The following is a 922,746-nucleotide window of genomic DNA, read 5'->3' as shown; positions in this document are numbered from 1 at the left end:
GTGTACCCGTTCAGGTTGGCGTTGTGCAACTCAGTGATCAATGCTTCGACTTGTTGCGCCGACAATCGCTGTTTATCGGTCGCAGTGTTGATCCCGTCAATTGCTTGCGTGGTCTGCATAACGCCTTCCACGATGTGCTCGAAGGCTTCACCGGCGGACTGCGATATCTCGTTGCCTGACTCGATCCGACTAACCGTTTCAAGAATCAGCTTGTTGATTTCCTTGGTGGCCCGAGAGGACTTCTCGGCCAGCTTGCGTACCTCATCGGCTACCACCGAGAACCCGAGGCCATGCTCGCCGGCTCTGGCAGCCTCAATGGCGGCGTTGAACGCCAGCATGTTGGTCTGGCTGGCGATTTCGCTGATCACCTGGATGATGTCCTGGATACCTTCGGCCGACTTGGCGATCATGCTCATCGCATCAGACGCCTTGACCAGAGTCTGCGAGCCACGAGAGGCTTGCTCACGGGTCAGCCGGGCCAGCTCTGTGGCAGTGTCAGTGCTTTGCGCAACGTAGGAAATTGCCGCCATCAGCGTCTTGACCGACTCGCGCATGGCAAGAGTCTTGGCTTCGATGGCTTTCTCCATCTCGACCTGACGAGTGATATCAGTAGCGAACTTCACGACTTTGAACGGTATGCCGTCGTGATCGAAGATCGGGCTGTAAGTGGCCTGAATCCAGATCTGCTGACCATATTTGCTGACCCGCATAAAGCGTCCCGAATAGAACTCGCCCTGCCCCAGGCCGTGCCAGAACTCACGGTATTCGGTACCGCGTACATATTCTTCGTCGCAGAAGATCCTATGGTGCTGGCCTTTGATTTCCAGCATGCCGTAACCCAGCGCTTTCAGGAAATTGGCGTTGGCAGCCAGGATATTACCGGCCATATCGAACTCGATGACCGCCTGAGCACGATCAATCGCATTGACCTTGCCTTTGTCCTCAACGCTGGTCTCCTTGGCCTCGGTCACGTCGAGTGCAAACTTGACGATTTTGTAGGGCTTGCCCTGCGCATCGAAGATCGGGTTGTAGGTCGCCTGAATCCAGATTTCCTTGCCGTCCTTGCGTAGGCGCTTGTACTCGTTGGCGTCGTATTCGCCACGGCCCAGTTTTTCCCATAGCTCACGGTATTGCAGGCTGCTGACGAACTCCTCAGAGCAGAACATGCGGTGATGCTGCCCGACGACTTCATCAAGCTCGTAACCGAACACAGAGAGGAAGTTGCGGTTGGCGTTAAGCACCTTACCGGCCAGGTCGAACTCGATCACTGCCTGAGAGCGCTCGATCGCCGTGACCTTGCCCGCAAACTCCGCCTGACGTGCACGACTTTCAGTCACGTCGTTGGCAAATTTGACGACCTTGTACGGACGCCCGTCAGGATCGAAAATCGGGTTATAGGTGGCGCTGATCCACAGTTCACGACCGTTCTTGCCGATACGTTTGTATTCGCCGGAATCGTATTCTCCGCGCTCCAGTTTGGCCCAGAACGCACGATAGGCCGGGCTGTTCAGGTAGTCTTCGTCACAGAACATGCGATGGTGCTGGCCCTGAATTTCATCAAGGCGATAACCCAGCACTTTGAGGAAGTTTTCATTGGCATGCAGCACCCGACCGTTTAGGTCGAACTCAATAACGCCCTGAGAGCGATCGATGGCGGCAACCTTGCCTTCGTATTCGGCGTTAGCCTTGCGCTGCTGAGTCACGTCAGTGGCGAATTTCACCACTTTGAAAGGGTTGCCTTGCTCATCGAAAACCGGATTGTAAGTTGCCTGCAGCCATATCTCGCGACCACTCTTGCCGAGTCGCTTGTATTGCCCTTCGTCGAAATTGCCCTTGCCAAGTTTCTCCCAGAACGTCGAATACTCGACGCTGGACGCATGTTCGGGCGTACAGAACATACGGTGGTGCCGACCCTCGACTTCTTCCAGCCGATACCCCACACACTCCAGAAAATTGCTGTTGGCCCGCAGAATATTACCTTCGAGATCGAACTCGATCATCGCCTGTGACCTGTCAATGGCGGTCATCAGCGAGTGAAGGTCCAGCTGTACCCCGGCTCTGTCCCTGGAGATGCTTTCTATTAAGGTCGACATGTGAAAATACTCTGCGGGTAAACATCTATGGATGTTGTTGGGGTTTAACTTCGGTTTACGCCGCCTGGCCCCACGCACCTGTGTAGGTGGACTGTGGCGCCTTGCAATAAAACCAGATAATCGTCTTTCTCAATGTCCGCCATAGCGCTGACCATCAAAAAATCAGAGCAAGGTTCAGATACCGACATCGTGCAACAAGCAGGCAGCCTGCTTCAGCGATCTCGCAAGCCACTATTTGGCCACTGCCTGATACGTCCTATTCAACCTGCCGGATCACCGGTCGGGCATAAATCCTGGGGCGCTCACCCACACACAGTAATTGCCCCTCGTGTTCAGGAATAAAACCAGATGACGAGAAACACCGCACCGGTCCACCCCAGCGTGAGCAAAAATGAAAGTCCAGCGAGACGCGGGTCCATGAGACTCCTGTTCCAGAAGGCTTGGGCAAGCAGAGCGCTGCATATATAGGTGTATATCGGCCGTATCACCGATAAATAAATTAATTTCCGCATTTTTAAACAGTATCAGGACGTTCGAGATGCGCCAGATCAACCCGCCCAACGTGATGTAAGCAGAGCGGTGTGACACTCAAGATATGGAAGGTGCGCTCATCAGGCGCTTGGGACCTGCACAGCGCCTGGAACACAAGCGCCCACGCACTCTAGCTGCCTTTGCCCGACAAACCGGATCGCCAACAAACAGCACAGGCTCTGTACGAAAGTCAGTGAGAAGGTCAGGTCAGGCAAAAGCAGACAAAGAAGCGGTGGGAGCCGATTTACATAACGAATCTAAGCGTTGAAGGGGCAAGCATCGAACGATGCCGCCCCTGCTAGTGCCAGCCGCTTAGCGATAACGCTCAAGCCAGTGAGCGTAAGGCGCAGGCAAGGTCCAGGCCGATTTTTCGACGCCCAGTTCTTTCGCTGCAAAGTACGCCCAGTGCGGGTCGGCCAAGTGCGCACGACCTATCGAAACCAAGTCGAGCTGACCTGACTTCACCGCCTCTTCAGCCAGTTTCGGCTCGCCAAAACCCCAGGCGCTGGTCACCGGAATATCCGCTTCGCGACGCACGCGCTCGGCAATCGGCCCCATGAACGCTGGCCCCCAAGGGATGTTGGCGTCCGGCGTGCTGAAACCCACGCTGACGCTCAACAGGTCCAGACCACCGGCCTTGAAGCGACGCGCCAGCTCGATCGACTCGGTAAGCGTCTGCTCGTCACGACCGTCATATTCGATCACACCAAAACGCGCAGTCAGCGGCAGGTTTTCGGGCCATACCTCACGAACGGCTGCCAGCGTCTCAAGCAAGAAACGGCTGCGGTTATCGAAACTGCCGCCATACGCGTCGGTACGCTGGTTGGAATGCTCGGAAAAGAAACTCTGCCCCAGATAACCGTGGGCAAAATGCAATTCGATCCATTCGAAGCCAGCATCACGGGCACGACGGGCAGCATCGACGAAGTTCTGGCGAACGCGAGCGATGTCTTCCAGCGTCATGGCGCGCGGGACTTTCGGCAGATTGTCACCGAAGGCGATGGCGGACGGGGCAATGGTCTCCCAGCCGCGTGAATCGGAAGCGACAATATGATCGTCGCCTTCCCACGGACGGTTGGCACTGGCTTTGCGGCCTGCGTGTGCGATCTGGATACCCGGCACACAGCCTGCATCCTTGATGGCTTTGACGATCGGCACAAACGCCTGTGCCTGCTCATCATTCCAGATACCGGTGCAACCGGGGGTGATGCGCCCTTCCGGCGCAACAGCGGTGGCTTCAACCACCAGCAAACCGGCGCCGCCACGTGCCATGCTGGCAATGTGAACCTGGTGCCAATCGTTGACAACCCCGTCGATTGCCGAGTATTGGCACATCGGCGGAATGGCGATTCGGTTGCGTAGCGTGACGTCTTTCAGTTTGAACGATTCGAACAATGCAGACATTGAAAAGCTCCCGTAGGCCGTATGAATTTGATTTTCAGTTGTTCGATGGTAATCGAACTATGGCAATGAACGGAAGCCTTGATATCATGCACCCTATGCGAACCTTCCAACATCCAGAAGCCGAAGACCTCACCCTCGAACGCGTGCTTTACGCCTTGAGCGACCCTGTGCGCATGGGCATCGTACGCTGCCTGGCAAGCGTAGCCGAAGCCACGTGTGGGGAACTGGACGGTGGTCGCCCGAAGTCCAGCATGTCCCATCACTTCCGAGTGCTGCGCGATGCGGGGCTGGTACAGACGCGGAACATCGGTACCACGCACATGAATTCATTGCGGACTGAAGTACTGGAAAGCCGCTTTCCCGGCTTGCTGGAGAGCATTCTGGCGCAGCGTTGATTTAGCAAGGCGTCAGTCCTGTGCCAACCTGCGCTGCCACTTCATTGCGTGGATTTCGATGCGCTGTTCATCGCTTTCATTCCACGCCACCTGAAAGCCTGCAGTTTTTAACGCCGCGCAGACTGTCTGACCAACCTTGACGCCGTGCACTGGATCATCATCAAGCGAACCAAAGGCGATCATCAGCTCGCTACCTTCAACCACACGTTCGACATCCTGCCCATGATAAAAGCAGTAACCGTGATAATGACCTTCCGGTGCTTCGTGAATGGCCTGGGCAACCTCCGAATAGCCGTCTGACATCGTGTAACCCGCATTCGACAACGCGCAGATTCCTGCTTCGTGCAAGGCGTAGAAAACACTGTCCAGTCGATCACAGTCCGTTACCTGGGGCCAGGAACGCTCGGTGTCGAATTTGGACTGCAACTCCTGCGGGATCAAAGCCTTGAGCGCTATAACATCACAGTCATCTTCTATGATGTCTTCGAGCATCTCGTTCATTTCTTCCGCACTGTAAAATCCGGACCATACCCATGTCTTGATGCTGTCAGCGATATACTTTTCATCTTCGTTCATCAGTATTTCTCTATGGTGAAGTCAAAATGACTGAACACCGCTATACCGAAGCGGAGCGCATCCAGCAACTGAGAAAGCTTGAACAAGCGCTCGTCGCTCTGCTTCCTGTTTCGATACAACTGGGTCTTGAGCAAACGCCCGACTATCACGAAGCACTTTGCCGAACGAGAGTTCTTTTAGAGACAGGCTTCACTCAAACAGATCTCACTGATCTGTCACGTTCGGTTCCAGATGCAGTTCCACGCGGACGAGACTGGGAAGCACGCTATCTCGTTCAAAACGCAGACGCTTCCTGGCGCTGGCCAGAGTGGTTCTCGGAACTGGAGTCGCGGCTTGTGCCTGTGATCAGGACCGCCGAAACCTTGCGCACGCTTGGGTACTATTAAATTATGGGGCTCAGGCTGAAGGACGGGGCTGAGAGGTATTCATTCCTTCAGGACCTCGACAATTGCTTGGCGCCTATCAATACACCCGAAGCAATAGCAAACAAATCCAGCATCCGCCTTCACGACCCGCTATCACCCTGGACCCACACGCAAAAACGCCCGGCATCATCTGTAGTCTGATACCGGGCGTTTGCGGTGATGTGGATCTATCTACCGATCTGCTAGCACAATGGCCTTACAGTTTGAATTTACCCACTTCCGCCTGCAAGCTGGTGGCAAGGCTCTTCAGGCCACCGCTGGTTTTGAGCAGTTCCTGCACCGACATGTTGTTCTGCTCGGCCATCTGCGCAGAACGCTCGACGTTGCGCGCTACATCCTGACTGGCGACCGTCTGCTCGCGCAATGCGAACGATATCTGATCGACCACTTGTAGAACCTTGCTCGAGCTGTCGCGGATTTCGATGATGGCTTGACCAGCCGTGCCAGCCATTTCGACGCCCTGGTTAACTTCTTGAACACCGCTGCGCATGCTTTCGACTGTTTCACGTACGCCCGCCTGGATCTTCTCGATCATGCCGGCGATTTCCTTGGTGGACTTGCCAGTGTTTTGCGCCAGCAGGCGGACTTCGTCGGCAACAACCGCGAAGCCGCGACCCTGCTCGCCGGCACGTGCGGCTTCGATGGCAGCGTTGAGCGCCAACAGGTTGGTCTGGTCGGCAATACCTTGAATCACACTGATGATCGACGAGATATGCTCGGAATGCTGACCCAGGCCTGCAACCTGAGTAGACGAAAGCTGCACGGTCTTGGCGATGCCGTTCATGCTGGACAGCGTACTCTCGATGACCTGCGCACCATCTTTGGACTGCTGGCCCGAACGACTGGCGAGCTGGTGGGCCTCGTCGGCGTTTTCGGAAACGTGGTGGATGCTGACAGTCAGTTCTTCGATGGTAGCCGCCATCATTGAGGCGGACGTCGACTGTTCCTGAATTGCGCCGGAAAGTTGCTCGGATGCGCCGGAAATCTGTTGCACGGCAACTACCAACTGATTGGCTGCCTGGCTGATCTGATGAATCATTTCGCGCAAGCGATTCTGCATGCGGTCAAAGGCTTTCGGCAGTTCGTCATGGCTGCTGGTATCGATCACGGTGTCGAGTTTGCCATTGGCAATGGCAGTTGCAGCATCAATAGCCAGCTGCAGGCGTGCGGTAGTGCTGCGACCCAATAAAGTAGCCAGGATTCCCGCTAGGACAGCCGCTGCAAGGCCGCCACACATGAGGATCATGATGGCGAGATGTTTGGCGTCCACCATGTCTTGGGTTCTTACCACCAGCAGCTTGTTTTCGACAGCGCTGATTTCGCTCAGAATAGCGCGCATGCCGTCCATCTTGGCTTTGTCGGCACCGGAGGTAATGCGCGCATCCAGTTCGTCATCCGGCATATTGCGTGCGGTCAGGTCACGACGCAGGGCGATGATCGGGTTGATGTCCTCATCCATCCAGCGCTTCTGGGTCTCCCCCAGAGTGGCCAGACGACGCTGTTGTTCGGCATTATCAGATGTCAGGCGCTTGAGCGAATCAAGTTCTTCAGCAAAGCGCCGCTGACCCGCTACCAACGGCTCGAGAAATGTGTCTTTCGACGCGATGACGAAGCCTCGCATGCCTGTCTCGATGTTGATCAGTTGCTCAAGAGCCAACTGTGCGTCGCTCAGCACTTGATAAGTGTGGACGTTGTTGTTGGTGGCGTCTTCTACCTGCTCGAAGCCTCTGTAAGCACTGGCTACCAGCACGGCAATAAGTATGACTATCGCGACAAAACTGAAATAGAGCTTTTGCGAGATACTGAGTTTGCTGAACATGATGTCGATCCTGAACATAGCCGTTCCGTGGCTTGCATGGGCGTAATCACTCGCAAAAATGCGTTGAACCATTTCACGCGAATAATATCATTTGGATATTACCCATTTCGCCCGCTTGCTCAGTAACTTTAGAGGCGGCATCTGCACTGACGCTGAATAAAAGCTCTAATTCAAGATAACTCATTGATAACTATAGATAAATAAATTTAATTATAATTAGCATTTACAGAATTTCAGCTATGAAAACTCCAATAATTTGACAGTTCGAGATGTCAAATTTCCGACCAAAAAAACGCCACACATCCCGTTTACGACGCTGACCACGTCGCGTATAGAGCAACTAATGAGGCCGCGGACGGGCAGTGTCGCCCCGAAAAGTGGGCACTTTTGCAGAACAGGTGCTTCAGCACTGGCACGTCCCGAACCCAAGAGCTCGGGACGTGGAAACATCACACGCTCCGCTGCACTGTCAGCGATTCGGGGCGATGTGAAAATAGTTGCAGAAACGCCCCGCCTAATGCGCAGCCAGCCATCACGAAGAAGCACACGGTGTAACCACTGAGGCTGCTCCAGCCGCCGCCCATGGATATCAGGGTTCCCATCAATACCGGAGCAATACCGCCGCCGATGAACATCGCGGTGGTGATGATGCCATTGGCAGTCGATGTCGCCGAAGGTTGCGCAGAATCGGACGCGACTGCGTAGTAGATAGGCCAGACCGCGTTGGCCACCAGACCGAACAGCAACTGCACCGCGATGACGATCAGTATGGTGTTGGCAAAGTAAAAGGCACCGACGCTGACTGCCATCCATACCCCGCAGATGATCAAGGTAATGCGTCGGCCGATGATGTCCGACAACGACGGCCAGATCAGTTGCCCGAGAATCCCGGTCAGGGTGAATACGACGCTCATGCCAGCCGATTCAGCCAACGACAGGTTGAGGATGTTGTACAGATAGGCAGGCAGGACAATATTCACGCCCATGTAAACCACTTGCGTGAGCAGGGTATTACCGGCAGTCAGGGCAATGTTGCGGTTACTCAACGTTGCTTTGACCGACTTCCAGACCTGACCTTTGACGTTGGTCGACGGTGTGCTGTCCGGCGGGGTCATGCCTTTGGCAGCAATGTCCACATACAGCTTGGTAATACGCTCGGCCGTCGAGTAGCGCGCCCAGAAAATCATCAACGGCAGAGCCACTACGAAGGCGAAAAAGAACACGTAACGCCAGTTTTCCTCACCAAATGTGGTTATCACAAAGCTGGCGACAATGCCGCTGAGCATCGCACCTATGGGGTAACCGGTGTGGTGGGCGCCCAACGCAAACCCACGACGCTCCACGGGCCACCATTCAGCAGTGTTGCTGACACCGACCGGCTCGCCCCAGCCAGCGCCCAGATTCACCCCTACCCGCAAGGCAATGAAACTGGCCAGGCTGCCACTCAACCCCTTGAAGCCCGAGAGGAAGGACAGCGCGGTATAGCCCAGCACCAGTGGCACCTGGAAACGCGCCCGCTTCCAGCCGCCGCCGTAACGGTCACTCCAGATAGAACCTGGAATGTCGAGAACCGCCAAGGCCAGCATGACGACAGTGGCCACCGTCCCCCACTGATCTGCAGACAATTCGAAATGCTTGGAAATAGTCGGGCCCAGGCGCAATACGATCTCGCGATCATAGGCATTCAGAATCCAGATCATCCAGCACACCAACAACGACACCCACGAAAATCGATGAATCTTGCCCAGCGATGCATTCTTGTTATTTGGCATGGGAAATCTCCAGGCGTGTAGCACACGCCCTAGCGAGAAGGTTCAGTCGTCCTTAACGTTCAGGTTCAGTCTGTTGTCGGGCTAGCTGGCGAAGCGCCGTTCAGCAATGCCCTTCACGCCCAGCCCGGTGATGGCGAACAACGCACCGCGCTGCTGACCGTCCTCCGGAAAGCGTGGCAACGGCGGTTTGGCCATGGAGGTGACGAACAGCGTGTCCAGATTCGGACCGCCGAAGGTCAGGCTGGTCACCTTTTTTACAGGCATGTCGATGACGCGATCCACCTGTCCGTCAGGGGTGTAGCGCACCAGTTTTCCGGCGTAGACCAGCGCCTGCCACAGGCAGCCTTCGGCATCCACAGTGCAGCCATCCGCCGCACCTCCCGCAGAGGTGTCGACCTTGGCAAAGGTGCGTCTGTTGGCGACTGCGCCAGTGGCATTGTTGTAGTCATAGGTCCAGATATCCCCGGACCAGGTGTCGGCAAAATAGAACGTTTCACCGCTCGGGCTCCAGCACGGTCCGTTGGACACGATGATGTTTTCATCCAGCGTGTGCAGGCTCAGGTCCGGGTCGAGGCGATACAGTCTGGCGCTAGCCTTATCTTCAAGAGTGTCCATTGAACCGACGATGAACCTGCCCTGCCGGTCCACCTTGCCATCATTGAGCCGATTGTTCGGCAGCTCCGGCTCCGGGTCGATTATCAGTTTGAGATCGCCCGTTGGCAGGTCAAGGTTGTAGATGCCGGTCTGCAACGCCACGAGCGCCGAGTCGCCATTCTTGCGCAGGGCCATGGAGCCAATCTTCTGGCTGACATCCCAGGCGCGCAACTCGCGGCCATCATCCGTGCAGCGCAGAACACGACCGTCGAAGCTGTCGATCCAGTAAAGACGCTGTTGCTCGACATCCCAGACCGGGCCTTCGCCCAGCGTGGTTTTCACGTCGACAACTATTTCGATACGCATTTTTCACCTCTGTCTTGTTGTTATTGAGATGACACGTTTTGCGGCGATCAGCGGGTAACGCATGTCAGGAAACATACCCGCACAGGAACAGCATCATGAATACCTAGAAATCAACCTTGTCCTGCCCCTTCAGATCGAGCATCTCGCGAGCCTCGTCCGGCGTGGCCACGCGCCCGCCCTGGGCTTCGATCACCGTGCGAATGCGTTTGACCTGCTCGGCATTGGAGGCTGCCAGCTTGCCCGGTCCGTCCCACAGCGAGTCTTCGAGGCCGACCCGCACATGACTGCCCATCGACAGGCCCATGGTGCCCAGCGGGATCTGATTGCGACCGGCGCCCAGAATCGACCACTGGTACGCGTCGCCAAACAGACGGTCGGCTGTACGCCGCATATGCGCAAGGTCTTCAGGGTGCCCACCGATCCCGCCGCGCAAACCAAAGACAGACTGAATGAAAATCGGTGCCTTGAGCAGCCCGCGTTGCAGAAAGTGCGCAGCGGTATACAAATGACCGATGTCATAGCATTCGATTTCAAAGCGTGTGCGGTTCTCGGCGCAGGTATTGAGAATGTGAGCGATGTCCCGGAAGGTGTTACGAAATATCCGGTCATCGCTCTCGGCCAGATACGGGCGCTCCCAGTCGTGTTTGAATTCGGTGTAGCGATCGAGCATTTCGTACAGCCCGAAGTTCATCGATCCCATGTTCAACGAGGCAAGTTCCGGCTTGAGCTGCGCGACTGGCTGCAAACGCTCTTCCACTCCCATGGTCGGCGCCCCGCCAGTAGTGATATTGATCACCACATCGCTTTTCGCCTTGATCTGAGGCAGAAACTGCCGAAACAGATCGACATCCTGACTGGGTCGCCCATCAACCGGATCGCGAGCATGCAAGTGAACGATGGAGGCCCCCGCCTCCGCTGCACCGACGGCAGCATCGGCGATTTCCTGCGGAGTGATCGGCAAATGCGGCGACATCGAGGGCGTATGGATCGCCCCCGTCACTGCGCAGGTAATGATGACCGGACGTTTTTTTGGCATGAGCGTTCTCCATTCTTGTTGTTGGCGAGAAGTCTGATGTGCAACATCAACCGGAAGGTGTGCGGCCATTGATGCTGCGGGACAAAAACTCAGAGGTATTCGACGTTGCCATCCACACTGATGGCCTGTCCCGTGATATTGCGGGCTGCGGGCGAGCACAAAAACAGTGCCATCGCGGCAACGTCCTCGGCGGTGACCATGCGCTTGAGCGAAATCTTTTTCAGGTACTCCTCACGCATCTCCTCCTCAGGCACGTTCATCTGCTGCGCACGGGCACGAATCACCCCGTCCATGCGCGGGCCTTCGACGATGCCGGGCAGCAAGGCATTGACGCGGATGTCACTCTCGCCCAACTCGGACGCCAGCGATTTCATCAGTCCAACGATCGCCCATTTGGTCGCGGCATAGGGCGTGCGCCAGGCATAGCCCAAACGACCGGCGACAGAGGCGATATGGATCAGATGCCCATTGGGCGACGCCTTGAGCAACGGCACTGCGTGATGAGCAAAGCGGTATTGCCCGGTGAGGTTGATGTCGATGGTGCGCTGCCACTCGTCCTCGGTGATCGCATCGATGCCTGCGGTCGGACCAGCGATCCCGGCGTTATTGATCAGCACATCAAGACCGCCGAATCGCTCACGCTGCACCCTGAACACCGCTTCGACCTGCGCCGGATCAGCAACGTCTGCGCGGGTGGCAACACTGTCCGGGTAACGCTCTACAAACGCCGCAATGGCCGATTCGCTGACATCGCACACATGAACCTTTGCGCCCGCCTCCATGTAGGCAGCCGCCAGCACTTCACCGATTCCGGCGGCACCGCCAGATATCAGAACCCGCAAACCTGCGTAGGGAATCAGCCGATCAAGAACACTCATGCTTTTTTCACTCCCGAGACACGCGACCTTGAGTGGTCGCTCTTTGCGATCAGGCGCGTCAGAGAATCGGCGGCCTGCATGATGTCGTCAGTGACCGCGGCACGAGCGGCCGCTCCGTCACGCACCGTCAGCGCCTCGACGATCCGGTTGTGCGCCTCCATCGAACGCTGGAGGTGCGCCCTGTCAGGCGCAACAAGTGCGAAACACGGGCCTATGTGCAGCCAGAAATTCTCGACAGCAGCAACGATCAGCTCAGCCTTGGCCACCGCATAAATACGCCGATGAAAAGCAAAGTTGGTCCACAGATACAGGGCCACATCAACGCTGTCAGCAGCCTGCTGCATCTGCCCGCACAGCAGGCTGATGTCTTCAAGATCGGTGTCGTTGATGAGGATGACTGCTTTCTCGGCCAACAGGCCTTCGAGTGCGACTCTGGCATCGCGAATCTCGCGCAGCCGTTCCGGAGTCATCATGGGCACGCGCAGCCGAGCGGTTTCAGTGACTTCGAACGCGTTCTCGGCGCTGAGCCGGTTCAAAGCTTCACGCACCGGCATGGGACTGGACCCCAACGCCTCGGCTAGACCGCGAATCGTCAGCTTCTGTCCTGGCTGAAAGCGCCCGCTCATGAGCGCTTCACGGATCTGCCGGTAAACCTGATCCTGGAGGGTATCGCGGGAAACCTGCCGCATGGCGGGCAGGAGGATCGGACGATCTGTCATGGGAGTGACTCATATTGGCATTCTTATAAGGGTCAATATGTGATCACAAATAACATATGTCAAATTATTTTTGGGGGAGATGGAAAGCGTTGTTGATCTGGTTCGTTGGGCCTACCGAAAGAACATCCAGCCAAAAGTGCCAACGCCGATTGCCCTATCAGAACTCACGTGTTTATTCGTTTTTGAGCAAAGCCAAAGATTTACAAATAACTGGCCATCCACTCAGCCTGTATGGAAAGACAGTGGCGTAAGCACAGATCGAGTAGTAGCTTTTGGCCTCGCTTGAGGTTTACCTACCGAGATATGCGCATGAACGATCCAAAACAGGCTCTCAATAAAATCGAGGATCTTCTCAACGCTGCACGCGGAACCGACGATTTGTTTCACCGCGCTGCGGCGTTCAGTGCGATATCCATACTTGTAGAGAATTTGGGCAACCATCTCAAAAAGTACGCCCCTTACGCTGCCGAAAACATCGAAAGCCTGCGTTCTCATGCATCGTCAATGCTCGGATACGACGTAACGATCGGACACAGTACAGAGCAGCATCACTTGTGGGCTTTAGCTGCAATAGCTGCATTGAACGAAGCCCTCGACAAACTCAGTAGGTAAAGGATTACCCCAAGCGCCTCATCTGCCCGACTTGGGTCAATTCATTGCAAACCACTCAGCGGTGAAGTGTAAGCTTATTGAGCTATTCGCCTTGGCGTCGGCAAGGCAATTGAAGAAGCTCAACGGTTATCCATTGTGTAGTTCTGAAAAGCCTGAGGCTTGTCATACGCAACCTATGAAGCAGCGCAGCGCGAAACGGGTTCGGCGCTCAACGCTCGCTTTAAATAGCTCGTTAGATTCAAAGCCTGCGGATGCTCAAACCGTCCGATTTGTACAAGGCTCAGGGCTTCCCCGACGACTACGTCATCATTCGCGGTGCAGACGGCAAGCCATTCACCAAAACCCGGCAAGTTCATATGTGCGGGAACAGCGTCAACCCGCCAACTATGGCAGCGCTCGCTCGAGCGAACGACCCGTGGCGCACATCAGCTCAACATCAGGTGGCAGCACGATCAATCTATTCTGGCTGCTGCTCGCCAAGCCAATTGCGCCCCGGCAATCGCTGCCTTGCCAGCGATGCTGATCAGGTACGTGGCTTGAGAGCGCTATGAGGAGAGCTGCAACGAACATCCGGCGGCTCCGCGTTGTATAACGTGTGCCGCTGGTCGCACCCTACTGCAGGAAAGGCAGTAGCTGGCCGATACAACTGCATTACCCTTCTAGTTCGGATAGGGAAATCAAGGAAGGCTGCACGGCGATGAATCTTTTACGCGGCACTATGTTATCAACACGCCTGATTTCTGCGTTCGTAGTATGCGCAGTTGTCACGCTAGGCGTCGGCCTTGTCGGATACATGGGCATCACTGGCCTCAAAAACAGCGTAGATGGGATTGTAAGCAACAACCTCGTCTCTGTATACAACACGAGTAACGCACGTTCAAATGCTATAGCACACTATCGCGACTTGCACCGCGCACTGCTGTATAAATATGCAAAGGCAGACCAAGCTAAATACGACGAGGTATTGAAGTCCATAGCTGACAACCAAAAAGAGGTAGAGCAACTATTCAATGTGTACCGGCAAACACCCCTGGAAGACGATGAAAAAGCTGCAGGTGATCAGTTTGAGAAAGACTGGCCAGCGTACATTAACGCATCCTCTCGCGTGATCGGATTAGCGGCGAACGGTGACCTTGAAAGCGCGAGCAGGGTATTCGCACAAGAGGTGGACCCTGCATACAAGAACGCAAATGATGAGCTAAAAATAATAGTAGCGTCTAACAAGCGCCAGAGTGACGACGTCGCACTAGAAGCCGCGAAGACTTCGAGCGCCGCTTACGGTTCATTGGGCATAGGCGTAGTTATCGCGTTTGTTGCTGCAATTATTCTGGGCTTATTGGTAACACGCTCGATCACTCGACCGCTTTCAGGAGCTCTACGGACCGCAAAACAAGTGGCCGACGGCGACCTTTCTCAAAAAATCGATGTGAATGGAAATGACGAGATCAGCACACTGCAATCAGCACTAAGCACCATGCAAGTTAACTTAAGAGATACGATTAAAGAGATCGCTGGTGCGGCTGATCAATTGGCATCTGCGTCCGAAGAACTGAATGCAGTTACGGAGGAAAGTTCCAAAGCACTGATACGCCAGAACGATGAAATCCAGCAAGCCGCCACGGCGGTGAACCAGATGACAGCCGCTGTGGAGGAGGTAGCGCGCAATGCCTCAGGAGCATCTGAGTCCTCTGAAGAAACTAGCCGCAGTGCTATTGAAGGACGTGATCAAGTAAAGAATGCTGTTGGATCGGTTAATACAATGGCAGAGCAGATTTCTCAATCGACTGAAAAGGTCACGGTACTCGCCACCAGAGTCAATGAGATCACGGGAGTTCTTGCAGTCATTCAGTCCATAGCTCAGCAAACCAACCTTTTGGCGTTGAATGCCGCAATTGAGGCAGCCAGGGCTGGCGAGCAGGGTCGCGGCTTTGCGGTAGTAGCCGATGAAGTACGTGCCCTTGCGCACCGAACGCAGGCATCGACCGCAGACATTGAGGCGATGATGGCCCAAATTCGTGCGGGTGCGGATGAAGCAGTGATCGCGATGAATAACAGTAGGAGCCTTGCAGGAGAAACCCGTGATCAAGCCATTCAGGCAGGCTACGCGCTAGACAGAATTACCGAAGGTGTCTCAATGATTAATGAGAAAAATCTCGTGATCGCGAGTGCCGCCGAAGAGCAAGCTCACGTCGCTCGAGAAGTAGACCGAAACTTGGTTAATATTCAAGACATCTCCACTCAGACCGCAACTGGCGCACACCAAACCAATGCCTCCAGCGCCGAGCTTTCTCGCCTTGCCGCCTCATTTGGAGTATTGGTCAATAAGTTCAAGACCTGAATGGGGCTGATCAGGACGCGCGCGTATATAGTGCGCATCCAGATGCCTATGTGCTTCAGCTGTGCTGCCGCAAATCTTATTTTGCGGCAGCTGTTTTAATAGCGATAGTGTTAGTCACAGTCTCGGATGTTACGGCATGGATCATTGAGCTGCGGATCATTTGGAATACGCGCCGCTACCTGGATAGGGGCTGATTTCGACTCCTTGGAGGCATTGCTTGCGTCCTGAACAAGAGCGTATCTCCCATCGGCTGTAGGAGCGGATGGCTTGGAAGCCGCTGCGAATGCAATGCCTTGCAAACCAATCACTGCAACAGTAGTCACGACAAGCCCTTTCAGAACGGATTTTCTTGTGATGTTCATGGTGTTTCCTCTAGTCATTTATAGTACGACAGCGTAGGAGCGTCATTTATAGGTGGCATAGCAGACAAACTGCTATGGAAATACTGTACATGCTTAGTGACGACAGCTGTATCGCGCAAAAGTTAAATAAAGTTTCATTCGTTTGGTTGCTAATGAATTAGCTCACGTCTCCGCCTTCTCGACACCGAATCGACCTCATCGAAACTACACCAATTAACTCAATTTCAGCCGCGTGTGCGGCAAGGACGAAGTCATGCCCGAAGAAAAAATCGTGCTTATTCAGCCAGCGACCGTCACTCGCGACGGAAATGATTTTTCCAGCATCCCGACCTCCCAGGGCTTCGATGAGGGTGACGGCGACAAGTGCAAAGCCTGGATTGCTAAGGTAAAAGCCGCTGATTACGTCAGGTTAAGTACGCTCGCGATGGCTTTGGGGACTACAATGTCATCCGAAAAAATCGCTGACTTTTTTACGCCAGCTCGTGACGATGCTCTAACTTTTATCGGCTCAGATGGCGAGATCCGTGGCGCGTAATTTGAGCAGGCAGCCCAGCACTACCGCTCCACTGCCAAATCGCCTTTGATGTCCGACCTACAACTGGCTAATGCCATCACCGCCACCCACTAAGCAGTTCAATCGCTTGGTTTTTCCTATCAGCCCTTCCCATGTATCGCGGCGCATCGCCTTGGCGCCTTAATCCTCAAGACCCACCAAGCATCATAAGGACTCGCGATAGCCCGGCCCAGCGCCAGGCTTTTTCGTTCTACCCCCTCATCGCTTTTTCCTGCCAGCCAGAAGCAAGCCCCCTGCCCCGCATATCCTCTTTCAGCTTCACTACCAGTGCTGTGATCGCGCGAGCCGAACCCAGTCTTGATAAGTAGATACCGGTGACTGAGTTCTTCCCTGTCCGTCGAGAGGCGATATCTTCGGGCTGTGTCCGATTTGTGGCCGGATTCCCGCCATGCACAGATGTCGCGGTGTCAGGAACGCCTCACTTCGCCGCCAAGGCTGGCAAAGACAAATTCTTCCAGGCCAAGGCGGCGCTGATCGCTGAACAATGCCGGGTGATTGGGCAGTTGGCAGGCGCGCCTTGGTTTTTCGAAAACCCGGTTAGACGTCCGTCTGATTGGGTGGAGCGAGCAGCTTGAACGCCCTACGCAGCCCCACCAAACCCGAAAACCTGCCCACCCCCTGGCTGGCCCGCGATGGCCTTTGCGATATCTGCAATGGCTACCGCGCCCGAGGAAACCACAAGGCCTGCTTCAAAGCGCGTCAGGCCCGTTATGCGCAGAGCGCGAAGGAATCGAAATGAATAAGACGATGCTTGAACTGGTCAATGCTTGCGACGAAACATTTTCTTCGGGCAATCCGGTAGTGAATGCAGCAGTGCTGGGCGCCCAGAACGTCAACTCCGCAATGAGCACAATCGATGGCCTCCGCCAGCAGTTGGCCGACGTTTCGAATGAGCGGGATGGGTTGCGGGCTGCGGCTATCGAAACGCTGCGGGTAGCACGGATCGCAAACCAAGGTAGCAGCGCCTACCGCCGCGTGTTTGAAGACTTGGAGAAAGTAGTCGGGGTGAAATCATGAGCAAGCACCCAATACCCGACTGGCTTCGTAGCCAGTTCAGTCGCATCGAGGACGAAGTTCAAAAGCTCGGCCCGTGCGGAGTTTTTACACAGATGCGCACCGTGACGCAGGCTTACTTTGAGCAGCAGGCCGAGGCAGATCAACCGCCAGCGCTCGGCGGGGAGGCGGAACTTGATGGCTTGAGCTTTCAGAAATTGCGCCAAGCAAACGTGAAGCGCCTGACATCGTCAAAATACAAGCTGTGCGAACAAAACTGGCAGCCTGCACACTGGATGAACGCGCTGACCGGCGAAGCAGGTGAGTGCGCCAACATCATCAAGAAGGTTGATCGAGGTGATTACTCGCTAGAATCAGCACTGCCAAATATCGCAAGAGAGCTCGCCGACATTCATTCCTATCTCGATATTTTGGCGTTCAAGCTGGGTATTGATCTTGGCGCCGCAACCGTTTCTAAATTCGACGAAGTGTCGGAGCGTATCGGTTCTTCGATACGACTGGGCGAGCCAGTGAAAGAACCTGACGTTTGCGGAGCATGTAACGGCAAACGTGAAGTTTTTCATCGCGGCCTTGAGGATAGTTGGTACGAGCCGTGTAATGCCTGCCTTGATGACGTTGCGAAGCTGAACGTCGACCAGTCATGACCAGCAGGCCAATCTGCTGGCGTGCAGCTGCCCAGGCAGTGCCGAAACAACCGAGTATCACCGCCGAAGGCCGATACTTGAACTCATAAAGCGCTTCTCCAAGGGTTTGACAGGGCCTCACTTTTGCCCGGTGGGCCCGGACACCCCCGCAGTAACAACCCCCTCTCAGTCAATTCAATGTCAGCCGCGTGTGCGGCAAGGACGAAGCCTCGCCCCAGAAAAGGTCAATAGACTCTGTAAAAGTCATTCGTGATATTTGGACACTTTCACTATAAAACCGCAAAGTATTAGTTTGCGGCTACTGTCTCAGTCAGATGGTTTAGCCGTGCGGGCAATTACTAACAGTGGCATCACACGCATTATTGATTCTCAAACCTGATTTTAAGCGTGAAGCTACTTGCACAGGCACTGATGTGGAGTCGCGGACAACGCTATTACCCGAAGCCTGTACGGAAGCATATTTTTCAATCGCAGCAGGTGCGGCTTGTGCACGGGTGCTCGCAAAGGCCATGCCTTGCAAGCCCATCACCGTGACAGTAGTCAATACAAGCCCTTTCAGAATAGTTTTTTTGTAATGCTCATGATATTTCCTCTAATAACCAATGGTTCGACAGTATTGGTGCATCTGAATTATATGTGCATAGCAGACAAGCTGCTATGGATAGACTGTACATGCTTTGTGACAACAGGCGTATCACGCCAGAAGTGAATAAAGTTTCATTCGTTTGGATGCTATTGAATTAGCTCGTCTCTCTGCGCTCTCGCTACCAAATCCCCTCATCAAACCAAATTAATTAACTCAATGTCAGTCGCGTGTGCGGCAAGGACGAAGTCATGCCCGAAGAAAAGCAAAAGCTCGGCCCGGACCATTATCGATACGTCGACGAACCAGACCCAAAGGGCCTGGCGGTCACTTGCAGGCGTAACGTAGTTGTCGGTGAAACAGAGCAGTGCTGGTACATCGTGTCTGAATTCCACGACAGCCTGTTCGGTGGATCTCAGCGGGAATCGCTGCTTAAGCAATATCGCAAGCGGGCGCTCAAGAATGGCGGCGACCACGGTGGGCGGTTCGCCTACACCAGTAAAGAGCTAGCGCTGCGCTCATACAAACAGTGCAAAGCATGGCAGTTGAGACATGCCCAACTGTCGCTTGAGCGCGCCAAGGCCGCTATTGCGTATTTCGGCGATGTAAAACCGAAAGCACCGTTCCGGCAGATAGCCTTATGGTCGCTTGCGAGTACATCCAGGGCATGAACTGGAGCGATTGTTAATGAGCAACCACACCAAAGAACAATGGTTAGTAGACCGTCAAGACTACTGCATCTGCGTCGAGCGCGACGGTGAGCCGCTGGAAATCGCCACTATCGGCGCCATGGATCATAACGGCATCAAGCATGTGATCGGCGACGAAAGCTGGGCGAACGCATATCTGATGCGCACCGCGCCAGAGCTCTTGAAGGCTCTCGAAGCGATGCTCGCCAAAGCCTACAAGCAGAACTGGAACGATCAGTACCCGGAGCTGCTCGAGCAGGCAGAAAAAGTAATCGCGCTCGCGAAAGCTGGATCGTCGCCCAGCGATGGCGGTGAGTCCGAGGATATGGAGATTTGATCTTTCGTAAAGGCTGGCTGCGCAGAAAGCTGGAGGCCGGGATGATCCGCATTGCAGCGTGCATCCTCATGGGCCGCAACGTCCAGCGCTCCACTGTCGTCTCCCGTCGCGACAACAACGACATGTGGTACATGGCCGAGCAGTTGGAAGGCATCGCCGACCGAATTACCCACCAGTACCCATAACCCCCTTCCCTACAGAGCCTGCCGGTGATCGGCGGGCGAGGAATCCGCATGCTCGAAACAATAGAGGTAGTGCGCATCAAGCGCTTCACCGAGAACACGGCTGGCCGCGATTTCGCGGTTGGCGACATACACGGGCACTTCACTCGGCTGCAGGTGGCGCTGGATGCTGCCGGTTTCAACCCTGCAGTTGATCGGTTGTTCAGCGTTGGCGATCTGGTTGACCGTGGGCCGGAGTGCGAAGACGTGATCAAGTGGCTGAACAAGCCCTGGTTTCACCCGGTGCGCGGCAACCATGACGATTACGTCTGCCGTTTCGATACCTGCGACATCGGCAACTGGATGTACAACGGCGGAACCTGGTTCGTGGGCCTACCGCTGGACGAGCAGAAGAACTATCAAGTCATGTTCGACGACCTGCCAATCGCCATCGAGGTGGAGACGGCAGGCGGCCTGGTCGGAATCGTCCACGCTGATTGCCCATTCCCGTCATGGGATGAGCTGCGCGCGGAGCTGGAAAGCCCACTGACGCGCAAGCGCTTGAAGCTGGTGCATAACACCTGCATGTGGTCGCGCAACCGGATTCAAGATGCCGACGCCTCTGGCGTGACGGGGATCAAGGCTCTGGTCGTGGGTCATACGCCGCTTCGCCAGCCAGCCATCCTCGGAAACGTCTACCACATCGATACGGCAGGCTGGATGGACGGCCATTTCACACTGCTGGATCTGGCAACGCTTCAGTGCAACCCGCCGATCAACCCTTTGCTCAGTCACGACTGGGAATAACCCCTTCCGCCGCCCAGCGCGGCCCGGAGCAGTACCTCTATGGCAAATAAATCTGCCGCCCAGGTAGCGCCAATCCTGCCCCGGTTCATCCGGGCAGGTGATGCCTACGGCTATCTGGGCATGTGTCGTGACGAATTCAACAAGACCGTGCGCCCAAACGTGCGGGAATTTCCCATTGGAAAACAAGGCGTCGGCTTTGATCGGCTGGAGCTGGACGCGTGGGCTGATGCCTACGTCGAGAGCAAGGCGATTGAAAAGGCGGCCAATCAGGACAACAATCAGCCCCGCAGCGAGCGCCATGCCGGGGCCATAGGAGCAACGTCATGGCCCAAAAAGCAATCACCGGCCTACAGAAAATGCCGAACGGCATCTGGAAGATCGACAAAAAATACCGAGGAGAGCGAATTCAAGAAAGTACTGGCACTTGTGACCGGGCGGAAGCCGAGCAGTACCTGATCCACATGCTGGAAAAGCTGCGGCAGCGGAAGGTGTACGGCGTGCGCCAGGTTCGAACGTGGAGAGAGGCCTCTATCCGCTTCCTGATGGAAGTGAGAAATCAGCCTTCGATCCATATTTCAGCCACTTACATGGCGCAGCTCGACCCCTTCATCGGGCATATGCCAATCACGCATGTGGATGATGACGCCCTTGCACCCTACATCAAGTCAAAGCTTGAGCCCGAGAATGGGAAACCGGTGACGAACAGAACCGTGAATATCGCGCTGCAACGCGTAATCAGGGTTTTGAACTTGTGTGCAAGGAAATGGCGGGATGAGGAGCGGCGTCCGTGGCTGGACGTTGTGCCGATGATCTCCTTGCTGGACGAAAAGACGAACTGCCGCAAGCCCTACCCACTTTCATGGGAGGAACAGTCGATTCTTTTTGCGGAGTTGCCGGCCCACCTGCAAACGATGGCGATGTTCAAGGTGAACACCGGGTGCCGCGAGCAGGAGGTTTGTAAGCTGCAATGGGATTGGGAAATTGCGGTGCCGGAGCTGGGAACTAGCGTATTCCTGATCCCGGCTGGTTTTGGTGGTCGAAGCGCGAAGGCCGGTGTGAAGAACAGGGATGAGCGCTTGGTAGTGCTGAACGACGTTGCGAAGTCGGTTATTGAGCAGCAGCGCGGCAAGCACAAGCTGTTCGTGTTTCCGTTCGGCAAGCCGGATGGTGAAGGGAATGAAACGACGGTTCACCGCATGAACGACTCGGCCTGGAAGAAGGCGCGAATCAGAGCGGCGACCAAGTGGGGGGAGAAGTTTCTGCGAAAGGCCCATGACGGATTTTTGCGAGTCCGCATCCACGACCTCAAGCACACCTTTGGCAGAAGGTTGCGAGCGGCCGGGGTGACAGAAGAGGATCGCAAAGCGTTGCTCGGTCACAAGAACGGAAGCATCACCAGTCACTACTCAGCAGCGGAACTGGATCAACTCATTGCAGCGGCAAATAAGGTATCAGCAACTGACTCACGCGCACCAGCGCTCACCATACTCAAAAGGAAACAGGCATGAGCAAAAAGACCGGGATCACTCGGAAAGTCACTGAAGCAAAAACAACAAAGCCGCACAAAGGCGGCTAAGTCATTGAATTATATGGTCGGGACGGAGTGATTCGAACACTCGACCCCTAGCACCCCATGCTAGTGCGCTACCGGACTGCGCTACGCCCCGACTTGGCGTGTATCTGTTTTGCAACTTGCGAAAACGTTGAGAAATATACCCTAAGCGTTTGAATTTTGGAAGTATCCTGGCTGATCAATTACGCCTTGAGCATGACCAGTACATCTTCCAGCTCGGCAATCATCTCCCGAATCATCTGCTTGTACTGCTGGGTATCGTCTTTTGGTTCTCCGGTGGTGAGGCGAAGTCGGGCGCCACCGATGGTGAAGCCCTGATCGTAGAGCAGCCCGCGGATCTGACGGATCATCAGCACGTCTTGGCGCTGATAATAACGGCGGTTTCCGCGTCGCTTGACGGGGTTGAGTTGAGGAAACTCCTGCTCCCAATAACGCAGAACGTGCGGTTTTACCGCGCAGAGCTCGCTGACCTCACCGATGGTGAAGTAGCGTTTGCCTGGGATGGGCGGCAGCTCGTCGTTATGACTTGGTTCCAGCATATGCCTCAACTCGGGCTTTCAACTTCTGCCCTGGACGAAAGGTGACCACACGGCGCGCCGTAATCGGAATCTCTTCACCGGTCTTGGGATTTCTCCCAGGCCGCTGGCGCTTGTCTCGAAGGTCGAAGTTGCCAAAACCTGACAACTTCACCTGCTCGTTATCTTCCAGAGCGTGCCTGATTTCTTCAAAAAACAGTTCGACCAATTCCTTGGCTTCCCGTTTATTCAGGCCCAGCTCTTCGTACAGACGTTCGGCCATCTCAGCTTTCGTCAGAGCCCCCATACGCTACTTCCTTAACGTGGCGTTTAACCTCTCCTCTAGCGAGGTGAGGATAGCAAGTGTCGTTGCGTTTACCTCATCGTCATTAAGAGTGCGCGATGGATGCTGCCAGGTCAAGCCGACTGCGAGGCTTTTTCTATGTGGATCAATGCCTTTACCCTGGTAAACATCAAATAACCTGAGGTCTGTGAGCCACTCGCCTGCATTTTCACGGATTACGTCCATGACGGCACTCGCTGAAACGTCACGATCGGCCAGCAACGCCAGGTCACGACGCACTTCAGGGAAGCGCGACAACTCGTTGAATTTCGGCAGACGGCCTGTCGAAACTTCTGCCAGCACCAGCTCGAAGACAAACACCGGACGATCCAGACCCAGGTTTTTTGACAACTCAGGGTGGATGGAGCCCAGGAAGCCGACTTCACGACCATCGCGCTCGATGCGTGCAGTCTGGCCTGGATGCAAGGCAGGATGCTGGCCCGGCGTGAAAGTGAACTCCCCCAGTGCGCCGGCAAAACCCAAAACCGCTTCGACGTCGGCCTTGACGTCGAAAAAATCGACCGCATCGCGACCTTGTGCCCAGCCTTCCGGCAGGCGGCTGCCGCACACCACACCTGCCAACATCGGCTCTTGTTTCAAGCCATCGAGCTGACCGACGAAGCGCAGACCGCTTTCGAACATGCGAACGCGATCCTGCTGACGATTCAGGTTGTGCTGCAGAGCTTTCACCAGACCGGGCCACAAAGAGGCGCGCATGGCGGCCATGTCATTGGAGATGGGATTGGCCAGCAGCAGAGGTTTGGCACCTGGAGTAAACAGTTCGAACCATTTCGGGTCGATGAAGCTGTAGGTGATCGCTTCCTGATAACCGCGAGCAACCAGCAGACGACGCAGCTCTGGCAGATCGCCTTTGGCCTCGGCCTTGGCTTGAGGTGCCAGACGGGCTTGCGGGTATCGAACCGGCAGACGGTTGTAGCCGTACAGACGCGCCAGCTCTTCGATCAGATCGACTTCAAGGCTGATGTCGAAACGATGACTTGGCACGTCGACACGCCACTGACCATCGGTTTCGGCAGACACTGTCAGGCCAAGCCCCGTCAGCAGCCGTTCTATTTCAGCGTTTTTAATGACCAGACCGAGCATCTGCTCGACGCGGCTGGCGCGCAGCGTAACCGGCGCAATCGAAGGCAGGTGCTGCTCGCTGGTCACTTCAATTACAGGGCCGGCTTCGCCACCAGTGATTTCCAGCAGCAGGCCGGTGGCGCGCTCCATGGCTTCACGGGCCAGTTGCCAGTCAACGCCACGCTCAAAACGATGCGAGGCATCGGTGTGCAGGCCGTAGGAACGCGCCTTGCCAGCTACCGAGATGGTGTCGAAGAACGCGCTTTCCAGGAAGACATCGCGGGTCCCTGAAGTCACGCCGCTGTGTTCGCCACCCATCACGCCGGCAATAGCCAATGCGCGCTGGTGGTCGGCGATGACCAGTGTGTCAGCACGCAGGCTGACTTCCTGACCGTCGAGCAGAACGAGCTTCTCGCCCTCCTCGGCCATGCGAACGCGGATCCCGCCATTGATTTCGGCCAGATCGAACGCATGCAGAGGCTGACCCAGTTCCAGCATCACATAGTTGGTGATATCGACAGCCGCGTCGATGCTGCGTACGTCGGAGCGACGCAGGCGCTCGACCATCCACAGCGGAGTCGGACGCGACAGGTCGACATTACGAATAACGCGACCCAGATAGCGCGGGCAGGCAGCCGGCGCCAATACTTCGACCGGACGTACCTCATCATGCACAGCTGCAACAGCGGCAACCTGCGGACGCGTCACTTCAGCGGCGTACAGCGCGCCTACTTCACGAGCCAGGCCAGCCACTGACAGGCAGTCGCCCCGATTGGGGGTCAGATCAACTTCGATGCTGGCGTCGTCCAGGCCCAGATAGACACGAATGTCCTGACCGACCGGCGCATCAGCCGCCAGCTCCATCAGGCCATCATTGCCTTCTCCGGCCTGCAATTCGGCAGCGGAACACAGCATGCCGTTGGACTCGACGCCACGCAGTTTGGCTTTCTTGATCTTGAAGTCGCCCGGCAGCTCGGCACCGATCATGGCGAACGGGATTTTCAGGCCCGGGCGCACGTTTGGCGCACCGCAGACGACCTGAAAGGTTTCGCTGCCATTGCTGACCTGGCACACGCGAAGCTTGTCGGCATCAGGGTGCTGCTCGGTGCTCAGCACCTCGCCCACCACTACGCCGGTGAAAACGCCGGCGGCCAGCGTCACGCTGTCAACCTCAAGACCGGCCATCGACAGACGAGCAACCAGCTCGTCGCGAGAAACCTGCGGGCTTACCCAGCCACGCAGCCATTGTTCACTGAATTTCATCCTGCTCTCCTGAAAGGTTCGTTACGACTTAGCGAAATTGCGCGAGGAACCGCAGATCGTTGTCGAAGAACAGGCGCAAATCATTGACGCCGTAACGCAGCATGGCCAGACGCTCTACACCCATGCCGAACGCGAAACCCTGAAGCTCTTCAGGGTCGATGCCGGACATGCGCAGGACGCTGGGGTGAACCATGCCGCAGCCCATGACTTCCAGCCAGCCGGTCTGTTTGCAGACACGGCAGCCCTTGCCACTGCACATCACGCATTCCATATCCACTTCTGCCGAAGGCTCGGTGAACGGGAAATACGAAGGACGGAAGCGCACGGCCAGTTCTTTTTCGAAGAACACCCGCAGAAACTCTTCGATGGTGCCTTTCAGGTCAGCAAAATTGATATCGCGATCAACCAGCAGACCTTCGATCTGGTGGAACATCGGCGAGTGGGTAATATCGGAGTCGCTGCGGTACACACGGCCAGGGCAGACAATGCGGATCGGCGGCTGCTGCGATTCCATGGTGCGGACCTGTACCGGCGAGGTATGGGTGCGCAACAGCATGTTCGCATTGAAATAGAAGGTGTCATGCATCGACCGGGCCGGGTGATGGCCAGGGATGTTGAGCGCCTCGAAGTTGTGGTAGTCGTCTTCGACTTCCGGGCCTTCGGCAATGCCGTAGCCGATGTGTGTGAAGAACTGTTCGATGCGTTCCAGAGTACGGGTGATCGGGTGCAGACCACCGGAGGTCTGACCACGGCCCGGCAGGGTCACGTCGATGCATTCGGCGGCGAGTCTGGCAGTAAGGTCTGCCTGCTCGAACGACGCCTTGCGCGCATTGAGGACCTCTGTGACACGCTCCTTGGCAACGTTGATCAGCGCGCCGACTTGCGGACGCTCTTCAGCGGGCAGGTTCCCCAAGGTCTTCATAACCTGAGTCAACTCGCCTTTCTTGCCGAGGTAGTGAACCCGGATTTGCTCCAGGGCATTGATATCTTCGGCGCCTTGCACAGCCTCAAGAGCTTGAGCGACCAGCGCGTCCAGGTTTTCCATGTACAGACTCCAGATACAAAATAGGGGAAGAGCTTTAGGCTCTTCCCCTATTTATGACGTTTAACACCAACCCCGGAGACCGGGGCCAGTGATTGTCGGGGACTTAGGCCAAAGTGGCTTTAGCTTTCTCGACAATCGCAGCAAACGCCGCTTTTTCGTTCACTGCCAGATCAGCCAGAACCTTACGGTCGATCTCGATGGACGCTTTTTTCAGGCCGGCAATGAAACGGCTGTAGGACAGACCGTTAACACGAGCACCAGCATTGATACGAGCGATCCACAGAGCGCGGAACTGACGTTTTTTCTGACGACGGTCACGGTAGGCGTATTGGCCTGCCTTGATTACCGCTTGCTTGGCAACACGGAATACGCGTGAACGCGCGCCGTAGTAGCCTTTTGCAAGTTTCAGAATTTTTTTGTGACGCTTACGGGCAATGACGCCACGCTTTACACGAGCCATGAGTTACTTCCTCTATATCTTGATCAAAATTAACGAAGGCGCAGCATGCGCTCGACTTTTGCCACGTCAGACGGATGCAGCAAGCTGCTACCGCGCAGTTGACGCTTACGCTTTGTCGACATTTTGGTCAGGATGTGGCTCTTGAAAGCGTGTTTGTGCTTGATGCCGTTAGCAGTTTTCAAAAACCGCTTAGCTGCACCACTTTTAGTCTTCATCTTTGGCATGTTCGGATACTCCGCATTCAGTTGATAAATATAACCGCAAGGCCTGCCGTGCCCTGGTGGTTATTTCTTCTTTTTCGGGGCGATGACCATGATCAGCTGGCGTCCTTCCATCTTAGGATGCTGTTCGACGGAACCGTATTCGAGCAAGTCACCTTCAACCCGCTTCAACAGCTCCATACCCAGCTCCTGGTGGGCCATCTCACGACCGCGGAATCTTAACGATACCTTGGCCCTGTCCCCGTCACTCAGGAAACGTACCAGGTTGCGTAGTTTTACCTGGTAATCCCCTTCCTCCGTCCCTGGACGAAACTTGATTTCTTTAACCTGGATCTGCTTCTGGTTTTTCTTCGCTGCAGCAACCTGCTTCTTCTTCTCGAAGATCGATTTGCCGTAATCCATCACACGGCAGACCGGAGGAAGTGCGTCGGCAGAAATCTCTACCAGATCCAGCTTCGCCTCTTCGGCTATACGAAGCGCTTCATCAATCGAGACGATGCCAATCTGCTCGCCGTCAGCGCCAATTAAACGAACCTCGCGGGCCGAGATATTTTCATTGATCGGGGCCTTGGGTGCAGCTCGTTTATCTTGTCTCATTTCACGCTTAATAATAATTACTCCGTATCTTGGCGACCACGCCGGGAAACCGCTTGTGCGAGAAATTCAGCGAATTGGGCGACCGGCATCGAGCCAAGGTCAGCGCCTTCACGTGTACGCACAGCGACAGTTTGCATTTCAACCTCCCGATCTCCAATCACGAGGAGATAAGGAACCTTGAGCAAAGTATGCTCACGGATTTTAAAGCCGATCTTTTCATTTCTCAAGTCGGACTTGGCACGAAACCCGCTTTCGGCCAGAGTTTTTTCCACTTCAAGGGCAAAATCGGCCTGTTTGTCAGTGATATTCATGATCACTGCCTGCGTCGGCGCCAGCCACGCCGGAAACGCGCCTTCATAATGCTCGATCAGAATACCGATGAAACGCTCGAAGGAACCGAGAATCGCACGGTGCAACATGACCGGATTCTTGCGACTGTTGTCTTCGGAAACGTATTCGGCGTTCAGGCGGATTGGCAGATTGAAGTCCAGCTGCAGCGTGCCGCACTGCCAAACCCGACCAAGGCAGTCCTTGAGTGAAAACTCGATTTTCGGACCGTAGAACGCGCCTTCACCAGGCTGCAGATCGTAAGGCAGGCCAGCGCTGTCAAGCGCAGAGGCCAAAGCCGACTCGGCACGATCCCACAATTCGTCGGAACCCACACGCTTTTCAGGACGGGTGGATAGCTTGAGTTCGATGTCCTTGAAGCCAAAATCGGCATAGACATCGAGCGTCAGCTTGATGAATGCGGCGGACTCGGCCTGCATCTGATCTTCGGTGCAGAAGATATGCGCGTCGTCCTGAGTGAACCCGCGCACACGCATGATGCCGTGCAGGGCACCCGACGGCTCGTTACGGTGACAGGCACCGAACTCGGCCAGGCGCATCGGCAGCTCGCGGTAGCTCTTCAGGCCCTGATTGAACACCTGCACGTGGCAAGGGCAGTTCATCGGCTTGATGGCGTAATCGCGGTTTTCGGACTCGGTAGTGAACATGTTGTCGGCGTAGTTGGCCCAGTGCCCTGATTTTTCCCAGAGCGAGCGGTCGACCACTTGCGGAGTCTTGATCTCGAGGTAACCATTCTCACGCTGCACCTTACGCATGTACTGCTCAAGCACCTGATACAGGGTCCAGCCCTGCGGATGCCAGAAGACCATGCCCGGCGCTTCTTCCTGGGTATGGAACAGGCCAAGACGCTTGCCGATCTTGCGATGGTCGCGCTTTTCGGCTTCTTCGATGCGCAGGATGTAGGCAGCCAGTTGCTTCTTGTCTGCCCAGGCGGTGCCGTAGATACGCTGCAATTGCTCATTCTTGGCATCGCCGCGCCAGTAGGCACCGGACAGCTTGGTCAGCTTGAAGGATTTCAGGAAGCGCGTATTCGGCACGTGCGGACCGCGGCACATGTCGACGTATTCTTCGTGGTAATACAGGCCCATCGCCTGCTCGTTCGGCATGTCTTCGACCAGGCGCAGCTTGTAGTCTTCGTGACGGGCGGTAAATACCTCGATCACTTCGGCGCGCGGCGTGACTTTCTTGATGACGTCGTAATCTTTCTCGATCAGCTGCTGCATGCGCTGCTCGATCGCCGCCATGTCATCAGGCGTGAACGGGCGCTCATAGGCGATATCGTAATAAAAGCCGTCATCGATCACCGGGCCGATGACCATTTTTGCAGTCGGATACAACTGCTTGACCGCATGCCCGACCAGGTGGGCGCAAGAGTGACGGATGATTTCCAGTCCTTCCTGATCCTTGGGGGTGATGATCTGCAGGCTGGCATCGTTTTCGATCAGGTCGCAGGCATCGACGAGCTTACCGTCGACTTTACCGGCAACGGTGGCCTTGGCCAGCCCTGCGCCGATTGAAAGCGCGACATCGGCTACGGAAACCGCATGATCGAATGAACGTTGACTGCCGTCGGGAAGAGTAATAGTTGGCATGGCGCCTCCTCTCCTAGTGGTGACCCCTACCAAAGGTCACGTGGGTTGGGATGAGCCAGTACGTGATTCGGTGGTATGCCTGCCTCACAGTGGCAGGAGCCTTGCGGCCAACCTTGAACCGAACCAGATGACTGGAATGTACGAAAAAAACCTGCGTGCCGCACTGGAAAACCATCAGCCTGAAGACCGCCGACTAAGGAGCACTTGAAAATAACAGGACGCGCATCCTAACACAGCTGGAGAGCTGCCGATGCACATCGGCGTAAATCAGGCGTAAATAACAGGTGACCTGAACTGGTGGAGCTGACAGACGTCAGAAGTCATCTAAACCTATGCACGTTTTTGTCCAGCAAAAAAGGAGAACACCATGAAGCTTTCATATCTGACATCCCTCCTCGCCCTGAGCGCGGCCTTTGGCTCAGTGAGCGCCCACGCAGAAATGGACGGTGCAACACGCAACACTTTCACCACAGAGTGTGTGGCGTCTGCCAAGCAACAGAAGCTGGATGACAAGACCGCCAAAGCCCACTGCGAATGCGCAGCGAAGCAGATCGACAGCCATTTTACCGACAAGGAGATCGCCTCGCTCAGTGATACAAAAGCTGCAGTACCTGCCGCGCTGACTGCAAAACTGCAGAAACTGGTCACCGAAAACTGCACCGGAACAAAATAATCGCTTTTTTTGGCCGGGGCGAAATCGACACTTCCAGTGCTTGCGACCCTGAACCCCGGCTTGGCTTAAAGCCTTTTAAATCAGGCCTTTGACGCACCAGGAATACGCAAGCCAGGGGCTCGGAGAGGGCTCCATCAGGCCCCATTCAGAGTATGAAGAGCTTAATGTGAGTGACCTTTGACTAAAGTGCTCGACAGAGTAGCTGTTTTTTTGCTCATTTCGACTATGATAGGGCCGTGTGCCCAGTTGGCCTGAGCAGCACGCTTATTGAAAATTATGTTTCTGGAGATACACCATGTCTAATCGCCAAACCGGCACCGTAAAATGGTTCAACGATGAAAAAGGCTTCGGCTTTATCACTCCACAGGGTGGCGGTGACGACCTGTTCGTACACTTCAAAGCGATCGAAAGCGACGGTTTCAAAAGCCTGAAAGAAGGTCAGACCGTTTCTTTTGTTGCTGCTAAGGGCCAGAAAGGCATGCAAGCAGAACAAGTCCGCGTTGACTGATTCACCCTACGCAAAAAAACCCCGTCACTGACGGGGTTTTTTATGCGCGCCAGTAAAGCATCGCCTCAGCCGCAATTAATGCGTGTCACCTTTCCCGCAGCATCGGTATTGACGTTCACCCGTTCGGATCGGTATTCCAGCGTGACCATGTCGTCAGGCCCGAGAATGCGTGCATCCTGCGACCCGGTACGAGCGCGCACTTGCGACAGAAGGTCGATAGAAGCCTGCTTGCCGATGGCGAACTGCCCAGACTCTGCGTCACAGCGGCCCGGTATAGCGGTGCTGGCTGGCGCTGGCGCCTTGGCGGACGCTTCGGCACTCGGCGCGGATGTCGTACTGCTGCACCCTGCCAGCACTGACGCCAATACGACAAAACACAATGTTGCGAATTTCCGGGGCATACACCCTCCTCTGCCAATAAACATTTCCAGACCTGGTCCGACCGCATTCAAACGCGTTGGTTGCACACCGTATCCCGCAGGCCATCAGTAAGCGGTTGATCTGGCAAGGTCATGAGTCTGCCTTGGCATCACGCCAGGTGCGCGATCAAATCGTCACAAAACGTTTACCCGGCCCGTTATTGATCAGGACTATGAGCGTTATATGTAAGTAGGAGTGTCAAAACGCGTCTGGAATGGTTTACTGCCAGTGACGCAAGCGCCGGGAAGCGCACAGCGTCATGCGGGACCTTTCACTGGAGATAAGACACCATGACAGCCATATCCATAGACGCGGACATAAAAGCCAAGTGGCCTCAAGGCCAATGCTCGCACAGCCCGGGAAACCCGGAAGAGTTGATGATCATTGCAGTCGATCTGCTGATCAAGGAACTGGGCACCGAGGGTGCCCGCGCCTTTGTCACTCAGGTATTGAGCCGTTACGGGGCAGCGAAACTGCCTGCCTGATACCGATCATCAAGACGGCATGATCACTTCAATCGCGCCAGACGCTCGGTCAGCAGATCGAAGAAGCCCTGAGCGTCGCCATTTTCGACCCAGAACACATTCTGCGGCTGCTTGAGGGTGCCGTACCAGTCAGCGACGGTCTGACCGAAGCCGATGCCTTCGCGCGTATCTATCGCGACATTGATTTGCCGACCGGTAAACAGCTCAGGCTTGAGCAACCAGGCAATGACACTGGCGTCGTGAACCGGGCCACCGGGCAACCCATAGTGTTCCATGTCCAGCTTCACGTATTCATTGAGAATCCCGTCCACCAGCTTGCCGGCGTTGTTGTTCAACGCGGCGATCTGCTTGAGTCGTTGTTCGCTGGTGAGGATCTTGTGGGTCACGTCCAGCGGCACGTAAGTCAGCTTCACGCCACTGACCAGAACGATCTGCGCGGCATGCGGGTCAGCGAACAGATTGAATTCGGCAGCCGGGGTAATATTACCCCCATTGAAATGCGCACCGCCCATGACCACCACTTCCTTGATGCCCTGAGTAATTTCGGGAGCCTGCACCAATGCCAGCGCAAGGTTGGTCTGCGGACCGAGCATGGCGATGGTGATGCTGTGTGGCTTGGCCTTGCTCAGCGTGCGGATCAGGTAGTCGACCGCATTGCCTTCGGCCAGGCCCTTGGCGGGCTCATGGATAGGCACGCCTGGCAGACCTTCCTGGCCGTGGATATTCTCGGCATAGATCGGCGTGCGCACCAATGGCTTGGGTGCTCCGGCATACACAGGCACTTCCTCACGCCCGGCCCACTCGCGCGCCAGCCTGGCATTGCGTGATGTCTTGTCCAGCCGCACGTTGCCGGCCACGGTCGTGATGGCCATCACGTTCAGCTCTTGCGGAGAAGCCAGCGCCAGTAGCAGCGCGACGACATCGTCCGCGCCCGGGTCGGTATCGATGATCAGGTCACGCTTTTCTGCTGCTTGCACAGCAGCGGTACTCAGGATGGACAACAGCAATGCTCCCCGAATTAACTGCCTGGAAAACTGTATCAACTTCATATGAAACTCCCTTTCTTGAATAGTTAAAACACCACTCCGGACACCAGCGCCAGATTACTGTACGGCTGACACTCTCCAGTGCGAATGATCGCCTTGGCTGTGCGGCTCAAGGCTTTCAGGTCTTCATGACTGATCCAGCGTTGCTGACCCAGTTGATCATCTAGGTTGAGGCTTTCGATGATCTGCAGGGCGGGCGGCTTGATCTCGGCCATTTCACTGGCCAGAACATGGCTTTCGACCTGCATTTCGCTCAGCACGACATCCAGCACACTGACGAAATCCGGCACACCACGGGTGAGCGCCAGGTCAATCAGCTCGACACCCGGCGGCACCGGCATTCCGGCGTCTACGATCATCAGGATGTCGCCATGCCCCAGTGAAGCGATCACACGGGACAAGGCAATATTGAGTAGCGGTGTTTTTTTCATAACGACATGAATTCCTTTACTTCCCCTAACGTCGGGATGGACGGCTGCGCACCCGCTCGGGTGACAGAGATGGCAGCCGCCGCCTGGCCAAACAGAATGGCCTGCGGCTCACTCTGCCCGGCTGCCAGCGCGGCTGCGAAACCGCCGACAAAGGTATCACCTGCGGCGGTGGTGTCCACGGCCTGCACGCGACGTGCGTCAATATGCTGCACACCGTCGGCGCTAGCGAACAACGTTCCACGCTCGCCAAGGGTAATGATGACGTTGCGCGCACCGGCCGCCAGCATCGTCGCAGCAGCTTTTTCGGCAGCTGCGGGCGAATCGACCGTCACGCCGGTAAGGGTCTGCGCTTCGCTTTCGTTGGGGATCAGATAATCGATCAGCCCGTACCAGTTCTCGGGCAGCGGCTCACTGGCGGGCGCTGGATTGAGAATCACGGTCTTGCCCAGTGCGTGAGCACGGGTCAGGGTATGGAAAACGGTTTCGGTCGGCACTTCCAGCTGGCAGATAACAATCTCGGAACCTGCCAGAAGTGCGTCGAAACGCTCGATCAGCGCAGGCGTCAGGCGACCGTTGCCGCCTGCCACGATCACAATTGCATTCTGACTGTTGGCGTCGACTACGATCGAAGCGATCCCGGTAGAGACGCCTTCCACGACCGTAACGGCCTGGCAGTCAATGCTCTCGGCCAGCAACGCGGCACGCAGGTGCTCTCCATAGGCGTCGGCTCCCACGCAACCGATCATTGCCACACCAGCACCCAGGCGCGCAGCCGCCACGGCCTGATTGGCCCCTTTGCCGCCGGGCACAGTATCGAACGTTTCCCCGCTGAGTGTTTCGCCGGGGCGCGGCAGGCGCTGGGCGCGGATCACCAGATCCATGTTCAGACTGCCCACTATCACTATTTTTGCTTGCATGGCTTATTTACTCATTACTGGGCGTGCGCATCATTCATGGGACGGCGCGCTTGGCGGCGCCGTGGACTCACGCACTACAAGACAAGGCTTTACAAGTCGTTTCTCGACAGCTGCGCCGGGCGGAGCGGCGATTCTGCATAACAGCATCTCGGCTGCGGTTTCACCCAACTGCATGATCGACTGCCCCACGGTGGTCAGCGCCGGATAGACGTAACGACTCATCTGAATATCATCGAAACCGATTACCGACAGGTCCTGAGGCACACGAATCGAACGCTCGGCGGCAGCACGCAGCACACCGATGGCGATGACGTCGTTGCCGGCAAAGATGGCTGTCGGCGCATGTCCGGTCAAAAGCCGGACCGCCGCTTCGTGGCCGGCCGAACTGGTGAACTCGCTGTGTACTGCCCAACCCTCACAGACTTCCAGAGAGGCCTGCTGCATGGCCCGCCGATAACCTGCCAGGCGCATTCCAGCGACCATGCTTTCGCCAGGGCCGCCGATGCAGGCAATATGCCGATGCCCGAGGTCCAGCAAATGCCGGGTCGCCAGATAGGCGCCCTGCTCGTGATCGATGCGCACCATGTCGGCATCGATGCCTTCAAGTTCGCGGTCGACGATCACCAGTGGAGTCCGTACATCGGTCAGGCCAGAAGTAATACTGGCATCACCTGCCACTGACGAGACAATCAGACCGTCCACTCGTTTTTCCAGGAGCACGCGCAAGTAACTGCGTTGTTTTTCCGGGTTGTCATCGGAGTTGCAGAGGATCACGCAAAAGCCGTTGCGCTCGCAATAATCCTCTATACCCCTGGCCAGCTCGGCAAAATACGGATTCATTCCGTTAGGAATCAGCAGACCGATGGTGGACGTGGTCTTGGCCTTCAACGACCGCGCAACCGCACTGGGAACGTAGCCCAGTTGCGCGATGGCGGCCTCGACCTTGAGCCGGACTGGCTCGCTCACCGGCCGGGTCTTGTTCACCACGTGAGAAACCGTGGTGTACGAGATCCCTGCCAGCGCCGCTACATCCTTGATGGTGGCCATATCATCCCTGGCGCCGTGCCCGGTGGCTGCGGTAGGTGTCCAGCACCACAGCGATCACGATGACCGCTCCGGTGATGATGCGCTTGGTCGGTTCGGTCGCCCCGATCTGCGCCAGGCCTGCAGCCAGCACCGAGATGATCAGCACGCCGAAGAACGTGCTGATGATCGAACCACGACCGCCCATCAAACTGGTGCCACCGATCACCACGGCAGCGATGACTTGCAGTTCAAGGCCGACGCCGGCATTCGGGTCTGCTGCTTCCAGTCGCGATATCTGAAACAGCGCCGCCACACCGGCCAGCATGCCCATCAGCGAAAACACCAGAATCTTGTAGGGTTTGGGATTGATGCCTGCCAGACGCACCGCTTCTTCATTGGTGCCGATACCGATCAGGTAGCGACCAAAAACCGTGCGGGTCAGCACTGCCTGAGCAATGAAGATGACCAACAGCGCAATGATGAACGACGGGGCGATACCGAAAGCAATCGGATCGGACAACCACGCGAATGAATCGCCGATATAGGCCGTGCGTGAATTGGTCATCTGGTAAGCCGCACCGCGGGCCATTTCCAGCACGCCAAGGGACACGATGAACGAAGGAATACGCCACGCCACGGTGATAGAACCAGTGATCGTGCCGGCCAGGGTCGCGCAGGCAATGCCCAGCAGTGCAGCCGGAAACACGCTCCAGCCCCACCCCAGGATAGCCACACTGACCGCCGATGCAGCCAGCGCCAGTACCGAGCCGACCGACAGGTCGATGCCACCGATGATCAAGATCAGTGTCATGCCGACAGACAGCACCATCAGGTCAGGGATCTGATTGGCCAGCATGCTGAACGTCTGATACGACAGGAAGTGATCGCTGAGAATGGAAAACAGCACAATCATGACCAGCAGTGCGCCAGCCAGACCTATATAGGTTCCAAGGCCGAAATAATTGCCGCCGCGGCGGGCCGGCACTGTCAGCGTCGGGGAAGGCGTATTTTTCATGAGTCGTTCCTGGGCGCTGCATCATTGAGCAGCGCATCACGTTTCTGATAACCGGCAAAGGCAGCGGCAAGCAATTGGTCCTGGGTCCAGCTATCACGTTCGAACGTGTCGATCAGGCGGCCGGCCGACAACACGCCGATACGGTCGCAGATCAGCATCAGTTCGCGCAGATCGCTGGACACCACTACCAGCGCCCTGCCCTGACGGGTCAATTCAGCGAGTAGTGCGTAAATATCGAACTTGGCGCCGATATCGATGCCACGGGTCGGTTCATCGAACAGCATTACCGGGCAATCACGCTCCAGCCAGCGACCGATCACGACCTTCTGCTGATTACCACCCGACAGCTCGGACACCAGTTGGGTCGGGCTTGAGCTGCGAATGCGCATGGCCGCGACTTGTCGCTGTGCCAGCTTCAGCTCTTCATCAGCATTCACCAGGCCTGCACGAGAGATGGAGTGCATGTTGCCCAAGGCGATGTTGGCGCTGATGGATTGCGACATCAGCAGACCTTCGCTCTTGCGGTCCTCGGTGATCAGGGCAATGCCGTGCTCGACGGCATCAGATGGCGAGCGAATGGCGACCTTTTGCAACGGCTGGCCGACTTCGATTGCACCGCTGTCGGCAACGTCAGCGCCATAGATCAGACGCAGCAGTTCGGTTCGCCCGGCACCGATCAGCCCGGAAATACCGAAAATCTCACCGCGTCGCACGTCGAACGATACATCTTCGACTTTGCCGACACGGCTGAGCCCCTTGACCGACAGCGCCACTTCGCCAATCTGCCGAGCCCCCATGTCGATGTGTTCGCCCAGCTCGCGGCCAACCATCAAAGTGACCAGTTGTTCACTGCTGTAGCGAGCGATGGGCTCGACGCACACCAGTTTTCCGTCACGCAGCACTGCAATGCGCTGGGAAACCCTGGCGAGCTCTTCGAGGCGGTGGGAGATATAGATAATCGAGACACCGCGAGCCTGCAGACGCGTGATCTGCTCAAAGAGCATCTCTACCTCACGCGAGGTGAGCATGGCAGTGGGTTCGTCAAGGATCAGAACGTGGCAGTCGCCGATCAGGTTGCGGGCAATTTCAACCATCTGCTGATGGCCGATACCCAGCTCACCCACCAGCGTATCGGGATCAATTGCGTCCAGCCCTACCTGGGCCATTGCCTTGATCGCGTTTTCGCGCAGGCGCTTGCGGTCGATCCAGCCAGCGCGGCGCGGCAGATTATCAAGAAACAGGTTTTCGGCAACGGTCAGGGTCGGCAGCAGGTTCAACTCCTGCATGACCATCCGCACACCAAGTTTTTCTGCCTGGGTGCGATTCGTTGGTGCGTAAGGCTGCCCTTGATACTCCATGTGCCCGTTGGTCGGCGTAACCAGCCCACCGATGATTTTCGACAAGGTGCTTTTACCGGCACCGTTTTCCCCGGTCAGGGCCAACACTTCACCCCGCATGAGCGTCAGGTCGACGTCACCGAGTACGGGTTGCGCGTAGGTTTTACCGATGCCACTGACCGAAAGAACAGCTGTCTGAGCAGACGCTGACATACATTTCTCCCGGCGCCCGCCTGTTCAGGGACGGACGCCTTTTTTACGCGGCGTGGATCAAGGTTGGGTAACGAGTTCTACAGGCGTTTCTATAACGCCTTTCTCGTTGGTGTCGACCTTCTCGCCCTTGACCAGTTTGAGCGCAGCTTCGATGCCGAAGACAGCCTGCTTGGCGGCAAACTGATCAGCCGTGGCCAGAATACGACCATCCTTGAGCATCGGCTTGATTGCATTGATGTTGTCGTAGCCCACAACCATTACCTTGCCAGCCTTGCCTGCCGCACGCACGGCAGAGACCGCACCCAACGCCATGCTGTCGTTGCCGGCCAGCAAAGCCTTCAGGTTCGGGTATTCGTTAAGCATCGCAGAGGCGACCGCGTTGCCCTTGTCGATTTCCCAGTTGCCGGACTGCGTGGACACTACTTTCATTTGCGCCTTATCCATGGCGTCCTTGAACCCGGCGGTACGCTGCTGGGCGTTGGTGGTGGTCGACACGCCTTCGATGATGCCCACCTCATCGCCCGCGGTCAGTTTTTTAGCCAGGTAATCGCCTACCAGCTCAGCACCCTTGCGGTTGTCAGGCCCTACGAACGGGATTTGCAGCTGCTTGCTTTTGAGCACGTCAGGGTCGAGCTGGTTGTCGATGTTGACGACTTTGATACCGGCATCCGTGGCTTTCTTGAGCACTGGGACCAGTGCCTTGGAGTCGGCAGGCGCGATCACCAGTGCATCAACCCTGGAAACAATCATCTGTTCGACGATGCGGATCTGGGCAGAAGTATCGGACTCGTCCTTGATCCCGTTGGAGACCAGATCGAATTCGTTGGCGTGTTCTTTCTGGTAGGCCTTGGCGCCGTCTTCCATGGTCAGGAAAAATTCGTTAGCCAGTGATTTCATCACCAGCGCGACCTTGGGTTTTTCCGGGGTCTGGGCAAATGCAGCAGAGAGGGGCATTACCGCCGTAACGGCAGCAAACATGGCGACAGCGAGAAGGCGTCCAGCGAATGGCAGCTTCATGAGTTCATCTCCGATCTTGTGATTATTTTTCGGGCGAACGACGCAGGGCCGATGCCAGGCATCGACACGCAAACGTTTGCGAGGAGCGAACTATGAAAAAAGCCGCAGACTTTGTCAATCCAGTGGAAATGAAATCTGTCTGACTGATCGCGCCTCGTGCTGAACGAGAGCGATCAGCCTTACTGTATGCCTGACAGGCTCAATCAGTTTTCTGGCCTGACCGTAGCGACGTCGTCAGCCTTTATACGGATTGTCTTGCCGGAAATGTCCTCGAACTCATAAAAACCGTCCCGCGTCTTGGTTTTGGGCATGTCTTTGGTCACATACTGCGTACCGTTCTGCAGTGTAACGACAGAGGGTGTGGAGCACCCTGCCAACACCAAGGCTGCCGCAGCCAGCAGCGGGAATGTGAGTGACTTGATATTCATGCGTAATTCCTCATGTTTTATGAAATGTTCTCAAGACGAGCAGTGTGCCACTTCAGGCACTTTATCTTACATAGGAGTTGCGAAAGATCCGACACTGAAATACTGTATGCCCGTACAGCAACTTCAGGGACTTTTTCCGTGGCAAGACAAACCGCAGCGACCCCCTCCACTCCCGGCCCCTACGAGCGCATGGGTATACGGGTACAGAAGATCATCAACTCGCCGACTGCGCAAAAATCCAGGGCCGCCCTGCTTTTTCGTCAGCCTGACGAGTCGGAAGACGACTGGGCGCAGATCCTTGAAGAAATAGCCGAAAACGATAATGTCACCCTCGCCTGGCGCGATGATGGTGGCGTACAGATATTCTGGACATTGCCGAAGGAAGATTGACGGCATGAAGTTTAGATTCTCTACCCTGTTTTGCACCACCCTGCTCATCAGCGCTTCATTCACAGCCCAGGCCGACGCCCCGCGCACCTTCAGCGAAGCGAAAAAAGTCGCCTGGGGCCTGTACGCTCCGCAATCGACCGAGTTTTATTGTGGTTGCAAATACTCGGGCAAGCGGGTTGACCTCGCCGGCTGTGGCTATGTTCCGCGCAAGAGCGCCAAGCGCGCCAGCCGAATTGAATGGGAGCATATCGTGCCTGCCTGGCAGATCGGCCACCTGCGTCAATGCTGGCAAAACGGCGGACGCAAGAATTGCACAAAAAATGACGCTGTCTACAAACGTGCCGAAGCCGATCTGCACAACCTGGTGCCCAGCATTGGCGAAGTAAACGGCGACCGTAGCAACTTCAGTTTTGGCTGGGTTCCCGAGAAAAAGGGCCAGTATGGCTCATGCCTGACCCAAGTGGATTTCAAGGCCAAAAAGGTCATGCCCAGGCCGTCGATACGCGGCATGATCGCTCGCACCTATTTCTACATGAGCAAGCAATATAACCTGCGCTTGTCTCGTCAGGATCGACAGCTGTATGAGGCCTGGGACAAGACCTATCCTCCTCAGGTATGGGAGCGTCAACGCAACCAGCAAGTTGCCTGTGTCATGGGACGCGGTAACGACTTTGTCGGGCCGGTTGATTTGAAGTCATGTAAATAGGCGAAATGCTGGCTAAACACGCCCATAAAGATGATCCCGAGCGCCAAGACCATTCATTTGAATAGGCGCTCAGCCCACTCATCGGACAACTGTTAACTTGAACATTGAGCTCGACGCTTTTCGTCCTAAGCTACAGAGCGTGGTGTTCGGCTGAAAGAGTTTTCTCATTCTGGCTATGCCATCGACAGCTCCATCCAATATGGCGCAACACCTACCTTCAGGCAGCAAATGATGATTCATCAAATGGAATTTGAAATTCATTACCAGTTTAATGGAGAGCCACGATCCTTCCTGCATCAGACAAGGCAACTCTGTCAAAATGACGCACTGCATTGTGCGACGCTGCATGCGGGCGTCGGGACGGTCAGTGGCAATATATCTGCAGGCCCGTTGCGCATTGCCACCTTGCAAGCCGAAAGCCTCGGCATCACGCAAGTGCGCTGGAAGAGGTCGACGCTGGAGTATTGATCACTTCTGCCAGCCAAAAATAATGGCCTTAAAAGGCCATTATTCATGCGTGCAACTCGACGCCTCCAAGCAGGCTAGATGGCAGGGTAATCGCCCGTCCCGTCAGGCCAGGGTGTCAGCAATTCAAAACCGTTAGAGGTCACTGCGACCATGTGCTCCCACTGCGCAGACAGCGAAAGATCGCTGGTGAGAACGGTCCAGCCGTCCGCCAGCGTTTTGGTGCCTGCCTTGCCGGCATTGATCATTGGCTCGATGGTGAACACCATGCCCTCTTTCAGTCTCAAACCTTTGCCCTGAGTGCCGTAATGCAGAATCTGCGGCTCTTCGTGGTACTTGCGGCCAATGCCATGCCCGCAATATTCGCGAACCACGCTGAAGCCTTCACGGTGTGCGACGCTCTGGATGGCATAACCGATGTCCCCCAGCGTTGCACCTGGACGAACCGCGTGAATACCCGCGCGGGTCGCCTCATAGGTCGTTTCGACGAGACGCTTTGCCAGAGGGCTGACCTCACCCACCAGATACATGCGGCTGGTATCGCCGTACCAGCCGTCCTTGATGACTGCGACGTCGATATTGACGATGTCGCCATCCTTCAGAATATCCTTGACCGAGGGTATGCCGTGACAGACCACAGCATTGGGTGAGATGCAGGTGGTTTTGGTGAAGCCGTGATAGCCAACATTCGCAGGGATCACTTTCAGCTCTTTGACGATGTACTCGTTGCAGATGTCATCGAGCGCTTCAGTGCTGACACCCGCCTTGACGTAAGGCGTGATCATCGCAAGTACATCAGCCGCCAGCCTTCCGGCTATACGCAACTGCACGAGGTCCTGTTCGGTCTTGATGCCGATAGCATTGCTCATGAGGCTGCCTTGGAACGGCGCGAGTCGGAGAGCTCTGAAACATTGAAGGCAGAAGTCGTCAATACAGTGTCACCTGTGTTTTCGATGCGAATCAGCATCTGGCAGATTTCGCTGTAATCGAGTGCGGGATGCAGTTCAGCGAGCATGCCGATACGCATCCAGTGCTCCGCCTGCGCATTGATGGATCGGCTGAGCGCGACACTGGCAGAGCGCAGATTGGCGTGCATGTGTTCAGAAATTTTTACCAGGCCCATGTTTCACCTCACATTGAATATATGAATCATATACGCTTCATATACTCATGATCAACACGGGACTTGCCGCGACCGAAAACTGACAACCTATTCCATTGTACCAATCTGCCGATAATCGGACCCGGAACGGGCAGCTGCGATGGCGATCGAAACCTCGGGCTCGTAGGCATTGAACTGGCGCAACGCAGCTGCCAGCCTCAGGAAATCTTCTCGCTGCATTTCGTTCATTGCAGAGAGCGTGCGATGGGGTTGGGCAACCTGGCTTTGTACTGAGTCAAGGGACATGACAGACCTCATTCGTTCTTTACTGTTCATGCATACAGTATTTAGATAAACGCCCTTGCACAAGACTCATCGCGACGAATGGTCAGCGAATGTGTAACTCGCTCACTTGCCTGCCAGCCCTTGCAACCGTTCGAGATCAGCCTGGCTAACAGGAATTCCTTGGGCCATGGAGCGTGCCCGCTCAAGGTAACGTCGATCACCCGGTAGACGCTCTTGCCCTGCCCCATGAAGCTGTCGCACCAACTCTTCGCTGCGCTCGGCAAAGTGCTGACCGCTGCCTTTGTCGGGGTCAATGACGATAAGCAGCTGGCCTGTCCAGGGTGTTTGCGCACCGGGATGCGCCGACCAGTCGAATTCGAACGAGAAGTTGCCACCCGTAAGCCCTGCCGCCAGCAGCTCGACCATCATCGACAGCGCAGACCCCTTGTGCCCGCCAAAAGGTAAAAGCGCACCGCCATCGAGAATGGCGCGAGGGTCGCGGGTGGCTAATCCGGCGTGATCGACCCCCATCCCTTCGGGCAGCAATCGCCCCTCACGAGCGGCTATCTGCACATCGCCGTGGGCAATGGCGCTGGTTGCCAGGTCAAAGACGATCGGATTGCCACCGGCACGCGGCGCCGCGAAGGCAATAGGGTTGGTGCCGAACAAGGGTTGACGCGCAGCGTGAGGCACGACACAGGTCATGCTGTTGACCATGCTCAAGGCAACCAGATTTTGCTCGGCAAAATGCTCGACATCCGGCCACAACGCCGCGAAATGGTGAGAGTTGCGAATTGCCAGGATTGCAATTCCGGCATTGCGCGCCTTATCGATCAGCAGCGATCTGGCCGCCGCCAGCGCCGGCTGGGCAAAGCCATTGCCGGCGTCGACCCTCACGAAAGCGGTCGCCACATCCTCGACAACCGGTACGGCCTTGCCGTCCACCCAGCCGCTGGCCAGCGAAGACAGGTAGCCGGGGATTCGAAAGATGCCGTGGCTGTGCGAGCCATCGCGCTGGGCACTTGCGCAGTTTTCAGCAAGCACTTGCGCCACCTGCGCCGATGTTCCGTGCGCCAGAAAGATGCGACGCAACAGGTCCGTCAGTTGCAAAAACGAGACAGTTGAAGCGGGCTCGTCGGTTGTCATCGCTTGCATCTGTAGCTCCCGGCAAAGGCATTGAGGTGAGGTTCATATGACCGGAGAGTAGCGCTGACGATGCAGCACGGCCACTCCAATGCCCCAGCAGACAGTGCATGAGAGCCGCTTGCATTCACACGGAAATACATCGGGTGTCGATGAGTAATGGCCAGTGAATGTTCTCTCTCCATGAAATCCAAGGGTAGAATGCGCCAACGGTAACGGCCGGAGCGCCCATGAGCGACCCTCTCTTCAGCAAGGCAGAACACGATGCGATCACCGATGCGGCGGCGCATTGGTGCATGCGGCTGCACGCTGATGACTGCACGGACGCAGAACGAAAAGCCTTTGATCAGTGGCTGGTAGCGCATCCTTTGCATGCGGTCGAGTATCAGGCGATGAACGAGGTCTGGTACATTACCGGACAGATCGAGCCGCTCAACCCTGCGCCGATTGCCTCGATCGGGTCGGCGCAGGCTGGCCAGCCGGTTTCACGCTCCAGGCAACACCGCAAGCAACGCTGGACGCAGCGTGCAGCTGCGGCGGCAGTCATTGCACTGGCTGTGCCGGTTGCCAGTTACGTAGGCTGGTATCAGGGATGGTTGCCGGACAGCTATGAATCCTACAACGCCAGTGCCGCCACGCGCCTGGTGGTCCTCGCTGACGGCAGCCGCGCAGAGCTGAATCTGGGCACCGAACTCACCTATGCCAATTACCGCAATCGACGCGCCGTGACGCTGAAGAGTGGCGAGGCGTTTTTCGAAGTAAGCCACGACACCACACACCCGTTTGTGGTCGATGCCGGTCAAGGCAGCATCGCGGTCACAGGAACGCGCTTCAATGTATGGATGTATCAGGATCAAGTACGCGTCACGCTGGTCGAGGGCTCGGTTCAGGTCAACAGCGACCGCACGCACCCGGCTTCCAGCCATCATCTCGATCCTGGCATGCAAGCAAGCTACAAGGCGGGAGACGATACGCCTCTGATCAGCCAGACGCCTGCACAGGATGCGAGCCTGGCATGGCGCAATGGCAAGCTTATATTCAACGACCTGCCCCTCAGTCAGGCGCTGCCTCTGATCAACCGTTATCTGCAAACGCCTATTCTGCTGGCAGACAGCGCCACAGGGGCCATGCGTCTGGGCGGCAGCTACAACACCGACGACCTGTCGTACTTGCTAAGTTCTTTGCCCAAAGTGCTGCCGCTCTATGTGACCCGCAACCAAAACGGCAATCCGGTGCTCAACCGCCGTGTGTTCGACGCCCCGAAGGGCTGATCTCAGGCAGAGCCTCCCAACGTTCTCTGAACAACCGGATGAATCGCCTGCGTGGCCCGCCAGTCTTCATCTAACCTGACCCCACCAAACGACGCAGCATGTAGGCGGACGTCTGCGCAGAAACTTTTTCATCCGAAAACTGAGGTTTTGCCGTGCTCGTTCGTCTTAGTAACTGAGATTGTTTAAAAGGCCTGAAAAGGAGTTTGTGGATGTTCAATCGCCAAGGAATCACTACTCGCACCCTGCTGCGGCAAACAGCGCTGGCTGCGCAGTCACAGTCACAGTCACCTGCCCTGGAGGCCGAACGGCCCGGCAATGAGCACATCCGGACCTTGCTGAAAAGCTTCGGCCTGCGCACCAGCCTGATCAGGCTCAAGGTGCTGGATGCGCTTCTGGTGTCGAGCGAAGAAGGTCAGCCGCTGGGGGTACGGGGTGTACACAGCCAGTTATTGAGACTTGATGTACCGCTCTCGTTTCTAAGTGTGCGCGAGGTGCTGAAGCGCTTGTGCGACGAAGGCGTGATCAACCTCAATGATGACAAGACCTACAGCCTGCATCCTCGCGCCAGGGAATGGCTGGGCGAAGCGAAGGATTCCGGGCGATAAACGGGGCTGCCCTGCCCCTGATCGCTTGCCACAGAACCTAACGCTTTACCTTGCGACGCATGATCCCATTGAGGATCACGACCAGTACCGCCACGCTGATTGCGATGTACTGAAAGGTCTTTTCGGTGATAGCACCGGTGTTCTGCAGATGCGACAAGCCAAGCATGATCGCCAGAACGCCAAGGGCGATCAGAATCGAGTAAATCAAACGCTGTTTGTTGGTCATAACAGTTTCCTTGAAGCTCATGAACGGGCAGTTGGCGCCGCTTGTTTGCGCGCATAGCTTACGCCGATGCACGACGAATCGCATCGCCCGCCGCCCCTGCCTCCTCTCTTGCACCCGATCCTGCGCCTTCCTGTCCTTCTTTCATCAACGGCATTGATTACTGTCATGCTGCGATGAGCATTGCCGTGTAAAACTCACATGGTTTAATACCGCCCTGTTTCAACACTGTGTCCAATCATTACCAAGGAGTTTTACATGCCGCATGAAGGCAGCCTGCTACAGGCCGCAGTGGTGTTTCTGCTCGCGGCGGTGCTGACCGTGCCGCTTGCCAAGCGCCTGAAGCTGGGCGCGGTCATCGGCTATCTGTTCGCGGGCGTGATCATCGGCCCGTCGGTGCTGGGGCTGATCGGCGACACCGAGAGCGTCAGTCACATCTCCGAACTCGGCGTGGTGTTGCTGTTGTTCATCATTGGCCTGGAGCTTTCGCCCAAGCGTTTGTGGGTCATGCGCAAATCAGTGTTCGGCGTCGGTATGGCGCAGGTGCTGCTGACCGGTCTGGTAATCGGCGGAGTCGCCCTGTATGGCTTCGGCCAGCCGCTGAATACAGCGATTGTGCTGGGCCTGGGCCTCGCCCTGTCGTCCACCGCATTCGGTCTGCAAAGCCTGGCCGAGCGCAAGCAACTGAACAGCCCGCACGGTCGCATGGCGTTTGCCATTCTGCTGTTTCAGGACATTGCCGCGATCCCGCTGATCGCGATGGTGCCGTTTCTGGCCGGGGCCGATCATGCAATGGACACTGGCGAAAGCATCAATCATGGCCTGCGCGTGCTGGGCAGCATCGCCATTGTGGTGATCGGTGGGCGTTACCTGCTGCGCCCGGTGTTTCGCATTGTCGCCAAGACCAGGATTCAGGAGGTCTCTACTGCCACTGCCTTGCTGGTGGTGATGGGCACGGCATGGCTGATGGAGCTGGTGGGTGTTTCCATGGCCCTGGGTGCATTTCTCGCAGGCCTGTTGCTGGCCGATTCCGAATACCGGCACGAGCTGGAAGCGCAGATCGAACCGTTCAAGGGCCTACTGCTGGGCCTGTTCTTCATCAGCGTCGGCATGGGAGCCAACATCGGCTTGTTGCTCAGTTCGCCTTTGGCAGTGCTGGGCCTGACGCTGTTGCTGATCGGCATCAAACTGCCAATGCTGTTCCTGATCGGTCGCACTGCAGGCGGCCTCGGCAGTCGCAGTGCGCTGCAATTGGGTCTGGTACTCGCCGCCGGGGGTGAGTTTGCCTTTGTGGTGTTCAAGATTGGCAGCGCGCAAGGGCTGTTCGAGGCACAACTGTACGACATGCTGGTACTGACCATCACCTTGTCGATGGCAGTCACGCCACTGCTGTTCATTGCCCTGGCACGCTGGATCAAACCGAAAGCCAGGGTGGTGGACGTACCGGACGAATATCGCGACATCCAGACCGATAAACCCAGGGTCGTGATTGCCGGCATGGGCCGCATGGGACAGATTGTTGCGCGAATTCTGCGCGCGCAGAAAATCCCCTTCATTGCGCTGGACACCGCTGTGGAGTCGATCGAGTTTTCGCGTAGTTTCGGCAACGTGCCGGTGTTCTATGGCGACCCGCTGCGCCCGGAAATACTCCGCGCCGCCAAGGTCGGTGAAGCCGAGTACTTTGTCATCGCCACTGACGATCCGGATACCAACATCAAGACCGCCGAATTGATCCGCAAGCTCTATCCACACATGAAAATCATCGCCCGGGCACGCAACCGCCAGCACGTTCATCGGCTGATGGACATTGGCGCGCATGCTGTGCGCGAGACGTTCTATTCAAGCCTGGAAATGAGCCGTCAGACCTTGATGGGATTGGGCCTGACCGAGGCACAGGCTGATGCGCGCATCAGTCGCTTCAAGCGTCACGATGAACAGGTGCTGGCAGCCCAGCACGAGGTGTATGACGACGACGCCAAGGTGCTGCAGACCGCTCGCGAAGCCAGGGCCGACCTGGCGCAATTGTTCGAAGCTGATCGTCTGGACGAGGAAGCCGCGAAAGGCTGATGCACTGGCACCGGGCGTTCAGCGTCCGGCGCCGGGGTGGTTCAGGCGTAAGGACTGTCCCAATAGCGCTTGTACATGCCGAGCTTTTTCTTCAGGCCTCGGGGCAGCCGCCGTTCCTGCTTACTCAGCTTGTAAGCCAGCAGCTTCAGCGCATTGCGCACAAACGACATGGGCCACCAGAGAATGCGCCGGGGGCCGAGGAATTTCAGTTCGGACTTCACGTACCGCATGCCCTCGCCGCCGATGCCTCCGAACGTCTCGTAGATCCACGCCTCACGGGACTGAAACACGCCGATGTCGAAGTACCGACAGAACTCCTCGCGCAGGCTGTAATTGTGGGAGTGCCTACATACGGCAGAACCTTCGTAGGCAGCTTTCCAGCCATCGATCAGCATCCTGGCAGTGACGTACATGTCTTCGGAAAGGATCACGTGCCGAGGGAAGCCCCCGATCGCCCGTAACGCTTCGCCCCGATAGGCTGCAAACGAATTGGACATGAATGGTGTCTTGATGCCCAGTGTGCGGGCATCGGCCAAGGTTTTGATCTGCGAAGTCGGCGGGTAGTTGAACAGCCTTGCATGCTGTGCGAGCAGGTTGGCGTTCTTGTGCGGCAATTGCCGGCCGCAGACCGCACCGACTTTCGGGTCAGCGAATGGCAGCAGGATATTGGCAATGGCATTGATGTCTTCGACGTAGGCGTCCTGGGTCATGTAGACATAGACGTCATAGTCGGGATGCAGATCGACCATCATCTGCCGGGTGCCGCCGTGATTGAAGTCCTTGCTGTCGATGCGCAGCACATTGGCACATCGCGATTGCGCCAGCTCCAGCGTGCCGTCCGAAGAGCTGGAGTCGACGATCAGCGTGTCGAAGGTTGCAGTCTGCGTGGCCAGCGAATCCAGAAGCCGCTCCAGATCCTTGCGTCCATTGTAGGTCGGGATGACACAAGCCACTCTCAGTGACGCCATAACAATACTCCAGGGCGAAGTCCGGTTGCCCAATCTGTCAGCGTTGTTGAGAGTAGCTCATGCGCACCAGGCCCACCATTCGACGCACTCAGCCCAGCACTTCGCTCAATGGAATGAAATTGACCCAGTCGCCCTCGGCCACTGTCGTGCCTTCGCGCACCTCGATCAGGCCATCAGCCCACGCAGCGCTGCGCAGTACCCCGGAACTCTGGTTTCGGTAAGCCACAGCCTTGCCCTGCTCGAGACGACCACGCAGGTACTCGCGGCGATTGCCGGGGCGCGTCCAGATGAACCCGGCCGGCACAGGAAACTTCAGCGGTGCAACGTCCATCACACCCTGTCGACGCAGCAGGTAAGCGCGCGCCAGCAAGGCGAACGTCACCAGTGTGGACGCAGGATTGCCAGGCAGGCCAATCACCGGCACACCACGGAAATGACCGAAAGTCAGAGGTTTGCCAGGTTTGATCGCCAGTTTCCAGAGCGTCAGTTCGCCCTCTTCACGCAACGCATGACCCAGGAAGTCCGCTTCGCCCACCGACACACCGCCCGTGGAGAGAATCAGATCGACATCGTGCAGATTCGCCAGCGCAGTGCGGGTTTTCGGCAGATCGTCCGGCAGGATGCCTGCATCGACGACCTCGCATTCCAGGCGCGCCAGCCAGCTGCACAGCAACACCCTGTTACTGTTGTAGATCTGCCCTGGCCCCAGCGGCTGACCAGGCTCGATCAGCTCGTCGCCGGTGGACAGCACCGCCACCCGCACGCGACGAATCACGTCCAGTTCGGCCAGCCCCAGCGAGGCTGCCAACCCCAGCTCTATAGGCCCCAGCCGCGTACCCGCCGCCAGCACGGTATCGCCGACCAGGGTTTCCTGACCTTGCGGACGGATATTCTGCCCGGCCTTGAGAGGCTCGCTGAAGCGCACTCGCTGATCGGCAAGCACCTCGGCGTTTTCCTGCATTTCGACGCAGTCAGCGCCCTCAGGCATCGGTGCGCCGGTGAAGATTCTTGCGCACGTGCCGGGGGCCAATGGCTCGGGGGCCTGACCGGCAAAAATGCGCTGGCTGACCACCAAAGGTTCTCCGCTCCAGTCCGCCTCACGCAGGGCATAGCCATCCATCGCACTGTTAGGCCACGGCGGCAGATCCAGCGTCGAGACCAGGTCCACCGCCAGCACCCGGCCCTCGGCATTGGCCAGCGACACGCGCTGACGTTCGGTTATCGGTGTGGCATCGGCCATCGCCAGCAATCGGGCGATGGCATCTTCAACCGGCAACAGGGCTTTTGGCTCGTTGATCATCGGCACTCAACCACGGGTTGCGCAGGGTTCGGCCTGCTTGAGGTGTGGCACGAAATTGCACGGCCTGAAGCGCGAGTCCAGTTGTTCGGCCAGAATGCCGTCCCAGCCAGTGCGCACAGCATTGGTCGAACCCGGCAGGCAGCAGACCAGCGTGCCGTTGGACAGCCCGGCCAAGGCGCGAGACTGAATGGTCGAAGTGCCGATATCAGGCACTGAAATCTGCCGGAACAGCTCGCCAAAACCATCAACCTGCTTGTCCAGCAAGCAGCCCACGGCTTCGGGCGTGCTGTCTCGGCCGGTGAAACCGGTGCCGCCGGTAATCAGCACGACTTGCACTTGGTCATCGGCAATCCAGGTCGCTACCTGGGCGCGGATCTTGTACAGATCATCCTTGAGCAGCACGCGTTCGATCAGGCCATGACCGGCTTCGGTCAGACGATCGACAAACATCTGACCCGATGTATCGGTTTCACGGGTACGGGTATCGCTGACAGTCAGCACGGCGATGTTCAGGGGTACGAAAGGTGTGTCAGCCTTGGCTTTCATGGCCTCATCCAGTTGTTAAGGAAACAGGCCGGTGTTATATCACAGCACTCCTTTTGACTTCCCGCCGAGTGTCTGATGAATGTCCGTGCCGCACTGCCTACCTGCTCTATCCTGCTACTCGCCGGAGGACGCGGGCAGCGTATGGGTGGACGCGACAAGGGCCTGATCGAATGGCAGGGCAAGGCAATGATCGAGCACTTGCAGTGCCTGACCCGACCATTGACTGACGACTTGATCATCTCCTGCAACCGCAACATAGAGCGTTATGCGCAGTACGCCGATCAGGTCGTCGAGGATGACGACACCGACTTCAATGGCCCTCTCGCCGGGATTCGCGCTGCCCTGCCGCTTGCTCGCCACCAGTGGCTGCTGGTATTGCCCTGTGACGTACCTCGGATCGACGGGCCATTGCTGCAGGCGCTACGCGAAAAATCGCTCGAGCACCCGCAACGACCCGTAATGGTGCGTGAAGGTCAGCACTGGCAGCCGCTTTTATGTATCATCCCCATCGCTTGTGCCGCCACGCTGGAAGCCGCATGGCAAACCGGCGAACGCAGCCCACGGAGGGCAATGGAGTCACTGCAACCGGTTGCGGTGCAACTGGAAGCCGATGACCCGCGTCTGGCAAACCTGAACACTCCCTGTCTATTGGCAGGGATCAATGAACACCGCTGAAAGTGAGTGGTTATTGAGCTCTCGCACGGTGTATACGGAACTTGCGGACGGCATATACGTCTGAGAGTTCAGTAATCAAGAATCCATCTGGAGACACAGTAATGAAACAACGGACCCTCCCCGCTGCCTTCCTGCTTGCATTGAGCATCGCCTCCCTCGCCGGTTGCGCATCGCCCACTGTGATCACTCTGAACGATGGTCGTGAGATCCAGTCAGTCGATACTCCGAAGTACGATGACTCGGGCTTTTACGAGTTCAAACAGCTTGATGGCAAAGAAACCCGCATCAACAAGGATCAGGTACGTACCATCAAGGATCTGTAATCCGGATGTAGCGTGACTGATTCGAAAAAACCCGCCGAGTGCGGGTTTTTTTGGCCTGCAATTTCAGCCTGTACGGCTTACCAGTCCAGTTTCAACAGGCTTTCGAACTGACGCTGTTCGCCATTGAGCGGATCGACGAAGCGCAGGCGTTTGGCGAGCAGTTTCAGCGGTTGCCGATAGTCGTCCTGCGGGTCCTTTATCACGTCGGGATAGAAGGGATCATTACAGATCGCCGCGCCTAATGCTGCCATGTGCACGCGCAGTTGGTGCTTCTTGCCGGTCACCGGGTGCAGCCCGTAACGCCACAGTTGCTCCTGCCGCTCCAGCACTTCGATGTGCGTCTGCGTATTGCTGGCACCTGGCCCTTCCTGCATGCGAAAGAACGGCTCGCCTTCGACCAGACGGCTCTCGTGCAGACGCGGGAACTCCAAATCAGGCAGCGCCGGGGCAATTGCTTCGTAAAATTTGTCGATACGTCGCGTAGGAAACAACGTCTGATAGGCCGCGCGGGTCTGCCGATTGGCTGAAAACAGCACCAGCCCCGCCGTGTGCCGGTCAATGCGGTGCAGCGGCACCAGATCGGGATTGCCGAGGCGATGGATCAGACGACGCAGCAACGTCTGTTCGACATATTCGCCAGCCGGTGTTACAGGCAGAAAGTGTGGCTTGTCGGCAACTACCAAATGGTCGTCGGCATAGAGGATGGTTTCGAGCACCGGGATCGGCGTCTCATTGGGCACTTCGCGAAAATAGTGAATTTTCAGCCCTTCCCGATACGCCAGGTCTGCTTTGATCGTCTTGCCATCGGCGTCCAGAACCCGTCCGCGTGCCATTCGGTCCAGCCACTGTTCGCGGCTAATGGCGGTAAATTTCGCACACAGGCAATCCAGCACCGTGGCCCATGACCCTGGCGGCAGGTAGAGAGTGCTGGCTTGTTGCTGAGTGGCGCTGAAGGCGGAATCGGACATGCTGGGGCTCTGGCTCTTGAGTCTGAAGCGGCTGGACAAGGATTATCGCTGATTGGTGCGATCACCGCACAACATCGCTGTGTGGCGTTCGCTGGTCGACTGCGACACTATTAACCGTCTGGTACATTCTGTTCAATAACTGCCAGGATCGGGCAGCGCCACAAAAACAAGAGACGTATTTTATGACCCACGCTGAAAACACCTCCGTACTGGCCGGCCTGATCGGCTCTGGCATTCAAGCATCGCGAACGCCCGCCATGCATGAGCACGAAGGCGATGCACAAGGCATGCGCTATCTGTATCGCCTGATCGATATCGACGCGTTGCAGCTGGATATCAGCGCCCTGCCCCAGCTCGTCGACAGCGCTCAGCACTGTGGCTTTACCGGCCTGAATATCACTTTCCCCTGCAAGCAGGCGGTCATCCCCCTGCTGGACGAACTGTCCGACGAAGCGCGTGGCATCGGTGCAGTGAACACTGTGGTTTTCAAGGACGGCAAGCGTGTCGGCCACAACACCGATTGCCTGGGTTTTGCTGAAGGTTTCCAGCGCGGTCTGGAACACGCTGCACGCCAGCGGGTCGTGCAAATGGGTGCAGGTGGCGCGGGCGCTGCGGTGGCTCATGCACTGCTTACAGCGGGGGTCGAGCGCTTGACGGTCTTTGAAGTAGACCCGCAACGTGCGCAAGGGCTGGTAGACAACCTGAACGGTCATTTCGGGGCAGGACGTGCCCAGGTAGGCATCGACTTGCCTGCCGCAATGGCCGAGGCGGATGGGTTGGTGAATACCACGCCGGTCGGCATGGCCAAACTGCCCGGCACGCCATTGCCGGTGGAACTGCTGCGTGCCGAGCTATGGGTCGCGGAAATCATCTACTTCCCGCTTGAGACCGAGCTGCTCAGGCAGGCTCGAGCGCTGGGCTGTCGAACGCTGGATGGCAGTACGATGGCGGTGTTTCAGGCGGTCAAGGCCTTCGAGCTGTTCAGTGGCCAGTCAGCCGATGCCAGCCGCATGATGGCGCACTTCCATACACTGTAGGCCTCAGCGCTTGAGGTAACGCATTACAGCGTCGCAAATCATTGCCTTGTGACGCTGTTTGACCTCCTCGCTCCACAGCTCGATCCGGAAAATCTCGCTGAACGTGTGGCGGTTTGATATCCGGTAAAAGCAGAACGAACTGATCATCAAGTGCAGGTCTACCGGGTTAACCCCCTCGCGAAACAGACCACTGGCTTCACCGCGACGCAGGATGCCGTCCAGTGCCTTGATGATGTTCTGGCTTTTGGCCTGGATAGAATCGGACTGCTTGACGTTCTCGCCGTAATGGATGTTTTCGATGCACACGATGCGCACGAAATCGACGTTGTTGTCATGGTGATCGAAGGTGAACTCAACCACACGCTGAATCGCCTCGACAGGCTCGAGTTCAGCAAGATTAAGCTGGCTCTCGGTATTGCGAATTGCGCCGTAGAGTTTTTCCAGCACCTCGACATACAGCTGCTCCTTGCTGCCGAAGTAGTAATAGATCATCCGTTTCGAGGTTTTGGTGCGCTCGGCGATGGCATCGACGCGCGCACCGGTCAGTCCGTGGGCAACGAACTCGGCGACAGCGGCCTTGAGGATGTCTTCACGGGTTTTTTCCGGGTTGTTCTTGCGCCCCTTCGGCAAAACGGCGGCAGGCCCGATGGCGACGGCGGAGTCGATTGTTTTCATTATTGGCTCATGAACACGAGTAATGCGCGAAGTATGAAGCCCGTCGGCAAGCGAAGGAAGCTGCGAGCGACACACGCCACTCACAGCCTGTCTGGCAGCGCTTTTACAAACGCGCCTGACGCGCCGCAACATTGCGGGCTTTGGCCATGGCAGCCAGACGCACCGGCACATTGGCCGCGCCATAGCCGACGTAACCATTCTTGCGCTGCAGTATCTCGAAGAAGAAGCGCCCGTCAAACGCATCCGTATAGACGTGGAACAGCTCGCCACCCTGCGCATCCCGGTCATACAGCACGTTGTAGTACGCCAGCTCGCTGAGAAACTCTTCGTCAAAATCGAAGCGCGCCGCCAGGTCATCGTAGTAGTTGAGCGGAATATCCAGCAATGGTAAGCCAGCTTCCTTGGCGCGACTGACCTCGGCAAAGATGTCTTCGCAAGAGAACGCGATGTGATGCACGCCGGAGCCACGATAGCTCGACAGCGCGTGGGAAATAGCCGTGTTGCGGTTCTCGGAAATATTCAGCGGCAGGCGCACGGTGCTGCAACGGCTGCGCAAGGCGCGGCTTTTGACCAGTCCATAAGGGTCGGGCAGTACCACTTCATCGTCAGCCTCGAAATCCAGAATACTCTTGTAGAACAGGACCCAACTGTCGAGGCTGTCGGCTGGCAGCGCCATGGCCATATGATCGATACGCTGCAAACCGCCCTTGGCAACCGCCTTCGGATCAACGACGAAATCGTTGTCGTAGATCGAATCGCCGGGCAGCGCCTTGTCGACCAGGTAGATCAGGCTGCCATCCGGCGCACGCACCGAAGGGATCTCCCGTTCGTTGGGGCCGACCAGCCCGCGATAGGGCTGCCCCTTGAAGGCACGCGCGCGCTCGAGCGACTGATGACCATCATCGACCCGCAAAGCAGTGGCACACAGCGACGGCCCGTGGGACTCGAAAAAACTGTGGGCAAAGGAATAAGGTTCGGCATTCAGGACAATTTTGATATCCCCCTGCCCCAGCAAACTGACCGCCTTGGAGCGGTGCTGACCCAGTTTGGCGAAACCCAACCGCTGCAACCAGCCCGAGAGACGAGCACCGTGGGTTTCATCCACCGCGAACTCGAGAAACTCGACACCGTTGTAGGTGCTGGCAGGCGGCGGATTGAACAGAACCTCGGGAACCGCCTCCGGCTCGTCGCGCGCCAGTAACTGACGGGTTTTTTCTTCCAGATACAGCAGCGAGCGCAAACCGTCTGCCGCATTGGCGCGGGTTGGTGCGGCGCGGAAGCCGTCATTGAACACTTCCAGAGACAGCGGTCCGGTGTAGCCGCTGCGCAGGATCGGCGCGAGGAACCCGGCAAGGTCAAATTCGCCCTGCCCCGGAAAACAACGAAAATGACGGCTCCACTCCAGCACATCCATCGCCAGAATCGGCGCATCGGCCATCTGCACGAAGAAAATCTTGTCCCCCGGGATCTGCGCAATCGCGCTGGGGTCGCCCTTCAGCGACAAGGTGTGGAAGCTGTCGAGCAGCACGCCCAAGGCTGGATGATTCAACTGACGCACCAGGTTCCAGACCTGTTGCCAGGTATTCACATGCTTGCCCCAGGCCAGCGCTTCGTAGCCGATCCGCAAGTTGCGGGCACCGGCACGCTCGGCCAGCAGCCCAAGGTCATCCAGAAGAATGTTTTCGTCGCCCACCGAATCGGCAGACGCATTGCTGCAGACCAGCACCAGATCGGTACCCAGCTCCTGCATCAGGTCAAATTTGCGCTCGGCACGATCCACGTTGCGCTGCAAACGATCGCGGCGGCAGCCTTCAAAATCGCGAAACGGCTGGAACAGGGTGATGGCAATGCCCAGATCAGCGCATATCTGCCTGACGTTGCGTGGGCTGCCGTCGTAATACAACAGATCGTTTTCGAAAATCTCGACGCCGTCAAAGCCGGCTGCGGCGATGGCTTCGAGCTTTTCGGGCAGAGTACCGCTCAAGGATACGGTAGCAATTGAACGCTGCATGCTTTTCAGCTCCTGGGTGAACGCGACCTGATCGGGTCACGACTGGACTGCACCGCATCCTGGCCTTTCCCGGCCTTATTCAGAGGTGCGAATAAAGTATTTGCCTGTCAAAATCCTACAGCAACCTAAAGTGTACGAACTGGTTAGTTTTACGTTCGATTATCGAACAAAAGCCGTTTTAGTCAATTGACGCTGTACCGCGCAATGCTCAACATCAGCGTCACATTGCAGGATAGCCCCACAGCCAGACGTTTTGATTTTTCGCTTCATCAGCAGCAACCCATAACAATTCAGACAACAGGAACCTTGCTCATGCGCTCCCTCTTCGCCTCGCTTGAAAGCCCGCTCGCCCATCCGGCCACACGTCATGCCCGACGAACGCCTCCGGTCAATAATCCGGTCGCGGTTCGCTCCGCCTGAAACATTCCAAAGCACTTGCGCGGCTCAACCTGTAAATTGTCGGCCCGACGAATCGTTTCGCTGAAAGCCTGAACTTCAACCGGCTTGGCGAAACCCGGTTCTACGACGTCACTTTTACCTGCACAACGCCTGCATCGAGTGGACTTCTCAGTCCGACTGTTGCCAGCAGCACAGTCCTGGAACGGATGGTTAGATCATCATGCTCAATACCCAGACCAACCCTGTCGCCCAGGCCGCCCGTGCCGGGATGGGTGAAAAGATTCGCGGCGCACTCGCCGTGGGCAAGACCCGCTGGGGCATGCTTGCCCTGGTGTTTTTTGCCACCACGCTGAACTACATCGACCGGGCAGCGCTCGGGGTCATGCAGCCCATCCTGGCCAAGGAAATGAGCTGGACGGCGATGGACTACGCCAACATCAACTTCTGGTTCCAGGTCGGCTATGCAGTCGGCTTCGTACTGCAAGGTCGCTTCATCGACAAAGTCGGCGTCAAGCGCGCTTTCTTCCTGGCAGTGCTGCTGTGGAGCCTGGCAACCGGCGCGCACGGCCTGGCGACTTCCGCAGTTGGCTTCATGGTCTGCCGTTTCATTCTGGGCCTGACCGAGGCCGCCAACTACCCGGCGTGCGTGAAGACCACACGCCTGTGGTTCCCGGCCGGTGAGCGGGCCGTCGCGACCGGAATCTTCAATGCCGGCACCAACGTCGGCGCCATGCTGACTCCTGCCTTGCTGCCGCTGATTCTGACGGTATGGGGCTGGCAGGCAGCGTTCGTGGCGATGGGTTCGCTGGGGCTTGTCTGGGTGGTCATGTGGCGCCTGAAGTACTACAACCCTGAAGAGCATCCAACGGTAAGCAAAAGCGAACTGGATTACATCAATCAGGAAGTCGAGCCAGAGCCGGTCAAGGTGCCCTTCTCAGGCATCCTGAAGATGCGCGGCACCTGGGCGTTCGCTCTGGCGTACGCGATTACTGCGCCGGTATTCTGGTTCTACCTGTACTGGCTGCCGCCGTTTCTGAATCAGCAGTACAACCTGGGGATCAGCGTGACGCAGATGGGTATCCCGTTGATCCTGATCTGGCTGACCGCTGACTTCGGCAGTGTAGGTGGTGGCATTCTGTCGTCTTGGCTGATCGGGCGTGGCATGCGGGCAACCAAGGCACGGCTGGTGTCGATGCTGGTGTTCGCTATCACGATCTGCAGCGTGGTGTTCGCTGCCAACGCGAGCGGCCTGTGGGTAGCGGTGCTGGCGATTTCCCTGGCCGTCGGTGCGCATCAGGCATGGACTGCGAACATCTGGAGCCTGGTGATGGACTACACGCCCAAGCACATGATGAGCACGGTGTTCGGCTTCGGCGGCATGTGTGCGGCCATTGGCGGCATGTTCATGACTCAGATCGTCGGTGCCGTGCTGACGGCAACCAACAATAATTACAACGTGCTGTTCACGATGATCCCGGCGATGTATTTCATCGCGCTGCTCTGGCTGTACTTCATGGCCCCCCGCAAGGTTCCGACGCTCAGCGAGTAATCGCCTGACACCATCAAAAAGCCCTGCTCACATGGCTATGGTCCCCACGCTCCGCGTGGGGATGCATTTCGTGACGCTCTGCGTCATACAGCGGTTGTGCGCTGTCAGTGGTATCTGTCTCTGGCTCAGCTCACCTTTTCGCCCCTCGGCGAGTTACTTTGATGGGGCCAAAGTAACCAAAGCCCCTCGCTCCTGTTTCCGGCCCGACTTCGTCGGGTCCCTTCGCCCTGACACTGATCCGGGGGTCGCCGCAACGGGCCATCCATGGCCCGGTGCGGCTAGCCTGGCGTCCTGCCAGGCTACCCCCGGATCAGCGCCAGGACTCAGCCGTCACTAACGTCGCACTCTGCGTCGTCAGTGCCAAAGTGATCGAAAAGCACGTATGGCGGCCTCCTGCAGGCGGAGCATGGCATTGTGCTGCGCTCAAGACTTGTGATGCAGGGCGTTAGGAGCCATATGCCGACTGAACATTGGCATCGCCAACAATCGAAGGTTTCAGCGCCAGACGCTACCCGCCCTTACGCCGCTGTTGCCATGCCGCCGCCAGTCCGCTCAGACAGATAATGGCGATGCCGGCCTGCGCGGTCGGGGATGGCGTATGGTCGAAGACCAGATAACCCAGCAGCCCTGCAAAGACAATCTGGCAGTAGCTGAACGGCGCAAGCATGGCCGGGGCGGCGAAGCGGAACGCCTGAGTCAGCAACAAATGGGCAGACATGCCGCATGCGCCCAGCGCCAGCAGAAACGGCAAGTGCTTGAGTGCTGGCACTTCCCAGAAGAATGGCACCAGCGCGCTCATCAATAGCGTATTGAACAGCCCCGCGAAAAAATTGCTGGTGGTCGGACTGTCGAACGGGCTCACCAGCCGCGTCAGGAGTTGATACAGCGCAAAACACAAGGCCGACGACAGCGGCAGCAGAATCGCCAGCGTGAACAGTTCACCGCCCGGATGAATAATGATCATCACCCCGACAAACCCCACGACCACCGCTATCCACTGCCCGCGCGTCACTCGTTCATGCAGCAGCGGCACTGACAATGCCGTCACCAGCAGCGGCGCGAGGAAGTTGACCGCCGTCGCCTCTGCCTGGGGGATGAACATCAGACTGCTGGTAAACAACAGGCTGGTGCCCAACAGCGCAAGCGCCCGCAAGGCTTGCATCCCGGGCCGTTTGGTGCGCAGAACACGGAACCCTGCCGACGGCATGAAGATGCAGGCCATGAGCAACGTGTGGACCAGATATCGCGCCCAGACCACAAGAATGATCGGGTAAAAACCGGAAAGGTATTTGGACAGCGTGTCGTGACTGGCAAACAGAAAAGTCGCCAAAAGAATGAAGCCGATCCCTTTCAGAGGTCGATTGACGCCGGACAACGGCGTACTGGCAATGCTCATTGCACTTCCTTGTTCAAAGTGTGTAGCAACCTGCCCTGACGCGGGAGGCAACGTAATACGCTGCATGTATCATGCAAATCAGGGAGCATCGCACATACCGCTGCAACGTCTTGAACAAAATGTTCCAACTGGTTCATTACCGTTCGATTATCGCCCTGAACAGCACTTTTACAATTGCGGCCAACACCCGGGCCTTTCACTATCATGACCAGCTACAACGACTCGATAACTACAAAAAAGGTCTGTTCCATGCGCTCGAATCCCTCCTGCAAAATCGTTTGCGGCTTTTCTGCGGCCATCGCTGCGGCCCTCTCCCCCATGACCAGCCATGCTGCCGGGTTTGTCGAGGACGCCAAGGTCAATCTGAACCTACGCAACTTCTACATCAACCGCAACTTCGTGGACCCGGCCAATTCGCAGAACTACGCCGAGGAATGGACGCAGAATTTCATTTTCGACGCCCGTTCAGGTTTTACTCAGGGCACAGTCGGTTTTGGCGTAGACGCACTGGGGCTGTACTCGCTCAAACTCGATGGTGGCATAGGCACGGGGGGCACCCAATTGTTGCCGATACACAGCGACGGGCGTCCGGCCGATGATTTTGGAAGGCTGGCGGTCGCAGGCAAGGCGCGCTTCTCGAAAACCGAACTCAAGGTCGGAGAGTGGATGCCCGTGCTGCCCATCCTGCGCTCCGACGACGGTCGGTCGCTGCCACAAACCTTTCAGGGCGGTCAGATAACCTCCAAGGAGATCGACAACCTCACACTGTACGGCGGGCAGTTTCGTGGCAACAGCCCACGCAATGACGCCAGCATGGAAGACATGTCCATGAACGGTCGCACAGGCTTTACCTCTGACCGTTTCAACTTCGCTGGCGGCGAATACGTATTCAACGAAAAGCGTACCCAGGTCGGGGTGTGGTACGCCGAACTTGAAGACATCTACCATCAGCAATACGTCAACCTGTTGCACAGTCAGCCTCTGGGCAGCTGGACGCTGGGCGCCAACCTCGGCTACTTCCAGGGCAAGGACGATGGTCGGTCACTGGCTGGCGATCTGGATAACAAGACCTGGTCCGCCCTGCTCTCTGCGAAACACGGCGGCAACACATTCTACGTTGGCCTGCAGAAAGTCAGTGGCGACAGCGCGTGGATGCGTGTCAATGGCACCAGCGGCGGCACGCTGGCCAACGACAGTTACAATTCAAGCTTCGATAACGCCCGGGAAAAATCCTGGCAACTGCGTCACGACTATGACTTTGCGGCGCTCGGCACGCCCGGTTTGACCCTGATGAACCGCTACATCAGCGGCGAGAACGTCCATACAGGTGCCATCACCGATGGCGAAGAATGGGCGCGGGAGACCGAGCTGGCTTATGTGTTGCAGAGCGGCACGTTCAAGAACCTGACGCTGAAATGGCGCAACTCGACCATGCGCCGTGACTACAACACCAATCAGTTCGACGAGAACCGCGTCATTGTCAGTTACCCACTGTCGTTACTCTGATCGGAAAAATACTGCCGCAGTGCGCGATGCTGCGGCGGCGTTTTTCCCAAGGCCACTATGAGCCTTCGCAAAACGATTCCACACCCATCTCGTCCCAGACCGCCTCGGCCAGGTGAAACGTCGCGTTGGCTGCCGGAATGCCGCAATAGATAGCGCTCTGCATCAGCACTTCCTTGATCTCTTCACGGGTCACACCGTTGTTTTTTGCAGCTTTCAGGTGCAGGCGCAATTCACCCTCGCGGTTCATGCCGATCAGCATGGCGATGGTGATCAGGCTGCGCGTGTGCCGGGGCAAGCCCGGGCGCGTCCAGATATCTCCCCACGCATGGCGGGTGATCATTTCCTGAAACTCTTCGTTGAACGGCGTCAGTTTGCTGAGGCTGTTATCAACGTGCGCGTCACCCAGCACCGCGCGGCGCACCTGCATGCCAGCTTCGTAACGTTCGTCTTCGGTCATCGGGAAATCCTTGTGTGTTCGGCCACGGCACGTTCGACCCACTGTCGGGCCTGGCCAAGGTAGTGGGCCGGATCAAGCAGGCGATCCAGCTCGTCGGAAGAAAGGTGCTCGCTGACCTGGGGGTTTTGGCCGAGCACCTGACGCAGGTGCGCGCCCTGCTCTACGGCACGACGACAGCACTGTTCGATCAGATGATGGGCAGCGTCACGGCCTATGCGCTGCGCCAGCGCAATGCTTGCCGCTTCGGCCAGCACCAGGCCCCGGGTAGACTCCAGGTTGATGCGCATGCGCTCGGCGTCGACCTGCAGGCCGGGTATCACCTGCAACGCCTGTTGCAATGAGCCCGACACCAGGCAGCAGAGCTCAGGAAGGGTTTCCCATTCGGCATGCCACAAACCCAGGCTGCGCTCGTGTTCTTGCGGCATGGCGGCCAGCATCGTCGCAACCAGCCCCGGCGAGCGTGTCGCTGCGCCGATCATCACTGCGGCGCCGACCGGGTTGCGCTTGTGCGGCATGGTCGACGAGCCGCCTTTACCCGGTGCCGAAGGTTCGAAGACTTCGCCCACTTCAGTCTGCATCAACAGGCTGACGTCACGCCCCAGCTTGCCAAGGCTGCCGGCGATCATCCCCAGCAGGCAGGCAAACTCCGCCAGACGATCGCGCTGGGTGTGCCAGGGTTGCTCGGGCAATTCCAGTTGCAGCTCGCTCGCCAGCGCCTGCGCAACCGGAAGCGCCTGATCACCCAGCGCGGCAAGGCTGCCGGAAGCACCACCGAATTGCAGGCACAACAGGCGCGGTCTGATCTCGTTCAGGCGCTGCCGATGGCGGGTGACGGCGCCCAGCCAGCCGGCAATTTTCATCCCCAGCGTGACAGGTGTGGCTTGCTGTAACCAGGTACGTCCGGCCAGCGGCGTGCTTGCATAGCGCTGCGCCTGCTCGGCCAACACCTCGGCCAGCTGGGTCAGATCGCGTTCGAGCAAAATGATCGCCTGACGCAGTTGCAGCACCAACCCGCTGTCCATGACGTCCTGACTGGTCGCCCCCATATGAACATAGCGCTCGGCTTGCGGGCTGTTTGCGGCAATCTGCCTGCCCAGCGCCTTGACCAGTGGAATCGCCGAGTTGCCGGCACTGCCGATGGCAATGGCCAGCTCATCGAAGTCGAACAGATCCGCATGACAGCTCTGCTCGATATCCGCCACAACGCTAGCCGGAATGACGCCTGTCCGTGCTTGCGCGCGGGCCAGGGCGGCCTCGAAATCGAGCATGCCCTGAACGCGACCTCGATCGCAGAAAACCTCGCGCATGTCAGCCTGAGTGAAATAGGCATCGAAAAGTTGGTTAGCCGGTCTGTTCACATCATCGCTCCGGATTGAAAGGTTTCAGGTGGCGTCGGAATGACTGACCCAGCCCTTGATCAGGATTGCTATGGCGGCCAAGGCCGCAGGAACTACAAGCGCCGTGAGCACCTGCTCGAAACTCCAGCCCAGCCCCAACAAGGTGGCGCCGGCCCAGGCACCGAGAATCGCACCGAAGCGACCGATCCCGAGCATCCACGACACGCCGGTGGCACGCCCCTGAGTAGGGTAAAAGCGCGCCGCCAGCGATGGCATGGCCGACTGCGCGCCATTGACGCACATGCCCGCCACCAGAACCAGCGTGGCCAGCACCGCGACATTACCCAGACTTTGACCGACCAGGTACGCAAACACTCCTGCCAGCGCGTAGGCGACGCCAATGACCTTGTGCGGGTTGTAACGGTCCATCGCCCAGCCGACACCCACCGCACTCAAGACGCCGCCAAACTGGAACAACGCGCCGATGAACGCCGACTGTTCCATGCTCGCGCCGCTGTCACGCATCAGGGTCGGCAGCCAGCTGGTCAGCAGATAAACGATCACCAGGCCCATGAAATAGGTCAGCCACAGCAGCAGTGTGCCTGCGCTATAGCTGCCCGAAAAGATCACTTTCAGGACATTGCGGCTGCTGACGGTTTTTTGCTCGGGAACACTGAACGCGGTGATACCGGTCAGTGCCTTTGGTGCGATAGGTGCAAGCACCTTGCGAATCCGTTCGGCACCACGATTGCGGACCACCAGAAAACGCGCCGACTCCGGTAGCCAGACCATCAGCACTACCGACAGTATCAGCGGCAGGATGCCGCCCAGCATCAGCAGGCTGTGCCAGCCCATGCGGGGGATCAAACTGGCCGATACGAAACCGCCGCAGGCCATGCCCAAATTAAAGCCGCAGAACATACTGGTGACCAGCAGCGATTTGAGCCGCTCCGGGGTGTACTCGGACAGCAGCGTGGTGGCGTTGGGCATCGCTGCGCCAAGCCCCAGCCCGGTCAGCAGGCGCAAAATCAACAGTTGATCGATGTTGCTGCTATACGCCGACGCCAGACTGAAAATGCCGAACAGAAACACCGCAACCACCAGCACCACTTTGCGCCCGAACCGGTCAGCCAGCGGGCCGGAACCCAACGCACCGAAGACCATGCCGATCAGCGCGGCGCTCATCACCGGGCCGAGGCTGGCCCGGTCGATCCCCCAATCCTGGCTGAGTGCTGGAGCGATGAAGCCCATCGCAGCGGTATCCAGACCATCGAGAAACACGATCAGAAAGCACAGGACGACCACTCGCCACTGATAACCCGACAGCGGTTGCGCATTAATGAAAGCCTGTACATCAAGGGTGCCTGTCACAGGCCCGCTGGCAGAAAGCGTCATGGAAGTGTCCTTTTATTTTTATAAGGTCGCCTGCCGATGCAGGCGCCGTGAAACACACGCACATCGCTTCAGAAATCGAAAAACACCGTCTCGCCCTCACCTTGCACGCGAATATCAAAGCGATAAGCGGTCTGGCCGTCATGGGTGCAGCGCCGCGCGATCAATGTTTCGCGACGGGGCGGCTGCTCGATCAGGTTCAGCACCGGGTCCTGCGCATTGGCCTGCGCCTCATCGTCGAAATACACCCGCGTCTGCAGATGAATATTGATGCCGCGAGCGAACAGCGAGACGTTGATATGGGCAGCCATCGGCACGCCCGCCGCATTGCACGCAGAACCCGGCTTGATAGTCTTCAGAAGCCATTGGCCGTCGTCGGTGGTCGCAGTGCGGCCAAAGCCATTGAAAGGCCGGTCCGGATGGAATTCGTTGTGATACAGCCCCTCATGGTCGGCCTGCCAGAACTCGAGGTACGCATCACGGATCAGATGACCATTGCCGTCGAAGACATTGCCCAGCAGCACGATGTGTTCGCCTGGCGCGTCGGGCCTGGCCATTTCGTTCCAGATTTCCAGCTCGCGGGTCGGGTTGCCGGCCACTTGCGGGGCCAGACCGATATGGACGTAAGGCCCTGCGGTTTGCGATGGGGTTTCCTGCAGCAGTTGAACGGGCATGTCGGGCCTCCTCAGCAGTTTTCGAAGTGAGTCTTGCGCTGGCCGCGCAGAACGATATCAAAGCGGTACGCCAGACAATCCATCGGGTTGCCCATCGCCAGATCAAGTCGGGCAATCAGGCTTTGCACCGCCTCAGGGTTGGCAATGGCCTTGACGATCGGGCAGATCGGAATCAACGGATCGCCTTCGAAATACAACTGAGTGATCAGCCGTGTGGCAATCGACGGCCCGCTGATCGACACATGAACATGCGCCGGCCGCCAGTCATTGGGACCGTTGCGCCACGGATACGGACCAGGCTTGACGGTGCGAAAGCTGTAGTTGCCTTCGCTGTCGGTCAGTGCACGTCCCACACCACCGAAATTGGGGTCTATGGGCGCCAGATAGGCGTCACGTTTATGGCGATAGCGACCGCCGGCATTGGCCTGCCAGATCTCCACCAACGTGTGGGGGATCGGCTTGCCGTACTGATCGCAGACACGGCCGGCAATCAGAATACGCTCGCCTATGGGCAGGCCACCATTGTCGAAATTGAGCAGCAGGTCGTTGTCGTGCCGGCCGAACTGCAAATGCGAGAAATCCGGCCCGGAGGTCTCGGAAATGGATTGTGGAATGCTGACCAGCGCCTGACGCGGCGATCGCAGGATCGACGTCTTGTAATCCGGAGTCAGGGCTTTAGGGTGCCAGTTTCGGTCACGTATGACGAAGCGGCTATCGTCCGCAGCAGACATGGCGTTCTCCTTATTTTTCTTATAGGCGCGCAAGCGTGGGTCGCTCGCGCTGCAGGCTGTCAGGAAGTGTCACCTGATCCATGCTTATAGAGAACTGAAATAAAGCCCATCATCCATAACCAAATGGTTATGCATACTGCCCCGTTCGATAAGTCTCGCCAACAGCGCGCAGTTCATCCACGCACCACTGCGCCGCGCGGGTCAGGGGCAGCGCCGGATTACTGCACAACCCCACCGAACCGCCCGGCTCGCGGATGCCCATGTCCAGTTCCACCAGGGTGCCGCCTTTCAACTCCAGCGACACCGCATCGAGCGGCGCGATCCAGATCGCATTACTGCACTGTACATAGCGACGGCTCAGGGTTAGCGACAGGGTTTCCAGGCGTTGACGCGGCATACGGATGCCGCACTGCACGAACAGGCTGTCGGCAAATTTGCGAATGGTGGTGCCTGCCAACGGCAGTACCAGCGGGAACTGTTCCAGACTTTCAGGCTTGAGAGACGCAGCCAACAGCGGATGGTCGTTGCGTACCACCAGCGTCATCGATTCGTTATACAAATGCTCGAATGTCAGCCCTTGAATCTGCGGGCTGTCGGTCATGCGCCCAACCACAAGGTCCAGCTCTCCGACCCTCAATTGCGACAGCAGATAGGCGCTCGGGCCGGTCATCACGCTGATGATCAATGCCGGATGGCGTTCATGCAGGCGATTGACCACTTCCGGCACCAACAGACTTTCGGCAGTGGACAATACGCCCAGCCGCACGGTCACCGTTTCGTGCTCGCCGGAACGCAGGCTGCTGACGCCGTCACGCATAGCCTGAACGCTTGGGCCGGCAAAGCGCATGAACGCAACACCTGCCTCGGTCAGCGCAGCACCGCTTTTGCTGCGTACAAACAGCGAGGTCGCAAGAAGGGTTTCCAGCTCCTTGAGGCTCTTGGACAGTGCCGGCTGACTGATCGCCAGCGCATCGGATGCGCGCGCCAGACTGCCCTGGCGAGCAACTTCGAGAAAACAGACCAGGTGGCGAAACTTGATACGGGTATCGATATTCAATGCGCGTCGGGCCTGAAAATAATGAAGAGTCTAACGGCTGAGAAACGAAACAACCTGCGGCGCCTCGAAAGGCCATTCCAGCTCTTCGCCCGTGTCAGTGCGGCGCAGTATGGGGACGCGTAGTTCATAACGTTCGAACAGCCGCTCATCCTCGCCGATGTCTATCAGTTCAACCATCAAGCCATGTTCTATGGCAAGCGGTTGCAACACCGCCTCGGCAGCCTCGCAAAACGGGCATCCCAAGGTACTGAACAGCTGACATTCGGGTGGCATGTAATGGATCCTCGGCGATTACGTGTTAACCGAAGACTGATTCTAGGCCCACCTCTGCATCACGTCGACACCCGAAAATGCGTCTTGCTGAACGCATTGGCGCGGTCCAGCACAGGCTTCTCGAAACAGCGATAGCCGACCCAGCCGTAACACACCGCCGCGACCATCATCAATGCAGCAAAAAACAGGTTGTCCAGGCCACTTTGCGGCCAGGCCCCCACTTGGCTCCAGACCCTGCCGATGACCCCGAGCACCAGCAGATGGGAAAGGTAAATGGTGTAAGACATGTCACCTACGGCCACCAGAACACGCGGCACAACCAGCTGCCTGCGGCGCTCCAGTAACGCCAGAGTCAGTACCAGCACGCCAAACGTGGCGCCGACCACAAGCATGCGCAGCAGGCCCTGACTGTCATAAAGCCGGTAGACACCTATCAGCGGCACAGACACCAGCAGCGCACCACCGAGCAAGGCACACACCGCGACCGTCGGGACCCTTGCGCTGTGACGACCATAGAAGAACAGCGCCAGCGCCGCCCCCAGAATGAATTCGAGGGCGTACGGATGGAGGATGATTTTGAGGGCAGGTGAATAGTCCTGCCAGTCCGCCAGAGCGTTGAACACCACGATGATCGATGCCCAGACGCCCAGCAGAAGCGGCAGACTGCGCTCGCGAAACAGCAGAAAACCGGAAAACACCACGTAGAACCACAACTCGAAGACCAGTGACCAGGCCACCATCACCAACAGCACCTTGTCATTGGGCAACAACAGGAAGGACATGAGCAGATTCGAAGAACCATGCCCGCTGTTGACCATCCCGGGCTGCACCAGAAACACCGCCAGAGTGATGAAAAAGTACAGCCAATAAGTGGGGTAGATACGCGAAACCCGATTGAACAGAAAACGCCGGGCTTCCACGCCACTCTGGAAGCGGGCACGACTGACAATGACCATCACAAATCCACTGATCACGAAAAACAGATCGACGCCCAGCTGAAAAAAATCGAGCAGCGGCGGCAGAAGAATATCGCCCCCGGAATACTTGCTCTCGACCGACATCATGTGAAACAACACCACACCAAGGACTGCAATGCCCCTGAGCCCCTGCAGGGAATACAGCCGCTCCATGCCTCTCTCCATTCAGCTCGTTGCGCTCTTGCGTCGCGTGTGGAGCATAGCCAAAGGCCAGAAATACGGAACCCCTTTCTTACAGTCATCGAGGTTTTTCCTGACACGTGCTTTTGGAGTAAGGTGCAGCAGCAGTGCACGGCCTGATCGGGCACGACACGACAATCGAAGTGAACCTTCAGGAATCACCTGTACTCGAAACATCCATACGCCACCCAAACGGAGAAAATCATGGCTCGCGAAACCGCACAGAATGCTCAGGAAATCCTGAGAGCCGACTTCCAGGTACTGGTTGCCGATACTGAAAAACTGCTGGCGCATACAGCGTCCCTGGCAGGTGAGCAGGCTGATGAACTGCGTGCGCAGATCCGCGAGAGCCTGTTGCGCGCCAAGGAAACGCTGAAAAGCACCGAAGACTCGCTGCGCGAGCGTGGTGAAGCCGCTGTGATCGCGACCGAAGATTACGTTCAGACCAACCCTTGGCAGTCAGTCGGTATCGCCGCAGGTGTCGGCTTTCTGATCGGTCTGCTGGCTACAAGGCGCTAACATCATGACTCTGGGAACGGAATCTGCAACGCCGGAGGGGACTCCGGGCTCTTCACCGCGGCGCCTCGGCGCTGCATTCCTTGGCTTGTTGCACACTCACGTCGAGCTGTTCGGCATCGAGTTGCAGGAGCAGAAAGCACGCACTGTCAGCCTGTTACTGTTTGCAGGCCTGGCATTGGTGTTCGGTCTGCTGCTGCTGACCGGGCTTTCGGCACTGCTGCTGATCGTGTTGTGGGACAGCTATCGACTGGCCGGTATCGTCGGCTTGTGTACGTTCTACTTCTTGGCCGCGGTCTTCTGTGGCTTGCGCCTGAAAGCAGCGATCTTCGACGAGTCTTCGCCGTTCCACGCGACCCTCGAAGAGCTCGCCAACGACCGTGAGCGATTGATGCCATGAGTGAACCCAAGTCGCACCAGAGCAATACCCGTCGTGAACTGCGCAAGGCACTGATCCGCTTGCGCATGGAAATGCATCGTCAGGAAATACGCCACGAATCGACGCAATTGCTCCAGCCATTGCAACGTTTTCGGGGCATTCGCCACGACTGGAAAAGCGCGCTGGGCTTTCGCCACGCGCCGCTCTGGGGCGTGGGCTCGGTTGCCCTGCTGGGCTTTCTGAGCGGCAAGCGAGCCAAGACCGGTCGCACCAGCCTGCTCGGTCGCCTTCTGAAACTGGGTATCACCCTGACGCCGCTGATCAAGGTGGCTATGCAGAGCCGTGCCATTCAGAATCGCAACCGCAGGCTCTGACCGCGCACGCTCTTGCGTGACCCTGGCATGAATGATTCAGGCTTTAACACAAATGCCTGCTCCGCAGTTTCGGGGCGGGCATTTTCTTTTTGACGAGGCCTGTTTCCGGTTGTTACTGTTCGGGGCCTTGCGGCAGGCCTGTGGAACCGGGAAGCTAGGCGATAACTACTGACGGAGTGACCGCCTTGGATTGGCAAACCCTGCTTAACCGCGAACGACTCGGCAAGACCCTGCACAGCCCCGAAGAACTCGGACGCAGCCCATTCCACAAGGACCACGACCGGATCATCTTTTCCGGAGCGTTCCGCCGTCTGGGTCGCAAGACACAGGTCCACCCGGTGTCCAGCAACGATCATATCCACACTCGTCTGACCCACTCGCTGGAAGTCAGTTGCGTCGGCAGGTCGCTGGGCATGCGCGTCGGCGAAACCCTGCGCTCCGCCCTGCCCGACTGGTGCGACCCGAGCGACCTGGGCATGGTCGTACAATCTGCCTGTCTGGCCCACGATATCGGCAATCCCCCGTTCGGCCACTCGGGCGAAGATGCCATTCGCAACTGGTTCAATCAGGCCGCCGGACGAGGCTGGCTCGACGCGATGAGCGAAACCGAGCGCAACGACTTCCTCAATTTCGAAGGCAACGCGCAGGGTTTCCGAGTGCTGACGCAACTGGAATACCATCAGTTCGACGGAGGCACTCGCCTGACCTACGCCACCCTGGGCACTTACCTCAAGTACCCGTGGACGGCGCGTCATGCCGATTCGCTGGGCTACAAGAAGCACAAGTTCGGCTGCTACCAGAGCGAATTGCCGATTCTCGAGCAGATAGCCGGCAAGCTCGGCCTGCCCCAACTTGAGGAGCAGCGCTGGGCGCGTCACCCGCTGGTTTACCTGATGGAAGCCGCCGATGACATCTGCTACGCCCTGATCGACCTGGAAGACGGGCTTGAGATGGACCTGCTGGACTATTCGGAAGTCGAGTCTCTACTGCTTGGGCTGGTCGGCGATGACTTGCCTGAAACCTATCGGCAGTTGGGCCCGGGCGATTCGCGGCGACGCAAGCTGGCGATACTGCGTGGCAAAGCCATAGAACACTTGACCAACGCGGCCGCCAGGGCCTTCGTCGAGCAGCAGGATGCGCTGCTTGCCGGCACCCTGCCAGGCGACCTGGTCGAACACATGCACGGCCCGGCCAAGCTTTGCGTGCTGAACGCAAAGGACATGGCGCGCAAGAAGATCTTCCAGGACAAGCGCAAGACCTTGCACGAAATCGGCGCCTACACCACGCTGGAGATCCTGCTCAACGCGTTTTGCGGCGCTGCGGTCGAGCAGTTCGGTGGCCGGACGCCGTCCTTCAAACACCGGCGTATCCTCGACCTGCTGGGCAACAGTGCGCCTGACCCCAAGGCATCGCTGCATGCCTCCTTCCTGCGCATGATCGACTTCATCGCCGGCATGACCGACAGTTACGCCAGTGAGATGGCTCGCGAAATGACCGGGCGCTCCGGCTGAGTAACCCACAAATGGCCCGAAAAATGCCTGAAAAGCTTCAGGTGTTCGGCGGGCCTGCATACCTCGCCCTTTAAAACTCAGACAAGCCCTACAAGCTTGTCAGACGAGTCCTATCGCAGGTTTTCTTGCATCCCTCAATAATTCCAGCCACTTCAACTGCCGCATCGGCACTTCATACGTCCGCCTGCGACACTTGCCGGTGTGCATGCCGTGTGCCGATGCCCCAATGCCTAGCCAGGGCCATTCCGGAAAACTCATGTCCAAACACAGCCTGCGCATCCTGTTGGTGGAGGATCATCCCTTCCAATTGATCGCCACTCAGGTACTGCTCAACAATCAGGGCTATTTCCTGCTTACCCCCGCACTGACTGCGGCAGAAGCCATGAATGCGATGCAGCGCAGCCCAGAGCCGTACGGGCTTTTACTCTGTGATCAATGCCTGCCGGACACGCCAGGCATCGACCTGATCAGCGAAGCATCACGGCTGGGGTTGCTGCGCCACGCCATTCTTCTCAGCGGCCTGCCCGATATCCAACTTGAAAAACTCCGGCAGCTCGCTGTCGAGCGTGATCTGCCGCTGCTTGGCTGCCTGAGCAAGCCCCTACACGGACCTGACCTGAGCCGTCTGCTGCAAAACCTTCCTGCCTGACTATCGACAAGCTGTCGCACAACAACTCACCGCACATCACCGACAGATGATCGTGATGATCGTGAATTCACGTTTACAACTGTAGGAAATCATCGATAAACATGCCTGATGATTCCAGAAAGTAATAAACAACCTGTACAACATAATTCGAACCACACAGAAAAACGCGTTAACGTTTAAACACACTTGTGTTCTGCGTAGGCTTTTACGTACTCCGATACGTTAATTATCGTAGGACTTTTCCTATATATGTCTGTTGAGCAAGTCTCTTTATGTGCCTGCCCGAACATCTGAGCTAAGGTGCGCGCTTTATTCGCCGCTTGTTATGGAATGGAATATGAACTCAGTTTTTATCATCGACGACCACCCGGTTATCCGGATGGCGGTAAGAATGCTGCTGGAGAACGAGAATTACGAAGTGGTGGGCGAAACCGATAACGGTGTCGACGCCATGCAAATGGTTCGCGAATGCATGCCCGACCTGATCATCCTCGACATCAGCATCCCCAAGCTCGACGGGCTTGAGGTGCTGGCACGCTTCAACACCATGGGGCTGCCGTCCAAGATTCTGGTGCTGACCTCGCAGACACCCAATCTGTTTGCGATTCGCTGCATGCAATCGGGGGCTTCCGGTTATGTATGCAAACAGGAAGATCTAAGCGAATTGCTCAGTTCGGTGAAAGCAGTATTATCCGGCTACAATTACTTTCCCAGCCAGGCGTTGGCGTGTGCAGTTCGTGAAGATGGACACACCAGCGAGCTGGAGCTGTTCAAGTTGGTCAATGATCGTGAATTGATGGTGCTGCAATTGTTTGCACAAGGGCGCTCCAACAAGGAAATAGCCAAGGGCATGTTTCTCAGTAACAAGACCGTGAGCACCTACAAGACAAGGCTCATGCAAAAACTCAAAACCAGAACCTTGGTAGAACTTATCGAGATGGCAAAACGCAACTCGCTAGTGTGAGAGACCGGATGCCCAAGCGCTTCAGACAATTATTACTACTGGCCACAGGCCTCTGCACAGGCTGGGGTGTCGAGGCCGGTCCTGCCGCGGCCGATCACTACACCCTGCTCGGCCGCTCGAGCCCTGCGCACATGGACGTCAAGCTGGACAGCAGCCAATGGCAGTGGGTACGCGGTCAGCGCGAGCTGATTCTAGGCACTTCCAGCCCTGACTACCCACCCTTCGACGTGACTATTTCAGGCAACGATTACGAAGGCATAACGGCTGATTACGCTGGCATCATCTCGGGGGCGCTGGACCTCCCGATCAGGGTCCAGCGTTTCGCGAGCCGTGACGCAGCGATCAGGGCGCTTGTCGCAGGCCAGGTCGATCTGCTGGGCACGGCCAACGGCTTCGAAGCCGTCGAGCGCAACATCAGGCTGTCCCAACCCTACTCGGTGGACCAGCCCGTGCTGGTCACACGCGTCGGAGAAACGCGCCCCTTGAACGACGGCCTGAAAGGCATGCGCCTGAGCATGGTCTATCACTACTTGCCGACAGCGGAGGTCGAAGCGACTTATCCAGGCGCGATTCTCAAGCATTACCCGTCGTTTCAGAACGCCATCAATGCCGTGGCCTTCAACCAGGCCGATGTATTTCTGGGCGACACCATTTCTACCCAGTACATCATCAACAAGGGCTACCTGAACAACGTCCAGATGTCGAACTTCGGCAAGCACGAGGCCAATGGCTTCAGCTTCGCCGTACGCCAGGAAAACACCCAACTGCTGGGTATCATCAACCAGGCATTGAAGGCGATTCCGGTCGAGGAGCGCATCAACATATCCCGACGCTGGAACACAGGCAGCGATCTGCTGCTGACCGACCAGAAGCTGCAACTCACACAGCGCGAGGAACGCTGGATCGCTCAGCATCCAACCATACGTGTGGTGGTCAACGAAGCCTACGCCCCCCTGACGTTTTTCGATGCCAAAGGCAATTTTCGCGGCATCACTGCTGACCTGCTGGAGCTGGTTCGCCTGCGCACCGGGCTCAAGTTCGACGTCAAGCGCTCGCCGAGCCTGACGGATATGCAAAATCAGGTCACGGAGGGCAAAGCCGACATGATCGGCGCACTGGATTCCAGTGACGAGCGAGAAGACCGCCTGAGCTTCAGCCGACCTTATGTCGACAATTCTTTCGTACTGGTCACCCGCAAGGATCAGGGGTCACCCAGCCATCTCGAACAAATGGACGGCAAACGCCTGGCCATCACCCAGGGCAGCCCGATGCTGGGCTGGCTGCGCAACAACTACCCGAACGTCGTGCCACTGGAAATCGACAACCCGTTCCAGGCACTGGACATGCTGGCGCTGGGCAGAACCGAAGGCGCGGTCATTTCGCTGCTGAGTGCAAACTACTTTCTGTCTTCAGGCATCTTTGAAGAGCGTTTGCAGATGACTGCCACCCTCGGCGAGGACCCGGCGCTGATTTCCATGGCCACCTCGCGCAATGCCATCGAGCTGAGTTCGATTCTCGACAAGGCACTGGCGAGCATCGCTCCTCAGGATCTGGCGGCAATCAACAATCGATGGCGCGCCTACACCCCATCGAGTGCGACCTGGCACGATTACGAGCGCCTGATCTACCAGATCCTGATCGGCGCGAGCCTTCTGCTGCTGGGCCTGCTGGCCTGGAATGCGTGGATGCAAAGGCAGATCCGCCAGCGCGAAGCCGCCGAGCGGGCGCTGGGCGATCAGTTCGAATTCATGAGAGCGCTGGTGGACGGCACCCCGCACCCGATCTACGTGCGCGATCGAGAAGGCCTTCTGCGTATCTGCAACGACAGCTACCTTCAAACGTTCTCTGCCAGACGTGAAGATGTCATCGGCAAGAGCACCGCCGCAGGCGTGCCGGGCAATGCCTTCGAAGCCAGTGAATACGCAGCGGACTATGAGCAGGTCATGGCCAGCGGCACGGCCCTGATCCTTGACCGCCCTTTGCGGATCGGTGAGCGGCAACTGACCATTTATCACTGGATATTGCCCTTCCGCGACTCGCTGGGCGAAGTGCAAGGCATCATCGGTGGCTGGATCGACATCAGTGAACGTCGCCAGTTGATCGAGGAGCTGCAGGCCGCCAAGGAGCAGGCGGACGCGGCCAGTCGGGCCAAAAGTACCTTTCTGGCCACCATGAGCCATGAAATACGCACCCCAATGAATGCTGTGATCGGCATGCTCGAGCTGGCACTCAAACGTGCAGACCATGGCGAACTGGATCGCTCTGCCATCGAGGTTGCCTACAGCTCGGCCAACGACCTGCTGGACCTGATAGGCGATATTCTTGATATCGCCCGCATCGAATCCGGCCGTCTGGCCCTCAACCCGGAGCGGGCAAACCTGCGCCAACTGGTCGAGTCGGTGGTCAGGGTCTTCGACGGCCTGGCCCGACAGAAAGACCTCAGCCTGGTGCTGGCGCTGGACAGCCGAATCAACACCGACGTGCTGATCGATCCTCTGCGCTTCAAGCAGATATTGTCCAATCTGGTCAGCAACGCCATCAAGTTCACTCAGGACGGGCAGGTAAAGATCAGTCTTCAGGCTGGCGATACAGCGGCCCCCCAACAGCTGCACCTGCATGTAATGGTTCAGGACAGCGGCATCGGCATCAGCAGCGAAGACCAGCAGCGCCTCTTCGAGCCTTTTGCTCAGGTGGACAATACCGGGCAGATGGCCAGGACCGGCGCCGGCCTGGGACTGGTGATCTGCCGCAGCCTGTGCGTGATGATGGGCGGCAACCTGCAGCTCGACAGCGCGCCGGGCCAAGGCACCCGGGTGAGCATGGAGCTGCTGCTGACGACACTTGAACCGCTGACCCATCAGCCCGTGGCGCCGCAGCCCTCGAGTTCGGCCAGCCAGCCCCTCAGGATCCTGGTGGTGGACGACCATCCCGCCAACCGGATGCTGCTGTGTCAGCAACTGGGCTTTCTCGGCCATCATTGCGAAGTGGCTGAAAATGGTGCGCAGGGGCTTGCACAATGGAAGGCTGACAACTTCGATCTGGTGGTTGCTGACTGGAATGCCCCGATATTTCCTAAATATTCTTTTTAAATCAAATATTTACATAGAAGAAAGCTATATTTTTAACCGCGCTTTCCCAACTTTACTATCCCAATGAAATCAGATGTTTATGGTTGCGTTTTGGGGAAGATTTAGAAGGAAAGCGCACGCAACTATCCCTCCCCCGGCGTCCTGCCGACGAACACCACTCCCCAAACCTAAACGACTCGAATACTGTATGTATATACATCAATTGAGAATCATCCCCATGAACGAGTGCAGCAGCTCAGAAGCCTTGGTCGAATGGCACAAAAGGCTCAATGACAGGAGGCAATGGACGAACCCTGCAGTCACCTACCGGTTTCTGGCACGCATGGCCGAAGACATGCAGACCGGCGGACTGGTCGATCCACTGGAACGCTTCGAAATGTTCGAGCTGGCCAGTGCCGCCTTCTGCCATTTCACAGAGGAAGGCAACCACGAATGGCGCCACCAGGCATCAGACTACTTGGCCTACAACGCGGGCGGCATCGTTGTAGGAAGCCTTCTGCACTCACGTTACGTCCTGCACGAGGCCGATCAATCGCCCTACCATGCCGCCCACTTCGCCTTTCTGGATGAGAGCAACAATCTCATGATGAGGGACTACAAAAGGTACGGTGTGCTTGAGGGTCGTTACATTTACACCGAAACCGGCCAGACGTTGACACTGGTTGAGCAATCCAGACAGATCAACGGAGTGAACCTCCAGCGCCTCACCGATGAGGATCAGTACCGCGCGCTGATTGATGCGAGCGCCGTCGCCTTGGATCAGGGAGATTTCAAGTTCTACGTTTCGCTATGGGAGCGCCACAGCTACTCGATATTTATCAGATGCCTTCATTGCCTTGATGGGTTCGCAGTGCGCGACGATTGTACGCACTGCGACGGCCGAGGCTTTATCGAAGACCCTCAGTGCCCGAACAAGCTTCCCCGGCCAATGAAGCGCGCAGAAAGCATTGCTGTCGACCTAGGTCGATCAGCTAAACCTTGCGAATCCCAAACTGGGCGACCTTGACTATCGAGTTCTGCGGCACGCCAGCGGCCAGGTAAAGCTCCATCCGTGAGGCGATCACCGTCTCAGTCAGGTCAACCGTTCCACGTTGCGTTTCCAACTGCCCGGCGATGTTGGCCGGCATGGTGAATGGCTCTTGGTACTTGTCCATCGAGCGGAAGTAGAACGTAGTCGAGGCCTCGCCGACAGGCTTGGTGATGGTCAACTCAGCCTTCCAGGCCGCCCCTGCACAACTCTCCGATAAGCTCGACCGCCAACACCATTTGGATAACATCGCCAGCCAGATTGGTTTTGATGACGTTCGCAGTTGACTTGCACATAGATGTCGCTGCCCACCGCAATGTTGCCGCCCAGCTCGGCGCAAAGAAATCCACCAGTTTCAATTCAAAGATATCAGGCCGAAAGCCGCGTCCGAGATCACCGATATCGCAGATGCCAGCCTGTTGCTTAGCAACTCCCAACAGGAGATAACAAAGCGCGTTTCCAGCCGGATCGGCGCCGTCGCGCAGCCCTCAAAGTGAGAAAGTTTCGGAACCCCTCACTTTTCGCCGCCCAATAAAAAACCCCGCAGACGTTAATCTGCGGGGTTTTGAATAGTGGAGGCCGAGGTCAGAATCGAACTGCCGTAGGCGGATTTGCAATCCGGTTATGAAATACAAGCAGGCTGCGGACTGTAGCGATATTTGGTTCCGCAATAGAAGCGAGAAAAGTCCTCTGGAGCCCTCGTAGAATGGGGACTATACTTTTTATTTCGGAACTGATTCACGGTTGATAAGGGTTATCGTACTGAGTATTTAGCCACTACCGCGACCGTCAGCAACCGTAGCGGTAAGTACCACGACGCTCCCAGACCTATCGTACCTCAGCTGTTTGATCGACCAAAAAACCGGCAGCGAGACATCATTGAGCAGATGTTTCGCAATCCAAGAAGAAACGTCCGTCAGCTGTGATCAAAAAAACCCTCATAGCTATTCACAAAATCTTTCAAATTCATTGTTAACGCCTCCAAATCTGGAACAATACCTGGTTTCATTGGAGGAAGATCCATACCTCTTGCTTGAGCGATAGAACGCACACATAGTTCGGCTTTTGCTGCACTTCCACGCATATCAGGTACAGCATGTACCCCCCACCAGTGTATCTCTGCAAGCGTCTTTAATGCACGAGCATCGGATATCGTAGCGTCAGTAGCAACTCCGTAAAGCCCTTCGACATGCTGCAAAATTTTCGGAATGTGCTCGGCATCCGTATGAACTATCACATAAGGTTCGCCTATATCATTCATACCAATCCTGCGCATATTTGGATAAGGTTCTTTTGTCCGGTCAGCATGACGATCAGTGGTCATCCATATACACGTAAGTAGTAAGGGTTCACCGTCAATTTTTCCGTAGACTTTAAAAACCTTGCTCTTTGGTAGGGTGCCTGTGGGCCTTCTAATATCTGCATCTTTACGCTTTGCGAATCTATCCTTTATATATTCGTATGGCCCCGTAAGAGGAGTAATGAACTCACGAGGCCAATTGGGATCACGGATATCGGCAAACTCCTTTGCCTTGTCGCCGGCTCTGGCGCTTCTCCAATCACGTGCCTCGTCCCAAGCCTCACTAAAACTATTGATATTCCCCCCAGCAATCGCGGCGCCCAACTCTCGGCTTTTATGATAAAAAGACTGACCATACTCCATCTGGTAGGGCGTGTGATCTCTATTAAAATTAGGATTCGGCCAACGAGCCACACCGACTAACGATTGTTGATGCTGAGTTAACCGGCTGTCTTGTGGTCCTTTAAGCTCACCGAACCTTGGGGATCTCGATGTAGAATTCACACTAGAGGATTCAGCTCTAGAATGATCTGGAGAATTCAGACTATTTGCTCGAAAACTCCCAGACGAACTAACCGACATATTTGAAGATGCACAACCCATACCCCTCTCCCCTTAAGTTAATTTCGATTAAAGCAGCAATAAAAACATTACAACTTCCTGTGATTTTTTTAAAAATTGAGCCGCAGATATATATTCTTAGCTTGATATACCTACATTCTAATCACTGCCAAATAGTTTATAACCAATCTATGAGTGGACATAAGTGCTTAGCCAGTTCCAAATCAGAACAGCATCCAGATGAAAATAATTTCACATAAAATAAACGACCACATAGACACGTGCTGGCACGTCTATGGCGTATCTACGATGCCTTTTTGAAAGGCAGCCTGCGGTTTAGTCGATTGTAGGTCGTCACGTGAGAAGAAAAGCGCATGGCGAATCGAAGCTACTTTCCACTCCCATCCCCGGTGCTCTGCCGACGCACACCACCCCCCAAACCCGAACGACTCGACTACTTTATGCCCATACAGAAAGTGAAAATCATCCCCATGAACGAGTGCAACAGCTTAGAAGCCTTGGCCGAATGGCACAAAAGGCTCAATGACAGGAGGAAATGGACGAACCCTGCAGTCACCCCTACCGGTTTCTGGCACGCATGGCCGAAGACATGCAGTCCGGCGGGCTGATCGATTCACTGGAACGTTTCCAAATGTTCGAGCTGGCCCATGCCGCCCACTTCGCCTTTCTGGATGAGAGCAACAACCTCATGATGAGAGACTACAAAAGGTACGGTGTGCTTGAGGGTCGTTACATCTACACCGAAACCGGCCAGACGTTGACACTGGTTGAGCAATCCAGACAGATCAACGGAGTGAGATTCCAGCGCCTGACCGATGAGGACCAGTACCGCGCGCTAATTGATGCGAGCGCTGTAGCCTTGGATCAGGGAGATTTAAAGTTCTACGTTTCGCTATGGGAGCGCCACACTACTCGATATTTATCAGATGCCTTCATTGCCTTGATGGGTTCGCAGTGCGCGACGATTGTACGCACTGCGACGGCCGAGGCTTTATCGAAGACCCTCAGTGCCGAACAAGCTTCCCCGGCCAATGAAGCGCGCAGAAAGCATTGCTGTCGACCCAGGTCGATCAGCTAAACCTTGCGAATCCCAAACTGGGCGACCTTGACTATCGAGTTCTGCGGCACGCCGGCGGCCAAGTACAGCCCCATGCGTGAGGTGATCACCGTTTCAGTCAGGTCGATCGTTACGCGCTGCGTTTCTAGCTGCCCGGAGAAGCTGGCCGGCATGGTGAATGGCTCCTGATACTTGTCCATTGAGCGATAGTAAAACGTGGTCGAGGCGCCGCCGACAAGCTTGGTGATGGTCAACTCGGCTTCCCACGCGAGTATCCCGCGCGACTCCCCCGCGATCTCCACCGCCGACACCATTTCGATAACGTCACCGGCGGCCAGGTTGGTATTGATGACGTTCGCTGTTGGCTGCACGTAGATGTAGCCGCCCGCCGCCGCCATGTTGCCGCCCAGCTCGATACACTGCGCTTCGCCATAAGCGGCAGGCTCTTTGAACCAGCGCGTGGTGATCCCAGTCAGGGCAGAGCCCACGGCTTTGTAGCCGTCAGCCAGCACCGAACCGGCCACGGCGTTGACACCAGCCGGGAGAGTGCCGCCAGTGCCCAACATCATAGGGTTTGCATTGAGGCAGCCGAACGGGCGAATGGCCGAGTAAATGTCGCCAGCGTCCGTTGGTAGCGGGATGCCAGGAAATTCGAAGTCGGCGGTGATGATCGGCACCACCCGCGAACTGATGAAGTCGGCACCGAGGATGTTTGGGTGCAGGCCTTCAACCGTCATGGCCTCGGTGAAGCCGTCCCAAATGTTCACCACAGGTACGAACTGGCTGACGTAGTTCAGCACCCAGTCTTTGTAGGCGATCGCATCGGTCAGGGCCTGCCCGGTCAGCGCCCTGCTACCGAAACGCGGCGTACCAGTGCCGACGATCAGGTACTTGCCAGGCGTGTTCAGGAAAGCGGTGACGATCTTCATCACGTTGGCTTTCGTGTCAGCAAGGCTCATACCTGCCGTGGTGCTGTCGTTGGTACGTGACAACAGCAGCCACAGGTCGGCAGTTGACGAGGAAATGCAGGCCGGTAGCCTGGCCAGGAACTGCCCGGTGTGGTCGCCGAGCTTGCCTTGATTGTCCAGGTAGCTGGGAAACAGGCCGGTGCGCGCCGCGATCATGCCGGCATAGCCATAGGCCTCGGTACCGAACGCCGTCGCCGCGATGGTGTGGCAGTTGCCCGAGAAGCTATCGCCGAGCAGGCCCAGGCCGCGTCGGATCGGCTGGCGCCGAGGTACGGGATTTACCAGAAGGCTCATGCGTATACCTCAAACGCAGCGCCAGCAGCAGGCACGATTCGGATCGTCGCCGGCGGAAAGCTCAACTGATAGGCACCGTCTTTCCAGAACGTGTCGGTATTGATCCAGCTGTCCCCAGCCTGGATCTGGACTGACACCGAACCACCGTTCGCCTTCACTGCCAGCGTTACCTTTATGGTGCGGTCGTAGTTTTCTTGCTTAATCGATGTCTGCATTTTGCCTCCAAAGTACATAAAAAGGCGCGAAGCCTCAGAACAAGCCCCCAAGCGCAGACGGCTCCCAATTCATTATCACGAGCTCTCCACTGACCTCGCTCTTGCCTTGTCGCTGATTCGAAGTGGTGTAGCGAATATCCACCTGCTCAAAATGGAAGCCGTCGAAAACCTTCCTGATGTCAGGGTGATCGTTGATGCTCACCATCACCTTTCCTTTACATCTCCGCATGAAGTCGGCCATTCGCTCGTAGTTTTCGAACGGGAAATCCACGCCATAGCCAGCGGTTTTCCAATACGGGGGATCCATGTAGTGAAAGGTGTGGGCACGGTCGTAACGCTCGGCGCAGTCCAGCCAAGGAAGGTTTTCGACATACGTGCCAGAAAGCCTCTGCCAAGCGGCGGACAGGTTTTCCTCGATCCTCAGCAGATTTATGGCAGGACCAGTTGTCGCGGTCCCGAATGTCTGGCCGGTAACTTTGCCTGCGAAGGCGTGATGCTGGAGATAGAAAAATCGGGCGGCTCGCTGAATATCGGTGAGAGTTTCAGGGCGGGTCGTTTTTTGCCATTCGAACACTTGCCTGGAGCTAAGCGCCCATTTGAACTGGCGTACAAATTCTTCGAGATGGTTTTGCACCACCCGGTACAAGCTAACCAGCTCGCCGTTGATGTCGTTCAGAACTTCAACAGGGGCGGCCTGAGGTCGCATGAAGTACAGCGCGGCTCCACCAGCGAAAACTTCGACATAGCATTCATGTGGCGGGAAAAGGGGGATAAGCCGGTCGGCGAGGCGGCGCTTGCCGCCCATCCAGGGAATAATGGGGTTAGTCATGTGCAAGCCTTTACTGTATGGATAAACAGGTGATAGGCTCGCCGCGCTTTGTGCACAGAGCGAGGGGCCTTGGCTGGACTTGCAGGAATAGTCTGCGGTTCGGTGGCTGGAACGGATGTTGACGCATCCTTACCAGCCGCTCCTTTTGTGCGTGAAGCACGAATTCTAATCAGGCCTACGGCCTGACTTGATTGATGGTGCCGGATAGCTCATCGACAAGGCGATTACACGCCAGCCCGGCTACTCGGGCAGAGTCAGCGTATTTAGCGAGTTCTCCCGCTCGCGCGTCAGACCTGCTGAGCAGCTCGGAGAGCACCATTGCGGCACGGCTGGCTGCCTTGCCTCGTTCGGCAGCGCCGGTATTGCTGGGGGAGCAACTTGTGGCGGCTGCCAGCTTTCCGGCTTCGACGCGCAGCCGGTCGCCAGCAGCATCAGCGACAGCAGCATCAGTAAGCGCAGCGGTCTGTTCTTGTCTTGCATGGTTTGCTACCTGGTTGGCCGCTTTCTGACGGCGTTGCTCTTCGGTTCGGTATTCGGTGGTCGTCGTGGCCACCGCTTCGGATTGGGAACTGACTTCCTCGGCCCACTTCGCCTTCCAGTCCAGGTCGGTGACGGTCACGCCATGCAGGTAAGCCCCGTACAACGCACCGGCCAGCGCCAGCAAGATCAGTAATAAGCCGCCGACTCTTGCGTAAAGACCGCTCACGCCAGCACCTCAAGCGCGCGAACATACAGCGTCTGCCGATCAGCCAAGCCATTCGTGCCACCATTGATACGTTTGGTGATGGTCAGGAAGTCGCCCTTGTCGGCCAGCGTGTTGAGAGCGGCCCGGTGCCAGAACCACGCCGCCGACATAGCGGCGTGCTGCGGCAGTTCGAGCAATTCGGGATGGTTGATCAGGTCGAGGCCCAGTGCTTCGCCGCATTCCTCGTAATTGGCCCTGCCCGTCACCTGGATCAGTCCACGGCCCCGAAATTTCGAGCCATCACCCGCAACGGTGTTGCCAAGGTCCTTTCGGCCCTCGTAACCCAGCTGCTGCTTCGTTGGGCCCCAAATCTCGCGGACGTAGCGCAGCTGACCGGACTCATGGCCGACTTGGGCAATGAATGCAGCGATACGCAGCGGGGTCACAATCTGGTACTTGCTCATCGCTGTGTTCAAGACGGGTGCAAAAACGCCGGCTTTCTGGCCGGCGCTCGGGAGGATCTGCAGTAGTTGCTGCGCAGTGATCGGCATTTCGGTTTCTCCAGGCAAAAAAATACCCGCTCAATGGCGGGGGTGCGGGTGTTGCTGTTCAGGTGTTACGCGGCGGCTGGTTCTGGGGCTGGCTGAATCGATGTCTTGAGCGCGGCCAGCTCGGCGCGCAGCTCTAAAGACTCTGTGTGCAGCTCTTTGACAGCGCCCATCAGATCGGTGATCAAGGCCATCGGGTCGAGCTGCTGGATACGTGCGTTGCCGCTTTCGTCGACGCCATCCTTCTCGCCGGTCACGGCCAAGGGATTTACAGCCTGCGCCTCATGCGCAATCAAGCCTTGATAGGTGGTTCCATCGCCACGAAACACCGCGCCGAACACCTTGCGCTGGTAGGTGACGATTCTGTAAGCGTTGATGCGATCACGGTACGACGGTACTTTTGCATCGGTGATGTACTTCTTGAACCGGTAGTCAGACCCGAACAGCGTCATGGTCCCGACATAGGTGTTGTCGATCCACACATCTACGTTTGAGCCGGTCCAATTGTAGTTATAGACGGTGCCGCCACGCCCGGCGCTAAGGCCTGCTCTACACCAAGTACCTGCTGAAGCAACCCGTCCGGTCACTTCAAGAGCGCCAGCAACAGTAAGAATTCCAGAATTTTGGTTGATGATCCTGACGTCATAGTCGGCAGCAGTGTTGTTGAAATGAAAGTCGATATAAGGACTGGTGTTGCTGAGTTCAATTCCGCCGAAAGTAGGCGCTTGAGCGGCGCCAATGCCGAGAGCGTTGCGAGCGGTTGCAGCAGTGTTGCCTCCCGTGCCGCCAGATGAAATCCCGATTGGTGCGGCAGTCACAGCAAGTGAGGACACACTCAACAGGCCGTCGTAGCTATAGGTCATTTCGGGGCCGGTAGCGCTGTTGGCCGCGTTCACGGAGCGCCACGTAAATCCACCCGCGCCACCGCCCTTGTTTACAACGAAGTGACCCTCACCCTTAGAGCCGGTATTCCAGCCCATATACATGCCTTGCACTCCGAAGAGGGCTGCTGCCTGCTGAACTCCGATCTCGGACAGCAGCACTCGTCCGTCAGTGCGGCCTGTACCCCCTTTGTTAACCGGAACAGTGTTTTCGGTTGCAACAGTGCCGAGACCTAGGTTCGTTCGGGCATCAGCCCCCGACGCTGCGCCAGTCCCGCCCTTGGCAACAGGCAGAATGTCGTAGTTGCCGGTCGTGCCGAGACTCGCAAGGGTATTTCCCCAGCGCAGATTTACAGCATTAAATGCGTCTCGAAGCAGCTTATCGTACCCCTGAACGGGCATGATCGCGTAGCTTGCACCGCTTACCGTAGCCCCCTTATACGGCGGTAGAATCGATATAACCGTAGGGCTGGCCACGTTCGCGATTTCGTAACTCAGGCCATCAGGCCCTACAAAGGCGTCGCCCACGCGGGAGTTCGCGTCAAAAGCAGCGTTCACGCCCGTCACGGCAGTTGATCCGTTTGTCACGGAGACAGTACCGCTTCTAAGCCAAGGCATATGTGCAACTCCAAAAAGTGCTTAGTTATAATATCTAGAGACAGAAAACTTACAGACCGGTATAGCGAAGCAGGTTTCGTTCATTCCTTGGTAATACCAATATCCACCGCCCGCGATTTGAGCGTTTATTTGTAAAACAGGCACACTGTTACTCAGCAAGGTAAGGCCCGCAAACTGGACGCCGTCTGCAAACCACATGACACCCCGGTCTATGCTGGAAATGCAAACAAAGTCGTCAGCATCAATGGTTAGGTTGCTATCATAAATATCAACCATATCGCCTTTTTGTAGTGTCCAGTTTTTGGCGAACTTACTGTATCTCACAATCTTGTCAGCCGACGAAAATACTATGCGCCGAGCATCGTCCCGAATATTCATACCGTAAACCTCGGGGCTTGGCTGATCAGCGAACTTACAAGCGACGTACTCCATTGAGTAATTCTGCAGCGAACTGCCAAACCTAACTGCCGAGGTCACCAAAAACCCGGTCCAGTTACCGGGCCCTCCCGACATGGTGGTATAAATACCCAAGGAAGGATGGCTACCGCTTATGTGCCTGACGAAAATCTGTGGCGGCTCTTGGGTCAGAATTGGCCGGGCAAAAACGACAGATCCAAACCCTTCCTTATCCGTATATCGGGAAGTGATAGCGAACTGGCCTCGCTCGGAAAATACCAGCACCTTGTACTTGCTACCGATAATAACCGAGCTCGCCCCATTAACTGCGGAGAAACCATAGTCCACCATCACCCCACCCTCACAACTTCCACTACAGACTCAACAGCATGTTCTATCCATTCATCCCTGAATCGCCCACCTACCCCGGTAGGGCGTCTTCTGTTGACGTAAGTAAATATTCCGATGCTCGTTCCTCCTAAATCCTTATAAGTGGGAACATACCCCCACGCATCAGGATTGCCAGGCTGTCCATAGGAGGCATACTGCCTTGGGGTAATCAGCACGAAACACTTCGCAGGATCATAGTTCGGTACATCCATCAGGATATAATCACTACGAATGCCCTCACCGCTCGTGCGAGAAGCTGGTATCACCATCGAAGCCAGCTTTCTGATAGTGAAATCTTCCATCCCTAACGTCTGGACGTTGCCGGCGTCTCGCACTCGCACTCCATAAATATCCATCGTTTCTCCGAAATGCTTTATCAGTACGAGGTTAAGACGCCGTCAATCGACCTACAGCCGTGCGCTCTACCAAGTTGGCGTCATAAACATAAAGACCACGGTTGTTTAGAAGCACCGAGCCTTCCGCGTCCTGGCTGCGAATATTCACCGCACCCGTTACGAAGTTGAGTTCTAACAAAGGCTCACCGCGTGAGTTCTTGGCCTGAGACGTGATCGACATTCCCGCAATGATTTCTCTGATAAAGGCCGTGTTGATGATTGCGGTGTTGATGAACACCTGCCCGCCTTGCACCACAAACGGCGCAATCATCGTTCCGCTGACCTCGTCCAGAATTGCGAAGCGCTGCGCAAACGCGAGTATCTGCGACTCCTGCTCCTGACCCTCGACGCCTACAGCCAGAGCGGCCATAACCGTACGCCCGCCAACTGTGGTGGCCGTTTTAATGGTCGTAAGCGCCGAAACCTTGCCGCCGAGCGCCGAAACGGTTTTTGTAGCCGTTTCAGCATTGGCCGACGCCCCATTTGCTGTCGATTGCGCAGTGCTTATCTGTCGGGTCAGGGCACCGTCCGCATCCGCTCTCGCTGCTGCTTCGTCCCTTACGGCGGAACTTGCACCGCTGGCGGTGGCTTGTACCTGCTCGATTCTGGCGGCGAGCGCGCTGTCTGCATCTGCTCTGGCGGTTGCTTCGCTCCGGGTGGCGGCCTGATTCGAATCGACCGCCGCACTCAATGTTGTCAGCTGCTGGGCGGTAGCCTGCCTGTCCGTAGCAATTGTCGTTTCGACGATGCTGATTTTCGACTCGTTGCCACCGACACGTGCATCCAGCAACGTGGTGCGTTGAGCTTGGGCGAAATCCTGCTCAGTTCTGACTTTCACTTCCTGTGCGTAGCTGGCTGTACTATCCCAGCCCTTGAGCGCGTCCAGCAGATCGCCCTCCCCGCTGTCTGCTCGGTACTGGGCCTGAACCGCCTGGAGCTGGCTGGCGGTCGCGCTGGTCTTGCCGTCGACCGTTGCGATGTTGGCTGTGTTTTTGGAAACCTGATCCGCCTGGGCGTTGGCCGAGCGGATCGACTGGCCGGTGTTGACCCAGTACGTAGGGTTCGGCGGGCCGTTGGCGCCGTTAGCAGCCGCAGGCACCGCAGCGATAGCCGTCCAGAGGTTGTCACCCACGCGCACGGTATTGTCCCGCACGTAGGCGTCGGTAGGCACGTACACTAGTGCATCGGTGATAGCGCCGATCTCGCTTTTCAATTCAGCAAGACGTTTGTTTACGGAGCCATCCCCATTCCCGGAGATTTTTCCGATTTCAGTGAATAGCTGATCACCCAGCGCCGAAGCCTTGATCTTTCCGATGAAGTACTTTTCATACGCCGGCTCGTCGACACTGACCTGTCCGAGCACACCTTTATCTGCTGGGAACCACGGCCCTACGTTTCCAGACCTGTCGACAATGCGCGCCCAAAAGAACAGGTTCGTCCCCGGCGTGATGTTCTGCATTTCATGGCTGGCTTGCGGATAGGCAAAGTCTGCAAGCTTCGTCGCAGTAGCGCGATCATTGATCTTGCTGTTCCATATTTCAGTACGTTGAGCATCTTCTGTGCCTGGCGGGAAAGTCCATTTAAGGCCAATCCCGTAGATCAAAGGCGTGGTAGTCAGCGACGTAACAGCCGGCGGCAAGCTTGTCTTGCCCTTCAGGTTTGTCAGCAGGGATGTAGTCGGGAGCGATGACACGTTCAAAGCGCTGACAGCGCGCACCCTTGCCATGTACTGGCCGGAGTAGATGCCGGGCACGTCAACCAGCAGCTCACCGGTACGCGGCACCTTGACCCACTCACGCGAGCCCCAGCGCCATTCCACGTCGTACGCTACCGCGCCTGGCGCAGCGTCCCAGCTGATGGTCATGTTGGTGACAGCTATGCCCTGATCGATGACAACATGCTGCGTCACGAACACCGCGCCTGGCGCAGACTGCACGCCCACCGGTACGCCGCTGATTGGGCGGATATCCACCACAGCGCCGAAGTCGATGGCGTCGAACTTGCTCGGTTCGTGCTGGATGCACTCGAACTGGTACTGGTGCCATTCCGGGCGCGTGATGTTGCGCACCAGAAACTGCATGGTTTTCAGGTCGTCGTATTCGAGTATCCAACCGCATTCCGCTTCCGGCACTTCGCTGAAGCTTGCAGCGATCGTCACACGCCGCCCACTGATTGAAGTGATCGCACGGGCTTCGGACTTGCCGCTGGGCAGGTTCACCCGCAGCTTGGCACCGGCCGAAATATCGATGTCACGGTCAACAGTGATAACCCGCCCAGCCACTGCGCTGATGCGCCCACCGTTCGCTCGGCCAGCCAGCATCGGGTCGGCCACGGCGATGATCTGACCAGGCTTCGGTATCTGCCCGTCGAGGCCAACACGAAAGGTCGCTGGCCGCGTCTGAGTCTGCTCAGTGATAAGCGCGTATTGCCCTGCCCGCTGCGCCTGCCCGAGCGTGGTGCAGCCGTAAGCGTCCACCGCCAGTTCGTTGACCGATCCAGATTCGGCCATCGCCACGTCATCAAAGACGGGCTCTTTGTCTGTCTTGAAATCCTGAGCCGGGTTATCCCAGGTCACCATCGCCAGGTTGTGACGGTCGCGCGCACGGGTGCCCGAATACTGGATTTCGCCGTTGTTGAGGATTTGCGAAGGGTTGTAGGTGTAAACGGGATCGCCAGGCATATCGGCGGTGAACGTGATCTGGCTGCCATCCCAAGTACTCATGCCGTGAAAGATGGCCGACAGATCTTGCAACACCGCGTAGGCATCCGCCTGCTTCTGCAGGTAAATGTTGCAGGTCAATCGCGGGTGCGTACCGCCCATACCGTCCGGCACCATCTGATCGCAATACTGCGCGATGCGGTACAGGTTCCAGCGGTCCACCATCGTGGCATCGATTCGGTGACCCAGACCGTAATACGGGTTTAGCGAGATGTCATAGCAGACCCAAGCCGGGTTGTTGGTGTACGCGAGCTTGAACGTCCCGTCCCAAATGCCGTTGCTCGTCCCGGCGCCTGACGTGGCGTAGGTCCGCGCTTCAGGATCGTAGTTGGTCGGCACGCGCACGATCATGCCGCGCATGTGAACCGCAATCTTGGCGATATCGCCGCCGAACTGTTGAGCGTCATATTCGACGCAGCCCACGGCGGTGAGCGGAAACTCTTGGTCGCTGTCTACCACCTCGGCGACCGCATCAATGAACATGGCGTCCTGAACCAGAGAGCTGTTCGCCTCTGCCGTGATCCGTCGCACGCGCATGGTCCAGCGGCTGCCCGCAGGCAGATTGATGCGGTGGCTGCGCTCGTACTTCGTGACGTTCTTGCGGTCCACAAAGTCTTTGAGCACCTGGACGAAAGGGCCGCCGTCGGTGGCCAGGTCGATCGCATATTCAATCCGCACGCCATTCACGTTGCCACTTGCATCCTGCGACTGGAGCTGTGGCCAGCTGAAGCGAACGCGCACCGCGTCCAGCACCGGGTTGGTAATGGTGCGCAGGTACGGCGTGGTGCTGAGCAACTGTTGGTTTACATCGATTTCATTGCTCGACTCGGCAATGCCCTCAAGACGCGGCTGGTTCAGCTCACCGTTGCGGAACTGCCATTTCACGCCCGGGAAGTTAACAGTGCCGTCCTCGGCCACGAGCGGTGTTCCGTCCAGTTTCACCGAGCGCAGGCCGTTCACCGGGCCAACAATCGGCCCCCAGCTCCACAGATAGACGATGCGTGCGGTGGCGATAGAAGCTGTGCCGTTCGTGGCAATCGTTGGCTGCTTCTGTTTCGCCTCGCCGCCCTTGCTCCCGCGAATGCTTCGCGCTGCTGCCGCACTTCCCATACCGCCCCCAGAAAAAGAAAAACCCGCCGAAGCGGGTCTGGTGTTACCTGATGATCAAACCTGATCTTGTGTATAGATGCCGCCCGACTCGACGGCGCCGCCAATCTCGCGCTCGCCGTACAGCACCGGGTAGGGATTGCCCTGAGCAACGGTGGTGACGGCCCCGCCGAACCCATAGCTAGGGTTGTTGCCGTCGTCATTCTTATTGCCGGTAGTAGCGGTGGTCGTGGGGGAAAGCATCTGCACAACCCCGCCAAGCCCGACAGCCGCGCCAGCAGCGAGCAGGCCCACGCCAAGCGCTGTAGTTGTGCCGCCGGTGAACAAGCCGCCTACAACCAACGCGACACCCAGCACGACCTGGAACAGGCCAGCCTGCTTGCTGCCTTGGATCAAGGGCACGATACGAATATCGGTGTTATCGCTGCCCTGCATGTCGAATTCGGCCTCGCCGGCGTTGCGCTTACCGCAGAAGACGCTGAACACCAGTCCGCGCTCTTCGCCCGTCCGCAGGAATTTCTCGAAACCTGGTTTCATTGCGCACAGGGCGTTCACCGCATCCCGCACGCTGTGTACGTCGATGCGGTACTCACGCCCGAAGTGCTTGCGCAGCACGCCGTACAGCTTGATGGTGCGCATGGTCATGGGGTGTATTCCTTGTGGCGCAGGATCAGTTTCACGCGGTTGGCCATCGACCAGCCGTAAACCTCCCGGGCAGCCAGGCGGCCGGGCATGTGGTGGTAGATGAACGGACCAACGCCGCCCAGCGCCGGAGCGTCCTCGCTGTGCAGGCTGGCATCGGCGCCGAGGTAGATCGCGGCATGATTCGGGAAGTGGCAGGGACGACCTACAGTTGGTATCTGAAAAATTAGCATGTCGCCTCGCTGGGGCTGCTCAACCCGGACGAAGCCACATGCTTCATAGTTGTCTTCGTAATGGCTCGGGCTGTCAGGATCTTCCCACCACAGCTCTTTGCGTTCGAAGTTCGGCAGCGGCAGCGCGGCCTCGCGTGCGTACCAGTCGCGGCAGGCCGACCAGCAATCGAGCAGGCCATGCGAGAAGTCCCGGCCAAGCAGCGGAGCCTGGAACCCGGTCGGCTTGAACCACTGAATATCGCCGCCGGGCCAGCCTACAATCGCCCAGGGCAGTTCGTGCAGCTCGCAGCTGACCAGATCGGTCATGCTCGGCGTGGCGGCTCGGTCCGGGTGGCTGTGAACGATCGCCAGTACTTCGCCCCGGTCCTCTGCTGCCGCCGCGTCGTGTTTGTCGATCAGGAAGTGCTGCAGCGGGTCGGTGGCCACGTTGCCGCACGGCACATACTCGCGGCCTGCATCAGTCTTGATCAGCAGCCCGCAGGCCTCGGCCGGGTGTGACTGCTCGGCGTGCGCCCGCATGGCATCCTGAAGCTTTTGATTGATTCGCATGGTTACCCCTTGGCGATCAGGCTCGCGCCCATTGATCCGCCGAACCGGCGGGTATTGCCGCGCAACTTGCAGCTGCTCCACCAGCCGCCGCAACGGTCCAGCGCAGGGTTGTCGGTGGGTTCGTTCTTCTTGTCGAACATCGCGGTGCCGGTGTAAGCGCAGGCCTCCTGCCGGTACTGGCCGCGCATGGCCCAGCGGCACAGCTTGGTGATCTGCTGGGCAGGAAGCTGCTGGCCTTCCATGTCGATGGGGCTGGACAGCTCGAACCCGACCGTCGAGAAGTTTTCTTCGGTCTTCTGCTCGATTTTCCACAGACTGATGCGGCTCTGATCGGCAGCGTCCGGATTGCCGCCGTCGAAGTTCGCGGCGTCAAGGAAATGCTTGAACGTCTCGATCACCTTGAAGTCCGCGCCGGCAAGGTCTTTGAACTGAAGGCAAATCGCTGAAACTGCTTGTGGAATTCCCGACAGCTCGTTGGCCAGCATGAGCTTCGGGGTTGCTGGCCGGCCATCACCTCGGATATCTAAGCCGGTGACCTCAATCTGGATCGGGGAATACAGCTGGTCCTGCCAGATGATGTCGCCCTCATGCTCGTGCCCGTGGAAGCGCCAGAGCGTTGCTCCAAGCCGGGTGGCATCCAATTCGTATAGACGAATCTGGTTGCCGGGCTCCAGTTTCTGGATGTCCGCGCTGTAAATCATGGTGGTTACCTACGAAAAACCCCGCACTCGGCGGGGTCAGGGTTTGAAGGTTTGCTTGAAGTTCGTGGACAGTGAGTGCATACCGTTGCCGAGGGTCGACAGTTTGTAGCCGTTTGCTGCGTATCGGCCTTGCCCGCTTCCCGGCGGTGTCCAGAGGAATGACTTGAAGCCCTCATGCCGATCAAGGAAGTCCTGAACCTGCTGGAGCTTCTGGCCCGCGCCGAACCGCCCGGTCACCGTCACGTCCCACGCCTGCGATTTGGTGTTGATGCCTACGCCGCCTGCCTGGGTGTAGCCGTCGCCGAAGTCGTTCGACCAAGTGCGCTGCTTCACGTCCCCGGACGCGCCGACCTGTACATCAAAATCGAATGTCTCAGCCATTACGCGACGCGCCTCCAAAGTAACCCGCCCTGCCCCATTTCACGCTGCAGAACGCTGCGCACCTCTTGAGCCAACGCTTCGCCAGCAGCTTTACCCTGTCGCATTGCATCTGCATCGCTGACGCCGGGCTGGGCCTGCACGGTAACGGGTGCGTTGATTGTGATCGGGGTGCCGCCAACCCCGCCAGTCCCAGACTTGTCAGCCAGGTAATTGGTCAGATCGCGGTTCTGGTTCGGGTTGAGCACGCGCTCACCACGATCGAGCAGCCAGGTGCCTTCCTTCGGGATATTGTCTATACCGTTGTGCGCCATACCCATCAGCGCGGAAGCGGAAACAGAAGCGACCATTGGTGCTGTTGCAGCTGCAGCAGCGAGCGCGGCGGCCGGCGCAGCAGCTGGACCGATCAGCGGAATACCGGCGGTCGATGCGTAAGCGTTCAGCGCTGCCTGCGCAGACGCTGCCTGCGCGTTGGCGATCAAGCCGGTGGCCGCCGCCGATTGCCCGCTTTTACCAACGAGCAGTTGAATGCCCTGATAGATCAGCCACTGCGCCGCCATGTCGCTCAGAGCATTGATAACCGACTTGGACATGTTCCCAGTGAAGTCAGCGATAGCGTCTCCAGCGTCCTTTGCACCGGTGACCACGTCGGAAAACACGTTACCCAGGCCGCCGGTCAAATCATCTAGACTGCCAGACACGAAATCGGCCGCGATCGCAGAATAGTTTTCGGCGGCGTCCACATAGTGTTGCCAGGCATCACTTACGCCGGCCATCCAGTTGGACTGGGCCTCGTCGAGCTGATTGTAATAGTCCTGCTGGATGACCATTCGTTCGGCCAGCACCTCGGAGAGCATGCCGGTCTCATTGGCGTAAAGCTCGGCGCTGATATCGCCGGAGTTGCGCTGCGCCTGAAGGTCTGCAGCCTTGCGCGCGTAATCCTCCTGAATGGCCATATCCTGCTTCAGGCGGTCCCGGGCCTTGTCGCCCATCCCTGCGCCAGCAAGCTCCATATCGAAGCCGCCGCCTGTGGCAGCATTCTCATCCTTCAGCGTGGCAAGGAAGCTAACCGCCTTGGCCTCTTCCTCGTTCGCTACCTTGAGTTTTTGGAGAGCATCCAGCTCCGATGCCAGTCCCTCGAGGCGCTTCTGCTGAACAGCGTTGATCCCGACCAGCTTGCCCGATGCAACTTCGAAGCGAATCTTGTCCACTTCCGTAGCGTTTTTCTGCTCGTCCTTGCTGGTATTGATCAGCGCGATCTGACGCTGCAGGTCGGTCTCTGAACCCTTGACGGTATCGCTCAGTTTCTTCGCCGCCGACGCGGCGTCCTTTGCAGCCTGCTTGGCCGCTTCCAGAGCTTTAGGATCGACTCCGCTGCCCTTTCCACCCTGATCACTGAAGCCGGTACCACCAAATAGGCGCTGGTACTCGCCCGCAGCAGCCCGCGCATCGGTGATGTATTTCTGAATCGTATCGCCCGCGAGGGGCGTTTCGAGACTTTCCTTGATCCCAGCTGCCGCCTCAGCGGCAGCGCCAAAGTTCACTTTAGCCTCATCGCGCAGGCGCGCACTGTCTGCTATGAACTGTTTGGACACATCACCAATGGTGAACTTTGCCAAACCCGCCGCGACATCCGCCATCATCGAAGATGTATAGCCAACTGCCGTCGCATACATACCTACAAGGGTATCCGAAACGATCTTGAATACTCTCGTAACTCCATCGCCAGCGCTAACGACAAATGCAGTTGCGGTAACGAGCTTGTCGCCCATCTCCCCCACGACCTTTGTTACACCGCCGCCCGCTTTGACGCTGTCGTTAAGGTCTTTTGTCAATTGCTGAACCACTGGCATGAAATCATCAGCGATCTTGTTTTTTGTCCCCTGCAAGTTCTGCATGAGCCCCACAAGCTCGCTCGAAAACTGTTTCGAGACGGCTATGGTTTGAACGCTGAGAATAGCGCCGGCGGACTCCGCAGCATCGCCCAGCTGCTTGAACTCTTTCCCACTGTTGCGCAATAAGGGAACGAGCGCACTAGCCTCGTCGGCAATGCCTTCCATATAGAAGGTCATTTCAGCCTGGGAGACATTCGCTTTCTCAAGGGTCGAAACATACAACTGAAGAGCTTCGGCGCTGTTGAGCTTTTTGAAACTTTCCGCTGTCACGCCGACCTTCGGCGCGATGACCTCGAAGAAGTCTTTCAGCTCGCCGCCGCCGGTGTTGAAGAAGTCGCCCAGCTTGTCGTTGGTATCCTTGAAGATGTCCGCGAGCTTGTCCTGCTCAACGCCAACAGTTTTCGCGCCCGCCGCGTACTTCTGGAACTCGGTTGTTCCAAGACCAGCCAGCGCTGCAAGGTTGGAGATTTCCTTAGCGCTGCCGGCCGTGTAGGCGACCAGCCCTGTCAGAGCGGCAGGGACAGCTGCGATGGCAACGCCCACACCCTTGGCCAGGTTTTCAAAAGACTTGGCAATTTCCGCGTTGCGTTTCTTTGCCTCTTGGCTCGCCCTGTCAAGAGGGCCAGTGAAGGAACCGATCCTGGCCACCAAATCCAGCGTGAGCGTGCCCAGTGACTTGCTCATTCAACCCGCCTCCAAAGGTAAAGCCCGCTGTGCGGGCCTTTTAAGTTTTATGCCCAGCTTTCCATAGCCTGCTCGAGACTGATGGGCGGCTCGACCTCATGCTGCATGAAGTCGAAAATCTTGTACGGACCGTCCTTGTAATTCACGTTGGCGTACATCATTGCGAGCAATGCCGATCCGCGTTCCACCCGCATGCCGATGTTCAGAGAGCCACGTAGCGCCCGGTACTTCAGCCAGGACCTGAACTCATTCAGGCTGAGGGTTTCCTTGGCTTCCGCGATCGTACGCCCGCCGATGCCGGCGAGGACGAGCTCGTGCCAGAACTCTTCTTCGCCGGAGAGGGCGCCGTCTTTCCCAAGTTGTTGACCTGGGCGATGACTGTCAGCAACGCGAAAGTCAGGCTGGGGTCGAGCGAGCCACGCGTTGGATCAGCTTCACCGGTGATGTCTTCAACCGTGAAGACGGGCTTCCCCTCTTCGTCGCAGATACTTGCGGCAATTCGGCCCGCGTGAACCTGCACCTTGCCAGCGGCGGATAGCGCATCGTTGATCGCCGTTTGAAACCCCAGCGGCCTGACGTAGACCGTGGCGACGATTTCTTCTTCGCCCTGCTGCCATTTGATTTCTTTCTCAACGGGGCGGCCGGTAAACGCACCGACGCCGCGCAAGCTTTCAAGACTTAATTTCATCGCGATGCCTTATGCGTTAGCCGACTTGCGAATCCAGGCGGAGCCGCCGGAGCGCTGGATGGTGCCCGCAGTCTTCACAACTGTGTTTCCTGCGAAGTCGAATGGGAAGTCGGCGACATAGCCGTCGAACACGAACCAGGTGCGTGTCGGTGGCAGCTCGAAATCATCGCCAGCCGCATTTAAGGTGGGCTTGATATCGAAGCCATCAGCCCAGCCAACGACCCACGACGTATTTTCGACCGAGTCATCCTCGGAAAGCTGGTAAAGCCGGACGTGCGAGGCGTTTTTCGGATCAGCGTCTACTGAGAACGAAGCCTGTCCAGGCGTGCGCAAGCCGCGCAGGTATCGCCTTACCTTGTCACTCAGGCACGTAATTTCAACTTGGTCTGCTGGGTTGCCGCCCGGGTTGAACGCTGTAATGCATTCCACCTCGACAACCTCCAGCTTTGTCGGGTCTGCGGTTGTAGGCACCAGCGCATACATCTGGGTGCCTTGAGTCAAAATCGCCATTGTGTTCTCCAAATGTCGGGCATGAAAAAACCCGCTCATGGCGGGCTGTAAAGTTGGTTGGGACTACCTGAGCACTATCCAGTCGACATCGAAACTCGACCGGTACAACTTTGTTTCGGCGTCTTTGCTCTCGCCGCCCCAGCGGACCACATAAGCTTGCAGCTCAATGGCGTTGCTGATTGCGGCGGTCACAGCCCTCGCATCGCTGCCAGTGGCTGCATATACGTCGACCTGCAGCGTGAAGCTGTCGGCGTCAGGACGGCCTGCGAGGTAGTTTTCTGGGCTGCCGGTGATGAGCTGCCAGACTGCATACGGCTTCGCCACGCCTTCGGGTGCATCATCGAACGGATAGAGCCTGGTGGGGCTGACGCCGAGGAGTGCCGTCACGCCTGCGTCAGCAGCGCATACCGCGAATATGGGTGCATATGACATCACGCCCCCCCTGCGGCCTTGGCCGCTCGTTTAATCGCGCGGTCAATGGCCTTCTCGTATTCAGTGATGAATGTGTTGGTTGCCTCCGCTATGTTGTCGGCCAAGGCTTTTCGCGCGAATGGATCCGCCCGCATTTTGGAAGTACCGAATTCGATCAGTCGCCAATGAGGCGTCGCAGCGTTCGCAGATTTGTCGCCGCCTTTCTTGAGGACAGCGCCTTGCAGGACACCAACCCGGAAACCCAGGTCCCCGCTCGACTTGAACAATTTGCCGTTCCAGCGAAGCGCGACGTTGTCCGCAATAGATCGGCCTGTTTCAGGGTCGTCTATCCATTTCGCGCCTTCCTTCATTTTGTTGGCCACCAGCTGGGCAGCCTTACGCAGCGCCGACCTACCGCCTTTACGCTTCATGTCCTGAGTGATTGATTCGAATTTCCCAACGAGAGAGTCAATACCCTCCAGTTGGAAATCCACTGAGTCAGCCATCGTTGACCCCCTTGGCCACCAAGATGGTGAGATAGTCCAGACCTGAATCGGGATCGGGCAAAGGCGGGCCTTTGATGTCGTAGACATCACCCCGGTAAAGGATTCGCATCGTCGGCAGCACGCCGACTCGGTAGCGGATAACCATCCTCGCGGTCGCCTCCGACTGGCTGGCCTGGGCAGCAATAAAATCTCTGGCGCTCAGCGGCTCGACCGCTGCGGGGACTTTGTCCCACACCGTCTGCCAGCTCGCCAGCTCTTCACCGGTCTTAGGGTCCTGCAGTCGGCCCAGCGCCTGGAACGTTATGCGATGTCGAAGTCGTCCGGCACGCATTACACGCCCATCCTGATGCGGTATGGCATGAGTAAAGACTTGGACGCCAGCGGCATCTCCGTAGCAGTCGTGCCAATTACCACTTCCTCGCGGTTGGCGAACAGGTGGCCCAGCTTGAGTAGACAAGCAGCCTGAATGGCAGGGTTGATCACTATTCCGAAATCGTCCATGTCGATGGACTCATACGAATCGGCCAAAGCCTGGCGCGCCCGCTCCACTAATGTGCAGCGTATGTCGGCGTTCTCTGGCAGCTCCGCCTCCGTCTTCGCCGCTTGATAGGCAGAACGGGCCTCACGTATGCGATCAACGGTGCCAACCTTGGCGGATTCGGCAGACTCTTTGTCGGCATAGAACCGGCGCTGCAAAAACTGCATAGCGGCTTCCTCAGCCGCGCCAAGCAATGCCTCCACAAGCGGCTGATCTTCGGATTCGGCGTGCAGGTGATGCATGGCCGTTTCTATGCTGATGACGGGCATGCGTCACTCCTGAGGTGGTTGGTGCTGCTCGGGTTCCGGAATCAAATTCTCGCCTTGAACAGACGGTCCTTCGATAGCGGCATCAGGCTCAGGATTCGCGGCGAGATCCGAGGCGGTGGAGGCCGAAAGTTTGGCTAATTCGCTTTCGGCCTCTTCCTTCTTGCCGATGAAGTCGCCGAGCTGAGCGCCTTCAGCGTCGACAATGATCCAACGCTGCCCCTTTTTCGCAACCGTCAGCGCCGAGCGCTCACTGAAGTTCGACGTTAAAGCGTCTCCAACCTCGCCTACGATCTTGCAAAGCTTGAGTTGCTCCAGCTCCTTGGCTAGCCATACAGGCGCGGCATAAGGCTCGTTGTCGGTGTCACGGATGGAGCCGCGGTCCTCATATGCACGCAGCGGCTTTATCAATAAATCTGACATGTATCACCTCGGTGGGCAGGCGGTGCCGCCCACTTTAGGGGTTGGGCAGCTTAAGCCGCAGCGGCCGCAGCCGTGAGCTTGCCAGTGACGAAAGCTTCGGTACGGTAGATGGCAAACGCTAGGCGTTCTTCAGCGCGAAGCGTGACCATGTTGTTCTCAAAGTCCTTGTCGTTCTCGGTGGAAATCAAAACTTCAACTTCCATCCGGTCGAAGATCTGCGCACCCAGTTTGAAGGCACCTACCAGGAAGTCGTTTTGCTTCATGGCTTGGGTTGAGACTACTGGGCGATTCCACAGACGAGCTGCAGTGCCTTCCTGCGGCTGACCGATCAAATAGCGGCCCTGGCTGTCTTTGATCAATTCAATCAGCGCCCAGTCAGTTGGGTTCAGCACGATGCCATCCGAAGGGAACTCTGCCAGCTCAGCTTGCAAAAGGGCCAAGCGAAGTCGGTCGATGCGCTGTTCGCCGGTAACGGTCCAGCCAGCCGGAGACGTGTATTGATTCGCTACCGGAACAAGCCCTTGCAGATTTGCACCAGCCCCGCTGCCGTACAGCAACTGGGACTCTTCAGTGAGCAGCAAGCCATACCGAGCCCGCGCATCGATGTAGCTCTGCAAAGCCTTTGCGTCATCCAGAATCTGACGCGAGGCTTTGAACAGGTGGGCGATAGTACGGACCGACGCTGTAACCAAGGCGGTCGTGATTTCGGAATACGGCTTTGCAGAGCCCTCCGCTACGATCGCAGCATTGTTTGTAAAGCCTGTCTCGCGGACGTACTCAAGCGAGCCAGCCTCGGTCTGGCCGGGGGCAACCAGATCGCGAATGGTGGCCCGACGCATGCCCGGCAGCGCAACAGTGTCCAGGCGCTCAGTGGCCGCCAAGCCACCGGCAGATGTGGTGGTGATCGCGGCGCGAGGTACGGAAACGCGACGGGAGCCACGGAACGACGAATTGACGCCTTCCATATGTTCGCTGGTAACGACCAACTCGCCAGCGGACTTAGGGGTCTCGTTGCGCTGTGTGTCACGGTTGGCATTGACAAGCTTTTGCTCGGCTTCCAGCACGCGAGCCTGCAGTTCGCCCTGCTTCATCAACAACTCATCGACCTTGGCCGACGTTTCTTTGCTCAGGCCCTCATGGCGATCGACATTCTTCTGCGCCTGCTCGGCATGTGCCTTGAGCTGATCACCGATGTCCTTGAGGTTGGCCTGGGTCTGCTTGTACTGGGTTTCGATGTCATCCTCACCGATTTTCCCCATCTGAGCATTCCAGCCGCGATATTGAGAGGTTCCACGTTTTACGAGCGCAGTGGAAATACCCACCAGCAAAAGCGAACCCATAACTGCTTCGGGCGTGGCACCGAAGGTCAGCGGGATCAAGGCAGCGATAGACAACACAGCCATCAAGAATGCCGGGGACAGACGAAATTTCATCATTGTGTGAAGCCTCATACGGGAAAGGAAAAGTTAAGTTTCTGCAGGGGTGGCAGGTCCAACTCGACATCGCGGGGCTTATCGGACGAGGCAGCGTATTGCGTACCCCCGCCAGCAGCGCGCGGCGTGCTGGACTTGAAATTGGCGAAGAGTTCGCGGCGTTCGCTGCGGGCCATTCCGGCTTTTGCCAAAGCGATATCCATAGCCTTCAGCGCGTTACTCTGCTGGGCCTGCTCGTCTTCACGCTCGGTGATTTCGTCAGAAGAGAGAACGGCCGTTGCAAAGCCGAGCTCAACTGCTCGGCGGCCGCGTATGAACGTCTCGTCATCCATCATCTCGGCAATGTCAGCAACGGCCTGGCCGCTGCCTTCCGCGTAAAGGTCGGCCATCGCAGCGTCGAACTCTTCCATCGTGTTCGCGACATCGCGCAAGTCATGGCGGTTTCCGACTGCAAGCGTCCAGCAGTTGTGGATCATGAGAAACCCGCTGCTCGCCACTTCCCGCTTTGCGCCGGCCATGTAAATCACCGACGCAGCCGAGGCGGCCAAGCCCAGGACCTTGGTTGTGATCGGCTGGCTGTGCTCGCGGAGCCGGTTGTAGATGGCCAGGCCTTCGAACATGTCGCCACCTGGCGAGTTGATATAGACGGTGGCTGGCTTATCGCCGATTGAGCGTAGAGCCGCGTCGATACGCGAGACGGTAACGCCTTCCCCATACCAGTCCTGGCCAATAACGCCGTAGATGGTGATGGTATCGCTGGTGGACTCCACGGCCGCTTTGATGGCGGGATTCCATCTGTCGAGCGCGCGCGGGCTCAGCTCGCAGTTAAAACTGCCAGCCTTGGATTTTGGTTGCATGGTTTATTCCTTCGAGTTTGCCGGCTGATCCAGCCAGTTCTGTAGAGCTGCCCTTGCGGCTTGCCCGTCATCGCCCTGACCCAGTTTGTCGATCGGCGAAAGGTTGGTTTGCACAGTTAGCACACCGGCATTTCCGCCCATTTTGGGCAGGTTCTCTTTCATGCGGCATTCGTCGCGGGTGTAGATGCCGTTTTGCACCATGCCCGAGTACAGCGCCGCACGGGCGGCGCTATCAGCACGCATCAAGCCTTCGATGGAAAACTCAGGGTAAATCTGACGGCGCTGCGCAGGCGCCAGCAGACTACGACTGATCCCCTCCTCGATGCGGCGCATATAGCTGCGCAGCGTGAAGGTCAAAAATCGCAGTAGTTTCTGCTCAAGGCCGGTACCCCAATTCGATGCCTTATCGCTGTAACCGACCAGCGTCGGGTCCACCATGTAAAAGCGGCAGATCTCCTCGGCGCTGTACTCTCGAGATTCCAAAAGCTGAGCGTCCACTGGATTGATACCAATCACTTTGGCGGAAACACCCTTTTCCAGCACCGGTGATTTACCGGCATTCATCGCCCCGCTGATGCGTTGGACATAGTCGCGAAAATCGTCGCGCTGCTGCTTATTCAGCGTTGCATCAACCTCAAAGGCCACGGTTTGGTGCATGCCGTTTTTGAACGTGGAGCTCGCAACGTCCTCTGCCGACATTGCCGCGCCGAACACGTCTGCGCCGTAGGCGATGGGTGAGAGTCCGATTTGCCCATCCAGAGAGAACGCCGGAATATGCATCATGTTGCTGCCAGCAATATCTCGGAGTTGCCCGTTTTTTTCCCGGTACCGGTAAAGAATCTCGCCGTTGTCCGCTACATCCAAATCCATTCGGTTGGGCAGCAGGAACTCAAGCGCTACGATCCGGCCGCTTATACGGATGATCTCGACAAAGGCGTTACCCCGCAGCAGCATCGAAGCCACTACGGCTTCCCAAAACTGCACAGCAGTCATGCGGCTGTTCGGGTTGGTGTTGAGAATCCAGTGCAGGTCATTGTCGCCGGCCACTTCACGACCGCCATCAGGCATGCGCCGGTATAAGCCAAGCGGCAGAGTTGCTATCGTTTCGGAAATGAGGCGCACGCAAGACCAGCAAGCGGCCAGACGCATGGCTTTGTTGATCGTCACGGTTTTGCCGTTGGCGGATGTGCTGCCCACGGTTTGCGCCCAAATGCCGGAAGCGCTGCCGGAGAGAGACCTGCCCACCCAATCGATTATCGATGACCGAGGCGCGCTAATTGCGCCGTTCAAGACGGATTTAAAAGACTTAGCCACCGGTCAGCCCCCTTCGAATGAAAGCTGCCGCGACGAAGCACGACGAAGCGGCGGCAAGAAGCGCCCAACCCATGCCAAGCAGCACGTAAACGCCTGCCACGGCAAGGGCAAAGCCCAACACTGCAGTCAGCAGATAAATGATTGATGCTGTGTTCATTCGAATATTGGGTCCCGGATTGAATCCATGAATCGGTCCACGCCGCCATCGCCGACAACGACTTGCATCATCGCCCGACCGACCGACATGATAAGTGCGACAGCGCCATCGATCTTGTTGTCATCGCCCTGTTTGATGGGCCGTACTACGTCGTCGTTACCGGGCATGTTTTTGCCGATCACGTTGCCGATACACCAGGTCATGATTGGATTGCCGTCATGGTGGAACCTTCCAGCGGTGATAGCCGCTTCCAGCTCTTTCATGGCGTCGGACATGTTGGTGTAGTTCTGGGTGATGGTGATCGGATTGAAACCCTCGTCGTCCAGGTCATGGCTCAATCCAGTAGCACCGTGAGGGTCAATCGGCGATTCACGCAGCGGTGCGTGGTGATTCGCCTCTTTGGTGTCTTCAAGGATTTCGCGGTAATCGATCTCGGCACCATCGGTAACCTCGAGGTGCTTCGAGTTCAGCCAGGCCTGGAAGCGCTCGGACATGCGCTTGTTGTCGCTATCGAACGCTGTGTCGTATGGCACCCAGAACTTTGGAGCCACGCTGTAATAGTGAGTCTTTCCGTCGATCACCCGCCAAAACAGACGCGCCCTCGAGTTCATGTCCAGCTTTCGCGCAAGGTCGAAACCGGCAATCCACTCCTGGCCCTCGAACTGATCGAGCGTAAGGGAGGTGTCCTCGCAGGACTTCCAATCCTCCATGTTGAAAAAGCCGGACTTGGCACTGACCCACAGGTTCAGATGCTTTGTCTTGAACGTGTTGGTAAAACGCGCAGATCGAATAGCACGAGCCTGCTGGCTCTCTAGATACTCCTGAAACACGGATACGCCGTGGTTGGGGTTGGCCTTGGCCAGCATCTTGGGGTCCGTCCAGTCGTCGCCCTCATCAAGTGTCCAGATCCAGCCGAACAGCTCTTCGTCTGGAACTGTGCCGGCCAGCATCTCGATCACCTGGCGGCGCTTGTCGTAACAAGGCCCCTCGATGTCAGCGCCGGCCGTAGTGATGATGAACATCAGCGGCTGACGCCTTGCCCCCATGCCGGTGAGCATCGTGTCGTACTGAGCGGAGGTTGGGTGTTCGTGGTATTCATCGACGATCGCGCAACTGGGTGATGCACCATCCCCTGGGTTGCCGATCAACGGCTCGAACCGGCTGAAGTCGGACGGGATGTTCATGTTCGAGGCGTTGACCTCAATGCCCGCTGCCTGGATCAGCATCGGCGATTTCGTCACCATCAGCTTTGCAGGTCTGAAAACCTCCCAGGCCTGCTTCTCGGTTGTTGCGCCTGAATAGACTTCGGCTCCGAACTCATCGTCGGCCACGAACATGCCAATGCCTACGCCACCGGCAACAACCGACTTGCCGTTCTTGCGCGGCACTTCCCAATAGCTCTCGCGGAACCGACGGTGCCCGCCCTTCTTCTTTACCCAACCAAACGTCACGGCCAGGCCGAAGAGTTGCCATCCCTCAAGAGTGATCAACTGGCGCTTGAACGCCCACTCACCCTTGGTATGCGGCAAGAGCTGAATCAGCTTGAGTTTTTTCTCAGCCTTCGCCGGGTCGAACTTGAATCTGAACCCGCGCTTGCGACTGGCTGCCAGATCGTCGAAGTGGCGCTGCACGGCCTGATGAATGTAGCGGCAGGCCGGCACCTTCCCGCGCAACAGAGACCGTCCCCAAACCATCGCCTTATCGACGTTGGGGTGGGCGGACTTGGCCATTTACGATCTCAGTAGTTGGGCGAACTCGTTGGTTTCTTTTTCCTTGTTGCCGCCGATAAGGCGTGTCCTGCTGGCCGGGTCCAGGCCCAGCATCGAACCGAACGTCACCATTTGGCGCATCGTTTCGTTCGCAGCGGTGAGCGCCGGGTTTTTCATCGGGCCGCCGGTGGCACCAGTAACGACAATACCGTGCTGGCGGACCGACTCCTGTGCCATCCGCCAGTTGTCGTATGCAACGCAGAACGCTTCGACGTTGTGTAAATCAGTTATCGCAACCACGTTTTCACGCAGAAGCTCGGGAACAATCATCTTCCACATCTGCGAAGCGCGGTCGCTGAGCCACTCCGGCGGATCAACATTTGTGATCTTCGAAAAAGCGGGTTCGGCCTTATTCAGCGCGCGTTTGCCGGGATTTCCGGCGAGTGCTTTCTTGGCGGTCGGCTTGGGTTTGCGACCACGGCCGGCGACCGTGGCGGTACCTCCCATCGCGCAACTCCAGATTTTTTAATTTCGCGGGTGTAAAAAAACGACTGAGGGCGCGGTCTAGAAGCGTAAGGCCCCAGACTTTTGACCCGCCCCCACCGCACCAGAACAGGGCTCGCACCGTATCGGTGCATTTTCGTGAAAAATGGCGAGAATCGTTCTCGTTTCGGTCAGCGAGGCCGGGCAGACTGGGTGTTGCCCCATCCGCCGTCCTCTGCCGCCGTCTTCGTGCTATGGCATGGATGACACATGGCCTGCCAGTTGGATCGATCCCAGAACAGGTCCATGTCACCCTTGTGAGGAACGATGTGATCAACGTCTGTCGACGCTGTGACACGTCCAACGCGCTCGCACTCTACGCAGAGCGGATGCTTAGCCAAGAAACCCTTGCGGGCCTGTTGCCACTTGTAGCTGTAGCCGCGCTGGCTGCTGGTCTCGCGTTGCTTCTCACGCTGCTTCACTTCGAACTGCTTACCTACATCCTTATGGGCATCACAGTACCGGGGGTTGCGGGTCAATGTGTTGCAGCCCTGGGCATTGCATGGCTTCTGCGGCCTCAACGGCATGGTGTGCCGTCCAGATAGGTGCGGGGCTGGGTATCGGGGTCTTCCGGCTCTTCTTCACTCAGTGCGTCGATCAGCAGCGTCTGTTGCTCTGCCATCCGCTGTAGCAGCTGGGTCTGCTTCATCTGCTCGGCCAGGATCTGGCTTAACAAGGAGTTGCTGTGCTCGTTCATATGCCACCTTGCTCCACTTCTTGATCCACTCGCGCCGGGCTTCGCAGCCACTACATGCCATGAGGTGCAAGCTCTTCGCCTGTATCGAGCAGCACCGTGCCGTCGGTTGGGGCTGGCGTGTCGGGATCTGCATATTTCGCCATTGCATAGCGGCGACGCTCATCATTCAGCGATGTGCAATCCACCACGCATGTGTCGGCTTCAGCAGCGATGATCTGTACGGTTTGTGGGTGCACCTCAATAATCGCTTTCCAGACGTCACCGGCCTCAGCGCGCAGCGTGATACGGGTGACGCCGGTGAGCTCACTGCCATCAGACAGAATTACCTTGGTGCCTTGCGCCAGGTGCGGACTGCCGGGGTGCGACTGGGGGCCTGGAGCGATCGTGGCCACCTTCAGTGTGTTGGTGTCATTCATGCGTTACTCCACAGTGCAGCGCGGCCAGATCGACCGGGCAAAGGCAAGCGCACCTGCTTGATCGAGGGCGCACTCCAGAAGGATCATCGGGAATGGTTTGTAGCCGGGCGTGGTGACCATCCAATTTTTCTTGGTCATGGTCACTCCGTGGCGCAGCTGTAGATCAGCTAAAAGGGTCGACAGGCTTCGCGATCGAGCGCACAAACCACATGAAGCCCTGTTGCAGGTTGGTCTTGGCCAAAGCTAGCAATCGAGGATCAACGCCTTCAATCTGGCCTATCTGCTTGAACAGCTCGCCGGTATCAGCCTCCAAGGACTTGATCGAGTTCATACCGTTGATTTCCGACTGGCTTAGGTCGCGGTAGCCAGTAATTTTCTTGTGCTGGTTATCCATGATCTTTTCTCTGTCGTTCGTGAAACGAAATGGCAGTGTCTGATTTTTTAGCGCTTTACGGCGTCTGCCGCTCTACCGCCTCGTTGACCTTGTCGGCAGCCTTACTGGCTGCCTCTGCCGCTTCCGTGGCCTTACCCGCTGCGCCCTCAACCTTTACGGCTGCTTCGGTAGCGGACTTGGCAAGCTTGTTCAGACGCATATCACGCTGAATGGTGGCCTCGTCATAACCCCGGCGCACTTCAGCGACCTGGCCGCTGTACCAGCTGGCGAGATACCACTGCGATGCGCCGAAGCCCAGCGCGAACGATCCAATCACCAAGAGTGAGGCAATGACCCAAACCTCCACGCTGCGCCACCAGCGGCGAGCAATGAAATCAATTGCGCATCTTTCCATCAGTTGATACCTCCGAGGCGCGAACGCAGTCGAGCGATCTCATCACTCTGCGTGGTCACCTTGTCAGTGAGCTGAGCTACATGGCTGGTAAGGGCTTCAATCTTTCCTTCCATCCGGCCAACAGCTGCAGCCAGCTCGTTGCGCTCTTTGGCGAACTGATCAGCTCTGGCCTCGGCGTCTTTGCGCGCCTGGCGTTCAGAGTCGAGCAGTTCGTTGAGCCGGCGGACTGTGCCGATGTCGGCGTTGTCCATGGCGCGATCGGTCGCATCCCGGGAGAGGAATTTCCTCAACCACAGGAAGCCACCCAGCAGGATTGTGCCCGTACCGCCCAGCCAGGTAGCTGTGCCTGGGCCGAGGTCGGTTGGGTCCATCGTTACTCCGGATTTAAAAAGGGCCGTGCGGGAACGGCGAATTGGTCAGCGGGTACAGAAGACATTTAGGTAACTCGTCAGGCGAGATGTAATTGATCGCCTACACTCTCGACTCCATTAGCGAGGGCATCCAATAATGCAAAAGTTGTATTCAATTCATTACAGGCTAAACGGAACACCTAAAGAAGAGCCCGTTATTTGGACTAATGCCAACGAGCATCCCCTCACCGAGTTTTCAGCGCTTCAGATAATCACGGCTAAACACGGCCTACTCCCAAAGGGGGAGCCCGTTAGGAGAGACCTTTATGAAGAGAGCAAGGAACTGGGAATCACAGATGTTCGAGTACTCGAACGCACGAATTCGAACAGCCCCGAATGAGGCCTGACCATCTATGGCGTCAGAGATTACGAGTTGTTGAGTGAATCCCAGCCACAAAAAAAGCCCAGCACTTAGCTGGGCTTAATCATCAGGGGTGCCGCGCTGGAACAGCTGAACACCGTGCCATGAAAACAGAGCTATTCCATATGGACAACTCTTTTTTACGCTGCCGCCCGAACTCCTTCTAAATAGCAATCCACCCAAGCTGCACCGGCTTTGATCAGCTCGCGGGCCTTGCCTTCGCTCATTGCAAAGTGACGACCTACCCGGATCGCTGGCCACTTCGCGCCGTAGTAGAACCAGACCATGTCGCCCATCTGCTGGTGACGGTTACACAGGGCAGCTACGGCCGCGTCCACTAGCCCGGCAAGCTCGTCGGTGATCACATACGACTTACCGGGCATAGGCATGGCATCCCGCATCAGGGCGAGCGTGGGCGACGCGTAGCTGGGCACACCCATACCATCCATCCTCCAGTAGCCCCACTGCTCAAGCATGTTTTCAGTTTCACCCAGCGGGCGGTGCAGCGTGTTGCGAGTCATCATGGTCAATCCCCTGTGTAATTCGATCCACCGGCACCGCGGCGGTTGTTCTGGCTGTAATACGCGCTCGGGCCACTGTTTCCAGCCGAGCGCCTCAATTGTTCGACCTGGCTATCAGCGGCCTGCAAGCGGATGCTGAGCTGGGTCACCAGCACCTCGAGCGACAGCGCTTCGCCTGTTTCAGCAGCGACCCAGCCCGATGCGTTGCACTGCACGCAGGCCATTTCGTGGAAAACACCCTTTACCACTGCTCGGCCTCGGCAGGCCGGGCACTGGGCCAAGTCAATTTGAGCCGTGCGGAAAGCCGGACCATGACTTTTCTTCACGCCCGATCTCCCGCTGCGATAGCTGCATCAACTGATTCGTCGATACGCTCACGCCAGCCAGTTACACGACTCAAGGCATGGACCCGAACCGGGTTTTCATTTCTCCACCCATCAACGTCCTGCTGCGCATTTTCGCGCAACCACCAATAACGTTCGGCACTACTGCGCAGCACCTGATTCGCGACGATCAAAGCCAGGATGGCGGATGGAGTCGCTACTTTTACGAAGTCAATAAATGCCACTTCGTCGGGACCATAGCTGCGGTACTCATTCCAAGCGTCGCCGGGTAGGTATTCACCGGCCAAAACGCAAGCCTTGGCCAGCCGTTCCAGCTCGGCAAGGTCCGGTAAGTCCGCTTGAATATCCATTTTTAAACCTCGCCTATGGTGGTGTTGGCATCTGCGCTACAGGCCACGTCATCCGTAGGGTGTAGGTGATTATCAGAATCTTCGAATCTAAAGCCGGTCAATGTGTGAATGAGGCCGAAGCCCTTTCCGTCTAGATGGGCGTTCCACTTCTCCAATGCAATTCGCTTGCGCGCCATGACGCCCGACTGGACGTAAACCTTCACGTTGTGGCCCATGGCATGGTTGATCAGCAGCTCACCGATCAGATGGTCGATACCGATGTCTGCCCAGCAGGTACGAGCCAGTTTGCGAAGGTCGTGGCTGGTCCACTCACCCCTTCCAACCCGAGCGAATACCGCACTGGCTCGGCCCTCACTGAGCCCTTCACCGCCGCGACCCGGGAACAGGAATTGTCCGTCGTAACCGGTGGCCTGCTGTTTGTCGCGATACCAGATAAGCAACTGCCGCGCCTGATCTGTCAGCGGCAGATGATGCTCGACGCCGGTCTTGGTGTTCTCGCTTGGAATGAACCACTCACGCTCAGCCAGGCTGATGTGGGACCAGCGGGCCAACCGAGTTTCACCGATGCGCGTGCCGTGGCAGAGCATCATCACGGCCAACATGCCGTCGTGCGGATTGGACTCTATGACCCCGGCCAAATGGTGGAGCAGGTCCTGCAACTGGGTGCCGCGCAGCCTTGAAGCCTTGATGCCGACCTTGGCTGTTGAGAAGTCTTTGAACTTGATGTCCTGCATCGGGTTTGCCGATATCAGCCGCAGCTTGAATGCCTGCCGGAACGCCAAGGCGAGCAGTTGGAAGGCGGAGCGTACGTAGTCGATTTCAACGGTCTGCTGCATCGGCCAAATCAGCCGGCTGTCCAGCGTGGCTTTGTCGATGCTGGCCAGCGCAATATCGCCCAAGCATGGCATGAGGTGACACCTGAGCATCGACGCACTAGTGTCCTTGCGTTTCTTCGACAGGCTTCGGTCGAGCGAATACCGCTCGGCGAACCAGCACAGCAGCTCACCTGTAGTTGCCCATTTGGAGAGCGTTGAGTTGGCACCAGCCTCGATGCGAAGCCGAATACCAGGGAGCGCAGCCACGACCTGTTTCGCCGACAGATCGGGGAAACGGCCAATCAGATTCCATTTGCCCTTGCTGACCAAGTACCACGACGCCCGGTCGCGATCCCGCGTAAAGCGCAGGTACAGGCCTCGGTTCTCCACGTCACGCAGGTCACGCTCGGTGCCAGCGGCCTGGCGCTTGATTTCAGCGTCGGTGATGCGCACGGCGGCCGTCATGCTGGCTCCGCCTCCTTGCTTTTCTGCTGCTCTTTGACAGAGTCGTCACGCAGTGGCATGAGGTGGGTTTGATCAACCAGCGCCCAACCACTCAAGCCGAAGCACGATACGAGGCCTGCGCCGATTACAACCCAAGCGGCATGAACATCGCCGTTCTGAATAACCATGCCGTGGCGGGGCTCTCGCCATGTGCTGATTTGCTCTTGAGCCAAAAACTCTACCAACTCGCATACCTTGCCGACGTTGTCCGGAGTCATGTGCGCCCCGACGATCAGCGCCAGGTCGCCCGGCTTGAATTGATGATTCATGCTGCCACCACGGTCTGAGGAAGTCGGAGGTATGCGCGAATCTGCTCCATCGCGTCGAAGTGCCCACAGCAGATGATCGCCAGATAGCCTTGCTCGTTGAGCTGACGTATCCACTCGTACTGGCTGCCCGATACAGCGGCATCGTGCGGCGGCGTGGCTTTGAACTCGATGTACAGACCGAAGTACCCACCACGGGCCATCGGCAGCACCAGATCGGGCACACCGGCGCGCACGCCCTGCTCTTTCAGCTTGATCGCAACAAGCTTGTGCCGGTGTCCACCGTTGGGTACGTGATAGATCAGCGACGCCACCAAGGGCATACGCAACTTGAGCTCGCGCAGCAGCGCGGCCTGCTCCAGGCCTTCACGGTCGACGGACTTGGCGCGGGTGCGCTTCGGTTTAAACAACGTCATTTCGGCGGGCTTCATGGCTTCACCATCCCTTCACGAATCAGCGCGTCCTGGGTGCGCATGACTCCCTCGGCGTGGAACAGGCGGACTTCTTCACGGCTCAGCACCGCCGGAGCGCGCAAGCGGCCATCGGCTATGTCGTGGCAGTAAGCACACGCCCAAGCGGCCTGCAGGTCGTTTGGCTTGATGCCCATGCCGCAAGTGCCAGCGAGACGGTAATGGGCCAGAACCGTGGTAGAGGATTCGCTCGAGCAGCCTGGGTAACGAATCTGGCATTCGCGGTCACGCGCTGCGTTAGTGAGTTTCGTTTGCTTGTTCATTGCGCCGCCCTTCTGCCAAATTTCGCCATCAGCAGCTCACGCGCCTTTGCACCGTCTGCCGGGATTCCTTGTCGTGCGATCAGTGCGAGACTGACCCGCTCTGTCAGCTCTTCGGCCCGCTCGAATTCTGATTTCTGTCCGTCATGACCGATGCCAACTGCGATGTCTTCCAGCGACTGCCCCTGCACAAGCATGCGGATGGTGATGTCATAAGCGCGGTCGAACACCTTGCTGGCCTTCTCCGACGTCAGGTCGGCAAGGTTATGCATCTCGCACTGGAGCGCGGCGTGGCGTACTGCCTCGTGTGACCACCCCCGCGATGTACGGCGCGAGGGATGCAGTTTGAGAAGCGCCTCGCGAAATGCCCTGTCGTGAGATGGGATACCCAGCATTTCCGGAGTTGGCTGACACCACTTGATGAACTTGCCGACGCTGGGTGCGAAGTCGTTCCCATTCTGACGGCAGTTCTGCAGGCCATAACGGATCTGCTCCAGTGTGTTGATACCCGCAGCGATGAAAGCCTTGATCCAGCTACGCTTGGCAGCCTGCAACGCTGCATCGTCTGGCCACGCTTGCTTCCACGCCGGAAATATCGCCTGCAACTCCCTGAACAGCGCGTTCACAACGGACGCTGTGCCGGGAGGAAGTGCTTTCGGAACCGACGGCACGACAGGCGGCAGGTTGCCCATGCTGGTCATGAGCTGTGTAGCGCTCTGGGGCGGCTTTGGCTTGGCTTGGGTCATAGGTCACCAAGATCGTCAGACCAGGACGTGTCGTCGAAATTTGGCAAGTTCCCCTTGGCCCTTTCTTTTACGTACCAGCCCACCAAGCGATTACACCAGCCTGCGGGTGTGTCTACGGTGTTCTGTTTGGCCACAAACCAGCCGATGAAGCTGCGAATCATCGCGTTCGGGATATCGGTCGGCTTCACGCCAGCGATCTGGGCTTGGGCAATCAGGTAGCGGCTGTCGGGTGTCCAGTCAGCGAACATGGAAAAGCGCTGGCGATCATCGGTGTTCTCGAGGGCCTGCGCGTCCTGCTCGTCGATCAAGTCCGAAATCTCGCGCGGCTGCTGCTGTTCGGTTAATTGATGGTTAAGTGACGTATTGGGTGCAGATTTCGCACCCCGTTCGGTCGAATTCTGCACCCCGTTCTGCTGTGATTTGCACCCCGTGCCGTCATCTGCACCCCGTTCCGTCCGGGGTGCAGGATTTGCACCCCGCTTTATCGGCAAGTCATAGACGACTGGGCGTCGGTCATGACGCTCGATGTACACGGCGGCCAGCGCCTGATTGCCTGGAACGATCAGTTCAGACGCCCGCAATAGCTCAAGCTTGGATCGGACGGTGCGCTCGGAAAGACCAGTGTCTTCACTCAAGGTGGTGGCCGAAGGAAACGCCCCGCGTCCGTCAGTACCGGCGTAGTTGGCCAGGCATAGCAGCACATGCCGGGCGCTGGAATCAGAAAGGGTCACGCGTGGGATCTGTAGCGCCCACGACATTGCTTGAACGCTCACAGCCCTACTCCGATTGTTTTGCCTGTGTTGCCTTGCTCAGGTCTGGTGTGCATGCTTTGTCTCGCATAGTTGTGAAAAAAGCTGGTCTAGCCACCGGCTTTTTCGCCTGTAATTCAAGCGACCTTTACCGACTCTTCGAGCAGATCCAGCTTCTGGCGCGTGTGGCCAATCTCACGGCTGATCGAAGCCTTCTCCGTTTGGCACACACGCCCATCCTCCAAGGCGCGGCAGACCTCAAGGGTCACCTCGGCCATCTCAGAAGAAAGGTGCAGTAATGCCTGGTTAAGGCTGACTGGCTTCTGTGGGACTCGGGCTACCAATTCGAACCCAAACTCACGCGCCAGAACCTGAAGTGGACGATGGTCACCCGTGTGCAACATCAAGCCGAACAGGTGCTCAATGGTCAGGTGATGACCGTCGTTGTCGGGGTTAGCACGCTGCAGCAGGCTCACGTGCGAAAGCCCCATCTTTGCGGCCAAGGCTTTTGGCTCGTTTTCTTTAACCGTGGCCTGGCAGGCATCCAAAAAATCTTCCATACGTAAAAAACCTGTTTTGTTTCCGTGGCACCCGATGTTCATGCCGCACAATATCTGTTCATTGAAACGGCTGACCATGGCTCTTTTAACAGCCAGTGCGGGGCGCGACTTGTGGATGAGCAATGGGTTTAAGCGGCAGTTTTTCGTGTCGAGCTAGCAGGATCGTCCTCACGTTTAGCCACCAAGGCTCCTCTCGATTCTTTTTCCAGTACGCACTGCATTGGGTAGGAAAACCCACCCGCAGTACGGCACTGAGATACGCGGCTCGTAGTCACGCCAAGGGCATCGCCGACGGCGCGCTGGGTACTGAAGTGCTTCAGAGCTTCTTCGTAGGTCATGGTGATTCTCCGGTGTCATCCCCGAAGTTTAGATATCTTAACCAAACAAGGCAAGTTATCTAAACAACGATTTGTTTAGAATCCTAAATATGGAATTCAAAGATCGCGTCTCCGCGCGCATGAAGGCTTTGAGCCTCAACGCGACCGACATCAGTAGGCTGACGGGTGTATCTAAAGCAACCGTCAGTTTTTGGGTCTCTGGCACCAATGGTGCGAAGGGAAAAAACCTGCTCGCCTTAGCGAAAGCGCTTAAGTGCTCGCCTGACTGGCTGTCCGAAGGCAGTGGTTCCGCTATTGATGTCACAACAACTGAGCCGAAGTTCGGATCTACCAGCGCGGAATTGGTGGCCCATATGCTCGCCACCAAGGCGGGGAAAAATCTATCGGAGAAGGTGCGCGAGAGGATGTTGGCAGCAGCCGCAGAGCTCGAGTCAGATAGCACCGCAGAAAGCGATCAGACGTTGCTACCAGCCAGCTATGCGAACCTCCGCCCAAGGAAAGAAGAAATCCTAATCCCGCAGTACGACGTGCGCGGCGCAATGGGCCATGGTCAGGTGCCCGCCGATTACAACGAAGCGGTGCGAAACCTCGTGGTGCGGGAAGATATCTTGCGCGAGAAAGGCGTTTCGTATAGCTCTCCCAGCGCTCTGGCGATGATCACCGGCTGGGGTCAGAGCATGGAGGGCACAATCAACGACAAGGACCTCGTCATCGTTGATCGGGGCATCAACGAGTTCATCGGTGAGGGGATATACCTTCTGACTTGGCATCAGGAGCTGTACATCAAGCGGATGATGCGTCTGAATGAAGATCACTATCGGCTGATCTCTGACAACCAGCACTACGAGAATCAGACGGCAAGGATCGACGATGTGGCCATCCATGCCAAGGTTTTGTTTATCTGGAACGGCCGAAAAGTTTGACGATTCAGCAGGTTGGTTCCCTCCCCCAACCCCCCGTATTCGTCTCACCAGAACGCTCTACCCGTTTGAGGTCTTTGCCTGCACAATTTAACGCGGCCAATCGAGCTGATTGGGCTTATTAAAAACTCAAGGGACGGAACGGCGTATGACAAGCGCAAGGAATGGTCTAGGGAAAAACGGCGCTGCGATGGCCAGAGCCCCTATTCAGAGATACGTGATTTTTTTTGGCTTTTCTAACCATCATGGTTAATACTGCGCTCAAGCAACCTCGGTATGATTTGCAGAAGATGCAGATTGCGGCTGCTAGGGAGGACGGATTTGCGATCACTCCACGAGCTCGTCAGGACGCGGAGAACCTTGAAATGCCTGAACTTGCCGTGCGTAACTTGATCCGAAGTCTAACACCCTCGGACTTTGACCATGTTTGGTTGCTCAGGGACGACAGAAAACGTCTGATTTTGGATCCAGAAGGTAAGGAAATTGCAATGGACGTCTATTTTCCGTGGATTACTGCTCCAAATGGGGCTAAATGCCAAGTTTACCTAAAAATGAAATTTAGTGAATCGACCATCTCGGTGACCAGTGTTCAATCATTGCATCAGCAAAGAAAATGAATAATCAATGCCCTATATGCGCGAGCTTAAACGCGCTCCAGAGAGTTAAATACATCTTCATTGCGCGGCCAATGCCAGGCCACAGCGTCGAGCTTGAGCTCCCGGCATTTGAGTGTTGTGTGTGCGGCGAGCAGGTCGAGACGCCAGAACTTGTCGTACAGAACAGCGCTATGATTTCAGAGGCTAAGCTAGCTTGGCTAGCCGACCACGAATCTAGTGACAGAGCTATAGGCTATTTAGTCAAGGAGCTACGTAACAATTTTGGCGTCTCCCAAAAGGAGTTCTCTATAATGACTGGAGCTACAGGCAATTCGATTTCTAAATATGAATCGCATTCTATTGTTCCGTCGGCGTTAGCCCGAAAATTATTTACAGTCTTAGCCAAGAGCAAAGAGTCGCGTCAAATTCTAGCAAATCAGTACCACAACGAGCACTCAACTGCGCTATCCCCGCCAGCTACTATGGTAGAGATAGTCTCAATAAGTTTAGAGTCTCCCAACGCGGCTGCTGGAGCATTGCCAATATTCCCGATTAGCTTTGGATCGTTATTGAAATTCTTCACCAAGACTTTTGATTTTGGCCCTGCTAACAAGCAGCTGCCCGAGCGCATTCAAACCGTCACAAGTGCGGCTAACGAGATGATGTATAAGGAGTTTAGCGTCTTTCCTGTCAGCCAGTCATTACCGAAATCTGCACCGGTACTCAATCTATGCTAAGCAAAGCTCCTAAGCCGCTCAATATGATATTGTGCGAAGACATCCGCCAAGAGTCTGGCCACAAGGTCTCGCTAATAGGCGTCTATACCGAAGGGCTGATATTCCAAATCAAGGATCATAAGTCCCCCACACCAATGCGAGCTCAGCAACTTGCTTTTTACGCGTCATTTGAGCCTTTAGTTCAGGACGCAACCATTCGGATTCGATTATTAGATCCTACCGGCGTGACGATTCTTGAAACCCAAGAGGGTCTCATGCCGAAAAGTGATAGAATTACAGTCGTCGCGTTTAAAACGATTGGTTTAGAGTTCAAAACGGTTGGCAAGCACAAGGTAGAGTACTCTTTTGACGATAAGAAAGTACCATTCAACTTTAATATTAGTCAACAGTTCGCCGAATCACTGGAGTAGCGCAAACGCGTTCGTTATCGCCACAGGTGCTAATATGGAGGGAGACCTCTAGTTTTTTTGTAATCATCAGCTGTTGCGATCCTTGACAACCTGATTTTTCGCTCTCTCATCTATGAGAGAGCGGTAAAGTCAAATGATTCGCAAGACTGATATTACCTACATTCATTGACCACCTCTAATTCGTCAACGACCTGCACAGTCGGATCGTCGTCGTCCAGCGCTCCCCAGTCCAGGGTCACCGATCCATCGTCGTTGATAGTCACGTCCACAGTGTCGGTTTCCGACAGCACGCTCAGTACCTCTCCCCACTCGAGATCACCGTCAGTATCTAAACGGTGGATCGTCACCGATCGTCGCTGCTGGGCGGTAGGGTGATTTATCATTCCTGAAACCCGCAGTCCAAGCCGCTCAACACCAGCTATTGCTTCCTGCACTGCCGTTCTAGGCTGCTTCTTCGCCATTCCGTACCCTCTGCTCTGATGCTGTATATAAAAACAGCGCTCGGACAGAGTAGCGTGAAGATTGCGGAACCGTAAGTCTTGACGTCCAAGCTCCTAGGATGTAAATGGACGACGCGGAAGTTAAGTTTCCTAAAATAAATGTTGACGGCTTGTGTTTAGTTTTCTAAATTTAGGGCATCGAAACGCAACAGCCCCTCAACAGGGCCTTAGCGAATTGACCACTCTTTAACATCGTCAAAGACAGACCCTGACGCCAGACGGCAGTTGAGTTCAGGGACCAACACGAAACACAGCCAGCTTCGGTGTCCGGTATTCGGCCCGCAAGGTTGGCTGAGGATTTAAAAGCACCGGTGCGGCACCTTCACTAGAAGGTGCTCTCGTGTGTGATCAGCATGTAAGATCGAGGAATGGAAGAAACGATCACTGTCGGAAAATGGAAAGGCCATCTTGGTCGGGGCTTGGCGCCGCGCGAGCTTGAGTTCGTGCTTTATGTTGCCCAAGGTCTCACATCCAAGGAGATTGGAAAGGTTGCTGGGCTGTCCTCCAACGGCGTCGAAAAAAGGCTCAGCAGCGCGATGTTCAAGCTTAAAGTAACCAGGCGAACCGCAATGGTCGCCCAGGCAATCAAGCTACAAATAATCACTCCACTCTAGCTTCAAACCGCGAAAGCGGGACCCTGCATCACCCTCCCCCAAATCAAACGACCGCATCGGCAGGTGCCAGGCCAGTCTAACGGCTGGGTTTGGTCACCCGCGCCTGGCATCTGGCCAATGCGGTCAAGGAGCCTCACATGCATCAGACAATCAGCCAGCGTCGTGCAATCCTCGAAGACCTGCGCCAACGCTGCAACCTTTCCACCGCCGAGTTTTACGACAAGGTTGGCCGCTTCAACCCTGCCACCCTGCCGCGCTTCACGGTGGTCCCAAACGGCAATAACGAGTTCGGCATCATCGAGCGTTCGACAGGTGCTGTGCGCGGTGTGCATCGCGGCCACAGCGCGGCTTGCAAGGCCGCAGAGCAGCTGGAAACGCAACCTATACGCCAGCCATCGATCGCGACACACATGCTGCGCTGGACTGCAGCCATCGCCACCGCCTTCGTTCTCTTCGCGCTGTACGGTGCAAGCTGATGATCAGTCCAGAGCTGAGCACGATTCAGCGCAACAAACAAAGGTCTGCAGCGCTCGAGGCCGAGGTAGCGAAATTCCTCAAGCGCGGCGGTGTAATCGGAACGCTGAAGGGTTTCCCGGTCAGGCCGCAGGCTAAGCCTTATGGCCGTATGAGCGCGCCAAGCGTGCAACAGCCTGCACCGCGGCGCCGCACAAAAGAGGCATTACGCGCAATAGCCCCGAACGATGCGATTCCAGACAAGTGCCACGCACGCGGTGAGCAGGTAGAGGCCGTCCGCAAGCTTGCCGAGACGATGACCATCACCGATGTCATGCGCAAAACCGGCGTGAGCATCTACAGGCTTCGGAAAATGGCCCGTGTGCATGGCTTCGAATACACGGCGTTCGTCCCGACCTCGAACCTCATACCTTATCAACACGATCCGGTAGCTGACGCATTGAACGTAGTGCGGATCAAAGCCGCCCGCGATCGCGGCATATCGCAGAAGGCCGCCGTCGTCGAGCTCGGGCTGAGTAACACGATGATCAAGCGGCTGATCCGTGAATTCAACATCGACTACCCGCTGCAAGGACCAAGCCCGAAATGAGGCGCATGCAGTCCCGCGCCAACCATCGCCGCCGCCCTCTTCAACTCAACATCCCACCCAGTGGACTCAAGCCCCCGGAGAAACAACCATGTCGAAGCCGACAGACACCAGCGAATTCCTGAACGAACTGAATGGCGGGGCTTTTGCCAGCCAGATCGGCCACGCCCTTTCCGAAGTCGCCGCCGGTGTGGTTGACCACGGCAAGGCCGGGAAGCTGGTCATCACCCTGGACTTCACCCAGATCGGTGAATCTCACCAGGTGAAGATCAAACACAAGCTCGATTACAAGGTGCCGACCAAGCGCGGCACGCGCAGCGAGAACACCAGTCTGGATACGCCAATGCACGTTGGCACTGGCGGAAACATTTCCCTGTTCGCCGAAAAGCATGACCAGCTGTTCACCCGTGAACAGGCACCCATCGTTCCCCGCACGTAAACGCTACCCACCACGAGAACTGCAATATGTCCCTCACGAAAGAAGCAATTCAACTGATCACCAACACCGCGCTGATCGCGGACGGCAAGGTCTTGGACACCGTCACGCCCACCATCGTCCTGCCCGAAGGCGCGAAGGTCGTGAACCTTGAGCAATTCGGCGCGGGCCGCAGCCGCTTCCGTGGCACGTTCTCCACCAACTCCCTGGCGGACTTCGCCAAATATATTTCCGACCGCGCAGTCGCCGACGCGAAAGGCTTCATCAATCAGGACGAAATGACCTGTTCGGTGCTGTTCAACCTGGGTAACGAGGAAGTGCCAGGCCACGCAGATGATCGCGCCGTGCTGAAGCTTAAGCCAACCGCTGCCTATCAGGCCGTGCAGGCTATAAGTGGCAAGGCCATGTCTCAGAAGGATATGAGCGACTGGATTGAAGACTGGCACAGCACGCTGTCGGCGGTTGGCGATGAGCTGCAGAACATCCCACTGGCCAAAGCCATCGCCGCCGTGCGCACGATCACGGTCAAGGCATCGTCGGAAAGCGATCACACTGTCAGCGAGACCCGCGCCAGCCGCAGCGCAATGGATGCCATCGAGGCAACCAGCAAGGAAACCCTGCCCACGTCGCTGATCTTCTCGGCTGTGCCGTTTGAAGGCGTGCAACTGCGCGAGATCATCCTGCGAATCTCGGTTATCACCAGCGGCGCACAACCGGTGCTGAAACTGCGCTGGGTCGGCGAGGACGTGCTGCGCGAAGAGATCGCGCAAGAGTTCAAGTCAGTTCTGCAAGTGAAGGTAGGTGATGCAGCGCAGCTGTCACTGGGCAGCTTCTCAGCCTGATGCATGAGGTTCCGCGCCACGAAATCCTGGTTGACGAAAACGTGGCGCTGGAATTCAGAAATCAAAGCTTGGCCGAGATTAGGCGCGACCCAGGTGACGAAGTTATAGCTCCAGATCAGCTTCAATCGGGGCTCCATGGTTGATGATGCCAAACCATTCGAACTGACCGATCGTTTTTAAAGCTGCACGCTTGATGCCTTCAGCGACCTCGTCGAATTCTTCAACTGAAGGGCACAGTTCGAATGTGCAGCAGGAGCTGTTTGAATCGTAGAACAGGCTAATCACACGGCTTTGCAATCCCGTTTTTGCAATGGCAACACAGAAACTCAGCATCTCCGCTAACTCATTTGCTTTGCCATGCCTTGTATCGATGTCAATGCCAAATGCTTTCATCGAGTCTACGGACACTTCACCTGCATACATTTTTAGCTCCTTGAGTCGGCTCCATGCCGAACCCCCGATATTACCCAAGTCAAACCAATTTGCCACCACCGGACACGGAGGGCGGCGCCTGACCGGAGATAATCCATGAGCCACAACTGCGCATACGTCCGGCAGCACTATCAGGTGCCCGCCGAGGTAGGTCGTCGAGTTATCGCCTACGGTAAGCCCGGGATCATCCTGGCTGATCGCGGCCACTACATCGGCGTGGTGTTGGATGATGATCCTAAAAAGCGGATCAGCAACTACCACCCTACGCACGAGGTTCAGTACGGCGAAATGGCCGAGAAACTGCCTCTCAAGGAATACGAAGTCATCACGGCCAAAAACTTCGACTGGTTCGATGTGGTGCATGACATCGGTGACGCTCGGCACTACGTTGAGCGAGTCTGGGCAGCAACGCCGAGTCAGGCCAAGTACCAAGCCTTCAAGCGCTTGGAAGACTGCTTCGACAGCGGCAAAGCGATGTGCTTCTTCAAGGTCCGACGCGCCTAGCCCCACCCTCACCTATTGCGCTGAACGTGTTGAGGCCTTCAACGAGCCGTTCGCCCAAATCGATAGCCTTCGTATAACGCAATTTCGCAGGATATGGACGCTTGCGACTGATTAGCCTAAGTGACGCACCCCTTAGTCAATATTGTTTTCGTCCAAAAATCTCGCTATTTGCTTGGTAGCATTGCTTTGCATGTGATCAGAGGTCGTAACAATCATGTCATCACCATAATCAGACTTTAGTCTTCGGATTTCATCCGGAAAGTCGAGACCGAAAAACACTATGAAACGAAGCCCCAACAAGTCAAACTGAATCGCACTAGCATGTTCAGCTTTTGTTTTCGACGGAAATGAAAACATTCCGTTCAAGCCGCTTTGAGTATTAACATCCACAACCATAAATATATCGCCAATTCTCCCAGAGGGATTCAGCAGGTAACTTTCAATAACTTTTAGTTTCGACAGCGAAAAAACTTTAGCACAGCTATTCACACCGATGAAATTAGCAGGCCACTCCGCAGCGCGCCAGACAATACTAACGCCAAAATAGTAAAGAGCATCTAGCACCTCTAGAGGCAGACTACCGGTATTATAAATAGATCTACGCTGACTGATTGATGCAGGTAAATATGCGCCCAAAATATCCAGCATAGGGAAACTAGTATAGCTACCCCAAAGCTTTGAAACAGGAGCCTCACCAAATCTCGAAAAAAGAATTTCACAAGCACCACATAAAAAGTCAGCCGTCACCTGTTTGTCTGTTCTACCTGCGCGACGGGAAAGCGTATCGATCCTCAAGGGCGATCCCCCACCCTGAGTTTTAGGATCTCGCACAAGCCTATATGCTGCTTTCGGCACTAAGTGACTTTTCCGAATAATGCCGTCTTTCTTACATAAACCACATCGCCCCGTTTTCATTTTCTATCTCAGTTTTTTCAAAGGATCTCGAAAGATTGCAGGGATTCATTTAATGAGAATACATTATGTCACTTTACAAAATTTGCGGGACGACGGTCGTCAGCTTTTCCGGTGGCCGGACCAGCGCCTACATGCTGCGCCAGGTGCTGGACGCCAACGATGATCTGGACGATCTGATCGTCACGTTTGCCAACACCGGTAAGGAACACCCCGCCACCCTCGACTTTGTAAACGAATGCGCGCGGCGCTGGCAGGTGCCCATCGTCTGGCTTGAGTACCGCGACGATGATCGAGGCTTCGCCATTGTCACCTACGAAACCGCCAGCAGAGACGGCGAGCCGTTCGAAGCGCTGATCCGCAAGCGCAGCTATCTGCCCAACCCAGTCACACGGTTCTGCACCATTGACCTCAAAATCAGGGTGATCCACAAATATCTGCGGATGGTTGGATGCTCCACAGAGGAAACGCCAGTCGACATGATGACCGGCATCAGGGCAGACGAGCCACGGCGCGTGGCGAAGATCCGGCACCGCAAGACCACGACAGAGAGCAAACACGCCACGATGGTGATGCCACTGGCTGATGCGGGCGTAGGTGTGCAGCAGATCGGAGAATTCTGGAAGGCTCAGCCGTTTGATCTGGAGCTACCAACGATCAATGGCCGCACCCTGGAAGGGAACTGCGACCTGTGCTTTCTCAAAGGTGCAAAGCAGGTCTACTCGATCATTGCCAGCGACCGGAGCAAGGCCGACTGGTGGGCTCGGATGGAGCGCACTGCTACACAGAGCAGTGCCGCTACCACTGACGGAGCGCTGTTTCGCTTCGACCGGCCGAGCTATCAACAGATGCTTGACTACTCCGACACCCAGTTCGATATGTTCGCCGACCACGACGAGGCGATTGCCTGTTTTTGCGGCGACTAAGTATGTTTTAAAGCGGCGATAATGCCGGTAATCATACCTGCCGACCCAAAGAAGATAGGAACCCAAAATGCAATCGCCTCCCTCTTCGCTTTCTGTTCCTCTCGTATTAATCGTCTTGCTTCAACAACGCCTTTCGGGGTTAGATATTTCGGCTGCGAAGGATCATTATCAAAATCAACGCTTTCCCACAGAGACTTATCGCGACGATCTGGAAGAGGCACGTTCAAATCGTCAGCAATTCGGGAAAGATACTTAGTCATAACGAGCTGACGCCATTCATAAATCTTATCCGACTCCTGAACGTAGTATTGCCAATTGTCTCCTGGCTCGTGGGGGAAGTGGCTTTGCAATGCTTCTTCTTCCAAGCGAATTCTTTTCATAACACGTTTGTGCTCAAACCACTTCCAAAGCTTCATTCGAATCTCCCTTAAATTCAGCGACTATACCGTCGAGGTATCTCTATGCTCAATCTCTTCTGGCGACTGCTAGCCAAACTACTCGCGCGCCCGGCAATCGCTGCCTGGCTCATCACACGCGCCCAGCGCACCCCATACCTGCACATACGGTCAGCTGATGGCAGAGAGGTTTACATGGGCCGCTGGTGGCTGTTCAACGCCTACGATAGGGGAACTCACCTCGGGCGCTTCCGATGGTGCCATTGGTCGATCCGGGTACACCACATCATGCGGCCCGACGCCGACCGGGACCTGCACGACCATCCTTGGGATGCACGCACGGTCATCCTGCGCGGCTTCTACAAGGAGCAGCGCCGTTACTTTTGGCTGGCTAGCGATCCTACCGACCTCGACTACTGGCGAGAAGCGGGCGACACCGCCCAGCTCAAGCACGGCGAATACCATCGCATCGACGAAGTGTCGCCCGGCGGCGTGTACACGCTCTTCATCACCAGCCGCTGGAAAGGCGACTGGGGCTTTCTGGTCAACGGCGTGAAGGTCGCTTGGCGTGAATACACAGGGGAAAAATCATGAGCAATGAATACAAGCGCCCTGCGGTTGTTTTGACCGAAGAAATGAAGCGAGCAGCACGCAACGCGCCTCTGCCAATGGTCTTGCTGGACTCGATATCAGCCCGTCAGGATTTGGAGTTTGAGTCGAAGTTCTACGCAGCGATTGCAGCAGCCCCTCAACCGCCAGCGACCGAACTCGTTGCTGCTGGTCTCAACCTGCAACTGATCGTGACCGAAGCCTTGATAGGCATGATAGCGGCAGTGACGAGTACGAGCCCGCCAGCAAACGAGCCGCCCCCGGCCTTCATTCAGGCGGGAATTGACCGCGCGGTTAGCCGGATCAGCGCCCACCTCGCCCCGCTACAGGCCGAGATTGAGCGGCACAAGTATAAGGCCGAGCTATACGACGAAGTGTGGAATCTTGCCACCGGCCTCGGCTACATGAACGTGACAACGGCCATAGGCGAGCTTCGCAAAGAGCGCGACCGGCTCAAGGCGCGGTGTGATGAGCTGGAAGCGTTGCTGCTTTTGATCCGTGATCAACCTGCGCTCAACCCAATACACCGCGCTCGCATCAAAACCATCATGTGCAAACCAGCCGGGGGCGAGCAGGTATGAGCAAAGTCCGACGCTGTGCCGCGAGCCCGGTGCAGCCTGAGTTTTCCTTGTGCGGTGAGGCTTTCGACGCTTTTGACGACAAGCTCACAAGTGAACCCTATGAAATAGCGGCGTCCGATCAGTCCATCAGTTGCCCGATGTGCTGCGAGGCTATCCGCGAGATCAAATCTATCCGCAACCCTCTGCGCCCCCGGAGCCGATCATGGGCATGACCAACAAACCGAACGACGTGCGGGTGTCGCGTGAGCTGCTAGAGCGTGCCCTTGCGTGCGCAACCTCCAACAATACCTCGAACTGGTCCAGCCGCCTTTGCGAAGACTTGCGGCTCGCACTTGCGCAGCAAGGCGATCAGCAGGGCGAGCCGGTGGCGATTACAGAATTGCTCCACATCTTCGACTCCAATAAGGGGGCTGATCGAACCTTGGTGATCAGCAAGAAGCTTGCTGCCCAACTTCTCGCCGATCAGCCCGCCACGACGAAGGTGGTGCTGCCTGCTCGGCTTCAATGGAATGGCCTGGGCAACGCCGCTAACAACCTAAAAGCCTCCGCCTGGAATGCCTGCCTTGATGAAGTCGCCAAGCTGAACCACGGCCAGTCATGACCAACAAGCCAACCTGCTGGCGTGCAGCGGCCCAGGCAGTGCCGAAACAACCGAGTATCAACGCCGAAATGCCGATACTTGAACTCATAAAGCGCTTCTCCAAGGGTTTGACAGGGCCTCACTTTTGCCAGGTGCGCCCGAACACCCCGCAGTAACCACCCCCTCTCAATCAATTCAATGTCAGCCGCGTGTGCGGCAAGGACGAAGTCATGCCCGAAAAAAGTTCACCAACTCTAAACAGCGCAGCGCGCGACGTCATAGCTGAGCGCCAGCGGCAAGTATCGGCCGAGGGCTATTCGCTCTATCGCGACGACGCCTACGTTAAAGGCGAGATGGCCGAGGCGGCATCCGTATATTCCAGACTAGCGGGCCAGCCAACAAGCATGAGCTCTGCGTGGCCTTGGGGCCAAGACAAATTCAAGCCCAGTTCTGACCGCCGTCGCGACTTGGTGAAGGCTGGCGCCTTGATTTTGGCCGAGATCGAACGTCTCGACCGCATTCCACTAATTAAGAGCTGGCCCGTTAAGCGTGACGAGAACGGATTTTTTCAGCATCCCGACCTCCCAGACTTCGATGAGGGTGACGGCGACAAGTGCAAAGCCTGGATTGCCGAACAAGGCCTCGAGGTGGTCAAGGACGAACTTGAGTATGCAAGCGACAAAGCTGTTGCTGATCGCTACTTCGAAGCGGGCGACCCTGATTGCAGTTACTGGGAGCCGGATCGCCCTGATGGTGAAGGCTGGTTCTGCCTGGCTATTCATGACACAGACGATGGCCCGGTCTGCTGGTGGGCACGGCGGGTGGTGACGCCATGACCCAGCCCAAGGAAAGACCGATCCTGTTCAGCGCGCCGATGGTGCGCGCCATCCTGTCCGGCCAGAAGACAGTCACGCGACGAGCCGTGAAAGCGACCAAGGCGCACGCGGACGGCTTCATGATGCTTGACCACGGTAACGGCTGGTGGCCATACAACGCCTTTGGCGACTTCACGTCTGACCACGAAGGCATGGAATACCCAATTGCCTGCCCATACGGAAAGCCCGGTGACCGACTGTGGGTGCGCGAAAGCTGGCAAGACGTTCATCCAGTTCAGGTAGCTGACGGCCGTTATACGCAGCAAGGCCGTGCCGGCATACCCGGCCCGCCTGGCGTGACCTACCAAACAATTTATCGCGCTGACGGCCCGTATCCGAAGATCTACCACAGCCATCATCACCCTTACCGAACGTTGCAGCCAGACCATGATCACGGCATGAACAGCCCTGCGCAAAGCGGATACACAGGCTGGACTCCAAGCATCCACATGCCGCGCTGGGCAAGCCGCATCCTGCTGGAAATCACCGACGTGCGCGTCGAGCGGTTGCAGGATATCAGCGAGGATCAGGCCAGAGCCGAAGGCGTACGGCTTTACACCGATCATGCCGAACTCAGTGAGTGGTGGCACGTTGATGGGATCGAAACATACAGCGCTGACCCGCGCAAATCGTTCGAGCTGCTCTGGACATCCGTCGGAGGCAACTGGAACGCAAACCCGTGGGTCTGGGTAGTCGAGTTCAAGCGTGTGAAGAGCTGACTCTATTCGCCATTCAATATCCAAATTGCGAATAAAGCCGCAGCAATTGCCATGACAACGACAATGAAAATCGCCAAGCCAATCCAAACAATGGATGTTTGCAAGTACAAAACCTCTGGGTGAGGAGCCGTTGCGGCACCTCTGGACGCTAGCCGGTCGCGGTTGTCGCCTACCTCACGATAAATATCAGCTCCCCCCGGCCAGTCGACGCAATGCCATACCTGAGCTCGCCCAGGTACTGATCGTGCATTGAGTAGACCCGGTCATCGATGATTCTGAAGATCATCTTTTTGCCTGACCAGACATTGCCGTCGATAGCCCGCCTGCCGAGCCTGGCATTGCGCGGGCCGTAGACCTCGTCCGTGGTTGTGGTGCATTCCATGACCGCTCCTTGGTGTTGCGCCAGCTCCTGCTGGGTGTGTGGACCATAGCAGTGAACGGCAGTAACTGCCGGATATCCCCTTCCCTACAGAGCCAGCCGGTGATCGGCGGGCGGAGATGTGCGCATGAATAAAGACGAACTGGCCTCACTCGGGCCGAAGATTCGGATCGCGATTAAAGCAGGCCAACAAGCCGCGGAAGCCTGCCAGAACGATGGCGGCAGCGCGAACCTTGACCGGGTAGTAATTCCAATGCCGGGCGTACGCGAGGCGGCGGTGATCAGCAGCGGACTACCCGGCTACCTGTCCAAAGCAAACACCTACCACTCGCGCGGGCTTCATCTGGGCGCGCCATTCGGAGGACAAGGAAACCGCCGATACGCCGGAGTTCAGGCCATGCACAGGTCACTTCAAGGGCAAGCCGTGGATTGCTACGTCTACTACCAGATCGATTAACCCCTTCCGCCGCCCAGCGCGGCCCGGAGCAATATCATGAGCAAAGTTACCCTCGACGAGTGGGCGGCCGACCAGTTCCGGACGCCGCCCAGCCTGAACACGCTGCGCAAGTGGGCTCGCGAAGGACGAATTGCGCCAGCACCCGTAAAGCATGGCCGGAGCTACTATGTAGAAGCCGAGGCGCAATACAGCGAACCCGAAAAACCGATTGTCCGTATTACGGGCGGAAGCCTGATCAGCCGAATAGAGAGTGCACGAAATGGTTCCAAGGCCGCGTAAAGCAGGGTCAAAAGACCTACCGCCTAACTTGTATCGAAAGACCGATAAGCGTAACGGGCATACCTACTACACCTACCGTGACCCGGTCACCGGCCGCATGTTCGGCCTGGGCAAGGACAAGGCGGCAGCGATTATGGAAGCTGCCGCCGCCAATCATGCAGACGTACTGAAGCCGACATTGGCGCAACGGATCGCAGAGCCAGTCGCAGTGGATGACCGCACATTCGCTGATTGGCTCGGCGAGTACGACCTGATCTACACAGAACGCGGCTTAAGCGCCCACACGACCAGAAGCATCAAGAGCAGACTCAAGGTCATCAACAATGCTTTCGGCGAAAAATACATGCGCAGTATTCGGACAATGGATATCGCGACGTTCCTCGCCACATTCACCAAAGCAGGAAAAGCGCCAATGTCCAAAGCATTGCGGTCGCTGCTAAGGGATGTATTCACAGAAGCCATTGCGGCTGGATGGTGTGACTTGAACCCGGTCGATGCGACAAAGGCCGCGAGGTCAAAAGTGAAGCGTGGACGTCTAAGTCTCGAACTCTGGAAAGCAGCTCACGCTGCGACTGACAGACCTTGGCTGAAGCGTGCGATGGAGCTTGCTCTACTCACGGGCCAACGCAGAGACGACATCGGCTCGATGCTGTTCAAGGATGAGCATGACGGCTTCCTGCATGTCATTCAGTCGAAAACCGGCGCTCGCCTGCGGATCAGCACCAGCCTCAGGCTCGAAGCAATAGACCTTGACCTGTCGAACGTAATAAAGATGTGCAGAGACAGGGTGCTGTCAAAGCACCTGGTGCATCACGCGAGAACGGTCGCCGTCGCAAAAGCAGGGAGTCCAGTAAAGCTGAATACCCTGACGCTGGCCTTTGCCGAAGCCAGGGATAAGGGTGCTGCTGCTCTAGGCATTGACTTAGGTACGAGCCCGCCCAGCTTCCATGAAATGCGATCCCTGGCCGCACGACTTCATGCGTTAGAAGGCCGTGATCCTCAGAAGCTCCTAGGTCACCGCAACGCAGCGATGACTGAGATGTATAAGGATGGTCGCGGGTCGGAGTGGATCGACGTCGCGTAATTCGTTTTAGGAATATATTGGGGGAGTTTTGGGGAGGATTTTACCCCCTTTAAAATCAAGTAGTTACACTATCGTGGTGTTCCTGACTGCAACATGCCGATCATGAGCGGCTATGACATGGCGTCCGCCATCCGCACCCTGGAAGGCTCGTCAGCCCGGCCCCGTTGCCCGCTGTGGGGCTTTACGGCCAATGCCCAGCAAGACGAGATAGACCGTTGCCTGGCTGCGGGCATGGACGACTGCCTGTTCAAACCCATCAGCCTGTCGACGCTCAGCGAGCGACTAGGCACGATATCTCCTCTGGGGCGCACAGCCGCGCTGCCTTTCCGCCTCGACAGCGTCAGCAACCTGACCGGCAACCGCCCGGAGATGGTCGAACGCCTGATCGCCCAATTGCTGCAGAGCAACCACGAGGACCGGTTGTCACTTGCCAGGTTGGCACTGGAAGACAATCGCGGGAAGACCGTCGAACTGGCGCACAGGATCAAGGGCGCAGCCCGCATCATCAGCGCCTCGCGGGTGGTCGAAGCGTGTGACGAACTAGAGAAGGCCTGCGAAGCCGACGTGACAGATGAGCAGTTTCATCTCTGCCAGAAGGCCATCGAGTTGGCGATGATCGAACTTGAGGATGCACTGATTCTGCAGCAGGCCAAACCTGACTGAGAAACACCGGGAGACAATGTAGCGGAGGGGGCATTGCGGGGAACAGCAGGGGAAGCAGGCTATGCCTGCTTCCCCTCACATCAGGCGGCCGGGTTGATTTCTTTTTCCGGGTACCAGACGTCGATCAGCGGGCTGACAGTGACTTCTGTCAGTTCGCTGCGGCCTTTGAGCCAGGCTTCGACAGCAACACGCTGCTCTTCGCTGACCGAGCCACGCTTGCTCAGGCAAACCAGACCGAAGTCGTCGCCGCCCACATAACCAAGACCGTTGGCTTCCATTGCTTCTTTCAGGAAAGCATCAAGGAAAGCATCGATTGCCTTGTCATCCAGCTCTTGCTTGAAGTCCAGGTTCAGTTCAAAACCCAATTCCTGGAACTCGTCCACACACAGTTTTTTGCGCAGACGGCGGGAGCGGTTAGTGGCCATGGGACAATCCTCATCAATAAATATCGGGCGGCACTTTACCAGCTTGGCGTTTTAAAAGCCCGACAATTGCTGTTTGCAATCCGAACATGGCATGTCGGCGACTGCTGAACGAGGTCGATAAAAAATCGCGATTCCGCGCCCTACCTCTGTCACAACCCGGTTCCGCTTGGGGCATAATGCCGCTCGTTCGCGGCGCAGCTTTATGTATTACAAAAAACCGCAGCGAATTCACTACTATAGTTATCGAACAGTTACCGGGGGAATTCATCCATGCCCTCTTTTTTATCTCCCTCTTTGCAGTAGGGTTTTAGTCAATGATCAAGTCGTTACGTCCATTGTTGCTCGCCTCGCTTTTTTTGCCACTGGCCCTGCCCTCCTACGCTGCCGTCGTCAACACCACGCTGCCCCCCAAGGTTCAACAGGCTTTAAAAGCCAGCAAACTCGGCGATGATGCGCTCTCGCTGGTTATGCTGCCGCTCAACGGCCCAGGTACACCGACAGTCTTCAATGCCGATGTGTCGGTAAACCCGGCTTCCACCATGAAGTTGATCACCACCTATGCGGCGCTGGAAATACTCGGCCCTACGCACCAGTGGAAAACCGAATTCTTTACCGATGGCACCCTCAGCAACGGCGTGTTGCGCGGCAATCTGTACCTCAAGGGCGGCGGTGATCCAAAGCTCAACATGGAAAAACTCTGGTTGCTGATGCGTGACCTGCGGGCCAACGGGGTGCAGCAGGTGACCGGTGACCTGATCCTCGACCGCAGCCATTTCGTGCAGCCGCAATTGCCGGTGTTCAACGATGACGGCAACGACACCAACAAGCCGTTTCTGGTCAAACCCGACGCGCTGATGGTCAACCTCAAGGCCCTGCGCTTCGTGACCCGAAACGATGATGGCAAGATTCTGGTCTCCGTCGAACCGCCCATCGCCACAATCCACATCGACAATCAGGTCAAGGCCAGCGCTTCGAAGCAGTGCAGCGGAGACGTTCGCTACAACCCGGTGACCCAGGCTGACGGCAGCGTGAACGTGACCGTGACAGGTCAACTGGGTAATGGCTGCAACTCCCAGACCTATCTCTCGCTGCTGGATCACCCGGCTTACGCGGCTGGCGCAGTGCGGGCTATCTGGCAGGAGCTGGGCGGCACCATTCTGGGCAAGGATCGGGTTGGCGTAGTACCTGCCAACACCAAACTGCTGGCCAAGGCTTTTTCGCCGGACCTGGCGGAAGTTATCCGCGACATCAACAAATTCAGCAACAACACCATGGCCCAGCAGCTGTTCCTCAGCCTGGGAGAAGAGTTTCGTAATGACGCGGACGGCGACGACGGCAAGGCCGCACAACGCGTAATTCGTCAGTGGCTGGCGAAAAAGGGTATCACCGCGCCGCATCTGGTGATGGAAAACGGCTCGGGGCTTTCCCGCGCGGAGCGAGTCAGCGCACGTGAAATGGCGATTATTCTGCAAGCTGCCTGGCGCAGCCCGTATGCCGCCGAGTTCATGAGTTCGATGCCGCTGGCCGGGCTTGACGGCACTATGCGCAAACGTCTCAAACGCACCCCTCTGCTGGGCGAGGCGCATATCAAGACCGGCACCCTGAACACCGTGCGAGCCATCGCCGGTTTCAGCCGCGACAGCAATGGCAATACCTGGGCGGTCGTGGCTATCCTCAACGATCCGCGTCCGTTCGGCGCGTCTTCGATACTGGATGAAGTATTGATCGACCTGTATCGCCAGCCGAAGCTTGCCAGCACGACGGTCTCGATCCAGCAATAAATAACGTCCCTGCCTGCGTCATGAAGGCCCGCTTTCGCAGCGGGCCTTGCTGTTTCACATCAGCGCGCTGTGTGGATGCACCGGATCACGGCTGCTCGGGTTCGACGCGGTCCCGACCAGCCTGTTTGGCGGCATAGACGCCCGAATCGGCACGCAGCAACATCGCGTCGATCCCCTCACCTGCACGCAAGCTGGCAATCCCGAAACTGGCCGTAACAACATGATCGACGCCTTCGATCACTTGATTACGCAACTCTTCACGCAGGCTCAGGGCCAGTTGGTAAGCCTGTGCGCCGCGGGTGCCGGGGCACACCACCATGAATTCCTCGCCGCCCAGGCGACAGAACACGTCATCGCTGCGCAGGCGGTGACTGATTTTTTCCGAGATAGCCTTGAGTACCTGATCCCCTGCGGCATGCCCGAAGCGGTCATTGATGCGCTTGAAATGGTCGATGTCGAGCATGATGATCGACAAATGACCGCCGTGCCGATCGACCCTTTTCAGCTCAGCCTGCATCCGGTCCTGAAAATAACGCCGGTTGTAGGCGCCAGTCAGTACGTCGGTGACCGACAGCTCGCGCAGCTCCTGTTCGACTCGCTTGAGGTCGGTGATGTCTGACACAAATCCGTGCCACAACACACTGCCGTCGGCCAGCCGCTCGGGTGTAGACGCCGCGCGCAGCCAGCGCTGGCCCTTGCTGGGCAGCTCGACGCGATACTCTTCGCTCCACGCCGTCAGGTGCCTTGCACTGGCAAGGATCGAACTTTTGACCCGCACCAGATCCGTTGGATGAATGCGCCGCAGGACCGCATCGGAATCCTCCAACAGCTGTGCTTCGTCGACTTCGAACAATTCGCTCATGCCTGCGCTGGCATACCTGAAGTGAGCACTGCCATCGACGCCCAGATGGTACTGGTAAATACCGCCAGGCACTTGAGACCCCAGCTTCTTCAGCAGCTCCCCCTGCTCGGCCAGGGCTTCGTTGACGCGTTTGTGCTCCGTGACGTCGAGGCACACGGCCAGATAGCCCGTCCATAGCCCCTGATCGTCACGCACGGCCGTGACCAGCATGTCCACGACCAGAGTGCTGCCATCACTGCGCTGCAGGGTCCATTCCTGCGACGGGTGGCTGCCCTCTTGCACGGCATCGAGAAACATCAGTTGGGAGGCGCTGACCGGCCGGCCCAGTTCCCTGCTCAGGCTGCCCGCCCGCAACTCCAGCTCAGCGGACTGATAAAGGTCCATCAGACTAAATTTGCCGAGCACGTCTTCTTGCGCGTAACCCAGCATCTTCTGCGCGCCAACGTTGAAAGTGTTGATCAGGCCATCCAGATCGGTGGCGATGATGGCCACTTCGGTCGCAGCGTCGAGCACGTTGCGCAACTGACCGTGGGCGGCCCGCAACTGCAGCTCGCGCTGGCGTAGCTCGCGAGTGCGCTGAGCTACGCGCTGCAAGGCCCGCTGACGCTGACTGATCAGGCTGTACAGCAAGGCGCTGAGCATCAGACTCAGGAGCCCGCCCAGCCACATCACCCGACCCGGCATCACGATCTGATTGCTCTGGCTGAAAATCTGCGTCGGCCGTACCTCGACCAGGTAATCCCTGTCGCCCAGGCTCAGCAAGCTGCTGGCGTAAAGCTGATTGTTTATTGCGGCAACCGGCGATTGGTAGACCTGCTCGGGCTTTGCCGGTGAGCTCAGGTCCTGCATGGTCACCGAAAGGTTGTCCTGCTCCACAGTGCCCACATTCATCAACTGCGCCAGACTGATGATTGCGGTGACATAACCTTTCAGCCCGGAAGACGGCGAGGACACCGAAAAAACCGGTGCCACGAGCAAAATACCGTAGATATCGGACGGGTCGAGGGCCAGCAGACGGATGCGCGGCGTCGCGACAATATGCTTGAGCAGGCGCGCACGCTCGATAGCACTATGGCGTACCGGCTCGGACGCAATATCCAGACCCAGCGGCGGCGGCACCTTACCAAGGGTCTGGATGAACCGCACAGGGAAATACTCGTCCCGTACATCGGCTATCTTCAGCGCGCCGTTCTCGTCGAGTTCGCGTATGGCGTAGTCGGTCAAACCCTCCTTGCGTGCCTGTGCTTCAAAAGCAGCCCGCTCGGTCCGGCTGACTTTGGGGTTCCAGGCATACGCCTGGGTTCCAAGCAGCAAAGGTGCAACGAAGCCATCAAACTCTGACGGTTCGACCTGCCGAGAGAAAATGAAGAAGCGACTGAGGGTATCAAGCCGCGTGACCTGTCGGTCGAGGCGCTCCTGGAGACGACTGAAGCGTTCGGCCGCCAGCATGTCGAAACGCTGACGCAACTGCCGTTGATACAACGCATTATCAGCCACCGCCAACATGACGGTGAGCGCCCCACCGACCAGAAAAGCCAGAACAGCCACAAGCCAGGGCGACAGCTGGCCACTGATGAAACTCAATACTCTGAGCCTGAAACGTTTCACTGTCATCGGCAGAAACTCATGACGCCAACGAACTGAAGCGTCAAGCTGGCTATGACTTCAGTTATAGCCACTCGCCGATAATTTTCATAGGGCCAGTGATTATTTCAGTTGGGTGTCCATGCTGGCCCGCAACTCGCCTGTTTTCCCGAGTGCAATCCCTCTCAGGGCGATGAGCAGGCCTGTATGAATGCTACAGACCAGCTCATTGCGCTTGATCTCAGGCGTGCGCCATTATTTTCCAGGCGCGATGAATCTTGCCGTTACGGGCAAAGTCAGGGTCGATGGTCTGTGCGGTGATGTCCTCGACCGAGTAACGCTGGGCGAGATTTTCATCAAGCACGAACTTGCGAAAGTTATTGGAGAAATACAACACGCCACCGGGTGCCAGGCGTGCCATTGCCAAGTCGATCAGCTCGACCTGATCGCGCTGCACATCAAAGATCCCTTCCATGCGCTTGGAGTTCGAGAACGTCGGGGGGTCAATGAAGATCAGGTCGTACTCGTCTCGATTGGCCTGTAGCCAGGCCATCACATCACCCTGCTCCAGACGGTTCTTGTCGGAAAACCCGTTGAGCGACAGATTGCGACGAGCCCAGTCAAGGTAGGTACGCGACAGGTCGACACTGGTGGTGCTGCGCGCGCCGCCCTTGGCAGCATGGACGCTTGCCGTCGCGGTGTAGGCAAACAGGTTGAGGAAGCGCTTGCCGAAAGCCTCACGCTGGATGCGCATGCGCATCGGGCGGTGATCGAGAAACAGCCCGGTGTCCAGGTAGTCGGTCAGGTTGACCAGCAGCTTGACACCGCCTTCGCTGACTTCCAGAAACTGGCCTTGGGCACTCTGGCGTTCGTACTGCTTTGTGCCGCTCTGGCGCTCGCGACGCTTGATCACCACGCGACTCTTGTCGATGTTCAGCGCCTGCGGAATAGCAGCCAGCGCATCGAACAACCGGGCGGAAGCCTTTTCCGGATCGATCGTCTTGGGCGCAGCGTATTCCTGAACGTGAACCCAGTCGTGATACAGGTCGATCGCCAGTGAGTACTCAGGCATGTCGGCGTCGTACACGCGATAGCAGTCGATACCCTCGCGGCGCACCCACTTGCCCATCAGCTTGAGATTCTTCTGCAGGCGATTGGCGAACATCTGCCCGCCTTCGCTCAGGCGCGCCTGCTCGACGACCACCGGCTCTGGCTTGATCGGATTGCCGTTCTTGTTGAGTTTTCTTTCAACTTCTTCGACTTCGACCGGGTTATCGCGCTCGACCTGACGCTGCTCGGGAGTGCGACGCTCGCCGGTGACAAACTGATCGGGAGTTATCTTGATCAGCAACAACTTGCACGGCAAGGCGCCATTCCAGAACGAATACTGTTTATGGCTGCGAATGCCCATTCGCTTGCCCAGATCAGGCGCACCGGTGAATACCGCAGCTTCCCAATTGAGACAGGCCTGACGCAGGCGTTCGCCCAGGTTCTGATAGAGATACAGCAGGCTGGCTTCGTCACCCAGACGCTCGCCGTAAGGAGGGTTGCAGATCACCAGGCCTTTCTGGTTCTGATCCGGACGCGGCTCGAAGGTCGCCACTTCACCCTGGTAAACCTTGATCCAGTCACTCAGCCCGGCGCGCTCGATGTTGTTGCGGCCCGGCTGGATCAGACGAGGATCTGCCTCGTAGCCACGAATCCACGAAGGGGTTTTGGCCAGCCCTGCTTCGGCACGCGCCAAGGCTTCGTCGTGCAGCTTGCGCCACAGCGCAGGCACGTGGCCGAGCCACGCAGAAAAACCCCAGCGCTCGCGCTTGATGTTGGGGGCAATGTCGGCGGCAATCATGCCGGCCTCGACCAGAAAGGTACCTACACCGCACATGGGGTCAGCCAGCGCGCCACCCTCGGCGGCAATGCGCGGCCAGCCGGCCCTGATCAGAATCGCGGCAGCAAGGTTTTCCTTGAGCGGCGCAGCACCCTGCTGCAGACGATAGCCGCGCTGGTGCAGGCTGTGACCGGAAAGGTCGAGCGACAGAATCGCCTCACCACGATCAAGGCGCAGGTGTACCCGCAAGTCCGGGTTGATCTTGTCCACCGACGGACGCTCGCCATCAGGCGTGCGCAGCTTGTCGACGATCGCGTCCTTGACCTTCAATGCACCAAAATGGGTGTTGTCGATGCCCGAGCCATGCCCGCTGAATTCCACCGCGATGGTGCCTTCCGACTCGAGATGGTCATGCCACTCGACATCCAGCACGCCGTGGTAAAGGTCTTCGGCGTCCTTCATCGGGAAGCGCTTGAGCACCAGCAACACGCGGTTGGCCAGGCGCGACCAGAGACACAGCCTGTAAGCGGTCTCCATGTCGGCGGAGCCGCGAATGGCTGAAGTGTGCTCGCGGGTCTCTTGAAGGCCCAGTGCAGTGGCTTCCTCGGCAAGCAGACCTTCAAGGCCTTTGGGGCAAGTGAGGAACAGTTCGTAGCGATCCGACATGTGTATTCCAGGGCCTGAGCCGTCAGCGGCGGGCAACGCATTGCCCTGCCAGATTTGAACAGGCGTCTTTCGTGGAGAGCGCCTGCGTGGCACGTTATGTGTGCCGGTCCACCGCATGATTGTGTCATCTCATTGCGGCAGTTTCGGGCGTATTAGAACAGATATCAGGGCCGACGACGTCGTCAATGAAAAGCTGCGTCTGGATAACGCCAATTTGAAAAGTCACATTTCTACGGTGGGTTGACGACCCTTCGTCGCTTAATTACATAAGGCATACCGCCATTACCTGCGGCTGATAAGCGATCTCAATACGTGCTCAAGTGCCCGATTCGACAGGGATTGGTCAAAAGTCGCACGAACGGTTAGTCGCTGCTTATTGCTCGACAGACCTGAATGTGACGTGCTTATGACAAAACGATCATTCACACCGCCCTGTGGTTTGGTTAGAAATCACCACAGGTCATCATTGCAACGGTGATGGCATCAAGGCCCGCCACGCCGGCAGCGGGCACCAACGGCAGAAGATTCTGCCCGACCTCATCACGGGGTCTCAGGGATATTACAGTCAACAGACGAGGGCATTACCCTATGAGAAGACTTAAGCGTGATCCGTTGGAAAGAGCATTTTTACGCGGATATCAATACGGCGTTCATGGCAAATCCCGTGAGCTTTGCCCTTTTACTCTACCGTCAGTACGCCAGGCATGGATCAATGGCTGGCGCGAAGGACGCGGCGACAACTGGGACGGTATGACCGGCACTGCGGGCATCCACAGACTCAACGAACTTCACGCGGTCGGATGAGGCGACACAAAGACTGTCAGGCCTCCATCGGGCTATCAACATGACTGACTGATTCACACCTGCACCATGCACGCCCGACCCGGGCGGCGGGCCGAGGCCCAGGGGCTCTTTCGAAGAGCCCCTTTTTTTGACCGTCGAACCACATCCTGCTAATCAGTCTGTCTTGGGTGGCATGGCCGCAATGGCATCCACCGACTGACGAATCAGTGCCGGGCCCTTGTAGATGAAACCTGAGTAGATCTGCACAAGGCTGGCGCCCGCCGCAATCTTCTCGGCTGCATGCCTGCCCTCGGTGATGCCGCCCGCAGCAATGATCGGCATGCGCCCCGCCAACTCGCCGGCCAGTACCTTGACGATATGGGTGCTTTTTTCCAGCACCGGCGCACCCGACAGCCCACCCGCCTCGTCACCGTGCGGCAAGCCTTCAACGCCTTTGCGACTGAGCGTGGTGTTGGTGGCAATCACCGCATCCATACCCGACTCGATCAGCGCAGCGGCCACCAGCACGGTTTCTTCATCGGTCATGTCAGGGGCGATCTTGATGGCCAGCGGTACACGCTTGCCGTGCAACTGAGTGAGCTCACCCTGACGCAGGCTCAAGGCCTGAAGCAATTGCTTGAGCGAGTCACCGAATTGCAGGCTGCGCAAACCCGGTGTGTTCGGCGAGCTTACGTTGACCGTGACGTAACTGGCGTGTGCGTAGACCTTGTCCAGGCAGATCAGGTAATCGTCCACTGCCCGTTCGACCGGCGTATCGGCATTCTTGCCGATATTGATGCCCAGAATGCCGCTGTACCTGGCCGCCTTGACCCTGGACACCAGGTTGTCGACACCAAGATTGTTGAAGCCCATCCGGTTGATGATGGCCTCGGCGTGCGGCAGCCGGAAAACACGCGGCTTGGGATTGCCTGGCTGGGGACGTGGCGTCACGGTGCCGATCTCGACAAACCCGAAACCCAGTTGCGCAAAACCATCGATGGCAGCGCCGTTCTTGTCCAGCCCGGCCGCCAGCCCTACAGGGTTGGGAAACTCCAGGCCCATCACGTTAACCGGCAGCTTTGCCGGCGACTTGCTCAGCAGGCCGTTCAGGCCCAGCCGACCGCCTGCGCCGATCAGGTCAAGCGACAGGTCGTGGGAGGTTTCCGGGGAAAGTTTGAACAGTAACTGGCGGGCCAGGTTATACATGGCGGGATAGGCTCGTGAGCAGCTGAATTCAGGGTGGCGATTATAGACGTGTGCAGGCAGCTCAGGCGAGCGCACGTTAAACTTCCTGTCGGCTGACGATGGCATATGCCTTGCTTTAAACGGTAATCGGCATTCATTCCAACGACGGAGTGGTGCATGGACAACGGCGTCGCTTCCGCCCCTTGCACTGGCATCGGGCAGAACGACGCCTTTTTTCTGGATGAATCTTTATGAAGTACGCGGCATGACTGAACGAACCGGCAACGCCCTGGACTGGGTAGGCGGCAGCGACGCCCCGGAAATGAACAGCCTGGACGTAGGTTTCATGGCGCTGACCGACTGCGCCCCGCTGGTGGTCGCTGCGACTCAGGGTTTCGCCCAGCCTTACGGGCTGAGCCTGAACCTGAAGAGGCAGACCTCCTGGTCCGCGTTACGCGACAGACTGGTCAGCGGGCAACTCCAGGCAGCACACAGCCTTTACGGCCTGATCTACGCGGTGGAGCTTGGAATCAGCGGTGGCCCGGCGACTGAAATGGCCATCCTGATGGGTCTCAACCAGAATGGCCAATGCATCAATTTGTCCCGCGAGCTGCAACAAGCCGGGGTGATCACTCCCGAAGCACTCGACAAGCGCGCGCACCAAAGCGGTTCACGACTGACGTTCGCCCAGACCTTTCCCACTGGCAACCATGCGATGTGGCTGTATTACTGGCTCGCCAGCCAGGGCATCCACCCGCTCGATGATGTGAACAGCGTGGTGGTGCCGCCCACGCAAATGGCCCAGCACCTGCAGGCCGGGCGCATCGACGGCTTTTGTGTCGGCGAGCCTTGGGGGGCCAGCGCCGTGCATCAGCAACTGGGCTTTACCATGGCCACCAGCCAGGCGATCTGGCCGGATCACCCTGGCAAAGTGCTGGGCTGCACCCGTGAGTTCGTCGAGCAGAACCCCAACACCGCCAGGGCGCTGATCATGGCCGTGCTGGAGGCCAGCCGCTTTATCGAGCAAAGCGATCACAACCGGCGCAGCACCGCACAGCTGCTGAGCGGTGCGGATTACCTGGACACTTCGCTGGACTGCATCGAGCCGCGACTGCTCGGTCAGTACAGCGACGGCCTCGGCAACCAGTGGCAGGACCCTCATGCGGTCAGTTTTCATGATCAAGGGCAGGTCAACTATCCGTGGCTGTCAGACGGCATGTGGTTCATGACTCAGTTCCGACGCTGGGGGTTATTGCGCGAAGACCCTGATTACCTGGCGGTCGCCAGTCGTGTTCAGCAACTGAAGCTTTATCGTCAGGCAGCCGAAGCCTTGAGCATAAGCGTCCCGACGACGAGCCTGCGCAGCAGTCAGTTGATCGACGGCAAGGTCTGGGACGGCAGCGATCCGGCTGGATACGCACGCAGCTTCAAACTTCACTCGCTGGCCGATACCGCGCCCGCCGCTTTCAGCCGTTGAAGGAGACCTGATCATGCTGCGTATCCTGCTTATCAACGACACCGCCAAAAAAGTCGGGCGTCTCCGGTCGGCGCTGACCGAGGCCGGATTTGAAGTGATCGACGAGTCTGGACTGATCATCGACCTGCCCGCCCGGGTCGAAGCCGTGCGCCCGGACGTCATCCTGATCGACACCGAATCCCCCGGACGCGATGTGATGGAACAGGTCGTGCTGGTCAGCCGCGACCAGCCGCGCCCCATCGTGATGTTCACCGACGAGCATGATCCGGGCGTGATGCGTCAGGCGATCAAGTCTGGCGTGAGCGCCTACATTGTCGAGGGCATTCAGGCCCAACGACTGCAGCCGATCCTGGAGGTGGCCATGGCCCGCTTCGAGAGCGATCAGGCGCTGCGTGCGCAGTTGCACGCACGAGATCAGCAGTTGGCCGAGCGCAAGCGCATCGAACTGGCCAAGGGAATGCTGATGAAAATGAAGGCGTGCAACGAAGAAGAGGCCTACACACTGATGCGGCGCCAGGCGATGAGTCGCCAGCAGAAGCTGATTCAGGTAGCCGAGCAGATTATCGCGATGAGCGAGCTGTTGGGATAGAAACGTAGAAAGGCCTGCGTGGGCAGGCCTTTCCGGTTGAAGGCTGGCGATCAGCTCAGCGTCACATCCTTCATCGCGGGAATGTAACCGTAGTCATATTCTTCCTGCACGAACGAGCGATCCCCTTTCAAGAGGATCCTCACCGTCGGCGCTTCGGTCCCGCCGATACGATAATCCTCGCCTTCGGTGGGCACGCTGTCGATGAAAGAAGTTACCAGACCGTTTGGCATGACGCAGTGCGAATACGTCTGGAAAGGCTGCTCGGGCGGATTGCCAAGCACCAGGCCAGAAGCGTTCATTGGCCGGTAAGGACCGAACAAATGTTCGCCGACAAAACCGTACACCCCGTCTGGCCCTGTAACACCATCGGCATACGTAAACTTGTGGCTGATGGTGAACAAGTAATACTTGCCGTCTTGAAACACGTAATGCGGACGTTCGGTCTGATCGTTTACGCCGACCGCTGTTACCAACGGCGGAAGTAGTTCCCACTCTTCACCACTGAGATCCTTTGCGACCGCCAGACCGATACAGCCCACCTGGAATCTGGCACCCCCCACGTCTTCATAACCCGGTGGCACAGGGCCAAGTTCGGCAACCCCTACTGTATGCGAACCGCGTTCACCGGCGACATTGCCTTCGAACACCATGTACAACTTGCCGTCATTGGGATCAATAAACGGACTGGGGTCGCGAAAGTTCCAGGTCGAGTTCTGCGCTTCGGTTTGATAATACGTGCCGTCGGCGTCGAAAAGAATCTTGACGTCGGTAAAGTCTTTCAACTCCACGCCTTTATCAGAGGTAACAATACGACCGCGAACTTTGGCAATCGCTGCGCCAGGCGTGACGCAGGTGTAATAAAGATCAATATCGCCCTTGTCATTCAACAGTATGGGTGTGCCCGCCCACTCTCGTGTTGTGGGCGATACACCCTCGGCCATTACACGGCCACCAAAGATCCAGTCCTTGCCAGTACGCGAGTACCAGTAGCACATGCGTGCGCGGCCATGTCGATCTTCCCAGTCGCGCTTGATGTCATAGCGACCGTCGGGCCCCAGGTACTGAGGGTCGTCAGGATGGCGGTCCGCCGTCAGGGTGATGATCACTGACCAGCCGTTGACCGAAACCACCGTGCCGTCGAGCTCTCGCAGCGGCATGGTATCCCAGATAAATACCGTATCACTCATGACCGGAAAGTCCGGGCTGACCAGTGGCTGCGTGGTGGTCGGGTCATTTTCATTGACCTTCAGCGCATCGGCACGGGACCAGACAGTGGGTGCGTAATTGATGTTACTCATGATGATGTATCCTTTATTGGCGCCTGTAATGAAGCGCGAAGAAGAGGACATCCCGACGTACATGGGCACTGCCGGGGTGCATCTGACATCGGCCTTTCAGTTCGTTAATAAGGAAAAGCCGAGATAAAGCGCGAGTATCCGATTACTTTTTTCAAAGTAAGCATTTATCGACATTGAACGACGGCCCGAAAGTAAAGACTGTCGCGGTGAAGAGCACAATCATCTGTTACGGATGAGCCGTTTCATCAGCGGCAGAACGGATGCTGTCAGAGATAACGCACAAAGTAAATTAAATATTTGAGACGTTATTAATGTATACCGTGATCCGACAGTGAATTAATAAATCTTCACATTTATTGATCACCTCTATTAACCGCATCATACAAAGACATCGAAACAGCATCACAATGACAGCACTTATTGTTTTAAATAGTGGCACACTAAATAAATACCGAATCTGTTGAACTTTAATACACCCTACAAGGACCCCACTCTCCAGCCGGGATCAATTCAAGGATATCGACCTGCACTAACCACAAAAACCCTGACTCGGCGACACGCCCTTTTTTGCAGCGTGCTGGCCGGCTATCGCTCGATTCAAGGTCATTTGGGCAGGTCTGTCGCAGCTATTGAAATGATTCAACCCCTTACACCGCGTGACGCCGAGCCGGTTGCAAGCGCATTGGCCCGCCTATTGCTATGTCTATCACACCGATAGCCAACGGCGGCTATCACGCTTACGACAAAGACGTCGCTCATCTCTTTCCGCTCCGGTGGACTGAGGGGCGACGTCTTTTGCGTTTTGGCCCCGGCGAAGGGGCCGGTGGAGTCGCCGTAAACCGGAACACTCCACCACAACGTCTGGAAAAAACGTGTCGTGGCCATGACCCGACTGACCCGCTGGCAGATGATGAGGTGCACACATGGATACAAACTTCTGGAAGGCCGGCCACAAACCGACCCTGTTCGCAGCCTTTCTGTATTTCGACCTGAGCTTCATGGTCTGGTACTTGCTCGGCCCGCTGGCGGTACAAATTGCCACTGACCTGCAGTTGACCACTCAGCAACGCGGCCTGATGGTGGCCACGCCTATTCTGGCAGGCGCCGTGCTGCGTTTCTTCATGGGCCTGCTGGCCGACCAGTTATCGCCCAAGACAGCTGGCATCATCGGACAGGTGATTGTCATCGGCGCTCTGTTCGCGGCCTGGCAATTGGGCATTCATACCTATGGCCAGGTGCTTTTGCTGGGCCTGTTCCTTGGCATGGCGGGCGCCTCATTCGCCGTCGCGTTGCCCTTGGCGTCGCAATGGTATCCGGCACAACATCAAGGCAAGGCAATGGGCATCGCCGGCGCAGGCAACTCGGGCACCGTGCTGGCCGCGCTGATTGCGCCGGTACTGGCCGCCAGTTTCGGCTGGGGAAATGTGTTCGGTCTGGCGTTGATCCCGTTGGTGCTGACCCTCATCGCATTCACCCTGATGGCACGCAACGCGCCGGAGCGCAGCAAGCCGAAGTCCATGGCGGACTACCTCAAGGCGCTGGGCGACCGTGACAGCTGGTGGTTCATGTTCTTCTACAGCGTCACGTTCGGGGGGTTCATTGGCCTGGCCAGCGCCCTGCCCGGCTACTTCAACGACCAATACGGACTGAGCCCGATTACCGCCGGGTACTACACCGCCGCCTGCGTGTTCGGTGGCAGTCTGATGCGCCCGCTGGGTGGCGCGCTGGCCGATCGCTTTGGCGGGATCCGCACACTGACCGTCATGTATGCAGTGGCTGCCATCGGCATTGCGGCAGTCGGTTTCAACCTGCCAAGTTCGTGGGCAGCACTGGCTTTGTTCGTCGCGGCTATGCTTGGACTGGGTGCCGGTAACGGCGCTGTCTTTCAGCTGGTGCCCCAGCGCTTTCGCAAGGAAATCGGCGTGATGACCGGCCTGATAGGCATGGCCGGCGGTATTGGCGGTTTCCTGCTGGCTGCCGGCCTGGGCACCATCAAACAGAACACCGGTGATTACCAACTGGGGCTGTGGCTGTTTGCGGGCCTGGCAGTGCTGGCCTGGTTTGGCCTTATGAACGTCAAGCGTCGCTGGAGAACCACCTGGGGTTCGGCTGCCGTGACAGCAGCTCGGGTCTGAACTGCCAATGACGCTGCAACTGCGGTGTGCCGAGTTCAGCGCCAGCGGTCCGCGAGCGGAGAATCAGGACGCCCTGCGCTTGGTCACTCCGGTTGCGGCGCTGGCGGCCAGCAAGGGCTATCTGTTTGCCCTCGCCGACGGCGTCAGCCAATGCGCCGATGGTGCGCTGGCCGCCCAGTCGACACTACAGGCGCTGGCACTCGATTATTATTCGACACCCGAAACATGGGGCGTGGCCCAATCGCTTGATCGCCTGCTGCTGGCGCAGAATCGCTGGTTGCTGGCCAACAGCCTGATGACGACGCTTAGCGCCCTGGTGCTGCGCGGGCGACGCTTCACCCTCGCCCACGTCGGTGACTGCCGGGCCTATCGCTGGCACGCGGGGTCGCTCAAGCGCATCAGTGAAGATCATGTCTGGGAGCAGCCCGACATGCAGCACGTGCTCAAGCGCGCGCTCGGCCTGGATCAGTATGTGGTGATGGATTATCTCGACGGCGAACTGTGCGAAGGCGAACGTCTGTTGCTGGTCAGCGATGGCGTCTGGGCGACACTCGGCGATGCCAGCATCCGCTCGATTCTTGGCGAGCAGGAAGACCTCGACGCAGCTGTGAAGACCCTGGTCAGTGCGGCACACCTGGCAGGTAGTCAGGACAATGCCAGCGCACTGCTGATTCAGGTCGACAGCCTGGGCGAAGATGACCTTGGCGATGCGTTGCTGCAGCTGCAACAGTGGCCGCTGCCGCCCGTGCTCAAGCCTGGCCAGCTGTTTGAAGGCTGGAGCGTTGCCAGCGTACTGGCGCAGTCCCGCCAATCGTTGCTGTATCGGGTACACGACATTCATGACCAGCCCTGGCTGCTGAAAACCCTGCCCGCCAGCCGGCACGACGAAACCGTCGCCGGTCAGGGCCTGTTGCTTGAAGAGTGGTTCCTGCGTCGGGTTGCAGGACGCTTCTTTCCCGAACTTCACCCGCTTGCAGAGCGCCAGCATCTGTATTACGTGATGCGCGAGCACTGCGGGCGCACGCTGGCCGAGGTGTTTGCCGCCAGCGGCCCTGTGCCGCTGGCCCAATGGCAAGGTCTGGCGACCCGGCTTTTGCGGGCCACCGGCCTGCTGCACCGGCGCAATATCATTCATCGCGACATCAAACCGGAAAACCTGTTGTTGAGTGACGACGGTGAATTGCGCCTGCTGGATTTCGGCCTGGCATTCTGCCCCGGCCTTTCAGCTGCCAGCGCCGAAGATCTGCCTGGCACGCCGAGCTACATCGCGCCAGAAGCGTTCAATGGCGCAGAACCCGACCCGCGGCAGGATCTGTATGCCGTCGGCGTCACCTTGTATTACCTGCTGACAGGCCACTATCCCTACGGCGAGATCGAAGCGTTTCAGCATCGACGCTTCGGCCTGCCGATTCCCGCCGCTCGCTACCGGCCCGATCTACCGCAATGGCTGAGCCAGAGCCTCGACAAGGCGCTGCAAGCCGACCCGGATCAGCGCTATGAAACCTCCGAGCAATGGCTGCTGGAACTGGAGCAGGCGGAACATCGCCCGGTCGTGGCGCGTCCACGCCCATTGCTCGAACGCGAACCGCTGAAGGTCTGGCGGACGCTGGCGCTGGTTTCGCTGCTGGTAAATCTGCTCGCAGCCATCTGGCTCATGCACCATCCTTGAATTGAATAAGGTGCCTTGATCCAGAAGCCGCCCTGCTTCTGTGCAACGCGCTTCAACCCAGTGCAAGAAATACCTGTCACGCTCGGCCAAAAACCCCAGCCCCACTAGCGCCCGATAGTTGGCACAAGCGCTGCATGGTCTTTTTTCAGATGATTCATAACGCGCAGCCTTCAACGATGAAGGATGCGCTTCCCGAGATAACGGGACCGGACAAAGGCGTCCCTGTCAGGCAACTGACAGGACGCCTTTTTTTGTTTGCGCACACTGTGTCGAGCGCGTTCTGGCGACTCGGAGGCAAGATGAAAAAAATCAAACTGGTGATGATTGGCAACGGCATGGCCGGCGTGCGCACCCTCGAAGAGCTACTGAAGTTGAGCGAAGACCTGTACGACATCACGGTCTTTGGCGCCGAACCGCACCCCAACTACAACCGTATCCTGTTGTCCCCGGTATTGGCAGGCGAGCAGAACTTCGAAGACATCGTGCTCAACGACCTGGACTGGTACGAAACCAATGGTATCCAGTTATTGCTCAACCGCCGGGTAGTGAAGATCGATCGCATAAAACGCCTGGTGATCGCCGACGATGGTACTGAAGCGCGTTACGACCGGCTGCTCATCGCCACCGGCTCGCGGCCTTTTATCCTGCCTATCCCCGGCAACACGCTGCAAGGCGTCATCGGTTACCGCGACATCAGCCATACCCGGCAGATGATCGACACCGCCGTCACGCACAGGCGTGCAGTGGTCATCGGCGGCGGCCTGCTCGGACTGGAAGCTGCCAACGGTCTGAGCCTGCGCGGCATGCAGGTTACGGTCGTTCACAACGGGCAGACCCTGCTGGAACGCCAACTGGACAAGACCAGCGGGCTGATGCTTCAAGCAGCACTGCAACGGCGCGGCCTGAGCTTTCGCCTCGATGAGCAGACCGAGGCTTTGCTGGGTGACGATCAGGGCCGTGTGCGAGCGGTGCAGTTCAAGAACGGCGATGTGATAGATGCCGACCTGGTGGTCATGGCCGCAGGCATAAGGCCCAACACTGAACTGGCCGAACAGGCCGGGCTGCCTTGTAATCGGGGGATTCTGGTCAACGACACGTTGCAGACCTATGACCCGCGCATTTACGCGATTGGCGAGTGCGTCAGCCATCGCGGTATTGCCTATGGCCTGGTTGCACCCTTGTTCGAACAGGCCCGAGTCTGTGCCAATCACCTGGCACAGCTAGGTTTTGCGCGCTATCCCGGTTCTGTCACCTCGACCAAGTTGAAAGTCACCGGGATTGATCTGTTTTCAGCCGGCGACTTTCTCGGCGGCGAAGGCACGGAAAGCATCACGCTCTCCGACCCCATCAGCGGTGTCTACAAAAAACTGGTGATCAAGAACGACATTCTGGTCGGCGCCTGCCTGTACGGTGACACTGCAGACGGCAGCTGGTACTTGCAGCAGATTCGCGATGGCCAGGGTATTGCAGCGATCCGCAACCACCTGATGTTCGGCCAGCCCGCCGCTACCGAGGCTGCTTGCGCATGACCAGCCTGGCCATTCCCTCCAGTCAGATCACAGCGTCCACGTGCTGCTATTGCGGGGTCGGCTGTGGCGTGCTGATCGAACATGACGGTCAGAAGATTCTCGCTGTCAGCGGCGACCCGACGCATCCGGCCAATTTCGGCAAACTGTGTAGCAAGGGCTCCAGCCTGCACCTGACAGGCGACATCGACGCGCGTGCGTTGTACCCGGAACTGCGCCTGAGCAAGGAACTGGCGCGCGGCGTGACTGACTGGGACACCGCACTGGATCACGCTGCCAACGTGTTCGCAGAATGCATCCGCGAGCATGGCCCCGACAGCGTCGCGTTCTATATTTCGGGCCAGTTGCTGACCGAGGATTACTACGCCTTCAACAAGTTGGCCCGCGCGCTGATCGGCACCAACAACATCGACAGCAATTCGCGGCTGTGTATGTCGTCGGCAGTCGCCGGCTACAAACGCAGCCTGGGAGCCGACGCGCCCCCCTGCAATTACGAAGATATCGAACAGAGCGATTGCGTGATGATTGTCGGCAGTAACATGGCCTACGCGCACCCGGTCCTGTTCAGGCGCCTGGAAGAAGCGAAAAGCCGCCGACCGCACATGAAACTCATCGTCATCGACCCACGACGCACCGACACTTGCCAGCTCGCAGACCTGCACCTGGCCATTCAGCCGGGTACCGACGTCGCGCTGTTTCACGGCATCCTGCATGTGTTGATGAACGAGCGCCTGATCGACCCGAGCTTTATCGCCGCGCACACAGAAGGTTATGAGGCGTTGGCCACGCTGGCAGGTGAATACCCGCCCGACTACGTAGCGACTCTCTGCGGCATTACCCAAGACCAGCTGTATACCTGCGCACGCTGGATTGGCGAGTCGCCGAGCTTTTTATCGTTGTGGTGCATGGGCCTGAATCAATCCACCGCGGGCACTGCCAAGAACAGCGCGCTGATCAATCTGCACCTGGCAACCGGGCAGATTGGCCGTCCCGGCGCAGGCCCTTTCTCACTGACTGGTCAGCCGAATGCGATGGGCGGACGCGAAACCGGCAGCCTGTCCAATCTACTGCCAGGCCATCGCGACGCTGCCAACCCCGCCCATCGTGCCGAGGTTGCCGCGTACTGGGGCGTCGACAGCCTGCCGGCCAATCACGGCCTGTCCGCCATCGAACTGTTCGAGCAACTGCAGAACGGCAAGATCAAGGCATTGTGGATTGCCTGCACCAACCCGGCACAATCTCTGCCCGATCAGAACAAAATCCGGCAGGCATTGGAAACCTGCCCGTTCGTAGTGCTTCAGGAGGCGTTCAAGACCACCGAAACCGCGCGCTTTGCCGACCTGCTGCTGCCCGCAGCCAGCTGGGGCGAGAAAGAAGGCACCGTCACTAACTCGGAGCGACGCATTTCCAACGTGCGCAAAGCCATTCAAGCGCCCGGTGAAGCGCGCCCGGACTGGGCGATCACTGTAGATTTCGCTCAGCGCCTGCAGAAGCGCCTACAGCCAGACGCCCCTGCACTGTTTGATTTTCCGACCCCAAAAGCGTTGTTCGACGAGTTCAAAGGGCTGACTGTCGGGCGTGACCTGGACCTTTCAGGGATAAGCCGCGAACTGATCGACCAGCAAGGCCCGCAACAGTGGCCTTATCCGACGGGCGCCCGCGAGGGTACATCCCGGCTTTACACCGATGGCATTTTCCCGACCGCTTCGGGTCGTGCGCAATTTCTGTCAGAACCATATGTCGCCGCCCGCGAGCTGCGCGACGCAGAATACCCGCTGACACTCAACACTGGCAGGCTGCGCGATCACTGGCACGGCATGAGCCGCACCGGCACCGCCGCCCGACTGTTTGGCCATGTCAGCGAAGCAACACTGGGCCTCAACCTGCAGGACATGCAAGATCATGAGGTGCAAACCGGTGATCTGGTCAGGCTTATCAGCCGCCGCGGCGAATTGTTGCTGCCAGTAAGTTGCGATGAAAACCTTTTGCCTGGGCAGGCCTTCTTGCCCATGCACTGGGGTGACCGGTTCCTCAAGGGTGGCGTGAATATCCTCACCCAGCCAGCGTTCGACGCAGTTTCGAAACAACCGGAACTAAAACACTCCGGGGTGAGAATCGAAAAGGCCAGGCTACCCTGGCGGTTTTTCGCCCTGATCGAGGGCAATGTACAGCAGCGCATGGAACAACTGCGGCCGCTGTGCAATGGGTTCGCTTACCTGAGCATGAACCTGACGGGGCGCGATCGGCCTGCGCTGATCGTGAACGCCGCCAGCAGCGTAGCGCCAGACCCGATGCTGTTGCACGAAATCGATCGTGTGCTGGGCCTCGACGCCGGACCGGTCATGGCTTACGACGATCCTCGGCAGGCTATTGGCAAGCGGATAAGAATCGACGATCAGCGCATCATTGGCGTCCGTCTAGCTGGTGAAACACTTGCCCGACACTGGCTGCAGACACTTTGGCTGGAAGAGCGTGTAGACGACTCCGTGCGGCGCTGGCTGCTGGCACCATTGAGCAGCCAGCCTGGCAAAGACGCGTCGCAACATCGTGATAATACCTTGTGCAACTGCATGAACGTCAGCCAGCGCAGCGTGATGGGCGGCATCGCACGCGGCCTGGATCTCGACCAACTCAAGAAGCAATTGGGATGCGGAACCCAGTGCGGTTCGTGTGTCCCTGAAATAAAAAGACTGATTAACACCGTGGCAGTGACCGAATGAGGAAGACAGCATGAGCGCAAAAGTATGGCTGGTAGGCGCAGGCCCCGGAGACCCTGAATTGCTGACCCTCAAGGCAGTTAGGGCATTGCGTGAAGCCGACGTGGTATTGATCGACGACCTGGTCAATACCGACGTACTCGAGCACTGCCCTCAGGCGCGGGTGATCGCCGTTGGCAAACGGGGTGGTTGCCGTTCGACACCGCAGGCTTTCATTCATCGTCTGATGCTGCTTTACGTGCGTCAGGGCAAATGCGTCGTGCGCCTGAAAGGCGGTGACCCGTGCATCTTCGGGCGTGGCGGCGAAGAAGCGCAGTGGCTGCAAGCGCATGGTGTGGCGGTCGAGCTGGTCAACGGCATTACGGCGGGCCTTGCCGGTGCAACTCAGTGTGGTATTTCACTGACCCTGCGTGGGATCAGCCGTGGCGTGACACTGGTAACCGCCCATACTCAGGACGACAGCAGCCTGAACTGGCAGGCACTTGCCCAAGGCGGCACTACGCTGGTGATTTACATGGGCGTGGCAAAGCTTGCACAGATTCGCGAAAACCTGCTGAGAGGCGGAATGACCGGCGAGATGCCGGTAGCAATGATCGAGAACGCTTCACTGCCCTGGCAGCGCGAATGCCGCAGCACGTTGAGCGCCATGCAGGAAGATGCAGCCACCTTCGAGCTGAAAAGCCCTGCCATTCTGGTGATAGGCGCAGTCGCTGCCTGCAACAACGAAAGCTTGAATCAGACACTTGCGCAGCACCTCCCGCAACTGCAAACAGGCTGAGCCAGACGCAACACCTGCTCGAATCGCAGGCAAAGAAAAGCCCGGCCTAAGCCGGGCTTTTCAGTACAAGCGGGCTAATTACTTAGCTTGAGCTTCTACTTGTGCTTCTACGCGACGGTTAACTGCACGACCAGCTTCAGTTGCGTTATCAGCAACTGGGCGGGATTCGCCGTAACCAACCGAGTTTACGCGGCCAGCGCCAACACCGTACTGGTTAACCAGAACCTGTTTAACGGCGTTTGCACGACGCTCGGACAGTTTCTGGTTGTAAGCGTCAGGACCGACGGAGTCAGTGTGACCTTCAACAGTAGTGGTGGTGGATGGGTACTGCTGCATGAAGTCAGCGAGGTTCTTGATGTCGCCGTAGCTGTTAGGCTTGACAACAGACTTGTTGAAGTCGAACTTCACGTCCAGCTCAACACGAACCACTTCAGCAACTGCCGGGCAGCCATCAGCATCAACAGTTACGTTGGCTGGGGTGTCTGGGCACTTGTCAACGTTGTCGCACACGCCGTCGTTGTCGCTGTCGGAGCACACTTCAGCTACTGGAGCTGGAGCGGCTTCTACTTTCTTGCTGCCACCGCCGAAGTTTACGCCGATACCGACGCTTGGCGCCCACTCGGTGTTGCCTTGGTCGATGTTGTACTGAGCTTCAACGCCTGCACGGGCATAGAAGTTGTCAGTGAAGTACAGCTTGGCGCCGCCGCCGATGTTGGCGAAGGTCGAACCGTCACGGCCGTTGCGAGCGTCTTGACCGATGCTTTGGTCAGAGAAACCGGCAGACAGGTAAGGACGCAGCATGTCACCTGGGTTGTTGAAGTGGTACAGAGCGTCCAGAGCGGTATCTGCGCCCTTGATGTTCTTGCCACTGTCGCTACGGACGTTGTGGACTTCGTCGTAGCCCAGACGCAGTTCAACGTCGTCTGTCAGGAAGTAACCAACGGAGCCGCCGAACAGGTTGCCGTCGTTTTTGAAATTACGATCGCTATCGTAATACTCTTTCTTGGCGAAGCCTTCGATTTCGACTGCGCCTTGGCCTTGAGCCAGAGCGCCGAACGAAGTTGCGGCAACAATAGTACCAATGGCCAAGCCCAAGGTGTTTTTCAGTTTCATCCGTTAAATCCCCATCTGTTGATTATTAAGCAGTCCCACACAGGGGGACAACTCGGCGGCTAGTCTACCAGACCTTGCCAGTTCGTAAGAGATATTTGCACCGTATTAAGTTTCGGCGATTCCCGCAAATTTCTCTCGTAATTTATCTAACGCCCGCTTGTAACGCATTTTCGTTGCGCTCAAGCCCATGTGCATGATGTCTGCGATCTCCTGGAATTCAAGTTCTGCGACGAATCTCAGCACCAGAATTTCCCGATCAATCGGGTTCACATACACAAGCCAGCGATCGAGTCCGCCCCGCTCTTCAGGTTTGGGCGTCTTGTCTTCCGACGCTTCCTCAAGTGGATCCAGACTCAGCGCGTCCATCAAGCGACGCTTACGCCGTTCCTTCCTGTACTGCGTGATGCACTCATTGTAGGTGATGCTGTACAGCCAGGTTTTAAATTTAGATTTACCTTCAAAATTTTTCAACCCATACAACACTTTAAGCATCACCTCCTGACAGACATCGTCAGCATCGCGATCGTTCCCTAAATACCGCGAACACACGTTAAAAAGTGTCCGTTGGTAACGACGCATCAATTCTTCATACGCCCGAGTCACATTAAACAGCTCGACGTGGGCCCGCGCAACCAGCTCCTCATCGGAGAGTTCTCGGGGATCGTAGCGTGTCGAAAACGGTTGAGGTTTATTCAAAACAAATCTTGCCGACAGTCAGGTCAATGTCCGCCACAGCCCTGTATCGGCAGCGTGGCGGCATAGATTAGCAGGTTAGCCGCTTAACGGCTGCTCACTCTCTGCTCAAGCAGGAGACGGTTTGAAAACGAAACCAGCTCCCCTTCTTCTGTCAGCAGTATTGTCTTGACCGTACCGATCTCCTCGATCTGCCCTTCCGTATCCCCAATCTGCACCTGCTGGCCGACCTGAAACAGTTCGCGCACATAGATACCTGCAATGATCTGCCCGGCAATTTCCCGACTGCCGAGGCCCAGGGCAAGCGCCACTGTCAGACCAACGGTAATCAAGGCAATCACGATGACGTGGTTCAGCAGGTCGGTCTTGACCTCAAGCTGGCTGATCGCCACCGAGATACTGATGATTATGACCAGCCCCTGAGCAATTCGTCCCAAGCCTGCCGAATAATCTATTCCGACGCCTTCAGCTGCACCACGGACCAAGCCGTTTACCAACTGCGCCAACAGCACACCGACCAGCAACACCAGCGCGGCACCAAATACTTTAGGCAGATACAGCGCCAGCATGTCCAGCGTTGCGGAAACACGCTGCAAACCAAGCGATTCAGCAGCCGACACGAGAAAGATCAGTAACACAAACCAGTAGACGACTTTGCCGATAAGCGTCGACACAGGCACCTTGACGCCGGCGCGGCCGATCAGCTTGGTCAGGCCAGTGCCGCTTACCAGACGGTCGAGCCCCAGTTTGGCAAGCAGCTTGGAGAGCAGCGTGTCGAGCAGCTTGGCCACGACAAAACCCAGCAACACCACGACGAGGGCGCCGAAAAGGTTGGGGATGAAGTTGGCGACTTTGGTCCACAATGCGGTCATTGCAGCAAGAAGGCTCTGGGTCCAGAGATTCAATTCCATGCTCAATCAGCCTTATCGATATCGACAGAACGCGCACCGGCAACGGTGCGGCGAGAAACGGGAGAGACGTGCGCAGAGCCATTGTTGACAGCGATCATCAACGCCTCCGACCAACGCCCCAACAGCCCGAATAACACACCAGCACCGACCTGGCGGTTGGCGGTCTTCAGGACACGTCCCAGACATGCATCGTCATCCCGGCTGGAGGATGAAGAATTGAGCATGTCACGTAAAGATTCTTCAAACGGATCGTGCATCAGGCACCTCACGTAATGTCATTCAAAGACGCGACGCGAAAACAACAAGTCACACAGCCTCTGCAAAAAAGCACAAGGGCTGACCTTCATACCCAGCGTAAACGCCTGAACAACCACCACTGCCCCGCTGCCAGCGCGACGATGAGCAGGCACGCCACGAGAAACCCGTAGGCGCTGTCGGAGCCGGGAATACCGCCCACATTGATGCCCAGCAGACCGGTGAGAAAACTCATCGGCAGGAAAATCCCGGTGATGATACCGAAACGGTACATCGTGCGGTTCATGTGCTCGCGCAGGCGCCGATCCTCAGACTCCAGCAGCAGCCCCACTCGTTCGCGGGTCAGTTCAAGCTCTTCCAGATAGCGGGTCAGGCTATTATTAAGCTCGTTCCAGTAATCGGCATCGTCGTGGGCGAACCAGGACAGCTTGATCCGCGAAAGCTGACCATAAATGTCACGCTGCGGCCCCAGAAAACGGCGCAGGCCTGCTGCGCGACGGCGAATATGCAACAACTTGCCATGTTCCGGGCTGTACCGTTCGTCGACATCTGACTTTTCTTCCTCTTCGTCGACAGACTCTGTCAACTCGCTGACCAAGTCCTGCACCTTGTCGGTCAGGTATTGCGCAAGGTAAAGAATCAGCTCCGAAGCGCTCTTCGGGCCTTTGCCCAGCTCCAGCAGTTCGATCAGTTCCTCCGTGGCGCGCAACGGGCGCAGGCGCAGCGAAATAACGCGTTGCGCTGCGGCAAATATGCGCACCGAAACCATGTCTTCAGGCTCGGCGCCAGGGTTCAGGTTCACCCCACGCAAAAACAGCAGCAGCTCCTGGTCGGCCAGCGGCAACAGGCGTGGTCGGGTGTTTTCTTCGAGCAGCAAGTCGCAGGCAAACTCGCTCAGGCCGCTGGCAGTGCGTAGCCAGGTCTGGGTCTGCGGGTGGCTGCGATCCCAATGCAACCACAGGCTTTCCTGCGGCTGTAACTGGAGTGCCTGCAATTCGGTTCGAGCAATGAAACGCGCTCCGCCATTACCGTCCAGGACAAGGGCATGAACCAGCCCCCACTGCGCGTTTGCTTCATCGAACATGGATACTTCGCTTATTCCGGCATAGTCAGTGGAGAGGAGGAAATGATGATGCCATTGTTATCGGCGTACAGGTATTCCCCGGGGTGGAATGTCACACCGCCGAAGGTCACTGGCAGGTCAAGCTGCCCCTCGCCGCGCTTCTCTGATCGCTTCGGGTAACTGGCCAGTGCCTGAACGCCCAGATCGGTCTGGGCGAGCATGTCGACGTCGCGCACACAACCGTAGATCACCACGCCTTCCCAGCCATTCTTTGCGGCTTTTTCAGCGAGCATGTCACCCAACAAGGCGCATCGCAGTGAACCGCCACCATCGACCACCAGCACTTTGCCCTTGCCATCGAGTTCAACCTGCTGCTTGACGAAGGAATTGTCTTCGAAACATTTCAGGGTGACGATCTGGCCGCCAAACGAATCACGTCCGCCAAAGTTGCTGAACATCGGCTCGACAACCTGCACCTGTTCCGGGTATGCGTCGCACAGATCGGGGGTGATGTAATGCATAGGTCCAACTCCTGTAATTGGGCTCGGGCTCATGAATGTTTCTGGTCCGGCAGCGTGAGCCAGACACGACCGGCTGACCCTAACCATAGCGACTTTAACCGCTAACTGCCCACTGCGGCCTGAAACTCCACGACCTGTTCAGGAACCGCGCGCGCCTCCAGCCACTCGATGACACGAGGCCAGACCTGTTGTTGCGCGGTTTTGCTGATCAACATCTGCACATGATCGAAGTCTTCACTGAACCCGTGTTCGCGCCCCAGGCAGAGAAACTGCTTGAGCTGGCCCCCGCCAATCTGATCGAACAGCGTGCGGCAGGCCCATACCGGGTCCTGCAGATCGCCTGCCGCTGCGACAGCCAGCACCGGCACTTGCAGTGATTTGAGCCCTTCCCACCAGTTGTTGTCGCGCTCGCCAAAGCGTCCGAGAAACCCATGCCAGCGAAGACTCTCCAGCACCAGCCCGATCGGCTCGTCTTCAGGCCCGCGCTTGAAACGCGGCCCAGAAACATGCTCAAACGAGCGGAGCAACAGGCGCGCCGACCACTGCAGCGGAGGAATTTTCAGCGGCCAGTAACTGCGGCTGACCTGGCTGCCGAACAACGCCACCGACGCAGCTGTTTGCGGCCCCAGATACTGGCCACCCAACGCCGCTGCCAGGGTGATGCCCCCCAGCGAATGCCCTATCCAGTGCGGCGCCTGAGCGCTTTGCTCGACAACGAATGCGGCAATGGACGGCAGATCGAAACGGGCATAGTCCGCTACACAGTTGGACCGATAGCTCTGGTTACGCGACGAAAGCCCGTGCCCGCGCATCTCTGGGATCCACACGTCATAACCGGCACGGGCCAGATACGGCCCCAGACCGATGCCCTTGGGCGAATACCAGAAGCGTCGATTGGAAAAACTGCCGTGCAGCAGAATAACCGGTACGCCGCGCACAGCAGGCTGATCGACCAGCCCTAAGCGGGTCACTACAAGCTCGACACTGGGGTCAGGGCTGTTGGCAGGCTTGAGACGATAAACGTCCTCGACCAGATCACCACGACGTTCGGCACTGATCAAGGCAACGGGGAAAAGCTGGCTGCTGCTTTGCATATCACTCTTTATCGGGCTGGACAGACTGGATAACACCACGCATTCGGGCGCGTTCGTGGCACGCCATAAAAAAGGCGGCTTCCGAAGAAACCGCCTCTTTCAAACACCTGATGCACATGACGGCTCAGGCAGTTGACGCGTCACATCAGAGCGGCGCCTGCGCCTCGGCCAGGAAGAACCAGGTCTCCAGCACAGAATCAGGGTTGAGCGATACGCTCTCGATACCTTGATCCATCAGCCAGCGCGCCAGATCCGGGTGGTCGGAAGGCCCTTGGCCGCAGATACCGATGTACTTGCCAGCCTTGTTACAGGCCTGAATGGCGTTGGACAGCAGCTTCTTGACCGCCGGGTTACGCTCGTCGAACAGATGAGCGATGACCCCGGAGTCACGATCCAGACCAAGTGTCAGCTGAGTCAGGTCGTTAGAGCCGATGGAGAAGCCATCGAAGTACTCGAGGAACTCTTCAGCCAGAATCGCATTGGACGGCAATTCACACATCATGATAATGCGCAGGCCGTTCTCGCCGCGTTTCAGGCCGTTGGCCGCCAGCAGGTCGATTACCTGACTCGCCTCACCCAGGGTGCGCACGAACGGCACCATGATTTCAACGTTGGTCAGGCCCATCTCTTCGCGTACACGCTTGAGCGCACGGCATTCCAGTTCGAAACAGTCGCGGAAGTTTTCGCTGATATAACGCGAAGCGCCACGGAAACCCAGCATCGGGTTTTCTTCCTCAGGCTCGTAAAGCTTGCCGCCGATCAGGTTGGCGTACTCGTTGGACTTGAAGTCCGACAGGCGCACGATGACCTTTTTCGGCGTAAAGGCGGCTGCCAGCGTGCTGATGCCCTCGACCAGTTTCTCGACGTAGAAACCGACCGGGTCATCGTAACCGGCAATGCGCTTGTCGACGCTGTCCTTGATTTCCGGGGGCAGCAGCGAGTAGTTCAGAAGTGCCTTGGGGTGCACGCCGATCATGCGGTTGATGATGAATTCAAGGCGCGCCAGGCCGACGCCGGCGTTGGGCAACTGAGCGAAATCGAAAGCCCGGTCCGGGTTGCCGACGTTCATCATGATCTTGAATGGGAGATCGGGCATGGCATCGACCGAATTGGTCTTGATGTCGAAACCCAGTTCGCCTTCGAAGATGTAACCGGTATCGCCTTCGGCGCACGAAACGGTCACGCCCTGGCCGTCCTGCAAGGTCTGAGTGGCATTGCCGCAACCCACGACTGCCGGAATGCCGAGCTCGCGGGCAATGATCGCGGCATGGCAGGTACGCCCGCCACGATTGGTGACAATTGCGCTTGCACGCTTCATGACCGGCTCCCAGTCCGGGTCGGTCATGTCCGACACCAGTACATCGCCGGGCTGGACCTTGTCCATTTCGGACACGTCCTTGATGATGCGCACCTTGCCTGCACCAATGCGCTGGCCGATCGCGCGGCCTTCGACGAGCACCTTGCCGGTCTCCTTGAGCAGGTAACGTTCCATGACATTGGCCGAGGCACGGCTCTTCACGGTTTCAGGGCGTGCCTGCACGATGTACAGCTTGCCATCGTCACCGTCTTTGGCCCATTCAATGTCCATCGGGCACTTGTAGTGCTTCTCGATGATCATCGCCTGCTTGGCCAGTTCGGACACTTCGGCATCGGTCAGGCAGAAACGCGCCCGATCGGCAGGCTCGACGTCGATCACCTTGACCGATCGCCCGGCCTTGGCTTCTTCGCCATAAATCATTTTGATGGCTTTGCTGCCCAGGTTGCGACGCAGAATCGCCGGACGGCCAGCAGCCAGCGTGTCTTTATGGACGTAGAACTCGTCGGGGTTGACTGCGCCCTGTACAACGGTTTCGCCCAGGCCGTAGGCACCGGTAATGAACACCACATCGCGGAAACCGGACTCGGTGTCCAGGGTGAACATCACACCTGCCGTGCCGGTTTCAGAGCGCACCATGCGCTGCACACCCGCCGACAGCGCCACCAGTTTGTGGTCGAAGCCCTGATGCACGCGGTAGGAAATAGCCCGGTCGTTGAACAGCGAAGCAAAGACTTCCTTGGCGGCACGAATCACGTTCTCGACGCCACGGATATTAAGGAAGGTTTCCTGCTGACCGGCAAAGGACGCGTCGGGCAGGTCTTCAGCAGTAGCGGACGAGCGCACTGCCACGGCCAGATTCGGGTTGCCTGCAGACAGTTCGGCGAAGGCGGTGCGGATCTCGGCGTTGAGCTTCTCGGGGAACTCGGCTTCCATGATCCACTGACGAATCTGCGCGCCGGTACGGGCCAAAGCGTTGACGTCATCGACATCAAGGGCATCAAGCGCCGCATGGATCTGATCATTCAGGCCGCTGAGTTCGAGAAAGTCACGATAAGCCTGGGCCGTAGTTGCGAAGCCACCGGGTACCGAAACACCAGCGCCCGCGAGGTTGCTGATCATCTCGCCGAGGGACGAGTTTTTGCCCCCCACATGCTCTACATCATGGACGCCGAGCTTATCGAGGGAAACTACGTACTCTACCAAGGTGATCTCTCCACTAACTATGTTTGTTGTTGGGAAAAGCTCATGCACCCGGGCCACGTGCATCGTGGCCTCGGGCGTGTCTGGTCGGGCGCAAGCCTGAACATTCAAAAAAGGTGCGCCTGCAGCCCTCAGGGCAGGCAAGCACGCCTATGATAGCCAGAATTCGTCAACTGCTTAAGGCCAGGGCAAAAATGAAACGATCTGCTTTCTTCATCTCGGACGGTACCGGTATCACTGCCGAAACCCTGGGGCAAAGCCTGTTGGCACAATTTGAAAACATTACATTCAACAAGTTCACCAGGCCCTATATCGACAGCGTCGAGAAGGCGCGAGCGATGGTACAACAAATCAACAACGCCGCCGACAAGGACGATGTCCGCCCGATCATCTTCGACACCATCGTCAATCAGGACATTCGCGAGATTCTGGCGACGTCGAACGGCTTCATGATTGATATCTTCTCGACCTTTTTGGCGCCGCTGGAGCAGGAGCTTAGTTCACACTCCTCGTATTCAGTGGGCAAATCGCACTCCATCGGGCATAACTCCAATTACATGGAGCGCATCGAAGCGGTCAATTTTGCGCTGGATAACGACGATGGCGCGCGTACGCATTATTACGACAAGGCCGACATCATCCTGGTGGGCGTTTCGCGCTGCGGCAAAACCCCGACCTGCCTGTACATGGCCATGCAGTTCGGCATTCGGGCGGCCAACTATCCGTTGACCGAGGACGACATGGAGCGGCTGCAACTGCCGGCGGCGCTCAAGCAACACCGCGAAAAGCTGTTTGGCCTGACCATCGACCCGGACCGTCTTACCGCGATCCGCCATGAGCGCAAGCCCAACAGTCGTTATTCAAGCTATGCACAGTGCGAATTCGAAGTGCGCGAGGTGGAAAGCCTGTTCCGCCGCGAGAACATTGCGCACATCAACTCCACGCACTTTTCGGTGGAGGAGATTTCTGCCAAGGTACTGGTCGAAAAAGGTGTCGAGCGACGCTTCAAATAAGTCGTTCATTCCCCCGCAGGAGGCACGCGTACCCAGCCTTCCATCAGCGTTCTGGCGCTGCGGCTCATGATCGCCTTGGTGACTTTCCACTCGCTGCCAACCTGTTGCGCCTGAGCGCCGACCCGCAGCGTGCCTGACGGGTGGCCGAAACGGACCGCATCACGCGCCTCGCCACCAGCGGCCAGGTTCACCAGAGTGCCGGGGATAGCCGCCGCAGTGCCGATCGCTACCGCCGCAGTGCCCATCATCGCGTGGTGCAGTTTGCCCATCGACACGGCACGCACCAGCAGGTCGATGTCCCGCGCTGCGACAGGCTTGCCACTGGAAGAGACGTAATCGGCCGGTGCCGCGACAAAAGCCACTTTGGGCGTGTGCTGGCGCGTGCCAGCTTCATCAAGCGTGCGAATCAGGCCCATACGCAAGGCGCCGTAGGCACGAATGGTTTCCAGCCGGGCAAGCGCCAGTGGGTCGCCATTGATATCGCCTTGCAACTCGATACCGGTGTAGCCGATATCTGCGGCATTGACGAAGATGGTCGGGATGCCTGCGTTGATCAGGGTTGCCTTGAGCGTACCGACCCCAGGCACCTGCAGGTCATCGACCAGATTGCCGGTAGGGAACATCGCCCCGCCCGCGCCCTCTTCGTCCGCCGCCGGGTCGAGAAACTCAAGTTGCACCTCAGCCGCAGGGAAGGTCACGCCGTCCAGTTCGAAATCGCCGGTTTCCTGCACCTCACCCCTGCTGATCGGCACATGAGCAATAATGGTCTTGCTGATATTGGCCTGCCAGATACGCACGACAGCGATGCCGTCCTGCGGTACACGGCCAAGGTCAACCAGACCACTGGCGATGGCGAACGAACCCACAGCTGCCGACAGGTTGCCGCAATTGCCGCTCCAGTCGATGAAGGGCTTGTCAATGGAGACCTGACCAAACAGGTAGTCGACATCGTGATCAGGCTTGCTGCTGTGCGACACAATGACCGTTTTGCTGGTACTGGAAGTCGCCCCGCCCATGCCGTCAATCTGTTTTTCATAGGGGTCGGGGCTGCCGATCACCCGCAGCAACAGTGCATCACGAGCAGGACCGGGCGTTTGTGCAGCTTGCGGCAGGTCGGCCAGCCTGAAGAAAACACCCTTGCTGGTGCCCCCGCGCATGTAGGTCGCAGGGATTCGGATCTGTGGTGAGTGAGGCATGAATTCGTTGTCCTGTTCGAAAAGCGCGTTGAACGCTCAAAGTAGGACGCGGAGCGTCCAGAACTGCATGCCCACGCGGAGCATGGGCACGATAGTGTTTTTTCACGCCTATCGCTCCTCACACTCCAGCGCGGGAATGCCTTGCGTGACGCTGCGCGTCACAGATCTTGCGCTGCACTGCACATTCAAGAGCGGACGCTGCGCATGAGGGACGATCAAGCCACGGTCGTAGCCTCCAGAAAATCCTGGGCAAAACGCTGCAACACGCCGCCAGCTTCGTAGATGGAAAGCTCTTCGGCGGTGTCAAGGCGGCAGGTAACCGGCACCTCGACGCGCTCACCATTCCTGCGCTGGATCACCAGCGTCAACGTCGCACGCGGCGTGCGCTGGCCGATCACGTCGTAAGTTTCGCTGCCATCGATGCCCAGTGTCAGGCGGTTGGTGCCCGGTTTGAACTCCAGTGGCAACACACCCATACCGACCAGATTGGTCCGGTGAATGCGTTCGAACCCTTCTGCTGCGATGGCCTCGACGCCCGCCAGCCTTACGCCCTTGGCGGCCCAGTCGCGGGATGAGCCCTGGCCGTAGTCGGCACCGGCAATGATGATCAGCGGTTGCTTGCGGGCCATGTAGGTTTCAATGGCCTCCCACATACGCGTGACCTGACCTTCCGGCTCGATGCGGGTCAGCGAGCCTTTTTTCACCTTGCCGTCGATCACGGCCATCTCGTTGACCAACTGCGGGTTGGCAAAGGTCGCACGCTGAGCGGTGAGATGATCGCCACGGTGGGTCGCGTAAGAGTTGAAATCCTCCTCCGGCAAGCCCATTTTCGCCAGGTATTCACCCGCTGCGCTGTCGAGCATGATCGCGTTGGACGGCGACAGGTGATCAGTGGTGATGTTGTCCGGCAGCACTGCCAGCGGGCGCATGCCTTTAAGTGTGCGCTCTCCGGCCAGCGCGCCCTCCCAATAGGGCGGACGACGAATGTAGGTGCTCATCGGACGCCAGTCATACAGCGGCTCAACCTTCGGCCCGGTGTGTTCGTCGATGGCGAACATCGGGATATAGACCTGGCGAAATTGTTCCGGCTTGACCGACGCCTGCACCACCGCGTCGATTTCCTCGTCGCTCGGCCAGATATCCTTGAGGCGGATCTCTTTGCCATCGGCGACACCCAGCACGTCGTTTTCTATGTCAAAACGAATGGTGCCGGCGATGGCGTAAGCCACGACCAATGGCGGAGAAGCCAGAAAAGCCTGCTTGGCATAAGGGTGTATGCGCCCATCAAAGTTACGATTGCCGGACAACACCGCCGTGGCGTACAGGTCACGGTCAATGATTTCCTGCTGTATCAGAGGGTCAAGTGATCCGGACATACCGTTGCAGGTGGTGCAGGCAAATGCCACCACACCGAAACCCAACTGCTCCAGCTCGGAGGTCAGCCCGGCGGCATCCAGATACAGTGCAACGGTTTTCGAGCCGGGAGCCAGCGAGGATTTCACCCACGGCTTGCGGTTGAGCCCAAGCCGGTTGGCATTGCGCGCCAGCAGGCCCGCCGCAATCACATTGCGCGGGTTGCTGGTGTTGGTGCAACTGGTGATCGCAGCGATGATCACCGCGCCATCCGGCATCTGCCCTGGCACTTCTTCCCACTTCCCGGCAATACCCCTGGCGGCCAGATCAGCGGTGGCCACCCGCGCGTGCGGGTTGGACGGCCCGGCCATATTGCGTACCACACTGGACAGATCGAAGCTCAACACCCGCTCATATTCGACCTCGCTCAGGCTGTCCGACCAAAGCCCCGTATGCCGGGCGTAGAGTTCGACCAGCTTGACCTGATCGTCCTCACGGCCGGTAAGGCGCAGGTAATCGATGGTTTGCGAGTCGATGGAGAACATTGCCGCTGTTGCACCATATTCCGGCGCCATGTTGGAAATCGTCGCCCGGTCGCCAAGGGTCAGGCTCGAGGCACCAGCACCGTAGAACTCAAGGTAAGCGCCGACGACCTTCTGCTGGCGCAGGTATTCGGTCAGGGCCAGCACCACATCGGTAGCGGTAATGCCCGGCTGGCGGCGGCCCGTGAGTTCAACGCCAATGATGTCCGGCAGGCGCATCCACGAGGCGCGACCAAGCATCACGTTTTCGGCCTCGAGCCCACCGACGCCGATGGCGATTACGCCCAGTGCATCGACGTGCGGCGTGTGGCTGTCAGTGCCGACCAGCGTGTCGGGGAACGCCACGCCATCAAGCACCTGCACCACCGGGGACATTTTCTCCAGGTTGATCTGGTGCATGATGCCGTTGCCCGGCGGGATCACTTCAACGTTCTTGAACGCCAGTTTGGTCCAGTCAATGAAATGAAAACGGTCTTCGTTGCGACGATCCTCGATGGCGCGGTTCTTCGCCAGCGCTTGCGGGTCGTTGCCATCTGCCTCGACGGCCAGCGAATGATCGACGATCAGTTGAACCGGCACCACCGGGTTGACCAGCGCCGGATCACCGCCCTGGGAAGCAATCGCATCGCGCAACCCGGCGAGGTCCACCAGTGCGGTCTGGCCGAGAATGTCATGGCAGACCACTCTTGCTGGAAACCAGGGGAAATCCAGATCACGCTTGCGCTCGATAAGCTGAGTCAGTGAAGCGTTCAGCGTTGCAGGATCACAGCGGCGCACAAGGTTTTCAGCCAGCACGCGCGAGGTGTACGGCAATGTGGCATAGGCCCCGGGGCTGAGCGCTTCGACAGCCGCATGAGCGTCAAAGTAGTCCAGCCTGGTGCCAGGGAGCGGTTTGCGATATTCACTGTTCATTGCGGGGTCGCTCACGGAAAGTTCGGAATATGGGCGAGAAGCTCATCAGCGGCTCCCCTGCCCCTTTCAACGTTGTTCGATGGGTACGAAGCTGCGCTGCTCGACACCTATGTACTCGGCGCTCGGACGGATGATGCGGTTGTTCGCGCGTTGTTCGAACACGTGGGCGGCCCAGCCGGTCAGGCGTGAGCAAACGAAAATCGGGGTGAACAACTTGGTCGCAATGCCCATGAAGTGGTAGGCAGACGCATGATAGAAGTCGGCATTGGGAAACAGCTTCTTCTGCTCCCACATGACCTTGTCGATGGCCTCGGAAACCGGAAACAAAACGCTATCGCCCACTTCGTCGGCGAGTTTTTTCGACCAGCCCTTGATCACCTCGTTGCGCGGGTCTGACTCCTTGTAGATCGCATGACCGAAGCCCATGATCTTTTCCTTGCGCTCAAGCATGCCCAACGTCCCCTGGGTGGCGTCTTCGGCTGAAGAGAAACGCTGGATCATTTCCATCGCCGCTTCGTTGGCGCCACCGTGCAGCGGACCGCGCAGTGTGCCGATGGCTGCGGTAACGCAGGAAAACAGGTCCGACAGGGTCGAGGCGCACACGCGGGCGGTGAACGTCGAGGCATTGAACTCATGCTCGGCGTACAGAATCAGCGAAACATTCATGACCTTGCGATGCAGCTCGCTAGGCGCCTTGTCCAGCAGCAGGTGCAGAAAATGCCCGCCGATGGAGTCTTCGCGAGTATTGCAATCGATGCGCTTGCCGTCGTGGCTGAAGCGGTACCAGTAACACATGATCGCCGGGAACGCGGCCAGAAGGCGGTCAGTGGCGTCCAGCTGTTGATCGAAGCTGCGCTCGGGCTCAAGCGTGCCGAGCATCGATGCACCGGTGCGCATGACGTCCATCGGATGAGTGTCGGCCGGGATGCGCTCCAGCACGTCTTTCAGAGCCTGAGGCAGATCGCGCAGCCCCTTGAGTTTGTCCAGGTAAGCGGACAGCTGGCTCTGATTAGGCAGTTCGCCATACAGCAGCAGGTAGGCGACTTCCTCGAACTGCGCCTCTGCGGCCAGCTCACGCACGTCATAGCCGCGATAAGTCAGCCCGGCGCCGGCCATGCCGACTGTAGACAAAGCCGTCTGCCCGGCAACCTGCCCGCGTAGCCCGGCGCCACTCAACACTTTTGCTTCAGCCATGGTTTTCTCCAATTTTGTTTTTCTGTACCTGGACGCTGAGCGTCACCAGATGAATCGTCAGAACTATTGTCTTCGCGAACAAGTCCGCTCCCACGGCCTTCGGCCAGCATCAAAAGCAGATTTGAGTAAGCAGCGTGTTCTGTGACAATCAGCCCTTCTTCTGCGCAAACAGCGCGTCCAGCTTCTGTTCGAATACGTGGTAGTCGATGGCGTCGTACAGCTCCATGCGGGTCTGCATGCTGTCGATCACGTTTTTCTGGCTGCCATCACGGCGAATCGCGCCGTAGACGTTTTCCGCAGCCTTGTTCATGGCACGGAATGCAGAAAGCGGATACAGAACCAGCGAAACATCGGCATCACGCAGTTCGTCGACAGTAAACAGCGGCGTCGCACCAAATTCGGTGATGTTGGCCAGAATCGGCACTGCGGCGCGATTGGCGAACTGCTTGTACATCGCCAATTCGGTGATCGCTTCCGGGAACACCATGTCCGCGCCCGCCTCGATACAGGCCGCCGCGCGCTCCAGCGCCGACTCAAGCCCTTCGACCGCCAGCGCATCGGTACGCGCCATGATCACAAAACTGTCGTCGGTGCGCGCGTCGACGGCAGCCTTGATACGGTCGACCATTTCCTGCTGCGAAACGATTTCCTTGTTCGGGCGATGCCCGCAGCGCTTGGCGCCGACCTGGTCTTCGATATGAATCGCTGCGGCGCCGGCCTTGATCATCGAGCGCACGGTTCGCGCCACATTGAAGGCCGACGAACCGAACCCGGTGTCGACATCCACCAGCAACGGCAGATCACACACGTCGGTGATGCGACGAACATCGATCAGCACGTCCTCCAGCCCGGTGATGCCCAAGTCCGGAATACCCAGCGAACCTGCCGCCACACCGCCACCGGACAGGTAAATAGCCTTGAAACCTGCCCGTTTGGCGAGCAAAGCGTGATTGGCATTGATCGCGCCGACTACTTGCAGCGGCTTCTCGCTGGCCACTGCATCGCGAAAACGCTGGCCGGGGGTGCTGTTGTTGTAACTCATTGTTGACCTCGGTCAGTTGCCTGGGAAGAAGTCGCCCGATAGTGGCGCTCGATGTTGCGTCTGGACGCCCCGATATGTCGGCGCATCAACAATTCAGCCAGTTCGCCGTCACGCTCGGCGATAGCGTCGAGAATCCGGTGATGTTCGGCAAAGGCCTGGCGGGGGCGGTTGGGCGTGGTGGAGAACTGGATACGGTACATGCGCACCAACTGGTAAAGCTCGCCACAGAGCATCTGGCTGAGGGTGCGGTTGCCGCTGCCCTGAATGATCCGGTAATGGAAGTCGAAATCGCCTTCCTGCTGGTAATAGCCGATACCGGCCTGAAAGGCAGCGTCGCGCTCGTGAGTGTCGAGCACGCCGCGCAGCTCATCAATCTCGTCCTGGGTCATGCGCTCGGCTGCCAGCCTGCAAGCCATGCCCTCCAGCGATTCGCGGATTTCGTAGAGTTCGATCAGTTCGGCATGGCTCAGCGCAACAACCCGGGCGCCGACGTGAGGCACCCGCACCACCAGCCTCTGCCCTTCAAGCCGATGGATGGCCTCACGCAACGGACCACGACTGATACCGTAGGTACGGGCCAGCTCCGGCTCGGAGATTTTGCTGCCGGGGGCAATCTCACCCTTGACGATAGCCGACTGGATGCGCCGAAAGACGTTCTCGGAGAGGGTTTCAGAATCGTCTTCAGCCACCGACTGCTTTTCGATCACAACCGACATTGTCGACACCTTTTCTTTTAATAGCTGCAAATCTAGTCATAAACAGCCAATCAGTCAAAGAAAACTGATCGATTGTCGACAATCCATGCAGCTACCTTATATCACGCCTCAAGAGCAACCTGAACGGACACACAGGTAGATAACTGGCGCCCCCGGGCCTTCATGCTAGAATGCGCCTCGCGTCTGCACAGCACGCTCCATGGCGGAGCGGCTGCCTGCGACCTCCCTGCCTCACTGCCATCAGGTCCATTTAGCTTGCGCCCTGACCCTGAAGTTACCTGCTCATCGCGCCAGGATTTATGAGACTGACTACCTTCTTCACATTGTTGTGCCTCTTGTCTTTGCCGGGTCTTACCCTGGCCGCCAACAAGACGGTCTATGGCCTTAACGAGTACGCCAGACTCACCGACATCGACGTCGAAGTCGCCGCCAAGCTGGACACCGGCGCCAAGACTGCCTCGCTGAGCGCCCGCGACATCAAGCATTTCAAACGCAACGGCGAGAGCTGGGTGCGCTTCTATGTGGCCACCGACCGCAAGCATGTCCACCCTGTCGAACGACCGCTTGCCCGAGTCAGCAAGATCAAACGACGCGCCGACGATCTTGACCAGGATGACGACAACCGGTTTTCCTCACGACCGGTGATCACGCTGGATATCTGCATGGGTGAAGTTTTACGCACCATAGAAGTGAACTTGACTGACCGAAGTGCATTCCAATACCCGCTTTTGATCGGCTCCGAGGCGTTGAAACGCTTCGATGCGCTGGTCGATCCAAGTCTTAAATATGCGGCAGGAAAGCCCGTCTGCGCTTCCGTCGCTCAAAACGCAGAGTAAATCCATGCGCTCTCTTACACTCCATCTGAAGATCCTGATCACTGTCCTGGTGACCCTGGGCATTGCGATCACGGCCTACCAGATACTGGCGCTCGGCATACCGGTGTCCGAAGACGAAACCGATGACCTGTGGAACATCGACGCCAAGGTCGAATTCGTTGCCAACCCCAAGGACTCGGTAAAAATCCAGATGTTCGTGCCGCCGCTGGCCCACGACTACATCAGCCTCAACGAAAGCTTTATCTCGAACAATTACGGCGTCAGCGTCAATCGCGCTGACGGCAATCGAAAAGTCACGTGGTCCGCACGACGTGCCACCGGCAACCAGACACTTTATTACCGACTGGTCCTGACCAAGCGCTACAGCGGCGAGAAGCCCAAGGTCAAAGGCCCGATCTTTCGCGACAGCATGACCCTCGAAGGCCCTGAAAAAGTGGCGGCCGAAGCACTGCTTGCGCCGATCCGGCAACACTCGGCCGACGTGGAAACCTTCATCACCGAGGCTATCAAACGCGTCAACAACCTCAATGACGACAACGTCAAGCTGCTGCTGGCAGGCGACACCTCGGCCTCCAACAAGGCTCGCATCACCGAGTTGCTGCTGTCGATTGCCCACGTGCCAATGGAAAAAGCCCACACCATTCGCCTGCAAGCCGACCAGCCACAAACGCCGGAACTCTGGCTGCGCAGCTTCAATGGCAAGGAATGGCTGTACTTCAACCCTGACACGGGTGAGGCCGGCATGCCGGAAGACCGTCTGCTGTGGTGGACTGGTGAAGAAAATCTGGTCTCCGTCGAGGGCGGCAAGAAGGTGCAGGTCACTTTCAGTCTCAACAACAGTGAGATGAATGCAATGCGTCTGGCCAAACTGACCGACGCCAGCACCGACTCGGACTTCCTCGCCTATTCGCTGTACGGCCTGCCGCTGCAGACTCAGCAGACCTTCATGGTCATGGTGATGATCCCGATCGGCGTATTGGTCATCCTGATCCTGCGCAACCTGATCGGCCTGCAGACGCTGGGGACGTTCACGCCGGTACTGATTGCCCTGGCGTTCCGCGAGACTCAGCTGGGCTTCGGGATTGTCCTGTTTACCGTGATCACGGCCCTGGGCCTGTCACTGCGCTCATACCTGGAGCACCTGAAACTGCAGATGCTCCCGCGTCTCTCGGTGGTACTGACCTTCGTTGTGGTGCTGATTGCCGCCATCAGCCTGTTCAGCCACAAGCTGGGGCTGGAACGCGGCCTGTCGGTGGCACTGTTCCCGATGGTGATTTTGACCATGACCATTGAACGCCTGTCGATCACTTGGGAAGAGCGCGGCGGCAGCCATGCCATGAAAGTTGCAATCGGCACGCTGTTCGCGGCGTCTCTTGCACACCTGATCATGAGCGTGCCGGAACTGACCTATTTCGTCTTCACCTTCCCTGCCGTGCTGCTGATTCTGGTTGGCTTCATGCTGGCCATGGGCAGATACCGTGGCTACCGACTGACCGAGCTGGTGCGCTTCAAGGCATTCCTCAAAGAGGAAAAAGCCAAGTGATGGGCTGGTGGAAGACCTGGAAAGCACTGGAAGCCCGCGGCATCATGGGCATCAATCGGCGTAATGCCGACTTCGTGCTCAAGTACAACAAGCGCAGCCTGTACCCGATAGTCGATGACAAGATCATCACCAAGGAGCGGGCCATCGCTGCGGGCATTCACGTTCCGGAGATGTACGGGGTGATTTCCACGGAAAAGGAAATCGACCGGCTCGACGAGATCATCGGCGGCCACAACGACTTCGTGATAAAACCTGCCCAAGGCGCAGGCGGCGATGGCATTCTGGTTATTGCCGACCGCTTCGAGGATCGCTTTCGCACGGTTTCCGGGCGCATCATCAGCCACTCGGAAATCGAGCATCAGGTATCCAGCATCCTCACCGGCCTCTACTCGTTGGGCGGACACCGCGACCGGGCACTGATTGAATACCGGGTGGTCCCCGACTCGATCTTCAAGAGCATCAGCTATGAAGGTGTACCGGACATTCGCATCATCGTGCTGATGGGCTATCCGGTGATGGCCATGTTGCGCCTGCCGACTCGTCAATCAGGCGGCAAGGCAAATCTGCACCAGGGCGCCATCGGCGTCGGCGTCGATCTGGCCACCGGCGTGACACTGCAAGGCACGTGGCTGAACAACATCATCAGCAAGCACCCTGACACGACACACTCCGTAGACGGCGTACAACTGCCCAACTGGGACGGTTTCATGAAGCTTTCAGCCGAGTGCTACGAGCTGTGCGGCCTGGGCTATATCGGCGTCGATATGGTGCTGGATCAGGACAAGGGGCCGCTGATTCTGGAACTGAACGCACGCCCCGGCCTGAATATCCAGATCGCCAACGACACCGGCCTGACGCACCGCACCCAGGCGGTCGAAGCACGGCTGGAACAACTGGCCCTCGAAGGACGCCAGGAATCGCCTCAGGAACGGGTCGATTTTGCGCAGCAGCTGTTCGGCCATGTGCCCAACGCCTGAGTCATGCCTACGCCCGACATACTGCTAGGAGCGGCCGGACAGCAAGGCTACAATCGCCGGCCGCGCTCTCAAGACTGACGCTCGATAATGTCCACTTGCTCGATACACTCTCTACCCTACAGCGCTGACCCGGCCGTGTTTTTTTCACGCCTGCGTGAGGCGCCGGGCGCGGTACTGCTCGACAGCGGCAGACCGGTCGCCACGCGTGGCCGATATGACCTGCTCAGCGCCTGGCCAGTCGACACACTAGTGGTTGCAGAGGGTGAGACAGGCACGGCTTATCTTCAGCGGCTGCGCGACAGCCTGACTACACTGGGAACGGCAACCCTGCCCGCAGGCTGCGAACTGCCGTTCACCGGCGGCCTGATAGGGTATCTGGGTTACGAGTTTGGTCGACGCCTCGAACCGCTGCCTGAGCAGGCCCGCAACGATCTGCAGTTGCCGGAGGCACGTCTGGGGCTCTATGCCTGGGCGTTGATCAGTGATCATCAGCGCGGCACCAGCCAACTGGTGTTTCACCCGTCATTGAGCGCGAGCGAACGTGCACGTCTGATTGACCTGTTCAGCACCAGCACACTGCCGCAACGCACCCGTTTCGAGCTCGGCCAGGCGTTTCAGGCCAGCATCAGCGCAGATGACTATCGACAGGCTTTCGCGCGCATCCAGGCCTACATCCAGGCGGGCGATTGCTATCAGGTCAATTTCGCGCAACGCTTTCAGGCCCAGTGCTCAGGCGATCCATGGGCAGCCTACTGCGCGTTGCGGGCGGCTTGCCCTACCCCGTTTGCCGGTTATCTGGCATTGCCGGGAACTGACGCCATCCTGAGCCTTTCTCCTGAGCGCTTTGTCAGGGTCAGCTCACGGCAGGTGGAAACCCGCCCCATCAAAGGCACGCGGCCGCGCAGCGCAGATACTGCTCAGGACGCCGCTCTTGCCCTGGAATTGCTGGCCAGCGAGAAAGACCGCGCCGAAAACCTGATGATCGTCGACCTGCTGCGCAACGATCTGGGCCGCAGTTGCAGCATCGGTTCGGTGAAAGTCCCTGAACTGTTCAGCCTGGAAAGCTACCCCAATGTTCACCACCTGGTGAGCAGCGTGACCGGCGAACTGGCAGCCGGCAACGATGCACTGGACCTGATCGCCGGCAGCTTTCCCGGGGGCTCCATTACCGGCGCGCCGAAGATTCGTGCCATGCAGATCATCGACGAACTGGAACCGACCCGCCGCAGCCTGTACTGCGGCTCGCTGATGTATCTGGATGTTCGCGGCGAAATGGACAGCTCTATCGCCATCCGTAGCCTGCTGGTCAAAAACGGACAAATTTCCTGCTGGGGCGGCGGCGGTATCGTCGCCGATTCCGACTGCGAGGCCGAGTATCAGGAAACCTTCACCAAGGTCCGCGTGCTCATGGAGACGCTCGAAGCGCTTTGAGATCCAGCTTCTGTGGGGCGAGCCTGTTCGCGAATGCGTCGGTTCGGGCATCAGGATTTCGCCTATGCACAGCCCCTTTCGCGAACAAGCCAAGCGTCGCCCGGTTCGCGCTTGATTTACTTATGGCCGCTACAGGGCACGTTTCCCCTAAAGCAACAAATCCCGATTCGACGCCTTGATGAATTCTTTCTTCAAGTCCTCAAACGTATGCACCGCCGGGAACTGCGGGAATTCTCGGATCACGTGTCAGGTGCGTGAAACAGGATACCCGCATCAGCTTCGCCCAGCATCGTGGTGTCGTTGTACGAATCGCCCGCTGCAATGATGCGGTAATAGAGACTCTTGAAGGCCAGTACCGACTGACGCTTCGGGTCTTTCTGGCGTAGTTGATAACTGACCACACGGTCGTTTTCATCAGTGATCAACCGATGACACAGCAGCGTCGGGAACCCCAACTGACGCATCAGCGGCTGGGAGAACTCGTAGAACGTGTCCGACAGAATCACCACTTGAAAACGCTCACGCAGCCAGTCGACAAACTCTGCAGCGCCCTCCAGCGGCCTGAGGGTGCTGATCACCTCTTGAATGTCCGCCAGCTTCAGACCGTGCTCATCCAGAATACGCAGGCGTTGGCTCATCAGTACGTCATAGTCAGGGATGTCCCGAGTGGTCGCACGCAATGACTCAATGTCGGTTTTTTCGGCAAAGGCGATCCAGATTTCCGGGACCAGCACACCCTCAAGGTCCAGACAGGCAATTTCCACAGCACACTCCTCAAGGGCTTTGCTATCAAACGGATAGCGGCACTCTAGTCGCTGGCACGGGCCATTGAACAGTGGATTTGTTACCATTGCCGGCATTACGAGCGCTTAAGCGCCACTCTTGAATTCAAGGAAGCCGCCTGATGAGCCAACCTTTCGACGTCGCTGAGCTGGCGACCACGTATGCCAACAAATCCGCGCAGGACATTCTGAAACTGGCTTTCGAGCACTTTGGCGACGAGCTGTGGATTTCGTTCAGCGGCGCCGAAGATGTCGTGCTGGTGGACATGGCGTGGAAACTGAACAAAAACGTCAAGGTTTTCAGTCTGGATACAGGCCGCCTGCACGCGGAAACCTATCGCTTCATCGAGCAGGTGCGTGATCACTACCAGATCGAGATCGAGATCATCTCGCCGGACCAGAGCAAGCTGGAGCCTTTCGTCAAGGAAAAGGGCCTGTTCAGTTTCTATCGGGACGGTCATGGCGAGTGCTGCGGCATTCGCAAGATCGAGCCGTTGCGCCGCAAATTGTCAGGGGTCAAGGCCTGGGCGACCGGTCAGCGCCGCGACCAGAGCCCCGGCACCCGCAGCGCCGTCGCTGCGCTGGAGATCGACAGCGCGTTCTCGACAGTCGAACGCACGCTGTACAAGTTCAACCCTTTGGCACAGATGAGCAGCGAGGAAATCTGGGGCTATATCCGTATGCTGGAGCTGCCTTACAACAGCCTGCACGAGCGCGGCTTCATAAGCATTGGCTGCGAACCCTGCACTCGCCCGGTACTGCCGAACCAGCATGAACGCGAAGGACGCTGGTGGTGGGAAGAGGCCACGCAAAAAGAATGCGGACTGCACGCAGGCAACCTGATAGCGCGCAGTTAATGTAGCGAGCAACGAGCGGCAAGCTACAAGTCAAAGCGTGAAGGCTCTGGCTTGCAGCTTGAGGCTCGAACTGCCTCTAGTGCACCGGCAGTTCGACGTTGGCAAACAGCTCTTCCATTTCCTGTTTGTTGTGGCACTGAATCGCCTTGGCCATGACCTCGCGGGTCAGGTGCGGAGCGAATTTCTCGATGAAATCGCACATGAAGCCACGCAGGAAAGTGCCGCGACGGAAGGCAATCTTGGTCACGCTGGACTCGAACAGGTCGCTAGCGTCGAGCACTACCAGATCGCTGTCAACTTCTTCATCCACCGCCATTCGCGCCACAATCCCAACGCCAAGATTCAGCCTGACGTAAGTCTTGATAACGTCGGCATCTGCCGCTGTGAACACGACTTTCGGCACCAGGCCGCGGTGGCTGAATGCTTCGTCCAGCTTGGAACGCCCTGTAAAACCGAAGACGTAAGTCACTATCGGGTATTCGGCGAGCAACTCCAGCGTCAGCTTCGGCACCTTGGTCAGGGGATGCCCCTGAGGCACCACAACGCAGCGGTTCCAGCGATAGCAGGGCATCATCACCAGGTCGCTGAACTGCTCGAGCGCTTCGGTGGCGATAGCAAAATCAACCGTCCCGTCAGCCGCCATTTCGGCAATCTGCATCGGCGACCCCTGATGCATATGCAGCGCGACGTCAGGGTACTGCTTGATGAAATTGCTGATAACCGGGGGCAGTGCATAACGCGCTTGCGTGTGAGTGGTTGCGATCGACAGAGTGCCTTTCTTCTCGTTGGAGAATTCCTGGGCAATTTGCTTGATGCTCTCGACCTTGCGCAGGATTTCACCGGCCGTGGTGATGATTCGCTCTCCGGCTGGCGTCACGCGCGTCAGGTGCTTGCCGCTGCGGGCAAACACCTCGACGCCCAGCTCGTCTTCAAGCAGACGGATCTGCTTGCTGATCCCGGGCTGAGAGGTATAAAGGCTTTGGGCCGTCGCGGAAACGTTGAGGTCGTGGTGCGCCACTTCCCAAATGTAGCGCAATTGTTGGAGCTTCATATGTATCCCTCAAAGCAGATAAACCCGATGGGTATCAGCGACGGTATATAACTGGATTAATGGTGAGACGAATAATTCTAGAACTTTTTATCACCTTTGTAAGGTGATCGCACGCTCGATTTCATTAAAACCACCAAATGACGCTCACCCTACCCTCGCCCTTTTTTAAGCATGATTGGCACCATGTAGACGGGCACGTCGGAAAACTGCAAGACCCTGGACGCTGTTCGACCTGTCGATGCCCCCCCTTCCACCCGGCGGCTGTGGCTGCCGACTACCAGCAGGTCCACGTTCAGTTTGCGTGCCTGCTCGAGAATGATGCTGGCGGGCTCTCCCTGAATGACACGCACTGTGCGGATCAACGACAGATCAGAGTGACCCTCCCCGAGCTCCTCCCGATACCCGTCAAGCATCCGTTGCTCTATGCCCTCCAGAAACGCCTCCACACCTTTGCCGTGAAGCTCTCGCAGCGCATCCTGCCCAAGGTAAGTTTGCAGGACCGATTCGGCAAACAGCCCCAAGGGTTCGACAACATGGATAACGTACAGCCCGGCGTTGAACGTTCTTGCCAGCGCCAACGCGTGCTGCGTCACATACGGCGCAAACAGACCCAGGTCTGTGGCATACAGCATCGAACGCACCATACAACCTCCCGTACAACCAGAATGGCGGAGATTGACACAGCGTAGCAGTGCATCAGGCGCTGCGACGGCAGACTGCTCGGTACCCGTTCACGTCAGTGGCTTTACTTCGTTGCTGATACCGTGCGGAACATGACCTGTGGCAACTACGTCGCGAGCTTTTTCGCAGTGCCCTGGCTGATCGTCGAAAAACACATCGGCAGCGAACGCTTCAAGGAACGCCGACTTTTGCAAGCCACCGAGAAACAGCGACTCGTCCAGCCGGATATCCCATTCACGCAACGTACGGATCACTCGCTCGTGCGCAGGGGCCGATCGCGCAGTGACCAGCGCCGTACGAATCGGACAGCTTGCATCGGGAAATTCGCGCTGGAGCTTGTTTAGCGCAGCAAGAAACGGCTTGAACGGCCCGCCGCGCAAGGGCTCGCGGGCAGATTCACGTTCGCTGGCCTGAAAAGCGGCCAACCCGCCATTTTGATAAACCCGTTCCGACTCGTCGGAAAACAACACCGCATCGCCATCGAATGCGATACGTAGCTCGCCACTGGCGGCACGCCGCGCACCGCCGGACAGAATAGTCGCGGCGGCGAACCCGGCGTCCAGCGCGCTGCGCACATCTTCGGCGTGGGTCGACAGAAACAGATGGCAACCGAACGCCGCCAGATAAGGGTAAGGACTGCGCCCGCCAGCGAAAGCTGCGCGGCTGATATCGAGCCCGTAATGCTGAATCGAATTGAATACCCGCAGGCCGGTGTCGGCACTGTTGCGCGAGACCAGAACCACTTCGACCCGCGCCCTGCCCAGGCTGACGTTGAGGTTCAACAGTTTTTCTACCAGAGCAAAAGCATCGCCCTGCTCGAGGATGCCGTCCTCGTGCTCAATCTGATACTTGCGATAGGCCTCAATGCCATCCGCCATGTACACCGCGTGGCTGTCACGCAGGTCGAACAGCGCTCTGGATGAAATGGCCAGTACCAGTTTATCGTCATCATTCTCGATCATTACTCACTCCTCGCCTGATCGACGGTTGTCGCGATCAACAAATGCCAACGCCTGGTAAAGCGCCCGGACACGGACCATGTCAAAGCCGGCTGCAAGCGCGGCCGCCAGAGGCCGGGCATAAATGGCTTCCAGCTCTAACGGACGCCGTTCGACACGATCGTGGTACATGCTTGGCCTGTAGTCGGGCATGGTTTCAGTGACCGAAAGCAGGTGCTGCGCGAACCCGGCAGGCAACACATGACCGCACGCCTCGGCGCCCAGCACCACTTCGTCCATCAATGCACGGATCAGCGCCTGACTGTCGGGGTCGCTCATCAAGCGGCCAGTCCCTGCCTGCAACAGAGCCGACAGCCCGTTGTAGGGCACATTCCAGACCAGTTTCTGCCAGCGGGCCTGGCGCAGATCGGCCATTACCGGAGCGTCGATCCCGGCAGCGACGAACAAAGCCGCGCATGCTTCGACGATGGCCAGACGGCTGGCCTCGTCGACGGCAGGGCCGCTGTGGTAACCGACACTGACCGCGCCGAACGCCTGATGGGTGATGACACCCGGCGAGGCCCGATGCAGACAAACGAAACACAGCCCGCCCAACAGGTGCAAGCCGTCAGGCAGCACCGCGCGCAGTTGATCTTCAACGGCGAGGCCGTTTTGCAACAGCAACACGCCCGCATTCGGTGCTGCAACCTGCCGGATGATCGGACCCAGCTCGGCATTACCGGTACTCTTGGTGCCAATCAGCAACCAGTCACAACGCGGCATGTAGGCGGCCGAGCGATAAGCCTGGACAGGCTGCAGGTGCAAATCGCCATGTACCGCGCTACTGACCCGCAAACCATTGGACACCACCGCCTCAAACTCGCTGCGCAGCAGGAAATGCACGTCAAAGCCGGCGCGTGCCAGCATCAGCCCGTAAAATCCACCGATGGCACCGGTACCGATAATGCCGACCCGTGGCCGATGGGGAATGACACTCATAAGGACTCCCTTGGCTGTCCGGATATTTCTGGCCGTACACTATCCTTCTCGGCGGATTGTCTTGCAATACGAAGACACAACCCAGCTGGCAGCCTGCGAACCCGTGCGATACCTCGTTTACTTATTGTCGAACAACGCGATAACGCGCTAAGGTTCGGCTCCCCGCTGCGCTCAAACCTGCTGGGCACCGCCGCACGGGGGACCGTTGGCGGCCAGTACCCGCGACCTGATGAGTAACACGATGGCTGATTTACCGATTAATGACCTCAACGTTGCGTCCAATGAGACCCTGATCACCCCGGATCAGCTCAAGCGCGACATCCCGCTGACCGATGCTGCCCTGCGCACCGTCAGTCAGGGCCGTGAAGTGATTCGCAATATTCTCGACGGCAACGATCACCGTCTGTTCATTGTGATCGGCCCCTGCTCGATCCATGACCTGAAGGCCGCCAAGGAATATGCCGAGCGCCTGAAGACACTGGCTGCGGAAGTTTCCGACACGCTGTATCTGGTCATGCGCGTCTACTTCGAGAAGCCGCGCACCACGGTCGGCTGGAAAGGTCTGATCAACGATCCTTATCTGGATGATTCTTTCAAGATTCAGGACGGCCTGCACATTGGTCGCCAGTTGCTGCTGGACCTGGCTGAAATGGGTCTGCCAACGGCCACCGAAGCGCTTGACCCGATCTCTCCGCAATATCTGCAAGACCTGATCAGCTGGTCCGCCATTGGCGCACGCACCACTGAATCACAGACGCACCGCGAGATGGCTTCCGGCCTGTCTTCGGCAGTCGGCTTCAAGAACGGCACCGATGGCGGCCTGACCGTTGCCATCAACGCCTTGCAGTCGGTTTCCAGCCCGCATCGCTTCCTCGGCATCAACCAGGAAGGCGGCGTGTCGATCGTGACCACCAAGGGCAATGCCTATGGCCACGTCGTACTGCGCGGCGGCAATGGCAAGCCCAACTATGATTCGGTCAGCGTGGCACTCTGCGAACAGGCCCTGAACAAATCCGGCATTCGTCCGAACATCATGGTCGACTGCAGCCACGCCAACTCGAACAAGGACCCGGCGCTGCAGCCTCTGGTCATGGAGAACGTCGCCAACCAGATCCTGGAAGGCAACGAATCGATCATCGGCCTGATGGTCGAGAGCCACCTGAATTGGGGCTGTCAGTCGATCCCGAAAGACCTGTCGGAATTGCAATACGGCGTGTCAATTACCGACGCGTGCATCGACTGGGAAAGCACTGAGAAAACCTTGCGTAGCATGCATGCGAAACTCAAGGGTGTATTGCCTGCGCGCAAGCGCAAGTGATCTGACAGGTCGGTATTCAGCGAGCAGATACGCAGTGACGAAAACGCCGGGCAAATGCCCGGCGTTTTTCATGGTGACAGTCATTCGATCAGGTCAGAGCTTGGCAGCCTGCGACTGAAGGTCATGGAGCTCCATATAACGCTCCACATACGAGCAGGACGGTATGACGGAATAACCCATGCTGTCTGCGTAGTCGAGCGCCTCTTTGGTGAGGGCAGCCGCAATTCCACGCCCGCGCAAGGCATCGGGTACGAAGGTCCGGTAGAAATCGAGGGTCTGCTTCCCGAGATCCATGTAGGTCAGGTAGGCACGATGGCCGTCGATAATAATTTCGAAATGATGGCCGATTTCGTCATGGTGGATGGACAGCGCCTCGCTCATCGTTACTCCTAGCGGGTCTTGGAATTGGACCCCTACCTTACCGGTCTTTTTCAGGCGAAGGAACATCCACGCCACCAGTGTCTGTTCATGACACCGAAAACAACATTGCCGATATCGACAAACAGCACCCTGAGATAGTAGGCGCCATTGTTGAATATGCTCAAGCGCAGCAAGCGTAAATACACTTAAATATTTCAGCCTGTCGACCAGCCGTATGGCACGGCAACGCATGATCAGTGACCCGAATGCAAAAGCAGGATGCTCGCGAGCCCGCACTTGCCGCCTTCCAGTGGATAGTTTTTGTACAGAATGCGCGAGAAGTAACGCGGAACACTTTTAAAGCAGCTAAATTTAGCAGCTTCTTGCGCTGGGTCCGTTTACTTACTACAAACAATGGGTACTATGTACGCCGGTCGTTTTCTCATTTTCGAGAGATGACTAATTTGAAAAAATTCCTTTAAGGTGAACACGATGAACAACGTTCTGAAATTCTCTGCTCTGGCTCTGGCCGCAGTTCTGGCTACCGGTTGCAGCAGCGTATCCAAAGAAACCGAAGCTCGTCTGACAGCTACCGAAGACGCAGCAGCTCGTTCGCAAGCACGTGCCGACGAAGCCTACCGCAAGGCTGACGAAGCTATGGCTGCTGCTCAAAAAGCTCAGCAAACTGCTGACGAAGCCAACGAGCGCGCTCTGCGCATGTTGGACAAAGCTAGCCGCAAGTAATAATCCTCCGGGATTATTGAAAGCCGATCCGGCAACGGGTCGGCTTTTTTTTATGTTCTTTTGATTCTCGTTCCCACGCTGCGCGTGGTAATGCATTTCGTGACTCCCTGCGTCAGCAGGGTTCTGACGACGAATATCGTGCCAACGCTCCGCGCAGGCACGAGAATCACGCGGAACTTCACGAGACGGAATGACGACGCTTTACTGAAAAATTACCGGCTCTTCAGCACTCGAAGGCGCTTTACCCGGTTCTGCGATTTCCACCGGCATGCCATCTTCAGCGGCCACCACATCACGCACCAGATCCCAGTTCATGCGCAGGTTGTTGCCCAGATCGTCACGTTTGAGCAGCGCATTGATGACCGCCGTGTGTTTGTCGACCACTGACGGGTTACCCTGGTCATCGACCGGCGTGTGCGCCTCAAGGTAAACCTTGCCGCCACTGAGGCCGAATTTGTAAGGCTCGCTGATGATGCGCACAGTGGTGCCGACAGGGGCCATGTCAGCCAGTTCAAGCACGTTGTTATTGTACATGCGGAAGCAGCCATGGCTGGTGCGCATGCCAATGCCAAACTTCTTGTTCGAGCCGTGAATCAGATAGCCGGACATCCCCAGGCCGAACTTGAATGGCCCAAGCGGGTTGTCCGGACCGGCGGGCACGACGTCTGGCAGCGGATCGCCGTCAGCGGCATGTTCGGCCTTGATCGATGCAGGCGGCGTCCAGGTAGGGTTCGGCGTCTTGGCAATGACCTTGGTCACACCGATAGGCGAGCCCCAGCCTTCACGCCCTACCCCGAGTGGATAGGTGTGCACCACATTCTGCCCCTTGGGGTAGTAATACATGCGGTACTCGGCCAGGTTGATCACGATCCCTTCACGCGGGCCCGGTGGCAGGATGAAACGGGTCGGCAGCACGATGTCCTTGCCCGCGCCTGGCAACCACGGATCGACGCCAGGGTTGGCGGCGATCATTTCCAGATAGCCCAGATCATATTTCGTGCCCAGATCGGCGAAGGTATCTTCGTATTTGGCCTTGATGACCTGCACCTGGCCCACGATGTCCTCGCCAGGCGGCGGCAACGGGAACTCCAGAGCATGGACAGAGCTCACCGCGCACAGAGCAGCAAGTGACAGACAGCGGGTAACGGCTGGAATGCGCGACAACATCCGGGAAGATCCTTCGGTTCTACAAGGTAAATACAAAAAATGAAGTGTACACCTGGACTTGCCGGATCGGGGATATCCGGATCCGGCCATTGCGCTGCGCCGACAGCTAGAGTTCAGGCCAGATAGGGTTCATCCCTCTGCGCTGCGCATCAATGATGGCCTTGCACAAGGGGCACAGTCGCTCGTCGCGCATGACCTGCAGCTCGACCGGAGACATTTGCGGCCGGGCAGGCAACAACGTGCCACATAACGTTCGGTCGATTGAGCCGCCCAGCTCAAGTTGGCGCGCGATCAGATGCACCCGCACTTCCTGACAGGCGAACAGATCCAGCTGTTCATGAGGTTCAAGCATTTGATAGGCGTACAGGGACCAGGCGGGACGCGGCATGGGGGGCTCCAGATCGGGGGCGCCACATTAGCCGAAAGCCCCCGTGCAGGAAAGCCTCAAAGCAGCGGTTTCAGGCTCGGCCAGACATTTTCCAGCAACTTGTCCTGAGCCGCCGCCGCGGGATGCAGACCATCAGCCTGCATCAGCTCGGGCACGCCGCCTACGCCTTCCAGAAAGAAAGGCACGAACGGCACCTTTTTCTCATCAGCCAGATGGCTATATACCTCTTTGAACGCAGTGGTGTAACGCGGCCCGTAATTGGGCGGGATCTGCATGCCGAGCAGCAACACCTTGGCACCAGCTGCCCGAGCGCTGTCGATCATCGATGAAAGGTTTTGTTGCAATTGAGCAGGCTGCTGGCCGCGCAGCCCATCGTTGCCACCCAGCTCGAGAATAACCAGCTCGGGCTTATGCTCTGCAAGCAGCGCAGGCAGACGCGCTTGGCCTCCGGCGCTGGTGTCGCCGCTGATCGATGCATTGACCACCTTGTCGTCGTATCCCTCCTTCCTGAGCCGTTGCTCCAGCAGGCTGACCCACCCCACACGGGTATCCAGGCCGAAAGCCGCACTGATACTATCCCCAACGATCAACACCGTGCCCGCCATCGCGCCCTGTGACAACAACAGCAACCCCAGGCCAGCACTTAAAAACCACGCACGCATCGGATTCTCCATGAGTGAAAGTATTCTCAGTGCCCAAAGCCTCAGTAAAGTGGTCCCCAGCACCGAAGGTGACCTGACTATCCTGCACGAACTCTCCCTGGAACTAAACAAGGGCGACACGCTGGCCATCGTCGGCGCATCTGGTTCGGGTAAATCCACGCTACTCGGTCTGCTTGCCGGTCTGGACCTGCCCAGTGCCGGCTCGGTGATTCTTTCGGGGCGCAACCTCAGCGAGCTGGACGAAGACCAGCGCGCCAGGGTGCGCGCCGAGCACGTCGGGTTTGTGTTTCAGTCGTTTCAGTTGCTCGACAGCCTGAACGCGCTGGAAAACGTCATGCTGCCGATGGAGCTGGAGGGCCGCAAGAACGCTCGCGAGAAAGCCCGCCACCTGCTGGAACGTGTAGGGCTGGGCCAACGCCTGACTCACACCCCGCGCCAGCTGTCCGGCGGCGAGCAGCAGCGAGTCGCGATTGCCCGCGCCTTTGCCGCCAACCCGGACGTGCTGTTTGCCGACGAACCCACCGGCAACCTCGACAGCCACACCGGCGAGCGCATCAGCGACTTGCTGTTCGAGCTGAACAAAGAGCGTAATACCACACTGGTACTGGTCACTCACGATGAGCGTCTGGCCCACCGCTGCCACCGTTTGATCCGTCTTGAAGGGGGTCGAATGGTCGCCCCGCTGGAGCCTTGATGGCACGTTTGCCTTTTGCCCGACTGCTGAGCCTTGCCACCCGCCAACTGCTGCGCGACGCCCGTGCCGGTGAATTACGGGTCCTGTTCTTCGCCTTGCTGGTGGCAGTGGCGGCCAGCACCGCTATCGGTTACTTCGGCGCACGCCTGAACGGCGCAATGCTGTTGCGTGCAACCGAGTTCCTCGGCGCCGATCTGATTCTCGAAGGCTCCAGCCCCGCGCGCGTCGAGCAGATCGAGGAAGGCAAACGCCTGCAACTCAAACATGCGCAGATCGTGGTTTTTTCAAGCGTGATCGCCACTGACGCCGGTATCCAGCTGTCGAGCATCAAGGCAGTAGATGATGTGTACCCGCTGCGCGGCGAACTGAAAAGCGCACCGGACCTGTATCAGCCCGAGCAGCCCGGCAGTGGGCCGAACCCCGGCGAAGCCTGGGCCGAGGCGCGATTGTTTCCGGCTGTCGATCTGAAGGTGGGTGACGACATCGACGTCGGCTCCAAAACCTTGAAGCTGACTCGTGTGCTGACCTACGAGCCAGACCGGGCGGGCAATTTCTACAGCCTGACACCTCGGGTCATGATCAACCTGCAAGACCTGGCCGCGACCGGCGTGGTCCAGCCTGGCAGCCGGGTTACCTACCGGGAAATGTGGAGCGGGCCGCCCGAAGCGCTGGCGGCTTACCGCAAAGCGATCGAACCTGGCCTGGAGCCGCACCAGGAAATCAAGGACGCCCGTGACGGCAGTCAGCAGATTGGCGGCGCGCTGGGCAAGGCCGAACGTTATCTGAACATGGCAAGCCTGGTGGCGGTGCTGCTGGCGGGCGTTGCCGTCGCATTGTCTGCCTCCCGATTCGCTGCGCGGCGCTTCGATGCCAGCGCATTGCTTCGCTGCCTCGGCCTGTCGCGGGGCGAAACGATGGCGCTGTTCAGCCTGCAATTGGCAATCATCGGCCTGCTGGCCAGCCTGAGCGGCGCACTGCTGGGCTGGCTGGCACAGCTCGGGCTGTTCGCACTGCTGCAAAATCTGCTTCCGGCCACCGTACCTCCGGGCGGTCTTTTACCCGCGCTGGCCGGCATGGGCACCGGGCTCGTGGCACTGGCGGGCTTCGCGCTGCCGCCGCTGGCTGCCTTGGGACGTGTGCCGCCATTACGCGTATTGCGCCGGGACATGCTGCCTGTCCCTGCCAGCTCGTGGCTGGTGTATGGCGCTGCGTTATTGGCGCTGGGCCTGATCATGTGGCGCTTGAGCCTGGACCTGGTGCTGACCTTTGCCCTGCTGGGTGGTGGCGTCGTCGCTGCGCTGATACTGGGCAGCTTGTTGCTACTGGCACTCAACAGCCTGCGCCGCTTGCTGGCTGGGGCCTCGCTGCCGTGGCGACTGGGTCTGGGGCAACTGCTGCGTTACCCGCTGGCCGCTGCCGGGCAGTCACTGGCCTTCGGACTGATCCTGCTGTCGATGGGCTTGATCGCGCTGCTGCGTGGCGAGTTGCTCGACACCTGGCAGAACCAGTTACCCAAGGATGCACCCAACTATTTTGTACTCAACGTGCTGCCGTCAGACAAAGAGAACTTCGCTCAGACCCTGAGCAAGCTGTCCACTCACTATGCCCCGCTTTATCCGGTGGTGCCGGGGCGTTTGACCAGTATCAATGGCGAACCGGTCAGCAACTTTGTCACCAAAGACTCGCGTGGCGAAAACGCCACGCGCCGTGACCTGAGCCTGACCTGGGCCGCCGATTTGCCCGAGGGCAACGCATTGACCGCCGGCACCTGGTGGAAAGACCTGCCCACCACTGGCCAGAGCGATGCAACGCCGGGTGTGTCAATCGAGACCAAGCTGGCAGAAAGCCTGAAAATCAAACTGGGCGACCGCCTGAGCTTCATTGTCGGCGGCCTGACTCGCGAAGCAGTGGTCACCAGCCTGAGGACGGTGAACTGGGATACCTTCCAGCCCAACTTCTTCATGATCTTTCAGCCAGGTACGCTGGCCGACCTGCCGACCACCTACCTGACCAGTTTTTACCTGCCGCCGGGACAGGACAAACAGATCGTCGAGCTGTCGCGAACCTACCCGTCGATCAGCATTCTGGGCGTTGAAGCACTGTTGGCGCAGGTGCGCAGCATTCTGGATCAAGTCACTCTGGCGGTGCAGTTCGTGCTGTTGTTCGTATTGGCGGCCGGCATTGCCGTGCTGTTCTCAGGGCTGCAGGCGACACTGGATGAACGCATTCGCCAAGGCGCCCTGTTGCGTGCGCTGGGTGCAGAGCGAGTGTTGCTGATCAAGTCACGACGAATCGAATTCGGCTTGCTGGGCGCTGCCAGCGGGGTACTGGCAGCGCTGGGCTGTGAGCTGGTGAGTTTTGTGCTGTATCGCTACGCCTTTTCACTGGAATGGCAGCCGCACCCATGGTTGCTGCTGTTGCCGTTGATAGGCGCGCTGCTGGTCGGTGGTGCCGGTGTATTCGGCACCCGCCGTGCGCTGAACGTCAGCCCGTTGACCGTACTGCGTGAGGGATGAGGCTGGGCCTGCGTGGGAGCCGGGCGGTTATCAAGATCGTCCCCACGCTCTGCGTGGCAATGCAGTTCGTGACGCTCCGCATCGGATGAACCATCGTGGCTTGACCAGCACCACAGAATCTCCCACTGCCCTCGGCCAAAATCATAAGCAGACTTGTGTATAAAGCCGAGCTGCGCGTGGGAATGCCCTTCCGGACCGCACAGCGTCCAGCCTCACTTCTCGTAAACGATCGAATTCACAAACCAGAGCTTCTCGCCCTCCGGGGTGTTGACCAGCACTTCATCACCCACTTCCTTCTTCAACAAGGCGCGAGCCATAGGCGAGTCGATCGAGATGTAATCATTGCGACCATAGATCTCGTCGTAGCCCACGATACGAAACTTCTTCAGATCGCCCTCTTCATTTTCGATCTCGACCCACGCACCGAAAAACACCCGCCCTTCCTGTTCCGGCGAATACAGGACCACGCGCATGTCTTCAAGGCGCTTGCGCAGGTAGCGCACACGACGGTCGATCTCGCGCAGCAGCTTTTTGTTGTACTGATAATCCGCGTTCTCGCTGCGATCACCCAGCGACGCCGCCCAGGTAACTTTCCGGGTGATGTCGGGGCGGTGCTCTCGCCACAGATAATCGAGTTCTTTCTTCAGGGCTTCGTGCCCGTCCCTGGTGATGATCTTCGTGCTCAAGACGTTTCTCCAGCCCTGCAAAAATCAGTTCAAAGGGTGATAAACGTCACCGACGCGCTACCTCATGCTGGATACAGCCGTCGTAGTAAACCTTGCTGACCGCATCCGGTTTCAACCGTGACTCGCTGTCATACGTCTGCTCAGTGATGCGCAATGCCATGGGGCGCATCCATTGTTTGACGAACTTGCGCGCCTGCAGCTTCTGCCTTGCTCCATAGCGGGTAACGCCTGACAGTTTTGAAGCCTGCGCTCCGCCGGCAATGCTCGAACCCCAGCGACAAAGATAACGCTCGTTTTCCGTGGCGTTTCTGGCCTGAACGGAAAAAGCCAGGCCGGACAGCGCCAAGCACGCCAGAACACAATAAACCAAACGCATGCGAAGACCACCTAATCCTTTGATAAGGCGGCGATTTTGCCTGCGTGACAACATGCCGGGGGCCAGCAATATGCCTTCTATTGCCGTTGGCGACACACTTTCTCAGCCCAGCGTAATAAGCCCCTGACGAGCAATGCGCGTCAGATCACGAATAACCTGCCCGACGTCGTCCGCTCGAAGTGATTGCACCACTGCGAGGTCGAACTGGTCGTTGGCGAAATGGCTCAGAGACTGGTCGGTCTCGACAAACTGGATCAGAAACGCGCAGGAGCCACCGCGCCGACGAGGCCAGCCATCGAGATAACGCAACAGAGTGGGCTGATGGGCACCGCTCAGCAGGATTTTCGGGTTCTTGCGTGACAAGACCGTGCTGATCGGGGAAAGACGAATGAGGGGGCGCAGGTTGTTCATGGTTTTCTCAGCCTCGCAAGATCCGCTGGGCAGCGGTGAGAGGCAACACCGAACCAACGTTTTAGCGGTATTTAGACAAGACTCGAGCCTTGCCAGGCGCCCCGCAAGTAGTTGTTAAATCGGCGCTTGAGCATGCATCGTAGAGAAACGGCCACTTCGTTGTCAATCGCCATCCATGACGCTGGCCTGCAAACGCACGAGGCCCGCCAACAGGCGGGCCTCGCAAGACAAGCGTAGCCGGTTATCGCGCGATCAGGCGGTCCACCGACAGTTTTCCTGCACCCTCGATCAGAACTGCCAGAGCGCCACCGAGCAAAGCCAGTGCGTACTCATAGCCGTTGTTGGCCATGAAGAACCCGTTGTGAATGTGTACGGTAAAGATCGCCACCAGCAACAGCAGGATGACTACCACCGCGGCCGGACGAGCCAGCAGCCCCAGCAGCAGCCCCAGACCGCCAAAAAACTCCGCGCTGCCAGACATCAATGCCATCAGATATCCCGGTGTCAGGCCGAGGCTTTCCATGTAATGCGCTGTGCCTTCCAGGCCGTAGCCTCCGAAAGCACCAAACAGTTTCTGACTGCCGTGGGCGATAAAAGCTATGCCGACGATGATGCGCAGAACGGTCAGGCCGTAGCCGGCGCGTGTGGTAACGATCGAGCGGATGAAGGTGTTCATGTGGATGGCTTCCGAAAGTGATCAAGCTGGAGTGCCGCCATCATAATCGAATGAACTCATGTGAAAATCATAAATAACAGCACATAAGCATCGATAAAATCGATAATCAGCGTTTTGTGGTGGCAGCTTTGCTGCCTTTTTCCAGCGATTCGCGTTCACGGTCGAACGCCAGATAGTACTTGTTTACGCTGTTGACGAACGCGACCACATTCGCACCACCCTGCTCCATCGCCACACGCTCGGTCTGGAAGAACCACTGATTGGGGTTGAGCCCACGCCGCCGAGCTTCTTCGCGCATGCCTTGCACGCGCTCCGGCCCCAGGTTGTAGGCGGCCATCACAAACGCCATGCGCTCGCGCTCGTTGACCTTGTTACTGGAGAAGTATTTGCGCTGGATCAGCGCCATGTAACGCGAGCCTGCGCGGATATTGTCATCAGCGCTCTGAATATTCTGTACGCCAACGCGCTTGGCTGCCGATGGCGTGATCTGCAGCAGGCCTGTCGCACCGCCGCTGCCCTTGGCCGTCGGGTCGAGCTTCGACTCCTTGAACGCCAGCGCCGCGAGGTCCAGCCAGTCCATACCCTGCGCATCCGCATGACGTTGCAGCATGGGTCGCAGCTGCTCAAGACGTTGCAAGTTGTTGCGCACCAGAGGGTTGTTGACCTTGAAGGTGTTCCTGTAAGCGTTCTCGAAAGCCAGGTCATGCTGAGCCGATGGCTTATAGCCCTTGAGGAAGTCATCCACACTGGCGCGCAGCAGGGTCGCGTTGTCACGCACGAACCAGCTGATGTCACCATGAGTCTGCAGGGTCAGATCCCGGTTTATACGCAGCTTGGGCATGATCCTGGCCCAGCGCTCGGCAATGGGCTGTTCGACCAGCGTCATCGGGTAGATACCGGCCTGGACCATTTCCAGTACGTCTTCGACCGCCAGAGTAGGGTCGACCCATTCGATTTTCGCCAACGGCAGCTTGCGCAGTTCCAGTTGCCGATTGACCTGATGCAGCGCCTCATCGGCCGCGCTGCCGGTGGGCAGGCTCAGCGTTCGACCGGACAACTGATCGACCCGACGCAGGCTGCGCTGGCCGCGAACACTGACCAGGACCAGCGGCACGTCATGAATGATCGGGGCGCTGGCCTGAATGCCTTTTGCGTCGCTGATGTCGAGCAGTTCGCCGGGCGCGATCAGATCACCCTCACCACGCTGCAACGCACTCAGCAGTTGATTCTTGGCTTTGGGAATGACCTTGAAGGTGACCTTGCGGCCATCGCGGGCGTGACTGTTGAGATACTCTTCGAACGCTTCCAGACGATGGTATTCGACGCCTATCTCCTGCCCCTTGACGTCGCCCGAACTGTTGCGACTCTGGTTGACCAGTACCCGCAGGACTTTGCTGCTGCGAATGGCAGGCAGGTCACGCACCTGGGTCTTGTGTTGCACAGCTTCCGGGCCGGTCTGGCGCGCAGACGCGTGCAGGGGCAGCAGCGGCAAAAGGCACATGAAGGACACAAGCGCGGATCGAATCATTCGTTTACCCCGGGCAATGCCGGAAAAAAAACAGGAAAAAGAAAGTCTTTGCGTCACGCAGCGGCATCGAGCAGCTAAGAAATCAATGAGCGTTTGCGCCCAATGTCTTGAATACCCTGCCTTTTCTTGTTGTGACCGTAGCTCTGGTATGCTCGGCGGCCTTGAGGCGGAGGTAGCACCATGCAACTCATCGACATCGGCGTCAATCTGACCAACGCAAGCTTCGCGTCCCAGCGACAGGCGGTACTCGACCGAGCCTATGCCGCAGGCGTTTCGCAACTGGTGGTCACCGGCACCAGTATCGAGGGCAGTGAACAGGCCCTGCAGCTGTGTCACGACCTCGATGAACCAGCGCAACAGTTGTTCTGCACGGCGGGTATCCACCCGCACTCAGCGAGCGATTGGACCGGCGACAGCGAGAAACAGTTGCATGCGTTGCTCAAGGAAAATCGCGTTCGTGCGGTAGGTGAATGCGGACTGGACTTCAACCGCGACTTCTCGCCTCGCGCCCAGCAGGAAAAAGTCCTGGAGGCGCATCTGGCGATGGCCGTAGAGCTGCAACTGCCGGTGTTTCTGCATGAGCGCGACGCCAATCAGCGCCTGCTTGAAATCCTGCGCGACTATCGCGACCGTCTGCCCGCGGCAGTGGTGCATTGCTTTACGGGGGAACGCACAGCGCTGTTCAGCTATCTGGACATGGACCTGCACATCGGCATAACTGGCTGGATCTGCGACGAGCGACGCGGCACGCATCTGCATGCGCTGGTGGGCAACATCCCTCGTGGTCGGCTGATGCTCGAGAGCGACGCGCCCTATCTGCTGCCTCGCAGCCTGCGCCCGAAACCGAAAAATGGCCGCAACGAACCCGCCTTCCTGCCCGAAGTACTGCGTGAGGTGGCCCTGCACAGGGGTGAAAGCCAGGAAGACCTGGCGCGCCACAGCACAGCGTGCGCCCGGGCATTTTTCAGCTTGCCGACAGTAGAGCCGACAGCCGGTGAAAATCTGCAGCTTTCTTGACCCGTATCAACAGGGACTTCAATGAATGAGGCACTGTGATGGCACCTTGCTGCTACTTCACACGATCATCATAGAAGACCTCACATGGGCTCATGGCTTGGCAACCTTTCACTGAAATACAAATTCTGGGCCGTCAACGCGGTCGCCTTCGTCACCACGCTGTTGCTGGTGCTGTACGCCTTGCAGGTGGAACAGCAGGCGCGCGCGGAAACCTCACGCGAGGCCGCGCAATTGCAGGCCCGCCTGCTGGCTGTGTGGCCTGCTGAAACGCCGCTGCCTGCAAGCGACACGCTGCTGATCTACAACAAAGGGCAGGCCCCCGAGCTGAACTCGATCACCCTGCCGGAACTGGCCAGCGCCAGTGACTGGGTGATGCTCGACAAGCGGCTGGGCGACCGCGTGCTGAGCGGCGCTCAGATCGTCTCTGCCCGCAATGGTCAGCACCTCGCGGTTCTGGCCTTCACTCCCACCTTCATGGAGACGCTTGAGGCTCGCTTCACGCATTACGCCGTCGCGGTTTTCGTGTTGATGATGCTGATGCTGTGTGCGTCGCAACTGCTGATCCGCTTTCTGCTCAGCCAGCTCAATGCGCTCAAGGACGTGATGCTGCATGTCGAGAAAACCGGCGACCTGGCGGCACGTGTCGCCAACCGTAGCGATGACGAGGTCGGGCAGATGGCCAAGGCATTCAACGCGATGCAGGCCGGGTATCAGCGGGTGGTCGATACCGTTTCGCAAACTGCCGGACGTCTGGATCTGGGCGCCGCCCAACTGGCGGCGGGCATGAAGGATGTGCGTCAGGGCATGCTGGGCCAGCAAAGCGAGACTGATCAAGTGGCGACCGCGATCAACGAAATGACGGCCACGGTTCATCACATCGCTCAGCACGCCAGCACCACCCGCGATCAGTCGCAGACCGCCGATGCGCTGGCAGGCAGCGGCAAGGCAGTGGTCGATCGCGTGCAGGTGTCTATTGCCGGGCTTTCCAGCGGCGTGCAGCAGACCGCCGAGATGATCAAGCGCATGGCCGAGGACAGCCAGAAGATCAATGGCGTGGTCAATGTGATCCACAGTATTGCCGAGCAGACCAACCTGCTGGCGTTGAACGCTGCCATCGAGGCGGCACGCGCCGGGGAAATGGGCCGGGGGTTTGCCGTGGTGGCCGATGAGGTGCGCAACCTGGCCAGACGGGTACAGACTTCGACCGACGAAATCACCACGATGGTCTCGACCTTGCAGAACGGCACCCGCGATGCAGTGGATTTTATGCAGGACAGCTCGTTCAAGGCGGATGAATGCGTGCAACAAGCCAAAGAGGCAGGCGAAGCGTTGGCAGCCATCGCAAGCGCTGTGGCGCAGATGCGCGAAAGCAATACGCAGATCGCCGTTGCGGCCCAGCAGCAGAGTCAGGTGGCCGAAGAAATGAATCGTGCGGTCGTGAGCATTCGCGACGTCACCGAGCGCACGGTAATCCAGACGGTGCAATCCGCCACCACCAGCGATGAACTCGCCACCCTGGCAGGCGAGCTGAATGCCGCTATCGGCCAGCTCAAGCTGTAACAGGCTATCGACGCGATAGACAGGCTTGCCTCGTCAGTCAATACACGCAGGCCTATTCTTCAGGCATTGATTGAACGATGCGTTGAAGAGGACAGCATGATGAACAAACCACTTTCCGGTGTGCAGATGAACCCATGGCGTGATACCAGCGCCGATCAGGTGCATTCGACCAGCGTGGCCCTGTACCTGATTGCCGTGCCGCTGTTCATTCTGGCGACACTGCTGATCTTGAACGGCCTGTTCTCCGAAAGCCTGTCGTCCGTCGCAATCGGCGTGATCGGGATGGTTGCGGCGCTGGCCTTCCAGCGAAAGGACGCTGCCCGGATCAGCCAAACACAGTCACGGTCTGACGACTGATCGCTATCAGCTCACCCTCCGGGCTCCACAATGCAGCAGCGGTGTGACCATAGCCGTCACGCGCGTGCTCGATGACTGCGCGATAGCTGCACCACTGTAATGTGTCGAGCACCGGCTGCGGCTGCACGAACTCGATGGTCCAGGTCAGCGAACTGCCTGGCGCCGGTTTGTTCAGATGCGGCAGCACCGCTGGCGGCCAAGTATCGACCAACGCCAGGATGTGCGCCTCGCTCACAGGCTTTGCGTGTTCTTCACAAAACCGCACATAGCCGCCGATCGCAGGTGATTGCGTATTGCTGAAAGGCATGCCACCCAGCGCCCAGCGAATGTCCATGAAGCGTAGATAATCGGGCATCACGCCGCTGGCAAAAGGCAGCTCCGGACATTGATCGACAGGTTTCAGGTCTGGTGCAGGCTCGGCGGCGACGGTAATCATCGACTCGCGGGACGCACCGAAGCTGCCCTGTATCAGCGTCATCACCTGACCATTCTGCATCGCGCGGCCCAACACCTGACTGACGGCCTTGCCATGGCGCAGAATATCGACCTCGAATGAAACCGGCACACCTGGTTCGGCAGGCCCCACGAAGGTGATTGCCAGCGAGCGAATCGGTCGCCCTTCCGGCACTTGGGCACGCATGGCTTCATAGGTCAGAGCAGCCATGAGCCCACCGAAGCAGGCACGCCCCTGCGACCACTCGGCAGAAATGGTCACAGAGAGCGGGTTGTCACGGATTGCATCGATCAGTTCAGAAAAAGTCATGGTGGTTCCACCGGCTTGAAAGGCGATTGATGATAACCATCCTCTTACTGGCTGACAGGGTACATATCGGCCATTCTTGCGGCTTGATGTTGCGCCGCGCCCGCAAACAAGTGACAGGCACGTGGCGTCAGAAACACGCTTTGGCAAGTCGCTTGAGCGAGGCCTCTGCCTTGCGCTCGGCACGTACGATACCGATCTGCCAGCCAGGTATGCACGGTGCCAGATCCGACTGTTCTCCAGCCTGAGCAAGCCACTGCAGGTGATCGTGCCAGTCACCGAGTTCGCTCTGGGCAGACTTCAGCCGGGCCTGCATGTTTTTTGGCTGATGACTGAGTTCGGAATAGGCTTCGGCGGCATAACGCACGCGCTTGATCAGCAGACGCAGGTCGTGTCGATCATGGTCCGGTTCGGCTATGGCCACACGCAGCTTGCGCCATTGTTTGTCCATGCGCTTTTCAACGGTCTTGCGCAGCCCGCGCAACTGACCCTGGCGCTGTTGCAGGCGCAATGAGGCGGGAAAGCCATCGATCAGGTTCAGCAGCCGGCTCAGCTCACCTGATGTAGCCACCTTCGGACAGGCATCGGCCAAGTGCTGGCTGCGTTTGAAGGCGGCTTCGTTCAGCCCCTGTTCTTCCAGAAAAGAAGCCAGCACCTGCATGTCGCGCAAGGGCGTGGTCAACTGTCCTACGGCCTTGGCGGCCTCTTCCAGCGCAGCGGCAGCCGGTATTTCTCGCAAGGGCCGCAATACACTGCGCAGACGGCGCACAGTGGTGCGCAAATCATGCAACGCTTCGCTGTCTGTCGACACCGCCAGACGCGCCTGACAAGCAAGCAGCTTGACATCCAGCGCGAGTATTTCGGCGACCAGATGATTCACCATTGACGACATGCTGTTCCCCTTCGACAAAACCATTCATGAATGCCTGTCCGTGACGGCTGACAACCGCCAGGGCAGACGACGGCGCAACGTCCTCAACGCTTGTTTCAAACGACTCGCAGAGGCAAGTTGCCCAGCGTAACGTTGCGCCTGAAACTCCAGAACGAAGCCTTCGATGGCTTCGGCATGCTGCGGAAAGAACAGCGCCGCACGACTACCGAAGGCCGCTGCGCCCTCGCCTGGCATACGACGCAGACCGTGGCGAGCCAGCAAGCGTTCAAATGTGTTGAACAGACGAAGCTGCGCATCGCTCTCGCGCAGCCACGGCTTGAACAGCCACAAGGCGATCAAGCCCAGCGAAAGCAAGGTTCCCAGCACAAAAACCGGCGCCTGAAAGCCCGAAAACCAGCGCCCGAGAATGTGTAACTGTTGTTGTCCCTGATAGCCAAGCACCCAACGCTGCCACCCGTAATTGAGGCTGTCCCAACTCAGACGCACAGCATTGACCCAAGGCACATTGCGATAACGCAACGCTGAAAGCGGCGAGTCCTGGAGGAACGCCTCGTCAGCCGCCAATGCCTGCTCCAGCCCTTGCTCAATGCGCTGTGGCGCAACCGCAGCGGTAGGGTCGACAGTGCGCCAGCCAACACCTGGCTGCCAATACTCGACCCAGGCGTGCGCGTCGAACTGGCGCACAGTCAGATACTGCCCGTCGGGGTTAAGCTCGCCGCCTTGATAGCCGGCCACCACCCGCGCCGGAATGCCTGCCGCACGCAGCACAAACGTCATGGCCCCGGCATAGTGGGCGCAGAAGCCTTGGCGGCTGACAAACAGGAACTCATCGATACTGTCACTGCCCAGCGGGGCCGGCTTGAGGGTGTAATGGAACGGTTGATCGCTGAAGTACCCGAGCATTGCCTCGACCAGCGCATCAGGCTTGGCGTAACGGCGGCGCAGATCATCGGCCCATTGGCGGGCGCGATCGTTGCCTTTGGCAGGCAATTGCAGGTTCTGGCGCTGAACCTGCTCGTTTGGCTGCGGGTCGCGAATGCTCTGCGGCCACGAGCTGACTGCGTATAACAGCGACTGCTCTACGGGACGTCTGCGTTGCAGGCGGAAATCGCTCATCTGCCTTACGTCGGGCAAGGCGGTTTCGGCCACATCAAGGCCCAATAGCCAAGGTCGGCCGCTGGCTTCCATGACGATGCTGTAGGCCAGCGGATCGCCGCGTTTCTCCCACTGCGGGATCTGCACGGTCTGGGCACGTGCTGACTGTGACCAGCGGCGTCCGTCAAACTGCTCAAGGGTCAGGCCACGCCAGTACAACTGATTACGCGCCGGTATCGGCCCGTCAAAACTGGCGCGAAACACCAGCGCAGGTGACTTGCTCAACTCGGCCATATCGCCGGGCGCCATGTTGTCGGACAGGCCGGTAACGCCCTTATTGCTCGGCTGCGGCAATGACCATAGCGGATCCAGCCTGGGGAAGAACAGGAACAACAAGAGCATCAGCGGCACTGCCTGGGCCATCAGTCTGAAAGCCAGCTTCAACGTGTCGGATGATCTGCCCGCGAGATTGGACTGCTGCAGACCGATCAGCGCCGCCAGCAGCGCACCGACAGGCAGTACACTGAAGAGCGCCCACAACAGATTGTCTTCAAACAGATAACCAACTGCCACGCAAAAAAAACCGAGAAAAATCAACACCCGTGCGTCGCGACGATTGTTCATTTCGAGCATTTTCAGGACGAACGCTGCGACCAGCAGCGCAGCGCCCGCGTCCAGCCCGACCAGGCTGCCGCGCGCCAGGTACACGCCACCCGCAGTGCCCACCAGCAACCCCGACTTGACCCAAGTGCCAGGCAACCGCACGCGCATCCGCATGGCCTGGATTCGCCATAACGTGCAGCCCAGCCACAGGATGATGATGGAAACGGGCACATGCAGCGCGAACGGCAACACCACCAGTGCCTGCGCCAGCAACAGCCAGACAAGACTGGCCCGGGGGATCGGCGCAATCGGCGGCGCAGCGCCTGCCTTGCCGCTCATGATCGGTAGCCGTACAGCGCCAGTGCGCGCAGGCAGGCTTCGCGGTGTGCGTCACCGCTGCCCATCGTCGAGAGGAAGCCCGGCAGTCGCAAGGCGAACGGCTGACAGCGCCGAGACAGCTCAAGTACCCAGTAACACAGCCGCGACAGCCGGTCTTCGATATTGCCGCCAAGCGCCATGAAATCCAGGCAAACGTCATGGCCGCTCAGATCGGCGAAATCCTTGACCAGCAGGCCCTGGCCTCGCGAGTACGCTTTCCAGTGCAGACGATTGAGGTTATCGCCCGGCTGGTAGACGCGAAGGCCCTGGTAATCGTCTACACCCGCGCCTTGAGTCGCATGCCCCTCATCCTCGCTCTGAGGCCGACCGCCCTTGAGCAGCGGCATGGCGCCAGCCAACGGCCGGGGATATATCAACGCACTCTGCTGCAGATCCAGCCAACTCCAGGCACGGAAGATGCCCAGTGGGAACACGCTTTCGACCCGCAACCTGGGCGCATGTAGCCAGCCACGTTTTTCGGCAGGCAGCGTCAGTTCCAGAGCAGTCAAGCCGCGCGGGAGTACGTCGCCCGGCTGCAGCGCAGTGGCGGTCCAGCCCAGACCAACTGCGTGATGAGCCTGGCCGGCGCTTTCCAGCCGCAAATGCAGCTGCACCGACTCGCCAACGAACACCGGGCGTGCGACACCTGCACTGAGAATCAAACCGCTGATGTTGCGGTAGGTATGCAAGATGGCCAGCACACCCACTGACAGCAGCAAGAACGTCAGACCGTAGGCCAGACTGTTCTGATAATTGATCGCCACCAGCAGCATCAGTATCAACACCAGCGCAAAGGTCATGCCGGTCCGCGTCGGCATGATGAAGATGCGCCGGTGATCAAGTGTAATTCGCGACGCCGCAGGGATGCGTTTCACCAGCCAGCGTTGCCAGAGCGGTTTGAACGGCTGGATCAAAGCGCAGGCACCTCGCGCAGCAGCCACTGCACCAGCGAACCACCGCCATGCCCGGTCGGGTCACTGCGCTCGCGCAACCGGTGTCCGACCACCGAGGGCAACACCGCCTGCACGTCCTCGGGAATCACGTAATCACGTCCCGACAACATGGCCCAGGCACGCGCCGCTGCCAGAATCGCCAGGCTCGCCCTGGGTGACAGGCCGTAGGCAAACTGCGGCTGGCTGCGTGTTGCATCAACCAGACGCAGCACGTAATCGACCAGCGCATCACTGGCCCGCACCTGGCGTGACTGCGCCTGAAGCTCGCCCAGCAAGGCATGATTCAGAATCGGCTGCAGACGCGGCAACAGCTCGCGGCGCGACTCGCCGAGCAGCAAGGCTTTTTCGGCGGCTCTTGCGGGGTAGCCCATGGAAATGCGCATCAGGAACCTGTCCAGCTGCGACTCGGGCAAGGCAAAGGTGCCCCCGGAGCTGAAGGGGTTCTGGGTGGCGATCACAAAGAATGGATCAGGCAACAGACGGGTTGCGCCTTCGATGGACACCTGCCCCTCCTCCATGGCTTCCAGCAGGGCGCTCTGACTTTTGGGTGTGGCGCGATTGATTTCATCGGCCAGCACAAGCTCGGCGAAGATCGGCCCTGGGTGGAAGGTAAACTGCCCACTGTCCCGGTCAAACACCGAAGTGCCGAGGATGTCGCCCGGCAATAGGTCAGAGGTGAACTGAATTCGCTGATAGCTCAGGCCGAGAATTTTCGCCAGCGCATGGCTGAGGGTCGTCTTGCCCATACCCGGCAAGTCCTCGATCAGTAAATGCCCGCCGCCGATCAGGCACGTCATCGCCAGTCTTACCTGCGCTTCCTTGCCCAGCACCACCTCGTTGATGGCACTGAGGCACGCATCGAGTTTTCTACCCATCGAAAAGCCCCTTCCGGCAACTGCTTCATGACTATGGGACTGCAAGCGATGCCAAACGTCCGAACACTCTACGTTGAGAGTAGGCCGTTTCGCTAAAGTTGGAAGAGATTTGATGTGATGCTAGATGCTCTGCGTCTGCGTCAGCTTTTGATTCTGGCCGAAGGCCGTGGGAGCGGGCTTGTCCGCGATCTGCCGGGAACTGGCAGTAGAATCAGCGGATACGGTAAATCAAGTGCAACCGGGATGGCAGATTTCAGGCCCGCTTCGCCCTCATCGCGGAAAAGTTCGCTCCCACAAAAGTCAAAAGCGCTTTGCGTCCGCGATGAAAAGTACAGCGCGGACGCAGAATCATCCATTAACGGCCAGCGCGGGATTCGCGGATGTAGAAGCGGGCTTTCTCGGCTTTCTGAGTGCAGCCTTCGAAAGCTTCGAACTGTTGCTGGGTCTTGGCGCCGGTCAGCAGCGACAGGGCTTTGGAGTAGCTGACGGTGCCGGCGAAGCCTTCGGCCTTGGCCAGATCAAGTTCGTGCCAGGCAGCGTCTATTTCAGTCGCGCAGCTGTCGCGATACCCGGTCTTGCCGGCACAACCTGCAAGAACCAAAACGAGCAATGGCAGACAGATCAGGGCTTTCATGGGGTGTTACCTCAAGAGTAAATACGGAGTGTGCGCCTTTGACGGTCCGGCGTATCAAAAGTGCCGTGCCACAAGGGCCGTAATCGTTGTTTTCATCTTCCAGCCGCTAGCCATCGGCGAGCAGTCTATACCCGATGCCTGCCTCGGTGATGATGAACCTCGGCGCGGTCGGATCATCGCCCAGTTTCTGACGCAAATGCCCGACTACGATACGCAGATAATGGCTGTCTTCGGTGTGGGTCGGGCCCCAGATGTCCTTGAGCAACTGCTGCTGTGTAATGACTCGCCCAGGGTGCCGCGACAATTGCGCCAACACGGCGTATTCCTTGCGGGTGAGTGCTACTTCCTGCCCATCGAGCAATACGCGGCGGTAAGCCAGGTCGACAGTCAACGGGCCGAAGCGCAAGGCGGCGTCGGGCTTTTCACCGCCCGAAACCTGCCTGAGCAACGCCCGGACCCTGGCCAGAAACTCCTGAATGCCGAAAGGTTTGGTCACATAATCGTTGGCCCCGGCATCCAGCGCCTGAACCTTCTGAGCCTCGCTGGCGCGCACCGAAAGTACCAAAACCGGCACAGCCGACCACTCTCGAAATTCGCTCAGCACTTGCTGGCCGTCCATGTCCGGCAGGCCGAGGTCGAGAACCAGCAAGTCCGGTTTGCCCAGTGCAGCCTGAGTCAAACCCTCCATACCGGTGGCTGCTTCGAGCACTTTGTAACCCTGGGACACGAGGCTGATCCGCAGAAACTTACGAATCTGCGGCTCGTCGTCGATGACCAGAATCGTCGCGACCTGACTCATGCCTGAAGCGCCGTTGCAGCGCTGCAAAGCCGCACTGACGTAACCGATGTTCTCAAACAGTTTCCTCCACTTCGCCGTCCGGCTGCGCCTGTAACGGCAGAAACAACGTGATACGTGTGCCCAGCCCGTCGATACCGTCCTCGACAGCCAGTCGCCCGCCATGCGCACCAATCATACCCTGACAGATCGCCAGCCCGAGCCCGGTGCCCTGCCCTCCGCGATCACCGCGCGCAGCGGTGTAAAACATGTCGAAAATCTTCGCCCGCTCATCCTCGGGAATGCCAGGCCCTTCATCACTGACCGAGAAAAACAGCTCGCTGTCGACGACGCCGGCCGCCACTTGCAAGCGCCCTTCGACAGGAGAAAAGCGTGCGGCATTCTCCAGAACGTTGACCAGTGCCTGCTCGATCAACGCTGCGTGGACGTACAACAACGGCAACTCGCCGGGCACCTGTGTGCTGACCTGCAACGGAGCCAATACCGCCCGCAGGCGATTGAGCGCGCTGCCTACGATATCGGCAGGCGACACCCAATCTCGAGCCAGCTTCAGCGCGCCGTGCCCAAGGCGTGTCATGTCCAGCAGGTTCTGAATGTAACGGTCCAGGCGCTCTGCCTCGTCGCGGGTGCCTTCCAGCAGCTCGCGACGATCTTCCATTGGGATGGCCTCGCCCAAAGCCAGCAGGCTGTCGATGCTGCCGCGCATTGAGGTCAGCGGGGTGCGCAGGTCGTGCGACACCGACGCCAGCAAGGCGCTGCGCAGTTGTTCGGTTTCGCCGTGCAGGCGCGCCGCCTCGAGCTCCTGCGCCAATTGCGCACGGGCCAAGGCCTGGGCGAGTGGCTGAGTCAGTGCGGCAAGCAGCCGCCTGTGCTGGTCAGTAAACGACTGCCCTTCCCGTGCACAAACACCCAGCAAGGCCAGCGGCCCTTCTTCTGCGGTAATCGGCCACCACCACCAGCGACCTGACGGCAAAGTGCCTGTACCGCTGCCTGCGGGCTGGTCGTGCTGCCACGCCCAGTCGGCAGCGGCGCGCTCGGCCTCGGAAAAGGTCAGCGGCCCTCCGGTTTCGATCACCCAGCCGCCCTGCCCGTCTCGCCCCACCAGACACAGGTGTAACTCTTTCCAGCCGGAAAAATGCTGCTCGGCGGCATTGAGTACTGCCTTGCGGTCAGTGGCGGCGGTCATTTTGCGCGACAGGTCGAGCAACTCGCTGGTCTGTTCCTGCGTATCACGCAAGGCTTGCAACTGCCGGCGCTGGCGTGCCGCCAGCTTGCCGGTCAGGGCTGACATAAGCAGGAAGAACAACAGCGTCAATACGTCCTCTTCGCGCTGGATGTTCAGCGAGAAGCTCGGCGGAATGAACAGAAAGTCATAGGCCAGAAACGACAGCCCGGCGCAGGCCAATGCCGGCCCCATGCTGCTGCGCACCGCCACCAGCAGCACTGCAGCCAGAAAGATCAGCGATATATTGGGCAGCGCCAGAACGCCTGCAACTCCCCAGGCCACCAGGCTGGCGATCAGCGTGGCAACGAAAGCCAAGCCGTAATCGAACCACACCACTTCGTGAGCCGGACGCGCGCGCGGCGGTTGATCAGGTAGCTCTTCGCTGTCATCGAGCACCGAGATTTCCAGCCCGTGCCCTTCGCGCAGCAAGCGTGCGGCGACACCGCCGCCAAATACCTTTCGCCGCCAATGCCGACGCGACTGGCCAACCAGTACCACGCTGGCGCGTCGCTCGATGGCGTGCTGCACCAGCGTCCTGGCGACCTCACCGGCACGTAACGATACCGCTTCGCCGCCCAGTCGCTCGGCCAGTTGCTGGGCACTTTGCAAGCGAGCACGGGATTGCTCGTCGAGAGTTTGCCCGTCATCCACGTGCACCGCGCTCCACGGCAGATGGCGACGCTGGGCCACTCGGCTGGCATGGCGCACCAGGCGCTCTGCATGGATATCGCCATCAATCCCCACCAGCATTCGCCCGCGCACGGCCGGCGCCGACTGGCCCAGTTGTCGGTAGCCTTGCGCCAGATCGTTATCGACCTGCGCGGCAGCCGTCTGCATGGCCATCTCGCGCAGTGCAGTGAGGTTGGTCTGGGTAAAAAAAGCGTCGATGGCCGCGCGTGCCTGCTCCGGCACGTAGACCTTGCCGTCGCGCAAGCGCTCCAGCAGCTCGCGCGGCGGCAAGTCGATCAGGACCAGGTCGAAGGCTTCCTGCAACACCCAGTCCGGCAGCGTTTCGCGCACCTGCACGCCAGTGATGCCGCGCACCTGATCATTCAGACTTTCCAGGTGCTGGACGTTGACCGTGGTGTAGACGTCGATGCCAGCAGCCAGCAGTTCCTGAATGTCCTGCCAGCGTTTGGTGTGCCGGCTGCCAGGCGCATTGGTGTGCGCCAGTTCGTCGACCAGCACCAGGCTCGGCGCGGCCTTGAGCAGAGCGTCCAGGTCCATTTCTTCGAGGGTCATGCCGCGATATTCAGTGCGCAGCAAGGGCTGCTGTGGCAGCCCGTTGAGCAATGCTTCCGTTTCCGCTCGGCCGTGAGTTTCCACCACGCCCGCCAGCACCCTAACGCCCTGACGCAATTGCGCATGGGCTGCCTGAAGCATGGCGTAGGTCTTGCCAACACCCGGCGCAGCACCGAGAAAAACCTTCAGCCGCCCACGGCCTTCGCGGGGTAATTGGGCCAACAATGCATCAGCTCGACCGGAATCACTCACGTGGCTACCACCCTCTCTAAGATCAGTTACAGCGTAGCGACGCTGCTGCAATCAATGCGCAATTTGTTACAACTGCGCGTTGCGCGGTGCAGACGGTAACTGATTCAGGCTCATATTCAAGGTCAATACGTTGACCACCGGCGGACCGATGAGCGGGCGCTGGGTATTGGCCTCGATCAGCGCCTGTATTTTATCCATCGGCATTTGCCGGGCCGCTGCCACGCGGCTGGCCTGCCAAGCAATGGCCTCGGGTGACAAATGAGGGTCAAGACCACTGCCTGACGTCGTCAGCAAGGCCATCGGCACAGGCCCGACAGCGGGGTTGGCCAGTTTGGCGGCGTCCTCCGTGACGCGTGTCGCCAGCGCCGGGTTGCTCGGTGCGAAGTTGCTGGCGCCGCTGGCCACGGTCGCAAAAGCGCCTGCCGAGGGACGCGACTGGAACCACTCATCGCCGGTAAACGCCTGGGCGATCAGTGAAGAACCGCGCACCTTGCCCGTTTCGTCATACATCAGACTGCCATTGGCCTGCGCCGGAAACGCTACTTGCGCCACTCCGGTGACCAGCAGCGGATAGGCAACACCGGTAATCAGGCTCATCAACACAATCAGGCTCAGGGCCGGACGCACTACACTGGACATCTGCATTTCCTCAATAAGGTGAGGCTGCACGCCACCCGGCGTGCAGCACAGGCTTCAAACCAGGCCGAGTCCGACCAGCAGCATGTCGATCAGCTTGATGCCGAGAAACGGCACAATGATCCCGCCCAGGCCGTAGATAAGCAGGTTGCGACGCAGCAAATGCGCCGCGCTGGCGGCCTGGACGCGCACACCGCGCAGGGCCAGGGGGATCAGCACCACAATGATCAGCGCGTTGAACACGATTGCCGAGAGAATCGCGCTCTGCGGGCTGGCCAGATGCATCACGTTGAGCACGCCCAACTGTGGGTAGATGGAGGCAAACAATGCAGGCAGAACGGCGAAGTATTTGGCCACGTCGTTAGCAATCGAAAACGTCGTCAGCGCACCGCGTGTAACCAGCAACTGCTTGCCGATCTGCACCACGTCCAGCAGCTTGGTGGGGTCACTGTCGAGGTCGACCATGTTGGCCGCTTCGCGCGCCGCCTGGGTACCGTCGTTCATGGCCATGCCGACATCCGCCTGGGCAAGTGCAGGTGCATCGTTGGCGCCGTCGCCGCACATCGCTACCAGACGCCCTTCGCCCTGCTCCTGGCGAATCCGTTCCAGCTTCTTCTCTGGCGTGGCTTCAGCCAGCACGTCATCAACACCTGCTTCGGCAGCAATCGCTGCGGCGGTCAACGGGTTGTCGCCAGTGACCATCACGGTGCGAATACCCAGCTTGCGCAATTCCTCGAAACGCTCGCGAATGCCCGGCTTGACCACGTCCTTGAGGTGAATCGCACCCAACAAACGACCATTGGCGCAGACCAGCAGCGGCGTGCCACCGGTCTTGGCGATCTTGTCGACTTCCCGTGCCAGTACCGGTGGCAGATCACTGCGCTGCAGGTTGACGAAAGCCAGCAACGAGTCCACCGCGCCCTTGCGGTAAACATGGCCTTGGTAGTCAACGCCGGACAGACGTGTATCCGCACTGAACGGCACAGCGGTGACCGAACCGAGGGTCGGCTCGTTCATCGGGTGTAGATTGCGCAAGAACTCGACGATGGATTTGCCTTCAGCCGTGTCGTCGGCAAGCGAGGCCAGCAAGGCGCCCTCGCCCAACTCCTTCGGGGTCACGCCAGGCGCTGCGTAGATGGCGGCACAACGGCGGTTGCCGAAGGTGATGGTGCCGGTCTTGTCCAGCAACAGCACATGCACATCGCCTGCGGCTTCCACAGCACGACCGGACTTGGCGATCACATTAAGGCGCACCAGGCGGTCCATACCGGCAATACCAATGGCCGATAACAAGCCGCCAATGGTCGTCGGGATGAGCGTCACCAGCAGCGCGACCAAAAACACCAACGGCAGGCTGCCGCCAGCAAAATGGGCGAACGGCTGCAAGGTGATGACCACCAGCAGGAAGATCAGCGTCAGGCCGATCAACAGAATGTCCAGCGCCACTTCATTTGGGGTTTTCTGGCGTTTGGCGCCTTCGACCAGCGCGATCATGCGGTCCAGCGTCGACTCACCGGGGTTGCTGCTGATGCGTATCAGCAGCCAGTCGGATACCAGTCGAGTGTTGCCGGTGACCGCCGAACGGTCACCACCAGACTCGCGAATGACCGGCGCGGATTCCCCGGTAATCGCCGCCTCGTTGACCGCCGCGATACCTTCGATGACTTCGCCGTCACCGGGGATCATTTCCCCGATTTCTACGCGCACCACATCACCCTTGCGCAGCTCACTGGCGTTGATCGTTCTGAAGCTGCCGTTCACGTCGCGGATACGTGCCTTGAGCCCTTCGCTGCCAGCCTTCAGGCTGTCGGCCCGCGCCTTGCCACGGCCTTCGGCCAGTGCTTCGGCGAAGTTGGCGAACAGCACGGTGAACCACAACCACAGGGCAATCTGTACGCAGACCGAGGTTGGCACCTGCGGGTTGGGGATGACGCACAGCACGGTGGTCAGAATGGCAGTCAGTTCCACCACCAGCATCACCGGCGAGCGTTTGAGCTGACGCGGGTCGAGCTTGACGAACGCCTGTACCAGCGCCGGGCGCCACAGAGCAGCGATGCCGGTTCTGGCGGACTCGCTGGCGACCTGCGGTTCAGCGGCTTTTGCAGCATCACTTCTTACAGTGTCAGTAGTGCTCATGATCGGTTCCTCAGAAACCCAGGCTCAGGTGTTCGGCAATCGGGCCCAGTGCCAGGGTCGGCAGGAAGGTCAAACCACCCACCAGCAAAATGGTGACGGTCAGCAGGGTGACAAACAGCAGGCCATGGGTAGGGAAGCTGTTCTGGCCCTGCGGTGCGGTTTTCTTCATGGCCAGGCTGCCGGCCAGTGCCAGCACCGGCACGATATAACCGAAGCGGCCAATGAATATCGCAAGGCTGAGCATCAGGTTGTGGAACACGGTGTTGGCACTGAAACCGCCGAACGCCGAGCCGTTGTTGGCCGTCGCCGAAGTGTAGGCGTACAGCAACTGACTGAAACCATGCGGGCCGGGGTTGCTGATCGCACCCGCCGGGCCCGGCAGGCTGGCGGCGATTGCGCCCAGCACCAGCACGCCCACCGGCATCACCAGCAGGGTCGCGACCAGCAGCCGGACTTCCTGCGCCTGGAGCTTCTTGCCAAGGTATTCCGGCGTGCGGCCAATCATCAGCCCGGCGAGGAACACGGCGATCAAGACGTTGAGCAACATGCCGTTGAGGCCGACACCGACGCCGCCGAAGATCACTTCGCCGACCATCATGTTGACCAGTGCGACCATGCCGGTCAGCGGGTTGAGGCTGTCGTGCATGCCGTTGACCGAGCCATTGGACGCCGCCGTGGTGGCAACCGACCACAACACAGTGCCGGTGGTGCCGAAGCGGGTTTCCTTACCTTCAAGCGGGGCGGTCTGTTCAACACCGGCTATGTTCAGCATCGGATTGGGCTGGTACTCGGCCCACAGAGACACCGCGCCGCCGATGAGCAGCAACGCCAGCATGCAGCCCAGAATCGCACGGCTCTGGCGCATGTCCTTGACGTAGTGGCCGAAGGTGAACACCAGCGCTGCGGGAATCAGCAGGATCGACACCAGTTCGAACAGGTTGCTCCAGGCAGTCGGGTTCTCAAAGGGGTGCGCCGAGTTGACGCCGAAGAATCCACCACCGTTGGTGCCCAGTTGTTTGATCGATATCTGGCTCGCCGCAGGCCCCATGGGAATGCTTTGATCGGTGCCTTGCAGGGTCAGCGCGTCGATGTAATGGGCAAAGTTCTGCGGCACGCCCTGCCAGACCAGAAACACCGCCAGCACGATACTGATCGGCAGCAGGCCATAGAGCGTGGCGCGGGTCATGTCGGCCCAGAAGTTACCCAGGCTTTGCGAGGAGCGACGACTGATACCTCGGCACAACGCGACCAGCACTGCCAGGCCCGTCGCAGCGCTGACAAAGTTCTGCACGGTCAGGCCGACCATCTGGCTCAGGTAGCTGAGCGACGCTTCGCCGCTGTAGGCTTGCCAGTTGGTATTGGTCACGAAGCTCATGGACGTGTTGAACGCCAGTGACCATTCCATGCCAGGCAGTTGCTGCGGGTTGAGGGGCAGCACGCCTTGCAGCATCAGCATTGCAAACAGCAGGACAAAGCCTGCCAGATTGAACGCCAGCAAGGCCCACATGTATTGCTTCCAGGATTGCTCGGTTTTCGGGTCGACGCCGGAGATCCGGTAGCAGGCCCGCTCGACCGGCCCCAGCACCGGGCTCAGCCAGGTGCGTTCGCCTTCCATGACCCGATAATAGAAACGCCCCAGCAACGGCGCAGGGGCCAGCAGCAGGACCAGGAAGGCCAGAATCAACAGATAATCGTAACTGTGCATGATCACTCCTGACTCTGGTCGGCGCGCAACAGCGCCACCAGCAGATAGATGAACAGCCCGACTCCCATTAGCAGAGAGATACTATCCATAACGCTCATTGAATTTTCCCCATCAGGCAACAACCGATTACGGCGCAGGCCGCGTGGGTGGATTGTCCGCAGCATGGGTGTAAAGGCGCGAGAGCGACTGCACGCGCCGGGCGTAAAGAAGCTGTAAAGAAGCGCTGCAAGCCTGACGGGGCCATGCATGCGCAGGCATCAGCGCTGTCATTTATGTCAGGTTCGCGATAGGGGTTGTGGGGGTATCGTGAGGCAGCGATCTTCAGGAAAAGGACTTCATCATGCTTCGCGACAAGGGCAAACCACCCGGCTCCATCCCGCCCTCCCCCGACACTTCTACCGTTGTCCAGTTGACGATCAAGGAACGACAAGTCCTGGAATGGGTGGCGATCGGCAAATCTGCATGGGAGATATCACGTATTCAAGGATGTTCGGAGGCAACCGTACACTTTCATACCAGCAATATTCGCCGCAAGTTCGGGGTGACGTCGTTGAAGGCGGCGCTGGTGATGGCGATCAGGCAGGGGGTTATTTTGGTGGAGTGAATGGGTGCGTTGTCAGTCGGCGCATAGCGTTCAATTTTGCCCATTCTGACTAACAGACCAAGCCGCACGGTTGAGTACATGCGGCAGGTCAGAAAAGCCTTCTACATTCAAATACGCTTTGGAAGTAGGGATGGACGCGCAGCTCAATATAAAAAATCGCGACCCCTCACTTCAGAGGCATTCGGCAGATCTAATGTCCTCATACCAGTCATTGCATTTCTGCGTCTCATGTTAGACGGCTCAAGGATTGGCGACAATTTTCCAGAAACCTTCCTCATCTCGAGTTCAGAGTAATTCCTGTTGGATAATTTACGCGCTCTATACTTAGTTGCAGATAGTGGATTGGGTTTCGATTTTTTTACTAACTTCCTCACCTGCATACTCGAAAATTTAACTTTCCGTGCACCTAACTGACTAGAGTTTTGAAAGACATCAGGTCTCTCAGCACTTTTGGATGCCGCTACCTTTGGGGGCTCTAAAACGTCTTTGCTTTTGTCCACTATCGGACTGTATTTATTTGCCACCACCGGTTGTTTTGGAGGCTTTTTTGCACTAATCCCAAAAACCCGCCTGAAAAACTTTCCTATGTTTATATGCCCCGTCGGATCCACCCGATTCACCGAATCCCCCTCACCATACGCATAAGCATTCAACCCACCCTCGCCAAACGGGCTCAAACTGTCCTGACTATGAAAGCGCATCAGCACCGGGTTATACGCCCGGTAGCCATTGCCCAGCAGCTGCCAGCCGGTATCGTTCTAGGTCAGTTCACCATTGAACCCCAGGCCACCGGGAGGTTCATCGGAGCTGCGATGGCCGTAGGCGGTATAAGCGCTGTCATGCTTTGTGCCGCCCACCACTTCGCTCAGAACAGTGTTGCTCAGGGTGGTTGCCAACAAGCGCGTAGCCCCTGCGCCCTCGCCGCCTTGTAGCTCGGCCAACAGGCTAGCGCCGCCGCGCATGAACGTGCGCTGCAGCTTATCGCTAATCTGGTTGGCGGGCTTGCCGTCCTGATAGAAACGCTGCTCGACCCCTTGCGCACTTTCGCGCGCTGCGAGTACGTCCAACGGGTCGTAACGGTAGGCGTCTTCACGGTACTTGCCGGGCATCGATGGGCCACTGACTTCCAGCAAGCGACCCAATGCGTCGTAACGCAGGGTTCGACCCTGTTCATCCTGAGTCAGATTACCATCAGCGTCGTAGCTCAAGATCAACTCTGGATAATCTGCATGAGTGTTGGTAACACTCAACAACTGAGTAGGGTCGATCTGTGGGTCTGCATAGCGATACGTCGCCAGATTGCTGCTGTCCGGAAACTCGGTCAGGACGCGGCTAAGATTGTCAAATTCGTCGAAGCGAAATACTTGGCTCTTTATCGACTTATGGTAGAAGTCCACAGGCAGTTGACTGCCTAAACATGTGTACGAGGCCAGCCGTCCATGTCTGTCATAGTCAAAATCTTCTTTGCGCAGCAGCACGCCACCTTCAACCAGCGTGCGCTGTGTCATATGGTCATTCGCGTCATAGGCCTGAGTCATGACCTGTTGTACATCGCCAAGATCGAAGTCACGCTGCGTCTCACGGCCAAACTCATCGTAGGTGAGTCTGACCGCAACCTTGTTTGCGCCTTCCAGCGTTTCGATGTGACAAGTCTGGCCCAGCGAGTCGTAAAGGAACGTCGACGTAATTTGCCCAAGCACGGTCTTGATCAGACGCCCTGCGTTGTCGTAAGTACACTTCTGGACCTGTCCGAGCACATCGGTGTATTCCATCAGCAGCCCCATCAGGCTGTAGCGGTACGACATGGTCCGCGTCTGCGTGTCAACGGTGCAGGTTTCGCTTTTCAGTTCGCCGGTGGAGTAATAATCTCGCGTCAACGCCTGTTTCTGTTCCTCACAACTGCGCAGGCGCGCATCTTTTACATCGTATGCATAAGTGGCAGAAACCTCGCTACCCACTATCCTGCGCTGCATTGGCTGATCGCTTAATGAAGGAAGGTAGACATACTCGATGGTCTGATCGCTGGCCGTGAGCACGGTTTTAGGCTGAGTCTGCCCCGATTCAAATGTAAACACCTGTTCACGGCCTCCGGTTACCGCCTTATATCGGCGCTCAAGCCCGTCAAAGGATTGCAGCCCCAGAACGCAGTCGTCGACGCTGATTGCCGTCGGCAGGTCCTCAATACTGTGCGAGGCGTACTCGCGCCGGATCACCGTGTCGTCTGGCAAGGTGTTTTCGATCATGCGATCAAACGCATCGTACCTGTACCGATTGACATGCCTCAGCGTATCAATTTCCTCGACAGTACGACCAAGCCCGTCGTAACGATAAAGCTGTCTACTGACAAGCTCCCCTTCCTGGGGAATACGCTCGACGCTTTCCGGTTGTTCAAACAAATTAAGCTGAGTGACCGTAAGACCGTGTTTTTCGGTCTCGGTGTGACTGGTCTGCCGCCATTCGCGCAGCACGGGGCCTGAGCTGCCAAGCTGCAGGTCTGTCTGCTGAAATGCCACCACCCCGTCCGGCCCTGTTTCACTGACCTGCTGACCCCAGTCGTCATAGCCAAAGGTGCTGGTCAGGGTCAGCACCTTGTTGTTCTCATCCAGCCAGTCGTAGCGCGTTTCTTGCTGCAACTGGCCACGCGCGTCGTACCTGGCTGCGTAGGTATCACGCATGCGTTTGTTGCCATCGGCACCATCGGCATTCTGACGCGTTTCGCGAAACACCCGACCCAGCCCGTCCAGGTAGCTGCAGGTAGTCACGCCCTTGACGTCGGTGATCTCCTGATGCGCCGTCTCGCCTTCGGTGGCCACCAGTGTGTAGGCATAACGACGCGTGGCCTCATAATCGCTGCCCGGCGCAACGGTTTCGCTGGTGACCCGCTCCAGGGCGTCGTAGGTGTAGCGAATCTCCACTTTGGCGTCGTCGACGGTCAGCAGCGGCTCGCCATTGATCAGCGAGTGCTCCAGATTGAGGGTCCGGGTGTGGCTGTCCAGTGTGCTGCTCAGGGTCTGGGTGGTCTTGAGCACGGTTTCGGCCCGGCGAGCGTTCCTGCCCAGGCTAGCTTTTCTCAACGCTCTGCATGCTCTGCACTTTTTATGCGCTTTACCTTTTTTGCCGCCTTCTGCGGCGCGACTCAGGGACTTGCTGTAGGCAAAGCTGGTCAGGGTGCTGATGCCGTTGAGTGTGAACGTGTCCAGCAAAGGGCGACCGTGACTCAACACATCCTCCGGCTGCTGAATATAGAGGTGGCCGGTGGCGTGCAGGGTCGTCTCCGAGTCGCCCTGCACGCTGAGCAGCGTCTCGCGGGTGAGCACCAGCCAGGGTTTTGATGCGCCGCTGACCGGCGCCATCGCGTCATAAACAAAGCGGTTACGCAGCACCGGCGCGGGCTCGCCATACTCGGACTGCGCGGGGGTGACGGTGCGGGTCCGGACGTGACGCACGAAGCCTTCCGGGTCTGGCGGGCACTGAAACTCGCCCTGTGTTTCGCCTTCTGCGGGGTACCAGGTGCTGGTTTCGAGCACGCCGCTGGGCTGGAGTTGACGCGTCAGGTTGCCAAAGTTGTCGTAGTCGCTGCTGAGGGTTTCGTAGCGCACCTGACTGGCGTTGCTGCGCAGCGACCATCTGTTGGTGACGTTTTTGGGCTGCTGAAAATAAGGCGGCTGCTGATCGAAATCGGATTGCTCCAGAGCGTGATAGACCGTGCTGGTCTTTTTCACGTTATCGCCCTGGGTCGTGGTCTCTTCGGTCAGCAAATGAAAGCGGTTGAAACTGCGCTCGACAGTGCGTACGGGCTCACCGCTGACGATCAGGCTTTGCGTGGTGCCGTACTGGTAGTTGTCGCTGACCTGGTACAGGTTGTCTTCGCCGTTGTCTTCCCAGATCAGCCCGCTAGCGTTGTTGCCCAGAAAATTGTTGGTCTGGCCCGTACCGTGGGCACTGTAGCCATAATGGGTGCTGATGGTCGACTGACCGTTTCCGGGGTAGGTCAAATGCTCGGTGACCCTGCGCAAGGCCGGACGTGCGTCGGCATGGGGGAATGCATGTCCGGCATCGTGATAGCCCACGGTTTCCCGGGCACCGCTCGGGGTGTAGGCCTCAGTGATGCATAACAGCCCGTTCAGCTGTTGGTAAACGAAACGCCAGCAGGCCCCGTCGGCGGTGGGCAGCACTACCTTCGCCACACGAAAATCAGACCCGGCCAGCTCCATTGTAAAGCGTGCGGGCAGCACACCCGGGTTCAGGATGATTTCAATCTGCCACCTGGTGCGTGTCAAACTGATCAAGGTGCGCTGGCTGTCGCTGACGGACGCCAGGATCTGCTGGCCGTCGAACAGGTCGTAATCAAGGTAGACCGAACGCCCGTCGGGCGAGCTGATTTCGTATGGCAGGGCCAGGCGGTTATTGGCACTGCCGCCGGTGCGTAGCCGTTCGACCAGCCCGGATTTGTGAACGATCCTGAAGGTTTCGTTACCGGTCTGATGAAGGTGAAAGCTGTCGAGTTTCTGCTCCTTCATCAATAGCCGGTCGCTGGTGCTGTCGGAACCGGTGACCTTGAACGACTCGCCACTGCCCAGCGAGAGCATGCGCGTGACGGGGTCGTACTGGGAAAGTTGCAGGTTCCAGCCAAAACCGTACCCGGAGTCGCGGGTATTGAGGGGGCTGAACGCCAGGGTGATGGGCACGAGGGGGCCGGCCAGGTCATTGGCCTTGAGTTCGGGCAGGCTGATGGAGGCGGTATACAGGCCGGTACGCGGATCGACCCCGCTGTTGAGGAAGCTCATGAAGTTGAAGGCGTTGGAGTGCAGTGAGGTGGTGGTGGACATGGGGCATGCCTCGGTTGCTATGGAGGGCAACTCACTGGGCGCGGCGAACCAGATACCACGAGAGCGCCCAGACTGCTGAGAGATTCAAATGACGTTGATCAGCAATGTGTTCCGGCTGTCAGTAACTTCTATTGAAGGAAAACCGATTGAAAGCGCATGATGATTGCCATTCTCATCCAGCATTCGTAGCTTCAGAGGGGCTTCCAGTAAACGCGCAGTACTGCCCTGATTATATTTGACATCGTCGACCCGGAATAAACAGATCATCAATTGCCCTGCCCCCACGCCGTGTCCAGGAGCAATATTGCTTTCCAGCGAGGTGCTGGGTATAACCTCAGCAAGCCGTTCATCATAGTTCACAGTTCCCTGATCACCCTCAACGGCCATATCGTTGAATAGGTAACCGGTGTAGCTGAACATCGTTTCGTTAACCCTGCGACTTTCCCACTGAACAGTCGATTGACTGTCCTCGAACTCGCATCTCACAAACCGTACAGATAGTCCATTAGTGCCGACGAACTCGAGTGTCCAGTAATCGGTGGTGGTCAGAAAATAATCGTAGTCTGCCTGTTGCGGCGGGTTATTGCCGCCGCCGGAAACGCGCTGAAGTGCAAATCTATAATTGGTCACCGGAAATCTTGGCGGTTCCAGGGGACTGAGCACGATCGTATAAGGCGCATACTGGCTTTCATGATTCGACACATGCGGCACCGCATATTGGTCGACGATTTTCGCAAAGAACACTTCGGCAGACTTCGCGCGCGTCTGTACGTACACCCTTCTACGGGTAATGCTACTACGGGCTTCATTGACGGGCTCATCGGAGGTGTTCAGGGACGGGGAATATTGATTGAAACGGTTCTCCGCGCCATTGACCACCCAGGTATAATGGTCATCACTTTCAATGCCGTCCTTACCCGCGGGCAGGTAGTCAAGCTCCTGCCCACTGTCCCTGTACACAATGGTCAGGCTGCTCATCTCTTCGAGTGTTACAGGGTAATCCTGGTTATCGGTCTCAATCTGTACATTCACGGCTATTTGCTGATAGCCATTGGCAAATGCCGAGCGCTGGTCATTAAGTGCAGTCAAAGTGAACTCACCCAGACTTGACCAGGATTTCTCGGCGATGAAGTCGGACAGTTGCACGATGCTGTAGCCAGTCATCCATGTGGTTCCGCCGTATATGACTTCACACCGTACCACACTGAGCGGCGATTCAATCTGGGCAGGGGCGGAGAACAGTCCTTCTTGCGTGACACCGCCACCACCACTGAATATGCTCCAGCGAATATATTCCGGGGAGGTGGTTGTGACCGAAAGTTGAACCTCCGCGGAGCGGCTTATACCCGCGCTGAAGGGGGGATGAACATCCAGAGTCGGAGGCGTTGCCAGCAATACCACAGAGGCCAGCGTGCTCGAGCCAGTGGCACAGTCCAAAACCTTGATTTGCTGCACTGCCATGACTTCGCCGTCGGGCAATGTCTCCGGAGGTGTGTAAATGGCACTATTACCAGTCACGTCCAACTTGCCGTACTCTGCTCCCAGCAGCGACCACTCCAGTTCGCCCCCACCTAGCGTTGACGCCGAAAATACAACCGGGCTAGCGTTACGTTCCGCAGATCTGAAACATGATTGAGGTGCGACCGTCATCCCTTCAAAGACAACAGCAATCAGAGCAGATGCCTGAACGGTCTTGCCTGCGACTGTGTCGTAATAACTGGCTGTTACAATATTGCGTACTGTTTCCTTGCCAAGATTTTGAGGTTCGACACTTCTGTAGAGGCCTGATGTAGAGATACGCCCGGCACTGTGAGTGGTATTGATGCTGTAGACACTCCAGGTGACGGGGGCATTATTGAATACTGTCCTGCTCTGTACCAGTTGAAATTGTTGCGTATGACCTGCCTGTATGACTTTAAATAATGGCTCCAACGTAACGGTCGTCAGCGTCGGATCAATGTTGCCAAACACAATCATATCGTGCGGTTCGTGCCGGGAGCTTTCTACAAATACATTCTGGCCGGGAAACAAAAGGCTGTTAAGCAAGTCAAGTCGTTGCTGCTCTACGTATTGAAGCATGTCGTAGGACAGCACCAGCGCTGCCGAGTAAAGGTCTTGCCCCGCAGCGTCCTTGTCATCCGGAATAAAATATGGAAAGCCACTGCCTTCGCCTGGAAGATAGCCAGGTGAAGCCTTACCTCTCAACGCGATGAAAATAACCACGCCACCTTCGCCGTAGTTTGTGGACTTCGCGTCCTTGGCGCCCGGCGCCGCCTGGGTCAGGATACGGAAGGTTGTCGGGGTTAGCGGGTTGTAGCCTTTCAAGTCCAGCATGCCAAGCTCGAATACCCGTTTGTGACGTGGCAGGTTCTGTATCGCCGACCGAAATGCCAGGCCAACACGATGCTGGACATTGAGCTGGTTTGAGAGATTGGTCGTGAATTCATATCCGTCTTTCAAATCCAGAGTGACTCGTCCACGCTTGTCGACTTCTCCCACCACCACGGTCAGATTAATAGTCATGACCAGCTTGAAACCTTGCTGCTCGGAGAGCTTGAAGCTGGAGGTCAACAGTGTCGGCTGACCAGCCAACGCTGAAAATGACGTCACCGTTCCGGCGATGAACCACATTGTCAGTGTGGCCTGCGAATTATCAAGAGAGGCGGTTTCAAACGATAGCAACGGCTGACTCAGAATAACGGCCTCGATATCCATCCACTCCTCTTCTTTCTCCGTCAGAAAAATAGACGACAAATTGAAGGGCGGCAGGAAGCTGAGTTCGTCGAAACCAGCGACGAATTGCTGTTCCAACAATCTATTCAGTCGCGCACGACCGAAAATAGAAATAGCCCCCCAGTCGGATGTTGAAGGGCGGTCTTGCATGGACACTAACAGCTCGTCCCTTGAATGGCTCATGATAAACTCCTTGTATTAATAAAGCAGCTACTTTAAATGGGGCGGTAAGCTGGCATAAACTCAGGCGTCAAGGGTGCGGTATCCTCCGGGTAGTCGAATAGCGGCAGAGGGATCAGTATAGAACCAATGAGGCTGGTGAACACAGTGTGCCTGACAACTATTAAAACAAAGTTATGCTCAAGCGGCGACGGCGGGGTGTAGACGCCATTATCAATACTGCCTGAGCCAAGTATTATCTCCCACGTAACTTCCTCAGGCTTCAGAAGTGTAACACCTGCTTTCACAATTAACTTTGTACGCTCTACAGATGAGTAGGAAAAGTCTCTCATGATGTTGAGCGCCGATGGGGCATTTAATACCACGAGGTAACTCGACTTCTTTTTCCCGGCCTTATTTTCGACTACCACTTCTTCAACAAAGTAAGGTACGTCTGCAGCGGGCGTAGGTGCAGTGTAAGTATTTTCAAACCCTACCTCATTTAAAAGGTGTCCGCCATTGGACGGCGTCTTCAGCGTCCATGTCAGTGTGTCGGCGCCTCGGCTGCCTGCCGACAGTGAGCGTTTTTGATGTGCGCCACACGTTTGAATAACCGGATTGACGGTAATATCGCTGACCACTACCGATACAAGGGCCGAGCTGCTGTAGCTGCCTACCGTCGCAGTTACCTTGACCCGAATGAAGGGCGCTCCACCAAGGCTGGGTGGAGCCTCATAAACCCCGTCTTTAGTCACACCCCCAGGGAAACCTGTCTCTCCAGCAATTCTCTTAACCGTCCAGGCCACGCCTGAAGTAGAGGGGGTGGTGGTGAATGGTAACGTGTCGCCTAAACCCACCACCGCTTCAAGTGGGCTGATCGAGAAATGCGTAACGGTGGGTCCCAAATGACCAAAGACGGCCATATCGCCTGGGAGAGCTACCTCATCGAACGCGATAGAGTCACCGCTCTTGAACAGAATAGATTGAAGGGCAAATATATTAATGTCTGGCAGTTTTTTCAGTATCCAGTCTAAATCGTCTTCATACATTGATTTTAATGTACTCACAAATTGGGATTCAACTTTTCTAAATGCTTGTTGAGCGTCCCCATCATTAACGGGGGGTGGCTTATGAATTGGAAAGGAAACCGCGGAACTCATTGATGTCAGCCCTGTGGGCGTTATCATATGCGATGCCCGGTCCACCTCATAACCACAGCTCTTGGAGATATCAGTCTTTACATCATTATAGGCGTGTTTGCTGGCAGGCCAGCCTTCAGCTCCAATGGCTGTGTTGACACCTTTGGGGGATGATATATTAAGCCCGAGATGTATCTTGCCGTTTTGTATGCGCCCTACCGCGCTTCTGTCTGCTCCCGCACCCGACGTATTGTAGGTTGTTTCTGTTTTGCAATTAAACTGCCCATGGTCAAAAAACGAGATGAATGTGTGAAAGTGAGGGGCTTGCGGATGAATTATCTTAAATGATTCCGCACTTTCTGGCTCTATTGTCCACGCTCCAGGATCAATGAGTCCAACCATCACCATGGCCTCACCAATAGTGGCCTCCAACAACAGCTTGTTACTGATCAAGAGTATTGCGCTGTTCTGCGTATCATTGGGAATCAGATAGGGAAAGTCTGCACCAGGGTTGCCTCCAGATTTTTCGTTTTCCATGGCAACCAATACCAACACTGATCCATCACCATAATTGCCCGCATTGCGCTCTTTGCTCCCTGGTGCGGCTTGGGTACGCAATTTGAAAGTCTCGGGCTTTATGACGTCATCCGAATGCTTTGTAATTTCACTTATTGTTACCACCCGTTTACTGTCGGGTAGACTTTCGAAATACTCTTGGAAAAAAAGCCCTCCGACTTTTTGCTCGAACATAAAATCGGAAAAGCTCAGGCTGAAATTGCTGCTTTTACTCAGGTCCAGGACGACCTTCCCAGCACTGTCAATGCTTCCTGGTACGTCAACCAGCTCCAGGTTCATTGTCAGGACTGGCCCGTTAAGCGGGTCGATGATACCTATGCGTGTCGGTTCTTTACCGCCGGGGATGTGGTTAAACGTCACCTGAGTACCACCGACGACGTTCATCGTCAGTTTGGCGTCTGCTGTTTCACTATCAATGTTGGCCATTTCAAATGAAAGTCGTGGGCAGTCCATCTGGTAGCCCGTGATAAACTGGCCGGTTGTCGCGGTCGTAGCGATATACTTTTCAATAGGGTCCAGGTAGTCGCCTGTGCTGAAGCGACTGATATACTCCTGCAACAAAACAGTGTTGGTGTCTTTTCGGTTAAATGCCAGGATTGCCCCCCAACCCATCGTTCTCGGCTTTACCTGCATCCATTCGATCATTTGTTTTTTAGACATGCCAGTCGTGGCGTAGTCTACAGCGGGTGGTTGAACACAAACGTCTGACTCAACATCGTTATCGCCGGGTTGTTTAATTGCCAGCACCAATGACACAGCGGGAAACCTGGTAAACGAATTCCCGTCATCAAAACTGACAGACACATTGAGTATTAGACGTGCGCCGACACCCAGCTGCGTCAGAAAAGACTTGCTCAGGGTTGCCGTTATCTGGCCTTGGTCAATATGCGTTTGTGTGATCGGGAAATCGCTCAACGGCCACTCGCTTGTCCCACTGTTCGCTTCAATGGTAACGCGTTGGCCGGGGGCCATGAATACCCACTTTCGCAGCGTCACGACTGCTCCGGACTCCGGAACGCAATTCAACAGCAATCTACCGATGTCGGTACAGCTGCACTGTACGGTGGTGTAGTTGTGGGTGGGCAAAGGGGTAATAAGCAGAATAAATACTTCAGAGGTGATGAGCGTTTTTCCCGGCCGGTTGATCCGATAGAGCACATTAACGTGCTTGCCCATGTTGGCTGGCACCGCACTGGCTGGAATCAAAAACAGACGCTCGTCCTCTGGCTCGGAAACGCTCGTAACGTACTGTCCACTGGTGCCGAACCCTTGCCATTGAACCTCGACTGTGTCGCCGTCCATTAACTCCTCGCTGGGCGGAATCCTTACACGTGCTCCGGCCCTTAACGACATAGCACTAATGTAGCCTTGCGAGGGTACCTTTTTGTGCGACCGAACAGGGGGGCCTGGCGCCCCTGGTTCTGCGCCTTCAATAATGGGTGGCATAGAGAGATACGCCTCTTTAATCTCAATGTTCAGTGCGTACGAGGATTCAGCTTTTCCGTAACGAGCGTATTGATATTCAAAGACAGCTCTCTCGTTTATATTTTTTTCCAGCCAAGGCTGCTCCACAGTGAACTGGAACGTGCCTTTATCAATAATCGACTGGTCGATCAGCAGATAGTCAATGACTTGCGGTTCGCCCGGCCCGCCTTGGATATAACACAACACGCAGTCACCGACCTGAATGTCAGGGTACACATCAACGTTCAGATTCATACCTTGCGGGTAGTCCACAGGGTCAACAGGACCTCCTGTGTTATTGTCGATACTAAAGGCTGTCAGGCGTGGGGCAGAAGTGGGTTTAATATCGATTGTCTGTATGTCGGAGTCAAAAAATTCACCCGGATCATCCGAGTACTCTACCCGGTAACTCATTTGTGCAGTGCCACCTTCAATAAATGAAACATGCGTCGGGTCCAGCACCCAACTGAGTACCCGATCACTGGCCGTCACAATATGCTCGTCGGAAAAAAGCTCGTCGCGAAAGCCGTCAGAAGAAAATCCCTGCCAGGCAACTTTAACCTTATCGCCTGGGCTCGTGCGCGCGGAAGGTGCGACGACGAGCGTATAGCTGCCTCCGAGAGGTTTATCTGTGGTGTCCAGCGCAAGCGCGTGTGATTCTTTTAGTTGTACGACGGGTAGAGAGCTGTCCATATGCTTGGTTCCATCCATATTTACGGCGCACCGACATTCGGTACGCGTCACCATTCTTGATAATCAAAGCATTCATCAAGGTATAGGTCTGAAAGCCCACGCTGCCAACCTAGTACAAGTGCTAGGTCATATAATTCAATATGAGTGTTAACTTAAAGCTTGCACACTTCCTCATGACCTATTTAAACACCAGAGGCACGTTATGAAACCCCCAATAAAACTCCTGAGCTTTTTTATCATTTTTGCGTTTCTAGTAGGGTGTTCGGGTGCCTTGGCCAAGCAAGAAAACCCCAATGTAAAAGCAGACGGGACTATAACGTTGTACTTGCCAAATGGTACCCCGCAATGCACCTTTCCAGCGGCCTCAGGTACTTTTCACTTCCCTAACAAATCAACCGACGACTACCCTTGCAAGCAGCTCCGCGGCGGAGGTTTCTTCAAACTCAATAATGTTCCTTCTGCTACAAAAATATGGCTTTTAAATGGAAAACCTAAGCCTGGCCAACTAGAGACTCTACCGTTAAGGTGTATTCCAGGTGCTGATGTCGCTTTTGGTTGGTGGGAGCTTTTGACTATAAAAAACCCCACAACCACTGACCCCCAGATGAACAATGGACTTATCCGAATTGAAGACCTTAAAACATTGAGTGTTGGCAGCGTAGTCACTCCCGGGGTAAGACTAGTGGGGGCTGACGCTTATACCCATCCTGAGCCCGACAGAATAAGCTGTCTGATTATTGAGGTATCTCCTTTGGCCAGTGCGGCATCAGACTCAAACACTGCAGAGCCCGCAAAACTTACACTTGAAGGTGCTAACGGTGAACATCATTGCACCCTTGACTTTAAAACTCAAAACTACGTATTCAAAGGTAATGCTCATTGCAATAATGACGAGGCGATAAAGCTTGAACTTGAACACGCACCTTCCGCCTCAAACATCCTCCTGTTCGATGATTACTCGTGCGACCGCAACGATGACGGTAATTACTTCTGGGTCTACCTTCGAACTATAAAAGAAGACGTATCGACGGTTAGCCTGATCGATCTTGATGACATCGCTACGGCACCGATCGGCTCGGTAGTTGCCCCCGGGATCAGGTTGATGGATCGCCATCAAAAGTCTGGAGAGTCCATGAAGAAGCGCACTTCCTGCGTACAGATTCAAGTGGATGCTCCGCCACTGCCCCCCGTGAAAAGACATTGATGTCAATACTCACTTCAGGATCTTCTCCCATGTCCACCACCACCTCACTGCACTCCAACGCCTTCAACTTCATGAGCTTCCTCAACAGCGGGGTCGATCCGCGTACCGGCCTGTATACCGCCTCCATCAGCCTGCCCGAACTCAAGGCCAATGACCTGGCCGGCCCCCTCGTGCCCATCACCCTGGCGTTCAGCCCCCTCAATACCCGCGACTCCGGGTACGGTTTTGGCTGGAACCTGCAACTTTCCCAGTACGACCCCGTCACGCGCATGCTCTCGCTGAGCAGTGGCGAGTCGTTCAAGGTCACCGGTTCCGACAGCACCAGCGACAGGCTATTGATGAAGGAGCAGAAACTCGACAGCTTTCACCTTCATCAGACCGGTAACGAAACCTTCAGGATCGTTCACAAGTCCGGGCTGGTCGAACGGCTACGCACCGGCGGCAGTGCCAATAACCGCCTGGCCCTGCCATACGAAATCAGCTCGCCCGACGGGCGTTCGGTCTACCTTGATTACGACCTGTTCGACGGCCAGCAGATCCTGGCGTCCGTCAGCGACAGCCAGCGCACCTTGATCAGTTTGACACGCACCAGGTGGCAGATTGAAATCATCCTGAACCCGGGTGTGCTGCCCGCACGCTTTACAATGGAGCTGGCCGGGTCTGATTTTCGTGTGGCGAAGGTAGTGCTGCCCACCGCCGACGGGGCCTGCTGGCGTTTCGTTTACCAACAGCTGAACGGGCTGTTATGCATCACTGAGGCCTACACCCCGAGCGGTGCCCGGGAAACCGTGGGCTATCACGATGCCGGACATGCATTCCCCCATGCCGACGCACGTCCGGCCTTGCGCAGGGTCACCGAGCATTTGACCTACCCCGGAAACGGTCAGTCGACCATCAGCACCCATTATGGCTACAGTGCCCACGGTACGGGCCAGACCAACAATTTTCTGGGCAACAACGCTAGCGGGCTGATCTGGGAAGACAACGGCGAAGACAACCTGTACCAGGTCAGCGACAACTACCAGTACGGCACCACGCAAAGCCTGATCGTCAGCGGTGAGCCCGTACGCACTGTCGAGCGCAGTTTCAACCGCTTTCATTTGCTGACCGAAGAGACCACGACCCAGGGCGATAACGTGAAAAAGACCAGCACGGTCTATCACGCTCTGGAGCAATCCGATTTCGATCAGCAGCCGCCTTATTTTCAGCAGCCCAAAAACGTCACCAACAGATGGTCGCTGCGCAGCAACGCCAGTCAGGTGCGCTACGAAACCCTCAGCAGCGACTACGACAACTTTGGCAACCTGACGCGTCAACTCCAGCCCAGCGGCGTGCTCGAAACCAGCACCTGGTACCCCGCAGAAGGCGAAACACAGGGCGAGTTTCAGTGCCCGCCAGACCCGGAAGGCTTCGTGCGTCACGTCCGGACCCGCACCGTCACCCCCGCGCAGTCCGAGTATGGCGAGCCCGCGCCGGTGCTGCGTAACCGCTTTGTTTATGACGCGATGGCGCCGGTCAGCGGCGCATCAAAACCCTGGCTGGTGCTCACCCGCGAGACGCTGCTCAGCGTGCAGGGCGACTCGGAGACGACCCTGCACGCCACCGGCCACCTCTATATTCAGCAGCCGGAGGATGTGTTGAGTCACGGTCGCCCTTTGCTGGACACGTTCACACTCAACGGCATCAGCACCCTGACCAGCTTTGCCTACAGCAAGTCCCTGAGTCGCGCCGCAGAAGGCGGCAAAAAAGGTAAAGCGCATAAAAAGTGCAGAGCATGCAGAGCGTTGAGAAAAGCTAGCCTGGGCAGGAACGCTCGCCGGGCCGAAACCGTGCTCAAGACCACCCAGACCCTGAGCAGCACACTGGACAGCCACACCCGGACCCTCAATCTGGAGCACTCGCTGATCAATGGCGAGCCGCTGCTGACCGTCGACGACGCCAAAGTGGAGATTCGCTACACCTACGACGCCCTGGAGCGGGTCACCAGCGAAACCGTTGCGCCGGGCAGCGATTATGAGGCTACGCGTCGTTATGCCTACACACTGGTGGCCACCGAAGGCGAGACGGCGCATCAGGAGATCACCGACGTCAAGGGCGTGACTACCTGCAGCTACCTGGACGGGCTGGGTCGGGTGTTTCGCGAAACGCGTCAGAATGCCGATGGTGCCGATGGCAACAAACGCATGCGTGATACCTACGCAGCCAGGTACGACGCGCGTGGCCAGTTGCAGCAAGAAACGCGCTACGACTGGCTGGACGAAAACAACAAGGTGCTGACCCTGACCAGCACCTTTGGCTATGACGACTGGGGTCAGCAGGTCAGTGAAACAGGGCCGGACGGGGTGGAGGCATACAGCGTGATGAACCCGTTTGGCTGGCGAACCGGAGATGGCCACTATATGCCGACTCAAAGCAGTTGGCAGCAAGCACGTAACGACCCCGACAAGCACTACGGTCGGGTAGAGAGCAGACTCAACCTGCTCGGCAAGCCTGACGCAGTGGAGCGCTTCGATCTGGACAGGCAGAGCATGGGCAAACAGCTTTATCGCTACGACGGCCTGGGTCGTATGGTTGAGGAAGTCAGTGTCTTGGGCCATATCGGCAGCTATTGCTACGATACTTTCGACCGTATGGTCGAGAGCACACTGCCTAATCATGACAAGGTTTTGCGCAGTTATGCCGCGCACAGCATCGCCGAACTGGCCAGTGGAGTAACTGTTCAGTCTGCCTACGCTCGCCTTGCCGCAGTCATTGCCGGAGAGCAATCGTTCGACGGACTCGGCCGCCTCATCCAGCTCCGGACGGGTGGGCGCATCGAAAATTATCGCTACAACAGCAGCCACCTGAGAATCAGCGAGCGCATCACGCCCAGCAATGCCTCCATTCATTACACCTATGATTTGGGCCTGACCGAAGAGCCGATCCGCACGCAGTCACCCGATGGCGACGTCAGCTTTGAATATGATGAAAAAAGCGCACGTATGCTGAAGTCAGTCAATAGAGAGGGGGAACGCAGCTATACATACGACGCCGCAGGGCACCTGCAGCAGAATATCTGGAAGGCAAGCGGGCAAACCTGGGCCACCCGGTACACCAACTCGCTACTTGGCAGGCAACTGCAACGCACGGATGCCAGCGGCATCAGAACTGTTTACAGCCATGACAACTTCGGGAGAGTAAGCAGCGTCATACAAGGGCAACTGCAAGCAGCATTCAGGTACGACTCGCTGAGCCGCACCACTGGCACACGAACCACCGACATGATGTCCGGGGCCTATCTGGACACCGTTGTCGAATACGATGAACACTCGCGGGAAACACTGCGCACCCTGAGCATGAGCGGACGCCCTGCCCGCACTGTTCGTCAGGTATGGAGAGCTGACGATCAACTGCTCAGCCGACACCTTCAGGAGGCTGGCAAAAGTCTGTTACTGGAAGAGTTCACCTACGACAATCGTGGAAGGCTGATGCTGTTCAGCTGTTCGGGGGCGACGCTGCCGCGCAACAGGCAGGGGCGTAAAATCATCAGTCAGCTGTTTCGTTTCGATACGCTGGATAACATCGTTGCCTCCATTACCCACTTTATCGACGATTCCAAAGAAAGGGCGGATTACCAATACAACGCGCCCGTTGATGCCTGTCAGTTGATGCAAATCAGCTACTCACTCACGGAAGGCATACACACTATTCGTGACTATATTCCCAAGATCAGCTTTGTCTACGACGACGACGGCAACATGCTCAATGATGAGCAGGGTCAACAGTTGATTTATGACAGCCAAAACAGACTGATGAGTGTCAGAAATAGCAGCGGTCTCTCGGTCAACCGGTATGACTATGACGGACACAATCACCTTACAACAGTCACGCAAGGCAGTGACGCTGCCACGTTGCGTTTTTATGAAGGAGGTCGACTGAGCAACACGGTACAGGGTCAGGCCAGAACTCACTACCTGAGCGACGGCGATACACCCCTTGGCCAGCAACAGGTCGGTAACACGGCCAGCACAGCATTGCTATTGATGACTAATGCGAGCAACAGTGTCATCGGCGAAATCCAGCAATCAGAATTGCGCACGGCTGTTTATAAAGCTTATGGCGAACGCAGCAGTAATGACGGTGAGTTGCAAAGCCTTCTGGCATTCAATGGCGAAGTACGCGATCCGTCCTGCGGCTGGTATCTGCTGGGCAAGGGCTACCGCGCTTACAACCCTGAACTGATGCGTTTTCACAGCCCGGACTCGATGAGCCCGTTCGGGGCGGGCGGGCTCAACCCTTATGGTTACTGCATAGGCAATCCGATTGCCTTTCAGGACCCGACCGGGCATAGCGTGGGTCAGCTTTATTACAACCAGCACGAGACCGATGGACTTGCCATCGCACTTACCTGGGGTTTTGCAGCGATGGGCATTGCCTTCTCGGTAGCCTCATTTGGTGCGCTTTCGCCTGTCATGATGGCGGTCGTGGGTGTAGGGATAGCCACTGAGATCGCATCCGCAAGTATGATCACTGTCAGCCTGGCAACTAGCGACCCGGAGAAGGCCGATAAAATGTTTAAATACGGTGTTGTGCTGAGTATGGCAAATGGCGTACTAGGTTTTGCGGGAATGAGTAAGTGGGGGATGAAAGTCGCTTCTAGAAAAGCAAGTATTGCATATAAAAACGTTTTTGAAATTGAAAATATGCCTTACGATTTCAAAGGCCTGAAAATGGGAAAAGACGGTGTAGTGAGACACAATCCGCTGTACAAAAACAGCTCGACGCGTGAACACGTGAACAGCCTATTTCCTGTAACAGACGCGAATAACACATTGAATAGAGCCACCCAAACAACACCACACGCATCGATAACACAGGAAATCGTGTCTAACGTTGCTCCTCAACCACCAAAAACACCCGCTACATCACCCGCTTCCACACAAACGACAGAATCGATACAGCAAGCACAAACGAGCCCCAACAATAAAGAATTTAAACATCACGTAGAGATTAGGAGCGGAATGAACTATGCCGCCTCCCACCCACTCCCAGGCCAATCCACTTACAAACGTTAGTGCACAACGACACATACACCTGCATCAATTTATGAAGCAGGTGTATCACGATTCACCACCTAAAAAATCACCTACGAAAATTCCCACAATAGAAGAGGAAAAACCCCTACCAAAACAAGGAACCTTCCTATTCCACCACCCCGCCAACCCGCCTAACCTGCACGCCGCCTGTAGGACCAAACCTACAAATGTTTCACATCATCCTTACAGGCACTGCTGCGGTTTACTCAAGCAATAAGTAAACCCGTAAATACGTCTATCGACTCGGTAACGCAGATGACATGCGCCATCCCGAGACATTCATTTACAAAGGAATTACAAATGAAACGCACTTTGCTCGCCCTGCCATTGACCCTGCTGATGGCCGCTGCTGCTCCTGCTTTCGCCAATACTGGCAATATAAGCTTCATCGGTAATATCACGTCGGCCACGTGCAGTATTCAGATAGTAGACCCGATCACCGGTCAGCCGGGTAATGGCCAGATCAACATCGGCACTGTCGCCGCCAGCCGCTTTACCGCCCCTGACCAAGAGGTTAGTGGCAAAGATTTTGCCCTGCGATTCACTCCAGGTTCAGGCTGCAGCTATACAAACTACGTCGCCAATGTGACGTTTACCGGGGCGGCAGATTCATCGGGCCAATACTTCAAATTCAAATCGCAAAACGGTTCCGCAACCAATGTCGTTGCGGTGTTGAAAGACAACACTGGCACAGTGATAGAAAACGGCAAACCATCCGTTGATTACCCGTTGAGCGCCACCGTTGCTACCGACATGAAGTTCTCCGTCATGTTCCGCTCTACAGATGCAGTAGTAACCCCTGGTTCAACAGAAGCAGACGTGGGTTTCTCCGTCGCCATAAACTGACACACGTCCCTGCTCCCTGCTCCCTGCCCTCGCCTGAGGTGCAGGGAGCACGCTTGATGACACAGGTATTACATATGTTTTCGGAAAGACTGACGGTTCACGCGCGAACCTTATCATTTGCCGCTCTGAGCAGTCTGTTAATGCTCGGCTTTCAACCGTCCAGCCATGCAGCCCTTGTAGTCAGCGGCACCCGGGTGATTTTCGACAGCGACAAACGCAGCGTGTCGCTGATCATTTCCAACCCCAGCAAGGATCACTATGCGGTGCAGACCTGGGTCAACACTGCGGCAGACGACACCACCACCGCAGTGCCCTTCCTGACTTCCCCGCCCCTGTTCAGGCTGGACCCTAAGAAAGAACAACAGCTGAAGATCAATGGCTTGCCTAACAATCTCCCCAGAGATCGGGAGTCGCTGTTCTACTTCAACGTTCAGGAGATCCCTCAAGCGGATACACAGGGGTCGGGCAACGTCCTGAACATCGCATTGCGGACCCGGATAAAGCTGTTTTACCGGCCCACCGAGCTCAAGGACAACCCGGTTGCACGCCTGAAAGATCTGCAATGGTCTATCAGCCAGACCGATGGCAAGACACAGTTACGAGTGGAAAACCCTACGCCATTCCACGTGTCCTTCACACGCTTTGACGTGAAGGCCGCACTCACAAGCCTTCGACTCAACAGCCCGACAATGGTGGGGCCATTTTCCAGCCAGTCCTATCTGCTCGACGGCCTCAAGCCAGGACCTGACATACAGGTGACCTTTGCCGCCATCAATGATTACGGCGGCGTCACTCCGGATATAACCGCCACGGCCCTGCTCAAGCCATAACCCCGCCGCACACTGCCAGGAACACCCCAATGCTTTTCCACATCGGACCATCGCGTCCGGGTAGCCGCTTGCGCCTGACTTTCCTGTTTATTGTCAGTAGTGGCGTGCCCGCGTTGCAGACAGCCGCCGCGCAGGCAGCACAACCCGTCAAGTTTCAGTCCGGCTTCATGCGTCAGGACAGCATGCAGAACAGCGCCACCGCAGAAATGGCGCTGGCCAGCCTGAGCAATGAGCGAAGCCTGGCACCTGGACGCCATCTGGTCAGCCTGTTCGTCAATCTTAAATACGTCGACGAGTACGAGGTCGAGTTTCTGGCCCACCCCGAGGATGGTCGCCTGATGCCATGCCTGTCGTCCAATTGGCTGGGCGAATGGGGCGTGCGTCTGGACGGCCTTTTGGAGCCGCTTGATACGCAAAATGTCTGTTTTGACCTGCTGTCACGCATACCCGGTGCATTGATCGACTTCGATACAAGCAAGATGGCAGTGTCGTTATCGATCCCGCAAATTGCCATGCGCCGGGACGTGGCGGGTCACGTCGACCCTGCGCGCTGGGATTCAGGTATCAACGCTGCTTTCGTCAACTATCAGGTCTCAGCGCAGCAAGGCAGCAGTCGATATGGCGGCAGCCAGACCAGTGACGATATGTATCTCAACGGCGGAATCAATCTGGGCGAATGGCGACTGCGCAGCAGCCAGTCTCTGCGTCAGGATCCGGATGGCAAGCGCCAATGGACGCGCGCTTACACTTATCTGCAGCGCGATCTGCCAGGCACTAGCGCCAACCTGACAATTGGGGAAACCTCCACGCCTGGCGAGGTATTCAAGAGCCTGCCGCTCAAGGGCATGGTCGTTGCAACCGATCTCGGCATGCTACCGGATGTGCTGCAAGGCTACGCGCCGATCATCCGCGGCGTCGCCCAGACCCGGGCCAAACTTGAAATTCTGCAAAACGGGTATCCGGTCTACTCGACCTATGTCAGCCCTGGTCCTTATGAGATCAATGACCTGTCGATTACCGGCGGCAGCGGCGAACTGGAGATTGTCCTGACCGAAGCTGACGGCCTGGTTCGACGGTTTACCCAGCCGTATTCCACGCTGAGCAACCTGCTGCGCAAGGGCGTCTGGCGCTACAGCGCTGCTATCGGGCGCTACAACGCCGCCAATGGCACGGCCGGCCCGCCACTGTTACAAGGCACGCTGACAATGGGCCTGGGTCAAAAAATCACCGTGTACGGCGGCATGCTGGCGAGCGACTTCTACCGCGCAGGCAATATCGGCATCGCCCGTGATCTTGGCGCGCTTGGAGCCTTGGCGATTGACATGACCCACGCCAGCACCGATATCGACACCCAGCCCGACGGCAGCGTCAATGGCATGAGTTACGCCATCAAATACGGCAAGGCATTTCAAACCGGAACCAGTCTGCGCTTCGCCGGTTATCGCTATTCGACTGAAGGCTATCGTGACTTTGACGAGGCGGTTCGGGAGCGCAGCCGTGATTCAAACTATCGTGGCAGTCGACGCAGCCGTCTGGAAGCCGCTGCGTTCCAGAATCTGGGGAATGCCGGCTCACTGAGCCTGTCCTTGTCTCAGGAAGACTTCTGGAACACTACTTATCAGCAGCGCCAATTCCAGCTCAATTTCAACACGCAACTCAAGGGTGTCAGCTACAGCCTGTACGCCTCGCAGTCATTGAGCGATGAGCGCTCAGGCTCCGAAAATGACCGCCAGATCGGCATCAGCGCTTCGTTCCCTCTGGATCTGGGGCACTCCAGCTCCGCCAGCATGAGCTACACGGATAGCGGCGGAAAACATAGCCAGACAGCGCGCTTGAGCGGCAGTGCCAGCCACGGCCGCCTCGGATATAGCGCGGCCCTGAGCAATGATCAGGACAGCAGACAATCAGCGTCCCTTTCGACATCCTGGCAAGCGCCCTTTGCCAGCGTGGGCGCTGGCGTGACTCAAGGCAACGACTACCGCAGCGTCTCGATGAACGCGAGCGGTGCGATATTGCTGCATGAGGGCGGTTTCGAGTTGGGGCCTTATCTGAGTGACACGTCAGCGCTCATCGAGGTGTCCGGTATTTCCGGAGTCGGTGTGACCAACGCGCCCGGAGTCAAAACCAATGAACGCGGCTTCGCACTGGTGCCCTATATGCGTCCGTACCGGGTCAATTACCTGGCACTGCAAACCGACGACCTGGGTCCGGATGTGGAAATCGACAACGGCGCCGCTCAGGTCATCCCGCGACGCGGGGCAATCGTCAAAAGCACCTTCGCCGCCCGAACGGTCAATCGACTAGCACTGACGATCTCATCCGCAGAAGGTTTACCGCTGCCGTTTGGCGCACAAGTCACTGACCTCGACGGCATTCTGCAGGGCGTCGTCAGTCAGGGCGGGCAACTCTTGCTTTCCATCGACAATGAGCCACAGACGCTGAATGTCCGCTGGGGCGAGCAAGAAGATCAGCGCTGCAAAATTGCCCTGGACCCGCAGGGCATGGAGCAGAAGCAGGGTTATCGCCTGCAATCACTGGTATGTCGCTAGGGCCGCAACACGAAAGCAGCCTATTTACGCACCGTTTCAATACAGGTTCTCATGCATGAAATCATTATTACGCACGGGGTGGGCTGCGCTCGCCCTGATTGCCGGGGCACACACGGGACTCGTTCAGGCACAAAGTTTCTGTGCGATCCGGCCGGCGGTTGGTACGCTCAATTACCACATCAACGTCGGCACGTTATATGCCCCTAAAGACGCAAAGGCCGGGGCGGTAATCGGCATGGCTGATCTACCGTTTTCCATTAGTTCCAGCGAAAGCGGGAACGTTTATTGCGTTAACGACGGGCACACATTGACCTTCAACAGCAGAGCGATCAACCCGCCCTTTGCGGGAACGCTACCTCCGGTAAACGGCGAGGATGTCTCGGGAAAAGTGCTGGATACCGGCATCCCGGGCATCGGCGCAATCATCAAGCTCGAGCACCCTTTCGACGGGGTGGCCGCTGGCTCTTTCATTCCGCTGGGGAAGCTGCCCACTGTGCCCTTCAACGCTCAGATGCAATATAACCTGCCCGCACCACTGATCATGCAGAATTTGCAGGGCAGCGTGACACTGGTCAAGACGGGGGTGATTGCACCTGGCCCGCAGGTCATAGGCAATCAAATGTTCTATGCCGCACTCTCGGCAATTTCTGGCCGGGCTTTTGAAGTCCGCCTGTCCGGAACGGTGATGCAGGCCCAATGCGGTGCGTCGGCGGTCAGTGATGACCCGGTGAAGCTCGGCGACTGGCGTGTTTCGGACTTCAAGGGGCCGACCAAAGGGACGCCGCCCGTAGCATTCAACATTCGACTGGGAGCGTGTGAAGCGGATCCGGGAGACGTCAACATCGCATGGGCGAACATCCGCCTCGATGGCGTCAGTGGCTCAATGCCCGTGCCCGGCACTCCAGGCGGCTTTACGCTGACCAGCGATTCGACGGCTGGCGGCGTAGGCATTCAGATCATGCGCAGCGATGGACTTACACCGGTTGCGCTAGGCGCAGATGTACCGATTGCGCCGGTAGCTTCGGGCACGACCATGCTGGACTTCAGTGCCCGCTATTTCCAGATTGACGACACCGTCGCTATTCAGGCAGGTGAAGCAAAAGGCGCGCTGAGTTTTACCATCAGCTTCCAATAAAACCAGCAGTTATCTGAATACCGGATCGTCAAGAGCCGGTTCAGCTAACAAGTGTCAAACTCAGCGACGGGAAGTTAGCTGGCGCTGCACCACTGGCAAAGCTGACGCTCACCCTCACGTCAAGCGCCTGATCGATCGTAAAGGCCTGAAAGACATTTTTCAGCACATCCACTATCACTTTCGAGTCAGTTATGTCGCCCGCCTGAACCGGATAGTCGTCAAGGATCACCTGCGTGTTACCGACGCCCAGCAATGTGATAGTTACACGCTGGCCGGGTGCCATGAACGCCCATTTTTCCAACGAAAACGTTGCATAGCCTTCGATGAGGGTCAGACTGAGTTGCCGGACGACACCCACAGGCCGCGTGCACTGAACAGTCGGCCACTTGTTGTTAGCCATAGACTGGACAGTCAGACTATGCAGCTCCGATGTGGCAGGATCACTGCCGGCGACCTGATAAAAAACCGGAATACACTTGCCCATATGCTGAACGATGCAGGTCGACGGAATGCTGAACCGCAGACCGCTCGCATCGGCAACTGTGGCGTGAAACGCCCCCTCGGTACCGGGAGTCGCCCACTGCACGGACAACACGTCTTCTGGCCTGATAATCGCATCGGATATGACCACAGTTGCGCCTCGCACGGCCCGTGAAGGGTCCAGCGTACTGCTGGAAGGCAAGCCCGACGCCTCTGCAACGCTGGGGCTGGGCAGATAGCGCGGGAGCGGCTGAACCTGCACTTGAAGCAATACTACAAGGGAGAAAGCAGACGAGTTGCCTGCACGGTCGGTGATTTGATAAAAAGCATAGCGCTCACCATCTCCACGCGCCCGGATTACACTGCCAGGAAAACTCAGGACAACAGAGCGATCGAGATCCTCTCGGTAGAGCGTGCGCCTCGAGACAATATTGTGTTCGCCGACATCGAACTGACCCTCGGTCCAGTACCAGGTAACGACATCTCCCGGCTTGCCGCCTAGATAAGACTCGATCAACCCGTCTGCCTCATCGCCGTTGTTTTCAAGATATTCAGCGGTAATCTGCGAGGTATCGAATTGCAGTTGACCCCGATCGTCGCCCAGTATCGGTTCAGTCAGATCGATGTTGACAGTCTGGTATTCCGAAGAGGCGAAATTGCCGAAATACTCCGTCACCTCATAATATAGTGAATGGGTTCCAGCAGTGAGATGAGATGCAGGAAAATCGAACAAAAGGTCGTCAACGGGAAGTGTCGGGTAAGTTGCCCCTGGCCAGGTTTTCTCATAGACCAATGTAATGTCGTCCCAGTAAACCCGAAGAACGACATTATAAGGAGCCATATTTTGGTAATCCCACGCGGGAATCTGTACCGGCAGTGGCTTATATGCATATTCCAAAGGTAACAACCCTTTTTCGTCCCATTTAGCATCGTCGGGAAGAAGAAAGGCAATGACAGGCGGTGGATATTTGAGATTCTGCCTGAAGAGCGTTTTGAATACGCTCCTCAGCCAGTGGCGAAGACGTTCATGCAGTCGAGTCGTTATCATGTCCAGATCCTTGAAATCTGCTTCCGCTTCGTGAACATCCATATTCACACCTGCGTACTTCAACACGTACGTGCCATTGCCGCGACTCGCAAAACTGCTAGTTGACAGTCCTGCCGATAAACTGATGTCTATAAAAAAGGAAGGTCATTATGACCTTCCTTTCGCCCTTCCTTTTTGTTTACCAGTTGTAGCGAATACCTATGCTCGCGCCCCACGGTTGCTCGATTTTATCGCCATTGCTGTGCTCGAAGTCGGCATGCACCTGCAAACGTTCCGACAGCGATGCAGCTACACCCAAACCCAACTCGCCACGCGAACCCGATAAATTGTTGTTGAAGACGTTGTCGTTGACGTGCACTTCGTTGTTTTTGGCGAACTCGTGAGCCCAGGCTGCACGCACATAAGGCTGTACCGTCCTGCTTTGGCCAAGATCGAAGTTGCGCCCGATCGTCGCACCGAGCTTGCCCACCAGCGAACGCGTCAGGTCGTTTTCGGCACGCATGCCGTTGTCCAGTTCATAATCCTTGCCTGCAACGACCACGCCGGCCAACTGGCTGTAGGGCTCGACAAAGTAACCCTTGTCCAGCTTGATATGGCGTCCGAACTCCAGCGACGCGCCGACACCCGAGTTGCTGTAATCGGCTTTTGTACGGGTGCCATCGCTCAGATTGACGCGGGCCTTGTTATTGAAACGGTTGAACTTGAGCACGCCGTCAAAGTAGTAGCCCGTGTCGCTGTCGAGCCACGTGCTGTAGGCACCGACATAGTAGCTGTCTACTTCACCACTGGCGCCACGGTCCAGACTCAGGTCGGAAGTGCTCTGCCCTGCCATGACACCCGCCAGCCATTCTCCATCACCCAGCGGCACCCTGCCATCAGCCCCCAGCGAAAAGCCCTGCTGAGTTTGCTGATAACCGAAACCCGATGCATCGGAGACATTCAGTCTGTTGCCATAGGTACGCATCCAGACACCCGCCTCTCCACCGCTATGACGCAACTCGCCCATGCGCGTACGCAGCGACGTCAGCTCGCCATACCATACAGTCGGTGCCGTGTTGAACAGCGCGACGACCGTTGCCGCAGCAGGGCTGACCTTGCGGGTCTGCGCGTCGAGATACCAGTCATTGGCACCCTGCTTGACCAGGTCGTAAGACCAGGCACCCAGATCCACTGCCCCGCCCACCAGAGAAAAGTCTGCATCACCGGCAGCAGCGCGCACCACATGCAGGCTGGTGTCGGCAGACGGATCAGTGCCGGTGCTGCCAATCAGCAGCGAGTGACTACCGGTTGCACTGCCGGTGATGTCGAGAAAGTCTGCGCGCCCCGCGCCAAAATCCACGTCCATGATGAATGTACCGTTGCCGGAAAGATTGGTTACCGACAGTGTGTAGAAACCGGCGGCATCGCCAAAGCGGACCGAACCGCTATTCATGGTCAGATCGGCCAGTGCGCTGCTGCCGATCATGGCCCATTGGGCACCCTTGTTGATGGCAACGCTGCGGGTGTTTTCCAGGCGCCCGGTCAGTACGGAGTTGTTGTCGAGCAGCACATCGGCGAGCGCACCCGACTTGGCAAGTACATCCCCCGCCATGCTGCTGTTGTCGAGATTTAGCGTGACGGTGCTCCCCGATTCGACCTGCACGTTGCCATTCAGACTGCTTGTCGACACATACATTACGGCAGTAGAGGCGCCGGTAACTTCCAGCATGTTGCCGTTGCCACCCGTAAGGCTGGAACCGTTGCTGACATCAATGGCCACAACGGAGCCCGGCAACCTTGAAAACACTGGGGCAATCCGGACAGCGGCCCCCGTCTGTCCGACCACCTGCGTGCTGTCCAGCTTCAGTGAAGCTGCTGTGTAGACGTCCTCGGAGCTGATGGCAACACCATTCACAGTGCCAACGATGCTGCTGGCACTGGCCTGCGCTGCACCGGCATTAAGGCGCAAACCTACGCCGTTTACGCCGGTGCCCTCCAATTGCGATCCCGTAAGCCCAAGCTGACTGAAATGCGTAACCAATGCACCGGCCAGTGCGCCACTGCTGGAGCTGTCGGTCAGGCTTACGCTCGAACCAGTTGTCAGGTTCTGCTGGCGATTTACAAGCAGGCCATTGCCGACGGTATTGGTAATAGTGCTGCCGGAGATTGTCGCAGTGCTGTTATTAACCTGCAGGCCATTAATGATTGCTGCTCCATTCACGGTCATCCCGGAGCCATTGCGAACGGCGGCAGACGCAATCGTAGACCCGGCTGAAATGTTCAGCGTGGAGCCTGTCGCGGTTATTCTGCCGTGCTGGCTTCCGCCATTCACATTCAGGGTTGCGCCATTGGACAAGGCGTAGTCGTTGAGAAGACTGGATTGATCAATGTTTACCACCTCATCTATGACGGGAACAGGCGCAGCGATCAGGGAGTTACTCATCAGTAGCAGAGCGGCAAGCGATGTGCAATGAATGACGACGGGCAAAGGGCGTCGTGGTGCATACAGGTTTCGAGGCAACATCGTGCGCTTCCTTCATTCAAGAAATCGTGTAGATCAAATCGACATACTTGGCATACATTTGCCGAATACATACGAAGAGGCTACGCATCCTACAAGCATATCTCTTTGCCTAATGCAGGCCTCTTCCGATAAGGCTGTAGGACTATTCCTGCAGCCTTATCACACTTATCAGACTTCGTAGCGGCCAACTGTAATAGTCTATCCTTCTGATAAACACGCGTTTCCCGGTTACCCTCCGCTCACACACACCTGAATAAAACACGAAACCAGAGAGCCCATAGCATCAGAACCATTGCCAACAATGCCCCTGTAACTTATGACCGCCTTATCAAAGTTTGCTACTTGAGTCCTTGCCAACAATAGCTCCACAGACTCCAGGAAACGCCTCCGAACACAACCCGGTCCCCGACACTCTAGTGATGATAGTCAGTGTCGAATGCTTGCCCACTTGCCCACTTGCCTTTTTCAATGCGTAAATCACTCGACCACTGCCAACGGTAATAACCGGCTCGACAAGGTCCACATAGGGAATAATGAAAGAGATATCGTTCTTCGCATTGTCTGATGATAAGGTGATAGAGGGGAACTCATGGTAAGTGCCATCAATTGGGAGTGTCCCGTTTCGGGATTCGTAAGCCTGCCACTCAATCGTCATCTCGTCGCCAACCTCCATATTAGTCGCGTCGAAGGGAATTTTGATTTTGATCCCACTCCACGGCAACGAACAGCAATTGATAATCGGAACAGGAGTCGCGCCCGTCGAAGGAAGATAGCGATCCGGAAACTCGACCTCGGGCAGCCCGGCGATATCGACAATTCTGACATCCACTTCGATATGCATAGATTCCTGCTCATTCACGCCGTTCCAGGTACTGTAATAAACAGGCAACCTGTCACTATAACCACCGCGTTTTATGTCATCCCAAGGAATTATAAACTCGATAACGTCGTTCTGCCCTTGCGTTGAAATTTGAAGCTCAGCGACGTGAGGCCTCAAATCTCCCCAGTAGAGCCGCAGAATATCCCCTGATGCAAACGGGTTGTTGGGCAATTGAGCTGTAGCGGCCTGGCCTTTATCGGCATCACCCAACACATTGTCTACCGGCTGCCCTTCGCGACTTTTCACGACGAGAGCGGGAAGTGCTGAATTTATCGGACCTGGGTTCGATGGATCCGGTGCGGGGCCTGCCACGGTAAAGTCAACCGTGACATCAACCTCAGGTGAAGGTATCGATAAGGCACCCCGCAGAACATTGTAACTCACTTTGAAAGTACGTTTATCCAGCGCACCGTTCGCCGAAAGCGTAAGCCAGTCTATGGGGACATACATGGGCAAAACTTCCAGCGGGACGGAGGGGACCGTCGTGCCTTCCCAGATAACTTGTATCTGGTCATCCTCTCGGACGTTGTTATAAATGGGTTCAGGTATCTCGACTTCGACGCCTAACTGAGCATCGGCCCGGTCGATTTCGCCATCTGCGGCCAGAAGAACATTTGGAGACTGAAGGCCATCTGGCGCAGGCACCAGTTCAAACTGTAGTACTGCGTCGGTTGAGATCTGCCCCAGATTACCGGTCCGGTCGACATAACGATAAGAGATCCCGATTTTTCCTTGCGCCAGCGTTCTTATAAGCGTGGATGGAATACGGACGTCCAAGTCAGCGTTGGGCATAGAAGCCTCTGTTACTTTGACCTCCCTGCTCATTATCGGTGTAAAGTCTTGTCGTAAAGACTTGGCAACTACCTGACCCCAAGAAATCGTGATCGTGTCTCCCGCGAGAATGTCGCTAGAGCGAGGCACTTTGATGTCCAGAAATTCATTGGCATCCAGATATTGCTGTGTCAAACCATCGCGTACCACGTCCTCTGGAATCACAGCCGGTGCGCCTATCTGGCCTCGATTGGGTGCCTGATAATCCACCTCAAGCACAAGCGGTATGGACGACATGGTATTTCCGAGCGAACTGCCATAGTCGTACGACAACTTGTACGGTTTCCCGCTACTGATAAGATCAGCCGCGATGGAATAACTTAGATCATCAGTCGATTCAAGTAAGTTTGTGGCCAAGTCCATCTCGTCGAGAAAAAATGTAATCGTGTCCCCAACCCCAATCTCCACAGGCGGTAAATTCGGGACGCTAACCTCGAGGTTTTTGTCCCACTGGCTCACCGGCCAAAGGTATCTCATGTCGCCTAGTACCGGGTCCAAAATACCCACAGCCTCCAGAACAGGCATTCTCGGATCGTCCTGGTCTAGATGCACCTGGCGCTTTGCGAGCCAGTCTTTACGGGTCTGCCTGGCAGACTTTTCCTTGGGTGAATACATGTCTCGTTCTCCATAACGATAGAGTGCTGTCGGGTATTGGCAGCGATACAGAACCTGAGCAATAACAGGCATCAAGGTGTTGCGTCCTGTAAGTACCCTAGAGCCTTATTGACGTGTCGTGTTACTAGTAGAAGTACTAGCTGGACAAGCATCTTTTTATGGCGTACGGATCATCGCGGGTGCAATGGCCTTTCATCTGTATCAGTCTCGATACATTCATGACATCCGTCAGACATCGGCTACCGTCAACCTACCGCCGAGCCTCACGGCGAAGTAGCATGGGGGGCCGCGTTGATCTTCAACGGCAGCCACACGATGGCGACACAAGCAGGCGACAGACGCACCATGCAAGCACTTCCCGACAACACCCTCGATGCCACATCGACCGATCAACGCTGGAGCGTGCGGGCGCTGATTGTCGATGACGACGTAGCCATTCGCGAACTGCTTTGCGATTACCTGACGCGCTTCAATATCAATGCCCGCGGCGTAACCGATGGTGCGCAGATGCGCCAGGCCCTGAGCAATGAAACCTTCGATGTGGTGGTGCTGGACCTGATGTTACCCGGCGAAGACGGCCTGTCCCTGTGCCGCTGGTTGCGTAGCACCTCGGACATCCCGATCCTGATGCTGACCGCACGTTGCGAACCAACTGACCGGATTATTGGCCTGGAGCTGGGTGCCGACGATTACATGGCCAAGCCGTTCGAGCCACGCGAGCTGGTCGCGCGTATTCAGACCATCCTGCGCCGGGTGCGCGATGAACGCAGCGATCAGCGCACTACCATTCGCTTTGACGCCTGGCGCCTGAACAGTGTTCTGCGACAGCTGACAGCAGCCGACGGGCTGGTCGTGCCGCTGTCCAACGCCGAATTTCGCCTGTTGCGCGTGTTTCTCGAACGACCGCACCGGGTGCTGAGCCGCGAGCAATTGCTCGATGCAGCCCGAGGCCGTTCGATAGAGGCATTCGACCGCAGTATCGATTTGCTGGTATCGCGCCTGCGCCAGAAACTCGGCGACGACCCGAAGAATCCGCAGTTGATCAAGACCGTACGCGGTGAAGGCTATCTGTTCGATGCCAGGGAGCTGGGTTGATTCGCCGCTTCGACACACTGTTTGCACGGCTGTTTGGCGGCGCACTGCTGGCCATTCTGCTCGCGCACCTGCTGGCCTTCATCTGGTTCACGCAATACGGCATGCGTCCTGCGCCCAACGAACACCCCGACGCGCAACACACACAGGATGATCGAGGGCAGCGTCACCGGCCGCCACCAGGTGGTCCGCTGGTGCTGCTGTTCTCTCAGTTCGTCACCCTTATTGTTGCTGCCTGGTACGGCGCCAAGGCGCTGGCGCGCCCGGTCCAGCGCCTGAGCGAGGCCGCCGAGCGCCTGAGTGAAGATCTCGACAGCTCGCCTCTGGAGATCAGCGGCCCCAGAGAAGCCCGCCAGGCCGCGCAGACGTTCAACTTGATGCAGCGCAACATCCGCGAACAGATGCAGCAGCGCGGACGCATGCTGGCGGCGGTTTCCCATGACCTGCGCACCCCGCTGTCGCGACTAAAACTGCGCGTCGAGCAGATCGAGGAGCCCAGGCTCCACGGGCAGATGACCCAAGACCTGAACGACATGATCAACATGCTCGATGCCACGCTCGCCTACCTCAATGAACATCGGCGCACCGAAGGCTTGCAGCAGTTTGACCTGCAGGCGTTGATTGAATCCCAGGCCGAAAATGCTCAGGACAACGGCGACGACGTGCAGTACTCGGGGCAGTGCAAACCGCTCAGGACGCAACCGATGGCACTGCGTTCGTGCCTGCAGAATCTGGTCGACAATGCGCTGCGCTACGCCGGCAGCGCGAACATCGTGATTGAAGACAGCGCAGATCGCGTGCGTGTGTCGGTGGTTGATCATGGACCGGGCATTGCGCCCGAGTTTCACGAGACTGTGTTTGAACCGTTCTATCGCCTGGAAAGTTCGCGCAATCGTAATTCAGGCGGTATCGGCATGGGCATGAGCATCGCGCGTGAGGCTGCGCGACGCATCGGTGGGCAATTATCATTGGCGCAGACCCCGGGCGGTGGCCTGACGGCGGTGCTGGACCTGCCGCGCCGTTGACCCACTGTGCCATACAAACCCTGCATCACCTCGACAACTGACGTATTCGCAAACAAGCAAAGCGTCGCCCGGTTCGCTGCCACGCCCTGCAGGCAGAACCCTGAAAGCCCTGCCATCCGGGCACCCGGGCTCTGCAAGACTTTTATGAACGCCGAGGGGTTAGCGCGGGTTGCGTGCCCGCTCGCTGCCGACCCAGTCCGTCAACAGGCTATAGGCTACCGCCAGCAGCGTAGGACCGATAAACAAGCCGATGAAGCCGAATGCCAGCAAGCCGCCAAACACGCCCAGTAATACAATCACCAGTGGCAGGTTGCCGCCGCGGCTGATCAGGTACGGCTTGAGCACGTTGTCTACGCCGCTGATGATGAACATACCCCAGATGCCGAGAAAGACCGCCATGCCGTACTCGCCCTGCCAGACCAGCCAGGCGGTCGCAGGCAGCCAGACCAACGGCGGCCCCATAGGGATAAGGCTGAACAGGAAGGTCAGAATACCCAGCACCAGTGCGCCGGGAATGCCAGCGATCAGAAAGCCGATCAGCGCCAGCAGCGCCTGTGCCGCAGCTGTGCCAATCACACCGTTGACGACCCGCTGTACCGTGCCTGCCACCAGGTCCAGGTAATACTGCGCTCTGTCACCGATCAAGCGTTCCAGCAGGCTCAGCACGAACGCCGCCAGACGCGGACCGTCGCGATAGAAGAAAAAGGCGAAAATGATACTCAGCGTCAGTTCCAGAATGCCGCCACCAATCTGCGCACTGCGCGCCAGCAACCAGTTGCCGACCTCACCCAGGTACGGCTTGACCGTGGTCATGAACGCTGCGCCCTGCTGATCGATAGTGGTCCAGATGCCGACCAGCCGCTCGCCTACCAGCGGAATCCCGGCCAGCCATTGCGGTGGATCGGGCAACCCGTCGACCTGAATGTTCTTGATCAACCCCGTGGCGTCACGCACATGGTCGGCGAGATTGAAGCCCAGCCATACCAGTGGCGCCGCGACCAGCAGCATCCAGCACAGGCTCATCACCAGCGCAGCCAGCGACTCACGCCCTTTGAACCAGCGCGTCAGCAAACGCATCAGCGGCCAGCTGGCAAACGCCAGCACTGCACCCCAGACCAGCGCCGACCAGAACGGCGCCATTACCCAGAGGCAAGCACCGAATAGCGCCAGCAGCAGAATCTGCACCAGCAAGCGATCATTGTTGAACATGCGGCATCCATCAGCAGGGATCATAGGTAGCGAGCATAAAGGCGAACAGGGCTGGCGTCAGCCGTTGTTCGCCTACGTCGCAAATCAACAGTTAGCGGATGACTTCGATTTTCAGCCCTTTGCCATCGAGAGCCCCGGTCTCCAGCCGGGCAGCGCGAACGCCTTTGCCGATCAGCGCGTCACGCCAGGCACTTGCGCTGGCCCCGGATACAATCAGGCGCAATGAACTGTCAAGGTTGAGACCACGAGAAATCAGGGTGATCCAGACGTCCTGTGGCTCTCCTGCAAGCCGGGGCAGTTCCAGCTTGCCGGTGCTTTTCAATTGACGCAGCAGCGTCGCCGAGGTCGGCAGCAACTCGCCCAGCGGTGCAGCGGCTTCAAACTGCTCGACGTGCAGATAGGCTCGACGATTGCCACGGGTAATGCTGTAGAGCGCCACCAAGGTGTCACTGCGGGGCTCTGCCATGCGCAACAGCAGATACGCCTGCCGGTCGTCCGCGCCGTACAGTTTGGCGTTGCCAAACACTTCGTTGGCCCACAGGCTGCTTTCTCCGCAGTCGCGAGCCTGGCACCAGAACAGCAGTTCAGCGCCCTGCTGCTGCAAAGCCTCGCGCGCGGCAGTAAAGGCATCATCGGAAGTATGTTCGGCAGGCAACTGATAGGTAACCGAAGTCAGGTTGCCCCGCGCGCTTACCTGGCCGTCGAATCGCAACTGGCCACTGATCTTGCGGATCGAGCCCATCGGGTAGACACGTTCCAGCTCGGCGGCAGGACGATAGTCGACGATCTCGGCATCGGCCATACGCGGCACAATGTCCAGATCACGGCTGCCCTCCATATCGGCGGCACTGACTGCACTGCTGAACAGGCCGCTGAAAATGACTGCGCACAATGCGACAGCTGGAACACGGGTTAAAAGCATGAGTGTTCTCATCGGCTGGCAGGCGTAAAGAAAGAATGAGGGTAATCGCCTGCAAGGCGATCATGGCGGGCGGCTTGATCCATCACGGTTGACTCCTATTTCAACCCGCCCAGCGTCGGCAGTTGCCGGCCTCAAGTCAAGAAGCAGCGAAAAAGCGATTGATACAGTGTGCAACAGAGCGCGCACCGTCCTCGTCGTCCAGGTGCAAATGATGCCCTCCACTCAGCCGTGCAACGTCGAAAGGCAGACCAGACAGCAGCTCATGTTTTTTCGCCAGCATGCCGTCCGACGCAATCACCAATTGTGTCGGACAGCGAATGCCATGAACGAACGCCATCGCCTGTTGCTCTGTAAAACGTATCGCGGAGGGCAAGGTCAGGCGGCTGTCGCTGCGCCACGTGTAACCGCCCGGCACTGGCATCAAACCACGCAGAGCAAGCAGCTCTGCCGCCTCGCGACTGACCGCCAGCGCGCCTTTCATGCGCGCCTGAACGGCTCGTTCCTGATCCTGATAGACCGGTTTTTTCTTGCTCGACAGCGCCAGTTGCGCCTGCAGGGCTGCGCCCATGCGTTCGGCGGCGGACTGGGGTTCACCGGTCAGCGGCACAAGCCCGTCAATCAGTGCAAGACGCGTAACCCGCTCGGGCAACGAGCTTGCGAGCAACACCGAAATAATCGCCCCCAGCGAATGCCCCAGCAGGGCAAAGCGTTGCCAGCCCATGTGCTCGGCGACCTGCAACACGTCAAACACGTAGTCGGCCAGAGCGTAGGCAGCACCTGCCGGGCGATGGTCGGAGTAGCCATGCCCGGCCAGGTCCAGCGCCACGATCCGCAACCCTTCAAGGCGCGGGGCCAGCCGGGCAAAACTGTTAGCGTTGTCGAGCCAGCCATGCAGCGCGATGACAGGCTGGCCGTCTTCAGGACCTGACAAATAAGCAGCCAGTTCGATATGGCCCAGGCTCAAGCGCACTTCCTCGACAGCCAGCCTCATGCGCCAGCCCGCTGCACATGTCGTGCGTCCCAGCGGACGAACAAAGACTTGAGTAATTGCGCCGTCTCATCGGGGCGCTCCAATGGAAACATGTGCCCTCCGGGCATCGTCAAGTATTCCCCTTCGCGCATGCGGCGGGCCAGGTAGCCATGATGCGGCATGATCACCCGGCTGTGCTTGCCGCGCACCATCGCCAGCGGCACCTTGAGCTGACGCGAAGGCAACGGGCTGGTATGCGGAATGCTACGATAAATGCTGATCTCTGTCGCCGGATCGAAGCGCAGCCGAAGTTGCTCGCCGTCATGCTGTAAGCCGTGCTGCAGGTAAGCAGCGAGGCAGTCGGGGTCGAAGCGGCGAAACAGGCTCTTGCTGGAAAAATAGGTACGGGCGGCATCCATGTCGACAAACGCTTCGCGACGCCCCAATGTGCGACCTGCAGGGGTTATACGGTCAATGAAACCCAGGCGCTTGGCCGCACGAATGAACAACTGATCGGCCAGCCCCAGCACTGGCGAGTCCAGCATCACCACCCCCCGATAGAGTTCCGGGCAACGTAACGCGGCATGCAGATGCAGCACACCGCCCAGAGAGTGCCCGACACCCCATACCGGGCCCGACTGCTCGCGCAAATGATGAATCAGTTCATCGACCAGACTCAGCCAGTTGTCGTCCACTGGAAAGCGCGGGTCATGCGCGTGTTGTTCAAGCCGCGCCACCTGGTATTCCGGGGCAAGTGCCGAAAAAAGCTTGCTGTAGGTCGCCGAAGGAAAGCCATTGGCGTGAGCGAAGAACACCGGTTGCGACATGCCGATACTTCCATGAGCGGGCGAGTCAAGATTGTGCGCAGCCTCTTTGCAGAACGGCAATGACCGGAACCGCCATCGCAGGTGACACTCCGGCCATCCTCGGTGCCCGAAGGATGACAGGAAGAGCGCGGTCAGTGTGCAGGTGGCTCCTGGCCATGCGGCACCACTGCAACTGTCAAGCGTGAAATGCAGCTCAGCTTGCCTTCGTCAGTGCTGATGCGAATATCCCAGACATGAGTGGTACGACCGATGTGTACAGGGCGTACGACCCCGGTCACGCGTCCGGTGCGCACCCCACGCAAATGGTTGGCGTTGACCTCGAGCCCGACGCAGAAATGCGTCTTCGGGTCGACCATCAGGTAACTGGCCATCGAGCCCAGCGATTCAGCCAGCACGACCGAGGCACCGCCATGCAGCAGACCGAACGGCTGGTGAGTTCGTTGATCAACCACCATGCTCGCCGTCATGGAGTCTTCGGTGAACGACTCGAAACGAATGTCGAGCACTTCGCCGATGGTGTTTTTCTGGGCCGCCATAAGGGTTTCGATGTCGGGAGCCTGACGCCACATGCTCATTTCAAATCCTTTTATAAAAGGTTGCACTTGCTTCACAAGAGCGAGGTCGATGTTCGGACAGCCCGTTCAGACGTGCCGAACGCTGTTGAGTGTCATGGTGCCGGCGGCCACGAACTCGCCTTCCAGCTCGGCCAGGCTGGCAGTACTCATGGGCTCGGCCTGCTGCGCGCTACCATGTGCCAGCACGCCGATCAGCTCACCCACCAGAGGCTGATGACTGACCAGCAGCACTTCGTCAACGCCGAGTGTCTCGAGCTGTGCCAGTACCTGACGCGGGCTGCCGTCAGGCGTCAGCCAGGGCACTGTCACGACCGGCGCGTCGAAACCCAGAGACTGACGCACCAGTTCGGCGGTTTGCTGAGCGCGAACATAAGGGCTGGCAAGAATCCGCTGCACTGGCTTACCCGTCAGGTGCATGGCGCTTTTCTGCACTTCCTCACGACCATGGGCCGTCAACTCACGCTCTGCGTCACTGCGCGCGCGCGACTGTGCTTCGCCATGGCGCAATACCCAGACCTTCATGACTTGGGCTCCTCATCACGCACCGGGTGCGTTGCTGGCGCAACGTGATGTGCGGCCTCGCCATCCGGATCCCGAGGCGCAGGCCAGTCAGCGAACGGCCAAGGCTTCTGGTCACTGTGAAAGCTCCCGAAACGACCGATCTGCGCCAGATACTGGCTGAGGCTGTCACCGAAATTCATCAGGCTGCCGCTCGGCGCGCCATAGATCAGGCGATACCCCAACTGCACCAGTACCACGACCGCCAGAACGATCTGAGCCACGTGCCATATGCCCAGGAACAGCAGCATCCATAGAACGCGTAGCAGAATCGACTCGTTATGCTGGATCTTCGACTCGTTCAAAACCTTCTCCCTGAGCAAACTGAATTCAATTGAAACCGGTGATCGAAATGAAATCGACGTCTGTCTTGGGTTCGGCGCGCATCAGTGCCTCAATGACCTGGCTGAGCGTGCGGCCTTCAAAAAGAATCGCATGCAGTCCGGCGACCAGCGGCATGTAGACCTGCACCTCCTGAGCCTTGACCTTGAGCACCTTGAGCGTGTTTACACCCTCGGCCACTTCGCCCAGGCGAGTCACCGCCTCCTCCAGAGACAGGCCCTGCCCCAAGGCAAACCCGACCTGATAATTACGGCTTTTAGGCGAAGAACAGGTCACGATCAGATCGCCCACCCCCGCCAGCCCCAGAAAGGTCATCGGATTGGCGCCCTGACTGACGGCAAAACGGGTCATTTCCGCCAGCGCACGGGTAATCAGCATGCTTTTGGTGTTTTCGCCCATCTCCAGCGCAACGGCCATGCCGGCAATGATCGCGTAGACGTTCTTCAAGGCACCGCCCAGCTCGACGCCAAAACGGTCATTGCTGGCATAGACGCGAAATGTCCTGCCGTGCAAGGCAGCCTGAACCTGCTCACACAGCGCCTCGTCTTCGCTGGCCACCACGGTGGCAGTCAATGCATGTTCGGCGATCTCGCGGGCCAGATTCGGACCGGACAAGACCCCGATGCGAGCCTGAGGGACGATCTCTTCCAGAATCTGGCTCATGAGCTTGAAACTCTGCGCCTCGATGCCTTTGGTCAGGCTCACCAGCATCTTGCCGCTCAGGCACTCGACGTGAGGCGACAGTACCGAGCGCAGGGCACTTGATGGCAGTGCGACGAAAATGAGTTCGCTGCCTTCGAGTACCGCGGTGAGGTCAGTCACCGGCTCGACTTCAGGGCGAACCTTGATGCCTTTAAGGTAACGAGGGTTCTCGCGATTGACGCGAATGGCCTCCGCCTGCTCCGGATCGCGCATCCACTGGCGAACCTGATGACCGTTCTCGGCCAGCAGATTTGCAATGGCAGTACCGAAACTGCCACCACCAAGAACCGCAACTGGTTGCTGTGTGGTCATAGAACTATCCATCCAGTGCCATCAAGTGGCGATCTCTGCATTATACGGAGCGGCGGAGCATCGGCCAGCAGCAAACGCTGACAACGCATGCATCACTGACACCTTGTCCGGGATAACGTGCCACAGAGAAGTACACGCACACTGGCAACCGACGTCATCTCGGTTAACATGCACGCATACCATTTGCACATTCTGCAATCAACAGGGACACCGAGCGCACAGGCATGGACGCATACACCGGATTCAAGCTGCACCGTCTTGCCTGCAGGGCGTCCAGCCGATGACGTTTCGGCATTGGGACATCAATACCCGCACGCAGATCATAAGCCTCGGGCCTGCCCTGCTGCTGACGGCTCTACTCATAGGCTTTTTCACCTTCGTGCGTATTCAGGACCTGCGTGAGGAGCTCAACCACACCGGTCAATTGATCGCCAATCAACTGGCTCCGGCGGTAGAGCCAGGCGTTACAGCTGGCGATATCGAGGGCCTGAAGCCCCTGATGCGTGCGACCCTGTCCATGCCCGGCGTGCGTTATGTGGAAATCCAGGACAGTTCCAACACGGTCATGGTGTACATAGACCAGCCACGCGAACAGGAGCCGCAGGCCAGGCAGATGGAAATCTTCCAGGCCCCTGTCCGTGCGTCGCACGCCTTGCTGCATAGCAAACCCGCCACTGTGTCTCAGGACTATCTGGGCAGGGTTCTTGTAGGCATGTCCAGCGAGGCGTTCAGCCAGCGCCAGCAGGAAATACTGCTCAAAGCCGCAATCCTCGCGTTGTGCGCACTGGCGTTTACCTTCCTGCTGGCCCGGCGGCTGGCCTTGAGCTTGTCGAGCCCGATCAGTCGGATGGGCGAGGCACTCAAGGCCATTCAGCAAGGGGATTACCACACGCCCCTGCCCGTGAGCGACGACGCCGAACTCGGTGCGCTGGCGCGGCACATCAATAATCTGGCCGAAAACCTCCACCGCACCAGCCTCGAACAGCAACGTTCTGTGGCCCAGTTGATCCAGACGCGCGAGGAAGCCGAGCAGGCCAACCGCGCCAAGTCGGATTTTCTGGCGATGATGAGTCACGAGCTGCGCACGCCCATGAACGGCGTGCTGGGCATGCTGCAACTGCTGGAAACCACGCGCATGACCGATGAGCAGAGCGAATATGCGACATTGGCAACCGAGTCCACTGAACACCTGCTGCGGGTTATCAACGATATTCTCGACTTCTCGCGTATCGAGCGTGATGCCCTGCAGATGGAGGGCATCGCGTTTAATCTGGTCGATTTGATCAACGCCTCAACGCATGCGTTCAATCACAGCGCCCTGCAACGCAAACTGTCACTGGAGCTGAAGATAAAGCCGGGGCTGGAGGCACTTGCGGTCATCGGCGACCCGACCCGGATTCGTCAAATCCTGGTGAACCTGATAGGCAACGCACTGAAATTCACCGAACAGGGCAAGGTCTGCGTCGAGGCCGACTGGGCGATGCTCGACGAAGATCATCTGAGGTTTACCTGCAAGGTACACGACAGCGGCATCGGCATAGATGCAGAGCGTCTGGAGTCCATGTTCGACGCTTTCAAACAGGCCGACAGCTCGATCTCCCGGCGTTACGGCGGGACCGGGCTGGGGCTGCCGATTGCACGCACCCTGGCCGAACGAATGGGTGGAACCTTGCATGCCCAGAGCGAAGAAGGTTCGGGGTCGGTCTTCACGCTGCAAATTCCCCTGCCAGTCTCGCGCAATGCCCCGGTCGATATCATCGAACCGCTGTCAGTACTTGATGCGCAGGGCAAGGCGCGCCGCATATTGCTGGTCGAAGACAACCCGGTGAACCGAACCGTGGTTCAGGCCATGCTGCATAATCTGGGTTGCGAGGTCGAAGTCGCGGTCGATGGCGTCGAGGCGGTGGCGAAAGCCGGGGTGGGAAAATATGCACTGATCTTGATGGATTGCCGACTGCCGGTCATGGATGGATATGAAGCGACACGCAGAATCAGGCAACTTTCCGGGCTGGAGCGAATCCCAATCATCGCGCTGACTGCCAATGCGTTGCAGGGTGATCGGGATGCCTGCCTGCAGGCCGGCATGGACGATTACCTGCCAAAGCCTTTCAAACATGCTGATTTACAGCAGGTTTTACAGCGCTGGTTGTCTTTTCAAGCATCTGCGACTGGCGATAAATGTTAAATTGCGGCAGTCTTGACACCCATATCGGCCCGTAAAATCGGCTGGCCGATAAAATTCAGTGTACAGGTGTACCTTGATTTCACCTGAGCTGTGACTTTCATTACAACGCAACAGTCTATGAGTAGGCTGCCGGACAGGGTCCTGGCGAATGAGTGCGCCAGAACCGACGTTCGAGCCAGTGGCGCCACAACCTGCCGCACAAGATTATTGAGGAGCTCGCATGACCAAACAACACGCCTTTACCCGGGAAGACCTGCTGCGCTGCAGTCGCGGCGAGCTGTTCGGCCCAGGTAATGCGCAATTGCCCGCCCCCAACATGCTCATGGTTGATCGCATCACCCATATCAGCGAAGAAGGCGGCAAGTTCGGCAAAGGTGAATTGGTCGCAGAGCTGGATATCAATCCTGACCTGTGGTTCTTCGCCTGCCACTTCGAAGGTGATCCGGTCATGCCCGGCTGCCTCGGACTCGATGCCATGTGGCAGCTGGTTGGCTTCTATCTTGGCTGGCAGGGCAATCCCGGCCGCGGCCGTGCTCTGGGTTCGGGCGAAGTCAAATTTTTTGGTCAGGTGCTGCCTACCGCCAAAAAAGTCACTTACAACATTCATATCAAGCGCGTCCTGAAAGGCAAACTGAACCTGGCCATTGCCGACGGTTCAGTAAGTGTCGACGGTCGTGAAATCTATACCGCCGAAGGCCTTCGGGTCGGCGTGTTTACTTCCACTGAAAATTTCTAAGGGTACTCGCATGCGCCGCGTCGTTATCACTGGTCTGGGTATTGTTTCCTGCTTGGGCAATGACAAAGAGACCGTCACCGCTAACCTGCGTGCTAACCGCCCTGGCATCCGCTTCAACCCGGAATATGCCGAAATGGGTCTGCGCAGCCAGGTTTCCGGCTCCATCGACCTGAATCTGGAAGAGCTGATCGATCGCAAGATCTATCGCTTCGTCGGCCATGCGGCTGCCTACGCCTACCTGGCGATGAAAGACGCGATTGTCGACTCTGGCTTGAGTGATGATCAGGTGTCCAACGTTCGCACCGGCCTGATTGCCGGCAGCGGCGGCGCCTCGACGCTGAACCAGATGGAAGCGCTGGACACCCTGCGTGAGAAAGGCGTCAAGCGCGTGGGCCCATATCGCGTAACGCGGACCATGGGTAGCACCGTTTCGGCCTGCCTGGCCACGCCATTCAAGATCAAGGGCGTCAACTATTCCATCTCGTCCGCCTGCGCCACCAGCGCTCACTGCATCGGCAACGCTGTCGAGCAGATCCAGCTGGGCAAGCAGGACATCGTCTTTGCTGGCGGTGGTGAAGAAGAGCACTGGAGCCAGTCGTTCCTGTTCGACGCGATGGGCGCGCTGTCCACCCAGTACAACGAAACACCGGAAAAAGCCTCCCGCGCCTACGACGCCAAGCGTGACGGTTTCGTGATTGCCGGCGGTGGCGGCATGGTCGTCGTCGAAGAGCTCGAGCACGCACTGGCTCGTGGCGCAAAAATCTACGCAGAAATCGTGGGTTACGGCGCTACATCCGACGGCTACGACATGGTTGCGCCGAGCGGTGAAGGTGCAATTCGCTGCATGCAGATGGCGCTGGCCGACGTCGACAAGAACGACATCGACTACCTCAACACCCACGGCACTTCGACGCCAGTCGGTGACGCCAAGGAAATGGAAGGTGTGCGCGAAGTTTTCGGCGCCAACGCTCCTGCCATCAGTTCCACTAAAAGTCTGTCAGGCCACTCGTTGGGCGCCGCCGGCGTTCACGAAGCGATCTACTGCCTGCTGATGATGGAGAACAACTTCATCGCCGGCTCCGCAAACATCGACGAGCTGGACCCTGCAATTGCCGACATGCCTATCCTGCTCAAAACCCGTGAAGATGCAAAAATCGACCTGGTCATGAGCAACAGCTTCGGTTTTGGCGGCACCAACGCCACGCTGGTATTGAAGCGCTGGCAGGGCAAGTAACACGGCCCTCGCAACACAAAAAAAGGCGCCTTTCAAAGGCGCCTTTTTTATGCCTGAAGGGTTGGGAGATTGGGCCTCGGCCCGAAGGGCGTGGGAGCGAACGTGTTCGCGATCTGCCGGGAGCCGGCAGCAAAACCGGTAGGCACGGCAAATCAGGCACAAGTCTTCAACCAGCTCTGGGGCCGCGCCCTTCAGGTAGAGGCCACGTTTCCGAGGGCCTCAAGACATAGGTATAACGCCGAACGAAAGCACCTTAACCGAACACTTCACCCAGCAGGTCATGCATCGATTTGAAGGCGCGTCCAGCCACTTTGGCGTCGTACATCATCATGCCCGGCACGTTGGCGTGCGGGTCGGTGAATGAGTGGAAGGCACCGCCGTAGCTATGCAATTGCCAGTCAACACCGGCAGCGTTCATTTCATCTTCAAAAGCAGGCAACTGCTCTTTCGGCACCAGTGGGTCGGAAGCACCATGCAGGACCAGCACCGAACCCTTGATATTGTTGGCGTCAGCAGGGTTTGGCGTGTCCAGCGTGCCATGAAACGAAATGGCAGCTTTCAGATCGGCACCGGTGCGCGCCAGTTCCAGTGAACAGCAGCCACCGAAGCAGAAACCGAAGGTCGCAATCTGCTTGGTATCCAGCGACACATCAGCCTGACTCAGCAGCTGATCAAGACCTGCCTGCATGCGCTTGCGCAACAAGACTCGGTCGTTCTTGAGAGGCGTCATGGCAGCGCCCGCCTCGTCATTGTTACCAGGGCGCAACTGCTGACCGTAAAGGTCAGCCAGCAGCACCACATAGCCTTTCGCGGCGACCGCCCTGGCAATCTCCTCGGCACCCTGACTGACGCCCATCCAGTTGGGCGCCATCAGCAGGCCCGGTTGTGGCGCAACAGCGTCAACGTCATACACCAGACGACTTTCATAAGGCTGGCCATCAATCTGATAGACCACAGAACGTACATTGATATTGCTGCTCATTGCTGACTCCTGATCACTGGAAACACAAAAGACGTGTTAAGGGACTGAAACAAAAAACCCGCCGAAGCGGGTTTCTTGTCAATCGGCTATCAAACCGACAGTTCTACCAACAGCTTGTTCAAACGGCGTACATAAGCGGCCGGATCTTTCAGGCTGTCGCCAGCAGCCAGAGCCGCCTGATCGAACAGGATGTGCGACAGATCGCCAAAACGCTCTTCGCTCTGCTCGGCATCAAGCTTGTCGATCAGCGGGTGAGCCGGGTTGAACTCGAAGATCGGCTTGGAATCCGGAACCTTCTGCCCACTGGCTTCCAGAATCTGACGCATCTGCAGACCCATATCCTGCTCGCCGATGGCCAGAATTGCCGGGGAATCAGTCAGGCGGTGGGAGACACGAACTTCACTCACCGACTCACCAAGCGCAGCCTTCAGACGCTCGATCAGGCCTTCCTTGTCCTTGGCGCTCTCTTCCTGGGCTTTCTTGTCCTCTTCGGAATCGAGGTTGCCCAGATCAAGGTCGCCACGCGCAACATCAACGAAGCTCTTGCCATCGAACTCGTTCAGGTAGCTCATCAGCCACTCGTCGATACGATCGGTCAGCAGAAGGACTTCAATGCCCTTCTTGCGGAACACTTCGAGGTGCGGGCTGTTCTTGACCTGCGCGTAGGATTCACCAGTGAGGTAGTAGATCTTGTCCTGACCTTCCTTGGCGCGCGCCAGGTATTCGGCCAGACCAACGCTCTGCTCGCCACCGTCGACAGACGTCGAGGCGAAACGCAGCAGACCGGCGATCTTCTCTTTGTTGGCGAAGTCTTCCGCCGGGCCTTCCTTGAGGACCTGACCGAAATTCTTCCAGAAACCCTTGTACTGCTCGGGCTCGTTCTTCGCCAGCTTCTCCAGCATATCCAGCACGCGCTTGGTCAGCGCAGACTTCATCGAATCGATGATCGGGTCTTTTTGCAGGATTTCGCGGGAAACGTTCAGCGACAGGTCGTTGGAGTCGACCACACCCTTGACGAAGCGCATGTATAGGGGCAGGAACGACTCGGCCTGATCCATGACGAATACGCGCTGTACATAAAGCTTAAGGCCACGCGGCGCTTCACGCTGATACAGATCAAACGGGGCACGTGCCGGCACGTACAGCAGCGAGGTGTATTCCAGCTTGCCTTCGACCTTGTTGTGGCTCCAGCTCAGCGGGTTCTCGAAATCATGGGCAACGTGCTTGTAGAATTCCTGATACTCCTCGTCCTTCACCTCGGCGCGAGGGCGGGTCCAGAGTGCGCTGGCGCGGTTGACGGTCTCCCACTCCAGCGCTGGTGTCTCTTCGCCTTCGGCTGCCGGAGCCTGCTCTTTGGGCAGCTCGATTGGCAGAGCAATGTGGTCGGAGTATTTCTTGATGATATTGCGCAAACGGTAACCGTCTGCGAACTCATCTTCGCCGTTTTTCAGGTGCAGCACGATACGCGTACCACGTTCGGCCTTCTCGACGTTGGCAACTTCAAACTCGCCCTCGCCTTTGGAGGACCAGTGAACGCCTTCGCTGGATGGTGTACCGGCGCGACGGCTGAACACTTCTACCTGATCGGCAACGATGAATGCCGAGTAGAAACCCACACCGAACTGACCGATCAGGTGCGAATCCTTCTTCTGGTCGCCCGACAGGTTTTTCATGAAATCGGCGGTACCGGACTTCGCGATGGTGCCCAGATGGGTAATCACATCTTCACGGCTCATACCGATGCCGTTGTCTTCAAGGGTAACGGTCTTCGCATCCTTGTCGAAACTCACGCGAATCTTGAGCTCGGCACCGCCTTCCAGCAGCTCGGGCTTCGACAACGCTTCAAAACGCAATTTGTCGACCGCGTCAGACGCGTTCGAGATCAATTCGCGAAGGAAAATTTCCTTGTTGGAATACAGCGAATGGATCATGAGGTGCAGCAGTTGCTTTACCTCGGTCTGGAAGCCCAGGGTTTCCTTTTGAGTTTCCACACTCATAATCATCAAACTCCGATCTGGATGGTATAAGCCGTCACAATCAGGCGTAAGCCCCGTGACAGCGGGTAGTCTTCAAGGTGGGGGCTGGCGTGGGGATTTCAAGAGCAGGAAATGTCAGAGCTCTGTTCAATGCGCCCGAATGCGACGCAAAACGAGTGGCTGAGTGGCGCCTCGCAACCTTCCCGATCCTGTCCACCTCACGGCGCTGTAACGCCCGCGGAACAGCCGCTTCGGATATTCTGCTCGCGTCTGGAACTTAAAGGGTTGGCGCACGCTCTTAGCCACGTGAATAATCAATAAGGAGAAACACCCCATGCGTAAATCTTTAGCCTATGCCCTGATGCTTTCTGCCACCCTGGGCCTTGCTGCCTGTGACAAAAAGTCCGAAAACACCCAGCAAGATGCCAACAAGGCAGCTCAGCAGTCCCAGGAGTCGATGGAAAAGGCTCAGGACAAAGTGAATGACGCCGCCAAGGAAAGCCAGGAAGCTGCTCAGAAAAACGCAGAAGCCGCACAGCAGCGCGCCGCAGAAAACGCCAACAAGGCGCCGGAAGCAGCACCAGCCACCAAGTAAGGCTGGCATGCTCGCAAAACAAGAAAGGCCCGCTTTGAGCGGGCCTTTTCATTGAGCACGATTTAGCCGGTAATCCTTTACCGCAACGCCTGAGCGTTCAGGCTAGCGCCTCGCTGCGCTTGCCCATGACCCGGTCGACAACCACAGCACCCGCCAGGGTGATGACCGAAGGCACCAGCCACGCCAGCCCCTGATCACTCAGCGGCATGCTGGTCAGCGCGCTCGGCAGGTATTCACCGAATCCTGCGCCCTTCAGCGCGTCGATGAGGCCGAAAACGAAAGAAACCAGCATGACAGGCGCAACCACCCTGCCCTGACTCTGCCAGAGCCCTTTGCAGAAGCTCAGCGCGACCAGCACGATGCACGGTGGATAAATAGCCGTCAGCACCGGAATCGAAAACTGGATCAGCCTGGTCAGCCCCAGATTGGAGACCAGCAGAGAGAACACCGCCAGAATGATCACCAGCGTTCGGTAGGACAACGGCAACACTTTGGCAAAGTATTCGGCGCAAGCGCAGGTCAGGCCCACTGCCGTGACCAGACAAGCCAGTGAAATCAGCACGGCAAGAAACCCACTGCCCAGCGAACCGAAGGTGTGCTGCACGTAAGCATGCAGGACCGCGGCGCCGTTGCTGGCGCCAGCCGCAACCGCATGACTGCCGGAGCCCAGACGAAACAGGCTGACATACACCAGCGCCAGCCCGACCCCGGCAATCAGCCCCGCGATGATCGCGTAGCGGGTGATCAGACGCGGCGACTCGACACCGCGCGAGCGGATGGCATTGACGATGACGATCCCGAAAACCAGCGCACCCAAAGTGTCCATCGTCAGGTAGCCATTGATGAAGCCCTGAGAAAACGGTGCAGCGGCATAAGCCGGCTCAGCCTCCCCGGTTACACCCGCAGGCAAGGCAAATGCCGCGATGCCCAGCACCGCCAGCGCAATGATCTTGAGCGGGGCCAGAAAGCGTCCGACCGTGTCCAGCAACCGGCCCGGATACAGAGAAACCCAGAACACCACCAGAAAATACACCAGACTGTAGAGGAACAGCGCCAATGGGCTGTCGCCCGTCAACGGCGCAAGACCGACTTCAAACGACACGGTCGCCGTGCGTGGGGTCGCAAACAAAGGACCGACCGCCAGATAGCAGACCGCCGCGAGCGCGCCACCTGCAATCTTGCCGATCGGGCTGCTCAACGCATCCATCGCGCCGCCGACCTTGGCCAGAGCGATCACCGTGATGACCGGCAAGCCGACCGCCGTGACCAGAAAACCCAACGCTGCTATCCATACGTGCGGCCCGGCCTGCAGGCCCACGATGGGCGGAAAGATAATGTTGCCTGCCCCGACAAACAGGGCAAATGTCATGAAACCGAGTGCCAGGATGTCCTGACCTTTCAAAACTTTCATTACGAGGGACCACACGAAGTCGAAATAAGGGATGGGACGTCACCCATGGATGGGGCAGACGCAGCCCGTCGGCGTAAGACGTGGCAGTACCTTGCGAAACGCCCCTCGTGAGGGCCCCGCAAAAACGTCGCACAGGGTAGCCAACTTCGACCGAAAATGCACTGTCTCAGGGCGCATCGCCCGACGACGCACCCTTAAACGGCAGTCGAACAAACTGCTGGTTATTCGGAAATGTCCGACAGACCAAGCGTTGATAGGTCGGTAGATTGACTGGCATCTCTGCTGTCGATGAATCATCTCCATGCCCGAAGCGAAAACCCGGCCTGCGGTTCTCACCCCTGCCCTGTATACGCCACGCCTTGCACTGCTGCCGTTGCAGATCGAAGACGCACCTGCCATGCAGATCCTGTTCAATCACTGGGAGGTCGTGCGCTATCTGACTCATCACGTGCCCTGGCCCTACCCTGAGGGCGAAGCTCTGCGCTATCTGCGCGAGAACGCCCTGCCTGCGATGCAGGAGGGGGAAGAATGGCACTGGTCGATTCGACTGCGCAGTAATCAGCAGCAGCTGATCGGCAGCGCATGCATGATGGACGAAGAGGATAACAACCGGGGCTTCTGGCTTTCGCCGGCCTATCAGGGGCTAGGCCTTATGTCTGAAGTCTGCGTTGCGATTGACCGCTTCTGGTTTGAAACATTGAGCCGCCCGGTTCTGCGCGTGGCCAAATCAGCCTTGAATGAGGCTTCATGTCGCCTGTCGCAGCGCGAGGGCATGCGCCTTGTAACCGTTCAGGAATCGCAATTTGTCTGCGGCATGACGAAAGAGCAAATATGGGAACTGACGCAGGACGAATGGCTGGAAAAAAACAGCGGGTAGTCAGGCTGGCCTGAACACCCCCGATGAGGCTCATCACACGCCCAAACAAAAGCCACCCGAAGGTGGCTTTTGTCGATTGCTCGAATCAGTAAGCGAAGCTTACTTGGTCGGCCAACCAGTCAGCTCGGCCAGGGCCTTGCCGATGTCTGCCAGGGAGCGCACGGTTTTCACACCAGCGTCCTGCAGTGCAGCGAATTTCTCGTCTGCAGTACCTTTGCCACCGGAGATGATTGCACCGGCATGGCCCATGCGCTTGCCCGGAGGAGCAGTCACACCAGCGATGTAGGAAACAACCGGCTTGGTCACGTGAGCCTTGATGTAGGCAGCCGCTTCTTCTTCAGCCGAACCGCCGATCTCGCCGATCATGACGATCGCTTCGGTCTGCGGGTCTTCCTGGAACAGCTTCAGGATGTCGATGAAGTTCGAACCCGGGATCGGGTCACCACCGATGCCGACGCAGGTGGACTGACCGAAACCGGCGTCAGTGGTCTGCTTCACAGCTTCGTAAGTCAGGGTGCCGGAACGCGACACGATGCCTACTTTGCCTGGCAAGTGGATGTGACCTGGCATGATGCCAATCTTGCACTCGCCTGGAGTGATGACGCCTGGGCAGTTTGGACCGATCAGGACCACACCCAGTTCGTCACACTTGACCTTGGCTTCGAGCATGTCGATGGTCGGGATGCCTTCGGTGATGCAGACGATCAGCTTGATGCCGCCGAACGCTGCTTCAAGGATGGAATCCTTGCAGAAAGGAGCTGGAACGTAGATAACGCTGGCAGTTGCGCCAGTGGTGTCTACCGCTTCTTTCACAGTGTTGAACACTGGCAGGTTCAGGTGCGTAGTGCCGCCTTTGCCTGGAGTCACGCCGCCGACCATTTTGGTGCCGTAGGCAATGGCTTGTTCGGAGTGGAAAGTACCTTGCGAACCAGTGAAACCCTGGCAGATAACCTTGGTGTCTTTATTGATCAGGACGCTCATTACTTGCCCTCCGCGGCTTTGACAACTTGTTGAGCAGCGTCGGTCAGGCTGGTAGCAGCGATGATGTTCAAACCGCTTTCTGCCAGTACTTTAGCGCCCAGTTCAGCGTTGTTGCCTTCAAGGCGAACAACAACCGGGATTTTCACGCCGACTTCTTTCACTGCACCGATGATGCCTTCGGCAATCATGTCGCAACGAACGATGCCGCCGAAGATGTTGACCAGTACTGCGGCGACATTGGTGTCGGACAGGATGATCTTGAACGCTTCGGTAACGCGTTCCTTGGTGGCGCCGCCGCCAACGTCAAGGAAGTTCGCAGGCTTGCCGCCATGCAGGTTGACGATGTCCATGGTACCCATGGCCAGGCCAGCACCGTTGACCATGCAACCGATGTTGCCTTCCAGCGCTACGTAGTTCAGTTCGAACTTGGCAGCGTGAGCTTCGCGAGGATCGTCCTGCGAAGGATCGTGGAAGCCCTTCAGCTTTGGCTGACGGTACATGGCGTTGGCATCGATGTTGATCTTGGCGTCAAGGCAGTGCAGATCGCCGTCAGCCTTGATCACCAGCGGATTCACTTCCAGCAGAGCCAGATCGTGGTCCTGGAACAGCTTGGCCAGACCGGTGAAGATCTTGGCGAACTGAGTGACCTGCTTGCCTTCCAGGCCAAGCTGGAAAGCCAGATCGCGGCCCTGGAATGGCTGTGCGCCAACCAGTGGATCGATAGTAGCCTTGAGAATCTTTTCAGGAGTGTCGTGAGCGATCTTCTCGATGTCCACGCCACCTTCGGTGGAGGCCATGAACACGATACGACGGCTGGAACGGTCAACTACTGCGCCCAGATACAGCTCTTTGGCGATATCGGTGCAGGACTCGACCAGGATCTTGGTCACTGGCTGACCATTGGCGTCAGTCTGGTAAGTCACCAGACGCTTGCCCAGCCACTGTTGAGCGAAGGCTGCTGCATCTTCCTTGCTGCGAACCAGCTTTACGCCGCCCGCTTTACCACGACCACCCGCGTGAACCTGGGCTTTGACAACCCATTCGGTCCCGCCGATCTTGTCGCAGGCTTCCGCTGCTGCTTCCGGGGTGTCTACCGCGTAACCTTTGGATACTGGCAGGCCGTACTCAGCGAACAGCTGCTTACCCTGATACTCGTGAAGATTCATGCTTATTACCGTCTTCGTTTAGGTACTGCGCATTCGGTGCTGCACGTCAGCGTGCCGCACCACCTGTGACCGCTACTCCGGGTGGACTCCACAAGTGCCACTGGACACTCGATGAGCCGCCTGAGAGGTCGAGTCCGGCGCAGATTCCGCGGTAAGCCCTGCTGGCAAGGCTCACGACGGGCACTGCGTCGTGGTTTCTCTTGTTGTCTTAGCGTTTCTTGCGATTCTGAATATGGATGGCACCGCCATTCACAGCCAGTGCAGCTTCGTGCAGCGCTTCGGACAACGTCGGGTGCGAGAAGACCATCATGCCGATATCTTCTGCACTGGTGCCGAACTCCATAGCGATTGCGCCTTGCTGTACCAGCTCTGCAGCACTCGGGCCAATAACGTGAACACCCAATACGCGATCGGTCTTGGCGTCGGCAATGATCTTGACGAAGCCACCGGTGTCGTTGGCAGCCATGGCACGGCCACTGGCTGCGAACGGGAACGTACCGACATTAACTTCAACGCCTTCGGCCTTGAGAGTCTGTTCGGTCTTGCCGACCCAGGCGATTTCCGGGTGGGTGTAGATAACCGATGGGACCAGGTTGTAGTTCATCTGAGCCTTGTGGCCCTTGATGCGCTCGACAACCATGATGCCTTCTTCCGAAGCCTTGTGGGCCAGCATCAGGCCACGTACCACGTCACCGATGGCGTAAACGCCGGGAACGCTGGTGGTGCAGTAGTCATCGACGTAGATGAAACCGCGTTCGTCCAGATCGACGCCGCTGTCCGAAGCCAGCAAGTCGGTGGTAACAGGGCGACGGCCTACCGCTACGATCAGACGATCAAAGGTGATCGACTGCTCGCCTGCGGCGTCGGTGTAGCTGACAACCACTTCTTCGCCATTGACCTTGGAGCCGGTCACGCGAGCGCCCAACTTGATATCCAGACCCTGCTTGGTGAAGGTTTTCAGTGCTTCCTTGGAAACAGCTTCGTCGGCGGCAGGGATGAACTTTTCCAGTGCTTCCAGGACAGTGACCTGAGCGCCGAGGCGAGCCCAGACCGAACCCAGTTCCAGACCGATCACGCCCGCGCCGATAACGCCCAGACGCTGCGGAACCTGTTGAAACTCCAGTGCGCCGGTCGAATCGACGATGACTTTCTGGTCAACCGGAGCTGGCGGAATGTCGATAGGACGCGAGCCCGAAGCGAGGATCACGTGGTCCGCTTCGATGATTTCAACAGTGCCGTCGGCAGCTGTCAGTTCGACTTTCTTGCCGGCCAGCAATTTGCCATGACCTTGCAGGGTGGTTACACCGTTGGCTTTGAACAGGCTGGCAACGCCGCCGGTCAGGCCTTTTACGATGGTCGACTTGCGACCGATCATGGCCGGCACGTCGATGGCCACTTCGGATGTGGAAATGCCGTGTACCGCGAAGCCATTCTTGGCTTCGTAGAATTTCCAGGAACTGTCGAGCAGCGCCTTGGATGGAATGCAACCAACGTTCAGGCAGGTACCACCGAGGGCCAGTTTGCCCTCCTTGTCCTGATATTTCTCGATGCAGGCAGTCTTGAGACCAAGTTGCGCTGCCTTGATGGCGGCAACATAGCCGCCAGGGCCTGCGCCAATCACTACCACGTCGAATTTCTGGGACATAACAAAGAGTTCCTCTTTAGCTGCAAGCTTTTAGCTGCAAGCTGCAAGTCAGTCCGCGCTTTAACGCGAGGCCGACTTGCGACCTATTGATTAGGTAAAACACATCGGCCCCGAGTGCACGTCCTTTTGCTTCTGGCTTGAAGCATAAAACCTGCGACTCGAGGCTGCCTCATCAGATATCCAGCAACAGACGAGCTGGATCTTCCAGCAGGTTCTTGATGGTAACGAGGAAAGTTACTGCTTCTTTACCATCGATCAAACGGTGATCGTAAGACAGCGCCAGATACATCATCGGGCGAATCACAACCTGACCGTTGACTGCCATCGGGCGCTGCAGAATGTTGTGCATGCCCAGAATTGCAGCCTGTGGCGGGTTGACGATCGGCGTCGACATCATCGAACCGAAAGTACCACCGTTGGTGATCGTGAAGGTACCGCCGGTCATCTCGTCGATGGAAAGCTTACCGTCACGGGCTTTTTTACCGAAGGTAGCGATGCCGCCTTCGATTTCAGCCAGGCTCATGTGTTCTGCGTTACGCAGAACCGGCACGACCAGACCGCGATCGCTGGAAACCGCCACGCCGACGTCGGCATAACCGTGGTAGACGATGTCGGAACCGTCGATCGAAGCGTTGACAGCCGGGAAGCGTTTCAGCGCTTCGGTAGCCGCCTTGACGAAGAAGGACATAAAGCCCAGACGTACGCCATTGTGCGACTTCTCGAACAGGTCTTTGTACTTCGAGCGCAGTGCCATGACTTCTGTCATGTCGACTTCGTTGAAGGTAGTCAGCATTGCCATGTTCGACTGGGCTTCGACCAGACGCTTGGCAACCGTTGCACGCACGCGAGTCATCGGCACGCGCTTCTCGGTGCGATCGCCAGCGGCGACGACAGGAGCAGCAGCTGCAGCAGGCTTGGCGGCTGGAGCAGCGGCTGGAGCGGATTTCTTGGCTTCAACGGCAGCAACGACGTCTTCCTTGGTGATACGACCGTCTTTACCGGTGCCTTTCACGCTGGTCAGGTTGATGCCGTTTTCTTCAGCCAGTTGACGCGCAGCAGGCGCGGCAATCGGGTCTTCTTCGCCAGCAGATGCAGCCGGTGCAGCGGCTGGTACCGAAGCAGGCGCAGCAGCAGGTGCCGGAGCAGCAGATGCCGTAGCGCCGTCATTCAATGTCCCGAGCACTTCGTTGGACAGTACGATGGCACCCTCTTCCTTGGTGATCGCGCCCATCACGCCGTCAGCTTCGGCCAACACTTCGAGGACAACCTTGTCAGTCTCGATATCGACCAGCATCTCGTCGCGCTTTACCGCATCACCCTCTTTTTTGTACCACTTGGAAATGGTGCCGTCGGCAACTGATTCCGGGAAAGAGGGGGCTTTGATCTCGATAGCCATTATCTGTAATTCCTTAATTCGGTTTCTAATGCTCGAAGGCGTTAAACAGTGAAGGCATCGCGCAGGAGTTTTTCCTGCTGCTCGGCGTGCATCGAAGCGTAGCCACAGGCTGGCGCAGCGGAGGCATCACGACCGGCGTACTCGAGAACGAGCTCGCGTTTGTGATTGCCCATGCTGCGACGCAGATGGTGCTGGCTGCTGTACCAGGCGCCCTGGTTCATCGGTTCTTCCTGACACCAGACCACGTGCTGCAGATTGGTGTAAGGCGCGATGGTTTCCATCAGGTCATCTTCAGGGAACGGATACAGCTGCTCGAGGCGAACGATAGCGATGTCTTCACGACCTTCGGCACGGCGTTTTTCCAGCAGGTCGTAGTAGACCTTGCCGCTGCACAGCACCAGACGTGTGACCTTCGCAGGATCGAGAGTATCGATTTCCGGAATGACGGTCTGGAACGAGCCTTCGGCCAGATCCTCGAGGGTCGAGACAGCAAGCTTGTGACGCAGCAGCGATTTCGGTGTCAGCACGATCAGCGGCTTGCGCAGCGGACGGATAACCTGACGACGCAGCAGGTGGTAGATCTGCGCCGGAGTCGTCGGTACGCATACCTGAATGTTGTGCTCGGCACACAATTGCAGGTAACGCTCGAGACGTGCCGAAGAGTGCTCTGGCCCCTGCCCTTCATAGCCATGAGGCAAGAGCATGGTCAGGCCGCACAGACGGCCCCACTTGTGCTCGCCGCTGGTAATGAACTGATCGACAACCACCTGGGCACCGTTGGCGAAGTCGCCGAACTGGGCTTCCCAGATAACCAGCGCATCAGGCTGGGTAGTCGAGTAACCGTATTCGAATGCCAGCACAGCCTCTTCCGAAAGGAACGAGTCGTACAGGTCGAAACGCGGCTGGCCGACATACAGATTCTGCAGCGGGATGTAGGTGCCTGCATCTTTCTGGTTGTGCAGAACGGCGTGACGGTGCGAGAACGTACCTCGACCGATATCCTGACCCGTCATGCGGATCGGGTGACCTTCAAACGCCAGCGTGGCGTATGCCATGGTCTCCGCGTAGCCCCAGTTGATCGGCAAGCCACCGGCCTGCATCTTCTGGCGATCTTCGTAGATCTTCTGTACCTGACGCTGCACGACGAAGCCTTCCGGAAGCTCCATCAGCTTGGCCGACAGTTCCTGCAAAGTCTTCAGATCGAAGCGGGTGTCGTGACGCGCAGTCCAGGCGTGGCCCAGATACGGACGCCAGTCGACGAACAATTCCTTGTTCGGCTCCTTGACCAGGCTTTTCACCACGTGCAGGCCGTTGTCCAGCGCGCTGCGGTAGTCATCGACCTTGGCTTGGACACGGGCCTCGTCGAGAACGCCTGTCTTGATCAGATGCTCGGCATACAGTTCACGGGTAGTGCGCTGCTTGGTGATCTGCTGGTACATCAAAGGCTGAGTGCCACTAGGCTCATCAGCTTCGTTGTGACCGCGACGGCGGTAGCAGACCAGATCGATGACGATGTCCCGCTTGAACTGCATGCGGTAGTCGATCGCCAACTGGGTGACGAACATCACGGCTTCCGGATCATCACCATTTACATGGAGGATCGGCGCCTGAATCATCTTGGCAACGTCGGTGGCGTACTCGGTGGAACGCGAGTCCAGCGGGTTGCTGATGGTGAAACCCACCTGGTTGTTGATAACGATGTGGATCGTGCCGCCCGTCTTGAAGCCGCGAGTCTGCGACATCTGGAAGGTTTCCATGACCACGCCCTGACCGGCAAAAGCCGCGTCGCCGTGGAGGGAAATCGGCAGCACCTTGTCGCCATTCGGATCGTTACGACGATCCTGACGCGCACGCACCGACCCTTCGACCACCGGAGAAACGATCTCCAGGTGAGACGGGTTGAATGCCATCGCAAGGTGAACTTCACCGCCTGCGGTCATGACATTGGAAGAAAAGCCCTGGTGATATTTGACGTCACCGGAACCCAGCTCCACTTTCTTTTTGCCTTCGAACTCGTCGAACAGGTCGCGCGGGTTCTTGCCGAAGGTGTTGACCAGCACGTTGAGACGACCACGGTGGGCCATGCCGATGACAACTTCCTTGGTACCGTAGGACCCGGAACGCTGGATAAGCTCGTCGAGCATCGGAATCAGGCTTTCACCGCCTTCCAGACCGAAGCGTTTGGTGCCTGGGTATTTGGTGCCCAGATACTTCTCGAGACCTTCCGCCGCGGTAACGCGCTCAAGCAGATGGCTCTGGATATCGGCCGAGAAAGCCGGACGGCCACGAACACTCTCGAGTCGCTGCATGAACCAGTTGCGCTGCTCGGAATCCACGATGTGCGTGAACTCGGAGCCGATGGTGCGACAATATGTCTGCTGCAACGCTTCGTGAATTTCGCGTAGGCTCGCTTCCTCTTTGCCAATGAACAAGTCACCGGCACGGAAAGTCGTGTCCAGATCGGCATTGGTCAAGCCGTAATGATTGATCGACAGGTCAGCAGGCGCAGGACGCTGCCAAAGGCCCAGCGGATCGAGCTGAGCAGCCTGATGGCCACGCATCCGATAAGCCTGGATCAGTCGCAGCACTTCAACCTGCTTCTTCTCGTGCTCGCTGCTCACACTACCGGCGGAGACCGGCTGAGCGCGGCGCTGGTTTTTGGCCAGCAACACGAAATGATCGCGAATAGTCGAATGCGATACATCGGTGGCAGAGCTGCCGTCTGCTGGCAACTTCTGAAAGTAGGTGCGCCATTCTTCTGGCACAGCGTTAGGGTCGTGCAGGTAGAGCTCATAGAGCTCTTCCACATAGGCAGCGTTACCACCGGATAGGTGGGCACTGTTCCACATGCGCTGCATCACGCTTTCTTGCATGCTTGGTCACCCTCGGTAAGGGGACACCACCGGCGAAGACACCAGAGCAATCCTGAAATAGTCGTGTGCAGCGACCGTATCAAGTCACCAGGGATCACGCAGATAGTCCGGGTACCAGCCCGGATGCCCCTGCTGGTCTCATTTCTTCAAAATAAGAGCCGCAGCTTTGCGAGCTACTGCTCAGGTTAAAACCACGGCGCCGGTTGAAGCCTGCGCCGCGGCCATTTCAGTGCAACGGTGTAACAGATAATGCGATGAATCAGACGCCGTTTTGCAACAACATGTTGCGCACGTGACCGATAGCCTTGGTTGGGTTAAGGCCTTTCGGGCAGACGTTGACGCAGTTCATGATGCCGCGGCAGCGGAATACGCTGAACGGGTCATCAAGCGAAGCCAGACGTTCACTGGTGCGTGTGTCACGGCTGTCAGCCAGAAAACGATAGGCTTGCAGCAGTGCAGCAGGGCCCAAGAACTTGTCGGGGTTCCACCAGAAGGACGGGCACGAAGTCGAGCAGCAAGCGCACAGAATACACTCGTACAGACCGTCGAGCTTCTCGCGCTCTTCCGGAGTTTGCAGACGTTCGATGGCCGGAGCCGGCGTGTCGTTCTGCAGGAACGGCTTCACCTTCTCGTACTGCTTGTAGAAGATGCTCATATCGACGACCAGGTCACGAATGACCGGCAAACCAGGCAGCGGACGTACGATCAGCTTGTTCTTGGCGACAACCGCAGACAGCGGCGTGATGCACGCCAGGCCGTTCTTGCCGTTGATGTTCATGCCATCCGAACCACACACGCCTTCACGGCATGAACGACGGTAAGAAAAGCCTTCGTCCTGTTCCTTGACCAGCGCCAGCACGTCCAGAACCATCAGGTCCTTGCCACCGGTATCGACCTGAAACTCCTGCATGAAGGGTGCAGCGTCCTGATCAGGGTTGTAACGATAAACACTGACTTGCAACATATCGGTCACCCCTTAATAAGTCCGAATCTTGGGCTCAAAAGTCGGAACAGTCTTCGGCGAGAAGTTCACGGCACGCTTGGTTACACGCTTGTCACCCGGGAAATACAGGGTGTGGCACAACCAGTTCTCGTCGTCGCGATCTTCAAAGTCTTCACGGGCGTGAGCGCCGCGGGACTCTTTACGATTCTCTGCGGCAATCGCCGTAGCTTCGGCAACTTCCAGCAGGTTTTGCAGTTCAAGCGCTTCGATACGGGCGGTGTTGAATGCCTGGCTCTTGTCGTTGATCTTGACGTTGGCGATGCGCACGCGCAGGTCAGCCAGCTGAGCAATACCCTTCTGCATGTATTCGCCGGTACGGAACACACCGAAGTAGTTCTGCATGCAGCTCTGCAGCTCTTTACGCAGGGTGGCAACGTCTTCGCCAGTGGTACGCTCGTTCAGGCCGGCAAGACGCGCGAGAGCAGCATCGATGTCGGACTGCGAAGCACGTGCGTATTCAACGCCTTCGCGCAACGCCTGCTCCAGGTGGATACCCGCAGCACGACCGAACACCACCAGGTCGAGCAGCGAGTTGCCGCCCAGGCGGTTTGCGCCGTGTACGGATACGCAAGCCACTTCACCTACGGCGAACAGGCCCGGGATGATCTGGTCGACGCCAGCCGCATCCTGAGTGATTGCCTGACCATGAATGTTGGTAGCAACACCACCCATCATGTAATGGCAGGTTGGAACCACGGGAATCGGAGCAGTTGCAGGGTCGACGTGGGCAAAGGTCTTGGACAGCTCCATGATGCCTGGCAGACGGCTGTGCAGCACTTCCTCGCCCAGGTGATCGAGCTTGAGCATCACGTGGTCGCCATCAGGACCACAACCGTTACCGGCGATGATTTCCTTGACCATGGAACGCGCGACCACGTCACGACCTGCAAGGTCCTTGGCGTTCGGCGCATAACGCTCCATGAAACGCTCGCCGTGCTTGTTGATCAGGTAACCGCCTTCACCGCGGCAACCTTCTGTGACCAGTACACCTGCGCCGGCGATGCCGGTTGGGTGGAACTGCCACATTTCGATGTCCTGTACCGGCACGCCAGCGCGAAGCGCCATGCCGATACCGTCACCGGTGTTGATCAGGGCATTAGTGGTGGACGAGTAGATGCGACCTGCACCGCCAGTTGCCAGCACGGTAGCGTGGGCACGGATGTAAGAGGTCTCGCCTGTCTCGATGCAGATGGCGATGATGCCGACAAAGTCGCCATTCTGGTTTTTCACCAGATCCACTGCGTAGTATTCATTGAGGAATACTGTGCCAGCCTTGAGGTTGGCCTGATACAGGGTGTGCAGCAGGGCGTGACCGGTACGGTCGGCCGCAGCACAGGTACGGGCAGCCTGACCGCCTTTGCCGAAGTCCTTGGACTGACCGCCGAACGGGCGCTGATAGATGCGGCCCTGCTCGGTACGGGAGAACGGCAGGCCCATGTGCTCGAGCTCGAAGACCGCTTCCGGACCTACGGAACACATGTACTCGATAGCGTCCTGATCACCGATGTAGTCGGAGCCTTTGACGGTATCGTACATGTGCCAGCGCCAGTCATCGTTCGGATCGGCCGAAGCGATTGCGCAGGTGATACCACCCTGAGCGGAAACAGTGTGCGAACGGGTCGGGAAGACCTTGGTGACTACGGCAGTCTTGTGACCACCCTGAGCCAGTTGCAGTGCAGCGCGCATGCCTGCACCGCCGCCACCGATGATGATGGCGTCGAACGAAAGCGCATTAATGTTAGCCATGGATCAGATACCCCAAAGAATCTGCACGCCCCAGACGAAGTAAGCGAACATCAGAACGCCGCATACAGCCTGGAACAGGAAACGTACGGCAGTCGCGGACTTGCCCAGCGCCATCGGCGTCAGGTAGTCGGTCGCGATGGTCCACATGCCGACCCAGGCGTGAGCGCCAAGGGCAACAAGCGCCAGCAGACTGAAGATACGCATTCCGTTGTGTGCGAACAGATCATGCCATTGGGCGTAACTCAGACCCGGATGAAAGACCATGTAGCCGATCAGGAATATGAAATAAGCCGCGAGCACGACGGCGGAGACGCGTTGCGCCATCCAGTCGTAGAGACCCGAACGCGACAGGTTCGTGACGTTGGTTACCATATCCATACTCCCGCCAGAAGAATCAGCACCACGGAAACCGCGATGACGATTTTGGAGCCCAGCTTGCCGCCCTCGAGCGTCTCGCCTACCCCGGAGTCCATGATCAGGTGACGAATACCGGCCACCATGTGGTACAGCAGGGCAGAAAGAAGTCCCCAGATGACCAGCTTGGCCAGCGGACTGGTCATATACGCCTTGACTTCACCGAACCCTTCTTCGGACGCCAGCGACTTGTCCATTGCATACAGCATGATTGCAATACCGACAAAGAGGATGACACCGGAGATGCGGTGAAGGATGGACGTGTAAGCGGTGACTGGGAGCTTGATGGTCCTTAGGTCTAGATTTACAGGTCGTTGGCTATTCACGGCTTTTTTTCACACTGAAGAGCCCCTAACAATCAGGGCAAGTTGTTGGGAAGTGCACTGGTCAGGTACCCACCACCCAGGAAGTGACGACCCCCTTGAAACAGGCCAAAAAGCCTCTGGCGGTCGGACGCCGAGTATAGACAGTTAGGGCGCTAATGACAACGCGCAGACTTACCGCGAATGGCGCATTGCGTTAGCGGGACAAAAGGCGTAAACGGCAGTAAACAGCCGTGAAAAATCCCCGGCTGGCGCCTTGCGGAACATGACTTTAGGCAAATTGACTTTAGAATTTATCTCACTATAGTGATGCGGGCCCTGCGTGGGGGGCCTGTCTGATGATTTGAAGCATAAATAGGAGGCCACATGGCTGACAAAAAAGCGCAGTTGATCATCGAGGGCGCAGCCCCCGTCGAGCTGCCAATTCTGACCGGTACAGTGGGTCCGGACGTGATCGACGTACGCGGACTGACCGCCACCGGCCGCTTCACATTTGACCCTGGCTTCATGTCCACGGCATCTTGCGAGTCGAAGATCACCTACATCGATGGTGACAACGGAATCCTGCTTCACCGCGGCTACCCTATCGAACAACTGGCCGAGCAGTCCGATTACCTCGAAACCTGTTACCTGCTGCTCAACGGCGAATTGCCGACCGCCGAACAAAAAGCCCAGTTTGTGGCCGTGGTCAAGAACCACACGATGGTTCACGAGCAACTCAAGACATTTTTCAACGGCTTCCGCCGCGATGCCCACCCGATGGCCGTCATGTGCGGCGTAGTCGGCGCCCTTTCTGCGTTCTATCACGACTCGCTGGACATCAATAACCCGCAGCACCGCGAAATTTCGGCAGTGCGCCTGGTAGCCAAGATGCCGACCCTGGCAGCGATGGTCTACAAGTACTCCATGGGGCAACCCATGATGTACCCGCGTAACGACCTCAGCTACGCCGAGAATTTCCTGCACATGATGTTCAACACCCCGTGCGAGATCAAACCGATCAGCCCGGTACTGGCCAAGGCGATGGACAAGATCTTCATCCTCCACGCCGATCACGAGCAGAATGCCTCTACCTCCACCGTGCGCATGGCCGGCTCCTCTGGCGCCAACCCGTTCGCTTGCATCGCGGCCGGCATTGCCGCGTTGTGGGGCCCGGCTCACGGCGGCGCCAATGAGGCGGTACTGACCATGCTTGATGAAATTGGCGATGTATCCAACATCGACAAGTTCATTGCCAAGGCCAAGGACAAGAACGACCCGTTCAAGCTCATGGGTTTCGGCCATCGCGTCTACAAGAACCGCGACCCTCGTGCCACCGTGATGAAGCAGACCTGCGACGAAGTCCTGAAGGAACTGGGTATCAAAAACGATCCTCAGCTCGAGCTCGCCATGCGCCTCGAAGAGATCGCCCTCACCGACCCATACTTCATCGAGCGCTCGCTGTACCCGAACGTCGACTTCTACTCGGGCATCATCCTCAAGGCCATCGGCATTCCGACCAGCATGTTCACCGTGATCTTCGCTCTGGCGCGGACCGTCGGCTGGATCTCGCACTGGAAGGAAATGCTCTCCAGCCCTTACAAGATCGGTCGTCCACGCCAGCTTTATACCGGTGACGTGCAACGCGATATCGTCCCGCTGCAAGACCGCAAGTAGGCGTTACCTGCAAAAAACAAAGGGCTGCCAGTGGGCAGCCCTTTTTTTGTATGTATTCTTTTCGTGCCGGGCTTTGAATTACTGCGCAGCCCTGTCTCTGAGCGCCTTGAGGGTATTGAACGGCGCATCGACAACGAACTTGTTGGCCAGCATAGATGGCACACTGCCGCCTGGCTCTGTATGCACCTGATAGGTCACTTCAGTCTGCTGAGGACCTTTAGGGACCATCCTCCAGAAGCCCTTGACCTCCGCGACGCGAACAAAGCCTTTTTCTTCCGGAATGTATTTCGGTTGCTCTTCAAGCGTCCGCGTGACACTGCCGTCAGCCCCCTCCAGCGTCGTAACCAGCAAAACCGAATCGCGGGGCGTTACCGGCCAAGGCGTATTGAACTGGCTGTAAGTCCAGGTCTTGTCGCCTTCATGCTTGAGTATCTTCTGCAATTTGCACTCATGAATCCACGCGCAGGCACCCACCACATCCTCCTGAAGTGCACGCAACTTGCCCACACTGGCGTTGATCACCGCAACACCCCGGTAAGCCTTGTAATCAGACCCGGGCACATCACTCAGAGATATCTTGATACCGTCCTCGTCCTTGACGACCTTCCAGTCTTCAGCCTGCGCTACACCCACAAGCATTACAGTCAGACCACAAGCAACAGCCATGCGATACAGCGGACTCATTGTTTTATTCCTTGTTTTGACGTTCCGACAAAGCGCTAGCGCTCACAAAAAACTTTTCAAGCCACGGCAGTCGCTTTTTCCCACCAGCCAATAAGGCGAATGGCGTCCGCCTGATCGATACCGCAGACGTCTTCCGCCGCCTTGAACTGACTGCAGACGGCAGGACGCTCAGGCATCCCGAACAAGGCACATAACAGTTCCACCGACAGGTGCAGACACCGCTCGCCGGCAGGCTTCCCCTGGGGCATACCCGGTATGGGTGACGTGATGGAAGGCGCGATGCAACACGCACCACAATCAGAACGGCAGTCCATGACCCGAAACCCTTATTGGAAATATGAAAAAACAGGAAGGATAGTAACCGCCGAAATGCCGGTTTGAAAACGCCGTATCGGACGATACGCAGGGCTTACTGCTTGAATTTGAAATCCAGTGCTGCGCCTTCAACGTCACGACGGTTGTCGTTACGCATCTGCAGCTGCATCTCATTGGTCAGCAACCGGCCTTCCAGTTCGAAAGGACTGGCGCCAGGAGAGTCACCGAACATCTGCGGCAACAAGGGCTTGGGCTTGCGCTTGCCGGTGATGACATTGGCTGGCGGCTCAAGCTCTTTGACCAGCTCGGGGGGCAGGCTCAGGTCAAGCCTGGGCGATTTGATTCGCACGTCCTTGGCCTTGGGCTGCTTGCCGGCCTTGCGATTACTGACGGAAGCCTCTCGTTTGGCCACCGCAGCCTTGGCAACGGAAGCTTTCGACGACGGCTTGTCAGCCCCGGAGACAGGCGCTTTGTGGATCTGAGCAGCAGATGGCGCACTGGACTCTTTGCCGACCACCACTGGGACCACAGGGACGCCCGGCATAAGTTCATGCATGGAGTCCGGCACTTTAGGCAATATGGTTTCAGTCACCGACGCAGCAGGCTCAGTATCTTTTTTACTTGCGATCGCTTTGGATGCAGCAGGTGCCGGAGCGGCGGCTTCGGTCTTTGGCTTGGGCACGGGTGGGTCCTGAGCATCGCAACCGCTCAGCAGAACCAGAATGAACAACCCGATACAACGAAACGCATTCATAGGCAGAAATCAGACAAGAAGTGGCAACGCCAAAAAGAAACATATGCTGTCCTTTTGAGGCCACGGTGACAAGACAAGAGTTCCGAAGAATTGCCAAAAAAAGCGTCTGTCACTCAATAGACTGGAACAGTCTCGTGACACAACTGTTTGGCCAGCAGCCCCAACGTCATCAGCGCCCGCTCCGCTTCCTTGTTCCAAGGCATGCCGCAATTGAGGCGTATGCAGTGATTGAACTGTTCAGTGTTACTGAAGATCAGGCCGGGCGCGATGCTGATGCCCTGCTCCAGCGCCCGCACATGCAGCTCCTGAGTATTGACCCTGCCCGGCAGGCTGACCCACAGAATAAAGCCACCAGCCGGACGACTCATCTGCGTCCCTTCCGGAAAAAACTGCTGTACGGCGAGCTGGTAGGCGCTCAGGTTCTTCCGATACTCGAGACGAATGAAACGCAGGTGCCGGTCATAACCACCGTTCTCGAGGTAGGCGGCAATGCCCATCTGTGTGACGCTGCACGCCGAATGGGTACTGAAGGTCTGCAGGCGTTGAATTTCTGCCTGATACTTGCCAGCAATCATCCAGCCGACGCGCACGCCTGGCGACAGTGTCTTGGAAAAGCTGGAGCAGTAGACCACCCTGCCCAGCCGATCAAACGCCTTGAGCGCCTTGGTTCGACCGACCTCGAACATCAGCTCGCCATACACATCGTCCTCGACCACCTGTATATCGAAGTCCGAGGCCAGACGCAGGAGGTTTTTCTGCCGCTCTTCGGGCATGGTGCCGCCCAAGGGGTTACTCAGGCGCGAGGTCAGCACCAGCGCCTTGATCGACCACTGATTGGCCGCCAGCTGCAAGGCCTCAAGGCTGATGCCGGTAGCCGGATCGCTGGGAATTTCGATGACTTTGAGACCCAGCAGATCGGCGAGCTGCAACAAACCGTAATACGCAGGCGATTCGGCGGCGATCAGGTCGCCGGGCCGGGTAAGCACCCGCAAAGCCATTTGCAATGCGTCGACACAGCCATGAGTAATGACCACCTCGGAAGGATCAACCACCACGCCCGCGTCGCGCATGCGGATAGCCACTTGCCTGCGCAATGGCTCGAACCCTGGGCTGAACATGTAACTGAACGCGCGCGGGCTGTGAAACCGCGTGACCTTGGCCAACTGCTGGTGCAACGCACGAACCGGTAAATAGTCAACATGCGGCACCGCCGCTCCCAGCGCGAAAACGCCCTCGCGGCGCGACTCTTCAAGGACCTGCTGAATGATACTGCTGCGGGTGACCAGCCCCGGCCGCTCGACACGCGCGATGTCAGGCGTCGAGGCGGTCAGCGCCGGAGTCTGGTGAACGTAGTAACCGGACTGCGGACGCGCACGTATCAAGCCTTGATCTTCAAGGTTCGCATACGCCTGCAAAACCGTCGCATGGCTGACATTGAGCTGCGAACTCATCTTGCGAACCGAAGGCACGCGCTCGCCAGGCTGGTACACGCCGCGGCGGATGTCTTCAGCCAATTGCTGAGCGATACGCTGATAGAGCAAAAGATTGGTCATACGCAGCCTCGAAAAGACCGGTGATTTATTATTTTAAAGATACAGATTGGTAAAAACCGGCACTGCCCCGAAGTGTACGGGAACAGTTTGCGATTCGGCCAGTGATCGCTTTGGCTGCGTGAAAATAAACGCGGTCGACAGCGCCTGACTCAAGAAATTTAAGGCTTAAAAAACCCGAGGCTGTTTCCAGCATCGGGTCTTTTGTTGAACGTCGTGTCAGCGAGCAGCGCCCAACTGGCCTTTCTCGTCCGAGAACACAATTTCGACGCGTCGGTTCTGCGCACGCCCGCGTTCGGAAGTGTTGGCGTCTACCGGGAATTGCTGGCCGTAGCCCTCAACCTGAATACGCTTTTCATCCACTCCCAGGTCTATCAGCACGTCTGCGACAGCTTGGGCACGGTCTTTCGAGAGCTTCAGATTCTCCTGACGATCACCCGTGCTGTCGGTGTAACCCTCGATTCTGACCACGCGGCGCGGATTGATCTGTAGGAACTGCACGACTTTGAGAATGGTGCGGCTGGCCGAGTTCTTCAGCTCGGCATGGCCTGCGTCAAACAGCACATCGCCCAAGGTCATGACCAGCCCGCGATCAGTCTGGGTAGTGGCCAGACTGAGGATCTGGTCTTCCAGCCAGCGCCCTTGCTGCTGGGCGCTGGCTAGCTTGGCTTCACGCAAAGCCAATTGCATGCGCTGACGCTCCATGTCCATTTTTACCAGACGCTCCTGACTCAGCATCAGGTTGCTGTGCTCACGAGCGATTTCGCTGTAGCGACTGCTTAGATAAGCGTAATGGCTCACATCGGCACCGCTGCCCAGATAACTGGTCAGCCGCTCGGCGCGGGCCAGGGATTCACCGGCACGAATCACATCCTTGGGAGCGCTGCGCAGCACGTCGGTGTCTTCCTTGACCTTCTGAAAATCGGCGCTGGCTTGCTGCAAAGCCTGACCACTGTCCTGATGACCGGCACACCCGTAAAGCCCGGCCGAGCCCAGCAGCAGACCCACACTCAAGACACGCGAAAAACGGTTCATTGCGCCTCTCCCAGCTGCTTGCGCAAGCGGTTGAGGCGAGTATTCAACTGAGTGACCTGCTCCTGGCTTTTGAGGGTCAGCACACGCGCTTCGGCCAGCCTTGCATCGAGCTCGGCCTGCTCGGCTTTCATTCGCGCGTCCTTGTAGGCGTGGCTCGTCATCGAAGCTCGGGCCTCGGCAAACCGTGCCAGAGCAATTGCCATCTCTGGCTGGTCGTCGCTCGCGCCAACCGCCTTGGCCTGCTCCAGCGCCTGCTCGGTCAACTTGAATTGCTCGGAGGGCACAGGATCACTGGCACATCCGGCCAGCGTGGCGATTGCCATGAAGGCAACTGAAAAACGAATACTCACAAAAACATTCCTACTTGTTTGGGGCGCTGGCATTGGCAGGTTGCAATAACTGGGCTTTCCACAGCTCCAGATTGTGCTTGATCACTTCGCCCGCAAGGCCGGAGGCCGAAGATTCTGTCATCTTTTTCGCCAGCTGTCCGCGCAACCATGGATCATTGCAGGCCGAGTTGAACGACAACGCCAGGTAAAAACCGGGCGTATCAACCGGCTCAGGCTGAGCGATAAGGTCTGCAGACAGGCCCAGCGTCTGCACCATGACCATCCCTGCGTAGCGCCCGGCGAGCACATAATCGGTATCGCCCAACGCCAGCTTCTGAAAAGCCGCCGTCAGACCTGGCAGGCGCTCCAGCGTCAGATGCTGTCTGGCCATATCCTCAAACAACGGCGTCAACCGGGTCTTTTCCGACATGGCGCCAGGATGACCTTGCAGCTCGCCGACGGCATTGAACGGCAGGGCATGATCACGACGTGTCCAGACCATGATGTCGTTCTGCACAACCGGCGGATGAATATAGTCGAGGAATTCGAGCTGAGCGGTATTCAAGGCAGCGTCGGCCAGCATGTCCATACGCCCGGTCCGCACCTCCTCCAGCGCCTGACTGCGCTTGCCGCCGTAGAGAAACTCGAGTTTGACGCCCAGCTCGCTCGCCGCCTGAGTCAACAGATCAGCATTGGCGCCCATCAGATGCCGCGGCTCGTCAGGATCACGCCACAGGTAGGGAGGCGCATCGGGGCTGCCAGTCACGATCAGACGCTCGCATTTGCCTGCTGCCGATGCGAGTGTCGGCAGCATGACCAGCCCGAGAACAAGCGAAGACAGCCGCCGGAAATACGCCATGAACAGTCCTTATGAAAATCAATAAAAAACCCGCTCAGGCCGGGCCGGTGTACCGCAATCACGCTGGCGATACATCGATTCCGAACGGAACGGGTTTCTTTATAGTGGATGCGTCTGGCTTAAACCAGCTTCTCCAGCTCGGGAATGGCTTCGAACAAGTCCGCTACCAGACCGTAATCTGCCACCTGGAAGATCGGCGCCTCTTCGTCCTTGTTGATCGCGACGATCACCTTCGAATCCTTCATGCCGGCCAGATGCTGGATCGCGCCGGAAATACCGACCGCAATGTAGAGCTGCGGGGCGACGATCTTGCCGGTCTGACCGACCTGCATGTCGTTGGGTACGAAACCGGCGTCGACCGCGGCACGGGAAGCACCAACTGCCGCACCGAGCTTGTCGGCAAGGGTATACAGATGCTTGAAGTTATCGCCGTTCTGCATGCCGCGACCACCGGAAACGACGATTTTGGCTGCGGTCAGCTCAGGGCGATCTGACGTGGCCAGTTCTTCGCCAACAAAACTCGATTTGCCAGCATCGTGAGCAGCCGACACTGCTTCGACGGTGGCCGAACCACCCTCGGCAGCAACCGGATCGAAACCGGTGGCACGTACCGTGATGACCTTGACCGAAGCGGTGGATTGCACAGTGGCAATCGCGTTACCGGCGTAGATAGGACGAGTGAACGTATCAGCCGAAACCACCGAAACGATTTCGGAAATCTGGTCCACGTCCAGCTGCGCAGCAACACGAGGCAGGATGTTCTTGCCGTTCGAGGTTGCAGCGGCAAGAACGTGACTGTGGCCTGCAGCCAGCTCGACCACCAGTGGCGCTACGTTTTCCGGCAACTGATGCGCATAAACGGCGTTGTCAGCCACCAGCACTTTCGCCACACCAGCAATTTTGGCCGCGGCTTCGGCAACGGCGCTAACGCCTGACCCAGCCACCAGCAGGTGGATTTCTCCACCGATCTTCTGGGCAGCAGCCACCGTATTGAGCGTAGCCGGGGCTACGGTCGCGTTGTCATGTTCAGCGATAACCAGGATCGTCATTTAGATTACCTTCGCTTCGTTTTTCAGTTTCTCGACCAGTTCAGCCACCGATTTGACCTTGATGCCTGCGCTGCGTGCAGCCGGCGCTTCGACCTTGAGGGTCTTGTTGGTCGAAGCCGTTGAAACGCCCAGCGCGTCAGGCGTCAGCACTTCGAGCGGTTTCTTCTTGGCCTTCATGATATTGGGCAGAGAGGCGTAACGTGGCTCGTTCAGACGCAGGTCTGTGGTCACGATGGCTGGCAGGCTCAGGGAGACGGTCTGCAGACCGCCGTCGATTTCGCGGGTTACCGCAACCTTGTCGCCGGTCACTTCGACTTTCGAAGCAAATGTGCCTTGCGGATAGCCGCTCAAGGCAGCCAGCATCTGGCCAGTCTGATTGTTATCACTGTCGATAGCCTGCTTGCCGAGGATGACCAATTGCGGCTGCTCCTTGTCGACAACGGCCTTGAGCAGCTTGGCAACGGCCAGCGAGGTCAGTTCCTCGGCGGACTCGACCAGTACGGCGCGGTCTGCACCCAGCGCCAGAGCAGTGCGCAGTTGTTCCTGAGCAGTGGTCGGGCCGATGGTAACGACCACGATTTCTGTCACGACGCCCTTCTCCTTCAGGCGCACCGCTTCTTCAACAGCGATTTCGCAGAAAGGATTCATCGACATTTTGACGTTGGCCAGATCGACGCCGGAGTTGTCCGCCTTGACGCGAACCTTGACGTTGTAATCGACCACTCGTTTGACAGCTACAAGAACCTTCATGGATTCCTCACTCTCCGGTGAAAAGAAGTCGCCCGGCAACACCAGGCGATCGATATATGTGTCCTCAACAAGCAATCGTACGGGTGCAGGCCAGTGGCGCAACGCTGAAACGCGCCATAAAAGCCGGGGGCAGCCGTCAAGCAGCGGCGGTATGTGTAAAATGCGCCGTGCGACGTGGAGCGGTACCTGCACCGCGCCTGCCTGATGCTTTTTTGAAGATTCGCCTGAACCTGTTTTTAGCCTACGGCAAACGCAAAACCGCCCGTATCTTGACCGCAACGCCTTTTCCGGTCAATACGCCAAATCGGCCAGTCATGGGTCTGCTGTCTTTGATTTATCAGGGCTGCGGCCAATTCAAACAAACGTTTGTATTGGACCCGCACAGTGGTGTAGATATAATGCGTGCCATTAAAAGACGGGCGGTGTCCAACACCCCATACGTCAGCGCGCAACGACTCATAAAGCAGCGCCCCATAAAAACACCGTGAGCCTTGAGAGTAGGAGATAGCCTGTGGAACGCGAATACATGGAATTCGACGTCGTTATCGTCGGAGCCGGCCCTTCCGGGCTTTCTGCCGCTTGCCGCCTTAAACAGAAGGCCGCTGAAGCCGGGAAGGAAATCAGCGTCTGCGTGGTGGAAAAAGGCTCTGAAGTGGGGGCTCACATTCTGTCCGGTGCAGTGTTCGAGCCGCGCGCGCTCAACGAACTGTTCCCTGACTGGAAGGAATTGGGGGCGCCGCTCAATACGCCGGTCAAGCGCGACGACATCTATGTACTGAACGATGCTGAAAAAGCCCGGAAAATTCCTGACTTTTTCGTTCCCAAGACCATGCACAACCATGGCAACTACATCATTTCTCTCGGCAACCTGTGCCGCTGGCTCGCCCAACAGGCCGAGAACCTGGGTGTGGAGATCTACCCGGGCTTCGCCGCCCAAGAGGCGCTGTTCGACGAAAACGGCGTGGTACGCGGTATCGTCACCGGCGATCTGGGCGTCGGCCGCGAAGGCAATCCCAAAGAAGGCCTGTACACCCCCGGCATGGAACTGCGCGCCAAGTACACGCTGTTCGCCGAAGGCTGCCGTGGTCACATCGGCAAGCAACTGCTCAAGCGTTTCGACCTGGATAACGAAGCCGATGTGCAGCATTACGCCATCGGCCTCAAGGAAATCTGGGAAGTCGACCCGGCGAAACACGAACAGGGTCTGGTGGTACACACCGCAGGCTGGCCACTGGACGACGCCAACCCGGGCGGCTCTTTCCTGTACCACCTGGAGAACAATCAGGTGGTGGTCGGCCTGATCGTAGATTTGTCCTACAGCAACCCTTACCTGTCGCCGTTCGACGAATTCCAGCGCTACAAGCATCACCCGGTCGTCAAACAGTACCTAGAAGGCGGCAAGCGCATCAGCTATGGCGCACGTGCGATTACCAAGGGTGGCTTGAACTCGCTGCCGAAGATGGTCTTCCCTGGCGGCGCCTTGATCGGCTGCGATCTGGGCACACTGAACTTCGCCAAGATCAAAGGCAGCCACACGGCAATGAAATCCGGCATGCTCGCTGCCGACTCAGTGGCAGACGCCCTGTTCGCCGGCAATGAAGGCGGCGATGTGCTGACCTCCTACGTCGATGCCTTCAAGGCCAGCTGGCTGCATGCAGAGCTGTTCGCCAGCCGCAACTTCGGCGTGGCGATTCACAAATACGGCGCCATCAAGGGTGGCGCATTCAACTTCATCGATCAGAACATCTTCGGTGGCAAGCTGCCGTTCACCCTGCACGACACAAAGCCGGATTACGCCTGCCTCAAGCTGGCGGCAGACTCGAAGAAAATCGATTACCCGAAGCCCGACGGCAAACTCAGTTTCGACAAGCTGAGTTCGGTATTCCTCTCCAGCACCAACCATGAAGAGGAACAACCCTGCCACCTCAAGCTGACCGACCCGAGCATCCCGATCAGCAAGAACCTGCCACTGTACGACGAGCCCGCACAGCGCTATTGCCCGGCAGGCGTTTACGAAGTCATCACCAAAGAGGATGGCGAGAAACGCTTTCAGATCAACGCGCAGAACTGCGTGCACTGCAAGACGTGTGACATCAAGGACCCGTCGCAGAACATCACCTGGGTCGCCCCGGAAGGCGCTGGCGGGCCGACTTACCCGAACATGTAGTCAGCAGCAAACCGATAACGGAAAAGCCCCTTTTGGGGCTTTTTTCGTTTCAGGCGGGTACACGCAGGTGGCTGCTCTCCTCACCCGGGCTGCGTTCGAAGTAGCGTTTGTATTCACGACTGAACTGCGAAGCGCTCTGATAACCGACCTTGAGTGCAGCCTGTGCCACATTCAGGCCTTCGGCGACCAGCAATTGCTGAGCCTTGAGCAGGCGCAGGCGCTTGAGGTATTGCACCGGCGACAACAGCGTGCTGCGCTTGAAGTGCTCGTGAAAGGTCGAGGTGCTCATGTTTGCGCAGCGTGCCAGGGTATCGACGTTCAGCGCATGATCATAATGCTCATGCAGGTAATTGACCGCCGAGGCAATTCGCGCGAACTGGCCCTGCTGCTCGACCAGCGCGCGCAATACACCTGACTGCGGCCCTCGCAGCGCGCTGTAAAGCACATCACGAATCCGTGATTGCCCCATCGCCTGGCACTCGAGCGGGTCGTGCAGACAGCGCAACAGACGCTCGACGCTGTCGCGCATTGCAATGTCGATCACAACCGAGGTCATGGATTCGGGGGTCTGCAACTGGCTGTCCTGCTCGCTCGCAGGGCCCATTGCCTGCACCAGCTCACCGAGCAGCACCCGGTCGATGGCGACCGAAACGCCGTAGAGCGGTTTGTCAGGCGTGGCGAAGGTTTCACACTTGAACGGCACCGAAAGCGCTTGGATCAGGTAATGCCCGGTACCGTACTCAAAGGTGCGCGGCCCCAGGCAGGCAACCTTGCTGCCCTGCACCACAATCATCAGGCTGGGCTCGTAGATCTGCGGGCTGCTGGCCACGTAACCGAAGGCCGACAGGACACGAACCTCAGGCAGAAAGGTTGCAACAAAGCCAGGGCGTACAGCCAGAGGCTTGATCAGGGAGACGAGCGTGGCATTGCCAGCAGAGGGAAACGCAAGCGACATGGGGAGCAGGCCGACAGAGTAATAGACAGCCGTATCATCGCAGGTTTAAGCCTCGTAGCCGACACGCAATTTTTAGCCCGGAGAAATAGGCATGAAACACGGAGGATTCACCATAGCCGTGACGGGCGCGCATCTGGACAATGGCTCGCCTCTATTTCGTTACACCTTGCGAGGTCATACATGTACACAGCTATCGGTTACGCCGCTCAGTCAGCTACCGCCCCCCTCGCCCCGATGACCTTCGAACGTCGCGCTCCGCGCGCTGACGACGTTGCCATCGAAATCCTCTACTGCGGCGTCTGCCACTCCGACATCCACCAGGCGCGCAACGAGTGGGGCATTGCCGTTTACCCACTGATGCCCGGCCATGAGATCGTCGGTCGCGTCACTGCTACAGGCGCCAACGCCAACCAGTACAAGGTTGGCGATCTGGTCGGTGTCGGCTGCATGGTCGACTCCTGCCGCGAGTGCTCGGCCTGTAAATCGGATCTCGAGCAGTACTGCCTGGAAGGCCCGACCATGACTTACGCCACGCCAGACCGCGTGGACGGCAGCAACACCATGGGCGGTTACTCGAACAGCATCGTGGTCGCCGAGCACTTCGTCGTTCGCGTTCCGGAAAAGCTCGACCCGGCCGCTGCTGCGCCGATTCTTTGCGCAGGCATCACCACCTATTCGCCACTCAAGCACTACGGCGTCAAGGCTGGCGACAAGGTCGGCATTCTGGGCATGGGTGGCCTGGGCCACATGGGCATCAAGTTTGCCAAGGCGATGGGCGCTGAAGTCACTCTGTTTACCCGTTCCGCAGCCAAGGCTCAGGAAGCACGCCGCCAGGGTGCCGATCATGTGATCGTGTCTACTGACGCCGAACAGATGAAAGCCGCTGCCGGGCATTTCGACTTCCTGCTTGACACCATTCCGGTGCAGCACGATCTGAACCCCTACCTGGAAACGCTGCGCTTTGATGGCGTGCATATCCTGGTCGGCCTGATCGAGCCGGTCGAGCCGCCAGTCCACGCTGCCAATCTGGTGATGAGCCGCCGCGTACTGGCCGGTTCGCTGATCGGTGGTATCGCCGAAACCCAGGAAGTACTGGATTTCTGTGCCGAGAACGACATCACTTGCGACATCGAAATGCTCGATATCCGTAACATCAACGAAGCCTACGAGCGCATGCTGGCCGGTGACGTGAAATACCGTTTCGTAATCGACATGGCCACACTAAAGGCCTGATCCGTCGCCGATCAGCCGCCGAGATCGGCCGAGAGTTCCGCTGCAATCTTCTTGATCAGCGGGACCAGCTCGGCCATCTTCTCAAGCGGCATGTAAGGCACGGTACTGGCAACACTGATGCCGGCAACGATCTGTTTGCTGGCATCACGTACCGGAGCGGCGACACACCGGATCGACGGTTCGTTGTCCTCAAGATCAAACGCATAACCTCCTTGAACGTATTCTTCCCTTCGCGCTTGCAATTGCGCCCAGGTTTGCTGCTCATGCGCAGGCCACAGCGGGTTCCTGCCTGACGCCGGCATGCTGACCTCGTACAGCCGCTGCCATTCCGATTGCGCACTGTCCAGCAACAATGCCTTGCCTATACCGGTTCGCACCAGTGGCATGCGGTGCCCGACCCTCGAGCGCATTTCCGGGCCGTTGCGGCCAGGATTCTTGTGCAGGTAAAGCACGTCGTCCCCTTCCCGCACAGCCAGATGCACGGTATCGCCCGTCAGTTCCGAGAGTTGATCGAGGTATGGGCGTGCAAGCATCGCCAATGGCACTTCCTCACGAGCCTGAAAACCCAGTTCGATCAGCTTAGGCCCAAGGAGGTAACCCACCTGCGGCACCACGCGCAGGTAGCGCTCATCGACCAGGCAACTGGCCAGCCTATGGGTAGTGCTGCGTGTAGTGCCGATCAACCGGGCTATTTCCTTCAGGTCGCGTGCGCCCCCGGCCACCGCCTGAACCACGCCCAGCCCGCGTAAAAGGGTCTGGGTGCCGGTCGGGGCCGGCTCTTTGCTGGTGAGAGGTTCAGCGGGGAGTAAGTCGTTGTGCATGAAAGGCCTTGCTCGGACAGAAAGGATTCGGATCGAAAGCTGGCGGCATTATCGTCGCCAGCGTCCGCAGACGTCGACATCAGAGCTCGATACGTTCGACTTTTCCTACCAGAAGGATGTAGGACAGCGCTCCCAACAACGCCAGCATCGAGATATAGGTGATCGCTGGCGCGAACGAATCGCCCGACGCCAGAAAACCGATCACGATCGGCGTGGCGATGGCCGACAGGTTGCCGATGAAATTGAAGGTACCGCCGGTCAGGCCCAACAGGCGCGCCGGAGCCAGGGTCGAGACCAGCGACCAGGTGATCGAGGCCAGTCCGTTACCAAAGAACGCCAACGCCAGGAAGGCAATGACCAGCGGCGTCGAGTCAACGAAGTTGGCACCTATGATCGACGTGGAAATCAGCAGGCCGGCGATGATCGGCAGCTTGCGGGCGAAGCCTACCGTATGGCCACGGCGGATCAGCCAGTCGGAGAAGAAGCCTGAACACAACACACCGACAAACGCCGCCAGGAATGGCAATGATGCTAAGAGGCCGGATTTTATGAAGTCCATGCCCCGGTATTTCACCAGGTAGGTCGGGAACCAGGTAAGGAAGAACCATAAGGTGGAATTCAGACAGAACTGCCCGAGATAGATACCCCACAGCTTGCGCTTGCTCAGTACGATGCCCAGGTCCATCCAGCTGAAACCCTGCTTCTGTTTTTCGACGTCGCGCTGGATATCTACCAGACCGCCACCGTCTTTGATCAGGTCGATCTCCTGCTGATTGACCCCTTTGAAGTCACGCGGCTCGCGATACACCATGTACCAGATCAACGCCCACAGCACGCCGACCCCGCCCGTAACGACAAACACCATGTGCCAGCCGTAATGCGCCTGCAGCCAGGCCAGTATCGGCGTCAGGAACGCCAGGCCGACGAACTGGCCCGAGGTGTAGACGCCAATGGCCGTGGCGCGCTCGCGCTCTGGGAACCAGGTGGTCACCACCCGGCTATTGATTGGATAGGCTGGCGCCTCCAGCGCGCCGACGGCCATGCGCAGCACAAACAGCGCGATGAAGCTGGCGGCGAAACCGAGCATGATGGTGGCAATGGACCACAGGAGCAGCGCAGCGGTGTAAAGGATGCGCGGCGGCACACGGTCAACCAGCCAGCCGCCGGGCAGTTGCATGGCGGCATAGGTCCAGCCGAAGGCGGAAAAGATCAGCCCGACATGCACCGTATCAAGACCCAGTTCGGCGGTCAGCGCTGGCGCCGCGATGGACAGATTGCTGCGATCGAGATAGTTGATCACCACGGTGATGAACAGCAGCACCATGATAAAGAAACGCTTGCGGGACGGCGTTACCAGCGATGCTGCACCTTCCATAGTTCGAGTGCGCATGGAATGTAGCCTCTTGTTGGATTTATTATTTGGCGAACTCTCGTTCCCACGCTGCGCGCTCAGCGTTATACATAAGTCCTGAGAAGCCCATAGATTGGCTTCTGGCCGAAGGCCGTGGGGAGCGAATTTGTTCGCTCCCCACGGCCTTCGGCCAGAATCAAAAGCCGACTTGTATAAAACGCTGAACGAAGAGCGTGTGCACGATCATGGAGTCGCCCTACCACTCCGCAAAACTGCCATCGGCGTGGCGCCAGATCGGGTTGCGCCAGCGGTGGCCGATGGCGGCGCGCTCGATGACGTACTCTTCGTTGATTTCGATGCCAAGGCCCGGACCATTGGGAATCTTGACCATGCCTTTGTCGTAGTCGAAGACTTCCGGATGCTTGACGTAATCCAGCAGATCGTTGCTTTCGTTGTAGTGGATACCCAGGCTCTGCTCCTGAATAAAGGCGTTGTAACAAACCGCGTCCAGCTGCAGGCAGGCAGCCAGCGCAATCGGCCCCAGCGGGCAATGCAGCGCCAGCGCAACGTCGTAGGCTTCGGCCATGTTGGCGATCTTGCGGGTCTCGGTGATGCCGCCCGCGTGGGACGCATCAGGCTGAATGATGTCAACGTAGCCTTCGCTCAACACGCGCTTGAAGTCCCAGCGCGAGAACAGCCGTTCGCCCAGTGCAATGGGCGTGCTGGTCAGCGGCGCCAGCTCTTTCAGTGCTTCGTAGTTCTCGCTGAGCACTGGTTCTTCGATGAACATCAGCTTGTAGGCATCCAGCTCTTTCATCAGCACCTTGGCCATCGGCTTGTGAACCCTGCCATGGAAATCCACGCCAATGCCCACATTCGGTCCCACCGCGTCACGCACAGCAGCAACGTTGGCCAATGCCAGGTCGACTTTGTCGAAAGTGTCGAGAAACTGCAGCTCTTCGGTGCCATTCATCTTCACGGCAGTAAAACCGCGCTCTACCGCCTCTTTGGCCGCCCGCGCCGTGTCGGCAGGACGATCACCGCCAATCCATGAGTAGACACGTATCTTGTCGCGCACCTGGCCACCAAGCAGGTCGCTGACCGACACTCCCAGCGCCTTGCCCTTGATGTCCCAAAGCGCCTGATCGATACCTGCCAGCGCGCTCATGTGGATTGCGCCGCCACGATAGAAGCCACCGCGGTACAGCACTGTCCAGATGTCCTCAATGTTGCGCGGGTCCTTGCCGATCAGGTAATCGGAAAGCTCTTCCACAGCGGCAGCCACGGTGTGCGCGCGACCTTCGACCACCGGCTCGCCCCAGCCGACGACGCCCTCGTCGGTCTCGACCTTGAGGAAGCACCAGCGCGGCGGAACGATGAATGTGGTGAGTTTGGTGATTTTCATGGATGCGGTTTCTCTTGTTGATTCTCTTATTGGTTTAAAGCAGCCAGAGTGCCGGTCAGTCTGAATGCGCTGCGCTGTGCTGTTTCCAGGCGGCCACATAGGCCTTGGCCCGCTCGGCGACATCAGCAGCACTCATGCCGGGTTTGAACAGCCCGGACCCGAGGCCGAAGCCTTTCACCCCTGCGTCCAGGAACACCTTCATGTTGTCGGGCGAGATACCGCCGACCGGCAGCAGGATCGTGCCCTTCGGCAAGACCGCGAGCCATGCCTTGACCACCGCAGGCGACATCTGCTCTGCAGGAAACAGCTTGAGCACATCCGCGCCTTCCGCCAGCGCAGCAAACGCCTCGGTCGGCGTCGCGACGCCTGGCGATAGAAACAGTCCGGCGGCCTTGGCGGCACGCAATACCCTGGCATCGCTGTGCGGCATGACGATGACTTGCCCGCCGGCATCCTTGACCTGGGTCACTTGCTCGGGGTTCAACACTGTTCCGGCACCGATCAGGCAATCGGCAGGCAGTTGCTGGCGCAGCAAGCGGATACTGTCGAACGGTTGCGGTGAGTTGAGCGGCACTTCGATGACCCGAAACCCGGCCTCGTACAGCACATCGCCCACTGCCGGTGCTTCTTCGGGACGCAGGCCACGTAGAATCGCGACCAGACCGTTTTCCTTCAATGCTTGCTTGAGCATGTCAAACCTCTCGAATGTGTTGGGACGAACGACGCGCGATCAGGCCAGCCTGGACAGCGACTTGCCACAGGCCGCGCTCGGTCGCCTGCTCGGCCAATGTCACCCCTGGGAACCCACAGACGACCAGCCCTCGTGCGTAACGCGCGCACAGCAGCTCATTACCAATCAGGATCACTGCGGGCAGGTGTTCATGGTTATGCAGATGCAGCCGGGCAATGGCGCCCAGCTCATGGCCGATCAACAGGCCGGAAAGGTAATCAGGCTGGGCGCTCGCGGGCAATTGCCCGGTCAGTCCGAGCGTTCGGGTACTGAAAATGGTGGACAGCGGCCCGGCAGAGCCCGCATCCGACAGGGCAATCGACAACCCGCGATCAAAGGCCTGCTCATCGAACGCCTCGCCAGGCCGCATGGTGCGGCCCAGAATCGTATGCGCACACAGGGCGGCATAGACCTCGCCGGTCATGAAGGTGTCGAAATGTACGATGCGTCCGCGAACGACCTGCACCCATTTGGAATGGCTGCCCGGTAGCCCGATCAGCAATGGCTGGCCATCAACCTGAGTGTCTAGGCCGGCCAGCACACCCAGCACCTGAGTTTCTTCGCCACGCATGACATTGGGCAGGGTTGCACGCTGCAACACGCCGGGAATGATATGAACGGTAACGCCACTTGCGCTGCGCACGGTATGCAAGGCGGCACTCAGCTCGTTGACGCTGGCAGGCGTTTCCCGATAAGCCGCCTCTCGCCAGCCCTGTGCGCTGCCGACCATTCCGCAGGCGATCACTGGCAACTCGGGCTCGGCATCCAGCCAGTCGCCGCAGGCCTGATCGAACGCCAGATCGAAACCGTTACTGCACAGCTGCCCGGAAATAAGGCGCGGCGTAGTCGGCAACTGCATGATGCCCGCGCTTAGCGCGCGCTGTTCTAGCACCTGGCCGTGCTCGCCAAGTCGATAAGCCCGAAGGGAAGTCGTCCCCCAATCGAGTGCGATCAGTTGCGCCTGCATTGCTTCACCTGTTGTTTTATTGGAGTGAGTGCAGAACGACTATAAACCTGTTGTTACAGTTATCTCAATATGTAAATTTCAATCCCATATATAGGGAAATCATAGAAGTAAAAACTGTCGACCATAAAAAACCCGCTGCCCTTGCAGGCAGCGGGTTTCGTATAAAGCCGCAGTATCAACGCTCCAGCAGGATCCTCAGCATGCGACGCAGCGGTTCGGCCGCGCCCCACAACAGCTGGTCACCTACCGTGAACGCGCCCAAGTATTGCGAGCCCATGTTCAACTTGCGCAGACGGCCTACCGGCACGCTCATGGTACCGGTCACGGCCGTCGGGCTCAGCTCATGCATGCTGGCTTCACGGTTGTTCGGCACCAGCTTCACCCAAGGGTTGTGCTGGCTGATCAGGCCTTCGATATCCGCAATCGGGACATCCTTGTTCAGCTTGATGGTCAGTGCCTGGCTGTGGCAACGCATGGCACCGATGCGCACGCAGATACCATCGACCGGGATCGGACTCTTGAAACGGCCAAGAATCTTGTTGGTCTCGGCCTGGCCTTTCCACTCTTCGCGGCTCTGGCCGTTCGGCAGCGCCTTGTCGATCCACGGGATCAGGCTGCCAGCCAGGGGCACACCGAAGTTCTCGGTCGGGAACGACTCGCTGCGCATGGCTTCTGCCACCTTGCGGTCGATATCCAGAATGGCGCTGGCCGGGTTGGCCAGCTCGTCAGCCACCGAGGCGTGTACCGCGCCCATCTGCCTGATCAGCTCACGCATGTTCTGCGCACCGGCACCGGAAGCCGCCTGATAGGTCATGACGTTCGTCCACTCGACCAGACCGGCATCGAACAGACCGCCCAGGCCCATCAGCATCAGGCTGACCGTGCAGTTACCGCCAATGTAGTTTTTGGTGCCCGCGTCCAGTTGCTGGTCGATGACCTTGCGGTTGACCGGGTCAAGCACGATCACGGCATCATCCTGCATGCGCAGGCTAGAGGCCGCGTCGATCCAGTAGCCCTGCCAGCCTGCTTCGCGCAGCTTGGGGAACACCTCATTGGTGTAGTCGCCGCCCTGACAGGTCAGAACCACGTCGAGGGTTTTCAGCTCATCGATGCTGTAGGCATCTTTCAGCGGCGCAACATCCTTGCCCACCGAAGGCGCCTGGCCACCGACGTTGGAGGTAGTGAAGAACACCGGCTCAATGAGATCGAAGTCCTGCTCTTCCCGCATCCGCTGCATGAGCACGGAACCGACCATGCCACGCCAACCGATCAGACCTACACGTTTCATCGCAACTACACCTTGAATAAAAGTGGGACCGCCGCTCTGCGCGTGAACAGCAGGCGGCGGGCCAGAGAGATTACAGATTCCGCAGCGCGGCGACTACTGCATCGCCCATTTCCTGCGTACCGACTTTGACATGGCCCTCGGACCAGATGTCGCCGGTACGGATACCCTGGTCCAGGACCAAGCTGACGGCTTTTTCGATAGCGTCGGCGGCATCGGTCAGGTTGAAGCTGTAACGCAGCATCATCGACACCGACAAAATGGTCGCCAACGGGTTGGCGATGCCTTTGCCGGCAATGTCCGGTGCCGAACCGTGGCAAGGCTCATACATGCCCTTGTTGGCGGTATCCAGCGAGGCCGACGGCAGCATGCCGATGGAGCCAGTGAGCATCGACGCCTGATCGGACAGGATGTCGCCAAACAGGTTGTCGGTGACGATCACATCGAACTGCTTGGGTGCTCGTACCAGTTGCATGGCGGCGTTGTCGACGTACATGTGGCTGAGTTCGACTTCCGGGTAGTCCCTGGCGACCTGCTCGACGATTTCACGCCACAACTGGCTGGAGGCCAGCACGTTGGCCTTGTCCACGGAGCAAAGCTTCTTGCCACGCACCATAGCCATGTCGAAACCGACCTTGGCAATGCGGCGGATCTCGCTTTCGCTGTACGGCAGCGTGTCATAAGCCTCACGCTCGCCATTATCCAGCACGCGAGTACCGCGTGGCGCGCCAAAATAGATGCCACCGGTCAGTTCGCGAACGATCAGGATGTCCAGACCAGCAACGATTTCCGGCTTGAGGCTCGACGCGTCGGCCAGTTGCGGATAAAGGATCGCCGGACGCAGGTTGCCGAACAAGCCCAGTTGCGAACGGATTTTCAGCAGACCGCGCTCAGGACGGATGTCGCGTTCGATGGTGTCCCATTTCGGACCGCCGACTGCACCGAGCAGGACGGCATCGGCTGCACGTGCGCGGTCGAGGGTCTCGTCGGCCAGCGGCACGCCATGCTTGTCGATGGCTGCACCGCCGATCACGTCGTGGGTCAATTCAAAGCCCAGTTGGTACTTTTCATTGGCCAGTTCCAGCACCTTGACCGCTTCCGTCATGATTTCCGGACCGATACCATCACCTGGGAGAATCAGAATCTGCTTGCTCATAACATCCTCGATTTTGTACATCGGCGTCGTGAACAACGCCTGTTTATAACGCTCGCAGCGGCGAAAAATTTATCACCTGTCTTAAACACTTTTGCCAGCAAGGCGCAGGGCACCTTGCTGGCAAACAGACAGGTTGCGATAACTGAATCAGTCGCGGAACAGCCACGGCTGGCTGGCGCGGTGCTTGCTCTCGAAACTGGCGATTGCGTCGGCATCCATCAGCGTCAGGCCGATGTCGTCCAGACCATTGAGCAGGCAGTGTTTGCGGAACGCGTCGATTTCAAAGCTCAGGACCTTGCCGTCAGGCCGGGTGACGGTCTGTGCTTGCAGGTCGATGCTCAACTGATAGCCGAGGCTTGCCTCGACCTGCTTGAACAGCTCGTCAACGTCAGCTTCGCTCAGAATGATCGGCAACAGGCCGTTCTTGAAGCTGTTATTGAAGAAGATGTCAGCGTAGCTCGGCGCGATGATTGCGCAAAAACCGTACTCTTCCAGCGCCCACGGTGCGTGCTCGCGGCTGGAGCCACAGCCGAAGTTTTCCCGAGCCAACAGAACGCTGGCCCCCTGATAACGCTCGTGGTTGAGCACGAAATCGTGGTTCAGCGGACGCTTGGAGTTGTCCTGATAAGGCTGTCCCACGTCCAGGTAACGCCATTCATCGAACAGGTTCGGACCAAAGCCCGTGCGCTTGATCGACTTGAGAAACTGCTTGGGGATGATCTGGTCAGTGTCGACGTTGGCTCGGTCCAGAGGAGCGACCAGGCCACTGTGCTGGGTAAAGGCTTTCATGCTGGATTCCTCAAAGCTGGATCAAGTCGCGGACATCGATGAAACGGCCATTGACCGCCGCCGCAGCAGCCATCGCCGGGCTTACCAGATGCGTGCGACCGCCAGCGCCCTGACGGCCTTCAAAGTTGCGGTTGGAGGTGGACGCGCAGTGCTCACCGGAACCCAGACGGTCCGGGTTCATCGCCAGGCACATCGAGCAGCCCGGCTCGCGCCATTCAAAGCCAGCTTCGATGAAGACTTTGTCCAGCCCTTCCTTCTCGGCCTGCTCCTTGATCAAACCGGAACCGGGCACCACGATGGCCTGCTTGATGGTCGCGGCCACCTTGCGCCCTTTGGCGACATCGGCAGCGGCACGCAGGTCTTCGATCCGCGAGTTGGTGCAGGAGCCGATGAACACGCGATCCAGCTGGATATCGGTGATCGGCTGATTGGCTTTCAGGCCCATATATTTGAGGGCGCGCTCAATGGAGCCACGCTTGACCAGGTCCGGCTCCTGCGCAGGGTCCGGCACGTTCTGATCGACCGCCAGCACCATTTCCGGAGAAGTACCCCAGCTGACCTGCGGTTTGATCTGCGCAGCATCAAGCTTGACCACGGTATCGAACACGGCGTCCGGATCGGACACCAGGTCTTTCCAGGCCTCGACGGCGAGGTCCCATTCAGCGCCCTTCGGCGCAAACGGACGGCCTTTGACGTACTCGACGGTTTTCTCGTCGGTAGCCACCATGCCGACCCGGGCACCTGCTTCGATGGACATGTTGCAGATGGTCATGCGACCTTCGATCGACAGGTCGCGAATCGCGCTGCCGGCGAACTCGATGGCATAACCGTTACCGCCGGCGGTGCCGATCTTGCCGATCACGGCCAGCACAATGTCTTTTGCAGTCACGCCGAACGGCAGTTGCCCTTCGACCGAGACCAGCATGTTCTTCATTTTCTTGGCCACCAGACACTGGGTGGCGAGCACATGCTCGACCTCCGAAGTACCGATACCGTGCGCCAGTGCGCCAAACGCGCCGTGGGTCGAGGTGTGCGAGTCGCCGCAGACCACGCTCATGCCTGGCAGGGTTGCGCCCTGCTCCGGGCAGATGACGTGAACGATGCCCTGGCGCGGGTCGTTCATCTTGAATTCGATGATGCCGTACTCGTCGCAGTTGTCGTCGAGGGTCTGCACCTGCAGACGCGACACCTGATCTTCAATGGCATTGATGCCACCCTTGCGTTCTGCGGTGGTCGGAACGTTGTGGTCAGGCGTGGCGATGATCGAGTCGATCCGCCATGGCTTGCGCTTCGCCAGCCGCAGGCCTTCGAACGCTTGCGGCGAGGTCACTTCGTGGATGATATGCCGGTCAATGTAGATCAGCGCCGAACCGTCGTCGCGCTGTTTGACCAAATGCGAATCCCAGAGCTTGTCGTAGAGCGTTTTCCCGGCCATCGGACGTACTTCCTCATCAGCTTCTTTATATGCCTTGGGCAATCGTGATGATGACCCTTTCGGCTTGTGTGTTCATCGTATGGAATATGCTTAAATAACTCAAATTCATAATTTTCATGCTTTGGATAACCAAATGGAATCCGACTATGGACCTCGCCAACCTCAATGCCTTTATCGCTATCGCCGAGACCGGAAGCTTCTCCGGCGCCGGTGAGCGGCTGCACATCACCCAACCTGCGATCAGCAAGCGCATTGCCGGCCTGGAACAGCAGCTCAATGTCCGTTTGTTCGACCGCCTGGGTCGCGAAGTCAGCCTTACCGAAGCAGGCCGCGCCTTGTTGCCCCGCGCCTATCAGATTCTCAACGTGCTGGATGACACCCGACGCGCGCTGACCAACCTGACCGGCGAAGTTACCGGCCGCCTGACCTTGGCGACCAGCCACCATATCGGCCTGCATCGCTTGCCCCCCGTGCTGCGGGCCTTCACTCGCGCCTACCCGAAGGTTGCGCTGGACATCCAGTTTCTCGATTCGGAAGTGGCATACGAAGAGATTCTGCATGGCCGCGCAGAGCTTGCAGTCATCACCCTGGCGCCCGAACCGCATACCTTGATCCGCGCAATGCCCGTCTGGGACGACCCACTGGACTTCGTTGCAGCCCCTGAACACCCGCTGGCCAACGGCGGGCCGATGAAACTTGAAGACATAGTGCGTTACCCGGCAGTGTTTCCGGGCAGCAACACCTTCACCCATCACATCGTCAGCAAGCTGTGCGAGGCTCAGGGCCTCAAGCCCAACATTGCAATGAGCACCAATTATATGGAGACCATCAAGATGATGGTTTCCATCGGCCTGGCCTGGAGCGTTCTGCCGCGCACCATGCTCGATGAGCAAGTAGCGCGTATTCCATTGCCCGGCGTGCAACTCAATCGCCAGCTAGGCTACATCCTGCACACTGAACGAACGCTTTCAAATGCAGCAAGAGCATTCATGAAATTGCTTGACGCGCAGACACAGTAAATAAGCCCCGCTGCAGAACGCGGACCGCTCGCTCTAACGGTTTTATCAATCAAAGGCCAGTGATCCCATGCCCAACCCGCCACACACTGCTTCATCGCCAGGCAAGCCATCGCACGATGATGCGCTGCGCCTGCTGAAAGAGACCGGTGACCGCCTGCAACTGGCACTGGATCTCGCGCAGATGGGCACATGGGATCTGGACGTCGTCAGCAACAGAATGCAAGCCTCGACGCAAACGGCATACCTGCATGGCATGGGCGCACAGCCATTCGACGATGATGCCGAACGTTTCTTCAGCAGGCTGCCCACCGAAGAGCGCCGCCGAATATGCGATGCTTACCAGGCGGCCGTCGACAATCACGATGACTACCTGCAGATCATCTACCGCTTCCAACTCATAGACGGTTCATCGCGCCTGCTCGAAAGTCGTGCCCGGCTATACCGGGACGCTCAGGGTCAACTGTCGAGACTGGCCGGCACGCTGATGGACATCACCCAGAAACGAGCCCAGGCAGCCCTTGAGGCCAGTGAAGAGAAGTTCGCCAAGGCGTTCCACTCAAGCCCGGACTCGATCACCATCACCGAAATCGACTCGGGACGCTACGTGGAAGTCAACGACGGCTTCTGCCGGCTCACCGGCTTCAGCGCTCAGGAAGTGGTCGGCCGCACGGCGCATGAAATCGGTATCTGGACCGACACGTTGCAGCGCGAGTACATGATCGACGAGCTGCGCCTGAAAGGCCGTGTGCATCACCGGGAAATGAACGGTCGCGACAAAAATGGCGACCCGCTGGTGCTGGATATCTCGGTGGACTTCATCACCCTGAACGAAACCGCCTGCCTGCTCATGAACGCGCGCGACATTGGTCAGTTGAAAAACGCCCAGGCGCAGATACACCACCTGGCGTATCACGACCCGCTGACCGGGCTGCCGAACAGAGCGTTGCTGATGGACCGGCTCGGTCAGCAGTTGTCACTGCTCAAGCACCAGAACCTGCGCGGCGCCCTGCTGTTTCTGGACCTGGACTATTTCAAACACATCAATGATTCGCTCGGCCATCCGGTGGGTGACAGCGTGCTTAATGTGGTCGCCGCGCGACTGGAAGCCAGCGTGCGCCAGGAAGACACCGTGGCCCGTCTGGGCGGTGACGAATTTGTGGTGCTGATCTGCGGGCTGGACGGCTCTCTGGATGAAGTCACTCGCAAGGTGCGGGTCCTGTCCGACAACCTGCGCGTGCTGCTGGCCGAACCGATGTTCCTCGATGGACATCGCCTGCAGGTGACACCGAGCATCGGTATAGTGCTGATTCCCGATGACGGCCTGACCCCGGCCGATGTGCTCAAGCGTGCCGATATCGCCCTGTATCGCGCCAAGGATGCCGGACGCAATACGTCACAGTTCTTCCACGTGTCAATGCAGCAGGCGGTCAGCAAGCGCTTGCAGCTCGAAAACGATTTGCGCATGGCACTGACCCGTAATGAATTCCATCTGCATTTTCAGGCTCAGGTCGATTGCCGAGACAACCAGATAACGGGGGCAGAAGCGCTGCTGCGCTGGCAGCACCCGGAGTATGGCCTGCTGCCTCCCGACCAGTTTGTCCAGATACTGGAAGAGAGCGGCATGATTCTGGAGGTTGGTAGCAGGATTCTTGACGATGCCTGTAAAATCGGCGGCCTGCTGTTGAGCCAGGGGCTGGTTGCGAAAGACCGCTTTCTGATGGGGGTCAATATCAGTCCTCGCCAGTTTCGTCAGAACGACTTCGTCGAGCGCGTAGAACACAGCCTGAAACAACATCAGTTGCCTGCCTCCATGCTCAAACTGGAAATAACCGAAGGCATCGTCATCCAGAATCTGGACGACACGATCCTCAAGATGCGCAGCCTGAAAAGCCTGGGCGTGAGCTTCGCCATGGATGATTTCGGTACCGGCTACTCGTCGCTCACCTACCTCAAACGGTTGCCGGTGGATACGCTGAAGATCGATCAGTCATTTGTTCAGGACGCCGCCAATGACCCTAATGATGCGGAAATCATTCGGGCCATCGTGGCAATGGCTCAGAGCCTCAAGCTGAATGTCATTGCCGAAGGCGTAGAAACTCCAGAGCAGCTGGCGTTTCTCGAAAAAGTAGGTTGTTACAACTATCAGGGGTATCTGTTCAGCGAGCCGCTGCCCGGTCCTGAGTTCGAATCGCTGCTGCAACTAAAACGGCCTGCACATCATCCTTGAAACAAACAAAGGCGCCCGAAGGCGCCTTTGCTGTTACGTGCCGCTGACTCAACGTCACCTGACGGATCAGTTTTCCAGCGCTTTCTGGCTGTTGAGCGGAATACGCTTTGGTTTTGCTTCTTCCGGCACGTTCCGCACCAGGTCAATATTCAGCAGGCCGTGAGACAGATCGGCCCCTTTGACTTCGATATTGTCAGCCAGCCTGAACGACAGCTTGAATTCACGCCGGGCAATACCCTGATGCAGATAAGTAACGTTCTCGGCTTCTTGCTCACGCTTGCTGCCGATCACGGTCAGCACACCTTTCTCAACCTGCAACTCGAGATCCTGCTCTTGCATGCCTGCTGCAGCAATCACGATTCGGTAATGGTCATCGGTGTGCCGCTCCACATTGTAGGGAGGGTAGCCGCTGGTTGTCTCATTTCGTGCCGCCGACTCGAAGAGGTCGTTGAAGCGGTCGAATCCCACTGAATTGCGAAACAGTGGAGCCAGAGAAAATGCAGTAGCCATAACAATTCTCCTGTTTATCAGCGAGTGGTTTACGCGACCCGTTTTCGGCATCGCTTGATCACCAAAGTAGGGACAGCCATTCGCTTTTCAAGAGGCTTTTTTCAGGCTTTTATCGACCGTTCGTCGGGTTGGATTTCGGATGAGCAACCGAGCAACACGCTGATCCGCGCGCAGTCGGTTTCGCGACGAAGCAAATCGAACATCAGAGTGGCTTGCGGGTAGCTCTTGGTCAGCAGCACCAGCCATTGCTTCAGGCGGCCCGGCGCCTGAATGAGCGTCATCTTGACCAGGCAGTCCTGCCAGAAGGTACGCAGCATAGGCTGCAACTCCTCCCAGGTCATCGGCACAACCTCTTCGCCCTTCTGAGCCGCAGCAATCTGCCGGGCAAGGTCAGGGCGCGCCACCAGACCGCGACCAATCATGATGTCCCGCGCGCCGCAGATCTCACGGCAGCGAAGCCAGTCATCAACGGTCCAGATCTCGCCATTGGCGACTACCGGGATCTTGACCACTTCCTGAATGCGCGCAATCCACTCCCAGTGCGCCGGCGGCTTGTAGCCATCGACCTTGGTACGTGCATGAACGACGATCTGCTCTGCCCCGCCGTCGGCCAACGCCCGGGCGCAATCCAGCGCGCCATCAGTGTTTTCGTAGCCCAGGCGCATCTTGGCAGTCACGGGGATGTGTCGGGGCACCGCACGGCGCACCTGATTGACGATGGAGTGCAGCAGTTCCGGCTCCTTGAGCAGAATGGCACCGCCACGGGAGCGGTTGACGGTCTTGGCCGGGCAACCGAAGTTCAGGTCCAGTACCGGTGCACCCAGCTCGCAGGCGAACGCAGCATTCTCGGCCAGACACCCCGGATCGGAGCCCAACAGCTGGAGCCGTAAAGGCGTGCCTGCGTCAGTTTTGGCGCCCTTGTGAAACTCCGAAGCGTACTTGTAGAAGTAGTGCGCCGGCATCAAACGCTCGGACACCCGGATGAATTCAGTCACGCACCAGTCGATGCCACCCACTTTCGTCAGGGCATCGCGCAGGATGTCGTCGACCAACCCCTCCATGGGCGCCAGAGCAATTTGCATGGATCACACTCGAAAAAAAGTCCGGCAGTTTACTGCCCGGCGTGCGGATTGGAAATGTCGCTGTCGAGAATCGCCGAGCCGTAGCCTTCGATAAACTCTACCGGCATGCGTTTGGGCCTTCCGCTCGATAGCTCGATGCACACGAAAGTGGTTTGCGCGCGCAATAATGTCAGGTTGTCGGCAGGCCGCTTGAGCTGAAAGCAGCGGGTCATTTTCAGGCGGCGGTCCCAGTCAGTGATCCAGGTCGCCAGTTGCAGTTCGTCGTTCTCGTAGGCACTTGCAAGGTAGTCGATCTCGTGCCTGACCACTGCCATGGCCCGGTCCAGACGCCGATACTCGGTCAGGTCCAGGCCCAGAAACTGCGAATGCCGCCAGGCGCAGCGTTCAAGCCAGGAAACGTATACCGCGTTATTGGCATGCCCCAGCCCGTCTATTTCTTCGGCGCCGACGTTAAGGTCAATGACGAAAGGCGTTGCCCGATCCCAGACCATGCGTGCTCCTGCTTGAGTGAATGCGATTAGCGGGAGTGTAGCGGGTCATGGCTCTGGTTCCCACGTGCAGGTACGAGATGTGCGCTCACAGACTGAAGAAGACGCGGAACATCCTGAACGGCATACCGACGCAGAGCGTCGGCACGATAGTCGGGATTTCGACACTATGCTCAACAAGATTGGTGTATGACGGAGCAAAACCGGAAAGAAGGATTTTCAAACCCTGGAAAAACAAAAGGGCCATTCAATAATCGAATGACCCTTGGTCCCGCATAGCGGGAAATCGTGGCGTCCCCTAGGGGACTCGAACCCCTGTTACCGCCGTGAAAGGGCGGTGTCCTAGGCCACTAGACGAAGGGGACGCAAACCTTCAGTCAGGATCACCGATTGGTGAACCCTGGCAAATTGGTGGAGCTTAGCGGGATCGAACCGCTGACCTCCTGCATGCCATGCAGGCGCTCTCCCAGCTGAGCTAAAGCCCCAGATTTTTCGCCTCTCGGCGGAGATCAGCCTTACAGCATCACTCGGTAAAACTGGCGTCCCCTAGGGGACTCGAACCCCTGTTACCGCCGTGAAAGGGCGGTGTCCTAGGCCACTAGACGAAGGGGACAAAACCTTCTTCTGCAGATAACCGGTCGCTGGATCCGGCTGCCTTGCATCATCCCAGAACAGTGTAGCGAAGTTCTGAAACGCTAAATTTGGTGGAGCTTAGCGGGATCGAACCGCTGACCTCCTGCATGCCATGCAGGCGCTCTCCCAGCTGAGCTAAAGCCCCACATAAGTGGACGGGGCGCATATTAAGCGTGAGTGGCAGAGCTGTCAAATTTATTTTTTACAATTTCCAAAATTTTTTGTCGGTAATACAACCACTTACCATTCACCCCCCCCGCAAAACCGGGAGGTAACTGGCAGCGCAGGCATTACCTCATGCGATGGCGCCAAGGAGCTTTTCCCATTCCTTGTTTTCTTTCTTCGACACGCCGCCCAGCAAATCCAGTGCCTGACGCAAGCGGAAGCGGGTCAGGTCCGGCCCGAGGATTTCCATTGCGTCAGTCACCGAGACCGAATTGGCCTGACCGGTGATCGCTGCAAACATCAGTGGCATGGCATCACGCAGCTTGAGCTGCAGATGCTCGACGACGGCCTGTATGCAACCCATGATCCGCTCCTTCTCCCACTGACGCAGCGATTCCAGTTTCCAGAGGATCAACTGCATCACCTGGCGCACCTGTTCCGGCGACAGCTTCTTGTGCTCGAACAGTTTGGCATCCGGCGTGACGCCACCCGCGAAGAAAAAGCCTGCCAGCGGCGCGACCTGGCTAAAGGTCTCCACCCTGCCCTGCACGTGCGGCGCGATCTTCATCATGTAATCGGGGTTCAGCGCCCATGTCTGCAGACGCGAAGCAAACTCCTCGACCGGCAGTTCACGCAACCACTGGCCGTTGAGCCAGGACAGCTTCTCGATATCGAAGATCGGCCCGCCCAGCGAGACACGCGACAGGTCGAAGTTGTCGACCATTTCCTGCAGCGAGAACTTCTCGCGCTCGTCCGGCATCGACCAGCCCATACGGCCCAGGTAGTTGAGCATCGCCTCGGGCATGAAGCCCATGCGCTCGTAGAAAGTCACAGAGGTCGGGTTCTTGCGCTTGGACAGCTTGCTCTTGTCGGGGTTACGCAGCAGCGGCATGTAGCACAACTGTGGCTTGTCCCAGCCGAAATACTCGTAGAGCAGGATCAGTTTCGGCGCCGATGGCAGCCATTCTTCGCCACGCAGTACGTGAGTAATGCCCATCAGGTGGTCATCGACAACGTTGGCGAGAAAATAGGTCGGCAGACCGTCAGTCTTCATCAGGACCTGCATGTCCATGCGGTCCCAAGGGATTTCAACTTCACCACGCAGCATGTCGGGCACCACGCAGACGCCTTCGGTCGGCACTTTCATGCGGATCACATGCGGCTCGCCGGCGTCCAGACGACGCTGGACTTCCTCCTTGGAAAGCAGCAAGGCACGACCGTCGTAACGCGGGGTTTCGCCCCTGGCCTGCTGCTCGGCGCGCATCTCGTCGAGCTCTTCGGCGGTGCAGAAGCACGGAAAGGCATGGCCCAGTTCGACCAGTTGCTGCGCATACTTCTTGTAGATCTCGCATCGCTCGCTTTGGCGGTAAGGGCCGTGCGGGCCGCCGACGTCCGGGCCTTCGCTCCAGTCGATGCCCAGCCAGCGCAGAGCGTCGAAAATCTGCTGTTCGGACTCGCGGGTCGAGCGCAACTGATCGGTGTCTTCAATGCGCAGAATGAACTCGCCACCGTGCTGTTTGGCAAAGCAGTAGTTGAACAACGCGATATAGGCCGTGCCGACGTGAGGGTCGCCCGTGGGCGATGGCGCGATGCGGGTACGAACGGTGGTCATGGAAAATCCCGAAATAGGTCAATCAAGCGCGGAATGTTAACAGGCCGGGGGTATAAGGCTCCAGCGTGGGTGATGTGATCAGTTCCGTACAACACATCTCAGGATGCCCATTGAACGTCTTCGTGGACAAGTCCACCCCTACAGTGCCCGCGATCTGTAGGAGTGGACTTGTCCACGATCTGCCGGGAACCGGCAGCAAAATCGGGGCGCGCGGTACATCATGCGCAACCTGGGCAGCCCGGGTCAGGGCTTGTTTATCACACTGGACACTCAGGATAACGACCTGCGGATCAAACCGTCAGCAACCGCTCTCGCAACTTGCCGATTTCGTCGCGCATCTGTGCAGCGGCTTCGAATTCCAGGTCGCGGGCCAGCTGGTACATTTTTTCTTCAAGTTGGCGAATGCGCTTGTTTATCTCGCTCGGCGAGCGAAGTTCGTTCTCGTAACGGCCGTTTTCTTCGGCGGCCTTGGCCATGCCTTTGCGCTTCTTGCTGCGCGAGCCCGGCACGGTGGCGCCTTCCATGATATCGGCGACGTCCTTGAACACGCCTTTGGGCGTAATGCCGTGCTCCAGGTTGAACGCGATCTGCTTCTCTCGGCGCCGCTCGGTTTCGCCGATGGCGCGCTCCATCGAACCGGTGATCCGGTCGGCATACAGAATGGCCCGGCCATTGAGGTTACGTGCTGCACGGCCGATGGTCTGAATCAGCGAACGGTCCGAGCGCAGAAAGCCTTCCTTATCTGCATCGAGAATGGCCACCAGCGACACTTCCGGCATGTCCAGGCCCTCACGCAGCAGGTTGATGCCCACCAGCACGTCAAACGTACCCAATCGCAAGTCTCGAATGATCTCGACGCGCTCCACTGTGTCGATGTCCGAGTGCAGGTAACGCACACGCACGCCGTGGTCGCTCAGGTAATCGGTCAGATCCTCGGACATGCGCTTGGTCAGCGTGGTGACCAGCACCCGCTCCTCCAGCGCCGCACGCTTGTGGATTTCCGACAGCAGGTCATCGACCTGAGTCAGCGCCGGACGAATCTCGATCTGAGGGTCCACCAGACCGGTCGGACGCACCACTTGCTCGACAACCCGGCCGGCGTGTTCCGCCTCGTAATTGCCCGGTGTCGCCGAGACAAAAATGGTCTGCGGGCTAATTGCTTCCCACTCGTCAAAGCGCATGGGTCGGTTATCCAGCGCCGATGGCAGGCGGAAACCATACTCGACGAGGGTTTCCTTGCGCGAACGGTCGCCTTTGTACATCGCACCGACCTGCGGCACGCTGACGTGAGACTCATCGATTACCAGCAGGGCATCGGCGGGCAGGTAGTCGAACAAGGTCGGCGGCGGCGCGCCGGACGGACGACCCGACAGGTAACGCGAGTAGTTTTCGATGCCGTTGCAGTAGCCCAGTTCCAGCATCATCTCCAGATCGAAGCGGGTGCGCTGCTCCAGACGCTGAGCTTCCACCAGCTTGTTCTGGCTGCGCAGGTATTCCAGGCGTTCCTGCAGCTCTACCTTGATGTTTTCCATCGCCTCGACCAGCGTCTCTCGAGGCGTGACGTAGTGGCTCTTGGGATAGAAGGTAAAGCGCGGCAGCTTGCGAATCACCTCGCCGGTCAGCGGATCGAATGCCGAAAGACTCTCTACTTCGTCATCAAACAGCTCGACACGGATCGCCTCGAGATCGGACTCGGCCGGGTAGATATCGATCACGTCACCACGCACGCGAAAGGTCGCGCGGGCAAAGTCCATGTCGTTACGGGTGTATTGCAGATCAGCCAGGCGCCGCAGCAAGGCACGCTGGTCGAGTTTATCGCCGCGATCAATGTGCATGACCATGCGCAGGTAGGTTTCCGGACTGCCCAGACCGTAGATGCACGACACCGTGGTGACGATGATCGCGTCCTTGCGCTCCAGCAGCGCCTTGGTCGCAGACAGGCGCATCTGCTCGATGTGGTCGTTGATCGACGCATCCTTCTCGATGAACGTATCCGACGACGGCACATAGGCTTCAGGCTGGTAGTAATCGTAGTAGGAGACGAAATATTCGACGGCGTTGTTAGGGAAGAACGCCTTGAATTCGCCATACAACTGCGCAGCGAGAGTCTTGTTCGGTGCAAGTACCAGCGTGGGCCGTTTGATCTGGGAAATGACGTTGGCGATGCTGAACGTCTTCCCCGAACCGGTTACCCCCAGCAAGGTCTGGTGTGCGAGCCCCGCGTCGATCCCTTCGACCAGTTGGCGAATGGCCTCGGGCTGATCGCCGGCTGGCTCAAAACGGGTGACGAGCTGGAACTCGGACATAACTTACCTCTTGAATGATTCGCGTGTGCTTCGCTGGCGTGGATCCGCTGGCAACCCAAGCGCGTAAAGGGTTCGCCGATGCGTGAGTGGCGCAGGGGCAAAAACACCGCCGACGCCGATTCCCGCCAGGGAGCAGACGTGCGATGTTTTGAAGTGATGACTAATAGATGGAGTCATATATCCGCCTTTCAAGGCATCCACTTAAAGCATTGAGGTTTTAACCGAACGATCGTTCTGCAAATATGCGTAAAAACCTTGAAAAAACCCGCCCCGCCCTGTCGCTCGCAAAGGGGATGCTCTCTATACTAGCCTCTGTTTGCGCACCGCTTTGGCGCATCAAGCCGCAGCGTGTATCCCCTTCCCACTCTTCATCAAGAGCCGCCGCACAATGAGCCTGTTCTCCGCTGTCGAAATGGCACCCCGCGATCCGATTCTGGGTATCAACGAAGCATTCAACGCCGACACTCGCACCACCAAGGTCAACCTTGGCGTGGGCGTCTACTGTGATGAAGACGGGCGCATTCCTCTGCTGCGTGCCGTGGCTGAAGCGGAAAAGATCCGCGTCGCCCAACATGCACCGCGCGGCTACCTGCCGATCGACGGTATTGCCGCCTACGACCAGGCCGTGCAAAAGCTGCTGCTGGGGGCCGAGTCGCCATTGATCGCTTCGGGCCGTGTGTTGACCACTCAATCGGTCGGCGGCACGGGTGCGCTGAAGATCGGTGCCGACTTCCTCAAGCAACTTCTGCCCAACGCCGTTGTAGCCATCAGCGACCCAAGCTGGGAAAACCACCGCGCGCTGTTTGAGACCGCAGGCTTTCCGGTACAGAACTATCGCTATTACGACGCGGCCACGCACGATGTGAACCGCGCCGGCATGCTCGAGGACCTGCACAACCTGCCGAACAACTCGGTGGTTGTCCTGCATGCCTGCTGTCACAACCCGACTGGTGTAGATCTGAGTCTGGACGACTGGAAAAAGGTCCTGGAAGTGGTCAAGGCCAAGGGCCATGTACCGTTTCTGGACATGGCGTATCAAGGCTTCGGTCAAGGCATCCAGGAAGACGCGCTGGCAGTGCGCCTGTTCGCCGAGTCGGGCCTGACCTTCTTCGCCTCCAGCTCGTTCTCGAAATCTTTGTCGCTGTACGGCGAACGTGTCGGTGCGCTGTCGATCATCACTGACTCAAGGGAAGAAACCGTTCGCGTCCTGTCACAGGTCAAACGCGTGATCCGCACCAACTATTCCAACCCGCCGACCCACGGCGCGATCATTTCTGCTGCGGTCCTCAACGACCCGGCACTGCGCACCATGTGGGAAGAAGAACTGGGCGAAATGCGCGTGCGTATTCAGGGTATGCGCAAAGCGATGGTCGAGCGTCTGGCCGACAACCCGGCCGGTCAGGACTTCAGCTTCGTCGGCCGTCAGTGCGGCATGTTCTCCTACTCCGGCCTGACCGCCGCACAAGCCCAGCGCCTGCGCAGCGAATTCGGCATCTACGCGCTGGACACCGGACGTATCTGCGTAGCGGCGCTGAATCAAAAGAACATCGATGTAGTCTGCGACGCGATCAAAAAGGTGCTTTAACCTCTCATCGCGAATTTGTATTTGTCAGAGCGAACCGCGCAACGTTTCGCTTGTTCGCGAAGGCGGTGTTCCAGTCGATGTATCTTCATGGACTGGACAGCGTTCTTCGCGAACATCGCGTATCCGCTAGCCTCAGCCGCAACACTCCGTCACGCACCACCACTCAGCAAATGCATCGAACGATCCCGCCTGCAGTCCCTCGAAACTATGTCAGTACATTTTTCTGAACCAGATAGCGAGGTACTCATGTCTACTGAACCGCAACGCCAGAAAGAACCGACGCCTAATCAGGACGCGCCTGCAGAACCGGGTCCGGACCGTAACGATATAGCCATCGAGCCGCAGGTTGCGGATGTAGGGCCAGAAACCGAAAAGGGTGGTGCCCAGAAACAAGGCCAGACCCCTGCCCCCAGCCAAAGCCAGTCGCAGAGCCAGACTCAGTCGTCAGGCGACAGCGCCTACGTGCCGGACCACGAGCTGGAGGGGAAAAAGACCCAGGAGCAGCGCAACCACCAACAAACCCAGGGTGTCGACGCTGACATCGACACTCAGGGCGGCTAAAACCGTTACAGCGCATTTGGGCCACACGGTCCAAACGCGCTGCCATTGCCTCTGGGTTCGAGCTATTCCTTGATGACCTGCACCTCATACGCGGGGTCAGCCTTTATCTGCTGCTCGGTGAACGGCAGTGTGCTCCACTGTTTTTTCGAGAAGGCTTCGGTCTGATCCGCTGAATGAGCGGACTGCGGGTTGCTCGACTCGGAAAACACCAGCAAACCCTGCGCCTTGGGACCCTGCTCGTCGAACGTCACCACTTGCAGGTAGCTGCTGCCACTGACCACTTCGCGCTTGCCATCCTTGCCAGCAACCGTCTGTATGGCGTTGTAGACGCCGAGCCCCGCCGGTCCCCCGTGAATCGGAATCGGTTTGCCGCTGAGACTGGAAACCTGAATGTCGCCCCATTTACTCTCGGCGGAAAGACCTGACTTGGCCACCTCATCCATCGCAGCCAGCATGGCGGCGCGCAGTGCGGTGGCGACTTCCGGGTACTCGATGGCCAGCCCGCTTGGTGTATGGACCGGGTCCTGCGGGTCGAACACCACGCGCCAGCGAGACGCAACGTTTTGCATGGACTTCATAATCTGCTGAAAGTACACAAAGCCGATGCCACTGTTCAGATCAGCGTGGCCGTCCCAGACTTTCAGCGCGGCACACAACGGCGCCAGACGCGCAGCATCGTCACCCAGCTGCGAGGCGCAGAACTTCAGCAGATCCGGCAGCACTTGCCCGGCCTGATACACCTCGTTGTCCATGACCATCGCTTGCAGGTTTTCGAGGCTGACCTTGCCTGATCTTTCAAGATTGGCCAATCGATCCAGCGCAAAACGTGCGCGCTGGCCCAGCGGCTGTCCGTCCTGACTGATCAGCGGTGAAAAGTCTTTCAACGGTGCAGCCGGGTTGACCATCCAGGCCGAGTCATTGGAGTGCTGCACGAAATCAGTCCGCAACAACTGCGGCTGGCGTGACGAAGGATAAATACCTGCTTGCGCCGCCTGCGGGGAAACGTCCCAGTTGCACTGGCTGCGTGAGCCGTCCAGCACGATCAACTCAGTACCAATACGCGGGTCGCTGCATTTGGCGAGTTTCACTGCATCAACGTTCGGCACCACCGACAGGTTCATGTACAGCGCCTGCCCATTGGCATCGACCGCCAGGGTGTTGACCCACGGGATGCCCTGAATCTTGTGTACCGAATCCTGAAACGCCTTGAGGCTGTCAGCCTTGTCCATTGCATACCACTGCTGCAGCACCCGATCGTTTTCCAGGTTGGCGTCCCGCAGGCTGAAGGCGAATTTGTCGTCCCAGTCCAGCTTGCCCGGCCACTGCACCACCGGGCCGAACGTCGATGAATAGATGATGTGCGGCACGGCCTTGAGGCTGCCGTCCGGCTGTTTCACCTCGACACTCACCTGCTGTTTGCCCATTGCGATGGATTTGCCGTCCAGCAGGTAGCGAGTCGAGTCCTTCGGATCGAGCTGCAAACGGTGCAGCGTGAAGTGCTTCGACGTATCGACGGTATGGCTCCAGGCCAGATGCTGGTTGAACCCGATGTTGATCAACGGCAGGCCGGGCAGCGCTGCGCCCATCACGTCCAGCTTACCGGGAATGGTCAGGTGCATTTGATAGAAGCGCATGCCGCCGCCCCACGGAAAGTGCGGATTGGCGAGTAGCATGCCGCGGCCGTTGGCAGACAGATCACGCCCCACCGCCACTGCATTACTGCCGCGTTCCAAAGTAAAGCGCTCGTTGCGGACAGCAGCCATCTGCAGGGCTTGAACCTGCTGCTGATCAACCTGCAAGGGCTTTTGCACAGAAGGCGGCTTGGCCCCGGCAAAGGCTTCGGTGAACTGCCCGACTCCGCCTTCGACCAACAGACGGCGCGTCAGACGCACCAGATCATCAGTGTTGATCGGCCGAAGCCATTCAGCCGCGCACGCTTGCGGCAGGCCCTTGGCCTTCTGCTCCTGCAGAGAACGGTTGTAACCAGCCACATAGCCTTGCATCAACTGGCGAATCTCCGGCGGCTGCGCCTTCCAGAAATCCACCAGCGCCTCAGGCGTGTTGAGCCACTTGAACAATAGATCGCTGGCCATGTTGTTACGCTGCTCAAGGGTCGCCTTGTCCGGCCCGAAATAGCGCGAACGCTCGCCGTTGACGGTAACGACTTCATTGGCCAGCAGGCAAAGGTTGTCCTGCGCATAGGCATAACCGATGCCGAAACCCAGACCTCGCTCGTCGTCCGCGACGATGTGCGGCACGCCAAAACCGGTGCGCCGGATCTCGGCGCCAGCGGCCTTTTGTTCATGCGCAACCAGCGCCTGTGCAGGCAATATCACTGCAAACGAAAGACCTGCAAACAGAAAACCGGGCAATGCTCTGGACATAATCACGCTGACTCCAACTCCACGAGACGACCCGAATTAGCCGCTCCCGTTAAACGAAGTGCGGGCAGCGATTTTTAGCTAAATCGTACAACCCGTGCATGGCGCTAAATTCCTGCTTCCATCCAACGTTTAAAGGGCAGCTCTATTTGAAGAGCCGCTCTGGCGCCGTTGTCTATATCCCCACGCAGGACTCTGCATGAAACGCTCTCGACATCTTCGACGCGCCCTCCTCGTGGCGCTGTGCCTGTTCCCGGTCATTGCCGTGTGTGCGTGGCAGATCCTGCCCGACGCCAGAAGCAATGCATCGACCGTGACCGTGACCCGCGGCACTGTCGAAAACAGCGTGACCGCGCTGGGCACTCTGCAGCCGCGCAGCTACGTGGACGTTGGCTCGCAGGCCAGCGGGCAGATCATGAAAATCCACGCGCAAGTTGGCGACCAGGTCAACGAAGGCGATTTGCTGGTGGAAATCGACCCATCGACACAAAAAGCCAAACTCGATGCCGCGCGGTATGCCATCGATAATCTCAAGGCGCAGTTGCAGGAACAGCGTGCGCTGCACGAACTGGCCGAGCAGAAGCAACAACGGCAGAAAAGCCTTGCTGCGGGCGGCGCCACTCGCGCTGAAGACGTGCAGGCCGCGCAGTCGGAATTTCGCGCCACCCAGGCCAGAGTCGACATGTTCAAGGCGCAGATTCTCGAAGCCGGGGCGGCGCTGCGCAGTGACGAAGCGGCGCTGGGTTACACCCGCATTTACGCGCCCATGAGCGGCACCGTTGTCGCGCTGGATGCCCGCGAGGGTCAGACCCTCAATGCGCAACAACAGACCCCGTTGATTCTGCGCATCGCCCGGTTGTCGCCCATGACCGTTTGGGCCGAAGTCTCGGAAGCCGACATCGGCCACGTCAAACCGGATATGACGGCCTACTTCACCACGCTCAGCGGCGGCGACAGGCGCTGGAGCAGTACCGTGCGGCAGATTCTGCCGGTGCCGCCCAGACCGCTGGATCAGGCCAATCAGGGCGGCGGCAGCCCGAGCAGTTCGCGTAAAAGCGGCGGCGGTCGGGTGGTGCTCTATACGGTTTTACTGGACGTCGACAACAGTGATCAGGCGCTGATGGCAGAAATGACCGCACAGATTTTTTTTGTCGCTGGCAAAGCCGAAAACACCCTCACGGCTCCCCTTGCAGCACTGCAAAACGGCTCCCGGACCGATATCAAGACTGTGCAGGTACTGGCCGCCAACGGCGAAGTCCAGAATCGTCAGGTACAAACCGGGATCAGCGACCGTCTGCGGGTGCAGATCATCAATGGGCTCAGCGAAGGTGATCGCCTGCTGGTGCCCGCTCCCGTCGGCAGCGGAGGCTGAATGCACACGCCGCTGATCGACCTGCGGGGTATCCGCAAATCCTACGGCGGTGGCGACAGCCCGCTGGTCAACGTGCTGCGCGGCATTGACCTGTCGATCCACGCCGGCGAGTTCGTGGCGATTGTCGGCGCGTCCGGCTCGGGCAAATCGACATTAATGAATATCCTCGGCTGCCTGGATCGCCCCACGTCAGGGGAGTACCTGTTTGCCGGAGAAAACGTTGCCGAGCTGGGCAGCGACGAACTGGCCTGGCTACGCCGTGAAGCATTCGGTTTTGTGTTTCAGGGCTACCACCTGATACCGTCCGGCTCGGCACAGGAAAACGTCGAGATGCCGGCCATTTACGCCGGTACACCAGCCGCCGAGCGTCACGCCCGGGCCGCCGCCCTGCTCGACCGGTTGGGCCTGGCATCACGCACCGGTAATCGCCCGTATCAGTTGTCCGGCGGCCAGCAGCAACGGGTGTCAATCGCCCGCGCTTTGATGAATGGCGGGCACATCATCCTCGCCGACGAACCCACGGGTGCGCTGGACAGCCACAGCGGCGCTGAGGTAATGACCCTGCTGGACGAACTGGCCAGCCAGGGCCATGTGGTGATTCTGATCACGCATGACCGGGAAGTGGCAGCGCGCGCCAATCGGGTCATCGAGATCAGCGACGGTCTGGTGGTAAGCGATACCGCCGGCGATACGACCGCGCCGCTTGCAGCCAACCCGGCGGCGTTGCAGGCCGTCGATCTGCGCAAGCGCCTTACCGAAGGCAGCGGCAGTCGCGGCGCCTGGAAAGGCGAATTGCTCGACGCGGTTCAGGCGGCGTGGCGGGTCATGTGGATCAACCGTTTCCGTACTGCGCTGACCTTGCTGGGCATCGTCATCGGCGTCGCGTCTGTGGTGGTCATGCTCGCTGTCGGTGAAGGCAGCAAGCGCCAAGTCATGGCGCAGATGTCCTCGTTCGGCTCGAATATCATCTACCTCAACGGCAAGGCACCCAACCCGCGCGCACCGAAAGGCGTCATCACGCTTGAAGAAGTCGCCGCACTGGGCGAGTTGCCCGAGGTAAAAATGATCATGCCGGTCAACGGCGGACAGGCCGGAGTGCGCTACGGCAATGTCGATCACTCCAGCTACGTCGGCGGCAACGACACGCACTTTCCGGCGATTTTCAACTGGCCTGTGGCCGAAGGCAGCTATTTCAGCGAGGCCGACGAGCAAAGCGCAGCCGCCGTGGCAGTGATTGGTTACAAGGTTCGTCAGAAGCTGTTCGGCGAGCGCATCGACCCAATCGGTCAATACATCCTGATCGAAAACGTGCCGTTTCAAGTGGTCGGCGTGCTCCAGGAAAAAGGCGCGACCTCGGGCGATCTGGACAGCGATAACCGCATCGCCATTCCTTACTCATCGGCCAGCATCCGACTGTTCGGCTCGCAGGACCCTGAGTACATCACCATCGCCACCCGCGACGCCAACAACGTCAAGCAGGCCGAAGCAGCGATTCGCAGCCTGCTGCAACGTCTGCACAACGGCAAGCAGGATTACGAACTGACCAACAACGCCGCAATGATCCAGGCCGAAGCGCGCACCCAGAACACCCTGTCACTGATGCTCGGCTCGATTGCCGCCATTTCGCTGCTGGTCGGCGGCATCGGGGTGATGAACATCATGCTGATGACCGTGCGTGAGCGGACCCGCGAGATCGGCATCCGCATGGCCACCGGGGCAAGGCAGCGTGACATTCTGCGCCAGTTCCTTACTGAAGCCGTGATGCTTTCGGTAGTCGGGGGGCTGGCCGGTATCGTGCTGGCGCTGGGGATGGGCGCGGCATTGCTCGCGAGCAAGGTGGCGGTGGCCTTCACCCTGTCTGCGGTGATCGGTGCCTTTGCCTGCGCGCTCGTCACCGGAGTGATTTTCGGTTTCATGCCAGCCCGCAAAGCTGCCCGGCTTGACCCGGTGGCGGCCCTTACCAGTGAATGACCATTCGATGAAGCCATGCCTTTCCCTGCTGACCGTCTGCCTGTTGCTGAGCGCTTGCAACACACCTGCCCCGCGTCTGGACAGCGGCGTCCAGCCACCCGCGCGCTGGGCGTTTGCCGAGCGCGCTGCCAGCCAGCGTAATGATGCCCAATGGTGGCAACGCTTCGGCAGCGCGGAACTGAACCGTTTGATCGCCCAGGCAAGTCGGGACAGCCATGAAGTGGCTGCGGCGATGGCGCGCGTGCGTCAGGCCCAGGCCACCGCCATCATCGGTGGTGCGCCGCTGCTGCCGGAACTGGCCTTTGACCTGCGCGGCGAACGCAACAAGTTCGTGCGCAACAGCGACCGCAAGGCCAACCCGTCCGACGACAACAACACCAACAACTTCACCAGCGATCTGACTGCCAGCTACGAAGTGGATTTCTGGGGTGGCATCGCGGCCGGACGCGACAGCGCGTTACAAGGCCTGCGCGCCAGCGAGTTCGATCAGGCGACCGTGGAGCTGACCCTGCTCGGCAACGTTGCCGACCGTTACGCACAAACCCTGGCGGCGCGTGAACAAGGCCGGATTGCCGGGCTGAACCTGGGCAATGCGCAGAACGTTCTGAAGCTGGTGCAGACCCGTTATGACTCGGGCTCAGCCACTGCGCTGGAGCTGGCACAGCAGAAGAACCTGGTGGCGGCTCAGCAGCGCGAACTGCCGCGCATTCAGCAACTGGCCAACGACCAGTTGATCACCCTCGCAGCGCTGCTCGGTCATCCGGTGCAGGACATCGAGCTCGACGATCAGGCTTTCGACAGTCTGAGCTGGCCGGACATCAACGCTGGCGTGCCCAGCGACCTGCTGACCCGCCGTCCCGATCTGGCCAAGGCCGAAGCCGAACTGGCAGCGGCACAGGCCAACGTTACGGTAGCCAGGGCGGCGATGCTGCCGAAACTGACGCTGAGCGCCAGGCTGGGCACCGAAGCGACCCGCGCAGAGGACTGGCTGCGCGCACCGTTCAGCAGCCTGGCGGCAGGGCTGGTCGGGCCGATCTTCAATAATGGGCGCCTAGGGGCCGAGCGTGACAAGGCCACGGCACGTCAGGAAGAACTGCTGGAAACCTATCGCGGCGCGATTATCAACAGTTTCGCCGACGTGGAAAAAGCCCTGAACAGCATCAGCGGCCTTGACCAGCAACGCTATTGGCACGAAGAAGAACTCAAACAGGCGCAGGCCGCCTTCCGCATCGCCCAGAGCCGTTATGAAGCCGGTGCAGAGGGTTTGCTGACGGTGCTGGAAACCCAACGCACGCTGTACCTGGCGCAGGACGCGAGTGTGCAGTTAAGGCTCGCACGCTTGCAGGCGAGCATTGCACTGTACAAGGCGCTGGGTGGGGGTTGGCAGGTACGCTGAGCGAGTCACGATAGAAACACCACTATCATACGACGCAGAGCGTCTAGTACTGCATTCCCAAGCCAGAGCGTAGGGAACGATAATCTTAACTATCGTGCGACGCTCAGCGCTATACAAGCCCCAACGAGCCCGGAATAAGGAGCCGTCAGGCTTCTGGCCGATGAGCGCTGGAGCGTAGGGAACGATAATCTCGACTACCGTTCACTAAAACCACCTCTCCGGCAACAGATTCCTTGCATACCAAGGCCTGCGCGGCACGCGGCGCAGCAGGTTGCTCAGTTTGTCATCCGCCGCAAAGGTAATCCGTAGCGCGAGTTTCATGACTTCCGGGTCCATTTCCATGGTTGTACCGGCGGCCTGTCCCGGCACGGTGCTGCAGCCATGGGTTTCCGGCCCCAGCCACGGGTCGCTGACTTCAACCCAGCGACCCGGCGCGAACCATGGCACGCCGTTGACTTCCAGGCGCTTCACTTCGCCCGGATGGAAGCGTTCGTGGGCGCGAAACCAGTCATCTATGCGGTCGTCGATCCAGCCATGGAACATCCAGAACACCGGGTTCACATGCGATGAAAACGGGTCGGCCAGAAAGTCGTTTTCCGGCTCGAACCAGCGCTCGGCAAAGTCATCCGAACGACGTGCCATCGGCACCGGCTGGCCATTGGCCGGGTCGCGGGCCACCGAGGCCCAGCGCATGTGTAACCAGTCATGCAGTTCCAGCTCGACCTGCGAACCAAACTGACCCAAGGTCAGCTTCGACAGAAAGCGCGGATCGCGATACTGCGATTCCCAGACCTGAAAATGAGTGTGATAGGTTTCCTGACTTTTGATGTCGCTAACCAACTGCGTGTATTCCTCATCACCCTGCGCCAGCCAGTTGGGGGGCAAGGCGCAGCCATCGTGATTATCAAAGTAGCGAGCGAAACCCAGCCGGTCGCGCTCCAGTTCTGGTTGTGGCAGCGGAAAGCGCGGCCACGACGGCAGGTTCTGAATCTTGCGGGCCTGGATCAGCATGTGCCGGTGCATATAAAAAAAGTCTTCACCCGAACCGTTACGATCCTTGTGCGGGCCACGCGCATCGCGCTCTTTCGCGCGCGGCCCTGGCTGCCAACCGATGCCGCGCAGGGCGTCACGTTTGTCTTCAGGCAGTTTGTGCCATTTGTCCCGAGAAGCGTGCCACAGCTGATGAAACAGGCGGTGCTCTCTGGAAACCAGCCAGGCCAGAAACGGCGGACTCAACCCCACCCGCTCACGCGCTTCGGGGAAAACCTGTTTGATTGCGATCAGGCGGTTTTCCAGCTCCGGCAGGGCCAATGGCCGGTCCAGTCGCTCGATGCGCCCGCTCAATGTGCCGCTGCCCGCATTGCCGAACGCGCCCCAGACTTCATCGAGGGTCAGGCTGAACTCGTAATCCGGGTTGTCGCTGTACGGATCGTCGCCGGCATAGCGGTCAATGACCCGCAGATACAGTTTTGCGACATTGGCCGGTTGCAGGTCGCCGATCACCCGGAAGCGCGGCATGCCATCGCAGCGCAATTTCTCGGCTGTGTCGATATAACCGCGCAGGCCACGACCACGCGGGGCAATGTCGAGAAACATTTCCAGGCCGTCGAGCGGCGCACCGCCAAGCCCTGCGTCGCGCCCTTCGAAACGCAGGGTCCACACGCCACGCAGCTTGTCAGCCAGGCGCTGAGTAGCGGTATCGGCGGGCCCTGCCGTGGCCTCGCCCGGCGTTACCGGCTCGTCGACGCGCGTGAGTTCACGATGCGCGTAATAGGCAGCCGGAAGCGCCGCGCCAGTCACCGCCAGCCCTGCCATGAACCCTCGTCGAGAAATCGTCATTACCCTACCTGTTCCAGCACCGATACAGCCGTTATCCAAGCTAGAACGTAAACCCGACGATTAAATTTAGGTGGCTGACTCCATAGACAGCCATGCGCTAAATTTTTCGCCCATCCGCTCGTTCTCCACCAGATAGCAACGGCCGTCGCAGGCTGTGCCACGGTTAATCAAACGAGACGGAAATGACAAGACCGCGTTGGAAAAAGACTCTCTTCATCGGCTTGCCGCTGGCCTTGGTAATCAGTGCAGGCGCGGGTTTTATAGCCTGGAATTACTGGTCGCCAGCCGGTTACCCGGTCAAAGTGATGAAGCAGGCTGACGACCTGCAAGAGCGGATCATTTCCTTCGACAGTCACATCACCGTGCCGATGAAGTTCGGCAGCGAGGGCAACGAGGCCGACAAGGACGGTTCAGGGCAGTTCGACCTGGTGAAAAGCGCACGCGGACGCCTGTCCGGAGCAGCACTGACAGTGTTCGGCTGGCCGGAAATCTGGAACGGTGACAACGCCCCACATCGACCGACACCCGGCTTTGTCGACGAAGCGCGCCATCAACAGGAAGTGCGTTACAAAATCATCACCGGCATGGTTCGCGACTTTCCCAACCAGGTCGGCATTGCCTACACCCCTGACGACATGCGTCGCCTGCACGGCGAGGGCAAGTTTGCGATCTTCATCAGCATGCTCAACGCCTACCCGCTGGGTGATGACCTGAACCTGCTAGACCACTGGACGGCGCGCGGCATGCGCATGTTCGGCTTCAGCTACGTCGGCAATAACAGCTGGGCGGATTCTTCACGGCCCCTGCCCTTTCTCAACGACACACCTGACGCGCTAGGCGGCTTGTCGGAGATCGGCAAGCAAGCCGTGCAGCGCCTGAATGACCTGGGCGTGATCATCGACGTGTCGCAGATGTCGAGCAAGGCGCTGCTGCAGGTCAGCCAGTTGAGCCGCACGCCAATGGTCGCCTCGCACTCGGCACCGCGCGCACTGGTGGACATCCCGCGCAACCTCAGTGACGAGGAAATGCAGCTCATCAAACAGAGCGGCGGCGTGGTGCAGATCGTGGCGTTTCCGGCCTATTTGAAGCCGCTGACCCAGAAAACCCAGGACAAGCTCAACGCCCTGCGCAAGGATTTTGACCTGCCGCCGCTGCCGAATCTGGCCATGGCGCTGATGCCCGGCGACCCGATCATCACCGTCTGGCCCGAACAGCGCTTCGGTGCCTACGCCAGCAAGCTGTACGCGATTCTTGAAGAAGAGCCCAAGGCCACGGTCAAGGATTTCGTCGACGCAATCGATTACACGGTCAGGAAGATCGGTATCGACCATGTCGGCATCAGTTCCGACTTCAACGATGGCGGCGGTGTGAAAGGCTTCAACGACGTCAGCGAAATTCGCAACGTGACCGCCGAGCTGATCGAGCGCGGTTACGCCGAAGCGGACATTACCAAGCTCTGGGGTGGCAATTTTCTGCGCGTCTGGGAGCAGGTTCAGGCTTCTGCGCGTGCGGATGCGCGACAAACCAACCTCTCGAACGCCGCTCCCCGACCATCAGGCGAAAACGCTCATGACTGACCGCAGAACCTTTCTCAAGCAGGCTGGCGTGCTGGCCGCAGCCCTGCCACTGGGCTCCAGTCTAGCAACGGCAGCAACAGCAACCGCCACTCCCGAGCCGATGGCGGCAGACAAGTGGGCGCGCCTGAAACAGTTGTTCGATCAGGACCCGGATTACGTCCACCTTTCCAATTTTCTGGTCACCTCGCACCCGAAACCGGTCCGGGAAGCTATCGAACAGCATCGCGCGCACATCGACCGCAACCCCGGTCTGGCGATGGATTGGGACCTGGGTGAGACTGAGCGCCGCGAACACGAGGTTCGCGTCTGGGCTGGCAGGTACCTGAATGCCCAACCCGGCCAGATCGCCCTGACCGGCAGCACCACCGAAGGGCTGGCGATGATCTACGGCGGCCTGCATGTGCGCCCGGACCAGGAAATCCTCACCACCGAACACGAACACTCTTGCACCCGTGACATCCTCAAGTCTCGGCAGCAGCGCGACGGCACGCAGGTGCGCAAGATTCGCCTGTTCAAAGACCCGGCGAGCGTGTCGGCGGACGAAATCATCGGTTCCATCGCACGCAGCATTCAGCCTAAGACGCGGGTCCTGGGCATGACGTGGGTGCAGTCCGGCAGCGGCGTCAAACTCCCGATTGGAGCCATCGGTGATCTGGTCGAAGAACATAACCGCAACCGTGACGACAAAGACCGCATTCTGTATGTGGTCGACGGTGTACACGGGTTTGGCGTCGAGAACCTGGACTTCCCGGACATGAAGTGTGACTTCTATGTCGCCGGCACCCACAAGTGGATGTTTGGCCCGCGCGGCACCGGCATCGTGTGCGCGCGCTCGGAGCAGGTGAAGGACCTCACGCCGTTGATCCCGACGTTCTCGGAAGCGACCAACTTCGGCACGATCATGACGCCCGGCGGCTATCACTCGTTTGAACACCGTTGGGCCCTGAACGAGGCGTTCAAGCTGCACCTGCAACTGGGCAAAGCCGACGTGCAGGCACGCATTTACAAGCTCAACAGCTACCTCAAGCAGCGCCTCAAGGCTCAGCCCAACGTCGAACTGGTCACACCGATGGACCCGGCGCTGTCGGCGGGCTTCAGCTTCTTCCGGCTCAAGGGTCAGGAAAGCGACGAGGTCGCTGCCTGGCTGATGAAGCAGCGCATGGTCGTCGATGCCGTGAGCCGCGACGTAGGCCCGGTGGTACGTACCGCGCCAGGGCTGCTGAACAACGAAGCCGAGATCGACCGCTTCATGGCCCTGCTCGGCAAGCGCGCCTGACGCGCACGCACTGAATCACCTGTTTTCCGCTTTCAATCGAGACCCGTCATGAAAAATACACTGCTGTCCCTTTCCGCCGTGCTCGGCCTGTTACTTGGAGGCACCGCCCTCGCCGCCACGCCCGTCTCGGTACCCGCGCCCGCGCCCGGTAAGACATTCAAGGACTGCAAGGATTGCCCGGAAATGGTCGTGCTGCCTGCGGGCACGTTCACCATGGGCGCGCCCGAGGAAGAAATGGGCCGCCAGCCTGACGAAGGCCCGCTGCATGACGTGACCTTCGTCAAACCGTTCGCCATCAGCCAGTTTCAGGTACTGGCCGGCGAATGGGACGCCTATATCAAAAGCTCCGGTTACAAAATGCCGGACGGCGACACCCGTCCAGGCCGCGAGTGTAAGGCCGGCAAGCCACGCTACCCGCTGACCGCGCGCCAGCCCGCGGTGTGCATGGACTGGAACGAGGCCAAGGCCTACGTCGAATGGCTGTCCAAGAAGACCGGCAAGTCTTACCACATGGTCAGCGAAGCCCAGCGCGAATACGCGGCACGCGGCGGCAGCAAGGGCTCGTTCCCGTTCCCGATGGACGAAGGCAAACCGTACAGCATCGCCAAACACGCCAACACCTACGGCCCGGAAGACGGTTTCAGCTACACCGCACCGGCTGGCAGCTACAGCCCGAACGATTTCGGCATCTACGACGCCCACGGCAACGTCTACGAATGGACCGCCGATTGCGAGACCAGCAACTACAACGGCGCGCCCACTGACGGCAGCGCGTGGCTGGCCGGCGATTGCACCTGGAAGATGATTCGCGGCAATGACTGGACCGAAGCGCCGATCTTCTCGCGCTCCGGCAACCGCAACAGCCGCCAGCCCGACGTACGTGGCGACTGGCTGGGCTTCCGGGTCGTCCGCGACCTCTGATGGATTCAATACGCCCCGCCACCTGCGACGTACGCGAACGGCACTCACGGACACTGACGAGACACACCATGACCCGCAAAACTGAAAGCCTCGCCCGGGAAACCCTGAGGATCCTCAAGCCGTTCTGGTGGCTGGTGGCGCTGTCAACCGTGCTGGGCATCGTCAGTGGCCTGAGCGTCACCGGCCTGCTGGCCACTATCAACAATGCGCTGAACATGCCCGGCGGGCCAGACACCCACACCGCGCTGCTGTTCGCCGGCTTATGTGTATTGACCCTGGCATGCTCGACACTGTCCAACCTGTCGACCAACTACGTCGGCCAGCGCGTCGTTGCCAACCTACGCCGCGAGCTGGCCGCCAAGGTGCTGGTCGCACCCATCGAGCAACTGGAGCGCTATCGCTCGCACCGCCTGATCCCGGTGCTGCTCAATGACGTCAATACCATCAGTACCTTCGCCCTGTCGGTCGCGCCGATGGTCATCTCATTCACCGTCACCCTCGGCTGCCTGACCTATCTGGCGCTGTTGTCGTGGCAGATTCTGGCACTGACCGTGCTCACCGTGGTGCTCGGCACCGGCGCGCAATACCTGGCCCATGCGTTCGGCATGCGTAGCATTCTGGCCGCGCGTAACAGCGAAGACGAATTGCAGAAACACTATCAGGCCTTGTCGGCAGGTGCCAAGGAACTGCGCATTCAGCGCAAGCGTCGCCAGCATATGCTCGACGAGAAGATTCGCGGTGCCACCGAGCACATTTGCCGCTCGAACATTCGCGCCGCCAACATATTTGTCAGCGCGGAAACCTTCGGTTCGATGCTGTTTTTTGCCGTAATCGGCATCGCCATCGCTTTCCAGGCTATGTGGCCGACCACTGAAAAAACCGTGCTAGGTGGCTTCGTGCTGGTGATGCTGTACATGAAAGGCCCGCTGGAACGCCTGATTACCGCCCTGCCCGGCATCAGCCGTGCGCAGATCGCCATGCGTCGCATCGCCGAACTGTCCTGGAAGTTCTCCAGTCCCGAACCCCACCTGCTGGTCAGCGACCGCCCCAACTCGCTGGCCAATATGCAGACGCTGGAGCTGCACAACCTGCGCTACGACTACCCACCGGTCAAGGGCAGCGATGCTTTTCACCTTGGCCCGGTCGATTTGAGCATCAAACAGGGCGATATCGTGTTCATCGTCGGCGAAAACGGCTGTGGCAAAACCACGCTGATCAAGCTGCTGCTGGGCCTGTACAAGCCGCAACAGGGCGAGATCCGCCTCAATGGGCAGAGCGTCACCCCGGAAAACCTGGATGACTACCGCCAGTTGTTCACCACGATTTTTGCCGACTACTACCTGTTCGACGAGCCGTTGCAAGGCGAGGCTGCGCTGCCGCAGGACGCCGGCAAATACCTTGACCGACTAGACATCGCGCACAAGGTCAGCATCAAGGACGGTGCGTTTACCACCACCGACCTGTCCACCGGCCAGCGCAAGCGTCTGGCGCTGATCAACGCGTGGCTGGACGAGCGCCAAGTGCTGGTTTTCGATGAATGGGCCGCCGATCAGGACCCGGCATTCAGGCGCGTGTTCTACACCGAACTGTTGCCGGAACTGAAGCAGCAGGGCAAGACCATCATCGTCATTTCTCACGACGACCGCTATTTCTACATCGCCGACCAGCTAGTGCGTATGCAGACCGGGCAGATTCAGGTCGAGCAGGTTCAGAGCGAAGCTGCGCCCGCCTGATTCCGGCGCAGTGAAACGCCCCGCCCGGTCAACCCGCGAGCGGGGCTTTTTATTGTCCAGCGCAACCCTGCCAACGACATCAGATACCCAAGCGCCATCTTTTTCCGCGGTTTGTGAAAAAATCATTAAATAAACGTTATTCGCTTTCGTTCTCATTAACAGCGAACTGCGTGTCAGCCATTTCCCCATGCGGCGCTCTATAAAAAAGTTGCTTTCGCTTGCCCTGTCGATGGCTGAACCCGACTGCGCAGACCTGCACAACGCTTCCAATCTCCTTGCCGATACCCACTGGAAAGAGCCAATTCATGCACAACCCGTCACGTCTCACCCCGCTCAGCAAAGCGTTGATGCTCAGTCAGATGTTCTGCTCCCGGCCGTCAATAGCGGCCATGGGCCTTGCGCTCTGCATGCCGGTCACCACGCAGGCGCAGGAAACCGCTGCAGACGGATCGACCACGACGGGTACGGTCAATCTGGCCCCGACTGCGATCGACTCGCATTACCTGGGTACGACCACTGACGGTACAGGTTCTTACACTACCGGCGCGGTCAGTATCGGCAAGGGCGCGCCGCAGTCACTGCGTGAAACACCGCAATCGGTCAGCGTGGTGACTCGGCAGGTCATGGATGACAACAACCTCAACAGCCTGAGCAAAGTGCTGGAAGACACGCCCGGCATCACGTTCCAGTACCGTAACTTCGGCGGTCATGTGTACACCTCGCGCGGCTTCTCGCTGCTGGCGGAAAGCTTCCTGGTCGATGGCATCGGCGGTCAGGGTTATCAGATCACCGGCTGGATGCAGCCGGACATGGCCATCTATGACCGCGTGGAAGTACTGCGCGGCGCGTCAGGCCTGCTGGTCGGTGCGGGCCAGCCCGGTGGTGCGGTCAATCTGGTGCGCAAGCGCCCGACCGCCGACAACAAATTCTCGATCACTACCCGCGCCGGTTCGTGGGATCAGTACCGTGTCGATCTGGACGGCAGCGGCAAGCTCAACGATTCGGGCACGCTGCGCGGGCGCATGGTGGCGGCCTACGATGACAGCGGGTCTTATCTGGACGGCCGCGACAGCCGCACGCCACTGCTGTACGGCATCGTCGAAGCCGACCTGAACGAGGACACCACGCTGACCATGAGCCTGCGTCGCCAGGAACAAGTCATCAACGGCTACTCGATCTACGGCCTGCCGCGCTACAGCAACGGCCAGTCGCTGGGGCTGTCGCGCTCGACCAATCTGGCGCAGAAGTGGAATCGTCTCGAAAGCGACATGACCGAGGTGTTTACCGAAGTCGCGCACCGTTTCAATGAGGATTGGACCAGCCGCACGTCTTTGACGTATTCGCAGGGTGGGTTTGATCAGGCTATTGCGTTTGCAAGGGGAGCGGTCAACCCTACGACACTGGCAGGCTCTACCTTCCAGAACACACTCTTTCGCAGAGACGAAGTGGACAGCACCGGCCTGAACACTCAACTGGAAGGAAACTTCAACGCTTTCGGCCTCGAGCATCAGGTGACCCTAGGCGCCGACTGGTCGAAACAGAACGCCAATACGCATCAGGCTACTGCCCCAACCCGATCCGCGATCAACATTTTCGACGTCAACCAGAACGCTTTCGCCAAGCCCGCGCGTCCGGCCTGGACCACCGACATCGACACCACCGAAGAACGCGCGGGCCTGTACGCCAACACGCGTATTCACCTGAGCGAGCCGTTGAGCGTGGTGCTGGGCACTCGACTGAGCTGGTATGACTACACGTACGACGTCAAAACCGGCGCAGCCAACAGTTACGAATCCAAACAGACTCAGGAATTCACCCCGTTCGCAGGCGTCATCTATGACATCAACGACAGTTGGTCGTGGTACGCCAGTTATGCAGACATCTTCACCCCGCAGGCCAACTACGTCACCGCTGGCGGCTCGCCACTGGACCCGGCCATCGGCTCCAACTACGAAACGGGCTTCAAGGGTGAGCTGTTCGACAAGCGCATGAACCTGTCGATGGCGCTGTTCTACATCAAGCAAAAAGATGTAGCCGGCGTGGACGTGAACACTACCGAGCTCTGCCCGACCAGCTCCGACGGCTCCTGCTACCTGCAGGACGGCATCAGCCGCAGCAAGGGTGTCGACGTGGAAGCCAGCGGCGAAGTGCTGCCGGGGCTGCAAGTGTTCGGCGGCTATACCTTCAACATGCTGCGCAATAACGGTGATTCGGATGTAGCTTACGAAACGCCGAAACACATACTGCGCCTCAACACCAGCTACAACCTGCCTGGCGCCTGGAACCGCCTGACGCTGGGCACCGGTGTGTCGGCAGATTCGGGCTACGAAGTACCGTTCAACAAACAGCTAGGCGTAGCCGGCAAAGCCATCTGGGATGCCAGGGCGTCGTGGAAACTGGACGAGAACTGGAAGGTATCGCTAAACGCCGAAAACCTCTTCGACCGCAAGTACTACAGCACCTCGATCGCCACAGACCGCTCCAACGTCTACGGCGAACCGCGCAGCTATGTCCTGACCTTGCGGGGGGATTTCTGATCTGAGTCCGTCTGCCAGGATCGAGCCCTCGCTGGAGGGTGCGCAACGATAGGTATCCAGAGGGACACCATCGTGCCCATGCTCCGCGTGGGCATGCCTTTGCGGACGCTCTGCGTCCTGTCGGCGCGGTCTCGGCTTGTGATGCAGAGCTCTACGCACGACCAAACTGACGCAAATGCATTATCCTTCGCTATCCCTTTCAACGAGTCATCCCCGCCATGCAAACATCCTCCAGCCGTCTGCGCACAGGTCGCGTGAAAACGCTCGGCCTGCGTCTGGGCAGTGTGGGTCTGACGCTGGCGTTGAGTGTGCAGGGTGAAGCCTTGGCTGAAGAGTTCGAGTTCGATATCCCCGCGCAAGCCTTGAGCAGCGCCCTGAAAGAGCTGGGGCGACAAAGCGACCTGCAAATCCTTTACAACCCCGACGACGTGAGCGGCAAGTTCAGCAGCGCCGTACACGGCAGGCTGACGCCCGAGCAAGCGGTCACGGACCTGCTGAAAAAAGCTGATGTGGCGCATAACCTCAAGGCCAACACACTGATTGTCCGCGTCCCGGCAGCTGCGCAGCCTGTGAACCTCGATCCGGTCGCGATCAAGGCCAATCAGGCCGGCATCAGCACCGGAGGCAGCGCTTCATACACCGCTACCGGGGTGAGCATCAATAAGACAACACAATCGCTGCGCGACACCCCGCAGTCCGTCACCGTCGTGACTCGTCAGTTGATGAACGACAAGAACCTCACCGGTCTGGACGAGGTGATGGCGCAAACGCCCGGTATCACTTTTTCACAACGCAATTTTGGCTCTCACGTGTTCAGTTCGCGGGGCTTTGCATTGAAGGACGAAAGCTACACCATCGACGGCGTGGCCGGTCAGGGCTACAGCGTGACCGGCTGGATGACCCCGGACATGGAAATCTACGACCGCGCAGAAGTGCTGCGCGGTGCTGCCGGGTTGCTGATCGGTGCAGGCAACCCCGGGGGCGTGGTCAATCTGGTGCGCAAGCGACCTACCGCAATGCCACAATTATCGATCACCACGCGTGCGGGCAGTTGGGATCAGTACCGCGTCGATCTGGACGTCAGCAGCAAACTCAACGATTCAGGCAGCGTACGCGGGCGCTTTGTGACGTCCTATGAAGACCGTGGCTACTTCATCGACGGCCTGAAAAAAACTGCGCCGTTGCTGTACGGCATTCTGGAAACAGACCTCACCGAAGACACCACACTGACGCTTGGCATGCGCCACCAAAGCGCGGACACCAAGGGCTTTTCGATTTTCGGCCTGCCTCGCTACAGCAACGGCAAGGCCATCGAGCTGCAGCGCTCCACGTCGCTGGCTCAGGACTGGAATCGCCACCAGACCCGGACCGACGAGGTGTTCAGCGAGCTTCAAACCCGCTTTGACGAGAACTGGAGCGGCACGCTGTCGGCGACCCACTCCGATGGCGCGTTCGATCAGAAAGTCGCCTACGCACAGGGGGCTATCGATCCGGCGACGCAGAGCGGTTCGCGACTGGTCAGGACCCTGTTCCGTTCGGACGACATCCATAGTAACGGGCTCGACAGCCATCTGGACGGCCGTTTCGATGCGTTTGGCCTGACGCATCAGCTGACCGTCGGCGGCAACTGGTCCGAGCAAAAGCGCGATTCCCGTTACGCCACGCTCAACGCCAATCAGCCGCTGGACATCTTCAACGTCGATCACGATGCAATTGCAGAGCCTGCGCGCCCGGCCTGGCGCAGCACCGATTACAGCGACAAGCGCTATGGCGTGTACAACAACCTGCGCCTGAGCCTGACGGAGTCGTTGAGTCTGGTCATGGGTGGCCGGCTCAGCTGGTATGACTACCAAAGCCAGTCTGCTGGCGTGACCACCCGCGCCCAGGAAGACAACCAGGTCACGCCGTTCGTGGGTGTGATCTACGACCTGAACCGCGACTGGTCGTGGTACGCCAGCTACACCGATATCTTTCTGCCGCAGAGCGGTTATCGCAGCGCATCCGGCGCATTCCTTGACCCGGCGATCGGCGCCAGCCATGAAACCGGTATCAAGGGCGAGCTGTTCGACAAACGCCTGAACGTGTCTTTTGCGCTGTTCTATGTGAAGCAGAAAGACGTGGCCATCGAGGACAACGCCAATGCGGGACAGTGCCTGAGCAATGATGCTTATGGCACCTGCTATCTGAATGGTGATATACGGCGCAGCAAGGGTATCGACATGGAAATCAGTGGCGAACCGTTACCAGGTCTGCAGACCCTGGCGGGTTACACCTTCAACCTCACTCGCGGCAGCGACGGCCAGTCGATTTCAGCAGAAACACCCCGTCACATGTTGCGCCTGTCCAGCAGCTACAACTTGCCCGGCGCGTGGCGCCGATTGACCATTGGCGGCGGTGTGTCGGCGCAAAGCGGCTACTCCGAACATGAGTCAACCCAGCGCATCGACAACCCCGGCCGCGCCATCTGGGACGCGCGGGCCTCGTGGAAGATCGACGAACACTGGTCGGTAGCGCTCAACGGCAACAACCTGCTGGACCGCAAATACTACAAGGCCACCGGCGACATCGACCGCGGCAACTACTACGGCGACCCGCGCAACTACGTCCTGACGTTGCGTGGTGACTTTTAACAGCGCCGCTTGCTCCTTGCGATCAAGAGCGGACGCAGAGCGTCCGGAAATGCATCCCCACGCGGAGCATGGCCACGATGGTGTTCTCCCGGACGCCTATCGTTCATCACACAACAGCCCAGACACCTATCGTCCCGGACGCGCCAGCCCAGGCCCCTATCGTTCCTCACGCTCCAGCGTGGGAATGCCGTTCGTGACGCTCTGCGTCACACAAGTCGCTCGGCTAGCCCCAGCAGAAACGCTTCCGCGAGCACCAGGTTGTCATGCCGCTGATCAACCGTCGTCGAACTGCGCAGCCCGTTGACCGAGCACTGTTCCAGCAGCACCGTTTCAGCTTTGGCAATCTGTCCGGGCGCGCGGCTCTGCCCGGCCCACCAGCAATCGGCCTGGACGTTGAGCGTTTTCAGAGTAAACGACTGGCTCAGTTGCGCGTTGGCTTCCAGTAATTTGTAACCGGTTTCGATCTCGTCCTGCACGGCGATGTCCTGGAAGATGTTGCGCAGGCTGTCGACGTTCATTCCGGCTTGCTGTGCAACTTCGTCGACCACCCAGTCGATCACGTCGCCCTCGCTGGACACCGAATGCCGGGCCGTTTCGATCAGCCCGACAATCGCCTCTTCCTGCAAGCCCGGCACAAACGCCTGCAGACTCTTGATCAGGCTGCGGTAGTAGTTTTCGCCCTGCTTCTGCACAGTGACCTCTGGGGCCTCTTCCACCCACTGCATCCCGGCCGATGAAGGCAACTGGGTATCCACCAGCCCGAGAAAGCTCACCGTATCGCCAGCCCGCTCAAGCACATGCGCCACCTCGATTGCCAGCGCACCGCCCATCGACCAGCCCAGCAGGTTATAAGGCCCGTGCGGCTGAGCCATACGGATCTGCTCGACGTAGTAATCGACCATTTCCTGCCACGAAGTATCGAACCAGCCCGGCACCACATAGGCCTTGTTGACCAGCCCGTAAACCGGTCGGCTGTCGCTCAATTGACCCGCCAGCGGGTAATACGAGTACGTGCCGCCGCCGCCCGGTGGCAGGCAGAACAACGGCGCGTTGTCCGATCGACTGGCGTTCATGGCGATGACCGCCGATTTGACCCTCGCCTCATCGGCACGCATAAAATCGGCCAGTTCACCGAGGGTCTGCATCAGCAGAAAATCATGCAGCTTGATGGAGATATCGAACGTCTCGCGAATCCTCCCCGCCAGCGAAACTGCCAGTAGCGAGTGCCCGCCCAGCGCGAAGAAGTTATCGTTCAGACCGACCTGTTCGACCTGCAATACCTGCTGCCACAGCGCCGCCAAACGCTGCTCGAATTCCGTACGCGGCGCGACGTAACCCTGCTGCGACCGGCTGACGTCCGGTTTGGGCAGTGCCCGGCGATCCAGCTTGCCGTTGGCGCTCAGCGGCATCACATCGATGAAGACAAACCAGGTCGGCACCATATAGTCCGGCACGTGAGCCTTGAGATGCGTCTTCAAGGCTTCGCGCAGAACGTCCGGGCCTTGATCAACGTCGGCCGGCACAAGATACGCAACAAGCTGCTTGCCGGAAGGCCCGTCAATGTCGATCACATTGGCTTCGCGCACGCCTGAATGCTCATGCAGACGCGCTTCGATTTCACCCAGTTCGATACGCAGGCCACGAATCTTCACCTGATGGTCGATACGCCCGGCGTATTCGATCACGCCTTCGTTGCGATAACGCGCCAGATCTCCGGTGCGATAAAGACGCCCGCCCTGCTCGTCAAACGGATCGGGCACAAAACGCTCGGCGGTCAGCGCCGCGCGGTTGTGATAACCCCGCGCCAGACCCACGCCGCCCAGATACAGCTCTGCCGCAACGCCTTGCGCGGCAGGCAGCAAACCGTCATCCAGAATGTGGGTTTTCAGGTTGTCGATAGGGCGACCAATCGGCACGCTGAGCACGTCATCCGTGGTACAGGTCCAATGCGTCACGTCGATAGCGGCTTCGGTCGGGCCGTAAAGGTTATACAGACTTGCCTGCGGCAGACGCTTGAGCACCTGACCGGCCAGTTCGGCAGGCAATGCTTCGCCGCTGCACACCACGCGACGCAGGCTGTTACAGCTTTCTACCTGCGGATGAGTCAGAAACGCCTGCAGCATCGACGGGACAAAGTGCAGCGTCGTGATCTGATGTTCCTGGATGGTCTGCACCAGCCGCTCGGGGTCGCGATGATCGCCCGGCAGCGCCACGGCCAGACGTGCGCCGGTCAGCAACGGCCAGAAAAATTCCCAGACCGACACGTCGAAACTGAACGGGGTTTTCTGCAAAACGGTATCGGATTCATTCAGCCCGTAAGCCTTTTGCATCCAGTGCAGTCGGTTGACCAGGGCGCGATGGCTGTTGCCTGCGCCCTTGGGCTTGCCGGTCGAGCCTGAGGTGTAAATCACGTAGGCCAGATTCTGCGGATGGCTGAGGTTGATCGGGTTGGCAGTGCTGTAGCCGGCCAGCCAGTCGCCGTCCTGATCCAGGCAAATGCTCTGCACATGCTCAGGAACCGGCAGGCGTTCCAGCAACGAAGTCTGGGTCAGCAGCAAGCCAATCCCGCTGTCCTGCATCATGTAGGCCAAGCGATCTTCAGGGTAATCCGGGTCCAGCGGCACGTAGGCGCCGCCGGCCTTGATGATCGCCAGCAAACCGATCACCAGTTCCAGGCTGCGCTCAACGCAAATCCCCACGAGTACGTCCGGGCCAACGCCCGCTTCACGCAAGCGATGGGCAAGCTGATTGGCGCGGGCATTGAGTTGCGCGTAGCTCAGTTGTTCAGCCGCAAAAATCAGCGCCGGGGCATTTGGCGTGGCCAGTACCTGGGCTTCGATCAGGCTGTGCAGGCAGTGTTCGTTCGGGAAGTCGGCAGTGGTCGTGTTCCAGCTACGCAATACCTGTTGCTGTTGGGAATCATCCAACAGCGCCAGCTCGCCAATCGCCGCCTGCGGATCACGCGCCAGCGCCTGTAAAACCTGCCGCAGATGCGCCGACAACTGCGCCATGTGCAGCTCGCTGAAAGACTGACGGGCATAGCTGAAACGCATCGACAACGTTTCGCCCAGATTGACCACCAGGGTCAACGGGTAATGAGCCTGCTCCTGCGTGTGCAGGCCGCCGAACACCAGCCCCTGCGGCGCGGACTGCTGTAATGCCTCGGACACCGGGTAGTTTTCGAACACCAGAATGTTGTCGAACAGCGCCTCGCCAGCACTGCGTGCCCAGCGTTGAATGTCGTATAGCGGCGTGTGTTCATGCTCACGCAGGGCGATGTTCTTGGCCTGCACCTGCTGCACCCAGTCCGCCACCCGCTGTTCCGGGCGCGGGCTGGCGATCACCGGCAGGGTGTTGATGAACAACCCCAATTGCTCTTCGACGCCCGGCAGTTCAGCCGGACGCCCAGCCACAGTTGCGCCGAAGGTCACGCTGGATTGGCCGGTGTAGCGTTGCAACACCAGCAACCAGGCCGACTGCACCAGCGTATTGAGGGTGACGCGCTGTTCGCGGGCGAACTCGCTCAACTGGCGGGTATTCTCGGCATCAATCAGTTGCAGATAATCGCCATGCCCCTGCCCGTTCTCTGGCGCTTTGAACGCTTGAACCAGCCGGGTCGGCTCGTCCAGCCCGGCCAGCTGGCCGGTCCAGAAACGTTCGCTGAGCGCAGCATCCTGACGTTGCAGCCATTCGATGTAATCGCGATAACGGCTGACCTGCCTCGGCAGCGTCTGGCCGCTGTAGCGTTGCAGCACTTCGCCCAGCAGCCGCGAGCTGCTCCAGCCGTCCATGAGGATGTGATGGCTGGTGTAGATCAGTTGATGCGTCTGCTCGCCGGTACGCAACACGGCCAGACGTAATAATGGCCCTTGAGTCAGATCGAAGCCCTGCTGACGGTCCGCATTCGCCCAATCGTCAACCCACTCGCTGGCTTGCCCGCGAGCATCCCGCTCGACAAACGGCATGCTCACATCGCGCAACACCACTTGCAGCGACTGCTCCAAGTGACTGACAAACCCGCTGCGCAGCACCTCGTGGGCATCCAGCGTTGCCTGCCAGGCGGCACGGAAACGCGGCACGTCCAAGCCGCTGACTTCGACGCGCATCTGGTTGATGTAATTGCCCGCTTCCTGCTCGAACAGGGTGTGAAACAGCATGCCCTGCTGCATCGGCGCCAGCGGGTAGATGTCCTCGATCTGCGCCGCAGGCATCGGCAACCGGCTCAGCTGCGACTGGGTCAAGCGCGCCAGCGGGAAGTCCGAAGGAGTTACCCCGGCCACGCCTTCGGTGGTGCAATGCGCAATCAATTGTTGCAGTTCAACCGCGTATTCGTCGGCCAGCCGCTGCACGGTGTCACGTTCAAATACCGCACCACTGAAGGTCCAGCTCAGGCGCAATTGGCCGCCATACACCTGACCATTGATGCTGAGCGGCGCAGCCAGTGGCGCATCGGCACTCTGCGACGCGCCGCTGCTGTCGGCCGAGGGCGTGAACAGCGCGCCTTGTGCGTCAAAGCTGCCGTCGAACTGGCCCAGATAATTGAACACGATGCTGCCTTGCGGCAGTGCTTGCAGGGTGCGCCGTGCCGATTCGCTGCCCAGATAACGCAACGCGCCGTAACCAATGCCCTTGTCAGGCACTGCGCGCAATTGCTCCTTGATGGTCATGATCGACTCGGCCAGCGTGGCCTGCGGGGTGAGCCGGACCGGGTACAGGTTGCTGAACCAGCCGACCGTGCGGGTGATGTCCAGCGCGTCGAACAGGTCCTCGCGGCCATGCCCTTCCAGACGAATCAGCGCGTGCGGCTGCGCAGTCCAGCGGCTGACCACCCGTGCCAGCGCGGTCAGCAGCAGGTCGTTGATCTGCGTGCGATAGGCCGCTGGTGCGTCTTGCAGCAGTTGCCGGGTCAGCTCGCCATTCAGTTGCGTGACCACCGACAGCGCGTGCTTCTGTTGCTGGCCGCCGTGCGAGTAATCGCAAGGCAAGGCGTCGCTGACCTCCTGCAACTGCGCCTGCCAGTAACCCAGTTCCTGCTCCAGCGCAGGGCTTTGTGCGTAGGCCTGCAAATGCTCGGCCCAGCTTTTCAGTGAACTGGTCTTTGCCGGCAGCGACAATGGCCTGCCTGCCGCGATGGCGACATACGCCTGTTGCAGGTCTTCAAGCAACACGCGCCACGACACGCTGTCCACCGCCACATGGTGAATCACCAACAGCAGACGCTGCTCACCCTGCGGCAGGTCGATCAGCACTGCACGCAACAAGGGGCCGTTTTTCAAGTCCAGGCTGCGTTGCGCTTCATCAGCCAGTTCGCTCAGGCGCTCGACACTGTCCAGTTCGTGATTCCACAGCACGTCACGCGTGTTCAGCGCGCCGAACGTGGCCTGCCACTGGCCGTTTTGTTGCGTGAAACCGAGGCGCAGTGCGTCGTGCTGTTCGATCAGCGCGGTGAGTGCCGCTTGAAGAGGGGTTGCCTCCAGCGTTTGCAGGGGCTTGAGCATCAGCGCCTGATTCCAGTGCTGACGCTCAGGAATGTCCATTTCGAAGAAGCGCGCCTGAATCGGCAGCAGCGGCAGCGAACCGCTGACCTGCTCCACCACAGCCGCTGGCTTTTTCTCGATCAATTTGGCGACAGAAGCCAATTGGCCGATGGTCTGTTTTTCGAACAGTTGCTTGGGGCTGAGCTTGATGCCCTGACGCTTGGCGCGGGCGATGATTTGCAGGCTGAGGATCGAATCGCCGCCCAGTTCGAAGAAGTTGTCGGTGCTGCCGACCTGCTCCAGCTTCAGAACGTCGGCCCACACGGCGGCGAGCTTTTCTTCGATCTCGCCGACCGGTGCGGTATAGCGCTGTTTGACCACGCCCGGCTTGGGCAAGGCGCGTTTGTCGAGCTTGCCGTTGGCGGTCAGTGGCAGCTTTTCAAGCAACATGAACTGCGCAGGCATCAGGTATTCCGGCAGACGCGCCGCCAGTTGCTCGCGCAGAGAGTCAACGTTCAGGCGCGCACCCACCGCCGCGACGCAGTACGCCACCAGTTGCAGACGTGTTTCGTCGCTTTCCAGCGGCTGAGCCAGCACCACGGCTTCGGCGACGTTTTCCAGGGTTTGCAACACCTGACCGACTTCGCCCGGCTCGACCCGATAACCGCGGATTTTCACCTGATCATCCGCACGACCCAGGTACTCCAGCACGCCATCCACCCAGCGCGCTCGGTCGCCAGCCCGATACAGACGCTGGCCATCGGCGTCCGGGTCCGGCACGAAGCGTTCGGCGGTCATCGCCGCACGGCCCAGATAGCCCTGCGCCAATCCTTGACCACCCAGGTACAGCTCGCCCGACACCCGTTCGGCAACCGGGTTCAGATAGGCGTCCAGCACCCGCGCCTTGCCGTTAGCCAAAGGCTGACCGACCGGCACGCTGCGGCAGGCATTGAGACGCTCGGACACCTCATGGGTGAGGATGCCGACCGTGGTTTCGGTCGGGCCATAGTGATTGACGATCCGGCAGCCCGGTTTCAGCGCGCGGACTTGCTCGATCAACGCCCAGGAACTGGCCTCGCCACCCAGCATCAGCAACTGGCTCGGCAGCACGTCGGCCGGGTTTGCGGCTTGCAGCAAGCCCTGCAAATGGCTGGGCACAATCTTCAGCACTTCAACCTGATGCTCGGCCATGTAACGGGCAAAACCGTCAGGGTCGAACGCTTGCTCGTGGGACAGCAGATGCAGCGGGCGCCCAGACGCCAGCGCACCGAACAGCAGTGTATGGCCCAGGTCTGCGGCGACCGTCGAGACCATCGCCATGCTCGCCCCGTCACCCAGCGACAGGCGCGCAAGCACGCCCTGCACGTAATTGGCCAGCGCGCCGTGGCTGATCACCACGCCCTTCGGCTGCCCGGTGGAGCCGGAGGTGTAGATGATGTAAGCCGGTTGCTCGGCGGTGACGCGCACGCTCAGCTCACCACCATCGACCTCGGACCACAACGCAGCATCGAAGGCCAGCACCGGGCACACACCCAATTGCGCTGCCTTGTCGTCGCCGGACGCGTGAATCAACAACGCCGCGCCGCTGTCACGGGTTAGTTGTTGCAAACGCTCGGCGGGCTGTGCGCTGTCCAGCGGCAGGTAAACGGCACCGAGTTTGAGCACCGCCAGCAGGCTGACCACCCACTCCACAGAGCGGTCCAGGCACAGCGCAACGGCCATGTCCGGCTGGATGTCCTGCGTGTGCAGGTAGCGAGCGAACTGATTACTGCGCTGTTCAAGTTCGTCAAAGCTCAGCATTTGCTGCCCCACACGCAAGGCGGTCTTGCCGCGCCCGATGCGCAGGCCCTGTTGCCAGAGGCTGAGGAAGTCGCGGCAGGCAACATCAGCGCTCTGCTCAGCGGCGGGCAACGAAACGGTTTGCGGCTGATCGGCCAGACGCTGGTCAGTGTCCACGACCAGCGCTTGCAGCACAGCGCGCAATGCGTCGGCCATACGCTCGATGGTCGGTGGCTCGAACAGGTCGGTGGCGTAGGTGAAATAACTGCGTATGCCGCCCGGCGTATCGGTGAAATCGAACGCCAGATCAAAGCGCGCATCGCTGCTGCCCATCGGAAACTCGCCGACGGTCAGGCCCGACACACGTTGCCCACTGTCTTCGGCCGCCAGCACGTGCTGATTGATCTTGAACTGGAACAGCGGGTTGTGGCCCAGGTTACGTTCTGGGGCCAGCGCGTCCACCAGGTGTTCAAAAGGCAGCTCCTGATGCGACTGAGCGCCGGTCACGACCTGTTTCACCTGATCCAGCAATTGCGCAAAGCTCTGCCGCTCGTCCACCTGCACACGCAACACTTGAGTGTTGATGAAGAAGCCGATCAGCCCTTCCAGTTCGCTGCGTGTGCGCCCGGCGTTGGGCGCGCCGATGCGAATATCAGCCTGCCCGCTGAAACGCGACAGCACCACCGACAGCGCCGCCAGCATCAGCATGAACAAAGTCTGGCCGCTGTTGCGCGCCTGAGCTTTCAGTTGTGCGGACAGGTGTTCCGGCAGATCAACACGCACAGTTGCGCCGCGCTGACTGGGCTGTAGCGGACGCTCGTGGTCCAGCGGCAGGCTCAGCAACGGATGCTCGCTGCCCAGTTGCTGTTTCCAGTACTCCAGTTGCCGCTCGCCCTCCCCGGCCTCCAGCCAGGCGCGTTGCCAGATGGCGTAGTCGGCGTACTGAATCGCCAGCGCAGGCAGTTGCGCAGACTGACCGGACACCTGCGCCTGATACGACTGCACAAACTCGCGAATCAGCACTTCGCCGGACCAGCCATCGGACACGATGTGGTGCATGCACACGGTCAGCACGCGCTCGGCTTCGCCCAACTGAAACAGTTTGACCCGCAACAAGGTGCCGCTCAGCAGGTCGAAGGGCTTGTGCAGCTCGGCACGCACTTGGCTTTCGATATCGGCTGGCGCAACCTGCGTGAACTCAAGCGCGACGTGCGCCTGCTGAAGAATCTCCTGATAGAACGCGCCGTCCTCGGAAACAAACCGCGTGCGCAGGGTTTCATGGCGCTGCACCAGTTGGTCCAGCGCTGCGCTCAACGCCTGACGGTCCAGCGGACCGTTGAGGCGCACCGCCATGGGAACATTGTAAGCAGCGGTGTCCGGTTCCATCTGCCAGAGGAACAGCATGCGCTGCTGCGCGTAGGACAGCGGAATACGCGCTACTTCATGCCGGGTGACGGCGATGGGCAGCAGTTTGAAGCTTTGCCCGGTCTCGTGCATCTTGGCGAGGATCTGCCGGCGCTGTTCCACGGGCAACCCGGTAAAACGCTGGGCGATACGCTCTGCTGCAGACTTGTCCATGTCAGATACCCGCCATTTCATTCATCATTTTTTCGATATCGGACAAGCCGTCCTCGGTCAGCGACAGGCCGCTGCTGGCGAAAGCCTGAATAAATTCGTTCAATTGCGGTTTCTCGAAAATCAGGCGCAGCGGGATGTCGATCCCCAGGCCGGTGTGAATTCTGGAAATCAGTTGCGTGGCCAGCAGCGAATGGCCGCCCAGCTCGAAGAAATCGTCGCTCAGCCCGACGCGCTCGACTTTCAGCACGTCGGCCCAGATCGCAGCCATTTGCTGTTCCTGTTCAGTGGACGGCGCGACGTACTGACGCTGCAGCTGAGTGGCGTCCGGCCTCGGCAGGGCCTTGCGATCCAGCTTGCCGTTGGTGCTCAGCGGCATGCTGTCCAGCACGATGAAGTGCGTCGGCACCATGTAATCCGGCAGCGACTCCTTGAGATGCGCCTTTAACAGCTCGCGCAGATGATCGCTGCTCTGTTCAGCCACCAGATACGCTGCCAATTGCTTGCCGGACGGGCCGTCAACGTCGATGACCACCGCTTCATGAACGCTGTCGTGTTCCAGCAGGCAGGCTTCGATTTCGCCCAGTTCGATGCGCAGGCCGCGAATCTTCACCTGATGGTCGATACGCCCGGCGTATTCGATAACGCCTTCGTTGCGATAACGCGCCAGATCGCCGGTGCGGTAAAGCCGCCCGCCCTGCTCGTCGAACGGGTCCGGCACAAAACGCTCGGCGGTCAGCGCCGCACGGTTGTGATAACCGCGCGCCAGCCCAACGCCGCCCAGGTACAACTCTGCCGCAACACCTTGTGCGGCAGGCAGCAGGCCATCGTCCAGAATGTGGGTTTTCAGGTTGTCGATAGGGCGACCAATCGGCACGCTGAGCACGTCGTCCTTGGTGCAGGTCCAATGGGTCACGTCGATAGCCGCTTCGGTAGGGCCATATAGGTTGTACAGACCGGTCTGCGGTAGACGCTTGAGCACTTGGCCGACCAGTTCGGCAGGCAATGCTTCACCGCTGCACACCACACGCTGCAGGCTGTTACAGCTTTCTACCTGCGGGTGAGTCAGAAACGCCTGCAGCATTGATGGCACAAAATGCAGGGTGGTGACCTGATGCTGGCGAATGGTCTGCACCAGCCGCTCGGGGTCGCGATGATCACCCGGTAACGCCACGGCCAGGCGTGCGCCGGTCATGAGCGGCCAGAAGAACTCCCAGACCGATACATCGAAACTGAACGGGGTTTTCTGCAAAACGGTGTCGGACTCATTCAGCCCGTAAGCCTTTTGCATCCAGTGCAGTCGGTTGACCAGGGCGCGATGGCTGTTGCCTGCGCCCTTGGGCTTGCCGGTCGAACCGGAGGTGTAAATGACGTAGGCCAGGTTCTGCGGATGACTGAGGTTGACCGGGTTGGCAGTGCTGTAACCTTCCAGCCAGTCGCCGTCCTGATCCAGACACATGCTCTGCACCTGAACCGGCAAACGCTCCAGCAACGAAGTCTGGGTCAACAGCAAACCAATGCCGCTGTCCTGCATCATGTACGCCAGCCGATCCTCGGGGTAATCCGGGTCCAGCGGCACGTAAGCGCCACCGGCCTTGATGATCGCCAGCAGGCCGATGACCAGCTCCACGCTGCGCTCGACACAGATGCCCACCAGCACATCCGGCCCGACGCCCGCTTCACGCAGGCGATGCGCAAGCTGGTTGGCGCGGGCATTGAGTTGCGCGTAGCTCAGTTGTTCAGCCGCAAAAATCAGCGCCGGGGCATCCGGCGTCGCCAATACCTGCGCCTCGATCAGGCTGTGCAGGCAATGATCGCTGAGGAAATCGGCAGTCGTAGCGTTCCAGTCGCGGACAATCTGGTCTTGTTCGGCAGCGTCAAGCATCGGCACATCAGCAATGCGCTGACCGGCATTGGCGCAAATGGCCTGCAGCAACGCGAGCCAGTGCCCGGCCATGCGTTCAATAGTGCTGCGCTCGAACAGCGCGGTGGCGTAGGTCAGGCCTGCGCTGAGGCCGCCGTCCTGTTCGGCGGTGTTCAGGGTCAGGTCGAATTGCGCCGGGTAGCTCTCCGACATCAGCGCTTCAACCTGCAAACCGGGCAATGCGCGCACTTCGGCGCTGGCCTGGCTCTGGTGATTGAACATCACCTGAAACAGCGGGCTGTGGCTGAGGCTGCGTTGTGGCTGCAAGGCTTCGACCAGTTGTTCGAAAGGCAGCTCCTGATGCGCCTGGGCTTGCAGCGCGGTGTGTTTGACCTGTTGCAGCAGTTCGCTGAAGGTTGTGTGCAAGTCAAATTCGGCGCGCAGCACCTGGGTGTTGACGAAAAAGCCGATCAAGCCTTCGGTTTCCGCGCGGGTGCGGTTGGCAATCGGCACACCGACACGAATGTCCGGCTGGCCGCTGTGGCGATGCAGCAAGGTCTGGAATGACGCCAGCAACAGCATGAACAGTGTGACACCCTGTTGCCGCGCGACCTGTTTCAAGTCGTCGATCAGCGCTGGCGCCAGTTCGACCGCCAGCCGCGCACCGACGTGGCTTTGCACGACCGGGCGTGGATGATCGGCAGGCAGCTCCAGAATCGGCTGCTGGTCGCCCAGTTGCTGCTTCCAGTACGCCAGTTGCCGTGCCTGCTCACCGGCGTCCATCCAGCTGCGTTGCCACAGCGCGTAGTCGGCGTATTGCATGTCCAATTCGGCGAGCAGCACTTCGCGGCCCTGGCTGTAGCCTTCGTACAGGCGCACCAGTTCATCGACCATGATCGGCATCGACCAGCCATCGGAGACGATGTGGTGCTGAGTCAGAATCAACACATGTTCATCGGCGGCCAGGTGCAACAGGCGAACGCGCAGCAGCGGACCCTGTTCCAGATCGAACGGGCGCTGCATTTCCTGCTCCACACAGGCCTCAAGGGTCTGCCCGGCGGGCACGGATTCAACCGTCAGGGTCAAGGCACGCGGCGCATGAATGATCTGCACCGCCTGTTCGCCCTGCTGGCGGAAGGTGGTGCGCAGGGTCTCGTGACGGGCGATCAGCGCGCTGAAACTGTGCTCCAGCGCCGCGATGTCCAGCGAGCCGCTCAGGCGCAGGGCTGCAGGAATCGTGTAAGCGGTGCTTTCAGGGTCGAGCTGCCAGAGAAACCACTGACGCTGCTGCGCGTAAGACAAGCCCAGCCGCTGGTTGCGGTCGGCCTTGATGAAGCGTGGCGCGTCATTGCCCTGCCCTGCGCCCGCCGCTTGGGCAAAGGCTGCCAGATCGCGGGCTTCAAACAGGTCGCGTAACGAGAGTTCAACATCCAGTTGCTGACGAATACGCGAGATCACCTGCGTGGCCAGCAACGAATGGCCGCCGAGTTCGAAGAAATTGTCGCTGCGACCGACCTGCCCGATTTTCAGCACATCGGCCCAGATAGCTGCCAACTGCTGCTCCAATTCACCTTGCGGCGCGACGTAGGCCGCCTGCAACTGGCTCGCGTCCGGCGCTGGCAGCGCCTTGCGGTCCAGCTTGCCGTTGGCCGTCAGCGGCAGCTTCTCGAGGATGATGAAATGGGTCGGCACCATGTAATCCGGCAGATGCGCCCGGAGTTCGGCTTTCAGGGTTTCACGTAGAGCTTGTTGATCCTGATCAGGCTGAGTCGGCAGCAGATACGCCGCCAGTTGACCTTCCAGCGCTAGCATGACCACTTCGCGCACTGCCGGGTGCGCTTGTAGCCGCGCTTCGATTTCGCCCAGTTCGATGCGGAAGCCACGGATCTTCACTTGATGGTCGATACGTCCGGCGTATTCGATGGTTCCTGCGGTTTTGTAGCGGGCTAGGTCGCCGGTGCGATACAAACGGCCGCCTTCATTGGAGAACGGGTCCGGCACAAAGCGTTCGGCAGTCAGCGCAGCGCGGTTGTGATAACCCCGCGCCAGACCGGCGTGGCCGATGTGCAGCTCGCCGCTGCAACCTTGGACAACCGGGTTGAAGTCAGCGTCCAGCACGTACCACGACAGGTCCGGGATCGCTTCGCCAATCGGGCTGGCCGGATTGTGTGTATCGGCCAAGGTTATGGGCCTGTAGGTCACATGCACGGTGGTTTCGGTGATCCCGTACATGTTGATCAGTTGCGGCGTTTGCTCGCCGAAACGTGCGAACCAGGGTCTCAGGCTGGCAAAGTCCAGCGTCTCTCCGCCGAAGATGACTTTTTGTAACGACATCGGCACAGGCGAATCACAGGCCACACGCATCAGTTGCTTGAAGGCGGATGGCGTCTGGTTAAGCACCGTGACCTGCTGTTCAACCAGCAGCGCATGGAACTCTTCCGGCGAACGGGTTACCTCGTGAGGCACGATGACCAGTCGGCCACCGTGCAGCAGCGCGCCGAAAATCTCCCAGACCGAGAAGTCGAAGGCGAATGAATGGAACAGCGTCCAGACGTCTTTTTCGTCGAACTTGAACCAGTCGTCCGTAGCCGCGAACAGGCGCATCAGGTTGTGATGAGCCAGCAAGGTGCCTTTCGGCTTACCGGTCGAGCCCGAGGTGTAGATCACGTAGGCCAGGTTGTCCGGCGTGGTCTGGTTGGTCGGGTTTTCAGTGCTATAACCATCCAGCGCATCCGCCAGATCCAGGGTTTGAACGTGCGCAGGAATCGGCAACTGATCCAGCAAATGTGCTTGGGTCAGCAACAATTCGATACCGCTGTCCTGCATCAGGAAGCTCAAGCGATCCTGCGGGTAATCCGGGTCCAGCGGCACGTACGCGCCGCCGGCCTTGAGGATCGCCAGCATCCCCACAATCATCTCCAGACTGCGCTCGGCGGCCAGCCCCACGCGAACATCCGGGCCTACGCCCTGCTCGCGCAGTTTGTGGGCCAACTGGTTGGCGCGGCTGTTGAGCTGTTGATAGCTCAATTGCTCGGCACCCAAGCTCAGGGCGATGGCGTGCGGGGTGCGTTCAGCCTGGGTTTCGATGCGTTGATGGGCGCAATGTTCGCTCGGATAAACAGCACGTTTCTGGTTCCAGTCACGCAGCGTATTCTGCCGCTCTTCAACGCTCAGCAATGGCAAGTCGGCGATGCGCTGATTGACGTCGCGGCACATGCCGCTCAGCAGGTTGCGCCAGTGCCCGGCCATGCGCTCGATGGTTGTGGCGTCGAACAGGTCGGTGGCGTAGGTCAGCGAGGCAGCCAGGCCGTTCTGGCGTTCGCAAGTGTCCAGGGTCAGGTCGAACTGCGCGGTGTGTTTGTCGGACACCTGATACTCCAGGCGCAGACCGGCCAGCTCGCGGGCTTCGTTGTAGCCTTCGCTCTGGTGGTTGTAGGCCACTTGAAACAGCGGGCTGCGGCTCAGGTCTCGCTGCGGCTGCAAGGCTTCGACCAGTTGCTCGAACGGCAGGTCCTGATGGGCCTGGGCCTGCACGGCAGTCTGTTTGGTCTGTTGCAGCAGGTCGGCCACGGTGGTCTGCGCGCCGAACTCGGCCTTGAGCACCTGGGTATTGACGAAGAAGCCGATCAGCCCTTGGGTTTCACTGCGGGTGCGGTTGGCGACAGGCACACCAACGCGTATGTCGGCCTGACCGCTGTAGCGGTGCAGCAAGGTTTGCAACGACGCCAGCAACAGCATGAACAGGGTGATGCCCTGCTGCCGCGCCAGTGCCTTGAGGGTGTTCAGCAGCGCAGCGTCCAGCTCGACGTTCAGTCGCGCGCCGTCGTAGCTGCGCAGCGCCGGACGTGGTCGATCGGTGGGTAATTCAAGAATCGGCTGCTGATCGCCCAGTTGCTGCTTCCAGTAAGCCAGCTGGCGTTCCTGCTCGCCCATCTCCAGCCAGTTACGCTGCCAGATCGCGTAGTCGGCGTACTGGATTGGCAGTTGGGCCAGTTCGGCTTCGCGACCCAGCGAGGCGGCCTGATAGCACTGCATCAGCTCGTCAACAATGATCGGCATCGACCAGCCATCGGAGACGATGTGGTGCTGGGTCAGCACCAGCACGTGTTCCTGTTCGCTCAGTTCAAGCAGCCTGACCCGCAACAGCGGCCCATGTTGCAGATCGAAAGGCCGCTGCACTTCCTGATCAACATAGCGTTCGACCGTTTCGCCCAGTGCCAGTTGATCAACATTGAGCGCAAACGGCGACGCCGGATGCACCACCTGCAACGCCTCGTCGCCCTGCTGTTTAAACGTGGTGCGCAGGGTTTCGTGGCGTTCGATCAGTTGTTCGACGCTGCGCCGGAGCGCCTCGACATCCAGCGTGCCATGCAGGCGCAGCGCCAACGGAATGTTGTAGGCCGCGCTGTGCGGTTCCAGTTGCCAGATGATCCATTGCCGCTGTTGGGCAAACGATAACGCAGACGGCTCCTGCGTCTCTCGCCTGGCAATCGGCGTGACCCCATAGAGATTCACCCCCTGGCGCTTGAGCAGGATCGCCAGCGCCTTGCGTTCACGGGCGGACAGCGATTTAACGGAGTCAAGCAACTGCTGCACTGGGGTCTCTCCTGCTAAGCGATCAAATTATCAATTTCCTCCGCTGATAAACGTTTGAGTGCCTCCAGTGATTTAGTCAATTCGTCCAGTGCATGGTCACTTTCGCCATTTTTTTCTTGCAGCGCGGCGCAGAAGTCAGCCAGCACCGGCTGCTCGAACAAGTCCTTGAGGCCGACCTCGCGCTGCAACTGCTCGCGAACCCGCACCAGCATCTGCACCGCCAGCAGCGAGTGGCCACCGAGTTCGAAGAAATTATCGCTGCGCCCGACTTGCTCGACGTTGAGCACGGCGCTCCAGACCGACGCCAACTGTTCTTCCAGCTCGCCTTGCGGCGCGACGTAGGCCGCCTGCAACTGGCTCGCGTCCGGCGCTGGCAGCGCCTTGCGGTCCAGCTTGCCGTTGGCCGTCAGCGGCAGCTTCTCGAGGATGATGAAATGGGTCGGCATCATGTAATCCGGCAGATGCGCCCGGAGTTCGGCTTTCAGGGTTTCACGTAGAGCTTGTTGATCCTGATCAGGCTGAGTCGGCAGCAGATACGCCGCCAGTTGACCTTCCAGCGCCAGCACGACCACTTCGCGCACAGCCGGATGCGCTTGCAGTCGCGCTTCGATTTCGCCCAGTTCGATGCGGAAACCGCGGATTTTGACCTGATGGTCGATACGGCCCGCGTATTCGATGGTTCCGGCAGCTTTATAGCGGGCCAGATCCCCGGTGCGGTACAGACGACCGCCGTCGTTGGAAAACGGGTCCGGCACAAAGCGCTCGGCCGTCAGTGCCGCACGATTGTGATAACCCCGCGCCAGACCGGCATGGCCGATGTGCAACTCGCCGCTGCAACCCTGGGCAACCGGATTGAAATCGGCGTCCAGCACGTACCACGACAGGTCCGGAATCGCCTCGCCAATCGGGCTGGCCGGGTTGTGTGTGTCGGCCTCGGTTATGGGCCTGAAGGTCACATGCACGGTGGTTTCGGTGATGCCGTACATGTTGATCAGTTGCGGCGCTTGATCGCCGAAACGCGCAAACCAGGGTTTCAGGCTGGCGACGTCCAGCGCTTCGCCGCCAAAGATGACTTTTTGTAACGACATAGGCACAGGCGAATCACAGGCCACACGCATCAGTTGCTTGAAGGCGGATGGCGTCTGGTTAAGCACCGTGACCTGCTGTTCAACCAGCAGCGCATGGAACTCTTCCGGCGAACGGGTTACTTCGCGAGGCACGATGACCAGTCGGCCACCGTACAGCAGCGCGCCGAAAATCTCCCAGACCGAGAAGTCGAAGGCGAACGAATGGAACAGCGTCCAGACGTCTTTTTCGTTGAACTTGAACCAGTCATTTGTAGCCGCAAACAGGCGCATCAGGTTGTGATGGGCGAGCAAGGTGCCTTTCGGTTTGCCGGTCGAGCCCGAGGTGTAGATCACGTAGGCCAGGTTGTCCGGCGTGGTCTGGTTGGTCGGGTTTTCAGTGCTGTAACCATCCAGCGCATCCGCCAGATTCAGGGTTTGAACGTGCGCAGGAATCGGCAACTGATCCAGCAAATGTGCTTGGGTCAGCAACAATTCGATACCGCTGTCCTGCATCAGGAAGCTCAAGCGATCCTGCGGATAATCCGGGTCCAGCGGCACGTAAGCGCCCCCGGCCTTGAGGATCGCCAGCATGCCCACGATCATCTCCAGACTGCGCTCAGCCGCAAGCCCCACGCGAACATCCGGGCCGACGCCCTGCTCACGCAGTTTGTGGGCCAGTTGGTTGGCGCGGCTGTTGAGCTGCTGATAGCTCAATTGCTCGGCACCCAAGCTCAGGGCGATGGCCTGCGGGGTGCGTTCTGCCTGGGTTTCGATGCGTTGATGGGCGCAGTGCTCGCTCGGGTAGCGCTGCACGCTTTGCGTCCAGACGGCTGGCAGGGCCAGTTCGCCGAGACGCGTCGTTGCGGATGCACTGAGACTTTGCAGCAAGTGATCGAAATGCGCCGCCAGTTGCAGAATGCCTTCGGCACTGAAGTGTTGCCGGTCGTAACTGAAACGTACCGACAACACGTCGTTGGCCTCGACCACCAGGGTCAGCGGGTAATGCGCCTGCTCTTGATTGCGCAGGTCGCTGAAGACAAGACCGTCCGGCGCACGCTGCAAGGCTTCGGACACCGGGTAGTTTTCGAACACCAGAATGTTGCCGAACAGCGCCTCGCCACTGTGCCGTGCCAAACGCTGAATAGTGTAAAGCGGTGTGTGTTCATGTTCGCGCAGGGCGATGTTTTTCGCCTGCACCTGCTGCACCCAGTCGCCGACGGTCTGTTCTGAACGCGGGCTGGCGATCACCGGCAGGGTGTTGATGAACAAGCCCAGTTGCTCTTCGACGCCCGACAATTCAGCCGGACGCCCGGCCACCGTGGCGCCAAAGGTCACGCTGGACTGGCCGGTGTAGCGTTGCAGCAGCAACAACCAGGCAGATTGCACCAGCGTATTGAGGGTCACGTGCTGCTCGCGGGCAAACTCGTTCAAGCGGTGGGTGCCGTCGGCGTCGATCAACTGAATGTAATCGCCATAGCCCTGCTGATCGGTTGATGTTTTGAAGGCTTGCAACAAGCGGCTCGGCTCATCCAGTTCGGCCAGCTCTGCGGTCCAGAAGCGCTCGCTGACATCAGCGTCCTGATCCTGCAACCACTGGATGTAATCGCGGTAACGCCCCGCCTGTTTCGGCGGCATCTGACCGCTGTAGCGTTGCAGCACTTCGCCCAGAAGCCGCGAGCTGCTCCAGCCGTCCATCAAAATATGGTGGCTGGTGTAGATCAATTGCCAACGGTCATCTGCAATGCGCAGTACCGCGAGGCGCAACAGCGGCCCTTGCGCCAGATCGAAACCCTGCTGACGGTCGGCCTGCGCCCAGTCATCGAGCCAGTTTTGGGGTTTGCCCCGCGCATCCAGCTCGACAAACGGCAGCGTCACCTGACGCTGTACCACTTGCAGCGACTGCTCGCTCTGGCTGACAAAACAGCTGCGCAGCACCTCGTGATTATTGACCGCTGATTGCCAGGCGTTGTGGAATCGCGGCACATCCAGCCCACTGATGTTCACCCGCATCTGATTGATGTAGTTGCCCGCAGCTGCGTCGAACAACGAGTGAAACAGCATGCCCTGCTGCATCGGTGACAAGGGGTAAATGTCTTCGATCTCGCCCGCCGCAATCGGCAGCGCATCGAGTTGTGCCTGAGTGAGATGCGCCAGCGGGAAGTCAGACGGCGTGACGCCTTGATGCCCGGCGATGCAGTGTTCGATCAGCGTGGTCAGCGCCTGCTCGTAACGACGCGCCAGGGTGTCGATGGTCGAAGGCTGATACACCTCGCGGCTGAAGGTCCAGTCCAGTTGCAACTGGCCATCGAACACCTGACCGTTGAGGCTCAGCCAGTTGCCCAGCGGGCCGTCTTCGCACAGCGCAACGCCGACACTGTCGGCGCTCGGCACGAACAACGCGCCTTGTTGCTCATTGAAGCTGCCGTCGAACTGGCCCAGGTAATTGAACGTGACCCGCGCCTGGGGCAGCGCGGCCAATGGCTGCGCAAACGTCGAGTCAGCCATATGACGCAATACGCCGTAACCAATGCCTTTGTTCGGCACGGCACGCAACTGTTCTTTGATGCCGCACAGGCTTGCACCCGGCGCGATTTGCGGCGTGAGGCGGACCGGGAACAGGCTGCTGAACCAGCCGACTGTGCGGCTGAGATCAGTGTCGTCAAACAAGTCTTCGCGGCCATGGCCTTCCAGCTGGATCAACACCGACGATTGCTGGCTCCACTCGCACAGCACTTGCGCCAGAGCGGTCAGCAACAGGTCGTTGACCTGCGTGCGATAGGCGGCAGGCGCGACTTTCAGCAGTTTGTGGGTCAGGTCCTTGCTCAGCCATGACGAGGCATGGGCCGCATCGCGATTGCGCATCGAGCCTTCGGGCTTGTCGCGGGGCAGCGGCTGATCGTCGCCCTGTAAAGCGCGCAGCCAGTAATCGCGCTCGGCCGTCAGCACGGCGCCGGTCGCATACTGCTGCAATTGCTCGGCCCAACGCTGAAGCGACGTGGTTTTCGCCGCCAGCGTCAGCGGCCGACCGGCTACCAGCGCGGCATAAGCCTGTTGCAGGTCTTCCAGCAGCACCCGCCAAGACACGCCGTCCACCACCAAATGGTGAATCACCAGCAACAGACGTTGCTCGCCGTGTGGCAGGTTGACCAGCACTGCGCGCAGCAACGGACCGTTTTTCAGGTCCAGGCTGCGTTGTGCTTCGTTAGCCAGTTCGGTCAATCGTTCAGGGCTGTCCAATTCGTGAACCCAAAGCAAATCCCGAGTGTTCAGCGCGCCGAACGTGGCTTGCCACTGGCCGTTCTGTTGCGTGAAACCGAGACGCAGCGCGTCGTGCTGTTCGATCAGAGCGGTGAGTGCCGCTTGAAGAGGAGTTGCATCCAGCGTTTGCAAGGGCTTGAGCATCAGCGCCTGATTCCAGCGCTGACGCTCAGGGATGTCCAGTTCGAAGAAACGTGCTTGTATCGGCAGCAGCGGCAGCGAACCGCTGACCTGCTCTGCCGCCGCAGCGGGCTTTTTCTCGATCAGTCTGGCCACCGAAGCCAGTTGGCTGATGGTCTGTTTTTCGAACAACTGCTTGGGGCTGAGCTTGATGCCCTGGCGCTTGGCGCGGGCGATGATTTGCAGGCTGAGGATTGAATCGCCGCCCAGTTCGAAGAAGTTGTCGGTGCTGCCGACCTGCTCCAGCTTAAGTACGTCGGCCCAGACCGCAGCGAGCTTTTCCTCGATCTCGCCGACCGGTGCGGTGTAACGCTGTTTGACCACACCCGGTTTGGGCAAGGCGCGCTTGTCGAGTTTGCCGTTGGCGGTCAGCGGCAGTTGCTCCAGCAGCAGGATCTGCGCGGGCACCATGTAGTCGGGCAAGCGCGCCGTCAGTTGCTCGCGCAGGCTGTCGACAGTCAGGCTGGCAGCGGCTGCCGCGACGCAATAGGCCACCAGTTGCAGGCGCGATTCGTCCTCATCGACAGGTAACGCCAGCACACTGACTTGCGCGACCGAAGTCAGGCTCAGCAGCACCCGCGCCACTTCAGCAGGTTCGACACGATAGCCGCGCACTTTGACCTGATCGTCGGCGCGACCGATGAATTCCAGCAAGCCCTGATGATTGCGCCGCATGCGGTCGCCGCTGCGGTAAACGCGGGAGCCATCCTGGGCAAACGGGTCCGGTACGAAGCGTTCGGCAGTCAGCGCAGGCTGGCCGATGTAGCCCGACGCAACGCTATCGCCACCGATGTACAGCTCTCCGGCCACCTGCGTGGCGGCGGGGTTGAGCACGTCATCCAGCACGTAAGCGCTGGCCCCCGGCAATGGCGCGCCGACCGGTACCTTGGCGGGTTCTTGTGGGAGCGTGTCCACGTTCAATTTTTGATCAAGGCATGATGACGCTGGCACCTCGTGGGTCAGTACGCCGACGGTGGTTTCGCTCGGTCCATAGTGATTGATGATTCGGCAACCCGGCTTGAGCTGACGGACCTGCTCGACCAGCGCTGGCGAACAGGCTTCGCCGCCGACGATCAGCGCATGCAGCGGCAGTACATCGGCAGGTCGCGCCGCCTGCAGCAGTGCGGCTAGATGACCTGGGACGATTTTCAGCACACCGACCTGATGCTCGGCCATGTAGCCAGCAAAGGCGTCGGGGTCGAAACCCAGCGTCTCGGTCAGCACATGCAGCGTACGCCCCGAACACAGCGCGCCGAACAGAACGGTGTGCCCCAGGTCGGCGGCGATGGTCGAGACCAGCGCCATGCTCGCCTCGGGGGCCAGTTGCAACTGCTCAAGCACGCCACGCACGTAACTGGCCAGCGCGCCCTGGCTGACCACTACGCCTTTGGGCTGGCCGGTGGAGCCGGAGGTATGAATCACGTAGGCCGCAGAATCGGCAGGCAACTCGGTATCAGGACGACGGGGCGGCAAGTCCTGCCACTGCGCGGGCGTCCAGGCCAGGCCTTGGCAACCGGCAACGTTCAGAGAGGTCTGACGCAGATCGCCTGCGGCACACAACAGTACTTTTGCCCGGGCATTGCTCAGCATCTGTTGCAGGCGTGCATCAGGGGCTTTGACGTCCAATGGCATGTACACGCCACCGGCCTTGAAGATCGCCAGCACCGCCGTCAGCCAGTCCAGCGAGCGCTCCATCAATACCGCGACCGGCTGGCCTTCGCGGACACCCAGTCCGATCAGGTGATGAGCCAGCTGATTGGCCGCCTGATCCAGCACCCGAGTGCTCAAGGTGCGGTCCAGGCAGCGGGCGGCCAGCGCATCGGGCTGGCTTTCGACCTGCCGGTCCCAGAGCTGCAACACCTGAGGCGCAGGCTCACGAACTTCGCGCGGCAGCTCGACCGCCAGCGCGCCGAGGCTGAACAGTGGCGCATTCGGCGCATCGAGCAAGGTCTTGAACAGGTCGAGCAATTCGGGGATGAAGCCCTCGACGGTCGCACGCCGATACAGGTCGCTGGCGTAGGTCATGTCACCGTGGATCAGCGTGCCGTCGTCGGTAATGTCCAGCGCCAGGTCGAAATGCGCGCCCTGCTTTTCAAAGGCATATTCACTGACCTCCAGCCCCGCCAGCTTGAGGGCGGTCTTCTGCTTGAGGACGACGTTCTGGTTGAACTTGGCCTGAAACAACGGGTTATGCCCAAGGCTGCGCTCTGGCGCGAGGTGATCGACCAGTTGCTCGAATGGCACGTCCTGATGCGCCTGCGCGCCGAACGAGGTGTCGCGAATCTGCGCCAGCAAATCGAGGTAGCTCAGGCGCTCATCTATCTGGCAGCGCAGCACCTGAGTGTTGATGAAGAAGCCGATCAACCCTTCGGTTTCCGCCCGACCACGGTTGGCGTTGGGCACGCCGATGCGGATATCGCGCTGCCCTGCCTTGCGCGACAAAAACAACGAAAAACCGGCCAGCACCAGCATGAACAGGCTCATGCCTTGGGTGCGGGCGAAGGTATTGAGTTGGTGCGACAACTCAGCGCCGAAATCGAAGCGCAGGTGCTCGCCCTGAAAGCTTTGCGTGACCGGGCGCGGGAAGTCCTGCGCGGCGTCCAGCAGCGGCTGCTCGTCGCCCAACTGGCAGCGCCAGTAATCCAGTTGGCGCTCGCCCTCGCCCGCCTCCAGCCAGCGGCGCTGCCAGATGGCGTAGTCGGCGTATTGCAGCGGCAACGCCGGCAGACTCGGTTCGCGACCTTCGACATACGCCTGATAACAGTGGACAAACTCCTGAATCATCACGTCCATCGACCAGCCGTCGGAGACGATGTGGTGCATGTTCACCACCAGCACATGCTCGTCGCTGGCGAGGCGGAACAGGTGCGCACGCAGCAACGGGCCTGTGCGCAGGTCGAACGGCTGGCTGGTCACGGTGGTTATTCGCAAGGCCAGTTCGGCATCACGCAGCTCGATATCAGCCAGACCGGACAAATCAATGCTGTCCAGCGCCACCGCCTGATCATGCAGCAGCACTTGCAGCGCCTGATCGCCATCGGTCTGGAACACCGTGCGCAATACTTCGTGGCGTTCGATCAGGTGATCGAACGCGCGGCGCAAGGCCGACTCGTTCAGCGGGCCTTGTAAACGCAGGCCGGTGGTCATCTTGTAGGCATCGCTCAGCGGGTCGAGCTGCCAGAGGAACAGCAGACGTTGCTGGGCAAATGACAGTGGAATCGCGCTGAAATCATGACGACTGACCGGCACCGGCAACAGGCTGAAATCCTTGCCGTCCTGACGCAGGCGGGCAAGGAACTGTTGGCGTTGTTCCAACGAAAGACCGACAAAACGTTTCGCGATACGTGCAGCAGTGGTCCCGGTCATGCGCCAAATTCCTCCAGTGAATCCATGAACTGGTCCATGTCGCTCCAGTCGTTATCCGGTGTGTTGTCAGTCAGCAGTGCCACTTCGGTGGCGAGTTCGCCCAGCAGCGGTTTCTCAAAGAGGACACGCAGCGGCAGGCTGATACCGAGCCGGGTCTTGATCCGCGCAATGACTTGCGCGGCGAGCAGCGAATGGCCGCCCAGCTCAAAGAAGTGATCATCCAGCCCGACCTGCTGCGCGTGCAGGACTTCCTGCCAGATAGCCGCCAGGCAGATTTCCACCTCGCTGTGCGGCGCGCGATAACGGGCCTGCAACTGGCTGGCGTCAGGTGCAGGCAGCACCTTGCGGTCCAGTTTGCCGCTGGGCGTCAGCGGCAGTTCTGCCAACAGCAACAGGTGTGTTGGCACCATGTAATCCGGCAGGCTGGCTTGCAGTTGGGTCTTGATGCTCTGGCGCAACGCGAGTTGCTCGGTGTCGCTGTTTGCCGCCACCTGTGGCACCACGTAGGCGACCAGTTGCGTACTGCCTGCAATCAGGACAGCCAGCACCACTGCTTCGCGCACGCCCGTGCATTGCTGCAGGCGCGATTCGATTTCGCCCAGTTCGATACGGAAACCGCGAATTTTCACCTGATGATCGACCCGGCCGATGTACTCGATGGCGCCATCAGCGCGCAGTCGGGCACGGTCGCCAGTGCGGTACAGGCGCTCGCCGGCAACAAACGGATCCGCCACGAAACGCTCGGCGCTCAGGCCTGGCTGGGCGTGATAACCCCGTGCCAGACCCGGCCCGCCGATGTACAGCTCGCCCAGCGCGCCTTGCGGCAGCAGGTTCAGTTGATCGTCGAGCACGTACAAACGACGCCCCGCCAGGCCTTTGCCGATCGGCACGCCGCGCCACGACACCTGCTCCGGGGTCAGCGCGCTGCAATCGTGGATGCTCGACACCACCGTGGCTTCGGTCGGGCCGTAGGTGTTGAGCAGGCGTACATGGCCCAGCCCGGCCTTGTGCCACAGGCGCAGACCTTCAACAGCCATCGCCTCACCGCCGACATGAACCTGTCGTAGCGAGCCGTAATGCGTGGGCGGGCTGGCGGCAAAATCCTGAGCCAGGGTCAGCCAGTAGGCTGCAGGCAAGTCGGCCAGGGTCACGCCGTGTTCGACGACGGCCTGATGGAAAGTGGTGCTGTCCCATAGGCGCTCGTCACGCATTACCACGGCAGCACCGCGACACAGCGGCGGATAGAACTGCTCGACAAAACCGTCGAAACTCTGGGTGGCAAATTGCAGGACCCGGTCGCCCTCGCGCAGGTCGCTGTAGTACGCGCCCAAGGTTACAAATTCAGCCAGTGCGCCATGACTGATCGCCACGCCTTTTGGCCGACCGGTCGACCCCGAGGTATAGATCACGTAGGCCAGACTGGCCGGATTGATTGCGCCGTCCGGGTTGTGCGTGCTGGCTTGTGCGCTGCTCATCTGATCGATACACAGGTACTGAATGCCAGCCAGCTCAGGCAGCTTCGCTCGTTGTTCACTGTGGGTCAGCAGCAGCTTCAAGCCGCTGCCTTGCAGCACGTGACGCATGCGCTCACCCGGCGCGCTCAGGTCCAGCGGTACGTAGGCACCGCCGGCTTTTAGTACAGCAAGAAGCGCGACGGGCATGTCCAGCGAGCGGCCCAGCGCCACGCCGACCAGCAACTCCGGGCCAACGCCCTGCTCGCGCAATTGCCAGGCCAAGCGGTTGCTGCGCTCGTTCAGTTCGCAATAGGTCAGGCTCGGTGACGGGCTTTCACCGGCGAGGATCAGCGCCAGTGCGTCCGGCGTTCGCTGCACTTGCGCTTCAAACTGGCGATGCGCTGGGGTGATGGTGTCTGCCTTGATGGTGCTGTCGACAGCCAGCAGGTGCGTGCGCTCGTCAGCCGACAACATCGACAGCTCGGCAATGGTTTGCAGCGGGTCAGCGCAGACCGACGCCAAAAGGTTACGCCAGTGATCAGCCAGACGAACGATAGTGGCCTGGTCAAAAATATCGGTGGCGTAAGTAAAGGCGGCATTCAGTTGTTCGCCTTCGCCGCTGGTAGCAAGCATCAGATCACTGGCCGCAGCATGCGAGCGCTGGGCCAGTGCTTGTTGCTCGGCGGGCAGATTGGCCACGCGCAGGCCGCCGCTCAATTGCTTGTCCAGCAAGTCGGCCACCACCGGCTGGTGATTGAACATCACCTGGAACAGCGGGTTGTGGCTCTGGCTGCGCTCCGGCTGCAGGGCATCGATGATGGCGTCGAATGGCAGTTCCTGATGCGCCTGGGCACCGGTCGAGGCATCGCGCACGGTGTGCAGCAAATCGACAAAGCGCGTCTGCGCCGTAACTTCACTGCGCAGTACCTGGGTGTTGATGAAGCAGCCGATCAGGCCTTCGGTTTCACTGCGCGTGCGGTTGGCGATCAGGCCGCCGACGCGAATATCGGTCTGCCCGCTGTAGCGATGCAGCAGGCTCTTGAAAGTCGCCAGCAGAACCACGAACAGGGTCACACCCTGTCGTTGCGCGAGATTTTTCAGGCTGCGCAACAGTTCGGGCGCAAGCGCCAGCTCCAGGCGCGCGCCGTCGTGGCTGGGCAGTGCCGGGTACGGACGGTCTGTGGGCAATTCCAGTACAGGGTGTTCTGTGCCCAGGTGCTCGCGCCAGTAATCCAGTTGGCGCTCTTGTTCGCCAGCCTCCAGCCAGCTGCGCTGCCAGACGGCGTAATCGCGGTACTGCACAGCCAATGGTTCAAAGGGCAGCGGCTTGCCAGCCAGCAGCGCGTCGTAACCGCGCAGCCATTCGTCGATCAGCACGTTCATCGACCAGCCGTCAGTGATCATGTGGTGCAGGTTGAGCAGCAGCAGATGTTCTTGCTCGGCGAGGCGCAACACCTGCACGGTAAACAGCGTCCCACGCTGCAAGTCGAAGGTCTGCGCCGACTGTTCGGCCATCGCCTGCCGCGCGTTCGACCAGCGCTGCTCCGGCGGCAACGGGCTCATGTCGATCAGACGAATGTTTACGGGTGATGGCGGTGCAACACGCTGAAACGCACGGTCGCCGTCCTGACCGAAGGTGGTGCGCAGGCTTTCATGACGCTCGACCAGCGCACTGAACGCCCGCTCCAGCAGCGGCAGCTCCAGCGGGCCGTTCAGGCACACCGACATCGGCAGGTTGTAGGCTGCGCTGTGCGGGTCCAGCTGCCAGAGAAACCACATGCGTTGCTGGGCATAAGACAGCCCGTCACGCTCGGCCAGCCCTGCACAGGAAGGGATCGGGAACAGCGAGAAATCCATGTTCTCCTTGCGCATGCCATCGAGAAACAGGCGACGTTTTTCAAGGGGCAACTCGACAAAACGACGAGCGAGTTTCTGGGCGTGTTCGGGGTTCATGGGTCGATCCTTGCTGAATGGGGCTGACCGTCGGGCGGGGTCGTATCAACAAGAACGAATTGGCGGGGAAATATTTAGAAAGGTTTGTAGTGGTGACAGCTGGGCACCTATCGTCCCCTGCGCTCCAGCGTGGCGATGCCTTGCATGAGGCCCCGCATCACATATATACACCGCGCCGCAGATTCAGGACCGGACGCTGAGCGTCCAGAACTGCATACCGACGCAAAGCGTCGGCACGATAGTTGGTCAGTTAGACACCTATCGTCCCTCACGCTCCAGCGTGGGGATGCCTTGCATGACGCTCCGCGTCACAAATCTACACCGCGCTGCGTATTCAGGATCGGACGCAAAGCGTCGGCACGATAATCTGCAGGCGCTTACTTGTCAGAATGCCCCTGCGCCATCGCCACCACGACTTTGCGTTTGCCAGTGAACGGGGCACGCGAGTGGGCGGTGAGCATGTTGTCGAGCATCAGTACGTCGTTTTCCAGCCACGGGAAGCTGACGGTACAGTCATCTAGTACGCCACGAATCTCGTCCAGCAGGCTTTCTTCGATGGGCGAGCCGTCGCGATAGTAGACGTTGCGCGGCAGGTCTTCTTCGTCCACGACGTCCAGCAGGGTTTCGCGCACTTCCGGTTGCAGGTTGGAAATATGGAACAGGTGCGCCTGGTTGAACCAGACCGTGTCTTTGGTCACCGGATGGCGGGACACTGCCTGGCAGATTTGCCGGGTGCGCAGTTCCCCGTCGTCTTTCCATTCGCATTCGATGTTGTGTGCCTGGCAATACGCTTCGACTACACGTTCATCTTCGGTGTTGAACACCTGGCTCCATTCCACATCCAGCCCGTTGCCGTAGTTGCGCACGTACATGAGCTTTTTTTCGATGAAGCGATCACGAATGCGCGCCGGGATGCGCCGGTAGATCTCGCGACTGTCGGCAATCGGCGTTTCGCCGCCGGTCTGCGCCGCGACCATGCTGTAGAACCAGATTTTCATCGGCCAGTCCAGCGTGTAGGCCTGCTCGTTGTGCAGCGGGATGCTCTGGTGCGCAGGGTATTCGGTGGAGGTGTACACGCCCTTGGTGACGTTGCTGCGCGGCGTGGAGCCAAACTCGTAGTTGAGCAGCGGATCACCAAAACCGCCGGCAAACTCACGAAACGCTTCGGCTCCGCCCACTTCAAATCCGCGGAACAGAATGCCGCCTGCGCTATACAGGTGTTCGGCTACCAGCGGCTTGAGTTCGCCCAGCGCTTCGATCAAGTCCAGACCGGGTTCGGGCGCCTGCACCAGCATGGGCAAACTGCCCGCCCCTGCCAGCAGCGGCCGGATATCCATACTCAACGCATGACTCATGATGTCTCTCCCTCGATGACAAAAGCGCCCGAGCCCCTGCGGCCTGGCGCAACACCCATGTCCAGATTGAACGTACTTCGCCACTGAAAAATTAACTGGCCTGCCCCATTTCCTGTGCCTTGCAGAGGTTTCCGGCAGCTCTGAAACAATTTTTTTCATTTAAACGCAAAAAATTCCTAGAGAAATCTCGTTCTCATTCGTCTTTAACTGAATGCGAGGCTTTATATCGCCCGCGCGTGCATACCGAGAGCCCGTCTGACGCCCGCTCTACATCGTGAATCGAGATTGTTAATCCATGTCGAAGAAGTCCCGTTCAAAAATCTGGTTCCTCGTCCACAGCTGGCTTGCGCTGCCTATCTGGTTCTTCGTGCTGATCGTCTGCGTGACCGGCACGCTGGCGGTGATCAGCAAGGAAATCATGTGGCTTGCCAACCCGGAGATGCGTGACAACCGCCCTTCCGACGATGCCCAGCGCATGAGCTTCGAGCAGATTCGCGCGACCATCGAGCGCAATGAGCCGGACCTGATCGTCGGCACGATCATGCAGCCCGACGGTGACTATTTCGCCCTGAGCGTGTTCGTGACTTACCCGGACGGGCGCTCGGTGCCGGCTTACGTCAACCCTTATACCGGGGTGATTCAGGGCCTCACGCCGTCATTCGATTTCCGCCGCTTTACCCGCGCACTGCACGGCTGGTGGCTGGTGCCGTTCACCAATGGCTATTCGTGGGGCTGGTATCTGGTGTCGATTCTCGGCCTGCCATTGCTGGCTTCGCTGGTGACCGGGCTGGTGGTCTACAAGAAATTCTGGCGCGGCTTTTTCAAGCCGGTTCGCCTCAGTCAGGGCCCGAGGATTTTCTGGGGCGACCTTCATCGCCTCAGTGGCGTCTGGTCAATCTGGTTCATCGCGGTGATTTCCATCACCGGCACCTGGTTTCTGATTCAGGCGATCCTCGGCGATAACCAGATCAGTATCTCGAGTAAATCCCAGGTCGCGTCGATCATCCCGCACAGCGCCGTGCCGCTGACCGCCGATGGCAGCCCCGCACCGACCATCAGCCTGGAGCGAGCTGTGGAAATCGCCAAGGAGCGAATTCCGGGTCTTGAAGCCAGCTTTATCACACCGCCCTTCAATGCCTACAGCAACATGCAGGTCGGTGGCCGCAGTTGGTACCCGCTGATGTTCCAGACTGCCGAAATCAACCCGTACAGCGGTGAAATAGCGGCCTCGCACCTTTTGTCGGACCGTAACAAGCTGGAGTTCGTCACCGAGTCCATGCGCCCGCTGCACACCGGCGATTTCGGCGGTATCTGGATCAAGCTGATCTGGGCGTTCTTCGGCCTGCTATTGAGCACGATGGTCCTCAGCGGCCTTTTGATCTGGAGCAAACGCACCGCGCTGGCGACGCTTAACGCCCTCAAGCGTGAAGCCAAAATCAGGCCTGTCGTGTACACCCCGGAACTACATACCTCGCCACTGGCGACCCGCGCCCCGGAGAACAGCCTGTGAGCAAGGTCGCTGTCGCACAACCTGCATCGTCGCTGAGCCGTTTCTGGCACAAGTGGCGCTTCCACATCAATGTATTGCTGGTGCTGATCCCACTGGGTTTCATGCCCAAATACTTCTCCGACAACGCGCTGGATCGGGGCGATCAAGGCCTGGGCCAGCGTGAGGTCGGCGAGATACAGGTCGGCCCGTGGAGCCTGCGCCTTGCAGAAGACCGAAACGAAGCCCCGCGCCTGTCCGGCCCGTCGGGCTACATGAAAAGTTTCAACGCCGCGCTGTGCAATGCCTGCATCGACCGGGTCAAGGCCACTTACCTGCGCATCGGCAAGCCGCGCAGCCTGCGCACCGCCGGGGTGATTTTCTTCGGTGGTGGCTACCGCATGAGCGCGTTCATGCAGGTTGCGGAAAACACCAGCCCCGACTCAGACCTGTGGATCACCATGGAAGGCTGGGACGGCACCATGCATCAGACTTCCATCCCTCTGCAACAGGCTTCGCCGACTACCGTGGCGTGGCTGAAAAAACAAGGAGCCAAACCATGAGTGCCCGCCCTTCCCTGCATTGGCTGAAGGCCAGCGCCCTTTGCCTGCTTGGCCTGAGCGGCAACGCCCTGGCGCACAACCCGATGTGCGAATGCAAACAGATCGACAACGAGCAGATCCGCTGCACCGGTGGTTTTTCCGACGGCAGCGGTGCGCCCGGCGTAACCCTCGACGTCATCGGCTACGACGAAACCATTCTGGTGCCCGGCAAGCTGGGTGAGGATTCGACCGTGACCTTCAAGCGCCCTGCTTCCGAATTCTACGTGTTGTTCGACGCAGGCCCCGGCCATGTGGTGGAAATCGATCAGGCGGATATCTCGACCCCATGAGTGCGCCAACCCGACAAATCGTCCGTCCGGCTGGCGCCGGGCATGAAACTCTCTACGTTTTGCTGCTGTGCCTGTTGATCCTCGGCGTTGCTGCAGGGGTCGTCAGCCTGCACCGTGACACCCAGGAAACGCATAGCCTTGCCAGCCATCAACTCGACGCACGACGTGACCTGAGCGCCGCCGAGCAAGGCATCTACGCCGATCTGCGCGTGACCCTCGACGAAATTCGCCTGCTGGCCGAAGAGCAGCAGACGCCGATCACACCGCAACAACTTGGCGAAGAAGGCTTTGCGCCATTCACCCAAGACGTCAGCTCGGTGAGCCGTGGCGGTCATGTCTGGCAAATGGTCGAGCAGTCCTACCTGGGGCTGACTCAGGCACCCAGCGTGGCAGGCTCGTTTCTGATGCGTGTCGATTCGTCGCGTGGCGATCAGCCTGACATCTGGATCAACCGCAGCAGCTCCCTGGCGTCAGTCAGCGACCTCGGTGACAAGGCCCTGACCGATGCTGGCTGGAAACAGGTCGTCGCACAATTCGATGCTGGCGTGACACGTCAGCACCCGCACTGAAACTCCGCATTCATTTGAAAGAAGATCGCTTGCCCATGCCTATTTCATTCAAACGCCGCCCTTTGCTGCGCGGCCTGCTGGTGGGCCTGTTCGCCGCCCTGCTGGCACCGTCCGGCTATGCCGCCGACCCGGCAAAACGCCTGCGCATCGGCATCACCCTGCACCCTTATTATAGCTACGTGAGCAATATCGTCGGTGACAAGGCCGAAGTCGTGCCGCTGATCCCGGCCGGTTTCAACCCGCACGCCTACGAGCCGCGCGCCGAGGACATCAAACGTATCAGTTCGCTGGACGTGATAGTGCTCAACGGCGTCGGCCATGACGATTTCGCCGACCGCATGATCGCTGCCAGTGAAACGCCGAACATCAAGACCATTGAGGCCAACGCCGACGTGCCGTTGCTGGCTGCTACCGGCGTGGCGGCAAGAGGTGCAGGCAAAGTGGTCAACCCGCATACGTTTCTGTCGATCAGTGCGTCCATCGCTCAGGTCAACAACATTGCCCGCGAGCTGGGCAAGCTTGACCCGGACAACGCCAAAACCTACACCGCCAACGCCCGCGCCTATGGCAAGCGCCTGCGGCAGATGCGTGCCGACGCCCTCGCAAAGCTGACCAAAGCCCCCAACGCCGACCTGCGCGTGGCCACAGTGCACGCCGCCTACGACTACCTGCTGCGTGAATTCGGCCTGGAAGTGACGGCGGTGGTAGAACCTGCGCATGGCATCGAACCCAGCCCGAGCCAGTTGAAAAAGACCATCGACCAACTGCGCGAACTGGATGTGAAAGTGATCTTCTCGGAAATGGATTTCCCTTCCACCTATGTGGATACCATTCAGCGCGAATCAGGGGTCAAGCTGTACCCGCTGTCGCACATTTCCTATGGCGAATACACCGCCGACAAGTACGAGAAGGAAATGGCCGGCAACCTCGACACCGTGGTGCGGGCGATTCAGGAGTCTGGCACATGACTATTGCGCAGAACCTCGACATCGTCAGCAAAGGCCCCAGCATCGAATTCAATCAGGTGAGCCTGACGCTTGGACGCACGACGATTCTCGACCGGGTGCATTTCAACGTGCGCGCTGGCAGTGTACACGCGCTGGTCGGGCCGAACGGCGGCGGCAAAAGCTCGCTGATCAAGACCCTGCTCGGGCAGACGCCACATCAGGGCCAACTGAGCCTGCAATGGCCTGCCGCACCGGGCCTGATCGGTTACGTGCCACAGGCACTGGAGTTCGACCGCGGCCTGCCCATGACCGTGGATGATTTCATGGCAGCCATGTGTCAGCGACGTCCGGCGTTTCTGGGTTTGTCGAAGCACTACGCAGAGGCGATTGGCGAAGCGCTGGAACGGGTCGGCCTGCAGGACAAACGCAAACGGCGCATGGGCGCGCTGTCCGGTGGCGAGCGGCAGCGGGTACTGTTGGCACAGGGGTTGATTCCTGCGCCGCAATTGCTGGTGCTTGATGAGCCGATGTCGGCACTCGATGAAGCCGGAATTCAAGTCTTCGAGCGCCTGTTGCTTGACTGGCGTCGCAGCGGCATCACCGTGCTGTGGATCGAGCATGATCTGGACGCGGTGCGGCGTCTGGCGGATCAGGTGACCGGGCTCAATCGCCGGGTGCTGTTCGACGAGCCTGCCGCCACGGCGCTGACGCCAGAGCGGCTGCTGACGTTGTTTTCTGCTTATCCTCGCGCTGCGGATACCGTTGACGGGAGCGCCGCCTAATGGATTACGAAACGTTTCGCCTGTTCATTCAGGGCCTCGCCTCATCCGGTTATCTGCCCGAGGCGCTGGCTTACGGGTTTGTGGTCAATGCTCTGCTCGCCGGGCTGTTGATCGGCCCGGTGCTCGGAGGCCTGGGCACACTGGTGGTGGTCAAGCGCTTTGCGTTTTTCTCCGAAGCAGTGGGCCATGCGGCGCTGACCGGCGTAGCCATCGGCATTCTGCTTGGCGAGCCGTACACAGGGCCGTATGGCGCGCTGTTCGGTTACTGCCTGCTGTTCGGCATCGTCCTTAACTACCTGCGCAACCGTACCGGGCTGGCACCGGACACGCTGATCGGCGTGTTCCTCTCGGTATCGCTGGCTCTCGGCGCAAGCCTGCTGCTGGTGCTGGCCGGCAAGATCAACGTGCACATTCTGGAAAACGTGCTGTTCGGCTCGGTACTGACCGTCAACGGCAATGACCTGCTGGTGCTGCTGATCGTCGGTTCACTGGTGATGGGCCTGAGCCTGCCGCTTTACAACCGCATCATGCTGGCCAGTTTCAACCCGCAACTGGCCGCCGTTCGCGGTGTAGCAGTGAAGACCCTGGATTACCTGTTCGTGATTCTGGTCACTTTGATCACCGTTGCCGCCGTGAAAGTCATCGGCGCGATTCTGGTCGGTGCGTTGCTGGTGATTCCAGCGGCAGCGGCACGCCTGTTGAGCCAGTCGCTGAAAGGCTTTTTCTGGATTTCAGTGGCTATAGCGACCGTCAGTACCCTGTGCGGCATCCTGCTGCCAATCGTCTTCGACCTGCCTGTGCCGTCCGGCGCAGCGATCATTCTGGTGGCCGGCGCTGCCTTCGCCCTGGCCGCCATCGCTCGCGGCACCCTGCCGAGTCTGAAAGGGAATATTGGATAAATGCCTACTCTACGTACCTTGACCCTGGCACTGGCCATGACCGGTCTGTTCGCCAACAGTCTGTATGCCGCCGACGCCAAAACCGACAGCTCGCAGCCCGTGCGTGTGCTGGCCAGCCTGCCGATCACCTATGGGCTGGGCGAGATGCTGCTCAAGGACAGCGGCGTGGTGCTGGAGCGCGCTGCTGCCGCCAACCTGCCCGGCTCGCGTCAGACCGCATATTTCACCGGGCGTGGGGCCGATGCATTGCGCGGGCTGGCGAACAACGCCGATGCGGTGATCGGCTTGCGTTCGATCTGGGCCGACGACCCTCTTTACCCTAATGCCCGCCGCAGCAATATCCGCATTGTCGAAATTGACGCGGCGCGTCCAGTGGACGGTAGCTTGCCGGGCATTGCCGTTCAGCCGGGCCAGGGCACTGACGGTCTGAACAGTCAGCCATGGCTGGCAAGCAACAACATGGGACGGATGGCGGATGTGCTGGCTGCGGATCTGGTGCGCCTGGTACCGGCAGCCAAACCGAAGATCGAAGCCAACCTGGCGGCGTTCAAGCAACAGTTGCTCAAGCTCAGCGCCAGCAGCGAAGCAGCGCTGGCCGGTGCCGACAACTTGAGCGTGGTGAGTTTGTCGGACCGCTTTGGCTATTTGATCAGCGGGCTGAATCTGGAACTGATCGACAGCCAGGTGCTGACAGACGAACAGTGGACGCCCGAGGCATTGAACAAGCTGAGCGCGACCTTAAAGGACAATGACGTGGCGCTGGTGCTTGATCATCGTCAACCGCCAGAGCCGGTACAGGCTGCAATCGAGGCGGCTGGCAGCAAGCTGTTGGTACTGGGGATCGATGGCGCTGACCCGCTGGCGGAGTTGCAGGTGGATATTCAGGGGATTATCAAGGTGCTGGCTGGCAGAGAGTGATGCGGCAAAGGCGTCAGGCCTCAGCCCGAAGGACCTAGGCGCGAACTTGTTCGCGAAGTCTATATTTCAGACGATAAATCCACCGTGAATGTACCGCCGTCTTCGCGAACAAGAGCATCAGCAGGCAAGACAGCCATGCAGCTTACTCAGTGGGCTACGCCGTCTGCGCTTCCATTTTCTGGCGCAGACTCAGGGGGCGCATGTCGGTCCAGACTTCTTCGATGTAGGCCAGGCATTCTTTTTTGAAGCCGCTTTTGCCAACTGTGCGCCAGCCGTTAGGAATGGCTTTGTAGTCGGGCCAGATCGAATACTGTTCTTCGTGGTTGACCACCACTTGAAAGACGATGTCTTCCCGATCGAATACTGAAGTCATTGCTGCTCTCCGTGTGTGTTCAGTGCTGCCGTGCCAATTCATGGCAGCTATAGGGATTGAACGTATCACTACGTCAAAAAATTAAAGCTGTGCAACAGAGGCGTTGAGTGCGCGACCGAAAATTTCAGCCACTTCGTCGACCTGCTCGGCAGTGATCACCAGCGGTGGCAGGAAGCGCACCACGCTGCCATGTCGACCACCCAGCTCTAGAATCAGCCCGCGCTTGAGGCATTCACGCTGGATCAGCGGGGCCAGACGGGCAAATACCGGCGGGTGCCCCTGCGCATCTCGCGCACCGGCCGGATCGACCAGTTCGACGCCGAGCATCAGCCCGCGACCACGAATATCGCCCAACTGCGGAAAATCGCGCTGCAACGCTCGCAAATGCTCCGACAAACGAGCGCCCATGGCTGTCGCGTGTTTGCAAATATTGTGTTCCTGAAGATAGCGCATTACTGCCGAACCGGTAGCCATTGCCATCTGATTGCCGCGGAAGGTTCCGGCATGGGCGCCCGGCAGCCAGGTGTCGAGCCATGAACGATAGACCACCACCGCCAACGGCAGGCTGCCGCCGATGGCTTTGGACATGACTACCACGTCCGGGATGATCCCGGCGTGCTCAAAGGCAAACATCTTGCCGGTGCGGGCAAAACCGCTCTGGATTTCATCGACAATCAGCGCCACACCGGCCTTCTCGGTGATCCGCCGCACGCCGCGCAACCAGTCGAGATCAGCAGGAATCACACCGCCCTCGCCCTGCACCACTTCAAGAATAACCGCTGCTGGCAGTTGCACGCCGGCTTCCGGGTCGTTCAGCAGATTCTCCAGATAGTGCAGGTTGGCACGCACGCCCTGTTCGCCGCCAAGCCCGAACGGGCAGCGGTAATCGTAGGGATAGGGCAGAAACTGCACGCCCATACTGAGCAAGGCACCGAGCGGCTTTTTCGGCCCCAGGCTGCCCATCAGGCTCAATGCGCCCTGGCTCATGCCGTGATAACCGCCCTGAAACGACAGCACCGTACTGCGTCCAGTAGCTGTGCGTACCAGTTTCAGCGCAGCTTCCACCGCATCGGTACCGGTCGGGCCGCAGAACTGAATCTTCGCGTCGTCGGCCAACGCTGGCGGCAACAGGCCGAACAGGTCCTGAACGAACCGGTCCTTGACCGGCGTAGTAAGGTCCAGGGTGTGCAGCGGCAGCTCGTCGGCGATAACCTGCTGGATCGCTTCGATAATCACCGGGTGGTTATGCCCGAGCGCCAGCGTGCCCGCGCCCGCCAGGCAGTCGATGAAGCGCCGGCCTTCAACGTCCTCGACGTGAATGCCCTTGGCGCGCTTGAGCGCCAGCGGAATACGCCGTGGGTAGCTGCGCGCATTGGACTCCTGGCGACTCTGCCGGGCCAGCAATGGCGATTCGTCGAACTGATAGAGTGTTTCAGCCTCTGCCGGAGTAGTCCGAGTCAACTGATCGTCGATAAACCTGGTAGCGACTGACATCTGTACAACCCTCAATACGCTGCATGAATGACCTGAGGCACAACGATTGGCCATGCTGACTCCGGCGTTTATTCCTTCCCTTGAAAACGCACCAGCGAGCTGCGGATTTACACCCGGTAACGAGTTTTTTATCCGCAGCGCCAGCGCCCCGACCAGAGGCTGATCAGAGCCCTTCCAGTTCCGCCATCAAGTCCGACAATCGGTCGAATTTCTGCTCGTCGACCTGCGCCCCACCCAAGCTTTCCAGATGCTGCGCCAATGCCTGAACAGTGTTGAACTCGAACATCGCCCGCAATGGCACGTTACGCTGCAGCAGTTTTTGCGCGCGGGTGACCACTTGCGTAGCGAGCAGCGAATGCCCGCCCAACTCAAAGAAGTTGTCGGTAATACCCACGCGCTCGACCTTGAGCACATCAGCCCAGAGGGTCGCCAGTTGCTGCTCCATCTCGGTCTGTGGTGCGAGGTATTCCTGCTGCGCCTGGCTGACATCCGGCGCAGGCAGGGCCTTGCGGTCGAGTTTGCCGTTCGGCGTCAGTGGCATCGCATCCAGAATCACCAGATGCGCAGGCACCATGTAGTCCGGCAGGCTGGCCTTGAGGTGGCTTTTCAGCGCGTCTCGCAGCGCATCGTGATCCTGCGTGGCAGCGCTTGGCACCAGATACGCCGCCAGCACTTTGCCCAGCGGGCCGTCGACGTCCAGCACTACAGATTCGCGGATTGCCGGATGCTCCAGCAGACGGGTTTCGATTTCGCCCAGCTCGATGCGGTAGCCGCGAATCTTCACTTGGTGATCGACCCGGCCGACGTACTCCGGCACGCCGTCCTTGCGCCGCCGCGCCAAGTCGCCGGTGCGATACAGACGCTCGCCCGGCGCACCGAACGGATGCGGCACGAACACCGGCACGGTACGCGATGGATCAGCGACATAACCGCGACCGACCCCAACCCCGGCGACGCACAACTCGCCCACTGCGCCCAGCGGCACAAGGTCCAGCGCGTCGTCGAGCAGGTACAGGCGATTGTTGTCGGTCGGCGAACCGATCGGCAGGTACGCGCTGCGTGTGGAGTCCGCGTCAACGCGGAAGAACGCCACGTCGTCGGAACATTCAGCCGGCCCATAGGCATTCACCAGCCCGATAGCCGGGTAGCGTTGCAGCCACTGGCTGGCCAGTTCAGGCGGCATGGCTTCGCCAGTCGGCAGCAGCCAGCGCAGGCTGTCGAGGGTGGAGTGCTGTTCGGCAAGCAGGCCGGTTATCAGTGACGGCACGCTTTCCAGCACGCTGATGCGCTGCGCCTGCACATGCGCCAACAAGGCCTGCGGGTCGCGGGCGATGTCGTTCGGCACGATGTCCAACCGCGCGCCAAACAGCGGCGCGGCGAGGAACTGCCAGACCGAGATGTCGAAACTTTGCGAGGCGGTCTGGGCGATGACATCGTGGTCGCTCAGGCTCAGGTAAGGCACTTTGCTCATCTGATTGTTGAGCATGCCGCGCTGCTCGACCATCACGCCCTTCGGCAACCCGGTGGAGCCGGAGGTGAAAATCACGTAAGCCAGGTTATCCGGTGCGCTGTAACGACCCGGATTGTGCTGCGCTGATTCGCTCTGCTGCACGTCTTCCCAGACCCGCAACTGCGGACGATCGGACTCGGGCAGCGCATCGAGCAGCGCCCTGCCCTGTTGCAGGCAATTCGCGCTGCACACCAGCACCGGCGTGCGGCTCTGGGCGATGATGCCGCTCAGTCGCACATTCGGCAGCGCCGGGTCCAGCGGCAGGTAACCGGCACCGGCCTTGAAGCTGCCGATGATCATGCCGAGCAGTGCAGGCCCGCGCTCGGCGAGCAAGGCAACCGGCTGATCGAAACTGACACCGGCCTCGATCAGCGCATGGCCCAGTCGATTGCTGGCGATATTCAGCTCGGCGTAGCCAAGCTGGCGATCCAGACAACTGACCGCAATACGCTCGGGATGCGCTTCAACCTGCGCCTCAAACAGTTCGACGTAGCTCTTATCCAGCGGGTAAGCGTGATCGCTCTGGTTGCAGCCCTCGATCAGGAACGTGCGCTCCTGCTCGCTGACCAGCGCCAGCCCGGCCATGTCGCCATGGAAACCTTCGATCAGCGCCAGCAGCAGGCGCTTGAATTCGCCGAGCATGTTCTGCACGGTGGACTCGTCGAAATAACGCTGGTCGTAGGACAGGTGCAGGCCTAGGTCATCACCCGGATAGCAGACGGCCGTCAGCGGATAGTTAGTGTGGGTGCGACCGGAATCCGAGGTGGCATTGAGGCTTTGCGCACGGTCGAGCACCGAGACTTCCACCGGCGCGTTTTCAAACACGAACAGGCTGTCGAACAGCGGCTGGCCCTTGGGCAGTTCGCTGTTTTCCTGAATGGTCACCAATGGCAGGTATTCGTACTCGCGCAACTGCATGTTGCTGTCCAGCAACTGGCTCAGCCACTGGCGCACACTGCAGCGCTGTTCGTCACCCGGCATACCGACGCGCAGGGCAATGGTGTTGATGAACAGCCCGACGGTGCGTTGCATCTGCGGCAGTTCCACAGGACGACCGGCTACGGTAACGCCGAACACCACGTCGCGATCACCGCTCATGCGCCGCAAGGTCAGCGCCCACGCCGCCTGGGCGAAGGTGTTGACAGTCAGTTGATGTTGTTGCGCCAGCTCGCGCAGTTTTGCGCCGTCGCGCTCATCAAGACGGGTGTAACAATCGCCCACCACCATACCGCCGCTGTCGCCGGCATGTTCACGCAGAAATGGCCGGTCGCTGGGGATCGGCGTCGGCCGCTCGAAGCCGCGCAGGTTGTGCTGCCACCAGTCACGCGCCTGCGCCAGACCACGGCGTTGCAGCCAGCCGATGTAGTCGCGATAGCGCGGCGCAGGCGTCAGTTGTGCTTCACGCCCTTCGCCCAACGCGGTGTAAATGTCGAAGAAGTCGTTCATCAGCAGCGAACGGCACCAGGCATCGATGAGGATGTGGTGGTTGCTCATCATGAACCAGTAGCGCGCTTCATCGACGCGGATCAGGCGCAGGTGGAACGGCGGCTGATTGAGCAGATCGAAACCGGCCTCGCGCTCGGACTTGAGCAAGGCCTGCAAGCGCGGTTCCTGTTGGTCCGCCGGCACATCACGCCAGTCCAGATAATCAATCGGCGTGCTGCCTGGCTTGTGAATGACCTGCAGCATGGTTTCGCCGATGTCCCAGCAGAACGAGGCACGCAGCGCTTCGTGACGGGCGATCACCGCCTGCCAGGCCTGGGCGAAACGTTCCGGGTCCAGCGCGCTGTTGATGCGGTAGCGATCCTGCATGTAATACAGGCCGGTGCCGGGTTCCAGCAGGGTGTGCAGCAGCATGCCCTCCTGCATCGGCGTCAGCGGGTAGACGTCCTCGATGTGGCTTGCTGCGACCGGCAGCGCGTCGAGCTGCGCCTGATCCAGATCGGCCAACGGGAAGTCGGAAGGCGTCAAGCCGCCGCTGCTATCGCTCAGGCAGTGGGCGATCAGCGACTGCAATTGCGCCAGGTAAGCCTGCGCCAACGCTTCGATAGCGGCGGGTTGATAGCGCTCGGCACTGAAAGTCCAGCGCAGCAGCAATTCGCCGCCATACACCTGGCTGTCGATGCTCAGCTCATTGGGCAACGGCGCATGCGGATCGTGGGCCGCGCCTGCCGACTCTTCCAGCGGACGAAACAGCGCATCGCTGGCGAAGCTCTGGTCGAACTGGCCGAGGTAATTGAAGGTGATCGGCGCCACCGGCAGCGCCTGCATGGCGGCCTTGCTGGCACTGTCGGCCAAGTAGCGCAGCACGCCATAGCCCAGGCCTTTGTGCGGCACCTGGCGCAGTTGCTCCTTGATTACCTTGATCGAGTCGCCCGGTGCTGCATCGACAGCCAGCGCGGGGGTGAGGCGCAGCGGATAGGCGCTGGTGAACCAGCCCACGGTGCGCGTCAGGTCGATGTCGTCAAACAAGGTTTCGCGACCGTGACCTTCCAGCTGGATCAGGGTCGATGGCTGCCCGCTCCAGCGGCAGATCACCTGCGCCAGCGCGGTGAGCAGCAGGTCGTTGACCTGGGTGCGGTAAGCGCCGGGGGCCTGTTGCAGCAGTTGCCGGGTACGCTCTGCATCCAGTCGTACGCTGACCGTTTGTGCGTGACGATTCTGCTGGCCGCCCTGCGAGTTATGGCACGGCAGATTGGTCGCAGGACCGCCCAGTTGACGCTGCCAGACATGCAACTCTTCACGTAACGATTCATTACCCGCATAGGCCTGCAAGCGCGCGGCCCAGTCGCGGAACGCACTGGTCTTGGCGGCGAAACGCACTGGCGTAACGTCGCTCAACTGGCGATAAGCCGTTTGCAGATCGTCGAGCAGAACACGCCACGAAACGCCATCAACCACCAGGTGGTGAATAACCATCAACAGGCGTTGCTGGCCCTGCGCCCCGTCAACCAGCAAGGCACGCAGCAGCGGGCCGTTTTGCAGGTCGAGGCTGCGCTGAGTGTCGGCGTACAAGGCTGCACATTCGGCCATGTCAGCGACCCGCGCCTGTATCAGCAGGGTTTCGGCGGTGACGGCTCGGTGCTCGGCCTGCCACTTGCCGTTCTGCTCGGTAAAACTCAGGCGCAAGGCGTCGTGCTGTTCAAGCACGACACGCAACGCCTGCTCCAGAATACCTGGATCAAGGGCGCTGACCGGCTCCAGCACCAGCGACTGGTTCCAGTGTTGTCGCTCGGGGATTGGCGTTTCGAAGAACCAGTGCTGAATCGGCGTCAGCGCAGACGCACCTTCAAGCAGGCCCTGCTCGGCCTGGATCAGTTCGCTGGCGGTCGCCACGGCGGCGAGAGTCTGCACGGTCTGGTGCTGGAACAGGTCGCGCGGGCTGAAATGAATGCCCACCTGACGCGCGCGGCTAACCACCTGAATCGACAGAATCGAATCGCCGCCCAGCTCGAAGAAGTTGTCGTTGACGCCGACTTTCTCGACGTTCAGCACCGCACACCAGATCGCCGCCAGTTGCTGCTCCAGCTCGCTGGCAGGCGCGATGTAGTGCTGACGATTGAGTTCCGGGTCCGGCGCAGGCAGCGCGCGTCGATCCAGTTTGCCGTTGGCGGTCAGCGGCATGCTGGCGAGCAGCATCAGGTGGGTCGGCACCATGTAATCGGGCAGTTGCGCCTTGAGATGCGCTTTCAGCGATTCACGCAGTTGCGCCTGCTGTTCATCGCCCTGCCCGGCCACCTCACTGACCAGATAAGCGGCCAGCTGCTTGCCCGACGGCGTGTCCAGCGCCAGCACCACGGCTTCGCGAATCGACTCATGCTCAAGCAATCGGCTTTCGATTTCGCCCAGTTCGATGCGGAAACCACGAATCTTCACCTGATGATCGATACGCCCCAGGTATTCCACCAGCCCGTCGGTACGCTGGCGCACCAGGTCGCCGGTGCGATACAGACGCCCGCCATTGCTGGCAAACGGGTCAGCCACGAAACGTTCGGCGGTCATGCCGGGGCGCTGATGATAGCCCTGCGCTAGACCCGCACCACCGATGTACAGTTCGCCGCTCGCGCCCTGCGGCACCAGCGCCAGATCGGCGTCGAGAATATAGGCCACGCGCGCGCCGACGATGCGTCCAATCGGCACGCTGGCTTCGCCTTCCTCCAGTTGCTGCGGCGCCAGGCTGGCCAGCGGCATGACCACGGTTTCAGTCGGGCCGTAGGCGTTGAACAGCAGTTCTGGCTGAAACACCGCGCGAATCCGCTGCAAGTGTTCGCCGGTCAGCGCTTCACCGCCGGTGATGCACATGCGCACCGGCAAGGTCTGGCCCTGGGTCGCCAGCCATTGCGCCAACTGGCTGCCATAGCTGGGGGTGAAACCGAGAATATTGACCTGCTGCTGACGAATCAGCGTGCAGATTTCTTCGGCGTCCCATTGGCCCTGAGCGCGCAACACCACGCGCGCGCCGCTGAGCAACGGCACCAGCAGGCGCTCGGTAGCAGCGTCGAAGTTGATCGAATAAAAATGCAGTTCACAGTCGTCAGGCTGCATGTCGAAACGACGGATTACCGCCTGACAATGCATGGCGATTTCACCGTGGGACACCACCACGCCTTTGGGCTTGCCGGTCGAACCGGAGGTGTAAATCAGGTACGCCTGATGCTGCGGCAGGCTGATAAACGGCAGTTCATCGGACGAGAAAGACGCCAGCAGCGGCTGATCGTCTTCCAGGCACCAGCGGGCCACACCGGCAGGCAACTCGCCCAGCGCGGCAAACAGCGCACGATCGCTCAGCAGCAGGCCGACGCCGCTGTCTTCGATCATGTAGTGCAGGCGTTCCAACGGATATTCCGGGTCCAGTGGCACATACGCACCACCGGCCTTGAGGATCGCCAGCAGGCCGACAACCATATCCAGCGAGCGCGGCAGCGCCAGGCCGACCCGCACCTGCGGGCCGACGCCACGCTGGCGCAGCATTCCGGCCAGTTGGTTGGCACGGGCGTTCAGCTCGGCGTAGCTCAGGGTTTCGCCGGCAAAGATAAGCGCCGCGGCCTGTGGACGCAGTTGGGCCTGCTCGGCAAACAGACTGTGAATGCACTGATCGAGACGCTGCTCGCCCGCTTCGACGCCGAGGCTATCGAGCAATTGCTGCCGCTCTGCATCCTGCAACAGCGGCAGCTCACTCAAACGCTGCTGCGGATCGACGAGCAGCGCCTGCAACAGGTTCAGCCAGTGTTCGGCCATTTGCGCGATGCGCGGTTCGTCGAACAGATCGGTGCTGTAGGTCAGACAGCAACCCAGCCGGTGATCCAGCTCGGTGACTTCCAGGTTGAGGTCGAATTTGGTGGCCCGTGCATCGTTGACCAGGTAGTCGACGGTCATGCCCGCCAGCTCGCGGCTCTGCTGGAACTCCCAGCGCTGCACGTTGCACATCACCTGGAACAGCGGGTTGTAGGCCGCGCTACGCGGCGGTTGCAGGGCTTCGACCAAATGATCGAACGGCAGGTCCTGATGCGACTGGCCTTCGATGACCGTATGCCGCACCTGCTCGAACAACTGCGCGACGCTCATTTGCCCGTCGAGCTGCACGCGCAGCACCTGAGTGTTGAGGAAAGCCCCGATCAGCCCTTCGCTTTCCGGCCGAATACGGTTGGCCACCGGCGCACCGATGCGCAGGTCGTTCTGACCGCTGTAACGGTAGAGCAGCACCGCCAGTGTGGCGGTCATGGTCATGAACAGGGTCAAACCGTTGCGAGCGTTGAACGCACGAACTTTCGCGGCCAGTTCGGGATTCAGATCGAAGCGATACAGTTCGCCTTGGTGACTTTGCACAGGCGGGCGTGGCCGGTCAGTGGGCAGTTCCAGCAGCGGGTGTTCGTTGCCCAGTTGCGCGGTCCAGTAATCCAACTGACGCTGGCGTTCGCCAGCCTCCATCCACTGGCGCTGCCACACGCTGTAATCAAGGTATTGCACCGCCAGCGGTTCCAGCGGCGACGGCTTGCCGTCCAGGAACGCCTCGTAAAGCAGACCCAATTCGCGAGCGAAGATGTCCATCGCCCAGCCTTCAGTGACGATGTGGTGCAGGGTCAGGACGAAGTAATGTTCAAGCTCCGCCGCCCTGACCAGACAGGCACGCAGCAGCGGCCCGGTTTCCAGATTAAAGGGCTTATGCGCCTCGCTGTCGGCCAGCGCCTGAATGCGCTGCTGACGAACGTCGGCAGGCAGCGCCGAATAGTCCTGCCATTGAACACTCAGGCCGGTCTGTTCGGCGACTTTCTGGCAGGCCACGCCATTGATGCTCGGGAAGGTAGTGCGCAGGGTTTCGTGGCGCATGATCAAGGCTTGCAACGCGGCCTCGAAACGCTCGATATCAAACACGCCGTTCAAGCGTGCCATACCGCCGACGTTGTAGGCCGGGCTGTCCGGTTCCATCTGCCAGAGGAACCACATGCGCTGCTGGGAATAGGACAGCGGCACCGGTTGGCTGCGGTCGACGCGAGCAATAGGTTGCAGGCTGTTGCGTGCGCCACACTGCTGAAGGGTTTGAACCTGTTCAGCGAATGCGCCCAGCTCGCTGGCCTCGAACAACGCGCGCAATGGCAGGTCGATGTCGCATGCCTGACGCACACGGGAAATGATCTGCGTGGCCAGCAACGAGTGCCCGCCCAGCTCGAAAAAGTCGTCGCGCAAGCCCACACGTGGCACGCCGAGCACTTGGCGCCAGATACCGGCGATCTGCTTTTGCAGGTCGGTTTGCGCTTCGACGTGTTCGCGGGTCTGCCATTGCGGCTCGGGCAAGGCGCGGCGATCCAGCTTGCCGCTCGGGCTCAGCGGCATGCTGTCGAGACGCACCAGTTGCGCCGGAACCATGTAATCCGGCAATTCCAGCGCCAGGGCCGACTTGATGCGCTCGGCGTCAACGTCCTGTCCGGCTTCGCCAGTGTAGTAACCGATCAGTTGCGGGCCAGCAGCGGTTTCACGGACCAGCACAGCAGCGTGACCGACGCCTGGCTGGGCCAGCAGTCGGGCTTCGATTTCCTGTGGTTCAACGCGGAAGCCACGCAGTTTGACCTGCTGATCAAGACGCCCCAGATATTCCAGCGCGCCATCAGCCGCCCAACGTACCAGGTCGCCGGTGCGGTAAAGGCGCTCACCCGGCTGACCTAGCGGGTCGGCGATAAAGCGCTCGGCGGTCAGCCCCGGACGGTTCAGATAACCGCGCGCCAGGCCAATACCGCCAATACAAAGTTCGCCGGCAACACCGCGTGGCAGCGGGTTGAGCTCGCTGTCCAGCACGCGGCACAGCACATTGCCCAGCGGGCGACCAATCGGTGAACGCAGGCCGTCGGCAAGCTGGCACTGCCAATGAGTGACGTTGATCGCGGTTTCGGTCGGCCCGTAACGGTTGTGCAGTTGCACGTTCGGCAGTTGCTCCAGCACCCGGTTGCGCAGTTCACTCGGTAGCGCTTCGCCGCCGGAGAACAGGCGACGCAGGCTGCTGCACTGCTGCGTCAGCGGTTCGTCAATGAACAGTTGCAGCAGAGGCGGCACGAAATGCAGCGTGGTCACGCCATATTCGTTGACCAACTGCGCGATGCGGTGCGGGTCGCGGTGTTCGCCGGGGCCTGCCAGCAGCAGGCGGCTGCCAGTGATCAGCGGCCAGAAACATTCCCACACCGACACATCGAAGCTGATGGGTGCCTTTTGCATCAATACGTCACTTTCATCCAGCGCGTACGTGGCCTGCATCCATTGCAGGCGCTCGGCCAAGGCCGCGTGGGTGTTGCCGACGCCTTTGGGCTGGCCGGTCGAGCCGGAGGTGTAAATCACATACGCAAGATTGTCGCCGTGCAGGTGCAGGCCCGGTGTGCTGGCCGGCCAGTTGTCCAGGTGCAGCATGTCCATCGCGACCGTGCAGACCCCTTCTGCGCTCGGCAGATCACCTAGCAAATGGCTCTGGGTCAGCAGCAGCTCGACGCCACTGTCTTCAAGCATGTACGCCAGTCGATCAATCGGGTAATCCGGGTCCAGCGGCACATAAGCACCTCCGGCCTTGAGAATCGCCAAAAGGCCGATGAGCAATTGCGGCGAACGCTCGGCGGCAATCGCCACCCTGACGTCCGGGCCGACGCCCTTGTCGCGCAGGTAGTGCGCCAATCGATTGGCCTGGGCGTGCAGGCTGGCAAAATCGAGACTGCCGCCCTCCCACACCAACGCCATGCGTTCCGGGGTCTGTAGTGCCTGACGCTCCAGCAGTTCCGGCAACCACACGTGCGCAGGTATGCACGGCGCAGCGCTCCACCGCGCCTGTTCGGCCTGCTCGTCCGTGCTGAGCAATTGCACATCACCCAGCGCGACCTGCGCCTGTTGGCTGACCTGTGTCAGCAGGCGAACATAGTGTTGCGCCAGACGCACGATGGTATCGCGCTCGAACAGCTCGTCGGCGTAGTCGAAGGACAGGTTCAGGCGACCATTGCGGTCTTCTTCACTGTGCAATTGCAGGTCGAACTTGGCCTCGCGGCTGTGCCACGGCAGCTCTTCGGCGAGCAGCCCCGGTAGACGGCGCAACGCGCCGAGGTCGCGTTGCTGATGGTTGAACATGACTTGAAACAAACCATGCTCGCGCGCCTGCGGAAATGCTTCGACCAGCTGCTCGAACGGCACGTCCTGATGCGCCTGGGCGTCGAGCGTGGCCTGACGGGTCTGGGCCAGCAGCGTCGAAAACGGCAGGCGCGGCTCCAGTTGCGCACGCAGCACCAGGGTATTGATGAAGAAGCCGATCAGCCCCTGGGTTTCATAGCGCGGACGATTGGCACCGGGCACGCCGATACGGATATCGGTCTGGCCGCTGTAGCGGTGCAGCAAGGTCTGGAACCCTGCCAGCAGGAACATGAATGACGTCGATTGCCAGGCTTGCGCAGTGTTGCGCACCGCCGCGCTCAGCTCGGCGCTCAGGCGCAGGCTGTAACGTGAAGCGCTGTGTTGCTGGCGTAGCGAGCGCGGATGATCGGTGTTCAGCGTCAGGGTCGGCTGCTCATCGCCCAGTTGCTGTTTCCAGTAAGCCAACTGCCGCTCGGCCTCGCCCTGCGCCAGCCACTCACGCTGCCATTGGCCGTAGTCGGCGTAGCGCAACGGCAAAGGCGCCAGCTTCAGAGTCTGGCCCTGAACAGCCGACGCATAGAGACGCGAGAACTCGTCGATAAGCACATTCAGCGACCAGCCATCGGCAATTATGTGGTGCAGCGTGACCAGCAACTGATGATCTTCTTCGTCCAGTTGCAACAGCGTGACACGCAGCAACGGACCATTTTGCAGATCGAACGGCAGGCGCGCCTGCTCTTCACGGATCGCCAGCGCACGCGCCTGGCGCTCCTCGCCTGCCAGATCACTGATGTCCAGCGTATCGATATGGAACTCGTCTGGCGTATCGATACGTTGCAGGGCTGTGCCGTCGTGCTCGTAGAAGCGCGTGCGCAGCGACTCATGGCGCTCGATGAGGCGCTGGAAACTGCTGCGCAATGCGTTGATATCAAGCTCGCCGCGCAGGTGAAGCCCGCCGGGAATGTTGTAGGCGCTGCTCTGCGGATCAAGCTGCCAGAGGAACCACAGGCGGTTCTGTGCCAGCGATTGCGGCAGGTGCTCGTTGCCGGGCAGCCGGGCGATAGCGTTCTGCGCCTGACTTCTGCCTTGCGATCCAGCGATCTGAAGCGCTTCCATTTGCGCAGCGAAGGCCGCCAGCGTCGGCGCTTCGAACAGCAGGCGCAGGTTCAGGTCGATGCCGAGCGTCTCGCGCAACCTGGCCACCACCTGGGTCGCCACAATCGAGTTGCCGCCCAGCAGGAAGAAATGGTCGTCGGCGCTGACCTGTTCGCACTGCAACTGCTCGCACCAGACGCTGGCGATCTGCGCTTGCAGGTCCGAGCCGGTGCGTGAAGTACGGTGTTGCAGGGTTGTGTCGATTGCCGGGAATACGGCATAGCTGTCGAGGCTGCCATCGGCCAGACGCGTACGACACGCCGAGCGCTGCAGTTTGCCGCTGGAGGTTTTGGGCAGCGCGCCCGGATTGAGCAGCGCAACGACACTCGGCGCTTCCTGAAAGGCCTCGGCCACGGTTTGCCGGATGATCTTGATCAGCGCTTCGGGCGAGAGGATTTTCTGCACACTGCGGCTGATTTCGGCAGCGATGCCGATGCCCTCGCTGCCATCCTGATGGACTGCGAACGCGGCAATCCGGCCTTTGCGCAACACATCGACCTCGCGTTCGATAACTTTTTCAATGTCCTGTGGGTACAGGTTGTGGCCACGGACGATCAGCATGTCTTTCAAACGGCCGGTGATGTACAGCTCGCCATGCCGCTGAAAGCCCAGATCGCCGGTGCGCAGCCAGGTTTGGCCTTCATGCTGGACGAATGCCTTGGCGGAGGCTTCTGGGTTGCGCCAGTAGCCGTGGGCGATGCTCGGCCCACTGGCCCAGACTTCGCCAATGCTGTTTTCAGCCAGCACGTGCAGGGTAACGGGGTCGGCGATCAACACGCCGTGCCCCGGCTGGCCTGTGCCGCAGCTCATGACCGGCTGACCGTCGCCCAGCTCGGCCACATTGCGCGCCAGGGCCTGCGCATCCAGATGCAGCGAAGGAATACCCTTGCCGCGCTTGCCGCCGGCCACATACAGCGTGGCTTCTGCCAGCCCGTAGGACGCCATGAAGCTGTCCGGCGTGAAGCCACAGCTGGCGAATTTCTCGGCGAACGCATTCAGGCTGTCTTCGCGGATCGGCTCGGAGCCGGAATACGCCACGCGCCAGCGGCTCAGGTCCAGCCGCTCCAGCGCCGAATCGCTGACCCGCGCGCTGCACAGCTGGTAGGCGAAGTCAGGCCCGCCGCTGATGGTGCCGCCGTATTCACTGATCGCCTCCAGCCAGCGCAATGGGCGCGTGAGGAAATAGGCCGGCGCCATGAGAACGCACGGAACACCGCTGAAAATCGGCTGCAACAAGCCGCCGATCAGGCCCATGTCGTGGTACAGCGGCAGCCAACTGACGATCACGTCGTCCGGGTTGACGTCGATGCCGAAGCCATGCCGAATCAACAGTTCGTTGGCGACCAGATTGCCATGAGTGACTTGCACGCCCTTGGGCAAGGCCGTCGAGCCGGAGGTGTATTGCAGAAACGCGATGTCGTCGGCGTGCAGTTGCGGACCCTGCCAGCCATCGGCCGACGCGCTGTCCAGCGTATCGACACACAGCAGTGGCGGCGCATCGGCAGCGGCCAGCTCTTCCATCTGCAACAGGGCAGGCTGCACGTCGGAAGCGGTCAGGACCAGACGTGGCTCGGCATCGGCAATGATCGACAGCAGCCGCTCCTGATGATGACGGCGGTTGGATTCCGGTGGGTAAGCCGGCACCGCAATGACCCCGGCGTACAGGCAGCCGAAAAATGCAGCCACATAGTCCGGCCCGCTGTGGAACAGCAGAACCGCCCGATCACCTGGCTCTGCCTGACGTTGCAGCGCAGCAGCGATGGTCCGCGCGCGCAGGTCCAGATCACGGTAGGTCAACACCAGCCCCTGACTTTTCTCGTCGGTAAGAAAACGCAGAGCCAGCCGATCAGGCGTCTGCAAGGCGCGACGCTGAAGGGCCTGAGCCAGAGTGTCGGGGAGTTCAAACGCATCCATGATGGGGTTCCTGCTAGGTTCGGCGTGCCAGATAAAATCTGAATTTCAAGAAAAGACGCGCGTCCCGTGGTTAGGTCGCGCGCTAAGCAAAAGAGCCAGACGGCTCAACCGGCAGCCCGGCTCATCAGCCGTGATGCGCTGTTGCGCCAGCGGGTCAGGTGCAATTCGGAATAACGCCGCAGATGGCGAAGCAATTGCGCCTGCTCCTCGATCAGATAGAAGTGATGCCCTTCGAACATGTCCAGCGAGAACCCGGTGCAGGTCTCTTCCTGCCAATCCAGCAGCTCCTCGACGCTGATGCTGTCCTGTTTGCCGCCGAAGATATGAATCGGCACGCTCAACGGTTCGCGCTCGCCGTACACAAAGCTGCCGCACAACAGAAAATCGGCGCGCAGTATGGGCAGCATCAGTTGCATCAATTCGTCATTGGCGATGACGTTCTCGCTGGTGCCCTGGAGCTTGCGCAGTCGCGCAATCAGTTGCTCATCGGTCTTGGCGACGACGTATTCGCTGACATCGCGGCGCACCGGGCCGGCAGTGGACGAGGCAAACAACGCCAGCGGCGCGGGCAGACCGCGTTCGCGCAAGGCATGTGCAAGTTCAAAGGCCAGCAACCCACCCAGACTGTGACCGAATAGCGCATAAGGCGTGTCCAGTTCTGCACTGATTTCGTCTGCCAACTCACTCGCCAGTTGCGCGATATCAGTCTGCAACGGCTCATCCATGCGCATGCCACGGCCGGGAAGCTCCAGCGGGCGTACGTTCAGCCACTCGGGTACTTTGCGCCGCCAAGGGCCGTAGAACATCGCACTGGCACCTGAGTAAGGCAGGCAGAACAGCGTCAGACTCACGGGCGTGCTCATGGCTGAACCGTCCGTCTGCTGGCGCGAATGTAAAAGCGGCGAGGCGCGTGATCGAAACGCATGAGGCTCTCCTGAAGTATTCCCTGGCTGCAACCGTGGTCGGGCCTGTCACCAATGAGAACGGATGGCGCCTGGAAATAATTAGTGAGGGTGCCAGCAGCAAGCGCGCAATGCTCAGCACTGCCCTTTTAAAGTGCGCTGATTGGCTTTCGCATTTGACAATAATTATCATTAAGGCTAATTTGCTGCCCCATGTGACGGCGCTGCTACTCCTGCAGCCCTCCCCCCCATTGGTTTTGCAGCAAGGTGAATTCCATGACGGAACACGTAATCACAAGTAAGTGCGACTCACCGTTACTCCAGGCATTCGTCGACAACTATCTGCTGCTGGTCAAGATTGCCGCGCGCATCGTGGGCTGCCGCTCGCGCGCCGAAGATGTCGTGCAGGATGCGTTCTTCAGGTTGCGCTCCGCGCCGCAGGCCACGCTGACCTTCAAGGCACAGCTCAGCTATCTGTTTCAGATCGTGCGTAACCTGGCCATCGATCATTACCGCAAACAGGCGCTGGAACAGAAATACACCGGCCCCGAGGCCGAGGGGCTGAACGTGGTGATTCAGGGTGCATCGCCAGAAACCTCACACATCAACTTCTCCAGCCTGGAGAAAATTGCCGACGCACTGGGCGAGCTGCCACCCCGCACCCGTTATGCGTTCGAAATGTATCGCCTGCACGGCGTGCCGCAAAAAGACATCGCCAAGGAACTGGGGGTTTCGCCGACGCTGGTCAACTTCATGATTCGCGACGCGCTGATTCACTGCCGCAAGGTCAACAGTGCCAGCGCCGAAGCCTGAGCGCAGGCGATTCTGCCAGACGAAAAAAATCCGGGGCCATGGCTCCGGATTTTTTGTTTCAGCTGACTATCGGTTGTCGATCAGCGGCTGACCTGGTACTCAGGCTGTATTTCCGGCATGGCCGAGGAATGGTGGTTGAGAATCCTCCACTCGTTGCCGACGCGATGGTAGAGAAACGAATAACGTGCCTGTACCTTGGTCTTCTTGCCGTCCGCAGCTGTCAGGGTGAAGGTATAGACGCCATTGTCCGCAGCGGCATCAGGCCCCAGGCGACGGATCTCGCGGTAGTTGATCTCGCCAACCGGCTTGAGCGCCAGGAAGTGATCGAAGTAGTCCTTGATCTCCGCCGGAGTGGCACGCACCTTGTTGGAGACCGTAGGCTGCAGGACAGCGTCCGGCGTATACAGCGACGCGACAGTTTGCGAGTTGCCAGTCTGCAGGGCCTTGTTCCAGCGATCAAACAGACCCGCGATTTCCTTGTCGTTCACGTTGCTTGGCTGCTCGGCCACCATACGGTAGGTGTAGCCGGACGGTTCGGCAGCAGCCTGGACCATCGGTGCGCTCACAACCAGCAACAGGGCCAGGGCGGTCAATTTAGTTTTCATCGCTACTCTCCTACGGGGATCTGTTCAGGGATTCAGTGAGTGCCACTTTGCCCGCCCCGCCCCTTCTCGCCATCGGCCAACCGGGGTTATCTATGTATGCCAATCGGCAGATAGGCTTTACCTCCCGATGCGGTTCTAATAGCGTCACTTCTGTATATGCCCGCGCAGGTGTAGCGCCTCGCCGATATAGCGTTCGCCGACATGGCCCCTCGCTGGAGACCTCATGCAAAGCCCACCTCACGATCCGGCAAGCGCACTGGCCATCCGCAATCAATATCGCCAGTCGCAAAGTCGCGCAGCACGCCTGCGCCTGCTGGTCGACACCGGTCAGGAACTGACCCAGTTGCCACCTGAAGCGATGCGCCTGCGCGTCTTGCAACGTGCCTGTGCGTTCGTGGCCATGGACCATGGCCTGCTGGTGGAATGGGGGGCAGGCAACGGTGTGCAGACCACCGCCAGTCATGGCAACGTCGACCGCCTGAACACCCTGGAAACGGCTGCCGACCCGCTGGTCATCGGTCCGCAATGGCTGGAGCGCCCCGGAACAGACTCCCCTTGTGTGCTGCTGCTGCCCTTGCGCGGGGCTGACGAAGGGGCTTTCGGCACGCTGCTGCTGGCCAGTAGCGTTGCCATCAGCGTGCCGGACAACGAAGACATCGAGTCCCTGCAACTGCTCGCCACCCTGCTCGCGGCGCACCTTGAGAACAACCGTCTGCTCGACGCCCTGGTGGCGCGGGAGCGAACCATGTCCGAGCTGGTGCGCCAGCTGTTTACCGCCCAGGAAGACGAACGCAAACGCGTGGCCTACGACCTGCATGACGGTCTGGCGCAGACACTTGCCGGCCTGCACCAGCGCCTGCAAGGCTTCGCCGGGCGCTGTCCGGCCCTGCCTGAACCGCTGGATGCCGATCTGCAAGCCATTCTCAAGCTGGCGCAGCATTGCGTTGGCGAGGGTCGGCAGCTGATCAGCGGCCTGCGCCCGAGCGTGCTGGATGATTTCGGGCTGTTGCAGGCAATCGACAAAGAGGCCGACCGACTGCGTGACGCGGGGATCGTCGTGCAATGGGCCTCGCGCTCTCTGACCCGCCTGCCCAGTCAGCTGGAGATCGCGCTGTTTCGCATCGCTCAGGAAGGCATCAATAATGTGCTCAAACACGCTGACGCAAGCAGCGTAGACTTGGCGCTGGAGCTGAGTGACGGCAACATTTCACTCAGACTGGAAGACAACGGCCGTGGTTTCATCACCGACAAATCGCTGACTGGCACTGGCGTTCAAAAGCTGGGCCTGGTGGCCATGCAGGAACGCGCCAGCCTTCTGGATGGCCGCCTGACCTGTGTCAGCCGACCCGGACGCGGCACCCGGCTGCGGGCCGTGGTCCCTTTCAATGCAGACAAGGCAATGACATGACTGACACCGTGCGACTGGTTCTGGCAGACGATCATGAAGTAACACGCACCGGATTCGTCTCGCTGCTGGCGGGCCATCCGGAATTCGAAGTGGTCGGCCAGGCAGCCGACGGCCAGCAAGCCATCGATCTGTGCCAGGAGCTGCAACCGGACATCGCCATCCTCGATATCCGCATGCCGGTACTCAACGGCCTGGGCGCCGCGCGGATTCTTCAGCAGCGCATGCCGGGTCTGAAAGTAGTGATTTTTACCATGGACGACAGCACCGACCATCTGGAGGCCGCCATCAGCGCGGGTGCGGTGGGTTATCTGCTCAAGGACGCGAGTCGCGATGAAGTGATTGCCGGCCTGCAACGCGTGGCACGCGGCGAAGAAGCCTTGAACAGCGCCGTCAGTGCGCGCCTGCTGCGCCGCATGACCGACCGCAGCAGTAGTGGCGCGAGCGTCCCGGTAGCACTGACACCTCGCGAACGTCAGGTACTCGGGCTGGTGGCGGGCGGCTTCAGTAACCGGGAAATCGGCGAAAAGCTGGGTATCACCACCGGCACCGCCAAGGCGCACGTGGAAAAAGTGATCGGCAAGCTCGGTGCTTCAGACCGTACCCAGGCCGCAGTGCGTGGCGTTGCGCTGGGCCTGGTGAGCCAGTCGACGAGCGACTGGCAATGAATGCACCAGGCAGCAGCCGCTGGGAAGACCTTCCATTACGAGGCAAGGCGCTGGTAGCAATTTCCCTGCCGCTGGCGATGCTCATGTTTTCGCTGGTGCTCATTTATATTGCCGAACGCCAGACCGCGCAAGCCGAGGAAGATGTGCGGCGCGTGCTGCTCGTACAAGGCGACATCCAGACACTTCATACTCAGATCGCAGAAGCCGCGGCTGGTGTGCGTGGCTATCTGCTGACTCATCAGGAGGACTTTCTGCCCGGTTACATCAATGCACAGCCGCTGATCGAGGCAGCGTTGACGCGGCTCAACAGCAATATCCGTGATGGGCAAATGCGTGAACACCTGAAAGCCATTGAACCGCTGATTCATACCAAAGTAGATGGCCTGGAAAAACTGCGCACAATGAGCACGGAAGACCGCAAAACCGTTGCCGCCATTCTGGTCGAAAACAAGTACGTTCTGGACCGTTTGCGCGAACGGATCGGCATCATGCGCGAGCGCGAAGACGCTCTGCTGGCAGAACGTACAGAAGCCGCTGCAGCCACACGTGAGCGCCTGTTGCTATCCACCCTTTTGGCCGCAGCCTGCGGAATCATCGGCGCCATTCTGGCGGTACTGATGCTGTCCAAAGGCATTGTCGCCAGGGTGCATCAGGTGCAGCGCAATGCGCAGCGTCTGGCCCTCGGACACCCGCTGCTGCCCCAGCCGCCCGAAAAGGACGAGATTGGTCAGCTCGGCACGCGCCTGATCGAAGCCGGTCAGTTGCTGGCCGAGCGCGAACGGGCGTTGCGCGACAACGAGGAGCGGTTACGACTGATCATCGAAGGGGTGAAGGACTACGGCATCTTCGCGCTGGACCGCGATGGTTATGTCACCACCTGGAACGCGGGGGCCGAGCGCATCAAGGGTTACACCGAGCAGGAAATCATCGGTCAGCACTTCTCGGTCTTCTATCTGCCACAGGAATGCCCGCAACACCCCGACATGGCGCTGCACGAAGCCACCGTCAACGGGCGGTATACCGAAGAAAGCTGGCGACGGCGCAAGGACGGTAGCCGGTTCTGGGCCAGCGTGGTGATCACTGCGCAGTACGACAGTCACGACGAACTGCGCGGTTTTTCCAAGATAACCCGCGACATCAGTGATCGCCGCGTGGCTGAAATAGCCCTGAGCACCGCCCGAGAAGAGGCCGAGCGTGCCAGCCGGGCGAAAAGCGAATTCCTCTCGCGCATGAGCCATGAGCTGCGCACCCCGCTTAATTCCATCCTGGGGTTTGCACAACTGCTGGACATGGATTCGCCTGCCAGCCAGAGACCGCAAATCGGCCACATTCTGCGGGCGGGTCAGCACCTGCTGAAGCTGATCAATGAAGTGCTCGACATCGCCAGAATCGAAGCCGGTCACGTTTCACTCAACCTCGAACCTGTGCCGCTGTCGAGCGTGCTCAGGGAAGCGCTGGTGCTGGTTTCGCCGATGGCCACCGATGCCAGCATTGAACTGAGTGAACTGCCACAACTGCCTGACGAACTGGGGGTGGTCGCTGACCGCCAGCGCCTGATACAGGTGTTGCTGAACCTGCTGTCCAACGCCATCAAATACAACCGACCCGATGGCAAGGTGCGAATCGAGGTCGGCCAGTCTGCCGGGCGAGTCACTGTCAGCGTGGTGGACACCGGGTACGGGATTGCACCCGAACGTATCGGTCAGTTGTTCAAGCCATTCGAGCGGCTGGATGCCAACCCGAGTGTCGAGGGCACCGGGCTGGGCCTGGCACTGAGCAAGAGCATGCTGGAAATGATGCACGGCGGGCTGTCGGTGGACACCACACTGAACGAAGGCTGCCGCTTCACCCTTGAACTGCCTTCTGTGCTCGTACGCCCGCCCGCTGTCCAGCTGCTGCGTCCACCTGATACAGCACCGGCGTCCAGCCCCGCTACCCGCCCGGCGTATCATGGCAAGCTGCTGTGCATTGAAGACAACCTGTCGAGTATGGCCTTGATCGAGACGCTGCTGCAGCGCAGGCCGGGCATTCAGTTGCTGTCGAGCATGCAGGGCCAGCTTGGTCTGGACCTGGCCCGCCAGCACGCGCCGCAACTGATCCTTCTCGACCTCAACCTGCCCGACCTCAAGGGCCTGGAAGTATTGCAGCGGTTGCGGCGCTTGCCGGCGACCGCTCACACCCCGGTGCTGATGATCACCGCCGATGCCAGTGACAGCACCCAGCGCGAGCTGAAGAGTGCCGGGGCAACGGCCATCCTGATCAAACCCATTCAAGTGCCGGTATTCCTGGCGCTTCTCGATCAATACCTACCGGAGCCCACATGACCGGAGACTTCCGCATTCTGATCATCGACGACCAGCGGCCCAACCTGGATTTGATGGAGCAACTGCTCGCCCGCGAAGGGCTGACCAATGTGCTGAGCAGCACCGAGCCGCTGCGCACGCTGGACCTGTTCAACAGCTTCGAACCCGACCTTGTGGTGCTGGATCTGCACATGCCCGAGTTCGACGGCTTCGCGGTTCTGGAACAGCTCAACCGGCGCATCCCGGCCAATGACTACCTGCCGATCATGGTCCTGACCGCCGATGCAACTCGCGACACGCGCCTGCGCGCGCTAGCCTTGGGCGCACGGGATTTCATCAGCAAGCCTCTGGATGCACTGGAAACAATGTTGAGAATCTGGAACCTGCTGGAGACTCGCGCGCTGTACAAATCCCTGCGCAAGCTGGTGCCGCCGGAAAACATCGAGTTGCTGCGCCAGCCACGAACGCTCGCGCAGCAATAAGGCCTGGTCTACTTGATTACTTGACGAGCGTCACTGGCACCGACACTTCGTGGATCACCCGCGTGGCCACCGACCCCAGCAGCAAGCCACCAAAGTTGCCAAGCCCGCGAGTCCCCATGACAACCGCCTCGCAACCGAGCCGCTGAACTGCGGCCTCGACCTGCTCGGCAACGTTGCCCAGATCGACATGGGCATGGAACGGCACGCCAGCGGCAGCCAGCAGCGCCACCGCTTCGTCCAGCACACGCTTGCCTTCATTGGTCAACCCGGTTTTAACGCCTTCAATCATGTCAGGCGCCAGATAGAGGCTGTAATCGATAGGACTGGCCTGCACATTCAGAACATGCACTTCAAGTGACTTCTTGAGATCGGCAGACAGTTCGATGACATGTCCCAGGGCACGCATGGCGTGCTCCGAGCCGTCGAAAGGGACCAGGACTTTGTGCATGTGGTTTTTCCTTGTTGGTTTAGGCAGTCAATATAATGCGTTGACCGACAGGCAACCACTGCTGAACGACGGCTTTTTGAGCGGCCGATGATTGCCTTGGGGGACAAGGTCTTTTGTAACCTGCGTCAGAAAGGATGGTACTGGTATAACCAGGTTTCAGATAACGTCTGATCACCCAGACGCAGATAAAGACGCATCTCCACCGGCTCTAGACCCTCGACAGCAAGATCGAACTGCGCTCGCCAATGTCCCGCGATGCCATCTGGCACAGGATGCGTGAAGACATAGGAATAACTGCCTCTTGAGCAGGACAGTACGGCTTCGGGAAAGACGTCAACGGGAATCTTTTCGAGTGAATGGCCCTGAAACTCGACCATGAATTTGCGCACCCCGATAGGCCGAGGTTGTCCGGGCTGCCCGCCATTGCCAAGGCGTGTTGCAACACACCGCGCCAGCTCGCTATCGGGATAAGGTTCGTCATCCAGCCAGTGCATGCGATAACTGAGCCGATACTCGGTCCCCGGCACCGCTGGTTTTTCAGGCACCCACATGGCAACGATATTGTCGTGGATCTCGTCGTCTGTGGGGATTTCAACCAGTTGCACTGTACCCTTCCCCCAATTGCCCTGAGGCTCAATCCACAGACTCGGTCGCCGTCCGTACTGCACGCCGTCCAAGTAGTGGTTGAAGTCGCGATCTCGCTGCAACAGACCAAAACCTTTCGGGTTATTGTCGCTAAACGCAGATGTCATCGTCCGCGAAGGATTGTTCAGCGGTCTCCAGATACGCTCTCCGGTACCTGTCCAGATCGCCAGACCATCGGAGTCGTGCACCTCGGGCCGCCAGTCAACGGCAGTCTTCTTGGCCTGCTCACTGAACCAGTACATCGAACTGGCAGGTGCGATGCCGAATCTCTGAACTTCGCTACGCATGAACAGTGCTGCTTCGACATCCATCACCACGCCTTTGCCTCGCTGCATGACAAACCGATAGGCGCCGCAGACACTGGGTCCATTCAACAGCGCGTATAAAACCATTGACCTGGATTTAGTATCGGCAGAAGTTTCAAACCAGAAGTCGGTGAAATCGGGAAACTCTTCCAGAACCCCCGCCTGGGCAACGTCCAGCGCGATACCTCGCGCTGAAAGACCGTATTGATACTGCTCACCAATGGCCCGAAAGTAGGCTGCACCCAGAAAGGAAGCCCAGTCATTGCTGCGGCTTTCAAGCTTTCCTTGTTTATCCCGGCGACTTTCCTGAATACGAAACCCCGCAAAACCTGCCTGGTGGCGTAATTGACGAGCGGGACTGTCTTCGGGGATATCGAAATATGCCTGATCGTAAACGATTTCTTTCGCCACGCCCTTATCGACAACATGAAGCCGCACCGGCTTGGGAAAGAACTTGCCAGGGTGAAAAAAGGTGATCGGAAACTGTCCCTGACCATCAGCGAACAACGTGTACTCAGGCTTGAAGCGGATTTTGTTATGGGCATCGTAATCCAGCTTCTCCATCAGATTCGCACTGGGACTGGAAGAAGCAATGTATGGCTGCATCGCCATGTCATGCGCTCGCTGCATCAGCAAGTCAAAAGAAAAGGGCTCGTCTGCGCCCATTTTTAATCGTTTATTAGCGTGTGCGGAACTAGGGATACCTGATGCAAGCAACAACGCAGATATCGAAGAAAACTCCAAAAAGTTTCGTCGATTCAACATGGTGGGGAAGACGCCTGGTGGAATTGGTCTGAGCGTAGATCAGTACACCAAAGCCACCAGCCCGCTGGTCCGCTTAATGCCCGCGAAGAAACTCTGCGGCTTTGTCCAGCAACAGCATGGGGTCATCCGCCTTGTGAATATCAACCGACAGCAACTGACGAAAACGCCGTGCGCCCGGAAACCCCAGACCGAGGCCAAGCATATGGCGAGTCACATGGTGCATGTTGCCACCGCTGGCAATATGCGCCGCAATGTAAGGCCGCATTGCCTCCAATGCAGCATGACGGCTGATGACCGGCGCCATGCTGCCGAACAACTGCTTATCCACCTGCGCCAACAGATACGGGTTGTGATAGGCCTCGCGACCCAACATCACACCATCGAAGACCTGCAGATGCTCGCTGCACTGCTCCAGCGTCTTGATGCCGCCGTTGAGCACAATTTCCAGATCGGGAAAATCAGATTTCAACTGCGCAACCACGTCATAGCGCAGCGGCGGAATATCGCGGTTCTCCTTGGGTGACAGCCCCTCAAGAATCGCAATACGCGCATGAACCGTAAAACTCTGGCAACCCGCCTCCTGCACCGTGCCGACGAAATCACACAGCTCGGCATAACTGTCGCGGCCATTGATGCCGATGCGATGCTTGACCGTGACCGGAATAACCACCGCGTCGCGCATGGCCTTCACGCAATCAGCCACCAGTTGCGGATGCGCCATCAGGCACGCACCAATCATGTTGTTCTGCACGCGATCGCTCGGACAACCGACGTTCAGATTGACCTCGTCGTAGCCCGCCTCTTCAGCCAGCCGCGCACACGCAGCCAGATCCGCAGCTGTGCTACCACCCAGTTGCAATGCCAACGGGTGCTCGGTCTCGTCATGACGCAAGAACCGATCACGGTCGCCATGCAACAAAGCGCCGGTGGTGACCATTTCGGTGTACAGCAACGCGTGCCTGGACAGCAGACGCATGAAGTAGCGGCAATGGTGATCGGTCCAGTCCATCATCGGTGCAACGGAGAAGCGCCGGGACAGCACAGCCCTTGATTCACCAATGTTTACTGGGCTTTCTGTTTTCTCGATGCTCATCAATATTGATCTTTCATACGGCGATTTTTGGCCATTTTTACCTGTCTTTTCAGAGCAGTGGGTACCACGTACCAACCCACATCAGAAATGTACCAACTCAAAAATGGGCACGATCGACATACGCGAGCACGAGGGCAGCTATCGCCTGTCGTGCGCAGGCAAGTATCAATCGCGACGGTCGGCGAGTTTATCAGGAAACCCGAACCTTCGACCGCAAGCAGGTAGCTCAAGCGTGGATGAAACTACGCGATGCCTGAGTTGGCCATGGCTATTGCGATAAACGCATGGATCGCAAGCAGGTCAGCATCAATCAGATAATTGATCGATACCTTGACGAGTAAGAGAAGGTTCGGCCTATGGGCACTGATTTGTCGCATCTGGGAGCAGTATTGTCCGTAGCAAAGCCAGCATGGGGATATGACGTTGCTCCTCATGCAATACCTGATGCCCGAATCGTTCTGCGTAAGCTGGGAATGGTCAGCAAACGCAGAGAGCATACTCGGAAACCTACGAAAGACGAGCTCTGTCGAATCGACTATCCCGATGTATAGAAACTTTGAAAGTCCTATACATAAACCCCTGGTTCTCTAGGCGTGAACGAAACAGTTCCTCGGCGGGTCATTATTCGGCAGCAGGGCGGCGCGTGGGCATGGTCGAAAATTACCAGAAGCCAGCCTCAAGCCTAGCAAAAACTGACAACTCTGGAACGCCTGTGCTGCCGGTGAAGCCTTGCTGTGACTAAGTTGATGGATTTCTTCAAGGACGAATGAATGATTCAGCCGCCTTCAAACAGACGAAATTTTATCGACGCAAACGACACCAAACAAGCTATACCTGCCAACACAAAAGAGAGTCGATAACCAAAGCTTGAGATAATCAAACCAAAGAGCACTTGACCGAAGAAGAAAGAAAAATCGTACACTGAGCTGAAAATAGAAAGTTGAGTTGAGCTTGCATTGGGATTTTGTTCCGCATTCAATCCTATTAATGAGGGGAAAACCAGCCCCCACCCGAGGCCCATGAAAGACGAAGCCGCAAGCATCATAGGTTTCGAGTTGGATGCTGCGAGCACCGTCAGCGCCAGCGTGCATAACAGAGCGCCTGCCTGAGCGAGCCAAGTGAAACTTCGCCAACAGCTCAGCTTCGACATATTCACCCTGATAGCAAGTGTGGCACAAGCAAATATGAGGAAGAAGGCGCTCACAGACCCATAACCCTCCTGCCGCGAAAAAATCGGAACAAATACTTCTGCCATACCTAGGGGGGCAGCGACCAGCATCAGTTGGATGCATGTAGAGCGCAGTGGCGGAGGTTTCTTGCTCTTCGTACTAATGGTCGGCCCTGATGGGGAATTCAAGAGAGGCTCGCGACCTGCGCAAATAAATGCCGCAGCCAAAAAACACATGGCAGACGCCATCTCAAAAGTGCGTGCGTAACCTAAACACTGAATAACAAATTCGCCTAATGCAGGGCCGAGCGCATAACCAAGAAAGCTAAATATACTGTTGATTGAAAACTGGCTGGCGCGCTCACGAGCCTGCGCAGAATTAACAGCAAAGGCCAGTATTCCAATAATTGAAATCGTGTAGCCTATACCCTGAACGAAGCGCACTGACACCAACTGAAAAATCCCTTCAACTTCATTTGTGATGAGATATGCAAGCGCCGTCGTCACGAGCCCAAAAACAATAAGTATTTTCTTTTTTTTATATTCTAGCAGGCGGGAAATGTAAACTCTAAAAAATATCGGAGCAAGCCAAAAAGCCCCGCTAACAATTCCAATCCTGGCTTGGGTCAAGCCTGAATCCTCCAAAGATCTTGATAACAAAGGGATGGTGCAGCCGATACTGCCCAAAAGCAGGAACGTTGCTATGTTCGGCAGCCACACCCTAACACCCGAGTAATCCATTTTTCAGCCCTGTATTGGCTTCGGCAACCGCAATATATATTGAGTTCACCAAGAAATTGAGGCGACTTGCTTCCAAGAGTCGATATCAGCTCGAGTCGGCACCATCCAAGGTTTGCGTTGTTGGAGCTTTCCGATTCCTGATTTTGGATAGCCAGTCAGAAGACTGTAGTCAACTTGAAGGATGCGATCAGTCCGAACTTCTTCAGAAACAGCCATGCCTAAGAATTTTTGATAGAAGCCAGCATGATCAGCACGCACTTCCCCGGTGATAAAATCAATATTGTCAATGGCTTGTATGGCCATTGCTGCCTTAAGAAGTGCGCAGGCAGCAATTGGGAAATTTCCACCCTCCGTGATGGCGAATCTATTGAACTCCAGAATGTTTGGGCTAGAATTCGAGAGGCATTGATCTATATGATCTTTCCAGAGCTCATAGCTCAACAGCCTATCAATCGTGTCCCTGTTCGCTCGAATGATCCGCATCGTGCCAATCGGCTCATTCTTTTGGAATGCAATGAGCGAGTCCACCCAAGGATTTTCGTCCGTAGCATCGAACCCCATGCGCTTGCCATTGTTGCTCCACTCATATTTTGCATATGCATTGATTCTCAACTCATGGACAGCTTGCTTGTCTTGATGTGATTCAGAGAGCCGTACGGTTATGCCAGAGAATATGTTTTTCATAAATTTCGATTGAACATTCGTTGTGGACGTTGTAAGCCGGAACCCCAGATGTTTCCATCACCCTATCTTGAGGGTTGGCAAGGATTCATGTAAAAAACTGCCAACCCGACTAGGGGCTCGCACTACTGGAGTTGCGCGCGCTGGTTCAGACTCGGTGTGCCCACTAGATTAAGCGCCATGTGAACCCGTTCTGTTGATACCCACCACCGCGTACTGGCCTGCAGGGCAACTGAGTGGTAACTGGGCAAGAAAAAGTTCCATCTTGATGCACAGTCATTTTTAAAATCCTGTGTATTGAGAGACCGGTTAGAAAAAGCAGATGTTCCGTCACCGGCTCAGCTGACAGACATGAAAGACATGACAGAGTGACCACCAAGCAATGGTCTTCACTCTGCCGAGCCATGGTCGCAACGAAACAAGGGGACTATTACCTGCAGGAATGCTCCTGCACCCTAAATCCTTTGGGAAAGAGGATTCCCAACGAATAGCATTCCAACCAGTTCAGTAAATTCCAGCTTCAATTACACGGCCCCTGCGGAGGAAGCACAAAACCGCTTCGCCTCAGCGCCCGACAACGTCCCTTTACTTGCCACCACAACCTCTATCGCCCAAGCGTCGGAAAGGCAACAAAGACCGGGGGCTGTACCGAACGACTTTCAGTGTGGCCTCCAAAGGAGGCCCTATTATTCGAAATGCTATGAATTAGGTGCGAAGGGACATCATTCGGTGGTTCCGATACATCCATGAGAACTTATCACCAGTAGAAATACCCATTGCGACGCACGCAGTAGTGACGAGTGCACCGCTTACGAATCCACCAGCACCGGCTAACATATGAGCTGCTGCTTTGTGGCATGGGCGATTGATCGACCCTCGACGCGGTTGCGGCCTTTGGTTTTGGCGCTGTAGAGAAGTCGGTCTGCTTCCTCAAGAGCAGCTTTGTGATCTTCCTTCTCGGGTGCGCTGATCGCCACCACACCAGAACTGATTGTTAAATTGCCTACCGGGCTGGCTGAATGCTCTATAAAAGCATTCTCAATGGCTGACCTGACTTTTTCCGCCACGCTAAGAGCGCCCGCCAGATCTGTTTCGGCTAAAAGGATCACAAATTCTTCACCGCCGTACCGTGCTGCTAAATCGCCGGATCGGTTGATGCAGCTGCCGAGGATCTCCGCCACTTGCATCAGGCAGTCGTCACCTTTCAAATGGCCGTAGCGGTCGTTGTATTGCTTGAACCAGTCAATATCCAACAAAATGATGGCGAGTACTGAGTTATTCCGTGAGGCTCTTCCCCACTCCTTTTGCAAGCTAGCGTCGAAGCAACGTCGATTGGCCAGATTCGTCAAACTGTCGGTCTGAGCGATGATCTCCAGCTCATGCCTGGTGTTGTTCAATTCGCCTTCCGCACTGATCAACTGCTGGATTTGCCGATACAACAGGACACCCAGTAAAGCCAGCGTAAAAATGATCATGCCGCTCAAAGCCATGGACCTGTATGCATAGGCCCACCAGGGCGCGAAAATATGCTGGCAGGAGACACCCGCAGCAGCGACGATAGGCAGCCCGGTGACCCGGCGATAGGCATAGATTCTATCCACGCCATCCACCACAGACTTGATTACCGCGGTTCCGCTATCGTGGTATGGCAGATAGCGAGTGAAGATGTCTCCCTTGGCCACATTGGTCGTCATCAGTGCGGTCACTACAGGCCTACGAGCCAGCAAGTCGCCGTTATTCAGCGCAAGGAAAATAACGCCCTTATCGTCTACGCCCATACGTTTGAAGAACGCTTCAAAATAGGCAACGGGTACTGTCGCTAAAGCTATTCCAGCAAACGTCCCGTCAGCAGCATTGATACGGCGGCTGATAGGGATAAGCATATCTCCTGTGCTACGGCTTTTAACGACTGAACCTATGTGGATGGACTCGTCAGCGTTATCGCGGTGATACACAAAGTAGTCGCGGTCGCTGTTGTCCCTCACCTGAGCACTTCGGGAAAAGGAATTGGCAACCCGGTTGCCCAGGGCGTCGTAGATGAAGAGCCCTTGAATCCCTTCTACATGCTCCACGTCTTTGGCCATGAGCGTTGTCAGTCGACTCTGCTGCTGACTTCCCACACCATCGTGTTCCACCCGCTCGACAAGATCGCGCAACACGTTATCCGCTTGGCGGAAAGTGTCCTGAGCCTGTTGTTCAGCGGCAAGAACGATATTGGAGACCGCAACTTTGGCATTGGCCACACGCTCGAGTTTGGACTGGTTCATTTGCCAGGCAGTGGCCAGGATCAACGATAGGCAGACCAGACCAATGAAGCCAACCAAAGCTTTGGTGAGCGTCGAGGGGGAAAGTCGCTTGGAGTTAAGATAATGAGGCTGCATGAGGTCGTCATCAAATTGGCGGCCGGACGCCCCATGCAGTTTCCATACCTCAGTTGGATTGGCTAGCGCAAATGTCCTGCTGGCCAAATCCGATAGTTGTCATCTTTCCACGCCAGACTGCTTTGCGTTTGCCGGACGGATCAAGCATGTGCGCTATAACACGGCGAGTGGTGGCCGCATTCAGCATTACAAGAAGGAATACATTGATGATTCGCAGAGCGTTACCCTCCGATGCAAATGCCGTTGCACGGGTGCATATCGGCAGTTGGCAAGACGCTTATCGTGACCTCATGCCTGCTGAATACTTGAGTTCGCTGGAAACAACTCTGGCGCAGCGTGAATCATTTTGGGCTCGCTCTATTGAATCGGGCGAGCCTTGTGTGCTGGTTGCGGAGTTGCATGAGCAGGTGGTCGGCTGGATATCAGTCGGCGCCAGTCGTGACGAAGATGCCACAACGGATACTGCTGGTGAGGTTATGGCCATCTACGTTTTAGCCAGGCATTGGCAAACTGGCGTCGGGCTGGCGTTGTGGAAGGCAGGCCTGCAGTGGTTGATGGAGCAAGGGTATCAGCGGTTGACCCTTTGGGTATTGGCCCGTAACGAGCGGGCTATCCGCTTTTATCGCAGGGCAGGATGTGTTGAGGAAACAGGGAGTGAGCGTACTCTCGAGAGGGGTGGTGTGACTCTGGCAGAGGTGAGGTACGGTTTGGCTTTACCCGATCAAGTCAGGCTTGATCGCCTGCCGTGAGCGTGGGGCCACACAACGACCTCCACGCACAGACGCGGTCAACAGGGAGCAGTTAACCTGTCAGGACTGCGCTAGCGTTGATCGCGTGTGCATTCGGCGCCCAGGCGCCGGTAGTGATGCATCAACAAGCACCGATAGCAAAGGCATTTTTTAAGTGCGTATGCCCAGAGACGTTTTTATCGCAGACATCGTTAATGCTGATAACGATGCGTTGGCTTATTCTGGAAAGGACCGATCTGGCAATACGATCGTTACTGAAGAGCACACACATTTTTATTGCGGGTAACGGCGGAAGCAGCGAACTCTTGATAATAGGTGTATCGCCCGGAATAAGTGACAACTCGCCCACGCCTATGCCCACACCGGCGCCGATAGCATTGAAAACAGCAAAGTTGGACTCGGACGTGAATCGTATCTCAGACGCCATGCGGGCATGCTGCAAGGCGTTCATCGAGACTTCCCTGCAGATACAACCTTCCGGAAAATGCACCAGAGGTATGGGCTGCCCTGGCATAACCAGCCTGGCATCGCCGATCCAGTGGAGTTCCTCATGCCTTATGTGCTCGGAGTGCTCCATGATCCGGGAGTCAGGCACCGCGACAACAGCAAGGTCCAGTCGCCCGAGTTCGACGTCATCCAGCAATAATGACGACGTCTTGCAGACCAGTTTTATTTTCAGATCGGGGTCTGATCGAGTCAGGGTCTGGACAATGCCGTGCAGAAAAAACAGTGCGTAATCATCCGGCATACCCAGACGCAATTCGCTATCAGGATTCTTGTTCTTCAAGCGAAACAGGTTGTCATGCATGGCAAGAATTTTTTCGGCCGCGGCCAATACTTCTTCGCCTATCGTTGTCAGCCGAAAACCGTCGTCGCCCCTGACGAACAGTTTTACCTCCATGAGCGTTTCCAGCTTTTTTATTTGCATGCTGATGGCAGGCGGAGTTTTGCACAGAATGTCAGCAGACCGAGTGATACTCCGAGTTTCGCTCACCGATTTGAACGTGCGCCAAAGGTTTGTATCTACATCAAAAATTCGAGGCATCCGTTTTCCCTGATGACCCGGTGCCTAATGGGTGATGACATTGGCAACCGAATGATTTCCTGCTCCGGGATTTTCCAACTGCACCCCGGCTTTCCATACGCCCCTCTATAGTTAGGCCATTCTGCGAGTGTGCGCAAAGTATTCCGTACACGCAGGGGAAATATATGGATAAAACGGACGCTGAATCGATTTTTGCTGCTTCAGATGACACTTGCATAGGTTATTGCCGGACGGAAAGTCTGATCCATTCAGGTCCTCGTCCGGTGGCTGCATTCGTTCAGGAAGCTTCTTCCCTCAATGCCACGCCGAGCGCCTGGAGCAGAGGCGTATTTTCACATGCGATATACGTGGCCTCTGCGTCCTCTGACGTATTGACGTGCTTGTGCCAACGCCAAACGGGAATATAAATAGCATCCCCTGCAGTCCATGAAACGAGGGTCTCCCCTACCATAGAAAAACCCGCACCTGAAATGATGTAGATGACGCTCTCATAGTTATGCCGGTGCAGCCCCGAACCTTGCAAGGGCCGCAGCGCTCCGAACGTCATGCTGATTGATCGGGACGGTAAGTCGACGACATGAACTTCGTGTTTTCTTGCATCGCTGAATGCGTCGAGCGTGGGCTTTCTGACCCTTTCGTGCAGGAGTGTACCGGTAACCTCTCCTGCGGCAAGGCTGGCGGGAACATGCACAAAATCACGCGAAGAAAATGAGTGGTTGTTCATGCTCACCTCAAAGGTTATCCAGAAATTCAAGTCGCGCTTTGATCATCATGAAGGCCGCGTGCCGGACTACTTCAAAACGAGATGGTTTTTCAACCACAAGACGCGAAAGAATCGCCAACAGGGTGTCAGCGTGACCGTCGTCACAGTCAATATGTAATGAGAAGAACCTCAGTTTATCTACCGCGACGCCCTGACCGATGAAGCCGTTGAGAATGTCGCTGTACAAATGAGGAACAATCGCCTCAGCCCCCAGACAAAGTGCCGAGAGACCATATACCCCATCGGGTTGCTTGCAAAAGCTCATCATGGTGTCGATGAGGTGCTGGGTCGAAGGGAGGGTGGCGTGTGCTTCAAGTGTCAGGTCGAAGGAGCGCAACATGTCTCTATAGAGAGCCGAATGTGTCGGTTCGGCGACTTCACCAAACCCCAGTTCCTCGAAAAGATTTTCGAACACCGCCAAGATATCTTCATCCCTTTCCAGATGGCTCATCAGTTGGCAGATATACCGGGTGAAATGACGGCTGTATTTTCCCTGCTGGACCAGAAAGTCTTTCAGCCGCGCTATAGGCATGGTCGCCGCACGGCACTGAACCAGAAAAGGATGACCGGAAATCTGTTGGATCATTTCATCTTTTAATTGTGCGAGCTCCTGCAATATGAAGTCATTGCCCAACGGGCGGGCAGTCAATACACGGGTATGTTCAACAACTGAATTCATCAGGCAATCCCTCGCGATGTTTGATTGTGCAGGGTAGACAGGTACGCGCGCTTCAGCCTGTCCAACCCACGTTCTAGCGTCGGCAGATCAATGGTCAGCGGCGGCATCAGTTTGAGGACTTCGTTTGACGGACCACAGGTCTCTACAAGCAGACCTTGCAACAAGCACTCGGCAGACATCTTGCTTGCGCGCCGTGAATCGCCAAACTTCAACCCCATGAACAAACCCCGCCCTACAATGCTGACGGCTTCAGAGGGTGTTTGAGCAATCAACTTTTCCAGTGCAGTGCGAAGAATATCGGACCGCTCAGCTATCGAACGTTCAAACGCATTATCTTGCCAATAGCTCAGGGCCGCGGCCGCTGTTATAAAAGCGGTGTTGTTCCCGCGAAAGGTGCCGTTGTGTTCACCCGGTGCCCACTTGTCATGTTCCGGCTTTATCAGTACCAGTGACATCGGCAAACCATAACCGCTGATGGACTTTGACAGGCAGATGATATCCGGGGAGATATCGGCGGATTCAAAGCTGAAAAATGTCCCGGTACGACCACACCCTGCCTGGATGTCGTCAATGATCAGCAGTGCACCTGATGCCTTGCACAATCGCTGGACGCGCTGCAGCCATTGCGGCCGCGCGCAATTCAAACCGCCCTCGCCCTGCACAACTTCGAGAATAACGGCAGCGGGCGGCTCGACACCTGCTCCGGCTGTCGTGAATAGCGTTTCAATGATCGCCGCACTGTCGATGTCAGGCCCCAGAAAACCGTCGTACGGGAGCCGGATGACGTTTGAAAGCTCCACGCCAGCCACGGCTCTTTTGTCAGCGTTGGCGGTAACTGCCAGGGAGCCCAGCGTGACGCCGTGAAATGCATGGGTAAATGCTGCAATGGAGGCGCGCCCGGTTATTTTTCGAGCCAGCTTCAAGGCAGCCTCGACAGCATTGGTTCCGGTAGGGCCCGTGAACTGCAGTTTGTAGTCCATACCTCGCGGCGCGAGGATGATCCGGTCGAACTGCTCGATAAACCGGGACTTTGCAGCACTGTGAAAGTCGAGGGTTGTCGTGATGCCGTCCTGCTGAATGTAGTCCAGCAACGCTGTTTTCAAACGAGGGTTGTTATGGCCATAGTTCAATGATCCGGCGCCGGCGAAAAAGTCGATAAACTCGCGCCCTTCGATATCCCTGATCACTGCACCTTCGGCCGTTGCGAACACCACGTCACAGTCGCGACAATAAGAACGCACTTCCGACTCACGCGTATAGATAGACAGTAATGAGTTCATGCCTGTAATCCTTGCCTGGGGAAATTAAGTTACGCGCGCGTCATGATGTAATGACCCAGGCTTTTTTCCGGCCCGTAAAAGATTGACAGCATGTCCCTGATGTCCAGATGCAAGACCGTGCATTCTGACGACTCGTGCAATTCGTCCTTAAAGCGAATGTTCAAGTCATTGAACCCCATGTGCGCCAATGCATTGATCGGTGTGTGGGGTGTGTCGAGAAAACAATTGGCGAGGACGTTGTAGTTTTTCTCTCTCAGGCAATACTGCAATGCCGCTTTTACCAAGGCGGCAAAAATGCCGTAGGGGTAAGCGGCGAATATCCGGTCACGGTATCTGGCCGGCACCATGAGCCGCGCGCATTCGATCAACGCACCCTGAGCCCTTTCTCGCACTGCAGAAATATCGGCAAACTTGTCGATGGGCAACCCCTGGTCCCCATCGATGATCATGCGCATCACACCCACTGGCTCGCCCCCGTCGTCAGTGGCCAGCAAGTAAACCGAACTGGTGTGGTAGCGATCATTGCGAGGGTCCGTGGCATCACGGTCCAGCCAACCTAACTCCTCACTGTAAACTTCTTGCCAGACAGCCTTGACACTGGCGAGTTCGAGATCAGACTGTGCCAGTTGTACCCGGCCTTTAAAGTCTGTCGATGTGGCGTCGTAAAAGGGCAGTGTCGATCCGTTCATGGTGTGCATTCCATAGCGCGTATAGATAGGTTACTGCCGTTATTGAAACAATCATTGCAACTGCACTGATGAGGCCCACGACCGGCGCTTCGACAAACTCAAGCAGTGCGCCCAGCAGGAACGACCCTATGGGGCAGCCCCCCATGAAGAACAACATCAGTAGCGCTAATACTTGAGCCTTATTAGAGGCCGGTGCGTTTTCCTGAATCAGGGTCTGGCCCATGCTAAGTGCAATCCCCCCCAGAAACCCCCAACCAAAAACCAGTAAAAATAAAACCCACTCTGTCAGTACTGACGGGATGACGGCCAGCAGAACTGAGGCGAGCAGGCAGGAGCTGATCAGCGCGCGCAGGGTGTAATGGACTCCCCCTTTAACGACCAGGGTAACGACAGAGGCAATCAACCCGCCCATGAACACGGTATTGAACAATGCCAACAAAGAGGCGCTGTACCCCGGTAACCCGGAAACATGGAGGGGCATCATGACGAAAAACGAGCCCAGGAAGAAAACACCGATCAGGCCATTCAACAACAACACCGGAAAGATGACCGGGTGCCGAATGGAAAATCGCAGTGCGGTAAGTGTCTCGGCGATCAGGCCCGAATGACGCTTGCTCGGCGTGGTCACTGAAATACGAGAAGCGGCCAGAGACGACATCACGAACAGCAGCGACAACGACAAGAACATCAGGCTGATGCCCACCTGCTGCGCAATACCACCGATGGCAAACCCTACAGTCTGAATCCCGAACTCAATCCCTATATTGATCGTGACGATCTTCTGCAGTTGCTTCTTGCCCAGTACGTTAAGGTACAGCTCTCTGGCAGGGGCGCAGAACGCCGACAGCACCCCGAATGACAACGCATAGATCAGGACCTTGGTGTAAGTGATTGCAGACTGGTAACTCCACACGGCGAACACAAGTGCGGTCAGGGCGCTGGCGAGGTACACGCAGACCAGCAACTTGCGTAACGGCTTGCGATCAGCAACATAACCTCCGTAGATCACAAGAATCAGCACCGGCAACATCAGGCACATCTGGGCAACGCCAAATTGAAAGGCAGATGCATGGACAACGCTGATCAGCACCCAAGGCAAGAATACGCTGTGTATTCCCACGCAGATGAACCAGAGACTGGAGGCCAGGAAGAATCTGGAGACATTGTGCCGTTCCTGAGTATCGAGCACTTCGTTCACGGCGCACACCTCAAAAGCCTGGCCCCGGTCGGGGCCACGGCGGTCAATCGACATTGAAATGTTTGCGATTCTCTTTGGGATTTGCCCACGTGCCGTTGAACTCATAAATGCCGTTATCGAATGTAGAGCCGTCAAACCAGTAATACTTGGGCATCGGGGGAAGTTCGGTGCTGTATGGTGCGCCTTCAAGGTCGCATAGCATCAGCGCTGAGCGACAGAGAATCAGGTAATGCGAGGCTGTCGGTGCCACGGAAAGAATGGGGACGTTTCCTGTTTCTTTCATCCAGTTGAAAATGTCGGGAATGCTCGGGAACCGGGGCTGATAAGACGCCTGAAGCATCACCAGCTTTTCGACCAGTTCAGGCGTCATATCGGCGTCTTCCGGAATATTATAAAAATCTTCCAGTGTCAGGCCGGCCTTGTCGAACTTGTAGACGTTGGCGCCCCAACCTACCACCGAGGATGCCAACAGGCCTTTGCACTTGGCGGAGTTGCGATATGCCCGATGCAGCGCATAGCGCTCGGCAATGCTGTAGAAGTCCATTTGATCCAGTACCAGATCACAGCCCTCCACGAACGCTTCAGCCGTGTGCTTCTGTATGCCCTCAGGGAACACGTCGACACTCACGTCACCTGCCAACCGGTGAACCAACTCGGCAACCACCAACGCTTTATTGCGGCCAATGGTTTCCAGTGAAGCGCCCATTTGCCGGTTGATGTTGCTGATATCAAACGAGTCGGGGTCGGCAATTTTGATGTGCCTTACACCTAAGCGTGCCAACCCCAGGGCCACGGCCCCGCCAATACCTCCCGCACCAGCGACGCCGACCACCGCACCGGAGAGTTTGCGCTGACTGGCAAGTTGTTGCAGTTTCGTATTACCCAGAAAACAACCGCTGCGTGAGACCCGTTCGTTGTACACCTGCTCGATAAAAACGCCGGGGAATTTAACAATGCGTGCTTTCTTCAACATGGTCTGATCCTTGATTAGTTGCGGCCGCCACAAAAACTGCAGGTCAGTGACAATCGGGGGGATGAACCGTCCAGAAAAACCTGAACTTCGCGGTATAGTTCGAAGCGCTTCTTTTCAAACAGCATGGCGTGGGTGCCTTTATCAATCAGCACGTAGCGTTTACTGGGGGCGTTGCTCAAGTGTGCGTACAGCCATTCAATGTCTGCTGCGGTGGTCAGCACGTGGTCGTAATCTCCACGCGTTATTAAAACGGGCACCTTGATGTTCGCGGGGTCCCAATACACACCCTGCCAGGCGTCATAGATATCCTGAGCAAAGCCTCCGGGCACTTTGATCATATTGTTTTGATGGGCCCTCTCCAACGCAGCGTCACGGGGCCAGTTGTTTACAAACCCGTGTTCGAGTTGCGTCTCGGTGCCAGGTGGGCGATCGTCTTCTATCATGGACAACCGTGTGGCCACCGGGATTTCATAAAAGCTCTTGTCGGGTCTTTCGGCACTGCCGAACACGCCCTGCACAATACTGGAGTCTGTGTGGTCACGCCGGACAATGGGAGAGTTAAACACGACTTTGTCTACCTTATCGCCGTGCGCACTCAGGTAATACCCTACCGGTATGGCGCCCCTGGACGTGGCGATAAGGGTCAGTTTTTTAGCGCCGGTGACGTTCAATACATAGTCGACGGCCGCATCAATGACAGGCACCAGACTCTTGGCATTGCCCACTGATTCAGCGCTGGCATCCGGAGTGGCCTTGCGCATTTCCGGATAATCATCAGAACGACCATAACCCGGCAGGTCAACGACCCAGGCATCGCGCCCTGAATAGGCAACATCCTGCGCCCACGAATAACCCTCTATGGCATACCCGGCCGAGAGTTTGCCCGAGATAGTGGCGCCATGAATAAACAGGACAACGTTTGATTCTTTCAGAGTGCGCGCGTTAACCCCTTTTGGCGATTCACGCCAGAGTGCCACTTTCAACGCGTCTTTCTTTAGCATGACAGTATGAACTTCCGCTTCCTTTACAGCCACCGCCTTGTCGGTAGCCATTGGGGAGGCGGACACTAACAGTACGGTGGTACAGGAAGCAAAAAACAAGGCAGCGGAAGCGGTCCTTTTCATCAGTTGACGTCCATGCGATAAGTTGAATAAAAGCATTCCACAAGCGACCTTTATTGTCTGTTCAATCTTTTTTAATACCCTTCACGTTTTTTTAATCCTCCTCCTCGTAAAGAGAACTAACATAGTGCTTTCAGGGAGCCACCATGAACACATGTCAGGCATTCAGAGCATTGCATGAGCGCAATGAGTTATTCGTCATGCCCAACGCATGGTGCGAGGGAAGCGCGCGGCTTATACAGCAGATGGGCTACGCCAGTATCGGCACCACCAGCGCCGGAATTGCCTATGCAAAGGGTTACCGCGACTCATCACCCTCGATGGATAACGAGGATCGATTTGCGGCAATTGATCGTATCGTGCGGGCGGTGGACATACCTGTGACCGCAGACCTGGAGAATGGGCTGGCAAAAACGCTGGAGCAGGTCGAGGAGCACTTCAGGCGGGCCTTGAGCATAGGCTGCGCAGGTGCGTCCATTGAAGATATATCCGACTACAGTGACCCGAACATTCCGCTGTACTTCCCTATCGCAGAAGCATGCGATCGGGTGCGTGCTGCCAGTGGGGCAGTCCATGCGCTTGATGCCGACTTTATCGTCACGGCCAGGACAGACTATCTGCTCGGGGCAAACGAGTATTCGCTAAATGAGGTCGTAGCGCGGCTGGTCGCGTTTGAAGAAGCTGGAGCTGATTGCCTGTTCGCGCCCGGCGTGAGGTCAATCGAGGATCTTGAAGTGATTCGCCGCTCACTCACCAAGCCGCTCAGTGTCATCCCGGTTTCCGGCATGACAGTCGACAGGCTCAGAACAATCGGCATTCGCCGAATCAGCTTGGGCAGCTCGCTGTTTCGTGCCGCCTACCGGCAGATTTCGACTGTTCTGTTGCAGCTGGAAAACCCGGATGGGCTGGATTTTCTAAAATCGGGGCTGAGCCTGAGTCAGCTTGACGATGTCATGCGGTAGCCAGCAAAGACAGGTCTGGCGACCGCACTCAACCTGGCATCCGTATTTGATGAGGGTGCGGATATGGAGCAATGACAGCGAAGGCTCACTCTGCATTCAGGGGGATGAACACCGCAAATGTGGTTCCTTTGTCAGCTTTCGATGTCACCTCGATACGCCCACCATGTGCATCGACAATTCTGGCGACAATGAACAAACCAAGCCCCAGGCTCGAGTAGGGCCCGTTATCGGTCATTTTCTCGGGCGAGTAGCGGTCCATCGGGTTGAAAATGAACGGAAGCACGTCTTCGGGAATCGGACTGCCCGAGTTGTGTACGGTGAACTGGAGGATCCCGTCAGCGGCATTCAGTGTTACTTCAACAGGATCACGGCTGCTGCCATGCTGTATCGCGTTGCCAATCAGGTTCGAAAAGACCTGTTCCAGCCGATCACCATCAAAATTGCCAATGACCGGGTCATTTGAGATCAGGCGAATATCCGCTTCAGGATTGACCGTACTGGACTCGTCGACAATCCGCGCGCAGATAGGCTGGATATCTATATTGGTCTTTTTCAACGGAATGCCGGGGCCGATCTGTGAACGGGTGAAGTCCAGCAGATCGCCGACGATCTGGCTCGCCCGCTTGACGCTCGAGTAGATCCTCGAGGCGACCTTGGTAGGTCGCGCGCCTAGATCGCTAGTACGCAATAACACGTCAGCGCCGAGCAATATCGCGCTTAAAGGGGTGCGCAAATCGTGACCGAGAATACCGAGAAAAATATTGCGTGAAACCTGAACCGCGCTCGTGTAACTGGATATGGATTCAGCCAGAGCCTGATCGATTGCTTCGTTGAACCGGATCATGTCCTCCATCTGCAACTGCGGGTCAGCGGTCTGATGGGTCATCCATTGCTTGATAACGCTCGCTCGCAGCGCACGAAACTCGGAAACCACCTGATCGATGGTAAACCCTGACATCAATCGGGTGATGGCGTGAGTCTTTGCCGCAGTCTGGTCATCCGACAGCACCTGACCTTGTGATTTTTCGACCTGCTCCTGAGACGACTGATCAGTTCGCAGGTCTGTAGCGATGGCCCGGAGCATCTGCTCGGCATGGTCCTTGAGCTCTCTGGAGTCCAATGGCTCACCAGGTGTTCCCAATGTGCGTGCGAAATCGGTCCACTCGCGCACAATAGGTTCGATGTTTTCAAGAATGAAGCCCGATAACCGCATAGCAAATCAAACCTGAAAAAGAACCATGCGAGCCGCAGGTTCGAGCTTTAAGTCAGACACCCTGCCTGAATGAAGAAAGGGTGCATATTTGTCGAAAAAATTTTCGGGTTGCCGATGCAGCAACCTGTTGACCAAACCTAGTCGGACAGCGCCTGAAGGCGAGCCTGAACGGCATCGTCAAAAATGATGTATAGCTTCTCGGCGTCGGCAGGACGCAGTTTTCTGGACGCCTCCAAGCCGTGAATGTATTCGATCTGCAACGCGGCCTCGGCTTCGAGATCGGCACGGGTACTGGCGGCGTCGAGCGCTCTTACCAGATCGCTGATCTCTCCCTGGACGGGTTTGGATAGTCGAAGTTGATCAAGTTGTTCCTGCATGCGTTCAATTCCCGGTCAAAACCCTAGGGGCGGCAGCAGATCACGGCGCGTTATGCATTGCAAGACAATAGGCAGATCATCCAGCCCTGGAAGGCTCGGCGTGTTCCTCGATAAGGCTTTTAAGGCTGTAGGTAACGACACCCAGGATGATCAGATCATCGTTGTCGGTAACGCGAAGCGGCGGATAGTCCGCGTTCTCCGACTCCAGGATTACCACCTCGCCACGCATGTGCAAACGACGGCATATCTGCCTGGCATTGAGTGAGGCGACAACGATATCACCGTGTTCGGCGTATTGGCTGCGATCAACCACCAGCATGTCTCCGCTGCACATGGCAGCGTCTCGCATGCCCTCGTCTTCAACCCTGGCCAGATAGACGTGAGGCTCGCGTACTTCGCAGAGCTCCGCGATCGAGACATGACGCTCCCCACGCGTTTGCGAACCGACGGATGACAGAGAGACGAACGGCAGGCCTATGCTCCGCGTGGATAGCGGGCCGAGAAAGGTGACACTCATGAACGCGAGCCTTTTATGATTAACTGTATATATATACAGTTAATCGGTTATCTGGCGTCAGGTCAATCCCGGATACCTCAGCCTCGACGGGTGGCAATCATCTGCGCGAAGCGCATGGCTGGCATGTGCCTCGCGCAGGCTCACTGCGGTGCCGCTTCGGACTGCGACAATTGCTCGATCAGTGCCACGGTCAGATAAAGCCTGGGCGCAATGCTCGACAGCTCTATGTACTCATCGTCTGCGTGCAGCCCCGCGCCAACCACACCCATCGTTTCGAGTACCGCCGGTTTGGTGCTGCCAGGCACATAGGCATAGCCTGCGTCAGTGCCGAAACGCATGGCAATAGGCTCGATGTTACGACCGATTTTCTTGTAAAGCGTCTGCGCAGTCCTGGCCAGCTGTTCGGAACCTGTGTTTTTCGCCAATGGTGGGCGGCCCTTTTCCATGCGCAGTGTCACCTGGGTACCATCGATCAGTGTGTTCTTCACGATACGCTGACCGTCGGTAAGCACCCGGTCGCTTTCGCTCAGATCCGAATAGCGCATGTCCGCTTCGGCCGAGGCGCTGGCTGGAATGATGTTGCGCTTCTCTCCTGCCTTGCTGAGCGTCCAGTTGACCGTCGTGCCTTTGGCCGGATCGCCGAGGTCCTTGAGCTGCAGCATCTGGTGCGCAAGCTCCAGGGCAGCATTGCGCCCGGCCTCAGGGGCCGAACCTGCGTGCGAAGACTTGCCTTTGACGTCGAGAATCAGCCCGTTGATGCCGTTGGTCGCGACAGTGACAGCGTCTTTGTCAGGGGGCTCGTACGAGAAGACGTAATCGTGCTGGCGAGCCAGTTCGGCAATGACTTTTTTTGATCCGCTGGAGCCGGTTTCTTCATCTGGATTGAACAACACAGTGAGCGTGCCGAAGCCCTTGAAGTTTTGATCCTGCAACAATTGCAGCGAATGCAGAATCATCGCTACGCCACCCTTGGCGTCCGCCACACCGGGGCCGTAGGCGCGCTCGCTGTCGATATTGAAGGGTCGTCTGGCGGCAGTGCCCGGCCCGAATACCGTGTCGTAGTGGACCATCAGCAAAAAGGACCGAGTACCGTTGCCCTTGAACGTACCGACGATGTTATCACCGGCAGAGGGCTCGGCCGGGGTCGTCGCGACTTCAGCCCCCAATGCCTTGAGGCGCTCGACCAGCATGGCGCTGACGGTTTTCAGGCCAGGTGCCTGGCCTGTACCGGTGTCGATGTCTACCAGCTCCTTGACAGTTGCAAGGTAAGGTTTCTGTTCGGCCTGGGCTTTTTTCAAGAGTTCGTCAGGTGACAGGCCTTCGGCAAAAGCGCTTATGGACAGCAGTGAGAAGCCGATCGCGGCAGCGATGGATGAGCGTCCTGGTTGCATGCGGGTTCCCTCGGATCAGTGCAGATTGAAGTTACATCTTTATCCAACGCTGCTGCGAGCACCAGCGTGTTATAGATCAGAGACCTTGCACGCAGAGGTTGAGCGGTTAAATTCACTCCGAGGGAACAAGCAGTCCGCGATGGGCTCAAAAACAGTCTCTACAAGGTTTTCACGACAATGCCGACCTTGAAGCCCTTCATCTGCATGCGTTATGCGCTGCGGCCTTGAGTGGGCGGCAGCGCTCGGGTAATGTCATCCAACCGCACAGGACAGAGCACGCTCATGACTTCCAAGCTGGAACAACTCAAGCAATTCACCACCGTCGTCGCTGATACAGGCGACTTTGGCGCTATCGAAAAGCTCAAGCCGCAGGACGCTACTACCAACCCCTCCCTGCTGCTTAAAGCGGCATCGAGCGAAAGCAACAAGCCGATGCTCAAAGAGGCATTCGGTGGCAGCAATGGCGACATCGGTCTGGCCTGCGACCGCTTCGCAGTTGCCATCGGCCAGGAGATTCTCAAAGTCGTACCCGGTCGCGTATCCACCGAGGTGGACGCTCGACTGTCTTTTGACAAGGACGCTCTGATCCACCGCAGCGAGCGTCTGATGGATCTTTACGACAAGGCAGGCATCAGCCGCGATCGCGTGCTGGTCAAACTTGCTGCCACGTGGGAAGGCATCCGCGCCGCCGAACATCTCGAGAAGCAAGGCATTCAGACCAACCTGACCCTGCTGTTCTCCTTCGCGCAAGCCGTTGCATGTGCCGAAGCCGGCGTATTCCTGATTTCGCCGTTCGTGGGCCGCATCTACGACTGGTACAAGAAAGCGGAAGGCACCGACTACACCGGCGCAGAAGATCCAGGCGTACAGTCGGTAACTCGCATTTACAACTACTACAAGGCCAACGATTTCAAAACCGTGGTCATGGGTGCAAGCTTCCGCAACCTGAACCAGATCGAACAACTGGCTGGTTGTGACCGCCTGACCATCAGCACCGAGTTGCTCAACAAGCTGGCCGAGGATACCGGCACGCTGGAGCGCAAACTTGCTCCTGGCAATGCAGGCGAGGCGCGTCAGAGCCTGACCGAAAGTCAGTTCCGCTGGGCCTCTAACGAAGATGCCATGGCCACTGAAAAACTGGCTGAAGGTATTCGTCAGTTCGCTCGCGACCAGGAAAAGCTGGAAGCGCTGCTGTCCGCCAAGCTCTGAAAACGTTAAAGGGCGGCACCCTCGCGGGTGTCGCCCTTTTTGCTGTCTGCGATTCGGTACGTTATGAGAAAGGCTCGCCTAGCGCTGCCCTTCAAGTGCATTGACCAGGTCGTGGAACGCTTCGCGATTCGAGTCATTGAGGCCCATGAGGATCTTGTGCGCTTCAAGCACCTTGGCCTTGACCACCTCTTCGCATTGGTCCTGCGATGGCAGGTCAGTCAGGCACTCAGGCCGCGGCAAGGGCCGGTCGACGATATTAAAGACCTGATCGAAGCCCATCGATTGCAGCAGACGCGTGATGTCTTCGTGGGTAGTGACCAGGGTCGGCAACAAGCCCACCTTTTGCCGTGACAGGATCGACAGTTTGGCCAGCAACCCCAAGGTGGTGCTGTCAATGCTGCGAGTCTCGGTCAGATCGATCACCACCGTCGAGAAATTCAACGCAGTGAAGATGCGCTCTATCGTCGCATCCAGGGCCGAACACAGCGTCAACCGTACTTCACCCACGAACTTGAGAACGAAGGTGCCTTCCTGCTCGGCGAACTGGATTCTACCGGTACTCATTCAAGATTCCTGCTTAACACTAACAAGGCGATATCATCCGGCATCTCCCCTAGCGTTGCCAATTCAAAAACCCGCTGCAAGCCATCCAGGCTGCCGCCAGCTGCCTTCACCAATTCGGGGAGCACAGCTTCTTTCTCCTTGAGTGTATCACCGGGCAGCAAGTCCAGTATGCCATCAGACAGCATGGTCAGACTGAAGGACGCCGGCAGGTCGATCTCGTGATCCTGATAGGTCGCTTCGTTGAACAGGCCTACTGGCAAGCCACGGCCCTCCAGATAATGCGCCTGCCCTTCGGAATACAACACAGGAAGCGGCAGATGCCCACCGACGGCGTAAGTCAGTTTACCCGACTCCTCGTCAATGACACCCCCGACCATGGTGACATGCTTGCCCAGCTTGCAACTGATCAGCCCGCGGTTGATGTGCCCGAGCACATCCGAAGGTTTGAACTCCGGCAAAGTCCCGCCGCGCTTGGACTCAAACAACAGGCGCGTGGTCATGAACTTCAGCAGCACAGTAATGAAGGCTGATGAAGCGCCATGTCCCGAGACATCCGCCAGATAGAAAGCAACGCGCCGCTCGTCGACGCGGAAGTAATCGACGAAGTCGCCAGACAGGTACAACGAAGGAATGATCTGGTGCGCGAACTTGAATGCGTCAATCGACCACGGCGTGATGGGCAGCATGTTCATCTGAACTTGCCGACCGGCGTCCTGATCTTCCTGCAACAGGTGAAGGCTGGCTTCAAGTTCGCGATTGGCTTTTTCCAGTTTTTCGCGATAAACCTGATTTTCGGTCAGCAGGCGCGCTCGATCCAGCGCACGGCGTACGGAATGCTCGAGGACGGCAAGGTCTTCGAGGGGCTTGATCAGATAGTCGGCAGCGCCAAGGCGCAAGGCCTCGACCGCATCGCTCATCACGCCCGCGCCGGACACCACAATAACAGGCGTCTGCGGAGCGACCGCGGTGACCTGGCGAATAAGCTCGAGGCCACCCATTTGCGGCATGCGCAGGTCGCAGACCACCAGATCGGGGGTTTCCTGCTCGAACGTCTGAATTCCCTGCAAGCCATTGCTGGCCTGCAGAACGCTGAAGCCGCTGTCTTCCAGGTAGGCTGCGAGGCTCGCGCGCACTACGTCGTCGTCATCGATAATCAGCAGCTTGGCACTGGTTTTTGGCATGGGGGCAAACGGCGCCAGATCAGGTTGGCGTAGGCGACCCGGTTCAACCGGAAATCGCTTACTGGATTCGCTTCTAGCCTCTCCGCAATAACACGAGCACAACTGATTGTGCATGTCGTGTTTCAGAGCTGCCCTTCAAGGCGCAGACGGTACTCCCATCCGAGTGGCGTTTCAAGCATGCGCCGGCCTTCACGTTGCGCTCTTTACATCACAAATCACCGGGAGTTATAAGAACAGACAAATCAGCAACTAAAACGAAGGACTGAACATGAGTCGAAATGATCGCGACTACGAGGAGAAGCGGGATTACATCCGCATGCGTGTTGATGCTGACGTCAACCTGATTCACGCAGGCCAGGTCATTCCTGCCGTGTGCATTGATCTTTCCAGCTCGGGCATGCAGGTCCAGGCGCCCCGCTCGTTTCAGGTGGGCGATCGACTCAGCGTGAGTATCGACTCCGACCATCCGGCGCTCAAGGGTCTTGAGGCGGAAACAGAAGTAGTCTGGGTCAATGATGTAGAAGGCGGCGGACAGAAACTGGGCCTCTCGATCATCTCGATGAGCTGACCGCAGGCGGAACGGGTTCACATATTCGAAAAATAATAAAGGCGACCTAAGGTCGCCTTTATTGATTCAGACAAGTGCCGCGTGATGATTAAAAATCATCCTCGACCTTGCCGTCCTTGACCTTGAACTCGCGGTTCTGCAAGTAAGCATTGCGGATGAACGTGTAACGGTCGCCGCTGACCATACGTTCGGCCGACAGCAGACTGGCCCGCGTGTCGACCAGATTGACGCCCAGCGCCGTGTTACGGGTAGGCACATGGTCGATGTAACGGTATGGCGAAGTGTAGGTGTCGGGGTACTTGGCGAACGCGTCACGCACGGTGCTCGGCCCCAGCAGCGGGATGACCACGAACGGCCCGCTCGGTACGCCCCAATAGCCCAGTGTCTGGCCGAAGTCTTCATCGTTGCGCTGCAGGCCCATGCGGGTACCCACGTCGATAAAGCCCAGCAGCCCGAAGGTGGTGTTGAAGATCATGCGCGCGGTGTCGACACCGGCAGCTGCAGGCTTGGCCTGGAGTACATTGTTCGCCAGGTTGCCGACATCACCGATGTTGTTGAAGAAGTTGTGGATACCGTCTTCGACGAACTGCGGTGCGATGTATTGATAACCTTTCGCCAGTGGCTTGAGGGTGTAGGTATCAAGGGTATCGTTAAAGGTGAAAATGGAGCGGTTGATGCCTTCCCATGGATCGTCCTCGGCAGCCTGTACGGCCACTGGAACAAGCGCAATGCCAGCGCAGAGGGACATTTGCATCAAACGTTTGATAAAGCCTGCACCGGTCACGGGCATAGCTGACACTCCTGATCGAGATATCGAAATAATGACGCGGGTGCTACGCCCCACACGCTAAGTAAGAAGGTGAGTATAAAGCCTTCTGTCGCGAATAAGGCATATCTGTCAGCAAAGGGAGGCGGATAAACCTCGTCATCGCACGTTCATTGAAGTGTCACACAAGACCGGTAGCGTCTCTGGTTATTTCAGAGACATCCTCATGCTCGCGCCTGTGCTCACCCCTCTGCCAACTTTCCCCGCCCTGCTCTTCGGCCTCAGCGGCTGCCTGGTGGACTTTGGCGCACAGGCAGGCGATGCCCGCAAACTCGACCGCGAACACGCGCAACTCACACCAGGTGCCGAGCAGGCCCTCAAAGCGTTGCGTGCCAAAGGCATGCCGTGCGCCTGGATTGATGAACTTCCCGATGCGCTGAGCGAAACGCTTGCCGCCCCGGTGAACGAATGGGTCATCCCTGCGCCGCGGCCAAGCGCCGCCTGGCCTGCCCCCGACGCCTGCTGGATGGCTCTGATGGCGTTGAACGTCAGTCATCTTGAGGGCTGCGTATTGATCAGCGGCGATCCGCGCCTGTTGCAGTCCGGCCTGAACGCCGGGTTGTGGACCATCGGTCTGGCCTCATGCGGCCCCCTGTGCGGGCTTTCTCCAACGCAATGGCAAGCCCTCAGTGATGCCGAGCGCGAACAGCGACGAGCCAGGGCCACACTCAAGCTTTACGCGCTGGGCGTGCATTCTGTGATTGACCATCTGGGCGAACTGGAATCCTGTCTGGCGGACATCGCGTTGCGACGCAGCAAGGGCGAAAAACCCTGATACACATGCAGAGGCGTGCTTACTGGATTAGTCTTGCGTCATGGTGGACCTTTAGCCTTTCGGCGAAGTCCATGAGACAGACTTATCAATCAAGGAGCACGTCATGCCCGCCCGCGAACTTCAAGAACAACTCAATACCCTGCGCGAGCAGCTTGAACATAACCCGCCGCTTTCAGAAGCCGAGCGGGAAAACCTGCACGACCTCATGCAACAAATTGAAACTAAAATTCAGCTCGAACAGGCAACCCATGAACAGGACAGCAGCCTGGCAGATGGCGTGAACCTTGCGGTCGAGCGGTTCGAACTGGAACATCCGACTATCGCCGGAACACTGCGAAACATTGTGCAGACGTTGGGTAACATCGGGGTTTGATGGGGTTGCGTTGCTTAAACGCTATATAAAAGTTCTCAGAAGCCTGAAAACCGGAGCTTACGCAGGAGCGGACCGAGCGAAGCTTCGCTTGTCCGCGAACCGACGGTGAAACCGGTGGGTACGGTACATCAGGTGCAGTCAGGGAAGCGGATTCTTCTGCCGGTCCCCGGCAGTTCGCTCCCACGCCCTCCGGGCGGAGGCATACTTCATAGGCATCTCAGGACTTGCTTACGACGCTGAGCACGAGCGTTACTAAATTACTGCCGTGCCAGCCTGCGATTGTCCACGTCGAGCACTTCAGTGCTGCGATACGGGTTGATGTCCAGGCCACCGCGGCGTACGTAGCGTGCGTAAACCGTCAGCTTTTCCGGCTTGAGCAGGCGCTGCAGGTCGAGGAAGATTCTTTCTACACACTGCTCATGAAAGTCGGAGTGCTGGCGAAAGCTGACGATGTAGGCCAGCAGGCTCGAGTGATCCAGAGCTGCGCCGCGATACTCGACGACCACGCTGCCCCAATCAGGCTGGCTGGTCACCGGGCAATTGGATTTGAGCAAGTGGCTGTATACGCTTTCTTCGACAATCCGGGAATCATCGCAACGCAGCAACTCGGGCTGCGGGCGGTCATAGCTGCTGACCACTATGTCCAGGTCATCGATGCAAACACCCGGCAGCGCCGCGACACCCTCGCTCTCGATCTCGGACAGGCTGCGAATACGTACGCCAACCGGCTTGCCTGCAGCAGCTGAAAGGTCCTGCTCAAGAGTGGTTTGCACGTTTGCAACACTGTCGAAAGCAGTCTGGTTCAACGAGTTGAGGTACAGCTTGAACGACTTCGACTCGATGATGTTCGGCGAATCAGCCAGAATGCTGAACTCGGCAATCGCGACCACCGGCTTGCCGGACGGCAGCAGCCAGGAGAGCTCGTAGCAGTTCCAGAAATCCACACCCTGGTAAGGCAGCGTCTGCGCCGTCAGCCCCAGTTCGGCCCATTTTGCGGCACGAGGGATCGGGAATAACAGGGACGGCGTATAGGTGGCGATGTACTCACTGGACTTGCCCAGCGGCGAGTGTTCGGCTGCGGGATGCATGGCGATACCTGGATCGTGGATTAACGCGGCGAGTTTATCGGGTTTGCGGCGGGCTTTCAGCGAAAATCCGCGTCTGTCTGTGCGCCGTCGCGGACCGGGTTACGGTGCCGCGAGGCATTTAGCGGGGCGTCAGATGGCTTGCAGCGCGTCATTCATAGCGCAGCGCGTGCGCCGGCTGGATTTGCGCAGCGCGCCACGCCGGGTAAACCGTAGCGAGAAAACTCAGAATGAAGCCAGCGCTGCAGATCAGCAGCACATCGCCGCCTTGCAGCTCGGAAGGCAGGTTGCTGATGAAGTACACGTCGGAACTGAAAATATGTTGCCCGCTGACCCGCTCGATCCAGCCCACCAGACTGCTGACGTTCAACGCGGCAATGATACCGAGAACACCACCGATCAGTGTGCCGACGATACCGATCACCGTGCCCTGAACCATAAAGATCGCCATGATCTGCCGGGGTGTGGCACCGATGGTGCGCAGAATGGCGATGTCCGCGCCCTTGTCATTGACCACCATGATCAGCGTGGCAATGATGTTGAACGCTGCTACAGCGACGATCATCAGCAACAACAGGCCGATCATGGTCTTTTCCATTTTCATGGCGCTGAACAGGCTTCCCTGCGTATGGGTCCAGTCGTCGGCGTGATAGCCGTCACCTAGCCCCGCCGCAATGGCAGTCGACACTTGAGGCGCCTTGTACAGGTCCTTCAGCGCCAGCCGCACGCCTTGCACCTGATCAGGCTGCCAGCGCTGCATCTGCGCAGCGTCGGCAATATTTATAAGCCCCATAGAGCCGTCAAGTTCTGCGCCGACCTTGAAGATACCGACCACGGTCAAGCGTTGCATACGCGGTGTGATGCCACCCGGCGCGCTGCTGACTTCAGGCACGATCAAGGTCAGTTTGTCGCCAATGGTCAGGCGAAAGCGACGTGCGGTGAGATCACCCAGCACCACGCCGAACTCGCCAGGCTTCAGGTCTTCGATACTGCCACGGGTAATGTGCTGCGTAACGATCGAAACCTCATGCTCCAGCGCGGGATCGACGCCACTGATCTGGATAGGCTGCATAGAACCCTTGTAGGACAGCATGCCCTCCATGTCGGTAAACGGCACGGCGGCGGTGACCTCAGGGTTTTTCAACGCAGCGGCAGCAAGCGGCTTCCAGTCACCCACCGGCGTATTACCGGCGATGACAGCGTGCGGCACCATGCCCAGAATCCGGGAGCTCATTTCGCGCTGAAAACCGTTCATGACCGACAACACCACGATCATTGCCAGCACACCCAGTGCCAGACCGATCATCGAGGTCATCGAAATGAACGAGATGAAGCTTTTGCGGCGTTTGGCGCGGGTATAGCGCATGCCGATGAAGATGGGTAACGGTCTGAACATTCGCGAAGCACCGTGGAAAATAGCGTCGTAAAAATATGAAACCCGACGCGATGGATTGCGCCGGGCCGGTAATCAAGCCTCGACCAGGTGACCGTTTTCAAGGCGCAGCACGCGGTCCATCTGCCTGGCAAGACCCATGTCATGAGTGACGACCAGAAACGCGGTGCGCGATGACGTGCTCAGTTCGCGCATCAAGTCCTGAATACCCTGCGCGGTGTGGTGGTCGAGGTTGCCGGTGGGCTCGTCGAGCATGACCAGACCTGGCTGATTGACCAATGCGCGGGCAATGGCCACGCGCTGACGCTCGCCGCCCGAAAGCTCCGAAGGCTTGTGCGCCAGACGATGACCGAGACCGACGCGCTCCAGCAACGCCGTGGCACGCTGACGTGCTTCGGGAATTGCCGTGCGGCCGATCAACAACGGCATGCAGACGTTTTCCAGCGCAGTGAATTCGGGCAGCAGGTGGTGAAACTGGTAGACGAAGCCCAATGCACGGTTACGCAACAGCCCGCGGGCCTTTTCGCCGAGCGCCGATAACTCTTCACCTGCCAGCCAGACGCTGCCTTGCGAAGGCGTGTCCAGCCCGCCCAGCAGGTTCAGCAAGGTACTTTTACCCGAACCCGAGGTACCGACAATCGCCACGCGTTCGCCAGGGTGCAATTCAAGTTGCAGACCGGACAACACCACCACCGACTCCGGGCCTTCCTCGTAGGACTTACCCAGGTTCCGGCAACTCAATACTGCTTTATCAGACATGCCCGACTCACTCATAACGTAACGCCTCCGCCGGCTGGGTGCGCGCAGCACGCCAGGCGGGATACAGGGTGGCGAGGAAACTCAGGACCAACGCTGCACCGCAGACCTGGAACACGTCCTGGGCCATCAGCTGCGAAGGCAGGTAATCAATGAAATACACGTCGGCGTTCAAGAATTTGTGGCCGATCAACCCTTCAAGCAGCGAAATCGCGGCGCTGACATTGAGCGCAGCCAGAATGCCCAGCCCCGCGCCGATCAGCGTACCGACCACACCGATCACCGTGCCTTGCACCATGAAGATCGCCATGATCTGCCGGGGCGTGGCGCCCAGTGTGCGCAGAATCGCGATGTCGCCTTTCTTGTCATTGACCACCATCACCAGCGTGGAAATGATGTTGAACGCCGCGACGGCCACAATCAGCAACAGCAACAGCCCGATCATGGCTTTTTCCATGCGGATGGCCTGATAGAGGTTGCCGTGAGTGCGCGTCCAGTCACGGGAATAGAAATTGTTTTCGCCCAGTTTCTGGGCGATTTCCCACGAAGTGCGCGGCGCTGCGAACAAGTCATCGAACTTCAGACGCAGGCCCTGCACCTGATGAGGCTTCCAGCGATGCAGACGGGCCAGGTCGTCCAGGTTGGTCAGCCCCAAAAAGCCGTCGATTTCGCCAGCACCCACATGAAAAATGCCGGTCACCTCGAAACGCTTCATGCGCGGAAACATGCCGGCTGGCGTGACAGTGACTTCCGGTGCAACGAAGGTCAGTTTGTCGCCTACCACCACACCCAGCTTGGCCGCAGCCTTGTCGCCGATCATGATCCCGAAGCTGCCGGGCGACAGGCTGTCGAGCCGACCTTGCTTGATGAAGTTATCGATGATCGAGACCTTGCGCTCTTCAACCGGGTCGATGCCGTTGAGCAAGACCTTCTGCACCTTGCCGTCATGGGTCAGCAAACCCTGCATCTGGGTGAAAGGCGCAACCGCCAGCACCTGGGGGTTTTCCTGCACCTTGGCCGCCAGGCCACGCCAGTCGGTGATCGGGTCAGCGGATTCGATGGTTGCGTGTGGCACCATGCCAAGCACGCGGGTACGCATTTCGTGATCGAAACCGTTCATCACCGATAACACGACTATCATCACCACAACACCGAGGGCGAGGCCGATCATGGACGTCAGGGAAATGAAGGAAACGAAGTGGTTGCGTCGCTTCGCACGGGTGTAGCGCGTGCCGATGAATACAAAAAGAGGTCTGAACATGTAGGAATTTGTTCGCAGGAATGAGGACGTCCATGTGGCGGGCCTTGCTGTGCAGCTTTACACTCGGAAATCTCTGACCACCGCCGTTAGCTTGGGTTCGCCATGTCGACATTAGATGAAGCAGGACGCCGCGAATACTACCGTATCGACGACAGCGTCGCACTGGAAATTAACCCCCTGTCTTCCGCCGATCAGGCAAGCCAGGATGCCATACAGGACACTTCGACGCTGTTCGACCTGCTCAGCGAACTGCACGTCAGCGAGTTCGAATCGCAGCACCTGATGCGCCAGCTCGACGAACGCGACCGGGTGTTGAACAGCTTTCTCAAATCCCTGAGCAAGCGCATCGACCTGCTGGGCGAGGTGGTTGCGCACACCGCACTGGGCAAACTGGGGGCTCCTCAGCCGGTAAAACTGTCCGAAGGCGGCATTCAATTCAATTCGCAACAAGGTTTTGCAACAGGCGAACAACTGTCGATCAAGATGGTGCTGATGCCTCAGGCAGCGGGCCTTATGCTGCGCGCCAGAGTGTCTCAGTGCGATGCATTGGCCGACGGTAATTTCGACGTCAGCACTGAATTCGTCAACCTGCCGGACGCGCAACGCCAATTGCTCGCGCGCCATGTATTGCAGCGTCAGGCCCAGCATCGACGTCAGGCACTGGAACAAGGTCAGCCTTCCGGGAACTGACTGCCCGCCATCTTTATTTCACATCAGCAATCGGCGCCTTAACGGCCAGGAGTAAACGTGACCCTTATCTACGGCCACCGCGGCGCCAAGGGCGAAGCACCGGAAAACACCTTGGTCAGCTTCCAGCAGTGCCTCAAGCACGGCGTACGTCGCTGTGAACTGGATCTGCACATGTCACTGGACGGAGAGTTGATGGTCATCCATGACACGACTCTCAAGCGCACCACCGATCGGCGCGGCAAGGTCAACGAGCATCTTGCCGCCGACCTGGTGAACTACGACGCGCGCAAAGGTGGTCCGGGCTGGGTATCGCCCTGCCCCATCCCGCGTCTGGAAGAGCTGTTCGAACAGTGCGATTTCGACCACTGGCAGCTCGAGGTCAAAAGCGCCTCACGCACTCGCGCGGCCAACACCGTGCTGGCAATCCGGGAAATGGTGCAGCGTCACGGGCTGCTGGACAAGGTGACCATCACCTCCAGCTCACGTGAAGTTCTGCGCGCAGCCCTTGAGCTGACGCCTGATATATCGCGCGGGCTGGTAGCCGAATACGCCTGGCTCGACCCGTTGAAGGTTGCGCAGAACTATGGCTGTGAAATGCTCGCATTGAACTGGACACTGTGTACCCCGGAGCGCCTGCAGAAAGCACAACGTCAGGGCCTGCATGTGTCGGTATGGACGGTCAACGAACCTGCACTGATGCGCAGGCTCGCTGATTTCGGCGTCGACAGCCTGATTACAGACTTTCCCGGTTTGGCCACCGCCACGCTCGGGAATCACTGAAATCGGTCTCCCCGGCCGGCTCAGGCCACCGGCCGGAGTCGCTTAAAAAAGCCGGTTGAGGCCGTCGTAAGCAGCTACCCGGTAGGCTTCGGCCATGGTCGGGTAGTTGAACGTGGTGTTGACGAAGTACTTGATCGTGTTCGCATCACCCGGCTGACTCATAATGGCCTGACCGATGTGTACGATTTCGGACGCCTGGTCGCCGAAGCAGTGCACGCCCAGCACTTCAAGCGTTTCACGGTGGAACAGGATCTTCAGCATCCCGACCCGCTCACCGGAGATCTGCGCACGGGCCATGCCCTTGAAGAACGCCTTGCCGACTTCGTAAGGCACCTTGGCCTGAGTGAGTTCGTGCTCGTTCTTGCCGATCGAACTGATCTCGGGGATGGTGTAGATCCCGGTCGGCACGTCGTTGACGTAGCGCCAGCTGCCGTTGTCGACCACGCTGCCCGCCGCTGAACGACCCTGGTCATAGGCGGCACTGGCCAGACTGGGCCAGCCGATCACATCACCGGCGCCGAAGACGTTGGAAACGCTGGTGCTGTAGGTCTCGTCCACTTCGATCTGGCCGCGACCGTTGGCCTTCAGGCCGATATTCTCCAGCCCCAGCTTGTCGGTGTTGCCGGTACGTCCGTTGCACCACAGCAAGGCGTCCGCCTTGATTTTCTTGCCGGACTTCAGGTGCAGAACAACACCGTTATCCAGGCCTTCGACCTTTTCGTATTCTTCGTTGTGGCGAACCATCACGTTGTTGTTGCTGAAGTGATAGCTCAGCGCCTGAGAGATTTCCGAATCCAGGAAGCTCAGCAACTGATCACGGTTGTCCACCAGCTCGACCAGAACACCCAGACCGCTGAAGATCGACGCGTACTCGCAGCCGATTACGCCAGCACCGTAGATGATCAGTTTGCGTGGGGTGTGGCCCAGGCTGAGGATGGTGTCGCTGTCGTAGATACGCTTGTGGCTGAAATCGATATCCGCAGGGCGGTAAGGCCGCGAACCGGTGGCGATGATGATCTGGTTGGCAACCAGTTTTTCCACGACGCCGTTGGAACAGACCACGTTGATGCTGGTCTCGTCGGCGAAACTGCCGGTGCCGAAGAACACATCGACGCGGTTGCGAGCGTAGTAGGCGGTGCGCGAAGCCACTTGCTTGGAGATGACCATTTCGGCGTTTTTCAACACATCCGGAAACGAAAACCAGCGTGGCTCGCCGATGGCCCGAAACATGGGGTTGGTGTTGAACTGGATGATCTGCTTGACCGAGTGACGCAGAGCCTTGGACGGTATGGTGCCCAAATGGGTGCAGTTGCCGCCCACCTGCCGACGGCTGTCGACCATGGCGACCTTGCGCCCCGCCTTGGCGGCATTCATTGCCGCCCCTTCTCCGGCAGGGCCGGAACCCAGTACTACTACGTCGTAGTTGTAGACAGCCATGCGTACTCCTTAAACAGACCGAGGCGCCACTTTGGCATCTCTGGCTAAATCACGCGGCGCAGTTTAGCGCTTCAACGAGGCGGGGAACATTAACCCTTGGTCGCGTCGAAGGCCAATTTTTGTCTGCGCAGGGTGCGTTATCGGCTGTTCCGTGCTCTCGCCTTATCGCGGTTGCTCCACAGCCAGGCGATCAAACGACGCGTTGCTACGGATGATAAAGTGCTTATCGGCATGAATCACAAAAAAAGCAGGGATCTTGTGTTCCTGCGCATAATTCCAGCCTCGCTCCGGACCGAGCATCAGTAACAGGGAAGACAGACCATCAGCCATCAGTGCAGAGGGGTGAATAACAGTGACAGAGGCCAGCGCGTGCTGGATGGGTCTGCCGGTCCGCGCGTCTAGCGTGTCGGAAATACGCAGGCCATCGGTTTCGGTGTAACGATGGTAGTCGCCCGAGGTAGAAACAGCGTAACCGTTCAGGGGAAACACTTTTTGCGTGGCGTATCCCTCACTGCCTGGCACATCGAGGGTCACCCGCCAGGGCGAGCCGTCGGGCTTGAAACCGCTGACTTTCATTTCGCCTGTGGCCTGCACCAGGTAATCGTGCAACCCCAACGTGCTCATCAGTTGGCTGATACGGTCGACCGCGTGACCGGCGGCGATACTGTTGAGGTCTACCTGCACAGCAGCGCTCTTGCACAGTTGCTGGCCGACGATACGCAAGTTGCGATAGCCGACGATCTTGCGGGTCACGTCCAGTTGTCGTGCCGACGGCCTTTGTTCGAGAGGCCCATGAGCACCCAGCCCCCACAAGTCCGCCAGCGGTTTGACTGTTAAGTCAAAGGCGCCGTCGCTGTCTCGGGAGAGCTGTTCGCCGACACCGATAAGCTTGAGGATTGATTCGGGCATGATCTGACAGCTGTTGGCAGGCAGCGCATTGAAGCGTTCAATGTCCGAGTCGCTACGCCAAAGCGACATCTGGTGATCGACCTCGTCAAGAATCGCCTCTACCTCTGGCCGCAACGCTGCTGCCTCGGGCTGGCCGGCAGCGCGCACATACACCACAGAGTAGTGACTGCCCATGGTCGGCCCGCCGAAGCTTTCCAGCGTTCGCTCGCGACCACAACCGCCGCACACAAGTAACACCAGGCACCCTGCAATTCTGCCAAACCCGCGCAAATCCGTGCCCCGCAGCTTAAAAACCATTCAAAGCAACTTGCATGCAATGGCGGGCAAGTCAGAAAGATGTTCATCGCAGCATAGCGGGGCGCGCCATAAACAACGCCCAGGCGAGGATGAACGGAGCAGTGAGTGGTCTCTGACAGTCAGAGGGTTCCCATACGAGCGTTCAGCCCATTCATTCTTCATTGGATACGCCACCACCACGCCTGACGACGCTGTCTTATTTTTCCCATCTGTCAAGTGCTCGTCAGTTGATAGCAAATCGCCGAAACGGTTGTTTTTGAGCCTCTTTACACATACTGTTACAAGTGTGCATCGCCATTCGCACACACGTAGCGGCGATGTAAACGGATAACAACGACAACGGACTCCAAGCCGACGAGCCTGAGCGAGTAACTAAATGGCCTCCAGCACCAGTAAGGGCAAAGCGATCTTTCGCGTTGTCAGCGGTAACTTCCTCGAGATGTTCGATTTCATGGTCTACGGCTTTTATGCCACGGCCATTGCCAAGACCTTCTTCCCTTCCGACAGCGCTTTTGCATCGTTGATGCTATCGCTGGCGACCTTCGGCGCAGGCTTCCTGATGCGCCCGTTGGGAGCAATCTTTCTCGGCGCCTACATTGACCGTCACGGACGGCGCAAGGGACTGATTATCACCCTTGCAATGATGGCAATGGGCACTCTGCTGATTGCTTGCGTGCCAGGTTATGCCACGCTGGGCGTGATTGCGCCGTTGCTCGTACTGCTGGGTCGCCTGCTGCAGGGCTTTTCAGCGGGCGTGGAACTGGGCGGTGTTTCGGTCTATCTGGCTGAAATCTCGACCCCGGGCCGCAAAGGCTTCTTCGTCAGTTGGCAGTCCGCCAGTCAACAGGCTGCCGTGGTGTTCGCCGGTCTGCTGGGCGTTGGCCTGAACCACTGGCTGAGCCCGGAGCAAATGGGTGAATGGGGCTGGCGCGTGCCGTTCCTGATCGGCTGCCTGATCGTGCCAGCAATCTTCATCATCCGCCGCTCGCTGGAAGAGTCTCCTGAGTTCGAAGCCCGCACGCATCGTCCAACCCTGCGTGAAGTCGTGCGCTCGATCGGCCAGAACTTCGGCTTGGTGCTGGGTGGCATGGCGCTGGTGGTCATGACCACTGTGACCTTCTACCTGATCACAGCCTATACCCCGACGTTCGGCAAGAACGAGCTGAACCTGACTGACCTCGAAAGCCTGCTGGTGACGGTCTGTGTCGGCGTGTCGAACTTCATCTGGTTGCCGATCATGGGTTCGTTCTCGGACCGTATCGGCCGCAAGCCGCTGCTGATTGCGGCGACAGTGCTGGCCATTGCTACCGCCTACCCTGCGCTGTCCTGGCTGGTTGCGCACCCGAGCTTCGGCAACCTGCTGATGGTCGAGCTGTGGCTGTCGTTCCTGTATGGCTCTTACAACGGCGCAATGGTCGTGGCCCTGACCGAGATCATGCCGGTCGATGTGCGCACCACCGGCTTCTCGCTGGCCTACAGCCTGGCAACGGCGACCTTCGGTGGCTTTACGCCTGCGGCCTGCACCTACCTGATCCACGAGCTGGGCAACAAGGCAGCGCCAGGCATATGGCTGACCGGCGCAGCCGTGCTGGGTCTGATCGCGACGCTGGTACTGTTCCGCAAGAACGGGCAAAAGCTTGAAGCACCAGTCGCGGCTTCCGCCAGCTGATTCATCGCTGGACCTGTAGACAAACAAAACCCCGGCCCGGGTATCTCGGACCGGGGTTTTGTGTTTTCAGGCAATACGCTTCCAGGGCCGGAAGCTGAGCCAAAGCAGCACGCCAGGCAATTGCAACGCAATCATCAGACCCAGCGACCACTGATAGGCATCAAGTGGATGCCCGCCTCCCTGCCCGACTGACCACAAGCTCAGCAACGCCCCTATCAGCCATTGCAGACAAAACGCGAGCACGAACACCACCAGATTGAAGGAAGAGCTGACCCTTCCCGCAAGCTCCGGTGATACCGATTGCGCCACGATGGCGTAGTTCATGGTGGTCGAGGTCCCGAAGAAGCTGAAACCCATGGCAATCAGGTATGGAGATACTGGCAAGCCGCTGGCCATCAGCATCTGGAAGACGATAAAGATCACCATTCCGGTGCCGCAGATCATGATCGGCTGCACGCCGAACCTGCGCAGATAATCGGTGATCGTGCCGAACGTAAGGGACCCCGCCACCATTGCGATAGCGCCGAACAACAGCACATTGGCCATCCCCGAATCACTCAAGCCCGCCATATCGCGTAACCACGGCCCCATCCACAGCGACAGGACCGACATGTAGATGGCGTGGGAGAACACCGAGTACAACGCCAGACGCCAGAACGTCCATGACGAGTACAGTTTGCCGACCGCAGCAAACATATCGCTGTAGCGGGTACTTTTGCTCTCGTAGGCCTTGGGAACACTGAGGTGTATGACCACCGCCACACAAAAGGTCAGCAGCGCCAGAATCAGAAACGCTTCCCGCCAGGTCAACCAGCTCAGCAGTACATGCAGGGGCGTGGTCGACGCCATCGCGCCCAGTCCGCCAATCGACAGCAGGCAGGCGGTACTCAGCGGCAAACGCTCGACCGGCAACCAGATGGCGCACGCCTTGATCGCACTCATCAGCGAGCCCGCTACCCCAAGCCCGATCAGACCACGCCCTATCAGCAGCCCCGTCTCGGTACTGGAGACACTAAAAATGACCGAACCGGCGACCGCAAACAACAGCATCGGCGCCTGTACGCTGCGCGGGCCATAACGATCGAGCATTACGCCGAGGGGAATCTGCGCGGCTGCGAAGCTGAGGAAATACACGCCCGTCAGCAGCCCGAGGCTGCTCGCAGGCAAGCTGAGGTCGGTTTGCAGGTCAACGTAGATCACTGCGTTGACAGTACGAAACAGGTAGGAAACGAAATGCCCCAGACCAAAGGGGATGAAAATCGTCAAAAACAGCAGGAAGAAGCTGCTTCTGAGTGGTTGCTGCGAATCGTCCATGGCCGAACTGCTCATCCTTTACCGCTCTGTCATTGTTATGGGCTGCGCCTGACAGATTCTCACGACACACCACAAAACGAAACGGGCCGAAACCTGCTGGCGCAGGGTTCGGCCCGTTTTTATCGCTGCCCGGTCAGGCCCGGCAACTCAAGCGTTCAGGCTTATTGCGGGAAAGCTGGCGGATTGACGTCTGCCATGTCTTCCATCACGCGCACAACCTGGTGGCTGTAACCGAATTCGTTGTCGTACCAGACGTACAGCACAACGCGGTTGTCGTTGACGATGGTGGCTTCGGCATCCACGACGCCGGCGTGGCGCGAGCCCACGAAGTCGGTGGATACCACTTCCTGCGAGTTCACGAAATCGATCTGCTTGTGCAGGTCCGAGTGCAGCGCCATGTAGCGCAGGTACTCGTTCATTTCTTCGCGGGAGGTCGGCTTCTCAAGGTTGAGGTTGAGAATGGCCATCGAAACGTTCGGCGTCGGAACGCGAATCGCGTTACCGGTCAGCTTGCCGGCCAGTTCAGGCAATGCCTTGGCAGCAGCAGTGGCGGCACCGGTCTCGGTGATTACCATGTTCAGTGCAGCGCTACGGCCACGGCGATCGCCTTTGTGGAAGTTGTCGATCAGGTTCTGGTCGTTGGTGTACGAGTGAACTGTTTCGACGTGACCGTTGGTGATGCCGAACTTGTCGTTGACAGCCTTCAGCACCGGCACAATGGCGTTGGTGGTGCAGGATGCCGCAGAAACGATCTTGTCGTCAGCGGTGATTTCACCGTGGTTGATGCCGTGCACGATGTTCTTCAGCTTGCCTTTTCCAGGCGCGGTCAACACGACGCGGTCGATACCCGGGCACGCCAGATGCTGGCCCAGACCTTCGGCGTCACGCCACACACCGGTGTTGTCGACCAGCAAGGCGTCCTTGATACCGTACTGGGTGTAATCCACCTCGGTAGGGTTCTTGGCATAGATCACCTGAATCAGGTTGCCGTTGGCAGTGATGGTGCTGTTGGCCTCATCAATGGTGATGGTGCCGTCGAACGGGCCGTGTACCGAATCACGGCGCAGCAGGCTGGCACGCTTGACCAGATCGTTCTCAGCACCTTTGCGAACCACGATGGCGCGCAGACGCAAGCCATCGCCGCCGCCGGTCTTCTCGATCAGGATTCGCGCCAGCAGACGACCGATACGGCCGAAACCGTACAGCACGACGTCGGTGCCTTTACGCGGGCTGGTGCCCTGCTGACCCACTACACTGGCGAGTTCTTCGCGCACGAACTGCTCAGGCGTGCGACCGTTGCCTTCAGTCTTGAATTTCACGGCCAGCTTGCCGAGGTCCACCGAAGCGGCACCCAGCTTGAGCTCGCTCATCGCCTTTATAAGCGGGAACGTCTCATGTACGGACAACTCGACCGCATCGGACTGACGATGACGCGCGAAGCGGTGAGCTTTGAGAATCGCGATGACTGAACGGTTGATCAGGCTGCGGCCATAGATCGAACTTACCACGTTGTTATTGCGGTAGAGCTGACCGATGAGAGGGATCATCGCTTCGGCGAGGGCTTCACGATCAATCCATTCACCAAGACACTGGTCGGGCTTCTGATTCACGGGAACCTTCCACATGTAGGGGCTGAAAAAAGGGGCTACATTATGACCGCGCCAGTGTTTATGAGCAATGCGCGGCTGTCAGATCAGCCGGCACTACATAATTTCTAACCGTAAATATCAGGTAACACGCTGGAAAACTGACAGCCACCACCTTCCCCCGTTACAATCGCCGCCCCTGTCGCAACGCCTGGAGCCTGACCTTCCGTGCCCGTTCTGCGTCTACCGCATCTTTCTGCCGCTGCAGGCAAACAACACTGGGGCAACCTTCCCGGTGCTGCACTGAGCCTGGCCATTGCCGAGGCCGCCAGCGCAGCCAAGCGCTTCACCCTGCTTTTGACCGCCGACAGCCAAAGCGCCGAGCGTCTTGAGCAAGAGCTGAAGTTTTTCGCCCCCACGCTACCGGTGCTGCACTTCCCGGACTGGGAAACCCTGCCCTACGACTTGTTTTCGCCGCATCAGGACATCATCTCCCAGCGTATCGCCAGCCTTTACCGCTTGCCGGAGCTGGAGCATGGCGTTTTGGTAGTACCTATTACCACGGCCCTACACAGACTCGCGCCGACCAAATTCCTGCTTGGCAGCAGCCTGGTGCTGGATGTCGGTCAGAAGCTCGACGTGGACGCCATGCGCACCCGTCTGGAAGCCAGCGGCTACCGCTATGTGGACACGGTTTACGAGCACGGCGAGTTCACTGTTCGTGGGGCGCTGATCGATCTGTTCCCGATGGGCAGCAAGCTGCCGTTTCGCATCGACCTGTTCGATGACGAGATCGAAACCCTGCGCACCTTTGACCCGGACACCCAGCGCTCCATCGACAAGGTCGAATCGGTGCGTCTGTTGCCGGCCCGCGAATTTCCGCTGCAGAAAGAGGAAGTCACGCGCTTCAAGGCGCGCTTTCGCGAGCGCTTCGATGTCGACTTCCGACGCAGCCCGATCTTTCAGGACTTGAGCAGCGGCATTACCCCGGCCGGCATCGAGTACTACATACCGCTGTTCTTCGAAGAAACCTCGACCTTGTTCGATTACCTGCCGCAGGACACCCAAGTGTTCTCGCTGCCAGGCATCGAGCAGGCAGCAGAGAACTTCTGGAACGACGTGCGCAATCGTTACGAAGAGCGTCGCGTCGATACGGCCCGTCCGCTGCTGCCTCCGGCCGAGTTGTTCCTGCCGGTGGAAGACTGCTTCGCGCGCCTGAAGAACTGGCCGCGCGTGGTGGCGAGCCAGCAGGACGTAGACGCCGGTGCCGGACGCGAACGCTTTCCTGCGCAGGTTCTGCCAGACCTGTCCATCGAAGCCAAGGCCACCCAGCCATTGGCGGCATTGTCGAAATTCCTCGACGAGTTCCCCGGTCGCGTGCTGTTCACCGCCGAATCCGCCGGACGTCGTGAAGTGCTGCTGGAACTGCTCGAGCGCCTGAAGCTGCGCCCGAAAACGGTCGACAGCTGGCTCGATTTTGTCGACGGCAAAGACCGCCTGGCAATCACCATCGCACCGCTGGACGACGGCCTGCTGCTTGAACAGCCTGCGCTGGCGCTGGTTGCTGAAAGCCCGCTGTTCGGTCAACGCGTGATGCAGCGTCGGCGCCGTGAAAAACGCACCGACGGCGGCAACAACGATGCCGTGATCAAGAACCTGACCGAGCTGCGCGAAGGCGCGCCGGTGGTGCATATCGATCATGGTGTCGGTCGTTATCTGGGACTCGCGACGCTGGAAGTCGAGAACCAGGTCGCTGAATTTCTGATGCTGGCCTACGCCGAGGACGCCAAGCTTTACGTACCGGTCGCCAACCTGCACCTGATCGCACGCTATACAGGCAGCGATGACGAGATGGCGCCGTTACACCGGCTGGGCTCGGAAACCTGGCAGAAGGCCAAACGCAAGGCAGCCGAACAGGTCCGAGACGTGGCGGCCGAATTGCTCGATATCTATGCGCGCCGCGCCGCCCGCGAAGGCTATGCGTTCGCCGACCCGAAAGCCGATTACGCAACGTTCAGTGCCGGTTTTCCGTTCGAGGAAACTCCGGACCAGCAGACCACCATCGAAGCCGTGCGCGCCGACATGCTGGCGCCCAAACCGATGGACCGACTGGTGTGCGGCGACGTGGGCTTCGGTAAGACCGAAGTGGCCATGCGTGCCGCATTCATTGCCGTTCACGGCGGGCGTCAGGTCGCAATCCTGGTGCCCACCACACTTCTCGCCCAGCAGCACTACAACAGTTTTCGCGACCGTTTTGCCGACTGGCCGGTAACTGTAGAGGTGATGAGCCGCTTCAAATCCGCCAAGGAAGTCAGTGCTGCCGTTGCCGATCTGGCAGAAGGCAAGATCGACATCGTCATCGGCACGCACAAGCTGCTGCAGGACGACGTGAAGATCAAAAACCTCGGTCTGGTGATCATCGACGAAGAACACCGCTTCGGCGTTCGCCAGAAAGAACAGCTCAAGGCGCTGCGCAGCGAAGTCGACATTCTGACCCTGACCGCAACACCGATCCCGCGCACCCTGAACATGGCCGTGTCGGGCATGCGTGATCTGTCGATCATCGCCACGCCACCGGCGCGCAGGCTGTCGGTACGCACCTTCGTCATGGAGCAGAACAAACCGACGATCAAGGAAGCCCTGCTGCGCGAGTTACTGCGCGGCGGGCAAGTCTATTACCTGCACAACGACGTCAAGACCATCGAGAAATGCGCGGCAGACCTGGCCGAACTGGTGCCGGAAGCGCGTATCGGCATCGGCCACGGGCAGATGCGCGAACGTGATCTCGAGCAGGTCATGAGCGACTTCTACCACAAGCGCTTCAATGTGCTGATCGCCTCGACCATCATCGAAACCGGTATCGACGTGCCGAGCGCCAACACCATCATCATCGAACGCGCGGACAAGTTCGGCCTGGCTCAGTTGCACCAGTTGCGCGGTCGCGTCGGGCGCAGTCACCACCAGGCCTATGCCTACCTGCTGACCCCACCGCGCAAGCAGATCACCCATGACGCCGAAAAGCGCCTGGAAGCAATCGCCAATACTCAGGACCTCGGCGCAGGCTTCGTGCTTGCCACCAATGACCTGGAAATCCGCGGCGCAGGTGAGCTGCTGGGTGACGGCCAGAGCGGGCAGATCCAGGCAGTGGGCTTTACGCTGTACATGGAGATGCTCGAGCGTGCGGTCAAGGCCATCCGCAAGGGCGAACAGCCTAACCTTGATCAACCGCTGGGCGGCGGTCCGGAAATAAACCTGCGCGTGCCGGCCCTGATCCCGGAAGCCTACCTGCCAGACGTACACACCCGCCTGATTCTCTACAAGCGCATTGCCAACGCGGCAGACGAAGACGCGCTGAAGGACCTGCAAGTCGAAATGATCGACCGATTCGGTCTGCTGCCAGAGCCGACCAAGCATCTGGTCCGGATCACGCTGCTCAAGTTGCAGGCCGAACAATTGGGTATCAAGAAAGTCGACGCGGGTCCCCAGGGTGGCCGTATCGAGTTCGCGGCCGATACCCCGGTTGACCCGCTGACGCTGATCAAGCTGATCCAGAGCCAGCCCAACCGCTACAAGTTCGAGGGTGCCACACTGTTCAAATTCATGGTGCCAATGGAGCGTCCGGAAGAGCGCTTCAATACGATCGAAGCGCTGTTTGAGCGCCTGACCCCGAAAACTGCTTGAAGGATTCACGCATGCTTTTGTTCCGTTCATTGATCCTGCTGCTGACGCTGGTCGCCCCGACAGCGTTCGCGGACGGCCTGTATCAGGTCGAGGTCCTGCTGTTTCGCCAACATGGCGAACCCGCCTCGACCCGCCAGCGCGTGCCGGAAAACTGGGACAATGGCGCGCAGAGAATCGACTCGGGCAATGAACGAAGCCCCGCGCTGATGGATCTGGCGGGTAAACTTCAAGGCAGCGGCGGCTATGACGTGCTGATGCAGCGCGCCTGGCAGCAGAACATCGGCACCGAGCCCGGCAAAATGGCGGTGACCAGCGGTGAAGAGAAACTCGGGCATTTCCCTATCGAGGGCACCGTGACTCTCGCCTTGGCGCGCTTCACTGATATCGATGCGCAATTCTGGGTCAATCAGCTGGACCCGCACGGCGTGGTCATCAGCAGCGAACGGCTGAAGCAGACCGCCAGGGTGAAAAATGGCGAGCTGACCTATCTGGATAATGGCAACCTCGCGTTGCTGATCAAGGTTTCTCCTCTTTGATTTTTTACGTACGCAAGGGACGCTGCGGCGCTCCCTTTCTTTTGAGTATCGCTGCGGCGTAGGGCTTTTTAAAACTTGTCGTCCATCCTTGAAAAAGTCCTGGCCGCGGCCTGGACAGACTTATTCCACGATCGAACGCTTGAGCGAGGGCGTGACTATGCCCGGCAAAAACGCATCGTGCTGGAAGACTCCAGCCCGCAGATCATCCGTACTGCATGCCGGGGCTCTGGCCTGCAGATCTATACCCAGACCCTGCTGTTCAAAGACCCTGATCGCTACAAGAACTTCCTGACCTGCAAATGCACCTGCCCGGTTCGCAACGACTGCAAACATTGCGTGGCAGCGATGCTCTTTCTTCAGGACCCGGAAAACCGGCCACTGTTACAGGCCGCTCTGAGTTCGCACCAGCGGGAGATAGAGCAACAGGTCGAACAGCAGGCAGTGCAACGACTCAAACTGCCGGAGCGCTTGATCGATGACCTGCAACCTCGCCCCAGACTGATACTGGCGAGCATCGAGTTCAGTGCCTACGAGCCACGTAACGGCCGCATGCAGCGACACATCCAGCATCGCGCCGCACTGGCATTTGCCTACGGCAAGCACTACGCGGTCGGCACCACCAACGTGAGCATTCTGGTCAGTTCGCTGGGCAGTGATCTGGTCAACCAGAAAAGCGACATCATCGAACACACCGAAACCGAAACGCTGCGCATACGTCGCCAGGGCGAGAAGGAACGGCAGCTGCGTCAGGAACTCGCCGATCTGGGCTTCAAGGTCGCAACCCGGCAGAGCAAGGCGTTGCCTGACAGCGCTGGTGACATGTACGAACTGCCCAACGACAAGGCATGGCTGCATTTCGTACTCGACGACCTGCCCCGGCTGCGTGAGCAAGGCTGGGAAATCGAGATTCAGGAAGAGTTCGGCTTCGATGTCACGCCAGTGGAAGACTGGTACGCGGTAATCGACGAAGAAAACGAGCGCGACTGGTTCGACCTGGAACTGGGCATTATCGTCAACGGCGAGCGCCTGAGCCTGCTGCCGATCCTGATCAACCTGATTCGCAGCCATCCCGAACTGATGAGCCCTACCGCCGTGGCCAAACGCGGCGACGAAGAACAATTGCTGGTGCAGCTCAACCATTTCACCCAGAGCGGCGGCAGCCCGGTGCAGATCGCCCTGCCCTACGGCCGGCTCAAGCCGGTGCTGGCGACGCTGGGTGATTTCTACTGGCGTCAGGACGGCAACAACGCGCTGCGCATGAGCAAGGCCGATGCTGCACGCCTGACCCAGCTTGAAGACCTGCCGCTGACCTGGCAGGGCGGCGACCGTCTGCGCCATTTTGCCGAGCGCCTGATCAACATCAAGGACGCACCGGTCAGCCTGCCCGATGGCCTGAACGCCACGTTGCGGCCCTATCAGCTGGAAGGTCTCAGCTGGATGCAGTCGTTGCGCGAGCTGGAAGTGGGCGGCGTACTGGCGGATGACATGGGCCTGGGCAAAACGCTGCAGACCCTGGCGCATCTGTTGATGGAGAAACAGGCCGGACGCCTCGACCGACCTGCGCTAGCGGTCATGCCGACCAGCCTGATCCCCAACTGGCTGGACGAAGCCGAGCACTTTACGCCAGACCTCAAGGTGCTGGCGCTGTATGGTGCCAATCGTCACCAGGACGCAGGCAACCTGCAGGATTACGACCTGATTCTGACCACCTATGCGCTGCTGCCAAGGGACCTTGAGCTGCTTGAAAAGCAGCCCTTCCACGTGCTGATTCTCGATGAAGCGCAGTACATCAAGAACCCCAATAGCAAGGCTGCCCAGGCTGCACGCAACCTCAATGCACGTCAGCGCCTGTGCCTGAGCGGCACGCCGCTGGAAAACCACCTGGGCGAGCTGTGGTCACTGTTTCACTTCCTCATGCCCGGCTGGCTGGGCAACAGCAAGGAATTCAACAGCAACTACCGAACGGCCATTGAAAAACACGGCAACCAGGATCGCCTGCATCACCTCAATGCGCGCATCAAGCCGTTCCTGCTGCGCCGCACCAAAGAGCAGGTGGCGACCGAGCTGCCACCCAAGACCGAGATCATTCACTGGGTAGATCTTAACGACGCACAGCGCGACGTATATGAAACCGTGCGTCTGGCGATGGACAAAAAGGTCAGAGACGAGATCACCCGCAAGGGCGTGGCGCGCAGCCAGATCATCATTCTCGAGGCGCTGCTCAAGCTGCGTCAGGTGTGCTGCGACCTGCGACTGGTCAATCAGGACATGCCGGCCAACAGCAAGCAAGGCACCTCGGGCAAGCTCAACAGCCTGATGGAGATGTTCGAGGAATTGTTGGCCGAAGGTCGCAAGATTCTGCTGTTCTCCCAGTTCACCTCGATGCTCAGCCTGATCGAAGAAGAGCTGAAACAGCGCGGCATTGCCTACGCATTGCTGACCGGCTCGACGCGTGACCGACGCACACCGATTCACGACTTCCAGAGCGGCAAGCTGCCCATCTTCCTGATCAGCCTGAAAGCCGGCGGTACCGGCCTCAACCTGACCGCCGCCGACACCGTGATCCATTACGACCCCTGGTGGAACCCGGCAGCAGAAAACCAGGCCACTGACCGCGCTTATCGCATTGGCCAGGACAAGCCGGTATTCGTTTACAAAATGATCGCGCGCGGCACCGTGGAAGAGAAAATCCAGCGCCTGCAACGGGAAAAATCGGCACTGGCAGCCGGCGTGCTGGACGGCCGAACCAGCGGCGACTGGAAACTGCGCGACGAAGACCTGCAGGCCCTTTTCGCACCGCTGCCCGCAGCGCCGAAAAAGACCCGAAAGTGACCTGACCCGAAGCGCTTATTCTCCAGTGACGGACTGAAGAATCTGCGCCGTGGACAAGACCGTGGCGTATTCGCCGTGCAGATTGGCCAGAGACATCGCATGCACCTCTTCGGCACTGCGCGGCGTGCCGAAGAAGTCCTTTTGGTCGAAGGTGAAACAGGCGTCATGCGCCACCACCACCTCAAAGCCCAGATTGCCACCGCTGCGCGCAGTAGATTCGACGGAGTTGTTGGTCACCACGCCCGCGATCACCACCTGCCTGATCCCGTCAGAACGCAGCCACATCTCCAGAAACGACCCGCAAAATGCGTCAGGCACCTGCTTGCTCAGCTCACGCTCATCGGCGTTTGGCAGAAATGCCGATTGATACTCGACGCCAGACTGCTCAGGCCAGAACACCGACTCAGGCGATGTCGAAAAATGTCGCACGTGGATCACCGGGCGTCCGCAATGCCGCCAAGCGTCAAGCAGCGCGCTGATATGCGTCTCTGCCTGCGGGTTATTGCGCCGCCCGAGCTTGGGGTGATTGATGCCCTGTTGCAGGTCGATCAGGATCAACGCGCAGTTGCCTTGAATATCCATGATGAATCAGTCCGAACTTTTGGTTCAGCAAGACTATCGCAATCAGGGTCTATTCTGGTCGCAATCGTCGACAAGCCAAGGCTTGCCCGAGACCGGCCCAACAGGAGAACACCATGATCGAACACCTCAAACTCGCTGGCAAAGTAGCGCTGGTGCAAGGCGGCTCACGTGGCATCGGTGCAGCCATCGTGCGGCGACTGGCCAAAGACGGCGCCGCAGTGGCATTTACCTATGCCAACTCCGAAGTCAATGCGCTGGAAATTCAAGACAGCATCAATGCCAACGGCGGAAGAGCACTGGCTATTCATGCCGACAGCGCTGACGAGAAAGCTCTGCGCCAGGCGGTGCAGACAACCGCCGAAACCCTTGGCAGACTGGACATCCTGGTCAATAACGCAGGCGTGCTGGCGATTGCCCCGCTCAACGAATTCAGCATGGAGGATTTTGACAGGACGCTGGCCATCAACGTACGCAGCGTGTTCATCGCCAGTCAGGAAGCCGCCCGGCATATGGAGGAAGGCAGCCGTATCATCAACATCGGCAGCACCAACGCCGACCGCATGCCCTTTGCCGGCGGCGCGACCTATGCCATGAGCAAATCGGCCCTGATCGGTCTCACCAAAGGCATGGCCCGCGACCTCGGTCCGCAAGGCATCACCGTCAACAACGTACAGCCCGGCCCGGTCGACACCGACATGAACCCGGCGCAAGGCGAATTCGCCGAAAGCCTGAAAGCGCTGATGGCGCTCCCCCGCTACGGCACAAGCGAAGAAATCGCCAGCTTTGTTGCCTACCTCGCCGGCCCTGAAGCTGGCTTCATCACAGGCGCCAGCCTGACCATCGACGGCGGCTTCAGCGCCTGATCGCCCCGAGACAGGCGGCCCCATGAAACGGGGCCGCATCGCCTGCCTGAGCCATTTACTGGCGAATAAGCATTTATTTGCTTAACCACATGAAAAATCTGAAAAAAAGTTTTGCGTTAAGAAAAGCTTTCGACTACATTAGCGCGCCTCGGCAGACACAACGTTGTCGTCGGGATACGGTGAGGTGTCCGAGTGGCTTAAGGAGCACGCCTGGAAAGTGTGTATACAAGAAATTGTATCGAGGGTTCGAATCCCTCCTTCACCGCCATATTTGAAACACGCAAAACCCCTGAATTCATTGAAGAATTTCAGGGGTTTTGTGGTTTCTGGGGTCTGAAAGATTCAATCAAACGGCTGAAGTACTCAGGATTGGGGGCGACCCTCTATGTTTCAGCAATCGCTTTTGCATCGCGAGACTGCAGTGAGATCCCGAGAAACTCGCCGCCTTTGACGCTCCATTTCAAGCACCTCAGCCGATGCACATTCCCCGACGCTGACAGTAATTCGCCAAGCACCTGAAGCTTGCCCTGGCCCCACTGCCAGGCACAGGAGGCTTCACGAGTGAAGCGCCTCAACTATCGCGGCAAGCAATAAGCAGGCGCTAGCCACTAGGGTAAGCCGCAACCGCATCGGCAGGTACCAGGCGGGCAAGCTAATAATCCGCAACAGCTGTCTGTCCTGCCGGAGGTGGGCAACTAAGCCGATGACCAACAGCAAGCAACCCAATGGCATTGGCAATAACGTGGCAATCCAGGCAATAAGCGCAGGAATGATACTCCAGACGAACCGAGCGCTTCTCTGCTCGGCACTCATGTCTTGCGCGGTCATGGCGAAACCCCAGTGCAAGGCTCCGACAAAGCTCAGGATAACTGCACCATAGTTAACTAGCGCAATCGCAATCAACGGCTGATGGTCGAGAGAGAACGGGACCAGCAGCGCTAGAAAAATAAACGGCAACAGACCGCCATAACCCAGCAGTCTGACGTGCTTTGGCAGAGAGGTTGAAGGTAACGCGTTCATTTGTATTCCTTGCAGTGAGCGAAACTCAGGGCTGAAGACCCAAAAAAGGCCTCAGACCCGCTACAAAATCTTCCAACTGGTTAGTTGATGGTGATGATGATATCAGGGCTGATTGCTTTCTCGGTTTACAGTTTCTCTGAAGCCTTCTGGCGCAGAATCAACATGTCGGTGCCGAGAGTACCAAGGCCGTACGATGCCGGTAATGACATCTAGCAGGGTATGCGGGATAAAGAAACTCTATGAGCGTGGCGAGTTTTACTGGCACCAGGGTCGCCAAGTCAGTGAGTTATCAACGATGTCGATTGAGGCACTGAACTCGTCCTGCATGTGCTCGAGAACCCTATCAAGGCTCGGGTAGGCTTTAGAGCCTCGCAACGTGGTAACCCGCTGGAGTAGTTCTCTTCCTTCGGCCACCGGCATCTGGATCGCAGTACACGGTGTCATCTGACTACTACAGCTGTCTCAGCACACTCGCCTGTTTCCAGGCATACCTCAAGCTCGGTGCTGGAATGTCCGCTCCCGCCCTACGCCAGTCGGCGCATGGACAATTCCATCTGCCCCATAAGGTCTCTCTGCTCTCTCAGGGACAGCACCAGCCGCGCGATGGATCTGCTGCTTTCTACCTCGGAAAAAGACAGCCCCATCACGTATAACTGGATATCGCCTGATTGAGGGTGCAGAAGCTTCACTGAGAAGGTTTCATTCGACGCTACGACGCACTCGCACCGGGAAGGCAGAAAAGCTGTTTCAAGAACTCGCTGAATATCGGTTTTTGAAAACATGGTGCGTCCTCTGAAAAGGGCCAAATCGTGATGTGAAGTGTAGACGAGTTTTATGCCAATAGGTTTCCGAACTGCGCAACTACAGCAGGCTGTTTTGCCTGATCAAGGCACTGGCTTGTAACGCATCCCCCTCTCTGGTCTAAAGTACTCTCTCCTGAACTCTCAGAGCCTCGACGACATGAATGAACGCGCACGTGACTTGGCGTCTCGTCTGATCCGCAACTTCAATGAGGCGCCACTCGCACAGGAAATTCGCGAGCCGCTGTATGAAAGCGCAGCTGCCCGCCTCGGCACGGGAACCGCGGCGCAAAAGCTTGGGGCCTCGATTGACGTTGTCGCGCCAGGCAAACGCTCGTGTCCTTATCACTTTCATCATGCGCAGGAAGAAATGTTCGTAATCATCGAGGGCGAAGGCAGTTTGCGTGTCGCAGGCGAGCTGCTGCCAATCAAGACGGGCGACATCGTGTTCATCCCGCCAGGCGCTGAATACCCTCACCAGATCATCAATACTTCGCAGGCACCGCTGAAATACCTGTCGATCAGCACGCGGGAGACGCCGGAGGTGTGTGAATACCCGGACTCAGGCAAGTATCAGGCGATGGTTTCAGCCAACGGAACCCGTGTGTTCAGCGCCAACCAGCGGACCTCTGAAAACCTTGATTACTGGGACGGCGAACCCTGATTTCAATTGTTTTAAATTTGTATCAGGCAGTTCACGCTTTTTTCACGTTCGCGGGTTTATTGTTAACTCAATTCCCAGCAAGACCTTAAGCCCGCTACCCCCCATCGCGGGCTTTTCTTTGTCCGCAATTTGAGCACGACCTCTTTGCCATGCGCCTCACAGGTTTTGGTATACACCGCATACGACGGCTCTCGCATGTCGGGCAGATAGGGAACATCCAGCAGAAAACGATTTCCAAGCCCTGTCCATTCAGATGAAAACCCTGCAAACATGAAAAAAACCCTGAAAATGCTGGCCCTCACCGTTGCGTGCATGGCAGGTGCTCCGGCCTATGCCGCGTGTCAAATGGCCCCTGTCGCCTACGACATGCCATCGCAACGCCTGGACGAGGCGCTGCAGCAACTGGCTCATCGCTCCGGATGCCCGATCAACGTCAATCTCGGCGCGGACAGCAGCAAAAAAGTGAAAAAATTCAAAGGCACATTCACTCCGGATCAGGCTCTTTGGCTGGTGTTGAAAAAGACCGGGCTGGAGGGCTACCTCGAGAACAATAGCCTGACGGTTGATCGACGCGGGCAGGAATTTGTCCACACCCGTGCGCAAGAGCTTCGCCAGTCAATCGACGCAGCGGGCGTACGAATGGAAGCCAGAAAAAAGAAGCGTTTTCTCCATCAACTCGACAGTCTCGAGGCCGGAGCGAAAAAGCTGGTGCTCGAACAGAGTTTCGTCAGTGCAGCCGAGATGGCGAGTTACAAGCGTGACTTCGATGAACTGGCGAGTCAGGTGCCTGCCAGCAAGTGAGCGGAAGAAAACTGCGTTAAGATTCGCCGCTTTTGACCGAATGGCCGGATGCGCGAGGGGGTATGGATGAAAAAGACGGCGTTATTGGTGTTGGCCTTGATGCTGCACTCGCCTGCACAAGGTGCAGGCGATGCGGAAGCCGGCAAAGCGGTCTTTACGCGGCTGTGCTCCGGCTGCCACAAGATAGGCCCTTCAGCACGCAGCGCTTTTGGCCCGCCACTGAACGGCATCATTGGTCGGCAGGCGGGGCAGCAGGAAGGCTATGTCTATACCGACGCAATGAAAAATTCCGGGGTGGTCTGGAATCGAGAAGAATTGCGCACCTACATCAAGGACCCCAGCGAGGTCGTGCCCGGTACGCGGATGAAACTATGGTGGATGGGCAGCGATGAAAAAATGGAAGATCTGCTCGAATACCTGGATGCAAACAAGTAGCAAAAGCCGGAAAACGAATTGCCCTCGGTGCTCACCAAGGGCAATCGGTCAATTACTTGTCGGGCGTGTATGGAGGGTAGTCATCCTTGCTGCCTTTATCACTGGCCGGAGTCTTTGCAGGCTCGGTCGGGTCGATTTGCGGGTCTTTGGTCTTCGGTGACTCCTCATCAAAGCCCGGATGATTCTTGTCTTCGTTGTTGCCTGGCGGTGTGCCGGTCATATGCGCCTCCACTGTTGAAATTCAGAACCTGATGTTCAGAAAGCAAATCGGTATAACCGTGCGACGCGACTGACGAACGGCCCCTTGCAGCAAGAGGGTCTGGCGACACCTGGAAGCAACTGGTAGCCTTGCGCCATATAGGGAGAAACCATGAAAAGGCTTTCAATCACACTTGCCTTTGCAGCCTTGCTGGGCGCAAACGCGGCACACAGCGAGATATTCAAATGCACGTCGCCGCAGGGCAAGGTGAGCTATGCGTCGATCCCCTGCGATGAAACTGCACAAAGCGCGCTGCAGCGTCAGGGGCCGCCGAACATACGGCGCGAGGGCGAGCCGCTGGATTACGTGCACAAGACCAACCTCAAGGCCACTGAATACCTGAAGGTCGGCGGTCGCACTCGTGTGACAGTGTACGAAACGGAGCGCTACAAGGCCTATCAGCGAAACCGCCCTCCAGCACCGAACGTGCCTTCGCAATGTCAGAGCCCGCTCTACAACAGTCAGTGCTTCGATCCTTCGGGCGGCATGTCCTCAAAAAAACAAACGGCTCGCCAGGATGGCGCCCGGTAACTTACTGAGCGTTTTTGACCTCTGCACGCACTTCACTTATCTGTATCTCGGGGATCAGGTCGGTGTAGTTGATAATGTCGCCATTAATCCGCTTTGAGTGCGGCCCCATCCCGGCTTCGAAGTCTTCGATGGAATCGCAATAGATATGGCACATGGCGATGTACGCTGGGTCCGAACCTGGCGTAGCACCACCGATACCTCTGTCGACACTGTAGCCCTTGCAGTAGTCACCCATCAGTTCCTGCACCAGTGGCAAGTGGTTGTCGCGATAGTAATCATGGTTGAAACGGGCGCCCTCTTCATACGCATACAGCACGCTGACTTTGATCATATCGATGTCCTCTTGATTGATTGGTCACAAATGCTCGGACCCTCTGGCGATTGTCGCGTTCAGCTGCTGACATCAATGAGCGGCTCGCGCACAATCACGCCGTCTTGTCGGGTCGCCCATCACCACGGCCCGGCCATCAAACAGTATGAGGAACAGGCATGAATACACTTGAGTGGAACGAGGCTGCGCTGGCGAAATACCTCGCGGCCCATCCGACCCTGAAAGATGAAATAAGCGTGCTGAGCCCCAAGGAGCAAAAGCAGCAATTGCAATGGGCATTCGAGGACGAGGCCGAGACGCAGGGCATCGAGCCGTGGGAGCTGGCACTGGAATTGATTGCCGAATCACCTGAACAGCTGAAAAGCATGCGTCTGGAGGCCCATGCCCAGGTGGCAGAAGCACTGGGCATGGAATGGGACGAGTATTGCGGCCTGAATGATATCCAGCCGTGAGCACATAAGCGCACGCGTTGTTTCGTGACCCGGCAGTCAGCGCTTTACCTCGTCTTTGTGGATGAGTAACGTCTGCTCACTTCAATAAAGGAATCACACCATGAGTGATCTGGTCTCGTACTCTCTGGACGACGGTGTCGCCACGCTGACCCTGAACAATGGCAAGGTCAATGCCATTTCTCCAGACGTGATTGTTGCGTTCAATGCGGCCCTGGATCAGGCGGAGAAGGACCGGGCAATCGTTATCCTGACCGGTCAGCCCGGTATTCTCTCGGGTGGCTACGACCTCAAGGTCATGACATCAAGTCCCGAAGCTGCCATCAACTTGGTCACTCAAGGCTCGACGCTCGCGCGGCGCATGCTGTCGCACCCCTTCCCGATCATCGTCGCGTGCCCCGGCCATGCCGTTGCCAAGGGCGCGTTTCTGCTGCTGTCCGCCGACTACCGGATAGGCGTTGCAGGCCCGTTCAGCATAGGGCTCAACGAAGTGCAGATCGGCATGACCATGCACCACGCCGGTATCGAACTGGCCCGCGATCGACTGCGTAAATCGGCTTTCAACCGCTCCGTGATCAATGCAGAGATGTTCGATCCGGAAGGCGCGATGGCCGCAGGCTTTCTGGACAAGGTAGTCAGCGTCGAAGAACTGCAGGACGCCGCTCTGGCGGTTGCTGGGCAAATGAAGAAAATCAATATGAGCGCGCACAGGAAGACCAAGCTAAAGGTCAGAAAAGCGCTGCTCGACACGCTTGAGACAGCCATTGAGCAGGACCGCCAGAACATGCTTTGATGCACGACGCTGGCCCGCATGTGCGGGATTTTGCTTAACGGCGAACTCATCCGCATTTGATCAATCTGATCAGCACCGCGCATGAACCTTTGCGCCACTGACATATTGAAGAAGTGATAGCACCATGGGTCGAGTTGTTGCAGCAGCGGTATACAGCAAAGGCAAGAAAGTCCGCGATATCAGTCTGGAGGAAGGCGCTGCCTGGGCCGCCAAGCCTGAACACTTCGTATGGATCGGCCTGGAACAACCCAGCGCAGACGAACTGACCAGTCTGAAAGAGCAGTTCAACCTGCATGAACTGGCCCTTGAAGATGCGATGGAAGTTCACAGTCGCCCAAAGCTTGAAACCTTCGGCGACGCGCTGTTCATCGTGACCTACGCACCCGTTCGCGATAACGGCAAGCTGCTGTTCATCGAAACCCACATATTTGCCGGCAAGGGCTACATCATCACGTCGCGCAATGGCCACTCCAAGTCCTATGGGCTGGTGCGTCAGCGTTGCGAAGCCCGACCGCTGCTGCTGGAGCACGGCGAAGATTTCGTGCTCTACGCCCTGCTGGATTTCGTGACCGAGAACTATCAACCGGTAACCGAAGCCATCCACGCCGAGCTCGAGATGCTCGAGCAAAGCGTGATCGGCGGTTCATTGCGTGAGTCTGACATCCAGCACATTCATGCCCTGCGCCGCGACCTGCTGCGGATGCGTCGCTACGTGGCGCCGATGGTTGAAGTGGGCGAAGAACTGCAGCGCCTTAGTTTCCCTTTCATCGACAAGAACATGCGCCCCTACTTCCGCGATGTAGAGATTCACGTCAAGCGGCAGATGGAAGACCTGGGCAATTTGTGCGACATCGCCAGCCAGACCATAGAAATCGGCTTGCTGCTGGAGTCCTCGCGACAAAGCATCGTGCAGCGCAAGTTCGCTGGCTGGGCTGCGATTCTGGCCTTCCCGACGGCGATTGCCGGGATCTATGGCATGAACTTCGAGAACATGCCCGAGCTCACCTGGCACTACGGCTACTTCATCGTGCTGGGCGTGATCTTCGGTGGCTGCGCAGCGCTGTTCGCCAGTTTCAAACGGTCGGGATGGCTGTAGCGTGGAGCATCCATCGCTCGCAGATAAAGCTTGAATCAGGCCCGATCATCGGGCCTGTGGGCCACAAAGCGCATCATCCATTCAGCCACAATCGCCCCGTGGTGGTCATGATCCAGGCTGGCGACACCCTGCCGATACAGCTGCTCGCCCAGCGCCTCCTGGCGAAGCTCCAGCAAGCTGCGTGAAAAGTCGTGAATGAATTCAGGGTGTCCCTGGAAGCACAGCACTTGATCATTGATGTGATAGGCCGCAAACGGACAGAAATCACTGGACGCAATGACCGTCGCCTGCTCTGGCAGAGCCGTGACCTGATCCTGATGACTGATCAGCAGCGTAAGCCTGTCCATGCCCGGGGTCATCCACGGCCTGGCCGACGCCAGCTGATAGTGATGGATACCCACACCCCAGCCCTGCGCAGCCCGCTCGGTTCTGCCGCCCAGCAGCAAAGCCAGCAACTGGTGGCCGAAACAGATGCCCAGAAGTTTTTCGCCACGCTGATACAAGCCCAGCAAATAACCTTTCAAGACTTGAATCCAGGGGTCGGTGCCAAACGAATCGGCTTTGCTGCCAGTCACCAGGTAGGCGTCAAAGCGCTCGCTCTCAGCCGGATAGACACCCTGGACGACGTTGTATACCGACAACTCTGCAGCAATAGGCTGAAGGGCGAACAGTTGCTCGAACATCCGCCCATACCCGTGATACTGCTCGACCAGCTCAGGCCGGAGATTATCGGTTTCAAGAATGCAGATGCGTAACGACATAAATGGGACCCTGAAGCGGCGATGAGGCGAGAATATACGGTGGAGACTGCCCTGTAGGCATGCCCAAATCAAGCGATGAGCGTGCCAGACGAATGCTTGATCATCGCAGGAAATATCCGACTCGGACGAACGGTAGAAAACTGATGATTATGTTCGACGTGTCTAGCAAAGGCCTTCAGGTCATACGCTGCAATAGTTAATAACATTAAGATCGATTATTTCGCTCTCAAATGCCTAACAGGTATAAACCCCTGCATTTATGACCTCTATGGTTAGAGTTGTAACAGGATTCGCGCAAAATCCATTCAGCGCTCGGGCCAGCGGTCAATTGACCGCGCCCACTTGTTCAACGTGCAACCTTGCGAGCCGTCGAATCGGTCATGCCTTCGACGCGCTTTTGTCGCTCAGGAATAACAACAAAAGGCGGTCAGCCATGCTCAAACTCAAGCTCAAACATCCTAAAGTACGCCAGGCAGGACTTATTCTCTTCACTACTACCCTGCTATTGATAGTGCCCAACCTGAACAGGTTGTTTGGCTGATCCGCTACGCTTTCGGACAGTATGTAACTGTGCCACTATTTCCACTCGCACTGATGGAGATGGGTTCATGCGCCAATGGATTGCTGTTTTTGCGCTGGTCGGCAGCGTTGCTGCACACGCCGGCGTTGTAGATCAGGCAGCCGCCGTGGCTGCACTGAAGGAAGGGAAGCTGGCGATGGATATTCGTAGTCAGACCGACTACGAAGCAGGCTCGGTGCTGAATGCGGTGCGGGTTGACGACAGGCGACTGGTAAACCAGATGAAGCAGGTAATCGCCGACCGCAATGCGGTGTTCGTCATCTTCAGCAGTACTGACAGCAAGGCCGACAAGGCGCAGGAAAAACTAAGGGCCGCAGGTTACTTCAGCGTGATCAATGGCGGTAACTACGAAGAGTTGCACAATGCGCTTTACGACATCACTGACGACCCTGCCGAGTAAGCAACGGCCGGAGGATGAAATCCCGGCCGCCTGACCTTCACGTCCAGCGCATCATTGATGCTGTGTCTGAACCTGCACCCGGGTCTTCACCTTTGGCGTGCCGGTCATGGGCGAGACCACGACCTTGGCATGCATCTGCTCAGACCCGCCACCCCGGCGCATGCCGCGCACCGGGCAGGCATCCAGATAATCCAGCCCGACCGCCAGCTTCAAATGACGCTCGGGGATGGCCAACTGATTCGTCACGTCGAAGCTGTACCACGCGTCGTCAATCCACGCTTCGGCCCAGGCATGGCTGGACAGGTGTTCGCTGTCTTCACTGCACAGGTAACCGGATACATAACGCGCCGGCACGCCCATAGTGCGAGCGCAAGCCAGGAAGGCGTGAGTGTGGTCCTGACAGACACCCGAGCGTCCGGCAAACGCCTGAGCGGCGCTGGTGTCGACCTCCGTTGCGCCCTGGGTGTAAGTCATGTGCTGGTTGAGCGCATGCATCAGGTCGATCAAGGCTGTGCGGTCGGCGCGCTTGCGACACTCCGTGGCGGCGAAGCTGCGAATCGCCTCGTCCGGCTCCGTCAGCCGCGTGACGCGCAAAAACGGCAATGCCGATTGACTTTCATGCTCTGACTCACGCGTCTCGTCAATCTCGACCTGGCCACGCGCGCCGATGATGATCGCCTCGTGGGGCTCTTCAAGGCTTAACACGTGCAGGATATTGCCGAACGGGTCGATCTGCGCGCGCACCGGGCGCGGCAAGGTCAGTTGCCAGCTAAGCACTTGCTGACGCTCGCTGTCGTGAGGCGTCAGGCGCAGATACTGGATACTGGAACGCACCTGATCATCATAGTGATAGGTGGTTTCATGGCTTATAGAGAGTCTCATGCAGCCTCCAGATACGAAATGTGGATCGCATCACCCAGTTGGGCCAGCATTGGAATGAATTCGTTCAACCACTCGTGCAGGCCTTCCTCGAGGATCTCGTCGATGCTGGTGTAGCGCAATCTTGCGTCCATCTCGGCCGCCATGCGCTGCGCAGGACGACCGTTGACGCCTGGCAGGCTGGCCAGAATGACGTCCATTTCTTCCAGGCAGGCGCGCAACGAGCGCGGTATATCAGCCCGCAACAGCAACAGCTCGGCTACCTGACGCGCGCCTGGCGCATCGCGATAGACTTCGGTATACGCTTCGAACGATGACAGCGCACGCAGCAAGGCGCTCCACTGGTAATAACCCGCAGCGGAATTATCCGCCGCGGCATTGGCCTGTGGACCACGCAGCTCGAGCATTTCGTAACGCGCGTCGAGCATCCGCATGGTGTTGTCGGCGCGCTCGATGAACGTGCCCAGACGAATGAAACGGAACGCGTCGTTGCGCATGATGGTGCCGTAGGTCGCGCCCCGGAACAGGTGAGAGCGCTCCTTGACCCATTCACAGAAGCGGCTCATGCCATAGCGGGTCAGCCCCTGCTGGGCGATGCCGCGAATTTCCAGCCAGGTGGAGTTGATGTTCTCCCACATGTCTGCGGTGATTCGGCCACGCACGGCATGCGCACTGGCCCTGGCGGCGCCCAGGCAGCTGTAGATGCTGGCCGGGTTGGTCGCGTCCAGCGCGAAGAAGTGCAGCATGCGCTCGGCATGCAGTTCGCCATGACGCTCGATATAGGTTTCCAGCGTGCCGGTGATCAGCAGCGGCATGGCTATTTCATCCAGCCCGTCGCCACGCCCGTCCTGAGGCATCAACGACAGCGAATAACTCACGTCCAGCATTCGGGCGAGGTTCTCCGCTCGCTCCAGGTAACGCGACATCCAGAAAAGATCCGAGGCAGTTCTACTTAACATTGACAGGCATCCTTAATCCTCGACCACCCAGGTGTCTTTGGTTCCGCCACCCTGAGACGAATTCACCACCAGTGAGCCTTCACGCAAGGCCACTCGGGTAAGCCCGCCAGGGACGACGCGGGTTTCGCGACCGGACAGAACAAAGGGGCGCAAATCGATGTGTCGCGGGGCAATGCCGTTCTCGACAAATGTCGGACAGGTCGACAGGCACAACGTAGGCTGGGCGATATAGGCATGCGGCTTGGCTTTCAGGCGGGCCCGGAAAGATTCGATTTCAGCGGCCGTTGCAGCAGGGCCGACGAGCATGCCGTAACCGCCGGAGCCCTGGGTCTCCTTGACGACCAGATCGCCCAGATTGGCCAGCACATGCGACAGCTCTTCAGGCTTGCGGCACTGCCATGTCGGTACGTTCTTGAGAATCGGCTCTTCGTCGAGATAGAAACGAATCATGTCAGTGACATACGGGTAGACCGATTTATCGTCGGCAACGCCGGTACCTATGGCGTTGGCCAGCACCACATTGCCGGAGCGATAGGCAGCCAGCAGGCCAGGGACGCCGAGCATCGAGTCTGGGTTGAACGCCAGCGGGTCGAGAAACGCATCGTCAAGGCGGCGGTAGATCACATCGACAGCCTTGGGGCCATCAGTGGTCCGCATGAACACGCGATCATCGCGGACAAACATATCCGCGCCTTCGACCAGCTCAACACCCATCTCGCGGGCCAGGAACGCATGCTCGAAAAAGGCGCTGTTGAAACGTCCGGGCGTCAGTACCACAACGCTCGGGTTGTCCAGATGGCTTGAGCTTTTGAGGGTGTCGAGCAGCAGATTCGGGTAATGATCAATGGGTGCAATACGTTGCGCCGAGAACAGCTCCGGAAACAACCGCATCATCATTTTGCGGTCTTCGAGCATGTAGCTCACGCCGCTCGGTGTGCGCAGGTTGTCTTCCAGCACGTAATAGGTGCCGTCTCCGTCGCGTACAAGATCGACGCCGGAAATATGCGAGTACAAATCGCGGTGCAGGTTCAGACCCTGCATCGCCAGCTGGTACTGCTCGTTGGCGAGCACCTGCTCGGCGGGAATTATGCCGGCCTTGATAATGCGTTGGTCGTGATAAAGATCGGCCAGAAACATGTTCAGCGCTTTGACGCGTTGAATGCAGCCGCGTTCGACCACCCGCCACTCACTGGCCGGAATGCTGCGCGGAATGGTGTCGAAAGGAATAAGCCGTTCGGTCCCCTGCTCATCGCCATACAGCGTGAAGGTGATTCCGGCACGGTGAAACAGCAGATCGGCTTCGCGCCTGCGTTGAGCCAGCAGCTCGGGAGGCGTATCACCCAGCCAGCGGGCAAACTCCCGATAGTGCGGGCGGACTATGCCGCCAGCATCGTACATCTCGTCATAAAAGGTGCGGATCATGCCGTACTCCTTGTCACCATGGACACCAAGACCTTCGCAAAGCCCGTGCCACCGGCATAAACGCTTTTTAATCAACGGGTTAGGTAAAAAACCACCATTGCTCGCACCATTCCTGTGCATTAAACGCTCTGGCTGATTCGTTTACGCTTCATTCGGAAGCATTATTGAATCGTGAAATCTATGATCGGCATAGTCAGAGTTGATTTCCGCCACCCATATTAGTTCGCCATACTCCCCGGCAACCGAGCAAACAGGGCGCCAGACACCCTTTTTGTATCACGCATCATGTTCAGGCACCGCCTGCAGATTCTAAACAGACTTCCCTTTGAGCCACTCGATTGAGTGGCTTTTTTTTGACCACAGCAAGTGTTGCCTGACCTGGCCAGAGCCCAAAAACAAGACCGGCCGACGCGGAAAGCATTCCGAATCGGCCGGTCAATGTCTTGCATTCCGACCGAAATGCCTCAGGCATGCAGTCTTCTGATTTCCTGTGTAACGCCCCAGCCTTCGACCTCACCATCCATTGGCGAAATAACCGCCTGGAAGTCCTGCTCGAAGTCACCGATACCGTCATAAGTGGCGTACATCACTTTGCTCAATTGCAAATGCCAGGCACCGTCGTCACGTACGTTTATCTGGGTATTGAGGGATTCGCCGCGAAATTGCTCTGCAGCCTGCCGAGCCCGTTCCTCATCCGGGAAAATGGCATAAAACTCGATGGGGTAAATGCGCGCGAAATCGAAGCCGCCTTCTTTCATGCGGCGCAGTACGTTACTGCTGATGTCCTCTTGATAGGCTGTGCTCATGAAACGTCCTCCTATGCAACGATAGATAGAGTTTCAACTCTTCCAGAGCGACCACCTTGGAGAGGGCCGCCTCACGACAGATAATCCGACGTGGGGAATCAAGCATGTAGCTGACCAGGCCGGGCGCGTGTGCAGGCCGGGTATCGAGATGTCAGAGGTCATTCGAATGACCTCATATGCAGAGTAGCCCTATCGCGGGCCGGATGCCAAGTGGTTGGCACGAAAAGGTTTTTGAGCAACCAGCGGTCAGCTCATTTCTGTAATGGAAATGATCTCTACGCTGTTATGGTCCTTCAGCGTCTTTACAGTAGGTTCAGCAGTGCGGCCGTCCAGATCATTGAGATCAAGTTCATCGGTCATCGGGTAAAGGCCCTTGCGCAGCATCTGCGCAACCTCTTCCTCGCTGGGACGGGCTGCAAAATCAGCCTCAAGGCGCTGCTGCACGCCGTCCTTGTCCAGATACAAAATGGCCCACTGTTTCATCAACGCCTCCAGAACGAAGCCGGGCACTCCGGCTTATCTCATAAGGACATTTCCAGCCCCTCATTCGTTCCAACGGATTAGTGCCGGACCCGCGCGAACAGCAGGCAAGAAAAAAGACCCTTGCAGTGCATGCCAAGGGTCTTTTTCATGGGTGACAGGACTCGTCGGCTTGGCGAGTCTGTCTCCGTCAGTTGCGGTTTTTGCTGGCCTCTACACCGGCTGTGTTGTCCAGCAGGCTTTTGGTTGCAGTCTGCAGGAAGCTTTCCAGCTTGTGCTTGAGTTCCTGAGTGTCTGGAGCGTCAGGCACTTCTTCTGCGTGCGGGTTAGCGCCTAGGGTGTAGGTCAGCAATTTGGCCGGCATCTCGGTCGGCTCGATCAGGATGCGGTTGCCACTGACAATGGCCACCACCTGCTCGCTGCCCGATGGCTTGATGACGCCGAAACCCTTGTCGCCTTCCGGCAGGTTCAGCAGATCGCGCCCCCAGCACTGGTTGCGGTTCTGGCCACCCAGACGACCCATGATGGTCGGCACCACGTCGACCTGAGTACCCACGGTACTGCTGCGCTGACCGAACTTTTCCTGCACGCCAGGACCGATCAGCAGCAACGGAACGTTAAAGCGGCCCAGGTCCATTTCGGTCAGTTGCTTGTTGTTACCGAAACCATGATCACCCAATACAACGAACAGGGTGTTCTTGAAGTACGGCTCTTTTTTGGCCTTCTCGAAGAACTGGCCCAATGCCCAGTCGGCATAGCGCATGGCAGTCAGGTGCTCATCCAGCGAACCATGCCCGGTCACGCGCTCGACCGGCAAGGGATCAGGCAGTGCGTACGGCGTGTGGTTGGACAGGGTTTGCAGCAGAGCATAGAACGGCTTGCCATCCTGCCGGGCTTTCAACTCCTGCGCACCACGGTCGAACATGTCCTGATCGGACACACCCCAGGTCGGATCGGAGAAAACCGGATTGACAAAGTCATCGCGACCGACAAAGTTGGTCATGCCCTGGTTGCTGAAGAACCCCGACTGGTTATCCCAGGCAAAGTTGCCGTTGTAGACGTACACGTCGTCGTAGTTGCGCCCTGCGCTCAGCAGCTGCGGCAGGCCCGACAGCTTGTGCGCACCTTCAGGGGTTTGCATCAGGTATTCGAAACCCGGCAGGTTCGGGAAGCATGCCATGGTGGCGAACATGCCCTGGTGGGTGTGCGTGCCATTGGAAAAGAAGTGATCGAACAGCAGGCCTTCCTTGGAGAGTTTGTCGAAGTACGGCGTGATATTGGCATCGCTGCCCAGCGCGCCCACCGAATGACCGGCGAAGCTTTCCATCAGAATCACGACGACGTTGCGGATCGGCAGCGTGTTTTCGGCCGGCGGCGTGAAGTCGCGACGCACGGCGGCAATGTCAGGCTCGACCAGCTTGTCGTGGGGGGTCAGCAACATGTCGCGCACGGTCTGCTGCGCCTGATCCTGAGGCAGCGTGGCTTTCCAGATATTGTCGCGATCCTCGGACATACGGCTTTTGGCCGCAGTGATAAGAGTCAGCGTACCGTTCAGCCCCAGCTGGTTGGCAAAGTTCGATTCGGTGGTATATGCATCACCCCAACGCAGCGGCGGACCTTGGCGCAGGGTGCCGCGAATGCACACCACCATGACCAACAGCACCAGCACGAAGACGCCTGTGCGCATATACCAGGGCGCAACAGACGCCACTGTGTGGGTGCCCGTCGTGGTGACGTGGCGTGGGCGCGTGATGCGGTCGATACCCTTGAACACCAGACTCAACAGCCAGGTTACCGCAGCCCAGGCCAGCAGGTACCGGACCACAGGGAAGCCGTACCACAACATGCTCAGAACGGTCTTTGGATCTTCCTTCACGTACTGAAACACCAGGCCGTTCAGGCGCTGGTGAAACTCGCGATAGAAGTCCATTTCCATAAGGCCCAGGAACAGCGTGATGCTGCCGACCAGGGTCAGCCAGAAACGGAAAAAGCCGCGCGCTGACATGGCCCGGGCGCTGAACAGCGACAGCACCAGCGGAACTAGCAGATACATTGTCAGGCGCAGGTCGAAACGCATGCCGTTGAACAGCGCCTCAACGAACGTCGAGGCTGGCGTGTCGCCAATCATCTCGCGGTTGTAGACCAGCAGACCAATGCGCAACAGGGTGTACATCACCATCAGGGCGAAGCCGCTGAGCAGGATGTACGCCAGATGCGATTTGACAGTCGGGTTTTGCAAGCGGGCTTGCCGATGAATCTGGGCGTCCGTTTTGGCCATGGTTGTCAGGATCCGGTGGATTCAGAAGTAGGTTCAGTGGTGCAGCGACGCCCTCCCTCTCGGGACGGCGGCGTGCAGCAGGGCGCAGATATTACTTGATTGCGGGGCGCCTGGGGCCAGGTCCGCCCGTGAAGGCGCACACCTGTTCAGTTTCGCGCGCAATTCTGGGACAGAACGTGTGAAATTTCTGTCGCCAGAAGCGCGCCCAAGAGCCACTCAGGTGGTGCTTCAGACGTTCAGGCCTTGGCGCGCCGCAGGCCGGTCAGTCGTTGCTGGCCTTGTTCACAGCCTGCAGCACGTACTGTGGCAGGGCGAACGCGCCGATGTGAACTTCAGGGTTGTAATAGCGCGTAACAATCCCGCTGCCCGAAAAACGCTGACGCAGGGTTTCCAGCGGCAGTTTCCGGTAGCTCTTGTCGGTCGCCCCCCAGGCAAAGGTCATTGCCCCGCCGATGTAGGTCGGGATGGCTGCCTGATAGAAATGCCAGTCGGCAAACAGACCGTTCATGCGACCAGCAGTGGTCTGCACACCGCTCAACTGCATGAACGGCGTGCCGTTCTGAGTGACCAGAATGCCGCCTTCGTTCAGGCAGCGATGGCAGGCCTGATAGAAGTTTTCAGAAAACAGCACTTCTCCTGGGCCGATCGGATCGGTGGAATCGGAAATGATGACGTCGAACTTCTCTTCAGTGGTAGCGACGAAGCGCATGCCGTCATCGATGACCAGATTCAGACGGGAATCATCGAAGGCACCGTTGGAGTGATTGGGCAGAAACTCCTTGCACATCTCGACCACTGTGGCGTCGATCTCGACCATGGTGATGTGTTCGACTGTCAGGTGCTTGGCAACTTCGCGCAGCATGCCGCCGTCGCCACCACCGATGATCAGCACACGCTTGGCTGCACCGTGCGCCAGAATCGGAACGTGAGTGAGCATCTCGTGGTAGATGAACTCATCCGCTTCGGTGGTCTGGATGACGCCGTCCAGCGCCATCACGCGCCCCATGCGCGGGTTCTGGAAGATCACCAGATGCTGGTGCTCGGTACGTACTTCGTGAAGCATTTTTTCCATACGAAAGCGCTGGCCGTAGCCTTCGTACAACGTTTCCTGATAATCGCTCATGGGTAAGCTCCCGCTGGGTACTGATGACAGGACGGCCGACCGCCCACAACAAAAGCGCGCATTCTACGTCGAGGAACATGACAGGTCGAACCTCTCTGTCGTCAGGCTGCCATGAGTGGGGCGCAGATGCCTCGGCCCGAAAACGAAAAAACGCCTGACTACGCGAGTAATCAGGCGTTTCATGCCAGCCTGCTGGCGTGTCAGATACGCACGTTGCCGCGCGGCCCCAGGATTGCCCAGATGATCAGGCCCACTACAGGCAGCAGTACAATCAGCAACACCCAGAGAATTTTCTTTCCGGTTTCGGCGCCGCTTTTCAAAACATTGATGATAGCCCAGATATCGAGCGCCAGAATGATCAGGCCGACCAGGCCATTGAAGCTAGAACCCATGGTGTTGCCCCTAAGATGAATGCTTGCCTTCCTAGGATAGTCGCGCCGTTCGGGGGTTCCGTTGAACCAACCTTATATTCTCGGGCTCCCAATCGGGGCGAAGCTGTTTTTTCGCTTGCCATCGCGTCCACTTCTTCCAAAGGTAGTTCTTTTCATGTCGACACCCGCACAACCCCGCACGCCTTGGGCCACGTGGTTTAACCACTTGCAGAACAGCCCGCTGGTAAGCCTGGGTTTCGCGCTCGCCCTGCTGATCGTTATCGGACTGGTCGGCATCAGTGTTTACAACGCCTTTTACGGCACCAGTCAGGTCAACTTCAATCATGCGCTGATGGGGGGCACCGCAGGGTTTCTGGCCACAGCATTGGGCGCAGTCATGGCGGTTGCGCTGAAAAACGTTTCGCAACGCGCCCAGGACATCATGCTCGGTTTCGCCGCAGGCATGATGCTGGCTGCCAGCTCGTTTTCATTGATCCTGCCTGGCCTCGAAGCTGCCCGGGACATCACTAACAGCGGCCCCGGGGCAGCGGCGACGGTGGTAGCCGGGCTAGGGCTTGGCGTGCTGTTGATGTTGGGCCTGGACAGGTTCACCCCGCACGAGCATGAAAGTGTAGGACGGCAAGGGCCGCATTCGGAGCGCATCAACAGGGTCTGGTTATTCGTCCTGGCGATTACGCTGCATAACCTGCCTGAGGGCATGGCGATCGGTGTGAGTTTCGCCAGCGGCGATATGAACGTAGGCCTGCCGCTGACCACCGCCATTGCAATTCAGGACATCCCCGAAGGCCTGGCAATCGCCCTCGCCCTTCGTGCCACCGGGCTGTCGGCCTTCAAGGCAATGCTGGTAGCCATTGGTTCCGGTTTGATGGAGCCACTGGGCTCTCTGGTAGGCCTCGGTATTTCCAGCGGCTTCGCGATCGCTTATCCACTGAGCATGGGCCTGGCCGCAGGCGCAATGATCTTCGTGGTGTCCCATGAAGTCATTCCGGAGACGCATCGCAACGGCCATCAGACCTCGGCGACGCTGGGACTGATGGGCGGTTTTGCCGTCATGATGTTTCTCGATACAGCCCTGGGCTAACCGCGCAGTGCCTGCAGTGCTGGCGCGGCATGGATGCCCGCCAACGCTGTCAGCTCAAGCACACGCGCTTCGTCACGTCCATAGACCAGCACCGCCTGTAATTCGTCATCCAGTGGCTGGCTGAAATTCATCAGCACGTAGCCGCCCATATCCTTGTTCATGCTGCTCAGCTGAATCTGAATTCGGTTCAGGGCGACCAGAGGCTCGCCCTTGGCCAATTGCTTCGGCTTGATGTTGAACGTCACATCCTTGCCGAATGACTGAACAATCTGCTCGAACAGCTGCATGTAGTTGTCGGCCTGAAACAACACAGTCTCCGGCAGACTGCCGACCACCACCCACTCGCCCAGGGCGATCGGAAACGTGTCGTCGTAATTGATGTCGGGGTTGGCGGCCAGAAACGCCTGCGGGTCAGCGTAAGCCTGCGCCGCTTCATCAGCGATCTGCGCGATCTCGTCGTCGCCCATGCAGCCCGAGCTGACTTTGCTGATTAATTCGACCAGTGCGTCTTTCATAAAGGCAATCCTGCAGGGGCAAAAAAAGAGGCGCGAAGGATAACGGTAATTCCCTCGCGCCTCTATCTGCGCGTTCATGCCGCAAAGGTATGGGTATCAGGGCCGCGCAGGCTGCATACCCATTTTGCTCAAGTGCTGCACGGCAACAGTGGCGCCCATTGCCTGCGCAGCGTCCAGCGCATTGATGCCCTTGGCATCGCAAGCACGGAGGTCAGCGCCCTTGCTGATCAGGTAATCGACGATCTCGATACGATTGAACATGGCTGCCATCATCAACGCCGTGCGGCCATCGGCAGAGGCGGCATCCAGATCGGCACCTGCTTCGACCAGCAACTTGACGACGGTCAGATCACCCTTGAACGCTGCGCCTGCAATGGGACTCTGGCCGTTGTCGTTGCGAATTTCCGGATCGGCCCGGTGGTTCAGCAGCACCCGGACAGCATCTGCATGGCAGTGATAGCTGGCCAGCATCAATAGCGTATCGCCTTTGTGATTGCGCAGGTCTGCTGGCAGGCCCTTCTCGAGCAGGCGTTCCAGCATCACAGCATCGCCCTGACGAGCAACGTCGAAAACCTGTTCGGCGAAGGCAGCAGCCTCGTCTTCGGTCATCGTCTTGGGCGGGTTGGCGGTTGAATCGGTCATCAATGGCTCCTTGGCGCAAGGTACTCCGGGAATCCAGTGCTCCCGGCAGCGATAAAACAATGACCGCAAGACGCGCCAGCTGTTCGATCCGCTTTTTGGCCTCCAGCTTCAGAGGGTTGGTGTGTCCAGCAGTTCAATGACAGCGGGAACAACGAAGGCGCGAGCAGCTAACCGGCTTATCTGCCCGAAGCGCCGCCCCGCAAAACCCGCAAAATGCAGGGCGCACGATGGGTGTTCATGCAAAATGCACGAGACCTGAAATTTTCAAATATATTAAGCCATTGATTTTAAAGGAATAAATTGTAGTGCAAAGACTGGCACAGTCGCTGCAACAGTACTTGCAAGCTTGTTATCCCATGAGCAATGGAGCCGCCAAACATGACTTTTATTCAAGAAAAATTCGCTTCCGTATTCTCCGACTACACCGTTAACACCCAGCCGCGTCCGGACGGTGGTGTTTTGGTTTCGTTGCGCAGTGCCGAAGGCAAACAGATCCGTCGCTCGGTGTCCTATGCGCAGTTGCACACCCCGGTTCAGCTGGAATGGGTAATCAGCGCCATCCGCCGCGATCTGGCGGCACAGGCCAGTGAATTGCCAGCTATCTCGATGCTGCAAAGCCAGCATCGCTTTGACCTGCCGACTTATCACACACGTTGATTTTCTTTGCCGCCCTTTCCGGGGCGGCATGCCGTTGTACGCTCTCTCATCCCTTGTTTGTCGCGATTACGCATGTTTTCGCGGTTTTTTTTGCCCGCGTTTTGATGGAGCAGGCTTGGCTGATCACCTGATCAGTCCGCGGCAAAGCGCTTCACCTACCGCCTGTGCCCGGTTCGCCACGCCCAGTTTTGAATAAATGGTCTTCAGGTGAAATTTGACCGTTGACTCAGAAACCTCCCGAATCATTGATATTTCCCAAGCGGTCTTTCCGTCTCTGGCCCACTGTAGAACTTCCAGTTCTCGGTGCGTTAAACCGCGGGAACTGAACTTCAACCCTCGTGCCACGCTGTGCAGTACGGGCATGAGACTGCTGATCAGGTATTTTTGTTCGGCGCTTATCGCACGTTCAATGTCACCCAAGGTGCATACCGAGGTGACGCTGTCTGCACCACGGCAGTGGTTAGTGTAACCATATGAGACGGCCGGAAGCAGTTCGCAGGCATCAACCGCTTTTTTGTAGCAGGCTGATATCGGGTATTGCCTGAATGCATCCTGCCAGTTCACGAACCCTAACTCATGGTGATAACAGCGGATGACCGGGTCGTGCCTGATCAGTTCGTGTCGGCGATACGCCTCACCCCACGCATCGTCGACATTGGACGTAATGAAGGTCAGCAGCAACGGCCCCTTGAACTGGTAGAACATCGCGCGCTCACTGCCGCATTCACGCCGCAACCATTCGAGGGCATTCTCGATGGCAGTCTGGCCATCGAGTTCGGTAATCGTGCTCACCATTTGCTGTATCAGTAGATCCTTGGTCGCGCTCTCTTTCATGGCACTGCACATCGCTGCCGCTCCCTCTGCGCCCCTGAGCCGGTACAGGTGTTGTCCGTGACTCGGGAAGTGATCGCGCAGAACTTACACGAATAAACGCGTCGAAAGACGACTGCCAGGACAAACAGAATCAACGCACTTTTGAACAGGAAAAGTCCCACTGTATGGCGGGATAAAGCTCACAAAAGTCAGCAGTCAATGTGCCAGCGCAGGTAGAAAACCGCGCAGTCAGCGGCATCAGGGCAATGCCGCTGGACAGAAGCATGGCCCGCCTGGATGACCAGCCTAGCTAGAAAGTGGCCGGATCGATGAGTGCAAAGCTCGCCACATTCTTGTGCCCAGCCAGTGTTCCCCCATCACGAACCAGACCGCAGGTGGCCATCCCCGCAGCTTTTGCAGCGTCCAGCTCTTCGACGATGTCCGAAAGGAACAGAACCTCTTGCGCGTCCTGGCCCATGGCGGCGGCAATCGTGCGGTAGGACTGCACCTCGCGCTTGGGGCCGGATGTGGTGTCGAAATAACCGCTGAACAGCCCTGACAGGTCGCCAGCTTCAGAGCAGCCGAAAATCAGTTGCTGGGCCTGGATCGAACCCGAGGAGTAAACATAAAGGCTGTAGCCCTGCCGATGCCAGTGCTGCAGCGCTTCAACGGCGTCCGGGTAAACATGCCCCTTGAGCTGACCGGCGTTGTAGCCCTGCTCCCAGACCATGCCCTGCAGGGCTTTGAGCGGCGTGGCCTTGCGGTCTTCCGCTATCCACTCGAGCAGAATCGCGATGACTCGCTCGACATCGGCGTCAGGCTCTTCACTCTGCACCCGAACGGCCTCCAGCTGCGACGCTACCTGAGGTTGATCGGCATTTTTGCGGACAAAGTCAGGCAAGTGCGTTCTGGCGAACGGAAACAGCACGTCGAACACGAAACTGACCGCACTGGTCGTGCCTTCGATATCCGTAAGAACAGCTTTGATAGGCATCAGAAACGGGCTCCTGTCAGTCTTCCAGCCGTGGGAAACGACCAGCAATGTCTTCACCGGTAAAGTTCGCGACCCAGCCTTCGGGGTTGTTGAAAAGCCGGATAGCAACGAAATGCGGGTTTTCACCCATATCGAACCAGTGCGGGGTACCGGCTGGCACAGAGATCAGGTCGTTCTTTTCGCACAGAACTGCGTATACGTAGTCGCCGATGTGCAGTGTGAACAGACCCCTTCCGGCCACAAAAAAGCGTACTTCGTCTTCACCGTGACGATGCTCTTCAAGAAATTTGGCGCGCAATTCGGCTTTCTGCGGGTGATCACTGTTCAGGCTGATGACGTCCACCGTCACGTAACCGCGCTCGTTCATCAGCCTGTCGATCTGCGAGCGATAAGCGTTGATCACTTCCTCCTGGCTGGCACCGGGGGTAATAGGGGTAGCCGCTTCCCATCGGTCGAACGCTACGCCCTGCTCGGCCAGTGTCGACGCGATGTCCTCCAGATGGGTCAGCACCTTGTTGGGAGTATCCGGGCTTGAAACGTGATAAACGGACAGGCTGCTCATGGCTGTAATCCTCGGTTTGGGGCAGCGCCCTCCGGCTTTTACAGGCCGGTCAGGCGTAACTACAGGTTAATACGTGTCTGGATTGACCCGACGTCGTCAACGGTTCATCACCGTACGCATTTTCAGCTCGCATTCGAACAGAAACTCGAATGCCTCGATCTGGCGCAATGCATCATTCATCCTTGCGCCCCATGTATAAAGACCGTGACCGCGAATCAGGTAGCCAGCGCAATCGGGGTGCGCGTCCAGCCACGGTTGCACTTTTGCGGCCAGACGGGCGATGTCCTGGTCATTGTCGAAAATAGGCACGACCACCTTGGACGCGTGGGTCACCACGCCATGAAAGGCCTTCTGCAGCTCGTAATCTTCAAACACCAGATGATCTGCAGCGATCAGCCTCGACAACACAGTCGCATTCACCGAATGGGTGTGCAGCACGGCTCCAACTTCTGGCCGGCAGTTGTAGAGCTGCGTATGCAGCAGTGTTTCGGCAGAGGGCTTCTTGCCGGGTTCCAGGCTGTTGCCTGCCATATCAGTGGCCAGCACATCATCAGGCCCCAACTGCCCTTTGTGTTTGCCGGACACAGTCAACAAGGCTTCGCTGGCCGACAGGCGCGCGGAGTAGTTGCTGCTGGTGGCTGGCGACCAGCCACGACCGTACAGGAATCGTCCTGCCTCGATGATGTCCTGACTCAGTTGTTCGCGGCTCATGCACCTTCCTCTTTCTTGGGTGTGACAATCATGACGGCTGCGGCAATGGCTGCAAGGCTGGCAATGGAAAATGTCCAGGCTGGCCCCAGCGCGTTCCAGCTGTAACCGGAGTACAAAGCGCCCAGCGCACCGCCAACCCCGGACAAGGCAGCATAAAGCGCCTGCCCTTGGCCCTGCTGACGCGGACCGAAACTACGTTGCACGAAATGGATGGCAGCAGCATGAAAGCTGCCGAACGTAGCAGCATGCATCACTTGCGCAACCAGCAGTGCAGGCAGGTGCTTGGCAAACAGGCCCAGCAAAAGCCAACGCAGCGCGGCCAGCAAAAAGCTTGCGAATAGCACCTGGCGCACTGAAAACCGCTGGAGGATGCGGCTCATGGCCATGAACATCAGCACTTCGGCCACCACCCCTACCGCCCACAACATGCCGATCAGACCACGGCTGTAGCCCAGCGCTTCCAGGTGCAAGGTCAGAAACGTGTAATACGGACCGTGACTGAACAGCATCAGCGCAACACTGATATAGAACGCCAGCACTCCAGGCCGCGCCAGCTGGCGAATAAACCCTCCGCCATCCGCTTCGCGGGTCGAGATGGGTGGCTGCGCATTGGGCACCCACCAGCTGCTGACGGCAATGCCAGCCATGATCGCCAGCAAGATATACGGAAACAGGTCGAGGCTGAAACGTTCGAACACTCGCCCCAGCAGCACCACCGCCAGAATGAAGCCGATGGAGCCCCATAGCCTGATCTGGCTGTAACGTGCGGCCTGGCCTTGCAGATGGGCAAGCGTGATGACTTCAAATTGCGGCAGGATGGCGTGCCAGAAGAACGCATACAGCGCCATGACCAGCGCCAGCCAGGCATAGGTTTTTTCAAGCAGAATCAGTGAAAACGCCAAGAGTGTGAACACTGCACCGAAACGCACGATCGCCAGGCGCCGCCCTGTGTAGTCGCCCAGCCAGCCCCAGACGTTGGGCGCCACACAGCGCATCAGCATGGGGATGGCAATCAGCTCGCCGATCCGGGCGCTGGCAAAGCCGAGGTGGCTCAGGTAAAGCGCCATAAACGGCGCCGACGCCCCCAGCAAGGCGAAATAACACACGTAAAACCCGGACAGCCTCCAGTACGGAAGCTGCCTGCCGGGGAGTGCTGTCACGCTAGCAGACCGCAACCGTGACGGCGCTTGTCACAGCTGCGCCAGCACAGGCGTATCGACGCGAACATCGGCATTCTGTCCGCGATGACGCAGCAGGTGGTCCAGCAACACCATGGCCATCATCGCCTCGGCAATAGGCGTGGCGCGAATACCGACACAAGGGTCATGGCGCCCCTTGGTGATGACATCGCCCGGGGCACCATTCACATCGATTGATCGCCCCGGCGTGGTGATGCTGGACGTCGGCTTGAGCGCCAGATGCGCGATGATCGGCTGACCGGAGGAAATGCCGCCGAGAATGCCGCCCGCCTGATTCGACAGAAAACCCTGCGGCGTCATTTCGTCACGATGCTCTGTGCCACGCTGGGCCACACAGTCGAAGCCGGCGCCAATCTCCACGCCCTTGACTGCGTTGATGCTCATCAGCGCATGGGCCAGTTCGGCATCCAGACGGTCGAAAATCGGCTCGCCCAGGCCCGGCATCACGCCTTCAGCCACCACCGTGATTTTCGCGCCGACCGAATCCTGGTCGCGACGTAGCTGGTCCATGTAGGCCTCCAGCTCTGGCACTTTGTCGGGGTCAGGGCAGAAAAAAGCGTTGTCTTCGACCGAATCCCAGGTTTTGAACGGGATCTGGATCGGCCCCAACTGGCTCATGTAACCGCGGATGACAATGCCTTGGGTCGCCAGGTATTTCTTGGCAATGGCCCCGGCAGCAACGCGCATGGCGGTCTCCCGCGCAGAGCTGCGGCCGCCGCCCCGGTAATCACGGATGCCGTACTTGTGGTGGTAGGTGTAATCGGCGTGAGCGGGCCGGAACAGGTCCTTGATGGCAGAGTAGTCCTTGGACTTCTGATCTGTGTTGCGGATCAGCAGGCCGATGGAGGCACCCGTGGTCTTGCCCTCGAAGACGCCCGACAGGATTTCGACCTCATCGGCTTCCTGGCGCTGGGTCGTGTGGCGGCTGGTGCCGGGCTTGCGGCGGTCCAGATCACGCTGCAGATCTTGCAGATCAAGCTCAAGCCCGGGCGGGCAGCCGTCGACGATAGCGACCAGCGCCGGGCCGTGGCTTTCGCCGGCGGTGGTGACAGTGAACAGCTTGCCGAAAGTGTTGCCGGACATGCGGGCGCTCCGAAAAATCAGCCAAAAAACCAGATCGTTGAAACAAGCGCGCCAGTATACGCAGCCTCGCGGTTCAGTTCATCCTCGAACCTTCTGTGACCGCGTGCGTCCAAGCGAGACCCCACCCATGATGGCCATGCGATGTTATCCGGTAATTCCCCGATTCGAGCGTTCAAACGACTGTGCCTTCTGGCGCTGCCGGTCACACTGATCCTGACCCTGATGCCTGGCGCAGCCAGCGCTGCAGGGCCGACAACGGTGCAGCGTACAGTCAGCGTGGACACTGAAAACGGCAAGCTTTACGGCACCTTGCTGATGCCGCGCTCGGACACACCTGTGCCGGTGGTGCTTATCATTGCTGGCTCAGGCCCGACTGACCGCAACGGCAATAACCCGGAAGGCGGACGCAACGACAGCATGAAGCGCTTGGCGGTGATCCTGGCCAACAACAATATTGCCAGCGTGCGCTACGACAAGCGTGGTGTGGCAGCCAGCAAGGCGGTAACGCCGGATGAGCGCAACCTCAGTGTCGAACGCTATGTTGCCGACGTGCAGCTATGGGTCAGGGCAATCAAGGCTAACCCGCGCCTGGGTCAGTTGATCCTGCTGGGCCATAGCGAAGGCGCGCTGGTCGCAAGCCTAGCGGCGGAAAAGGCCGGCGCAGCGGCAGTGATCTCTGTAGCCGGCACCGGCAGACCTGTGGATGAAGTGCTGCGCGAGCAATTCCGCGAGCGACTTCCGCCAGAACTGCTACAGCGCAGTGATCAATTGCTCGATGAACTCAAGGCGGGCAAAACCGACGAAAAGGTTCCCTCCGAGCTGGAGGTGGTGTTCCGTCCCAGTGTCCAGCCCTATCTGATTTCGCTGTTTCGGCAGAACCCGGCAGCTGCCTTTGGCGCATTGCATGTTCCTGCGCTGATCGTCCAGGGGCGCAATGACATCCAGGTCGGCGTGCGTGACGCTCTGCTGCTGAAAAAAGCCAAACCCGACGCCGAACTGGCCCTGATCGACGGCATGAATCATGTGCTGCGCATCGTGCCGGACGACCTGCAGCAACAACTGCTGTCTTATCGCAACCCGACCCAGCCCTTGGCTGACGAAGTGACGTCGCGCATTGTGGGCTTTATCAAGGCATTGCCCGCGTCGGCAAAAAAGAACTGACTGACAGCAACCACCCACCCTTCAGTCTCGGCCGCTCTGGCCGATAGCGGTTTGCCGGCCTTGTGTTTTGCTGCACAAGGTCAAGGACAGGGCCACCGCTATGACTGACGCGAATATCATGACCGAAACCACTGCAGAACCCATCAGCACAGAAGCCGAGGTTGCGGCACCGCCACAACCGTGGGAAGACGTTCTGCCCGAAAGTTTTCAGATGCTGCGCCTCGCACCGCAACCTACTGACCGGGCTACCGGTGGGCGGCCGTTGCGTTTTGTGCAGTTCGGTCGTGCCGAACGTCACAGCAAGGCGCTGAGCCTGCTGCGCATCAACATTCAGTTGCCCGGCCAACGCGTTCGTAAAGAACAGAACAATCTGGATTTATGGGCCGACCACGAGAAACGCATTGTGCGTTTCGGCCCGGAGTCAGGCTTGCAGATAGAGCCATGGAACCGGGGGATCGGTCGCTTCATGATCGCCCATGCGGTCCACTGGGCACAGAAAAGATGGTCCTCCTACAAGATCGAGGGCGTGGCCCTGGCCAGCAAGGACGGCTTGAACGAAGACACCCGCCTGCGCCGCGATCACTTTCTGCGCACCCTCGGCTTCGAAGTCGCTTATGCCGACGCCCAGCACATGAAAGGCAGTATCAAGGATGTGCATGTTGGCAACCTGCACAGCACCTGGAACAACGACAAGGTGCAGATCGTCGAAATTCTCGAAGCGTCGCAAATGCTGGAAAAGGCAGAAAAAAACATGATCGAACAGGAAGTCACCATCCGCCAGCACGAAGAGCGGGTCGGCAAATACAAGCGTGAGGACGCCAGTCTGCGTTTCACGATTGCCTGCCTGGTAACTTTCGCTGTGTTCCAGGCAGGGCTGCTGATCTGGATCGCCACGCACCGCTGAAACGGCTTGCCTGCGGACTGCCGGGGCTGCGATGCCAGCCCCTGTCAGGTTCGCCTCAGATTCGAGACTGAAACAGTGCCTGATGCTCGCGGCACTGCTCGACAGTCAGCATGAACACACCGTGGCCACCACGCTGAAAGTCCAGCCAGGCGAAATCGACTTCCGGGTACAGCGCCTGTACGTGTACCTGGCTGTTGCCCACTTCGACGATCAGCAAACCCTTCTCGTTCAGATGATCGGCGGCCTGGGCCAGCATGCGGCGTACCAGGTTCAGACCGTCATTGCCGCAGGCCAGCGCCAGTTCCGGTTCGTGCTGGTACTCGTCCGGCATGTCGGCGAAGTCTTCGGAATCCACATAAGGCGGATTGGACACGATGAGATCGAAGCGTTGCCCCGGCAGACCGTCGAACCCATCGCCCTGCACGGTGTAGACCCGATCTTCCATACCGTGGCGCTCGATGTTCTGGTTGGCCACTTCAAGCGCGTCGTAGGACAGGTCGGCCAGCGCCACTTCGGCTTCGGGAAACTCGTCGGCACAGGCGATACCGATACAACCGGAGCCGGTACACAAGTCCAGAATCCGCGCAGGCTCACTGGCCAGCCACGGCGCAAAGCGCTCTTCGATCAGTTCGGCGATGGGTGAGCGCGGGATCAGCACACGCTCGTCGACAATGAACGACATGCCGCAAAACCAGGCCTCGCCCAGCAGGTAGGGCGTCGGAATACGGTCGTCGATGCGGCGTTTGATCAGGCGTTGCAGCTCGGATATCTCATCGACTTCCAGACGGCAGTCCAGATAGCTGTCGGCGATTTCCCACGGCAGATGCAAAGCGCCCAGCACCAGTTGGCGAGCTTCGTCCCAGGCGTTGTCAGTGCCATGACCGAAAAACACATCTTCCTCGTGAAAGCGGCTGACGGCCCAACGGATATGGTCGCGTACGGTACGCAAACGGGAGGTGATCATGAACAAACTCCTTAAAAAACGACGAGCCACTTTGACAGGCCTGGATCCGGACAACGACGCACGCTTCGTACCCGCTAAACCCGGGAGTTTCCACGATTCGTCTGATGCCATCAAGGCAAACCGCCATCCGCCATGCCCGCAACGTGCCCTGCAGGCCACGGAAAACGTGGCTTTCGATAGTTGCCATTCCCAGAACGCTTCAGCCAGAGGACAATGTCGCAAAAGCCCCACTCAAAGGAGCCCGTGGATGTCCGATTTAAAGACCATGTTTCAACTCAGTGGCCGGGTGCATGCGCCCGCCAGCCTGAGCAACGCGACGCTGATCATCATCGACGCCCAGAAAGAATACCTGAGCGGTCCACTGGCGCTGACCGGGGTCGAAGAAGCGCTGGCCAACATCGGTCAACTGGTCGCCAAGGCTCGCGCAGTCAAGTGTCCGATCGTACATGTCCGTCATCTGGGCACCGTCGGCGGCCTGTTCGACCCGCAGGGCGAGCGCGGCCAACTGGTTTCGGGACTTTCGCCACAAGACGACGAACACCTGGTCGAAAAACGTTTGCCCAACGCCTTCAACGGCACTGGCCTTCACGAGCTGCTGCAACGTCTGGGGCACTTGGATCTAGTGGTCTGCGGGTTCATGAGTCACTCGAGCATCAGCACCACAGTGCGCGCTACCAAGGATTACGGTTATCGCTGCACGCTGGTTGATGATGCCTGCGCGACCCGCGACCTGCCGAGCCCGCACGGTGTCGTCAGCGCCGAGGTTGTCCACCGGACCGAGATGGCAATCATGGCGGACAACTTTGCCACGCTGGCCCTCACCAAAGACCTGATCTGAAAGTGCCTGACCGAGGGGTTGTGTGAACGCGCTCACATAACCGCCCATCCTTTGCTGCCCGGTTATGTACCGGAAGCGGGAACCACCCCTCTTTATCCAAGTCACAGCGCCGATACCCGCTCAGCCGCTACCTATCGAGGAAAGGCATGAAAACGTCAGATGGTTTCAATGCACGTCGCTTGCGCAACAAAGGCCCGGGTAACTGGGGCAAGCGCATCGGTATGCTGATCGCGTTGATGCTGGCGGTTGTGGGCCTGGTGCTGACCTTCGCCGGTGCCTCCAGCCTGATCGGCCATCCTCAAATGCTGGGCGAGCTGAATGCCAGCCCAGGTGGCGCCGCTTTCGTCGCGATCAGTGGGCTACTGGTGTTTTACCTGGGCATCTGGCTCTGGCGGCGTTGCCGACGCCAGCGCGGATCGAGCGGCTTGAGCATCTCCGCCCATTTGATGAAAAAACACAACTGAACCGCTCGCTTGAACGGGTAGACTAGCCTCCTTCGCGGAGGCCCCATGCAAGACGACGATTTTTCCCTGTTCAGAAGCGAGACGCGCGGCGTAAAGCCTCTCAAGCATGAACACGCTGATGTTGGCAAACCCAAGGCTGATCGAAAAATGCTGGCCCGCCTGCGCCAGTCGGCAACCGTGCGCACCGACTCGGTGATCATCGACGGGCTCTCGGATCAATTCGTGATCGATGTCGGCCCTGAAGATGTCCTGAGCTGGTCGCGGGACGGTGTTCAGGACGGGCAGATGCGCAAGCTCAAGCTCGGGCAGATTAGCTTCGAGGGCAGCCTCGACCTGCACGGCATGACCGTGGAAGTGGCTCGCGAAACCTTGTGGGAGTTTCTGGCAGAAGCCACAAAACTGGAGATACGCTGCGTGCGTGTCACACACGGCAAGGCGGTGCGTCTGGACGGTAAGCGCCCGATGATCAAGAGCCACGTCAACACTTGGTTGCGCCAGCATCCGCAGGTACTGGGCTTCTGTTCATGCGTGGCAAAACATGGCGGCGCAGGCGCTGTTTATGTGGTGCTCAAGCGCACCATGATGGAAGGACGCGACGAGTAGCCCGCTTCACGCCTTGTCGGGCAGACCGGGCATCAAGTGGGTAGCGACCTGGTCGCCAACGCGTGAGCAAGACGTTACAAACCCCGCCTGACACATTGATTTGCCGCGCTGCCGTACCCCCTACGCGTGCGTAAGTTACCGTGCGTAAGTTACTATGTGCGCCTCGGCGAACGGCCATGCCCTCGCATTTATCGAATCCCACACGGAAACACACTCCTGTGACACTGGAACAGAATTACACCGCCATACTCGGGCAACTGGGCGAGGACGTCTCGCGTGAAGGCCTGCTGGACACCCCCAAGCGCGCCGCCAAGGCCATGCAGTACCTGTGTCGCGGTTACGCCCAAACGCTGGAAGAGGTAACCAACGGCGCATTGTTCAGCTCCGAGGCCAGCGAAATGGTAATGGTCAAGGACATAGAGCTGTATTCCCTCTGCGAGCACCACCTTCTGCCATTTATCGGCAAGGCACATGTGGCGTACATCCCGCAGGGCAAAGTGCTGGGCCTGTCCAAGGTCGCGCGGATCGTCGACATGTATGCCCGCCGCCTGCAGATCCAGGAAAACCTGAGCCGTCAGATCGCCGAAGCCATTCAACAGGTAACCGGCGCGCTGGGCGTTGCAGTGGTGATTGAAGCCAAACACATGTGCATGATGATGCGCGGCGTCGAAAAGCAGAATTCGGCCATGATCACTTCGGTGATGCTCGGCGAATTCCGTGAAAACGCAGCGACTCGCAGTGAGTTTCTCAGCCTGATCAAGTAATGCGTTCAGCCTGCGTTCACGTGCGATAGCGCACGCTGAACGCTGTGCAGAACTCACCCGCTGTCCGCAAGAGGTATGAACGTGTTCATGAAAGCGTTAAGAGTGGGCCTGGGCCAACTCGTCATCGGCATCGACTTCCTGACCCGCCCAAGCAAGAAAAAACGCGATCCGCAAAGCCAGGCGGCGGTCGATGAAGCAGCACAGAACCTGACGCTTTATCAGTTTCACGCCTGCCCGTTCTGCGTAAAGACCCGCCGTGCCCTGCGTCGCCTCAACGTGCCGGTCGCGCTGCGCGATGCGAAGAACAACGAGCTCGATCGCCAGACCCTGCTCAACGAAGGCGGCAAAATCAAGGTGCCTTGCCTGCGTATCGAAGAAGAAGACAAGACAGTGTGGATGTATGAATCCAAGGTGATCATCGATTACCTTGATCAGCGCTTCGGAGCAATCTGAGCAGCGATTGCCCGACGTCGATCAACGCGGGCAATCTTCCTCGCGACAAGCAACACAGACTTGCAACTGCTTGAGCCGCACGAGGATGTGCTCGGCCAAGCATTGCGCTTGCACCAGCGGCCACATCGAGCCGGAGTCTTCCGGCTTGCCCGCCTGAGTACTGCCAGCTCATTGGCGGCGCAGGTGTTCAGGTTAGTCCAGCATGCCGATGTAGCCCGGCTGAGCCTGAACTCGCTCCAGCCAGCGACGGATACCGGTGTACGGTGTGAGGTCGAAACCGCCTTGATGCGCCACATGGGTGTAGGCATACAGGGCGATATCGGCAATCGAAAAATTATCGCCGACCAGAAACGGCGTGCGATCAAGCTGCTGCTCCATGACGGCCAGTGCCCGGTAACCGGACTTCTGCATGGCGCGATATTCGACCATGCGCTCGGCAGGCAAGCCCAGGTAAAACTGGATGAAACGCGCAACCGCCACTGAAGGCTCGTGGCTGTACTGCTCGAAGAATTGCCACTGCAGTACCTGGGTGCGCAAACGCGGTTCGGCCGGGAGGAACCTGGAGCCATCGGCGAGAAAGTTGAGAATCGCATTGGACTCCCACAAGCAGGTGCCATCTTCCAGCTCCAGCACCGGGATCTTGCCGTTGGGGTTCTTTTCCAGAAAAGCCGGGGTCTGGGTTTCGCCATTGAGAATATCGACCGGCACCCACTCGTACTCGCTGCCCAGCAGGTTAAGCATCAGCTTGACCTTGTAGCAGTTGCCCGAGTTGTAATCGCCATAAACCTTGTACATCGCCCTGCCCTCTTGATATGCCTGTGTTGCCGGATCGAATCAGGCAGCTTTCAGATTCTGTGCCGCCCGGACCACGGATGCCAGTCGTTTTATGCCCTCATCCAGGCGCGTCGGGTCGATGTGGCTGAAATTTAGCCGCAGATGGCCATGATTGGCATCAGGATCAGCGAAAAACGGCTCGCCCGGCATGAACGCAACATCCTGCTCCAGCGCGGCATCCAGCAAGGTCCGGGTGTCCAGTGGCTGTTTGAGGGTCAGCCAGAAAAACAACCCGCCTTGTGGACTGTTCCACACTGCCAGATCCGAAAAATGCGTCTGCAAGGCGCTTTCAAACGCATCACGGCGACCGCGATAGAACTCGCACAGGGTCACCAGATGCTCACGATAGTGCTCAGTGCCGATCCACTGCAAGGCCTGCCACTGGCCAGGACGATTGGTATGCAGGTCGGCGGACTGTTTCAGGCGCAACAAATGTGGAAACAGGTCGGGACTGGCAATCAGATAACCGACGCGCAGGCCAGGCAGCAGCGTTTTGGAAACCGTGCCGGTGTAAATCCAGCTGGCTTTTTTCAGGCTGCTGACGATCGGCTTTGCGCTGCCGCCATCGAAACTCAGCTCACGGTACGGTTCGTCTTCGATAAGCGTCACGTCGAACTCGTCCAGCAGCGCCGCAACCGCATCGCGACTGGCCTGGCTGTAGCGCACTGCCGAGGGGTTCTGAAACGTTGGAATCAGATAGGCGAAGGCCGGCTTGTGTTGTTCAAGACGCTGACGCATGGCGAGCAGATCAGGGCCTTCAGCCAGCAAGGGCACGGTGATGCAATTTGCGCCGAACAACTGAAATATCTGCAGCGCGGCCAGGTACGTGGGCGCTTCGAGCAGAATCTCGGTGCCCTTGTCTATGTACAGCTTGGCCGCCAGGTCCAGTGTTTGCTGAGAACCGCTGACCACCATGACCTGACTGGCCTCACAGGCAATACCCAACGCTCGGGCGTCGGCCGCCAACGCCTCATGCAGCGCAGGTTCGCCTTCGCTCATACCGTACTGCCCAAGAGAAACAGGCATGTCGGCCCATTCGACTTTGGGCAGCATCGCTTCGGCAGGCAGGCCTCCGGCAAACGACATCACCTCCGGACGCTGAGCAGCAGCGAGGATCTCGCGAATCAAAGAGCTTTTCAGACGGGAAACGCGTTCGGAGAATGCCATGGTACTTACCTGTAGCCGAGACAAAGGAAAATGAGTCAAACTTATTGACTAAAATTACGACGATCACTTCGGATACGTCAACATGCTTGACTTAAAAAAACCTGCCAATCAACAAATCGCCATGGAGGCCTTCTTTTTCGGCTATCAGGCATTCACCGCCAAGGCCGATGAAATGCTGGCCAAGCGCGGCTTCAGTCGTGTGCATCAGCGCATCGTGTTTTTCATCGCCCGCTACCCCGACTTGAGCGTCAAGGAACTGCTCACGGTACTGGGCGTGAGCAAGCAGGCACTCAACGCCCCGCTCCGCCAATTGATCGCCATGAACCTGGTACACAGCGCTGCCCCCGAGAATGACAAACGCAAGCGGTTGCTGGCACTGACCGAAGAAGGCTGCCGGTTCGAGCAAGGGTTGCGGCGCGAGCAGGTCAAGCTGTTGCAACGCGTGTTCGCCGAAGCGGGTCAGAGCGCAGTGGATGGCTGGATGTCGGTCAACCTGGCGCTGGGCCAGACGCTGCAATCCGGCGCCTGCCCGGTCAGCACTGAAGTCGAGTAAACGCACCGGGCGCAACTGTGCTGGCGTTTACTCGTATCGCTGTATAGCAAGGCTGCGTAGCCATACGTTTAGGCTTGGCGTCCTTTGCTACCTGCCCGTTTCAAGGACGTCCTGCATGAACGAGATCCTCAAGGTGCCACCGCAACCACTGCGGCCATGGGCCGATACATCGCCGTCTGCGTTAGTGGCGGGTTTCATTGCCATGATGACCGGTTGCACCAGTTCGCTGGTACTGATGTTCCAGGCCGGGCAGGCTGCCGGGTTGAGCAACCTGCAGATTTCGTCATGGCTGTGGGCCTTGTTCATGGGCATGGCGGTGTGCAGCGTTGGCCTTTCCTTGCGTTACCGCACGCCGATCACTGTGGCGTGGTCCACACCCGGCGCGGCGCTGTTGATCACCAGCCTCGGCGGTGTGACGTACCCGGAGGCAGTCGGCGCATTCATGACCAGCGCAGTTCTGGTCATTCTCTGCGGCTTGACCGGCAGCTTCGAGCGCATGGTCCGACGCTTGCCGGCTTCTCTGGCAGCAGCCTTGCTGGCGGGAATCCTGTTCAGGATCGGCAGTGATATTTTCGTCGCCGCACAGCATCGCACCGGGCTAGTGATGGGCATGTTTTTCACTTACCTGCTGGTCAAGCGTCTTTCACCGCGCTACTCGGTGCTGCTCGCGCTGCTGGTCGGCATCGTGATATCCGCCCTGCTGGGCTTGCTGAACTTCAGCGGCCTGGCACTGCAAGTGGCGATGCCAGTCTGGACCACCCCCGAGTTTTCATGGGCGGCGACTGTCAGCATCAGCATTCCATTATTCGTGGTGGCCATGACCTCCCAGAACATGCCGGGGGTCGCCGTGCTGCGCGCCGACGGTTACTACCCGCCTACCTCGCCACTGATTTCCGTGACCGGCATCGCCTCTCTGCTGACCGCTCCGTTCGGTTGCCACGGGATCAATCTGGCCGCCATCAGTGCCGCCATCTGCACCAGCCCTCAGGCTCACGAAGACAAAGCCAAGCGCTACACAGCGGCAATCTGGTGCGGGATTTTTTATGGTATCGCAGGGGTTTTCGGGGCCACGCTGGCAGGCTTGTTCAGCGCATTTCCCAAAGAACTGATGCTATCGATCGCCGCATTGGCATTGCTCGGTTCGATCACCAACGGCCTGACCGTGGCAATGGCCGAACCGAGTGAGCGCGAACCTGCGCTGATAACCTTCATGGTGACAGCTTCCGGGTTGACGCTGTTTTCAATAGGTTCGGCATTCTGGGGCATTGTGGCGGGCTTGCTGACCTTGTTGATTCTGAATGCACGCAAGGCGCCTTAGCGCTGGGCCATACCGGCTTGTTCAGCTGCGCGTGGCGGCAGCGACGAGCAAGGTTCCGGCATCGGCATCCAGTATCGCCTGGGTGCCCAGTGGCACGGCCTGGTTCAGGTCACCGTGGCCGACCGGCAAACCCCCGAGCACCGGGATTCCCAGGCTGCCAAGGCGCTCCAGCAACACATGAGCCGGGCTGATGGTGCCCCCGGTGTTGGGCGCCGGGGTGAACTCGCCCACCGCGATACCCGCCAGACGTTCGAGAATGCCGCAGTTGCCCAGATGAGTCAGCATGCGGTCGACCCGATAAGCAGGCTCTTTGACTTCCTCGATCAGCAGAATCGCCCCGGTCATGTCCGGCATGAACGGCGTACCGACGGACGTATCGAGAATGCACAGATTGCCACCCAGCAACAGGCCCTGCGCACTGCCGCCGGTTCTGACCTTCGCTGTGGGTGAAGCCGGATCGGCCTTGAGCAACACCGGCTCGGTACTCATCAACGCATGGCGCATGCCGCTGACAAACAGACCACCTGCCCCCAATTGAGCGGCCACCGGACCATGAATGGTGGCCAGACGTGCATGGTTCCACAGCGCACCATGCAGGGCTGTAATGTCGGAAAAGCCGGTCACCAGCTTGGGGTCGCGGCGCACGGCTTCGATGTCCACGCGCGTGACAATCCGCTGCACGCCATACCCGCCGCGATTGCAGATGACCGCACGAATTTCCGGATCTGCCAGCGCTGCGTTCAAATCGGCGAGCCGCTCTTCATCGGTCCCTGAGTAAAACGAATAATTGCCCAATGCATGCGGATAGACGCGCGGACGCAGCCCCCAGCCCTTGAGCACCTCGACTGCAGCTTCAAGCTTGGCGGGGTCCACCGGGCCTGCCGGCGAAACCAGCGCCACGGCGTCGCCGGCCCGCAGTACTTGAGGGTGAAGGGTCTGAAGATTCGTCGTGGGCATTGCACTCGTCCGGGCATTCATTTGACCAGCAATGTAGAGCACAGCGCTTAGCGACTCAAGCTGCAAGATGGCCTGATCAGGCCAGTCAAGTCGATCGCTTTGAACGCCAGAGGCTGAGTGGACTCTATCAACCACATGGATCAAACGGCATTCGCTGGATGATCGCTTCTTGCCTGAACAGCGCCATGAGCGCTTGATTCCATTCTTGAACCACTTTGTGAGGCCCTGCCATGACTGATTTTACCAACCGCCAGTTTCTGCTCGCCAAGCGTCCTTCGGGCACTGTACGCCGTGATGACTTCGACTATAAGGAAGGCCCGGTCACCGCGTTGAGCGACGGCCAGATTCTGGTCAGGAACAAATACCTGTCGCTGGACCCGGCCATGCGTGGCTGGATGAACGAAGGCAAGTCCTACATTCCGGCCGTGCAGATCGGTGAAGTGATGCGCGCGCTGGGCGTGGGCGAAGTCCTTGAATCGAAAAACCCGAAATTCACAGTGGGCGACCATGTTCAGGGTGCATTGGGTGTCCAGGACTATTTTGTCGGTGAGCCGAAAGGTTTCTACACCGTGGACACCAGCCTGGCGCCTTTGCCGCTGTACCTGTCAGCACTGGGCATGACCGGCATGACGGCCTACCTGGCGCTGCTGGACGTGGGTCAGCCAAAGAGCGGTGATACTGTTTTGATTTCCGGTGCCGCAGGCGCTGTCGGCAGCGTGGCCGGGCAGATTGCCAAGATCAAGGGCTGCCGGGTTGTCGGTATCGCCGGGGGCAAGGAGAAATGCCGCCTGCTGACCGAAGAGCTGGGGTTCGACGCAGCCATCGACTACAAATCCGAGGACGTTATGGAGGCGGTGAAACGCCATTGCCCGGACGGTGTGAACGTGTACTTCGACAACGTCGGCGGTGACATTCTGGACGCCGCACTCAGCCAGTTGGCGGTCGGTGCACGTGTGGTGATCTGCGGTGCCATCAGCCAGTACAACAACACCACAGCAGTCAAGGGTCCGGCCAACTACATGTCCCTGCTGGTCAACCGCGCGCGCATGGAAGGCTTCATCGTGCTGGACCATGGCGACCGCTTCGCCGAAGCCGGTCAGGTCATGGCTGGCTGGATCAAGGAAGGTAAGCTCAAGAGCAAGGAACATATCGAAGACGGCCTGGAAACATTCCCAGAGACATTCCTGAAGCTGTTCACAGGAGAGAATTACGGCAAGCTGATCTTGAAAGTGGAATAAGGCACACGCCTGACTTCAGCTATCGAGCGAGTTTCAACGCTCAGCATCGCGCACCCGGCTGCTCTTGCCTGTAAAGCGTGAGAGCAGAACGGGCGCCGCGGGGGCGTCCTCACCCTGCGAAGGGCATGTTTACGCCAGCTCTGCGACCACTGCAGCCAGCGCCCTGGCCGGGTCTGCCGCCTGGCTGATCGGGCGGCCGATAACCAGGTAGTCAGAGCCTGCATCGAGCGCCTGACGCGGGGTCAGAATGCGGCGCTGATCATCTTGTGCACTGCCCGCCGGGCGAATGCCGGGGGTTACCAGTTGCAGCGACGGATGCGCTGCTTTAAGCGCCTGGGCCTCGAGTGCCGAACAGACCAGACCGTCCATACCGGCCTTCTCGGCCAGCGCTGCCAAGCGCAATACCTGCACCTGCGGATCGATATCCAGACCGATACCGGCAAGGTCCTCACGCTCCATACTGGTCAGCACTGTCACGCCGATCAACAAAGGTTGAGGTCCGGTACGCTGAGCCAGCACCTCTCGGCAGGCCGCCATCATGCGCAGGCCGCCGGAACAATGCACGTTCACCATCCACACGCCCATCTCGGCAGCAGCCTTGACTGCCATGGCCGTGGTGTTGGGAATGTCGTGGAATTTGAGGTCCAGAAACACTTCGAAGCCCTTGTCACGCAGGGTCTCGACAATGTCCGATGCGCAGCTGGTGAACAACTCCTTGCCGACCTTGACCCGGCACAGCGTGGGATCGAGCTGATCAGCCAAGCGCAGGGCAGCTTCACGGGTCGGGAAATCCAGGGCGACGATGACAGGAGTCTGGCAGGCGGACATGAGCGTGGTCTCAGGTAAGTCGAAATCGGCGCGCATTGTAGCCGAAGCTGCAAGCGGACGGGGACCCGTAGATCGTCATCCATCGCCGATGCGCGCAAAACAGCCTTGCTACTACCTGCACTTGCAGCGAACACACTCGCGCAGACCTGCACCAAATCCACTCAGCAGGTCACATCGATTGACCCTGACGGTCTGCAAACGACCTGTTTTGAGGCAATGCGACGGATTCTTATGCACTGGCACGGCCTCTGCAACAGGATGTTTCAACGATTACAGAACCTCAGGGAGACAACAATGAGTACGCAACTCAAGCCAACGCTGGGCACGATTCATTTATGGGGGATTGCTGTCGGGCTGGTGATTTCCGGCGAATATTTCGGCTGGAGTTATGGCTGGGGGGTGGCCGGAACATTGGGCTTTTTGGTAACAGCCCTGATGGTTGCAACCATGTACACCTGTTTCATTTTCAGTTTTACCGAACTGACCACCGCCATCCCGCACGCAGGTGGACCCTTTGCCTATAGCCGTCGCGCCTTCGGAGAAAAAGGCGGATTGATCGCCGGCATGGCAACGCTGATTGAATTTGTATTCGCACCACCGGCCATAGCCATGGCCATCGGTGCCTACCTCAACGTGCAGTATCCGGGCCTGGACCCCAGGCACGCTGCCGTCGGTGCCTACATCGTATTCATGGCGCTCAATATCGTGGGCGTGAAACTGGCCGCGACTTTCGAGCTGGTGGTGTGCATCCTCGCTGTGGCCGAATTGCTGGTGTTCATGGGGGTGGTAGCGCCAGCCTTCAGTTTCAGCAACTTCGCCCTCAACGGATGGGCCGGTTCGCAGACGTTCGGGCCCGAAGCCATCGCCGGCATGTTCGCCGCCATTCCGTTTGCCATCTGGTTTTTCCTCGCCATCGAAGGCGCAGCCATGGCCGCCGAAGAAGCCAAGGACCCGAAACGTACCATCCCCAAAGCCTACATCAGTGGGATCATCACCCTGGTGGTGCTGGCCATCGGCGTCATGTTGTTTGCCGGCGGCGTAGGCGACTGGCGCACCCTGGCCAATATCAACGACCCGCTCCCGCAGGCCATGAAAGCGGTTGTCGGGGACAGCTCCGGCTGGTTGCACATGCTGGTATGGATCGGTCTGTTCGGCCTGGTGGCCAGCTTCCACGGGATCATCATGGGTTATTCGCGTCAGTTCTTCGCACTGGCCCGTGCCGGCTATCTGCCTGCCTCGCTGGCAAAACTCTCACGCTTTCAGACACCGCACCGGGCGATCATCGCCGGTGGCCTGATCGGTATCGCAGCTATCTACAGTGACGGCCTGATCAACCTGAGCGGCATGACCCTCACCGCAGCCATGATCACCATGGCTGTGTTCGGCGCGATCGTGATGTACATCATGAGCATGCTCAGCCTGTTCAAACTGCGCAAGACCGAGCCGCACCTGGAGCGCACCTTCCGCGCGCCGGGCTACCCGGTGGTGCCTGGCATTGCGCTGGCGCTGGCAGTGGTGTGTCTGGTGGCAATGGCCTGGTTCAACATGCTCATCGGCCTGATCTTCCTGGGGCTTATGGCGATCGGCTTCATCTATTTCAGCCTGACCGCCAAATCGCGCGCTGATGCGCCGGCCGATGCAATGCTGACCGGCAGGTAACACATCTCCTCCGGGTCACGTGCAATCGGCCTTGCACGCGACCCGTTCATGGCGCGTACACTTGAACCATTGAGCAGCATCGCCGCTCAAACCGGTATCACAACAAGGAGAGCGCTATGCCCTGGTATGCCTGGTTAATTTTGCTCGTAGCCATTGGCTCGATTGTCGGCGGTCTGATGATGCTGCGCGACACAGCCAAGAAACTGCCCCTCAGCGAAGAACAGCTCAAGCGTGTGCATGAGCGCAATGCAGAAATGGACGCCAAAGACGCCAAGGATCGTTAAGAAGGTTGGGTCGGCAGGCTGATACACCGCCCGTTTATTTTTCGGGCGGGGCTAAGCTGACTGGCAGCACCTTGATGTGCAACGGTTGGAAGATCGTTGCCAACTCCCCTCCACTGCGCAAGTTGTCCAGCAAGCGGTTGAAGTGTGGCACGTCGATATTGCCGCCTGGGCGCAGCAATGCATATTGCCGGTAAACCTGATCGACCCGTTCGGAAACCATCAGGTGCGAGGCCTCACTCGGGTGATTGGACATGAAGTCGATCAGATAGGAACGGGTAACAGGCGCCACGTCCGCGCGTCCACGGACCACCATCAGCAAGTTGCTGTCATGAGAGTAAGTCGACGTCATGTCGAAGTGTTCGCTCAGGTATTTCTGATCGGCATTGAAGTTGGCAAATCCATAATGATAACCACTGAACAACGCCAGGCGTTTGTCGGACAATGTATCGAAGTAATCCTGCTGACGCCCTTCAACCTGCCGCGCCACATACACTTCAGCGTCTTCAAGCCCAAGGTCGACCGTGTCGTGAGGAATGTCTTTCCAGCCCCACTCGGGGTTCTCGAACATCGCAATATCGAAACGACCCTCACTGAAGTCACGAAAGCGTCGGGGCACCGACGTCGGGATCATCACGAATTCATAATCGTTCTGCTCGGCGTTCAGGGCATTGATCAGTTTGGGCAACAGCCCAGTGTCTTCGCCTTTCTCGGGACGCACCATGTACGGAGGAAAGTGCACTGCCGCAACCCGCACCAACTGCGCAGCAACGACCGACGGCGCCACCATCAACGGAATAAGCACTAACGCCCCCGCCACGGCAGTGCGCACGACACTATCAATTACCACTGCGAGTCTTTTCATAAAACACGGCATCAATCAAAGCCGCCCACGCTATGCGGTTTCTTTGATTTAGACAACTGTCAAATCAACGGCGCCAATACCCTTGTGCAGAGGGCGGCCAGTGCGTAGCGAATAACAGGCCGCACCTTTGCAATAAAGGGCGGTCATTGTAGAGCGACGGCCGAATGCACAGTGAACCGTAGGACATAAGGGGCTGGCATCGGCTAATGTAGTTACGCTGAAGCCATTGAATATCAAAACGGAGCTTGATGATGCCGCATTGGCTGGTGATTGATCTGGAAGCGACAACCGAAGAAGGTGGCTGGCCAGTCGCAGAAATGGAAGTCATCGAGATAGGCGCAACGCTCGTCAATCAGGACGGGCGCGAACTGGACCATTTCGAACGTTTCGTGCGCCCTGTACGCAGGCCGTTGCTGACTCACTTTTGCCGCCAATTGACTCACATCAGCCAGAGCAATATCGACAGCGCTGCACCGCTGACGACGGTATGGCCTCAGTTCGAGCGCTGGCTGAGTCATCACCGTGCACGGGTGCTGGGCTGGGCCAGCTGGGGTGACTATGACCGTCAGCAACTGGAAGAGGAATGGCGTCATCACCAACTCGACAGCGCGCTGTCGAGCATGCCGCATGTCAATCTCAAACAGCGTTTTGCCCAGGCCCGCCAGTTGCAAAAACCGCTGGGGCTGAACAGCGCTTTGCAACTGGCGGGCATGCAGTTCACAGGGCAGCAACACCGAGCGCTGGTCGACGCTCGGAACACGGCACGGCTGTTACCGCTGATCATGCCCAACTGAGTGTGACGGCATAATAGCCCGAGCCCTTGCACGCATATTATTGATGCGCTCTTGCAAAACACGTCCTTAACAGGGCGTGACGGGGTTTGGCGTGTTGGGCATACTGGCGAGCCACTCACAGCCCTTCATAAGGAATCGCCCATGTTCAAGGTCAACGAATACTTCGACGGCACCGTCAAATCCATCGCCTTCAGCCAGGTTGACGGTCAGGCAACCATCGGTGTAATGGCAGCGGGCGAATACGAGTTCGGTACGGCGCAACGGGAAATCATGCACGTGGTGTCGGGCGAGTTGCAGGTAAAACTCCCGGACAGCACTGACTGGGAAACTTTCGCGACCGGCAGTCAGTTCAATGTGCCGGCCAACAGCAAGTTCCAGCTCAAGGTCAGTGTCGACACTGCTTATCTGTGCGAATACCGCTGACCCCGATGAATCGGGAGGTGTGACCTCCCGCGCTTATTCAGCGGCCGCATTGAACTGCAGGGCTGCCAGACGCGCGTACAGCGGATTGCTGGCAATCAGCTGTTGATGAGTACCGACGGCGACCAACCGCCCTTGGTCCATGACCGCAATCCGGTCGGCATTCTGCACCGTCGCCAGCCGATGGGCGATCACCAGCGTGGTACGCCCCTGCATCAGACTGGGCAACGCCTGCTGAATCAGATGCTCGCTGTGCGCGTCCAGTGCGCTGGTCGCTTCGTCCAGTAACAGAACAGGCGCATCGACCAGCAATGCCCGGGCGATTGCCAGACGTTGCCGCTGTCCGCCGGACAGGCCCAGCCCGCCCTCCCCCAAGTGGGTACGATAACCGTCGGCCATCTCCAGAATGAACTCGTGAGCATGAGCAATACGTGCCGCAGCCTGAACCTGTTCGAAACTGGCGTTGACGTTGCCATAACGGATGTTGTCCTCGACGCTGCCAAAAAACAGCGCGGGGGTTTGCGAAACCAACGCAAAACAGCGACGCAAATCGTGCGGATCAAGCTGCGTAGCCGGCACCCCTTCAACAAGAATGCGCCCGTGTCCAGGATCGTAAAAACGCAGCAGCAGATCGAAAATCGTCGATTTGCCCGCACCGGAGGGGCCGACCAGCGCCAGGGTTTCTCCAGGCTCCACGGAAAGGGTCAGGTTATCGACCGCATTACGTTCAGGACGCGAGGGATAGGCAAAACTGACGTTTTCCAGCGCCAGCCTCCCGCTGATACGCTGCGGCAGATTCAGCAGCCCAGTGGCCGGCGCACTGATCTCGCTGCGGGCCTGGAGCAGTTCGCCGATCCTCTCGGCAGCACCGGCTGCACGCTGCAGCTCACCGATCACTTCGCTTAATGTGCCGAACGCCATTCCCACCACCAGTGCATAAAACACAAACGCTGCCAGTTCACCGCTGGAGATGCGGCCGCTGATCACGTCCATGCCGCCCACCCACAACATCACGGCCACCGCACCCAGCACCAGAACGATCACCAGTGTAATCAGCCAGGAGCGTTGCAGAATCCGCTTGCGGGCGGTTTCGAACGCCTGCTCGACCGTGTGGGAAAAACGCTGTCTGTCCTGTTGCTGATGGTTGTACGCCTGAACCGTCTTTATCTGCCCGAGCGCTTCAGCCACGTAGCTGCCTACATTGGCGACCCGGTCTTGGCTCTCCCGCGAGAGATTGCGCACCCGCCGCCCGAACATGAGGATCGGCGCAATGATCAATGGCAAGGCCACCATCACAATGCTGGTGAGTTTGGGGTTGGTGATGAACAACAACACGATCCCGCCAATGACCATCAACGCGTTACGCAGAAACATCGACAGCGATGAACCGATCACCGATTGCAGCAAAGTCGTATCGGCGGTCAATCGCGACTGGATTTCCGAACTGCGATTGTTTTCATAAAAGCCGGGATGTAGCTCGATCAAGTGGTCGAACACTTTCTTGCGGAGGTCTGCAACGACGCGCTCACCAATCCATGACACCAGATAGAAACGGGTAAAGGTTCCGATCGCCAAGCCGACCGTGAGCAGCATGAAAAACCCTATCGAACGCTCGAGCAATTGCGCTGAACGGGTCATGAACCCCTGATCGATCATCAACTTGATGCCCTGCCCGATCGACAGGGTGATGCCAGCGGTCACGACCAGCGCCAGCAAAGCGCCCAGCACTTGCCAGCGATAAGGGGCAATAAAACTCGCGGCCAGGCAAATTGCCTGGCGTTGACGTCGGGAAATCAGTGAAATCATGGAGAGTGAACCTGCCTGTCTGCCCGAAATGTCTGAACTGCGAAGCCTACACCTGTCCGACACACAGCGCTGCGCGCCATTCAGAGTGAACTTGCGGCGGGATGCCAAGGTCTGGTTATGACTGCTTTACAGAGCAGGCTACAAGTGATTGATCTAAAGGCCTGCTGGCAGATTCAGAACAAATCTGTTGCACTGGTATCGCGTTTGAAAGGCTGACAGTACCTGTCACGGACCGGTCATCAAGCGCGGTTAACTTAACGCCGTTACCTGATGAAAGGAGAAAACCATGAGCCTGCAAGAGCACAGCAAAGAAGTCCCGGTCGTTCGAGCCACGCCCGACCTGCCTGTTGGCGGTGCCGTTCTTGACCAGCACGGGCGAGAAGTCGTGATCACTGAAGAAATGGTTCAGGCTGCTTGCCAGGAATGCGACAAGAACTGGGTAACTCCGGAAAAATAAGACCTGATCCTGCCGAATGCATTGAAACCCGACGGTAAAGTCGGGTTTTTTATGTCCGTAAAAACCCGGAATACGCTTCGGCCAATCAGACCAGCACTGCCCCCAGCGCTCGCACTATCTGCGCAAGGGCCGCGGACTCGCCTTCCAGCCTGACCTGCAAACCCTCGATCTCTCGGCGGGGCGGGTAGTGTTTGCGCAGCGCATCAAATGCCAGGCGCTGACTGGGAATATTGCCGGTCAGGCTGCGACGGAAGTCTGCATCGTCGCGGCGCGGATCATAAACACCACGACACAACATGTTCAGTGCCCACAGCGGCTCGGTTGCGGCGGCAAGGCTGACCTGCGCCAGCCAGGGTGCCGGCAGTAGATCGTCAAGACTGATCAGCGGCGGCTGCTCAAGAAACGTGCACAGCGCGTGGTAAATCTGCGCTGTACCGCGCTGTCGGCCATCAAGGCTGTAACCGGCGATGTGCGGCGTTCCAAGTACACACAGGTCGGCCAGCGCAACGTTGACCTGCGGCTCGCCCTCCCATACATCCAGCACGGCCTGCAAGTCTTCCCGCTCGAGCAGGACATCATGCAATGCGGCGTTATCTACCACCGCGCCCCGGCTGGCATTGATCAGCCACGCGCCCTGCCTTAACTGGCGCAGACGCGTGTCGTCGAGCAGGTGCCAGGTTGCTAGCTCCCCGGTCTTGCTCAAGGGCGTGTGCAGGCTGATGACATCACAGCGTTGCAGGACTTCATCAAGGCTGACGAAATCGCCTCCTTCGGCGGCCTGACGCGGGGGATCGCAGACCAGGACATTCCAGCCCAGCGCTTTCAGGACGGCGATCAGACGCCCACCCACCTGCCCTGCTCCCACCACGCCATAGGTACGCTGCCTTAGGTCGACGCCTTCTATTTCCGCCAAAGTCAACAGGCTGCCCAGTACGTAATCCACCACGCCACGCGCATTGCAACCCGGTGCGCTGGCCCACTGGATTCCGGCTTCCGCGAAATACTCCAGGTCCAGGTGATCGGTGCCAATCGTGCAGGTACCGACAAAACGTACCGGACTGCCTTCAAGCATTTCGCGGGTCACCGGTGTCACGGAGCGCACCAGCAGGATATCGGCCTCGGCGACTGCTGCGCGGTCGATAGCGCGGCCGGGCAAGCGCTGGATTTCACCGAACCCGGCAAAAAAGGCGTCAAGCAGCGGGATATTTTCGTCGGCAACAATGCGCATGGAAGACTCTCTGGGTCTGGCGAACATGGACCTGTCCATCGTATGGACAGGCGCGTCGTGAACAGGCGCGGGTTGCAGCGATAGGGCAATCAGTCGGCTTTCTTGCGAATCCAGTACAGAAACGTTCCTTCCCCGGTCTGCTCCGCAACCAGCTCATGACCCAGGAATACACAGAATTTAGGGATATCGCGACGTGTGGACGGATCGGTCGCGATGACCTTGAGCAAACCGCCCGCAGGCAGGTCGCGGACCTTTTGGTGCAACATCATCACCGGTTCCGGGCAGTTCAGCCCGGTGGCATCCAGAACGGAGTCAACGGCGAGACTTTCGATGGGTTCAGACATGGGGCTCTCCAGCAACGGGTCACTATTGTCGCTCAATTCACCAGGCACGATAAGCGTCAGCTTGCCTCACTTGCGCGCCGACTTGGGCACATCCAGCCTTCTCAGGTGGCAGGTGACTTCTTCACGGTCGTGATAGAGCTGTTTGCAGCCGATCGATACCCTGACCCCGCGCGCCTGAAAGCCCTCTTCGATACGGTCGAGCAGGCGGCGCACTTCAGCGTAACGCTGTTTCATCGGCAGCTTGAGGTTGACCACGGCTTCGCGACACAGGCCTTCACCCAGCCAGGTTTCCAGCAGGGCGGCATTGCGCGCAGGTTTTTCGACAATGTCGCAGACCATCCAGTCCACCGGCTGGCGAGGCTTGTAGGTAAAACCGTCGGCCATCAGGTGTTGCACCAGCCCGGTGTCCATCAGGCTTTCGGCCATCGGGCCGTTGTCGATGGCCGTCACCAGCATCCCGCGACGCACCAGTTGATAGGTCCAGCCACCGGGAGCAGCTCCCAGGTCCACGCCGGTCATGTCACCGGACAGACGCTCGTCCCACTGATCCCGAGGGATGAAATGGTGCCACGCCTCTTCGAGCTTGAGGGTCGAGCGGCTCGGTGCCTCGCGGGGAAACTTCAAGCGCGGAATGCCCATCGGCCACATCGCCGAATTGTCAGCTTCGGCCAGGCCGAGAAATACCTCGCGGCCACTCTTGAAGGTCAGCAAAAGGCGCGGCCTGCGTGGGTCTTCGACCAGCTTGCCAGCCTGGGTCAGGGCTTTGCGCAACGGCGCTTCGAACTTCTTGCAGAAATTCGACAGCTCCTTGCCGTCATTGGTGTCCACCACCTCCAGCCACATGCTGCCGCAGACCGGAAACGCTGCCAGCTGAGCAAGGATGACGCTGATCCGGTCAGATTCCGGCAAATCCAGAAACACACCGCGCGCCCATTGCCGGGGGAAGATCAGCTTGTCGAAACGCTGGCCATTCATCAACCGTTCGGCGCCGTCCGCTTCGGTGCACATGAACTCGGCGCATGCTGTATCGGGGCGCGCCTTGGCATACCCGGCGACGTCCAGACGCGCCGCGTGTTCGGCTATCTCCGAACAGACTTCGCCTTCAAAGCCGGGCCTGCAATGCATAAACAGCGTATTCATGGGTCACTCCTGGGCAACGGGCGCTCGGGCGTAACCCCGCAGACTTGAAAGCCGCGCATGATAGCCCAATCAGGAACCACTGGCGCGGCCAGACAGTCCACAGAACCTGAAGCCTGATTCGGCGCTCTTGACCTGATGCACACCGAGCCCCGTGATCCGACCTGCAGATATCATCCCAAAAGGAGACATTAATGCCCTCCCTCGATAGCCTGAAGAGCCTGAAAACGCTCGAAATCGACAACAAGACCTACCACTATTTCAGCCTGCCCGACGCTGCCCGATCACTCGGTAATCTGGACAAGCTGCCCATGTCGCTCAAGGTACTGCTGGAAAACCTGCTGCGCTGGGAAGACAACAAAACCGTCACCGGCAACGACCTAAAGGCCATCGCCGACTGGTTGACCGAGCGCCGCTCGGACCGTGAAATCCAATACCGCCCTGCCCGCGTTCTGATGCAGGACTTTACCGGCGTACCCGCCGTGGTCGATCTGGCCGCCATGCGCGCTGCAATGGCCAAGGCTGGTGGCGATCCGCAGCGGATTAATCCGCTGTCACCGGTCGATCTGGTGATCGACCACTCGGTGATGGTCGACAAGTTCGGCAATTCCTCGGCGTTCGAACAGAACGTCGACATCGAGATGCAGCGCAATGGTGAGCGCTACGCGTTCTTGCGCTGGGGCCAGAGCGCTTTTGACAACTTCAGTGTGGTGCCGCCTGGCACGGGTATTTGCCATCAGGTGAACCTGGAGTACCTGGGCCGCACTGTCTGGACCAAAGAAGAAGACGGCCGTACCTACGCATTCCCCGACACCCTGGTCGGCACCGACTCCCACACCACCATGATCAATGGCCTGGGCGTACTGGGCTGGGGCGTGGGCGGCATCGAAGCCGAAGCGGCAATGCTCGGCCAACCGGTGTCGATGCTGATCCCGGAAGTCATCGGCTTCAAACTGACCGGCAAATTGAAGGAAGGCATTACTGCTACCGACCTGGTCCTGACCGTGACGCAGATGCTGCGCAAGAAAGGCGTGGTCGGCAAGTTTGTCGAATTCTACGGCGACGGGCTGGCTGACCTGCCACTCGCAGACCGCGCAACCATCGCCAACATGGCACCGGAGTACGGTGCAACCTGTGGTTTTTTCCCGGTCGATGAAGTGACGATAGATTACCTGCGCCTGTCCGGTCGTCCCGACGAGACTGTGAAGCTGGTCGAAGCCTACTGCAAGGCTCAAGGCCTGTGGCGCCAGCCAGGTCAGGAACCTGTGTTCACGGACAGTCTTGAACTGGACATGGGCACAGTTGAGGCCAGCCTCGCCGGACCGAAACGCCCACAGGACCGCGTAGCACTGCCGAATGTCGCCAAGGCCTTCAGCGACTTCCTTGGCCTGCAGGTCAAGCCCGCGAAGACGGAAGAAGGCCGTCTGGAAAGCGAAGGTGGCGGCGGCGTCGCGGTAGGTAACGAGGCGCAGATCAATGCTGGGACGCCCTACGATTACAATGGGCAGACCTATCACCTGAAGGACGGCGCGGTGGTGATTGCAGCGATCACCTCATGCACCAACACCTCCAACCCCAGCGTCATGATGGCGGCCGGGCTGGTCGCGAAAAAAGCGGTCGAAAAAGGCCTGCAACGCAAACCATGGGTGAAAAGCTCACTGGCGCCCGGCTCCAAAGTCGTCACCGACTACTATGAAGCAGCGGGTCTGACGCAATACCTTGACGCCCTGGGCTTCGACCTGGTGGGTTACGGCTGCACCACCTGCATCGGCAACTCCGGGCCATTGCTGGAGCCTATCGAAAAAGCCATCCAGCAATCTGACCTCACCGTCGCCTCGGTGCTGTCCGGCAATCGTAATTTCGAGGGACGTGTCCACCCGCTGGTCAAGACCAACTGGCTGGCATCGCCGCCGCTCGTGGTTGCTTATGCGCTGGCCGGTTCGGTGAGCATCGACATCAGCAGCGAACCGCTCGGTGAAGGCTCGGATGGCAAACCGGTGTATTTGCGTGACATCTGGCCGACTCAACAGGAAATCGCCGATGCGGTCGCCAACGTGAACACCGGGATGTTTCACAAGGAATACGCGGAAGTCTTCGCCGGTGACGAACAATGGCAAGCCATCGAAGTTCCGCAGGCTGCCACGTATGTATGGCAGGAAGACTCGACCTACATCCAGCATCCGCCGTTCTTCGAAGACATCGGCGGACCATTGCCGGTCATCGAAGACGTGCAAGACGCGCGTATCCTGGCCTTGCTGGGCGACTCGGTGACCACCGACCACATCTCCCCTGCCGGCAACATCAAGGCAGACAGCCCTGCGGGACGCTATCTGCAGGAAAAAGGCGTCCAGTATCAGGACTTCAACTCTTACGGTTCACGCCGTGGCAACCATGAAGTGATGATGCGCGGGACATTTGCCAATATTCGCATTCGCAACGAAATGCTTGGCGGCGAGGAAGGCGGCAACACGGTGCATGTGCCGTCCGGTGAAAAACTGGCGATCTACGATGCCGCCATGCGCTACCAGGCTGAAGGCACCCCACTGGTGATAATCGCCGGTCTGGAATACGGCACCGGCTCAAGCCGCGACTGGGCCGCCAAAGGCACCAACCTGCTGGGCGTCAAGGCCGTCATTGCCGAAAGTTTCGAACGCATCCACCGCTCGAACCTGGTGGGCATGGGCGTACTGCCATTGCAGTTCAAGAACGGGCAGACCCGCAAGACGTTGGGCCTGACCGGCAAGGAAACATTGAAAATTACCGGGCTGACCAATGCGGAAGTTCAGCCAGGCATGAGCCTGACCTTGCACATTGAACGCGAAGACGGCAGCAAGGAGACCGTCGACGTACTGTGCCGCATCGACACGCTCAATGAGGTGGAGTACTTCAAGTCAGGAGGTATCCTGCATTATGTATTGCGCCAGTTGATCGCTTCCTGAGGGTATAGCGCAGAGCCCGGCGAGCAGAAAAGGTCGCGGTGTCAGGCACACCGCGACCTGCTTTTGCCGCACTGACTCATCGGTCATTTGGCGTGCAATACTCAATTTATCGGCCATGCGGCCGATAACACGCCATCGTCTTCAGGATCGAAGGATCGAACTCCCATGCGCAACAACCAGCCCGTCACTCAACGCGAGCGCACATTCCCTGCCGAACAGCGACTGATCTCCACCACCGATACCCAAGGCACCATTACTTACTGCAATGATGCCTTTATCGATATAAGCGGCTATAGCGAGGCGGAGCTGCTGGGTGCCGCCCACAACACAGTGCGTCACCCGGATGTGCCGCCTGCTGTGTTCGAACACATGTGGACCACGCTCAAGACCGGTCAGCCGTGGATGGGCATCGTCAAAAACCGCTGCAAGAACGGCGACCACTATTGGGTCAACGCTTATGTGACACCGGTACTGGAAAACCGCAAGGTCGTGGGTTTCGAGTCGGTGCGTGTCAAGCCGACGGCCGAACAGGTCCGTCGTGCCGAGGCGCTTTACGCCCGTATCAACAAGGGCAAGAGTGCCGTCCCGGGTCGTGATAAATGGCTGCCGATCCTTCAGGACTGGCTGCCGTTCATTCTGGTCAGTCAACTGAGTTTTCTGATCGGCACGTGGCTCAACTCCCCCTGGGGTTTTGCCCTGGCAGCAGCATTGTCAGTGCCCTTGGGCCTGCTGGGGCTGTCCTGGCAGCAGCGTGGCATCAAACGCCTGTTGCGTCTGGCCGAACAGACCACCTCTGACCCTCTGATTGCGCAGATGTATACCGACAGCCGTGGCCCGCAAGCGCGCCTTGAAATGTCGACCCTCAGCCAGGAAGCGCGTCTGAAAACCTGCCTGACGCGCTTGCAGGACACTGCCGAACACCTGAACAGTCAGGCTCGCCAGTCCAATTCACTGGCCAACGCCAGCTCGATCGGGCTGGAACGTCAGCGGGTAGAGACCGAGCAGGTTGCAGCAGCCATCAACCAGATGGCTGCCACCACGCAAGAAGTTGCCGGCCATGTGAATCGTACTGCCGACGCCACGCAGCAGGCCAATGAACTGACCCGCCGTGGCCGCGACATCGCAGGTGAGACCCGCGAAGCCATTCAGCGCCTCTCCACCTCAGTGGGCGAAACCGGCCTGACCGTCACACGACTGGCCAAGGACAGCGATGAAATCGGTGGCGTGGTCGATGTGATCAAAGGTATCGCTGATCAAACCAATCTGCTGGCACTCAACGCGGCCATCGAAGCGGCACGTGCCGGCGAGATGGGTCGCGGCTTTGCGGTGGTGGCAGACGAAGTACGTCAATTGGCACAACGCACCGCAGAATCCACCGGGCAGATTCACGGCCTGATCGCCAAGCTGCAGCAGACCGCCAATGACGCTGTGCAGACCATGGAAGCTGGGCGACGTCAGGCCGAGGAAGGCGTGGCCAGGGTGCTGGAAGCGGATCAAGCGCTGGTAGGCATCAGCGAAGCCGTCGCCAATATCACCGACATGACGACCCAGATCGCCACTGCCACCGAAGAACAGAGCGCTGTGGCCGAAGAGATCAACCGCAATATCGCGACCATCGCCAGCCTGGCAGACACGACAGCCGATGAGGCGCGCCGCTCGGCCGTATTGAGCGGGGAGCTGACTGCGACTGCCAACTCACAATATTCGCTGGTGGAACGATTCAATCGCTGAGATTTGATTAGCCTCGCAAAGCCCCGCCAGTTCGGTCTGTCGGGGCTTTTTTATTGAGGTATACAGCCTGCTCTTTAATATATGAAGCCCCACATTGCGCAGAGCATTATTTAGCACCGCCAACAACCGCAAGGGGCCCACACCGGTATCGGCATAAGATGTTTACTCCAATCAGCTGATTTCATGGCAAGACGCGGTAGTTATGTATTACCACTTTTAATTATCAAGTATCACCCGATGCGAACTTCAGATCTGCGCCTTGTGGCGCCTGACTTGTCAGCGGGAGAAATACAACGAGCGTTTGCACAACACCCTGGTTTTTTGCACCTCGAATTTCACTGACCATTCCGGATGGCTTTCTCACGCAAAATACTGTTTAAGCAGGACAGCGATAACCTCAGAACCAGCAACAGGATCATCGATTGTGCAGGCGATCTCTAGCTGCTGACGCTCTGCGCTGCTCACCCCCAAGCAGGCTTGAGCTACACGACCTACATTTTTGGCTCAAAACTCCGAAGGCCTCCTGCAGTTATGTGTGCGGGAAAACAATGATAAGTTTGAGTGAATCATCCTGTGAACAAGTAGGATATTAGACAAAATGCAATATTTTTCTACTTGTAAGAATTCTCTGTAGTAATCGTCCTACAGATATAGATAGCAGAAAAAACCTCAGCGGGCTCTCCTTGTACAGCAACACCCTTTATTTACAGCACCGCCGCCGTAATAGTCGATAATTTAACGCCCACATGAAACCAAATGTAACTGCATTACTAACGCCAAACCCTGTTCTTCCTTTGCTCTTCCAACCGACTTGACCTCAGCACTTGAGTGACTTGTAATATTTCTCGCACTGGCGATTGTCGGTGCAAGTACAACAACTCAAATTAATGCCAATTAAAGAGTGTACGATGGATAAGAAGCAATCCACGGATGTCACTGCGCGCGTCCTGCAAGAAAAAATCCCCAAAAACGCGAGTATTGCTCAAGAATCACCACCGCGAGAGGGTGACTATAAAGCGGCGGGGCTTGCCCCTGTTCCATCAGACATTTCAGACACCATGAAGCCACCCGTGCTGCCTGGTATCGATCCTGAAGCCATCAGTGAAGAACAGGCCTATGCAGGTATCACCATCCATATTCCCGGCTCGGTGAAGATGTGCTGGGGAGATGAAATCCGTTTCTATTGGGGGAAAAATCTATCGTCAACAACCCTGTTTCATCGAGTGGGCAAGGACAGCATCGTCCGCGTGCTATGCGTTTCCTACAACTTCACGCCCTACATTCAGTTCGGCCTGGTTGACCTGTACTACGAGCTTTATCGTGACAATCGACTGATCGGCACCTCGCCGGTACTAAGGGTCAATGTCAATTACTCCGCGCCTGCTACGTCCAGACAACGGCAACGCAAGCGTCTTGTCAATCGCAGGTTCTTCGACACATAACTGAAAACCCCCGGTGATCACTCACCGGGGGCTTTGGTGCCATTCAGCCTTCAGACCGAACCATCAGAACGCAATACGCAGCCCCACGTTCGCGCCCCAGGGTTGCTCGATATGCCGACCTTTCATGTAGCCGAGATCCGCATGCAATTGCACACGCTCGGACAATGAAGCCGACACCCCGCCACCCAGCTCGGCGCGTGAGCCGTACAGGCTGTTATCGAACGTCGTGTCATTGACCTTGACTTCGTTACGGCGGGAAAACTCCTGCGCAACGGCGGCACGTACGTAAGGCTGTATCATCCCACCATCCTTGAGCGCCACCGTACGCCCCATCGACGTACCGACCTTGCCCAGTATCGACTGAGTTCGATCGCTCTTCGCCTTCATGCCGTTATCAAGGTGCAGATCCTGACCCTGCACCACCACACCGGAGACCTGCGCAAACGGCTCAAGAAAGTAGTCCTCCGCCAGCTTGATATGGCGACCGACTTCCACCCAGCCACCCACGCCGTTATTGGTGTAGTCGCCCTTGGATTTGCTCGCGTCACTCATGGCAACGTCCGCCTTGTTGCGAAAGCGGTTGAGCTTCAATACGCCGTCTATATAGTAACCATCGTCCGACAGCCAGGTGCCGTAAGCACCCGCATAGAAACTGTCGACTTTCCCGCTCGTACCTCGGCTCATGTCCAGACCAGACGTGCTGTAGCCGCCCAGCACACCCACCAGCAACTGTCCGCTGCCGACGTCTACGGGCGCATCGGCACCCAGCGACAGACCACTTTGCGTCTGTTTGTAATCGACACCCTCGCTGGTCGTCGCATTGAGTCGATTGCCATAGGCGCGCATCCAGCCACCGGCCTTGCCGCTGGCACGAACCTCGCCCATGCGCGAGCGCAGGGTTGAAAGCTCGTTCATCCAGATGGCAGGTGCCGCGCTGTAAAGAGCAAGAGCGCTCTGGGTCGAGGGACTTATCTCCTTGTCTTTGCCAACGACGAACCAGTCATTGCCCTGCTGTTCCAGCAGGTACGAATAGGCCCCGAGGTCGACCCGACCGCCCAGCAGACTGAATTGCGCATCGCCGCCCTCGGTGTGCACCACCTTGAGCGGCTGCATGTCAGCCGATAACACCTCCACCCCGGTATTGCGCACCCGCAATCCAAATTGCCCGCTGGCCTGACCGTTGACGTCGATGAGGTCACCCACCCCATTGTCCAGATCCACCCGCATGCCGAATGTGCCCGATCCGGACAGCTCGTTCAGAGACAGGGTATGGAACCCCTCCTCGCTGAACCCGACGCTGCCACCCTGCATGGAGAGCGACTTGACCGCGTTGTCACCCTGCATCTGCCATTGAGCACCGGAGTTGATCGCCAGCGTGCTGCCATTGATGATGTCACCGGACAATTGCGCGCCGTTCTGCAAGGTGACGTTCAGGATGCTGGTGTCATCGGCAACGAGGTTGCCGCTGAGCACGCTGTTGTCGACGTTGAAGTTGACGGTACTATGATCAGCCACTTCTAGCAGATTGCCATTGCCGGCCAGTAGCTCGGAATGGTTTTGCACAGTGATATCGGCCTCGATGTCGAGTGCTACGCGCTGGTCAACCCTGATAGCAGCGCCGGCCAGACCTTCGACGATCGACCGATCAATCACAGTAACGGACTTGTTTCCGATAAGGAGCTTGGCTTCAGATCCATCTACAAGGTGGATTCCATTCATGTCGCCTGTTACATGACTGTCTTCCGCTATCAGTACGTTCGCACCAGAAGACAAAATACCCTGACCATTTTTGCCTTGCGACGCAAACCCGTACACATCGGTATCGAAGATACTCAACGTTCCCCATATCCCGGCTGCGATACCATAGCCAGATCCCGATATGTCGCTTGAACGAGCCGATGCCGAGGAGCCAGGATTGACGGAGTTTCTCACCCCACCAATAACGATGCCGGAACCTGTCGCGTTTCTTACTGTAGCGTTGGAAAGATTTCCCACGGAATCGTACAGCGTGATACCGCTTTCCACCACGCCAGCCTCAATATTAAGCGTAGAGCGATCTACCTTCGCGCTGTCTACTCGCCCACCGACAATATTGAGAACGCCCTGATCGTCGACAGAGTGAGAACCGAAGGGGGTATCAGGACCGATATTAATGATTTCACCCGGCCTGCCAGTTGCCTTTGTCCCCGCTCTGTCCGGCAGCACCGTTATGACATTGTCGAGGTCAAACACTGAACCAGTTTTATCGCCCGATACCTCTGCCGACGCCTGCACGTTAGCCAAAGCCCCGAATGCAATCACGGCAAGCCGAAATGCACCACCCTGCGGATTAATGACATTATTTTTTCTAAAAGACACCGTCCATCTCCTCGGTTATTGAGGACCGAAGGTAGCTCACTTAATTAATAAACTTTGTATCTGCTCACGACCAAAAGCGTAGGAACACTCCCAAATTGAGATAGGAAAGTTCTTACAGCGTGACTCTATATCAAGGCCGGACCAAACTTTTCAAAAATAAAACTTACACCCCCACTTGACCACTTACGAAAAAGCCTATTACGTCCAATCGTGACTGAGAAAACAAAGATTACTTTGCCAAGTGCTACTTACAGCACGCTCATTCAATACCACATTGTTAAAAGCAGGAATCTTCCTACAAATTGTTTTTAAAGAAGGTTATGTCCATGGAATTTCGTTCGAATAGCTATCTGCCTACCCCTGTCGCGGTGCCAGGCAACAGGCACCGAAACTTGAACCTTGTATTGACGCCTCCCGATATCGCCGCCGCGTTTCATGATCAAGACACGCCAGGCCTCATACCGGTCGCTGAACTGTCTCAGCCGTTGGCGGTGGACTTGGTCGTGTGGCCAGCCGCGCGCCCTGATTACACTTACCAACTGCTGTTTGACGGCATAGCGATTGGCCCCCGAAAGCTGATTCTGCCCTCACATGCACCAGGCGATCCGCTGCAGCTGGAAATTCCGTCCAACCTGTTGCTGGAGGGTTTCCACAATGTCGCCTACCTCGTTGTCAACCCGATCAACCAGACAAAACAGGAATCAGACATTTTCCGGATTCAGATTGACCGGACAGCGCCAGGCGCCCCTGAACTTGCCGCCATACAGTTTCCAGCCGAGATCCAGAACGGTCTGACTGCCGCAGAGCTCGATCAACTGGGAGGTCAGCTTGATGTACAGATTGCGGGCTACACCGGTATGGCCAAGCACGACCGCATTCTGACACGGTGGGGAGATATCGTGGGTCCCAGCGCTGTAGTCAACGAAACCGATATGGGCCTGGACAAAGTCTCGGTCACTTTCACACGAGCGTTTCTGCAATCTTTGGGGGAGGACGAAAAGCAGGTGTGTTATCAGGTCATCGACCGTGCGGGCAACCCTTCAATCCTGTCGAATACCGTGCCCGTAAAACTGAGACTGCAAGACTTGCCCTCCAATTATCCGGCACCTGTTATTGATCAGGCCGTCGGCGAACTGGTCGATTATCTGGAAGCTCAGGCGGGGGTACGGGTCGACATCCCTCATTATTCGGGCGCCGCAGCGCTTGATAGTATTCAGCTGTTCTGGGGCGCCAATAACCCCTTGACCCCTGTCTCCGTGGCGCCTGGCGACGAAAACGAGGCAGTCCTTTTAACGTTGAAGTTGCCATTCGAGGCCATTGCCCAAGGGCCGCAAGGCAATACTGCAGTGCATTATGAAGTGCTGCGCAATGGCGAATTGATCGGCACTTCGCTCGACGCCCATATCGACGTTTTTACCACGCGCCCTTTCCCCGACCCACTGAACAGCCTGACGGTACAGGGAACGAGCGTACAAAACCCGAACACTCAGGACAACTTCATCGACGAAGACGATTACGAGTTGAACGGTAGAGGTGTGGTGGTCTGGAACACCGGTTTCAAGATCAATGACGACCTGAATCTGTACTGGGGTAATCAGGTAAAACCGCAGTGGTATCAAATACGGTCGAGTGACGTTACAGCAGCAAGAAACCTGATCATTCCGATTGATAACGAACTTATGCAGTTGCAAGGCACCGGTGAAGCCATCCCGGTTTACTTTACTGCTACGCGTACAGGAAACCCGAATAGCATGACTAGCCCGACGCAGCCCGTAACAGTAAGGTCTCGAGAAGAGCAACCCGGCGGCGAGGACGGTTTGACCGGCCCCACCTTCAATCTCACTCCGAACGGAGTACTGGGGCCTAATGAAAACCCGAACGGTGCAGATGTAAAAGTTTCGCGGTATGTAAACATTGCCGAGGGCCAGAAGATCACCTTCACGTTCAAGGGATTCGACGATTCCAACAATCCCATTGAAGCGGCCACTTACACAACGACGCGCAAGCTCGACGAAGTCGATGTTGTGGACGGCCACGTATTCACGGTCCCACAGATTAATACACTCCTTATTTGTACCGGGTTTGCGGAGGCCTCTTATACCGTCGACCCCGTGGAGGGCAGCAATCAAAGCCCAGCGAATTCCACAGTCACTCGCGTGATCGTGCACATGCTTAAACCCACCGACTTTACCTGTCTTAGCCGCTAACCCGTTGCGGGCCCACAAAGCCCGCATCCTGGTTCTGTACTGGAAGTCAACGTACCGAGCCCAAGACACCTAAAAGCAAGGAAAGCACATGTATCACGTATCGACTGAAAGAAAGAACAACTCGCTGCCAGCCCCCGTCATCGCAGCCGCCTTGAACGGCGGAGTATTACCCGTCGACAGTTTGAACACCCCCCTCGACGTAGGGTTGAACGTATGGCAAGGCGCACGCCCGGGCTATACGTATCAACTTTGCTTCGACGAGATGCTTATCGGCCTCAAGAAAGAAATACTGCCGTCGCACAAGCCCGGCGACCCGCTGCATCTGGACATTCCACCCGAGCTGTTGAAGGAGGGCCGCCACTCGGTGGCTTATGCCGTCGAAAACCCGGCTAACATGGTCGTCGAATACTCTGCCGAGACAGCAGTAATCGTAGACCTTACGCCGCCTGGCGACCCACTGCTCGCCCCAATCATTTTTCCGGAACAGACGCAGGACGGCCTGACCTCCGAAGAGCTGGGAAGCCTGGGCAATGTGCTTTCAGGGACGATTGCCGGCTACAACGGCATGCAGGAGGGTGATGTTGTCCACACCTACTGGAATGACGTGCCAGGTCCAATGACCATGGTGAGCAAGGATGACGTGGGTCTGAGGCAGACAGTGGTCGACTTTGCGAGACCGTTCCTGGAGCTGATCGGCGACATTGAGGCGCCGGTTTACTACACGATTACGGACCTCGCGGGAAATCTGTCGATGGCGTCAGAAGCTGTGAACGTGAAGCTGCAGCTCACGCACGCTACGCCCCTGCCTAACCCGACCGTAAAAGAGGCCATCGGCACCACTCTGGATCCGGCCAACGCCTTGTCCGGTGCGACAGTGGTGATCGACGCCACCGCCAATCTGCAAGCCGGCGATCAGGTGATCGTGCAGTGGCAGGGACGCAACGGCAGTGATACCAAGGAAAAGACCCTGACAGGTACAGAAGCTGGCAAAACGCTGGAAGTGCTGTTCGCCGCGGCGTTGGTTACGGCAAACGCCGGGCAGTCGGTCGCTGTCTCTTATGTCGTCAATCGCGTCAACGGCCTGGTGCAGGTCTCAGGCACACTGGCCTTGCAGATTCTGGAAGGACTGCCCGAACTGGTGTTCGATACTTCACCAGTGACGCTGGCAGGCAAGATCTACCTGATCCCGGGAAGGCCGGAAGTGTTGCCGAACTTCCCGGCCGAGACCACCGTTTTGCGTCAGGCCAGCGGCGGGCTCGCGCCTTATCAATATACGTCGAGTGATCCGCTGGTGGTGAACGTGGATGACAATGGCCTGGCCTCCGTTCGAGGCAAGGGCACGGCCACGCTTACCGCAACCGATGCTTTGGGCGCGAGCAAAAGTTGCCTGGTCACCGTGACCGGCGTTATTCATTGCATCGGTGTGGGCAGCGGCAACTTCTCCCAGATGAGCAGCGCTGCCAGTAACCGGGGTGCAAGGATTCCGTCAATTCATGAACTGGTGGAGATCTACGCCCTGTACGGCAATCGCTGGCCGATGGGCAGTGGCAATTACTGGTCATCCACTGTTTCCAGCGCCGGCATCGGGGGCTGGAACTGGTACTACGTAAAAGACATGGTTTCTGGCGGAAACTTCAAGCTGAAAAGTCACAACTCCAGTCTTGGCGTCGGTATCCAATGATCGACAACTGGTGAACCTGTAATCATCAAGCAGGGCGTTACCTGAAAAGGCAACGTCCTGCTTCTATTCATACGCTTTACAGAGTCAGGTCATGCACCGCACAACATCCCCAACCAAACGCTTTTTTCGTCCCGCACCTTGTGAAGGCAGTTTTCACGTCAGCGTCAACAAGCACCCATTCCACGTGCTTTCGCTGGCAGGCCAGCTGACGCTGCGCGCAGAGCTGGAGCAGGCTCCCGAACAATGGATATGGAAGCTGGTCGCCGATGGCAAGGTGGGCTCAACGCGAACCACCATAGGCTTGTTTCTGGACAGCGACCTGAGGCCCGGCAATCACGACCTGGTAGACCATGCCCGGATCAAAGTGATTTACAGCGAAACGCTGCACAGGCAAAACACCCTTTATCACTCGGCACACTTTCAAAGCGGTACGCTGGACCTGTTTGAGGTCAACCCCTGTACCCTTCGCCTGCGAGGACGCTTCCGTTTCAGCATGTCATCGATCAATTTAGACGTCACCAACGGCTTTTTTGACATACGCTGCCAGTGACTCAGGTACGCAAAAATCGGGCGATCACCTGCGCCGACTCGGCCAGGCATTGATCATGGCTGACACCTGCCATTTTCAATGGTTTGAGGTCGTGATTGGCCGTCGGCAGCCAGTGCAGCCGAATGGCGCTGGACAAACTATAAACCTCCACGGTTTCGCGGTTGCCCAATGCATCGCGCTCACCCTGAACGATCAGGGCCGGAGTATTCAGTTCAGCCAGATGCGCAACGCGCGGTTTTTCAGGTTTGCCTGCGGCGTAGAACGGATAACCCAGGCACACCAGCGCATCAACCTGAAGTTCATCGGCAATCAAACTGGCCATTCGCCCTCCCATTGATTTGCCGCCCACCGCCAGACGTCCGGCAATTTTGGGCTGCACACAGCCATAAACGTCTCGCCAGCACTCCAGTAACCGGGCCTGAGGGTTCGGGGGTCGCTTGCTGCCGCCCTGGCGTCGCTGAGCCATGTAGGGGAACTCGAAACGCAAGACGCTGATGCCTTGTGCTGCCAGTTCATCAGCCATGCGGTTCATGAAGTCGCTGTCCATCGGAGCGCCTGCGCCGTGTGCCAGCAGCAAGGTGGCAGGCTGCATACCGTCCAACGGCTGCCCTGGCGTCCATAGCCAGCCTCTTTCACGCACCAATTGCAGCCATTGTTCGGCGGCGATACCGGGCTGTAAGCTTTTGCTCATGCTTGTCTCGTTTTGATAAGTACGGCGTTGGCCGATCACTATAGGCAACTGCGTCAGCAACTGCATGACCAACCGCGATTCAGATACGTAGCGCGCAAGAAGGTGCTGCGGCTTCCCACACCCCTCCTTTCAAAGCTAAACTCGCTGACACGCGTCTGCTGCAACCCTTTGACGCACGTAAACGTGCCTGTGTGTTCCTGCCCCTGCCTTTTCGGTCCGCCTGGATGCTGTTACAGCGCTACATCGGCTGCCCGAATACGTCTCTGGTCACTATCTGAATCGTGGAAGTCTGCAATGAGTACGACAATCAGCCCGACTGCCTACAACTACACCGTGGTGCGCCAGTTCGCCATCATGGCGGTAGTCTGGGGCGTGATCGGCATGGGCCTGGGTGTGTTCATCGCCTCCCAACTGGTCTGGCCGGGACTGAACCTTGAACTCGAATGGACGACCTTCGGCCGCCTGAGACCGTTGCACACCAATCTGGTGATCTTCGCGTTCGGCGGCTGTGCGCTGTTTGCCACGTCTTATTATGTGGTGCAGCGAACATGCCAGACGCGGCTGATTTCAGACCGGCTGGCAGCCTTTACATTCTGGGGATGGCAGGCAGTGATCATCGGCGCCATCATCACACTGCCCATGGGCTACACCACCACCAAGGAATATGCCGAACTCGAATGGCCGGTTGCGATTCTGCTGGCTGTGGTCTGGGCCGCTTATGCCGCAGTGTTCTTCGGCACCATCGTCAAACGCCGAACCCGACATATATATGTTGCCAACTGGTTTTATGGCGCGTTCATCGTCGTGACCGGCATGCTGCATGTGGTCAACCACATCTCGTTGCCGGTCAGCCTGTTCAAGTCCTATTCGGCCTATGCCGGAGCGACCGATGCCATGATCCAGTGGTGGTACGGGCACAATGCCGTGGGGTTTTTTCTAACCACTGGTTTTCTCGGCATGATGTATTACTTCGTGCCCAAGCAGGCCGAGCGTCCGGTGTACTCCTATCGCCTGTCCATCGTGCATTTCTGGGCGTTGATCACCCTGTACATCTGGGCTGGCCCTCACCACCTGCATTACACCGCGCTGCCGGACTGGGCACAGTCGCTGGGCATGGTGATGTCGATTATCCTGCTGGTGCCGAGCTGGGGCGGCATGATCAACGGCATGATGACCCTGTCAGGCGCCTGGCATAAGCTGCGCACCGATTCGATTCTGCGTTTTCTGGTGGTCTCGCTGGCGTTCTACGGCATGTCGACCTTCGAGGGGCCGATGATGGCGATCAAGACCGTGAACTCGTTGTCGCATTACACAGACTGGACCATCGGCCACGTCCACGCAGGCGCCTTGGGCTGGGTTGCGATGATCACCATCGGCTCGCTCTATCACATGATCCCGAAGCTCTACGCCCGTCCGCAGATGCACAGCGTCGGCCTGATCAATGCGCATTTCTGGCTCGCCACCGTGGGCACCGTGCTGTACATCACCTCGATGTGGGTCAACGGAATCACTCAAGGCCTGATGTGGCGCGCCGTGAACGACGACGGCACACTGACGTATTCCTTCGTCGAGACCCTGCAGGCCAGCCATATGGGCTACATCGTGCGGGCGATCGGCGGTGCCATCTTCACCAGCGGCATGTTGCTGATGGCCTACAACGTGCTGCGTACCGTGCGCGCATCGGACCCGCGGGCAGCTGAAGCCGCTGCGCGGATCAGCGTCGCGGGGGGCCATGCATGAAACATGAAGTACTCGAAAAAAACATCGGCCTGCTGGCCTTTGTCATGGTCATCGCAGTGAGCATCGGCGGGCTTACCCAGATCGTTCCGCTGTTTTTTCAGGACGTGACCCAGCAGCCCATAGAGGGCATGAAGCCACGCAACGCGCTGGAGGTGGAAGGCCGGGATGTGTTCATTGCCAACGGTTGCGTGGGCTGCCACTCACAGATGATCCGTCCGCTGCGCGCCGAGACAGAGCGCTACGGGCATTACTCGGTGGCGGGTGAAAGCGTGTGGGACCATCCATTCCTGTGGGGTTCCAAACGCACGGGACCGGACCTGGCAAGGGTCGGCGGTCGCTACTCGGACGAGTGGCACCGTGCGCACCTGAACAATCCCCGAGACCTTGTTCCCGCGTCGATCATGCCGGCGTACCCGTTTTTGAACGACAAGAAAATCGACACCACACAGACGGCGAAAAAGCTGCAGGTATTGCGTACCCTCGGTACGCCATACACCGATGCCGACATCGCCGGTGCGGCCGCCGCCGTACAGGGCAAGACCGAAATGGACGCGCTGGTGGCCTATCTGCAAGGCCTCGGCACGCTCATCAAGAGCAAGCGGTGATCACGATGGACATCGGAATGATTCGAGGCCTCGGTACGCTGGTGGTGATGGTCGCCTTCATCGGCCTGATGCTGTGGGTGTTCAGCCCTGCTCGCAAGGCTGAATTCGATGACGCCACCCTGCTGCCTTTCGCCGACGACCCCGACGCCATCCGCAAAGTCGAGCACACCGCGACAGACAAGGAAGACAGGCCATGAGCACATTCTGGAGCCTGTACATCACGGTACTGACGCTGGGCACGATTATCGCAATGCTCTGGCTGCTGCTCTCTACGCGCAGAGGCCAGCGTGACGAGCCCACTGATGAAACCGTCGGCGAGTCTTTCGATGGCATCGAGGAGTACGACAACCCGCTGCCCAAGTGGTGGTTTCTACTGTTCATGGCAACCATCGTTTTTACGCTGGGTTACCTGGTGCTGTATCCGGGCCTGGGCAACTGGCAGGGCCTGCTGCCGGGTTACGAGCACCGGGACAAGACCGGGACAGTACAATTTTCCGACGGCCAGCAGGGCTGGAGCAGTGTTCACGAGTGGGAGCGGGAAGTTGCGAACGCCGAAGCCCGCTATGGCCCACTGTTCGCAAAATACGCTGCAATGCCGGTCGAGGAGGTCGCCAAAGACCCGCAAGCGCTGAAAATAGGCGCGCGTCTGTTTGCGTCCAATTGTTCGGTTTGTCACGGCTCGGATGCAAAAGGCGCCTACGGCTACCCTAACCTGACCGATGCCGACTGGCGTTGGGGTGGCGATGCGCAGTCGATCAAGACGTCGATCCTTGCTGGCCGCATGGGCGTGATGCCAGCCTTGGGTGGCGCGCTTGGCGAACAAGGCGTTCGCGACGTGGCGGCTTACGTGCTGACCCGACTGGACGCCAGGCAACTGCCCGAAAGTGCGCAGGCTGATCCCGTTGCAGGTCAGAAAACCTTCGCCACACTCTGCGCTGCCTGCCACGGCCCGGAGGGCAAGGGGATGCCTGTTCTTGGCGCCCCGGACCTGACACACCCGAATGCGTTCATCTACGGCTCGAGTTTCGCCCAGTTGCAACAAACCATTGGTGAGGGTCGCCAGGGCCAGATGCCTGCGCAGCAAGCGCTGCAGGGCAATGACCGAGTGCATATCCTCGCAGCGTACGTCTACAGCCTGTCTCGTCAGGAGAAGCCGGCCGAGCCCAAATGATGTTGCTCTGCCTTATAGCGAAACCTGGCGTCGTGAAAGTACAAAAAACATCACGACTGCCATTGCCGATCAATCAAGGCTTGGGATCGCACCTCATCCGCATACCGTTCAAAGTCGAATCGTCATTGTTACCCCGATCAACTTCGACACGGGTTTCAAAGCCGGTGGCAACCATTCCGGCGGGACAACGGAACGCTTTCTTCCAGAGACCATAAGGAGTGTCGTAGGGTGAAGGCAGATACCCACCTCCTTCACAGAATAGTCTGACAGAGTCAACGGCAGTGTCGTCCTGATGGTTTCCACTTCCTTGACTAGGCTGCATTTTCAATTGATAACCGACCACTGCCTCGTTTGAAGGACAAAGAGCGTACTCATACCAATGCCCCCAGTTCCCTTCGTTGCTGTGCAATTCTGGCCCCCTGAAGCAGTGCATAGCGATCGCATTGACAGCTGTATCGTCACCGCTACCTTGCGACGACTGAGCCCTTATACTGAAACCATTTATGTAGTTTGGCGATGAACACGATGCCGTAACCCCCCAGTTCCCCCAGTGTCCAGTATTGTCATATTCATCGACGGGAGGAACAACAACAGAGTGTTTGAAATACATCGAACCGAGATGTTTAGCGTTTTGAGGATTGTTATTGCTAACAAGCCACGTCTGAAAAGCCTTAGTGCTTTCGTCAATATCAACGATGAGAAATGTCTCATCCGTGGCCGAGCCGCTCAGAAAAACAGGCACATCCCCATATACACTTTGGTACTTTCCAGCACTGGAATGGAAGTGACCCGCAAAGATAGCTGAAACATCGTAGATCTTTAGCAATTGACGAAACCGGGTTAATATTGCTGCCGATCGAGCGTCAGATGAATACGTCCACTCCGCCGGATCGTGCATACCAATAATGATAAATTTTTTCTGATCCCTTGCATTGATCAGCACTCGCTCCAGCCAGGTATTTTGGACCGGCGACTGGATATTGAACTCATACTTTGACTTGAACACCGTCGCACCATTGGAGTAAAACCATTGAGTGTAGGAAGGGTCCAGATTCAACTGAATATACCGCACCTTGCCAAAATCTTTATAGTACCCAAAACTTCCCGAATATCGCTTTGTTTCAGGAAAACCTCCGCCATGGTTAGTACTGTAATCCATATTATTACCACCCATCCGGCCAATGAGGTCATTCATACTGTCTCTGGCGCAACCATTATTTAAACAGCCACCGACGTTGTTTTTATAATCATGATTACCCAGCCCGAAATACCAATTGGTCGACAATATCGAATCCAGTGCTCCGTAAAGAAAGCTTCTTTGCCAACCGTGACCATAAGCTGTCATATCACCATTTATGATGACCGGATTGTTGCCGACCCCTCCCATCGCAGCTGTACGCCATTTCTGTATCGCATTATATTGATTTCTAACGAGATTCTCATCACTGACCTGATTAACCGAGGAGCGGGATTGCAGTGGGACGTCCTGCGATTTCTGGTGCGGCGAAGCACCCAGACCGTCCTCTGCGTTTTTTTCATCCTTTGACCAAGGGTATTGAGGATCAGACGCAAAAATAATATGCCTTATTATATTTTTAGGTGCGGCTTCGCTTGCGTTCACAACAGCGAGTGGACCTTCACTTTTCAAATTCTGAGCACACCCAGACACCCACAGCAGGGTACTGAGCAGCGCACAACAAAAAAACCTGTACGTAGACATTTTAATTTCCTCACACGGACTAAAACATCAGAACCAAAGCGCGAATCTAAAACTTCCGGCGGCCCTTTGGGCTGCACCTATTATTACGAACACCGAGACAATATCTACTATCAAAACTGATAGGTAGGTGTTCGACTATCGGCAATCTATCCTTGAGTAAACACTGACACGATAGTTAATACTCAAATGTTCTAAACAGGCCGCGAGTTCAACCAAGGCAACAACGATGTCAAACAAGAAAGCCGACAATGAAAGCCCGGAGCGGCGAACATCGCAGCCATGCTGATAATGCCGACGGACCCTGATATCGAATTCGAGCCGAACGGGTTGTGCACGGGTTGTCATCAAATCTCGCCCGTTGATCTGTCCTGATGTTCCTGCTTGACACCCACGTGGTGTCCGAACTCAGAAAACGCAACGCCGACGTGAACGTGCTCCATTGGTCGCGAATCCAGCTGGCATCCAGCCTGTTCGTCTCGTCCATCACGATTCTTGAGCTCGAAACAGGTATCCTGCGTATCGAGCGAAATGACCCGACGCAAGGCGCAGCGCTGCGAATGTGGCTGGACCACCATGTGCTGAACGCCTTTGCCGGACGCACTCTGTCGATCGACACTCAGGTTGCAAAACGTTGCGGCCACCTGGACGTTCACGACCCGCGCAGCGAATGCGCTGGGCTGATCGCGGCCACCACACTGTTGCACGTCATGATGCTGGTCACTCGTAATACAGTAGACTTTGAATTCTGCGGAGCCGCCTTGCTCAATCCATGGATCAGCCAGTTGAACGAAGAAACTGCCCATCACTCAAGTGCGTTACTTTGAAAGCGGATGTGAACCTGCCTGACACATATCGGCGAGAGCTACGCAAGCGCCTCTGGACCCATCGATGAGCAACCAGATCCCGGTACACGACATCACCCCGCCCTCCGAAAAAAACGGCGAGTTCATCGATCTCTACGCCTCGCGCAAGAAAATCCACACTCGCGCGTTCAAGGGTTTGTTTCGCAATGTGCGCATAGTAGGCGGCGCAGTGCTGCTGCTCATCTTTTTCGGTACGGTCTGGCTGAATCGAAACGGGCACCAGGCCGTGTGGTGGGACTTGCCTGAGCGCAAGTTCTATATCTTCGGCGAAACGTTCTGGCCGCAGGATTTCATTCTGTTGTCCGGGATTCTGATCGTTGCGGCCTTCGGGCTGTTCTTCATCACGGTGTATGCCGGACGGGTCTGGTGCGGTTATACCTGCCCGCAAAGCGTCTGGACCTGGATGTTCATGTGGTGCGAGAAAGTCACTGAAGGCGACCGCAACCAGCGTATCAGGCTCGACCATGCACCGATGAGCGCCAGCAAATTGCTGCGCAAGTTCGCCAAGCACAGCCTGTGGCTGCTTATAGGTTTTGCCACAGGCATGACGTTCGTGGGCTATTTCTCGCCGATCCGCGACTTGTGTATCGATCTGTTCACCGGTGAAGCAGATGGATGGGTGTATTTCTGGGTCGGCTTTTTCACCCTGGCCACTTACCTGAATGCCGGCTGGCTGCGCGAGCAGGTGTGCATCTACATGTGCCCCTACGCGCGCTTCCAGAGCGTGATGTTCGACAAGGACACGCTGATCATTTCCTACGACCCGCGCCGTGGCGAACCACGCGGGCCGCGCAAGAAGGAAACCGATCATCAGGCTCAGGGGCTCGGTGACTGCATCGACTGCACTGTATGCGTTCAGGTCTGCCCGACCGGCATCGACATTCGCGACGGCCTGCAGGTTGAGTGTATTGGTTGCGCGGCCTGCATAGACGCTTGCGACACCGTCATGGACAAGATGGACTACCCTCGCGGGTTGATTCGCTACACGACCGAACACAATCTGTCCGGACAACGCACCCACACCTTGCGCCCGCGCCTTATCGGTTATGCATTGGCCCTGCTGCTGATGATCGGGTTGCTGACCACGGCCTTCTGCATGCGCACCCTGGTAGGCCTGGAGGTCAGCAAGGACCGGATGATGTTCCGGGAAAACGCCGAAGGCCGAATCGAAAATGTCTACAGCGTGAAAGTCATGAACAAGGATCAGGTCGATCACACCTACTTGCTGAGCGCCAGCGGCCTGCCTGATCTGAAGCTGCAAGGCTCACGGGAAATCAAGGTTCCGGCAGGTGAAATCATCAGCCTGCCGGTGGAGCTGTCCGTTGCCCCGCAAGCGCTGTCGTCACGCAGTAACGAGGTTGTTTTCACCCTCGAGGACATCGACAGCGACACTCGCGTCAAAACGCCGGGCCGCTTCATCGGCCCTCCTATTCGTTAAGAGCAACGTCATGCCTGTCACGACCGCTTCAAGCCCTTGGTACAGGCATCTTTGGCCCTGGATCATCATTGCCATCCTGGCCTGCTCGGTGACGCTGAGCCTGTCGATGGTCTTTATTGCCGTGACCAACCCGGACCCACTGGTTACCGACAACTACTACGAAGCAGGCAAAGGCATCAATCGCTCGCTGAATCGTGAAGTGCTGGCCCAGAACCTCAAACTGCATGCCGACGTCCATCTGGACAGCCTGACCGGCGAGGTCGAGCTGCGCCTGAGCGGCAACAGCAGCCCGCAGCGTCTGGAGCTGAACCTTATCTCCCCCACACAACCCGCCAGTGATCGTCGAGTGTTTCTGACTCGCAGCTCGTCCGAACCGGGCCGTTACGTCGGCCAGTTGCAGGACCGTGTCACAGGCCGTCGCTTTGTAGAGCTGCTGGGCGTCGAAGGCGATCAGACCTGGCGCTTGTTCGAGGAAGAGCAAGTCGGCACCGATGACCTGATTCTGGGCGATGAACCGCTGCAAGCCGCGCAACGCCGGAACGACTGAACGTGACCGCGTCCGACCGCTCTCCCACGCCCTGCTACCACTGCGCCCTGCCCGTGCCGAGCGGCCGGCGTTTCAGCGCAGTGGTGCTCGGTGAAACCCGTGAGCTGTGTTGCCCAGGCTGTCAGGCGGTTACCGAGGCCATTGTCGCGAGCGGGCTGGAAAGCTATTACCGTCATCGCAGCGAAACGGCAGCCAACCCGGAAAGCCTGCCCACGCAGTTGATCGATGAACTGGAGCTCTATGACCGGCCAGACGTACAAGCGCCGTTCGTCCGCCACGAAGGCGATCTGTCAGAAACCATTCTGCTTATCGAAGGCATCAGCTGCGCAGCCTGCTGCTGGCTGATCGAACAGCGTCTCGCACGTTTGCCGGCCATTGCCGAGGCACGCATGAACCTCTCGACTCATCGTCTGCAGGTGCGCTGGCGTGGCGACCAGCTGGCCCTCAGCCAATTGCTGAGCGAAATTCACGCCATCGGCTATGTTGCCCACCTGTGGCAGGCCGACCGAGCGGCGGAAAGGCTGGCGAGTGAAAATCGTCTGGCCTTGCGCCAACTCGGTGTCGCCGGGCTGTTGTGGGTTCAGGCAATGATGGCAACCATGGCAACCTGGCCAGAGTTCAACATCGACCTCAGCCCGAACTTGCACACCATCCTGCGCTGGGTGGCGTTCTTTCTGACCACCCCCATCGTGTTTTACAGTTGCGCGCCGTTCTTCCGTGGCGCGTTGCGCGACTTGCGCAACCGCCAGCTGACGATGGACGTCTCGGTGTCGCTGGCCATCGGCGCGGCGTATGTCGCAGGTATCTGGACCGCAATCACCGGTGTGGGCGAGCTGTATTTCGATGCGGTCGGCATGTTTGCCCTGTTTCTGCTGGCTGGACGCTATCTGGAACGGCGAGCCCGCGAGCGCACTGCGGCGGCCACCGCGCAACTGGTCAACCTGCTGCCTGCCTCCTGCCTGCGCCTGGATGAAGACGGCCAGAGCCAGCGCATCATGCTTAGTGAGCTGCGTCTGACCGACCGGGTACTGGTGCAGCCCGGTGCGGTAATTCCGGCAGACGGCACAGTTGTCGAGGGTCAGTCCAGTGTCGATGAGTCGTTGCTGACCGGCGAATACCTGCCGCAGACACGTGGCACTGGCGATGCGGTCACTGGCGGAACACTGAATGTCGACAGCCCGCTAACCGTCAACGTGACGGCACTGGGTCAGGAAACCCGTCTGTCCGCTATCGTCCGGCTGCTGGAGCGCGCCCAGGCGCAGAAGCCCCGACTTGCCCAGTTGGCAGATCGGGCGGCACAGGTCTTTTTGCTGTTTTCGCTGGTCGCCGCAGCGTTGATAGGCGTGATCTGGTGGCAGATCGATGCATCGCGTGCATTCTGGATCGTGTTGGCAATGCTGGTAGCCACCTGCCCCTGCGCGCTGTCGCTGGCTACCCCGACCGCGCTGACCGCCGCGACTGGCACGCTGCACACACTCGGTCTGCTGCTGACCCGAGGTCATGTGCTGGAGGGCCTCAATCAAATCGATACCGTCATCTTCGACAAGACCGGCACCTTGACCGAAGGTCGTCTGGTGCTGCGCAGCATTCAGCCGCTGGGCGCGCTGGACGCTGACACCTGCCTGACTTTGGCGGCGGCGCTGGAAAACCGCTCCGAGCACCCGATCGCTCGCGCGTTTGGCCGCGCGCCCCAGGCCGCCGACGACGTCCACAGCACACCGGGGCTGGGCCTTGAAGGCGTTGTCGGTACACGCCACCTGCGCATTGGCGAGCCGGCTTTTGTCTGCGCACTGAGTGGCGCGCAGATACCATTGATCACAGATCAGTCCGGACAATGGCTGCTGCTCGGCGACACGCAAGGCCCTCTGGCATGGCTGGTGCTGGACGACCGACTGCGTGACGATGCCCATACCTTGTTAGACGCCTGCAAGGCACGTGGCTGGAAAACCCTGTTGCTGTCCGGCGACAGCTCGCCCATGGTTGCCAGCGTCGCCAAGGCATTGGGTATCGAAGACGCCCGCAGCGGCTTGCGCCCAGACGATAAACTTGCCGTGCTGCGCGAGCTGCAGGCACAAGGGCACAAGGTGCTGATGGTCGGTGACGGGGTAAACGACGTGCCGGTCATGGCCGCTGCCGATATCAGCGTGGCGATGGGCTCGGCCACCGATCTTGCCAAGACCAGCGCCGACAGCGTGCTGCTGTGCAACCGCTTGCCGGTGCTGATCGACGCACTGAATCTGGCCCGACGCACGCGCAGGGTCATTATCGAAAACCTGATCTGGGCCGGTCTGTACAATGGCCTCATGCTGCCCTTTGCAGCACTTGGCTGGATCACCCCTATCTGGGCAGCAATCGGCATGTCGGTCAGCTCATTGATCGTGGTGCTCAATGCACTGCGTCTGACCCGTCTGCCGCGACTCACCCCGCCTGCACCGGAGGTTGTATGCCCGCGCTTTACATCCTGATTCCTGCCGCCCTGCTGCTGGTGGGCATCGCGATCTACGTATTTTTCTGGGCGGTGGACAGCGGCCAGTACGATGACATGGAAGGCCCGGCACACAGCCTGTTGTTCGATGACCCACCGCCTGCAGAGCCGCTCCCGCCTGCGCATCAAAAGTCAGGTTGTGACGTGAAGCACAATGCTTGAACTGGCCCCGGTACTGTTGTCAGCGCTTATTCTCGGCCTTTTGGGCGGTGGTCATTGCCTAGGCATGTGCGGCGGCCTGATGGGCGCGCTGACACTGGCCATCCCCAAAGAGCAGCGCAGCCGCCGATTTCGTCTGCTGCTGGCCTATAACCTTGGGCGTATTCTCAGCTACGCGCTGGCCGGCTTTGCATCCGGACTGGTCGGCTGGGCCGTCGCGCAAAGCCCGCTGGCCACAGGCTTGCGAATAATGGCCGCCGTCCTGTTGATCGTCATGGGGTTGTATCTGGCTGGCTGGTGGAGCGGGCTGACCCGCATCGAACGGCTGGGCCGAGGCCTGTGGCGACACCTGCAACCGCTGGCCAGCCGTTTGTTACCGGTGTCCAGTGTGCCGCGCGCGCTGTTGCTCGGCGCACTCTGGGGATGGCTGCCCTGCGGGCTGGTGTACAGCGCCCTGCTCTGGGCTGCCAGTCAGGGCAATGCGGTCGATAGCGCCCTGCTGATGCTGGCATTCGGGTTGGGCACATGGCCGGTTCTGCTGGCAACCGGGCTTGCCGCCGAACGCACCACCGCGCTGCTGCGCAAGCGTGGCATTCGCGTGGCGGGCGGGTTGCTGGTCATCGTGTTCGGGCTCTGGACATTGCCCGGGCCGCATCAGCACTGGCTGATGATGATGTCGCACTGAGAGGCTGGCCACCTGACCCACATCAAGATTCCCCCTGAACAGCCTGCGTATGCTCGCGCCATCACCAGCCTGACCGGGACACGCGCGCATGCTCGACACCATTCGTTGGGATTCAGATCTGATCCGCCGCTATGACGTGACAGGGCCGCGCTATACGTCCTATCCGACTGCGCTGCAATTTGACACACGCATTGGCGCGTTCGACCTGTTGCAGGCTCTTCGCGACAGTCGCAAAGCGCTGCGTCCGCTGTCTCTATATGTGCATCTGCCCTTCTGCGCGAACATTTGCTATTACTGCGCCTGCAACAAGGTCGTCACCAAGGATCGCAGTCGGGCGCAACTCTACCTGCAGCGACTGGAGCATGAAATACAAATGCTCGCCTGCCACCTGGCACCCGGTCAGGTGGTGAAACAGCTGCACCTGGGGGGCGGCACGCCGACCTTTCTCAACCATGAAGAACTGCGTCGGTTGATGGCGCAATTGCGCGCATGTTTCACGCTGCTGGACGATGATTCGGGCGACTACAGCATCGAAATCGACCCCCGTGAAGCCGACTGGGCAACCATGGGTCTGCTGCGCGAACTGGGGTTCAACCGGGTGAGCCTGGGCGTTCAGGATCTTGATCCGGCAGTGCAACGAGCGATCAACCGTATGCAGAGCCTGGAAGAAACCCGCGCTATCGTTGAAGCCGCCCGCACGCTGCAGTTTCGCTCAGTGAATATCGACCTGATCTACGGCCTGCCAAGACAGACGCCGGACGCCTTCAGCGGCACGCTGGACGAGATCATCAACCTGCAGCCAGACCGTCTTTCAGTGTTCAACTATGCTCACCTGCCGGAACGCTTCATGCCGCAACGCCGGATCGATGCAAGCGAACTGCCGACCGCCGAGAGCAAATTGATCATGCTCGAGCGCACCCTCGAACAACTCGGCAGCGCGGGCTACCGTCATATCGGCATGGACCATTTCGCCTTGCCCGACGACGATCTGGCCATTGCCCAGGAGGACCTGACCCTGCAGCGCAACTTTCAGGGCTATACCACGCAGAATGATTGTGACCTGATCGGGCTAGGCGTCTCGGCCATCAGCCAGATCGGCGAGCTGTACAGCCAGAACAGCAGCGACCTTACCGACTATCAACGACTGCTGGACAGCGACCAGCCTGCCACCAGGCGAGGGTTGACATGCAGCGACGACGACCGGATCAGAAGCGCCGTCATCCAGCAGTTGATCTGCCACTTCACGCTGGATTTCGCCGCGATTGAAAAAGCATTTCGCATCGATTTCAGGATTTATTTCAACGACGCGTGGCCACAGCTGCTGGTTATGGCAAACGATGGGCTTATTGCGCTGAGCGATACAAGGATCGACGTCAGACCGGCAGGTCGTTTGCTGGTGCGCTCGGTGTGCATGGTGTTCGATGCGTACCTGACCCGGAAAAACCGGCAGCAGTTTTCCCGGGTAATTTGAACAAGCGGTGCTGCACTACATTTTGGCCAGCACCAGCATGCCCGCCTTGGTCTTGTCGGAGTCACTGGACTTGAGGCTGTTCATGAGCGACGACAGATCGGCCGTGGAATTGCTTATCTGCGCCTGCAATGTTCCAAGCACGGTCTGTAACGCGGCGGCCTTGGTACGGCGCTCATCGGGGTCCAGGCTCTGGTCACTCATGACCTTCTGAAGCTGGTCCATGGTTTCCTCTATCTTGCGCTGCAACTCGCGAATGGCCTTGAGGATCTTCTGTACGGAGGAAGGCAGCCCGCTCTGCTCGATATCCGCATTTTTCGAGGACGACGCTGCAGCGGCCTTGCCTTCCGGGGAAAGATTGACCTCCACGCCTTTTGTCTCGCCGACAGGTTTTTCTGCATTGCTTTCAATGGCTTGGCTGTAGGTCACCTGCGAGGTAGGCGTACGTATTGTAATACTATTGATCAACGGGAGAGTCGTTGACATGGCAAGGCATCCTGAATCGGCTGGAAATATACGAATGCATCGGCATTAAGAGCGCAAACTTGATTAATCAGATGGCCTTCGACGCTGGCCCGATTTATCCAGGGTGAGTTACCCTTATGACTTATGTGTGATTTCCCACAAGGAATTAAGTGATGTCCGAGCCAGTGAAACGTGCTCAAAGCCAAGCCCATTGCAAGGATTGCAGCCTCGCACCGCTGTGTCTGCCCCTCTCGCTCAACCTGGATGACATGGATTCCCTGGACCAGATCGTCAAGCGCGGCCGCCCGTTGAAGAAAGGCGAGTTTTTGTTTCGTCAGGGCGACACATTCGAATCGGTATACGCGGTACGTGCCGGCGCCTTGAAAACTTTCAGCATCAGCGACAATGGTGAAGAACAGATCACCGGTTTTCATCTGCCCAGTGAACTGGTGGGCATGTCTGGCATGGACACCGAGGCCTACCCGGTTTCGGCGCAGGCACTGGAGACCACATCGGTGTGCGAAATTCCATTCGAGCGTCTGGACGAGTTGTCGGTGCAACTGCCACAACTGCGTCGGCAATTGATGCGCGTGATGAGTCGTGAGATCCGTGACGATCAGCAAATGATGCTGCTGCTGTCGAAGAAAACCGCTGACGAGCGTATTGCCACTTTCCTGATCAATCTGTCGGCGCGCTTCCGGGCACGGGGCTTTTCGGCCAATCAGTTCAGGCTGAGCATGTCCCGCAACGAAATCGGCAATCACCTCGGGTTGGCAGTGGAAACCGTGTCACGCGTGTTCACGCGGTTCCAGCAAAACGAGCTGATCAACGCAGAAGGCAAGGAGATCCATATCCTCGCCCCAATCGACCTGTGCGCACTGGCAGGCGGTTCGATGCAAAGCTGAGGCGTGCGATCTTTGGCAGGTCGGCTTAAACTGTCGGCCAAAACTGCCATGGACTCCCCGATGACCTTCGATCAACCGAACTTCAAATCCCTGATACGCCCGGTCGTAGACTTCCCCAAGCCGGGCGTGGTGTTTCGTGACATCACTCCCCTGTTCCAGTCGCCCAAAGCCACCCGTCAAGTCATTGACAGCTTCGTGCAGCGCTATATCGAGGCCGACTTCAGTCACATCGGTGTCATGGACGCGCGCGGCTTTCTGATTGGTTCGGTTGTCGCCTACCAGTTAAACAAGCCGCTGGTGCTGTTCCGCAAACAGGGCAAATTGCCTGCTGACGTACTGTCCGAGGGGTATCAGACCGAATACGGCGAAGCCTACCTGGAAGTGCATGCAGACAGCCTGTGCGAGGGCGATTCGGTGGTGATGTTCGATGACCTGATCGCCACGGGCGGCACCCTTATCGCTGCCGCCAACCTGATCCGCCGCATGGGCGCCAAGGTGCATGAAGCTGCTGCGATAATTGACTTGCCGGAACTGGGCGGCTCGAAACGCCTGCACGATCTGCAGATCCCGACGTTCTGCCTGACCGAGTTTGCGCTGGACGAGCAGTAAGGGCTATTTGCAAGCCATGAAGCGCCCGAAAACGGGCTTTTGTCCGGAAGCCTGTGAGCCTAGGAGGTTACGACGGCTGCGATGGGCTGCGAAGCAGTCCTGAAACGGTTTACTACCGCTTCCTGGCAGATGCGCATAAGCGAAGCGTCACCCAGGCTACTGACAGCCCTCGGCTTTCGTGTCCGATAATCTAACCTGCCGTATTGCCGTGCAGCTTGGTCATGAGCTGCGCTTCGGCCTGGGTCAGGCCGCAGGACTGAGTGAGCTCATCGATGCTGGCACCCATGCCCACCAGCCTGGCGGCCTGGGCGAAGGACAGCGTGGAGGGATCGCGCTGTTCCAGTGCGGTGAGCTTGTCCGGCAACGGCGCAACGGTGGCGCGCAGTTCATGCAAGGCTTCGCCCATGCGCACCGTACCGTTCTGGTAGTTGTCCAAGCGTCTGGCCAACTCCTTGATCCGCTGATCACGCAAGGCAGCCGCCTCGTCACGCTCGGCGTCAAGCTTGCGCTGACGCTTGGTATGGGCCAGGAACAGAAACAGGGTCACGCCCCATAGAATGGCCAGAAAGACGACAGCTACCTCAAAGATCAATCAAATGCTCTCCAGTTCGGACCACTCTTCTTCGGACATCATTTTGTCCAGTTCGACAAGAATCAACAGCTCGCCGTTCTTGTTGCAGACGCCCTGAATGAACTTGGCCGACTCGTCATTACCCACGTTTGGCGCGGTTTCGACTTCGGACTGACGCAAGTAAACCACTTCCGCCACGCTGTCGACCAGAATACCGACCACTTGCTTGTCGGCCTCGATGATCACGATACGCGTGTTATCGCTGACTTCAACCGGCGCCAGGCCGAAGCGCTGACGAGTGTCGATTACGGTGACAACATTACCGCGCAGGTTGATGATGCCCAGCACGTAGCTTGGAGCACCCGGAACCGGGGCGATTTCGGTGTAGCGCAGCACTTCCTGCACCTGCATTACATTGATGCCGTAAGACTCGTTGTCCAGGCGGAATGTAACCCATTGCAGGATCGGATCTTCGGAACCTTGTGCAGACGACTTATTCATAACCCCAACCCCTCACGTGTGTTCTTTGCGGGTAACGCCACTGGCGCCTGCCCATGATTATTTCGACTTGTTCAACTGCTTGACCGCGCCACTGGCTATCAACTCGGCCAACTCTGCAACATCCAGCAACGCACACATGTGCTCGATAACCGTGCCTGCCAGCCAAGGTCGCTGACCGCGTTGCGTGCGCCATTTGATCTCGCTCGGATCAAGACGCAACGAGCGACTGACCTGATGCACCGCCAGCCCCCATTCGTATCCTTGCACCGAGATCACGTACTGCAATCCCTGGCGAAAATCGTCGCGGTAGCGATCAGGCATGATCCAGCGCGCGGTATCCAATACTTTCAGGTTGCCTGCCTGACTGGGCAGGATCCCGAGAAACCAGTCCGGCTGCCCGAACAGTGGCGTCAGTTCCTGCCCTGCCAGCGGATAAATCGACCCCAGACAGACCAGTGGCACCGCCAGTGTCAGACCCGCCACATCAAACAACAGGCATTCGAACGGCTCGGCAGCCCACGCCGGACGACCATCGCTGGTCGGTGGCGGCGTTGGAGTTCGCTGAGTCACCAGCGTACTCAATTCGGCGACAGGCTCGACCAGATCTACTGTCGGCACAGTCGTTTCAACCTTTAACGTTTCAACCTGTACGGCCTCGGCAACGATCACCGGAGCAACCTCAAGCACTGGCACCGCAACAGGTGCCGCAACCTTGACGGCTACAGCCACCGCGGCAGGTGCGGCAACCGCGACCGCCAGCGGCTTCACCTGCGCCTGCATGCGCGCATCGAACGCTTGCTCTTCAAGCACCGCAGCCTGGAATTCATCGATACTGCCGGAAGGCGTTTCAAGCTCTTCGGTCGCGTCGTAAAGCAATGCGTCCAGATAGGACTGCAAAGCCAGCTTGGGTCGTGTTGCAACTTCTACAGGGCGGTTCATACCGGGGCCCAACAAAAAATGGAGCGTGTGCAGCCTGATAGAGTTATCGGCCGCATTGAGGCATCACTTGAGCGAACTGTGCAGAAAGAGTAAAGGTTCATGTCAGGCCACCTGAGCATTGAGCTGCTCGGCGAGCATGTGTTTGAGCAAAGCCCGATAGGCAATCACGCCACGACTCTTGCTGTCGTTCTGCGAGGGCGTCAGGCCCAGGCGGCTGGCATCCCGAAGCCGTGTGTCGACTGGCACATAGGCCTGCCAGACATGCTCGGGGAAGCTGTCACGCAACAGCTTCAGGGTGCCCATCGACGCTTGGGTGCGGCGGTCGAACAGCGTGGGCACAATGGTGTAAGGCAGCGGGACTTTTCGCGAGCGGTTGATCATGGCCAGCGTATTGACCATCCGTTCCAGGCCTTTTACAGCCAGAAACTCGGTCTGCACAGGGATTGCCAGTTGCTGGCTTGCCGCCAGCGCATTGACCATGAGAACGCCCAGCAACGGCGGACTGTCGATCAGCGCATAGTCAAATTCCTGCCATAACTGGGCAAGACTCTTGGCGATCACCAGGCCGAGACCGCTCTGGCCAGGCGATTGACGCTCAAGGGTGGCAAGCGCCGTGCTGGACGGTATCAAGGATATGCGCTTGTCACTGGTGGGCAGCAACAGCTGCGCGGGAAGACCATCCGGCACCGCGCCTTTGTGCAAGAACAAATCGAACGCGCTGTGCTCCAGCTCGTCCGGATTGTGCCCGAAATAACTGGTCATGGAGCCATGGGGGTCCAGATCGACAACGACCACGCGCTTGCCTGCATCAGCCAGCAACCCGGCCAGGGCAATGGTCGTGGTGGTCTTTCCGACTCCACCTTTCTGATTGGCTACTGCCCAGACTCTCATTGATTTTTTTCCTTCCGTACAGCGAAGACCATACCGATACGATTATTGGAGGGCGGGTGACGGAGAATTGACGGCGTTCGCGCGTACCGGCGGCTTTGCTGGCACCGGTGCAGTTTGTGTGCCAGCACGCCTTAAAGCAGCATCAGGTTGCACATTCGCGGAACCTGCACTGGTCAGACTGCGGCGAACATCCAGGTTTCGCGAGATAACCAGCACCACACGGCGGTTCTTGGCGCGCCCGGCAGCGGTGGCATTGGAAGCAACAGGCTGAAACTCGCCGTAGCCTACAGAGGCCAGCCGCGCCGGGTTGACGCCGTCCATCGCCAGCATGCGCACAATGCTGGCAGAGCGCGCCGAGGAGAGTTCCCAGTTGGTCGGAAACTGTGCAGTGCGGATCGGCTGATCATCAGTGAAGCCTTCGACATGGATCGGGTTGTCGAAGCGTTTGACGATATCGGAGACCTTTTCAATGATGGTGAATGCCTTGTCGCTGGGCATGGCATCGCCACTGACAAACAACAGGCTGGAGTTAAGCTCGATCTCTATCCACAACTCGTTGCCGCGCACGGTCATCTGGTCGGACTTGATCAAGTCGCCAAACGCATCGCGTACATCCTGGGCAATAGTCTGCAACGGGTCATCGGACGCCTGCCCAATACCGGCGTCAGTCTGCTCGCTTTCCTTGAGCAAGGGCTCGGCAGGCTTCGTCGACACCGGACGCTGTTCGCCGATCGGGATCGGCTTCATGGTCCGCTCCGTGTCGTTGAAGACCCCCACCAGCGCTTGGGACAGAATCTTGTACTTGCCTTCGTTGATCGAAGATATGGAGTACATCACCACGAAAAACGCGAACAGCAACGTAATGAAGTCGGCATAGGACACCAGCCAGCGTTCATGATTTTCGTGTTCCTCGGGCTGACGTCGGCGAGCCATGCGCTGTTACTCCATGAAGCCTTGCAGCTTGAGTTCGATGGAGCGCGGGTTTTCACCCTCGGCGATGGACAACAGACCTTCGAGCAGCATTTCGCGGTAGCGTGACTGACGATGGGCAATACCTTTGAGCTTGTTGGCCACCGGCAGCAGGATGAGGTTGGCTATGGCCACACCGTAGATGGTGGCAACAAACGCAACCGCAATGCCACTGCCAAGCTGGCTCGGGTCGGCCAGATTGCCCATCACGTGAATAAGCCCCATCACTGCACCGATGATGCCCACGGTCGGCGCGTAGCCGCCCATGCTTTCGAATACTTTGGCAGCCTGGATATCGCGGGTTTCCTGAGTGATGAAATCCACTTCCAGAATGCTCCGGATCGCCGCTGGCTCAGCCCCGTCCACCAACAGTTGCAGGCCTTTGCGGGCATAACTGTCGGGCTCGGCGTCGGCTACAGTTTCCAGCCCCAGCAAACCTTCCTTGCGGGCGGTCATGCTCCAGCCTATGACCCTGTCAACACCGCCGGGCAGATCGATGCGAGGCGGGAAAACAATCCACCGAACGATCTTCATGGCGCGCATGAACGCGCTCATCGGTGATTGCAACAGCGATGCGCCCAGTGTACCGCCCAGCACGATCAGGGCTGCCGGACCATTGAGTAATGCGCCGAGGTGTCCGCCTTCGAGAAAGTTACCGCCGATAATCGCGACAAACGCCAAAATCAGACCGATAAGACTCAGTACATCCATCAGAGACAAGCCTCGACCAGATGCCGACCGATGTCATCGAGGCTGTAGATCGCGTCGGCGAGGTCCGCCTTGACGATAGCCATCGGCATGCCATAGATCACGCAGCTTGCTTCATCCTGCGCCCATACGGTACTGCCCGCCTGTTTGAGCAGGCGTGCGCCCTCCCGGCCGTCTGCGCCCATGCCGGTCAATACTACCGACAGCACTTTGTCGCCGTAGGATTTGGCCGCCGAGCCGAAAGTAATGTCGACGCAAGGCTTGTAGTTCAGGCGTTCATCGCCTGGCAGAATCTTCACCGTGCCGCGAGCGTCGACCATCATCTGCTTGCCGCCAGGGGCCAGCAGCGCCAGCCCTGGACGCAGAACATCACCGTCCTCGGCCTCTTTGACGCTGATCTTGCACAGTTTGTCGAGACGCTCGGCAAATGCCTTGGTGAATGCCGCAGGCATGTGCTGAATCAGGACCAGGGGCGCCGGAAAACTGGCTGGCAGTTGGGTCAGTACTCGTTGCAGGGCAACCGGACCGCCAGTCGACGTACCGATAGCGACCAGTTTGTAGGCCTTGCGCTTGGCGGTGCCAGTGGTCGTGGCGTGCGCAGGCGCAGGCGCATGATGAGCATGCCCATGCGCTGCCGGCGCCGAAACAGGGGCCGGAGCAGCCGTACGCGAAGGCACAGTACGCGCGGGCGTAGCCGGCGCTGGCGCACGACTCGAAATCGTCGAAGGCGCTGGTGCCGCAGATGATGCGCTGGCAGAACCAAAACCGCTCGAACGGCGGTTGCTACGCGAGATACTGTTGATCTTCTCGCACAGCAGTTGTTTGACCTTTTGCGGATTGCGCGAAATGTCTTCGAAATTCTTGGGCAGAAAATCCACGGCACCGGCATCAAGCGCGTCCAGCGTTACGCGCGCACCTTCGTGCGTCAGCGACGAGAACATCAAGACCGGGGTGGGAATACGCTGCATGATATGGCGAACTGCCGTAATGCCATCCATCATCGGCATTTCGTAGTCCATGGTGATGACGTCAGGCTTGAGCGCCAGCGCCTGCTCAATTGCTTCCTTGCCATTGGTGGCGGTGCCGACAACTACAATGTTGGGGTCCGAAGAAAGAATTTCCGTAACGCGGCGGCGGAAAAAACCGGAATCATCCACCACCAGGACCTTGACTGCCATAAACACTCCAATAGGTGCTGCAGGCAGCCAGGCTGCCCGCAACCCCGGATTCAAATACGCCGTGCGGCGTATCGCTTGAGCATGCTGGGTACATCGAGAATCAAGGCAATGCGGCCGTCACCGGTAATGGTGGCGCCCGACATACCCGGCGTACCCTGCAGCATCTTGCCCAGCGGTTTGATAACCACTTCCTCCTGACCGACCAGTTGATCGACGACAAAGCCGATGCGCTGGGTGCCAACCGTCAGAATCACGACGTGCCCTTCTCGCTGCTCTTCATGAGCTGCGGAACTGACCAGCCAGCGCTTGAGGTAAAACAGCGGCAAGGCCTTGTCACGCACGATCACCACTTCCTGACCGTCCACCACGTTGGTAGTCGAAAGGTTCAGGTGGAAGATTTCGTTGACGTTGACCAGCGGGAAGGCGAATGCCTGGTTGCCCAGCATCACCATCAAGGTCGGCATGATCGCCAGGGTCAACGGGACCTTGATGACGATCTTGGAGCCCTGGCCCTTGGTCGAGTAGATGTTGATCGAGCCGTTGAGCTGGGAAATCTTGGTCTTCACCACGTCCATGCCCACACCGCGGCCAGAGACATCGGAGATTTCGGTCTTGGTCGAGAAACCTGGAGCAAAGATCAGGTTGTAGCAATCGGTGTCACTCAACCGATCGGCCGCATCCTTGTCCATGACCCCACGCTTGACAGCGATGGAGCGCAGAACGTTAGGGTCCATGCCCTTGCCGTCATCGGAAATCGACAACAGGATATGGTCGCCCTCCTGCTCTGCCGAAAGAATCACCCGACCGCCACGAGACTTGCCTGTGGCTTCACGCTCTTCCGGGGTTTCGATACCGTGGTCGACCGCGTTGCGCACCAAGTGGACCAGCGGGTCGGCAAGCGCCTCGACGAGGTTCTTGTCGAGATCGGTCTCTTCACCGACCAACTCGAGGTTGATCTCTTTCTTGAGCTGGCGGGCCAGGTCGCGAACCAGACGCGGGAAGCGTCCGAAGACTTTCTTGATCGGCTGCATGCGCGTTTTCATCACCGCGGTCTGCAGGTCTGCCGTCACCACGTCAAGGTTGGAAACCGCCTTGGACATGGCTTCATCGCCACTGTTGAGCCCCAGACGAACCAGACGGTTACGAACCAGCACCAGCTCACCCACCATGTTCATGATCTCGTCCAGGCGGGCGGTATCAACGCGAACAGTGGTTTCAGCTTCGGTCGCGACCGGTTTTTCACCGGTTGGGGCCGGCGCTCGTGCCGGTGCCGGTGCCGGTGCAGCTGCTGGAGCGGGCTTGGCTGGCTCGGCCTTGGCAGCCGGTGCGGGCGCTGCAGCAGGCTTGGCCACAGGCGCCGGGGCAGCAGGAGCAGCCGCAGGTGCCTTGGCAGCGATAGCCTGAGGTTCGAACTTGCCTTTGCCGTGCAACTCATCCAGCAGGTTTTCGAATTCGTGATCGGTGATTTCGTCCGATGCCTTCGCAGCAGGCGCAGGCTTTGCAGCGACAGCTGCGGGCGCAGGTGCAGCGGCAACCGGAGCGGCTACAGCAGCGTCGAAAGAACCTTTGCCATGCAACTGATCAAGCAGCGCCTCGAACTCGTCGTCAGTGATTTCATCACCGGCGGGCGCAGCAGCGGCGCTCTTGGCAGCAGGCGCCGGAGCAGCTGCGGCGTCGGGTGCAAACTTGCCCTTGCCGTGCAGCTGATCAAGCAGCGATTCGAATTCCTGGTCGGTGATTTCATCGCCCACCGGCGCAGGTGCAGCAGCAGCTGCCACTGGCGTGGCCACAGACACCGGGCTGGTGCCGTGCAGCGAATCCAGCAGTTGCTCGAATTCATCATCGGTAATGTCGCCGTCGGCCTGAGCCTGAGCCTGAGCCGCCGGGGCAACTGCCTCGGCCACTGGTTGCGGCTCTGGCTCTGGCGCTTCGACCACATCCGCAGACTGTGGCTCAGCCAGCCGCGCCAGGGCAGCCAGCAGCTCAGGTGTCGCCGGGGTGACGTTGGTTCTTTCTCGTACTTGACCAAACATGCTGTTGACGGTGTCCAGAGCCTCCAGGACCACATCCATCAGTTCGGAATCAACGCGACGCTCACCCTTGCGCAGGATGTCGAAGACGTTTTCGGCGATGTGGCAGCACTCCACCAGCTCATGGAGCTGGAGGAAGCCGGCGCCGCCTTTTACAGTGTGAAAACCGCGAAAAATTGCATTGAGCAGGTCAGCATCATCCGGTCGGCTTTCCAGCTCGACCAACTGCTCTGACAACTGCTCCAGAATTTCGCCGGCCTCTACCAGAAAATCCTGAAGGATTTCTTCATCGGCGCCGAAGCTCATGGGGTGCTCCCTAAATTAACCGTCAACAGACCTTAGAAGCCGAGGCTCGATAGCAGATCGTCTACATCATCCTGTCCGGATACGACGTCTTCACGTTTATCGGCATGAATCTGCGGACCTTCACCCTTGGCGAGATGTTTTTTAGGATCTTTTTCTGCAAGGATGGATTCTTCGTCATGTTCGATGCCTGCGAAGCGATCGACATGGCTGGCCATGAGCACCAGCTTGAGCAGATTGCTCTCAACTTCAGTGACCAGCTGCGTAACGCGCTTGATCACCTGCCCCGTAAGGTCCTGATAATCCTGAGCAAGCAGAATATCGTTGAGATGGCCTGCAACCTGGTGGGTTTCCTTTTCGGTGCGCGTCAGAAAACCGTCGACTCGCTTGGCCAGCTCGCGAAACTCTTCAGCGCTGATTTCGCGGCGCATGAAACGCCCCCAATCCTCGCTCAAAGCCTTGGCGTCGGAACTCAAGCCATTCATGACCGGCGTACTTTCCTCGACCAGGTCCATCGTGCGGTTGGCTGCGTTCTCGGTCAGCCTGACCACGTACGACAGGCGTTCGGTGGCGTCGGTGATTTGCGACACTTCCTCGGCCTGAGGCATGTGCGGATCGATATGAAAGTTGACGATTGCACTGTGAAGCTCACGAGTCAGCTTGCCCACTTCCTGATAAAGGCCGCGGTCACGTGTCTGATTGAGCTCATGGATCAGTTGCACAGCCTCGCCGAAACGACCCTTTTCAAGGCTGGTAACGAGTTCCTGCGCGTGTCTTTTTAGGGTCGACTCAAAGTCGGCCATCGAATCATTGTTATCCATAGCGCCCTCGCGGCATGCATCAGCTATTGACGCGGTCAAAGATCTTTTCGATCTTCTCTTTCAGCGCTTGAGCCGTGAATGGCTTGACTACATAACCGTTCACCCCGGCCTGAGCAGCTTCAATGATCTGCTCACGCTTGGCTTCTGCAGTGACCATCAGCACGGGAAGATTCTTGAGGCGATCATCCGCACGGACCTGACGCAACAGATCGATACCGGACATGCCAGGCATGTTCCAGTCGGTCACCAGAAAGTCAAAGGCACCGCTTTGCAGCATCGGCAGTGCGGTCAGACCATCATCCGCTTCCGATGTGTTGGTAAACCCCAGATCACGCAAAAGGTTCTTGATGATCCGCCGCATCGTTGAGAAGTCATCAACGATGAGGATTTTCATGTTCTTGTCCAATTCGACCTCCAAGCAGTCTTTAACGCATTCAGCACCTGAACACGCTGTTCACTCAATACTGGCACAGCACACCTCCAGCTATACGAAACGACGACGGGCTTGGCACAACGACAGGCAAAGACCTTGAACGAAAGCCCATCGAGACAATGCTCGATGGGCTTGCGTCTCGTTCATCCTGTTACCACGTAACGCTTTGCACAGCCGGCATGCAGACAACTCGCGACTTGCGTCGCGGATTGCCGTCAACGCGCTCGCCACTCCCCCAAACGCCCTCGCAAACGAGCTGCGCACTGGCTGTGTAACTGACTGACTCGAGATTCGCTGACCCCAAGAACCTCTCCGATTTCCTTGAGATTCAGCTCTTCGTCGTAGTACAGCGCCAACACCAGACGCTCACGCTCTGGCAGATTGGCAATTGCATCGGCCAACGCAGCCTGGAAGCGCTCGTCTTCCAGATCGCGCGACGGCTCAAGCGAACCGCTTGCACCGTCCTCGTGCAGCCCTTCATGATCGCCGTCCTGCAAAAGGTCGTCGAAACTGAAAAGGCGGCTGCCCAAGGTGTCATTCAAAATCCCGTAATAATCATCAAGACTCAACTGGAGTTCGGCAGCAACCTCGTGATCTTTAGCGTCACGACCGGTTTTAGCTTCAATTGCCCGAATTGCGTCACTGACCATGCGCGTATTGCGGTGTACCGAACGCGGAGCCCAGTCACCCTTGCGGACCTCATCGAGCATCGCACCACGGATACGAATGCCGGCATAGGTCTCGAAGCTCGCACCCTTGGTGGAGTCATATTTGGTAGAGACTTCAAGCAGACCGATCATGCCGGCCTGGATCAGATCCTCGACCTGCACGCTGGCTGGCAAACGCGCCAGCAAGTGGTAGGCAATGCGCTTGACCAAAGGCGCATAGCGCTCGATCAGCTCATATTGTGAGTTCCGAGAAGTCTTGCTGTACATCTGGTAGCCGCTCGCAGTCATTGCACAGGCCCCGCACTGGTCTGGTGAACGAGTCGCTCAACGAAGAACTCGAGATGACCCCGCGGATTGGCCGGCAACGGCCAGGTATCAACCTTCTGGGCAATAGCCTTGAACGCCAGTGCACATTTGGAACGCGGGAATGCTTCGTAGACGGCACGCTGTTTCTGCACGGCCTTGCGCACGCATTCGTCATACGGCACAGCGCCTACATACTGCAGGGCAACATCAAGAAAACGGTCTGTCACTTTGGTGAGCTTGGCGAACAGGTTGCGCCCTTCCTGAGGGCTCTGAGCCATGTTGGCCAGTACCCGGAAGCGGTTCATGCCGTAGTCGCGGTTGAGCAGTTTGATCAGGGCGTAGGCATCGGTGATCGACGTGGGCTCGTCGCACACCACCAGCAGCACTTCCTGAGCAGCGCGCACAAAGCTCACCACTGATTCGCCAATACCGGCAGCCGTGTCGATCACCAGTACGTCGAGATTGTCGCCAATATCGCTGAACGCCTGGATCAGACCGGCATGCTGGGCCGGAGACAGATGCACCATGCTCTGGGTGCCGGAAGCTGCAGGCACGATACGAACCCCGCCCGGCCCCTGCAATAGAACATCGCGCAGTTCGCAGCGACCCTCTATGACATCGGCAAGCGTGCGCTTCGGCGTCAGGCCCAGCAAGACGTCGACATTGGCCAGACCAAGATCGGCATCAAGCAGCATAACGCGCCGGCCAAGCTCGGCGAGGGCCAGTGAGAGGTTCACTGACACGTTAGTCTTACCGACGCCACCTTTGCCGCCGGTCACCGCGATCACCTGTACGGGATGCATGCTGCCCATGTTATTTCTTTACCTTGTCTTGCGTAGACCGAAACCACACCGAGAACCGCACATTCACTAATGAACAATGCCAGGCAGACCGTTGATGCAGGGACATTTCAATAATATCCATCACTTAACCCACTCTCTTGCCAGGGGTGTGATAGAGGTCGGCAAACATATCAGCCATCGCTTCCTCGCTCGGCTCATCCTGCATCTGAACGCTCACCGCACGGCTAACCAGTTGGTGACGGCGTGGAATATGCAGATCTTCAGGAATACGTGGACCGTCCGTCAGGTAGGCCACTGGTAGTTCGTGACTGATCGCCAGGCTCAGGACTTCGCCGAGGCTGGCTGTTTCATCGAGCTTGGTCAGAATGCATCCGGCCAGGCCACAACGTTTGTAACTGTGATAAGCCGCTGTCAGTACCTGCTTCTGGCTAGTTGTTGCCAGTACCAGGTAGTTGCGCGATTTTATGCCACGCCCTGCCAGACTCTCCAGCTGCATGCGCAGCGCAGGATCACTGGCCTGCAGGCCGGCGGTATCGATCAGCACCACGCGCTTGCGCAGCAGTGGCTCGAGAGCCTGAACCAGAGACTGGCCCGGATCGACATGGGTAACCGGCACGTTGAGAATGCGCCCGAGCGTCTTGAGCTGCTCTTGGGCACCAATACGGAAACTGTCCATGCTGACCAGCGCGATATTCTGCGGGCCGTACTTCAGCACGTAGCGGGCTGCCAGTTTGGCCAGTGTGGTGGTCTTGCCCATACCGGCAGGACCGACCATGGCGATCACGCCGCCCTCTTCCAGCGGCTCGATGTCAGGCACGGCAATCATGCGGGCCAGATGCGCCAGCAACATGCGCCATGCCTGACGAGGCTCGTCTATGTCGGGGATCATCGACAGCAGGTCGCGGGACAGCGGGCCGGACAAGCCGACACGTTGCAGACGGCGCCAGAGGTTGGCCTGCTGCGGACGGCTGCCCTGAAGCTGATTCCAGGCCAGGGAGCCCAGCTGGACTTCCAGCAGCTCGCGCAGGCCATTCAGTTCGGAACGCATCGACTCGAAGGCGCGCTGGCCGCCAGCAGGCTCTGCGGCAGGCGCAGACGCATAGGCAGCAAACGGACGTGGCGGCTCTTCAAGCGTGGGTTCGATGTGTGTGTCTGCAGCGCTGCCGGTCTTGCCGGAAAACAGCTGGAGGTTGACCGACACGTCACTGTCACTGCGATTGTTCAGTTCAGCCTGAGCGGAAACGATGCGCGACTGGGTTTTGCGCAGTTCGTCTTCCAGCTCCATGTTGGGCACGCGCGGGGCCAGGGCAGAAAGCTTGTAATCCAGAGCAGCAGTCAGCTCGACGCCACCAGCAATGCGCCGGTTACCGATGATGGCCGCTTCGGCGCCCAGCTCATCGCGAACCAGCTTCATGGCTTGACGCATATCGGCGGCGAAAAATCGCTTAACTTGCATGACTCACTACCTCAGCCGTTTGGCCCGACAGTCGCTACGATGGTTACTTGCTTGTTGTCCGGTATTTCCTGATACGCCAGAACATGCATGTTCGGTACAGCCAATCGTCCAAATCGTGACAGCATCGCCCGGACAGGACCTGCTACCAGAAGAATTACCGGCAACCCTTGCATCTCTTGACGCTGGGCGGCCTCTATCAACGAACGCTGGAGCTTTTCAGCCATGCTGGGCTCAAGCAAAACGCCTTCTTCCTGACCCTGACCAGCCTTCTGAAGACTATTGAGCAATATCTGTTCCAACCTTGGCTCCAGAGTGATAACAGGCAGCTCCGGCTCAATGCCTACAATGCTTTGGACGATTGCACGGCTCAGACCGACCCGCACTGCCGCCACCAAAGCGGCGGTATCTTGACTCTTGCCAGCGTTGTTGGCGATAGCTTCTGCAATGCTGCGGATATCGCGCACAGGCACATGCTCGGAAAGCAGCGCTTGCAATACGTTGAGCAGCGACGACAGGGACAACACACCCGGCACCAGCTCCTCAGCCAGCTTGGGCGAGCTTTTGGCCAACAATTGCATCAACTGCTGCACTTCCTCGTGCCCGATCAGCTCATGGGAATGCTTGTACAGAATCTGATTGAGGTGGGTTGCCACCACGGTGCTGGCGTCTACCACGGTGTAGCCCAGCGACTGCGCCTGGCTGCGCTGGCTGATTTCGATCCAGACAGCCTCCAGACCAAACGCCGGGTCTCTGGCGGTAATGCCGTTCAGCGTACCGAACACCTGACCGGGGTTGATTGCCAGTTCGCGATCCGGATAGATCTCGGCTTCGGCCAGAATCACACCCATCAGCGTCAAACGATAGGCGCTGGGCGCCAGATCGAGGTTGTCGCGAATGTGTACGGTCGGCATCAGAAAGCCCAGCTCCTGAGACAGCTTCTTGCGCACGCCCTTGATCCGCGCGAGCAATTGGCCACCCTGATTGCGATCCACCAGCGGAATCAGGCGGTAGCCCACTTCCAGACCAATGATATCGATCGGGGTCACGTCATCCCAGCCCAGCTCCTTGGAGTCCTGAACGCGGGTCGGTGATGGCAGCAGGTCTTGCTGGCGCTGCACTTCGGCGATGGCTTCGACCTTCACCTGGTTTTCTTTCTTCCACAACATATAGGCGCCGCCTGCGGCCACCAGACCAAGGCTGATGAAAGAGAAGTGCGGCATGCCCGGGACCAGCCCCATGACGATCATGATTGCAGCGGACACACCAAGCGCTTTGTGCGAGGCAAACATCTGGCGATTGATCAGCTTGCCCATCTCTTCCGAACCGGAAGCGCGGGTCACCATGATGGCGGCAGCAGTGGACAGCAGCAGTGATGGCAATTGCGCCACCAAACCGTCACCAATGGTCAAGAGGGTGTAGACACGGCCTGCATCGGCAAACGACATGTTGTGCTGCATGATACCGACCAGCGTGCCGCCGATCAGGTTGATGAACAGAATCAGCAGCCCGGCAATGGCGTCGCCGCGCACGAATTTACTGGCACCGTCCATCGAACCGTAGAACTCGGCTTCCTGAGCCACTTCGGCGCGACGGCGCTTGGCTTCAGGCTGATCGATAAGGCCGGCATTGAGGTCGGCGTCGATCGCCATCTGCTTGCCGGGCATCGCATCGAGGGTGAAACGTGCGCTCACCTCGGAGATACGACCGGCACCTTTGGTGATAACCACGAAGTTGATGATCATCAGAATCGCGAACACTACGATACCAACGACGTAGTTACCGCCGATCACTACTTCACCGAATGCCTGAATCACCTTGCCCGCAGCAGCGTGGCCGTCCTGCCCGTGAAGCATTACTACACGGGTGGAAGCGACGTTCAGTGCCAGACGCAGCAACGTGGCAACCAGCAGGATGGTCGGGAACACCGAGAAATCCAGCGGCCGAAGTGCATAGACGCAGACCAGCAGCACAACGATCGAGAGTGCGATGTTGAACGTGAAGAACACGTCCAGCAAAAAAGGAGGAATGGGCAACATCATCATTGCCAGCATGACCAGCAACAACAACGGAACGCCTAGCTGACCGCGACCCAGGCCAGAGATATTGCTGCGTGCGCTACTGAGTAATTGAGAGCGATCCACTGATTCGTTACCTGCGCACTAGATCAAAACATTGACGCCGATGGCGACCTGTATCGACCCTGTTGCAAAAAGCTGTCCAACTTTTACAACGCCAGTGGCGGCAAGGCTTTAGAGACAGAAATCGCGCAAAGCGAGCATGCCCTTCTCGCACGAAATTCAGGCCTGAATTGGAATTAAGTCTTGTATCTAGCCAGACTAAAGATGTGTGACGCAGAACATGCATACGATAGCGGTCCTGCAAACACCTATCGTTCCTCACGCTCAGCGTGGCAATGCCCTCATCAGGCGAGACGCCCTTTCTGACGATCAGGAATCGCGCTGCAGGTCAGGGGGGATTTTAACATCGCCCAGCGGGTCTGGGCGCTTGCCCTGGCCGGCATGGAACTGGCGGATCTGGTAGACGTACGCCAGTACCTGAGCCACTGCCAGGTACAGCCCGGCTGGAATTTCCTGATCCAGATCAGTGCTGTAGTAGATGGACCGGGCCAAGGCAGCGGATTCCAGAATGAGTATCTGGTTATGCGCACCAATCTCGCGAATCTTCAGGGCAACAAGGTCAGTGCCCTTGGCCAGCAGCATGGGCGCCCCACCTTTTTCAGGGTCGTACTTCAAGGCCACGGCAAAGTGTGTCGGGTTGGTAATGATGACATCGGCCTCGGGGATCGATGCCATCATCCGCCGCTGAGACATCTCGCGCTGCAACTGGCGAATCCGCTGCTTGACCTCAGGGCTGCCTTCGCTGTTCTTGTGCTCGTCGCGCACTTCCTGCTTGGTCATCAGCAGCTTCTTGTGCGCCTCATACAGCACAAACGGTACATCCGCTGCCGCAATGAACATCAGTCCGCAAGCCATCCAGAAGCTGCTCCAGCCCACCACCATCAAGCTGTGGATCATCGCCTGCTCGAGCGGCTCGTGGGCAATAGCAACCAGGTCCTTGCGCTCGCTGTTCAGCACCGCCAGCGCCACCGCCAGAATGATCAGGAATTTGCCTAAAGACTTGAGCAGCTCGACCAGCGCGTGTGGCGAAAACATACGCTTGAGCCCTGCAGCAGGGTTCATCCGGCTGAATTTGGGCATCAGGGACTTGGTTGTGAACAGCCAGCCGCCGAGCATGATCGGCCCCACCAGCGCTGCCACCAGCATGGCAATCAGAAACGGCAGAATCACCACCAGCGCATGCAGCCCGGAACTGAGCAAAGCCTTGCCCATGTAAGACTGATCCATCAGCGTTTCACGCGTGATCGTGAAGTTGTCACGCATCAGCTCCGACATCATCGCGGCAATGTCAGAACCGAACATAAGCAAACCGCCCGCCCCCATCAACATCACCACCAGCGTGGTCAGTTCCTTGGAGCGCGCAATCTGACCATCGGCACGAGCGTCCTTGACCTTTTTTTCCGTGGGGTCTTCTGTTTTATCCTGACCGTTCTCGTTTTCTGCCATCTCAACGAGCCCTCACCATATCGCGCAACATCTGCAGTGCCTGGGTGGCAATCGGCTGATACTGGTTGAGAATGTCGCCCATCGTCATCCACAGAATGACCATGCCCATCACCAGAGTCAGCGGGAAACCGATGGAAAAAATGTTGAGCTGTGGCGCAGCGCGGGTCATGACACCGAAAGCGATGTTGATGATCAGCAACGCCGTGATCGCCGGCAATACCAGCCTCAGCCCGGAACCCAAAACCCAGCCCAGGCCGTTTGCCAGCTCCCAGAAATTGTTGACCAGCAGGCCGCTGCCAACCGGCATGCTGGTAAAGCTCTCGACGAGGATTTCCAGCACCACCAGATGGCCATTCATGGACAAAAACAATAGAGTCACCAACAGCGTGAAAAATTGCCCGATGGTGGCTGAAGACACGCCGTTGGTGGGGTCGACCATCGAGGCAAAGCCCATGCCCATCTGCGTCGAGATGATCTGCCCCGCGATCACAAAGATATGGAAGAACAACTGCAGCGAAAGGCCCATGCCGGCCCCGATGATGATCTGCTCGCCAATCAACAACAAGGCGCTCAGGTCGAGCGCCTGGACCGGAGGCATGTCAGGCAAGGCTGGCGCGACCACCACGGTGATGGCGAAGGCCAGATACATGCGCACGCGACGGGGCACCAGCGTCGTACCGATGACCGGCATGGTCGTCAGCAGCGCGATGATGCGAAAAAGCGGCAGCATGAAGGCCGCCACCCAGGTACTGATCTGGGTATCGGTCAGCGCAAGCATCGGCTGCATTCGGCGCTAGCCGATCAGCGTCGGAATACTGGTGTACAGCGACAGCATGTATTCCATGAATATTTTCAGCAGCCAGGGGCCGATGACGATCAGGGTCACAAGCATGACCAGCAAACGCGGCAGAAAGCTCAATGTCTGTTCGTTGATCTGGGTAGCAGCCTGGAACATCGCTACCAGCAGGCCGCATAACAGACTGGGCACTACAAGAATCGCAACCAGCACGGTGGTCAGCCACAGCGCTTCGCGAAACAGATCGACGGCAACTTCCGGCGTCATCGGGCAGACTCCTCGTCAAAACGGCTCATACGCCACCAAAACTGCCGGCCAGAGTGCCGACAATCAACGCCCAGCCATCTACCAGCACAAACAGCATGATCTTGAACGGCAGGGATATGATCAGTGGCGACAGCATCATCATACCCATGGCCATCAGCACACTGGCCACCACCAGGTCGATGATCAGGAACGGAATAAAGATCATGAAGCCGATCTGAAACGCCGTCTTGAGCTCGGAGATCACGAACGCCGGAACCAGAATGGTCAGCGGCGCAGCATCCGGCGTCGGAATATCGGTGCGCTTGGACAGCCGCATGAACAGCTCGAGATCACTGGTACGCGTCTGCGCCAGCATGAAGTCCTTGATCGGCACCTGCGCCTTGGCAACCGCGTCCTGCGCTGACAGCTTTTCAGCCAGATAAGGCTGCAATGCGTCCTGATTAACACGGTCGAAGACCGGCGCCATGATGAACATGGTCAGAAACAGCGCCATGCCGGTCAGTATCTGGTTCGACGGTGTCTGCTGCAGACCCAGGGCCTGACGCAGGATCGAGAAGACGATGATGATCCGGGTAAAACTGGTCATCAGCATGACAAACGCAGGAATGAAGCTCAGCGCGGTCATGATCAGCAGAATCTGCAGACTGACCGAATACTCCTGCTGGCCGTCCGTGCTGTTGGACAGGGTGATCGCCGGTATCGACAAAGGGTCGGCAGCCAGGACCGCAGGCGCCACCATGACCAGCATCAGCAGTATCAGGAAACGCAAGGCGCCCATTACTTCTTGTCCTTATCCTTGCCCATCAGCTCCATAAGGCGCTGAGCGAATTCAGGTGTCGTTTGCTCACGCACAGGCACCTGAACCGGTTCCTTGAGCACATGCAGGGGCGTGATTCGGCCCGGCGTGATACCCAGCAGTACCTGCTCGTTGCCGATCTGGACCAGCACCAGCCGATCACGCGGCCCCAGTGCGCGCGAACCCACCAGCTCGATGACCTGACTGTTGTTCGGGCCGGCGCTCTGCACACGGCGCATCAGCCATGCCAGAACGAATATCAGACCAACCACCAGTATCAGGCCGAACAGCAGCTGTGCCAGCTGCCCGCCCATGCCACCAGACACGGTATTGGCCACTTGCGCAGGCGCCGTCTGAGCGGCGGGATCTACAGCCCAGGCCAGCGACGGCGACATCAGCAGAACACTCAGCAAGCGCTTCATTCAGCGCAGCTTCTTGATGCGTTCGCTCGGGCTGATCACGTCGGTCAGACGGATGCCGAACTTTTCATTGACCACAACCACTTCGCCGTGGGCGATGAGTGTGCCGTTGACCAGCACGTCCAGCGGTTCGCCAGCCAGACGATCCAGCTCGATGACCGAGCCCTGGTTGAGCTGCAGCAGGTTGCGAATATTGATATCGGTACTGCCCACTTCCATGGAGATCGAGACCGGAATATCCAGAATCACGTCCAGGTTCGGACCGTCCAGCGTCACCGGCCCGGTGTTCTTCGGCACACTGCCGAACTCTTCCATGGCCAGACGGCTACCCGCATTACCGGCGTCGGCAGCCAGCAAGGCATCAATATCAGCCTGCCCGCCATCGCCAGCCTCGCCCAGAGCAGCAGCCCACTCATCGGCCAGCGCCTGATCTTCAGCAGACGTCATTTCGTTATCATCAGCCATCGGTTGTCCTCTGCACGCAGTATTTCAATTACGCAAAATTTCCGACATCGACCTTACAGGTCAACGTCGCGCTATGGGTTCGATTACTTGCAGGGCCATCTTGCCCTTGTGCGAGCCTAGCTTGACCTTGAAAGAAGGCACGCCGTTGGCACGCATGACCAGCGAATCGCTCAATTCCACCGGAATCACATCGCCGGGGCGCATGTGCAGGATGTCCCGCAGGGGCAACTGACGCTGAGCGATGGTGGTCGTGAGTGGTACGTTCACATCCAGCACGTCTTCCTTGAGCGCGTTCACCCAGCGCTCGTCCTGATCATCAAGGTCGGACTGGAAGCCGGCATCGAGCATCTCGCGGATCGGCTCGATCATTGAGTACGGCATGGTCACGTGCAAGTCGCCGCCACCGCCATCCAGCTCGATATGGAACGTGGAGATCACCACCGCCTCGCTTGGCCCGACGATGTTGGCCATGGCCGGGTTCACTTCAGAGTTGATGTACTCGAAGTTGACTTCCATGATCGCCTGCCAGGCTTCCTTGAGGTCGATGAAGGCCTGATCCAGCACCATGCGCACTACACGCAACTCGGTCGGCGTGAATTCACGGCCTTCGATCTTGGCGTGACGGCCATCGCCACCGAAAAAGTTGTCCACCAGCTTGAACACCAGCTTGGCGTCGAGAATGAACAGCGCCGTGCCGCGTAACGGTTTGATCTTGGCCAGGTTGAGGCTGGTCGGGACGTACAGCGAATGCACGTACTCGCCGAACTTCATGACCTGAACACCGCCCACCGCCACATCCGCCGAGCGGCGCAGCAGGTTGAACATGCTGATACGCGTGTAGCGGGCGAATCGCTCGTTGATCATTTCCAGTGTCGGCATGCGCCCACGGACGATCCGGTCCTGACTGGTCAGGTCATAACTTTTGACACTGCCAGGCTCGGCAGCGTTGTCGGTCTGAACCATCCCGTCGTCGACGCCATGCAGCAGCGCGTCGATCTCATCCTGGGAGAGCAGGTCTTGCACGGCCATGTGAGGATCCTACTGCAATACGAAATTAGTGAAGAGCAACTGTTCGATCACAGTCTTGCCGAGTTCTTTCTGGGCCACTTCCTGAATGCTCGCGGTCGCTTTCTGACGCAGCATTTCCTGACCGATCGGCGACGCCAGCGATTCGAAGGGGATGGCTGCGAACAGCATCACCAGATTATTACGAATCAGAGGCATGTGTACTTTAAGCGCCTCCATGTCGGCAGCATTGCGGCCCAGCATGGTAATGCTGACCTGCATGTAACGCTGACGGCCATTGGCGTTGAAGTTGACCACAAAGGCGGGAGTCATCGGCTCGAACACCGCCACTGGCTTGGCGTTGGCCGCCGCGGCTGCAGCAGCCGGGTCTTCCTTGCTCTCGCTCTTGTGCATGAGGAACCAGGTCGCACCCACCGATAAGCCCACCGCCAGCAACAGCGCCACAACGGCGATTATGATGAGCTTGAGTTTACCTTTGCCTTTGGGTGCGGGATCTTTAACTTCTTCGCTCTGCGCCATGCCAATAATCCGTCACTATTCAAGAGTTTCTTCAATACGTGACAGAGGCAGAGCAAGTGTTATGCCAGAGTTGTGGGAAACGGGAGATGTGCCTGACACGACTGGTTACGCAGCCGGGTCATGCAGCAATAGACAGGACTCCTGCCCCGATGCTCGCAACGGGTACAGGAGTTGAAGGAACATGGATGCAGCAATCAGCCCGGTATCAGGCGTAATAGTCGATCTCGCTGGTGCCGATCACGCGTGCCGCCGGCTGGCTGACAGGTACGGCGGCGTCAATGCCAGCAATATCATCCGATGTATCGCTGGTATTTAGGCCATTTCCACGACCACCACGCTGAGCGCGACTTGCCTGCTCTTGAGCCTGTTGCTGAGCCTGCTGTTGCGATTGATCGGAAACGTTGACGTCGACGTTGCCCAGCCCTTGCTGAACAAATGACTCGCGCAGCTTCGACATCTGGTTTTCCAGCGCGTCACGCACGCCTAGATGAGCGCTCATGAAGGTCACCTGGGTTTGCTGATCCGGCGCCATGTTGATGCGGATATCCAGACGACCAAGCTCGGCAGGCTCAAGCTTGATGTCGGCGGTCTTGAGGTTCTGGCTCGACAGGTACATCACGCGATCGACAATGCCTTCGGTCCAGCCACTTTGATGCATGGCCAGCGGCTGATTCATCAACGGCGCAGCAGGTGCGGCCGCAGTGCGTGCAGGCTGCGCGGCCTGACTGAGGGCAGCCAGACGATCAGCGAAATTGTCTACACGCGTGTCACCGGCAGCCCCTTTGACGTCCTTCAGGCCCTCGCCGATCAGACCGCTGAACGATTTGTCGCTGCTCTCGGTACTGCTTTCATCCGATGGCAGTTGCTCACTCAAAACCGACAGGTTATTGACTAAATTCTGCGCTGGGTCAGCCTCCGCGTTCGAAGGCGTCGCCTTGTTGGCGGCTTGGGCATTCTGCGCGGCCAACTGGGTTTTCGCGGTGGCATTTTCAAGCGCCAACTGCACGGCATCAAGGCCATCCAGCGGGTCGGCATCCGGATTGAACGCGGCTTCGGCTTTTGCAGGAACCGCCGCCTGACCAACTGCCAGCGATGCGATAGACGGTGTGGCGCTGGCGTCTGGCGTCTGCGGCTTGACTGCGGATGCAGCTGGCAAGGCAGGCACTTGTGCCGCCATTGCCTGCAAAGCCGGGTCCAGAGCGGGGTCGACAGCTACCTGACCTTCAGCCAGCGCAGGGTCGGCAGATGCCTGTGCCTGAGCATCATCCGGGGCGGTTTCGGACTTCGCGGCGTCGCCATCCGCAGCAGCAGATTTGGCAGGCAAGTCATTGCCGCTATCGGCAACGGTCGACTTGTCAGCGGCATTCGACGGGTCGTTTACCGGCTTGTCCTTACCTGCGGCAACCTTGTCTTTGTCAGGCGCCGACTTGTCACGGCTCTGCTTGACCGGCGCATCATCACGTGGCGCCACGCTGTCCCTGGTCTGCTTTGCATAGACGTTGGAAAAGCTGGAAGCCCCGTCTTTGCTGCTGTCGGCGGATTTGACCGAATTATTGACGGCACCGGACCTGGAGGTCGCAGCGTTCGTGGCCTGAAGAAGGGCATTGGTGGAAAGTGGCATTTCGGTCTCCGCATAAGCAGCTGGTAATCGCCTTACCACCAGAACTTAGCAATATACGGGCCAACTCGTGAAGGCGGCCAGATCGGCCGAAAGCGGCAGATCAGCTGATAAAAAACTGCCGCTCTGCGTTGAACAGACCACGGATGGTCAGGTACTCGTTATCAATCTTGCCGACCAACTCTGCCAGCCCCAGCGACTGATGCTGACGGGCACGATCTTCAAGCTGTCTGCACAGATCGGAAAGGCGCAACGCACCCATGTTGCTACTGCTGCCTTTGAAGCTGTGGGCCGTGAGGCTAAGCTCCTGCAGGTCCATGTTTCCGGTCTCGACAGCCTGGCGAAGTTGCACAATGCGCTGTTCGGAATCCTTGAGAAACACATCCAGCAATGTCGGATATTCATCCTCCATGACTTCCTGCAGAGCATTCAACACGCTGTAATCCAGATGAATCGACACTTGTTCACTCCTTGATCAAGACTGTGGAACGGATTATGCCACTCCCTCCCAGGTAAATTCCACGCACGCGGTCCTGCCATCCCTGGACCAGTTGGCCTTGTGACTCAACTCGCGCACCAGACGCAGCCCGCGACCGTACAGCTTATCGCTCGCAGGTTTCAATATATGCAGCCGTTCTGCATCAAATCCGTCACCACTGTCTTCGACGCTGAGGGTCAGGCGCCCTCCTTCACCGACAGGTTCAACGTGCAGAGTCATGCGGATGAACCCTGACTCCAGAGCGCCAAGACGCTCGGCCCGCTGCTGATAATAAAGCGCAAAACCCGCCGCATCATGCTTCAGTGCAGAATCCAACCCTAGCACGCCGTGCTCCAGCGCATTGCTGTACAGCTCGCCCAGTACCATATGTAACGCGGCGCCCTGATTGCGCAAACCATGCACTTCAAGCAGCAATTGCAGCACGTAAGGCAGTGGATTGAAACGCCTGAGGGTCGAAGCACGCAGTTCGAAGCTCGATGACCAGTCCAGCGGGCTCGATGCGCCACTGTCGGAGTACGTCAGGGCCGGCAGGCGGTCAAGCGGCTCTTCGACCGCGCTGATTTCAAGCAGGCTTACATCGTCTCGGGCCTTGCCGCCAAAATCGTTGAGTGCCTGAAGAATTTCCTGGATTAGCAGTTGCGGCTCGCGATTGGCGGACAGCACGCCGCGCAGACGTTGCGCGCCGAATAACTCATCACGGCTGTCGCTGGTGTCGAGTACGCCATCGGACAGCAGGAAGATCCGGTCGCCCGGCGCCAACGGGTAGACCTGGGTGTGCGCGTCGAACGCATCGACACTCAAGACGCCCAGAGGCAGGTAATTCGACGCCAGCGGCACGTGCTCGCCTTCAGTGCCACGCAGTAGATAACCGTCCGGCAATCCGCCGTTCCACACCTCGACCTGACGCTGCTGGAGGTTGACGCACAGCAGCGTCGCACAACAGAACATGTCCACCGGCAAAATGCGCTTCAGCTTGGCATTCATCTCACGAAGAATGGCCACCAGACCGTAACCCTTGGCGGTCATGCCATAAAACACCTCGGCCAGCGGCATGGCGCCCACGGCAGCCGGCAGTCCGTGGCCAGTGAAGTCCCCGAGCAACACCTGCATATGACCTGCCGGGGTGTAGGCGGCCAGCATCAGGTCACCGTTGAACAGCGCATAGGGCGACTGCAGGTAGCGGATATTGCTCGCCCCCAGACACCCGGCATGTGCCACCTGATCAAACACGGCTTTGGCGACGCGCTGTTCGTTAAGCAGGTATTCATGATGTCTGGAAATCTGATCACGCTGCTGACGAACAGTCTCGTGCAGTACTCGCAAGCGGTTCATGGCATTGATCTTGGCGGCCAGAACCAGGGGATTGTAAGGCTTTGACATGAAATCATCGCCGCCAGCATCCAGACAGCGCGCCAATGCCTCACCTTCGGTAAGCGAGGTCAGGAAGATGATCGGCACCAGCGACTCGCCTGACAGCGCCTTGATCCGCCGTGCAGCCTCGAAACCGTCCATGACCGGCATCATCGCGTCCATCAGGATCAGATGCGGGCTTTCAGAGGTGAACATCGCCACGGCTTCGACGCCATTGGCAGCACTCAATACCCGGTGCCCCTGACGCGCAACGATGGTCGACAGCAGCAACCGGTCACTGGTGCTGTCGTCGGCAATCAGAATGCAGAGGTTTTTCAAGGAGGACTGCAAAGGTTCAGCCCAGCTGGAACAGCTTCGAGAAGTTTGAAATGGCGAGGATCGTGCAGACATCAGGCGTGCAGTTGATCAGACGCACCACCGCTTTATCGCCACCGGCATGATCACGCAACAGCAACAGCATGCCCAGCGCCGAGCTGTCCAGGTAATGCGTGCCACGCAGGTCCACCACGTAATGCAGGTCCTGCGGACAGTCCTCATAAGCCTCGCGAAATTCCTGATGGGCGGAAAAATCAAAGCGCCCCTCAATGAAAAGGGTCAGTTGTCGACCATCTGCCGAACGTTCGGACGTGACTGTCATGGGAACTCCGAGGTGTTTCATCAACGAGACATTGAGAGCGTAGACCAGACCAACAGAAGGCCAGGTCTGATTAGGTCAAAAATCAGAATGGTTCATGACGCGGCAGTCGCTGCGACAGTTCGTCCAGCAGCTTTTGCTCGCGCTTGTCTTCAAGCTTGCGTGCTTCGTCCATGTACCGCTGCACCAGCTTGCGCAGGCCTTCGACCCGCGCATAGCAGTCCTGCCAGGCCGTACGCGCCCGAGCCAGATTGGCCGTGTGCCATTCGAGGCTTTTATATTGCTGTGCAACCGCGACGTCCAGCTGACTGAGAAAGCGTTGATAGCCCAGCAACCATTGCCCGGAAACCCCGGCACTGCCGCGCTGCAACCATTGCTGCTGATAATCCTGGCGGAACTGGTCCAGCTCCTGCAGTTTGTTGTTGGCCAGGTTGACCTGCCCCTGAAAATGCCCGAGACGCTGAGCCGCCGTTCGCTCGGCAGCCTCGGCCATCTCGACCACAGGCGCCAGGCGCGCCGCTCTACTCTGAGCCATCGCCTATCAGCCGCCAGGTGCCGGGGCAAATATCGATGCAAGCGCTTCGCCACTGCCCTGCATGCTTTCATTCTCGCGCAGCGCCTGGCGCTGATAACGCACCAGCACCGGATGCAACGCGATTGCCATATCGGTTTCGCGGTCGCCACCGGCTACATAGGCGCCCACGCTGATCAGGTCACGGGTCTGCTGATAGCGTGACCACAGTTGCTTGAAGTGTTGCGCCTGGGCCATATGCTCCGGGCTGACCACTGCGGGCATGACCCGGCTGATGGACGCTTCGATGTCGATAGCCGGGTAATGCCCCTCCTCGGCCAGACGCCGGGACAGCACGATGTGGCCGTCGAGCACGCCTCGCGCGGAGTCGGCAATCGGGTCTTGCTGGTCATCGCCTTCCGACAGCACGGTATAAAAAGCGGTAATCGAACCACCGCCCTTTTCGGCATTACCGGCACGCTCGACCAGTTTTGGCAGGCGGGCGAACACTGACGGCGGATAACCCTTGGTGGCCGGAGGCTCGCCAATGGCCAAGGCAATCTCCCGCTGAGCCTGAGCAAAACGGGTCAGGGAATCCATCAGCAACAGGACGTTCTTACCCTTGTCGCGAAAATATTCGGCAATTCTCGTGCAATACATGGCCGCACGCAGGCGCATAAGCGGCGCATCATCGGCTGGCGAGGCAACCACCACCGAACGCTTCAGGCCCTCTTCGCCGAGAATGTGCTCGATGAACTCCTTGACCTCCCGGCCCCGCTCGCCGATCAGGCCGACGACGATAATGTCCGCTTCGGTAAAGCGCGTCATCATGCCGAGCAGCACACTCTTGCCCACACCCGTACCCGCAAACAGGCCAAGACGCTGACCACGCCCGACTGTCAATAAACCGTTAATGCAGCGAATGCCGACATCCAGCGGCTGACTGATCGGGTCGCGCTTGAGCGGGTTGATCGTCGGGCCGTCCATCGGCACCCAGTCCTCGGCCTTGATCGGCGAGCGCCCATCCAGCGGACGACCGGCGCCGTCAAGCACCCGCCCCAGCATACTCATGCCCATCGGCAGACGTCCGGTGTCAGCCAGGGGCACAACCCGCGCACCCGGTGCGATGCCTGCCACGCTGCCTACCGGCATCAGAAACACCTTGCCACCGGAAAACCCCATCACCTCGGCTTCGACTTCCACCGGGTGATGGCTGTCGTCGTTGATGACCATGCAGCGACTGCCCATTGCCGCGCGCATGCCTTCAGCCTCCAGCGTCAGGCCGACCATGCGCAGCAGGCGCCCTTCGACTACAGGCTGGGCAGGCAGGCTGATCGACTCGGCGTAGGTGCCGAGTCGTTTGCCGAAGCTGGTGCGATCAAGGCGCATCGAGTGTGTCCGCGTCAGGTTCTGCAGCACCACCGGAGACTTTTACCGGCGCGGCGTCCAGATCGACACTCAGGTCTGCAGCAGCCGGATGAGTGATCTGCTCGTGCAACTGATCATGCATCCTGGAAATCGCCAGCGCGATGCGCGTTTCGACGCTGGCGTCGATGCGGCTGTGCTCGGTTTCGATCCGGCAACCGCCGGGCAGCAGATCTTCGTCTTCGACGATTTTCCAGGCCTCCTCATGGCGCTCGCGCATCGCCTTGACCAACAGGAAATCCTGAGGGTTGATAAAGATACGCAGGTTCTGAGCACCCATCGGCAACAGCTTCAACGCATCACGCAACACCGTGGCGATCTGCCCGGAATCGGTCACCAGCTCGCGCTGAATGACCTTGCGCGCGATGTGCTCGACCAGATGGACAACGGCTTTTTCGATCTGCGTATCCTGCTCGGCGATAGGCTCCAGCAAATGCCCCATCAACTGTTCAAGGCTGGCGATTTTAGCCGCCAATGCAACCTCGGCCTCTTGCCGAACCTTGAGCTGGGTGCTGTGAAAGCCTTCTTTTTCGCCGGTGGCAAAGCCTTCGTTCCAGGCCTCCTGGCGAATGCTCTCCAGCTCTTCGAGGGTCAGCGGCTGAACTTCGTCCAGCGGCACCTCTTCCATCTCGAGCGGTTCGTCGGCAGGCTCCGGTTCGGGTTCAGGCTCGGGTTCCACATGCGGGTCGAAGCTGGGTAACGCCCAGATATCGAGCGTCCCGGCGTCCTTGGCGCGAATGAGGTCGCTGGCCAATTCTTTATTGGGAGTGGACATGAGTCATCTGAATCCTTAGATCATTTCCTCGCCGCCTTTGCCACCGAGTACGATCTCGCCGGCCTCGGCCATACGACGCGCGATGGTGAGGATTTCTTTCTGGGCAGTTTCCACATCGCTGACACGTACCGGACCCTTGGCTTCCAGGTCGTCGCGCAGCAGTTCGGCGGCACGCTTGGACATGTTCTTGAAAATCTTTTCCTTGATCGCTTCGTCCGAGCCCTTGAGCGCCAGTACCAGCACGTCCGAGGATACTTCGCGCAACAGCGCCTGGATACCACGGTCGTCGACATCGGAAAGGTTGTTGAAGACAAACATGAGGTCTTCGATCTGCACCGACAGGTCTTCGTCGACCTCGCGGATCGAGTCCATGAGTGCGCCTTCGATAGAACTGTCGAGGAAGTTCATGATGTCTGCCGCACGCTTGATACCACCCAGCGTGGTACGCGACGTGTTGGCATTACCAGAGAACTGCTTCTCGAGAATCTGGTTGAGTTCTTTCAGCGCGGCAGGCTGCACCGTGTTGAGCGAGGACACGCGCAGGATGATGTCCAGGCGGACTTTGTGGTCGAAGTGCCCGAGCACTTCACCAGCCTGGTCGGCATCCAGATACGCCACCACAATGGCTTGAATCTGCGGGTGCTCGAAACGGATCACGTCGGCCACCGCGCGCGGCTCCATCCACTTGAGACTGTCCAGACCGCTGGTATTGCCACCCAGCAGGATACGATCGATAAGACCGTTAGCCTTGTCTTCACCCAGTGCCTGGGTCAGCATTTTGCGGATATAACCATCGGAACCGACGCCGAGGCTGGTCTGATCGCCGACGATGTCGACAAACTCGCTCATCACCTCTTCGACCTGCTCGCGATGCACGTTGCGCATCTGAGCCATGGCTACGCCCACTTTCTGGACTTCTTTGGGGCCCATGTGCCGCAGCACCTGAGCCGCGTCGGTTTCACCCAGAGAGAGTAACAATACTGCCGCTTTTTCAACTTTCGAGAGTTTGGCTACCATGGCTCGTTCATTCATCAGTGTTGATCCACTCTTTCACAACCTGAGCCACACGGCCAGGATCCTCAGCCACCAAACTCTTGATTGCATTCAGCTGTGCGTCATAACCCTCGGTAGGGCTAGGCAGCAAGATACTCTGCGGTCCACCCAGGCTCACGCGGTCGTTGGACAGCTCGCCGTCCAGCCCGCCCATGCCACCGAGTTCGGCATCGCCACCGCCGAAAGCGGCCAGTTGCTTGCTTTTGCCGTTGGTGATGTTGTTCAGCACAGGGCGCAGTACGCCGAAGACCAGGATCAGGATGAAGATCACACCCACGGCCTGCTTGACGAGGTCCCAGAACCAGGGCTGCGAGTAGAACGATGCCTCGGGCAAGACTTCTGCACGCTCGCTGGAAAACGGCACGTTGATCACGCTGACGCTGTCACCGCGGCTGGCGTCGAAACCGACAGCATCCTGCACAAGACGCGTAAAGCGGGCCAGATCTGCGGCGCTCCACGGCGCCCGGCTGACTTCACCGTTGGCAGCATTGGTCTTGACCATGTCGTCGACCACCACAGCAACCGACAAGCGCGTCAAGCGACCCTGCTGTTGCTTGGTGTGACTGATCGACCGGTCCAGTTCGAAGTTCTTGGTCGACTGCACACGCTTGTCAGCTGGAAACGGCGCCAGTGCAGGCTGACCGGTGGCCGGGTCCATGATCTGCTGACCATTGGCATCCAGCAGCGGCTGGCCCGGGGCGATAGGACCAGCAGCACCTGCGCCACCTGCTCCCGCAGTCTGCGGAGCCGTCGCAGGGCCGGGTGGCTGATTGCTCAATGCACCCGGAACACCCCCCGAGCCTGAACTGCTGGAGCGTTGTTCGTTGACCGACTGCTCGCTGCGCAGGGCAGGCTGATCAGGGTTGAAGCTTTCTGCGGTCGATTCAACAGCACTGAAATCCACCACCGCCGACACTTCGGCCTTGTAGCGATCATTGCCCAGAATCGGCTGCAATATGTTCTGCACGCGCTGGGTCAGCATGCCTTCCATGCGACGGCTGTAATCAAACTGTTTGCCAGCCATGGTCAGCTCGGAGTTTTCCGCCTGGTCAGACAGCAAGGTGCCCTTCTGATCCACAACGGTAATCTGCGACTTGCTCAACTCAGGGACGCTGGTGGCAACCAGGTTGATAATGGCCAGAACCTGACTCGGCTCCAGCGAACGACCGGCATACAGCTCGACCAGTACCGAAGCGCTGGGCTTGCGGTCGTCACGAACAAACACCGAGCTCTTCGGGATTGCCAGGTGGACACGGGCAGCCTTGACGTTGTTCAGGGCCGAGATGGTCCGGGCCAGTTCGCCCTCCAGCCCGCGACGATAGCGCGTGGCTTCCATGAACTGACTGGTGCCCAGCCCCTGATCCTTGTCGAGGATCTCGAAACCGATATTGGCGTCGTTCTGTACCACGCCTGCCTGGGCCAGTTGAATGCGCGCACGCTGCACGTCATCGGATTTCACCAGCAGAGCCCCGGAGTTGGGCTCGACGGTGTAATTGATGTTCGCCGCCGTCAGGGTTTCCATGATCTGCTTGCTGTCCAGACCTGCCAGACTGCCATACAGCGGACGATAGTCAGGCTGCTGCGACCAGAGAACCACGGCAAAGCCGATGGCCACGCTCGCTGCCAGACCGACCATAAGGCCGACCTGACGCAGCATGGTCATTTCGGAAAGATTTTCCAGAAAAGACAAACCGAACAACGGTTTCTTATCGGAAGCGCCCGCTCTTGCAGGAACGGGATCGGCAGTTGCTTCGGCCATGACTCAGTACGTCCCTTAAACCGGCATCTGCATGATGTCTTGATACGCTTGAACCAGCTTGTTACGAACCTGGGTCAATGCCTGAAAAGACACACTGGCTTTCTGCGACGAAATCATGACGTCGGTCAGATCAATACCGCTCTTGCCGACTTCAAAAGCACTGGCCAACTGGTTAGAGGCCTGCTGAGTCTGAGCAACCTTGTTCACGGCCTGGCCAAGCATGTCGGCGAAGCTGCTGGCTCCGGCTTCCTGCGCGCCGGACACGGGCTTGGGAGCAGACATCGCATCCATCTGCATGGCCCGCATATCCAACATCAAGCGATTAAATTCAACACCTTGGCTCATGGACGTTTCTCTCGTAAGGCCCGCAAATTTTTGACACTGATTCAGCGGGTACAGAAGACTTAGCAACAACGGTGCCAGCTAGATAGAGGCAATTTGCCACACCAGATAAAATGTCATGTCGCCTGTCATGAAATGGCCCTGAAACCCGCGCGATTAAAGGCCTGAAGACTTTCAAGACAGGTGTCGGTGTCGTTGCGGCTCAGCAATCGATTTTAATGCCTGGCGAGCTGAGTCCGTCATTCAAGTGGCAAACAGATAAGCCTCGACGTCCATACCTGCGTCGCGCATCTGAGCAAGCTTGTAACGCAATGTACGCGGGCTGATACCCAGCCTTTCAGCGGCTTCTTTGCGACGCCCGCGCTCCGAACGCAGCGTGTCGATGATCATTTGAAACTCGCGACGCCGAAGGTCATCCCCCAACGCGCCGACCGACTCGGGACTGACACCGGCATTGGCATTCTCCGCGACGGACATGACAGGCAAGGACGCTGCAGCCTCTACAACCGCCGCTGGCAAGCTGGTGACTGGCCCCGACAGACAGAAATCCTGCGCCTGAATCACGCCGCCCTGCTGCAAAATCAAAGCGCGCTGCACGGCGTTATCCAGTTCTCGCACGTTGCCCGGCCAGGGGTAACCCACCAGACACTGCTGCGCTTCGGCAGAAAGCCGGACCGGCGCATGCTTCATTTTATTGACATGCTTGGCCAGAAGCCGCTCGGCCAATGGCAGAATATCGGCAGTCCTTTGACGCAACGCCTGCCAGGCCAGTGGAAACACCGACAGACGATAAAACAGATCTTCACGAAAGCGCCCCGCCGCCACTTCGCCCGCCAGATCACGGTTGGTGGTAGCCACGACACGGATATCCAGCGTAATCGGCTTGCGCGCTCCAACGCGCTCTACCTCTCGCTCCTGCAGCACCCGTAACAGCTTGGCCTGAAGCCCCATGGGCATTTCGGAAATTTCATCAAGCAGGATGGTCCCGCCGTCAGCCTGCTCGAACTTGCCGGCCTGCGCTGCAATAGCGCCGGTAAACGAGCCTTTCTCATGACCGAACAGGGTGGCCTCGAGCATGTTGTCAGGAATGGCCGCACAGTTGATCGCTATAAACGGTTTATCGGCACGCGGCGAATTTTGGTGAATGAAACGCGCCAGTACTTCCTTGCCAGTACCGGACTCGCCGGAAATAAGCACTGTGGAGTCGCTTTTTGCCACCCGACTGGCGAGGTTCAATAACTGAATGCTGGCAGGCTCGACGGCAATCGGCCCGTCACTCTCGGCAGGCCCCAGACGCCCGAGCGCGTGCCGAGCAACCAAGGCGATAAGGGCTTTGGGCTCAAAGGGCTTGACCAGGTAATCGGCTGCACCCTGGCGCATAGCGTCCACCGCTCGCTCGACAGCGCCGTGCGCCGTCATCAGCAGCACCGGCAACTGCGGATGCCGGCTGCGCAGCAGGCTCAGTAACTGATGGCCATCCATGCCCGGCATGTTGACGTCGCTGACCACCAGATTGAACGGTTGCGCCTCGACCGCCAGCAACGCCTCTTCGGCAGAGCCGACCGCTTTGTAGCCATAGCTGGCTAGCTCCAGGGTTTCGCCCAGCGCTTCGCGCAATGCACGGTCATCCTCGACCAATAGCACGTTGATCGACATCAGTGATTACCCAACTGGCCGGAAGCCGGAATCAGCGGCAGGCTGACAATTGCACAGGTGCCGCGCCCGACGCGGGACAGGTAATGCACCCCGCCCTGATGCGCACGCGATACTGCGGTTACCACCGCCAGACCCAGCCCGGTGCCGTTGGTCTTGGTGGTGAAAAACGGTTCGCCAATACGGGCCAGTGCAGCCCTGTCCATGCCGCTGCCGCTATCACTGAAACACACACGCAGCATGTTGCCGCGGCTGTAGGCATGAATTTTCAGGCGCGCCTGACCGGCACTGGCCTGCACCGCGTTTTCAATCAGATTGAGCAGCGCACCGACCAGCGTGTCGCGATTGCACAGCAGTTCGCCGTCAATGCTGTCGCACTGCCAACGCACCGCAACGCCCTGCACATGAGTGGTCGCGGCATTCTGCAGTGCCTGGAACAGCACGCCCGGCGTCAGGCGATCAGTCAGCGGCAACTCGCCACGGGCGAACACCAGCATATCGCGAACCTGATGCTCAAGCTCATGCAGACGATCCTTGAGACGCGCAGCGAATCGCTGCTGAGTCTCAACCGGCAATTCCTGCTCGGCCAGATGGCTGGCATAGATCATGGCGGCCGACAACGGGGTGCGGATCTGATGCGCCAGAGAAGCCACCATTCGCCCCAGCGACGAAAGACGCTCGTGACGGGCCAGCTGCCCTTGTAGATGACGGGTCTCGGTCAGGTCATTGAGCAGCACCAGTTGACCCGGCTCGGCATCCAGTGATCGAGTGGCAATGGACAGCCTGCGGCCGTCCTTGAGAGACACTTCATGGCCGTCGTCTTCGCGCGGAGCAAAGCAGCGGCTGATGACGTTACGCCAGAGCATCCCCAGCAGCGGCTGGCCCAGAAGGTCGATGGCGGCCGGATTGGCTTCGCGCACAACACCCATGCCATCAATGACGATCACACCGCTTGGTAGCAGGTCGAGCAGGTTCTGCAGACGATTAGCCAGACGCTCCTTTTCTGCCAGTTCCTGCAGACGCTGGACGCCGGCATCGGCTAGCTCGCCCTTGAGTTCAGTAACACGCGCCTCGAGCAAGCCGTAGGAATCGGTCAATTGCGCCGACATCTGGTTAAACAGCGAGAACGCCTGCTCGAGTCCCTGACGACTTTCGAGCTCCGGGGAATACGGAACCTGAACAGATGAAGCAGAAGTCAGTTGGGCGGCCTGGGACATAGTTCATCTCTCTCGTGGCGAACCGTCAGTTAAACGGTGTGTTAAGAGAGACTTAGCAATCCTCGTGCCGAAAAAAAACCCCTGAAAATTCAGAGGCTTGATTTTTAGCGTTTACAACAGGCGTCAATCCTCCGCCTGTTCATCCCCTTCGCGACGGCTCATCCCGTACTTGCGCATCTTCTCGACCAGTGTGGTCCGACGGATCCGCAGACGCTCCGCAGCGCGGGCAACGATACCGTTGGCATCGTCCAGCGCCTGCTGAATAAGGCCCTGCTCAAGGCCACCGAGGTAGTCCTTCAGATCAAGCCCTTCAGGCGGCAGCATGGCACCCGAAGAAAAGTTTGGCGTGTTGCTGTTGATGGCGACACGCTCTTCGATGTCGCTGCGCAAGCTGTCAACCATCTGCTCGTCTTCATCATCGACGTAGCGAAACTTCTTAGGCAGCTCGGCCACGCCAATCACGCCGTAGGGGTGCATGATCGCCATGCGCTCCACCAGGTTGGCCAGTTCACGGACGTTGCCCGGCCAGGCGTGACGGCACAGCGACATAATGGCCGCAGAGTTGAAACGGATGGAGCCACGCTTTTCGTGCTCCATGCGCGAGATCAATTCATTCATCAGCAGCGGGATGTCTTCGACGCGCTCGCGCAACGGCGCCATTTCGATGGGGAATACATTGAGGCGGTAATAGAGATCTTCGCGAAAACTGCCAAGCTCGATCATGTTTTCGAGATTCTTGTGCGTCGCCGCAATAATGCGCACATCGATGCTCTGGGTCTTGTTGCTGCCCACGCGCTCAAAAGTACGCTCCTGCAATACGCGCAACAGCTTGACCTGCATCGGCAACGGCATGTCACCGATTTCATCGAGAAACAGAGTGCCGCCATTGGCCAGCTCGAAACGGCCGGCACGGCTGGTGATGGCCCCGGTAAACGCGCCCTTCTCGTGCCCGAACAGCTCGCTTTCAAGCAGTTCGGCCGGAATGGCCCCGCAATTGACCGGGACAAATGGCGCATCGCGGCGCTTTGAATGATAGTGCAGGTTACGGGCGACGACTTCCTTGCCGGTGCCCGACTCACCGAGAATCAGCACGCTGGCGTCGGTGTCGGCAACCTGCTGCATCATCTGCCGTACGTGCTGAATCGCACGGCTGGTGCCTACAAGGCTGCGGAAGAGATTCGGCTCACGATGGCGACCACGCTCGCGAGCCTGATCATACATTTCACGATAGACCTGGGCACGGTGCAGAGAATCGAGCAGTTTGCTGTAGCTGGGCGGCATCTCGAGCGCCGAAAGCACGCGACGACGTAGGTCCTCCGGCAGCTCGACAGAAGAATTTTCGCTCATCAGCAAGACAGGAAGGAACTCATCCCATGCTGCGATGGTCTTAAGCAGCCCTTGAAGGCTGCCCGGTGCACTGACGCTGCCCACCAGCACGCACAGTACTTCTCGCGTAGACGTCAGAGAGCCGACTATCTGCTGCCAGTCCTGGCTGGAGCAAGAGAGGTTTTCTTCGCCAAGAAAATTCAGGATAACCGCCAGATCCCGGCGGCGCTGGCTATCGTCATCGATTAGCAGAATCTTGATTTCACGCCACATGCAATAGCAACTTCCCTAGTCAACTCAATGCCCATGATTGGGGGGGCAGCTTGGCATCTCAGCCGAATGTAATCTTGAGACGCCAGAAAATAGTAAACATCACTAGTTAAGTCAAAAAAACGGACACAGTCAAATTTATGGCGAAAATCTTGTTCGACAATAAAAATGACAATTAAACATTAACCGAAGAGATGGTATACCTTCGTCGCATTTTTGGCATTCTGGATTTGAGCCATTTCATCGACAACGGCTTGACGCTCACCGGTTGCAATATCAATTAATTGCCGATAGACACCCAGCAGCTCTTCCAGATTGCTGCGCAAAGCAGGTTCATCGGTCGGCGACTCGCCTACAACCGCATCGACGCACTCGCGACAGGCCAGGTCAAGCTTGCCTATAGCTTCCCAATCGCGCTCGGCAAGCGCCCCAACCAAGGCCTCACGGGTTTCTTCGATACGCTTGAGCGCAGCACTCATGTTCTTGTTCTCCTCAGGACATCTGCTTACTGCAGGGTGCCAATCGCATCCCAGCCTTCTTTGACAGTGATCAGCAGGCCAGCAACTTCATCGAGAATCTTCTGGTCATTACGAGCGTTGGCTTCGGCCAGGCGCGTCATCATGTAATGGTAAAGGTTGTCCTGTCTCAGCAGGCTTTCGCTAGGCGAAGTTTCCAGGTCCAGCCCTTCACGCAGCCCACCGACGATGTCGATAGCTTTGCTGATGAGTACGCCCTTGTTGGCGATGTCCTTGCGGGTCATCGCACCCTTGGCCTGAGCGATACGGTCAAGACCGCCTTCCATCAACATCTGGACCAGACGATGAGGGCTTGCTTCCGAGGTCTGAGCCTGGGCGCCGATTTTCTGATACTGCCGCAACGCTAACATCGGATTCATAATGGGCCTCGTAACAAATCCAGAATATTGATACTAAGCTATCGACGCACCGCCCGGAAACTTTAGCCCAAAAGCAAGAACCCGACACAGGGTCGGGTTCTTGGCACTTCGGTAAAAGAACTTACGAAGCGTTCTTCTGCGCGTTCATCGCCTCGAAAATCGAGGTGATGCTGCTGGCCGTTGCCTTGAGCTGACCAACGATCAGGTCCATGGCGTTGAATTTCTTGGTAAGCGTTGTGGTCAGCGTCTCGATACGGCGGTCAAGCGCTTCCTTGTCGGCGTCAAGGCGTTTTTGAACCGTGTTCAGGCTTTGGGTCTTGCCGGCCAGAACACCACCAGCCTTGGTGTAGGGGTCGATTGCCTTGCTCATGCGGGTGACCAACCCTTTATCGCCGTTGAACAAAGCGTCAATCTGACCGCCAAGCTTTTTATCATTCAGCGCGGCGGTGAACTCGACGGCGTTCAGTGACAGCTTGCCATCACCCTGCTGAGTCTTGATCCCCAATTGCGAGAGCGAGTTGAGCCCGTCTCCCGATGTGGCGCTGGCGATCTGATCACGAATGCTGGCGAGCAGCGCACGAGGAGTGGCATCGCCCGTCAATGCAGCTGGGGTGAACACCCCTTTAGCATCCACACTACCCTTGGTAAGCGACGACGTCAGGCTCACCAGAGTGTTGTAAGAGTCGATAAACGTCTGCAGCGATGCTTTGATACCGTCAGTGTTGACCCCTACGGTAACCACTGTATCGCCCGTAGTTGCAGTGCTGGGCGCCAGGAGATTAAATGACACGCCCGAAATCGCCGTGCTTACCGTGTTGGTCTTGCTCGAAAGGGCCAGACCATCGATGGAAAACTGGGCATCCCCAGCAGTCGCGGAAATCGCACCCGCACCCGGGATCGGCTTGCCATTGGCGTCATTACCAGGGCTGGTAGCACTCATCAGCTTGGTGCCATCGATGTTCAGCGCTTCCTGACCGGCAGCACCTTTGACGGAAATATCGCTGCCAGCGCCCGTAGTGGTTGAACTAAACACCAGCCGGGAGCCGTTGTTGTCAGTGATGATGTTGGCAGAAATACCTTTACCCTGAAGCGACGTGTTTATCTGGTCACGCACTTCCTGCAGCGTAGAGGTCTTGGAGATGTCGACTTTTTGTGTAGTGCCATTTTGAGTGATTTCCAGAACACCACTCGGAATAGCACTGGCTTGCGAGGAACTCATCGCGACGGTCGCAACCTTCGACGCGGTCGCCAGCTTCTGCACATTAAGGGCATACGCGCCGCTGACTGCGGTGTTGTCTGCGGTTGCCTTGACCACTGCTTCATTGGCAGATGACGCAGCGAAGCCCAGAAAAGCAGGCGTGGTTTTGCTGCTCAAGGTATCCATTGCTTTCTGGAAAGCAGCCAGAGCTGATGTCAGCTGGCTTACCCCGGAAAGAGATGCCGTGGTGGTGGCGGTCTGACGGTCGATCTGGTTTTGTTTCGGCGTACGCTCTGCATCAGTCAGCACCTTTACGATACTGCCGATTGCCAGGCCTGAACCCAAACCTGTGGAAGCTGAAATTGGACTTGCCATGGTGCTTCTCCCTTCAAGAATATCGCGAGGCTTGTCGCCTTTTCAAAAAGGCACATAACCCGGCAACAAATACCGTACTGACGATCAGGCCTTGGCGCGGAACAACAAACTGTTCGCATCACTCAGGCTATCGGCCAGCTTCAGGATTTCTGCATTGGGAATCTGTCTTACGACTTCACCGGAATCGCTTGCAATCACTTTGACAATGACTTTGCCAGAATCTTCGTCAATCGAAAACTCAAGATTGCGTTTTACCGTGTGAAAGAATTTCTGAATATCCTCCGCCGCCGCCTTGACTTTGGCGTCGTCATTGGAATCATCCTTGTGCAGGTCGGAACCTTTACTTTCGGCCGTCGCTGCAACACGCTCGACGGGCTTCGTGTCGGCAGGCTTATCAACTGACGGCTCGGTCACGGAGACCTGACTCGCCGGTTGAACGGCCGGATAAGACAAGTTCAGCTTCACACTCATATCCATGACCATCACCTCTGAAAGTAAAAAAGCGAGAGAGCACTGTTAAGTACTCCCCCGCCAAAACTCATTACAGTATTACTGAAGCAGTTTCAGTACAGCAGACGGCAGCTGGTTAGCCTGCGCCAAGATCGAAGTCGAAGCCTGCTGCAGCGTTTGTTGCTTGGTCAGCTGTGCAGTTTCAGCAGCGAAGTCGGTGTCCTGAATACGGCTCAGTGCAGCACTGGCGTTTTCGTTGATGTTCTGCAAGTTGGAGATGGTGCTGGTCAGACGGTTTTGTGCAGCACCGAGATCAGAACGAGTGCTGTTGATGGTCTGCAGAGCCGAGTCGATCGCGGCGATGGCAGCAGAGAAGTTGGTCTCTGCAGCAGCGCTGTCGGAACCGACGATGGTGACTGCCGAACCGACACCCAGGGTGTTTGCGTCAAAGCTGGCGCTCAAAGTCAGAGTGATCTGGTTCGAAGCGCCCGAGTTGGAGCCAACCTGGAAAGTCATGGTGCTTGCAGTACCATCGATCAGCGGCTTGCCGTTCAAGTTGGTGCTGAGGGCGATACGGGTCAGTTCCGAACTCATCTGAGTGAATTCTTTGTTCAGTGCAGTACGGTCAGACTCGCTGTTGCTGTCGTTTCGCGACTGAACAGCCAGTTCACGCATACGTTGCAGAATGTTGGTCGACTCTTGCAGCGCGCCTTCAGCGGTCTGAGCAATGGACATACCGTCGTTGGCGTTTTTGATCGCCATGGTCTGACCTTTGATCTGCGAGTTGATCTTGGTGGCGATGTTCAGGCCAGCAGCGTCATCTTTCGCGCTCATGATTTTCAGGCCGGAAGACAGACGACCCATCGAGTTCGACAGTGCGTCGGAGGCGCGGCTCAGGTTCTTCTGGACGCTCAGCGACGTTACGTTAGTGTTTACTGTTAAAGCCATGATGAATTCCTCGTTGGTTTGGTACTACGTGGCTTCCGGCCCCTGCAAGCGCCGGGTGTGCCTAGAGAACCTTCGTAATAGTTATCGTCGCGATGGCAGGTTGCTTGAGGGTTTTTTTTTAATATTTTGCCATCACCCTGCCACCCCTTATAAAACAAGGACTTGGCGTATAATCAGGCGATCACAAAGACAGGCAGACCCCCACAGTAAAGAGCCTGCGCAGAGGGGGCGCCCGGCAGAGAAGTTAAAGTGTGAAGTGCATCACTATTTGTTTAAAAAAAAACGCCTGGGGACATATCCGCAGGCGTTTTTTGTACAGCCATGTTGAATCAGGCTTTATAGATAATGGCAGAGCCCCAGGAAAGCCCCACCCCGAAACCACTCAAGGCGACTCGCTGCCATGAAGAGCCGAGTACGTGCTTTTCAATCAGCAGCGGAATGCTCGAAGACACGGTATTACCTGTCTCGACCATGTCCTTGAGAAACTTCTCGGGCTTGTCTTCGAAGCGACGTGCAACGGCGTCGACGATTGCAGCACTGCCCTGGTGAATACAGAAGGCATCGATGTCGTCAGGCGTAAGGTCTGATTCGGCCAGCAGTTCGTGCAAGTGTGCCGGCACCTTGATAAGGGCAAAGTTGAAGACCTGACGACCGTTCATGAAGAACACGCCATTGCTGACCTTGAGGTGCGGCGCGCCGGAACCGTCGGTGCCGAACTTCGCCTTGCCCAACTGCCAATCGGCGTCTTCACCCATCCAGGTGGCAGTGGCCGCATCACCAAACAACATGGTGGTGTTGCGGTCTTCCGGATCGACAATCTTCGAATACGGGTCGGCGGTGATCAGCAGACCGTTTTTCAGGCCTGCCGCTTCCATGAAGCCCTTGATCGCATAAATACCGTACACATAGCCGGAACAGCCCAGCGAGATATCGAACGCAGCAACGTTGGTCGACAGGCCCAGTTTGTCCTGAACGATGGCAGCGGTATGCGGCAAGCCTTCCTCGTCGCCGTTCTGGGTGACGACGATCAGCACATCAATGCTTTCGCGCTTGAGCTGGGGGTTGTTGGCAAACAGCGTATTGGCCGCTTCAACGCACAGGTCAGAGGTTTCCTGACCGGCGTCTTTGCGCGGCAGAAAGGTGGAGCCAATTTTCCCAAGGATGAATTCTTCATCCTTGCCGAATTTGGCGCCTTGAGCGTAGTTATCGACGCCTGCAACAGGCACGTAACTCGCTATGCTTTTAATGCCAATCATCATGGCTTCCCGATGAGTAAACAGGTCATTTTCCGTCCCGACGAAATCAGGGCGCTAACGAATAGGGGTGATTTTCAGACATTTTCAGGGCGCTTGGCAGGTTAAAGCAAGTCAGGCGCATGTCGCTCCCTGTAACACAATACAGTGAAGATGCACTTTATGACCTGCAGGTCACTCCGGATTGCATGCTTTGCGATAATTTACGCGAGGGGAAAACCAGTCGGAGCTTGACAGGCAGGCTCTGCCGAAGAGGATTTCAAGCAGCGAAACGGCTGCGGCGTAACCGTTTCGCTGGCGTACAGTACTCAAACAGCGAGCGTGAACCCCGGCCCTTTCAGATCAAGGTTTGCGTTGTACGCTTCATCTTGCGCGAACTGCGCCGACCATTTATCGATCAGCGCGGTGCGCGCTTGCTCGGGGGCATGCACCACACCGGGATGAACCACCTGAACATGCGGGGTCCATACCGTCAGATACCCCGCCTGCGAAGCCTTGAGGCACAGGTCGACATCGCTCAAACCCTCGGCGAATTCGGCTTCGTCCAGCCCGCCCAGCGCGTCATACAATTGCTTGGCAATCATCAGGCAAGCCGATGAAACGGCAGAGTAATTCTGCTCGACCACCAACCGCTGCATATAGCCTTTGGACGTCTTTGGCTCACCGACAAAACCCGATCCAACCCCACCGTTGAGGCCCAGGATCAGACCGGCCTGAGTCACCGTACCTTCACGGTCAACCAGCTTGGCACCAACTACACCCACCTCCGGACGCTGAGCCTGATTGAGCAATGACTCGATCCAGCCGACGTTGACGATCTGGCTCTGCGCATCTAGCAGGATCAGGTATTCGCCGCCGGCCTCCTGGCTGGTCAGGTTGAGCAAGGCAGAGGCACTCATACGTTGCGAGGCCCGCAGTACACGCACACGCCCGGACACCTGCTCCTGCTTGTCGAGCCAGGTCGACAGTTCGGTGGAAGTGCTGGCGTTGTCGCCGATCAACACTTCGTAACGCTGATAACGAGTACGTTGCAGGATGCTTTGCAGACAGCGCTGCAACTCTGCCAAGTTGTCCTGGCTGTGCAGCAGAATCGAGACCACCGGACGATGGGCATGACGGTAATCGATCTTGTAGGTGCCAGGCTGCGCAGAGCTGATTTCCGCCTGATAGCCACGTTTGCCAAGGTGCCGCTTGAGGGCTTTCTGCTCATCCTGATTGTCTTCCAGCGCAGGCGCTTCGCAGATCAGCACAGGTTCGCTCAGGTGAGCCAGACCGCTCATGCCGCCCTCCTCGATCAGGCGCAGCAACAGATCGAACTCGAGCGCCTTGGGGAACTCTCGCGAGTAACCGCCCGCCTCGACCAGCAAATCACGACGGATCAGCCAATGGCGGGCCATCAAAGCCGGCAGGCTTTGCAGCAGATCAAGGTTGAACCCCGGACGGAACACCGGGGCCAGCGTGCCGTTGGGTTGACGCTGAACTTCGTCGACCGCGACCGCCCGGCACTCTGCTGCATCAACCAGTTCGGCACTTGCCAGGAGCAGACCGCTACGAGTGAACTCTTCACCGGCCTGCGCCAGCATCAGCCAGTCGCTGGGCGACTGCTTGACGACCAGGTTGATCTTGTCGATGTAATTGCTTTCAGTCACCTTCACGAAATGCAGGGTGTTGTGCAGCGTGGTTACTGCCGGCAGTTCTCCGGTCGTGAACACCACCACTTTGAACGACTTGTAATGACTGTTGATCAGGCTGTCGAACGTCGCTTGCAGCTTGAACACGTCTGCGTCCAGATCCAGCAACAGGATACCGATCTGCGAGCCGGCCGATTTACTGGCGAGCTTTTCGGTGATTTGCTTGAGAGCGTCAGGCGCAGGATCACGCGAATCGAGCCAGTTGAGCAGCCGACCGGACGCCATACTGTCGAGCAGTCGGCCGTTGTCGACAGCGGACGCCGCCTGCAGACGCTGCCCCCAGGCGGAAACCAGTTCGATCTGCTTCTCGCTGTCTTCGTCATCTTTATTGTTGCGCAATTCATCGAGCAGGCTCTGCACGACGCCGATATTGAATGCGTAAGTTTCGTAGGCGTACCACAGACGGCTAAGTCGCGCTTCGGCGTCCGGGTTGTTCTGCGCACGCAGCAATTCAGCCTGTTTCAGCAGTGCGGCTTCAAGGCCTTCCATCTGCACGCGGCCTGCCGGCATGACGTGAATCAGGAATTCGATCCTGGCCAGCTCATCGAACAGCGGTTGATTATAAAACGGCAGCTCGACAAACTGACGAGGCTCGAACAGCGCATCCGACTGCTCAAGAGCGACGTTCCAGACTGCACTGATGATTTTCTCGTCACCTTGAAAACCCTGGGTCTTGAGGCGCTCAGCCATGGCGGCGAACCCGGCCAGAATGTGCTGGGTGCCATGCACGCCTTCAAAGCCCGAACCTTCGCCGAGCAGCGCGGCCAGTTTTTTGGCAAACGCCTCGCGGGCCGCCTTGGCTTTCGGGTCAGTGTGCTTCACCGCTGCGGCGATGGCCCCGCCGTGGCTTGTACCGGCCTCTTTGCCCGGCGTGAAATGCAGGGCGTACGCAATCGGCAGGATGCGCAGGCGTGCCGCAGCAACCAGGTAGGTCATATGACCGATTTCCTGCCAGTGCGGCTCGGTGTCCTCGGCAACTGAAGCGAACCACTGCTGCGCCAGCTCGGTCCGCGTCACCGCACTCAGCAACGACAGACCTTCGCTCATGAAACCCAGAACCCGCTCGGCAGCATCATCTGAGGCATGGTCTTCGCAGATCTTGCGGTCGCGACGGAAATAGTCCACCTGGCTGACCTGCGCCTGATAGCTCAGGCTGTAGCCCTGACAAGCGCCATAAGTCTGGTTGCTTTCAAGAAAGCTCAACGCTGCGATCAACGCGTCAGGCAGTAGAAAACTGTCAACCGGGGCCTGCACCACGAACCGCGTAGTGATCTGCTTGAGCCCTTCGGCGATCCTTGCACTGAGGCTGGCATTTGCCAATTCGGCGCTTTGCACGTAATGCACGCTGGAATTGCCGGCGATTTCCGCATCAGGCTCAGCCGACGCATCGACCACCACCACGTTGCACGCAAAGGCGCTGTAGTACTTCAAGGCACGACGCAGGAAGTCAGGTTGCTCCTTGGCCAATAGCAGCAGGGTAAGACGCTGATTCAGAGCGGTGTGTTCATTTCCCGAATGGCTTTGCATGGTCTTTCCTTATAGCGAATCGATTGCGCCTTCAACCCGCAGCGGGCGTTGAAGCAAGAGCATAGCGTTCGGCCTCGGCGGGCGAGCCGCTGAGGCCTGTCCAACGAATCAGATTAGTCCGGCAGCCAGCCGTTGGCCCAATACTGCAGGTTTTCTCCGCGCAGCATGAAATCACGCAGCACCGTCTCGCGCAGTTCGTCGCCCATGCGGTAACTGGCGCTGGGGTCGGACAAGTGCATGCGAATTGCCTGCAACCATTCTTCAGAGCTGTTGGTGTACACGCGGGTGGCTGGCAGATGGCCGCGATACGCCTCGGTGTCTGAACAGATGACCGGGTAGCCGCAGGCGCCGTATTCCAGCAACCGCAGGTTGCTTTTACAGTCATTGAAGATATGAAATTCCAGCGGCGCCAGTGCCAGGTCAAGGTTCAGGCTGGCCAGTTTGGCTGGGTAAGTCTTCAGGCTGACCGCCGAGTGAAACTCATGAATGTAAGGTTTGAGCAGATCCGGACACATGCCGAAAAACACCCACTCGACCTCATCAGCCAGTTCACGCACGACGTCCACGATCAGTTCCAGATCGCCGCGATGGCTGGTGCCGCCGCCCCAGCCGATGCGTGGCTTGTCGGAACTGCGACGCTTGCTTCTCAGGTTGCTCCACAGATGGGTCGCCAGCATGTTCGGCACTACGCGAATATCGCTGTGCATGCTCGACAGTACCTCGGCCAACGGGTGAGTCGACACCACTACCCGGTCGCACAAACCGATGCCCTTGCGCAGCATGGCGCCAATGTTGTCGGGCATGTTGCGCTTGTGCTCGTTTCGCTCCGGAACATCGGCGATGTAATCATCGAGCTCGAATATACGCATCGCATTGGAATAGTTCTTGGCCAGCTCGATGTCCGGGACCTTGGCTTCGGTGTAGCGCCCCTGAAACACGATGACATCTGGCGACTGACGCTCTATCTCGACCGGCGACGCCGTCTCATAGGTCATGCGGCCGACCACCCGCCCGGCATTGATCAATTCAAGCAACGGCTGGCTGACCCGGTAATGACCGACCGCCGACGAGTTGACCGCCATGCCGAGGATAGAAGGCAGATGACGGCTGCAGAACGGGTCCCAGCCGACCAGCAGGCCGGGATCAAGGGTAAACGACAGCGTTTCGTTGAGGTACAGGTTGGTGTTGTACGCCTGATCCCTGGCCATCTTCGGCAGCCATTTCTGGAAGAATGCCTTTTGTTCGTTATCGAGCGCCTTGCGCAAGGTCTCGTTACGCTCTGCGGCACCGGGCTCGGCCAGCACCATTGACGAATCGGGGGTGCCGACAATCAGGTAACCCTCACGACCGACGCGCATGCACAGGTCCAGATCCTGCAGCCCCTGCGTGAAGGTCGCGGCGTCCATTTCTCCCGCGCTGTCGAACACTTCCTTACGCACCATCAGGCAATTGCCGCTGACCGCACTCCAGTTCTGCGTCAATTGCAGGCGCTGCATGTAGCCGCTCGCCCCTGCTGGGAAATTGATGAAGGGCCGACCAGCCAGGCCGTCCATGCCCATCACCATGCCCGCATACAGAACAGTGCCCTGCGGGTTGAGAATACGTGGGCCGACGATTCCGACCTCAGGGCGCTGAGCGTGATTGAGCAGCCCTTGCAGCCAGTCAGCCTGATGAATCATGGCATGCGGGCTGAGCATCAACAGATAATCGCCACGCGCCTGACGGGCAGCATGGTTCTGAGCGAATGCTTCGCTGCCTGTTTCAGGCAACGAAAAAATCCGCAGTTTGTCGGTGCCTAGCAGGCTCATCGCCGCAAACCACTCGCGAGCATCGGCGCCTTCACTGGCATTATCGACGACCAATACTTCGTAGTTCGGGTAGGTCGTATTACTGAGCAGGCTATCTACGCAGCGCTCCAAAGCGCCCAACTGGTCCTTGGCAGTAATGATGACCGACACCAGCGGCAGTGACGGATGCACGTACTCGATGCGGTTCAGCAACGGCAAATGGTCATGGTGAATCACATGATCCCTGCCGATACGCGTCAGATGGGCGGCCACTACCGATTCGTTGTGTTCAGCGACACAGGGCAATGACAGCCAGTCAGCAAACGCCAGGCGGGACTCGACCTGCACCTCGGCGATATGCTCAATGGTCTGCGGCCCTACACCCTCGACCAGGCGCCAGATGACGTCATGAGGTGCCAGCTCCGCGTGGGCCGAATCAAAACCGCCCATGTCCAGCAGGTTGCGGCGTTCGAACGCCAGCGTGCGCCCCACATAAGGGTAGGCACGCAGCAGGTCCAGATTGAAACCGGGCTTGAAAATAGGCTCTCTGGATTCGTCTTCGACCAGAGCCCCTTCATCACTGTAGATACACAACAAGCCGGAAGTCTGGGCGATACGCTCGGCCAGCACCAGCAGCGCGGGCTGGGTCAATCGGTCGCCAGCGCGAAGCAGGTAAACCCAATCGGCGCTGTCCAGCAGCGGCAGTACTTCGTTCAACTGCCGAGCCCAATCGCGCTGTAAGGAAAAACGCAATACCTGAGGGTCGTCAACGTCAGCGTTGGTCAATACCACCACCGAATCGGCAGCGTAATCCTGCTCGGCAATGCTACTCAGCGTGATGTCAAGACCCTCGGCATCACCGTCAGGGTCGATGATCACAGGGACAATCCGCGGCTGCCAGGCCCAACTGCCAATGCGTCGTTCCAGCAGCTTTTTTTGCGGAACCGAAAAGCGTCGGCAGGACAGCCACTCCGCGTACAGCTCGGCATAACTGTCGCTGTTGCTACCGACGCGGCTCATCATGATGCCCTGTCGACCGGCCATTACCCCGTAGAGGCCAACTTCATCCCACTCGCGCGGCACTTCGTGCGCTCTGCGCAATGGCAGGAAACGCGCCCAGCCCTGGGCAGGTGCGTCTTCCCCGCTGCGCGCCTTGAGCATTTCATTCAGCCAATCCCATTCGGTGGTGGCTTTTTGAAGCATATCCGTCTGACTGCTGAGGCGACCGGGATGAAGCCGCTCGGTGCTCTCGATAGCGTTAAGCACCACAAGATTGCCGCGACGCAGCAAGCAGATGAAAAGCGTGAAATCCAGCAGTGCGACAAAGCCCTGCCCCGGCACCGCAAGGGACGGCAGATACTCCAGGACATCGGCACTACGCATCAGCGCACCGCTGAAACCGCCGAGATAATTGCGTGACGTACGCTCGAAGATCGCCAGCATGTCTTCACCCTTGAACACGGCGTCGTACGGTACAAGGCCGACGTTTTCCATGCGCGCCGGCAGTACATAATCATCCACATCCACCAGATGGCGTTTGCTGACGACAAGCTGCACATCCGGATAGGTGTCGAGGGTCTGCGCCTGATGCGCGACGCAGTAGGTGTAGAGGCGGTCATCGTCGCAGAGAAACTTGATGTATTCGCCGTCAGCCTCTTCCAGACACTTGAGCAAGTTGCCCTGAAAACCCAGACGCCGAGGATTGCCTACGTAGCGCGCTCGCTCGTTGCCGGAAGGCACCAGCTCGTCAAAAATCGTTTTTATCTCGTCGGTAAGGCAATCGTCGCAGACGATGATTTCGATATTGTCGTACACCTGATCCAGAGCACTTTGCAGCGCAGCACGGAAAAAGCGTGGGTTGAGGGCGGGGATGACGACACTGACGAGAGGGGCTGAATTCACTATTACAGACTCGCGAGCGGCGGGAAACCAACAGGTCGAATGGCTCCCCTTACCGCTGAAAAAAGACGGCGGATGCTCACGTCAGGGTTCAAAGCTGACTGAACAGGTTCAACTTGGATAGCATGGTAAACACCTGCTGGGAAGCATCCAGCATGGTCTTCTGCAGCGTCAACCGGGTAGTTGCCTCGACGATGTCGGCGTTGACGTAAGAGCCCTGCTCCGTGGTGTTGTTGCCCTTGAGCAGATCGTTGGTCACGCCCTGAGCAATTGCCGCAAGCTGACGCGCACCGCCAGCGGAACGCGCCGTGGATGCCTGTTCGATACTGCTGCTCATGTTGCCCAGCGCGGTATTCAGCGACGCAGTCAGTTTCTGGGAAGCTACCAGATTGCCGTCGGTGGGCGTTGACAGCGCCTTGATGGCCGCTGTCAGTGTATTCAGTATGTTTTCGGTCTGGTGGGTACCGGACTCGACGACGAACTGATCGCCAGCCGCAGGCGTGCCGCTCAGGTTGAAGTTGACCCCGGAAGCATTGGCCGTCGACCCAGTCATAGTGCCGCTGGATACCGGCTTGCTGTTGCTGGTCAGTGGCGCTGCGTACAAATCGTAAGCGGTCGGGCTGGTGAACTTGAGAATCGCGCCTTCGGTCGGGAACGTATTGTTGAACGCGGTACGGTCGGCAGCCGTATTACCGACATTCGAGCTGCTGACGGTAGCGGTCGATGTATTACCGGCACTGCGCGACGTGGAAACGCTGTCTGGCGTCGAAGCCAGTTGATAACTGCGGTTGGTCAGCGCGGCATCGGCTGTGGCTTGCGAAGCTCTGTCTGCAGCAGGCAGGTTGATGTTGAGGCTCAGTTCCACACCCCGGAAGGTAAACGACTGAGCATCGAACGAGCCATTGCTGAACTTGCCTCCGGACGACGTATCCGTGGTCACATCGGTGCCAGTGGCATCGGTGATCTTGAATTGCGTGCCGCTCAGGAACGTCATCGTGTAGGGTTCGCCGCCCTGATAACTCGAGTTGTAGACCGGGGTAGACGTCACCAGGCCACCGCTGAGGCTGACCTTGCCATCATCGATTGCCGGGGACATCAGTGTCGAGGACGTGCGAGTGGTGTTGACCGCCTGCTCGAACGCGTCGAAACCCGTCGTGTTGCTGGCCATTACCAGACCATCGCCCACCGCCAGATTGATGCTGGTCTGGTCGCCCTTGTAACTGTATGAACCGTCGGCGTTCTGGGAATATGGCGGCGTCGAGGCCTTCGACCCGGCAAATATGTACTTGCCATTAGGGTCCTGACTGTTCATCAAGCCCAGAATCTGGCCCTGATACTGCTTGAGCGCCGCGGCTTTGGCGAGACGATCGGAGTCAGTGTAGGCGCCGTTGGCAGCCGATACGATTTCATCGCGGGCAGCCTGCATCGTGTCGATAATGCTGCTCAGCGTGGTTTCAGTGGTCACCACGTTGGTATTGATCGTGCCGATATTGCCTTCGTACTGGTTCAGCATAGAGTTCTGCTGAGCCAGTTGCAGAACACGGGCTGCGCCGACCGGGTCGTCGCCTGCCGTATTAAGCTTGATGCCGCTGGAAACCTCTTCGCCGGTCTTGCTGAGGTTCGAATAGTTACGCTGATAATTAGCGTTCGTGGCTTCGTAAAACTGGGTAGTCGAGATACGCATGGCTCACGATTCCTTAAAGGCTGTTAATCAGCGTGCTGAAAATGGTTTGTGCCGCCTTGATGATCTGCGAAGAGGCCGTGTAGTACTGCTGATACTTGATCAGGTTGGAGGCTTCTTCGTCGAGCGATACACCCGAGACCGAATCACGTGATGCCTTGGCCTGACCGACAACGGCAGCAGTGGCCGTGACATCGTTCTTGCCTTGGCTCGCCAGAGTGCCCACCACCGAAACCAGGTTGGCGTAAGAACCCGAAAGGCTGCTACCCACGCCACCGTTGCTCACGCCGACGGTCTTGGCCGTCTGCAGCCCTACTACAGCTAGCGCGTTGCGGTTGTCGGACGAACCACCCCCCGTCATGCCGATGCTGAAGGTATCGTTGGCAACCGGCGATCCGGAAATCGTCATTTGCAATTCGAAGGCGGTCTTGCTACTCGGTGTTGTCGTAGTGTCGGTGTAGCCGACGTTCAACTTCACCGTGTTGGCCTGACCCTGAATGATCGAACCGCCCACCGCGTTGCCGTTCTGGTCAAGCACTGCGCCGCCACTGGCGTTAATCAGGCTATAAGTCTGCACGCCGGTACTGCTGACGGCCCCCATCACCAGTTTCATGGGGGCGGAATCTTTGAGCGCATTGCGCAAGTCGGCAGTCTGCGTGCTGCTGTAGATATTTGATTTGGTGTTCAGCACCGGCTGGGTGAAACCACCCGTGCCGGAGTTACTGCTGCCCGCCGTCGCCGTCAGTGGCGCTGCGGCTGCAATGTCCTTGGCATCTGTCAGGACCACCGAGATGCCCGAGGCGCCAGTGCGTGTCGGTGTGAGCTTGAAACTGTCACCCGCGGCCAGATTGTTGCCGTTGAGGCTGACGCTGAAACCGTCGAACTGCTTTGGCGGGTTGTCACTCAACGCACCGGCGCCCACGCTCTCACCGTTGGGCAGGCGACGGATCGTGAAATTGGAAGCATCACTGAACGTTACTTCGTAATCATCGGCGGTCAGCTTGCTGGCATCACCGATGGTGACGTTCAGATTGCCGGAACCACCGCTGTTGGTGGTTTTGCCGATGCTGCGCTGGGTGATGGCATCAGCGCTGTTGATGCTGGAATATAGGCTCGAACCAAAATTACCCTTGCTGTCGATACCCTGGTTCAGCTGGCTGTTGACCTGATCCGACAGCACCATCGCAGTACGGCCCAGTTCATTGGCCGCAGGCACCAGCACTTCGGAGCGATAACGCAGCAGCCCGCCGATCGAACCGCCGGTGAGGACTGAGGTGACGTCGGTCTGAGTCTGGCCGTAGGCGATCTGCACGTTGTATTGCAACGGATCGGACGGGCTCGGGGTGGCCGACATCTTGTAGGAGGTACCACCGCTGACCAGAGATTGCCCGGTGCCGGTATAGATGTCGTAGTTACCGTTGTTCTCGACCACCTTCACACCCACCAGCTCGTTGAGTTGGCGAACCGCTTCGCTGCGCGAGTCGAGCAGTGTGTTTGGCGTGGCGTGGCCCGCCGACGCCTGAGTAATCTGCTTGTTCAGGCTCGCCAGCGTGGTGGTCAGCTCATTGACCTGCTTGGTGTAGGTATTGAGCTGGGAATTGACGTTGTCATTCTGCGTGGACAACTGCGAAGAGACCGAATTGAAGCGTGCGCTCAGCGCGCTGGCCTGGGTCAGGAACGAAGAACGTTCCGCCGACTGCGTGGCGCTGGTGGCAATACCCTGCATCTTGGTAAAGAAATCCGCCAGCTGGACGGAAATACCCGTCGCATTGTCGGACAGCAGCGTATCGGTCTTGCCTGCCTGACCGGAATAGGCGACTGCATCCGCGCTAAGGGCGGTGCTCGATTGCAACTGGGTGTCCAGGTAGCTGTTGTAGATGCGACGCACGTCGGACAACGTTGTGCCGGTGCCGAGATAGCCGACACCCTGACCAAGGGCAATCTGTGCCGACGCCGTACTCAGCACTTGCTGACGCGAGTAACCAGCGGTGTCCACGTTGGCCGTGTTGTTACCGATGGTGTTGATCGCAGCACTACTGGCGTTGATACCTGAAAGCCCAATTGAAATCAGCGACATGATTAAAACCTTATAAAGTCGTGGAAGAGCCCGTTGCAGCGGCGTATGTCTGGTAACTCTTCATCTGCTTCGCAATCTGCGAAATCTTGCTGGCATAGTCCGGGTCGGTGGCGTAACCGGCCTTCTGCAATTCTTTTACAAACTGTTCCGGTTTATCGGCCGAGTTGACCACTTCTTTATATCGATTGTTGTTCTGCAGCAGGCTGACCAGATCATGGAAGCTGTCAGCGTACGAACCATAGGAGCGGAAATCTGCCGTTTCCTTGACCATTTTGCCGTCGCGGAACTCACTGGTGATAGCGCGCGCCTCGGCGCCCTTCCAGCTACCGGCGGCCTTGATGCCGAACAGGTTATGACTGCTGCTGCCGTCCTGCTGACGCATGATTGACTTGCCCCAGCCGGTTTCCAGCGCGGCCTGAGCCACCAGCATGACCGGGTCGACACCGATACGCGCTGCGGCTTCCTTGGCCAGCGGCAACATGGTCTCGACGAACTGATCGGCGTTGCTGAACGCGCGCTTGGCCGGGGCCAGCGGCGGCTGGGCCATCGTGCGCACGTATTCCGGCGCAGGCGCCAGGTTCGGGTCGAGTGTCCAGTCGCCGTTCTTGCCAGCGATCCCCGGAGCAGCGCGAGCCGGCACAGGACTGTTGGTCACCGCTGCGGTGGCCGACGGCACGATGCCTGCCAGCAGGCGGTCGGTGAGCTTGCTCGGCAAGGACAGGCGACGGGCATTGAGCATGGCCATGTCGTTGCGGCCTTCGCCGGACGCCGAAGCCGCTGCAGCTGCCTGGTCTGCCGCCGCCGAGCGCGTGGCCCACAGCGGACGCTGGTAAACACTGGTCGCCAGACCGGTCTTGGCAGGCGCCGCGTCAGTGGCGGTCGCAGGCCTGGCCGCATCGGTCGGAGCCGCGTGCTGGATGCCCTTGTCTTTCGACAACTGGCGCATCAGGACGTCCTGCAGGCCGATACCGTTACCACGGGTAGACAGCGTGACTGCCAATTGCTGGTCATACATGTCCTGATACTGCCGCGTCGCCGCGGTGTTCATCGGGTTGTCCTTGGCCAGCACTTCGTTGGCCGAGCGCATGGCCTTGAGCATCTGGCTGACGAACAGAGATTCGAACTCGCGGGCCACCTTTTTCTGGTTTTCCACGCTGTCCTTGTCGCCATGCTTCAAAGCCGCCAGACGGTTGACGTCGGTGTAGGCACCGGAGTCGACCGCTGATGAAATTCCGCCCTTTGGCATATCCATGCGCAAGTCCTCAGATAACGATCAGGTCGGCTTGCAGTGCGCCGGCCTGTTTCAGGGCTTCGAGAATGGCCATCAGGTCACCGGGCGCAGCACCCACCTGATTGACCGCACGGACGATCTCATCCAGCGTGGTGCCTGGACCGAACTTGAACATCGGGTGCAGCTCCTGCTGGGCATTAACCCGCGAACGGGGCACTACCGCGGTCTGGCCACCGGACAGCGCGCCCGGCTGGCTGACGATCGGGTCTTCGGTAATGGTCACGGTCAGGCTGCCGTGCGTCACAGCGGCAGGCGAAACCTTGACGTTCTGGCCGATGACGATGGTGCCGGTCCGGGAATTGATGATGACCTTGGCAGCGGTCTGGCCCGGATCGACTTCCAGGTTCTCCAGAATCGACAGGTAATCGACACGCTGACCCGGATCAAGCGGCGCGGTTACACGCACCGAGCCACCATCCAGTGCCTGGGCAACGCCAGGGCCGAGCAAGTCGTTGATCTTGTCCACAACCCGCTTGGCCGTGGTGAAGTCGGAACGATTCAGGTTGAGGGTCAAGGTATTACCCTGATTGAAGCCGCTCGGCACCGAGCGCTCTACCGACGCACCACCTGGAATGCGCCCCGAAGACGGGACGTTTACAGTGATTTTCGAACCGTCACGACCTTCCGCATCGAAACCACCCACGACCAGGTTGCCCTGAGCGATGGCGTAGACGTTGCCGTCGACACCTTTCATAGGCGTCATCAACAACGCACCGCCACGCAGGCTCTTGGAGTTACCGATCGAGGACACGGTGATATCGACCGTCTGACCCGGCTTGGCAAACGCCGGGAGGTCTGCATAAACAGCCACCGCCGCGACGTTTTTGAGCTGTACGGTGCCGGAACCGGCCGGCACCTTGATGCCGAATTGCGACAGCATGTTGTTGAAGGTCTGCAGGGTGAACGGGGTCTGGGTGGTCTGGTCACCTGTACCATTGAGACCCACGACCAGACCGTAACCGATCAACTGGTTGGCCCGTACGCCGGAGATGCTTGCGATGTCCTTCAGGCGCTCGGCCTGAACGCCGAACGCTGTGGACAACAACAAGGTCGCCGCTATCAGTTGCTTGAGCTTGATCATGTCTATCCCGCTATCAGAAAGGGAACAACGGGCTGAGGAAGAACCGGTCGAACCAGCCTGGCTGGCTGGTGTCGGCAAAGGCTCCGGTCCCCGAATAGGTGATGCGTGCATCGGCAATGCGGGTAGAAGAAACAGTGTTGTCGGTTGCAATGTCATCGGCGCGAATAAGCCCGGCGATCCGTACCAGTTCATCACCGGTGTTGAGGGTCATCCACTTCTCGCCACGCACGGACAGGATGCCGTTGGGCAGCACATCCGCAACCGTCACGGTGACCGAACCGGTCAGGCTGTTGCTCTGCGCGGCCTTGCCGTCACCCTTGGTCGTCCGGGCGCCGTTGTAACCGGCGTTCAAACTGAGGTCATTGCCGCCAATCGGATTGTTGGTGGTCAGTCCCGAACCAAACAGCGAGGTCAGGCCGATACTGTTGTTGCTGTTCTTGGACATGGCGGATGTCGCCGCCTTGCTCGCCGCCATACGCTCGGAAAGCGTGATGGTGATGATGTCGCCGACACGGAACGCTTTGCGGTCGCCGTACAGGTTCTGCTCGAAACCGGCCTGATAGATGGCGCCATTGTTCGAAGCAGCCGACATGGGCGTACGCGGCAACACCGGAGCGTAGTAAGGGTCATTGGGCTTTGCCGTCGGCGCAACACAGCCGGACAGCAGGGTGATCCCGCACAATGAAGCGATCAACACTGAAAGACGCGGAACACTAAGGCGGTTCATGACACTTGAAACCTCGCGGTGTAGCAGGCGCTTATCAGGCGCCCTGTCGGATTGAGCAGTTTTCCTGGCAACAACATCAGTGCCTTAAAGGTTCTGAGTCAGGTTTTGCAGCATCTGGTCAGCGGTGGAAATCACTTTGGAGTTCATCTCGTAAGCGCGTTGGGTGGTGATCATGTTGACCAGCTCCTCTACCGTGCTGACGTTCGAGTTTTCCAGGGTGTTCTGCAGGGTCGGGCCCAGGCCGTTGAGGCCCGGCGTGCCGATCTGCGGCGCGCCGCTCGAACCGGTTTCAAGGTACAGGTTGCCACCGATGGCCTGCAGGCCGGCCGGGTTGATGAAGTCGGCAGTCTGAATGTTGCCGATGATCTGCGGCGTTGCGGTTGCACCCGCCAGCGTGACCGAAACCGTACCGTCCTGGCCGACCGTGAAGGTCTGTGCAGCCTGTGGTACGACGATCGCAGGCTCGAGGGCATAACCGTTGGCGGTCACGATCTGGCCGTTGGCGTCAAGGTGGAAGGTACCGTCGCGGCTATAGGCCACGGTGCCATCCGGCTGAGTCACTTGAAAGAAGCCGCGACCGTTGACCGCCAGGTCCAGCGGGTTGTTGGTGGTCTGCAGGCTGCCTGCCGTGAAGTTCTTTTGCGTGCCGACAATGCGCACACCGGTACCCAGTTGCAGGCCGGACGGCAGTTCGCTGTCCTGAGTGGACTGAGCGCCTGGCTGACGCTTGATCTGGTACAGCAGGTCCTGGAACTCGGCGCGATCACTTTTGAAACCTGTGGTCGAAACGTTCGCCAGGTTGTTGGAGATCGTGGTCAGGTTGGTGTCCTGAGCGGCCAGGCCGGTTTTGGCGACGTATAGTGCAGGAAGCATGTGTGTTCTCCTCAAGCGCCGGTTTGTCGGCGCAAGCTGTCATTGATTAGCCAAGTTGCAAGACGCGCGCCATAGACTGATCGTCTTCTTCAGCGGTCTTCATCATCTTGACGTGCAATTCGAATTGACGGGACAAGGCCAGTACCGAGGTCATTTCCTCGACCGCATTGACGTTGCTCGCCTGCAGAAAACCGGACTCGACCTGAACCGTGGCATCTGCATCGGCAGGCCGACCGGTCTTGGTGTGAATCAGGCCGTCAGGGCCTTTTTCCATGGTCTTGAGGTCGGGCTTCACCAGCTTGATGCGGTCAACCTGGGCCATCACCTGCGGGCTCTCGCCCAGCGAACGGATGCTGATGGTTCCGTCGGAGCCGATCTCGATCTGCTGCTGAGGCGGCACGGCGATCGGACCACCATTGCCCATTACCGGCAAACCGCTGCCGTCGCGCAACACGCCCAGCGCATCGATGTTCATGCCGGAACTGCGGGTGTACGCTTCACCACCGTCGGGCGTCTGTACTGCGATCCAGCCATCACCCTTGACGGCGATGTCCAGTTCACGACCGGTCTGCACCATAGCGCCAGCGGAGAAATCAGTGCCAGGGCGTTCGCTCATGGCATAGGCACGGGAAGGCATGACCTCGCCAAACACCGGCATCGAGCGGGCCTGTTCAAGGTCACGCATGAAACCGTTGGTCGAGACGTTTGCCAGGTTGTTGGCGTGAGCCTTCTGCGCAATCGCGTTTTCAGATGCACCGCTCATGGCGACGTAAAGCAACTTGTCCACAGTCTTCCTCCTCCGACAGACGCTTGCCGCCTGTAGCTGTTCTGAAAGGGTTAAAGCAATTTTGGGACCAACTTGTCAGGGTCGATACAAATGCTTGATTAGTCAGCAAAAACGGGCACCCGAGATACAGGTCGAGGCAAAGCGCCAGCCAATAGCGGCGGCGGACTGCCGCCCCTCCTTCGCCGAAGCCGATACAACGCCAAAAAAACTTCGCACACACGCATCGACGACCCGGACGACAGTGATAATCTGGCAGTCATTACAGACCTCATCGGTAAATCGCCATGTCTTTTCGTGGGTGCTTCGTCGGCACTGCAGCTGCCAGCCTGATGGCCCTGGCGCTGCTCGCCCAGGCCGCCCCCGCGCATTACTACAAATGGCAGGGCGACAGCCGCATCGTCTGTGCCCAGAGCAGCCCCGGGCCAGGCTGGAAACGACTGAAAGGCCACTTCATCAAGGCCGACTGTTCGATCTGATCAAGTCGATTGAATCAGCGTCTGCATCAGCGTGACCTCTGTGGATATCGCCTTCGAGTTGGCCTGATAGGCCGTCTGCGCCTGAATCAGGGCGATCAGCTCATCCGCCAGCACGACGTTCGACCCCTCCAGCCCGCCACTGATGATGCTGCCCAGCGTGCCGATGCCCGGCACGTCGTAGTCGGCCACTCCGGAATCTGCAGTTGCCGCCCAGCGTGTGTCGCTGCGCGGCTGCAAACCGTGAGGGTTGGCGAAACTGGCGAGCATCACCTGGCCTATATCCTTGTTCATGCCGTTGGTGAAACCCGCGCGCAAGATGCCGTCGCGCCCGACGTCCAGGCTCTTGAGTTCCCCTGCCGAATGACCGTCGACGTAGGCAGACGAGCGCGAGCTGGCGGCGTTGTGCTGAAGCAGATTGGTAAAGTCGATGGTCATGCCGTTGGCGCTGCCAGCCGCCCCGTTGGGGGCCCAATGCTCGCGCTCGGTACCGGGGCTCGCCACCATCGCCGGCGACCAGCCCGTAAGCTGCAGCAGGTTGCCTTTGCTGCTGTCCAGACCAGTGCTGCCGGTCAGCGACACGACCGAACCATGGGTATCGAACACGATGTTGGCCGTAAGCGGCGCTTTTGATTCGGGTTGTTGCGGGTTTCGATCATCAATCAGTACGTGCATCCGCCAGCTGTTGGTGCCGTCTTTCACGAAGTATTGTTTCAGCTCGTGCATGTTGCCCTGACTGTCAAAAATCTGATTGCCGAACATCCTGCTGTAAGTGTTCAGATCAGAGGCATCGAAGTCCGGAACAGAACGACTCATGACCGAATCGGCGGGGTCGAGAACGCTTACTCCAGCCTCTTCCAGCGGCAACGAAACAGTGCCGCCATTGAGAGAACCGCTTGCCAGCCACACGCCATTGACTTGCCTGGCAGGCACCCAGTCCTGCAACGCAAACTCAGTGTCCGAGATTTTACGAATGTGCTGGTTATTATCGCTGTACGACAGAGAGCCATCGGGTTTGAGCTCAACGCGTACTTGCAGCGGCGTCACACTGTCAGGGTCCAGCGGGTTGCGCCCATCCACCAACACATGCATCGTCCACTGGTTATCTTCGGTCTTGACGAAGTACTGCTTGAGCTCGTGATCAGCCGCCTGCACAGGAACAATCCCCACGTCCTGAATGGTACGGCCGGCAACCCGAGTGTAGGTCGCCGGGTTGGCAGGATCAAAAACCGGCAAGCGGGAGAGCGAGGGCAGCGACGAATCCAGATTGATATTTTCGGACACTCTGGTCGTGGCCCTGGCTGCGACGTTGGACGTGTCGATCTGCAAGTCCGTGCGAATGCCACTGATTATTTCGCCCTTGTCATTCGCCGCATAGCCTTGCAAGCGGCCGCCATCGCTGTCGACCACAAAATTGGCGGCATCCTTGAGGAAAGCGCCGGCTCGCGTATAGGCCAGAGAGCCCTGATCACTCACCACAAAGAAGCCGTTACCCTGAATGCGCATGTCCAGCGCATTGCCGGAACTGATCACCGTTTCACCCTGATTGAAGTTCTGCTGCACCGCAGCCAGTCGCACACCATCGCCCACGGCATTGTTTCCATTGCCGAGCTGCGCGGACGAATACAAGGCCGAGAATTGCGCACGAGAGGATTTGAAACCGAGGGTGCCTACGTTGGCGATATTGTTGCCTGCTACCTCCAGTCTCTTGTTGGCAGCGTGAATACCACTGATCGCTGTATTGAATGACATGAGTACTCCCTTGCCACAAAGGCATTTTATAGAGGAGTTTTATTCTCACACCATCGTGCGTAGGACATTTCCAAGTAGGTTGAACGACCCATCCGTAACTTTAAACACGGTCAGAACTTGACGGATTCATTAATGACCGCGCATAAAAAAACCCCTTTTTACAGGGGTTTTCAATACCGACCGCTATGACGTGGATTACGTCATCTGAATAGTGGTCTGCATGATGGTGCTTTGTGTGGAGATAGTCTTGGCGTTAGCCTGATAGTTGCTCTGCGCCTTGATCAGGTTAACCAGTTCCACGGTCAGGTCGACGTTGGACTCTTCCAGCGCCTGACCCGTGATGTAGCCCAGGGTACCGGACTGCGGAGCGCCACTTACCGGTACACCGGAAGAGAACGTTTCGCGCCAGTTGGTGCCACCGGCCTGCGCCAGGCCTTGCACGTTGGCGAAGCTGGTCAGCGACGTCTGGCCGATCACCTGAGACTTGCCGTTGGTGTAGGTTGCAAACAGGTTGCCGGTCGAATCAACGTTCATCGCGCTGAGCTGACCCGTGGCGTAGCCATCCTGATCCTGCTTGAGCAGACCAGAAACCGAAGCAGTCTGGGTAATGTCGGACATGTTCAGTTTGATGGAAGCTGCGCCGGTTGCCCCGTTTGCGGCCCAGGTTGCCGAACTGCCAGTACCGATCTGTACACCAGGCACCCAGTTGTTGACGGCGAACGTACCGTCGGCATTGAACTTGATGTTGGCGCTGTCGCTGGGGACAGTGCCCGGCGCAGCAGTGACCAGATTACCCGCAGAGTTGAACGTCAGGTTGTTCTTGTCCGGCGTGGTGCTGGCCGGGTTGGAAATGCTGCGCCCGTCCATCAGGGAATACATCGACCAGGTGTTGGTGCCGGTCTTGACGAAATACTGATCCAAGGTATGAGCATTGCCTTGGGTGTCGTAAGTAGGCGTGCTGTATTTGGTGTTGTAGGTCTTGGTGTCAGTGGCATCGAAAGTCGCAACGGACGGCATGGGAGTCGTCGAGTTCAGGTTGGCCGAGTTGGTGATGGTGGTCGTGGCCTTGGGCTCCAGGTTGGACGAGTCCACACGCAGATCGCTGAGCGCACCGGTTACCACCGAACCACTGGCGTCCACGTTGTAACCCTGCAACTTCATGCCGCTGCTGTTGACGACGTAGCCTTCCTTGTCGGTGTGAAATGCACCGGCACGGGTGAAAAGCTTCTCGCCGTTATTGCTGAGCATGAAGAAGCCGTCGCCGTTGATGGCCAGGTCCAGGCTGTTGGCAGTACCGGTGGTCAGGCTGCCCTGCGAGAACTGCTGGGAAACCGCTGCAGTGGTAACACCGCTGCCGACACTGCTCTTGCCCGACGTGCCACGGATCGACTGAGCGTATTGGTCAGCGAACTCGGTACGCGATGATTTGAAACCGGTAGTCGCTACGTTGGCAATGTTGTTGCCGGTAACGTCGAGACTTTTGTTTGCAGCATAGAGCCCACTAAGGCCGATATTGAAAGACATGTTTCACTCCTGCGCCGTAGCGGCTCTACAATCCGATGGTTTGAACTTTGGACAGGGCAACACTGCCGCTGGCCAGGTTAAGCGTTGTTTCAGCACCGTTGACACCCAGCGTGACGCTGTGAACCGTGGCGGGCAGATAAGTCGAAAGTTGCGTGTTCTTGCCGTCGATCGAGCCCTCGGCCTTGAAGCTGTAAGTGCCCGATGGAAGTGCTGTACCACTTGAATCCGTACCGTCCCAGGCAAAGCTGGTAGTGCCGGCTTTTTGCGCCCCAAGATCGACGCTGTCGACCAGATTGGATTGCGCGTCGTAAACCTTGACCGTTGTCACCGAGCTGGCGCCCGGAACCACGATCGAGCCGGTCAGGCCCTTGCTCGTATCGACAGAAGTGCTGCCCGAATCGATGATCACCGAACGGCCCACCAGCGACGACGCCTGTAAGGCCTGGGACGACTTGTAACTGCCGGCAATCGTGTCAACCGTCTTGGTCAGGTTCTGCATGCTTTCAAGGCTGCTGAACTGGGCCAGCTGAGCCACGAACTGGGTATTGTCCTGTGGGTCCAGCGGGTTCTGGTTCTTCATCTGCGTAACCAGCAGTTGCAGAAAAGAATCCTTGCCCAGCGTACCGGTCGAGTTGGTCGCGGTAGGTGTCGGGTTTTGCAGCGTGTTCAAAAATGTCGATGAAACGCTGTTTGATGAGGTGCTATCAACGGCCATAACGTTCGCCTTCTATCACTGACCGAGGGTCAGAACCTTCTGCATCATGGATTTAGCGGTGTTCATGATTTCGGCGTTGGTCTGGAAAGACCGGCTGGCGGAGATCATGTCGGCCATTTCTTCCACGACATTGACGTTGGGGTAATAGACATACCCGTCCTTGTCGGCAGAAGGATGATTGGGCTCGTAGCGCGCTTCGAGGTTGGAACTGTCTTCGATAATGCCGTTGACCTGAACACCCTGCCCCGCTTCACCCTGATCCTGGAACAGCGAACCACCTGTCGATTGCTGACCCTGCATCACGGTGGCAAACACCGGATGGCGGGCGCGGTAGGTCTGGTCCATGCTCGAAGACACGGTCTCGGCGTTGGCGATGTTACTGGCCGTGGTGTTCAGACGCGTGGTCTGGGCACTCATGGCGCTACCGGCAATGTTGAACACATTGGCTAGTGACATGATTTACTCTCCGCGAAGGGCTGCAACCAGCCCTTTGAACTTGCTGTTGAGCAATGTGAAGCTGGCCTGGAAGCCCATGGCGTTCTCGGTGTAACTGGCCGTCTCGACCTGCGAGTCAACGGTGTTCTGGTCCAGCGAAGGCTGCGACGGCGTGCGATACATCAGCGTGCCATCGTCATTCCCCATGCCCTCGGCTTCGATATGACGGCTGTTGGTCTTGTTCAGCGCGAAATGACCGTTCTGGGCCTTGTCGTTTTCGGCAGCCAGCACCGAAGAAAACTCCAGATCGCGAGCCTTGAAATTCGGAGTGTCAGCGTTGGAAATGTTGTTGGCCAACACCTCTGCCCGCTGAGCCCGGAAGTTAAGGGCCTTTTCATGTATGCCTAACGCTTTATCGAAGCTGATGCTCATTTCGGGAAACCTTTGCCGGTTGACCTGACTCTGTTGTTACTGACAAAGCAATCGGCGTGCCATGTTGCAAAAGCCAATGATTGCAAGGGTTGCAGGCAACGCGGAGGCGGCAATGCCAGAAAAGCGGCAAGGCATTTCCGCTGTGAGGGGTAAAGCGGCAAGGTGGGTGCCGTTTTTTTGCCAGTATGGTGTGTGTCGCTTCAAGCGAGCCCGCCATTGCGAGCGTCGCCCCGAAGGTCGTCGGGCGACGCTTCGCTTTTTCCCGATTAGTCGGGCACCAACAGTAAAGCCGGCGTACACGGTACGCCAGACAGCTCAATCAGAGGCCCAGCTCACTCAACCCCGGGTGATCATCAGGTCGCCGCCCCAGCGGCCAATGGTATTTGCGCTCGGACTCAGCAATCGGCAGATCGTTGATACAGGCAAAGCGCCGTTGCATGAGGCCATTTGCGGCAAACTCCCAGTTCTCATTACCGTAGGAACGGAACCAGTTGCCCGAGTCGTCGTGCCACTCATAGGCATAGCGCACGGCAATGCGGTTATCCGTGAATGCCCAGAGTTCCTTGATCAAGCGGTAGTCCAGCTCCTTGCGCCACTTGCGCTCCAGAAAGGCCTGAGCCTCTGCGCGACCATTGATGAACTCGCTACGATTACGCCAATAGGTGTCTTCGGTGTAGGCCAAAGCGACTTTAGCCGCGTCGCGCGAATTCCAGCCATCCTCGGCGCCACGAACTTTCTGGACTGCAGTCTCCAGGGTAAAGGGTGGAAATGGCGGTCTTCCTTTATCACTCATCTCAGCGTCCTCAGAACGGCTTGTAGGGCAGGAATTTTCCATCGAGGGTTATCACGGCTCGCTCACCCCCTTCTGGATCTTCGACTTTCTTGATGTCGAGCTTGAAGTTGATTGCGCTGATGATGCCGTCGCCGAACTGCTCGTGTACCAAAGCCTTCAGCGTGGTGCCATAAACCTGAACCATTTCGTGGAAGCGATAGATTGTCGGATCACTGGAAACGTCTTCGACATTGCCGCGCAACGGGATGGTTTGCAGTTCTGCGACCGCGTCTCTGTCCAGCCCGAGACGCTCGGCGACCACCTCGGCTACCGCTTGCGGTAGAGGATGCTGGCCGAGCAGCGCTGCAGTGACGTAGACCACGCTCAACCCGGTGTCATTGGCAAGCGCCGCCCAGGTCAGGTTCTTGGCTGCCTTGGCCTGCAAGACGCGTTCGGTCAACTGCTGGCGCGGCGTGCTGGATATATTGCTGTGTGGCATAACTCATTCCTTTACGGTTTGACTAAATGACACCCTCAGCAATACCACATTGAGACGCGGAATAAAAAAAGAGACCCGAAGGTCTCTTTATGAACAGCACCCAGCAGTTATTACTTGGCCTTGTAGATGATCCCCGGGCTGCACTGAACCATCTGGTAGTGGTCCGGCAAACCGTTGAGCGCTTCGGAGGCGCCCAGGAACAGGTAGCCGCCCGGCTTGAGCGTGCCGTGGATGCGCAGCAGGATGTCTTTCTTCACTTCTGCCGAGAAGTAGATCAATACGTTGCGGCAGAACACGATGTCGAACTTGCCCAGCGCCGAGTAGCTGTCGAGCAGGTTAAACGAGCGGAACTCCACACGGCTTTTGATCGGCGCCTTGACCACCCAGCGGCCCGGGCTTTTCACGTCAAAAAAACGCTGCAGACGATCAGGTGAAAGACCGCGACCAATCGCCAGGCTGTCGTATTCGCCGGTTTTGCAGTTATTGAGCATCAAGCCTGACAGATCGGTTGCAACAATCTGCGCGCCCGACTTGAGCTGGCCCGGGTTGGCGCGTTCGAACTCATCGATGGACATCGACAGCGAATACGGTTCCTGACCCGACGAACAGGCTGCCGACCATATGCGCAGGCGCTGACCAGGGCTTGCCTTGATTTGCTCGGGCAGGACCTTGTTCTTCAATACCTCAAACGGGTAGGTATCGCGAAACCACAGGGTTTCGTTGGTGGTCATCGCATCGACCACCTGCTCACGCAAACCACTGCGCGGCTGGGTCTGGATACGCTGGACCAACTCGCTCAACGATTTGATGCCTTGCTGCTCCATCAATTTGTTGAGGCGGCTGGACACCAGGTACTGCTTGTTTTCCCCAAGCAAGATGCCACAGGCTTTTTCCAGAAATACCCGGAACTGATCAAAATCCAAATTACCCGTAGACAAGGTGCCGCCTCTCAAATCATGTGAATCACCGGGGACGACGCCCCCGGCTGATTATTCTGCTGCATTGATCCGCGCAACAACCCTGGCGGCAAGGTCATCAGGCCGGAATTTGGCGAGAAAGTCATCAGCGCCAACCTTCTTGACCATCGCCTGGTTGAACACTCCGGACAACGAAGTGTGCAAGGTGATGTGCATCTTCTGCATGCGCGGGTCATTACGTATCGCCGCAGTAAGGGTATAGCCATCCATCTCCGGCATTTCAATGTCGGAGATCATCATCAGAAACTCTTCTTCCGGTTTTTTGCCTTCCGCGACCAGCTTGAGCAGGTAATCCAGCGCCTGACGACCGTCGTTGAGTGCTACCACTTCCACCCCGACAGTTTCCAGGCAACGACTGACCTGCTTGCGAGCCACAGAAGAGTCGTCGACCGTCAGCACGCGCATCGACACGGCCTTGTGCTTGACGTCTGCATCGATAACACCCACCGAAATCTCTTCGGAGACCGGTGCCACTTCGGCAAGAATTTTCTCGACGTCGATGATTTCCACCAACTGATTATCGACACGGGTCACGGCCGTCAGGTAGTGATCGCGCCCGGTGCCCTTGGGCGGCGGATGGATCTCTTCCCAGTTCATATTGACGATGCGTTCAACGGAATGCACCAGAAAACCCTGAACCTTGGTGTTGTACTCGGTAATGATGACGAAGGAATTAACCAGCGAAATCATCCCGGCGGAGCCTGTCGCCATTGCCAGATCCATGATCGGAATGGTGCCGCCCCGAATGCTGGCGACGCCCCGGACGATCTTGCTCGATTTGGGCATGATGGTGAGTTTGGGGCATTGCAGTACTTCTTTTACCTTGAAGACGTTAATCCCGTAGAGCTGCTTGCCGTCGAGACGAAACAAGAGCAGCTCCAGGCGATTCTGACCCACCAGCTGAGTTCGCTGGTTTACTGAATCCATTACACCTGCCATGCCGAACCCCCTAACCAAAATGACCGCCACCCGTGCACTCGATCAACAAGCGGCACGGGCTTTGCTATTTGTAATTCCATGAACGCAAAGACGACAATTTCTCGACACTTCGCATTAAAAACCCGCAGGCTTCTGTGCGCAATCGCTCTGCTGTGCCTTTGTGGCGCCAGCAACCTCGTCCGTGCAGAGAATTTCACACTGCCTGAACAGCTTATCGGCGTCACCCAAGGGTTTCTTGAGTTCACAGTAGAAGACTATTTGGCAACCAACCAGATTGATGGACGTCATGACATACAGGTAAAGCAGCTGGACCCGCGTTTGCGGATGGCTGCATGCGACAAGGATTTGACAGCCAGCCTGGAGAGCCCGCGTCCGGTTGGCCGGGTAACAGTGCGCGTGCGCTGTGAAGGCTCCTCGCCGTGGACAGTGTTCGTACCTGCCCAGGTTCAGCTGTTTCGCAACGTCGTGACGGTCATGCGTCCGCTCAAACGCGACGCCATCGTGACCGAACAGGACGTTGCCATGCGCGAGCGTGATGTGAGCAGCCTGGGGCAGGGATTTCTGGCATCACTTGATCAGGCAGTCGGTCAGAAGGTTGTCCGACAAATGGTCATCGATCAAGTCGTCACTCCTGTGGCACTCGAGCAGCCGCAGATGATTCACAAGGGTGATCAGGTGGTGATCATCGCCCGCACCGGTACGCTGGCGGTGCGGATGCCAGGGGAAGCGATGTCCGACGGCGGTTTCAACGAACAGATCCGGGTGAAGAACCTCAATTCACAGCGGGTGATAAAAGCCAGTGTCACAGGCCCTGGTCAGGTGGAAGTGGCCATGTGATGCATTGATGCTGGCGCAAAGGGTGGGTTTTTTTTAGACTGCGGAGAATGTCCGACGGTGGAAAGCATCTATTGAGAAGCTTTATCACAATCCGCCTAAAGTTTAATTGGGGTTGGCCGAAAACAAGGCAAGCGTCCAAACACCCAGAGGTTTTTCAATCATGGTCATAGATTTCAGTCGCCTTAACAATTCACAAACTGTCTCTAGCACGAACCGTGCCAGCGCCAATAAAGAAACCATTAAAACCGATGCACTAGCACCTGCTGCCACCGCAGGCGTCAAGAGCACCGGGGAAACGTTTTCCTTGAGCAGTGAGGCTCAGCAGTTGCACAACATCACGGACAAGCTGAACGATCTGCCAACCGTCAACAGTGCACGCGTCGCCGAGCTCAAGCAGGCCATCGCAGACGGTAGCTACAAGGTCGACAGCAACCGTGTTGCCAGCAAACTGTTGAATTTCGAAACCCAACGCTAAGCCACGGCTCGCGCTGGATATTCTGGACGCTTAAAAACCAGAGCATGCGATGCAAGACACTAATTTGCTGCAGATGTTCACCGATGACATTGCTTCGAGCCGTCAGCTACTTGAGCTGTTGCAGGCCGAATCAGTGATACTTCATGGCCGCGACATGGGCGATATGGAACAGGTACTGGCGCAGAAACAGGCGCTGGTCATTCTGCTCGACCAACATGGTCGCAAACGCAGCCAGTTGCTAGCCAGTGTTGGCCTGCCTGCAAATCGCGACGGTCTCCAGCAACTGGCCAGCCAGTCGGATATCGGTGAGCAATTATTGACGGCGGGCGACGAACTGAACGCGTTGATCAATGAATGTCAGGTTCTGAATGATCGGAACGGCAGTCTTATTCAGTTGCAACAGGTCAGCACTGCCCATCAGCTGCGTATACTGAACGGCGGCGATACGCCAACGCTCTACGACAGTCGCGGTTCAACTGCGCTTAGAGCAAAACCCCGCCCTCTGAGTCAGGCGTAACTTCCTGTACCAAGGTGTCGTGCGTAGTGGCAGAATGCCTGTTGTTGCGTTGCCGTAGTATTTTGCCTGGAGATTCAAGAACGTGAATGGCTCAAGCGCGGACGATGCTCCGCAGCCCCCCAAGGTCCTCAACACACCTTTGGAAATTGCCGCAAACCTGCGGCTGCTGGTCGAGAGTCATGATCCGCTGATCATTACCTTCAATGAGCGCGCCCAGCGTTTTCAGAGCTACCTCCTGGAAGTCGACCGCGATAGCAACACCATGGCGCTCGACGAGATGATCCCCCGAGACGGCGAACGCTTTATCGGTAATGGCGAATCCTATCGCGTAGAAGGTTTTCACGACGGCGTGCGCATTGCCTGGGAAAGCTCGGCGCCCATGGAAATCCTCGAGATTGATGGCCAGCGTACGTACCGCGGCCCGATGCCCGATGAAGTCATCTACCACCAGCGTCGCAACGCCTTCCGCGCAGCCCTGAAGCTGGCTCAGCTGGTTGATGTCGAGATCGGTGGCGAGCGCATGAAAACGACGCTCACCGGCAAACTGCTGGATATTTCTGCCACCGGCTGCAAATTGCGTTTCGAAGGCGACGTTTCCGACCGTATGCAGTTGGGCCAGGTCTACGATCGTTTTATCGCCAAACTGCCCTTCGGTGCCATGACCGCTCCCGTGGAGCTGCGCCATCTGCACTTCGAAGAAAGGTTTCACACTACATTTGCCGGCGTACGCTTTCACAACATGAGCGGGCTGGTGCAGCGTCAGGTCGAACGATTCGTCTATCAGTTACAGCGTGAAGCACGTCGCTTCGACAAAGACGACGACTTCTGACAGCAAAGAACATGTGCCAATGATTGCGGCAGCCATGCCGCAATCACATCCCCCCTTCTGCTGCCCTCAGGCCTTCCAGGTCTCGTTCTCGCCCTCGCGCACTTCCTCCGCCACCTCAGGCTCGACGTCAGCCACCGCTTCCGGTTCAAGCTCCGACTCTGGCTCCGGTTGTGGCTCGACAGTCTCTGGCTCGACGGTATTCTGCATCTGCTCCTGGACCACCTGCTCATCCACACGCGGATCGAGCGCCACCACCAGTGGTGAACTGGACATACTGTCCGGCATCGCAACGTGGTGCAGCGGAGCGTTCTCCACCTGGTGCAGGTGAGTGACAGCCTTCGGCCTGATGAGCAATACAAGAATCGCCGCAGCGCCGCAGACAAACACATACAGCATGTGGCCGCCGAAAACCTTCATGACCACACCCGCTGCCAGCGGGCCGATGCTTGCGCCGATACCGTAGGTCATGAGCAGCATGGCCGTCAGCGACACACGACGCTCGGCCTCGACGTGGTCATTGGCAAATGCCACCGCCAGCGGATAAAGGCAGAATTGCATCAGCGATGCCAGAAAACCGACACCGAACAACACTTCAACCGGCACGCTGGGGAATACCGCCAGCGGCAATGACGCCACCACTAGCGCAGCCGCAAACACCCGCATCAGCACCGAGCGATCATAGCGGTCCGAAAGCAGACCCAGCGGCCACTGCACCAGAAAGCCGGCCAGAATGCAGCAACCCATGAACAACCCGACCTGTTCGGTAGACAGCCCCTGTTCGGCGGCGTAAACGGGTGCCAGACCATAGAACGAACCGATTATCAGACCTGCGCCAAGCACCGCCGTCAGTGACTGCGGAACGCGCTTCATGAAGAACCGGGGCTCCAGCGGAGCCGGATGCAGAGGCGCCGGGTGAATGGCGCGGGTCAAGGCGACGGGCACCAGGCACAGTGCAAAACACAATGCCACCAGCATCAGCAGCTCAGGGCCCAGTTGCGGGTGAACCACCAGCACCAGCTGGCCAAGCACCAGCCCCAGGTAGGAAGCGATCATGTAACCGCTGAACACCATGCCGCGCTGCTTGGCCTCGGCCTGTTCGTTGAGCCAGCTCTCGATGACCATGTATTGACACATCATGCCCAGGCCGACGATTACCCGCAGCACCAGCCACGCTGGCAGCCAGCTGATAAGGCCATGCCCAAGCACAGCCGCCCCGACAATCCCGGCGCACGTGGCGTAGGCGCGAATATGGCCGACACGGCCAATAAGACGGTGGCCGATCTTGCCGCCCAGCACCAAGCCGAAATAGTTGGCAGCCATTAAAGCACCCACCCACAAGCTGTCGACCTGATCAGCCGCCAAGCGTAGGGCCAGATAAGTGCTCAGCAGACCCGAGCCGATCAACATCATCAACGAGGCAAAATAAAGCGCTCGAAAGGATTTCCAGATTTGGCGCATCAACTTTCCAAAAATAAGGAGTCGTCCGAATGGACAAGCCCGATACTGCGATTCTTAAACCTGAGCAGCCAGAACGCGCCGTTCCCAGGGGGTGATCTCGTCGAAAAAACTGCTCAGTTCCATAGCCTTCGACGCGACGTAGCCTTCGATGAATTCATGACCAAACAGTTCCTTGGCCAGCTCACTGCTTTTCAGACGTTCGAGAGCGGCATGCAAGGTACAAGGAAGTGACAATTCTTCCGGCACCTCGATTTCGCCTTGCATAGCCGCAGTCGGCTCCAGGCCCTGTTCAATACCGTACAACCCCGCCGCAAGGCTCGCCGCAATGGCCAGATAAGGGTTGGCGTCTGCGCCCGGCAGACGATTCTCCACTCTTCTGGCCGCCGCCGCACTCGCCGGAATACGCAGTCCGGCGGCGCGATTATCGTGGGACCAGCAGGCATTGTTGGGCGAGGCATAGGGATGAAACAGGCGCTGATAGGCATTCACATTCGGCGCGAACAATGCCGTGAAATCAGCCATGCAGGCCTGCTGTCCGCCAATGAAGTGGCGGAAAGTGGCTGTCGCCTCGCCGTCGGCGTTGCTGAATACATTGAGTCCGGACGCTATCTCTACCACGCTCTGATGAATATGCATCGAACTGCCCGCCGTATTGGCCAACGGTTTGGCCATGCACACCACCATCAGACCGTGCTTGAGGGCGACCTCTTTGAGCAGGTGCTTGAACAGAAAGGTCTGGTCGGCCAGCGTCAACGGATCGCCGTGCCACAAGTTGATCTCGAACTGACTGACGCCCATCTCGTGCATAACCGTGTCACGTGGCAGTCCCAACGCCGCCATACAGGCATAGACCTCGGCAAAAAACGGCCGCAGACCGTTATTGGAACTGATGCTGAACGCCGAGTGCCCCGCCTCGCGGCGCCCGTCCAGACCGACCGGCGGCATGAACGGCTGATGCGGGTCGGGATTGGGCGCAAAGACGAAAAACTCGAGCTCGGTGGCGACCACCGATGCCAGGCCGTGACCGGCGTAGCGGGCAACCACCGCCTTTAACTGGTTGCGGGTGGATAGCATGCAAGGCTCGCCGCTCAGGTCAACGGCATCGCAGATCGCCAATGCCCTGGGCTGATCGCTCCAGGGCAGGCGGTGGATCTGCTGGAGGTCGCTGACCAGCGCCAGGTCGCCATCATCGCTGCCGTAAAAGCGCGCCGGGGGATAACCACCCATGATGCATTGCAGCAGCACGCCGCGCGCCAGTTGCAATCGCCGCCCTTGCACAAAGCCCTCGGCCGTCATGACCTTGCCGCGCGGCACGCCGTTCAAGTCGGGAGTTACGCACTCCACTTCATCAATGCCCGACAATAGCTGAGCCAGCGAGTGGGGATCATTGCGTGTCATGGGTCAATCCTTTGAGGGGGAGCTGCAAGTCTGAAGCGACTGGCTTCAAGCCTCAAGCATTAAACCTGTCCCGTCAAAGCACCGGATTGTGGAAAGGCGCTCCGGTCACTTCGATGAACTCCTTGCGGTAATCCTCGTTCTCCGGGTCGACCACGAGGGCCTGACGCAAGAACTCGACGCCTTCGGCGAAATGACCCAATTCACGACTCAGGGCGCCAGCCAGATGCAGCCTGTTGGCGTCGAAAAAATTGAAGGACAGCAGGATTTTGGTCAGGGTCAGCGCGTTTTCGAGCTTGCCCTCCATGAGCAACTGATTGAACTGTGCATTGAAACCGGCGATATCCTGCCATTTTTCTGCCGACAAGCCTTCAACCTTGCGCAGCACGATGGTGTGGCCGTTGCCTACTTTCGAATCGCTCTCTTCCACGCACTCGATGTACCACGACCCCAGACCTGAAGTGTTCACATGGTTGACGGCGCGAATCATGCTCTGCAGAGAGAACACCTGGTAGTGACCGCGCCATTCACCATCGGCGACGGTGGTCATGTCGACCTTGTTTTCATAGTCTTCGATCATTTGCGCCAGCGTCGTCAAACGACGAGCGCGGTCTGTCCGTGCGGCGGTGCGCTTGGGGAATATGCAGAAGAAAACGCCACCGTTCTTCAATACCCGAAGGGCTTCGACATAAGCGGAAAACAGGTTGGGAACGTGCTCGATGACGTGTGAGCTGATCAGGTAATCGACCGACGAGTCCGCCGTGTGGATGCATTGAAAGTCGCCAAGCATATCGACTGTCGAGACACCACCCGACACCTTCATCTGTTCAACGAAGTACTGCTGATAATCCTCCATGTCACGAGGGTGCAGGAACTCGACACCGTTGCACGGTGCGACGTTCAGACAACTGGGGAGGTTGAAAGCGTTATGAGCGGCTGCTCCCAACTCGATACCGTGCCCCTGGCAGTACTTATTAGCTAACAGCATCACCTACCCACCGCTCATCGTATATTGGATACAGCCTTTCCGGGGTGTCGGCGGTCCCCGGCAAAACTTTAGCCGGTACAGGCCCGAAGCCCCGCCCGCCGGGGCATTGGCGCAAATATTGCAGACCACCAGGTACGCATAATGATTTACGTCAGCGTAGCCCTGAACACGGTGCCAACGCTGACGCAGGCCATGAAAAATCAGGTTAACGCTCAAGAGAACAGAGGATCACCATGATTGATGGTCAAAAGGTTGGCTGCGGGATCGTCACGTATAACCGTCCGGCACTGCTGAAAAAACTTTACGATTCATTGCCAACCGACATCATCGACAGCATTGTCATCATCAATGATGGCGACGAGTACCCCGAGTTCTCTGCCTACGGCAGCGAGGTTTTATTCAATAATGAAAGCAACCTCGGCGTCGGAAAGTCCAAGAACAGAGCGTTGTCGCGACTGATGGAGGCTGGCTGCGAGCATTTTTTCCTCATCGAAGACGACATCTACATAAAAAGCCCTGAGGTGTTCGAGCTTTATATACTGACCTCGACTCTGACCGGCATACAGCACCTGAATTACAGCCAGCACGGTTTGATGAACAAGACGCCGGATGGCGAGGCCAATGCAGTGTGCAAGATTGATTATGGCAATGGCATCAATTTGCCATTATACCGTCATTGCGTCGGGGCGTTTTCGTACTACTCGAGGCGCAGCCTGGAAGCCGCCGGGTTGATGGACGAGACGTATCACAATGCGTTTGAACACGTCGACCACACGCTGGCCATCATCAACCAGAATATGCATCCGCCGTACTGGTTCTTTGCCGACATCGACAACTCCCAGCTTTACCTCGGAGACGAGCCCTGGACGCTGGAAAAATCAACGATTTCGTCCAATACCCTGCACCGCAAAAACGCCCTCGAAGCTATCGAACACTTCACGCTCAAGCATGGCTGTTCGCCGATTAAACACCCGCTTGCCTCCAATCAGGAACTGATGGAGAGCCTCAACAGCATCAAGCAGAACTTCGGCCTGAATATCTGAGCCACGATTGTGTCGGAGAATCACTGCCCCCAGGGTTCTGTACGAAAAGTCGGCGAGCGAAGGTCAGGTAAGGCAAAACAAGCGAGGAGCGGCCGGGGTCGCGTTCGACTCTACGTGTTGTGAATGGGCATTCCGATTGGACTCTCATCCGAGCCTGTTCTTAACGCAGCATCACCGAGCGCAGCCACTTTTCGTACAGAGCCTAATTCAAGGCAGTGTCATGCTGAACAACGCACCTCCCAGCACGCCACCATTGGCAATCTCGATACGCCCCTGCATGCCGCCTCGCGCATGCAGTCGCGCGATGTGCGCGGCAAAATACAGGCCCAGCCCGGTGCTGCCACTGCCCTGATTTATCCCCTGCACGTAGTCGGTCTGCTGCTCGATCAGGTAGGCCGGGTAACCCGGGCCATCGTCGTTGACGGTGATCTTCAATTGACCGTCTGCCCCGGAAACGCTGACGAATATCTGCTCGCGGGCAAAACCGATAGCGTTGACGATGATGTTACCCACCACCGAACCCACCAGTTCGCGGTCGAAAAAGCCCAGCGGGCTCACGACATCGATGTCGCTGCGGGAAACGATGCCACGGCTGGCCAGCACGTCCTGATGATGGGCCAGCTGCGCTTCGATGAAATCGTCCAGCTCGTGATAATCCGGACGCAGCGGCATCTGGTTGACGCCGAGTTTGTACAGGCCCAGCAACTGCACCAGCATGCCGTTCAGGTTGGCGAACTCGTACTCAATCACACCGTGTTCCGGTGTGTCGCGCTGCTGAACAGAAAGCTTCGCCAGCCACTCACTGTGCGCTTGGGTCAGCGTCGCCAGCGAATTCTTCATGTCATGCACGGTGGAGGCAATCACCATCGAGAAATCAAGCCCCTGCTCCCTCTCTTCACTCATGCGCCAAACGCCCTCTCCCTGAGTTTCTGATAACGCTCAAAACGCGGGTCGCTGTCCGGGATCTTGCCGACCATGGTCAGGCTGGCCCGGCATTCGTCCAGGCCTGCCTGGCCCAGATTCTGGCCGGGATGGAGCAACGACTGCGCCATGTTGAGCGCAATACTGAGATTTTTTGGCTGCAACGCCAGAGCGCTGCGAAAAAATGCCTGTGCTTCGGTGAGGTTGCCGGACTTGTAGCTGCGTACGCCTTGCAGGTTCAAATCGCTGGCGGCCTTGTTGGCGCCCAGAATGGCAGGGTCGTCAGTCATGCTGGCGACGCTTTTCATCACCGCCGGGTCATCGCCGTAGACCTGCGCGCAGTGCTTCAAGACACCGGCACCCGCCTCTTCCTGCCCCAGTTGCTTAAGCTGTGCTGCCACCATCAAGGCGGCGTCGGCACTGAGGAACAGCTCCGACCCATCGAGTCGGGCCATAGCCTGCTCGGTGAGTTTGGCGGCAGCTTCGGGGTCCGAGTGTTGCAGGCTGGAAGCCTTCATCAAGCGCGTACGCACTTGCAGACCTTCGTCGTTGCTGTGCTCCTTGGCGACTTCGCCCAAGGCATTGTTGACCTCGACCCTGGTCCGCGCATCAAGGCCCTGCTCGCCACCTTTGCTGATCAAGGCATGCGCCAGCCCGAGGTTGGTTTCAGGGTCCTTGAAGCGTGAATGCTGCCCTTGGGAAACCGCTTGGCGATAAGCCTTGGAGGCACTCTCGAAGTCTTCGTTACCCAACGCCAGCTTGCCCAGCAGCCTTTGGCGGCGGACCGCCAACGGTGACAGACGCACTGCACTTTCGAGCACAGTCTGGGCGCGCTTGGCATCACCAAGGGCCACCAGCACGTCAGCCAACCCGTCGAACAGCGCGGGCATGATCGGAAAAGCCTTGATCCCCTGCTCGTAGACCACCAGCGCCTCGGCGGCCTTGCCACGCTTCAGCAACAGCCTGCCCAGCGCGCCATATGCCCAAGGGGTGGCGCGGTCGGCCAGAATAGTCTTGAGGAAGGCTTCCAGCGGTTCGTTCTGCTTGAGGTCGCGCAGAGCCTCGGCCTTGTAGCGGAGACAAAGCGGCGCATAACGTGGGTCCTGCTTGATCAAGGCGTCGCAAGCGGCCAGCACCTGGGCCGGATTGCGCTGGTCGAGCGCCTGCAGAATCGGTTTGAGCAGCGTCTTGCGCTGCACAAGTTTTTCCAGGCGCTGAGCCAGGCCGGCCCGATTGAACGGCTTGGTCAGGTAGCCGTCCGGCTCCCACTCCAGCGCGCTCATGACCATGGCCTGACTGTTTTCGGCAGTGACCATGATAAAGACGCTTTCATGACTCAACAGCCGCTCGACCATCAGGTCCTCCAGCACCTGCTGACCATTCTTGCGACCATCGCCAAGGTTGAAGTCATGCAACACGAAGTCATAGCGCTTTTGCGCGCACATGCGCAAAGCTTCCTCACCGGAGTCGGCGGTATCCACTTCCTTGACGCCCAGCTCACGCAGCATCGACCTGACTGAACTGCGAAAGTCAGAGAAGTCATCAACAATAAGAAAGCTTTTTTGGTTGTACGCCAGCATCCGGATTCCTGCACAGGAGAGGTAAAAATACGAGCCCTGACAGCCCCGAGAGCTACTCGGACCGGGCTCGGCAGCACGTCTTTCAAGACGTGCTTGATAACTGATAGCTGACTGATATTCAGGCAAAGCCCTGCGCCGCTATCCCGCGTAACGGGACAAGGTTTGCAGCGACACTCAGTTTTTCGACCACCCGGACAAAAACTATAGCGCAAACATGCACTTCGCCTGTTGTGTGCGAGTCAGTCAGGTGCAGAATTTGCGAGCCGGATCGTATAGGCAGAAACAGGAAGGGTATTGCGGGGAAGCGGATCGACGAATGAAGGTAGGCGTCATGCGACGCACAACTTCACGGGTAGCATGCCGACACAGGGCGTCGGCATGCCTGCGTGACGCGCTTAGACCCAGCCGTCGTTCTTCTTGCGGCCTTTGGTCAGAGCCGGAAGAATCAGACCGACCAGCAGCCCGGCACCGGCGATGCTCCCGCCGTAGACCATGTAACGCATCATTACCTGCTTGTTCTCGTCGCCAAGGCGCGCCTGGGTAGCACGCAATTCGGCTTGGGAGTCCGCCAACTGATCGTTGAGGGTCTTGGTCCGCGCTTCGAGCTCATCGACCAGTTTCTTGCGCGCATCCAGAGTCTCCTGCATGCCCTGCACGCGGGTTTTCCAGGTGTTGTCGATACCGGCCAGTTGTTCGGTCAGCTCGGCGACCTGCTGGGTCAACTGCGGCACACGCTCGGCCTGGCCAGGGACCTCCTGCAAGTCACTGCTGGGAATCCACACGGTGGACCCGCCTTCGCCGCGCACCTGGCTGAACTTGCCGGAGTTGGAGAGCAATTCGACCTTCTGCCCGGATTTCAGCGTACCGACGATGCGATGGTCATCCGTTGGCCCACTGCGTACGTAAGTGGTAAGGCTGTCGCTGACCCAACGCTCGTTGCCCGCCGCCTGAGCGTTACCAGGAACAATCACGGTAAGTACAGCACCGAACAGGCCAGCCCCCAATAAACGACGTGACACGGAGAACAGGCCAGGGGCACGGGAAAGAAGTGCAGGAAGATGACGAGACATGGCGATAATTATCTTTATCCGGAATGAAAATAAAGCCTCGTTGAACGGGCCGGCTTAGGATGGGGACGGCAGGCGACCAAAGGTTTTGCAACTCCTGCCCGGACGGATTGTCTGCCAATGACACGCAACAAAAAGCGTATCAGGTCCCTTTTTTGCAGAACGTCCAAAAACACCATCAGCTAACAGACTCCTCGAAACGGGTCAGGTTCACTATCGCCCTGCGCTTGCGTCAAAATTCAGCCGCACGGTGGCCGTGAGCAAGTCCCTGCTTTCAAACGAATTCGGCTCTGGCGCGACGTTTGGCCCTCAAATCAGGCTCCGGCACTGTGCAACGTTTGCTTTCCCGTGCAAGTGCTGTAGAAAAGGTGTCACAGGCGTGAGTGCCGAGCGCACTCACCATCCTGATGCTCGACTGCATCGCTCTAATGGAAAATAGAATGCTCTCAAGACAAGTGATTAACGCCACCGTAAGCCCGAAAGGCAGCCTTGAAACCCTGTCGCAACGTGAAGTACAGCAACTCAGCGCTGCAGGCTCTGGCAGTACCTACACCCTGTTTCGCCAGTGCGCACTGGCCATCCTCAATACCGGCGCCCATGTCGATAACGCCAAGACCATTCTTGAAGCGTACGAAAGTTTTGAAGTCCGCATCCATCAACAGGATCGCGGTGTGCGCCTGGAGCTGCTCAACGCTCCGGCCGATGCTTTCGTTGATGGAGAAATGATCGCCAGCACCCGTGAAATGCTGTTCAGTGCGCTGCGCGACATCGTCTACACCGAAAGCGAACTGGACAGCCAGCGCATCGACTTGAGCAATTCCCAGGGCATTACCGACTACGTATTCCACCTGCTGCGCAACGCCCGTACCCTGCGCGCCGGTGTCGAACCGAAGATGGTGGTGTGCTGGGGCGGCCACTCGATCAACACCGAAGAATACAAGTACACCAAGAAAGTCGGTCATGAACTGGGCCTGCGCAGCCTGGACATCTGCACCGGCTGCGGCCCGGGCGTCATGAAAGGCCCGATGAAAGGCGCGACCATCGCTCACGCCAAGCAACGCATAGTGGGCGGTCGTTATCTGGGCCTCACTGAGCCTGGGATCATTGCTGCCGAAGCGCCGAACCCGATCGTCAACGAACTGGTGATCCTGCCGGACATCGAAAAGCGTCTCGAAGCGTTCGTGCGTGTCGGCCACGGCATCATCATTTTTCCGGGCGGCGCAGGCACTGCCGAAGAGTTCCTGTACCTGCTGGGCATCCTGATGCACCCGGACAACAAGGACGTACCGTTCCCGGTGATCCTGACCGGCCCGAAAAACACCGAACCGTACCTGCAGCAACTGCACGCGTTCGTCGGTGCCACGCTGGGTGAAGAAGCGCAGCGGCATTACCAGATCATCATCGACAACCCGGCAGACGTAGCGCGGCAGATGACCCAGGGCCTGAAGGAAGTAAAGCAGTTCCGCCGCGAGCGCAACGATGCGTTTCATTTCAACTGGCTGCTGAAAATCGAAGAGAGCTTTCAGCACCCCTTCGATCCGACCCACGAAAACATGGCGAAGCTGCAGCTCAACCATGACGTACCTGCCCACGAACTGGCCGCCAATCTGCGCCGCGCGTTCTCTGGCATCGTTGCCGGTAACGTCAAGGACAAGGGTATTCGGCTGATCGAAGAACACGGCCCGTATCAGATCCAGGGCGACCCGTCGATCATGGGCCCGCTGGACAAGCTGTTGCAGGCGTTTGTCGACCAGCACCGGATGAAGTTGCCGGGTGGCGCGGAGTATGTGCCGTGCTATCAGGTCGTTGCCTGAACGCTTAGGTAACACGCTGTCGATAAACGGGGCGCGCTCAGCGCCCCGTTTCTATTTCTGCTGACGAAACTCTCGGGGCGATTGGCCAGTAGCGCGCTTGAAGAACCGCGAAAAATAGGCGGGTTCGGAAAACCCCAGGCTGTCGGACACCTGATTGATGGTCATGGTGGTGTAGATCAGGTTGCGCTTGGCCTCGAGCAGCAGCCGCTGGCTGATGATCTGCAACGCTGACTGGTTGCACAGGCGCCGACACAGCGCATTCAGATGAGCCGCGCTGAGGCCCATCGCCTGCGCGTGCTGGTCGATGGACCAGTGCTCGCGAAAGCTTGCCTCCAGTTGATGCATGAACGCCTGTAGATGCTCGCGGCCACGGTCAAGCGAATGAGTTTCTTCGCCAGCGTGCGCGCTGCAGCGCCGGCTCAGCCATACCACCAGTACATTGATCAGCGAATGCAGCATCAAATCGCGACCGGCTCCGGGTTGCCGGTATTCGCGCGCAATGGCGCTGAACAGCGTGTCCACATAATGGCTGTCTGCGCCCAAGGAGTAGCAACGCGCCGTGCTCATCGCAGTGATGTCGAGCGCCGTCTCGAGCTGCTCTACCAGCGGTCGCGCCAAGCTGAGAATGTGCCCCTGAATGTCTTCGGCAAACCTGAAAGTGTGGACGCTCAATGCGGGCACCACTTGCAGCGAAGGCGTCTGGACCTCGCTGATCATGTCCTCGACCTTCAACATCGCCTTGCCCGATTGCACATACAGCAACTGGACCAGATCGCCATGCCGGTGCGGTTTGATCTCCCACTCGTGCATCTTGCTGCGCTCGGGTATCGACTCGCAGTGGATCAGGTCGGGCGTGGGCCAGGCCGTGGTTTCGCCGTAAAGCTTGAAAACCGGTATCGCTGTGACAGCAGGTCTGGCCATGTCGCCCTCCTCGCCCGAACCCCTGAAAAGTCCAGATAATTCGCTGAATATTGCCTTCTTATCTCGATGGCATCCATTAAAAATGCAGGAGACAAAAACAATCACATCCCGCTGGTTACCGCCGGCAGGGATCAATAGACAGGACTATCGCCATGAAAACCCAGGTTGCCATTATCGGTTCAGGTCCTTCCGGGCTGCTGTTGGGCCAACTGCTGCAGCGTGCCGGCATCGACAACGTGATCGTCGAGCGCAAGAACCCGGACTATATCCTCTCGCGCATCCGCGCTGGCGTGCTTGAGCAAGGCATGACCGACCTGCTGCGTGAAGCCGGGGTCAGCGAGCGTATGGACGCCGAAGGACTTATTCACGATGGCTTCGAGCTGGCCTTCGACGGTCGCTGCGAGCGCATCGACCTGAAAAACCTTGCCGGTGGCAAAACCGTGACGGTCTACGGCCAGACCGAAGTCACCCGCGACCTGATGGCTGCTCGCGCGTCTATCGGGGCAATGACGGTTTATGACGCAGCAGACGTCAACGTCCATGACCCAAAGACCGACAGCCCTTACCTGACCTTTGTGAAAGACGGCGAGACCGTGCGCCTCGACTGCGATTACATTGCTGGCTGCGACGGTTTTCACGGCGTGTCCCGACAATCGATCCCGTCTGAAGCACTGAAAATCTTCGAGCGCGTCTACCCGTTTGGCTGGCTCGGCGTGCTGGCCGACACGCCGCCGGTCAATGAAGAACTGGTTTACGCCAACCACCCGCGCGGCTTTGCCTTGTGCAGCATGCGCTCAGCCATTCGCACCCGTTATTACGTACAGGTCAGCGCTGACGAGAAGGTCGAAGACTGGTCGGACGATCGTTTCTGGGGTGAATTGAAAGCCCGTTTGCCCGCGCACCTGGCAAAACGCCTGGTTACCGGCCCGTCCATTGAAAAAAGTATCGCGCCGCTGCGCAGCTTTGTGGTGGAACCCATGCAGTACGGCCGCCTGTTCCTGCTCGGCGACGCTGCACACATCGTCCCGCCCACCGGCGCAAAGGGCCTGAACCTCGCGGCCAGTGACGTCAGCACGCTGTACCGGATCCTGCTCAAGGTCTATCGCGAAGGCCGCACCGACCTGCTGGAAAAGTACTCGCAGATCTGCCTGCGCCGCGTCTGGAAAGCCGAGCGCTTTTCCTGGTGGATGACCTCGGTGCTGCACAACTTCCCAGGCACCGACGCCTTCAGCCAGCGCATTCAGCATACCGAACTGGACTACTACGTCGGCTCGGAAGCCGGACGCAGGACCATTGCCGAGAATTATGTAGGTTTGCCGTATGAAGCGATTGAATAGTGAGGGCACCGGACACATAACCTAATGCCGATACCGAAGGCGTCGCTTTACAGCTCGGACGCTGTATGAACACTGTAACTGTCCACAATATGCTTCAAGTCCCGAGCAACGCTGTCTCGATCTCCGCAGAATACAAAGGCGCCCAGACAATCCTTGTGGCAGAAAAACTCGCCTGAAGCGATATCGCCAACTTGCGCAATAGTCTTCATCTTCAGGGTTGGCAGAGTTTCAATGCTCGGCAGTAGAACCTGAGTAACGTGAAGTTTTTCTCTGGCGAGGTGTTTTTTGGGGAATGTCATATAACCGAACGCCTCGCCCGCACGTTCAACATGTAGCGCATCGACAAGCCCTAACTGAACGGCAAGGTGAATGAAACGCAGGTCTATCCCATGAGCGATTTTTATCATATCGACAGTGGAAGCCCCACCAGGCCGATAGGCAATTTCAAGCAATTCAAAGCCGTTGCCAGCATCACCAAACGCTTCGATATGGTAAACACCATCAGGCCCGTCAAAAGCGGACAACACACGCTCGATGAAGGGCCGCCAGAGGTGCTGGATATCTTCTTCGGCAAGTGAAAAATAACCCAGCGGGCATTCGGCGAGATAGTCGATGGGTTTACCCAGGTACTCTCCCGCCGCAAGGAATGCCAACTGCCCTTTCAGAACGACCGCGTCCAACTGATAAAGAGGCTGCGGGTTGTAAGTTTCGATCAGATACTGGTGTTCGTTCATGTCCTGATAGTCATCACTAGCAGGGGAATATGCCTCGAAAAGTTGCTGAGCCTCAGTAATGATTTTGACCCCGACAGCGCCCGCCATGGACCGAGGCTTGAGGATGACCGGAAAGGTCACTGCCCCGCGGCTAATGTCATCCACGGTGATTTCTCTTGCTGTCGGGATATCGAATGTCTGGGCAATGTGCTTCATTCGTTTTTTATCACGAAATCGTGTCGCCATGTCGAACGTCAACCCAGGCAACTGCCAATAGTCATTGGCCCACGCAGCGATGTATACGGCAAACTCATCATTCGGAATGACGGCCGTTACGGAATAGGTGTTTGTGATCTGACTGAATACTTTTTCGACGTCTTCGTGAACGGCAAAGTCCCGGACCACAAAGTTGCCATCGCGCTTCAGCTCCTCTCCAGCCTGACCCAGAAGATCCTCCAGAAGGTAGATGAACGTCCACGCAGGGATCGGGTAACGGCTCCTGATTCTGGCAACTACCTCGCTGACATCCAGCTCGGAGGAAACGATCAGAATAGTGTTTGGCTTACGTATGTCGATCAACTGGCAGCCCTTCTGAAAGTGGTTGTCATTATTGGGCAGAGGGCTGTTTTTCAGCCGCAACCTGTACCGAATAATGTTCGTTCAGGTAACGCACGTCCCGTGAGACAAGGTCGCGATCCCCACAAAATACGAAAGACCCCAGCGAATCCTTGTAACAGTAGAATTTTCCCGATGCGATGCCACCCAGAGTCGGTACGGCGTGAGTTCTCAAGGTGGGCATGTTTTCGAGAGGAGGCAAGGAAATCTGAGTGACGTAAAGCGCTTCAGCGGAGAGATGTTTTTTCGGAAAGGTCATATAGCCGAAGGCTTGCGCGTTGCGCTGGATATTGAGCGGCGGATTCAGACCCATCTGCGCCGCAACATGAATAAACTGCAGGTCCAGCCCATAGACCATCTCGATCATCTCGACAATGGCTGCTCCACCTGGACGATAGGCAATCTCCAGAAGTTCTGCACCTGCACCTGCGTCCGCAAACGCTTCGATGTGATACACGCCATCTGGCGCATTGAATGCAGTGAGTACCGATTCAGTAAAATGCCGCCAGGTGTGCTCGATCATCTCATCGGTGACAGACAATACGCCGACGGGTTTTTCGTGCTGAAAATCCAGGGGTTTACCCAAATATTCGCCGACCGAGATGAACGACATCACGCCGTTCAGCACCACACAATCAATATGGTAAATGGTATTGGGATTATACTGTTCAATAAAATATTGACGTTCATTCATGTCTTGGTATTCGGCGTACCAATCGACATCCATCTCATGAAGCTGCGTTGCATCAGAGAGTATCTGGACGCCCTCAGACCCCGCCAGAGAGCGCGGTTTGACAACCACAGGAAACGCGACCTGCCCGCTTTTGATTTCATCCAGCGTGATCTCTTTTGCCGTCAGGATGCCGGCCTGCTGGGCGATCTCTTTCATTCTTTTTTTATCACGAAACTTCCGCGCATTCTGGCGAGTTATGCCAGGCAGCGCCCAACGGTCATTGGCCGATGCCGCGACGTAAAGAGAGAACTCATCGAAAGGGACAGCAACGGAAACACTGCAGTACCGGGCAATGTTATCCAGTGCGGCCTCTACCTCGGCTGAAACGGAAAAATCAGATACGATGAATGTTCCGGAGCATTTCAACGCCTCGCTTGCCACGCCCAGATAATCTTCCAGCAAAAAAACAAATTGCCAGTCGCTCAGGTCATACACCGCCTTGATGTTGTCTATTGTCAGTGCAACGTTCAACTCGGAAGAGACGATCAGTACTGTTCTGTTGTGATGCATTTCAACGCCCCGTCGCGGTAATTCGATTGCTCGAATCCCCTTAAACTGCTGATGTGGCAGAGCCTGGGTTGGGTACCCGGCGCCTGGTTAAACGTACGCCTCCCCTGCACGCTGGGGAACAGGGGAAGCGGCACACAACCGTCAGATATAACGCTTCAGACTGCCGCTGCGTTTTACATCCAGCGTGGCGCAGTGAAAAGAACCGCCGAATGTCTGGAAATGTTTAAACGGACAGAGGATGGTTTTGAAACCCCACTTCTGAAATGCACTGATCAGCGCGTCCTCGTCTTTTTCAACAACGACGGTCCTTTCATCCAGCATGAGCACGTTGGTGTGAATCCACTTGGACGTGATGTATAGCGGATGATCATCTGGCAGCGTAGAGGGCGGTGGATTCAGAATTTCCCAGTCTTTGAAAATATCGGGAATCTGTGGCACCCAACCTTTGTTAATAAGTACACGACCCGGCGCCAATGGCAATATCGTCGTGTCGATGTGCATGGGCCCCGGTTCTTCGAACTCATAAATGTGAATATGGTACTCCGGCCCCAGTGTTCTGCGCAGCCATTCAATCCCTTTATTATTGGTCACGTGACTCCGCTGCCCGATAATGTCGCGCCCCATTTTCATGAAGTCGGCGGCATCAAACAGCGGTTCGACTTCCGTGATAATGGAATTAAACGGAATGTCCTGTTCAAAGTCGTAATCCGTTTTCCACACCGCATCCGTCAGCATCGGTTTGGGCGCGGAGATCCACTCGGCACCTCGAGTGAAATAGTCATTCAATATGTCGCGGAACGCGAAAGTTTCAAAGTAGCGGCTGCGCCAGGCCATGGGCACTTCGATAATCTTCTTGCCGATTGCAAAAAGACAGTCTCTCGGCATGGCGGAATAGAAAGTGCCGCCAGTGGTAAAGTGGGGCGTCATGATAGGCTGATGGTGATTCGTCTCGTTCGGCCTTCTTACCCTGATGCCTTCGGCTTCCAGAATCTGGGCCAGGGTATTCACTTCCTGCCTGGCTTTGACAAGCAACTCCTCCGGAAACCGTCGCCCGGAGTACGTTTGAAAAAAGTCACTGGACTCTTGGGGGATGATGGCTTTTAAACCGGTGTCCCACTCTGGCACACGAATATCGTCCATGATGCCAACGATGACTTCTTCGAGCGGGTCCCACTCGGTATAGACTTCCACGGGGCTTTGAGTATCGGAAAAGAAAGGAGGTTCTTCTTTTTGAAATAGCATGGCTATCCTTGACGACTTATTCAGGGTACTCGAACGTCGCACAGCAAAACAGGTCGACAGCGAAGACGACGTACGACATCCGTTATTTTCGAAAGCGGCTCACTGACTCAGGCTTCAACTCTTGGGCGCAGAACACATCATTGCCCATCGCGCATGGTGCACCTCCCTGTAAGATTAAAAAGGCACGCTTAATAGCTGCGCCTTGCGTTAAAAATTAAAACAGTACTGCCCTGCCATCTAAAACAGCCCGTACAAACGTGGAAGAACCGGCATTTTTGTATTAACCGCATGCAAACAACGCCAGGCAACTACGCTCAGGAAGCGCGTTGCAAATGCCCCTCAGTGGTTCGAACCATTCGACTGGTTCCATGACAAATCTTCAAAAAGCCGGTCATCCGGCCCAACAAGGCCCGACGCTCGCCACAGCGTGAGCCCCCGGGCATTGTGCAATGACACAACGCATGCCTCGCACAGGCATGCAAAACCCCGAAGCGTTTTCGCCATCCGCACCTTATGATCAGGTGTGCACCCGGCAACTCCCCTAAAAACAAAACGCACAAGGACCACGCGCCATGACCCCTGTTTCAAACCACAAGGCGGGCGACGTTGAAGGCAATCATGTCTACCGTCGCATTACCCTGCGCCTCATCCCGTTTATCTTCATCTGCTACCTGTTCAACTACCTGGACCGCGTGAACGTCGGCTTCGCCAAGCTGCAAATGCTCGACGCGCTGAGTTTCAGCGAGACGATCTATGGCCTGGGCGCGGGGATCTTTTTCATCGGCTACGTGTTGTGTGGCTTGCCCAGCAACCTGGCGCTGAACCGCTTCGGGCCGCGTCGCTGGATCGGTTTGATGATGATCACCTGGGGCATTTTCTCGACCTGTCTGCTGTTCGTCACCACACCGGTCGAGTTCTACGTGCTGCGCTTTCTGACCGGCATGGCAGAAGCCGGCTTCTTCCCCGGCATCGTGCTGTACCTGTCGCGCTGGTACCCGAACCAGCGTCGCGGGCGGATCATGGCGCTGTTCATGTCGGCAATCCCGGTATCCGGCCTGCTGGGCGGCCCGTTTTCCGGATGGATCCTCAATCATTTCGCTGCAGGCCAAGGCGGTATGGCAGGTTGGCAGTGGATGTTTCTGATTCAGGGCCTGCCGACAGTGGCACTCGGCGTGCTGGCCTTTTTCCTGCTGTGTGACAAGGTCGAAGACGCTCGCTGGCTGACACCGGACCAGCGCCAGCGGGTAAAGGCCGACATCACCCACGATGAACTCAGCCGCCCGGTACAAGGCACAAGCTCGGTGGCTTCGGTGCTGACCATGCCGTTCATATGGATTCTCGGGTTTATCTATTTCTGCATTCAGAGCGGTGTCTACGCGATCAATTTCTGGCTGCCGTCGATCATCAAAAATCTGGGCTTCAGCGACGCGCTGGTGATCGGCTGGATCAGCGCCGTGCCGTATCTGATGGCAGGCGTTTTCATGCTGCTGGTCGGCCGCTCCGCCGACCTGCGCAATGAGCGCCGCTGGCATTTGGTGGTGCCGATGCTGATGGGCGCAACTGGCCTGATCATCGCCGCCAACTTCGCGACTGTGCCTGTCATCGCCATCCTCGGCCTGACCATCGCCACCATTGGCGCCCTGACCAGCCTGCCAATGTTCTGGCCGTTGCCAACCGCGCTGCTGAGCGCCAGCGTCGCCGCAGGCGGCCTGGCGCTGATCAACTCGATCGGCCAGATGGCAGGCTTTCTCAGCCCGTATCTGGTGGGCTGGATCAAGGATCAGACCGGCTCGACCACCCTGGCGCTGTACTCACTGGCTGCGCTGATCATCGTCGGCGGCATAGTGGCCTTGCGGGTCAGTCGCACATCGGCGGGTAAGGTGACTTCGGCAAGCTGAGTTTTAGCGCCACCCTCCTGTTTGGCCAGGCCTTATGCCTGGCTTTGCTCACTTTACGCTTGTCTCAAAAAACCTGTGATGCGCAAACTTTTGCGCACCACGTGGCCGGTCAGACCGACCAAGGCTTATATAAAAGCCCGACAGTGCGTAAACGAGCTTGCGCAGGTAAGTGCAAAAGCCTGCGCACTATTTAGCTCTTTTTACCGAGAGTATTGAGCTTGTCTTTGTTTCTTTCAGCCTATGACCTTGTTTTAAAACGATAAAAATATTATCGGCACAGTTCTTGGTATGCAGCTCTTTCAGTAGGCGGGTGAACGACCCGCTGCACAGAGAGTTTTCCGCATGACCGATAAAAACGGCACACGCCAGCAACGACGTGCGGCCTGTTTCGCCAGGACACCGGCTACGGCCACCAGCCTGTGCCCGTTCCGCGGGCCCAACGTCGCCATCGTGCCAGTGCGTTATGCGCTGGATCGCTCGCGGTATGACGTCGCGCCCGGTCAACTGAAGCCGCTGCCGAAAGACGGCAAGTGGGCCCGCCAGCCGCCGTTGAAAACGCGCAGCCATACCCTGCGCCAACTGTACGACGGCTATGTCTACGTGTTCGACGAAACCGCCGACACGCTGCACGAATACGCGGCTTCAGCCCTGAGCGGTCAACTGAGCCGTATTGTCTGGGCCGAGGCACAGATCGGCAATGACCAGCGAAACGGCGCCAGCGACGGTAAACCCTTCCTCTTCTACCCGCGCCGCAACACGCTGCACATTGCTTTCTCCCCCATCCAGTGGACATGGCGTCTCTGCGAACACATGCGCTCCAATGCCCCAAGCCGCGCCTTGTGGATGAAAGCGCTGGACCTGGCCCGCTACTGCACCAGCATGGCCGAGCCCGATACCTTGCCGCTGGACCGCATCGCAGAGGCCGTGGCGGATATCGACCTGGGCCACGTGATTGACGATGGACGTTTTGCAGATACGTCGGTCCCCACTGCCCGCCCATTGTCAGAAGACCCAGACGCACAACCGTCATGGGCCCCATTGGGGGCTGACGTCTTCTGGCAAGGCAGCGTTGACGATCAGGACAGCGCCTTGGTCATCGCCCTTGATGACCCTCTGGCCGTTTTCAACGATCTGGGCATGCAGCTGGCAGCCGATCAGGCGGCGCTTCGGGATTGGCAAAGCGAACACGAACACAAGATCCAGATCGCCCAGACCGTCGCCACCCTGTGCGGCGCAGAGAGTGAAACGGATAAACTGCCTGCCTCGGTGCGCGACAATACGCTACGAACGCATCAGTACCTGAGCGAGCTAGAAGCCTACTTTGAACAGTGTGATTTTGAAGCAGCACAGATAGGCAGCAACACCGTCCCCGGAGGCTTGCTGTTTTTGCCGGATGTTTTCAAGAGCCCGGATATGCGCAAGTCGATTAAAGCGCGTTACGGCAGTAACCCTACTGAAGAGGGTGCGCAGGTCTGGAAAGATCGTCACAAATGGCGTCGCGAAGTCGATCTGACAGGTGCGCGTGAGTACCTTTTGCAGCATCTTCCAACCCGAGACAGGCTCCGGCAACAAGTGCGCGACACGCAAAGCGATTTCCGCCTGTGGTCGACACACATAGGTACAGAACCACTCAAGCTGTTCATCGACACCACCAACCCGGAAGCCCTGCTGTATTTGCAGACGACCATGCTCAACCTGCAGATCATATACGCTCAAGACAGCGCAGCCAGCGCCTGGCTTGCCGAGCAGGAAATCAACACCAACAGCCTGTTTGGCACCCTGCGCTATGGTTTTTCAGCCGCGCTCAAACAGGCTCTGCATGAGGAAGCCGATGCGCTGATCAATGGCCTTGGCGACGTCACCAACCTCGCCACTCGTATTGGCGAACTCAATGGCGCGCTCAACCATCAGGGTTTTGCCGACAAACCGTGGATGAAGGCACTGAAACAGCCTGTCCAGGACACCTTCAAGGCTCTCGGCGAACTGGCCAGCGGTGCAGGCAAGGCGACACTCGAAAGCATCTTGCTGGCCTGGGTGCCCATCGACAGTCACATGGCCCTTGGCAAGCAGCAGAACATTGTCGCGTTGATTCGCACACTGTTGATCGGCCAGATCCTGCTCGACTCGCCTGCGCGTATCGCGATCAACCAGCAGATGCTCATAAAGTTCAAACAGTGGGTACGCGAATGGCAAGTGCTCAATAGGCAGATCAACGATATCCGGCGCAGCTGGCTCTATCCAACGGCTTACAACACACGGCAAAGCACCTCCCGCAACCTGCACGCCCATATTCAGAAACTTCGTCTGCACGAACTAAGCATGCCCGCCCTGCTCGACTTCCAGAACAATCAGTATGCAAAGCAATTGCAGGACGAAATTCGTCAGTACTTCCAGTCCGGCAAAACCCTGACCAAGGACTGGCTCGCCCGCGCCAAAGGCTGGACCGACCGACTTGGCGGCACGGCAGGCACGATCACCTGGGGCGTGGTCATGCTCAACCTGATCAATACCGCCTTCCTCTATCGGGACCTTACCCGGGATGGGGATTTCAGTACCAAGGACATCGGCAAGGTGACGTATGGATTGGGCTACAGCTTCAATCTGTTGATGGCGGTGTTTGTTGAAGCGCCGTGGGCGATTATCAGCACGGCAAAGCCACTGGTTATTGGCGGGTATGACGTGGGCATTCTTGATAAGTCGGCAGCTTATTGGAAAGCACAGGGTAACGCAGTTTGGGGTGATGCTATACGCGGGTTCAGGGGCTCGATGGTTGCGATGGGTGGGTTTGGGCTAGCGGCGGTTACGCTTGAACTATTTGATGTTGCAGATGATTTTTACGCAGCAAAAACGTCAGAGGAAGAATATGGACTTCGTGTAAAGTGGTCTTCCGTATTAATGATGGGATTAGGTTCTGCAGCCCAATTGTTCGCAGGTTTTTTCCCCGCTAGCGCTTTTGCGATAATCGCGATGAATCCATGGTTCAGCGTAGCTCTGTTCGCAACGGGCTTTATCTATTTCCTTGCTACGATGGCCCTTAATTACTTCAAGCAAGATAGTGTTGGCTGGTGGCTACGCAAGTGCTGTTGGTCCAATACCGCGAACTATCGCTACGCCGAGACTGCCGATGGCGAGCATGAAGAAGTGCGCGCGTTGATGGAAATTCAATTATCTCCGCAGGTCCATGTAAAAAGCACCGTGAATTATGAAAACCGTTATCTTGGCAAAGGCGATTATTACAGCGTCGCGGTACAAAATGGTGCTGGAGTACAAGTGCGATTGCCAAACGTGTTACGCGGGCAGACCGTGCATTTCAATGTCATCAGCAGCAAGCGACCATTGGACGTGCTGACTGTAAAAAAAATAAACCAGCCAATATATGAAGCTTTTTTGGACCGCGGGCAATTCAGGAACACCGAACAGTTCGGGATGCTTACCAACAAGCCTGCTGGCAAGGCGAGTGAAGACTTTACCTACCCCCGCATGCCACCTGAAAACGAAGACCTCATCTGGGAAACCTGGGTGCCGCTCGACAAGGACGCAACGTACCTTGAGCTGCAACTCTGGTACCCGGCCAATCTTTTAAATCCTGGCGGAGACGATAGAAGCTATCTGTTTCAGATGGAGCTTGGTATACGAGGCGATACGTCTATTGACGGCCTGGCTGCTGTGGAACTCGAGGTAAAGGCATCAAGCAGGATCGGCGCTCTGCCCCTGGAAGTCGCAGAGGGCACACCTGTATGACACAGCTAGAAAAAGCTCTGAATCTGCCGAAAGGCAAAGACATCCTAAACTGGAAAATAAAAACCTTAGCGAGATCACCTAAAGAAATCATGATCACGCAGCTTGGGTTTACCGCCTTCCATGTAATGGCAAGCTCACTTTTTATTTGGTTAGGCTGGGTAATGTTTTCAGACAGCCCGTCCTCTCTCGTTTGCGTAATACTTGCACTTGGAGGCCATCTTGCCTACTTTATAGGCCTGCTCATCCGCCAAAAAACCATCTACAACTACACCCTGAAAACCGACGGCGCTACGCTCGAGTATTACTTCCACTACCCAGACTTTGCCTCAAGTTTCTTTAAGGGCATCGCCATATCCGTCATCCTGATATTCGTTTTCATCGCCCTTCTCACCGGATCACTGCTCTTCCTGATCGGCCCGGTAGCGATGGCCGTTATCGCAGCCGTCAAGCTGCTGAATTGGGAAAACCCCGTCCACCATCGACAAACCGCCCCTTGGCACCTGCATGAGTTTGTGACGATTGATCACAAGCGGTTAATGATCATCATTCACTGCGACGACGTCACCACAGGATTCCCTGCCCGCTTTCCCAGTAAGGAATTGATGAACAAATACCTGGCGTTTCTCCACGAGGTACTTCCCGAAAGTACGGAGTACACCGAGAAAGCCTCGAACTGGAAGTAGCCATCGTAGGTTGATGACAAGGCCTGAGTGATCAACTCATCACTCAGGCCCTGTCAGGCAATCAATGCGCGATCGGCACTGTAAAGCGGAATTCGCTGCCCTGCCCGATCTGGCTGTGTGCCGCCAGCTCGCCGCCGTGGGCCTTGATGATGCCTTGGGAGATGTACAAACCGAGGCCAGTGCCGGTCGGGTTACCTTCCTTGACTGTCCAGTAGCGCTCGAAAATATGTGGCAGTTGCTCAGGCGGAATGCCTTCACCGGAGTCAATGACGGTGAACACGATCTCGCTGCCGTTGGACATCGCCGCTACGCCGATCCTGCCCTGCTTCGGGGTGAACTTGATGGCATTGCCAATCAGATTAGACAGCACCTGGAACAAACGCTCCGGGTCTGCGTTGACCTTGATATCCGGTTCGGCGCTGAAGGAAATCTCGATGGACTTGTCCATCGCCAGCGGCGCAAGCAGCGTGTAGGCCTCTTCGAATATCTGGCTGACTTCCAGCGGTTGTGGGGTGATGGTGTAGCGGCCGGCTTCGATTTTCGAGGTGTCGAGCAAATCCTCAAGCAACACGTTCATCCGGCTGGCGGCCTGCTGCATGGTGTCGATGGCCGTGGAAATGCGACGCGAGGTGTGTGGACCATCAGAGCTGAACGATTTCTGCATCATCCCGCAGAGCATTGAAATGACCGTCATCGGGTTGCGCAGGTCATGGGAAACGACCGCTACCAGCTCATCGCGGGCACGAACGGCCTGTTGCTCCTTGCTCACCTGCCTGGCGAGGTCATTTTCCAGCGCAGAGCGGCGCAGGTCTTTAGCCGCAAATACATCACCATGACTCCACTTTGCAGCAATCCCGGTCATCTCGACCTTCCAGATTTCAAACGAAGTGCGGGGCCGAAGACGCATGCCGGTATCCGAACTTTCCATGTTCAACGGCTTTTCCGGATCTCCGCTCCACTGCACCGTCTCCTTGACCTCGGGACGAAACCAGATGACCCCGTTGTCCACCGGTTTGGGCAGGCTCATGGCCAATACGCCACTGGCAACTGGCTGGTAAACCTCGGCGGGCGCATAGACACTAGAGAGATGATGACTGGCATATACAGGCTCGCCGCTCGACATCATCCAGGCATGCAACGCCCGCACATCGGCAGGCTCCGGGCAGTTACCGAAACAATGCGTATGACGGTCCTCGATGATCGCTACGCCCGTAGCACCTACCAGATCCATCAACAGCTGCGGCTGCTGTGCCAGCCCATCGAACACTTCTGCGCCGGATGTCGCCATCAGTTGATGCAGTTGTTGCAGGGTCTGAACCTTGGTCTCGCGCTGGCGGCTGACTTCTAACGCTTCCATGGCGCTGATCTGCAGCGACAACACCTGGCCAATCGCCTGGCATGCACTGCGCAGTTCGTGAGACACGTACAGCGGCGTGCGATGCCCGCAGCTGATCAGCCCCCACAGCTTGCCGCCCTGAATCAACGAAACACTCATTGAAGACAGAACGCCCATGTTTTTCATGTATTGGCAGTGAATCGGAGAAACACTGCGCAGCGTCGAGAAACTCAGGTCGAGCTGTGTTTTGGTGTCCGGGCGCAGTTGCGGCACCAGAGGCACAGGCGTGTAATCGGCGTCCGGAATGATGCGCAGCCAATTGCGGCGATACAGTTCGCGCGCCTGCTCGGGAATATCCGAAGCCGGGAAAAACAGGCCGTTGAACAATTCCATCGAAGGCGCCGACGCTTCAGCAATGACCTGACCGTGGCCTTCCTCTTCGAAACGATAGATCAACACCCGGTCATAACCGGTCATCTTCTGAATTTCGCGAACGCTGACTTCGTAAAGCGTCTGCAAGTCGCTGGCTGCATGCAACTGACGCAGCATGCGGCCCATGTTGCCGGTGCGCTCGGAATAACTGACTGCCTGGGTTGCCTTGTCCTGAATTTCGAGCTCCAGCACCAGAACGTTCTGACTGCGGTGGAGCATGGCTTCGAACTCGACGCCATTGGCCGACATCAGCAGGCGCGGCGCATCGGCGAACGAATCATGGACGCTTGCGCTTTTGATTACTTCAGCCCAGCCAGACCCAAGCACACAGTCAAGCGACTTGCCCAGCAGGTGTTCCGGTGCCTGGCCCAGCACTGTCTGCACGTTAGCGCTGACCTGCATGATCGTCAGCTCGGGTTCGGTCAGAGTGAACAGCACACCATGAGGCTGGATGGCGCCCGGAAACTGGATGGGCTCATCCGCGCAATTAGCCAATAGGACTTCAAAAGAGTCCTTGTCGAGTTGGCTCATAACAGTACCTCTTGACCGCCGAGCCAGTGCTCGAAACATGAAAATGTGGAGTGCGCTGCCACGGCAGCCGCTTCTGTAAAAACAACGTCTCGCGGTACGTTATCAAGGTAGTTCAAAAAAGCCTTCCAGCGCGGCCCTGTCTGGACACCATACACGTCGAGAAAAGCTGCCCCGCTCTGTTCATCCAGCCCGATGCGCTTGAGTATCTCGCGCCGCAGCACTTGCCCGCCCAGCGTTGCCCCTTCCAGCACATACATGACCCCCAGGCAGGCACCGGGCGAATCGATGACGGGCAGTTGCATGCAATGCGGAAGTTGTCCGATCTGATGTTCGGACATCTCCAGTGCTCGCAAGTCCTTCACCAGCACTTTCGTTTTGATCCGCTCATCCGGGGAGAGCGCACAGGGCACCAGACCACTGTCATGAAGTGCCACTTCGAGAGGTGCATAAAAGCCGTAGTAAGCCTGGAGTAAACGAAGGTAAAGAGCGTGGTTCAGAACCGGTGAAAAAAACGGCATGCGTTTTTCGAGTCGAACGTGCAGCTGTTTCGTTTCAGCGCGAAGTGCGTCAAGCAACTTCGGCGGGGTGACGCTTGAAGAACATGCCGGCATCCAGGAAGGCTCTTGAGTATGCGATAGACGAGAATCACATCCGAACAGAAATTGGCGGCCAAAATACAGATTCAACGCTAAAACTGACAGTTATTTCCTGTATTGGCGATGAAATGCCCTTTCGCTGAAGAAAACAGCCGACGCTGAAGACCGGCTGTTTCAATCGTCCGGTAATCCGCCGTCAATAATGGCGATAAACCTCAACAGGACGTTCTCTGTAATTCAATGGCCACTGATTCCATCATGCGGCGTTTTAACATCATCCAGCACAAGAGTGCTATCGCGCAAGCACTGGCCCAGTCCGGCGTGACCTGTGGCTGACCAGTGCATCGTTTTTTGGCTCAGCGTACATTCTGGTAGAGCATCATTCGTGAGGTTTCATGCAGGCCACGGGTGAGGTCATGCAACCGCTGAAACTCCTGTGGATGCTGCCCGGCCACATTGTCCAGCGGCGTAGGCGAGGACAAATCGTGAAGGGTTGGCGAACTGCCGTCGTGCTCCATTTGCAACAGGAAGTTGCGCGTCACACCACCGATCAGTGGAAACGTGCCTTCGCGCAGAACCAGCGGCACGACACGTTCGCCCTCAGGGGCAGGCTGCTGAATGTCACGCCCCATCGTACCGCTGGTGAACGCCATACCGGTCATGCCCGCCAGCGTTGGCAGCAAGTCCGCCAGGCCGACGGCTTCGTCGATCACTCGCGTGCCGAGCAGGCCTGGGGCATGAATCAGCAAAGGGACGTTATTACTTTCAAGCCCCAGTTGCTCGAACGCAGGAGCCATGTGCGGGATCTGGCTGATACGCGTGTTGTGGTCGCCGAACAGCACGAAAATGGTGTTCTCGTAATAGCCGCCCGCCTTGGCTATTTCCATCAGCCGGCCGATATTGAAGTCCAGCAAGCGCACGGCGTTGTACTGTTCGACACTGCGCGACCCTGACGCCTGCACTTGCTCCAGGGTCTTGTCGCTGACCTGAAAACCATCATTGTTTTCAGGAATGGTGAAAGGTCGGTGATTACCCGCGGTCTGCACGTAGGCAAAAAACGGTTTGTCTGCCGGCAACGCACGCAGGATTTGGTCGCTTTCCTTGAACAGGTCAAGGTCGGAAATACCCCATACGTCCACCTGCGGCGACTTCCAGTCTCGTTCGTCGTACAGGCGCACATCATCGATGCTGCGGCGGATCAGCGCGTTCATGTTGGCCCAGCCCGAATTGCCGCCAATCATGTACAGCTTCTCGTAGCCCTTGAAGTCATTGATGATGGTGTGTTGGCGCGTCAGCAGCGGATGACGCGTCGCTGTTTCCTGACGAGTCACGTCGGGCACGCCGGTGATACTCGCCCAGACGGTTTTCGCAGTGCCCGTGACCGGCACGTAAAAATGCTTGAAGAACCAGCTCTGCCTGGCCAGGTGATCGAGGTTCGGGGTCGGATTGAGCGGGTTACCGTATGCGCCGACCGCACTGGTGCCCAGTGACTCGAGCATCACAAACATTACGTTTGGCGGCCGTTCTCCCGCCAATTGGTAAGGCTGGCCGGCCTGAGGACGCTTGAAGCTCAACGTTCGCGCATCGGGCTGCTGCACGCCGAGGTAATGCGCGATCAACGGATAATGCTTGCGCACCTGAGCCTCATCGAAGTGTGACTGCGCAACCTTGAGCGTGTCGTACAAGAACAGCACCGGATTGAGCCCGACGGCCGCCAGCTGACTGTTGCCAGAGAAAAACGCATCACTCCAGCGCAACGGCACCGGGTTTTCCAGATTGAGATTGTCGACACGGCCCAGCAAACCGAGAAACGTCGCACAGGCCACCAAGGCAGATACCGACACCACTGACGCGCGCTTGATCGGCCTGGCGTCACGATCCAGGGTCAGACGTTCAAGGCGCAGCAGTGCCCAGCCCAATACGGCGACGGTCAACAGCCAGCCGGCAGTAATCCACAGCACAGGGTACGTTTGCCAGAGCATGTCACGGGATATCTGCGCGTCTTCCAGATAGCGCACCACGCTGGCATTCAGCCTGACCCCGAGGTAGGCGTAATGACCAAAGTCGACGATGTAGATCAGCGTCAGAACCGCCAGCGCGAGAATCAGGTAACCCCTTGAAAGCCAGCGCAGGGTCGGCACGCTGATCAGGTTCCAGCGCGGCAACCAGAGCAACATAGCGACCGGCAGCAAAACAATCAGCGTCAGACGCAAGTCGAAGCGCAAGCCGATACCCAGCGTCTGCAGCACTTCATTGCGGGAAAACAGCATGCCCGGCTCGATGCCGGAAAACCCGAAGAAAAACACAATTCTCAGCAGCGCCGACACCAGGAACACCAACAGCACAGCGCTCAGCCAGTAGCGCAGTCGTCGCGATTGCAAAGCACTCATTCTTGTTCCTCTACACGTTGCCGGCAGACACGCCAGCTGAACGACGCTGACCTGTTACTCGACGATATATAAAACGGACAGCCAAACCCAGCAAAGCTGCGCAACAGCAAAGCCCGAGAAGTGGGTCGATCAGGTAATCCCAATAGTTTTCCGATGGTTTTATCCTGAACGTGAACGCCAGCGTGGCGACGGCCAGCATCGCCACGGCCAGTGTGTTACGCAGACAGACCAGCCCCAACGCAATGAAAGCGACGATGATGATCATCGGCCTCGGGTTATACCCCCAGCGGTAGGGATCGAAATAAGTCAGGCCCAGCGTGGCCGGGTACAGCGTCAAGGCCAGCAGTGCGAAGACCAGCAACGCCATGAGCCGCGGCGAAACAGCCACGGGCTTCAAAACGCCCAGCCTTTGCAGCACCAGCCAGCCCAGCAGCACCAGAGTGCTGATCGCCAGATCATCGGTCAGGCTGCGGGCATAGGCAGCCATCGATAGCCCGTCAACCGGCATAACGCTCAACAACGAGGTCACTGCAAGCAGGCCGCAGCGTCGCCAGAGCGATGAGGTCAGAGGTGCCAACAGAATAAACAGTCCCCAGGCAAACGCCAGATGAGCCAAGCCCAGGGCGATCATAAGAGCTGCTCCGCCAGCCAGGCTTCGTTGAAGCTGACATGTTTGATGAAGGTGTTATTCCACGAGTAGACCAAGTGATAAAGGCCCTCCGGACTGCGGATGAAATAAGGGTATTCGTACTCGAAATCACAGCCTTGCGGCGAACAGACACGCTGATCCAGGTTACTCAGGAATTCTGCTTCCATTGGCTGGCGTCGTACGCCGCTGGAGCTTCGAAAGCCCTCGCCGATGACTTCCTTGTAGGCATCCAGCGCGAACGGCGTGCCCAATGGATCAGGTGATTTATCGAAGTCCATCAGCGGTCGCCAGACGTTCATCTGCTCGTCAGTGCCATACAGGCTGAGTTTGAAGCGGCCTTCGCGCAGGTCATTGAGCGCCACCAGCAAGCCCTTGCCCGGCACGCCGACCGCCGCCAGGGACGAGTTGGGGTTGCTCGGGGTCAGCGGATACGGCTCGCTCCAGGTCTGCCCGCCATCTTCAGTGCGGCTGGCAAGTACCCGGTGGAAGGTTTCCCCGGCGTAACGCAGCAACGCCACGCCACGCTGCCCGTCGAGCGGCACCACGGTCGGCTGCAGAGAGTTGTTGCCGCGACTGATGCGAAACTTGTCGATCACCTCGCCGTTTGCGCTCAGGTAGAGGTATTCGGCGAACTTGCCGAGAAACTCGTGATACACCGGCATACCGATTGAGCCATCGGCGTGAAACACCGGTGCGCCACGGACCAGCGTGCTGATGTTCAGAAACGGCGAGGTCACCAGTTGACGCGGCGGCGACCAGTTGGCGCCCATGTCGCTGGAGACCATCGCGTTGACCGAGCTGCCGGCCCAGCCGCCCACCGACACAGAGACATAGAACAGCCACAAACGGTTGTCCGGAGCCAGCGCAATCACCGGGTTGCCGAGCTTGCGGATGTATTTGCCGGTACCCGACTGGGTGGATTCGCGGGTCGCCAGGACTTGCTCGCCGCCCCACTCTTCGGTACGCGCATCGAAACGCGATGTACGAATCTCGACATCCCCAGCGCCTTCGCGGGAGCCGGCAAACCACACCGACATCAGGTCGCCGCCGGGCAGCGCGGTCACGGCTGAAGAATGTACGAAATCGTTCAGGTCAGAGGAGGCGAAACGCGAACTGTAGGACGCCTTGGGCGCAAGGCTTTCAGTACCCACAGGTGCCGGGGCCACCGCAAATCCGGAAATCCGGTGCAACGGATGGCTGAGCCATGCGCTGAGAAAGATCGCTACGACAATCAGGGCTGCGCTCCATGCAGTCAGGTTTCGGGAAATAACAGGCATCAGGAGGCATCACTGTGATGAAGGGCAAGAATAGTGGTCAGCGATGGCGATCTTCAGGCAACGGACGACGTTTGCCTGTCAGCATCGACAAAGGCAGGTTGTCACGCACCTGGAAACTTTCGAAGATGGCAGCACCCATGTGCAGCACCACCACGGCACACAGTGTGTTGGCGAGCACTTCATGGGTCTGCAAGGGCCAGTCGGCGCCCCACAAAGCATCGACTTCCTGCATCAGGAAACCGGTCAGGCCCATGCCGAAGATCAACGCCATCATCAAGACCATGACCAGCGCACCCAGCGGAGAATGGCCAAGCCGATGCATCGGCTGGCGTTTTGTCAGCGAGCGAATATGCGCACGCAGACGCTCCGCGGTCGGCCAGAAATCGCTCCAGCGGGCACTGGGCGGCCCGATGAACCCCCACACCACTCGCACCGTCAGCCATGCCACTGCGTAATAGCCCAGCCAGACATGCCAGTCGTCGCCGGCTTCATTGAAGAAGAAGTTGGCAACGAAAACACCCGCGATCGAGACATGAAACAGCCTGACCAGCGGGTCCCAGAGGCGCAGGGGAACCCGGCTCATTACTTGATCTCGGTCTTGACCGCTTTACCGGTGACCGGGTCGTGATAGATCTCGACCTTGCGCTTGTCCTTATCGAAGCCGTAAATCTCGTAGCAGTTGCCGTCAGTCACCTTGAACTTGCTGATCTGGTAACCCTCAGCCTTGAGCTGCTCCTGGAATTTGGCCTGATCCTGCCATTGGGATTTTTCGGCAGTGGTGCACTGCGGGCCAGCGAGCGCCAGCGGGCTGGCCAACAACAGGGGAATCAGCAGGAACTTGTGCATGAAAAATACTCGCGGGCAGTTAAGGAGCACCTACTGTGCGAAACAAGTCTTAGGAAAAGCTTAATGTGCAACAGCTGGTAACATCTTCCCGGACACAGGGCACTTCGCGGCACTACGCGCTGACGGCATCATGGCGCCCTTCTCCCTTATTCACATTGGTCAAACCCTATGCGCCTGCTGCTTGTCGAGGATGATCGTGCGATTGGCCAAGGCATCCGCGTGGCCCTCAATACCGAAGGCTATACGCTGGACTGGCTCGAGGACGGCCTGAGCGCGCTGCATGCCCTGCGCAGTGAGCCCTTCGACTTGTTGCTGCTCGACCTCGGCCTGCCGCGCATGGACGGCTTCGACCTGCTGCGGCAGTTGCGTGCCGAAGAACTCGCCCTTCCGGTACTGATCCTGACCGCCCGTGACGGCACCGCCGATCGCATCGCCGGGCTTGATGCGGGTGCCGACGATTACCTGATCAAGCCGTTCGACGTCGATGAATTGAAAGCCCGGGTGCGCGCATTGCTCAGGCGCAGTCAGGGCCGTGCGCAGCCGTTGCTGGAGCATGCAGGCATCAGCCTTGATCCAGCCTCGCAGCAAGTCAGCTTTCATGGCTGCGAAGTTCCGATGACGCCGATGGAATATCAACTGCTGCATCAGTTGATGATCCGACCCGGCAAAGTAGTAACCCGCGAGCGCCTGTCCGACACGCTCTACGGCTGGCAGGAAAAGGTCGAAAGCAACACGCTGGAAGTGCTGATTCACAACCTGCGCAAAAAACTGTCCACTGAGCTGATCCGCACCGTGCGCGGCGTCGGCTACCTGCTGGAGCTCAAGGCATGACCTCGGTACGCGCGCGCATTCTGGTCCCGGTCCTGCTGCTGTTGCTGCTCGGCGACCTGACGATCAGCCTGCTCGCCTTGCGCGACAGCCATCACGAAATAGAAGAAGTCTACGACGCGCAACTGGCCCAGAGCGCCCGCCTGCTGCAAGGCGTACTCAGCCAGCGAGCGGCGGGCGAACAGGATCTGGACAAGCTTTATCAGGCGTTCGACCAGGCCATGAGCCGGGTGGGCACCAGCGGCGTTGCCCACCCCTATGAAACCCGACTGACGTTTCAGATCTGGCGCACATCGGGCGAGCTGCTGGTGCGCTCGGCAGAAGCGCCATTGCTCAGCGCCCCGCCTGCCGAAGAAGGCTCACACGACCTGATCGAGAACGGCCACGAGTGGTGCGGCTTTCTGCTGGCCGATCCGCAGCAGGGTTTCCTGATCTGGGTCGGAGAGCGCGACGATGTCCGTCAGGACCTGATCCAGCGTATTGTCAGCCACACCTTGTGGCCGACCCTGATCGGCGTGCCGTTGCTGGTGGTGGCGATCTGGCTGGCCATCGGCTGGGGCCTGCGCCCGCTGCAGGCCATGGCCAAAGTGATTCGCAAACGCGACGCCGAAAGTCTCGACCCCCTCGATGTGACGCCGCTGCCCAAAGAGCTGGAGCCCATGCAGCACGCGCTCAATCGCCTGCTGACCCAGATCGACAGCGTGCTGGAGCGCGAGCGAAGATTCATTGCCGATGCCGCCCATGAACTGCGCACACCACTGACCATACTGCGCATCCACGCCCAGAACGCACGCCAGGCGCAAAGCCCGGAACAGCGCTTGGAAGCACTGGATTTTCTGGTGCATGGCGTCGACCGTGCCGCCCGCCTCGCCAGCCAGTTGCTGACCATGGCCCGGCTTGAACCACGGGTCGAGCTCAGCCAGTTGCAGACCTTCGAACTGAACACGCTGGTGCGCGAAGAAATGGCCGAGTTGACCCCCCTGGCTCTCGAGAAACGCGTCGATCTGGTGTTTGAGGCGGGTGATGATTGCGTGATCCACAGCGACCCGGCAGCCATCACCATCGCTTTGCAAAACCTGCTGACCAATGCACTCAACTTCGCTCCACCTGCCAGCGAGGTTCGTGTGCTGCTCAACCGTCAGGAGGACGGCAGCGCGCATCTTTGCGTCGAAGACTCCGGCCCCGGCATCGACGAGCGGCAGAAGGCTCGCCTGTTCGAACGTTTTTACAGCCAGGGCCACAGTAATGGCGCAGGCCTGGGGCTGGCGATTGTCGACATGATCGTGCGCAAACTGGAAAGCAGCCTGCACCTGCGCAACTCGGCGCAAGGCGGGCTGTGTGCGGAACTTAGGCTCAAGAGCCGAACGGCCTGACGTTCGATCGTGTCAGAGGACGACGCGCAGGCATTGCCCGGCGTGGTAAAGGGTAAAACCGGCGTCGTAGGCCAATGTACGCAAACCATTGGCCGACACCTTCCTAGTGCCGGAAAAGCTCACCGGAAGCGCCGCTTCATCGTTGCTCAGCAGGTAATCGGCAAAGCATTTGCCCACCAGCGTTCCGGTGGTCACGCCCCGGCCATTGAAACCGGTCGCGGCCAGCAAGCCCGGTGCAGGTTCGAACAGGCGCAGCAAATGGTCTGGGGTAAAGCCGATGCGGCCGGTCCAGGTGCTCTCCCACTCCACCCGCCCCAACTGCGGAAAGTAATGCTGCTGGACCCGATCAGCCCACCGACGAATGAACCACAATGGATAGTTGCCCGCATTGCCGAGGCTGCCCAGCAACAATCGCCCATGTGCATCGCGGCGAATGTTGCTGAGCACCGTGCGCGTATCCCAAGAACCCTGCCCACCGCGCAGAATGTCCGCTTGCGCCTCACCGCTGAGGGGCTGCGAGGCGACCTGATAGTAATAGCCGGCAAAGATATGGTCCTTGATATCGGTCCACTCACCCTCGGTGTAAGCGTTGGAGGCAATGATCACTTTCTCGGCGCGAACGCTGCCGGTTGCGGTGCAAACCTTCCAGCCATCCGCCGTGCGTTGCAGGCCAGTCACTGGCGACTCGCCGAACAGTTGGCCACCCCGTGCCACGACGTTGAGCGCCATGCCTGACACATATGCCATCGGGTTCACCGTACCCGCGCGATGGTCGAGCAACGCGCCGCTGACCTTGTCGGTGCCGCAGGCATCTTCGCAGGGTTTGCCGGTCAGCAATTCGACGTTGGCACCGCGCCGCTGCCACTGTTCTGCACGGCTTCGCAAATCTGCCAAACCCTTGGCATTGTGTGCCATGTGGAGGTTGCCGGTGCGGGTGTCCTGGCAATCGATGCGGTATTTATCGATGGTCTCAAACACCAGGGCCGGCGCCGCACCCAATGCAGTGTTGAGGCGGTCGGCCTCGACACTGCCCAGCACCTTTTCCAATGCATCGGGCGCCACCCAGGTTCCGGCATTCACCAGACCGACGTTGCGCCCGGAGCCGCCATGACCGACCTGATGTGCTTCGACTACGCAGACTGACTTGCCGCCTTCCAGCAGCCGCAACGCAGCCGACAAACCAGTGAAACCTGCGCCGATGATGCACACGTCGACGCTCCGCTCCCCGCTCAAGGCCGGGCTGACCGGACGTTGCGGAGTCAATTGTTCCCACAGACAGCCTTCAGCAAACTGCACCATCGAAAAACTCCAGCAATGTCGGGGAAAAGCGCTCGGTTCGATCAGTCGAAAACGATGCCCTGAGCCAGTGGCAGCTCGCGGGAATAATTGACCGTGTTGGTCTGCCGCCGCATGTAGGCGCGCCATGAATCGGAGCCGGACTCGCGACCGCCGCCGGTTTCCTTCTCGCCGCCGAACGCGCCGCCGATTTCTGCACCGCTGGTGCCGATGTTGACGTTGGCAATGCCGCAATCGCTGCCCGCTGCACTCTGGAAAGCCTCGGCCTCACGCAAGTCAGTGGTAAAAATGCACGAAGACAGGCCCTGCGGCACTTCGTTGTTCAGGCGCAACGCCTCTTCGAAATCGTCGTAGGCCAGCACGTAGAGAATCGGTGCGAAAGTTTCGTGACGTACGACTTCGCTCTGGCCGGGCATTTCGGCGATGGCCGGCGTGACGTAATAGCCGTTCGGGTATTTGTCCTGCAACTGGCGCTCGCCGCCGAACACCTCTCCGCCCTCGTCGCGGGCCTTGGTCAGCGCGTTCTGCATGGCCAAGAACGCCTGCTGATCGATCAGCGGACCGATCAGATTGCCTTGGCGTGGATCACCGACACGCACCTTGGCGTAGGCCGCTTTGACGCGGGCGACTACTTCGTCCTTGATCGAACGGTGCACAATTAGACGACGCAACGTGGTGCAACGCTGACCGGCAGTGCCCACGGCGCTAAACAGAATGCCCCGTACGGCCAGGTCGAGGTCGGCGCTGGGGGCCAGAATCATGGCGTTGTTGCCGCCCAGTTCCAGAATGCTGCGCCCGAAACGCGCAGCAACACGCGGACCGACTTCGCGGCCCATGCGGGTGCTGCCGGTCGCACTGATCAATGGCACGTGGGGATCATCGACCAGCGCTTCGCCGGCATCCCGATCACCGATCACCAACTGCGCCAATGCTGCGGGCGCATCACCGAATATCTTCAATGCCTTGTCGAACAGCGCCTGGCAGGCCAGTGCAGTCAGCGGGGTCTTTTCCGACGGTTTCCAGATGACCGGGTTGCCGCAGACCAGCGCCAACGTGGTGTTCCAGGCCCAGACCGCAACCGGAAAGTTGAACGCGCTGATCACCCCGACCACACCCAATGGGTGCCAGGTTTCACGCATGTGGTGGCCAGGCCGCTCCGAGGCGATGGTCAGACCATACAACTGACGCGACAGACCGACGGCGAAGTCGCAGATGTCGATCATTTCCTGCACTTCACCCAGACCTTCCTGAGTGATCTTGCCCGCCTCGATCGACACCAGCTCGCCAAGGTCAGCCTTATGCTCGCGCAGCACTTCACCAAAAATCCGCACCAGTTCGCCACGGCGCGGGGCCGGGACGGTGCGCCATTGCAGGAACGCGCTGTGGGCGCTGTCGATGCGTGCCACTACCTGCGTCTTGTTTTCGAGCGTGACCGAGGCAATCTGGCTACCATCAATCGGGGTGTAAACCGGGTAATTCCCTTGTGTGTGGGCACTGTTCGCCACCCCCAGACGTGCTAATAATTCGGCAACCATGTTGATTCTCCTGTCATGGACTAGAAATCACGGATAACCGCAGTATTGATCCAGACACGGCCAGCCCACAAACGACGTTTTTGAAAAACATGATTCCTTTTAGGAATGAACTTCTGGCCACTTGGAACGATTAAGCCCCTCACTTCGGGAATTATCGGAATGACCCGGTGATTTTATTTCGTTTGCGAGCGCAGTCCGATGTTTGCTTGGATACGCCCATCAAGATCACCCGACGCCAGGGCCAGGCCGATGAGCGAACACATCAGCGAATCCATTTCCTTTGTCCACAACATGACGCTGTCTCATGGCCGCAATGCCGAAGTCTGGGACACCACCGGCAAGCGTTACATCGACTTCGTCGGCGGCATCGGTGTGCTCAACCTGGGGCATTGCAACCCGCAAGTAGTCCGGGCGATTCAGGATCAGGCCGCAAAGTTGACTCACTATTGTTTCAACGCCACGCCTCACGATCCGTATATCCAGTTCATGCGACAACTCACGGAATTTGTTCCGGTGAATTACCCGCTGAGCGGCATGCTCACCAACAGCGGTGCAGAAGCGGCAGAGAATGCGCTGAAAATCGTGCGTGGGACAACCGGGCGCACTGCAGTGATCGCCTTTGACGGCGGCTTTCACGGCCGCACGCTGTCGACGCTAAACCTTAACGGCAAGGTCGCGCCCTACAAACAGAAAGTCGGCGTGCTGCCCGGCCCGGTGTTCCACATCCCCTTCCCTAGCAAGGACAACGGCGTGACCACCGAACAGGCGCTCATGGCAATGGATCGGCTGTTCAGCGTCGAGATCGATGTCAACGATGTAGCCTGTTTCATCTTCGAACCAGTGCAGGGTGAAGGCGGCTTTCTGGCCATGGAAGCGGACTTTGCCCAAGCGCTGCGAACGTTCTGCGATGAGCACGGCATCGTGTTGATTGCCGACGAAATCCAGTCCGGCTTCGGGCGTACCGGGCAGCGCTTCGCATTCAGCCGGCTGGGCATCGAACCGGATCTGATCCTGCTCGGCAAAAGCATCGCCGGCGGCATCCCGCTCGGGGCCGTGGTGGGACGCAAGGCGCTGATCGACAACCTGCCAAAAGGCGGACTGGGGGGTACCTATTCCGGCAACCCGATTGGCTGCGCGGCGGGCCTGGCATCGCTGGCGCAGATGACCGATGCCAATCTGTCGAGTTGGGGCGAACAACAGGAAAGCGCCATTGTTGCGCGCTACAACGCCTGGCAGGCGAGCAAACTGTCGCCCTGCCTCGGCAGGCTGACCGGCGTCGGCTGCATGCGTGGCATCGAGTTGACCACCCTGGACGGCAAACCCGGCACCCGGCAGCTCGCCGCGCTGCTTGAATCAGCCAGAGACGCCGGTCTGTTGTTGATGCCCAGCGGCAAGTCACGGCACATCATTAGATTGCTGATCCCGCTGACCATCGAGTCACAAGTACTGCACGAAGGGCTGGATATTTTCGAGCGTTGCCTGGCGGCGCTGGCTTGAACCTGTACGGAGAGACACGCTGATGAGTACCGCACGCTTTTTCGACCCCGACAGAATCCGCGCTGACTTCTCCAGTGCCATGTCGCAGATGTACCAGCACGAAGTGCCGCTGTACGGCACGCTCATGGAGCTGGTGAGCAAGGTCAATGAGCAAGTTATGAGCCGCGACAGCAAAGTACTGAACAGTCTGCGCCAGACCGGCGAAATTCAGCGCCTCAACAAGGAGCGTCACGGCGCGATACGCGTCGGTACGGCGCAGGAACTGGCTACCCTCGCCCGCCTCTTTGCCGTGATGGGCATGCAGCCGGTCGGTTACTACGACCTGACGCCCGCTGGCGTGCCGGTTCACTCCACAGCATTCCGCGCCGTGCATGAGCAGGCGTTACAGGTCAGCCCGTTTCGGGTGTTTACCTCATTGCTGCGCCTGGAGCTGATCGAGAGCGACAGACTGCGCGAATTCGCCAGTCAGGTGCTGGCCAAGCGCTCGATTTTCACACCCGGTGCCTTGGCGCTAATCGAGAAGCATGAAACCGACGGCGGGTTGAGTGAAACCGATGCGACCGAATTCATTCAGCAGGCGCTGGAAACCTTTCGCTGGCACAACACCGCCACTGTCTCGCTCGACGAATATAAAAAGCTCAACGCCCAGCACCGCTTGATCGCTGACGTAGTGGCGTTTCATGGCCCGCACATCAATCACCTGACACCACGAACGCTGGACATTGATGCGGTGCAAAGCGGCATGCCCGGCAACGGCATCACGCCCAAGGCCGTGGTCGAAGGTCCGCCGCGTCGCCAATGTCCCATCCTGCTGCGCCAGACCAGCTTCAAGGCGCTTGAAGAACCGATCATCTTCATCGGTCAGGGCGGCAATCAGTCAGGCAGTCATTCGGCACGCTTTGGCGAAATCGAACAGCGCGGCGCGGCCCTGACGCCCAAAGGCCGCGCGCTGTATGACCGGCTGTTGAACGAAGCCCGCGAAGAGCTGGGCGAGTTCCCCAACGAAGCCAATGCCGTGCGCTACGCAGGGCTGCTGGAAAAGACCTTCAAGGCGTTCCCGGACAGTCACGATGAAATGCGTGCGCAGGGTTTGGCCTACTTTCGCTATCTCCCGACTGAATCGGACAACGCGGAACGCAGGTCCGGCACCCTGAAGCAGCTTATCGAGGCCGGCCATGTGCGCTTCGAGCCGCTGGTGTACGAAGACTTCCTGCCGGTCAGCGCGGCGGGGATCTTTCAGTCCAACCTTGGCGACAACGCTCAGGCGCATTACGCCACCCAGTCAAACCGACAGGATTTCGAACAGGCACTGGGACGCGAGACGCTTGATGAACTGGCGCTGTACGCCGACACCGAGCGCCGCTCGCTGGAGGCGTGTGCCAGGGCGCTGGGGCTGACAACACTGGCCTGACCTGATCTCAAGCGGACGCACGATAGTCGCAACCAATCTCGTTCCCTACGCTCCGCGTGGGAACGCATTTCGTGACGCTCTGAGTCACCTTTTCAGGTCCTTTCTGTGTTCTGTTTAAAGCAACGATAAATAAAATCCGTAATATTGGTGTGCAACCCTGCGCTATGCATACTGCAGTGGCGAGTGGACATCAAAGCGCCGTATTCAAAGGCTCATCCCGGCGAACAACGCACCTGACGATCCCTCATAAAAGGCTCGAAGCAGCCTGCTCCGGTTCACGTCGGACGCTATAAAAATACTCGGCCGGATAACGGTCTCCATGACTCCATGGACTTCAACGCTGCCCTGGCGCTTCACGGCGCCGACCTGAAAACAGAATAACGATTGATAAGGCCTGAAAAAGGCCATCAGCAGGCAAGGGGATCATCATGCAAGACGCACACGCTGCAGTGGCGGGCGACGACCAAGCGGTTTCATCTATGGTGAAATTGTATGTCTGGGCTGCCGTTATCCTCATCATTGCCGAAAGCATTGGCGCAATCAGTATCCCGCTGGGCCCCGGCAAGGTGGTATTGCTGCCGATGGTCTGGGCGCTGCTGATCGGCGCGGTCGTGGGCATCGCCAGTCGGCGCCTGCCAGGCACCATCGGTATCGATCATCGCACTCAATTGCGTGCGGCCTCCATTCTGCAACCTGCCCTGCTGATCTTCATCGCCAAACTCGGCCTGGTGGTGGGTGGTTCGCTGCCTGTGGTGTTCGCGTCAGGATGGGCCTTGGTGTTTCAAGAGTTCGGCCACTTTGTCGGCACCGTGATGCTCGGCCTGCCTGTGGCGCTGATGCTCGGTATCAAGCGCGAAGCAGTTGGCGCAACCTTCTCGGTTGGCCGCGAGCCCAGCCTGGCGATCATCGGTGAGCGCTACGGCATGGACTCTCCAGAAGGTCGCGGGGTGCTCGCCGAATACCTGACCGGGACGCTGTTCGGTGCGTTGTTCATCGCTATCGTCGCGGGCTATATCGCCAGTCTGGGAATTTTTCATCCCAATTCACTGGCAATGGGCTCAGGCATCGGCTCGGGGAGCATGATGGCCGCCGCCGCGGGTGCCATTGCAGCGCAGCAGACGCCGGAAGTGGCCAAGGAAGTCATGACGCTGGCCGCTGCTTCCAACCTGATCACCACCACCATCGGCACCTACTTCACGCTGTTCATTTCCTTGCCGCTGGCGGTGTGGGGCTACCGGGTGCTTGAGCCGCTGATAGGCCGCACCACCAAAGCCTCGATGAGCGATGAGGGGCTGCGCCAGAGCGATGTATTGCTGGAAGCGCCGGAGCTGGGCTGGTCGGGCAAGATCAGTGCGTGGCTGGCGGCCGGTGCGCTGGCCTTGATTGCCAACTATGTGGGTTACAAGACCTTGTCTGCAGATGCCTTTACCGGCATGGGCATCATGATTTTCTGTGCGTTCGTCGGTGAAGCGCTGTGCAGCCTCATCGGTCGCAAGATTCCTGCGGTGTGTACGGTGTCACTGGTGGCGATGTTCCTGACTTCGCCGGCCTGCCCTTGGGCTGCCGAGATCGCCCGACTGACCAGTTCGATCAACCTGCTGGCGGTCATTACCCCGATGCTGACCTTCGCCGGGCTGTCGATCGCCAAGGACCTGCCGGCTTTCCGCCGCCTGGGCTGGCGTATCGTGCTGGTGTCGTTCCTGGCTAACTTCGGCACCTTCATCGGCGCCGTGTTGATTGCCGAGCTGTTTCATTGATTCACAGCAGACTGGCTCGCCGCCTCGCTCACCAGCCAGTCATGCACGGCGCGGCGAGCCGGGGTGGTTAGCGCGCCTTCGCGATAGGCCAGGACGTATTTCTTCCTGGCCTTGATCGGATGCCCGAACGGTACGATCAGCAGACCCTGTTCCAGTTCATCGGTAATCAGCGCCTTGCGGGCAATCGCGACCCCCATGCCCATGCGTGCGGCGTCGATGGTCAGGTGGTTGCGGTTGAAGGTATGGCCGCGACGCACGTCGATGCCGTCTGCGCCGATAGCCGTCAGATAAAACTCCCATTCAGCGTATTCATAGCTGCCGCGCCAGGCAGTGATGTCGTGCAGCAGTGGAAAATGCGCCAGCTGGCTTGGCGTATCCAGCGGCGGCTTACCAACCAGCAGGCTCGGCGAACAGACCGGGAACAGCTCTTCTTCCAGCAAAGGCGTAGTCGACAGGCCAGGATAACTGCCGTCGTTCAGGTCGATGGCCAGATCGAAATCATCATCACGTAGCGAGCCGCTGCTATCCTCGGCGATGATTCGCAACTGGATGTCCGGAAACGCTGCCTGCAAGCGTGGCAGACGCGGCATCAGCCACTTACTGAGAAACGAAGGAATACAACGCAGCCTGAACACTCCGCCGATACGCCCGGAATACAGCAGCCGCAGCTCTTCGCTGATACGGCTCTGCACCTCGTTGGCGACCACCGCCAGACGCTGACCCTCAGCCGTCAGCTCAAGCCCGCGCCCGACCCGATGAAACAGCGCAAACCCCAGACGCTCTTCGAGCTGACGCATCTGCTGACTGATCGCGCCCGGAGTGACGTGCAGCTCTTCCGCGCAGCGGGTGAAGGAAAGATGTCGGGCGGCGCAGGCAAAGACCTGTAACCAGGCGTGCATCTGTGCGTTGAAGATTCTGCTCATTGAAGAGTTCCGCTAAAGCGTTGCATAGCAACAATCGTTTGTTGTTTCGACCGTCGAAGCCAAAGATGAGGACCAGAAAAAGGGGAATACCGAATTCCCGTGCATCATCTCACTTGAAGGACCTCCGTGATGGCCATCAGCGTCTTCGACATGTTCAAAATCGGCATTGGGCCGTCCAGTTCCCACACCGTAGGGCCAATGCGCGCCGGGGCGCTGTTCGTGACCGAGCTGCGCAACCAGAACCGGTTGCCCGGCGTAGAACGTATCGAGGTGCGATTGTACGGATCTCTTTCCGCCACGGGCATCGGTCATGGCAGCGACCGTGCCACTGTCATGGGCTTGATGGGCGAGTGGCCAGACCAGATCGACCCCAGTCAGGTCAATCAGCGGATCGATGCATTGCGCGCGGACAACCAGTTGCTGCTGGCGGGCGAGCAGCCCATCACTTTCGTCTGGGAGCGCGACATGTGCCTGCTCGACGAAAGCCTGCCCTACCATCCCAACGGCATGACGTTGTGCGCCTACGGCAAGAGCGGCGAAATTCACGAGCAGACCTACTACTCAGTGGGCGGCGGTTTCGTGATTGACGCCGAGCAGGCAGCCAGTGGCGTACTGGACAGTGACACGACTGTGCTGCCCTATGACTTTTTCAGCGGCGCGCAATTGCTGAGGCTGTGCAAGACCCACGGCATGAGCATTTCCGAACTGATGATGGCCAATGAAAAGGTCTGGCGCAGCGAGGAGGAAATTCGCGAAAAGATCATGGTCATCTGGGCAGCGATGCGCGCCTGCGTGGACAAGGGTTTGCTCGAAACCGGCATCCTGCCCGGCGGCCTGAACGTGCGGCGTCGCGCTTACCGTTTGCATCAGAACCTGCAGAACCTCGATAACCCGAACGTCATCGGCTCGACCTTGAGCGCCATGGAGTGGGTCAACCTGTTCGCTCTGGCAGTCAACGAAGAAAACGCGGCCGGCGGGCGCATGGTCACCGCGCCCACCAACGGGGCAGCCGGTATCGTGCCTGCGGTGCTGCATTACTTCATGAAGTTCAAACCCACAGCCAATGACGACGACGTCGTGCGCTTCTTTCTGAGCGCCGCAGCGGTGGGCATTCTGTGCAAGAAAAATGCGTCGATCTCGGGTGCCGAGGTCGGCTGTCAGGGTGAAGTGGGCTCGGCCTGCGCCATGGCCGCTGCGGGCCTGGCAGAGATCCTTGGCGCTACGCCTGAGCAAGTGGAAAACGCCGCCGAGATCGGCCTGGAACACAACCTGGGCCTGACCTGCGACCCGGTTGGCGGGCTGGTGCAGATCCCCTGCATCGAGCGCAACGCAATTGCTGCCGTGAAGGCAATCAACGCGGCACAAATGGCCCTGCGCGGCGACGGCGAGCACCACATATCGCTGGATCATGCCATCCGTACCATGCGCGATACCGGCGCGGACATGCATGACAAATACAAGGAAACCTCACGCGGCGGGCTGGCGGTGAACCTGATCGAGTGCTGATCCGCTCAGGCGTATATCGCGGGTTCGACGAGCACTGGCTCAACTGAGTTATTGATTCAACAGCGTCGAGCCCGAATAGAAAATCCCGCCCAGCGCGATCAGCAGCAAGGTCACGCTGGAAACGATTTCGATCTTGCGCTTGTACTTCAAGGCCAGTTTCTGGCGCATCAGGAAGATGTAGGCGAACAGGATCGACAGGTCAATGATGATCCACAGCACAGACAACAAGGCGATGCTGCCCTTGAACGATTCGGTGACGTGGATGAACTGCGGAAAAAACGAGACGAAGAAGATGATGTCCTTCGGATTGGAAATCCCCACCAGAAAACCTGTCACCAGACCGCTATGCCTGCTGCGCGGGGGCAGCGGCGCTGCTTCGGTCTGCGACGGAGCGTAACGCATCGCGTGCTCCAGCGCTTGCACCGACAGGTAAGCGATAAAGAAGCAGCCGATCAGGCTGATCCAGTTGAGCATGCTCACGCTCACCGACAGCGTACCCGTCAGGATCAATGCCGCGACCAGCACCAGCACCAGCGACGCCCAATTGGTGCCCAGCGCCGTCAGCATCGCGCGTTTCGGCCCGCACGCCAGGCTGGTGTTGACGATCAGTGCCACTACCGGGCCAGGGGTGATGATCAACATGAACACGCTGAACATGTAGATCAGCAGCAACGATATATCCATGGTACTCAACGCTCTTTCAAATGGTCAGTCTTGTCGACTTTGATGTGCAGAGGACAGCGGGACAATGCCAGCCCGCCCTCTTCATATAATTGGTACTGCTTCCATTCCAGGCTGTTGCGATCACCGAAAAAGCCCAGCGTGTCAGGTACAACTCCGTTGTTGTAATCGGCGACCCGCTGACGAATCTTTTCTCTTACCTTGCGGCCACTGTCCGTCTCGGCGCTTGCCACCTCGTCGAAGTTCTCCCGAGGGTTGACTACAAATACAATGTGCCCGCCCAGCGACCGGCTTTTCATCGCACTGTGGCGGGGAAAACTCATGTTGATGAACATCGGCAGCCCGGCAAAGTGGTAAGTCCACTCGAATATTTCAGGGTTGCTGCAGGCATCGGCGGGCCAAGGGGATCGGTCATCGTCATGCAAATGTTGCAACGTAGCCCAGGCATAGGCCTGTTCCTCGGCCAGGCTGTTGAAATCGTTTCTCTCGAAAATGACGATCAACGGATTGAACAGGCGATCTTCAAGTGGCGTGTCATTGACGAACCTCACGTACTCTTCCATGCCGTCGCGCAACGCCTGCTGCTCATGCTCACGGGGGATGAACAGCAGCAGGCAACTTCCGGACTTGTTGGCACGACGTCCGAACAGACAAGGGAAGCCCTTGTCACTCAGCACCTGTTCGAACTGCCTGTAAGCCTGAACTCTCCAGCCCATTTCCTGAGCGGTATCACTTTCCAGCAAGTGCCTTACAACAGATTGACGCAGCAGCATTTCGGACTTGGGCAGCATATTCGCTCACGCACGCAGCAGATAAGAACACCGCCTTATTGTTTATTTTTTACGACAGTGACGAGCCGGCGATTCTGACTGGAGTCGGGTGCGCGGAAAAATGGAAAAACGTGTAATCTACTATGATAAATAATCATGGTTAGTTATCACATGACTGAACGTATACCGCCTCTTTACGCGCTCAGAGCCTTTGAAGTGGCGGCTCGATCATGCTCCTTCACGCGTGCTGCGCAAGAGCTATCACTTACTCAAAGTGCTATCAGCCGCCATATTCGTACCTTGGAAGAAACCCTTGGCTGCCGTCTGTTCGAGCGCAATGGCCCGAGGCTTTCACTCAGTGACGAGGGCCGGCGGTTGTCCAGCCAGCTCAAGATCGGCTTCCGGATCATCGAGGACGCCTGCCAGCCGTTTCGTGGTCAGGGCGCGAATCTGCGTCTCAAATCACCTTCCACCCTGACCATGAGGTGGTTGCTGCACGCACTTGAATCCTTCAAACAGCCCGCCCCCGCTCTGCCGGTTCAACTGTCCAGCGTATGGATGGACTTTGATAGTGTGGACTTTTACTCGGAGCCTTACGACTGCGCGATTCTGCTCGGCAATGGCAACTTTGGCGCCGAGGTGGAAACCTGCAAGCTGTTCGATGAATGGCTGATCCCGATATGTTCGGCGGACACATTGGGGGATCAGCCGTGGGGGCCGGAGCGATTGCAGGCTGCCGAGCTCATCCACCCGTCCAGTGACCGCCGCGACTGGCGGCGCTGGCTGACCCGCATGGACCTGGCCGGTCAGGTGACGTTGAGCCAGGGAAAAGTCTTCGACACACTTGATCAGGGCATTACTGCTGCGGTCAGAGGGCACGGCGTATCCATCGGCGATCTGTTTCTGGTCGCCGATGACTTGAACGAGGGTCAGGTGTTTTTACCCTTCCAATCGGCGGTCGGCACCGGGGATGCCTACTACCTGGTCTGGCTGCAGGACAGCTTCAAGCGCCAGCGGGTATTGGAATTGCGCGACCACCTACTGACCTGCCTGCCGGACATATCCAGTATTCAGGTGCAATTGCTCGCAGCACCTTGATTGACAGCCTGGCCATTTATAGGCCTTAGGCCTATCGTTCCGCGCGCTCTGCGTTGGAATGCGTGTCTCGACGCTCTGCGTCGAAAGCCGGACGCAGAGCCCCTACACACGAGGTCGTTGTACGCTGCTGAAACCACACAGCAGCAGACCGACCAGAAACCACTGCGGGAGTGTGTATAACGATAAGCGCGCAGGCCAACCATTCAACTCAGCGGCAGACACTGCTCCACCAGCGAAGTCCAGACCGCGACACCCGGCTCAATGACCTGGTCGTTGAAGTCGTAATACGGGTTGTGCAACGCCGCCGATGGTTTATCGCCATCGACGCCCATCCAGATGTACGCGCCCGGACAGGCATGCAGCATGAAGGCGAAATCTTCGGAGGCCATGGACGGGTTGCAGCCCCACTGCACGCTGGCGTCCCCCACCGCTGCAACCGCTGCGCGACGAATCGTGGCGGCGGCTTCGGGATGGTTTTCGGTGACCGGGTAACCGACGTTATAGACCAGCTCGCCGAGCACACCGAAGGCCGTTGGCAGACGCTCGACGAATTCACCGATCAGTTGCTGGACCTTCTCGCGTACCGGCGTCTGCAGACAACGCACGGTGCCACGCAACGTGGCGGTTTCCGGAATAACATTGATCGCTTCACCGGCATTGAACTGGGTGATGCTGACCACCGCCGAATCCAGTGGCGAGAGACGTCGGGAAACAATGGTTTGCAAACCGAGTACCAGTTCGGCGGCCGCCACAATCGGGTCATAGCCCTTGTCCGGCATGGCCGCATGGCTACCCTTGCCGGTCAGGGTAATTTCGAAAGTGTCCAGCGACGCCATCATTGGTCCCGGATTGATCACCACCTTGCCCGCAGGCACACCCGGCCAGTTGTGCAGGCCATAAATAGCTTCCATCGGAAACAGCTCGAACAGACCGTCGTCGATCATCCGCTGAGCGCCACCCAGGTTTTCCTCGGCAGGCTGAAAGACAAAATGCACCGTACCGGCGAACCGGCGGGTTTCCGACAGGTGCCGGGCGGTGGCCAGCAGGATCGCCGTGTGGCCGTCATGCCCGCAGGCGTGCATGCAGCCTTTGTGTGCCGACTTGTGCACGCTGTCGCCCAGTTCCTGAATCGGCAAGGCGTCCATGTCGGCACGAATGCCGATAGTCGGGCCATCGCCGTTGCGCAGGGTGCCGACCACACCTGTACCACCCAGCCCGCGATGCACCTCAATACCAAAACCGGTGAGCAGATCAGCCACCTTGTCTGAGGTTTTCAGCTCTTGAAAGCCCAGCTCCGGCGCTGCATGAAGGGTACGGCGCCAGACGGTTGCTTCGTCAATCAGTGTCTTTGAAATGGACATGTGCTTACTCCAGGCTCGCGCCGTAGCCAAAACTGGCGGCAGGCTTGGCTGCGGTTTCGACCCAGACACTTTTCACTTCGCTGTATTCGCGCAGTGCATCCAGGCCGGACGATCGGCCATAGCCACTCTCACCATAGCCGCCAAACGGCGAGCTGACGTGAATGGTCTTGTAACCGTTGACCCAGAACGTACCGGCACGCACCTGTTTTGCAACGCGATGAGCACGCCCGACATCGCGAGTCCAGACGCCACCGGCCAGGCCAAAGCGGCTGTCGTTGGCGATACGAATCGCGTCTTCTTCATCCTTGAACGGGATGGCCACCACCACCGGGCCGAAGATTTCTTCCTGGGCACAGTGCAAATCGTTGGTGCCCGCCAGTACGGTCGGGTTGATGTAGTAACCCGGTTTTTCCGGGACAGGATCAGCCTGCGAGCCAACCAGCCTGGCGCCATCTTTCAAGGCGCGCTCGACCATGCTTTTCACATGGTTGTATTGCTTGGCGTTGTTGATCGGGCCGATCTGGGTTTCCGGATCGCTCGGGTCACCCACCTTGAATTGCGTGGCGGCGACCGCCAGCGCGTTGGTGAACTTCTCGAAAATCGACTCTTGTACCAACAGCCGTGAACCGGAAACGCAGCTCTGCCCGGCACCGGAAAAGATCGCTGCCTGAGCACCGCGCAGGGCGACGTCCAGATCGGCATCCTCGAAGACGATGTTGGCTGACTTGCCGCCCAGCTCCAGCACTGCGGGAATACAGCGCTGCGCCGCCGCTACGGCAATATGCCTGCCGGTTGCCGGCGAACCGACGAATACCACTTTGCGTATATCAGCCTTGGCGATAAACGCCTGACCAATGGAATGGCCAAAGCCTGCGATCACGTTGACCAGCCCTTTCGGTACACCTGCACGCTCGATCAATACACCGACGATCAGCGAGCTGAGCGGCGTCAGTTCGGACGGCTTGAGGATGACGGCATTACCGGCGGCAATCGCTGGAGCAATCTGCCAGCCGCAGGTGAACACCGGCGCGTTCCACGGGGTGATCTGCAACACGGTGCCCAGCGGCTCGTAGGTCACGTAGTTGAGGTGCGTGGTCGGCACCGGGATGATCTCGCCGTGCAGTTTGTCCGCCCAACCAGCGTAATATTCGAACATTTCGGCAACTTTGAGCACTTCGACGCGAGCATCACGAATCGGCTTGTTGGCCGTCAGGGACTCGACCTGCGCGATATTTTCCAGCTCGTCGCGAATCAGATTACCTACCTGATACATGGCGCGACCACGCGCCTGGGCAGTCAATGCCCACCATTGCTGTTGCGCTGCCTTGGCAGCCTTGTCAGCGACGGCGACCAACAATTCGTCGGCATCCGGAAAACTCAGCAACAGACTGTCGTCATGAGCATTGCGAACTTCAACCGGTGCGCCGTGGCCTTCGATGAACTCACCGCCGACGTAGCTGGCGATGACACTGCGGTCACCCCAATAAGGGCGCATCAGTTCGAGGATTTTTGCAGTGCTCATCAATTATTCTCCATGACCGTAAAGTGTGGCATCGGTGCGTTGCACGATGGCGCAGAAGTCTTCGTTGTCTGCCAGGGTTTCGCTGCTGGCTTGCCACAATTGCGCGACCACACGCGACAGCGGCAGGTCCATGTCCAGACTGTCGGCCAGATCACTGGCCAGGCCCACGTCCTTGCGCATCAGCCCCATAGTGAAACCGGAGTCATACGCCTTGTTGAGCACCCAGGTGGGGAACATGACTTGCGTGGCACCGCTGCGACCGGATCCGGCGTTGAGACCTTGCAGGAGTTTTTCCGGATCGACACCTGCACGCGCCGCCATTGCGACCGCTTCGGCGGTGCTGATCAGGTGGCAGGCGGCAAGCATATTGTTGGCGATTTTGGCCACATTGCCCGCACCACACTGGCCGACATGCACGCGGGTGCCGCTCATGCCTTCCAGCACCGGCATGACGCGCGCCAGATCGGCGTCTTCGGCGCCGATGACCATCGACATGGTGCCGGTGGCTGCGCCTTTCGGGCCGCCGGAGACAGGGGCATCGATAAACGCGATACCGGTTTTTGCCAGCTCGGCGGCCACCTTGCGGCTCATTTCCGGCGTTGAGGTGGTGGTGTCGACCACCACCAGGCCCTTGCGACCGAATTCGCTGATGCCACCTGCGCCGAGGCACACCGACTCCACGTGTTCGGCCTTGGGCAACGACAGAATCAGAATGTCGACGCTCTGAATCAGTTGCTTGCGGTCGGCAACCGGCTTGACGCCTTTGCTTTCGGCCTGGGCCAGCGCAGCCTGCGACAGGTCGAAGCCGCTCACGTCAAAGCCCTTGCCGGCCAGGGTGGCGGCCATGCCTCCACCCATGTTGCCCAATCCGATCACACCTGTTTTCAAAGTCATGTCTGCATCTCGATTAAAGGTTGTGTACGCATTCGAAGATGACGCTGCCAGCGGCTATCGCCAGCCCTGTGCCGATGATTCGAGTATGGACAGCGCTTTACCCTCTCAGCAATAATCCGAAAATCGAATTTATGTTGCCTTTAGCGCAACACTGGAAGCCCCATGAGCCTCGTCCAAGATCGACGCATCCTGTACTTCTTCGAAGCCGTCAGACTGGGCAGTGTCCGGGCTGCGGCAGATTTCCTGAACGTGGCGCCCTCAGCGGTCAGCCGCCAGATTGCCCAGTTGGAACAGGAACTCGGTTCGCCCCTGCTGGAACGTCATCGTCGTGGCGTCAAACCGACCGAAGCGGGCGACAGGGTGCTGGCGTACTACCGCCAGCGCTTGACTCAGCAAGAGGTGCTGCTGGATTCGATTCAGGCCCTGAAAGGCCTGCACAGCGGCTCTGTAACGCTGGTCTCCGGAGAAGGGTTTCTCGAAAGTCTGGCACAACCGCTGGCGCGGTTTTCCGAGATGTATCCGAAAATCGAGTTGCTCGTGAATGTCTGCGGCAGCAATGAAGTGATCCGCCAGGTGGTCGAGGATGAAGCGCACATCGGCCTGGTATTCAACCCGGCTGCCGACCCGAAAATCCGCTCGCATGCTCATCAGCGTCAGCCAGTCTGCGTGATAACAGGGCCGGATCATCCGCTGACCGATGAACCTGGGCCGATACAGCTTCGGGCGCTCGAGCAGTACCGCGTCGCGCTGCCAGCGGTGTCTTACGGCATTCGCCAGATTCTCCTGCAGGCCGAGCATCAACTGGGCATTACGGTGCAACCGACGCTGACCTGCAGCACCTTCGCGATGCTCAAGCATTTCGCCATGCAGGGCGGTATCACGTTGCTGCCGACCTTCGTCGTGGAGGAAGAAATCAAGTCCGGAAAACTGCGCGCCCTGCCCTTGCAGCATGAAGTGTTCAGCAGCCCGCAGACGCACCTGATCAGCCGCCTGGGCCGCCAATTGAGTGTCGGTGCCAATCGTTTGATGGGCATGCTGTTACAAGATATGACGGCGTTTCGCAATTGACCGACCGTTAGTCCCAGGCTCGATTAATCTCGCTGAACCAAAAAAACCCCCGCGGTTCCTCTTTAGTAACGGAACAAACCTTCTGGTGCTAACGAGGATAAAACATGAGAGCTCTGACTTATCACGGCGCGAACAGTGTAAAGGTCGACACCGTGCCGGACCCCGTAATACAAGAAGCCGACGACATCATCCTGAAAGTGACGGCAACAGCCATTTGTGGTTCGGACCTGCATTTGTATCGCGGCAAGATTCCGACGGTCGAGCATGGCGATATATTCGGTCACGAGTTCATGGGCATCGTGGAAGAGACCGGCTCGGCAGTGACTGCCGTGCAAAAAGGTGATCGCGTAGTGATCCCTTTCGTGATCGCCTGCGGCAGCTGTTTTTTCTGCAACATCGACTTGTACGCTGCCTGCGAAACCACCAACACCGGGCGCGGTGCGATCATGAATAAAAAGTCGATTCCGCCAGGCGCGGCGCTGTTCGGCTTCAGCCATTTGTATGGCGGGATCCCGGGCGGTCAGGCCGAGTATGTTCGTGTACCCAAGGCAAACGTCGGCCCGTTCAAGGTGCCTGGCACACTGTCTGACGAAAAGGTTCTGTTCCTCTCCGACATCTTGCCCACTGCCTGGCAGGCGGTGACCAATGCGGGCATCGGTCCAGGTTCAAGCCTGGCCATCTATGGCGCTGGCCCGGTCGGCCTGATGAGCGCTGCGTGCGCGAAAATGCTCGGTGCCGAGAAAATCTTCATGGTCGATCACCACCCATACCGCCTCGCCTACGCGCAGAAGACCTATGGCGTGATCCCGATCAATTTCGACGAAGACGACGACCCGGCTGACACGATCATCCGCCAGACGCCCGGCATGCGCGGCGTCGATGGCGTGGTGGATGCCGTAGGTTTCGAAGCCAAAGGCAGCACGACTGAAACCATTCTGGCCACCCTGAAGCTGGAAGGCAGCAGTGGCAAGGCCTTGCGTCAGTGCATCGCTGCGGTAAGACGCGGTGGTGTGGTCAGCGTGCCGGGCGTCTACGCAGGGTTCATTCATGGCTTCATGTTCGGCGACGCGTTCGACAAGGGCCTGACTTTCAAGATGGGTCAGACCCATGTACAGCGTTTCCTGCCCGAATTACTGGAACACATTGAAGCGGGCCGACTTGAACCTGAAGCCATCATCACTCACCGCATGTCGCTGGAGGATGCGGCGCTGGGTTACAAGCTGTTCGACAAGAAGGAAGAGGATTGCCGCAAGGTCATTCTGACGCCGGGTAATAACACAATTGTGGTGCCGGACAGAGAAACCGAAACGCTGGTGGGCGGCATACCGGCAGTCTGAAGGAGGCACGTCATGGAAGCGCTAAGTGTGTTCTGGATCGCCGCGGCGATCATCGTTGTGTTGCTGGACGTCTGGGTAATCTACAGCTTCTGGCGCTCGACCAAGACGCCAGGCACCAAGGCTGGCTGGACACTTCTGGTGTTGGCTTTACCGATAATCGGTGCCGGTATCTGGGGCATCAGCGGGCCGCGTGGTGTGGTGCAGGCGCCTGCATCGAGCAAACACAGCAGTGGCTGACAGGTGAAGTGCATTCCCACACATTCGTGTCGGCATGCGCCACTTTCACGTCATCGGCTCAAATACGCGAACCGTCCCTTGAATGGCTTGCCGATAGGGTCAGCCAGATCCCCATGCTTGCTGGTGGTCAGCCTCAGGTCGACCAGCGATTCCGCCAGTTTCACAGCTGCAGCCACACCATCGATGACCGGCAGACCAATTGCTTCGCTCAACTGCCGGCCCAGATCAGCCATGCCGCCGCAGCCCAGCACGATGGCACCGGCACCTTCCTGGTCACGGGCCATGCAAGCCTGTTCAGCCATCCGCTCAATCAGCTCCGGCCCACCGTCTTCAAGCGCCAGCACTGGCAAATCAATGCAGCGCACTGACGTACACAGGCCACTGAAGCCATAACGCTGCAACAGATGTTCGGCGATGATTCGGGTGCGGGTCAGCGTCGTGACCACTGCAAAACGAGTCGAAATCAAGCTGGCCATGTGAAACGCCGCCTCGGCAATGCCGATCACTGGCGCGCTGGCGTATTCACGCGCGGCCAACAAGCCAGGGTCGCCAAAGCAGGCGATGATGTGCGCATCGACGTTTTGCTCGCGCCCCTTGCGTATCTCTTCAAGCACGCCAAGGGTCGCGATGGCTTCGTCGAAATGCCCTTCGATAGACACCGGGCCGTCCTGCGGGCTGCACGCCAAAATCTGCGTACCGGGGCGCGCAACGGTTTGCGCTGCCAGCCCGATCTTGTCGGTCATGGCTTCGCTGGTATTGGGATTGATCACTTGAATACGCACCGGAACTCCTTCAGCGTCGTTTGAAGATGCTATGAAAATCGACTGCCTCGCTGGCCGGCGCATCCACATTCAGGCTGGCCCGGATGCGTCGCAGGTGCTCGGCCATCCACTCGCGCGCCTGCTCGCCCTGCCCGGCTTCGAGCAACGTCAGCAAGTCAACATGCTGACCACAATCACACCCAACACTGCGCCGCGAACCGTACACCGCCACAACCAGCGATGAGCGCTTGGTGAGCTGTGCCACTTGTTCGGTCAATACCTGATTGCCGGCCAGCGCGCACAGTTGCACATGAAAACGCGCCGACAGCTGGATGGCTTCGCTGTGACGACCTGCATGCTGGGCTTCGTGCTCCTGTTCGCAGAGCGCTCGCAGTGACTCCAGCCGCTGACCAGCGACCCGCGCAGCAATGCTGGCCATCAGTGCAGGCTCGATCAGTTGCCTGGCCCCCAGTACATCCTGAGCCTCCTGCGCCGACGGCTGCGCAACTTCAGCGCCACGCTTGGGCCGCAAGGTGACGAGCCGTTCCAGTGCCAGACGCTGCAGAACCTTGCGAATACCGGTCCGGCTGACCTCGAAAACCTCGGCCAGTGCGTCTTCAGGCAAACGCGTGCCCGGTGCCAGCCGGTGTTCGACGATGGCTTCCAGTACATGTTGATAAATTTGCTCGTCACGGCCTTTTTCATCGGCAGCGGGCTTGAGGAACAAAGGGGCGCTGGCAGGTCGGGTCATAACTACTAATCACTTGCGTGGCACAAATCGTATACAAGAATAGTGCCCGATGTGGGGCAGGATGAGTAGCGCTATCTGGGCGACTGCGTCAGCAGGTCAAAAGGCACACGCGTGCAAATCGCACCGCAACCGCGCAAAAGCGCCCTGTTTACGTGCAGTTCCGGCATTCCTTACCACTGGGTCGAAAAGAGCTTTTATCGGCCCGAATCGCCAACCAGCAGAGTCTGCGTTGCCTTGAAGCCAGCTAAAAACCCTCTGGCACATCTTTTGCGTACACGATCGTATACAAAAAAACAGGCGATCGTACCCCGATCTCTTCCCGACTCATCGAGGGAGTAGCGCAATGACACAACAACACCCGGCCGGTTATAGCCCGCGCCTGCACAACAATGACCTGGGGCCGGTGCCCCAGAAATGGACTTGGTACAACATCCTCGCGTTCTGGCTGAGTGACGTACACAGCGTCGGCGGGTACGTTTTCGCCGCCAGCCTGTTTGCGCTCGGGCTGGCCAGCTGGCAGGTGCTGATCGCCTTGTTGGTCGGCATCTGCATCATTCAGGTGATCGCCAACCTGGTCGCCAGACCCAGCCAGCAGGCGGCCGTGCCCTACCCTGTCATCTGCCGGCTTGCCTTCGGTGTGTTCGGGGCCAATATTCCCGCCATCATTCGCGGCCTGATCGCCGTGGCGTGGTACGGCATACAGACGTACCTGGCATCCAGCGCGCTGGTCATCGTAGTGCTACGTTTCTTTCCGGAGCTGGCCAGTTACCAGAGCATGACCTTTCTGGGTCTGTCATGGCTTGGCTGGTTCGGTTTTCTGGCGTTGTGGGTGGTCCAGGCAGCTGTATTCTGGACCGGCATGGAGTCGATCAGACGCTTCATCGACTGGGCCGGCCCTGCTGTGTATGCGGTGATGTTTGCGCTGGCGGGCTGGATTGTCTGGCGCGCAGGCTGGGACAACATCAGCTTTACCCTGGCTGAAAAAGAGTTATCCGGCTGGGCCGCATTCGGTCAGGTGGTCATGGCCATCGCCCTGGTGGTTTCGTATTTTTCCGGCCCGACTCTGAATTTTGGCGACTTCAGCCGCTACTGCCGCAGCATGGCAGACGTGCGCCGCGGCAACTTCTGGGGCCTGCCGGTGAACTTCCTGGCGTTCTCGCTGGTGACCGTGGTGATCGTTTCCGGCACCTTGCCGATCTTCGGCGAGATGATTCACGACCCAATCGCCACTGTGGCGCGCATCGACAACACCACTGCAGTGCTGCTTGGCGCCTTTACCTTCGTCACCGCCACTGTCGGCATCAACATTGTCGCCAACTTCGTCTCCCCGGCCTTCGACTTCGCCAATGTGGCACCCAGCCGCATCAGTTGGCGCGCGGGAGGCATGATCGCCGCCGTGGCCTCGATTTTCATCACCCCATGGAATCTGTTCAACAACCCTGAAGTGATTCACTACACGCTGGACGTGCTGGCTGCGTGCATCGGCCCGCTGTTCGGCATTCTGCTGGTGGATTACTACCTGATCAAAAAACAGCAGATCGATGTCGATGCCTTGTTCGATGACACGCCGAGCGGCCGTTACTGGTACACCAATGGCGTGAACTGGATTGCGGTCAAGGCCTTGCTGCTGACTGCGTTGGTGGGCATGTGCTTCACTTTCATCGAATGGTTCAGGCCCATCGCCAACTTTGCCTGGTTTACCGGCTGCATTCTGGGCGGGGCAGTCTTCTACGCGCTGACCCGCTGGTCACCTGAGCAGGCCGCGAACGCGCCAGCGGCGGTTGGCCAGCAGCACCAGGCCCTGTAAAGAAGTCGGCGAACGGCGTGCGAGCCTGTGTCATGTATGGCCTGAAACGCCTGCCTTGGCACAGGCCACACAAATTAAGGCGCAGAGGGGATTGATATTAATTTAACATCACGCATAGTCTAAGGTCATTGGATGATCAAGTGTCACTGACTCCTTGTACGAACGGATGCACAAAATAGAATAAATTTTGTACAACTTTCACGCCGCTGCGCTGCCCTATGACTGAGGCTTAGCGAACCAGGCGTTCAAGTGGGTTGATAGTGATGAGCAATGATGTGTCCGGTGGCAGGCCTTTTGCCCCCCAATTAGACCGAACTTCTGCGCAGGAATCTGCCGAGCGGCTGCAACTCGCCTTGGATTCAGGGGCCGTAGTCGGCACGTGGGTGTGGGACGTGGTTGCGGACAACCTGACTGGCGATGAACGGTTTGCCCGCACCTTCGGCCTGTGCCCGAAACTGTGCGCCAGAGGTTTGCCTCTGAACAAAGTAATGTCTTCCATACACCCTGAAGACAAAGCCAGCGTCCAGCAAGCCGTCGAACAAGCACTGCGCAATGGCACCGCCTACCGATACGAATACCGCGTGCTTCACGAGGACGGTGTTTATCGTTGGGTTGAGGCGAGCGGACGGCTTGAGCGCGACATCAACGGCAACCCGGTTCGCAGCCTCGGCATTCTGCTGGACATCGACAGTCGTCGCACTGCCGAGGTAGAGCGAGACAGGCTGAATGAATTGCTGCGCGTGTTCACAGCTGCAGTACCTGGTGTTGTCTACGCCAAGGACCTCGAAGGCAGAATGCTCGTGGCAAACCGCGGTACGGCGGAGCTGATTGGCAAGCCACCCGAGTTTTTTATCGGCAAGACCGACCTGGAATTTCTCGATGATCAGGATCAGGCGCGGACTCTCATGGAGACTGATCGCCGGATCATGACGAACAACGCCTGCGAACAGATAGAAGAGCACGTCAATCTTCCTGACGGCTCTGCCGCTATCTGGCTGTCCACCAAAGCACCGATGCTTGATGGCAACGGTAGCGTGATCGGCCTGATTGGCTCGTCAATTGACGTGACCGCCAGGAAGAAAGCCGAAGAGGCTGTCAGAGAACTCAATCAAACGCTGGAACAGCGCATCGAACAAGCTGTGCTGGAGCGCGAGCAGGTTGAAGATGCCTTGCGCCATTCTCAGAAAATGGATGCCGTCGGACAACTGACTGGTGGCATTGCCCATGACTTCAACAACTTGCTGGCGGGTATTTCGGGCAGCCTTGAGCTGATCACCAAACGTCTTTCGCAAGGGCGCGCTGGCGAAGTCGATCGCTATCTGTCTGTAGCGCAGAGCGCAGTGCGCCGCGCCGCATCACTGACGCATCGCTTGCTGGCCTTCTCGCGCCGCCAGACGTTGTCTCCGAAAGAGACCGATGTGAATGCGCTGATCAAGGATATGCAAGAGCTGATCACGCGCAGCGTCGGCCCTGAAATAGATATCAAAGTGGTTGCCCAGAATGACTTGTGGCCCGCGCTGATCGATCACGCGCAGCTGGAAAGTTCGTTGCTGAACCTGTGCCTGAACGCCCGTGACGCGATGCCGAACGGTGGCCGTATTCTCATCGAGACTGCAAACGCTTCACTCGATGAATGCATCGACCCCGATCACGGCATTCCGGCTGGCGAGCACCTGAGCATACGCGTCACTGATACCGGCAGCGGCATGAGCCCCGAGGTGGTTGCAAAGGCCTTCGAACCGTTCTTCACCACCAAACCCATTGGTGCCGGAACCGGACTTGGGCTTTCGATGGTCTACGGTTTCGTTCGCCAGTCTGGTGGGCAGATAAAAGTTGAATCCGTTGCAGGCCAGGGCACCAGCATCGTGATGCATCTGCCACGCCACGTGTCCGGCGTCGCTCTGAGCGACATCAAGCCGGAAACACTGGAAGAGCCTGCGGATCGTTCTGGCGAAACAGTGCTTGTGGTGGACGACGAGCCGTCAGTGCGCATGCTGGTGACCGAAGTAATCACCGGCCTTGGTTACACCTGCATTGAAGCCGCCGACGCCCAGTCCGGCCTGCAGATTCTCAAGTCGGACACGCGCATTGACCTGCTGATCAGTGACATAGGCTTGCCCGGTGGCATGAACGGCAGGGAGATGGCCGATGCTGCGTGCGAATACCGCCCCGGACTGCCCACACTGTTCATTACCGGGTATGCCAAGACTTCCGTGCTTGACGGTTGCCACCTGCGACCTTGTACACAAGTGTTGACCAAGCCCTTCGGCCTGGACGCGCTTGCAGGGCGAGTGAATGGGCTGATAGGCGCCGCCGAAACGATTAGCCAGGGTTATGTGCGCTGAGCGCAGCCAGGTGAGGCACGGCACGCCCGACGGCCGGTATTTTGTGGTCAAAGGACAGCTCTGGCGGTGCTCCAACCCTTCTTTGAGCGAAGACGTTCGCCAGCGACTGGTGAACGGACTGATGGCTGCGCGGCGCGCGGTCAAGACTGCCAAAGCGTCTGGAGACGCGAACGCACTGAAGGCTGCGCGGGCCGACCTCAATCAGGCCAAGGTCGCGCTTGGAGAACGCGGGGATGTCTGGTGGACAGATGGCGCCGAGGACTTCAATCGGCGCAAGGTGGAAAATACGCCTTATGCCGAGTGGTATGAACGACTGAGTGACGGTTAACGCTGAAACCATTCATCAGAAAACCTGGATGCGCGATTTGTTATATGACACACGACATTCATAAATAAGAAACATTGCCGATAACCCGCCTGCACCGCCCCGCTCCACACTACTTCTGCGCAATAGCTTTTTGAAGGCATCTCCCGACATGACAAAGTCTCTGAAATTCAGCCATAAAATTCTTTTGGCGGCGTCTCTCGTCGTCATCGCGGCATTCACTGCGTTCACGTCCTACAACGACTACCTGCAACGCAATGCGCTTCACGAGCAACTCAAAGAGAGCCTGAACCAGACGGGTGAAGGCACCGCTGGCAATATACGCAACTGGCTGTCAGGGCGAATTCTTCTGGTGGAAAACCTGGCGGAAAACGCCGTTGTTCCCCAGTCTGAGGAACAACAGAAATTCGCACTCGGCCAGCCCACGCTGCTCGCCACGTTCATGAGCATCTACCAGGGCAAGACGGACGGTTCTTTCGTCACTCAGCCGCCTGATGACATGCCTGCCGATTACGACCCGAGAACCCGCACCTGGTACACCGGAGCCATCGGCGCAGGCAAGACTACCCTGACCGAACCCTATCTGGATGCGGTGACCAAAGGGCTGATCGTCACCATCGCGACACCGGTAAAAAGCGCTGCGGGCGTGACAGGTGTAGTGGGCGGTGATCTGAGCCTGGAAATCCTGGTAGAGATGATCAGCTCGCTTAAACTGCATAACGACGGCTATGCCTTTCTGGTCGATTCGACCGGACGCATTCTTGTTCATCCGGATACTTCTCTGGTCATGAAGACGCTGGCGGAGGTCTACCCGGCTCATACGCCTGAGCTTTCCGAGGAGATCAGCGAGAGCGAGCGCGCCGGGAAAACGCAGATCCTGACCTTCGCCCATGTGGACGGGCTGCCCTCGGTCAACTGGTACGTGGGCGTGGCGATGGACAAAGACACTGCTTTCGCGGCACTGGGCGAGTTCAGAAACTCGGCCATTGTGGCCACTGTCATCGCAGTGGTATTGATCATTCTTCTGCTGGGCATGCTCCTGACCGTGCTGTTGCGACCGTTGAACCTGATGGGCCGCGCCATGCACGACATCGCTGCCGGCGAAGGTGATCTGACCAAGCGCCTGACGATTCAGAGCGAAGACGAGTTCGGCTATCTGGGCAATGGTTTCAATCTCTTTGTCGAGCGAATCCACGACTCGATGCGAGAAGTAGCCTCCTCGACCGTCCAACTCAACGAAGTTGCCCAGCGGGTGGTGAATGCCTCCAACTCATCGATGCTCAATTCCGATCAGCAGTCCCACCGCACCAACAGTGTGGCTGCTGCCATTAATGAGCTGGGTGCGGCCACGCAAGAGATCGCACAGAATGCCGCGCGTGCCTCTGGCCATTCCAGCGACGCCCGCACCCTGGCTTCGGACGGTCAGGAAGTGGTCGGCCAGAACATTGCGGCAATGAGTCGTCTGTCCAGCCGAATCAGCAATGCAAGTGCGCAGATTGAAACGCTCAATACCAAGACAGCCAACATCGGCCAGATTTTGGAAGTGATTACCGGTATCTCCCAACAGACCAACCTGCTGGCCCTCAACGCTGCGATCGAGGCGGCCCGTGCTGGTGAAGCAGGACGAGGTTTTGCCGTTGTTGCGGACGAAGTCCGCAACCTCGCACATCGAACCCAGGAATCGGCGAGCCAGGTGCAAGAGATGATCGAGCAACTGCAATCCGGGGCTCGCGAGGCAGTTGCAATCATGAACGAAAGCCAACGAGAAAGCGTTGAGACTGTCGGCATCGCCAACAAAGCCGTTACAAGCCTGGAAACAGTGACCGATCGTATTGGCGAAATCGACGGCATGAACCAGTCGGTGGCAACGGCCACAGAAGAACAGACTGCAGTCGTCGAGGCCATTAACGTCGACATTACCGAAATAAATACACTGAACCAACAAGGCGTCGAAAACCTTAACGCTACGTTGCGTGCCTGCACTGACCTCGAACAGCAATCGACACGCCTGACTCAACTGGTCGGAAGTTTCCGTATCTGATGTTCCACGTGCTGCTGCCGGAGCAATTCTGGCAGCGAGCCGAGTTAAACATGTTTTAAAAAACAGCCATCATCACTCGTTTGAAGGTAGGGTAATGCTTTCATACGAGTGTTATTCATGGCCCTTCAGACCCCCAACAGTTCGCAAAAACACCTCGCCGTACTGATTGACGCCGATAACGCCCCGGCCGCCATTGTCGACGGCCTCTTTGAAGAGATCGCCAAGTATGGCGTTGCCAGTGTCAAACGTATTTATGGCGACTGGACCGGCCCGCAACTTGGCGGCTGGAAGAAAGTCCTGCTCGACTATTCCATCCAGCCCATTCAGCAATTCGCCTATACCAAAGGCAAGAATGCGACCGACAGTTCGTTGATCATCGATGCAATGGACCTTCTCTACACGCGCCGTTTCGACGGTTTTTGTCTGGTCTCCAGCGACAGTGACTTCACTCGCCTGGCCTCACGTCTGCGCGAAGAAGGCCTGACCGTTTATGGGTTTGGCGAGGAAAAAACACCCCGGCCATTCGTGGCGGCCTGCGACAAGTTCATCTATATAGAACTGCTTCGTGAAGAGCAGCCTGTGCCCGTCAGCGCAGATGCCACGCCGGATGCAACTGCAACTTCCGGCAACGTCAAACCTGCCGCTGCCGAGCCAAGCAAGAAGCCCAAGGCCCCAGTGGAGTTCATCGCGAAAATCATGGACGACATCGCCGACGAGGACGGCTGGGCGCACCTGAGTGCACTCGGCACGAACATCACCAAACTGCGACCGGAATTCGACCCGCGTACCCACGGCTATAGAAAGCTGAGCGATTTGATCAAGGGCCACTCGCACGCCTTCGAGCTACAGGCCAGAACAAGCGCAGGCGGAACCGCGGTGCTGTACGCGCGGCATAAAGTGCAGAGCAAGTGATGTTCATCAGGCAGCCGGTCACTGGCTGCCTTTCACGCGCAGCCGCAGACCATCAATGATTATCCGGTGTCAGAAACTTCATGGTTTCGGCAATAACCGAGGGATGATCAATCAGCCGATTGTGCCCCAGACCTTCGGTGGTAAAGAGACGTGCTCCCGGCCATAGTTTTGCGAACAGAGCGCCCTTTTCCCACGGCGTTTCACGATCACGCCGGTCATGAATAACCAATGCGGGACTTTTGAGCAAAGGCAGTCGCGGGCGGGCATCGTAGTCCGCAAAACGTTGGCCGGTCAGCGAATGCAGGACCCCTTCGAAGGGGTCGAACACCTTATGCGCAACACCGACGGTATCGAACAGTTGAAACACGCTCTCCGTGGGTGCCAGAAACGGCGCAATTATCACAAAGCGCTCGGGACGCCACTGCTCCTCTTGAGCGAAGACAATGGATGACGCTCCCAGCGAGTGTGCTATCACAGCGGCAGGTTTCCCGAAGTGGCGACCCACGCGTTGCTGAACGTCTACGAACTGGGTCATATGGCTGATGTGACCTGCGCTCAAGCCATGTGCGGGCTGATCAAAACCTACCACCGCATAACCCATTGACCGCAACGACGGTATCCAGCCGATGAATCGCAACGCATAGCTTGACCAGCCGTGAGCAAGCAGCACATAAGGCTGACTCGACGGGTCGCCCCACACATAGGTTTGAATCCTGAGCCCGTCCAGCTCCAGCGTGCTGCTTTTTACATCCGGCGCCGCGCTCAAGGCGGCTGCCGCCTGGGAACGCCCGGCTGCCTGCGGCGTGACGAAACGTCGAGCGAGATATCTTCCTGTGATGCCCGGTAGAATACGGCTGGCAAGCATGAAACCGCCACGCAGCATAAACATTCGAAGCCTGTTGATGATCTTGCTCATTGGGATTCACCGCGTCGACCAGAAGACTTGGCGCCATTAGAGCAGCCTATCTTGTCACCGACAAGATAGAGTGAATCAACAGACCATAACTTTTATTTCATGACAGGGAGCCTCACATGTCGACGTCCAAGACCTCGCGGGCCTACCACCACGGCAATCTGCCCGCAGTCCTGCGCCAGGCGGCGTGGGACATCGTGGGCGAATCTGGCGGGCGGGCCATGTCTCTGCGCGAGTGCGCCAGACGAGCCAATGTCTCTCACGCGGCCCCCGCTCACCATTTCGGCTCTCTGGAAAACCTGTTGGCTGAGGTGGTGGCAGATGGTTACGAGCGCATGGCGAATTTCATCCTTGCTGCGCAGCAAGATCTTGAGGACACCGTACTGGGCTGCGGCATAGGCTACGTGAACTTCGCCAAAAGCTACCCGGAGCATTTCCGGTTGATGTTTGGCGCTGGCGTAAACCGGACACTGCCCAGGCTTCTCGAGTCAGGCGAAACCACGCTGCAATTGCTTCGCCAGTCGATACGCAGCGCCTGGATCGAAAAAAACGGCACCGAACCTGATACGCAGGTGCTGGAGCAGCGTACCTTTTCGGCCTGGAGTACCGCACATGGCTATGCATCGCTGACGATCGACAGAAAGATAGATGAACCCTCCTCCGTGTCCGCCGAGTCGATATTCAAACCGATGGCCGTTTTCCTGCTTACACCATAAAGCACACGGAGCACGGAGCACGGATCGCTCAATCCGCCACTCCCCCCTGAAAGCGAACGTCACTGTAACCGCGTCCATGAACGGGGGAAGGCGGTTCGGGTGTGCGTACGATCTGCATTCCCCCTCACCTCAATCTTCGCCAATCACCAGGCACATCCGAGCTTTCGGCATTTTTGATGTTAATCAACATCAATGCGTTGACTTTTTAGAGTTTGATCGTAATCATAAGCGCCATCCCCTCCTCTGGAAGTCGACACAATGTCCGAGAAAACGCTTTTTGAAACCTTTGCCTTGGGTCACATGACACTCGCGAACCGTATCGTGATGGCGCCGCTCACTCGCAACCGCGCGGGTGCAGGTCTGGTCCCTACAGACCTGGCGGTGACTTACTACGCTCAACGCGCTTCTGCCGGGCTGATCATTACCGAAGCGACGCAAGTCTCAGCTCAGGCGCAGGGTTATCAGAACACTCCAGGCCTGTACACGGCGGAGCAAATCGCTGGCTGGCGCAAGGTCACAGATGCCGTGCATGCCAAGGGCGGACACATTTTTGTGCAGCTTTGGCACGTAGGCCGCGTATCCCACGTTGACCTGCAGCCGGGCGGCGCAGCGCCGATTGCCCCCTCCGCGATTCGCGCTCAGACCAAAACCTTCGTCAATAACGGTTTCGCAGACGTTTCCGAGCCTCGCGCGCTGGAGCTGAACGAGCTGCCGGGCATTGTGGACGACTTCCGTCAGGCGGCGGCGAACGCCATCGCTGCGGGCTTCGACGGCGTGGAGATTCACGGTGCCAACGGTTACCTGCTCGATCAGTTCATCAAGGACAACGCCAACGTGCGTACCGACGCCTACGGCGGCTCGATAGAGAACCGGGCACGCCTGCTGCTGGAGGTGGTCGGCGCCGTGGTGAAGGAAATAGGTGCGCAGCGCATCGGTGTCCGGATCTCGCCGGTTTCTCCTGCCAATGGTGTGTCCAGCAGCGACCCGCAAGCGCAGTTCGACTACATCGCACAACAGCTCGGTGAGCTGGGCATTGCCTATATGCATGTGGTGGAAGGCGCGACCGGCGGCCCGCGTGATGTTGCGCCGTTCGATTACGACGCACTGCGCCAGCGCTTCAAACACACCTACCTGGCCAACAACGGCTACGATCTGACGCTCGCTACCGCCCGCGTCAACGCGAACCAGGCGGATCTGGTCGCCTTCGGCCGTCCGTTCATCAGTAACCCTGACCTGGTCGAACGCTTGAAAACAGGCGCGCCACTGGCAGCGCTCAACCAGGCGACGCTTTATGGCGGTGGCGCCGAAGGCTACACCGACTACCCGCCACTCAACGGCTGAAACACGTCGCTGCACTGCCCCGCTGCGTATTTTTAAAGGACATTCTCGATGACAACACTTTCCACTGTACTCATCACCGGCGCCTCCAGCGGTATCGGTGCCGTCTATGCCGAACGGTTTGCCCGCCGTGGTCATGACCTGGTGCTGGTCGCCCGCGACAAGCAACGTCTAAATACGCTGGCTGCGCGCCTGCGCGAAGAAAACCAGGTGGCTGTGGAGGTGCTTCAGGCTGACCTGACCGAGCCTGCGGACCTTGGCGCACTCGAGACCCGCCTGCGCGACGACGCCCGAATCGGCGTGCTGATCAATAACGCCGGCATTGCCCAATCCGGAGGGCTCGTCCAGCAGAACGCCGAAGCCATCGACAAACTGATAGCGCTTAACGTCACCGCGCTCACGCGTCTTGCCGCCGCCGTGGCGCCACGCTTTGCGCAGTCAGGCACCGGGGCGATCGTGAACATTGGCTCGGTGGTGGGCTTCATGCCTGAGTTCGGCATGTCCATCTACGGTGCCAGCAAGGCCTTCGTGCTTTACCTGTCGCAAGGCATGCACCTGGAGCTGTCGCCCAAAGGGGTCTACGTTCAGGCGGTATTGCCAGCAGCCACCCGCACCGAAATCTGGGAGCGCGCAGGGATCGACGTCAACACGCTCTCTGAGGTAATGGACGTTGCGGAACTGGTCGATGCGGCATTGCTCGGTTTCGACCGACGCGAGCTGGTGACCATTCCGCAGCTGCACGTGGCGGCCCGTTGGGATGCGCTGGAAGGCGCGCGTCAGGGCCTGCTGTCGGACATTCAACAAGCCAGGGCCGCAGAGCGCTACCGGCCGGACGCCTGAGGACAGGGCTCGTATCCGAGCCTGTTTTTAACCCAGCAACATCGAGCGCAGCCACTTTTCGTACATTGCCCACGGCTGGCCTGCCCAACGCCGGAGTATCAGATGAATCAGTTTTCCGAAAAAACCGCAATCGTAACGGGTGCATCCTCCGGTATTGGCAGGGCGATTGCCGAGGCGCTTGCGCAGGCAGGCTATACGGTATTTGGCACCAGTCGCAAAACCGGCGACAGTCCTCAGCAAGTGTCGATGCTCCCTTGCGATGTGACAGATGATGAGTCTGTCAGCGCTCTCGTATCCTCGGTACTTGCCCAGACCGGGAGGATCGACCTGTTGGTCAACAACGCTGGCATCGGTCTGCTGGGTGGCGCCGAAGAGTTTTCGATTTCGCAGGTGCAGGCACTTTTCGATGTCAATCTGTTCGGCGTCGTCCGCATGATCAACGCAGTGCTGCCGTCGATGCGGCAACGTGGCCAAGGACGCATCATCAATATCGGTTCGATTCTGGGAGTGATACCTGCGCCCTACTCGTCTCATTATTCGGCGGTCAAACACGCGCTGGAAGGCTATTCGGAATCTCTCGATCACGAGATTCGGGCCTTCAATATCAGAGTCTCGGTCATTGAACCTGCATTTGTAAGAACCGTTTTCGATCAAAACGGCATCGAGCCGGATTCACGATTGAAGGAGTACGACCAGGCGCGAGCCGGGTTCAAGGCACTGTTGGCCGATGTGATGCCCAAAGCCGACCTGCCGGAAGTCGTGGCGGCTGTCGTGCTGAAAGCCGCAGGCGATGCCAGCCCCAAACAGCGTTACACGGCGGGCAAGGCGGCACGACAAATCAGCATCCTGCGTCGCTTCGCCCCCGCCGGGCTGTTTGATAAAAGCCTGCGCAAGCAATTCCGCTTGCCGACCTGAACCACAGCGCTCCGACCGCAGCCACTTAACGTGCAAAGCCTGGTGAGCGCTTCGCAAACCAGTAGGCATCGGCGATAAAAAACAGCGCCAGCAGGGCACCGCTGATGCCCAGGGTCGCGGGCGCGCCCAGCGCCGCCGCACACAGCCCTGCCAAAAGGCCGCCAATGGCCTCGAAGCCAAACCTCATCGCGATATAGAACGAGATGATGCGCCCCCGAAGCTCAGATGGCGCATGGCTTTGCAGCAACATGTTGGTGCTGACGTTACTGGCGGTAATGCCGAAACCCACCAGCGCCAATAACCCCAACGCGGCCGTCAGCGGAAGACTGAAACCCAGCCCGAGCATTGCGACTGAACAGCCGACAACAGCCACCGAGATGAACACTTGAAGCCGATCAAGCGACCCGCCTAACGCAAGCATCAGCGTGGCAATAAATGCGCCCGCCCCGGCAGCACCCCACAACCAGCCCAGTGTCTGCGCGTCACCGGCATAGTCGGTTTTTGCCAGGATGGGCAGCAGTACCGCGTAGTTCGAGGCCAGCAGGTTCACCGCGACGACGCCGATAATCAAACGACGGACGCTCATCGTGCGCCAGATGTAATTCAGGCCCTCCTTGAACATCTCGCCTGTCGAGCCTGTGGCCCTCGCGACAGGCGCTATTTTCGTTCTGCTCAAGCTGACCAGCAGCAACGTGAAGGCGATGGAGGTCATGAGAAAGCACGCGCCTTCACCACTGAGCGTAATGAGCACGCCTGCCAGGGGTGGGCCAATGAACCGGGCAGCATTGATGAGCATGGCGTTGAGTGCCAATGCATTTGGGAGGTCGGACGGTTTTGGGACAAAGCTTGCAATGAGTGCCTGCCGCGAGGGTGTTTCCACAGCGTTCAGCAACCCAAGGATCAACGCCATGACGATCATTGCGACGTCCGTCAGCCAGCCTGTCCAGGCGAGCACAGCCATGCAGAACGACTGCACAGCCAGCAGCCCTTGAGCCCAGATCAGAAGCTGGCGCTTGTCATGCCGATCGATCCAGGCGCCAGCCAAAGGCCCCACCACCAACTGCGGCGCCAACATCAGAAACGTCAGAAGCCCCAACAATAACGCGGAAGATGTCAGGTGGTAGGCCAACCAGGATAACGCGACCTGCTGTACCCACTTGCCGAGGGTAGAGATGGCCTGGCCGGCAAAATAAATCTGGAAATTTCGATGCGCCAATGCCCGAACAGGGCCGGGCCAGCGCGTCGATGCTGAATCTGGGGAAGATTGCATGGAGCCCTCACATAAAGCCCTTCGCGCTCAACCCCTGGCAAGCTGGAGATCGTGCGCGAAAGGCACGATTACACCAGCTCATTCTGGAAGCTGGCAGCCTTTTTTCTTCAATGATTCAAGTACCCAGGAGCGATCATTTTCGCCCTTGGCGATCTGCTCCAGTTGCTTTTGCTCTGCATGATGCTTGGCTGCTGCCCGGTCATACACCTCTGCAACCTGGTCGTAAGGGACACACAGCAAGCCGTCGTCATCGCCTATCACCAGATCCCCCGCCTCGATGACCATGCCGTCGATGGCGATCGGGACATTGATTTCGCCTGGCCCGTCTTTATAAGGACCCCGATGCGATACACCGGCTGCAAACATCGGGAAGTCGCCTGCACCGATGCTGGCGGCATCACGGATGGCGCCGTTGATGACGATGCCAGCCACACCACGTTTTACAGCATAAGCCACCATCATTTCGCCAATCAGCGCGTTAGTCAGGTCGCCCCCGGCATCCACCACAATCACGTCGCCCGGCTGAGCAATATCAATAGCGTAATGCAGCATCAGGTTGTCACCCGGACGGGCCTTGACCGTCAAGGCCGGCCCGGCGAGAACGCCCGCACGGTGCATGGGGCGCAGCCTGGACCCGCCAGCGGTCATCCGGTTCATCGAGTCACTGACATTGGCCACCGGAACATCGCGGTAGCGGGCGACCCATTCCGGGCTGACTTTGCGGGCTGCACTGAGAACTCTGAATCCGATCGTCATGTGGCTTTTCTCTCTTGAAATTATTGGATGCGGCCAGGCACTAAACCAAATAACAGAATGACATTTCATTTTAACAGGATCAATAGGCGGATACCCAAATAAAAACCACTCATCAAGATTATCAATTCATCTATATTGCAACGACATTTCATTATGGTAGGGTTCAGCCAGGTGCAGATGTCTTCTCGACGCCGCACACGACCTCTATAAAAACAAGGTATCGATCATGAATCGGAAGATCCTGCTGACAGGCCCCGAACTGGCAGCCGATGCGATGGCCTACGCCGCATCTCAAGGCATTACCATCATCCCCACCACGCCCTACATGCCCGCCGAAGAGCTGACTGCAATAATCCGCGACGAACAACCTCACGCGATCATCGTGCGCCAAGGCAAGCTGACCAAGGACATGATCCAGGCCTCAGGCAATCTGAAGATCATTGCCAAGCACGGTGTGGGTTACGACACCATCGACATTCAGGCGGCGGCTGACAGCAACATTCCCGTGACAATCGCACTCGGTGCCAATGCCCAATCGGTTGCAGAACATGCCTTTGCGCTGATGTTCAGTGTGGCTCGCCAGACAGCGGCACTTGATGCCCGCATGCGCGCGGGGCATTGGGACAAGGCAACGGCCAATGGGGTCGAGCTTTTTGGCAAGACGCTGGGCCTGGTAGGCCTGGGCTCTATTGGCAGCATCCTGATGGAACTGGTTGCTCCGTTGCGCATGAAAGTGAAAGTCTTCGATCCCTACCTCAAGACGCTTCCTGATCGCGATTACGTCGAGCGTGAAACCGACTTCAACAACCTGCTGGCAACCAGCGATGTCATCAGCCTTCACTGCCCGCTGACCGACGACAACGGCAACCTCTTCGGCCGCGAACAATTCGAGCGCATGCGCCCTTACAGCATTCTGATCAATACTGCTCGCGGCGAACTTGTCGACACTGCTGCACTGGTCGAAGCCCTGAAGACAGGTCAGATCCTGGGCGCCGGGCTGGACACTTTCAACCCTGAACCACCGCCTGCAGACAGCTCTTTGTGGAGCCTCGCAAACCTGATAGCAACACCTCACGTGGGCGCCAATACCACCGACTCCCGTGATCGGGTCGGACTGCTGGCCGTTCAGCAGATCGTGAGCGTTTGGGCAGGTGGCGATCTGGATCCGCGCTGCATCGTCAACCGACGCTTGCTATCGGCTGAAGCCTGACGTTTCACGATCGGATCGGCATTCCCGAACCGGCGATAACCTGCACACCGATTCTCCAAAAAAATAAACATAGGAGAGCATCATGGCCGTAGCCCCAGCCTCACCCGGCATCAGTGAATTAGAACGTCTGACCATGAAACGCGTGGCCTGGCGCCTGCTTCCATTTCTGATCATCTGCTACCTGATCGCTATTATCGATCGTGGCAACATCGGGATGGCATCGCTGCAAATGAACCATGACCTGGGCCTGAGCCCGGCCATTTTCGGGTTTGCCAGCAGTCTGTTTTTCGTTTCATATTTTCTGGTCGAAGTGCCCAGCAACCTTGCGCTGCAGAAATTCGGCGCACGGCTGTGGATCGCCAGAATCATGATCACCTGGGGGATCGTCTCCGCAGGCACTGCGTTCGTGCAAGGCGCGAACTCTCTGTATGTCATGCGTTTTCTTCTAGGGGCGGCGGAAGCCGGCTTTTTCCCCGGCGTGCTGCTCTACCTCACCTACTGGCTGCCGGCCGCTTATCGGGCGCGCATGGTTGCGATCTTCATGGTTGCCATCCCGGGCGCCAACTTCATAGGCTCTCCGCTGTCCGGGTTGCTGCTCAGTCTCGATGGCTGGATGGGCATGCGCGGCTGGCATTGGTTGTTCATTCTGGAAGGCATCCCGGCTGTATTGCTCGGTATTGCCTGCCTGTTTGTTTTGACCGATCGCCCCGAACAGGCGACATGGCTGACCGACGAGCAGCGCCATTGGCTCACGGGCAGGCTCGCAGAAGAGCGTCAGAAAAAAACCAACATCGGGCATATGTCGCTCTGGAAGCTGCTCAAGCACAAAGATATCTGGGTGCTTGCACTGATCTACTCCGGGGCCTCGGCAGCCGGTAGTACCATGAGCGTATGGGCCCCGCAGTTGTTGAAAACCTTCGGCCTGTCCAACCTGGAAATAGGCCTGGTCAATGCCATTCCCTACGGCATTGCCTCGGTGGCGATGATCATTTGGGGGCGCAGTTCCGACCGCACCAACGAGCGTCGCTGGCACACCTCGCTGACATTGCTGCTGATTACCGCAGGCTTGCTGCTGGCGCTGGTAACGTCCTCGCTCGCCGCAACCGTCTTCCTGCTCACCATGGTTCTGATTGGCGCCTACTCGATGAAAGGCCCTTTCTGGGCGCTGGTATCTGGCTGGCTGTCCTCGTCGACCGCTGCGGCTGGCCTGGCGGCAATCGGGGCACTTGCCAACCTGATAGGCGGCGGCCTGATGGTCAACGCTTATGGCGCCATTCATGAAGCAACCGGCAGCTATGCCATTGCCATGCTGCCACTGGCAGCGCTGTGCGCAACAGGCGGAATTATGGTGCTGGTCATGGGCCGCAAGCGTCAGAAAGAAGCGTCTTCCAGCGCAACTCCGTCGAAAGCAAGCTGACCCGCCCTCTGCGCAACGCCATAGGCACTGACACGGCCAATGGCGTTGATTCAATGGGTTTATGAAGAGGGATCACCGCCCAACTCTTCGCGACAACCTGGTAAAACTTCAAGGTTTCAGCTAACCGCGCCTGCTTTCAGAGCATCCTTTGCAAGCGGATCAGCCCGATGATGCTTGCCACCCAGGCTGCGTGTCAGGTCATCAGCGACATCAGAGAAAATCTTCCCTAACTGCCTGGCATGCTCCTCCGTCAAGCGGCTGGCCGGCCCGGAAATAACCAGCGCCCCCACCAGCTCGTTCAACGGCCCGAACACAGGCAGCGCCATCGATGCCGCGTGTGGATCAGTCGCGCCACACGAGTAGATAGGTTCCATGCCTTCGACGGCACCAGTGGCACGCAAAGCCTGCGCCCCCGCTGCGCGATCCATCGGTCGCATATCCCCGGGCTGAAGATGAAGCCGAAGCGGATGAGGCGAGTTGACGCGGTACTGACACAGTCGATAAGCCCCGTGCCGGACATAGAAAGAGGCCGTTTCTCCGGTCTCATCGGTCAGCCGCTGCAGCCTTGGCAGTACGTGCCGCTCCAGATCCAGCGCCTCCTGATAGACCGCATTCAGGCGCATCACCTCGCTGGCCAGCATATAGCGACCATCAGACAGACGCGTCACAAAACCATGATTCTCCAGAGAAACCATGAGGCGCATGATCGTACTTTTTATCAGGCCCGTGCGCTCTGTGAGCTCCACAAGGTTCAGGGCCGTGTCCCCAACCTGAAACGCGGTCAGAACGGTCAGCACACGATCAGCAGATGCGACACCACTGACGGCGGGTCTTGGACGCGTTTTAACCATTGAATAGATGCTCCGTTTGTCTTGGATCGTTCAGCAGAAACCGAACCCGTGAGCACCATTATCCGTTAGCGGCGGCCTGATCGCTATTGGTGAGGGGTAAACAGGTTATAGCGAGCTGGCTAACAGCTTCGTTTGGCGCCAGCAGGCAAAAGCCGAAAGCTGACATCGTTGCTCGCCCGGGCGTCCTCGATGCTGAACTCTCACCTGACTTCGTTCTCTTTATCAAATGAGGTCAACGGCGAACCGGCAGCCTGCCGAGTCAACGCCCGTTCCAGAAAATCATGCCCGGAGGGGACCTGCAGCATGCTCAAAACTATTGTTTTTGATGTAAACGAAACACTGCTGGACATGGCTGCACTCGACCCCTTATTCGAAAACCTGTTCGGCAACAACTGCGTGCGAACCGAATGGTTTTTGACGCTGCAAGAGTGCTGGATGACCAACGTCATAACCGGCCAGTATCAACCGTTCGGCGATCTGGCACAGGCCGCGTTGAACATGGTCGGCTCACGACATCAGGTAAAGATCGGCAACCACCAGTGCCGGGAACTGACAGATGGAATCACGTCGCTTCCTCCGCACAAGGATGTTCATCAGGCTCTTCAAATGCTGAGTGACAACGGGTTTGTCCTGGTTGCCCTGAGCAATGGCGCGCTGGAAGCGCTAAGCAAACAGCTCAACTCGTCAGGACTGACCGACTGCTTCGACTACATCATGGCGGGTAGCGAAATCAGTCGATTCAAGCCAGCGCTGCAAACCTATCAAATGGTCGCAGACCGTTTGAGCGTCAACACGGACCAGATGATCATGGTCGCGGCCCATGCCTGGGACATCGCCGGGGCGGCCCGGGCCGGTTGCAAGACGGCTTTTGTCGAACGTCCGGGAAAGGTACTCAACCCGATCGGAACGAAGCCCGACTGGATCGGCAAAGATCTCGAGGATGTCGCCAGAAAAATATGCGCAGACAATACCGAAGCGTCGTAGCGGCGCTTCGAGAGGGGTGCTTTGCAGATCAATCGATTGGATATGAACTGTCTTGGGGTGCTTGAGCAAGGCTGCGCTTGAGGAAACCCAAGGCATCTTGGTAGATTTGATGCCATGCGCCAGAGGGCTCGCTATCCAGCGGATGCCAAAAGAATTCAAAGGCGTGGCCTCCGTCATCTTCGGCAAAATGAACCCAAGTATCGGGAAGCTCTTGCGTAACGTGACATTGGTGAAATGCCCACGTCTGTCCTGTTATAGAACGCAACAAACCGAGATATCGTCCAGCCTTGCCACGGATACCGGCTTCCTCAAGCAGCTCACGCACAGCAGCCACTTCGGTTGACTCTCCCGGCTCAACACTTCCCTTGACCAGTTGCACCCCTGCCATTGGATGGACGAACGCCAAAATCTCTATGGTTTCCCGGTTTCGCAGCACTACCGGGCAAGCTTTGTCCACCACCATGCCGTGCCACCTCTTGGTCAATAATTTTTAGTCTTGAACGAGTTGAAACGACAGTAGCCTACAACGGAATGTATTGATTTAGATGCGTCGTCAAGGTATGGCTGCCATTCTTGGAGCGGCCCCTCCCCCACTACAATCTCGACAAATCGACAATTCAAAGGTGTGACGTGGAGTTCAAACGGGATAAATTCAACGGCATCATTATTGCCGCCGCCTCGCTGCCGGTCGACCTGCAAGCGTTGCGTAGCGCCGTCGACGCGTTAGTCGTCCTCATCCAGCAGGAGCGTCTTGCCCTGGCCTGGATTACCCTGCCGATCAGCGATGCTCAAGCCATTCCGGTCTTCACCGCCGCCGGTTTCTCCTTCCATAGCTGTCTGAGCGATCAGTTGACCTTGGTACGCCGCCACTTCGAGCAAGCCTTTGTGCCATTCATACCCACCCATACAGTAGGGGCCGGGGCCATCGTCATAAACGACGCGGGAGAACTTCTTGTCATAAGGGAACGAGGTACTACTGGTTTCAAACTACCGGGAGGCCATGTAGACCCAGCCGAGCGAATTCAGGATTCGATCGAGCGCGAGGTACTCGAAGAGACAGGGATTGAATCGAAGTGCGATTCTATTGTGGCGTTCACTACCAAACACCCCTACCAGTTTGGCAAATCCAACATTCACTTTATTTGCCGAATGACAGCCATGACGCAACGTATCAACATACAGGACACCGACGAGATTGAAGAAGCAAAATGGGTAGCGCTGCAGACCTACGTGGCAGACGCTCGCAACAGCTTGTTCAACCGGCAGTTGGTTACCGATGTAGCATTCAGTCAAGGGCTGATCTCCACTCCCTATTCGGGCAACATTGGGCCTCACAAAAAACAGGAAATTTTCACGGCGGCTGGCTGATCAATTCAGACCAGCGTCAGGAATAAGTCCGGCTATTGAATGTTTTTAACCCAACCGACTGTCATCTATGCGGAGCGCTGGGTTAGTTTGAATCATCTGGCAGCGCAATATATTGAGGGCAGCCCACTGTTTCTGATATCTCAAAGTGATCGCCTTGCATCGCTCCGATATGATTTAATCCGGACGAGAAATACGCCCCCTTAGCCCGCCTTGTGCGGGCTGAACCCGTAAGAGAGGGACGATTTTAGCCCTTCAAGGACGAGCCGGAGAATGGATGAAAGCTGACAGTAGCGATGCTCCTAAACAAGTAATGCGAAGACGTCACAAACACAGCGTTTTCTACACGGTCACCTGCCTGGTGATTGGAAGCGTAGCCACGATAGGTGCGCTACAGTGGGTAAGCCGAGCCCCCGGCCTGGACTCAGCGTATAAACAGACGATAAGCCCAACCGGAAAAATCGAGGCACTGGCGCGCGCAAGTGACATGCCTGCGAGGCAAGGCCCTGATTCATCATGGCTTCGAGCATCATCGGAAACACGCTTACCCGCCAATACAGCTCATCAAACCGTCTTCAATGATCAGAACTTCATTCCTGAAGGCGCCGACAACGTCGTTGCACTTCGAGTTGGCTCCGACCTTTCCCTGAGAAAGGAGGCCTCAAAGAAAGTAAAACTGACCATCGTGCGGCAATCACCCAGCATGAAAGATCGAGCGTGCTGGCCTTACAGACAGGGAAGTATCCAATCCCGGAACTGCCGCGCCTCCATCGGCCTCAACCATCGAGACTAGGCCAGGCAAAAAAATGGCTATCCCTGTGACCGAAAACTATCGGTCAGTAAGGAAGCTTAATCAGCAAAACCAATACCACTGTTTCATCGACTCACATTGAGCGCGTAAATCATGATCATTGATAGTGGTACAACTACCGCCACCCTGTTTGGCTTCAAAATAGGCACGCTCGTCATGATCACTGATGCTGCTGCAACTGGCAAATGTATACGCGCTGAACATCAACAACATTGCAAAAATCAGCTTCATCTGACACGTCCTTTGGTTTGCAAGAAAAAACAGTCTGGCACCATCTGATCGTGGCTGATTGAGCGTTTGATACGCTATCAAATTGATAACATTACAAGGGGAAGTATCGAGCAAAGGAAGCCGAAACCAATTCGGCATATTGAAGAATAAACACACGTAAGAGACGTCAAAGCCGATAAAAAAAGTCCGGCTTTTGGTAGGGAATCAATCATAGCGTTAAGCTTCGTACTCACATCAAGCAACGGCGGGCCACCGAAAGCTTTCCATCTTCCATGCACATACGATGCAACACCATAAGGTTTCAGTATGAGCAGTATAAAAGCCTGAAAGCTTCGATAAATATGGTGTCCCAGGCGGGGTTCGAACCTGCAACCTTCCCCTTAGGAGGGGGATGCTCTATCCAATTGAGCTACTGAGACACTGCGTGCCAGCACACCGATCGGTGCCAGCGAGGACGGCGTGCATCTTAGCGGCATGCACGGCATTTGTCATGTCGTCATTGCCCTTCAGGGCTGTAGCCGATGTCACCTCGGAAGCGGGCCGAATAAACCCATCGTGCATTTTGCAACACCCCAAAAAGCCATCATTGCAAAACGCACTGGATCAGACTTTTTTATATTTAATAACTTATTGATTTATATAGACTTTTTATCTTTTTCAGCTTGGCATGCAGACTGCATTATCAATATCAGTGAACACATCTCATCCCAAACGGTCGGGCACAGGTACTGGACAATGAACAAGACTCTCTCAGTGTTGAATGCGGCAGCTCTGGTGGCTCTGGTAGCGTTTCATTTCCAGGATTCTGGCGCTCAAAGCGAGCAGGTAACTGCACCGGTCCGTGTTCATCATCAAATCAGCCAGGCGCCTCAGTTGGCGATCATGACCGACCGCAGTTCAAGCGCTGTGGTGCTGGCAAACGATGGCGATGAAGCGCTACAGATGCCGCACGCCGATCAGCGTTGGGTCTTCTGATTGTGTATGTGCAAACCGGTTTCACGCCTCCATTTTTGAGAAAGTAGCCATGTCAAAATCTGCACTGTCGTTTCTGGTCCTTGCGCTCATGGCTGTGGTCGTTGATCTATTGCTGCCTGTCCAGGCCCCAGCCATGAGCATTGCAGCCAACATTTGTGCCGGAGTGTTTGCCAGTCTGTTCGTGGTTGCGCTGTTCGTCGGCCGCCGCTTCAAGTTTGACCCCGTTCTGCGCTGATCATGTAGCACCTCCCCACGACGGATAACCTCCCCCGACCCTGTATCTTCACGCCCAAACCGTCCAAACCCCTGCTTTAAGCCTTACCAGACCCTCGGTCGGTTAGCCTCCTTGTGTTTTGAATTCGCGCCTAAGCTGAGAATCAGACGAGCGTGATGGCACTTAGCATTCAGATGCTGTCTGAATTGTCTGACGGCCAATGCGCTGACTTTGCAGATTCGTTCGCATTTCCGACAATTAGTACTGGCTAAACGCCTCTACCTGGGTCAATATTTGTCACAGAATTGACGCCAAGGATTCGACGTATTGCGGCATGATGTCGGCCCTTGGATTCGCGGTTGAACATTTGTCCAAAACGACTGTCTGAGAATGACAATCTTGCGGCCACTTGCTAGAACCGCTCCCCCTGAACTAACCGGTTAAATATATGAGCCCTATGAAACAGGCTACTTATTCCAGCCGCACGGCTGACAAGTTCGTCGTTCGCCTACCAGACGGCATGCGTAATCGCGTGCAAGAGGTAGCCAAGAATCATCACCGCAGCATGAACTCGGAGATCATTGCTCGCCTCGAACAAAGCCTGATTCAGGAAGGTGCTCTTGGCGACGAGCCAAGCCTGCGCCTTGACAGTCCTGAGCTGTCCTTGCACGAGCGCGAATTGCTGCAGCGTTTTCGCCAGCTGTCACATCGTCAACAGAACGCCCTTGTTTCGCTGATTGCCCACGACACGGAACTTGCTTCCGAAGAGTCTTGAGATTCAGCGTAAACGTTAAAAGGCCAGCGAAAGCTGGCCTTTTTTGTTGTAGTCCTTTTCGTCGTTAATACCGGCTGTATTAACAAATACCGCCGTAGGGCAATGCGCCGGGTAATAAAAAACCGCCTGTTTATGGCGGTTTTTTAGTTTAACGCTTTTAAGAAAGACGGCTTAGAGCAAAAAGATCGTAGCCAGCCCAAGAAAGATGAAGAACCCACCACTGTCGGTCATCGCCGTAATCATGACGCTCGCCCCCATCGCAGGGTCCCGCCCGAGACGCGCCAGAGCCATAGGGATCGAAACCCCCATCAGCGCAGCCAGCAGCAGATTGAGCGTCATCGCCGCCGTCATGACAACGCCGAGTGACCAACTGCCATACAGCATGTAGGCGACAACGCCTATCACGCCCCCCCAAAGCAAGCCGTTGATCAGGCCGACAGCCAGCTCTTTACGCAGCAGCCGAGCCGTGTTCCCCGTGTTGACTTGATCCAGAGCCATCGCGCGAACAATCATGGTGATGGTCTGATTACCCGAATTACCACCTATACCAGCAACGATCGGCATCAGGGCAGCAAGCGCGACCAGCTTTTCGATAGACCCTTCGAACAGGCCGATGACCCGCGACGCCAGAAATGCCGTCACCAGATTGACTGCCAGCCAGGCCCAACGGTTACGCAGCGAGCGCCATACCGAAGCGAAGATATCCTCTTCTTCGCGCAGACCCGCCATGTTGAGGACTTCGCTTTCGCTTTCCTCACGAATCAGGTCGACCATTTCATCGATGGTCAGTCGGCCGATCAGTCGGCCATTCTTGTCCACAACAGGCGTGGAAATAAGGTCGTAACGCTCGAATGCTTGCGCAGCATCATAGGCGTCATCCTCAGGATGGAAGCTGACCGGATCGTTGGCCATGACTTCGCCAACCTGTTTTTCCGGGTCATTGACCAGCAAGCGCTTGATGGGCAAAACACCCTTGAGCACACCTTCTGAATCAACTACGAACAATTTGTCGGTGTGACCCGGCAGCTCCTTGAGCCTGCGCAGGTAGCGCAACACGACTTCAAGGCTGACATCCTCACGGATCGTCACCATCTCGAAGTCCATCAGTGCGCCGACCTGATCCTCGTCGTAGGACAATGCAGAGCGCACGCGCTCACGCTGCTGTGAGTCAAGCGCTTCCATCAGCTCGTGAACAACGTCACGGGGCAATTCGGGAGCAAGGTCAGCCAATTCGTCGGCGTCCATGTCCCGTGCCGCCGCGAGTAACTCATGATCGTCCATGTCGGCGATCAGGGTTTCACGAACGGAATCGGATACTTCGAGAAGAATGTCGCCGTCGCGATCGGCCTTGACCAGTTGCCAGACGGTCAGGCGATCTTCCAGAGGCAAGGCTTCGAGGATATAAGCGACATCGGCAGAGTGGAGATCTTCGAGCTTGCGCTGCAGCTCGACAAGGTTCTGCCGGTGAACCAGGTGCTCTACGCGATCCTGATGCTGACCTTCCTGACGGTGAGTCAGGTCTTCAACAATACGCTGGCGCTGCAGCAGATCCACAACCTGAGCCAGGCGATCCTGCAAGCTTTCCTGCGTTTTTTTTACTTCTCTTTCGGTCATAGGCGAGCTCCACTCCCAGCAGCAGAGCACGCCGGGAGATCAATCAGTTAATTCATGATTGTCAAAAAACACTATTGAGTTACGACTGGGTAAGTCCATGGAGGTATTCCACAAGCCCCGGCGGGGCTGACGGGCGCAATGATACACCGCTTTTAGCGAAGCGCACGCGAGAAATTCAGCTTATAACAATCGTTTGCAACACAAAGCTGCAAGCTTGCTTGAACCGCCGCGCACCCGACGTCACATCCAGGCAATAAATCCCGCTGGCCCCGGCAAAAGGCCGCCGCTAGGCTCTTGCGACACTCAGTCATGGAGGACCTGGTTATGCGTGCCGTCATTCATTTATCCCTGTGGAGCGTTCTGCTCTGCTTGCCCGGCCATGCAACCGCCAATAGCGTTCAACGCTGCGAGGATGCAACCGGAAAGATTACATTTACCACCCTGGGCTGTGCGCCAGGCCAAAGTACCCGCACACAGAGAGCCTTCAACGCCCCGCCCGGGACCATCATCGGATTACTGCCACCCAAAGACGATCGAGCGCTCGCGGGCGGTCAATCGGCAACCAGGGAATTGGTAGTGGTCGGCACACGTGACGACGGCTGCGGCAATCGCCTGAACGCCGAACAACGCAGAGCAGCTATCATCAATCAACGCACGCCGCCTGGCATGACCAAGCGCGATGTCGAGAGCCTGCTAGGGCGCCCGGACAACGTCACCAACCGCAATGGCGAGTTGCATTACGAATACAAACAGAAGAAAGGCCGCACCAACAAGGTGACGTTCGACGAACACGGCTGCGTTAAAGGAAAGCGATAGAAAGCAAAAAGCCCGCATCTTTCGATACGGGCTTTTCGTTGTATGGTGCACTCGACAGGATTCGAACCTGTGACCGCTCGGTTCGTAGCCGAGTACTCTATCCAGCTGAGCTACGAGTGCATTGGTGTTTTTAGACCAGACCACCTCTGGTTGAAGCCAGCTATCGGAAACCTTGTAATTGCTTACAGTGATTCAAACAACTTTAAATGGTGCACTCGACAGGATTCGAACCTGTGACCGCTCGGTTCGTAGCCGAGTACTCTATCCAGCTGAGCTACGAGTGCATGTGTTGGTGCCGCGCATTATAGGTCGTCAGATTGTTTTGTCAATCACTTTCTCTAGTAAATTCAACAACTTACCGATCAAGCCCAATCTGACGCACTACACAAATAATGGCGGAGAACGGGGGATTCGAACCCCCGACACCCTTTTGAGGTGTACTCCCTTAGCAGGGGAGCGCCTTCGGCCACTCGGCCAGCTCTCCGCAACACGGGGCGTATAATAACCACCCTTTTCCCCGTTTGCAAACCAAAAATTCAATAAAAATTAATGGCTTGGTTCTTCATCCTTCTCTTTCTTGATGCGAAGGTAAATCTCTTCACGGTGAACAGCGACTTCCTTGGGCGCATTGACACCAATTCGCACCTGATTACCCTTTACACCGAGTACGGTAACGGTGATTTCACCGTCACCGATGATCAGGCTTTCCGCGCACCGACGAGTCAGAATCAGCATACTTTTCTCCTTACGCCTTTATTCAGGGACAACAGTCTGCAAAACCAATAGGCAATGGCCAGTAGCAAAATGCCATAACCATTATCTGTGTATCGACTTGCGCAGAGAAAACATCAGCCTCTCTGCGCAGTATCCGAAAGACGCGATCAGACCGCACCCTTCGGCGGCAGCATCAGTCACCCTGCCGAGGAGCATCCAGCTCGAATGCCGTGTGCAACGCGCGCACAGCCAACTCCAGATACTTTTCTTCGATGACCACAGAAACCTTGATTTCGGACGTGGAGATCATCTGAATGTTGATGCTCTCTTTGGCCAGAGCTTCAAACATGCGACTCGCGACACCTGCGTGCGAGCGCATGCCGACACCGACAATAGACACCTTGGCAATCTTGGTATCGCCGGAAACCTCACGTGCGCTGATTTCGCGCGCGGTCGCTTCAAGCACCTGCAGTGCTGCCTGATAATCGTTGCGGTGGATAGTGAAGGTGAAATCGGTGGTGTTATCGTGCGAGACATTCTGCACGATCATGTCGACTTCGATATTTGCCGCGCTGATCGGGCCGAGAATCTTGAACGCCACGCCGGGGGTGTCTGGCACGCCACGGATGGTCAGCTTGGCTTCATCGCGATTGAACGCGATGCCGGAAATGATCGGCTGTTCCATGGATTCCTCTTCATCAATGGTAATGAGGGTGCCCGGCCCCTCCTTGAAGCTGTGCAGAACGCGCAGCGGGACGTTGTATTTACCGGCGAACTCGACCGCACGGATCTGCAGCACCTTGGAGCCGAGGCTGGCCATTTCCAGCATCTCTTCGAACGTGATCTTGTCCAGACGCTGAGCCTGCGACACCACACGCGGGTCAGTGGTGTAGACACCATCGACATCGGTGTAGATCTGGCACTCGTCGGCTTTCAGCGCCGCCGCCAGGGCCACACCGGTGGTGTCAGAACCGCCACGCCCCAGGGTTGTGATGTTGCCGTTCTCATCGACGCCCTGGAAACCGGCGACCACTACCACACGACCTGCCTTGAGGTCGGAGCGGATCTTCTGGTCATCGATTTGCAGAATGCGCGCCTTGTTGTGCGCGCTGTCGGTGAGAATACGCACCTGATTACCGGTGTAGGACACCGCTGGCACGCCACGCTTGATGAGCGCCATCGCCAGCAAGGCGATGGTGACTTGTTCGCCCGTAGAGACGATCACGTCCAGTTCACGAGGAACCGGCTGTTCGCTGATCTGCCTGGCCAGCTCTATCAGGCGATTGGTTTCGCCGCTCATGGCCGACAGTACGATCACCAGATCGTCACCCGCCTCGCGGAATTTCTTGACCTTGTCGGCCACCTGCTCGATGCGCTCGACAGAGCCAACAGAGGTGCCTCCAAATTTTTGTACGATTAAAGCCATCTCAAAGCCGCCTCAAAACCCGTTAAGAGCATCCATTGACATTCGAATCTTGCAGGGCCTGTCGTCATCCGGCAGGCCCGCGGATTCGACTCAGATTCCCTGCTCTACAAAAGGAACGGTCAGGGCCAGTGCTGCATCCAGCGCGCTCGCATCGACACCACCACCTTGAGCCATATCAGGACGACCACCACCTTTACCACCGACGGCGGCGGCCGCCTGTTTCATCAAATCACCGGCTTTGAGTTGGCCAGTCAGGTCCTTGGTCACGCCTGCGACCAAGACAACCTTGTCTTCATGAACACTGCCGAGCAGGATCACTGCGCGGCCGAGCTTGTTTTTCAACTGGTCGACAAGCGCCAACAGCGCCTTGCCATCCTGACCATCCAGGCGCGTGGCCAGAACCTTGACCCCTTTGACATCCTGCGCGGCAGACGACAGGTCGTCGCCGGCTGCGCTGGCTGCCTTGGCCTGCAGTTGTTCCAGTTGCTTTTCCAGCAGGCGATTACGTTCAAGCACCGCCGTCAGCTTATCCAGCAGGTTGTCGCGATTGCCTTTGACAAGCGTCGCGGCTTCCTTGAGTTGATCTTCGGCCGAGTTCAGCCAAGCCAGGGCTGCAGCACCGGTCACCGCTTCGATACGGCGCACGCCGGCAGCAACGCCGCCTTCACTGACGATCTTGAACAGCGAAATGTCACCTGTACGCTTGGCATGGATGCCGCCACACAGCTCGACGGAAAACTCGCCGCCCATGCTCAGTACCCGAACGCTGTCGCCATACTTTTCACCAAACAGTGCCATCGCACCTTTCTTTTTGGCGGTTTCGATGTCGGTTTCTTCTGTCATTACCGGCGTGTTCTTGCGAATTTCGGTGTTGACGATATCTTCCAGCGCTCGCAACTGATCGGGCTTGATCGCTTCAAAGTGGCTGAAGTCAAAGCGCAGGCGCTGACTGTCGACAAGCGAGCCTTTCTGTTGAACGTGATCGCCCAGTACCTGGCGCAATGCAGCGTGCAGCAAGTGAGTGGCCGAATGGTTCAATGCGGTTGCATCGCGAACCTCATCAGCCACCTGTGTTTCCACCTGAGCGCCAACATTCAGACTGCCGGACGCCACAACACCGTGGTGCAGAAACGCACCGCCGGTCTTGGTGGTATCACTGACGTCGAAGCGTGCATCACCGGCCAGCAGGAAGCCGCTGTCACCGATCTGGCCGCCCGATTCGGCGTAGAACGGCGTGGAGTCGAGAATCACCACGCCCTCTTCGCCTTCGTTCAGGTGCGTGACCGACAGGCCTTCTTTATAGAGGGCGACGACAGTGGCGCTGCCAGTGGTTGCAGAGTAGCCGGTGAACTGCGTGGCTACGTCGACCTTGACCAGGCTGTTGTAGTCCATGCCGAACGAACTGGCAGAGCGGGCGCGCACGCGCTGGGCGTCCATTTCGCGCTCGAAGCCTTCTTCATCCAGGGTCAGGTTGCGCTCGCGGGCGATGTCGCCGGTCAGGTCCATCGGGAAGCCATACGTGTCGTACAGCTTGAACACGACTTCGCCAGGAACCACGGTCCCTTTCAGCTCGGCGAGGTCCTGCTCGAGGATCTTCAAGCCTTGCTCCAGAGTCTTGGCGAACTGTTCTTCTTCGCCTTTCAGAACGCGCTCGATGTGCGACTGCTGTTGCACCAGTTCAGGGAAGGCAGAGCCCATCTCGGCAACCAGCGCGGCGACGATCTGATAGAAGAAGCTGCCTTTGGCACCCAGTTTGTTGCCGTGACGGCAGGCGCGACGAATGATACGGCGCAGCACGTAGCCACGGCCTTCGTTGGACGGCAGCACACCGTCGGCGATCAGAAAACCGCAGGAGCGGATATGATCCGCCACCACTTTCAGGGAAGCCTGGTTTTCGTTGTTGCAGCCGATGGCCTTGGCCGACGCAGCCAGCAGGCTCTGGAACAAATCGATTTCGTAGTTGGAATGCACGTGCTGCAGAACGGCACTGACACGCTCAAGGCCCATGCCTGTGTCCACCGACGGCGCGGGCAGCGGATGCAGCACGCCATCAGCCGTGCGGTTGAACTGCATGAAAACGTTGTTCCAGATTTCGATGTAACGGTCGCCGTCTTCTTCCGGCGAGCCTGGAGGACCGCCCCAGATTTCCGGACCGTGATCGAAGAAAATTTCGCTGCAAGGACCGCACGGGCCGGTATCACCCATGGTCCAGAAGTTGTCGGAGGCGTACGGCGCGCCCTTGTTGTCGCCAATGCGAACCATGCGCTCGGCAGGCACGCCGATCTCTTTGGTCCAGATATCGTAGGCTTCGTCATCGGTCGCGTAGACGGTAACCCAGAGTTTTTCCTTGGGCAGGTTCAGCCACTTTTCGGACGTCAGAAAGGTCCAGGCGTAGGTGATGGCATCGCGTTTGAAATAATCACCGAAGCTGAAGTTACCCAGCATTTCGAAAAAAGTATGGTGACGGGCGGTGTAGCCGACGTTCTCCAGGTCGTTGTGCTTGCCACCGGCACGCACGCATTTCTGACTGGTCACGGCCCGGGTGTAGGCGCGCTTTTCCTGGCCCAGGAAACAATCCTTGAACTGGTTCATGCCTGCGTTGGTGAACAGCAGGGTTGGGTCATTGCCCGGAATCAAGGAGCTTGAAGCGACACGGGTGTGGCCTTGCTCTTCGAAGAAGCCAAGGAAGGCTTCACGGATTTCTGCGCTTTTCATAGGTTCTTCCACGGAGACTGCGGCCAGAGGCAAGTACATAACGTCAAAGGACGTTGCGACGGCAAAGGGCCGCATTATATAGGCGTTGCGCCCTCGGTACAGTGTGTTTGTGCGATAGAAACAAGTAACTTGACGCCCGGCATGTCATGGGCGGTTGAACGCAGCGAATGCATCGACGACCTGCGCCACCTGCGCACGCGAAATATTCAGGTGGGTGACCATACGCAACCGCGGCGTAGCGGTAAGCAAGATGCCGCGTTCGGCGCAGAACGCCTTGAGTGAGGCGGCATGATCATCGATCTGCACATAGACCATATTGGTGTGAACAGGGTCGACACTGTAGCCCAGCCCGCTCAACCCTTCGGCGAGAAGCGCTGCATTTGCATGATCGTCAGCCAGCCGCTCGACCTGATGATCCAGAGCGTACAGCCCGGCAGCGGCAAGGCCGCCAGCCTGGCGCATACCGCCGCCAACCATTTTGCGCAGGCGGCGCGCCTTGGCGATCAGTGGCTGCGAGCCGCACAGTACGGAGCCGACCGGCGCACCAAGGCCTTTGGACAGGCACACCGAAACGGAGTCGAAATGCCGGGTAATCTCTCGAGCATCGACGCCCAGCCTCACCACTGCGTTGTAAAGACGGGCGCCGTCCAGATGCAGCGCCAGGCCTTTTTCCAGGGTCAACGCGCGCGCTGCAGCCAGATACTCCAGCGGCAGAACTTTGCCCTGCATGGTGTTTTCAAGTGCCAGCAAACGAGTGCGGGCAAAGTGAAAATCATTCGGTTTGATGGTATCGAGTACATGCTGCAGGTTCAGCGAACCGTCAACCTGCACTTCCAGTGGCTGCGGCTGAATTGAACCCAGCACTGCCGCACCACCGGCCTCGTATTTGTAAGTATGGGCCTGCTGACCGACGATGTATTCGTCGCCGCGCTCACAGTGCGCCATCAGTGCCAGCAAATTACTCATGGTGCCGGACGGCACGAACAAGCCAGCATCGAACCCCAGGCGTTCAGCAAGCGTCTCCTCGAGCAGATTGACCGTGGGGTCTTCACCGTAGACATCATCGCCCAAAGGCGCCTTGATCATGGCGTCGAGCATGCCCGGCGTGGGCAGAGTCACTGTGTCGCTGCGCAAATCGATGACAGTCACAAAAAAGCTCCCTGAAATTCGAAAATCGATAATGCATGCAACGCTTGGCTTGCAACAAGGCATTACTGAGGCTGAGGCACATGATAATCAAGCGCTGCGACTCTCGATACTCCGCGTCCTTATAAGAAAAAGGCAGGAGTACCGTACGAAAGTGTCCATGCATGATCGAACGATCTGTGATAAAAATCCTGCGCCGGCCACGTAAAGTGGCGGCAACGTTCTCAGGGCGGGGCGCAACTCCCCACCGGCGGTAATGGCGCGCAATGCGTCTAGCCCGCGAGCGCTTGGGGGTCGCGGCTTTGGCCGGCGACCAACAAGGTCAGCAGACCCGGTGTGATTCCGGGGCCGACGGTCATAGTCCGGATGAAGAGAGAGCGGGATTGGTGTCTACAATAACGTCTGCAAAACCTCATCATGAACGACATCGTTCAGGAGGCTTTCCTACGTGACTTGAATCCCTTTCGATCCAAATGCCCTGTTTTTTCTATAAACAGGAGTCAGAACACGTGCAACCAACCGCAATCGACAGCAAAAGCAAGAGCCATTCAAACGAACGCGTCGCTTTCATTCAGGCCTGCTGGCACAAGGATATCGTCGACCAGAGCCGTAAAGGTTTTATCGCCGAAATGGCTAACCAGGGTTACGCCGAAAGTGACATCGACATCTTTGAAGTCGGTGGCGCCTTTGAAATCCCGTTGCACGCCAAGTTGCTGGCCAATAGCGGCCGTTACGCTGGCATCGTCGGCGCGGCACTGGTGGTGGACGGTGGTATCTATCGTCACGAATTCGTCGCGCAGTCAGTGGTCAGCGCACTGATGCAGGTCCAGCTGGAAACCGAAGTACCGGTTTTCTCCGTGGTCCTGACGCCGCACCACTTCCATGCAGGTGAAGAGCATCTGAAGTTCTTCTTCGATCACTTCGTACATAAAGGCGAAGAAGCAGCCAAGACCTGCGCGGATACTCTGAACAAGGTCCGCAGCCTGCGCCGCCTGGACACCCAGCAAAAAGCGGCCTGCTGAAGTATCTAACCTGCAGATGCGCGGAGAACCGGGGCACCTCGGCTGGGCCTGATACACCGAGGTGCCTGGTTTTGCTGCCAGTTCCCGGTAGTTCGCGGACAAGTCCGCTCCTACTATAATCGCGGGAAAGCGTGAAGCGTTCAGTCAGCCAAGCGCTTCAGCACTGGCAGGCACAATCAGAATCCCCGCCCGCAGGCCGTTTTTGACTTTCGGGTTGGGGAATATGATTCTTGCGCCCTCTTCTTCCACCACCCAGCGTGAATCACTCACGTCCTCGGCCAACACGTAGCCTTTTTCAAGTTCGGTGAAGTTCTCCACGTCATCCGCCAGGTTGAACGTGAACGCGTCACTGCGCTTGATGACTTCCCGGGCGACGCTGAACAGTTGCAAGCCTTCCAGGTTCTCATCGGCTTCCGGCTCGGTGCCTTCGATGATCTGCTCCAGACGCAAACGCAGCGGCGCCAGGTTAACCTGCTGGTTGTGGCCGAAGGGCCGGGCCTTGCCCAGTTCCAGCGTGAAGGCCTCGGCACCCAGTTGATCGTAGGTATAGGCGCTGAACACGATGGACGGCTTGTTCTGCAACAGCACCGCACTCATCCCTGCTGCGCGCAGCCGGGCCAGTTCGCGGCGGGAGTGCTGGCGGCCTTCTTTCCACGGGTACAGCGCGAACTGCTCGATCTTCGAGCCACGAATGGCGGTGTGCAGGTCGTAATGCAGCCGATAACGGTCTGGCAGGCTGAAGAAGCTGGCGGCCAGCCGCTCCAGCTCGCAAGCGCGCAGGGCTTCCGCGCCGCCGCTTTGTTCGTGACGACCGTTGAACAGCCGGTTCACGTCCTGCTCGACAAACCGCGTGCCCCGACGCATGGCATCCGGGTTGCCGAACAGAAACAGAATACGTGCACGCGGTTTCAGGTCGCCGCGTGCGATGCTGCGGATCAGTTCGTCCAGCAGCTCGATGGGGGCAGTCTCGTTACCATGAATGCCGGCTGACAGCAGCAGGTCGGTGCCATTGTCACGCGCCTCTGGCGGACGGACCTCCAGGGCGCCTTCGCTCAGCCATCGCATGCGCACGCCTTCGACGGTCAGTTGAGTCTTCTCCGCCGGCTCACGCCCGGCCAGGGTCAGTTCAAGCAGTTTGCCGAGGGCGATCATGGTGTGCTTCCTCAGTGGTTGCAGTCAGGACCGTGGACGTGACCGTCTTCTTCGGCGCCGATGTCGGCTGGTTCCATCTCCAGTTGCAGGCTGACCAGGTTGGTGGCCAGCGGGCGCAACAGCAGATTGGCGTATTCGGCATCGCCTTCTTCAACGTCAACGCCGATCAGCAACTGGCCACGGCCGTCTTGCTGAATCCACAGTTCCTTGCCCTGCCAGATTACGGCAACGCGGGTGCAGGAGGTTTCCAGCTGGGTGCCATCGGTGTCTTCAAGGATCAGTTGCAGGGCGTCGCTCATATGGAAATGCTCTCTATAAAGGAAATCGTGCATCGGGACGATGCCCGACACGCAAGATGTTTCAATTCAGTTGAAACGGATAAACGGCACCCAGTTTAAGGATTTGCGTCAGTTCATCCAATGCCGTCCGGCATTCAGTGAGCAATCGCGGGTCGGCCAGGTCGTTTTCGCTCATGCGGTCACGGTAATGCCTGTCGATCCATTGGGTTAGCGTCTGATACAGCGGAGCGGTCAGGATCACGCCTGGGTTCACCGCCGCCAGCTCGGTTTCGTTAAGCGCCACGCGCAAGCGCAGGCACGCCGGCCCACCACCGTTCTGCATGCTTTGCTTGAGGTCGAACACCTTGACCTCGGCCACCGGGCTTTGGTCGGCCACCAGCCGTTGCAGGTAGCCCCAGACATTGGCATTGGCTTGGCATTCCTGCGGCACAATCAGCAACATCGAGCCATCGTCGCGTGACAACAGCTGACTGTTGAACAGGTATGAGCGCACTGCATCCTGAACAGACACCTCGGCCCGCGGCACGCAGATAGCCCGCAATTGCCCGCCTGCCCGACCGAGCTTGTCACGCAGCTCACCGAGTATCTGCCCGGTATGGAGGAAGGCGTCCTCGTGATAGAACAGCACGTCGCCATTGCCAACTGCGATCACATCGTTGTGAAACACGCCCTGATCGATGACCGCGGGGTTCTGTTGCCCATAGACAACGCCCTCTTCGCGCAAACCGTGCAAGCGAGCGACGGCTCGTGACGCTTCAAGGGTCTGGCGAGCCGGGTACTTCTGCGGCGCCGGGTAACGTGTATCGAAGGCGCTGCGGCCAAACACAAAAAATTCCACCCCGGCTTCGCCGTAGCCCGCGCAAAAACGGGTGTGATTGGCCGCACCTTCATCGCCGAACTGTGCCACTGGCGGCAGCGCAGGATGGTGGGCAAAATGGCTTGCATCGGCAAACATTGCACCCAGCACTCGGCTGGTGGTCGGATGCTCAATGCTGCGGTGATACTTGCAGTTGAGGTTGGCAGCGGTGAAATGCACCCGGCCATCGGCCGTGTCGGCACTGGGGCTGACCGTAGCAGCGTTAGCCACCCACATGCTCGACGCCGAGCAACTGGCGACCAGCAATGGCATGTCCTGGCGGGCAGCCTTTTCGATCACCTGGGCATCGCTGCCGGTAAAACCCAACTGACGCAGACCGGCAACGTCTGGTCGTTCCTGAGGCGCGAGTACACCCTGGGTAAAGCCCAGGTCCATCAGCGCCTTCATTTTCGCCAGACCCTGCAGCGCCGCCTCACGCGGGTTCGCGCATTGCTGGCTGTTACTCTGGGACGCAACGTTACCGTAGGACAACCCACCGTAGTTGTGGGTTGGCCCGACCAGACCGTCAAAATTCACTTCACAGGACTTCATCGGCAAGGCTCCGTGGATCTGTTTTCATAAGCATTCGTGGCGCACACAGTCAGTTCAGCCTGATACCGGGGGTCAATGTCGCGGGCAAGGTCAGGCTGGCGGCTTCCAGCGAGGCGACCGGATACGCGCAATAATCGGCAGCGTAATAAGCGCTGGCCCGGTGGTTGCCCGAAGCACCTATGCCACCGAATGGCGCGCTGCTGGCAGCCCCGGTCAGTTGCCTGTTCCAGTTGACGATACCGGCACGGCTCTGCAGCCAGAACTGCTGATAGCGCGCTTGCGAATCAGACAGCAAGCCGGCTGCAAGACCGTACCGAGTGGCATTGGCTTCGGCGATGGCTGCGTCAAACCCGGCATAGCGGATAACCTGCAGAAGCGGGCCGAACAGTTCTTCGTCGGGCCTGTTCAACACAGCACTGACATCGATAATGCCCGGCGTCAGCAGCGCAGCGGCGGGCTGCGGCTGGCGCATCTCCAGCAAGGTCACTGCACCGCTGGCAAGCAATTGGCATTGCGCGTCCATCAACGCGCGCGCGGCCTCCAGGGAAATCACCGAGCCCATGAACGGCGCCGGCTGCTGATCGAACGGTCCGACTTCAAGCGTCGCACTGACCGCCACCAGACGAGCCAGAAAGGCGTCGCCCCAGTCGCCCTCGGGCACCAGCAAACGACGCGCACAGGTACAACGCTGACCTGCAGAAATGAATGCCGACTGAATGACGGTGTACACCGCCGCTTCGATATCCTGGACCTGATCGACCACCAATGGATTGTTACCGCCCATTTCCAGCGCGAGAATCTTGTCGGGACGCCCGGCAAACTGCTGGTGCAAAGCATTACCGGTACGACTCGATCCAGTGAAAAACAGGCCGTCGATACCTGGGTTGGCCGCCAGCGCAATGCCGGTTTCACGCCCACCCTGCAACAGGTTCAGCACACCGGCAGGCAGCCCGGCGTCGATCCAGCACTTGACTGTCAGTTCGGCGACTTTCGGCGTCAGTTCGCTGGGTTTGAACAACACCGTGTTGCCGGCCAGCAGAGCCGGCACGATATGGCCGTTCGGCAAGTGACCGGGAAAGTTGTAAGGCCCGAATACTGCAACCACACCATGTGGTTTGTGGCGCAAGACCGCCGTGGCGTCGCCGAGCGGGCAACTTTTTTCGCCGGTTCTTTCGCGATAGGCCTGCACCGAAATATTGACCTTGTTGATCATGCTGGTCACTTCGGTTGCCGATTCCCACAGCGGCTTGCCGGTTTCCTCACCAATGCACTGCGCCAGCTCATCAGCGTGCTGCCGAAGGCTGTCAGCAAAGGCTTCCAGCACGACAATACGCTGGTCCAGCGAGCGAAGCGCCCAGTCGGGAAACGCCTGCCGGGCGGCACAAGTGGCCTGCTCAACCTGCTCTGCTGTCGCGCCGTGCCCGGACCACAGCGCTTGCTGGGTAACCGGGTTCAACGAAGTGAACAGCTCGCCCTGCCCTTCCTGCCAGTTACCTGCAATATACAACGTACTCATCAAAGGCCCTCCCGCGTCGCAGACAAGGGCACCGCACGCACATTGTCCCCGGCGCTCATGCGCAGCTGCCTGGCGGTTTTAGGATCGACCACCAGTGTGCCGGCAGCAAAACGCGCAGCCGCTACGGTGATGCGGCAGTCTTCACGCTTGCGGTTGTAGATCAGAAACTGCGGCGCGTCGTCGCCCGGTGTGCCGATGGCCAGCACCAGTGCCTGGCTGTCCCTCACCGCGCGAATCTTGCCGGTTTCGCATTCGATGGCCGGGCCTGCATCGAAGATGTCGACATAGCCCTGATACGAGAAGCCCTCGCCCTTGAGCATGGCCAGCGCCGGCTCGGTGTCCGCGTGTACACGGCCGATCACGCTGCGTGCGTCTTCGGAAAGAAAGCAGCTGTACAGTGGAAACTTGGGCATCAGCTCGGCGATGAACGCCTTGTTGCCCACACCGGTCAGGTAGTCAGCCTGACTGAATTCCATCTTGAAAAAATGCCGTCCCAGACTTTCCCAGAATGGCGAGCGGCCATTTTCGTCGGACATGCCGCGCATTTCGGCAATGATCTTGTTGCCGAACAACTTCGGGAATTCGGCAATGAACAGCATGCGCGCTTTCGACAACAGGCGACCGTTGAGGCCGTTGCGCGAATCACTGTGCAGAAACAGCGAACACAACTCGGAATTGCCCGTTAGGTCATTAGCCAGAAACAGCGTCGGAATTTCCCGGTAAATGTTCAGTTCCTGCGACGCACTGACCGTCAGCCCGACCCGGTAGTTGTACCAGGGCTCGCGCAGCCCGACCGCACCGGCGATGGCGGAAATTCCGACCACACGGCCGTCGTCGTCTTCGAGCACGAACAGGTAGTCCGCGTCACCGCGCTCGGCTTCTCCGCGAAAGGTCTTTTCAGCCCAGCCGACCCGATGGGCCAGACGCTGCTCATTGGCAGGCAGGGTCGTCAGACCGGCGCCGGTGCTGCGCGCCAGCTCGATCAGCGCGGGCAAGTCGCTGCTGCGTACGGGACGAACGATCATGTTTTCTCCTCAGCGGCTCATCGAGAGCCTTGAAACTCACTAATCAACAATCGAACGTCTGGCTCAGACAGCCACGATCCGCACACTGGCACCTTCACCGACACCCAGCGCGTCGGCGGCCTGCAGGCTCAGCACCACAGGTCGGCCAGGCGCCCAGTCCAGTTCCAGCAATACCGCGCGGTAATCCTGCAACAGGCCATTGGCAACCAGGTACAGACGACCGCCCTTACCGACGTCGCTGCCTGGCCCGGCCTCGACCTTGACCGGCACCAGACGGCTCTGCGCGATGGAACGGATGCCGGATACCTTGGCATGCAGCGTGGGGCCACCGTCGAAGATGTCGATGTAATGATCGGTTTCAAAGCCTTCGCGCATCAGTATGTCGAAGGTGATCTGTGCCCGCGGATGGACCTGCCCCATCGCTTCCTGCGCAGCATCGGGCAGCAAGGGCACGTAGATTGGGTAATGCGGCATCAGCTCGGCGAGGAAGGTCCGGCTTTTCAGCCCGCACAAACGTTCGGCAGCGGCGTAATTGAGGTCGAAAAAGTTGCGCCCGATCGCATCCCAGAATGGCGAGTCGCCCTGTTCGTCGCTGTAACCGACGATTTCGGTGACCACTGAATCGGCAAAGCGCTCGGGATGACTGGCGACAAACAGCAGACGGCCACGCGAGTTGAGCTCCGACCAAGAGGTGCCCACCAATTCGGGGACGACATAGAAGCTGGTCAGCAGGCTGTTGCCGGTCAGGTCGTGGCACTGCGACAGGACGTGAATCTTGTTATGGATCTTCAGTTCGCGCGAAGCATGCACGAAGGTTTCGTTGCGAAAGCTGTAGAACGGTTCGGAATAGCCTGCCGAGGCGACGATACCGGAACAGCCGACGAGCTTGCCGCTCTCGCTGTCTTCCAGCACGAAGAAGTAGGTTTCCTCGCCATTGAAGCTGACTTCTGCGGCAAACGATGCCTCCGACGAGCCTATCTTGTCGGTCAGACGGCCAGCGTCGTCGGGCAAGGACGTGACACCGATAGGGCTGTCGGCAGCGAGGCGTTGGACCTCGGCCAGATCAGCCATTTGCGCAGGGCGCATTACCAGCATGGTGCCACTCCTTGTAGATCGACCGGTGTCTGCGACCGGCGCTGATAAATGCGCCATGCAGCGTGATGCTGCACAGCGCAGGAAAATGTCCGGTGCCAGCCCGTCGGGCAAGCACCGGAAGACGGCAGTAGAATCAGGACGTCAGCTTGGCAATGGCGCGTTCGAAGCGGTTCAGGCCCTCTTCGATGTCTGCGTCTTCAATCACCAGGCTCGGGGCGAAACGAATCACGTCGGGACCAGCTTGCAGGATCATCAGGTCTTGGGCCTCGGCCGCATTGAAGATGTCCTTGGCCTTGCCTTTCCAGGCATCGGACAGCACACAACCGATCAACAGGCCCAGACCACGCACCTCGGTGAACACGCCGTACTGTTGGCCGATGCTTTCCAGACGGGTCTTGAATTGCTGATGCTTGCGCTTCACGCCAGCCAGCACTTCAGGTGTGTTGATGACGTCGATTACCGCTTCGCCTACAGCGCACGCCAGCGGGTTGCCGCCATAGGTGGTGCCGTGAACGCCTACCGCAAAGTGCTTCGCCAGCTTTTCAGTGGTCAGCATGGCTGCCAACGGGAAGCCGCCGCCGATGCTTTTGGCGCTGGAAAGGATGTCCGGGGTCACGCCGTAATGCATGTAGGCGAACAGATGACCGCTCCGGCCCATGCCGCTTTGCACTTCGTCGAAGACCAGCAGTGCGTTGTGCTCGTCACACAGTTTGCGCGCGCCTTGCAGGTATTCCAGCTGACCCGGCAAAACGCCGCCTTCGCCCTGAATCGGCTCCAGCACTACAGCGCAGGTCTTGTCAGTCACGGCTGCTTTCAAGGCTTCGAGATCGTTGTAAGGCACATGGCTGATACCGGTGATCTTCGGCCCGAAACCGTCGGAGTACTTTGGCTGCCCGCCCACGCTGACGGTGAACAGGGTGCGGCCATGAAAACTGTTCACCGCCGCGATGATTTCGTACTTGTCAGGGCCGTGCAGGTCATGCGCCACGCGGCGCGCCAGCTTGAAGGCTGCTTCGTTGGCTTCGGCACCCGAGTTGCAAAAGAACACGCGCTCGGCGAAGGTCGCATCCACCAGCTTTTTGGCCAGACGCAGCGTCGGCTCGTTGGTGAACACATTGGACACATGCCAGAGGTTATTGGCCTGCTCGGTCAAGGCACCGACCAGCGCCGGATGGCAGTGGCCCAATACGTTGACGGCGATCCCGCCCGAAAAATCCACCAGTTCGCGCCCCGCCTGATCCCAGACCCGGGAGCCCGCACCGCGCACAGGAATGAACCCGGCCGGGGCGTAGTTGGGGACCATTACCTGGTCGAAATCGGCGCGTTGCACCGCAGCATGCTCAACGGACATCGGAGTCTCCTGATGAGGAACGCCTGCCTGAAACTGGCGAGCGATGGGAAGATTGTAAGGACTGAATTCTGTTCGGCCTTGCCGCCAGGCGACAACTTGTTACAGCGCAAAACCGGGTTTTTTCAAGGTTTTCGGCAATGCGACATATTGCGTCACAAAGACGCAGTTTAAACAGATTGAGCATGAGTGTCTGGACCTGAGCTGTCGGTACAGCACTTCTGCTGCGACAACAGGATCAGCCGCGCTCGGCAGGCACCGGCGAAAGCTCGAACGGGCTGCTGCTGCGGCGCTGATTGCGATCTTCACGCGGCGTGGCGCCAAAGAAATTGCGATAGGCACTGGAGAAGTGCGGCCCCGATGAAAACCCGCAGGAGAGGCCGATCTGAATGATCGACTTGCTGGTCTGCATCAGCATCTGGCGCGCCTTGTTCAGGCGCAGTTCCAGGTAGTACTGGCTGGGCACGCGATTGAGGTATTGCTTGAAGATGCGCTCCAGCTGGCGGCGCGACACGCACACGTGCTGGGCGATTTCATCAGTGGTCAACGGCTCTTCGATATTGGCTTCCATCAACAGCACCGCCTGGGTCAGCTTCGGATGACTGGAGCCCAGACGGTTCTGCAATGGAATGCGCTGCCGCTCGCCACCTTCGCGAATGCGTTCGACCACTAGTTCTTCGGACACCGCCCCAGCCAGTTCGGCGCCATGATCGCGGGACAGCACCGCCAGCAGCAGGTCGAGCACCGACATGCCGCCGCAGGCGGTGAGACGATCGCGGTCCCAGTCGAACAGATGGCTGGTGGCGATGACCTTCGGAAAACGCTCGGCAAAATCATCCTGCCAGCGCCAGTGGACCGCAGCGCGATAGCCGTCCAGCAGACCCAATTGAGCAAGCGGATAAACCCCTGCCGACAGCCCGCCGATCGAACAGCCGGCACGTACCAGTTGCTTGAGTGCGCTGCTCAGCGCCGGCGCCACGGCTGCAGGCGGCTCATCAGCCAGCAGAAACAGCTTGTGCAAACCTTCCAGCTGCCCGGCCCACGGCTCACCCGGCAACTGCCACCCACCAGTGACGGGAGCAGCGTCGGCAGCCTCGGCCTGCAGAAACGACAATTCGTAGACCACTTCAGGATGTACGCGTTGAGCAACGCGCAGGGCTTCCTCGGCAAGCGCCAGGGTCAGGGCTTTGGTGCCAGGCCAGACGAGGAAACCGATTCGATGGGCAGTCATTGGGAGATCCGATACGTATTGCCGCAAAAGCCGGGCCTGTGGAGAAAGGCTCGATCTGGAACATCCAGGTCACGTCGCGCGTCGCGCAGCATGACCTGTTCTGCCATAAAAAGGCACCGCCAGGCGATGCCGATCGTCACTTGAGGCTGCCGGACAGAAACTGTTGCAGGCGCTCGGTCTGCGGATTGGCCAGCACTTCACGCGGGTTGCCGCGCTCCAGTACGACGCCCTGGTGCAGGAAAACCAGTTGATTGGAGACTTCACGGGCAAAGCCCATTTCATGAGTGACCACCACCATGGTCCGGCCTTCCTGAGCCAGGCCCTGCATGACCTTGAGCACGTCGCCGACCAGCTCAGGGTCGAGCGCCGAAGTCGGTTCGTCAAACAGCATGACTTCGGGTTCCATCGCCAATGCACGAGCGATCGCCACCCGCTGCTGCTCGCCGCCGGACATGTGTCCAGGGTATGCATCCTTGCGATGGGAAATCCCGACCTTGGCCAGGTAATGCTCGGCTTTTTCCAGCGCTTCCTTTTTCGACACGCCCAGAACGTGAACCGGCGCCTCGATGATGTTCTGCAAAGCCGTCATGTGCGACCACAGGTTGAAATGCTGAAACACCATCGACAGCCGCGAGCGCATGCGCTGCAGTTGCCTGGCATCCGCAGCCTTCAGGCCGCCCTCTTTGTTCGGCACCAGCTTCAACTCTTCGTTGTTGAGCAGGATCTTGCCGGCATGGGGCTGTTCGAGCAGGTTGATGCAGCGCAGGAAGGTACTTTTCCCGGAGCCGCTGGAGCCGATGATGCTGATCACATCGCCAGCCTTGGCGGTCAGGGAAATACCCTTGATCACTTCGTGACTGCCATAGCGCTTGTGCAGATCCTGCACTTCCAGTTTGTTCATGCTTTCGGTTCCCACAGAACGGTCAATCACTGAGCAGACGTCCATGACGCAGCGCGGTACGCCCCGCCACTTTGGCCAGCCAGAAACCGGGTTGAGCGTAGCGAAGCCGCTCGATGGCGAACAACACCCCGGCAGTATTCGCACAAAGGGTACTGACCTGATCGGACAGAGGGTCGATGACTTCAAAGAGCGGGTCGCCAACTTCGACCCTGTCACCCGCCACGCGCAGGAACGTCACCACGCCAGGGTGCGGCGCGTAGAGCAGTTCGGTGCCTTCGAACGGCATGCCTTCACAGGCTTCATGGGCGGGCTGCGGCCAGTCGCCGCCAATGAAGCCTTGCTCGGCCAGAAACGCCAGAATGCCTTCAGCATGCGCTTCGGCCTGAGGCTTGCCGGTATCGGCCTGACCGCCCAGCTCAATGGTGGTGGACAGACACGCCAGCGGGATTTGTGCTTGTGGGAAAATACGCGAAAGGCGCAGCCACGGCAGCGAACAGGCTTCATCGAACGAGCTGCCGCCGGAGTCCTCGGCCAGCAGCGCCACTTGAATATTCAAGTGCGCCGACAGTGAACGCCATTGCGGCCAGTGCTGCGGCAAGGCGTACATGTGCAGCGCGGCGTCGGCGTCACAGTGCAGGTCGAGCACTACATCGGCAATGCAGGCGTGCTTGAGCAGGATGCGTTGCATGCCCTGCAACTCGGATTGCGCAGCGGGCAGGCCCTCCAGCGCAGTGGTCATCGCCTGACGAATCAACTGGGTGTTGGCGCGCGGGTCATCGCCCAACTGGCCTTCCAGCAACTCGGCGACCGGATCGCTCAGTTCTGTGAAGTCACGGTTGAAATTCTTGCCGCTGCCGAACTCGAAACGGCCTTGGTGCGCGCCTTGCAGCAATTGCCCCAGACCCAGCGGGTTGGCGACCGGCACCAGTTCGACGACACCCTTGAGAAGACCTTGCCGCTCCAGCTCGGTGAGACGCTTTTTCAGCTCCCAGGCGGTGCGCATCCCGGGCAGCTCATCGGCGTGCAGGCTGGCCTGAATATACGCTTTGCGCTCGCCCGTACCGAAGCGGAAGACGCTGAGCGTACGCTCGGTGCCGAGGGTGCTCCACGGCAATACATGATCGATTCTTTGCATTTCAGACCTTCCGTGGGGCGAGGTAGCCCAGCCAGCGGCGTTCGGCGATCTTGAACAGCCGCACCAGAATGAATGTCAGGCACAGATAGAAGACGCCTGCGGTGATGTAAGCCTCGAAAGGCAGGTAGAACTGGGCGTTGACCGTGCGCGCCGCGCCGGTGATGTCGATCAGGGTCACGATGGACGCCAGACTGGTGGTCTGCAGCATCATGATCACCTCGTTGCTGTACTGCGGCAGGGCCCTGCGCAAGGCTGACGGCAGCAAAATGCGACGGTACATTTTGGCCTTGGACATGCCCATCGCTCGCGCGGCCTCGATCTCGCCGGCTGGCGTAGCCTTAAGGCTTCCGGCAATTATCTCGGCGGTATAAGCGCTGGTGTTGATCGCAAACGCCAGGCATGCGCAGAACGTTGCGCTGGACAGCCACGGCCACAGGAAGCTTTCGCGCACCGCGTCGAACTGGGCCAGCCCGTAGTAGATCAGGAACAACTGAACCAGCATCGGTGTGCCACGAATCACGTAGGTGTACAGCCAGGCCGGCAGGTTTACCCACGGGTTTTTCGAGACCCGCATCAAGCCCAGCGGCAACGCTGCAAGCAGCCCGAAGCCGAGAGAGATAGCCAGCAGTTTGAGGGTCGTCAGCAGGCCGTCAAAGTACAGCGGCAGGTTTTCCCAGATCATGTTGTAGTCGAAGATCATAGGTCAGCCGCCTTGACGCCTACCGAGTAGCGTTTTTCCAGATAACGCAGCGCGAGCAGCGAAACACTGGTAATGACCAGATACATCGCTGCAACCGCCAGAAAGAAGGTGAACGGCTCGCGGGTGGCATCGGCCGCCTGCTTGGCCTTGAACATCATGTCTTGCAGACCGACCACGGAGATCAGCGCGGTGGCCTTGGTCAGCACCAGCCAGTTATTGGTGAAACCGGGTATCGCCAGACGAATCATCTGCGGCACCAGAATGCGGAAAAATACCTTGCCACTGCTCAGGCCATACGCCATACCCGCTTCGGCCTGACCTTTGGGAATCGCCATGAACGCCCCGCGGAAGGTTTCCGAGAGGTAGGCCCCGAAGATGAACCCCAACGTGCAGATACCGGCCAGCAAGGGATCGAGATCGATGTAGTCGTCGAAACCCAGCAGCGGCGCGACGCGATTGAGCAGGTCCTGGCCGCCATAAAAGATCAGCAGGATCAGTACCAGATCGGGAATGCCACGAATGACCGTGCTGTACAGATCGCCCAGCCAGGCGATCCAGCGCACCGGAGAAAGACGCAGTGCCACGCCGATCAGACCGAGAACGATCGCCAGAGCCATCGACGACAGGGCCAGCTGCAACGTCAGCCAGGCGCCTTCGAGGATGACAGCTCCGTAACCTTTCAACATGATGTGAGGTCCTCAAGCGTGGAATGAAAATGGCGCAAACCAGGCAACCCTGTCTGCGCCATCTTGCTCATCGACTGTGTAACGACTTATTTGCCGTAGATATCGAAGTCGAAGTACTTGTCCTGGATTGCCTTGTACTTGCCATTGGCGCGAATCGCGGCGATGGCAGCGTTGAGGCGGTCGAGGTTGGCCTTGTCACCCTTGCGCACGGCAATGCCGATGCCGTCACCGAAGTATTTCGGGTCGGTGAACGATGGGCCGGTGAACGCATAGCCCTTGCCGGAATCGGTTTTCAGGAAGCCGTCCTGCAGCAGCGTCGCGTCAGCGATGGTGCCGTCCAGACGACCCGCGCCGATGTCCAGGTAAATTTCGTTCTGCGAACCGTATGGGGTAACGATCACACCTGCCGGGGCCAGGACTTCACGGGCAAAACGCTCGTGGATCGAACCGCGCTGCACGCCGATCTTCTTGCCCTTGAGCTCGGCCAGGCTGTCGCTGACCTTGGTGCCTTCCTTCATCACCAGACGCGCTGGAGAGTTGTAGTACTTGCCGGTGAAATCAACGGATTTCTTGCGGTCGTCGGTGATGGACATTGACGACAGGATCGCGTCGATCTTGCGTACTTTCAGTGCCGGGATAAGGCCGTCGAATTCCTGCTCGACCCATGTGCACTTGACCTTCATTTCTTCGCACAGCGCGTTGCCGATGTCGTAGTCGAAACCGACGATGCTGCCATCCGGCGCCTTGGAAGCGAACGGAGGATAAGCTGCTTCGATACCGATTTTCAGCGGTTTTTCGTCAGCGAAGATCGGCTGGGCGAGGACGGACAGCGCCATCGCGCCAATAAGCATGAGCTTTTTCATTTCCAGGACTCCATCGGTAAAGCACGACAAGTGGCAAAGTGAGCAAACGCCCAATGTGCGAAAGGACAATCTCGGGGAGAGCGACGTCAAGCGCGTGACACCGCTTTGGCGGCTCACAGACCTTTGGCGAACAAGGGGCATTTTAACGACAGGCTCGAAGTCGATATTTCTTCAATGCGACAACTAGTTACAGAAGCACATGAAAAGCCCCTCTACGCTATTGACGGAGCAGTTTTCTACTGATCCAGCAGAGCAGGTTCAACCTGTCAACGCAGCAAAAAGCGCGCCCATTATTGGCAAAGCCTTTGAATCCGGCAAGCCCAGCGTTCCACATGCTGAATTTAAAGCCCTTGTACGTCGTTCTTTCCTACAAACACGCCGGAGACTGTCCTATAACGAAGCGCCTCCCACAAACGCTGTGTAAACCTGTAACAACCCGATATATATCCCGTTTGCGCTTCAAGGCGCAGAAACACAAGCGCCCCGCCCGGCTTTCACCGGACGGGGCGCTCTACACTTAACGATCAGGCTGCGTTCATGGTCTTGTGCGTATCGATCAGGTGCTGCACGACGCCTGGATCAGCCAGGGTAGAGATGTCGCCCAACGCATCGTATTCGGCGGTAGCGATCTTGCGCAGGATACGGCGCATGATCTTGCCCGAGCGGGTCTTCGGCAGGCCGGGCGCCCACTGAATGAAGTCCGGCGAGGCAATCGGGCCGATTTCCTTGCGCACCCAGTTGCGCAATTCGGTGCGCAGCGCATCGCTGGGTTCTTCGCCGGCGTTGAGGGTGACATAGACGTAGATGCCCTGCCCTTTCAGATCATGCGGCACGCCAACCACTGCCGCTTCGGCGACCTTGGGATGCGCAACCATCGCGCTTTCGATCTCGGCCGTACCCATGCGGTGCCCGGAAACGTTGAGCACATCGTCCACGCGTCCGGTGATCCAGAAATAACCATCCTCGTCACGACGCGCGCCGTCACCGGTGAAGTACATACCCCGGAACGTCTTGAAGTAGGTGTCGACGAAACGGTCGTGGTCGCCATACAGCGTGCGCGACTGACCCGGCCAGGAGTCGAGAATCACCAGGTTGCCCTCGGCAGCGCCTTCGATCAGGTTGCCCAGGTTATCTACCAGCGCAGGGATCACGCCAAAGAACGGCCGAGTGGCAGAGCCTGGCTTCAAGGCCGTTGCGCCCGGCAACGGGCTGATCAGAATACCGCCGGTCTCGGTCTGCCACCAAGTGTCGACAATCGGGCAATTCTGCTTGCCGACGGTGTTGTAATACCAGCCCCAGGCCTCCGGATTGATCGGCTCGCCGACCGAACCCAGCAGGCGCAGACTGGACCCGTCGGCGCCTTCGACCGACTTGGTGCCTTCAGCCATCATGGCGCGAATCGCAGTCGGGGCAGTGTAGAGAATATTGACTTTGTGCTTGTCGATGATCTTCGACACACGGGTGATGTCCGGATAGTTCGGCACGCCTTCAAACAGCAAGGTGGTCGCGCCATTGGCCAACGGGCCATACACGATGTAACTGTGCCCGGTGACCCAGCCGACGTCCGCAGTGCACCAGTAGACTTCTCCCGGCTTGTAATCGAACACGCGCTCGTGGGTCAGCGCTGCATAAAGCAGGTAGCCCGCCGTGGTGTGCAACACTCCTTTGGGTTTGCCGGTCGAGCCGGAGGTGTAAAGGATGAACAGCGATTCCTCGGCACCCATCTCTTTGGGCGCGCAGGTGCTGGATGCCACTTCGAGCAGGGCGTGATACCAGATGTCCCGATGACGGTTCCACTCGATTTCACCGCCGGTGCGCTTGCAGACAATGACCTTCTGCACGCTGCTGGTTTCCGGGTTGGTCAGCGCGCGGTCGACGTTGGCCTTGAGCGCGGTCTTCTTGCCACCCCGCAGGCCTTCGTCTGCGGTAATGACGACCTTGGAGCTGCAATCGATGATGCGGCCGGCCAGCGCTTCGGGTGAGAAACCGCCGAACACGACCGAGTGAATGGCACCGATCCGGGCGCACGCCAGCATGGCGACCACAGCCTCGGGGATCATTGGCATGTAAATGGTGACGACATCGCCACGGTGCACGTCCTGACCACGCAGGGCGTTGGCGAACTTGCAGACTTCTTCGTGCAATTCGCGGTAGGTGATTTCACGATGTTCCGAGGGGTCATCACCTTCCCAGATGATTGCGATGCTGTCGCCGCGCTCTGCCAAGTGGCGGTCCAGACAGTTGTAGGCAACGTTCAAGGTGCCATCGGCGAACCATTTGATGTCGACACGGTGATCGTCGAATGAGGTCTGTTTGACCACGGTGAACGGTTTGATCCAGTCGAGCCGCTGCGCCTGTTCACGCCAGAAACCATCCGGGTTGACCACCGACTGCTGGTACATGGCCTTGTAGGTCGCTTCATCCGTCAGCGTAGTCGCTGCGACTTCTGGGCGGACGGGGTACAGGGAAGCTGCACTCATCTTGGTTACCTCGGTGGATAGTTGTTGTTTTATGCACCCGTTGTATCCCGCTACACCCCGAGGAGCCATTCGACGTTGGTATTACCGGCGGGGCCGGGGTTTCAGCGGCAGGTGCGATTGCCGGAAGCGTCATCCGGATTATTACCGTTTTGATGAAAGCGCTTATCCAAAGCCTTTATATATGTGGTTTCGCATCAGGCATAGAATTCATCCCGCCAGCAAGGCAAACATCAGCTGCCCCCACGCAGCGTTGTTCCTGATCAAAAAACGCATCACTCACAGCCCGCACATGACGCCAAAAACGTGATGCGGCGGCGCTCACCCTCAAAAAGGTAAAAACGCAATGAAAGCTTCACTAATGGTATTGGCGCTGTGCAGCATCAGCAGCTTGGCCATGGCAGAAGAATCGCAGGCCAAAGTGGCTGCTCAACAAGCCCGTGTCGAACAATATACCTACGGCACTCACCTGGATATCGCCAAGGTCATCTCGATCAGTCAGACCCCCAACGTCTGCGAAGTGGTACCGGCGCGCATGGTCTATGAAGACTCGCAAGGTACGCGGCATGTCATGGGCTATCAGGTGATGGGTAACGGTTGCAGCAACGGTTGATCTTGCGTACCGCTGTGACGCTCGCACGGCGCCTCGCAGAAACCTGTGGCGAGGCGCGTGTCGTACCTTACTGATCCGGCGCGTACAGGTCTTTTTCCTTGCCTGTTTGCTTGCCTATCTGGTGGTCGCGCAACTTGTTGGCGATGGTTGTGTGTGACACACCCAGGCGTTTGGCCAACTGACGACTGCTGGGGTGCTGTGCGTATAACTGCTCCAGTACCGAGCGCTCGAAACGTCCGATAATTGCCTCCAGGCCGCCCTCAAGTGCGCCCTCGGCCAGACCCTGCCCTCCGGCGTAATCCGGCAGACGAATATGCTCGGCCTGCACATGGTTGCCCTCGCACAGCGATACCGCTTGAAACAATACGTTTTCCAGTTGCCGGACGTTGCCCGGCCAATGGTAGTTGCTCAGACGCTTGATAGCCGCAGGCGATATGCCAGGCAGCGGGCAGCCGATCTGGCGGCTGGCGTGATCAAGAAAATGCTCCACCAGTGGCTTGAGCCCGTCCAGACAGTCGCGTAGCGGCGGAATGTGCAACGACAACACGTTCAGGCGGTGATACAGGTCCTGCCGAAATAGCCCGGCGGCGCAGAGTGCTGACAGATCGACCTGGGTCGAACACATGACTCGCACATCGAGAAACATGTCTTCATCACTACCGACCCGACGAAAGCTACCGTCCTGAATAAAGCGCAACAACTTGGCCTGCATGCGCGCGCTCAGCTCACCGACACCATCCAGAAACAGCGTTCCGCCTGCCGTCAGTTCCAGCAGCCCGAGCCGGCCCTCGGCCCGTGCGCCCTCAAATGCACCGGGGTCGTAACCGAACAGTTCGATTTCAGCCATCGACTCTGACAAACCGGCACAGTTGAGCGCCATCAACGGCGACTGGCCGCGCGGGCTGGCGAGGTGACAGGCGCGGGCCAGCAATTCCTTGCCAGTGCCGGTCTCGCCTTCGATCAACAACGGGGCGTCAAGGGGCGCCATGCGCCTTGCTTCGCGAACGACTGCAGCCATGATCCGCGAGCTCTGAAAGATGCTGTCGAACCCTCTCAACTCCTGCTTGCGCACATGATAAATGCGCTCGCCGACCCGATCGGCGCGATGCAATGTCAGCACCGCGCCAGCCATGGCCTCGCTGTCATCGTGTTCCGATTGCAACGGCGCGATATCTGCCAGGAATACATCGCCGCGCACTTTGACACGCAAACCATTGATACGCGACTGGCTGGCCCGCACCAGCTCAGGCAGGTCGAAATCCTCGGCATAGCGCGACAACGGGATGCCCGGCACTTCATCGACACGCACGCCCAGCAACTGGGCGGCGGCGCGATTGGCGGCGACAATGGCGCCAGACATGTCAATGGACAGCACCGGGAACTCCAGCGCGCCCAGCAACGCATTCAGCTCCATGTGCCGCCGCTCGCTGGGCATCAACCCGACACGCTTGACGCCGAACACACCGGTGATCGCCTCGAACTTCGGGCGCAGCGCCTGGAACTGCAGGTTGATCAGGTTCGGGCAGTGCAAATAGATCGCGTCACCATGCTCGCCGCCGACCTCGCCACGCGCCACGTTCACGCCATAGGCAACCAGCAAATCGAGAATATCGCGAAGAATGCCGATGCGGTTCTGGCAATGCACCTTGATGCGCATGAGTGATGTATTCCTGTCAGCGTCGATATTTTTATCGGAAGGCGAACTTGCTCGTAAATAATACGTTACAGCCAGAGACTAATACGACCAGCAAGAACTGCAATCTATGATGCAACCGCGCCTTTCGTAAAGTTTTCGTTACGAAGTGACTGGCAACCCGATCAGATTGCATGCGCCAGGTCGCTGACTTCCCTTCGCAGCCGGAGTATTCCTGCAATCAGAGACTTCACAATAACAACAGCCTTTCAAGGGGATCAGCATGACCCAGACGCACTACGTTGCCCGCGAACCGGATGCTTCGGATTTCATCGAGTATCCGGCATCCGAACATGCGGTCTGGAACACCCTGATTACCCGGCAACTGAAGATTATAGAAGGCCGCGCTTGCCAGGAATATCTGGACGGTATCGAGCAGTTGGGCCTTCCTGACGACCGTATCCCGCAGCTTGGCGAGATCAACAAGGTGCTCGGTGAGACCACTGGCTGGCAGGTTGAACGTGTGCCTGCGCTGATCCCCTTCCAGACCTTTTTCGAATTGCTGGCCAGCAAGCGGTTTCCGGTAGCGACGTTTATTCGCAGCGAAGAAGAACTGGACTACCTGCAGGAGCCAGACATCTTTCACGAGATATTCGGCCACTGCCCGCTGCTGACTAACCCGTGGTTTGCCGAATTTACCCACACTTACGGCAAACTGGGCCTGAGTGCCAGCAAGGAACAACGCGTGTACCTGGCGAGGCTGTACTGGATGACCATCGAGTTTGGCCTGGTCGATACGCCGCAAGGCCGGCGCATCTATGGCGGAGGAATTCTCTCCTCTCCGAAGGAAGCGGTTTACAGCGTGTCGTCGGCCCCGGAGCATCAGCCTTTCGACGCACTTGAAGCGATGCGCACCCCCTATCGGATTGATATTCTGCAGCCACTGTACTTTGTCTTGCCGAACCTCAAACGTCTGTTCGATCTGGCTCAGGAAGACATCATGGCGCTGGTCGCGCACGGTATGCAGCTAGGCTTGCACGCCCCAAAATTCCCGCCTAAACCCAAAAGCAACGCTGCCTGACTTGCAGCCAGACCTTTGAAAAGGAAACCTGTTTATGACCACCCTGAATCAAGCCCACTGCGAAGCCTGCCGCGCCGACGCTCCGCAGGTCAGTGAAGCCGAATTGCCGGAATTGCTCAGGCAGATCCCTGACTGGAATATCGAAGTTCGCGACAGCGTGATGCAGCTGGAAAAGGTCTTCCTGTTCAAGAATTTCAAATTCGCATTGGCGTTCACCAACGCTGTCGGTGAGATCGCCGAGGCTGAAGGCCATCATCCTGGATTGTTGACGGAGTGGGGCAAAGTCACCGTGACCTGGTGGAGCCACTCGATCAAAGGGCTGCACCGCAACGATTTCATCATGGCCGCGCGCACCGACGAAGTCGCTGAAAGTGCACAAGGTCGCAAATAAAAATCGAGCGATAGATCTGGCGTTGCCAATAGCGCCGCGCCCCGTAAAACGGCGCAGTGCGACGCTTGCGGGGCAGAAACCGGGACAGTAAAAAAGCGATTTTGTTTCGCAGAGCGGCCAATGAGGGTAAAAAAATATCCTGATTGTCATTTTCAGTGGGTTATCCTGCGCATGCTTTTTTAAAGCACGGTTCTATCTGCAACCCCTTGCGAGGAGCGATGACAATGCATGAAATCCCGAACTTCCCACCAGGCCAACAGGAACCACAGCAGTCGACTCTTGCTCAACAAGAGCTTGGTCAACCTGCAGCGATGAAAGCAGCACCCTCGGCTCAAGACAGCCAGAAAGCCGGAAGCAAAGACTGAAGGCGATTGTTTTCAGGCGTATCGAAAAAGGTTTTGCCGATTTTCAATACGCCTGAAAAACCAGCAACAGGCAGACACCGATTCATGAATGATTTCACTGAAACCCAAGCCAGCGCATTGATCGGCACCGCCGAGAAGATGATCGAGGTATGGTCCAGGCTCAGCCCAGAAAAACAGAGCGCCCTGCTCGCCCGCTTCGGCACCCAGGAAAACGCGTTGGCCGCCCTTGTGACCACGCAACTCGTCGCACCAGCGAACAAATAACCCTTCTTTTGCCGTTTATTTAAAACTGTTGCACCTGCATTACCCGATGCGTCGGTATGATGAGCACTTCGAGAGCTTGCTAAGGGTTTTCCCCTGCCCGCTCGAACGTCACGCCCGCACAGAATGAAAGCCTGCCCCATGCCCGACACACAGCAAACCCCGCAAAGCCCGATGGCCGTCACCCTGACTGTTGTCTCCATAGTGATGTTCACCTTCATCGGCTACCTGAACATCGGCATCCCCCTTGCCGTCCTGCCTGGCTATGTCCACAGCGATCTGGGCTTCGGGGCGGTGATCGCAGGGCTGGTCATCAGCGTGCAGTACCTGGCAACCTTGGTCAGCCGGCCCTGGTCGAGTCGCATCGTCGATAATCTGGGCAGCAAGAAAGCGGTGCAGATAGGCCTGACGGGTTGTGGCTTGAGCGGCGTGTTCATGCTGGTGCCAGTCTGGCTGGACGACTGGCCGATGACGAGCCTGGTGATTCTGCTGATTGGCCGGGTAATCCTCGGTAGCGCGGAAAGCCTGGTGGGCTCCGGCTCGATTGGCTGGGGTATCGGCCGGGTCGGCGCGCAGAACACTGCCAAGGTGATTTCCTGGAACGGTATCGCCAGCTATGGCGCACTGGCCGTTGGCGCGCCACTGGGTGTGTGGATGGTCGACTCGCTCGGGCTGTGGACAGTCGGCGTGAGCATCATGCTGCTGTGCTCGCTGGGGCTTTACCTGACCTGGCACAAGCAGGCCGCGCCGATCGTGCAAGGCGAACGACTGCCGTTCATGCATGTACTGGGACGGGTGTTCCCGCACGGCATGGGCCTTGCGCTGGGCGGCATTGGCTTCGGCACCATCGCAACGTTCATTACCTTGTATTACGCCAGCAACCATTGGCCGAATGCAGCACTGTGCCTGACGGTGTTCGGCGGCAGCTTCATCGCGGCACGCTTGCTGTTTGGCAGCCTGATCAACCGTCTGGGCGGCTTTCGGGTGGCCATCGTTTGCCTGTCAGTGGAAAGCCTGGGGTTGTTGCTGCTGTGGATAGCGCCAACGCCGGAGCTGGCGCTGGCAGGTGCAGCTCTGACCGGCTTCGGCTTCTCGCTGGTGTTCCCGGCGCTGGGCGTGGAGGCGGTCAATCTGGTTCCGGCCTCAAGCCGGGGTGCCGCAGTGGGCGCGTACTCGCTGTTCATCGACCTGTCACTGGGCATCACCGGCCCTCTGGCAGGCGCAATTGCTGCCGGGTTCGGCTTCGTTTCGATCTTTCTGTTCGCGGCGCTGGCGTCACTCGCCGGGCTGGGGTTGAGCATTTACATGTACAAGCAGGCTCAGGCGTTGCACCAGTAATGATCTCATCTATCGTGCGACGCACCGCGTCCGGTATTGAAGGACCACTCAGAAATCCACTTTCCCGCGCCCTGCTTTGATCGAGCCGCGCTTGCTCTTGGACTCGAGCCTGCGGGTCTTGGAGCCCAGAGTCGGTCGGGTCGGGCGGCGTTTCTTTTCGACCTTGGCGGCGTTTACTATCAGCTCGCTCAAGCGCAGCAACGCGTCGGCACGGTTCTGCTCTTGCGTTCGGTACTGCTGGGCCTTGATTACAATCACCCCGTCACTGGTGATCCGACTGTCGCTAAGCGCCAGCAACCGTTCCTTGTAGAACGGCGGCAGCGATGAAGCGTTGATGTCGAAACGTAAGTGCATGGCGCTGGAAACCTTGTTGACGTTCTGCCCACCCGCACCCTGGGCACGAATGGCAGTCAGCTCGATCTCGGCGTCCGGCAGATGGACATTGTTGGAAATCACCAGCATCAAGGCATCTTCTTTTCTGTAACAGACACGTTTACTTGCCAACCCCGGCATTCAGCATAACGCTACGCCTGTTTTTGGCCCGATAACATACCCACATAACCGCCAGCCACACCGGGATTGCGTAAACCGAGATCTGAATGCCGGGGATCATCAGCATGATGCCGAGAATAAACACCACAAAAGCCAGGCACACGTAATTGCCATAGGGATACCACAGCGCCTTGAACAGCGGCACTTGCCCTGTGCGATTCATGTGCTGGCGGAATTTCAGGTGCGAGTAGCTGATCATCGCCCAGTTGATCACCAACGTGGCCACCACCAGCGACATCAACAGCTCCAGCGCCTGATGCGGCACGAAGTAATTGAGCAACACCGCCACCAGGGTCACGGCCGAAGAGGCAAAGATTGCCTTGACCGGCACGCCGCGTCTGTCGACCTGGGCCAGCGCTTTAGGCGCATCGCCCTGCTCGGCCATCCCCACCAGCATGCGGCTGTTGCAATAGGTGCCGCTGTTGTAGACCGACAGCGCAGCGGTCAGCACCACAAAGTTGAGGATGTGTGCAGCCGTGTCGCTGCCCAGCATCGAGAACACTTGCACAAACGGGCTGCCGCTGTACGAATCACCCGAGGCATTGAGGCTGGCCAGCAGGCTGTCCCACGGCGTCAGCGACAACAGCACCACCAGCGCACCGATGTAGAAAATCAGGATGCGATAGATGACCTGATTGATCGCCTTGGGGATGACGGTTTTCGGCTGTTCGGCCTCGGCAGCGGTGAAACCGAGCATTTCGAGGCCGCCGAACGAGAACATGATGATCGCCAGCGCCATGACCAGCCCGCTAACGCCATTGGGGAAGAACCCGCCGTGCTCCCAAAGGTTGCTGACCGATGCCTGCGGGCCACCGCTGCCGCTAACCAGCATGTAGCTACCCAGCGCGATCATGCCGATGATTGCCACCACCTTGATGATCGCGAACCAGAACTCGGTCTCGCCAAAGACCTTGACGTTGGTCAGGTTGATGGCATTGATCAAAACAAAAAAGGCCGCCGCCGACACCCAGCTTGGTATATCGGGCAACCAGTAATGAATGTATTTGCCGACCGCGGTCAGCTCCGACATACCCACCAGGATGTACAGCAGCCAGCAGTTCCAGCCCGACAGAAAGCCGGCGAAACCGCCCCAGTAGTTGTGTGCAAAATGGCTGAACGACCCTGCCACCGGCTCCTCGACAATCATCTCGCCCAGCTGGCGCATGATCATGAAGGCGATGAAACCACAAATGGCATAGCCGAGAATCATCGAGGGGCCAGCAGATTTCAATACACCCGCCGAACCGAGAAACAGGCCGGTGCCGATGGCGCCGCCTAGCGCGATCAACTGGATATGCCGATTCTTCAGGCCACGTTTCAACTCGCCTGACGGTGCGGATGTTTCACTCATTCAATAGCCACCTGGTGTTCTTGTTCTGTGACGGAAAAGGACCTGCCGCGCTCGTGACACAGCAGAACTGCAGTACCCGGAGCGAGAGCCCGGCGTATTGAACAGCAATGGTTCACAGAAAAAGGCGCAGCATTGTACACCTGCATCCCGGCTGAAGTTCAAAACGGGGGAACGGATGTGCATCGGCTGTGTGACAGCGCTTTTCAAAGCGCCAGAAACAACAACGCCAGCCCTAAGGACTGGCGTTGCCGCTCATTTACACGATCACTCGGGCTTGCGACGACCGAAGCCAGGGCGCTGACCCGAACCTGCCGGTGGGCCACGACGTTTGCCGGACGGCGCGTCATCGTTGACCAGCTTGATGCCGACACGCTTTGGGCCGGGCTTGGCAGGACGTTTGTTCATCTCGCTTGGACGCTCGGCGACCGGCGTGCCACGGCTGTTGTCGGCCGGACGCGGCGCGCGGGAACCGGGCTTGCCGGAATCCTTGCGCGGTGACGGACGCTGAGTCGAATCGCCGCCACGCGGACGATCACGCTCGCTGCCGGTGATCTGCGGCTGACGCGGGGCGCGGTCGCTGTTCGCCGGAGCGCCAGCGGCAGGACGCAGCGTACGGACAACGCGCTCGCCCTTGCCCAACGGACGGGACGATTGACGCTGCAGACGCTCCATCTTGTCCTTGGTTTTGGCATTCATCTGCGGCTGGGCCACAGGCTGAAGGCCGACTTCGGCAGCCAGAATGTCGACTTCGTACTGACTCATTTCACGCCAGCGGCCCATCGGCAGGTCGGAGTTGAGGAACACCGGCCCGTAACGCACGCGCTTCAGACGGCTGACCACCAGCCCCTGGGATTCCCAGAGACGACGCACTTCGCGGTTACGGCCTTCCATCACCACGCAGTGGTACCAGTGGTTGAAGCCTTCGCCGCCCGGAGCCTGCTGGATATCGGTGAAACGCGCAGGACCGTCTTCGAGGATCACGCCGTTCTTGAGGCGCAGCAGCATGTCGTCATCGACCTCGCCACGCACACGAACTGCGTATTCGCGGTCCATTTCGAACGAGGGGTGCATCAAACGGTTGGCGAGTTCGCCGTCGGTGGTGAACATCAGCAAGCCAGTGGTGTTGATGTCGAGACGACCGATGTTGATCCAGCGGCCTTCTTTAGGGCGCGGCAGACGATCAAACACGGTCGGACGGCCTTCAGGGTCGTCACGGGTGCAGATTTCGCCATCGGGTTTGTTGTACATGATTACGCGACGGACTGTTTCAGCCGCTTCTTCGCGCTTGATGACGCGACCATCGACACTGATGGCGTCATGCAGGTCGACGCGTTGACCGAGGGTCGCGTCCTTGCCGTTGACCTTGATACGGCCTTGGGTAATCCAGGCTTCTACGTCACGGCGTGAACCCACGCCAATGCGCGCCAGAACCTTCTGCAGCTTTTCGCCTGCGGGTCCGATTTCCTGGCTGTCCTGCTTGTCTTTTTCACTCATCTGGGCACCTCCCGGTGTGTCGAATCAGGGCTGGCCGAGAACCGGCAAGACCTGTGCCCTGCGCGCTGTAGGAAGCGGCAAGGCGAAATACTTGAAAGCCCGGGCGATTGCTTATCGCCGAGGGTCGGCCATCATACGCCCCTGAGCATTTTTACGCATCAAGCGCCAGAGACAAATGCCGGTATCACTTCTTCTTTTTGCGACCGGCGGTCTTGAGCTTCGCCAGCCGTTTGGCGGACTCCTCGAGCACGCTGCGCTTGTCGTCTTTTTCCAGCTTCTTCCAGGCCTTGATTTCCCGCTTGCTGCGGCCACACCCAAGGCAAATGTCATCATCGAATTTGCACAGGCTGATGCAGGGGTTCTTGGTCGAACTCATGGGGCAGCGAATCTCATGGCTGGGGATATCAGATGTGACCGTGGCGTGGCAGAGGAATTCGACCGGAAGCTCGCAGGGCATCGGCACGACAGTCAGAGAATATCGTTTCGCACGCTCCTGCTCTACATTGCAAAGAGGGACGCGGAACGTCCAGAAAGGCGCTACCACGCGGAGTGTGGGAGCGAGAATCAGGCCTCGTCTTCTTTATCCTTGCCCTTATTCTCAGCCTCAGCCTCTGGCTCCGCTCGCAACAGGTCATCGAAGTCAATCTTGAGTCCCTGTTCCATCGAATCGAGCTCCACCAGCAGGCTGCGGAAGCTGGTCTCGTCGCGCGGGGCCTCGGGCTCTTCGTCCGGGTCGAGACTGGCATCGGCCAGCGCCTGCAAATGGGCGGGCACCGGGGCTTCCTCGAAGTCCATCACCGGTTCCGTTTCCATTTCGCGCAGGTCGGCCAGCGGCGGCAGTTCATCCAGGCTTTTGAGGTTGAAGTGATCGAGAAAGCCCTTGGTGGTAGCGAACATCGCCGGTTTGCCCGGCACGTCGCGGTAGCCCACGACGCGAATCCATTCGCGCTCCAGCAGTGTCTTGACGATGTGGCTGTTGACCGCCACACCACGCACGTCTTCGATCTCGCCACGGGTGATCGGCTGGCGATAGGCAATCAATGCCAGAGTTTCCAGCATGGCCCGGGAGTAACGCTGCGGTCGTTCTTCCCACAACCGTCCGACCCACGGCGAAAAGCGGTCCCGAATCTGCAATCGGTAGCCCGAGGCCACTTCCTTGAGCTCAAAAGCGCGCCCCTCGCAGGACTTGCGCAGCACCTCCAGCGCTTTCTTGAACACCGGAGGCTCGGGCCGCTCGCCTTCTTCGAATAGCTCATACAGCCGTTCAAGCGTCTGCGGTTTTCCGGAGGCCAGCAGAAATGCTTCAAGCAACGGGGCCAGTTCGCGAGGTTCGTTGAGGTTCATGGGTGTATTCTTGCTCTACTCGGCTCGCGCCCGGACATGGATCGCCGCAAAGGGCTCGTTTTGGACCAGTTCGACAAGGGATTCCTTGACCAGCTCAAGCACGGCCATGAATGTCACAACCACCCCCAGACGTCCTTCTTCAGCAGTGAACAGCTCGGCAAACGGCACGAAACCGCCGCCCTTGAGCCGCTCCAGCACATCGCTCATGCGTTCGCGGGTGGACAGGGCCTCGCGGCTGACCTGATGACTCTCGAACATGTCACCGCGATGCAGCACTTCGGCCATGGACATTAGCACTTCCTCAAGGCTGACATCCGGCAACAGCTTGCGGGCGCGGGCTTCAGGAGCGTCGAGTTTCGGCACGATCACATCGCGACCGACCCGTTTCAGGCCGTCGATGCCTTCAGCGGCGGCCTTGAAACGCTCGTATTCCTGCAGGCGGCGAATCAGTTCGGCACGTGGGTCGCCCTCTTCCTCTTCTATTTCCGCCGAGCGCGGCAACAGCATGCGCGACTTGATCTCGGCCAGCATGGCCGCCATGACCAGGTATTCCGCCGCCAACTCCAGGCGCACGGTTTTCATCAACTCGACATAACCCATGTATTGCTTGGTGATTTCGGCCACAGGGATGTCGAGGATGTCGATGTTCTGTTTGCGGATCAGGTACAGCAGCAGGTCGAGCGGTCCTTCGAACGCTTCGAGAAAAACCTCGAGCGCATCCGGCGGAATGTACAGGTCCAGCGGCATCTGCGTGACCGCCCGTCCGTAGACCAGCGCGAACGGCAGCTCCTGCTGGGCATCAGCCTGGCTGTCTGCGACCTCGACGACCGTCATTAAGCGCGTTCACCGAACGGCGCCGGATCACCACAACCGACCCGAACGATCTGCGGCTCGCCCTCGGACAGATTGACGACTGTGGACGCGGAGATGCCACCGATACCGCCGTCGATGATCAGGTCAACGTGATGCTCAAGCACCTGGCGCATCTCGTACGGGTCGCTCAAGGGCACCGTGTCACCGGGCATGATCAGGCTGACGCTCATCAGCGGCTCGCCCAGTTGCTCCAGCAATGCCTGGGCGATGGGGTGGCTGGGTACGCGCAGGCCGATGGTGCGGCGCTTGGGGTGCAGCACCAGGCGCGGCACTTCACGAGTGGCGTTGAGAATGAAGGTATACGGCCCTGGCGTATGCGCCTTGAGCGCGCGAAAGGCACCGGTGTCGACCTTGGCAAACAGCCCCAGTTGCGACAGGTCGCAGCACATCAGGGTGAAATTGTGCTTGTCGTCCAGTTGGCGCAGACGGCGAATACGCTCGATGGCGCTCTTGTCGCCAATCTGGCAACCCAGCGCGTAGGACGAATCTGTCGGGTACACCACCAGCCCGCCGGCTTTTATGATTTCCGCGGCCTGTTTGATCAGGCGCGGCTGCGGGTTTTCCGGATGGACCTGGAAAAATTGACTCACGGTAACTTCCTGTTCAGACGGCGGCAGTAGGCTGTTCATGTTTGAATCTGCACCATAAAGGCGGTAGATCCTCCGGCACCGGACGATAGGTGCCGATCTCGCCCCAGGCACCGGGACCGTGGAAATCGCTGCCGGCAGACACCAGCAGACCGAACTCACGGGCGAGGATGGCCAGGGTTCCGACCTGATCGGCAGGCTGCATGCCATTGACCACTTCTATGGCATGCCCACCGGCCTGGACGAAATCGCCGACCAGTTTACGCCGTTTACTGCGGGTAAAGTCATAATGCGAAGGATGCGCGAGGCTGACCCAGGCGCCAGAGGCGCGCAACGTCGCCACCGTTTCTTCCAGCGTCGGCCAATGCTGCTTGACATCGCCCAGTTTGCCCGCACCCAGCCACTTGCGAAATGCTTCGGCGCGATCCTTGACGTAACCGCCGCGCACCAGAAAGTCGGCAAAGTGCGGACGCGCCGGTGCATTGCCGCTGTCGCCGAGCTCTTGCTGGATCGCCCGCGCGCCTTCCAGCGCTCCAGGCATACCTTTGATCGCCAATTTACGGCTGATTTCTTCGGCACGCAGCCAGCGTCCGTCATGCAAACGGGCGATGGCGTCGGTCAACGCAGGGGCCTGAGTATCGAACCCGTAACCCAGCACATGAATAGTCGCGCCGCCCCAGACACAAGACAGTTCCACCCCATTGACCAGTTGCATACCCAATGAAAGCGCCGCCGCACGGGCTTCTTCAAGCCCTTCGAGCGTGTCGTGGTCAGTCAGAGAAAGGACGCGCACGCCGTTTTCATGGGCACGGGCAACCAGCGCCTTGGGCGAGAGCGCCCCGTCGGAAGCGGTGCTGTGGCAATGCAGGTCAACATTCATAGTGGTGCTTTCGTGTTCATTGATGTTTGTTATTATGCCGCCACATCCTGCTTCTGGCTGCCATTGTGAAACAATTCATCGACTTCATCCCGCTGCTCCTGTTTTTCATCGTTTATAAAACCGAGCCGCGCGCCGTGGATATCCTCGGCAATACCTATATGGTAGGCGGCATTTTCAGTGCAACGGCGATGCTGATCATCAGTTCGGTGGTGGTTTACGGCATTCTTTACATCAAACAGCGCAAGCTGGAAAAAAGCCAGTGGCTGACGCTGGTCGCCTGCCTGGTGTTCGGCAGCCTGACACTGGCCTTCCACAGCGAAACCTTCCTGAAGTGGAAAGCGCCGGTGGTCAACTGGCTATTTGCGGTCGCCTTCGCCGGCAGCCACTTCATTGGCGATCGCCCGCTGATCCAGCGCATCATGGGCCACGCGCTAACCTTGCCGGCGGCCATCTGGACCAGACTGAACATCGCGTGGATCATCTTCTTCCTGTTCTGTGGAGCGGCCAATCTGTACGTGGCGTTCACCTACCAAGAGTTCTGGGTCGACTTCAAGGTGTTCGGCAGCCTGGGCATGACCCTGCTGTTCCTGGTCGGTCAAGGCATCTACCTGTCGCGTCACCTGCACGACACCGCTCCCAATACGACCAAATCCGAGGACTGACATGCTCTACGCAATCATCGCCACCGACGTCGAAAATTCGCTGGAAAAACGCATGAGCGTTCGCCCTGCGCACCTTGAGCGCCTGAATGCGCTCAAGGACGCTGGCCGACTGGTGCTGGCCGGCCCGCACCCTGCGGTCGACAGCAACGATCCAGGCGCAGCCGGTTTCAGCGGCAGCCTGGTCGTGGCCGAATTCGAATCACTGAGCGCAGCCAAAGCCTGGGCCGACGCCGACCCGTATGTTGCAGCAGGCGCCTATGCTCACGTCGTGGTCAAGCCGTTCAAGCAGGTCATGCCCTGACCCTGCCCGACCGACTTTTTAACAGCTCTGCTTTCTGATCGAGGCAGAGTCACGCGGCACCCCGGCAGTGACCAATTGAGTGAGTCATGAGCGAGCTGTTACTAATAGATGATGATCAGGAGCTGTGCGAACTGCTGAGCAGTTGGCTGAGCCAGGAAGGCTTTCAGGTGCGCGCCTGCCACGACGGCAACAGCGCGCGGCGGGCACTGGCCGAAGCGGCACCGGCTGCCGTGGTGCTGGATGTGATGCTGCCCGATGGCAGCGGCCTGGAATTGCTCAAGCAATTGCGCGCCGACCACCCCGACCTGCCAGTGGTCATGCTCTCGGCACGTGGCGAACCGCTGGACCGTATTCTGGGCCTGGAACTGGGTGCCGACGATTACCTGGCCAAACCCTGCGACCCCCGCGAACTCACTGCCCGGCTGCGCGCGGTGCTGCGTCGCAGTCATCCGGTGGCATCGTCTACACAGCTGGAACTGGGTGACCTGACGTTCAGCCCGATGCGCGGCGTAGTCAGTGTCGACGAAAAGGAATTGACCCTCACGGTGTCCGAGAGCCGTCTGCTGGAAGCCCTGATGCGCCAGCCTGGCGAGCCGCTGGACAAACAGGAACTGGCACAACTGGCACTGGGTCGCAAACTGACACTGTACGACCGCAGCCTGGACATGCATGTCAGCAACCTGCGCAAGAAAATCGGCCCGCACCCGGACGGACGTCCGCGCATCGTCGCGCTGCGCAGCCGCGGCTACTATTACAGCCTCTGAACAGTTGAAAGCCGCACGTCAAAGCCTTTCGCCTGCAACCCGAAGGGTGCGACGTGTAGCGCTTCCCTTACACAAGCTTTACCAAGCGCTGACTGCGCTTGACCTTGATCTCCCTAAACTGGGCTCATCGGCATCAAGCCGCACTAGAGACAAGGAGATACACCATGCGCAAGACCCTGATCGCTTTGATGTTTGCCACTGCCCTGCCGACCATTGCCATGGCTGCACCGCCACCTCCACCACCAGGCGGCCCTGACGCAGACGCGCCAGCCATGCGCCTTGATCGTGGTAATCAAGGCCCAGGCCCGGACATGCGTCGCGGCCCAATGGGTGAGCCCGGCCCAGGCATGCATCGCGGACCAGGCCCGCTGGGAGACCTCGACCTGAGCCGTGAACAGCGCCAGCAGATCGACAGGCTGATGCGTGAGCAGAAGCATGAACGTCATGACATCACTCAACGCTACCTGGACAAGATGCCTGCTCCCGAGCAGAAAGCGATGTACAACGAAATCAATGCCAAGCGCGCCCAGACTGACAGTGCAATTCGTGTACTGCTGAGCCCGGAACAGCAGAAGCAGTTCGACGAAATCAAGAAAAGGCAGGACGAACGTCGTGCCGAATGGGCCGAATTCAAAGCCTGGAAAGCGGAAAAAGCGGCAAAAATGCAATAACTGTCAGGCCGTCCGGCCTGACGCGTTGCAACGAACCCGGCATGCACACGCATGCCGGGCTTCTTTTATTCAGATCGAGGAAGTCCCGTGCGCTCACTGTTCTGGCGAATCCTGGCCAGTTTCTGGCTAGCCATTGCTCTGGTGGGAGGCCTGTCAGTGCTGGTGGGGCATATGCTCAATCAGGATGCGTGGATCCTCAATCGCCATCCGGTGCTCAATACGTTGCCGGAACAATGGACACAGCGCTTCGAAGAGCAGGGGGCGAATGATGCTCAGGAGTTTCTCCAGGACATCAAGCGCCGTAATCGCATTGACGTTCAGGTACTGAGCGACAGCGGCGAGCCTATGGTGCGGGGCACTTTCCCACCCCGTGCCGCAGCGCTCGAAGCCAGGCAGCAAGCCGATGAGGATCAGGGGCGCAAACTGCCCTGGCGGCGGCTGGCGACTGAATACGTAAGCCCCAAAACCGGCGAAACCTACCTGTTCATCTACCGCGTCCCGCACCCGGAACTTGATGCCTGGCATCGCCAGAGCCTCATGTGGCCATTGAGTGCGCTGGGCATCGCCCTGGTGGTGCTGACCCTGTTCAGCCTGTTTGTGACACTGTCGATCACTCGCCCGCTGAACCGCCTGCGCGGTGCGGTGCATGATCTGGGGCAGACCAGCTACCAACAGCAAAGCCTCGGGCAGCTGGCCAATCGTCGAGATGAATTCGGCGTGCTGGCCACCGATTTCAACCGCATGGGCGCACGCCTGCAAAGCCTGATTGGTAGTCAACGTCAGCTATTGCGCGACGTGTCTCATGAACTGCGCTCACCGCTGGCGCGGCTGCGAATCGCGCTGGCACTTGCCGAGCGGGCAGAACCTGCCGAACGGGAACGACTATGGCCGCGCCTGGGCCGTGAATGCGACAGACTGGAAGCATTGATCAGCGAGATTCTCGCCCTGGCGCGCCTGGATGCCGATTTCGCTGTCCCGGAGCCCATTGACCTCAACGCGCTGTTAAACCGCCTGAAGCATGACACGCACCTGGACGGCGTCGAGCAGAATATCAACGTCGAGGTTCAGAGCGCTTTGCAATTGCAAGGCTGGCCGGACATGATCGAGCGGGCGCTGGACAATCTGTTGCGCAATGCCTTGCGCTTCAATGCCCCGGGGCAGAGCATCGAGCTGCAAGCGATTCAGGCTGGCAACCGCATCCGCCTAAGCGTTCGCGATCACGGTCCGGGCGTCGCAGACGAGCACCTGGCGCAACTTGGCGAGCCTTTTTATCGAGCGCCTGGACAGACTGCTCCGGGGCACGGCCTGGGTCTGGCGATTGCCAGACGGGCAGCTGAAAGGCACGGCGGCAGCCTGATTCTGGGCAATCACCCGGAAGGCGGCTTTATCGCGACGCTCGATCTGCCGCTCGAGCCGGCCAACGCCAGGTCGCTTCAGACGGTGTAGGAAACGTCGCCGAACAAAGACCATGCAAGGGGCAACGGGCGAAAACCGGTCGAGCTCGCGCTCGATCGGCTATCAACGCAGTAGCACCGACATGCAGCAGTTTTCCGGTAACGACTAGCCCTGCCACTCGCTGACATACTCGCCCACGTCAACCTTCGGGGCCTGGCGTGGCGGGTTCAGCGGCGTGCCCAGGTAAAGAAAACCGATCACCTCTTCACCTTCATCAAGCCCGAAGCCCTTGGCAACCTGCGGCGCATAAGACAATTCGCCTGTCCGCCAGACCGCTCCGACACCCAGCGCATAAGCAGCCAGCAGTACGCCGTGGGCCGCACAACCGGCCGTGATCAATTGCTCCGAACGCGGCACCTTGAAGTGGTCCTGCAGCCGGGCGATGACTACCACGACCAGCGGCGCGCGCAACGGGCCAAGACGGGCCTTGTCCAACGCCTGCTGGGTGACTTCGTTGCCGCTTTGCTGCAGCGCCTCCACCAGCAGCTCGCCCATGCGCTCGCGGGCCGAGCCTTCGACAGTCAGAAAACGATACGGCCTCAACTGGCCATGATCGGGCGAGCGCAAGGCCGCGCCGAACATGATTTCCCGCTGAGCCGCGTCCGGGGCCGGGTCGACCAGTCGCGGTACAGATACGCGATTGAGCAAAACGTCGAGCGCCTGCATGGGCGGTCTCCTTGAAAAATGATCTGACATTCTAGAGCCTGTTTACCGTCAATAACGAGCATGACCGGCAAATCCTTACCCTTTGTGTCGAACCTTCCGACCCGCCGTGCCGGTTTACTTGGCACAAAGCGCAGGTAGAATGGCGCCTTTCCCAGACACCACCCAGAGCCATCCATGTCGTTGCCGACCCTTCGCATCATTGGTTTCATCATCGGCATCTTCCTGATCACTCTGGCGGTCGCGATGATTGTGCCCATGGCGACGCTGGTCATCTACGACCGCTTCGAAGACCTGCGCGAGTTTCTGTGGGCCAGCGCTATTACCTTCATCGCCGGGCTGGCGCTGGTGGTGCCCGGACGTCCCGACAATGTGCAACTGCGCCCACGGGACATGTACATGCTGACGGTTTCCAGCTGGATCGTGGTGTGCATCTTCGCTGCCCTACCCTTTCTGCTGACCCAGCACATCAGCTACACCGACTCGTTTTTTGAAAGCATGTCGGGCATTACCGCCACCGGCTCGACCGTACTCAGCAATCTGGACAGCATGTCGCCGGGCATTCTGATCTGGCGCTCGATGCTGCACTGGCTCGGCGGCATCGGCTTCATCGGCATGGCGGTGGCCATTCTTCCGTTATTGCGTATCGGTGGCATGCGCCTGTTCCAGACCGAGTCTTCCGACCGCTCCGAAAAAGTCATGCCGCGCTCGCACATGGTCGCGAAATTTATTGTGCTGGCCTACGTCGACTTTACCGCGCTGGGCAGCCTGGCCTTCTGGGCAGCAGGCATGAGCCTGTTCGATGCGATCAACCACGCGATGTCGGCCATTTCCACCGGTGGTTTTTCTACCTCCGACCAGTCGCTGGCCAAGTGGCCCCAGCCTGCCGTGCATTGGGTCGCCATCGTGGTGATGATCCTCGGCAGCCTGCCCTTTACTCTCTATGTCGCGACCCTGCGCGGCAACCGCAAGGCGCTGATCAAGGATGAGCAGGTGCAGGGGCTGATCGGTCTGTTGCTGCTCACCTGGCTGGTGATGACCGTCTGGTACGCCAACACCACGGACCTGCCTTGGACCGAAGCGTTGCGCCATGTGGCCCTGAATGTCACGTCGGTGGTCACGACTACAGGCTTTGCACTCGGCGACTACAGCCTGTGGGGCAATTTCTCGCTGATGCTGTTCTTTTACCTGGGCTTCATCGGCGGCTGCTCTGGCTCGACAGCGGGCGGCGTGAAGATTTTCCGCTTCCAGGTGGCCTACATCCTGCTCAAGACCAACCTCAATCAGTTGATCCACCCGCGCGCTGTGATGAAGCAGAAATACAACGGCCATCGTCTGGACGACGAGATCGTTCGCTCGATCCTGACCTTTTCGTTCTTTTTCACGATTACCATCTGCCTGATTGCGCTGATGCTGTCACTGCTTGGTCTGGACTGGATGACCGCGCTCACCGGCGCCGCCAGTACGGTGTCCGGCGTAGGGCCAGGCCTGGGTGAAGTCATCGGGCCGGCCGGTAATTTCTCTACCCTGCCGGATGCCGCCAAATGGATTCTGTCCGGCGGCATGTTGCTGGGTCGACTGGAGATCATTACCGTGCTGGTTCTGTGCGTACCGGCGTTCTGGCGACATTGAGGCCGACCACCGCGATAACACGCCTTCCCGCGCTGACCCCCTCGTCTTCCGGGCTCTTCGGGACTTGTGTATAACAACAGGAACCAACACGAGGGTGGCGCACCGTGGATACCATCAAGCGTTTCTCAAGCTTTGCCGAGTTCTATCCCTTCTACCTCGCGGAACACAGCAGCAGTACCAGCCGGCGCCTGCATTTTATCGGCACGTCGCTGGTAGTCTTTTTGCTGGCGTTCGGCTTGGGCAGTGGCCGATGGGGGTTGTTGTGGCTGCTGCCGCTTGCGGGTTACGGCTTCGCCTGGGCCGGGCATTTTTTCTTCGAGAAAAACCGTCCGGCCACGTTCAGGCACCCGTTCTACAGCCTGCTCGGCGACTTCGTGATGTACCGCGACATGCTGTTGGGCAAGGTGCCGTTCTGAGGTTCAGGCAGCAGGCTCGCTGACCGGTTCCTGCGTCACCACTTGCTGCGCTTTCAGGTGTGCATCAGCCAGGCGGAACAGTTCGATGTTGCCATCCAGGTGCTCGATCAAGGCAGTACAGGATTCGACCCAGTCACCGCAATTAAGGTATTCCACACCGCCCACCTGACGAATTTCAGCGTGGTGAATATGCCCACACACCACGCCGTCCAGACCGCGCTTGACGCACTCGTGGGCGATGGCTTCCTCGAAGTCGCTGATGAAGCTCACGGCGCTCTTGACCTTATGCTTCAGGTACGCCGACAACGACCAGTAGCCATAGCCATACTTGGCCCGCCAGTGGTTCAGCCAGCGATTGAGGGTCAGGGTGAACTCGTAGGCCGAATCGCCCAGAAAGGCCAGCCAGCGGTGATAACGGGTGATCACGTCGAACTGGTCGCCGTGTATCACCAGAAAACGTCGGCCATCTGCCGTCAGGTGCTCGATTTCGTCTACCAGTTGTATGTTGCCCAGCACCAGTTTCGAGTAACGGCGCAGAAACTCGTCATGATTGCCTGTGACGTAGATGACCTCGGTACCACGCTTACTCATGGTCAGCAGGCGGCGGATCACGTTGGTATGCGCTTGTGGCCAATACATGCCGCCACGCAGCTTCCAGCCATCAATGATGTCGCCCACCAGATACACCTTGTCAGCCTGATAGCGCTTGAGAAAGGCAGACAGATGCTCGGCCTGGCAATCACGCGTGCCAAGGTGAACGTCGGAAATCCACAAGGTCCGCACACGTTGTTTGCGGCTGGGTGTGGCGAGCTGGGCACTGCTCATGGGGACGACCTCCGGCATGGTTTCGAAGAGAGTGGAGCATGCCGGTTAACTGAATGTGACACGCACATGGCGATGTCGTGACAGCGGCGCCGTCTTACCGAGGGCTGTCGGGCGTGGGTCGGTCGTTATGGCCGAGATCGCGTGCCGGATCGATCTGGTCCCGGAGGCGCTGCTTGAGCACTTTGGCCTCGGGAAAGCCGCCATCGGCCTTGCGCTCCCAGAGCTGCACACCGTCACAAGTGATGCGAAATGCGCCACCGGTGCCAGGCTGCAGAGACACCTTGCCCAAGTCGTCACTGAAGGTACTCAGCAACTCCTGAGCCAGCCACGCTGCACGCAGCAGCCACTGACACTGAATGCAATAGGTGATGACTACTTCGGGTTTTTCGGCAGGCATGAATGTCCGCTCCAGCAAAGACAGACGACCATCATACCCAGCGCAAGACCAATCAACGAGCGCTGGTGCTACGTCGCAGTGTTCGGCGCCATACTGATGTGTGACGGCAAGGCAGCGTTTGCCGGATGCAGCGAGGGATGACGTGGGAATTCCGATCAGTTGCGCAGATCATCCGGCTCAATCCCCGAATCAAGGCGCTCACGCAGAAACTCGACAAATGCCTGCACTGGCCGCGACGCCTGACGGTGCTGCGGGTAAACCGCTGACAGCGTCAGCGGCTCGGGGCGCAAATCATCCAGCACACGAACCAGGCTGCCGTCACGCAATGCTGCACCGATGATAAAGGTCGGCAAATAGGTGACACCCAGCCCGGCAAGGGCGGCGTCCTTGAGCAGCTCACCGTTATTGACGCGCATTCGGCCACTGACGCTCAGGCTGGTTACCTTGCCCGCATTCTGAAAACGCCACTGCACCTGACGACTGTGCCCGTAAGGCAGACAATCGTGAGCGTGCAAGTCCTCGGGTTTTTGCGGCGTACCACGCTCGGCGAGGTACGCCGGGCTGGCGCAGTAAACCCGATCAATCGACGCAATGCGCCGCGCAATCAAGCTGGAATCCTCCAGCAAGCCAATACGCAGTACCACGTCATAACCCTCACTGATCACGTCCACCGGACGGTCGCTCAGATCGACTTCCACCGCCACATCGCGGTAACGCTTTAAAAATTGTGGCAGCAGGCAGCCCAGATGAGCAACTGCAAACGACAGCGGCGCACTCAGGCGCAGCGTGCCTCTGGGCTCATGGTTCTGCCCGGTGATGCCCTGCTCCACTTGTTCGACCTCGGCCAATAGACGCAGGGACGATTCGTAGTAACTCTGGCCCAGTGGCGTGACATCCAGGCGTCGTGTCGAGCGGTTGAGCAGACGCACCCCTAGCCGCTCCTCCAACTGCATCAGGCGACGGCTGACAAACTGCTTGGACAGCCCGAGCTTTTCGGATGCCGCCGTGAAGCTGCCAGACTCCATGACCTGGCAGAAAATTCGCATGTCTTCAAAAGGATTCATGGGTCGCGGCCTGAGTGTGATCAACAAGATGTTCACCCAGAGCCTAACGTTCCGCTGGGCACTGTCAACCTCAGCGAGACAGTGATTCATCTCTCAGCCCCTTATTGCGACAGTCGATAAGCCGTAATCTTCGTCTCACTTGATCGATTGCTGAATGTGCAGCATCGATGTACGGATGGAGAAAGAATCATGCTGACTCTTCGCAAGGCTTCCGAGCGTGGCGCTGCCAATCATGGCTGGCTGAAATCCTTTCACACCTTCTCTTTTGGCGGCTATCGCGACCCGCAGCAGCAAGGGTTTTCTGACCTGCTGGTGATCAACGATGATCGCGTTGCTGAAGGCAAAGGCTTTGGTCAGCACCCGCACCGCGACATGGAGATATTTTCCTACGTGCTGGAAGGCGCACTGGAACACAAGGACACACTGGGCACCGGCTCGGTGATTCGCCCGGGTGATGTGCAGCTCATGAGTGCCGGCAGTGGCGTGGCGCACAGTGAATTCAACCATTCGCACTCCGAGGGCGTGCATTTTCTGCAAATCTGGATCGTACCGAACGTTGCAGGTGCAACGCCGAACTACCAGCAGGAGCATTTCAGCGCCGAGCAGAAACGCGGCCGTTTGCAGTTGATCATCTCGCCGGAAGGCGAAAACGGTGCGCTCAAGGTTCGTCAGGACGCTCGCGTGTATGCCGGCCTGTTCGATGGCAACGAAACTGCGACGCTGGAGCTGGCACCCAACCGCTACGCTTACGTGCATGTTGCCCATGGCAGCGTCGTGCTCAATGGCGAGCAACTGGGCGAAGGGGACGGTGTACGGGTGCGCAACGAACAGTTGATCAGCCTGAAAGACGGCGTCGACGCAGAGGTGCTGGTGTTTGACATGCGCCCTAATGAAATGCCGCAGATGCCTTGATGATAAGCGCCGGACAACGCTGCTTCACAGCAAGTGGCGTTGTCTGGAAATGCCGATCAGTAAAACGCACAAACAAAAACGCCGCTCTATTGAGCGGCGTTTTTGTGAATTTGGAGCGGGAAACGAGACTCGAACTCGCGACCCCGACCTTGGCAAGGTCGTGCTCTACCAACTGAGCTATTCCCGCAATATGGCGTCCCCTAGGGGACTCGAACCCCTGTTACCGCCGTGAAAGGGCGGTGTCCTAGGCCACTAGACGAAGGGGACACTGCCTGAAACACAATGGTGTGTGTTTCAGTTCCAGACACCATCCGAAGATGTGTACTGGTTTCACTCAACCCTGCCCTGAAGCAAAGCTGCTTAAAAATGGAGCGGGAAACGAGACTCGAACTCGCGACCCCGACCTTGGCAAGGTCGTGCTCTACCAACTGAGCTATTCCCGCAATGGCGTCCCCTAGGGGACTCGAACCCCTGTTACCGCCGTGAAAGGGCGGTGTCCTAGGCCACTAGACGAAGGGGACACACGTACAACATTCACTACTTATTTGCGCTACGCTGTGTGCTTTACGCTGTAAGTGGCGCGCATTCTATGGATGGTTTGAGAAGGCGTCAACCCCCATCTGAAAATTTATTGAAATCAATAACTTCGACGTCGGCCAGACAGTGGCCGACAGCAACCGGCCGTCCGCTGGCCTGACCTATATTGCTCAGTTGCCTGATCTGCCCTCATCTATATAGAAGAGATGCCGACAAACTCCGAGAGGGCATCTATGCGCAGTAGTGCTTAGCCACTACACTCGCACTAAAACTAATTGAACAAATGAGGTTTGCACAGTGACTCCACTCATGATCACGCTGATGGTACTGGCAGGCATTGCGCTGCTGATCGCGATCGGCTACCTGAATCACGTCGCTGAAAACGGCAAACTGGAAAAAGCCCGCACCAAGGTTGAACTGAGTGATCGCCTGCGTCGCTGCGGTGAAATCACTGAAGTGTTTCCAGGTCAGCTGATGTCACCCGCACTGAAGTTGCTTTTGACACGCCTGGAACTCAACGTTGTGCAGCGCATGCTTAATATGGAGAAAGGCAACGCCCAGCTCAAGCACCGCATCGGCGAACTGGAAGAGCAGATTGCCAAAGGCGAAGGCATCGATGTGCCCAACCCGGTCTCGCCTATTCAGACCGAAGCCAAGGCCAAGGATGTACGGTTTCTGCTGGAAGCCCTGCATGGCCAGGTCACGCGGGCTGCGCATGACGGTTTTCTGCAAACCAGCGAAGCCAAGCACTGGATTCGTGAGATACGCACTATTCTGGTCAACCTGCATATCGAGTTCTTCAACAATCTGGGTCAAACCGCACTGTCTCAGGACCAGCCAGGTCAGGCACGCCTGGCCTTCGAGCGCGGCGTGCAGTATTTGCGTAACCAGCCCGACCCTGTCACTTATCAACAGCAACTGCTGGCGATGGAAAAGCAACTGGCCCGTGCCAACTCGGTGGTCTTGACCAACACCGCACCTACCGAAGATGACGATAACGCACTGACTGAAGGCCTGAAACAGGACGACACCGAGTCGGAATGGAAGAAAAAAGTCATCTACGACTGATGACTGCCCGCGCAGCTGCCCGAACAGCCATACGGGCAGCATACGGTCGGTTGATGCTGGTTCAGCAATCGGTCGACGCCAGGAAGATGGCTGCCAGACGCTCCACCCCCGCCTGATCCGCCTCTTTGAAGCGCCCTACACTCGGACTGTCCAGGTCCAGCACGCCAATCAAACGTCCCTCCTTGACCAACGGCACAACGAGTTCGCTGTTCGACGCACTGTCGCAGGCGATGTGCCCTGGGAACTCGTGAACATCCTGAACACGCTGGGTCTGCCGGGTGTGCGCCGCCGCCCCGCAGACTCCGCGACCGAACGGGATGCGCACGCACGCGATCTGCCCCTGAAACGGTCCCAACACCAGTTCTTCGTCACGATTGAGATAAAAGCCAGCCCAGTTCAGGTCTTCGATCTGGGTGTAGAGGAACGCCGAGAACTGCGCCGCGTTGGCGATGAAATCACGCTCATCGGCCAGTAACGCCTCAAGCTGTGCGGCCAGCAGCCCGTAACCCTCAAGACCTGCCCCGGTGTTTTGCAAATCGATCATGCCTTTTGCTCCAACAATTCAAGTCCTACCCAATAACGTGCAAATTGATAAGCGCATCGGCCGTTTCGGTTGCCGCGCGCGGTTGCCCAGCGAATGGCAGCCTTTTCAAGAGGCTCGTCACGCTGCCATTGCAGTCCAGCCTTGTGCGCCAGTTGCGTGATCCAGTGCTCCACCACGTTCAGATAATGCTCCTGAGTAAACGGGTAGAAAGACAGCCACAATCCGAAACGGTCGGACAGGGCAATCTTGTCTTCTACCGCTTCACTGGGGTGCAGTTCACCGTCGACGTGCTGCCAGTTGACGTTGTCGCTCTCCTTCTCCGGCACCAGATGGCGACGATTGGAGGTGGCGTACAGCAGCACATTGTCCGGTGCCTGCTCCAGCGAACCGTCAAGCACGCTTTTCAGCACGCGATAATCGCCCTCCCCCGACTCGAACGACAGGTCATCACAGAACAGCACGAACCGCTGCGGCAGCGCCTGCAATTGCTCGACCACACGGGGTAGATCCCCCAAGTGATCACGTTCGATTTCGATCAGACGCAGGCCCGCAGGCGCGTATTCGGCAAGCAATGCCCGGATCAGCGATGACTTGCCAGTGCCCCGCGAGCCCCACAGCAAGGCATGGTTGGCAGGCATGCCTGCAATGAACTGGCGTGTATTGCGCCCTAGCTGATCACATTGCCGGTCAACGCCGATGAGGTCGGTCAAGCGTGTATCCAGACTGACCTGCAAGGGCATCAGATAGCCGCTGCGCCCTTCGCGCACCCAACGGGCAGCCAGCGCCTGTGTCCAGTCGACAGGGTCTCGCAGGGCCGGCAGCAATGGCTCCAGACGGGCCAGCACCGCGTCAGCGCGCTGCAGAAAAGCATCCAACCGAGAATCCACGGGATCTCCTCACTATTTAACTGATGGGTGACCGGTGCCGATCAGCTATGCTTGACCGGCATCGGCACGACAACTGACAGTCATTACTCATGGATATATCGCTCAAGAACAGGCTTTCATTCAAACAGGCACGACTGTCCGTTCTGATCGGCTTCGTGCTTGGAACCCTGTTGAGCGTGGCGCAGATTGCGATCGATTATGCCAGTGAAGACGCTTCCATCAATCGGGAAATCAAGTCACTGCTGGAAATCATCCAGAATCCCGCCTCGCGAATTGCCTACAACATCGATGCCGAACTGGCTCAGGAACTCACTCTCGGGCTGCTGCACTCGCCTGCGGTAGTCAGTGCCAGACTGACCGACAACAACGATACGGTACTCGCCAGCGTCGATCGACCAATGGCCACAGGCCGCTATCGAGTGCTCAGCGACTGGCTGTTCGGCGAAAGCCGGCAGTTTCAGGAAAAGCTGCACCTCGATCATCTTCCTGATGAAACCATCGGCACACTGTACCTGACTGTCGACACCTTCGCGTTCGGCAGTCACTTCCTGCAACGCGCAGAAATCACCCTGCTCAACGGATTTTTACGCAGTCTTGCGCTGGCCGGCATTCTCACCATCCTGTTCTACGCAACCCTGACCAAACCGCTGGTAAGGGTCATCCGGGAATTGAGCAGTCGCGATCCGCGCAGCCCCGATCAGGCAAAGATAAACTGCCCGCCGCACCACGAGCAGGATGAAATCGGCGTGCTGGTCGCGACGTTCAATCGCCAGTTCGAAACCGTGAGCACCGAGTTTTCAAGACGCCGTGCGGCCGAGGACCGGCTGAACGATCACCTCAACGAGCTGGAAAATATCGTCTCGGCGCGTACCGACGAGCTCAAGGCAAGCAACCTGCGCCTGCGCGAATCCAATGAAGAGCTGCAGATAGCGCGCAGTACTGCGCTGGACATGGCCCATGCGCGCGCAGCTTTCCTGGCGCACATGAGCCATGAAATCCGCACGCCGCTGAACGGCTTGCTGGGCATGCTGGCGCTGTCGCTGGACAGCCCGCTGGGCGCAGAACAACGCCAGCAACTGATGATTGCCCATGACTCGGGCAAGGTCCTGGTGGAACTGCTCAACGATATTCTCGACATGTCCAAATTCGACGCCGGTCACCTGGAGATCGAGCGCATTCCTTTTGATCTTGGCGCCTTGATCGAAGACACCGCCAACCTGCTCTCGCAGAACGCGGCGCCCAGTGTCGAGTTGACCTGCCTGATCGAGCCGGACTTTCCGGCGATGATCACGGGCGACCCGACCAGAGTCCGGCAAATCGTCAGCAATCTGCTGTCCAACGCCCTCAAGTTCACCCGCTTCGGACGCGTCGATGTGCGCCTGACTCACCATGCGGACGCCACGCTCGGAGACAATCGCATCCGTATCGAGGTGCGCGATACCGGCATAGGGATCGCGCAGGATGCGCAGGCCAGGATTTTTCAGCCATTCACTCAGGCAGAGACCGCCATCACCCGCCAGTACGGTGGCACCGGACTGGGTCTGGCACTGACCCACAATTTGTGCGAGGCCATGAATGGCAAGCTGAGCATTCACTCGCTGCCGGGGTTCGGCAGTCAGTTCAGCGCCGAATTGCCATTGCCGATCCATATGCCTGCGGTCGCCCAAACCCCACTCAAAGGCCGTGTCACGGTCATCAGTTCGGCGGGCAGCGGGCTGGTCGAACTGCTGGGCACTCTGCTGCCTTACTGGGGCGTGGACCTCAAGCGACGCAGCGCTGACGACCTTGATCCGGATGACACGCCGGACCTGGTGATTACCGACTGCCCGGAATGCCTGTTCGCCATTCGGCCGAGGACGCCAGTACCGATATTATTGGTCACCGCGTACGGCAACTTCATGCCTAGCGAACAGGTTGCTGCCCTCGCCCCGCTGCAACAGCAGGCCCGACCGCTGGCCCGAAACGCGCTTTACCATACGCTGCGACGAATCCTGAATCATGAAGAGACAGGTATCGGAGACCCAGCGTCAGGCGAACAGGCAACACAACGGCTGGCGCGGGTCCTTTTGGTAGAAGACAACCCGGTCAATCAACTGGTCGCTAAAAGCATATTGGTCAAACTGGGGTGCGAAGTGGTCGTCAGCAGCCATGGTGGCGAAGCACTGGAGCAATTGGAACAAGGCCATTTCGATCTGGTATTGATGGACTGCAACATGCCGGTCATGGATGGCTACGAAGCCAGCCGCCAGATCCGCAGCAGCGGTCGCTGGCCCAACCTGCCGATCGTCGCCCTGACCGCCAACGCCATGCCTGACGAACGCGAGCGCTGCAAGGCGGCAGGCATGAACGACTACCTGGCCAAACCGTTCAGACGGACCGAACTGATCAGCATTCTGGACCAGTGGATACCGCTCACCGAGAACAGCTGAAACCGCCTAACGCAACAGCGCCTCGATTTCACTGGTCAGCTCTTCAGGCTTGGTCAGGGGGGCGAAACGCTTGACCAGTGTGCCGTCCTTGCCGATCAGAAACTTGGTGAAATTCCACTTGATACGCTCGGTTCCCAGCAAGCCCGGCGCCTGCTGTTTGAGCTGGACGAACAACGGGTGGGCCTGAGGGCCATTCACGTCTGTTTTTTTGAACAGCGGGAAGCTGACACCGTAGTTCAGCTCGCAAAACCCCGAAATAGCGCCTTCATCGCCCGGCTCCTGCTTGCCGAACTGATTACACGGAAAGCCGAGCACTACCAGTCCTTTATCCCGGTAGTCCTGCCAGAGCTTTTCCAGCCCCTGATACTGAGGCGTGAAGCCACACTTGCTTGCCGTGTTGACCACCAGCACCGCCTTGCCGGAAAAATCGGCGAGGGTTTTCTGTTCTCCCTTGATCGTGGTGACCGGGATGTTGAGCAGGTTTTCACTCATGACGAGACCTAGGTTCGAGACAGGACGGGAAAGACACCGCCTGACGGTAGCGCGCAAGAAGGCAGCTGCGCGCACGCCAGTTTTCATAATTGTTGCCGGCAAATAGCAAAGTGCGCTAAGCGCGAGTCTCCAGCGTCAGGCACACCGAGTTGATGCAATAACGCAGGCCGGTCGGTGGAGGGCCGTCGGGAAATACATGCCCCAGGTGAGCGTCACATTTGGCGCAGACGACTTCGGTACGAATCATGCCATGACTGACATCGCGCACTTCGACCACCGCACTGCCTTCCAGCGGCGCATAGAAACTCGGCCAGCCGCAACCCGAGTCGAACTTGGTTTGCGAATCGAACAGCGCCTCGTTGCAACAGATGCAATGGTAGACACCGGCTGTTTTTGTGTTGTTGTACTTGCCGGAAAACGGCCTTTCGGTGGCTTTCAGTCGGCACACATTGTATTGCTCCGGGTCGAGCATCTGCTTCCACTCTTCAAGCGTTTTTTGCATCTTGTCCACAGGTACACCTCCAAACTCGAAAAAGCCCGATCTGTGTCTTTTCCGCAGATCAGGTGGCACGTATGATTGCGCCCATTCAGACCCCAGTCTGTCACCCGTGTTTGTCGCATACAAACCCATTTTCATGGCGAGCGTGCAGCAACCCTCATTGCAGGCCGGCAACACCTCGTCCATTTTCGGGATCATCACCATGCAGTTCAACAAATCGAACAAGCTCGCAAACGTCTGCTACGACATTCGCGGGCCAGTGCTCAAGCACGCCAAACGTCTGGAAGAGGAAGGCCATCGCATCCTCAAGCTGAATATCGGCAACCCGGCACCGTTTGGTTTCGAGGCGCCGGACGAAATTTTGCAGGACGTGATCCGCAACTTGCCGACAGCCCAGGGCTACAGCGACTCCAAGGGCCTGTTCAGCGCCCGCAAAGCCGTCATGCAGTACTACCAGCAGAAACAGGTCGAAGGTGTCGGCATCGAAGACATCTATCTGGGCAACGGCGTTTCCGAACTGATCGTGATGTCGATGCAGGCACTGCTCAACAATGGCGACGAAGTGCTGGTGCCGGCTCCCGATTATCCACTGTGGACGGCAGCCGTTGCGCTGTCGGGTGGCAGCCCGGTGCATTATCTGTGCGACGAGCAGGCCAACTGGTGGCCGGACCTGGAAGACATCAAGGCCAAGATCACCCCGAACACCAAGGCGATGGTCATCATCAACCCGAACAACCCGACGGGTGCGGTTTACTCACGCGAAGTGCTGCTGGGCATGCTGGAACTGGCACGTCAGCACAACCTGGTGGTGTTCTCCGATGAAATCTACGACAAGATCCTCTATGACGATGCCGTGCACATCTGCACCGCCTCGCTGGCGCCGGACCTGCTGTGTCTGACATTCAACGGCCTGTCCAAGTCCTATCGGGTAGCGGGCTTCCGCTCCGGCTGGATTGCCATTTCCGGGCCGAAGCACAACGCGCAGAGCTACATCGAAGGCATCGACATCCTTGCCAACATGCGCCTGTGTGCCAACGTGCCCAGCCAGCACGCTATCCAGACCGCTCTTGGCGGCTACCAGAGCATCAATGACCTGATTCTGCCACCAGGCCGCCTGCTGGAGCAGCGCAACCGCACCTGGGAATTGCTCAACGACATTCCAGGCGTCAGTTGCGTGAAGCCGATGGGCGCGCTGTATGCGTTCCCGCGTATCGACCCGAAAGTCTGTCCGATCTTCAACGACGAGAAGTTCGTTCTCGACCTGCTGCTGTCGGAAAAACTCCTGGTGGTGCAAGGCACGGCGTTCAACTGGCCCTACCCTGATCACTTCCGCGTTGTGACCCTGCCGCGCGTCGACGAACTGGAGCAGGCCATTGGCCGCATCGGTAACTTTCTGAAAGGTTATAGTCAGTAAGCTGTCGCTCTGCCTGGCTGCCCCGACCCGTTCGGGGCAGTTTATTTCTATCCCGCAAAAACTGTCTTCAGGCACAGCCTCCACCCCTTCAGGCATCGACCACTCTGGCTCAGGCGCTGTTCAGCTTTCCCGGATTACCATTGATTGCGACGGCAGGACACAGTTTGAAATAGTCCCTGTGTTGAATAGCGACGGTCATCACCTTATATACCCGGCATCGAGTTACATATTTACCTGAGGAGAACGTTTCGACCATGATGCGCATTTTGCTGTTTTTGGCCACTAACCTTGCGGTCGTGCTGATTGCCAGCATCACCTTGAGCCTTTTTGGCTTCAATGGGTTCATGGCGGCCAACGGGGTTGATCTAAACCTCAATCAGCTGCTGGTTTTCTGCGCTGTGTTCGGTTTCGCGGGCTCGCTGTTCTCGCTGTTCATCTCCAAGTGGATGGCGAAAATGAGCACCGGCACTCAGATCATTACCCAGCCTCGCACTCGCCATGAGCAATGGTTGCTGCAGACCGTCGAACAATTGTCTCGCGACGCAGGCATCAAGATGCCGGAAGTCGGTATTTTCCCGGCCTATGAAGCCAATGCATTCGCCACGGGCTGGAACAAGAACGACGCACTGGTAGCAGTGAGCCAGGGCTTGCTCGAGCGCTTTTCGCCGGATGAAGTGAAAGCTGTACTGGCGCACGAGATCGGCCACGTTGCCAACGGTGACATGGTCACGCTGGCCTTGGTGCAGGGTGTGGTGAACACCTTTGTGATGTTCTTCGCCCGCATTATCGGCAATTTCGTCGACAAGGTGATCTTCAAGACCGAGAACGGTCAGGGTATTGCCTACTACATCACGACGATCTTCGCCGAACTGGTGTTGGGTTTCCTGGCCAGCGCGATTGTCATGTGGTTCTCGCGCAAACGGGAATTCCGCGCTGATGACGCGGGTGCCCGACTGGCAGGCACTGACGCAATGATTGGCGCTCTGCAACGCTTGCGCTCAGAACAGGGCGTACCGGTGAACATGCCTGACAGCCTGACGGCGTTCGGCATCAACGCCGGCCTCAAGAAAGGCCTGGCAGGCATGTTCATGAGCCACCCGCCGCTGGAGCAACGCATCGAGGCACTGCGCCGTCGCGGCTAAACATCTAAATACCCGATAAAAAACCGCTGGAACTTATATTAGATTTAGATCATGAGGATGAACGACTATGGTTCATCCTCATTTTCTGGAGCTTTGAATGTTCCCCAGCCTCTTCATTTCCCACGGCTCCCCTACCTTGGCCCTGGAGCCCGGCGAGAGCGGCCCTGCCCTCAGGCAACTGGCTGCCAGCCTGCCCAGACCTCGCGCCATCGTGATGGTGTCTGCGCACTGGGAAAGCCACGAGCTTATTGTAAACGGCAACCCTCAACCCGAGACCTGGCATGACTTTGGCGGCTTTGCAGCCGAGCTGTTCGCGGTGCAATACCCCGCACCGGGGCTGCCGGAGCTGACCCGGACGGTCGTCGAACTGCTCGCAGCGGATGGTCTGACGGCACGCATCGACAGCAGAAGGCCATTTGATCACGGGGTCTGGGTGCCTTTGTCGCTAATGTACCCGGACGCCGACATCCCTGTGGTGCAGGTCTCACTGCCAAGCCGTCAGGGGCCAGCGCTGCAGACACAAGTGGGCAAAGCGCTCGCCGGGCTTCGAGAACAAGGCGTGCTGATTATCGGCTCAGGCAGCATCACCCATAACCTGCGGGATCTGAACTGGAACGCGAGCCCGGGAAGCGCCGAGCCTTGGGCTGTGGAGTTTCGCAACTGGATGGTAGACAAGCTGCATGACGACGATGAAGCAGCCCTGCACCACTACCGCACCCTCGCCCCGCATGCCAAACGTGCGCATCCAAGTGATGAACATCTGCTGCCGCTGTATTTCGCCCGAGGCGCAGGGGGCGCTTTCAGCATTGCTCACCAAGGCTTCACCATGGGCGCGCTAGGGATGGACATCTATCGGTTCGACTGACCCTGAACAACGCAGGCACTGCAGAATCCGGAATAAAAAAATCCCCGAACCAGTCGGGGATTTTTTATGTGCCGATCAGCTCAAGAGCGGATCAGTCTTCGCGATAGCGACGCAGTTTGAGCTGCTTGCCGGCAACGCGGGTGTCCTTGAGCTTAGTCAACAGACGCTCAAGACCATCTTCCGGCAGTTCTACCAAGCTGAAGCTGTCACGAACCTGGATACGGCCGATGGCTTCGCGGGCCAGGCCGCCTTCGTTGAGGATGGCGCCCAGCAGGTTCTTGGCAGCGATGCCATCACGCGCACCCAGCGCGGTACGGCAACGTGCACGACCTTCGGCCAATGGAACAGGCGCACGACGCTCGCGCTCTGGACGATCACCACGGTCGCTGCTGCCGCTGCGTTCTGGACGATCACCGCGAGGGGCGTTGTTCGGAACCAGCGGACGGTCACGCTCGATGGCTGCCAGGGTAAGAGCCTGACCGTTGGTAGCCTTGCGCAGCAGTGCAGCAGCGAGGGCACGCGGGCTGCAACCGATGTCGGCAGTCAGACGATCCAGCAGATCGCCATGAGTCGATTCGGCATCGGCAACCAGCGGCGACAGGCTGTTGGTCAGTTTCTTGATGCGAGCATCCAGAACGGCCTGGGCATCCGGCAGGCGGACTTCCGCAACCTTCTGACCGGTAACACGCTCGATCACCTGCAGCATGCGGCGCTCGCGAGGAGTCACCAGCAACAGTGCACGACCTTCGCGACCTGCACGACCGGTACGGCCGATACGGTGAACGTAGGACTCAGGATCGTAAGGCATGTCCACGTTGAATACGTGGGTGATACGAGGAACGTCAAGACCACGGGCGGCAACGTCGGTCGCAACAACGATGTCCAGACGGCCATCCTTGAGGGATTCGATGACGCGCTCACGCTGGTTCTGGGCGATGTCGCCGTTCAGTGCAGCAGCCTTGTAGCCTTTGGCTTCAAGGGCGCTTGCCAGGTCCAGGGTCGCCTGCTTGGTGCGGACGAACATGATCAGGGCGTCGAAGTCTTCGACTTCCAGCAAGCTCAATACAGCCGAGGTCTTCTGGTCAGCGTGAACCAGCAGGTGAGCCTGCTCGATCGCGGTAACGGTCTGGGTCTTGGTCTGGATCTTGACGTGCTTCGGGTCACGCAGGTGGCGTTCGGCGATGGCACGAATAGATTGCGGCAAGGTGGCCGAGAACAGGACGGTCTGGCGGGTTTCAGGCATGGCCTTGAAGATGACTTCGAGGTCGTCCATGAAGCCCAGCTTGAGCATTTCGTCCGCTTCGTCGAGAACCAGATGGTTCACGGTCGCCAGGACTTTCTCGTCACGACGCAGGTGGTCGCAGAGACGGCCCGGAGTGGCGACGACGATCTGTGCGCCATTGCGGATGGCCTTGAGCTGAGGGCCCATAGGCGCGCCGCCGTAGACCGCTACAACGGTCACGCCCGGCATTTGTTTTGCGTAGGTCTCGAACGCGGTGGCAACCTGAAGTGCCAGCTCGCGGGTCGGGGCCAGGATAAGTGCTTGCGGCTCGCGCTTGCTCGGGTCGATCCGGTGCAGGATAGGCAGTGCGAACGCGGCGGTTTTACCCGTACCGGTTTGCGCCTGACCGATCATGTCGTGACCGGCGAGAATAATCGGGATCGATTGCTGCTGGATGGCCGAAGGCTCTTCGTAGCCAGTGGCGACGACAGCTGCAACGATATTTGGATGAAGTTCGAGAGCGGCGAAGCCGCCGATTTCCTGGGTCATGGGTCTGCCTCTAGTGCATCCGCAAAGACCCATGCTTCAAAGCTGCGCGTGCCGTGTACGACCTTGAGGTCACCCTGGCTGCTTTGTCGGCGGGGATTTGCGAAAACGTTTGATGAATGGATCGTCCAGGCTAGTCCGCTATGCGAACAAGCGACCGAAGCTGGCTTCGGGGAACTGCAATACCTCGACGAGGGCCGTGTTAAGGCCGGCGCGCACTATACCGGAAATACGCACCTTGGTGAGTCTTTTTTTATGAAACATTACGCCCTGCGAGTGCAAAAGCTGGCATTGGCCAGCGGCGCGACAGGCCCTCGCCAAAGCGCGGACCAGAGATTACGGGCATTGCCGCTTAAACGTTTAATCTATTCCTTCGGATGACCGGTATCGCGCCCTGCAGGGTGTGGCGAATTGTCCCACCCGAGTTTCCGCACAATCGGCGCATCGCCAGGCTTGTCAGGTCGCTGAACGGACAGCCCGGATCAATGAAGCCAGCGAGTACCCCAAACGTGGTGCAAGTGCTTCGGCACGCACGCTGAGCGCCTCGATATCAAGCACCTGATCCAGATCGGCAGGCACGATCAGAATCACGTTGCCCTCCTTGACCGGCAGCTCCCAGTAATGACGATGGTACAGACCACGCAGCAGCGCCGCGCCCAGCGGCTTGCCATCGTCGGTCGCCCACTGGTTGATGATCAGCCAGCCGCCGGGCGTGAGACGCTGCTGGCAGCTCTGCAGAAAATTCCAGGCCAGATGCCCGACGCCAGGCCCGACATCGGTATACAGGTCGACAAAGATCAGATCAGCCGGTTCCGCGCTGTGCAGCAGATCCAGCGCGTCGCCGATGCGGATGTACAGCCGAGGGTCATCATCCAGCCCCATGAACTCCATCGCCAGACGTGGCACGTCGGGACGCAGTTCGATCACTTCCACATCTTCCAGCGGCAGGAACTTCATGCAGGCCTGGGTCAGCGTCCCGGCGCCCAGACCGAGAAACAATGCGCTCTCCGGCGCCTCGTGGCACAAGGCGCCGATCAACATCGCACGGGTGTAGTCATACTCCAGCCAGCTCGGGTCAGCCGTGAAGGTGCAACTCTGTTCAATTGCATCGCCGAACTCGAGGAAGCGGTAATCCTCCACCTCCAGCACGCGGATCATGCCGAAGTCGTCATGGACCTCAGCCAGAATTCGTTCTACGCGCTCACGCTCTTCCGTCATCACCGTTCCTGGTCCTGGGCCGCACCGGGCGCAAAGCTCGAATTGTCGGGCAAGCGCACCGTTTTGTCACACTTTGCAGGCTGCAACACCTTTCCAGTGATCTGCGCCACGCTGGCAGCGTGACGACGAACTGCTAACATGCCTGTCCGATTGCGCAACCCAAGAGCCAATGATGAGCCAACCCTGGAGCCCCGACAGCTGGCGGGCAATGCCGATTCAACAGCAACCCCTATACCCTGACACAGAGCATTTGCTGAAGGTCGAACAGACGCTGGCCAGCTACCCGCCGCTGGTATTCGCAGGCGAAGCCCGCGAGTTGCGTCGCCAGTTTGCCGAAGTCACCCAGGGTCGGGCGTTTCTGTTGCAAGGCGGCGATTGCGCAGAAAGCTTCATGGAGTTTTCTGCGGCCAAGATTCGCGACACGTTCAAGGTGCTGTTGCAGATGGCAATCGTCATGACTTTTGCCGCCGGCTGCCCAGTCGTCAAGGTCGGACGCATGGCCGGACAGTTTGCCAAGCCACGCTCGGCCAATGACGAAACCATCGACGGCGTGACGCTTCCTGCGTATCGGGGTGACATCGTCAACGGTATCGGCTTCGACGAAAAAAGCCGCGTGCCGGATCCGGAACGCCTGATCCAGGCCTACAACCAGTCCACTGCCACCCTCAACCTGTTGCGCGCTTTCGCTCAGGGCGGGTTTGCCGACCTGCATCAGGTACACAAGTGGAATCTGGACTTTATCGCTAACTCGGCGCTGGCCGACAAATACAGCCAGTTGGCGGGTCGTATCGACGAAACCCTGGCATTCATGCGCGCCTGCGGCATGGACAGCTCGCCGCAACTGCGCGAAACCAGCTTCTTCACCGCCCATGAGGCGTTGTTGCTCAACTATGAAGAAGCCTTCGTGCGGCGCGACAGCCTGACCAACGATTACTACGACTGCTCGGCGCACATGTTATGGATCGGCGATCGCACCCGGCAACTGGACGGCGCGCACGTTGAATTCCTGCGCGGGGTGAACAACCCGATCGGAGTAAAAGTCGGCCCGAGCATGAACACCGAAGACCTGATTCGCCTGATCGACACGCTCAACCCGGACAACGACCCGGGACGTCTGAACCTGATCGCGCGTATGGGTGCCAACAAGGTCGGCGATCACCTGCCACAGCTGATTCGTGCGGTCGAGCGCGAAGGCCGCAAGGTGCTGTGGAGCTCCGACCCGATGCATGGCAATACCATCAAGGCCAGCAGCGGTTACAAGACCCGCGACTTCGCGCAGATCCTCGGCGAAGTGAAGCAGTTCTTTCAGGTGCATCAGGCAGAAGGCACATACGCCGGAGGCATCCACATCGAAATGACCGGTCAGAACGTCACCGAATGCATCGGCGGCGCCCGACCGATCACTGAAGACGGCCTATCGGACCGCTATCACACGCACTGCGACCCGCGCATGAACGCCGATCAGTCGCTGGAACTGGCGTTCCTGATTGCCGAAACCCTGAAACAGGTCAGACGCTGACCAAAGCGTGCCAGATCAACTGCCCGCTCGAAACTTGAGCGGGTGGTCCCGAAGGGCTCAGACTTTAAGCGCGAGAATCACTGCGCACAGCACCAGAAACACGCAGAACATCAGGCGTAACGTGCGCTCCGGCAACGAGTGCGCCAGCTTTACACCCCAACTGATGCTGGCCAGACCGCCGATCGCCAACGGGATACCCATCGACCAGTTGACGTGGTCGTGCAGCGCGTAAGTGACCAATGTGATACCAGTGCTTGGAGCCGCAAGCGACAGAGCAAGCCCTTGCGCAACCACCTGCGTAGCGCCGAACATGCTGGTCAGGATCGGAGTAGCCACCACTCCGCCTCCCACGCCAAACAAGCCGCCGGTGACGCCGGAACCGACACCCAGCAGCCACAGCCAGCGCTCATGACGCAGCCCGGTGCCTGCCTGACTATTACGCCAATACATTTGCGCGACGTTAAACACAGTCAAGACCACCAGAAAGGCGATAAAGCCCAGGCGCATGCCTTGTGGATCGACCCGTACGGCCAGCAGCGACGTGAGCCAGGCCATGAAGAAACTGGGAATGATCAGCATCAGTGCGTTGCGCAGTAAAATCCGGTTACGCTGGTTGTAGCGCCACAACGCGAGCAACACATTGGGCAGCACCATCAACAAGGCAGTGCCTTGAGCCAGCTGTTGATCAAGCCCGAACAAAACGCCCAGTACCGGAATCGCCACCAGCCCGCCGCCAATTCCGAACAACCCTCCCAAGGTGCCCATTAACGCGCCGAGCAACACGAACATCACAATTTCAATCACACTGCATCCCCAACCATCCGATGGTCAAATGCTGCGCAGTCCTGTCCGCGTCAACACCCGATAATGTCTTTTTTCATACACAACACATGATGACATTGCTGCCAGCTCGCAGGCATGGAAATTATCCAGCGCGTTAAAACAGTTCAACACTGGGTTAAACTCAGTTTACCGAGTACGAGGATCCGACATGAGTGCCGACAAGAGCCCGACCCACCTTGAGTCCGCTGATTGCGACTTATTGCTGCTGGATAATCAATTATGTTTCGCCCTCTACTCCACCTCGTTGATGATGACCAAGGTCTATAAACCCTTGCTTCAGGCACTCGGCCTGACCTATCCGCAGTACCTGGCCATGATGGTGCTGTGGGAAAAAGATGGTCTGACCGTGAGCGATGTCAGCACGCGCCTGCTGACCGATCCGGGTTCGCTGACGCCCTTGCTCAAGCGCCTTGAAGGTGAAGGCTTCATCAGTCGCACGCGCAGCAAGGAAGACGAGCGTGTGGTGTTGCTGCACCTGACCGAACAAGGTCGTGCATTGCAGCACAAGGCCCTGAACGTGCCAGGCTGCATTCTCTCCACCAGCGGCCTGAGCATGGAAAAACTCCATGAACTGCAGGCTCAGTTGCTCGACCTGCGTGACCATCTGCACCAGAGTCTGTAGGCGGGATTCAACGCAGCGTTTCACTCCTCGCAAAATTTAGCTTGCGCACTAACTAATCAAGAGATACCTTTGTCGCGTGATTACCTTGCGCGCAAGTATTTGGCGCACAACCAAACTCATGAAAACGAGGAAACACCATGGACACGCTCTACACCGCAGTTGCAACCGCCACCGGCGGCCGTGATGGTCGTGCTGTTTCCAGCGACAATATTCTCGACGTCAAACTGGCGACCCCGAAAGAACTCGGCGGTGCTGGCGGCGCAGCCACCAACCCTGAGCAATTGTTCGCTGCCGGCTACTCGGCCTGCTTCATTGGCGCGCTGAAATTCGTGGCCGGTCAAAGCAAACGCAGCATCCCGGCAGACGCCTCGATCACTGCTCACGTAGGCATCGGCCAGATCCCCGGTGGTTTCGGTCTGGACATCGACCTGCATGTCAGCCTGCCAGGCCTTGAACAAGCCGACGCCCAGCAACTGGTAGACGCCGCTCACGTGGTCTGCCCGTACTCCAACGCCACACGTGGCAACGTCGATGTGCGCCTGCATGTGACGGTGTGAAAGCCGCTTGAAGCCTGAGCACCGCTGTTCAGCAGAATTTCAGGCATAAAAAAACCCGCAGCGATGCGGGTTTTTTGCGTAACGGGGTCAAAACACCCTGCTTACTTGGCACGGCCCTTGTAGGAACCGCCTTCGCGGGTGTCGATCTCGATCATGTCACCGATTTCGATGAAGTCTGCAACGCTCAGCTCGGTGCCGTTTTTCAGCTTGGCAGGCTTCATGACCTTGCCAGAGGTGTCGCCGCGAGCGGAACCTTCGGTGTAGTCAACCTGGCGCACGATGGTGGTCGGCAGCTCAACGGAAACCAGACGGTCTTCAAAGAAAACGGCTTCGCAGATGTCGGTCATGCCTTCTTCGACGAATGGCAGAACGCTTTCGATGTCTTCGGCGTTCAGCTCGTACATGGTGTAGTCAGTGGTGTCCATGAACGTGTAGGTGTCACCACTGATGAAAGACAGGGTGGCTTCCTTGCGGTCGAGGATCACGTCGTCCAGTTTGTCATCGGCGCTGTAGACGATCTCGGTCTTGTAACCGGTCAGCAGGTTTTTCAGCTTGGTCTTCATGATCGCGCTGTTACGACCGGATTTGGTGAACTCAGCTTTCTGAACCAGCCAAGGATCGTTTTCGAGACGGATCACGGTACCGGGTTTCAGCTCTTTACCAGTTTTCATTGCATATATCCGAATTTGGATGAATTAACCAAAGGCTCTGTACGAGAAATAGCCTACACAGGCACTTTCCGTACAGAGCCTGATATCAAGGTCGCGTATCATAGCGAATTTCCATAAAACTGCACCAGCGCCGTGGCAAGATCAGTCTGTGCGGCTTGTTGCAGGCACCAGCGCTCGGCATGTCTTTCGATTTCAGGCCAGTGCGCCATCAGCTCTTTCCAGCTATCGGCAAGGTCGCCGCCAGCGCTCCAACCGTGCCACAAGCGGCTCAAAGCCTGTCCGGCAGGGGGCGAAAGCCCGTCCAGATACAGTGCCAGAAAAGCATCGAGCTTCGGCAGGTGCGCATCGTCTTCCTGTTGATAGATGTGCCAGAGCATCGGTCGCCCCGCCCATTGCGCCCGCACGAACGAGTCCTCACCGCGCACGATGTTGAAATCGCAGCTCCACAGCAGCAGGTCGTACTGCTCCTGACTGACGAACGGCAAGACCTGCACCGTGAGTGCGCCCCTCACCTGCGTCGTGCCTACCGCCAGTTCACTGCCAAGCCAGCGCTGCAGATCGCCCAGAATGCGGCCTTCCGGCACCAGCATGTGTGTCGGTCGTTCATCGTTAGCCAATACGTCAAGCCAACTGCCCAGGCCCGGGTTTTCGTAGGCAAACACCGATATCAGACGGGTATCTTCCTGCGGCTCGACGCCCAGCCCGTCAAGAAAGGCGCGCTGCGCCGCTTTGTCATGCTCAAAGGCATGGCGCCTGTTCACAAGGTCTCGCTCGCGCAGCAAACCGCCTGTGGTGTCGGAAAAACCCGGGAAGAAAAAGAACTTCTTGAGGCCGTTAGACTGCGGCGACGGCAGCCCGTGACAGCCTGACACCCATTCTTCGGCACTCAGGTAATCGAGGTTCAGCCACAGCGGCCTTGGCGAGTGTTGCAACATTGCTTCGGTGTACGACTCCGGCAATCGACAGGCAAAGGCTTCGATCACTGCATCAGGAATGACCGTGCTTGCCCATTGCACTGGCCACTGGCAAACGCTGACGCCTTCATGCTGTTGCTGCACGGCCGCCGCGTCGGCACCAGGACACAGCCGAGCGAACGCCGACAGATCGTCGATCCATAAACGAACCTGCAGGCCATGTTCGGCAACCAATTGGCGTGCCAGACGCCAGGTCACACCCGCATCACCGTAGTTATCGACGACGCTGCAAAAAATGTCCCACGAGGCTTTCATCCTGGCTTCCTGAGGCTGAAGGGCAAAACGCTGATTGTCGTTCAGAACGGTCGGTGGCCACCACCTTTACCCAAGTCAAAAGCAAGTGGGTGGGGGGGCGCTCAGAGCAGAGCAGAACACTGATAGCGTGTTGCATACGCACGGATCAGGTCGACAGTGGGCAATGAACGGAGCACCAGAGGTGGGTCCCATGCTGGCTGACCCACAGGCTCGGACCATTTTGCCTGCTCGCCAGGCAGCCACATTTCAAGCGTTACCCGATGGTCGCTGCAACCTTCTCTGGCAAGGTGGTGACAGAGCAGCAACCCATAGACCTCCATATTCAGAAAATCACGCTCTTCCTTTGCCAGAACAGCATCCTCGGCCCACTTGGGCCGCATCAGCCGCGGCCGCGAGTAATACTTGAAATCCACGATGGTCCAGGCCTCGTCATCCCGAGTCACCAGATCGGGACGCCGCTCAATGTGGTTGCGCGCGAAGAGTTTCTGCCGTTGTCTGTCCCAGCGGGACTGGGACTCGTAACTCGACAGTCCATGCGGCAGATGCTGGTCATCACAGGTTTCAAAGCGCTCTTCGCCACCCGCCTTTTCGCTCAGCGCATGGCACAGACAGATCGACTCCCAGACCGCCCAGAAGTCGTTCACTCCCCATACAAGCCCGCAGTGGGCGCCCCCCTGACTGCCAGCATTCAGGTAAGACTCGAGCGCGCCATGCAACTGATGATAGTGGGCGTCCCGCGGTACCGCGCATCGATCGATAGACTGCAACAAGTGACGCAGACGACTCAGACTGCGCTGACGCGACTCGGCATCGCCACGATAGAGAGAGTCCTCGGCACTGAGGTAGCGGTGTCGAAAAGCCTCTGCCAGGGCCTCCCCTTCGCCAAGAAAACTACCCCAGGCGCAAAGCGGATCGACCTTCAGCAGTTCTCGATAGAAATCCAGGGCAAGGACACAGTAAAGCCCGACTATATCGGCCTTGCCGAACTGCCCGGTCTTGAGCGGTCCCTGAACATAGTCAAGGTAAGCCACGCCACTTTGGTCGAACACGGCCCGGTGCAGGTGTCTGTCAAATCGGCGATACGGATCATCAACGCTGCGGCATCTCCTCTCGCAAAGGGACAGCAGACTGCGTGGGTCAGCCTTGTCGAACAGTTCATCGAGCCCGAGCGCATCATGAAACGAAACGCTGTCGCCACCACGCCCACAGCCCTCTTCCCGAGCGTCTTCCGTGCCGTCACGGGGGCTCGACGAATCGCTGTCAAGACGGGTTCGGCGAAAAACTACAAAGCAGCGGTAAAGCAGCGAGAGGGCCTCTGCGCTGTCCATCTCTGCCATACCATAAGGGACTTTCAGCAAGTATCGGCCATCGGGTTCGCGTACCAGCCCCACTTCATTGCCACTTTCGACCCGTTCGATCTCGTCCAGCCGCATCTTCAGACTTCTTCGGCTGTAGAGTTTTCTTCTGCCGGGGCGCTGGCTGCCTTTTCGCCCGGCGGCACAGTTGCTTCAACCGGCCCGGCGCACAAGCGTTCGACAAACTGCTCAGCCTGATCCGCAAACTGCCCGAAGGTACGCAGCTCCTGATGCTTCAGATCGAGCAGATTACAGAGCGGTGACTTGTCTCGATCAAATACGTTGTCCCACAAGTAAAAGAACAACTTGCCGACGATATCGGTGCGCTCGATGCGACAGGAGGCTATGCCCACCTCAAACACCGATAGGGTTTGCAGGTAGTCTTCGACAATCAGGCCCGTGTCATCGGACTTGTATTTCTTGCGGCTCCGATTGGAGCAATAATAATCATTGGCCACACCAGAACCGGAGCGGATCGCGGTGAATTTCAGCTCGGCGCTTTTATCATAACCGCCATGCTTGAGAAGCCTTTGCTTGTCGGTTTCAGACAACTCTTCTGCCAGAAGCCTGTGCTGCTCGTCGAACGCTCTGCTCTCAGGCACACCGCTGATCATGTCGCCGAACTTGCTGGCGCTGGCTTCCAGTGCAGCCAGATGCGCCGGGTGTGCCTGAAGCAGGGTCTGTTTGTCGATTCTGCACCTGGCCTTTACAAACCAGGGGCCGACCAGTTTGTCATCCAGCCTGGGCGCCGTGCAGCGTTCACGGATGAACCGGTTCAAGGCATTCACGAACGTCTGCCATGTCAAACCCCGCCCCCATGGCATAAGTGCATCGCGCTGTTCGGCGGGCACTTGAGCAAAACCTTCGGCACAAAACTCGAAATGCCAACGCCGCTTGAACGCCGAGTCCATGAAGAATATGGATTCATCACTGGTGTTCATGGTGCCGATCATGTGCAGGTTCGGCGGCAGGCACAGCTGCCGCAATTCCAGACAGGTTTGCAGCTTGTCGGTCAACTCAGGATAAGGCCAGGAATGACCTAGCACGCGTTCAAGCTCTGCTTTGAAAGCACATAACACCAGTTCGGAAACACTGATCTCGTAACTGGACCAGCCCGACTCATCGCGGTCCAGCAGTTGGAACACATCGCCGAATATTTCCGCGCAGTTGCCCCGGTTGATTTCATCCAGTAACAGCACAACGTTTTTCGGTGCCTGACCGGCAGAGTCTTGAAGCTGGTAAGCGAATGCCATCGCCAGCGCCCGGATGAAAGGACCTGCGTGAACGTGGTACTCGATTTGCCCACTCTTGTTGGTGGTAGGCAGCAGCCTTGCGACGAATTCGCCGTAACTGTAATCGGGATGAAAGGTGAGCGGCACAATACGCGCCTTGTCCACGCCAAGTGCCAGTGCTTTTTCCGCTCGTGCCCGATGGCTTTTGCTGGTACCGGGCGGACCGAAAAGTATTGATTGGTGCTCAACCATGAACGATGCCTCTCCTTGAACGAATGCCGGTGCCAGAACAGTCTCTCGATCTGGGGACTGCCTCACATCGCAGGCGTTGTCAGCCATGCAAACCCAGCGCAAAGTACCATCAAAGATCAATGGTTTGAATGGCCATGCGGTTACTGTATGACGGCTCGTGCGCCGGACTGCAAGGCAGTCGGCGCAAAACATTGCATCTACCCTTCGCTACCGTGGACTATGGCCGCTACGCTGCGCCTGCGTGATACCGAGAGCATTTGTCGCCCTGAAAGGAGTTCAGCCATGCCATCCACCACCCGCCGTCGCGACCTGTATGTGTCATTGAAGTTGATTGTCTGCATTGCACTGGGCATCTGGCTGGGCGCAATGGCTGTTTTTTTCACGGGTATGCTGTACTTCAAGAACTTGCCGCCCGCGCAAAGCCAGGCGCTGGAAAATGCTGCCGCGCAACTGACCGCCCCGCCCGCGCAGAAAACCACCCCGCCGTCTGAGCCGGAAACTGAAATGTTCCGCAAATACGAGCAAAGCCTGCGTGAAAGCGAGGCCCGGCAGGCCCGCGAGCAGGTTCAGGAACAACAGCAGCGCACGTTCAGCCGCTCCAAGTGTGACTTCTGGATACAGCAGGATCGCACCGCTCCGAGCGAGAAAAGTCGTGCGAGCATCGATCAATATTGTGGATAACTCATGAACAAGCAGGACGTGTTGCAGCTGATCATCGATAAACTGGAAATTGATCTGGACGTTGCGCAGCGGGCTGCGCAGACCGCTTACGAAACGGCTACCCACGAAGAAAACATCGCTGAAAACAAATACGACACGCTGGGCCTGGAAGCCTCTTATCTGGCAGCTGGCCAGGCACGACGGGTAGAGGAAATACGCCAGTCACTGACGCTTTATCAGAAGTGGTCACTCAAACCTTTCGATGAATCGCGAGGCATTCAGACCGGTGATCTGATAATCGTCGAAGCCCAGGACGGGCAGACTCACTACCTGTTTCTGGGGCCGGATGCTGCAGGCCTAAAGGTCAGCGCGGGCGACCAGCTGATCATGGTGATCACCGCACGCGCGCCACTGGGGCAAAGCCTGTTGGGCAAATTCGAAGACGATGCAGTACAGATTGTCATCAACGGCACAGGACAATCCTACGAGATTACACAAACGTTGTGACAAAGCGGCCATCTGCGGGGTTGCCCGCGCCGAGTTTTTATGGGTAAGGTGGGCCGTCGCTACAACCAGCGCAACCGGGGCTACATCAAAGCGAACAAGGACTAACACCCAAGGAGATTTTTCATGACAAACGTCATCGCATTCCCTGACGCCCATGAACGTGATCGCCTGAAGTCCAGTCAAGATCCGGCGTTGAGGTACCTGAACAAGAAAGAGCGACAACTGATCGACCAACTGCGTTCGACCAGCCATGCGGGACGCCAGTACGTTTACGACTACGCAAGCATCATGCACCTGTCCAGGCCGCTATACCCTGAACCTGTGGATTGACTGCACTCCGTACAGCCTGACCGTGAGCTGCACCGATACGCCGGCGCAGCTCACAGAGGTTCAGCGTGTCAGCGAAAAGATCAGTGCCGAGATAGCCACCAGACCGGCGGCAATTACAAAATAGTTGGACCATGCGCCTGCATACTTTCGCATGGCCGGCACTTTGTAGATCGCATACATCGGCATCAGGAACAGCAGCGCCGAAATAACCGGCCCGCCCAGCGTTTCGATCATGCCCAGGATGCTCGGGTTAAGCGTTGCCACCAGCCAGCACACTACCAGCATGAACATCGCAGTCATCCGGTCCAGAGCCTTGGGGGCCGGACGACGACCGGATTTCAAAACCAGCCCTTTCAGACCCTCGCTGGCACCGATGTAGTGCCCGAGGAACGACTTGGAGATGGCCACGAACGCAATCAGCGGCGCGACAAAAGCGATTGTCGGGTTATTGAAGTGGTTGGCCAGGTAAGACAGGATCGAGATGTTCTGCGCCTTGGCTTCGGCTAACTGGGCTGGTGAAAGGGTCAGTACGCAGCTGAAGACGAAAAACAGCACCATCACCACCATCAGGCCGTGAGCACGAGCCAGAATCTGCGAACTGCGCACCTCAGCGTTCTCGCCGTACTGACGTTTCTGGTCTACCGCGAAGGCAGAGATGATCGGTGTGTGGTTGAAGGAAAACACCATCACCGGGATAGCCAGCCACAGGGTCGGCAGAAATGCCGAGGGCTCAGGCAAGGTGGTCGCGGTGCTCAGGATACCGCCGGTCCAGTGCGGAATGAGGAATACCGCAAGGAACAGCAGCGCGACGATAAACGGGTACACCATCAAGCTCATGGCCTTGACGATGAATCGCTCGCCACACCGCACTACGGCCAGCAAACCCATGATCAGCACAAAAGCCAGCACCGCACGTGGGGGCGGCATTACGTGCAACTGATGCTCGAGAAAACTGCCTACGGTGTTGGTGAGTGCGACGCTGTAGATCAGCAGAATCGGAAAGATTGCAAAGAAGTACAGCAAGGTGATCATCGCGCCAGCGCCCTTGCCGAAATGCTGCTCGACCACTTCTGTGATATCGGCCCCTTCGCGTCCGGACAGCACGAACCGGGTCAAGCCACGGTGCGCGTAGAACGTCATCGGGAATGCCAGCAATGCCAAGGCCATGAGTGGCCAGAAACCGCCAATGCCTGCATTGATGGGTAGAAACAGAGTACCTGCGCCGATGGCGGTACCGAACAATCCGAGCATCCAGGTGGTGTCATTACGATTCCAAGAGGCGATGCTCTCGGGAGCTACGTCCAGACGTTCTACGACGCCATTAGCCTGATCATTCATCCGGTCGACTCTCCGTGGCCGGTTTATCAAAAAGGAAGACGCGTCGAAAAAGCGGGCAGTTCCGCGCCTCCCTCGAAAACAGCGCGGCAGATTCTCCGGGATTGGCAGCAGAAGTCAAAGGCTTGTAGGACAATACTTGCAAGGCGGCGATGTCTTTACGTTACGCACGCCTTGCATACCAAGGGCTGGCGACCGATTGTCCTTCTGTCGTGAGCCGTGCTTTTCTGGCTTATCCAGACGCCATCAACCGCCACACACTCAGGCACAGTTGCGCGTTATGCGAAAAAAACACCGAGAGATACCATCACCGCGCGAAGGCTCGGCCAGCGAGCTTTCAACTGCGAGCATGATCGCGCGCGCAGACCAAAGCCTTTCAAGAGCCAAAACAAAATGTTGAGTATCAATGCAGGCCCGTTCGCCATCGCGGTTTCACACGTGCTACTGCTGACGGCCCTTGTGCTGGCGACGCTGATAGAAGCTTGTTGCCTGCGCCATGTCGAACCCAAAAAGACAGCTGTATTCGGGCTGTTCATTCTTGGCCTCATCACTGCACGTGTGGCCTTCGTTGCTGCCTACTTCGCTGAGTACTGCGACGCGCCCTGGAAGGCGCTGGACATCCGGGATGGCGGCTTTCTGGTCTGGCCGGGTGTTATCGGGGCCGTGATGGGCGGTTTGATCATCGGCTGGCGACACCCCAAGCGACGTCGTGCGCTAGCGTTGGGCCTCGGCACCGGGCTGCTTGTATGGCTGCCGGGCAGCCTGATTCTGAGCAGCTACCAACAGGGGGCGCCACTGCCCGAAACAACGCTGCTGGACACGACTGGCAAACCGGTCAGAGTCTCTGACTACCGAGGCAGGCCTATTGTCATAAACCTTTGGGCAACATGGTGCCCTCCGTGCAGAAGGGAAATGCCAGTGCTGCGAGATATGCAACTGGCGCGAACGGACATCGTATTCCTGTTCGTCAATCAAGCCGAAAGTGCCGATACAGTCAGCCGCTACCTGTCGACACAGGGCCTGCCGCTGCGCAACAGCTTACTTGACCCGGACGGGGAGTTTGCCCGGCAAGTCGGCTCGGTCGCGCTCCCGACTACCCTGTTCTATTCGCCTGAAGGGCGCTTGACGGGCAGCCATCTGGGTGAAATGTCCAAGGCCAGCCTGATACATTATCTGGACATTCAAAACGGAAGTGGTTCGCAGGATTCGGTATCGACTGGCAATCATTAGCGAAAGCCTGCTGCATCGATTCACCTATCCATGTATAAATGCCCTGACACATTGGTCATCTCTGGAGACTCAGCGCATGCGTTACGCGCTCGATCATAAGGCCCAAACCCACCAACGCATCGTCAAGGAAGCGTCGATGCGCTTTCGGCGCGACGGCATTGGTGCTACAGGCTTACAACCTTTGATGAAAGCACTCGGCTTGACCCATGGCGGTTTTTACGCGCATTTCAAATCCAAGGATGATCTGGTCGAACAGGCATTGAATCACGCCCTCGACGAGGTAAAAGGAATCACCAGCGAAGTTTTCGCCAAACAGGACTCGCTCAGTGAATTCATTGATCTATATCTTTCTCTTGACAGTCGTGACGCACCGGATGGCGGATGCCCGTTACCGAGCATGTGCCTGGAACTGGGACATCGCGATCAACCCAGCGAGGTAACTGACAAGATCATTCTTCATTTGCTTGAGCTGTTCGACAAGGCACCTTCTGGTGACAAATCCAGAAGCTTGCCAACATTGTCTACTCTGGTAGGTGGCTTGGTACTAGCGCGCAGCGCTTTCGACGACGCGTTGTCGAAACGCATTCTTGACGAGACACGCGACTTCCTCAAACAGGAGCTGAGAAAAACCGCAAACTGACACATTGAAGATGTGGACGTTGTCGCTGTATCAACGCTTATTTAACGATGCACCCAAAGACAGGCCGATCAATGATCGGCCTGTCTTTTTTCAGGCGCCTTTAATACTTAGTTAACGGACAGCTTATCGCGGTTCCTGTCCAGAATGGCCTTGCCAATGCCCTTTACTTCAATCAGCTCATCGACCGACGTGAACTCGCCGTTGGCGTCTCTGTACGCAACGATGGCATCGGCTTTGCTCTTGCCAATACCGGCCAGCTGCTTCTGGAGGGTTTGTGCATCGGCAGTGTTGAGATTGACCCGATCTTCGCGCTGCTCATGAACGACAGCGGGTGCTGCGTCCATGGTCATCATGGGCGGCGGCTGAGCCGGTTGTTGGGCGGCGCTGACCGCAACCGAGGCTGTGGTCAGCAAGGCAAAAACAAGAGAGCTGAAAAAAGGGGTTCGCATAGATGAAGCTCCATAGCAGTTCAAGGCAGCACTCCAAATGCTGTGCCTAAAACTTAAACCACTGTTTCTCTCGGGAAAAGAAACGGAGCATTGCGACCTGTTTCGACATCAATCAACGTATGTCTGCGCCTGACAAACCTCAGTAAAAGCGAGGGAAATCACGGTTCTCCGCTGCGTTCCTGATACATCCAGTCAACGATTTCGCCTTCTGGTGTATAGCCGTTGACTGTTTCACGCAGTAATTGACGCACACTGTTGTAATCGTCCCGATCAACCGCATCCAGCAACTTTGTCAGGCGGCCTTTCAGCACATCCCATTGCAGGTAATCTTCGTTCGCACTCATGATCATCGGATGTTCGGTGGCGACGACGTTGTCTCCGATCAGCAGCTCTTCGTAGAGTTTCTCGCCCGGACGCAGCCCGGTAAACTCGATCGAAATGTCACCGTGCGGGTTCTTCTCGGAACGAATGGCCAGACCTGACAGGTGAATCATCTTTTCGGCAAGTTCGATGATCTTGACCGGCTCGCCCATGTCCAGAACGAACACATCACCGCCATGGCCCATGGAACCCGCCTGAATGACCAACTGGGCAGCCTCGGGGATAGTCATGAAGTAGCGGGTGATCTTCGGGTGGGTGACCGTCAGAGGTCCGCCTGACTGAATCTGCTTGTGAAACAGCGGTATCACCGAGCCTGACGACCCCAACACATTGCCGAAGCGGACCATGGTGAAGCGGGTCTTGTTCACCTGATACACATTGGCCTTGTCGCCAAATATGACCGGCGCCGTTTCGCGACTCAGGGCCTGCAGTATCAACTCGGCAAGGCGCTTGGTGCTGCCCATTACGTTGGTCGGCCTGACCGCCTTGTCGGTAGAGATCAGGACAAAGTTGGAAACACCCGATTGCAAGGCCGCCTGGGCGGTATTGAGCGTACCGACCACGTTGTTGAGCACACCCTCGGCAATGTTGTGTTCGACCATCGGCACATGCTTGTAAGCGGCCGCGTGATAAACCGTGTCGACCCTCCAGGTTTTCATGATCGACAGCAGCTTGGGGTGGTTGCGTACTGAACCGAGAATGGGCAGCAACTTGACCGAAAGCGATTCGCGCGCCGAACGCTGCTCAAGCTCGGAAAGAATGCTGTAAAGGTTGAATTCGCTGTGATCCAGCAACAGCAGCTGGGTGGGCTGCAGCAGGAGGATCTGGCGGCAGAGCTCTGAACCGATCGACCCGCCGGCGCCAGTCACCAGGACCGTCTTGCCCTTGATGCAATGCTCCAGCAGGTTGTCCCGCGCAGGTACCGAGTCACGTCCCAGAAGGTCGGCGATATCGACTTCCTGGAGGTCGTCCACCTTTACCCTGCCGGCCGCCAGATCCATGAAACCGGGAACACTTCGCACGTGAAGCGGGAAGCCTTCCAGAAAACCGAGAATTTCCCGACGCCGCCCACGTGATGATGATGGAATTGCCAGAAGAATCTCTTGAGCGCCGGTTGAATCTATCATTCGCTGAATGTTTCGCGGCTTATAAACCTGAAGGCCTGAAATCACTCGATTGGAGATTGATTCGTCATCATCGATGAACGCCACGGGATGCATGAGGCGCCCCATGCGCAATGCAGCGACCAACTGATTACCAGCAGCACCGGCACCGTAGATGGCGACTTTTTGCAGACCATTGTCACTTTTGGCAAAGGGCACGTGCTGCGCTGCCGCAAACCAGTCACCGAGAAAATATTGGCGCATGGCAAGGCGTAGACCGCCGATCATGACCATGCTCAGCCACCAGTAGTTGAAGATGACCGAGCGCGGGACCAGTTGCTGATGGTTGCTGTAGACGTAAACCATGCACCCCAGTATCAGGGATGACATCGTGACCGCCTTGATGATCGCAATCAGGGCATCATTGCCGAAATAGCGCATGACCGCCCGATACATGCCAAAACGGATAAACAGGGGAATGGCGGCGAGCGGCGCACTGATGAAAAGCCAGGTGTGTTTTTCCAGCGGGTTGATCAGTTCGTCGATACCCAGTCGCACGACAAACGCCATCCACAGAGCCAGCCAGACGAGCAGCACGTCGGCAGCAACCTGAATTATCCGTTTTTTGCGGCGGGGTAACGCCAGCAAACTGGACCGCAACCTACTCATCAATTGTTTAATGCTCCGTTATGCTGCCGGTTGAACATCACTGGAACCGGCGCCTGAGAAACAACTACGTGTCTGAGACAACCGGAAACCCGCTTCGTTACATCCTTTCCGCTTCACCCGCCCTGAACCTCAGGGCCAGACAAACCAGCGGTACGTAGGCAATTGCCGTCCATGTCAGCCCATCGCCCCCCATCAGCGCTACCCACAGTGCCACGGGTAGCAGCCATACAAGATTGATCATCACGACGGCCAGCGTCACGGGCAGGTGCTTGCCGTAATCCCGCGAAGCGAACTGATAGGCGTGACTTCGGTGGGCTTCGTAGACTTTCTCTCTACGCAACAATCGGCGAATCAGGGTCAGGGTCGCATCGACGATAAACACGCCCAGCAGGATCGGCCAGCACCAGAATAGCTGAGGCGAAGCCCAGGAACCCTGAATGGATAGCAAACCGAGGACGATTCCGAGAAAACCGCTGCCCGCATCCCCCATGAATATCTTGGCCGGGGGAAAGTTCCAGCACAGAAAACCTGCCGCAGCAGCGGCCAGCAGCAGAGACTCCCACGATAACCCGACATGGCCCCCCAATGCATAAATGATGCTCATGCCCAAGCACACGGTCACCGCCTCGACGCCAGCAATTCCGTCGATGCCGTCCATGAAGTTGTAGAGGTTCAACATCCACACCAGATAGAACGCGGCAAGTACCTGGCCGAGCAGCCCCGGATCGAAGCTCCAGCCCATGATGCTGAGTGGCGCAAGCCCGCCCAGCCAGAACAAGGTCCAGCCGGCAGCGACAAAATGCCCGAGAAGCCGCCAGCGTGCAGCAATGTGCCCATGGTCGTCCATGAAACCGACCAGTGCCACCAGGCCTCCCGAACCGATGATGGCGGTAAGAGCAGACGCTGACAGGTGCCCGATCCCGGTCAGCAACGTTACGGCCAGGAGAAACGCGATGACAATGGCAACGCCGCCACCACGGGGAGTAGGCAAGGAGTGAGAGCTGCGCGCATTGGGCACATCAATCAGGCTTCTGGCCAGTGCGTATTTGCGCAGCAACCCCGTCAACGCCAGAGACAGGAGCGCAACCACCGCTACCGATAGCCACTCAATCATGCTTGTCATGTTCCAGATAATACCGAGCTGTATCGCGCATCGCGTGTTCAACACTCACAGGTGGATGCCAGTCCAGCATCGTACAGGTTTTACTGATATCGACCTGCAACGAGCTGCATAAACGCTGGGAAAACGCGCTCTTGCCCAACAACGTTGCCGCCCCTTTCAACACACTGGCCGGAACGGGCAGTAATCTGGCCGGTTTGCCAAGTGCCTTGCCCATCTCACGCAAGAGCCGACTGGTGGAAAGATCATCCCCGTCACTCACCAGAAACGTCTGCCCCGCAGCAGCAGGGTGCTCGACACAGCGCATTAGCAGATCAGCCAGATTGTCGACGGCGACCAGGCTTCGACGGTTATCAATGGCCCCGAGCGGCAACGGCACGCGCTTATCGAGCCAGCGCATCATGCTTTTGAAGTTGGCTTTGACCCCAGGGCCATAGACCAGCACCGGGCGAATGATCACGACCTCCAGGCCCGTTCGGACAGACAACTCGCGCAGCCCCTCCTCGGCCTTCAACTTGGAAACGCCGTAGGCGTCCAGCGGCTTGCAGGTGTCGTCGGCCGTGAACGGCGCGTTCGGCGCTGTAACCTCGCCATTGGCCTTGATGGAACTGAGGAAGATGAAGCGCTTCACACCTGCAGCTGCCGCCTGTTCGGCCAGGTTCAGGGTGGCGCTGACGTTGGCGCGAAAATATTCCTGGTCTGGCTCGGAAGCAGTTTCGGCGAGTACATGAACGCGCGCTGCACAATGCACAACTACCTTCGCACCACGCAGAAATGCCGCCCAATCATTATCCGGCGCAAGGGACTTTACCTGAACGACCTCCACACGTTGCGCAGGACACTGATACGCACCTGCGTTCCGGACAGCGACCCTTGCGGAATAACCGGTACGATCAATCAAATAACGAACGACAGCGCTGCCGACGAACCCTGTCGCACCTGTTATCGCAACCAATGCAACATCATCGCTCATGCAAGAACGCCCTTCCAAATCGGCCAAATATTCCTTATGTGACTCTTTTTGACAACTAAAATATTTTCAATCTATCTTGCCACTTCTCCAACCGCCTTCTTTACAACAGTTATGCCAGAACGCCGAGTGGTTAAAATGAACAGGCCGTTTTCGCCAGACAACTAGAACGCCCGCTCGGACCTATAAAAAACCGTCAGGGAATGACAAGATCCACAGCATGTTTTTGAAGAGCGTACTTACGGGATAACACAGTCCCCAGCGCTTCTTTGGCGGAGGCCTCGCCATGCACCAGGCGGACCTGCGCAGGCCACTCTTTCATACCAGTGACAAACTCGACAAGTTCAGCCTGATCTGCGTGGGCAGAATAACCGTTGGCGGTGTGAATACCCGCACGAATATCAAAACGCTCGCGGTCCAGCTCGACGTAGCCTCCCAGCGGGCCATGAGACTGAATGGCTGCACCCGGTGTGCCTTTGCCCTGATAACCGACAAACACCACATTATGTCGACGGTCGCCCAACATGGCTTTCAGGTAATTGACGATCCTGCCTCCTGCACACATGCCATTACCGGCAATGACAATGGCGGGACGCGCAGTACTTGCGAGGTAATTGACGGTGCGCAGGTGCTGCTCGTGAGTGTCTATACCGATCAACTGATCAAAACCCAACGGCTTTCTTCCGGCCCCCGAGCGAAGCCGGGCATCGTTATCCCAATAATCTTCAAATGACTGGTAGAGCTTCGTGAAACGACTTGCCAGCGGTGAATCGAGAATGACCGGCAACCGTGACCAGTCGCCAGGCAGGATGTCGTCGCCGTCGAGCCGAGCAGAGCCTTCGCCGGCCTGACTCAGCAGCATCTTGCGCCGCAGAATGTCCTCCAGCTCATAGAGCAACTCCTGAGTACGACCGATACTGAAGGCTGGAATCAGGACCGTGCCGTTGTCTTCCAGCGCCTTGTCAATGATTCGCTCGAGCCCTTGCTGGCGAGTACTGCGATCCTCATGAAGACGATCACCGTATGTGCTTTCCAGAACCAGAATGTCTGCGCGCTCCGGAGGCTTTGGCGCAGGCAGGAACGGCGTATGACTGGCGCCCAGGTCTCCGGAAAAAACCACGCGGATGGAGCGCCCTTCCAGCGGGTAGTGCAGGTCGCATTCCACATATGCCGAACCCAGAATATGCCCGGCACGCTGCAGGCGAACCTTGCAATGCAGCGATTCGTGATCGATCAGGCTGAACCAGTTATCGAACGGCAACGCAATGACCCGCTTGTTAATGGTCTCGAGGTGTCGCTCGGCCTGTGCGGGATCGTGGGCGAATGCAATTTTAAGCGTGTCCTCCATGACCAGCGGCAGCATGTGAGCGCTGGGCTCGCTGCACAGTATCGGCCCTGTATAGCCTGCCGCCAGCAATTCGGGAATACGTCCGACATGGTCATTATGGACGTGAGTGACCAGCAGCGCCCTGATGCTCTCGGGGTCGAAATCGAACGATGCTGACTCGACCCGCCCTTCGCGCCCCTGGACCGAACCGCAGTCGATCAACAGGCTGCTTGAACTGTTCATGAGCAGTTGATGGCATGAGCCGGTGACAGTATCGACAGCGCCGTGGTGAATGATTTCCGGGTAAGACATGCAGTTACCTTTTGTTGCCTTCCTGAATCGGTGGCGAGTGCCACAATCCGACTTCAGGCCTGGGCCGTTATTTCGGCGCATTCTGCACTTGAACAACTTATTTTCAAGACTTGACACAACGCTGTTACAGAAACGGCTATCGTCACTGAATGCAACTATAGCCGTACGCCCCTTGAGAATGGGCACTCTGTTTTAAAAAGAGAATATTCCTACGCGCAGCAGTAACATTTACTCAACTAACGCGAGAATAAACTGACGATATTATAAGTACGAATTTCGGTAAAAAACCGGATGGTGTGCTGAAATACACTACAGCACACGTGCAAGGCGTGCCGTTTTATCGAGGAGAGAAGTCGGCTGGCTTTCAGATGACATCGTCACACCAGCAACCGAAGAGGCCTGAAGACTCTACTCAGGCAGAACGAACGGAAGGCGAACGTTTTTTACGAAAGCTGGTAATCCACGCCAGAAACGGGCCTATGAGCATGCCCAGAAGCAGCGCTATGACTACAGGCAAAGCCAAAGGAAGCTCCGGCGCTGACCAGCCAAACAGGTTCACGGCAACGGACTGCCGATTTTCAAGCACAAATACGGTTGTCGCCAAGGCAACGAAAAGGACGGCAACGATCAGAATGACTCGTTTGAAAATACGCATCTGTTGATCCTTTGGTGGGCGGCTTCAAAAGCCCTCTTCTTCATCTTCGTTCACCCGGTCTCGAAGCTCTTTGCCCGGCTTGAAATGCGGTACAAATTTACCATCGAGACTGACCGATTGGCCGGTCTTCGGGTTACGCCCTACTCGCGGTGCACGGTAATGCAGAGAGAAGCTGCCAAAACCCCGAATCTCGATTCGGTCACCGGTTGCGAGGCACTGAGACATTTGTTCAAGCATGGTCTTGATGGCCAGCTCGACATCCTTGGATGAGAGCAGCCCTTGATGGGTGACAATTCGTTCGATCAACTCCGACTTCGTCATATTTTTCCCTTCTTTTTCAAGCAGCTAGATCAGCGCTCCGAAGGTTTTAGCATGACCGGATGAATTTGAACAGCCCATGTATTGACTTATGTTCAACGCTGCCAACCAGGCACAAAGCGTTTACACCCTTGTTACAGGAAAGAGACACCAGAACCCACGATGAGCTGACAGGGCCCGAGAGGCTATTGAAGGCGTTTTACGACCAAAGCCGTACATGACAGGCTGAAGGGATAACAGCGGTGTGGCCCGAATGGCGAGCATGAAAAAGGGCGACCGAAGTCGCCCCTTTTATGGTCAAGCAGAACTTAGTTCTGTTTTTCCATTTGCGCGCGCAGCAGGTCACCAATAGTGGTAGGACCAGTGCTTTCAGCAACTTCAGGCTTGCTACGCAGGCTCTGGATTGCTTCTTTCTCGTCTTCAACGTCTTTCGACTTGATGGACAAGCTGATTACGCGGCTCTTGCGGTCAACGCTGATGATCTTGGCTTCGATCTCTTCGCCTTCTTTCAAAACGTTACGCGCGTCTTCAACGCGGTCACGGCTGATTTCGGAGGCTTTGAGGGTCGCTTCGATGTCGTCGGCCAGAGTGATGATGGCGCCTTTGGCGTCAACTTCTTTAACGATACCGCGAACGATTGCGCCTTTGTCATTGACAGTGACGTACTCGGAGAAAGGATCGCTTTCCAGCTGCTTGATACCCAGCGAGATGCGCTCACGCTCAGGATCAACCGACAGAATCACAGTGTCGAGCTCGTCGCCCTTCTTGAAGCGACGTACGGCTTCTTCGCCCACTTCGTTCCAGGAGATGTCGGACAGGTGAACCAGACCGTCGATGCCGCCGTCCAGACCAATGAAGATACCGAAATCGGTGATCGACTTGATGGTGCCGGAGATTTTATCGCCCTTGTTGAACTGGCCAGAGAAATCTTCCCATGGGTTGGATTTGCACTGCTTGATGCCGAGGGAGATACGACGACGCTCTTCGTCGATGTCCAGAACCATGACTTCCACTTCGTCGCCAACCTGAACGACTTTCGAAGGGTGGATGTTCTTGTTGGTCCAGTCCATTTCGGAAACGTGTACCAGGCCTTCCACGCCTTCTTCCAGCTCTGCGAAGCAGCCGTAGTCGGTCAGGTTGGTAACACGCGCGGTAACGCGGGTGCTTTCCGGGTAGCGAGCCTTGATAGCAACCCATGGGTCTTCACCCAGTTGCTTCAGACCCAGGGAAACACGATTGCGCTCGCGATCATACTTCAGGACCTTTACATCGATCTCATCGCCAACATTGACGATTTCCGATGGATGCTTGATGCGCTTCCAGGCCATGTCGGTGATGTGCAGCAGGCCATCGACGCCACCCAGATCGACGAATGCGCCGTAATCGGTGAGGTTCTTGACGATACCTTTGACTTGCTGGCCTTCCTGCAGGGACTCGAGCAGAGCTTCGCGCTCGGCACTGTTCTCGGCTTCCAGGACACTGCGACGGGAAACGACAACGTTGTTGCGCTTCTGGTCCAGCTTGATGACCTTGAACTCGAGCTCTTTGCCTTCCAGGTGAGTCGTGTCACGCACAGGGCGGACGTCAACCAGAGAACCAGGCAAGAACGCACGGATGCCGTTAACGTCGACAGTGAAGCCGCCCTTAACCTTACCGTTGATAACGCCCTTGACCACTTCTTCAGCTGCGAAAGCCGCTTCCAGAACGATCCAGCACTCGGCACGCTTGGCTTTTTCGCGGGACAGCTTGGTTTCGCCAAAGCCATCTTCGACCGCGTCCAGCGCAACGTGAACTTCATCGCCGATCTTGATGGTCAGCTCGCCAGCGTCGTTGTGGAACTGTTCCAGCGGGATGAGGCCTTCAGATTTCAGACCGGCGTGAACCGTAACCCAACCAGCCTGGTAGTCGATATCCACGATTATCGCGGTGATGATCGAACCGGCCTGAAGGTTGAGGGTCTTTAGGCTTTCTTCAAAAAGTTCTGCAAAGCTTTCGCTCATTTTAATTCCTGTTGATCAAGGGCGAAGAATACGCCCATCTGCCACGCTCCAGACAACGTGGGTTTCGTTCAAGTAAAAGAAAGCCTGCGGGACTATGACTGGTCTCCCGCATGCTTCTTCGTCACCCGGCGATATCGCGGAGTGCGATTTCGCTCAGAATGCGTTCAAGCACCTGCTCGATGGACAACTCGGTGGAATCCAGCTGTATGGCGTCGTGCGCCGGCTTGAGCGGTGCTACCGCTCGCTGGGTGTCGCGCTCGTCGCGCGCACATATCTCATCTAGCAGACTCGACAGACTAACATCATCGCCCTTGGCCTTCAACTGCAAGTAACGTCGGCGCGCACGCTCCTCGGCACTGGCGGTGAGGAATATTTTCAGCGGGGCGTCCGGAAACACGACCGTTCCCATGTCGCGGCCATCAGCCACAAGCCCCGGTTCTTCCTGAAAGGCGCGCTGGCGCAACAACAGGGCATCGCGTACCGCCGGCAATGATGCAACTTGCGAAGCGCCGCTTCCGACCTGCTCATTGCGAATGGCCTGAGTGACATCTTCGCCCTCAAGGATGATGCGCTGCCCCTGCCCTTCCCGGGTCGCCTCGAATTGCACGTCCAGGTGAGCGGCAAGGACCTTGAGCGCTTCTTCGTTGGTCAGGTCGACGCCATGATTGCGCGCGGCAAAAGCCAGCAAGCGATACAAGGCACCGGAATCAAGCAGGCACCAGCCAAGCTTTCTGGCCAGCAATCCGGCAACCGTGCCTTTTCCGGAACCGCTAGGTCCGTCGATGGTAATAACGGGGGGTTTGATCTTCACTTTTTGTCCTCTTGCGCTACACGCATGCCGACTTGAGCGCACAGCGCCAGAAAATGGGGAAACACTGTGGCGGCATCCGCACAATTCTGAATACGGATGGGCGCCGAAGCCCGTAACGATGCAACGCGAAACGCCATGACGATACGCTGATCACCGCGAGCATCAACCTCGCCGCCATCTGGCGTGCCGCCTTCGATAATAATGCCATCCAGCACGGGCTCGGCCTCGATTCCGAGGGTGAGCAGCCCGTCAGCCATCAGCCTCACACGCTCTGCCTGTTCAGCCTGCAGCGCCTGTGCGCCGCGCAGAATGGTACGCCCTTCTGCGCAGGCTGCGGCAACCAGAAGCACTGGAAACGTGTCGATGGCCAGCGGAACCAGCGCCTCCGGGACATCGACGCCTTTCAGCCTGGCAGAGCGCACGTGCAGGTCTGCCAGCGTTCCGCCTGCCGTTGCACGGACGTTTTGCAGCGCAATATCGCCACCCATAAGGCGCAGAACATCTATAGCCCCCTCGCACGCCGGGCTGACGCCGACATCTTCCAGCAGCAAGTCACAGCCTTCGCTGATCGAGGTGGCGACCATAAACAGCACCGAGGACGTGACATCAATTGGCCCTTTGATGCGATGACTTACACCGTCACCGGAGCGGACTGCGGCGTTACGCTGATCGCCGGGCGCCGCATCCACGCGCGCGCGGCTGGCCAGAATTCTGCCGAAATGCTCGCGAGCCGCGCGAGCACGCGTGAATACGTCCAGCAACTGCGGCCCATCGCCCGCATCGACAGCATCGCGCAAGGCATCGAGATCACTGCGAAAGGTATCCAGCGTTCGCAACACCGCCTCGCGATTGGCCATGAAGATGTCATGCCACATGGTCGGATCACTGCCTGCGATACGTGTGAAATCACGAAAGCCGCCGGCAGCGTACCTGAATATTTCGAGGTTTTCGTTACGCTTGGCCAGCGAGTCCACCAGACCGAACGCCAACAGGTGCGGCAGATGGCTGGTTGCGGCCAGCACTTCGTCGTGGCGCTCGACCTGCATGTGCTCTACGTCGGCGCCCAGAGCGGACCACAACTGATCAACGACTGCAACGGCATGCGGGTCGGTTTCGGCCAGCGGAGTCAGGATGACCTTGTGGCGCCTGAACAGCGCAGCATTGGAGGCCTCGACGCCGCTTTGCTCGGACCCGGCGATCGGGTGCCCCGGCACGAAACGCGACGGCATCTGCCCGAATGCCTGTCGCGCAGCCCGGACCACGTTGCCCTTGGCACTGCCGACATCGGTCAGTATTGCGCCGCCGAGGTCAAGTGGCGCGAGCAACGCAAGCAGCTTCTCCATCGCCAAAATCGGCACAGCCAGTTGAATAACGTCGGCGCCGCAGCAGGCCAGGGCCAGATCCGCTTCACAGCGGTCCACAACGCCCAGCTCGACTGCCAGCTCACGTGACCTTGGGTCGAGATCGACCCCGACCACTTCCCGGCAAAGACCGCTCTCGCGCACACCCTTGGCAAACGAGCCGCCAATCAACCCGAGCCCTACTACCACCAGTCGACCGATCAGAGGCCGGACAGGCTGTTCTGAAATCACATCAACCACGCGAACACACCTGACAGACCGGCAAGGCAAAAAACAGACAGATCATGTACCGCCCCCTCAAAGAACCGCTTTAGGGTAAGAACCCAGCACCTTCAAGGCCACGGCTTCGCTACTGATTTTTTCCAGCACGGACTTGACCAGCGGATCCTGATGGTGACCGACGAAGTCGATGAAGAACACATAGGTCCACTTGCCACTGCGTGACGGACGGGTTTCGATCCGCGTGAGGTCCAGCCCGCTCTCGTGGAACGGCACCAGCAATTCATGCAGCGCGCCCGGCTTGTTGCTCATCGAAACAATGATCGAGGTCTTGTCATCGCCGGTAGGCGGGACTTCCTGATTACCAATGATAAGGAACCGTGTCGAGTTGTCCGGGCGGTCTTCGATCTTTTCTGCAAGGCGGCTCAGGCCATAAAGGCCTGCTGCCATATCGCCGGCAATGGCCGCAGAGTTCCACTCACCCTTGACCCGCTTGGCGGCCTCGGCATTGCTGGCCACCGCAACCCGCTCGACATTCGGGTAATGCGCATCCAGCCATTTACGGCACTGCGCCAGCGACTGGGCATGTGAATAGATACGCGAGATGCTCTGCGTCTTGGTGCTTTCGCCCACCAGCAAATGGTGGTGGATGCGCAGCTCGACTTCGCCACAGATCACCATGTCGTGCTCGAGAAAGCTGTCCAGCGTGTGGTTGACGGCGCCTTCGGTGGAGTTTTCCACCGGGACCACGCCAAAATTCACCGCACCGGCGACCACCTCGCGAAACACCTCGTCGATGGCGGCCATCGGCAGGCTGATGACCGCATGACCGAAGTGCTTCATCGCGGCAGCCTGAGTAAACGTGCCTTCCGGACCGAGGTAGGCGACCTTGAGCGGCTGCTCAAGGGCCAGGCAGGAAGACATGATCTCGCGGAACAGACGCGCCATCTCTTCGTTGCTCAACGGCCCGCGGTTACGCTCCATAACCCGCCTGAGCACCGCAGCTTCGCGCTCGGGACGATAGAACACCGGCACCTCGCCTTCAGCCAGCGAGGACATTTTCACCCTGGCCACTTCCTGTGCGCAGCGAGCCCGCTCACTGATCAGCTCCAGAACCTTTTCATCGAGGCTGTCGATACGGACGCGAAGCGCCTTGAGTTCTTGCTCGGACATCAACCGTGCTCCTTCTCGAAGTCTTTCATATAGGCCACCAATGCATTGACCGCATTGAGATCCACCGCATTGTAGATAGAAGCGCGCATGCCACCGACCGAACGGTGGCCCTTCAGGTTGAGCAGGCCATTCGCATCGGCACCGGCCAGAAACGGCTTGTCGAGACGATCATCCGCCAGACGGAACGGGACGTTCATCCACGAACGGTCAGGCTTGTTAATGGGGTTGCTATACAGCCCGCTGGCATCGATGAAGTCATACAGCGTGCGCTGCTTGATGTCGTTCAGCTTGCCGATTGCCTCCACACCGCCTTGCTCTTTCAGCCATTCAAACACCAGCCCCGACAGATACCAGGCCAGCGTCGGCGGCGTGTTGTACATCGAGCCGTTGTCGGCAGCGACCTTGTAATTGAGCATGGTCGGGCACAGCGAACGCGCGCGCCCCAGCAGGTCCTCGCGAATGATCACCACCACGATGCCACTGGGGCCGATATTCTTCTGCGCACCCGCGTAGATCATGCCGAAACGCGATATATCTACCGGACGCGAGAGAATGTCCGAAGACATGTCGGCTACCAGCGGCACGTCACCGATCTCCGGGATCCAGTCGAATTGCAGACCACCGATGGTTTCGTTCGGTGCGTAGTGAACGTAGGCCGCGTCCCGGGACAGCTTCCAGTCGTTCTGGCCAGGGATGGCGAAGTAATCGTAAGCCTTGGCGCTGGCCGCGACGTTGACTGCGCCGTAACGCGACGCCTCATCAATAGCCTTCTGCGACCAGATACCGGTGTCGATGTAATCGGCCTTGCCGTCTTCAGGCAACAGGTTCAGCGGGATCTGCGCGAACTGCTGGCTGGCGCCGCCTTGCAGGAACAGCACCTTGTAATGGGAGGGAATGGACAGCAGATCGCGAAAATCCTGCTCGGCCTTGGTGGCAATGGAGACAAACTCGTCGCTGCGGTGGCTCATCTCCATGACCGACAAGCCTTTGCCGTGCCAGTCGAGGAGCTCCGCCTGGGCACGCAGCAGAACAGCTTCAGGAAGCGCAGCAGGACCTGCGCAGAAGTTAAAGGCTCGCTTGCTCATATCCACTCTCGTCAAATACGTTGGGTCTGTACGCGCTTGTTTCTGGATGCTGCATCACGAGCAGGCAGCCGCCATGGCGGTCGGCAGCTCGTTACGAAAATTCTGATCCGGTTCAGGCTGGCCGAATGCCGCAAGGGCTGGACTTGCCCGTGACGCAGATGCAATCACAGACGAGCCAGCCCTTACCTGATTTACGTTACAACTCAGTTCTGAGGTTCGTCATCATCGGCTGCTGCGTCGGCCTGCAGGTCTTCACCTGCATCCTCGACGTCCGCATCAATAACACCTGCAACCAAACCATCAACAACCTCTTCGCCCTCAAGCTCTTCGCCTTCGACTAACGATGGTTCCTGAACACGCTCCAGGCCAACCAGTTTTTCGTCGCTGGCCAGCTTGATCAGGGTCACGCCTTGAGTGTTACGACCCAGGCTGGACACTTCTCCGACGCGGGTACGCACCAGTGTGCCCTGGTCGGAGATCAGCATGATTTCCTCGCCATCAAGCACTTGAACTGCACCGACCAGGCGGCCGTTTCGCTCGTTGCTGACCATGGCGATAACGCCCTGCCCGCCGCGCTTGTACTCGGGGAACTCGGAGATGGCCGTACGCTTGCCGTAGCCGCGCTCGGAAGCGGTAAGGATCTGGCTGCCTTCTTCCGGGATCAGCATCGAAATCAGCTTCTGCCCTTCAGGCAGACGCATGCCACGCACACCGCGAGCCGTACGGCCCATGGCGCGAACGTCGGATTCCTTGAAGCGGGTAACCTTGCCGCCGTCGGAGAACAGCATGATTTCCTGTTCGCCGTCAGTGATGGCAGCAGAAATCAGGATGTCGCCTTCGTCCAGCTCAAGGGCGATCAGACCGACGCTGCGCTGACGGCTGAATGCCACCAGCGGAGTCTTCTTGACCGTGCCGTTGGCCGTGGACATGAAGATGAACGGAGCCTTCTTCTTATCGGCAGCCTTGATGCGGGCCTTGCGCTCTTCTTCGGTTTCGTTGCTGTTTTCCGCGTCGTCCAGCTCGGCCTCGAGGGCCTCGCCTTCTTCGTCGGCACGCTTGCGCATGGCTTCGAGATCGACCGGCAGCATGGTGGTGATGTACTCACCGTCGCTCAATGGCAACAGGTTGACCAGCGGGCGACCACGTGCAGCGCGCGAGGCTTCCGGGATCTCGTAGGTCTTGAGCCAGTAAACCTTGCCCTTGCTGGAGAACATCAGCAACGTGGTATGGCTGTTGGCAACCAGCAGGTGAGCGATGTAGTCCTCATCCTTGATGCCGGTAGCCGACTTGCCCTTGCCACCGCGACGCTGGGCCTGATAGACCGCCAATGGCTGGGTCTTGGCGTAGCCACCGTGAGAAATGGTGACAACGCGCTCTTCTTCGGTGATCAGATCACCCAGGGTCAGGTCCAGACGCGCATCGAGAATTTCGGTGCGACGGGCATCGCCGTACTCGGAACGGATGAGTTCGAGCTCTTCGCGGATCACTTCCATGAGGCGCGTGGCGCTGTTCAGGATGCGGATCAGCTCGCCGATCTGAGTCAGGATTTCCTGATATTCGCCCAGCAGCTTCTCGTGCTCCAGACCGGTCAGACGATGCAGACGCAGCTCCAGGATGGCCTGAGCCTGTTCCGGCGAAAGGAAATACTTGCCTTCACGCAGACCGTATTGCGGATCGAGGTTTTCAGGACGGCATGAGTCGGCACCGGCACGCTCGACCATTTCGACCACGGCGCTCGATTCCCAAGGCGTCTTGATCAGCGCTTCCTTGGCTTCGGCAGGTGTCGGCGAGGCCTTGATCAGCGCGATGACCGGGTCGATGTTGGACAGCGCCACGGCCTGACCTTCAAGGATATGGCCACGCTCACGCGCCTTGCGCAGTTCGAAGACGGTACGGCGGGTGACCACTTCACGGCGGTGGCGAACGAACGCTTCCAGCAGATCCTTGAGGTTAAGGATGCGCGGGCGACCGTCGATCAACGCAACGATGTTGATACCGAAGACGCTTTGCAGCTGGGTCTGGGCGTAGAGGTTATTGAGAATGACCTCAGGCACTTCGCCACGGCGCAGTTCAATGACCACGCGCATGCCGTCCTTGTCGGACTCATCGCGCAGTTCGGTGATGCCTTCGAGTTTCTTTTCCTTGACCAGTTCGGCGATCTTTTCGATCAGCCGCGCCTTGTTCAACTGGTAAGGCAGCTCGGTGATGACGATCTGCTGGCGACCACCCACCTTGTCGATGTCTTCGACGATGGAGCGGGCACGCATGTAAATGCGTCCACGGCCGGTACGATAGGCTTCGATGATGCCGGCGCGACCATTGATGATCGCTGCGGTCGGGAAGTCCGGGCCGGGGATGTATTGCATCAGTTCGTCGATCGTCAACTCGGGGTTGTCGATCAGCGCCAGACAACCGTCGATGACTTCACCGAGGTTGTGCGGCGGGATGTTGGTCGCCATGCCCACGGCGATACCGCTGGAACCGTTGACCAGCAGGTTGGGAATACGGGTCGGCATGACCGCGGGGATCATTTCGGTGCCGTCGTAGTTCGGCACCCAGTCCACTGTTTCCTTGTGCAGGTCGGCCAGCAGCTCGTGAGCCAGCTTGGTCATGCGCACTTCGGTGTATCGCATGGCCGCAGCGTTGTCGCCATCGACCGAACCGAAGTTGCCCTGGCCGTCTACCAGCAGGTAGCGCAGCGAGAATGGCTGAGCCATACGAACGATGGTGTCGTACACAGCCGTGTCGCCGTGCGGGTGATATTTACCGATCACGTCACCAACCACACGGGCGGATTTCTTGTACGGCTTGTTCCAGTCGTTACCCAGCTCGCTCATTGCGAACAACACGCGCCGGTGCACGGGCTTCAAGCCGTCGCGCGCATCGGGCAGTGCCCGACCCACAATTACGCTCATTGCGTAGTCGAGGTAGGACTGCTTCAGCTCGTCTTCGATATTGACCGGGAGGATTTCTTTGGCCAGTTCGCCCATGAGAAGCCTGATTCCTTTTTCTGGTGAAACCTCATAAATCCATTCGGGATTTACAAAGCTCGCCGCTGCCAGCATTTGCAGGCAGCGACTTACGACAAATCAACGAGTTATGCCATGAATCTACGCAGCGTGGACGACCATTGTCAGTGTCCCCGGAAACCGCCGGATGTTACCACAATCGCGGAGGCGCTCACATCCTTTGCAGGCCCTGAAAGCGAGCCACCAGCCCACAAGACGCCTGAGAGACGCTTACAGGCTCGCGCAGCCGCTTTGCGCAAGCGGCGAGGCGTGGAGCCCGGGGATCAATGAAGGTGTTTGCGGCTCATTAATTGCGCCATGCGTGCAGTGTCGGGACGCTCGACAATGCCTTTTTCGGTCACGATGGCGTCGATGAGGTCTGCCGGCGTCACATCGAACACCGGATTGAAGGCCTCTACGTCAGCGCCGACCCGCTGCCCGCCTACCTCAAGCAGCTCACGACCATCACGCTCTTCGATGATGATGTCGTCGCCGCTGGCCATATCCATATCGATGGTCGAACTCGGCGCCACGACCATGAAGCGCACGCCATGATGCATGGCAGCGACTGCCAGCTGATACGTGCCGATCTTGTTCGCCACATCGCCATTGGCCGTGATGCGGTCGGCGCCGACGATCACCCAAGTAATGCCTTTGGTGCGCATCAGGTGGGCGGCGGCAGAGTCGGCATTGAGGGTCACCGGGACGCCTTCGTTGGCCAGTTCCCATGCGGTAAGCCGCGAACCCTGCAGCCAGGGCCGGGTTTCACCGGCGTAGACCCGCTCGATCATGCCTTCAAGGTGCGCGGCGCGAATCACGCCCAGCGCAGTGCCGAAACCGCCCGTGGCCAGCGCCCCGGTATTGCAGTGGGTCAGCACTGTCTGGAGATTGCCTTGGTGCCGGCGAATCAGATCGGCGCCCAGCTGCGCCATGGTCAGATTGGCTTCGCGGTCGCTCAGGTGAATGGCCACTGCCTCGGCCTCCAACGCCGCCAGCGGGTTGTCGCCGTTCTTGACCCGCATCAACCGGTCACGCATACGGTTCAATGCCCAGAACAGGTTCACTGCGGTCGGTCGCGAATCGGCCAGCAACTGCAGGTCTTCTTCCAGCGCCGGATACCAGTCGCCGCCCTCTTCTATACGGGCACGAGCGCCCAGCACCGCGCCATAGGCGGCACTGATGCCGATAGCAGGCGCACCCCTGACCACCATTGTGCGAATCGCCTCGGCGACCCCGGCGGCAGTGGTGTAGCGGTGCCAGACCTCCTCGAAAGGCAGCACCCGCTGGTCAAGCAGGTACAACGCGTTGTCTCGCCAATCGATGGCCTTTACCTTCTCTGCAGCCAACAGTCGATCGCGCATCGCCAACTCCATCTTGAACATCCGAAACCCAGCATCAAAAGCCGCTGATTATAGCGAGCAGTCCGCGAAGACGCTCGGGTATACTTCGACATCAACGTAATAAGCTTTGGAAACCTTCTCATGCCGAACGCCACGCCACCGCTCGACCTGCTGCTCCTGCCCACCTGGCTGGTGCCGGTCGAGCCCGCGGGCGTAGTGCTCAAGGACCACGGTATCGGCATCTACGACGGCCTCATCGTCTATATCGGCCCACGGGCCGAGGCACTGCGCCACGATGCCCTGCAGGTGCAAGAGCTACCTGGCATGCTGCTCAGCCCCGGCCTGATCAACGCCCATGGCCACGCAGCAATGACACTGTTTCGCGGCCTGGCCGACGACCTGCCGCTGATGACCTGGCTGCAGGACCACATCTGGCCTGCCGAGGGCAAGTGGGTCGATGAAGACTTCGTGCGCGATGGCACCGATCTGGCCATCGCCGAGCAGCTCAAGGGCGGCATCACCTGTTTCTCGGACATGTATTTCTACCCCAAAGTGGCTGCCGAACGCGTCCACCTCAGCGGTATGCGCGCGCAAATCACCGTGCCGGTGCTGGACTTTCCGATTCCGGGTGCCCGGACCACCGATGAAGCACTGCACAACGGCATCGAACTGTTCAACGACCTGGCCCACCACCCGCGTATCAAAATTGCCTTTGGCCCGCACGCGCCCTATACCGTGGGCGATGAAAACCTGGAAAAGATCCGGGTCATCGCCGACGAACTCGATGCCATGATCCAGATGCATGTCCACGAAACCGCCTTTGAAGTCGAACAGGCCGTCGAGCAACATCAGGAACGCCCCCTTGCCCGGCTCAATCGCCTGGGCATGCTCGGCCCGCGGTTTCAGGCCGTACACATGACGCAAATCAGCGATGAAGACCTCGAACTGCTGGTGGAAAGCAATTCCAGCGTTATCCATTGCCCCGAGTCCAACCTCAAGCTGGCCAGCGGTTTTTGCCCGGTCGAGCGACTATGGCAGGCGGGTGTGAACGTTGCAGTGGGCACCGACGGCGCGGCCAGCAACAATGACCTCGATCTGCTCGGCGAAACGCGCACTGCCGCCCTGCTCGCCAAGGCGGTCGCCGGTTCGGCCACAGCTCTGGATGCCCACCGGGCATTGCGCATGGCAACCCTCAATGGTGCCCGCGCGCTGGGCTTGCAGGACGAAACCGGCTCGCTGGAGCTTGGCAAGGCCGCAGACATGGTCGTTTTCGACTTGTCCAGACTGGCCCAGCAACCGATCTATGATCCGGTGTCTCAGCTTATATATGCCACGGGACGCGACTGTGTGAGCCACGTCTGGGTGGCAGGCAAACACTTGCTCGACGATGGCCACCTGACCCGCATGGATGAGCATGCACTGCGCGACACTGCCATTGCCTGGGGCCAGCGTATTTCCGGCAAAATCGAATAATTCGATCCGGACCGAACACATGCCAGTCTGGTTCATCTATACCAGACTGATGAAAACGAATTTTGAGTTCAAGAGGGACACCCATGAGCAACGTCGACCGCGCAGAAATCGCCAAATTCGAGGCCCTGGCCCATCGCTGGTGGGACCGCGAAAGCGAATTCAAGCCGCTGCATGACATCAACCCCTTGCGTGTCAACTGGATCGACGAGCGCGCCAGTCTGGCCGGCAAGAAGGTTTTGGACGTCGGTTGCGGCGGCGGCATTCTGAGCGAGGCGATGGCACTGCGCGGCGCAACCGTCACCGGTATCGACATGGGCGAAGCGCCACTGGCAGTGGCGCAGTTGCATCAGCTCGAATCCGGTGTCAGCGTCGAGTATCGGCAGATCACCGCCGAAGACATGGCCGAAGAAATGCCCGAGCAGTTCGATGTGGTGACCTGCCTGGAAATGCTCGAGCACGTCCCGGACCCTTCCTCGGTGATTCGAGCCTGCTACCGCATGGTCAAGCCCGGCGGCCAGGTGTTTTTCTCGACCATCAACCGTAATCCCAAGGCCTACCTGTTTGCCGTGATCGGTGCCGAATACATTCTCGGCCTGCTGCCGCGCGGCACTCACGACTTCAAGAAATTCATCCGCCCTTCCGAGCTGGGTGCCTGGAGCCGCGATGCAGGCCTTCAGGTCAAAGACATCACCGGCCTGACCTATAACCCGCTGACCAAGCATTACAAACTTGCCTCCGACGTTGACGTCAACTACATGATCCATACCCTGCGGGAGGCATAAGACATGCGCTTGAGAGCAGTTTTATTCGACATGGATGGCACCCTGCTCGACACCGCGCCCGACTTCATCGCCATTGCTCAGGCGATGCTGGCGGAACGCGGCCTTCCCGGCGTGCCGGACAAACTGATCCGCGACGTCGTCTCCGGGGGCGCCAAAGCAATGGTCGCCGCCGCCTTCGCAATGTCTGCCGATGCACCGGAGTTCGAGGCATTGCGTGTGGAGTTTCTGGAACGCTACCAGCGTGACTGCGCCACCCACAGCAAGCTTTTCGACGGCATGCCCGAGTTGCTGGCCGATATCGAGAAAGCCGGTCTGATCTGGGGCGTGGTGACCAACAAACCGGTGCGATTTGCGCAGCCAATCATGGATCAGCTCAAGCTCTCGGAGCGCTCGGCGGTACTGATCTGCCCCGATCACGTCACGCACAGCAAACCGCACCCAGAGCCAATGATCCTGGCTTGCAAGATGCTCGACCTGGACCCAGCCAGCGTGTTGTTCGTAGGCGATGACCTGCGCGATATCGAATCAGGGCGGGACGCGGGCACCAAGACTGCTGCTGTTCGCTACGGCTACATCCACCCCGACGACAACCCCGACCACTGGGGCGCCGATGTGGTGGTCGACCATCCGCTAGAATTGCGCAAGGTGCTGGATAACGCCGTGTGCAGTTGCTGAACCCGCCATTATTAATGAAAGAGGCCATTCATGTTTGATTACTCCGCGCGCCCGGACCTGCTCAAAGGCCGGATCGTTCTGGTTACCGGAGCCGGTCGCGGGATTGGCGCAGCGGCTGCCAGAAGCTATGCCGCACACGGCGCAACCGTCCTGCTGCTGGGCAGAACCGAGAGCAGCCTGTCTGAGGTGTACGACCAGATCGAGGCGGCAGGCCAGCCACGACCGGTAGTCATACCGTTCGACCTGGAAATCGCCGGCCCGGGCCACTACCAGGAACTGGCAGGCATGATCGAGACCGAGTTCGGTCGTCTCGACGGTTTGCTGCACAACGCATCGATCATTGGTCCGCGCACCCCGCTGGAACAGATATCCGCCGAGGAATTCGCGCAGGTCATGCACATCAATGTGAATGCCACTTTCATGCTGACCCAGGCGATGCTGCCGCTGCTCGAACTCTCGGAAGATGCCTCTATCGCGTTCACATCCAGCAGCGTCGGCCGCAAGGGACGTGCAAACTGGGGCGCCTACAGCGTGTCGAAATTCGCTACCGAAGGGCTGATGCAAACCCTCGCTGACGAGCTCGATGGCGTGACCGCCATACGCGCCAACAGCATCAACCCGGGTGCCACGCGCACTGGAATGCGAGCACAGGCCTACCCCTCCGAAAACCCTCTGGACAACCCTGCACCCGAGGACATCATGCCGGTCTACCTGTACCTCATGGGGCCGGACAGCAAGGGCATCAACGGACAAGCCCTGAACGCTCAATAAACTGACACGCCCCCGTGTGCTTGTGACAAAAAACTGTCACAAGCGCGGCTTTTTGCGCTTCTTAAAGCCAAGGAATTGCCGAAAATTCGTCACTGTCAGAGAGCTGACGTCAGCTAAACCACTGATTTCAATATGTCTAGGCAAAAATGAACCGAATCGCGACACGTCCCCTCTAACCCAGCCAAGCCAGCAATATGTGCTGAGGAGCGAAGAGATGAATTTTCCTACCCAGACCCATGCAATCGATTTCGATACGGCTGAATTGCAGAGACTTGGCTTTCGAAATCGACCTGACGCCGTACTCCCACCCCCGTCACTGCCCGAGCTGATTTACCAGCTTGGGCGCCAACTGCAGACCAGTCTGGAGGCAGAGCGGATATTGACCCTGTTCTTTCAGGGAGTGCAGCGGTTCCTGCCATTAAGCGGTCTGATCTATAGACACGTTGAAAGTGACCTGCACCTGCGGCTGGGCGAGGTGTCATCCAACAGTGCGAGTTTTCACTTGCGTCATGAAGGTAAATTCATCGGCGAACTGGAGTTCCAGTGTGCCAAGCCCTTTGACACCCGGCAATTGAGCGACCTTGAGTCCTTGCTGGTCTGCCTGCTGTACCCGCTGCTCAATGCATTGCTGTACCGCATCGCCACTCAGAGCGCACTTCGTGACTCGCTGACCGATACCGGCAACCGTATCGCAATGGACCAGAGCCTGGCCCGGGAAATAGAGGTTTCTCGTCGCCACAAGCAGCCGCTGTCGCTGCTCATGCTGGACATTGATCACTTCAAGAAAGTGAATGATGAATACGGCCATCACACGGGTGACGACGTGCTGAAAACCGTCGCGCACAGTCTGAAGACGCAGTTGCGTAATATTGACCGCGTGTTCCGCTATGGCGGGGAAGAGTTTGTGGTGATTCTGTCGAACACCGACTCCGATTCAGCTGAACTGATCGGTGAACGATTACGCCAGGCGGTACGAGACCTCGAGTTTCAGGAGCTTGATCCGACGCTGAACATGACTGTCAGTCTCGGCTGTTCGACGCTGCTGTCAACGGAAACGGCCGACAGCCTGCTGCGCCGGGCCGACAACGCTCTTTATGTTGCAAAGCGTCAAGGCCGAAACCGCCTTGCGATGGCCAGCTAGCGTCGCGACCTCTCCCGCCTTCCTCCTCCCTACGCTTCCAGTGCGGCGACCCGTCCGCGCGCAGACTTGATCTTGTCGAGCTGCATGCAGCGCTCCAGGAACAAGTGCATGTAATCGTAGCTTTTGGTAACGGCCTGACGCAGCTCGGCCTGCAACTGTTGACTCGGTTTGTTACCCACCAGCGTACAAATGATCTCAAGCGCTTCCCAAGGATGCGCATCGTCGTACTGTGCATGCATTTTGAGCCATTTCATGGCTTTCTTGCGGGTCTCTTCAGGGAACGCTTCAGCGTAGGCACCTGACGAACAGACCACCGCCGACCACTCCCCCGTTGCACCTTCGATGGCGTAGTTGGTAGCAGCCATCGCTACCGCCAGAGAATCCGAGGAACTGGTCTGCCAGCACCAGTGGCTCAGCGCGTGCAGCTCCGGAGCTACGTGCTGATCATGAAGATCCTCAAGCGTCACATCGTGGGATGCGCACCAGTTGACCCAGTAATCAGCGTGGTTGAGTTCGACTCGAATGTTGCGCATAAGCCAGCGACGCGCCATGTCTTCGCCGGGATGACGGCCGAAGCGGGTCTTGGTCAGGTTCTTGGCCATGTACACCGCAAACTGCTCTACGACGGGCCAGCCACCAATCAGGTAATGGCGCATGATCAGCGGGTTCAGTCTTGCGTCACGCATCTGCTGATACAACTCGTGTTCGACGACCCGCGCCTTGGCAGCACTGCAATCCTTGATCAGCTGCTGCGCCCAGGCCGGGTAGCTGCTAGCTTCCATGAGCGGACCTGTTCTCTCGAAAGTGTCGATCACTGGGTATCTCCTTATAAGGTTTCGACTGATTAACGTAGCGTTCCTGGCGCGCCGAACATCAGGGGGTCAGGCCGTACGGGCTGAATGTACAGACTTTCACAAGTGAACAATTCAGGACGCGAAATCAGATAGCCCTGTGCAAAATCCACGCCCATTTCCAGCAACGCAGACTCTATCTGGGGCGTCTCGACGTACTCGGCAATGGTGCGTTTGCCCATCACATGGCCAATATTATTGATGACCTCGACCATGGCCTTGTTGATCGGATTGTCGAGCATGTCCTTTACAAAACTGCCATCAATTTTCAGAAAGTCCACTGGCAAATGCTTCAGGTAGGCAAAGGACGACATCCCGGAACAGAAATCATCCAGAGAAAACCTGCAGCCCAGTGACTTCAGCTCGTTGATGAATCTGATGGCGCTTTGCAAATCGGCAATGGCACTGGTTTCAGTGATCTCGAAGCAGATCATCTCCGGCGCCACATCAAAAGCCACGAACTGATGCTTCAGATACTCGAGAAACGTATCATCTCCAATGCTTGAACCAGACAAATTTATAGCACACAGCGCCTGAGGTGCTTGATGCCTGTCATCACTCTGGCACTGGGCGATGACCTTGAAAACGTTCTGTACCACCCAGCGATCCAGGGTGGTCATCAGCCCGTAACGCTCGGCAGCCGGGATAAAGCTGTCCGGCACCACCATCCTCCCGGATTCGTCACGCAGACGCAGAAGAATCTCGATGTGGCGTACCTCATTGCCCTCTCCGCTCATGGCGGCGATTTCCTGAGCATAAAGACAGAACCGGTTTTCATCCATTGCCATGTGCAAGCGTTGTATCCAGGCCATCTCGCCGAAACGCATGGACAGCTTCAGGTCGTCGACGCTGTACACCTGAACCCGGTTACGGCCCTTTTCCTTGGCCATGTAACAGGCCATGTCGGCGGCGGACAGTGATGCTTCGAGGGTGACAGGTACGTCGCCCAGATGCACAAGACCAATACTGACGGTGGTCATGAACGGCCGGCCTTTCCACATGAAATGCAGGCTCTGCACAATTTCGCGCAAGGCCTCGGCAATGTCGTTAGCCTTGCTGGCCGGACAGTCGACGAGCAGAACGCCAAACTCGTCGCCACCCAGACGTGCCAGTGTGTCGCTGTCGCGCAGGCCCTGCGGCAAGGCCTGACACAGCTGGCGTAACAGTTCGTCGCCTGCGGCATGACCACCGGTGTCATTGACCAGTTTGAACTGGTCAAGGTCAAGGAACATCAGGCAATGAGTGCCTGAGCCGTCGCCGCGCTCATCAAGCACCTGTTGCAAGCGTCGCTCGAACTCGCTGCGGTTGACCAGCCCGGTCAGCGGGTCGTGGGCAGCCTGCCATGACAGCTCGGCGATGTACTGACGCTCCTGGGTCATGTCATGCAGCACCAGCACTGCACCACTGATCACGCCGGAGGTGTGGATAGGTGTTCCGACCAGTGCTACCGAAACCGTACTGCCATCCAGCCGCTGGATCAATTTGCTGCTGGCGCTGCCGCCCTTGAGCCTTCCGGAGGCAATCTGATCGATCAGCGTCGAGCTGTCTTTCTGGTCGTGTTCATCCAGCAGGTTGAACAGCGCTGCCAGAGGAAGCCCGCTGGCCTGTGAGCTCTTCCAGTGCGTCAGACCTTCGGCCGCAGGGTTCATGTACACAATGGCACCCGCCACATCGATGGTGATCACTCCGTCGCCGATCGATTCAAGGGTAATTTGCGCCCGCTCCTTCTCCAGTTGCAGCGCGTCGGCGAACAGCCGTCGTTGGGCAATCAGGCGGCGCACACGCATCAGCGCCAGTACAATCAGCACAATGGCGGTCACCAGATTGACCGCTATCAGCAGGTTGAGGATAAACCGCGACCCTTCGCCCAGCGCGTCGCTGAATGCCTTGGCTGCAGGCGTGACACCGTCATTGATGACGTTGATCTGCACGCGCCACTGTTCGACATCGGCAGGCGTGACATCGCCCTGAATAACACGCTCATGGATATGCTGTGCAAGCTCGTTGAGCTGCATCAGGTAGCCATCCCCCACTTCCCAGAAGTGAATGGCCTGCTTCATGAAACTGAAATTGTGGAAATTCAGGTACATCCAGATGATGCCGTTGACATCGTCCGGGTGATTGCCGCCCTGGATGATGCCGGCCCGCGCATCCGACAGAGAGGGAATGGGCTGGTCAAGCGCCTTGCGCAATGCATGGCCGCCCTGTGGCACAGCAAAGGCACGCTGATACTTCAGGTAATCGCCTTCATCGTGCGTATTGGCGTAAAGACTCAGGTAGTGGATGGCGTCCTTCTGCCCCTTGGACCAGAGGCTTTCACCCGCGACATAGCTTCGCACGGCAGACATGGTATAGAGGCTTACGCAGCCCAACAACGCCTGAAACAGTGCGACGGCAATGAAAGGCCATACGATGCCCAACAGACGGGGCTTGGAGAAGGTCCATGGTTGTTTCATGGGTTTCACGTCACCACATGCCTGAATAAACGTCTAGCGCAGAGACTAGGCTAAATTCCGCAATGATGGCAGTTGAATCTCCCAAAATTGAAGCAACTTGAACACTGATCAAGGCGAAGCACATCAAATTTGTTGTAAATGTCCGTACAGTTTGGCGTACAGACCTCCATCGGCAATCAGCTGCTGATGATCACCGTCTTCCACGATTCGGCCGCCGTCGAACACCAGCACCCGGTCAGCCTGCTTAACGGCAGAAAGACGATGCGCGATGATCAACGTGGTGCGACTGCGCAGAAAGCGTGCGAGGGCCTGATGGAGGTTGTACTCCGTGGCAGCGTCCAGCGCCGAAGTCGCTTCATCGAGGATCACCACTTTAGGATCGGATAACACCATGCGCGCAATCGCCATACGCTGGCGCTGCCCGCCAGACATCCTGACCCCGGAGCGCCCCACCACACTGTCCAGGCCTTGCGGCAGCTCGCGTATGGCGCAATCCAGTTGCGCGACTTCCAGTGCCCGCCAGCAGGCGTCATCACTGCAGTCGCGGCCCATGGTCAGATTGGCCCGCACGGTGTCGTTGAACAGCGCCGGATGCTGCAGGACTACGGCGACGTTCTCGCGCACTGTTTCCAGGCCGATATCCTGCTGGCTGACGCCGCCAAAGCGAATGATCCCGGTGCGCGCCGTGTACAGGCCCAGCAGCAACTGCACCAGCGTACTCTTGCCCCCGCCACTGGCGCCGACAACCGCAACCTTCTCCCCCGGCGCGATATTCAGATTCAACTGATCCAGCACCAGATCATCGCCATAGCCGAAGCTCAGGCCGCGTACTTCGATGCCCACGGTATCGCGTCCCTTGAAGGGGTCGACACCGCCGGGGTATTGCGGCTCGTCGGCTCGAGCCAGCAACTCGTTGATACGCGTGAGTGCGCCGCCCGCTGCGTAATACGCGTACTGCAAGTTCAGCAATTGCTCCACCGGCGTCATCATGAACCACAGGTAGCTGAAGACTGCGAGCATCTGCCCGATGGAGAGGTCCGAGAACAGCACAGTGAGCATCGCAGCGGCGCGAAAGATATCGATGCCGAATTGAAACAGCAGGCCGCTTGCACGCCCCGAAGCGTCGCTCTTCCATTGCGAGTTGATAGCGTAGTCGCGAACTTCCTGCGCCTTTGACCCCAGACGCCCCAGAAAGAACCCCTGCCGATTGCCGGCCCTGACTTCCTGGATCGAATCCAGCGTTTCACTCAACGCCTGAGTGAAGCGCGAGGTGCTGTCGTTCTCAAGCTTCTTGAGGTGCTTGACCCGCTTGCCGAGCTTGACTGTGAGGAGGATCACCAGCGGGTTGAACAGCATGATCAGCAGCGCGAGCTTCCAGTGCATCCACATCAGAATGCCCGCCGTGCCGGCCAGCGTCAGGGTCGCCACCAACAGGCGACTGAGCGTTTCGCCGACAAATTTGTCCAGAGTGTCCAGATCGGTCACCAGGTGCGTGGTGACAGTGCCGCTGCCCAGGCTTTCGTATTCTCGCAGTGAAATTCGCTTGAGCCGCTCAATCAGGCGCAGCCGGATACGGTAGACGATGTCCTTCGCCAGCCCGGCAAACAACCTCGCCTGCAAGACGTTGAAAACCAGCGCCCCTACGCGCAGCAGCAGTGTCAGCAAAAGCATCAGGCCGATATAGCCCACCGCCTTCTGCAGGCTGTCGGGCAACAGATGATTCATGACTTTCAGCGCGGCATCGCCCCGGCCCAGCAGCACTTCGTCAACCAGCAACGGCAGCAACAGGGGGATCGGCACACTGCACAGAGTCGCCAGAACCGCGACACCATTTGCCAGCCACAGCGCTTTTTTATGACGTAACGCGAGGCGGCGGATTTCAGCCCAGCTCAATGCATCGCCACGGCCTGCATGCGCTTGTCGGTGCGCTTCGGGGGGATCATCACGCACTGACTGCACGCTCCAACCACCGCCCCAGCAGCGGCGAAAGACTGCTCAGCGGCTGATAACCATTGGTCAGCAGCGCCAATTGGCCATTGCGTTCGGCAAGCAGGGTCGGAAACCCGGCAATGCCCAAGTCCTGCGCCCAGGCGAAATCAGCGACCGTGGCCGCCTGCCGCTCCGGGCTTTCAAATTCATCGGCGAATGCCTGACGCGAAAAACCCGCCTGCCCGGCCAACTCGGCCAGCACCGAAGGAAGCGTCACATCACGACCCTCGCCATAGAACGCTTGCTGAATCAGCCCCGCCAGCAGCCAGGCACCTTCAGGGTCGAGATGCCGCGCGGCGGCGACCGCCAGACAGGCTGGAGTGGTGTCGTAGACAAAACCTTCCGGCAGTGCGCCTTCGAGATGAAACACCTGCCCGGTGGCCTCCTCGACCGCCCGCCAGTGTTCAAGAATGTAGCGGCGCTTGGCGGGCTCCAGAACGGTCTTTTCAGAACGCAGGCCGCCCATGACCAGGTGCAACGGCACGCCCGCCTCGCGCGCCTGAGTGACCAGTGCGTCGGCAACCGGGGCAAACCCCCAGCACCATGAACACATAGGGTCCATGACATAGATCAGGCGGGCGGACATGGCTCAGGCCTCTGAAGTTGGATGCTCGGATGGTAAACGGTAATTACGACCGATTGGATGAGGCTGGTTACGCGCCTTGGCCAATTCGATCTGTTTCTGCCTGTCAATGGCACTGCGCCTGGTTTTCTCGCTCAACGAATCCCAGCAATGCGGGCAACTGACACCCGGCGAGTAGTGCTCGCTGGCGCGGTCCTCGGCACTGATAGGGGTACGGCAGGCATGGCACTGATCGTAATCGCCTTCGGTCAGGTCATGACGAACTGTCACCCGGTTGTCGAAGACAAAACATTCGCCGCGCCACTGACTCTCTTTCTCTGGGACTTCCTCGAGGTATTTGAGAATCCCGCCCTTGAGGTGATAAACCTCCTCGAAACCCTCGCCCAGCATATAGCTCGAGGCTTTTTCGCAGCGGATGCCACCGGTACAGAACATTGCGACCTTTTTGTGTACCGCAGGGTCGAAATGCGCCTTGATGTATTCGGGAAACTCACGAAACGACGTGGTCTTTGGATCAATGGCGCCTTCGAAAGTGCCAATTGATACCTCGTAATCGTTACGGGTATCGATCAACAGCACTTCGGGGTCAGTGATCAGGTCGTTCCAGTCTTTCGGCTCAACGTAAGTGCCCACGTTTTTGTTAGGGTCCACGCCCTCCACACCCAGGGTCACGATCTCTTTCTTGAGCTTGACCTTGGTACGGTAGAACGGCTGCTCGTCGCAGTAGGACTCCTTGTGATCGATATCGATCAGGCGTGGGTCACTCTTCAGCCACGCCATCAGGCCATCAATGCCTTCACGGCTGCCTGAAACCGTGCCGTTGATGCCCTCATCGGCAATCAACAGAGTGCCCTTGATGCCGTTGTCGACCATCGCCTGCAACAGCGGCTCGCGCAGTGCCACGTAATCGCTGAGGGTCACGAACTTGTATAGCGCCGCTACGACGATCGGCTGAGTCATCGGCTCTTGAGTCATGTATCTCTCCAGTGGCGACCCTCGCAAAGGGCCTACCGGGTAAAAAATTGCGGACAAAAAAAACGCACCGGCCAGTCGGCGCGGTGCGGATTCTAGCAAAAAGCGCGGTTCAGCAGGCAGCTCGGCGGATCAATTGCCCCCGCAGAGGGGGCGTGATCGGCAAAGCGTGCCTGTCAATGACCGCCAGCACAGGTGGGCGAAGCAGGCGCAGCACCGGTTTTCGCCCATTCTTCAGGCGTGTACGTGTGCAAGGCCAGCGCGTGAAACTCGCCCATCAGAGCCCCCAGCGTGGCATAGACCTTCTGGTGCCTCTTGACCTGGCTCAGGCCCTCGAACTGATCACTGACCAGCACGGCCTTGTAATGCGTCTGCTGACCACGACTGTGCATGTGGCTCTCATCGAGCACTTGCTGATGATGCGGTTGCAGCAGCGCAAGCGCCGACTCGATTCGTTGTTGCATGGTCATGTCAAAAACCGCCTGTCAGGGCTTCTTGGCCGGAGCGGCAGCAGGAGCAGCGGCCTTGGCAGGTTCCAGCTCGGCAGTCATGTCAGCCAGCAGCTTGTTGACGACCGGCACTGCGCTTTCCAGCTTGCTCTGGGTCAACTGAGCGGATTGTTGCGCCAGCTCAGGCATCTTGGTCATCACTTTCTTGCCCAGCGGGGACTGGTAGAACGCAACCAGATCCTTCAACTCGCTTTCAGTGAAGTTGGTGGTGTAGAGCTTGACCATTTCAGGCTTGAGCTTGTTCCAGCCGATGGCCTGATCAAGTGCGGTGTTGGCTTTGGCCTGATAGGTTTCAAGCAGCGCCTTTTTCGAGGCAGGTGCCTTGGTTTCAGCGAAACGCTGGGCAAACATCTGCTGAACCTGCGCGTAGACCGGAGCGCCCAGGCGATCGGCGTTGGCAAGCTTCAGGAATGTTTCGGCGCTCGCATTGTGACTGGCGGTGTCGGCAAAGACCTGACCACTGGCACACACCAGCGCTACCGCGGTACAAATGGCACGAAGACGGGTCATCGAGTTTCCTTATCTAGCGAACGAGGCATTACCCCAGGGCCGACCATTCTGCGCTTATGTGGGCTTTTGTCTCAACCCCCGGTTCACCGAGCGGTTAAAAAGCAGTGCTCGGGAACCCTCTCCGCATATGGCTACCTAACCTGCAACGTACTTAAAGGAGTAAGACCTGTGAGCCGCACCGAAACCGACAGCATCGGCCCGATCGAAGTCCCCGAGGATGCCTACTGGGGGGCGCAGACCCAACGCTCACTGATCAATTTCGCGATTGGCGATCAGCGCATGCCGCTGCCCGTCCTGCACGCCCTGACCCTGATCAAGAAGGCCGCTGCGCGCGTCAACAATCGCAATGGAGACTTGCCTGCCGACATCGCGCGCCTGATCGAACAGGCCGCCGATGAAGTACTTGAAGGGCAGCACGATGCGCAGTTCCCGCTGGTGGTCTGGCAAACCGGCAGCGGCACGCAGAGCAACATGAACGTCAACGAGGTGATTGCCGGTCGTGCCAACGAACTGGCCGGTCAGGGCCGTGGCGGCAAATCGCCAGTCCACCCCAACGATCACGTCAATCGCTCGCAAAGCTCCAACGACTGCTTCCCGACGGCCATGCACATTGCCACTGCTCAGGCGGTCAAGGAACACCTCCTGCCGGCCATAGCCGAACTGTCTGCCGGACTGGCCGAGCAATCCGCGCGCCACATGAAACTGGTCAAGACCGGACGTACGCACATGATGGACGCGACGCCGATCACCTTTGGCCAGGAGCTTTCAGGCTTTGTGGCCCAACTGGATTACGCTGAAAAAGCCATTCGCGCCACCCTGCCTGCGGTCTACGAGCTGGCGCAAGGCGGCACGGCAGTGGGCACCGGGCTCAACTCGCCGAAGGGCTTTGCTGAAGCGATCGCTGCAGAACTGGCCGCATTGTCCGGCCTGCCGTTCGTCACCGCGCCCAATAAGTTCGCCGCACTGGCGGGTCACGAGCCGCTGGCAGCGCTTTCCGGCGCGCTGAAAACACTGGCCGGCACCCTGATGAAAATCGCCAATGACTTGCGCCTGCTGGGTTCAGGCCCACGCGCCGGGCTGGCAGAAGTCAGGCTGCCAGCCAACGAGCCCGGCAGTTCGATCATGCCCGGCAAGATCAACCCGACTCAGTGCGAAGCGCTGTCGATGCTGGCCTGTCAGGTCATGGGCAACGATGTGACGATAGGCTTTGCCGCCAGTCAGGGGCACTTGCAACTGAACGTGTACAAGCCGGTAATCATCCACAACGTCCTGCAATCGATTCGCCTACTGGCCGATGGCTGCAGCAACTTCAACGAACACTGCGTCGCCGGCATGGAGCCGGACGCCGAGAAGATGGCCGAGCACCTCGAGCGCGGCTTGATGCTGGTCACTGCGCTCAATCCGCATATCGGCTACGACAAGTCGGCGCAAATTGCCAAGAAAGCCTATACCGAGGGTTTGACCCTGCGCGAGGCGGCACTTGCGCTGGGCTACCTGACCGATGAGGAATTCGACGCCTGGGTACGCCCGGACAAAATGCTGGAGGCAGGCAGCAATGGCTGATGCCAGATCCGGTGCAACGCCACTGGAAGGCAATGGCAAACGGATACTGATGGTGTACGGCACGCCGAAAACCATCAGCCTCTGCCATGCCCTGGGTGATGCCTACGCGCAGGCTGCACGAAGCGAAGGCCATGTGGTGCGGGTCATCAAGCTGGGCGAACTGGATTTCGATCCGGTTCTGCACAGTGGCTACGACCAGACCCAGACGCTGGAGCCTGACCTGCTTGAAGCCCAGCGTCAGATTCACTGGGCCGAGCACCTGGTATTTGTCTATCCGGTCTGGTGGGGCGGCCTGCCTGCGTTGCTGACCGGGTTCTTCGACCGGGTGTTGATGCCGGGCTTTGCGTTCAAGGCCCACGGACGCAGGCATCGCGCCAACGAACTGCTCAAAGGTCGGACGGCAGAGCTGCTGGTGACTCTGGATACCCCGCCGCGTTATTTTCGCTGGATATACGGCGCCCCTGCACATCGGCAGATGGTTCGGACAATCCTGGGCTTTTGCGGGATCAAGACGAAGCGCCTGACCGAATTCGCGCCGGTACACAGTGCCACCGAACAACAGCGGCAGGAATGGATTCTTCAGGCCCAGGCGCTGGGCAAGCGCTGAACGGCTTACCCTGCATCAATGCCTCTTAAACCTGAGCCAGCCTCGCCCTTCTTGCCCGGTAACCAGCGACCAGAGAAGGCCCAAGCGCGGTCAACGCCGACCCTGAAACCACCAGCAAGGCACCGCCGTAACCCAGCACGTTCAGGGTTTCGGCCTGCACGTAAGCAGGCCAAAGCCAGGCAGACGCCGCTACTGCGGCCAGAGTGACCAGAGGCGTCAACGCCAGGGTCGCACTGACCCGCGACGCTTCCCAATGGGCCAATGCTTCAGCAAACGCACCGTAGGCCACCAACGTATTCAGGCAGCAGGCCAGCAGCAGCCAGCCTTGCAACGGGCTCAGCAGCAACGCTTCGGCGGGGTGCGCCCAAGGTGTCAGCAATAATGCGCAGAACAGGTAGATCACCATCATGACCTGCAGTGAGTTCCATACCGTGAGCAACTGCTTCTGGCTCAGCCCGTAAAAGGTCCAGACCGTCGAAGCAAGAAGCACGATCAGCACACCGGTGGTGTAATCACCCAGCGAGGTAAACAGCTCGAGCAGACGCTGATTGAAGAAAAAGCCAAAGCCGACCATCAGCACCAGCAAGCCGATGCCCTGCCCCACACTGAAGCGTTCCTTGAACAGAAAGATACTGCTGATCAGCAGAAAGATCGGGCCTACCTGCACCAATAGCTGCGTGGTACCCGGGCTCAGCAGGCGCAAACCGATCAGGTACAACACGTAGTTACCTACCAGCCCGAACACAGCCAGCCCCACCAGCACCTTGCCTTTGCGACCCAGCATCTTGAAGCTGGGCAGACGCTTGACCGACGCCAGCCACACAAACAACAGCACGCCGGAGACGAACAGCCTGAACCAGGTAACTGTTACCGGATCCATCACCTGCAGAACCTGCTTGAGTTTGATCGGCAGAATGCCCCAGAGCAGCGCCGTCAGCAGTGACAGGCACAGGCCGTAGACCCAACGACCAGAAGAGATGTGCATCGGCAATTCCGCGAGAAATAGAACACCCGCTTATTCTAGGCGCTGTCCTGAAAAGCAACAGTTACAGCTGAGCGCGCTTAACGCTGCAAATTGTTTTATCAAGCCTTGTCGCCATGATTACGCTGATACATCTCGTCGCCCATGGCCTGAATCTGACCGTCGATCAATGCATCGAACGGATTCAGCAGCGCCTCGAACGAGCCCGGTGCTTCAAGTGCCTGCAACGCATGCACGATTGCCTCCAGCGTCGACAATGCATTCGGGGCAGGCGCCTTGCGCAAGCGATAACGCGAAGCAGGCACGGCACCCAGACTGACGCGCGGCAAGGCAGCCAACAGAGGGTTGAGGTGCAGCATTTTTCGCGCCTTGCGCCAAGTGCCGTCCGGCACGACCAGCAGCATCGGCAGCGAATCGCCCGCGTAAGGCGCCAGCGTTTCGGCAGTTTCACCCGGGAACAGCAATCGTGCCTGATAGCCGGGCGGGTTCAGGAGTGTTTGCAGATCATCGAACACCTCCCCGACACACAGTTGCGCATTGACCAGCCCGAGCGCTGCCAGCCGTGCGGTGTTCAATGCATGACTGACTTCGCCAGGATGCTGCAGGATCAACACCCGGGTGCGGCTGTCCAGACGCGGGATCAACGCACACAGGCAATGCAGGGAGGGGCGCAAACAACGTTCACAGCGGGCGCGGGGCATCGGTTCTCTCTGGGACGGGCCTGCCGCGCAACCAGAAACGGCACGCCTGGAGGGCAACAAGGATGACAGCTCGGCCATGCAGAGAGCCGCCTGTCGAACAATCAGGCAGTTTAAACAACTTCGTCCGTCCGCGCCGGTGCAATCCGCAGCCGTCTCCCCTGCTTGAGCTAGTCTAATCAGTCCAAGCTGGTGACATGAAGTACGCCTGCCCCATCCTGACAAGGCCAACATCAGGAATACTCATGAATCGCGAGGCAATCAGTCAGGGAGTGTTTGACGAGTTGGGCGTTATCCTGGTGGATAAGTCCGAAATTCACATGGCAGCCACTTTCGACGACCTGGCTATGGATCAAGACGACATCGAGAAACTGCTCGATGCTCTGCAGACGAAGTTCAAAGTCGAGTTTCCGGATTCGGTGAAGTTACAGACCACGCCGCTGACACAGGTGATCGACACCATTCTGTTGATAAGACGGGAAACGCTGCCGGACGACAGCAAAAGCAAGGGGTTATGAGTGTAACCGGGACACCGACTCTGGAAAAAACGTCTTGTGTCGGGACGCTTTTACGCCCCGTTGCTATAGGTAACGTGACCAGGCACACGCTGTGCAGCGAGGTGCTTACCGGCGTGGACGACGACGATCGTCGTTGGTACGAACCGGAATAGGCTGCAGTTTTGGTCGTTCGATAAGACCCAGTGCAACGCCAAGATCATGGAGCCATTCTTGCATTTTGCTATTCATAGAGCCCCCTTGAGGGAAAAACCTGATCTGTATCCATCACTCACTAAAGATCGTAGAAGCAAATTGAACATTTAGCCGAGTGCTACGGAAAAAAATTTCCCCGATGGAGCCAATGTGACAGTTGTGCAGGATCGCTTCTAGTCTTTGCGACGGACGGCTCATTGCCGGATATTGCAGCGGGCTTTTGCAACTGCCTGCGCCCTGCCTCACTCAGGCTGCCGAATCAGGCCTTCCCCGTCCGTCATGGCCCTTTCGAGCAGGTCGGGCGGCAGGCTCTTGCTGGCCCGTGCGCCCAGCAATTTGAGCTGCTCGCTGCGACTGATCAGGTTGCCGCGCCCTTCGGTCAGCTTGTTGCGTGCGGCCGAATACGCTTTGTCCAGTTGCTGCAAGCGGTTGCCCACTTCGTCCAGGTCCTGAATGAACAGCACGAATTTGTCATACAGCCAGCCTGCCCGCTCGGCGATCTCGCGCGCGTTCTGGCTCTGCCGCTCCTGTTTCCAGAGGCTGTCGATTACCCGCAAAGTGGCCAGCAACGTGGTTGGGCTGACAATCACGATATTGCGATCAAAAGCCTCTTGAAACAGATTGGGCTCAGCCTGCAATGCCGCTGAAAACGCCGCTTCGATGGGCACGAACAGCAGCACGAAATCCAGGCTGTGCAGACCTTCAAGGCGCTTGTAATCCTTGCCCGACAAGCCTTTGACGTGATTGCGCAGTGACAGCACATGCTGCTTGAGCGCGGTCTGGCCGATAACCTCGTCATCGGCTGACACATATTGCTGGTAAGCGGTCAGGCTCACCTTGGCGTCGACCACCACCTGTTTGTCACCCGGCAGCATGATCAGCACGTCAGGTTGAAAACGTTCGCCATCAGGCCCTTTGAGGCTGACTTGCGTCTGGTACTCGCGGCCTTTTTCCAGCCCTGCATGCTCCAGCACCCGCTCGAGAATCAGCTCGCCCCAGTTGCCCTGGGTTTTCTGCCCTTTTAGCGCGCGCGTCAGGTTGGTGGCTTCATCACTCAGGCGCTGGTTCAGTTGCTGCAGACGCTCCAGCTCCTTGGCCAGCGAAAAACGCTCGCGAGCTTCATTCTGGTAGCTTTCTTCGACACGCTTTTCGAACGACTGAATACGTTCCTTGAGCGGTGTCAGCAATTGCCCCAATTGCTGCTGGCTGGTTTCGGCGAAGCGTTGCTCACGTTCGTCAAAGATCTTGCCTGCCAGCTCGGCGAACTGGGCGCGCAGTTCGTCTCTGGACCCTTGAAGATCGTTTAGACGCTGTTGATGGCTGTCCTGCTGCTCGCGCAGTTCGGCATTCAGTGCTGCGCACTGCGCATCCAGCCGACGCAACTCGGCTTCTCTGCCGGCACGCTCGACTGTCCAGCCTTGCGCCATTTCGCGGGCATTGTCGCTTTCCTCGCGCAGCAATTCGACTTCACGGCGCAGCGCAGCAAGGTCGGCCTGCTTGGCCGAGTTGGCATGCCCCAGATCGCTGACTTCGTCACGGCAGGCGTCCAGTTGCGCGTTCAGGCCTTCCTGCGCCATCTGCGCCATGCTCAGACGCTCATCCAGCAACGCGTTTTCAGCCTGGCGCGAGGCCAGACGACGCTGCATCTGCCAGAGCAATGCCAACAAGGGCAATGCGGCTGCAGCAAGCCCAAGTAACAGGCTGTTCAGGTCCAGTGCCATAAAGACTCCATGCAGGCCGAATCACCGCCAGCGGCATTGTAGGTAGAAACACAAATAGTGCAGCAGAAACAGCCTCTCTAGCGAGGCAAGATCAATAGGCGGGGGCAAATCGGGGTGACGGATTCTACGCGTTTTTGCGCAGTCGCACAGCCCCCATTACCGGGACATCACCACCGGGACAATCCACAGAAGCTGTGGATAACTCAGTGGACAACCTTCCTTTAACTTCCGCAAACGCAGACAGAATGGGGCTTGCGCTCAAACTGACGATTTTTTCACCAGCAAAAAAAAGCGATGTTTTTCATTGACTTAATAAATCACCATCATAAATCAAACCCTTAGCAACACTTGTGACAGTGATGTGGCAGCTTGTGGCGCTAATGTGCACAACGCTCGCGTAGGCGTTTTTTCAGGGATGTGGTGCGTCAGGTAATCTGCGCACGATGTCACTTAAATCCCCATACACACTGGCTTGTAGCGGTCGTTTCAAAAAAAGGCGCCACGCCCCCGAGCGCTTTCCTGCACGGCGCAGTCCCCTAAAGTTGCTGCAAGCGATAGACTGCGCGCGCTTCGGCAGAAGTCATCTTGAAAAACACCCGCCGTCAGCCATCAATGATTCAGTGAAGGGTTCCATGAGGGAGATACTGAAGTTCTTCGTGTTATTGATAGCAGTCTGTATAACTGCTATCGCGACCAGCCTGCTGCTGCCCTCACCGGACGGCGTGGTGTTCGCCTGCAGCGTGCTGTTATCTGCCATCGCCCTGAACCTGATCATCTGCAGGGACCTGAGCAAGGGCCGCATCAATCAGGCAGGCGATATAATGCGCGCCATCGAACGCCGCGAGTCAACTCGACTGACCATCGCAGCCTACCTGCTGGGATGTTCGATGGTTGCCTCCGTGGCGGTGCTGGTCTATCGACTGCTTGTCCATTGAGAATTATTTTTCACGTAGCCTATTGCATTACCTGTTCGCCGTCGGTAGCATTGCCGCCGTTAGTACCAAGCTGAAAATCAATTCCGGTCGACAAGTCCCCCGACAGACACTCCTCCATGCGACGAGAATGTTGGCAACAAGGGATCGACCACCTCGATGGTTTCCAGACATGAACCTTCTCGCTGAAGCACCATAAAGGTGTCAGTGCAGTAACGGCTCTCATGGTCTGCTTCAACCAGCCTGCAATTGATCAGGATCTTCACCTGGAGCGTAGAACCTTTGCTCCTGTCGTGTTGCCTGCCCTCCTAAGTACCTACCGGTCAGCCAGAGCGCCATACGATAAAGCGCGCTTCAACTGCCTGTCTTGTTCCAGTCAGGTTCTCCGCCCAGCCAGGATTTTTTATCAAATGTCGGCCCGCGTTTACTGGAATCTTTATTTATGCACGGTATTGTTCCGTGTTGTTTCAGGAAACACCTTGAATATGAATACTCAAACTCAGCACGCGATTCACACGCTTACCAATGCTTTTGCCCCGATGAACTGCCTGATCATGGCAGCTCGCAAAGGTTGCTTCAGCTTTACCATCGTCAATGAACACGGCATCGCCCGCCACAGCGAACGCCTGTACCCCGATCAGTACGCAAGCGCCGAACCGCTGCAAGCCGTGATCGAGCGTACCCGTCAGGCTCTCATCGCCTGACGACAGCTGTAACGCAAGCCCGAAGCCCCGCCTTACACGCGGGGCTTTTTAATGCCCGTGATAAAAGTGACCGACCTGACGAGTAAGCACGACAACAGAACTTCGAAAAAAGTGCATTTCCTACTGCTTTTTCAGGATTGTCCTACAAGAATAGCTCTAAATCGGGCTATTCAGGCTATAGCGCGCCGTTCAAAATGTTGGTAATTTCCGAGCGGTGAACAACAAGGAGTTCTAATAATGAAAATAATGACAAAAGCACTGAACCGGACAACGCTGGGACTCGCTCTGGGCCTGGCTTCTTCTCAATTGCTCGCTGCCGGCTTCGCCCTCAATGAACAAAGTATCAGCGGCATGGGCACCGGTTTCGCAGGTCGCTCCTCCTCAGCCGATGACGCAAGCACTGTATTCGGCAACCCTGCCGGCATGTCGCGCATAAAACGCGAACAAATCAGCGGAGGCGCCGCAGCCGTTATCGCCAAGACCGACATCGACAATGGTCGCGGCACATTTGGCGGCAGCAACGACGGTGACATGGTCCCGGTCGTCGGCGTGCCAATGGGCTACTACGTAAAACCTATCGATGATCACTGGGCATTTGGTCTGGGCGTGTACGTGCCGTTCGGCCTGGTCACCGATTACGAAAAAGGCTTCGCAGGCCGCTACTGGGGCGACAAGAGCCACGTCCAGGTCGTGACCTTTCAGCCGACCGTCAGCTATGCATTCAACGACAAGGTCTCCATTGGTTTCGGCCCGACCATCAACCGTATCGACGGCGAGCTGACGTCTGCCACGCTGAACGCAAGAAGCCCTGGCCTGAACGACGGCAAGGTGAAGATCGAAGGCGATGACACCGCGATCGGCTTCAATGCCGGTATTCTGGTGCAAGCCACCGACACCACACGCCTTGGCCTGACCTACCACTCGAAGGTCGATTACAAGCTCAAAGGCAAGACCAAGATCGAAGGCTCGGGCTTCGGCGGATTCTCCGGCCAGAAGTACGACGCTTCGCTGGATATTTCCACGCCTGAGTCCGTGGACTTCTCCATCACTCAGCAGCTCGACGAAAACTGGACTGTCTATGCAGGCAGCACCTGGACCCGCTGGAGCCGCTTGCAAGACATCACCGTCAACAACGATGGCGTTCCTGCCCTGCTCGGCGGTTCCGTCGGCCCGATCGGCACTATCTCTGAAGAACAGAACTGGCACGACACCTGGGCACACGCCATTGGTGCATCGTACAAGGTCAATAAAGAGTGGACGCTGCGCACTGGCTTCTCCGTTGATCAGTCGCCAACCAACAACGTCAACCGCTCCCCACGCATCCCGACTGGCGATCGCAAGATCATCAGCTTCGGTGCCGGTTGGAGCCCGACCGACGACCTGACCATCGACGTGGCGTATTCGTACCTGCGTGAAGAAGAAACCAAGATCCGCGACAGCAGCGCGACCAAGGGTTCTTACAGCGCCGACTACCGCAACACTGCTCACGGCCTGGGCACCTCGGTTACCTATCGCTTCTGACAGGCGACCGCCAAGCTGAAAAAGCCCGCGACCAGTGATGATCGCGGGCTTTTTATTGCGCGCCTGACACCCTTGAAAGCGGATGCAAAGCGCCTGGGGCTGCGCTCCCCGATGGGGTGCGGGAACAGCATTCATACTCCATGACTGTCATGCCAATGCCCCGCGCTGGCATGCATTTCGTAACGCTCTGCGTCATACCGTGCTGCGAATCAGCGAGATTCGGGCTCGACTTGAGCTTCGCACTCCCCTGCAACCTAGGGCTTCGATGCAATCGCCTTTTCGATGGCCGCAATCAGTTCAGGATCATCGGGCTTGGTCATGCTGGAAAAGTTGGCGATGACCTTGCCCTGGCGATCGACCACGTACTTATAGAAGTTCCAGCGTGGCGCGCTGCTTTGCTCGGCAAGCACTTTAAACAGGTGAGTGGCATCGTCACCGCGCACAGCCTGCGGCTCGGTCATGGTGAAGGTCACGCCGTAATTGACGTAGCAAACCTTGGCGGTTTCTTCACCGTCCTTGGCCTCCTGCTTGAAGTCGTTGGACGGCACGCCCAGCACCTCAAGCCCCTGCCCCTTGTAACGCTGGCTGAGTTCTTCAAGCCCTTTGAACTGCGGCGCGAAGCCACAGAAGCTGGCCGTGTTGACCACCACCAGCGGCTTGCCGGCAAAGCGCTTGCACAGGTCGATGTTTTCCTTGGCGCGCAGCTTGGGCAGCTCGCCTTGCAACAGCGGCGGGCAATCGGCGGCCATTGCAGCGCCGCTCATGGCCAGCAACAAAAGAGAAATCGAAGCAAAGCGAATATTCATCATGGTGGCCCTGAAGATTATTGTGGTCTACCGACACGCTACCGCAAGCCAGGCCTTCTGCCTAGCAAGCGCCCAGGCCCAGTTGTAATGCTGCCAGCCCGACATGTTGCCAGGCCCACCACAGCAGCCCCAACAGCACCGCCACCGCCACCAAGGCCGAGGCTAATGGCCAGCGCCCGGTCACGCCAGACCACCTTGCGCCTGCAGCCTGGCCACCGGGCGCTCACGCACAGGCCAGTTGAGCGCCGCCGCCAGCAGGCTGAGCAGCACTGAGACTTGCCAGATCAGGTCGTAGCTCCCGGTACGGTCGTACACCAGACCGCCCAGCCAGCCACCCAGAAAAGCCCCCAACTGGTGAAACAGGAAAACGATACCGCCCAGCATCGACAGGTTGCGCACACCGAACAGCGTCGCCACCGTACCGTTGGTCAGAGGAACTGTGGACAGCCAAAGCAGGCCCATCGCCACCCCAAACAGGTAGGCGGTGGTCTGACTGAGCGGGACCGAGATAAACAGCACGATCACCACTGCGCGCAGCAGATAAAGCGTGGTCAACAGTCGAGGCTTGGACATACGACCGCCCAGCCAGCCCGCGGTGTAAGTGCCGAAAATATTGAACAGCCCGATCAGCGCCAGCACCGTGGTGCCGACCTTGGCCGGCAAGTGCTGATCCACCAGATAAGCAGGCAGATGCACACCAATGAAAACCACCTGAAAGCCGCAGACGAAAAAGCCCAGCGCCAGCAACCAGAACCCCGAATGCGAGCAGGCCTCGCGCAGAGCCTCGCCCAAGGTAAGCTCGACGCCGGTAGAGGCGGTAGGTATGTCTTTGAGCATGCCCACCAATGGCAGGATCAACGCGACGATCACGCCCAGCACGAGCAAGGCGCCGGACCAGCCCAGCCAGCTGATCAGGCCCAGGGTACCGGGCAGCATGGCGAACTGGCCGAATGACCCGGCCGCACTGGCGATCCCCATGCCCATGCTGCGCTTCTCGGCAGGCAGCGCGCGCCCGACCACACCCAGAATGACCGAGAACGACGTACCGGAAAGGCCTATGCCGATGAGCAAACCGGCACTCAATGAAAGACTGAGTGGGGAGTCGGCCATGCTCATGCACAGCAGCCCCACGGCATAAAGAATACCGCCGACGAACACGACTTTCGCCGCGCCAAAGCGGTCTGCCAGCGCACCGGCAAACGGCTGCGCCAGCCCCCACATCAGGTTTTGCAAAGCGATGGCGAAGGCGAACACTGCGCGGCCCCAGCCAAAATCCGCGCTCATGGGCGACAGAAACAGCCCGAAGCCGTGCCGCGTACCCAGTGATAACGCCAGGATCAAGGCGCTGCCCACGAGAATCCAGACACTGGTGCGCCAGATCGATGTCATTGTCAGCTCCCTGCAACAGTTGCACGCGGATGTGCCTGCGAGCCGCGACGCTACGCCCTGCCCAGCAACGCTGTCAATCCAGTCAGGGCATATCCCTCGACAGCGCTTAAACCAGCGCCAGTGTCAGCACGACTGTCAGCTCGAGCAATTCCAGCAACGCGCCTGCCGTATCACCCGTCGCCCCTCCAAGGCGCCGCATCATCAAGTGACGCAACCAGAAAAAACACACAGTAGAGACCAGCACTGCACACACACCCGACCAGCCCGCCAGCAGCACACAGGCCAAGGCGCTGGCCAACAACACCTTGCGGCCGAGGCTGCGCGGCAGATGATCGGCCAGTGCCTGGCCCAACCCGCCAGCGCGCACGTAAGGCGTACCAAGAAACAGTGCAAGCATGGCACTGCGCCCGATCAGCGGCGCCAACAGCAGCCCGATGCTGTTCTGACTTTCGATCAGCGCCACAATGGCGGCGAATTTGAGCAGCAGCACCAGCACCAGCGTGACCACCGCGATGGGCCCGCTGCGTGGGTCCTTCATGATGCTCAAGGTACGCTCGCGATCGCCGAAACCGCCCAGCCAGGCGTCGGCGCTGTCTGCCAGGCCATCCAGGTGCAAACCACCGCTGAGCAACACCCAGGCGCAGAGCAGCAGCGCGGCGTGCAACATCAGCGGCGTACCGCCGAGCAGCGCATTGAAACCCAGCAACAACGTGCCGAATACTACGCCTACCAGCGGATAGAACAACAGCGAACGCCCAAGCTCCTCGGGACGAGGCATGCCGGGAAGGCGGATCGGCAGGCTGCCGAGAAATTGCAGAGCGATCCAGAATGGGAGCATTTCAGACTTCCGTCAGCAGACCGCCAGCGGCGACCTGAATCGACAACAGGGCGCCGTGACCGACCACCACCTGCAACAACTGCTCACGAGGCAGACCACGCGCTTGAGCCATCAGCAAACGCATCACCCCGCCGTGGCTGACCAGCAGCACGCGCTCACCGGCACAGGCCTGATGCAAACGCTGCACGGCGTTCAGCACTCGAGACGAGAAATCGGCCACAGGTTCGCCATTGGTCGGCGTGAACGCATAAGGATCAGCCCAGAACAACCCCAACCCTTCAGCATCGGTTTCCATCAGTTGCGCAGGGCTGTAACCTTCCCAATCGCCAAAGTGCAATTCCTGCAGACCCGGCTCCAGTTGCAGGGGCAACGACAGACGTTGCGCCAACTCCTCGGAGAACCGCGCGCAGCGCTGCAACGGCGAGCTGACAATCCGCTCCCAAGGGCCGCCGTCAACGACCGCATCACGCATCTGCTGCCAGCCGAGGTCTGTCAGCGCGTCATCAAGGCTGCCGCGCAACCCACCGCCCAGCTCGGTTTCCCCATGCCTCAACAGATCAAGATGCAAGTTCATGCCGGACGATCCGCCACCGCAGCTTCGGCAAATGTCGCCATGCCGTTGTGCAGCTCGCAAGCCAGGCGCACCAGAGGTACTGCCAGAGCCGCACCGCTGCCCTCACCCAGACGCATGCCAAGATCAAGCAGCGGCTCGGCCCAAAGCGTTTCCAGCAAATGCCGATGTCCCGGCTCCGCACCACGGTGACCAAACAGCAACCAGCTGCGGCACGACGGGTTCAGGCGCACAGCCACCAATGCCGCCACGCTGCAGATGAAGCCGTCGACCAGCACCGCGATACCTTCCTGCGCACAGGCCAGATAGGCGCCCGTCAGGGCTGCGATTTCAAACCCGCCCAGACAGAACAGGCTTCGCAACGGATCACCCGAGTGCTCGGCATGCAACGCCAGCGCGCGCTCGATGACCTGCGTCTTGTGGGCGACGCCCTCCGCGTTCAGTCCGGTGCCAGGCCCTACCAGCAACGGCGCGGCGCATTCCAGAATAGAGCACGCCAGCGCACTGGCAGAGGTGGTATTGCCAATACCCATTTCTCCACCGATAAACAACTCGGTCCCCGCTGCCTTGGCACGCAAGACGCTGTCGCGACCGGCCTGCAAGGCAGCAAAACCCTGCTCTTCGCTCATCGCCGGCCCCTGCGCGAGGTTGGCAGTACCCGCCCCCAGTCGCAGATGAAGAACGCCCGGCAGGTCCATCGGCGAAACCGTGCCCAAGTCCACCACGTCCAGGTGCGCCGACAACTGACGCGCCAGCACGCTGATCGCTGCGCCGCCGTTGACGAAGTTGTGCAACATCTGGCCAGTGACTTCCTGCGGATACGCTGACACACCTTCAGCAACAACGCCGTGATCGCCCGCGAAGATCGCGATCCACAATGTGTCGGCAGCCGGACGCTCACGCCCTTGCAGGCCGGCAAGCTGAACCGCCAGGCGCTCCAGCTGTGCCAGCGAACCGGCGGGTTTGGTCAGTTGCGCCTGGCGCGCCAGTGCAGCTTCGCGCATTGGCATATTTATGGCCTGAGCAGGCGTGAGCCACCAGGAATTACTCATAACGGTGTTCCTTTAAGGACCAGGGGCAGACCAGCAACGGTTAATACTACGCGCTGGCAACGCTCGGCCAGCGATTGATGCAGCAGGCCGGCTTCGTCGACATAACGGCGGGTCAGCTCACCGAGAGGCACAACACCGAGCCCGGTTTCGTTGCTGACAAAAATGATTTCACCCGGCAAACCGGCCAGACAGTCAAGCAGCGCTTCACGCTCCCGAGCCAGACGCTCTGAGCTGTCGAGCATCAGCAGATTGGTCAGCCACAGGGTCAGACAATCCACCAGGAGACAGCGGTCGGACGCGGCGTTGTCGCGCAGCACTCGCGCCAGCTCGACAGGCTCCTCTACCAGCCCCCATTGCTCGGGACGGCGCGCACGATGGCTAGCAATGCGATGATTCATTTCGCCATCAAGGGGCTGGCTGGTGGCGATATAAATCACCTCCAGCGCGGAATTCATGGCCAGTTTCTCGGCCAGCCGGCTTTTGCCGGACCTGGCGCCACCGAGGATCAATTGCAGCATTCAGCTTGCCTCCAGGCCGCACAGCTCGCGGAGCAGGCGGCCGTCCAGGTGTTTTTCAACCAGGTCCGCCAGGCGCTCGATGTCGCGCTCGCGCAAAGCGTGATAATCGACCGACTGAACGTTTTCCAGGCCGGCCCAGCGCAACAAGGCACTGCACGCCGCAGGTGATTCGAACAGCCCATGCAGGTAGGTGCCGAGTATCTGCCCGTCAGTGCTCTGCGCGCCATCGCAACGGCCATCATCAAGCCTGACCGCGGGCTGCTCCAGCGCCGCGCCGGTGGTCACGCCGGCATGAATTTCGTAACCGCTGACTTCAGCGTCTTCCAGCGTCAGATGGCCTCGCACGTTGCGTAGTTGTTTCTCGGTTTCCAGTACCGTACTCATCGCCAGAAGACCGAGCCCGGGACTTGAACCGGCAGCACCCTCCAGCCCCAGCGGGTCATGCAGGTGCTCGCCGAGCATTTGCAGGCCGCCGCAGATCCCCATCAATTTGCCGCCATAGCGCAGGTGCCGGTCGATAGCGGTGTCCCAGCCATTGGCGTGCAGGTATTTCAAGTCGCTGCGTACGCTTTTCGAGCCGGGCAGGATGATCAGGTCGGCAGGCGGTATCGCCTGGCCTGGCCCGATGAACTGCAGATTGACCTGAGGATGCAAGCGCAACGGGTCGAAATCGGTGTGATTACTGATGCGTGGCAGCACCGGCACGACCACGTTGAGGACCTGTTCGACCTTGTCGGTCTGGCGCTGATCGAGACCGTCTTCGGCTTCCAGGTGCAGGTCCATCACGTAAGGCAAAACGCCGACCACCGGTTTGCCGGTGCGCGCTTCCAGCCAGTCCAGACCCGGTTGCAGCAGGGCAATGTCGCCCCGAAACCGGTTGATGATGAAACCTTTGACCCGCGCCTGCTCGCTCGGCGAGAGCAACTCCAGCGTGCCGACCAGATGGGCGAAGACGCCGCCGCGGTTGATATCGGCAATCAGCAGCACCGGACAGTCGACCGCCTCGGCAAACCCCATGTTGGCGATGTCGTTGGCGCGCAGATTGATCTCGGCAGGCGAGCCCGCGCCTTCGACCATGATTACCGGGTAGCTTTCGCCAAGCCGTCGATGCGACTCCAGCACCGCCTGCATGGCGATCTCTTTATAGCCGTGATAAGCCACCGCGTTCATGGTGGTAACAGCACGGCCATGAATGATCACCTGCGCGCCGGTGTCGCTGTTGGGCTTGAGCAGCACCGGGTTCATGTCGGTGTGTGGCTCCAGAAAGCACGCCTGGGCCTGGACAGCCTGCGCACGTCCGATCTCACCACCGTCCGCCGTCACCGCGCTGTTGAGCGCCATGTTCTGCGGCTTGAACGGCACGACGCTCACACCCTGCCGGATAAGCCAGCGGCACAGCGCCGTCACCAGCGTACTTTTGCCGGCATCCGACGTGGTGCCTTGTACCATCAGCGTGGCCATGGGTATTCCTTGCGGTATTCAAGCAAAACGTTGTGCAGACGATGCCAGTCAGCCTCTTCGCCAGGCAAACCGAAGCGCAGGCTGCCGGATTCCGGCGTTGACCCTGCGAACAGCCGTAGCAGCACACCGCGCCGGGCGCAAAATTCGTAAAGTGTCTGTGCCTGTGCGGTGACCAGCCATTGAAAAAGCGCACAGCCACCGTCCGGAGTCAGGCCGTACTGTTCGAGCAATGCCACCAGCCGGTCACGCGCCCGATCACTGCGCTCGCGCTGATGCTCCTGGCCTTGCACATCGCCCAGACAGGCCTGGCCAATAATGCGGGTAGGACCGCTGACAGACCAAGGGCCTATTTCTTGCGCCAGCGCCTTGAGCAGCACCGGCTCGGCCAGCACAAACCCCAGCCTGACACCGGCCAGACCGAAAAACTTGCCGAACGAGCGCAGCACTATCAGCCCGATGCGCCAGGTCTCGGCTGTCAGGCTGAGGCCCGGCGTGTTGTCCATGAACGCTTCATCCACCACCAGCCAGCCACCGCGCTCGGCCAGTCGCGCGTGCCATTCCAGCAGGCGCTCGGTGCTTAAATGCAGGCCAGTCGGGTTGTTGGGGTTGACCACCACCAGCACGTCAAGGCTGTCGAGAAAATAATCGACCTCATGCTCGCTCACCTCGCGAACCACGTAACCGCTCTTGCGCCAGGCATGTGCATGCTCGGCATAACAAGGAGAAAGAACGCCGACCCGACCGCCACGGCGCACCCGTGGCAACGCCTGGATCGCGGCCTGGGAACCGGCCACCGGGAGCAATTGAGGAACGCCATAATACGCACAGGCCGCAGCTTCCAGACCGTCATCGGTCTCGGGCAGCCGCGCCCAGGCACGCGCCGGGATATCGGGAATCGTCCACGGCCAGGGCGCAATGCCGGTGGACAGGTCCAGCCATTCGGCCTGCCGGATACCATAATGCTGCGCCGCAGCGCGCAATCGACCGCCATGTTCAAGCATAGAATTCAGCTACCACACAGATGACCAGCAGCCACAACCACACGCCGCGCTGCACCAGTTGCCAGCCGCGATCAATCGAGTCTGCATCGGCCGGAACACCTTCGCCCAATGCCGGACGCTGATGCAGCTCGCCGTGATAGATAGCCGCGCCGCCCAGTTCGACGCCCAGTGCGCCCGCGCCAGCTGCCATCACCGGGCCAGCGTTCGGGCTGTCCCAGGTTGGCCCCTGAGTGCGCCAGCAGCGTAGCGCCAGGCGGGTCTTGCCCAATAAGGCGTAAGTCAGTGCCACGAGGCGTGCAGGACAGTAGTTGAGCACGTCGTCGATTTTCGCCGCAGCCCAGCCGAAACGCTCGAAACGCTCGTTGCGATAACCCCACATGGCATCCAGCGTATTGCTCAGCCGATACAGCACAACGCCAGGCGCACCGGCCACGACGAACCAGAACAAGGCAGCGAACACAGCGTCGCTACCGTTCTCCAGCACCGACTCTGTGGCGGCGCGAGCGACTTCGGTAGCATCGAGTTCAGTCGTCTGCCGACTGACCAGGTAACCGACCCGCTGCCGAGCCTCGACCAGATCATCGCTGCGCAGCGCTTGCGCCACCGGCTGAACGTGCTCGCCCAGGCTGCGCATGCCCAGCGCGCAATACAGCGCCAGGATGTCAAACAGCCAGCCAATGTAAGGCAGCCAGCTCAGCAGCGTGGCCGCCAGCGTCAACGGCACCACGGTGATCACCCAGGCCGTCACGCCATGACTGCGCCAGCCGCGGCCACCGCTGTTGAAACGTTGTTCGACCCGGCTGGCAAAGTTTCCGAACGCCACCAGCGGATGGAAACGTTTCGGCTCACCGAGCAACGCGTCCAGTGCCACGCCGGCGACGCTCAACAGCGCCACACTCATTGACTCACTCCCCACTGGTTCTCATACAACAGCTCTTTCAGCGGACGCGCCTGCGCCCAGCCTTCCATGACCAGCATCGGCGCAGGATAAAATTCTTTCACCGGCCCCAGACAGATGATCGCCAGCGGCTTGGCGCCGTCGGGCATGCCCAGCAATCCGGCCAGCGCTTCAGGGTCGAACAGCGACACCCAGCCCATGCCCAGCCCTTCGGCACGCGAAGCCAGCCACAGGTTCTGAATGGCGCAGGACAATGAGGCCATGTCCATTTCCGGCAAGGTACGGCGACCGAAGATGTGCTGCTCACGGCCTTCCATCAGTGCAGCGACCAGCACTTCCGCGCAATCGTTGATGCCTTCTACCTTGAGTTTCATGAACTCGTCGGTGCGCTCGCCCAGTGCTTCGGCGGTACGAATACGCTCTTCTTCCACCTGCGCCTGCATCTTGCCGCGCAACAGTGGGTCACTGATACGAATGAAGCGCCAAGGCTGCATGAGCCCGACACTGGGTGCTTGATGCGCGGCTTCGAGCAAACGCGCCAGCAACGCGGGCGCGACTTCGCCACCGATGAAATGCCGCATGTCGCGGCGCTCGGCGATGGCGCGATACACCGCAGCCCGCTCTTGCTCGCTGAATGCCTGCTCGGTCATGGCTTGAACAGCGCCGCAATTGCCGGTGGGCAGGAAGGAAAATAGAAATGCACGTAGGACGCGGTCAGGCGTCCGAGACGATACACCGCCTCTGCGCCCCGCCCACCATTAGGGCTGACGCCACGGGCAATTGGCTGCAGCTCGGTGCTGGTCAGCGAGTGGTGATAGGTATGACCGTGCAGCGTGCCCTCAGGCAGCTCGACCGCTTGCAGCGCCAGCGCCGCCAGACGCTTCTGCATGACCGCCTCACCGGCCAGCAAACCGACCAGGTCGGCGCGCACGCCCTCTACGTCGGTCAGAGCATCGAGCAGGTAGAGCATGCCGCCGCACTCGGCCAGGATCGGCTTGCCGGCAATATGGTGCGCCCTGATCGAAGCCTGCATCGTGAGGTTGGCGGCCAGCGCGACGTGGTGCAGTTCAGGGTAACCGCCCGGCAGGTAAAGGCTGTCGGCGTCTGGAATTTCGCTGTCATGGATGGGCGAGAAGAAGCTCAGCTCGGCACCCATGTTGCGCAACAGGTCCAGGCTGGCGCCATAAATAAAGGCAAACGCTTCGTCTCGCGCCACGGCGATGCGCACGCCGCTCAGCAACGGCTCGACCTGAACCGGGTCGGCCGCGGTAAATGTCACAGCCGGAGGCAAGGCCACTTCGCACGTGCTGGCCAAGGCCGCAGCGGCCATGTCCAGACGCAGGTCCAGGTCATTGAGCTCGCTGGCCTGCACCAGCCCAAGGTGGCGACTGGGCAATTCAAAACCCACTTCGCGTGACAACGCGCCATACCAGCGCAAACCTTCGGTCAGGCTGTTTTCCAGCAACTGCGCATGACGAACCGTGCCGACGCGGTTGGCCAGCACGCCGGCAAACGGCAAGTCCGGCTGATAGCGCGCCAGCCCCAGCGCCAGGGCGCCGAAGGTCTGGGCCATTGCAGTGCCGTCGATCACTCCCAGCACCGGCACGCCGAAGTGTCGCGCCAGGTCGGCACTCGAGGGCGTGCCATCGAACAGGCCCATGACGCCCTCGATAAGAATCAGATCAGCTTCATCAGCGGCTTCCCACAACAGGCGGCGGCTTTCATCGGCACCGACCATCCACATGTCCAGTTGATAGACCGGCGCGCCACTGGCACGCTCAAGGATCATGGGGTCGAGAAAGTCCGGCCCGCACTTGAACACCCGGACCTTGCGGCCCTGATTGCGATGCAAGCGGGCCAGCGCGGCGGTAACGGTGGTTTTGCCTTGCCCGGAGGCTGGCGCGGCGATCAATACCGCCGGGCAATCGCGCGGAGCTCTCATTGCAGTGCTCTCATGGCAGCGTTCTCATAGTGAATGGCTCACAGCTCGATGCCTTTTTGCGCACGAATACCGGACTGAAACGCATGCTTGACCACGCTGATCTCGGAGACCGTATCGGCCAGGTCGATCAACTCGGGTTTGGCGCCACGGCCGGTGACCAGCACATGCTGCATAGGAGGACGCGCCTGCAGGTCGGTAAGCACCTGCTCAAGGTCAAGATAGCCATGCTTCAGGGCGATGTTCAGTTCGTCGAGCACCACCAGGCCGATGCCCGGGTCGCGGAGCATTTCCTGCGAGACGGCCCACGCGGCCTCAGCGGCAGCGATGTCGCGCTGGCGGTCCTGGGTTTCCCAGGTGAACCCTTCGCCCATCACGTGATAACGCACCTGCTCGGGGAAGCGCCGGAAGAACATTTCTTCGCCGGTGCTGTTGCGGCCCTTGATGAACTGCACCACACCGCACTGCATGTCGTGCCCCATGGCCCGAGCGAGCATGCCGAAGGCAGAACTGCTCTTGCCTTTGCCATTGCCGGTCAATACCAGCAGCAGCCCGCACTCGTTGGGGGAGCTGGCAATGCGCTCGTCCATCACGGCTTTCTTGCGCTGCATGCGCGCCAGGTGGCGTTCGTCGCGTTCGGGGGATTCGTTCATCTCGGCTCTCCGCTCGGGGCAGGCGAAAGCAGACGGAAGGACAGCACTGGACAGCACGGCAACGCCCTGCACAGAACATCACCCTCCGTGATGCCATTGAGTGATTCAGGCCGGTCTCCGGGCTCATGAGCGGGTCACCCCGGCTGCGCGCCTTCCCATGTAAAAACACAGTGGCGTCAGGCACAGCCTTGACTCATTTACCGTTGCGGGGGCAGCGCCGGGATCGGATCAGGAGATCCACACCGGCTTCCCTGTTTCACTCTGCCAGTCGCTGACTGCAAAGCACCTGAAACAAGCCGCGAAGGGTAGAGTGTTGGGCCGGGAGCGTCAATCTGCACTGCTGCCATTGGAGGCTGTTCCGGTACCTGATTGAACCTGTACGGCTCAATGCGCCTCTACCAGTGACAGGACAACGTCTTTTATGGAGATTTCCCATGTTCAAACTCAGACCCCACTACGCCGTACTGCTTCTGGTCGCTGGCGGCCTCGCTGCTTGCGGCGAGTCGTCGACCCTGCAGGTGTCAGACGGCACAGGCCCGTCGCCGAAGCTGCCGGAGCCGAATAAGACGCTGATACCGACCGTCAACATCGCCCCTGCGATCGGCTGGGAAAACGGCGCCAAGCCGGTTGCTGCGCCAGGCACTCAGGTGGCGGCCTTTGCTGAACATCTGGATCACCCGCGCTGGCTGTATGTGCTGCCCAACGGTGACGTGCTGGTGGCGGAAACCAATTCGCCCGCCAAGCCGGATGATTCCAAGGGGATTCGTGGCTGGGTCATGGAAAAAGTAATGGGCCGTGCAGGTGCGGGCGTGCCGAGCGCCAATCGCATTACCCTGTTGCGCGACATGGACAAGGACGGCGTTGCTGAAACCCGCACGGTATTCCTGAAGGACCTCAACTCCCCGTTCGGCATGACCCTGGTGGGCAACAAACTCTATGTAGCCGACACCGACCGCCTGATCAGCTTCCCCTACCAGACAGGTCAGACCTCCATCAGCGCGCAGCCGACCAAAGTGGTCGATTTGCCGGGTGGTACGCTCAATCACCACTGGACCAAGAACGTCATCGCCAGCAAGGACGGCAGCAAGCTGTACGTGACGGTCGGCTCCAACAGCAACGTGGGCGAGAACGGCCTGGATAAGGAAGAAGGTCGCGCAGCGATCTGGGAAGTGGACGCCGCCACCGGCAACCACAGGATCTTCGCGTCGGGCTTGCGCAACCCGAACGGCATGGACTGGGAACCAAAGACTGGAAAGCTGTGGACTGCCGTCAATGAGCGAGACGAGATCGGCAGCGATCTGGTGCCTGACTACGTGACGTCAGTGCAGGATGGCGCTTTCTATGGCTGGCCTTACAGCTACTACGGCCAGCATGTAGACGAGCGCGTCAAGCCGCAAAACCCGGAATTGGTCGCCAAGGCCATTGCGCCTGACTATGCAGTCGGCCCGCACACGGCCTCGCTGGGCCTGGTATTTGCCGACGGCAAGACGCTGGCGGCGCCTTTCAACGAAGGCCTGTTCATTGGCCAGCATGGCTCATGGAACCGTAAACCGCACAGCGGCTACAAAGTGGTCTTCGTGCCCTTCAGCGGCGGCAAGCCCAACGGCGCACCGGTGGATGTACTGACCGGCTTTCTGAACAAAGATGAAAAAGCGATGGGCCGACCGGTCGGCGTGGTCAACGACCAGCGCGGCGGCTTGCTGGTGGCTGATGATGTTGGCAACAAGATCTGGCGCGTGACTTCAGCCAAGGCCGCTCAGTAACGCCGGGTGCAGGGGGTGTACGCAGAGCGTCACTAACAGCACTCCCACGCTGGGGCGTAAGGAACGATAGGCACTCGCGGGAAGCCTATGTTACCCAAGCTCCAGCGTGGATACGCGTTGCAGGGCGCTCTGAGTGCGATCTCGAGTTGGAAAAGAACCGCTGATCAGCGGTTCATGTCTAAGGCCGATTCTGCGCCAGGCTGGCGGGCTGAATAACGCGCTTGGCGTTGAGGTAAGCGCGCTGCCAGTAAGGCTTGTCCAGGCTGTCGAGCTTGACCGTGCCACCAGTGGCCGGTGCATGCACGAATCGACCTTCGCCAACGTAGATGCCGGCGTGGGACACCTGCGAGCCACCCGATGTGGCGAAGAACACCAAATCGCCCGACTGCAGCTGTTCGCGACGAATATTCGGTGCGCCCATCACGATCATCTCGCGCGTGGAGCGTGGTAGAGAAATACCTGCCGCATCACGATAGACATAGCCTATAAGGCCGCTGCAATCAAAACCGGAATCAGGCGTGTTGCCGCCCCAACGATAAGGCGTGCCGACGAGCCCCAAGGCACGAAACAGCACGTCTTCGGCAGCAGGAGAGAGGATCTGGGGGGGAGCCGTCACCACCGGACGCTGAACGATCCGGGGCGCTTTGGGCGGAGGCGGCGTGCTGGCACAGGCGCCCAGCATCGCAGCAACGGAAATGACCATCAGGCGCAAAGCAATCGACATACACACAACAACCTGATCCGGATGCGGCTTACGCTGCCGAGTAGCTCAAAAACGCAGAAAGACCCGAAGGTCTTGTAAGCGGATTTTATTTGTTCACGTTACGCCGCTTTGGCGCGGTCTTGACTGTAGTCGATGTCATCGCTGTTGTCTGCGTTGCAACCGGAGAAGATTTTACCGCCACTGCGCCGGGGGCCATCGCCAGAGGTCGTTTGGCCTCGATGAAGGTCTTGCTCCAGTAGGCGTCGTCAAGGCTGTCGATGCGCACCCCGCCACTGCGGCGGCTGCTGGAATGAATGAATTGCTGATTACCGGCGTATATCGCTGCATGGCTGACACGGCCACGGCCGCGAGTGCTGAAGAACAGCAGATCGCCAGGCTTGAGATTACCGCGCGAGACCAGCGGCGCATCGACGTTGATCATTTCGCGGGTGGAGCGCGGCAGACTCATGCCAGCCTCTTCGCGAAACAGATAACCGATGAAACCACTGCAGTCGAAACCGGAACGGGTCGAGGTGCCGCCGAACTGGTAGCGCGTACCGATCAGAGACTTGCCGCGTTCAAGAATACTGTCGGCCAAAACCGGCAGTTTGTAGGATTTGTTGTCTGCGAACTGAGCCAGTTCGTCTTCTGTGGCCATCTCGTCCTGCAATTCAGCAGCATCAGCGCGACGGGCTGCTGACTGTGCCGTTACCGTGTTCTGGTAGTGCGGAGCGGGCTGAACCTGTTCTTGCTGTGCAACCGGCATATTGGCCGAGCAACCGAACAAAAAAGTGACAAGTGCGAGGGGCACGAGGGGTGCGAAGCGAACAACTTGCATGGGCACAACCGTGGCTGACTGTTAAGAAGCCGAGACTATGCCCGCAATGAAAGCGATTTGCAAATTCAATCGAACTAGATGTGACTTATGAGTTCCGCCATGACATGTGCCGCCCGGCACTGCAGAAAGACGTCCATATGAGCGCTGTGATCCGTGGGCTGCGGATTGATTTCTGCGGTAAATCCCCCGGAAACACGGGTGCGAATGACCGGTTCATGGATGTAGGGGAAGCTGGCCGTGGTGCCGATACTCAGCACTGCGTCATAGCCTATAGCCAGCTGTTCATGCAGTGTTTCCAGTGCTCTTTCCGGGAGCATTTCCTGAAAAAGAACGACGGGCGGTCGCAGAATGCCACTACAGATGCTGCATAGAGGTGGCAAAGGACGCAGCAAGTACTCGCTCAGTTGCGAATCCTGCGCGCCACATGACTGACAGAACAGTGGTGAAAGCTGGCCGTGAATTTCGATCAGCCGCTCGGGCGGGCTGCCTGCTGCGCGATGATAGCCATCGACGTTCTGGGTCAGCACCCAGCATTCAGGCTTGATGCGCTGCAACTGGGCGATGGCATAGTGGGCAACGTTAGGCTCGCCACCGAGGCAGGCTTTGCCCAGCTCGGCGATGTATTTCCAGCACAACTCGGGATCGCGACGCAGCATCGGCCCCGACAGGGCGACTTCGATCGGTAGCCCGTCATCCGTCTTGCCGTTGTACAGCCCGCCTACGCCACGATAAGTCGGCAGCCCCGAATCTGCCGACAGACCAGCCCCGGTAATCACCAGAATCCGTTTTGCATGGCGCAACGCTGCGGCGGTCTGCATCACCAGCGTCTGATCTACCACCCAAGCGTCTCTTTAAGGAAGGGAATGGTCAGCTTGCGTTTTTCCTGAAGCGAAGCCTGATCAAGACGCTCGAGCAATTCAAACAGCGCGCTCATGCTGCGTGTGCCGCGGGTCAGAATGAAGTGGCCGACATCGTCGGTCAGGTGCAAGCCACGTCGTGAGGCGCGTAGTTGCAGCGCACGCAGTTTGTCTTCGTCGGACAGCCCGCGCATCTGGAACACCAGCGCCATGGTCAGGCGGGACTTCAGATCAGGGAGTTTAACCGGTAACTCGCGGGGCGATTTGGACGCTGCAATCAACAGCCGTCGACCACTGTCGCGCAGCCGATTGAACAGGTGGAACAGGGCTTCTTCCCAGTCCGGCTTGCCGACCACCGCTTGCAGATCATCGAGACAGACCAGCTCGTACTGCTCCAGGTGGTCGAACAGTTCGATGCCTTCATCTATGACTTCGGCCATCGGCAGGTACACCGCAGGCTCGCCCATCTGCTCGAAACGCAGGCACGCAGCCTGCAGCAGGTGCGTGCGCCCTACCCCGTCCTTGCCCCATAGATAGATGAGGCTTTCCGTCCAGCCGGCATCGGCTTCGCACAGCCGCTCGACATAGCCGAGTGCAGCGGCATTGGCGCCTGGATAGTAATTGACGAAAGTGGCGTCATCACGCAGACGCACACTCAGGGGCAGCTGAATCGGTTTCATGCTGACTAACGGCTCATGCAAACCGTCAAGGGCCTCTGTGTAAAGTGTTCGAAGTTTATACCCGTGAGGCGGGTCGCACAATGCGACAGACCCCAAGCAAAATCAAAGGTTTGCGTCAGGGTGAGTAAAGCGGGGGGCCAGCAAGGGAGTTTGGCGCACAGCATGCGCCATTTTGGCCGGCCTCTTCGCAACAGGGCGAAGAGGCCGGCTTCAGGGTCAAAGCTCCGGGTCTTCCGCGCCTGCGTAGATTTCCGAGTCTTTATAAACGTCGTGCATATGGCGCACCAGCACCATGATCACTGCCGCAACCGGCAAGGCCAGCAGAATGCCGGTGAAGCCGAACAGTTCACCACCAGCCAGAATCGCGAAAATCACCGCGACCGGGTGCAGGCCGATACGATCCCCCACCAACAACGGCGTCAGGACCATGCCCTCAAGGGCCTGACCTATCATGAACACCGCGACGATGCCCATCATCGGGTACAGGTCGCCGCCGAACTGGAACAACCCGGCAATCAGCGCCGCGCCGATACCGATCACAAAGCCCATGTAAGGCACGATGGCTGCCAGACCTGCAATGACACCGATCAACAGCCCCAGCTCCAGGCCAACCAGCATCAGCCCGGCCGCATAGATAACCCCCAACCCGACCATGACCAGCAACTGGCCGCGAATGAAGGCACCCAGCACTTCATGGCACTCGCCCGCGAGCTTGACGATCTGACCTTCACGCTGACGCGGCAGCAGACCGCGGATCTTGCCGGTCATGATGTCCCAGTCACGCAGCAGATAAAAGCAGACCACCGGGATCAGCACCAGATTGGTCAGCCAGCCGATCAGGGCGAGGCTGGACGCGGTGGCCTGAGACAGGACAATGGAGACGATGTCCCCTGCCTGCCCCATGTGCTCGGAGATGGCAGCCTTGATCTTGTCGAATTTCCAGAAACCGTCTGCAAGCCCGAATTTGGCCTGTACCCACGGCATGGCCGAGTGCTGCAACCAGTCGAGAATCTGCGGTGCCAGTTCGTACAGACGAAACAGCTGCTTGGCCAGCATCGGCACAAGCACCAGCAGCAAGGTCATCAGCACCAGAGTGAAGAGGCCGAATACGACCACCACGCTCAAGGTTCTGGACAGCCCCGCGCGCTCCAGACGGTCTACCAGCGGATCGCCCATGTAGGCCAGCAGCAACGCCACCAGAAAAGGAGTGAGGATCGTGTGCAGCAGCACCACGAATGCGACCAGCAAAGCCAGCCCGCCGATCCAGAACCAACGCCGCGTATCAGTCATCAACATCCCTCAAGCCAATGGAAAAGCGTTCTTGCCGGGTTACCAGCGGAAGTACAGTTGTGGCGCCGAGGCCGGAACAATCATCGGCGCCTGTGCAGGAGCCGATACTGAAGCTGCGCCAGCAGCTGGTGCGGCAGGAGCAGCAGGAGCGGCAGGTGTCGTAGCGTCCGCAGGCGCAGCAGCGACCTCACTGGCCGGCACTTCCTGCAGCTTGGCCAGTGACATCTGCGAGCGTAGCTGATCGGCGCTGCCACTGACTTCAAACACCACCCGATCACCCTCTACAGAACTCAGACGCACGCCGAAGGGTTCGAGTAACTGAAGCAGTTGTGCATAACGCTCCAGGGTCATGCCCTGAACCTGCATCAGCATGCCGGTAGACGCGCCGGGCTTGGCGACGAAACGCGGGGCCAGACGCTCGCTCACGGACAACAGCACCGCATCGGCCAAAGCTTCGGAGGTTGCGCCGGAGGCCGTGCCCTGTTCGCGCTGATCACCCAGCCACAAGCGCCACTTGCCCTGCCACTGCCCGCCCTCTTCCTTGGCATGCACCGCAAGAATCGCATCGGCGCCATAGCGTTCGGACGCTTCCTTGAGCGGTGCCGGGTCAGTCGCTTCAAGGGTTTTGGCGTCGCCGATACCTTGCTCGCTCAGGTCAGCCAGCGGCAGACGCAAGGGCAGACCACGGTGTTGCGCAGCTCGGCGCAATGGCTCGGCAGCAGCCTGGCCGTCGCCGACCAGATTGGCGCCCTCGACCGAGTCATTCAGCCACCAGCCGAGAATCGACGGGCGGTTGCTGCCCCAGATCGACAGCCCGGCGTCACGCAAGGCGCGCTCGGTGGTTGCCGGATCGAAATCCACCAGCAGGGTTTCCGGCGGCCCGGCTTCATAGCCGTATTGGCTGATGATTTGCTGTGGGTCTTTGCGCAGTGCAGCGATGGCAGAGCCCTGCACGGCCTTGGCGTCTCCGGTCAGGCGCAGTACCAATGTATCGACGGCGGCCTGAGTGGCACGGCTGCGCTCGTCTGGCGACTGACCACTGACTGCTTCACGCACCTGATAAAGATTGCTTACCGTTTCGGCAAGGCTGGGAAGGCTGATCAGGGACAGACAGCCGACAAGAAGGATTCTGGAAAAACGCATGGACAGTTCCCGAACGGAAAAAAGTAAAAAGAAGCAGCTTCAGGAGATACACAGCTTGGGACAGCAGTGAGCCACCGGTCATTCAAATTCGGCCTAAAGTACACCTTAAACGCCTGCACTCGCACTGATCGTACCGGCCAGAACAGGTTTATTTAGTGCAACACGGTCCCTGTTGTCGGCGCAAGGATGGCCCCTGGGGAGCAAGCCTGATAAAATCGCGCGCCTTCGCAGACCGGCAATCGCAGAGGCCCAACCTTAACATCGCATCACAGCGCGGTGCTGAACGGGTCCCAACGCAGCGGTCGATACCTCCGAATCCCCCCTAAAGGCCTGGATTTTCTATGAGCAAGCAACCTTCCCTGAGCTATAAAGACGCCGGTGTAGACATCGACGCCGGTGAAGCATTGGTCGAACGCATCAAAAGCGTCGCCAAGCGTACCAAGCGTCCGGAAGTCATGGGCGGCCTGGGAGGTTTCGGCGCTCTCTGCGAAATCCCGGCGGGCTACAAGCAGCCGGTTCTGGTTTCCGGCACCGACGGCGTGGGCACCAAGCTGCGCCTTGCCCTGAACCTGAACAAGCATGACAGCATCGGCATCGACCTGGTCGCCATGTGCGTCAATGACCTTGTGGTGTGTGGCGCCGAGCCGCTGTTCTTCCTCGATTACTACGCCACCGGCAAGCTCAATGTCGAAACCGCCACCCAGGTCGTGACCGGCATCGGCGCGGGCTGTGAACTGGCAGGCTGCTCGCTGGTGGGCGGCGAGACCGCTGAAATGCCTGGCATGTACGAAGGCGAAGACTACGACCTGGCAGGTTTCTGCGTCGGCGTCGTGGAAAAGGCCGAAATCATCGATGGCTCGAAAGTCGCCGCCGGTGACGCCCTCCTCGCATTGCCCTCGTCCGGTCCGCACTCCAACGGCTACTCGCTGATCCGCAAGATCATCGAAGTCGCCGGTGCCGACATCGAAAACATCCAGCTCGACGGCAAGCCGCTGACCGAACTGCTGATGGCGCCAACCCGCATCTATGTCAAGCCGTTGCTCAAGCTGATCAAGGAAACCGGCGCGGTCAAGGCCATGGCACACATCACCGGTGGCGGCCTGCTCGACAACATCCCCCGTGTACTGCCGGAAGGCGCTCAGGCGGTGGTCGATGTGGCGAGCTGGCAGCGCCCGGCTGTGTTCGACTGGTTGCAGCAGCAAGGCAACGTCGACGAGAACGAAATGCACCGCGTACTGAACTGCGGCGTGGGCATGGTCATCTGCGTCGCTCAGGAGCACGTTGAAACTGCTCTGAACGTTCTGCGTGAAGCCGGCGAGCAGCCTTGGGTGATCGGCCAGATCGCCACTGCGGCCGACGGCGCAGCACAGGTCGAGCTGAAAAACCTCAAGGCGCATTGATGCCGGCCATCTGTGATGTCGTGGTGCTGCTTTCCGGCACCGGCGGCAACCTGCAAGCGATGATCGACAGTTTCAAGGATGAGGCCAGCCCGGTCCGCATTCGCGCGGTGATTTCCAACCGTGCCGACGCATTCGGGCTGCAGCGGGCCAGAGACGCGGGCATCGAAGCCTGCGTTCTGGACCACACCGCCTACGAAGGTCGCGAGGCCTTCGACGCGGCGCTGATGCAACTGATCGACACTTTCCAGCCACAGCTGGTGATATTGGCCGGTTTCATGCGCATACTCAGTGCGGGCTTCGTTCGTCACTATCAGGGGCGTCTGCTCAATATCCACCCTTCCCTGTTGCCGCGTTACAAAGGTCTGCACACGCACAAGCGCGTGCTGGAGGCCGGCGACGCCGAGCATGGCTGCAGCGTGCATTTTGTCACTGAGGAACTCGATGGCGGCCCGCTGGTCGTACAGGCAGTTATTTCGGTACATTCGGACGACACGCCAGTGGTGCTCGCGCAACGGGTTCATGCTCAAGAGCACTGTATTTACCCACTGGCTATTCGCTGGTTTGCCGAAGGCCGATTGACCCTTGGTGAACAAGGCGCATTACTGGATAACCAGTTACTCCCGGCCAGCGGCCATCTGATTCGACATTAGGAGATATTATGCGTCGCGCTCTGCTCTTCGCTTTCGCCCTGCTCGCATTGCCTGCCGTACAGGCCGCAGACCTTCAACCCTTCTCCGCCAGCTACACCGCCGACTGGAAGCAGCTGCCGATGAGCGGCACTGCCGAACGCAGCCTGGAAGCCGGTGCCAATGGCACTTGGACCCTGAGCTTCAAGGCTTCGATGATGATCGCCAGCCTGACTGAAGTCAGTACCCTGAAGGTCGACAAGGACACCCTGCTGCCACAGACCTACAGTTTCGAGCGCAGTGGCCTGGGCAAATCCAAGAAGGTCGATCTGGCCTTCGACTGGAACACCAAATTCGTCACCGGCACCGACCGCGGCGAAGCGATCAAGCTGCCGCTCAATCGTGGCATTCTCGACAAGTCCACCTATCAGCTGGCATTGCAACATGACATCGCCGAGGGCAAGAAGAGCATGAGCTACCAGGTCGTCGATGGTGACGAAGTGGACACTTATGACTTCCGCGTACTGGGCTCGGAAAAGGTCACCACCAAAACCGGCCAGGTCGACGCGATCAAGGTAGAACGCGTGCGTGACCCGACACAAAGCAAGCGCACCACCGTGCTGTGGTTCGCCAAGGACTGGGACTACCTGCTGGTTCGCCTGCAACAGGTTGAAACCGACGGCAAGGAATACAACATCGTACTGCTCGATGGCACCGTCAACGGCAAGGCCGTCAAAGGCAGCTGATCGCCCTGACCGCCCGCACCACAGAGCCCCGCTTTTCAGCGGGGCTTTTTATTGGCTGCCGCCCACTCACCGGACGCAGAGCGTCCAGAACGGCATGCCCACGCGGAGCATGGGCACGATAGTCGGGATCATCGTTCACGCTCCAGCATGGGAATGCCTGTCGTGACGCTCCGCGTCACACCTGCGCGCCATGTCGCTCAGGAAGTAAAGCGTCTAGGACGGCGTATCCACGCGTATTCGGCCAAGCCAACACCGCGCTCGAAGCACATGAAACATCCTTCATTTACCCACCACCGCGCCGCAAGCCTCGTCATGCAAGGGCTGCAGGGCAGCGATCATTTTCTGATCACTGGGGAACCTGAACAGGCTATTTACTTAGGCAGCTAACAACTTCTATAAAAGAGTCCTGCGACACATGGCCGCAGTATCCAGAGGCCTGACCATCAAGGCCATCAACGTCAGGAGCTTATTACTATGACTGTCAGAGTGACTGAACGCGACGACGCCCATCTCTCCCACGAAGCCGTTGCCGACGGCATCCAGATCTGGGACGTGCATCAACAGGACCAACTGGTCGGAATGTTCCACATAGAGTCCGATGCCCTTCGCTACAAGGAAGAGCTGGAAGCACTGGAAAGCCAGGGTAATCACTAAGCACTTTCTCAGAACAAGAAACGACAAAACCCGCTGAATGCGGGTTTTGCCATTTTTACGCTCACAAAGTCAGCGGGTTACCACATAAGATCGTCAGGCACCTGATACGCCGCATACGGATCATCAGCATCCGGCGCTTCAGTAGGCGTATTGAGCAATACGATGCGGCGCGGGTCGCGCTCCTGGATCTTCAGAGCTGCCTCACGCGGAATGATCTCGTAACCGCCACCGTGGTGAACGATCGCCAGCGAACCGCTGCTGAGCTTGTTGCGTACCAAGGCGTTGACCGAGATCCGCTTGACCTTCTTGTCGTCGACGAAGTTGTAGTAATCCTCGGTGATCAGCTTCGGAATGCGTGAAACCTCGATCAGTTGCTTGACCTGAGCCGCACGGGCCTTCTGCTCGACCTTCTCCTGCTGCTGGCGATTGAGCTCCTGATCACGTTTGGTTTTTTCAGCCTGGGCTTCCTGAGCCGCACGTTTTTGCGAGTCGTCGGCCTGAGCCTGCCCCTTGTGTACCAGCCGCTGCTCTTTCTGCTTTTCTTTGCCGGCCTGCTTGGCCTGCTTTTGGTTGACCAGACCTGCCTTGAGCAACTGGTCGCGAAGGGAAAGGCTCATTGTCTACTCACTTATGCCGTTACCGCACGCTCAGCCGCAGCCGGGCGTGCTCTTTTCCTGACGTTTGGCTTCGCCCCACAACGCATCCATGTCTTCGAGCGAGCACTCTTCGATAGGACGCTGGAGGTGACGCAATGCCTGTTCAATGAATCGAAAGCGTCTGTCGAACTTGTTATTGGCCGAGCGTAACGCAGTTTCGGGATCAACTTTCAGATGCCGGGCCAGATTGACTACACTGAACAGCAAATCGCCGACTTCTTCAGCGATGCCCTCGGCGTCATTGTCGACCATGGCTTCAAGAATTTCATCGAGTTCTTCGCGCACCTTGTCGACCACCGGCAAGGCTGCAGGCCAGTCGAAGCCGACCTGTGCGGCACGCTTCTGCAGTTTGGCCGCCCGACTCAGCGCCGGCAAGGCCCCTGGCACGTCATCGAGCAATGACAGCTGCTCGGGCACGCCGGATTTCTCGGCACGCTCCTCGGCCTTGATCTCATCCCAGCGCCGGTTGACCTGTTCGTCGCTCAGGCGCGGTGTTTCTGGTGGCGCATATAGCTCGCCAGTTGGAAACACATGTGGATGACGACGTAGCAATTTACGGGTAATGCCGTCCACCACACCCTCGAACTCGAAGCGCCCCTCTTCCTTGGCCAGTTGCGCGTAAAAGACTACCTGAAACAACAGGTCGCCCAACTCGCCCTGCAAATGAGCAAGATCACCCTGTTCGATGGCGTCGGCCACTTCATAGGCTTCTTCCAGCGTATGCGGCACGATGCTGGCGTACGTCTGCTTCAAGTCCCACGGGCAGCCGAACTGCGGGTCACGCAGCCGAGTCATGAGATGAAGCAGGTCTTGAACTGTATACATGGGGCTCCCTGTGCGCGCAGCCGACGCTTATGGCGTCCTGTTTCTGCGTGTTTCAATGATGTTCGGCAACTGGGAAATCCGCCCCAACAGCCGCCCCAGCGCGTCCAGACCCGGAATCTCGATGGTCAGGGACATGAGCGCAGTGTTGTCTTCCTTGTTCGAGCGGGTGTTGACCGCCAGCACATTGATGCGCTCGTTGAGCAGCACCTGAGTGACATCGCGCAGCAGCCCGGAGCGGTCGTAAGCGCGGATGATGATGTCCACAGGGTAGGTAAGCACCGGCACCGGCCCCCAGCTGACCTGGATGATCCGCTCGGGTTCGCGGCCGCCCAGTTGCAGCACCGAAGCGCAATCCTGGCGGTGGATGCTGACGCCGCGGCCCTGAGTGATGTAACCGACAATCGCGTCGCCTGGCAGCGGCTGACAGCAGCCCGCCATCTGCGTCATCAGGTTGCCGACGCCTTGAATCTGAATATCGCCGCGCTTGCCAGGCTTGTAGCCCGTGGCCTTGCGCGTGATCAGTTCCAGTTGTTCGTTTATGCGGTCCGGCTCGACCTGTTGCTGAGCCAGATTGACCAGCTGTGCCAGACGCAGATCGCCTGCGCCCAAGGCCGCGAACATGTCATCGGCAGTCTTGTGATTGGCCTTGTCCGCCAGCTTGTCGAAGTCGACCTGCGGCAGCGCCAGCCGCGCCAGCTCGCGCTCGATAAGGGTCCTGCCAGCAGCGACGTTCTGATCACGAGCCTGCAGCTTGAACCAGTGAACGATCTTGGCCCGTGCCCTGGAGGTGGTGATGTAGCCCAGGTTGGAGTTCAGCCAGTCGCGGCTCGGTGTGCCGTGTTTGCTGGTAATGATCTCGACCTGCTCACCGGTCTGCAGGCTGTAGTTGAGCGGCACGATCCGCCCGTTGATCTTCGCGCCCCGACAGTTATGGCCGATCTCGGTGTGAACCCGATAGGCGAAGTCCAGCGGCGTCGCCCCCTTGGGCAGGTCGATGGCGTGCCCGTCAGGCGTGAAGACATAGACCCGATCCGGTTCGATATCGACCCGCAGCTGGTCTGCCAGGCCACCGATATCACCCAGCTCTTCATGCCACTCGAGCACCTGACGCAGCCAGGAAATCTTCTCTTCGTAGTGATTGGACCCGGATTTGACGTCGGTGCCCTTGTAGCGCCAGTGCGCGCAGACGCCCAGCTCGGCTTCTTCGTGCATGGCGTGGGTGCGGATCTGCACCTCCAGCACCTTGCCTTCCGGACCGATGACCGCGGTGTGCAGCGAGCGATAGCCATTTTCCTTGGGGTTGGCGATGTAATCGTCGAACTCCTTCGGAATATGCCGCCACAGCGTATGCACAATCCCCAGCGCGGTGTAGCAGTCGCGCATTTCCGGGACCAGCACGCGCAAGGCACGCACGTCGTAGATCTGGCTGAACGCCAGGCCCTTGCGCTGCATTTTGCGCCAGATGGAATAGATGTGTTTCGCCCGACCGCTGATGTCGGCCGTCACGCCGGTCGCTTGCAGCTCGTTGTCGAGCTCGGACATGACTTCGCTGATGAAGCGCTCGCGGTCCAGCCGGCGCTCGTGCAGCAGCTTGGCGATCTGCTTGTACTGGTCGGGCTCGAGGTAGCGGAAAGACAGGTCTTCCAGCTCCCACTTGATGTGACCGATGCCCAGACGATGCGCCAGCGGCGCGTAGATGTCGAACACCTCGCGGGCCACCCGGTTGCGCTTTTCGTCGTCGGCATTCTTCACCGCCCGAATCGCACAGGTGCGCTCGGCCAGTTTGATCAACGCGACGCGCACGTCGTCGACCATCGCGACGAGCATCTTGCGCAGGTTTTCGACCTGCGCCTGACTGCCCAGCACCAGCGACTGCCGGGGGCTAAGGCTGGCGCTGATCGCGGCCATGCGCAGCACGCCGTCGATCAGTTTGGCAACGGTGGAGCCAAAGCGCTGCTCGACTTCCGGCAACGGAATGACCCCTTCGCGCACGCCACGGTATATGACCGCAGCGACCAGCGAATCCTGATCCAGCTTGAGGTCAGCGAGGATCTCCGCGATTTCCAGACCGGTCTGGAAACTGGAGGTGCCTTCTGCCCAGTGATTCTTGTGGACCTTGTCGTTCTGCTCGGCTTGCCGGGCAAATTCACAGGCCTGTTTCATGACTTCCCGGTCCAGGACCAGGTCGACGCTGACAATATGATCGAGCCATGCGTCGAGATTGATACTGCCGTCTGTGTTTATCGGCTGGTTCGCTCTCACCTGTACCATGTTGCTTACCTTCCCTAAGGCGCGATGAATAGCGCCATCAGTCGCCAGCCTTCTGAGCGAATGCCACTTGCCGGGCAAGCAAGAACCGGCATTCGCGGGCCAGTCGGATTAAATGAGATTCCCTGTCGGCAGCTGGACTCTATCCAATGAAGGCTGCTCACTGTCTCATTTCAAATAAAGCCATCGCCTCGACATGCGCCGTCTGTGGAAACATATCGAGGATTCCGGCACGTTTTAATCGGTAGCCCTGACGGATCAGTTCGACCGTGTCACGAGCCAAAGTTGCCGGGTTGCATGAAACATAAAGCAGTCGCCGGGCACCCGTCTTGCTGATCTGGCGTACCACTTCAAACGCCCCGTCACGCGGTGGGTCCAAGAGTACCGCAGAAAACCCCTCCGCCGCCCAGTCGGCGTGTGTCAGCGGCTGGGAAAGATCCGCCTGAAAAAACTGCACATTGTGCAGATCATTACTCATTGCGTTGACAGCTGCACGTTCGACCATAGTCGCTACGCCTTCGACCGCCACCACTTCTTTCGCCAGACCGGCCAGCGGCAAAGCGAAGTTGCCAAGGCCGCAGAACAGATCCATGACACGCTCATCAGCCGCAGGGGCCAACCACTGCAGGGCTTGCTCGATCATTGCGGTATTGACCGCCGCATTGACCTGAATGAAATCCCCCGGACGCCATGCCAGTTGCAAGTTCCACGGTTCAAGCCGGTAACCCAGCGTATCGCCGGGGCTGGCCGGTTGCGGTTCGCCGTCGCCGTGCAACCACAGCTGCGCACCCTGCGCTGAACAGAACGCCTGCAACACTGCAAGATCAACGTCCGCCAAAGGCGCAGTGTGACGCAACAGCAAGGCAGTCGAAGAACCGCTGAACAGCTCGACATGCCCCAGCACCTGAGGCTTGCTGAAACTCTTCAGCATGGATGGCAACTGACGCATGATCGGTTGCAAGGCCTGTACCAGCACCGGACATTCATCGATGCTGACGATGTCCTGGCTGGCCGCCGCGCGAAAACCTACGTCCAGACGTTTCGCCTTGGCGTCCCAGCGAACCGCGACCCGCGCCCTTCGGCGATAGGCCAGTTCAGACCCGCTCAAAGGCGCTGCCCATTCATCCGGGGCAATATTGGCCACGCGCAGCAGTTGCTCGGCGAGCATGCGCTGTTTCAGGGCAAGTTGTTCGTCATGGGGCACATGCTGGACGCTGCACCCGCCGCAACGCCCGAAATAATCACAGGCGGGGGCGCGACGCAGGTCGCTGGCAACAAACACGCGCTCGGTGCGCGCTTCGACAATCTTGCCGCGAGCATTGAGCACCCGCGCCTCAACCTCTTCGCCTGCCAGGCTGCCCGCAACGAACCAGGTCCTGCCATCCACAAACGCTATGCCGCGCCCGTCATCAGACAGGCGCTCGATGGTCAGACGCTGCTTTTTACCGGCAGGCACCTGCACGCTCTTGACGCCGCCGGTGGGCTGGAAGCGCAGGCCTCTTTCATGCTTGGCCATCAGTTGGGCGTGTCATATATACCGGTCGACAGGTAGCGGTCGCCTCGGTCACAGATGATTGCCACGATCGTGGCGTTTTCGACTTCGCGGGCGATACGCAGCGCCCCCGCCACCGAACCACCGGAGGACACCCCGCAGAAGATCCCCTCTTCGCGCGCCAGCCGGCGCATGGCTTCTTCGGCCTCTACCTGCCCCATATCGATGATGCGATCGACACGGTCCGACTGATAGATTTTTGGCAGGTATTCGGTCGGCCAGCGACGAATGCCGGGGATGGATGCACCTTCCATCGGTTGCAAACCGACGATCTGCACATCGGGATTCTGTTCCTTGAGGTAGCGCGAGGTGCCCATGATGGTGCCAGTGGTGCCCATCGAGCTGACAAAATGCGTGACGGTACCAGCGGTCTGCCGCCAGATTTCCGGACCGGTGGACGTGTAATGCGCCTCAGGGTTGTCGCCATTGGCGAACTGATCGAGCACTTTGCCGCGACCTTCAGCCTGCATGCGGTCCGCCAGATCACGAGCGCCTTCCATGCCGTCTTCCTTGCTGACCAGAATCAGCTCGGCGCCATAAGCGGTCATCGCGGCCTTGCGCTCGGCACTGGAATTGTCCGGCATGATCAGGACCATGCGATAGCCCTTGATCGCAGCGGCCATGGCCAGGGCGATTCCTGTATTACCGGAAGTGGCTTCGATCAGCGTGTCCCCCGGATGGATCTGGCCGCGCAGCTCGGCACGGGTGATCATCGACAGTGCCGGGCGGTCTTTTACCGAACCCGCCGGGTTGTTACCTTCCAGTTTCAACAGGATGGTATTGCTGGTATGACCGGCCATGCGTTGCATACGCACGAGCGGAGTGTTGCCGACGCAATCGGCAATGGTTGGATACTGCAGGGTCATGGCGTATTCGCGGTCCAGTCTGCGGGGGCGCCTATCATAACGGCAAACGCTCAAAGCCCATATCACGCAAAGTGCGGTCGTTATTCCCAAAAGGCATAACGCCTCATTTCTGAGAACTCCGCATGCTGTGGTTTTTGCGAGAAATAACACCTTGTCAGGCCGACGAAGCTGCCCACTCCTCCTTTAAATGGCTAAACTCGACCCCTTGTGCCGATACAGACAGGCAGCCGATGCCTGATATCGACGGATTGATACCTGTTGCTGGAGAAAAAGCGTGCTGACCAAGCTGGGTATAAAAGGCCGTGTGCTGCTTCTGACCATTCTGCCTGCCAGCCTGATGGCCGCGATGCTCGGCAGCTATTTCACCTGGATGCAGCTGAATGAGCTGCAAAGCCAGCTGCTGCAACGCGGTGAAATGGTCGCCCAGGATCTGGCGCCCCTCTCGGCCAACGCGTTAGGCCGCAAGGATAAAGTGCTGTTGAGCCGCATCGCGTCGCAGACGCTCGAGCAGACCGACGTGCGCGCCGTTTCATTCCTCGACGTCGACCGCACGCCCTTGGCGCACGCCGGCCCGACGATGATCAGCCCCGTGCCGATCGGCAATAGCTCGCAACTGCTCAGCTCCACCGGCAACGACGCCACGCGCTACCTGTTGCCGGTGTTCGGCCATCAACGGCACCTGACCAGCCCGATCATCCCCGCCGAAGCCGACACGCTGCTGGGCTGGGTAGAGCTGGAGATATCTCACAACGGCACTCTGCTGCGCGGCTATCGAAGCCTGTTCGCCAGCCTGTTGCTGATTCTGACCGGGCTGGCCTTCACCGCGACGCTGGCCGTACGCATGAGCCGGACCATCAACGGCCCGCTGAGTCAGATCAAGCAGGCGGTGTCGCAGCTCAAGGACGGCAACCTCGAAACCCGCCTGCCGCCACTGGGCAGTCGCGAGCTGGACGAACTGGCGTCAGGCATCAATCGCATGGCGGCCACGTTGCAGAACGCGCAGGAAGAACTGCAGCTCAGCATCGATCAGGCCACTGAAGATGTCAGGCAAAACCTGGAAACCATCGAGATCCAGAACATCGAACTGGACCTTGCACGCAAGGAAGCGCTTGAAGCCAGCCGGATCAAGTCCGAATTTCTGGCCAACATGAGCCACGAGATCCGTACGCCGCTCAATGGCATTCTGGGCTTCACCCACCTGCTGCAGAAAAGCGAGCTGACCCCGCGCCAGTTCGATTACCTGGCGACCATCGAGAAGTCCGCCGACAACCTGCTGAGCATCATCAACGAGATCCTCGACTTCTCGAAGATCGAGGCCGGCAAACTGGTGCTCGACAATATCCCGTTCAACCTGCGTGACCTGTTACAGGACACCCTGACCATCCTCGCCCCGGCGGCCCACGCCAAACAGCTGGAGCTGGTCAGCCTGGTCTACCGTGACACACCGCTGGCGCTGTCCGGCGACCCGTTGCGCCTGCGGCAGATTCTGACCAACCTGGTCAGCAACGCGATCAAATTCACCCGCGAAGGCACTATCGTCGCCCGCGCCATGCTGGAAGACGAGACCGAAGAACACGCACAACTGCGCATCAGCGTGCAGGACACCGGCATCGGTCTGTCCAGTCAGGACGTGCGGGCGCTGTTCCAGGCCTTCAGCCAGGCAGACAACTCGCTGTCCCGCCAGCCCGGTGGCACAGGTCTGGGGCTGGTGATATCCAAGCGTCTGATAGAACAGATGGGCGGAGAAATCGGTGTCGACAGCACTCCGGGCGAAGGCTCGGAATTCTGGATCAGCCTGAAACTGCCCAAGGCCCGGGAAGACAAGGAGGAATCGCTCAATATTCCTTTGGGAGGGCTGCGCGCCGCCGTGCTTGAACATCACGACCTTGCACGCCAGGCGCTGGAGCATCAGCTCGAAGACTGCGGCTTGCAGACCATCGTCTTCAACAACCTCGAAAACCTGCTCAATGGGGTGACGGCGACCCATGAGACGCCGATGGCGATTGACCTCGCGGTGCTTGGCGTGACTGCGCTGGAAATCTCCCCGGAGCGACTGCGCCAGCACATCTGGGACCTGGAAAACCTCAACTGCAAAGTCATGGTGCTGTGCCCGACCACCGAGCATGCGCTGTTCCAGCTGGCTGTTCACGATGTCTATACCCAGCTGCAGGCCAAGCCCGCCTGTACCCGCAAGCTGCAAAAAGCCCTGTCCGAACTGGTCGCCCCGCGCGCAGTTCGCGCAGGCATCGGGCCGCCGCTGTCGAGCCGTGCACCGCGCGTGCTGTGCGTGGATGACAACCCGGCTAACCTGCTGCTGGTGCAAACATTGCTCGAAGACATGGGCGCCGAGGTTGTCGCTGTCGAGGGCGGCTACGCAGCGGTCAATGCGGTGCAGATGGAAGCGTTCGACCTGGTGTTGATGGATGTGCAGATGCCGGGCATGGACGGGCGTCAGGCGACTGAAGCAATTCGCATCTGGGAAGCTGAACGCAGTCAAAGCTCTCTGCCGATTGTGGCCCTCACCGCTCATGCGATGGCCAATGAAAAACGCTCGCTGCTGCAAAGCGGAATGGATGACTACCTGACCAAACCGATCAGTGAGCGGCAACTGGCCCAGGTGGTACTCAAGTGGACCGGGCTGGCGCTGCGCAACCCTGCCCCTGAACGCCAGAATGAAGCGTCTGAGGTGCATGTCGGGCCGCTGGTGCTCGATCATGAAGAAGGTTTACGTCTGGCGGCAGGCAAGGCAGATCTCGCGGCCGACATGCTGGCCATGCTACTGGCCTCGCTGGACGCCGACCGCGAAGCCATTCGTATGGCCCGCGCCAGCCAAGACGTGCAAGGCCTGATCGAACGCGTGCACCGCCTGCACGGCGCAACGCGTTACTGTGGCGTGCCGCAACTGCGCACCGCTTGCCAGCGCGCTGAAACCCTTCTAAAGCAGGGCGCTTCAGGCAGTGGAGATGCGCTGGATAACCTGGAAAAAGCCATCATCCGGCTTGAGGCCGAGGCGCGGGTGATGGCGTAATGCCCGCCCTTTCATCCTCAGGGAGATAAGCCAGGACTGTACATCTGGCGTTCCTCCCGCCCCAGCGAGGGAATGCCGTCCCGTACGTTCTACATTCAATGTCGAGGATGCGGAGCGTGATAGGATGCGCGAAATTTTGGAGGACCCATGGCCGAACACGATTTTCGCTACAGCATGCTCAATCCGCAGCACACCCTGACTGAATGCCGCACATTGGCCCCCGGCCGGTATCAGGTCACCGGCAACGGCGGCTCGATCCATGACAACGACCAATTGCTGGTGACCATCAAGGGCAGCAAAAGCCTGCACATGCGTCTGACCGTCGAGAAGGTCCGGCACTTGATCAACCCGCCCGGTCAGTGGATTGCAGTGGCCAAAGGCCCGGTATTTGATGAGTTGGCGATTCACCAGTGGCAGGTTCACTGCGACCGCTGCAATGCCGAGCTGAACTTCGAGTTCATGGTCGAGAGCAAGCTGGGCGTCAAGGCACAGAAACCCGCTGCCAACGCGCGTATCGCAGAACTGGGCTGGAAAACCGAGGGTGAGAAGCACGTCTGCAAGAAGTGCCAGGAGCAGGAGAAAGCGGCATGAAACAGTTTGCACTCTGGAGCCTGATCGGTGGCGCAATGCTGACCGGTTGCACCGCGGACCCGCTGCCGATTCGTCAGGATCAAAGCTACGTGATGGAATGGATCGGCGAACGTCCGCTGATCGATAACAGCCGTCTGACCATGACCCTCGGTGCCGATGGCCGCGCCTACGGCAATGCTGGCTGCAACCACTGGTTCGCGCCTTACACCCTGAACGACCACACCATCAGCTTCGGCGCAGTGGGCAAGACCCGCAAGATGTGCGCCCCGGCCTTGATGGAGCAGGAACAACGGTTCATCAAAGCCATCAGCAGCGTGCAACGCTGGGACATCTCGCCCATTGAGCAACTGCGCCTGTGGCCCGCTCAAGGCAAACCGCTGCGCTTCTGGCTGGAAGATAGCTGACGCTTGTCGTACTCATGCCATGCAGATAATTATCGTGACGCTCTGCGTCACACAGCGGTTCTGTAATGTCAGTTAGATGACCATCGTACCCAAGCTCCGCGTGGGCACGCCGTTCGTGACGCTCTGCGTCACAGGCCTGCGCTGCACCACGTAGTCAGTTTGTACACAGAACATTGCAATCTGCATCTTCGCCCCTGAGCGCAGTAAATGAGGGGGCTCAGCCAAAGAGAGCGGCCCTTATCAGCCTTCCCCGCGCAGCGCATTGAGCTTCTGCATCACGGTCGCAGCCGACTGCTCCCCCAGCAGTTGCTCGCGCATCTTGCCCTTGTCGTCGATTATGTAGGTCACCGGCAGCGCTTCGGAAGGCGGCAGATTGTATTGCTCGGCCGGGTCCTGGGCCAGTACGGTGAACTTGATACCCAGCGCGTTCGCGGCGTTTTTAAGCTCGTCGCCCTGCAGGTTATCGAAGTTGACGCCCAGCACTGTCACCTTCTTGTCCTTGAGCTGCTCGGACAATGCATTGAATTGCGGAACCTCGGTCCGACACGGGCCACACCATTCGGCCCAATAGTTCACTACCAGCCAATGCCCCTTGATCTGCTCGCTGGCAACCTTCTGACCGTTCTGGTCAGTGCCCAGGTCCACGCCACAACCGCTGAGCAGCAAGCTGCCGAAAAGTATCACCGCTGCTGTTAATCGCCTTGCCATCTGCTTCTTTCCTCGCCCTGTTCAACCTGCAATGACTTATACCCAAGCCACGACTATTGACCATTCGATATGTCGAACAGCGTCATCACTGGGTAGAATACGCCCCACCCCATACAAGATGCGACCTGCAAATGACCGATCTGACGCTGTATCACAACCCGCGCTGCAGCAAATCCCGCGGCGCGCTGGAACTGCTTCAGGCTCGCGGCCTGACCCCGGACGTCGTTCTGTATCTTGAAACCCCGCCCGACGCCGCCACCTTGCGCGAGCTGCTCGGCAAGCTGGGCATCGGTGCCCGGCAACTGCTGCGCTCCGGTGAAGATGATTACAAGCAACTCAATCTGGCCGACCCGGGCTTGAGCGACGAGCAACTGATTGCCGCCATGGCCGCCCATCCCAAACTGATTGAACGACCGATTCTGGTCGCCGGCGACAAGGCTGTAATTGGCCGTCCACCCGAGAACATTCTGGAGCTGCTGCCATGAGCACACCTTATATTCTGGTTCTGTATTACAGCCGCAACGGTTCCACAAGCGAAATGGCCCGGCAGATTGCCCGCGGCATCGAGCTGGGTGGCATGGAAGCACGGCTGCGCACCGTCCCCGCTGTTTCCACCGACTGCGAAGCAACTGCCCCCGAGATCCCGGAAAACGGCGCACTCTACGCAACCCTCGACGACCTGAAAAACTGCTCCGGCCTGGCGCTGGGCAGTCCGACCCGCTTCGGTAACATGGCCGCGCCGTTGAAGTACTTTCTGGACGGCACCAGCAACCTTTGGCTGACCGGCGCTCTGGTTGGCAAGCCAGCTGGCGTGTTCACTTCAACAGCCAGCCTGCACGGCGGCCAGGAAACCACGCTGATGTCCATGCTGCTGCCGCTGCTGCACCACGGCATGCTGATCATGGGCCTGCCATATAGCGAATCGGCGCTTGTGGAAACCACCGGTGGCGGCACGCCCTATGGCGCCAGCCATCACGCCGGAGCCGATGGCAAGCGCCCGCTGGATCGTCACGAAACCGACCTGTGTCGCGCACTCGGTCAGCGCCTGGCGAAAACGGCATTGCAACTCGACACGCCGCGCAGCTGAATCGGCACAGGGTCGTCTGACGCGCTTAGTTAAATCGCAAACTTGCAGCGCAAGGGCCGGTCTGAGCCCTTGAACTGCCTGTTTAATTCTTTGGAGAACCGATGCACGACTACAAATGGCTGAACGAGTATTGCCTGAATCGATTCGGTTCCGCCAAAGCACTGGAAGCCCACCTGCCCACCCCCAAGACCCCAAAACAATTGCGCGCCATCAGTGCCGACCGCTACCTGTCGACCATGGCCCTGCGCGTGTTTCGTGCGGGCCTGAAACACAGCCTGGTGGACTCCAAATGGCCGGCGTTCGAGGAAGTGTTTTTCCGCTTCGACCCTGAAAAAGTCGTGCTTATGGGGGCCGACCATCTGGAGCGGCTGATGCAGGATGCGCGCATCATTCGCCACCTGGGCAAGCTCAAGAGCGTGCCGCGCAATGCGCAACTGATTCTGGACATCGAACAAGAGCATGACAGTTTCGGAAAATTCATTGCCGAGTGGCCGGTCGATAACATCACCGGCCTTTGGCAGTACCTCGCCAAACACGGCAATCAGATGGGCGGCCTGTCGTCGCCGCGCTTTCTGCGCATGGTCGGCAAAGACACCTTCATCCCGACCTGGGACGTGGTCGCCGCCTTGAACGCTCAGGATATTGTCGACCGCGTGCCGACCAGCAAACGCGATCAGGCCATCGTGCAGGACGTGTTCAACCAGTGGCATGCCGAAAGCGGCAGGCCGATGTGCCAGCTTTCAGCGATGCTGTCCTTCACCGTCAACCACTGACCAAAATCAGATATTGACCACATTGACGAACCGCGATGCAGCAGTCTCGTCAATGCGCAGGCTGCTGAAGTCGAACAGATTGCGGTCGGCCAGTTGCGACGGCTGTACGTTCTGCAAGGCGCGGAAGATGCTTTCAGTACGCCCCGGCGTCTTGCGCTCCCAGTCCAGCAACATGTCCTTGACCACCTGACGCTGCAGGTTTTCCTGCGAACCGCAAAGGTTGCACGGGATGATGGGAAACTGCTTGAGGTCGGAATAGGCCTGAATGTCCTTTTCATGGCAGTACGCCAACGGACGAATCACCACGTTACGACCGTCATCCGCACGCAGCTTGGGCGGCATGGCCTTGAGCGATCCATTGAAAAACATGTTGAGGAAAAACGTCTCGACGATATCGTCGCGATGATGCCCCAGCGCCATCTTGGTAGCACCGATCTCGTCCGCGAAGGTGTACAGCGTGCCGCGCCGCAGCCGCGAACACAGCGAGCAGGTGGTCTTGCCTTCCGGAATCAGTTCCTTGACCACCGAATACGTGTCCTTTTCGACGATGTGGTACTCGACACCCAGTTCCTTCAGGTAGGCAGGCAATACATGCTCGGGGAAGCCGGGCTGCTTCTGGTCCATGTTGACCGCAACAATTTCGAACCTGATCGGTGCCACTTTCTGCAGGTGCATCAAGACGTCGAGCATGGTGTAGCTGTCCTTGCCACCCGACAGGCAGACCATGACCTTGTCACCCTCTTCGATCATGTTGAAGTCGGCAACCGCCTCGCCGGCCAGCCGACGCAGGCGTTTCTGCAGTTTGTTCTGATTGACTGAAAGGGTGCCCATTGATGAGAGGTATCCGCTAACGGTGACGTGAGAAAAGGCAGGCATTTTACGCATAACCGATGCATCGTTAAACAGGCTGCGCTGCTGCGGTTCAGGCTGGCAACGGAGCCGGATCAGAAATGACCACCGGACAGTCGGCATTTTCAGAGCGTAGCCACATTGCGGCATACTTGACGCACTGGAGAACCCCAAAGCATGCCCGAACAACTCAATGCCCGCGTCGAGACCTGCTATCAGCAGGCCGAAGCGTTTTTCAAGCGAACCTTCAAACGCCCGGTGGTCAGTTTTCAGCTACGCGGCCAAAAGGCTGGCGTCGCGCATTTGCATGAAAACCTGCTGCGCTTCAATCCACAGCTTTACAAGGAAAATGCCGAGGACTTTCTGCGCCAGACCGTGCCGCACGAAGTCGCGCATCTGATCGCCCATCAATTGTTCGGCGGCAGCATTCAGCCGCACGGTGAAGAGTGGCAACTGATCATGCGCGGCGTCTATGAACTGCCGCCCAACCGCTGCCATACCTACGCCGTCAAGCGCCGCAGCGTGATCCGCTACATCTACCGCTGCCCGTGCCCGGACAGCGACTTCCCGTTCTCGGCGCAGCGCCACAGCATGATCCGCAAGGGCCGGCGCTACCTGTGCCGTCGCTGCCGCGAGCCGTTGGTATTCAGCGGCGAAACCCGCACGGAATAACGCTCGACAACTCACAGGCATAAAAAAACCCATCCGAAGATGGGTTTTTTATGGCCTGAAACTATCAGACGGTCTTGGTAGTGTTCACTGCATGGGCAGGAGTCGCGCCTTCGGCAACGCCGAGGTCGTCTTCCGGGCGGGTTTCCAGGATGGCACTGCCACCGGAAGCCAGTTCCGATTGCAGCTTGTCGGTGTCCAGCTCGCCGACCCACTTGGCAACCACGACGGTGGCTACAGCGTTACCGACCAGGTTGGTCAAGGCGCGGGCTTCGGACATGAAGCGGTCGATGCCCAGAATCAGCGCCAGACCGGCAACCGGCAGGTGACCGACAGCCGACAGGGTCGCGGCCAGTACGATGAAACCACTACCGGTTACGCCGGCAGCACCTTTAGAGGAGAGCAGCAGAACCAGCAGCAGGGTGATCTGATGAGTGATGTCCATGTGCGTGTTGGTCGCCTGGGCGATGAACACAGCAGCCATAGTCAGGTAGATCGACGTACCGTCCAGGTTGAACGAGTAGCCAGTCGGGATAACCAGACCCACAACGGATTTCTTGGCACCCAGACGCTCCATCTTGATCAGCATGCGTGGCAGGGCAGATTCCGACGAGGAAGTACCCAGCACGATCAGCAGCTCTTCACGGATATAGCGAATCAGCTTGAAGATGCTGAAGCCGTGAGCGCGGGCGATTGCGCCCAGCACAAACACGACGAACAGCACGCAGGTGATGTAGAAGCAGATCATCAACTGACCCAACTGCACCAGCGAGCTAACGCCGTAGGCACCGATGGTGAAAGCCATTGCACCGAACGCACCCAGCGGGGCCAGCTTCATGATCATGTTGATGATGTTGAACATCACGTGGGCAAAGCGATCGATGAAGTCCAGAACCGGCTTGCCGTACGAACCCAGGCGATGCAGGGCGAAGCCGAAGATCACCGAGAACATCAGGACTTGCAGGATATCGCCATTGGCAAATGCGCCGACGATGGTGTTGGGAATGACGTTGAGGATGAAGCCGACGATGCTCTGGTCCTGACCCGCAGTCACGTAAGCCGCGATCTTCGAGGCGTCGAGCGTGCTGACGTCGATGTTCATGCCGGCACCCGGCTGAACCACGTTGACCACGATCAGGCCGATCAGCAGGGCGATGGTCGAAACAACCTCGAAATACAGCAGCGCATAACCGCCGGTCTTGCCAACCGACTTCATGCTTTGCATGCCGGCGATGCCGCTGACAACGGTACAGAAGATGATCGGAGCAATAACCATCTTGATCAGTTTGATGAACCCGTCACCCAGCGGCTTTAAAGCCTTGCCGGTGTCCGGGTAGAAGTGACCGATCAGGATACCGATGACAATCGCTACGATTACCTGAAAATAGAGGGACTTGTAGATGGGCTGACGAGTCGTCATTGCAGTTTTCCTCAAGGGCGCCGTCGGCATCTTTACCTGATGCACGCGGGCCTATAAAGCGCTAACCCTCCTGCACTGGAGGGATTTGTTTTGTCGAGCTGCGCAAAGCAGGCATCTACCCTCTGGGTAGCAATAGGCGTGCCATAGAATCAAAGTGATATCAAGACCCCCGCCTGGCAAGGCTTAAAAGGGTAACAGTAGTCGGGGAGCGAAAGGAGATGTGGCGGTTTTCCGCCGCATAGAGGAAACGTAGGGGCGTCAGTGGCGGATATCCGCCTTTGAGTGACACAGAATGAGCGTGCAGCTCGCTCTTGCTCAGCGAGCAGATGCGCACGACTGCCTGGAATATTAGGAGCTGCAAGAGCGCCTGAATGACACCGATCCCAGAAGCAGACGTTTCAGCAAAACCTGATGTCAGCTCGAATCGTGGATTGATAGAGGTATCAGCCCAAAAATCTTTAATCGGATCTCTTCATTGTTTCAAAAAAATCGGGCACCCTTGCAGAGCATTTTGTATACATCATTACTGATTTATAATTGCTATCTGCATCTGAGCCAAGCTTGATACACGTACTGAAAGCGTATTGACATCAAGGCCACGAACTTTGAAAGCGTTGCTGATGCGAGCGACGTCAAACACCTGATGAATGAATCTCAAAGCAAAGGAGTGATAGCCATGGATGAGAGGCTTTTACCGCGCACTGCAGCCATGAACCGCGGCCCTACTCGTCAAGCAGGCTTGCTAGGCCAAGGGCAAATGACCTTTCCTAGCGAGCGACCAGCTCCACGAACGTCAGCGCTAATGACGTTTGGCGGCTATTACGCTATTGATGATTTCAGCGCTGCCATGATCCTTATTAGTGAACTCAAGGATCCAGAGTCGGGTTTGAACGAAACAGAACTGAAGTCGTCCGTCCTTTTTTTGAACGATCTTATTGCAAACATGAAGAACGCATCGGAGGTCTCAGCCGAAGCGCTAGCGAACCTTCAAAAAGAAGCTATAAGTATCCCTGTAGTCGGACCTCTGTTATTTTCTACAAGCAATCTTCCCGGTACAGTTGCCGGGGTGGGCGGCGTAATTTCTGCGGCATTAAAGACAAAAAAAGTTTCGGACTTAGTAGATCTTCCCCCTGGACTGCAAAAAACCCTGAACAAATGGGCAAAAACCAAAGGCTCCGAAAACTTTAGTACTGTTAATAAAAAATTTAAAGGCAGACTTAAGATTATCAGAATTAACGGCAAGCTGCACCTGGAGGTACCACTTACAGCAGAAGCCATTAAATATAGAATATTTGGCGCCAATGCTGGCCGAGCGGTACATATACCCACTACAGGCACCGCGAAGGCGTTAAACTCTTCTGCGAGGTTACACTCAAAGGGCGCTAGAGGGGTCCCAAAACTTATCGGTGGCAACATAATAGGACTGGCTTTGGCTGTAGGACCGCAGGCTTATATGGATGCTAAAAGCTCCAACTCGATGGGAGAGTTTTTAGATAAGTCTGCCGACACACAACCCACGAACCTCGCCGCGTTTGGCGCTGGCTTTATAGCCACAGTAGTGATAGGGACAAGCGCACCGCTCGTCATCATTATTGCTGCAGGAATAACCGCTGGAATGGCCGCACAGTACTTTATGGGAGAGTCCGGCTGGGATAAATCCATTGCAGAACGTTTAAAACGGTGGAGAGCCTCATGGTAGATACACAACCCAACTCTATCAGGAAAGTGCTCTATGCCAATACATTGCTACTGTACTTTTTTATATTCGTACTGTCATCCAGCTCCCCCCTTCTTCTCTGGCTCGCAACGGGTTCATTTTTTATATTTCTGGGGCGCACGCTGTTCCTGATTTATGTGAATGAGCGATTTTCTGCTTTTGCCACGCAATTTTATGCCGGAATAATACTGACGTTTACGATCATTAGCGTGGGAAGTGTTTATACCGCGTCCAAAAAAGAGCTTCATCTAGATTCTGTAGCGGCAGTACTCTGGGGCGGACTCCCTTTTCTGCTTGTCCTGATCGAGATCCTGATAATCATTAAGAGCCGTTTTAATCACGAGTCGCTGCCTTTCAAGACTCAAGATGGCAAAGTAATGACAGAGCTCAATCACTACAGCGTACAACATGGGCTAATTGCTGGGGTAGCCACACTCATTTCCTGCATTATCCTCAAAACCTTCGGGGCCGCGAGCACTGGCCTTTTGGTCGGTTTCACTTCGACAGCACTGACACTGTATCTTGTGTTTCATTATCGATTCCCCATACGCGGCCTAGTGGCGCTTGTGGCGAAAGAGAAAAAAACGGGGCCTTACACGTTCGCCAATATTGAAGAGATTCGTGAAGCGCGTAGCAAGTGGTGGCTCAGCCGACTGTTTAACTGGCTGACATCTCATCGCAGCAAACCAGGCATTTGATAGGTAGCAACTGATGGGCTATCAAGATTAATTTAACAACGCGGGCCCGTCACAGACACTTACGGGGGCTCGCGCATTGCTTTACGCCCTTCGCTCACTGCGCCAGAAAATGAATCCTGAACGCCGCGCCACCCAGCGCTGAATCTCCCAGGGTCAGCTGCGCGCCGTAGCTTTCGATAATGTCCTTGACCACAGCCAGACCTATACCCTGTCCGGGATTCTGCCGGTCCAGCCGTTCGCCCCGCTCAAGGATGCGCGCACGCTGGCTTTGCGGGACACCGGGGCCGTCATCTTCGACACACAGCTCATCGCCGTCCGCTGAGCGTGTGAAGCTGACGCGCACTTCGCCAAGACACAGCCGGTAGGCGTTTTCCAACAAGTTACCGAGCATTTCCAGCAGCGCGCCCTCCTCCATGTGGACCTGGCAATCCTGCGGCAGATCGAGCGTGGCCTTGACCCGCTTGTCGCGGTAGACCTTATCAAGCGTGTTGCACAGGCTTTCGACCACCGGCCGCAGCATCACGTGATGGCGTACCAGACCGCTCTTGCGCAGGCTGGCGCGCTGCAGTTGATAGCCGATCTGCTGGCTCATGCGCTCGATCTGCGATTGCAGCACGCGTGCCTGCTCGACGTCCTCGGGACGCTTGGCGATGTTCTCGCTGACGCCCTGCAATACCGCCAACGGTGTTTTCAGGCTGTGTGCCAGGTCGTCCAGTGAGTCGCGGTAGCGTATGCGCTGTTCACGTTCGCTGCGCAGCAGGCGGTTGAGCGAGTCGGTCAGGCGCAGCAATTCGCTGGGATGCTCTTCGCTGAGGCTGTCGCGCACGCCCGACTCCACCTGATCCAGTTCCTGACTCAAGCCACGCAAGGCACGCAGCCCCCAGGTCAGGCCCATCCACAACAACCCGAGCAAGACTGCCAATGCAGCGCCGAAGCCCAGATAGAGCTTGCGCCGCAAGCCGTCGATGGTTTCCTGATAACCGCGCAACGGCTGCACCGCGACGATGCTGAATGCAGCGTTACGGCCGCCAAGCAGACGAATCTCGACGTCGTAGACGAAGTACTCGTCTCCATTGATTTCCTTGATCTTGGTGAACTCGCTACCTTGCCCGTCATATTGCGGGCGATAGTCGATGTCTTCGCCTTCGGTGGACAGCGAACGCCAGACCATCTGCCCCTGGCGGTTATAGATGTAGCCCAGCAAGCGACTGCCAGGCAGATTGAATTGTTCGCCCGGCAGCACCGAAGGCATCATCAGATGGCCGTCTTCGACCCGCGCGGCAGAAATCATGGTGGTGACGTCGGAAGCCAGCCGCTGCTCGATCGCCCCGCGTAACGCCAGACTGAATGCGCCCTGCAAAGCAGGCAGCATCAGCAACATGAAGATCACCGCCAGCGTGGCGGCACCCAGCATGAGGCGCAGGCGAAGCGAACGAATCACGTACAGCGCTCATTGAACAGGTAGCCCATGCCACGCACGGTTTCGATCGGTTTGAAGGCCACGCTGCCGTCTAGCTTGCGGCGCAAGCGGCCGACCAGCACTTCGATCACATTCGGATCGCGCTCGTCGTCGTCAGGATAGAGCTGCTCCATCAGACGCTCCTTGGGCACCACCTGCTGGTGATGGAGCATCAGGTACTCGAGAATGCGGTATTCGTACGCGGTCAACGCCAGTGGCTGTTCGGCCAGTGCAGCGTGCTTGCGGTTAAGGTCCAGCAGCAATGGGCCAGCCGTGATGGTCGATTGAATAAAGCCACTGGAACGCCGCAGCAGGGCATTGAGCCGGGCTTCCAGCTCTTCGAACTGGAAAGGTTTGACCACATAGTCGTCAGCGCCGGCAGCCAGTCCTTCGACCTTGTCCTGCCAGTTGCCGCGTGCGGTCAGGATCAGGATCGGAAACGCCTTGCCCAAGGTGCGCAGCTGACGAATCAGGTCCAGCCCGCCGATGCCCGGCAGCCCCAGGTCGATCACCGCCAGATCGTGATTGAATTGCGCGACCTGATACAACGCTTCTTCGGCGTTGGCCACTGCCTCCACCACATGCCCCGCTTCGGTCAGACGGGTGCGCAAGTGGTGGCGCAGCAGCGCTTCATCCTCAACTACCAACAACTTCATGCAGCTCTCCCAGGCACAATCGCAGCCTCAAGACAAAGAATGAAACGACATCGTCGCATCAGTACTCAACAGGTGGGCGCTGACGGGCACATGCTGTGTCACATCATAGCTGCCCAGCAGGATTTCGCGGCTGACAGGCAGGCCATTGTGGGTCCCCGTCAGACTTCCGTAAACCGGCAGGGAATATAGCGTCCCCGCCGATGCATTGGTTTGCCCCTGCTCCCCGAGCGCGTGCCCCCAGCTGTGCGTGTCGTCGAGCCTTTCGCTGGTCTTCGCGAACTCGATGCGGGCCACTTCAAGTTTGCTGTCGCCAGCCTGCGCCGCCGCGCTGCCTCCCAGAAAAGCCAATGCCAGGAAAAACTTGTTGAGATTCAACATATCGACTCCTTTTGCGCTCGGGCACGCTGTCAAGGTAGGGCTCAACAGTAAGCGTGCCGGGCTGAACCCCGACTGAACACTGCATGAACCGGTGCTGAACAGTCCTGCGCGCCACCTGTCGCAGAATCGGCTATTGTTGGCCTTTCATCCTGTACACCCCCGTAGAAGGAGCTGCACATGCGTTTGTGGATTGCAATGATCATGATGGGCCTGACCGGGCTCGCCCAAGCCGCGATCAAAACCGAACAGGTCGATTACAAAAGTGCTGACGGCACCAGACTGGTGGGCTATTACGCCTACGACGACGCCATCAAAGGCCCGCGCCCCGGGATTTTGGTGGTTCATGAATGGTGGGGTTTGAACGACTACGCCAAGCGTCGCGCCCGCGATCTGGCGGCACTGGGTTATAGCGCAATGGCCATCGACATGTATGGCGAAGGCAAGAACACCGAGCACCCGAAAGACGCAATGGGCTTCATGCAGGCAGCATTGAAGGACAGCGATGCGTCCGACAAGCGCTTCGACGCCGGGCTTGAGCAATTGAAGAAACAGCCACAGACCGACCCGAAAAAGATTGCAGCCATCGGTTACTGCTTCGGCGGCAAGATCGTCCTGGACGCAGCGCGTCGCGGCGAACCGTTGTTGGGCGTGGTCAGCTTCCACGGCGCGCTGGTGACCAACACCCCGGCCAAACCGGGCATCAAGGTGCCGATGCTGGTCGAGCATGGCGCCAAGGACAGCATGGTCACACCGGAGAACGTCGTCGCCTTCAAAAAGGAAATGGACGACGCCAAGGCTGACTACACATTCGTCAGCATCGACGGCGCCAAACACGGCTTCACCAACCCCGACGCCGACCGCCTGAGCCACGGCGAACATGGTGGCCCGGACATCGGCTACGACAAAGCCGCCGACCAGAGCTCATGGGCGGACATGCAGAAGTTTTTCAAGAAGATATTTGGCTGATCACTGACCGACGCTCACGCTCTGCGTCGCCACGAAGACGCAGAGCATCGGCAAGATAGTTGGGATTATCGTTCCGCACGCTCCAGCGTGGGAATGTCTTTCACGACAGTTGAGATTAGTGACAGCCTGCACCCTTCCCTCCAACCCAATCACCCGGCAAAATGCCGCCCATGACTCAGCCCCCCATTCTCCCCGCCTGCTGCCCCGAACTCATTCAGCACTGGCCGCTGCCCCATTCCCTGCCAGGCATGGTGCTGGTCAGTGGGCGCTTTGATCCGTTCAAGCTGGCTGAGGGCGACTTTCAGCGTTGTGCGGTGCAGCAACCGGCGAGCATTCAGCGCTCGGTCGCCAAGCGTCAGGCCGAATTTCTGGCAGGTCGTCTTTGCGCGCGTGGAGCACTGCGCCAGTTGGATGGACGTGAACACATTCCTACGCTGGGTGAAGACCGTGCGCCGATCTGGCCCGCTGATGTCTGCGGCTCGATCACCCACAGCACCGGCTGGGCCGCTGCCGTGGTGGCGCACAAGCAGCAATGGCGCGGGCTGGGGCTCGACACGGAAAACCTGCTGAGCCACGACCGCGCTTCGCGTCTGGCCGGGGAGATTCTGACTGCCGCCGAGTTGGCCGACATGGCAGCAGGCGCGCAGGATCAGGTGGCGTTGCGCGTCACCCTGACGTTCTCGATCAAGGAAGCGCTGTTCAAGGCGCTTTACCCTATCGTGCAGAAGCGCTTCTATTTCGAAGATGCACAACTGCTGGAGTGGTCCGCCGACGGCAACGCCCGCCTGCGCTTGCTGACAGACCTGTCCAGCGAATGGCACGCAGGCAAGGAGCTGGACGGTCAGTTCAGTGTGCTGGGCGATCATCTGTTGAGCCTGATCGCCGTTCAGGGTTGATCACTCGGGCAGCGGACAATGCTCGCAGCGCCCGACCCACTCGACCCGATGACTCAAACAACACACGCGCCGCTGCCGACGCGGTTCAGCACCTTTCGCCTGCGCCACATAACGCACCGCCTGATACAACGGATTGGCCCGGCCGTCTGGCCTTCGTCGCTCGGTCAACAACGCCATACCCGCTGCCAGCGACACATCGCTGCAGCCAGCCAGTTGCACAAGGCACCCTTCCAGGTAATCCCCGGCGCTGCTCCACAATACTGCGCCAGGCAGTTCGCCATACGCACTTAGCGCGGCAATAAAGGGCTGCAGATTATCGTCAAGCAAACCTGCAAAGCGCTGAAACGGATCGACTGGAATATCCCGCCAAACCTCGCCCTGCTCCAGCAACCTGACACCACAAGGCACGCCACGCTCGTCCAGCACCAACCCGACCTGCCCAAGCACCAACGGCCAATGCCAGGCATGCGCCAGACTGGCAACCAGCACTGGCGGAATAATCTGCATGAAGTAGAACTTGGCCCACTGCGAGACCAGCACCGGCAACTGGCTGGGCATCAATTGCGGCCCGTAAACACTTAGCAGCAGTTGATCGAGCCGCTCAGGCAGCAGCAGATCAGGCAACGCTAACACCGGGCGTAAATCACTCGCCGCCAGCAATGTGCGCCCAAACGGCGCCAACCCTCCGGCATACAACTGCGAATTCACTGCGGCACCTGCGTGCGTGGCCAAGAAAGACTGAAGCACGCCCCGCCCAGGCTGACGCTGCGGCCAACCTGTGCACGGCCTTCGTGCCAGTTGATGATCCGTCGCACAATCGACAGGCCCAACCCATGCCCGCCCGAAGCACGTGTGCGGCTGTCATCGATGCGCATGAATGGCGTGAAAATCTGCTCCCACGCCTCTTCCGGAACGCCAGGGCCATCATCATCCACGTCGATACGACACTGCTGCGAATCCAGCCAATAACTGATCCGCACCTCGTTCTCGGCGTGGCGCATTGCGTTGCTCACCAGGTTCTGTACCGCCCGATGCAGATAGCGCGGCTCGGCCTCGACCCAGGCAGCTTCGCCCTCCCCCGGCCTGAGGCCTTCGCCCCGCGAAACCCTTACATCGGCGCGCAAAGGCGCCAGCTCGGCGATCACCTGATCGATCAGCGCGTCCAGATCGATACGCTGGAAATTCAGGGTCGGCGCGCCCTGCTCCAGGCGCGCGTAAGTGAGCATTTCATCGACCAGCTTGTCGAGGTCCTGAATATCGCTATCCATACCGCGCATGTACTTGAGCCGCGCCTCGGACGTGATGGCGTCGCTGACCATCTCCAGCCCAAAACGCAGGCGCGCCACTGGCGTGCGCAGTTCGTGAGACACCGCGCGCACCAGTTCGCGCTGAATCATCAGCGAGCGTTGCAGGTGCTCGGCCATGCTGTTGAACGCTGCCGCCAGCCGCCCTACCGAATCGGAACCCTCGGTGGGCACGCGGGTTTGCAGGCTGCCTTGCGCGATTAACGTGGCAGCCGCTTCCAGCTCCAGCACCCGTCGCTCCAGACGCCGCACCAGCAAGTACACAACCAGACCGATAAAGCACAGCCCCAACAGCGCAATCAGCAGTAGCCAGTGCAGCGGATAAGGGTTCATCTGGTACAGCGGGCCGATCTCCAGCACCCAGTTGGTGTCGACAATCCCGGCCAGCACGCGGATCGAGTCGCCGCCCTTGCCCAGCGCCATAACCGTGTCGCCTTCATAGATGCGGCGGCGCTGATCGTCATCCAGGTCCGCTTGATCCAGCGCCAGCAACTGCAGATCAAAACCGAACCCCTTGTCGATGCGCAGGGCCTGCAGACGCGCTGGCTGCTCGTCGACCGGAAAACGCACCAGCTCGTCGATCAACAGGTAGATAGTTGCTCGCGCCAGTTGCTCGGTGATCTGCTGCACTTCGCCGGTCAACAGCAGCGGCTCCTTGTCGCTCAACTGGCGGTAGACCCTGGCGGCATGCGGGCCGATTTGCTCGACCACCACCTGCCCACGTGCCAGCCTTGCTCGCGCGCCGCTGTCCAGTTGCGCCTGTTCGGGGCTTTGCAGGCTCAGGGGTATGCCCAGCAAACGCTCCCAGACCGCCAGGGCGCGGCGGCGCTCGATATCGTCGAGCGACACCAGATTGTCGGCCATTATCGTAAAGGTGCCGTGGGCCAGGCGCTCGCGGTATTGCTCGCCGCGCGCCTGATTGAGCACATGCAGCGCCAGCACGCCCAGCAGCGCAACCAGCACCAATACGCCCAGAACCCCGCCATAGATGCGCAGAAAGATAGAGTTCATCAGGTCAGCCGCTGAACACGTGGCCACTCATGTCCTGCGCTGCTTCAGGCACAAACAGGTAGCCCTTGCTGCGCAAGGTCTTGATCAGACGCGGATGGATGGGATCGTCGCCGATTTTCGGGCGGATACGCGAAATACGCACATCGATGGAGCGATCCTGCCCGTCATAACCCACGCCCCGCAGCGCCGTGAAGATCTCTTCGCGGGACAGCGTGCGCCCGGCATTGGCTACCAGCAGCCACAACAGATCGAATTCGGCACCGGTCAGCTCGATGCTCTGTTCGCGCAGCCAGGCCTCGCGCAACGCGTTGTCCACCACCAGCGGCCCGAACACCAGACGGCGAAGCTCGGCGGCCGGCACTTGCGGCGCTTCACTGCGGCGCAGCAAGGCATGAATGCGCGCCAGCAGCACGCGGGGGTGGACCGGTTTGCAGACAAAATCGTCGGCACCGGTGTCCAGCCCCTGAACATGGTCAGTGTCATCGGTGCGCGCAGTGAGCATCAGGACCGGCCCGTCATAACGGTCACGCACGCTGCGGCAGATGCTGAAACCGTCTTCGCCCGGCAGCATCAGGTCGAGGATCACCAGATCAGGCTGCTCGGCAATAATCCGCGCCGCTGCCAGCGCGCCATTGCCTTCTATGCTCACGCGCAGGCCGTTGTTCTGCAAATAATCACAGGTCAGCTCGGCGAGTCGCTGGTCATCTTCGACGATCAGGACGTGCCAGGTGTGTGGCTGCAAAAGAATCTCCCCTTGTTGTTTTTGAAGCGGGTGGTGTTCCAAGGCACGGCTGCGGCGCTCGGTCGCAGGCGAGTGTAGCAAGCGTCTGCAATATCACACCGCTTAGCACACGACATGCCAGATGGCCCTTTTCAGAGGTTTTTTTGTGATAGGGTTCGCGCCCTCAAAAAATCTTCAATGCGCGGCCAGTGCCTACAAATTCGGTGACAAACGGTCACGATCCAGTAGTTCTGCGGCCTACACGCATGACCGGCGTTTCATACACAAACTACACACACTTTATCCACAGGCCGTGCGTTGCAATTCATGTCCAAAACGCATTATCTTGTAGCCCGACGGCGAGGGACACCCTACATGTAGGGTTTCCTGCAAAAAACCCAGCACAACTCAATCGAGAAACTCAAGCACTTTTCTTGCGTTTGCGGGGTTGAAATTAAAGTCGTTTTCGTTACGCGTTCGTTCGCGCGGGGAGCCGCGGGGAGCAAAGCCACGCTGTACACGGTTTGCAACATCGAACACGCATTCTTCATCAGATTTTCAAAGGATCGGGCCTGGCCCGGTCCTTTTTGGCTTCAAAACCTGGTAGCGGTCACAGATTCCGCTTCCGCCTTCGTTTTGGAGCCCTTGAGTCGCCCTTTGCGACTTACTGCTCGAAACGAAACGGTGGGCAGCAATGCCCGAACAAACTTAAAGGAACGTGGAGTCACACATGCAAACAGACACAACTCGCGAGAACTCGCCGACCGGCGCTCCGCAGGCAAGCCAGGCCCCACAGGACCTGTCGGCCACTGCTCCCGGTCAACTGCGCGTGATCAAGCGTAACGGCACTGTCGTCCCTTACACGGATGACAAGATCACCGTTGCCATCACCAAGGCGTTTCTTGCAGTTGAAGGCGGCAATGCTGCCGCCTCGTCGCGCATCCATGACACCGTTGCCCGCCTGACCGAACAGGTCAGCGCCACGTTCAAGCGTCGCATGCCTTCGGGCGGCACCATCCACATCGAAGAAATCCAGGATCAGGTCGAACTGGCACTGATGCGCGCCGGCGAGCAGAAAGTGGCTCGCGACTACGTCATCTATCGTGATTCGCGCGCCAAGGAGCGTGCCGTTCGCGCCCCCGACGAGCAAGTCCAGGCTCACCCTTCCATCCGCATCACCCTCGCCGACGGCAGTTTTGCGCCACTGGACATGGGTCGTCTGAACACCATCGTCACCGAAGCGTGCGAGGGCCTGGCTGAAGTCGACGCCAACCTGATCCAGACCGAAACCCTGAAAAACCTGTACGACGGCGTTGCGCTGAAAGACGTCAACACCGCACTGGTCATGACCGCCCGTACCCTGGTCGAGCGCGAGCCGAACTACTCGTTCGTCACCGCCCGCCTGCTGATGGACACCCTGCGCGCCGAAGGCCTGGGTTTCCTCGGTGTCGCCGACAGCGCCACCCACCACGAAATGGCCGACCTGTACGCCAAGGCGCTGCCTGCCTATGTCGCTACCGGTATCAAGTTCGAACTGCTCAACCCTGTGCTGGCTGAATTCGACCTCGAAAAACTCGGCAAGGCGATCAACCACGAGCGCGACCAGCAGTTCACCTACCTGGGCCTGCAAACCCTGTACGACCGTTACTTCATCCACAAGGATGGCGTGCGTTTCGAACTGCCACAGATCTTCTTCATGCGTGTGGCCATGGGCCTGGCGATCGAAGAGAAAGCCCGTGAAGACCGCGCCATCGAGTTCTACAACCTGCTGTCGTCGTTCGACTACATGTCCTCGACCCCGACGCTGTTCAACGCCGGTACCCTGCGTCCACAGCTGTCCAGCTGCTACCTGACCACCGTGCCGGATGACCTGTCGGGCATCTACCATGCGATCCACGACAACGCCATGCTGTCCAAATTCGCAGGCGGCCTGGGCAACGACTGGACGCCGGTTCGTGCGCTGGGCTCGTACATCAAGGGCACCAACGGCAAATCGCAAGGCGTCGTGCCGTTCCTGAAAGTGGTCAACGACACAGCTGTTGCGGTCAACCAGGGCGGCAAGCGCAAGGGCGCTGTCTGTGCCTACCTGGAAACCTGGCACATGGACATCGAAGAGTTCATCGAGCTGCGCAAGAATACCGGCGATGACCGTCGTCGTACCCACGACATGAACACCGCCAACTGGATCCCTGACCTGTTCATGAAGCGCGTCTTCGATGACGGCCCGTGGACCCTGTTCTCGCCTTCCGAAGTACCGGACCTGCACGACCTGACCGGCAAGGCCTTCCAGGAGCGTTACGAGTACTACGAAGCGCTGACCGAATACCCAGGCAAGGTCAAACTGTTCAAGACCATCCAGGCCAAGGATCTGTGGCGCAAGATGCTTTCGATGCTGTTCGAAACCGGCCACCCTTGGCTGACCTTCAAAGACCCGTGCAACCTGCGCAGCCCGCAGCAGCACGTGGGCGTGGTTCACAGCTCGAACCTGTGCACCGAGATAACCCTGAACACCAACAAGGACGAGATCGCGGTCTGCAACCTGGGCTCGATCAACCTGCCGAACCACATCGTCAACGGCAAGCTGGACACCGACAAGCTCAAGCGCACCGTCGATGTAGCCGTGCGCATGCTCGATAACGTTATCGACATCAACTACTACTCCGTGCCGCAGGCCAAGAACTCCAACCTGCGCCACCGTCCGGTCGGCCTGGGCATCATGGGCTTCCAGGACGCGCTGTACCTGCAACACATTCCGTACGGTTCCGATGCTGCCGTGCAGTTCGCCGACACCTCGATGGAAGCGGTCAGCTACTACGCCATCCAGGCGTCCTGCGACCTGGCCGACGAGCGCGGTGCCTATGAGACGTTCCAGGGTTCGCTGTGGTCCAAAGGCATCCTGCCGCTGGATTCGCAACAGATCCTGATCGAGCAGCGTGGCGAGAAGTACATCAGCGTCGACCTGAAGGAAACCCTCGACTGGGCGCCGGTTCGTGCCCGCGTACAGAAAGGTATCCGTAACTCGAACATCATGGCCATCGCACCGACCGCCACCATCGCCAACATCACCGGCGTGTCGCAGTCGATCGAACCGACCTACCAGAACCTCTATGTGAAATCGAACCTGTCGGGCGAATTCACCGTGATCAACCCCTACCTGGTTCGCGACCTCAAGGCCCGCGACCTGTGGGACTCGGTCATGATCAACGACCTGAAGTACTACGACGGTTCGGTACAGCAGATCGAGCGCATCCCGCAGGAGCTCAAAGAGCTCTACGCGACTGCCTTCGAAGTGGACACCAAGTGGATCGTCGACGCAGCAAGCCGTCGTCAGAAGTGGATCGACCAGGCTCAGTCGCTGAACCTGTACATCGCTGGCGCCTCGGGCAAGAAGCTGGACGTGACCTACCGCATGGCCTGGTACCGTGGTCTGAAAACCACTTACTACCTCCGTGCCCTGGCCGCGACCAGCACCGAGAAATCCACCGTCAACACCGGCAAGCTCAACGCAGTATCGAGCGGCGGCCACGGCCCGGACGACTCGGCGATCACCGCCCCGCGCCCAACCGAAGCAGCACCCGCCGGCCCAGCCCCAGTGCCAAAGGCTTGCGCGATTGATGAGCCGGATTGTGAGGCTTGCCAGTAAGGTCTAGCGTTCAAGCACCTGACGGCAATATGCAAAAAGCCCCTGTAAAGGGGCTTTTTGCTGTGTGAAGGGAAACGCTGTTCAGACAACCGTAATGATCGTTCCAACGCTCCGCGTGGGGAATGCCTTTCGTGACGCTCTGCGTCACATCTTCGCCATAACACCCCTGTTGAGCTGATCCGCTCGCTAGCCGAGATCCGAATTCAGCTGCGCAATCAGTTAGTACCAAGCGCGATGAAACAGCCGACGCATTCAGAGGCGGCTTCATTGCCTAAATCTGCCCCTAAAACATGAACCGCTCGTCGAATCAGATTTTTTTCAACAGCGTGAAATTCAGCGACAACAGACTGCAAATCGCCCCCTTCAAAATGCCATCCACTCGCAAGCGCCCGGTTGCCGTAGCGTGAACGCATTACCGAAAACGATGAAGCCAAAAAAAGTCAAAAAAACCGCACCAAGGTGCGACCAAACGATGCGGTTGCCGAAATGCAATCGACACTATATCCTGCGTTTCTAAATGTAAAAAACACTAGATAAGGGATTCAACTGAATTTCCCCAGTGTTTTAGCCCCACCTGATCCCATGCTGAAACGGGTAAGAAAAAGCGTGAACCTCTCGCCGAAAATTACTCATGGATAACCAAGTGCCGGGCAAAATCTGTATAATCCCGCGCTCGCTTCAGGGTACTCAAATGACCATTTGCACACGCAAAGCTGGCTCACCTCAAAGCAATCCAGACCATCCGCTTTGCTCGCCTGTCGGGCGTTGCCACGGCAGCAAATCGAGCGAACGACCGACCACCCAATAGCCGGTCAATCGCAACATCAGTAATCAGGTAATTCCCATATTCCAGTGCCTTCGTCTCCCACGTGACGTCGGCGCACCACATCTTGAAATCTAATCACGGGCGCCAAGGCGACCCCTAAGCAGGAGTTTCATCACCATGCTGAGCTGGGACGAATTCGACAAAGAAGACGGCGAAGTAGTCGCCAAAGCGACCAACGCCGGTCACGCCAACGAAGCCAACATGGACCGCCTCGACAGCGCCGGCGGTCTCGCGGCTCAAGAGGCCCGCGCCGTGACCGCCGCCGACTCCGCTGCTCTGATTCGCGCCAAGAAAGCGCTGGACGCACTGGACGTAGCTGAAGGCCTGGCCGAACTCGAAGGCGCCAGCGCCCGCGTCGCCGTTGACGAAAAAATGATGATCAACTGCCGCGCCGACCTCAACCAGCTCGTGCCTTTCAAGTACGACTGGGCCTGGCAGAAGTACCTGGACGGTTGCGCAAACCACTGGATGCCGCAAGAAGTCAACATGACCGCCGACATCGCCCTCTGGAAAAACCCCGAAGGCCTGACCGACGACGAGCGCCGCATCGTCATGCGTAACCTGGGCTTCTTCTCCACTGCCGACTCACTGGTTGCCAACAACCTGGTACTGGCCGTGTACCGCCTGATCACCAACCCGGAGTGCCGCCAGTACATCCTGCGCCAGGCCTTCGAAGAAGCGATCCACACCCACGCCTACCAGTACTGCATCGAATCGCTGGCCATGGATGAAGGCGAGATCTTCAACATGTACCACGAGATCCCGTCAGTCGCTAAAAAAGCAGCCTGGGGCCTGAAATACACCCGTTCGATCTCCGATCCGAAGTTCGAAACCGGCACCGTCGACACCGACAAAGAGTTGCTGCGCAACCTGATCGCCTACTACTGCGTACTGGAAGGCATCTTCTTCTATTGCGGCTTCACCCAGATCCTCTCCATGGGCCGCCGCAACAAGATGACCGGCGTCGCCGAGCAGTTCCAGTACATCCTGCGCGACGAGTCCATGCACCTGAACTTCGGCATCGACGTGATCAACCAGATCAAAATCGAAAACCCGCACCTGTGGGATGCCGAGATGAAAGAAGAAGCCACGCAGATGATCCTGCAAGGCACCCAGCTGGAAATCGAATACGCCCGCGACACCATGCCCCGCGGCGTGCTGGGGATGAATGCGGCGATGATGGAGGATTATCTGAAGTTTATCGCTAACCGTCGTTTGAGCCAGATTGGCTTGAAGGAAGAGTACCCAGGGACGACGAATCCGTTTCCTTGGATGAGCGAGATTATGGACTTGAAGAAAGAGAAGAATTTCTTTGAGACTCGGGTTATTGAGTATCAGACGGGTGGGGCTTTGAGCTGGGATTGATGGGTTGAACTTGCTTAGTTTTTTTAAAAGCCAGAAAGCGAAAGCTTTCTGGCTTTCTACTTATCCATACTAAAAAGATTCCACCAAACATAAAGCCAAATCAGTAACTCAAAAAAACGGACTCAAATATAAAAAACCAACACAAACAAAAACAAAAACAAAAACAATGCTTCATGCCTGAAATTCAACAACTCATTTGCCACGAGCATGAAGAGCTCTGAAAAGGTTTAGATAAAATTATTTCCATTGAAAGTGGCCTATCGACATGATATAAACAACTCCAAACAAAAGCAGCATCAGCACTAACTTTAATTCAAGGACGGAATTATTTTGGATATAGAGAACTTAATTCTAAAGCGCAATGCACAAATTTATACTCTTAAAAGAAAACTCAGCAAAAAAGCACTTACAGAGATAGTAGATGGCGCATTAAAAAAAGCCACTACCCACCCGTTAATTTCTGAGTTCAGAAAGGAAGGCATACGCTTACCTAACAATACGAATACGGCACAAAAAGATATAAACTACACTTACTCGGCACATGTTTTTACCACAAGAAAGAAAGTGGATTTCTTGAATGAAGAAAAGCACGATGAAATTCATGCATACATTATAATTATAGAGTATGAAAACTATGTAGCAATATTAAAAAGAAACTGCTCAAACATAGAGACAATTCTAGACAAGCATTTAACACTTATCCCGCATGATAGAATATTAGCATTAGCATCTACAACTGAAACGGAATTCCAGAAAATAGCTTTAAGAAATATGACCACTTCTGATCGGGCTATTAGAGGAAGGCAGTACGAAGCGGCCAACCTCAATGGTCTACTTTCACTGCATGCAGCAGGCAGATCTATTCCTCATACAATGAGAATCCGACAGGGAGGAAGTATCAAATCCTTGACGACTTCAACAGGGCGAATCATCGAGCAATCGGAGCGACAAGCAATACAAGACATTGCTCAATGGGTGACCTTGATAACGACGAGACTAAATGCCAACTCAAACGCTAGTGAATTCCTTTCAAGCTTCGCTAAGCCTAAAAAACTCCAAGAAGTTTTGAAAATTTCGCGTCCGGCATCGCTTCTTTTTGAAACGGGCCTTTTACATGAAGACTTGAAAAACGAAGAGACTTTATTAGGCAGACTTAATAAGTCCGGAGATTTTATAAAAATCTCAAAGAAAACTTATCAAGCAATTATAGAGGCGCTTGAGCCCTGCTATGAAATAGACAGCGGTGGTTATATAGAAAACCCAGAGTCTTTCGTCGCTCGCCTGAAGAAAAACAGCAAAACATTAACATTCGACATACCACTCCTACAGAAATTTAAAATATCAGACTCAGTAAACACTTATTCACTTCAACAATATATTATAAAAAATAAACTTTACAGCATATGCTTTACAGACCCAAAGTTCATGTACTTCAGAGGTGAGTGTTTCGAAGATACATCAGGCATATCAGAGATCGATTCTATAATAAAAGTCTTACACGACAAAACAGAGCTTAACTTAGCGACAAGTGAAAAAGGCGAATTTACTAGCTCATCGACTGATTTTGAAAACACTTCTGTTTTTTCGATAGTTGAAGAAATACACAAAAATGACGACTATATTTTTTGTGATGATTTAGGCGATGAATGGGCGGATCACATTACTATAAATTTAAAAACAAAAACCATATCTTTTATTCATTCAAAATATGGAGAACTATCTAACAGCGCCAGTAAATTTCACGACGTAGTTGGACAAGGAATAAAAAATATCGGCAACATGACATTTAACACCGCACAAATATTACAAAAAGAGAAGAATAAGTTCTCAAAAAAATACAATGCAGAACACGTCAATACCAATATCACAAGAACAAGGCATGGACTACCCACCAAATTTAAATCCGACATCAAACTTTTTTTAGAGAGTGCTGCTCTAACGAGGCAATGCATCCTAGCATGCTCCTTTGCTTCCAAACAATACATAAAAGACGAGTTCGAAAAAGTAAAATCCAGGAAAAAAGTTAGCGGCAACATAATACAGCTGCTATGGATACTATCATCTTTTATTCATGCAACAAAGGAAGCAAACATAATACCAATAGTCTATTGTCAGCAAACACTTTCTAAGCCCAAAAAACCTCCAAAATTAAAAAAATCTTGATTAAAATGAAACGAAGTAGCCGTTTCTGAGAAAAGGCTACTTTCTGAAAACATCACAAGCAAAATCGCACATATCAATTCATAAAAATACTATCTCTGTGAAATTTTATATACTTTAGTTGCCGAGGATGAAAGTCGAAGCATGGAGAGCCGCGCGCAAGATCAAGCCCAAGAAGCTTAAAATCATTTAAATTAACTCTATCAGATACTAAGACAGCTCCATTATCATCAAAGCTAATATAACCCCGATCAAATAAAAAATCGACATGCGGGGTCAATAATAAACCATTGGCTCCGTCTAGTCGCTCAAACGCAGTAGTACATAGTCGCCACGGCTTAATATGACTTGCAATAAGCAAATTAGGAGTGGAAACATTGGTAAGCCGACAAGATTTTTCGAATTCGTAAATGCGATCTTTAAATACCCCCTGACCTATACGTGCAGCAACCAATCTATCCTTGGTGGTTGAGTCAAGACTACCATCCGCAAAAATTGTTTTTTTAATATTTTCATCAATTTCGTCTAAAACTTTAAAGGCTGAAGGCGCAGCCAAACTTAAAGGATGAATACCCACAACTAAAAATTCAAAAACTGCAACTCCTACCTCTGCAAGATAGGCGCCTTGATTCCCATTGCCAGTTTTCAAACTAATAGGCGAGTACTTTAATGGCAATATTTTTCTAAGATGTTCTATTACTTGCTTCGGCCTCACAGGGACACTTAATTTTTTCCAGCTGACAGGTAATAACCAACCACTATTTTTATCCCAGTTCTCACCAGTATTCCCAAATACTGGAGGCTTGGGTGTGGGTATAGCGAAGTCAGAAACCACACCTATAAAGCATATCTGAGCATTTGCGAAAGAAATTACAGCGTCACCTGGAGCGGCTTCGCGCATATTATCGTAAAAATGATTATGTCTACCGTCAGCCTTATACATTGGTGACCAAAGAAAACTACCTGCAATTTCATGACGTAATGTTTGCTTATGATTAACCCACCAGTATCGCATCCAGCCTCCTGGGCGCTCACGCCGGATTTAGGCAAGGAGCTAAATTATCTATGCGGTCTATCCTCGCGAATCAAGAGACACGAGAACAGGATTTTTCCTACACGATAACTAGATAACCCTTACGCGTAAAGCGTGTTTGCTGGCGAGCATAAAATTTTTTCAGAAAACTCCTACTGTAGTGGTCAACTGATCCCGGACACGACGTTAAGGTTTTTCTCGTACTGAGCGGGTGCCAGTCCATCATTGAACTGGTGTGGCCGAACCCAGTTGTAGCGATGCATCAGATAATGACTGATATCCGCTGTGCCTCTTGGGCCGTCATGTAGCCCACGGCGGGTATCCACTCGGTTTTCAAGCTGCGGAATACACGCTCCATCGGCGAGTTGTCGTAGCAATTACCTCGGCGACTCATGCTCTGGCGCATGCGGTATCGCCAAAGCCGCTGGCGAAACTGTCGGCTCCCATATTGGGAGCCCTGATCTGAGTGAAACAGCAGGCCCTGAGGCTTGCCGCGTTGATCATAAGCCATGTCCAGCGCCTTGATGACCAAGTCCGTGTCCGGTTTGTTTGAAAACGCCCAGCCCACCACCCGACGCGCATAAAGATCCATAACCACCGCCAGGTAATGCCATTTTCCTTGCGCCCAGATGTAGGTGATGTCGCCACACCAGACCTGATTGGGCGCGGGTACATCGAACTCCCGATTCAAAATGTTCGGAATGTCAGGCCTCTCCACTGTTGCTTTTTTATAAGCATGAGAGCCAGGTTGCTTGCTGATTAATCCCAGTTCCCGCATCAGGCCACGTACCTTGAACCGACCAATTTGCTCGCCATCTTCCTGCAATATCGACACGATACTGCGGCTGCCGGCAGCGCTTCGACTTTGCCCGAACAGCTCATTGACTCGGCTGAGTAAACGAACCCGCTCGGCGTCTGGAGCCCGACGCCGCTGGCAGTGGTCGTAGTAGCACGAGCGAGGTGTCTCGAACACCTCGCACAGCAATTCGATCGGCTCGCTATTTTTATTGTCGTTACGATAATCGTGACCTACCCTTGCACCGCGCCTAAGAAACGCCCAAGAAACTCAAATGTAGCGGCCTGACCGCTTCCGATAAAATGCGGCTTTTGGTACCTGCGGCCTTCGGCTGCGCGTCCTAAAATCTCTGATATGTCGGGAGTGGACCAATACAAGACCCGCAAGGGGAATACGTCCGGCCTTTTCTACATTGGGGTTTCTTAGCTCCCGACGCCTAGCTCTCAAAAAGCTAAAAATGTAGAGATTACCTAGATGCCTCACATCGCAAGCCTAAATCAGACAACGCCCCAACCCCCTTCCACCACCACAACCGCCAGCTCCTCGCCCTCCTCCTCGAAAACCAGCCTTGGTTCAGCGCCCGCGATCTCGGTCGCATGATCGGCTGGCCGTTGAACGAGCGAACGCTGCGCAAGCTGGACGCAGACCAGCACCGAATGATCACGCTCGACCTGCACGGCGAAGCCGAGCCAGAGCTGATGGTCAGTGAGTCGGGGGCGTACGCGATCATGGTGCATCACTATCACGCGGAGAATCGTGGGTTGCGGCAGTGAATTACCAATGAGGTGGTGCCTGCGTTGCGGGATGTACAGGTGCCGTTTGATGACTGCATGCCGAACCTGAGCATGCTGCAGTGGCCGGGGTTGTCGGTGAGTATGTTGCACTGGCACAGCGAGCCGTGGATACGGTGCGGGATATGCCGAAGGTGTTGGCGCATCCGCAGATGCAGGCTGATGCGCGGCCGCATCGCTTGGCGAAGTCGTGGTGGCGGGCTGTGTTGCCTGTCTCTAGATTGGGTTGCTCTCGGCTGGGTTAAATGTCGCGTGATGGTCGTGGCGGCGGGTGACGACCATCGTGTTTTGCTGGATCAGTCTTTCAGGCGGCGTCGATAGTCGTTGATCATTTCTTTGGTGACGTCTTCCTTGTAGCAGGTGGGCGCCTCCCCTCCTTCACGGCTATACGCGCTGCGCTTGCCGCATCGGCTGCCGTTGCGGGCGGAGTTGTAGGGGCAAGGGCAGTTGCCGGAGTAGCTGTCGATGGATTCCTGGATGATGGATTTGACGATTGAGGCGTCTGTGACTTGGGTTTCTCTGGCGTGTGCGGAGAAGGCGCAGAGCAATGCGAGTATGGCGACGAAGCCTGTCCCTGTCTTTTTCATGGCTATTCCTTAGCGAGTGCAGACGGATGTCTGTTGCAAGGTTTTACCATGATGGTAATAAGCCATCAAATTTTGTTTTTTGAGGTGGCTTTTGGGAATTCGGGTTGTTCGATGAGCCTATTTGGCAATGAGGCATGGCTAGGCCAATCTGAGATTTGGTTGCCAAGGACGTAACGTATACACAGGTTTTGCTGCCGGCTCCCGGCAGATCGCGAACAAGTTCGCTCCTACGCCCTACGGGCAGAAGCCTGGATTTATGAGTGATGGCTTGAATGTGACGCCGAGCGTCACGAAATGCATGCCCACGCGGAGCTATGGACGCGATAGCCTGCGGGGCTACTGCACCCCGCAGGCGTTATGCATCAGAACTGCCAATCCAGCGACAAGCCGACACCGTGGGTTTTATCCCGCGCACCCAGCAACCCGTTGTAGTCCAGGTTGATGCGCGCGTCCTTGCCCAGCGCCAGGCTGGCGCGGGCGCCGACTACGGCGGCGTCGCGGTCCATGGAGACGCTTTGGGTGTTGAAGCTGTTGCCTGCGCTGGCGAAAGCCAAGTGTTGTTCGGCCGAGGTGTCGCTCAGGTTGTGCTGCCAGCCGAGGGTGGCGGAGACGTCGAGTTTTTGTGTGTCGTTGAGGTTGAAGCGGTTACCGGCGCGCATGCCCAGGGTCGAGAGCACGGTGTCGCGGGTGTCGTCACTGCCTTTGAGGGCCGTGGCGCCGCCTTTTTCGGTGAAGCTGTCGCTGTCGAAGTGCACGTAAGCCAGGTTGGCGAACGGTTCAAGTGTCAGCGGTTGCAGGTTGAGGCGGTAGGCGGCTTCGGTGAACACCTGGCTCGACTGGGCGTCGCGCTTGACCTTCTGGCGGTCGGAGAACACCCCGAATTGCAGGTCGCGTTTCACGTCGATGCGGTGCCAGCTGTGCGATGCGCCTGCGGTCAGGCGCAGTGCACCCTGTTCGTGGCCGATGTAGGCGCCCAGGTGGTAGCTGTCCGCCGAGGCACGCGAGTGGGTGTCGTCACCCAAGCTCAGTGAAGTGTCGCTGTAACCTGCCATCGCACCCAAACGGGTGTGCTCGCTGATCAGGCCGTCGACACCGGCGAGCAGACCGCCCAAGGATGAGGTCGAGCTGGCGCTGTCGCTGCTGCCGCTGTTTTTGCCCCAGGCACCTAGCGCCTTGACCCACACCGAGTTGTCTTCGCTGCCCGGTGCTGGCTGGTCGTACAAGCCTTCTACACGCAGGCGATCACCTACGGCATCGCGCAGTTGGCGGCTGTCGTTGATCAATTGCGTGGCGATGGCCGGGTGCACCTCGCCCGACAGTTGGGTGAATGCGCGGCGTGCGCTGGCGGTATCCTGGCTGAGGATGATGCTCTCGTAGACTGAGTTGCCCGCATTCATTTGCTCGATGGACTGGGCCACGCTGCGCTGGTTGTCGGTTTGTGCGGCGCTGGCAAAGCTGTCGCCGTTGCGCTCGAGCGCCAGTGTCACGCCGGTGCCGCTGTAGGCCAGGTTGCCGTCAAGGAACGCGTAGTTATCTGTCACCGAGCCGAACTGGCCCTGAACGCCGCCAGCGGCTTGCAGTACGTTGAACTGTTGGCTGAGTACGCTGCTGGTCTGATTGCTGTCGAGCAGTGCGGCGTTGTCGTTTTCCGGCGTCAGGGCCATGTTGGCGCCGCTGACGGTCGCGATACCGCCGACCACAATGCGGTCGCTGGCAGTGGGGGAGAACTCGACCGCGTAGGTCGAACCCGGTGCCAGATTTAGGTTGCCCGCCACTTGCAAGGTGCCGATGGAGTTGCCCGGCGCAACGGTACCGCCGCGGTTGGCGGTCAGCGACGCGACGCTGCCATTGCCGCCCAGTATGCCGCCATTGTTGACGGTGACGGCCGAGGCCAGCGAACCGTTGATGGCCAAACGGCCCTGATTGACCAGTGTCGGGCCGCTGTAGCTGTTGGCGCCGGTCAACACGAGGGTGCCGATGCCTTGCTTGGTCAGGCCGCCGTGGCCGGAGATGTTGTTGCTCCATACGTCCAGTCCGCATTGCGGCCCGCTGCAGGTGCGCTGGGTCGGTTTGCCGGCATCGACAATTGCGCCGACGCCAGGCAGGTCAGCCACAAACTGGCTGTCGCCGTACGCGCCTTCGATGCGGAACTCGGCAGGAATGTCGGCCTCAGTCACGAACATGCTTGGGCCGTTGACCGCTTTGCCGAGGTTGATCATGCCCCAGCCGTACAGCGCATCGACACCGGGTGCGCCGAGGTCGGTGGCGGTGGTTTTCAGCACGTCGGCAACCTGCGCGCCGGTCATGTACGGAAAGCGCTCCATCAGCACGGCCATGCTGCCGGCCACGTGCGGTGCGGCCATCGACGTGCCGTTCTTGTTGGCCCAGCCGATGGTCAGGTCTGCAAGGCTGGTGCCGTTGAGCACCGAACTGTAGATGCGCGTGCCCGGTGCCGAGACGCAGAAGCTGGCGGTGTAGCCGCAACGCGACGAGAAGGTGCTGAGCGTATACGGCGTGGTGGCCGCTGCGGCTGCGTTGGGGTTTTGTTGCAAGGCGGCGACCGTCAGCCAGCTGGGGGCGATTTCCGGCACGAAGTAGCCGAGCCCGGCCATCGCGTCGGGGTTGTTGAGGTTGTAGTCGTTACCTGCGGCGAAGATGGTGACAACACCACTGTGCGCCGCGTCGATAGCGCCTTGATACGCGCCGCCCGGACGGCTGCCGAGGATCTGGCGGATCTGGTCGAACTGCAATTGCGCGTCCTGCACCGTGAAGTGCGGAAATGCCGGATCGCGACCGCCTTTGTCGAAGCGATCAGTGATGCCGATGCCCCAGCTGTTGTTGATGACTCTTGCGCCGCTGTTGACCAATGCGTTCCAGCCAGCCTGATACACCGCGCCGTCGTTGCCCAGTACGATGCCATCTTCCGGGCCCGGGTCGCCGTTGTCGGCGCTGATGATTTGCGCGTTGTAGGCCACGCCATGCATCGGTCCGCCATCACGATCGCCCCCCGCGATGCCGCCCACGTGAGTGCCGTGGTTGCCGAGTTTGCCGCCGGAGTCCAGGCTTGGCGCGCCGTCGTAGCGGAACGCGTCGCCCGCCTTCACCGGGATGTACGGGTCGGTGTACTCGCGGATGCCGCTGGTGACCAGGTTGATCACTTTGTTGGCGCTGGAAAACTCCGGGTGCGCGGCGTAGACCGGCTGATCGAAGATGCCCAGTTTGATGCCCTTGCCGGAGTAACCAGCGGCATAGGCCTGGTCGGCATTGATCGCGCCAACACCCCAGTCGGCATTGAATTCGGCACTGCGCCAGCTGGCGGGGTTGCCTGCCTGACCGGCTTCCACGTAGGGCGCAGCATGTGCCACTCCCATGCTGGCGAGGTAGCAGGCCAGCGCACCACAGGAGGCGCGATTGATCGCCCGAATGGCTTGGTGCAGGGGTTTTACAGCGGTGTGGCGGGTGTTGGATGCATCTTTCATGAAAACCACCGTCCTTAGTTAACGCGCACAAATCTCCGCGCGCATGCATCTGCATGCGCGTCGTTCTTTTGGGTTTAGGGTTGAGTGCTGCTTAGAACTGCCAGTTGAGGCTCAGGCCCACTCCGTGGCTTTTTTCACGGCTGGCCAGCTGCCCGCTGTAATCGAGGCTGACCCTCGCGTCCTTGCTCAACGCGATGCTGGCATGCGCACCGACCAGCGCGGCGTCGCGGACCAGAGGCGAGCTTTCGATGCCGAAGCTGCCACCACCCGAGGCGAATGCCAGGTGTTGTTCGGCGTCGGTGTTGCTCAGGTTGTGCTGCCAGCCGAGGCTGCCGGACAGGTCGACTTTCTGCCGCTCGGTGAGCGCGATGGTTTTCAATGCACGCACGCCGAGGGTGCTGAGTACCGCATCACGGTTGTCACTGCCCGCAGACAACGCCGCTGCATCACCCTTCTCGGTGAAACCTTCAGTGTTGAGGTGGACGTAAGCCAGATTGGCGAACGGCTCGACGGTCGCGGGTTGCAGGTGAATGCGGTAAGCCGCTTCGGTGAAGACTTGCGTACTCTGGGCATCGTGCCTGGTTTTCTCTTTGCCTGCTGCACCGCCAACCTGCACGTCGCGTTGCGCGTCAATGCGATGCCAGCTGTGCGTGCCACCCAGGGTCAGGCGCAGCGCGCCGATTTCGTGACCGACGTAAGCGCCCAGATGGTAGCTGTCTATCGAGGCTCGGGAATGCGTGCCAGAGCCCATGTTCAGCGAGCTATCGCTGTAACCTGCGACGACGCCCAAGCGCGTGTCGTCGGCAACGTTGCCATCGACGCCCGCCAGCAGGCCGCCAATCGAGGAGGTGTAACCGGCAGTGTCATCACCTGAGTCGGTTTTGCCCCAGGCACCCAGAGCTTTGATCCAGACATTGTCCTGTGCCGTGGTGTTGCCATCGGTACCGAACACGCTGGCGCCGAGGCGCTCCCCGACGGCATCACGGACCTGACGACTGTCGTTGATCAGCACGCTGCCAATCGCCGGGTAAATCTCGCCGGACAATTGCTGAAAGCTGTCGAGGGCAGCGGCGGCGCTTTGAGTCAGCAACAGGTTTTCGTACACCGCGTTGCCTGCGCCGAGTTGTTCGGCAGCGGTGGCTACGGCAGCTTGATTAGGGGTTTGTGCGACGCTACTGAAGGCGTTTGTCTGCTCGACGTTCAGGGCAACGCCGGTGGCTGTGTAATCGAGACGGCCACCGAGAAAAGCGTAATTGGAGGACACGCTGCCGAACTGTCCGTTGACGCCGTTGGCGGCCTGTAACACATCGTACTGACGACCCACGACGCTTTGACCCGGCGCCGCGCTCAAGGCAATCGGCGTGTTGTCTTGAAGCGCCAGCGCCATGTTTGCGCCTGCTACAGTCGCGCTGCTGGTGGCGACGATGCGATCACTCGCAGTCGGAGAAAGCTCCACGGCGTAGGTCGAACCTGGCTCGAGGGTGACATTGCCATTGACCTGCAAGGTGCCGATGGAATTGCCCGGCGCGACAACGCCGCCGTTGCGCGCAGTCAGTCCACCGACCTGCCCATTACCGCCCAACGTACCTCCGGCATTGACCTGCACGGCCGAGACCAGCGAGCCGTTCACCGACAGCAAGCCGCCGTTAACCAGTGTGTCGCCACGGTAGGTGTTGGCGCCCTCCAGAATCAGTCGACCCGCGCCGGATTTGATCAGGCTGCCTTGGTACTGACGTTGTGCCGCTGCTGCGGCGCGCGCGGTACCTGTTGCGTAATCAGCCTGATCCTGCTGGCTGGCGCTGCTGGCGACGCCGTTTTGCCAACCTTTGCTGACCAGCGTCTGCTGCCAGGTGGCCTGCTCGGCGGTGTCTTCGGCCTGACGCTGGATCAGCGCCTGATCGGAAATATTGTTGCTCCACACGTCGGTCAAACCCGAGCCGAGATTGGCGTCGAAAGTGCCGAGCAACTGACCAGGGCCGCGCATCGCCCGCTCCAGATTCGCCACGCCCCAACCGACGCTGTTGGTCGGTGCCTGAGTGACAGAGCCGTCAAGCTGGGTTGCGGTGGTCAGCAGCACTTGCAGCGCCTGCTCGTTGGTCATGTACGGGAAACGTTCCATCACCAGTGCCAGTGCGCCGGTCGCATGCGGTGCAGACATCGAAGTACCGGATTTGATGCCGTAACCGCCACCCGGCACGGTGCTGTTGACCAGCCGACCGGGCATGGTGATGCACCAGTATTTGGACAGCCCGCACTGGTTGTAGCGTTGACCGTTGCTGCTGTCGAGGCCCGACACGGCCAGCCAGTGGCCTTCGAGGTCCGGTTCGAAATACGGCAAAGAGGCGCGCACGCTGGCGTTGGCGTAACCGCTGTTGCCAGCACTGAACACATTGATCACGCCCTTGCGCGATACATTTGCCGCTTCGTCCAGCCAGGTGCCGCGGTTGTAGTGCTGAGCGTAGGCTGCGCGTACGCCGGCTTCGGTGGCGTAGGTCACGTCGGCCGGCTGGCTGCCCCAACTGTTGTTGATGGCACGTACGCCAGCATCGGCCAATGCGCCGTACACCGCCTTGAAATACCGCGGGTCGGGGTTGGGGCCGAACAGGAAACTGTCATTCTGATTGGTGTTGCCGACGAAGACTTGCGCGTTGTAAGCCACGCCGTGCATGCCGACGCCATCGCGCGCTGCGCCCATGGTGCCGGTAACGTGTGTGCCGTGAGTATCGTTGTTCGGGTTGATTGCGCCGGTGATGCTGAACGGCGAGCCGTCAACGTAGGTGCCGCTGGCGGTAACCGCGTGGTAGCGGGACGGTGTGGCTTCCGGGTGGGAAGGGTCGAACCCCGAGTCCAGCGCACCGATCTTGATGCCTGCACCTGTAATGCCAGCGGCATAGGCTTGATCAGCCTGAATGCGGCCAAGCCCCCAATCGCTCTGGAATTCTGCCGAGCGCCAGCTGGCAGCGTCACCTGACTTACCTAGCTCGGTGTAGTCGGCGTAGGCCGAACAGCCAAATGAAAAAGACAGGACGCAAAGTGCGCCAGTTGCTACAGGCTTGAACGAATAACGGACAGCACTTACGTACTTCGACTTTTGCATCCCTGCGCACCTGTTAATGGTCGGCTCATGATTGAGCGATTCCAGAACATAGTCCGCAGCTTGAAACTTGGCAACCTATTTGTGCCAAATCTTGCACTAACATTAAAGCCATAAGGAAAACGCATCGCAGGACATATATGTCGCTGATAGGCACTTGAATGCATTGAGTTTTTATATTTCATTGTTAATGACTAGCGATCTTAATAGTGGCTATTTAATTGCACGCAACTTGTTTTTCCAGCCATTACACTCACTGTTTACAGTAACAGCTCACCAAGCGTGTTACTTGCCTGAGCGCACCAAAAGTTGGCAGACGTGCGCCCCATAAAAGAGATGACGCTCCGCGTCCTATCCAAGGAATGGCCTGTGCTTAAGCGGGCAAGTCTGGCGTTTGCATCGCCGCGGAGATGTCTGCACCATGCCAGGCTGGACAGCATTCGACCTCAGGCATTTTCATGAAACGCGATACGACGTCCGCGCTGGCGGGACTCATCAGGAAGTTACGCAACCTCTTGCGCGGCCCGGAGACACCCGCAACTCGCGAACCTCATCACCAGCCGGACACGCCTGATGTAGAGCCGACGCCATCTGCAAAGCCTGTCGATGCCGCACCTGCGCAGCGTATCCACAAGAAGCCGCGTGCGCCCGACGCAGCAAAGCCTGCGTCGGCGCCTTCATGCCCGCATTGCAAAAAAATCATGATGATCAAGGTGGCCCGCACGGGCAAGAATGCCGGTGAGTTCTGGGGCTGTGTGGCGTATCCGAAGTGTCGGGGTATTCGGCCGATCTTTCGCTGAGCGCAAGATCGGCTCCTCTGTCAGAGGCACGCCGAAGTCAGCTGATCCTGCCCAGCAACTCGCGCGCCATACGCCGATGCTCATCGTCTGACTCGGCAATGACCCGTTGCAGAATTTCCCGGGCGGACTCGATCTCGCCCTCCTCGATCAGCACCTGAGCCTGATTGATCTGGCTGAGCGGCGGCTCTTCAAGGTCCAGCAGGTCAAAGTCGGCATCGTCACTCATGAAACTGTCGAGGAACTCATCGCTCAGCTCGCCTGCATCGGCGGGCATGACCACCTCGACAGGCTCGATGATTTCAGGCTCCGAGAAGTCGCTGAGGAATTGTTCATCCGAGAGTTCGAAGACTTCCGGCAACTGAGTCAGGTCAGAGGAGAAGCCGGGGTCGACCTCGGCAGGCGCGCTAGTGGCACTTGCCTTGTTGCGCGGCGGCGGGGTGTCGAACGGGTCGACCAGATCCCAGTCGGCATCCATCGACAGGTCGTCGAGGTTCAACTGGAATTCGTCGGCAGGCAGAGGGTTCAAGGCCGCAGCGGTGGTTTCATCCAGTTGCGCTGTCGGCTCGGGCTGCAGGTCGGGCAGCAGGTCAGGCTGAGCACGTTGTGTCGACGCCGGCTCGACCTTGTCGAAGGACAGCCCGGTGGCGGCACCGGCGGCAACCGGCATGAAGGCTGCTGCGATGGGTGTTTCGGCGGCTTTGATTTGCGGGAAACGGTCGCGGATGTCCTGGATGGTCTGCGGGTCTACGCCGTGCTCGAGCGCCGCTTGCTCTTCGCGGACAAACCCGCTGCCGTCGCCTTGCTCTGCCAGCAGTTCCAGCAACCTGATGCGAATATCGCCACGTTGCGGCTGGGTCTCGAGCGCGCTGCGCAGAATCCCCATAGCTTCGCTGAAACGCCCGTAGGCGATGTAGATACTGACACCGTCCAGCGCATCGGGCGCCGCGCCCGCCTGGCGTTGCGACGCCGCCGGCCTGACCGGCGCAGGCGTTATATCAGGGTTGGGTTGCGGTGCAACGGCGGGCACCTCAAAGACCGGCAGCATCGAGGCCTGAGCAGGCTTGATCAAAGGATCATCCGGCGTCAGCGGCGCTGCCGCAGCCAGAGTGCGTCGCTGGCGTCGTTTCGAATAGGCATATGCCAGCAGCAGAAGCACGATCAGAACAGCAGAAAGCAGTGTCGGCAGGCTGACGAACGAGTCACTGCCTGGTGCTACTACCGCCGCAGGCTGAAACGGGGCAGCGGGCGGTACGGCAGGCGATGTCGCAGGTGCGGCGGGCGTGACAGGCGTAAGCGGCTGAGCGGCGGACTGCGCCAGAGCCAGATCACTGCGCAAGGCAGTGATTTGCTTGTCCTTGCCGCTCATCTGCTCTTGAAGCTCCTGAGTCTGCGCCTTGAGGGCTTCCAGCGATTGCGCCAGCTGCTGGTTTTCGATGGCTGCAGCCGAGAGCTGTTCGGCGGTACGCTGCAATTCGGCTGGCTTCGCTTGTGGTGCGGCTGGGGCTGGGGCTGGGGCTAAGGCAGTAGGCAGCGACGCTGAATCCGGCAGCAACAGGTCCTGGCCGGCTTTAAGTGCAGACCCGGCGGCGCCAGCAAACACTTGCGGGTTGAGCGAGCGGATACCATCCGCCAACTGGCTCGCCGACACCTTGCTGCCCTGCCCTTGCAGGCGGCTGGCGATACCGTTCAGCGTGTCGCCGCTAGCCACTGTGTAACGCTTGCCCTGCACCGCAGCAGGCGGCGCAACGGGCATGCGGTTTTCCTGTGCTGTATCCGTCGAGCGCTGATTGCGGCTGCGGGTAGCCGCGAGGCCCTGGGGGGACGTGGAAGGGTCAAGCAGCAGGGTGTATTCGTGCAACAGGTCGCCGTTGGGCCGCGCCAGTTGCACCAGAAAACTCATGTAAGGTTCAGTGACCGGCTTGCTGGACACAACCCGGATAACCCCGCGATTGCCCCGCAGCACTGGGGTGAAGCGCAGGTCATTGAGGAAGAACACCCGTTCGATCCCAGCCCTGGCGAAGGCCTCAGGGGAAGCGAGCCTGGCAACCACGTCCTCGTTGCTCAGCCCGCCTGTTTCCAGCAACTCGATCTCGGCATTCAGCGGCTGATTGAGCGCCGAATGCAGGGTTATCTCACCCAGCCCCAGTGCTGACGCCAAGGTGGAACAGGTCAGCAGCGAGATCGCCATGACGCTCTTGCAAAACACTGCGCGCGCCGTGCGAGCCGCACCTTCGACAGCAGCCAGGGAATTCTTCAGCATGCGAACCCTTATGGAAACCACAGCAGGCTTCTCTCGTAATCAGATGGACGTCAGTATCCGTCACAAGAGTATGGTTGAGAACTCGCTGCTTCGTCTCAGGATCTTTCCAGATTGGCCAGAATCTGTGAGTGAACCTGCATGCTGACGCGCAGATCGTCTTCGCTCACGCCTTTTAACAGTTCAATACGCAAGACATTGGCGATGGTCTCAATCTTCTCGATCAGGGGCAATGCGGTATCACAGAGCAGTATCTTCTTCGCCCGGCGATCTTCAGCGACTGCCACTCGTTGAACCAGCCCCTGTTTTTCGAGGCTGTCGAGCAGTCGGGCCAGGGTCGGACCTTCTACACCGACGCTCTGCGCCAGCTCGCGCTGGGTAGGCGGTTGGTTGAAACGGGCAAGGTGTAGAAGAACCAGCCAGCGAGCCTGTGACAGGCCAAGATCGACCAGCCTGCGGTCCAGCTCAGCGCGCCAGCCTCGGGTCAGGTGGCCCAGTTGCATCCCGAAACGGTGTTCATCAGTCAATGGCATAAGGGAACTCATGATTCAAACTAATTGTTAGCGAGCTAAGCATGGTCCCTATGATCAGGCAAGCAAGTGGCGGTGACGCTACGTTGCACGTCGTTATACCTCAAATTCCGATTGCAGCGCCGCACGCACGCAATACAGCACCCCCTCCGGGACCCGCCCAGCAAACTGTTCGGCAATCGCCGACACCGGCGGCAACTCGCCTTCGCCGTCGAGAAAAGCGTCCTGGACTTCACCCAGCAAATCTTCCGGCAAATCCAGCGCCTGCTCGATAGACAACTGCTGCTTGCCGATGGCCTCGGCCAGCAGGGTGTAGACGTTCTTTTCCGAGCACTGCAACTGGCCTGCGATCTGTGCTGGCGTCATACCGGCACGCGCCAGGCTGATCAACTCGTGGCGAATGTCGGCCACCACCCTGGGCGCCTCGGCTTTGCCGCTGAGCACTTCGAGAAACGCCTCACCGTAACGCTCCAGCTTGCGCGCACCCACGCCACTGACGCGCGCCATCTCGGCCATCGAACCCGGCTTGCTACGCAGCATTTCCAGCAGCGTCGAGTCGGGAAAAATGACGTAAGGTGGCACGCCGTGTTCTTCGGCCAGTTTGCGCCGCAGGGTCCGCAAGGCTTCCCACTGCTCACGCTCCTCGCCTCGCACCAGTTGGCTGGCCGGGCTGCCGGAACTGCTTTTCGAAGTGGTTTGTGGTTTGAGATCGCGACGCAGTTCCAAAGAAACTTCACCACGCAACAACGGCCGACAGGTGTCGCTCAGGCGCAGACCGCCGTAGCCTTCAAGATCGATGTCGGCCAGACCGCGCGCGACCAGCTGACGGAACAGCGAACGCCATTCGGCTTCTGTGCGCGCCTTGCCTACACCGAATACCGACAAGTGCTGATGACCGAAGCTTTCCACCTTGTCATTGGATTTGCCGAGCAGGACATCCACCAGATGCCCCACGCCATAACGCTGACCGGTTCGGTAAATGGCGGATAGCGCCTGACGCGCAGGCTCGGTGGCATCCCAGGTCTGCACACCGTCGACACAGTTGTCGCAGTGGCCGCACGGGTTGGGCATGTCTTCGTCGAAATAGGCCAGCAAGGTCTGCCGGCGGCAGCGGGTTTCTTCACACAGGGCCAGCATGGCATCGAGTTTGTGCTGCTCCAGCCGCTTGTGGCGCTCGTCGCCTTCGGAGTTCTGCAGCATCTGCTTGAGCATCAGCACGTCCTGCAGGCCGTAGGCCATCCAGGCATCGGCAGGCAGACCATCGCGCCCTGCCCGGCCAGTTTCCTGGTAGTAAGCCTCAAGGGATTTCGGCAGGTCCATGTGCGCGACGAAACGCACGTTGGGTTTGTCGATACCCATGCCGAACGCGATGGTCGCGACCATGATCAGCCCCTCCTCGTTGAGGAAGCGCTTCTGGTTGGCCGCGCGGGTTTCCGACGGCAAACCTGCGTGATAGGGCAGCGCGGGATAACCGTTCTCGCTGAGAAAAACCGCCACTTCATCGACTTTCTTGCGTGACAGGCAATAGACGATGCCAGCGTCGCTGCGCCGCTCGGACAGGAACGCCAGCAACTGCTTGCGCGGCTGTTCCTTGGGCACGATGCGGTAAAAGATGTTGGGACGGTCGAAGCTGGAGAGGAAGCGCTCGGCGTTCTGCAAGTGCAGACGCGTGACGATTTCTTCTCGGGTGCGCTTGTCGGCTGTGGCGGTCAACGCGATACGCGGCACGTCCGGAAACAGCTCGGCCAGTTGCCCCAGTTGCAGGTATTCAGGACGGAAATCATGACCCCATTGCGATACACAATGCGCTTCGTCGATAGCGAACAGGGCGATTTTCAGGTTTTGCAGGAATGACAGCATGCGTGGCTGGACCAGTCGCTCCGGGGCGAGGTACAGCATTTTGACCTCGCCCAGACGAACGCGATTGGCCAGGTCGCGCTGCTGCTCTGCGCTGAGGGTAGAGTTGAGCGCTGCAGCCGAAACACCCAGCTCGTCCAGCGTGGCAACCTGATCGTCCATCAGCGCGATCAGCGGCGATACGACCACACACAGGCCATCACGCAACAGCCCCGGCACCTGGAAACACAGGGACTTGCCGCCCCCGGTAGGCATCAGCACCAGTGCATCGCCGCCGTTGGCCACACGCTCAATAATGGCACCTTGGCGACCACGAAAGCTGTCGTAACCAAAGATGTCTTTAAGTACGCGTTGTGCCTGCTCAAGCATAAAAACCCCGGAATATCCTGCTGCACTGCAAAACGCAGGAGTATACCCGAGCACTCGCGGGCAATGGATGACTGGGACATCAGCGGTCAAAATTAACTGCAATTGGCCTGCGCGCTGGCGCCACGGGCGCTCAGGGCCTAGAATCCAGCATCGTTTATTTTCAAGGTAGTGCCTCCATGTCCTTCGCTGAGCAACTCACCCGCCTGCAAGTCTTCCTCGATGCAGATGAACTGCACGATGAAGCGCTGGACTACGTGGCCGCGCATGGCTACCTGACTGCCCTGTCCATCTGTGCCGAGGAGGTGCCGGAGCGCGAATGGATCGACGCACTGTTCTCCGAGCCGCCGCAATACGCCAGTGAAGCGCAGCAGACGGAAGTCGAGGCAACACTGATTGCACTGAAGGCGCACATTGCTCGCCTGCTGGCGTCGGACGAAGAGTTCGAGCTGCCCTGCGATCTGGACCTGGGCGACGACCCTGATGACTCCGACCTTCGCGGCTGGTGCATCGGCTTCATGGAAGGCGTGTTCCTGCGTGAAAACGCCTGGTTCGAAAGTGCCGAGGAAGAAGTCAGCGAAATGCTCTTGCCGATCATGGTGGGTTCGGGCCTGTTCGACGAGCAGCCGGAATTCTCCGACATCGCTCAGGACGCCAACCTGATGGACGACATGATCGTGCAGATCCCGGAAGCACTGACAGCGCTCTACCTGTTGTGTCAGGCCCCGGACGAGAAGCCGGCGATCCTCAAACCCCGCCACCACTGAGTCGGCGCCTATGGCGCAAGGCTCACTGCGCACCAGCCGTCATTGGTGGGTGCGCTATCTGCTTGTAGCGGTCGGCTGGTTGAGCGTCGCACTGGGCGTCATCGGTATTTTCCTGCCGGTGCTGCCCACTACGCCCTTTCTGCTGTTGGCCGCCGCCTGTTTCGCCCGTAGCTCCCCGCGCTTCTACCAATGGCTGATCAACCATCGGCAGCTTGGCCCGTGGATTCGCGACTACCTCGAAGGCAACGGCATTCCCCTCAAGGGCAAAGTGTGGGCAATCGGCACGATGTGGTTCAGCATCGGCCTGTCGTGCTACCTGGTGCCATCGTTCTGGGCGCGCGCGTTCATGCTCACCAGTGCAGTACTGGTCACGATTTATATCCTCCGGCAAAAGACGCGGCAAAAGCGCTGATCCAATAGCGCTATCAGCGCCACCGTGTATCACTCATGAAACAGCTGCTTTTCGGGCATGGTGCCTATTCGAAAAGCGTCTGAGGGCGCGTTCAAACTCGCATAGGCTTCAGGGCAAGCCTTGAACGGATCGAGGCTGATAAACCGACAGAAACCAGTCGGGCAGCCCGCTTTCAAGGAGAACACCATGCGCGACCTGAACCCTCTTTACGCTGCGGTCCTGCAGGCTGTGGAGGCAATGGCCCCAAATGCTCAGACTCCGCAGCCCGAGCTTGAGCCTCAGCCACGTGCACCATTGCCAAAAAAACGCACAACTGCCCACACGCACCTGACTCGACTGCTGAACGGCGACTTCCAGCAAGCGGACGATGTGACGGCCCCGCAGCCGATCGCCTTGCAGGTGGCGAATGCGCCTCAGTGACCGCCACCCGCCACGTAGTCGGGCATTTATTCAGCCGATCAATAGACGCAACGCGTGATCATTTCTTCTTGTCTCTGGCGAACGCTGCTTCCAGCGCTTCGTTGATCGTGCGCAGTACCTTGACTCTTGCCCAGCGCTTGTCGTTGGCCTCGATCAGTGTCCAGGGCGCGATTTCGGTGCTGGTGCGATCCACCATGTCACCCACTGCCTGGCGGTAATCAGGCCATTTCTTGCGGTTGCGCCAGTCGTCTTCGGTGATCTTGTAGCGCTTGAAAGGGATCTTTTCACGCTCCTGAAAGCGCTCCAGCTGGGTCTGTTGATCGATGGCCAGCCAGAACTTGACGACCACCACACCCGCCTCCGTGAGTTGTTCTTCAAAATCGTTGATTTCGGCGTAAGCGCGCTTCCAGTCCGAGTCGCTGCAAAAACCCTCGACCCGCTCGACCAGCACGCGGCCATACCAAGAGCGGTCGAAGATGGTGAATTTGCCGCGCGCCGGTATCTGGCGCCAGAACCGCCACAGATACGGTTGCGCTCGCTCGTCCTGAGTCGGCGCAGCGATAGGCACGATGGCGTACTGACGCGGGTCCAGTGCAGCGGCAACCCGTCGGATAGCGCCGCCTTTACCTGCTGCGTCATTGCCTTCGAACACGGCCAGCAATGCATGGCTCTTCATGCGTTTGTCGCGCATGTTGCCGGACAGCCGCGCCTGCTCGGTGATCAGTTGTTCCTGATAGTCGTCCTTGCTCAGTTGCAGGCTCAGGTCGAGGCTGTCGAGCAGCGTGCGTTCATCACTGTGGATCGCCAGCGGCCCTACCGTGAGCGCGCTGGGCTCGGGTTCGACCTTGTTGAGCGCAGCCTGCATGCCCTCCAGCAACAGGCGTCCCACCGTCAGGCTGCGGTAGTTGGCGTCCACGCCTTCGATCACGTGCCAGGGCGCGTACTCACGGCTGGTACGGCGCAACACTCGCTCGCCGAAGCGCACGAACTTGCCGTAGGTCCGGGATTGCTGCCAGTCCAACGGGCTGATGCGCCAGCTGTGCAGCGGGTCATCCTTGAGGGTCTTGAGGCGCAGCTTCATCTGTTTTTTGGACAGGTGAAACCAGAACTTGAAGATCAGCGCGCCTTCGTCACAGAGCATCTTTTCAAGGCGTTCGGCACCGCTAATGGCCTGATCGAGTACCGCATCCTTGTAGCGGCCATGCACACGATCCTGAAGCATCTGGCTGTACCAGTTGCCAAAGAAAATACCCATGCGCCCCTTGGCCGGCAGCTGTCGCCAGTACCGCCAGGCCGGCGGGTGCGCCAGTTCTTCGTCGGTTTGCTGGTCGAAGGTGCGCACCTCTATCAAGCGCGGGTCCATCCATTCGTTGAGCAGTTTGACGGTCTCGCCCTTGCCAGCGCCTTCTATGCCATTGATCAGCACAATGATCTGCCGCCCGGCCTGCTCGTGAAGGTCTATTTGCGCTTCCAGCAACGCCTCGCGCAACTCGGGCAGGGCCGCCTCGTAGGTTTCATCGTCAATGGCATGACCGATTTCAGCAGATTCAAACATGCACAACTCCTGATGGGTGGTGGCTCAATGAACGCCCCAATGGTGATTGTGACCACTGATCAGGGGCATCGGTCAATCCGCGCAGCCTTGATAGCACTTTTATCCGCGCAGACGGCTAAAATGCAGCCACTGCCTCCGCTGAGCCCGACATGACTATTACCCGCCACGCCCAGATCGACTGGGACGAACACGGCAACCCGCGTTCCCGCGACTTTTCCGACGTGTATTTTTCCACCGAATCCGGCCTGGACGAGACACGCCATGTGTTTCTGGTGCAAAACGACCTGCGGCGGCGTTTCACCGAGTTACCGGCTGGCGGGCGACTGGTGATTGGTGAGACCGGCTTTGGCACGGGCCTGAATTTTCTCTGTACCTGGCAGTTGTTCGACGAGTGCGCGCCAGCCGATGCACGGTTGCATTTTGTCAGCGTCGAGAAGTACCCGCTGAGCCGCGCCGACCTGCAACGGGCGCTTGCGCTATGGCCGGAACTGTCGAGCGTCGCCCAGCCGTTGCTTGAGCAATATGTTGCGATACATGAGGGTTTTCAGCGCCTGGTCTTCGATGGCGGACGTGTCACCCTGACGCTGCTGATCGGTGATGCCTTGCAGATGCTGCCGCAACTGGACGGGCAGATCGATGCTTGGTTTCTCGATGGCTTCGCCCCGGCGAAAAACCCTGAAATGTGGACCCCGGAACTGTTTGCCGAACTGGCCCGGCTGTCTGCACCTGCCACCACCATCGGCACGTTCACCAGTACCGGCTGGGTGCGGCGCTCGCTGAACGCGGCAGGTTTCAAGATGAAGCGCGTGCCGGGAATCGGCCACAAGTGGGAAGTGCTGCGCGGTGCGTTCATTGCCACGCCAGAAGGCGTCACGCCGCCCCCCGCCGCCAAACCCTGGTTCGCCCGCCCTGCGTTGATTGCACGGGAGCGCAAGGCACTGGTGATCGGCGCCGGGCTGGCTGGGTGCGCAACTGCGCAGAGTCTTGCGCAACGCGGCTGGCAGGTCAGCCTGCTGGAACGCCATGCTGCACCGGCTCAGGAGGCCTCCGGCAACCCGCAAGGCGTGCTGTACCTGAAGCTGTCGGCGCACGGCACGGCGCTGTCACAGCTTATCCTGAGTGGTTTTGGTCACACGCGCAGGCTGCTTGAACGCCTGCAACGAGGTGTGGACTGGGACGCTTGCGGCGTGCTGCAGCTGACCTTCGACGACAAGGAGGCGCTGCGCCAGAAGCAACTGGCCGAAGCCTTCCCGGAATCGCTGTTGCACTTGCTTGACCGCCCCGCAGCCGAAGCGCAAAGCGGCATTGCGCTCGACAGCGGTGGACTGTTTTATCCCGAGGGCGGCTGGGTCCATCCGCCTGCGTTGTGTCAGGCACAGGTACAACACCCGAATATCCGTCTGATCGCCCATCATCAGGCGCTGGCGTTAAAGCGTGTCGATGATCAATGGCAGGTTTGGGGTGATGAGCAACTGATCGACAGCGCACCCGTTGTAGTGTTGGCAGGGGCGGCTGACATCAAGCAGTTTTCGCAGAGCGCCGACTTGCCGCTCAAGCGCATTCGCGGTCAGATCACGAGCTTGGCGCAAACCGACACAAGTGCTGCATTGCGCAGCGTGGTGTGCGCCGAAGGTTATGTCGCGCCGGCACGGCTGGGCGAACACACGTTAGGGGCCAGTTTTGATTTCAACAGCATTGATCTCACCCCCAATCTGGCGGATCACGCAGGCAACCTGACACTGCTGCAGGAAATTTCCGCAGACCTGGCGTCTCGCCTTGAGACAGCGGACATGCCTGCGCAGCAATTGCGCGGTCGGGCTGCGTTTCGTTGCACCAGCCCCGATTACCTGCCCATCGTCGGCCCGCTGGCCGATCGCGAAGCATTTATGCAGGCGTACGCGGCGCTGGGCAAGGATGCACGGCAAGTACCTGATATAGATTGCCCGTGGCTGGACGGCCTGTACGTCAACAGCGGCCACGGCTCACGCGGTTTGATTACGGCACCGCTGTCGGCCGAACTGATCGCCGCCTGGGTCGACAACGAGCCCCTGCCCTTGCCACGCAGCGTAGCCGAGGCGTGTCACCCCAACCGCTTCGCCCTGCGCGGGATTATTCGCGGTGGCGGGAAGTAGCTTCATGGTGCCCATGCCAATGCGAAGCGTTATACACAAGCCCTGATAGGCCTGAAAAGCAGGACTAACGTGGAGCATCCGCGCAATGGTTGAGATTATCGTTCCCTGCGCTTCAGCGCGGGAATGCAGCTCTCCAGGCTCTACGTCGAAAGCAGGACGCAGAGTGTTCTGAACGACATGACGATGGGGGGCGTCGCACGATATTCTCATCTGCCGCGACGCGCACGCGCTCAGGCGCTACTCTTTGAACTCAGTCAGAACAGTTGAGCCACACATGCTGCAAGTGCGAAACGTAACCAAGCGCTACACCACGGCACAAGGACCACTGAATGTCTTGCGGGGTGTTGATCTGCATCTTGAGAAGGGCGAGAGCCTGGCGTTGATGGGTGAGTCCGGTAGTGGCAAAAGCACGCTGTTGCATCTGGTGGCGGGGCTGGATCAGGTCGATGGCGGCACTATCGAGGTCGCAGGCCAGCGTCTGGACCTGATGAGCGAAAGCCAGCTGGCCAACTGGCGACGTACCGAAATCGGCCTGGTGTTTCAGCAGTTCAACCTGATCGGCAGCCTGAAAATAGCTGACAATCTGGCGTTCCAGGCACGACTGGCAGGGCGTCACGACCCCGTCTGGCAGGCACAATTGACCGAGCGACTCGGGCTCGGCGAGCTCCTTGACCGTTACCCTGAACAGTTGTCCGGCGGCCAGCAGCAGCGTGTCGCCATCGGTCGCGCCCTCGCTTCACGGCCAGGCCTGTTGCTGGCCGACGAACCCACCGGCAATCTTGATGAAGCCACCAGTGACGAAGTGCTGCAACTGCTGCTGGACCTGCTCGGTGACAGCACCACCAGCCTGCTGATGGTCACCCACAGCCCGCGAGTCGCCGAACGCCTGGCGCGACAGGTGGTGTTGCATCATGGTCGCCTGGCAACCGAAGGCGAGCGCTGAGATGCGGGTTTTCTACTGGACCCTGCGTGCGTTACTGAGCCATTGGCGAAGGCATCCAGTGCAGTTTTTCAGCGTGCTGACGGGCCTTTGGCTGGCCACCGCGTTGCTGACCGGCGTACAGGCGCTTAACAGTCAGGCGCGAGAAAGCTACCAGCGAGCCAGCCAATTGATCGGCGGCGAACCGCAGACCAGCATTACAGCGACCGGCGGCGGACTGTTTGCTCAGGACCTGTTCATCCAGTTGCGCCGTGAAGGTTGGCCGGTGTCGCCCGCGCTGCAAGGGCGCATCGTGCTCAAGGACGCGCAAGACAGTCGTCTGCAACTGATGGGCATCGAGCCGGTGACGTTGCCCCAAGGCTCGGCACTGGCCGGGCAAACACTGGATTCGAACCAAATCGTCGACTTCCTCACGCCACCGGGCATGACCTGGATCGCGCCGCAGACGCTGCAGGCATTGGGGCTGCAGGAAGGCCAGCAGCCGCTGACCGAAAACGGCTCCGCGCTGCCTCCGCTGCGCGCCAAGCCAGACATGGCGCCGGGCGTGTTACTCACAGATATCGGCTTTGCACAAGCATTGCTGGGCCAGCCCGGACAGTTGTCGCGCATGCTGCTGGCCAAGGACTTTGCAGCCCGCAGCCCCACGCTTCCTTCCGCCCTGAGCAACCTGCTGGTGATCAGGAAAAGCGGTGAGGAGAACAACCTCGAGCGTCTGACCGAAAGCTTTCACCTGAATCTAAATGCGCTGGGTGTGCTGTCATTCATCGTCGGGCTGTTCATCGTCCATGCCGCCATTGGCCTGGCACTGGAACAGCGTCGGGGCCTGCTGCGCAACCTGCGCGCCTGCGGGGTCAGCGCTCGTTTGCTGATTACCGCGCTGAGCGTTGAGCTGGGCGCATTGGCTTTGCTGGGCGGCATTTTTGGCGTGGTCAGCGGCTATTTTCTGGCCAGTATGCTGCTGCCGGATGTCGCGGCCAGCCTGAGAGGCCTGTACGGGGCTGAAGTCGCCGGTCAATTGAATCTGAGCCTATGGTGGTGGCTGAGCGGAATAGGCCTGAGCCTGCTTGGCGCGTTGCTGGCCGGTGCCAACAGCCTGCTGCGCGCCGCACGGCTGCCGCTATTGGCGCTCGCCAATGCCCAAGCCTGGCAACAGGCCCATGCGCGCTGGCTGCGCAGGCAAGCCTGGGTGGCGGCAATAGGAGCAGCAGTTGCCTTGGCGGCCTTGCTGTTCGGCAACACGCTGATGCTGGGTTTTGTGATGATGTCCGCGCTGTTGCTCAGTGCTGCGCTGGGCCTTCCCGTGCTGCTGGATGCCATGCTCGGCAGCCTGCTACGGCGCAGTCGCTCGGCGCTGGGACAATGGTTTCTCGCCGACTGCCGTCAGCAATTGCCAGCGTTGAGCCTGGCGCTGATGGCGCTGTTGCTGGCAATGGCTGCCAATATCGGCGCAGGCAGCATGACATCGGGCTTTAGGGAGACCTTCAACAGCTGGCTGGAGCAACGCCTGACTGCCGAGTTGTACGTCAGCCCACAAGATCCGGCGCAGGCCAAACCCTTGCAAACCTGGCTGAACCAGCAAACGGATATCAGCGCAGTGCTGCCTAACTGGCAGGTGCCGGTACAGGTCCAGGGCTGGCCCGCCGATCTGTTTGGCGTGATCGATCACAGTACTTATCGCCAGCACTGGAAACTGCTCGAATCCGTCGCGGGCGATCCGTGGGATCTGTTGCGTGACGAGGACAGCGTAATGCTCAGCGAACAGCTCGCGCGCCGTCTCGGTGCGCGGCTGGACGATACGCTGAACATCCCGATACCCAACGGTCAGTGGCCTGTGCGTATCGTCGGGATCTACGCCGACTACGGCAATCCCAAAGGCCACTTGCTGGTGAACTCAAAACACCTGCTCACTCATTGGCCGCAACTGACGCCGGTTCGCTTCAACCTGAGGATCGACCGGGCGGCGACGCCTCCACTGATCAGCAGATTGCAGGACAACTTCACGCTGGACGACAACCACATCATTGATCAGAGCCAGCTCAAAGGCTGGTCCAGCCAGGTGTTTGAGCGCACGTTTGCGGCCACCGCTGCGCTCAACAGTCTGACACTCGGCGTGGCCGGAATAGCATTGTTCATCAGCCTGCTGACCCAGAGCCAGAGCCGCCTAGGACAGCTCGCACCGTTGTGGGCTCTGGGCGTGACGCGGCGGCAATTGATGCTGCTCAATCTGGGGCAGACCTGGCTGCTGGCGGTACTGACCCTGGTGCTCGCGCTGCCGTTGGGCCTGATGCTGGCATGGTGTCTGGACGCGGTCATCAACGTTCGGGCCTTTGGCTGGCGCCTGCCGTTGCAGGTGTTTCCGATGCAACTGCTGCAACTCATGGCGCTGGCGATGCTGGCGACTTTACTGGCCTCAGCCTGGCCGCTGCTGAAGCTGTACCGCAGCCGACCTGCGGATTTACTGCGGACATTCGCCAATGAACATTAAGTGGATGATGCCACTGGCGGTCGCGGTGCTACTCGCGGCCTGCGATGACAAACAGCAACCCGAAAGCGGCTTCGCCGGGCTTGGCAATGAAGCCGACGCATACACGCAGGTCACGCCAGGCAAGGTCTTTTCATTCCCCGAGGACCACGGCCAGCACCCCGGCTTTCGCATCGAATGGTGGTACATCACAGCCACCTTGAAGGACGATGCAGGCCGCCAATTCGGTGTGCAGTGGACCTTGTTCCGCAGCGCCCTGCGACCCGGCACACACACCGGCAGTGGCTGGAATGAAGGCACGATATGGCTGGGCCACGCAGCAGCCACATCGAGCAGCGGCCATTACGTGGCAGAGCGTTACGCACGGGGTGGAGTCGGCCAGGCAAACGTGACGTCGGCGCCCTTCTCGGCGTGGATCGACGATTGGGCATTCACCAGCAATGCTCAAACCGCAGACCCGCTCGCCTCGATGCAACTCAAGGCCAGCGGCAAGGACTTCCGCTACGACCTGCACCTGACCTCCAGTAAGCCGCTGGTGTTACAGGGCGAAAAGGGCTACAGCCAGAAATCCGAAGCAGGCCAGGCTTCCTACTATTACAGCCAGCCTTTCTTCGACGCCAAAGGTAGTGTGGCAATTGAAGGAAAAACCTATCAGGTCACCGGTAACGCCTGGCTGGACCGGGAATGGAGCAGTCAGCCATTGACCGCCAACCAGAGCGGCTGGGACTGGTTCTCCCTGCAACTGGCCAATGGCGACCGCTTGATGCTCTACCGCATCCGCCACAAGGATGGCACGCCCTACCTGACCGGCAACTGGATCAGCGCCGATGGCACGACAACGTTGCTGCACGCCAATGAAATCAGCCTTGAACCACTCGACACCACCTCGATCGGTGACCATCAGGTACCCACTCGCTGGGCGATCAGCATACCTGGCAAAAACCTGAGCATTACCACCGAAGCGCTGAACCCCAAGGCCTGGATGGGCACAAGTATTCCCTACTGGGAAGGGCCGGTGAGGTTCAGCGGTAGTCAGGTGGGAGTCGGGTATCTGGAGATGACGGGCTATTGATTCCCGTCACGTCTCCTCGCGGATACCAACTAATCAATCAGGAAGTTAACCGTCACAGAGCGCCCTCGTTCATCACCTTGCGGCAGGCTGACTACCAGCCGCACCAATGGCGTGCCCTGTTCATCTGCCTTGACGACAAATGACAAGTTTTCCAAGGTTTGCGTGGGGTCGGCGCAAGTCAATTTAACCTGCGTGTCCTGTAGTTCTGCAATATAGACGCAAGGTTGTTCCGGATAGAGGCCATGGCTGGCTTCCTGCACACCTCTGCGCGTTGACTCCACATCGAAACAACTCACCATTACAGCCTCGCCATCGGCCCCAATGTGCACATCGGCAATGCCGGCTTCGAGTACGCTAGCTGTTGCCAGGAGCGCCTTGCCCGAGAGATCTTCTGAAGGACTGACGCTATAGTGGTAAAAGCCGTTTTCACCTTTTTCATGATTGATACAAAGCGAAAAAACCGGCAGTGTCACGGTATCGGGGGAGCCGTTGATATTAATGTCAGACCACGCACCACTTCGGTTTTTCACCTCGATAGTCACGCTGGGGCGAGACCAGAAAAAACCAAGCGTATAGACGAAACCATCGTGATAAACCGCTCGGATATTGTCAGCCGTCAGCGAACCCTGTTCAAGTGCATGCTCATGATCGTCGATCGTCAGGTACCTCACCGGACCGCGCGCAATGCACTGATTAACACAGGTAACCACCGGGAACACGGCAGAGCGAGTATCAATTCCAGTCCCCAGGCAGGTCACACGATCATCGGTCGCCATGACTGTCTTATAGGCATGAGTCACGTTTTTTCTGGACAACTCCATGGACAGAACGGTTCTCTTTCCATCACTCACGCCTCCTGCAAAGTCGTGAGATCCCCACATGTTTACCCCCCAATCAGTATTGGGCCATTTGAAATCCGCAACTTGCTCGACCGTCGTCCCCGGCAGACGTTGCCAGTCCCAGACAGGCTGGATTCCCTCATACTCCTTGCCGTGATGACTCAGAAAATAAGTGCCAGCGCCCATGTAATAACCTTTCGGATTCTCGCCATTGCCACTTTCTCCACCCACTGTACGAGTGGAAATCGCCTTGGCCCACACACAGTATTGCGAGCCTATATGGGCCAGATAGTCATTGACCCAAAAAAGACGTCCACCTCTGTAGTGCTGATTTTTCGATTCATCGCCACCCGTGCGTCGAATCAGTTCATCAAGTGCTTCTTTGTTGGCAGTATCAGCTACGGGCAACAGTGCTTCAGCCCATTTCGCAATGTGAGCATTGAAAGCAATACCGCGACTGATCGCCCTACCATTGACGTGAAAATCCATATGGCTGGCGTAACCCATCCAGCCCATGCCCTCCACCACAACATTTACCAACTCAGACAGTGCAGTCGTTGTAAGTGAAAACTCGTTAACCAGCACCGCAGAACCTTCAACTATTCTGTTCAACAACTCAGCTCCATAGGATCCTGAATAGAGCTGCATGCAGTACTGACTGCCATTACGGGCATTGTGTTGATTGATAGCGTAATCCACGCTTACCCCTTCTCCATGCTCCTTGCCCTCGCGTTCGACTGGCAGGCACAGTCCGGACAGCACATCTGCCGCAGCACGCAGATACAGTAAATAGTTGCCCTGCCCGGAGTTCTTCCACGCGCTGACACTCCACAGAATCTGAACGGACGCAAAGTCAGCCAGATTGGCGCCAGTCTGGGTGTAGGCATACGTGTTTGTAGTCTTCATGGCGTAGGGAATGAACTGCTCAATCAGCTCTGAGCCGGTCAAATGCTTGGCGAGCAGTACAGCCGCGCGGCCAGCCTTTTTGGCAAGGCCAATCTGTCGATTCCACCAACTGATGTTGTAGCCCTGCCGGGCGTAAAAGTTCAGTGCTGCCAGCGCATGAGACAGATAATGCGCAGGCGATGCAGCTGCCTGACTGAAAAGATAGCAGGCGATTCTGAAGGCCCTGTCCAGATGCAGATTGAGCCCACTGATATCCCCGACTGTCGAACCTGGCGCGGGGTAGGTGATGTCTCGAAACTTACCGTCAGAAAAACCAGTCAACCAGGCGTCTATGTCCTTCTGAGACGGAATAGACTTCGGTATCTGATCACTAAGACGCTTGAATACCTGCGCGGCACTTGCCAATGCGGCTGGCGAGAAGCCGAAATCGAATTCAAGCGTCAGCGGTAATCCGGCCGGAGCCCAAAGGTGGTTACGAAAACTGCTGCCAATTGGAACGAACGTTTTCTGGGCGTTATCCTTTTCTCCGGCACGTAATAACTCTCCTCTGCTGTTTATCGTCTCGCTCAAATAGGCAGGCCACCAATATTTTCCCAAACGCTCAATCGGGATATGGCATTGGACGGTCTGGTAGACATCGCCTGTCGACTTGTTGAGAAGACGGCAGGTGATCGTTGTGCCTTCAGGCAACGCGCCTACCGAATTGACGGTATAAAGATCCGACCACTGACTGAAACGGCACGCACTGGTAAGCGCAACTCGGGCACTCGCTGAGTCTGTCCATATTTTATTCAAATAACTGCTGTGCTCGGTCTCGAATGTCCCGTCGGTCTGCTGGACGCCTGCACGCAGGTGCGTAGCCGTGGCATTGATGTAATCTGCGAAAGCTTTCGTCCAGTTGTACTGCCCTACCGCAGGCGTCGGGGAGAACCGCACGGTTTCTACCGGCTCCCCCGTCGCGGTATCGACAAGAGTGACCTGCAAATTCTCCCCTGCGACCAAGTCCCGCTCAGAGTTGATTTCTCTCATCGAAACCCAAGTGTTTACATCCATTGCACATCCCCCTTCTTGGTAGCTGTGGGTGTCGTTGGCTGAATCATGCGCTGCCCGGCCATCGACCCATCACTGGCAATTCTGATAGGTCCAGTCGCACACGCCGGGCTACAGCAAGGGACCAATCTCAAAGGCTTATAACTTTTTGATCTAAAACTACCCCGCCCTTGCTAGGTCAGTTTCTGGGTGACTGCACTTCCTCAGTCACCTCCCCAACGGAAACCCGGTAAGGACTTATGTGCGGATTAGCAGGTGAGCTACGTTTTGACCATCAACCAGCGGACCTCGCCGCGGTTGAACGAATTACCCATGAGCTGGCGCCTCGCGGCCCGGATGCGTGGGGGTTTCACAGCCAGGGGCCAGTTGCCCTTGGTCATCGCCGACTGAAGATCATGGACCTGTCGGACGGCTCGGCGCAGCCGATGATCGACGGCAACCTTGGCCTGTCGATGGCTTTCAATGGCGCTATTTATAACTTCCCGGAATTGCGCGCCGAGCTGGAAAACCTTGGCTATCAGTTTCATTCCGGTGGCGACACCGAAGTACTGCTCAAGGGTTATCACGCGTGGGGCGCAGACATGCTGCCCAAGCTCAATGGCATGTTTGCCTTTGCCATCTGGGAGCGCGACAGCAAGCAGCTGTTCATCGCCCGTGACCGCCTCGGCGTCAAGCCGTTGTACCTGTCCAAGACCGACAAGCGCCTGCGCTTCGCGTCCTCGCTGCCAGCCCTGCTCAAGGGCGGCGACATCAGCGGGATGCTTGATCCGGTGGCGCTCAATCATTACCTCAACTTCCATGCTGTGGTGCCTGCACCGCGCACGTTGCTGGCCGGTGTCGAAAAACTTCCGCCAGCCAGCTGGATGCGCATCGACGCCAGCGGCAAGGTCGAGCAGAAAGTCTGGTGGACCCTGCCTTACGGCCCACATGAAGACGAAAAAAACCTGACCCTCGAAGACTGGCGCGATCGCGTGCTGGACAACACGCGCGAAGCGGTGGCTATCCGTCAGCGTGCAGCGGTGGATGTGGGCGTGCTGCTTTCAGGCGGTGTGGACTCCAGCATGCTGGTCGGTCTGCTGCGCGAAGTGGGCGTCGAGGACCTGTCGACCTTCTCTATCGGCTTTCAGGATGCCGGTGGCGAGCGTGGCGACGAATTTCAGTATTCCGACCTGATCGCCAAGCATTACGGCACGCGTCATCACCAGTTGCGTATTCAGGAAAGCGAGATCATCGAGCAGTTGCCTGCGGCGTTCCGCGCCATGAGCGAACCGATGGTCAGCCATGACTGCATCGCTTTCTACCTGCTGTCGCGTGAAGTGGCCAAGCATTGCAAGGTGGTACAGAGCGGCCAGGGCGCCGACGAACTGTTTGCCGGTTACCACTGGTACCCGCAAGTGGATGGTGCAAGTGACCCGGTAGCGGCCTATCGCGATGCATTCGTTGACCGCAGCTACGCCGAATACGCCGAAACCGTACAGCCGAAGTGGCGCACGGCTAACGACGCTGCCGGGGATTTCGTTCGCGATCATTTCGCACAGGCGGGAGCCAGCGCAGCGGTCGACAAGGCCTTGCGCCTGGACAGCACAGTGATGCTGGTCGACGACCCGGTCAAACGTGTCGACAACATGACCATGGCCTGGGGCCTGGAAGCGCGTACGCCGTTTCTCGACTATCGCCTGGTTGAGCTTTCTGCGCGCATCCCCGGCAAGTTCAAGCTGCCGGACGGTGGCAAACAAGTGCTGAAAGAAGCGGCACGCATGGTTATTCCCTCGGAAGTGATCGACCGCAAGAAGGGGTACTTCCCGGTGCCCGGCCTCAAGCATTTGCAAGGTGATACCCTTGATTGGGTGCGTCAGCTGTTAACCGATCCGAGTCAGGACCGCGGCCTGTTCAACCCGGCCATGGTCGACAAACTGCTGAGCAACCCGGAAGGCCAGCTGACGCCGCTACGCGGCTCCAAGTTGTGGCAGCTGGCTGCGCTGAACCTGTGGCTCAGCGAACAAGGACTGTGATTAATGAAACAGAACGCGACGACTTATAGCCAACGCCTGTTGCGCGGACAGTCGCCCTCGTATGAACGTCTGCAAGCGCGCCTCGCCGAAGATGGCAGCCAGATCGATGCAGAGCCTCTGGCGCTGCATTGTGGCTGGGGGCGCTTGCTGATCGGTCACACTTACCCTGATCCGGCAGCGCTGGCGCAGGACCTGCTCAACGAGAAAGCTGGCGAACGCGACATTGCCTTGTACGTGGCCGCGCCACAGCAGGTACTGGCGCAAGCGCCGCAGCAGCTGTTTCTCGACCCCTCGGACACGTTGCGCCTGTGGTTCAGCGACTATCGTCCGGCGCAGCGGGTGTTCCGTGGTTATCGAATTCGTCGGGCGCACAACGAAGCGGACTGGCAGGCCATCAACAATCTGTATCTGGCGCGCGGCATGTTGCCTATCGACCCTGCCCTGCTGACCCCGCGTCACCAAGGCGGCCCGGTGTACTGGGTGGCTGAGGACGAAGGCAGCAATACGATCATCGGCAGCGTCATGGGCCTCAACCATCAAAAAGCGTTCAACGACCCGGAAAAAGGCAGCAGCCTGTGGTGCCTGGCCGTTGACCCGCAATGCACACGCCCAGGCGTCGGCGAAGTGCTGGTTCGTCACTTGATCGAGCATTTCATGAGTCGCGGCCTGAGCTATCTCGATCTGTCGGTGTTGCACGACAACGAGCAGGCCAAGGCGCTGTACGCCAAGCTGAATTTTCGCAACCTGCCGACCTTCGCCATCAAGCGCAAGAACGGCATCAATGAATCGCTGTTCCTCGGCCCGGGCCCGCAGGCGGAATTCAATCCGTATGCGCGAATCATCGTCGAGGAAGCCCATCGCCGCGGCATTGATGTGCAGGTGGACGATGCGGATGCCGGTCTGTTCACGCTCTGCTACGGCGGTCGGCGAATTCGTTGCCGGGAGTCGCTGAGCGATCTGACCAGCGCTGTCAGCATGACCCTTTGCCAGGACAAGAGCCTGACACACCGGGCATTGAAGGCCGCCGGGCTGCGCTTGCCGGCGCAACAACGCGCGGGCGACGAGGCAGACAACCATGCGTTTCTTGACCAGCACAGGCAAGTGGTGGTCAAACCGCTGGATGGCGAGCAAGGCCAGGGTGTTGCGGTTGACCTGCGCACGATCGAAGACGTGCAGAGCGCCATCAAGCAGGCGCGCCAGTTTGACAGCCGGGTGATTCTGGAAAGCTTCCACGAAGGCCTGGACCTGCGCATCGTTGTGATCGGTTTTCAGGTGGTGGCCGCGGCGATACGTCGCCCGGCAGAGATCATCGGTGATGGTCGTCACACCATCAAGCAACTGATCGAAGCACAAAGTCGCCGCCGTGCCGCTGCAACCGATGGCGAGAGCCGTATTCCTATGGACCAGGAAACCGAGCGCACGGTGCGCGAAGCCGGTTACGACTATGCCGATATCTTGCCGATGGACCAACGCCTTGCCGTACGCCGCGCTGCCAACCTGCACACCGGCGGCTGCCTCGAAGACGTCACGGCCATTCTGCACCCGGTGCTCAGCGACGCCGCTGTGCGTGCAGCGCGGGCGCTGGACATTCCGGTAGTCGGCCTGGACCTGATGGTGCCTGCCGCCGATCAGCCCGAGTACGTGTTCATTGAAGCCAATGAGCGCGTCGGGCTGGCTAACCATGAACCGCAACCCACTGCCGAACGCTTCGTCGATCTGCTGTTTCCGCACAGTTTGCCTGTGCATATCTGATCGCAGCTGCGAGCAACAGGCTGCAATACAGGGTTTCAACCCTCGCAGCCTGTGACTTGCAACTGCTCCATAAGGAGCATTCATGACCACTGCAACCATTCCCGATCCGGATCTGAAGTACCTGCAGAAAGTTCTGTTGGAAATGCTCGCGATTCCTAGCCCTACGGGCTTTACCGACACCATCGTGCGTTACGTGGCCGAGCGTCTGGAAGAACTCGGCATCCCGTTCGAGCTGACCCGGCGCGGCACGATTCGCGCGACGCTGAAGGGCAAACAGAACAGCCCCGACCGCGCAGTATCGGCGCACCTGGACACCATTGGCGCCAGCGTTCGCGAGGTCAAGGAAAATGGTCGTCTGGCACTGGCCGCAGTCGGCTGCTGGTCGAGCCGCTTTGCCGAAGGCAGTCGTGTCAGCGTGTTCACCGACACGGGCGTCATCCGTGGCAGCGTTCTGCCGCTGATGGCTTCCGGTCATGCATTCAATACCGCCGTGGATGAAATGCCGATCAGCTGGGACCATGTCGAATTGCGTCTGGATGCTTATTGCACCACGCGCGCCGACTGTGAATCGCTGGGTATCGGCATCGGCGACTTCGTGGCCTTTGATCCACTGCCAGAGTTCACCGAAAGCGGCCACATCAGTGCGCGCCATCTGGACGACAAGGCTGGCGTCGCGGCGTTGCTGGCGGCGCTCAAATCGATCGTCGAAAGTGGCGCCGAGCCGTTGATCGACTGCCACCCGCTGTTCACCATCACCGAAGAGACCGGCACAGGTGCGGCGGGCGTACTGCCTTGGGACGTGAGCGAATTTGTCGGTATCGACATCGCTCCGGTTGCGCCGGGCCAGCACTCCAGCGAGCACGCGGTCAGCGTGGCCATGCAGGACTCGGGCGGTCCTTACGACTATCACTTGTCCCGCCATCTGTTGCGTCTGGGCGTGGAAAACGAGCTGCCGGTCCGTCGCGACCTGTTCCGTTATTACTACAGCGACGCACATTCGGCAGTCACTTCAGGCCATGACATTCGCACCGCTTTGCTGGCCTTCGGCTGCGACGCGACGCACGGCTACGAGCGCACCCACATCGACAGTCTGGCGGCGCTCAGCAAGCTGCTTGGCGCGTACATTCTCAGCCCGCCGGTATTTGCCAGCGATGCCAAACCGGCCCAGTCCTCGCTGGAGCGGTTCAGCCATCAGATCGAACATGACGCGCAGATGGAATCCGATACCCGCGTGCCACCTGTCGACAGCCTGATCGGACAGAACCGCGAAGAGATTTGAGGTCTGCTTAATTGAATTGCGGTGCCTGGCACCGCAGTTCTATCATCGCCGCTCATCGACAAGAGAAACGCCATGCTCATCCCCTACGATCAACTGGAACCTGACACCCTCACCCGCCTGATCGAGGACTTTGTCACCCGCGAGGGCACTGACAACGGCGACGAGACACCCCTGCAAACCCGCGTGCTGCGCGTGCGACATGCGCTCACCAAAGGTCAAGCGGTGATCTTTTTCGATCTCGAGAGCCAGCAATGTCAGTTGATGCTCAAGCACGATGTGCCCAAGGAGTTTTTTGAATAACCCCCCGGACGGCGGCTATTGTTGTGGCTGCAAGCCTTGCTGGGAAAGCTTGTTGGCGATTCGCTTGTAAACTTCTGCGCGATGAACCTTGATGTCCTTGGGTGCACTTATCCCCAGCCTGACCTGATTGCCGTTGATCCCCAGAATCTGCACCGTGATGTCATCACCAATTGAAAACTTCTCGCCGATTTCCCGCGTCAATACCAGCATCGTCCTGCCCTCTCATGCACAAAAGAGGCAGGTTGCACGGCACGCAGGCGTGCTTCAATGCGATGATGGCAAATCAGTAACGTCCTGCAATGTCGCCGGAATCTACTGAAGGAAATGTCTTACTTTCATGCCGAATCTGTAGGAAAAGTCCTTGGCAGCGGCAGTTTTTCAGGACGCGGACCATCGCGGCCCCAATAAAATGATCGTTGCACCCACAACACAAAACGCCAGCCCGAGCCAGTCAGTGCCGAGCGGCCTGATTCGCTCGACCAGCCCCAGCCAGGCAATCGACGCCACGATATAGATCCCGCCATACGCCGCATAGGCACGTCCGGCGTATGCAGCTTCCACTCGTGTCAGCAGCAGCGCAAACACCGTCAGGCTGATCAACGCAGGGATGACCCACAAGGCACTCTTGCCCTGCCGCAGCCACAGCCAGCAGGCGTAGCAGCCGAATATCTCGAACAAGGCGGCGAGGAAGAACCACAGATAGTTGAGCATGAGAGGTTCTCGGAACAGGGCTGATAGACGCGTGCAACCCTAGCAGAAAACAACACGTTCAGGAGTTGCACACAACGCTGTGCGTTTTGATTCTCGTGGGCGTGGGCTTGTCCACGAAAGGGCCGGTGGAATTTCCGAGAATGTATTGTTTGAACCGCCGCCTTCGCGGACGAGTCCGCTCTCACAAAAGCCCTTTCTCCTGAGAGTTTCATGAGTTGCACACAACGCTGAGCGCTTGAGTGTAGGGAATGATCTTAGTCAGGACTTGCCCTTCTGGGCCTTGGCGCGCATCTTCGCGCACATGATGGTCATTTCTTCGTACATCGCCTGTGGCTGTTTGCGCTTCAGTTCCCAGGCCATCTGACCTTCTTCGTGGGGCAGGATCATGAATTCGCCCTGGGCAACCTGTTTGAAGATGCACTCGGCAATATCGGCAGCGGTAATGGGTGATTTTTCCAGTAGCCTGCCGATCTGCTCTTTCATCGCCGGGGTAGGCCCACGGAAGGAGTCCAGCAGGTTGGTCTGAAAGAACGACGGACAGACGACATGCACACTGACACCCTGATCACGCAACTCGACCAGCAGGCTTTCGGAAAGCGCTACAACGCCCGCCTTGGCAACGTTGTAGTTGCTCATGGCCGGTGCCTGCATCAGCGCCGCCATCGAGGCGATGTTGATGATCTTGCCCTTGCTCGCCTGCAGCATCGGCAGGAATGCCTTGCAACCCTTGACCACCCCCATAAGATTGATCGCGATCTGCCAGTCCCAGTCTTCCAGTGACAACTCGTTGAAGAAACCACCGGATGCCACGCCCGCGTTGTTGACGATTACGTCGATACCGCCAAAGCGCTCTTCGCACGCCTGGGCGAATGCGGTGAGCTGGCTGTAATCACGAACATCGCAGCGCTGGGCGAAGCCGTCACCGCCCGCCTCGCGTACGCTCTTGAGGGTCTCCTGCAGACCGGCATCATTGATATCGGACAACGCCAGCCGCCAGCCTTCGCGTGCCCAGCGCAGTGCCATTTCACGGCCCAGCCCTGAGCCGGCGCCAGTAATCATGATGCGGTTATGCATAGCCGAATGCCTTGTGAGGTGCAGGAGTCGCCTGAGTGTAAACACAGCCGAAGCAATGTAACTCCACCATCAAGGCGCTGAATGACTGGAGCAAACCTGCGGCCTCAAGGGCGCTTGAGCCGGCTCAGGCAGCGCACAAGCAAAGCACTATAAACGGACACATTGACCAGCACGACGATACCGCCGAGCCAAAGCTGTATATCCGGCGTAAGCCCTGCGGGGTAGATCAGGGGGATCAGGTAATGCTCGACGAAACCGCCGTCATAACCCTGCTCTCCGGCACGGCTGCGCAGCGCGTTTTCCAACGGCGTCAATGGGCAATAGAGATGCAGGAATTCGACTGCAGCCCCCCACGCAATGGCCGGGATATGCAGCACCGCCAACCAGGGTCTTCTCAGCACTAGCAGACCGCCGAACAACACGAACAGAATAAAAGCCAGGTGGAATACAACCACTGCATCTGCGCCCATTCGATACACCATCTGCACTGCCTCCAGCGGGTATTCGCTTCATCGGGGCACGAAGTAGCCCGGATACCCAATCGGTTTTTTAGTTCAACTCTTTTTAAGACCGTTTAGTCTGAAAAATGGCAAATAACCCGAATATATTGTCGGACAAAATCACACTAAGCCTATGATTTTGATGATTTTTAAAATGTGTAAGGTTTTATTTAAAATACCCCGAACCTTTCCCGAAAGAGCGCAGTCGGATACGTCAAGCTGATCTACTTCATACCCTGTGGTATGGAAAGCTGAATGGCATTTTATTTACCTGGATTTCAAAGAAGGAACTCATCCCATGGGCATCGGCACTATTCTTATCATCGTTCTGATTCTGCTGCTGGTCGGCGGTCTGCCAGTATTCCCTCACTCGCGCAGCTGGGGCTACGGTCCGTCGGGCATCATCGGTACTATCCTGGTGATCCTGCTGATTCTGGTGTTGCTCGGCAAGATATAACGGCAGCACCTGCCACAGGCAGTAAAAAAGAAACCCCGCGTTCATACGCGGGGTTTTTTATTGTCCAGGAAAAAAGCAGCCGTAAGGCTGCTTCTTTCGGACACATGCAACTTAGTGCGAAACCGCACCACTGGCACCCAGCCCAGTCTGCGAGCGGACGAATTGCGGGTAGAACAACGCGCGCTCGCCCTCTGCTGCTTTCGACTTGTCGGTGATGGAGAAGAACCAGATACCCACGAATGCGATGGCGATGGAGAACAGCGCCGGGTATTCGTAAGGGAAAATGGCTTTCTCGTGATGCAGGATCTGCACCCAGATGGTCGGACCCAACACCATCAGCACCACGGCGCTGATCAAGCCCATCCAGCCGCCGATCATGGCGCCACGCGTGGTCAGGTTTTTCCAGTACATGGAAAGCAGCAGTACAGGGAAGTTACAGCTGGCCGCGATGGAGAACGCCAGGCCCACCATGAACGCGATGTTCTGGCTTTCGAAAGCGATGCCCAGAAGTATTGCTACGACTGCCAGCGCGATGGTAGTCATCTTCGAGACACGGATTTCGTCCTTCTCGTTGGCCTTGCCAGCCTTGATCACGCTGGCATACAGGTCGTGAGACACAGCAGAAGCACCGGCCAGGGTCAAGCCGGCAACCACTGCCAGAATGGTGGCGAACGCGACTGCCGAGATGAAGCCCAGGAACAGGCTGCCGCCGACTGCATCGGCGAGGTGAACCGCCGCCATGTTGTTACCCCCCAGCAAAGCACCCGCTGCATCCTTGAACGCCGGGTTGGTGCTAACCAGCAGGATCGCGCCAAAACCGATGATGAAGGTGAGGATGTAGAAGTAGCCGATGAAGCCTGTGGCATACAGCACGGACTTGCGGGCTTCCTTGGCGTCGCTCACGGTGAAGAAGCGCATCAGAATGTGGGCAGACCAGCCGTACCGAACATCAACGCCAGACCCAGCGAGAACGCCGAGATCGGGTCTTTCACAAGACCGCCAGGGCTCATGATCGCTTCACCTTTGGGGTGAACCTTGATGGCCTCGGAAAACAGCGTGTTGAAGTCAAAGTTGACGTGTTTCATGACCATCAGTGCCATGAACGACGCACCGGAGAGCAGCATCACCGCCTTGATGATCTGCACCCAGGTGGTGGCAAGCATGCCGCCAAACAGCACATAAAGGCACATCAGGATGCCGACCAGCACCACAGCAACGGTGTAGTCCAGACCGAACAGCAATTGAATGAGTTTGCCGGCACCGACCATCTGCGCAATCAGGTAAAACGCCACCACCACCAGCGAACCGCAGGCAGACAGAGTGCGAATCTCTTTTTGCTTGAGCCGGTAGGACGCCACGTCGGCAAAAGTGTATTTGCCCAGGTTGCGCAGGCGTTCGGCGATCAGGAACAGAATGATAGGCCAGCCGACCAGAAAGCCGATCGAGTAGATCAGACCGTCATAACCGGAGGTGTACACCAGCGCGGAAATCCCCAGAAAGGACGCTGCGGACATGTAGTCACCGGCAATCGCCAGACCATTCTGGAAACCGGTGATCTTGCCGCCAGCCGAGTAGTAGTCCGACGCAGTCTTGTTCTTTTTCGAGGCCCAGTAGGTGATGCACAGCGTGAACGCGACGAACACGACGAACATGACGATCGCGGAGACATTCAGGGGTTGTTTCTGTACTGCGCCAGTCAAAGCGTCTGCCGCCCAGAGGGTCGGAGCGAATGCGGCCAGGCCAAGTGCTGCGGATAGGCGCCGGATCATTGCTGAGCCTCCTTGAGGATCGCATTGTTCAAGTCATCGAACTCGCCGTTTGCGCGACGAACATAGATGGCGGTCAGCACGAACGCGGAAAGAATCAGCCCTACGCCTATCGGCATGCCCCAGGTGATGGTTGACGTGGGGCTTAGTTTGGCGCCCAGAATATGGGGTCCGTAAGCAATCAAAAGAATAAAGGCCGCATACAGGCCAAGCATGATCGCCGAGAGAATCCAGGCGAAACGCTCTCTTTTGGATACCAGCTCCTTGAAACGGGGGCTGTTTTGAATCGAGAGGTAAATGCTGTCGTTCATTGTTTTTGTCCTCGCAGCACAGATGAGATGTCACGTCATGCACTTTAGTCGGGTCCGGCGCGCACTCCAGACGACCTTAGTATTAGAACGACATTAGTCGTCATCGGGCCCCTGTCCACTGCTTTATCGCACCGTCAGTCAGCCGCGCATAAATTGGCGGGCGCAGGAAATGCAAAAGGCCATCTGGCGATAACGCCAGACAGCCTCGAGAGGGTTGTTGCAGAGAGCTTGTTGGTTACTTTGCGGTCCAGGCAGCAACACGATCAGGGTGCTTGGCCAACCAGTCCTTGGCAGCAGCTTCAGGTTTTGCACCTTCCTGAATCGCCAGCATGACTTCACCGATTTCGTCTTTGGATGCCCACTGGAATTTTTTCAGAAACGCAACGACGTCCGGTGCCTTCTTCTCCAGGCCCAGGCTGCCGACGCTGTCTACCGTCTCAGCAGCGCCATAGACGCCCTTCGGGTCGTCCAGGAAGCGCAGCTTCCATTTGGCGAACATCCAGTGTGGCACCCAACCGGTCACAACGATGGCTTTTTGTGCCTTCTCGGCACGGGTCAGTTCGGCGATCATGCCTGCACCCGAGCTGGCCTGCAGCTTGTAGCCATCCAGCGCGTAATCCTTGATGGCTTGATCGGTCTTGAGCATGACACCCGAGCCGGCATCGATACCGGTGATCTTCTTGTTGAAGGAAGCGTCGGTCTTGAGGTCTTCGATGCTCTTGGCTTTCACGTACTCCGGCACGATCAGGCCGATCTTGGCATCCTTGAAGTTAGGGCCGTAGTTGACGACCTGATCCTTGTACTTGGCGTAATACTCGCCGTGGGTGCCTGGCAGCCAGGCGGACAACATGACGTCCAGCTTGTCAGTGGCCACCGCCTGCCACATGATCCCCGCCGCCACGGATTGCAATTTGACTTCATACCCCAGCTTTTGTTTGATCACTTCAGAAGCCACGTAGGTGGTGGCAACGCTGTCGGACCAGCCTTCTACATAACCGATGGTCAGGGTCTTGGTTTCAGCAGTCGCCAGTGTGGAGCTGACAGCAAGTACCAGAGCGGCGCCCGCCCCCAGTATTTTTCGCATCATCATCGTCACTTCCCCGGAAGTCTGCACCGACGGTTGTCGGGCATGGTTAACGTTGTTCTCAAGACCGCGCCCACGCCCGTTTCTGGGGCACGCCGCGCCCTGCACGCTTTGATCGCCGATGTGCGTGGTAACACGCACTGCAACGCCACATTGATCATCGACCTGACGGACGAGCAGACATGCTCTGGCTGCGACACCGGGGCAACGGGAAACGACAACAGCGAGTCATCCGCGACACGCCGGCCAGAAAACGCCAGGATCCGGTCGTGGCTTTACCCATACTCATGACCACAAGTGTCAGGCGCTACATGAAAAAAGAGAGTTGGCGTCTGAAGGCACGGGGCTGGCCGCGCACCGTTCTGGCCCACGCGGTAAAGGAAACAGGATGTGTTACCGCAGGATGACAATGCCTGCGGAAACGGGTAACACGGAAACAGATTTTGCGACGCTTAGCGGGTCAGACGCCTATCACGCCAAGTAAGCCTATGTTTTTTAAAGAGTTTTCAAAACTGGCACGGCTCCTGCTATATCTCTTGCACAACAAGAACAATAAATGATGCAGCACCTCAATAAAAACAAGACGTAACGGCTCTGATACAACAAGAACAACACGGACAGAGACGCAGCTAACAGATTTTTTTGGAGTGGATCAGCTTTACAGGGACCTTTCAGTGAAAGGCCTCGCAATCGGACAGAGAACAATAAAACTACCTTCAGGTAGCGACGAAGCCGATGGGATCATGTGTTGTGCAGACAGATGATTAAAGCAAGTCAGCGCTCAAAAAAATACGTTTGCTCTTGACCCTGAATGTGGGTCGCGCAAGAACGCTGTAAAGGGCTTGGCCGCCAACAACAATAACAGGCCGCCCTACAACAATAAAAAGAGCACGTGAAACGCATTGGAGGAGAGCCTTGGCTCTCCTTTGTGTTTTCTGCCCTTAAACGCCCGGTTTGTCGCTGTATGCAGCGGCGTTGCCTCGCGCGAATCAAGGGGCTCCACAGCCGCGCATTCGGCTCCGCGTGAAAAATAAAGCGCCGGCCTGCATTGAAATTTCCCCAGACCGTGTATTGTTCCGTCATATTTACTCGGTTAACCGGTGGATGCGGCACTTTGGCACTACACCTTGGTCATAGCCTGCGTATCTCATCAGCACTTCTTTCCCAAGGGATTTAGTCATGCTCCGTTTTCTGCGCTTCGCTACCGTAATAGGTGGCTTGTGTTTAAGTGCGTCCGCTCTGGCGACCAATGTCGACCCCGCCACCTATGGCTACCCGCTGACTAATCCGTTTGAAGCGACCATTGCTACTACACCGCCCGATCTGCGTCCGGACTTGCCTGACGATGAAGACATCGATCAGGACGTGTATACGCTGAACCTGCACCCTGAACGCGAGTTCACACTGCCCGACAACTTCTGGGCCGTAAAAAAACTGCACTACCGTCTGGCCAAACAGGACCATGCCGCACCGCTGATCTTCCTGATCGCCGGCACGGGCGCGCCTTACAACAGCACCATCAACGAGTTTCTGAAAAAGCTCTATTACGGTGCCGGTTACCACGTTGTGCAACTGTCTTCGCCGACCAGTTATGACTTCATGACGTCGGCGTCACGCTTCGCGACCCCTGGTGTATCGTCAGACGATGCAGAAGACATTTACCGCGTCATGCAGGCTATTCGTGCCCAGCAGGCACAGTTGCCGGTGACCGACTACTACCTCACCGGTTACAGCCTGGGAGCGCTGGACGCAGCCTTTGTCAGCAAGCTGGACGAGACACGACGCAGCTTTAACTTCAAGAAAGTGCTGCTGCTCAATCCGCCGGTCAATCTTTACACCTCGATCAGCAACCTGGACAAACTGGTCCAGACCAACGTCAAGGGCATCAACAACACCACCACATTCTATGAACTGGTGTTGGCCAAGCTGACGCGCTACTTCCGCCAAAAAGGCTACATCGACCTCAATGACGCGTTGCTGTTCGACTTCCAGCAGTCCAAACAGCATCTGACCAACGAGCAGATGGCAATGTTGATCGGCACTTCATTTCGTTTCTCGTCGGCCGACATCGCTTTCACGTCTGACTTGATCAATCGTCGCGGCCTGATCACTCCGCCGAAATTCCCGATTTCCGAAGGCACCAGCCTGACGCCGTTTCTCAAGCGCGCACTGCAATGCGACTTCGACTGCTACCTGACCGAACAGGTCATCCCTATGTGGCGCGCACGCACCGACGGTGGCAGCCTGCTGCAACTGGTGGATCAGGTGAGCCTGTACGCGCTCAAGGATTACCTGCACAGCAACACCAAGATCGCTGTCATGCACAACGCTGACGACGTTATCCTGGGTTCGGGTGACCTGGGTTTCCTGCGCAAGACCTTCGGTGATCGTCTGACCGTCTATCCTTACGGCGGCCATTGCGGCAACCTTAATTACCGCGTCAACACCGACGCCATGCTGGAGTTTTTCCGTGGCTAAACGTCTTTTATTACTTGCTGCTCTGCTCTGTGCCGGCACAGTCCAGGCCGCTGACGCGGATACCAGCAACAAAGCTCAGCACCCGGCCACCGTGGCCCGCCAGATAGACGCAGACGGCTTTACTCAGCCGCTCAAGTCGCTGCAGTTCAACCCCGGGCTGGATCAGCGCGAGTTCGAGCGCGCGTCCATCAACGCGCTGGAAGTCTACGACCCGCTGGAGTCCTGGAACCGTCGGGTGTACCACTTCAACTACCGCTTCGACGAATGGGTGTTCCTGCCTGTCGTTGACGGCTACCGCTATGTCACTCCGGGCTTCGTGCGCAGCGGCGTGAGCAACTTTTTCAGTAACCTGGGCGACGTCTCCAACCTGTTGAACAGCCTGCTGCAATTCAAGGGCGAGCGTTCACTGGATACCACCGGTCGTCTGCTGCTCAATACCACCATTGGCATCGCAGGCCTCTGGGACCCGGCGACCATGATGGGGCTGCCACGCCAACCTGAAGACTTCGGTCAGACACTTGGTTTTTACGGTGTTCCTGCTGGTCCTTATCTGGTGTTGCCACTGTTCGGTCCGTCGAACCTGCGGGACACCGGTGGCATGCTGTTCGACTACACGGCTGAAAACCAGATCAACTTCCTGAACGTCGCCGAAGTCAGTAGCGACCACCCGGAAATAACCGTACTGCGCGCGGTTGATCGTCGCTACGTGACCAGCTTCCGTTATGGCCAGTTGAACTCGCCGTTCGAGTACGAAAAGGTTCGCTACGTGTATACCGAATCACGCAAATTGCAGGTCGCCGAGTAACCGATACGCGGCACAGGAACGGCCAGCCGGAGTGATCGGGCTGGTCGTTTTTTTATGGGCACTTTTACCTGCCTGGCTACTCACACTTCTCGGGTGCCCCTGCCTTGTTCTGTTAACAGATAAAAAGGAATTTCCATGCGGTCTTCTGGTTTCAAGGCAATAGCTGTATGTGTCGCGCTGGCTGCCAGCCAGGTTGCAATCAATGTGCAAGCGGCCACCAAGGCCGAGGCTGCTGCGCCTGCAACGGCACCCGCGTCTGCAGCGCAAAAGGTTTCATTGCTGGGCGGCAAACTGGCGTTTACTGTGCCTGCAGGCTATGTAGCGGGCGACATGCCTGACATTGATGAGAAAGCCAGGGCGCAGGGTGTTTATGGAAAGATGTACACAAATGCTGCCGAAAAACGTGTATTGATTGTCACCGAAACAACGCTGCCAATGAACGTCGAGGCAAGCGATAACGACGCGGCTTTGCTTGATGGCATCACCGACGGCATCGTCGACCATCAAAGTGCAGGCTACAAGGATTTCAAGAAACTGGGCGCACGCAAGATCGTCAAGAAAAACGGCTTGGGCGTGCGGCAAGTCGACAGCTCCGCAACAATGAGCGATGCAAAGGTATTGAGCACGTCGATCATTGCTGCGTCAGGTACACGTACCGCAGTACTGAACGTGGTATCCAGTGCGAACAACCCGAAAGAACAGGCAGCACTGGTTAAAACAGTCATCGGTCAATGAATTGAGTCACGGAGGTTGATGCCGCATTCGGTCATCGGCTCAGTCAACTCGCAGCGCATCGGACAACAACTCGACCAGCGCCTGCACCTTGGGCAGTGACTCGCGGTTGCGCGGCCAGGCCAGATGCAGATCCAGCCCTTGCGTGGCCAGTTGCGGCAGGATCTCCACCAGTTCGCCGCGTTGCAGTTGCTCCTTGATCAACCAGGTTGCCAGTTGGGCAATGCCCCACGCCGACGTTACGGCGGCGACCTGAGCTTCACCATTGCCGATGACCAGCCGCGCTTCGACAGCCCGGGTTTCCTGCTGCCCTTGTTCATCGACAAACAGCCAGGGGCTGGTGCTGCCGTCTCCCCGACCGAACAGAATGCAGGCATGACGGGCAAGGTCCTCGAACGTTTCAGGCGTTCCGTGACGGTGCAGATACGCCGGAGCGGCGCAGAAGATCACCCGCTCGGTGCCCAGGTAACGATGCGCCAGACCCGCTGGCCAGACTTGCGGCCCACCGATGCGTACGGCCAGGTCGATCCCCTCTTCGAGAATATCCACAAAACGATCAGTGAAGGTCACGCGTGGGCGCAGTTTGTGATGCTGGCCTGTGAAGGCGAGGATCAGCGGCAGCGCATGCAGGCGGCCAAAGGTAGCAGGCAGATCGATGCGCAGCTGCCCGGCGGGCTCCATACGCTGCGCCGCCAGAGCGGTTTCGGCAGCCTCCAGCTCGGCAAGCATTCGCATGCACACAACGTGGTAAGCCGCGCCCTCCTCGGTCAGCGTCAGTCGTCGAGTAGTACGCTCGAAGAGGCGCATGCCAAGACGACTCTCAAGACGCGCCACGCTTTTGCTGACTGCAGAATTGGTCAGATTAAGCCGCTCTGCGGCTGCCGTGAAGCCGCCTGCGTTGGCAACAGCAACGAATGTTTCGATGCCTTTGAGGCGATCCGTGGACAGCATGTAAACACCCATTAATGAATCTGAGTCCACAATGTACGGAATATTTGCCAAAGATAGGAATCGATTTCTGCAATAAGCTGGCGGACTTATTTTTTGGTGGGTTTGTATCATGGCGTCTCTGGAAACTGCTGCTTCCAGCACCACGAGCGAAAGCTCGTCCGGTGCTGGCTTGTCCATCGCGATTCTGGCCTTGGCCGGCTTTGTGATTGTGACCACTGAATTTCTCATTATCGGGCTGCTGCCGTCATTGGCCCGCGATCTGGGAATCTCTATCTCGACTGCTGGCTTGCTGGTTACGCTTTTCGCCTTCACGGTGATGCTGTTCGGACCGCCTCTGACGGCCATGCTTTCACACCTGGACCGTAAGCGGACGTTTATCGTCATCCTGCTGATATTCGCAGCCTCTAACGCACTGGCGGCTGTTTCGAGCAATATCTGGGTACTGGCGCTGGCGCGATTCATTCCGGCACTGGCCCTGCCCGTGTTCTGGGGCACGGCCAGTGAGACCGCCAGCCTGCTGGCCGGACCGAAGCGTGCGGGCAAGGCAGTCGCGCAGGTGTATCTGGGGATCTCTGCAGCGATGCTGTTCGGCATTCCGCTGGGTACTGTATTTGCCGACGCAGTGGGCTGGCGCGGGGCGTTCTGGGCATTGACCCTGCTGTCCGGCTTGATGGCCGTATTGTTGGCGCTGTCAATGCCACGCCTGGAACCCACTGCTAAAGTGGGTCTTGCCGAGCAGGCAAGAATCCTCCGTGACCCACACTTCATCGCCAACCTGCTGCTGTCGATTCTATTGTTCACCGCAATGTTCGGTGCCTACACCTACCTCGCCGACACCCTGGAGCGTATCGCCGGTATCGAATCGGCTCAGGTCGGCTGGTGGCTGATGGGCTTCGGTGCCGTCGGTCTTATCGGTAACGCGCTGGGTGGCCGTTACGTGGATCGCAGCCCGCTAGGCTCTACTGTGGCGTTCGCGATACTGCTGGCACTGGGTATGACGGCCAGCGTACCTGCTGCGGGTTCTATGCCGCTGCTGGCTGTGGTGCTGGTGATATGGGGCATCGCTCACACGGCGCTGTTCCCGATCTGCCAGATACGCGTTATGAAAGCTGCGCCCAAGGCGCAGGCTCTGGCCGGAACCCTGAACGTTTCGGCAGCCAACGCCGGCATCGGGCTGGGCTCGATCATCGGCGGCCTGACCATTGAACACCTGGGTCTGGGTGCTGTTGGGTACGTGGCAGCACTTGTCGCTCTGCTGGCCATCGCTGTCGCCTGGGTAACCAAACTTCAAGTAAAAAAGGCGGCTGCGTAACGCAAGTTACTCTTCACGCATTACCGGCCAACCTGGTTGTCGACACAGCCAGATTGGCCTGATGTTCAATCGTGCATCTTCCTGCATGTTTCGTCATATTTTTGAACCGTTCTAAAGCCATATTTTGTCAGTTAATTGACTCTAAAACAGTCAAGCCTCTGCAATATGCAGTTATTTGACGCTCTTCGGCAAAATACTCTTCCCATGACACTAACGAACGCTCAAACTCCTGCCTTTCGGTCACGGAGCAGGAAAGTCGGGCCGATTCAAAAGCAATGTCCGGTAAGAAACCATGAGCACATATCACCGCAGGGGACTGGCATTCGCCAAGCGGATTTATGCCCCGAGGATACTCGGTGTCAGCGTTGGCTTTTTTACTGTCGCCGTGTCTTTGTATTACGTCAATGTTGCGCACTGGGTCTGGTATCTGGCGCTGCTCAATGCATTGATGTGGCCGCATATCGCCTATCAGATCGCACGCCGCTCACATCAGCCCTATGAAGCCGAATGGCGCAATTTGTTGATCGACTCGCTGTTTGGCGGCTTCTGGATGGGGGCAATGGGCTTCAGCCTGCTGCCCGTGGTCACGATCGTCGCGATGATGGCCATGCACAATATGGCTGCCGCAGGTCCTCGTCTGATGTTCCAGGGTATATTCGCACAGGCCTTGGGGGTGCTGATCTCGCTGGCACTGCTCAACCCGGTCGTCAACCTGCAAGGCAACATGGCGCAGATCTACGCCTGTGTGCCGGTGCTGGTGATCTACCCTATCGTCATCGGCTGGCTGAGCCATCAGGTCACCCTCAAACTGTGTGAACACCGCAACATCCTGCGCAAACTGAGCCGTACCGACAGCCTGACCGGACTTCTGAATCATGGCGCCTGGAAAGACCTGCTTGATCTGGAGTTCACCAAGAGCCAGAACGCTTACCAGCATTGCGTGATTGCGCTGATTGATATCGATCATTTCAAGGTCGTCAATGACACCTATGGCCACATCATGGGCGACACGGTGTTGCAAAATATCAGTGAAGCGCTGCTCGATAACCTGCGCGATTCCGATTTGATAGGGCGCTGTGGCGGGGACGAGTTTTGCGTCATTCTGCCGGATACCAGCCTGATCCAGGCGAGGGAAACTCTCGAACGCATGCGTCTGGCCATCGACAAGATGACCCACTCACGGCATTGCGATCTCAAGGTCAGCCTCAGCATCGGCATTGCCGCCTACATGTCGGAAATGTCCGACGCAGCCTCATGGCTGCATGAGGCCGACAAGGCGCTTTACCTCGCCAAAAGCACCGGCCGTAACCGCATTGTCAGCGCCAAAGATGCCCCGCAGGAATGCCAGGTCGTCAACGCCGGAATCTGATCAGTCAGCGCTTGTTCTTGAACAGCAGTTCAAATAGAGAAGAGAAGCTTTCAACCCCCATCGCCTTCAGGAACGACTTGCGCATGTCTTCACGCAGGCTTTCCAGGGTTATTTCTTTTGGCTTTGTGGTTTTCCGAGCCGAAGCGCTTTGTTCTTGAGTGTCGTTGTCGGGTTGGCGTTTTTCCCCGGAGCCAGCCAGTCTTAATCCGGGCGGATCAACATAAGTCAGGTCAGCGCCTTGATCTCGAGCCCGCTCATAAACGCTACCAGGAAAACGCCTGTCATCACGATTGAAAAAAGCGATGCTCTGGAGATTCCTTCCAAACAGTTCTTTACCTGGCATTGGTGCAGCGCGATTGGGGTCTGCCAGGCCGAAGACTCTTTGTTTGAGAAGAGCCTCGCCGCTGATGGTGACAGAAGGGCCCGAAGATTTTACAGGGGCTGAAGAAGTAGTAGAGGCGGGCATTTTCATCGCTATTTTTTTATCAAGTTGCCGTGCTGCTATTGCCGCCTCTGTCCCAGAGCTTATCACTCGCATGATGTTGACTCCTGATCTATTTTAGAACACATGACGATTATCGCCAGACGTCGAACTCACTCTATCGAATTAAAACCACCTGACACTTCTGGCAGAAAAACCCGCTGATGCATTTAGAAAGACAAACGCCATGCAACACTTTCCACTGCCATGCATGGAGATGCTTGACCGTGCAAAAGCCCTACATTCCTTGAATGATATAAGCAGGGAGAACTGCAACTTGCAGAGCGCCTCTTTAATCAATCGAAAATTCAAAAGAGGAAAGATTATTCAGCAGCCACTCGGGTGTATGCGCTTCCAGCAACGCCGTGATGGGCTGTCCCATGATCAGCTTGCCGTACAGTGCTTCTTCCTGTTCCAGATGGGCCAACTGGACAGCGCGGTAATCAAATGGGTAGATACTCTTCTCGATGGGCAGCAGCCGGTCAAAGTGCTCGAGCAACCCGTGAAAGACGATGCGTCGCTCGACGGTGTTTCGGGTGGTGGCGATGAGTTTGACGAAGTACTCGCTGTCCTGACGCCGCAGGGCTTCACTGGCAGCGTAACGCTCGACCAGCGTGTGCAGCGATGAATCATCGAACACCATGCAGCACAGGTCCTCTCGCAGCATGTCCTTGAAAGGGTTGTCCACCCCGGGTCGGCGGGAGTTCTTGCCCAGTGCGAATTGCACTGCCCGCTCGGCCAGCCACTGACGCTTGCGCCCTTTCAGCCTTTCTGTGTCCTCCAGCAGCGGCGACTGGCGCCCCAATGACCGAAGCTGTCGAGAAAGCTTTACGAACAAGCCAACGGGGCCACACAGCCTTGCTTGCTGCTCGACCAACTGCGCCACGGAAAGTGCGGCCTGCCGGGTTGCGAGGCGATGGAAGTTATTCGTCAGATTCAAGCCTGGCCGATGCGGGTCCAGCCGCAATGACTGATCGGATTCTGATTCGCTCCGAAGAAAACAAACAGTCATGAGTTGCTCCTTTTAACGTTGACGGATTGATCGTACAGGCTGGTTTTTTAACGCTACGTTCTTCGAATAACCCGCCGGATGGCTGCCCGTGCAGCGGCCATACAGCCAGTTTTTTCATACCTGCCTGACAATGTTGGCACTGCGCTGGCCGCACTAACAAACCACAGGGATGGCAGGACTTATTATGGAGGGACTGAAACGCGACACAATCCTACAGATGTAGGGGGTCAAAGTTTTTCTGAGGCAGTAATACAGAAACACACCGCGCCATGAGCTCAACGCGTGTTCTTACCTGGTTTTTTCTGAGCAGCGAAGACACGTGATCACGCACCGTATAGTCACTGATACTAAGTTGCCTGGCGATCTCCTTGTTGGTACAGCCCTGCAGCAACAGACCAAGCACTTCTTGTTCTCTGATTGTCACCGACATGATATTCCCTCTCACCATCGTTTTGCCTGAAGGCAAATTTTTGTAGGATGCTTCTTACATCTGTCCTCCATGACTTGATTACTGAATCGGCACAGAGATCACTTTATTTAGAATTGTTTTCGCAGGTCGATCTGCGGCTTGGCTAGCCATCCAGAAACCATACTTCTGAAGGTAAGAAGGTTCTTACAAGCAGCCATACAACAAAGAAAGCTCCTACATAACACCAAGCATAATGACTACGAGCCCACTTATAGACGTCGTGAAAAAGCAGCCAGTACAAGTAAATCCGTACTGTACCGATTCTGCACTACAGCCATTTGGAAACATGCGTAAATAGACAGGCGCAAGATAGACTTGAGCACTCGGAATTACAATCAGTTGTTACAATTGAATAACGATTGAGACGTAACGTTGTTGATATCTGTTATGTGACGACTACTCTCACGAAGGTGAGCAGCTGTCGTCACATGTTCAAGCGGACGCCAAGACTGTCGCTAATTCGCCTGCTTTTATCGGGCGTTGCAGCTTGCGGAGTCATCTACCCGGGTTCCATGATGCAGCCCGAACACTGCAGCAGTGACCAGCCCCACAATGCCCATGATCAGACTGAACAGCACGCAGATCCACAGATTCCAGGGCATCAACGCGATGAGCATCAGCGGCGTGATACTTGCCCAGAAGGCGTAGGCGATGTTGTAAGTGAAGGAAATACCCGATACACGGATGTGTGCAGGGAACAGTCCGACCATTACCGAGGGCACCACACCGACGATTCCACAACCGAGGCCGGCAATGGCGTAGGCGATACCCAGTGGCAGCCAATTCTGGATGAGGCTGGCGTAAAGCACGCCGATCCCCACAGGCAGCAGCAGGCTGTAGATCATCACCCCGCGCCAGGCACCGATACGATCGACCAGCATGCCGGCCAGCACGCAGCCAATATTGAGAAAGACGATGCCCAGAGCGCTGAGGGCGAATGTCTGGCTTGCGCTGATAGCAAAACGCTGTTGCATGACCGTAGGGGTAATGACTACCAATATGACCACTGCAGAAGTCAGCACGAAGGTCAGCAGTGCGGCGGGCAGCAGGGAGCGTCGGTGATTGCGCAAGACCTGGCTCAGCGGCAGTTCTGTCATGCCTTCACGCTGGGCGTGCATGGCCATGAACACCGGCGTTTCACTCAACCAGCGACGGAGCCAGACACCCACCACTCCAAATACGCCCCCTAACAAAAAAGGGATACGCCAGGCCCACTCGAGAATTTCTGCCGGGCTGAAGACCCGCGCCAGCCAGGTTGCGGTCAACGCACCGAGCAGATACCCGAAGGTCAGGCCCGCCTGCAGCACCCCGAGTGCATAACCCCGATGCCCCGTGGGCGCGTGTTCCGCCACGAAGGCCCAGGCACTAGGCACTTCGCCACCGACCGCCGCGCCCTGCAGGATACGCAATGCCAACAACACTACGGGTGCCCAATAGCCGATCTGTGCGTAGGTGGGCATGATGCCGATCAACAGGCAAGGCAGCGCCATCATGAGGATGCTGAGGCTGAATACCCGTTTGCGTCCCAGGCGGTCGGCAAAATGCGCCATCATTATCCCGCCAAGCGGCCGGGCAAGGTAACCGGTCACGAAGATCCCGAAGCTTTGCAGCAGGCGTAGCCACTCCGGCATGTCAGGCGGGAAAAACAGCTGGCTGAGGGTCAGCGCGAAAAATACGAAGATGATGAAGTCGTAGATTTCCAGTGCCCCGCCCAGGGCCGCAAGGCTCAGGGTCTTGTAATCGGCTTTGCTGAAGGGTTGGGGAGCGGGTTGAACGATGGCCGTCATGAAGACCCCGAAACATGGCTGAAAAGAGCGCATCGCGCTCACAGGGCGCGAAGAATAGCAAAGCTTGCAAGCGTGTGTGCCGCGAAGTTCCGGTGCGGGCCTCAGCCCATGCCCCCGCACATACAAGGCTTAGAAATTGATCGACGCAGACAGCCTGGCGGTTCTGGGGGCGCCCATGAACAGATAGTCGTCGCCCAGGTACTCGTCTGCATCGCGCCAGTAGCGCTTGTCGAACAGGTTGTCGATGGTAAGGCGCAGCACGGTGTCGTACCCGCTCACCTTGGTGCTGTACCGACTGCCGATGTTGAACAGCGCGTAGTCGCTGACCTGTACCGAGCCTTCACGGTCAGCGTATTTGCTGGCGCTGTACTGCACTCCGCCGAGCAACGCCAGGCCGCGAATCGGCAGGCTGTAATCGGCTTGCAGCGTACCCCGGTACTCAGGCACGTTGAGCGTTTGATGACCTTCATAGGCATCAGTACCACTGCCGTCGACTCTGGACCGGATGGCCGCTGCGCTGGCTGAAATCTGCAGGCGCTCGGTCAGCCAGCCACTCGCGCCAAGCTCCAGCCCGGTGTTTTTCTGCTTGCCCTGCTGGACGTAGGTAAACGTGCCGTCGTCATTGGGCCGGGAATACTGATAAGCCTGACGGGCCTGAAACAGCGCAGCAGTCAGGCTCATGCGTTGCCAGTCGTACTTGATGCCCGCCTCCAGCTGTCGCGATACAGTCGGCGCGAGGATTTCGCTGGCGTTGGTGGTGAACCACGCCGCTGTCCCGCCCAGCGAAAGGCCCTTGCTGTAGCTCGTGTAGAGCGAAACATTGTCGACCGGTTTGTAGATCAGCGCCGCCTGCGGCAGGAACACATAGCGCTCGGTGTGGCGCGCTTCGCTGCCGTCCTCGGCAAACGCCTGCTCGTCGAGCCGCACCTGGCGCCCGCCCAGCACGGTTTGCCAATGCTCGTCGAAGCTTATCCGGTCAATGACAAAAAGCCCGTACTGGCGGCTGTCCAGACGCCGCTCGGTGTGCGGCAGTGGCAGGCCGGACGGTTCGACCGGCACTGACGATTGATTGATGTTGCCAGAGCCCACAAGCTCGTTGAAGGTTCCGCGCGTGTCCACGGTTCGGCGGTAGGCGCTGCTGCCGAAGGTCAGTTGATGCGCCAGCGAACCGGTGCTGAACACTCCGGACATGGCCGCCTCGATCTCGTCATTGCGACGCGTATCGTCAGGGCTGCGGAAATCATAGATGTCATAACCCCCCTCGGCGCTGAAGTGGTTGGGCACCGCCTCAGCCGCACAACTGGCCGAACCATAGCAACCCCAGGCAAAGGCGCTGTAGTCATCGATCACCACCCGGCTACGCGATGCGCTGAGACTGCCCTTCCAGCTGTCGTTGAACTGGTATTCGAAGCGCCCGTTCATGTTCAGCGATTCCATACCCACCGGACTGGACCAGTTCTGATAGCCCAGCAGTTTGCGTGGCGAGGCATCATGGGGCAGCGTTGTACCGCCCAACAGTTGATAACCGGGCACCGAACGCTGTTCCTTGTTCTGGTATTCGACGTCCAGTTGCAGCAAGGCGCGTTCGCTGATGTTCCAGTCGAAGGCCAGCGAAGCGAAGTCACGCTGACCGTCGGCGTGCTGCACGTAGGAACGAATATCCTCATGCGCCAGATTCACGCGCAAGCCGAACTGCTGCTCACTGCCGAACCAGCCACCGACGTCGGTCGCGAAGTAACGCTCACCGTGCTCATTGGTCGAGACCGTTACGGAGCGAACATCCTGCGCCCGTTTGGTCTGGTAGTTGATGACTCCGCCTGGCTCTGAAACGCCACTTTGCAGGCCAGACAAACCCTTTAGCAATTCGACCTGCTGCTTGTTCTCCAGCGCCACGTTCTGTTCACCGGCAATGCTCCGGCCATTGATGCGATAACTGTTGGCCGCATTCAGCGAAAAACCGCGCACCACGAAATTTTCGTAATACCCCACCGGCGCGTACCCGTCGCCCACCGAGGCGTCGTTGCGCAGCACATCACTCAGCAGTTTTGCCTGACGGTCCTTGATCAGCGCTTCGGTGAACACCGAAACCGACGCAGGCGTGTCCAGCAATGATGCCTGCTCAAACCCGCCGACCGAGGCCCTGCCGGCCCTGTAATCGGAAGTACTGTCCTGCTCGCTGAAGCCGTTCACATTGACTGCCTCCAGACTGATCGGCTCGGCCGCCAGCAACGGCGAGGCGACGGCCATGCCCAAAGGCAGCAGATGCCAGGCGTAACGCACGGCAGGTCGGTTGGACGCACTCATCGATAAGACTCCGCAAGGACAGCGCCTGGACAGACGCGATGCACCTTCCGGCAGGGGGCAACCTTTTACGTTCACTGCCGGTTTTTTTCAACCTTTACGTGGCGATCGACTATAAACAAAGGGCACTGAAAACGTGGCTGACACAATAGGCAACAAACACGGACGCCACAAATGATACGCGGCAGAATAATTAAGCGTGAATTAAGTAAGTATGGCTAATCTGGACGCAACAAAACCGCTGAACGAATCAGCGCGTCATGAATCAATTAAAAACAGATCAATCAGAAGGAATACCGTATGAAATTTATGCCTGCCCTCTTCGCTGCCGCCGCCCTCACTGCGGCTGCCGGTGTTGCCCAAGCCGATATCGGCCCCGATGAAGTAGTACGCCTGCACAAGGCTGGCACAGTGGGCGACTTTGAACAGTTCAACAAACAGGCCCTCGCAGCGCACCCAGGCTTCACGATCCATGATACCGAACTGGACAAAACCATCACTGGCCAGCTTGTCTACCAGATCGAGCTGAAGGGCCCTAATCGTGTTGAATGGAACTACGATGTTGATGCCAAAACCGGCAAAGTAGTTCGTGACGCAGAAGACCATTGATCCAGCGATCTTCTAGTTGCCTACAGAGCAGATAAGAAAATTCCCACGTTATTGTGGGAATTTTTAGTTAAAGCCTTAACGTTCTATTACTTAATCATCATGAGTTATTATTTAGCCAGCCCGACCTTCAGTACGCTGCCATTATCTTCATCGGTCAACACATACAAATAACCGTCCGGCCCCTGACGCACGTCTCGAATACGCTGCTTCATGTCTTTCAACAGTCGTTCTTCATGAACAATCTTGTCGCCGTCAAATTGCAGCCTGATCAACTCTTGAGTGGCCAGCGCGCCGATGAACAGATTGTGGTCCCATGCCTTGATAAGGCTGTGGTCGTAGAACGCCATGCCGCTGATGCCCGGTGACACTTCCCAGACCTGAAACGGCACCTTGGTGCCTTCGACAAACTTGCCCTTGGCCTCAGGGATCGGCTCACCCGAATAATTGATACCGTGAGTCGCAAGCGGCCAGCCGTAATTCTGACCCCGCTCGATAATGTTCAATTCGTCGCCGCCCTTGGGGCCGTGTTCGTTGATCCATACAGTCCCGGTCCACGGGTTGAGCGCTGCACCCTGTGGGTTGCGATGGCCATAGGACCATATCTCAGGCCGGACGTTTTTCTGCCCCACAAAAGGGTTGTCTTTCGGCACGCTGCCGTCCGAATAAAGGCGCACGACCTTGCCTTGCAGCTTGTCCAGATCCTGTGAGGCAGATCGATTATTGTTCTCGCCCAACGCGATAAACAGGTAGCCGTCGCGATCAAAGACCATTCGCGCGCCAAAATGGTTGCCGACCGACAGCTTGGGCTCCTGGCGGAAGATGACTTCAAAGTCTTCCAGTCGGGTCATGTCAGCCGAAAGACGACCACGACCTGCCGCCGTGCCAGCAGTGTCGCCCTCGGCGGGGGTCTTGCCGCTGCCTTCGGAGTAAGTCAGGTACACCATGCGGTCCTTGGCGAATTCTGGCGACAACACAACATCGAGCAGGCCTCCCTGCTTCTGCGCCCAGACTTCCGGCACGCCGGAAAGCGGACCGGACAACTTGCCGTCAGCCGATACCAAGCGCAGGTTGCCGGATCGTTCTGTCACCAGCATGCCCTGTTTGTCCGGAAGAAACGCCAGCGCCCATGGATGGTTCAGCCCTTCAGCCACAGAGCTGACCGTCACTGTGCCCTGCTCGCTTTTGTATTCTTGCGTAGCAGCGCTGGCCGTCATCGGCAGGCTCAGAATGGCAGCGGTACACCATGTCGCAATCAGGGTTTTTCTAAGCATGAGCATTTCCTTAATGCATTGAACGGGTGCCGCGCCGGTCGGCGGGCGCGTGATCAGAGAGTCAGTTACCGCGTTTGGGGTCGGTTGTCGGTGCAGAGGGACGCGGAGAGGTCTGGCGCGTCGGGTAGCCGTTACCGATACCGCCGTTCTCCAGCGTTGGCCTGCGCACCGGTGGCGCAATATTGGGGCCGGGCGCGCGTGGCGTACTCGATTCCGTGCCCTGACGGCTATTGGGGTTGGAGCGTTTGGTCGGGCTGTTGTAGGGGTTGCTGCTGGCGCCATTATTCAGGGTGCTGTTGGGCAGGGTCTGAGCGTGAACGGCGCTGATGCCGGACAACGCCACAAGCACACCGCCTACAAGATTGCGCACAAAACTGTTCATGACATACCTCTGGGTACAGGTGAAGTCTCCGGGTACGACGAAGGAGACTCAGGCCTTTGATGTCAACCGAGGCTGCAGGTTCGTTCCGGCGATGCCGATGAGCAAGTAAAGCGATGCGAGAGTTTGTAACAAAGATGGTCAAAGCACGGCGATGTTGAACAGCGTGGCATCGGCAAACGCAGTGTTCTGCGAGGCCTTAGAGGGCGTCAGGCGATCCCGCGCCATTGGTTTTCAGCAATCGCTGGCCGACTTCAACGGCATGCTGAAAGTGAATACGGTGCCGCCTTCATGCGTCGAGCACACCTCAAGCACGCCGCCATGAGCTCGGGCTATCTCGCTGGCAATGTACAAACCCAAGCCCAGTCCGGCCTGCGGTTCGTTGGTAATCGGCCGTGAGTATGGAAGGAAAAGCTGCGAACGCATCGACTCGGGGATCGGCTCGCCCTGGTTGGCAACGCTGAGCACAAACAGATCACCGCGCACCCCGGCATTCACCTCGACCGAGCTTTGGGCGTCACCATGAGAGATTGCGTTGGACACCAGATTGGACAGCAATTGTGCGATTCGCTCATGGTCGCAGCGAATAAGCTCGAGCGCTCCGATATTCGAGCGAATCAGCCGGTCAGGATGCACACGCTGCACCTCGGAGATCACATGCTCAAGCGTCTTGTCCAGGCCATGAGCGTCGTGAATGCTCAACGGAATGCCGTGCCCCATGCGACCACGGGCAAAATCCAGCACGTCATCGACCAACTGCGAAGCACGTTGGCCCGAGGTCAGGATGTGCTGGACGACTTGCAGGGTCTTGTCATCCAGCGGGCGGCGCAGCAACAGCTCGGCACCTGCATTGATGGCAAACAGCGGGTTACGCAGGTCATGCCCCAGAACGGCGATGAATTGATCGCGCAGTTCGGCCACCTCACGCTCGGCCAGAAGATCGGCCTGCACCCGCTGCATGTTTTCCTCGGCCTCTATCTGCAATGCCAGAAGGCGCGCGAATGATACCATCATCGCCTCGATAGGCGTGCCGGTCAGTTTGGCGGGCTTGGGGTCCAGCGCGCAAATGGTGCCGAAAAAGCTGCCATCCGTGAGAAAAATCGGTATCGATATGTAGCTCTGAAAGTTGTAACGACGCGGGGTGTGATGCGCGCAAAACATCTCGTCGTCAGCAACGTGATCAATCACTACCGGTTTATGAGAGGAGCGTATCTCGTGACAGATCGTACTGGTCACTTCCAGCTCGCCACCGGGTTTCAAACCGAAATTAAGGTTGTCGAGGACTGCGCAGGCCGTCCAGGAGTCTTCGGTAACGCGCGCCACTGCCGCGAAGCCCAGGCCAGTGGACTCGGTAATGACTTGCAGGATAGCCGGCACCGCGCTGATACGGCTGATCGTGGCTACATCATTTGAAATGGAATGCCGCATGTAAGACCTGTCTAGCCTGGAGGTAATGGCGCAGCGCGACATTCTACGTGCCTGACGCGTCTTTGTGCGCCAGGGATCGACCTGTTTGAAGATTGCCCCGACGAGTAGCCGTGGTTACGTAGACTTCAGCTTTTTGCAGTGGGCCGCGGAAAAGCGACAGTGAAGGTCGTGCCGGCCTGCGCCGAAGAATTGACCGTCACGTCTCCCAGGTGCGCACGGACGATTTCGCGCACGATAAACAGCCCGAGCCCAACCGTGCGGGTTTCGTCGCTGTCACTGACCACACGAACCACCGGCTCATACAGGTCATCGACCTTTTCCATTGGTATGGGCTCGCCTTCGTTATGCACCGACAGCTTGATCAGATACGTCTCGAATGACGATGTGATTAATACCTCACTGTGATCGGCGCCGTAATTGACGGCATTGCTCACCAGATTACTCAGCATCTGCAGCAAACGGTCCGGGTCAGCGACACAGGCGCCCTCACCTTCGCTGCGGTGCGTCAAGACCCGGTCGGGGAACGCCTGACGCAACTCCTCGACACCCCTAGCGATCAGCGCATGCAGGTCAACAGACTGAGGGACAACGGTAATGCCGCTGCCGACGCGGGCATGGGTGAAATCCAGCAAGTCGACGATCATGCGCTCGGCACGGTCGGTCGAATGGTGAATGTGACCCAGAATTCGCTCCTGGCGCGACTCCAGCGGGGTACGTTCCAGGAGGCCGGCGGCCATCTTGATGGCCGCCAACGGGTTGCGCAGGTCGTGGCTGACGATGCCGATCATCTGCTCGGCAAAAATCGCGCGTATCTCTGCTTCGGCATGGGCCAGACGCAGGCGGTTGCGCGCCGAAGTCAGCTCGGTCTGAACCGTCATCTGCTGCTGCAACAACTCTTCGGCCATCTTGCGCGATGCCAACAATTCGCGCTCGTACTTGTTGCGCTCTTCGGCGAGGAACACCGCCACTTCATGCAGAAACCCGGACGGGTATTCGCGGCGCACGGCGTTGAGCATCATGGGCACAGGGTGGCCATCGGCGTGCAGCAGCTCGACCTTGACCTCGGCGATCGAGCCCTGGCTCTGCAGCAGCGGTGCCCAGTGGGTCTGCAAAAAGACCTTGCCGGCAAGGTTCAGCAAATCCTGAAAACGGCGACCCACGACAGCCTCGCGCTCCAGCCCCAGCCAACGGCAAAAAGTCAGGTTGACACGCTCTATGGTGCCGTTCGGCAGGGTCACCACCAGCCCGCAGGCGGCGTGCTCGTAAAGGTCTTCCGTAAGCGGCAGAGTCACTTGTTCAAGCGACATGTTCGGCGCTCTCGTAAAACGCCAGAAACTGGTTCATGGCAATGATGCATTCCTGCGGCGCACTCATGTGCGGGTAATGCCCGACGTTGTCGATCATGTGCAGTGTGCTGTCGGTGATGACCCGATGCAGGTATTCACCCACCTGAACTGGCACGACAAGGTCATCGCTACTCTGCAGGATCAGCGTTCGGGTCTTGAGCTTTTCGACATCGGCACGATGATCGGAGAGAAAGGTGACACGGGCGAACTGCCTGGCAATCTCGGCATTGGTGCGGCAGAGGCTGCTGGCAAGTTCTTCACTCAGCTCAGGCGGGTTCGAGGTGCCCATGAGGGTCGGCGCCATGGTGCTGGCCCAACCCAGATAATTGCTTTCGAGCGTTTCCAGCAGTGAGTCTACATCCGCCCGCGTGAAGCCACCGACGTAGTCACCGTCGTTGAGGTAATGAGGTGACGGGCCGACCATGACCTGGCCGTCGAAACGGCCAGGGGATTCAAGCTCGGCGAGTACCGCAATCATGCAACTGACCGAATGCCCGACATGAATGACGGGGCCAGCGCCCGCATACTCGTTCACCAGCTCAAGCAAGTCGGTCGCGTAGCCCTTGAGTGATGCGTATTTATGCGGAAACCAAGTCGAAGTATCCGACTGGCCGCTGCCCACCAGATCAAACAGCACAACCTTGAAGCGCTCTGCAAAGTGCGGGGCCATGAACCGCCACATGTGCTGATTGCAACCAAATCCATGAGCGAAAATCAGGGTGGCCGGTCCCTCACCCATAACGTTGACGTTGTTGCGCTGCTGGACCGACATATCGGGCTCCGAAAAATGACCACGGTACCACCGTGGTGTGCATGCACTAAGGACAATGAGAGAAGATTATCATCGTTAGCGGCACACTAGTGGCACAAACCGCAGTCAGCGATTTAAATTCGGAGCGTCGCAGTACTCAGGGCAGGTACAGGAACAATTGACAACCAGCCGTTACTCGCCAATGTCTTCGTTCCACAGGTCAGGCTTGTTGTTAATGAAGTTCTGCATCATGTGTTTGCATGCTGCATCATCAAGTACATCGATCTGCACCCCTCGTGAGCGCAATAAGTCTTCTTCGCCCATGAAAGACTGGTTCTCGCCCACAATGACCTTGCGAATGCCGTAGAGCAGAATCGCACCGCTGCACATGGCGCAAGGCGAGAGCGTTGTGTAGAGCACCGCCTCCCTGTACACGCTGGCAGGTTGGCGACCGGCATTTTCCAGTGCGTCCATTTCACCGTGCAGCGTGGCACTGGCATTTTGCACCCGACGATTGCGACCACGACCGATGATTTTGCCGTCGTGGACAATAACCGAACCGATCGGGATACCACCCTCTTCCTGCCCATGCTGCGCCTCTTCGAATGCCGCTCGCATGAATGCGTCCATGATTTTGCCTCGCGTCGTTAACGTTAAGTAGGTGTCAGTGTTGCAGCGTCATTTGAGCATTGCCCAGTGCGCGTGCCACAAATTGTTCGAGCAGTTCAGAGGATCGAGCTTTCATATCAGCAATGACTCTTGCATTTCTCACTCTGAAGCTGTTTGCCAGTGATAGCGAACTCTCGCCCTGATCGAGCGAGCGCAGTTCCTCGGCAGTGAATGAGTGCGCGTAAGAGGCCGCAAGATTGCGATCCCACTGGCTCTGGTAATCAGGCTGCAAATAGCGCAGTTCGTTCTGCACCAGGGTCTGGGCCTCGATCCTGCCGACCGATTTCACCATAGCGGCAAAAGCGGCAGTACGCGAGGCGGCCTGATAACCCAGCCAGGCCAGCCCCTCGCCCAGATTTCGCTGCTCTACCAGTGCCAGCGCCGTGTCGTCGACATCTTCGGCACTCACCGGCCGCAGGGCATCCAGCCCCAGACAGGCAACCAATGCCAGCCCGGTATGCCACACCCTGCGCGAGCCTTGCATATGTTCGGTTTACCTACTTACAACGCGCTACTGACGCGCGCTGCTACATCGGCAGGCAGCCAGGCTTTCCAGACATCCGGGTGTTGCTTGAGAAACGCCTTGGCGACAACTTGCGGGTCCTGGTGTTTTTCGCTCATTTCAGCCAGCGTCTGGTTGAGCAGATCGATAGGGAAATCCACTTGTTTGAAGAAACTCACCAGTTCCGGGTACTGCTTGCTGAACGCTGCGGACACGCCGATAGACAGCGTGGCGTCCAGCGAAGAGGAACCGCGCGGGTCAGGATTGCTGGCATCGGTCAGGGTTTTCCAAGCATCGGCGTCGAAAGGGGGTTCTTCAAGCTTGATCAGCTTGTAACTGCCCAGCAGCGGGGTCGGCGACCAGTAGTAGAACAGCACCGGTTTGCCACGGCGGATGGCCGACCCGATCTCGGCATCCAGCGCAGCGCCCGAGCCTGTACGGAAGTTGACGAAGCTGTCGCTCAGCCCATAGGCCTTGAGTTTCTGGGTGTTGACGATCTCGGAGGTCCAGCCGCTCGGGCTGTTGAGAAAACGTCCTTTGTCAGGCGACTCCGGGTCTTCGAACACATCCTTGTAACGGGCCAGGTCAGCCACCGACTTCAGGTCCGGCGCCATCGGTTTGATGCCTTTGGCAGCATCGCCCTTGATCACGTATTCAGGTACCCACCAGCCTTCGGTCGCACCTTTGACGATATTGCCCAGACCGAAAACCTTGCCGTCAGCTTCGGCCTTGACCCATACCGGGCTGCGTCCGGTCCACTCTTCGGCGATGACCTGAATATCATTTTTGGCCAGCGCAGTTTCGAGGCTGACGGTACTACCGGGCAACGTGTCGGTCGGGTAGCCGTAGCCCTTTTCGACCAGCGTGCGCAATACCTCGGTAATCAGACTGCCGCTTTCCCAAGTCAGCGCGCCGAACTGGATCGGCGCGTTTTTTTCAGCCGCCATAGCTGGCGGACCGAGCAGCCCCAGCGCCAGCAGGGAACAGCTCAGCAGTCGTGTTATTGATCTCATGCTCACCTCGAATGGCGGGTAAAGAAAACATAGCTGACAGTATCGACATCGTTACGCGGTCATTAGTTGTAACGAGATGAGCCTCTGTATGATGCAACCCCTCCATTCCGTGCCGGCGAGTTCGCTTGCGATGTCAGAAATTCAGTATTGCCTGTTACCCGATACGTGTCGCCCGCTGCTGGGCAAGTTCTATCGCGAACACCAGTCGTCGATGCGACCCGCCAGCAAAGGGCATATCTGGGTAGCAAAGCAGGGCGAGATAGTCGGGGCTTTGTGCCTTTCGCCCGCGGCGGAGGGCCACTGGCTGACGGGGCTTTTTGTCGCCCCGGCACAGCGTGGCCAATCCGTGGCGAAACGCTTGATAGAGGCGGCGCTGCTGCCACTCTCGGGGCCAGTCTGGTTGTTCTGTCACCCTGACTTGCTAGGGTTTTATCAGCTCACAGGGTTTGAAACAGCGCAGCGTTTGCCACAAGTACTGGGCGAGCGATTGATGCGCTATAGCCGCAGCAAGGCGCTGATTGCGCTGTCTCGGGAAGCCTGACGGGCTGAAGGGAGCAGCACGCTGTCATTCATCAGCATTGGGGTCCATGTCCGGAAACATCACGTCCATGAAGCCGAACTTGCTGAAATCGGTGATACGCGAAGGGTATAAGCGTCCGATCAGGTGATCGCATTCGTGTTGCACAACCCGCGCATGGAAGCCGTGAGCAACCCGCTCGATGGGCAGGCCATCCGGGTCGAAACCCTCATAGCGAATACTTTGGTAACGATCAACCATACCGCGAAGCCCCGGCACTGAAAGACACCCCTCCCAGCCTTCTTCCATGTTCGGGCCAAGCGGGGTAATCAGCGGGTTGAGCAGGATTGTCTGCGGGACGGCCTCGGCTTCTGGATAGCGTTCGCTGCGCTCGAAACCGAAGATCACCAGTTGCAGATCGATACCAATCTGCGGCGCCGCCAAGCCAACGCCACCCACGCTGTGCATGGTTTCGAACATGTCGGCAATCAGCGTTTCGAGTTCGCTGCTGCCGAACATCTCTGTCGGAACAGGTGGAGCGACGCGCAACAGACGCTCATCGCCCATCTTGAGAATATTACGAATCATGGCTGCCGGTCCTTCGCATAAAACGCCATCTTGTCATACATGGCCATCAGGTTTCTTCAGCCTTGGCCATTGGTACGGAATGATCACGCCCCAACCCGGAAACATGCTGTTTGCCACCCGCCTCTTCCTGCTCATCGCCCAGACCGTCGCCCGGCTCTTTCTCGCCCGCTTCCTTACCCTCGGCAGACATATGCTCGATCACCGCATTCATTTCCGCGCCCAGCAGCAGCACGGCGGCCGAGATGTAGAAATACAGCAACAGCACGATGATCGCACCGATACTTCCATACATGGCGTTGTAGTCGGCGAAGGTCTTGACGTAGAAACCAAACGCCAGCGAAGCCACAATCCACACCACCACAGCCAATACCGAACCCGGTGTGATAAAGCGAAACTCTTGTTTGACGTCAGGCATCACGTAGTAGATCAATGCCACGGCGACCATCAGCAAGATAATGATCGCGGGCCAGCGCAGGATGGTCCACAGCGTCACGATGATCTCTTCCATCCCGACCTGTGCAGCAATCCAGTTCATCACCTGAGGCCCCAGCACCATGAAAGCCGCTGCTGCCAGCAACATGCCGGCAATGCCGACGGTGTACAGGATCGACAGCGGAAAACGCTTCCAGATGGGACGACCTTCGACCACATCGTAGGCCGCGTTCATGGCGCTCATCATCAGACGAACGCCAGCCGACGCTGTCCACAAGGCGATCACGATACCGATCGAGAGCAAACCGCCCTTGGACTGCTGCAACTGATCAATAACCGGGTTGACCTGTTCGAGCGCCTGCGGTGGCAACAGAAACTCGGACTGCAGGCGCAGCCAGGAGAAAAAATCCGGAAGGTGCAGAAAGCCGATCAAGGCGATCAGAAACAGCAAAAACGGGAACAAAGAAAACAGCATCTGATAAGCCAGTGCCGACGCATAGGTGGACATCTCGTCGTCGAGAAACTCGTTGACGGTGCGCACCAGTACTTTACCGACTGACAGTTTACGCAAATGGGGGAAAATCATGGCGCTTCCTCTTGCTCCCGAACTGGAACACCTAACATCCTGAAGACCGGCATTTTCTGCATCGCAGGCCTTGTGTAATCACAAGGTTATACGCAAATACCGATGGCACATTGACTGGACAGGTCTTGAAAGGTTTCAGTCCCGCAAGGCAGAAAGCATAACGGCCATCCGTGGATGACCGTTATCGGCGTCGCTCATTCCCGTGCAGAAGGCGACGGGAACGCTCCGTTTACGCCTTGTCGACGCCTTTCTTGATCGCGTCTTTCACTTCGCCTTTGGCCTGTTGGCCCTCGCCCTTCAACTCTTGAACCTTGCCTTCAGCCCTCAAATTCGTGTTATCGGTGGCCTTGCCAACAGCCTGCTTGACGTTACCAACGGCTTCGTTGGCCATGCCTTTGACTTTATCGCTGGTACTGCTCATCGAAAATCTCCTGGGTCTGAAGACCGCACTGGAATAGGTTGTCGTAATCGACACAGAAGTTGACCTTCACCGAGAACGAAGAGTTTCATGAATATCGCGACCGACGCCGCCGCTGGTCCGCTTGCCTGCACACCTGCATTTCGAGCGTAGAAACGAGCGCACGCCGGACTTTGTGCGAGAATACGCGGCACCGTTGTCCGGCAAGGCCGACACGCTGAACAAACCGATTCTCAGGAACGCTATGAAACTCGATAAAAAGCTGGCCATTGCACGCAGAAACCAGGATCTGGGCGGCGCAGTGCTCGGCGTCAACAACACCCATTTCGCTGTGCTCGACCCTAAACGCAATATCTGGTGGTTCGACCTGCCGGTGCCGCGCCTGCAGGTAGGCCAGTACGAATGGCTGCATCTGCTGCTGCACACGCCTGAAACAGACCAGTTGCTACACCTCAAAGTGACCACTGTATTCATGCGCGATCACATGGAAGGTCTTGAAGTGCGCAATGCCGACAAGCGCAAACCGACCGTCAGCCTCGAACTGAGCGCCGACAAGGACTCATTTCTCAAAGACATGCGCCCCAAGGGCAGCAATCTGGGTTTTGCCGGTTTTCTGCAGAACTGACCTGCTTTTAACGGCAGCAGCGACTGAACAGCGCGCCTCAGTGACGTTCATCGCTGCGCGCAGTCCTCAGGCGAAGCGTCGCACCGCCAGGTAGCCTGCCGTACCGGCCAGCGCGGAGACGACAGTACCCCACGCCAGATCGATCAGCGCCAGTTGCGCAGGCCAGCCCTGTAATGTCGCCCAGTTGGTCAGGTCATACGTGCCGTAGGCAACCAGCCCCAGCAAGCCGCTGAACAGCGTGGCACGGCTCATCCGCTGCTCCCTGACTGCCGGCATCACGCCGAACACCACCACGCCAACACCGTAAAGCAGATAGAACGCCACGGCGGGCCCGACCACCGGTGTCGCCAGCATCAGCGGCCCAAGCCATTCCCGATAGACAGGCCCCATGAACACGCCAAGCCATAGCCCGTCGAGAATCAGGAACGCCAGCAGCGTGCCGAGGTAAGCCGTAAGCATTTTTTTCATGAGAATCCTTGATGCCGTTCCGGGCCTGAAAAAGGCCGCACAGGGTTATGACCCGTCAAGGATGGAAATTGATCCTTCGATAGAAACGCTTTCGGCCTGGGCCTGAGGTGCATTGGCTGCGCTCAGGCGTCCAGGCTGCAAGTTTTATCAGACCAGGTCGATACGATCGGCGTGAATCACGATCTGACCTTGTTTATACAGCGCACCAATGGCCTTCTTGAAATTGCCTTTGCTGACGCCGAACAGTCCGCTGATGACCTGTGGGTCGCTTTTATCGCTGACTGGCAGCGAGCCGTTGTTCTCACGCAGCTTGGTGAGAATCTTCGAGTTCAGACTGCTTGCCGCCTCGGCCCCGACAGGCTGCAGGCTCAGGCTGATATTGCCGTCGGCGCGGATCTCCTTGATGAAGCCCTTTTCCTGCTTGCCGGCACGCATGAACTTGAACACTTCGTTCTTGTGAATCAGGCCCCAGTGCTTGTTGTTGATGATCGCCTTGAAGCCCATGTCGGTCGCTTCGGCCACCAGCAGATCGACTTCCTGCCCCACGCTGTAGTTCGCTGGGGTCTTGTCCAGGTAACGATCCAGACGTGCAGTGGCGGTGATGCGACGGGTGTGCTTGTCGAGGTAGACATGAACCACGCAATACTCGCCAGCCTGCAAAGTGCGTTTTTCTTCGGAGTAAGGCAGCAGCAAGTCCTTGGGCAGGCCCCAATCGAGGAACACGCCGATGCTGTTGACTTCAACCACTTTGAGGCTGGCGAACTCACCAACCTGTACCTTGGGCTTTTCAGTGGTGGCGATCAGCTTGTCTTCGCTGTCCAGATAGATGAACACATTCAGCCAGTCCTCATCTTCGGTGGGGATATCCTTGGGGATATACCGATTGGGCAGAAGGATTTCGCCGTCCTGCGCACCGTCCAGATACAGACCGAAGTTCGTGTGCTTGACGATTTGCAAGCTGTTGTAGCGCCCGATTAAAGCCATTTCCAGATACCCTCATTACGTGGGCGGCATTCTACCCGACTTTGTGTCCGGGTTCGCACTGTGTCTGCGCACGCACAGGCGGGCCCTCCACTCGTCAGTTTATGCCTCGCCCCAAGGCTGGCAGCTATGCCAAGGTCAGAATGGCCAGCCTATAACTTGCCATTCAAAACAGCCAGTTAGCACACCTGATGGCTGACGCTTTCTCTGCAGAACATTTATATGTCACTCGACAGGCCGCATATTTGCCACGCAAAGACCGGGCATTTCCTGTATTCTGGCTGGCCGTATTACGTTTATGAAGGTAAATGGCAGCCATGCGTATCAAAGCATCCCACTCGAAAGCCAAACCCGCCCCAGCCGTTGAAACGAGCGACTCGATCAACGCGCAGATTGCGGCTTTCCTGAAGTCCGGCGGCGAAATTCAGCAAATTGCCAAAGGCGTGAGTGGCCAGACTTTCGCACCGTCCAAGCAGATCAATCTCGGTAAAAAATAAACTGCGTCCTGCCTGTCGATCTCTATGCGCCTTGACGCTCAAGGCGCTAGATTGACCATCCTTCGCTGGATATTCTTCCGGTCACGCTGCTACTCTCTCCTCTGATATCACTATGACCACGAGCTGGTTCACGCTCTGGAAGTTGTCTCCTTTGTGGAATGCTCGAATGAAGAACTGGATGCTTTTCGGCGCACTTATCTACCTTGGCGGCTGCGCATCGCACAATTGCGAAAACGGCCCCAACGACAGCCAGCCTTCCAACGGCAATTGCCGGGCCGAGCATTTGCTGTACCAGAACGACATGCTTCAGGCCAAGCTGCTGATCAGCGAAGACAACCGCGAAAACTACGAGCTGGCCGAAGCGATACTGCGCCGCGCCGGAGCTACCGATGCATCGGGCGAAGCCGAGTTCTACCAAGCCGTGCTGCTGATTCGCCAGCAGGCCGATCAGGAGCAGATTATCCAGTTGCTGAAAACCGCAGCAAACAATCGGCATCCACTGGCCATTGCCCTGCTCTCCCAGCAGCTCAGCGTGAGCGACCCGAAACTCGCCGAGCATTATCGGGCCGAGTACGCCCAACTGGACGTCGCCAAGAGCGGCTATCCCTCGTTTGAACAGGCGCTGGTGGTGATTCGCGGGCTGGTAATTCCACCCACTCACACGGCTACCGCCAATCGATGACCTGCGATCTGACGAACGGTTCGTCCCGGCAGTATTTCACCGGTATCCTTGCAGCGCTCTAGCTCGCGGTTTGTGTCGGCTTACGGGCCACTTTCGATACGCCATTCCTGACCACACTCCTCGCCGATCAAGGGAGTGAGCCATGCTCAGCCATCGCTTATACGTGCTGTCCTTCAGTGCATTGCTTGTCTGTCAGTCCGTCTCTGCCCAGGTCATGGAGCGGGATTTGGGAGCGTTCGACCTGAAACTGGCCACTACGCCCACACGCAGCATGGCGCAAGGCCTGGTGACACCTACCGGCGGTTCGGACTCGTTTCACGGCGGGCTGGACCTGACCCATGAAAGCGGTTTTTACTTCGGCCAGTGGACGCCCAACGTGGGCTTCGCTTCCGACTCCGGCATGGAGCTCGATTCATACATGGGCTTCAAAAAACCGTTCGATAACACCTTGGGCTATGAGCTGGGGATGATCCGCTACAGTTACCCGGACACCGATCAGGTCGACAGTCACGAATTCTATGCCGGGTTGCGCATGCTCAACAGCCGAGTCGGTGCGGCCTTCAGCAACGACGTGGGCACCCGCGACAGTACTGTGTTCGTCGACCTCGGCGCCATCGAGCGACTGGGGGTGGGCGTGCGCATGCAGTATGCCAATCACCAATTCGACATGCCGCAAGCCTCTACCGACGGCAGCATGATCAACGGCTTCAACGACTGGTCGCTGAACCTTTCACGGCCATGGCTGGGCATCGATATGAACCTGATCTACAGCGGCTCAAGCCTCAGCGGCGGTGATTGCAGCGTGTACAGCGGTCATAATGCGCGCTGCGACGGGACATTTACCCTCAAGGCTGTGCGTTCGTTCTTTTAATGGCTGAACCCGGTTGAACTGCCAGCCGCTACACTCCTCTACTGCACGTCAGTACGCCAAGGAGTTGTCATGCCGTCTTTCTTCAAAGCCCTCATTTCGCTGTTGATGACCGTATCACTGCTTGCCGGATGCAATCAGGTAGGTTTGGCGTATCGCAATCTCGACGTGATCATTCCCTGGACGCTCAGCGACTATCTGGACATGAACTCGGAACAGAAAGGCTGGCTGGATATTCGCCTCAAGGAACACCTGAGCTGGCATTGCAGCACCCAGTTACCGAGTTATCTGGCCTGGCTGGACAAGCTTGAAGGCATGGTCAGGAACGATCAGGTGACCTACGAGGGGCTTGAAGCCCGCACCCGCGAGGCCAAGGAAGCGATTTCTAAAATCTCTCAGGAGATCACCCCGTCCGCGGTGGAATTGCTCTCACGCTTTGACGACAAGCAGGTGCAGGAGATGCAGGAGTCGTTTGCCAAGGACCAGCGCAAGCGCGAAAACAAATACCTCGACCAACCTCTGGACCGGCAGATTGCCGAACGCGCCGACCGCATGCAAAAACGTCTGACGCCATGGATCGGCAAACTGAGCCAGGAGCAGAAAGACCGTATTCAGGCTTGGTCCGCTTCGCTTGGCGAACAGAACAAAGCCTGGATCGACAACCGCACGCGCTGGCAGAACCTGTTCCTGGCTACTGTTCAGCAGCGCCAGGCCAGCGATTTCCCGCAGCGCATCGCCGCGCTGCTGCAGGACCGCGAGACCTTCTGGACGCCCGAGTATCGCAAGGCCTACGACCAGACCGAGAAAGCCGCGATATCGCTGATTGTAGACATCACGGCGATGAGCACCCCGGAACAACGCACCCGCTTGCTAAGCCGGATAGCCGACATGCGCAAGGACTTCACTGAACTCGATTGCCTGAAGTCGCAGAAGTGATCCGCCCCCCGGTTACCTTGCCCACGCTCCGCGTGGGCATGCAGTTCCGGACGCTCTGTGTCCTGCCCTGGATAAACATGTTGAGTGTCGGCGGGTTTAGGCGATCTGCGGCTTTTTAGCGATCATATCGAAGATCGCCGGATCAAGCGGATCGCCCGCCTGCTCATTCAGCACCTGACGCGGGTGATCATTACCCGGAATGCTGCTGTCGATCAAAGACAACAGGCTCGAGCCGCGCTTTGTCAGCATGTAGGTCGAGCCATCCCCGCCTTCCTCGCGAGGCAGCGGTTCGATAAAGCTACGATTCAGAAGCGTCTCAAATTCGGTGGATGTCGATTTGGCGCCCGCGTTCTGCACCTCATGCAACAAACGCTCGATAAGGTCCCAGTTGTAAGTCATCTCTCTAAACCTCCGTCCAGCATGGAATGATCACCCATGACATCCAGTCACAGGCATGCGACTCAGAGTGTGTGACCTGCGGGGGTATGTAGCGGTTCAGAGAAGCTGCCGGACGGCGTGGCGAAGGGTGGTACACATGAGGGCAGACGATGCAGAAGTGGATCGCTCCCGCCTATGCGCGGGAGCGATCAGAGCAATCACTCGGCAGCCGGGGCCGGCGTACTGCGTTTTTTCAGAGGGGCCATGCCGTCCTGACTGACAAGATCCGACTTGGGACGGTTGACAGTCTTGCGCTTGGTAGGGCCTTTGGCCGCTACCTTTTTCTTGTCGCCCTTGGCGTCGGTCTTTTTCTTCTTGACGCCTACCGCCTTGCCCGACGCCTTGACCTTCTTCGGCCCGCCGTAGGTGCCTTTGACTTCCTTGATGACGCGACGCTCGAAGCTCTGCTTGAGGTAGCGCTCAACGCTCGACATCAGGTTCCAGTCGCCATGACAGATCAGCGAGATCGCCAGGCCGTCGCTGCCTGCACGACCTGTGCGGCCGACGCGGTGAACGTAATCGTCACCGCTGCGTGGCATGTCGAAATTGACCACCATGTCCAGACCTTCGACATCAAGACCGCGGGCCGCCACATCGGTAGCGACCATGATCTTCGCACCGCCCTGCTTCAGGCGGTCGATAGCGGCCTTGCGATCCTTCTGATCCTTGTCGCCATGCAGCACGAACGCCTTGTATTCCAGCGCAACCAGACGGCCATACAGACGGTCGGCCATTGCCTTGGTATTGGTGAAGATAATGGCTTTCTGATAGGTCTCGTTGGCCAGCAACCAGTTCAGAACCTGCTCTTTGTGAACGTTGTGGTCAGCGGTGATGATCTGGTGGCGTGTGCCGGAAGCCAGTTCGCTGACACTGTTCACTTGCAGGTGCTGTGGGTCCTTGAGCACCTTGCCGATCATTTCCCGCAGGCCGGCACCGCCAGTGGTCGCCGAGAACAGCATGGTCTGCTCGCGACCCGCGCATTCGCCCGCCAGACGTTCGACGTCCTCGGAAAAGCCCATGTCCAGCATGCGGTCGGCTTCGTCCAGCACCAGCACTTCAACGTGCTTGAGGTCGAGGTTGCCTGCGTTGAGCTGCTCCAGCAGACGACCCGGCGTGCCGATCAGGATGTCCGGCACCTTGCGCAACATCGCCGCCTGAACCTTGAAGTCCTCGCCACCGGTGATCAGACCTGCCTTGACGAAGGTGAACTGGGAAAAACGCTCGACTTCCTTGAGCGTCTGTTGCGCCAGCTCACGGGTCGGCAGCAGGATCACTGCGCGAATGTCGACGCGTACTTTGGCCGGGCCGATCAGGCGGTTGAGGATCGGCAACACAAAGGCCGCAGTCTTGCCACTGCCGGTTTGCGCAGTCACCCGCAGGTCGCGCCCTTGCAGTGCGAGCGGAATGGCGGCCGCCTGCACAGGCGTAGGCTCGACAAATTTAAGCTCGGCCACAGCTTTAAGCAGGCGTTCGTGCAGGGCGAATTCGGAAAACACGGGTGCTACCTCGACGAAAAACAAAAATACAGCTGCATAGCCTAACGGTTTCGAGCGCCGGGGCCGAGTTTCTTTACCACCAAAGGTCGATTTTGTTTACGGATTGGTCAATAACCGCCCGCCGAAAGCAGCCTGATCAAGCAGAGGAATGGCAATCAGGCAGGCATAGATGCGTTTTTGCAGCAGACCGCCAATCAGGTAGGTGCTGACCAGCCCGCTGGCACCCAGCAACAGCAGCATCAGCGACAACGTGGTGACGCTTACGCCGGTGACGTCTTCCAGAAACCGGCGCAAATAGGTGAAGACGGCGAACTGGCCCATGAACAGCAACAGAATGGCGCTCATGCCGATAGCCACTTGCGGGTTGCGCAGCAGTCGAAAAGGATTGCGCGCCCTGCCGTTCGGCGAGCTGCTCATGGCCGGAAGGCTTAGCAACTGCCAGGCAAATGCCAGAGCCGCCAGCGGAATGACCAGAAAGAACGCGCCACGCCAGCCGATGTACTGCCCCATGAAGCTACCCAACGGCGCAGCCACCGTGGCAGCCAGCGCGTTACCACCGTTGATCAGCGCCAGGCCTCTGGCGGCGGACTTTTTTGGCACCAGCCTCATCACGGTGGCTGTCGACATCGACCAGAAGCCGCCAATGGCCACGCCCAGCAATGCACGGCCCGCTATGAACATCCAGCCATTGGACGCCAACGTGACGATTACCGCAGAGCCCAGCAACAGCAGGCTGAAGCCAAGCAGGACCTTCTTGCGATCAAGATGGCCGGTCAGCGGTGTATGGAGCAGGCTGATCAGTACTGCGAAGAAGCCAGAAATCGAAATCGCCTGTCCGGCCTGGCCCTTGCTGACGCCCAGATCCTGAGCGATCGGAGTCAGCAGGCTCACCGGCATGAACTCCGATGCGATCAGCACCACCACACACAACGCCATCGAAAACACGGCGCCCCAAGCAGGCGGATGAGTGGTCGTGGCGGGCTGCTTCAGAGTTGAATCAAATGCTTGCATGCGTCGCTGACCTGGCGGTTATCAAAATAGTCGGCACAGGTTAGGGCAAAGGGATTAGCATTATTAGACGCCGTAATTTCCACGCGCTTGTGAGAGATATTCAGCAATGAGCACACCCAAACTCAATGACCTGCAAGCCTTTCTGCTGGTTGCCCGGGAGCAAAGCTTTACCAAGGCCGCCACAAAACTGGGCGTGACACCCTCTGCGTTGAGCCACACCCTGAGGGCGCTCGAAGAGCGTATGGGTTTGCGCCTGCTGGCGAGAACCACACGCAACGTAGCCCCGACCGAAGCAGGCGAACAACTGATGCGCTCGATAGGGCCGCTGCTGGATCAGATCGCAGCAGAGGTCGAAGTATTGGGCGAACTGCGTGACAAGCCCGCTGGCACAATCCGCATCACCTGCTCCGATGACGCTGCAGAAGGCATCATTCGGCCCATGCTTGCGGGGTTTCTCGCGCAGTACCCGGATATCCAGATCGAAATCTGCATCGACTACGGCTTCACCAACATTGTCAGCGAACGTTTCGATGCGGGCATTCGCCTGGGGGAATCCATCAGCAAGGACATGATCGCCGTACGCCTCGGCCCAGACTGGCGACTGTCGGTAGTCGGGTCACCCGCATACTTCGAGCGACATCCCGTACCCTTGCAGCCGCAGGACCTGACTCAACACACCTGCATCAACATCCGCCACTCACCGAATGGAAGTTGCTACGCCTGGGAGTTTGAAAAAGACAGTCGCAAATTGAACATTCGGGTCAATGGGCAGTTCACGTCCAACAGCATGATCCACGTCCTCAATGCTGCCCTGGACGGCGTAGGGCTTGCCTATGTGCCAGATTCCCTGGCACAACCGCATATCGCCAGCGGCCGCCTCAAAGAGGTGCTGGTTGACTGGAGCCCCTACTTCGAAGGCTTTCACCTGTACTACCCGAACCGGCGACAGGCGTCGCCGGCATTCAGTGCGTTTGTCGAGGCAGTCAGGTATCGCGGTTAGCGCATTGATTGCTACTGTGCGGCTTTTAGGGCCTCTGCGACTTTTTTCAGCGAGCCTTCGGCAGGCCCTGGAAGCAATTTCAGTTCCGTGGTTTTGCCTCGCGCCACCACTTGCATGCCTTTTGCCGCACCCGTTGCATCGGCCACTATCCGGTAAACGGTGTCGCCGCGCGCGAAGCTCAACACGTGACTGGCGTCGTCGTACTTAAGTTGCTCGCCGTCGGCCTGCGGGTACAACAGGCCCACCTGATTCTTGCTGTCTACAGCGGCATAGAAGACCGGGCTCGCGGGCCCTGAACGAAAGAGAACGACTCGCTTGCCGGACGGCGCGAGCCTGAACGACCAGAGAATTTCTCGCTGTTCGTCCTCCTCCCAGACGATGCTGGTGGTGTGCATCATCTTTCCATTCTGATTACGGCTTACGGTTTCAGTCGGCAGCCCTGAGCCGCCGGTGTGGTCAATCACCGTCTGCGTCTCCAGAACCGGTTCTCCGTTACGAATGCTGTACGTAGAAGTCTGGTGCCAGCAACATCCATCCTTGGTCATCGTGTCGATCTTGTGGTTCTTTTCATCCACGTTGAACATGCCGCAGTTGTTCTGCGCCAGTTTGGTAAACGAATCACTGTGGCGAAAACCATCAGCCGTGCCGAGGAATACCTGAAACGAGGCGCCGTGGTAGCAGCTGTTCTGGCCGTCCATCAATGCCAGGTCCTTGATGCCGTCAAAGTTGAAATCCTGATAGATCAGTACGCTCTGCTCTCCGTAGGGCAGTTCACGCACATTGGTTTTGACCTTGCCGGTTTTCGGATCGGTGCCGAGCACCAGTTCATCGGACTGCACGCGGATCAGCGAAGCACCGCTGGCCTTGTCATAGACATTGATCACGCCGGGACGAAACACATCGTCTTTGGCGGAAATCTCCAGCGTGGCACGGTATTTATCGGAAAAGTCCTGCAGGGTGTAGGTGTCCCTGGGCGATTTCTCGAACGCCTTGGTATCCATCTCGCCATAAGTAGTCGGCACAGCGGCAACACTGGTCAGTGTTGCCAGCATCAGCCCTGCCCCTGCAATCCACGAACGTGCCCGAGACCACAACATGGAATCTTGAATGATTAAAACCTGCACGCTGCCACTCCTGCGATGAATAATTGGGGGCTTATAAAAGTCGTCATATTCCGTGTCATGCCCGGACGTTATGCTGCGCCACCCTGCGCGCGCACTGATTTTGCCAGTCTTCGCCCGACAGGACACCGTTAATGTTTTAATCGCGCCCCCTCTTCCCGCAGGAGAACTCCGTCTCAATGGATATTCACGCGCTTTGGCTCAAGACCCAGGAACTCTGGGACATGCTTGATCAGCATCCATGGGTGCGCACCGGGCTGGCCCTGATTCTCCTGTTGACAGCTGCACTGGTGCTTGGCCGTGTGGCGCGGTTTCTGGTGCTGTATACCGTGAGGATGCTGGGCCGTCAGCCTTCATTGCACTGGGTCAACGACTTCCGTCATAACAAGGTCTTCCACCGACTCGCGCAGATGGTGCCGTCACTGGTCATACAATTCGGCCTCACGCTGGTGCCCGGTTTGAGCACTGCAGGCAGGAACGTGATCGGCAATATCGCCATGGCCTTCACCATCCTGTTCATGACACTGGCCATCGGAGCCTTGCTCAACGCCCTGCTGGACATCTACGCCCGCACCGAACATGCTCGCACCCGCTCCATCAAGGGCTACGTGCAGCTGTCGAAGATGATCCTCTACGTCTTCGCTGCAATCATCATCGTCGCCACGCTGATCGACCGTTCGCCGCTGTTGCTGCTGTCCGGCCTTGGCGCCATGTCGGCGGTCATCCTGTTGGTCTACAAAGACACCCTGCTGTCGTTCGTTGCCAGCGTACAGTTGACCAGCAACGACATGCTGCGCGTCGGTGACTGGATCGAGATGCCGCAAGTCGGCGCGGATGGCGACGTGGTGGACATCACCCTGCATACCGTCAAAGTGCAGAATTTCGACAAAACCATCGTCTCCATCCCGACCTGGCGCCTGATGTCAGAGTCGTTCCGCAACTGGCGCGGCATGCAGCAATCAGGCGGACGTCGCATCAAACGCAGCCTGTTCATCGACGCCAGCGGCGTGCGCTTCGTGCGTGACGATGAAGAACAGCAACTCATGCAAATCCACCTGCTCACCGACTACATCGGCCGCAAACAGGCCGAACTGCTGGCCTGGAACCAGGCGCAAGGCAACGTCGCACAAATGTCCGCCAACCGCAGGCGCATGACCAACATCGGCACCTTCCGCGCCTACGCCCTGGCTTATCTGAAAAGCCACGCCGAGATCAACCCCGCCATGACTTGCATGGTCCGCCAACTGGAACCCACTTCACAGGGCATCCCGCTGGAAATCTACTGCTTCACCCGCACTACCGTGTGGGTCGATTACGAGCGGATACAGGGGGATATTTTCGATTATCTGATTACGGTGATGCCGGAGTTCGGGTTGAGTTTGTATCAGCAGCCCAGTGGGGCGGATATGAGGGTGGGGTTGCGGGGAGAGTCAGAGCGGGTCGTGTCTGAGCAGGGATAGCTGCCTGTTAGCGGTAGGGATCTCAAGATCAAACTCGCCAGGTGGCTTCGCACAGCGGCTTCTTGAAGTTTGAAAGTCCTTGCACAGAGTTAAGCGTTTGGACGTATTGGCCGACCTCGGCCGTATCACGACGGGTCATCCTTCGATCTCACCAAGCTACGTGTTCGTGATGAAGTGGCGCGCCTTGCTGTTTTGCGTTTTCAGCCGAATCCAAGGTCGAGGTTCGCGTTGAGGCTGTGGTTAAGCGCGATGCGGGCAATAGAGGTTCCGGGCTGTTCGCACTCTTGAATGACTTGGGCTTGAGCGACCAGGAACAGGAACAGGAACGGTGTTGTGACTGCATGAAAAGCCCTTGTGAAGGCCACACGTAGTGCCCACTGCAAATTTGAGGTGGACACCAACGCCGCTCTGGCGCGGGCAGGCAGGTGTGCTGGAGGGTCGATTAATATTTATTCATGCAAGCTGCACTTAAGATTCATGGGGCTCGGCCGATTATATTATATTGCTGAGATTAAGTTCACTCTAATCACCGTCGGGCAAGAAAGTTATTATACAGTCGGAGTTGACACGTGACGTTACGCCTGCGCTGCAAAGCTATACTTATTACACTGTCTTTTGCCCTGGCGAATGTGGCGGTTTCTGAAGAGCTTAAAGTCTACAATTTTTCGCCTGTCAATCAGTACAATCTTAATCTGTCAGCCAGTTTCTGGAACCCAATCATAAAGTATGTGTCCGAAAAAAGCGGGGTGAATCTCACGCTGAAATTAGGACGAACATCCTCTGACACAACAAGCTATGTGCTCGCGCAAGAAGTTGATTTCGCATTTACCAACCATCTTTTTAGCCCGGAACGCGATAAAATGGGCTGGACAGTGTTTGGTCGCCGTGACGCGCCTGCCCTCGAAGGGCAGATCGTGGTACCTGTCGACTCGCCCATTCATAGCCTTTCGGAACTAGAGGGCAAAGAAGTCGTTTACCCAGGACCCGAAGCGTTCATTGCTTATAAAGTCACAAGCTCGGAATTGGTAAAGAAAGGAATCAACACGTCTACTGTGTTTGCCGGAAACATGGATGGTGCTTTTAGCCAAATCCTTAGTGGCAAGGCTCAAGCGATGGGGGCCAACTCACAGCTTGTAAGCGGTTACACTGAGAGAGAAGGAAAGTCGTTCCGCGTGCTGTGGAGTTCGGCCTCGTTCAATGATTTGGCCCTCATGGCATCCCCTCGAGTGTCTAAAAAAGAACGTGATGCGGTAGCCAACGCTTTTTTTAATATGCAACATGATGCTGACGGCAGCAAAATCCTTCGTGAGGCGACCGAGTTGGTTCATGCCCCGGTACCGATTACTTTCATTCCTGCGACAGAAGCGGATTATGCTTCCTATCGGGACTTTTATAATAGCTTGCCAGCAAGCCGTAAGTAACTAATCCCACCTTTAGCTGGAGAGGCTGTTAATGAGTTTCCTTAAAAGCCTGCTGCCCAAATCACTGACATCGCGAATACTGGCGATGCTGTCTATTCTGATACTGACTTTTCTGACGACAGGTCTGGTTCTGTTTTATAAAAACCAGTTGCTTCAGCACATTGAAGAGATACAAGACACCGCTAACATGCTGATAGAGGTTGCCGCGCAAGCGGTAGAGGAAAGTGTCGTCATCGGCGATTACGATACCATCAAAAGAACCCTCGAAAAAACCCTGGCTCGCTCGCCGTTCAAATCGGCCATGTTTATTGACCTGTCGGGGGGCGTCATTCGTCTTGAGGCAGCCAGCGCGCCCGTTGGGAGAGCCCCTGCGTGGATAGAGTCCGAGGTCGCTGCAAGATTATTCGATGTCAATCGCCCCATCACTATTGGCGGGAAGGATTATGGCGTTATGCGCTTGTCTTTTAACGCCGAAAAAATTGCTGCAGAACTTTATAGCCTGGTGATCCAGGCCACACTATTTGCGGTATTCTTTTTACTGATAAGTTTGATTTTGATGGGGTTCATGATTAAACGTTCGCTTGCCCACTTGGGCAAGCTTCACTCTTATGAGGCAGAAATCGCTTCAGGCGCAGTGGCAGCAGAAGCCATGTTGGTCGCTGATGCTCCCATGGAAATACAGGAGGCTATAAAAGCAGTAAACCGTACTGCCGCGAGCATGCGCAATCACTTTGGCCTGCGTATCGAATCGTTGATGAATACGCTGGTGCAGCATAAAAATGCCCTGGATGAGGTTTCAATCGTTTGCGAAGTTTCGGCCTCCGGACGTATCACTTACGTTAACGAACGATTCGTAACAAGCTCACAGCATTCGCGAGCCGAGCTTTTAGAGTTGACGATCGATGAAGTCTGGACCGGTATGTCTTCAGCCACTGAGCCGTGGCGATGGACACCGGAAAATGAGGTGTGGAACGGCGAGGTCAGGCTTTCAGGTCGTACCGGTAAGGATGCATGGCATCGACGCACTATCATCCCTATTCTCGATGACATGGGTGGCGTTGAAAAATATATTTGCATCGACATCGATATTACAGACCGAAAAGAGTTTGAGGTCGCAATTCTGGATAACGCCAGAAGGCAAAACCTTATCGCCTTGTTTGGCCAGCAGGCATTGACAGAAGAAAACGTCAGTACGCTAGGAGAACGGGCAGCACTGACGGCGGCGCAAGGATTAACATTGAGCAAGGCCGCTTTATTAGTTGTTGATCGAGTGAGCCACGCGGTTATCCTCAAAGCGGAGGTCGGCTTTACCCACGTTGAAACCCGCGACAGTTATCATGATGATTTCTTGAAAGGCACTGCTTCTTTTGCCGGGTTCGTCATTCACTCTGATGCGCCTGATAACAGCTACGCACTGCTTCCTGATAGCACAGTGGAAATGTACAATATTAGAAGTAGCCTGGAGGTTGATATCTCTTGCCGGGAGGTATTCAAAGGCGTGCTTGGCGTGTATGCCAGCGCTGACTACTTATTCACACGTGAAGACGTTAGCTACATTCAAACACTGGCCAACCTATTGGCTGCCGCGCTTGAAAGGTATGACGCAAAGAAAAAGCTAACCTACCTGGCCGAAAATGATTCGCTCACCCATCTGCCTAATCGCTGGTTTCTCAACAATTATCTGCGCGAGTTAATTAGTCGAAAAACGTCAGCGCCAGATGCAGTAAGCGTCATATTTATAGATTTGGACAGGTTCAAAGCCGTGAATGACACCATGGGGCATTCAGTAGGCGATCAATTGCTTATCCAGGCGGGCCGGCGCTTGAAAGACTGCATTGATGGGAACAGTGTGGTTGCACGGCTGGGAGGCGACGAATTTTCGATCGTCGTCACACACCGTGTCTATTCCGAGAGCCTCATAAAATTGCTTGCGACCCACGTTATTGATGCGTTAGCAAAACCGTTTGATCTTGGCGGCCAGGATATATTTGTTTCCGCGAGTGTCGGTATCGCTAATTATCCGTTCGATGGGCGTGATACGGGTGTCATCTTAAAGAATGCAGACACCGCCATGTACCATGCGAAAAAAAGCGGCCGTAATAATTTCAAGTTTTACAACGCCAGAATGAACGAAAGTTTAATCAAGCGCTTGCAGACTGAAACGCTACTGCGGGGCGCACTTGATCGCGACGAATTTATTTTACATTTTCAGCCGAAGGTCAGCCTCACCGATGGCAGGATAAGTGGTTTGGAGGCTTTATTGCGGTGGAATCACCCGGAGCAAGGCATGGTTTCTCCGGCTGACTTTATCCCAATTCTTGAGGACACTGGGCTGATAATTCCTGTCGGCCTGTGGGTTATCCGCAAAGTCTGTGAAACTATAAAAAGCTGGGAAGAGAACACTATCAGGCTGGTCCCGATCGCCATCAATCTTTCAGTCAGGCAGCTTCAGGTAAAAGGCCTGGCAGAGACGGTCAAGCACATTGTTGAAGAATACGGCGTCAACCCCGCTCTTTTAGAGTTCGAACTTACCGAATCGATGCTCATGATCGACCCCGAGTCGGCGGTTGAAATACTTAAAGATATAAAGTCGTATGGCATAAGCCTGTCGGTCGATGATTTTGGAACGGGCTATTCCAGTCTGGCCTACTTGAGGCGCTTCCCTCTTGACGCCCTCAAAATCGACAGGGTGTTCATAAAGGATATAACAAGCAATCATGAGGACGCCGCCATCACCAGAGCTGTAATAGTACTGGCGCACGAATTGGGCCTTAAGGTCATTGCAGAAGGCGTCGAAACAGTCGACCAGTTAGAGCTGCTTGTGACGTATGGCTGCGATCAAATGCAGGGGTATTTCTTTAGTAGACCCGTCATCAGTGACGAGTGTGCTGCCATGATTAAATCGTCACGAAGTCTGGATATAAGATTCCCTGAAAGTGGTGTGGCGTAAAGTAGCATTGATAGTGTCTGCGAGAGCCGTCATGGCAGGCGCTATATTAAGCGGCCGTTTTTGGCCAATGTTGTTGAAAAGTAAATCTCCTGCCTGGCCTGCGGCAAAATCAGGTCCTCGGCCAGCGGAAGATTTGCAGCATGATGTCGAGCGGACAAAAGCGACTGCTTTGCTCGTTTGACATTGAAGGGCCCAACCAGGCGTCCATCAATTGATCCTGACCTGATGATTGCCTGTTGGTCGTGGGTTCATGATTGCTGCCGCCCTTTTTCCTCCGGATAGCGAACCTGCGAAGAGTCAGTTCTGTAAGCGCCTGCTAATCGCACACTGTGATTTTCGAGCTTTTAGCTGGTGCTGCTCATTGGGCAAAAGTTGTTCGGTGATCGTCGCCACCGCCTGAGCCGGAGATGTCAGGGCAGTGTCTATAGTCAACAATGGCCGCAAAGGTCAGGATCAAAACTCGAAGGGCCAAGCCCGACTTCAACTGGGCTTGCTCAACACAACTTGGCCGCTTTCAACAGCGAAATTGCGTCCCCCTGCAACGGCTGCCGCTTCGCTAGAGCAACCCAGCCACACGAGGCCCCGTTGTTCCCCGCCTCGAGTTATCGTGATTTGGGGATATGGAACCGCTGGAGAGTTTTAGCCACTCAGTGGTTTTCTTTTTTTAGGCCACATGCAAACGAGTGTCAAATTGTTCAACACCTGTGATCGAACATAACACTCAACATGTGCTGCTCGCTTGCCCTGAGCATTGTCGTAATCGAAATCCAGGCATCACATCACAAAAAGAAAATAAACCAGCGCACCCTATGTATCAGCCACATAAGGCGTGGCAACGACCACACTACCTTTTCGGCTATGTCGCTGTGACCTTGGATAACCCTGCATTAAAGAGAGAACCGTTATGGGGCTATGTGTTTCAAAACATTCTGGTAGCAGCTACAGCTACAATGACAGTGATCACTGGGAAATGGCTGCAAGCTCTCCAAACGCCAGGCCTGTATCCAGTCATCAAACGGAATCTGCGAGCTACAGCGCATCAGGCGAGGTTGACGAACGTCCGGCCACGTTTTCTCATTTTCAACTTGCACGGTGCGGTGGAGATTATACGCTTAGCATGGTTTCTTTAGCGGCGTATCAAGCCGAAAGACGGCATCGCGGTAATTTAATAAAGGACCGTAGTCAATCTATACTCCCATGGGTCCATGGTGTATCACTCTAGAGCAGGTTTGGATTACAGTTTCCAGATCGACAGGACCACGACTGTCAAAGTGGCTGGATTCAACTGCTCTGTGCCCAATGATGAAGGGACTCGGCATTTATACAGTGCTGGCACGAGCCAGGTAAATATGCCTGTTATCGCAGACAACATGAGTGCGTGTATTGCTGTCGCGTGTGCGGCGGAAAAAGTGGATGCCGGTACGGGTGAACGTATGCCGGGCGCGAAAGTCCGCGTATTCCATCTGCTCCCTTTTCGTCGCAAAGACCTTGTGCCAAGAGAAGTTTTAGCCTCTGTGCGCGATTATCTGCGAACGACTAAAGAGCAGGGGCTGACACTGCGCGTAGCCATGCACGGGGGGAATACAGAGGGTGATTTCTCAGTCAGCACTGCAGAGGCATTGAAAGACCTGTTCGCCAATGAAGGGATCCCGCTTGAGTTCGACGAGACCTGTGCGAGCCGAACTTCTGAAACACTGCTTGGCGCCGTGATCTTAAATGACAACTCGACTCACTTCATAAAACATCTGGTCGCTTCATGATTGAATAATCGCCACCTGTAACACTCTCAGATAAAACGTACCCTCCTGCAATCGACATATTTCATGTGCAGGCGTTTCAGATGAAACTACTGGCCCGCGCTGTGCGGGCCAAGCCAATAACGGAGGCGTGATTCTCGCGTCTTATAAGACTTGAGGATAACCGATGCTCTGGTAGAAAGCAGGTGATCGATGATCCCAACATTCCAAGCACGCATTTGATCCCCGATGCTGCGCTCCGGACCTCTTTCTTGAGTCAGCATGCCTTGGCTTGGGAACCATTCTGCGATTCCTGCCACTCAGATCCGATTCTTCGTTCAGAGTCGTGTCATCCAAACAGTCCTTTCCAGTCGTTTGAGCGTTTGATCTGTTGACTCTCCCACTGGATCGACTCAGTTACTGACGAAAAATTGCCTGTCTCCAAACCTTAAAATCCAGCACAGACGATGATTCAGGGACAGTCAGACCGGGTCATTGAAATCTCGGCAACTCGATCATGTGGAGACCTGGGCGGGCACGACTCTACCCTCCGATAAAAGACTTGATCACGAGAAAAGGTACATATTGAGATGCCAGTAGAGAATCTGATTGGTGTGGCGATCATCGCGCTGGGCATGGTCATGACGCCGGGGCCGATCATGGTCTACCTGACGTCCAGAGCGATTTCACAAGGACGTCTGGCAGGCATGATCTCGCTGGCAGGGGTCGCATTGGGATTCGGCTGTTACCTGGTTGCTTCAGGACTGGGTCTGGCAGCATTGTTCAAGGCCTTCCCGATGGCCTATTACGTGGTCCGAATCGGGGGGGCATTCTACCTCGGCTATTTAGCCTGGAATATGTTCAGGGGCGCGTCACCCTTCCAGCCGCGCGAACTTCCCCCGCACTCACCTCGAAAGCTTTTCACCATGGGGCTGGTAACTAACTTGCTCAACCCGAAGATAGCGCTGATGTATTCCGCGCTGATCCCCCAGTTCATTGATCCCTCGAAAGGTTCGACCCTGCAACAGTACATACAGTTGGGGCTGGTGCAGATATCCATCGCACTTACATTGAACGGCCTGATCGTCCTGGCTGCCGCGCGAGTCAGTCGCTTCCTTACGGCCCGCCCGAATGCCATGCGCGCGCACCGCTGGGCGTCCGGTGCGCTACTGGGAGTGTTCGCGATCGATATACTTGTGCGCAATCCGCTGGCTTAAGTCCGCATTGCTGACGTTGTGACTACAAGATGCGCGCTGAGCTGTCTCTATCTCCACGTCAGAAGCTTAACCTTGGACGTCGGAATATCTGGTCGCTTCAGCGTCGCTTTTTATAAGCGTGCTAGCCCGGTTGCTTGCTGATCAATCCCGCTTCCTTCATCAGGCAACGTAACGTGAACCGGCCAATCTGCTCACACTCTTCCTGCATCATCGACACGCCACTGCGGTTGCCAGCGGCGCTTCGAATTTGCGTAGACAGCTCCTAGCGACACCCAACCAAAGTCGCATGCAATGGTCTTAGTGGCATGTTCGAGATACATCAGGGCTTTGTTCTGCGGAGTTGTTGTACCGTTACGCTCCTGTTGAAGCCGGTTAGCCCAGCGACGTAGCGCAGACTCGAAAACTACCAGGAGGCGAGAGGCCTCAATGTGGCTATAGCCTTGGATCAAGCACGAGGTCTGCAGCCTCGCGTTTGAATTCAGCGGAAAAGATACGGCGTCGCCCCCTACAAACCGCCTGAATGCTGAAATTGAAGGTCGGCTCTCGGAACGCTTACAAATTCATGATAACTGAGCCAGCTGCGGGCTATGCTTGGAGCCTTTTGGTCTGTACAAGTCACTGCTATAAGAGAATCAAAAGCCATCTATAAAAAAAGACAAATTGGGGGTAAAGATGAATCGCCTATTTCAGGCTGCAGCGTTTACAAGCTTCATGATGATCGCTGCAGCACCCGCCCAAGCCCGTATTACACAATTGGAGATCCTGCGGACCGAGCCCGCATTCGGAGGCGAAAGTTTCGGGCATACAGGAGCTTACGTACGCATCTTTGCGCGTGCTCATGGTGAATTAGACCCAGGAGCTTCTAACAATAAGATTATTCAAGACATCGAACTTGCACTCCGTAACGGTCGTGGAATGGTTGAATATACTAGTGATATTGCAATCCTGCGTCCCGCTGACTTGGCTAAATCGAATGACATCCTTCTATTTGATGTGCCCAATCGAGGCTCTAAGCGAGCGATGTTATTGTTCAATGCTGATATGCGGGGCGATCCAGCAACGCTCAATAACTTCGAAGTCGCCGGGGACGGTTTTCTACAACGGCTAGGGACGACGCTGATCGCGTTTGCCTGGCAAGGGGACGTTGCCCCAGGCGACAACCGCATGATGGTGCAATTGCCGACAGCTATAAATAATGATGGGTCGTCGGTAACAGGTGTGGTGCGCAGTGAGTTGACTACGCTCTCACCGACCGTCAGCCTCAACATATCCGCAGGTTGGTTCACCTCCACGCCCCCTCATACGAGCTATAAATCGGTTGAAACCGACAATACTAAAGTGCTTGCGGATGGCTTTCGTCCGACGTTGACGGTGCGTTCGCGGGCGAATGCGCCTAGACAGGAAATTCCAGTAACTGAATGGAGTTTTGGCGATTGCAATACGCCGAACGAAATCCAAATTTGCCTATCCGCTGGTTTTCAACCCGGTAAGCTTTACGAGCTGATTTACCGGGCCAAGGAGCCAACGGTAATGGGTATTGGTTTTGCTATTGCCCGGGATGTGGGTGCGTTTTTTCAGCAGGCTGAGCATGACGATACAGGTGTGCCCAACCCTGTAGTGCATGGGCATAAGGTCAAGTCGATTATCACTGGCTCATCACAAGCAGGGCGATTCATCCGCAGCATGATCGCGCTGGGTTTCAACCGCAGCGAGGAAGGTCATCGGGTCTACGATGGTGCAATGCCGCATATCGGTGGCGGCCTGATGCCGCTCAACATACGATTTGCTCAACCTGGTCGGGCGTGGGGTCAGCAGGTCGATCATGACTACCCTGCTTACGATTTTCCGTTTACCTATGGCCGGGAAACCGATCCTGTTACCGGACGCTCGCAGGGTTTGCTGGATCGCTGCAGCGATAACAATACTTGCCCTTTAATATTCCACATGGCAACAGCCCTCGAGCTTTGGGAAGGACGCCAGTCGCTTGGCCTTACCGACCCACTCGGCTTGCGCGATGCAGATGAACCGGAAAACGTCCGCACTTTTATTATGGCAAGTACGCAGCACGCCCCGCCATCTTTGCCGCTCCCGGTTAACCCACCCTTTGGGCTTTGCCAAGTGCAATCAAATCCAAATCCACACACCTGGACAATGCGCGCAGCGTTCATCAATCTCGTTGGCTGGGTTCGTGATGAGACAACACCGCCAGCTTCGATAAAGCCTTCTGTGGCGAACGGCACCCTTGTGCCCGCGGACAGGGTCATTTTCCCGCTCATCCCCGCGACCAATTATGGTGGCGTTTCACGCCCCGCGCTCCGCTACACCGGTGTCGTCAATAGCCTTCAAGTGCTTGATTTTGGGCCTGATTTTCGTCCCGAAGACAGCTCTGGCATTCTCACAAGCGAGCCGCCGAAATCGGGTGTCGGTAGTTACGGCCTCTTGGTACCTCAAGTGGATGCAGACGGAATTGATGTTGGTGGCGTTCGGGATGTGTATTTAGGTGCTCCCATCGGGACTTACACAGGTTGGAACACCTTCCGGCCAGAGTTTTTTGATGGCGGCTTTTGTAACTTCCAAGGCAGCTTCCTCCCGTTTGCCGCGACGAAGAAAGAGCGAATCATGGCCGGAGATCCTCGCCTTTCCCTGGAGGAACGCTACCCCACGAAGGAGGCTTATGTGTCTGCAGTGAGTAAAGCCGCAGACTCGCTGGTTGAAGCGCGAATGCTGCTTCCTGAAGACCGTGAGCGGCTTGTAAAGGAAGCACAGGAGAAAGGTGTGCGTGCCGGGCCTTGAGCAGAGGTGATCTGCGCTGCGTCGCTGGGTAAGCCAGCTCCAGCAGGAGCGCAGTGGCGTAACGCCTCAGAGCAAATCGGTCGGCTCAAAGTGCGTGGTCTGATGCGAGGAACTGGGATTAATCAGCAAGCAATCGGGTTCGCATGCTTATATAAAAGCAACAGTGAAGCGACCTGATATTCCAAATATTTTGAATCGGGAGTTCGATGTAGCCGCGCCCAATCAGATCTGGTGTGGCAACATCACCTAGATCTGGGCGCAAGGAATAACGCTGCCGTTGGCCCTGCTATAGGGACAGCGTTTCAGGGATAGTAAACCAGCCCATTATCCCCACAAAAATCAGCGTCATTTCCTACAAACAATTAAGGTTTGGAGGCGCAGACAACAAATAGACTAGCGCCTAAGATAGCCGCATCCACATTGCATATGATCAAGTTATTACTGAAACACAAGCATCTTTAAGAACGAGACAATACGCAAAATACTTGTTGTTAAGCATACGATAAAAATATGTAACCAAACGGCAGGCCTGGAAAAATCTCGCGTCGTCTAACTGCACCCAAAAACCCGCATGCAAGCCTATCCACACTTCAAGAATCAACTATTCAACCAAAGGAATATCATGAAAAAAATATTACTCATCGCTACAATTACGACTTCCCTACTGGGAATATCCATGACCTCTCAAGCGGCGGAAAACTGCCCTGCTGTCTCTAAGATCGAGCAGGTTTCACCCGGCGTGTACCGCGCGAGCGGCAATGACGGCGAGTGGACAGGTGTATTGCAAGGCGTGGTGACAAAGAAAATGCCTGTGCAGTCCTTTGGCCTGGCCATCGCTATTCAAGAGGGCGCAGGCGCACCTGAGATGTTCCAACACTGTACCTACAACATCGGTGGGCGCGAGGCGCTGGACATGCGTTTCATCGCTAAAAACAATAAGTACTTCACTGTAAAAACTTCAGGCAGCACCTGGAAAAAAGAAGATGGGCCTTTTGGCCTCACCTATAACGTATGTGAAAAAACCTCCCCCGAAAACTGCACATTCACTACCGAGAATAAATCGATGTAATCATGTTGCTCTTCAACTGACCTGTACGTACCGGTTGAAGAGCAATTCATGTCAGATCATGCAAATCTTTGCCCAGTGCAGGCATCACTTCAAAATGAGAGAACACCACTTCCAGCCCTCCCCGCTCCGGGCTGCAGCACATTGGCCCTACGGCATAAGACTCGCTGACGGGAAATGGCGCCAGACGCAGCAATGGCCAGCGCAGCCCGTCGCTGGAGTGCTGAATACGCATCACACCCTTGGCGACAGTGACTCGCAGCCAGAGGCCGGATGATGACTCATCAAACGCACCCGTTGCCCAATCCGACTGCCCGCAGGTCAAAACGCTACCCAGCATCAGGGCTCCGTCGCTGACTTCAACGCCGGTTTTGACCCAGTTGTGCTCGTCAATGCGGACCATCAAGCCCGCCTGATCGTAAAGCGTCTTGAAGTCACCCTGTACATGCACTTGAGCGGTGAAATCACCCGACACCGAAACGCCCAGAAAATGCCCCGTGTCGCGGCAGAAGCCGTAGTGCGTGTGCTGCCAGAAATCGGTTTGCGGATCTGTGGTGACTGTCAAACACTCGTCTGCCACGCTCCAGTGTCGGGGTTCATTCAGCCAGATGCCTTTCTCAAACATGCTGCCTCCTGTGCAAGTTAATGCTGACGTTGGTGATTGGCTGACAAACACGATATCCCTGCCAGCCGCCTCATGCCAGTGAGCAATCACTGCGCTGTCATTGACACCCCACCCACCAAAAAACATGATGCATCCATCCAAAAAAACCGGAACGCACTCATGGGCGACAAGAAAAAGCTTTTGCTGACTGGCGCAAGCCGGGGTATCGGTCATGCCACGGTCAAGCATTTCAATGCCGCAGGCTGGGAAGTGTTCACGGCTTCAAGGCAAAACTGGGTCGCTGACTGCCCGTGGGCCGAGGGTCTGCTCAACCATATCCATCTGGACCTGGAAGACATCGACAGCGTCAGCGAGAGCATGGCGGCGATCAAGGACAAGCTCGGTGGACGTCTCGATGCGCTGGTGAACAATGCGGGCGTTTCGCCGAAGACCGAAGAAGGCGGTCGCATGGGTGTGCTTGAGTCGGATTACAGCACCTGGATCAAGGTGTTCAACGTGAATCTGTTCTCCACCGCGCTGCTGGCGCGCGGGTTGTTTGACGAGTTGAAGGCGGCCAAGGGCAGCATCATCAATGTCACCTCGATCGCCGGCTCGAAGGTCCACCCGTTTGCAGGCGTCGCCTATGCCACGTCCAAGGCGGCACTGTCTGCGTTGACGCGGGAGATGGCTTTTGATTTCGGTCCGCACGGGATAAGGGTCAATGCCATCGCACCGGGCGAGATCGATACGTCGATTCTGTCACCCGGCACCGCAGAGATTGTCGAGCGACTGGTGCCCATGCATCGTCTGGGCAAGCCCGAGGAAGTCGCTTCGCTGATCTACTTTTTGTGTACGGCTGGCGCGTCGTATGTGAATGGTGCAGAAATTCACGTCAACGGAGGCCAGCACGTCTGACTCAACGTGTGCCGGAAACACCCTCCGGCACACCCAGGCGGCTGATCCATACCGACGCCACGATCACCCCGCCGCCAATCAGCAGGCGGGTGAAGTCCTCATGCTGGTTCCAGATCAGCAGATTGATCAACAGCCCCAGCGGCACATGCAGGTTATTCATCACCGCCAGTGTGCCGCCGTTGACCATGCACGCCCCTTTGTTCCACCAGTACATGCCCAGCGCCGTCGAGCACAGGCCGAGAAACAGCAGCACGACCCATTGGGTAGGTGCTTCGGGCAGGTGTTGCGGGTTGCCGAACATCAGGAACGCAGGCAGCACCACCGCCAGTGCGCCGAGATAGAAGTAGCCGAAGCGTCGGTAATGCGGCAGGTCGCTCGGGTGGCGCGCCACCAGATGCTTGTACAGCACCTGCCCGGCGGCGTAGGTGAAGTTGGCCAGTTGCAGGAGCAGGAAGCCGCCGAGGAAGTCGCCGCTCAGGCCGTCATAGCGAATCACTCCCGCACCCAGCACAGCAACCATTGCCGCCAATAACGCCCAAGGGTTGAAGCGCCGGTTCAGCGCATCTTCTATCAACGTTACGTGGAGTGGCGTGAGGATGGTAAACAGCAGCACTTCGGGCACTGTCAGCACGCGAAAACTCAGGTACAGGCAGACATAAGTGACACCGAATTGCAGCGCGCCGATCAGCAGCATGCCGCGCATGAATTGCGGCTCGACCTGACGCCAGCGGGTCAGAGGAATGAATACCAGACCGGCCAGCACCACGCGGACAAGCACCGCGAAATAGCTGTCGACGTGCCCGGCCAGATAGACACCGATCAGGCTGAAAGAAAACGCCTGGATCAGCGTAACGAAAAGTAGATAACCCATGCCCGCCCCCATTTTTGAAGGGCGCGACCATAGCGGTTGCGTCACTTACTGTCCACTCGAAGGCCGCCGCTTTTTGACGCCAACCTGTCGCCGCGCCCCGCGTTACCCGTCACAAATATGACAGCTGCATTATTGACGCACATGTCGTCGGTTTCGCCGAAAATATAGCCAATATCAAGCAACTTTCCTTGAATAAAAGGTCTTATCATCCCGACGCTGCAATATTGACTCAACTCTTCCAAATTCGTCGTCGCCTGGAGTAACACTATGATATTCAACATAAAAGACTTCGGAGCACTGGGCGACGGCGTCACTGACGATACAGCAGCCATTCAGGCCGCGATCGACGCAGCCGCTGCGGCAGGTGGCGGGGAAGTGGTCATGGGGGCGGGGACATACGTCGTTTCCGGCGGCGAGGAACCTTCCGACGGCTGCCTGATGCTCAAGAGCAACGTGACCCTGTCCGGTGCCGGCATGGGCGAGACGGTCATCAAGCTCGCGGACGGTTCGGACACCAAGGTCACCGGCATCGTGCGCTCGGCGTACGGCGAGGAAACGCATGACTTCGGCATGAAGAACCTGACGCTGAACGGAAACCGTGACGCAACCACCGGCAAGGTGGACGGCTGGTTCAACGGCTACATTCCAGGCTCTGAGGGCAAGGACTCGAACGTCACCCTCGACAGCGTCGAGATCAAGGATTGCTCGGGCTACGGGTTCGACCCGCACGAGCAGACTGTCAACATGGTGATCAGGAACAGCGTCTCGCATGGTAATGGTCTGGACGGTTTCGTCGCCGACTACCTGAGCGACAGCGTGTTCGAAAACAACGTGGCGTATGACAACGATCGTCACGGCTTCAACGTGGTCACCAGCACCCACGACTTCACCCTGAGCAACAACGTGGCGTACGGCAACGGCAGCACCGGCATCGTGGTGCAGCGCGGCAGCGAAAACATCCCCTCGCCGGCCAACATCACCATCACCGGCGGCGCGGTGTACGGCAACGGTGCAGAAGGCGTGCTGATCAAGCTGTCCAGCCAGGTGTCGGTCAGCGGTGTGGACATTCACGACAACGGCAGCGCTGGCGTGCGCATTTACGGCAGTTCCGGCGTGGATGTTTTCGATAATACGCTGAGCAACAACTCCCTCGGCGCGCCGGTGCCGGAAGTCATCATTCAGTCCTACGATGACACTTCGGGCGTCTCCGGCAAGTACTTCAATGGCAGCGACAATCTGATTCGCGGCAATGTGATCACCGGCAGCGACCACTCCACCTACGGCGTGGCCGAGCGTGACGAAAACGGCACCGACCGCAACAGCATCGTCGGCAACACCATCAGCCATACGAGCAAGGGCCTGACCCTGGTCTACGGCGAGGGCAGCTTTGCGGGCGATGCGTTTCCATTGGTCACCGTGCAGGGCACCGATGCCAACGACACAATTACCGGCGGTGCAGCCAACGAACTGATCCTCGGCCTGGCGGGCAAAGACACTGTGAATGGCGGCGCGGGGGACGATATTCTGGTCGGAGGGGCCGGAGCCGACAAACTTACTGGCGGTGCAGGTGCCGATACCTTTCGCTTTGATCAATTGACCGACAGCTATCGCACGGCCACTAGCAGCGCTACGGACCTGGTGTCTGACTTCGATATCAGCCAGGACCGCATCGACCTGTCGAACCTGAGCTTCACCGGATTGGGCAGCGGCAAGGCCGGCACGCTGAACATCAGCTATAACGCCACCCTAGACCGCACCTACATCAAGTCGCTCGATGCCGACGCCAGCGGCAACCGGTTTGAGCTGGGGCTGAACGGCAACCTGAAGGACACGCTGAATGCCAGTCACTTCATCTTTCAGCGTGTTGCCGAGGGCACCGCTGGTGGCGATACCCTGACCGGTACGGAAGGTAATGACATCATCAACGGTAACGCCGGCGCAGACCGCATAAATGGCGGAGCGGGTGCGGACACCCTCACTGGCGGGGCCGATGCCGACATCCTGACCGGTGGCGCTGGCGCGGATGTTTTCATCTACACCTCGCGACTGGACAGCTATCGCAATTACAACGCCAGCGGCACCAAGCAAAGTGACACCATCACAGACTTCAATACCGCCGAGGACCGCATCGACCTGTCCAGCATCGGTTTGCGCGGGCTGGGCGATGGCAGCGCCAATACCATTTACCTGTCGCTCAATGCCGACGGCAGCAAGACCTACGTCAAGACCAACGCAGTCGACACCACCGGCAATCGTTTCGAGATCGCACTGGAAGGCAACCTGCTCGGCAAGCTGAGCGACTCCAACTTCATCTTCTCCAGCGCTTCAGCCACCAATCAGCCGCCTGTGCTCAATACGCCGCTGATGGATCAGAACGTCACCGAACTCAATGCATTCTCCTACGCGGTGCAGCCCGGCAGTTTCAGCGACCCGGACAGCACGGCGCTGACCTACAGCGCGACCCTCGCCGACAACAGTGCCCTGCCCGACTGGCTGAAATTCGACAGCAAGACCCTGACTTTCAGCGGCACGCCAGGTGGCACGGCATCCGGGCTCTACTCGGTGCTGCTGACGGCCAGCGACGCGACAGGCGCATCTGTGGCTGACAGCTTCGCCATCATTGTGGGCAACGTCGCGCCGGGCATCCTTACCGGCACCGAAAATGCCGAAGCGCTGTATGGCACTGAGGGTAACGACACGCTGCTGGGCCTGGGCGGCGACGACACCTTGCGCGGCGATACCGGCGACGATGTGATCAACGGCGGTGCGGGCCGCGATGCCCTTTACGGAGGAGCCGATGCCGACACGTTCGTGTACAGCGCCCTCACCGACAGCTACCGCGATTACGACGCTGGCGGGCTGACCGCCACCGACACGATTTATGACTTCAGTCCCGGTCAGGACAAGATAGATGTCTCCGCACTGGGCTTTCTGGGGCTGGGCAACGGCGAGAATCACACCCTGTACATGACGCTCAACGAGGCTGGGGACAAGACCTACGTCAAGTCCGCCGACTCGGACGTGGATGGCAATCGCTTTGAAATCGCTCTGAGCGGCAATCTGATCGATACCCTGACCAACGCCGACTTCGTATTCGGTCAGCGTGAGGCTCAGGAGATCCTCTATCTGCCAACACTGGGCCAGTCCAATGCGCGCCTGCTGCGCATGACTGAAGACGACAACCAGTCCGGCACCTCGGAAATGGTCAAGGACCTGGCCCGCTACACCGATTACGACGTGCGCAGCCAGTTCAATGATGCCAACGGTGATGGCATCGACCTCGCCGTGGGCGGCAGCACAGTGGTGGGTTACTCGACCGCCAGCCCGGAAGAGCAGCGTGTTTCGTGGTGGCTGACCGACACAGACCAGCCTGGCCCGGCACTGCTGCGCGCCACCGACCTGCTGAAGTCGCAACTGGCAACCCTGACGGCTGTTGACAAGGTCACCACAGGCATTATCTGGGGCCAGGGCGAGGAAGCAGCTCAGGAAATAGCCCGCGCCACCGACAAACAGGCTGCGGCAGACCTTTACAAGGCGTCGACCCTCAAGGTGTTCGATTACCTGCACGCGCAAATCGGTGACTTCACGGTGTACATGGCCGAGACCGGTCACTATCAGACCGAGGCCGCCAAGGCGCGGGGTTACACCGGAGAAAAGATCAGTGCCATCGTTGAAGGCGCCGGTTATGTCCGCGCCGTACAGGAGGCAATCGCCAACGAGCGCAACGACGTCAAGCTGGCAGTCGACTACACCGACCTGCCCTTGCGTTACGAGGTCAACCCGCTTGTTTACCCGGACGACGTCTGGCACCTGCACGAGGAGTCGGCAGAAATAGTCGGCCAGCGACTGGCCGACTTCATCGCCAATGACCTGGGTTACTGTGGCGATTCCAGCGACAACAACGACCCGGCAAGAATCTTCGATGCCGGGCAGAACGAAGGCGGTCATATCTTCGGCACAAGTGACGACGACACCCTGGTCGGCAGTGCCAGCAACGACATACTGGACGGCGACCAAGGCGCCGACGACATGACGGGTGGCGACGGCAACGACATCTACGTGGTCGATAACGCGCTTGATACTGTCACCGAGAGCAATGACTCGCCATCGCAGGTCGATACCGTGGTGTCGTCAGTCAGCTGGACACTCGGCGCCAACGTGGAGAATCTGCTGCTTACCGGTGTGTCCGCCATCAACGGCACCGGCAATGCGTTGAGAAACGTCATGACAGGTAATGCGAATAACAACGTTCTGGACGGCGGAGCGGGCGCTGACCTGTTGACCGGCGGCGACGGATCGGACAGCTACTACGTTGACGATGCAGCCGACCGCGTGGTCGAGACCAATGCAGATAAGCAGATCGGCGGCACCGACACTGTGTACAGCGCGCTGAGCAGCTACACGCTGGGTGCGAACCTGGAAAACATCGTGATCACCGCGTCGGGCGCTGCCAATGCAACCGGCAATACGCTGGACAACGTGCTGTATGCAGGCACTGGCGACAATGTCCTCGACGGTCGCGACGGCAATGACACGGTGTCTTATCTGTTCGCCACCGCAGGTGTCACAGTGGCGCTGAATACCAGCGCCGTGCAGACGACCGGCGGCTCCGGACTGGACACGATAAAGGGCACGGAAAACCTGTCGGGCAGCCAGTTTGCCGACTCGCTGACCGGCAACAAGAACGCCAACGTTCTGAACGGCGGCAATGGCAACGACACATTGTCCGGTGGTGCGGGTGACGACGTCCTGATCGGCGGTTCGGGGGCGGACACCCTGATCGGAGGCACCGGCGCTGACCGCTATGTGTTCAACAGCCTCGACGAGGTGGGCCGTGACGACTTGCGTGACATCATAAATGGTTTCAAGGCGGGCGAAGGTGACAAGCTGGATTTCACAGGCTTCGATGCACAAACGCTTACCGATACCCGCGATGCGTTCACGTTCATCGGCAACGCGGCGTTCAGCACCAGCAACACCGGCGAGCTTCGCTTTGCCGATGGCGTGCTGTACGGCAACGTGGATGACAACATCGAGGCAGACTTTGAAATCCAGCTGACTGGCGTACAGAGCCTGCAAGCAGCCGACATCCTCGTCTGATTGAGATGATTATCGTGCCGACGCTCTGCGTCCGATCCTGGGCGTGCGGTGCGGCGCAGATCTTGTGACGCAGAGCGTCACCCAAGGCATTCCCACGCTGGAGCGTGAGGAACGTTAGCTCTGGAGCTACCGGGCCGACGCTCTACTCTCCGGCTGGCTGACAGGCGAGTCTGATGCGCAACTTGATAATGCTGCGATTGAATCTGGACGACACGTCAACACTCTTGCCTGCACCGATCTGCACATGTCGGGTGCGCGGTGCTTCCGGCCCATTGGTGAACATCACTGAACATTTGGCGTCTACGTCACCGTAGTTAGTGACGGTGATCGACCCTGTGTCGTGATAAACATCGTGGGTCACGTAGTCGACCTTCACACCCTGATACTGTTTCTCCACGTCGATGGGGTATGCATAGGCCGTTACAGGCAGCATGGCCAGCAGTAAACAGCACAGTCGATTCATTCGGTGTTCTCCGGGACGGGATTGTCAGAGTAGAACAATAGTCAGCAGATCAAAGAGGAAATACAGCATGAAAGCGCCCCGCGTGACGCTCGACCAGTGGCGCACGTTGCAAGCCGTAGTCGATCACGGTGGTTTTGCTCAGGCCGCCGAGGCATTGCACCGCTCGCAATCATCGGTGAGTTACACCGTGGCGCGCATGCAGGAACAACTCGGCGTGCCGTTGTTGCGCATCGACGGTCGCAAGGCTGTGCTGACCGAAGCCGGGGGCGTCCTGCTCAGACGCTCGCGACAGCTGGTCAAACAGGCGAGCCAGCTGGAAGACCTCGCTCACCATATGGAACAGGGCTGGGAGGCAGAGGTACGCTTGGTCATCGATGCCGCCTATCCTTCGGCGCGCCTGGTCAGGGCGTTGACTGCATTCATGCCGCAGAGCCGCGGCTGCCGCGTGCGCCTGCGCGAAGAGGTGCTGTCGGGTGTCGAGGAAGTGCTGCTTGAAGGCGTGGCAGACCTGGCCATCAGCGGCTACAGCATCGCAGGCCATCTGGGTACGGAAATGAGTTCCGTCGAATTCGTCGCCGTCGCGCACCCGGGGCACGCCTTGCACCTGGCCAATCGCGAGCTGACCTTTCAGGATCTCGAAAGTCAGTTGCAGGTTGTCATTCGCGATTCCGGTCGGCAGCAACCCCGAGATTTCGGCTGGCTGGGAGCGGAGCAACGCTGGACGGTCGGCAGCCTCGGCACTGCGGCGACCTTTGTCAGCAATGGCCTGGGCTTCGCCTGGCTGCCGCGCCACATGATCGAACGCGAACTTCGCGAAGGACTGCTCAAGCCCCTGCCACTGGACAAGGGCGGTAACCGCAACCCGACGTTCTATCTGTACTCCAGCAAAGACAAGCCGCTTGGCCCGGCCACGCAGATATTGATCGACCTGATTCGTACCTTCGACACCGCCCCCCTGACGGCGCCTGGCGCGCCGCAACAGGCCTGACAGGAGTCGGCACATGGCGTTTTTTGAGCATGACGATTGTTCGCTGCACTATGAAGAGTATGGTCAGGGCGAACCTGTTCTGCTCCTGCACGGGCTGGGGTCCAGTGGCGAGGACTGGGAATTCCAGGTTCCGGCGCTGGCCAGGCACTACCGCGTCATCGTCATGGACATGCGCGGTCACGGGCGCTCGGACAAACCGCACGGGCGCTACAGCATCCAGGCCATGAGCAACGATGTCGAGGCGCTAATCGAGCATCTGCGTCTGCAGCCTGTGCACCTGGTCGGCCTGTCGATGGGCGGGATGATCGGGTTTCAACTGGCGGTAGATAAGCCGCACCTGCTCAAGAGTCTGAGCATCGTCAACAGTGCTCCGCAGGTGAAGATACGCAGCCTTGCCGACCTGTGCCAATGGGCCAGACGCTGGACGCTGTCTCGTCTGGTCAGCATGAAAACGCTCGGCAAGGCGCTGGGCAAGCTGCTGTTCCCCAGGCCCGAGCAGGCTGAACTGCGGCACAAGATGGCCGAGCGCTGGAGCAGAAATGACAAACGCGCCTACCTGGCCAGCTTCGATGCCATCGTCGGCTGGGGTGTGGAGGACCGGCTGCAACGCATTACCTGCCCGACGCTGATCGTCGCTGCCGGCCATGACTACACTCCGGTAGCGCTGAAGGAGGCCTACGCCAAACGGATCGCCTCTGCACGGCTGGTGGTCATCAACGACTCCCGACATGCCACGCCACTGGACCAGCCGGAACAGTTCAATAGCACGCTATTGGAATTCATCGGAAGCACCGGGGTCTGAAAATCGTGCGCAGTTTGTTGCGCAGGCTGCTCGCGTGAAGCATTGCAGACCGTCAAACGCCGCACTGGGCAAAAAAACCCAAACGTGGTTACCTTGCCGGCCACAGTCGATATCTCTTACTGAAGGACTCGTTGCCACATGCTGAAAAAAATCGCCCTCACCGCCTGCTCCGTACTGTTTGCTGCCAACCTGATGGCTGCTCAAGACAAAGCCACGCATGTGTTACTCGACACCAGCTTCGGCCAGATCGAAATCGAGCTTGCAGACACCAAGGCTCCCATCAGCACCAAGAACTTCCTGGGTTATGTGGACAGCGGCTTCTACAGCAACACCATTTTTCACCGTGTGATTCCGGGATTCATGGTTCAGGGCGGCGGGTTCACCGAGCAGCTGGTTCAGAAGCCCACCAAGGATCCGATCAAGAACGAAGCCCAGAACGGTCTGCATAACGTACGTGGCACTATCGCCATGGCCCGCACATCTGATGTGAACTCGGCCACCAGTCAATTCTTCATCAACACCAACGACAATGCGATGCTCGACAACGGCACCCGTGACTTCGGTTATGCGGTGTTCGGCAAGGTCGTCAAAGGTATGGACGTGGTCGACAACATCGTCAACGCCCGGACCGGCACCAAGAAAGGCATGCAAAACGTGCCTTTAGACCCGATCCTGATCAAGTCCGCGAAACGCGTCGACTGAGCAGGAAACCTGCACCGCATGGGGCCTTCGGGTTTCATGCGGTCCGGACGGGAGAGCCTCCACTTATCAAGGAGAGCCCACGTCGCGTGGGTCTGATAGCCAATGCTTTATCGTCGTTTCGAACAACTGATCGATATCTTCAAAGACGCGCCTACCCCTGCTCCGCCCAACACTGTCTTCGCGTTCTACCTCTACTATCTTCGTCAGGTCTGGCCGACGTTCACCGCGCTTCTGGTGGTAGGCCTCATCGGCGCGTTGATCGAGGTGTCGCTGTTCAGCTACCTGAGCCGCATCATCGATCTGGCACAAAACACGCCGCCCAAGGATTTTTTCAGTATTCACGGCTCCGAGCTGATCTGGATGATGGTCGTGGCCCTGCTGCTGCGCCCGATCTTCGTTGGCCTGCACGACCTGCTCGTTCACCAGACCATCAGTCCCGGCATGACCAACCTGATTCGCTGGCAGAACCACAGCTACGTGCTCAAACAGAGCGTCAACTTCTTCCAGAACGATTTCGCCGGACGTATCGCACAGCGCATCATGCAGACCGGCAACTCGCTGCGTGACTCAGCCGTGCAGTCGGTAGACGCGCTCTGGCACGTGCTGATCTACGCCATCAGCGCGATGGTGCTGTTCGCCGAGGCGGACTGGCGCCTGATGATCCCGCTGGGCACCTGGATTGTCGCGTTCATACTCGCACTGATGTATTTCGTGCCGAGGGTCAAGCAACGCTCGGTGGACTCGTCAGATGCGCGCTCCAGGCTCATGGGCCGGATCGTCGACGGCTATACCAACATCACCACCCTGAAACTGTTCGCCCATACCAACCACGAGCAGCAGTACGCCCGCGAAGCGATGCGCGATCACACCGAGAAAAGCCAACTGGCCGGCCGTGTAGTGACTTCGATGGACACGACCATAACCACGATGAACGGTATATTGATTGTCACCACCACCGGCCTGGCGCTGTGGCTGTGGACCCAGTCGCTGATCTCGGTTGGCGCAATTGCGCTGGCCACCGGGCTGGTGATCCGCATCGTCAACATGTCCGGATGGATCATGTGGGTGGTGAACGGCATCTTCGAAAACATCGGCACCGTGCAGGACGGGCTGCAGAGTATTTCGCAGCCAGTCACGGTCAACGACAAGCCTGGCGCCCTGCCGCTGAAGATAGACAAAGGCGGTGTCAGATTCGATGGCGTCGATTTTCATTACGGCAATGGCAACGGGATCATCCACAACCTTAACCTGGACATAAAACCGGGCGAGAAGATCGGCCTGATCGGGCCGTCAGGCGCAGGCAAATCGACGCTGGTGAACCTGCTGTTACGCATGTATGACGTGCAAGGCGGCAGGATTCTGATCGATGGCCAGGACATTGCCGGGATTACTCAGGAAAGCCTGCGTGCGCAGATCGGCATGATCACTCAGGACACCTCGCTGCTGCACCGTTCGATTCGCGAAAACCTGTTGTACGGTAATCCTGATGCGACCGACGAACAGCTCTGGGAATCAATTCACAAGGCTCGCGCCGATGAGTTCATCCCCCTGCTGTCGGACTCGGAAGGCCGCACCGGCTTCGATGCCCATGTCGGTGAGCGCGGCGTGAAATTGTCTGGTGGTCAGCGCCAGCGCATAGCGATCACCCGCGTGCTGCTCAAGGACGCGCCAATCCTGATCATGGACGAAGCCACCTCGGCCCTAGACTCTGAGGTCGAAGCGGCTATTCAGGAAAGCCTGGAAACGTTGATGCAGGGCAAGACCGTTATCGCCATCGCCCACCGCCTGTCGACCATCGCGCGCATGGATCGTCTGGTGGTTCTGGAAAAAGGCCAGATCGCCGAGACCGGCACCCACGCCGAATTGCTGGCACGTGGCGGGCTGTATGCACGACTGTGGCAGCACCAGACCGGCGGGTTTGTGGGGATGGATTGAGCGGACTGCAACTGATTATCGTGCCAATGCGCGTTGGCATGCAGTTCGTGACGCTCTGCGTCACAAGTCTGTACCGCTCTGCACACTCAACAGGAGACGCAGAGCGTCTAGAAATGCATTCCCACGCAAAGCGTGAGGAACGAGATCTAACTCTGCTTCGCACGCGCGAGGAACGAGAGGCAGTGATTGATCCGCTACTGCTACTCCACCTGCCGATACGGCAATGCGCTACGTGCTTCCTCGGCGTAGGCCATTACGCCGACGCGCTCCTGCTCAAGAAACTCGCTGACGGCGTCTTTCAGTCCTGGATGCATCAGGTAGTGCCATGATCGGGTGATCTGCGGCTCGAAACCGCGGATCAGCTTGTGCTCGCCCTGGGCCCCTGCGTCGAATCGTTGCAGGCCGTGAGCAATCGCGTAATCCATGCCCTGATAGAAGCAGGTCTCGAAATGCAAGCGGTCAAACTCGGCCAGGCCCCCCCAGTAGCGCCCGTAGAAACTGTCGTCGCCGATCAGGCTGAAGGCCATCGCTACAGGGCGTGAGCCCTGCAAGGCAATCACCACACGGATCGACTCGGGCATGCGTTCAGCCAGCAGACTGAAAAATTCGCGGGTCAGGTAAGGCGCCTGCCCACGTACTTCGTAAGTGTTGGAATAGCACGCATAGACGAAGTCCCACAGCACCTCGCTCATCTGCGCCCCTTCGAGCCATTCAAACGCGATGCCCTGCCCTGCGACCTGTTCACGCTCCTTGCGCATCTGTTTGCGCTTGCGCGAACTCAATGCATCAAGAAAGTCCTGAAAATCCCGGTAGCCCCGGTTATGCCAGTGGAACTGACAACCGATCCGCTGCAGCCAGCCCGCCTGTGTTTCAAGCAGGGCATCGGCAGCCGGGTCGGTGAAGTTCACGTGAGCACTCGACAGCCCTTCGCTCTGCAGATAAGCCGGCAGCTCGCCGAGCAACTCCATGCCACCTTGCGGCGTGGCCGACAGAATACGCGAACCACCGACCGGGCTGAACGGCACGGCCACCAACAGCTTGGGGTAATACGCGATTCCGGCGCGTCGGCAAGCATCTGCCCAGGCGTGATCGAATACGTATTCCCCATACGAGTGCCACTTTCGATAGGCCGGCAAGGCAGCAACCAGTTGATCGTTTTCGTAATGCAGCACATGCTCGGGACGCCAGCCTGAACGCGGTCCAAGACTGCCGCTATCTTCCAGCGAGCTAAGAAACGCATGGCGCAGAAACGGCTGATTGCCTGGCACCAGCGCATCCCATTGGGCAGGTGCAACGGTGCCAAGGCTGTCGATAACGTGAACGGGCATGCAGGTTCCCCGGTGAGCGGACTTGGTAAAGAGTATCGCTTATTGAGACCTTGTGTTCATCGACGCCGAAATCTGCCTTGAAAGACTGATCGCCAGTTCGTTGATCGCCTGCTCGCGCTCACCAGATATTTGCGCGACCTGATCGAGGTATTCCTGATCGGACTGCCCGCTCTGCGCCTGCTCATCCAGGGCCGCCAGGCGCTGCAGGAACGGCATCTTTACCGGTTCGAAATAAGGCCCGTAGCGAACTTCCAGATAACTCATCCAGAATTCCCTGGCAATCATCGACTCGAAAAACGCCGGGGTGCGTTCGCGCTCGATGACTTCCTTGTACGCAGCCTGCAAATCAGCGTCGCTCACCCGCGCGATAGTAGCGAACAGCATGCTTCTGGGCTGACCGGGCAGCTCAAGCCGCGCTTGCAGGCCGATGCGGTAGGCAAGCCGCACTTCAGCCTCATCGACCGTCTCGCCATTCTGCCGGCGAAGAGCAATGTCGCGCAGCGCAATTTTTTCGACCTGATCCAGACGGTCCAGGCGCTGACTCATTTTGAAGAGTTCCAGTGGCTGCGCGGATTCCGGCGTGGATGACAGGATAGAAAACACTCGGACCCGCACTTCCATGTCGCCAAAGACCAGCGCAAGGCCATCTCCACAGGTCTGAGGGTGAGCGGCAATATCAAATAACTGCTGACGCAGCTCAGTGTTTGCAGAGGCCGCGTCTATCATCGCCCAGACTCGTTCGATGAGCTCTTCACGATTAGTTGAAAAATCAGCCGAATGGGTCAGATCGCTCAGCGTCTGGAAGAAATCCATAGAACCGGCGCACGCTCGCAGATCCTGCCAAAGCCTGATGCGGACATCTGCCTGTTCGCGGCTCAAACCGGCCAGCCAGGGTCTGCTGTCAGGCCCGACTTCCAAGGGCAGATGGTGCTGACTGACGCCCCATCGCGGTCGCAACCTGCCTTCGCGAAACAGCCTGATGCGTTCCAGGGTCGGCGCGTCCAGCGGGTTCCCGTTCAAATGCAGGTGCAAGCGCGAAGAGCCGAGAGAGCGGACGACATCCTCAAGCTCTGCGGAGGTTATTTCCGAGATACGGTTATCGCGAACATCCAGACGAATCAAGTCAGACCTGAGCCAGTTCCACGCGGGCAACGTTTCGATACCCGTCGCGCGCAAAAACAGCAGACGCAAAGAGTCGAGCGCCGCGAGAGGCGCTGCCGACCCAAGAAAGCAAAAGTTCAGGTCCAGGATCTCCAGACGGTTCAGGTTCTGCAACGTGACGTTGCAGGCCTCCGTCCAGATCAGCGGGTTGTGACTGAGTGACAGTTCGGCAAGTTGCGGCATTCTCCCTATCGAAGCCGGCAGGGAATACAGCTCATTGAAGTCGAGGCTCAGCGAATTCAGGTTGCTGAAGTTTTTCAGCAAGGCATCTGCTTGTGGGTCGGTAAGCTGCATATTGCGCGCCTTCAACACCACCACATGGGCAAAGTTTGCGGCGATATCAGGCAGCAGTCCCACGCTCAGATTATCCAGATCCAGCGCGTATCCTAAAAAGTCACCCTGATAGTTTCTGCAGTGAGCGCTCAACCTTCTCCAGCAATCGTGAATGCGCATCGCTGCGACTTCTCTGGGCCTGCGCTGCAAAGAAAACTGCGTTTCCGCGACCCAGGCGTCCAGCGTGGCCTGGAGGTTGCGCAACTCATCCGCGAGGCCTCGCAGCCTTTGCCGGACGAAGTTCGGCAATTGTCTGGCTGATCCAGTGTGTTCGGCCCTCAAGCGGTCCAGAAAGGCAGACACCTCAACCTCGGAAAAATCCGGGTACAGACTTCTCACCGCAAGCTCCGGCGAATGACTGGCCGCACCGATACCCAAGCGGCGAAAGAAACCTCGCAGACGTCCGCTCATGGGGTAGCCGATACGACCGTCGGGCAGTCTCTGCGGCCATTTGATCCCCGGTTTGACCGGCTGCATTCGCAATATTTCAGCCACACGTTCACGCTGACCAAGGGCGATATTCCCCAGCAGACTGCGCAATGGGTGCTCATCAGCGTTGGCAGGCAGCTCGATGTCGGCGCGCACATCTTCAGGCAGCGCCTTTAACAACGCCGTGAAGAAATCCTGTTCGACTTCCGCCAGAGAATCACCTGACGAATTGAAAGGCTGAAACCCTTCTTCCGTTTTGACCAAAAGCAGGTGTAGCACAGCCTGATCGCTGTCGAGCCTCGCTATTTCGGCACCTTCCAGCGAGTCTTCCAGCAGATCGATTGACATGTTTCCACGCCAGCCGAGTACATATTGCAGCACGCCAAGCGCAGCTGCATGGGTGTCTGGGTTAAGGGTCGAGGCCCGGTAAAACCCTTCGTTGGCCCTGTTTATACGCAGTTGCTGCTGGTACTCGCGGGCGTGTTCGGCAAGCGCCAGAGGAATGCGCTTTTCCGAAGTCATCCGCGCCTTGTCTGTGTCGCTCGCCATGCCGATGAGTTCGGCAACGACGCTGTCCGGCAAGCCGCTGAAATCGCGCTGTATCAGTTGAACCAGCGGGTCCTCGCTTCGGCTTTTGAGTGCCTGAATGTCATCAAGCAACTGCTCGACACGAGCGTGGGCGCAAGCGGCCAGATGACGCTTCAAGCCGCTGACCCGGACGACCTTGTCTGCGCTGTCACTGCCCGTCAGAGACGCGATCTCATCAAGCGTCAGGCTATCCGGCAGTTGGCCCAGAACCTCGCTGAGGCTGGTTGTCGGCCCCTCTACATGGGACGAAAGCGTCATGTCCGCCCCTGCGTTCCACGCCTCCAGAAGGGTGCCTTGCTCATCGATCAATAACAGCCCTCGAGCCTTGTTCCAGCCAGGCGACGAGACCAGCAGCTTCATCCATGGCCCGATAGAAGAAACAGAGATTTGCGACGGTCCATCTGTCTTGAGGCTTTCAATACAGGCCAGCAGCTCCCGCTCTGTTTCAACACGCTGAATGGCATCGATCAACAAGGCCGGAGGCTGAAAGTGCTCGACGTGTATCTGGCGCAGCACCGCTTCATTGATGCCGGTAATGCGCAGCACCTTCCGGATTTCCGTCTCGGTGAGCGCATGGCAGGTCGCGTTCAGACGCCTGAACGCCGTGACCTCATCCCAGCCCATGGGGTTCTCCCACTCATGACGCCAGGCGCCGGCACCGTTGTGCTTCAGCCTGGGCGAGTAGGAGCGCTCATTCTCCGGGTGCCTGATCCGCCAGCTGGCGTGTGATGCATCGGGTTCGACACGATACAGTTTGCCGTCCAGTGGCAACCACGTCCTGCCACCGTGCTCGTAAAGCCCCAGCGCATCGAGACTCAGCCCCTCAGGCAAGCGGACAGTGTCAGCGTAAGGTTCAACCGTCGGTTTTCCGAGACGAACAGAACCATCAACGCTTTTCTGCACCAGGCTTTCGATGAACATCGACGGCTCAAAGCCTTTTACCGCCCCTATGACACTTCCCAGCACCAGCATCTGGGCGACGTTTTCGCCAATGTCGTAAACATGCTGCATAGCCTCGTCCACTTCACCGTGCTTCCAGTCTTGGTAAGCAACGAAGGCTTCACTGGCAAGCTGATAGAGCGCGACCACAGACATGACTTCGCCCAATACCGGCACGAACAGCCCGGCCACATTGAGCATGTTCATGCCGCTGTGCTCGAGGCTTTCAAGCAGTGCATCGCGAGCCTGCTGGTCCACCTGCGCCGAGGGCACTGCGATTGCCCGTGAATCGCCGTAAGTCTTGGCCAGCAAGTGGTCATGAAGCAATTCGAACGGCGGTTTCGAAAATGGCTGTGGCTGCAGCACCAGATCAGCGTTGACGTCCAGCGCAGGCTCCTGGCCTGGATAGAGCCGGGATTGCAGTCTGGCGAAAAATTCCGGACTGCGACTCAAACTGACAAAGCGGCTGAAATAGCGCTTGTAACTTTCGCTGTCGAGCGCTTTCACGAGGCTGGTATTGAAGGCCCTGAGTGACACATATTGTTTGATCGGATGCAGAGGCTCCGAGGGCATGTAGACAAGGCAAGGCCCATTGTCGGGATCAGGAATATCTTGCTGGACAAGCAGCGCGCCATGCAAAAGACAGCCCGAAAAAGCGTAGGTATCGAGCATGTGCAACTGACAATAGCGCAGCGCCTTGCCGTCCCATTGCGGCAGGTCATCGGCCCGCACGACACTCAGCAACAACTGATAGGCAGTATCGGTGATATCCCCCTTCATCCTGGCAATGTGCGCGAGCACCTCGAAGGCATCACGCTCGTTGTCGATGAAGGCAGCGGCAACCGCAGTCGCTGCCGCTGGGGAAGGCTTGAATACGCTGTCCAGGTGGGCCTGGTACTGAGTTCCCACATCCAGCTCATGGCAAAAATCAGCGAACTGTTCAAGGCTGATATCGACGCGGTCCTGATACTCGACCTTGTACCTGCGCTGGGCGCTATCGATCAGCCAGTAACGCAGGCCACCTGTACGCAGAATTGCCGAATGAGGATCGAAGCGGCTGCGGTTGCTGGGAGCGAAGTTCTGCAACGCTGCCTGCAACAGGGTCTGTTCGAGGGGCGCTGGTGCCCAGGCGCTGTCGTAGCGCCAAGTCATCAACTGAAAGGCTTCGACGTCCAGCGCTAGCTTGAAACGCTCGTGAAAGGCTTGCGACAGCACCGGGGCAGCAAACTGCTGTGCCGATAACAGACGATCGCGAATGGGCTCCAGCGCCTGACGGGAATGTCGGGTTTTCTGCTGACTGGCCTGAAGTGCCTGACGCAATGCTGGCGGGGCGTTCAGATACCAGGCCGGCAGCCTGCTGCGGATAAAGGCAGCATTGGGGTGGTCGGCTTCGAAGGGGGCAGCGTCCGACGGGGGAGCTGCTTGCGTTTCGGGTGGTGTGTTGGCAGTGAACATGGTCGATACTCGTGTTGGCTTGTTCAAAAGCCAACACGATAAAGACCCGCAGGGCTGCAGGTGACATAACGGGATATGACAGTAGCGCCTGTCGCACAAGCGCTACCTCGTCAATGCACTCAGCGTTTGCGCAGAATCACGCTGCCGATCGAATAGCCTGCGCCGAATGAGCTGAGCACTGCCAGCGCGCCTTTGGGCAGGTCGTCTTGATAGGTGTGAAAGGCGATGATCGAACCTGCCGAACTGGTGTTGCCGTAGGTGTCGAGAATAACCGGCGCTTCTTCGACAGTGGCGTCGCGGCCAAGCAGTTTTTTGACGATCAGATGGTTCATGCTCAGGTTGGCCTGATGCAGCCAGAAGCGCCTGACGTCACTGATGTTGATGCCGTTGTCATGCAGATGCGCGCTGACCAGTTCGGCCACCATCGGGCAGACCTCACGGAACACCTTGCGCCCTTCCTGCACGAACAGTTTGTCCGGTGCATTCTGGCCTTCGTCCGAGGTGCGGTTGAGGAAGCCGAAGTTGTTGCGGATGTTATTGGAAAACTTGGTCAGCAGACGCGTGCTGACGATGTCGAACTGATAAGGCGAAGTGGCCAGGTCTGCCCGCTCGACCACTACCGCAGTCGCGCCATCACCGAAAATGAAATGGCTGTCGCGATCACGGAAATTCAAATGTGCGGTGCAGATCTCCGGGCTGATCACCAGCAAGGCGCGGGCCTGACCCAACTGCACGCTGTTGCAGGCGGCCTGAATACCAAACGTTGCCGACGAACAGGCGACGTTCATGTCGAAACCGTAGCCCGCAACGCCAAGCGCTTCCTGGATTTCGATGGAGATCGCCGGGTAGGCCCGTTGCAGGTTCGAGCACGCGACGATCACACCATCGATGTCTGCCGCAGTCCTGCCCGCGCGCTGCAAGGCCTGTTCGGCGGCTGCAACGCCCATCTGGCAGAGGATCGACCTTTCGTCGTTGCCGCGCTCCGGCAGGTTGGGCTTCATGCGCTGCGGGTCGAGAATGCCCTGTTTGTCCATCACGAAGCGGCTTTTGATGCCCGAGGCCTTTTCGATGAATGCGGCGCTGGACTCGCTGAGCGCTTCTACTTCGCCACGCTCGATGGCAGCAGCGTTGTCGCTGTTGAACTGTGCAACATAGGCATTGAAAGACTGCACCAGCTCTTCGTTGGAAATGCTGTTGGCCGGGGTAAACAGGCCTGTGCCGCTGATGACGACGTTGTGCACGGTCGTTCCTCTTTTATTGGGTTGCAGGTAATGACCTGCTCAGGCACGGCATCTGAAGCCCGCGCTTTATCGGGACAACGTGCCAGTGCAGATGTAAAAGCTGCCTGCAACAACGAGCAGCATTTCATGACACTGTGAAGACAGGCGCGGAGTGTGCCATAGAGCCCGGTTTTGGCGCTATCGGCCAATGAATATCGGCTCGATAGACACATTTCAATAAGCGCCTGCAGAGCTTGGAATCAGCCCTCCACCTGACTCCACTGCTTGCTCAACCGTTTGTCCGACACCGGCATTTTAGTGCCCAGTTGTTGAGCGAACAGCGAGACGCGATATTCCTCCATCCACCAGCGATACAGCGCCAGCTCCGGATCACGCTTGCCTTCCTGGGCATGTTTGTCGGCACGCGCCTGATACTGCGCCCAGAGCCCCGCCAGTTCGATGCTCCACACACGATCCTTCTGCACCTGACCGGGCAGTTTCTCCAGACGCATTTCGATGGCTTTCAGGTAGCGCGGCAGCTCCTTGAGCCAGACCGCCGGGGTTTCCCGCACGAATCCGGGGTACACCAACTTGCCCAGTTGCGCCTTGATATCGTTGAGCGCAACCGCCTGAGACAGGTCGATCTTGCCCTTGAAGCGTTTTTGCAGACCGTGCCACAGCTTGAGGATTTCCAGGGTCAGCTTTGCCAACCGCTCGGCGTGTTCGGTCCAGTCGGCGCGCTTGCGCTCCGCCAGCGACAGCAAGCCGGCCCCATCACGCGGCAACTCGGCTTCGCCTTCCAGTACGCAGCTGTCGAGACTGGCCAGCAGGATGTCCTCGATCAGCGCATCGATGCGCCCCAGCTCGCGGTGCAGCAACGCCAGCTCGGTCTGCCCCGGCAATTTATTGCGCAGGAACTTGGCAGGCTCGGCCAGCTGTTGCAGCAGCAAACGCTGCAAGGCGCGTCGATGCTGGTATTCGGCTTCGGCCTGAGTGGAGAATCTGCCTTCCTTGACCGCGCCGCCCTCTTCGACCAGCGCCGGATACACCGTCATCGAAAGCCCGGCGATGTTCTGCTGCGTCTTCTGCGCCACCGCCGCGAACGCCTTGGCCTGTACCGGCTGCTGGCTTGCGGCGGTTTGTGGCACGGCCAGCGCTGCCTGGCTCGCCTCGGCGAAGCGTGCCGTCAGTTCTGCAAGATCGCGCCCCTCGCCGAGAAACTTGCCGCTGCCATCGACAATTTCCAGGTTCATCTTCAAGTGACCTTCAAGCTGCTGCGCAGCTTCAGCCCAGGCTTCGTCACTGACCCGCACGCCGGTCATGCGCAACAGCTCACGCCCTAGCGCATGAGGGAGGGAACCCTCACCAAAGGTAATGCGCTGCAGGGCCGCCTTGATGAAGTCCGGGACCGGTACGAAATTCTTGCGCACCGCCTTGGGCAGGTTGCGCACCAGCGCTATGCACTTGGTCTCCAGCAGCCCCGGCACCAGCCACTCCAGACGCTCGGCAGGCAGCGACAACAGCAACGGTGCGGGGACACGCAGGGTTACCCCGTCGCGCGGGTGATTGGGTTCGAAGTGGTAACTCAACGACAGGCTCAGATCGCCCAGGCGCAGGGTGTCCGGGTACTGCGCCGCAGTGACTTCGCTGGCCTCGCGGGCCAGCACGTCTTCTTCGCGCATGATCAGCAACTGCGGGTTCTTCTGGCTCTCGGTCTTGTACCAGCTGTCGAAGGTCGCCGTCTGGTGAATCTCGGCCGGAATACGCGCCTCGTAAAAGCCGTACAGGGTGTCTTCGTCAGCCAGAATATCGCGACGGCGGGCTTTGGCCTCCAGTTCATCGAGTTGTTCCAGCAAGCGGGTATTGGCACTCAGGCACTTGGCCCGGGACAGAATATCGCCACGCACCAGGCCTTCGCGAATAAACAACTCACGCGATACCACCGGGTCGATGGGACCGTAATGCACCGGACGACGACCGACCACAATCAGACCAAACAGGGTGATTTGCTCGAACGCGACGACTTGCCCGCGTTTTTTCTCCCAGTGCGACTCGAAATGGTTCTTTTTGATCAGATGCCCGGCCAGCGGCTCGATCCAGTCCGAATCGATCTTGGCGACCATGCGCGCATACAGCTTGGTGGTTTCGACCAGCTCGGCGGTCATCAGCCATTGCGGGCGCTTTTTGCCCAGCCCTGAGGACGGGTGAATCCAGAAACGTCGCTGGCGGGCGCCGAGGTAGTCGCCCTCGTCGGCCTTTTGCCCGACCTGGCTCAGCAGGCCAGACAGAATGGCCTTGTGGAATTTCGGGTAATCGGCCGGTTCCTTGTTGACCGTCAGTTGCAGGTCACGACAGATCAGGCTCAGTTGCCGATGCGAATCACGCCATTCGCGCAGGCGCAGATAATTGAGAAAGTTACGCCGACACCAATTGCGCAACGGACTGGCCGTCAGGGTCTGGCGCTGTTCTTCGAAACCGCGCCACAGATTCACCAGCCCGGCGAAGTCGGAGTCGGCATCCTTCCACTGAGCATGCGCCTGATCTGCCGCCTGCTGACGCTCGGGTGGGCGCTCGCGCACGTCCTGCACGGACATGGCGCTGGCAACGATCAGCACTTCTTGCAGGCTGCCCTGCCTGGCGGCTTCCAGCAGCATGCGGCCCATGCGCGGGTCCACCGGCAAACGTGCCAGCTGGCGACCCAAGGGCGTGAGCTGATTCTCGCGGTTGACCGCAGACAGCTCCTGCAACAGATTGAAACCGTCACTGATCGCCTTGCCATCCGGCGGCTCGATGAACGGGAAGTCGGTAATCTCGCCAAGGCGCAGGTGCAACATCTGCAAAATGACTGCCGCCAGATTGGTGCGCAGGATCTCGGGGTCGGTGAATTCGGGGCGGCCGTTGAAATCCTCTTCGCTGTAAAGACGCACGCACAGACCGGGTTCGACCCGCCCACAACGGCCCTTGCGCTGGTTGGCACTGGCCTGGGAAACGGCCTCGATCGGCAGTCGCTGGACCTTGGCGCGATAGCTGTAACGGCTGATCCGCGCGGTGCCGGTATCGATCACGTAACGAATGCCCGGCACCGTCAAAGAGGTTTCTGCGACGTTGGTGGCCAGCACCACACGACGGCCGGGATGCGACTGGAAGATACGCTGCTGTTCGGCGGGCGACAGGCGTGCGTACAGCGGCAGAATCTCGGTATGCCTGAGCTGAGCCTTGCGCAGCATCTCGGCCGCATCGCGAATCTCCCGCTCGCCGGGCAAAAACACCAGCACGTCGCCAGGGCTCTTGCGCTCGCTGCGTTCGAAGGCAGCAAGCTCATCCAGCGTGGCCAGGATGGCCTGATCGACGGTGAGGTCTTCTTCGACGCTGTTGCCCTCCTCGTCCTGCTCGCTGGTCAGCGGGCGGTACCAGACATCCACCGGGAATGTGCGACCGGACACTTCGATCACGGGCGCATCGTTGAAGTGCTCGGAAAAACGCTGCAGGTCGATGGTTGCTGAGGTAATGATGACCTTGAGGTCCGGGCGACGTGGCAACAGGGTTTTCAGGTAACCGAGCAGAAAGTCGATGTTCAGACTGCGCTCGTGGGCCTCGT

At 58.1% G+C, this 922,746-nt stretch carries 821 protein-coding genes, 14 tRNA genes, 18 pseudogenes and 2 riboswitches (2 of these 855 only partly in view); of the genes and pseudogenes, 324 read left to right on the top strand and 529 right to left on the bottom strand.

Annotated elements, in window-relative coordinates; all coding sequences use genetic code 11:
* Together POR16_RS10455 and POR16_RS10450 are read right to left on the bottom strand one after the other, a co-directional pair.
* Positions 1–2,093, bottom strand: the 5' portion of a protein-coding gene (locus POR16_RS10455) for a methyl-accepting chemotaxis protein (protein ID WP_042932594.1). The gene continues 40 nt to the left of window position 1, outside the view; only the first 2,093 of its 2,133 coding nucleotides appear in the window; its start codon is at positions 2,091–2,093; the stop codon falls past the left edge of the window.
* Between the two features lie 843 nt (positions 2,094–2,936).
* Entirely contained in the window at positions 2,937–4,028 is a 1,092-nt protein-coding gene (locus POR16_RS10450; protein WP_005893412.1) for an NADH:flavin oxidoreductase/NADH oxidase, read from the bottom strand.
* A gap of 59 nt (positions 4,029–4,087) precedes the next feature.
* Between POR16_RS10450 and POR16_RS10445 the strand changes: the two genes are divergently transcribed.
* On the top strand, positions 4,088–4,423 hold the full coding sequence (locus tag POR16_RS10445) for an ArsR/SmtB family transcription factor (protein WP_005893413.1): 336 nt from the start codon (positions 4,088–4,090) through the stop codon (positions 4,421–4,423).
* Positions 4,424–4,435: 12 nt separating this feature from the next.
* On the opposite strand, the gene POR16_RS10440 is transcribed toward POR16_RS10445, so the two are convergent.
* Positions 4,436–4,999 carry a DUF6891 domain-containing protein gene (locus tag POR16_RS10440; protein ID WP_005893414.1) on the bottom strand — a complete coding sequence of 188 codons (564 nt, stop codon included), beginning with the start codon at positions 4,997–4,999 and terminating at the stop codon, positions 4,436–4,438.
* Between the two features lie 26 nt (positions 5,000–5,025).
* Between POR16_RS10440 and POR16_RS10435 the strand changes: the two genes are divergently transcribed.
* Positions 5,026–5,385, top strand: a complete 360-nt coding sequence (locus POR16_RS10435) for a hypothetical protein (protein WP_080268033.1) — start codon at positions 5,026–5,028, stop codon at positions 5,383–5,385.
* A 235-nt stretch (positions 5,386–5,620) separates the two neighbouring features.
* Here POR16_RS10435 and POR16_RS10430 read toward each other — a convergent pair whose 3' ends face one another.
* The 6 genes from POR16_RS10430 to POR16_RS10405 all read right to left on the bottom strand — a co-directional run bounded on the left by POR16_RS10430 (position 5,621) and on the right by POR16_RS10405 (position 12,608).
* On the bottom strand, positions 5,621–7,243 hold the full coding sequence (locus POR16_RS10430; RefSeq protein ID WP_024691365.1) for a methyl-accepting chemotaxis protein: 1,623 nt from the start codon (positions 7,241–7,243) through the stop codon (positions 5,621–5,623).
* Positions 7,244–7,692: 449 nt separating this feature from the next.
* Positions 7,693–9,015 (bottom strand): MFS transporter, encoded by a 1,323-nt coding sequence (locus POR16_RS10425; protein ID WP_122313455.1) that lies wholly within the window; start codon positions 9,013–9,015, stop codon positions 7,693–7,695.
* An 81-nt stretch (positions 9,016–9,096) separates the two neighbouring features.
* A complete protein-coding gene (locus tag POR16_RS10420) occupies positions 9,097–9,975 on the bottom strand; it encodes an SMP-30/gluconolactonase/LRE family protein (protein ID WP_122381283.1) in 879 nt (292 codons plus the stop codon).
* A gap of 103 nt (positions 9,976–10,078) precedes the next feature.
* Entirely contained in the window at positions 10,079–11,011 is a 933-nt protein-coding gene (kce, locus tag POR16_RS10415) for a 3,5-dioxohexanoate:acetyl-CoA acetone transferase (protein WP_005893423.1), read from the bottom strand.
* Positions 11,012–11,100: 89 nt separating this feature from the next.
* The gene (locus POR16_RS10410) at positions 11,101–11,889 is read right to left on the bottom strand and encodes an SDR family oxidoreductase (RefSeq protein WP_005893424.1); all 789 of its coding nucleotides are present in this window, start codon (positions 11,887–11,889) and stop codon (positions 11,101–11,103) included.
* Positions 11,886–12,608 carry a GntR family transcriptional regulator gene (locus tag POR16_RS10405; RefSeq protein WP_005893425.1) on the bottom strand — a complete coding sequence of 241 codons (723 nt, stop codon included), beginning with the start codon at positions 12,606–12,608 and terminating at the stop codon, positions 11,886–11,888. Before POR16_RS10405 ends, POR16_RS10410 begins: the two co-directional genes overlap by 4 nt.
* Before the next feature lie 309 nt (positions 12,609–12,917).
* On the opposite strand from POR16_RS10405, the gene POR16_RS10400 reads away from it, so the two are divergent.
* From POR16_RS10400 to POR16_RS27015, 4 genes and pseudogenes are all read left to right on the top strand, one after another.
* Complete coding sequence (locus POR16_RS10400; protein WP_162010091.1) at positions 12,918–13,220, top strand: hypothetical protein; 303 nt, start codon at positions 12,918–12,920, stop codon at positions 13,218–13,220.
* Positions 13,221–13,465: 245 nt separating this feature from the next.
* Positions 13,466–13,669 (top strand): annotated as a pseudogene (locus POR16_RS26575) (DNA cytosine methyltransferase); the annotation flags it as partial.
* Between the two features lie 248 nt (positions 13,670–13,917).
* Positions 13,918–14,703: pseudogene (locus POR16_RS27020) on the top strand (MCP four helix bundle domain-containing protein); the annotation flags it as partial.
* Complete coding sequence (locus POR16_RS27015) at positions 14,695–15,558, top strand: methyl-accepting chemotaxis protein (RefSeq protein ID WP_371903753.1); 864 nt, start codon at positions 14,695–14,697, stop codon at positions 15,556–15,558. The pseudogene POR16_RS27020 and the gene POR16_RS27015, both read left to right, overlap by 9 nt.
* Positions 15,559–15,668: 110 nt before the next feature.
* On the opposite strand, the gene POR16_RS10390 is transcribed toward POR16_RS27015, so the two are convergent.
* Positions 15,669–15,896, bottom strand: a complete 228-nt coding sequence (locus POR16_RS10390) for a hypothetical protein (protein ID WP_080268168.1) — start codon at positions 15,894–15,896, stop codon at positions 15,669–15,671.
* Positions 15,897–16,329: 433 nt separating this feature from the next.
* Here POR16_RS10390 and POR16_RS27010 point away from each other — a divergent pair.
* The 10 genes and pseudogenes from POR16_RS27010 to POR16_RS10345 all read left to right on the top strand — a co-directional run.
* Positions 16,330–16,548: pseudogene (locus POR16_RS27010) on the top strand (DUF2388 domain-containing protein); the annotation flags it as partial.
* A gap of 517 nt (positions 16,549–17,065) precedes the next feature.
* Positions 17,066–17,233 carry a hypothetical protein gene (locus tag POR16_RS26285; protein WP_005893429.1) on the top strand — a complete coding sequence of 56 codons (168 nt, stop codon included), beginning with the start codon at positions 17,066–17,068 and terminating at the stop codon, positions 17,231–17,233.
* Complete coding sequence (locus tag POR16_RS10375; RefSeq protein ID WP_005893430.1) at positions 17,230–17,511, top strand: hypothetical protein; 282 nt, start codon at positions 17,230–17,232, stop codon at positions 17,509–17,511. Before POR16_RS26285 ends, POR16_RS10375 begins: the two co-directional genes overlap by 4 nt.
* A complete protein-coding gene (locus POR16_RS10370; RefSeq protein ID WP_005893433.1) occupies positions 17,508–18,152 on the top strand; it encodes a MazG-like family protein in 645 nt (214 codons plus the stop codon). Before POR16_RS10375 ends, POR16_RS10370 begins: the two co-directional genes overlap by 4 nt.
* A gap of 834 nt (positions 18,153–18,986) precedes the next feature.
* Positions 18,987–19,406, top strand: coding sequence for a hypothetical protein (locus POR16_RS10365; RefSeq protein WP_005893435.1), 420 nt, complete (start codon positions 18,987–18,989; stop codon positions 19,404–19,406).
* A 16-nt stretch (positions 19,407–19,422) separates the two neighbouring features.
* The gene (locus POR16_RS10360) at positions 19,423–19,761 is read left to right on the top strand and encodes a hypothetical protein (protein WP_005893436.1); all 339 of its coding nucleotides are present in this window, start codon (positions 19,423–19,425) and stop codon (positions 19,759–19,761) included.
* The gene (locus POR16_RS10355) at positions 19,758–19,946 is read left to right on the top strand and encodes a hypothetical protein (RefSeq protein WP_005893438.1); all 189 of its coding nucleotides are present in this window, start codon (positions 19,758–19,760) and stop codon (positions 19,944–19,946) included. Before POR16_RS10360 ends, POR16_RS10355 begins: the two co-directional genes overlap by 4 nt.
* Before the next feature lie 48 nt (positions 19,947–19,994).
* Entirely contained in the window at positions 19,995–20,729 is a 735-nt protein-coding gene (locus POR16_RS10350; RefSeq protein WP_005893440.1) for a metallophosphoesterase, read from the top strand.
* A 39-nt stretch (positions 20,730–20,768) separates the two neighbouring features.
* Positions 20,769–21,185 carry a hypothetical protein gene (locus POR16_RS26560; protein WP_005893442.1) on the top strand — a complete coding sequence of 139 codons (417 nt, stop codon included), beginning with the start codon at positions 20,769–20,771 and terminating at the stop codon, positions 21,183–21,185.
* Complete coding sequence (locus POR16_RS10345; protein WP_234887642.1) at positions 21,086–22,237, top strand: tyrosine-type recombinase/integrase; 1,152 nt, start codon at positions 21,086–21,088, stop codon at positions 22,235–22,237. Before POR16_RS26560 ends, POR16_RS10345 begins: the two co-directional genes overlap by 100 nt.
* Positions 22,238–22,319: 82 nt before the next feature.
* On the opposite strand, the gene POR16_RS10340 is transcribed toward POR16_RS10345, so the two are convergent.
* The 9 genes from POR16_RS10340 to thrS all read right to left on the bottom strand — a co-directional run bounded on the left by POR16_RS10340 (position 22,320) and on the right by thrS (position 29,769).
* Positions 22,320–22,396: transfer RNA gene (locus POR16_RS10340), tRNA-Pro, on the bottom strand.
* Between the two features lie 88 nt (positions 22,397–22,484).
* Complete coding sequence (locus tag POR16_RS10335) at positions 22,485–22,841, bottom strand: MerR family transcriptional regulator (protein ID WP_005893448.1); 357 nt, start codon at positions 22,839–22,841, stop codon at positions 22,485–22,487.
* Positions 22,822–23,124: an integration host factor subunit alpha gene (gene ihfA, locus POR16_RS10330; protein ID WP_002553164.1), complete on the bottom strand. Its 303-nt coding sequence runs from the start codon at positions 23,122–23,124 to the stop codon at positions 22,822–22,824. The genes POR16_RS10335 and ihfA overlap by 20 nt, the downstream gene beginning before the upstream one ends.
* A 3-nt stretch (positions 23,125–23,127) precedes the next feature.
* Positions 23,128–25,506, bottom strand: a complete 2,379-nt coding sequence (gene pheT / locus POR16_RS10325; RefSeq protein ID WP_005893451.1) for a phenylalanine--tRNA ligase subunit beta — start codon at positions 25,504–25,506, stop codon at positions 23,128–23,130.
* A 28-nt stretch (positions 25,507–25,534) separates the two neighbouring features.
* Positions 25,535–26,551 carry a phenylalanine--tRNA ligase subunit alpha gene (gene pheS, locus POR16_RS10320; protein WP_005893453.1) on the bottom strand — a complete coding sequence of 339 codons (1,017 nt, stop codon included), beginning with the start codon at positions 26,549–26,551 and terminating at the stop codon, positions 25,535–25,537.
* Positions 26,552–26,654: 103 nt separating this feature from the next.
* Positions 26,655–27,011, bottom strand: a complete 357-nt coding sequence (rplT, locus tag POR16_RS10315; RefSeq protein ID WP_002553161.1) for a 50S ribosomal protein L20 — start codon at positions 27,009–27,011, stop codon at positions 26,655–26,657.
* A 29-nt stretch (positions 27,012–27,040) separates the two neighbouring features.
* On the bottom strand, positions 27,041–27,235 hold the full coding sequence (rpmI, locus tag POR16_RS10310) for a 50S ribosomal protein L35 (protein ID WP_002553160.1): 195 nt from the start codon (positions 27,233–27,235) through the stop codon (positions 27,041–27,043).
* Positions 27,236–27,295: 60 nt separating this feature from the next.
* A complete protein-coding gene (gene infC, locus POR16_RS10305; protein ID WP_170855886.1) occupies positions 27,296–27,847 on the bottom strand; it encodes a translation initiation factor IF-3 in 552 nt (183 codons plus the stop codon).
* Positions 27,847–29,769, bottom strand: a complete 1,923-nt coding sequence (gene thrS, locus POR16_RS10300) for a threonine--tRNA ligase (protein WP_005893456.1) — start codon at positions 29,767–29,769, stop codon at positions 27,847–27,849. Before thrS ends, infC begins: the two co-directional genes overlap by 1 nt.
* 367 nt (positions 29,770–30,136) lie before the next feature.
* Between thrS and POR16_RS10295 the strand changes: the two genes are divergently transcribed.
* Together POR16_RS10295 and POR16_RS10290 are read left to right on the top strand one after the other, a co-directional pair.
* Complete coding sequence (locus POR16_RS10295; protein WP_005893458.1) at positions 30,137–30,442, top strand: hypothetical protein; 306 nt, start codon at positions 30,137–30,139, stop codon at positions 30,440–30,442.
* A 295-nt stretch (positions 30,443–30,737) separates the two neighbouring features.
* Complete coding sequence (locus tag POR16_RS10290; protein WP_002553156.1) at positions 30,738–30,950, top strand: cold-shock protein; 213 nt, start codon at positions 30,738–30,740, stop codon at positions 30,948–30,950.
* Between the two features lie 65 nt (positions 30,951–31,015).
* Here POR16_RS10290 and POR16_RS10285 read toward each other — a convergent pair whose 3' ends face one another.
* A complete protein-coding gene (locus POR16_RS10285) occupies positions 31,016–31,351 on the bottom strand; it encodes an I78 family peptidase inhibitor (RefSeq protein WP_005893460.1) in 336 nt (111 codons plus the stop codon).
* A 309-nt stretch (positions 31,352–31,660) separates the two neighbouring features.
* Here POR16_RS10285 and POR16_RS10280 point away from each other — a divergent pair, with 309 nt between their 5' ends.
* Entirely contained in the window at positions 31,661–31,855 is a 195-nt protein-coding gene (locus POR16_RS10280) for a hypothetical protein (RefSeq protein WP_005893462.1), read from the top strand.
* 23 nt (positions 31,856–31,878) lie between these two features.
* Here POR16_RS10280 and POR16_RS10275 read toward each other — a convergent pair whose 3' ends face one another.
* From POR16_RS10275 to POR16_RS10240, 8 genes are all read right to left on the bottom strand, one after another.
* Positions 31,879–32,904 (bottom strand): nucleoside hydrolase, encoded by a 1,026-nt coding sequence (locus POR16_RS10275; protein ID WP_005893465.1) that lies wholly within the window; start codon positions 32,902–32,904, stop codon positions 31,879–31,881.
* Between the two features lie 23 nt (positions 32,905–32,927).
* Positions 32,928–33,332, bottom strand: coding sequence for a D-ribose pyranase (gene rbsD / locus POR16_RS10270; protein ID WP_005893469.1), 405 nt, complete (start codon positions 33,330–33,332; stop codon positions 32,928–32,930).
* Positions 33,329–34,249, bottom strand: coding sequence for a ribokinase (gene rbsK / locus POR16_RS10265; RefSeq protein WP_005893471.1), 921 nt, complete (start codon positions 34,247–34,249; stop codon positions 33,329–33,331). The genes rbsD and rbsK overlap by 4 nt, the downstream gene beginning before the upstream one ends.
* A gap of 30 nt (positions 34,250–34,279) precedes the next feature.
* Positions 34,280–35,296: a LacI family DNA-binding transcriptional regulator gene (locus POR16_RS10260; protein ID WP_005893473.1), complete on the bottom strand. Its 1,017-nt coding sequence runs from the start codon at positions 35,294–35,296 to the stop codon at positions 34,280–34,282.
* 1 nt (position 35,297) lies between these two features.
* Entirely contained in the window at positions 35,298–36,290 is a 993-nt protein-coding gene (locus POR16_RS10255; RefSeq protein ID WP_024669837.1) for an ABC transporter permease, read from the bottom strand.
* Positions 36,287–37,840 carry a sugar ABC transporter ATP-binding protein gene (locus POR16_RS10250; RefSeq protein ID WP_024669836.1) on the bottom strand — a complete coding sequence of 518 codons (1,554 nt, stop codon included), beginning with the start codon at positions 37,838–37,840 and terminating at the stop codon, positions 36,287–36,289. The genes POR16_RS10255 and POR16_RS10250 overlap by 4 nt, the downstream gene beginning before the upstream one ends.
* A gap of 57 nt (positions 37,841–37,897) precedes the next feature.
* On the bottom strand, positions 37,898–38,818 hold the full coding sequence (locus tag POR16_RS10245) for a sugar ABC transporter substrate-binding protein (RefSeq protein ID WP_371903754.1): 921 nt from the start codon (positions 38,816–38,818) through the stop codon (positions 37,898–37,900).
* A 242-nt stretch (positions 38,819–39,060) separates the two neighbouring features.
* Positions 39,061–39,285: a YgdI/YgdR family lipoprotein gene (locus POR16_RS10240; protein ID WP_005893482.1), complete on the bottom strand. Its 225-nt coding sequence runs from the start codon at positions 39,283–39,285 to the stop codon at positions 39,061–39,063.
* A 189-nt stretch (positions 39,286–39,474) separates the two neighbouring features.
* Between POR16_RS10240 and POR16_RS10235 the strand changes: the two genes are divergently transcribed.
* The 3 genes from POR16_RS10235 to POR16_RS10225 all read left to right on the top strand — a co-directional run bounded on the left by POR16_RS10235 (position 39,475) and on the right by POR16_RS10225 (position 40,849).
* Positions 39,475–39,675, top strand: coding sequence for a DUF1654 domain-containing protein (locus POR16_RS10235; RefSeq protein WP_005893485.1), 201 nt, complete (start codon positions 39,475–39,477; stop codon positions 39,673–39,675).
* A gap of 4 nt (positions 39,676–39,679) precedes the next feature.
* Positions 39,680–40,381 carry an endonuclease gene (locus tag POR16_RS10230; RefSeq protein WP_005893487.1) on the top strand — a complete coding sequence of 234 codons (702 nt, stop codon included), beginning with the start codon at positions 39,680–39,682 and terminating at the stop codon, positions 40,379–40,381.
* Between the two features lie 231 nt (positions 40,382–40,612).
* Positions 40,613–40,849, top strand: coding sequence for a DUF6555 family protein (locus tag POR16_RS10225; protein ID WP_005893490.1), 237 nt, complete (start codon positions 40,613–40,615; stop codon positions 40,847–40,849).
* Between the two features lie 74 nt (positions 40,850–40,923).
* Here POR16_RS10225 and map read toward each other — a convergent pair whose 3' ends face one another.
* From map to POR16_RS10205, 4 genes are all read right to left on the bottom strand, one after another.
* The gene (map, locus tag POR16_RS10220) at positions 40,924–41,715 is read right to left on the bottom strand and encodes a type I methionyl aminopeptidase (protein WP_005893492.1); all 792 of its coding nucleotides are present in this window, start codon (positions 41,713–41,715) and stop codon (positions 40,924–40,926) included.
* Positions 41,712–41,969: a ParD-like family protein gene (locus POR16_RS10215; RefSeq protein ID WP_005893494.1), complete on the bottom strand. Its 258-nt coding sequence runs from the start codon at positions 41,967–41,969 to the stop codon at positions 41,712–41,714. Before POR16_RS10215 ends, map begins: the two co-directional genes overlap by 4 nt.
* An 87-nt stretch (positions 41,970–42,056) precedes the next feature.
* Positions 42,057–42,254, bottom strand: a complete 198-nt coding sequence (locus tag POR16_RS10210) for a hypothetical protein (protein WP_005893496.1) — start codon at positions 42,252–42,254, stop codon at positions 42,057–42,059.
* 102 nt (positions 42,255–42,356) lie between these two features.
* On the bottom strand, positions 42,357–43,388 hold the full coding sequence (locus tag POR16_RS10205; RefSeq protein WP_005893498.1) for an Ldh family oxidoreductase: 1,032 nt from the start codon (positions 43,386–43,388) through the stop codon (positions 42,357–42,359).
* A gap of 218 nt (positions 43,389–43,606) precedes the next feature.
* Between POR16_RS10205 and POR16_RS10200 the strand changes: the two genes are divergently transcribed.
* Both POR16_RS10200 and POR16_RS10195 read left to right on the top strand, forming a co-directional pair.
* Positions 43,607–44,647: a FecR family protein gene (locus POR16_RS10200; RefSeq protein WP_005893500.1), complete on the top strand. Its 1,041-nt coding sequence runs from the start codon at positions 43,607–43,609 to the stop codon at positions 44,645–44,647.
* 209 nt (positions 44,648–44,856) lie between these two features.
* On the top strand, positions 44,857–45,252 hold the full coding sequence (locus POR16_RS10195) for a hypothetical protein (protein ID WP_005893502.1): 396 nt from the start codon (positions 44,857–44,859) through the stop codon (positions 45,250–45,252).
* Between the two features lie 37 nt (positions 45,253–45,289).
* Here POR16_RS10195 and POR16_RS10190 read toward each other — a convergent pair whose 3' ends face one another.
* Positions 45,290–45,478: a hypothetical protein gene (locus tag POR16_RS10190; RefSeq protein ID WP_003366968.1), complete on the bottom strand. Its 189-nt coding sequence runs from the start codon at positions 45,476–45,478 to the stop codon at positions 45,290–45,292.
* A 255-nt stretch (positions 45,479–45,733) separates the two neighbouring features.
* On the opposite strand from POR16_RS10190, the gene POR16_RS10185 reads away from it, so the two are divergent.
* Positions 45,734–47,542 carry a monovalent cation:proton antiporter-2 (CPA2) family protein gene (locus POR16_RS10185; RefSeq protein WP_024669832.1) on the top strand — a complete coding sequence of 603 codons (1,809 nt, stop codon included), beginning with the start codon at positions 45,734–45,736 and terminating at the stop codon, positions 47,540–47,542.
* Between the two features lie 41 nt (positions 47,543–47,583).
* Here the strand turns inward: POR16_RS10185 and POR16_RS10180 are convergent, their stop codons facing one another.
* The 3 genes from POR16_RS10180 to moaB all read right to left on the bottom strand — a co-directional run bounded on the left by POR16_RS10180 (position 47,584) and on the right by moaB (position 50,356).
* Positions 47,584–48,510, bottom strand: a complete 927-nt coding sequence (locus POR16_RS10180) for a glycosyltransferase family 2 protein (RefSeq protein ID WP_005893507.1) — start codon at positions 48,508–48,510, stop codon at positions 47,584–47,586.
* Positions 48,511–48,598: 88 nt separating this feature from the next.
* Complete coding sequence (locus POR16_RS10175; protein ID WP_005893509.1) at positions 48,599–49,810, bottom strand: molybdopterin molybdotransferase MoeA; 1,212 nt, start codon at positions 49,808–49,810, stop codon at positions 48,599–48,601.
* A gap of 6 nt (positions 49,811–49,816) precedes the next feature.
* Entirely contained in the window at positions 49,817–50,356 is a 540-nt protein-coding gene (gene moaB, locus POR16_RS10170; RefSeq protein WP_005893511.1) for a molybdenum cofactor biosynthesis protein B, read from the bottom strand.
* Between the two features lie 75 nt (positions 50,357–50,431).
* Here moaB and mobA point away from each other — a divergent pair, with 75 nt between their 5' ends.
* Positions 50,432–51,031 (top strand): molybdenum cofactor guanylyltransferase MobA, encoded by a 600-nt coding sequence (gene mobA / locus POR16_RS10165; RefSeq protein ID WP_024690508.1) that lies wholly within the window; start codon positions 50,432–50,434, stop codon positions 51,029–51,031.
* A 101-nt stretch (positions 51,032–51,132) separates the two neighbouring features.
* Entirely contained in the window at positions 51,133–51,354 is a 222-nt protein-coding gene (locus POR16_RS10160; RefSeq protein WP_005893516.1) for a YgdI/YgdR family lipoprotein, read from the top strand.
* Positions 51,355–51,431: 77 nt separating this feature from the next.
* Here the strand turns inward: POR16_RS10160 and POR16_RS10155 are convergent, their stop codons facing one another.
* The gene (locus POR16_RS10155) at positions 51,432–52,322 is read right to left on the bottom strand and encodes a pseudouridine synthase (RefSeq protein ID WP_005893519.1); all 891 of its coding nucleotides are present in this window, start codon (positions 52,320–52,322) and stop codon (positions 51,432–51,434) included.
* 182 nt (positions 52,323–52,504) lie between these two features.
* On the opposite strand from POR16_RS10155, the gene POR16_RS10150 reads away from it, so the two are divergent.
* Positions 52,505–53,359 carry a shikimate dehydrogenase gene (locus POR16_RS10150; protein WP_005893521.1) on the top strand — a complete coding sequence of 285 codons (855 nt, stop codon included), beginning with the start codon at positions 52,505–52,507 and terminating at the stop codon, positions 53,357–53,359.
* Positions 53,360–53,362: 3 nt separating this feature from the next.
* Here POR16_RS10150 and POR16_RS10145 read toward each other — a convergent pair whose 3' ends face one another.
* Complete coding sequence (locus POR16_RS10145) at positions 53,363–54,034, bottom strand: TetR/AcrR family transcriptional regulator (protein ID WP_005893524.1); 672 nt, start codon at positions 54,032–54,034, stop codon at positions 53,363–53,365.
* Between the two features lie 103 nt (positions 54,035–54,137).
* The gene (quiC, locus tag POR16_RS10140; protein WP_005893526.1) at positions 54,138–56,045 is read right to left on the bottom strand and encodes a 3-dehydroshikimate dehydratase QuiC; all 1,908 of its coding nucleotides are present in this window, start codon (positions 56,043–56,045) and stop codon (positions 54,138–54,140) included.
* A gap of 619 nt (positions 56,046–56,664) precedes the next feature.
* On the opposite strand from quiC, the gene POR16_RS10135 reads away from it, so the two are divergent.
* Positions 56,665–57,993 carry an MFS transporter gene (locus POR16_RS10135; RefSeq protein WP_024669828.1) on the top strand — a complete coding sequence of 443 codons (1,329 nt, stop codon included), beginning with the start codon at positions 56,665–56,667 and terminating at the stop codon, positions 57,991–57,993.
* A 508-nt stretch (positions 57,994–58,501) separates the two neighbouring features.
* Here POR16_RS10135 and POR16_RS10125 read toward each other — a convergent pair.
* Positions 58,502–59,389, bottom strand: a complete 888-nt coding sequence (locus POR16_RS10125) for a DMT family transporter (protein WP_005893533.1) — start codon at positions 59,387–59,389, stop codon at positions 58,502–58,504.
* A 249-nt stretch (positions 59,390–59,638) separates the two neighbouring features.
* Here POR16_RS10125 and POR16_RS10120 point away from each other — a divergent pair, with 249 nt between their 5' ends.
* Positions 59,639–60,895, top strand: coding sequence for an OprD family porin (locus POR16_RS10120; protein WP_122381284.1), 1,257 nt, complete (start codon positions 59,639–59,641; stop codon positions 60,893–60,895).
* A 55-nt stretch (positions 60,896–60,950) separates the two neighbouring features.
* Here the strand turns inward: POR16_RS10120 and pcaC are convergent, their stop codons facing one another.
* The 8 genes from pcaC to POR16_RS10080 form a co-directional block, all read right to left on the bottom strand.
* Positions 60,951–61,352 (bottom strand): 4-carboxymuconolactone decarboxylase, encoded by a 402-nt coding sequence (gene pcaC / locus POR16_RS10115; protein ID WP_024690513.1) that lies wholly within the window; start codon positions 61,350–61,352, stop codon positions 60,951–60,953.
* Complete coding sequence (locus POR16_RS10110; protein ID WP_024669824.1) at positions 61,349–62,710, bottom strand: 3-carboxy-cis,cis-muconate cycloisomerase; 1,362 nt, start codon at positions 62,708–62,710, stop codon at positions 61,349–61,351. The genes pcaC and POR16_RS10110 overlap by 4 nt, the downstream gene beginning before the upstream one ends.
* 24 nt (positions 62,711–62,734) lie before the next feature.
* Positions 62,735–64,084 carry a 4-hydroxybenzoate transporter PcaK gene (gene pcaK, locus POR16_RS10105; RefSeq protein WP_024669823.1) on the bottom strand — a complete coding sequence of 450 codons (1,350 nt, stop codon included), beginning with the start codon at positions 64,082–64,084 and terminating at the stop codon, positions 62,735–62,737.
* Between the two features lie 68 nt (positions 64,085–64,152).
* On the bottom strand, positions 64,153–64,755 hold the full coding sequence (gene pcaG, locus POR16_RS10100) for a protocatechuate 3,4-dioxygenase subunit alpha (protein WP_024669822.1): 603 nt from the start codon (positions 64,753–64,755) through the stop codon (positions 64,153–64,155).
* Positions 64,756–64,766: 11 nt separating this feature from the next.
* Positions 64,767–65,486: a protocatechuate 3,4-dioxygenase subunit beta gene (gene pcaH, locus POR16_RS10095; RefSeq protein ID WP_122381285.1), complete on the bottom strand. Its 720-nt coding sequence runs from the start codon at positions 65,484–65,486 to the stop codon at positions 64,767–64,769.
* Positions 65,487–65,613: 127 nt separating this feature from the next.
* The gene (gene pcaQ / locus POR16_RS10090; RefSeq protein ID WP_024669820.1) at positions 65,614–66,543 is read right to left on the bottom strand and encodes a pca operon transcription factor PcaQ; all 930 of its coding nucleotides are present in this window, start codon (positions 66,541–66,543) and stop codon (positions 65,614–65,616) included.
* A gap of 30 nt (positions 66,544–66,573) precedes the next feature.
* Complete coding sequence (locus tag POR16_RS10085; protein WP_005893544.1) at positions 66,574–66,816, bottom strand: glutaredoxin family protein; 243 nt, start codon at positions 66,814–66,816, stop codon at positions 66,574–66,576.
* Positions 66,817–66,875: 59 nt separating this feature from the next.
* Entirely contained in the window at positions 66,876–67,946 is a 1,071-nt protein-coding gene (locus POR16_RS10080) for an acyltransferase family protein (protein WP_053480120.1), read from the bottom strand.
* 231 nt (positions 67,947–68,177) lie between these two features.
* Between POR16_RS10080 and POR16_RS10075 the strand changes: the two genes are divergently transcribed.
* The 8 genes from POR16_RS10075 (at position 68,178) to POR16_RS10040 (ending at position 76,461) form a co-directional block, all read left to right on the top strand.
* The gene (locus POR16_RS10075) at positions 68,178–68,492 is read left to right on the top strand and encodes an ElaB/YgaM/YqjD family protein (RefSeq protein WP_005893547.1); all 315 of its coding nucleotides are present in this window, start codon (positions 68,178–68,180) and stop codon (positions 68,490–68,492) included.
* Positions 68,493–68,496: 4 nt separating this feature from the next.
* Positions 68,497–68,889 carry a phage holin family protein gene (locus POR16_RS10070; protein WP_005893548.1) on the top strand — a complete coding sequence of 131 codons (393 nt, stop codon included), beginning with the start codon at positions 68,497–68,499 and terminating at the stop codon, positions 68,887–68,889.
* Positions 68,886–69,242, top strand: a complete 357-nt coding sequence (locus POR16_RS10065; protein WP_002553116.1) for a hypothetical protein — start codon at positions 68,886–68,888, stop codon at positions 69,240–69,242. The genes POR16_RS10070 and POR16_RS10065 overlap by 4 nt, the downstream gene beginning before the upstream one ends.
* A 185-nt stretch (positions 69,243–69,427) precedes the next feature.
* A complete protein-coding gene (locus tag POR16_RS10060) occupies positions 69,428–70,753 on the top strand; it encodes a deoxyguanosinetriphosphate triphosphohydrolase (RefSeq protein WP_005893550.1) in 1,326 nt (441 codons plus the stop codon).
* Between the two features lie 256 nt (positions 70,754–71,009).
* A complete protein-coding gene (locus POR16_RS10055) occupies positions 71,010–71,402 on the top strand; it encodes a response regulator (RefSeq protein WP_005893552.1) in 393 nt (130 codons plus the stop codon).
* A gap of 337 nt (positions 71,403–71,739) precedes the next feature.
* Complete coding sequence (locus POR16_RS10050) at positions 71,740–72,366, top strand: response regulator transcription factor (RefSeq protein WP_005893554.1); 627 nt, start codon at positions 71,740–71,742, stop codon at positions 72,364–72,366.
* Between the two features lie 8 nt (positions 72,367–72,374).
* Positions 72,375–75,455, top strand: a complete 3,081-nt coding sequence (locus tag POR16_RS10045) for a transporter substrate-binding domain-containing protein (protein WP_005893555.1) — start codon at positions 72,375–72,377, stop codon at positions 75,453–75,455.
* A 217-nt stretch (positions 75,456–75,672) separates the two neighbouring features.
* Positions 75,673–76,461 carry a hypothetical protein gene (locus POR16_RS10040; protein WP_162010090.1) on the top strand — a complete coding sequence of 263 codons (789 nt, stop codon included), beginning with the start codon at positions 75,673–75,675 and terminating at the stop codon, positions 76,459–76,461.
* On the opposite strand, the gene POR16_RS10035 is transcribed toward POR16_RS10040, so the two are convergent.
* The gene (locus POR16_RS10035) at positions 76,427–76,663 is read right to left on the bottom strand and encodes a hypothetical protein (RefSeq protein WP_005897385.1); all 237 of its coding nucleotides are present in this window, start codon (positions 76,661–76,663) and stop codon (positions 76,427–76,429) included. The two genes, POR16_RS10040 and POR16_RS10035, sit on opposite strands and share 35 nt — an antisense overlap.
* A gap of 160 nt (positions 76,664–76,823) precedes the next feature.
* Here POR16_RS10035 and POR16_RS26555 point away from each other — a divergent pair.
* Positions 76,824–76,979: pseudogene (locus POR16_RS26555) on the top strand (integrase); the annotation flags it as partial.
* A gap of 419 nt (positions 76,980–77,398) precedes the next feature.
* Here the strand turns inward: POR16_RS26555 and xopAH are convergent.
* Positions 77,399–78,385: a XopAH/AvrB family type III secretion system effector gene (xopAH, locus tag POR16_RS10030; protein WP_042931938.1), complete on the bottom strand. Its 987-nt coding sequence runs from the start codon at positions 78,383–78,385 to the stop codon at positions 77,399–77,401.
* A 514-nt stretch (positions 78,386–78,899) separates the two neighbouring features.
* Between xopAH and POR16_RS10025 the strand changes: the two genes are divergently transcribed.
* A complete protein-coding gene (locus tag POR16_RS10025; protein ID WP_223810504.1) occupies positions 78,900–79,442 on the top strand; it encodes a hypothetical protein in 543 nt (180 codons plus the stop codon).
* On the opposite strand, the gene POR16_RS10020 is transcribed toward POR16_RS10025, so the two are convergent.
* The 24 genes from POR16_RS10020 to POR16_RS09910 all read right to left on the bottom strand — a co-directional run bounded on the left by POR16_RS10020 (position 79,439) and on the right by POR16_RS09910 (position 101,347).
* On the bottom strand, positions 79,439–80,683 hold the full coding sequence (locus POR16_RS10020; protein ID WP_154897055.1) for an SGNH/GDSL hydrolase family protein: 1,245 nt from the start codon (positions 80,681–80,683) through the stop codon (positions 79,439–79,441). The genes POR16_RS10025 and POR16_RS10020 overlap by 4 nt on opposite strands.
* On the bottom strand, positions 80,680–80,898 hold the full coding sequence (locus POR16_RS10015; protein WP_042932466.1) for a hypothetical protein: 219 nt from the start codon (positions 80,896–80,898) through the stop codon (positions 80,680–80,682). Before POR16_RS10015 ends, POR16_RS10020 begins: the two co-directional genes overlap by 4 nt.
* A 34-nt stretch (positions 80,899–80,932) precedes the next feature.
* Positions 80,933–81,727 (bottom strand): DNA adenine methylase, encoded by a 795-nt coding sequence (locus tag POR16_RS10010; protein WP_054989983.1) that lies wholly within the window; start codon positions 81,725–81,727, stop codon positions 80,933–80,935.
* Between the two features lie 175 nt (positions 81,728–81,902).
* On the bottom strand, positions 81,903–82,433 hold the full coding sequence (locus POR16_RS10005) for a DUF2514 domain-containing protein (RefSeq protein WP_005897658.1): 531 nt from the start codon (positions 82,431–82,433) through the stop codon (positions 81,903–81,905).
* Entirely contained in the window at positions 82,430–82,963 is a 534-nt protein-coding gene (locus tag POR16_RS10000; RefSeq protein ID WP_005897656.1) for a glycoside hydrolase family 19 protein, read from the bottom strand. Before POR16_RS10000 ends, POR16_RS10005 begins: the two co-directional genes overlap by 4 nt.
* 65 nt (positions 82,964–83,028) lie before the next feature.
* Entirely contained in the window at positions 83,029–84,459 is a 1,431-nt protein-coding gene (locus tag POR16_RS09995; protein WP_042933096.1) for a tail fiber domain-containing protein, read from the bottom strand.
* A gap of 21 nt (positions 84,460–84,480) precedes the next feature.
* Positions 84,481–85,206: a hypothetical protein gene (locus POR16_RS09990; protein WP_005897651.1), complete on the bottom strand. Its 726-nt coding sequence runs from the start codon at positions 85,204–85,206 to the stop codon at positions 84,481–84,483.
* A gap of 426 nt (positions 85,207–85,632) precedes the next feature.
* Entirely contained in the window at positions 85,633–89,469 is a 3,837-nt protein-coding gene (locus tag POR16_RS09985; RefSeq protein ID WP_042933095.1) for a TipJ family phage tail tip protein, read from the bottom strand.
* A gap of 54 nt (positions 89,470–89,523) precedes the next feature.
* Positions 89,524–90,111, bottom strand: a complete 588-nt coding sequence (locus tag POR16_RS09980) for a tail assembly protein (protein WP_005893813.1) — start codon at positions 90,109–90,111, stop codon at positions 89,524–89,526.
* Positions 90,108–90,890: a C40 family peptidase gene (locus POR16_RS09975; protein ID WP_054998220.1), complete on the bottom strand. Its 783-nt coding sequence runs from the start codon at positions 90,888–90,890 to the stop codon at positions 90,108–90,110. Before POR16_RS09975 ends, POR16_RS09980 begins: the two co-directional genes overlap by 4 nt.
* A gap of 2 nt (positions 90,891–90,892) precedes the next feature.
* The gene (locus POR16_RS09970; protein ID WP_005897643.1) at positions 90,893–91,591 is read right to left on the bottom strand and encodes a phage minor tail protein L; all 699 of its coding nucleotides are present in this window, start codon (positions 91,589–91,591) and stop codon (positions 90,893–90,895) included.
* 36 nt (positions 91,592–91,627) lie between these two features.
* Positions 91,628–91,972 (bottom strand): phage tail protein, encoded by a 345-nt coding sequence (locus POR16_RS09965; RefSeq protein ID WP_005897641.1) that lies wholly within the window; start codon positions 91,970–91,972, stop codon positions 91,628–91,630.
* The gene (locus POR16_RS09960; protein ID WP_005897639.1) at positions 91,972–94,548 is read right to left on the bottom strand and encodes a phage tail tape measure protein; all 2,577 of its coding nucleotides are present in this window, start codon (positions 94,546–94,548) and stop codon (positions 91,972–91,974) included. Before POR16_RS09960 ends, POR16_RS09965 begins: the two co-directional genes overlap by 1 nt.
* Before the next feature lie 47 nt (positions 94,549–94,595).
* Positions 94,596–94,748: a hypothetical protein gene (locus POR16_RS26280; RefSeq protein WP_474200106.1), complete on the bottom strand. Its 153-nt coding sequence runs from the start codon at positions 94,746–94,748 to the stop codon at positions 94,596–94,598.
* A gap of 50 nt (positions 94,749–94,798) precedes the next feature.
* A complete protein-coding gene (locus tag POR16_RS09955; protein WP_122358036.1) occupies positions 94,799–95,236 on the bottom strand; it encodes a phage tail assembly chaperone family protein, TAC in 438 nt (145 codons plus the stop codon).
* Between the two features lie 9 nt (positions 95,237–95,245).
* Positions 95,246–95,746 carry a phage tail tube protein gene (locus POR16_RS09950; RefSeq protein WP_005893573.1) on the bottom strand — a complete coding sequence of 167 codons (501 nt, stop codon included), beginning with the start codon at positions 95,744–95,746 and terminating at the stop codon, positions 95,246–95,248.
* 63 nt (positions 95,747–95,809) lie between these two features.
* A complete protein-coding gene (locus tag POR16_RS09945; protein ID WP_003407814.1) occupies positions 95,810–96,178 on the bottom strand; it encodes a DUF3168 domain-containing protein in 369 nt (122 codons plus the stop codon).
* Positions 96,178–96,663: an HK97-gp10 family putative phage morphogenesis protein gene (locus POR16_RS09940; protein WP_122355165.1), complete on the bottom strand. Its 486-nt coding sequence runs from the start codon at positions 96,661–96,663 to the stop codon at positions 96,178–96,180. The genes POR16_RS09945 and POR16_RS09940 overlap by 1 nt, the downstream gene beginning before the upstream one ends.
* Positions 96,656–96,994 (bottom strand): phage head closure protein, encoded by a 339-nt coding sequence (locus tag POR16_RS09935; RefSeq protein ID WP_005897630.1) that lies wholly within the window; start codon positions 96,992–96,994, stop codon positions 96,656–96,658. Before POR16_RS09935 ends, POR16_RS09940 begins: the two co-directional genes overlap by 8 nt.
* Complete coding sequence (locus tag POR16_RS09930; protein WP_005897628.1) at positions 96,994–97,470, bottom strand: head-tail connector protein; 477 nt, start codon at positions 97,468–97,470, stop codon at positions 96,994–96,996. The genes POR16_RS09935 and POR16_RS09930 overlap by 1 nt, the downstream gene beginning before the upstream one ends.
* A 3-nt stretch (positions 97,471–97,473) precedes the next feature.
* Positions 97,474–97,890 (bottom strand): hypothetical protein, encoded by a 417-nt coding sequence (locus POR16_RS09925; RefSeq protein WP_005897627.1) that lies wholly within the window; start codon positions 97,888–97,890, stop codon positions 97,474–97,476.
* Positions 97,891–97,940: 50 nt separating this feature from the next.
* Positions 97,941–99,326, bottom strand: coding sequence for a phage major capsid protein (locus tag POR16_RS09920; RefSeq protein ID WP_005897625.1), 1,386 nt, complete (start codon positions 99,324–99,326; stop codon positions 97,941–97,943).
* Between the two features lie 11 nt (positions 99,327–99,337).
* Positions 99,338–100,180 (bottom strand): head maturation protease, ClpP-related, encoded by an 843-nt coding sequence (locus POR16_RS09915; protein WP_005897623.1) that lies wholly within the window; start codon positions 100,178–100,180, stop codon positions 99,338–99,340.
* A 3-nt stretch (positions 100,181–100,183) separates the two neighbouring features.
* Positions 100,184–101,347, bottom strand: coding sequence for a phage portal protein (locus tag POR16_RS09910; RefSeq protein ID WP_420028959.1), 1,164 nt, complete (start codon positions 101,345–101,347; stop codon positions 100,184–100,186).
* On the opposite strand from POR16_RS09910, the gene POR16_RS26550 reads away from it, so the two are divergent.
* Entirely contained in the window at positions 101,328–101,639 is a 312-nt protein-coding gene (locus POR16_RS26550; RefSeq protein ID WP_154897054.1) for a hypothetical protein, read from the top strand. The genes POR16_RS09910 and POR16_RS26550 overlap by 20 nt on opposite strands.
* 8 nt (positions 101,640–101,647) lie before the next feature.
* Here POR16_RS26550 and POR16_RS09900 read toward each other — a convergent pair whose 3' ends face one another.
* From POR16_RS09900 to POR16_RS09810, 20 genes are all read right to left on the bottom strand, one after another.
* Positions 101,648–103,381, bottom strand: coding sequence for a terminase large subunit (locus POR16_RS09900; RefSeq protein WP_005897617.1), 1,734 nt, complete (start codon positions 103,379–103,381; stop codon positions 101,648–101,650).
* On the bottom strand, positions 103,382–103,867 hold the full coding sequence (locus POR16_RS09895; protein ID WP_005897614.1) for a phage terminase small subunit P27 family: 486 nt from the start codon (positions 103,865–103,867) through the stop codon (positions 103,382–103,384).
* A 167-nt stretch (positions 103,868–104,034) separates the two neighbouring features.
* The gene (locus POR16_RS09890) at positions 104,035–104,430 is read right to left on the bottom strand and encodes an HNH endonuclease (protein ID WP_005897612.1); all 396 of its coding nucleotides are present in this window, start codon (positions 104,428–104,430) and stop codon (positions 104,035–104,037) included.
* On the bottom strand, positions 104,421–104,600 hold the full coding sequence (locus tag POR16_RS09885) for a hypothetical protein (protein ID WP_005897610.1): 180 nt from the start codon (positions 104,598–104,600) through the stop codon (positions 104,421–104,423). Before POR16_RS09885 ends, POR16_RS09890 begins: the two co-directional genes overlap by 10 nt.
* A 50-nt stretch (positions 104,601–104,650) precedes the next feature.
* Positions 104,651–105,016 carry a hypothetical protein gene (locus tag POR16_RS09880; protein WP_005897608.1) on the bottom strand — a complete coding sequence of 122 codons (366 nt, stop codon included), beginning with the start codon at positions 105,014–105,016 and terminating at the stop codon, positions 104,651–104,653.
* A gap of 3 nt (positions 105,017–105,019) precedes the next feature.
* Positions 105,020–105,154 carry a hypothetical protein gene (locus tag POR16_RS26780; RefSeq protein ID WP_005897606.1) on the bottom strand — a complete coding sequence of 45 codons (135 nt, stop codon included), beginning with the start codon at positions 105,152–105,154 and terminating at the stop codon, positions 105,020–105,022.
* Between the two features lie 25 nt (positions 105,155–105,179).
* Complete coding sequence (locus POR16_RS09875; RefSeq protein WP_005897604.1) at positions 105,180–105,410, bottom strand: Acb2/Tad1 domain-containing protein; 231 nt, start codon at positions 105,408–105,410, stop codon at positions 105,180–105,182.
* Positions 105,411–105,465: 55 nt separating this feature from the next.
* Complete coding sequence (locus POR16_RS09870; protein ID WP_024691600.1) at positions 105,466–105,804, bottom strand: hypothetical protein; 339 nt, start codon at positions 105,802–105,804, stop codon at positions 105,466–105,468.
* On the bottom strand, positions 105,804–106,175 hold the full coding sequence (locus tag POR16_RS09865; RefSeq protein WP_122381105.1) for a DUF3450 domain-containing protein: 372 nt from the start codon (positions 106,173–106,175) through the stop codon (positions 105,804–105,806). Before POR16_RS09865 ends, POR16_RS09870 begins: the two co-directional genes overlap by 1 nt.
* A gap of 540 nt (positions 106,176–106,715) precedes the next feature.
* Positions 106,716–107,099, bottom strand: a complete 384-nt coding sequence (locus POR16_RS09860; RefSeq protein ID WP_005897596.1) for a hypothetical protein — start codon at positions 107,097–107,099, stop codon at positions 106,716–106,718.
* Positions 107,100–107,101: 2 nt separating this feature from the next.
* Complete coding sequence (locus POR16_RS09855) at positions 107,102–107,422, bottom strand: hypothetical protein (protein WP_042933094.1); 321 nt, start codon at positions 107,420–107,422, stop codon at positions 107,102–107,104.
* Positions 107,419–107,790: a hypothetical protein gene (locus POR16_RS09850; RefSeq protein ID WP_005897592.1), complete on the bottom strand. Its 372-nt coding sequence runs from the start codon at positions 107,788–107,790 to the stop codon at positions 107,419–107,421. Before POR16_RS09850 ends, POR16_RS09855 begins: the two co-directional genes overlap by 4 nt.
* A gap of 2 nt (positions 107,791–107,792) precedes the next feature.
* A complete protein-coding gene (locus POR16_RS09845) occupies positions 107,793–109,070 on the bottom strand; it encodes a tyrosine-type recombinase/integrase (protein WP_005897590.1) in 1,278 nt (425 codons plus the stop codon).
* Positions 109,067–109,378 carry a hypothetical protein gene (locus POR16_RS09840; RefSeq protein ID WP_005897588.1) on the bottom strand — a complete coding sequence of 104 codons (312 nt, stop codon included), beginning with the start codon at positions 109,376–109,378 and terminating at the stop codon, positions 109,067–109,069. Before POR16_RS09840 ends, POR16_RS09845 begins: the two co-directional genes overlap by 4 nt.
* Positions 109,375–109,806 (bottom strand): VRR-NUC domain-containing protein, encoded by a 432-nt coding sequence (locus tag POR16_RS09835; protein ID WP_005897586.1) that lies wholly within the window; start codon positions 109,804–109,806, stop codon positions 109,375–109,377. Before POR16_RS09835 ends, POR16_RS09840 begins: the two co-directional genes overlap by 4 nt.
* Positions 109,803–110,108: a DUF1364 domain-containing protein gene (locus tag POR16_RS09830; RefSeq protein ID WP_005897584.1), complete on the bottom strand. Its 306-nt coding sequence runs from the start codon at positions 110,106–110,108 to the stop codon at positions 109,803–109,805. The genes POR16_RS09835 and POR16_RS09830 overlap by 4 nt, the downstream gene beginning before the upstream one ends.
* A complete protein-coding gene (locus POR16_RS09825) occupies positions 110,105–110,851 on the bottom strand; it encodes a replication protein P (protein ID WP_005897582.1) in 747 nt (248 codons plus the stop codon). Before POR16_RS09825 ends, POR16_RS09830 begins: the two co-directional genes overlap by 4 nt.
* Complete coding sequence (locus POR16_RS09820; RefSeq protein WP_005897580.1) at positions 110,848–111,609, bottom strand: helix-turn-helix domain-containing protein; 762 nt, start codon at positions 111,607–111,609, stop codon at positions 110,848–110,850. The genes POR16_RS09825 and POR16_RS09820 overlap by 4 nt, the downstream gene beginning before the upstream one ends.
* Before the next feature lie 128 nt (positions 111,610–111,737).
* Positions 111,738–112,160, bottom strand: coding sequence for a phage regulatory CII family protein (locus POR16_RS09815; RefSeq protein WP_122381109.1), 423 nt, complete (start codon positions 112,158–112,160; stop codon positions 111,738–111,740).
* Positions 112,161–112,288: 128 nt separating this feature from the next.
* Positions 112,289–112,498: a helix-turn-helix domain-containing protein gene (locus POR16_RS09810; RefSeq protein ID WP_122381106.1), complete on the bottom strand. Its 210-nt coding sequence runs from the start codon at positions 112,496–112,498 to the stop codon at positions 112,289–112,291.
* 89 nt (positions 112,499–112,587) lie between these two features.
* On the opposite strand from POR16_RS09810, the gene POR16_RS09805 reads away from it, so the two are divergent.
* The 4 genes from POR16_RS09805 (at position 112,588) to POR16_RS09790 (ending at position 115,161) form a co-directional block, all read left to right on the top strand.
* Positions 112,588–113,421 carry a S24 family peptidase gene (locus tag POR16_RS09805; RefSeq protein ID WP_005897574.1) on the top strand — a complete coding sequence of 278 codons (834 nt, stop codon included), beginning with the start codon at positions 112,588–112,590 and terminating at the stop codon, positions 113,419–113,421.
* 224 nt (positions 113,422–113,645) lie between these two features.
* On the top strand, positions 113,646–114,035 hold the full coding sequence (locus POR16_RS09800) for a hypothetical protein (RefSeq protein WP_005897572.1): 390 nt from the start codon (positions 113,646–113,648) through the stop codon (positions 114,033–114,035).
* Positions 114,032–114,751 carry a type II toxin-antitoxin system MqsA family antitoxin gene (locus POR16_RS09795; RefSeq protein WP_005897570.1) on the top strand — a complete coding sequence of 240 codons (720 nt, stop codon included), beginning with the start codon at positions 114,032–114,034 and terminating at the stop codon, positions 114,749–114,751. The genes POR16_RS09800 and POR16_RS09795 overlap by 4 nt, the downstream gene beginning before the upstream one ends.
* Positions 114,745–115,161, top strand: coding sequence for a DUF6941 family protein (locus POR16_RS09790; protein WP_005897568.1), 417 nt, complete (start codon positions 114,745–114,747; stop codon positions 115,159–115,161). The genes POR16_RS09795 and POR16_RS09790 overlap by 7 nt, the downstream gene beginning before the upstream one ends.
* A 152-nt stretch (positions 115,162–115,313) precedes the next feature.
* Here the strand turns inward: POR16_RS09790 and POR16_RS09785 are convergent, their stop codons facing one another.
* Complete coding sequence (locus POR16_RS09785; protein ID WP_005897566.1) at positions 115,314–115,622, bottom strand: DUF1654 domain-containing protein; 309 nt, start codon at positions 115,620–115,622, stop codon at positions 115,314–115,316.
* A 407-nt stretch (positions 115,623–116,029) separates the two neighbouring features.
* On the opposite strand from POR16_RS09785, the gene POR16_RS09780 reads away from it, so the two are divergent.
* The 5 genes from POR16_RS09780 to POR16_RS09760 all read left to right on the top strand — a co-directional run bounded on the left by POR16_RS09780 (position 116,030) and on the right by POR16_RS09760 (position 118,613).
* Positions 116,030–116,275: a helix-turn-helix transcriptional regulator gene (locus tag POR16_RS09780; protein ID WP_005897565.1), complete on the top strand. Its 246-nt coding sequence runs from the start codon at positions 116,030–116,032 to the stop codon at positions 116,273–116,275.
* A gap of 137 nt (positions 116,276–116,412) precedes the next feature.
* Positions 116,413–116,751, top strand: coding sequence for a hypothetical protein (locus POR16_RS09775; protein WP_005897562.1), 339 nt, complete (start codon positions 116,413–116,415; stop codon positions 116,749–116,751).
* Positions 116,751–117,338, top strand: coding sequence for a hypothetical protein (locus POR16_RS09770; RefSeq protein WP_005897559.1), 588 nt, complete (start codon positions 116,751–116,753; stop codon positions 117,336–117,338). Before POR16_RS09775 ends, POR16_RS09770 begins: the two co-directional genes overlap by 1 nt.
* Before the next feature lie 88 nt (positions 117,339–117,426).
* Positions 117,427–117,774, top strand: a complete 348-nt coding sequence (locus tag POR16_RS09765; protein WP_005897557.1) for a hypothetical protein — start codon at positions 117,427–117,429, stop codon at positions 117,772–117,774.
* A gap of 26 nt (positions 117,775–117,800) precedes the next feature.
* Positions 117,801–118,613, top strand: coding sequence for a YfdQ family protein (locus POR16_RS09760; protein WP_005897555.1), 813 nt, complete (start codon positions 117,801–117,803; stop codon positions 118,611–118,613).
* A gap of 102 nt (positions 118,614–118,715) precedes the next feature.
* Here the strand turns inward: POR16_RS09760 and POR16_RS09755 are convergent, their stop codons facing one another.
* On the bottom strand, positions 118,716–119,036 hold the full coding sequence (locus POR16_RS09755) for a hypothetical protein (protein WP_005897552.1): 321 nt from the start codon (positions 119,034–119,036) through the stop codon (positions 118,716–118,718).
* A gap of 105 nt (positions 119,037–119,141) precedes the next feature.
* On the opposite strand from POR16_RS09755, the gene POR16_RS09750 reads away from it, so the two are divergent.
* Positions 119,142–119,549: a hypothetical protein gene (locus POR16_RS09750; protein WP_005897549.1), complete on the top strand. Its 408-nt coding sequence runs from the start codon at positions 119,142–119,144 to the stop codon at positions 119,547–119,549.
* 132 nt (positions 119,550–119,681) lie between these two features.
* Here POR16_RS09750 and POR16_RS09745 read toward each other — a convergent pair whose 3' ends face one another.
* A complete protein-coding gene (locus tag POR16_RS09745) occupies positions 119,682–120,464 on the bottom strand; it encodes a hypothetical protein (RefSeq protein WP_147460270.1) in 783 nt (260 codons plus the stop codon).
* A gap of 65 nt (positions 120,465–120,529) precedes the next feature.
* On the opposite strand from POR16_RS09745, the gene POR16_RS09740 reads away from it, so the two are divergent.
* Positions 120,530–121,387: a phosphoadenosine phosphosulfate reductase domain-containing protein gene (locus POR16_RS09740; RefSeq protein WP_005897545.1), complete on the top strand. Its 858-nt coding sequence runs from the start codon at positions 120,530–120,532 to the stop codon at positions 121,385–121,387.
* Here the strand turns inward: POR16_RS09740 and POR16_RS09735 are convergent.
* The gene (locus tag POR16_RS09735) at positions 121,384–121,803 is read right to left on the bottom strand and encodes a hypothetical protein (protein ID WP_005897543.1); all 420 of its coding nucleotides are present in this window, start codon (positions 121,801–121,803) and stop codon (positions 121,384–121,386) included. The genes POR16_RS09740 and POR16_RS09735 overlap by 4 nt on opposite strands.
* Before the next feature lie 45 nt (positions 121,804–121,848).
* Between POR16_RS09735 and POR16_RS09730 the strand changes: the two genes are divergently transcribed.
* The 5 genes from POR16_RS09730 to POR16_RS09710 all read left to right on the top strand — a co-directional run bounded on the left by POR16_RS09730 (position 121,849) and on the right by POR16_RS09710 (position 125,146).
* Entirely contained in the window at positions 121,849–122,376 is a 528-nt protein-coding gene (locus POR16_RS09730) for a hypothetical protein (protein ID WP_042933093.1), read from the top strand.
* Positions 122,373–122,972: a hypothetical protein gene (locus POR16_RS26270; protein ID WP_005897539.1), complete on the top strand. Its 600-nt coding sequence runs from the start codon at positions 122,373–122,375 to the stop codon at positions 122,970–122,972. The genes POR16_RS09730 and POR16_RS26270 overlap by 4 nt, the downstream gene beginning before the upstream one ends.
* A 202-nt stretch (positions 122,973–123,174) precedes the next feature.
* The gene (locus POR16_RS09720) at positions 123,175–123,573 is read left to right on the top strand and encodes a hypothetical protein (protein WP_005897537.1); all 399 of its coding nucleotides are present in this window, start codon (positions 123,175–123,177) and stop codon (positions 123,571–123,573) included.
* A gap of 479 nt (positions 123,574–124,052) precedes the next feature.
* On the top strand, positions 124,053–124,388 hold the full coding sequence (locus tag POR16_RS09715; RefSeq protein WP_042932682.1) for a hypothetical protein: 336 nt from the start codon (positions 124,053–124,055) through the stop codon (positions 124,386–124,388).
* The gene (locus tag POR16_RS09710) at positions 124,385–125,146 is read left to right on the top strand and encodes an ASCH domain-containing protein (RefSeq protein ID WP_122381107.1); all 762 of its coding nucleotides are present in this window, start codon (positions 124,385–124,387) and stop codon (positions 125,144–125,146) included. The genes POR16_RS09715 and POR16_RS09710 overlap by 4 nt, the downstream gene beginning before the upstream one ends.
* Before the next feature lie 169 nt (positions 125,147–125,315).
* Here POR16_RS09710 and POR16_RS09705 read toward each other — a convergent pair whose 3' ends face one another.
* Positions 125,316–125,528, bottom strand: coding sequence for a hypothetical protein (locus POR16_RS09705; RefSeq protein WP_005897532.1), 213 nt, complete (start codon positions 125,526–125,528; stop codon positions 125,316–125,318).
* 124 nt (positions 125,529–125,652) lie between these two features.
* On the opposite strand from POR16_RS09705, the gene POR16_RS09700 reads away from it, so the two are divergent.
* The 4 genes from POR16_RS09700 to POR16_RS09685 all read left to right on the top strand — a co-directional run bounded on the left by POR16_RS09700 (position 125,653) and on the right by POR16_RS09685 (position 128,008).
* Positions 125,653–125,982, top strand: coding sequence for a hypothetical protein (locus POR16_RS09700; RefSeq protein ID WP_005897528.1), 330 nt, complete (start codon positions 125,653–125,655; stop codon positions 125,980–125,982).
* A gap of 36 nt (positions 125,983–126,018) precedes the next feature.
* Positions 126,019–126,261 (top strand): excisionase, encoded by a 243-nt coding sequence (locus tag POR16_RS09695; protein WP_002553062.1) that lies wholly within the window; start codon positions 126,019–126,021, stop codon positions 126,259–126,261.
* Entirely contained in the window at positions 126,242–127,345 is a 1,104-nt protein-coding gene (locus POR16_RS09690; RefSeq protein WP_005897524.1) for a phage integrase Arm DNA-binding domain-containing protein, read from the top strand. The genes POR16_RS09695 and POR16_RS09690 overlap by 20 nt, the downstream gene beginning before the upstream one ends.
* 93 nt (positions 127,346–127,438) lie before the next feature.
* Positions 127,439–128,008, top strand: a complete 570-nt coding sequence (locus POR16_RS09685; RefSeq protein ID WP_005897521.1) for a response regulator — start codon at positions 127,439–127,441, stop codon at positions 128,006–128,008.
* Positions 128,009–128,088: 80 nt separating this feature from the next.
* Here POR16_RS09685 and POR16_RS09680 read toward each other — a convergent pair whose 3' ends face one another.
* Positions 128,089–128,433, bottom strand: coding sequence for a YggL family protein (locus tag POR16_RS09680; RefSeq protein ID WP_005732557.1), 345 nt, complete (start codon positions 128,431–128,433; stop codon positions 128,089–128,091).
* Between the two features lie 314 nt (positions 128,434–128,747).
* Between POR16_RS09680 and dacB the strand changes: the two genes are divergently transcribed.
* Entirely contained in the window at positions 128,748–130,214 is a 1,467-nt protein-coding gene (gene dacB, locus POR16_RS09675; RefSeq protein ID WP_005897518.1) for a D-alanyl-D-alanine carboxypeptidase/D-alanyl-D-alanine endopeptidase, read from the top strand.
* A gap of 85 nt (positions 130,215–130,299) precedes the next feature.
* On the opposite strand, the gene POR16_RS09670 is transcribed toward dacB, so the two are convergent.
* Together POR16_RS09670 and rlmKL are read right to left on the bottom strand one after the other, a co-directional pair.
* Entirely contained in the window at positions 130,300–132,690 is a 2,391-nt protein-coding gene (locus POR16_RS09670; RefSeq protein ID WP_005897515.1) for a sensor domain-containing diguanylate cyclase, read from the bottom strand.
* A gap of 211 nt (positions 132,691–132,901) precedes the next feature.
* Complete coding sequence (rlmKL, locus tag POR16_RS09665; RefSeq protein WP_122381108.1) at positions 132,902–135,154, bottom strand: bifunctional 23S rRNA (guanine(2069)-N(7))-methyltransferase RlmK/23S rRNA (guanine(2445)-N(2))-methyltransferase RlmL; 2,253 nt, start codon at positions 135,152–135,154, stop codon at positions 132,902–132,904.
* Between the two features lie 588 nt (positions 135,155–135,742).
* On the opposite strand from rlmKL, the gene rmf reads away from it, so the two are divergent.
* Entirely contained in the window at positions 135,743–135,958 is a 216-nt protein-coding gene (gene rmf, locus POR16_RS09660; protein ID WP_002553055.1) for a ribosome modulation factor, read from the top strand.
* Between the two features lie 153 nt (positions 135,959–136,111).
* Here the strand turns inward: rmf and POR16_RS09655 are convergent, their stop codons facing one another.
* Positions 136,112–137,143 (bottom strand): quinone-dependent dihydroorotate dehydrogenase, encoded by a 1,032-nt coding sequence (locus POR16_RS09655; protein WP_053932298.1) that lies wholly within the window; start codon positions 137,141–137,143, stop codon positions 136,112–136,114.
* Positions 137,144–137,387: 244 nt separating this feature from the next.
* Here POR16_RS09655 and POR16_RS09650 point away from each other — a divergent pair, with 244 nt between their 5' ends.
* Both POR16_RS09650 and POR16_RS09645 read left to right on the top strand, forming a co-directional pair.
* Positions 137,388–138,599, top strand: a complete 1,212-nt coding sequence (locus POR16_RS09650; RefSeq protein WP_053932297.1) for a CmpA/NrtA family ABC transporter substrate-binding protein — start codon at positions 137,388–137,390, stop codon at positions 138,597–138,599.
* Positions 138,600–138,612: 13 nt separating this feature from the next.
* Positions 138,613–139,188 (top strand): ANTAR domain-containing response regulator, encoded by a 576-nt coding sequence (locus POR16_RS09645; protein ID WP_005886558.1) that lies wholly within the window; start codon positions 138,613–138,615, stop codon positions 139,186–139,188.
* A 50-nt stretch (positions 139,189–139,238) separates the two neighbouring features.
* Here the strand turns inward: POR16_RS09645 and POR16_RS09640 are convergent, their stop codons facing one another.
* Entirely contained in the window at positions 139,239–140,486 is a 1,248-nt protein-coding gene (locus POR16_RS09640; protein WP_154897053.1) for a glycoside hydrolase family 68 protein, read from the bottom strand.
* Positions 140,487–141,409: 923 nt separating this feature from the next.
* On the opposite strand from POR16_RS09640, the gene POR16_RS09635 reads away from it, so the two are divergent.
* From POR16_RS09635 to cobA, 5 genes and pseudogenes are all read left to right on the top strand, one after another.
* Positions 141,410–142,621, top strand: a complete 1,212-nt coding sequence (locus POR16_RS09635) for a nitrate/nitrite transporter (protein WP_005897494.1) — start codon at positions 141,410–141,412, stop codon at positions 142,619–142,621.
* 7 nt (positions 142,622–142,628) lie between these two features.
* Positions 142,629–144,290 (top strand): bifunctional protein-serine/threonine kinase/phosphatase, encoded by a 1,662-nt coding sequence (locus tag POR16_RS09630; RefSeq protein WP_053486653.1) that lies wholly within the window; start codon positions 142,629–142,631, stop codon positions 144,288–144,290.
* A 299-nt stretch (positions 144,291–144,589) separates the two neighbouring features.
* Positions 144,590–145,795, top strand: a pseudogene (locus tag POR16_RS09625) (NAD(P)/FAD-dependent oxidoreductase); the annotation flags it as partial.
* A gap of 20 nt (positions 145,796–145,815) precedes the next feature.
* Positions 145,816–148,536, top strand: coding sequence for a nitrate reductase (locus tag POR16_RS09620; RefSeq protein WP_005897485.1), 2,721 nt, complete (start codon positions 145,816–145,818; stop codon positions 148,534–148,536).
* 10 nt (positions 148,537–148,546) lie between these two features.
* On the top strand, positions 148,547–149,311 hold the full coding sequence (gene cobA, locus POR16_RS09615; protein ID WP_005897482.1) for a uroporphyrinogen-III C-methyltransferase: 765 nt from the start codon (positions 148,547–148,549) through the stop codon (positions 149,309–149,311).
* A 78-nt stretch (positions 149,312–149,389) separates the two neighbouring features.
* On the opposite strand, the gene POR16_RS09610 is transcribed toward cobA, so the two are convergent.
* The 8 genes from POR16_RS09610 to ppsA form a co-directional block, all read right to left on the bottom strand.
* Positions 149,390–150,424, bottom strand: a complete 1,035-nt coding sequence (locus POR16_RS09610; protein ID WP_005897479.1) for an OmpA family protein — start codon at positions 150,422–150,424, stop codon at positions 149,390–149,392.
* Positions 150,425–150,529: 105 nt separating this feature from the next.
* Positions 150,530–151,120: an RNA polymerase sigma factor SigX gene (gene sigX, locus POR16_RS09605; RefSeq protein ID WP_005897476.1), complete on the bottom strand. Its 591-nt coding sequence runs from the start codon at positions 151,118–151,120 to the stop codon at positions 150,530–150,532.
* Positions 151,121–151,203: 83 nt separating this feature from the next.
* Entirely contained in the window at positions 151,204–152,028 is an 825-nt protein-coding gene (locus POR16_RS09600) for a mechanosensitive ion channel family protein (RefSeq protein WP_005897472.1), read from the bottom strand.
* A gap of 2 nt (positions 152,029–152,030) precedes the next feature.
* The gene (locus POR16_RS09595; protein ID WP_005897468.1) at positions 152,031–152,285 is read right to left on the bottom strand and encodes a hypothetical protein; all 255 of its coding nucleotides are present in this window, start codon (positions 152,283–152,285) and stop codon (positions 152,031–152,033) included.
* 86 nt (positions 152,286–152,371) lie between these two features.
* Complete coding sequence (locus POR16_RS09590; protein WP_005897466.1) at positions 152,372–153,367, bottom strand: zinc transporter ZntB; 996 nt, start codon at positions 153,365–153,367, stop codon at positions 152,372–152,374.
* An 11-nt stretch (positions 153,368–153,378) separates the two neighbouring features.
* Positions 153,379–153,867, bottom strand: coding sequence for a ribonuclease E activity regulator RraA (gene rraA / locus POR16_RS09585; protein ID WP_005897464.1), 489 nt, complete (start codon positions 153,865–153,867; stop codon positions 153,379–153,381).
* A gap of 101 nt (positions 153,868–153,968) precedes the next feature.
* Positions 153,969–154,961, bottom strand: coding sequence for an alpha/beta fold hydrolase (locus POR16_RS09580; RefSeq protein WP_005897462.1), 993 nt, complete (start codon positions 154,959–154,961; stop codon positions 153,969–153,971).
* Between the two features lie 145 nt (positions 154,962–155,106).
* On the bottom strand, positions 155,107–157,482 hold the full coding sequence (ppsA, locus tag POR16_RS09575; RefSeq protein WP_005897460.1) for a phosphoenolpyruvate synthase: 2,376 nt from the start codon (positions 157,480–157,482) through the stop codon (positions 155,107–155,109).
* 191 nt (positions 157,483–157,673) lie between these two features.
* On the opposite strand from ppsA, the gene ppsR reads away from it, so the two are divergent.
* Entirely contained in the window at positions 157,674–158,492 is an 819-nt protein-coding gene (ppsR, locus tag POR16_RS09570) for a posphoenolpyruvate synthetase regulatory kinase/phosphorylase PpsR (protein ID WP_003347114.1), read from the top strand.
* A 5-nt stretch (positions 158,493–158,497) separates the two neighbouring features.
* Here the strand turns inward: ppsR and prpF are convergent, their stop codons facing one another.
* From prpF to POR16_RS09540, 5 genes are all read right to left on the bottom strand, one after another.
* On the bottom strand, positions 158,498–159,688 hold the full coding sequence (gene prpF, locus POR16_RS09565) for a 2-methylaconitate cis-trans isomerase PrpF (protein WP_122349901.1): 1,191 nt from the start codon (positions 159,686–159,688) through the stop codon (positions 158,498–158,500).
* A gap of 215 nt (positions 159,689–159,903) precedes the next feature.
* Positions 159,904–162,495 carry a Fe/S-dependent 2-methylisocitrate dehydratase AcnD gene (gene acnD / locus POR16_RS09555; protein ID WP_122311419.1) on the bottom strand — a complete coding sequence of 864 codons (2,592 nt, stop codon included), beginning with the start codon at positions 162,493–162,495 and terminating at the stop codon, positions 159,904–159,906.
* A 66-nt stretch (positions 162,496–162,561) separates the two neighbouring features.
* Positions 162,562–163,689, bottom strand: coding sequence for a bifunctional 2-methylcitrate synthase/citrate synthase (gene prpC / locus POR16_RS09550; protein ID WP_005897450.1), 1,128 nt, complete (start codon positions 163,687–163,689; stop codon positions 162,562–162,564).
* 148 nt (positions 163,690–163,837) lie between these two features.
* A complete protein-coding gene (gene prpB, locus POR16_RS09545) occupies positions 163,838–164,731 on the bottom strand; it encodes a methylisocitrate lyase (RefSeq protein WP_005897448.1) in 894 nt (297 codons plus the stop codon).
* A complete protein-coding gene (locus POR16_RS09540) occupies positions 164,728–165,447 on the bottom strand; it encodes a GntR family transcriptional regulator (RefSeq protein ID WP_005897446.1) in 720 nt (239 codons plus the stop codon). Before POR16_RS09540 ends, prpB begins: the two co-directional genes overlap by 4 nt.
* Before the next feature lie 299 nt (positions 165,448–165,746).
* On the opposite strand from POR16_RS09540, the gene rloA reads away from it, so the two are divergent.
* The 4 genes from rloA (at position 165,747) to pabB (ending at position 170,234) form a co-directional block, all read left to right on the top strand.
* Positions 165,747–166,283: a retropepsin-like aspartic peptidase RloA gene (rloA, locus tag POR16_RS09535; RefSeq protein WP_005897444.1), complete on the top strand. Its 537-nt coding sequence runs from the start codon at positions 165,747–165,749 to the stop codon at positions 166,281–166,283.
* 4 nt (positions 166,284–166,287) lie between these two features.
* Positions 166,288–167,826 (top strand): osmotic stress tolerance membrane protein RloB, encoded by a 1,539-nt coding sequence (gene rloB / locus POR16_RS09530; RefSeq protein ID WP_005897442.1) that lies wholly within the window; start codon positions 166,288–166,290, stop codon positions 167,824–167,826.
* Positions 167,826–168,803: an alpha-L-glutamate ligase-like protein gene (locus POR16_RS09525; protein ID WP_162010131.1), complete on the top strand. Its 978-nt coding sequence runs from the start codon at positions 167,826–167,828 to the stop codon at positions 168,801–168,803. The genes rloB and POR16_RS09525 overlap by 1 nt, the downstream gene beginning before the upstream one ends.
* An 87-nt stretch (positions 168,804–168,890) precedes the next feature.
* Positions 168,891–170,234, top strand: coding sequence for an aminodeoxychorismate synthase component I (pabB, locus tag POR16_RS09520; protein WP_042933091.1), 1,344 nt, complete (start codon positions 168,891–168,893; stop codon positions 170,232–170,234).
* A gap of 147 nt (positions 170,235–170,381) precedes the next feature.
* Here the strand turns inward: pabB and thrH are convergent.
* Positions 170,382–170,998: pseudogene (gene thrH, locus POR16_RS09515) on the bottom strand (bifunctional phosphoserine phosphatase/homoserine phosphotransferase ThrH).
* A gap of 140 nt (positions 170,999–171,138) precedes the next feature.
* Here thrH and POR16_RS09510 point away from each other — a divergent pair.
* The gene (locus POR16_RS09510; RefSeq protein WP_024669768.1) at positions 171,139–171,873 is read left to right on the top strand and encodes a phosphoadenylyl-sulfate reductase; all 735 of its coding nucleotides are present in this window, start codon (positions 171,139–171,141) and stop codon (positions 171,871–171,873) included.
* A 76-nt stretch (positions 171,874–171,949) separates the two neighbouring features.
* Here the strand turns inward: POR16_RS09510 and cysB are convergent, their stop codons facing one another.
* The 4 genes from cysB to POR16_RS09490 form a co-directional block, all read right to left on the bottom strand.
* On the bottom strand, positions 171,950–172,924 hold the full coding sequence (cysB, locus tag POR16_RS09505) for an HTH-type transcriptional regulator CysB (RefSeq protein ID WP_003382487.1): 975 nt from the start codon (positions 172,922–172,924) through the stop codon (positions 171,950–171,952).
* A 149-nt stretch (positions 172,925–173,073) separates the two neighbouring features.
* Positions 173,074–173,568 (bottom strand): universal stress protein, encoded by a 495-nt coding sequence (locus POR16_RS09500; protein WP_005897434.1) that lies wholly within the window; start codon positions 173,566–173,568, stop codon positions 173,074–173,076.
* Between the two features lie 87 nt (positions 173,569–173,655).
* On the bottom strand, positions 173,656–174,567 hold the full coding sequence (locus POR16_RS09495; protein WP_005897432.1) for a 5'-nucleotidase: 912 nt from the start codon (positions 174,565–174,567) through the stop codon (positions 173,656–173,658).
* Between the two features lie 3 nt (positions 174,568–174,570).
* Complete coding sequence (locus tag POR16_RS09490) at positions 174,571–175,542, bottom strand: putative 2-dehydropantoate 2-reductase (protein ID WP_024691032.1); 972 nt, start codon at positions 175,540–175,542, stop codon at positions 174,571–174,573.
* A gap of 241 nt (positions 175,543–175,783) precedes the next feature.
* On the opposite strand from POR16_RS09490, the gene POR16_RS09485 reads away from it, so the two are divergent.
* Positions 175,784–176,860 carry a 3-deoxy-7-phosphoheptulonate synthase gene (locus POR16_RS09485; protein ID WP_005897426.1) on the top strand — a complete coding sequence of 359 codons (1,077 nt, stop codon included), beginning with the start codon at positions 175,784–175,786 and terminating at the stop codon, positions 176,858–176,860.
* Positions 176,861–176,953: 93 nt separating this feature from the next.
* Here the strand turns inward: POR16_RS09485 and POR16_RS09480 are convergent, their stop codons facing one another.
* The gene (locus POR16_RS09480) at positions 176,954–177,241 is read right to left on the bottom strand and encodes a GNAT family N-acetyltransferase (RefSeq protein ID WP_024669766.1); all 288 of its coding nucleotides are present in this window, start codon (positions 177,239–177,241) and stop codon (positions 176,954–176,956) included.
* A gap of 471 nt (positions 177,242–177,712) precedes the next feature.
* Between POR16_RS09480 and POR16_RS09475 the strand changes: the two genes are divergently transcribed.
* Positions 177,713–177,964: an Lpp/OprI family alanine-zipper lipoprotein gene (locus POR16_RS09475; protein WP_003347084.1), complete on the top strand. Its 252-nt coding sequence runs from the start codon at positions 177,713–177,715 to the stop codon at positions 177,962–177,964.
* A gap of 201 nt (positions 177,965–178,165) precedes the next feature.
* Here POR16_RS09475 and POR16_RS09470 read toward each other — a convergent pair whose 3' ends face one another.
* The 3 genes from POR16_RS09470 to POR16_RS09460 form a co-directional block, all read right to left on the bottom strand.
* Positions 178,166–179,131, bottom strand: a complete 966-nt coding sequence (locus POR16_RS09470) for a L,D-transpeptidase family protein (protein WP_005897422.1) — start codon at positions 179,129–179,131, stop codon at positions 178,166–178,168.
* A 106-nt stretch (positions 179,132–179,237) separates the two neighbouring features.
* The gene (locus tag POR16_RS09465) at positions 179,238–179,519 is read right to left on the bottom strand and encodes a hypothetical protein (protein WP_005897419.1); all 282 of its coding nucleotides are present in this window, start codon (positions 179,517–179,519) and stop codon (positions 179,238–179,240) included.
* A 56-nt stretch (positions 179,520–179,575) separates the two neighbouring features.
* Positions 179,576–180,181, bottom strand: coding sequence for an arylesterase (locus POR16_RS09460; RefSeq protein WP_005897417.1), 606 nt, complete (start codon positions 180,179–180,181; stop codon positions 179,576–179,578).
* A gap of 10 nt (positions 180,182–180,191) precedes the next feature.
* On the opposite strand from POR16_RS09460, the gene POR16_RS09455 reads away from it, so the two are divergent.
* Both POR16_RS09455 and POR16_RS09450 read left to right on the top strand, forming a co-directional pair.
* Positions 180,192–180,875 (top strand): ABC transporter ATP-binding protein, encoded by a 684-nt coding sequence (locus POR16_RS09455; RefSeq protein ID WP_024691223.1) that lies wholly within the window; start codon positions 180,192–180,194, stop codon positions 180,873–180,875.
* Positions 180,875–183,391 (top strand): ABC transporter permease, encoded by a 2,517-nt coding sequence (locus POR16_RS09450; protein ID WP_053932153.1) that lies wholly within the window; start codon positions 180,875–180,877, stop codon positions 183,389–183,391. Before POR16_RS09455 ends, POR16_RS09450 begins: the two co-directional genes overlap by 1 nt.
* A gap of 212 nt (positions 183,392–183,603) precedes the next feature.
* On the opposite strand, the gene greB is transcribed toward POR16_RS09450, so the two are convergent.
* The 5 genes from greB to POR16_RS09425 all read right to left on the bottom strand — a co-directional run bounded on the left by greB (position 183,604) and on the right by POR16_RS09425 (position 187,068).
* Complete coding sequence (gene greB / locus POR16_RS09445; RefSeq protein WP_005886592.1) at positions 183,604–184,077, bottom strand: transcription elongation factor GreB; 474 nt, start codon at positions 184,075–184,077, stop codon at positions 183,604–183,606.
* 46 nt (positions 184,078–184,123) lie between these two features.
* Positions 184,124–184,453, bottom strand: a complete 330-nt coding sequence (locus POR16_RS09440) for a hypothetical protein (protein WP_005886594.1) — start codon at positions 184,451–184,453, stop codon at positions 184,124–184,126.
* Positions 184,454–184,555: 102 nt separating this feature from the next.
* Positions 184,556–184,864 (bottom strand): hypothetical protein, encoded by a 309-nt coding sequence (locus POR16_RS09435; protein ID WP_005886596.1) that lies wholly within the window; start codon positions 184,862–184,864, stop codon positions 184,556–184,558.
* A 241-nt stretch (positions 184,865–185,105) separates the two neighbouring features.
* On the bottom strand, positions 185,106–185,540 hold the full coding sequence (locus POR16_RS09430; protein WP_005886598.1) for a DoxX family protein: 435 nt from the start codon (positions 185,538–185,540) through the stop codon (positions 185,106–185,108).
* A 106-nt stretch (positions 185,541–185,646) separates the two neighbouring features.
* Complete coding sequence (locus POR16_RS09425) at positions 185,647–187,068, bottom strand: MltF family protein (RefSeq protein WP_024691221.1); 1,422 nt, start codon at positions 187,066–187,068, stop codon at positions 185,647–185,649.
* 180 nt (positions 187,069–187,248) lie between these two features.
* On the opposite strand from POR16_RS09425, the gene POR16_RS09420 reads away from it, so the two are divergent.
* From POR16_RS09420 to POR16_RS09410, 3 genes are all read left to right on the top strand, one after another.
* On the top strand, positions 187,249–188,085 hold the full coding sequence (locus POR16_RS09420) for a TatD family hydrolase (protein ID WP_005886602.1): 837 nt from the start codon (positions 187,249–187,251) through the stop codon (positions 188,083–188,085).
* Between the two features lie 84 nt (positions 188,086–188,169).
* On the top strand, positions 188,170–189,645 hold the full coding sequence (locus POR16_RS09415) for a methyl-accepting chemotaxis protein (protein ID WP_024669758.1): 1,476 nt from the start codon (positions 188,170–188,172) through the stop codon (positions 189,643–189,645).
* Positions 189,646–189,744: 99 nt separating this feature from the next.
* A complete protein-coding gene (locus POR16_RS09410) occupies positions 189,745–190,002 on the top strand; it encodes a hypothetical protein (protein WP_024669757.1) in 258 nt (85 codons plus the stop codon).
* Here POR16_RS09410 and POR16_RS09405 read toward each other — a convergent pair.
* The 12 genes from POR16_RS09405 to kdpF all read right to left on the bottom strand — a co-directional run bounded on the left by POR16_RS09405 (position 189,971) and on the right by kdpF (position 204,282).
* The gene (locus POR16_RS09405; RefSeq protein ID WP_005886609.1) at positions 189,971–190,765 is read right to left on the bottom strand and encodes an acyl-CoA thioesterase; all 795 of its coding nucleotides are present in this window, start codon (positions 190,763–190,765) and stop codon (positions 189,971–189,973) included. The genes POR16_RS09410 and POR16_RS09405 overlap by 32 nt on opposite strands.
* Positions 190,766–190,892: 127 nt before the next feature.
* Positions 190,893–191,645: a CHAD domain-containing protein gene (locus POR16_RS09400; RefSeq protein ID WP_032618493.1), complete on the bottom strand. Its 753-nt coding sequence runs from the start codon at positions 191,643–191,645 to the stop codon at positions 190,893–190,895.
* Between the two features lie 33 nt (positions 191,646–191,678).
* Complete coding sequence (locus tag POR16_RS09395) at positions 191,679–193,691, bottom strand: transglutaminase TgpA family protein (protein ID WP_005886613.1); 2,013 nt, start codon at positions 193,689–193,691, stop codon at positions 191,679–191,681.
* Positions 193,688–194,671 carry a DUF58 domain-containing protein gene (locus POR16_RS09390; protein ID WP_042931930.1) on the bottom strand — a complete coding sequence of 328 codons (984 nt, stop codon included), beginning with the start codon at positions 194,669–194,671 and terminating at the stop codon, positions 193,688–193,690. Before POR16_RS09390 ends, POR16_RS09395 begins: the two co-directional genes overlap by 4 nt.
* Positions 194,641–195,558: an AAA family ATPase gene (locus POR16_RS09385; protein WP_005886617.1), complete on the bottom strand. Its 918-nt coding sequence runs from the start codon at positions 195,556–195,558 to the stop codon at positions 194,641–194,643. The genes POR16_RS09390 and POR16_RS09385 overlap by 31 nt, the downstream gene beginning before the upstream one ends.
* Positions 195,559–195,913: 355 nt before the next feature.
* Positions 195,914–196,192: a hypothetical protein gene (locus POR16_RS09380; protein ID WP_024669754.1), complete on the bottom strand. Its 279-nt coding sequence runs from the start codon at positions 196,190–196,192 to the stop codon at positions 195,914–195,916.
* Between the two features lie 106 nt (positions 196,193–196,298).
* Positions 196,299–196,991, bottom strand: coding sequence for a response regulator (locus tag POR16_RS09375; protein WP_005886621.1), 693 nt, complete (start codon positions 196,989–196,991; stop codon positions 196,299–196,301).
* 52 nt (positions 196,992–197,043) lie between these two features.
* Positions 197,044–199,707 carry a sensor histidine kinase gene (locus POR16_RS09370; protein WP_055002558.1) on the bottom strand — a complete coding sequence of 888 codons (2,664 nt, stop codon included), beginning with the start codon at positions 199,705–199,707 and terminating at the stop codon, positions 197,044–197,046.
* Positions 199,708–199,773: 66 nt separating this feature from the next.
* The gene (gene kdpC, locus POR16_RS09365) at positions 199,774–200,346 is read right to left on the bottom strand and encodes a potassium-transporting ATPase subunit KdpC (protein WP_005886627.1); all 573 of its coding nucleotides are present in this window, start codon (positions 200,344–200,346) and stop codon (positions 199,774–199,776) included.
* Between the two features lie 54 nt (positions 200,347–200,400).
* A complete protein-coding gene (gene kdpB, locus POR16_RS09360; RefSeq protein WP_024669752.1) occupies positions 200,401–202,479 on the bottom strand; it encodes a potassium-transporting ATPase subunit KdpB in 2,079 nt (692 codons plus the stop codon).
* A 10-nt stretch (positions 202,480–202,489) separates the two neighbouring features.
* The gene (gene kdpA, locus POR16_RS09355; RefSeq protein ID WP_024669751.1) at positions 202,490–204,184 is read right to left on the bottom strand and encodes a potassium-transporting ATPase subunit KdpA; all 1,695 of its coding nucleotides are present in this window, start codon (positions 204,182–204,184) and stop codon (positions 202,490–202,492) included.
* Positions 204,185–204,186: 2 nt separating this feature from the next.
* Positions 204,187–204,282, bottom strand: coding sequence for a K(+)-transporting ATPase subunit F (gene kdpF / locus POR16_RS09350; RefSeq protein ID WP_020357697.1), 96 nt, complete (start codon positions 204,280–204,282; stop codon positions 204,187–204,189).
* 242 nt (positions 204,283–204,524) lie between these two features.
* On the opposite strand from kdpF, the gene POR16_RS09345 reads away from it, so the two are divergent.
* Entirely contained in the window at positions 204,525–204,788 is a 264-nt protein-coding gene (locus tag POR16_RS09345; protein WP_024669750.1) for a LuxR family transcriptional regulator, read from the top strand.
* Positions 204,789–204,931: 143 nt separating this feature from the next.
* Here POR16_RS09345 and POR16_RS27005 read toward each other — a convergent pair whose 3' ends face one another.
* From POR16_RS27005 to POR16_RS09325, 4 genes are all read right to left on the bottom strand, one after another.
* Positions 204,932–205,525: an RHS repeat-associated core domain-containing protein gene (locus POR16_RS27005; RefSeq protein ID WP_269083903.1), complete on the bottom strand. Its 594-nt coding sequence runs from the start codon at positions 205,523–205,525 to the stop codon at positions 204,932–204,934.
* 21 nt (positions 205,526–205,546) lie between these two features.
* Positions 205,547–209,617, bottom strand: a complete 4,071-nt coding sequence (locus POR16_RS26145; RefSeq protein ID WP_162010088.1) for an RHS repeat domain-containing protein — start codon at positions 209,615–209,617, stop codon at positions 205,547–205,549.
* 84 nt (positions 209,618–209,701) lie between these two features.
* Entirely contained in the window at positions 209,702–212,533 is a 2,832-nt protein-coding gene (locus POR16_RS09330; RefSeq protein ID WP_005886581.1) for a hypothetical protein, read from the bottom strand.
* 32 nt (positions 212,534–212,565) lie between these two features.
* A complete protein-coding gene (locus POR16_RS09325) occupies positions 212,566–216,381 on the bottom strand; it encodes a hypothetical protein (RefSeq protein ID WP_005886576.1) in 3,816 nt (1,271 codons plus the stop codon).
* Between the two features lie 202 nt (positions 216,382–216,583).
* Between POR16_RS09325 and POR16_RS09320 the strand changes: the two genes are divergently transcribed.
* The 6 genes from POR16_RS09320 to POR16_RS09295 all read left to right on the top strand — a co-directional run bounded on the left by POR16_RS09320 (position 216,584) and on the right by POR16_RS09295 (position 228,020).
* Positions 216,584–217,585 (top strand): hypothetical protein, encoded by a 1,002-nt coding sequence (locus tag POR16_RS09320; RefSeq protein ID WP_005886574.1) that lies wholly within the window; start codon positions 216,584–216,586, stop codon positions 217,583–217,585.
* Positions 217,586–217,614: 29 nt separating this feature from the next.
* Positions 217,615–222,639, top strand: coding sequence for an RHS repeat-associated core domain-containing protein (locus POR16_RS09315; protein ID WP_162010087.1), 5,025 nt, complete (start codon positions 217,615–217,617; stop codon positions 222,637–222,639).
* A 321-nt stretch (positions 222,640–222,960) separates the two neighbouring features.
* On the top strand, positions 222,961–223,506 hold the full coding sequence (locus POR16_RS09310; protein ID WP_005897077.1) for a fimbrial protein: 546 nt from the start codon (positions 222,961–222,963) through the stop codon (positions 223,504–223,506).
* Positions 223,507–223,580: 74 nt separating this feature from the next.
* A complete protein-coding gene (locus POR16_RS09305) occupies positions 223,581–224,336 on the top strand; it encodes a fimbrial biogenesis chaperone (RefSeq protein ID WP_024669594.1) in 756 nt (251 codons plus the stop codon).
* Positions 224,337–224,365: 29 nt separating this feature from the next.
* On the top strand, positions 224,366–226,885 hold the full coding sequence (locus tag POR16_RS09300; protein ID WP_005897072.1) for a fimbria/pilus outer membrane usher protein: 2,520 nt from the start codon (positions 224,366–224,368) through the stop codon (positions 226,883–226,885).
* Positions 226,886–226,940: 55 nt separating this feature from the next.
* Positions 226,941–228,020 (top strand): fimbrial protein, encoded by a 1,080-nt coding sequence (locus POR16_RS09295; protein WP_024691013.1) that lies wholly within the window; start codon positions 226,941–226,943, stop codon positions 228,018–228,020.
* A gap of 40 nt (positions 228,021–228,060) precedes the next feature.
* Here the strand turns inward: POR16_RS09295 and POR16_RS09290 are convergent, their stop codons facing one another.
* From POR16_RS09290 to POR16_RS09280, 3 genes are all read right to left on the bottom strand, one after another.
* Positions 228,061–229,590: a hypothetical protein gene (locus POR16_RS09290; protein ID WP_122381096.1), complete on the bottom strand. Its 1,530-nt coding sequence runs from the start codon at positions 229,588–229,590 to the stop codon at positions 228,061–228,063.
* Positions 229,591–229,726: 136 nt separating this feature from the next.
* Entirely contained in the window at positions 229,727–232,051 is a 2,325-nt protein-coding gene (locus POR16_RS09285; protein WP_122381095.1) for an autotransporter outer membrane beta-barrel domain-containing protein, read from the bottom strand.
* A gap of 328 nt (positions 232,052–232,379) precedes the next feature.
* Positions 232,380–234,377: a hypothetical protein gene (locus POR16_RS09280; RefSeq protein WP_005897059.1), complete on the bottom strand. Its 1,998-nt coding sequence runs from the start codon at positions 234,375–234,377 to the stop codon at positions 232,380–232,382.
* A 345-nt stretch (positions 234,378–234,722) separates the two neighbouring features.
* Between POR16_RS09280 and POR16_RS09275 the strand changes: the two genes are divergently transcribed.
* Positions 234,723–235,472, top strand: coding sequence for a response regulator (locus tag POR16_RS09275; protein ID WP_042933053.1), 750 nt, complete (start codon positions 234,723–234,725; stop codon positions 235,470–235,472).
* Positions 235,469–236,494, top strand: a complete 1,026-nt coding sequence (locus tag POR16_RS09270) for a sensor histidine kinase (RefSeq protein ID WP_005897055.1) — start codon at positions 235,469–235,471, stop codon at positions 236,492–236,494. Before POR16_RS09275 ends, POR16_RS09270 begins: the two co-directional genes overlap by 4 nt.
* A gap of 159 nt (positions 236,495–236,653) precedes the next feature.
* Here POR16_RS09270 and POR16_RS09265 read toward each other — a convergent pair whose 3' ends face one another.
* The 8 genes from POR16_RS09265 to POR16_RS09230 form a co-directional block, all read right to left on the bottom strand.
* Positions 236,654–237,703 (bottom strand): AI-2E family transporter, encoded by a 1,050-nt coding sequence (locus tag POR16_RS09265; RefSeq protein ID WP_024669588.1) that lies wholly within the window; start codon positions 237,701–237,703, stop codon positions 236,654–236,656.
* 91 nt (positions 237,704–237,794) lie between these two features.
* Positions 237,795–238,625, bottom strand: a complete 831-nt coding sequence (locus POR16_RS09260) for a DUF4892 domain-containing protein (protein WP_005897049.1) — start codon at positions 238,623–238,625, stop codon at positions 237,795–237,797.
* Between the two features lie 136 nt (positions 238,626–238,761).
* A complete protein-coding gene (locus POR16_RS09255; RefSeq protein ID WP_005897047.1) occupies positions 238,762–239,616 on the bottom strand; it encodes an alpha/beta hydrolase in 855 nt (284 codons plus the stop codon).
* A complete protein-coding gene (locus POR16_RS09250; RefSeq protein ID WP_005897044.1) occupies positions 239,613–240,422 on the bottom strand; it encodes an alpha/beta fold hydrolase in 810 nt (269 codons plus the stop codon). Before POR16_RS09250 ends, POR16_RS09255 begins: the two co-directional genes overlap by 4 nt.
* Positions 240,423–240,553: 131 nt before the next feature.
* Positions 240,554–240,997 (bottom strand): hotdog fold thioesterase, encoded by a 444-nt coding sequence (locus tag POR16_RS09245; protein WP_005897041.1) that lies wholly within the window; start codon positions 240,995–240,997, stop codon positions 240,554–240,556.
* A gap of 66 nt (positions 240,998–241,063) precedes the next feature.
* The gene (sixA, locus tag POR16_RS09240) at positions 241,064–241,519 is read right to left on the bottom strand and encodes a phosphohistidine phosphatase SixA (protein WP_005897036.1); all 456 of its coding nucleotides are present in this window, start codon (positions 241,517–241,519) and stop codon (positions 241,064–241,066) included.
* Positions 241,516–241,860, bottom strand: a complete 345-nt coding sequence (locus POR16_RS09235) for a DUF4389 domain-containing protein (RefSeq protein WP_005897033.1) — start codon at positions 241,858–241,860, stop codon at positions 241,516–241,518. Before POR16_RS09235 ends, sixA begins: the two co-directional genes overlap by 4 nt.
* A 25-nt stretch (positions 241,861–241,885) precedes the next feature.
* Positions 241,886–242,911 (bottom strand): NAD(P)H-dependent glycerol-3-phosphate dehydrogenase, encoded by a 1,026-nt coding sequence (locus tag POR16_RS09230; RefSeq protein WP_024669584.1) that lies wholly within the window; start codon positions 242,909–242,911, stop codon positions 241,886–241,888.
* Positions 242,912–243,191: 280 nt separating this feature from the next.
* On the opposite strand from POR16_RS09230, the gene POR16_RS09225 reads away from it, so the two are divergent.
* From POR16_RS09225 to fabB, 3 genes are all read left to right on the top strand, one after another.
* Positions 243,192–245,096 (top strand): ATP-binding protein, encoded by a 1,905-nt coding sequence (locus tag POR16_RS09225; protein ID WP_122381093.1) that lies wholly within the window; start codon positions 243,192–243,194, stop codon positions 245,094–245,096.
* Positions 245,097–245,316: 220 nt separating this feature from the next.
* Complete coding sequence (gene fabA / locus POR16_RS09220) at positions 245,317–245,832, top strand: 3-hydroxyacyl-[acyl-carrier-protein] dehydratase FabA (RefSeq protein ID WP_005897017.1); 516 nt, start codon at positions 245,317–245,319, stop codon at positions 245,830–245,832.
* Between the two features lie 10 nt (positions 245,833–245,842).
* Positions 245,843–247,066, top strand: coding sequence for a beta-ketoacyl-ACP synthase I (fabB, locus tag POR16_RS09215; protein WP_005897014.1), 1,224 nt, complete (start codon positions 245,843–245,845; stop codon positions 247,064–247,066).
* A gap of 253 nt (positions 247,067–247,319) precedes the next feature.
* On the opposite strand, the gene POR16_RS09210 is transcribed toward fabB, so the two are convergent.
* Positions 247,320–248,048: a dienelactone hydrolase family protein gene (locus POR16_RS09210; RefSeq protein ID WP_005897011.1), complete on the bottom strand. Its 729-nt coding sequence runs from the start codon at positions 248,046–248,048 to the stop codon at positions 247,320–247,322.
* An 89-nt stretch (positions 248,049–248,137) separates the two neighbouring features.
* Positions 248,138–250,045, bottom strand: coding sequence for a molecular chaperone HtpG (gene htpG, locus POR16_RS09205; protein ID WP_005897009.1), 1,908 nt, complete (start codon positions 250,043–250,045; stop codon positions 248,138–248,140).
* A 313-nt stretch (positions 250,046–250,358) separates the two neighbouring features.
* Between htpG and POR16_RS09200 the strand changes: the two genes are divergently transcribed.
* Positions 250,359–250,619, top strand: a complete 261-nt coding sequence (locus POR16_RS09200) for a lipoprotein (RefSeq protein WP_005738079.1) — start codon at positions 250,359–250,361, stop codon at positions 250,617–250,619.
* Positions 250,620–250,716: 97 nt separating this feature from the next.
* On the opposite strand, the gene brnQ is transcribed toward POR16_RS09200, so the two are convergent.
* The gene (brnQ, locus tag POR16_RS09195) at positions 250,717–252,030 is read right to left on the bottom strand and encodes a branched-chain amino acid transport system II carrier protein (RefSeq protein ID WP_024669580.1); all 1,314 of its coding nucleotides are present in this window, start codon (positions 252,028–252,030) and stop codon (positions 250,717–250,719) included.
* A 301-nt stretch (positions 252,031–252,331) separates the two neighbouring features.
* Here brnQ and POR16_RS09190 point away from each other — a divergent pair, with 301 nt between their 5' ends.
* Positions 252,332–252,907 (top strand): GNAT family N-acetyltransferase, encoded by a 576-nt coding sequence (locus tag POR16_RS09190; RefSeq protein WP_005896998.1) that lies wholly within the window; start codon positions 252,332–252,334, stop codon positions 252,905–252,907.
* 99 nt (positions 252,908–253,006) lie between these two features.
* On the opposite strand, the gene sucD is transcribed toward POR16_RS09190, so the two are convergent.
* From sucD to sdhC, 9 genes are all read right to left on the bottom strand, one after another.
* Positions 253,007–253,888: a succinate--CoA ligase subunit alpha gene (sucD, locus tag POR16_RS09185; RefSeq protein ID WP_024669578.1), complete on the bottom strand. Its 882-nt coding sequence runs from the start codon at positions 253,886–253,888 to the stop codon at positions 253,007–253,009.
* Positions 253,888–255,054: an ADP-forming succinate--CoA ligase subunit beta gene (gene sucC, locus POR16_RS09180; protein ID WP_002552981.1), complete on the bottom strand. Its 1,167-nt coding sequence runs from the start codon at positions 255,052–255,054 to the stop codon at positions 253,888–253,890. Before sucC ends, sucD begins: the two co-directional genes overlap by 1 nt.
* Before the next feature lie 208 nt (positions 255,055–255,262).
* Entirely contained in the window at positions 255,263–256,699 is a 1,437-nt protein-coding gene (gene lpdA, locus POR16_RS09175; RefSeq protein ID WP_005896985.1) for a dihydrolipoyl dehydrogenase, read from the bottom strand.
* A 172-nt stretch (positions 256,700–256,871) separates the two neighbouring features.
* The gene (gene odhB / locus POR16_RS09170; RefSeq protein WP_024691093.1) at positions 256,872–258,095 is read right to left on the bottom strand and encodes a 2-oxoglutarate dehydrogenase complex dihydrolipoyllysine-residue succinyltransferase; all 1,224 of its coding nucleotides are present in this window, start codon (positions 258,093–258,095) and stop codon (positions 256,872–256,874) included.
* Between the two features lie 41 nt (positions 258,096–258,136).
* On the bottom strand, positions 258,137–260,968 hold the full coding sequence (locus POR16_RS09165) for a 2-oxoglutarate dehydrogenase E1 component (RefSeq protein ID WP_005896976.1): 2,832 nt from the start codon (positions 260,966–260,968) through the stop codon (positions 258,137–258,139).
* Positions 260,969–261,227: 259 nt separating this feature from the next.
* On the bottom strand, positions 261,228–261,932 hold the full coding sequence (locus tag POR16_RS09160; RefSeq protein ID WP_003316554.1) for a succinate dehydrogenase iron-sulfur subunit: 705 nt from the start codon (positions 261,930–261,932) through the stop codon (positions 261,228–261,230).
* Between the two features lie 12 nt (positions 261,933–261,944).
* The gene (sdhA, locus tag POR16_RS09155) at positions 261,945–263,717 is read right to left on the bottom strand and encodes a succinate dehydrogenase flavoprotein subunit (RefSeq protein ID WP_005896972.1); all 1,773 of its coding nucleotides are present in this window, start codon (positions 263,715–263,717) and stop codon (positions 261,945–261,947) included.
* Positions 263,718–263,720: 3 nt separating this feature from the next.
* Entirely contained in the window at positions 263,721–264,089 is a 369-nt protein-coding gene (gene sdhD, locus POR16_RS09150) for a succinate dehydrogenase, hydrophobic membrane anchor protein (RefSeq protein WP_003382006.1), read from the bottom strand.
* Complete coding sequence (sdhC, locus tag POR16_RS09145; protein WP_024669574.1) at positions 264,083–264,457, bottom strand: succinate dehydrogenase, cytochrome b556 subunit; 375 nt, start codon at positions 264,455–264,457, stop codon at positions 264,083–264,085. Before sdhC ends, sdhD begins: the two co-directional genes overlap by 7 nt.
* 363 nt (positions 264,458–264,820) lie before the next feature.
* Here sdhC and gltA point away from each other — a divergent pair, with 363 nt between their 5' ends.
* A complete protein-coding gene (gene gltA, locus POR16_RS09140; protein WP_005896966.1) occupies positions 264,821–266,110 on the top strand; it encodes a citrate synthase in 1,290 nt (429 codons plus the stop codon).
* A gap of 78 nt (positions 266,111–266,188) precedes the next feature.
* Here gltA and POR16_RS09135 read toward each other — a convergent pair whose 3' ends face one another.
* The 9 genes from POR16_RS09135 to POR16_RS09095 form a co-directional block, all read right to left on the bottom strand.
* Complete coding sequence (locus POR16_RS09135; RefSeq protein WP_005896963.1) at positions 266,189–266,794, bottom strand: START domain-containing protein; 606 nt, start codon at positions 266,792–266,794, stop codon at positions 266,189–266,191.
* 56 nt (positions 266,795–266,850) lie between these two features.
* Complete coding sequence (locus POR16_RS09130) at positions 266,851–267,108, bottom strand: YkgJ family cysteine cluster protein (RefSeq protein ID WP_024669573.1); 258 nt, start codon at positions 267,106–267,108, stop codon at positions 266,851–266,853.
* Positions 267,109–267,203: 95 nt separating this feature from the next.
* Positions 267,204–267,863, bottom strand: a complete 660-nt coding sequence (locus tag POR16_RS09125) for a hypothetical protein (RefSeq protein WP_005896959.1) — start codon at positions 267,861–267,863, stop codon at positions 267,204–267,206.
* A 113-nt stretch (positions 267,864–267,976) separates the two neighbouring features.
* Positions 267,977–269,416, bottom strand: coding sequence for an aminotransferase-like domain-containing protein (locus POR16_RS09120; RefSeq protein WP_005896956.1), 1,440 nt, complete (start codon positions 269,414–269,416; stop codon positions 267,977–267,979).
* Between the two features lie 216 nt (positions 269,417–269,632).
* The gene (locus POR16_RS09115; RefSeq protein WP_005896954.1) at positions 269,633–270,448 is read right to left on the bottom strand and encodes an OmpA family protein; all 816 of its coding nucleotides are present in this window, start codon (positions 270,446–270,448) and stop codon (positions 269,633–269,635) included.
* Positions 270,445–270,798: a DUF4398 domain-containing protein gene (locus POR16_RS09110; RefSeq protein ID WP_005896952.1), complete on the bottom strand. Its 354-nt coding sequence runs from the start codon at positions 270,796–270,798 to the stop codon at positions 270,445–270,447. Before POR16_RS09110 ends, POR16_RS09115 begins: the two co-directional genes overlap by 4 nt.
* A 10-nt stretch (positions 270,799–270,808) precedes the next feature.
* Complete coding sequence (locus POR16_RS09105) at positions 270,809–271,636, bottom strand: substrate-binding periplasmic protein (protein WP_005896950.1); 828 nt, start codon at positions 271,634–271,636, stop codon at positions 270,809–270,811.
* A gap of 119 nt (positions 271,637–271,755) precedes the next feature.
* Positions 271,756–272,685 (bottom strand): electron transfer flavoprotein subunit alpha/FixB family protein, encoded by a 930-nt coding sequence (locus POR16_RS09100; RefSeq protein ID WP_005896948.1) that lies wholly within the window; start codon positions 272,683–272,685, stop codon positions 271,756–271,758.
* Entirely contained in the window at positions 272,686–273,435 is a 750-nt protein-coding gene (locus tag POR16_RS09095) for an electron transfer flavoprotein subunit beta/FixA family protein (RefSeq protein WP_005896946.1), read from the bottom strand. It abuts the gene before it with no gap.
* 56 nt (positions 273,436–273,491) lie between these two features.
* On the opposite strand from POR16_RS09095, the gene POR16_RS09090 reads away from it, so the two are divergent.
* Positions 273,492–273,923: a hypothetical protein gene (locus POR16_RS09090; protein ID WP_005896944.1), complete on the top strand. Its 432-nt coding sequence runs from the start codon at positions 273,492–273,494 to the stop codon at positions 273,921–273,923.
* A 23-nt stretch (positions 273,924–273,946) separates the two neighbouring features.
* Positions 273,947–275,602 carry an electron transfer flavoprotein-ubiquinone oxidoreductase gene (locus tag POR16_RS09085; RefSeq protein ID WP_005896941.1) on the top strand — a complete coding sequence of 552 codons (1,656 nt, stop codon included), beginning with the start codon at positions 273,947–273,949 and terminating at the stop codon, positions 275,600–275,602.
* Positions 275,603–275,651: 49 nt separating this feature from the next.
* Here POR16_RS09085 and POR16_RS09080 read toward each other — a convergent pair whose 3' ends face one another.
* On the bottom strand, positions 275,652–276,557 hold the full coding sequence (locus POR16_RS09080; RefSeq protein WP_005896939.1) for an AraC family transcriptional regulator: 906 nt from the start codon (positions 276,555–276,557) through the stop codon (positions 275,652–275,654).
* A gap of 180 nt (positions 276,558–276,737) precedes the next feature.
* Between POR16_RS09080 and POR16_RS09075 the strand changes: the two genes are divergently transcribed.
* Complete coding sequence (locus POR16_RS09075; RefSeq protein ID WP_005896937.1) at positions 276,738–277,790, top strand: NAD(P)-dependent alcohol dehydrogenase; 1,053 nt, start codon at positions 276,738–276,740, stop codon at positions 277,788–277,790.
* Positions 277,791–277,801: 11 nt separating this feature from the next.
* Here POR16_RS09075 and POR16_RS09070 read toward each other — a convergent pair whose 3' ends face one another.
* From POR16_RS09070 to leuC, 9 genes are all read right to left on the bottom strand, one after another.
* Positions 277,802–278,611 (bottom strand): IclR family transcriptional regulator, encoded by an 810-nt coding sequence (locus tag POR16_RS09070; RefSeq protein WP_005896935.1) that lies wholly within the window; start codon positions 278,609–278,611, stop codon positions 277,802–277,804.
* 79 nt (positions 278,612–278,690) lie between these two features.
* Positions 278,691–280,001: an MFS transporter gene (locus POR16_RS09065; protein WP_024669565.1), complete on the bottom strand. Its 1,311-nt coding sequence runs from the start codon at positions 279,999–280,001 to the stop codon at positions 278,691–278,693.
* 217 nt (positions 280,002–280,218) lie between these two features.
* A complete protein-coding gene (gene dgoD, locus POR16_RS09060; protein WP_005617237.1) occupies positions 280,219–281,367 on the bottom strand; it encodes a galactonate dehydratase in 1,149 nt (382 codons plus the stop codon).
* Positions 281,368–281,422: 55 nt separating this feature from the next.
* The gene (locus POR16_RS09055) at positions 281,423–282,058 is read right to left on the bottom strand and encodes a 2-dehydro-3-deoxy-6-phosphogalactonate aldolase (protein ID WP_005893734.1); all 636 of its coding nucleotides are present in this window, start codon (positions 282,056–282,058) and stop codon (positions 281,423–281,425) included.
* A 1-nt stretch (position 282,059) separates the two neighbouring features.
* Positions 282,060–283,064, bottom strand: coding sequence for a 2-dehydro-3-deoxygalactonokinase (locus POR16_RS09050; RefSeq protein WP_053931300.1), 1,005 nt, complete (start codon positions 283,062–283,064; stop codon positions 282,060–282,062).
* A gap of 175 nt (positions 283,065–283,239) precedes the next feature.
* The gene (asd, locus tag POR16_RS09045; protein ID WP_005893731.1) at positions 283,240–284,352 is read right to left on the bottom strand and encodes an aspartate-semialdehyde dehydrogenase; all 1,113 of its coding nucleotides are present in this window, start codon (positions 284,350–284,352) and stop codon (positions 283,240–283,242) included.
* Positions 284,353–284,422: 70 nt separating this feature from the next.
* Positions 284,423–285,505, bottom strand: coding sequence for a 3-isopropylmalate dehydrogenase (gene leuB / locus POR16_RS09040; protein WP_024669562.1), 1,083 nt, complete (start codon positions 285,503–285,505; stop codon positions 284,423–284,425).
* A gap of 147 nt (positions 285,506–285,652) precedes the next feature.
* Entirely contained in the window at positions 285,653–286,294 is a 642-nt protein-coding gene (gene leuD, locus POR16_RS09035; RefSeq protein WP_005893728.1) for a 3-isopropylmalate dehydratase small subunit, read from the bottom strand.
* A 10-nt stretch (positions 286,295–286,304) separates the two neighbouring features.
* Positions 286,305–287,729: a 3-isopropylmalate dehydratase large subunit gene (leuC, locus tag POR16_RS09030; protein WP_005893727.1), complete on the bottom strand. Its 1,425-nt coding sequence runs from the start codon at positions 287,727–287,729 to the stop codon at positions 286,305–286,307.
* A 146-nt stretch (positions 287,730–287,875) separates the two neighbouring features.
* Here leuC and POR16_RS09025 point away from each other — a divergent pair, with 146 nt between their 5' ends.
* Both POR16_RS09025 and POR16_RS09020 read left to right on the top strand, forming a co-directional pair.
* Complete coding sequence (locus POR16_RS09025) at positions 287,876–288,748, top strand: LysR family transcriptional regulator (protein WP_005893725.1); 873 nt, start codon at positions 287,876–287,878, stop codon at positions 288,746–288,748.
* A gap of 67 nt (positions 288,749–288,815) precedes the next feature.
* Entirely contained in the window at positions 288,816–290,975 is a 2,160-nt protein-coding gene (locus POR16_RS09020) for a putative bifunctional diguanylate cyclase/phosphodiesterase (RefSeq protein ID WP_005893723.1), read from the top strand.
* Positions 290,976–291,041: 66 nt separating this feature from the next.
* Here POR16_RS09020 and POR16_RS09015 read toward each other — a convergent pair whose 3' ends face one another.
* The 9 genes from POR16_RS09015 to uvrB all read right to left on the bottom strand — a co-directional run bounded on the left by POR16_RS09015 (position 291,042) and on the right by uvrB (position 297,771).
* The gene (locus tag POR16_RS09015) at positions 291,042–291,485 is read right to left on the bottom strand and encodes an Hsp20 family protein (RefSeq protein WP_005893722.1); all 444 of its coding nucleotides are present in this window, start codon (positions 291,483–291,485) and stop codon (positions 291,042–291,044) included.
* A gap of 101 nt (positions 291,486–291,586) precedes the next feature.
* The gene (locus POR16_RS09010) at positions 291,587–292,567 is read right to left on the bottom strand and encodes a tRNA dihydrouridine synthase (protein ID WP_005893721.1); all 981 of its coding nucleotides are present in this window, start codon (positions 292,565–292,567) and stop codon (positions 291,587–291,589) included.
* Positions 292,568–292,596: 29 nt separating this feature from the next.
* Entirely contained in the window at positions 292,597–293,058 is a 462-nt protein-coding gene (locus POR16_RS09005) for an acyl-CoA thioesterase (protein ID WP_005893720.1), read from the bottom strand.
* A gap of 286 nt (positions 293,059–293,344) precedes the next feature.
* Positions 293,345–293,420: transfer RNA gene (locus POR16_RS09000), tRNA-Glu, on the bottom strand.
* A gap of 44 nt (positions 293,421–293,464) precedes the next feature.
* A tRNA-Ala gene (locus tag POR16_RS08995) sits at positions 293,465–293,540 on the bottom strand.
* 52 nt (positions 293,541–293,592) lie between these two features.
* Positions 293,593–293,668: transfer RNA gene (locus POR16_RS08990), tRNA-Glu, on the bottom strand.
* Between the two features lie 89 nt (positions 293,669–293,757).
* Positions 293,758–293,833: transfer RNA gene (locus tag POR16_RS08985), tRNA-Ala, on the bottom strand.
* Positions 293,834–293,983: 150 nt separating this feature from the next.
* On the bottom strand, positions 293,984–295,465 hold the full coding sequence (gene gltX / locus POR16_RS08980; protein ID WP_122381320.1) for a glutamate--tRNA ligase: 1,482 nt from the start codon (positions 295,463–295,465) through the stop codon (positions 293,984–293,986).
* 290 nt (positions 295,466–295,755) lie between these two features.
* Complete coding sequence (gene uvrB / locus POR16_RS08975) at positions 295,756–297,771, bottom strand: excinuclease ABC subunit UvrB (RefSeq protein ID WP_005893715.1); 2,016 nt, start codon at positions 297,769–297,771, stop codon at positions 295,756–295,758.
* A 388-nt stretch (positions 297,772–298,159) separates the two neighbouring features.
* Here uvrB and POR16_RS08970 point away from each other — a divergent pair, with 388 nt between their 5' ends.
* Both POR16_RS08970 and POR16_RS08965 read left to right on the top strand, forming a co-directional pair.
* Positions 298,160–299,356, top strand: coding sequence for an amino acid aminotransferase (locus tag POR16_RS08970; protein ID WP_005893713.1), 1,197 nt, complete (start codon positions 298,160–298,162; stop codon positions 299,354–299,356).
* A 246-nt stretch (positions 299,357–299,602) separates the two neighbouring features.
* Complete coding sequence (locus POR16_RS08965) at positions 299,603–299,917, top strand: hypothetical protein (RefSeq protein ID WP_005893711.1); 315 nt, start codon at positions 299,603–299,605, stop codon at positions 299,915–299,917.
* A gap of 62 nt (positions 299,918–299,979) precedes the next feature.
* On the opposite strand, the gene pvdQ is transcribed toward POR16_RS08965, so the two are convergent.
* Entirely contained in the window at positions 299,980–302,301 is a 2,322-nt protein-coding gene (gene pvdQ / locus POR16_RS08960; RefSeq protein WP_005893709.1) for a bifunctional acylase PvdQ, read from the bottom strand.
* 196 nt (positions 302,302–302,497) lie between these two features.
* Here pvdQ and POR16_RS08955 point away from each other — a divergent pair, with 196 nt between their 5' ends.
* The 3 genes from POR16_RS08955 to POR16_RS08945 are packed head-to-tail and all read left to right on the top strand — an operon-like array spanning position 302,498 to position 307,037.
* On the top strand, positions 302,498–303,670 hold the full coding sequence (locus tag POR16_RS08955) for an efflux RND transporter periplasmic adaptor subunit (protein ID WP_005893707.1): 1,173 nt from the start codon (positions 302,498–302,500) through the stop codon (positions 303,668–303,670).
* Positions 303,671–305,641, top strand: coding sequence for a MacB family efflux pump subunit (locus tag POR16_RS08950; RefSeq protein ID WP_053931303.1), 1,971 nt, complete (start codon positions 303,671–303,673; stop codon positions 305,639–305,641).
* A 7-nt stretch (positions 305,642–305,648) separates the two neighbouring features.
* Complete coding sequence (locus tag POR16_RS08945) at positions 305,649–307,037, top strand: efflux transporter outer membrane subunit (RefSeq protein WP_005893703.1); 1,389 nt, start codon at positions 305,649–305,651, stop codon at positions 307,035–307,037.
* A gap of 204 nt (positions 307,038–307,241) precedes the next feature.
* On the opposite strand, the gene pvdP is transcribed toward POR16_RS08945, so the two are convergent.
* Positions 307,242–308,876, bottom strand: coding sequence for a pyoverdine maturation tyrosinase PvdP (gene pvdP / locus POR16_RS08940; RefSeq protein WP_024690994.1), 1,635 nt, complete (start codon positions 308,874–308,876; stop codon positions 307,242–307,244).
* Positions 308,877–309,058: 182 nt separating this feature from the next.
* Between pvdP and pvdM the strand changes: the two genes are divergently transcribed.
* The 6 genes from pvdM (at position 309,059) to POR16_RS08910 (ending at position 319,550) form a co-directional block, all read left to right on the top strand.
* Complete coding sequence (pvdM, locus tag POR16_RS08935) at positions 309,059–310,453, top strand: pyoverdine-tailoring dipeptidase-like protein PvdM (protein ID WP_005893698.1); 1,395 nt, start codon at positions 309,059–309,061, stop codon at positions 310,451–310,453.
* Positions 310,446–311,729 carry a pyoverdine-tailoring periplasmic protein PvdN gene (gene pvdN, locus POR16_RS08930; protein ID WP_005893696.1) on the top strand — a complete coding sequence of 428 codons (1,284 nt, stop codon included), beginning with the start codon at positions 310,446–310,448 and terminating at the stop codon, positions 311,727–311,729. Before pvdM ends, pvdN begins: the two co-directional genes overlap by 8 nt.
* Before the next feature lie 48 nt (positions 311,730–311,777).
* Complete coding sequence (gene pvdO / locus POR16_RS08925) at positions 311,778–312,650, top strand: dihydropyoverdine dehydrogenase (RefSeq protein WP_053931306.1); 873 nt, start codon at positions 311,778–311,780, stop codon at positions 312,648–312,650.
* 68 nt (positions 312,651–312,718) lie between these two features.
* On the top strand, positions 312,719–314,383 hold the full coding sequence (locus tag POR16_RS08920; RefSeq protein ID WP_005893693.1) for a cyclic peptide export ABC transporter: 1,665 nt from the start codon (positions 312,719–312,721) through the stop codon (positions 314,381–314,383).
* 305 nt (positions 314,384–314,688) lie between these two features.
* Positions 314,689–316,920: a TonB-dependent siderophore receptor gene (locus tag POR16_RS08915; RefSeq protein WP_053931307.1), complete on the top strand. Its 2,232-nt coding sequence runs from the start codon at positions 314,689–314,691 to the stop codon at positions 316,918–316,920.
* A gap of 218 nt (positions 316,921–317,138) precedes the next feature.
* Positions 317,139–319,550 (top strand): TonB-dependent siderophore receptor, encoded by a 2,412-nt coding sequence (locus POR16_RS08910; RefSeq protein ID WP_122381321.1) that lies wholly within the window; start codon positions 317,139–317,141, stop codon positions 319,548–319,550.
* Between the two features lie 206 nt (positions 319,551–319,756).
* On the opposite strand, the gene POR16_RS08900 is transcribed toward POR16_RS08910, so the two are convergent.
* From POR16_RS08900 to POR16_RS08875, 5 genes are all read right to left on the bottom strand, one after another.
* A complete protein-coding gene (locus POR16_RS08900; RefSeq protein ID WP_122381323.1) occupies positions 319,757–328,384 on the bottom strand; it encodes an amino acid adenylation domain-containing protein in 8,628 nt (2,875 codons plus the stop codon).
* 1 nt (position 328,385) lies between these two features.
* Positions 328,386–334,841: a non-ribosomal peptide synthetase gene (locus tag POR16_RS08895; RefSeq protein WP_154897051.1), complete on the bottom strand. Its 6,456-nt coding sequence runs from the start codon at positions 334,839–334,841 to the stop codon at positions 328,386–328,388.
* A gap of 14 nt (positions 334,842–334,855) precedes the next feature.
* Positions 334,856–342,712 (bottom strand): non-ribosomal peptide synthetase, encoded by a 7,857-nt coding sequence (locus tag POR16_RS08890; protein ID WP_154897050.1) that lies wholly within the window; start codon positions 342,710–342,712, stop codon positions 334,856–334,858.
* A complete protein-coding gene (locus POR16_RS08885) occupies positions 342,709–346,119 on the bottom strand; it encodes a non-ribosomal peptide synthetase (RefSeq protein ID WP_005887635.1) in 3,411 nt (1,136 codons plus the stop codon). Before POR16_RS08885 ends, POR16_RS08890 begins: the two co-directional genes overlap by 4 nt.
* Positions 346,120–346,496: 377 nt before the next feature.
* Positions 346,497–347,474: a TauD/TfdA family dioxygenase gene (locus tag POR16_RS08875; protein ID WP_122381080.1), complete on the bottom strand. Its 978-nt coding sequence runs from the start codon at positions 347,472–347,474 to the stop codon at positions 346,497–346,499.
* A gap of 295 nt (positions 347,475–347,769) precedes the next feature.
* On the opposite strand from POR16_RS08875, the gene POR16_RS08870 reads away from it, so the two are divergent.
* Genes POR16_RS08870 through POR16_RS08835 form a run of 8 tightly spaced genes read left to right on the top strand, consistent with a single transcriptional unit; the run spans position 347,770 to position 353,967 of the window.
* A complete protein-coding gene (locus POR16_RS08870; protein ID WP_005887632.1) occupies positions 347,770–348,984 on the top strand; it encodes a PepSY-associated TM helix domain-containing protein in 1,215 nt (404 codons plus the stop codon).
* Positions 348,981–349,523 (top strand): hypothetical protein, encoded by a 543-nt coding sequence (locus POR16_RS08865; RefSeq protein WP_005887631.1) that lies wholly within the window; start codon positions 348,981–348,983, stop codon positions 349,521–349,523. Before POR16_RS08870 ends, POR16_RS08865 begins: the two co-directional genes overlap by 4 nt.
* Complete coding sequence (locus POR16_RS08860) at positions 349,520–349,852, top strand: hypothetical protein (RefSeq protein ID WP_005887629.1); 333 nt, start codon at positions 349,520–349,522, stop codon at positions 349,850–349,852. The genes POR16_RS08865 and POR16_RS08860 overlap by 4 nt, the downstream gene beginning before the upstream one ends.
* Entirely contained in the window at positions 349,849–350,421 is a 573-nt protein-coding gene (locus POR16_RS08855; RefSeq protein WP_005887628.1) for a DUF6162 family protein, read from the top strand. Before POR16_RS08860 ends, POR16_RS08855 begins: the two co-directional genes overlap by 4 nt.
* Before the next feature lie 35 nt (positions 350,422–350,456).
* Positions 350,457–351,389 (top strand): metal ABC transporter substrate-binding protein, encoded by a 933-nt coding sequence (locus POR16_RS08850; protein ID WP_005887626.1) that lies wholly within the window; start codon positions 350,457–350,459, stop codon positions 351,387–351,389.
* The gene (locus POR16_RS08845; RefSeq protein WP_005887625.1) at positions 351,386–352,150 is read left to right on the top strand and encodes a metal ABC transporter ATP-binding protein; all 765 of its coding nucleotides are present in this window, start codon (positions 351,386–351,388) and stop codon (positions 352,148–352,150) included. The genes POR16_RS08850 and POR16_RS08845 overlap by 4 nt, the downstream gene beginning before the upstream one ends.
* Positions 352,150–353,049 (top strand): metal ABC transporter permease, encoded by a 900-nt coding sequence (locus tag POR16_RS08840; protein ID WP_005887624.1) that lies wholly within the window; start codon positions 352,150–352,152, stop codon positions 353,047–353,049. The genes POR16_RS08845 and POR16_RS08840 overlap by 1 nt, the downstream gene beginning before the upstream one ends.
* Positions 353,050–353,967, top strand: coding sequence for a metal ABC transporter substrate-binding protein (locus tag POR16_RS08835; RefSeq protein WP_005887621.1), 918 nt, complete (start codon positions 353,050–353,052; stop codon positions 353,965–353,967).
* Positions 353,968–354,121: 154 nt separating this feature from the next.
* Here POR16_RS08835 and POR16_RS08830 read toward each other — a convergent pair whose 3' ends face one another.
* The 4 genes from POR16_RS08830 to POR16_RS08815 all read right to left on the bottom strand — a co-directional run bounded on the left by POR16_RS08830 (position 354,122) and on the right by POR16_RS08815 (position 369,871).
* On the bottom strand, positions 354,122–354,340 hold the full coding sequence (locus POR16_RS08830; RefSeq protein WP_003304661.1) for an MbtH family protein: 219 nt from the start codon (positions 354,338–354,340) through the stop codon (positions 354,122–354,124).
* An 81-nt stretch (positions 354,341–354,421) separates the two neighbouring features.
* Entirely contained in the window at positions 354,422–355,834 is a 1,413-nt protein-coding gene (locus tag POR16_RS08825; RefSeq protein ID WP_005887619.1) for an aspartate aminotransferase family protein, read from the bottom strand.
* Between the two features lie 163 nt (positions 355,835–355,997).
* A complete protein-coding gene (locus POR16_RS08820) occupies positions 355,998–369,008 on the bottom strand; it encodes a non-ribosomal peptide synthetase (protein ID WP_122381081.1) in 13,011 nt (4,336 codons plus the stop codon).
* 104 nt (positions 369,009–369,112) lie between these two features.
* Positions 369,113–369,871, bottom strand: a complete 759-nt coding sequence (locus POR16_RS08815) for a thioesterase II family protein (RefSeq protein ID WP_024690982.1) — start codon at positions 369,869–369,871, stop codon at positions 369,113–369,115.
* Positions 369,872–370,186: 315 nt separating this feature from the next.
* On the opposite strand from POR16_RS08815, the gene POR16_RS08810 reads away from it, so the two are divergent.
* On the top strand, positions 370,187–370,723 hold the full coding sequence (locus tag POR16_RS08810; protein ID WP_005887607.1) for an RNA polymerase factor sigma-70: 537 nt from the start codon (positions 370,187–370,189) through the stop codon (positions 370,721–370,723).
* A gap of 80 nt (positions 370,724–370,803) precedes the next feature.
* On the opposite strand, the gene POR16_RS08805 is transcribed toward POR16_RS08810, so the two are convergent.
* Complete coding sequence (locus POR16_RS08805; protein ID WP_005887606.1) at positions 370,804–371,328, bottom strand: SgcJ/EcaC family oxidoreductase; 525 nt, start codon at positions 371,326–371,328, stop codon at positions 370,804–370,806.
* A 223-nt stretch (positions 371,329–371,551) separates the two neighbouring features.
* Here POR16_RS08805 and POR16_RS08800 point away from each other — a divergent pair, with 223 nt between their 5' ends.
* The 4 genes from POR16_RS08800 to POR16_RS08785 are packed head-to-tail and all read left to right on the top strand — an operon-like array spanning position 371,552 to position 376,186.
* Positions 371,552–372,736: a sensor histidine kinase gene (locus tag POR16_RS08800; RefSeq protein ID WP_005887605.1), complete on the top strand. Its 1,185-nt coding sequence runs from the start codon at positions 371,552–371,554 to the stop codon at positions 372,734–372,736.
* Entirely contained in the window at positions 372,733–373,401 is a 669-nt protein-coding gene (locus tag POR16_RS08795) for a response regulator (protein WP_024670888.1), read from the top strand. Before POR16_RS08800 ends, POR16_RS08795 begins: the two co-directional genes overlap by 4 nt.
* Positions 373,398–375,725 carry an ATP-binding protein gene (locus tag POR16_RS08790; protein ID WP_024670887.1) on the top strand — a complete coding sequence of 776 codons (2,328 nt, stop codon included), beginning with the start codon at positions 373,398–373,400 and terminating at the stop codon, positions 375,723–375,725. The genes POR16_RS08795 and POR16_RS08790 overlap by 4 nt, the downstream gene beginning before the upstream one ends.
* Positions 375,722–376,186, top strand: coding sequence for a response regulator (locus tag POR16_RS08785; protein ID WP_002552910.1), 465 nt, complete (start codon positions 375,722–375,724; stop codon positions 376,184–376,186). The genes POR16_RS08790 and POR16_RS08785 overlap by 4 nt, the downstream gene beginning before the upstream one ends.
* A gap of 16 nt (positions 376,187–376,202) precedes the next feature.
* Here the strand turns inward: POR16_RS08785 and POR16_RS08780 are convergent, their stop codons facing one another.
* The 6 genes from POR16_RS08780 to POR16_RS08750 all read right to left on the bottom strand — a co-directional run bounded on the left by POR16_RS08780 (position 376,203) and on the right by POR16_RS08750 (position 384,413).
* Positions 376,203–376,634 carry a universal stress protein gene (locus POR16_RS08780; protein ID WP_005887602.1) on the bottom strand — a complete coding sequence of 144 codons (432 nt, stop codon included), beginning with the start codon at positions 376,632–376,634 and terminating at the stop codon, positions 376,203–376,205.
* Between the two features lie 125 nt (positions 376,635–376,759).
* The gene (locus POR16_RS08775; protein WP_005887600.1) at positions 376,760–378,250 is read right to left on the bottom strand and encodes an OpgD/OpgG family glucan biosynthesis protein; all 1,491 of its coding nucleotides are present in this window, start codon (positions 378,248–378,250) and stop codon (positions 376,760–376,762) included.
* Between the two features lie 172 nt (positions 378,251–378,422).
* The gene (gene dusA, locus POR16_RS08770; RefSeq protein WP_005887599.1) at positions 378,423–379,442 is read right to left on the bottom strand and encodes a tRNA dihydrouridine(20/20a) synthase DusA; all 1,020 of its coding nucleotides are present in this window, start codon (positions 379,440–379,442) and stop codon (positions 378,423–378,425) included.
* Positions 379,443–380,217: 775 nt separating this feature from the next.
* Positions 380,218–381,351 carry an MFS transporter gene (locus POR16_RS08765; protein ID WP_122381082.1) on the bottom strand — a complete coding sequence of 378 codons (1,134 nt, stop codon included), beginning with the start codon at positions 381,349–381,351 and terminating at the stop codon, positions 380,218–380,220.
* A gap of 45 nt (positions 381,352–381,396) precedes the next feature.
* On the bottom strand, positions 381,397–382,035 hold the full coding sequence (locus POR16_RS08760; RefSeq protein WP_005887592.1) for an N-acyl amino acid synthase FeeM domain-containing protein: 639 nt from the start codon (positions 382,033–382,035) through the stop codon (positions 381,397–381,399).
* An 827-nt stretch (positions 382,036–382,862) separates the two neighbouring features.
* A complete protein-coding gene (locus POR16_RS08750; RefSeq protein ID WP_032618899.1) occupies positions 382,863–384,413 on the bottom strand; it encodes a sensor domain-containing diguanylate cyclase in 1,551 nt (516 codons plus the stop codon).
* 206 nt (positions 384,414–384,619) lie between these two features.
* On the opposite strand from POR16_RS08750, the gene POR16_RS08745 reads away from it, so the two are divergent.
* Positions 384,620–385,162: a GNAT family N-acetyltransferase gene (locus POR16_RS08745; RefSeq protein WP_005887587.1), complete on the top strand. Its 543-nt coding sequence runs from the start codon at positions 384,620–384,622 to the stop codon at positions 385,160–385,162.
* Between the two features lie 121 nt (positions 385,163–385,283).
* Here POR16_RS08745 and POR16_RS08740 read toward each other — a convergent pair whose 3' ends face one another.
* The 8 genes from POR16_RS08740 to POR16_RS08705 all read right to left on the bottom strand — a co-directional run bounded on the left by POR16_RS08740 (position 385,284) and on the right by POR16_RS08705 (position 392,913).
* A complete protein-coding gene (locus POR16_RS08740) occupies positions 385,284–386,207 on the bottom strand; it encodes a LysR family transcriptional regulator (protein WP_005887585.1) in 924 nt (307 codons plus the stop codon).
* Between the two features lie 277 nt (positions 386,208–386,484).
* The gene (locus POR16_RS08735; RefSeq protein WP_005887583.1) at positions 386,485–386,931 is read right to left on the bottom strand and encodes a cupin domain-containing protein; all 447 of its coding nucleotides are present in this window, start codon (positions 386,929–386,931) and stop codon (positions 386,485–386,487) included.
* Positions 386,932–386,938: 7 nt separating this feature from the next.
* Positions 386,939–387,649: an iron-containing redox enzyme family protein gene (locus POR16_RS08730; protein WP_024670666.1), complete on the bottom strand. Its 711-nt coding sequence runs from the start codon at positions 387,647–387,649 to the stop codon at positions 386,939–386,941.
* Entirely contained in the window at positions 387,649–388,929 is a 1,281-nt protein-coding gene (ectB, locus tag POR16_RS08725) for a diaminobutyrate--2-oxoglutarate transaminase (RefSeq protein WP_053480568.1), read from the bottom strand. Before ectB ends, POR16_RS08730 begins: the two co-directional genes overlap by 1 nt.
* A gap of 29 nt (positions 388,930–388,958) precedes the next feature.
* The gene (locus POR16_RS08720) at positions 388,959–389,618 is read right to left on the bottom strand and encodes an N-acyl amino acid synthase FeeM domain-containing protein (RefSeq protein ID WP_005887577.1); all 660 of its coding nucleotides are present in this window, start codon (positions 389,616–389,618) and stop codon (positions 388,959–388,961) included.
* Complete coding sequence (locus POR16_RS08715; protein WP_122381088.1) at positions 389,569–390,816, bottom strand: MFS transporter; 1,248 nt, start codon at positions 390,814–390,816, stop codon at positions 389,569–389,571. Before POR16_RS08715 ends, POR16_RS08720 begins: the two co-directional genes overlap by 50 nt.
* 43 nt (positions 390,817–390,859) lie before the next feature.
* Positions 390,860–391,789, bottom strand: a complete 930-nt coding sequence (locus tag POR16_RS08710) for a ThiF family adenylyltransferase (RefSeq protein ID WP_005887573.1) — start codon at positions 391,787–391,789, stop codon at positions 390,860–390,862.
* Between the two features lie 14 nt (positions 391,790–391,803).
* Positions 391,804–392,913 carry an alpha/beta hydrolase gene (locus POR16_RS08705; protein WP_080267882.1) on the bottom strand — a complete coding sequence of 370 codons (1,110 nt, stop codon included), beginning with the start codon at positions 392,911–392,913 and terminating at the stop codon, positions 391,804–391,806.
* 143 nt (positions 392,914–393,056) lie between these two features.
* Between POR16_RS08705 and POR16_RS08700 the strand changes: the two genes are divergently transcribed.
* The gene (locus POR16_RS08700) at positions 393,057–393,872 is read left to right on the top strand and encodes an isocitrate lyase/PEP mutase family protein (protein ID WP_005887567.1); all 816 of its coding nucleotides are present in this window, start codon (positions 393,057–393,059) and stop codon (positions 393,870–393,872) included.
* A gap of 85 nt (positions 393,873–393,957) precedes the next feature.
* Here the strand turns inward: POR16_RS08700 and POR16_RS08695 are convergent, their stop codons facing one another.
* The 4 genes from POR16_RS08695 to POR16_RS08680 form a co-directional block, all read right to left on the bottom strand.
* Positions 393,958–395,085, bottom strand: coding sequence for a sensor histidine kinase (locus POR16_RS08695; RefSeq protein WP_005887565.1), 1,128 nt, complete (start codon positions 395,083–395,085; stop codon positions 393,958–393,960).
* Positions 395,086–395,222: 137 nt separating this feature from the next.
* On the bottom strand, positions 395,223–395,462 hold the full coding sequence (locus POR16_RS08690) for a hypothetical protein (protein WP_005887563.1): 240 nt from the start codon (positions 395,460–395,462) through the stop codon (positions 395,223–395,225).
* Positions 395,463–395,538: 76 nt separating this feature from the next.
* Complete coding sequence (locus tag POR16_RS08685; RefSeq protein ID WP_005887561.1) at positions 395,539–395,979, bottom strand: LexA family protein; 441 nt, start codon at positions 395,977–395,979, stop codon at positions 395,539–395,541.
* A 140-nt stretch (positions 395,980–396,119) separates the two neighbouring features.
* Positions 396,120–397,370: a M20/M25/M40 family metallo-hydrolase gene (locus POR16_RS08680; protein ID WP_005887559.1), complete on the bottom strand. Its 1,251-nt coding sequence runs from the start codon at positions 397,368–397,370 to the stop codon at positions 396,120–396,122.
* A gap of 282 nt (positions 397,371–397,652) precedes the next feature.
* Here POR16_RS08680 and tal point away from each other — a divergent pair, with 282 nt between their 5' ends.
* Positions 397,653–398,579: a transaldolase gene (gene tal / locus POR16_RS08675; protein ID WP_005887557.1), complete on the top strand. Its 927-nt coding sequence runs from the start codon at positions 397,653–397,655 to the stop codon at positions 398,577–398,579.
* A gap of 78 nt (positions 398,580–398,657) precedes the next feature.
* Here the strand turns inward: tal and rssC are convergent, their stop codons facing one another.
* Positions 398,658–399,143, bottom strand: a complete 486-nt coding sequence (rssC, locus tag POR16_RS08670; RefSeq protein WP_005887556.1) for an anti-sigma factor antagonist RssC — start codon at positions 399,141–399,143, stop codon at positions 398,658–398,660.
* Entirely contained in the window at positions 399,140–400,324 is a 1,185-nt protein-coding gene (rssB, locus tag POR16_RS08665) for a two-component system response regulator RssB (RefSeq protein ID WP_005887555.1), read from the bottom strand. Before rssB ends, rssC begins: the two co-directional genes overlap by 4 nt.
* A 268-nt stretch (positions 400,325–400,592) precedes the next feature.
* Between rssB and POR16_RS08660 the strand changes: the two genes are divergently transcribed.
* Positions 400,593–400,892 (top strand): PilZ domain-containing protein, encoded by a 300-nt coding sequence (locus POR16_RS08660; RefSeq protein WP_005887554.1) that lies wholly within the window; start codon positions 400,593–400,595, stop codon positions 400,890–400,892.
* An 88-nt stretch (positions 400,893–400,980) separates the two neighbouring features.
* On the opposite strand, the gene POR16_RS08655 is transcribed toward POR16_RS08660, so the two are convergent.
* A complete protein-coding gene (locus POR16_RS08655) occupies positions 400,981–401,682 on the bottom strand; it encodes an MlaA family lipoprotein (protein ID WP_005887552.1) in 702 nt (233 codons plus the stop codon).
* Positions 401,683–401,884: 202 nt separating this feature from the next.
* Here POR16_RS08655 and POR16_RS08650 point away from each other — a divergent pair, with 202 nt between their 5' ends.
* Both POR16_RS08650 and POR16_RS08645 read left to right on the top strand, forming a co-directional pair.
* Positions 401,885–402,493: an HAD superfamily inactivated hydrolase PcrP gene (locus POR16_RS08650; protein WP_005887550.1), complete on the top strand. Its 609-nt coding sequence runs from the start codon at positions 401,885–401,887 to the stop codon at positions 402,491–402,493.
* Positions 402,494–402,596: 103 nt separating this feature from the next.
* The gene (locus POR16_RS08645) at positions 402,597–402,866 is read left to right on the top strand and encodes a DUF4404 family protein (RefSeq protein WP_005887549.1); all 270 of its coding nucleotides are present in this window, start codon (positions 402,597–402,599) and stop codon (positions 402,864–402,866) included.
* A 257-nt stretch (positions 402,867–403,123) separates the two neighbouring features.
* On the opposite strand, the gene queF is transcribed toward POR16_RS08645, so the two are convergent.
* From queF to POR16_RS08625, 4 genes are all read right to left on the bottom strand, one after another.
* Positions 403,124–403,954, bottom strand: a complete 831-nt coding sequence (gene queF, locus POR16_RS08640) for an NADPH-dependent 7-cyano-7-deazaguanine reductase QueF (protein WP_005887548.1) — start codon at positions 403,952–403,954, stop codon at positions 403,124–403,126.
* Between the two features lie 148 nt (positions 403,955–404,102).
* Entirely contained in the window at positions 404,103–405,347 is a 1,245-nt protein-coding gene (locus POR16_RS08635) for a lipoprotein-releasing ABC transporter permease subunit (protein ID WP_005887547.1), read from the bottom strand.
* Between the two features lie 72 nt (positions 405,348–405,419).
* Complete coding sequence (gene lolD, locus POR16_RS08630; protein WP_173402282.1) at positions 405,420–406,103, bottom strand: lipoprotein-releasing ABC transporter ATP-binding protein LolD; 684 nt, start codon at positions 406,101–406,103, stop codon at positions 405,420–405,422.
* Positions 406,104–406,110: 7 nt separating this feature from the next.
* Positions 406,111–407,361, bottom strand: a complete 1,251-nt coding sequence (locus POR16_RS08625; protein WP_005887544.1) for a lipoprotein-releasing ABC transporter permease subunit — start codon at positions 407,359–407,361, stop codon at positions 406,111–406,113.
* A gap of 102 nt (positions 407,362–407,463) precedes the next feature.
* Between POR16_RS08625 and POR16_RS08620 the strand changes: the two genes are divergently transcribed.
* A complete protein-coding gene (locus tag POR16_RS08620) occupies positions 407,464–408,051 on the top strand; it encodes a PilZ domain-containing protein (RefSeq protein WP_005887543.1) in 588 nt (195 codons plus the stop codon).
* 57 nt (positions 408,052–408,108) lie between these two features.
* Entirely contained in the window at positions 408,109–408,831 is a 723-nt protein-coding gene (locus tag POR16_RS08615; protein ID WP_024670680.1) for a glycerophosphodiester phosphodiesterase, read from the top strand.
* A gap of 42 nt (positions 408,832–408,873) precedes the next feature.
* Here the strand turns inward: POR16_RS08615 and sthA are convergent, their stop codons facing one another.
* Both sthA and POR16_RS08605 read right to left on the bottom strand, forming a co-directional pair.
* The gene (gene sthA / locus POR16_RS08610) at positions 408,874–410,268 is read right to left on the bottom strand and encodes a Si-specific NAD(P)(+) transhydrogenase (protein WP_005887538.1); all 1,395 of its coding nucleotides are present in this window, start codon (positions 410,266–410,268) and stop codon (positions 408,874–408,876) included.
* Positions 410,269–410,430: 162 nt separating this feature from the next.
* On the bottom strand, positions 410,431–411,474 hold the full coding sequence (locus tag POR16_RS08605; protein ID WP_005887536.1) for an FAD:protein FMN transferase: 1,044 nt from the start codon (positions 411,472–411,474) through the stop codon (positions 410,431–410,433).
* A 376-nt stretch (positions 411,475–411,850) separates the two neighbouring features.
* Between POR16_RS08605 and tcuC the strand changes: the two genes are divergently transcribed.
* A complete protein-coding gene (tcuC, locus tag POR16_RS08600) occupies positions 411,851–413,143 on the top strand; it encodes an MFS transporter (RefSeq protein ID WP_005887534.1) in 1,293 nt (430 codons plus the stop codon).
* Between the two features lie 66 nt (positions 413,144–413,209).
* Here the strand turns inward: tcuC and POR16_RS08595 are convergent, their stop codons facing one another.
* Both POR16_RS08595 and POR16_RS08590 read right to left on the bottom strand, forming a co-directional pair.
* Positions 413,210–414,472, bottom strand: a complete 1,263-nt coding sequence (locus POR16_RS08595) for an MFS transporter (RefSeq protein WP_042931985.1) — start codon at positions 414,470–414,472, stop codon at positions 413,210–413,212.
* Positions 414,473–414,618: 146 nt separating this feature from the next.
* Complete coding sequence (locus POR16_RS08590) at positions 414,619–416,082, bottom strand: glyceraldehyde-3-phosphate dehydrogenase (protein ID WP_005887531.1); 1,464 nt, start codon at positions 416,080–416,082, stop codon at positions 414,619–414,621.
* Between the two features lie 189 nt (positions 416,083–416,271).
* Between POR16_RS08590 and mfd the strand changes: the two genes are divergently transcribed.
* The 3 genes from mfd (at position 416,272) to POR16_RS08575 (ending at position 423,092) form a co-directional block, all read left to right on the top strand.
* The gene (mfd, locus tag POR16_RS08585) at positions 416,272–419,724 is read left to right on the top strand and encodes a transcription-repair coupling factor (RefSeq protein WP_005887528.1); all 3,453 of its coding nucleotides are present in this window, start codon (positions 416,272–416,274) and stop codon (positions 419,722–419,724) included.
* Between the two features lie 11 nt (positions 419,725–419,735).
* On the top strand, positions 419,736–420,260 hold the full coding sequence (locus POR16_RS08580; protein WP_005887526.1) for a CsiV family protein: 525 nt from the start codon (positions 419,736–419,738) through the stop codon (positions 420,258–420,260).
* Between the two features lie 75 nt (positions 420,261–420,335).
* The gene (locus POR16_RS08575) at positions 420,336–423,092 is read left to right on the top strand and encodes a DEAD/DEAH box helicase (protein WP_005887524.1); all 2,757 of its coding nucleotides are present in this window, start codon (positions 420,336–420,338) and stop codon (positions 423,090–423,092) included.
* Positions 423,093–423,107: 15 nt separating this feature from the next.
* Here POR16_RS08575 and POR16_RS08570 read toward each other — a convergent pair whose 3' ends face one another.
* Positions 423,108–423,674: a cysteine hydrolase family protein gene (locus POR16_RS08570; protein ID WP_005887523.1), complete on the bottom strand. Its 567-nt coding sequence runs from the start codon at positions 423,672–423,674 to the stop codon at positions 423,108–423,110.
* 113 nt (positions 423,675–423,787) lie between these two features.
* Here POR16_RS08570 and POR16_RS08565 point away from each other — a divergent pair, with 113 nt between their 5' ends.
* Both POR16_RS08565 and POR16_RS08560 read left to right on the top strand, forming a co-directional pair.
* Complete coding sequence (locus tag POR16_RS08565) at positions 423,788–424,537, top strand: 3-oxoacyl-ACP reductase family protein (protein ID WP_005887522.1); 750 nt, start codon at positions 423,788–423,790, stop codon at positions 424,535–424,537.
* 178 nt (positions 424,538–424,715) lie between these two features.
* A tRNA-Ser gene (locus tag POR16_RS08560) sits at positions 424,716–424,805 on the top strand.
* A gap of 287 nt (positions 424,806–425,092) precedes the next feature.
* Here POR16_RS08560 and POR16_RS08555 read toward each other — a convergent pair.
* Positions 425,093–425,557, bottom strand: coding sequence for a DUF3429 domain-containing protein (locus POR16_RS08555; protein ID WP_005887521.1), 465 nt, complete (start codon positions 425,555–425,557; stop codon positions 425,093–425,095).
* A 27-nt stretch (positions 425,558–425,584) separates the two neighbouring features.
* Between POR16_RS08555 and POR16_RS26540 the strand changes: the two are divergent.
* Positions 425,585–425,770: pseudogene (locus tag POR16_RS26540) on the top strand (hypothetical protein); the annotation flags it as partial.
* 311 nt (positions 425,771–426,081) lie between these two features.
* On the opposite strand, the gene POR16_RS08550 reads toward POR16_RS26540, so the two are convergent.
* The gene (locus POR16_RS08550; RefSeq protein ID WP_005887520.1) at positions 426,082–426,339 is read right to left on the bottom strand and encodes a DUF1652 domain-containing protein; all 258 of its coding nucleotides are present in this window, start codon (positions 426,337–426,339) and stop codon (positions 426,082–426,084) included.
* Between the two features lie 178 nt (positions 426,340–426,517).
* Between POR16_RS08550 and POR16_RS08545 the strand changes: the two genes are divergently transcribed.
* From POR16_RS08545 to POR16_RS08535, 3 genes are all read left to right on the top strand, one after another.
* The gene (locus POR16_RS08545) at positions 426,518–427,021 is read left to right on the top strand and encodes a cupin domain-containing protein (RefSeq protein WP_024670687.1); all 504 of its coding nucleotides are present in this window, start codon (positions 426,518–426,520) and stop codon (positions 427,019–427,021) included.
* Between the two features lie 270 nt (positions 427,022–427,291).
* Positions 427,292–427,822 carry a hypothetical protein gene (locus POR16_RS08540; protein ID WP_005887517.1) on the top strand — a complete coding sequence of 177 codons (531 nt, stop codon included), beginning with the start codon at positions 427,292–427,294 and terminating at the stop codon, positions 427,820–427,822.
* 66 nt (positions 427,823–427,888) lie between these two features.
* A complete protein-coding gene (locus tag POR16_RS08535; protein ID WP_005887516.1) occupies positions 427,889–428,257 on the top strand; it encodes a c-type cytochrome in 369 nt (122 codons plus the stop codon).
* Between the two features lie 52 nt (positions 428,258–428,309).
* Here POR16_RS08535 and POR16_RS26265 read toward each other — a convergent pair whose 3' ends face one another.
* Complete coding sequence (locus tag POR16_RS26265; RefSeq protein ID WP_005887515.1) at positions 428,310–428,477, bottom strand: DUF6021 family protein; 168 nt, start codon at positions 428,475–428,477, stop codon at positions 428,310–428,312.
* A gap of 150 nt (positions 428,478–428,627) precedes the next feature.
* On the opposite strand from POR16_RS26265, the gene POR16_RS08525 reads away from it, so the two are divergent.
* Positions 428,628–429,047 carry a DUF4124 domain-containing protein gene (locus tag POR16_RS08525; RefSeq protein WP_005887514.1) on the top strand — a complete coding sequence of 140 codons (420 nt, stop codon included), beginning with the start codon at positions 428,628–428,630 and terminating at the stop codon, positions 429,045–429,047.
* Between the two features lies 1 nt (position 429,048).
* On the opposite strand, the gene POR16_RS08520 is transcribed toward POR16_RS08525, so the two are convergent.
* Positions 429,049–429,378 carry an EthD family reductase gene (locus POR16_RS08520; protein WP_005887512.1) on the bottom strand — a complete coding sequence of 110 codons (330 nt, stop codon included), beginning with the start codon at positions 429,376–429,378 and terminating at the stop codon, positions 429,049–429,051.
* Positions 429,379–429,536: 158 nt separating this feature from the next.
* On the opposite strand from POR16_RS08520, the gene POR16_RS08515 reads away from it, so the two are divergent.
* From POR16_RS08515 to POR16_RS08505, 3 genes are all read left to right on the top strand, one after another.
* Positions 429,537–429,830: a DUF6388 family protein gene (locus tag POR16_RS08515; protein WP_005887510.1), complete on the top strand. Its 294-nt coding sequence runs from the start codon at positions 429,537–429,539 to the stop codon at positions 429,828–429,830.
* A gap of 100 nt (positions 429,831–429,930) precedes the next feature.
* On the top strand, positions 429,931–430,620 hold the full coding sequence (locus POR16_RS08510; RefSeq protein ID WP_005887509.1) for a crotonase/enoyl-CoA hydratase family protein: 690 nt from the start codon (positions 429,931–429,933) through the stop codon (positions 430,618–430,620).
* A gap of 124 nt (positions 430,621–430,744) precedes the next feature.
* On the top strand, positions 430,745–431,716 hold the full coding sequence (locus POR16_RS08505) for a magnesium and cobalt transport protein CorA (RefSeq protein ID WP_005887508.1): 972 nt from the start codon (positions 430,745–430,747) through the stop codon (positions 431,714–431,716).
* Positions 431,717–431,751: 35 nt separating this feature from the next.
* Here the strand turns inward: POR16_RS08505 and POR16_RS08500 are convergent, their stop codons facing one another.
* Positions 431,752–432,477 carry an amidotransferase gene (locus POR16_RS08500; protein ID WP_005887507.1) on the bottom strand — a complete coding sequence of 242 codons (726 nt, stop codon included), beginning with the start codon at positions 432,475–432,477 and terminating at the stop codon, positions 431,752–431,754.
* 608 nt (positions 432,478–433,085) lie between these two features.
* Here POR16_RS08500 and POR16_RS08495 point away from each other — a divergent pair.
* Positions 433,086–433,457: a rhodanese-like domain-containing protein gene (locus POR16_RS08495; RefSeq protein WP_005887505.1), complete on the top strand. Its 372-nt coding sequence runs from the start codon at positions 433,086–433,088 to the stop codon at positions 433,455–433,457.
* A gap of 51 nt (positions 433,458–433,508) precedes the next feature.
* Here POR16_RS08495 and POR16_RS08490 read toward each other — a convergent pair whose 3' ends face one another.
* The 8 genes from POR16_RS08490 to POR16_RS08455 form a co-directional block, all read right to left on the bottom strand.
* Positions 433,509–434,339, bottom strand: a complete 831-nt coding sequence (locus POR16_RS08490) for a transglutaminase family protein (RefSeq protein ID WP_005887504.1) — start codon at positions 434,337–434,339, stop codon at positions 433,509–433,511.
* Positions 434,336–435,295, bottom strand: a complete 960-nt coding sequence (locus tag POR16_RS08485; RefSeq protein WP_005887503.1) for an alpha-E domain-containing protein — start codon at positions 435,293–435,295, stop codon at positions 434,336–434,338. Before POR16_RS08485 ends, POR16_RS08490 begins: the two co-directional genes overlap by 4 nt.
* Before the next feature lie 12 nt (positions 435,296–435,307).
* Complete coding sequence (locus tag POR16_RS08480) at positions 435,308–436,717, bottom strand: circularly permuted type 2 ATP-grasp protein (protein ID WP_005887502.1); 1,410 nt, start codon at positions 436,715–436,717, stop codon at positions 435,308–435,310.
* 464 nt (positions 436,718–437,181) lie between these two features.
* Positions 437,182–437,523, bottom strand: coding sequence for a ribonuclease E inhibitor RraB (locus tag POR16_RS08475; protein ID WP_005887501.1), 342 nt, complete (start codon positions 437,521–437,523; stop codon positions 437,182–437,184).
* A 246-nt stretch (positions 437,524–437,769) separates the two neighbouring features.
* Positions 437,770–438,006 (bottom strand): hypothetical protein, encoded by a 237-nt coding sequence (locus POR16_RS08470; RefSeq protein WP_005887500.1) that lies wholly within the window; start codon positions 438,004–438,006, stop codon positions 437,770–437,772.
* Between the two features lie 187 nt (positions 438,007–438,193).
* Positions 438,194–440,281 carry an LTA synthase family protein gene (locus POR16_RS08465; protein WP_005887499.1) on the bottom strand — a complete coding sequence of 696 codons (2,088 nt, stop codon included), beginning with the start codon at positions 440,279–440,281 and terminating at the stop codon, positions 438,194–438,196.
* Between the two features lie 262 nt (positions 440,282–440,543).
* Positions 440,544–441,404 carry a polyamine aminopropyltransferase gene (gene speE, locus POR16_RS08460; RefSeq protein ID WP_005887498.1) on the bottom strand — a complete coding sequence of 287 codons (861 nt, stop codon included), beginning with the start codon at positions 441,402–441,404 and terminating at the stop codon, positions 440,544–440,546.
* A gap of 200 nt (positions 441,405–441,604) precedes the next feature.
* Complete coding sequence (locus POR16_RS08455) at positions 441,605–441,796, bottom strand: PLDc N-terminal domain-containing protein (RefSeq protein ID WP_002552853.1); 192 nt, start codon at positions 441,794–441,796, stop codon at positions 441,605–441,607.
* Between the two features lie 154 nt (positions 441,797–441,950).
* Here POR16_RS08455 and POR16_RS08450 point away from each other — a divergent pair, with 154 nt between their 5' ends.
* Complete coding sequence (locus tag POR16_RS08450; protein ID WP_024670692.1) at positions 441,951–442,877, top strand: ZIP family metal transporter; 927 nt, start codon at positions 441,951–441,953, stop codon at positions 442,875–442,877.
* Here the strand turns inward: POR16_RS08450 and POR16_RS08445 are convergent.
* The gene (locus POR16_RS08445) at positions 442,874–443,392 is read right to left on the bottom strand and encodes a hypothetical protein (protein WP_005887496.1); all 519 of its coding nucleotides are present in this window, start codon (positions 443,390–443,392) and stop codon (positions 442,874–442,876) included. The two genes, POR16_RS08450 and POR16_RS08445, sit on opposite strands and share 4 nt — an antisense overlap.
* Before the next feature lie 96 nt (positions 443,393–443,488).
* Positions 443,489–444,034: an ankyrin repeat domain-containing protein gene (locus POR16_RS08440; protein ID WP_005887495.1), complete on the bottom strand. Its 546-nt coding sequence runs from the start codon at positions 444,032–444,034 to the stop codon at positions 443,489–443,491.
* Positions 444,035–444,412: 378 nt separating this feature from the next.
* Between POR16_RS08440 and POR16_RS08435 the strand changes: the two genes are divergently transcribed.
* Positions 444,413–444,691 carry a DUF3509 domain-containing protein gene (locus tag POR16_RS08435; RefSeq protein ID WP_005887494.1) on the top strand — a complete coding sequence of 93 codons (279 nt, stop codon included), beginning with the start codon at positions 444,413–444,415 and terminating at the stop codon, positions 444,689–444,691.
* A gap of 123 nt (positions 444,692–444,814) precedes the next feature.
* Here POR16_RS08435 and POR16_RS08430 read toward each other — a convergent pair whose 3' ends face one another.
* The 6 genes from POR16_RS08430 to aroC form a co-directional block, all read right to left on the bottom strand.
* The gene (locus POR16_RS08430) at positions 444,815–445,537 is read right to left on the bottom strand and encodes a response regulator transcription factor (protein ID WP_005887493.1); all 723 of its coding nucleotides are present in this window, start codon (positions 445,535–445,537) and stop codon (positions 444,815–444,817) included.
* 277 nt (positions 445,538–445,814) lie between these two features.
* Positions 445,815–446,498: an acireductone synthase gene (gene mtnC, locus POR16_RS08425; RefSeq protein ID WP_005887492.1), complete on the bottom strand. Its 684-nt coding sequence runs from the start codon at positions 446,496–446,498 to the stop codon at positions 445,815–445,817.
* A 16-nt stretch (positions 446,499–446,514) separates the two neighbouring features.
* Positions 446,515–447,060 carry a 1,2-dihydroxy-3-keto-5-methylthiopentene dioxygenase gene (locus POR16_RS08420; RefSeq protein WP_005887491.1) on the bottom strand — a complete coding sequence of 182 codons (546 nt, stop codon included), beginning with the start codon at positions 447,058–447,060 and terminating at the stop codon, positions 446,515–446,517.
* Between the two features lie 96 nt (positions 447,061–447,156).
* On the bottom strand, positions 447,157–447,771 hold the full coding sequence (locus POR16_RS08415; RefSeq protein WP_005887490.1) for a methylthioribulose 1-phosphate dehydratase: 615 nt from the start codon (positions 447,769–447,771) through the stop codon (positions 447,157–447,159).
* Positions 447,768–448,931 (bottom strand): MFS transporter, encoded by a 1,164-nt coding sequence (locus POR16_RS08410; RefSeq protein ID WP_042931984.1) that lies wholly within the window; start codon positions 448,929–448,931, stop codon positions 447,768–447,770. The genes POR16_RS08415 and POR16_RS08410 overlap by 4 nt, the downstream gene beginning before the upstream one ends.
* Before the next feature lie 30 nt (positions 448,932–448,961).
* Positions 448,962–450,053, bottom strand: a complete 1,092-nt coding sequence (gene aroC, locus POR16_RS08405; RefSeq protein ID WP_005887488.1) for a chorismate synthase — start codon at positions 450,051–450,053, stop codon at positions 448,962–448,964.
* A gap of 141 nt (positions 450,054–450,194) precedes the next feature.
* Here aroC and POR16_RS08400 point away from each other — a divergent pair, with 141 nt between their 5' ends.
* Positions 450,195–451,214: an alpha/beta hydrolase gene (locus POR16_RS08400; RefSeq protein ID WP_005887487.1), complete on the top strand. Its 1,020-nt coding sequence runs from the start codon at positions 450,195–450,197 to the stop codon at positions 451,212–451,214.
* Positions 451,215–451,314: 100 nt separating this feature from the next.
* Entirely contained in the window at positions 451,315–452,118 is an 804-nt protein-coding gene (locus POR16_RS08395; RefSeq protein ID WP_080267883.1) for a hypothetical protein, read from the top strand.
* 55 nt (positions 452,119–452,173) lie between these two features.
* On the opposite strand, the gene prmB is transcribed toward POR16_RS08395, so the two are convergent.
* Entirely contained in the window at positions 452,174–453,082 is a 909-nt protein-coding gene (prmB, locus tag POR16_RS08390; protein ID WP_005887485.1) for a 50S ribosomal protein L3 N(5)-glutamine methyltransferase, read from the bottom strand.
* Between the two features lie 247 nt (positions 453,083–453,329).
* Here prmB and POR16_RS08385 point away from each other — a divergent pair, with 247 nt between their 5' ends.
* The 5 genes from POR16_RS08385 to POR16_RS08365 all read left to right on the top strand — a co-directional run bounded on the left by POR16_RS08385 (position 453,330) and on the right by POR16_RS08365 (position 456,204).
* Positions 453,330–453,920, top strand: coding sequence for a cysteine hydrolase family protein (locus POR16_RS08385; protein ID WP_005887484.1), 591 nt, complete (start codon positions 453,330–453,332; stop codon positions 453,918–453,920).
* Between the two features lie 146 nt (positions 453,921–454,066).
* Positions 454,067–454,384, top strand: a complete 318-nt coding sequence (locus tag POR16_RS08380; RefSeq protein WP_005887483.1) for a hypothetical protein — start codon at positions 454,067–454,069, stop codon at positions 454,382–454,384.
* 45 nt (positions 454,385–454,429) lie between these two features.
* Positions 454,430–454,987 carry a Smr/MutS family protein gene (locus POR16_RS08375; RefSeq protein WP_005887482.1) on the top strand — a complete coding sequence of 186 codons (558 nt, stop codon included), beginning with the start codon at positions 454,430–454,432 and terminating at the stop codon, positions 454,985–454,987.
* Positions 454,988–455,205: 218 nt separating this feature from the next.
* On the top strand, positions 455,206–455,751 hold the full coding sequence (gene folE / locus POR16_RS08370; protein WP_005887481.1) for a GTP cyclohydrolase I FolE: 546 nt from the start codon (positions 455,206–455,208) through the stop codon (positions 455,749–455,751).
* A gap of 75 nt (positions 455,752–455,826) precedes the next feature.
* Entirely contained in the window at positions 455,827–456,204 is a 378-nt protein-coding gene (locus POR16_RS08365) for a glutathione S-transferase N-terminal domain-containing protein (protein ID WP_024670701.1), read from the top strand.
* Positions 456,205–456,225: 21 nt separating this feature from the next.
* Here POR16_RS08365 and POR16_RS27255 read toward each other — a convergent pair.
* The 3 genes and pseudogenes from POR16_RS27255 to POR16_RS08355 form a co-directional block, all read right to left on the bottom strand.
* A pseudogene (locus tag POR16_RS27255) lies at positions 456,226–456,360 on the bottom strand (lysozyme inhibitor LprI family protein); the annotation flags it as partial.
* A gap of 36 nt (positions 456,361–456,396) precedes the next feature.
* On the bottom strand, positions 456,397–456,999 hold the full coding sequence (locus POR16_RS08360) for a glutathione S-transferase family protein (protein ID WP_005887479.1): 603 nt from the start codon (positions 456,997–456,999) through the stop codon (positions 456,397–456,399).
* Between the two features lie 39 nt (positions 457,000–457,038).
* Positions 457,039–458,205, bottom strand: a complete 1,167-nt coding sequence (locus POR16_RS08355; protein WP_005887478.1) for an aminotransferase-like domain-containing protein — start codon at positions 458,203–458,205, stop codon at positions 457,039–457,041.
* Between the two features lie 82 nt (positions 458,206–458,287).
* Here POR16_RS08355 and POR16_RS08350 point away from each other — a divergent pair, with 82 nt between their 5' ends.
* Both POR16_RS08350 and POR16_RS08345 read left to right on the top strand, forming a co-directional pair.
* Positions 458,288–458,758, top strand: coding sequence for a MarR family winged helix-turn-helix transcriptional regulator (locus tag POR16_RS08350; protein ID WP_005887477.1), 471 nt, complete (start codon positions 458,288–458,290; stop codon positions 458,756–458,758).
* Between the two features lie 115 nt (positions 458,759–458,873).
* Positions 458,874–460,076 carry a benzoate/H(+) symporter BenE family transporter gene (locus tag POR16_RS08345; RefSeq protein WP_005887476.1) on the top strand — a complete coding sequence of 401 codons (1,203 nt, stop codon included), beginning with the start codon at positions 458,874–458,876 and terminating at the stop codon, positions 460,074–460,076.
* Between the two features lie 21 nt (positions 460,077–460,097).
* Here the strand turns inward: POR16_RS08345 and POR16_RS08340 are convergent, their stop codons facing one another.
* The gene (locus POR16_RS08340) at positions 460,098–461,033 is read right to left on the bottom strand and encodes a S66 peptidase family protein (protein ID WP_081033027.1); all 936 of its coding nucleotides are present in this window, start codon (positions 461,031–461,033) and stop codon (positions 460,098–460,100) included.
* A gap of 230 nt (positions 461,034–461,263) precedes the next feature.
* On the opposite strand from POR16_RS08340, the gene POR16_RS08335 reads away from it, so the two are divergent.
* On the top strand, positions 461,264–462,271 hold the full coding sequence (locus POR16_RS08335) for an NADP-dependent oxidoreductase (protein ID WP_005887473.1): 1,008 nt from the start codon (positions 461,264–461,266) through the stop codon (positions 462,269–462,271).
* Positions 462,272–462,400: 129 nt separating this feature from the next.
* Here the strand turns inward: POR16_RS08335 and pyrF are convergent, their stop codons facing one another.
* The gene (gene pyrF, locus POR16_RS08330) at positions 462,401–463,099 is read right to left on the bottom strand and encodes an orotidine-5'-phosphate decarboxylase (protein ID WP_042931989.1); all 699 of its coding nucleotides are present in this window, start codon (positions 463,097–463,099) and stop codon (positions 462,401–462,403) included.
* Between the two features lie 294 nt (positions 463,100–463,393).
* Here pyrF and eat point away from each other — a divergent pair, with 294 nt between their 5' ends.
* Positions 463,394–464,758, top strand: a complete 1,365-nt coding sequence (gene eat, locus POR16_RS08325; protein WP_005887470.1) for an ethanolamine permease — start codon at positions 463,394–463,396, stop codon at positions 464,756–464,758.
* A 116-nt stretch (positions 464,759–464,874) separates the two neighbouring features.
* Positions 464,875–465,042, top strand: a complete 168-nt coding sequence (locus POR16_RS08320) for a DUF2897 family protein (RefSeq protein ID WP_005887468.1) — start codon at positions 464,875–464,877, stop codon at positions 465,040–465,042.
* 34 nt (positions 465,043–465,076) lie between these two features.
* Here POR16_RS08320 and POR16_RS08315 read toward each other — a convergent pair whose 3' ends face one another.
* Complete coding sequence (locus tag POR16_RS08315; protein ID WP_024670706.1) at positions 465,077–465,916, bottom strand: substrate-binding periplasmic protein; 840 nt, start codon at positions 465,914–465,916, stop codon at positions 465,077–465,079.
* Positions 465,917–466,155: 239 nt separating this feature from the next.
* Here POR16_RS08315 and POR16_RS08310 point away from each other — a divergent pair, with 239 nt between their 5' ends.
* Together POR16_RS08310 and ppnP are read left to right on the top strand one after the other, a co-directional pair.
* The gene (locus POR16_RS08310) at positions 466,156–466,698 is read left to right on the top strand and encodes a 3'-5' exonuclease (RefSeq protein WP_005887464.1); all 543 of its coding nucleotides are present in this window, start codon (positions 466,156–466,158) and stop codon (positions 466,696–466,698) included.
* A gap of 141 nt (positions 466,699–466,839) precedes the next feature.
* Entirely contained in the window at positions 466,840–467,121 is a 282-nt protein-coding gene (gene ppnP, locus POR16_RS08305) for a pyrimidine/purine nucleoside phosphorylase (protein WP_005887461.1), read from the top strand.
* Between the two features lie 33 nt (positions 467,122–467,154).
* Here the strand turns inward: ppnP and POR16_RS08300 are convergent, their stop codons facing one another.
* Positions 467,155–468,924: an ABC transporter transmembrane domain-containing protein gene (locus POR16_RS08300; protein ID WP_005887459.1), complete on the bottom strand. Its 1,770-nt coding sequence runs from the start codon at positions 468,922–468,924 to the stop codon at positions 467,155–467,157.
* Between the two features lie 286 nt (positions 468,925–469,210).
* Here POR16_RS08300 and POR16_RS26260 point away from each other — a divergent pair, with 286 nt between their 5' ends.
* A complete protein-coding gene (locus POR16_RS26260) occupies positions 469,211–469,381 on the top strand; it encodes a PA1571 family protein (RefSeq protein ID WP_005887456.1) in 171 nt (56 codons plus the stop codon).
* Between the two features lie 85 nt (positions 469,382–469,466).
* Here the strand turns inward: POR16_RS26260 and pdxB are convergent, their stop codons facing one another.
* The 3 genes from pdxB to rlmM all read right to left on the bottom strand — a co-directional run bounded on the left by pdxB (position 469,467) and on the right by rlmM (position 472,093).
* Positions 469,467–470,609: a 4-phosphoerythronate dehydrogenase PdxB gene (gene pdxB, locus POR16_RS08295; RefSeq protein ID WP_005887453.1), complete on the bottom strand. Its 1,143-nt coding sequence runs from the start codon at positions 470,607–470,609 to the stop codon at positions 469,467–469,469.
* Between the two features lie 89 nt (positions 470,610–470,698).
* Positions 470,699–470,953 (bottom strand): sulfurtransferase TusA, encoded by a 255-nt coding sequence (gene tusA, locus POR16_RS08290; RefSeq protein WP_005887451.1) that lies wholly within the window; start codon positions 470,951–470,953, stop codon positions 470,699–470,701.
* 66 nt (positions 470,954–471,019) lie between these two features.
* A complete protein-coding gene (rlmM, locus tag POR16_RS08285) occupies positions 471,020–472,093 on the bottom strand; it encodes a 23S rRNA (cytidine(2498)-2'-O)-methyltransferase RlmM (protein WP_005887449.1) in 1,074 nt (357 codons plus the stop codon).
* Positions 472,094–472,284: 191 nt separating this feature from the next.
* Between rlmM and acnA the strand changes: the two genes are divergently transcribed.
* The 3 genes from acnA to POR16_RS08270 all read left to right on the top strand — a co-directional run bounded on the left by acnA (position 472,285) and on the right by POR16_RS08270 (position 478,202).
* Positions 472,285–475,029, top strand: a complete 2,745-nt coding sequence (acnA, locus tag POR16_RS08280) for an aconitate hydratase AcnA (protein ID WP_005887447.1) — start codon at positions 472,285–472,287, stop codon at positions 475,027–475,029.
* Between the two features lie 165 nt (positions 475,030–475,194).
* Complete coding sequence (locus tag POR16_RS08275) at positions 475,195–476,760, top strand: methyl-accepting chemotaxis protein (RefSeq protein WP_122381083.1); 1,566 nt, start codon at positions 475,195–475,197, stop codon at positions 476,758–476,760.
* Positions 476,761–477,668: 908 nt separating this feature from the next.
* The gene (locus POR16_RS08270; protein ID WP_005887441.1) at positions 477,669–478,202 is read left to right on the top strand and encodes a hypothetical protein; all 534 of its coding nucleotides are present in this window, start codon (positions 477,669–477,671) and stop codon (positions 478,200–478,202) included.
* 63 nt (positions 478,203–478,265) lie between these two features.
* On the opposite strand, the gene POR16_RS08265 is transcribed toward POR16_RS08270, so the two are convergent.
* Entirely contained in the window at positions 478,266–480,560 is a 2,295-nt protein-coding gene (locus tag POR16_RS08265) for an autotransporter family protein (RefSeq protein WP_032618643.1), read from the bottom strand.
* Between the two features lie 326 nt (positions 480,561–480,886).
* On the opposite strand from POR16_RS08265, the gene POR16_RS08260 reads away from it, so the two are divergent.
* From POR16_RS08260 to POR16_RS08250, 3 genes are all read left to right on the top strand, one after another.
* Positions 480,887–482,767, top strand: a complete 1,881-nt coding sequence (locus POR16_RS08260) for a hypothetical protein (protein WP_005887437.1) — start codon at positions 480,887–480,889, stop codon at positions 482,765–482,767.
* An 88-nt stretch (positions 482,768–482,855) separates the two neighbouring features.
* On the top strand, positions 482,856–484,448 hold the full coding sequence (locus POR16_RS08255; protein ID WP_024670714.1) for a hypothetical protein: 1,593 nt from the start codon (positions 482,856–482,858) through the stop codon (positions 484,446–484,448).
* Between the two features lie 91 nt (positions 484,449–484,539).
* Positions 484,540–484,998, top strand: a complete 459-nt coding sequence (locus POR16_RS08250) for a hypothetical protein (protein WP_005887431.1) — start codon at positions 484,540–484,542, stop codon at positions 484,996–484,998.
* A 1-nt stretch (position 484,999) separates the two neighbouring features.
* On the opposite strand, the gene POR16_RS08245 is transcribed toward POR16_RS08250, so the two are convergent.
* Positions 485,000–485,689, bottom strand: coding sequence for an alpha/beta family hydrolase (locus POR16_RS08245; protein ID WP_024670716.1), 690 nt, complete (start codon positions 485,687–485,689; stop codon positions 485,000–485,002).
* Positions 485,690–485,983: 294 nt separating this feature from the next.
* Here POR16_RS08245 and ccoN point away from each other — a divergent pair, with 294 nt between their 5' ends.
* The 4 genes from ccoN to ccoP are packed head-to-tail and all read left to right on the top strand — an operon-like array spanning position 485,984 to position 489,205.
* Entirely contained in the window at positions 485,984–487,429 is a 1,446-nt protein-coding gene (gene ccoN, locus POR16_RS08240; protein ID WP_005887427.1) for a cytochrome-c oxidase, cbb3-type subunit I, read from the top strand.
* Positions 487,426–488,034, top strand: a complete 609-nt coding sequence (gene ccoO / locus POR16_RS08235; protein WP_024670718.1) for a cytochrome-c oxidase, cbb3-type subunit II — start codon at positions 487,426–487,428, stop codon at positions 488,032–488,034. Before ccoN ends, ccoO begins: the two co-directional genes overlap by 4 nt.
* Positions 488,035–488,039: 5 nt before the next feature.
* Positions 488,040–488,231 carry a CcoQ/FixQ family Cbb3-type cytochrome c oxidase assembly chaperone gene (locus POR16_RS08230; RefSeq protein ID WP_005887420.1) on the top strand — a complete coding sequence of 64 codons (192 nt, stop codon included), beginning with the start codon at positions 488,040–488,042 and terminating at the stop codon, positions 488,229–488,231.
* Entirely contained in the window at positions 488,228–489,205 is a 978-nt protein-coding gene (gene ccoP / locus POR16_RS08225) for a cytochrome-c oxidase, cbb3-type subunit III (protein WP_005887418.1), read from the top strand. Before POR16_RS08230 ends, ccoP begins: the two co-directional genes overlap by 4 nt.
* A gap of 73 nt (positions 489,206–489,278) precedes the next feature.
* Here the strand turns inward: ccoP and POR16_RS08220 are convergent, their stop codons facing one another.
* A complete protein-coding gene (locus POR16_RS08220; protein ID WP_005887416.1) occupies positions 489,279–490,925 on the bottom strand; it encodes a metallophosphoesterase in 1,647 nt (548 codons plus the stop codon).
* 258 nt (positions 490,926–491,183) lie between these two features.
* Here POR16_RS08220 and POR16_RS27000 point away from each other — a divergent pair.
* The 8 genes and pseudogenes from POR16_RS27000 to hemN form a co-directional block, all read left to right on the top strand.
* Positions 491,184–491,297, top strand: a pseudogene (locus tag POR16_RS27000) (type II toxin-antitoxin system Phd/YefM family antitoxin); the annotation flags it as partial.
* Positions 491,297–491,749, top strand: coding sequence for a type II toxin-antitoxin system VapC family toxin (locus POR16_RS08215; RefSeq protein WP_005887413.1), 453 nt, complete (start codon positions 491,297–491,299; stop codon positions 491,747–491,749). The pseudogene POR16_RS27000 and the gene POR16_RS08215, both read left to right, overlap by 1 nt.
* A gap of 64 nt (positions 491,750–491,813) precedes the next feature.
* Complete coding sequence (gene ccoG, locus POR16_RS08210) at positions 491,814–493,226, top strand: cytochrome c oxidase accessory protein CcoG (RefSeq protein ID WP_054997721.1); 1,413 nt, start codon at positions 491,814–491,816, stop codon at positions 493,224–493,226.
* 10 nt (positions 493,227–493,236) lie between these two features.
* The gene (locus tag POR16_RS08205; RefSeq protein WP_005887408.1) at positions 493,237–493,773 is read left to right on the top strand and encodes a FixH family protein; all 537 of its coding nucleotides are present in this window, start codon (positions 493,237–493,239) and stop codon (positions 493,771–493,773) included.
* Between the two features lie 2 nt (positions 493,774–493,775).
* The gene (locus POR16_RS08200) at positions 493,776–496,238 is read left to right on the top strand and encodes a heavy metal translocating P-type ATPase (RefSeq protein WP_024690359.1); all 2,463 of its coding nucleotides are present in this window, start codon (positions 493,776–493,778) and stop codon (positions 496,236–496,238) included.
* On the top strand, positions 496,217–496,420 hold the full coding sequence (ccoS, locus tag POR16_RS08195) for a cbb3-type cytochrome oxidase assembly protein CcoS (protein ID WP_005887402.1): 204 nt from the start codon (positions 496,217–496,219) through the stop codon (positions 496,418–496,420). Before POR16_RS08200 ends, ccoS begins: the two co-directional genes overlap by 22 nt.
* Positions 496,413–497,102: a sulfite exporter TauE/SafE family protein gene (locus POR16_RS08190; RefSeq protein WP_024670725.1), complete on the top strand. Its 690-nt coding sequence runs from the start codon at positions 496,413–496,415 to the stop codon at positions 497,100–497,102. The genes ccoS and POR16_RS08190 overlap by 8 nt, the downstream gene beginning before the upstream one ends.
* A gap of 88 nt (positions 497,103–497,190) precedes the next feature.
* The gene (gene hemN, locus POR16_RS08185; RefSeq protein ID WP_005887397.1) at positions 497,191–498,573 is read left to right on the top strand and encodes an oxygen-independent coproporphyrinogen III oxidase; all 1,383 of its coding nucleotides are present in this window, start codon (positions 497,191–497,193) and stop codon (positions 498,571–498,573) included.
* 15 nt (positions 498,574–498,588) lie between these two features.
* Here hemN and POR16_RS08180 read toward each other — a convergent pair whose 3' ends face one another.
* Entirely contained in the window at positions 498,589–499,056 is a 468-nt protein-coding gene (locus POR16_RS08180; protein WP_005887395.1) for a chemotaxis protein, read from the bottom strand.
* Positions 499,057–499,208: 152 nt separating this feature from the next.
* On the opposite strand from POR16_RS08180, the gene fnr reads away from it, so the two are divergent.
* The gene (fnr, locus tag POR16_RS08175; protein ID WP_005887393.1) at positions 499,209–499,940 is read left to right on the top strand and encodes a fumarate/nitrate reduction transcriptional regulator Fnr; all 732 of its coding nucleotides are present in this window, start codon (positions 499,209–499,211) and stop codon (positions 499,938–499,940) included.
* 60 nt (positions 499,941–500,000) lie between these two features.
* Positions 500,001–500,549, top strand: a complete 549-nt coding sequence (locus POR16_RS08170) for an adenine phosphoribosyltransferase (RefSeq protein ID WP_005887391.1) — start codon at positions 500,001–500,003, stop codon at positions 500,547–500,549.
* Positions 500,550–500,739: 190 nt separating this feature from the next.
* On the opposite strand, the gene POR16_RS08165 is transcribed toward POR16_RS08170, so the two are convergent.
* The 50 genes from POR16_RS08165 to POR16_RS07920 form a co-directional block, all read right to left on the bottom strand.
* Positions 500,740–501,141, bottom strand: a complete 402-nt coding sequence (locus tag POR16_RS08165) for a DUF2802 domain-containing protein (RefSeq protein ID WP_005890139.1) — start codon at positions 501,139–501,141, stop codon at positions 500,740–500,742.
* Entirely contained in the window at positions 501,142–501,621 is a 480-nt protein-coding gene (locus POR16_RS08160) for a chemotaxis protein CheW (protein ID WP_002554262.1), read from the bottom strand.
* Between the two features lie 57 nt (positions 501,622–501,678).
* The gene (locus tag POR16_RS08155; RefSeq protein ID WP_005890138.1) at positions 501,679–502,560 is read right to left on the bottom strand and encodes a CheW domain-containing protein; all 882 of its coding nucleotides are present in this window, start codon (positions 502,558–502,560) and stop codon (positions 501,679–501,681) included.
* 102 nt (positions 502,561–502,662) lie between these two features.
* Positions 502,663–503,451 (bottom strand): ParA family protein, encoded by a 789-nt coding sequence (locus tag POR16_RS08150; RefSeq protein ID WP_005890137.1) that lies wholly within the window; start codon positions 503,449–503,451, stop codon positions 502,663–502,665.
* Positions 503,452–503,493: 42 nt separating this feature from the next.
* Positions 503,494–504,384, bottom strand: coding sequence for a flagellar motor protein MotD (gene motD, locus POR16_RS08145; protein ID WP_005890136.1), 891 nt, complete (start codon positions 504,382–504,384; stop codon positions 503,494–503,496).
* 6 nt (positions 504,385–504,390) lie between these two features.
* Positions 504,391–505,131, bottom strand: a complete 741-nt coding sequence (locus POR16_RS08140; RefSeq protein WP_005890135.1) for a flagellar motor protein — start codon at positions 505,129–505,131, stop codon at positions 504,391–504,393.
* Entirely contained in the window at positions 505,131–506,306 is a 1,176-nt protein-coding gene (locus tag POR16_RS08135; protein ID WP_122381084.1) for a protein-glutamate methylesterase/protein-glutamine glutaminase, read from the bottom strand. Before POR16_RS08135 ends, POR16_RS08140 begins: the two co-directional genes overlap by 1 nt.
* Before the next feature lie 50 nt (positions 506,307–506,356).
* Positions 506,357–508,642: a chemotaxis protein CheA gene (locus POR16_RS08130; protein WP_122381085.1), complete on the bottom strand. Its 2,286-nt coding sequence runs from the start codon at positions 508,640–508,642 to the stop codon at positions 506,357–506,359.
* Positions 508,643–508,674: 32 nt separating this feature from the next.
* The gene (locus POR16_RS08125) at positions 508,675–509,460 is read right to left on the bottom strand and encodes a protein phosphatase CheZ (RefSeq protein ID WP_005890129.1); all 786 of its coding nucleotides are present in this window, start codon (positions 509,458–509,460) and stop codon (positions 508,675–508,677) included.
* A 19-nt stretch (positions 509,461–509,479) separates the two neighbouring features.
* A complete protein-coding gene (locus POR16_RS08120) occupies positions 509,480–509,854 on the bottom strand; it encodes a chemotaxis response regulator CheY (RefSeq protein ID WP_172678989.1) in 375 nt (124 codons plus the stop codon).
* A 254-nt stretch (positions 509,855–510,108) separates the two neighbouring features.
* Positions 510,109–510,849, bottom strand: a complete 741-nt coding sequence (gene fliA / locus POR16_RS08115) for an RNA polymerase sigma factor FliA (protein ID WP_003378731.1) — start codon at positions 510,847–510,849, stop codon at positions 510,109–510,111.
* Positions 510,846–511,679: a flagellar synthesis regulator FleN gene (fleN, locus tag POR16_RS08110; protein ID WP_024670733.1), complete on the bottom strand. Its 834-nt coding sequence runs from the start codon at positions 511,677–511,679 to the stop codon at positions 510,846–510,848. Before fleN ends, fliA begins: the two co-directional genes overlap by 4 nt.
* Before the next feature lie 115 nt (positions 511,680–511,794).
* Positions 511,795–513,126: a flagellar biosynthesis GTPase FlhF gene (gene flhF, locus POR16_RS08105; protein ID WP_005890121.1), complete on the bottom strand. Its 1,332-nt coding sequence runs from the start codon at positions 513,124–513,126 to the stop codon at positions 511,795–511,797.
* Positions 513,127–513,137: 11 nt separating this feature from the next.
* Positions 513,138–515,267, bottom strand: a complete 2,130-nt coding sequence (flhA, locus tag POR16_RS08100; RefSeq protein WP_005890119.1) for a flagellar biosynthesis protein FlhA — start codon at positions 515,265–515,267, stop codon at positions 513,138–513,140.
* Between the two features lie 306 nt (positions 515,268–515,573).
* A complete protein-coding gene (gene flhB, locus POR16_RS08095) occupies positions 515,574–516,710 on the bottom strand; it encodes a flagellar biosynthesis protein FlhB (RefSeq protein ID WP_005890117.1) in 1,137 nt (378 codons plus the stop codon).
* A gap of 1 nt (position 516,711) precedes the next feature.
* A complete protein-coding gene (gene fliR, locus POR16_RS08090) occupies positions 516,712–517,497 on the bottom strand; it encodes a flagellar biosynthetic protein FliR (protein WP_032618644.1) in 786 nt (261 codons plus the stop codon).
* A gap of 6 nt (positions 517,498–517,503) precedes the next feature.
* Positions 517,504–517,773, bottom strand: coding sequence for a flagellar biosynthetic protein FliQ (locus tag POR16_RS08085; protein WP_002554277.1), 270 nt, complete (start codon positions 517,771–517,773; stop codon positions 517,504–517,506).
* A 25-nt stretch (positions 517,774–517,798) separates the two neighbouring features.
* A complete protein-coding gene (gene fliP / locus POR16_RS08080; RefSeq protein ID WP_005890114.1) occupies positions 517,799–518,551 on the bottom strand; it encodes a flagellar type III secretion system pore protein FliP in 753 nt (250 codons plus the stop codon).
* On the bottom strand, positions 518,551–518,991 hold the full coding sequence (gene fliO, locus POR16_RS08075; protein WP_005890113.1) for a flagellar biosynthetic protein FliO: 441 nt from the start codon (positions 518,989–518,991) through the stop codon (positions 518,551–518,553). The genes fliP and fliO overlap by 1 nt, the downstream gene beginning before the upstream one ends.
* A complete protein-coding gene (fliN, locus tag POR16_RS08070; protein WP_005890112.1) occupies positions 518,992–519,453 on the bottom strand; it encodes a flagellar motor switch protein FliN in 462 nt (153 codons plus the stop codon). It lies immediately after the preceding gene.
* Positions 519,454–519,513: 60 nt separating this feature from the next.
* Positions 519,514–520,482, bottom strand: coding sequence for a flagellar motor switch protein FliM (fliM, locus tag POR16_RS08065; protein WP_005890111.1), 969 nt, complete (start codon positions 520,480–520,482; stop codon positions 519,514–519,516).
* Between the two features lie 9 nt (positions 520,483–520,491).
* Entirely contained in the window at positions 520,492–520,998 is a 507-nt protein-coding gene (gene fliL / locus POR16_RS08060) for a flagellar basal body-associated protein FliL (protein WP_005890110.1), read from the bottom strand.
* A 205-nt stretch (positions 520,999–521,203) separates the two neighbouring features.
* Positions 521,204–522,619: a flagellar hook-length control protein FliK gene (locus POR16_RS08055; protein WP_005890109.1), complete on the bottom strand. Its 1,416-nt coding sequence runs from the start codon at positions 522,617–522,619 to the stop codon at positions 521,204–521,206.
* A 100-nt stretch (positions 522,620–522,719) separates the two neighbouring features.
* Positions 522,720–523,076 carry an Hpt domain-containing protein gene (locus POR16_RS08050; RefSeq protein WP_005890108.1) on the bottom strand — a complete coding sequence of 119 codons (357 nt, stop codon included), beginning with the start codon at positions 523,074–523,076 and terminating at the stop codon, positions 522,720–522,722.
* A gap of 33 nt (positions 523,077–523,109) precedes the next feature.
* Positions 523,110–524,816, bottom strand: a complete 1,707-nt coding sequence (locus POR16_RS08045) for an ATP-binding SpoIIE family protein phosphatase (protein WP_005890107.1) — start codon at positions 524,814–524,816, stop codon at positions 523,110–523,112.
* Positions 524,817–524,820: 4 nt separating this feature from the next.
* Entirely contained in the window at positions 524,821–525,123 is a 303-nt protein-coding gene (locus POR16_RS08040; protein ID WP_005890106.1) for an STAS domain-containing protein, read from the bottom strand.
* An 82-nt stretch (positions 525,124–525,205) separates the two neighbouring features.
* Positions 525,206–525,655 carry a flagellar export protein FliJ gene (gene fliJ, locus POR16_RS08035; RefSeq protein WP_005890105.1) on the bottom strand — a complete coding sequence of 150 codons (450 nt, stop codon included), beginning with the start codon at positions 525,653–525,655 and terminating at the stop codon, positions 525,206–525,208.
* Positions 525,656–525,661: 6 nt separating this feature from the next.
* Positions 525,662–527,020: a flagellar protein export ATPase FliI gene (fliI, locus tag POR16_RS08030; RefSeq protein ID WP_024670736.1), complete on the bottom strand. Its 1,359-nt coding sequence runs from the start codon at positions 527,018–527,020 to the stop codon at positions 525,662–525,664.
* The gene (gene fliH, locus POR16_RS08025) at positions 527,010–527,831 is read right to left on the bottom strand and encodes a flagellar assembly protein FliH (RefSeq protein ID WP_005890100.1); all 822 of its coding nucleotides are present in this window, start codon (positions 527,829–527,831) and stop codon (positions 527,010–527,012) included. Before fliH ends, fliI begins: the two co-directional genes overlap by 11 nt.
* 15 nt (positions 527,832–527,846) lie before the next feature.
* On the bottom strand, positions 527,847–528,863 hold the full coding sequence (gene fliG, locus POR16_RS08020) for a flagellar motor switch protein FliG (protein WP_005890098.1): 1,017 nt from the start codon (positions 528,861–528,863) through the stop codon (positions 527,847–527,849).
* Entirely contained in the window at positions 528,856–530,643 is a 1,788-nt protein-coding gene (fliF, locus tag POR16_RS08015; RefSeq protein WP_005890096.1) for a flagellar basal-body MS-ring/collar protein FliF, read from the bottom strand. The genes fliG and fliF overlap by 8 nt, the downstream gene beginning before the upstream one ends.
* Positions 530,644–530,658: 15 nt before the next feature.
* Positions 530,659–530,988 (bottom strand): flagellar hook-basal body complex protein FliE, encoded by a 330-nt coding sequence (gene fliE / locus POR16_RS08010; RefSeq protein WP_005890094.1) that lies wholly within the window; start codon positions 530,986–530,988, stop codon positions 530,659–530,661.
* A gap of 240 nt (positions 530,989–531,228) precedes the next feature.
* Complete coding sequence (locus tag POR16_RS08005) at positions 531,229–532,641, bottom strand: sigma-54-dependent transcriptional regulator (protein WP_005890092.1); 1,413 nt, start codon at positions 532,639–532,641, stop codon at positions 531,229–531,231.
* Positions 532,641–533,855, bottom strand: coding sequence for a sensor histidine kinase (locus POR16_RS08000; RefSeq protein WP_122357682.1), 1,215 nt, complete (start codon positions 533,853–533,855; stop codon positions 532,641–532,643). The genes POR16_RS08005 and POR16_RS08000 overlap by 1 nt, the downstream gene beginning before the upstream one ends.
* A 123-nt stretch (positions 533,856–533,978) precedes the next feature.
* Positions 533,979–535,454 carry a transcriptional regulator FleQ gene (gene fleQ, locus POR16_RS07995; protein WP_024670740.1) on the bottom strand — a complete coding sequence of 492 codons (1,476 nt, stop codon included), beginning with the start codon at positions 535,452–535,454 and terminating at the stop codon, positions 533,979–533,981.
* A gap of 179 nt (positions 535,455–535,633) precedes the next feature.
* Positions 535,634–535,930 carry a flagellar protein FliT gene (fliT, locus tag POR16_RS07990; RefSeq protein WP_005890082.1) on the bottom strand — a complete coding sequence of 99 codons (297 nt, stop codon included), beginning with the start codon at positions 535,928–535,930 and terminating at the stop codon, positions 535,634–535,636.
* Between the two features lie 26 nt (positions 535,931–535,956).
* The gene (gene fliS, locus POR16_RS07985) at positions 535,957–536,346 is read right to left on the bottom strand and encodes a flagellar export chaperone FliS (protein WP_024670741.1); all 390 of its coding nucleotides are present in this window, start codon (positions 536,344–536,346) and stop codon (positions 535,957–535,959) included.
* 121 nt (positions 536,347–536,467) lie between these two features.
* Positions 536,468–537,919, bottom strand: coding sequence for a flagellar filament capping protein FliD (gene fliD / locus POR16_RS07980; protein ID WP_005890078.1), 1,452 nt, complete (start codon positions 537,917–537,919; stop codon positions 536,468–536,470).
* Positions 537,920–538,003: 84 nt separating this feature from the next.
* Positions 538,004–538,396: a flagellar protein FlaG gene (locus POR16_RS07975; RefSeq protein WP_005890075.1), complete on the bottom strand. Its 393-nt coding sequence runs from the start codon at positions 538,394–538,396 to the stop codon at positions 538,004–538,006.
* A gap of 72 nt (positions 538,397–538,468) precedes the next feature.
* The gene (locus tag POR16_RS07970; RefSeq protein ID WP_005890073.1) at positions 538,469–539,317 is read right to left on the bottom strand and encodes a flagellin domain-containing protein; all 849 of its coding nucleotides are present in this window, start codon (positions 539,315–539,317) and stop codon (positions 538,469–538,471) included.
* Between the two features lie 329 nt (positions 539,318–539,646).
* Positions 539,647–540,573 carry a ketoacyl-ACP synthase III gene (locus tag POR16_RS07965; RefSeq protein ID WP_005890072.1) on the bottom strand — a complete coding sequence of 309 codons (927 nt, stop codon included), beginning with the start codon at positions 540,571–540,573 and terminating at the stop codon, positions 539,647–539,649.
* Positions 540,574–540,878: 305 nt separating this feature from the next.
* On the bottom strand, positions 540,879–543,788 hold the full coding sequence (locus POR16_RS07960; RefSeq protein ID WP_005890071.1) for a TIGR00180 family glycosyltransferase: 2,910 nt from the start codon (positions 543,786–543,788) through the stop codon (positions 540,879–540,881).
* A gap of 113 nt (positions 543,789–543,901) precedes the next feature.
* The gene (locus tag POR16_RS07955) at positions 543,902–547,477 is read right to left on the bottom strand and encodes a glycosyltransferase (protein WP_122381086.1); all 3,576 of its coding nucleotides are present in this window, start codon (positions 547,475–547,477) and stop codon (positions 543,902–543,904) included.
* Between the two features lie 88 nt (positions 547,478–547,565).
* Positions 547,566–549,158: a flagellar hook-associated protein 3 gene (locus POR16_RS07950; protein ID WP_024670745.1), complete on the bottom strand. Its 1,593-nt coding sequence runs from the start codon at positions 549,156–549,158 to the stop codon at positions 547,566–547,568.
* 13 nt (positions 549,159–549,171) lie between these two features.
* Positions 549,172–551,232 (bottom strand): flagellar hook-associated protein FlgK, encoded by a 2,061-nt coding sequence (gene flgK / locus POR16_RS07945; protein ID WP_024670746.1) that lies wholly within the window; start codon positions 551,230–551,232, stop codon positions 549,172–549,174.
* Between the two features lie 10 nt (positions 551,233–551,242).
* The gene (gene flgJ, locus POR16_RS07940) at positions 551,243–552,484 is read right to left on the bottom strand and encodes a flagellar assembly peptidoglycan hydrolase FlgJ (RefSeq protein ID WP_005890062.1); all 1,242 of its coding nucleotides are present in this window, start codon (positions 552,482–552,484) and stop codon (positions 551,243–551,245) included.
* 10 nt (positions 552,485–552,494) lie between these two features.
* Entirely contained in the window at positions 552,495–553,604 is a 1,110-nt protein-coding gene (locus POR16_RS07935) for a flagellar basal body P-ring protein FlgI (RefSeq protein WP_005890060.1), read from the bottom strand.
* Between the two features lie 13 nt (positions 553,605–553,617).
* A complete protein-coding gene (gene flgH / locus POR16_RS07930) occupies positions 553,618–554,331 on the bottom strand; it encodes a flagellar basal body L-ring protein FlgH (RefSeq protein ID WP_005890058.1) in 714 nt (237 codons plus the stop codon).
* Between the two features lie 84 nt (positions 554,332–554,415).
* On the bottom strand, positions 554,416–555,204 hold the full coding sequence (gene flgG, locus POR16_RS07925; RefSeq protein WP_005890056.1) for a flagellar basal-body rod protein FlgG: 789 nt from the start codon (positions 555,202–555,204) through the stop codon (positions 554,416–554,418).
* A 46-nt stretch (positions 555,205–555,250) separates the two neighbouring features.
* Positions 555,251–555,991 (bottom strand): flagellar basal body rod protein FlgF, encoded by a 741-nt coding sequence (locus POR16_RS07920; RefSeq protein WP_024670748.1) that lies wholly within the window; start codon positions 555,989–555,991, stop codon positions 555,251–555,253.
* Between the two features lie 284 nt (positions 555,992–556,275).
* Between POR16_RS07920 and POR16_RS07915 the strand changes: the two genes are divergently transcribed.
* The gene (locus tag POR16_RS07915) at positions 556,276–556,467 is read left to right on the top strand and encodes a hypothetical protein (RefSeq protein ID WP_024670749.1); all 192 of its coding nucleotides are present in this window, start codon (positions 556,276–556,278) and stop codon (positions 556,465–556,467) included.
* On the opposite strand, the gene POR16_RS07910 is transcribed toward POR16_RS07915, so the two are convergent.
* The 9 genes from POR16_RS07910 to POR16_RS07865 form a co-directional block, all read right to left on the bottom strand.
* Entirely contained in the window at positions 556,468–558,216 is a 1,749-nt protein-coding gene (locus POR16_RS07910; protein WP_005890048.1) for a flagellar hook-basal body complex protein, read from the bottom strand.
* Positions 558,217–558,411: 195 nt separating this feature from the next.
* Positions 558,412–559,740, bottom strand: a complete 1,329-nt coding sequence (gene flgE, locus POR16_RS07905) for a flagellar hook protein FlgE (protein WP_005890046.1) — start codon at positions 559,738–559,740, stop codon at positions 558,412–558,414.
* Positions 559,741–559,765: 25 nt separating this feature from the next.
* The gene (flgD, locus tag POR16_RS07900; RefSeq protein WP_005890044.1) at positions 559,766–560,455 is read right to left on the bottom strand and encodes a flagellar hook assembly protein FlgD; all 690 of its coding nucleotides are present in this window, start codon (positions 560,453–560,455) and stop codon (positions 559,766–559,768) included.
* 15 nt (positions 560,456–560,470) lie between these two features.
* Entirely contained in the window at positions 560,471–560,911 is a 441-nt protein-coding gene (flgC, locus tag POR16_RS07895; RefSeq protein ID WP_002554316.1) for a flagellar basal body rod protein FlgC, read from the bottom strand.
* A 3-nt stretch (positions 560,912–560,914) separates the two neighbouring features.
* Positions 560,915–561,322: a flagellar basal body rod protein FlgB gene (flgB, locus tag POR16_RS07890; protein ID WP_005767037.1), complete on the bottom strand. Its 408-nt coding sequence runs from the start codon at positions 561,320–561,322 to the stop codon at positions 560,915–560,917.
* Between the two features lie 319 nt (positions 561,323–561,641).
* The gene (locus POR16_RS07880; RefSeq protein ID WP_003370064.1) at positions 561,642–562,115 is read right to left on the bottom strand and encodes a nuclear transport factor 2 family protein; all 474 of its coding nucleotides are present in this window, start codon (positions 562,113–562,115) and stop codon (positions 561,642–561,644) included.
* Between the two features lie 10 nt (positions 562,116–562,125).
* Positions 562,126–562,593, bottom strand: a complete 468-nt coding sequence (gene cynS / locus POR16_RS07875) for a cyanase (protein ID WP_005890043.1) — start codon at positions 562,591–562,593, stop codon at positions 562,126–562,128.
* Positions 562,594–562,703: 110 nt separating this feature from the next.
* Complete coding sequence (gene cheR, locus POR16_RS07870; RefSeq protein ID WP_005890042.1) at positions 562,704–563,531, bottom strand: protein-glutamate O-methyltransferase CheR; 828 nt, start codon at positions 563,529–563,531, stop codon at positions 562,704–562,706.
* 51 nt (positions 563,532–563,582) lie between these two features.
* Entirely contained in the window at positions 563,583–564,509 is a 927-nt protein-coding gene (locus POR16_RS07865; protein ID WP_005890041.1) for a chemotaxis protein CheV, read from the bottom strand.
* Positions 564,510–564,587: 78 nt separating this feature from the next.
* On the opposite strand from POR16_RS07865, the gene flgA reads away from it, so the two are divergent.
* From flgA to POR16_RS07845, 4 genes are all read left to right on the top strand, one after another.
* Entirely contained in the window at positions 564,588–565,346 is a 759-nt protein-coding gene (gene flgA, locus POR16_RS07860; protein ID WP_005890040.1) for a flagellar basal body P-ring formation chaperone FlgA, read from the top strand.
* Between the two features lie 160 nt (positions 565,347–565,506).
* Positions 565,507–565,821, top strand: a complete 315-nt coding sequence (gene flgM / locus POR16_RS07855; RefSeq protein ID WP_005890039.1) for a flagellar biosynthesis anti-sigma factor FlgM — start codon at positions 565,507–565,509, stop codon at positions 565,819–565,821.
* 49 nt (positions 565,822–565,870) lie between these two features.
* The gene (locus tag POR16_RS07850) at positions 565,871–566,338 is read left to right on the top strand and encodes a flagella synthesis protein FlgN (RefSeq protein WP_005890038.1); all 468 of its coding nucleotides are present in this window, start codon (positions 565,871–565,873) and stop codon (positions 566,336–566,338) included.
* Positions 566,339–566,420: 82 nt separating this feature from the next.
* Entirely contained in the window at positions 566,421–567,167 is a 747-nt protein-coding gene (locus tag POR16_RS07845) for a flagellar brake protein (protein WP_005890037.1), read from the top strand.
* Positions 567,168–567,233: 66 nt separating this feature from the next.
* Here POR16_RS07845 and POR16_RS07840 read toward each other — a convergent pair whose 3' ends face one another.
* The 3 genes from POR16_RS07840 to POR16_RS07830 all read right to left on the bottom strand — a co-directional run bounded on the left by POR16_RS07840 (position 567,234) and on the right by POR16_RS07830 (position 571,008).
* Entirely contained in the window at positions 567,234–568,625 is a 1,392-nt protein-coding gene (locus POR16_RS07840; protein ID WP_005890036.1) for an MFS transporter, read from the bottom strand.
* A gap of 54 nt (positions 568,626–568,679) precedes the next feature.
* Positions 568,680–569,921: a glutamine synthetase family protein gene (locus tag POR16_RS07835; protein ID WP_183132239.1), complete on the bottom strand. Its 1,242-nt coding sequence runs from the start codon at positions 569,919–569,921 to the stop codon at positions 568,680–568,682.
* 175 nt (positions 569,922–570,096) lie between these two features.
* A complete protein-coding gene (locus tag POR16_RS07830; RefSeq protein WP_042932195.1) occupies positions 570,097–571,008 on the bottom strand; it encodes a class I SAM-dependent methyltransferase in 912 nt (303 codons plus the stop codon).
* 233 nt (positions 571,009–571,241) lie between these two features.
* Here POR16_RS07830 and POR16_RS07825 point away from each other — a divergent pair, with 233 nt between their 5' ends.
* Positions 571,242–572,051 carry a glycosyltransferase family 2 protein gene (locus POR16_RS07825; RefSeq protein ID WP_053481196.1) on the top strand — a complete coding sequence of 270 codons (810 nt, stop codon included), beginning with the start codon at positions 571,242–571,244 and terminating at the stop codon, positions 572,049–572,051.
* A 207-nt stretch (positions 572,052–572,258) separates the two neighbouring features.
* On the opposite strand, the gene POR16_RS07820 is transcribed toward POR16_RS07825, so the two are convergent.
* From POR16_RS07820 to POR16_RS07810, 3 genes are all read right to left on the bottom strand, one after another.
* Complete coding sequence (locus tag POR16_RS07820; protein WP_024670757.1) at positions 572,259–572,954, bottom strand: sensor histidine kinase; 696 nt, start codon at positions 572,952–572,954, stop codon at positions 572,259–572,261.
* Positions 572,951–574,552 (bottom strand): tetratricopeptide repeat-containing response regulator, encoded by a 1,602-nt coding sequence (locus POR16_RS07815; RefSeq protein ID WP_005890030.1) that lies wholly within the window; start codon positions 574,550–574,552, stop codon positions 572,951–572,953. Before POR16_RS07815 ends, POR16_RS07820 begins: the two co-directional genes overlap by 4 nt.
* Before the next feature lie 395 nt (positions 574,553–574,947).
* Entirely contained in the window at positions 574,948–575,622 is a 675-nt protein-coding gene (locus POR16_RS07810) for a TIGR04211 family SH3 domain-containing protein (protein ID WP_024670759.1), read from the bottom strand.
* A gap of 437 nt (positions 575,623–576,059) precedes the next feature.
* Here POR16_RS07810 and ppnN point away from each other — a divergent pair, with 437 nt between their 5' ends.
* Complete coding sequence (ppnN, locus tag POR16_RS07805) at positions 576,060–577,433, top strand: nucleotide 5'-monophosphate nucleosidase PpnN (protein WP_024670760.1); 1,374 nt, start codon at positions 576,060–576,062, stop codon at positions 577,431–577,433.
* Positions 577,434–577,484: 51 nt separating this feature from the next.
* Here ppnN and POR16_RS07800 read toward each other — a convergent pair whose 3' ends face one another.
* A complete protein-coding gene (locus POR16_RS07800; RefSeq protein WP_005890024.1) occupies positions 577,485–578,354 on the bottom strand; it encodes a helix-turn-helix domain-containing protein in 870 nt (289 codons plus the stop codon).
* A gap of 152 nt (positions 578,355–578,506) precedes the next feature.
* Between POR16_RS07800 and pobA the strand changes: the two genes are divergently transcribed.
* A complete protein-coding gene (gene pobA, locus POR16_RS07795) occupies positions 578,507–579,691 on the top strand; it encodes a 4-hydroxybenzoate 3-monooxygenase (protein ID WP_005890023.1) in 1,185 nt (394 codons plus the stop codon).
* Positions 579,692–579,738: 47 nt separating this feature from the next.
* Here pobA and POR16_RS07790 read toward each other — a convergent pair whose 3' ends face one another.
* From POR16_RS07790 to POR16_RS07780, 3 genes are all read right to left on the bottom strand, one after another.
* Positions 579,739–580,980 (bottom strand): ATP-grasp domain-containing protein, encoded by a 1,242-nt coding sequence (locus POR16_RS07790; protein ID WP_024670761.1) that lies wholly within the window; start codon positions 580,978–580,980, stop codon positions 579,739–579,741.
* A 31-nt stretch (positions 580,981–581,011) separates the two neighbouring features.
* Complete coding sequence (locus POR16_RS07785) at positions 581,012–582,262, bottom strand: ATP-grasp domain-containing protein (protein ID WP_005890021.1); 1,251 nt, start codon at positions 582,260–582,262, stop codon at positions 581,012–581,014.
* Between the two features lie 141 nt (positions 582,263–582,403).
* Positions 582,404–583,504, bottom strand: coding sequence for an amidinotransferase (locus POR16_RS07780; RefSeq protein WP_005890020.1), 1,101 nt, complete (start codon positions 583,502–583,504; stop codon positions 582,404–582,406).
* 572 nt (positions 583,505–584,076) lie between these two features.
* Here POR16_RS07780 and POR16_RS07775 point away from each other — a divergent pair.
* From POR16_RS07775 to POR16_RS07765, 3 genes are all read left to right on the top strand, one after another.
* Positions 584,077–585,402: an MFS transporter gene (locus POR16_RS07775; protein WP_005890019.1), complete on the top strand. Its 1,326-nt coding sequence runs from the start codon at positions 584,077–584,079 to the stop codon at positions 585,400–585,402.
* Positions 585,403–585,744: 342 nt separating this feature from the next.
* Positions 585,745–589,143 carry a toxin VasX gene (locus POR16_RS07770; RefSeq protein ID WP_154897049.1) on the top strand — a complete coding sequence of 1,133 codons (3,399 nt, stop codon included), beginning with the start codon at positions 585,745–585,747 and terminating at the stop codon, positions 589,141–589,143.
* A complete protein-coding gene (locus POR16_RS07765; RefSeq protein WP_005890016.1) occupies positions 589,140–589,826 on the top strand; it encodes a hypothetical protein in 687 nt (228 codons plus the stop codon). The genes POR16_RS07770 and POR16_RS07765 overlap by 4 nt, the downstream gene beginning before the upstream one ends.
* A 61-nt stretch (positions 589,827–589,887) precedes the next feature.
* On the opposite strand, the gene POR16_RS07760 is transcribed toward POR16_RS07765, so the two are convergent.
* The 7 genes from POR16_RS07760 to POR16_RS07730 all read right to left on the bottom strand — a co-directional run bounded on the left by POR16_RS07760 (position 589,888) and on the right by POR16_RS07730 (position 597,883).
* A complete protein-coding gene (locus POR16_RS07760) occupies positions 589,888–592,125 on the bottom strand; it encodes an ATP-binding protein (protein WP_055003557.1) in 2,238 nt (745 codons plus the stop codon).
* Positions 592,122–592,736 (bottom strand): biliverdin-producing heme oxygenase, encoded by a 615-nt coding sequence (locus POR16_RS07755; protein ID WP_005890010.1) that lies wholly within the window; start codon positions 592,734–592,736, stop codon positions 592,122–592,124. Before POR16_RS07755 ends, POR16_RS07760 begins: the two co-directional genes overlap by 4 nt.
* A 341-nt stretch (positions 592,737–593,077) precedes the next feature.
* A complete protein-coding gene (locus POR16_RS07750; protein ID WP_005890007.1) occupies positions 593,078–595,111 on the bottom strand; it encodes an LTA synthase family protein in 2,034 nt (677 codons plus the stop codon).
* 10 nt (positions 595,112–595,121) lie between these two features.
* Complete coding sequence (locus tag POR16_RS07745; RefSeq protein ID WP_005890005.1) at positions 595,122–595,742, bottom strand: hypothetical protein; 621 nt, start codon at positions 595,740–595,742, stop codon at positions 595,122–595,124.
* A complete protein-coding gene (locus POR16_RS07740; protein ID WP_024689798.1) occupies positions 595,739–597,037 on the bottom strand; it encodes a sialidase family protein in 1,299 nt (432 codons plus the stop codon). The genes POR16_RS07745 and POR16_RS07740 overlap by 4 nt, the downstream gene beginning before the upstream one ends.
* A gap of 37 nt (positions 597,038–597,074) precedes the next feature.
* The gene (locus POR16_RS07735; protein ID WP_024689797.1) at positions 597,075–597,620 is read right to left on the bottom strand and encodes a cytochrome b/b6 domain-containing protein; all 546 of its coding nucleotides are present in this window, start codon (positions 597,618–597,620) and stop codon (positions 597,075–597,077) included.
* The gene (locus POR16_RS07730; protein ID WP_005890000.1) at positions 597,620–597,883 is read right to left on the bottom strand and encodes a PepSY domain-containing protein; all 264 of its coding nucleotides are present in this window, start codon (positions 597,881–597,883) and stop codon (positions 597,620–597,622) included. Before POR16_RS07730 ends, POR16_RS07735 begins: the two co-directional genes overlap by 1 nt.
* A 168-nt stretch (positions 597,884–598,051) precedes the next feature.
* On the opposite strand from POR16_RS07730, the gene POR16_RS07725 reads away from it, so the two are divergent.
* The gene (locus POR16_RS07725; RefSeq protein ID WP_005889997.1) at positions 598,052–598,714 is read left to right on the top strand and encodes a response regulator; all 663 of its coding nucleotides are present in this window, start codon (positions 598,052–598,054) and stop codon (positions 598,712–598,714) included.
* A complete protein-coding gene (locus POR16_RS07720) occupies positions 598,711–600,084 on the top strand; it encodes a sensor histidine kinase (RefSeq protein ID WP_005889995.1) in 1,374 nt (457 codons plus the stop codon). The genes POR16_RS07725 and POR16_RS07720 overlap by 4 nt, the downstream gene beginning before the upstream one ends.
* A gap of 12 nt (positions 600,085–600,096) precedes the next feature.
* On the opposite strand, the gene amaA is transcribed toward POR16_RS07720, so the two are convergent.
* Together amaA and amaB are read right to left on the bottom strand one after the other, a co-directional pair.
* Complete coding sequence (gene amaA, locus POR16_RS07715) at positions 600,097–601,383, bottom strand: L-pipecolate oxidase (protein ID WP_005889993.1); 1,287 nt, start codon at positions 601,381–601,383, stop codon at positions 600,097–600,099.
* A gap of 41 nt (positions 601,384–601,424) precedes the next feature.
* Positions 601,425–602,915 (bottom strand): L-piperidine-6-carboxylate dehydrogenase, encoded by a 1,491-nt coding sequence (gene amaB / locus POR16_RS07710; RefSeq protein ID WP_005889991.1) that lies wholly within the window; start codon positions 602,913–602,915, stop codon positions 601,425–601,427.
* A 249-nt stretch (positions 602,916–603,164) separates the two neighbouring features.
* On the opposite strand from amaB, the gene POR16_RS07705 reads away from it, so the two are divergent.
* The 3 genes from POR16_RS07705 (at position 603,165) to POR16_RS07695 (ending at position 607,580) form a co-directional block, all read left to right on the top strand.
* A complete protein-coding gene (locus tag POR16_RS07705; protein ID WP_005889989.1) occupies positions 603,165–604,412 on the top strand; it encodes a 2-aminoadipate transaminase in 1,248 nt (415 codons plus the stop codon).
* A 22-nt stretch (positions 604,413–604,434) separates the two neighbouring features.
* Complete coding sequence (gene hglS, locus POR16_RS07700) at positions 604,435–605,823, top strand: 2-oxoadipate dioxygenase/decarboxylase HglS (protein WP_122381113.1); 1,389 nt, start codon at positions 604,435–604,437, stop codon at positions 605,821–605,823.
* 428 nt (positions 605,824–606,251) lie between these two features.
* Entirely contained in the window at positions 606,252–607,580 is a 1,329-nt protein-coding gene (locus POR16_RS07695; protein WP_005889978.1) for a DUF3100 domain-containing protein, read from the top strand.
* Here the strand turns inward: POR16_RS07695 and POR16_RS07690 are convergent.
* A complete protein-coding gene (locus POR16_RS07690) occupies positions 607,574–608,503 on the bottom strand; it encodes a LysR substrate-binding domain-containing protein (RefSeq protein WP_005889977.1) in 930 nt (309 codons plus the stop codon). The genes POR16_RS07695 and POR16_RS07690 overlap by 7 nt on opposite strands.
* Before the next feature lie 129 nt (positions 608,504–608,632).
* Between POR16_RS07690 and POR16_RS07685 the strand changes: the two genes are divergently transcribed.
* Positions 608,633–610,009 carry an L-serine ammonia-lyase gene (locus tag POR16_RS07685; RefSeq protein ID WP_005889975.1) on the top strand — a complete coding sequence of 459 codons (1,377 nt, stop codon included), beginning with the start codon at positions 608,633–608,635 and terminating at the stop codon, positions 610,007–610,009.
* 48 nt (positions 610,010–610,057) lie between these two features.
* On the opposite strand, the gene POR16_RS07680 is transcribed toward POR16_RS07685, so the two are convergent.
* Entirely contained in the window at positions 610,058–610,693 is a 636-nt protein-coding gene (locus POR16_RS07680) for a LysE family translocator (protein WP_005889973.1), read from the bottom strand.
* Between the two features lie 5 nt (positions 610,694–610,698).
* Complete coding sequence (locus POR16_RS07675) at positions 610,699–611,481, bottom strand: YqcI/YcgG family protein (RefSeq protein WP_005889971.1); 783 nt, start codon at positions 611,479–611,481, stop codon at positions 610,699–610,701.
* 150 nt (positions 611,482–611,631) lie between these two features.
* Between POR16_RS07675 and POR16_RS07670 the strand changes: the two genes are divergently transcribed.
* Entirely contained in the window at positions 611,632–612,558 is a 927-nt protein-coding gene (locus tag POR16_RS07670) for a LysR substrate-binding domain-containing protein (protein WP_032618568.1), read from the top strand.
* A 203-nt stretch (positions 612,559–612,761) separates the two neighbouring features.
* On the opposite strand, the gene POR16_RS07665 is transcribed toward POR16_RS07670, so the two are convergent.
* From POR16_RS07665 to POR16_RS07655, 3 genes are read right to left on the bottom strand one after another with little or no spacing between them, the layout of a single operon-like run.
* Positions 612,762–613,919 (bottom strand): M20 aminoacylase family protein, encoded by a 1,158-nt coding sequence (locus tag POR16_RS07665; RefSeq protein WP_005889967.1) that lies wholly within the window; start codon positions 613,917–613,919, stop codon positions 612,762–612,764.
* 4 nt (positions 613,920–613,923) lie between these two features.
* Entirely contained in the window at positions 613,924–615,441 is a 1,518-nt protein-coding gene (locus POR16_RS07660) for an aldehyde dehydrogenase family protein (RefSeq protein ID WP_005889964.1), read from the bottom strand.
* A 3-nt stretch (positions 615,442–615,444) separates the two neighbouring features.
* Positions 615,445–616,335: an NAD(P)-dependent oxidoreductase gene (locus POR16_RS07655; RefSeq protein WP_005889963.1), complete on the bottom strand. Its 891-nt coding sequence runs from the start codon at positions 616,333–616,335 to the stop codon at positions 615,445–615,447.
* Positions 616,336–616,497: 162 nt separating this feature from the next.
* Here POR16_RS07655 and POR16_RS07650 point away from each other — a divergent pair, with 162 nt between their 5' ends.
* The 3 genes from POR16_RS07650 (at position 616,498) to POR16_RS07640 (ending at position 618,977) form a co-directional block, all read left to right on the top strand.
* Complete coding sequence (locus tag POR16_RS07650) at positions 616,498–617,403, top strand: LysR family transcriptional regulator (protein ID WP_005889960.1); 906 nt, start codon at positions 616,498–616,500, stop codon at positions 617,401–617,403.
* A 104-nt stretch (positions 617,404–617,507) separates the two neighbouring features.
* Complete coding sequence (locus tag POR16_RS07645; RefSeq protein WP_005889958.1) at positions 617,508–618,740, top strand: zinc-dependent alcohol dehydrogenase; 1,233 nt, start codon at positions 617,508–617,510, stop codon at positions 618,738–618,740.
* Positions 618,741–618,752: 12 nt separating this feature from the next.
* Positions 618,753–618,977, top strand: coding sequence for a PLD nuclease N-terminal domain-containing protein (locus tag POR16_RS07640; RefSeq protein WP_005889957.1), 225 nt, complete (start codon positions 618,753–618,755; stop codon positions 618,975–618,977).
* Positions 618,978–619,027: 50 nt separating this feature from the next.
* On the opposite strand, the gene POR16_RS07635 is transcribed toward POR16_RS07640, so the two are convergent.
* Together POR16_RS07635 and POR16_RS07630 are read right to left on the bottom strand one after the other, a co-directional pair.
* Positions 619,028–619,759 carry an aspartate/glutamate racemase family protein gene (locus POR16_RS07635; protein WP_053480556.1) on the bottom strand — a complete coding sequence of 244 codons (732 nt, stop codon included), beginning with the start codon at positions 619,757–619,759 and terminating at the stop codon, positions 619,028–619,030.
* Between the two features lie 10 nt (positions 619,760–619,769).
* Positions 619,770–620,489 carry a GntR family transcriptional regulator gene (locus tag POR16_RS07630; protein WP_005889954.1) on the bottom strand — a complete coding sequence of 240 codons (720 nt, stop codon included), beginning with the start codon at positions 620,487–620,489 and terminating at the stop codon, positions 619,770–619,772.
* Positions 620,490–620,832: 343 nt separating this feature from the next.
* Here POR16_RS07630 and POR16_RS07625 point away from each other — a divergent pair, with 343 nt between their 5' ends.
* From POR16_RS07625 to POR16_RS07605, 6 genes and pseudogenes are all read left to right on the top strand, one after another.
* On the top strand, positions 620,833–622,296 hold the full coding sequence (locus POR16_RS07625; RefSeq protein ID WP_005889952.1) for an NCS1 family nucleobase:cation symporter-1: 1,464 nt from the start codon (positions 620,833–620,835) through the stop codon (positions 622,294–622,296).
* Between the two features lie 263 nt (positions 622,297–622,559).
* Positions 622,560–624,641 carry a hybrid sensor histidine kinase/response regulator gene (locus POR16_RS07620; RefSeq protein ID WP_005889950.1) on the top strand — a complete coding sequence of 694 codons (2,082 nt, stop codon included), beginning with the start codon at positions 622,560–622,562 and terminating at the stop codon, positions 624,639–624,641.
* Positions 624,631–624,969 carry a hypothetical protein gene (locus POR16_RS07615; protein ID WP_304665091.1) on the top strand — a complete coding sequence of 113 codons (339 nt, stop codon included), beginning with the start codon at positions 624,631–624,633 and terminating at the stop codon, positions 624,967–624,969. Before POR16_RS07620 ends, POR16_RS07615 begins: the two co-directional genes overlap by 11 nt.
* Positions 624,970–625,117: 148 nt before the next feature.
* Positions 625,118–626,152: pseudogene (locus POR16_RS26995) on the top strand (HAMP domain-containing protein); the annotation flags it as partial.
* Positions 626,153–626,167: 15 nt separating this feature from the next.
* On the top strand, positions 626,168–627,007 hold the full coding sequence (locus POR16_RS26990) for a methyl-accepting chemotaxis protein (RefSeq protein WP_371903657.1): 840 nt from the start codon (positions 626,168–626,170) through the stop codon (positions 627,005–627,007).
* A 117-nt stretch (positions 627,008–627,124) separates the two neighbouring features.
* Entirely contained in the window at positions 627,125–627,919 is a 795-nt protein-coding gene (locus tag POR16_RS07605) for an NYN domain-containing protein (RefSeq protein WP_005889941.1), read from the top strand.
* Between the two features lie 52 nt (positions 627,920–627,971).
* Here POR16_RS07605 and POR16_RS07600 read toward each other — a convergent pair whose 3' ends face one another.
* Positions 627,972–628,835, bottom strand: coding sequence for an alpha/beta hydrolase (locus POR16_RS07600; protein WP_005889938.1), 864 nt, complete (start codon positions 628,833–628,835; stop codon positions 627,972–627,974).
* Positions 628,836–628,951: 116 nt separating this feature from the next.
* On the opposite strand from POR16_RS07600, the gene POR16_RS07595 reads away from it, so the two are divergent.
* From POR16_RS07595 to POR16_RS07580, 4 genes are all read left to right on the top strand, one after another.
* A complete protein-coding gene (locus POR16_RS07595) occupies positions 628,952–629,548 on the top strand; it encodes a TetR/AcrR family transcriptional regulator (RefSeq protein ID WP_005889937.1) in 597 nt (198 codons plus the stop codon).
* Positions 629,549–629,806: 258 nt separating this feature from the next.
* On the top strand, positions 629,807–630,889 hold the full coding sequence (locus tag POR16_RS07590; protein ID WP_005889935.1) for an alkene reductase: 1,083 nt from the start codon (positions 629,807–629,809) through the stop codon (positions 630,887–630,889).
* A gap of 48 nt (positions 630,890–630,937) precedes the next feature.
* On the top strand, positions 630,938–631,726 hold the full coding sequence (locus POR16_RS07585; RefSeq protein WP_005889933.1) for an SDR family NAD(P)-dependent oxidoreductase: 789 nt from the start codon (positions 630,938–630,940) through the stop codon (positions 631,724–631,726).
* A gap of 102 nt (positions 631,727–631,828) precedes the next feature.
* On the top strand, positions 631,829–632,641 hold the full coding sequence (locus tag POR16_RS07580) for an oxidoreductase (RefSeq protein WP_005889931.1): 813 nt from the start codon (positions 631,829–631,831) through the stop codon (positions 632,639–632,641).
* Positions 632,642–632,666: 25 nt separating this feature from the next.
* Here the strand turns inward: POR16_RS07580 and POR16_RS07575 are convergent, their stop codons facing one another.
* A complete protein-coding gene (locus tag POR16_RS07575) occupies positions 632,667–633,911 on the bottom strand; it encodes an MFS transporter (protein ID WP_042932190.1) in 1,245 nt (414 codons plus the stop codon).
* Between the two features lie 78 nt (positions 633,912–633,989).
* Positions 633,990–634,667, bottom strand: coding sequence for an RraA family protein (locus POR16_RS07570; RefSeq protein WP_005889929.1), 678 nt, complete (start codon positions 634,665–634,667; stop codon positions 633,990–633,992).
* Positions 634,668–634,893: 226 nt separating this feature from the next.
* Between POR16_RS07570 and POR16_RS07565 the strand changes: the two genes are divergently transcribed.
* Positions 634,894–635,877 (top strand): hydroxyacid dehydrogenase, encoded by a 984-nt coding sequence (locus POR16_RS07565; RefSeq protein WP_005889928.1) that lies wholly within the window; start codon positions 634,894–634,896, stop codon positions 635,875–635,877.
* An 82-nt stretch (positions 635,878–635,959) separates the two neighbouring features.
* Positions 635,960–637,294 (top strand): MFS transporter, encoded by a 1,335-nt coding sequence (locus tag POR16_RS07560; RefSeq protein WP_005889927.1) that lies wholly within the window; start codon positions 635,960–635,962, stop codon positions 637,292–637,294.
* 116 nt (positions 637,295–637,410) lie between these two features.
* Here POR16_RS07560 and POR16_RS07555 read toward each other — a convergent pair whose 3' ends face one another.
* Positions 637,411–638,145 (bottom strand): IclR family transcriptional regulator, encoded by a 735-nt coding sequence (locus tag POR16_RS07555; RefSeq protein WP_005889926.1) that lies wholly within the window; start codon positions 638,143–638,145, stop codon positions 637,411–637,413.
* Between the two features lie 303 nt (positions 638,146–638,448).
* On the opposite strand from POR16_RS07555, the gene POR16_RS07550 reads away from it, so the two are divergent.
* Positions 638,449–639,129 (top strand): haloacid dehalogenase type II, encoded by a 681-nt coding sequence (locus POR16_RS07550; protein ID WP_005889925.1) that lies wholly within the window; start codon positions 638,449–638,451, stop codon positions 639,127–639,129.
* Positions 639,130–639,157: 28 nt separating this feature from the next.
* On the opposite strand, the gene POR16_RS07545 is transcribed toward POR16_RS07550, so the two are convergent.
* Positions 639,158–639,592 (bottom strand): NUDIX hydrolase, encoded by a 435-nt coding sequence (locus tag POR16_RS07545; RefSeq protein WP_005889924.1) that lies wholly within the window; start codon positions 639,590–639,592, stop codon positions 639,158–639,160.
* Positions 639,593–639,759: 167 nt separating this feature from the next.
* On the opposite strand from POR16_RS07545, the gene POR16_RS07540 reads away from it, so the two are divergent.
* Positions 639,760–640,497: an NUDIX hydrolase gene (locus POR16_RS07540; RefSeq protein WP_005889923.1), complete on the top strand. Its 738-nt coding sequence runs from the start codon at positions 639,760–639,762 to the stop codon at positions 640,495–640,497.
* Positions 640,498–641,347: 850 nt separating this feature from the next.
* Here POR16_RS07540 and POR16_RS07535 read toward each other — a convergent pair.
* Complete coding sequence (locus POR16_RS07535) at positions 641,348–641,536, bottom strand: hypothetical protein (protein WP_005889922.1); 189 nt, start codon at positions 641,534–641,536, stop codon at positions 641,348–641,350.
* 342 nt (positions 641,537–641,878) lie between these two features.
* Positions 641,879–641,955 (bottom strand) — tRNA-Arg (locus tag POR16_RS07530).
* Positions 641,956–642,271: 316 nt separating this feature from the next.
* Here POR16_RS07530 and POR16_RS07525 point away from each other — a divergent pair.
* The 3 genes from POR16_RS07525 to POR16_RS07515 all read left to right on the top strand — a co-directional run bounded on the left by POR16_RS07525 (position 642,272) and on the right by POR16_RS07515 (position 643,500).
* On the top strand, positions 642,272–642,511 hold the full coding sequence (locus POR16_RS07525) for a hypothetical protein (protein WP_005889921.1): 240 nt from the start codon (positions 642,272–642,274) through the stop codon (positions 642,509–642,511).
* A 49-nt stretch (positions 642,512–642,560) separates the two neighbouring features.
* A complete protein-coding gene (locus tag POR16_RS07520) occupies positions 642,561–642,746 on the top strand; it encodes a PA3371 family protein (RefSeq protein WP_005889920.1) in 186 nt (61 codons plus the stop codon).
* Between the two features lie 427 nt (positions 642,747–643,173).
* Positions 643,174–643,500 carry an Arc family DNA-binding protein gene (locus tag POR16_RS07515; protein WP_002554423.1) on the top strand — a complete coding sequence of 109 codons (327 nt, stop codon included), beginning with the start codon at positions 643,174–643,176 and terminating at the stop codon, positions 643,498–643,500.
* Between the two features lie 171 nt (positions 643,501–643,671).
* Here POR16_RS07515 and mgtE read toward each other — a convergent pair whose 3' ends face one another.
* Complete coding sequence (gene mgtE / locus POR16_RS07510; protein ID WP_024670853.1) at positions 643,672–645,114, bottom strand: magnesium transporter; 1,443 nt, start codon at positions 645,112–645,114, stop codon at positions 643,672–643,674.
* A 324-nt stretch (positions 645,115–645,438) separates the two neighbouring features.
* Between mgtE and bamE the strand changes: the two genes are divergently transcribed.
* Positions 645,439–645,930, top strand: a complete 492-nt coding sequence (bamE, locus tag POR16_RS07505) for an outer membrane protein assembly factor BamE domain-containing protein (protein ID WP_005889915.1) — start codon at positions 645,439–645,441, stop codon at positions 645,928–645,930.
* A gap of 43 nt (positions 645,931–645,973) precedes the next feature.
* Here bamE and POR16_RS07500 read toward each other — a convergent pair.
* From POR16_RS07500 to ltaE, 7 genes are all read right to left on the bottom strand, one after another.
* A tRNA-Arg gene (locus POR16_RS07500) sits at positions 645,974–646,050 on the bottom strand.
* Between the two features lie 87 nt (positions 646,051–646,137).
* A tRNA-Arg gene (locus POR16_RS07495) sits at positions 646,138–646,214 on the bottom strand.
* A 109-nt stretch (positions 646,215–646,323) separates the two neighbouring features.
* Positions 646,324–646,414, bottom strand: a tRNA-Ser gene (locus tag POR16_RS07490).
* Between the two features lie 62 nt (positions 646,415–646,476).
* Positions 646,477–646,665: a carbon storage regulator CsrA gene (gene csrA / locus POR16_RS07485; RefSeq protein WP_002554426.1), complete on the bottom strand. Its 189-nt coding sequence runs from the start codon at positions 646,663–646,665 to the stop codon at positions 646,477–646,479.
* 172 nt (positions 646,666–646,837) lie between these two features.
* Positions 646,838–648,070 (bottom strand): aspartate kinase, encoded by a 1,233-nt coding sequence (locus tag POR16_RS07480; RefSeq protein ID WP_005889913.1) that lies wholly within the window; start codon positions 648,068–648,070, stop codon positions 646,838–646,840.
* Between the two features lie 90 nt (positions 648,071–648,160).
* A complete protein-coding gene (gene alaS, locus POR16_RS07475; protein WP_005889911.1) occupies positions 648,161–650,785 on the bottom strand; it encodes an alanine--tRNA ligase in 2,625 nt (874 codons plus the stop codon).
* A 144-nt stretch (positions 650,786–650,929) separates the two neighbouring features.
* The gene (gene ltaE / locus POR16_RS07470; protein ID WP_024670851.1) at positions 650,930–651,934 is read right to left on the bottom strand and encodes a low-specificity L-threonine aldolase; all 1,005 of its coding nucleotides are present in this window, start codon (positions 651,932–651,934) and stop codon (positions 650,930–650,932) included.
* Positions 651,935–652,147: 213 nt separating this feature from the next.
* Positions 652,148–652,314, top strand: a riboswitch (FMN riboswitch).
* 126 nt (positions 652,315–652,440) lie between these two features.
* On the opposite strand from ltaE, the gene POR16_RS07465 reads away from it, so the two are divergent.
* The gene (locus POR16_RS07465) at positions 652,441–652,953 is read left to right on the top strand and encodes a 6,7-dimethyl-8-ribityllumazine synthase (protein ID WP_005889906.1); all 513 of its coding nucleotides are present in this window, start codon (positions 652,441–652,443) and stop codon (positions 652,951–652,953) included.
* 144 nt (positions 652,954–653,097) lie between these two features.
* Here the strand turns inward: POR16_RS07465 and astE are convergent, their stop codons facing one another.
* The 14 genes from astE to acs all read right to left on the bottom strand — a co-directional run bounded on the left by astE (position 653,098) and on the right by acs (position 668,792).
* On the bottom strand, positions 653,098–654,105 hold the full coding sequence (astE, locus tag POR16_RS07460) for a succinylglutamate desuccinylase (protein ID WP_024670850.1): 1,008 nt from the start codon (positions 654,103–654,105) through the stop codon (positions 653,098–653,100).
* 11 nt (positions 654,106–654,116) lie between these two features.
* On the bottom strand, positions 654,117–654,404 hold the full coding sequence (locus tag POR16_RS07455) for a hypothetical protein (protein WP_005889899.1): 288 nt from the start codon (positions 654,402–654,404) through the stop codon (positions 654,117–654,119).
* Positions 654,405–654,465: 61 nt separating this feature from the next.
* Positions 654,466–655,812: an N-succinylarginine dihydrolase gene (gene astB, locus POR16_RS07450; RefSeq protein ID WP_005889897.1), complete on the bottom strand. Its 1,347-nt coding sequence runs from the start codon at positions 655,810–655,812 to the stop codon at positions 654,466–654,468.
* 49 nt (positions 655,813–655,861) lie between these two features.
* Complete coding sequence (gene astD, locus POR16_RS07445; RefSeq protein WP_162010086.1) at positions 655,862–657,331, bottom strand: succinylglutamate-semialdehyde dehydrogenase; 1,470 nt, start codon at positions 657,329–657,331, stop codon at positions 655,862–655,864.
* Complete coding sequence (astA, locus tag POR16_RS07440; protein WP_005889890.1) at positions 657,328–658,353, bottom strand: arginine N-succinyltransferase; 1,026 nt, start codon at positions 658,351–658,353, stop codon at positions 657,328–657,330. Before astA ends, astD begins: the two co-directional genes overlap by 4 nt.
* 63 nt (positions 658,354–658,416) lie before the next feature.
* Positions 658,417–659,448 carry an arginine/ornithine succinyltransferase subunit alpha gene (gene aruF / locus POR16_RS07435; RefSeq protein ID WP_005889888.1) on the bottom strand — a complete coding sequence of 344 codons (1,032 nt, stop codon included), beginning with the start codon at positions 659,446–659,448 and terminating at the stop codon, positions 658,417–658,419.
* Between the two features lie 133 nt (positions 659,449–659,581).
* Entirely contained in the window at positions 659,582–660,799 is a 1,218-nt protein-coding gene (locus tag POR16_RS07430) for an aspartate aminotransferase family protein (protein ID WP_024670847.1), read from the bottom strand.
* Positions 660,800–661,034: 235 nt separating this feature from the next.
* Positions 661,035–662,027: a transcriptional regulator ArgR gene (gene argR / locus POR16_RS07425; RefSeq protein WP_005889885.1), complete on the bottom strand. Its 993-nt coding sequence runs from the start codon at positions 662,025–662,027 to the stop codon at positions 661,035–661,037.
* A 136-nt stretch (positions 662,028–662,163) separates the two neighbouring features.
* Entirely contained in the window at positions 662,164–662,928 is a 765-nt protein-coding gene (locus tag POR16_RS07420) for an ABC transporter ATP-binding protein (protein WP_122381114.1), read from the bottom strand.
* A gap of 22 nt (positions 662,929–662,950) precedes the next feature.
* The gene (locus POR16_RS07415; RefSeq protein ID WP_005889882.1) at positions 662,951–664,063 is read right to left on the bottom strand and encodes a succinylglutamate desuccinylase/aspartoacylase family protein; all 1,113 of its coding nucleotides are present in this window, start codon (positions 664,061–664,063) and stop codon (positions 662,951–662,953) included.
* 1 nt (position 664,064) lies between these two features.
* The gene (locus POR16_RS07410) at positions 664,065–664,763 is read right to left on the bottom strand and encodes an ABC transporter permease (protein ID WP_005889880.1); all 699 of its coding nucleotides are present in this window, start codon (positions 664,761–664,763) and stop codon (positions 664,065–664,067) included.
* A complete protein-coding gene (locus POR16_RS07405) occupies positions 664,760–665,449 on the bottom strand; it encodes an ABC transporter permease (RefSeq protein WP_005889878.1) in 690 nt (229 codons plus the stop codon). The genes POR16_RS07410 and POR16_RS07405 overlap by 4 nt, the downstream gene beginning before the upstream one ends.
* An 86-nt stretch (positions 665,450–665,535) precedes the next feature.
* Complete coding sequence (locus POR16_RS07400) at positions 665,536–666,312, bottom strand: ABC transporter substrate-binding protein (RefSeq protein WP_005889877.1); 777 nt, start codon at positions 666,310–666,312, stop codon at positions 665,536–665,538.
* Between the two features lie 524 nt (positions 666,313–666,836).
* Complete coding sequence (gene acs / locus POR16_RS07395) at positions 666,837–668,792, bottom strand: acetate--CoA ligase (protein WP_024670843.1); 1,956 nt, start codon at positions 668,790–668,792, stop codon at positions 666,837–666,839.
* 343 nt (positions 668,793–669,135) lie between these two features.
* Between acs and POR16_RS07390 the strand changes: the two genes are divergently transcribed.
* Positions 669,136–669,402: a DUF2790 domain-containing protein gene (locus POR16_RS07390; protein ID WP_024670842.1), complete on the top strand. Its 267-nt coding sequence runs from the start codon at positions 669,136–669,138 to the stop codon at positions 669,400–669,402.
* Positions 669,403–669,469: 67 nt separating this feature from the next.
* Here POR16_RS07390 and POR16_RS07385 read toward each other — a convergent pair whose 3' ends face one another.
* Positions 669,470–671,059 carry a sigma-54-dependent phenylalanine hydroxylase transcriptional regulator PhhR gene (locus POR16_RS07385; RefSeq protein WP_024670841.1) on the bottom strand — a complete coding sequence of 530 codons (1,590 nt, stop codon included), beginning with the start codon at positions 671,057–671,059 and terminating at the stop codon, positions 669,470–669,472.
* Between the two features lie 259 nt (positions 671,060–671,318).
* Between POR16_RS07385 and phhA the strand changes: the two genes are divergently transcribed.
* From phhA to POR16_RS07365, 4 genes are all read left to right on the top strand, one after another.
* Entirely contained in the window at positions 671,319–672,116 is a 798-nt protein-coding gene (phhA, locus tag POR16_RS07380; protein ID WP_005889864.1) for a phenylalanine 4-monooxygenase, read from the top strand.
* Between the two features lie 34 nt (positions 672,117–672,150).
* Positions 672,151–672,507, top strand: coding sequence for a 4a-hydroxytetrahydrobiopterin dehydratase (locus POR16_RS07375; RefSeq protein ID WP_005889862.1), 357 nt, complete (start codon positions 672,151–672,153; stop codon positions 672,505–672,507).
* A 449-nt stretch (positions 672,508–672,956) separates the two neighbouring features.
* The gene (locus POR16_RS07370; protein WP_005889859.1) at positions 672,957–673,136 is read left to right on the top strand and encodes a hypothetical protein; all 180 of its coding nucleotides are present in this window, start codon (positions 672,957–672,959) and stop codon (positions 673,134–673,136) included.
* 138 nt (positions 673,137–673,274) lie between these two features.
* Positions 673,275–674,471: an MFS transporter gene (locus POR16_RS07365; RefSeq protein WP_024689772.1), complete on the top strand. Its 1,197-nt coding sequence runs from the start codon at positions 673,275–673,277 to the stop codon at positions 674,469–674,471.
* 48 nt (positions 674,472–674,519) lie between these two features.
* On the opposite strand, the gene arfB is transcribed toward POR16_RS07365, so the two are convergent.
* The 8 genes and pseudogenes from arfB to POR16_RS07325 form a co-directional block, all read right to left on the bottom strand.
* Complete coding sequence (gene arfB, locus POR16_RS07360) at positions 674,520–674,933, bottom strand: alternative ribosome rescue aminoacyl-tRNA hydrolase ArfB (protein ID WP_005889854.1); 414 nt, start codon at positions 674,931–674,933, stop codon at positions 674,520–674,522.
* A gap of 31 nt (positions 674,934–674,964) precedes the next feature.
* Positions 674,965–676,370: pseudogene (locus POR16_RS07355) on the bottom strand (amino acid permease).
* A gap of 268 nt (positions 676,371–676,638) precedes the next feature.
* Complete coding sequence (gene rluB / locus POR16_RS07350; protein WP_005889850.1) at positions 676,639–677,868, bottom strand: 23S rRNA pseudouridine(2605) synthase RluB; 1,230 nt, start codon at positions 677,866–677,868, stop codon at positions 676,639–676,641.
* Between the two features lie 184 nt (positions 677,869–678,052).
* Positions 678,053–678,244, bottom strand: a complete 192-nt coding sequence (locus POR16_RS07345) for a DUF1289 domain-containing protein (protein ID WP_005889849.1) — start codon at positions 678,242–678,244, stop codon at positions 678,053–678,055.
* 188 nt (positions 678,245–678,432) lie between these two features.
* Positions 678,433–679,212, bottom strand: a complete 780-nt coding sequence (gene scpB / locus POR16_RS07340) for an SMC-Scp complex subunit ScpB (RefSeq protein WP_005889848.1) — start codon at positions 679,210–679,212, stop codon at positions 678,433–678,435.
* A gap of 15 nt (positions 679,213–679,227) precedes the next feature.
* Positions 679,228–680,046 (bottom strand): segregation and condensation protein A, encoded by an 819-nt coding sequence (locus POR16_RS07335; RefSeq protein WP_005889847.1) that lies wholly within the window; start codon positions 680,044–680,046, stop codon positions 679,228–679,230.
* The gene (locus POR16_RS07330) at positions 680,046–680,675 is read right to left on the bottom strand and encodes an L-threonylcarbamoyladenylate synthase (RefSeq protein WP_005889846.1); all 630 of its coding nucleotides are present in this window, start codon (positions 680,673–680,675) and stop codon (positions 680,046–680,048) included. Before POR16_RS07330 ends, POR16_RS07335 begins: the two co-directional genes overlap by 1 nt.
* Before the next feature lie 13 nt (positions 680,676–680,688).
* Entirely contained in the window at positions 680,689–681,552 is an 864-nt protein-coding gene (locus tag POR16_RS07325) for a PHP domain-containing protein (RefSeq protein WP_024669852.1), read from the bottom strand.
* 65 nt (positions 681,553–681,617) lie between these two features.
* Between POR16_RS07325 and POR16_RS07320 the strand changes: the two genes are divergently transcribed.
* The 5 genes from POR16_RS07320 (at position 681,618) to POR16_RS07300 (ending at position 685,396) form a co-directional block, all read left to right on the top strand.
* Positions 681,618–682,214 carry a septation protein A gene (locus POR16_RS07320; RefSeq protein ID WP_005889842.1) on the top strand — a complete coding sequence of 199 codons (597 nt, stop codon included), beginning with the start codon at positions 681,618–681,620 and terminating at the stop codon, positions 682,212–682,214.
* Position 682,215: 1 nt separating this feature from the next.
* Positions 682,216–682,515 carry a YciI family protein gene (locus POR16_RS07315; protein ID WP_005889840.1) on the top strand — a complete coding sequence of 100 codons (300 nt, stop codon included), beginning with the start codon at positions 682,216–682,218 and terminating at the stop codon, positions 682,513–682,515.
* 86 nt (positions 682,516–682,601) lie between these two features.
* On the top strand, positions 682,602–683,279 hold the full coding sequence (locus POR16_RS07310) for a response regulator transcription factor (protein WP_024669853.1): 678 nt from the start codon (positions 682,602–682,604) through the stop codon (positions 683,277–683,279).
* Between the two features lie 164 nt (positions 683,280–683,443).
* The gene (locus POR16_RS07305; RefSeq protein WP_005889833.1) at positions 683,444–683,950 is read left to right on the top strand and encodes a hypothetical protein; all 507 of its coding nucleotides are present in this window, start codon (positions 683,444–683,446) and stop codon (positions 683,948–683,950) included.
* Positions 683,951–684,037: 87 nt separating this feature from the next.
* Positions 684,038–685,396, top strand: a complete 1,359-nt coding sequence (locus POR16_RS07300) for a sensor histidine kinase (RefSeq protein WP_005889831.1) — start codon at positions 684,038–684,040, stop codon at positions 685,394–685,396.
* Positions 685,397–685,510: 114 nt separating this feature from the next.
* On the opposite strand, the gene POR16_RS07295 is transcribed toward POR16_RS07300, so the two are convergent.
* Complete coding sequence (locus POR16_RS07295) at positions 685,511–686,071, bottom strand: nitroreductase family protein (RefSeq protein ID WP_005889829.1); 561 nt, start codon at positions 686,069–686,071, stop codon at positions 685,511–685,513.
* A 174-nt stretch (positions 686,072–686,245) separates the two neighbouring features.
* On the opposite strand from POR16_RS07295, the gene POR16_RS07290 reads away from it, so the two are divergent.
* Positions 686,246–687,700: a TrkH family potassium uptake protein gene (locus POR16_RS07290; RefSeq protein ID WP_122381111.1), complete on the top strand. Its 1,455-nt coding sequence runs from the start codon at positions 686,246–686,248 to the stop codon at positions 687,698–687,700.
* A 104-nt stretch (positions 687,701–687,804) separates the two neighbouring features.
* A complete protein-coding gene (locus POR16_RS07285; protein WP_005889823.1) occupies positions 687,805–688,116 on the top strand; it encodes an Mpo1-like protein in 312 nt (103 codons plus the stop codon).
* A gap of 3 nt (positions 688,117–688,119) precedes the next feature.
* On the opposite strand, the gene POR16_RS07280 is transcribed toward POR16_RS07285, so the two are convergent.
* The 3 genes from POR16_RS07280 to POR16_RS07270 form a co-directional block, all read right to left on the bottom strand.
* Positions 688,120–688,941, bottom strand: coding sequence for a UDP-2,3-diacylglucosamine diphosphatase (locus POR16_RS07280; RefSeq protein WP_005889821.1), 822 nt, complete (start codon positions 688,939–688,941; stop codon positions 688,120–688,122).
* A 94-nt stretch (positions 688,942–689,035) separates the two neighbouring features.
* The gene (locus POR16_RS07275; RefSeq protein ID WP_024669858.1) at positions 689,036–689,338 is read right to left on the bottom strand and encodes an Rdx family protein; all 303 of its coding nucleotides are present in this window, start codon (positions 689,336–689,338) and stop codon (positions 689,036–689,038) included.
* 155 nt (positions 689,339–689,493) lie between these two features.
* Positions 689,494–690,402, bottom strand: coding sequence for a LysR family transcriptional regulator (locus tag POR16_RS07270; protein ID WP_005889814.1), 909 nt, complete (start codon positions 690,400–690,402; stop codon positions 689,494–689,496).
* A 189-nt stretch (positions 690,403–690,591) separates the two neighbouring features.
* On the opposite strand from POR16_RS07270, the gene POR16_RS07265 reads away from it, so the two are divergent.
* The gene (locus POR16_RS07265; protein WP_005889812.1) at positions 690,592–691,314 is read left to right on the top strand and encodes a pirin family protein; all 723 of its coding nucleotides are present in this window, start codon (positions 690,592–690,594) and stop codon (positions 691,312–691,314) included.
* A gap of 111 nt (positions 691,315–691,425) precedes the next feature.
* On the opposite strand, the gene POR16_RS07260 is transcribed toward POR16_RS07265, so the two are convergent.
* The 4 genes from POR16_RS07260 to POR16_RS07245 all read right to left on the bottom strand — a co-directional run bounded on the left by POR16_RS07260 (position 691,426) and on the right by POR16_RS07245 (position 691,835).
* A tRNA-Gly gene (locus tag POR16_RS07260) sits at positions 691,426–691,501 on the bottom strand.
* Between the two features lie 4 nt (positions 691,502–691,505).
* Positions 691,506–691,581 (bottom strand) — tRNA-Glu (locus tag POR16_RS07255).
* Between the two features lie 100 nt (positions 691,582–691,681).
* Positions 691,682–691,757 (bottom strand) — tRNA-Gly (locus POR16_RS07250).
* A 2-nt stretch (positions 691,758–691,759) separates the two neighbouring features.
* Positions 691,760–691,835, bottom strand: a tRNA-Glu gene (locus POR16_RS07245).
* Between the two features lie 325 nt (positions 691,836–692,160).
* Here POR16_RS07245 and POR16_RS07240 point away from each other — a divergent pair.
* Positions 692,161–692,919, top strand: a complete 759-nt coding sequence (locus POR16_RS07240) for a hypothetical protein (protein ID WP_054998457.1) — start codon at positions 692,161–692,163, stop codon at positions 692,917–692,919.
* A 61-nt stretch (positions 692,920–692,980) separates the two neighbouring features.
* On the opposite strand, the gene POR16_RS07235 is transcribed toward POR16_RS07240, so the two are convergent.
* Both POR16_RS07235 and POR16_RS07230 read right to left on the bottom strand, forming a co-directional pair.
* Complete coding sequence (locus POR16_RS07235) at positions 692,981–693,463, bottom strand: GAF domain-containing protein (RefSeq protein ID WP_005889809.1); 483 nt, start codon at positions 693,461–693,463, stop codon at positions 692,981–692,983.
* Positions 693,460–694,350: an ATP-binding protein gene (locus tag POR16_RS07230; protein WP_005889808.1), complete on the bottom strand. Its 891-nt coding sequence runs from the start codon at positions 694,348–694,350 to the stop codon at positions 693,460–693,462. The genes POR16_RS07235 and POR16_RS07230 overlap by 4 nt, the downstream gene beginning before the upstream one ends.
* A gap of 89 nt (positions 694,351–694,439) precedes the next feature.
* Here POR16_RS07230 and POR16_RS07225 point away from each other — a divergent pair, with 89 nt between their 5' ends.
* Positions 694,440–696,779, top strand: coding sequence for a hybrid sensor histidine kinase/response regulator (locus POR16_RS07225; RefSeq protein WP_024669862.1), 2,340 nt, complete (start codon positions 694,440–694,442; stop codon positions 696,777–696,779).
* 6 nt (positions 696,780–696,785) lie between these two features.
* Here POR16_RS07225 and POR16_RS07220 read toward each other — a convergent pair whose 3' ends face one another.
* The gene (locus POR16_RS07220; protein ID WP_005889805.1) at positions 696,786–697,271 is read right to left on the bottom strand and encodes a glutathione peroxidase; all 486 of its coding nucleotides are present in this window, start codon (positions 697,269–697,271) and stop codon (positions 696,786–696,788) included.
* Between the two features lie 115 nt (positions 697,272–697,386).
* Positions 697,387–697,782 (bottom strand): peptide-methionine (R)-S-oxide reductase MsrB, encoded by a 396-nt coding sequence (gene msrB, locus POR16_RS07215; RefSeq protein ID WP_005889804.1) that lies wholly within the window; start codon positions 697,780–697,782, stop codon positions 697,387–697,389.
* 190 nt (positions 697,783–697,972) lie between these two features.
* Here msrB and POR16_RS07210 point away from each other — a divergent pair, with 190 nt between their 5' ends.
* The 3 genes from POR16_RS07210 to POR16_RS07200 all read left to right on the top strand — a co-directional run bounded on the left by POR16_RS07210 (position 697,973) and on the right by POR16_RS07200 (position 701,191).
* Positions 697,973–699,184 (top strand): pyridoxal phosphate-dependent aminotransferase, encoded by a 1,212-nt coding sequence (locus POR16_RS07210; protein WP_005889803.1) that lies wholly within the window; start codon positions 697,973–697,975, stop codon positions 699,182–699,184.
* A 254-nt stretch (positions 699,185–699,438) separates the two neighbouring features.
* Entirely contained in the window at positions 699,439–700,326 is an 888-nt protein-coding gene (gene htpX / locus POR16_RS07205; RefSeq protein WP_005889801.1) for a protease HtpX, read from the top strand.
* A 97-nt stretch (positions 700,327–700,423) separates the two neighbouring features.
* Positions 700,424–701,191, top strand: a complete 768-nt coding sequence (locus POR16_RS07200) for a DODA-type extradiol aromatic ring-opening family dioxygenase (RefSeq protein ID WP_005889800.1) — start codon at positions 700,424–700,426, stop codon at positions 701,189–701,191.
* 91 nt (positions 701,192–701,282) lie between these two features.
* Here POR16_RS07200 and POR16_RS07195 read toward each other — a convergent pair whose 3' ends face one another.
* Together POR16_RS07195 and POR16_RS07185 are read right to left on the bottom strand one after the other, a co-directional pair.
* Positions 701,283–702,962, bottom strand: coding sequence for a DEAD/DEAH box helicase (locus POR16_RS07195; protein ID WP_024690061.1), 1,680 nt, complete (start codon positions 702,960–702,962; stop codon positions 701,283–701,285).
* A 453-nt stretch (positions 702,963–703,415) separates the two neighbouring features.
* Complete coding sequence (locus POR16_RS07185; RefSeq protein ID WP_005889793.1) at positions 703,416–704,177, bottom strand: spermidine synthase; 762 nt, start codon at positions 704,175–704,177, stop codon at positions 703,416–703,418.
* A 172-nt stretch (positions 704,178–704,349) separates the two neighbouring features.
* On the opposite strand from POR16_RS07185, the gene POR16_RS07180 reads away from it, so the two are divergent.
* Positions 704,350–705,696: a class II 3-deoxy-7-phosphoheptulonate synthase gene (locus POR16_RS07180; protein ID WP_024669867.1), complete on the top strand. Its 1,347-nt coding sequence runs from the start codon at positions 704,350–704,352 to the stop codon at positions 705,694–705,696.
* 57 nt (positions 705,697–705,753) lie between these two features.
* Here the strand turns inward: POR16_RS07180 and POR16_RS07175 are convergent, their stop codons facing one another.
* On the bottom strand, positions 705,754–706,500 hold the full coding sequence (locus POR16_RS07175; RefSeq protein ID WP_024669868.1) for a sulfite exporter TauE/SafE family protein: 747 nt from the start codon (positions 706,498–706,500) through the stop codon (positions 705,754–705,756).
* Positions 706,501–706,687: 187 nt separating this feature from the next.
* On the opposite strand from POR16_RS07175, the gene POR16_RS07170 reads away from it, so the two are divergent.
* The gene (locus tag POR16_RS07170; protein WP_005889787.1) at positions 706,688–707,161 is read left to right on the top strand and encodes a MarR family winged helix-turn-helix transcriptional regulator; all 474 of its coding nucleotides are present in this window, start codon (positions 706,688–706,690) and stop codon (positions 707,159–707,161) included.
* Positions 707,162–707,298: 137 nt separating this feature from the next.
* The gene (locus POR16_RS07165) at positions 707,299–707,718 is read left to right on the top strand and encodes an organic hydroperoxide resistance protein (RefSeq protein WP_005889785.1); all 420 of its coding nucleotides are present in this window, start codon (positions 707,299–707,301) and stop codon (positions 707,716–707,718) included.
* A 101-nt stretch (positions 707,719–707,819) separates the two neighbouring features.
* Here the strand turns inward: POR16_RS07165 and POR16_RS07160 are convergent, their stop codons facing one another.
* The 4 genes from POR16_RS07160 to POR16_RS07145 all read right to left on the bottom strand — a co-directional run bounded on the left by POR16_RS07160 (position 707,820) and on the right by POR16_RS07145 (position 712,457).
* On the bottom strand, positions 707,820–708,389 hold the full coding sequence (locus tag POR16_RS07160) for an elongation factor P (RefSeq protein ID WP_005889783.1): 570 nt from the start codon (positions 708,387–708,389) through the stop codon (positions 707,820–707,822).
* A 98-nt stretch (positions 708,390–708,487) separates the two neighbouring features.
* Positions 708,488–709,618, bottom strand: coding sequence for an elongation factor P maturation arginine rhamnosyltransferase EarP (gene earP / locus POR16_RS07155; protein ID WP_005889781.1), 1,131 nt, complete (start codon positions 709,616–709,618; stop codon positions 708,488–708,490).
* A gap of 101 nt (positions 709,619–709,719) precedes the next feature.
* Positions 709,720–711,051: a hypothetical protein gene (locus tag POR16_RS07150; RefSeq protein WP_005889779.1), complete on the bottom strand. Its 1,332-nt coding sequence runs from the start codon at positions 711,049–711,051 to the stop codon at positions 709,720–709,722.
* A 2-nt stretch (positions 711,052–711,053) separates the two neighbouring features.
* Positions 711,054–712,457 (bottom strand): McrB family protein, encoded by a 1,404-nt coding sequence (locus POR16_RS07145; RefSeq protein WP_005889777.1) that lies wholly within the window; start codon positions 712,455–712,457, stop codon positions 711,054–711,056.
* A gap of 282 nt (positions 712,458–712,739) precedes the next feature.
* On the opposite strand from POR16_RS07145, the gene POR16_RS07140 reads away from it, so the two are divergent.
* The 3 genes from POR16_RS07140 to POR16_RS07130 all read left to right on the top strand — a co-directional run bounded on the left by POR16_RS07140 (position 712,740) and on the right by POR16_RS07130 (position 713,954).
* Complete coding sequence (locus POR16_RS07140) at positions 712,740–713,138, top strand: hypothetical protein (RefSeq protein ID WP_005889775.1); 399 nt, start codon at positions 712,740–712,742, stop codon at positions 713,136–713,138.
* A gap of 3 nt (positions 713,139–713,141) precedes the next feature.
* Complete coding sequence (locus tag POR16_RS07135; RefSeq protein ID WP_005889773.1) at positions 713,142–713,624, top strand: GreA/GreB family elongation factor; 483 nt, start codon at positions 713,142–713,144, stop codon at positions 713,622–713,624.
* Positions 713,625–713,747: 123 nt separating this feature from the next.
* On the top strand, positions 713,748–713,954 hold the full coding sequence (locus POR16_RS07130) for a hypothetical protein (RefSeq protein WP_002554553.1): 207 nt from the start codon (positions 713,748–713,750) through the stop codon (positions 713,952–713,954).
* Between the two features lie 60 nt (positions 713,955–714,014).
* Here POR16_RS07130 and POR16_RS07125 read toward each other — a convergent pair whose 3' ends face one another.
* Positions 714,015–715,292 (bottom strand): aromatic amino acid transport family protein, encoded by a 1,278-nt coding sequence (locus POR16_RS07125; protein ID WP_024669874.1) that lies wholly within the window; start codon positions 715,290–715,292, stop codon positions 714,015–714,017.
* Between the two features lie 390 nt (positions 715,293–715,682).
* Here POR16_RS07125 and POR16_RS07120 point away from each other — a divergent pair, with 390 nt between their 5' ends.
* Complete coding sequence (locus POR16_RS07120) at positions 715,683–716,519, top strand: TlpA disulfide reductase family protein (RefSeq protein ID WP_005889768.1); 837 nt, start codon at positions 715,683–715,685, stop codon at positions 716,517–716,519.
* Between the two features lie 76 nt (positions 716,520–716,595).
* Entirely contained in the window at positions 716,596–717,159 is a 564-nt protein-coding gene (locus POR16_RS07115; protein ID WP_005889767.1) for a TetR/AcrR family transcriptional regulator, read from the top strand.
* Between the two features lie 107 nt (positions 717,160–717,266).
* Here the strand turns inward: POR16_RS07115 and POR16_RS07110 are convergent, their stop codons facing one another.
* The 14 genes from POR16_RS07110 to mtnA all read right to left on the bottom strand — a co-directional run bounded on the left by POR16_RS07110 (position 717,267) and on the right by mtnA (position 735,481).
* Positions 717,267–717,608, bottom strand: coding sequence for a ComEA family DNA-binding protein (locus POR16_RS07110; RefSeq protein WP_005889766.1), 342 nt, complete (start codon positions 717,606–717,608; stop codon positions 717,267–717,269).
* 158 nt (positions 717,609–717,766) lie between these two features.
* On the bottom strand, positions 717,767–719,761 hold the full coding sequence (locus POR16_RS07105) for a polysaccharide biosynthesis protein (protein WP_005889765.1): 1,995 nt from the start codon (positions 719,759–719,761) through the stop codon (positions 717,767–717,769).
* Positions 719,762–719,858: 97 nt separating this feature from the next.
* Positions 719,859–720,875 carry an MraY family glycosyltransferase gene (locus tag POR16_RS07100; RefSeq protein WP_122381180.1) on the bottom strand — a complete coding sequence of 339 codons (1,017 nt, stop codon included), beginning with the start codon at positions 720,873–720,875 and terminating at the stop codon, positions 719,859–719,861.
* Positions 720,868–721,854 (bottom strand): UDP-glucose 4-epimerase family protein, encoded by a 987-nt coding sequence (locus POR16_RS07095; protein ID WP_024669877.1) that lies wholly within the window; start codon positions 721,852–721,854, stop codon positions 720,868–720,870. The genes POR16_RS07100 and POR16_RS07095 overlap by 8 nt, the downstream gene beginning before the upstream one ends.
* Before the next feature lie 193 nt (positions 721,855–722,047).
* Positions 722,048–723,490 (bottom strand): MBL fold metallo-hydrolase, encoded by a 1,443-nt coding sequence (locus POR16_RS07090; RefSeq protein WP_005889760.1) that lies wholly within the window; start codon positions 723,488–723,490, stop codon positions 722,048–722,050.
* Positions 723,491–723,902: 412 nt separating this feature from the next.
* Positions 723,903–724,145 carry a LapA family protein gene (locus POR16_RS07085; RefSeq protein WP_005889759.1) on the bottom strand — a complete coding sequence of 81 codons (243 nt, stop codon included), beginning with the start codon at positions 724,143–724,145 and terminating at the stop codon, positions 723,903–723,905.
* Between the two features lie 24 nt (positions 724,146–724,169).
* The gene (gene ihfB / locus POR16_RS07080; protein WP_002554561.1) at positions 724,170–724,466 is read right to left on the bottom strand and encodes an integration host factor subunit beta; all 297 of its coding nucleotides are present in this window, start codon (positions 724,464–724,466) and stop codon (positions 724,170–724,172) included.
* Between the two features lie 305 nt (positions 724,467–724,771).
* Complete coding sequence (rpsA, locus tag POR16_RS07075) at positions 724,772–726,463, bottom strand: 30S ribosomal protein S1 (protein WP_002554562.1); 1,692 nt, start codon at positions 726,461–726,463, stop codon at positions 724,772–724,774.
* 121 nt (positions 726,464–726,584) lie between these two features.
* Positions 726,585–727,274 carry a (d)CMP kinase gene (gene cmk, locus POR16_RS07070; RefSeq protein ID WP_005889756.1) on the bottom strand — a complete coding sequence of 230 codons (690 nt, stop codon included), beginning with the start codon at positions 727,272–727,274 and terminating at the stop codon, positions 726,585–726,587.
* Positions 727,271–728,824: a prephenate dehydrogenase/arogenate dehydrogenase family protein gene (locus POR16_RS07065; protein ID WP_371906429.1), complete on the bottom strand. Its 1,554-nt coding sequence runs from the start codon at positions 728,822–728,824 to the stop codon at positions 727,271–727,273. Before POR16_RS07065 ends, cmk begins: the two co-directional genes overlap by 4 nt.
* Before the next feature lie 108 nt (positions 728,825–728,932).
* The gene (pheA, locus tag POR16_RS07060; RefSeq protein WP_005889752.1) at positions 728,933–730,027 is read right to left on the bottom strand and encodes a prephenate dehydratase; all 1,095 of its coding nucleotides are present in this window, start codon (positions 730,025–730,027) and stop codon (positions 728,933–728,935) included.
* Positions 730,027–731,112 (bottom strand): 3-phosphoserine/phosphohydroxythreonine transaminase, encoded by a 1,086-nt coding sequence (serC, locus tag POR16_RS07055; RefSeq protein ID WP_005889748.1) that lies wholly within the window; start codon positions 731,110–731,112, stop codon positions 730,027–730,029. Before serC ends, pheA begins: the two co-directional genes overlap by 1 nt.
* A 203-nt stretch (positions 731,113–731,315) precedes the next feature.
* Entirely contained in the window at positions 731,316–734,102 is a 2,787-nt protein-coding gene (gene gyrA / locus POR16_RS07050; protein ID WP_005889746.1) for a DNA gyrase subunit A, read from the bottom strand.
* A 302-nt stretch (positions 734,103–734,404) separates the two neighbouring features.
* Entirely contained in the window at positions 734,405–735,481 is a 1,077-nt protein-coding gene (gene mtnA, locus POR16_RS07045; protein ID WP_053480516.1) for an S-methyl-5-thioribose-1-phosphate isomerase, read from the bottom strand.
* Positions 735,482–735,601: 120 nt separating this feature from the next.
* Here mtnA and POR16_RS07040 point away from each other — a divergent pair, with 120 nt between their 5' ends.
* The 5 genes from POR16_RS07040 (at position 735,602) to POR16_RS07020 (ending at position 740,302) form a co-directional block, all read left to right on the top strand.
* Positions 735,602–736,933, top strand: a complete 1,332-nt coding sequence (locus POR16_RS07040; RefSeq protein WP_122381179.1) for a TRZ/ATZ family hydrolase — start codon at positions 735,602–735,604, stop codon at positions 736,931–736,933.
* 83 nt (positions 736,934–737,016) lie between these two features.
* Positions 737,017–737,715, top strand: coding sequence for a bifunctional 2-polyprenyl-6-hydroxyphenol methylase/3-demethylubiquinol 3-O-methyltransferase UbiG (gene ubiG / locus POR16_RS07035; RefSeq protein ID WP_005889739.1), 699 nt, complete (start codon positions 737,017–737,019; stop codon positions 737,713–737,715).
* A 3-nt stretch (positions 737,716–737,718) separates the two neighbouring features.
* Positions 737,719–738,390 (top strand): N-acetylmuramic acid 6-phosphate phosphatase MupP, encoded by a 672-nt coding sequence (mupP, locus tag POR16_RS07030; protein WP_005889738.1) that lies wholly within the window; start codon positions 737,719–737,721, stop codon positions 738,388–738,390.
* A 30-nt stretch (positions 738,391–738,420) separates the two neighbouring features.
* On the top strand, positions 738,421–739,161 hold the full coding sequence (locus POR16_RS07025) for a YciK family oxidoreductase (RefSeq protein ID WP_005889736.1): 741 nt from the start codon (positions 738,421–738,423) through the stop codon (positions 739,159–739,161).
* Between the two features lie 214 nt (positions 739,162–739,375).
* Positions 739,376–740,302: a GGDEF domain-containing protein gene (locus tag POR16_RS07020; RefSeq protein ID WP_005889734.1), complete on the top strand. Its 927-nt coding sequence runs from the start codon at positions 739,376–739,378 to the stop codon at positions 740,300–740,302.
* Between the two features lie 29 nt (positions 740,303–740,331).
* On the opposite strand, the gene POR16_RS07015 is transcribed toward POR16_RS07020, so the two are convergent.
* The 7 genes from POR16_RS07015 to POR16_RS06985 all read right to left on the bottom strand — a co-directional run bounded on the left by POR16_RS07015 (position 740,332) and on the right by POR16_RS06985 (position 748,172).
* Positions 740,332–741,117 (bottom strand): iron-containing redox enzyme family protein, encoded by a 786-nt coding sequence (locus POR16_RS07015; RefSeq protein ID WP_024669886.1) that lies wholly within the window; start codon positions 741,115–741,117, stop codon positions 740,332–740,334.
* Positions 741,118–741,146: 29 nt separating this feature from the next.
* Positions 741,147–743,609, bottom strand: coding sequence for an EAL domain-containing protein (locus POR16_RS07010; protein WP_024669887.1), 2,463 nt, complete (start codon positions 743,607–743,609; stop codon positions 741,147–741,149).
* 123 nt (positions 743,610–743,732) lie between these two features.
* Positions 743,733–745,559 carry an ABC transporter ATP-binding protein gene (locus POR16_RS07005; RefSeq protein ID WP_005889731.1) on the bottom strand — a complete coding sequence of 609 codons (1,827 nt, stop codon included), beginning with the start codon at positions 745,557–745,559 and terminating at the stop codon, positions 743,733–743,735.
* Complete coding sequence (locus POR16_RS07000) at positions 745,552–746,184, bottom strand: DsbA family protein (RefSeq protein WP_005889730.1); 633 nt, start codon at positions 746,182–746,184, stop codon at positions 745,552–745,554. Before POR16_RS07000 ends, POR16_RS07005 begins: the two co-directional genes overlap by 8 nt.
* A gap of 3 nt (positions 746,185–746,187) precedes the next feature.
* Positions 746,188–747,141, bottom strand: a complete 954-nt coding sequence (gene trhO / locus POR16_RS06995) for an oxygen-dependent tRNA uridine(34) hydroxylase TrhO (protein WP_162010129.1) — start codon at positions 747,139–747,141, stop codon at positions 746,188–746,190.
* Positions 747,142–747,329: 188 nt separating this feature from the next.
* Positions 747,330–747,623 carry a BolA family protein gene (locus tag POR16_RS06990; protein ID WP_024690078.1) on the bottom strand — a complete coding sequence of 98 codons (294 nt, stop codon included), beginning with the start codon at positions 747,621–747,623 and terminating at the stop codon, positions 747,330–747,332.
* Positions 747,624–747,638: 15 nt separating this feature from the next.
* Positions 747,639–748,172 (bottom strand): DUF2059 domain-containing protein, encoded by a 534-nt coding sequence (locus POR16_RS06985; RefSeq protein ID WP_005889727.1) that lies wholly within the window; start codon positions 748,170–748,172, stop codon positions 747,639–747,641.
* 168 nt (positions 748,173–748,340) lie between these two features.
* On the opposite strand from POR16_RS06985, the gene POR16_RS06980 reads away from it, so the two are divergent.
* Together POR16_RS06980 and POR16_RS06975 are read left to right on the top strand one after the other, a co-directional pair.
* Entirely contained in the window at positions 748,341–749,735 is a 1,395-nt protein-coding gene (locus POR16_RS06980; RefSeq protein ID WP_005889725.1) for a class II fumarate hydratase, read from the top strand.
* A complete protein-coding gene (locus tag POR16_RS06975) occupies positions 749,728–750,342 on the top strand; it encodes an NAD(P)H-dependent oxidoreductase (RefSeq protein WP_005889723.1) in 615 nt (204 codons plus the stop codon). The genes POR16_RS06980 and POR16_RS06975 overlap by 8 nt, the downstream gene beginning before the upstream one ends.
* 25 nt (positions 750,343–750,367) lie before the next feature.
* On the opposite strand, the gene POR16_RS06970 is transcribed toward POR16_RS06975, so the two are convergent.
* Both POR16_RS06970 and POR16_RS06965 read right to left on the bottom strand, forming a co-directional pair.
* On the bottom strand, positions 750,368–751,327 hold the full coding sequence (locus POR16_RS06970) for a DMT family transporter (RefSeq protein ID WP_005889722.1): 960 nt from the start codon (positions 751,325–751,327) through the stop codon (positions 750,368–750,370).
* Positions 751,328–751,425: 98 nt separating this feature from the next.
* On the bottom strand, positions 751,426–752,025 hold the full coding sequence (locus POR16_RS06965; protein ID WP_005889720.1) for a tRNA-uridine aminocarboxypropyltransferase: 600 nt from the start codon (positions 752,023–752,025) through the stop codon (positions 751,426–751,428).
* A gap of 242 nt (positions 752,026–752,267) precedes the next feature.
* Between POR16_RS06965 and POR16_RS06960 the strand changes: the two genes are divergently transcribed.
* Entirely contained in the window at positions 752,268–752,540 is a 273-nt protein-coding gene (locus tag POR16_RS06960) for an acyl carrier protein (RefSeq protein WP_005889718.1), read from the top strand.
* Positions 752,541–752,645: 105 nt separating this feature from the next.
* Here the strand turns inward: POR16_RS06960 and POR16_RS26880 are convergent, their stop codons facing one another.
* A complete protein-coding gene (locus POR16_RS26880; RefSeq protein ID WP_117144034.1) occupies positions 752,646–752,768 on the bottom strand; it encodes a PA1414 family protein in 123 nt (40 codons plus the stop codon).
* Between the two features lie 206 nt (positions 752,769–752,974).
* On the bottom strand, positions 752,975–754,339 hold the full coding sequence (locus POR16_RS06950; protein WP_162880326.1) for a DNA recombination protein RmuC: 1,365 nt from the start codon (positions 754,337–754,339) through the stop codon (positions 752,975–752,977).
* Between the two features lie 746 nt (positions 754,340–755,085).
* Between POR16_RS06950 and POR16_RS06945 the strand changes: the two genes are divergently transcribed.
* The 3 genes from POR16_RS06945 (at position 755,086) to POR16_RS06935 (ending at position 757,610) form a co-directional block, all read left to right on the top strand.
* Positions 755,086–755,388 (top strand): hypothetical protein, encoded by a 303-nt coding sequence (locus POR16_RS06945; RefSeq protein ID WP_005889712.1) that lies wholly within the window; start codon positions 755,086–755,088, stop codon positions 755,386–755,388.
* A gap of 482 nt (positions 755,389–755,870) precedes the next feature.
* Positions 755,871–756,089, top strand: coding sequence for a hypothetical protein (locus tag POR16_RS06940; protein WP_002554588.1), 219 nt, complete (start codon positions 755,871–755,873; stop codon positions 756,087–756,089).
* 237 nt (positions 756,090–756,326) lie between these two features.
* A complete protein-coding gene (locus POR16_RS06935; RefSeq protein WP_024690082.1) occupies positions 756,327–757,610 on the top strand; it encodes an OmpP1/FadL family transporter in 1,284 nt (427 codons plus the stop codon).
* Positions 757,611–757,864: 254 nt separating this feature from the next.
* Here the strand turns inward: POR16_RS06935 and POR16_RS06930 are convergent, their stop codons facing one another.
* The 13 genes from POR16_RS06930 to cobO form a co-directional block, all read right to left on the bottom strand.
* Complete coding sequence (locus POR16_RS06930) at positions 757,865–758,416, bottom strand: glutathione peroxidase (RefSeq protein WP_005889708.1); 552 nt, start codon at positions 758,414–758,416, stop codon at positions 757,865–757,867.
* Positions 758,417–758,477: 61 nt separating this feature from the next.
* Positions 758,478–758,600, bottom strand: coding sequence for a hypothetical protein (locus POR16_RS26775; RefSeq protein ID WP_005889706.1), 123 nt, complete (start codon positions 758,598–758,600; stop codon positions 758,478–758,480).
* Complete coding sequence (locus tag POR16_RS06925) at positions 758,597–759,805, bottom strand: MFS transporter (RefSeq protein WP_005889704.1); 1,209 nt, start codon at positions 759,803–759,805, stop codon at positions 758,597–758,599. The genes POR16_RS26775 and POR16_RS06925 overlap by 4 nt, the downstream gene beginning before the upstream one ends.
* Before the next feature lie 106 nt (positions 759,806–759,911).
* Complete coding sequence (locus POR16_RS06920) at positions 759,912–760,643, bottom strand: adenosylcobinamide-GDP ribazoletransferase (protein ID WP_005889702.1); 732 nt, start codon at positions 760,641–760,643, stop codon at positions 759,912–759,914.
* 1 nt (position 760,644) lies between these two features.
* Positions 760,645–761,217, bottom strand: a complete 573-nt coding sequence (cobC, locus tag POR16_RS06915; RefSeq protein ID WP_005889701.1) for an alpha-ribazole phosphatase family protein — start codon at positions 761,215–761,217, stop codon at positions 760,645–760,647.
* Positions 761,214–762,266 (bottom strand): nicotinate-nucleotide--dimethylbenzimidazole phosphoribosyltransferase, encoded by a 1,053-nt coding sequence (cobT, locus tag POR16_RS06910; RefSeq protein ID WP_005889699.1) that lies wholly within the window; start codon positions 762,264–762,266, stop codon positions 761,214–761,216. The genes cobC and cobT overlap by 4 nt, the downstream gene beginning before the upstream one ends.
* Positions 762,263–762,784: a bifunctional adenosylcobinamide kinase/adenosylcobinamide-phosphate guanylyltransferase gene (gene cobU / locus POR16_RS06905; protein WP_005889698.1), complete on the bottom strand. Its 522-nt coding sequence runs from the start codon at positions 762,782–762,784 to the stop codon at positions 762,263–762,265. Before cobU ends, cobT begins: the two co-directional genes overlap by 4 nt.
* Positions 762,785–764,245: a cobyric acid synthase gene (locus tag POR16_RS06900; RefSeq protein WP_005889697.1), complete on the bottom strand. Its 1,461-nt coding sequence runs from the start codon at positions 764,243–764,245 to the stop codon at positions 762,785–762,787. It abuts the gene before it with no gap.
* Complete coding sequence (cobD, locus tag POR16_RS06895; RefSeq protein WP_005889696.1) at positions 764,233–765,246, bottom strand: threonine-phosphate decarboxylase CobD; 1,014 nt, start codon at positions 765,244–765,246, stop codon at positions 764,233–764,235. The genes POR16_RS06900 and cobD overlap by 13 nt, the downstream gene beginning before the upstream one ends.
* Positions 765,239–766,147, bottom strand: a complete 909-nt coding sequence (gene cbiB, locus POR16_RS06890; protein WP_122349469.1) for an adenosylcobinamide-phosphate synthase CbiB — start codon at positions 766,145–766,147, stop codon at positions 765,239–765,241. Before cbiB ends, cobD begins: the two co-directional genes overlap by 8 nt.
* Positions 766,144–766,794: a 5,6-dimethylbenzimidazole synthase gene (gene bluB, locus POR16_RS06885; protein WP_005889693.1), complete on the bottom strand. Its 651-nt coding sequence runs from the start codon at positions 766,792–766,794 to the stop codon at positions 766,144–766,146. The genes cbiB and bluB overlap by 4 nt, the downstream gene beginning before the upstream one ends.
* Positions 766,791–768,086: a cobyrinic acid a,c-diamide synthase CobB gene (locus POR16_RS06880; RefSeq protein WP_005889692.1), complete on the bottom strand. Its 1,296-nt coding sequence runs from the start codon at positions 768,084–768,086 to the stop codon at positions 766,791–766,793. Before POR16_RS06880 ends, bluB begins: the two co-directional genes overlap by 4 nt.
* A 38-nt stretch (positions 768,087–768,124) precedes the next feature.
* Positions 768,125–768,736: a cob(I)yrinic acid a,c-diamide adenosyltransferase gene (gene cobO, locus POR16_RS06875; protein WP_005889691.1), complete on the bottom strand. Its 612-nt coding sequence runs from the start codon at positions 768,734–768,736 to the stop codon at positions 768,125–768,127.
* A gap of 91 nt (positions 768,737–768,827) precedes the next feature.
* Positions 768,828–769,041, bottom strand: a riboswitch (cobalamin riboswitch).
* A gap of 129 nt (positions 769,042–769,170) precedes the next feature.
* On the opposite strand from cobO, the gene POR16_RS06870 reads away from it, so the two are divergent.
* A complete protein-coding gene (locus POR16_RS06870) occupies positions 769,171–770,499 on the top strand; it encodes a PQQ-dependent sugar dehydrogenase (RefSeq protein ID WP_005889689.1) in 1,329 nt (442 codons plus the stop codon).
* Positions 770,500–770,677: 178 nt separating this feature from the next.
* Here the strand turns inward: POR16_RS06870 and POR16_RS06860 are convergent, their stop codons facing one another.
* The 6 genes from POR16_RS06860 to POR16_RS06835 all read right to left on the bottom strand — a co-directional run bounded on the left by POR16_RS06860 (position 770,678) and on the right by POR16_RS06835 (position 776,010).
* On the bottom strand, positions 770,678–771,223 hold the full coding sequence (locus tag POR16_RS06860; protein ID WP_005889687.1) for a C40 family peptidase: 546 nt from the start codon (positions 771,221–771,223) through the stop codon (positions 770,678–770,680).
* A gap of 85 nt (positions 771,224–771,308) precedes the next feature.
* Complete coding sequence (locus POR16_RS06855; RefSeq protein WP_024669904.1) at positions 771,309–772,040, bottom strand: C40 family peptidase; 732 nt, start codon at positions 772,038–772,040, stop codon at positions 771,309–771,311.
* A 74-nt stretch (positions 772,041–772,114) separates the two neighbouring features.
* Positions 772,115–772,879, bottom strand: coding sequence for an NAD-dependent deacylase (locus POR16_RS06850; RefSeq protein WP_054988983.1), 765 nt, complete (start codon positions 772,877–772,879; stop codon positions 772,115–772,117).
* Positions 772,873–773,577: a DnaA regulatory inactivator Hda gene (hda, locus tag POR16_RS06845; protein WP_005889683.1), complete on the bottom strand. Its 705-nt coding sequence runs from the start codon at positions 773,575–773,577 to the stop codon at positions 772,873–772,875. Before hda ends, POR16_RS06850 begins: the two co-directional genes overlap by 7 nt.
* A gap of 216 nt (positions 773,578–773,793) precedes the next feature.
* On the bottom strand, positions 773,794–774,867 hold the full coding sequence (locus POR16_RS06840; protein ID WP_024646798.1) for an AI-2E family transporter: 1,074 nt from the start codon (positions 774,865–774,867) through the stop codon (positions 773,794–773,796).
* A 39-nt stretch (positions 774,868–774,906) separates the two neighbouring features.
* Positions 774,907–776,010 carry a DUF2066 domain-containing protein gene (locus POR16_RS06835; RefSeq protein ID WP_005889680.1) on the bottom strand — a complete coding sequence of 368 codons (1,104 nt, stop codon included), beginning with the start codon at positions 776,008–776,010 and terminating at the stop codon, positions 774,907–774,909.
* Positions 776,011–776,351: 341 nt separating this feature from the next.
* Between POR16_RS06835 and purM the strand changes: the two genes are divergently transcribed.
* The 4 genes from purM to POR16_RS06810 all read left to right on the top strand — a co-directional run bounded on the left by purM (position 776,352) and on the right by POR16_RS06810 (position 779,436).
* On the top strand, positions 776,352–777,410 hold the full coding sequence (purM, locus tag POR16_RS06830; RefSeq protein ID WP_005889678.1) for a phosphoribosylformylglycinamidine cyclo-ligase: 1,059 nt from the start codon (positions 776,352–776,354) through the stop codon (positions 777,408–777,410).
* Positions 777,410–778,060 carry a phosphoribosylglycinamide formyltransferase gene (purN, locus tag POR16_RS06825; RefSeq protein ID WP_005889676.1) on the top strand — a complete coding sequence of 217 codons (651 nt, stop codon included), beginning with the start codon at positions 777,410–777,412 and terminating at the stop codon, positions 778,058–778,060. Before purM ends, purN begins: the two co-directional genes overlap by 1 nt.
* Before the next feature lie 8 nt (positions 778,061–778,068).
* Positions 778,069–778,782: a DUF3108 domain-containing protein gene (locus tag POR16_RS06820; RefSeq protein ID WP_005889674.1), complete on the top strand. Its 714-nt coding sequence runs from the start codon at positions 778,069–778,071 to the stop codon at positions 778,780–778,782.
* Between the two features lie 474 nt (positions 778,783–779,256).
* The gene (locus POR16_RS06810; RefSeq protein WP_003381582.1) at positions 779,257–779,436 is read left to right on the top strand and encodes a hypothetical protein; all 180 of its coding nucleotides are present in this window, start codon (positions 779,257–779,259) and stop codon (positions 779,434–779,436) included.
* A gap of 77 nt (positions 779,437–779,513) precedes the next feature.
* On the opposite strand, the gene POR16_RS06805 is transcribed toward POR16_RS06810, so the two are convergent.
* From POR16_RS06805 to cysM, 5 genes are all read right to left on the bottom strand, one after another.
* Positions 779,514–780,053, bottom strand: a complete 540-nt coding sequence (locus POR16_RS06805; RefSeq protein WP_005889672.1) for a DUF2058 domain-containing protein — start codon at positions 780,051–780,053, stop codon at positions 779,514–779,516.
* Between the two features lie 30 nt (positions 780,054–780,083).
* Entirely contained in the window at positions 780,084–780,917 is an 834-nt protein-coding gene (gene mazG, locus POR16_RS06800; protein ID WP_005889670.1) for a nucleoside triphosphate pyrophosphohydrolase, read from the bottom strand.
* Positions 780,918–780,944: 27 nt separating this feature from the next.
* Positions 780,945–783,188 (bottom strand): GTP diphosphokinase, encoded by a 2,244-nt coding sequence (gene relA, locus POR16_RS06795; protein WP_024669909.1) that lies wholly within the window; start codon positions 783,186–783,188, stop codon positions 780,945–780,947.
* 157 nt (positions 783,189–783,345) lie between these two features.
* Positions 783,346–784,701, bottom strand: coding sequence for a 23S rRNA (uracil(1939)-C(5))-methyltransferase RlmD (gene rlmD, locus POR16_RS06790; protein ID WP_005889665.1), 1,356 nt, complete (start codon positions 784,699–784,701; stop codon positions 783,346–783,348).
* Positions 784,701–785,603, bottom strand: a complete 903-nt coding sequence (gene cysM, locus POR16_RS06785; protein WP_005889664.1) for a cysteine synthase CysM — start codon at positions 785,601–785,603, stop codon at positions 784,701–784,703. Before cysM ends, rlmD begins: the two co-directional genes overlap by 1 nt.
* A 274-nt stretch (positions 785,604–785,877) precedes the next feature.
* Between cysM and POR16_RS06780 the strand changes: the two genes are divergently transcribed.
* The 3 genes from POR16_RS06780 to POR16_RS06770 all read left to right on the top strand — a co-directional run bounded on the left by POR16_RS06780 (position 785,878) and on the right by POR16_RS06770 (position 789,626).
* Positions 785,878–788,631: a response regulator gene (locus POR16_RS06780; protein ID WP_005889663.1), complete on the top strand. Its 2,754-nt coding sequence runs from the start codon at positions 785,878–785,880 to the stop codon at positions 788,629–788,631.
* Between the two features lie 147 nt (positions 788,632–788,778).
* Positions 788,779–789,222, top strand: a complete 444-nt coding sequence (locus POR16_RS06775) for a hypothetical protein (protein ID WP_005889662.1) — start codon at positions 788,779–788,781, stop codon at positions 789,220–789,222.
* A complete protein-coding gene (locus POR16_RS06770; RefSeq protein ID WP_005889661.1) occupies positions 789,219–789,626 on the top strand; it encodes an META domain-containing protein in 408 nt (135 codons plus the stop codon). The genes POR16_RS06775 and POR16_RS06770 overlap by 4 nt, the downstream gene beginning before the upstream one ends.
* Before the next feature lie 240 nt (positions 789,627–789,866).
* On the opposite strand, the gene POR16_RS06765 is transcribed toward POR16_RS06770, so the two are convergent.
* Positions 789,867–790,334 carry a TlpA disulfide reductase family protein gene (locus tag POR16_RS06765; protein ID WP_005889660.1) on the bottom strand — a complete coding sequence of 156 codons (468 nt, stop codon included), beginning with the start codon at positions 790,332–790,334 and terminating at the stop codon, positions 789,867–789,869.
* 131 nt (positions 790,335–790,465) lie between these two features.
* Between POR16_RS06765 and arsC the strand changes: the two genes are divergently transcribed.
* The 3 genes from arsC (at position 790,466) to POR16_RS06750 (ending at position 792,194) form a co-directional block, all read left to right on the top strand.
* On the top strand, positions 790,466–790,819 hold the full coding sequence (gene arsC / locus POR16_RS06760) for an arsenate reductase (glutaredoxin) (protein ID WP_005889659.1): 354 nt from the start codon (positions 790,466–790,468) through the stop codon (positions 790,817–790,819).
* Positions 790,816–791,421 (top strand): NAD(P)H:quinone oxidoreductase, encoded by a 606-nt coding sequence (wrbA, locus tag POR16_RS06755; RefSeq protein WP_005889657.1) that lies wholly within the window; start codon positions 790,816–790,818, stop codon positions 791,419–791,421. Before arsC ends, wrbA begins: the two co-directional genes overlap by 4 nt.
* Before the next feature lie 101 nt (positions 791,422–791,522).
* Positions 791,523–792,194, top strand: coding sequence for a DNA-3-methyladenine glycosylase I (locus POR16_RS06750; protein ID WP_005889655.1), 672 nt, complete (start codon positions 791,523–791,525; stop codon positions 792,192–792,194).
* A 6-nt stretch (positions 792,195–792,200) separates the two neighbouring features.
* On the opposite strand, the gene ttcA is transcribed toward POR16_RS06750, so the two are convergent.
* Entirely contained in the window at positions 792,201–793,025 is an 825-nt protein-coding gene (gene ttcA, locus POR16_RS06745) for a tRNA 2-thiocytidine(32) synthetase TtcA (RefSeq protein ID WP_005889653.1), read from the bottom strand.
* Between the two features lie 195 nt (positions 793,026–793,220).
* Here ttcA and POR16_RS06740 point away from each other — a divergent pair, with 195 nt between their 5' ends.
* Positions 793,221–793,715, top strand: coding sequence for a SprT family zinc-dependent metalloprotease (locus POR16_RS06740; RefSeq protein ID WP_005889651.1), 495 nt, complete (start codon positions 793,221–793,223; stop codon positions 793,713–793,715).
* A 64-nt stretch (positions 793,716–793,779) separates the two neighbouring features.
* On the opposite strand, the gene POR16_RS06735 is transcribed toward POR16_RS06740, so the two are convergent.
* Positions 793,780–795,132, bottom strand: a complete 1,353-nt coding sequence (locus POR16_RS06735; RefSeq protein WP_005889649.1) for a dicarboxylate/amino acid:cation symporter — start codon at positions 795,130–795,132, stop codon at positions 793,780–793,782.
* A gap of 676 nt (positions 795,133–795,808) precedes the next feature.
* Here POR16_RS06735 and POR16_RS06730 point away from each other — a divergent pair.
* Entirely contained in the window at positions 795,809–796,831 is a 1,023-nt protein-coding gene (locus POR16_RS06730; protein WP_005889647.1) for a hypothetical protein, read from the top strand.
* Positions 796,825–797,547 carry a hypothetical protein gene (locus POR16_RS06725; RefSeq protein WP_005889645.1) on the top strand — a complete coding sequence of 241 codons (723 nt, stop codon included), beginning with the start codon at positions 796,825–796,827 and terminating at the stop codon, positions 797,545–797,547. The genes POR16_RS06730 and POR16_RS06725 overlap by 7 nt, the downstream gene beginning before the upstream one ends.
* Positions 797,548–797,641: 94 nt before the next feature.
* On the opposite strand, the gene POR16_RS06720 is transcribed toward POR16_RS06725, so the two are convergent.
* The 3 genes from POR16_RS06720 to POR16_RS06710 are packed head-to-tail and all read right to left on the bottom strand — an operon-like array spanning position 797,642 to position 800,040.
* The gene (locus tag POR16_RS06720) at positions 797,642–798,988 is read right to left on the bottom strand and encodes an ATP-binding protein (RefSeq protein ID WP_005889643.1); all 1,347 of its coding nucleotides are present in this window, start codon (positions 798,986–798,988) and stop codon (positions 797,642–797,644) included.
* A complete protein-coding gene (locus tag POR16_RS06715; protein WP_005889641.1) occupies positions 798,985–799,662 on the bottom strand; it encodes a response regulator in 678 nt (225 codons plus the stop codon). Before POR16_RS06715 ends, POR16_RS06720 begins: the two co-directional genes overlap by 4 nt.
* Before the next feature lie 27 nt (positions 799,663–799,689).
* Positions 799,690–800,040 (bottom strand): hypothetical protein, encoded by a 351-nt coding sequence (locus POR16_RS06710; protein ID WP_005889640.1) that lies wholly within the window; start codon positions 800,038–800,040, stop codon positions 799,690–799,692.
* A 177-nt stretch (positions 800,041–800,217) separates the two neighbouring features.
* Here POR16_RS06710 and POR16_RS06705 point away from each other — a divergent pair, with 177 nt between their 5' ends.
* On the top strand, positions 800,218–801,006 hold the full coding sequence (locus POR16_RS06705) for a dienelactone hydrolase family protein (RefSeq protein ID WP_005889638.1): 789 nt from the start codon (positions 800,218–800,220) through the stop codon (positions 801,004–801,006).
* A gap of 170 nt (positions 801,007–801,176) precedes the next feature.
* Complete coding sequence (locus POR16_RS06700; protein ID WP_005889636.1) at positions 801,177–801,902, top strand: 4'-phosphopantetheinyl transferase family protein; 726 nt, start codon at positions 801,177–801,179, stop codon at positions 801,900–801,902.
* On the opposite strand, the gene fhuF is transcribed toward POR16_RS06700, so the two are convergent.
* Genes fhuF through POR16_RS06685 form a run of 3 tightly spaced genes read right to left on the bottom strand, consistent with a single transcriptional unit; the run spans position 801,903 to position 804,965 of the window.
* Positions 801,903–802,649 carry a siderophore-iron reductase FhuF gene (gene fhuF, locus POR16_RS06695; protein WP_024690300.1) on the bottom strand — a complete coding sequence of 249 codons (747 nt, stop codon included), beginning with the start codon at positions 802,647–802,649 and terminating at the stop codon, positions 801,903–801,905.
* Positions 802,607–804,217, bottom strand: coding sequence for an ATP-binding protein (locus POR16_RS06690; protein ID WP_042932181.1), 1,611 nt, complete (start codon positions 804,215–804,217; stop codon positions 802,607–802,609). Before POR16_RS06690 ends, fhuF begins: the two co-directional genes overlap by 43 nt.
* Positions 804,218–804,221: 4 nt before the next feature.
* Positions 804,222–804,965: a response regulator gene (locus POR16_RS06685; protein ID WP_024690302.1), complete on the bottom strand. Its 744-nt coding sequence runs from the start codon at positions 804,963–804,965 to the stop codon at positions 804,222–804,224.
* Between the two features lie 703 nt (positions 804,966–805,668).
* On the opposite strand from POR16_RS06685, the gene POR16_RS06680 reads away from it, so the two are divergent.
* Positions 805,669–808,581 carry a ribonucleoside-diphosphate reductase subunit alpha gene (locus POR16_RS06680; protein WP_024669920.1) on the top strand — a complete coding sequence of 971 codons (2,913 nt, stop codon included), beginning with the start codon at positions 805,669–805,671 and terminating at the stop codon, positions 808,579–808,581.
* 215 nt (positions 808,582–808,796) lie between these two features.
* Here POR16_RS06680 and POR16_RS06675 read toward each other — a convergent pair whose 3' ends face one another.
* Positions 808,797–808,994 carry a hypothetical protein gene (locus tag POR16_RS06675; protein WP_144114427.1) on the bottom strand — a complete coding sequence of 66 codons (198 nt, stop codon included), beginning with the start codon at positions 808,992–808,994 and terminating at the stop codon, positions 808,797–808,799.
* A 530-nt stretch (positions 808,995–809,524) separates the two neighbouring features.
* Here POR16_RS06675 and POR16_RS06670 point away from each other — a divergent pair.
* Together POR16_RS06670 and POR16_RS06665 are read left to right on the top strand one after the other, a co-directional pair.
* A complete protein-coding gene (locus POR16_RS06670) occupies positions 809,525–810,772 on the top strand; it encodes a ribonucleotide-diphosphate reductase subunit beta (RefSeq protein WP_003393710.1) in 1,248 nt (415 codons plus the stop codon).
* Positions 810,773–811,102: 330 nt separating this feature from the next.
* Positions 811,103–812,935, top strand: coding sequence for a hypothetical protein (locus POR16_RS06665; protein WP_005889618.1), 1,833 nt, complete (start codon positions 811,103–811,105; stop codon positions 812,933–812,935).
* A gap of 73 nt (positions 812,936–813,008) precedes the next feature.
* Here POR16_RS06665 and POR16_RS06660 read toward each other — a convergent pair whose 3' ends face one another.
* Both POR16_RS06660 and POR16_RS06655 read right to left on the bottom strand, forming a co-directional pair.
* Positions 813,009–813,947 carry an HNH endonuclease gene (locus tag POR16_RS06660; RefSeq protein ID WP_005889617.1) on the bottom strand — a complete coding sequence of 313 codons (939 nt, stop codon included), beginning with the start codon at positions 813,945–813,947 and terminating at the stop codon, positions 813,009–813,011.
* A 182-nt stretch (positions 813,948–814,129) separates the two neighbouring features.
* Positions 814,130–814,962 (bottom strand): annotated as a pseudogene (locus POR16_RS06655) (IS3 family transposase); the annotation flags it as partial.
* 308 nt (positions 814,963–815,270) lie between these two features.
* Here POR16_RS06655 and POR16_RS06650 point away from each other — a divergent pair.
* Positions 815,271–815,797 (top strand): annotated as a pseudogene (locus tag POR16_RS06650) (BRO-N domain-containing protein); the annotation flags it as partial.
* A 51-nt stretch (positions 815,798–815,848) separates the two neighbouring features.
* On the opposite strand, the gene POR16_RS06645 reads toward POR16_RS06650, so the two are convergent.
* The 3 genes from POR16_RS06645 to eprS form a co-directional block, all read right to left on the bottom strand.
* Positions 815,849–816,139 (bottom strand): DUF2059 domain-containing protein, encoded by a 291-nt coding sequence (locus tag POR16_RS06645; RefSeq protein ID WP_005889614.1) that lies wholly within the window; start codon positions 816,137–816,139, stop codon positions 815,849–815,851.
* Positions 816,140–816,501: 362 nt separating this feature from the next.
* Entirely contained in the window at positions 816,502–819,618 is a 3,117-nt protein-coding gene (locus POR16_RS06640) for an autotransporter serine protease (RefSeq protein ID WP_122381074.1), read from the bottom strand.
* A 91-nt stretch (positions 819,619–819,709) separates the two neighbouring features.
* Entirely contained in the window at positions 819,710–822,715 is a 3,006-nt protein-coding gene (gene eprS, locus POR16_RS06635) for an autotransporter serine peptidase EprS (RefSeq protein WP_005889607.1), read from the bottom strand.
* A 455-nt stretch (positions 822,716–823,170) separates the two neighbouring features.
* On the opposite strand from eprS, the gene POR16_RS06630 reads away from it, so the two are divergent.
* Entirely contained in the window at positions 823,171–823,512 is a 342-nt protein-coding gene (locus tag POR16_RS06630) for a topoisomerase DNA-binding C4 zinc finger domain-containing protein (RefSeq protein WP_005889605.1), read from the top strand.
* A 37-nt stretch (positions 823,513–823,549) separates the two neighbouring features.
* Here POR16_RS06630 and POR16_RS06625 read toward each other — a convergent pair whose 3' ends face one another.
* The 3 genes from POR16_RS06625 to recQ form a co-directional block, all read right to left on the bottom strand.
* The gene (locus POR16_RS06625) at positions 823,550–825,772 is read right to left on the bottom strand and encodes a motility hub landmark protein FimV (protein WP_122381073.1); all 2,223 of its coding nucleotides are present in this window, start codon (positions 825,770–825,772) and stop codon (positions 823,550–823,552) included.
* A gap of 95 nt (positions 825,773–825,867) precedes the next feature.
* On the bottom strand, positions 825,868–826,302 hold the full coding sequence (locus tag POR16_RS06620; protein WP_005889599.1) for a MarR family transcriptional regulator: 435 nt from the start codon (positions 826,300–826,302) through the stop codon (positions 825,868–825,870).
* 93 nt (positions 826,303–826,395) lie between these two features.
* Positions 826,396–828,525, bottom strand: a complete 2,130-nt coding sequence (recQ, locus tag POR16_RS06615) for a DNA helicase RecQ (RefSeq protein WP_005889596.1) — start codon at positions 828,523–828,525, stop codon at positions 826,396–826,398.
* Positions 828,526–828,701: 176 nt separating this feature from the next.
* Between recQ and POR16_RS06610 the strand changes: the two genes are divergently transcribed.
* From POR16_RS06610 to POR16_RS26255, 3 genes are all read left to right on the top strand, one after another.
* Positions 828,702–829,289, top strand: coding sequence for a UPF0149 family protein (locus POR16_RS06610; protein ID WP_024690187.1), 588 nt, complete (start codon positions 828,702–828,704; stop codon positions 829,287–829,289).
* Between the two features lie 10 nt (positions 829,290–829,299).
* Entirely contained in the window at positions 829,300–829,701 is a 402-nt protein-coding gene (locus POR16_RS06605; protein ID WP_024690186.1) for a YbaN family protein, read from the top strand.
* 186 nt (positions 829,702–829,887) lie between these two features.
* Entirely contained in the window at positions 829,888–830,121 is a 234-nt protein-coding gene (locus POR16_RS26255; protein WP_005889588.1) for a hypothetical protein, read from the top strand.
* A 58-nt stretch (positions 830,122–830,179) separates the two neighbouring features.
* On the opposite strand, the gene pap is transcribed toward POR16_RS26255, so the two are convergent.
* Positions 830,180–831,676 (bottom strand): polyphosphate:AMP phosphotransferase, encoded by a 1,497-nt coding sequence (pap, locus tag POR16_RS06595; protein ID WP_005889586.1) that lies wholly within the window; start codon positions 831,674–831,676, stop codon positions 830,180–830,182.
* A 149-nt stretch (positions 831,677–831,825) separates the two neighbouring features.
* On the opposite strand from pap, the gene mnmC reads away from it, so the two are divergent.
* From mnmC to POR16_RS06575, 4 genes are all read left to right on the top strand, one after another.
* Entirely contained in the window at positions 831,826–833,808 is a 1,983-nt protein-coding gene (gene mnmC / locus POR16_RS06590) for a bifunctional tRNA (5-methylaminomethyl-2-thiouridine)(34)-methyltransferase MnmC2/FAD-dependent 5-carboxymethylaminomethyl-2-thiouridine(34) oxidoreductase MnmC1 (protein WP_005889584.1), read from the top strand.
* 274 nt (positions 833,809–834,082) lie between these two features.
* Positions 834,083–834,751 (top strand): ABC transporter ATP-binding protein, encoded by a 669-nt coding sequence (locus tag POR16_RS06585; protein WP_005889582.1) that lies wholly within the window; start codon positions 834,083–834,085, stop codon positions 834,749–834,751.
* Between the two features lies 1 nt (position 834,752).
* On the top strand, positions 834,753–837,233 hold the full coding sequence (locus tag POR16_RS06580; RefSeq protein ID WP_042932178.1) for an ABC transporter permease: 2,481 nt from the start codon (positions 834,753–834,755) through the stop codon (positions 837,231–837,233).
* Entirely contained in the window at positions 837,223–838,302 is a 1,080-nt protein-coding gene (locus POR16_RS06575; RefSeq protein WP_042932177.1) for a lipocalin-like domain-containing protein, read from the top strand. Before POR16_RS06580 ends, POR16_RS06575 begins: the two co-directional genes overlap by 11 nt.
* A 29-nt stretch (positions 838,303–838,331) precedes the next feature.
* Here the strand turns inward: POR16_RS06575 and POR16_RS06570 are convergent, their stop codons facing one another.
* The gene (locus tag POR16_RS06570) at positions 838,332–841,100 is read right to left on the bottom strand and encodes a polysaccharide lyase family 8 super-sandwich domain-containing protein (protein WP_005889579.1); all 2,769 of its coding nucleotides are present in this window, start codon (positions 841,098–841,100) and stop codon (positions 838,332–838,334) included.
* 236 nt (positions 841,101–841,336) lie between these two features.
* Here POR16_RS06570 and POR16_RS06565 point away from each other — a divergent pair, with 236 nt between their 5' ends.
* The 4 genes from POR16_RS06565 (at position 841,337) to POR16_RS06550 (ending at position 846,440) form a co-directional block, all read left to right on the top strand.
* Complete coding sequence (locus tag POR16_RS06565; RefSeq protein WP_005889578.1) at positions 841,337–843,109, top strand: N-acetylglutaminylglutamine amidotransferase; 1,773 nt, start codon at positions 841,337–841,339, stop codon at positions 843,107–843,109.
* A gap of 3 nt (positions 843,110–843,112) precedes the next feature.
* Positions 843,113–844,861 carry an N-acetylglutaminylglutamine synthetase gene (ngg, locus tag POR16_RS06560; protein WP_122381072.1) on the top strand — a complete coding sequence of 583 codons (1,749 nt, stop codon included), beginning with the start codon at positions 843,113–843,115 and terminating at the stop codon, positions 844,859–844,861.
* 82 nt (positions 844,862–844,943) lie between these two features.
* A complete protein-coding gene (locus POR16_RS06555) occupies positions 844,944–846,140 on the top strand; it encodes an osmoprotectant NAGGN system M42 family peptidase (protein ID WP_005889575.1) in 1,197 nt (398 codons plus the stop codon).
* 72 nt (positions 846,141–846,212) lie between these two features.
* Positions 846,213–846,440 (top strand): YheU family protein, encoded by a 228-nt coding sequence (locus POR16_RS06550; RefSeq protein WP_003314533.1) that lies wholly within the window; start codon positions 846,213–846,215, stop codon positions 846,438–846,440.
* A 15-nt stretch (positions 846,441–846,455) separates the two neighbouring features.
* Here the strand turns inward: POR16_RS06550 and csrA (POR16_RS06545) are convergent, their stop codons facing one another.
* From csrA (POR16_RS06545) to POR16_RS06530, 4 genes are all read right to left on the bottom strand, one after another.
* The gene (csrA, locus tag POR16_RS06545) at positions 846,456–846,650 is read right to left on the bottom strand and encodes a carbon storage regulator CsrA (protein WP_024669951.1); all 195 of its coding nucleotides are present in this window, start codon (positions 846,648–846,650) and stop codon (positions 846,456–846,458) included.
* Between the two features lie 168 nt (positions 846,651–846,818).
* Positions 846,819–847,151: a YnfA family protein gene (locus POR16_RS06540; RefSeq protein ID WP_005889573.1), complete on the bottom strand. Its 333-nt coding sequence runs from the start codon at positions 847,149–847,151 to the stop codon at positions 846,819–846,821.
* A gap of 258 nt (positions 847,152–847,409) precedes the next feature.
* Positions 847,410–848,225: an SDR family oxidoreductase gene (locus POR16_RS06535; protein WP_005889571.1), complete on the bottom strand. Its 816-nt coding sequence runs from the start codon at positions 848,223–848,225 to the stop codon at positions 847,410–847,412.
* 104 nt (positions 848,226–848,329) lie between these two features.
* A complete protein-coding gene (locus POR16_RS06530; protein WP_005889569.1) occupies positions 848,330–848,707 on the bottom strand; it encodes a DUF2784 domain-containing protein in 378 nt (125 codons plus the stop codon).
* 316 nt (positions 848,708–849,023) lie between these two features.
* On the opposite strand from POR16_RS06530, the gene POR16_RS06525 reads away from it, so the two are divergent.
* Positions 849,024–849,182 (top strand): DUF3309 family protein, encoded by a 159-nt coding sequence (locus tag POR16_RS06525; RefSeq protein WP_002552554.1) that lies wholly within the window; start codon positions 849,024–849,026, stop codon positions 849,180–849,182.
* Between the two features lie 111 nt (positions 849,183–849,293).
* Here POR16_RS06525 and POR16_RS06520 read toward each other — a convergent pair.
* The 3 genes and pseudogenes from POR16_RS06520 to POR16_RS06510 all read right to left on the bottom strand — a co-directional run bounded on the left by POR16_RS06520 (position 849,294) and on the right by POR16_RS06510 (position 852,349).
* Positions 849,294–850,951: pseudogene (locus POR16_RS06520) on the bottom strand (cation acetate symporter).
* Positions 850,948–851,259: a DUF485 domain-containing protein gene (locus POR16_RS06515; protein ID WP_002552552.1), complete on the bottom strand. Its 312-nt coding sequence runs from the start codon at positions 851,257–851,259 to the stop codon at positions 850,948–850,950. The pseudogene POR16_RS06520 and the gene POR16_RS06515 overlap by 4 nt, the downstream one beginning before the upstream one ends.
* Before the next feature lie 235 nt (positions 851,260–851,494).
* On the bottom strand, positions 851,495–852,349 hold the full coding sequence (locus POR16_RS06510; RefSeq protein WP_005889567.1) for a glycine betaine ABC transporter substrate-binding protein: 855 nt from the start codon (positions 852,347–852,349) through the stop codon (positions 851,495–851,497).
* A gap of 1,173 nt (positions 852,350–853,522) precedes the next feature.
* Here POR16_RS06510 and POR16_RS06505 point away from each other — a divergent pair.
* The 3 genes from POR16_RS06505 (at position 853,523) to POR16_RS06495 (ending at position 856,361) form a co-directional block, all read left to right on the top strand.
* On the top strand, positions 853,523–854,821 hold the full coding sequence (locus tag POR16_RS06505; protein WP_005889565.1) for an alpha/beta fold hydrolase family protein: 1,299 nt from the start codon (positions 853,523–853,525) through the stop codon (positions 854,819–854,821).
* A complete protein-coding gene (locus POR16_RS06500) occupies positions 854,814–855,626 on the top strand; it encodes an MlaA family lipoprotein (RefSeq protein ID WP_005889563.1) in 813 nt (270 codons plus the stop codon). Before POR16_RS06505 ends, POR16_RS06500 begins: the two co-directional genes overlap by 8 nt.
* Positions 855,627–855,761: 135 nt before the next feature.
* Positions 855,762–856,361 (top strand): DcrB/PsbP domain-containing protein, encoded by a 600-nt coding sequence (locus POR16_RS06495; RefSeq protein WP_005889561.1) that lies wholly within the window; start codon positions 855,762–855,764, stop codon positions 856,359–856,361.
* A gap of 39 nt (positions 856,362–856,400) precedes the next feature.
* Here the strand turns inward: POR16_RS06495 and POR16_RS06490 are convergent, their stop codons facing one another.
* A complete protein-coding gene (locus POR16_RS06490) occupies positions 856,401–857,309 on the bottom strand; it encodes a LysR family transcriptional regulator (RefSeq protein WP_024690177.1) in 909 nt (302 codons plus the stop codon).
* Between the two features lie 109 nt (positions 857,310–857,418).
* Between POR16_RS06490 and POR16_RS06485 the strand changes: the two genes are divergently transcribed.
* Positions 857,419–858,621: an MFS transporter gene (locus POR16_RS06485; protein WP_005889558.1), complete on the top strand. Its 1,203-nt coding sequence runs from the start codon at positions 857,419–857,421 to the stop codon at positions 858,619–858,621.
* Between the two features lie 292 nt (positions 858,622–858,913).
* Positions 858,914–859,990: a diguanylate cyclase gene (locus tag POR16_RS06480; protein ID WP_024669957.1), complete on the top strand. Its 1,077-nt coding sequence runs from the start codon at positions 858,914–858,916 to the stop codon at positions 859,988–859,990.
* Between the two features lie 4 nt (positions 859,991–859,994).
* On the opposite strand, the gene POR16_RS06475 is transcribed toward POR16_RS06480, so the two are convergent.
* The 5 genes and pseudogenes from POR16_RS06475 to POR16_RS06455 form a co-directional block, all read right to left on the bottom strand.
* The gene (locus POR16_RS06475) at positions 859,995–860,528 is read right to left on the bottom strand and encodes a hypothetical protein (protein WP_005889553.1); all 534 of its coding nucleotides are present in this window, start codon (positions 860,526–860,528) and stop codon (positions 859,995–859,997) included.
* Positions 860,529–860,763: 235 nt separating this feature from the next.
* Positions 860,764–861,483 carry a hypothetical protein gene (locus POR16_RS06470; protein WP_005889551.1) on the bottom strand — a complete coding sequence of 240 codons (720 nt, stop codon included), beginning with the start codon at positions 861,481–861,483 and terminating at the stop codon, positions 860,764–860,766.
* Between the two features lie 182 nt (positions 861,484–861,665).
* Positions 861,666–861,913 (bottom strand): annotated as a pseudogene (locus POR16_RS06465) (helix-turn-helix domain-containing protein).
* 509 nt (positions 861,914–862,422) lie between these two features.
* On the bottom strand, positions 862,423–863,739 hold the full coding sequence (locus POR16_RS06460) for an MFS transporter (RefSeq protein WP_005889546.1): 1,317 nt from the start codon (positions 863,737–863,739) through the stop codon (positions 862,423–862,425).
* A gap of 129 nt (positions 863,740–863,868) precedes the next feature.
* Complete coding sequence (locus POR16_RS06455; RefSeq protein ID WP_005889544.1) at positions 863,869–866,043, bottom strand: TonB-dependent siderophore receptor; 2,175 nt, start codon at positions 866,041–866,043, stop codon at positions 863,869–863,871.
* A 297-nt stretch (positions 866,044–866,340) separates the two neighbouring features.
* On the opposite strand from POR16_RS06455, the gene POR16_RS06450 reads away from it, so the two are divergent.
* Entirely contained in the window at positions 866,341–866,649 is a 309-nt protein-coding gene (locus POR16_RS06450) for a PepSY domain-containing protein (protein WP_024669961.1), read from the top strand.
* 107 nt (positions 866,650–866,756) lie between these two features.
* Here POR16_RS06450 and POR16_RS06445 read toward each other — a convergent pair whose 3' ends face one another.
* From POR16_RS06445 to POR16_RS06410, 8 genes are all read right to left on the bottom strand, one after another.
* Positions 866,757–867,920 carry a PQQ-dependent sugar dehydrogenase gene (locus POR16_RS06445; RefSeq protein WP_005889540.1) on the bottom strand — a complete coding sequence of 388 codons (1,164 nt, stop codon included), beginning with the start codon at positions 867,918–867,920 and terminating at the stop codon, positions 866,757–866,759.
* A gap of 61 nt (positions 867,921–867,981) precedes the next feature.
* Positions 867,982–868,302 carry a hypothetical protein gene (locus tag POR16_RS06440; RefSeq protein WP_005889538.1) on the bottom strand — a complete coding sequence of 107 codons (321 nt, stop codon included), beginning with the start codon at positions 868,300–868,302 and terminating at the stop codon, positions 867,982–867,984.
* A gap of 231 nt (positions 868,303–868,533) precedes the next feature.
* Positions 868,534–869,727, bottom strand: a complete 1,194-nt coding sequence (locus tag POR16_RS06435; RefSeq protein WP_005889536.1) for a GAF domain-containing sensor histidine kinase — start codon at positions 869,725–869,727, stop codon at positions 868,534–868,536.
* A gap of 125 nt (positions 869,728–869,852) precedes the next feature.
* A complete protein-coding gene (locus POR16_RS06430; protein WP_024690171.1) occupies positions 869,853–871,034 on the bottom strand; it encodes a PAS domain-containing sensor histidine kinase in 1,182 nt (393 codons plus the stop codon).
* Positions 871,024–871,845, bottom strand: a complete 822-nt coding sequence (locus POR16_RS06425) for an alpha/beta fold hydrolase (RefSeq protein WP_005889529.1) — start codon at positions 871,843–871,845, stop codon at positions 871,024–871,026. Before POR16_RS06425 ends, POR16_RS06430 begins: the two co-directional genes overlap by 11 nt.
* A gap of 171 nt (positions 871,846–872,016) precedes the next feature.
* Complete coding sequence (locus POR16_RS06420) at positions 872,017–872,454, bottom strand: nucleoside deaminase (protein ID WP_005889528.1); 438 nt, start codon at positions 872,452–872,454, stop codon at positions 872,017–872,019.
* 34 nt (positions 872,455–872,488) lie between these two features.
* Positions 872,489–872,977: a hypothetical protein gene (locus POR16_RS06415; RefSeq protein WP_005889527.1), complete on the bottom strand. Its 489-nt coding sequence runs from the start codon at positions 872,975–872,977 to the stop codon at positions 872,489–872,491.
* A 17-nt stretch (positions 872,978–872,994) separates the two neighbouring features.
* The gene (locus POR16_RS06410) at positions 872,995–874,008 is read right to left on the bottom strand and encodes an ABC transporter substrate-binding protein (RefSeq protein ID WP_005889526.1); all 1,014 of its coding nucleotides are present in this window, start codon (positions 874,006–874,008) and stop codon (positions 872,995–872,997) included.
* Between the two features lie 130 nt (positions 874,009–874,138).
* Between POR16_RS06410 and POR16_RS06405 the strand changes: the two genes are divergently transcribed.
* Positions 874,139–874,549: a GNAT family N-acetyltransferase gene (locus POR16_RS06405; protein WP_042932212.1), complete on the top strand. Its 411-nt coding sequence runs from the start codon at positions 874,139–874,141 to the stop codon at positions 874,547–874,549.
* A gap of 24 nt (positions 874,550–874,573) precedes the next feature.
* Here the strand turns inward: POR16_RS06405 and def are convergent, their stop codons facing one another.
* From def to POR16_RS06390, 3 genes are all read right to left on the bottom strand, one after another.
* Positions 874,574–875,113: a peptide deformylase gene (def, locus tag POR16_RS06400; RefSeq protein WP_005889524.1), complete on the bottom strand. Its 540-nt coding sequence runs from the start codon at positions 875,111–875,113 to the stop codon at positions 874,574–874,576.
* Between the two features lie 46 nt (positions 875,114–875,159).
* Positions 875,160–876,131, bottom strand: a complete 972-nt coding sequence (locus tag POR16_RS06395) for a YihY/virulence factor BrkB family protein (RefSeq protein ID WP_005889523.1) — start codon at positions 876,129–876,131, stop codon at positions 875,160–875,162.
* Between the two features lie 229 nt (positions 876,132–876,360).
* Complete coding sequence (locus tag POR16_RS06390) at positions 876,361–876,552, bottom strand: CsbD family protein (RefSeq protein WP_005889522.1); 192 nt, start codon at positions 876,550–876,552, stop codon at positions 876,361–876,363.
* Positions 876,553–876,793: 241 nt separating this feature from the next.
* On the opposite strand from POR16_RS06390, the gene POR16_RS06385 reads away from it, so the two are divergent.
* Positions 876,794–877,174, top strand: a complete 381-nt coding sequence (locus tag POR16_RS06385; protein ID WP_005889521.1) for a hypothetical protein — start codon at positions 876,794–876,796, stop codon at positions 877,172–877,174.
* A 66-nt stretch (positions 877,175–877,240) separates the two neighbouring features.
* Here the strand turns inward: POR16_RS06385 and POR16_RS06380 are convergent, their stop codons facing one another.
* Positions 877,241–877,642, bottom strand: a complete 402-nt coding sequence (locus POR16_RS06380; protein WP_005889519.1) for a DUF2177 family protein — start codon at positions 877,640–877,642, stop codon at positions 877,241–877,243.
* Positions 877,643–877,789: 147 nt separating this feature from the next.
* Positions 877,790–878,626, bottom strand: a complete 837-nt coding sequence (locus POR16_RS06375; protein WP_005889517.1) for a CvfB family protein — start codon at positions 878,624–878,626, stop codon at positions 877,790–877,792.
* A 305-nt stretch (positions 878,627–878,931) separates the two neighbouring features.
* Between POR16_RS06375 and POR16_RS06370 the strand changes: the two genes are divergently transcribed.
* The 4 genes from POR16_RS06370 to POR16_RS06355 all read left to right on the top strand — a co-directional run bounded on the left by POR16_RS06370 (position 878,932) and on the right by POR16_RS06355 (position 881,606).
* Positions 878,932–879,120, top strand: a complete 189-nt coding sequence (locus POR16_RS06370; RefSeq protein ID WP_002554403.1) for a hypothetical protein — start codon at positions 878,932–878,934, stop codon at positions 879,118–879,120.
* A 166-nt stretch (positions 879,121–879,286) separates the two neighbouring features.
* On the top strand, positions 879,287–879,802 hold the full coding sequence (locus POR16_RS06365) for a hypothetical protein (RefSeq protein ID WP_005889514.1): 516 nt from the start codon (positions 879,287–879,289) through the stop codon (positions 879,800–879,802).
* Positions 879,803–879,944: 142 nt separating this feature from the next.
* Entirely contained in the window at positions 879,945–880,673 is a 729-nt protein-coding gene (locus tag POR16_RS06360) for a TorF family putative porin (protein ID WP_005889513.1), read from the top strand.
* A gap of 69 nt (positions 880,674–880,742) precedes the next feature.
* A complete protein-coding gene (locus POR16_RS06355; RefSeq protein ID WP_005889511.1) occupies positions 880,743–881,606 on the top strand; it encodes a DUF6279 family lipoprotein in 864 nt (287 codons plus the stop codon).
* 96 nt (positions 881,607–881,702) lie between these two features.
* On the opposite strand, the gene POR16_RS06350 is transcribed toward POR16_RS06355, so the two are convergent.
* The 3 genes and pseudogenes from POR16_RS06350 to POR16_RS06335 all read right to left on the bottom strand — a co-directional run.
* Positions 881,703–882,005 carry a hypothetical protein gene (locus tag POR16_RS06350; RefSeq protein WP_005889509.1) on the bottom strand — a complete coding sequence of 101 codons (303 nt, stop codon included), beginning with the start codon at positions 882,003–882,005 and terminating at the stop codon, positions 881,703–881,705.
* 197 nt (positions 882,006–882,202) lie between these two features.
* Entirely contained in the window at positions 882,203–883,540 is a 1,338-nt protein-coding gene (locus POR16_RS06345) for a DEAD/DEAH box helicase (RefSeq protein ID WP_005889507.1), read from the bottom strand.
* Between the two features lie 138 nt (positions 883,541–883,678).
* A pseudogene (locus POR16_RS06335) lies at positions 883,679–884,551 on the bottom strand (MFS transporter); the annotation flags it as partial.
* Positions 884,552–884,657: 106 nt separating this feature from the next.
* Between POR16_RS06335 and POR16_RS06330 the strand changes: the two are divergent.
* Positions 884,658–885,551 (top strand): LysR family transcriptional regulator, encoded by an 894-nt coding sequence (locus POR16_RS06330; RefSeq protein ID WP_005889504.1) that lies wholly within the window; start codon positions 884,658–884,660, stop codon positions 885,549–885,551.
* Positions 885,552–885,562: 11 nt separating this feature from the next.
* On the opposite strand, the gene POR16_RS06325 is transcribed toward POR16_RS06330, so the two are convergent.
* The gene (locus POR16_RS06325) at positions 885,563–886,603 is read right to left on the bottom strand and encodes an XAC2610-related protein (RefSeq protein ID WP_234779191.1); all 1,041 of its coding nucleotides are present in this window, start codon (positions 886,601–886,603) and stop codon (positions 885,563–885,565) included.
* Between the two features lie 248 nt (positions 886,604–886,851).
* On the opposite strand from POR16_RS06325, the gene POR16_RS06320 reads away from it, so the two are divergent.
* Positions 886,852–888,132 carry a mechanosensitive ion channel family protein gene (locus POR16_RS06320; protein WP_005889500.1) on the top strand — a complete coding sequence of 427 codons (1,281 nt, stop codon included), beginning with the start codon at positions 886,852–886,854 and terminating at the stop codon, positions 888,130–888,132.
* Between the two features lie 200 nt (positions 888,133–888,332).
* Here the strand turns inward: POR16_RS06320 and POR16_RS06315 are convergent, their stop codons facing one another.
* Entirely contained in the window at positions 888,333–888,530 is a 198-nt protein-coding gene (locus POR16_RS06315; RefSeq protein WP_147460267.1) for a hypothetical protein, read from the bottom strand.
* Positions 888,531–888,701: 171 nt separating this feature from the next.
* On the opposite strand from POR16_RS06315, the gene POR16_RS06310 reads away from it, so the two are divergent.
* The 4 genes from POR16_RS06310 (at position 888,702) to POR16_RS06295 (ending at position 895,456) form a co-directional block, all read left to right on the top strand.
* On the top strand, positions 888,702–889,553 hold the full coding sequence (locus tag POR16_RS06310; RefSeq protein ID WP_005889497.1) for a phosphate/phosphite/phosphonate ABC transporter substrate-binding protein: 852 nt from the start codon (positions 888,702–888,704) through the stop codon (positions 889,551–889,553).
* 31 nt (positions 889,554–889,584) lie between these two features.
* A complete protein-coding gene (locus tag POR16_RS06305; protein WP_005889496.1) occupies positions 889,585–892,503 on the top strand; it encodes a putative bifunctional diguanylate cyclase/phosphodiesterase in 2,919 nt (972 codons plus the stop codon).
* 1,205 nt (positions 892,504–893,708) lie between these two features.
* On the top strand, positions 893,709–894,263 hold the full coding sequence (gene xopAF, locus POR16_RS06300; protein ID WP_329610160.1) for a XopAF/AvrXv3 family type III secretion system effector: 555 nt from the start codon (positions 893,709–893,711) through the stop codon (positions 894,261–894,263).
* Between the two features lie 566 nt (positions 894,264–894,829).
* Positions 894,830–895,456, top strand: a complete 627-nt coding sequence (locus POR16_RS06295) for a LysE family translocator (protein ID WP_005889492.1) — start codon at positions 894,830–894,832, stop codon at positions 895,454–895,456.
* Between the two features lie 124 nt (positions 895,457–895,580).
* Here the strand turns inward: POR16_RS06295 and POR16_RS26535 are convergent.
* Positions 895,581–895,978 (bottom strand): annotated as a pseudogene (locus POR16_RS26535) (transposase); the annotation flags it as partial.
* A 150-nt stretch (positions 895,979–896,128) separates the two neighbouring features.
* On the opposite strand from POR16_RS26535, the gene POR16_RS06290 reads away from it, so the two are divergent.
* The 3 genes and pseudogenes from POR16_RS06290 to POR16_RS06280 all read left to right on the top strand — a co-directional run bounded on the left by POR16_RS06290 (position 896,129) and on the right by POR16_RS06280 (position 899,318).
* Positions 896,129–898,249, top strand: a complete 2,121-nt coding sequence (locus POR16_RS06290; RefSeq protein ID WP_005889488.1) for an alpha/beta hydrolase domain-containing protein — start codon at positions 896,129–896,131, stop codon at positions 898,247–898,249.
* Positions 898,250–898,318: 69 nt separating this feature from the next.
* A pseudogene (locus POR16_RS06285) lies at positions 898,319–898,496 on the top strand (IS3 family transposase); the annotation flags it as partial.
* Between the two features lie 375 nt (positions 898,497–898,871).
* Positions 898,872–899,318, top strand: coding sequence for a DUF3757 domain-containing protein (locus POR16_RS06280; RefSeq protein WP_005889485.1), 447 nt, complete (start codon positions 898,872–898,874; stop codon positions 899,316–899,318).
* Between the two features lie 46 nt (positions 899,319–899,364).
* Here POR16_RS06280 and POR16_RS06275 read toward each other — a convergent pair whose 3' ends face one another.
* The gene (locus tag POR16_RS06275; protein WP_005889483.1) at positions 899,365–899,940 is read right to left on the bottom strand and encodes a DUF1349 domain-containing protein; all 576 of its coding nucleotides are present in this window, start codon (positions 899,938–899,940) and stop codon (positions 899,365–899,367) included.
* 159 nt (positions 899,941–900,099) lie between these two features.
* Here POR16_RS06275 and POR16_RS06270 point away from each other — a divergent pair, with 159 nt between their 5' ends.
* Positions 900,100–900,834 carry an SDR family NAD(P)-dependent oxidoreductase gene (locus POR16_RS06270; RefSeq protein WP_005889482.1) on the top strand — a complete coding sequence of 245 codons (735 nt, stop codon included), beginning with the start codon at positions 900,100–900,102 and terminating at the stop codon, positions 900,832–900,834.
* A gap of 1 nt (position 900,835) precedes the next feature.
* Here POR16_RS06270 and POR16_RS06265 read toward each other — a convergent pair whose 3' ends face one another.
* Together POR16_RS06265 and POR16_RS26250 are read right to left on the bottom strand one after the other, a co-directional pair.
* Positions 900,836–901,705: a carboxylate/amino acid/amine transporter gene (locus tag POR16_RS06265; RefSeq protein WP_005889481.1), complete on the bottom strand. Its 870-nt coding sequence runs from the start codon at positions 901,703–901,705 to the stop codon at positions 900,836–900,838.
* A gap of 41 nt (positions 901,706–901,746) precedes the next feature.
* Positions 901,747–901,986, bottom strand: coding sequence for a hypothetical protein (locus tag POR16_RS26250; protein WP_005889480.1), 240 nt, complete (start codon positions 901,984–901,986; stop codon positions 901,747–901,749).
* Between POR16_RS26250 and POR16_RS06255 the strand changes: the two genes are divergently transcribed.
* On the top strand, positions 901,973–906,805 hold the full coding sequence (locus tag POR16_RS06255) for a M10 family metallopeptidase C-terminal domain-containing protein (protein ID WP_122381070.1): 4,833 nt from the start codon (positions 901,973–901,975) through the stop codon (positions 906,803–906,805). The two genes, POR16_RS26250 and POR16_RS06255, sit on opposite strands and share 14 nt — an antisense overlap.
* 142 nt (positions 906,806–906,947) lie before the next feature.
* On the opposite strand, the gene POR16_RS06245 is transcribed toward POR16_RS06255, so the two are convergent.
* Positions 906,948–907,268, bottom strand: coding sequence for a hypothetical protein (locus POR16_RS06245; protein WP_005889478.1), 321 nt, complete (start codon positions 907,266–907,268; stop codon positions 906,948–906,950).
* Between the two features lie 67 nt (positions 907,269–907,335).
* On the opposite strand from POR16_RS06245, the gene POR16_RS06240 reads away from it, so the two are divergent.
* From POR16_RS06240 to POR16_RS06225, 4 genes are all read left to right on the top strand, one after another.
* Entirely contained in the window at positions 907,336–908,256 is a 921-nt protein-coding gene (locus POR16_RS06240) for a LysR family transcriptional regulator (RefSeq protein ID WP_005889477.1), read from the top strand.
* 13 nt (positions 908,257–908,269) lie between these two features.
* The gene (locus POR16_RS06235; RefSeq protein WP_005889476.1) at positions 908,270–909,058 is read left to right on the top strand and encodes an alpha/beta fold hydrolase; all 789 of its coding nucleotides are present in this window, start codon (positions 908,270–908,272) and stop codon (positions 909,056–909,058) included.
* A gap of 138 nt (positions 909,059–909,196) precedes the next feature.
* Positions 909,197–909,760 carry a peptidylprolyl isomerase gene (locus POR16_RS06230; RefSeq protein WP_005889475.1) on the top strand — a complete coding sequence of 188 codons (564 nt, stop codon included), beginning with the start codon at positions 909,197–909,199 and terminating at the stop codon, positions 909,758–909,760.
* Between the two features lie 102 nt (positions 909,761–909,862).
* Positions 909,863–911,695 carry an ABC transporter ATP-binding protein gene (locus POR16_RS06225; RefSeq protein ID WP_024690227.1) on the top strand — a complete coding sequence of 611 codons (1,833 nt, stop codon included), beginning with the start codon at positions 909,863–909,865 and terminating at the stop codon, positions 911,693–911,695.
* Between the two features lie 200 nt (positions 911,696–911,895).
* Here the strand turns inward: POR16_RS06225 and POR16_RS06215 are convergent, their stop codons facing one another.
* The 4 genes from POR16_RS06215 to hrpA all read right to left on the bottom strand — a co-directional run.
* Entirely contained in the window at positions 911,896–913,023 is a 1,128-nt protein-coding gene (locus POR16_RS06215) for a GNAT family N-acetyltransferase (RefSeq protein WP_005889473.1), read from the bottom strand.
* A 39-nt stretch (positions 913,024–913,062) separates the two neighbouring features.
* Positions 913,063–917,928: an NEL-type E3 ubiquitin ligase domain-containing protein gene (locus POR16_RS06210; protein WP_005889471.1), complete on the bottom strand. Its 4,866-nt coding sequence runs from the start codon at positions 917,926–917,928 to the stop codon at positions 913,063–913,065.
* Between the two features lie 119 nt (positions 917,929–918,047).
* Positions 918,048–919,169 (bottom strand): beta-ketoacyl-ACP synthase III, encoded by a 1,122-nt coding sequence (locus POR16_RS06205; protein ID WP_005889469.1) that lies wholly within the window; start codon positions 919,167–919,169, stop codon positions 918,048–918,050.
* 239 nt (positions 919,170–919,408) lie between these two features.
* Positions 919,409–922,746, bottom strand: the 3' portion of a protein-coding gene (hrpA, locus tag POR16_RS06200; RefSeq protein WP_122381069.1) for an ATP-dependent RNA helicase HrpA. It continues 574 nt past the right edge of the window; only the last 3,338 of its 3,912 coding nucleotides appear in the window; its start codon lies off the right edge, out of view; its stop codon occupies positions 919,409–919,411.

It is taken from the genome of Pseudomonas coronafaciens pv. oryzae str. 1_6 (genome assembly GCF_000156995.2).
Classification (GTDB): domain Bacteria; phylum Pseudomonadota; class Gammaproteobacteria; order Pseudomonadales; family Pseudomonadaceae; genus Aquipseudomonas; species Aquipseudomonas tremae.
Note: the sequence above shows the minus strand (reverse complement) of the source record. Positions and strands in the feature narration are given on the sequence as shown.

Excerpts from the sequence above, each read along its gene's own strand:
- POR16_RS10450 (WP_005893412.1), bottom strand. The coding sequence starts at position 4,028 with ATGTCTGCATTGTTCGAATCGTTCAAACTGAAAGACGTCACGCTACGC.
- POR16_RS10445 (WP_005893413.1), top strand. The coding sequence starts at position 4,088 with ATGGCAATGAACGGAAGCCTTGATATCATGCACCCTATGCGAACCTTC.
- POR16_RS10440 (WP_005893414.1), bottom strand. The coding sequence starts at position 4,999 with ATGAACGAAGATGAAAAGTATATCGCTGACAGCATCAAGACATGGGTA.
- POR16_RS10435 (WP_080268033.1), top strand. The coding sequence starts at position 5,026 with ATGACTGAACACCGCTATACCGAAGCGGAGCGCATCCAGCAACTGAGA.
- POR16_RS10430 (WP_024691365.1), bottom strand. The coding sequence starts at position 7,243 with ATGTTCAGCAAACTCAGTATCTCGCAAAAGCTCTATTTCAGTTTTGTC.
- POR16_RS10425 (WP_122313455.1), bottom strand. The coding sequence starts at position 9,015 with ATGCCAAATAACAAGAATGCATCGCTGGGCAAGATTCATCGATTTTCG.
- POR16_RS10420 (WP_122381283.1), bottom strand. The coding sequence starts at position 9,975 with ATGCGTATCGAAATAGTTGTCGACGTGAAAACCACGCTGGGCGAAGGC.
- kce (WP_005893423.1), bottom strand. The coding sequence starts at position 11,011 with ATGCCAAAAAAACGTCCGGTCATCATTACCTGCGCAGTGACGGGGGCG.
- POR16_RS10410 (WP_005893424.1), bottom strand. The coding sequence starts at position 11,889 with ATGAGTGTTCTTGATCGGCTGATTCCCTACGCAGGTTTGCGGGTTCTG.
- POR16_RS10405 (WP_005893425.1), bottom strand. The coding sequence starts at position 12,608 with ATGACAGATCGTCCGATCCTCCTGCCCGCCATGCGGCAGGTTTCCCGC.
- POR16_RS10400 (WP_162010091.1), top strand. The coding sequence starts at position 12,918 with ATGAACGATCCAAAACAGGCTCTCAATAAAATCGAGGATCTTCTCAAC.
- POR16_RS27015 (WP_371903753.1), top strand. The coding sequence starts at position 14,695 with ATGCAAGTTAACTTAAGAGATACGATTAAAGAGATCGCTGGTGCGGCT.
- POR16_RS10375 (WP_005893430.1), top strand. The coding sequence starts at position 17,230 with ATGAATAAGACGATGCTTGAACTGGTCAATGCTTGCGACGAAACATTT.
- POR16_RS10370 (WP_005893433.1), top strand. The coding sequence starts at position 17,508 with ATGAGCAAGCACCCAATACCCGACTGGCTTCGTAGCCAGTTCAGTCGC.
- POR16_RS10365 (WP_005893435.1), top strand. The coding sequence starts at position 18,987 with ATGCCCGAAGAAAAGCAAAAGCTCGGCCCGGACCATTATCGATACGTC.
- POR16_RS10360 (WP_005893436.1), top strand. The coding sequence starts at position 19,423 with ATGAGCAACCACACCAAAGAACAATGGTTAGTAGACCGTCAAGACTAC.
- POR16_RS10350 (WP_005893440.1), top strand. The coding sequence starts at position 19,995 with ATGCTCGAAACAATAGAGGTAGTGCGCATCAAGCGCTTCACCGAGAAC.
- POR16_RS26560 (WP_005893442.1), top strand. The coding sequence starts at position 20,769 with ATGGCAAATAAATCTGCCGCCCAGGTAGCGCCAATCCTGCCCCGGTTC.
- POR16_RS10345 (WP_234887642.1), top strand. The coding sequence starts at position 21,086 with ATGCCGAACGGCATCTGGAAGATCGACAAAAAATACCGAGGAGAGCGA.
- POR16_RS10335 (WP_005893448.1), bottom strand. The coding sequence starts at position 22,841 with ATGCTGGAACCAAGTCATAACGACGAGCTGCCGCCCATCCCAGGCAAA.
- ihfA (WP_002553164.1), bottom strand. The coding sequence starts at position 23,124 with ATGGGGGCTCTGACGAAAGCTGAGATGGCCGAACGTCTGTACGAAGAG.
- pheT (WP_005893451.1), bottom strand. The coding sequence starts at position 25,506 with ATGAAATTCAGTGAACAATGGCTGCGTGGCTGGGTAAGCCCGCAGGTT.
- pheS (WP_005893453.1), bottom strand. The coding sequence starts at position 26,551 with ATGGAAAACCTGGACGCGCTGGTCGCTCAAGCTCTTGAGGCTGTGCAA.
- rplT (WP_002553161.1), bottom strand. The coding sequence starts at position 27,011 with ATGGCTCGTGTAAAGCGTGGCGTCATTGCCCGTAAGCGTCACAAAAAA.
- rpmI (WP_002553160.1), bottom strand. The coding sequence starts at position 27,235 with ATGCCAAAGATGAAGACTAAAAGTGGTGCAGCTAAGCGGTTTTTGAAA.
- thrS (WP_005893456.1), bottom strand. The coding sequence starts at position 29,769 with ATGCCAACTATTACTCTTCCCGACGGCAGTCAACGTTCATTCGATCAT.
- POR16_RS10295 (WP_005893458.1), top strand. The coding sequence starts at position 30,137 with ATGAAGCTTTCATATCTGACATCCCTCCTCGCCCTGAGCGCGGCCTTT.
- POR16_RS10290 (WP_002553156.1), top strand. The coding sequence starts at position 30,738 with ATGTCTAATCGCCAAACCGGCACCGTAAAATGGTTCAACGATGAAAAA.
- POR16_RS10285 (WP_005893460.1), bottom strand. The coding sequence starts at position 31,351 with ATGCCCCGGAAATTCGCAACATTGTGTTTTGTCGTATTGGCGTCAGTG.
- POR16_RS10280 (WP_005893462.1), top strand. The coding sequence starts at position 31,661 with ATGACAGCCATATCCATAGACGCGGACATAAAAGCCAAGTGGCCTCAA.
- POR16_RS10275 (WP_005893465.1), bottom strand. The coding sequence starts at position 32,904 with ATGAAGTTGATACAGTTTTCCAGGCAGTTAATTCGGGGAGCATTGCTG.
- rbsD (WP_005893469.1), bottom strand. The coding sequence starts at position 33,332 with ATGAAAAAAACACCGCTACTCAATATTGCCTTGTCCCGTGTGATCGCT.
- rbsK (WP_005893471.1), bottom strand. The coding sequence starts at position 34,249 with ATGCAAGCAAAAATAGTGATAGTGGGCAGTCTGAACATGGATCTGGTG.
- POR16_RS10260 (WP_005893473.1), bottom strand. The coding sequence starts at position 35,296 with ATGGCCACCATCAAGGATGTAGCGGCGCTGGCAGGGATCTCGTACACC.
- POR16_RS10255 (WP_024669837.1), bottom strand. The coding sequence starts at position 36,290 with ATGAAAAATACGCCTTCCCCGACGCTGACAGTGCCGGCCCGCCGCGGC.
- POR16_RS10250 (WP_024669836.1), bottom strand. The coding sequence starts at position 37,840 with ATGTCAGCGTCTGCTCAGACAGCTGTTCTTTCGGTCAGTGGCATCGGT.
- POR16_RS10245 (WP_371903754.1), bottom strand. The coding sequence starts at position 38,818 with ATGTTTGCTGCCGTTACGGCGGTAATGCCCCTCTCTGCTGCATTTGCC.
- POR16_RS10240 (WP_005893482.1), bottom strand. The coding sequence starts at position 39,285 with ATGAATATCAAGTCACTCACATTCCCGCTGCTGGCTGCGGCAGCCTTG.
- POR16_RS10235 (WP_005893485.1), top strand. The coding sequence starts at position 39,475 with ATGGGTATACGGGTACAGAAGATCATCAACTCGCCGACTGCGCAAAAA.
- POR16_RS10230 (WP_005893487.1), top strand. The coding sequence starts at position 39,680 with ATGAAGTTTAGATTCTCTACCCTGTTTTGCACCACCCTGCTCATCAGC.
- POR16_RS10225 (WP_005893490.1), top strand. The coding sequence starts at position 40,613 with ATGATTCATCAAATGGAATTTGAAATTCATTACCAGTTTAATGGAGAG.
- map (WP_005893492.1), bottom strand. The coding sequence starts at position 41,715 with ATGAGCAATGCTATCGGCATCAAGACCGAACAGGACCTCGTGCAGTTG.
- POR16_RS10215 (WP_005893494.1), bottom strand. The coding sequence starts at position 41,969 with ATGGGCCTGGTAAAAATTTCTGAACACATGCACGCCAATCTGCGCTCT.
- POR16_RS10210 (WP_005893496.1), bottom strand. The coding sequence starts at position 42,254 with ATGTCCCTTGACTCAGTACAAAGCCAGGTTGCCCAACCCCATCGCACG.
- POR16_RS10205 (WP_005893498.1), bottom strand. The coding sequence starts at position 43,388 with ATGCAAGCGATGACAACCGACGAGCCCGCTTCAACTGTCTCGTTTTTG.
- POR16_RS10200 (WP_005893500.1), top strand. The coding sequence starts at position 43,607 with ATGAGCGACCCTCTCTTCAGCAAGGCAGAACACGATGCGATCACCGAT.
- POR16_RS10195 (WP_005893502.1), top strand. The coding sequence starts at position 44,857 with ATGTTCAATCGCCAAGGAATCACTACTCGCACCCTGCTGCGGCAAACA.
- POR16_RS10190 (WP_003366968.1), bottom strand. The coding sequence starts at position 45,478 with ATGACCAACAAACAGCGTTTGATTTACTCGATTCTGATCGCCCTTGGC.
- POR16_RS10185 (WP_024669832.1), top strand. The coding sequence starts at position 45,734 with ATGCCGCATGAAGGCAGCCTGCTACAGGCCGCAGTGGTGTTTCTGCTC.
- POR16_RS10180 (WP_005893507.1), bottom strand. The coding sequence starts at position 48,510 with ATGGCGTCACTGAGAGTGGCTTGTGTCATCCCGACCTACAATGGACGC.
- POR16_RS10175 (WP_005893509.1), bottom strand. The coding sequence starts at position 49,810 with ATGATCAACGAGCCAAAAGCCCTGTTGCCGGTTGAAGATGCCATCGCC.
- moaB (WP_005893511.1), bottom strand. The coding sequence starts at position 50,356 with ATGAAAGCCAAGGCTGACACACCTTTCGTACCCCTGAACATCGCCGTG.
- mobA (WP_024690508.1), top strand. The coding sequence starts at position 50,432 with ATGAATGTCCGTGCCGCACTGCCTACCTGCTCTATCCTGCTACTCGCC.
- POR16_RS10160 (WP_005893516.1), top strand. The coding sequence starts at position 51,133 with ATGAAACAACGGACCCTCCCCGCTGCCTTCCTGCTTGCATTGAGCATC.
- POR16_RS10155 (WP_005893519.1), bottom strand. The coding sequence starts at position 52,322 with ATGTCCGATTCCGCCTTCAGCGCCACTCAGCAACAAGCCAGCACTCTC.
- POR16_RS10150 (WP_005893521.1), top strand. The coding sequence starts at position 52,505 with ATGACCCACGCTGAAAACACCTCCGTACTGGCCGGCCTGATCGGCTCT.
- POR16_RS10145 (WP_005893524.1), bottom strand. The coding sequence starts at position 54,034 with ATGAAAACAATCGACTCCGCCGTCGCCATCGGGCCTGCCGCCGTTTTG.
- quiC (WP_005893526.1), bottom strand. The coding sequence starts at position 56,045 with ATGCAGCGTTCAATTGCTACCGTATCCTTGAGCGGTACTCTGCCCGAA.
- POR16_RS10135 (WP_024669828.1), top strand. The coding sequence starts at position 56,665 with ATGCTCAATACCCAGACCAACCCTGTCGCCCAGGCCGCCCGTGCCGGG.
- POR16_RS10125 (WP_005893533.1), bottom strand. The coding sequence starts at position 59,389 with ATGAGCATTGCCAGTACGCCGTTGTCCGGCGTCAATCGACCTCTGAAA.
- POR16_RS10120 (WP_122381284.1), top strand. The coding sequence starts at position 59,639 with ATGCGCTCGAATCCCTCCTGCAAAATCGTTTGCGGCTTTTCTGCGGCC.
- pcaC (WP_024690513.1), bottom strand. The coding sequence starts at position 61,352 with ATGACCGAAGACGAACGTTACGAAGCTGGCATGCAGGTGCGCCGCGCG.
- pcaK (WP_024669823.1), bottom strand. The coding sequence starts at position 64,084 with ATGACGCTTTCTGCCAGCGGGCCTGTGACAGGCACCCTTGATGTACAG.
- pcaG (WP_024669822.1), bottom strand. The coding sequence starts at position 64,755 with ATGCCCGTTCAACTGCTGCAGGAAACCCCATCGCAAACCGCAGGGCCT.
- pcaH (WP_122381285.1), bottom strand. The coding sequence starts at position 65,486 with ATGTCTGCTGCGGACGATAGCCGCTTCGTCATACGTGACCGAAACTGG.
- POR16_RS10085 (WP_005893544.1), bottom strand. The coding sequence starts at position 66,816 with ATGCCACCCGAATGTCAGCTGTTCAGTACCTTGGGATGCCCGTTTTGC.
- POR16_RS10080 (WP_053480120.1), bottom strand. The coding sequence starts at position 67,946 with ATGGAGCGGCTGTATTCCCTGCAGGGGCTCAGGGGCATTGCAGTCCTT.
- POR16_RS10075 (WP_005893547.1), top strand. The coding sequence starts at position 68,178 with ATGGCTCGCGAAACCGCACAGAATGCTCAGGAAATCCTGAGAGCCGAC.
- POR16_RS10070 (WP_005893548.1), top strand. The coding sequence starts at position 68,497 with ATGACTCTGGGAACGGAATCTGCAACGCCGGAGGGGACTCCGGGCTCT.
- POR16_RS10065 (WP_002553116.1), top strand. The coding sequence starts at position 68,886 with ATGAGTGAACCCAAGTCGCACCAGAGCAATACCCGTCGTGAACTGCGC.
- POR16_RS10055 (WP_005893552.1), top strand. The coding sequence starts at position 71,010 with ATGTCCAAACACAGCCTGCGCATCCTGTTGGTGGAGGATCATCCCTTC.
- POR16_RS10050 (WP_005893554.1), top strand. The coding sequence starts at position 71,740 with ATGAACTCAGTTTTTATCATCGACGACCACCCGGTTATCCGGATGGCG.
- POR16_RS10045 (WP_005893555.1), top strand. The coding sequence starts at position 72,375 with ATGCCCAAGCGCTTCAGACAATTATTACTACTGGCCACAGGCCTCTGC.
- POR16_RS10040 (WP_162010090.1), top strand. The coding sequence starts at position 75,673 with ATGAACGAGTGCAGCAGCTCAGAAGCCTTGGTCGAATGGCACAAAAGG.
- xopAH (WP_042931938.1), bottom strand. The coding sequence starts at position 78,385 with ATGGGTTGTGCATCTTCAAATATGTCGGTTAGTTCGTCTGGGAGTTTT.
- POR16_RS10025 (WP_223810504.1), top strand. The coding sequence starts at position 78,900 with ATGGACGAACCCTGCAGTCACCCCTACCGGTTTCTGGCACGCATGGCC.
- POR16_RS10020 (WP_154897055.1), bottom strand. The coding sequence starts at position 80,683 with ATGAGCCTTCTGGTAAATCCCGTACCTCGGCGCCAGCCGATCCGACGC.
- POR16_RS10015 (WP_042932466.1), bottom strand. The coding sequence starts at position 80,898 with ATGCAGACATCGATTAAGCAAGAAAACTACGACCGCACCATAAAGGTA.
- POR16_RS10010 (WP_054989983.1), bottom strand. The coding sequence starts at position 81,727 with ATGACTAACCCCATTATTCCCTGGATGGGCGGCAAGCGCCGCCTCGCC.
- POR16_RS10000 (WP_005897656.1), bottom strand. The coding sequence starts at position 82,963 with ATGCCGATCACTGCGCAGCAACTACTGCAGATCCTCCCGAGCGCCGGC.
- POR16_RS09995 (WP_042933096.1), bottom strand. The coding sequence starts at position 84,459 with ATGCCTTGGCTTAGAAGCGGTACTGTCTCCGTGACAAACGGATCAACT.
- POR16_RS09990 (WP_005897651.1), bottom strand. The coding sequence starts at position 85,206 with ATGGTGGACTATGGTTTCTCCGCAGTTAATGGGGCGAGCTCGGTTATT.
- POR16_RS09985 (WP_042933095.1), bottom strand. The coding sequence starts at position 89,469 with ATGGGAAGTGCGGCAGCAGCGCGAAGCATTCGCGGGAGCAAGGGCGGC.
- POR16_RS09980 (WP_005893813.1), bottom strand. The coding sequence starts at position 90,111 with ATGACCATGCGCACCATCAAGCTGTACGGCGTGCTGCGCAAGCACTTC.
- POR16_RS09975 (WP_054998220.1), bottom strand. The coding sequence starts at position 90,890 with ATGCGAATCAATCAAAAGCTTCAGGATGCCATGCGGGCGCACGCCGAG.
- POR16_RS09970 (WP_005897643.1), bottom strand. The coding sequence starts at position 91,591 with ATGATTTACAGCGCGGACATCCAGAAACTGGAGCCCGGCAACCAGATT.
- POR16_RS09965 (WP_005897641.1), bottom strand. The coding sequence starts at position 91,972 with ATGGCTGAGACATTCGATTTTGATGTACAGGTCGGCGCGTCCGGGGAC.
- POR16_RS09960 (WP_005897639.1), bottom strand. The coding sequence starts at position 94,548 with ATGAGCAAGTCACTGGGCACGCTCACGCTGGATTTGGTGGCCAGGATC.
- POR16_RS09955 (WP_122358036.1), bottom strand. The coding sequence starts at position 95,236 with ATGAAATTAAGTCTTGAAAGCTTGCGCGGCGTCGGTGCGTTTACCGGC.
- POR16_RS09950 (WP_005893573.1), bottom strand. The coding sequence starts at position 95,746 with ATGGCGATTTTGACTCAAGGCACCCAGATGTATGCGCTGGTGCCTACA.
- POR16_RS09945 (WP_003407814.1), bottom strand. The coding sequence starts at position 96,178 with ATGTCATATGCACCCATATTCGCGGTATGCGCTGCTGACGCAGGCGTG.
- POR16_RS09940 (WP_122355165.1), bottom strand. The coding sequence starts at position 96,663 with ATGGCTGACTCAGTGGATTTCCAACTGGAGGGTATTGACTCTCTCGTT.
- POR16_RS09935 (WP_005897630.1), bottom strand. The coding sequence starts at position 96,994 with ATGCGTGCCGGACGACTTCGACATCGCATAACGTTCCAGGCGCTGGGC.
- POR16_RS09930 (WP_005897628.1), bottom strand. The coding sequence starts at position 97,470 with ATGCCCGTCATCAGCATAGAAACGGCCATGCATCACCTGCACGCCGAA.
- POR16_RS09925 (WP_005897627.1), bottom strand. The coding sequence starts at position 97,890 with ATGTCAGATTTATTGATAAAGCCGCTGCGTGCATATGAGGACCGCGGC.
- POR16_RS09920 (WP_005897625.1), bottom strand. The coding sequence starts at position 99,326 with ATGATGAAATTTCGTCTGTCCCCGGCATTCTTGATGGCTGTGTTGTCT.
- POR16_RS09915 (WP_005897623.1), bottom strand. The coding sequence starts at position 100,180 with ATGCAACCAAAATCCAAGGCTGGCAGTTTTAACTGCGAGCTGAGCCCG.
- POR16_RS26550 (WP_154897054.1), top strand. The coding sequence starts at position 101,328 with ATGGCTTTGTTGATCGTCACGGTTTTGCCGTTGGCGGATGTGCTGCCC.
- POR16_RS09900 (WP_005897617.1), bottom strand. The coding sequence starts at position 103,381 with ATGGCCAAGTCCGCCCACCCCAACGTCGATAAGGCGATGGTTTGGGGA.
- POR16_RS09895 (WP_005897614.1), bottom strand. The coding sequence starts at position 103,867 with ATGGGAGGTACCGCCACGGTCGCCGGCCGTGGTCGCAAACCCAAGCCG.
- POR16_RS09890 (WP_005897612.1), bottom strand. The coding sequence starts at position 104,430 with ATGCCGTTGAGGCCGCAGAAGCCATGCAATGCCCAGGGCTGCAACACA.
- POR16_RS09885 (WP_005897610.1), bottom strand. The coding sequence starts at position 104,600 with ATGAACGAGCACAGCAACTCCTTGTTAAGCCAGATCCTGGCCGAGCAG.
- POR16_RS09880 (WP_005897608.1), bottom strand. The coding sequence starts at position 105,016 with ATGAATGACACCAACACACTGAAGGTGGCCACGATCGCTCCAGGCCCC.
- POR16_RS26780 (WP_005897606.1), bottom strand. The coding sequence starts at position 105,154 with ATGACCAAGAAAAATTGGATGGTCACCACGCCCGGCTACAAACCATTC.
- POR16_RS09875 (WP_005897604.1), bottom strand. The coding sequence starts at position 105,410 with ATGGATAACCAGCACAAGAAAATTACTGGCTACCGCGACCTAAGCCAG.
- POR16_RS09870 (WP_024691600.1), bottom strand. The coding sequence starts at position 105,804 with ATGGAAAGATGCGCAATTGATTTCATTGCTCGCCGCTGGTGGCGCAGC.
- POR16_RS09865 (WP_122381105.1), bottom strand. The coding sequence starts at position 106,175 with ATGGACCCAACCGACCTCGGCCCAGGCACAGCTACCTGGCTGGGCGGT.
- POR16_RS09860 (WP_005897596.1), bottom strand. The coding sequence starts at position 107,099 with ATGATGACTCGCAACACGCTGCACCGCCCGCTGGGTGAAACTGAAAAC.
- POR16_RS09850 (WP_005897592.1), bottom strand. The coding sequence starts at position 107,790 with ATGGATATTCAAGCGGACTTACCGGACCTTGCCGAGCTGGAACGGCTG.
- POR16_RS09845 (WP_005897590.1), bottom strand. The coding sequence starts at position 109,070 with ATGACGGCCGCCGTGCGCATCACCGACGCTGAAATCAAGCGCCAGGCC.
- POR16_RS09840 (WP_005897588.1), bottom strand. The coding sequence starts at position 109,378 with ATGAATCATCAATTCAAGCCGGGCGACCTGGCGCTGATCGTCGGGGCG.
- POR16_RS09835 (WP_005897586.1), bottom strand. The coding sequence starts at position 109,806 with ATGAAGCCCGCCGAAATGACGTTGTTTAAACCGAAGCGCACCCGCGCC.
- POR16_RS09830 (WP_005897584.1), bottom strand. The coding sequence starts at position 110,108 with ATGAACAAGCAAACGAAACTCACTAACGCAGCGCGTGACCGCGAATGC.
- POR16_RS09825 (WP_005897582.1), bottom strand. The coding sequence starts at position 110,851 with ATGACCCAAGCCAAGCCAAAGCCGCCCCAGAGCGCTACACAGCTCATG.
- POR16_RS09820 (WP_005897580.1), bottom strand. The coding sequence starts at position 111,609 with ATGTCGTGGGCGCTACAGATCCCACGCGTGACCCTTTCTGATTCCAGC.
- POR16_RS09815 (WP_122381109.1), bottom strand. The coding sequence starts at position 112,160 with ATGGAAGATTTTTTGGATGCCTGCCAGGCCACGGTTAAAGAAAACGAG.
- POR16_RS09810 (WP_122381106.1), bottom strand. The coding sequence starts at position 112,498 with ATGACCTACGAAGAAGCTCTGAAGCACTTCAGTACCCAGCGCGCCGTC.
- POR16_RS09805 (WP_005897574.1), top strand. The coding sequence starts at position 112,588 with ATGGAATTCAAAGATCGCGTCTCCGCGCGCATGAAGGCTTTGAGCCTC.
- POR16_RS09795 (WP_005897570.1), top strand. The coding sequence starts at position 114,032 with ATGAATAATCAATGCCCTATATGCGCGAGCTTAAACGCGCTCCAGAGA.
- POR16_RS09790 (WP_005897568.1), top strand. The coding sequence starts at position 114,745 with ATGCTAAGCAAAGCTCCTAAGCCGCTCAATATGATATTGTGCGAAGAC.
- POR16_RS09785 (WP_005897566.1), bottom strand. The coding sequence starts at position 115,622 with ATGGCGAAGAAGCAGCCTAGAACGGCAGTGCAGGAAGCAATAGCTGGT.
- POR16_RS09780 (WP_005897565.1), top strand. The coding sequence starts at position 116,030 with ATGGAAGAAACGATCACTGTCGGAAAATGGAAAGGCCATCTTGGTCGG.
- POR16_RS09775 (WP_005897562.1), top strand. The coding sequence starts at position 116,413 with ATGCATCAGACAATCAGCCAGCGTCGTGCAATCCTCGAAGACCTGCGC.
- POR16_RS09770 (WP_005897559.1), top strand. The coding sequence starts at position 116,751 with ATGATCAGTCCAGAGCTGAGCACGATTCAGCGCAACAAACAAAGGTCT.
- POR16_RS09765 (WP_005897557.1), top strand. The coding sequence starts at position 117,427 with ATGTCGAAGCCGACAGACACCAGCGAATTCCTGAACGAACTGAATGGC.
- POR16_RS09760 (WP_005897555.1), top strand. The coding sequence starts at position 117,801 with ATGTCCCTCACGAAAGAAGCAATTCAACTGATCACCAACACCGCGCTG.
- POR16_RS09755 (WP_005897552.1), bottom strand. The coding sequence starts at position 119,036 with ATGTATGCAGGTGAAGTGTCCGTAGACTCGATGAAAGCATTTGGCATT.
- POR16_RS09750 (WP_005897549.1), top strand. The coding sequence starts at position 119,142 with ATGAGCCACAACTGCGCATACGTCCGGCAGCACTATCAGGTGCCCGCC.
- POR16_RS09745 (WP_147460270.1), bottom strand. The coding sequence starts at position 120,464 with ATGAAAACGGGGCGATGTGGTTTATGTAAGAAAGACGGCATTATTCGG.
- POR16_RS09740 (WP_005897545.1), top strand. The coding sequence starts at position 120,530 with ATGTCACTTTACAAAATTTGCGGGACGACGGTCGTCAGCTTTTCCGGT.
- POR16_RS09735 (WP_005897543.1), bottom strand. The coding sequence starts at position 121,803 with ATGAAGCTTTGGAAGTGGTTTGAGCACAAACGTGTTATGAAAAGAATT.
- POR16_RS09730 (WP_042933093.1), top strand. The coding sequence starts at position 121,849 with ATGCTCAATCTCTTCTGGCGACTGCTAGCCAAACTACTCGCGCGCCCG.
- POR16_RS26270 (WP_005897539.1), top strand. The coding sequence starts at position 122,373 with ATGAGCAATGAATACAAGCGCCCTGCGGTTGTTTTGACCGAAGAAATG.
- POR16_RS09720 (WP_005897537.1), top strand. The coding sequence starts at position 123,175 with ATGGGCATGACCAACAAACCGAACGACGTGCGGGTGTCGCGTGAGCTG.
- POR16_RS09710 (WP_122381107.1), top strand. The coding sequence starts at position 124,385 with ATGACCCAGCCCAAGGAAAGACCGATCCTGTTCAGCGCGCCGATGGTG.
- POR16_RS09705 (WP_005897532.1), bottom strand. The coding sequence starts at position 125,528 with ATGGAATGCACCACAACCACGGACGAGGTCTACGGCCCGCGCAATGCC.
- POR16_RS09700 (WP_005897528.1), top strand. The coding sequence starts at position 125,653 with ATGAATAAAGACGAACTGGCCTCACTCGGGCCGAAGATTCGGATCGCG.
- POR16_RS09695 (WP_002553062.1), top strand. The coding sequence starts at position 126,019 with ATGAGCAAAGTTACCCTCGACGAGTGGGCGGCCGACCAGTTCCGGACG.
- POR16_RS09690 (WP_005897524.1), top strand. The coding sequence starts at position 126,242 with ATGGTTCCAAGGCCGCGTAAAGCAGGGTCAAAAGACCTACCGCCTAAC.
- POR16_RS09685 (WP_005897521.1), top strand. The coding sequence starts at position 127,439 with ATGCCGATCATGAGCGGCTATGACATGGCGTCCGCCATCCGCACCCTG.
- POR16_RS09680 (WP_005732557.1), bottom strand. The coding sequence starts at position 128,433 with ATGGCCACTAACCGCTCCCGCCGTCTGCGCAAAAAACTGTGTGTGGAC.
- dacB (WP_005897518.1), top strand. The coding sequence starts at position 128,748 with ATGATCAAGTCGTTACGTCCATTGTTGCTCGCCTCGCTTTTTTTGCCA.
- POR16_RS09670 (WP_005897515.1), bottom strand. The coding sequence starts at position 132,690 with ATGACAGTGAAACGTTTCAGGCTCAGAGTATTGAGTTTCATCAGTGGC.
- rlmKL (WP_122381108.1), bottom strand. The coding sequence starts at position 135,154 with ATGTCGGATCGCTACGAACTGTTCCTCACTTGCCCCAAAGGCCTTGAA.
- rmf (WP_002553055.1), top strand. The coding sequence starts at position 135,743 with ATGAGAAGACTTAAGCGTGATCCGTTGGAAAGAGCATTTTTACGCGGA.
- POR16_RS09655 (WP_053932298.1), bottom strand. The coding sequence starts at position 137,143 with ATGTATAACCTGGCCCGCCAGTTACTGTTCAAACTTTCCCCGGAAACC.
- POR16_RS09650 (WP_053932297.1), top strand. The coding sequence starts at position 137,388 with ATGACTGAACGAACCGGCAACGCCCTGGACTGGGTAGGCGGCAGCGAC.
- POR16_RS09645 (WP_005886558.1), top strand. The coding sequence starts at position 138,613 with ATGCTGCGTATCCTGCTTATCAACGACACCGCCAAAAAAGTCGGGCGT.
- POR16_RS09640 (WP_154897053.1), bottom strand. The coding sequence starts at position 140,486 with ATGAGTAACATCAATTACGCACCCACTGTCTGGTCCCGTGCCGATGCG.
- POR16_RS09635 (WP_005897494.1), top strand. The coding sequence starts at position 141,410 with ATGGATACAAACTTCTGGAAGGCCGGCCACAAACCGACCCTGTTCGCA.
- POR16_RS09630 (WP_053486653.1), top strand. The coding sequence starts at position 142,629 with ATGACGCTGCAACTGCGGTGTGCCGAGTTCAGCGCCAGCGGTCCGCGA.
- POR16_RS09620 (WP_005897485.1), top strand. The coding sequence starts at position 145,816 with ATGACCAGCCTGGCCATTCCCTCCAGTCAGATCACAGCGTCCACGTGC.
- cobA (WP_005897482.1), top strand. The coding sequence starts at position 148,547 with ATGAGCGCAAAAGTATGGCTGGTAGGCGCAGGCCCCGGAGACCCTGAA.
- POR16_RS09610 (WP_005897479.1), bottom strand. The coding sequence starts at position 150,424 with ATGAAACTGAAAAACACCTTGGGCTTGGCCATTGGTACTATTGTTGCC.
- POR16_RS09600 (WP_005897472.1), bottom strand. The coding sequence starts at position 152,028 with ATGGAATTGAATCTCTGGACCCAGAGCCTTCTTGCTGCAATGACCGCA.
- POR16_RS09595 (WP_005897468.1), bottom strand. The coding sequence starts at position 152,285 with ATGCACGATCCGTTTGAAGAATCTTTACGTGACATGCTCAATTCTTCA.
- POR16_RS09590 (WP_005897466.1), bottom strand. The coding sequence starts at position 153,367 with ATGTTCGATGAAGCAAACGCGCAGTGGGGGCTGGTTCATGCCCTTGTC.
- rraA (WP_005897464.1), bottom strand. The coding sequence starts at position 153,867 with ATGCATTACATCACCCCCGATCTGTGCGACGCATACCCGGAACAGGTG.
- POR16_RS09580 (WP_005897462.1), bottom strand. The coding sequence starts at position 154,961 with ATGCAAAGCAGCAGCCAGCTTTTCCCCGTTGCCTTGATCAGTGCCGAA.
- ppsR (WP_003347114.1), top strand. The coding sequence starts at position 157,674 with ATGAAACGATCTGCTTTCTTCATCTCGGACGGTACCGGTATCACTGCC.
- prpF (WP_122349901.1), bottom strand. The coding sequence starts at position 159,688 with ATGCCTCACTCACCACAGATCCGAATCCCTGCGACCTACATGCGCGGG.
- acnD (WP_122311419.1), bottom strand. The coding sequence starts at position 162,495 with ATGAACAGTGAATATCGCAAACCGCTCCCTGGCACCAGGCTGGACTAC.
- prpC (WP_005897450.1), bottom strand. The coding sequence starts at position 163,689 with ATGGCTGAAGCAAAAGTGTTGAGTGGCGCCGGGCTACGCGGGCAGGTT.
- prpB (WP_005897448.1), bottom strand. The coding sequence starts at position 164,731 with ATGAGTTACAACAACAGCACCCCCGGCCAGCGTTTTCGCGATGCAGTG.
- POR16_RS09540 (WP_005897446.1), bottom strand. The coding sequence starts at position 165,447 with ATGTCGGTTGTGATCGAAAAGCAGTCGGTGGCTGAAGACGATTCTGAA.
- rloA (WP_005897444.1), top strand. The coding sequence starts at position 165,747 with ATGAGACTGACTACCTTCTTCACATTGTTGTGCCTCTTGTCTTTGCCG.
- rloB (WP_005897442.1), top strand. The coding sequence starts at position 166,288 with ATGCGCTCTCTTACACTCCATCTGAAGATCCTGATCACTGTCCTGGTG.
- POR16_RS09525 (WP_162010131.1), top strand. The coding sequence starts at position 167,826 with ATGGGCTGGTGGAAGACCTGGAAAGCACTGGAAGCCCGCGGCATCATG.
- pabB (WP_042933091.1), top strand. The coding sequence starts at position 168,891 with ATGTCCACTTGCTCGATACACTCTCTACCCTACAGCGCTGACCCGGCC.
- POR16_RS09510 (WP_024669768.1), top strand. The coding sequence starts at position 171,139 with ATGAGCCAACCTTTCGACGTCGCTGAGCTGGCGACCACGTATGCCAAC.
- cysB (WP_003382487.1), bottom strand. The coding sequence starts at position 172,924 with ATGAAGCTCCAACAATTGCGCTACATTTGGGAAGTGGCGCACCACGAC.
- POR16_RS09500 (WP_005897434.1), bottom strand. The coding sequence starts at position 173,568 with ATGGTGCGTTCGATGCTGTATGCCACAGACCTGGGTCTGTTTGCGCCG.
- POR16_RS09495 (WP_005897432.1), bottom strand. The coding sequence starts at position 174,567 with ATGATCGAGAATGATGACGATAAACTGGTACTGGCCATTTCATCCAGA.
- POR16_RS09490 (WP_024691032.1), bottom strand. The coding sequence starts at position 175,542 with ATGAGTGTCATTCCCCATCGGCCACGGGTCGGCATTATCGGTACCGGT.
- POR16_RS09485 (WP_005897426.1), top strand. The coding sequence starts at position 175,784 with ATGGCTGATTTACCGATTAATGACCTCAACGTTGCGTCCAATGAGACC.
- POR16_RS09480 (WP_024669766.1), bottom strand. The coding sequence starts at position 177,241 with ATGAGCGAGGCGCTGTCCATCCACCATGACGAAATCGGCCATCATTTC.
- POR16_RS09475 (WP_003347084.1), top strand. The coding sequence starts at position 177,713 with ATGAACAACGTTCTGAAATTCTCTGCTCTGGCTCTGGCCGCAGTTCTG.
- POR16_RS09470 (WP_005897422.1), bottom strand. The coding sequence starts at position 179,131 with ATGTTGTCGCGCATTCCAGCCGTTACCCGCTGTCTGTCACTTGCTGCT.
- POR16_RS09465 (WP_005897419.1), bottom strand. The coding sequence starts at position 179,519 with ATGCCGCGTCCCGCCTGGTCCCTGTACGCCTATCAAATGCTTGAACCT.
- POR16_RS09460 (WP_005897417.1), bottom strand. The coding sequence starts at position 180,181 with ATGCGTGCGTGGTTTTTAAGTGCTGGCCTGGGGTTGCTGTTGTTGTCA.
- POR16_RS09455 (WP_024691223.1), top strand. The coding sequence starts at position 180,192 with ATGAGTGAAAGTATTCTCAGTGCCCAAAGCCTCAGTAAAGTGGTCCCC.
- POR16_RS09450 (WP_053932153.1), top strand. The coding sequence starts at position 180,875 with ATGGCACGTTTGCCTTTTGCCCGACTGCTGAGCCTTGCCACCCGCCAA.
- POR16_RS09440 (WP_005886594.1), bottom strand. The coding sequence starts at position 184,453 with ATGCGTTTGGTTTATTGTGTTCTGGCGTGCTTGGCGCTGTCCGGCCTG.
- POR16_RS09435 (WP_005886596.1), bottom strand. The coding sequence starts at position 184,864 with ATGAACAACCTGCGCCCCCTCATTCGTCTTTCCCCGATCAGCACGGTC.
- POR16_RS09430 (WP_005886598.1), bottom strand. The coding sequence starts at position 185,540 with ATGAACACCTTCATCCGCTCGATCGTTACCACACGCGCCGGCTACGGC.
- POR16_RS09425 (WP_024691221.1), bottom strand. The coding sequence starts at position 187,068 with ATGATTCGATCCGCGCTTGTGTCCTTCATGTGCCTTTTGCCGCTGCTG.
- POR16_RS09420 (WP_005886602.1), top strand. The coding sequence starts at position 187,249 with ATGCAACTCATCGACATCGGCGTCAATCTGACCAACGCAAGCTTCGCG.
- POR16_RS09415 (WP_024669758.1), top strand. The coding sequence starts at position 188,170 with ATGGGCTCATGGCTTGGCAACCTTTCACTGAAATACAAATTCTGGGCC.
- POR16_RS09410 (WP_024669757.1), top strand. The coding sequence starts at position 189,745 with ATGAACAAACCACTTTCCGGTGTGCAGATGAACCCATGGCGTGATACC.
- POR16_RS09405 (WP_005886609.1), bottom strand. The coding sequence starts at position 190,765 with ATGACTTTTTCTGAACTGATCGATGCAATCCGTGACAACCCGCTCTCT.
- POR16_RS09400 (WP_032618493.1), bottom strand. The coding sequence starts at position 191,645 with ATGGTGAATCATCTGGTCGCCGAAATACTCGCGCTGGATGTCAAGCTG.
- POR16_RS09395 (WP_005886613.1), bottom strand. The coding sequence starts at position 193,691 with ATGAGCGGCAAGGCAGGCGCTGCGCCGCCGATTGCGCCGATCCCCCGG.
- POR16_RS09385 (WP_005886617.1), bottom strand. The coding sequence starts at position 195,558 with ATGGGTAGAAAACTCGATGCGTGCCTCAGTGCCATCAACGAGGTGGTG.
- POR16_RS09380 (WP_024669754.1), bottom strand. The coding sequence starts at position 196,192 with ATGAAAGCCCTGATCTGTCTGCCATTGCTCGTTTTGGTTCTTGCAGGT.
- POR16_RS09375 (WP_005886621.1), bottom strand. The coding sequence starts at position 196,991 with ATGAGTCAGGTCGCGACGATTCTGGTCATCGACGACGAGCCGCAGATT.
- kdpC (WP_005886627.1), bottom strand. The coding sequence starts at position 200,346 with ATGTCCAGTGTAGTGCGTCCGGCCCTGAGCCTGATTGTGTTGATGAGC.
- kdpB (WP_024669752.1), bottom strand. The coding sequence starts at position 202,479 with ATGAGCACTACTGACACTGTAAGAAGTGATGCTGCAAAAGCCGCTGAA.
- kdpA (WP_024669751.1), bottom strand. The coding sequence starts at position 204,184 with ATGCACAGTTACGATTATCTGTTGATTCTGGCCTTCCTGGTCCTGCTG.
- kdpF (WP_020357697.1), bottom strand. The coding sequence starts at position 204,282 with ATGAGCGTTATGGATAGTATCTCTCTGCTAATGGGAGTCGGGCTGTTC.
- POR16_RS09345 (WP_024669750.1), top strand. The coding sequence starts at position 204,525 with ATGCTTCGCGACAAGGGCAAACCACCCGGCTCCATCCCGCCCTCCCCC.
- POR16_RS26145 (WP_162010088.1), bottom strand. The coding sequence starts at position 209,617 with ATGTCCACCACCACCTCACTGCACTCCAACGCCTTCAACTTCATGAGC.
- POR16_RS09330 (WP_005886581.1), bottom strand. The coding sequence starts at position 212,533 with ATGAGCCATTCAAGGGACGAGCTGTTAGTGTCCATGCAAGACCGCCCT.
- POR16_RS09325 (WP_005886576.1), bottom strand. The coding sequence starts at position 216,381 with ATGGACAGCTCTCTACCCGTCGTACAACTAAAAGAATCACACGCGCTT.
- POR16_RS09320 (WP_005886574.1), top strand. The coding sequence starts at position 216,584 with ATGAAACCCCCAATAAAACTCCTGAGCTTTTTTATCATTTTTGCGTTT.
- POR16_RS09315 (WP_162010087.1), top strand. The coding sequence starts at position 217,615 with ATGTCCACCACCACCTCACTGCACTCCAACGCCTTCAACTTCATGAGC.
- POR16_RS09310 (WP_005897077.1), top strand. The coding sequence starts at position 222,961 with ATGAAACGCACTTTGCTCGCCCTGCCATTGACCCTGCTGATGGCCGCT.
- POR16_RS09305 (WP_024669594.1), top strand. The coding sequence starts at position 223,581 with ATGTTTTCGGAAAGACTGACGGTTCACGCGCGAACCTTATCATTTGCC.
- POR16_RS09300 (WP_005897072.1), top strand. The coding sequence starts at position 224,366 with ATGCTTTTCCACATCGGACCATCGCGTCCGGGTAGCCGCTTGCGCCTG.
- POR16_RS09295 (WP_024691013.1), top strand. The coding sequence starts at position 226,941 with ATGAAATCATTATTACGCACGGGGTGGGCTGCGCTCGCCCTGATTGCC.
- POR16_RS09290 (WP_122381096.1), bottom strand. The coding sequence starts at position 229,590 with ATGGATGTTCACGAAGCGGAAGCAGATTTCAAGGATCTGGACATGATA.
- POR16_RS09285 (WP_122381095.1), bottom strand. The coding sequence starts at position 232,051 with ATGTTGCCTCGAAACCTGTATGCACCACGACGCCCTTTGCCCGTCGTC.
- POR16_RS09280 (WP_005897059.1), bottom strand. The coding sequence starts at position 234,377 with ATGTATTCACCCAAGGAAAAGTCTGCCAGGCAGACCCGTAAAGACTGG.
- POR16_RS09275 (WP_042933053.1), top strand. The coding sequence starts at position 234,723 with ATGCAAGCACTTCCCGACAACACCCTCGATGCCACATCGACCGATCAA.
- POR16_RS09265 (WP_024669588.1), bottom strand. The coding sequence starts at position 237,703 with ATGTTCAACAATGATCGCTTGCTGGTGCAGATTCTGCTGCTGGCGCTA.
- POR16_RS09260 (WP_005897049.1), bottom strand. The coding sequence starts at position 238,625 with ATGCTTTTAACCCGTGTTCCAGCTGTCGCATTGTGCGCAGTCATTTTC.
- POR16_RS09255 (WP_005897047.1), bottom strand. The coding sequence starts at position 239,616 with ATGAGGCTGGCTGTCGAGGAAGTGCGCTTGAGCCTGGGCCATATCGAA.
- POR16_RS09250 (WP_005897044.1), bottom strand. The coding sequence starts at position 240,422 with ATGTCGCAACCGGTGTTCTTCGCTCACGCCAATGGCTTTCCTTCGGCG.
- POR16_RS09245 (WP_005897041.1), bottom strand. The coding sequence starts at position 240,997 with ATGAGCATGTGGCGTCAGGCTCCCGACATCGAAACCCTTATGGCGGCC.
- sixA (WP_005897036.1), bottom strand. The coding sequence starts at position 241,519 with ATGAAGGTCTGGGTATTGCGCCATGGCGAAGCACAGTCGCGCGCGCGC.
- POR16_RS09230 (WP_024669584.1), bottom strand. The coding sequence starts at position 242,911 with ATGACCACACAGCAACCAGTTGCGGTTCTTGGTGGTGGCAGTTTCGGT.
- POR16_RS09225 (WP_122381093.1), top strand. The coding sequence starts at position 243,192 with ATGACGTTTCGGCATTGGGACATCAATACCCGCACGCAGATCATAAGC.
- fabA (WP_005897017.1), top strand. The coding sequence starts at position 245,317 with ATGACCAAACAACACGCCTTTACCCGGGAAGACCTGCTGCGCTGCAGT.
- fabB (WP_005897014.1), top strand. The coding sequence starts at position 245,843 with ATGCGCCGCGTCGTTATCACTGGTCTGGGTATTGTTTCCTGCTTGGGC.
- POR16_RS09210 (WP_005897011.1), bottom strand. The coding sequence starts at position 248,048 with ATGAGCAGCAATATCAATGTACGTTCTGTGGTCTATCAGATTGATGGC.
- htpG (WP_005897009.1), bottom strand. The coding sequence starts at position 250,045 with ATGAGTGTGGAAACTCAAAAGGAAACCCTGGGCTTCCAGACCGAGGTA.
- POR16_RS09200 (WP_005738079.1), top strand. The coding sequence starts at position 250,359 with ATGCGTAAATCTTTAGCCTATGCCCTGATGCTTTCTGCCACCCTGGGC.
- brnQ (WP_024669580.1), bottom strand. The coding sequence starts at position 252,030 with ATGAAAGTTTTGAAAGGTCAGGACATCCTGGCACTCGGTTTCATGACA.
- POR16_RS09190 (WP_005896998.1), top strand. The coding sequence starts at position 252,332 with ATGCCCGAAGCGAAAACCCGGCCTGCGGTTCTCACCCCTGCCCTGTAT.
- sucD (WP_024669578.1), bottom strand. The coding sequence starts at position 253,888 with ATGAGCGTCCTGATCAATAAAGACACCAAGGTTATCTGCCAGGGTTTC.
- sucC (WP_002552981.1), bottom strand. The coding sequence starts at position 255,054 with ATGAATCTTCACGAGTATCAGGGTAAGCAGCTGTTCGCTGAGTACGGC.
- lpdA (WP_005896985.1), bottom strand. The coding sequence starts at position 256,699 with ATGTCCCAGAAATTCGACGTGGTAGTGATTGGCGCAGGCCCTGGCGGC.
- odhB (WP_024691093.1), bottom strand. The coding sequence starts at position 258,095 with ATGGCTATCGAGATCAAAGCCCCCTCTTTCCCGGAATCAGTTGCCGAC.
- POR16_RS09165 (WP_005896976.1), bottom strand. The coding sequence starts at position 260,968 with ATGCAAGAAAGCGTGATGCAGCGCATGTGGAACAGTGCCCACCTATCC.
- POR16_RS09160 (WP_003316554.1), bottom strand. The coding sequence starts at position 261,932 with ATGTTGCAAGTCAGTGTTTATCGTTACAACCCTGATCAGGACGCTGCA.
- sdhA (WP_005896972.1), bottom strand. The coding sequence starts at position 263,717 with ATGGCTAACATTAATGCGCTTTCGTTCGACGCCATCATCATCGGTGGC.
- sdhD (WP_003382006.1), bottom strand. The coding sequence starts at position 264,089 with ATGGTAACCAACGTCACGAACCTGTCGCGTTCGGGTCTCTACGACTGG.
- gltA (WP_005896966.1), top strand. The coding sequence starts at position 264,821 with ATGGCTGACAAAAAAGCGCAGTTGATCATCGAGGGCGCAGCCCCCGTC.
- POR16_RS09135 (WP_005896963.1), bottom strand. The coding sequence starts at position 266,794 with ATGAGTCCGCTGTATCGCATGGCTGTTGCTTGTGGTCTGACTGTAATG.
- POR16_RS09130 (WP_024669573.1), bottom strand. The coding sequence starts at position 267,108 with ATGGACTGCCGTTCTGATTGTGGTGCGTGTTGCATCGCGCCTTCCATC.
- POR16_RS09125 (WP_005896959.1), bottom strand. The coding sequence starts at position 267,863 with ATGAATGCGTTTCGTTGTATCGGGTTGTTCATTCTGGTTCTGCTGAGC.
- POR16_RS09120 (WP_005896956.1), bottom strand. The coding sequence starts at position 269,416 with ATGACCAATCTTTTGCTCTATCAGCGTATCGCTCAGCAATTGGCTGAA.
- POR16_RS09115 (WP_005896954.1), bottom strand. The coding sequence starts at position 270,448 with ATGAACCGTTTTTCGCGTGTCTTGAGTGTGGGTCTGCTGCTGGGCTCG.
- POR16_RS09105 (WP_005896950.1), bottom strand. The coding sequence starts at position 271,636 with ATGGCGTATTTCCGGCGGCTGTCTTCGCTTGTTCTCGGGCTGGTCATG.
- POR16_RS09100 (WP_005896948.1), bottom strand. The coding sequence starts at position 272,685 with ATGACGATCCTGGTTATCGCTGAACATGACAACGCGACCGTAGCCCCG.
- POR16_RS09095 (WP_005896946.1), bottom strand. The coding sequence starts at position 273,435 with ATGAAGGTTCTTGTAGCTGTCAAACGAGTGGTCGATTACAACGTCAAG.
- POR16_RS09090 (WP_005896944.1), top strand. The coding sequence starts at position 273,492 with ATGTGTCCTCAACAAGCAATCGTACGGGTGCAGGCCAGTGGCGCAACG.
- POR16_RS09080 (WP_005896939.1), bottom strand. The coding sequence starts at position 276,557 with ATGTCGCTTGCGTTTCCCTCTGCTGGCAATGCCACGCTCGTCTCCCTG.
- POR16_RS09075 (WP_005896937.1), top strand. The coding sequence starts at position 276,738 with ATGTACACAGCTATCGGTTACGCCGCTCAGTCAGCTACCGCCCCCCTC.
- POR16_RS09070 (WP_005896935.1), bottom strand. The coding sequence starts at position 278,611 with ATGCACAACGACTTACTCCCCGCTGAACCTCTCACCAGCAAAGAGCCG.
- POR16_RS09065 (WP_024669565.1), bottom strand. The coding sequence starts at position 280,001 with ATGCGCACTCGAACTATGGAAGGTGCAGCATCGCTGGTAACGCCGTCC.
- dgoD (WP_005617237.1), bottom strand. The coding sequence starts at position 281,367 with ATGAAAATCACCAAACTCACCACATTCATCGTTCCGCCGCGCTGGTGC.
- POR16_RS09055 (WP_005893734.1), bottom strand. The coding sequence starts at position 282,058 with ATGCTCAAGCAAGCATTGAAGGAAAACGGTCTGGTCGCGATTCTACGT.
- POR16_RS09050 (WP_053931300.1), bottom strand. The coding sequence starts at position 283,064 with ATGCAGGCGCAACTGATCGCACTCGATTGGGGGACGACTTCCCTTCGG.
- asd (WP_005893731.1), bottom strand. The coding sequence starts at position 284,352 with ATGAAACGTGTAGGTCTGATCGGTTGGCGTGGCATGGTCGGTTCCGTG.
- leuB (WP_024669562.1), bottom strand. The coding sequence starts at position 285,505 with ATGAGCAAGCAGATTCTGATTCTCCCAGGTGATGGTATCGGTCCGGAA.
- leuD (WP_005893728.1), bottom strand. The coding sequence starts at position 286,294 with ATGAAAGCCTTTACCCAGCACAGTGGCCTGGTCGCTCCTCTGGACCGA.
- leuC (WP_005893727.1), bottom strand. The coding sequence starts at position 287,729 with ATGGCCGGGAAAACGCTCTACGACAAGCTCTGGGATTCGCATTTGGTC.
- POR16_RS09025 (WP_005893725.1), top strand. The coding sequence starts at position 287,876 with ATGGACCTCGCCAACCTCAATGCCTTTATCGCTATCGCCGAGACCGGA.
- POR16_RS09020 (WP_005893723.1), top strand. The coding sequence starts at position 288,816 with ATGCCCAACCCGCCACACACTGCTTCATCGCCAGGCAAGCCATCGCAC.
- POR16_RS09015 (WP_005893722.1), bottom strand. The coding sequence starts at position 291,485 with ATGGCTACTGCATTTTCTCTGGCTCCACTGTTTCGCAATTCAGTGGGA.
- POR16_RS09010 (WP_005893721.1), bottom strand. The coding sequence starts at position 292,567 with ATGCAAATTGCTCTGGCGCCCATGGAGGGGTTGGTCGACGACATCCTG.
- POR16_RS09005 (WP_005893720.1), bottom strand. The coding sequence starts at position 293,058 with ATGGTCTGGGATCGGGCAACGCCTTTCGTCATTGACCTTAACGTCGGC.
- gltX (WP_122381320.1), bottom strand. The coding sequence starts at position 295,465 with ATGACCACCGTTCGTACCCGCATCGCGCCATCGCCCACGGGCGACCCT.
- uvrB (WP_005893715.1), bottom strand. The coding sequence starts at position 297,771 with ATGTCCGAGTTCCAGCTCGTCACCCGTTTTGAGCCAGCCGGCGATCAG.
- POR16_RS08970 (WP_005893713.1), top strand. The coding sequence starts at position 298,160 with ATGAGCCTGTTCTCCGCTGTCGAAATGGCACCCCGCGATCCGATTCTG.
- POR16_RS08965 (WP_005893711.1), top strand. The coding sequence starts at position 299,603 with ATGTCTACTGAACCGCAACGCCAGAAAGAACCGACGCCTAATCAGGAC.
- pvdQ (WP_005893709.1), bottom strand. The coding sequence starts at position 302,301 with ATGTCCAGAGCATTGCCCGGTTTTCTGTTTGCAGGTCTTTCGTTTGCA.
- POR16_RS08955 (WP_005893707.1), top strand. The coding sequence starts at position 302,498 with ATGAAACGCTCTCGACATCTTCGACGCGCCCTCCTCGTGGCGCTGTGC.
- POR16_RS08950 (WP_053931303.1), top strand. The coding sequence starts at position 303,671 with ATGCACACGCCGCTGATCGACCTGCGGGGTATCCGCAAATCCTACGGC.
- POR16_RS08945 (WP_005893703.1), top strand. The coding sequence starts at position 305,649 with ATGAAGCCATGCCTTTCCCTGCTGACCGTCTGCCTGTTGCTGAGCGCT.
- pvdP (WP_024690994.1), bottom strand. The coding sequence starts at position 308,876 with ATGACGATTTCTCGACGAGGGTTCATGGCAGGGCTGGCGGTGACTGGC.
- pvdM (WP_005893698.1), top strand. The coding sequence starts at position 309,059 with ATGACAAGACCGCGTTGGAAAAAGACTCTCTTCATCGGCTTGCCGCTG.
- pvdN (WP_005893696.1), top strand. The coding sequence starts at position 310,446 with ATGACTGACCGCAGAACCTTTCTCAAGCAGGCTGGCGTGCTGGCCGCA.
- pvdO (WP_053931306.1), top strand. The coding sequence starts at position 311,778 with ATGAAAAATACACTGCTGTCCCTTTCCGCCGTGCTCGGCCTGTTACTT.
- POR16_RS08920 (WP_005893693.1), top strand. The coding sequence starts at position 312,719 with ATGACCCGCAAAACTGAAAGCCTCGCCCGGGAAACCCTGAGGATCCTC.
- POR16_RS08915 (WP_053931307.1), top strand. The coding sequence starts at position 314,689 with ATGCACAACCCGTCACGTCTCACCCCGCTCAGCAAAGCGTTGATGCTC.
- POR16_RS08910 (WP_122381321.1), top strand. The coding sequence starts at position 317,139 with ATGCAAACATCCTCCAGCCGTCTGCGCACAGGTCGCGTGAAAACGCTC.
- POR16_RS08900 (WP_122381323.1), bottom strand. The coding sequence starts at position 328,384 with ATGGACAAGTCTGCAGCAGAGCGTATCGCCCAGCGTTTTACCGGGTTG.
- POR16_RS08890 (WP_154897050.1), bottom strand. The coding sequence starts at position 342,712 with ATGACCGGGACCACTGCTGCACGTATCGCGAAACGTTTTGTCGGTCTT.
- POR16_RS08885 (WP_005887635.1), bottom strand. The coding sequence starts at position 346,119 with ATGAACCCCGAACACGCCCAGAAACTCGCTCGTCGTTTTGTCGAGTTG.
- POR16_RS08875 (WP_122381080.1), bottom strand. The coding sequence starts at position 347,474 with ATGAGTCATGCGTTGAGTATGGATATCCGGCCGCTGCTGGCAGGGGCG.
- POR16_RS08870 (WP_005887632.1), top strand. The coding sequence starts at position 347,770 with ATGTCGAAGAAGTCCCGTTCAAAAATCTGGTTCCTCGTCCACAGCTGG.
- POR16_RS08860 (WP_005887629.1), top strand. The coding sequence starts at position 349,520 with ATGAGTGCCCGCCCTTCCCTGCATTGGCTGAAGGCCAGCGCCCTTTGC.
- POR16_RS08855 (WP_005887628.1), top strand. The coding sequence starts at position 349,849 with ATGAGTGCGCCAACCCGACAAATCGTCCGTCCGGCTGGCGCCGGGCAT.
- POR16_RS08850 (WP_005887626.1), top strand. The coding sequence starts at position 350,457 with ATGCCTATTTCATTCAAACGCCGCCCTTTGCTGCGCGGCCTGCTGGTG.
- POR16_RS08845 (WP_005887625.1), top strand. The coding sequence starts at position 351,386 with ATGACTATTGCGCAGAACCTCGACATCGTCAGCAAAGGCCCCAGCATC.
- POR16_RS08840 (WP_005887624.1), top strand. The coding sequence starts at position 352,150 with ATGGATTACGAAACGTTTCGCCTGTTCATTCAGGGCCTCGCCTCATCC.
- POR16_RS08835 (WP_005887621.1), top strand. The coding sequence starts at position 353,050 with ATGCCTACTCTACGTACCTTGACCCTGGCACTGGCCATGACCGGTCTG.
- POR16_RS08830 (WP_003304661.1), bottom strand. The coding sequence starts at position 354,340 with ATGACTTCAGTATTCGATCGGGAAGACATCGTCTTTCAAGTGGTGGTC.
- POR16_RS08825 (WP_005887619.1), bottom strand. The coding sequence starts at position 355,834 with ATGTCAGTCGCTACCAGGTTTATCGACGATCAGTTGACTCGGACTACT.
- POR16_RS08820 (WP_122381081.1), bottom strand. The coding sequence starts at position 369,008 with ATGGATGCGTTTGAACTCCCCGACACTCTGGCTCAGGCCCTTCAGCGT.
- POR16_RS08815 (WP_024690982.1), bottom strand. The coding sequence starts at position 369,871 with ATGAGCACGCCCGTGAGTCTGACGCTGTTCTGCCTGCCTTACTCAGGT.
- POR16_RS08810 (WP_005887607.1), top strand. The coding sequence starts at position 370,187 with ATGACGGAACACGTAATCACAAGTAAGTGCGACTCACCGTTACTCCAG.
- POR16_RS08805 (WP_005887606.1), bottom strand. The coding sequence starts at position 371,328 with ATGAAAACTAAATTGACCGCCCTGGCCCTGTTGCTGGTTGTGAGCGCA.
- POR16_RS08800 (WP_005887605.1), top strand. The coding sequence starts at position 371,552 with ATGCAAAGCCCACCTCACGATCCGGCAAGCGCACTGGCCATCCGCAAT.
- POR16_RS08795 (WP_024670888.1), top strand. The coding sequence starts at position 372,733 with ATGACTGACACCGTGCGACTGGTTCTGGCAGACGATCATGAAGTAACA.
- POR16_RS08790 (WP_024670887.1), top strand. The coding sequence starts at position 373,398 with ATGAATGCACCAGGCAGCAGCCGCTGGGAAGACCTTCCATTACGAGGC.
- POR16_RS08785 (WP_002552910.1), top strand. The coding sequence starts at position 375,722 with ATGACCGGAGACTTCCGCATTCTGATCATCGACGACCAGCGGCCCAAC.
- POR16_RS08780 (WP_005887602.1), bottom strand. The coding sequence starts at position 376,634 with ATGCACAAAGTCCTGGTCCCTTTCGACGGCTCGGAGCACGCCATGCGT.
- POR16_RS08775 (WP_005887600.1), bottom strand. The coding sequence starts at position 378,250 with ATGGGCGCAGACGAGCCCTTTTCTTTTGACTTGCTGATGCAGCGAGCG.
- dusA (WP_005887599.1), bottom strand. The coding sequence starts at position 379,442 with ATGAGCATCGAGAAAACAGAAAGCCCAGTAAACATTGGTGAATCAAGG.
- POR16_RS08765 (WP_122381082.1), bottom strand. The coding sequence starts at position 381,351 with ATGGATTACTCGGGTGTTAGGGTGTGGCTGCCGAACATAGCAACGTTC.
- POR16_RS08760 (WP_005887592.1), bottom strand. The coding sequence starts at position 382,035 with ATGAAAAACATATTCTCTGGCATAACCGTACGGCTCTCTGAATCACAT.
- POR16_RS08750 (WP_032618899.1), bottom strand. The coding sequence starts at position 384,413 with ATGCAGCCTCATTATCTTAACTCCAAGCGACTTTCCCCCTCGACGCTC.
- POR16_RS08745 (WP_005887587.1), top strand. The coding sequence starts at position 384,620 with ATGATTCGCAGAGCGTTACCCTCCGATGCAAATGCCGTTGCACGGGTG.
- POR16_RS08740 (WP_005887585.1), bottom strand. The coding sequence starts at position 386,207 with ATGCCTCGAATTTTTGATGTAGATACAAACCTTTGGCGCACGTTCAAA.
- POR16_RS08735 (WP_005887583.1), bottom strand. The coding sequence starts at position 386,931 with ATGAACAACCACTCATTTTCTTCGCGTGATTTTGTGCATGTTCCCGCC.
- POR16_RS08730 (WP_024670666.1), bottom strand. The coding sequence starts at position 387,649 with ATGAATTCAGTTGTTGAACATACCCGTGTATTGACTGCCCGCCCGTTG.
- ectB (WP_053480568.1), bottom strand. The coding sequence starts at position 388,929 with ATGAACTCATTACTGTCTATCTATACGCGTGAGTCGGAAGTGCGTTCT.
- POR16_RS08720 (WP_005887577.1), bottom strand. The coding sequence starts at position 389,618 with ATGAACGGATCGACACTGCCCTTTTACGACGCCACATCGACAGACTTT.
- POR16_RS08710 (WP_005887573.1), bottom strand. The coding sequence starts at position 391,789 with ATGTTGAAGAAAGCACGCATTGTTAAATTCCCCGGCGTTTTTATCGAG.
- POR16_RS08705 (WP_080267882.1), bottom strand. The coding sequence starts at position 392,913 with ATGAAAAGGACCGCTTCCGCTGCCTTGTTTTTTGCTTCCTGTACCACC.
- POR16_RS08700 (WP_005887567.1), top strand. The coding sequence starts at position 393,057 with ATGAACACATGTCAGGCATTCAGAGCATTGCATGAGCGCAATGAGTTA.
- POR16_RS08695 (WP_005887565.1), bottom strand. The coding sequence starts at position 395,085 with ATGCGGTTATCGGGCTTCATTCTTGAAAACATCGAACCTATTGTGCGC.
- POR16_RS08690 (WP_005887563.1), bottom strand. The coding sequence starts at position 395,462 with ATGCAGGAACAACTTGATCAACTTCGACTATCCAAACCCGTCCAGGGA.
- POR16_RS08685 (WP_005887561.1), bottom strand. The coding sequence starts at position 395,979 with ATGAGTGTCACCTTTCTCGGCCCGCTATCCACGCGGAGCATAGGCCTG.
- POR16_RS08680 (WP_005887559.1), bottom strand. The coding sequence starts at position 397,370 with ATGCAACCAGGACGCTCATCCATCGCTGCCGCGATCGGCTTCTCACTG.
- tal (WP_005887557.1), top strand. The coding sequence starts at position 397,653 with ATGACTTCCAAGCTGGAACAACTCAAGCAATTCACCACCGTCGTCGCT.
- rssC (WP_005887556.1), bottom strand. The coding sequence starts at position 399,143 with ATGAGTACCGGTAGAATCCAGTTCGCCGAGCAGGAAGGCACCTTCGTT.
- rssB (WP_005887555.1), bottom strand. The coding sequence starts at position 400,324 with ATGCCAAAAACCAGTGCCAAGCTGCTGATTATCGATGACGACGACGTA.
- POR16_RS08660 (WP_005887554.1), top strand. The coding sequence starts at position 400,593 with ATGAGTCGAAATGATCGCGACTACGAGGAGAAGCGGGATTACATCCGC.
- POR16_RS08655 (WP_005887552.1), bottom strand. The coding sequence starts at position 401,682 with ATGCCCGTGACCGGTGCAGGCTTTATCAAACGTTTGATGCAAATGTCC.
- POR16_RS08650 (WP_005887550.1), top strand. The coding sequence starts at position 401,885 with ATGCTCGCGCCTGTGCTCACCCCTCTGCCAACTTTCCCCGCCCTGCTC.
- POR16_RS08645 (WP_005887549.1), top strand. The coding sequence starts at position 402,597 with ATGCCCGCCCGCGAACTTCAAGAACAACTCAATACCCTGCGCGAGCAG.
- queF (WP_005887548.1), bottom strand. The coding sequence starts at position 403,954 with ATGCATCCCGCAGCCGAACACTCGCCGCTGGGCAAGTCCAGTGAGTAC.
- POR16_RS08635 (WP_005887547.1), bottom strand. The coding sequence starts at position 405,347 with ATGTTCAGACCGTTACCCATCTTCATCGGCATGCGCTATACCCGCGCC.
- lolD (WP_173402282.1), bottom strand. The coding sequence starts at position 406,103 with ATGTCTGATAAAGCAGTATTGAGTTGCCGGAACCTGGGTAAGTCCTAC.
- POR16_RS08625 (WP_005887544.1), bottom strand. The coding sequence starts at position 407,361 with ATGTTCAGACCTCTTTTTGTATTCATCGGCACGCGCTACACCCGTGCG.
- POR16_RS08620 (WP_005887543.1), top strand. The coding sequence starts at position 407,464 with ATGTCGACATTAGATGAAGCAGGACGCCGCGAATACTACCGTATCGAC.
- sthA (WP_005887538.1), bottom strand. The coding sequence starts at position 410,268 with ATGGCTGTCTACAACTACGACGTAGTAGTACTGGGTTCCGGCCCTGCC.
- POR16_RS08605 (WP_005887536.1), bottom strand. The coding sequence starts at position 411,474 with ATGGTTTTTAAGCTGCGGGGCACGGATTTGCGCGGGTTTGGCAGAATT.
- tcuC (WP_005887534.1), top strand. The coding sequence starts at position 411,851 with ATGGCCTCCAGCACCAGTAAGGGCAAAGCGATCTTTCGCGTTGTCAGC.
- POR16_RS08595 (WP_042931985.1), bottom strand. The coding sequence starts at position 414,472 with ATGAGCAGTTCGGCCATGGACGATTCGCAGCAACCACTCAGAAGCAGC.
- POR16_RS08590 (WP_005887531.1), bottom strand. The coding sequence starts at position 416,082 with ATGTGGAAGGTTCCCGTGAATCAGAAGCCCGACCAGTGTCTTGGTGAA.
- POR16_RS08580 (WP_005887526.1), top strand. The coding sequence starts at position 419,736 with ATGCTTTTGTTCCGTTCATTGATCCTGCTGCTGACGCTGGTCGCCCCG.
- POR16_RS08570 (WP_005887523.1), bottom strand. The coding sequence starts at position 423,674 with ATGGATATTCAAGGCAACTGCGCGTTGATCCTGATCGACCTGCAACAG.
- POR16_RS08565 (WP_005887522.1), top strand. The coding sequence starts at position 423,788 with ATGATCGAACACCTCAAACTCGCTGGCAAAGTAGCGCTGGTGCAAGGC.
- POR16_RS08555 (WP_005887521.1), bottom strand. The coding sequence starts at position 425,557 with ATGAACGCGTTACCTTCAACCTCTCTGCCAAAGCACGTCAGACTGCTG.
- POR16_RS08550 (WP_005887520.1), bottom strand. The coding sequence starts at position 426,339 with ATGTTTTCAAAAACCGATATTCAGCGAGTTCTTGAAACAGCTTTTCTG.
- POR16_RS08545 (WP_024670687.1), top strand. The coding sequence starts at position 426,518 with ATGAATGAACGCGCACGTGACTTGGCGTCTCGTCTGATCCGCAACTTC.
- POR16_RS08540 (WP_005887517.1), top strand. The coding sequence starts at position 427,292 with ATGAAAAAAACCCTGAAAATGCTGGCCCTCACCGTTGCGTGCATGGCA.
- POR16_RS08535 (WP_005887516.1), top strand. The coding sequence starts at position 427,889 with ATGAAAAAGACGGCGTTATTGGTGTTGGCCTTGATGCTGCACTCGCCT.
- POR16_RS26265 (WP_005887515.1), bottom strand. The coding sequence starts at position 428,477 with ATGACCGGCACACCGCCAGGCAACAACGAAGACAAGAATCATCCGGGC.
- POR16_RS08525 (WP_005887514.1), top strand. The coding sequence starts at position 428,628 with ATGAAAAGGCTTTCAATCACACTTGCCTTTGCAGCCTTGCTGGGCGCA.
- POR16_RS08520 (WP_005887512.1), bottom strand. The coding sequence starts at position 429,378 with ATGATCAAAGTCAGCGTGCTGTATGCGTATGAAGAGGGCGCCCGTTTC.
- POR16_RS08515 (WP_005887510.1), top strand. The coding sequence starts at position 429,537 with ATGAATACACTTGAGTGGAACGAGGCTGCGCTGGCGAAATACCTCGCG.
- POR16_RS08510 (WP_005887509.1), top strand. The coding sequence starts at position 429,931 with ATGAGTGATCTGGTCTCGTACTCTCTGGACGACGGTGTCGCCACGCTG.
- POR16_RS08505 (WP_005887508.1), top strand. The coding sequence starts at position 430,745 with ATGGGTCGAGTTGTTGCAGCAGCGGTATACAGCAAAGGCAAGAAAGTC.
- POR16_RS08500 (WP_005887507.1), bottom strand. The coding sequence starts at position 432,477 with ATGTCGTTACGCATCTGCATTCTTGAAACCGATAATCTCCGGCCTGAG.
- POR16_RS08495 (WP_005887505.1), top strand. The coding sequence starts at position 433,086 with ATGCGCCAATGGATTGCTGTTTTTGCGCTGGTCGGCAGCGTTGCTGCA.
- POR16_RS08490 (WP_005887504.1), bottom strand. The coding sequence starts at position 434,339 with ATGAGACTCTCTATAAGCCATGAAACCACCTATCACTATGATGATCAG.
- POR16_RS08485 (WP_005887503.1), bottom strand. The coding sequence starts at position 435,295 with ATGTTAAGTAGAACTGCCTCGGATCTTTTCTGGATGTCGCGTTACCTG.
- POR16_RS08480 (WP_005887502.1), bottom strand. The coding sequence starts at position 436,717 with ATGATCCGCACCTTTTATGACGAGATGTACGATGCTGGCGGCATAGTC.
- POR16_RS08475 (WP_005887501.1), bottom strand. The coding sequence starts at position 437,523 with ATGAGCACAGCCTATCAAGAGGACATCAGCAGTAACGTACTGCGCCGC.
- POR16_RS08470 (WP_005887500.1), bottom strand. The coding sequence starts at position 438,006 with ATGAAACAGTGGGCCATTTTGTATCTGGACAAGGACGGCGTGCAGCAG.
- POR16_RS08465 (WP_005887499.1), bottom strand. The coding sequence starts at position 440,281 with ATGGCCAAAACGGACGCCCAGATTCATCGGCAAGCCCGCTTGCAAAAC.
- speE (WP_005887498.1), bottom strand. The coding sequence starts at position 441,404 with ATGAGCGATTATCAGGAAACGTTGTACGAAGGCTACGGCCAGCGCTTT.
- POR16_RS08455 (WP_002552853.1), bottom strand. The coding sequence starts at position 441,796 with ATGGGTTCTAGCTTCAATGGCCTGGTCGGCCTGATCATTCTGGCGCTC.
- POR16_RS08450 (WP_024670692.1), top strand. The coding sequence starts at position 441,951 with ATGTCGACACCCGCACAACCCCGCACGCCTTGGGCCACGTGGTTTAAC.
- POR16_RS08445 (WP_005887496.1), bottom strand. The coding sequence starts at position 443,392 with ATGAAAGACGCACTGGTCGAATTAATCAGCAAAGTCAGCTCGGGCTGC.
- POR16_RS08440 (WP_005887495.1), bottom strand. The coding sequence starts at position 444,034 with ATGACCGATTCAACCGCCAACCCGCCCAAGACGATGACCGAAGACGAG.
- POR16_RS08435 (WP_005887494.1), top strand. The coding sequence starts at position 444,413 with ATGACTTTTATTCAAGAAAAATTCGCTTCCGTATTCTCCGACTACACC.
- POR16_RS08430 (WP_005887493.1), bottom strand. The coding sequence starts at position 445,537 with ATGTGCAGTGCCATGAAAGAGAGCGCGACCAAGGATCTACTGATACAG.
- mtnC (WP_005887492.1), bottom strand. The coding sequence starts at position 446,498 with ATGCCTATCAAAGCTGTTCTTACGGATATCGAAGGCACGACCAGTGCG.
- POR16_RS08420 (WP_005887491.1), bottom strand. The coding sequence starts at position 447,060 with ATGAGCAGCCTGTCCGTTTATCACGTTTCAAGCCCGGATACTCCCAAC.
- POR16_RS08415 (WP_005887490.1), bottom strand. The coding sequence starts at position 447,771 with ATGAGCCGCGAACAACTGAGTCAGGACATCATCGAGGCAGGACGATTC.
- aroC (WP_005887488.1), bottom strand. The coding sequence starts at position 450,053 with ATGTCCGGCAACACTTTCGGCAAGCTGTTCACTGTCACCACCGCCGGC.
- POR16_RS08400 (WP_005887487.1), top strand. The coding sequence starts at position 450,195 with ATGTTATCCGGTAATTCCCCGATTCGAGCGTTCAAACGACTGTGCCTT.
- POR16_RS08395 (WP_080267883.1), top strand. The coding sequence starts at position 451,315 with ATGACTGACGCGAATATCATGACCGAAACCACTGCAGAACCCATCAGC.
- prmB (WP_005887485.1), bottom strand. The coding sequence starts at position 453,082 with ATGATCACCTCCCGTTTGCGTACCGTACGCGACCATATCCGTTGGGCC.
- POR16_RS08385 (WP_005887484.1), top strand. The coding sequence starts at position 453,330 with ATGTCCGATTTAAAGACCATGTTTCAACTCAGTGGCCGGGTGCATGCG.
- POR16_RS08380 (WP_005887483.1), top strand. The coding sequence starts at position 454,067 with ATGAAAACGTCAGATGGTTTCAATGCACGTCGCTTGCGCAACAAAGGC.
- POR16_RS08375 (WP_005887482.1), top strand. The coding sequence starts at position 454,430 with ATGCAAGACGACGATTTTTCCCTGTTCAGAAGCGAGACGCGCGGCGTA.
- POR16_RS08365 (WP_024670701.1), top strand. The coding sequence starts at position 455,827 with ATGAACGTGTTCATGAAAGCGTTAAGAGTGGGCCTGGGCCAACTCGTC.
- POR16_RS08360 (WP_005887479.1), bottom strand. The coding sequence starts at position 456,999 with ATGTACAAGGTTTATGGCGATTACAACTCGGGCAACTGCTACAAGGTC.
- POR16_RS08355 (WP_005887478.1), bottom strand. The coding sequence starts at position 458,205 with ATGGCATTCTCCGAACGCGTTTCCCGTCTGAAAAGCTCTTTGATTCGC.
- POR16_RS08350 (WP_005887477.1), top strand. The coding sequence starts at position 458,288 with ATGCTTGACTTAAAAAAACCTGCCAATCAACAAATCGCCATGGAGGCC.
- POR16_RS08345 (WP_005887476.1), top strand. The coding sequence starts at position 458,874 with ATGAACGAGATCCTCAAGGTGCCACCGCAACCACTGCGGCCATGGGCC.
- POR16_RS08340 (WP_081033027.1), bottom strand. The coding sequence starts at position 461,033 with ATGCCCACGACGAATCTTCAGACCCTTCACCCTCAAGTACTGCGGGCC.
- POR16_RS08335 (WP_005887473.1), top strand. The coding sequence starts at position 461,264 with ATGACTGATTTTACCAACCGCCAGTTTCTGCTCGCCAAGCGTCCTTCG.
- pyrF (WP_042931989.1), bottom strand. The coding sequence starts at position 463,099 with ATGTCCGCCTGCCAGACTCCTGTCATCGTCGCCCTGGATTTCCCGACC.
- eat (WP_005887470.1), top strand. The coding sequence starts at position 463,394 with ATGAGTACGCAACTCAAGCCAACGCTGGGCACGATTCATTTATGGGGG.
- POR16_RS08320 (WP_005887468.1), top strand. The coding sequence starts at position 464,875 with ATGCCCTGGTATGCCTGGTTAATTTTGCTCGTAGCCATTGGCTCGATT.
- POR16_RS08315 (WP_024670706.1), bottom strand. The coding sequence starts at position 465,916 with ATGCCGTGTTTTATGAAAAGACTCGCAGTGGTAATTGATAGTGTCGTG.
- POR16_RS08310 (WP_005887464.1), top strand. The coding sequence starts at position 466,156 with ATGCCGCATTGGCTGGTGATTGATCTGGAAGCGACAACCGAAGAAGGT.
- ppnP (WP_005887461.1), top strand. The coding sequence starts at position 466,840 with ATGTTCAAGGTCAACGAATACTTCGACGGCACCGTCAAATCCATCGCC.
- POR16_RS08300 (WP_005887459.1), bottom strand. The coding sequence starts at position 468,924 with ATGATTTCACTGATTTCCCGACGTCAACGCCAGGCAATTTGCCTGGCC.
- POR16_RS26260 (WP_005887456.1), top strand. The coding sequence starts at position 469,211 with ATGAGCCTGCAAGAGCACAGCAAAGAAGTCCCGGTCGTTCGAGCCACG.
- pdxB (WP_005887453.1), bottom strand. The coding sequence starts at position 470,609 with ATGCGCATTGTTGCCGACGAAAATATCCCGCTGCTTGACGCCTTTTTT.
- tusA (WP_005887451.1), bottom strand. The coding sequence starts at position 470,953 with ATGTCTGAACCCATCGAAAGTCTCGCCGTTGACTCCGTTCTGGATGCC.
- rlmM (WP_005887449.1), bottom strand. The coding sequence starts at position 472,093 with ATGAATACGCTGTTTATGCATTGCAGGCCCGGCTTTGAAGGCGAAGTC.
- acnA (WP_005887447.1), top strand. The coding sequence starts at position 472,285 with ATGCCCTCCCTCGATAGCCTGAAGAGCCTGAAAACGCTCGAAATCGAC.
- POR16_RS08275 (WP_122381083.1), top strand. The coding sequence starts at position 475,195 with ATGCGCAACAACCAGCCCGTCACTCAACGCGAGCGCACATTCCCTGCC.
- POR16_RS08270 (WP_005887441.1), top strand. The coding sequence starts at position 477,669 with ATGGATAAGAAGCAATCCACGGATGTCACTGCGCGCGTCCTGCAAGAA.
- POR16_RS08260 (WP_005887437.1), top strand. The coding sequence starts at position 480,887 with ATGGAATTTCGTTCGAATAGCTATCTGCCTACCCCTGTCGCGGTGCCA.
- POR16_RS08255 (WP_024670714.1), top strand. The coding sequence starts at position 482,856 with ATGTATCACGTATCGACTGAAAGAAAGAACAACTCGCTGCCAGCCCCC.
- POR16_RS08250 (WP_005887431.1), top strand. The coding sequence starts at position 484,540 with ATGCACCGCACAACATCCCCAACCAAACGCTTTTTTCGTCCCGCACCT.
- POR16_RS08245 (WP_024670716.1), bottom strand. The coding sequence starts at position 485,689 with ATGAGCAAAAGCTTACAGCCCGGTATCGCCGCCGAACAATGGCTGCAA.
- ccoN (WP_005887427.1), top strand. The coding sequence starts at position 485,984 with ATGAGTACGACAATCAGCCCGACTGCCTACAACTACACCGTGGTGCGC.
- ccoO (WP_024670718.1), top strand. The coding sequence starts at position 487,426 with ATGAAACATGAAGTACTCGAAAAAAACATCGGCCTGCTGGCCTTTGTC.
- POR16_RS08230 (WP_005887420.1), top strand. The coding sequence starts at position 488,040 with ATGGACATCGGAATGATTCGAGGCCTCGGTACGCTGGTGGTGATGGTC.
- ccoP (WP_005887418.1), top strand. The coding sequence starts at position 488,228 with ATGAGCACATTCTGGAGCCTGTACATCACGGTACTGACGCTGGGCACG.
- POR16_RS08220 (WP_005887416.1), bottom strand. The coding sequence starts at position 490,925 with ATGTCTACGTACAGGTTTTTTTGTTGTGCGCTGCTCAGTACCCTGCTG.
- POR16_RS08215 (WP_005887413.1), top strand. The coding sequence starts at position 491,297 with ATGTTCCTGCTTGACACCCACGTGGTGTCCGAACTCAGAAAACGCAAC.
- ccoG (WP_054997721.1), top strand. The coding sequence starts at position 491,814 with ATGAGCAACCAGATCCCGGTACACGACATCACCCCGCCCTCCGAAAAA.
- POR16_RS08205 (WP_005887408.1), top strand. The coding sequence starts at position 493,237 with ATGCCTGTCACGACCGCTTCAAGCCCTTGGTACAGGCATCTTTGGCCC.
- ccoS (WP_005887402.1), top strand. The coding sequence starts at position 496,217 with ATGCCCGCGCTTTACATCCTGATTCCTGCCGCCCTGCTGCTGGTGGGC.
- POR16_RS08190 (WP_024670725.1), top strand. The coding sequence starts at position 496,413 with ATGCTTGAACTGGCCCCGGTACTGTTGTCAGCGCTTATTCTCGGCCTT.
- hemN (WP_005887397.1), top strand. The coding sequence starts at position 497,191 with ATGCTCGACACCATTCGTTGGGATTCAGATCTGATCCGCCGCTATGAC.
- POR16_RS08180 (WP_005887395.1), bottom strand. The coding sequence starts at position 499,056 with ATGTCAACGACTCTCCCGTTGATCAATAGTATTACAATACGTACGCCT.
- fnr (WP_005887393.1), top strand. The coding sequence starts at position 499,209 with ATGTCCGAGCCAGTGAAACGTGCTCAAAGCCAAGCCCATTGCAAGGAT.
- POR16_RS08170 (WP_005887391.1), top strand. The coding sequence starts at position 500,001 with ATGACCTTCGATCAACCGAACTTCAAATCCCTGATACGCCCGGTCGTA.
- POR16_RS08160 (WP_002554262.1), bottom strand. The coding sequence starts at position 501,621 with ATGAATAAGTCGTCTGCACAAGGTTCCGAAGATCCGATCCTGCAATGG.
- POR16_RS08155 (WP_005890138.1), bottom strand. The coding sequence starts at position 502,560 with ATGAACCGCCCTGTAGAAGTTGCAACACGACCCAAGCTGGCTTTGCAG.
- POR16_RS08150 (WP_005890137.1), bottom strand. The coding sequence starts at position 503,451 with ATGAGAGTCTGGGCAGTAGCCAATCAGAAAGGTGGAGTCGGAAAGACC.
- motD (WP_005890136.1), bottom strand. The coding sequence starts at position 504,384 with ATGGCTCGCCGACGTCAGCCCGAGGAACACGAAAATCATGAACGCTGG.
- POR16_RS08140 (WP_005890135.1), bottom strand. The coding sequence starts at position 505,131 with ATGGATGTACTGAGTCTTATCGGTCTGATTTTGGCGTTTGTCGCGATT.
- POR16_RS08135 (WP_122381084.1), bottom strand. The coding sequence starts at position 506,306 with ATGGCAGTCAAGGTCCTGGTGGTGGATGATTCCGGTTTTTTCCGCCGC.
- POR16_RS08130 (WP_122381085.1), bottom strand. The coding sequence starts at position 508,642 with ATGAGCTTCGGCGCCGATGAAGAAATCCTTCAGGATTTTCTGGTAGAG.
- POR16_RS08125 (WP_005890129.1), bottom strand. The coding sequence starts at position 509,460 with ATGGATAACAATGATTCGATGGCCGACTTTGAGTCGACCCTAAAAAGA.
- POR16_RS08120 (WP_172678989.1), bottom strand. The coding sequence starts at position 509,854 with ATGAAAATCCTCATCGTTGATGACTTCTCAACGATGCGGCGGATCATC.
- fliA (WP_003378731.1), bottom strand. The coding sequence starts at position 510,849 with ATGACTGCGAGCGGCTACCAGATGTACAGCAAGACTTCTCGGAACTCA.
- fleN (WP_024670733.1), bottom strand. The coding sequence starts at position 511,679 with ATGGGCAGCATGCATCCCGTACAGGTGATCGCGGTGACCGGCGGCAAA.
- flhF (WP_005890121.1), bottom strand. The coding sequence starts at position 513,126 with ATGCAAGTTAAGCGATTTTTCGCCGCCGATATGCGTCAAGCCATGAAG.
- flhB (WP_005890117.1), bottom strand. The coding sequence starts at position 516,710 with ATGGCAGAAAACGAGAACGGTCAGGATAAAACAGAAGACCCCACGGAA.
- fliR (WP_032618644.1), bottom strand. The coding sequence starts at position 517,497 with ATGCAGCCGATGCTTGCGCTGACCGATACCCAGATCAGTACCTGGGTG.
- POR16_RS08085 (WP_002554277.1), bottom strand. The coding sequence starts at position 517,773 with ATGACGCCGGAAGTTGCCGTCGATCTGTTTCGCGAAGCGCTGTGGCTG.
- fliP (WP_005890114.1), bottom strand. The coding sequence starts at position 518,551 with ATGGGCGCCTTGCGTTTCCTGATACTGCTGATGCTGGTCATGGTGGCG.
- fliO (WP_005890113.1), bottom strand. The coding sequence starts at position 518,991 with ATGAAGCGCTTGCTGAGTGTTCTGCTGATGTCGCCGTCGCTGGCCTGG.
- fliN (WP_005890112.1), bottom strand. The coding sequence starts at position 519,453 with ATGGCTGATGATAACGAAATGACGTCTGCTGAAGATCAGGCGCTGGCC.
- fliM (WP_005890111.1), bottom strand. The coding sequence starts at position 520,482 with ATGGCCGTGCAAGACCTGCTCTCCCAGGATGAGATCGACGCGCTGCTG.
- fliL (WP_005890110.1), bottom strand. The coding sequence starts at position 520,998 with ATGGCGCAGAGCGAAGAAGTTAAAGATCCCGCACCCAAAGGCAAAGGT.
- POR16_RS08055 (WP_005890109.1), bottom strand. The coding sequence starts at position 522,619 with ATGCCACTTTCCACCAATGCCCTTCTTCAGGCCACGAACGCTGCGACC.
- POR16_RS08040 (WP_005890106.1), bottom strand. The coding sequence starts at position 525,123 with ATGACAGTCACGTCCGAACGTTCGGCAGATGGTCGACAACTGACCCTT.
- fliJ (WP_005890105.1), bottom strand. The coding sequence starts at position 525,655 with ATGGCTCAGAGTAGAGCGGCGCGCCTGGCGCCTGTGGTCGAGATGGCC.
- fliI (WP_024670736.1), bottom strand. The coding sequence starts at position 527,020 with ATGCGCCTTGATCGCACCAGCTTCGGCAAACGACTCGGCACCTACGCC.
- fliH (WP_005890100.1), bottom strand. The coding sequence starts at position 527,831 with ATGTCCACTCCCAATAAAGAATTGGCCAGCGACCTCATTCGCGCCAAG.
- fliG (WP_005890098.1), bottom strand. The coding sequence starts at position 528,863 with ATGAATGAACGAGCCATGGTAGCCAAACTCTCGAAAGTTGAAAAAGCG.
- fliF (WP_005890096.1), bottom strand. The coding sequence starts at position 530,643 with ATGGCCGAAGCAACTGCCGATCCCGTTCCTGCAAGAGCGGGCGCTTCC.
- fliE (WP_005890094.1), bottom strand. The coding sequence starts at position 530,988 with ATGAGCCAAGGTGTTGAATTTAATCGCTTGATGTTGGATATGCGGGCC.
- POR16_RS08005 (WP_005890092.1), bottom strand. The coding sequence starts at position 532,641 with ATGTCGATCAACGTGCTATTGGTCGAGGATGACCGTGCATTGCGCGAA.
- POR16_RS08000 (WP_122357682.1), bottom strand. The coding sequence starts at position 533,855 with ATGTCCCAGGCCGCCCAACTGACTTCTGCTTCATCTGTTCAGGTTCCG.
- fleQ (WP_024670740.1), bottom strand. The coding sequence starts at position 535,454 with ATGTGGCGTGAAATCAAGATTCTGCTAATCGATGACGATAGCCAGCGC.
- fliT (WP_005890082.1), bottom strand. The coding sequence starts at position 535,930 with ATGAGTGCTGCGCTCAAGCGTATCGAAGAAACCCGTGAGGCCTTGGTT.
- fliS (WP_024670741.1), bottom strand. The coding sequence starts at position 536,346 with ATGAATCCGATGTTAGCGTTGCGGCAGTATCAGAAAATCGGCGCCCAG.
- fliD (WP_005890078.1), bottom strand. The coding sequence starts at position 537,919 with ATGGCAAGTCCAATTTCAGCTTCCACAGGTTTGGGTTCAGGCCTGGCA.
- POR16_RS07975 (WP_005890075.1), bottom strand. The coding sequence starts at position 538,396 with ATGGATATGAGTGTGAAGCTGAACTTGTCTTATCCGGCCGTTCAACCG.
- POR16_RS07970 (WP_005890073.1), bottom strand. The coding sequence starts at position 539,317 with ATGGCTTTAACAGTAAACACTAACGTAACGTCGCTGAGCGTCCAGAAG.
- POR16_RS07965 (WP_005890072.1), bottom strand. The coding sequence starts at position 540,573 with ATGATTGGCATTAAAAGCATAGCGAGTTACGTGCCTGTTGCAGGCGTC.
- POR16_RS07960 (WP_005890071.1), bottom strand. The coding sequence starts at position 543,788 with ATGCAAAGCCATTCGGGAAATGAACACACCGCTCTGAATCAGCGTCTT.
- POR16_RS07950 (WP_024670745.1), bottom strand. The coding sequence starts at position 549,158 with ATGCGTATCTCGACTACCCAGTTTTACGAAGCCACGAACGCTAATTAT.
- flgK (WP_024670746.1), bottom strand. The coding sequence starts at position 551,232 with ATGTCGCTGATTTCAATTGGGCTTTCAGGTATCAACGCCAGTAGTGCT.
- flgJ (WP_005890062.1), bottom strand. The coding sequence starts at position 552,484 with ATGGATATGCCAAAGGGCGGAATTTCATCAGCGGTCGACTCCGGTGCC.
- POR16_RS07935 (WP_005890060.1), bottom strand. The coding sequence starts at position 553,604 with ATGATCAAGCTCAAGCAACTGATAGCGGCGACCTTGTTGTTGTCCACA.
- flgH (WP_005890058.1), bottom strand. The coding sequence starts at position 554,331 with ATGAACCGCCTTAGTGTTCCGCGTCTTTCAGTGTTGATCGCTTCATTG.
- flgG (WP_005890056.1), bottom strand. The coding sequence starts at position 555,204 with ATGCTTCCTGCACTATACGTCGCCAAAACCGGCCTGGCCGCTCAGGAC.
- POR16_RS07915 (WP_024670749.1), top strand. The coding sequence starts at position 556,276 with ATGTCTTTTCGTGGGTGCTTCGTCGGCACTGCAGCTGCCAGCCTGATG.
- POR16_RS07910 (WP_005890048.1), bottom strand. The coding sequence starts at position 558,216 with ATGTCATTCAATACAGCGATCAGTGGTATTCACGCTGCCAACAAGAGA.
- flgE (WP_005890046.1), bottom strand. The coding sequence starts at position 559,740 with ATGTCTTTCAATATCGGCCTTAGTGGGCTCTATGCTGCAAACAAAAGT.
- flgD (WP_005890044.1), bottom strand. The coding sequence starts at position 560,455 with ATGGCCGTTGATAGCACCTCATCAAACAGCGTTTCATCGACATTTTTG.
- flgC (WP_002554316.1), bottom strand. The coding sequence starts at position 560,911 with ATGTCACTAGCCAATGTGTTCAACATTGCCGGTAGCGCCATGAGTGCC.
- flgB (WP_005767037.1), bottom strand. The coding sequence starts at position 561,322 with ATGAGCATCAGCTTCGATAAAGCGTTAGGCATACATGAAAAGGCCCTT.
- POR16_RS07880 (WP_003370064.1), bottom strand. The coding sequence starts at position 562,115 with ATGAGTGATAAAGGAAGACCGCCATTTCCACCCTTTACCCTGGAGACT.
- cynS (WP_005890043.1), bottom strand. The coding sequence starts at position 562,593 with ATGCCACACAGCAATATATCCAGCACGCCGCGCCAGCAGTTGACCGAA.
- POR16_RS07865 (WP_005890041.1), bottom strand. The coding sequence starts at position 564,509 with ATGGCAGGTGTAATGGATTCAGTAAACCAGCGAACTCAGCTGGTGGGT.
- flgA (WP_005890040.1), top strand. The coding sequence starts at position 564,588 with ATGAACGCAAAGACGACAATTTCTCGACACTTCGCATTAAAAACCCGC.
- flgM (WP_005890039.1), top strand. The coding sequence starts at position 565,507 with ATGGTCATAGATTTCAGTCGCCTTAACAATTCACAAACTGTCTCTAGC.
- POR16_RS07850 (WP_005890038.1), top strand. The coding sequence starts at position 565,871 with ATGCAAGACACTAATTTGCTGCAGATGTTCACCGATGACATTGCTTCG.
- POR16_RS07840 (WP_005890036.1), bottom strand. The coding sequence starts at position 568,625 with ATGCGCCAAATCTGGAAATCCTTTCGAGCGCTTTATTTTGCCTCGTTG.
- POR16_RS07835 (WP_183132239.1), bottom strand. The coding sequence starts at position 569,921 with ATGACGGCCGAGGGCTTTGTGCAAGGGCGGCGATTGCAACTGGCGCGC.
- POR16_RS07830 (WP_042932195.1), bottom strand. The coding sequence starts at position 571,008 with ATGCTGTTAGCTAATAAGTACTGCCAGGGGCACGGTATCGAGTTGGGA.
- POR16_RS07825 (WP_053481196.1), top strand. The coding sequence starts at position 571,242 with ATGATTGATGGTCAAAAGGTTGGCTGCGGGATCGTCACGTATAACCGT.
- POR16_RS07820 (WP_024670757.1), bottom strand. The coding sequence starts at position 572,954 with ATGAGTGAAGAGAGGGAGCAGGGGCTTGATTTCTCGATGGTGATTGCC.
- POR16_RS07815 (WP_005890030.1), bottom strand. The coding sequence starts at position 574,552 with ATGCTGGCGTACAACCAAAAAAGCTTTCTTATTGTTGATGACTTCTCT.
- POR16_RS07810 (WP_024670759.1), bottom strand. The coding sequence starts at position 575,622 with ATGTCTCGTCATCTTCCTGCACTTCTTTCCCGTGCCCCTGGCCTGTTC.
- ppnN (WP_024670760.1), top strand. The coding sequence starts at position 576,060 with ATGCTCTCAAGACAAGTGATTAACGCCACCGTAAGCCCGAAAGGCAGC.
- POR16_RS07800 (WP_005890024.1), bottom strand. The coding sequence starts at position 578,354 with ATGGCCAGACCTGCTGTCACAGCGATACCGGTTTTCAAGCTTTACGGC.
- pobA (WP_005890023.1), top strand. The coding sequence starts at position 578,507 with ATGAAAACCCAGGTTGCCATTATCGGTTCAGGTCCTTCCGGGCTGCTG.
- POR16_RS07785 (WP_005890021.1), bottom strand. The coding sequence starts at position 582,262 with ATGCATCACAACAGAACAGTACTGATCGTCTCTTCCGAGTTGAACGTT.
- POR16_RS07780 (WP_005890020.1), bottom strand. The coding sequence starts at position 583,504 with ATGCTATTTCAAAAAGAAGAACCTCCTTTCTTTTCCGATACTCAAAGC.
- POR16_RS07775 (WP_005890019.1), top strand. The coding sequence starts at position 584,077 with ATGACCCCTGTTTCAAACCACAAGGCGGGCGACGTTGAAGGCAATCAT.
- POR16_RS07770 (WP_154897049.1), top strand. The coding sequence starts at position 585,745 with ATGACCGATAAAAACGGCACACGCCAGCAACGACGTGCGGCCTGTTTC.
- POR16_RS07765 (WP_005890016.1), top strand. The coding sequence starts at position 589,140 with ATGACACAGCTAGAAAAAGCTCTGAATCTGCCGAAAGGCAAAGACATC.
- POR16_RS07760 (WP_055003557.1), bottom strand. The coding sequence starts at position 592,125 with ATGAGCCAACTCGACAAGGACTCTTTTGAAGTCCTATTGGCTAATTGC.
- POR16_RS07755 (WP_005890010.1), bottom strand. The coding sequence starts at position 592,736 with ATGCCGGCATGTTCTTCAAGCGTCACCCCGCCGAAGTTGCTTGACGCA.
- POR16_RS07750 (WP_005890007.1), bottom strand. The coding sequence starts at position 595,111 with ATGAGTGCTTTGCAATCGCGACGACTGCGCTACTGGCTGAGCGCTGTG.
- POR16_RS07745 (WP_005890005.1), bottom strand. The coding sequence starts at position 595,742 with ATGATCGCCCTGGGCTTGGCTCATCTGGCGTTTGCCTGGGGACTGTTT.
- POR16_RS07740 (WP_024689798.1), bottom strand. The coding sequence starts at position 597,037 with ATGCCTGTTATTTCCCGAAACCTGACTGCATGGAGCGCAGCCCTGATT.
- POR16_RS07735 (WP_024689797.1), bottom strand. The coding sequence starts at position 597,620 with ATGAGCCGGGTTCCCCTGCGCCTCTGGGACCCGCTGGTCAGGCTGTTT.
- POR16_RS07730 (WP_005890000.1), bottom strand. The coding sequence starts at position 597,883 with ATGCACAAGTTCCTGCTGATTCCCCTGTTGTTGGCCAGCCCGCTGGCG.
- POR16_RS07725 (WP_005889997.1), top strand. The coding sequence starts at position 598,052 with ATGCGCCTGCTGCTTGTCGAGGATGATCGTGCGATTGGCCAAGGCATC.
- POR16_RS07720 (WP_005889995.1), top strand. The coding sequence starts at position 598,711 with ATGACCTCGGTACGCGCGCGCATTCTGGTCCCGGTCCTGCTGCTGTTG.
- amaA (WP_005889993.1), bottom strand. The coding sequence starts at position 601,383 with ATGGTGCAGTTTGCTGAAGGCTGTCTGTGGGAACAATTGACTCCGCAA.
- amaB (WP_005889991.1), bottom strand. The coding sequence starts at position 602,915 with ATGGTTGCCGAATTATTAGCACGTCTGGGGGTGGCGAACAGTGCCCAC.
- POR16_RS07705 (WP_005889989.1), top strand. The coding sequence starts at position 603,165 with ATGAGCGAACACATCAGCGAATCCATTTCCTTTGTCCACAACATGACG.
- hglS (WP_122381113.1), top strand. The coding sequence starts at position 604,435 with ATGAGTACCGCACGCTTTTTCGACCCCGACAGAATCCGCGCTGACTTC.
- POR16_RS07695 (WP_005889978.1), top strand. The coding sequence starts at position 606,252 with ATGCAAGACGCACACGCTGCAGTGGCGGGCGACGACCAAGCGGTTTCA.
- POR16_RS07690 (WP_005889977.1), bottom strand. The coding sequence starts at position 608,503 with ATGAGCAGAATCTTCAACGCACAGATGCACGCCTGGTTACAGGTCTTT.
- POR16_RS07685 (WP_005889975.1), top strand. The coding sequence starts at position 608,633 with ATGGCCATCAGCGTCTTCGACATGTTCAAAATCGGCATTGGGCCGTCC.
- POR16_RS07680 (WP_005889973.1), bottom strand. The coding sequence starts at position 610,693 with ATGGATATATCGTTGCTGCTGATCTACATGTTCAGCGTGTTCATGTTG.
- POR16_RS07675 (WP_005889971.1), bottom strand. The coding sequence starts at position 611,481 with ATGCTGCCCAAGTCCGAAATGCTGCTGCGTCAATCTGTTGTAAGGCAC.
- POR16_RS07670 (WP_032618568.1), top strand. The coding sequence starts at position 611,632 with ATGACTGAACGTATACCGCCTCTTTACGCGCTCAGAGCCTTTGAAGTG.
- POR16_RS07665 (WP_005889967.1), bottom strand. The coding sequence starts at position 613,919 with ATGTCCATTTCAAAGACACTGATTGACGAAGCAACCGTCTGGCGCCGT.
- POR16_RS07660 (WP_005889964.1), bottom strand. The coding sequence starts at position 615,441 with ATGAGCACTGCAAAAATCCTCGAACTGATGCGCCCTTATTGGGGTGAC.
- POR16_RS07655 (WP_005889963.1), bottom strand. The coding sequence starts at position 616,335 with ATGACTTTGAAAACAGGTGTGATCGGATTGGGCAACATGGGTGGAGGC.
- POR16_RS07650 (WP_005889960.1), top strand. The coding sequence starts at position 616,498 with ATGAGCCTCGTCCAAGATCGACGCATCCTGTACTTCTTCGAAGCCGTC.
- POR16_RS07645 (WP_005889958.1), top strand. The coding sequence starts at position 617,508 with ATGAGAGCTCTGACTTATCACGGCGCGAACAGTGTAAAGGTCGACACC.
- POR16_RS07640 (WP_005889957.1), top strand. The coding sequence starts at position 618,753 with ATGGAAGCGCTAAGTGTGTTCTGGATCGCCGCGGCGATCATCGTTGTG.
- POR16_RS07630 (WP_005889954.1), bottom strand. The coding sequence starts at position 620,489 with ATGACCCGACCTGCCAGCGCCCCTTTGTTCCTCAAGCCCGCTGCCGAT.
- POR16_RS07625 (WP_005889952.1), top strand. The coding sequence starts at position 620,833 with ATGACACAACAACACCCGGCCGGTTATAGCCCGCGCCTGCACAACAAT.
- POR16_RS07620 (WP_005889950.1), top strand. The coding sequence starts at position 622,560 with ATGAGCAATGATGTGTCCGGTGGCAGGCCTTTTGCCCCCCAATTAGAC.
- POR16_RS07615 (WP_304665091.1), top strand. The coding sequence starts at position 624,631 with ATGTGCGCTGAGCGCAGCCAGGTGAGGCACGGCACGCCCGACGGCCGG.
- POR16_RS26990 (WP_371903657.1), top strand. The coding sequence starts at position 626,168 with ATGCGAGAAGTAGCCTCCTCGACCGTCCAACTCAACGAAGTTGCCCAG.
- POR16_RS07605 (WP_005889941.1), top strand. The coding sequence starts at position 627,125 with ATGGCCCTTCAGACCCCCAACAGTTCGCAAAAACACCTCGCCGTACTG.
- POR16_RS07600 (WP_005889938.1), bottom strand. The coding sequence starts at position 628,835 with ATGAGCAAGATCATCAACAGGCTTCGAATGTTTATGCTGCGTGGCGGT.
- POR16_RS07595 (WP_005889937.1), top strand. The coding sequence starts at position 628,952 with ATGTCGACGTCCAAGACCTCGCGGGCCTACCACCACGGCAATCTGCCC.
- POR16_RS07590 (WP_005889935.1), top strand. The coding sequence starts at position 629,807 with ATGTCCGAGAAAACGCTTTTTGAAACCTTTGCCTTGGGTCACATGACA.
- POR16_RS07585 (WP_005889933.1), top strand. The coding sequence starts at position 630,938 with ATGACAACACTTTCCACTGTACTCATCACCGGCGCCTCCAGCGGTATC.
- POR16_RS07580 (WP_005889931.1), top strand. The coding sequence starts at position 631,829 with ATGAATCAGTTTTCCGAAAAAACCGCAATCGTAACGGGTGCATCCTCC.
- POR16_RS07575 (WP_042932190.1), bottom strand. The coding sequence starts at position 633,911 with ATGCAATCTTCCCCAGATTCAGCATCGACGCGCTGGCCCGGCCCTGTT.
- POR16_RS07570 (WP_005889929.1), bottom strand. The coding sequence starts at position 634,667 with ATGACGATCGGATTCAGAGTTCTCAGTGCAGCCCGCAAAGTCAGCCCG.
- POR16_RS07565 (WP_005889928.1), top strand. The coding sequence starts at position 634,894 with ATGAATCGGAAGATCCTGCTGACAGGCCCCGAACTGGCAGCCGATGCG.
- POR16_RS07560 (WP_005889927.1), top strand. The coding sequence starts at position 635,960 with ATGGCCGTAGCCCCAGCCTCACCCGGCATCAGTGAATTAGAACGTCTG.
- POR16_RS07555 (WP_005889926.1), bottom strand. The coding sequence starts at position 638,145 with ATGGTTAAAACGCGTCCAAGACCCGCCGTCAGTGGTGTCGCATCTGCT.
- POR16_RS07550 (WP_005889925.1), top strand. The coding sequence starts at position 638,449 with ATGCTCAAAACTATTGTTTTTGATGTAAACGAAACACTGCTGGACATG.
- POR16_RS07545 (WP_005889924.1), bottom strand. The coding sequence starts at position 639,592 with ATGGTGGTGGACAAAGCTTGCCCGGTAGTGCTGCGAAACCGGGAAACC.
- POR16_RS07535 (WP_005889922.1), bottom strand. The coding sequence starts at position 641,536 with ATGAAGCTGATTTTTGCAATGTTGTTGATGTTCAGCGCGTATACATTT.
- POR16_RS07525 (WP_005889921.1), top strand. The coding sequence starts at position 642,272 with ATGAACAAGACTCTCTCAGTGTTGAATGCGGCAGCTCTGGTGGCTCTG.
- POR16_RS07520 (WP_005889920.1), top strand. The coding sequence starts at position 642,561 with ATGTCAAAATCTGCACTGTCGTTTCTGGTCCTTGCGCTCATGGCTGTG.
- POR16_RS07515 (WP_002554423.1), top strand. The coding sequence starts at position 643,174 with ATGAGCCCTATGAAACAGGCTACTTATTCCAGCCGCACGGCTGACAAG.
- mgtE (WP_024670853.1), bottom strand. The coding sequence starts at position 645,114 with ATGACCGAAAGAGAAGTAAAAAAAACGCAGGAAAGCTTGCAGGATCGC.
- bamE (WP_005889915.1), top strand. The coding sequence starts at position 645,439 with ATGCGTGCCGTCATTCATTTATCCCTGTGGAGCGTTCTGCTCTGCTTG.
- csrA (WP_002554426.1), bottom strand. The coding sequence starts at position 646,665 with ATGCTGATTCTGACTCGTCGGTGCGCGGAAAGCCTGATCATCGGTGAC.
- POR16_RS07480 (WP_005889913.1), bottom strand. The coding sequence starts at position 648,070 with ATGGCTTTAATCGTACAAAAATTTGGAGGCACCTCTGTTGGCTCTGTC.
- alaS (WP_005889911.1), bottom strand. The coding sequence starts at position 650,785 with ATGAAAAGCGCAGAAATCCGTGAAGCCTTCCTTGGCTTCTTCGAAGAG.
- astE (WP_024670850.1), bottom strand. The coding sequence starts at position 654,105 with ATGATCGCCCTCGGCAAACTGCTTGAACTGACCCTGGCCGGGCGTGAG.
- POR16_RS07455 (WP_005889899.1), bottom strand. The coding sequence starts at position 654,404 with ATGAGCGACGCCCTGCAACTGATCCTTGAAGACACCGATGGCACCCAG.
- astB (WP_005889897.1), bottom strand. The coding sequence starts at position 655,812 with ATGAAGTCCTGTGAAGTGAATTTTGACGGTCTGGTCGGGCCAACCCAC.
- astA (WP_005889890.1), bottom strand. The coding sequence starts at position 658,353 with ATGATCGTTCGTCCCGTACGCAGCAGCGACTTGCCCGCGCTGATCGAG.
- aruF (WP_005889888.1), bottom strand. The coding sequence starts at position 659,448 with ATGCTGGTAATGCGCCCTGCGCAAATGGCTGATCTGGCCGAGGTCCAA.
- POR16_RS07430 (WP_024670847.1), bottom strand. The coding sequence starts at position 660,799 with ATGTCCGTTGAGCATGCTGCGGTGCAACGCGCCGATTTCGACCAGGTA.
- argR (WP_005889885.1), bottom strand. The coding sequence starts at position 662,027 with ATGACTGCCCATCGAATCGGTTTCCTCGTCTGGCCTGGCACCAAAGCC.
- POR16_RS07420 (WP_122381114.1), bottom strand. The coding sequence starts at position 662,928 with ATGAACAAACTGGAAGTGCAGGATCTGCACAAGCGCTATGGCAGTCAC.
- POR16_RS07415 (WP_005889882.1), bottom strand. The coding sequence starts at position 664,063 with ATGCAAAGAATCGATCATGTATTGCCGTGGAGCACCCTCGGCACCGAG.
- POR16_RS07410 (WP_005889880.1), bottom strand. The coding sequence starts at position 664,763 with ATGATCTTCGACTACAACATGATCTGGGAAAACCTGCCGCTGTACTTT.
- POR16_RS07405 (WP_005889878.1), bottom strand. The coding sequence starts at position 665,449 with ATGTTGAAAGGTTACGGAGCTGTCATCCTCGAAGGCGCCTGGCTGACG.
- POR16_RS07400 (WP_005889877.1), bottom strand. The coding sequence starts at position 666,312 with ATGAAAAAGCTCATGCTTATTGGCGCGATGGCGCTGTCCGTCCTCGCC.
- acs (WP_024670843.1), bottom strand. The coding sequence starts at position 668,792 with ATGAGTGCAGCTTCCCTGTACCCCGTCCGCCCAGAAGTCGCAGCGACT.
- POR16_RS07390 (WP_024670842.1), top strand. The coding sequence starts at position 669,136 with ATGAAAGCTTCACTAATGGTATTGGCGCTGTGCAGCATCAGCAGCTTG.
- POR16_RS07385 (WP_024670841.1), bottom strand. The coding sequence starts at position 671,059 with ATGCGCATCAAGGTGCATTGCCAGAACCGCATCGGCATTCTTCGCGAT.
- phhA (WP_005889864.1), top strand. The coding sequence starts at position 671,319 with ATGACCCAGACGCACTACGTTGCCCGCGAACCGGATGCTTCGGATTTC.
- POR16_RS07375 (WP_005889862.1), top strand. The coding sequence starts at position 672,151 with ATGACCACCCTGAATCAAGCCCACTGCGAAGCCTGCCGCGCCGACGCT.
- POR16_RS07370 (WP_005889859.1), top strand. The coding sequence starts at position 672,957 with ATGAATGATTTCACTGAAACCCAAGCCAGCGCATTGATCGGCACCGCC.
- POR16_RS07365 (WP_024689772.1), top strand. The coding sequence starts at position 673,275 with ATGCCCGACACACAGCAAACCCCGCAAAGCCCGATGGCCGTCACCCTG.
- arfB (WP_005889854.1), bottom strand. The coding sequence starts at position 674,933 with ATGCTGGTGATTTCCAACAATGTCCATCTGCCGGACGCCGAGATCGAG.
- rluB (WP_005889850.1), bottom strand. The coding sequence starts at position 677,868 with ATGAGTGAAAAAGACAAGCAGGACAGCCAGGAAATCGGACCCGCAGGC.
- POR16_RS07345 (WP_005889849.1), bottom strand. The coding sequence starts at position 678,244 with ATGAGTTCGACCAAGAACCCCTGCATCAGCCTGTGCAAATTCGATGAT.
- scpB (WP_005889848.1), bottom strand. The coding sequence starts at position 679,212 with ATGAACCTCAACGAACCTCGCGAACTGGCCCCGTTGCTTGAAGCATTT.
- POR16_RS07335 (WP_005889847.1), bottom strand. The coding sequence starts at position 680,046 with ATGACGGTCGTCGAGGTCGCAGACAGCCAGGCTGATGCCCAGCAGGAG.
- POR16_RS07325 (WP_024669852.1), bottom strand. The coding sequence starts at position 681,552 with ATGAATGTTGACCTGCATTGCCACAGCACCGCTTCCGACGGGGCGCTC.
- POR16_RS07315 (WP_005889840.1), top strand. The coding sequence starts at position 682,216 with ATGCTCTACGCAATCATCGCCACCGACGTCGAAAATTCGCTGGAAAAA.
- POR16_RS07310 (WP_024669853.1), top strand. The coding sequence starts at position 682,602 with ATGAGCGAGCTGTTACTAATAGATGATGATCAGGAGCTGTGCGAACTG.
- POR16_RS07305 (WP_005889833.1), top strand. The coding sequence starts at position 683,444 with ATGCGCAAGACCCTGATCGCTTTGATGTTTGCCACTGCCCTGCCGACC.
- POR16_RS07295 (WP_005889829.1), bottom strand. The coding sequence starts at position 686,071 with ATGCAGGCGCTCGACGTTTTGCTCAATCGCGTATCTGTACCGCGACTG.
- POR16_RS07290 (WP_122381111.1), top strand. The coding sequence starts at position 686,246 with ATGTCGTTGCCGACCCTTCGCATCATTGGTTTCATCATCGGCATCTTC.
- POR16_RS07280 (WP_005889821.1), bottom strand. The coding sequence starts at position 688,941 with ATGAGCAGTGCCCAGCTCGCCACACCCAGCCGCAAACAACGTGTGCGG.
- POR16_RS07275 (WP_024669858.1), bottom strand. The coding sequence starts at position 689,338 with ATGCCTGCCGAAAAACCCGAAGTAGTCATCACCTATTGCATTCAGTGT.
- POR16_RS07270 (WP_005889814.1), bottom strand. The coding sequence starts at position 690,402 with ATGAATCCTTTTGAAGACATGCGAATTTTCTGCCAGGTCATGGAGTCT.
- POR16_RS07265 (WP_005889812.1), top strand. The coding sequence starts at position 690,592 with ATGCTGACTCTTCGCAAGGCTTCCGAGCGTGGCGCTGCCAATCATGGC.
- POR16_RS07240 (WP_054998457.1), top strand. The coding sequence starts at position 692,161 with ATGATCACGCTGATGGTACTGGCAGGCATTGCGCTGCTGATCGCGATC.
- POR16_RS07235 (WP_005889809.1), bottom strand. The coding sequence starts at position 693,463 with ATGATCGATTTGCAAAACACCGGGGCAGGTCTTGAGGGTTACGGGCTG.
- POR16_RS07225 (WP_024669862.1), top strand. The coding sequence starts at position 694,440 with ATGGATATATCGCTCAAGAACAGGCTTTCATTCAAACAGGCACGACTG.
- POR16_RS07220 (WP_005889805.1), bottom strand. The coding sequence starts at position 697,271 with ATGAGTGAAAACCTGCTCAACATCCCGGTCACCACGATCAAGGGAGAA.
- POR16_RS07210 (WP_005889803.1), top strand. The coding sequence starts at position 697,973 with ATGCAGTTCAACAAATCGAACAAGCTCGCAAACGTCTGCTACGACATT.
- htpX (WP_005889801.1), top strand. The coding sequence starts at position 699,439 with ATGATGCGCATTTTGCTGTTTTTGGCCACTAACCTTGCGGTCGTGCTG.
- POR16_RS07200 (WP_005889800.1), top strand. The coding sequence starts at position 700,424 with ATGTTCCCCAGCCTCTTCATTTCCCACGGCTCCCCTACCTTGGCCCTG.
- POR16_RS07195 (WP_024690061.1), bottom strand. The coding sequence starts at position 702,962 with ATGACCCAGGAAATCGGCGGCTTCGCCGCTCTCGAACTTCATCCAAAT.
- POR16_RS07185 (WP_005889793.1), bottom strand. The coding sequence starts at position 704,177 with ATGACGGAAGAGCGTGAGCGCGTAGAACGAATTCTGGCTGAGGTCCAT.
- POR16_RS07180 (WP_024669867.1), top strand. The coding sequence starts at position 704,350 with ATGAGCCAACCCTGGAGCCCCGACAGCTGGCGGGCAATGCCGATTCAA.
- POR16_RS07170 (WP_005889787.1), top strand. The coding sequence starts at position 706,688 with ATGAGTGCCGACAAGAGCCCGACCCACCTTGAGTCCGCTGATTGCGAC.
- POR16_RS07165 (WP_005889785.1), top strand. The coding sequence starts at position 707,299 with ATGGACACGCTCTACACCGCAGTTGCAACCGCCACCGGCGGCCGTGAT.
- POR16_RS07160 (WP_005889783.1), bottom strand. The coding sequence starts at position 708,389 with ATGAAAACTGGTAAAGAGCTGAAACCCGGTACCGTGATCCGTCTCGAA.
- earP (WP_005889781.1), bottom strand. The coding sequence starts at position 709,618 with ATGAAAGCCTCGTGGGACATTTTTTGCAGCGTCGTCGATAACTACGGT.
- POR16_RS07150 (WP_005889779.1), bottom strand. The coding sequence starts at position 711,051 with ATGCGGCTGGACGAGATCGAACGGGTCGAAAGTGGCAATGAAGTGGGG.
- POR16_RS07145 (WP_005889777.1), bottom strand. The coding sequence starts at position 712,457 with ATGGTTGAGCACCAATCAATACTTTTCGGTCCGCCCGGTACCAGCAAA.
- POR16_RS07140 (WP_005889775.1), top strand. The coding sequence starts at position 712,740 with ATGCCATCCACCACCCGCCGTCGCGACCTGTATGTGTCATTGAAGTTG.
- POR16_RS07135 (WP_005889773.1), top strand. The coding sequence starts at position 713,142 with ATGAACAAGCAGGACGTGTTGCAGCTGATCATCGATAAACTGGAAATT.
- POR16_RS07130 (WP_002554553.1), top strand. The coding sequence starts at position 713,748 with ATGACAAACGTCATCGCATTCCCTGACGCCCATGAACGTGATCGCCTG.
- POR16_RS07125 (WP_024669874.1), bottom strand. The coding sequence starts at position 715,292 with ATGAATGATCAGGCTAATGGCGTCGTAGAACGTCTGGACGTAGCTCCC.
- POR16_RS07120 (WP_005889768.1), top strand. The coding sequence starts at position 715,683 with ATGTTGAGTATCAATGCAGGCCCGTTCGCCATCGCGGTTTCACACGTG.
- POR16_RS07115 (WP_005889767.1), top strand. The coding sequence starts at position 716,596 with ATGCGTTACGCGCTCGATCATAAGGCCCAAACCCACCAACGCATCGTC.
- POR16_RS07110 (WP_005889766.1), bottom strand. The coding sequence starts at position 717,608 with ATGCGAACCCCTTTTTTCAGCTCTCTTGTTTTTGCCTTGCTGACCACA.
- POR16_RS07105 (WP_005889765.1), bottom strand. The coding sequence starts at position 719,761 with ATGAGTAGGTTGCGGTCCAGTTTGCTGGCGTTACCCCGCCGCAAAAAA.
- POR16_RS07100 (WP_122381180.1), bottom strand. The coding sequence starts at position 720,875 with ATGATTGAGTGGCTATCGGTAGCGGTGGTTGCGCTCCTGTCTCTGGCG.
- POR16_RS07095 (WP_024669877.1), bottom strand. The coding sequence starts at position 721,854 with ATGAGCGATGATGTTGCATTGGTTGCGATAACAGGTGCGACAGGGTTC.
- POR16_RS07090 (WP_005889760.1), bottom strand. The coding sequence starts at position 723,490 with ATGTCTTACCCGGAAATCATTCACCACGGCGCTGTCGATACTGTCACC.
- POR16_RS07085 (WP_005889759.1), bottom strand. The coding sequence starts at position 724,145 with ATGCGTATTTTCAAACGAGTCATTCTGATCGTTGCCGTCCTTTTCGTT.
- ihfB (WP_002554561.1), bottom strand. The coding sequence starts at position 724,466 with ATGACGAAGTCGGAGTTGATCGAACGAATTGTCACCCATCAAGGGCTG.
- rpsA (WP_002554562.1), bottom strand. The coding sequence starts at position 726,463 with ATGAGCGAAAGCTTTGCAGAACTTTTTGAAGAAAGCCTAAAGACCCTC.
- pheA (WP_005889752.1), bottom strand. The coding sequence starts at position 730,027 with ATGTCCGAGCAAGAACTCAAGGCGCTTCGCGTCCGTATCGACAGCCTC.
- serC (WP_005889748.1), bottom strand. The coding sequence starts at position 731,112 with ATGAGCAAGCGAGCCTTTAACTTCTGCGCAGGTCCTGCTGCGCTTCCT.
- gyrA (WP_005889746.1), bottom strand. The coding sequence starts at position 734,102 with ATGGGCGAACTGGCCAAAGAAATCCTCCCGGTCAATATCGAAGACGAG.
- mtnA (WP_053480516.1), bottom strand. The coding sequence starts at position 735,481 with ATGCGCGATCGACTGTTGGCTGCAGAGAAGGTAAAGGCCATCGATTGG.
- POR16_RS07040 (WP_122381179.1), top strand. The coding sequence starts at position 735,602 with ATGCCGAACGCCACGCCACCGCTCGACCTGCTGCTCCTGCCCACCTGG.
- ubiG (WP_005889739.1), top strand. The coding sequence starts at position 737,017 with ATGAGCAACGTCGACCGCGCAGAAATCGCCAAATTCGAGGCCCTGGCC.
- mupP (WP_005889738.1), top strand. The coding sequence starts at position 737,719 with ATGCGCTTGAGAGCAGTTTTATTCGACATGGATGGCACCCTGCTCGAC.
- POR16_RS07025 (WP_005889736.1), top strand. The coding sequence starts at position 738,421 with ATGTTTGATTACTCCGCGCGCCCGGACCTGCTCAAAGGCCGGATCGTT.
- POR16_RS07020 (WP_005889734.1), top strand. The coding sequence starts at position 739,376 with ATGAATTTTCCTACCCAGACCCATGCAATCGATTTCGATACGGCTGAA.
- POR16_RS07010 (WP_024669887.1), bottom strand. The coding sequence starts at position 743,609 with ATGAAACAACCATGGACCTTCTCCAAGCCCCGTCTGTTGGGCATCGTA.
- POR16_RS07000 (WP_005889730.1), bottom strand. The coding sequence starts at position 746,184 with ATGTCCGCCCGCCTGATCTATGTCATGGACCCTATGTGTTCATGGTGC.
- trhO (WP_162010129.1), bottom strand. The coding sequence starts at position 747,141 with ATGACTCAGCCGATCGTCGTAGCGGCGCTATACAAGTTCGTGACCCTC.
- POR16_RS06990 (WP_024690078.1), bottom strand. The coding sequence starts at position 747,623 with ATGACCATGCAACAACGAATCGAGTCGGCGCTTGCGCTGCTGCAACCG.
- POR16_RS06985 (WP_005889727.1), bottom strand. The coding sequence starts at position 748,172 with ATGACCCGTCTTCGTGCCATTTGTACCGCGGTAGCGCTGGTGTGTGCC.
- POR16_RS06975 (WP_005889723.1), top strand. The coding sequence starts at position 749,728 with ATGGCTGATGCCAGATCCGGTGCAACGCCACTGGAAGGCAATGGCAAA.
- POR16_RS06970 (WP_005889722.1), bottom strand. The coding sequence starts at position 751,327 with ATGCACATCTCTTCTGGTCGTTGGGTCTACGGCCTGTGCCTGTCACTG.
- POR16_RS06965 (WP_005889720.1), bottom strand. The coding sequence starts at position 752,025 with ATGCCCCGCGCCCGCTGTGAACGTTGTTTGCGCCCCTCCCTGCATTGC.
- POR16_RS06960 (WP_005889718.1), top strand. The coding sequence starts at position 752,268 with ATGAATCGCGAGGCAATCAGTCAGGGAGTGTTTGACGAGTTGGGCGTT.
- POR16_RS26880 (WP_117144034.1), bottom strand. The coding sequence starts at position 752,768 with ATGAATAGCAAAATGCAAGAATGGCTCCATGATCTTGGCGTTGCACTG.
- POR16_RS06945 (WP_005889712.1), top strand. The coding sequence starts at position 755,086 with ATGAGGGAGATACTGAAGTTCTTCGTGTTATTGATAGCAGTCTGTATA.
- POR16_RS06940 (WP_002554588.1), top strand. The coding sequence starts at position 755,871 with ATGAATACTCAAACTCAGCACGCGATTCACACGCTTACCAATGCTTTT.
- POR16_RS06935 (WP_024690082.1), top strand. The coding sequence starts at position 756,327 with ATGAAAATAATGACAAAAGCACTGAACCGGACAACGCTGGGACTCGCT.
- POR16_RS06930 (WP_005889708.1), bottom strand. The coding sequence starts at position 758,416 with ATGAATATTCGCTTTGCTTCGATTTCTCTTTTGTTGCTGGCCATGAGC.
- POR16_RS06925 (WP_005889704.1), bottom strand. The coding sequence starts at position 759,805 with ATGACATCGATCTGGCGCACCAGTGTCTGGATTCTCGTGGGCAGCGCC.
- POR16_RS06920 (WP_005889702.1), bottom strand. The coding sequence starts at position 760,643 with ATGCTCCCATTCTGGATCGCTCTGCAATTTCTCGGCAGCCTGCCGATC.
- cobC (WP_005889701.1), bottom strand. The coding sequence starts at position 761,217 with ATGAACTTGCATCTTGATCTGTTGAGGCATGGGGAAACCGAGCTGGGC.
- cobT (WP_005889699.1), bottom strand. The coding sequence starts at position 762,266 with ATGAGTAATTCCTGGTGGCTCACGCCTGCTCAGGCCATAAATATGCCA.
- cobU (WP_005889698.1), bottom strand. The coding sequence starts at position 762,784 with ATGCTGCAATTGATCCTCGGTGGCGCCAGGTCCGGCAAAAGCCGGCTG.
- POR16_RS06900 (WP_005889697.1), bottom strand. The coding sequence starts at position 764,245 with ATGGCCACGCTGATGGTACAAGGCACCACGTCGGATGCCGGCAAAAGT.
- cobD (WP_005889696.1), bottom strand. The coding sequence starts at position 765,246 with ATGCTTGAACATGGCGGTCGATTGCGCGCTGCGGCGCAGCATTATGGT.
- cbiB (WP_122349469.1), bottom strand. The coding sequence starts at position 766,147 with ATGAGTGTGGCGCTGTTGAGCGTCGCCGGCGTGGCACTGGACGCGTTG.
- bluB (WP_005889693.1), bottom strand. The coding sequence starts at position 766,794 with ATGACCGAGCAGGCATTCAGCGAGCAAGAGCGGGCTGCGGTGTATCGC.
- POR16_RS06880 (WP_005889692.1), bottom strand. The coding sequence starts at position 768,086 with ATGAGAGCTCCGCGCGATTGCCCGGCGGTATTGATCGCCGCGCCAGCC.
- cobO (WP_005889691.1), bottom strand. The coding sequence starts at position 768,736 with ATGAACGAATCCCCCGAACGCGACGAACGCCACCTGGCGCGCATGCAG.
- POR16_RS06870 (WP_005889689.1), top strand. The coding sequence starts at position 769,171 with ATGTTCAAACTCAGACCCCACTACGCCGTACTGCTTCTGGTCGCTGGC.
- POR16_RS06860 (WP_005889687.1), bottom strand. The coding sequence starts at position 771,223 with ATGTCGATTGCTTTGCGCCTGATGGTCATTTCCGTTGCTGCGATGCTG.
- POR16_RS06855 (WP_024669904.1), bottom strand. The coding sequence starts at position 772,040 with ATGCAAGTTGTTCGCTTCGCACCCCTCGTGCCCCTCGCACTTGTCACT.
- hda (WP_005889683.1), bottom strand. The coding sequence starts at position 773,577 with ATGAAACCGATTCAGCTGCCCCTGAGTGTGCGTCTGCGTGATGACGCC.
- POR16_RS06840 (WP_024646798.1), bottom strand. The coding sequence starts at position 774,867 with ATGACTGATACGCGGCGTTGGTTCTGGATCGGCGGGCTGGCTTTGCTG.
- POR16_RS06835 (WP_005889680.1), bottom strand. The coding sequence starts at position 776,010 with ATGCGTTTTTCCAGAATCCTTCTTGTCGGCTGTCTGTCCCTGATCAGC.
- purM (WP_005889678.1), top strand. The coding sequence starts at position 776,352 with ATGAGCAAGCAACCTTCCCTGAGCTATAAAGACGCCGGTGTAGACATC.
- purN (WP_005889676.1), top strand. The coding sequence starts at position 777,410 with ATGCCGGCCATCTGTGATGTCGTGGTGCTGCTTTCCGGCACCGGCGGC.
- POR16_RS06820 (WP_005889674.1), top strand. The coding sequence starts at position 778,069 with ATGCGTCGCGCTCTGCTCTTCGCTTTCGCCCTGCTCGCATTGCCTGCC.
- POR16_RS06810 (WP_003381582.1), top strand. The coding sequence starts at position 779,257 with ATGACTGTCAGAGTGACTGAACGCGACGACGCCCATCTCTCCCACGAA.
- POR16_RS06805 (WP_005889672.1), bottom strand. The coding sequence starts at position 780,053 with ATGAGCCTTTCCCTTCGCGACCAGTTGCTCAAGGCAGGTCTGGTCAAC.
- mazG (WP_005889670.1), bottom strand. The coding sequence starts at position 780,917 with ATGTATACAGTTCAAGACCTGCTTCATCTCATGACTCGGCTGCGTGAC.
- relA (WP_024669909.1), bottom strand. The coding sequence starts at position 783,188 with ATGGTACAGGTGAGAGCGAACCAGCCGATAAACACAGACGGCAGTATC.
- rlmD (WP_005889665.1), bottom strand. The coding sequence starts at position 784,701 with ATGGCCAAGCATGAAAGAGGCCTGCGCTTCCAGCCCACCGGCGGCGTC.
- cysM (WP_005889664.1), bottom strand. The coding sequence starts at position 785,603 with ATGACCCTGCAGTATCCAACCATTGCCGATTGCGTCGGCAACACTCCG.
- POR16_RS06775 (WP_005889662.1), top strand. The coding sequence starts at position 788,779 with ATGGCCGAACACGATTTTCGCTACAGCATGCTCAATCCGCAGCACACC.
- POR16_RS06770 (WP_005889661.1), top strand. The coding sequence starts at position 789,219 with ATGAAACAGTTTGCACTCTGGAGCCTGATCGGTGGCGCAATGCTGACC.
- POR16_RS06765 (WP_005889660.1), bottom strand. The coding sequence starts at position 790,334 with ATGGCAAGGCGATTAACAGCAGCGGTGATACTTTTCGGCAGCTTGCTG.
- arsC (WP_005889659.1), top strand. The coding sequence starts at position 790,466 with ATGACCGATCTGACGCTGTATCACAACCCGCGCTGCAGCAAATCCCGC.
- wrbA (WP_005889657.1), top strand. The coding sequence starts at position 790,816 with ATGAGCACACCTTATATTCTGGTTCTGTATTACAGCCGCAACGGTTCC.
- POR16_RS06750 (WP_005889655.1), top strand. The coding sequence starts at position 791,523 with ATGCACGACTACAAATGGCTGAACGAGTATTGCCTGAATCGATTCGGT.
- ttcA (WP_005889653.1), bottom strand. The coding sequence starts at position 793,025 with ATGGGCACCCTTTCAGTCAATCAGAACAAACTGCAGAAACGCCTGCGT.
- POR16_RS06740 (WP_005889651.1), top strand. The coding sequence starts at position 793,221 with ATGCCCGAACAACTCAATGCCCGCGTCGAGACCTGCTATCAGCAGGCC.
- POR16_RS06735 (WP_005889649.1), bottom strand. The coding sequence starts at position 795,132 with ATGACGACTCGTCAGCCCATCTACAAGTCCCTCTATTTTCAGGTAATC.
- POR16_RS06730 (WP_005889647.1), top strand. The coding sequence starts at position 795,809 with ATGGATGAGAGGCTTTTACCGCGCACTGCAGCCATGAACCGCGGCCCT.
- POR16_RS06725 (WP_005889645.1), top strand. The coding sequence starts at position 796,825 with ATGGTAGATACACAACCCAACTCTATCAGGAAAGTGCTCTATGCCAAT.
- POR16_RS06715 (WP_005889641.1), bottom strand. The coding sequence starts at position 799,662 with ATGAAGTTGTTGGTAGTTGAGGATGAAGCGCTGCTGCGCCACCACTTG.
- POR16_RS06710 (WP_005889640.1), bottom strand. The coding sequence starts at position 800,040 with ATGTTGAATCTCAACAAGTTTTTCCTGGCATTGGCTTTTCTGGGAGGC.
- POR16_RS06705 (WP_005889638.1), top strand. The coding sequence starts at position 800,218 with ATGCGTTTGTGGATTGCAATGATCATGATGGGCCTGACCGGGCTCGCC.
- POR16_RS06700 (WP_005889636.1), top strand. The coding sequence starts at position 801,177 with ATGACTCAGCCCCCCATTCTCCCCGCCTGCTGCCCCGAACTCATTCAG.
- POR16_RS06690 (WP_042932181.1), bottom strand. The coding sequence starts at position 804,217 with ATGAACTCTATCTTTCTGCGCATCTATGGCGGGGTTCTGGGCGTATTG.
- POR16_RS06680 (WP_024669920.1), top strand. The coding sequence starts at position 805,669 with ATGCAAACAGACACAACTCGCGAGAACTCGCCGACCGGCGCTCCGCAG.
- POR16_RS06675 (WP_144114427.1), bottom strand. The coding sequence starts at position 808,994 with ATGCGTTCACGCTACGGCAACCGGGCGCTTGCGAGTGGATGGCATTTT.
- POR16_RS06670 (WP_003393710.1), top strand. The coding sequence starts at position 809,525 with ATGCTGAGCTGGGACGAATTCGACAAAGAAGACGGCGAAGTAGTCGCC.
- POR16_RS06660 (WP_005889617.1), bottom strand. The coding sequence starts at position 813,947 with ATGCGATACTGGTGGGTTAATCATAAGCAAACATTACGTCATGAAATT.
- POR16_RS06645 (WP_005889614.1), bottom strand. The coding sequence starts at position 816,139 with ATGAAAAAGACAGGGACAGGCTTCGTCGCCATACTCGCATTGCTCTGC.
- POR16_RS06640 (WP_122381074.1), bottom strand. The coding sequence starts at position 819,618 with ATGAAAGATGCATCCAACACCCGCCACACCGCTGTAAAACCCCTGCAC.
- eprS (WP_005889607.1), bottom strand. The coding sequence starts at position 822,715 with ATGCAAAAGTCGAAGTACGTAAGTGCTGTCCGTTATTCGTTCAAGCCT.
- POR16_RS06630 (WP_005889605.1), top strand. The coding sequence starts at position 823,171 with ATGAAACGCGATACGACGTCCGCGCTGGCGGGACTCATCAGGAAGTTA.
- POR16_RS06625 (WP_122381073.1), bottom strand. The coding sequence starts at position 825,772 with ATGCTGAAGAATTCCCTGGCTGCTGTCGAAGGTGCGGCTCGCACGGCG.
- POR16_RS06620 (WP_005889599.1), bottom strand. The coding sequence starts at position 826,302 with ATGCCATTGACTGATGAACACCGTTTCGGGATGCAACTGGGCCACCTG.
- recQ (WP_005889596.1), bottom strand. The coding sequence starts at position 828,525 with ATGCTTGAGCAGGCACAACGCGTACTTAAAGACATCTTTGGTTACGAC.
- POR16_RS06610 (WP_024690187.1), top strand. The coding sequence starts at position 828,702 with ATGTCCTTCGCTGAGCAACTCACCCGCCTGCAAGTCTTCCTCGATGCA.
- POR16_RS06605 (WP_024690186.1), top strand. The coding sequence starts at position 829,300 with ATGGCGCAAGGCTCACTGCGCACCAGCCGTCATTGGTGGGTGCGCTAT.
- POR16_RS26255 (WP_005889588.1), top strand. The coding sequence starts at position 829,888 with ATGCGCGACCTGAACCCTCTTTACGCTGCGGTCCTGCAGGCTGTGGAG.
- pap (WP_005889586.1), bottom strand. The coding sequence starts at position 831,676 with ATGTTTGAATCTGCTGAAATCGGTCATGCCATTGACGATGAAACCTAC.
- mnmC (WP_005889584.1), top strand. The coding sequence starts at position 831,826 with ATGACTATTACCCGCCACGCCCAGATCGACTGGGACGAACACGGCAAC.
- POR16_RS06585 (WP_005889582.1), top strand. The coding sequence starts at position 834,083 with ATGCTGCAAGTGCGAAACGTAACCAAGCGCTACACCACGGCACAAGGA.
- POR16_RS06580 (WP_042932178.1), top strand. The coding sequence starts at position 834,753 with ATGCGGGTTTTCTACTGGACCCTGCGTGCGTTACTGAGCCATTGGCGA.
- POR16_RS06575 (WP_042932177.1), top strand. The coding sequence starts at position 837,223 with ATGAACATTAAGTGGATGATGCCACTGGCGGTCGCGGTGCTACTCGCG.
- POR16_RS06570 (WP_005889579.1), bottom strand. The coding sequence starts at position 841,100 with ATGGATGTAAACACTTGGGTTTCGATGAGAGAAATCAACTCTGAGCGG.
- POR16_RS06565 (WP_005889578.1), top strand. The coding sequence starts at position 841,337 with ATGTGCGGATTAGCAGGTGAGCTACGTTTTGACCATCAACCAGCGGAC.
- ngg (WP_122381072.1), top strand. The coding sequence starts at position 843,113 with ATGAAACAGAACGCGACGACTTATAGCCAACGCCTGTTGCGCGGACAG.
- POR16_RS06555 (WP_005889575.1), top strand. The coding sequence starts at position 844,944 with ATGACCACTGCAACCATTCCCGATCCGGATCTGAAGTACCTGCAGAAA.
- POR16_RS06550 (WP_003314533.1), top strand. The coding sequence starts at position 846,213 with ATGCTCATCCCCTACGATCAACTGGAACCTGACACCCTCACCCGCCTG.
- csrA (WP_024669951.1), bottom strand. The coding sequence starts at position 846,650 with ATGCTGGTATTGACGCGGGAAATCGGCGAGAAGTTTTCAATTGGTGAT.
- POR16_RS06540 (WP_005889573.1), bottom strand. The coding sequence starts at position 847,151 with ATGCTCAACTATCTGTGGTTCTTCCTCGCCGCCTTGTTCGAGATATTC.
- POR16_RS06535 (WP_005889571.1), bottom strand. The coding sequence starts at position 848,225 with ATGCATAACCGCATCATGATTACTGGCGCCGGCTCAGGGCTGGGCCGT.
- POR16_RS06530 (WP_005889569.1), bottom strand. The coding sequence starts at position 848,707 with ATGGTGTATCGAATGGGCGCAGATGCAGTGGTTGTATTCCACCTGGCT.
- POR16_RS06525 (WP_002552554.1), top strand. The coding sequence starts at position 849,024 with ATGGGCATCGGCACTATTCTTATCATCGTTCTGATTCTGCTGCTGGTC.
- POR16_RS06515 (WP_002552552.1), bottom strand. The coding sequence starts at position 851,259 with ATGAACGACAGCATTTACCTCTCGATTCAAAACAGCCCCCGTTTCAAG.
- POR16_RS06510 (WP_005889567.1), bottom strand. The coding sequence starts at position 852,349 with ATGATGATGCGAAAAATACTGGGGGCGGGCGCCGCTCTGGTACTTGCT.
- POR16_RS06505 (WP_005889565.1), top strand. The coding sequence starts at position 853,523 with ATGCTCCGTTTTCTGCGCTTCGCTACCGTAATAGGTGGCTTGTGTTTA.
- POR16_RS06495 (WP_005889561.1), top strand. The coding sequence starts at position 855,762 with ATGCGGTCTTCTGGTTTCAAGGCAATAGCTGTATGTGTCGCGCTGGCT.
- POR16_RS06490 (WP_024690177.1), bottom strand. The coding sequence starts at position 857,309 with ATGCTGTCCACGGATCGCCTCAAAGGCATCGAAACATTCGTTGCTGTT.
- POR16_RS06485 (WP_005889558.1), top strand. The coding sequence starts at position 857,419 with ATGGCGTCTCTGGAAACTGCTGCTTCCAGCACCACGAGCGAAAGCTCG.
- POR16_RS06480 (WP_024669957.1), top strand. The coding sequence starts at position 858,914 with ATGAGCACATATCACCGCAGGGGACTGGCATTCGCCAAGCGGATTTAT.
- POR16_RS06475 (WP_005889553.1), bottom strand. The coding sequence starts at position 860,528 with ATGCGAGTGATAAGCTCTGGGACAGAGGCGGCAATAGCAGCACGGCAA.
- POR16_RS06470 (WP_005889551.1), bottom strand. The coding sequence starts at position 861,483 with ATGACTGTTTGTTTTCTTCGGAGCGAATCAGAATCCGATCAGTCATTG.
- POR16_RS06460 (WP_005889546.1), bottom strand. The coding sequence starts at position 863,739 with ATGACGGCCATCGTTCAACCCGCTCCCCAACCCTTCAGCAAAGCCGAT.
- POR16_RS06455 (WP_005889544.1), bottom strand. The coding sequence starts at position 866,043 with ATGAGTGCGTCCAACCGACCTGCCGTGCGTTACGCCTGGCATCTGCTG.
- POR16_RS06450 (WP_024669961.1), top strand. The coding sequence starts at position 866,341 with ATGAAATTTATGCCTGCCCTCTTCGCTGCCGCCGCCCTCACTGCGGCT.
- POR16_RS06445 (WP_005889540.1), bottom strand. The coding sequence starts at position 867,920 with ATGCTTAGAAAAACCCTGATTGCGACATGGTGTACCGCTGCCATTCTG.
- POR16_RS06440 (WP_005889538.1), bottom strand. The coding sequence starts at position 868,302 with ATGAACAGTTTTGTGCGCAATCTTGTAGGCGGTGTGCTTGTGGCGTTG.
- POR16_RS06435 (WP_005889536.1), bottom strand. The coding sequence starts at position 869,727 with ATGCGGCATTCCATTTCAAATGATGTAGCCACGATCAGCCGTATCAGC.
- POR16_RS06430 (WP_024690171.1), bottom strand. The coding sequence starts at position 871,034 with ATGTCGCTTGAACAAGTGACTCTGCCGCTTACGGAAGACCTTTACGAG.
- POR16_RS06425 (WP_005889529.1), bottom strand. The coding sequence starts at position 871,845 with ATGTCGGTCCAGCAGCGCAACAACGTCAACGTTATGGGTGAGGGACCG.
- POR16_RS06420 (WP_005889528.1), bottom strand. The coding sequence starts at position 872,454 with ATGGACGCATTCATGCGAGCGGCATTCGAAGAGGCGCAGCATGGGCAG.
- POR16_RS06415 (WP_005889527.1), bottom strand. The coding sequence starts at position 872,977 with ATGCAAGGCTCGCGCAGGGTGTGGCATACCGGGCTGGCATTGGTTGCC.
- POR16_RS06410 (WP_005889526.1), bottom strand. The coding sequence starts at position 874,008 with ATGAGATCAATAACACGACTGCTGAGCTGTTCCCTGCTGGCGCTGGGG.
- POR16_RS06405 (WP_042932212.1), top strand. The coding sequence starts at position 874,139 with ATGTCAGAAATTCAGTATTGCCTGTTACCCGATACGTGTCGCCCGCTG.
- def (WP_005889524.1), bottom strand. The coding sequence starts at position 875,113 with ATGATTCGTAATATTCTCAAGATGGGCGATGAGCGTCTGTTGCGCGTC.
- POR16_RS06395 (WP_005889523.1), bottom strand. The coding sequence starts at position 876,131 with ATGATTTTCCCCCATTTGCGTAAACTGTCAGTCGGTAAAGTACTGGTG.
- POR16_RS06390 (WP_005889522.1), bottom strand. The coding sequence starts at position 876,552 with ATGAGCAGTACCAGCGATAAAGTCAAAGGCATGGCCAACGAAGCCGTT.
- POR16_RS06385 (WP_005889521.1), top strand. The coding sequence starts at position 876,794 with ATGAAACTCGATAAAAAGCTGGCCATTGCACGCAGAAACCAGGATCTG.
- POR16_RS06380 (WP_005889519.1), bottom strand. The coding sequence starts at position 877,642 with ATGAAAAAAATGCTTACGGCTTACCTCGGCACGCTGCTGGCGTTCCTG.
- POR16_RS06375 (WP_005889517.1), bottom strand. The coding sequence starts at position 878,626 with ATGGCTTTAATCGGGCGCTACAACAGCTTGCAAATCGTCAAGCACACG.
- POR16_RS06370 (WP_002554403.1), top strand. The coding sequence starts at position 878,932 with ATGGCAGCCATGCGTATCAAAGCATCCCACTCGAAAGCCAAACCCGCC.
- POR16_RS06365 (WP_005889514.1), top strand. The coding sequence starts at position 879,287 with ATGAAGAACTGGATGCTTTTCGGCGCACTTATCTACCTTGGCGGCTGC.
- POR16_RS06360 (WP_005889513.1), top strand. The coding sequence starts at position 879,945 with ATGCTCAGCCATCGCTTATACGTGCTGTCCTTCAGTGCATTGCTTGTC.
- POR16_RS06355 (WP_005889511.1), top strand. The coding sequence starts at position 880,743 with ATGCCGTCTTTCTTCAAAGCCCTCATTTCGCTGTTGATGACCGTATCA.
- POR16_RS06350 (WP_005889509.1), bottom strand. The coding sequence starts at position 882,005 with ATGACTTACAACTGGGACCTTATCGAGCGTTTGTTGCATGAGGTGCAG.
- POR16_RS06330 (WP_005889504.1), top strand. The coding sequence starts at position 884,658 with ATGAGCACACCCAAACTCAATGACCTGCAAGCCTTTCTGCTGGTTGCC.
- POR16_RS06325 (WP_234779191.1), bottom strand. The coding sequence starts at position 886,603 with ATGCTGGCAACACTGACCAGTGTTGCCGCTGTGCCGACTACTTATGGC.
- POR16_RS06320 (WP_005889500.1), top strand. The coding sequence starts at position 886,852 with ATGGATATTCACGCGCTTTGGCTCAAGACCCAGGAACTCTGGGACATG.
- POR16_RS06305 (WP_005889496.1), top strand. The coding sequence starts at position 889,585 with ATGAGTTTCCTTAAAAGCCTGCTGCCCAAATCACTGACATCGCGAATA.
- xopAF (WP_329610160.1), top strand. The coding sequence starts at position 893,709 with ATGGTGTATCACTCTAGAGCAGGTTTGGATTACAGTTTCCAGATCGAC.
- POR16_RS06295 (WP_005889492.1), top strand. The coding sequence starts at position 894,830 with ATGCCAGTAGAGAATCTGATTGGTGTGGCGATCATCGCGCTGGGCATG.
- POR16_RS06290 (WP_005889488.1), top strand. The coding sequence starts at position 896,129 with ATGAATCGCCTATTTCAGGCTGCAGCGTTTACAAGCTTCATGATGATC.
- POR16_RS06280 (WP_005889485.1), top strand. The coding sequence starts at position 898,872 with ATGAAAAAAATATTACTCATCGCTACAATTACGACTTCCCTACTGGGA.
- POR16_RS06275 (WP_005889483.1), bottom strand. The coding sequence starts at position 899,940 with ATGTTTGAGAAAGGCATCTGGCTGAATGAACCCCGACACTGGAGCGTG.
- POR16_RS06270 (WP_005889482.1), top strand. The coding sequence starts at position 900,100 with ATGGGCGACAAGAAAAAGCTTTTGCTGACTGGCGCAAGCCGGGGTATC.
- POR16_RS06265 (WP_005889481.1), bottom strand. The coding sequence starts at position 901,705 with ATGGGTTATCTACTTTTCGTTACGCTGATCCAGGCGTTTTCTTTCAGC.
- POR16_RS06255 (WP_122381070.1), top strand. The coding sequence starts at position 901,973 with ATGATATTCAACATAAAAGACTTCGGAGCACTGGGCGACGGCGTCACT.
- POR16_RS26250 (WP_005889480.1), bottom strand. The coding sequence starts at position 901,986 with ATGTTGAATATCATAGTGTTACTCCAGGCGACGACGAATTTGGAAGAG.
- POR16_RS06245 (WP_005889478.1), bottom strand. The coding sequence starts at position 907,268 with ATGAATCGACTGTGCTGTTTACTGCTGGCCATGCTGCCTGTAACGGCC.
- POR16_RS06240 (WP_005889477.1), top strand. The coding sequence starts at position 907,336 with ATGAAAGCGCCCCGCGTGACGCTCGACCAGTGGCGCACGTTGCAAGCC.
- POR16_RS06235 (WP_005889476.1), top strand. The coding sequence starts at position 908,270 with ATGGCGTTTTTTGAGCATGACGATTGTTCGCTGCACTATGAAGAGTAT.
- POR16_RS06230 (WP_005889475.1), top strand. The coding sequence starts at position 909,197 with ATGCTGAAAAAAATCGCCCTCACCGCCTGCTCCGTACTGTTTGCTGCC.
- POR16_RS06225 (WP_024690227.1), top strand. The coding sequence starts at position 909,863 with ATGCTTTATCGTCGTTTCGAACAACTGATCGATATCTTCAAAGACGCG.
- POR16_RS06215 (WP_005889473.1), bottom strand. The coding sequence starts at position 913,023 with ATGCCCGTTCACGTTATCGACAGCCTTGGCACCGTTGCACCTGCCCAA.
- POR16_RS06210 (WP_005889471.1), bottom strand. The coding sequence starts at position 917,928 with ATGTTCACTGCCAACACACCACCCGAAACGCAAGCAGCTCCCCCGTCG.